Raw genomic sequence first — 839245 nt, 5'->3', positions numbered from 1 at the left:
CCTCCTCGGCTCCACCAATTTTAGGATTTTTTGAGGATAATTCAGATGAAAAAGCTTTACGGAGTTTTTTGATCTGGAATAACCAGACGTTCATTAAAAATATGGGTAAATAAAGAGGTAATACAAGCGTCTTGTATTGAGAAATAAGCATATAGTTTTGAGGTAATTGAGATTATATGGTCAAGAAGAGAAGCGCAAACGGTGGATGCCTTGGCAGTAAGAGGCGATGAAGGACGTGGAATCCTGCGAAAAGCTTTGGTGAGCTGGAAACGAGCGATGAGCCGAAGATGTCCGAATGGGGGAACCCGGCTATGCGCGAGCATAGTCATCTATAGCTGAATACATAGGTTATAGAAGCGAACTCGGGGAACTGAAACATCTAAGTACCCGAAGGAAAAGAAATCAAAAGAGATTCTCCAAGTAGCGGCGAGCGAACGGGGAGGAGCCTGGCGTGATTTATGATACAAAGGAATAGAACAACTTGGGAAGGTTGGCCATAGAGGGTGAAAGCCCCGTATATAAAGGTTGTATCAAGAACTAGGCACGCGAATAAGTAGGCCGGGACACGTGTAATCCTGGTTGAAGATGGGTGGACCATCATCCAAGGCTAAATACTACTTACTGACCGATAGTGAACCAGTACCGTGAGGGAAAGGTGAAAAGAACCCCGGAGAGGGGAGTGAAATAGAACCTGAAACCGTTTGCGTACAAGCAGTGGGAGCATGGCTTAGGCTGTGTGACTGCGTACCTTTTGTATAATGGGTCAGCGAGTTACTTTCAGTGGCGAGGTTAACTGAATAAGGGAGCCGTAGAGAAATCGAGTCTGAATAGGGCGAGAGTCGCTGTGAGTAGACCCGAAACCGGGCGATCTAGTCATGTGCAGGATGAAGGTTGGGTAACACCAACTGGAGGTCCGAACCGGGTAATGTTGAAAAATTATCGGATGACGTGTGACTAGGAGTGAAAGGCTAATCAAGCCCGGAGATAGCTGGTTCTCCCCGAAAGCTATTTAGGTAGCGCCTCGTGAATGATTGTTGGGGGTAGAGCACTGTTTCGGCTAGGGGGCTGTCATGGCTTACCAAACCGATGCAAACTCCGAATACCGGCTAATTGAATCACGGGAGACACACGGCGGGTGCTAACGTCCGTCGTGAAGAGGGAAACAACCCAGACCGCCAGCTAAGGTCCCCAAGTACTAGTTAAGTGGGAAACGATGTGGGAAGGCACAGACAGCCAGGAGGTTGGCTTAGAAGCAGCCACCCTTTAAAGAAAGCGTAATAGCTCACTGGTCGAGTCGGCCTGCGCGGAAGATGTAACGGGGCTAAAACTAGTCACCGAAGCTGCGGATGTGTACTAAGTACACGTGGTAGGGGAGCGTTCTGTAAGCTGATGAAGGTGCATTGAGAAGTGTGCTGGAGGTATCAGAAGTGCGAATGCTGACATGAGTAACGATAATGAGGGTGAAAAGCCCTCACGCCGGAAGTCCCAGGTTTCCTGCACGACGTTAATCGGAGCAGGGTGAGTCGGCCCCTAAGGCGAGGCTGAAGAGCGTAGTCGATGGGAACCAGGTTAATATTCCTGGACTTTTTATAAGTGGTGATGTGGGGACGAAGAAGGCTAGGTGAGCCAGGCGATGGTTGTCCTGGTATGTGCATGTAGGGGGATGGTTTAGGCAAATCCGGACCATTAATAACTCTGAGGTGCGACATGGTGCTGACACTTCGGTGTACAGCGAAGTCATTGATGCCCGGCTTCCAGGAAAAGCTGCTAGCCATAACTTATAGAGAACCGTACCGCAAACCGACACAGGTGGACAGGTAGAGAATACTAAGGCGCTTGAGAGAACTCGGGTGAAGGAACTAGGCAAAATGGTACCGTAACTTCGGGAGAAGGTACGCCCTTTTCGGTGAAGGAATTTACTTTCTGAGCTGAAGAGGGCCGCAGAGACCAGGTGGCTGCGACTGTTTATTAAAAACACAGCACTCTGCAAATTCGTAAGAAGACGTATAGGGTGTGACGCCTGCCCGGTGCCGGAAGGTTAATTGATGGGGTTATCTTCGGAGAAGCTCTTGATCGAAGCCCCGGTAAACGGCGGCCGTAACTATAACGGTCCTAAGGTAGCGAAATTCCTTGTCGGGTAAGTTCCGACCTGCACGAATGGCGTAACGATGGCCACACTGTCTCCACCCGAGACTCAGTGAAATTGAAATCGCTGTGAAGATGCAGTGTACCCGCGGCTAGACGGAAAGACCCCGTGAACCTTTACTATAGTTTTGCACTGGACTTTGATGATGACTGTGTAGGATAGGTGGGAGGCTATGAAGTATCCACGCTAGTGGGTATGGAGCCGACCTTGAAATACCACCCTGTTGTTATTGAGGTTCTAACTTGGTCCCATTATCTGGGATAAGGACAGTGTATGATGGGTAGTTTGACTGGGGCGGTCTCCTCCCAAAGAGTAACGGAGGAGCACAAAGGTACCCTCGGTACGGTCGGACATCGTACCAAGAGTGTAAAGGCATAAGGGTGCTTGACTGCGAGAGCGACGGCTCGAGCAGGAACGAAAGTTGGTCTTAGTGATCCGGTGGTTCTGTATGGAAGGGCCATCGCTCAACGGATAAAAGGTACTCCGGGGATAACAGGCTGATACCGCCCAAGAGTTCATATCGACGGCGGTGTTTGGCACCTCGATGTCGGCTCATCACATCCTGGGGCTGAAGCAGGTCCCAAGGGTATGGCTGTTCGCCATTTAAAGTGGTACGCGAGCTGGGTTTAGAACGTCGTGAGACAGTTCGGTCCCTATCTGCCGTGGGCGTAGGAAAATTGAGAGGAGCTGCTCCTAGTACGAGAGGACCGGAGTGGACGAACCTCTGGTGTACCGGTTGTCACGCCAGTGGCATTGCCGGGTAGCTAAGTTCGGACGGGATAACCGCTGAAAGCATCTAAGCGGGAAGCCTCCCTCAAGATGAGTTTTCCCTTGAAGCCCGTTGAAGACTACGACGTTGATAGGCAAGGTGTGGAAGCGTAGTAATGCGTGAAGCTAACTTGTACTAATTGGCTGATTGTCTTGACCATATAATCTGAGTTACTTCAGATTGTGCTGAATATAAGATATAATGTTACTCTCTTTATTTACCTGAGTATCATGCGGCTAATGCACGATACTCAAAACAGTTTTCCTGGCGACCATAGCGGTTTGGTACCACCTGATTCCATCTCGAACTCAGAAGTGAAACGAACATGCGCCAATGATAGTGTGAGGCTTCCTCATGTGAAAGTAGGTCATCGCCAGGGTCTTTTCCTTAAAGCGGCTTATTATGCCGCTTTTTTTTTGCCTTATTTTTATCCAGCCCTGCTCCTCGTTGATGTTCCGGGGTCATCCCCTGCCAGCAAGAATGGAATAGGAGCTTTATCAGCATTTCATCTTATCGGTCAATATCAATGAGATACATCAGGTGTTGCAAATAGAGGTCACTATCATTTTCTTGTCGCAATGACCATGCGAAACCATCGGCTGGTCTAGACACACGATGCACGTTACGTCACCTGCGCCAGAATAATTATCATCAAAGTACATATCCAATAGCTGTGAACTCATCAGCGGCATATTCACCATCCTTATTAGTGCTGACATGCTTTGGTGATGGAAAAAAACTGATGACTAAATACCAGTAGGGTTTGAGAGTGTTCATCCTTTTGAAGATGAAAATGGAAGATTTGTAGGTGGTTTAAGTGCCATAAACTATATGAGCATTACTGGTGCGTCCATCGCTACAACAACTAGAGATATGAATGTCTTGGTTAAAAAATATTTTCAAACGAACTAGCGGGCTTAAAGCGGGTAATCTCTCTATTTTTAAATAAGTCAAAAATTAAGAAACTCTATTTTTCTTTAAAGAAATTACTTTCCTGTCAATTTCGCCTTTATAAGTCTGGATTTAGGTGAATAAGAGCCTCATCTTGATAAAAAGCATTTGATATTTTAAGTAAGAGAAGGGAGCTACTTGACTTATGATTTTGTGCTCTTTATTGGTGTTTTCGGATTTGGGAAAAAGTCAATTTTGGGTGAATCTAATTTTGCAAGTTAACCATTATTCTGTGATGATTAACTTGCAGACCTATTTTGCTTTTTTTATTGAGGCATATTTGCAATATTAAGCGCATTAACTACTTCTCTTATTGCAGCGCATGCTTCCTCGCCATTCTGAAAAGTAAATTCAGTCCCATTTCCAACCAGTACAGTGCAAGGTTGATTTGCGCCATTGATAGGATCCTTTTCAACCTTACTGATGTATTCTCTTAATGCTAAAATACCCGCATTAAGCTGTGTTAATTCTTTTTCGCCAAGATCTAACATAGAGCATCCACCATTGCAGCAACTGATAACTGATTGAATTACAGCTCTTACAGTCTCTTGGGAATAGTGTCTTAAATGGTACAACATCGAGCCCACATCAAAAGCCCGGCTCGTATTGAAGGTTTCTTTCATATACTTAAGGCATTCTACTTCCTCTGCAGACTTGCTGATATCACCTATTCGTGAATCCAGACTTCTATTAAATTTGGCAATGAATTGTTCGTTATCTCGATTATTAGTAATCACAAGATTAATAGTTTCTGCAACTTTGTTTGCAAATTTAAAGAAACTAACTTGTTGTTCTGAACTTATTGATTCAAAGAACTTATTTCGAAAATTTTTAAACATTATATCTCCTATTTTTCTGAGGTTTCAGGAAGCGACAAGCGTATCATGCTTCATTAATCAAAGATTCTCTCTGTTGCTTCCATTTCAGTTTCAAGAAAGGGATTTTACCAAGATAATATTATGGAAATCTGTTGAGAAAGAATCAGATATTGTGAGGGATATGCAAAAAATGTATAGACATGTTAATGTTTTCTTAAGATTTCTCTTGATGATGTTCGAGAATGCATTTTTAAGCACCTCCTTCAATTAATTGCAGGGAAGCGGAAAGGAAAATTAATACAATATAAAATACGGTTTTATTAAGATTATTTCATGCTGTCCTGAAGGATTTGTAGGTGGTTTAATGAGCATTACTGGCGCGCTTAAAGCAACTCGTTATTTTTAAATCTTGAAAGGCTTGAGTATTTTTCTCTAAAAAATGAGTTGATTAGAGCAGGACTTTCGTGATTGATTCTAGAAGTCTAAAATCAATCACGAGGTAGAGAGACTAATTTTGTCGTTTAATTAACGCTATTGAGACGTGCTGTTTGTCTTACTTGAGCAGCATCAACTGGCAAATTAAGACCATTGGGGTTAACGGCCCAGGTAATACCTCCATCAGTTGAAGTATAGCTTAAGGGAAAATAGCCAGTTGTAGCACCCATTTTTGTGTAATACCCAACTGCATTACAAAGGCCTTTTGCTGCATCACAAATAACACTAAACAGCCCAGCATTACTCAATGAGCCTGTTGCGGCATCAGAAGGAAGTGGTAATGTCGAAGAGCTTACAGTCCACGAGTAACCGCCATCTACGGAAGTATAACTTAATGGTGCAACGGTACCGGCACTATTTGTGTAATATCCCACTGCGCTACAACTCAAACCTGTTCGGCCACAAAAAACACCATTAAGATACGTTTTTTGACGGCGTGATGGAGTAATTACATCGTCGGGCAGAGGTAACATCAAACTCAGTTGCCATGTCACACCACCGTCATTTGAGATATAGCTTAATGGAGCAATCCCTGTACTGGTATTATAATAATACCCAACCGCAGCACAATGCCCTCCGCCATTACAAGAAATACCCTGTAGCACACTTTTTTGCTGATTTTGACTAGGTGCATCTGTTGGTACAGGAAGTGGAACTTGGCTGAGAGTCCATGAGTGCCCTTGATTTGTGGATGTGTAGCTTAATGGAACTGTGGATGTATTAATATTTTTGTAAGACCCTATTGCACTACAGAGTTCACCCGTGGGATCACAAGAAATTCCATAGAGTAAATTGTTTTGCCTACTAGAGGGTGTGATTACATCAGATGGCAACGGTAATGGTTCACTAAGCTCCCATTGCTCACCTCCATTTTTGGAGATATAACTTAATACGGAAGTACCGCCAGTGTTGTCATCATAGTATCCAACTGCCGCATAATGCGGTTCTTCTGATGAAGTACTTGTGACTCCGAGGAGAATAGAAATTTGGTTATCTGCTGGCATACTCACATCGGATGGCAAAGGCAATGTGCTACTTAATCTCCAATGAGCACCGTTATCAGTTGAAAAATAACTTAACGGTGCAAACGTATTTGGACCTCCAGCATTATTAGTATAAGCTCCTACGGCAGCACAATAATGAACTTTTCTATTGCAGTAAATACTATTAAGAAAGCTATTCTGTTGGGCAGGAGATTGAATCACATCAGCAGGGAGTGCTAGAGGTGAACTTAGTTTCCAGTCGATTCCACCATCATAATAGCCTAAAGGTGCAAGCCCACCACTGCTATTTAAGTATGATCCAACGGTTACAGTTGTTTGTAATGATACATTCAATGGAACAGAAGCTGTTGTGCAGCTAGAGCCATTACAAAGAGCAAATCCGGATTTAGCTTCCCCACTGATATCAAGCTGTAAGGTGCAACTTGCATTTCCATTGAGCTTAACTGGGTTTGAACAATAATTTGGGTTAGTTGAGTTTTGAGTCACTGTTGCTGGTTGTGCCTGTATTTTGTAGCCTTTCCGCATGGTTCTGGTTTGATTGGTGACGGTGTAATATGCCGATACAATACCTCCTGGATATACGGATACGGGAAATATTTCTTGCTGGTCCGGAATAATAGTGAAATTTGCGCCAGCAAAAGATTGATTCGTTGCTAATAAAAACACAGCGTTGCTAAATAATAATACTGGGAGATTGATTTTTTTATACATTATAAATTCATCCTGTTTCGATAAAAGACTCTTAATCTTTGAATAATATGCTAATCCGTCTATCAAAGGCTATGATTATTGCTTTATCAATTAACCAAGCAAATATCACTGCACCTCAATTCTTAATGAGTTTTTATAAATAAGTCAACTTTGAGAGTAACTACTAGAGGTTGCCATTCAAGTGTCATTACAATTATCCTATTGGAAATAAATTGCTCTTAAATTATTGAAAATAGTTGATGATATTGCTCTAATGCTTGCAATATCACAATCTTTGTAAAAAATTCGAGAGATTATGTATGAAATTTTTATCTCTGTAAGTGATGGATGCATAAACTCAATAAATCATTATTTTTTAATATAAGGACAAAAATTATGTCAGTAAGGAATACTCTTTTTAGCTTGGTCAGTTGCCTTTCTCTTTCCTCCTTCGCCAATGCAGGTACTATGGGGCTAATATCACCTGAAGTCCAGGGTTTTCATCCAGTCATTTCTGTCTTTGGTGGGCCTGCCTGGTTTGATGTGAGTACAAAGACGCGCACTTTTTTGGGCTCTGATGATGATAAATTTATTTATCACAACAAAAGCAATAATCAAGCTAACGGCTTCGTAGGAGTGTTTCTAGGCGGCGAATTTCAACTTCCTTATAAGAAACTCTTTCTACAAGGTGGGGTTGAATACGACTACTTCGGCAATTCTCGAGTTAAAGGCTCTAATTCTGTAGGCATCGAACCGCAGACTTATTCATACTATGACTATTCTTGGAATGTGCAAACGCAACAAGTGCTGGCTGTAGCTAAGCTATTGACAACCACTGAGCTTAATTTGGGGACGGTGCGTCAATTTTTTCCCTATTTTTCTGTTGGAGTAGGTGCTGCATTTAACAATGCCAATGATTTTAGAACGAGAATTGAAGAACTAGGTGTCAATGTAACCCCCATCTTTAGAAATCACTCCCAATCAGCATTTTCTTATACCCTTGGCGTTGGGGTTGACACACCAATCAACCAACAGATACGCCTTGGTTTAGGCTATCGTTTTTCTGATTTTGGCGCTGCGTCTCTTACTAAAGGGGAAGTTGTATTCAACCAATATAGAGCACCGGTAGACTTTGCATTAAGTACACCGCACATTTATGCTAATCAACTCATTGTACAGCTGACTTATCTGGCTTAACAAAAATGACTCAATTATATTTCCTAGATAGTGCTAGTAGTAGCGATAAAATCGTTATAATGCCTTCTCTTAACACTTTGGGAGTTAGGATTTTGATGAACTTTGGTGATTTACGATGCTGATAAAACCTGATCTCAAAGAAGAAGAAATCATTCAATGTTTATGGGATGTATATGGGCTGAACGTGGACAAAATTTTTTTCTTCCACTTGGAGCTGATCTTAATACAGCTGTCTATCGCGTTAGAACTAGCACTGAACGAGATTATTTTCTAAAGTTAAGGAGCGGGGAATTTAATGACGCTGCGGTGTTGGTTCCAAAATGCCTTGCTGATCTAGGTTTCAAACAAGTGATTCCCCCGCTCACAACTAAAGAAGGACAATTTTGGATCAGCTTGTCGTCTTTCAAGGCAGTTATATATCCTTATGTGAAAGGACGTAACAGCGTTGAAGTTAATTTGTCAGACACGCAATGGATTGAATTTGGCGCAACCATGAAAAAATTTCACAGCGCCGATATTCCCAGAGCAATAACAAGTTGCGTACACCGAGAAACATTTTCCTCTAAATGGCGTCAGACGGTAAAAACATTCCTTAGACGCATTGAAGAGGAGGTTTTTGAAGAGTCTATTGCAAGTACAATGGCATCGTTCTTACAATCCAAAAGAAAGAAAATTCTCGAATTGCTTATGTGTGCTGAACACCTGGCACACATACTACAAAAACAGCCTCTCGAATATGTCTTATGTCACGCAGACATTCATGGATGGAACTTGTTGATTGATGAAGAGGGTGCTCTGTATCTAGTTGACTGGGATACGCTCCTGTTTGCTCCTAAAGAACGCGATCTCATGTTTATTGGTTCTGGTCTTGGAGACAGTAAGCGCACGCCGATTGAAGATGAGGCGTTATTTTATCAGGGATATGGCCCATCGAATATAAACTATAATGCTCTTGCCTACTATCGTTGTGAGCGGATTATTGAGGATATAGGCGTGTATTGCGAACAAATTTTTCTGTCTGATGAAGGTGGGGAGGACCGGATACAGTCTTTTGAATATTTGCAATCTAATTTTCTGCCGAATGGCACCATAGAGAGAGCTTTTCAGTCTTACAAGGCAAGCGAGAATCAGCAATGAAAGTTGCAAAGGATGGCCAAAAGCATTCATTACAAGTGATTTAATGCCTGCCTGTTTTTTGTTATCTTTCTGATATTTTAACCAAATGAGCCATGTTTTTGGGGTCAAAATATTTATCGTTTCTGCTAAGGCTTATCCTATTAAGCGATGAAGTTTCTATAGATAGCTAATATAAAATTTTTTTGTATACTCATTTCTTTTTTATTAATGTTTCATTCAACGAATGGCTACTCAGCAAGTATTTTTAGTAATTTTACTCTTTCTTTTGGGCAACCCAAACAGTTGCTTCCCCGCATTCTGGATCTCTCACTTTGTGTATAAGTACTTTAAAATGACAATCTAAAAGTATTTGAGTATATTCTTCGGCAGAAAGAGATGCATGATATAAATCATGTCCTCCGTTATCACCCCAGACTTCCCCATATTCTGGGCCTGATGTAAATAGTAATAAACCATTTTGTTCGACCAGAGATGAAAGGGATTTTAATACCATTCGTTGATCATCATGAGGTAAATGAAAAAAGCTGTGCCAAGCAATTACAGCATGATATTTATCTTGTAAATTTAGAGTGCGCATATCAGCAAGCAGCCATTTTCCATTCGGAAATCGCTTTTTACATAAGTGAATCATTTTTTTACTTGCATCGATACCCGTTACTTTATAACCTTTCTTAATTAGAAATTGTGCTATTGGTTCACCAGTTCCACAGCCTACATCTAATACTTTGCCTTCAGGTGGAATATGATTTTGTAAAAGATCTAAATAGAACTTTTCCATATCAAGTTTTTTATTGCGATGACTATCAAACCAATCAATTATTTCATCATAAGCGAGGTATACTTTATTCTTATTTTTTTCTTTAGAGTTCTTGTTTCTGCAATAGAATTCAAGCGGTATTTCAATTGAGTAAACCCACCGCCAATGCATTTGGTTTCAATAGGGTCAAGTTCAATATCATGCGCCAATGGGCCAAATAGCGAACGACCAGATCCCAGCAACACCGGGGCGATTGTTATCGTTAATTCATTGATCAGATTATCTGCAATAAAGTTTTGGATGGTAATACCTCCATCAATATATAGATGTTTAAAACCTTGCTTTGTTAATCGTTTAACTAAATCAACTGGTGTTTCAGATGATGCCGAAACATTATTTTTTAAATGGCTAGGTATTTCTATGGGTTGGCTACTCATGACGATTATTGGGAGATCATCATATGGCCAAGATTCAAACGACAATACCTTCTCGAAGGAATGCCGTCCCATAACCAGACCGTCGACTGTCGACATGAATTCTTTATAGCCACCATCTTCATTCGGTGGCACAAGTGTATTTGCTTTCATTAACCAATCAATAGCCCCATCATTTCTAGCAATAAAACCATCAAGACTGGTAGCAATAAAAACAGAACATTTGGCTAGCATAATGATTTATCCTTTTCTTCTATCTTTGGCAAACTCCCTAGATTGTCTTTATCTGATAAATCCACTGGATTGATGCGTCCAATAATTATAATAAGCTCCCTTCATTGCTAATAATTCGTTGTGCGATCCTGATTCTACAATATGACCATTTTCGAGCACTATAATTTTATCCATTGCTTTTAGTGTAGATAATCGATGTGCAATAATGAGCGCAGTTTTATCTTGGAGTAACGTCTCCAATGCCTCTTGTATCGATTGCTCTGTTGCGGAGTCTAATGCAGATGTTGCTTCATCAAACAATAAAATCGGTGCGTTTTTTAAAATTGCACGAGCAATTGCAATGCGCTGTCGTTGGCCTCCGGATAATTTTATGCCTTGTTCACCGATAATGGTGTCGTATTGGTGCTCTAATGAGGTAATAAAATCATGGCATTTGGCCTTTTTGGCAGCAGCAATGACGTCCTCTTTTCTAACGTGCCCACACCCATAAGCAATATTTTCAAAAATACTGCGATGAAATAAGTTTAAATGCTGTGGAACAATAGCAATCTGACTACGTAATGAATCCTTAGTAAAACTAGTAAGGTTGATGTCGTCTATCTCAATGTTTCCTTCACTAATATCATATAATCGCATAATAAGTTTCATTAATGTCGTCTTTCCAGCCCCCGAACCCCCAACAATTCCAATCTTCTGTTTTGCAGGAATGGACAAACTAAAATTTTTAAAAACTGGCGATAGAGAAGGGTAAGAGAAAGTGATATCTGTGATTTTAATATTCCCTTTAGATATTGTATGGCTAGAGGCGATTTCCTTGTCGGGGACATCAGGGCGATGTTTCAATAAGTTTAACCCATCTTGTAATAAACCAATATTATAAATGAGCGCCAAAAAGCAATTGCCAAGACTGCTGGTTAAGGCAGCAATCGCTGTAACTGCAGTCATGACGAATACTAATTCACCAATGCTTACGAGATGATTTACATATCCAATAATCGAGCCGATAAGATAAAATGCAACAAGTGCATTCATGGCAAGATGCTGCAAAAACATAACCTTATTGGAATGACGATTACGAAGGCGTTCTTTGTCAATCAAGTCATTCATATTTTGTTTGAGCAATTTTATCTCGTACTCAAAGGTGGCATTATGAATTACGGATTGAATATTCCCAATAATGTCTACGATATGACCATTAAAGACACTGCAGCTGTCTGCAAATGTGGAGGCTTTTATTTGACCTAACTTGGCTGATTGATACGTATAAATGATAATTGTTATTCCCCAAACCCAGAGTACAATGCCAAAATAAGGGATGACAGTGGACAATAAAATACCCGTGATCAAAATTGCTAAGGATTGAGGGAAAATCGTAAAAAACAAATTAACTATGATCGGTTCTAATCCTACGCAAGCATTCATCACTTTATTAGATAAAAATCCTGATTTTTTTGCTTCAAAATAAGCTATGGATTGTTTACTTAGATGAGTAAATAATTTGTTTACCATCGCCGATTTATATGCGGGAATGCTTAGCAATGAAAATAAGCCACTGGCATAATAACCCACACTTCGTAAAACATGGATGCTGACATACAAACATAATGGAATAAGAACAAATGAATATACCGAAACAGATTCAAGGCCATGAATTTTGATTCTGTCGATAATTACGCCAAACAAATAGGACATATAGGGCAATGTAAATGCCCAGAACAGTCCAAAAGCAACAAAAAAGAGGGTGCTACTTTTGTGTTGACGCATATAATCGAATAATAAATTCAATACACTTGATGTTTTATTGTCGTTATTCTGGCTCATAATTTTTCCCAATAGAAGTATCCTTTGGAGTACTTTCATAACCATTATACCCCTAAAAATCTAAAGCAACAGATAACGTTGATTCATAAAAACATACTTTATTAATCCTTAATATTCTAAGTTTAGAATAATAAAAAAAGAGATTATTCATCATGAAATGGAATTGTCTGGGTGAAGATTAAACATTATCAAGTGATAGAGGTGTTCTATCCGGCATTTTTGTTTCCTCTTTCCACATCAGAAAAGTGGCTATCCCAGTATGTTCGAGATTATTTTGATAGTATTCTTCCGATATCAAAAAAATTAATACGATCAATATATTATTTGCATTGATTCATTGATGTTCACATTTTCTGTTAGAGTGCTTTCTTTCATTTTAAATCCTCGTTTAGCAAGAATGTCTGAATTTACAGGAAGAATTTTGCCCCAATAACTAATATGGATATTTTGCGCTGGATGAGATTTATCGAGTAAGAGATTTACTATGTCATTTTCAAAACCAACTGGACCACAAACAAAAACGGATGTACCAGGATCAATATCTTTTGTTTTTAAATGTTCTGTGATGCGACCTGATTTAAATTGATCAACTTTTTCTTCTGTAAGAGTTATATAATGTTGTCTGTTATTATTAAGCCTCACAACAAAATTAGGAAATGGAAGATCTTCAAGACATTTTGCAGAATAAAAAACTGAAACATCTTTGCCCTCGAATATTAAATTATTGTACAGATTTCTCATGACAGACTCAGCAGAACCGGCACAAATCAACAACACCTTTTCTCCTGCTGGTTTAAATTCATTCCCACAGGGAGCATCAATTTCAAGATGTGAATTAACCTGGCTTTCAGAAAGTATATTTTTAGCTCCATTTTTTAAAGCCTGGCTTATTTTTAGGTAGGATTCATTTTTACTCGAAGCAATAGCTAAATAAATTGGTTTTTTGTCTCCATGAATAACTACATATTGTCCATTTCCACAATCATTTGGAGAAACTCCTTCTATCTCTAAACTATAGACTTCACTTTCACCGTGCACTTTCTTATTTTTAAGCGTCGCGTCATGACGTGTAAACATTTTTTATCTACCTATTATTAAGATACCTACAATCTAAAATTGGGCAAGATGATACAATTTTTTTCTTATGGTATTAGGCAGTTTAAAGATTACTTTTAATCTCTAGTTGATTGTCCTTGATTGTGCAGCACCTTCTGGTAATCTGCTGTCGGTAGATGCTATTCATCATCATGATTTATCAGATAATCTACATTTGCTGAAACAATCACTATTTATTATTCATAGCATCATTTTCAAGTTTTTCCGTATAATAAATTGCCACTTTTAAAATTATTCATTGCCCATTAATAATTAAAAATCAATCTAAAAGTTCTATTATAAGACAATAAATTTAGGTGATAAATAACAACAAATGATGATATAGTTTTAATTACTATTGGATAATAGTTAAGAGATACATATGAGTGCAAAAGTGACTAGGTTAAAATGAATGTCATTGAATTAAAATCATTTTTAACGGTGGTTGAATATCGCTCAATATCTTTGGCGGCAAAAAGATTATATGTGACACCTTCTGCTATGACCAAGCGTATTCAAAGATTCGAAAGTAAACTCAATACTCGCTTGCTTACCGTTGATGGAGTAAGAATAAAACTTACAGAGGCTGGGAAAAAATTAATCCCCTATGCAAGGCAAATTTCATCAACGTATGATGCAATGAAAAAAGGAATGAGCTCTTATTCACAGCAATTCAAAACGACCTTGAAAAATAGGTACTTCATTCTATCTGGCGCATTATCTAATCTCTGATTTGATTCATTATGTTCAATCAGTGGATGAAAGAATAATTATCAATGTAAAAACTATTAATGAAAAAGATTACCTTGAGCAATTAGATAATGGGTTCATTGATCTTGCGATCTGTACCACGCGATCTAATCAAACAAAGATTTTAGTTAATGGGAAATTATGGCGGGAGGAGCTTTGCATCTGTGCTTCAGATAAGCACCCATTAACGATTAAAGATGAGGTATTTTTAGCTGAATTATCTGCTTATGAGGCAGTTTTTCCAGAAGAGGGGGGATATATTCGCGAAAAAGCCGAAGCACTTTTTGCCAAGCATCATTTGCCATTAGCAGTAACTTTAGAAGCAGGGACAATTTTTTCTGTAAAAAATATAGTGTTTTCAGGGAACTACTGGAGTGTTGTGCATAAAAGGGTTTTGGATGAAAGCCACTTAAAAATTACTAAGGTTCCTGATATCAAACTGGATATTAAATTTAATTGGTATTGCCTTAACAGTAGAGTCCAAGAAAGAACTATAGAACAAACGATTAATCACATAAATAATTGGATTATATGCAATGAGGTGACACAGTTAAATGAACACTCTCCCTCATTCATAATGAAAACCAAAAAAGCCTCCAATTTTTTAAATATATTCAGCTTGTCCATAAAAACAAGGAATCTGCAGCATGTGTTGGAGGCATTTGATGATATTACTTTTCTCCTTGATTATTTAGAGGCACTTTTAAGATCCTAAATAGATGGTTGAATGAGATACCTCTTGTTGCTTTTCTTCTTTTATACTTTTTAATTTATCTTTAAACGCAACAGTAAATTTTATTTTTTTAGCACCACTCATTTCAACTTTATCTTTATCTGATTCTTCTGCCGCCATTTGATATATTTTCTCTTTTCGAGCCTGTTTTAATTTCTCTACGTCAACACGCACGTTTTTTCTTGGAAAAACCACCAGCGGATTGCTGGTTTCACCACTATAGATGCGTAAGTGTGACGCATGGAATCCCCAATCTCTATCATCGACATACAGCGGGTTTGGAAATGCTCCAATATTTATGGATCGAGTAATACGAACATTATCTTTGATGGCGGTTACTAATTTTTTCATAAATGAATCTTGTAATTTTGTTTCTTCATTCTCATTTAACATAACGCTCGTTAAAAATGGATATATCTTTTTTTGAGCCTTATACTCAGGATGTGTTTTTTCAAATTTTAGGTGTACATCATCTGCGGTATTTATAATTTTCAGCATGGATTTTGGTGTTAACGGTCTTTGCTTGCTGTGTAATACAGAAGTGGTTGCTTGACCAGATGGAAATTGAAATGCCTTGCCTCCTTTTGCAAGTGTGGCTAACTCCTTCAACCGTGCTGCATCAATAGGCCAAGTTTCTACAGATAGAGTCCCATGTTCTTTTTTTACATAAGATAATGTATATCGCTCATTATCGTCTGTACCTGTCTTTGCGAGAAAATAGGAAGAATTTAGTCCCACTTGCTTGTTTAATAATTTATTTATTTCATTTGCTCCTTCGGAAGTTAAATGATTAGGAAATGATTTTGTTGTTAAAACAAATCCAAATGGCTCTGCTAATTTTTCTTTTCTTTTCTTTTTTCTTTGAATTGTTGATGCATTTCTTTTTCTTTATCGGATATCTCCGTTTGCACTGTGTTACAGCCTAATAAATTAAATTCTTTAATATGTGGTTGTTTTACAGCCAGATTACAAAAGTCTTCTGCCTTCATGTCCGCCAGAGCATTAGTATCAGTAGCTGCATGGCTCAAGACACTAACTTTTACACCTTCTGGTAAGACAATATTTCTATCAAGCAATAAATGAATATTCTTTGTACTGATGTGGGAGATTTTTCCTGCTCTTTTTTGCGCATGACTATAAACGCGAGCTGCTTTTTGCACTTCACGATCTTCCTCCGCAATATTTTTTCCTGTTATAAGAAGATATTTCATTTCAGACAATACAGAATGAGTTATCTCTTTTTTAAATTCTTCAGAAGGAATATACATAAGCGCATCGAAACTATTTTTCACAGCATCTAAATAAAGTTGTTTATAAAATCCACTTAATGGCTCGCCTTCTTTAAGTTTAGGGATATGTTGTAACGCATTTCCATTTTGGTGGGCAGCTGTTAAATAAAGTTTTTGATAAAATAGAGAGAGTTCTTCTCCTGCTTTGGGTTGAGGAATAAATTTTAGCGCATCCCCATTTTGCTTCACTGTATTCTAAATACAATTCTTCATAGAATGAGTCCAGAGGTTCACCTTGTTTTGGTTTGGGAATAAACTCTAATGCCTCCCCATTTTGTTTCACCGCAGCAAGATAAATATCTTTAAAATCCTGGTTTAATTCCTCACCTTTAGGTTGAACAATAAATTTTACTGCATCACCATCTTCTTTCAATGCCTCAAGACAAACCCATTTATAATCTGGGTTGAGTGTTCCAGTTATACTTAAGTCATTATTTGATGGTACAGGAATAAATTTAAGTATTTTTTCGAGCTCTTTTCCGTCTAATTTTAGGACTTCACTAAAAATATTTTTATAGTCTTGAGATAATGATTCTTCCAGTTTGGGTTTATGAACTAGCTCTACTATCCTGCTGTCTTGTTTCAAAGCTTCTAAATATAGTTCTTCATAGAATGAACTTACTTTTTCTCCTTCCTTAGGCTTGGGGATATATTTCACTGATTCACCATTTAGTTTTACAGCGGCCATATAAATTTCTTTATGCTCATCACTAGGCTCTTCTTCTGGTATAGGAATATCTTTTATTGAAAAAGGATTTGCTTTTATGGCCTCTAAGTAACTTGCTAATGCTTCTTGACTAATCTTCATTTTAATACTCCTGGTTGGTGATTAAATTTGCTCTCTATGTAAATTTTATCGATTCGGTATTAAAGGAGACTTATGGTCCTTTGAAGAAAATTCATTGCTTTTCCTATTGGGATATAATTTTTTTGTGGGGAGAAAAATATGGCTGTTGTAATAGCAAAGCCCATGAAGTTATGGGCTTTATTATAATGTGTCAACGCACGAATGGCGTTTGTAACTACTTATTTTGAAAATGAAAAATTAATTACCACTATCTCCAAATCTAATCGTAGAATCAGTCATTGTAACATCGCAATAACTTATTGGTGGCGTTGCTGTTCTTGATGCATGGTTTCTTCTTGCTCTTCAAGCTCTTCATTTTCCTCAGGAATAGGAGATAACACTGTACTTGTATTAGAACTGCTTGGTTCAAAAATACTAAATTGAGCAAGATAAGAGTTATTTGATGGGTTTTCTTGTAGTGTCACTTGACCTCCTGAGTAAGTGAGCATATCGATTTCTTTTGTATGCGTCGCTGTCCGTTGTTCATCGCCTTAATTTTGGGGGCTAATTCTGAAATCTTTGAGAGGAGAGCACTTTGCTCTTCTATTAATGGGTCAAGTTGCTTACCTAACTTTTTCTTCTCCTTCTTTTTAAGCGAATGATCTTGTTGCTCTTCTTTTATAGCATCAATTTGTGCTTTAACCATGGATGCTTGCAACATGAAACTTTTCATCGGGACGGTAACTGATTTTCTGGAAGCTTCTTTCATACGTTCTAGTTGTTCAAGTAAAGAATGTCGTGTGTTTTCTAGATGCTCTAATTTGTCCGCATGGCTATTCTTAAAATCAAAGTCCCATTTCGTGTCCGCAATGTAATTTTCTAATACAGGGGTTAATTGACTCACATAGCTCGACAAATCTAATAAGTTTTCTCCTGGATATAGGCTCAATTCATTCGTCAGGCTAGGGGCAAGGATAATCGCGAGATTATTATATGTCATCCGATTTATTTCTTGGTATTTCCCTACTTGGTGCATTAAATGAAAATAGTGATAAAGAATTTCTCCTGCACGTTGATGATCTATTCTCTTTGAAAGAAGCAAATCATTAATGAAGTTATCAAATAATTGAGCGGCTATTGTGTTATTTTCTTCTTGATGAGAATCCAATAATGATTTCAATTTTTTAGAAAAAGATGCAAGTAAGTCATCTTGGGAGGCTAATATTTGGCCCTCTTTAAGCACTGTAGGTATCATTCCTAATACATTATTCAGGCGCTCGTGATTCACTATATTTTCATTCATCATGATGTAGCGACTTAATGTTTCTACATTAAAGTGAGTATCGATAAGTTGGTCGAGTACATGTTCTATTTCTTCTTTCGATCCTGGGACCCGAAAAATTCCTTGTGTATTTAATAATTCTGGATATTGAGATATTAATTGAACAATTGAACGAAACACATTGACTATGTCGTGCGTATTATAAGGGCCTGCCATTGATTTCTCCTGAATAAGTAACAAGTGAAATAGTAACATGAGATTATGTTTTGTTTAATATTTTTAAATAAAGACCAATTTAAGATCATTTTTGGGCTTTTATTTAATACAAATCCAGCACTTCGTTGAAATTAATTATTAACTTATTGATATCATATAGAAACTGAGTTTGGAATTTTTATTAAAAATCAATATTTTTTAGATCATGGACTAAAATAAGGAGCTATTGTAGATACAAAATCTGCTTAAAATGCGCTTTATGCTAATAAACAACTGAATATTTAATTCAAAGGGGATAATTAAAAAAACGTTTAAATTGTCGGGTGTTAATTAAATCCACTTTTTGCATCATCTCAGTAGAATTAGGTCTGACAAGCTGCTTAAAGGATTTTTGTAATTTATAATTACCTTAAACATCGTCCCATGAGCTTGTCATCGACCCACGATTGTAGATAATAACGAATAGGTCTACTCTAGCTTCAAAGCTGACATTATCCACCCAAAAAGTGATTCTGACATTTTAAAACATAGTTTATTCAACAAGCCTTTTCATTTCGTCTGAAATGTCATTAAATTTTTGAAATAAACCATTATCTAGATATTCAGAAATATGTTCTCCCTCAGATATATTTTTTAACATAGTATCAGTGCTTGAAAATATGGATGCTAAAGATTCAATTTCTGCTTTTACATTATCAGATTTTTGATGATTTTTTCTTAGATTTTTATAGGTACTTATTTTCATCAAAATCAAGCTGATCTCTTTTCGCTTATTAGGGATAGCCTTTGATGACATAAGTGCTTGATTTATTTCTTCTACTAGTGGATCGAGGCTATTTAATAGCGCTTGGGTCTTTTTATTCTCTTCATCATTATTCATTATAAGCTCCTGATTTTCATCAATTAATTATTAAATGGTTTGGAACTATAGGCTAAATAGGCGGTGGTCGCTGCAAGGGCAGTGATACCAACACCAATAGCAAAGTTACGAACTATTCTACGAAGAGACTCATATGTTGATTGTGGTTGTTGGGGACCCTGATTTTTTATCTCGTCAACCTTTTCTTTTTGCGCTGTTTGTTCCTTTACTCGTTCTAGAAAAGCTTCGGGGCCAGTGCCTACAGCTTCGCGTGCGACTCTTCTTCGCTCATTTGCTACGCGTTCTAATTTTCCTAGCGCATTGTCATAGTGCAATTTTTCTTCTGCACCCAGGCTTTTCACTACATTATCTATATCCTTTTGAGTTCTTTTTGAACTTTGTTCTCTCTCGACTTTTTCTAGCACTTCGCTTTCTTCTGGTGTCAGGTCTGGTTCTGGAATTTTTGATAAGGCAATATTGGCATCATTAACGGCAATTTTTGCAGCTAACACTTGTGGCGCATTCTCTATTCCCTTGGGAAAGCCGATCTTCTCAGCACCAGAAGCTATAGCAATAAGTTGACCCCATGTGTACCCATCTACTTTAACCCGGTGGATTTCGTTTTCTTCGAAGTCACTTCCTTCGCATCCAGGTGCAAATGGTTCTCCTTCCCTACCGACTCCATCCACAACAGCAATTCCGCCCCGGTTAATGAATGTGTCATAAGTTATACCATTTGAATGATCCTCGAGCCACATATGCTCAGGAGTCATTTTTCCTTCTCGGAAACCCCCACAAAGGTACAAATTGTCAACAGGCAATACTGTTTTTTGTTGTTTCCTGAGTTCTAGAATTTCTTGCATATTTTCCGAACGTTCTGCGTTAAGCACTTCTTCTTCTGGTTCTGGATAAGGTTGAATTACATAATTTTCATCAAGATCTTTTTTATCCTGTTCTGCGAACTCATGCATAATTCGATCCTGAGCACGTTGAATTTCTTTTGGGGTGCCAATATCTGAATATGTGGAGTTTAGTTCCTGGGCTTTGTCCCATGTGATTGGACTTGCAATGGCAAAAACGTGGCACGATATCCCTTTATCGTATGATGCGAAATTATTGTTATTCCTCCCGGTGATTGCTCTACCAGGATTTGAGTGCTCTTGAAATATTGCGTTGTATACAGGAGTTGCGTTTGGTTGTTTTGCCATGATACCTTTCCTACATTTTGGTTTAAATTAATTTATATTGTTACATTATAATACAAAAACCAGTGATCACAAATAAGAACGAGGTATCGATTTATGAAGAATGAAGATTTAAGTACCAAATCGCGGGTTAGGTAATAAAACAGGTAAAAGAGAAAAATATTGAGGTAATTGTTTGGAAATTTTAGAGTCTGTTAGCATGTGCTCCTCAATCAAATGTCAATAGACCCTGATTTAAATCAGAAAAAAATTATTTATTTTTTGTTTTTTATATTTTGCAAGAAGAATTGTCTCCTATGCTTACTTTGATTAATAAATCCTTAATAATTTACCTATAAAATATCAATTATTGATCAAATGGTGTTTATTTTGCATGAAAAACAGCAAGACCGAATCTAAAAAAAACATCACTCATTTTGTTGTATTTGGCGACAGTCTTTCTGACGGTAAAAACATGGCAGAAAAATTTTCTTTTTTAGGTTCATGGGTGAAAGGTTTATGGCTTAAAGCACTAGGATTAGATAAGTCTCCCAATGAACGTTTTACCAATGGTTATACGTGGGCAGACTCGCTTAGATCAACTCTTATCAGTAAATTTCTTAATGACGATAAAATAAAAAAAGATTCTTATCACCGATTTGGAAAATATAATCGGGATAATGCGGATATCAGTGATGATATTCTTTATCAGCCTCCTTACAGCCTAAATAGATATACTGTGGATGACGTTACAGCTGAATTAAGAGAAGTAAAACGTAAGCCACGTATAGAAGATAGAGATGAAGGACATCTATTTGCGGCAAAGCAAGAAGATACCCCCGAGGAGGTAATAAATCCTGGACATATAGTCGATTGCACTGATATAGCTGATGCCGCAATCGCACATCGGCATAAAACGAATGCTCAACGAGCCGTTCTACGAAAAAAATGGGGTTTCTGAACGCGTCAACACTCCAAAAGTCTTCTGATGATATATCAGACCAGATAATTACAGATCCTCGTTACAGAAAATACATTCAAGAATATTATTCACTCGATGATGGACGTACTGGCCAATATAACGGGCAAAATTTCTTCGCAAATTACAGTCAAGGTGGGGCAACATCTTATGATTACAGCTGGAAGGGGCTTTTTCTTTCTCTGCTTGCTCCATTTACAGCGATAAAACTTTTTTTTACTCGCTTAATTGTATCTAATTTGTCAAAGCAGGTGGATCAATTTCTCGTTGATCTTGAGAAACAGGAGGATTATGAAGATAAAGAAAGGACATTGATTACTGTATTTTCTGGTGCTAATGATTTAATTACGGTTAATTCAGAACCAACAAAAGAGTCAGCAAATCTTGCAGTACAAAGTAATATAGATAACCTTGAAAAATTAATTCAACAGGGTTTTAAAAATATTGTGCTTTGCAATTTGCCTGATTTATCGTTAACTCCACGTTTTCAGGGTACACCAAGCGAAGGCAAAGCGCACGAAGTTACGGAATATTTTAATACCCAACTCGAAGAGAAATATAAAAAATTAAAAGAGAAATATCCTTCATGCTCCATTGATTTTTTCAATATCAATTCTGTCTTTACTAAAATATACACAGACGTCCGAGATAACCCTCAATCAGAATATGCACTATATTTTGATCGTAAAAAACTCAAAGAAGCTTATAAAGATTCAACAGACTATACAATGACTCCAGAGAGAACCTCCCCAGGTTCTAAACATATGTTTTGGGATGATGTGCATCCAACTGCCACCATGCATTCTTTGTTGATGTCTGAATTCTATAAAAATATAGATGCTTTAAGTAAATATAAAATCTCCGCACCAGCAGAACAAAGTCCTGAACAATTGTGTAAAAAATTCAGACAAAAGTATCATGAAAAATTAGAAAGCTCTCGGTTTGGATTTTTGCATCCCAATAAAGAACTTTCTATTAATTATAAAGAACCAGCAAAAGCGTTGAATTGTATATTACGCTTTGCGCTTGATAAAAATAACAAAAAAGCAGACTACATACGCGCAGCAATGACTGATTTAGGTTGGTGGGTAAATAATGAGCCCAACATGTGTATTCCTGCTCTTGCTGATGCCATGTGGATTTTAGATTCAACTTTAGCTCGCAAGTTAGAGGCAAAATTGGATCCTCATTTGCAACAGTCCCAATTTAATTCTCCTCAAATGATGATGGAGGCCTTAAATACAGGGGCTGCTCGTCACAAAACTATTCCTCCAGAGCTTGTTTTACCTCCTGAGGTTGAGAAGAAATTAAAAATGATGCAAAAATTTCCTAATAAAGATAAAGAAGGAATGTTGGCTAAAACCAAAGAGAATACACCATTTGAAATACAAGAGTCTTCGACAACGGATAATACGTTGACTTTTGGTTAATTAATGATTGCGCCTGGTGTATCCCCCAACGCATGGAGCATTCGACCCAAAAGTACAAATTGCTTCTCTTAGAAACAAAAAAGCTAAGCTTGAGGAGCAACAGATCCTAATTTTTTAATGCGGCAACAGGAAAATGTAGAATAAATAAATCACTCGCAGAGCAATTCGAATTTAATCTAATGAATTGCGTTTCTTTACTCACAATAAAAATCTATTAATACTAGGAGTTATTAATCAAATGTGAGTAAATTTAATGTATCTTGAAACTAATCAAATTGTATTCTCACCGTCAGATTTAGCGCAGTTTCTGGATAGCCCTTTTGCTTCATGGATGGATCATTTGGCAATAACAAATCCTGAGTTACTCCCGTCCACTGACGAAAATAATGAGTTGCTCAGTGTATTGCATGATTTGGGAAATCAACATGAGTCAGAAGTATTAGCCACTTTTGAAGCAAAAGGATTAACAATTGCCAATTTGAGCAAGCGCACGAACTCTCATCAGGCTACTGTAGAAGCTATGAAAAATGGAGTAGATGTAATTTATCAGGCGCATTTGGAATTGTTACCGTTTAGAGGATATGCTGATTTTTTGATTAAAGTCCAAGGAAAGAGTATTTTTGGAGATTATTGTTATGAAGTTTGGGATACTAAATTAGCTAAGTATGTTAAGCCAAATTTTTTGGTGCAATTATGTTGTTATGCTGAAATGCTTGATGTAATGCAACAGGCAAGAGCAGAGCAGATTACTATCATTCTGGGAAACAAGGAACAAAAACGATTCCGGCTTAATGACTATTTTTATTTCTACAACAATCTTAAGCACAAATTTTTGTTAGAACATCAGCAATTCGATCCCTCTAAATGCCCAGATCCTGCTTTATCTAAAAGTTGGGGAAGGTGGAGTACATATGCAGAAAATCTTCTATTAAAATCAGATCACTTGATTCAGGTTGCTACGATTACTTCGGGACAAATCAAAAAATTAAATCAAGCAGGCATTCATACTATGACTGCTTTAGCTAATGCTGATTATAAAACTGTAAAAGGAATTAAATCTGAATTGTTCGAACAATTAAAAGCCCAGGCCAAAATTCAAAAAGAAAGCATTGGAAAGGATATTCCTGCTTATCAATTAATTAATCATGAAAATGGAAAAAAAATGGGGCTGGCTCTACTACCGCCTAAATCAAAAAATGATATCTTTTTTGATATCGAGGGGTTTCCTTTAGAAGACGGAGGATTGGAGTATCTTTGGGGTGTAACTTATTTTGATGAAAATGATCAACGCCGATACATGGATTTTTGGGCACATGACAAAGATCAGGAAAAAGAAAGTTTTAGATCATTTGTTGAATGGGTCTATAAAAGGTGGCAGCAAGATCTTTCGATGCACATTTACCATTATGCAAGCTATGAAATTACTGCTTGCCGCAAGTTAATGAGCAGATATGGGGTATGTGAGTATGAAGTGGATCAATTGTTACGTAATGAAGTATTTGTTGATTTATACAAAATCGTAAAAGGTGCGCTATTAATAGGGGAACCGCGTTACTCAATCAAAAATGTGGAGCATTTATATCGCGCTAAACGAGCTACGGAGGTTGGTTCTGGTGGCGATTCAGTGGTTGTTTACGAGCGGTGGCGAGAAAATCCTGATGGTGATACGTGGCAAACCTCAAAAATATTAAACGATATTCGCTCTTATAATATTGATGATTGTAATTCTACTCAGGAGTTGGTGACCTGGTTAAGAGAAAAACAAGAAGCCTGCGGTATTTCTTTTCTTGGCAAAACAGAATTGATTGAACCTGAAATTAAAGAGGAAATTAATGAGCGTCTCAAACTTCGCAACAGATTACTTGAAAAAGCCTTGCAATTGCATAGCGAAGGTCAGGAGCAGTTATCTAAACTGCATTCTGTTATGGCTTGGTCCATCGAATTTCATAGGCGTGAATCCAAGCCTGTCTTTTGGCGGCTATTTGATCGACTAGGTTTAAACGAAGAAGAGTTACTAGAGGATATAGATTGTCTTGCTTATTGTCAGCGAACTGAAAAACCACCTTATAAATCGACTCCAAAAGCACGAAATTTAGTTTATGAATATTCATTTGATCCGGATCAGGAGTTCAAAGCGAATGCAAAAGAATATTTTCTGCTAGGCTACGAAACGCCTGATGGCAAAAATATAAAGGCGAGTTGCCATCATGAAGGCAGTGATTTAGAGCATGGGATTATTGCACTACAAATAAAAAATGAACCTGATAGTCTTGTTACCTTAATTCCAAACGAATATGTTGATCCTGATCCAATACCCCAAGCAATTACAAAACAAGCAGAAGCTTTTGCAAATGGGGGGTTAGCCCAAACTGCTATAGTTGATTTTTTGGGCAAATCTATTCCGAGAATCAAAGGACATATATCGGGTCAAGCGATAGCACCTAGTCATGATCCAGAACAACGGTTGCATGAGATTATTCAGGCAGTTATTAATTTGGATAATAGTTATCTGACTATTCAGGGGCCACCGGGTGCTGGCAAAACATATACAGGCAAGCACTTGATTGCTGAATTGATTAAAAAAGGGAAAAAAGTAGGTGTATCTTCTAATAGCCATAAAGCCATCAATAATTTATTGATTCATACTGCGAAGTATTGCCAAAAAATGGGAATTACTGGGCATTTTTGCTGTAAAAGCAAAACGGATTCAGTCATTGATGATTTAAAAATTAATGTTTTGGAAAATAAAGATATTGGTAATTTTTTGCAGCCAGGATGTGTCGTAGGAACTACGGCCTGGGGTTTTTCCAGAGATGATCTTGAACATGCATTTGATTATCTTTTTATTGATGAGGCAGGGCAAGTTAGTGTTGCAAATTTGATTGCTATGAGTAGGGCAACATCCAATATCATTCTAATGGGTGATCAGATGCAATTGGGACTGCCTTCTCAAGGCAGTCATCCAGAAGAGAGTGGATTGTCCATTCTCGATTACCTGTTACATTCAACTCCGACTATTCCTGATTCAATGGGCATATTTTTGGGAACAACTTATCGCATGCATTCGGCGGTCAATCAATTTATTAGTGAGGCCATATATGAAGGTAAACTTGAATCAGCTCCCGAAAATGATGAACAATTGATAATTGTCCCTATGGGTTATCATGGTATTTTGAATAAAGAAGCAGGAATAATTGCTGTACCGGTGATTCATGAAGGTAATACACAAGCGAGTGATGAAGAAGTAGTGCAAATTACTTCTTTGGCTCATGAATTGCTGGGACGGACTTTTAACGCCAAAAACGGTCGACAAAGAATAATTGATTGGGAGGATATCCTTTTTGTTGCGCCATATAATTTTCAGGTTAATAAACTAAAAGCAGCTCTTGGAGATAAAGCAAGGGTAGGTAGCGTTGACAAATTCCAGGGACAAGAAGCACCAATTGTATTTTTAAGTATGTGTGCAAGTAGTGCTAATGAGTCACCCCGTGGGTTAAATTTTCTTTTTGATAAAAATCGCATTAATGTTGCAATCTCTAGATCACAATGTTTAGCTGTTATTGTGTATTCTCCAGCATTGTTGGATTCTGTACCAAATAATGTAGAGCAAATTGCTATGATGAATATGTTTTGTCAATTAGTGAAAAATCGGTAGAGTAGATACAGACACTCAGATGCGAAGCTGGAAACCTTAAAATTTGAGATCTGATGTCTCTTAATTTATTTAATAGTCTGAATCAGTGCTGAAAAATAATTGGGTTGTTCAGGTCTTTGATACCAAGCTAAAGAAATTGGATTTGGGTACGATTGATTTTCATTGAGAATAATCAGCTCTCCTGATTCTATATAAGGCGCTGCAAATTCTTGCGAGAGGACTCCATAACCAAATTCATGAATAAAGAACTGCGCAATACTTTCGGTATTATTAATAAAATGTCTTTCGGTCTGAATATATTGCAACAAATCGTATTTTTTTAAATAAGAAAATGTCATTTGATCGTCTTGTCCAAAATCAATTATTTTCTCGTTAGATAGAATATCAATAAGCCCCCGATTTTTCCATTTTGCAGAACAAACTAATAAATAGTGTTCGGGCATTAAAGATTTGCTTTCCATTTCTTGCGTCACCTGTTCGGGTGATAAAATCACCAAATCAAACTTTCCTGATTTTAATTGATGGCTTATATCAAAATTGTCATTGATTAAACAGGTGATGTGTAGTTTAGGAAACTCTTTCATGACAGATTGGCACTGTGGAATGATACGTGAGCGCATCACGCTTGTAGGTCCAGCAATTTTGATGCGTAAATTAGATAAAGTTCCAGCACCTTGAATACTTGCAAGTACAGATCCACCCATCTCTGTGACACGTTGGCAGTAACGATGAAGCTGCTCTCCCTCGGTGGTTAATAACATGCCACGTCGGCTACGAATAAATAACGTGGTCTTGAGTTTTTGTTCTAGTTGACGCAATCGTTGTGTCACAGCAGTTTGTGTTAAAAAAAGAGATTCTGCTGCCGCATGAACAGTCCCTTCTTTAACAATTGCTTCGAATGCAATTAATTGTGGATCGAGCAATATCAAAATAATTCATCAATTTATAAAAATAATGAATTATACGTATCATTAAATTCAAAATACAATAGTATTCATTCCAAAGAGGAAATAGAAAATGCTTAAATTGAACTATGCAAGTTGCTCTGATCCGAAAATGGCTCAAGCAGTCCTTTTTAGTGCAAACACACGATGCGCTGGAACAGCTCCGACTTTTTCATTAACATCATCTCAGGATGAATTTTCCGCAGATTTTATTCGTCGCGTTGATAATAAATTACATTCACTTCCCGAGAATCTTAAATTGGGCGATACATTATGGGATTTTGGGGATATGGAAATATCCCATCATACTTTGGAAAATGAAATGAATATGGTCTCTACACATTTCCATGAGTTAATGAAAAACGGAAAAATACCTATTTGCCTGGGAGGTGATCATGTGATTAAGTTCTCTGCCCTAAAAGCTTTAGACAAAGTTTTTACTGGTGAATATGGAGTCATTTATCTTGATGCCCATCCTGATTGTGAAGCCCAAGACGTACTTTCATATAGTTCGATATTACATCATGGGTTTCAACTCCCAACTTTAACCCCCAGACAAGTAATGTTAGTAGGGATCAGACAATTTACTGAAAGTGAGGCATTGGCATTATCTCGATATTTACCCAATATGGGTACTATTATGGGTAGCGAGTTTAGTCATGCGCCACTTGAAGTTTTAGCCCAGAAAATTATCAAACAATTTTCAGGTTTAAAACACCTTTATTTTTCAATTGATCTTGATGGGTTGAGTCCTACTTGTGCTCCCGCAGTAGAAAGCCCTTATCCTGGAGGCCCCGATGTAAATCACATTATTTACTTAATTCATATCTTGCGTCACCATTTCACCTATGTTGGTTTGGATATAAGCGAAATGATTCCAAAGCTCGATTCGAATTATGTTACAGCATTAGCTGCTGCGCGAATCCTTAAAGAATTTTACAGTGTAATCTAATTGGATAATATTCGAATTTTCATACTTGATTTAAAATAGTTTACATGATTTATGTTAAATTTAGATAAACCAATTGCTTCTTATAATTCATAAAGTGTGGTGTTATGCAAAAGGCTCAAACATTTATTTTAATTCACGGTGCTTGGCATGCTTCTTGGTGCTGGAAACCTATTGCAAAAGAACTTATTTTGAAAGGACATAAAGTTTTGACGCCTGATTTGCCTGGCCATGGTCTAAAAACTCAAATAAGTAGCTCCGTAAGTTTTACTGATTATGTGAATCATCTTGTTCACTTACTACAACATCAACAGGAACAGGTTATCCTTGTCGGACATAGTATGGCTGGTTTAGTTATTTCAGCGGTTGCAGAAATTATTCCTGATACGATTCGTGAACTTGTTTTTGTTGCAGGCTATGTTCCGCAAGATCAGAAATCTTTGTTTTCATTAGCGTACGAATCTGAATCAAATAATCTGACGCCTTTTTTAATTATCGATGAACGATTACAAGAAATTCGTCTTCAGTGTTCACCCGATTTAATCGATGTCTTTTTTAATTGTTGTAGCAGAGAGGATTCACAAAAAGCGATGTCTCAGTTACAGGCACAGCCTATTCGACCATTTACTGAAACAGTCCGTATTGGGGAAAAATATACGCATATTCCTAAACGCTCTTTAGTCTGTCGCTATGATAAGGCTTTACTTTTAAGTGATCAATTGCGTATGAGTAGAGAAGTTACCGATAATATTATATATTTAGATGCCGATCATGCTGCCTATTATTCAGGTGTCAAACAGATTGTACATGAATTATTAAAATAAGAGAATTGCTTTTATGCGTGAAAAAATTTTAAAAGATCATAATGTTGCTACGACCTCTTTATTAGCGAACTATTGGAAGAATGAGGCTAAATCTAAAGAAAATTGGTCTACATTAACACAAAAACAAGGAACAAGAGAAAAAGACTTATTTAAAGATCCTCTTATGCAGAATTTCGTTAATGAGCACGTAAAAGAAGATGCGGAACAAAGACTTGACAAAAGAATGTGGTTGCCGTTAGCAACCAGAACGCGTTTTTTTAGACAAACTGTATCAGATGCTGTGAAAAATAAAGAAATAAAGCAAGTTATCATTTTGGGGAGTGGTTTTGATACTTTGCCTGCGCGCAAAGTAAAGTATACCCAACAATTTGGAGTACGTTTTTTTGAAATTGACCAGCCACAAATTTTAAAATGTAAAGAACAGATTTATGCGGAACAATGTATTAATAAGAATGCCACTTACATCACCCTTGATTATGTGAAAGGTGATTTAATTGCTGCATTAACAAACAATGATATTGATTTTACAAAGCCAACGTTAATCCTATGGGAAGGAAATACATTTTATCTTGAAAAAGAAGAGGTGCTGAGAATTTTACGTGACTTATCAAGTCAGTTTAGTCACTTGGTTATAACGTTCGATTATATGCACACTTTGATGCAAACAGGGACGCAGCAATTAGACTCATATGCCAAAGAAAAGTGTCTCGAAAAAACATTAGATGAGTTTGCCAGTAAAAAATCTCCTTTTAAAACATTTTTTGAGCCAGACGAGATAGTTTTTGTATGCAACGAGCTGGGGATAGAATGCGTTGATCATAAAACAGCAGCAGAATTAGCCAAAGAATATGAAGTGGATGAAGAACCCTACTATACGGCTGAGACTTATTCCATGATAACGTTTGAGCATCAATAAACACCCTGAGCAAATATAAATGCTGGTAGGCGGCATTTATATTTTGTTTGATTGAAGTATCCCTTCTGTAAACTGATCGTGCCGGATTTAGCTCTCTTTAATTACAAGCACAATCCTAACAATTAAATGAGTATCCGTGTTGAATCCATGTTCCCAATATATTATGAGAGTTAAATAGTTTCTGCATAAATACTACATAAATTGCATACACTGGGTAAGTCTAGTTTAATTCATGTTGTTCATAATTAAATCATGATGTTCTTTAGGAGATTTAATTATGGGCCTTGAAGTTTATACTTGGAAAAGCAGTCGCAAAGGTTTAGGTTTTACAACGCCTGTCAAGTCCACGCTTCTCGGTGGTAATGTCGGTCATGCTGCTGTTGAATTAACTTTTCCTGCTGATGAAAAGGGGGAGGAGTTAGCAAAAAAATATCAGAATACCCAAGGTCTTGCGATAAGTAAACGGACAGAAATGGTTCCAGAACAACAAGCAGATGGAAGTTACAAGGCCAAGGAGCAGATTAATTATTTTGTCTATTTTAGTTGGTGGCCAGGAAATAGTAACGGCCATCACATTAATAGTCATCGGGATGATTTAGAAGCTGAATGGCGCCACGAACCGAGCCAAAAAATTAAATCCTATACCAAAGGATATTTATATGGCGAAAATGTACCCGAAGACAATAAAACCAATGTTAAAGGAAGTTTAGTACGCGAAAAAACGATCACTAAAGTAAAAGAATTTTCACATGCACACTTAAAGCATGATATTGAAAATGATCCAGCCTACAAGGCGTTAATAGCAGAAAAAGACGGATTGCTGGCTGAGAATAGTCGCCTGAGGGATAAGTTAACGATCTATATGCAAGAAGTAGGTCAGGCTCTCATTGAAAACAGAGAACCTAACAAAGCTCTTGATCTCACTGAAGCTGAAAATGATCGATGTAGAGTAATCCCAAAGGAAATAACCCGAGTCAATGAACAAATCGAGTTATGTAAGATGGACTTTGAAGAACGACATCTTAGTGTTGGAGAAGCACCTGCGGCGATCATTAGAATACCAACCAATTATGATCATAATGCGCCAGATTTTGCACTGGATGCTGAAAAAATTCTGGAGGAGATGGCCTCCTTATCGCAGAGCGCAAGCGCTTATAATTATACTAAATTTAATTGTTCCACTACTGCCACAAAGGTTGTCAAAGCAGGGATCGGTGATGAACTAAAAATGACCATGGAGGTGGATGGATTTGATGTTGGAAAAGCGGCTAAAGCATTTATTTCGACGCCAACATCGTTTTGTGCATTTAGTAAAAAAATTCAATCAGAATTGCTTCATCTTAATACGAAGCAAGATATGAGCGAACAACGACAAATGGATGAACCTCAAATTGCACCTTCAAATGCGTTCAAGGCACGGCTCAGAGAAATAACTCAAGAACCAATAAAAATAGAAGAGCGGGAAAAAGTCGATGTCGGTTTTGCTATGGGATAATAGTATCATTGGTTAGAGAAAGATGTTTGTTCTCTGTATGATACTTAACTAGACCTATGTATAAAAAAATACATTTTAAGACCTGGATTGGAAATGTACATATAATGCTATAATAGAAACGCCATTATGGCGTTCATTTTTGCCCACGTTTGGTTAAGTTTTTTAATAACCAATGCAAAAAATCTCGGGCCAGTTGCCTCACTAATGTATTTTTACTCACTGTTACCAATAGAGAGGGTTCTGATGCGGACGTTTTCTCATGTGTGGCTTGAGACGTATCCATTGTTATAGTTTGCTTTTTTTCTGCAAGCATTTCAGCAGCGGAATGTGGATTTTGCGGACGAAAATAGCGTTGGTACAAATGAGATGCGTTCAGTATTTGTTGGACTTCACTATCAGTTAATACACCCATTCTCGATTCTGGTGGTCTAATCAAGCAGTGAATTAACGGTGTTGGTTCTCCTTCAGCATCAAGAGCGCTCAAAAGAGCTTCACCAATGCTTAATGTAGTTAACATTTTTTCTGTATCATAATAAGTTGATGGTGGAAAGTTTTGTGCTACTAATTTCATCGCTTGGCGATCTTTTGCTGTGAATGCGCGAAGTGCATGTTGAATTTTTAATCCGAGCTGTCCTAAAACTGCTTCAGGAATATCGTTTGGGGTTTGAGTGCAAAAAATCAAACCTACACCTTTGGAACGAATTAATTTAACAATGGTTTCTAGAGTGTTTAATAAGGCTTTGCTGGCATTTTTGAAAATTAAATGGGCTTCGTCGATAAATAAAACTAACTTTGGTTTGTCAGGATCGCCTAATTCTGGTAATTGGCGATAAATATCGGTAAGTAACTTTAACATAAAAGTTGAAAACAATTGAGGTCGATCTTGCATGTCCATTAACCGGACAATGGAGATAATCCCCTGACCGTGTTCGTTATATTGTAATAAATCATCAATTTTAAAAGCGGGCTCCCCAAAAAAATGCTGGCCCCCCTGCGATTCTAATTCGACAATTTTGCGCATAATAGAACCTATTGAGGCTGATGCAACACTACCATATTGAGATTCTATTTCAGCATTACCTTTTTTGCTTTGTATGTATTGCAATAAGGCTTTAAAATCCTGTAAATCAATTAGTGGCATGGAGTTATCTTTAGCATATTCAAAAATAATAGTGATGACTCCCGCCTGAGTTTCATTAATTCCTAACATTCTTGAAAATAAAAGGGCACCAAAATCAGCAACAGTGGTGCGTAAGGGGACTCCTGCAACACTACTTAGAGTGAGTAACTCTACGGGATATCCTCGAGGATTATAGGATACTTGCAGGGATTGGCATCGAGCTTCAAGATCTGGATTAGCCTCTCCTGACTTTGCCAATCCGGATATATCTCCTTTAATATCCATCACCAGACTAGGGACTCCAGCCAGAGACAATTGCTCGGAAAGCACTTGCATGGTTTTTGTTTTTCCACTACCCGTGGCTCCGGCAATTAAGCCATGTCGGTTAAATGATTTGAGTACAAGATTAACAGGAGCATTTTTTACTATTTTATTTTCAATAAGAATGCCCCCGAGTTGTAAGGAAGCAATGCTTTTGGGTACTTGATAAGGGGTGCTGAGATCTTCATACATAAAGACATCCTTGTTGCAGTTTATATGCATTAATTATACTCATTAATTTAGATTATTGCTGGGCATGTGGATTAGGAATTACGTTTTAAGAAGTTCATTAGCGTTCGACTCAAGCTAATGCTGAAGTAGAGCGTAAGCTAGGGAAGGCGTTGCTCTTGTATCTTATCGCCAAATATTACTCTAAATTTGTCTTTATCTCTGCTTTCGCACTGGTTTTTGCCCAAAATTTTTAACTTGCGACTAAGACAGTGCTTTCGCAGAGGGGGTATCTTTCTATCTTTAAGATTAAGGTTGCAAATTTTGCTGTATTTTTTTTGCCATCTCTAAATGTTGTGTTACCGCTGCACGAGTATTGATTAGAAAGCTCTTGATTGATTCAGTCTTAGCTTTTTTCATTAATTGAGTATCAATTAAATCTAAAGCACCTTGATGACCCTTTACCATGGCATCGATGTAAGCTGTATCAAATTGTTTGCCTTGCAAGCTTCCCAATTTCATCATTGCTTCATTACCTTCTGTAGTTAACTTATTAGCCAGATTAGTGTTTAAAGAATTGAAATGAAGATTGTGGGCAATTTCAAGGACTTGAGTTAGGTTACTCCCATGATGGTCAATTAGAAATTTAGCAAAGTCCATTACCCCCGTACTTACTTTTTTATTGGATGCAACAGCTGCCAGTATAATTTCAGTTTTATCAATCACTGCGATATCTGCCAAAATGTCCATTTCATCGGATGTAACCGCAACATTTTTGACATTTTCTGGTGCGGCAAAACTATTGGTACCGCAAAAAGTATTTCCTAGAGTGACAATGAATCCTATGATGAATAAATTTTTTGATAATTTCATATGAATTTCCTTTTCAAGTGATTAAATTAAAAATATTACTCTATACTTTAACATAAGTAAAAAGGAGGTAATGAATATGACATCAGGAAGAGCTGGCAATGAAATAATTGATGATACTATCATAAAAATTTTAAATACTTTATTAGAACTTGAGATGGCGGGCGTCGTGCGTTATACCCATTACTCCTTTATGATCTTTGGTTTTAATCGTATCCCTATTTGTAAATGGATGCGTGATCAAGCTCAAGAGTGTCTTACTCATGCACATATGATAGGTGAACTTATCACTCATTTTGCACATCATCCAACGCTTAAAATTGGTAAATTATTAGAGACTCATGAACATAATATTAGTCATATTTTAGAAGAGTCTCTTGAGCATGAAAAAGAGGGTTTGAATTTATATCATCAATTACTCCAACATGCGGAAAAAAAATCAGTGTTAGTTGAAGAATTTGCAAGAAAAATGATCCAAGAAGAAGAAATGCATCTTGGGGAAATTTATAAGATGCTTAACCCTCAAGGAGTTTTTAAAGATTAAGAAAAAGATAATCTGGGTCATTGAATCGGTGCTCTGCGGAACTCGTATTTATATTATGGGATTTGTTCTAATGTAATTTTAAAATCAGTTTCTGATTAGTACTGATGGGGAGTGGTTTAGGAGCTCATGGATTTATTGATGGAATTGTAGAGATCCAAAAGACCGGATTTTAATCGAATAGATTGTTTATATCTATATTAAGATTATACTTGTTAAAATTTTTCCAGGGATTTTCTTTTTTCTCTAAGCGCTGAAAAATATTTTTTAAATGATAAGATCGAGGATTTAATGAATTATCATTCAATTCTTTCCAATCCACTGGTGTTGCTATAGGCGCTCCTTTTCTAGCTCGTAAGGAATAAGGTGTTGTTGCGGTCATGGCATAATCATTGCGTAAAAAATCAATAAACACTTTATTGCCACGTTTTTCTTTCCTTTGTTCTAAAGTAGTTATTTCAGGACATTTTTGATGTAGTATTTCTGCAATTTTTCGTGATATGGACTTAATTTTATCAAATTTGTAGTGAGCTTTTAGTGGTAAATGAACATGAAGACCACGAGAGCCAGATGTTTTTACAAAAGTTTTGACACCATATTCTTCTAATATTTTTTTTAAAATAAACGCCGCTTCACGCACTTTTTCAAAATCATCATCTTGGGGATCAAAGTCAAAAATAATTTGATCAGGTTTTTCAATTGAAGATATTGTTGATAATGGACTATGAAACTCAAGAACATCTTGACCTGCCAGATAGACCAATGCTTTTTTAGAACTAATACCTGCCATTTTCATTTCAGAATTATCTTGCAAGGTGATTCTTTAATGAAATCAGGAAAATAATTGGGCCGATGCTTGTTATAAAAACCATTTTCATTGATACCCTCAGGATATCGTTTGATAGTTAAGGGTCTATTTTGTACAAAAGGCAAAAGGTAATCCGAAATTTTATAAAAATATTCTACAACTTCTCCTTTTGAAATTTTGTCATCTGGATAAAGTAATTTGTCAGCATGAGAGATATACATACCAGCAATTTTCATAGTATCGACTCCTAAATAGCGCGTATCTTTGTATTTACCAAGACCTAAAAACGGGGATGTCTTAGGTTTTCATGTTGCGTCCATTCGGTAAAACCGACTTCACCGAAGACCCGCTTTGGGGAATCTTTTGTTGTTCTAAAGTCTCTTTTTTGCTGATAAGTTTTTAATTGGGCATGATTTAATTCCTTTTTTTGAAGCTTTGCTTACTTTTCATTCAATGATTTAATGTATTTAATATGGTCTAATTTTAAATTAATTGTCCAACTTGATTAATTTCAATTAAAGTGGTTAAAAATTGGTATTATTTTGTTGGGGAATGAGTGTTGTCAATTCTGGTTTTAGAGAAAATTATTTTAGAGTCTTTGTACTACTCTAAGCTTTGGGGAAATTATATTTTATAGAAATAGCAACTCTCTTTTAATCCAAATTTGTTTTGTTGGCTACAAAAAAATATACAAATAATCTTCAATTTAATTTTTTCTTAACAATATCGTCTTAAAATATCACATTTAATTGTAATTAATTTAATCATTATGTTTATTTTATAACAATGATTCTTTTGTAGAGTAGAGATTATGCCAAAACCAAAAATTTCCCCAGGGCAAGCGATTTTGTTAGTTTTACAAGAAAATAGACTAACGACAAAAGAAAAATTACGTTTACAAGCGCTTTATATTACCGGTTGTGAAAGTGACGATGATATAAGTTTTTTAACTGACGTTATTTCACGTGCAACAAAGACGAACTCTTACTTACAGGCTGTAGATATTTCATTTGATGCTCAAATTATCGACACTGATCCGAGTCGGCGTTATTTTGAAACACATTTAGCCTTTCATACGACAATTTCTGAGATAAAAAAACTGAAGCAGGATCAAATTCAGCATCATTACACACACATTTTAGAATTAATAAAAAATTATGATCCAGTACTTGGTGATAGCCTAAAAGATATTGCTGATGGAAAGTTAACTTCGCCATGGGATGATTTAGGTAAAATTAAAGAAAAGTTAGGTGCAGATGTGGCAGAGTATCTGCAAGCTATCGGAGAAGCAAAAAAGAAATTCACCTCTGAAGAGTATGGAAAGATTAAATATGTTATTAGCGCAACCTTACTAGGACTGATTTGTACTCGTCTTTATGCTAATAAAGCAAAAGAAAACCCAGAATTATTTAGTGAATTGCCTATTAACATTTATGGTAAAGGCATTTATGCGCCTTCCTATCGCGGAAGGCAAGCACGTGACGGACTTCATTTTTTCTCCACCACGGGAATCATGAAAAGTAATACACCTGCTCCTTACCATAATGATCCAGTTCGGTATGCGAATACAGACACACAGCATAGTTTCACTTTTAAGCCCACGGAAAATAGTCAATACGTACTAGGTAAGAACGAAAAAAATTGGAGCGATGATAATTTTGCAAAATTATTGCAACCTTTTGTGAACTCAATATCCGGAACGATGCTTTCTCACTTGAGAGCTTGTAGTTTGTTGTTATCTGATAACAAATTTCAATTTAATGAAATAGGACCATTTTCTAATTATATTAAGTGCCTCATTTCATCAATGTTGTATCTTTCAGGTGGACACACATTTTATGAATTTACCTCTCCTTTCAAGGTAAAAGAAATTCAAGATGCATATTGTGAAATTTTAGGTTTTGAAGAGCAAATGACTTTAAAAAATTTATTTTATCAGACGAATGATGAGGCGTTTAGTAAAGCGCTAAGCAATGCAGGTGAATATAACTTGCATATAGTGAAGAGAGCGTTAGTGCATGAAGAGTTAATAGATACAGTGAAAACACGCATGAGTAAATAAAAAATCTATTGTTAAAGCGAACTCATATTAATTAACGTTCGTTTAGCGACATACGCTAAATGAACGTTTGACTCAAGAGTGCCTAATTATAAACGGGATTTATTTCGGGTTCAGTAGGGCTGTTTTCAAGAGTTGAGGGCCTGGATAAAAAACTATAATGAAGCATGTTTGATATAGGCCATTGTAGCTGCTGATGTTCTATTACTTGGCCATTACATGAACTCAAAATCAGTTGTCCACTATTATCAAAAATAGAAAAATTTTTGTCATCCGGTAAATTTTCTATCGCATCAATAGATAATGATGTAGCTCTAGGGTTAGTAACAATAGCCTTGTATAGAGAATCCATTCGACTTTCCAGGGGTTCATCATCCATTGATGCAAAATATTTTTGAATACAGAAGGATAATGATGCTGCACTTCCTGCAAGTGTTTTTACAAAACCTTTCTCTCCAGAGGGTAATATGCCTTCTTTCATCAAAAAATTACCTTCTTTATCTGCCAAGTAGAAACTATTTTGTTCTTTACGAATATCCAAAGACCCTAGTTTATATGCTCCATCTTTACAGCCTGTAGGACCTAAGGCATCGGTTATAATAATGATTTTGCTTTTAATTGTATTTTGTATGAGGGAAATAAATGAGGAGGATAAGTGTACGCCATCAGTAATAAGCTCTACGCCCGATGGGCATCGCTCAGGGTTTTCAAGTATCCATTGTACCACATGACTTTGAGCATCATTGGCAGTAAGTTTTCGTGTTTCTCTACTGCAGCTCTCTTGACAACCATTGCCTAAATGGGTAAATCCGCAAGCACCTGCTGCAATAGCTCGATCAATGGCTTCTTTATCCTCTGGATTACAGTGGCCTAGAAATACTTTTACAAAGATTCCTTCCTGCTCAAGTACTTTTGTCTGTTTAATAAAATCTTCTGCACCTGATAAATCAGGAGCAATTGTTATTTTCCAATGTTTAATAGCAGGAGCGACATCAATAATATCCCTAAATTTTTCCATTGAGATATGTTCTTGTAGTGCTTCTTCATCATGAGCACCTTTACATTTTTTGGCGATAAATGGCCCTTCTAGATGCACCCCAATGATTTGAGTAAAACCTGGAATCGGATTTTGCTCTTTTTTCTTTATAAATTCATTGAGTTGAATTAGTGATTTTTTTAAGTCAGTTATTGGCATGGAGACTAGAGTCGCTAGTGCATAAGAAAGGCCTGTTTGACCAAGCGCTTTGACAATGTGCTCTAATTTTTCATCACTTATTTCATCGCCTAAAGCAGAGAAATCAATACCTCCTTGACCATGGACATGGGGGTCTAACATTCCTGGCATTAGAAAATGGCAGCCTTTGGAATCAATAATTTTTTTATCCTGAAGGTGTGATAAGTCATCATCAATATTGAAAACTATCCTAAAACCGCTCTCTGTAACCAGCACATTCTTTAATTCTTTAAGCCCTGCATCGTTATAAACATAAATATTTTTAATGAGCATTTAATATTCTCACCGGAGACAATCTTATAATTATTACATACGCATCATTTTTTGACCCAATTAAAATTGAAAATATTTATTCTGAATGAAGCGGTGTTTTTGTTATCTATGGGTTTAATTAATGAAATTAACTCGATCAAGTGATGAATAATTTATCTTTTGCATTATTTTATATTATAATTGCCAAATTTTTGTTATAAGAGAAATATAATGCCTTCAAATCAATTATCTTCATTATGCGAACAAATTGACAAGCAAAATACAGATCATTTCGGTAAATTTTATATGTATGTTGCTTTGTTAAATACAGTGGCAGTGAGAAATAAAACTTTTGCTCATAGTTTACCCCGGTATTCTAGAGGTCTGGCATTTTGGAGAGATAATCATCTTGATATTGGAGAAATCCCGGTTGAGTTTACCAAGCAACTGAATCGTTATGCCCAAGAGTTCACTAATCCGCAACCTCATTGGTCGAATACTCTTTATAATATTGCTCTGGCTTATGTGCGTAAAGGAAAAATTTCAGATCTTACCTATATCATTGATCAAATGCTCAACCATCTAGTTGCAATACAAGGACATCAAAGTCATAACAATAATATTTATAATCACATCCATTTTGAAGAAAAAAAAGAAGGCTTGATTGCCTTTATTCAACAAGTTTCAATGCTTAATCAACAATTATTGTCTACAGTGGATAGTGGGTGTAATACCGCATTATCTTTATTGGTGGTTACTATGGGAGCAGTGCTGATTTTAGCTTCTATTTTTTCTCTTATCCCTACTGTTATAGGCTTGGGGCTTGTATTGGGAGGAGTATATGGTGCTTATCATTTTATGGAGCAAGCCACGGAACAAACCAAGTTGTTGGAAAACCAAATGGATCAAGTAGTTCAAAAATTAAAGCAACTCCCAAGAGATGAGAGCTTATTTGGTGATGAAAATTACAATGCTTTCTATGCTGCAGCAATTAAACCCTTGCCTTACGCGGCTCTGACCGCGGCAGAACAATTAATGTTGGAGGACTCTCATAAGACCAAATTAAAGGAACAACGCGAGACACTAGATCAAATGTGCGCCATTTTTTCGTATTGATTTGAGCATGACTTTGGTCATTGGAGGTATCTAAATCAAATTTAAAGGTTAAACTCACAATAAATGATATTATGTGAGTCTCGCTAGAATGAAATCCAGAGCCCAACAAAACAGAGGAAAATCAAAACAGGTCAAGATAATTGAAGCATATTTTGAGGCTCCTCTTTTTGAATACGCGCAATTTTTTTATTCTCGAAAAAGGTATTGCTCAAGAAATCGTAACCCGATTTTGTAATCGTACTTCCTAATAAACTGGTGCCTATAGCAGTACCTATAGTTAGAGACGCTTCAATGAAACTCATCGGTGTTGTTAATAAATTAATACCCAGGGTAACCCCAGTAGTTATATGATTTGAAGTGTCTTTACTTAACCCCAAATGTGTAGTGAGTATATATCCAGCTATAGGCGTTGCAATTGCTGGAAGGGGCGAACTACCTAGTGCAATAAGTAAAAGTGCTCGAATAGCTTGGTTAATCCAATATATAGAGTCAGGGTGATAATGAAGGCTCTGCAAATAATCAGTTACTCCTTCGTTGGCCAAAGTGATTAATACGGATAGCAATAATCCTTGCCTTGCTGCATCGGTAATTAATTTAATGAGTTCAGGAGAAAATAGTTCCGATAGCTGAATCGAGTTCATAACCTCACTGATCGTGCTATTCCACCCAGAATGAGGGAGTATTTGAGTTGTTATTAAATTAGTACTGGAGAATGTTTGGGGGCTATTCATGAAACATTGGTCTGGAGTACAGTACGGTACGTTTGCTTCGGTGTGAGTCTGACTATTAAAAAGCCCATAAAACCATCTGTCTTCTGATTTTTTCTCTTCTTTTTGTTTTTCATTATCCATCATGGTTATCCCTTTTAATGTTGTATCCATGGTAAGACGGAGTGCGAATGATTTTTTTTGTTAAGTTATCTGTGCAGATGATTTGAAAAGTTTCACTAAGTTATTTGCTCGATTTTCCCACAAGATAACCGAGTAAGGCAGCGATTATTGCAGTAATCATTAAAGTGGCCCATTTTCTGTCTTCATCAAAACTTTTTACATCAAAAAATACGGAAATAGAATAGCAAAAAACACCTAAAATCATAGTTAGAACAATAAAGAAAAGAAGGCAATCTTTTATTCGTCTGATTTTGGCATCAGTCGGATGTTCTTTATGAAATGGGATTTGTTCAGACTTAAACTTTTTCTCATTTCCAGAGGAGCTCTTTTTTTGCTCCATGTCCATAGCTAAAACCTTATTGGCAAATTCAAATAATAATCTATGTCTATAGTATCATAACAAATACATTGAAACATAAAGGATGATTCCTGTCTTTGCATATATTTTATCGTCTGAATTAGGTATGATTAGCTCATTTCGAAAAACATGGGGCAATTATGAAAAAATTAGTTCTTCTTTTTATTGTGTTACTTCCATTCAATGTTTTTGCTAATGATGAAGTAAATCCTAATTCTTATTTCAATAATAATTGTGAGAACTTAAAGGATCCCGATGAGAGAAAAGATTGTTTAAATGTTGAAAAAAGAAATGAAGCAGAACAAAATTTTAGAAATTTTGAGCAAGATAACCAAATGCCCTATCAACAAGATTTTTGAAAAAATACAAGGATTGAAAACCAATCTTAATTGAAGTGAGTGTTGTCATTTTTGCTGGATTTCGAATTCTGAAAGCGTAAGGATTGATTATTTAATAATCGGAAAAATTAAAATCTTATTTTTACCCTAAAGCATATTTCTCTAAAGATTTACTGGAAATGATCTATTTATGAACTATATATACATATAGAAGTCATGTTTGTGGATTCAAGGAGGAGTATGATGAAAAAATATATAATCACATCGTCGGCTTTATTGATGACCTTAAGTTTGGTAGGTTGCAATACAATGAATGACGTTAGCCAGTATAGTAATTCAACTGTAGGCGCCGGTGTAAAATATGGAGCTACTGCTGTCGGTACTGGTGTAGGTTACATAGCAGATACTGGTGCATTTATAGGTAATGGTGTTGGCAAAGTAGTGGGAACAGGGGTTGGGTTGGTGTCTGGTCAACCTGCTACATATCAAAATGTTGGCACCTATCACCATAATCAAGTTATTTATCACAACGGACATCGCTATATGCTGAAAAATGGCCATTATGTTCTTGTTCATTAGGGGCTGGTGTCAACAAACCCTAAATATGTTTTAGCCTCTTCTTAAATTAATTTAGATTACTTACTTTAAGAAGAGGTTCTTCCCGAAGTTCTATTCTTCAGTTTGAAGATCTCCATTCAAACGCTTCAAGTCCGTCGACTATGTTTTTTGTCGGTATGAATACCTCTTGCGATTCTATAGGTTTGACAAGATCTTTAGCCACGAGAACGGTATCAGGTGGAGCATGTTTTTGCATATGTCCGGCAATGTCAATAACGCGGTCGCTAAACTCTTCTAAGGGGGTTGATAGATCATAATACACAAAACCTGTATTTATGCCGCAACGAACGTGAAAATCTTGCTTCATCATTTTGGTTGATTTATTAAAATCAGATAGGCTTGACAGAATATCTTTTGCAGCTTCGAAGGCTTGTTCAGTTGTATTAAAACAACTCATCACGCCATCAGGTGTCCAGGCTGCTTTAATATACCCATGCGCCTTAAATTTACATACGATGAAATCATGATATTGATTAAAATCATTCTCAACTACTACTGGATCTTCACCAATTTTCATGTTAGTGGAATCGACCACGTCAATTGCTAAAAAGGAGAGATTTCGTCCTGTCTTTTCAAGTTCTTTTTTAAGTTGGATAAATTCTTTTAATAACATTTGTCTGTTTTTTTCTTTGAGTTTTCCTGGTTTGTCTATGGTTTCTTCCATTTTTTTCACTAGGGTTTGTTGTTCTTTTGTTATTGCTCGATTTTTAAATTCTTTTAAATTGACCCTCATTTTAATTTTTTGGAGCGACAGTATGTAACTTGAAAGAATGGATGAGATGAATAATAAGCCAACTATTGGAATCAGTCTGGAAAGATCCCAATTTGCTATTTGTGTAGGTACATAGTGCTTTATAGTAGTATTGAGTACTTTGTCTGCTTGGATTACAGGTTTTAAATAAGAATATGAAGATAAATTGCTAACATAGGGTGCAACTATCCCTAAAAATATAGTGAGTATTAAGCACCATACCAGGAACTTTAGCCCCCTTAAAATAAAAAGACCCAAGAGATAGACTGCTTTCATTTTTAGGCTTAACTTGTCTTTAATTGATATAATTATAGTTGATTTTTTTCAAAGTAATTTATTTTTCATTAATTTCTGTTGATTATATAAGTACAGAAAGTCATTATGAGAATTTAGTTAATTTAAATTTTTATCCATAAACTAAAGAGCTTGATGATATTTTAATTTTCAATAAGTTCTTATTATTATCTTTATGGAAATAATTGATTCAATATGTTAAGATTTGCATTAGACTAAATAGATTGAACTATTCAAATAATGCCTAATACAGATGCTCGTCGCGTAAGAGAAGATTACTGGTACACCTCTGCACAAATTGTAGATGTGGGATATGCTTGGCAATTAGAAAGCCCAGAACGGCTTTTTTTATATTCCTCCAGAGAGGATTCAGACAGTACCGCTTTTGCAGCATACCATGTCCCGCGCTGGGAAGACTTGCCCAAAAAAATACTTTTGCCTTTAAATCTAAATGGCAATCATTGGACAGCAATTGCTATTCATGTAACTCAAGGGGCTAATCATCAAGTCAACGTGAATCTTGGGTATACTGATTCGTTGAACGCTGATACTAATTTTGCAAATCACTCTCCTTTAATTCGACAAGAAATTGCAAGAATCGAGAGTATTTTTGGTCGCGCATATGGTCCAGGTCAATTGAACATGCGGGCAGCGGTTTATCCATATACGTGGACGCAACCAGATGGTTCATCTTGTGGTCCTTACTCCCTTATCAATGGCGCTCGTTGTCTCGATAATCGAGGGCAAGAAGCTAATCCAGGAAGAAAACTAATTCGCGAGCAACAACTTAACATGATGACTCAAGCAACAGCAATAAGAAGTTGTTCTACCTGCAATGCAGTTGATGAAATATTGTTAGATTGGATTATTGATCATGCTCAAAATGGTGAATCCTTGCGCGTCACAACAGATGATAATGTTCTGGATATTTGCTTTTATTATGCGCATAAACATCATCGTGATCTTTATGAAATGATACAAATATTTAATAATGAATATGGATCTAGTAGTGTAAACTTATCCTTGTCTCCTAACCAAGTAAATGTACGTATCAGAGAAATTATTGGTGAATTAGGAATTCAATCCACTCATTATGCTCAACGCACCATGCAAAAGAATTTTGTTCCTAAAAGGTATGAAGAAGATTATTCAGACTTAAGTATTGAAGAATTGATTGAGATTTATCAATTAAATGAACCAGTGCGACACGCCGCGGCTTTAATTGCGCAAGAAAATATTTCTCAAAAGATAGACAGTATCCGTAAAATTTTATCTGCAAGCATAGAAGATGATGTGTTTGTATTTGAATTAATGCAACAGATCACACTACAAATGTATCGAGGGCACCAAGTTGAAGCTGAAAACTTAATTAATGACATATTAGGTAAGGGACAACATAAAGAGCATCTAGGTACGTGTCTTAGCGCGATTTCTGATATTGTTGGAACGAGAAATTACTCCCAAGAAAATGACGAGAAATTTATATATCTGGCGAGTGCTTATAAATCTTTAGCTGATGGAATGAGTCAGGCTAAAACAGTTGATCTTAAAACACCGAAGAATGTTCTAGATGCGCATGTTTCTTTATTACAGGGAGCTATTGATAGGAATAATGCATCTTTGCTAAGACAAGTTTGTTTTGCTATTAAAGATTTTAGTTCAGCGTTTCTAGAGTTTATCACGGGAGGGGTTTGGCAATCTGATATTAAACGTATCACAGTTATTAGTGAACGATTGAAAACAACTCAAGGAAATATCAGTACCGATCAACTTCAGCAAGAACGAAGCGCGATTGAAACCATTTTAAATGCAAAAGCCAGTTTAGAAAAAGAGTTGGGCGAAGATTTAGCGTTGCAAAGTCCGAGATTAACAATTTCGAATCAATAAGCATAGATAATTTGCAAGATGAAAGTAGTTTGAAAACTAGAAATATCAACGGCCCCAGTAATAAATAACGAAATAATTATAAAAAATCAGCGGATTCAGATTAAACTTTGTTGAGTTTTTAATATTTGCTTAAGAATTGTTCTTTATAATTTAGCGTCCAGCCTGAATATAAACTACAATTGTTTTGGTGAATCTATGTACAATCAAAAAGATGAAAATATTAAAGCCCGAGTCAAAAATGCAGTTGATGTTTCTGGAAGCTTTGATAATTGTTTTTTTCATAATTATGCACTTTATTTATTAACCAACCATCAAGCTCTCCCTAAAGATTTATTTAACTTTAAATCAATTTTGGAAGAGAGTAAGGCAAAAAAACTATTCCGTTATTTTCCTAATCAAAAATCGTTGAATCAAATTTCTTTATTAGACTCCTCTCAAGATCATGCTTCAAATTATCTTTTTGAAAAGACGTTGATTTTGGGGTTATTATTTAGAGAGTGGTTTCCAACTCAATTAATGGAGCATCCCGAATTAGGGAATGAAATGTTAGAGGGAGAGCATGGCGTATTCACTGGTTTCAAAAACTATAAAGAATACAGACAATTTATGTCAAAGGAAGAGTTATATACTTCAGAGTTTAGCGTTTTATACGAAGCGAACCAAGAATTTCTAGAATACTATTATAATCGTTCGCTAGGAAAGATAGATAAAAACTCAGCTTTTGAAGAGTATTTTGCTCACACATCTTCAGATGAAGAGGCAATTAGAAATTATTGGAATATAGAAGGGTATGCTTCTTATTGTAAATACATGGCTCAACCACAGGTGAAATTATCCCACATTGAAATTATGGCAATGATGAAGGTTATAAATCAACCATTGACCATTTATGATCGCAGCACTGCTGCCATTGTGGATGAGTATCGTTTAGACACAACTTCACCTAAGTTTGAAGTGGCGCTTCATGCCTCACAAGGTCATTATTTTCTTTTAAAAACAGATGAGACAAGAGAAGATTTAGAAGAGTATGAACAAAGTCAGCGAGAATATAAAAAAGATCGCAGTGAACTTCTTGCTCGCTCAGAAAAGCCTGTTTCTTCTTTATTGGTTAGAGCTACTTGTCCTAAAGGACATTTAGATGATGAGCCTTTTGATGCATTAATTGAACGCCTTGCTGAATTAGAGAATCTGCGTAAAGTAGAGGATGAGGCGTTAGTGAGTCAAAAATCAACTACTGTAAAACAGAATACCAATCATAACTTCCTTTTAAATCTTGGTTCATCAATCGTTGGAACATCCGCTGCATTAGTTACTCTTGTTGGAATCGCAATATTAACAGGACAATATGATCCAGGACCTAGTTTGGTTGAAGAGGCAGTAGCTACTACTGTTATCTCAAGTGTTGCTGGCTTAGGTTATAGTTTGTATCATTTTTTTGTATCAAATGATCAATCTAACGCCCCAAAAGATCCAGAGCACGAATCCAATTTATCTCAAAAACAAAAGCTGAACTAATTCATGTGAAAGAGACATCAAAGATATGCCAAACGTCTTTGATGTTACTCTTTTATCTTTTTATATTTCGCATCATCTTTCTTTATTTTTTCAGTCAATCTACATCTTAAACCTACTTTAAATATTGCCAGTGTTTGCTTGGCATACGCTATTATTTAAAATGGAATTCTGCATCAATATGATGCATCTTTGATTTTGCAAGTAACATGCTTTAAGGAATAACATTTGTTTCGCGATATTAAAATCATTTTCATGTTTTTGATGTTGAACCCATGTTACTTATTTTTGGAGGATAAACCATGCCAAAACTTCATCATAATTTTGAACTAATAGCAGTAAATAACAAGTTACCGGAGAAAGTTGCTTCTTCTTTATTAAAAGGGATTACTGAAAAAAGGATATTAAAAGATCAGGTTGGTGCTTATTATTTGATTAAAAAACCTGATGAATTGACCGTAAACGATGTGTTTAAAGGATATCTCTCGGAGGAACAATTGCAATATCCTGATTTTGATGCCAAAGAACATATTTTCTCAATTCAGCTTGAAGGGGCATTCCTGGAAATAGTAATCCCTCGTATGGCAAAAAAAATGTTTGAAGGAATTTTAAGTGTTCCTGAAAACTACCTGCATGTAGATAAAGATAAGTCAATTGGAGTTATCTCTAAATTCATCAATAATTTCTCTGAGTTTTTATCGCAAAAAGATGCAGTAAAAATAGAATCTTTGTTTGATCGAGAACATTTACCTAAACGTAAAGATTTATCTCTTACTCCCGAAGAAGCCATGATCATTGGCCAATTATATGCGGTGGCCTTAGTGTTTAATTTGTGGGATCTATTAAACTCTAAACTGCTTAATTCAGGTTATTGCCTCAGAGAGGGTGTAAAACAAGCCGCAATCGTTGATTTTGGTTGTGGTGCCACTCTTAGTTACAAAGGAAGACATGCTGACACTCTTGCTATGGATGATCCTAATTTTTCACCTGCTAAAAAAATTGATTATTCATTTTTTGGACAAAATTATCGTGATCATTACCGTCATGGCCATGCGTTACCCTTTGATCAATTAGTTGCCCCTCTTTTACCGCATACGATAATTTCTGATTTATTTAACATGTCAGAAAAAGATACTATTAGCCAAGCGATGCTCGAAGGATTTTGTCAGGCAATCACTACTGCTGAGAAAAATATGGCCCAAAATCCTGATTTATTGGAGGAAGGGTTAACAGAGTCTTATAGTGCAATCACTTTAGATTCCTCCATACAAGCAGACGAATTGCAATCTCATTTAAATACGGAGTTTTATAGCATATATCCCAAAAAAGATTCCCACTCTCTAATTTATTTGCTTCAACAACGCCTTAATAGCGCTAAAATGTTAATTACCCAATTCCAAGCAGGGATATCAGCAACTTCGATTCAAGAGGAAATACGGGATTATTATTATCATTCCCAATATATAGGTAAAATTTAATCATTTCGTTCAATAGCAATCTTTTGATTTTTGTATGCTTCTTTTTAAAATAGCTAACCTTTTAATTCAAAGGAGTAGGGTAATGGGTTTTAAATTTAATTTAGGATGTGTATTTCTAATCAGTGTGCCATCACTTTTATTTGCTGATGATACGTTAATTTTTGCTATTGATATTATTCGTCATGGTGATAGGACACCAATTATTTCTATACCTACTGTTAACTATCAATGGAAAGAGGGAATTGGTCAATTAACTGCAGAGGGAATGCGGCAAGAATATAATATGGGTAAAGAGTTTCGTAAAAAGTATGTTGAACAATCCCATCTATTACCAGAACACTATGAATATGGAACGATGTATGTTCGTTCTACTGCATATGACCGGACTCTGATGAGCGCAGAGTCCCTGTTAATGGGATTATATCCTCTGGGAACAGGCCCAAAGGTAGAAAACGCTGCACCTGCTTTACCCCAGGGTTTTCAGCCCATCCCTATTTTCAGTGCGCCAGCCAAATATGATGAAATCATTGTTCAGCAAGTAAGTTCTGAAGAGCGTACAAAACTCTTGGAACAATATGTTTATTCAACAAAAGAATGGCAACAAAAGAATAATGAGTTAAAAGATAAATATCCTCTTTGGAGTCGTCTAACAGGTATCCCAATCAACAATTTAGCTGAATTGCAATTATTGGGTGATTCCTTATATGTCCATCAAACTCATAATATACCCCTGCCAGAAGGGCTTACTGCCAATGATGCCGAAACAATTATCAATGCGAGTAACTGGGCTTTTATGGCTCAAGAAAGACCAAAGGAAGTAGCACATGCTTATAGTGCTAAACTCATGAAAAATATTGCGAATTATCTTTATAGTGGAAGTCAAAATAAATCCAGCTTGAAGTATGTTTTATTATCTGCTCATGATACTACTATTGCGAGTGCTCTGAGTTTTATGGGAGCTCCTTTAGAAACGGCACCTCCCTATGCTTCAAATCTCAATTTCTCACTCTACGAAAGTGACTCTGTTGGTTATAAAGTAAAAGTCACTTATAATAATAGCCCAGTTTTGATTCCTGCTTGTGGTGGTTATGTATGTGAGTTGCAACAATTTATGAAATTAATGAATTTCAGTCAAAATAAATCATAACTGTCGCTGCAAATAGGGCATTGTGTCGAATATTTAGATTTTCCAATCTCCGTGAAAGCGGAGGATCTAGTAAAGTGGTACTGCAAGCTCACGTTTTTTGTGGTTTGTTCTTTTCTAGACCTTCTGCTTTCACGCAAGGTACCATTCGTTCGAATGTATTTATAAGTATCTTTCTTTGAGATGAGTCAAATAATAGTGTGGGCTCAACTCCTCACCTGTTGCCTGACGTAATAGCTCTTGGTATGAATATAATCTACCTTTTTGGTGAATATTTTCTCTAAGCCAGCCTAGCAAAGGCTTAAAATTACCTTCCTGTATCTGATCTTTAATATTGGGGATTGATTTCTTTAATGCAGCAAACAATTGTGCAGCGATTAATGCACCAAATGTATAGGCAGGAAAATAGCCAAAAATTCCTGATGGCCAATGAACATCTTGCATTACTCCATTTTTATCATCACCTAGAGTTGATACGCCTAAATATTTTTGCATATAGGAATCCCACACTGAGGGCAAATCATCAATCGTGATTTCAGAAGCAAAGAGTAATTGTTCTATTTCATAGCGAATAATTACATGTAAAGGATAGGTCACTTCATCGGCATCGACACGAATAAGTCCGGGTTTAACTTGTGTATAATGATAGAACAGATTTTCTGTAGTTATATTTTCGGCCTCAGGAAAATATTTTTGTGCAAGTGGGCTTATGAAATGGATGAATGATAAACTTCGACAGATTTGCATTTCGATAAGCAATGATTGGCTTTCATGTACTGACATTCCCAATGAATGGCCTACAGGCTGCGTGCTCCATTCTTGTAACAATCCCTGTTCGTATAAGGCATGACCAGTTTCATGAGTAATTGCCATTAGAGAGGATAAGAAATCATGTTCGTTATACCGAGTGGTGATGCGGACATCACTTGAAATACCGCCACAGAATGGGTGGTGGCTGATGTCTAAACGACCATGATTAAAATCAAATCCCAAATGAGCCATGATCTCCATTCCAAATTGCTTTTGCTGTTCAACGGGGAAATGACCTGCGATTGGCTTTATTTCACGTTGGGCTTGCTTTTCGAGAATCTTGGAAAGAAGTGCAGGTACTTCTTGTTTGAGAGAATTAAAAATAGGCGCGATCGCTTTACAGTCTAAATCAGGCGAATATTCATCAATTAAAATATCTAAAGGTGATTTATTAAATACTTGAGATTTGATATCAGAAATGGTTTTTACCTTTTTAAATAGTTTTTCTAAGTAAGGTTTAAATGCCTGCCAATCATTTTTTACGCGTAATTCTCGCCATGCTTGGGCGCAAATTAAAGATTCATTAGTATATTCTTCGACTAATTTTGCAGGAATGCAGGTTGATTGCTGGTATTTTTTTCTATCCAATACAAATTCCTTTGCTGCCAAAGTGACAATCCATTTAAATCTTTCGCTTGTTTGATTAACTCGGCTACTTTTTTGTTTGTTAACCAACCATGTTGCACTGTACTTAAAGTAGCTAAAGCTTCAGCACGCGCTTGTCCTCCACCGGTTGGCATCATTGCTGCTTCATCCCAGGAAACAATAGCGGCTAGATTTTCAAAATCATAATACTTTTTTAGATGTTGTTCTAATTGTTGATATGCGTTCATTAATAGCTTTCTCCCTTGGATACTGAAAACACCCAAATAATTTATTCAATTAGCCGAACAATTAACACACTAAGTTACTTGATCGTGTTTCTTCTGTTGGTGCTTCAAACTGTACCACACGTTGATGAAATTTCATCACTGTTGAGCGATGTGCAATACTGATTACAGTAGTTTTGGGTAGTTTTTCTTTTAAAAGGCTATAAAGTTGATCCTCACTTTCTTCATCCAATGATGCAGTAGCTTCGTCTAAAAAAAGCCAATCTGGTTTCTTTAATAAAGCTCTCGCAAAAGAAATTCGTTGTTGTTGACCAAGAGATAATCTCTTTGACCAGGTATCTTTTTTATCTAATTCGGGAACAAACCGATCCATTTTTCCACCAACAGCAAGTAAAGCTGCTTTATATTCCTCTTCAGTATAAGTGTTAGCTGGATCAGGATAGGCAAGTATGGCTTTTAATGAGTCATATGGAATTAATGGTTTTTGAGGTAGGAAATACGTTTTTTGCTGTTGAGGGATACTAATTTCTCCTTCACCATGCTTCCAGGTATTACGAATTGCTTTGAAAAAGGTGCTTTTCCCAAAACCTGAAGGTGCTTTGATTAAGGTGTTTTCTCCTAGTTTAAACTCTAAATTTAAATGACGCATAATATAGCCAGGATTGGCGTGACGTGGATAGGCGATATTTAAATTTTTTATGATTAATGCATTGGATTGAGCGTTATGGATACGAATATCTTTTTGGCTTACTTTGCTGCTTTCACTATCGAGTTCCTCCTCAAGTTCGATAATTCGCTCGATACTCGTTTGATATTTTTTTAGGGAAGTATAGGAGTCAACGAACCAATTTAAGGCTTTGCTGACTTCACTAAACGCAACCCCAACTTGCATAATTTGATTAAAATTGATTAAACCCGTGAAATAGGCAGGAGCAGTAAAAAAATAGGGTAATATCTCGGCAATATAATTGTAGCTCGTTTGAAAAGCGGAAACCTTGAGTTTAACCCAAAGTTTTTGAAATGCATTTTGAGAGATTTGCTCTAAATCGTTTACTAATCTTTTTTGGTGATATTGTTCCCCAGCTTCAAGAGCTATATTTTCAGACTCATTATGAACAAACTCCAAGTCCTTTCTGAATTTTGCTTCTAAACGCTCTTCTTTTTGATTCATTGTTGCTAATGACTTGCCCAGCATATGAGTGATTACGCTATTGACTAATGCAACAAATAACGATGTCCATACTAAATATCCAGGGATAACAATGGTAGCGCCAAATACCACTATGGGTAGAGAGCTCCCTAGTATCCAAAGGGTGCCAATAAAAGCAATTAAAGTTAATGAAGACCTAAGAAAATCAGTACTTAATGAAAGTGTGCGGTCCACAAAGTTATCAATATTATCCTGAATGCGTTGATCTGGATTATCGATATGCGATGAAACACGAGCTAAATCTAAATAAGTTTTCTTACCAAATAGATATTTGTTAATGAATTTTGTTGTTAACCAAGACCTCCATTGAATAGCTAATGTTGTGGTCAAATAATCCATTAAGGTACCCACTCCAACAATAGCTGCGCTCGTTAAAGCGATTATGCCGCTATAAAATAAAAATCCCGTGAGTTCTTTTGCTGTAAGCGCAGCCCAAAATCCTAAAAATCCCCAGGGGAGGCTGGCGGCAAGCCCAACAAGCGTAATGATGCAGAGCATCATGCCTCCAAGCAAAAGCCAGGCGGTTAGTTTTTGATCGGATCGAATAAAATAATCACTAAACAATTGAAATGCTTTTTTAAGATAAGATGTTTTTTTTGATTTTTTTTTCATTGTATTGTTTTTATAATGAATTATTTGGGCAAAATATATTATTTATTCCTCTTACTATCATACTTTTTTGATTTTCGAAAGCAATAAAAAAAACAAAATTTGTCTATTTGCTCTACCAAATTTTGTAAGTTAATTGTAAACTTGCCCCTGAAAAAAACATTTTACTAATTAAATGCCCTTTTTTCATATTTGGAATTTTGTTTTATGTGTTAGTTTAACTTTAAGGAGATTTTGTATGCGCGAGCGTATAGAGGTTAATTCAGAAGAAAATTTGGAAAAAAATACTGAAGAAACTGTAGAACAAAAAGTGGAGCAAAGCTCTGAAGAAGCCAAAGAGAACCTTTCTCAAAGCACAGAATCTGTAAGCTCAGAATCTACAGAAGAAAAAAACGCAGCTTCTGAACAAACCGAGCAGCCAAAAACACAAGCAAGAAATGCAAATAGCTTTTTTGGCCGCAGACTTTACCTCCCATGCCCAGAAGGTGCAACAGATCATCTACATATCATAGGCTTAGGTGATGATGGATTAGTTATGGGTATTGTCCATGGTGATGAGCGTGTTCTGGCAATGCTTGCGCTAAAAACAATGATGGAAGTTCTGAGTGCTGCAAACGAAGAAGAAAACGAAAACGAAGAAGAAAACAGCAATTCGTTCAGCATGTAATTAGAATTCCACGGTCTAATACTAAGGCTGTGGAGTTTCCCTCGATTAAGTCTATACTCATATCATTACAAAGCAAGGGATGCTGCTATTTAAAATGTTTAAAAAACTTTTTTTTATTTATCCATTAATTGTCTTATTGCTTGTTGGCAAAGTAAGCTTTGCTGATGGTGTCTCGGAAGTTGACATCAATAAATTGACCCAGATTGATAAAAGTGGGGAAAAAGTAAGCTTCTCTCAGTTACCAAGTCCTTTTAACGTTTTATTGACGCAACCTCTAATGACGAAAGCCATCGAAAAATATTATGATCGCACAGCAATTATAAAAACGATCGAGGCACATTTAGAACAAGCGAGTAATATTTATCATCGCTCCATTATTATGTTGGTGGATAGGAATAAAGAACGGAATAACCCAGAGATTGCACAGACAAAAAATGAAGCTATAGTTGCTGAGTTAGCATTTATTACCATCAATTTCGATCAGCTGCCAAAAAAACTTGTAAATGATGTATTACATACTAATATTCCTTTTGGTAAGTTATTGACTCAGTATCAAGTACAGGTACTGACTCAAGATCGAAATTATTTTAAAGTACGCTGTAGTGACACTTTAACAACATTAATTTCTTGTCCTCTAAATCACCCTGTTTATGGTAGAACAAATACCATTATTAGAGCAGATAACAAAAAATGGCTTGCACATGTTATAGAGATTTTGCCTAATCCAGTGCAAGAGCAGGCGGTGCGCAATTAATTGAATCACAACTAAATTATTCATACTCTTCTGAGTATATAATGGATGTTTGTGATACTATCTCCATTTTAGAGCGACTTCAGTTAGTAATTCACATTGATTTTGATAGGCTTGTTTTAATGGCAAAACTAAAAATCATTGCTTGGAATTCATTATTTAAAATACGGCGTTATTGACAAGTTGAATCTCAGTGTCTAGGTTGTCGTGCTTTATGCGGCCTCCAGCTTTGTAAGAACTTCATATTGGTGCAAGTAGATTCACACGGTACTGCTTCCATAAGGCATAGGACGTAGGGAGCCACAATGAGTTGTCAACAACCCCTGGAAAAAGGGAGTTTTTTATGTGGAATGAAAAAGTAACAAAACCATTCCTGATTTTTTATCTAAGTTTCTTGTTCATAGCTACTTTTTTCTTAACTCCTACGATCACTAGCTTTTACTATTATGCTTGGGGGAAACATTTAGCTTGGTCCTATTTTGATGGTCCTCCTATGATTGCTTATTTGTTCTATATTTCTAACGCAATTTTTGGTAATACATTTTTTTCGGTCAATGTTGTTGGTTTAGTTTGTTTGTTTGTAAGTGCTTATTATCTATATAAAATAGGTTGCCTCTTACTTGATAAGCAGGTGGGATTAATTGGTGCGTTGATTTGGCTTATTTTACCGACTACTACTGAAAGTATTTTTGTTCGTGTCTTATATGATGCCCCCTTAAACTTGTTCACTATTCTCTCTTTTTATTATTTTGCACGCTATATTTCATTAAAACGTACTTTAGATCTTTATCTTAGTGCGATTTTTACAGGCGCAATGATTTTATCGAAATATACTGCTGTTGTGAGTATTATTGGATTGTTTGTCTATGTTTTGTTTTCTAAAAACAGGCAATTATTTAAAAGTATGCATTTTTATTTGGCAAGCATGATTATTTTTATAATGGCATTGCCAGTAATTTATTGGAATGCGAGTCACCAGTGGATTTCTATTACTTATTTATTAAATTTTCACAGCCATGGCCAAAGCAATACTTCAGTAATTCATTATTTCTTAGAATTATTATTTGTATTACTTATTAATTTTTCAGTTTTTTTATTTTTGGCTGTATTTGGATGGTTTAAATATCAGAGGAATAAATCGACGGAGAGTAACAACGTTTTAGAATTGACTTATACGGTCTTGTTTGTTGACCTTGCCTTTTGGTTAGGGGTAGCATTGTTAGGAGGGGATGCACGCGCGATATATTTGACTCCTCTCGGGATGAATCTTGCGCTAATTGCTGCTTATCATATTTCTCAATTCCAATATCGGCGTATTTTTACAATCATTTATTCTTTCTTTTTGCTTTTTAGTATCATTCTGATTCTTGTAAACTCTTGGCCTATAGCAAGCTATTTAAAAAAAGGAAGGACTTATTCCATATTGCAAAAAGCGTTATCTCAACCTGAAATTATTAAACATGAGCAACCTATTGTGAGTAGTTATTTTTCAAATGCTGCCGCATTAAGTTTTTTTAGACCCAATGCTTCTGTTTATGCAATACCTTGTGGCGATATCAATCAATACCAATATTGGGGGGCTGAATTTTTGAGTGATTTATCTCAAGGGAAAATTGATAAAATATCTTATGTTGACTTTTGGGATAGTAAACGTTGTGCAGAACGCTTTTTTAATAAATGTCAAGCAGTAGCAACATTGTCTCATCATAAAATGATTCCTATAGTCCACAAATTAACCAAGCCTGTTTATTTGTTTGTGTATGAATGTTCTTCGCCACGCAAGCAAGTTTAATACAGAGTTTGATCATTTCAGTATCGCTTATTACCTGCTCTTTTTTTTACTTTGTATTCTGAAATAGGGATAGAACTAATAATGTTTAAATACTTCTGTTGCACTGCTTATTTTATAACGTAATAATAGCTCGGGTTTTGTTACAAACAGGAAATGTTTGTATTTTTATTTCTTAATTCTTAAGGGAAACAAATGAAAGGAAAATCATTTATCGGATTGATGGTTATTGCGCTCTCTTTAACAAATGCTGCTTATGCTGATTTTACTTTTTACTCCAGTACCAGTGATTGTAAAAATGTTTCTGGTGATTGGAAGGGATCAGGCACCGCTTCTCATTGGTTGATAGAGTGTGCTTATCAAGGATCGGGAACAATAAGTGGGTTAGACCGCGAGGGTGGTTTTAAACTCGATGTGGAAGCGCATAAACTTTCGGGTTCAAGTTTATGTCCCCAACATACAAAACATTCATTGACTGGGGCATGTGTTAACGGCGTAGTTATAGTAAAGACAGAGTATGGTAATTTATCAGGCTATTTCTCAACAGACTCCGGTAATTCAAATGGTACTCTAACAGTTGCACCTGGTATCGATGTAGATGTTGCAATTCAATTTCAACGCCATGGTAAATGATCATGAGATATAACCTGGGCGCAAAGTGGCCCCAGGTTTTTATGTTTCGTTGCTCATAAAATACTGACTAATTAAGCGACCTCTTTAAAGCAACTATATGCTTATATGCCTCGTTGATTCTTTCTTGACTTATCTCTCCTGAATTAACTTTAGCTTCGATGAGGTCAATAACTTGCGTGGGATCTTGTGATGGCGCAGGTAAGTTATTACCAAATATTAACATGTCTGCACCAGCGTTTATTGCTAATACTAATGCCTGTTCAAGCCCATAATTATCACTAATTGCTTTCATTTGCATGTCGTCAGTAATAATAACCCCTTTAAAATGAAGTTGCTTGCGTAAAAGATCCGTTAAAATTTTATGAGATAAAGTTGCGGGTAATCCAGAAGGATCCAATTGACGATTTACAAGATGTGCTGTCATTATCATACCGCAAGAGGCCGAGGAGCTCAGTAATTGCTGAAAAGGTTCCAATTCATAGGCTTGCCATGTATCGGTTACATCCACAAATCCCAGGTGTGAATCTTTAGTTGAACTCCCATGACCTGGGAAGTGTTTATAAGCGCATTGAATTTTTTGATTTAAGAAATGTTGTGTATAAATGCTGGCATAACGAATGACCTGTTTGGGATCACTAGAAAAACTTCTCTCTTTTTTGCCAATGATAGGATTGTCTGGATTGACGTTCACATCAAGCTCGGGAGCAAAATTTAAATTAAAACCTGTATTTTTTAACGTTTGACTCATTATTTCAGCAGTAAATTCCGCTTCATTAGGCGGTTTTTTTCCTATTTCAGCTGCTGATAAAATGGGAGGAAATCCGTATTGTTCTCCTAATCGATTTACCTTCCCTCCTTCATAATCTACGGAAATGAGTAGTGGTAATTGGGGGCGATGATGTTTTAAATTAGCTTTTTGAGTAAAATATTGCAAATTACTATTCAGTTGCTGAACTTGTTGTGGGCTTTCAATATTTTTGTCAAAATTCTTGGCGTGATAATTATAATCAAATAAAATAACCCCACCAATGTTATCTTTTTCAATGGTTTTTACTATAGGGGATTGAGAATTGACTTCTTTTCCTTCAAAACCAATAAGAAGCATTTGGCCAATTTTATCACGTAGACTTATTTCAGATGTAGGACAAGCAATACAACTAATAGAAATACCTAAACACAGTAATAGTGAGATTATAAAGTTCATATGTGGCCTGTATGTTGCCTAAATGGATTAAATTTTATCATTTGATGTCGTTTGGTGCAATGTGGTGCTTTTTCTTATGAAGTCGACTGAAGTGCACCCTGTTGTATAGGGCTACCAAACCTTTTTATTTGTTTATGCAATATTTGCTCTAATTGCGGCGATTATTTTTCGTGTTTCTCTCAGACTAATTGATTCGACTGTTTTATTGAGTTTGCAGTATTTGTTTATGTAAATAATTGTGCTTTTATTGCGTTAATGTACATCATATCAATAACTTCTATAATTAGAGAAGCAGGTCCTCCCGCCGTAGATGATGTTGGGCCAACACATTCGGCATAAAAATGAACTGAACTTTTTGCTGCCAGAAAAGGATCTTTAATGACACTATGAAATGAGCCTATAATTCCTGAAAGTAAATTTCCTATTCCTGCCACTTTCTGTACAAGATCAGAGTCAAAATTAAATTGAGTCATTTGATGTGAATCAACGACGATATGTCTTTTCCCACTGACGACTATCGTCATATTATATTTTTTTGATAGGGATTTTGTATGTTCTATTATAATTTTCTCGTCGATAAAATGCTTGTTATCTTGAATTGCAAGTTCTCCTGTAAGAATGCTTGCAATTTCATTGGGGTAGCCACGGAGAATAGAAATACGGTGATTTTTAATCAGATTAATTATCGCATCTGTTCTGTATCGGCTTGCGCCTGCACCTACAGGATCTAAGATAATGGGCACATTGAATTTTTTTGACATGTGGCAGATATGATTACATAGTTTGATAAAGGAATCGTCTAATTTTCCTACATTGATCACTACTGATCCTGTAATTTTCAGTAATTCTTCAAGTTCTTGCTCTGCATTGCACATTATGGGGAACCCACCAATACTGCGTATGCCACTTGCAACATATCCCATGGGAAAATAATTAGTGATTGTTAATATAAATGGCTTTTGTTGTCTAATTTTTCTTAGCGCTTCATTCACTTCGGGGGTCATAAAAATTCCATTTTAAATTGTTTTAATTAAAATGACTGCACAGTAGAGGTTTGCAGAAATGCCTTGCCTGATGGGGGCAAGGCTATGTAAGTTAGTATCAATAACAGCGCAATTGCCCCCACCCATTTCGCCAGCATCCTGGATGATATGGGGCTGGTGTCGAATTGGGGCCGGGATGGTTGAGAACGCATCCACCATAACCGTTTCTATGCCAGCCATGTCCACAGCCTTGAGCTGCGTCGGCAACTGATGTGTAACTTACAGCAAAGAGTAAAGAGCCAACAATAATACCTGAGCGTAATACTTTTGAAATGCAAGAATAAGTATTCATTACATCCTCCTTGGTTTTGCTTTTTTTCTCTCAATTTAAGTATAGATTTTATTTTTTGAATTGAATTATTTTTTAGCAAAAAAAATTGGATACAACTTATTGTTAAATCTTCAAAATTGGGGGGGAAAATAAAATCGGCTTTTTAAATATAAAAATGTGCGCTCTATAAGTGCTATTCTTTATCCAATAAAGTCAAGTCGTGTTGACAATTTAATTAAACGAGTATGGGTGCATAAAAATAACCTGATTCCTGAATTTACAGCTAAGTACACTGTACATATCTTGGTTTATTATGAGGTTCATGAATCCTATATAGAAGCTGCTCCACGGGAAAAGCGATTCCAAAATTGGTGGAGGCAGAGTAGTTTAAATTTGATTGAGAAGCTAAATCCAAAATGGCGCGTACAATACGAAGAAATTTGTAACTGATTCACGTAGGGAGTGAGTATGGGTTGTCGACACGCCCTAATTGGAGGACTGCCGAACCCACCTTTTTAAGCTGGGAAAATTCAACTAAGACGGTCGGTTTATGACCGCTGCAGTCATTCTCGAAACACAAGTTTGTTTGCCTTCCTCGTTAAAAATCTGAATTTGCCAAACCTGAGTGGAACGACCAAGATGAATTGGAGAAGTGATAGCCGTTACTAATCCTTCTTTAACTGAATGAAGATGGTTGGCATTAATTTCCAAACCAACACAAAAAAATAGCTTTAAATCAATCACTGAATTTGCAGCCGTGCTTGCTACGGTTTCTGCTAATGCCAAGTTAGCTCCTCCATGAAGAATTCCTATAGGTTGCTTGGTGCGTTCATTGACTGGCATAGTTGCTTTTAAAAAATCATCACCAATTTCTATAAATTGTATATTAAGATATTCAGACATGGTGTTTTTTCCAAATTGATTAAGGTCTTTTAATGAAATTTCTTTAAACCATATAGCCATATTTTTTCTCCTTTTCTATTAAAATTAAGATAAACTTAATTTATTCAAAAACCAAATAATAAATTTTTATGACGAATCATATATGCATGCGCTGTTATGTTTCTGGAAAAGTCCAAGGAGTATGGTACAGAGCCTCTGCCCAATCGGAGGCAAGAAAGTTAGGTATTAGTGGTTGGGCACGAAATCTTGATGATGGACGTGTTGAGGTTTTTGCTTGTGGTACGGTTGAGAGTTTGCAAATGTTTTATGAATGGCTAAAAGAGGGGCCCAAGTATGCTGTTGTGAAAGAATGTACTTATGAAGAGCATATATGGCAAGAGTATAGCGGTTTTGATACGTTTTAGGTACTTTATGTTTATTAATAATTAACTGAGTGATTTGATAAAATGCCCTATTGATTCAACCAACTGAAAAACTTGATTTGGCACAAAAAGTTCTAATTGAGCAAAAACATGGATCATTCCTTTAAATTCTTCTAATTGCACGGCGACACCTAAAGCTTCTATTTTTTTTGCGAAGGCAATCGCTTCATCAAATAAAGGATCATATTCAGCTGCTGCAATGTAGCAAGGTGGTAATAATTCTAAGTTTTTGAAATGAATTGGCGATGCTTGGATCCGATCTTCATCATTTCGAAAATAATTATCGAAATACCATTTAATTTTTTCTCGAGTTAACAAAAATCCTGTTCCATTGCGTTGATATGAGTCATAACTCATCGAGAAATCAACGGAAGGGTAGATTAAGGCTACTCCTTTAATCGCATTATCGCCACGCTCCTTTAATTTATGGCCTACTGAAATTGCCAAATTTCCTCCTGCACTATCACCAACTAAAAATACGTGTTCAGTATTCACTTGATAATCTTTTAATAAGAGCACTCTTTGTTCAAAAACAGCAATACAATCAAGCAGTCCTTCAGGATAAGGGCATTCAGGAGCCAATCTATATCCAACTGAAACAACCACTGAATTGCTGGCAACAGCAATTCGTCGACAAAGAGCATCATGGGTTTGGATACTGCCTGATAAATGTCCACCGCCATGAAAATAAAGAGCCAAGGGTAATTTTTTTTGCGGGGCAGGGTGGTAAATTCGGGTTTCTATTTCATGACTAACGAGCTTAACTTTTTGATTGCTTATTAATGGCACAAATGTTTTGGGTTGTAGCACAAAGACTTCAGCTGTTTTTTCAGCAAGATCACGTACTTCTTCAGGTGTATATGTGAATGATTTTGTATTTACTAAATCTAAAAAATTTTGTAAGGAACGTGGAATATCATTATGCGACATCTTTATGCTCCAAATAGTAAAAGATTATTTTAGTCTTTGTTTTTAGTGCCTTTCACAATCAGTAATGTAACAATAAGCAGCCAAATGGCACTTAAGATAATTATAAAACTGACCAAAGGATTAACTTGTAAATAGCCCATGATGATCACGCTTACGGTTGCAAAACACATATTAACAAAACTCATCATGGCTGCAGCACTGGCTTTATCTGTAAGGGCATTTGATGCGATTAAAGAACCTCCGGAAAATAATAACCCACTAAATAAATACAAACTGGCTGTGGTTAGGAAAAACCATAATGACGATTGGCTTTCGAAAAACCACATGATTAATAAATTGCCTATTCCAAAGGCGACTCCCAAAAAACCAATTGCAATGACTTGTCTTGCTGCTAAACGAGCAAGTAATTGTTTCGCAGATAATCCCCCTAAAAGCATGCCAACTATATTAAGGCTATTCCAGTAGCCATACTCAGCAGCAGATAATGTTAATAACTTTTCGGCTATTTGAGGGCCTGCTGCTGAAAAACAGTAGGATATTGCGGAGCAGCATCCAACGACTAAAGAAAAAATCACAAGTTGCTCAGAAGCAAGAGCAGCATAATAATCACGAATAATGGTTATAACTCGAATCCGTTTGGGATGCACGAGCGTTTCACTAAAAACAGAGGTTCCTAAAAGCATGATGATGCCGTGTGCCAGTAGAAACCAGAAGCACCCTTGCCAATGCAGATATTCAGTAATTATTCCACCAATTACTACAGCAAATCCTATACCTAAAGCAAAGGATAATACTGAATAGGCCATAGCAGTTTTTCGTTGTGATTCAGGTAACCATTCATTGATGAGTATGAAGGTACAAGCAAGCCCACTCGCTGAGCCGAGTGCAGTGATGAGTCGACCGCTAACGAGTATCCAATAGTTTTCTTGAAAAATAGCGAATAGACAGATACAAATTCCAACTAAATTAATTGTTAGGCCGGTGCGTAATGCTTTTAAACGTCCAAATTGATTGGCAAGAGGCGCATAAATTAGTTGACCACCGACATAACCAATCAAAAATGCGGAAACAATCCATTCGATAGTTCCAGGACTTAATGTATATTGGGTTTGAATCTGAGGCAACGCAGGGGTAATAATCGCAGCGGAGACAGATGCAATAGAAATATAATTGAGCAACCAAAATAGATTAAATAAAGAGGGTTTTTTGGGCTCTGACATGATTATCCTTAACTATTGCTTTTTAACGGGGGCGAAAATTATATAAATTTATTTATTTTTGTCAATAATTTTTCAAATTGATTCGAGAGATGTGTAAAAAACGCATCACACTCTTGTATGATTCACTTTATTCCATAGACGCTTTACGAAAAGTTCTAACTACTTCATTGGTTTGATTATCAATGATTTCCCCATGTATGTCATAAAAATTTCCATTGACTTGAAGCAGCATCCAAGTATAAAGTTTTTCGAGATCATTGCCGGTTTGGGTCGCAATTTTTTCTTCTTTACAGTATACCGACGCCGTAAATTGCTCTTTCATTTTAAGAATCCTTGATCCAAACCCTATATCAGTAAGTTTAGTTGTTTTTCTTCTTTTCATCACGTTTTAACGATAAGTATTGAACTATAATTTAAATAGGGGCGATGTATTTCAGGAGATTGTGATGAATACCAATTTTTTAGCTACGGTGATCGGTTGGTATTTTGTGATTATGAGCCTGCTTTTACTTGTAAGACGAGACATTGTAACAACGGCAATGAGAGAATTAATGGGACAACGATCTGTAATGTTAGTTGTTGGGATTATTACATTAATTATTGGTCTATTAATGGTTACAAGCCATAATATTTGGGTTCTTGGATGGCCTGTTATAGTGACTATTATCTCATGGTTAATACTTATTGGTGGTTTATTCAGACTCTATTGTCCAGATACCGTTTATAAAATTTGGAATAAAACTATAGATAAATCCGAAAAATTGACTATTTGTGCTGTAATCACATTTATTATTGGTTTGTTTTTACTGTATAAAGCTTATTTTGGGTAATGAAAATTATCCCAAAACGAAGCATTGGAACATGTCAAAGAGTGGTTTATTTAGATTAACGTAACAATTCTTTAAATGTTACAGATAAGTTTGTATAAAAAACTGTCGTGGTACTTTCATAACCGGAGTCAGTTCCCAGAACCAACCAAGCTTCCCCATTATTATTGGTAGTGACTGAGTATTTGGCAAGTTTGGTTTGCATTTCTTCATTATGTAAATAAGGTAAGGTTTTTAGTCTGTAAATACTGTCTTGCGTATCTACTCCGAGGGTTCCGATAAGAATCATGTCCTTACCATCAAGCTCTTGATTTCCTTTATCCAAATCGATTTGATAGTAATTATTATCCAGATACCGCTGTGGTTCTTTAGATACAGCCCCAATTTTTATATAAACTGAATCACCTGGAGAGCCACCTACCCCTGAAGATCCGCTAGGAGCATTGGATGCCAATTCCAAGGAAAAACTAACATGATAGTTGGTATTAGGTTTTAAACCGTTTACCTTTGTATAGGCATACATGAATAAATCATCGCTATGATTATTGCCTGATATTTTTAACCCATGAATTTGGGACTTAATTTCATAAGGTAATGTTGCATCGTTATTAAATTGGAGTTCAAAAAATTGTTCTTGGCCTTTGGGATAATCCGCATAAGAAACTTTAAAACGTTCCGCTTTGGAAAAAATATATTTATAAGTTTTTATATCTGGAGTATTCCAAGCAAATGTTGGAAAATTACTGGCTATAAAGAATAGGTATAAAGAACACTTCTTTATCATTTTATCCAATTTTCTGATCAATGAATAATCATTTTAGAATTAAAAAAGCATAGAGCAAGAAAATTTTATCTACCACTTATGGAGCTGTTACCAATTGTCTCCCCTATTATTTATTGTGTTTTATGCGCGATAGAATTACAAGAACCTATGAGGTAAAGCTGATTAATGAATCAGCTTTAATAAGTTAATCTTTGGTTGGATTTAGCCTCTAGGTAGTATTCATTATAGAAATATTTTAAATCGCCAAGAAGTTCTTTTAACGCTTCAACTTGATAATTGTGTGCTTGATAATTTTTATCTAACTGATGGTATGTTTCTTCAAAATTTTCATATGCATATTCCGTTTCTAGATTATTTTTGTCTTTAACCTTTTGGATGTTGACAAATAAATCCTCAACTTGAGTTTTGATTTTCTCATAATCTTCCTTATTTCCAGAGACTTGGGCGCTTATTTCAGATTCATTTCGTGATCGATATAACCAATAAAGAGCTATAAGCCCAATAGGGAGCAAAGCGAGTAGGCCCCAATAATAGTTATTAGTCGGTTCACATTGTTGGATTTTACATTCCTCAGCAATAGGATTTCCTGAAACAGAGTTAATACTTAATGGTTGATATGTTTCATGTACATGATTTTCATAGGATTTTGATATGAAGCACATGTCACTTGCAGGAAGTTGTTGGGGGGATTCTTGAAAAAATGAAGGATTTGATTTTGATTGCAAAGGAGAATGCGCGTATGATGAAGAAGAGGATAATCGTTTAATTTCTTGAGGCTTTTTAGGAGGTTGCAATCCTTTGAGTTCATGTTGAACTGTGACCCATTGATGCATTGAATTTATCAAAGCATTTAGTTCTTGTGTTTTTCCTGCAATTGTTTCGAAATTGGTTGTTTTAGCTTTTGGTGCATTTAAATGAATAATAACCTGACGTACATGTTCTTTTAGGGCTTGATTGGTTTTAATGAGATCGGTGGTGGTTGATGGAAATTGGGCTAGTGTATCTTGGTTGTGTATGAATGTATTTAGTTTTTCTCGTTCATTGGTTAACCATTTTTTTAAAAATGATAAGTTTTGTTCGTGCTGAATGGCTTGATGATACGCTTGCGTATTCGCTTGGATAATTTCATCAATATGTATTGAGGAGTCATCAATAAAAAGTTCGATTTGATTGAGCAAGGAAAATAATTGTTCTTTAAATTGATAAACCGTATACACCTCTCCAGCTTGCCCTAATAAATCTATGGTTTGTGAAATAACGGTTTGGAACTGATCAAGCTCATGTAAATCAGATACTGCTTTTGCATAATGATCTAAAATTTTATCTTGCATATCAATAAGTTGAAAATTAGGACAATTTTTAAGTTGTTCAATGGTTAATTTCAATGTGGATATAGGATTTTTTTCAACTAGAGCCGTAGTGCTTTTACCACATTCTTTCACCGCTTGAGTCGGATAGGCTTGTAAATCATCGGGTTGATCAATTGCAAACGTATAGGGATGGGGGTTAACAGGATTAATATTAAGTGCAAAATGTAATATTCTATTACGGTCTGCAGATAATTGTTTGATGGTTTTTGAGAGTTCGCCAAGGCGATCTTTTAATAATTGCGAGTCGATCATTTGTGTTAATTGAGGTTGGATCTGAGTTTCAATGGTGTTGCGAAAGTTTGCTAAGAATAATCTATCTGAACCAATAAAAGGTGAAATATTTTTTTCAACAGCACGAACGTACCGAGTAAGATGTTCTAATTGTTCTTGAGTTTGTTTGATATTGGGATTTTGGCTTATCCCTTTCAGAATATGATTGAGATCGAGCAAGAAGAAATTTATGGGCTGATTTAAGTGCTCTTGACGTAGCTCATTATTTCTTAATAACAAGTAATCCCCTGTTTTTTGCATTAAGTCGTACAGTGCAGACCATTGTATCCGTTGACTATCAATAGGCTGGACATGAAAATCATCTCTGATTAAAACGTGCCTTGTTTTATAAGCATTAGAATAAAACCAGGAATGCTCATACACATTGATTAATGCTTGGGAGTCATCGGCAAACCATGAGCTAGGATTTGCCAAATAATCCGCATAAATACCTGAATTAGCACGAGTTTTGAGTATCCATGCTCTCTGGTTTAGTTCTTCTTCAGTATAACAAGCTTCGGAATGTACCCAAAAGCGAGCCTGATTACGGAGGGGTAGATAAGGTGCTTTGTGTTGATGCTTTTCTTTAGTCATGCTTCTCGCTCCTTGAGATAGCTTAATAAATCATAATTTTTGTGCGGTTGATAACTAATTAGAATATTTTTAAACCAATTAATTTGATAACATTCTTTTTGATAAGATGCAATACAAAAGAATAGGGTTCATAACTGTGGTGCCGTATTCTGTTTTTTGTTAAATTATATTTTTTTACTTAAATGAGTTGATTATGCCTTCTTTTGATATAGTCTCTGAAATCAATAAAGTTGAATTACGTCATGCTGTTGATAATGCAGTACGGGAGATGACTACCCGCTTTGATTTTCGTGGAGTAGACGCAAGTATTGAACTTAACGATCTTACTGTTACTTTACGGGCAGAATCGGATTTTCAAGTCAGACAATTAGAAGACTTATTTCGTAATCACTGCAGTAAAAGAAATGTTGACGCTTCGGGTGTTGACATAGAAGATAAGCCCGTACACAGTGGCAAATTTTACTCTTTGAATATGACTTTTAAACAAGGCATTGATCAACCCACTGCTAAAGAAATTGTGAAATATGTTAAAGACTCCAAGGCCAAAGTGCAGACATCTATCCAAGGAGATAAAGTACGAGTGACAGGGAAAAAACGTGACGATTTGCAAGAAACCATTGCTCTTTTAAAAAAATCCGATATCAAGCTCCCGTTGCAATATGAGAACTTTCGGGATTAATTTTAGTAATGCCTAGACTAAAAAATTTGCATTTTTGGATCCTCTGTGTTCGCATTGTATTCGCTCACTTTTTTGATTACATTGCTTCGTTTTTCTGCAGGCCATTATTTTAGCTCAGTGCTCCAGGATTCCGCAGACAAGCTGCGGAACGTTGGAGAGCTGGGTTGTTTTTTAGAGAGGGGTATCGAGTGATTGTAGCGAATGTTGCTCTTCAATAGGTTTAAGTTTATTCCTCAATTCACAATTTCATCAATTTTAGCTGAGATTCTTGCTAATAAATAAGGATCATTTTTTGCAAGACTACGTGCAACTTTTAGTTGGGCTACGGCAGCTCTTTTCTGTCCTTCAAGAAGCAGGCATTGGGCTTGAGTAAAATAGGCATATCCCTTTTTATGAGCTTGTGCTTGTGCTTGTGCTAACTGACGGCAAAGAGGTAGGTCTTGTTTGTATTTTCTACTTCCTTTCAGCAAGATAGCAGTTGCTTTTTCATTTTGATTTGCGGCCAGTAAACCGTCAGCATAAGCCATAAGTGCCGCATAATTATCGGGGTAATTTTTTTGTATTTCCTCTAATCGAGAAAGCGCTGATTTATATTGTGTTAAACCTGTTTCTGCTTGTGCCATAGCAATTTGAAAATAGAGACTGTTTTGTTGTTCTAATAAGGGAGTCAGAATTGCAGAGGCTTGGGTATATTTATTGGTGCTAATTAATGCAAGTGCATGTCCATATTGACAGGCATGAGCAGGAGTTTTTTTGTTACATTGATGTTCGTAATAATCAAGTAAGCGCTTAGGATCGCGTATGACTGAGGTGCGAATTATCTCTTTGACTAAGGCATAATCATTAGAGTCAGGATACTTTTTGCGGGCAAATGAGGCAGTGCGACTCTCTGCTTCAGCGATTCGGTCTCCATCCAAAGGATGAGATCGCAAAATAGCTGGCACATTTGCAGTATAATAATAGCGTGAGTTTTCCTGCATTTTTTTAAAAAAAGCAGCCATACTATGAGGATTATACCCGGCTTTAATCAGCATATCGATCCCAATTCTATCCGCCTCTTTTTCTTTGGAGCGGGCAAAATTAATATTATCTTGTGAAAATCCTGACAGAGCGCCCATCATCCCAGCCATTCCTACAGTGGGATTAATTACCCCTAATGCAGCAGAAGCCAGTACCGTGGCAAGCATGGGGATACGCATTTGTTTTTGATGTTCGATCATGCTGTAGAGATGATGCAAACGCACATGCGCGATTTCGTGGGCCATGACTCCAGCAAGCTCGCTTTCACTGGTAGTGGTTAGAATTAACTGCGAATTAATACCTATATGTCCACCGGGACCTGCAAATGCATTGATTTCATTGGATTTTACGATAAAGAAATCAGGTGGTTTAATATGGCCTGCCTGAGCAAGATTTTTTCCAATGTGATTTATATATTGGGATGCCAATGGATTTCGTTCCACACTTTCTGATTGATTAATTTGTTGGACAAACTCTTTTTCCAATTGTTCTAATTCGTTTGTTGAATAAGGTGATAACCTTTCAACAGCGAAAGAAGACTGGGTTAAAATACTGATTAACAAAATCCAGTGGATGTTTTTCTTAATGTTCAATTTAATCATTAGGCTACTCAAAAATTGAATAATTTGTTATCATTCACGCATTGTAACTACTCATTCTCCCTTTGTTATCTCAGATTGCCTTCTGAGATAACGGGCTATTAAAAGCGTGAGCAGTTACTCGCATTTTATAAAGGTACTCAATAATGCACAAAAAGTTTTTGCTCGCAGCACTCGAACAAGCCCGTCTTGGGCAAGGCCATTGCGCCCCTAATCCTTGCGTTGGTGCTGTTGCTGTGCAAAATGGAACTATTATAGCACAAGCATGTCATCGAGGTGCAGGGACTCCACATGCAGAACAATTATTGTTAACACAAATTCCTCCTAAAACACCAGGAGTTTGTTTGTATATTTCTCTTGAGCCATGTAACCATTGGGGAAGAACCCCTCCTTGTGTGGATGCAATTATTAATCATGGTGTTGAAGAGGTTGTTTTTGCATATTTAGATCCTAATCCAATTGTTGCGCAAAATAATTCTTCAGAAAAGCTGCGTTCACGAGGAATTAAGGTGACACATTACCCCGTTGCAGAAATTACTGAGTTTTATAAAAGTTATACTTATTGGACTTTAACGCAAAAGCCTAGGATTACTGTTAAAATAGCACAAACATTAAATGGTAAAATTGGTCAAGCTGAAGGAGAACGTGTTATCCTATCGAATGCTTTATGTGAACAATTTACTCACCAAATGAGAGCGGCTGCTGATGTAATTCTTACTACGGCTAGAACAGTGCAGTTGGATAATCCTAGAATGAATGTTCGCTTGAACAATGAAGAACAGAAAAAAACTATAGCAATTATTGACAGACAATTAGCTCTTAATCAAGAAGCTAGAATTTTTTCAACAGCGGCTCATTGCCATATCTTTCATTGTAAAGAGCAGAAAATTTTTTATCCCAATAGTACCTTTCATCTAATGTCTGAGAAGAATGGTGTTATGGATTTAAATGGTGTAATAAAGCATTTAGGCGCATTGGGATATCATGATGTTTGGGTGGAAGCAGGTGGTGCTCTTTTTAGTGCATTACATCGGGAAGGATTAGTTCATCGAACTTATTTATATATTGTTCCCACTAGTTTGGAGCACAATGCAATTTCAGCCTACCAACAAAGTGGGGTATTTAGCCGAGCGCATACTGTTTCTTGGCATGCTATGGAGGACAACATGATAGCATGTTTGGATTGGCGGGAGGATGAAACAAATGAGGTCGCGTTATGAAGCATTCATTAGTTACAATAGAACATGCAGTGGAAACACTCAAAGCCGGTAAAATGATTATTTTAATGGATGATGAAGATAGGGAAAATGAAGGAGATTTGGTTGTAGCTGCAGAACATGCAACTCCAGAGATCATTAATTTTATGTCTCGACAAGGTTGTGGTTTGATCTGTTTGTCTATGGCTGAGGAACTGATCGATAAATTGCAATTGCCAATGATGGCTCAAAATAATAAATCGCCTTATGGTACGGCATTCACTGTATCGATTGAAGCGGCAAAAGGTGTATCAACAGGTATTTCAGCCAAAGATAGGGCTCAAACGATTAAGATAGCAATTAATCCTGAAAGCGGTCCAGCAGATGTTATCTCTCCAGGACATGTTTTTCCTTTACGAGCCAAGAAAAAAGGTGTGTTAGAAAGAGCGGGCCAAACAGAAGGTAGTGTTGATTTGGCTAGGTTAGCAGGTTTGATACCTGCTGCGGTGATTTGTGAAATTATTAATGAAGATGGTACCATGAGTCGGCGTGATGAGTTAATTGCATTTTCTACAAAGCATGACATTCCAATGGTGACTATCAAGGATCTGATCGAATATAGGGTTCGTCATGAAGTCTTAGTCAACGCTGAGGCATCAACACGCATTCCTTTGCAAAATAAAGGTGATTTTAAGATGACCGTATTTGCAAATGAGTTGGATCAGGCTGAGCATTTTGCTTTGGTCAAAGCACCTGTGTCGGCAAATCGCGTTCCTTTGGTGCGTATCCATTCAGAATGTATTACTGGAGATATTTTTGGCTCTTGTAAATGTGATTGTGGTAAACAACTGGATCAATCACTTTCTATGATTGCTGAAGAAGGAGGGATATTAATTTATCTACGCCAGGAAGGTCGAGGAATTGGTTTAGCAAATAAATTAAAGGCCTATGCTTTGCAAGAGCAAGGGTTAGATACAGTTGATGCGAATCACCAATTGGGTCTACCCGTTGACAGTAGAGATTATGCTATTGCTTATCAAGTGCTTAAATATTTTGGCATTGATGCAATAAGATTATTAACGAATAACCCATCAAAGATTGCTGCTGTTGACCGTTATGGAATAAAGGTAACTGAGAGAGTGCCTTTAGAAATAGAGCCTACTAAGGAAAGTCACAGATATTTAAAAACCAAAAAAGAGAGAATGGGGCATTTGTTGGCAATCAATTAGCAGGATACAAGGTCAATTATGACAAATTTTATTTTTATTACAGGTGGAGTAGTATCTTCCTTAGGAAAAGGTATTGCGGCTGCGTCACTCGCTGCTGTTCTTGAGGCACGTGGTCTTAAAGTGACGCTGATTAAGCTTGATCCTTACATTAATGTTGATCCAGGAACAATGAGTCCTTTTCAGCATGGTGAAGTTTTTGTGACTCACGACGGCGCAGAGACAGATTTAGACTTAGGACATTATGAACGTTTTGTGAATACAACCATGACAAAACGTAATAATTTTACTTCAGGGAAGATTTACGAAACGGTTATTAAAAAAGAAAGACGAGGGGACTATTTAGGTGGTACGGTTCAGGTAATTCCTCATATTACCAATGAAATTAAACGATGTATTAAATTAGGTGCTGATGATTTTGATGTAGCTATGGTAGAAATTGGGGGAACTGTCGGAGATATAGAATCACTACCTTTTCTCGAAGCAATCCGTCAAATGCGTATTGAATTAGGCTCACAACGGACTTTGTTTATACACCTTACTTTAGTCCCTTATATTGCTACTTCAGGTGAGACCAAAACAAAGCCTACCCAACACTCAGTGAAAGAGTTACGCTCTATAGGGATTCAGCCTGATATTTTGATTTGTCGATCTGAAAAAATATTACCTATGGCTGATCGCGCTAAAATTGCATTATTTACCAATGTTGATAAAGACGGTGTTATTCCTCTTGAGGATGCTCCAAGTATTTATCAAATTCCAAGAATATTATCTGAGCATGGCTTAGACGATATTGTAGTCAAAAAATTGGGGCTTGATGCAAAGCCAGCTGATTTAAGTGAATGGGACCGTGTTGTTGCAATGCAGGCCATTCAAACGATGACTGTAAAAATTGCAATGGTTGGTAAATACATTGAATTAAACGATGCTTATAAATCAATTAATGAAGCATTACTGCATGCTGGAATTCATACTCAAACAAAAGTCGAAATCGTGTATCTGGATGCTGAACTCATCGAAAAACATGGTGCATCACTTTTGGAAAGTGTCGATGCTGTTCTTGTTCCAGGTGGATTTGGTGAGCGAGGCATTGAGGGAAAAATTAAAGCGATTCAGTATGCTCGTGAAAATAAAGTCCCATTTTTAGGAATTTGTTTAGGAATGCAAACTGCTGTAATCGAATTTTCTAGAAATGTTATTGGCCTAAAAGAAGCAAATTCTACTGAATTTAATAAAAATACTCCATATCCCGTGCTGGGGTTAATTAGTGAATGGAGGGATGCGGATGGTTCCAAACAGCTTCGTGACGAAAATGTTGATTTAGGCGGAACCATGCGTTTGGGGGCGCAATTATGTCAATTGGAAGAAGGTACTTTGGCGCGTAAGGTATATGGAAAACCTCAAATTATAGAGCGTCATCGGCATCGTTATGAAGTCAATAACAAGTATGTTGAAAGTTTAGTGGAGCATGGTTTGGTTATCTCCGGTCGCTCAGCAGATAATTCTTTAGTGGAGATGGTAGAGTTAGCGGATCATCCGTGGTTTTTGGCATGCCAATTCCATCCTGAATTTACATCAACCCCGAGAGCAAGTCATCCATTATTTAAACAATTTGTACTTGCTGCTCGAGAGAAACATCAAGGAAAAAATAAAGAATGAAATTATGTGGATTTGAAGTGGGGTTGAGTAAACCTTTATTTTTGATTGCTGGTCCTTGTGTCATTGAAAGTGAGGCGTTGGCGTTAGAAACAGCAGGCTATTTAAAAGAAATATGTGGCGAATTACAAATTCCTTTTATTTATAAATCCTCATTTGATAAAGCAAATCGTTCTTCTATATCCAGCTATAGAGGTCCTGGTTTTGAAAAGGGATTATCTATTCTGGAAAAAGTAAAAAAGCAAGTTGATGTCCCTGTTTTAACAGATGTTCATGAAGATACTCCTTTGCTGGAAGTATCTAGCGTTGTTGATGTATTACAAACCCCAGCTTTTTTATGCAGACAAACTAATTTCATTCAAAAAGTAGCAGCTATGAATAAGCCTGTTAATATCAAAAAAGGCCAATTTCTTGCTCCGTGGGAAATGAAACATGTAATTGCTAAAGCAAAAGCCACAGGAAATGACCAGATTATGGCCTGTGAACGGGGTGTGAGTTTTGGTTATAACAATTTAGTATCCGATATGCGTTCTTTGGCCATTATGCGTGAAACAGGGTGTCCTGTTGTTTATGATGCAACTCATTCAGTGCAATTGCCAGGTGGAAATGATGGCGCTTCTGGCGGACAACGGGAATTTGTTCCAATTCTTGCTCGTGCTGCAGTAGCGGCTGGAATTTCAGGCTTGTTTATGGAAACGCATCCTGATCCGGATAAGGCATTAAGTGATGGTCCAAATAGTTGGCCTTTGGCTCAAATGAAACCGTTACTAGAATCGCTAAAAGCGTTGGATGTTGTCTATAAAAATTATGGAGAAATTGACGCTTTGATTTAGAATTTCGTTTATTACCGGATTTTCTATGTTTATGTGGCAGTGTTCATGCTGCCGCTAAAAGCCTGGATGTTTTGGGATAAGAGTAATTCTTATAAGATAAGTCTTTTGTCGGACTAAATGAGCTATAATTTGATTAAGCAATTTTTTTGAGGTTGATTATGTCTAATTCGAAATGGAATGAGATTCACAAAAAGTCACAAATTGAAAATCCGAAATCAGAGTTGGAAAAAGAACTTGAGAATAAATCTGATGCAATAGATACAGAGGTTGAGTTGCGCACTGATATACTTAATACTCGGATAGGTGCAATGGATACACCAGAGAAGGTAAAGGCTCAGAAAGATAACTTAGGTCCTAAAGATACTCTCATAGAAAATGATGAGTTAAATACACCTAAACCTTAGATTATGAATTTATGGCCTCGATGTTCAATTTAGATAGTTTTATAAATCTAATTAATTCTTGATTAGAGCGTTTAATGGCTTACTCAGATTATAGATAGCAAAGCTGCGATTATAGATACTCAATTCATAATGACTGTTCCCTTTTTGGAAGACATTTCAATATAGGGCTATTCCATTAAAATTAAAAAAGTTTTTATCGGTTATTAACGTGCGTTAAGGGCTGATTTTTGCTGCTGCTTTGTGTGAAGTAGAATTTTTATACTAAACTTCACATAAGGGTCACTCTTATAAAGAAAACAGCGTTATGGATCCAGAAATTAAAAAAGCTTTAATACAACATTACTTACAAACTCTTTATGGTAAAAAGTTTGAGGAGTCCTGGCTTGGTGATATGGAACTTTATGAACGGATTGCTCAGTCCATTGAATATATTAATACTAATTTATTCAGCCTAGATAAGCTTACGCCTGAAGATTCAGAATACAAGGATTTTGTTCGGTTAGTTAGACTAGCGGTTGATTTAAATGATGATATTCCACCAAAGATTGTAGGCTACGATGGTGATGCACTTGAGGATGAAGTTGATGAACTGTTGAAGTTTAAGTCGCTGACTAATTACACCAGCAGAGCCACAGAATCGCGACCTATCAGTCAGGATGAGGAACTTAATAATTTAAAAAATCAAGCACTTAAAACCTTAAAAGATATAGCAAGCACTGTTTTACCGAACGCGGATATATCATCGCCAAAAAAACTCAAAGATGCTATTGATTGGTTTGAGAAAAAGTATAAAGAAGAAAAAAATGATATAGAAAAAAAGAAATTTGAGGGCATTCTTTCGCTTCTAAAAAATATCGATAAAATTTCAAATATTGGAGTGATTGATATCCCTAATGAACAAGGAAAACTTTCTAAATTTTGCACGATGGCGGAATCTGCAGGTGGGGTCACTGAAAAAATATCGGTTACGCCTCGCGAGGAGGTTATCACAAAACTTCAAAAAATTTTGGATGATGGTAGCAAGTTTAAAAATACTAACCAAGGCGGAACATTTCATAAAAGCAGCAAGTTTCCTTATGAAGATTTTCAGAAATATACATCAGCGTGTGAACTAAAAACAAAAGGGATTCTTAAGTTACCAAAACATGGGAAAACGATTGAGGTGCAACGCGAAGCAATTGCATTAAATATTGCCCGAATTCTCGGTTTTGAAACCACCCAGTCGACCATGGTGAATCATAACGGCAAAGCTGCTCTATATGTGCCTTTTGATAACATCCAGTTAATGAAAGAATTTGCGCAAGGGGAAACACAAAGAATTATTGTACCTAGTGGAATAACAAAAATTGGAACTATTGGTGACCCTTATTTGCATCATTCTACCATTACTCCAGTAGGAAATGGTTTACATTGTGACACGACACTCAATGATTTTGGTGACAAAGCAGCATTTTCCTTTCTGTGTAATGATACAGATTTTGTAGGTGCTTATAATCAAAACAAAGCCATCATTAGAGGCAAAGATCTCTATATCTTTGATCAGGTGATTATGAGTAGTGATAAAATGGATTTTGATACCCGCCTCAGTATGATTCCCACTGGGGTAAAACGCCACTCTCGTCATAATCAAGGTAGAAATCGGAGTCTTATTGAAGATTCCTCTTTTGATGCTAAATTTGATGGAGTTATTCATCTTCTGAATAATCAAGAAAGAATTAATACGATGATGGATAACATTATCGAAACTCATGATTCAAATTTAAAAAGTACGCAACAAGAGATTAATAGTCTTAATCAAATTGGATCATTAGGCAGAAAACAAAAGGAACGATTGACCTTCTTAACAGACCAGCAAAGCGAATTATTAAAATTAAAAAAAGATGCTGAGACCATTAAGGGCACTATAAACAATCGGTTTGACACGATGTTTAAAAATTTTCCTAGTATGAATAAAGCACCTATGACCCCAGCACTTTTTTTAAAACATAAGGAAGAAATAAAACCTGCCTTGGAATTAGAAAAGCTGGTCAATAATCCGGTACTATTTTCTGATGATGGTCGTCCTTATCGTCACCCATGGACTACAAGAAACACAATTAGGATTAGTGCTATGGAAGAGAGTGGTGAGAATATGCGCTTAACCTTTAGTGAGTTTAATCGGGAGCATATTATTAATATTCTTCGAAGCGCAGGTGTTAACTTGGATTTATGCAAAAAGAATGGAAATACATTAATCCTTCCGAAGGAAGAGTTAAAAAAAATCAATGAAAACAGTATTTATCCAGAGCGCGCACCTTTTGTCACGGATAGTAAGAAGAAAGATTATCTTGATATGAATAGTATAAAGCTTATGAGTGCTGGTTATTCGGGCAATAATTTTAACTCTGCCAAAAAATTGATTGAACATTATCAAGCTCAGATACTGCTTAATAAAGAAAAACCTGCACGACAAGTCGAAGTAATGTATGACACTCTCCATGCTATCAAAGGAAATCCTGGATTTGCGAAACACCTTGAGCTTAAATTACAACTTGATATACAACAAAAGTTACGACCAATAATATTGAACTTGATAACTGTTGAAGAGTTGCAAGTAGGCATGAAAGATAAACTTGCTCAAGCTTATGAGGCTGCGGTTAAATTGGATAGACTGAATGATTTAAATCATGTATTGATGCGATTTGTGAAAAATCCAGTAAACACCAATCAAAAAGCATTAATTGACTATTTGGATAATTGTATAAAACATGGGGCTGCAGCAACTGATTACAATACGGCTAAAGTTGAGAGTTTAGCTATGCTCAAGGAATCGCATCAAGCATATGATTTAATGCCAAAGCGCGATCATAATCCGATGCTCAAACTTGGAGCGCCAGTGCTGAAGCAAGATTGGGAAGAGGTAGATGTTTTAACACTACAGGAGCAACAATTAGACGAACAAAGACAGGATGTTTTAAGCCTTTCTGATTCCGTGGTAAAAAGTCAAGATGCAGTAGAAAGTTTGTCTCAAAATAATGTTATTGAAATAGAAACTAATAAAACACCACCAGACAGTGAAATAACATTTAAGATTTGATCTATTCACTGCTGAAAAATAATCGCTTGATGCCAGTACAAAATAAAAGGTATCCTGAGAATGAAGAAGGATTTCATTCTTGATATAAGTGTTTTTTTATGGTACATTTTGCGCAAATATTGACAATTGGTATTTTATGACAAATAATCAAACTGTTACATTATTATTGCTAAAAACGCAGTTAGAAAATTTTGTTGAAGACCCAAATGAGTTGAATCGAGAAGATATCCTGTCTCGTCTAAACACATTGAAACTCACTGAGTTAAATGAGTTTTGTCAGCAACACCCAACGATTCGCAAAATATTAGCTTTATCCGAGTTTGATGCATTTTGGAAAACGCAGCGTGAGGCCATTCGCGTAAAAAATCTGCCTCAATTTCGTTTTAGAAACTCACCGCGATTAAGTGATATGGATATCACCCTTGGTTATCTGAATTATTACTTATCATTAAAATATCCTGAAGATAAGAGCCATTATTTACAACGTGCAATTTTTTTTCATTCATATCATGCTTTCAAAGTGTATGCACATGACTGTTTTATGAAAATGTCTTCTAAAGAGGAAGGGGCATTTTTTGATTTGCTTAGTTTGTTGCCCTCTTTTGAAAAAGAGGCAGCTTGGTTGGGTACTCCGGCGTATCTAATTACTGCTAACTTATATTTTAAAGCAGCTCTTCATTTAGTCAAAAAGGATAAAGCCCTAGAAGCTTCAGCAGCCTTCCAATTCGTCATTAAATATTTGTGTCTTGCCGATCGAATTGAGTCAGAATCCGAAAATGACATACATAATGCTTATTTTTCACAGGGCTTAGCGCAAAGTAACCCATTTAAACTTTCTACTATCAGGGAAATGATCCAGGCATGTATTCAAAGTGCTGGAAAATACTTGGATCAAAATACAATTGATATTGCAATGAGTTCTGCTAAGTTAACCCCTATATCTTCTAACGAAGAGTCACTCAAGGCAGAAGAAACTATTTCAATTATTCAACAGACAATTCTAAAAGATGCGCCTGAATTAATTCAACTCACTTTGAGCTCAGAAGACAGTGGAGGCAAGACCTCACAGTTAAATGATTCACATCTCCTCTTTGCCGTACGACATGGTAAAATTAATAGCGTTCGATATTTACTATCCATAGGCTTGAGCCCAAAAGCAATGGATGAAGATCAAAATACCGCGTTACATCTTGCTGCGATAACAAAAAACCGAGGTATATATCGCTTATTACAAACTGTTTCTTCAGAACTCATCAATGTGAAAAACGTATTTCAAATGACTCCAATTGATATCCTCAGCGAAACAAATCAATTATCATTTTTTTCCACTCAAGAACAGCTTCAATCAAAATTAGAAACTGCTATATCAACTGGAGCAATGGAAGAGTTGGATAATTGTTTGCAACTCGGGGCATCGCCTGATGTGATTTTATCTTCAGGTATTTCACCACTGTCTCATATGCTGAAGGAGTTAAATATTACAGGAATTCAATTACTACAAAATTCTGGTGCCTCTTTGGAGTTGGAAGATGCCAAGGGAGAAACACCTGTTTTTTATCTTCTTAAAAAAGGGTGTTCTTTTGAGGAAAGAAAAAATCGTCATATCTATTTTCGTCATTTACAGAATCTTGGCATTAATGTAAATCACCAAAATAGCGAAGGTGAAACACTACTAATTCAAGCAGTTCGACGGGATGATTATGAGAGTGTGTTATTTTTATTAGAACAGCCAGAAATTAACATAAAAATAACCGATATCCATGGCCTCAATGCCATGGATTACGCAAAAAAAGCCTTAGATTCGAAAATTGCGCATTATTTTGACTTGATAGGGTTTAATAAAGATTCTGAAGAAGTTCAAGCGAATATATTATCATCTCAATTGATGAATAAAGAACTACGCTTTTTCAAAACGCCAGGAGCTGCTCCTGCTACTCTAGGTGTAGAAAACTATCCAAGTCTAAGATGATTTTATCACGAGCACGAAAGGTGTATGTTTGCACTGCTCAGTTTCAAATTAGGCTTGTAAAACAAAAAAACTATTAAATCATTTTTTACCACGAAGCAATATGTGCAGAAGACTCCGACTCCGGCGCTTGCAACCTGGCTATTAGTTTGTTTTTTTCTTTTTACTAAATGAACCCATGACATAAGGAAACAAATTATTTTTCATTTATTGATAAAGTGATCATATTTTGTGTAATAAATAGAATTACGGGTTGTAAACAACGGATTTTTGCACCTCGCTAAAATGCCAGTTCGGCTCCATTCCAAGGTCTCCGATTTCTCTTTAGGATGCATTAGAGCTGCCCTAAAATCATTGAACCCCATGGACAAGCCATGGGGTAAAGCTGTAAGAAGAGACAGTTGCAAGTAACCTGTTTATGAAGAGGTCTATATAATGCTTGAAATTAACCGATATCACCCATAGTAGATACTGCATGATAGCCAGCATCAACATGAACTACTTCACCGGTAATCCCTGAAGCTAGGTTAGAGCATAAAAATGCAGCGGTGTTTCCTACTTCTTCAATAGTTACGTTTCTTTGTAGCGGGGTAATTTGGGCATAAGCATTTTGGATTTTACGGAAGTCTTTAATACCCGCAGCTGCAAGAGTTTTAATCGGTCCTGCTGAGATAGCATTAACTCGAACTCCTTTACGACCCAGGCTTGCCGCCAAGTAGCGTACGGAGGCTTCTAAACTCGCTTTCGCAACTCCCATTACATTATAATTAGGCACAGCTTTTTCGGCACCATAATAAGATAGGGTTAAAAGAGAACCTTGAGTTTCTTCCATCATGGGTAACGCTGATTTTGCAAGACCAATAAGGCTATATGCGCTGATATCATGGGCAATTCTAAATCCTTCGCGTGTACAAGACTCAACAAAGTCACCACTAATTTGATCTGCTGGGGCATAAGCAACTGAGTGAATTAGGATATCTAATTGATTCCAATGCTTACGTAAATTGGAGAATAATGCTTCAATTTCTGTATCGTGGGCTACATCACAAGGAAATGTTAGTGTGGAATTAAATTCCGCTGCCATGTTTTCTACACGTTCTTGTAATCGTTCATTTTGATAGGTAAACGCCAACTCAGCTCCTTGCTCATGAAATGCTTTGGCAATACCGTATGCAATTGAGCGATTGCTTGCTAAACCAATAATGAGTGCTTTTTTACCCGCTAAAAATCCCACCATTTTCTCCCATAATTCTAATTAGTATGTGATGCTAATAATTCACGCATTTTAGCTTGAATCATTTCAATAGCAATTCTATTTTCTCCGCCACGAGGAACGATGATATCTGCATAGCGGCTTGAGGGCTCAATAAACTGCAAATACATAGGGCGTACGGTTGTTTCATATTGATGCACCACTGATTCAAAGGTCCGATGTCGTTCAACAACATCTCTTTTTAAACGTCGGGTTAAACATACATCTAGAGGAGTAGACATAAAAATTCGAATATCCATTATGTCACGCAACTCTTTATCACTAAAAAGTAAAATTCCCTCAAGAACAATTATAGCGTGTTGGCCAATAGTTCTTGTTTCAGGTAAGCGAAGATGTTGGGAGTGAGAATAAATAGGAATTTCGACTTTTTTACCTTGTCTTAACTGACGCAAATGTTCACAAAGTAAGGCATGGTCAAATGAATCTGGATGATCGTAGTTTATTTTTTCCCTTTCAGTAAAAGGCAAATGACCATGATCCTTGTAATAGGCATCTTCAGAAATAACTACTACTTGCTCTGAACCTAACTCACTAACAATAGTATTCGCTAAAAGACTTTTACCTGATGCAGAAGGGCCTGAAATCCCAATAATTATTGCTTGTTTGTTCATGATGATATCGCTAAAAATTTCGTGCAAATAGTAAAGGTTTTTTAGGTCAAATTCAATCTTTAATTAGGTTTTCCCCTCGTAAATTATTGTGGGTTTAATCAATTCTTATATCGTTTTACTTATATTTAGAACTGGCTCTAGTATAAATGCTATGCAACTCTGTTTTGGGCTGGAATAAGCTTTTCGAGAGAGTGTCATAAAAGGCAACTTCATTGCCTTTTATGACGAACTTATTTTAATTAAATGCCTGTACTACTTCTGGCAAAGGTTGTCCAATTGCGGCAGATGGATACTTGATTAGCAACAATGCAGATAAAGTTGGAGCGATATCAGTTGTGTAGGTCGGTCGAAAAATGCGTTGTGGTTTAAAAGAAGGATGTGCGAATAATAAAGGTACATAGCTATCGTATTGCCACGGGCTGCCATGGGCTACTCTATCTTTACTTTTTAAACCATATGATTGATTGGGAGGTTGAATAATATATACATCTCCAGATCGATAAGGATAGTACATTTTATTTACTTTAGCACTAAGCCAATCGGTTTCAATGTCTGTAATGGGTAATGCATATGCTTTAAATATTCCAGATTTTAAGGTTAAAGCTTGCGCTAGAAAACGCTTTACATCATTCGGGTTGAGTTTGTGTTGGGTAAGTAGCTTATTGTTGAGATAAATAAAAGGAGGCGTGATAGACATGAGTGCTTGTTCTGGGAGTTTATATTGATTTTTTAATCTATTGTGGATGTATTGTTCCATTTCAGGAATATTAATGGGGTTAATTTCTTCAAAATGATGTGCTTTAAGATATGTTGGTCCATCATTCACGCCATGATCAGCAGTCAATACAATGAGTGTATTATTTAGGCCGACTTGTTTGTCTATGGCTGCGAAAAGATGGGCTAGTGTTTTATCCAACGTCAGCAAGTTATCTTCTGCTTCCAGGCTGTTAGGACCAAATTGATGGCCAATTGCATCGACTGCGGAGAAACTAATCGCCAGGTAATCTGTCTTATCAGGAGATTTGCCTAATTGTTCTTCGATTAAGAGCTGCTCTGCAAAATCAGCGGTTAACTGATCTGCCTTAGGGGTTCTTGATAAGGATTTAAAATATTCTGGGCTTGGGGCTTGAGTTACATGATGTGGGAACGTTTGTCCAAAAAGCTCATCTTCATGATGAAACCCGGGGGAGTTTTTATTACGATATTCTGATTTAGGTTGACTTAAATTCCAATCGAAATCTTGAGCATGATAATTTTTATTCCAATTTTTGACCCATTGAGGATATTGGGTGTAATAATAGTCACTGGTAACAAAACCCCCATTAGTTGTATCAAACCAAAATGCCTTACCAGCATGGCCAGCTAGGGTAATTGCTGAACGGTCCTTTAATGAGACACCAAAAGCACGTCCTTTTTGAGACAATATGATTTCATCACTCAAAGTAGAAGTATATAAGTTTTTAGGTGAACGACCAGGTATGGCTATATGGGTATAGGGGGTAGGGAGGATATTTGCTTTTAAATCTTCCATACAATAGACCATTTGGTGTGTTTTTCGGTCGTACCACTCATTGTTGATAATGCCATGTAATGCGGGAGAACTTCCTGTAGCAACTGTAGCATGGCCAGCACAAGTTGTAGTATTGGCATGCGGATGGTGCGTATTACGATAATCAAGAGCGTGATTCAATAAGTAATTAAACCCATCATTTCCGAATTGTTGTTGATGTTGATAAATTAAATCACCACGTAATTGATCAACAACGAGTTGCAGGATCAATTTTGGTTGATTTGTTTGAGCATAAGTCGAGACACAGCCTAAAATAAAAAAAATCGCACAGATGTAATTTTGCATAAAGAATCCTAGCAAGGACAAAAGATTTGAAGGAGTGAATAGGGTAATCAAAAGCGATTAAAAAACAAGATCTCATGAAATTTTTTCTAGAAACTTACAACACTATAGTGTGGACTACAAAGTATTTTAGGTTTCATAGTTTAGTTATAAATCTATGGTGATTAACTATTGATTTTTAAAGATTAAAAATTAAGTAAGCAGTAAAAAGAAAATGCATGACTGTAGGTATGAATTGGTTTACACTTCGGACGTTAGAGTAAATTTTACTAATTCCCGATTCATGGAGTTTAAGGAGAGCAGAAATGGGTTTTCAGTATGTAGAGCATAAATTATTGGAAAAATATATTAAGGAAAGTATAACAACCGAATTAAAACATCATAGGATTTATGAGAAAGATTTAAAAACCGCATTAAGAACTCTTTATAAAACTCATCCGGAAAGAGCCACCCAGTGTAAGTATCTTCTTGCTGTTATGGGGGGGCTTAATCGATCTGAAATTGAAAATAAAACGTGCATTCTTAATGCAGCCGCATTTTATATTTGGAATCAGATTGATGAAAGCTATCAAGGTGTTGTTACTCCAGTTTTTTTGCGCCCTACAAACAGTAATTTATATAATTCATTAACAACATCCCTAAGTCTTACTAAAGAAAATATGCCCGATTCAAAAGATTTAAAGGGCATGTATAGTGCACTAAACCAATTTATGCGTGAGCGTGTATATTTAGATCCTAGTAACCCTATAAATGGCTATTTGGAAGAGCGCCAGCAGATTTTTTCAAAGAGGAGAATTAGAGGATATGATGTTGAAAAAGTACTTTCTGATTTGATAGAAAAAATCAAGGCATTAGAGTTAGAACAGGTGAAACTTGCTAAAGAGGAGCAGTTAGTCAAAGAGCCTGATAAAAAAACCGCGACCCAGACTTTTGGTTTATTTGCAGATAAGACTAGTACTGCTCTTGTTGCTCTTAGCCAGGAACCAGAAGAGCAACTCATGCATACCTTCTAGTGGCTAAGTGATTTCGTACCTCACGTTCCAGATGTGAGTGCCGCAGGGCTTGGAATTGGTGTTGTAGACACTAATTCCAAAAGATATATTATTTTCTCGAATAAGACTCATTAAACATTGGGTGACGGCTCTATGGGATAGCCAGATAAAGCCCACTCAATTATTCCTCCATCTACTGAGTAGACATGTTGATATCCTAAAGTTATTAAAGATTGAGCGGCGTATAAAGACCTTACCCCTGCTTTACAGTGCAAATAAATAGCCTGATTTTTATTAGGGATTTTAGACTCAATGGTGGCAGCAATACTGTCTTTGGGTATATGAATTGCGCCTGGGATATGAAACTCTTCCCATTCTGTTAATTCACGTACATCAATTAAACAAAGATCAGGACAGTTTTTCATTTCATTTTTAAGTTCATGTACATTTATTGTTTTAATATTGGGGTTTATCATAACGAATTTCTCTTACTGGTCTTGTTAAGGTTGAGTGATGCAATAGCCAATAAATTGCTGCTATAAATACGCCACCTATTAAGGTTGCAAATGCCCAGGTAGCTGCAGAAACAAGAACAGGTCGTTGTCCCAGTTGATTCATATTTCCAGCATCATGGGCCACAGCACCAGCAAAAATTAAATGTAAAATGCCATTAATTAATGTCATGATATAAAAGAAAGTCTGGATTTGTGCAGCAAATTGTTGGGCTAGTTCATTAAGCATAAACAGGGGTTCCTTGGATTTGTTTGTGAATTTAATTTCCATGACTGCTATATATGATAACAGAAAATTATTAAAATCTTTTATTTCTATGCTAACCTCGGTAACATCGTTGAAAAAACAATAAGAGAGAAAGTATGAACGCCCATGAAATTCCCGTTCCTCATTTGACTACGGCACACTCTGGACCTTTGTTTCATGTGGAAAAAATTGTTTTGAACCAAATTGCTACTATTGAAACTTGGTTTAGACATCAATGGAAGAAAACTCCTCCTCCATTAACATCCTCTGTTGATTTACGGCATGCAGGTTTTAAAATAGCTCCCGTAGATACCAATTTATTTCCAGCAGGATTTAATAATTTAAATCTCGAGTTTCTTCCCTTGTGTATTCAGGCAGCACAGTCTGTATTAATCGATTATGTCCCTGATTGCACTAAAATTTTATTGATTCCAGAAAGTCATACTCGTAATAAATTTTATTTGCAAAGTCTTAATGTATTAAAAACCATTTTTATAAAAGCTGGTTTTGTTGTACGCGTAGGCAGCTTAGATCCAGAAATAACTGAACCTACGGAAGTTGTTCTCGAGAGTGGTGAAACGTTACTGCTTGAGCCGATACAGCGTCATGGTGATCGTGTAAGTCTCGCTGATTTTAATCCTTGCTTTCTCTTGTTAAATAATGACCTATCTCAAGGTGTTCCCGAAGTTTTAAAAGGGATACAACAAAAAATAAGACCTACAGCGCAGTTAGGCTGGTTTTCAAGATTAAAATCCCAACATTTTAATTTTTACGATGAAGTGGCTAATGAGTTTTCCGAATTGGTGGGCATGGATTCGTGGTTAATTAATCCTTATTTTAGTGCTATAGAAGGTATTGATTTTATGGCACAGGAAGGCATTGATAAATTAGCCATTGAAGTGGAGAGAATTTTAACTTTAATGAAAGATAAATATGCGACTTATGGCATTAAAGAGAACCCATTTGTTGTGATCAAGGCTGATAATGGCACTTATGGTATGAGTGTTATGATGGTACATGATGCTGATGAAGTACGCTTACTCAATAGAAAACAACGTACACGGATGTCAGCGAGTAAAGGTGGCCGTAAAGTAGACCGAGTTATTGTTCAAGAGGGTGTCTATACTTTTGAAACTATGCCAAATGGTTCGGTTGCTGAGCCAGTGGTTTATATGATTGGTCAGTTTGTAGTTGGAGGGTTTTATAGGGTTCATAAAGAGCGTGGTATTGATGAAAACCTAAATGCACCTGGAATGCATTTTGAACCTTTGGCTTTTGCCCAGGCTTGCAATATGCCTTGTGATGATTTGACTGAAGTGGATTATCCCAATCGTTTTTATGTTTATGGTGTTATTGCTCGTTTAGCTGCCCTGGCTGCAGCAAAAGAAATTGCGGCAATTGGAGGTGAATAATGCAGCTAGGAATATTACTCGATCCAATAGACCAATTAAAACCACATAAAGATACTACTCTAGCTTTCCTCGAAAGAGCACAAAAATTGGGGTGGTCTTGTGCTGTTTTTACTCAAGAAGATTTATTCTGTAAAGAGGGGCGTGCTTTTGCGCAAGTCTATGAGTTAAGTATTGGTGATTTGTATCGTAATGATTGGGCTAAAATAACTGATCTTGGGGAACGGCCTTTAGGTTCATTTGATATTATTTTGATGCGTAAAGATCCTCCTTTTAATACAGAATATATTTACACTACTTATTTTTTGGAGCTTGCAGCACGTGAAGGCGTTTTAGTAGCAAATAATCCACAAGCTTTACGTGATGCCAATGAAAAATTTTTCACTTTAAATTTTCCACAATGTTGTCCTACCACACTTGTGTCTAAGAATATAAAGCGATTGAAAGCGTTCTGGGAGGAGCATAAACAAGTAATTTTTAAACCCTTGGAAGGAATGGGTGGAAACTCTGTATTTCATGTTGAAGAACAAGGAAAAAATTTAGCGGTGATTTTGGAAGTGTTAACCAAAAACCAGACACAAACAGTCATCGCCCAGCGCTATATTCATGAAATAAAAACGACAGGAGATAAGCGTATTTTGTTAATCAATGGTCAACCTATCCCTTATGCTTTGGCACGTATTCCTGCGGAGGGAGACTTACGGGGCAATTTGGCGGCTGGAGCTCGAGGGGAAGTCGTGCCCATCACAACTAGGGATCAATGGCTTTGTGAGCAAATTGCTCCTACGCTTAAGGCAAAAGGTTTATATTTTGTGGGTATTGATGTGATAGGAGATTATTTGACTGAAATTAATGTTACAAGCCCAACCTGCTTGCGTGAAATAGAATCCGAAACCAATTTAGATATTGCTGGTGATTTTTTAAATTGTCTTGAGACAATTTGTCGTAGTAGATAAATTGGGCATTTTTGAATTTACAGTTTCAATGAGCCTTACGGAACCTCATTCTCTGAGCGTTTTTCACAAAATTTGATGGTTTTAACGAAATTTTCTGCCAACCGCGCATAAAGCGCGGCGGGTAGGTTGCTGAGGGTAGCGATTAGTGGATAAGTGTTGCGTCGTTATTCATCTACATAATCACTGCCAACTTCTGCTGCAGCATTCTGCTGTGCTTTTTTATCTGCTGAATAAAGAGCTCCATTATCTGGTTCAGTACCAGTAATAAGATGGTTTCTGTATTGTAAATATGCATCACGCATAAATGCGTACTTATCAAAAGCCTCATCCATTATACGATCGGTATCAAATAATTGAGAACGTAAATCAATATATCGTAGTGCTAATAAGCTGTAGACGAGTGTATCATCATTTATATAAACATAAGGGCTGTATAACGCGAATTGGAAAAGCCATCCGGCGCCATCTCGGAGTGTGCTTGGGCCTAAGAAAGGTATCACCAAGTAAGGAGAATTTTTATCTCCCCATTTAGCTAGTGTCAGACCTAAATCATTTGAGTGAGGAGGTAACCCAAAAGTTTTCGCGACATCAAATAAACCACCCACACCTAAAGAAGAGTTTATGATGAAACGCCACGAGTCACGAATAGCCCATTTTCCTTGTGCTTGTAATAGGTCATTTCCTACTGTAGGAATAAGATCCAGATTATTGTAAAAATTATTAATGCTTTTACGAACAGGAGCAGGAATTACAGCCCTGTACACTTTTGCTGGAGGCTTTAAAAGTAAATTGTCGAGGGCAGTATTAAATTTATATACTTTGCGGTTAAACGGCTCAAAAGGGTCTGCGGGGTTCGTTCCTTTGCAAACACAACCAGATAAAATGAGGCTACTCGTAAAACCAACAACTGATAAGATGAATCGCATGATTTTTATTGTTATTTATTTTATTGGAGATGTTACACGAGTTTAATGCTCTTGCAAACTATCCAGATTGCGATTGATTTCCAATTAATCCATTTATCTCTCATGATCTACTTTTAATGCACGTTAAAATTTTAATAAAAAGGTCACCGGACCATCATTACATAAATGAACTTGCATGTTGGCGCCAAAACACCCACTTTGGATTTTGGGGAAAACGTGTGCAGCACGAGTGAGCAAATTATCAAATAATTGCCGCCCAAGTTCCGGAGGGGCCGCATTTGAAAAGCTAGGACGCAAGCCTTTTTGTGTGTCTGCCATTAAAGTAAATTGTGGCACGAGTAGTAAATCACCATTGACTTTTTTAAGACTTAAATTCATTTTGCCTTGTCCATCGTCAAAAATGCGGTAATTGATGCATTTATCTAACATTTTATTGATTGTATGTTCCGTATCATGAGGTTCAAAACCACAGAGTATGAGTAATCCTTTATCAATGTTGGCTACAGTTTCATCTGCGATGTCTACTCGGGCATGGGATACTCTTTGAATTACAACTAACATGCATCGAGTCCCTGTTTGGAGATTTCTTTACTTGCGTAAATTAAAGCATCAATAATTCCAGATTCCCTATCAGAGTGTCCTGCATCGCGAACTACTCTTAAATTAGAGGCGGGGATCGCTTGATGTAATTCAAAAGCCCCAGCTAAAGGAGAGATTAAATCAAAACGCCCATGAACAATGTATGTTGGAATATGCCTTATTTTATGGACGTTAGCTAATACTTGATTTTCTTCAATGAAAAAATGATTTTTCATGTAATGAGATTCTAAGGTTGCAAGAGTTAAAGCAAAATGAGGATCGCTAAATTGGTCAATAACATATAAATGAGGTTGTAAACTGCTGCAACGGGCTTCCCATAATGCCCATGATTTGGCAGCACTCATGCGGGCTAACTCATTTGTTCCTTGTAAACAATGAGCATAGTATTCTGGAATCTCATTGAGCATATTTTCTGGGACACTGCTTATGAATTCTTGCCAATAATCAGGATAAAATAAATTAGTGCCTTGTTTATAAAACCAATCGCAATCTCGCTGTCTTCCTAAAAAAACCTGATGCAATTGTAACGCCTTGATTTGTTGAGGGAACTTTTGCGCATAAAGTAATGCAAGTAATGAGCCCCATCCTCCACCAGACAGTACAAATTCAGGCAACCCCAAAAAATCTCGAATGGCATCGATATCATCAAGTAAGAAATGAGTTGTATTTTCACGAAGTTCTATATGTGGTGTAGAACGCCCACATCCACGTTGATCAAAAAGTATGATTCGGTAATGCTGGGGATCAAAAAAACGCCTTAAATACCCATCTCCAGAAGAAACCCCGGGGCCTGAATGAAGTACTATGACAGGAATTCCATTTGGATTACCTGTTTCTTCAATATAAAGTGTATGCAGCTCACTGACTTTTAATTCATGTTGTGCGTAGGGTTTTATTGAAGGATAGAGTGAATGCATATTAGTCCTTTTAGGATGTTTGCTATATTGCCTTATTTTGCGCTGGGAGGCGCTTGAAATCAACAGTAAATTTTACTGAATACATCAGCTCATGAGTTTATGTAAATCAACAACGATTAGCACCTTTATTTTTAAGAAGTATTGTAGGGTCTGTTGACAATTCACCTGCCGCCTACGTGCCGCGGCTTGTCCGCGGCATCCAGTAGATGGTCAAATTAAAAGCTGAACAACCTAATTGATTGATTAATGAAAGCGAACTCATAATATAACGGCTCAGATACCAAGTATAAAACGAGTTTGCAATGCTTAGACTTATGCTCAATGACGAGCGTTGGTCAAAGCTGAGGGAGATCATGCTACAGCACAGAATTTATGACAAGCCCAATCTTGGTAGGATAGTTGAGGCAATGTTATATCGCATGCGGGTTGGGTGTCCTTGGCGTGACCTACCGATAGATTTTGGATGCTGGAATTGAATTTATCAACAATTTAATCGATGGTCATCTCAAAAAAAGTTAATTCAAATTTTTAAAACGCTTGTGCAAGAGCCCGATTTAGAATGGGAGTTTATTGATGGCAGTATTGTCAATGCTCATCAACATAGTGCTGGCGCGCCTAATAAGGAAGAACAAGGCATTGGTAAGTCGGCTGCTGGAAATACAACGAAGATTCATATGGCCGTTGATGCTCACGGATTACCTATTGATTTTGAAATAACAGGTGGCGAAGTGCATGATTGCAAAGTGGCACCAGAATTTATCGAAAAGTTACCTGCTGCAGAACATACTATTGCAGATAAGGGTTATGATAGCGAAGAGGTTCGAGATACCATTCGAAAAAAATCATCCATTCCCGTGATTCCAGGAAAGAGCAATTCTAAAACTGGCAATGCAGATATGGATTGGGGTATTTATAAATACAGACATCGAGTTGAAAATTTTTTTGTCAGAATAAAACACGTTCGTGCAATCGCCACAAGAGTTGATAAATTAAAGCGAAACGATGCTTCTCTTGTTGCTATGGCATGCGCATTTTTATGGCTACCTATGTAGCGCAGCTTCCGGTATTATCTCAGTGTTTGCCCAACATCCAAGGAAGTACGATGAGTCTGGCTTATGTTTCTATTCTTGCGAGTCAGCATCATGGTACTCTTTACGTAGGGTCTACGTCAGACATCATTAAACGGACTTGGGAACACAAAAATAAAGTCAGTCCTGGTTTCACTGCTCAGTATAACGTACATATGCGGGTCTATCATGAAGCATGTGAATTATACGTTGAAGCAGCACGACGTGAAAAACGTTTCAAAAATTGGCCAAGACAATGGAAAATAAATTTAATAGAGAAACTAAACCCTCAATCGCGTGACCTGTATCAAGAAATTTGCCAATGATTTAGATCGAATGGATGCCGCGGACAAGAAGCAGCACGAGGCGGCAGGTGAATTGTCAACAGACCCTGGTTGTTTGGTACTTATTTTTTTGTGCCTGCACAAAAAGGTTTCAACGTTCTTCGAGTTTGGATGTTTCTTCGTCATAAAATTTAAAATCTGGAGAAAATTAGATTTGGGCAATTTGATAGGGAGTTGATTATAATTGTACTAACGCCTTTACATTTTCTTTTTCTTGCGGGAAAAAGAATCTATTTATAGAATACACCATCGATTATTTCCTGGAATTAACTATGACTCTTGCTGCAATTTTTAGAGAGTTGAATGAGCGACAACGTGAAGCAGTTACCGCTCCGCTTGGTAACACATTGGTTCTGGCCGGTGCTGGAAGTGGTAAGACCAAAGTTCTGGTAAGTCGCATTGCTTGGTTGATTACAGAAGAGCACCTATCTCCACATGGTATTTTGGCTGTAACATTTACCAATAAAGCGGCTGGTGAAATGAGGTCGCGATTAAAAAATATATTGAATACGCCTATCATGGGGTTATGGGTCGGAACATTTCACGGATTATGCCATCGTTTGCTTCGTCGCCATTATAAAGAAGCTCATTTACCCGAATTATTTCATATTCTCGATACAGAAGATCAAGCACGAGTGATTAAACGAGTTATTGCTGCATTAAATCTTGATTCGGAACAATGGCCAGTAAAACAAGCCCAATCTTTTATTAATGGACAAAAAGATGAAGGAATACGACCGCAACACGTACATACTTTATCCTATGGACCGGGGAAAACACTACTTAATATTTATAGAGCATATGAACAAGCCTGTCAGACCGCAGGAGTGATTGATTTTGCGGAACTGTTATTGAGAACACATGAACTATTACGGGACAATCCAGAAATTCTTCATCACTATCGTCAACGTTTTCAAGCAATTTTAGTAGATGAGTTCCAAGATACTAATACGATTCAATATGCATGGATTCGTCTTCTTGCTGGTGAGCATACTGCTGTTTTGGCAGTTGGTGATGATGATCAATCCATTTATGGTTGGCGTGGCGCTAAGGTTGAGAATATTCAACAATTCTCCCGGGATTTTAAAAATACCCTCACTATCCGCTTAGAACAAAATTATCGCTCTACTGCAACCATACTTGATGCAGCAAATGCGTTAATTACCAATAATCACTCACGAATGGGGAAAGATTTGTGGACAGATGGTGCAACTGGAGAAAAAATTCTTGTTTATAGTGCGTTTAATGAACTGGATGAAGCACGTTTTGTCTGTGAGCGTATTATGATGGAAATCAATCAAGGTACCAGCACGGATGAAATTGCGATTTTATATCGTTCCAATGCACAATCCAGGGTTTTAGAAGAAGCGCTTTTGCGTGCCAGGATTGCCTATCGTATTTATGGTGGTTTACGATTCTTTGATCGTGCGGAAGTAAAAGATGCTTTAGCCTATTTACGTTTATTGGTTAATCCTAATGATGACACGGCTTTTGAACGTGTTGTTAATTTCCCGACTCGTGGGATAGGTGAAAAAACGCTTGATGATTTACGTTATTATGCAAAATCAGAACAATGTTCTTTATGGTATGCAGCTAAAACTTTATTACAATCAGGTGGGATGGCACAACGTGCTGGTTCTGCATTAGCAAAATTTATTGAATTAATTGAGCAACTGCAACAAGACACTGTAGAAATGGAATTAGATGAGCAGCTCTCCACGGTGGTTCAGTTGAGTGGGTTGTATGCACATTTCAGCAAAATCAAAGGAGATAAATCAGAGTCTCGCCTCGATAATTTACAGGAATTGATCAATGCTGCAAAACAATTTCGTTATGAACAAGAAGAAGATGAAGTCATTCCTTTAGTGAATGCATTTTTAGCACATGCATCATTAGAGGCAGGAGAAATGCAAGCTGACGAGCATGAACGTTATGTGCACTTGATGACTTTACATGCTGCTAAGGGTCTTGAATTCCCCATGGTATTTTTGGTGGGTATGGAAGAAGGTGTTTTTCCAGGAAAACAGTCTTTGGAGGAGCCTGGCCGTTTAGAAGAAGAGCGCCGACTATGCTATGTGGGTATGACTCGAGCTATGCGTAAGCTGATTTTATCTTATGCTGAAATAAGGCGTCAGTATGGGCGAGAAGAATATCATCGCCCTTCACGATTTTTAAGAGAATTACCGCAGGAGCTGCTAGAGGAAATTCGAGTAAAGGCGAGTTTTCAATCGCCTGCTATCTCTCGAACTAAACCTGCAGTTGCGCCACATACATCAGGGTTACCTCTAGGGCAAAATGTGACTCATGCAAAATTTGGCCAGGGAGTAGTATTAGCAGTTGAGGGGAGTGGGGCGCATACTCGTGTCCAGGTAAAATTTAGGGGGCATGGCGTAAAATGGCTTGTTTTAGCCTATGCTAATTTGGCTGTTGCAACATAAGGCTGGAGGAAGATAATTTATTTGACTGGCCTCATGAATGTGCTCAAAACCTAAATTTTATCTTTGTCTGTACCATAGTAAAATGAGTACAATCACATTCTAGCTATTGAATTTTCTTCAAGTGGATGCTAGGGTGCCGTTTGTAAAGGATTTTGGTATTATGTTAACTATTAAATAAGGGGAATTGCGTGAAATTTAAAAGCTTATTAACAGTAGGAGCACTGGCGGTGTCTATGACATCATCTGCAATAGCAGCAGATACTAATCCTGCGACTCCTATGTCTGATGCACAAAAAAAAGAAATTGAAAAAGTAGTGCATGACTATTTAGTAGCTAATCCAGAAGTATTATTGGAAGTTTCGCAAGCGTTACAACAAAAGCAACAACAAAACATGCAGCAACAAGCTCAATCTGCAATTAAAGACAATACAGATCAATTATTCCAAGGTAAAACTACCATAGTGGGTAACCCTAAGGGTAATGTAACTATAGTAGAGTTTTTTGATTATCAATGCATTCATTGCAAAAAAATGTCACCAGTCATAGACAGCTTGCTCAAAAAAGATAGTGACTTACGTGTTGTATATAAAGAGTTTCCTATTTTTGGTAAGAGCTCCGAGCTTGCTTCTAGAGCTGCTTTAGCTGCTGGTATGCAGGGTAAATATCAAGCAATGCATAATGCGCTGATTTCTATCGATAAACGTTTGAATGACCAGATCGTGATGGCAACTGCCAAGTCTTTAGGTTTGGACATGAAAAAGTTAAAAACTGACATGCAAAGCAAAGAAGTTACTGCCATTTTAGATGCGAATCGTGAATTAGCAGAAAAATTACACTTGATGGGTACTCCCGCATTTATTGTTGCTTCAACTCCTAATGGTCAGTTTAAAGCCGGCTCAGAGCCCTCATTTATACCTGGTGCTGCGAGTGAAGAATCATTACAAGAGCTAATTAAGAAAGCAGCTGGTAATTCATAAGACCGTTATATGTAGCCGGGCGCAGCGAAGCAGAGCCCGGAAAATTTGTGCCAGAAACCCCCAGGTTCTGTTTCGCTGCACCTAGGTTATGTTGAGATCTTCATGACAAAACCAACTACATTTCAGGATATTATTCTAACATTGCAGCAATATTGGGCTGCTCAAGGATGTGTCATTTTACAACCATTTGATATGGAGGTTGGCGCAGGTACCTTTCACCCGGCTACTTTTTTGCGCGCAATAGGCCCTGAACCATGGTATGCAGCGTATGTTCAGCCCTCTCGAAGACCTACTGATGGTCGTTATGGAGATAATCCAAATCGAGTGCAGCATTATTACCAATTCCAAGTGGTACTCAAACCTTCACCTTTAGACATTCAAGATAAGTACTTGGATTCTTTACGTGCTTTAGGAGTTGACCCGCTGGCAGATGATATTCGTTTTGTTGAAGATAATTGGGAGTCACCTACACTCGGGGCTTGGGGATTAGGCTGGGAAGTTTGGCAAAATGGTATGGAAGTATCTCAATTTACCTACTTTCAGCAGGCAGGTGGTTTAGTATGTAAACCTGTAACTGGTGAATTGACTTATGGCTTAGAACGTTTGTCTATGTACTTATTAGGAGTAGATAATTTATTTGATCTTCCTTGGAGTAAAACAGCTAACGGGATCATTACTTATGGTAATGTGTTCCATCAAAATGAAGTTGAAATGTCTGCTTATAATTTTGAACATGCGAATGTAGAGGAACTCTTTAAGCAATTTGATTATTATGAAGGTGAGGCGCAAAAATTAATTTCTTTACAGTTGCCTTTGCCGGCTTATGAAATGGTGATTAAAGCATCGCATTCCTTCAATTTACTCGATGCACGCAAAGCAATCTCAGTTACTGAAAGACAGCGATATATTTTACGGGTAAGGCATTTATCAAGAGCAGTGGCACAAGCTTATTATCAGGCACGCGAAGCTTTAGGCTTTCCTATGCTTAACCAAAAGGTGTGTGATGGTCAATGATTTTATTTTTGAATTAGGTTGTGAAGAGTTACCTTCTGGTTCAGTTTGGCCTCTGGCTGATGAATTTGCTAATCTCTTGCTAGCTGCATTAGATAAAGCACAATTAGTTTATGGACAAGTAAAACGTTATGCAACGCCTAGACGGATTGCTGTTGCTATTTTAGGTTTACAAGCAGAACAACAAAGCCAAAATATTACTCGGCGAGGGCCAGCATTAGCTGCTGCTTATGACAAAGAGGGCAATCCTTCATCAGCGTTACTAGGTTTTGCAAAATCCTGTGGCGTAGAGGTGGAACAGCTGACTCAATTAGAAACAGAAAAAGGGGCCTGGATAATCTATGAGACACAGAGTCAAGGAAATAAAACTAAAGATTTATTACCTGCTTTGATTAGCCAAGCTTTAGCTGCGTTACCTATCTCTAAACCGATGCGTTGGGGATCGGGTGATGGAGAGTTTGCACGACCTGTACATTGGATAGTTACCCTCTATGGTGATGATGTCATAGAGTATACTCTTTTAGGAATTCAAAGTGGTCGCTTTAGTAGAGGGCACCGTTTTCATCATCCACAACAATTTTCTATTCATTCCGCACAAAGTTATGAATCACAAATGAAAGAAGCTTTTGTAATGGCTGATTTTGCTAATCGTAGGCAAATAATTCAAGAGCAAGTAGAACAGCTGGCCTCATCTTATCAAGCGACAGCAATTATGCCTGAAAGCTTGCTTGATGAAGTAACCTCCATTGTGGAGTGGCCCCAAGCATTAATAGCCGATTTTGAAAAAGAATTTCTTGAAGTTCCAGCGGAATCATTAATTGCATCGATGCAGTCACATCAAAAATGTTTTGCTTTAAAAGACAAGCAAGGGAATTTGTTACCTCATTTTATTACTGTGTCAAATATTGTTAGCTCCAATCCAAAACAAGTAATTATGGGAAATGAAAAAGTAATGCGTGCTCGTTTAAGCGATGCAGCATTCTTTTTTAGACAAGACAAAAAACACGCTTTAAGTCAACTCATTCCAGGAACAGAACATGTTGTTTTTCAGGCAAAACTGGGAAGCTTATTAGATAAAGCGTTGAGGGTTGAAGCAATGATGACCTATTTAAGTGCAGCGCTACATTTAGATGTTCATCAAGCACAACGTGCCGCCCAATTAAGTAAGTGTGATTTGTTAACAGGGATGGTGGGAGAGTTTCCAGAGTTACAGGGATTAATGGGGTATTATTACGCATTAAATGATGGTGAAGACCAGGCTGTCGCACATGCCTTAAATGAGCAATATATGCCTCGTTTTTCTGCGGACAGCCTACCTGAATCTGATTTAGGTTTAGCATTATCTTTAGCAGAAAGAATTGATACTTTAGTGGGTATTTTCGCTATTGGGCAAAAACCTTCAGGAGTAAAAGACCCATTTAAATTACGCCGTCATGCTTTGGCGGTTGTTCGTTTACTCATTTCTACTTCTGCGCCACTAAATTTAAGCACTTTAATTGAACAAGCAATCGTTCATTATGGAGCAAAAGTATCCATTGAGCCGAGTCTTCGCGATGAATTAAAATTATTTATATTGGATCGCCTACAATCCTACTACCAAGGTCAGGGATTAAGCCTTGATTTAATACATGCTGGCCGTGCTCGTCAAGATGAATGGCTGTATGATTTGGACAAACGATTAAGTGCTTTGCAAGCATTTGTTATACGCCCTGAGGCTGCCTCTCTTTCTGCTGCATGTAAACGAGTGAATAATTTGCTTGCCCAAATAGACAAACATGTTTTACCACCTATCAAAGAGCAACTACTTGAAGAAGAGGTAGAAAAGTCTTTATACACTCAGATAAAACATATTGCTCAAGCAGTCGAGCCTTTATATCGCGCTGCTGACTATAGTTCATTATTGAAATTACTTGCAACTCTTAAAGAGCCCGTCGACGCCTTTTTTGATAAAGTAATGGTGATGGTTGATGATGAAACAATAAAGTCTAATCGTTTAGCACTTTTAGTCTGCTTGCAGGATTTATTACAAGGTGTTGCAGATATTTCATTGTTGCAAATATGATTGAGATTACATCAGTAGGTTATGAGCATGACAATTTATATGACAAAGCACAATTCCTTGCGAAACAATTAAACTTTGTTTTGGACAGGCATGCAAATTCTTGTCTTTTTGTTGCTGAAGATAAACTTGCATTAAAAATACCTGGTTTTTCACCTGTTTCGGCTGAATTAAGTAGTGTATTTTGGAGTAAGAGAAAATTAGAAGGAAAAAAGCAAGGTTTAATTCGTGCTTGTAAACCTAGTGCTGGACTTAGAATTATTGATGCTACTGCAGGTTGGGGGCGTGATGCTGCAATATTAGCCAGTTTTGGAGCAGAAGTATTAATGATAGAGCGCCATTCTGTCATGGCTTCTTTATTATCCGATGCATTATCAAGGAGAAGTGACTCTGATCAACAAAAGATGCATCTATCTCTTTATGCTGGCGATGCATATTCTTATTTTAATGCACTCGAGGAAGAAAATTACCCTGATATAATTTATATCGATCCTATGCATCCTGAACGTAGTAAATCTGCATTAGTAAAAAAAGAGATGCAGGTATTGCAGAAAATAATTGGAGCGGATGATGATGCACGGAATTTGATCCAGTTAGCGATAACACGCTCGAAACAGAAAGTAGTTGTAAAATGGCCACAAAAAAGTACCCCTTTATTGCCGGTAAATGCACAGGTGAATGGGAAAACAGTACGATTTGATATTTATTTTTCAAATCCAAAATAAATACATAAAAAGAAGAATAATCAATTTTCCAGATTCGAGGGTATAGTACATCAGACTCAATTATGATGCCTGTGTTGGTTCATAAATATCTTATGAGGTGTGTCTATTAAAAAAATCCCCATCTAAGATGAGGATTTTTGAACTGAATTGAATTATATTGCGAGCAGCAATTTCTAGCCACTAGTATAAACCGTACCAGTAGGACCAGACGTTTCACCTCCATTTACACCGAACATGGTTGTTCCAGTGACGTTCAAAATAGAAGGCAAGAACAATAAACCAGCTGCGATAAAAACTAAAGCAATTGGTGTTCCAATTGGAATTTGAGTTGGGTTATCTTTGTGCTGTTTAAATTTCATAATCGCAGCAATAGAAAATGCTAATCCTGCCAAGTAAGAACCAGCCGTTATTAGTTTAGTCAGGTTTGTAAATGATGAGGTAATTTGTGATGCCATGTCTCCAACACTCATATCACCTGCAGCTGCATCTTGACTGACTAAAGCCAATATCCCCAAACAAACAATACTGGATAACCAATTCTTATAATTTGATTTACTCATGATTTTATTTTTCACCTCTTTCTCCTCAGCTTTAAAAAGTTTTAAATTAGTCTAATTATAATTAGATTGAGTAAAAAATATCCAAGTCATTGTTTTTATATGTCATATAAATAAGATAGATATTGTTTTTTTTCAGAAAGTTAGCGTGAAATTTCCACTTAAATATGATGCATAAATGGATCGTTTTCAACGTTCTGGTAGGCTAATTATTGCTAATTGACTCTCACTTTAATTAAAAGGTGGTTTGAAGGTGCGCAGATATGATATCAGATACAGTGATGTAGAATCAGTGAAAAACTGAAGTTAGTTGACGTTCCTCTTAATTATGATGGAGCGTCAACATATGAAAAAAACAATAATTCCCGTAAAGCTCATATTGCAAGAAACGATTAATGATCGTATTCCAATATAAATCACACTGTGTTAATCACAAGGAAATTTATTTATTTTAGAGTTCTCTTGGACAAGTTAAGTATGTAGGTAGTCTTCATAATTTTAGCCGAATTCAGCGAGTTCTTCTCTAAGACGTTTTTCTTCAAATAAATCTTCGATACGTCTTCTTCTTTCTAACTTGGTTGAGGTAGTTGTTTCGGTGGATAGCGTTGTATCAACATTAAAATCTTCCATTTCCATCTCATTTTCATCAAATTCACGTGGATCCATAGCCATCTCCTTAGCCTTCAACCATGAGCAAGTCTATAAAATACCAGAATTTTGGCTTAGGAAACAGTGGAATTTTTTGAGCATTTATATAGGAGAAAGGATGCTTTTAATTTTCCTTGTTTTAGTGTCTTAATCACTAAAACAAGGCATACAATTTTATACGGGGCCTTTAAGAACTCTTTCTACATGTTCTTCTACTTCTTTTTCTTTTTCTTGAGTAAGTATATCTGCACCAGTTTTTCCTTTATTTTTCGCTGTAGAGAGATCCGTCTTCAATGCATTCGTGACTTCAGGAGGTGACTTTTTGGAAGGAGTCAGAACATTTTTTCTATCATCAAGCGCTTTGCGTTGTTCTTTGGCTTGCTGATGAAGCATGCCTAGCTTTGGTCCATCATCTTTGAAAAGCTCTTGAATATTTACTTCTCTCCCTTTGCTATCTACTAACACAATATACTGTGGTTTCTTCGGTTTTCCGTCATCACCAAATTCAACTGGAGGGAATCCAGCTTCTAGACATGCTTCATAAGCTTGTTTGAGTCTCTGCTTTTCGGTATGGGGATCATTTGGAAAATCAACCGTCATTTTAATTCCTTTAAATCCAGCGGCTCTAATTGTTTGAGCTAGGGCTAGCAGATCTGCTTTTGGTTTTTCCTGGTTGGCTGGAAAGCCTAGATAGTATCCGGGATCAAAAATTCGAGGGGAAAATTCTATACTCCAAACACCTGGTTTTTTTTGTTCTATTTTCTTTCCTGTGGGGGTATAAAAAAACTCTAAATCCATGGGGTCGAGGGCAGAAATTGACATCCCGTCAGGACCAACATGGGCTTCAATCGTAGTATTTGCTTGTGGGTTGTCCTTAAGCCTTTTTGCTATGGCTGCATCAATTGCCAGAAGCATTTCTTGACGTTTTCTGGCATCACTTTGTCCATAAGCGTATTTTTCCATTTGTGCAGCAAAAATATAGTGTTCCATTTGGGAATTTGCTGCTTTATCTAATAGAGTAACGTTTTCTGCAGCTGCTTTATCAAAAGCATCTAATTGTTTTTTATGAGTGTCTTCGAGTTCTTTGATGAGATTGGCCTTGACTTTATTTATTTCTTGGTCATCATCGATATTTAAAGCCGCTTTCAAATTATCTGTTTGACTTTCTACCGTTGTTTTAAATCTTTCCAGCTCCAATTTTTGTTGTGCTGCAATGGCATTTCTTGCATTAGTTTGAATTCGAGTGAGTTCACCTCGAATATCTTCTGGTGAATAGGGCCTAGGAACTTTTTCAACGATGATGTCTTTGAACGCAGCTATTGATCTATTATATGATTCTTTAGCTGTGTCATAAAAATCTTCTTTTTTGAATACCTTTTCAAATTCCTCTTTTACTTTCTCTTTTTCTGGTTCCTTTCCACGCAGTAGTTTATCAAAAGTATTTTCTTTATCTTCGCCAATTTGCAGTTTAAAACCTGAATAATTACGAACTCTGCTGGTATCATGCTCATTAAAAGCTTTATCTTGAAAATCAAATGGAGATAATCCAATTTTATCACGAAGTTTTTGTAGAAGTGCTTTTTCCGCCTCAGGCGTAAGTTCTCTTAGATATTTTCGAGAATCGAAAATGTCAAATAAGCCTTGTCTGAATGTCATAAATCCTACCTCAAAAGCTTTTAGGTTAAGTAAAGTATATCATCTTTTCATTAAGAGAGAATGATTGACTGGGCATGTGTTTGATCATATTTTGGTCATTATAGACCAAATTTATTTTTTTTGTATATATTTTGATTGATTTTAGGGTGGGATAACGTTTGAGTCGTATTTGGCTCAAACGTTTTTCATCTTGGTGTGCTGGTAACTTTGATTGGAGTTGTATTACCAGGCGGGAATAGCTGCATCTCCGAATATAGTTTTAGCTTTTTCTTTAACCTCTGGAGAATTAAAAGCTTTAACAAATAACTCCAAATTTGCTTTCTTGGGCGAATCTTTTCGGATCACAATAACATTGGCATAGGGTGAATCTTTATCTTCACTCAATAAAGAATCTTGAGAGGGGCTCAAACCTGCAGGCAGAGCAAAAGTTGTATTAATTACAGCTGCATCTACATCGGGTAAAACTCTGGGCAATTGAGCCGCATCCATTTCTTTAAATTGAAGCTTTTGTGGGTTTGTAGCAATATCCTTGAGACCCGTATCATGAGTATTTTTTAGAGTAATTAAATTTGCTTTTTCTAATAGTTGCAAAGCACGCATTTCGTTACTTGGGTCATTAGGTATTGCAATTACAGCTCCTTCAGGTAACTGCTTTAAAGATGTATGTTTTTTGGAGTAAATGCCCACAGGATAAACAAAGGTTCTTCCTATGGCTTCAAAGGGGTAATCATGGGCTTTAATTGCAGCGTTGAGGTATGGCACATGTTGATAAACATTGGCGTCTAAGCTTCCGTCTTGTAATGCTTCGTTAGGTAAGTTGTAATCATTGAACGTGACGATTTTGATATTTAAATGATATTTATTTTTTGCTATTTCTTTTGCCGTTTCAACCAGTGCTGTTTCTGGTCCTGCAATTGTACCTATAATTAATGTATTTGGTGGTGAGGGTTTGTGACAAGCAATAAGGCTTAATAATAAAACGCAATAAGCTAAAATTCGCATTTAAAACTCCAAAGTTGAGATTATATACACTATACGATCAATGATGTAAAAAACGTTTTGCCAAATAATCTCCGATCATTTGTGTCAGTTGTACCATAATAATTAAAATGATTACTGTGGAAATCATAATTCCAGCATCAAAGCGTTGATATCCATAGTTAATGGCCAAAGTTCCTAAACCTCCCGCGCCAACTGTTCCAGCCATGGCAGAATAATTAACTAAAGTAATGGCAGTGACCGTAACGGCATGAATTAATGCTGGCTTAGCTTCAGGCAATAAAATATGCAAAATGATTTGCCACGTATTGGCACCCATTGCATATCCTGTTTCGATAAGTCCTGAAGGTAAACTGCGATATACATTATCTACTAGTCTTGCGAAAAAAGGGATTGCTCCAATCGTTAGAGGCACAATAGCCGCATTTATTCCAATGGAAGTACCTACTACAAGACGCGTAAACGGAATGATTGCTACTAACAAAATGATAAAGGGGATGGAGCGTGCCATATTAATCACAGTGGATAGTATTTTGTTTACTCGTGGCATTAGTTTGACATGATTGGATGAATACAGCCATGTTCCTAAAGGTAAGCCAAGTAGTACTGCAAATACGGTACTTAGGACTACCATATACAGTGTTTCGCCTGTCGCGATTAATAAATCATATGCCATTGGGAAGGACATAGCCTAATACCTCCACAGTTAGTTTGGCTTGCTGACAGCGGTCAATGAATGCCTCTAGTAAAAACTGATGTGCGGTGAGCTCTACAACTAAAACACCACAAGTTACTGTATCATAACGATCAATATTTGCGAGCAAGATATTAATATCCAGATTCAACTCACGACTTGTTTGACTAATAAAGGGTACTGTTGCTTCCTCGCCTTGAAAAAATAAACGTAGTAAGGGTTTATCAGTGGCATAGTCTGCAAGTCTATTAGTAAGGCATTCTGGTAGCTCGGGACTAAGTTGGGCATAAAGCATACTGCGAGCTAAGCTGTCTCTTTTATTAAATACATTGGCCAGAGAAGTTGTTTCAGCTAATTCACCATCAACCATAACTGCTAATCGTTTACAGATACGTTTAACCACTTCCATTTCATGAGTGATAAGTACAATAGTAATGCCATAAAGAGAATTAATTTTCTTTAACAATGTTAAAATAGAATCTGTTGTTTCTGGATCTAATGCTGATGTTGCTTCGTCACAGAGTAAAATTTTAGGGGAGCAACTTAAAGCACGAGCAATAGCTACTCTTTGTTTTTGGCCGCCGCTAAGTTGTGCTGGATATGCTAGCTTCTTCTCGGAGAGCTCTACTATAGGAAGCAACTCTTCAATTTTTCTGCGGATAAACTCTTCATCCAATCCTTGAATACGCATAGGAAGCGCAATATTATCATAGACATTTTTAGAGTTGAGTAAATTAAAATGTTGAAAAATCATGGCCATTTTATGGCGAGCTAAAGCTAAATCTTTTCTGGATAAACTTGTTAGGTATTGCCCATCAATCACGACATCCCCTTGATCAGGGCGTTCGAGTAGATTGATACATCTTAATAAGGTAGATTTGCCAGCACCACTTTTGCCAATGATCCCGAAAATTTCACCTTCTTGGATAAATAAATTAATGTCACGTAGGACAGATTTCCCAGAAAAGGATTTGGATAATCCAATTAATTCAATCATAATTATAGCCTGAGCTTATGCGTGCGGACGCAAGTAATAGATCACCCCTTTGAAACGACGCATTTGGCACATCTCGCTTGAAAATCACACTTAGGAAATCTCTCATTCGGTGCTGTATGCTATGGTTTCTAAGCATCATTTTCGCACGAGCTGCATTCAAACCAGATCGTTCATGTAAATATGAGCTTTAGGGATTTGAGCTATTACGGACGTAAGACTTAGAGGAATGGAAATCATATCCGCTTTAGCCGTATTTTCAAAAAATAATTTTTGAGCGTCCGCAAGCTGAATTTCAAATCGACGCTAATGCAATATTATACACATATTGTTTATAAAAACAAAGTGATACTTTTAAATTTGGCATAATTTATTATCGCTCCTTCATAGAGATACAGGATTATTGCTGTAATTCTTCACGATTTTTAAAATAATCCAGGGCTTGTGGATTTGCTAGAGATTGCAAATTATTTACCGGCAAACCATGAACTACTTGTCGCACTGCTACTTCTACAATTTTGCCACTAATCGTACGTGGAATATCTGCAACTTGCAGGATTTTTGCCGGTACATGTCTTGGAGAGGCATTTTGTCGAATGGTTAAACGTATTTTGTTGATGATTTCTTCGGTAAGTTTCATATCATCGCGTAATTTGACAAACAAAATAATACGAACGTCATCCTGCCAATCTTGGCCAATTACAATACTATCAACTACGTCATTAATTTTTTCTACTTGCCTATAAATTTCAGCAGTACCAATGCGCACTCCTCCTGGATTTAACACCGCATCGGAGCGACCATAGATAATCAATCCATGATGTTTGGTGATTTCAGCAAAATCACCATGTGCCCAAACACCAGAAAAGCGCTCAAAATAAGCATGTTGATATGCCTCTCTTTGAGGATCATTCCAAAAACCCACGGGCATGGAAGGGAATGGAGCAGTACAAACTAACTCTCCTCGCTCTCCTCGAAGGGGGGTGCCTTGTTCATCAAAAACATCTACAGCCATGCCTAAACCAAGACATTGTAACTCACCCCTGTAGATCGGGAGCATTGGGTTACCTAATGCAAAACATGAAATAATGTCTGTGCCACCGGATATAGAGCATAGTTGTACATCATTTTTGATTTGGTTATAAACGTAATCGTAGTTTTTAGGTAATAGGGGAGAGCCTGTAGAAAGAATACAACGTAAGTGGGTTAAATTATATTCATCTTTAGGAACCACCCCAGCTTTTTCAACAGCAGAAATGAATTTTGCACTTGTCCCAAAGACCGTTACTTGTTCTTTTTCGATTAATTGAAATAAACGACCATTTTCAGGATAAGTTGGAGAACCCTCATATAAAGTGAGTGTTGCCCCTAATGCCAAAGCGGAAACAGTCCAATTCCACATCATCCAACCACAAGTAGTATAAAAACATAGATTATCTGTGGTATGGAGATCGGTATGTAATCCCAACTCTTTAAGATGTTGAAGTAAGGTTCCTCCAGCACCATGAACAATGCATTTGGGTTTTCCTGTAGTGCCTGATGAAAACATAATGTAAACGGGGTGTTCAAAAGGTAATGAAACAAACTCGCACTGGTCTGCTGGACGGAGAAAATCATTCCATGCTTGTGCTTTGGGGAGCAAGGAAATATCTACAGGTTCATTGATATTTGGACAAACTACAATTTGGATGAGCGAGGAGATAGCATCATTAAGTTGCTTGATTTTTTCCACACCACTATGTTTTTTTCCCTGATATTGATGACCATCACATATAAATAAGGCTTTCGGTGTTATTTGCCCGAGCCGATCAATTGCGGCTTGAGCACCGAAGTCAGGTGAGCATGAAGACCAGATTGCTCCTAATGAGGTTGTGGCTAACATTGCAATTATTGTGTAGGAAGTATTGGGCATTAAAGCGGCTACGCGATCACCTACTGTGACTCCAATCGCTTTTAGGCCTGCAGCACATTGGGCAACTTGTAGATATAGTTGCTCATAACTCATTGAATGTCTGTCATTATCTTCAGTAAGACTAATTAGGGCGACATGTTGGTCTCTTCGCGATAAAAGTTTTTCTGCAAAATTAAATTGAGCACCTGTAAACCAGCGTGCTTCGATCATATCTTTATAATAGTTAAGAATTTGGTGAGGTGGTTTATCAAATTTTAAATGAAAAAATTCGCAAAGCGTTTGCCAGAATGAATCGGGGTGCTTGATAGACCAAGTGTGCATGTCTTGATAATTTTCAAAAATCTGACAATGCTTTTGAGCAGCAAATTCCATAAATTGCCACATTCTACTTTTTTGCGGGTTTTGAGGTTTCCATACAATATCGCTCATAATTATTTCTCTCTGTAATTATTACTGAATTCCCATTTGAGAAAATTCTTTTTAGTTGCAGGGAGTAGGAAGCATGGCATTTGCAACTTTTGATTGATTCTTACGTCCCAAAATCTTACAAATCATGTCACCGGCCGCTACAATTTTAAAAATATCTATGCCTGTTTCTATTCCTAAACCGTGCATTAAGTATAGAACGTCTTCAGTAGCAACATTACCGCTTGCTCCAAGAGCATAAGGACATCCTCCAAGACCCGCTACGGAGCTATCAAAACGATGCACTCCATGCTGTAGGGATGCATAAATATTCGCTATAGCTTGGCCATATGTGTCATGAAAATGCATTGCTAATTGATTGAGAGGTAGTAACTTAAGCACTTGATCTAATACCAAATGAGTTTGACGAGGGGTCCCGACCCCTATAGTATCGCCCAATGAGATTTCATCTACCCCTAAGTCTAATAATTTTTGTGTTACAAGAGCTACTTCCTCGGGTGGAATGCTGCCTTGATAAGGGCAACCAAGGACGCAAGAAATATAACCCCTAACCCTAATGCCATTTTCTTGAGCTAGAGCAAGAACTGGTTTAAAACGAGCAATACTTTCATCAATAGAACAATTAATATTTCTTTGGTTAAATTGTTCGCTTGCTGCTGTAAATACAGCGATTTCTCTAACCCCAGCTTCCAACGCCTTAAGCATACCCTGCTCATTAGGCACTAAAGCCGAATAATGGATAGATGGTGATTTATCTATAGCGCGAAAGACTTCATTATGGTCTGCGAGTTGAGGTATTGCTTTGGCGGAAACAAAACTAGTTACTTCAATATAGTGTAAGCCAGATTGACTAAGTAAATTAATTAATTCAATTTTGTGCTTGCTGGATACAAAAGCAGCTTCATTTTGTAAGCCATCACGGGGACCAACTTCTATAATAGTGATATGTTGCGGATAGTCCATAATTATCTCTTTTTTATATCCCAGGTTATGAGTCAATTTCACTTAATGTGAGTAATTCTTCTCCTTCATTAACCTGAGCTCCTACAGCATAAAAAACTTCCATCAATATACCATCATTAGGAGCATGAATAGTATGCTCCATTTTCATTGCCTCAAGAATAATTAAACGTTCTCCAGCTTTAACTCTTTCTCCAATATTTTTTAAAATTGCTACAACAGTTGCTGGCATTGGTGCCGTCAGTTGTCCTTTCTGAGTTGTTGTTTGTGTACCTAATGTACTCCAATTAAATCGTTCAATTATTATTGTGCCTTGGGGAGAATATAAGGTCAGTGATTGGTTTTTATTTTCTACTGTAGCTTGGTAATTTTGATTTTCTGTTTCAATACGAAGTTGATTGCCTATCAAATTTCCATGAATTAAGTGTTCTTTTTGATTAAGTTGCACTTTGAAATCATTTTTATTGATTGCCATAATCAATGTTTCAATCACGGCTTCTTTATTTTGATAACGCCAAATCCAATGACTCGATCCTTGAGATTGCCAAGCAAAAGCGTCTTCAAGTAACGGGTCTTGGATCGAATTGACCATAGTTAAATAATCAAAACTTATGGCCATGAGTAAAGCGATTTCATAATCAGGTGTTGCTATTTTAATATCTTCTTTGCTTAAAAAATCCGTACTTAGCTTTACATCTTTGAAATGAGGGTGATGGCAAATAGCTTGTAAAAATGGAATATTTGTTTTTACTCCACCGATAAAGTAATGGGATAGTGCTTGTTCTATTCTTGATAGTGCTTCCTCCCGGTTAGCACCCCACGCAATAAGTTTGGCAATCATCGGATCGTAGTACATAGTAATCTGGGATGAAAGCAGTATGCCTGTATCAATACGGATACCATCGCCAGATGGTTCTTGCAAAAAGCTAATTTGACCTATCGATGGAATAAAGTCTTGAAAAGGATCTTCAGCATAAATGCGACATTCTATGGCATGACCAGAGGATTGAATTTTATCTTGTGTTAATGGCAAAGGCTCATTAGCCGCAATTTTTAATTGCCATGCTACTAGATCAAGCCCGGTGATTTGTTCAGTGACCGGATGCTCTACTTGTAGACGAGTATTCATTTCCATAAAATAGAATTGTTCTTCTCCATCTACCAAAAATTCGACGGTACCTGCACCTCTGTATTTAATAGAACGAGCTACTTCACAAGCTGCTTCAGCAAGTCTTTGTCGTATAGAAGCAGATAAATTAGGAGCCGGGGCTTCTTCAATAATTTTTTGATGTCGCCGTTGAATGGAACAATCGCGCTCAAATAAATGAACTACGTTACCATGATTGTCGGCCATTATTTGTAATTCGACATGACGAGGATGCAGTACTAGTTTTTCTATAATCATGGTGTCATCAGCAAAACTGGCCATAGATTCTCGTTTCGCTCCTGCTAATGCCATGCTGAACTCTGATTCATGATAAACAGTACGCATCCCTTTGCCTCCGCCGCCATTGGCTGCTTTGATTAAAACAGGGAATCCTATTTTTTGGGCTTGTGCAAGTAATTTTTCTTCTGCTTGTTCACTGCCATGATAACCTGGAGTTAAAGGAACGTTCGTTTTTTCTAACAATTGTTTTGCTAATTGCTTTGAAGCCATAGCCTCCATTGCTTCAATTGAAGGACCAATAAAAATAATATTGGCTGCATCACAAGCTCTAGCAAACTCAGGGTTTTCTGAGAGAAAGCCATAGCCAGGATGTATGGCTTGTGCGCCACAATTTTTAGCAATATGGATAATATTAGCAATATTTAGGTAACTGTCTTTAGCAGGGGCTTCACCAACAAAGTAGGCGCTGTCAGCACTGCGTACATGTAAACTTTCTTTATCAACTGAGGAATAGATGGCTACTGTATGTATACCCATTGATCGCGCAGTTTTAATAATTCTGCACGCAATTTCACCACGATTGGCAATAAGAATTTTATTAAACATGAGAGCCTCTTTAATTGTTACCCCAATTAGGTGTTTCTTTGTTTAAAAATGCATTAAGCCCTTGTTGTCCTTCAACTGATACCCTTTTTTGAGCAATTAAGGCGGCGGTGTAATGGACTAATTCTGCATCGATTTTTTTATTTGCTACATAGGTTGCCAACTGTTTTGATGCTCGTACTGCTTGGGGCGCATTGCTACAGATTTGTTGGGCATAATTAAGCGTGAATTCTAATAAATTTTCTTCGGGAACGCAGTGTTGTACCAAATTTAATGATAATGCTTTGGCTGCATCAAAAATTTCTGCACTCATGAATAGGGCTTTAGCATTACGTTCTCCTATAGCTTGAACAACATAAGGGCTAATCACTGCGGGTATTAAGCCTAATTTTACTTCTGAAAAACAAAATCGTGCTGTCTGAGCAGCTATAGTGAGATCACAGGCTGCAGCAAGTCCTGCTCCGCCGCCAAAAGCTGACCCATGTACCATAGCAACAGTAGGTTTGGGGCTTGTATTTAAACTGTACATCAAATTACCAAGTACCATAGCGTCTTTTAAATTTTCTTCTTCATTAAAACGAGCCATGTCTTGCATCCAGGCTAAATCAGCGCCTGCAGAAAAATGCTTTCCATTGGCCTTAAGCACAATGACACGAACATTAGAATCAGCTATGGCTGAATTGAGTTGCTCTTGTATTGCGGTTAAAAGATGGTTATCAAAAGCATTATGTTTACTCACTCGATTGAGAGTAAGTAGGCATAAGTGTCCATGAATTTCAGATAACAAGTTGCTCACTGTTGCTCCTTTTTTACATGCGAAATACGCCAAAATGGGTTGAAGCTATAGGTGCATTCAGTGCTGCAGATAAACCCAAACCTAATATTTTTCGTGTATCTTGCGGTGCAATGACACCATCATCCCATAAGCGGGCACTCGCATAGAATGGGTGGCCCTGGGTTTCGTATTGCGCTCGCAATTGATCTTTAAAATTCTCTTCTTCCATTTCGGACCAAGCCGCACCTTGCTTTGTGAGTTTATCGCGGTTGACCTGAGCCAGAACATTGGCTGCTTGCTCACCCCCCATGACTGAAATTCGAGAGTTTGGCCAAGACCACAAGAACCTTGGGTTGTAGGCTCGTCCACACATAGCATAATTGCCAGCACCAAAACTTCCCCCTACAATTACGGTAAACTTAGGTATATTGGCGTTGGCTACAGCCGTTACCATTTTAGCTCCATGTTTGGCGATGCCTGAGGCTTCATATTTTGAGCCTACCATAAAGCCAGTAATATTTTGTAGGAATACCAGTGGAATTTTACGTTGGCAACAAAGTTCTATAAAGTGAGTTCCCTTGAGAGCGCTTTCACTAAAGAGAATGCCATTATTAGCGACAATGCCTATGGGATAACCGTATAAATGTGCAAAACCACAGACTAAGGTAGTACCAAAAAGTGCTTTAAATTCATCGAATTCTGAACCATCAACAATACGCGCAATCACTTCACGTATATCAAAGGGTTTTCTTGGATCAGCAGGAATTATACCATTAAGTTCTATGCTGTTATAAAGTGGCTCTATAGTTTCAATTCGTTTTAATTGTTGATGTTTTTTGCGGTTTAAATTACTAATAGAAACTCGAGCCAGGTGCAATGCATGAGCATCATTTTCTGCATAGTGATCGGCTACTCCTGAATGCCTACAATGGATTTCAGCACCGCCTAACTCTTCAGCACTGATGACTTCGCCTGTTGCCGCTTTAACAAGGGGAGGGCCACCAAGGAAAATCGTAGCTTGGTTTTTAACCATGATCGATTCGTCTGCCATAGCCGGAACATAGGCTCCACCAGCTGTACAAGAACCCATTACTACCGCAATTTGCGGAATGTTTTGCGCGGACATTTGTGCTTGATTAAAGAAAATGCGACCAAAATGATCTCTATCGGGAAACACCTCATCTTGATGGGGTAAGTAAGCACCGCCAGAGTCGACTAAATAAATACAGGGTAAATGATTCATCAGTGCGATTTCTTGGGCTCTTAAGTGTTTTTTGACGGTTAAAGGGTAGTAGGTGCCTCCTTTTACCGTAGCATCATTTACAATGATCACACATTCAATACCACAAACCCACCCAATTCCAGTAATGATTCCCGCAGCAGGAATTGCATCGTTGTAGACTTGAAAGGCCGCAAGCTGCGAAAGCTCAAGAAAAGGACTGCCTGGATCTAATAATTGGTGTAGTCGTTCTCTTGGTAGTAATTTGCCATGTTTCAGATGGCGTGTTCGCGCTTTTTCATCACCGCCTAAGGCAATATGCTGAATTTGATTTTTTAATTCATCAACTAAAGCAAGCATTGTTGCTTGATTTGCCTTAAACTCCTGGCTAGCGGTATTGATTTGACTGATTAATTTTGCCATACCTTCTATTATCCTTATCGCACCAAAATATCACTTAAAACAATGATGATCCAAATAATCCAGGTGATTGCAATAAAGTGAGGCATATCACCGCCTTTAAAAACTCTATATGCAAGAGCTGGAACAGAGGTAATCGCTACTGGCAATAGGACAAGAACAAGTATCTTACGAACCACAAGTCCCCAGCCCGTTTGGCTGAAAATAGGTGTTAGTTTTAAATTGATATAGGTAAAAAACAGATCGATATAAACAATGACTAGCTGGGCATATTTTGCCAATATTACTACTAAGATACTCAGCAATAAATAGATAAGACTGTGTCGTAGCATGAATGTCCTTTTTATGATACAGCTTTTCTCCACATGCTATAAAAAGAGTAAAGTTACCACCATCTATCAAAAAACATCCCATCATCTTTCTGATGAATAGCACCACTTAACAATCTTGCTACTCTCAGGAAGTTTGAAAACTTGGCAGAGATGTTGAGTTTATGACAGTAACTCTGAGCCTCTTCTTAAAAGAAAGAAACTGTTATATTTTAAATTAATTCAATAGCCATAGCAGTTGCTTCGCCGCCACCAATACATAATGCAGCAATGCCACGTTTTTTCCCTTGATGTTTTAAAGCGTGTATTAAGGTGACTAAAATACGCGCACCCGATGCACCAATGGGATGACCTAAGGCACAAGCACCGCCATGAATGTTAACGTGTTCTGGATTTAATTCAAGTTCTTTTATAGCAGCCATAGTGACTACCGCAAATGCTTCATTTATTTCATAAAGATCTACGTCATTTTGTTTCCATGCAGCTTTATTCATAACTTTGCGAATCGCATCGACAGGGGCAGTGGTAAACCATTCTGGTGCTTGTGAGTTGCATGCATGCGCAACAATGCGGGCTAGAGGTCTTATACCTTGCTTTTCTGCTTGTCCTGCGCTCATTAGGATCACACTTGCTGCACCATCAGAGATAGAGCTTGAATTAGCAGCGGTTACTGTTCCATCTGCTTTAAAAGCCGGTTTTAACTGTGCGATTTTAGCCAATTTTGCTGCATCAGGCCCTTCATCTACGGTTACTGTCACATCTCCTTTGCGTGAACTTATTGTTACGGGAGTTATTTCGTCTTTAAATGCCCCATTTTCCATAGCTTTCAGTGCTCGGCTCATGGAGCGAACAGCGAACTCATCTTGTTGCTCTCTACTGAAATGAAAATGGCTGGCTGTAGCTTCTGCAAAAACACCCATCAATTTGCCTCTATCGTAGGCATCTTCCAATCCATCAAGAAACATATGATCTTTTAACTCACCATGCCCAAGACGATATCCTGAACGCGCTTTACTCAGTAAATAGGGGGCATTACTCATGCTTTCCATACCACTAGCAAGAACAATATGTGCAGTTCCTGCGCGAATTAAATCATGAGCCAACATAATTGCTTTCATTCCGGAACCACACATTTTATTGATTGTGGTAGCTCCTGCAGTATTGGGTATTCCAGCCTTAATCGCTGCCTGTCGAGCAGGGGCTTGACCAATTCCTGCCTGTAACACACAGCCACTAATCACTTCATCTATTTCTGCAGGATTTATTCCAGCTTGGGATAACGCTGCTTGGTGTGCAATGGCGCCTAGTTCTGGAGCTGAAAGTGTTGATAAATTTCCTAGCATTGCACCCATAGGAGTTCTTTTTGCTGCAACGATTACAATGTCATTCTGTTCCATTTTCACTCTTCCTTATACTGTTTCTTTAAAAAGTTCTCGTCCAATAAGCATTCTTCTGATTTCTGAAGTACCGGCCCCTATTTCGTATAATTTTGCATCTCGCAGCAAACGACCTGTGGGATATTCATTAATGTATCCATTTCCACCAAGAATTTGAATTGCTTGTAATGCCATTTGGGTTGCTCGTTCGGCTGTATATAAAATGACACTCGCAGCATCTTTACGACTGACCATTCCTTGATCACACGCTTTTGCAATAGTATATAAGTAAGCTCTTGATGCACTTAAATCAGTATACATGTCAGCCAATTTACCTTGAATGAATTGAAACTCGCCTATGGGTTGTTCAAACTGCTTTCGCTCATGAACATAAGGAAGTACCACATCCATGCACGCTTGCATGATGCCTATTGGTCCTGCTGCAAGAACGGTGCGTTCGTAATCGAGACCACTCATTAATACTTTAACACCTTGATTGACTTCTCCTAAAACATGTTCTTCGGGTACTTCACACTGCTCAAAAACAAGCTCACATGTATTTGAACCTCGCATCCCCAGCTTGTCTAATTTTTGGGCTGTCTTAAAACCTGGCATTCCTTTTTCGATTAAAAAGGCAGTGATACCTTTACTTGCTGCATGTTTGTCTGTTTTGGCATAAACTACTAAGACATCCGCGTCAGGTCCATTAGTGATCCACATTTTTGTGCCGTTGAGAATATATTTGTTCCCTGCTGGACGAGCATGCAGTTGCATGCTGACTACATCTGATCCTGAATTGGACTCACTCATAGCCAGAGCGCCGATGTATTCCCCACTTATAAGTTTAGGCAAATATTTTTGTTTTTGAGAATGATTACCATTTAAATAAATTTGATTGACGCATAAATTCGAATGAGCGCCATAACTTAAGCCTACAGAAGCAGATGCACGGGATATTTCCTCCATCGCAATCACATGGGCGAGATACCCCATATTTGCGCCACCATATTCTTCGCTAATTGTAATTCCTAACAATCCCATCTCACCGAATTTTTTCCATAAGTGATGAGGAAAGGTATTTGTTTCGTCAATTTGAGCAGCAAGTGGCGCGATTTCAGCACGAGCAAATTGATAGACGCTATCGCGTAACATATTATAGGTGTCACCAAGTTGATAGTTCGGTCCTGTATACATGATAGATAACTTCCCGTGGTTTTTAACAAATTTGTTAGACTATACCCAATCGAATTGAAGTTGCAAATAAAATTTCTATGCCAAGGAAAAGATTTCATTATTTAACATGAGCCCGGAATAAGAATATAAATCATTCCTTTATGCCAAATGAAGTTAAATCCCCTATATAACCCGCCGAAAAGTTATATTGGGAGCATTTTGAGTAAAAATAGCTCTATTGATATAATTTGGAGAATCTCCTTTACCTGATTTAAAAAATCGCCTAATCTTAAGCCGAAAGAAAGCTGCATATTCCTTTCAATATAAGTTGTGAAGAGGTTATAGCATCGTATGCAGTGAGACCTTATATGAGAGAATGACTATTACGCCAATATGGGAGTAATAGTAGCGTTTCGTTTTATGAGTTCAGGTTTATCTATTTAGGAGAGTCGTTGATGCGCAAGTTAGTACTCTGGGGGCATAGTGTTGATGAGTATCGCGAGATGTTTGATTTGTCTCAAGAGGACATGAATTCCCGAATTTTAGAATATGGATGTGGTCCCAGTGCCGTAAACGCACAACAATTTCACGAGGCACATCAAGCTGTTAGCTGTGACCCATTATTTGTTTTGGATAAAGATACTTTATCTTCTAAAGCAATTATGATTTTTGCTCAAATGGCGGATGAAGTGCGTAAAGAGCAAAAGCAATTTGATTTTAGCCGTAATGGAGGTTTAGAGCAATTGCTTGAATATCGGCAAAAAGGAATGAAATCATTCTTTGCCGATTATGAAAAAGGTAAGGCTGAAGGACGTTATTTTGGAGCAGCTGATTATCATTTACCCTATTCTGATTTTTCTTTTGATTTTGCTTTAAGCGCTCATTATTTATTCGCAGATCTAGAGGATCAAACTGTTGATTTTCATTTAAATGTAATTTGTGAGTTAGCACGAGTAGCTAAAGAAGTTAGAATTTTTCCCTTGAATGATATGGAAGGAAAAAGTTCTGAGCTTTTAGGCCCAGTATTACTGCAACTGCAAAAACAGGGTTATGGTGTGGAAATTAGAGAAGTCGATTACCATTTGCACAAATCAGAAAATGCGATGCTTCGAGTTTGGGCCCAAAAATGTGATATTTAATTCATGCGAGTTCGATGTAAAAGATACTTTTACGTCATTAAATGAATATTATCCCATAAAATGGATGCCATTTTATGGGATCGAGTTTTAATAAAATCAGTTATTATGAAAACAATAACGATTTATTTTATGTAGAACTCACATTAATTCATGTAGCCTGGGTGAAGTGAATCGTAACCCATGGGGGTTGTACGCACAGAATTTCCAGGTTACGCTTCGCTCACCCAGACGACAGGATTCCCTATGTATTCAATTTTACGTCCTTTACTTTTTAGTATGGATGCAGAAAAAGCCCATACCTTGAGTTTGTCTGCTTTACACTACATACCTAAATTCTGCTTTAAGCAAGCACAACATCAGCCCGTGCGAGCATTAGGACTTCAGTTTCCTCATCTTGTGGGTTTGGCTGCAGGACTGGATAAAAATGGGGAGCATTTAGATGCATTGGCTAAGCTTGGTTTTGCTTTTATTGAATTAGGAACGGTAACGCCAAAACCACAAATGGGTAATCCTAAGCCTCGTTTATTTCGTTTACCAAAGGCTCAGGCGATTATTAATCGTATGGGTTTTAACAATCAGGGAGTTGATGCTTTAGTTAAGCATGTAAAAAAGGCATCTTATAAAGGGATATTAGGTATTAATATTGGCAAAAATAAAGATACATCACTAGAATATGCAGCAGATGATTACATATATTGCCTCAAGAAAGTTTATGAACATGCATCCTATGTAACGATTAACATTTCTTCACCCAACACCCCTGATTTACGTCAATTACAACAAAAGGAATATTTTGCCCATTTATTGTCAAAAATTCAGGCTGAGCAAACTAAATTAGCTGATAAGTTTCAACGTCATGTTCCTCTAGTTGTAAAAATCTCCCCAGACGAACATGTGGAAACACTGAAACAAATGACAGAAGTAATATTGAGTTTAGGCATAGAAGGAATTATTGCGACAAACACAACATGCTCACGTAAAGGAGTAGAGCATTTGCCTCTCTCGGAAGAGCCAGGAGGATTAAGTGGCAAACCTCTTTGGGAGTTATCAACTCAGTGTTTGCGTTTACTCAAACAATATGTAGGTAGTGATGTGACGTTGATTGGAGTAGGAGGCATTGACAATTGTGAGAGTGCCCGATCCAAATTGAATGCCGGGGCTTCACTAATACAAGTATATAGCGGTTTGATTTATCAGGGACCAGGATTAGTCTATGAATTAGTACGCGGCTTATCTGAAAAAGGATGAACTGTAACGCATGATAGAATCTGAGGTTATTTTCAATTTCGATTCCCTGCTGTTACTTAGTTAGGGGTGATTCATGAAATGTATTACTAAAAATCTGGCAGCACAAATGGAGTCCTGCATCAAGCAAACTCACATTGAGGTTACTAAGCGGTATCCAAACGGAAAAATAGTGGAAATTAATGGAGGCGCTGCTTGTTTTTCTGGCTTTGATTCTTATTTATCACAAGTAGTTGGATGGGGCTTTAATACTCCATTAAAACAATTTAAAACAGAAATTGAATGCATTGAGCATTTTTATAGAAACTTAAATCATCCACGGGTAGATATTGAGTTATGTCCTTTTGTAGGAAATGAGCTTGCTATTTTTTTAAGTCAACGTGGCTATTGTATCAATGAATTAAATAATGTGTCTGTCTTGGATTTAAAAACATATCAATCTATTGATCTTGACGATAGCCCGTTGATGATAAGAGAGATAAGGTCTGATGAAATCAATGAATGGGCCACCCGTGTCGCACTAGGTTTTGCAGCTCCTGAAGCTAAAGAACAATTTATTCACTATGCTCAATCTACAGGGGTCAGCATTTTTGCGGCTTATGATAATACTGAAATTGTAGCCGGAGCTGCAATTGCCATGCATGATAATTTTTGTGATTTAGGAGTTACGAGCACTTTACCTGAATATCGAGGTAAAGGGTTGCAAAAAAGATTATTGCTTGCTCGTTTAAACTTTGCCAAACAACATCATTTATCTTGGGCTACTGTAACCACTGAACCAGGAAGTATTTCCGATATGAATGTGCAAAAAATCGGCTTTTGTTGCGCGTACACACGCATTAAGATGACCTTAGAATGAACCTAACGTTAGCACTTCGATGTAATAACAGTTACAATAGTTCATTTGGCCGATTGACCATTTAATTCATGAAAAAGAAACCCACAGTTAAAACCAGTATCTTATATAAACGTTTGCTCACTTATGTAAAACCGTTTTGGCCAATACTGGCATTAGGTGTTTTCGCTAATATGTTGTACTCCCTAATTGATGCTGGGTTTACTTACATGATGCGTCCTTTTTTTGATAAGAGTTTTATTAATGTCGATATGGATTTTATCAAGAAAATCCCTTACATCGTTTTGATAGGAATTACTTTAAGAGGGCTAGTGAGTTCTTTAGGTAGTTACTGTATGACATGGGTTGCTCGATCAGTAGTCAAGGTATTAAGAGAAAAAGTGTTTAATCATATTCTGCGTTTGCCTGCTGATTTTTATGATCAAGCAACTTCAGGACAAATGCTTTCAAAAATTCTTTATGATGTAGAACAAGTTGCTCAAGTCAGTGCAGATGCTCTAACAGATATTGTCCAAAATATTTGTTTAATTGTGGGATTTCTTACAGTAATGTTTGTTATTTGCTGGCAATTATCGCTCATGTTCCTCTTAACTATTCCTTTTGTGGGGTTCATTGTGAATTTCACAAACAAACGAGTAAGGCGTATCAGTCATAAAGTACAAAAAACAATGGGTGAAGTTACTGAGATTGCTAGTGAAGCGATTGAAGGCTACAAGGTGGTGCGTATTTTTGATGGTATTGCTTATGAATCAGAAAAATTTAGCAGAGCTATAGAGCATTCACGCCAAAATGATATGAAGGTGGCTGCAAGCAAGGCACTTAATGTTTCAGGAGTACAAATTGTCATTGCTATTGGGATTGCAGCCATTATTGCAGCAGCAATTCAATTATCTACTGTAGTTGTTGTTTCAGCCGGTTCATTTTTGGCAATTATTGCTGCGATGATACAATTAATAAAACCTATGAAAACATTAACTACGCTCAATGCGGTGATCCAAAAAGGTTTGGCAGGCGCCGAAAGTGTTTTCAATATGCTTGATGTATCTATTGAGCAGGAACAAGGCATTGTTTTGCCACAGCGAATGCGTGGTGAGTTGGTGTTCCAACAAGTTTCCTATGCTTACAGACAAGGTGAAAACGTATTGCATGATGTGAGCTTTGCTGTTGAAGCGGGAAAAACAGTGGCTTTAGTAGGTCATTCAGGGAGTGGCAAGACAACTATAGCCAGTTTAATTCCTCGTTTTTATGAAGTTACTGAAGGTATCATTACTTTAGATAACATTCCTATCAATCAAATTAGTTTGTCAAGCTTGCGAGAGCAAATGGCTTTAGTGAGCCAAAATGTAACTTTGTTTAATGATACTTTAGCGAATAATATCGCTTATGGTCGTTCAGATATTAGTCGTGAACAAATTATGTATGCGGCTAAACTTGCTTTTGCCGATGAGTTCATTAGTCGATTGCCTGAAGGCTATGAGACCCGTGTAGGTGAAAACGGTGTATTGCTTTCTGGCGGTCAGCGACAAAGAATCGCGATTGCTCGTGCTATTTTGAAAGATGCACCTATTTTAATTCTTGATGAAGCAACATCAGCATTGGACAGTGAGTCCGAACGATACATACAAATCGCTTTGGAGGAGGTCATGAAAAATCGCACTACCATTGTTATTGCGCATCGTTTATCGACAATAAAGCATGCAGATAAAATCATTGTGATGCAACAAGGGCGTATTGTAGAGCAAGGCACGCATCAGGAATTGCTTGATAGGCAAGGATATTACGCTCAGTTACAGGGAATGCAACGTGTAGGTATTATTCAAGAGGAAGTTATAGCCTGATGCTTTCCTTTTTAGATAAGTTATGGTACGGAGAACATCCCTTACAATGCCTGTTACGCCCATTGTCTTGGGGCTATCAAATGGCAATTTCAGTCAGACGCTATTTTTTGCAGCGTTTTTGTCAAGTTACTTGTCCCGTTCCTATTATCATTGTTGGGAATATTACTGTTGGAGGGGTAGGTAAGACTCCTTTAGTAATCGAATTAACTAAGAAAATGCAACAAAAAGGATTAAGGGTGGGGATTGTGAGTCGTGGTTATGGAGCAACAATAAAACAATTTCCTTATGAAGTTCAACCCTATGATTCTGCTTTAAAAGTAGGTGATGAGCCTTTATTATTGGTGCAACGAACCAAATGCCCAGTAGTAATCGCACCAAAACGAACTCAAGCAGTAAATTATCTTTTGAAAAAATATCAAAGCGAAATCATTATTAGTGATGATGGATTGCAGCATTATTGTATGGGAAGAGCCATTGAAATTGCTGTTATTGATGGAACACGTGGTCTAGGAAATGGTCTTTGCTTGCCTGCTGGGCCGTTAAGAGAGCCCGCATCCCGCTTAAATCAAGTTGATTTTATTGTGGTGAATGAGGGGAGTATGGAAAACGCATATTCTATGATCCTAAAGCCCGGGAAAATTAAAAAATTAAATACTGATGAAGAGATTTCTCCCGAAACGGTACATGGGACTTGGGAGGCAATTGCTGCAATTGGTAATCCACAACGTTTTTATTCCACTTTGCAGAAATTAGGGATAGAATTCAATACCTGTTCCTATCCTGATCATTATCAGTTTAGGGCGGAAGATTTGAATTATATTGAGTCGCTTATTATTATGACGGAAAAAGATGCAGTAAAATGTCGATCTTTTAGTTCAGACAGAATGCATTATTTACCCGTGGATGCTGTATTGGATGATGCATTTTGGAACGCATTGTGGTTACATCAACAGTTAAAAGGTTATTGCTGATTATGTTTGCTTGGATTCGCTGTTTTCTATTTTTAATCGTATTCCACACAAGTACTGGGTTGTTTGCGACTGAAACTGAAAAAATGCCGCAACCACAGCCCCAATCTATTGTTCCGATGACAGGTAGTTGGACTTTTTCCGGAATGGTAAAGAATGAAAGTGGCGATAAATACGGTTATTTTTTTGAAATGCAGCGTCAGGGTATCGATTTTTATGCTAAGGCTGCTCTAATTGATGGGCAAACAAATGAGCTTGTATTTTTTATGAAGGAAAAGAAAAAATCGAGCAAATAACATCCTTGGATTGGCATGTGGGCGATTCGTTTATACGTTACAATCCTATCAATGATAGCTGGATTTTTGGGGTTAAAGAAACAGATAAGAAAGGTTTTAATTTCAAAGTGGATATGTTAAAGCAAGCAAATCAGGATAATGAAACTTTAGCTTTACGTCCTGGAATTCAATTGCAAGCAGTGCAAACAAGTCAACTGAACGGGCATTTACGTATTGATGATAAAGAGCAATTTGTTACAGGGAATAAAGCTTGGTTTGGTAAATTAGTATTAAGTGATGATCAAAAAGATTCGCATAAAATAAGCACAGCCTTTTGCAATTTAAATGATGATAATGGTTTTTATTCGGCAAATCTTCAAGAAAAAGATGCAACTAGTGCCGCGGTGGCTGGTTGGCTCGATCCTCTGGGCAATAAAGTAAAAATGTCTCAATTTATTTCAATAAAACCGTTAGATAATGATCTATGCATGGTGAAAATCCGCTATCCTAAGCTTAATTTAAAATTGATGAATACATTAAAAGATAAAAATCAATTAAATACGGTTGCTGGTTTTTCTAAAGAAAGCAAAGGTGCTTTTTGTATTGTGATGGAACAACTATTCAGTCAGAATAAAGTATTGAACCTAGATACTTTAGAAGTTAAGCTCAATGCGTAGGTATTTCGGCATTGATGGTTTTCAGCTAATTATCGTGAGTTCGACATAAGAAAGCAAATCCATGTGAGGAAGCCTTAGATGCTTTTGATCTGCTTCTCCTATTATCTCTTAAGTCTGCGATGAGTCAAAATCCTTATCCATATTCGCCTTAATCAAGATGATTTATCTGGAAGACATTGTGATAATAGACTTGCCAAAATTAATGCTACGGGAATAATTAAAAGAGCGAGTTGATAATCATTGAGCGCATGAAGATTAGTGTCTCCCTTGAAATGATCCAAGAAATAACCAATTAATGGTTGTAATAAAGGAGCGCTCAACATTGCCAAAGTATTGGTAAATCCTGTGCACGCAGAGAGTGATTCCGGAGGAGCTAATTCATTCGCGATCGTAAATGCAAGCATATAGGCTCCACAGCAAAGCCCAATAATAAAGAGTAAAATACCCATGATGAATATATTATGTATGGGTAAATACAGCATAAAAAGAAATAAAATAGCGGTTGATAAACATGAAATATGAATTAATGGTTTGCGTTGAGGTAAATACATAGAGAGCCAACCATAAATCGGGCAACTTAAACCGGCTCCAAACAAAATAATAGAAGTCAGAATACTTGCTGTTTCTAGGGTGCATTCTAATTTTAATTGGAGAAAAGGAACGGCCCACATCGCAGCAAACACAGTAATAACAGAAAATTCTAAACCAACAAATAATCCATTTATCCATACAAGTTTGTTTTTTAGCATGGATAAAAGATGTACTTTGTACTGATTATGATTACTGATGATGGGTTTATTATTCGGAATATATTTCCAACATAGAGTGGAAATCAATAGCCCTATAACTCCAGCGCCAGCAATGAAGTTTTGCCAACTAATGTGGTTTATAAGTGCCCCCATTCCAATCATGCCGAATACAGTAACAGTAAAACCTAAAGTTTCAGACAATCCAATCATAAAAGCGTATTGTCTTAATGGATAGTGTTGCCGTAAAATACGCGTCACCCCAACAAATGCAAAAGCCGAGCCTCCGCCAATAATTAAACGGCCTAAAAATAGCATAAATAAGTTATGTCCCGTAGAAAACAGAAAACAACCTAACGCACAGAGTAGGGCGTTTAGCGATAACAGAATACGAGTGTTATAGCGGTCAAAAAGAAGTCCAACGGGGATTTGCATGGTAGTGTATACATAATAAAAAGCACTACTCAAAAGGCCGGCTGTCAATGCGGCGAGTTTCTTCTCATGCATTATTGCGCCAATAACGATTCCTGATGATAATTGTAAAAAAAATTGAAATAGTAGAAAAAATACGCTGACCAACCAAATGATGGTTCTTGAAGTGCTGTGTGTGGCTGTTGCTGGCGATGAGTTCATTGATATTATTTTAGCAGAAATGACGAAAATATATAGTATGATGGGCAAGGTGTAAATTTATTTTAAATGATTCGGCTGAATTTGAATTGTTAGCATACTAAAGATTTTTAGTCGCGTTCATTTTTCGCTGTAACGAAGATTAAGATTGTGGCAATCGCAATTAATGGTGACCCATCGCTAAATTTGTTAATCATTGATTCGGATCAAAAAACCATAACTTGATTTGATCCAATGGAAATGAATGATAGCTGCACCAACGCTGAATAATATTTTCATCCATTCCATCAGGTATTCCATGGACACCATTTACGAGTTTTTCTTTGAGTAGCATTAATGAAGCAAGATTATGAATATAAAATTCTGGATCTATATATTTCATTGGTGTAGGGTCTTCGAGAACAAAATTGACTGGCATTTTATGATTTAGTACTTCATCCTCACTAAAATGAGGGCCAAATTCGTCGTAAACACCTAAATTAGCTAGGATTTTGCCGCTAAACCACGAATGAGGATAATCATTCAAAATAGCTTTTTTACCTGTTGCGGTAATAACAACATTTGCTTCAATTAAAGCACGCTCTAGTTCGTTAAAATTTTTAGGACTGATGGCTTTTATACCTAGATTTTGGGCTAATTTTCTTTGTTTTTCACTGATGTCGACAACAACAACGGGAATTTTATTTTGATTACAAAAATAAGCGACTCCGCGACCAATTTTGCCAAAACCAAAAATAATCCATGATGTTTCGCTAGGAATAATTCCCGTCAGTTTTGTGAGAGCCATGTGGCTACTATCTGCACAGCCGAACACTGTCTCCAGCTGTTTTGTTAAAGTGCGATCAATGCTAATTACTGGGAAATCAAGATTGTGATGTCGATAAAAGTGATCTCCGGAACCTGTTAATTCTATTGCTCCTATTTGAGGGGCTCCTAAAAACTGATAGAGTTGAGCACCACAATCAAAATAAAGATCAAATTTCTCTCCCACAAGGGAGTTAAGTGTTTCAACATAAGAAATGTTAGCTTCTTTTAAAGCAGACACAGCTCTGGGATGAGCATGGCAAAAATCACCAGGATTTGTCACTGTGACATCAGCTCCTGCTTCAAGTAAACATGCAATTTTTAATAAAGTATTAAGTACTACAGGGACATGGTGCAGAATACGTAACCCAACTAAAGGGCGTGTAACTCGCCATTCGCTAAGTTGTTGATGCATGAAAGGGGCTTCATTTTTAGAATAAATTTGAAAGAATTTTGTTAGGGCATTCGGCATTGCGTTCGTCAAAATAAATAAAGTTTTATTTTAACATAGCATGCTCTTATAGGATCTGAAATATTAATGCTAAAATAAAAATGCATGTTGGGAATACTTGAATCTTAATTATAATTTTGAAACTAATATCATGAATACTAACGAATTAAAATCATTTCTAATGGTTTATGAATATCGCTCTTACTCACTCGCAGCAAAGCGTTTATTTGTGACTCAATCTGCTGTTAGCAAGCGGATTAATAATTTAGAAAATGAATTTAAAACCAAATTATTTGAAACCAGGGGAAATATGATTTTTCCTACTATGGAGGGGCAGTTACTTATCCCATATGCTCGATTACTGCTACATACATTATGTGATGCTGCTGCTAATTTAAAAAGCCCTGAGCTCACAGAAGTACCTATTATTATAGGTACGTCCACTTTACCATGCTATCAATTTTTACCTTTATTTATAGCTTACTTAAATGAACATGTGGATAATTTCCCCAACTTCCATATCAAACAGATGGCAAAGCAAGAGCTTTTTCCTGCATTACAAAATGGCTTAATTGATATGGCATTAACAACTCAAGATCTCAAGACGAATAGTTCTATTGTATGTCATCAACTTGATGAAGAAGATGTTTTCGTTGTTGTGTCTCCCAAACATGAATTAGCGAATGAAAAGGGACTTGATTTAAAAAAGCTTTCTCAACATACATGCATCTTAACCGAAATAGGGTTTTCTATTCGGGATAATTTAGAAAAGCGTTTTTCCAAAGAACAGTTGCAGCTTTTGGTGAAACATGAACTATTTTCTTTGTTGGCAATAAAAAAATTAGTCAAGCAAGGATTAGGATGGACTGTGTTGCCCACGCAATATTATGATCAAGAATTAATAAAATTAAAAGTAAAAGACTATTCTGAAAAAATAAGTTTATGTTGGTATTGTCACAAAAATCGCGCTGATTCTCGACTAATACAGTATGTAGGTCAATTATTGAAGGAATCACTTCCTTACTTTCATCAGCATGTAGACAAAGATACGTAACAAAATCAAAAATTTTTTTAATCTTATGCTCATGAATTATAAACAAAAGTTATTTTATTATTTCATTAGCATTTAAGAATTCCTTAATTTAATTTTCAACAGAGTGATTTACTGTTATTCTAATAATGGAGTTTATTGGAGGAAAAGTATGAAAGATGTTAATGAAATTGATACCCCCAGCAGTACAGAAACCAAAAAAGAAAAAGGTCGTTATGAAGACTTTATTAAAGAAATGAAAACCTTCGAAAATCGCCTTGGCTTTTTTAATCAAATGCTGGATAAAGCACTTAAAAATCCTAATAGTAAAAATTTAAAAGAACTGCAAGAGTGCACTGAGAGTCTACCCTTCTCACATCAATGCCCAAAAGCGTAAACTCGCTAAATCCCTATTCTGAGGATTCATGGCCATCCTCAGAATCAAGAAAAACAAGATCTGTCTTAATAACAAATCATCGAGCTTAATTATATTGACTCTACATACAATATTCCACAACGGAATATCCTATTCCTAACTTTCATACTTAGATAACCGGTCGTTAATTATCAAGAGGTTAGAATAACCCATATGAATAATATTTGTACAACGTATGGGAGACACATACCATGAGAGCCAGAATACTAAATGAGGCAATAGTAGTAACGAGAAGAATGACATCAATGAGTAGAATGGGATCTATGACCTTCCCTCATGGCACATTTCCCTCACCGTATATAAATTCAAATGTCATGCCTTATACACCTACTCATGCTTTTTCCACATCAATTCATTCTAACATACGGAATATAATAAAAGAGTACATTAGTGATGATGGCGAATTATCAGAGGGAGAAAAATCACAACTAGTGAATTCCGCCTCACTTGAAGTTATGGAGTTTATTGCAAACGCCCCTCAAAATTTTAAAATAAATAGAAACTTACAAGAATACTACGATAATATTGACGGTCACGCCTCAAATGATCCAAAAACGAAAACCCAGGAAGTTAAAGTAAATTCCACAGGTGATAAACCTCAAGGAACAAATGACGCTAAGGAGAATATTAAAGATGAGACTGCTCAAAAAGCGAGGGACTCGTCTGCTAAAAATATTATGTCATCAAAGGAGTTGCAAGAGAAAGTATTCAGAGAAGCCAAAGAACACGTACAAGACAATCGGGGACTGTTATTTTCTTTTAATCTTGTCGAAAATACTTTAAAAAAAGTATCAGCACCTTTGTTTGATGGTTTGTATACTGTCTTTGCTGATAAAGATGGAATACCTGAGCATAAGTCAGAAGCGGTTTTAAGGTTAGCCAAGTGGATTGTACTAGCAATTTTAATATATTCCCTCCATCAGTATTACAATAAGAAATATGAAGAAATTGAAAAAATGGATAAAAATGTTATTGCAAGGTATGCAGAGGTAGAAGAGCTCTATGACAAAGCTGTTTTAATTGCTCAGGAATGTGTTCGCCAACTTAACTCAATACAAGAATTAGAACGGGATATAGACCTAAATTTAGAATTATTAAATCTGTTGGAAAATTGTGCTAACTCAGAAAATGATCCTGATGGTTATATAGCTAAGTTTAAAGTTTTTCTTAAAGCCCATATTCAAGCTCGTCTTGATAGCGTTTTAAATGATAAATCTTTTAAAGCATCCAAACTGGACCATAAAATTCAACGAGAACTCAAATATCAAGAAGAACACAATCCATTAGCGTCCAAACTCTTGGAAGCCAAAGGAGCAAAAGGATTTCAAGGGACAAAAAATGCGTTAGAAGATAAAATTATAGAGTTAGATAGGGAAATAAAACATAAAAAAGAAGGTATACAGATAAAAACAAACAAATAAATTTGAAAAAAGATCAAATTAAGGAAATATCTGAAAAAACGGAAAAAGATGAAGCAAAAATAATGAGAAATCCATTAGTCCGGCTTGGAATTTTTACACCTCAATTTACAGTGAACAAACATAATTGCTTATCATGTAAAGAAGAATTAATAAATACTCAAAAAGAAGAGGACATTGACGACACTCTCAGGATGTCGGTGGATTAAAATGGGGTAGTTCAACTTGATCTGACAGTTTCTGGTTTTTCTAGACATATCTGTCAGGTCAAATTTAGGCAATAAATTTTTCCTTCCAGAACTTCCGTAAAAAAAGAAATTATTATTTTTCAAGTGGTTGTGTCAGATTAAGTCGAAATTAATTCACCTAAGAACGTAGCGTGCGACTTTCACCGCACTACGCTCAAGCCTTTCTAAGGCAAAAATCACCCAGCAGTTATTCTTCAGTAATTACATTCCGTTGCTTATCAAATTTCCATTGAATAAGAGAGATATCTTTTATTAATTTCTGCCTATTTTCGAAGTATTCTTTGTACTTCGGTAGATAGAGATTGGCTACTGCTCTAATCTTGATGTGTCGTTGTATTTTTGTATCCATCATTTTGTTGATACACACATACTTCTTATTTCTATCCTTGGTTTTTACAACATCACTAAAGATCCATCGCCTAAAAAGATTTCGACTGCGAAAGTAGCGGTCAACCGCTTTATAGCGTTTGTTTCCATTAAATTTTCGCATTGTTCAATAGAATGTTTGTTGATAAATGTAATAATCCAATTCAGCAAATGCTGCCTTCGCTACTATTCTTCGATTATAATTAGCCCATCCTTTGATGACCGGATTTAATGTGGAGATTAAGTCGGCTCCACTCCATCCATATCCGCGTTGGATAGCCGTTTTGATTTTTGATTTGACAGACTTGATACTGTCTTTTGATGGTTTAATGAGAAGCTTCTCCTTATATTTTCTAACATTAAACCCTCTTCGATAGAAACAACCCTCGTTTTCTCCTGTGATAGCGAGAGACCTCGATGTGCTAAGAAGCAGTTTATAGTCGGAATAACTTGTTCCACAAGAATCTCAGGACTTTTAGCGGTTACAATGAAATCGTCTGCAAAACGTACAAAGTTTACTTTGTCCTTTGGTTTGCAGGCAGCATGAATCTCATTTTCTAAACCATCCAACACCATATTTGCAAGAATCGGTGAAATAGGACCGCCTTGCGGCGTTCCTTGTATGGTTTTAAATAAGTTTCCCTTTTCCATGTAACCAGCACCCAACCATTGTTCTAGCATCCGTTTGTCTATCAAGATGTTTTCTTTGAGCCACCCGTGACAGATTTCATCAAAGCATGCTTTGATGTCAGCATCTAGTATCCATTGGGCTTTATGTCTTGATGCTAATACACAAAAAAATTGTTGTATCGCATCATGAGTACTACGTTTGGGCCTGAATCCATAGGAATTCAAATCACCAGTCGTTTCACCCACAGGTTCTAATGCTAATAAATAGAGTGCTTGCATAGCCCTATCTTTCATAGTAGGTATGCTTAATGGTCGTTTCTTACCATTCTTCTTGGGAATGTAAATCCTTCGTAGTGGTTTCGCCTGATATCCTCTCGCTTTTAGGTCTAAGACCGCTTGGTATTTCTCATCTGGTGTTGTCCATAGCACACCATCGATACCAGGGGTTTTGCTAACTTTAGCTGTGGTGACGCGTTTGACTGCAAGAAGCTTTGCATGAACTGAGTTGACTAAAAACCACTGCAAAGACTTCACCTTGTCGTATTGCTTATTACAAACTGCCTTTGCGATACGCATCTGTAGTCTGTATACATTTTTCTCGATATTGTTCCAACAAAGTTGGTTCCAATCTCTAGTTGAGATCGATGTGTTAGGTGCACCAGAATCAAATAACTCTGTCATTTGCTTTCCTTACTTCTACAAACTCAACAAATTCTCTCGCAATGAAAGAGCAGTCGGACGTGGGCGTCTTTTCAGACCAGGTGACGTTTAAACCTGTATCTAACTCATTACAAGTTAGCATTCGCTTTTTCCGACCTCCCAAGCCTGCATTCCCATAGGTAAACTTCGCAGTTTACTGTCTCCCGATGGGAGAGAAATACAGGGTTTCCAAGTTCCGCTAATTGAGTATTGCTGGGTTAGGCGCCTGCTGTCAGCCGGCAAGAATATAGTCGTGTGGGATTCGTGTGGTTTCCCAACTTTCTTGCGTACCTTTTAGTTCAAGCGTATAAGCCAATTCCACTTGTTGCGATTTACGACCTTTATCACAGATTCACTTTGTTCACCATACCAGCTACCTAGAGCTATCCCAATTTTGGCTATCAGGTAGACATAATTCCTCACGGAATTTATTGTCTCATTACAGTAAATGATTGACCCCTCAACTGTAATTTTGCTACATTGTCGGGGAGGCTTACTTTATCTCCCGTAGGTTCATCCGACGACACGGATGGTTTCATAGAATCCTTTCTATTTAACAACTCAATTAACGACTTCTTGTCGCACCACACCTTTCGCATGATGTGAGATGGAGTTTTAATCGACTGAAAGCCGGAGGTTGTTATCTTCTTCTTTGTCATCTTCTTTATCGATTTTCATCCCTTTTAATTCATCTTTATATTGATCGCATTTTGCGATGGTATTTGGATGTAAAGGTTTAAAAAATCCAATTTTGACAAATAGGTTCTTTTCTATTTTCGCCTCGATTTTCTGCGTATCATTTTGTAACTCTTCAATCCTATCTGTTTTTAACTGTATTTCTTTTTGTCTTAATTCTAAACCTTCTTTTTTATGTTTTATGACGTTATCAAATTTATCGACCTGATATTGCAAGGCATTTTCTGTTCCTTTATATCCTTTGGCTCCTTTCTTTTCTAAAAGCATGGATGCCAATGGATCTTGCTCTTCTAAGGATTGAAGTTTTCGTTCGATTTTACCGTCCAATAAGGATCTTTCTAAAGGCTTATTATTTATCACACAATCAACGAAGGCTCGAAGATTATTAATACCAACACCGATAACAGAATCATTCTCTTCGGATTCAGCACATTCCCTCAATAGATTTAATAGCTTTTCATTTAAGTCTTTATTTTTCGTTAACTCATTTATCGAGTTCAGTTGACGAACACATTCTTGAGCAATCAAAATTGATTTATTGTAAAGAGCTTCTGCTTGAGAGTAGTTTGAAACAGCCTGAGCATCAAGGTTCTTAACCTCATTTAGTTTTTTGGTGATGTATTCATAAAGAACGAAAGTTATTATTGCAAGTACAACCCACTTGGCTAATTCTACGACCATTTTTGCTTTATCTTCAGGTATTCCATCTTTATCAGCAAAGGCAGCATAGATACCTTCAAATAAAGGCATTGAGGTTTTCTTGAGAGTTCCTTCAGATACGTTGAAAAGCATCAAAAGTGGCTTATAGTCGTGGATATGTTCTTTGGCCTCCTTGAATACCTCATCCTGGAGGGCTTTTGCTGAAGTAAATTTTTTAGCTGAAGAGGTCTCGTTGGTTTTTTGTTTTGTATCACCAACAGGATCTACTTTGGCTTGATCATTATTGAAAAAAATTGGGTTATTAACATGGTGCCTCTCTCCCTCTTTTAGAGTCTCCTCTTTGTATTTCTCAAAATCTCTTAGAAATGTTGCTTTACTTTCCTCTTTCTTATTTCCTTGAATTATCTCTCTTACCAATGGATCCATATTGAGTGCAGTAGGTATTAATATAGGTATAAAATTTGTATGCAGCACAGGATTTGTTTGAGGAACAAAATTTGTATTCATCTCATGATTGGCATGAGGTGTAAAATTTGAACTGGTTAAATTATGTGTCAACTGTTGTATAGGGGCTGATTTATGTGATTGTGTTTCCACAAGTTGTCCAGCAGCTCGTAGCGCAGTTTGTATTAGTCTTTTTCTCATGGTAGTCTCCCATATGGATTAATATTGCTCATACAGTTGATTTAAACACACGAAAATTAGCAGTAGATTATATAGGAATGACTTTTAGGAAAGCTGAGTTCCAATCGGGAATATTCAGGAATTAATTCGTTTGGTTTTAATAAATAAGAGAAAGATAAATTTTTTTATTCCGAGGATTTATTACACCCTCGGAATGTTTAGGTTTATTGAGGACCTTTTGGTTTATCAGAGAATGGGAGCAGCTCTGTATACTTTTCGAGCTCATTGATATTAGTATCATTGGGAGTTTTAAGTGCTTTATCTAAAAGTTGATTAAAAAAGGTGAGGCTGTTTTCGAAGGTTTTCATTTCCTTAATAAAGTCTTCATAACGACCTTTTTTTTTCTTGATTTCAGTATCCTCAATTGGATATCCCTCAGTAATTTTTTTCATATTTTCCTCCAATAAATTCCATTATTAAACTTAATAAGTTTGCCAGTAAATTGGTGAAATAAACTTGTATCATAAGAAATTAACATGAAAAAAGCCTTAAATTCTAATGAAAAAATGGAATGGCTTTTGATTATAATTCATGAGCAAAATATTTGTTTTCAGACTAGTCTCTTTGATCTTTTGGGTCATGATTAAATAAATCATTAAACTGATACAATCCTAATTATTATTTATGAGTAAAATCGAAATAAAGCGACGTTACTCTTAAAGTTTTACTTTTGCGCCCATACTTTCTTTCTCAGAAAAACTGGTATAACCAAACCAGCTCGCAATCCACTGCCAAAATCCAATTTGCTCCTGCTTTTTTGGTTGAAAAAAAGAGTGCTTTCCAGACGTTTGTTTAGGGCCACTTATTTTTTTTAAATAGTCCAATTCATCATGAAATAAGTGAACAGTGGCTGCTCGATTATTTGCATTAATTTTTTGATTGATGGAGTCAATTACTTTATCTAACTGTTTTAATTCATGCTTTGAATATGATTTACAAACAAGTGCTTTGAGGGACTCTTTGGCTGTATTTGAATCTTTATAATTAAGCTTTGCGAGCAGGTCTCTTTTTAATTGTGTTCCATTATTATTGATAAAAATGGCATACTCGATAAGGTATAAGTCTCTTTCGCTTTGTGCTGATTTAATTAAATTTTTGTAATGTTGCGCTCGCGTTTTACCGCGATAATAATCAAAGAAATAAGAAAAGTAACTTAAAGTTTGATCTCGATGTTTTAGATAGTGATTTAAGGATTGGATGCATTTTGCTTTTTGAATATTTAAATGGGAGCTCGTGGCTTGTTTCAGCTTTGGAAGCCTTTCTTTTTCTTGAGGTGGTTTTGATGGTTGAATTTTGAGTTGATACGTTTTTAAATGTGTTTGAATTTCAGGGATCACAAAACTAATAGGTAGTTTCTTTTGTACCAAACACTCATGAAGAGATTTAATTGAAGTATAGAATTTTTCTTGATTTGTTTGGGCTTGTTCTGAAAATGGTTTTGGACTGTTTTTGAGCAAGAAGTGGAGTTTTAGTTCTAATTGGCAAATTTCTTTAAATCTAGAGTTTTCAATCAATTTTTCTAAGAGGTCAGTATGCTCATCACTTAAGTAATTTGGTGTTATGTCATGGTCTGACATGATAGTTTTTAGTTGCGCTAAAGCATTTACTATTTCTGGATTTTCAATCGATTGCTCTAAATTGAGCTGCTTTTCTATGATGACTTTTTGGCATTCCGCAAAAATCTTACTTATCTCTTCAAGCGCTCTTTTAAAGGGTAAATGACTAAATGTATAACGATAGATTTGATTGTTTAAATCCAGTTGCTGATGGAGCATACTTAGTTCTATTCGTTCTAGAGTTTTTTGAATGGTTTCCTGATAAGGAATGGCTAATTGTGCAAGGGCATTGATGTTATTGAAGAGCTTAAACAGTTGGGGACGTACATCTATTTTATCATGATGAAATTCGAGATTGTCCAGAAAAGCGCTTACAATTTCTTGCTTATGTTCTCGGATAAGTTGCCACAGCTCGGTATTCAAGTCGTCTAATTGTTGCTTTTCAAGGAGATGAGCCACTACTACCCATTCTCCGTGTTTTAAAGCCTCGGTTAATAATTTTTCCAAGCCGTATTTTTTTTCAAATAGGGATAAGACACGAGGAAAGAGAAGAGGATCTTTCAAAAAGAGCAATACTTCATGATCTGGAGTACTAGGTAATTCACTTTGGGTAAATAAGCTATTAAAAACAGACTCATTTTTTTCTTTAATAGCTCGTTTTAAAGGGTTTAAATACAGCTCTGTTTGCTGAAATCCTGGATCTTGCTCTGGATTTTTAATGGAGCTAAGCAAAGAAACTCTTGGGTGTTGAATATTCGCTTTTAATAAAAATTGGTACAGTCTGCCATAACCGTTAACATAAACTCTTTCAAACAACTCAGAAGAGGGTTGTTCTCCAAATAGTTGATGAACTGCAAGCTGCCTTTCGTGATCAGTCAAGATGAATTCTCGAGCAAGTATTTGGTTTGCAATTTTTTCCTTCTTTTGAGCACAGCTAAAAAGAAATAATTCTTTATAATCAAGTCCAAAATCAGACTTGGATTGAATAAAGGGCTCCAAAGAATCCAAGCCTTTTTCTATGCTGGTTTGGAGTAGTTTTGCGAGAGGTTGCTTTAACTTTGTTGCTGGAGTGATTAATCCTTGGGTCAAAAACCGTGCAATTAGATTTTTTTGATTGTGCAGTAGAGCGTCTGTAAAAATTTGTTCAATTAAATCAGATTGAATAATACCACCATGGGCAAGTAAATAGTCCAAAGGTTTTAATAAATTATTTTGTGCAAGCAAAACATTAAGTTCAGGGTTTTCTTTTAACTGAGGGTAGGTTTTTAAGAGTAAGATAATTCCATTTTCATTTTTATCATGAATGAGTTCATTTAAGAATTCATTCAGCTCCTCTTTTTTCCATGTTATTTTGATACATAATTTTTCAGCTAAGTGAAATAGCTTTTTTTTACACCATTCTTTGATTTGATTTTTTTGTATTTGTTCGTCAACTTTCAATGAAAGCGTATCAGGAGGAAGTAATGCTATTGTTCGATTCAGTTTTGCGAGTTTAGGTAGATTTTGCATTGATTCATTGAGGTATCCATTAAAAAGTTGTGGTTCCTTCTGTATGCATATATTGAGGACTGGTGTGAGGCTCCACATTAAACTGTATTCCAAAATGAGTTTTTTAATCTTAGGACTTGCTTGTTCAAAACAATTTTCAATAATTGAATAATCGTCATAATCATAACAAAGCATCAATAAAGCACGAATATCCTGGGTCATGCGTAATGCGTTGAAATTGAGTTGAGTGAGAGTAGATAAAATAGTTAAATTGTTTTCTTCCAGTCCTTTTTTATAAAGAAACTCTAAAGTATCTATATCAAGCGGATCTTTTAGCTTTTCCTGGAGAAATAAGCACATTTCCGGGTTATCATTTAAAATGGCTAGAGTTAAGCCGCTTTTTATTATTTCTTCTGGAATGTCCTCACGCCAAGCATTTTTTATATGTTCATTTTTACGTAAAAAAATCAGTGCATTAAGTAACGAAGCTGAGCCTATCGATGTTCTTAGATCAATTAATGAGTATTCATGCTTATCAATCTGTCTCCAAATTTCTGGATGGTTTGTTTGCTCTGACCATGCTCGTGCATAAGCCTCAAAAATGGATTTATCTTTACGTTGTATGCAGAAGAAGAGTAAATCAGGCTCTTTAGTATTGACTATAAAGCCCATACCAAGAAGTTTTGATAAGGTTGTTGCATCAATTTTATTAATTACTTCTTTATTAAAAATAGAAGGAAATGTTTTAGGGTCAATTTGGGTATTTTTTAAATGGGCAAATAATAAACTTAAAACACGATGTTGATTTGACATTGCCGCATGTTGAATTTGTTTGATGAGCTGTTCAGGAGAAAGTTTGCTTAAAAACTGATGAATTATTTGCAAATTACTCTCTTGATGAATAAAGGTTAAAAGCTGTAAGTGAGTGTAATTTGTTTGATATTCTAGATTAGGAGATAGATTAAATTGATCAAGAAGATTCAATAGATTGCTGTAATCTGCTTTTTTTTTCATTAATTCTGATAGAGGCTTACTCAATTGCTTTTGTATTGCCTCTTTTAATTCCCTCTGTTCCTCAAGGGTGGTATAGATTTTGAGATAGTGCTGAATCAATTTTTCTGTTTCTTTATGAGTCCCTGTATAAAGAGTCACCTGAACTCCTCGTAGCAGCGCATCTTTGATACCAGGTGATTTAGGTTGTTGCAATAATAAGTCATTAAACTCTGGGCGAAGATATTCTTTTGCCAATGAGCTTAAGTCAATTTTGTTTTCTTTAAATAAATAATTTAAGGTATTAATATCTCCCGCTAAGGCAGCAAATGCACTAGAATTTGTATTTGTTTGAGGAGCAAATGCGATTTGGTGAAGTTCATCATGGGTAGGATAAGACTCTCTAAGGTCATTAGGGTGAGCAAAGACGCGAATTGCTAAACCGAAAATATTCTCAGTATATTCAAAACAATCTTTAATTTCTTTAATTACTTCAGTGCTGGAATCAAATTCTTTTATTTTTTTGCTGTAGTTCGGGTCATAGACAATATACCTTCCTTCGCGGAAGGTTAATGCAATTGCATGATTTTTGCTGGTAATAAAATAAGATCGATCATTACGACTGATTTTTTTAAATAGCTCTTTCCAACAGGATTCATCCGTTATTAATCCTAGGTTAAACTCGTTGCTCAGTGGTTTATTTCGAACATCTAAGATTTTTTCGAGGTCGCCTTGATGAATTTCATAACCACAATATTCAGATGGACGAAACGCTTTCTCTATTTGAATAATGAAATTATCAATAGCATGGTTACTACCTAAATGATAATTACTAGGTAAGGTAGCCAACTGGTCAAGCATAGAGAAAAATTGCGGAGTTTTATTTTCTAAGGCATATTTAATATATAACGCGGCGAGTCCTGCACAAATTCCTTTTTGGTTCAGCTCAAAATCAATATTTGGTTTTTGCTTGAGGCATAGATTGACTGCATTGATAATTTTACCTTGGCTCGACATGATTTTTTCTATGATAGTGCAAAGGACAGTGATTATAAGTTCATTTTCATTTATTTCAATCCACTATGTTTTTTATTTGGCCTATTAATAAACAGTAATCCAAGATCAATGATGATTTACTATACAAGAGGCTATTAAATTATGCTTGCAATTTTATTGTCTCTCCAATAGTCTGTACTGGAAAATAATTATCACAAGGAATTGGTATGGCACGAGATAAAATAAATGTAGATGATGTAGGCAAGACAGTGACAATAGCTGCTCTGCTCAATACAGTTCTTGCTCCACTTTATTGGGCTGATGCAAAAATAGGGTTATCTGCTGCATTAGTAGCTACCGGTGCTTTTTTATATGGTGCGCATGAGATTGGTAAAAAACGAAGGCCTGCAGCCAACGGCATAAATAGTTTGAATACATTTTTTGGTGGTGCCACAGGTGATAAGAGTACAGAAGTTCAAAATGCTATGGCGAATATTGTTGTTGGAGGAAAAGTTATATTTGATGAAGTTTTCCCAGATTCTAACAAACCTGGCAATCGCTGATCACTGATTGAAGATTTATCAAGGGAATTGGTATGCCTCAAGATCAAATAAATCCTGAAAAAGTCTTAAAAACTGGTGCATTGATTAGTTTTGGAAATTTATTTATGTCACCTTTTTACCCTAAGTTAGGACCATTTGCGTCACTAACACTAACCGCCGCAGCGTTATTTGGATTGCATGAAGTAGGGCGACGCCAGCAATCAAATCATGGTTTTTGGGGTTTTTTTTCAAATAAATCTGATGTCAATACTTCCGATGTGAAGACTTCAATGCAACGTATTGTGGAAGGGGGCGCGACGGTGTTTGATGAGGTTTTTCCTCCAGGTAAACGATAGATACTTTCGAGTTTCTGCTGTTGATGCCTATGGACTATTGTGAACGTGGGTGCCTTAATGCAACAAGTTTGTATAAAAGCACGAGATGATTTCGCTCTTTTAGGGCAGAGGAGGCGTAACTCCTCTGTTTCGCTGAGACTTGTAAAAACTGGGACCCATGTTGATAGAGACAATGCTCCTCTAGAAATGAATTTTCGCTTTCGCGAAAATAATGGGTTCTTAAGTCAATGACAGTGCCCAGTTGCTCTAAGAGAGCGTGCTAAATTATATTCCTGTGAATCTTGATGAACTACCAACAAAATGAGATTTTATTAGGCTCCTCCTCACTTTGAGCTTCTGATTTTACATTCACATTTGCTTGTTCAGTAAAAAATCCAAGTTGAGAGGGTCTTTTATTTGATTTAAAAGAACTTGAATGGTGAATTGGAGTTATTGTTAATTTTTCTTTAATTTGATCCGCTAATAAACATGCATTGGGAGATGTAGTAGGTAAAACACTGGCTTTAATTCCATCAGCTTCATATCTCTTTAGCCATTCATTATATTGTTTTTCTGTTTTAAATAAACTGTCAAAATTTCGATTACATATTCTAGCCGCCTCATAGTGCTTTAACCATTCAGAGTATTGTTCCGGTGTTTCAAATAAGCTCATCAATTCATTGACAAATAGAATGTTTTGAATACCTATCTCTAATTTATTTTTAATTAATTCACCAGAGAATTTACAAAAAGCTTCGCTAAATTCTCCATCTTGATATCTTTTTAGCCATTCATTGTATTGTTCTGGTGTTTCAAAAAAGTTCTTAAAATTTGCAATATAATTCGGTTCCAAGATTGAAATATCTATTTTCTTAGGTGTATCAGTTTTTTCCTGAGTTATTATTGCACTGATTGATCTTGAAATTTTCTCAAACATCTTATTTTTCCTCGTTAAATTTAATTAATTGTTTTTGTTACCATTTTTTTACTTGTCTATATTCTTCTTAAGTTATTAATTTCTTATTTCTCGAAACATTTTGAGGCTATTTTAATAATGAAATATGAGCGAATTCTTAAGAATTCATGAGTTTGACTACTTATCTATTCCGCTGTGGAATTAGATGTTTAGCAGAGCAGCAGTAATCGGTTTAATTTACTTAAAAGTAATCGACGTTTTCTACGAAAGACTAATTGGAATGTGAAACCAGAGGGTCAAAATAGGCCAGCAAAATAGCTGGATTAAGAACTTTGTTAGTCTGAATCTTCCGCCTGGCGGAAGATGACAATCCTGGAGAGATCTGGATCTTAGGTTATAGAATACCATCTATGCTAATTGATGAATTTTCACTACCATCCCAATTTGTGCATTATCCAAATAATAAATTACATTTTCTTTTAACCGTTGCTTTTGTGACACAATGAATGATTCATGTGGATTACTCGGCGGAGATACTTGAAGTTCTGCATCTAACGAATAATAGTTGCTTTGTTTAATATCTAGGGTTCCTTGCATTTGCCAACCATTATGTTCTACAAAGGGCAAGGCAACTTTACTTTGATTATTTGCTGGTTGTCTCCATGAATAGTGGCCGAGTACTTGATAGTGACCCTTGCGGGTTAATAGGTAGTATTCATCACGGAGACTTGAATAAGATACGGGTAACAAACGATAAGGCTTCCCAGATTTTTCTGTATCTGTATGTAAAGATATCGCGTCTGAACTTGGTGGCAGGAGGGGCGTGTTTATAGTTAGCCCACTCATTTGATTTGGCTGAGTAAAGATAATTAAATCAATTTGATATAAGGATTTGGCGAAACTTAAACACGAATACAGCATACTTAGAATTATTATTATTGATCGTTCCATGGTTTATTTTATTTTTTGATTGTTATTATGTTGTAGCCTGGTTGTGTGTCACCAGGGATTAAGCTCTTTAAAGTGGAGTTTAGATAACGAGCTCCCTAAATTCTTAACGCTGCTTTACCAAGACCCATTTAAGCTTTCTATTATACCCTTGAATAGATCTCACTCAACAACAATTTTGGGAAATTTATCAGCGTAATTAATTGGTTTTTTCGCTAATTCAATAGCGCTTCTCATTGCTGTTTTTGTAAATGCATCTGTTAGCTCATCTTGGGCTTGAGTTGCGGTAGGTTGTCCCTCATCACAGTGCTTCCTAATGCGTATGTCTAGAGGCAGTTGTCCCAGTAAGAGGCAATGATAGTTAGCACAAAGAGATGCTGCACCACCTGTACCAAAAATTGCCTCTTGATGTCCACATTGACTGCAAATATGCGTTGACATATTTTCTACAATACCTAATACATCAATTCCCGTTTTGGAAAACATACTTAATGCTTTTTGCGCATCAAGTGTTGCTACATTTTGTGGGGTAGTGACTACAATCGCAGTGGTTAAAGGGATTTTTTGCACCAAAGTAAGTTGTATATCACCAGTTCCAGGTGGTAAATCAATGAACAAATAATCTAAATCGTCCCAAAGAGTAATATCCAGCATTTGGATAAGAGATTTAGCAAGCATAGGACCCCGCCAAATTAATGCTTGTTCATTATTCATTAAATAACCAATAGACATCGTTTGTATGCCATGGACTATTACAGGAAGATAATGCTCCTCTTTCACTTGTACAGGTTCTGTATTACCAAGCATTAATGGCATACTTGGGCCATAGATATCAGCATCTAAAATTCCTACTCGAGCTCCAAGGCGAGCTAATGCAGTTGCAAGATTGACTGTTACCGTAGATTTTCCTACTCCTCCTTTTCCTGAGGCAATCGCAATGGTATTTTTGACCCCACGTAAGCCTTTACCAACCAGTTGTGTTCTATGGGCTTTAATATAATGATTTATACGCAGTGCCACTTGATGATTAGGGAATTCGGACTGTAGTGCCTGAAGCAATAAGGGTTGGTATTGTTCTTCCAATAAGCTAGAGGGAAAGCCAGCAGTAAGATTTAGAATCAGTTGGTTTTGAAGTAGCTCGATGCTACACTGTAAATTCATTTCTTTACCTGTAAGGCCAAGAAATGGGTCTTTTAAGGTATTCATTAAGTGAATTACAGTATTTTCAATGGTCATGGATTCGTCTCAGAGTTATTAAGTTATGAGCAGACTTTTTTACCTGGGTTTCGCGTTGTCTGAGAAATCTAGTGATAGCGATAGATCATTAGATTGCGTCGACAAACCACAGGCTAGAGTTTCTAAAGTCGAATAATAACGCAGAGAGGTATGATTTCATAGAGTTTGCCTTCACCAAACATTTTGCTGTGACCTCATCGAATTTTTTGTTTAGGGTATTTCATCATAAATAGCAGGAGTGGAGATGGGGGTATAGTGCCAATTTACCCAATGATTACTGGCAAGATAATAGATACCGCAATAGATGGGAAGATGCGTGCGGCTTGATAGATAAGACGCGTATTCATTGAGTTGCTGTTGGTGTTTGAACAAGGAGCTGTCATCCTCTTTACCTGTTTTAAAATCAATAATCCAACATTTGCCTTGATCTTCGAAGGTTCGATCAATAATGCGAGTAATGGGCATGTTTTTTTGTTCTACTATTAATTCATATTCATTGAGTTCTTGATGATGTTTGGCAATAATCCATAAACCTGTTGGATCTTCAAACAGTTTGGTAATCTGTTTTTGCATTGTTTCTAATGCATCGAGTTGCATTTTTTCCTCAAATCCTAATTTTCTTAATTCATAACGCGCTAAACTCCACGGAACTTCCGCTATTGTTTCTGGATGATGATCACAAATCCAGTGTAATAACCGATGTGTTATGATACCGATTAGTCGAGGAATACTGCTTGCTAAAGATGTTGTTGATGCCTTGTGATTAAAAGCAATATCAGGTTTTGGCGTCAGATAATAATTGAGTGGTAAACGTAAAAGTTTGGGTAATGATAAAGCCCCTTCTTCGGTGACATAGGTAGTTTCTTCATCTATAAATTCTTGCTGTTTAAGAAGACTACGGAATGAACTTTTAGATGACTTTTCAGAGTAATCGGTTAAATACAAACGAGATTTTGCTCGGGTCACGGCTACGTATAATAATCGCTGTGCTTCATAACGACTTTTTATTTCGTCTAATTGAGTAAGGTAATCATATAACGCGCAGTCTTGGTGGGGCGCGTGTATTGGTGACATCAATAACAAATTACCCTGTTTTTGAGTCGGTAAGTTAAGCCAGCGTAACATGGGTTTATCTCCATGATTTGCTTGTGCTCCCAGTCCTGGTAATAAAACGGTATCAAATTCCAAGCCTTTAGATTTATGAATTGTCATCACGTGTAAGCGGGAAGAGTTGGTTTGCTGAGAATAAAGCTTATTAAGTTCTATGAGAAACTCTTTCATATCAGGCAAACGGCCATCTTGTTCATAACGATCAAGTAGAGTCCAGAATTGTTCGAGATCATTGAGTTGACTTTCATGCAAAATATTATGTATGTGCAATTTTTTTAGGGTATGAATAACCCATGAGGAAAGTTGGGTTTCATATCTTTGTGTTAAAGCCTGGTGCATCACCTGAATTAAAAAACCAGCCCGGATGCGACCTTCCTCACTGATTTCCTGAATTTTATTCAGATTTAATAAAGCAAAATAAATGGATTTTTTTGTATTAAAACGGGCTATGGCATGAATATCTGATAAACACAAACCGCAATACGGACTACGAAGAACCGCAAGCCATGAAAGGCGATTGGCTGGTGCTAATAAAGCTTGTGTTAATGACCAAACATCACGCAAATGACTAAGATTGCTCAGTAATGTGATGTCAGTGCCTTGATAAGGAATTTGATGTTGGCGCAACAAACGAATAATTGCACTCAATTGAGTTCTTGAACGAACGAGGATGGCAACGCTTTGCTGAGGATAGGTTTGCAATTCATGTTGAATGAATTGAATCAGTTTTTGTGCCTCTTGTTCACGGTTTTTAAATTTTATGGCATAAATAGCGCTATTTTCTCTATCTTTAATGACATTGACGCCAGGATGAAATGGGACTGATCCCGATTCAATGTCAATTTGTGTTGGAAAAATATGGGCGAAGTGTTTATTGACCCAACCGACAATAGTTTGCGTGGATCGAAAATTACAGCTTAATTCGAGCGGGTGAAGCTTGACTGATCCTATGCCTTGTTCTTTGGCCTTAAAAAACAATCCTACTTCTGCTTGCCTGAAGCGATAGATCGATTGCATGGGATCACCCACAATAAAAAGAGTTTTACCATCGCCTTGCTGCCAGCCATTTACTAATTTAGTTAACAATTCAAATTGAGTAATTGATGTATCTTGAAATTCATCAACTAAAATGTGATGAAGCGTATTATCTAAATATAATGCTAAATCAGTAGGATTCTCTGCATCACCTAATGCAGATAAAGCTTGCTGGGATATGGTGGTAAAATCAACTTCATTTTTTTCACTAAATAATAGGTGTAAATGACCTACAAGAAGAGGAAGCAACAAGAATAGGGCTTGCAATACCTCCCATTGTTCCGGATCGTATTTTGGATTAGGTAAATTGCTTACTTGGATTAATGCTTCAAGAAAATCAGGGTATTCATTAAGTCCACTTAAGAGTTCTTTGCTTGCATTTTTTATCCTTTTATATTCATCTGGAGAACAAGAACTACTCAGAAGACCCACATGATGATCGAAACTTTTACGAAAATTAGCATCGTTTGTAAGAAGCAATTTGCTTAATGCCTTTGCCGTCTCTTGATTTGTATGCGCAAAATCATGCCAATCTTTAAGTAGATAACGAGGAGAGTTGGGATTATTTTCTATATGTGCCAATTGACGAGCATTTTCAGTTAATTCTTTGGCTAAATGTTGCGGCAAACTATTTTTGAAGCGATTTAATTCATGCTGTTCTATAATTTTCAATGCATGCTCAAAACTTGCTTTTTCTTGGGTGCGTGCTTGAAATAGAGGTATAAGCCATTGATCCCTTTGAGATAAAAGTTCACTGAATAAATCAAGTAATCGATCTTGGCGGTTGTCAACATGCAGTAAAAGAGTTTTTATTGCTTCTTGGTATTGCGGCGTTGTCAGTGCATATTGGATACAATGGCGACCTGCATTTAAATAGTAGCTGTTTGTTTTATCAGTAATTTGTGCGTAGGCAATTTGTTTTTCCAATAAAGGAATTGCCTGATTAATACTTTGACATAAAGAATCAATGGTAATAACTCTTAATCGACTTGGCTGTTGTAATAAGTCCCATTGATAATGGGCATCAAAATGAAGTGCTTTATGAGCAAAATCAAGTGTCATTTGCTGATGCGGGCTGTTGGCGGGTTGATGATTTGCTGCTTGCTGTAATGCAAATAGAATACGCTCCCGCATTTCACTTGCTGCTTTGCGAGTAAAGGTTAAAGCGACAATTTGTTCAGGAGCTTTTACTGTGCTTAATAGCCGCAAATAGCGTTGAGTAAGTATTTCAGTTTTTCCCGATCCTGCCGGGGCTTGAACGATAAAGGATAAAGAAGGATCAGTGGCTTGGCTTCGTTGAGCGCTATCGACTAACATGGCATTTCCCAAAATGCAGTCAGGGTGAAGCGACCCCCCAAACGTTACATTTGAACCTGGGTTTCGCTTCGCTGCACCCAGGCTGCATGTTTATTCTAAAACAATTTCTTGAGCTGGCGGGCGCAGGTTGTAATGGGAGCTCATGCAACGTCCATAGGCTCCAGTATTGGCGATTAATAGTACATCACCTTCTTCTGTAACAGGTAATAAACGATCGTAACCCAAGGTATCTCCAGATTCACAAATAGGTCCTACTATATGAGAGAACCCAGCTTTTTCTTCATACAATCGACTTAAGTTTACTATTTCATGATAAGAACCATATAAAGAGGGTCGAATTAAAGAGTTCATACCTGTTTCTATACCAATAAATTTAACTTTGCCTTTTTCTTTGCATTGAGTGACCTTAGCTAAAATGACACCGCTTTCTGCAACAAAAAAACGACCGGGCTCAAGCCAGATTTTAATTTGTGGATAGCGAGATTTCACTGCCATAAGTAAGGCATCCAAATTGGCGAAATCTAATGGTTGTTGTCCAGGTTTTTCTACTACACCTAAGCCCCCCCTAAATTGATGGATTTTGTTTGTGGAAATTGTTCGGTGAGGGAGGCAAGCATGGAGGCTGTTTGTTGCCAGAGTTCAGGGGTGAGAATGCCACTACCTGAATGTGCATGTAAGCCCACCACTTGAATATTATTTTTTTGAGTCAATGCAACAACTTGTTCTATGTCGTTTTGAGTGATGCCAAATTTCGATTCATTCCCACCTGTGGAGACATGTTTATGATGACCTGCTCCGGTACCCGGATCAATACGGATAATGACCTCTCGATTTTTGAATAATTCAGGCCAATGTTCAAGAGGGTACAAACTATCTATGGTAATATAACAGCCTATGCTTAATGCGTATTCATACTCTGTTTTCGGGGCAAAATTAGGCGTAAATAAAATCCGTTTTTTATCTATGTCAGGGAATAACTCTAATACTCTATTTAATTCTTGAATCGAAACACATTCAAAACCAAGTCCTTCTTTTTCCATTGTTTTTAAAATCTCAGGGTGAGGATTTGCTTTAATTGCATAAAACAAAGCATCAATCGATTTTAACGCTAATAGTTGTTTCGCTTTGGCGGCTTGGGTTGGGTTATGATAGACATAACAAGGTGAGTTTGAGCTGGCAATAGTAAGTAAGCGATCACGATCCTTTTCCCACCAAGGTATTATACGAACTGCAGGGTTGCCAAATTCTTCATGCCAACTTTTAGAGTAATAGAAAATTTGCGGGTTATTTTCTATGAGTAAATGATGTAGTTTTTGACATAATTGATTGGCCTGGGACTCATCGACAACAAACGTTAAGTTTAAATCATTCGATGCGAGTGACATTAAATAGACTTGTTTTGCCTCAAAAACTTCTAGTGCAGGACCGAGTTGGGGCAGTACCGTTCTGATGTGATGTCCTACAAGGCTTACTGCACTGCATGGCTCAATGAGTTTTGCACGCCCAAACTGATTTAATTCTGCTAATAAAGCATTAATGGCAGGGCGATCATGTATCTTACTATTTATGTCTAAAGACAATGTGACATTAAATTCAGAAGATGAAAGTAGATCTACTGAGAATCCATGGTGTTTAAATGCTGTAAATACGTCTGATAAAAATCCAACTTGTTGCCACATATTTAAAGTATCTATGGAAATCAATAAGATACTGTTTTTAATCTGTATCGATTTAATTAATGGTGCTGTTTCATCAATGTCTTTCGTGATAAGTGTTCCAGAGTGTCCCGGCAATTGTGTAAACTTGACTGACATCGGAATATTAGCCCGTCGAACAGGAGGGATACAATTGGGATGGAGTACTTTAGCCCCCATTGTAGCAATTTCTTGTGCCTCATCGTAATTTAATTTTTTTAATAAACGCGCTTGGGGTAGTTGATGAGGATTGGCGGTATAAATTCCAGGAACATCAGTCCATATTTCACAAGATGCAGCTTGTAATTTAGCTGCAATCAACGCAGCCGAAGTATCAGAGCCTCCCCGCCCTAATAATACAGTTTCTCCTTGAGGATTTGCAGCAAAAAAGCCTTGAGTTATAATCGCTTGGGCGCCAGTAGCGATAAATTTTTCTACCAGTTCTGGATCATATTCACTTTCGCACCGTGCAGTAAGGTAATTTGCGGTGTCTCCGTCATGGAATGGGGTGCTGATTAAGAGTTCGCGTGCATCATACCATTGACAACGAATTCCTTGTTTTTCTAAAAACGCATGCCCAAGGCGCGTCATCATGAGCTCACCCATACTTAAAATTTGGGCATGAGTTTTTGCAGGGGCTTGTTTTAATAAAGCAATTCCAGTAAGCCATTGCTCAAGTTGATGAAGGTCTTGTGCGATGAGTTCTGGACTGACCTCGAGTTGTTCGGCCAGATGAAGATGTCCTTGTCGAATGTCAGTCAAGATACTTTGATGCTCATTGATTAATGCTGCATCTATCGCTTTTTCAAGCTTATTTGAAATTTGTGTTAATGCAGAACACACAATAACGGGTTGGACCCCGGAGTTCATATGTTTTTGCGTAATTGACGCAATATTATTCCAAGTGTTTCGAGTGGAAACACTTGTTCCTCCAAATTTAGTGACTATTTGCCGCATCATATTTTCCGCACAAAATTAATACACATTAGCATGGACGGGAGTATCAACACAAGTAGTGCACTCTATAATTTAGATACTTCGAGTCACCGAACCCATTAATAACCCATTGTGATCTTAATTGATTCATTATGAATTAATATTAATTTGCTCTTGAATATAATAGGAAAAAAGTATTTTTAATGGTATGAAAACAAGGTAAACTCGGTTCCAGCGGACATTTTATTGATTTTTGAGGCATTATATTTAAGGAGTTCAGGAGTGAAAAATATGCACAAACCTTTAAGAACACTAGTGAGTTCAGCTGTAATTGGTGTTCTGGCTACCGGTGTGACGCATGCAGCAGGTTTCTCGTTGTATGGAGAAAGTGCTGGGTATACTACTGGTAACTATGCAGCAGGAGCTGCAGCAGAGGCAGCTGATGCATCGACAGGTTGGTATAATCCTGCAGGTTTAGCATTACTTCGTGAACAACAAATGGTTTTCGGCGGTGTAGGCATATTTCCAACGTTGAAACTGAATGGAACGAGTACTTTTACTACGGCTACTGGATTACCGGCTCCTTTTCCAGCAGCCATTGAATATGCACAAGATTTTGAAGGGGTAAATGGTAGTTATAATGGTTTTGTTCCTTCATTTCATTATGCTCTTCCTTTGGGGGACCGTACCACCTTTGGTTTAAGTGTTACTGCTCCATATGGTTTGTCTACCGATTGGTCACCTTATTCTCCTGTTCGATATTCAGCAACTTATACTGAAGTATTAACTACTAATATTTCCCCTGAATTGGGCACTCGGCTTACAGAGCATTTTGCATTAGGGGCTGGCCTTGATATGCAATGGTCTCGTGTTAAATTTAATCAAATGGTTGGGGCACCGACTTTTTTTGTGGCACTTGATGAAAACCCTTACACTGTTGATTCTTTAAGTTACAATAAAGGCTCCTCTTGGGGGGTTGGTTTTCATGTTGGTGTCATGGGTATATTTAACGATAACCACACACGAATCGGTATTAATTATCAATCCAGAGTAAGGCATGTTTTCTACGGACATAGCCGTTTATCAGGAATATTAGCTAATGATGATTTCTCCTTAGCTCAGCCTGTATTACCTTCTTCTACCTCGCGGCAGAATGATGATTTATTCAGTGATCCGCAAGAATTTCCAGATGTACTCACTATAAGTGGTTATCAAGATATAAACGAGAAATTAGCTCTCTTAGGATCTGTTGTCTATACAGGATGGCACGTTTTTGACGTAATTAAATTGAATAATGTTGCTGCTCCCAATATAGGAGGACCGCTAGCACCAGTTCCTTTTGAAGTCACTCCAGCAAATGTGAATATTGCCGTTCCCCAAAACTTCCATGATGCATGGCGTGTAGCAATTGGGGCAAATTACCATCTTAACCCAAAACTGATGTTGCGTGTTGGTGGGGGCTATGACCAAACTCCTACGAATAATACAGATAGAAACATCCGGTTGCCTGATGTGGATCGTTGGGCTGTTGCTGTGGGGGCTCATTATCAGTGGCGACCTGATATTGGTGTTGATATTGGATATACTCATTTATTTGCAGGCAGTACCCCTAGTATTGATTCAACACAAGTATTATCACCAACTTCTACGTATAATGTAGATGCTCATGGCGGTAGCTTCAGTGCAGATTTAGTCGGTGCTCAATTAACATGGATTATGGATAAAGTTCCTGCAGCACCAACAAAATAAATTATCTTAATGATATTTTCAAGAAAGCCACTTATCGTGGCTTTTTTTATGACGTAATCGTTCACTGGAAAATACCTCATTGAGAATTTGAACTGGATTGCTTCATTTTGTTCTCAATGGCAACTAATTGTAACGAAGGGCATGCCTATGAACGCTTACTAATAGAAAATATGTTAGAGATATTTCAAGAGAAATATTTTTTAACAATTATCTTTTGTCAATCGTTGCCTCGCCGGGACCATTGATAGTAAATAGATAATCATAATTCTTTTGTTTATCTACAGTGATTGTACCAGAGTTAAGATCTAAAGTAACATCAGCTATATCTATGGGATTAGGGGTATTAGTAGCCATTTTAATGGACGCGGAACATTTTCCATTGGTCGTATGTCCATAACAAGCCATTTTTACAAGATTCCAGAAAATTTTTTTGGTAGCGTTCGCTGGTGTTGGATAAAGAGAGGGTGCGCCTGCTATATACGCATTGGACTCTTCAGAAGTGTTATTGTGTGTTGTTAAATATTCGGGGGCGGCAAAAGTGGCTGCAGTACTTAAACTCAAAAGGACTGCTGAAAAACCTTTAAAAATTAAATTCATTATTTCTTGTTCTCCATTAAATAATTGGTCGAAAGCTATCAACACCCTAAAAATCAATAACTTTTAAACCGGTTTATCTTCCTACATTGTTGTCTAAAAAATGCAGTTATATCGACTTACGAGGCACATATTGAATTTCAAACAGCCATTATTATTATGATTTAACCGCATTCCTAGATTAGGGTGCCCCATGAGTATATCGTAAAATAATTTAGTGTCTATCTATAGAGTCCTTGGTTGAGTAACCGTGCTATGTCTTTGGCAAAATAAGAAATAATAAAATCTGCTCCCGCGCGTTTTATAGCAATCAAGCTTTCGATCATTGCTTGTTCTTCATTAATGAGCTTATTTTGTGCTGCTACTTTAATCATCGAGTATTCACCACTTACTTGATAAGCACAAAGGGGTACCTCTGGAAAGTGTTGTTTCATTTTAGCGATGATGTCCAGGTAAAATCCAGCAGGCTTTACCATAATCATATCAGCTCCTTCATCAAGATCTAGAGTGGTTTCTCTAATCGCTTCAGTACTATTAGCAGGATCCATTTGGTACGCTTTGCGATCGCCAAATTTCGGCGCTCCCTGAGCAGCCTCTCTAAAAGGTCCATAAAGACAGGAACAGTATTTAGCGCTATAACTTAAAATTGGAATATGTTGATATCCATGGATATCTAGTGCTTGGCGAATGGCATTGACCATTCCATCCGTCATCCCACTTGGTGCTACCCAATCTGCTCCAGCTTTAGCGTGGCTTACAGCTTGTTTCGCTAGAAAATCTAAAGTCTTATCGGTATCAATGCATTCTCCTTTTAGAACACCGCAATGCCCATGATCGGTATATTCACAAAAACAGAGATCGGTAATAATTAATAGGTCTTTATTGGCACTACGAATTTTTCTTATTGTTTGTTGAATAATTCCTTCATCGTTAAAAGATTCACTGCCAAAAGCATCTTTGTGCTTGGGAATACCAAACAGTAATACGGCAGGAATACCCAAGTTGCTAATTAATTCAATTTCCTGAGGAATGCAATTGAGACTTAATTGAAATTGGCCCGGCATAGCATGAATAGGTTGTGGTTCGTTAAGTTGTTCATTGATAAATAATGGAGCAATAAACTGCTGGGGGTGAAGTCGTGTTTCTTTGATTAAAGCACGAGACTTGGGGTTACTTCTTAAGCGAGTTAATCTTAAAGGTATGTTGTAATCGTTCATGGAATGAATCCTCGTCTCTTAGGGTATTGGGATGGCCTTATCTTTTCTTATTAGAAATACTTTTTTTCTTGGAAGTATATAAAAAATCAATAGCGCTACTCGTATCACTATTGCTTATTTGGATACTAAAAAATTTGTTGAGCATGTATCTTAAGGTCAAAATATTTGTATCAGTTTGCGACAGACCAATATTATAGCTTAAATAGAGTCGTTTCGAGAGTGATTTCCCTACCATAAAAGAAGTACTGTCACTCGCAGTATTGTTTAATTGATTATAATTTGTATTGGTTTGTACATTAAAATCAATACCCGCACTTTGTTTCAGCTGTTCTAAGAGTCGAGCGCTGTTTGTATTGCCGCTAAGACTCATGGAGGTTATGGCTGTTAAAAGTAACTGTGCCCCAGCTTTGTTGGCTTGATTCGCTGGACGACCAAGAATAAGCATAGACAATATATCTGCTTGTGAAAGAATAGCAGGCTCAGAGAATAATTGTATTTTGGGTTGAGTGAGACGACCTGTTGCTTCCACTCCCAGGGTCATTGTTTCACCATAATTGATATTTTGGAGATTGGTGCTATTAAAATCTAAAAGCTGGCTTGAGCTGGCAAAATTGGTGGGTGTTATGCTGATTTTTTTTGCCGCACGTACATTAATTCCAGGGTTGCTAATGAGGCCACCGGTAAAAATTAACTGCCCTTGCTTAATTGCCAGTTCTTGACCGTAAGCTTTATAGGTACCTTCTCTAATTGATAATTCACCATATGCATTTAGAGAGCCTTCTTGTAATTGTTTTGTGTGGAGTGTTCCATCTAAAAAGCCTTTTAATCCTTTGACATTGACTGCAACTTCTTTCCCCATTTCAATGGCGATATCCATACTATTAAGAAAAGTAGTAGGGGGCGTGGATTTTTCTTTACGTTTATAAACTACATCTTCTGGTAATGAAATACTGTTGTGAAAGGTTCGTGGTTTAATCTCAGCATAAGGAACTAAAATAGTTCCAGAGAGCGCATGTGTTGTGGGCGTTAAATGAAGATTAAGTTTTGGAGAAATATGAATTTGATATTCACTGGTATTAATGAGTGGGAAATCATTGCCCTCCAGGGTAATGTCTCCTGTAAATTGAGTACTTAATGTGCCCTTTCCAGATAGGGCTAGATGATGGCCGGCAGATAGGACGGAACCGGTAGCTTCCCAAGATTTTTCTGTACCATGAACATTAAGTTCCAAGGTATCTAAATTGAGTCCGAGTTTAGGTAAAGAAAAACTTGCTTTGCTAAGTGTTAATTGACTATCGATTTGTCTTTTCCTCACCGTACCTTTGACATTTAAAGCAAGGCTCAATTGTCCCTTTAGTTTATTCATTTCAGGGCTTATTTTGTTTAAAAAATCTAATGAATTTATATCTAATGCTAATTTGCCATTGATACGTTGATTGTCAAAAAATCCGGTATTAAGGGCAAACTTAGGTAATTGAAATGTCACGTTTAAGTTCTTGTGTTCATCAACAACTAATGAGCCTATACCTTCAAGTTTTTCGGGAGACAGCGTAACCCTTATTGTTCCTCCTTTGAAGTGAATTACAGGGATGGTGTTATTATTAGGTTCATGATAAAAACCAGGGCCTATGGTGAGCAATAAATTTCCTTGATTTTGAGCAGTGATTTTACCTTTAGTAGATAGGTTCGTGTATAAAATAATATCTTGAGATGATGAGGGCTGAGGCTGTGTTAGGTTTGCATCAAAAGTCCATTGCCAGGGGATAGTTCCGTTTATCTTTGTGTCCATGGTCCAGTCATTTTTTAATGCTGTCATGACTTTGGTATTTAAACTGATTTGTAGGTTAGGTAAGATACCTGTCGCAATTGCTGTTCCTTTTTTGCTTTCTATTAGGGTGCTTTTTTCATTTTTCAATTGTAAACCATGCCATTGAGCGGTGAGTCGTTGGCTTTCTTGAAAGGAATGGGGATTCCATTGAACGTTTAATTGTTTTATTTTGACTTGAATCGAATTATTTTGATACTCGATTTCACCAATCGTAAAACTATTGATGAGACTGCCTGCAACATGTTGTATTTTGAATGTGCCGGGAATGTAAAAACGGCTTAATTGAATCATACAAATCAAACCTGGCGTAGTGGCAAATAAGAAAACTACCACTAAACCCAGTATGAGAAGTAGTGAAAGAATAAAATTTAATGTTTTTACGAGTACTCGGATCATAAATCAGGCCCCATACTAATCACTAATCGAGGACTATTACTATCACGTTGCCATCGATGATTGATGGCTTGAGCTAATCCTACTTTAATTGGACCTATGGGAGAAACCCACATCAAACCACCACCTGCATCATAATAACTTTTCAATGGATTTGGATTATAAATGGCACCCGCATCATAAAAAGCAACTAGATACCAATTTTTTTTCGTTTCTTTTTGAACCTCAAAACCGGCGTAGCTAATTATTCTACTTGGCCCTATTGAGTTAAAGCTAAAGGCTTTTAAATTATCCGTTCCTCCTAAAAGTAAAGCAAGCGATAATGGTTGTTGCTCGATGTTATTGATGGCAATAAACCCTTGTATGGCATGCCCATAAAGGCGTAAACGCCAGGGATCTATTCGTATCGCAGCTTTTGCATCCAGGGACGTTTGTGCATAATTAATGGTAGATAAAGCAATTTTATTGGCGGCAAGACCGTTAATAGTGATGTTATAACCCGAAGGAGAAAAGAGCAGATCTTTTGTTTTACTAAAAGTTAAAGTTGCTTTGGGATAAAGTAGAAATTGCTTTGTATCATGTTGTAATGCGTAATGAAAACCCTCGTATAAGCTGTTGAGCGATAAAGTGCGTTGATAATTTTTGACGCGATGTTGTTGCGCGAGCGATACAAGAAATGAATTACTATAGCCTGCGCTGTAGTTTAAATTTGAAAAATTGCCTGTAAGTGTGTATTGATCTGTTACAGGATTTTGGCCAGGAATAACATATTGAGCCTGTAATGCGTTTTGTACAAAAGATCCTTGGGCTAAAAGATTAAATTTATGTCCCTGACGATTTACTGGAATTACATGCAAAGCAGCTCGACCACGGACGCCAGTATCAGTTCCATAGCCTGCCCCTAAAGTATAGGAATATTTGGATACGGGCTCAGTATGGATTTGAATAGGAACAGATGAATTTTCTGAGATTTGTGGTTTTACGAGTACGGAGCTAAAATAGCCGCTATTTGATAATTCGTTATTTAATTGAAGTATTTTATCTGCTGAATACACTTGACCCGGATGGAAAGGTACAAAGCGATGTAATAGTTTAGGATTAATATAGGTAGGATCAAATTGAATTTGTCCAAAATAATAAAGCTGGCCCGTATCAAGAATAAGAGTAATTTCTGCTGTGTAATTTCCTTCATCAATTAAAATTTCATTTTTCTGAAAGCGAGCATGTAAGTAACCCTGATTTTCTGCTGTATCGATAAGTTTTAATTTAGTTTGTTCATATTGTTCTGTGAAGAGAGGGGTCCCGGGTATTAAAGGTACATTTTTTATCACTTCACGTAACGCTGGATTTTGTGTTCCTTCGCCTTTCAGCTCGAGCCTGACTTTTGAAATCATGATTTGGGGGCCAGGATGGATGGTGACCATCAAATTTTGCGTATTTGGTCTTTGAATAATAACATTTGCCTTAAAATAGCCGAAGGGTTGGATTGCTTGTAACACTTGCTCTCGTAAATCTTCTAAGCTGAATTGAGCAAGGGGTTTTAATTTTTGTAATTCCTGCAAACGTTTTTCAACATTAGCTTCTACTTTTCCAGAAACCCCATGAAGTGTAATAGATATTGGATCACTATTATCTTTGGCAAAGAGTGCAAAACAAGTCATGAGGAGTATCAGAGAGATGAGTTTTTTCACGATAGTCTCGGTACCTGTTTCACCAAAAATGTCTCCGAATTGCAGACAAGATCTAAGAATATACAGCTATATATCAATTGTTTCCATGTCTTTGAATCGATAAATTAAGTCAAGTGCTTCTCGAGCAGTTAGTCGATCAGGATCGAGTTGGGCTAGTTCTTGTAAAATAGGTGATGTGTGGTGCTCTTGGACTTTGGGTTGTGCTTGAGAGACGGGAAGGCCTGTTTGCATTTGTTTTAGATGCGTATGAGCAATTTTTAAAACTTCGGTGGGTATTCCTGCAAGCTCGGCGACTTCTAAACCATAACTTCGATTTGCATACCCAGGCTCCACTCGGTATAAAAAAACAATACGTCCAGTATCTAATGACGCCTGCAAGTGGACATTGCGGATACAAGGCCATTGTTGTGGGAGATGGGTTAACTCAAAGTAATGGGTCGAAAATAAAGTATATGCTTTGATGGTTGTGGCCAGATAAGTACAACTGGCATAGGCTAAAGCCATACCATCATAAGTACTTGTGCCGCGGCCAATTTCATCAATTAAGACTAAACTTTGATGTGTAGCTTGTCTCAAAATTTGTGCTGTTTCTGTCATTTCTACCATAAATGTAGAGCGTCCCGATGCTAAATCATCACTTGCACCTATACGTGTAAAAATTCTGTCTATTGGGCCTAAAGTTGCAGCTGTAGCAGGGACGAAGCTACCTAAATGCGCTAAAAGAACAATGAGGGCGGTTTGGCGCATATAAGTCGATTTACCACCCATATTAGGCCCTGTAATCAATAAGATGTTTTGTGATGGATCAAGATATAAATCATTTGCAATAAAACGTTCTTGTAGCAAATGTTCGATCACAGGATGGCGACCTGCCTTAATGGAAAGTTGAGATTCAGGTACAAGTTTCGGGCAGGACCAATTGAAGCTTTGTGCTCGTTCGGCAAGTGTTGTAAGAACATCCAGTTGCGCCAAACCTTGTGCTAGAGAGCATAGTTCATTGATATTTTTTTGAATTTCTAAAAGTAAATGCTCATAGAGCCATTTTTCGCGTGCCAATGCTTTAACTTGTGCAGATAATACTTTTTCTTCAAATTGTTTTAATTCTGGGGTGATATATCGTTCTACATTCTTTAAAGTTTGTTTTCTGTGATAATGTGGGGGTGCTTTCTCTGCTTGAGTTTTAGAAAGCTCAATGTAATAACCCTGTACGTTATTAAAACCAAATTTCAAAGTAGACAAACCAGTATGCTGTTTTTCTTGTTGCTCTAAATGGATTAATTTTTCATTAGCACGTGTGCTTAACATTCTTAATTCATCGAGCTCTTCATCAAAACCTGAGGCAATGACTCCACCATCACGAATTAACATAGGAGGATTTTCGATGATTGCTGCTGAGAGTAATTCTTGTAATTCTGGTAATGGACTTAAATATTTTTTTAATTGTGTTATCAGTGTGCTCTGATTGTTTCCAAGTGCAATGCTAAGCTCTGGAAGTAACTCTAACGTGTTGTTTAAAAAAAACAAATCACGAGGACGAGCTGATTTTAAAGCGATACGGGAGACAATTCGCTCTACATCACAAATTTGTTTGAGTAAATGATTGAGTATAGGGGCTTGTTGCAACTTAATAATTTCTTCAATAGCCTGTTGGCGCTCTTGGATGGGCTTATGTTGTTTTAACGGTCTTCCAAGCCAGCGCTTCAGTAAGCGACTGCCCATCGAGCAGGCTGTTTTATCTATAATAGAAATTAAACTGTTTTCCTGGCTGCCGCTTATATTTTCAAATAACTCTAAATGTTTTTGTGTTGCGGCATCGAGCTGTAAATAATCATGAGAATTTTCAAGAGTGATCGTTGTTAGGTGAGGCAGTGCTTGTTTTTGTGTGGTATGTAAATAAGAGAGTAAAGTTCCAGCCGCCACTAAAGCAGTAGGGTAATCATGTTCACCAAAAGCAGAAAGATCATTTACTGAAAATTGCTCGCATAAGAGTTTTTTGGCATTATCAAATTGAAACTCCCAACCAGGTCTTATTTTAACCGGAAAAGAAGAGCAATATTCTTCTAAGGGAGAATTCTCTTGTAAAAGCAATTCTGCAGGCTGTAGTCTTGTCAATTCCGCACAAAGCTGATTACTTTGAGTGAGTTCCAACAAATGAAAACGACCACCACTTAGATCTACCCAGGCTAAACCAATTTTTTGTTTGTTCTGATGCACCGCTAAAAGTAAGTTATCTTTCTTTGCATCCAGAAGGGCTTCATCAACGACTGTGCCTGGAGTAATAATGCGAGTAACTTGTCGCTCAACAGGTCCTTTACTTGTTGCTGGGTCGCCTATTTGTTCGCAAATGGCAACTGATTCACCCTTTTTGATAAGTCTGGCCAGATAATTTTCTACTGCATGATAGGGAACACCTGCCATGGGAATAGGTTTATCCGCGGATTGACCACGATGAGTCAAAGTAAGATCTAATAACTGAGAGGCGCGTTTTGCATCATCAAAAAAAAGTTCATAAAAATCCCCCATACGATAAAGTAAAAGCATATCAGGATATTCTGATTTAATGCGTAAATATTGCTGCATCATGGGGGTGTGAGGAGTTGCCATAAACACTTTGATTGAATTAAAGAGCGGTGATTTTAACAAAATCATGCGAGATAGAGTAGGGGTGTTTTTATTTTGAATAAATGAATTACATTTATAAAAAGCGAATAGAAAAGGAACTGAAGTATGCTATTCTTAAGCCGTTAAAAAGATGAGTCTAATGGATAATGAAGCGGTTAAAAGAGAGTTTACTTATTATTTATCAATATCTATCGAAGCAGACAGAAGATGCAAGTCACCAAATTACATTATTTGGCATTGTGATGATGATCAACTATCCGCTATTTGGTGTTTTTTGGAAATTCGAAAGTTTTCAACTGAGTGAAGAATTCTGTTTACGGCTTATCGCTACTTTTCTTTGTGCTTGTTTGGCTTTAAATCGATTTTGGCCACGTTTCTTATTGAGGTGGCTACCTGTTTTTTGGTATCTCGTTTTATTATTTTGTTTGCCCTACTTCTTTTGCTATTTAACACTTATCAATCATTGCTCTACGTTGTGGTTAATGAATTGTGTTTCTGCTATTTTTTTCTTTTATTGGTAACGAGTGCTTTAGGATCGCTTATTCTCATTTTTGGAGGATGTGGGCTTGCTTTTTTCTCTTATTTTCTAACGCACCGGGTTATGGAATATATACCAGGCACCATTTCATTATTTAGCCTATCGATGACGTGCGTTGCAGCAGCTGTGATTGGTGTTTTGTTCGCTCGGGATAGAGAAATAATTATTGCAGGTCGTCTCTCGGGAATGCGTATGTTTGCGAGCAGTATTGCACATGATCTGCGTACACCACTAGCGAGTATTTATTTGCAAGCTGAGTTACAGGGAATTATTTTGAATAAAATCAAAAACTCCGAGATACGAAACGATTTGCAGGAAAGTTTGAATAAGATTACTCGGGGGATAGAAACGAGTAATCGCATCATCAGCATGCAGTTAAGTAATATACGCCATAATAAGTTCAACACAAGTAATTTTAGTATTTACCCAATCCATAATTTAATTGAAAGGGCTGTCGATGATTATCCATTAAAAGAAACACAAAAGTCGCTTATTCATGTTAATTATGAAAATAATTTCTCCATTTGGTTAGAAGAGTTAGCGTTTAAAAATCTACTATGGAATTTATTAAAAAATAGTCTTGAATACATTGAAGAAACAGGTAAGGGGATTATCTCGATTTGGTTGGAAGTTGGTGTTGGAAAAGATAATTTCAATTACCTTCACGTTAAGGATACAGCTCGAGGAATCTACTCTAAAAATTTCGGAAAAATATTTGAACGCTTCTACTCTGAACGTCAAAATGGTACGGGTTTAGGGCTGGCTTATTGCAAATTGCTGATGCAAGAGGCAGGCGGCGATATTTTTTGTAAGGGGAAATTAAATGAATTTGCTCATTTTACGGTAAAATTTCCTAAAATTGATTAAGGCCTGTTGACATTTGCTCCCTCGACGCTGTGCTGCCATTAAGTTAAGGAAAAAAGTTTGTTGGGCCTTGGCCCAACAAAGACGGTTAAGCCGCACCAGAACTTGGGGGATCAAATGTTAACAGACTCTAGATTCTTTGCTTGATTATCAACTTCATTGGTGCCTGCATCAAAAGGCACCCCCGCTTGCGCGAGGACGGCACACGTTTCTTGAATCCGAGCTATTATGAGCCCCGCATATTTGTTAAATGGACTCTAATGCTGCTAAAGAGAACATATAATTGGATAGGTTATTCCACATCTGTTGCTGGTGGGTGTAGATGAAGTCAAATGCTTTGACTATTTTATCGGGTGTTTTTTCCCAGATAGGTAAAATTAAGCTAAGTGTCGAATCAAAGTGCGTTACATGAGTATGTATTCTAAAAAATGTTTTTGCATGCTGGCTTAATTGAATTGAATCAGCCATTTCCGTTAAATGCGGATAATCTAAATTATCAAGACGCTCATAGGCTGCAAAAGCGGAGATTCTTTCGTCTTCATCATGCGCTGATAGCCATTGCAAATGAGATTTATTAAAATTTCTCGCAAAAGTAAGATAGTGAGTTTCATTAACAATTTCATCATGAATGTCTACGTCACATTCTTTAGCAAAACGTTCGTAAAGCATCTCATGTGAAAAACAACTCCCCATTCCTAATTCTTCGTGAATGTTTTCAAGAATAATTTTTTTAGTCAACTCGTTATGAGAAAAATTAGCAATATACCAAAGAAAATTGATGAAGTGGCCTCTTAAATGATAAAAAACCGAAGCAAAAATTTTCTTTTGTTCTTTATCCCATGTACCTGTTTTTTGTGGGTTGAATAAAGGAATTGAAGTAAGAGATTGTCGATACTCCAAGTCTACTTGATAAAGAAATTGGTTCAGGGATTTGGGTACATCAGCAATTATATGATTTGGCATAATTTTATTTTTCGTTAGCGATTGCGTTATGAGTAGGTAGAATGAGGAGATCATACCGTATGCGCAATAGTTACGCAATTATTGACTGCTTTAAAATTCTTAAAAACTTGAAAAAATATCTCTGGATTCAATAACATAATCTGGGCTATTATCAATAAATCATAGCTTACAGACAAAGGATATGTCATGTTAACTCCAAAGGATATTAAAACTGTTGAAGCAGCAAAGCAAATAGTTAGAGAACGTGAACTTTCTCATGTCAAAGTTGGCTTATTTGATGTGGACGGCGTAATGCTTGGTAAGTACATGAGCCAAGATAAATTCTTTTCCGCGCTTGATAATGGTTTTTCTTTTTGTAATGTAATTTTAGGCTGGGACTCCAAGGATAAACTCTATGATAATGGGAAATACACAGGGTGGCATACAGGTTATCCAGATACTTTAGTGCGTATTTTGCCCGAAACATGTCGCGATCTTATTTTTGAAGAGAATCAACTTTTATTCATGGCGGAATTTGCGGGTGATGCGGAAGTCATATGCCCACGAGCTTTACTTCGACGAGTGATTCAGAAGGCTGCTGCTATGGGCTTTGATGCTTATGCAGCATTAGAGTATGAATTTTTTATGTTCGATGAGACACCTGACAGTATTCGTGCTAAAGGCTTTCGTAATTTAAAACCTATGACCCCTGATTATTTCGGCTATTCTATGATTCGTAATAGTGTGCATGCTGATTTATATCACCAAATCCTACAAATGGGCGAAGTGATGAATTTCCCCATTGAAAGCCTACACGCAGAATCAGGTCCAGGAGTAATAGAGGCTGCTATTGCGGTAGATAAGATTGATATTGCTGGAGATAAGGCAGCATTATTTAAAACTTTTATGAAGGTTTTGGCACAGCATAACAATAAAATGGCGACTTTTATGGCCAAATGGTCTCCCCATTATCCCGGACAAAGTGGGCACATACATCTTTCTTTACGACATAAAGAGGGGGAGAGTGCTTTTTATGATCCATCCATGCAAAATAATATGAGTAAACTGCAGCGGCATTTTATCGCCGGACAGCAAAAACTGATACCAGAGTTACTGGCAATGGTTTCTCCTACAGTGAATAGTTTTACGCGCCTGATTCCTGGTTTTTGGGCGCCAACAAATGCTACTTGGGGTGTAGAAAATAGAACTGCGGCATTAAGAGTTATCCCAGGAAATGATAAATCACAACGCATTGAATATCGATTGGGTTCTGCAGACGCAAATCCTTATTTGGCCCTGGCGGTAGCCTTAGGTTCTGGCTTATATGGTATTGAACAGGAGTTAGAGCTGAGTTCGGAAATTAAAGGCAATTCGTATGTACAAAATTATCAAGAAGAACAGATTTTGCCGCGAACACTTTGGGAAGCTTCTACCCGTCTTAAAGAATCAACAGTTGCTCGTTCCTTATTTGGGGATCCATTTGTGGAGCATTTTGCGGCTACTCGAGAATGGGAAGAGCGAGAATTTCGTCGGCATGTTACTGACTGGGAATTAGATCGTTATTTTGAAATTATTTAAATGTGAATGTCAATATAAAAAATGAACGTGACTTTTATATCGAACTGATTTTATTTAGAACTGGATTCCATATAAATGCTACGCATTTTATGGGGTGCGTTTGTTTCACGATCTCAAAGCATGGAAATGCTTTGACGTACAACCCACGTTATTTAAGGGATCGATTAGCATGGATACACTGAAAACCTTTTCTCCCATAGATGATTCTTTATATGTGGAACGAACCTTTGCAAGAGATAATGAAATTCAATATGCACTTGATAAGGCATTAAATGTAAAAACACGGTGGGCTAGCACGCTAGTGGCTGAGCGTGAAAGGTATTGTAGTGCTGCTGTTGATTTTTTAGTTGCAAATAAGGACGAGATTGCTCACGAAATTTGTTGGCAAATGGGCAGACCAATCCGCTATGCTGCAGGAGAAATTAATGGCCTGGAGGAACGTGCACGCTATATGATTACAGCGGCAAGTACTGCACTTGCTCCAATTATACTGCCTGAAAAATCAGGATTTGTTCGTTACATTAAGCGCGAACCTCTGGGAGTTTCTTTGGTTATTGCTCCCTGGAATTATCCTTACCTTACTGCTGTGAATGCAATTATCCCCGCTCTCATGGCGGGTAATGTAGTAATACTCAAACATTCAGCACAAACACCACTTGTGGCCGAACGATTTGCCCAGGCTTTTGAAGCCGCAGCTCTTCCTGCAGGGGTTTTTCAATATTTACATTTGACGCATGCAGATACTGAAAAGATATTGCATCATCCTATTATCAATCATGTTGCTTTCACAGGTTCTGTTGCTGGAGGCGATATGGTAGAACGTCTAACTGCGGGACGCTTTATTCAAGTAGGTTTGGAATTAGGGGGAAAAGATCCTGCTTATGTGCGTTTTGATGCAGACATTGATAATGCGGTAGAAATACTCATGGATGGGGCATTTTTTAATTCTGGTCAATCGTGTTGCGGTATAGAACGTATTTATGTCCATAAAGATGTTTATCATCATTTTGTTAATAAAGCGGTAGCATTTGTTAATCAATATAAGCTTGGACGCCCTGATGATCCGGATACAACCTTGGGACCGCTCGTGCGCTCTTCTGCGGCAGAATTTGTTCGCACACAAGTTAAAGAGGCGCTTGCACAAGGAGCAGTAGCACATATTGATAGTCGAAGTTTTTCTATGGATAAACCAGGTTCTGCCTATATGGCTCCTCAAATTTTAACTGAAGTAAATCATCAAATGCGCGTCATGACTGAAGAGACATTTGGACCTGTTGTTGGAATTATGTCTGTTGATAGTGACGAGGAAGCGATTGCCTTAATGAATGATAGTATTTATGGACTAACGGCAACAGTGTTTACTAGCGATATTGAACAAGGAATGGTTCTTGGTGAACAACTGCAAACAGGAACATTTTTTATCAATCGTTGCGATTATTTAGATCCGGCTTTAGCTTGGACTGGAGTCAAAAACTCTGGGCGTGGATGTACGTTATCTACAATTGGCTATGATTTACTTACCAGACCCAAATCATTCCATATAAAGACAATTTCTTAGAAAGGAATCAGCAAATGAGTTCATTATCATTGACAGCTAACTGGAATTATCCTACTTCAATTCGTGTAGGGGCAGGGCGTATACGTGAACTTGCAGAAACTTGTCATTTATTAGGTATTACTTCTCCGTTGTTCGTTACAGACAGTTATCTTGCGCGATTGCCTATAGTAGAAACAGCGCTAGTGCATTGTAGAGAAGCTGGCCTTCATGTTGCCCTGTTTTCAGATATAAAAGCCAACCCTACAGGTGACAATGTGATGGCCGGTGTTTCAGTTTACATGAAGGGGCAGCATAATGGGGTGATCGCTTTGGGTGGCGGTTCCGCTTTAGATACAGGTAAAGCGATTGCCTTAATGGTAGGACAAAATCGCCCTATATGGGATTTTGAAGATATAGGGGATAATTGGAAACGAGTAAATAGTGGAAAAATAGCACCTATTATTGCCGTGCCGAGCACAGCAGGAACAGGATCGGAAGTTGGACGGGCTTCTGTGATTGTCGATACTCAGCAACAACAAAAAAAGATAATTTTTCATCCTAAGATGTTGCCCAGTATAGTCATTATTGATCCTGAACTTACGCTCACTTTACCCCCTCATATTAGTGCAGCAACAGGGATGGATGCATTATCACATTGTTTAGAGGCTTATTCTGCCCCAGCTTACCATCCAATGGCAGAAGGAATAGCACTAGAAGGTATACGATTAATAAAGGAGCATTTGCCGCGAGTGATGCAAGATGGTGATGATATACACTCGAGAACCCAAATGCTCGTAGCTTCTTTGATGGGAGCTACTGCTTTTCAGCGCGGATTAGGAGCAATGCATGCGCTTGCTCATCCATTAGGTGCAATTTACGATGCCCATCATGGGCGGCTGAATGCTATCTTGATGCCTTATGTATTACGTGCTAATCGGTCTCAAATTGAACATAAAATTGCACGTTTGGCTACCTATTTGCACCTGGACGGTGGGTTTAATGGATTTATCGATTGGATAATCCAATTACGTAGAAAGCTAGGTATAGAGCATAGTCTAGCGGAAATAGGAATTGACTCACAACATGTAACGCGTATAGCTGTAATGGCAACAGAAGATCCTTCGGCCCAAAGTAATCCTATTATGTTTAGTGAATCACAGTATAGAACGATCCTTCTGGCCGCAATCAATGGAGATGAACGCTATTTGGAGACTACAATTATTGGATTGGCAGCAGCACCTTAAGCTGTTTTTAGTTATAAATTAAAATTGTGGGGAAAAGTCAGATTTGAGTTTAGGTTGGATAAATGGTTTTCAATAAATGGAGACTAGATGGCTATGTGAACATTTTTGAGAACCATTTTCATTCAAAATGTATCAAATATGCCTTTTCGGTAGTTATGTAGAAGATTCAGCTCCTTAAGGAATCATCATGAATATTGGCATACTACAATGTGATCAAGTAGATCCAGACTTACTTGCTGTACATGGCACTTACCCTGACATGTATAAGAAACTGCTGCATCAAGTTGCTCCTGAGTGGCATTTTGCAGTCTATGATGTGCGTAATAATGAGTTTCCAAAAAGTATTGATGCAGCAGATGCATATTTCATTACGGGTAGTCGTCATGGTGTTAACGATGATTTGCCCTGGATTTGCTCACTTGAAGAATTTACTCGCAGTCTTCATGCCGCACGAAAAAAAGTAATAGGAATTTGTTTCGGTCATCAGCTAATTGTTAAAGCGTTAGGAGGAAAAGTTATAAAATCCCCTAGGGGGTGGGGCATAGGAATGTCTGTCAATCAAATAATCCAACATAAGTCTTGGATGCTTCCAACTCAAGAAAGGCTTAATCTAATTATGAGCCATCAAGATCAGGTTGTAGCGATTCCTTCAGAGACAGAGGTACTGGCTTCTAGTGATTTTTGTCCCTTTTATATGCTACAGATCAATGATAATTTTGTTACAGTGCAGGGGCACCCTGAATTTAGTAAAAATTATTTTCAATCATTAATTGAACTTCGAAAACAAAAATTTGATAAGAATTTATACGAGCAGGGAGTAAAGTCACTCCAGTTAAAATGTGATGATAGGGTGTTTGCTGGTTGGATTGTTAATTTTTTGAGCGGAACACACAAGGGCGCATCATAGTTTTTTTACTATTTTTGTTTAAATATCAACAGGTCATGGTTGAATGTAAATTTATTTGCTAAAATCAAAAGGGATTCAAAAAAATATTAAACTTATAGGGAGAAAGATATGAACCGTTTCGCTTTAATTGCTGCAACTGGTTTTTTGGCATTAGCATTAACTGCATGTGGTGGCCACGACAATAAGCAGCCAACAGCAGGAGCAAATAATGCCACTACAACAACACAACCAGCACAAAATCAACCCGCTGGTGATCAAAATCACTAAATTCTTTGACCTGGGTGAAGGCTTTAAGCCATAACCCAGGGTAATTTAGGTAAATCTATGAGCTCTTTTGATAAGTTAATCAAAGAGGTAGCCACAATTTTAAAAAAAAATAATTGGCAATTGGTCACAGCAGAATCATGTACCGGTGGACTTATTGCAGGTTATCTTACTGAAATTCCTGGAAGCTCAGATTGGTTTGAGCGAGGGTTTGTGACGTACAGTAATTTAGCGAAGGAAGAGCAGCTTTCTGTCCCCAAATGGCTGATTGAAAAATATGGTGCAGTAAGCGAGCCTGTTGCTCAAGCTATGGCAAGTGGTGCACTACAGCATAGTGTGGGTCATGTTGCGGTGGCGGTTACAGGTATTGCTGGCCCTGATGGAGGTAGTCCTGAGAAGCCGGTAGGAACAGTATGTTTTGGTTGGGTGGCTTGGGGCGTGCCCTCTAAGACATTAATAAAACAGTATATTGGTAATAGACAAGAGGTGCGTTTGGCTGCGTGCGAGGAGGCTTTATCAGGCATTCTTTCCTATTTGAATAGTGGCTATGTCCCCTGAGTTTTTTTAGGGTAAATTTCTTTTCATGAATATTTGTCCATAATTCGTTTGATATGAACCCCCGAAATATGTATTGTTTTTTTATGAAAAAAAAGTGTGTATCGTTCCAAAAAATCTCATGATGCTCACGCCCTTTATTCGTTTTATTCTTTCTACTCCGAAAAACCATGGCTAACTTCATGAATCAATTTGCTGCTGATTCTTATCTGTGTGATAATTTTAATCTTGCGTAACTACCTGGATGACATGATGGAAGAAAATAAACAAAAAGCATTATCAGCTGCCCTCTCGCAAATTGAACGTCAATTTGGAAAGGGATCTGTGATGCGTATGGGTGACAGCACTGTGGCCCGTGATATAGAAGCTATTTCAACAGGCTCTTTAGGATTAGATATAGCATTAGGAATTGGCGGTTTACCTAAAGGTCGTATTGTTGAAATTTATGGTCCTGAATCTTCTGGTAAAACTACTTTAACATTACAGGTTATTGCTGAGTGTCAAAAACTTGGTGGTACCGCTGCATTTATTGATGCGGAACATGCATTAGATCCAAGCTATGCTCAAAAATTAGGGGTAAATGTTGATGAGTTGCTGGTTTCGCAACCTGACACAGGAGAGCAAGCCCTAGAGATCACCGATATGTTGGTACGCTCTGGAGCTGTAGATGTAATTATTGTTGACTCTGTTGCAGCACTTACTCCAAAAGCAGAGATTGAAGGGGAAATGGGTGATTCACATGTTGGCCTACAAGCGCGCTTAATGTCACAAGCGTTACGTAAGCTAACCGCTAACATTAAACGCTCCAATACCTTGGTGATTTTTATTAACCAAATTCGTATGAAAATTGGTGTTATGTTTGGCAGTCCCGAAACAACTACTGGTGGTAATGCATTAAAATTCTACGCTTCTGTTCGTTTGGATATTCGACGTATTGGTTCAATAAAGAAGGGTGAAGAGATTTTAGGAAGTGAAACCCGCGTTAAAGTAGTTAAGAATAAAGTGGCTCCGCCATTTAAAGTGACCGAATTTGATATTTTATATAATGAAGGTATTTCTCGTGAGAGTGAAATTATCAATCTGGCTGTTCAACTTAATCTTATTGAAAAGTCAGGTGCTTGGTACAGTTTCAAAGGAGAAAAAATTGGCCAAGGTAAAGATAACGTGCGTTTGTATTTGAAGGAGCACTCCCAAATTGCTGCGTCTCTTGAACAGCAAATTCGTACTGAACTCCTAGAGAAAAAGCTACCTATGCCTGCAGCGACCGAAGACGCATTTGAGGCTATTGATGACTAAAGCATTTGACAGTGCTGTGCGCTTGTTAGCCAGGCGCGAGCACAGTGCATTAGAGCTTTATGATAAGTTAAAGCAAAAAGGATATAGCTCGATTGAGATCAAAGAAGCTTTAGATACATGTGAACGTATGAATTTGCAAAATGATGGTCGTTTTGTGGAGGCATACAGTCGCTTGCGCATTCGTCAGGGATATGGGCCTTTAAAAATCAGTCAAGAACTAAGCAATAAAGGAATTGATAAGGAATTAATTCATCAGTTTTTGCAGCAGGAGCAGGATAATTGGTTGCAATACGCCTTAAACGTTTGGCAGAAAAAAAGTAAAGGACAACGTAATTTGTCTTTTGACGAAGTGCAAAAACAGCAGCGCTTTTTGCTTTATCGAGGATTTAGTATGGATGTGATTGCTCAGGTAAAAAAAGAATTAAAGGGTACATCTCTTCTCCATGTTGGAGAGGAATCATAATCTGGGTACAGCGCGAAAATGCACTGTTATTAAATTTTGGAATATATACTTTTTACCGAGGCTAAATTCCTTAACTTAACGTGAGTTTCGTATAAGAGAATGTGGTTTCTATGAACTGTTCGGCTGAGAAACATTGCCATTTAACGTAAGGGCTCCATCAATCGATGTCTTGCAGCTTGTTCGCGGGACGTAGAAATAAAGACGGACTAATGGTTGTGGTTTGAGACAGTGCGTAGTGCTGTCTCTAAGAAGCCTTCTAAAGCTTAGAGTCTGCAAATACCTCTCAATACGAACGGTTTGAGATGGGGTCGGATCTAAATAGACTCTTTATCCCAAACTCAGTGAAATTAACGGCAGTGCGTTGTGTTGTATCTAGGTTATGGTTGAAGATTAAAATTAACTCAAATTGGTATTGGTTCGCAAATGAAAAGTTCTGAAATTAGACAAGCATTTTTTGATTATTTCACAAAACATGGTCATCAATTAGTAGAATCCAGCTCTTTAATTCCAGCTAATGATCCTACTTTATTGTTCACCAATGCAGGTATGGTGCAATTTAAAGATGTATTTTTAGGAGTTGAAGCTCGATCTTATCAACGTGCAGTCACGGCACAGAGATGTGTACGTGCTGGTGGGAAACATAATGATTTAGAAAATGTGGGATATACCGCTCGACATCATACTTTTTTTGAGATGTTGGGTAATTTTAGTTTTGGCGATTATTTCAAGCGCGAGGCAATAAAATTTGCTTGGGAGTTTTTAACTCAAGTGATGCGTCTACCCGAGGAGCGTTTGTGGGTTACTGTTTATAAAGAAGATCAGGAAGCAGAGGATATTTGGTTAAAAGAAATGAACGTTTCAGCAGCGCGCTTTTCGCGATGTGGTGAAAAAGATAATTTTTGGTCCATGGGAGACACTGGGCCTTGTGGACCTTGCACCGAAATTTTTTATGATCATGGTCCTGAAATTCCTGGCGGGCCTCCAGGAAGCCCTGAGGAGGATGGTGATCGCTATATCGAGATTTGGAATTTGGTATTTATGCAATTTAATCGAGATAAAGAAGGTCATCTACATCCTTTGCCTAAACCTTCTGTTGATACAGGCATGGGACTTGAGCGCTTGGCTGCAGTAGTCCAAGGAGTTCATAGCAATTACGAAATTGATACATTCCAATACTTAATTCAAGCGATTGCAAAACTTGGAAATTTGACTGATTTAAATCTGACTTCTTTAAAAGTAATTGCAGATCATATTCGTTCCAGCGCTTTTTTAATTGCCGATGGGGTACTGCCGGGGAATGAAGGACGAGGCTACGTATTAAGAAGAATTATTAGACGAGCAATAAGACATGGTAATAAGTTAGGATTACCAACCCCATTTTTCTCCCATTTAGTCGAATCCTTAATTACAGTGATGGGGGGTGCTTATCCTGAATTAATTCACTCCAAAGCTCATATTGAACGAGTGCTCAATCAGGAAGAAAATCAGTTTGCTCGTACTTTAGAGCAAGGTTTACGTCTATTACAAGAACAAATGCATTCACTAGGTGGACATGAAATTTCTGGGCAAATAGCATTTAAATTATACGATACTTATGGTTTTCCCATCGATTTGACTGCCGATATTGCTCGAGAGCAGGGCTTATATGTGGATATGAACGGTTTTAATCAATTGATGCAACAGCAAAGAGAGCAATCCCAAGCAGCCAGCCAATTTAGTGTGGATTATAATGCTAACACCCAATTAGATTACCAATCTGATTTTCATGGTTATGAAAAGAAAGAAGTAGAGGCAAAAATTATTGCATTGCTGCAAGAAGGAATTGAAGTCCAGGCTTTAAATCAAGGGATGAAAGGAGCTGTGGTGCTTGACCATACACCTTTCTATGCAGAAAGCGGAGGTCAGGTTGGTGATAAAGGAATGCTGACAAGCACCGATTTTCGATTTCGAGTCGATGACACGCAAAAAAAAGGTCAAGCAATAGTGCATTATGGAGAAATACTGGATGGTACAGCAGTATTGAATCAATTTGTTCATGCGCAAATTGATAATGAAAGGCGCGAAGCAATTCGCTTAAATCATACAGCAACCCATTTATTACATGCTGCTTTAAAAACTGTAGTTGGTCCGCAAGTTCAGCAAAAGGGATCTTTAGTCGATGCAGAACGTGCACGTTTTGATTTTTCTCATTTTGAATCATTGACTGCGGAACAAATTCAGGAAATTGAATGCCTAGTTAATGAGCAAATTCGTGCCAATAGTGAGGTAGTAACTCGAGTAATGGATATTGAATCAGCCAAAAAAGTGGTGCCGTTGCCCTTTTTGGGGAAAAGTATGCTGATGAAGTACGTGTATTATCTATGGGTGAGTTTTCTAAAGAACTGTGTGGTGGAACTCATGCGCGACGAACAGGTGATATAGGATTGTTTAAAATTATTTCAGAATATGGAATTGCTAGTGGTGTACGACGCATCGAGATGGTAACGGGGCGTTATGCTTTAGAATGGGTTAATGAGCAACAAACTCTTTTGAATGATTTAGCTTCTTCACTAAAAACAACAACAAGTAATCTACCTGATAAGGTAGGTCAGCTTCTTGCCGAAAATAAAAGCTTGGAAAAAGAGATTGCGAAGTTACAAAGTGAGAAAGTGCAAAAATCAGGTGCCGATCTGGCAAATGAAGTAGAAAAAGTTAATGGAATCAGTTTGCTTATTAAGCAATTAGAAGGCGTAGATAATCAAACTCTTAGAACTACTTTAGATCAGTTGAAATCGAGACTTGAATCTGCGGTAATTGTTTTATTTACCCTGGATCAAAATAAAATGAATGTGATTGCAGGAGTAAGCAAAAATATCTTAGGCACAGTGCCAAGCGCTGCTGCATTGGTCAGACACTTATGTGGGAAAGGTGGAGGACGTGATGATATGGCTCAAGGTGGAGGAGAAGTGCCTGCTGACTTCGAGAGCAGACTTAAAGAAATCAAGGAAATGATAGGGCATTCATAATTCAGATTTTGCCTGGATAAAACATGTGGAGCATCCTTTCGGATGTTCCTTATTTCTGGGTTTCAAAGCGTTCACTTTGTAAAATAGCCATAGATAAGGAGATAATATGAGTTTTTTACAAGAATTTAAAGAATTTGCAATCAGAGGAAACGTTATTGACTTGGCGGTTGCAGTGGTTATTGGAGGTGCTTTCGGTAAAATAATCAGTGCTTTAGTGAGTGGCATTATTATGCCACTTATTGGTTTATTATTAGGTGGAATTAATATTACCAATAAAGCATTTACCGTGGGAGATGCAGTAGTTAAGTGGGGAGAGTTTCTGCAAACGATTATCGACTTTACTATTATTTCTTTTTCAATTTTTTTAGTCATAAAGATTTTCTCATTCTTGAAAAAGAAAGAAGAACAAAAGGAAAAACCTTTATCAAGAGAAGAAATCTTATTAGCTGAAATTCGTGATTTATTGAAAGACAAAGCAGAAATGGAAAATCACTAAGATTCTTCGCAGATGAATAAGTTTTTATTTAAATGCAAAAAGCAATGATTAATTCCTTAAGTACATGGTAAATAGACTATAATTTAATCCAGAAGAAGACATTAATAGGGATTATTATGACTGGGTTATTCAATTTAATTGCCGTGATTGTTGTCTTTGGGGTAGTTTTATGGTTGATAGATACATTTATCCCTATGCCACCCTCCATTAAAAGTTTGTTAAATGTGCTGGTGCTAATTATTTTAGTTATTTACATTTTACAGTTTTTTGGTCTGATCAAAACAATATTACCCATGATTAGAATTTTAAAATAGATAGGCTAGTTTTTTGGTAGGCGCAACTACTCATGAACAATTCCAGAATAGAAATCATCTATTTTGGATGAGTACTGTTTGTCCTGCATTTCTGAATTTTACTATTTATTCGATTTTTTCTTTTGTTAATAAATCCATAAGGATTTCAATGCTAAAATCGTTTATTTTTTAAACAGAAGTTAATTAATGAAGGAAAAATTTAATTCCTGTGAACAAGTAAATGTGGGTATTAGTTACAATAAAATAAATGGGGGAGCTGCTGCAGATTCCATAAGACACATTATTTTGGAACAAAATTTAAACTTAATTGAAACGGATTATAGATCAATTATTCCTCCGCACATTAACTTAGACGGTATTTTTGAAAACCAAGATAAATTTCTGGAAATACTTAATCATGCCAAAACACAAGCAACGCTCTTACTGAAAGATTTAGACGGGCTAATTATTCCAGGAAGTGATGCTCGAATTGATCCAAGACTTTATCGTGAACCATTAACAGAGCATCCTGATCGAATTGACTTGGCGCGATCCATCGCAGAATTAGCTTTGGTTCATGTTGCAATGCAGCATGGAATCCCCATTCTGGGTATTTGTGGCGGCCATCAAATTATCAATGTTTATTTGGGAGGAACACTTAAAGCCCTCAGTGAGGAAGACATTGATGCTCAGGGATACATGTGTTACTCGCTGATTGGATTTAATCCAAAAACAGAGCTTGCAAAAATATTTTTTGAAATCCGAGAGAATAGAGATAATTTGCGGCAAACAGAGATTTATTCACATCAATTTTTTGGGGCGCATAAGCATGCAATTAAACAACTTGCTCATAAAGAATTGGCTAATAAAGATCAAATGATTTCTGTGGTTGCAATTGCTGATGATTCAAATTATACGATTGAAGGATTTGAATCAAAATATGGTTCTCCATTATACAGTATGCAATTTCACCCGGAAGTAGGAGCAAAAGGAATGTACTCGCAATTGTATAAAACAATCAGTTATCAAGCAGCAACATCTGAAGATATTATGACTAACTCAAAAATATTTATGGCATTTAAACAAGCGATGATAACTTTTCACCTGAAAAAATCTCTTTTTAAGAGTATTAGGAATAAAGAGGAAGTGTTGGAACTAAAAGGATATTCAGAAAGTGTGTCTCCAGAGAAAAAATAGAGAGTTCCAAAACAACTTCCGCCTTAGATTTATATACCCTGTTTAAAGATACACAATCACAAGTCGATAACCATCATACCAATGAACCAGAAAAATCGCTTATTAAAACAGGTTTCTAATCAATATGGCGCTCTTGCCGCTCCCTGGTTTTGGATAAGCGTTTTATTCATCTAATCCTAACTCAAATCGCTCCATTTTAACGCGAATATATTTCATGAATCATCAATAAAAATATCAGATAACTCATTGAAAAAAATAAATTATTTGTAAATTTTATATGATATATCAATATAATAAATTGGTTAAATATTGAGTAAAGTGGTTAAATAAAATTAACAAATAAATCCAATGGAGTAACGAGTCATGGTTGCGGTCTTTGGATTGATTAAATAAGTGTGAGGTGAATAAATGAACGAGAAATACAAAGATCAAAAAATACCAACAAGCGATTGGTAGATCCAGCCACAGCGAAACAGGATTTAGGGACATATAAATTTAAAATGGGTAAAGAAGAAGATTCTCCTTCTGTAGAATTAACAAATTATGTAGAGATTATCTTAACCGAAAAGCAAAAAAATCTTTTATATGAGGGCATTGAGGATTATGAAAAGATTCATGAACAAAAAGTAAAAGAATTTGCAAATAAAATGAATGGCTTCGGGGTCAATACTAATTTTTCTAGCCCTAAATATTTTAGAGAGCTCTATTGGGAACATATGAATGAAATTTTAAGGGCAAAAGATAATTATATTGATCCAAAAAAGAAAGAATATTTCGATAGTAATGAGCGCGAAAAAGCAGGAACAAAGCTACGAAATTTTCTGGGCGATAAACAATTAGAGGAATTATATAAGTTAGCATTGGAAGAGGAAATGAATTCTAAGGAATACCGAAATGCTTTATTTAATAGATCTATTAATGAAATTGATGGTCCTACTGGAGATAAAAAACTTCTAGTTCTTCTTGGAGGAGCCTCTGGGAGTGGAAAATCGTCAGCATTAAAAGTACTAGTCAATGAAGTATTGGAGAATCAGAACTTAAAAGGTCAAGAAACAAATTTTTGTACTTCCCTTGATGGGGCTTTAGCACGAGAAGTATCTCAAATGCGATCTATTACTGCGGCGTGTGTTGAAAAAAAGGGATACAGTGGCACTATAGACTTACAGAAGGCAAGCGACATATTGGATGGCGTAAAAAATACATTAGAAAAAGTAGCTTTCGCAGAAAACAACTTAAATATAGCTATTCCTGAAACGTTTTCCAAAATCTATAGTATTAAATTCATGATGAAATATTTAAACATGCTGCATACCCCTGATCGCATCATGGTATTTGGGCGCGTTGAAGCAAAAAAAGATGCAGTTGCCTTTATGGGGACTGATAGGGCTTATAAAGATAAGGCTGAAAAGGAAAAGGATTACAGCAATCAATGTATTGATCCTAATGCCAAGAGCGAAAAAGAGCATAAACGTTATAATTCGGCAGGTTTCATTTGGGGAGATTTAGGTTCAAAAATTGCTCAACACATATTTAACATGTATCAAATGAAGGTTCAAGAGGAAAATCCAGAGAAATCTCTTCTGAGCTTTGTATTAAACAATGATTTATCTCTTAAAACAGAGAAGGGAAAAAAGATCCTAGTTTCAGACCGAATCTATGATGAGTGGGTTGAAAAGCATCAAGAGAAATATAATAAATGGAAAGAATGTGCGCAATTTTATAAAGCAAGTACAGGGGAATCACTAGCGAAAGGGGATGATATTCGCTCATTAGAAGATTATAAAAAGGAGTGTGGATGGAAACCTCCCCTCATAGGCGCCTCAGAAAATAAATCTAATATCAAAGTAGTAACTGAATTTCTTTTAAATGTAACAAAACTCTATCTAAAAAAAGAAATAGCCAGTATGAATGCCCAGCTTGGAGCTCAACTCTTTAACCCATTTGCAGATAAAGAAAAAAGAAACGAATTAAGAGAAAAATTAGAGCATTATCAAAAGATACATGAATCCATAAAACCAGAATCAAAATCTTCTGTTTACAAAGTGATTAAAAACAGTTTAGAATTTTTAAACCCAAATACTGATTTGAGAGGGGTTATTTCGAAAATGTACGATCAAGCTTCTCAGACAGAAAACTTCTTAGATTTTAAAAATAACTATAAATCAGCTGTAAGACCAGATGCATGCGTTGAGCTCAGTGAAGAGCAAGACACACATCATTCTTTTAATATGAACTCATAAGATTCTAGTATATCCAATCCTATGCCCTGATACAGATTTCAGGGCAATTTAGTCTAATAATATTTTGTGGTTCCAACTTATTCACATGCTGCTCATTTTCTTATAGAGAAAAAAAGGTAAGCGATTAATGATTGCCATAATTATTCGCCAGAAGTAAGGATAATAGATCATTCTTTTTTTGTGATTTAGAGCTTTTAAACATGCCTTTGCACAATAATATGGAGGGGCAGCATAAAATACCCCAGGTACGCCATAGGTTTGTTTTGTATCAATAAAACCAAGGCGAGCTATAGTGATGTGCTGATTTTTTGAGGCAGATTGTTGTATCCCCTGTAGATAAATTTCAATACTTGCTTTACTCGCCCCATACAGGCTGTTTTTGGCACGACCCCGACATGCAGCCACAGAGCTTAAAAATAATAAATGATATTCTTTTTGTGAACGATTGAAGTACGAGTGGATAAGCAAAGTGGTGGTGAGAATATTGGTTTTTATAAGTTGTGTTATTGTTTCTGTATTTAAATGTAAGTTATCTGTGAAATCACTATGGGCAATAAATACATCGAGTTCACGCGCATCATGTTGCAGAACAGTAAGTAATTTCTCAGCTTGTGTTGCCAGATCGACAAGGAGTACCTCACAGCTCACTGGATATCGAAGTCTGATATCCTTTGCAATAATATCGAGTTGACTCGCTTGACGTCCAACAAGTACTAATTGATCCCCTGCTTGAGCCACAATATGAGCAAATTTTTCCGCAATAATGGAGGAGGCTCCTAGAATAAGCCAGGTTCGTTGTCTCATTTTGTTATCCCTAATCGTGTTGCAAGATCAGAACGCATGGTGCATGCGTGATGTTTTAATATTTCAGAAAACTGGGTATGGTTTTCATACATTTTTTTATATTGTTGTTCATTTAAAAGTGAGTCTTTGGCTAAATAAATTCGACCCTTTAGCTCAAGGATTAATTGATTCATAGACGTAATGGCCTGCTTGGCGGCTGTATTATGAATGAAATCTACTGCCAGGGTAAAACCTGGTTTACAAAAAGAGAGCAAACCATCCCCTGAACGATTAAACAGTTTGAGTACAGCAAGTGTAGGTGTTGCATTGGCTGTTCGTATTATTTGAGTTAAATGATCCAAAATTGTAATCACATGAGCTGTATCAAAAACTGCTTGAAATTGAATCAATCCCTGAGGGCCATAAAGCCGATTCCAGTGTTTTATCTTATCGAGCGGATTATTAAATTGTTCGAGGGTGAGTTTTTCTTCTTTCTTTTTGCTGTTAAAAAAATATCGATTAAATAATTTCATGTTCCAAGGTCTAATTAAAGAAAAAGGAATTTTGGGTATGCTATAAGGTTTATATTCTTTAATATTTAAAGGCTCACAATGATTCGCTATCGAAAGAATGGCGCATGGCTTTGAATTTAATAAGTCAAGCCAGGCGACTTGATAATCCTCATTGATTCCATGGGTTAACATCAATTCGGTGAGTGCATTTAACGATTGGAATTGTATGTGTTTCACTAAAATAAACCGGGAGGCTTTTTTGAGTCTCAAACGAGCACGAGTAATTACACCAGTAAGTCCTAACCCTGCGATTGTGGCATGAAATAAATCAGTATTTTCATTGCGATTGCAGTGGATTTTTTTATTGCCGATTAACAAATCAAAGCTGATAAGATGATGGCCAAAACTACCGGCTTTATGATTATTTTTACCATGAATATCATGAGCGATCCCTCCTGCAACAGTAGCGTGTACGGTCCCAGGAATAACTGGAGGAATAAAATCAGGATTTAATAAAAATAAATCTTTCAGTGGCACTCCGCCTTGACAGATGACAATACCCGTTTGAGGATCAAAATCAATCAAATGATTTAATCGCTCGCTGTCAATAACGTAACCATTAGTATTAAAGCAACTGTCATTATAGCTTAACCCTGAACCACGCATGAGCAGGTTCTGTTGCGGATTATGGGCAATATAATGAGCAAGGTCTTCTTCATTATCAGGCCGTAAGCAAAAGGATTGGCTTTTTGCACAGCTGAAATTAGAGAGAATTTGTTTTTTGCTGTTCATTTTTAATTTCCGCAAATTAATCTCAACATTTTAAGACTATAATTGATTTAGAAAACTATTTAAAAGAGAATTATTATGAAAATCTGATTGTCTTTTTGAGCCTCATTTTTTCTTGTTCTGTTTTTGCTGCAATTATTCCTCAAGATAGTATAGGTGCACAAAAATTTGATAAATTACAATGTATTAACAATACAGCTCAAGATTGTATTAATGCACAATGTATGACATCAGATCAGACTGACTGTCAGGATAATTGTCAAAAAATGGCACAAGAAAAATGCCAGCAACAAATAAACGAGTAATGATGCGCGTATAGGCTTTCACAAGAAGCATAGTCGAAAACTTGACGAGCTTACGTCAAAATCCAGGTCATTTTTAGTTATATAAACCAGGTTTAGAACTGCCTTAACTTGGTAAATAACTCAAAAAATAAATAATTATCATGAAAAATTACTGGCTACTGTGAAAAACTAGAGTTGGAACAATTATTGCAAGAAATGCTTTAGAGTGTAGTAAATTTGATCGGAAATAGCATGTGTCAAAAGTACGATAACGTACTAGGAGAGAATATCATGTCTAAAAAGAAGCAAAACATCAGTGATGAAGCTTCTGGCCTGAGAAATTTATCGCATACAAAACCTATTCAGGTCATAGCAGTCTCTGCCGGTAAGGGGGGAGTGGGCAAGAGTAATATTGCGGTTAACTTAGCTGTTGGGTTAGCACAACTGAAAAAAAAGGTGATGCTGCTTGATGCTGATCTAGGGTTAGCTAATATTGATATTATGCTGGGATTGCATGTTAAATACAATTTATCCCATGTGATTCAAGGAGCGTGTCATTTAAGTGATGTTATCTTACCTGGACCTTATGGTCTTAGTGTTATTCCTGCAGCTTCGGGTACGGAGTTTATGACTCAACTTTCTCCTCCGGAACTCGCGGGGATTATTGATGCATTTAATGAGCTGACTGATGACTTAGATTATATGATAATTGATACTGCTGCAGGAATTTCGGATACGGTATTAAGTTTTATTCGTTCTTCACAAGAATTAATTGTAATTGTTTGCGACGAGCCTACGTCTTTAACCGATGCATATGCTTTACTTAAGGTGATGAATAAACGTTATGAATGGACTCGCTTTCATATTCTGGCTAATATGGTAGAAAATGAGAAGGAAGGACAAGAATTATTTAATAAATTGTTTAAAGTCTCTGAGCAATTTCTGGAGGTTCAGCTAGACTATTTAGGGGGGGTCCAATTTGATGAGCATATACATAGGGCGATGAAACTACAAAAGCCTGTGATAATTGCTTATCCTGAATCTGCTTCTGCATTATCACTAAAAAGAATAGCAGAAGAGATATCTGAATGGTCACCGAGTTCTTTATTAGGTGGTAACACCAGTTTCTTTTTAGAGCGTTTAGTCGCGGGTGGACTTTAAGGAGATAAACGTGGATGCTTTGGCTGCTTGTAGCAAAGTCAACCAGCAGATTCAAGAAACGCTGGTAAAAAATCATGCCTTGTTGGTTAAGCGCATCGCTCACCATTTATTAGGGCGTTTGCCTCAGGGGATACAACTCGATGATTTAATCCAAGCTGGAATGCTCGGATTGTTGGAGGCGGCAAGGCATTATGATTCTTCAAAAGGTGCTTCATTTGAAACTTATGCAGGAATTCGCATAAGAGGCTATATGCTCGATGAGGTACGGCGTAATGATTGGGTTCCACGTTCAGTTCATCGAAATTCACGCTTGATTTCTGAAGCAGTTAAATATGTGGAGCATCGATTGGGTAGGGAGGCTAAGGATTCAGAGATTGCTGCTGAACTGGGTATATCGCTTACCGAATATCATGAAATGTTGCAAGATTCTGTCAGTAGCCATTTATATGGTTTTGACGATTTAGGTGTTACTGATGACGCGTTGCAAATGGATAATGAAAGTGCTTCTACGGAACCTCATGTCAATGTATTTCACAGTGATTTAATGAGGCGTTTATCTGATGTGATACGTGGATTACCTCATAAAGAGAAAATGGTTTTATCATTATATTATGAACATGATTTAAACTTAAAAGAAATTGGAGAGGTTATAGGGGTTAGTGAATCTCGTGTGTCACAAATTCTTAGTCAAGCAACACACCGTATTAAATCACGCTTACCTGAATAAATGAAAAAATAGATCTTTGTTGTGAAGTTTTAGTTTAATTAATACAAATAATTGGCACCTAACTTTTGTTCTGGATTCAATTTTTTTCAACAAGCCTATATAATAATCACATTGTAAATGGTTTTTGATTAAACCTGAGTTTGTAGAACAAGAAAAGGTGATGTAGATGCCTAAAAATTATAAAGAAATACATGCACAAATAACACAGCGATATCAGTTATATTACTTGAATGACCCTTCATCTCAGGCATTGGCCGAAGATATTAAAGACCTAACTATTGATGATGTTATCCATTTATTAGAAGAAATCAAAGAGAGCCCAGAATTAATCAAATTATCTATTTCTTTATCGAGAAGAAGTGATTTATTTGATAAGTTGATTCTTATGAAAGGAAGTGTACCTCATGAATGGGTTTTAAGATTACATATATACAATATGGTGGTTCAAAGTGATGAACCTGGCTATGTAATTAGTAATTTGAATCGAAAAATAAGAGATGATGAAAATCATATTCATGAACATAGTTGGCAACTTGCCTCTCGATTTTTGATGGGGGGATTTAGAAATCATCAGTATGTCAAAACCGAAGATGGCCTTTTATTTAATCGTTTTAATTTAGTCCCCACCAGCAAAGATGGTGTATCTAGAGGGAAGTTTTTTAGACAGGCTGTATTAGAAGGAAAAACACATATAAAAGAAATCAGCGATGAATTGTATCAACAAGGTGATTTAGTCCATTATCCAATTGAAATTCCGCATAAAGTCGATACTAATCTTTCTCCTTATACAGGTATAACAATGACACTGGCTCATACTTCGGAGCGTCATCATGAGAATTCGATTTTTTATGAGAAACCCCAAGACAGAGAAACCGATCATGAGCTGGAGGTTGAAGCTCAAAAGTACACGGAAGAAGAACATCGAGATGCAATCAATATGGCCATTACTAACCTAAAGCTTCTGAAATTATGCGATCAATTAGCAGAGGAAGGTTTTGAACGTTTTAATAGGTATGTTGATCCAATTACTAAGGAGCCTTTACCAAATAATGTTCTTGAGACAGAATTATTACCAACAATTGCTATGTTGATGTTACAGAAAAACAATGAATTTATAGAGTACCCGATGACCGCAGAAGTACAGGGAAAATCCCAAAGTAAAATTCAGAGGCTCATGATAAAATATGCACGTACGAGTGACTTATTAAAAAAGATTATTAATGAAGCAATTACAGAAATGGATCGATACTCATTAATGCAACTCATCAAAGTATCTCAGTACAATTTGCTTAAAAATTTCTATACTGCTTCGTGTAACAATTTAACTGAAGATGCCTTGACAGTATTAGAAGAAAGAAAAAAAAGACTCCCAGAACATGTCATTAGCCGTACATTTAGCTTTTTTTCTCATGTACAAACGACAAATTCTGAAACTGAAAAAGTAAAATACACTCAGACGTCCAAGCAAAGTAGCGTTTGTGACAATGAGGTAAAAGAACCATTTGAATTGGTTTTGTTTTAAGTTTCATTTGATACAAAACGCCATAGCTGTTTTTTTACCTGTTTTCACGGTAAAATCCGAAGTTTATCTTTGGTTATACTCATATGAAATCGTAGCGAGTATGTAATGATTTGACGTTATTACATCAGCTACAATCATGAGAAATTAGCCTGGCCATTATTTTTTAAGAGACATTTATGTTAGAAGTAAACCAAATTAGTCTTAATCTGGTGGATTTAGACAAGCGAGTAGCAGCGCTTAGGGGGTATCTTTGACTTCGATGCGAAACGGGAACGTTTGGAAGAAGTTGTTCGTGAATTAGAATCATCTACAATTTGGGATAATCCAGAAGTAGCCCAAGCATTAGGTCGAGAGCAAAATCAGCTCGAAGCTCTTGTTGTCACTCTCACGCAACTCGTTGAATCCATTACTGATTTAAATGAATTGTTTGAAATGGCGCGTGAGGAAAATGATGAGCAAACAATTAATGAAATTAGCGAAGAATTACAGTCTGTAGAAAAAAGAGTGGCTGATTTAGAATTTCGGCGTATGTTTTCAGGAAAAATGGATGATTCTAATGCCTATCTAGACATTCAATCAGGATCTGGGGGTACCGAGGCACAAGATTGGGCTGAAATGTTATTGCGTATGTATTTGCGTTGGGGTGAGCAACATGGATTTACTACGGAACTGATTGAATGTTCACCTGGAGACGTCGCAGGCATTAAAAGTGCGACCATTTATTTTCAAGGTGAGTATGCTTTCGGATGGTTGCGTACTGAAACCGGGGTGCATCGCTTAGTACGAAAGTCTCCTTTTGATTCAGGAAACAGACGCCATACATCTTTTGCTGCAGTTTTTGTTTCACCCGAAATAGATGACGATATTGATATAGAAATTAATCCAGCTGATTTACGTATTGATACATATAGAGCTTCAGGAGCAGGAGGGCAACATGTTAACCGAACTGATTCTGCAGTAAGAATAACGCATGCACCAAGTGGCATTGTGGTACAATGTCAGACTGATCGAAGCCAGCATCGCAATAAAGATCAGGCTATGAAGCAATTGCGTGCTAAGTTGTATGAATTGGAAATGCAAAAGAAAAATGCGGAGCAGCAAGCGTTGGAAGCGAGTAAATCTGATATAGGATGGGGCTCCCAGATTCGTTCTTATGTATTGGATCAATCTCGTATTAAAGATCTGCGTACCGGGGTTGAAACAAGTAACACCCAGGCTGTTTTGGATGGTGCATTAGATCAATTTATTGAAGCCAGTTTAAAGGCAGGAGTAGGGCAGCATGACTGAAGAACAAGTAGAACATTTAGATGAAAGTGAAGTTTATCACATTCGTAAACAAAAATTAGCGGAATTAAGAACACAAGGGTTTAATTTTCCAAATCAATTTCGCCGTGAAAATTTAGCTCAGGAACTTATAAAAGAGTATGACTCATTAGACAAGGAAACTTTAGCAGAGAAACATATTAAAGTTACCGTAGCAGGTCGTATTGTATTAAGACGTATTATGGGTAAGGCCAGCTTCTTTCATATTCAAGATTTTTCTGGACGCATCCAGATATATATTCGCGCTAATGATCTTCCTGAACAGTATGAGCAATTTAAACATTGGGATTTGGGTGATATCGTTGGCGTCAATGGTGAATTGTTTAAAACAAATACCGGTGAGCTCACTGTAAATGCAGAGGGGATTGAATTATTAACTAAATCATTGCGACCTTTACCGGATAAATTCCATGGCTTAGCCGATCAAGAAATGAGATATCGCAAACGTTATGTCGATTTAATTGCCAACGATGAAAGTCGCATAACTTTCTTAATAAGATCGCGACTCATTCAGGCACTTAGACAATTTATGGATAAGAGTTTTTTCTTGGAAGTCGAAACGCCAATGATGCATCCTATTCCTGGCGGCGCTTTAGCTCGCCCCTTTGTTACTCATCATCATACCTTAGATATGACCATGTATTTGCGCATTGCTCCAGAGCTTTATTTAAAGCGCCTGGTGGTAGGTGGTTTTGAGCGCGTTTATGAAATAAATCGTAATTTTCGTAATGAAGGTATTTCAACACGCCATAATCCTGAATTCACAATGGTGGAGTTTTATCAAGCCTATGCAGACTATAAGGATCTGATGAATTTTACTGAGGAAATGATCCGTTATCTTTGTGATTCTGTATTAGAAAGACGCCAGGTAGAATATCAAGGTCAAATTCTTGATTTTGATAAGCCATTTGCACGAATGACTGTGAAAGAGGCTATTTTACATTATCATCCTGAAATTAACGTGAATCAGTTAGAAAGTGTGGTTGCTTGCCGAGCTTTATTGGAAGAAAAAAAGCTGCCCTTTAAAGAAACTGATGGGATAGGAAAATTACAAATTATTTTATTTGAAGAAACTGTTGAACACCAATTATTTCAGCCTACGTTTATAACAGGTTACCCTACAGAAATATCACCATTAGCGCGCCGTAGCGATGAGGATCCAGAGTTGACTGATCGTTTCGAATTTTTTATTGCTGGTCGTGAAATTGCGAATGGTTTTTCGGAATTAAATGATGCAGAAGATCAGGCAGAGCGTTTTCGTAAGCAAGTTGCAGAAAAAGATGCAGGAGATATGGAAGCAATGCATTTTGATAGTGATTATATCGAAGCTTTAGAATATGGATTGCCTCCTACTGCAGGAGAGGGGATAGGTATCGATCGATTGGTGATGTTATTTACCAATTCGCAGTCGATTCGCGACGTTATCCTGTTTCCTCATTTGCGACAATGATTTATTTAATTTAGAGATTTGATCAAAAGTTTGTAGCAGGGTAAATGCAAATCAATAGTTTCAGCTTGAATGCTAAAGCGTTAAGGGGTTAAATTTTCGCAACTTGGGTTTTCTGTTCAGCTATTAAGCTCCGAGTTTTAGGCTGAAGAGCACTGCGATTGACTTAAAGGGGCTCTCGATCCCGCGACTTGCTCACGGGATCTGGAAATCCCCAGCCGTCATGGGCTTACATGGACAAGCCGTGGCGGAACGTCGATTGAAAGAGTTTAAGGTAAGTGCTGTTGGGCCAATGCCGAACAGCCTACGATTCTTTTTATGCCACAGTTCTTATGCATCAATAATAGAGTAGTAAAACCACATAGTTTTAATTTTAAGGATGAATTGATAAAGTTATCAGGAGGATATATTTGTGACTTACTTCCAAAAAATAATTGCATACATTCGAGAAACACAAGAAATGGCTTTATTTGCCACTATGGCAGATGCAAGATTATCAGCAGCTTTTCGCATGTCACCTTTATTTTATATTATGCTTCCGTTTATAGGTTTTTTATTGACTCTAAATGCCATAGCCAATGGATATCAACTTGCAAGAGCTAACAATAAAAATTTTGATCAGTGGTTTTTTTTATTACTTCGATGATTTGTGCTGCTTTAGCGAGTATTTCACTTTATGGGGCTGCCTTATCTGAAATTCTAAGTTTTACTTTTGTTGCAGGTCCCTGGTTCTTTTTTAGCAGTCTAATTGTCGGTTTAGTCAGCCAATTAATCATGTTGGGAGTAAATTTACACAGAGCTGCTGAGTCACCTCAAGGAAGCATTCAACATGCTCATTATATTCAGGCTGCTTTTAACAATACCTTTGTTCTGAGTCTCTTAACGACTGTTTTAGGGGCAGTTATTTTTGTGATGCTTTTCCCAACGGTTGCTCCCGTAGTTGGCTCTGCTTTTGCAATAACAGCAGTAGTGCTGACTGCTTTGGATGTTTTATGGCAAGTGATGCCTCAGAATAAAAAGCAAAGAATAAAAGTATGGTTCTCTATTAATGAACCGAATTTGGAGCAAGATGCCACCGCGAATCAAGTGCACAATAAAATGCATATAAAAATCACTAATGATGAAAAAGAACCTCTACATCATCGAATTTTTACACGCTGTGATTACAGTGCTGTGATTAGAAAGATGGAGGTAAATGAAGCTAAAAATTATTTGTCAGCACTTATTCAGCACAAACTGGATGCATTTGCAAAAAATGTCAGCATGCAAGATGACAAGTCGAAAGATAAAGTTGCCCTTTTAAGAAAGCTATTAAATGCAATAGAACATCCTGTTGAAATTTCTAAAAAGAATATAATTACCATGTATCCATTAGCTTTTCAAAGCTTCTGGGCTGAAAAAGGAGAGGTAGAGCAATTATTTGATGCTGTAATGGTGCTTCACAATAAGTATCAATACGAGGAAATGAATGCGTTTTCTGTAAAGTCTTCTTAGATTATGGAATTAAAGTACAAATTTGCTCGAGTTCTCTTGCCTTAAAACTGATATTTAAAAAAATTATATAACATACGAATAGAATCAATTGGATTTTAATTAGCTATATTGGTTAAATAGTATGCATTATAGTTGATTATAAGCGAGGATGTTATGAGCAAAAAATTATTAAATGAGATATTTGATGATTTAATCAAAGAGCAAGATAAGATTCATCAAGAATTAAAACATATATGGACGAAATGGCTCTATCCTGACAATATGACATTAAATAATTTACAAAAAAGAAAGGAAATTATTAATTACCTTCCTGAAATGCTGATTCAAATTATGAAAAATGCCAGACAAAATAATTTGAATGGTGATGAGGGGGCAAAAATAATAATCATAGCCTTTCAAGAGCAAATAAAAAAATATAGAAATTCAGAGGATATCAAACAATATATTGTACATGATGGGGTAGTTGGATCATTTATTGATAGAATTATAAATACCATAAAAGATTTTTTATCAATAAACTCATCTTATTATGGGGTTTTGGAAAAAGTCATTGTAATGCTTTAGTATCCCTTTGTAGAAAATCCAGTCCCTTTTTAGAATTTTAGTGATATCTTAGTTCGAGCTAGGCTCGAAGAAAACGTAACGATAATAGTCGTATAATATGCACTTGCTTTATAAACAACTGATTCGATCTTCGGTTTTGGGGACAGTTACTCTGTTGATGCTCCTCTTTATTCCTGCAGGTACTCTAAGATACTGGCAAGGTTGGCTTATTTGATGGTGTTTATTATTGCATCTGCAGCATACAGCATGTATTTGGCAAAATATGATCCAGCGCTTTTGAAGCGTCGTAGTGAAGCAGGCATATCGTATGAAAAAGAACCAGCTCAGAAAATCATTATCTTTTTTCTCTTTGTCGCGAGTATTGCTCTAATTGTGCTGTCTTCTCTCGATGTTCGCTTCGGGTGGTCGTTACTAACTTGGTACATTTCGAGCATAGGTGACCTGATCGTTGTTTTCTCATTCTACATATTTTACCTCGTCTCGAAAGTGAATACCTACGCTGCCGCCAATATTCGCGTTGAGGAAGGGCAAAAAATTATTACGGTTGGTCCGTACAAATTTATTCGTCACCCGATGTATTTTGGTGCAATATTTCTATTCATAGGTACGTCGCTTGCGCTGGGATCGTGGTGGACACTGCTTTTGACTCCTGTTCTATTCTCAATTCTGGTTGCCCGTATCCTGAATGAAGAAAAAATACTTGTGCGTGATTTGCCCGGGTATACAGAATATCAAAAAAAAGTCACAACCCGGCTTCTCCCATTCATTTGGTAGGTTAATTGTACAAATGGCGTTATTCTGTTTGTTATTGTAGTCTCACACTATTTCTTTAAAATGCACTGATCGCCGAAATTATAATTTATTCAACACTTAGCGTTTGAACTCGGGTTCATTTTTTGCCAAAGTTTATATACTTCGATACCTTCTGGATCGCTGCGGTGTTCCATAGGCATAGTACGTTCGTGCCAGGATTTAGCAAATTCTCCATAGAAATTATCAAGAGTAAAATATTTGCGATGATCTTCGTAATATTTTTTGTATTCATCTCTTGTTGTAATAAAGGTTACTTTCAGTGGGCTACAATAATACATTGCTGCCAAACACATGGGGCAGGGATGAGCTAAAATAAAAAATTCACAATCTGTCAAATGTTCTGTCTTTAACTTGGAGGTTGCTTCGCGTATTGCTACAATTTCCGCATGCGCAGTTGGATCCTTAGTTTGGGCAACCTGATTGGTGCCTTCGGCAACGATGACATTGTTTTTGGTAATAATGCAGGCGAAGGGTCGGCCTCCTTTTTTTACATTTTCCGTTGCTAATTCAATGGTCCGTTTGATGAAATTAGTCATAACTTTCCTTAGGTTTTTTAATCATATTATAGCGCACTGTAGGGCTCGCTTTTAGGAGATCTGCAAGCGAGCAATTGTTTTCAATAAGAAGATGCTTCATTGATTCATTACTTTATTATCATGAGCCATTTTGAGGATGGGTTAATCTTTTGATTATTATTAGGGTTTCCTGCCGTATAATGTTTGCTCATCAAGATGCTTGTGGCATTATCAAATTTATTTTTACTGATATGCATTTTGAGGCAATTACTGACAGTTTCAGTAGAGGAACTTGAACAGAATGTTTGATTGAAATCATAGTATTGATTGAGCTGACTTTTTTCGGCAGTAGAACCAATAAAATTATAAGTGACATAGTTTTTGAATTGCCATGAGGAAGTGTCATTTTGTCTTGATAAATTTAAAATTTTATAGGAAGAAGCGTTGCCATGATCAGATCCAATGGACGCTGAATAAATGATTGGGATCACATAATTTTTATTTTCAATTTTAATTGCATGCAGTTCATCAAAATGAGTATGAGCAGCGACTATGCCAAGTATGATTGCTGGATAAGTTTTTATTATTTTTATGAATGCATCTTTATAAATTGATTCCCAACTCTGAGGTGGAACATGCATGGCTAACAGAACATTCTCATGATTTGCTTTGCTGGTTTTAATTTCATTTTCCAACCACTGAAGCTCTTCTTTGGCCCCATCCCGAGAAGGGTTGAAGCTTGGTCTTGATACGAATACAACACTGTTTAATGAAATAAGTTTGAGATGATCACCTAAATAAGCAGAGTAATAGCCGTAGTTTTTGTTTTCATTGTTGATGCAAGGCGCTAAATCAACAGGACATTTTAAACCCGTAGAGAGGAATCCATCATTGTTACCTGTTATTTTTTGTAATAAATTGAAGGGTGATTGGTCTTTATAGGTAAAAGGTCCGTAATTCCTTTCCAAAGAGTCATTATTTCCAAAAACATAAAAATACGGGGATGGATTTATTTTTTCAAACAGCTGCTCAAAAACTAAATTAATATTATCTCGAGTGGTCTTACGTTTATATGCGTTATGAGCGGGTAAGTCGCCGAGCAACAAAACAGCAGGATTTTGTTCTTGATGCGAGTCGATTTGCTCACCTATTTTTGCTATTAAAAACTTAAAACTTTGTGGATCTAATTCTTCAGAAATATTAGGCTGTGGATTTATATGAGTTGGTTGACGTTTTGTAATGTCCACATGAGGATCTGAAATTAAAAACACCTCCATCTGATTTTGATTGCTGGTATTTGCGGCTATCGAGTAGAAATTAGCCAGATACAATAAAGTTGTGGTGCAAGCAATGATTAGTTTTTTTAGATTCATCATTAATTCTCTTATTACTTTGACTCTTAATAGCTCCGCGGAACTACTTAAAATAAGCATTACATTCTACGACAATTCCAAGAATGGTTTTCAAAAAAAGTTCATAAAATACGCAAATTTTACAAATAACATATTTTGAGGCTGAGTAATAACTTCCATAAAAATTGTATTGTCTAGGCTTATTTACTTAGACAATATCTCTCTTGGTGAATTAACTAGAGTGAGTTGGTGTTGTTGCGTGTTACATCTTCTGCGAGATGTTGTTTGTTATATGTTTCGACAATTAACTTAGCGCATTGGCGTAAATTATTATGTTTCACCGAATCATTAAAAAATACGAAAGTATTTACGAATTGTTTGCTCGGGATGCTTTGTGACATCATCATATTTGCAGCAGTTATACTGCAACGTTTGTTCACATCAGCACCATTTTCTAATAATAAATAAATTGCTGACACATGTTGTCTTTGAAGTGCTAGTTCAATAGGGAATACCCCATCTTCATTAGGAACTGAAATTGAAGAGGGGTCTTTATTAATAATTAAGCGTATAATCGCTAAAAGCTTTTCATCTGGAGCATTCCCTACGGCGCGAAACAGAGGTGTTTCTCCGTATTGGTCTTTTTCATTAAATTGAATATTGTCACAACTTGCTAATTTTTCTAATATATCAATAAATCCATTTGCAGCAGCGATATGGGCGGCAGTTAAGTCTTCAGATACTTTAATATTGGGATTCACTTTTCTTTCCGATAATAAATAACTTACGGTTTTTATGTAGTTATTTGCAGCAGCAAGATAGAGTATGGTGTTGAAATCTCCATCGGGTACATCAAAATCTATTTCTTTAGGTAGCGATTTTAGGCTTTCTGTGAGTTCTTCATCTGCTTTAAAAATCAATTTATTTAATGTTGGTTTGATAATTACTTGTAAATGCTCTGGATTCGTAGTGGGACTAAATTTCATTTGATAAATTCCTACCCTGTAAAAGGTGCATATTGTACTAATTAGACTCATATAATCCAATATTTTTTTAATTTTCAATAAGATGTCTCATGATGGATGATTTCACTTTTTGAATATTTGATTGGAATCATTAAATTTTTATGGGTTAATTGCAATCGGTTTTTATATTGAATACGATTGGGCCTCAATTAATATAAGGACGTATCAAATGAAGCTTTCTGAATCGCAAAAATTAACATTAATTAATTTAAATCAAGAATTTAAAAGCATTATCAAAGAACAACAACAAGATTCTAGTAGTTTCGATAATCATGTGAACTGTTTAAAAAGGCTTGAAAAACTTATTGTTCGCTGGATGAACCTCATGTCCCCTTACATGTCTTGGCAATTGAATGAAGCAGAAAAACTATTAGATGCTAAATGGAACATATTTAAGCAGCTGAAAATAAAAAGTAATATAGAAAAATATAAAAAAGTAATTGAGGAAGCTAATTCACTATTTTTTGATGAGGATTTAAAACAACAAATGAAATTAGCTTTTGAAGGAAAACCAGTCACAGGAATCAATGTAAATATAAATGATGAAGAAAAATCAAAAAGTAGTTATCGAGGGACATTTTTTGAACATACTCATTTAGCGACTTACCAAATTAATTTTTTGGATGGCACAGAGCTGATTTGGTATTCATTAGAGGACGAAAAAGAAATGCAAAAAGCAAGACAGATTTTTGAGAAAAAGGTTCCTCAACCTAAAAATGAAATGATTAATGAGGTAATCAATGAGGTTATAAAAGAGGGCTTAAATACAGACAATGGTTATTCGTATGGATGCATGCTGATGTAAAAGGCAATGGCGCTAATTCAGCAGGCATAAAAGTGTCAAGTTTCGAGGGGTAAGATGTTACCCCTTCATTTGTAGTAGTTCCAACTTGATCTGACAGTTACCGGTTTTTAAGAAGTGTCTGTCAGGTCAAATTTAGTTTATAAATTTTTCCATCCAGAATTGTTTACTCTCTATCAAAGTTTGCATTGGGGTACGTCCACAACACATTTTACCCTGATGAGTACGTTGATTATTATAGTAATCCATCCATTCGTCCAGATCTTTTTGCAATTCATCGATTGATTCGTAAATTTTCTTTCGGAATGTTACTTGATAAAACTCCTGTAAAATCGTTTTATGAAAACGTTCACAAATGCCATTTGTTTGAGGTGAATTTGCTTTTGTCTTTGTATGGTCAATGTTATTAATTGCCAAATAAAGCTGATAATCATGCTGTTCTACCTTGCCACAATATTCAGTACCCCTATCTGTTAAAATACGCAGTATAGGTAAATCGTGTTGTTCGAAGAAGGGTAAAACCTTATCGTTCAGTAAATCTGCTGAAGTAATTGGCGTTTTAGTCGTATAAAGCTTGGCAAATGCCACTTTACTATAGGTATCAACAAAAGTTTGCTGATAAATGCGACCGACTCCTTTAAGCGTACCCACATAAAAAGTATCTTGCGAGCCGAGGTAACCAGGATGTGCTGTTTCGATTTCACCACATGCCTCATCATCAAATTTCTTTTTCTCCAAAGCTACGACCTGCGCTTCCGTCAATATAATTCCTTCAGAAGCTACTTTAGCCTCTAATGCTTTTAAGCGGTCTTTAAAATTGGCAAGCTCATATCGCAGCCAAATGCTACGAACTCCACTTGGAGAAACAAAAATACCCCGTTTACGAAGCTCATTGCTCGTACGAAGCTGACCATGGGCTGGAAATGCGATCGCATACTCCCTTACCGAGAGTTCAATTGCTTCATCTACTCTATTTTTTAGATTAGGTTTTCTTCGGCTTTGATCGAATAAAGCATCAACTCCTCCCGATTCTACTGCCGACTTATAGCGATAAAATGTATCTCTGGATAAGCCCATTACTTTACATGCCTTAGATACATTCCCTAATTCTTCAGCAAGGTTTAATAAGCCAACTTTATGTTTAATAATTTTAACTGTATTATCTATCATGAGAGTTTTCCTTTTGGTTTTGTTTCAAGTTCGCACTTCTATCAAAACCGGAAACTCTCTCTTTTTCAAGTACTTGTGTCAGATTAAGTCGAAACTAATTCACTTCATTCGTTTTTAGAAGCCGTTGTTTGTGTGATTTTTCATGAAATTTTCGAATTGATCTTGTCCAGTTAGAGAAGTGTTTTCTGCACTCACTAAATCACTTCGCGACATATTATGCCCCCCACCAAAAAAACCATTTTGTGCATATACTTTATGGCCCGTTCTAATTCCTTTTTTCTTTTCATCTTGTTTTACTCCCTCATGTAATGATGCACGATGTGCAATTACGCCATCACCATAAGAAAGAGTGGATTTTTTAGCTACATACATATGATTCTTGTATTCATCTGGAATCTCGTTATAGGCTTTGGCTACGTCAACATCCCATCCTGCGGGTTTCATTAAACTCCAGGATGTGCATTCAATCGATGTTGCTAATGTCTCGCCAAAAATATTATCTATTTCGGGAGCCACCACGCCAGCAGCTGCTTTTGAGACTGAAGCAAAAGAACGATCATTCCACAAATAAACTGGTTTGCCTATTTTATGAAAATGACTAGCAACTATTGTGGCAACACCCCCACCAAGAGATAAACCATCTAAGGTAATTTTTTTTGAATTAACACCTTTGTCTAAGACACGTTGTACTTGCGCAATACCATCAGTCACCAGATCTTGAAAAGTCTCGGGTGGTTTTTTACTATTGCCAACACCCCGATAGTTAAAACCAATGATGGTTAGATTCAATTGATTTGCATCATAGGCATAATCATACAGCGCATCCTGATAGAACATTCCATTTCCATTAAACTTAATAATATAATGTTGGTTTTTAAGCGAGGTGTTAGACTCTGTTTTGGGTTTTAATTCAATCGTATCTAAAACTGCACTATCATGTGTACCTACATAGCCACCTTGAATAACAAGGCCATTTGCATGAGCAAATTGATTCAAGGTTATTTCACCTAGAATTTTAGGTTCTCGCCATTGAGCAGGTAATACTAATTTACCAATTCTTTGGCTTGATGAAACAGAGCTTGAACTTAAAAACGAAAAAAAAGATCCTTCATTATTATAAGGATTTGGCGCTTCATATCGAAACATACGTATCTTCCTGTTTATTAATAATCATCTGCATGAGACATAAACGTAGTATTCAGCACAATTAATAAAATGTACGATGAAAATCATGTTTGTCACAAAATGAAAGAGCGAGCAAATACTGCTTAAACAGCAGCTCTTAACCAAAGGGATTTAGACAAGAAAATGAGCGGCTTCGTCGCAAATTAAACTTGTGGCAAGATTACATGCCAGAGTAGTTGGGGCCGCCCCCACCTTCAGGCGCATGCCAAACTATATTTTGTCGTGGATCTTTAATATCGCACGTTTTGCAGTGAATGCAGTTTTGTGCATTAATTTGTAATCTGGATCCCTTCTCTTCTTCAATTATTTCATAAACTGCAGCAGGGCAGTACCTACCTTCTGGGAAAGCATATTCTTTTAAATTGATATCAATTGCTAATTGTGGATTTTTCAATACAAGATGACAAGGTTGATTTTCCTCGTGATATGTATTTGCCAAGAATACTGAAGAAAGTTTATCAAAGGTAATAACACCATCAGGTTTAGGATAGTCTATTTTTTTGCTTTATTTGCTGGAATTAAAGTTTTGTTATCAGCATGATTAGAGAGCGTCCAAGGAGAATGTCCCCGAGTAATATAAGTTTCAAAAGCAGCATTGATTAAACCTGGCAAAAGACCGTATTTAAATCCTGGTCTTATGTTGCGCACGGCATACAGTTCTTTTTCTAACCAGGAGTTTTTGACTTTTTCAGTGTAATTGGTGAGTTCCATTTGGATGGGATTCTCTTGCTGCAAGACCTCAAAGCATGCTGCTGCAGCGAGCATTCCTGATTGCATAGCGGTATGTATTCCTTTAATTTTAGGAACATTAAGGAAACCTGCTGCATCGCCAATTAATGCGCCGCCAGGAAAAGTCAGCTTTGGTAAAGATTGCCATCCCCCTTCATTCAGCGCACGAGCACCATAACTAATACGTTCACCACCTGTCAGGATAGGTTTGATGAATGGATGTGTTTTGAATCGTTGGAATTCTGCAAAAGGATTTAACCATGGGTTTTTATAATCAAGACCCACTACAAAACCAAGAGCAACACGTTGATTTGATAAATGATAAGCAAATGAACCACCATAAGTTGCATGATCCATTGGCCAGCCTACAGTATGAATGACTCGTCCGGGTTTGTGCTGCTCTGCTGTGACCTGCCATATTTCCTTAATACCTAAACCATAAGTTTGTGGGTTGATTTTATCTCTTAAATGATAACGTGACATTAGGCTTTGGCTGAGTTGTCCACGGCAACCTTCAGCTAATAAAGTTTGTTTGGCAAGTAAATGCATTCCTGGTTGATAGTTATGGGTTTTTTCTTTGTTTTTATCGAGACCGACACAACCTGTTATCACTCCAATTACTTGATTCTGATCATTATAAAGTGCTTTTACTGCAGAAAATCCGGGATAAATTTCACAACCTAAAGCTTCCGCTTGCTCTGCAAGAAAAATACAAAGTTCACCTAAGCTTATAATATAATTTCCTTCATTGTGCATAGGCTTGGGTGTAGGAAGTTTATATGAATGTTTTTGAGTTAGAAAATAAAAAAAATCTTCTTTTACGGCGGTATCTAAAGGAGCTTCTTGCCAGGAGCCAGGAAGTAGTTCTTTAAGGCTTCTTGGTTCTAGAACTGCTCCTGAAAGAATATGTGCCCCGACTTGGGCTCCTTTTTCTAAAATACAAACAGATATTTCTTTTTGTGCGTTGAGAGCAAGCTGTTTTAGTTTAATCGCAGCAGATAACCCCGCTGGTCCTGCACCTACGATGATAACGTCAAATTCCATGGTTTCGTAGTCCACACGCGCTCCTAACTGTGATTAAAAAAGATAAGATAATCGCTTTTCTATGCTTTAAGATCAAGATTAATATGTAAAATAAAACGAAAAGTAAAGGATTCTTGGATTTACAGCATGCACAGGGTTTTGACAATAGCTGCTCTTGATTAAATAGGCTAAACTGAGTTCAGAACATGCAAAAGGAGTTTATTAATGAAAAGAGTACTTGGCTGTTTATTTCTGAGTATTTCAACGATGACTTATGCAAATGATAATCTAACTCTAGATGTTAATATGAGTAGTCCAAGTTTCGAAGTCACTTTACCGGCAAATCCAACTACCGGATTTCAATGGTCTGTTGTTCATTACAATAAGAAGTTATTAACTTTAAGTAATAGTTCTTATGAACAACCGAAAACTAAACTTATGGGCGCTGGTGGCCAAATGCATTTTATTTTTACTTTACAAAAAGGAATAAACTATCCTGAAAGTACTGAAATTCAAATGAAATATGCACGCTCTTGGGAACCCTCGAGTGCGACAATGAAAACTATTAAAGTGAATTTTGTGAAAACGGATGGTAAGAAGTAACGTCGACGGGTGACCTGGTAATAGCATTTATATTACCAGGTTCAGGCTTTGCTTTTATCCCGAAATTACACTAGGGTTTTGTAAATTTAAACGGTAAATATCGAGGCTCCCAAAACATATCAACTACTAATTTTTCCAAGTCAGCATCTTGGTTTTTCTGAGCATACCCTGAGTCAATAGCACAACGAGCTACAGCTATAGCGATTTCTTTAGCGACTGTTTGGGCATCGTCTAAGGAAGGAAGTAAGGGAAGGTAACTTTCTTTTTTGCTTGGTGCAAATTTGCAAAGAGCATGTGCAGCAGCCAAAATCATATCTTTAGTGAGTCGAGTAGCATTTACAGAAAGTACTCCAAGACCAATTCCCGGGAATACCAACGCATTATTACATTGAGCAATTTGTACCATACGATTGTGGAATTCTACTGGAGGGAATGCTGTCCCTGTTGCAATCAATGCTTTTCCTTGGCTCCAGGTTAATATATCCGCGGGTTTTGCTTCACATCGTTCATCTGGATTAGAGAGTGGAAAAATAATAGGGCGCTCGCAATGAGTAGACATTGTTTCAATGATGTCTTGTGAAAAAGCTCCTGGCTGAGCAGAACAACCAATAAGAATGGTAGGTTTAACATGTCTCACTGTATCAGTAAGTGAGGGATGATGCTTTTCGTTAATTGCCCATTGCGTGATTTCTTTAGGATCACGAGTATAAGGTTTTTGAGCCTCAGTAAGATCTGGGTCGGTATTGAGCAATAAACCTTGCCTGTCGATTAGCCAAAAGCGTTGATAGGCCTCTTCGGGGCTGAGCCCTTCACGCACCATAGCATCAACAATTTGGTCGCTAATTCCAGTACCTGCTGAGCCTGCGCCAAAAACTACAATGCGCTGTTCCTGTAATTTTGAGTTTGTCACATCGCAAGCAGCTAATAATGCCGCTAAGGTTACGGCACCCGTTCCTTGAATGTCATCATTAAAGGTACATAATTGATCTTGAAATTTTTCTAAGATACGTCGTGCATTCCCTCGTCCAAAATCTTCCCAATGTAAAAAGGCATTGGGAAACTGCTTATGAATTTCATGAACAAAAGCAGAAATAAAATCATCATATGCTGCTGGATTAATGCGTGGATGACGACATCCTAAGTACATAGGATCATTTAACAAATCTTGATTGTTTGTGCCTACATCAAGAAATATAGGTAAAGTTCGTGTCGGTTCAATACCTCCGCATAAACAATAGACCATTAATTTAGCAACTGGAATATCCATGCCACCGATACCTTGATCTCCAATACCTAGTACACCCTCACCATCCGTTACAACGATCACGTCGATTTCAGGGTTAGAGCGATTTTTTAGTATTTCTTCAATTTGATTTTTATCTGAATGAGAAATGTATAAACCACGAGGTTGTCTGTATTCATGACTAAAGCGTTTTACTGCTGTTCCTACAATAGGGGTATAAATTGTAGGTAGCATTTCACCTAAATGTTTGATAATTAACTTATAAAAAAGAATTTGATTTTTATCATGTAAGTTATTCAAATAAATATTTTGTTGCAAACGTGTCGTATAACTTGAATATTGTAAGTACGCACGTTTCACTTGCTCCTCAAGTGTTTCAACTCGATGGGGAAGTTTGCCTAATAAGCCAAATTCTTTTCTTTCTTCATTAGTGAATGCTGTGCCTTTATTCAACTGTGGTGTAGTTAAAAGGGGTTTACCACAAATAGAAGTTTCAAGATATTGTTCACCAGTTTGTGGATCACGTTGCAATTTAAAATCAAGCATGGTTCTCTCATACAGATGGCGTTAGAGTGTGTCTAATGATAATATTGGTGTTTTGTAGTTTACAATAGGTTGAGTATGAATAAATGTTGGGTGGCACTATTAATTACTTTGGGATTGGCCTCTTGCTCAGCAAAAAACGAATATTATTACCAAACGCATCCTGATGAATTACAACAAGCGCTGAAAGCCTGTCCTGAGAGGCAACCTCAAGGATTAACTTGTGAACAACTGGAAACTCTTGCAACCCGCATGAACGAGCTTGCATATAAATTACAAATGAGTCCTCAAGGCTTTGGCCAAAAAATTATAGCGTTACAAGAAGCTATTGCCAAAGAGCAAAGCCAATTAGAAACAGAGCAGAATAATGAAAACTTAGAAGCAAGTTTAGTGAAGAAGAAACAAGATTTGGCTGATCACTTGGCAGTGGTTAGATGGTTTGAATCCCCCAAGAGTTAATCATGAGAGTATTGATCAGTAATGATGATGGAGTTTTCGCACCTGGGATTAATGTCTTAGCTAAAGAACTTTCAACTTTTGTAGATATTGAAGTGGTTGCCCCGGATAGAAATAGAAGTGGAGCAAGTAATTCTTTAACATTATCACAACCAATAAAAGTTAAAAAATTAGAAAATGGGTATTACAGTGTTGAAGGCACTCCAACTGACTGTGTTCATTTAGCAGTAACTGGATTTCTAAACTCTGAAATTGATATGGTTGTTTCTGGAATTAACGAAGGTGGAAACTTAGGCGATGATATCCTTTATTCAGGTACAGTCGCAGCTGCTATGGAAGGTCGTTATTTGGGGTTGCCTGCACTTGCAATTTCAATGGTTGGGCATGATATTCAACATTATGAAACAGCAGCAATTATTACAAAGCAATTAGTGATGCAACTTAGTATACACCGGTTGCCTTCACAGACTATTTTAAATGTTAATATCCCGAATTTACCTCTAGATAAAATAAAGGGGTTGCAAGTCACTCGATTAGGAACACGTCATGGTGCAGAGCCTGTTGTCAAGGATACTGATCCCCGAGGACGACCTATTTACTGGATTGGTCTCCCAGGGGCAGAAGCTGATGCAGGCCCTGGAACTGATTTTTATGCCATTAATGAAGGTTATGTTTCGATTACACCCCTTCATTTAGATATGACAAACTATAAATTGTTTGATCAGTTAGCCCACTGGCTTGATGGTATCCATGTTCAAGAAGCATAATTTAATGTTAGTTCGTTATAAAAAATGCCTTTATTTTTTATAACGACTGTTTTTATTAAAAACTAGATCTCGTATAAATACTAAGCATTGTACAGGATAAGATTCGTTTAGTGGCATAAAAGGCATCTCTGTGCTTCTTTTTTGCCGAGCTCACGTTAATTAAAGCTGAACAGTGTGGTTGGGTTTGTAGCTATAACGATTTCAGCAAGAGTAGAAATCTTTGTAAAGCTCAACAGAATTATTTAGGTTTTAGTTGAGGTAATCGATGATAAGTTCATTTTTTAAAAAGCTCTTATACCTTTTTCTCCCACTGATTTTGGTGGGTTGTGGAAAAAATTGGGCTCCGGTGAGTGAGTTACGCTGGTATTCTCAAAAAGTACATATTGTGAAACGCGGAGAAACTCTTTATTCAATCGCATTTCGTTATGATACCGATTATCAGACTTTGGCGCGTTTAAATCATATTAATCCTCCATACTCTTTAAGAGTTGGGCAAGTTATTAACTTACGAAATATTCCACGTAATAAGCGGGTTTCGCGCAATTTTAAGACATATAAGCCGTATTATGCTCCTCCTAAGCCAAGACCAGTCATAATCCATTCACCAGCGAATCGATATGCTCGTTCTGCCTCAGGTTGGTTATGGCCAGTTAGCGGGCGTGTTGTAACTACATTTATTCCTGATCAGGGTAAAAAAGGCATAAACATTGCATGTAAAAAAGGTGAAAAAGTACTTGCAGCAGCAAGTGGTGTAGTAGCTTATGCTGGAAGTGGCCTAGCAGGTTATGGTAACTTAATTATTATTAAACATAATTATGGGTATTTAACTGCTTATGGTCATAATGCAAGAGTCATGGTTGCAGAGGGGCAGCACGTGAAGGCAGGACAGGTTATTGCCGAAGCTGGTGTTATTGACCATAAGTATATAGGTGTTCATTTTGAAATTAGAAAATCAGGTGTTCCTGTCAATCCATTGAATTATCTACAAAAAGGTTGACAGACTACTTGTAGTTATAGCAACAATACTCTTTGTTATGAAGTATAATGTAGTTAACGTGAGTTCGATATAAGTCAAAATTTTATATCGAACTGTTTTTATATTGAACTCAAAATAAACCATTTTGAGATATGGCTAAATACTATAGGTGAAAATAATGCGTGAAGACGATGAGCCAATTAAAGAGCCGGAACTTAAAGATGAAGAGTGGTCTGAGCCTGATGATGAGTCACTTTTAATTGAAGAGGATGATCTTGATTCGTTTGTTGAGAAATCCGAGGAAGAGGATTTTGAACTTCCTGATTTTTCTGATGACCATGCTTTTCCATCATTTCGTGGTAAAAATGCACTTAAAATGATGGATGCAACGCAATTGTACTTAAGTGAAATTGGATTTTCACCTTTGCTAAGCGCTGAGGAAGAGGTACATTATGCAACACTTGCTTTAAAAGGTGATGTCGCCGCTCGGAAAAAGATGATTGAATCTAATTTACGCTTAGTGGTTAAAATTTCGCGACGCTACCTGAATCGAGGTTTACCTTTACTGGATTTAATTGAAGAAGGAAACTTAGGCTTGATGAAGTCAGTAGAAAAGTTTGATCCTAAGCGAGGATTTCGATTTTCTACCTATGCTACTTGGTGGATTCGACAAACAATCGAGCGGGCTATAATGAATCAGACACGAACAATTCGTTTGCCTATTCATGTGGTTAAAGAGCTAAATGTATACTTAAGAGCCGCTAGACAGCTGACCCAAAAACTCGATCACGAGCCTTCCCCTGAAGAAATTGCTGAGATGGTTGATAAACCATTAGAAGATGTGCAAAAGCTTTTAGGATTAAATGATAAAGTAACTTCCGTGGATACACCTATAGGTTTTGATGAAAACAAATCGTTGCTCGATACCATCCCCGATGAAAACAGTGTAAATCCAGCAGAATTATTGACTAATGAAAACTTACGTTTACATATAGAGTCTTTATTGGACAAGCTCACCGAGAATCAACAGCAAGTTATTGCAAGACGGTTTGGCTTAAGAGGTTTTGAAAAAGCAACCTTAGAAGATGTAGGTAAGGAAATTGACTTGACTCGCGAACGTGTTCGTCAAATCCAAGTTGAAGCATTAAAAACACTAAGAAGCCTTTTAGAAAAAATGGGCTTAACCCAAGAAGATTTATTCTAATTTTATCTTGAATAATTTTAAGAAGAGTTGTTAGCCTGAGTGAACAAAATATGCGGTTAAATTGTCTGCTCAGGCTATTTTTTATCCGGAAAACACAGTTAAAAAGGAGTCGCTGTAATGCAAAAAATCGCTTTATCTGCTTTAGCTTTATTTTCATCAATAACGTACGCTGAACAATTAACCACATTTGCTGGTATAGCTGATGCAGTCGCCCAAGGAAAGGAAATCACTTTGGTTATGGACCTTCAAGAATGTACTTCGGACAAATTCCCTGCGAGTCCGATTATAGGCTCAGTGAAACCTAATGCATTTATGGTGATTAATAATAATCGGATTACTGCATCAGACAGACACTTTACTTTAGATAATCCTACCGCAAACGGTAATCCCACATTTGAATATATCAAATATAATATTAATTCCGACGGAAAGGTCTCTATAAACAATACGATAATGAATGCTGTCAATTACCAGAAAATAGATACTTTTCAACTGGCCTGTGAGTTAAATAAAGGGTTTAAAGCATTTGGCTAGGCGATAAGTGAAGGAGTTTGCTGCCTTCGCAGCCTCCTTGATTATGTTGTGATTTTTTTCATCCAGGCGACAAATAAAGCTGCTTGGATGAAGGGCAACGAATTCTATGTGTCTTTAAAAATAACGCTCTTTTAATCAATCCTAAATTCCTGTTTAAGTCCTTGCCAGCAATCGACATAATTTTTCTGTCGTTCAGGAATACACATTGCTTGTTCGGTGACTTGCCATGGATCTCTTGTTTCAAACATAAAGGCTAATGTATTCAAATAAGCCTCAGGCGCTAGGGTTTGTGCTACGGCTTTTTCATAACTTATTTGATCAGGCCCATGAGGGGTCATACAATTATGAATGCTTACACCGCCTGGTGAGAAGCCTTCTCTTTTTGCATCATACTCACCATGCACAAGTCCCATTAATTCATTCATGTAATTACGGTGATAATAAGGCGGTCTAAACGTATGTTCAGCGACCATCCATCGAGGAGGAAAAATAACAAAATCCAAATTGGCTACACCTGGGGTGTCACTTTCTGAAGTTAATACTGTAAAAATACTAGGATCAGGATGATCAAAGCTTACCGTATTAATTGTATTAAACAAGCTTAAATCATAACAATAAGGGGCATAATTACCATGCCAAGCTACTACATTAAGTGGCGAATGGTTACATTTTGCCATCCATAATTTATTTTGGTATTTGCAAATGAGAGTAACATCAGCTTGATTTTGTTCAAATGCAGCGACCGGATACTGAAAATGTCTAGGGTGAGCTAAGCCATTGGCACCAATGATCCCGAGTTGAGGCAAAGTGAGTGGACCTCCACTATTCTCACAAAGATAGCCTTTGGCTTCTGGGCAAAGCAGTTCCATTTTGAATTTAACACCACGGGGAATAACGGCAATCATCCCTGGGCATACATTTAATTTACCAAATTCAGTGTGTAGATTTATTTCGCCTATATATGGAACAAAGAGCATTTCTCCATCGTTATTAGCAAAGTATTTATCCTGCATAGAACGTGTGCACTGATAGAGGTATGTATTGATGAGCGGAGTGCCGGCTAGATGGAACAGTCCGTCAACAAAATCAAAATTTTCTTCTTTAAATAAATTAAGGGGTGACCAGCGTAGTGGATTAGGTGATTGTTCTGGATGATAAGGTTTAAAGATTTCCACTTCATAAGGATAATATGTTCCTTGCACTACAGAAGGCAACATACGGTAAAGCCAGCTGCGTAAATTGTTATGTCTTGGACGAGTAAAAGCGGTGCCACTTAGTTGCTCGGCATAAAGTCCTAAATTACAGTGTTGCGGTGAGTTTTGATTAATGGGCAAGGCCCCTGGAACCGCTTCAGTTTGATGATAATTACCAAATCCTTGCAAATACACTGTTGATCTCCTTTAGAGTTTATGCTCATTGAATGGTTGTATAGGGCAGTTACTTAGATAAGCTTTTCCAAAGCACTACTTTTCTTCATTTTGACCATAATTACTTAAAAAATAATAACTGGTGGCTACTATAGTCTAAAAAAGCTTAAAATGTCGAGACCAAAACAGTTCCGGTTATTCTTTTTAACAAAAGAAGATGTATAATTTAGGCAAGTTGAAATCAGGTTCTGAGGTATATTATGGCTGGTCATAGTAAATGGGCGAATATTAAATTCCGTAAAGGAGTGCAGGATGCTAAACGAGGAAAAATATTCACTAAATTAATTCGAGAGATTACTGTTGCAGCTCGTCTTGGCGGAGGAGATGAATCATCAAATCCAAGACTAAGGGATGCTGTAAAAAAAGCACTTAATGCGAATATGAAGCGTGATACTATTGATAACGCGATTAAACGTGGGGTTGGGGGGCTTGATGGTGAGACTATGGTTGCTATGCGTTATGAAGGCTATGGTCCAGGGGGGTAGCAGTGCTTGTCGATTGTTTGTCTGATAATAAAAATAGAACCGTATCGGATGTGCGTCATGCATTCACAAAACATGGTGGTAACTTAGGTACAGATGGTTCAGTGTCTTATCTATTTACAAATCAAGGCGAAATCCTTATGGAGCCTGGCCAATCTGAAGAGCACGTGATGGAAGTTGCTCTCGATGCTGGAGCAAATGATGTTTCTGTTGAAGAGGAACAGATAGAGGTGATTACTCCTGTAGAAGCGTATCATAGTGTATTGAATGCGTTAACGGATGCAGGATTGAAGATAGAGCAATCTCATTTAACCATGCGCGCACAAACTTTAGTACCTATCGATGATGAGTCAGCACAAAGTTTACTGAAATTAATAGACATGCTTGAAGATTTGGATGACGTTCAAGAAGTATACAGTAATGCTGAGTACTCCGAAACATTATTAGAATCAATGAATTAATGACTATTATTTTAGGGATAGATCCTGGTTCAAGGATTACAGGTTATGGTTTAATAAAAGAATTCGATCGTAAAATTGAATACATTGATAGTGGATGTATACGCACTACGTCAGAGAGTGAATTGAGCGAAAAGTTGTTGCAAATTTATGATGGAATTTGCCAATTAATGGATCATTATTCACCTGAAGAAGTGGCCATCGAACAAGTATTTATGCATGAAAATCCTAACTCTGCTTTAAAATTGGGGCATGCACGAGGTGTTGCAATGGTTGCTGCAGCGTCACATCGTGTTAAAGTGAGTGAATATTCTGCCCGAGAAGTCAAACAAACTGTAGTAGGATATGGCGCAGCGGAAAAAATCCAGGTAAATCATATGGTGGTAAGTTTGTTGGCGCTAAATAAGGCTCCTCAAAAAGATGCTGCCGACGCGTTAGCCATAGCAATTTGTCACAGTCATATGCGCCATCATTTATCAACTGTGATCGGTAGACGAAGGGTAAGGAGAAGAAAAAGATGATTGGTTGGTTGGACGGGCACATTGTTGATAAACATCAGCCAGGAAAGTTAGTTCTCAATGTCCATGGAGTTGGATATGATGTGGAAACATCATTAAATACTTTTTTTAAACTAGATACGCTAAATGGTTCGGTGGGTTTGCATATACATACCATTGTTCGAGAAGATGCATTACTTTTATATGGTTTTTTAGATCGCCAGGAAAGAGAATTATTTAGGGCATTAATTAAAGTAAATGGAGTAGGTCCAAAACTTGCTATGTCCATTCTTTCGAGTATCACTCCTAATGAATTCATTCAATGCATTCAACAGGAAAACGCCGTTTTTTTGATGAAATTACCAGGTATAGGTAAAAAAACAGCAGAACGATTGGTCGTAGAAATGCGAGATAGTTTAAAACAACTTTCTGTGTCTGCATCTGAATCTTTAAAATCGGATTACAGGATGAGTAGTCAGGATGAAGCAGCAAGTGCTTTAGAAGTATTGGGGTATAAGCCTCAAGAGGCATTGAAAGCAGTGAATAAGGTGAATGATGGTTTAAAAAGTTGTGAGCAGTTAATTCGGGAGGCATTGCAAGTGCTAGCAGCTCGATAATACGGAGTCTCAGTAACCTACAAAATTATCGGATTGAATTTTATTTTGATTGTTAACATCCAATCCTTCCTACAAAATTTTCTTAACGCTCATTTAAAAGAGCATATTTGGAGTGACTTAAAAAATAGCTGTCGGGGTAATAAGCGAATATTACAGAGCCATTTTTAATCATATTGATAATAAGTTTTGCTAAACTTGCAGCAATCGCAGGACAGCCCCAGGAACAGCCAGCACGACCTGCTTTTTTGATAAAGGCAGGTTCAACATACCAAGCTCCATGTACTACAACCCGACGATCGTACGCATTAGAGTTTAAGTTTTTCTCCAATCCCTTCAGATTTAAAGAATAACCTTTATGTCCAACGTAAGTACCTTCAGTTATATAGGTTCCAAGACTGGATTTTTTGCTCCACATGTCGTTGGAAAATTTATAGGGGACTGAGCCTTGTCCTGAATTTCGACCATGAGCAACATAAGTTTTAAGTACTAAGGTATATGTTTGCATATCAAAAATCCACATACGACGTTGATTGGATGGAACGGAAAAATCAATAATGGTTAGCATGGGATTTTTAACTTTACCTTGCACAAAGGCTCTTTTATAAGCCCTTAATGCAAGCTTAATTACCATTTTATTTAACTTGGGAGCGGATTGACTTAATTTCTCTAACACAACCTGCTCGGTAGGGATATTTACCTTTTGTTCTATATTCGTATTCGTGCAGGGTGTCGGAGAATGGGTTGCTATTACTAGAGTGAATAAAAATGAAATGAGTTTAATCATTGTGCCTCACGTATTTTAGGATTAAAAACAGGACCTCTCAACTGCATTGAAGAATCACTTCATCATGAGGTTTTGGCACGCAAATTTTTATTTTTTGCTGTATTGCTTTAACCCCATGACATTTATTTGCAAAGGCTTTAATTTAATCGTTATTTAGTGGGTAAATTTTAACCATTAAGAGCAACATTAATCCAATTGATTGTTCTTATATATCATATGAGAATGACAAATATGTTATTGTTAACAATCAATTAAGGTCTTACTTGAAGAGTGGATATGATTTAAAAATATGGATTTTTGAGAATTATAATGGGTAAATCAATACCAATAGGCGTTTTTATAACTGACTATTTTCCTGGATGGGCAAAAAAAATCGCACAATGAGTCCTGTACCTTCTTTAGGGGTGTCTAAAAGCAATCTACCCCCGTGTAGCTCAGCAATTTGTTGAACAATTGCTAAACCTAGACCACTTCCAGGGCTTTTATTTCCCAAAACACGGAAAAAGCGCTCAAAGACACGAGATTGCAATTCTGCTGGAATCCCTGGACCATTATCACTTACTTCGAGCATTACTTCATTTTGCAGCTTTGAGAGACGTACTAGAATGCGCCCATGCTCATTGCAGTAACGAATGGAGTTATCTACAAGATTACGGATCAATATGCCTAAGGCAGTTGAATTTCCATAAACAGTTAGATTTTCAGTATTACTCTCGAACTCGAGATCAATTTGTTTTTCCACGGCTGCTGGTGCAAGCATAGCAAGTATCTCTCGAGTTAACCTGCTTAAATTAACCTCGTCTTTCTCATCCATGTGAGCAGCTTCAGGCACAAGCCTGCTCATAGTTAAAAGCTGTTGTACTATATGAGTACTTCGATTCACACTGGCAATTAGTTTTTGTAATGCCTGATTTTTTCTTCTATATCATTTGAATGCAAAGCAACTTGTGCCTGTGTTTTAAGTGCGGCAAGAGGAGTGCGTAATTCATGTGCTGCATCAGCCGCAAAACGTTTTTCTCGCTCAAATCCTTCTTTAAGTCTAAAAAACAATTTATTCAACTCATCGATTACAGGTTTAATTTCTTCAGGCACTTCATGTAGATCAACGGGTTCAAGATGAGTAGGTGCGCGGTTTGCTACTTCTTCTGCTACTTTATCTAAACTATCCAAACCTCTACCAATAATTATCCAAATTAATAGGCCAGATAATGGAAAAGTCAAAAGCATAATATAAAGATCGTCTTGAGCAATTCGGTGTCCCAGTTCATTACGGGTATCATAACGCTCTGCAAGTACTGTACGTATGCCTGCTTTATCATTATAAGTAGTGAATACGCGCCAATCTTGGTTGGATATTTTTTTATCGCTAAAGCCATCGATTTCCGAGGCTAACGGAATTTTAGGTGCTGTTGATGAATGAAGTAATAATTTTCCCCCATTAGTCCAAACTTGAAAATTAAATTTGTCGAGATAATTTTCCGGGGGTTCATCATTTAAAAAACGTTTTTTATAGAAGGTATCAATTTTTTGCGGTATTGTTTCAAGTGCATCTTGAATTTTGGCAAGAGGGCGTTGATGGAGATCATCACCCAGCAGTGCCTGATAGGATAATGCGGAAACTGCCATTAAAGTGTCTAGGTGATCCTGAATATCTTTTTGATCAAGATAATAATTTCCTATAGCAGTTAAAGTGGTCGTTATTGTAATGGCCAATAAAAGATTTATTAGAAGAAACTTACGTATAGAAGACTTCACGATACAATAATACCATCATTTTTTTCTGCCATATATCCGACACCTCTTATTGTTCGAATAAAATTAGCATTAAGTTTTTTACGTAAATTATGAATATGAACTTCTAATGCATTACTGTCCACATCCTCTTCCCAGCCATAAATACTTTGCATCAGCTGTTCGCGAGATAAAACTTGACCACTGTTTTCCAGAAGTTTTTGTAAGAGTGCGAACTCTCTGCGAGGGACATTGACTAATACATCATCAACAAATACAGAGTGGGCAGCTGGATCTAGAGTAATGTTTCGGTATTGCAATACAGCATCAGCACGACCTTGTGAGCGTCTCACCAGCGCTCTAATTCTGGCGCTTAGTTCATTTAAGTCAAAAGGCTTTACGAGATAGTCGTCCGCTCCACTGTCTAAGCCTTTGACACGATCCTCTACAGACTCTCGGGCTGTTAAAATAATAACAGGGGTAGGATTTCCATCATTACGGATACTCTGCAGTAATGCAAGTCCAGATAGTTTAGGTAACCCTAAATCAAGAATAATGAGTTCGAATGATTCAGATTTTAAAGCGGCTCGTGCGGCTTCGCCATCTTTAAGCCAATCAACAATATAGCCAAACTGTGTTAATCCAGTTTTTACGGCGTCACCAAGTAGTTCATCATCTTCAACCAGCAATAGTCTCATTCTTGCTCCTACTGTTTTTCAAGTTCAGTTCCATCCATGTGCTTTGTAAGATAAAAAGCTTGAATTAATACAAAAAGCAGGGTCAGACCTACCCCGCCAAACAATTTAAAATTAACCCAGGCATCAGTATTAAAGTTATACGCTACATAAATATTGACAGCGCCCATTAAAAGAAAAAATAATGCCCAAGCTGTATTTAATCGTTGCCATATTCTTTTAGGCAGTGTCACATTAGTTTCCATCATTTTTTGAATTAAAGGCTTGCCACCTATATACCCAGAGCCAAAAAAGACTAAGGCGGAGAGCCAATAAATACCTGTTGGTTTCAATTTAATGAACCAAGGATTGTGGAAAAAGAGGGTTGCTCCTCCCAAGATTATAATTATGGCCAAACTGATTAAATGCATTTTTTCATAATGCTGAAATTTCAATCTATAAAAAGCTACTTGACTTACAGAAGCGATCATCGCAACGGCAGTAGCTGTATAAATGCCAAAAAATTTGTATACAATAAAAAATAAAACTATAGGAAAAAAATCAAAGAGTAATTTCATATTATCTTAAATATAAAAAGTATGTTACTTTGAGTATAACACAAGTTTTTGTGCTCTCATTCAGCTTTTAATTATAATTAAAAAAATCAGTTTGCAACTCTATAAGTTACTAGATTCCAATTATTTTTCTGATCCGCATTACTTAAAGATAAACACAGATTTTATTAAGTCAAGCCCTATAGTCTTCATTTCATTGTGTAAGAAAACAGAAAGTGAACGAATTTCTTGGTCAGCATTTCAATTAATAAGAAGATTATCACACTAATCTTAAGGAGCTATTAAGAAGAACCTGAGTTGTTGGGCTTTTGTCCCAATTAAAAACAAATTGATACAAATGACAGATTAAATTAATTGAGTACCACATTCAAAATCAGCTGATGAGGTTAAGTTTTTAACCGATAAATATTTTTTGCCCAAGATACAGGGATGTATTTCTTGTGAGGCCTGGGTTCAGTGCCAACAGACGTTCAATTTGAGTTTGATGTTTTTGAGCAATATCACTGAGGCTATCGCCTTTTTTCACCACATAATAAGTGGGTTGATTTATTTTTTTAAAGATAATTAATTGTTGGCCTTTATATAAAGGTTGATTATTTTTTATTCTATTCCATGTTTGTATTTGTTGCGCGTTAATCCCATAGGTTTTAACTAAGGTATCATAATTGTCATTTTCTTGTACAATATGAATGATGCGATGTACACTTGAAGCGATCATTTGATGTTTGAGCGGTAGGGGCGTTATGGGTTCTTTTTTAACAACAACAGGGGTATTTTTGGTGCTTGGAATTAGAAGGGATTGATTGGGCTGTAAATGGTTTGAGGTGAGCTGGTTTAATTGTTTTATGAAATTTACTGTGGTGTGATATTTTACTGCAATATTATCTAAACTATCCCCCGGTTGAACTTGATACATTTCCCAGCTGACGCGTTTGTGTTCAGGAAGATTAGCAAGATTGAGATAAAATTGTTGTACTTTTTCAGTTGGAATGAGCAATTTAAAAGGCTTGTTAGGCGCTGTGGTCCAGCGATTAAATCCTGGGTTTAGTTTAATCAGCTCTTTATAACTCATCCCTGCCATCTTGGCTGCGTGACTTAAATCGATAGGAGTCCCTATATTTACCTCTTCAAAATAAGGAAGATAAGCAATTTCTGGAAGCACCAATTTATACCTGGTGGGATTGCTGATGATTTCTGCTAATGCAAGCAAACGAGGGACATAAATTTGGGTTTCTCGAGGAACAGATAACTCCCAAAAGCTTATAGCATTTCTTGATTTTGGAATTGCTTTTATTGCGCGATCGATAGTTCCAGCTCCCGCATCATAAGCCGCTATTGCTAATATCCAATCGCCATTGAAAAAATTATTGAGATAAAGTAAATAATTAAGTGCTGCATCAGTGGAAGAGTTAATGCTTCGCCTACCATCAAACCACCAATCTTGGGTTAATCCTAAATCTTTGCCGGTAAGGGGCATTAGTTGCCATAATCCAGCCGCACCAGCTACAGAGTAGGCAAAGGGATCAAATGCACTTTCAATCATAGGTAACAGTGCTAATTCACCAGGCAGCTTTTTTTTCTTAACTTCGTTAATAATATGATAAATATAAGGTTCTGATTGACGACATACTTTGGTAATAAAGCCTGGATGAGCTATAAACCATTGGATTTGGTCTTGTACTTCAACGCGAGAAGTTTCATGATTTAAAGTAAATTCATACCGTAATACATCCCATACATTGGGTGCTGTATTCGCTTTGGAACTACACGTAATACCCAAAAAAATGAGCGTGTAGCATAACAAAACTTTTATTGTGAAAAAGTTAAATTTCAATAGAAGTTACCTATGAATTCAATGACTGTTCAGTGTACTAAAATTTACTTTGGGATTAAACCTGATTGTATTTAATTGAATCATAAGGGATTAAATTAATCCCTTATGATGGGGTAACTCTCTCTAAAATTTTTTAAATGCTTCTATTAATAAACAATAGTATGTAAAAACTTCAGGGACGCTCCTTACTTAAATAAGTTTTTTTCTTCTCGTAATATTCGGAATATTTCCAGTGAATTAAGCGATTTTGCTCCATGTTTTAGTGCGTACTGTTGCACCTCGGGCTTGTCTGTGCGTAAAAACGGATTAATTGACTGTTCTAATTCTAAAGTAGAAGGAAGTGTGCAAGATGAGGGTGAGTCGTGTATTTTTTGCAAATACTTTTTTATCGATAAGTTGCTCGGTTCGACCGTTTGTGCAAAGCGTAAATTTTGTTGGGTATATTCATGAGCGCAGAATATTTTTGTAGTTTGGGGTAATTCTTGAAAAAGATGCAGAGAGTGATGTAATTGTTCTAATGTACCATCGAATACTCGCCCACAACCTGCTGAAAAAAGGGTATCGCCACAAAATAACCATTGGTGTTGGGATTCATAATAGCTAATATGGGTGGATGTATGGCCAGGATTGAATAAAATATTGAAAATACACTGCCCTACTCGAATGGTTTGATGTTCCTCTATTGGATTGTTTACATAGGGGATTCGTGGATCTTTAGGACCATAAACTGCGCAAGATGGATGGGCTTTAATGAGCTCACCTACGCCACCGATATGATCATGGTGATGGTGAGTTAATAAAATACTACGCAGCTTGAGGTGATTTGAATGTGCAAATTGTAATACGGATTCTGCATCACCGGGATCAACACAATCAAAGACTCCAAATCCTTCATCAATAATTGCCCAAATATAATTATCAAAAAAAGCAGGAATAGGTATTAATTTCATCAATTGGCCTCAATAATAGAGAAATAACTCTCCGGATTAAAATAACACTTAAGAGTAGTTAAAACAGATTTTATTTCTTCGGCCAATGTAAATGGCGGGTTAATAATCCATAAACCACAACCGTACATGCCATCAATAGGGGTTTCTGTGAGGCTAAATTCAATATGTAATGTATTTTTAATATCCTTCATACCTCTGTTTAACTTATCGGTTAATTTTTTATCCACAAGAGGATACCAAAGACAATAAACTCCTGTAGAAAAACGCGCGTAGGCTTGTTTTAAGGCAATAGGAATTTCTTTATATTCTTCTTTTATTTCAAAAGAGGGATCAATAAAAATTAATCCTCGTTTTTCTGGTGGTGGAAGCAGTGCTTTCAATGCGAGTAAGCCATCACTTTTACTGAAATGTACTTTTTTATTAAAACGAGGTAATTCAGTAAGAACTTCAAACTCTCTGGGATGCAACTCACAAAAGTACATTCTATCTTGCTTGCGTAACAAATTAACAGCTAAGTAGGGTGAGCCTGGATAATATCTTAATGTACTTGTAGGGTTAAGTTGACTCACAATATTGAGATAATCTTGGCAAAGGGGGGATAGAGACTGTTTATCAGACCAAAGTAATTGAATTCCATGTTGGTATTCTTTTGTTTTTTCAGCTTGTTTGTTTTTTAAGTCGTATAAACCTTTTCCTGAATGAGTTTCAAGATAAAATAATGGTTTATCTTTCAGTGTTAAATAACATAGAAGTCGCGTTAAGGTTACATGTTTGATGACATCAGCAAAATTTCCTGCATGATATCCGTGTTGATAACTGAGCATAGAGTTCCTAAAACATTTTTGAAATTGTCTACTATACTCTTTTTAAGAGAGTATAAAAGGGGAAAGTTATGGAACTTCACGAAGATTATGATGACCAATCATTCTCTGATTATAACTACGATGATGATATTGAATCTATAAGTCATCGAAAAAACGTAAGACGCCTGCTTGAAGAAAAGCTTGAGCGTAAACGTTTAAAAGAAGAATTTAAGGACGATTTCGATGAGTTAAGTGGTGATTTTGATTGGGATGTATTAGATAAATAATTATTTATTTGGCGTCAAATGACTTTACTGCGTACTTGAGCATTGAAGTGACTTATTTTACTCAGGTACGTAGTTTAAAATTCCGGTAGCGGACTTTAGGGTATTTTCAAGTAGTGTCACTATGGTCATTGGCCCAACGCCGCCAGGAACAGGAGTTATCCAGGAAACCTTATTTTTGGCGCTGGTAAAATCAACATCTCCTCTAATGCTACCATCCGCTAAGCGATGTATGCCTACGTCAATGATTATTTGATCCTTATTCAGCCACTCGGTATCAATAACATCCATTTTTCCTGTTGCCACAATTACTAAATCAGCAATACGAACTAGTTTTTCGAGTTGCTGGGTAAATTTATGGGCGATTGTCACAGTTGCACCTGCTAAGAGTAATTCCAAGCTCATGGGGCGACCGACTATATTCGACGCACCAATGACCAGAGCATGTTTTCTTTTCACTTCAAGCTGGTAGTGTTTTAACAAATTCATGATACCCAGTGGGGTACATGGACGTAATAAAGGATTACGTTGTGCCAGTCGACCTAAATTATAGGGATGAAAACCATCCACATCTTTTTCTGGTTTGATACGTTCAATTATTGCTCTCTCATTAATATGTGAGGGCAAAGGTAATTGTATGAGAATGCCATCAATTTGATCAGAACAATTTAATTGATCAATCAGATTAATTAATGCATCTTGTGTTGTTTCTTCGGGTAAATCATAAGAATGAGAGACGATACCTACTTCGGCGCATGCTTTTCGTTTATTGGCTACATAAACTGTTGAAGCGGGATCCTTACCAATGAGAACAACAGCAAGACCCGGTGCGCGATGCCCTTTTTCTATATGATCTTGTACTTGTTTTTTTAATTCATTACGACGTAGAGAAGCGACAACTTTTCCATCAATTAAAAATGCTGACATAATTACCTATGAGAAAAGCAAGGCGCTAATTATGAATTAGCAGTTAGTGTAATGCAAGAGTGTTTTACTGGAGTAGAACAATAAATTATTAAATTTCTAAATAAGCCTGGTTAAAACGTCATCTCGAATGAGTTATTTAGGAATTATCCTAATAAAGAGCTAATTACTTGAATCAATTCATAAATAATGTTAGCTTTTTTATTAAGCCCTAAGCTAGTTCAACTCCAAAGGGTGCGGAGCTCCTGAGTGAAAAAAAATGTCTTATTTTCAGCTTTATTTGCACTTACTTGGCCGGCCTATGTTAATGCGTTAGGTTTAGGTGAAATGAAAGTAAAGTCTGCCCTAGAACAGCCTTTTGCGGCGGAAGTCAATTTAATCGACGTACATGAGATTTCTTTATCTAATGTTCGTGTGAACATAGCAGATCCGCAAAGTTACCAAAGCCTCGGAGTAGAGCGGCCAGGAGTAGCTGATTCCCTTTTTTTTGAAATTAAAAAAAATAAGAAAAGAAAATTTGTTATAGTTATTTACTCGACAGAGCGAATAACGGAACCTTATTTACAACTGATTATTGATTTAACTTGGTCTAAAGGACAAATCTATAAAGTTTATACAGTATTATTAGATCCCCCAGGTTATAAACTTGCAAGTGCAACTGCCCAAAGTGGCTTGACCTACCAACGACAATTCTCTAATTACCATTCAAATACAGAGGGTTCACCAAATAAGAAAATTCGTAGCAAAAAGAACAATGGCTACGGTCCTACAGTCTCTCAAGAAAATGTATGGCAAATTGCACAAAGATATAAAACTGCGAATACAATTTTACCGCAAATCGTTCTTGCAATAGTTGGTGCTAATCCTGACGCATTTACTGATGGCAATTTAAATGGATTAAAAGTTGGCGTGCGTTTGAAGATCCCATCTGCTCAAGAATTTAGTGAGGTTCCTGCTGATTTAGCTACAGTAGAGGTGATGGCTCATGATAAAGCATGGAATGAAAAAGCATCGATTAATCATGTGTTATCACCTCCTTACATGATAGGACAAACATCCAACGTAAACCCTCCCATTGAGTATTCACAAATTCCTCCAGTACCAAAATTTTCAGGTTCGACTCTTCCTGTATCGAATCAGACTCAATCTGAGTCTACCTCAGTAAGTTTATTACCGTCATTGGAAAATCAAAAACATATAAGCTACGAACAAAGCAAGACTTTAAATGCAGAAATATCGATTACAACTGCGGCAGTAGACTCTTTAAGAGAATCTAATGCTTTATTAACAGAGCAATTGAGCTTATTACAAACACAAAACAAAAAATTACAAAAGCAGTTGAATGTGCGCGATAAGGAAATCACATCCCTACATAAGCAAATTCATTTGTTAATACAAGAACGGATAGCAGACCAGAGCAACTCTAGTTTTTTTAACAATATGTTAATTACTTGGTTACTTATTGCAACGGGCGCAGGTAGTATTGCGTTTTATTTTTTTAAACGTAAAGAAGACAAAAAGAATAATAGCTCAAAACTAATTACTCCTTCTCCTGTCGAATCTGAGTCAGCATCGATTGAATCTTCTATGAATACTAAAGAAGAGCCAGCGATACAAGATAAGATAAGTGAGCTACAGTCGCAATCAGATATAGAGTTAACTCCTTCACCACAATTTTCGGATCCATTAACCGAAGTTGAAAATTTAAAGAACATTGATGACTCTAAAGAAAGTGTTTTTTCATCAATTGAAACACCTCTTAAGCGAGACGAGAGTGAACAATCATTAGATGTCCCAAGTGCAAATCTCACATCAGATTTAGATGAAGATCAATTAGCGCGATCAAGTCATGAAAGTAAAAGCGCATCCAGAGCGGGGCTGGCCGAAGAAAATCTATTAAAATTTGAACCAGCTGCCACAAATGAAGAGCTCACATCAGATTTAGATGAGGATCAATTGGCGCAATCAAACCATGAAAGTAAAAGCGTATCAAGAGAGGAACTGGTTGAAGAAAATCTATTAGAATTTGAACCAGCTGCCACAAATGAAGAGCTCGCATCAGATTTAGATGAAGATCAATTAGCGCAATCAAACCATGAAAGTAAAAGCGCATTAAGAGAGGAACTGGTTGAAGAAAATCTATTAAAATTTGAACCAGCTGCCACAAATGAAGAACTCACATCAGATTTAGATGAAGATCAGTTAGCGCAATCAAACCATGAAAGTAAAAGCGCATCAAGAGAGGAACTGATTGAAGAAAATCTATTAGAATTTGAACCAGCTGCCACAAATGAAGAGCTCACATCAGATTTAGATGAAGATCAATTAGCGCAATCAAATCATGGAAATAAAGGCGCATCTAGAGAGGAACTGGCTGAAGAAAATCTATTAGAATTTGAAGCAGGTTTGTATGACACAATGACGAAAGAGCCTATTCAGGTTACAGGCGATTCTAAAGAAGTAGACCATGAGAATAAACATGGCTTGGAATTTACTCTTTCTATCCCTGATGAAGAGCAAACAACCCAGAATGATATGGATCTGTCTTCATTAAAAAATGAAAAGGCATTGGATACTCTTTTAGCTCTTGCTAGAACATATATTGGAATGGAAGACAAGGAATCTGCTTTAAACTCATTAGATGATGTACTGAAACATGGTACTAAAACACAAAAAGAAGAAGCAAAGCGTTTACTTGCTGAGATAAAAGGAACGTCTTGATTTATAAATATCATTTATTATTTCGTGAGTATTAAGATTTGTTGTGTTCTGTTCTATAAAGAGTGATTCTATTCAATGAGTAATTGAGGAATCAAAGCGCCTTTAAGGCAGGACTAAATCAAGAGGCCGGTAATAACCATTACTCGTATTTATGTCAATATCGGCGCTTAGCCGTCTCACTCTATTACAAATTTTTTGTCAAAAAAGATAAGTCATGCTGGCTAAAATTTCATTAGAATGATAAGAGCCTGGATTTAATGATTGATTTGACCATGTACCAACTCCATTACCCGAGGGGTATGGTCCTAAATCTTGATAAATATAACCTAAGGAAAAAATAAACTGAGGTAAAAAATGTACATCTATACCAGCACCTATATTGTAGGCAAATTCACTGGTATTGGCGGTTTTGAACCCTGGGCTAAGTCGTGGTGTCACACCTGCTAATGCTGTTTCATTATAATTAGAGACCTTATTAAAGGAGCTTCCTATTCCTCCATTGATATAAGGTGAAAACATTCCATGCTTAAATAGATTCATTTTTCCTGATATTAATAAGAGGTTCGAAGTAAAATCTAAATCATAACTGTAATTAGTAAATTGGGGTAAGGAATATTGTGTAATTTTGCCGTCGAGCTGGGTCTTGAAAAAATACTGCCAAAACAAACCAAGTGAGTAAGAAGGAAACCAAATATTGTCGTTTTGCCATCGGCGGCCTACAAATGCTGTGATAACTGCTCCATTGTCACTGTTGATTGAGTATTGATCGTAATTGTAAGGTGCTGAAAATTCAGCCCCATTATTTACTTGTACATGAGCGTGCAGTTCAGGAAATTGTACTCCTGCTCCAAGTGAAATAAACCAGTTACCTTGAGCATTAAAAACCGATTGAAGTGCTGGGTTTTGTACGTATCCATCATTTTTAGAAAAAGAGGGGTTATGACATATGAGTAGTAGGGCGGTAACAGATGGAGAAAATAAATTCCATTTCATAAATTAAGTCTCAAAAATTTAATAGAAATTGTTATAGATACGTATAAATTAGCTAACCTCTAACTGCAAACCGAGAAGCTATCATAAATGAATTCAATAAATCAACAAAAGACGGTAAAGCAACGATTGATTTGTCAGGTAGAAATAAAGACTTATTAGTATAAAATTTAAGCTAAAAATTAGGGTTCGTTGACAATTGGTTCTTGTTGCTAGGTGTCGCGCTTTATGGGGGACGTCACCTTAACAAAGAAACAATATAGGTTAAAATGGATTCATTTCGTTTGGGCGTAGAGGAGTAAGGAATTGTCAACAACATCCTTATTACTCTGGGCTTTCAATGAGAAATGACTATAATATTTTAATAAACTTAAAATCAATTTTAGTAAAGTATAGACAAAACAAATGCTGTATTATAAATTGACCCTTTTATCAGGAATAATCAATGCGAATCGCTTTAGTGCTTGAGTATGATGGTAGCAAGTATCATGGCTGGCAAGCACAAACAGGATTGCATACCGTACAACAGGCTGTAGAAAATGCTTTATCTAAAGTAGCAGATCTCCCTATATCCGTAGTTTGTGCTGGGAGAACTGATACTGGTGTACATGCAACAAATCAAGTAATTCATTTTGACAGCGAAAAGCAGCGCAGTATTCGCGCATGGATCCATGGCGTAAATTCATTTTTACCTAAAGATATATGTGTGAAGTGGGGAAAAGAACTCTCAGAAGAGTTTCATGCAAGATATTCTGCAACTGCGAGACGGTATCGCTATGTGATTTATAATAGTGCTATAAGACCAGCACTGTTGCGCAGCAATGTTACCTGGCAATACAGACAGTTAGATCATCGTCTCATGCATCAAGCAGCCCAGGTTTTATTGGGTGAAAATGATTTTACTTCATTCCGTTCTGTTGAATGTCAGTCGAATACTCCAATGCGAAATGTATATAAACTTCAAGTGAACCGCATGGGGGATTTAATAATAATTGATATTACTGCTAATGCTTTTTTACATCATATGGTACGAAATATTGCTGGTGTTCTTATTGCAGTAGGCTCAGGAAAAAAACCCGTTTTTTGGGTAGAGGAAGTGCTTCAAGCAAAAGATAGACGGTTAGGAGCTGAAACAGCACCTGCCTATGGATTGTATTTAGTACAAGTGAATTACCCTCAAGAGTTTTCTATATTACAGAGTAGCCCCGGCCCTATGTTTCTTTTGGAGAAATAATTGAATTCATCACGTGTTCGAGTCAAGATGTGTGGCATGACGCGTAGCGAAGATATTGCCTGTGCTGTGAATTTAGGTGTAGATGCCGTTGGTTTAATTTTTTATCCAAAAAGTACCCGATTTATTTCTATTGAACAAGCAAAGATTTTACTCAGTGATCTTCCTGCATTTGTGGATTCTGTCGCTGTTTTGGTGAATCCAGAACGAGATTTGGTGCAAAAAATCATAGAGGAACTGCCAATTCAGTTATTGCAATTTCATGGAGATGAATCAGCAGAGTTTTGCCAACAATTTAAAAAGCCCTTTATTAAAGCGATACATGCTGATTCGGCAGGATATATTCAACAAGCAGCACGAGAGTTTATGATGGCTCGTGCGTTGTTATTAGATACCCCCTCTACAGCCGCAAGAGGTGGAACGGGGCTGATTTTTGACTGGAAAATTATTCCGCAAGATATAGCAAAGCCTTATATATTGGCCGGAGGCATAAATGAATCTAACGTGCTTGAAGCAACTGCATTATGTCGTCCTTACGCTGTAGATTTATGCAGTGGGATTGAGGTCTCGCCTGGAATTAAAGATCATGGCAAAATGAGTCGGTTTATGCAGAAGTTATTGAATAGAGAGTAGATTAGGTACCACGAAGCAAAAACCTGAAATTAAGGAAGCTTAGTTTTGTGCTTTGTTGTCCCCAGAATATATTTTAAGAGGTTGAGAAAGGTAGATTGATGAACAAAAAAGAACTCCCTGATGAACATGGGCATTTTGGTCCTTATGGCGGTATTTTTGTAGCAGATACGTTGATGCATGCTTTGAAAGAATTACAAGAGGCCTATGCAAAATACCGACAAGACCCTGATTTTCTTGCAGAACTGCATGCTGAATTAAAGGATTATGTAGGGCGGCCTAATCCGCTTTATCATGCTCGACGCTTAAGTCAGGAAATCGGTGGGGGCCAAATCTACTTGAAACGAGAAGATTTGAATCATACGGGCGCACACAAAATCAATAATACTGTAGGACAAGCATTACTCGCTAAGCGGATGGGAAAAACCCGAGTTATTGCCGAAACAGGAGCGGGACAACATGGCGTGGCTTCAGCTACTGTCGCTGCTAAATTAGGCTTAGAGTGCGTGGTTTATATGGGAGCTGAGGACATAAAACGCCAAGCATCTAATGTGTACCGCATGAAACTTTTGGGTGCGGAGGTTGTTCCTGTAACAGCAGGATCACGTACGTTGAAAGATGCTTTGAATGAAGCCATGCGTGATTGGGTGAGCCATATTGATGATACATTTTACATCATTGGAACAGTTGCAGGACCACACCCTTATCCTCAAATGGTTAGAGATTTTCAATCAATAATTGGCGTGGAAGCGAAAGCACAAATTTTAGAAAAAACAGGTCGTTTGCCAGATGCTTTAGTTGCTTGTGTAGGGGGAGGATCTAATGCAATTGGCTTATTTTATCCCTTTCTAAATGATACGGCAGTTGCTCTTTATGGTGTGGAAGCAGGTGGAAAAGGCTTGGACAGTGGCGAACATTCTGCCTCACTTATAGCAGGGAAACCAGGTGTGTTGCATGGCAACCGGACTTATTTGCTTTGTGATGAACATGGTCAAATTAAAGATACCCACTCGATTTCTGCGGGTCTTGACTATCCTGGTGTAGGGCCTGAACATGCTTATTTGAAGGATACAGGGCGCGCAATTTATGAGGCAATTAATGATGACGAGGCGTTGCATGCGTTTCGAACTTTAACGCGTGTTGAAGGTATTATTCCTGCACTTGAATCCAGTCATGCTATTGCTTATGCAATGAAACTTGCGAAGACAATGTCCGTAAAGCAAAATATTATCGTGAATTTATCGGGTCGTGGCGATAAAGACATGCATACTGTGGCACAAATTGATGGAATTAGCGTATGAACCGAATTGACAGCACCTTGATGCGCCTTAAGGCGAAAGGTAAAAAAATGCTCAGTCCTTATATTACAGCGGGAGATCCTTATCCTGAAATCACCGTGAAGTTAATGCATGAATTAGTTAGAGCGGGCGCAGATGTTTTAGAATTAGGTATTCCTTTCTCCGATCCTATGGCTGAAGGACCAGTGATTCAACGTGCTATGGAGCGTGCACTTGCTCAGGACGTGCATTGCCATACAGTATTGAATATGGTCAAAGAATTTCGGAGTCAGGATCAGGAAACCCCAGTAATTATTATGGGCTATTTAAATCCTATAGAACATTTTGGTTACGAGCTTTTTGCACAACAAGCCGTAGCAGCGGGTATTGATGGAACCATTATAGTTGATTTACCTCCTGAAGAAAGTGAAGAAGTTGCTAAAATCTGGGAAAAATATGGTTTGTACAGTATCTTTCTTTGCTCGCCTACAACTTCAGATGAGCGTATGGCCTTAATAAATAAGTTTGCTAAGGGCTATTTATACTATGTGTCCTTAAAAGGTGTTACTGGGTCTGATGCGCTTGACATAGCATCTTTAAAAACCCAATACCAACGCCGAAAAGCACAAACTACTCTTCCCTTAATGGTTGGCTTTGGCATAAAAACAGCAGAAATGGCAGCAGGAATCGCTCATTTTGCAGATGGTATTATTGTAGGGGCTGCCTTAATTACGCGTATCCTGGATGCTTATAATACCAATAATGATATGTTACAAGCCGGAGCAGATTTAATTTATTCCATGCGACATGCCATGGACAATAATGGACAAAACAATGATTGAAATAACTGAAAAGCGAGCTCATTTTATAAGACAACTGATTGCTGATGAATTAGCGAGTGGTAAGCATCAGTCTGTGGTTACCCGTTTTCCACCGGAACCTAATGGTTATTTGCATGTCGGACATGCTAAAGCGATTTGTGTGAATTTCGGTTTGGCACAAGAGTTTGGGGGAATTTGTTATTTACGCTTTGATGATACAAATCCCATGAAAGAAGAAGAGGAGTATGTCAATGCCATTATTGATGATGTTCGTTGGCTAGGCTTTGAATGGCATGCTATGACTCACTCATCAGACTACTACCATGAACTTTATAATTTTGCTGTATTTTTAATTAAAAAAGATTTGGCTTATGTTGATAGTCTTAGTATGGATGAAATCCGTGCTTATCGTGGCACTTTACAGGAGCCTGGCCGCGAAAGTCCTTACAGAAATAGACCCGTTGAGGAAAGTTTAGACCTATTTGCACGTATGAAAGCAGGAGAGTTTCCTGATGGAACACATGTATTGCGAGCAAAAATTGATATGCAATCAGGTAATGTGAACATGCGTGATCCTGTAATTTATCGAATTCGCCATGCCCATCATCAACGTACAGGTGATGAATGGTGCATTTATCCTATGTATGATTATGCACATCCTATTTCTGATGCTTTGGAAAAAATTACTCATTCCTTATGTACGTTAGAATTTCAAGATCACCGACCTCTTTATGATTGGTTTGTTGCACATTTGCCGTTACCTGCTAAACCGATACAAACAGAATTTGCCCGTTTAAATTTATCACACACAATTACTTCAAAGCGTAAATTACGTGCACTGGTAGAAAAAAAGGCGGTATCTGGGTGGGATGATCCTCGAATGCCAACTTTACGGGCGATGCGTAAACGTGGATATCCTCCTGCTGCAATTCGTCAATTTTGCGAGGTAATCGGAGTATCACGCAGTGATTCAGTAATTGATATGTCAGTACTTGAAGAATGTGTCCGTGCTGAGCTAAATCGAACAGCAAAACGAGCTTTATGTGTTATGGAACCGTTAAAAATAGTCATTGAAAATTACCCTGAGGATCGAACTGAACTATTAAAGCCTGCATATAACTCACAAGATCCAAGCTCAAGTACGCGGGACTTGCCATTTACACGAGAAATTTTTATCGAGCGTTCTGATTTTATGCAAGAGCCCCCAAAAAAATATCATCGTCTATCACCTGGTGCTGAAGTACGTTTACGTCACTCCTATGTGATTAAATGTCATGATGTAATTTATGATGAGCAAGGCAATATTCTTGAATTACGCTGTACTTATGATGAAAATACTTTAGGAAAAAATCCTGAAGACAGGAAAGTTAAGGGTGTTATTCATTGGGTATCTTGCGAACACGCATATCCAGTGACGGTATTGGAGTATGACCGTTTATTCAATGATCCTAATCCTGGTCGAGAAGAAGATTTCTTCCAGTTTTTAAATCATAATTCATTACAAATAAAGCAAGGATATTGCGAGCCAGCACTAGCTAATCAGCAATTAGGCGAGGTGTTTCAGTTTGAACGCTTGGGATATTACTGTGTTAATGAATTAAAAGAAGGATGTGTTCGTGCTTTTCATCGTGTGGTGGATCTGAAGGATACTTGGGGAAAAGTGAGCTAAAAGGGGTCAATATGTTGCATTTGTATAATTCTTTAACCAGAGCAAAAGAACCATTTGTTTCCATTTCACCTGGAAAAATTGGTATTTATGTTTGTGGTATTACTGTATATGATCGCTGTCATATCGGCCATGCACGCTCTATGGTTGCTTTCGATGTCATTGTGCGCTATCTGCGCTCCCAGGGTTATGATGTGAAATATATCCGTAATATTACGGATATTGACGATAAAATTATTGCACGGGCGCATGAGCGAGCGATACCTATAGATGAATTGACCGCTCAATATATTGCAGCAATGAATGAGGATACGCGCGCGTTAAATATTTTGCCGCCTGATGTAGAACCACGTGCTACAGAACATATTCATAGCATTGTTCATTTGATTGAACGGTTGCTTGCTAAAGGGAATGCTTATCTAAGCGATAATGGTGATGTGTGTTATCAGGTCAATTCATTTGTCAACTATGGTAAATTATCAAACAAAGATTTAGAGGGACTAGTTGCCGGTGCTCGGGTTGAAATTGTTAAGGAAAAGCGTTCTCCATTAGATTTTGTTTTATGGAAAAAGGCAAAACCAGGAGAACCTAGCTGGCCTTCCCCCTGGGGCGAAGGACGTCCCGGTTGGCATATTGAATGTTCGGCGATGGCAATGAGTGAATTAGGTGAGCAGTTTGATATTCATGGAGGGGGCTTGGATTTGCAATTTCCTCATCATGAAAATGAAATCGCTCAGAGTGAGGCTGCTACTGAAAAACCTTTTGCAAATTATTGGCTGCATGTAGGGATGTTGCAGGTTAATAATGAAAAAATGTCAAAGTCATTAGGCAATTTCTTTACTATTGCAGATGTTTTAGCAAAACATCATCCAGAAGTAGTGCGTTATTTTCTTTTAAGCAGTCATTATCGTAGTTCATTAAATTATTCTGAAGAAAACTTGGCTAATGCCAAAAAGGCATTAACTCGTTTGTATCAAACAATCAAGGATAGTCGCATTATTGCAGAGGGTGAATTAGATAATCATTGGATTAATGAATTTAATCAAGCAATGAATGATGATTTTAATACCCCAGTGGCCTTATCTGTCTTGTTCCAGCTTAGCCATGAAATTAATAAAAGCAATTCGCCTATTTTAGCAGCTACTTTGAAATATTTGGGAAATATTATGGGGTTATTGCAAACAGATCCTTCATCTTTCTTGCAGTCAGGATTAGATGAAGAAGTCAAAGCGTCAATAGAAGAATTAATCAAAGAGCGACTACAAGCACGCACGGAGCGTAATTGGGAGCGCGCTGATCAGATAAGGTCGGATCTATTGAGCCAAGGTATTGAATTGGAAGATGGAATTAATGGGACTACTTGGCGTAAAGTAGAATAGATTGAGAGCAAGATTTGTTTCCTTAAGGAATCGCACCGCTGTGAAAGTTGTGAGGCTATAAAAAGATATGGGCTAAGACAAAGTTTAAGGTTTATGCTTTTGGCCCTTTTGCTTTCAAGGAAGGCGATTGATTTTGGCTATATATAGAGAAGTCGCCTTTTAGAAGAGCGTCACTCTTGATTAAGCCTAACTTCAAAATGGCTTTACACCATTTCCAATTCAGATTTCATTATCTTGCCCCTAAATTATTTTGGTTAAAAGAAGTAATAAACGCGAAATTTTAATGTAATCAGCAGGAGTCATAACCTAATTTTTACTCATTTTTGTTCGCAACAGCCGAGGATCTATTAAATATTATTATGAAGTAATAACGGGGCTTTATCTTTTTTTATTGGCGCTTTGGTTCTTTTTAAGCGAAATACAAAAACTATGATTAAAAAAATCATCAAAATGAGTGCCATCCAACCCATGAGATAAAAGCAGTCATCTAAAGCTAGTGCAGTTGCTTGTCGCGTCAAATAATAATTTAATTGTGCAGAAGCATGTTTTCCTTGAAGATGTAATAGTTTTGCTCGGGTTAAAAATAGCTGTGTTTCCTGAGAGAATGCGGTTAAACTGCTGCCTAAACGCAAATGAAAAAAAACTTCTCGTCTGTGCCATAAAATGGAAAATAACGCAACTCCCAATCCACTTCCAATTAAGCGTGATACATGGAAAAAGCAAATGCATTCAGCCAGTTTTGTTTCAGGAAAGGTATGTATTGATAATTGGAAAAGTGGAGATAAAAATAACGCAAGCCCAATGCCCGCTAGGCCTCGAGAAAATGCAACTCGATTGAAATTAATATCTACATTAAAGTAGCTGGTATAAAAACAAGAAATGGCAAAAAAAAGTAGGGCAATTATTAATGGAGGAAATGGTTCATATTGTTTTTTATTAAGAACCACCGGGATCCATCCACAAAATGCCATTGTCCCTATGATTAAAGCAATCCAATCTGGAGTGTAATTGACATAGAGCTTCAGCCATAAAGACAGCAAAATGACCATGCCGAAATAGATTGCAAAAAGTAATGCAATGTAGATCATGGCTAGTGAAAAATAAAAATTTTTCAACAGTTGCAAATCAACAACTGGATTTTTAGCGGACCAACAGCGTAATATAAAGAAAATAAAACAGATTACTCCTGAAATTAGTAAAAAAATGATCAGAGAAGAACGAAACCAATCTAATTCCTGACCGGTTGTTAATGCTGCTCCAATAAAAATCATGCTGACACAATAATAAAAATATCCCAGTTTATCAAAAACTATTTCTTTTACGGGTTCATGGTATCTTCTATAGCCATAACCAACATACAAAATTAACAAGACACATAAAGGCACATTAGAAAAAAACAGAAATCGCCAATGGTAGTCATAAGCAATCCATGCTCCGTATGAGGCACCAATGACGGGAACTATTGAAAGACAAATTAAGACTAAGGAAAGAATATAGACTTTATCTTTATTAGAAGATAATAAGGGAATAAGTGTATAAGTAATGAGAAGAAACATTGCTCCCGAAGCAAATCCTTCTAAAAATCTAAATAAGATAAAACTAAAAAATTGGTAGCAGTGGCACATCCCCAAGAACATAAAGCAGTCAAACTGAGACAGACTACAAAAAGTTGTATAGGACTTAAAGGTGTTGCTGCGGGTTTTCCCAGAGGGACTCCTAAAAGATTTCCAATGCAAAAAAAACTGACAGTATAGGAGGTCATATAGGGGCTACCCCCTAGATCACTTACAATATAAAGACCAGCCATTATTGGCAAGGTGAGATTAAAAATGACTGCGGCAAGTGCTAAGAGCAAAATATAGAGAATCATTATTTATCTTCTCTCATTTAAAGCAAATTTATTTAAAATAAGAGGGGTATTAGCATATGCCTGAAGATTTGGATCTAAATTGCTCTTAATAATTTCTGTTATTAATTCTTTATCACCAGTTTCTTCTTTTTGGAAAATATCAGTCACATAATGAGGTGAGTCCGAAGTAGATGTAGGTACCAAAGGACCATCTTGATCAGACAGATCAGTTGTGACCTCTAAAGAGAGACCAATTCGAAGAGGATGTTTTTTTAACTCATCCGGGACTAGTGCCACTCGAACCGGTAGTCTTTGGACGATTTTAATCCAATTTCCGGAGAGGTTTTCAGGAGGTAATAATGAAAAGGCATTGCCCGCTCCTCCAGGTAAACCAACAATTTTGCCATGAAACACTACACCAGAACCATAAAGATCCGAAGTGAATTTAACTTTTTGGCCAATACGCATTTTTTTGAGTTGAGTTTCTTTATAGTTGGCATTAACCCATATTTGATCGAGGGGAATAATAGACATCAGTGGATCGTTAGGGGAGACCCACATACCTACTTGAATGGTTCTTTGCGCTACTAGACCATCTACAGGAGCATAAATTTTACATCGATATAATTGCACCCAGGCATCGCGTACTTCTTGTGCTGCTTCTTGTACCCAGGGGTGTTCAATAATCGAAGTACCTTGTACAAATGCGAGCATTTTCTGATAATTATTCTTAGTGCTTTTTAATGAAGCTATTGAGGCTTTGAGATCATCTTGCGCATGCTGATAATCCTCGAGAGAAACCCCTTTGGCGTCAATTACATCATAGCGGTGTTTCAGATTTTGCTGTGCTTTTAAAAGTTCTGCTTTTTTTACGTCTATATCTGCGGCTAATATAAATACATCGTGAAATGCCTGGCATACATCACGCACTGTTTGAGCAAGCTTCTTTTTTGCCTTTTCAAGTGCGATAAGAGAGTCCGTTTCATTTAAAGAAACAATCAGCTGTCCTTTTTTTACTAGAAAACTATCATCAGTATAAATACCTGTAACGAATCCAGGATGTAAGGATTTAATATAAACTTGGTTTCCTTGGACATAAGCGTCATTGGTGTAAACTTCGTTTCTCCAAACAATAAACCAATACAACAAAAGAAAAAGAAATAGAATAAAAAGGATGATTGCAAAATAAAAAGAGGAAGATTTCTTTTTCATGAATTTTTCACCAACGGTATTGTATTTTGGTAGTAACCGCCTCCTAGGGCTTTGGTCAATTTTATTGAGGCTAAGTATTGGTTATACAATAAAGTAACATCTACAATCTTTTTTTGAATGACCTCTTCTTGAAAAAAATAAAGCTCAAAGAGACTATCTAATCCTTTTTTCTGACGTAAATAGCTAAGTTCATAACGCTGTTTTGCCAATTCAACTACGTGTTCTTGTTCTGCTTTTTGTTGATAAATGTCCTCCGCAAATGCTAAGACATCCAGAACTTCTTGGGTACTGTATAGGAGCAAATTGTTATATGCATCAATAGCTGCGTCGAATTGTGCTTTAGATGCTTTGATATTTGCTCGTATCGCTCCTGCAGTGAAAATGGGCAAACTTAATGCAGGCCTAAATGCTGCTGTGCCGCTCGAGATATCAAAAAGTTTTTTCCAACCTGTGCTTTCTAGACCGAGAAGGCCAACAAGATTTATATTGGGATAATATTCGGCCATTGCTGCTCCTGTTTTATAAGCTAAAGCTTTAGCGCGCCAAATTTGCGCCATAAGATCTGGTCTCCGAGCTAAGAAATCTAATGGCAGGATTTTTGGAATATTCAATGACTTAGGTACTCTTGGAAGCGAGGAATTGATTGACAAAGGACTGTCAGCTCCACGCCCAGTTAATGTATTAATTAAGTGTTTGTTTGCAGTAAGTTCATCAGTAATACTGGAAAGTAATTTTTTTGCTTCAAGTAATTTTTCTGATGTTTCTAACGCAGGTAATTTTGAAGAAAGACCTTTTTGTACTAACAAGTTTTGTAATGTTGCAATTTTTTGTCGCACGTTAATTAATTGTACATATAATTCTTTTCTTATCAGATTTGTTTTATAAGCAAAATAGGCCTGTGCCGTTGCGGTACTTGTAATCAATTCTACTTCAGCAGCTTCTGCTTCTTGCGCTTTTGCCTCTCCTAGAGCAGCACGAAAGAGATTACGGTTTTGCCCCCAAAAATCAACTTCATAATTAAATGAAAGTGAAAGATCTAAAAGGTTAGCATTTAAAGGAAATGAGGGATTGAATGCACGATATAAACCGTTGTGACTGATATATTGTCTGTTCTCATCTGCGTTAAAAAAAACTAACGGAAAGAGCACCGAACGTGTAACAATCGCTTGCTGTTTCGCTACTTCAATGCGCTTTTTAACTTCTTGAATTGATGGATTATACCCTAAGGCTTCTGTGACTAGGAGATTAAGTTCAGGAGAATTATAAGACAACCACCATTGTTTGTTTGGCCATTTTCCTTGAGAAAAAATATTCTTTTTTTGCAGGCTTTTTTTAATACTATGTTCCATGCTTGGAACAGCTTTTATATTTTTAACTTGGCTTTGTTGAGGCAGAGAGATAGTACAGGATGCTAATGCATATAAGCTAAAGCAAGCAATTCCTCTGGTTAGCCACATAATAGATCCTTTAACAATAACTTAATTTCCATTTTATCATCATAAAATTACTTATATAGTAACCATTAGCACTTGATTTTCATAGGAGTTTTTGCCCATTTAGGGGTGTATTTAATAGGTACACCGCAAAAAATAAGCTATAGTAAATATCATAATTACAAGGAGAGTATTATGAAACGGAGTTTGCTAGTAATATTAAGCTGTCTCCCCACTTTTTTTTCTTCAACTGATATTTTTGCCAATGATACTATTCGTGTTCATGTGAAAACAAATGAAAAAACGGCGGCAGCATTGGGATTTGTCGTGGAAGGGAAAAAAAGCGGCACAGCAGGGAAATCTTATTCAGGTAGAGGACCTTCCAATAAAGAATATGTATTTGGCCTTAGAAAGCACACGCCTTTTGGGGATGATATTATTTGTGGCTCTAAAACTTTAACAAAAGACAGTACAGTAACCTTGGTAGTTTTGGGAGATAACTGTTCAATTATAGTAGATTAACGGCAACTTTTTTACAGCGCGCCCTTGATTCAGAGTAAAAAAATTTCATATTAGAGTCATTGGTTAAAATAGACAGTGATTTGTATGCTATTCTTAATCGAAATAGGCGAAAATTTACCCATACTAATTACAAATTAGTCTAAATATGTTATAATCGCCGCTTATTTCTATACAAAAGGAAATTTTATGAAATTGATCGAATACGTGCGTTCCAATAACATTGATGAAGTTAAAAAAAGATTATCAAAAAACTATATTGAAGATAATGAGATAAACGAAGCTTTTCAGGAGGCTTGTGGCTTAGGGTATAGTAATTTCGTAGAACTTTTTTAAATGACAGTAGAGTAAATCCAGGATCTCCTTCTATCCAAGCTATAGAATATTCTTATGCACCAAGTATTACTGATTCTTTTGGGTTACAACAAGCTTGTTATAATGGTCATGCAAATATTGTGGATCTTTTATTACAAGATAAACGCTCTGACCCATCTGCAGGCCATTATAGGTGTATTAAGTTAATTGTTGATAAAGCTGAATCAAACAACAATTACAAGCAAATTCTACAAAAAGTAACGAATTATTGTTGGAATAATTATATGGATTATCGAAACGCACTAGGACCAAAACTTTCAGCTAAAATCGATACAATTTTAGCCAAAGAGGTTTATAATGCTGACGAGAATCAGATTAGGCCTCATCATAAATAAGGCATTCATACAATAGAAAACAGGGAGTTTTTTTGAGTATCGAATTCAAAAGTTATCTATATTAAGAGTAATTAGAGAGAAATCACTTTTTTAGCAATCTTAGGGTGTGATTGTCGACACACCCGAGATCTTAAAGCGTAAGTTTTAATGCAAGAGGGCTAATTAACATAGCATTATTAGTTAAATAATGGCTGCTTATGAAGCAATTAAAAGAGACAAGCTCTCTTTAATTACCTCAAAATTTGCTGTATTCAAATCAATGGATGAACCACAAGAAAATAAAGTTCATTTATACAAAACGTTCTATAAGCATATCCAATCGTTTTTTTAGTGTTTGTGTGTCTGGTAAATCAGATTTTAAACCCTCAACCGCTAAGACAAATAGGAGGGCCAGTTCCTTACTCTCAAAAATGTTCTCTATGCATTGTAGCGCAAGCAATTTATGTTTTTGAGCAAGTTCCTGGAATAGCGTTTTATATGCCCAATACAAATCAGCAGACATAGGTCTTTCCATAAGTTGTTCCCAAGGTTTTAATAGCAAAATCTCATAAAACTCTATGAGCTTTTGTTTTTTTGATTCATGGGCTTTTAGTGCGTGCTTGGCTTTTTCAATACGCCCTTCTGTTAAGTATTCAATTACTTCAACATAAAGTTCTTCTTTATTTTTAAACTTTAAATAGATGAGCGGTCTGGATAAATTAGCTTCTTTAGCCACGTCTTCCATTGATGTTTTACTGTATCCAAACTGCAAAAAACATTTAAGGGCGGCCTTAAGAATTATTTCCTTTCTTTTATCGCAATGTTTTATGGTGAGTTCCTGAGTCATTTTTTAATTATCTTAAATTGAGATAAAAAGTCAATTTATAAAAAATACATCCGTAACAAAGTTTGACAATATTTACTTATTATGTCAAATTGTATATTCAAATGTGCTTATCTGCAAAGATGTGTGGTTCAAAATGAAGTTAACAAACTGGATGCAAGAGCATAGGCGGTTTTTGCTTGTTGGCGTCCCATTTATTCTTTTTTTGGTCATTTTATTGTGTTATTTGTTTGGTGGTCGTTATATTTCTACTGATAATGCCTACATCCAGGCTGCCAAAGCAGCTATTAGTGCTAATGTATCTGGCCAAATTGTAAAGATTTATGTACATGATAATCAAAAGGTAACAGAAGGAACTCCTTTATTTAGCCTTGATGATCAGCCTTATCAAATTGCTTTCGAAAAAGCCAAGGCAGAATTAATCAATACACGGTTACAAGTACAAGCGCTCAAAGCAACTTATAAACAACGTGAAGCTAATACAAAAAAAGCACAACAAACATTTAGTTACATGCAGCAAGAATATAATCGTCAAAAGAAATTGGCTGTCTCAGGTATTTCGTCCCAAAGACAATTAAATAAAGCGACTAATGCCTTAGAAAATGCGACACAACAATTGACCGTAGCACAACAGCAAATGGCAAATGCACTGGCTAGTTTGGCAAATAATCAGAATATTTCTGTGGACCAACATCCATTAGTTCAACAAGCTAAAGCTCAAGTTAATCGAGCAAAGCTTAATCTGTCATATACCGTAGTTAAAGCACCTATGAATGGTATTGTCACAAAAGTAGAGCAGATACAGCCTGGCGATTATATCCATGCAGGCGCTGCGGTGTTTGCCTTGATTTCCGATAAAAATATATGGGTTGAAGCTAATTTAAAGGAAACCCAAATAACCAATATTAAACCAGGACAAAACGCTGTGATTGTGATTGATGCGTATAGTGATAAAAAAATATCAGGTTATGTCGTAAGTACCAGTCCAGGTACAGGTGCTACTTTTTCTTTGTTGCCCCCAGAAAATGCCACGGGAAATTGGGTGAAAATTACGCAAAGAATACCTATACGCATCGCTATAAATGATGTAGAAAAGATGCCTTTTTTAAAGTCGGGCTTAAGTGTTGTCGTGACGGTGGATACCCAACGTAGTCGAATTTTTTCAGCAAATTCAAATGAATGATTTTTCTACAACAATTCTTCCTAAAGAAAGTCTGTCTTATAAGGCAATTACCTTTTCGGTGATGCTCGCTACCATCATGCAGTCACTTGACTCTACTATTGCCAATGTAGCTTTGCCACACATGCAAGGCTCACTTGCTGCAACCCAAGACCAAATGTCCTGGGTTCTCACTTCATATATTGTTGCAGCAGCCATTGCTATCCCACTGACAGGATGGTTGGCAGGCTATTTGGGTAGAAAATTGGTTTTTTTAACATCAATAGCTGGATTTACGTTTTCTTCAATTTTATGTGGAATAGCAGGAAGTTTACCTGAAATGGTTATTTTTAGGCTCATGCAAGGTATCTTTGGGGCAGCATTAGTACCTTTATCACAATCAATTTTATTTGATATTAATTCGAAAGATAATTTTGGTAAAGCAATGGCCTTGTGGGGTGTAGGGGTAACTCTTGGACCAATATTAGGCCCTGCATTAGGTGGCTGGCTCACTGAAAACTATAATTGGCGTTGGGTTTTTTATATCAATGTTCCTATTGGCGTCTTTTCGTTCGCTGGACTTTATTTTTTCCTATCAGAGACAAAAACACAAAAAAGCCAATTTGATTTTATGGGTTTTATCACATTAAGCATTGGTGTCAGTGCTTTACAGTTAATGCTTGATCGAGGAGAGTTAAAAGATTGGTTTAGTTCTCCAGAAATTATATTGGAAACAATTATTTCCGGACTAGGGTTCTATCTTTTTCTTATTCATAGCATTACTTATAAGAAGCCCTTTATAAATCTTGAGTTATTTAAGGATCGTAATTTTGTAACAGGCAATATACTGATTTTTGTTATTGGAATCGTTCTTTTTGCAACCCTCGCTTTAATTCCTCCGTTGCTTCAGAATCAATTAAATTATCCCGTGATCACTGCAGGTCTAGTTACGGCACCTCGAGGAGTTGGAACTATGCTTGCTATGATACTGGTAGGAAAAATTATTAATCGGGTAGATCCTCGATTTTTGGTTGCTGCAGGCTTGCTTACTACTGCTTTTTCTCTTTGGGGAATGACTTCTTATTCTTTGTATATCGACTCATGGGCAATTATTTGGGTTGGTGTGGTACAGGGGTTTGGTATCGGTTTAGCATATGTTGCTTTGAGTACACTTACATTTTCCACTCTAAGAGGGGCTTTGCGTAATGAAGGGACTTCATTATTTAATTTGATGAGAAATATAGGCAGCAGCATAGGTATCTCAATAGTAACTAGCTTGTTGACAAGTAATACGCAGATTAATCATGGCGTCCTTGCTTCTCATATAACACCATACAATATCACAGCAAATAATGCTTATTTTGCGAATCATGTTGATCTATCAACACCCTCAGGATTGGTTTCTTTAAACTATATGATCACTAATCAAGCAACGATGATTGCCTATATTGACGATTTTAAATTAATGATGCTAATTACCCTCGGTGTTCTTCCTTTGCTTTGTCTTATAAAAAAACCTAAAGACAAAGTAGAACATTCAATTGCTATGGATTAACTTATGAACTTTTATCCGTATTGTTTACTTTTTGGGGTGGGAATTAATTTACTGACTGCATGCACCGTTGGCCCTGATTTCGTGAAACCTACTTTTGTACCTGGTAGAACGTATACTGCACCAATAAAAAAACAATTTGGGGAAAGAGATCTTAACTTAGATCATGTGTCAGCAAATTGGTGGACATCATTTCATTCATCAGCATTAAATGAAATGATGCTGCAAGGGCAAAAACATAATTATTCCTTAACTGTCATGCAAGAAAACCTGGCCCAAGCACGTGAAATGGTAAAAGCTGCTAAAGGACAACTCTGGCCCCAGGGAAACATGAATGCAGGTACTGGTCGCCAAAAATATGGTGCTGCTTTATTTGGACCAATTGATACCTCTATTCCGGCATTTACTTATTATCAAATAGGCCCGAGCGTAAATTATATATTAGATGTATTTGGGGGGACTCGTCGCACAATTGAAAAACAACAGGCTATAGTGGATTACCAGCAACAAGAATTGAATGCTACCTATCTTACGATTACTGGTAATATTGCAGAAGCTTTTTTAGAAATAGCTGAATTAAATTCCCAACTAACTGCTACTCAGGAAATTATTCTTGATGATAAAAAAAACGTGCAATTAGTCCGAAAAGCTTTTGCTTTGGGAGCAACAACTCAAACCCAAGTTCTAAGTGCTCAAAGTCAATTAACGAAAGATGAGACTCTGTTACCCCCTCTATATCAACGAATAAAAATTGTCCAAAGTAAGTTAGGTATTTTGCTGGGTATATCTCCCGCACGTTTTAAAATAGATACTTTTAGGTTAAATGACATTACCTTACCCAAAGAATTGCCATTAAGCATTCCTTCCAAATTAGTACATAAAAGACCAGATATTCTTGCTGCGGAATCCATACTTCATGCTGCAAGCGCAGATGTTGGAATTGCCACGGCACAACTTTACCCTAACATCACTATATCAGCTACGGCTATGCAAGAAGCGCTTATCCCATTCAATGGCTCTTCTAATGCCTGGAGCCTTATTGGGAATTTAACTACCCCAATTTTTAATGGAGGGGCGTTGCGCGCACAACACCGGGCATCCATACATGCTTATCAATCCGCTTATGCAAACTATCAACAAATTGTTTTAAATGCTTTTGGAGAAGTACATGATGTACTATATGCACTGCTGCATGATGAAGAAGAAGTAATTTTGCAAAAAAAAGCAGTGAATACAGCAAGAAATTCTTTAAAATTGGCTAGGATTAGTTTTAATGAAGGAAATGTTGGGGTTTTAGAAATTCTTAATGCTGAACGCGATTACGCACAAGCTCGATTAGGTTATGTTCGAGCGCAAGCCCAACGTTATCAGGATACGGTTAAATTATACCTTGCTTTAGGAGGGTAGTGGGTAGTTATAACACATGGAGTTCTAATTTTTTTCCCAAGCCCTAATTTTGGTAATTTATAAAAATGGTATAAGATATATGGATGTAACTTTCGTTCAGAGCTAAACTAGCCGTAAGTACCCACCTAACTATTAGAAACTGTTTGATTGGAAAAAGGTTAATATAAATTCAATCCGCCAGTTCAACAGAGCTAATATTCTGAATTTATAACAAATAAATTAAATATAGGAATTACTCATGCCTCAGTTGACGCTTACCATTTCTCAAAACATAAATGCAAATCTTATTAATTTTAAAAGTCTTTTCGAGAGGATTCACAATATTCTGCGAATTGTACCCAATATGGACGTGAATACTGCTCAGGGTGGAGTGATTCAAGAAATCTATTCTTATATTGGTTTTAACAACCCCAAGGCAGCAAAAGTGTTCCTTCAACTTTACTGGATGGAAAACGAAGAGAGAACTGCCATGAAATCAGATTTAGGAAAAGCTTTGCTTGAGATTCTTCAGCATAGTATTGTTCCTGAAGTAGAAGAGCAGGGGCTTTTATGTATACCAAGAGTTAGAATTGCAAATCTTGGAGGTTTAAATCAAAGTTATTTCATTGGTGCAGCTTAATAAAGACAAAATGGAGAGCAGCAGTTTGATATATAACTCTTTATATCAAACTGCCATTAAAGTAAGGGTGTACTCATTCTTTAATAAGAAGGTCTATCGTTATCTGCTTCATACCCATCATCAAGATCTACTTGACGCTCTTTGCTTTGCTTCATTCTTTCTTTAAAACCTGAAAAACGAGAGGAGCGTGATGTTTTTTCTACATCAGCTTCATACCCATCTTCATAATCTTTTTCTTTGTGGCTGATGGTCTCTATTAATTTAGACTTAAAGAAGCGTGATTTTTAGGGAGATCCTCATAAAATTCTTCTGGTTTTTGAGGATTATATTCTTTCATTTTCGAGTCTATTTTCTTAGTGCGGGAAATGACTGCTTCTGATTGTTCCTGAATTGCCTCTCGTATTGATAAATTGTCAGTCTGCAACGCTTTGTCATTTGAAGATGCTTTTACTAACATGGACATTCCATACTTAAAGGCATCGTATGGTTGTAGGGGAGTATTTTCAATATCCTCTCCTTTTTTTATAGCTCTTTCTATTAAGTAGTGATTAACTCCCGCGGCTGTTTCCGCAATACTATGATAATCACCACGTTGGAAAGGGGCGACTGTAAGTGCTCCAGCAAGTGACTCAAAATTAGATTTCTCGTCCAACCATGTACTTCCGGAGCCTTTTCCAGAAGAACATAGCCCATCAATTGCAGCAAGCGTCAATGGACAAGTTCCTGAGGTATGTCCCCTGATTTCGATTCCACCGTCCACGGCTGCACCTATCCATGAAGGGAATCCTTTGCGGACTTCACTTCTAAATTTTCTTGAATCTAATGATTTTCTAGGTAATTGATCCTCTTCTTCATTTTCACTCGCAGAGGATACATCTTCTTGCTCACCAGTAATTATGCTGCCTTCGTATGATGGGTTAGGTTTAAGGAGCTCTTTAGCGATATCATCTTTACCGCGAGCAGTGTAAATATCTCCAATAGGCCTAGTTAATTTATCTTTCATAACCTCTTGAATTTTATCATCCATCAGTTGCTGGTCAGGTGTTTCGGCTGTAAAAGGGGGCTCTACCCACGAGGCATGAATCGCTCTATAGCCCATGGCTGTTCCAATTGTTTCAATTCCAGTGATTAATTTTTGCGGAGGAATGGTACCTGGATCAGCCTCCAAGAATTCTCTAAATTTTTGTGCGGCTGTTTTTGTTGAGCTGTCTTGAAAACCGCCACGAGACATTTCAGATGATCCCCCCAAGAGCCAGGTAAGTGCTTCATCTGACATTTTACCAAATTCTTCGGCCATTCTTTGACGAGTAAACTCAAGCTGTTGTATTACCTCGGAGTCAGGGTGTCTCATTACCGCCCTGGATATTTCTTTGGTTTCTCGATTATTTTCTTCTATTAATTTCGTTTTTTTGGAAACTCTTCCTACACGTCTTTGTTCTGTGGATTCCTTAGCACTCCCAATATCTTTTAATATTTCAACGCGTGATCGAGACATATCATAATCTCCTACTACATTTTAGGCTTGTATAGTTGAATTATAGTTCAACTTGGGGGTTATTTAATATTTTGTGGGTTCTTTAGAAAATAAAAAAGTTTTAGTTATAAAAATCAAGAGTGGTAGCAGAGGGGCTCTGTGAGAACTTCTTACATATTGTATGTTGTCCAGGATATGGTCTATTTTTAACTTTGTGTTGTGACTCGAAGAATTTCAGCAAGCGAAGTATCGCCCGCAAGTACGCGTTTAAAACCATCATCGCGAATGCTAGGACTTGTTGGCCGCAGATGCTCTTCCATAGTTTGCAGATCTTCATGACGATGGATCATGCCTCTTAATACTTCATCTATAGTGATAAGTTCGTAAATCCCCGTTCTTCCTCTGTAACCTAAGTGATTGCATAAGTCGCAACCTTTAGGTTCAAAGACTTTGGATATGTCCGTATCAGGCGTAAGCCCCATGAGCTCCACTTCATCATCTCTTAATTGATGCGGAGTTTTGCAATGTGAACATAATTTTCTAACGAGTCGTTGAGCAATAAGACCAACAATACTGGATGATAAAAGAAAAGATTCTACTCCCATATCACGTAAGCGAGTCAATGCCCCTAATGCACTATTTGTGTGTAACGTAGACAGCACCAGGTGTCCAGTCAGACTTGCTTGAACTGCAATTTCGGCAGTTTCAAGATCGCGTATTTCTCCTATCATCACTACATCAGGATCTTGCCTGAGAATCGCCCTTAGACCTTTAGCGAAGGTCATTTGGACTTTCGTGTTCACTTGAGTTTGTCCTATACCTTCAAGATCATATTCTATAGGATCCTCAATGGTAAGTATATTTCGTGTGACTTGATTTAGTTCGGTCAGCATGGCATATAAAGAGGTCGTTTTTCCAGAACCTGTTGGGCCTGTCACTAAAATAATACCATGAGGTTCCGCAATCATTTTCCGCATCGCATTTAGAGTCGTTTTGGGCATACCTAACAGATTTAAATCTAATTGAGCCGCTTGTTTATCCAAGATCCTCAACACGACACGCTCTCCGTGATTAGAGGGAAGAGTAGAGACACGTACATCGATATTATGACCGCCAATGCGTAGTGAAATACGCCCATCTTGAGGGATGCGTTTTTCTGCAATATCTAATTTTGCCATTACTTTGACTCTGGAAATTACCAGAGGAGCAATGGCACGCTGAATTTCTAAAACTTCATGTAATACACCATCAATACGATTGCGTACCAAGACTCTATCTTCATAAGTTTCAATATGAATATCAGATGCCTTTTGTTTTATGGCTTGAGTAAATAGAGCATTGAGCAAACGTATAATTGGGGCATCATCTTGGTTTTCTAATAAATCTTCGCTAACAGGTAGTTGACTGGCGAGTAATGAAAGATCCATATCTTCTTCCATGCCTCCGGCTGCATCTAATATGGATGATTTAGATTGATAAACATGAGCTAATTCTTGCTGGAAAGCAGACTCATCGACTTTTTTTAAAGAAAATTCACATTGTAATAAACGTTTTACTTCTGCTAAAGCTTGCAAAGACGTATTTGATAAATAATAAACAGTAGCCTGATTATTGGTCATTTCATTAGCCACTACAATCCCATTGTTTTTTGCAAAACTGTAAGGAATTTGTAATGACTTTTCTTCATGTTCCATTACTTTGTCACTAATAAAGGTGGACGACTAAACGGTTTAGGTAAGTCAGCTCGTTTTAATGCGGGCATGACGGTTGCATTATTACTTTGTACAAATGCATCTTGTGATCTTAGCCAATCTAGCTCAAATTGACGAATATTATTATATTTTTCGCCAGATAGATGCATACTATCTCTTTCATTACGTAAAATAATAGGCTTGATGAAAACCATAAGAACTCTTTTTTCTCGGGTATTTATATTACGTTTAAATAAACGACCTACACCAGGAAGATCTCCTAGAATGGGTAGTCGGTTATTGTCATTATCTAATCTGTCTTGAGTTAATCCTCCTAGCACAACAATGTCACCACTTTCAACATGGACTGAAGTGACGATACTACTGATTCTAAAAGTCGGATTCACGGATGCTTCTGCAGTAGCTGGCGGATCTAAAGTATCATTACCTTGATCGATTTGCATCTGGATCCCATTTCCACGTGTAATCTGAGGGCGGACATAAAGATGCAAGGCGACATTTACACGATCAAAAGTTGTATAGGGGCTTGCGGGTGTTGTGCCTCCGGCATTATTAGGATAATTTGTGGAAGCAACAGAAACCTGTTTTCCGACTAAAATTTTAGCTTGGCGATTGTCGAGTACTACAACGGAGGGTGTTGATAGAATATTCGCTTTATGCGCTCTTGCTAAAGCATAGATTTGTGCTTGAAAATCTGCAATTTGAGTTTTGCTATTGATGATCGCGAAACCATTTCTAAAGCCACCTGGTTTTCCTGTTTGTTGATTGCTGCCCCATTCTATCCCTAAATCATTGACATCATCTTGATTAATTTCAGCTACAAGTGCTTCGATAAGTAGCTGTGCGGGTTTAATATCCAGTTGTCCTATAACTCTTTTAAGAATATGTATTACTGATGCAGGAGCATTGAGAATGATGGAGTTTGTGTTGGGTTCTGCAATAATTTGTACTGTAGGTTTAGTTGTACCTTCATTTTGAGTTGTTGCCGATGTTGTATTTGCAGTTGCACCTGATGGAGTTAATGAACCACCGGATACCGGATATAGGGATGTGGAACTTTGTGTGGTTGCATTATTGCCGTTGTTGGCAAGATTAGAGGCAGGATTGGTACTATCTAATGCAGGGCGGGTTATTGTTCCAATAGTTGTGCCGACATTCCCGCTAAAGTTTGCTTGTGCAATACCTGCAAGAATAGGTACTAAATCTTCTGCTCTTAAATAATTAAGATAAACGACTTGAGTATTCGCATTAAGACCTTCGGAACTTTCCTTATCCAGTTTTAAGATCAACATTCTAATTCTTATTCGGTCTGTTTTAGAACCACTGATTAAAATGGAATTCGAACGATCATCAGCTGCAATAGTAGTTTGTGCTCGTGCTCCTCCCATATTGGGTTGAGTTTTGACTAGGTCTTTCAATGTAGCTGCAATATCCATAGCCAATGAATGTTGTAAATGGATCATATCGATTCCACTTGTAGATGAATTATCCACTTGTTTGATGATATCAGCAAGGCTATGAATGTTATTGGCTCGTCCTGATAAAATCAGCATATTAGATGGAGCATAAGCTGAAATACTGCTCCATTGAGGCATTAACGGGCGTAAAACAGGAACTAACTGTTCTGCTGGGACGTAATGAACAGGCACCACCGCGACCATCATGTCGTCCCCATGAGGAGGATGCTTTATTTCATTCAAAGTATCAGGGGATTGTGTTTTTGCATCTATATTAGGAATAATTTTAACAACAGCCCCATTTGGGATAGCAGCGTAGCCAGATACTTGTAATACCGAAAGAAAAACTTGATAGAGTTCATCATTATTCATGGGAGTAGAAGAAACAATCGATATTTTACCTTGAACCCGAGGGTCGATAACAAAATTTTTGCCGGTAACTCGTGATACTTCTGCAATAACTGCACGAATATCCGCATTTCTTAAATTCCATAATTTGCTGTTAACAGGCAGTGTTTGAGCTTGCTCCTCCGTATTTGCAGTTTGGTTAGGTGGAGTAAAGGAAGTAACTTGTTGATTTGTACTCGAGTTAACATTTTTAGATAATTTATTTTGCAAATCTCGTGCAGCAAGATAATTACTGATCGGGCCAATTTGTACAAGATAAAGTTTTTTATCAGATAAGTTTTTAATTTCTACGGGTTCATTCACAAGCGCAGAAAGTTCTTTTTGACGCTGTTGTGCATCTTTTTCCAAATTGAATGCACCTGCTTGCAGAAAAAAAATAGTGCTTCCATTCATAGTTGTCGTGGAAATATTAATTTCATTTGCATGAGTAAATGCAGAGCAAAAAAATATTAAAAAAATAATAACTATAGAGCGCATTGAAAAACCGCAAAATCCTAAGTAAGTAACATAATAACTAAATTTGCTAACTTACCATAGTTTTTTTGGCGAGTAATTAAGGTATTTTGAAACAACATCAAATTCTACTTCAAAAACCTTAACCATTTTGAAGATTAATCTACAACAATGAGAATAACTTTTTCATATTGTGATTTGATATTGGCTATGTTCCCTAGAGATGTAGCTCTTTTTTGAGAAATAAACGCAGATGGCCTGTTTCAATAAACTGTATCTTTTGGTAAAAAACGTGTCCTGAAAAAAATTATGGAGTCAAAACCGATTTTTCTTGTCGAGCGCATCGGTTCAGGCTTTAACGAGCTAGAATTTGCGCACATATCCTCACCTCCAGCTAAGGTTCTATTTGATGGTATATTGTAAGATGAAGCTTCAGCAAATTTATTGTTTTTTACACCTTCCGCATTTGCGGAAGGTAACGTTCTTTCGAAAGCTAAGTGTTTGCCTCAAAGGATCATTTTTTACCAAAATGATATATTATGGCACTATTAGTTAAGCGTTTGGACATTTAGAGTTTTTAATAGAACACATTTAGTTCAAAATTCACACTCTCAGCGCAATTCTAAAAATTGCGACCATCAACAAGATTATACCTTAGTAGATGGTGGAACCCATTAAGGACGATGAGTATGAGTGTGCGAGTTTGGATCAATATGTTGATGAGTATGCTGATGCTGGTTATGATAGTTAGGGTGTTGTACTTGATAAGGAGTGAAAAAGCCGTAGGGATTAGAAGTTACTACAACAGTTTGTGGTGGATTAGTTACTACGACAGTTGTGTTTGTAGCAGTGCTATGAGTGTGTATGTGATTCGTTGTGGGGTGATTATGTGTATGAGTATTTCCTGAAGTTGATACATGTTTCATAGTTCATCCTTATTAGAATAAAGAGTTAAATTTTTATTTCAACTACAAAAGAGAATGATGATTTAAATTTGTATATTTTAAATATCATCTTTATGCATTATAGGCAGATAGTTTTCTTAATGTATATAGGATTTATTCGCACATAAAACTTCTGTGCGAATCATTTTTCTTGATACCTACAAAGGACATAAGTATTAAATAATTTGCACCTGGTGGCTAAGGACAACAAATAATAGTTTGAACCTCTTCAAGATCGGTATTGCTGGGATGATTGAGATCATAATTACCGATGTATTCTTGACTTGTACTGTTACTGACGAAGTGTTTTTCGAAACGACTGCCTAGGAGTCCTGCATTTTGTCGACGAAGTTTATAAAATAGAGGTTCTTCTGTTTGAGAGTCAACTACTTGTATTAATTGATTTTCAGATAAATCAGCTACGTTTGTTTTTCCATTAGTAATAAATAGGGTATTGGTTTTTCTATCAAAAAATTTCATTATGGTCTCCGTTAAAAAACTCCTTGAGTGTTCACTATAAGTCTTCATTGTCAAATAGTAGCGCACTAAATGTGATTTCTACACTAATGAAGTTGCTTCGTCAACAGCTTCACATGCTAATGCCCGATCTTATTTGAATAAATGAGGGGCATAGCATTGAGCCTAACTGATAAGAAAAAAAATGATGAAAACAAGACTTAATATAAAAAGTAAAAAATTAATTTTTTGTCGAGTTAACAATTTTAATAGAGTATAAAGAATAATACCTCCACCAATTCCATCAGCTATGGATGCAGTAAATGGAATCATCATGATAGTAATCATACAAGGAGCTGTCTCGCTAATATCTGGCAACTTCATATCAGTTAAATGTTTCATCATACAACAAGCTACGTATAAGAGTGCAGGGCCCACAGCAAAATTAGGGATCATCTTCGCTAAAGGGGAAAAAAATAGCATGAGAATAAAACCAATTCCAATGATGATGGCTGTTAAACCGCCACGTCCACCTGCTTCTATTCCTGCTGCAGATTCGATATACGGAGAAGTACTTGCGGAACCTAATAATCCAGCCATTGCAGAGGCCATTGCATCAGCAGTTAAACAATTACTCAAACGTTTGGCATAGTTTTTTTGTTGTTTAAATAAAGTAGGATTTAATAAACCAATTAAAGTTCCTGTGGCATCAAATACAGCAATTAGAAAAAAGGTAAACATCGCCTTCATTGCTACAATAGTGTTTAGTCCAGAAAAATCGAGTTTTAAAAATGTGGGTGATATCGAAGGAGGCATGGACATTAATCCTTCCCAGGTTGATAATCCTGTTAATAAACTTAAAGTTGTAATACTAAGAATACCAATAATGATAGCACCTGGTATCTGAAAATAGTCTAAGGTGAGTATAAGCAAAAATCCCAAAAAAAATAATCCGCTTTCAGGGCGATTCATTTCACCAAGATGCATCAAATGATGTGGATCAGTGATAATGATTTGGTTGTTTTTTAGGGTAATAAGGGCGATTAATAAACTAATGCCAATTAAGATAGCAATTTGTAAATTATAGGGAATCGCTTCTATAAGCAGGCGTCTTAGGCTTGTAAGTGATACGAAAATAAATAAGACCCCCGAAAGAAAAACAATGGCTAATGCATGCTCCCAGTGTATCCCCATTCCTTTTACTACTGTATAAGAGAAAAAGACATTTAATGCCATACCCGGAGCAATACCAATGGGGGTATTAGCGATTATTCCTGTGAGTAAACATGCAAACGCAGTGATAAGACAAGTAGCGGTGAACACGGCACCTTGGTCCATACCGGCATCATGGAGAATTGCAGGGTTAATAAATGCTATATACACCATTGTTAAAAAAGTAGTGATGCCAGCGATGATTTCAGTTTTAAGTGTTGTATTTTGAAGAAAATAGGACTTTAACCGCTCCATTATGTTTTTCCTATTCATTAAAAGTAAATTATAAGGCTGAGATAATTTCTTATCAATATAAAAGTCTATTTTAAAGAAACTCTCGAAATTGCCGACTATAATCAATATGTGTCAAGATATAGAGAATTTAAAAATGGTAAGCAATATAAGAAATGAATTAACCGATCTGATTTTAAAAAGATTAAATGAAACTAAGGAGCATCTAAAACAACAATTTTTTCTTGAGCATCATATAAAAGTTGCCCGACATTTTGTTCTTGATAATCTACTTCCAACGGAACTTGCTGAGTCAATATACGCTAGTTTCCCTCAGTCAAATGACATGCGTTCATTAAGTATTTCTGGAAAATTAAAGTTGAAATACAGCCACTTGAGGGATGTTCCCAGCATACTGCAAGATATAAACTTTGCCATGCAAGATCCAAAAATTGTTGCAGTCATTGAAGATATAACCGAAATTAAAAACCAAATCCCTGATCCTTCACCCTATGCTGGTGGAATTAGCACACTGCTCAAAGGATATTACATCAATCCTCATTTGGATCTTTCACATGATGTGGACAGCAAATACTATCGAACGGTGAATGTCCTTTATTATGTATCTCCTAATTGGCAAGTAGAATATGGTGGAAATTATGAATTATGGGACTGTGCTATCAAAAATCGTATTGTTGTCCCTAATTTTTTTAATCGAATGCTTGTTATGGAAACAAATCGATCATCTTGGCATGCTGTGAATACAGTGACGAGCGATGAACCTCGATGTTGTGTGTTTAACTATTTTTTTCTGAGCAATCTCCAGAAGGTGAAGATTATTTTTTCAAGGGGATTTCATATAGAGCTCGTCCCGAACAAAAAGTTCGTCGTGGAATAGAACTTGTCAAAAGCACGGTATTGAGAAAAAATTGGCAATATTAGATTCTTGTAAATCGAAATGCCGCGCATAAAGCGCGGCACTTAGGCAAATTGTCAACGGCTCACTAATAATGGATAAATACTTTAGAAATCAAAAAGGTTGAATTTTAATTATTTAAAGTTTTTTGCTAAAAGCATCATATTAAAATCATTTTGTAAGGCGCAATATTTTCTCAAATTGTGTCACCATGAAATTCGCTTGTCTTGCAAAGTAACTTGTATTATATTGATCAAATTGATTAATATTAATTAAATTTTAGTTTTTCCTACCAAAATGCATGAAAAATTGAACAGAAATGAATATAATGCCATTGCAAAAGAAGTTGCTTTGCAACTGCACACACTTTTTCCTCAAGTAAAATATCAAGTAATTCATTCTGTTTTTGGTCCTGAAATTCTTGCGCAGCCATTAAGGATTTCTACCTTGAAGACGAAGGTGGAATTTAAAGAAATTGAGAAGAAATCTCTTGCCCAACTTCGGGAAAAAATAAAACAAGAAAAAGATAAAACTATTCGCGAACAAAAGCTGCAACAACTAGAGAGCATTATTCTTTTCGGTCAATTGTTGTTTTCACAATCAGCATGCTTGTATTTTTTTAGAGAATGTAAAAGTGCATCAATTAATCCAAAAACTACAAAGATACTTATGGATATTAACACGCTGATTGAAGAAGAGGGTTTGACAGTGGAGTCTTCTCGATTTGAAGTGCTAAGTCGTCGTAAAAAATTTGATGAGTTGTTTTCTGAAATTCATCAGCGAATCAAGATGGTGATAAACACCACACCCAATAAACAAGTAGATATTTATAGATTACAAGAAAATTTGGCCAAGACTAAAATTTTTTACTATCAAATTAACGACTTGAATTTTAAATACGCACAAAAACCATCAAGAAGTTTTTCAACATTAGTGAATACCTTGCAAAATTGTGGCTCTAAAGTAGCTGTAACTGCAACGGTGATTGCCATAGGCGCGGCTGCGTTATCATTTATTACACCATTAGCCCCAATTATGACTCCAATCGCTTTGGCTGCTTCTTATGTATCTTTAGCTATTGGCGCTCCTCTTGCGTTAAAAAATGTGGGAACGATACTTTATAATCTCTTTCGATTTGGAGCAGCTCCATCAACTGGAGAGCTGATTGGAGTCGCTTTTATCGCAACTAATTTGTTGACTACGGGATTGGGTACGCTTGCCAACCAACTTGTAACACTTGGGGTAACAGGTAAATGGGCAATTAAAACAGTAAGTTGTCTTAAAGAAATAGATAATTTAACTAAAGCTTCGCTGGGTATCGTTGGCCAAATTGGCCAATCAAAACAAAATGTTGAAATTGAACAGGTTAATGAACACCGATTGCTGTTAAATTAATGTGAGTTCAATACAAAGAGCACACGCAATATCCAGATTTGCAAGAATATAATATGGATTAAATAGATTCACGTTGAGCATATTCTGCGGATAAAACCACAAAAACTCTCTCAAAACTTAAACTAAAAACCGCTTTTGCGCGATTCTTTACTTGAAATGTTCAGTACACGAAAAGAATTAAAAATAATCATAGTTTGTATTATATGTTCAAAAAAGTATAATTGTTGCTTCATTTAACTTAAAGACTAAATATATGACAGATAAATTCAGTTACTACTTAGAAGATAATAATGAAGTGAAAAACATGGATCATTTTGCTGCTTTGCAAATGAGTGAACACTCTTTTAATGAATTGGGTTTGGACGGCTTAAAAAGCCAATGGAGAAAATTAGCTGCGGAGTTTCACCCAGATAAAAATGGCGACAGTCAGCGTGCTGGAATAGTATTTCAGAGAATACAGCAAGCTTATGAGGTTTTATCCGATCCTATTAAACGCCAACAATATTTATTGAATAAAAGAGTAGACTTTAATTTTGATGTCAATTTTGTTTATTCAGATATTGATATTTTGCTGACAGAACTCAGTATAAAAAGCAATCAACTAGATGAATTAATTAATCGATTAGATAGACTAAATAGACCAACACATTCTTTAGACTCCAGAAATGTACGTATTTTAGAAGCTCATGATAGTTTGGAACAAATTGCTCTGGACTTAAGTAAAATTTATAAAGGTTCTTTTGTAACTGTAGATGTTATCAACAAACAATTCCATTTATTTTCCCGAATTGAAGAACAAGCCACAACTGGAGGCGAGTTTTATGCGCTTAATTTAATTTCCAAGAATGATCCCATCCTTTCACAAAAAAGATTTGATTATATGCAAAAAGCTGCGGCAAAAGGCCACTTGGTGAGTTTGGTGCACATGACTAATGCAGTATTTGCCGGACATTTTAGACCCTTAGAAGACTCAATCAAGTGGGGATTGAATTGCTTACGTTATTTGGAGGAAGTAGCAATACCTAAACTTGAAAGGGATGAGCCAGCTTCAGAAGCATTGAGCCATATCAAAGAGGAATTAGCGGCTCTTAGAGAGCGACGCAATGAAGTTTTACCTTTAGTAATACCTAGAGAAACTAAGGCTTTTGATAAGTTGGTTACCCAAGTGGTTGAGTACAGAAATAGACGTGGAGGAGTAAGTTCTGAAGAGTTCAAGCTTGATCCGAATATGATTGATCTATTAGAAAAAAATCAACCACTGCCTTCAATTCAATTGATTCATACAGAAGAAACTGTGCAATCATCACCAATTGATGAACATGATTTATTAGTGAAAATCTATGACAATTTTGCAGAAAAAGTGACTGAATTGCGGCATGCTCCTAAAAAAAATCAGAATGCCTTAAATGCCGCTGAGGACTTGAGAATTCAGCTTGCTGAGGCAATTGATACTTATGAAATCAATAAAGCAAATTCAGCGATGACAAAAGAACAAGCAAAAACAGTATTTGTGGATATATCAACTAGTGCAATAAATAATGCCAAGCATTTATTAGAAAAAGAATTAGGATGGGGAGATTATCTAACCAATCTGGCAAAATCATTTGCCAATGTATTTATTAATGTTGCTAATTCGGCAAGTAAATCATTAGGTTTTCAATCCCAATTCACTCTTTTTGCACTCGCTAAAGCTCCTTTTATTCCTGAAGTAGAAAAAATGCAAGATGATTTGTCTGAACAATTGTCTCTAAGGTAAATTAAAAGAATAATCCTCAATATGAGCAAACCCTATTCCAAAGTAGGGTTTGCTCAAGCAAATACATTTATTTGCTTATGTGGGACCAGGAGTAAAATCTGTCTTAGGCGTTATTTCTCTATGAGAAGGGGGCGTTGCCTGGGTACCATATATCATTCTTGACATGGGACTCCAAAAGAAAGAAAAGGTTCTTGAAAAAACACCACTTGCTTCTGCTGTTACTGTTTCTGAACTTTTATTTTCTTTGCTGCGATCAAGAACACCAAAATGCTCAATAGCATGTTGTTCAGCCAATTTTAAGAATGAGCCTCTTTCTTCCGCAATCGGTGGAAGATTTTGGGGCCTGTCTTTATAAAACCGCTCTGCCGCGGTTGCGATTAATCCATTAGCTAGTCTTAATAAGTCCAGTTCATCCACTTCAATTTTATCACTAGGAACGATACTTCGTAGGGCAGCCAGATCATGAATATAAGTCTGCATTTGTTGATAAAGCTTTGCAAAGTCTTCAATAGTATCTGCGAATTGTTCTTCGTAACTTTTAGTTAGTTGCTCTACACTGTATTTTTCTAGTCCATTTCCAGCCAATTTATTATAGATATGGGCTATTTTAATTTCGGAAGGATAGTTAGGCAGTATTTTATATTCCTCGGAATTTATAATTTCATCTAGAGTTTTTAAAGAGTTATTTTCGGCTTGATTTAATTGCATCAATAATCCGTTAAAAAAGTGAATTAAACGCTTGTCCATTGATTCTTGTAAGTAGCTAAAGTCTTTTTCTAAACCTTGGGATTGAGAAATCAACGTTTGGTTAATGCTGGTGAAACTTAAAAGAAGAAGTTCAGCTACAAATTGTTGTATCGTTTGATTATCTGATGCAGATAGCTCTTTAAATTTAGTCAAGATATTAATAATTGCTTCATACAAGATTTCTTTTTCTTTTTGCTTTTCAATGGCACACCAATCCTCAGTTAAATATTGTTGGCTTACTTGACGAATCACTATCCCAAATGTTTCCAACACGTTTTTGCGCGTAATTTCATAATCCAGAATAGATGCTTCTTTATTGGCGATTTTTTTGATACTTTCTTCTAAGACGAAGCTTGCAGTATTGATAAGCTCAGCAGGATTTTTTCTTTCCGTATCAAGACCAAAAATTTTAAAAAAGTGGGTTTGCATTAATAATGCATGTTCTTCATTCACATAGCCGGAGTATGTGGCAAAGATATCATTGAAAAGCCCGTAAGTATGTCCTTTGAGCAATGCTCTGCGTTGGTTGATGAGGCCCATGTAGGAATAATGGGTTGAATTATAAGCGTCATATCCTATTTGGTTTTTGGCAATTGTTGCATAAAGTGTCCGAAGAATAGTAGGAAAATCGAGTGTGGATATATTGATTAGGTCTGTTTCAATAGGGCTGCCTAAATATTTTCTCCCTAAAGCGCTATGTTGACTAAAAATCTGAAAGCCATCATTAAATTCCACACCTTGTTTGCTTAAGAAATGAAGTAGCTTATAGATCATTAATTTTTGGACATGGGTTGTTTTATAACCATCAGGGGCAACTATTACTCCCAGTTGGGAGCCATTATTACCGCTTGAGCCTGTTCCGTGATGTCCCGGCATAGAATAACGAACAAAATTTTGTTTTTCTTTACTGGTTATTTCAGGAAAAATCGGAGTAAATCCCCAATCGGAATGTTCGTTTGCATAATAAATTAATTCAGTATTTTTTATAATTTCTGGCAATATAAAAAATCGTTCGTCATACCAGGTAATAGGAAAACAATCTCCTGGGACAGGATCAATACCAAAAAAGTTCATTGAGACGTTAGGCAGGAATGTTTTTAATTGATTAAACCACTGTTCTTGTTCGTCTTTGGGTATTAGATTCATTTGAGATTTTAGTGGTTCGATAATATCTGGTGTATTATTAGTTGGCTTTCCTTTGTGCCTTTGGGTTTGTTGTTCGGTTAATTGCTTTAACACCTCTTCAAAAGTAGTGCATGCCGCAATAATTTTCTGGATTGCTTCTAACTCATGAGCTATTAAAATTGATTCAACAGCGCCTCTACTATGAGCGATTATATTGATTTGGGTTTGTTCACGACTTATTGCTTTGAGGATTACAGCAAGACCTAAGGCAATTTTCTCTCCGACATTGGCACCATCAGTTTTTGGTCCATTAATTACGGTAATTTCATCAGCCTGAAAGGAATAAGGATTTTTAGCATCTATTTTTGCTGTTTTAGCAGGTGTATTTGTTTTAATTAAAGAAGAAACAACACTTAACGTTTCTCCTTTAGGGTAATCTTTTACTTTGGCTCCTTTTATATAAGGAGTCGGTTTGGGGGTCTTTTTTAAGTCAGGAAAAAAATCTGTGAGTGTCCCTAGCATTGTCAGTGTGAATGATTGTTTTTCAATTTTACTGTCCATAGTAATTGCCTCATATTGTGACACAATGAGCCATTATAGGCATTATTTAATGTAAAAATAAACAAACCAAGTTCATTTTTTGCATTAAAAGAGTTGCATTTGAATTATTTTTTTAATGCTGTATTCTCATTTTGAAATCAATGTCATATCGCATTTGACTAGATCCTATGGGCGTTTATGCTATTTCCAGTTTAAAATTAGAGGTGGCCTATGAGAAGTAGGTAAAGTATGGCCTGATGGCCAACCAAGAATAATTGGAACTACAGCAGTCATTTTTTTAGCTATTCCCAGCTCTTTTTTCCATTCCGGCAAATTTAGTGCTGGAACTGAAAAACCAATTACACATGTAGCAAGACCATAAGTTAGAGCGGCAAGCATTAAATTTTCAGCAGCTAACCAGCAGTCAGCGCTAACAAATTTCCCTTTAAAGGTACTGCATATAACAATTAAAGTAGGTGCATTGTAAAAGATATTGAATTCTTTTTGTTGAACTACCTGCAAGATATGCTCTTCTTGTAAGTCTATTTTTTTCTTTTTTTCATTCATTGTTAATTGCTTTGCACTTTCTGAAATACGATCTAATAATGCCTTATTTTGAATGACTACAAATCCTCGGGATTCTTCGTGAAGTGCTGAAGGGGCATATACTGCTGCATCTAGAAGCTGATGGATAATTTCAGAATCTACTTTCTTAGATAAATAGTTACGTACTGCTCTGCGGTGATACACAGCATCCATGATATCAATTTTATGACGATGTATTAATTCGGGGCTTTCCATAATTGCTCCTAGCTTTAATATCTAAGGGTCTCTCGATTCTTATTATAGTTATAGCAAAGTTTAGAGTACTGGTTAGGAAATTTTTTTGATGCGTTAAATTTATGTGCCTGGGTTGGCTTTTAATGTTCATTATAAAGCCCGATTTTCTTTAGAAGCAAAATAAAATTTTTGTTAAATGAGAATGATTATCAATTGCATTTGTGTTAGGATTCGTTGCTTTGGAATGATAGCATTTTAATTAAATGAATTAGTCAATTAGGTCTTTAAGAGCATGTGACACACTGTCTTGTTATTACAAATAAATAACTCTGTGTGTCGTGAGGTAGAAGTAAAATAATAAGTAGAGGTGAGGTACCCTAATGATGTATAAAAAAATGATATTGGCTTTGGTCTGTTTGTCAAAAACACTTTACGGGGGGCAAGAACAAAAATTACAGCATCAAATCATGCAATTACAAAAACAAACCCAAGAATTACAAACTCAACTCAATGCATTGCAAAAACAATTAGTTGCGCAAGAGATTCATGATGCGACTAAAAAAATAAAAAGACAATCAGCAAACAACAATTTTCAGCAAATGTTGCTAAAAAGAAAGATAAAAAACAGCCTCAAAACCATGAAATGGTTAAATATCATTCATCTAATATAACCATACATACCCCAGAAGAGCATCCCGAGCTCATTGGATTGTATCCGACTGCGTTGGTCGCTGATGAACGCGTAGTGAGTTATATTGCTGGGACTCCGGTAGTTGCATCCCCTTATCTAGGATCTAGGCCTGCATTTGATGGTTCGGACTATATAGTGAATATTTCAAGTATTAACCGTGATGTTCGTTTAATGCAACAACGTCGACGTATGTATCGATACTATCAAAATATGGGCTATCCTACTCCGGAACGACCTATAATTGCACTTAGTGGCAAAGCAGAGCCGGTAGGCATGCTTAATAGCAACTATGTCGGCGATACGAATGTTGATTTAACTTTAGGCTCAAGTGAATTAGATGTTGCGGCTGCTCTTAACCAAAATGTGGAGGCATATATTGCAATTGCTTATGACCAAAGTCCACCAGAGGTAGGGCCAAGAGTTAATAATTCAGCATTTAATTTGAACATGGGTTTTGTGAACATTGGAAATTTAGATAAAACTCCTTTTTATTTTACTGCGGGACAATTGTATGTACCTTTTGGACGTTACTCCAGCTCTATGATCAGCGCACCATTAACGTTAAATTTAGCACGAACCAAGACAAGACCTTTCATCTTGGGTTACAAATCTCAAGGAGATTCCGGACCATTTGCTGCAACCTATATTTATAGAAGTGATACAATTCTAGGACGAACTGGAGTAGGTGGTGTAAACGCCGGTTATAGTTTTATATTTAATAAAATTAGAGGAGAGATAGGAGCAAGCTATATTAGCTCCATCGATGACGCAGCGGGAATGCAAAGCACAGCGGCTAATCCGGGTACCTTTGCTGGCTTTGGTTCCTTGCTTCATGGTAATGAGGCTGTACGAAAAACTCAAGCTGTAGATATTTATGGAAATATGGCTTATGACCGCTTCAATTTTGCTGCTGAATGGGTTGGTACCACTCAAGCATTTAGAGCACAAGATTTAAGTTTTAACGGACGTGGTGCAAAACCACAGGCATTACAAACAGAGATTGATATGACTTTTAAAGCATTCAATAAACCTTCATCTGTAGGTGTAGGCTACCAGTGGACTAAAGACGCGTTGGCTTTAAATTTACCGCAACATCGTTTTATTGGAGTATTTAGCATTTCTCTTTGGAAAGATACTGTTGAAAGTATTGAGTATCGGCATGAAATTGATTATGGAGCGGATCAATTTGCTAATGGAGCAGCTCCTCCAGGTCTTGTAAATGCACCAACATTGGGTACGGGTGGAACTTCTGATACCGTATCAGCCAAAATTGGTGTTTATTTCTAGAAATCCATATTGCTCTGAAATTTTGAATAATATGATCTCTCGTAATGGTTTTGGTCGCCTCAGTTGTAACTGGGTGAATGCTAAATATCCAAACATTGATACTTGAGGTGGCAGGGAGCCTCCTGAATTTAATACGAAAGGGGACAAAATGGTTACTCTCTTCGATGCAATAAAAAATTTTGAAATTAAATGGTCATATGGTATTACTTCTCATGGAAAAGCTTACTTCTTTAGAAAGCCAGTTTCCAGCAATAAGCTTACATGTTATTTTATCGCAGAAAAAAGCAGTGGGTAAACGATTGGCAGCTGATTAAAGAGTCTTATACTGTTGCAAGCATAACAGTTGGATGCCTATCAACAACGAATTGAACCACCAAAAAGAAGACTTAGAATTCCAGTATCAAAAACGAAACCTGGCACCCTCTGAGGCTAATGCCCCCTGTTTTAAAGGCATGTTTATAGAAGTTTAAGGAATGAACAAGAACATGATGATTTCAAATCCAAAAAATGGAGCACCAAATTAATACCGTCAAAGAATTGATACAAAAAGCAACACTCGATGTGAAGAGCTTGGAGCGCAGTTTGATCCAATTAAACCGAGACGAGGCTTTAACCACCTCCGCTCATCGCATACAAGAAACAATCCTAGAGCTACAAAAATCTCAGATTAAGCTGAGTGAATCAGAGTTAGCAGATGCACTCCATTACCAGAAGTACGTTAAGGACATCTCCACTATCACACAAATTTATGACTCTCTCCTTCAATCGATTGCAGAAAATATTCTTGGAACTCAAAAAGCAATTGAATATGAAACAAGCTCAATCGATCACTCTATAGAAAAGCAAAAGGAACGCGAGAAGTTTTTAAGAGTCGCTAAGGATAAATTAATACAATTTAAGAACGATTTAGCTGAAAGCTCAGAGCTTTATATTCCCTCTGCTAAAATTCCTAAACATGAGTTAATTAAGTATTTGGAATGTACTTCTTCTGCGGGGTTGGTGCAATTTTTTGATAGACTGTACGCAAATGAGGAAAATGCGAACTCATGGGGTGGTTGGAATTTCACTCGTTTAAAAGATTACTGGAATCATAATACTTCTTTTCTAGCAGCAAGTGATTTAGAAGATGATTTGTCGACAACATCAGAGTATATCGAATATAAAATTCAACTTATCGAAAAAGAACTGATGGGTGGAGAGAATAAATCAGAGAGTATATGGATTCCAGATCATAACATCTGGGCTCTACAGAATTCTTATAAAACTGCTGTTTCTAAAAAGCAGGAGGATGAACTTAAGTTATCAAAGCTGCAAATTGAGCAAAAAAAATTAGCAGCTGAAAAAAATGAAAAACTAGAGTACTTGAATGCTGAATATGCACAGACAAAACAGTTATTTGAGAATACAAAACTGACTCATATGCTTTCCCAATTATCGAACACGCAAGCGGTTGTCGCATTAGATATTCTTAAGCTTGGCCACGCACTTACAGATATTGAAGAAAAGGAAATAAGCTTTAACAAAGTGTTCAAAGAGTTTTATCAGTTTAAAAATGAAGATCTAGTAGCACAAATAAAAGATTGTGAAGAGGAGCTTACAAAGATTAGTGATTCGATAAGCAAAGCATCGCTTAAGGAAAAATCAGTTGATGAATTGGTGCATCAAATAGAATCTCGTATTCTCTATTTAGAAAAGGAATGGGAGACCCTTTTTTCTTTTGCTTTGAGCACAGTGCCCCCTACAGAAATTAATCACGAGTTACATCAAGAACTTCAAATATTAAAAAGACAAATGCATGACTCTTTCGAAGATAAGGGGCTCAAGGCGATATACGCAATGTTGAAGACTAAAGTTACGGACCAACAAAAGGCACTTCCGTTACTTAAAGAGCTTGCTGAAATTCAAATTAATAGCGCTAGATTGTTAGAAAAAGCAGCTCTAATCGCATGTTACAGCTCTATCGATAGAAATCAATTGTATGAGGAAATTAATCAATTCCAATTTCAGATCAAAGAACGTATAGCCGCGATCACCACGTTTCAAAATGTTATCGTGCACGAAAAATTTGTTGAAACTGCTCAAAAGCTTCAAGAGCTTATTCAAGTAAAAACTACCATAGAACATTTAGAAAAATTGATAAAAATTAATGAAATCTACTCTGGGTTTGTTAAGAAGGTTGCGGCCTGCAAGTCAGATAGGGTATTAGCAAGAAGGAAATTACTGCGAGAGATAGATGCTTTTACAAATGGAGAGTTGGGTACTTTTTTAATCGAGATTCGTAAAAATAACGACGCTACTGTACAAAAAGAGCTTGCGCCAATACTCAAAATGCATGCCCAAATTGATTTATTTAGTAGTCTTTACGCTCCTAATTCTCTTTTTGATGAAATTGAGAAAGAAGAAGACCAACAAAACATCTTGAAGCAATTAAACCAAGTAATTGATGAATATAAAACACTTATTCAAAGGCATAAAGAGTTGCCTCAGCGAGCAGCTGAAGTAAAGCAAGCACTTTACACTGATATTATAAAATTTCAGCGTAGTGAGCTTGTTACTACTCTAGAAGAGCTCCATAACTGCGACGACTCTGAGATCCAGGGAAAAATTAACCTTATTAGAGGTTTAGAGTCAAATCTTGATGAATTTAAGACAAATTATAATGAGAAGAAAATCAAGAAAGAAATCGAGTTTGATCGTGCTCATAAAGGCCTGAGCACAAAATACTTTGGGAAAAAATCTGTATTTGCAAACTACCTGCAAGAGCGGGCAAATACATTTTGGTTTAAGGATTTTTTAAGTTCTATGGCCTCTTTTGCATTAGGGTGCATTGGTTATAAAACTGAGGCACAACTGAGACAAAATTACCTTGATGAGCTGCAAATTTCTTTGCAGGCATATCAAGAAAACTCTTGTGAGAAAAATACTAAGAAATTGTTTCAAAAAATAAATTATGGTCTTACCCGGTTCTCACCTAGAAGCAAAGTAGGTAAAGAGGGCTATGATAGTTCCCTACACGCTAAGCTGAGTGAATTTAAAAAAGAGCTTAGATATATACAAGAAAAATTTGTTGCTCATGAACCAGAAGAAAATAAATCTCTTTTTCAACGGTATTGTTAGATCAAATATGAATATAACTGTAATGCAGGAGTTCAAAACGGGATCTGACAGTTACCCGTTTTTTATGTGTCAGATTTGGTCTAAACTAAGTCAGCTAATGTGAGTTCTATTTATTCTTCATTTTCCATATCCCTTGCCAGTTCGGCTCAGGAGGATGTTCCTTCAGTATTTTACAACGCTTAATGTAGAGTTGGGATGGTTTGTCTTCAGGGTATAACATTAAAGCATTTTGAAATGATAAAATGGCCTTATCCCATAAGGCCTCATTATAAAATTCAATCCCATTGTTGAAATGATTCAAAACATCAATCTGATTTGGAAATGAGTGTTTATCGTGAAAATCAATAATTTCATAAATTGAAACAGGATTTACTTTTCCCTTAACAATAACTTTATCAATCTGTCTTGTTCTATAGGTAGACTTTAATTGTTGATATGTGAATTCGCTGATTAAAATGTGGACGCCGTAGTACTTGCATAAACCTTCTATTCGTGAAGCCAGATTAACTCCATCACCAATTACGGTAAAATCCATTCGCTTATCGGAGCCAATATTTCCTGCAACAACTTTATCCGTATTAATACCAATGCCATGTTTAATCGGTACTAACCCTCTTTTATTTCGTTTTTGATTGAAATGATTCAATGCCTTCATCATCGCAATAGCAGCCCGAACAGCGCGATCAGGATCATCTTCATGGGGAAAAGGATTACCAAAAACCGCCATGATGGCATCACCAATAAATTTATCTAATATACCGCTTTCTTCATGAATACAATCGACCATTAGTGAAAAATATTTATTTAATACCTTAACAGTTTCTTCCGCACCAAGTGATTCAGATATAGAGGTAAAATCTCTTATATCTGAGAAAAGAATTGTTGCAAAAGTGTTAGTTCCACCAAGAGAAAACTCATTGGATTGCAGTAGCTTTTCTGCTAAATCAGAACTCATATAACGTGACATCGTTGCTTTCATACGTTTTTCTGAACTGATGTCCTCAACGATCATAATCACTCCCAAACGTTCTTTATTGGCGCTGATTAGTGGTACTATGTTGATATTAGCTGTAATTTTGGTTCCTAGAATATTCAATTCTATATCCATTAAAGTATCATGATTTAATTGGGAGTCATGGCTATTTATCGCCATAATTCGCTCAATCAAATTGTTTTTATCATCCTGAAAAAGAAAGGACGCATCCTTAAGAACCAGCTCTTCAGGAGCAGATAAATGTAACAATTTCATCCCTGCTTTATTACAAGTTACAATCTGATTCTTTTCATTGAGGGTAATGACGGTACTGGTCATACTTTCCAAGATACTTTCATTGTAATTTTTTATATTTTGAACTTCTTCAAATAACTTGGCGTTTTCTATAGCAATTGAAATTTGTGAGTTGATAGCAATGAGTTGATATTCATTATCCTCTGTAAATTCCCCATGTTTTTTATTTAAAACCTGAGTAACACCTATTATTTTTCCACTTTTGTTCCTAACTGGGGCTGATAATATTGAGCGTGTGAAAAAACCCGTTTTCTTATCAAAAGAAGGGTTAAAACGAAGATCTACATAAGCATGGGGGATGTTGATTATTTTGCCGGTTGTAAATGTGGAGCCTGCTATTCCTAAATGATTAGGAAAACGAATTTCCATCTTTTTTAAACCAATACTCGTTTCTGTGTATAATTCTCCTGTTTTATCATCATTGATGAATAAGGTAGCTCGTTCGGCATCTAAAGCTAAGGTTATGGTGTCAATTATTTTTTCTAGAAGCGAAGAAAGATTAATTTCTGTAGAAACAGTTGATATGGTTTCTAATAAATGCATATCTCGTTTGTGCGACTCTTCAATTTGTTCTATTGTTAATTTATTTTGAATCGCCATAGCAGCATGCTCGGTTAAAGCTTCGACCATTTGCACGTCTGAATCACTAAACTCCCCATCAATCTTGTTTAGCATTTGCGTCACGCCTAGTAGTTTGCCCTCCATACTTTTTAAGGGGACACATAAAACGCTTTTGGTTTTAAAACCTGTAATTTTATCAATATTTTTATTATGTCGTTCATCAAGCTCAGGATGAGCGATACAAAGTGATTCATTGTGTGTAAACGACCAACCCGCTAAACCTGAATTATTCAGGATTCGTATTTCAAAATTCAGATCTCCTTGGGCTATAAAAGAATACAGCTCGCCTGTTTTTGGATCATTTAAAAAGATAGTGCCTCGTTCACAACCAATCACGCAGGAAGTCACATCAATGAGCATGGTTAAGATTTCTTTAAGACTGGAGGTATGTCCGGCATCTCGATAAATTTGAAATAGCAATTTATAGAAATTTTTTGATTTCATATTTTTAATCGCCAGAGTATTATTCATACTATTTCTCCAGGAAAATAGGAGTCACTCCAGGTCTTTTTTTACTGATTGACCAAGGGTGATTACTTAACCAAGTTCTTTTCCAATAAAGCTCTCATTTCTCTAATTGTTTTTTGTAATTGACGAATCTCATCATTTTTTATTTTTACAATTTCTTCAGTTTTTCTTAAATGTTGCAAAGCAAGATTCTCCAATTGCATTCGAAGTTCAATAATCGTTTTTTCTAATTGATTAATAACTTGATGTTGTTTTATACGTTCTTGTTCAATTTCTTTTTTTGCTTCCAAATCGATAGTTTCTAATCTCAAACGTAACTCAATAATTGTTTCTTTAAGATTTCTGCATTCACTCTCTAACTTGAGCGAGGACATTGTTATTCTCCTAGAAGGCATTACACATAAATTAATTTCATCATCTTCAATCCAGGTATTAAGAATATTTCTCCTAATCTCAACCATAAAGGGATGAGCATTCTGTATGGGTATTTTGCTGTTTTAGCCCGTATTTATATATTTGTATCTAGTTTAATTTTAATAATACTAATTTTTTTCATTGGCTGTAGTTTACAACAGTGGGTTTATACCGCTCATATTCTAAAAGTGTGGTTCATAAGCTTGGCATCGTCAAACAAAATTGAACAATAAGTGCCCATATTATTTTAAATAAAGCTTATTATTGCATTTCTTCTATAAAGTTATTTTAATCCTACTATTTTTATAGTAGTATCTACTAAAAAAATAGTAGAGTGCATTTATTTTATTTTCTGGAGAAAAAATGTCCCCAAAAAAAGGACCACAAACTTTTACTCAGGATCGTCTTCTTACCGAGGTAGAGCTTGAATTAATGAATATTATTTGGAGTCTGAATAAGGTAACAATTAAAGAAGTTGTGTCGCATTTATCTAAAGAAAGGCCTTTAGCATATACCACTGTAGCCACAGTAGTAAAAGTACTTGAGCAAAAAGGGTTTCTGGAATGCCAAAAAAACTCTTATGCCCATATTTTTGTCCCGACTGTAACAAAGGCTGAATATGAAAGTAGGTGTATTGAGCATATGGTTACTAATGTTTTTGATGGTGAGCCAGTAGCGCTTGTGCAGAGACTTTTGATGGCCAAGAAGTTACAAGACAATGATCTTTACGCCATAAAAGAAGCGCTGAAACAATTAATTACTGCCGAAAAACAATCAGAGGAGCAGTAATGTTATTCATTGAAATTTTGTTAAGTATCCATTGCTTACTCTGGTTTAGTTCATGGATTATTGGAACGCGTTGGTTATTAAATCAACCCTCCTTTAAACTTAAGCTGGCGCGTTTTTTATTAGTAAGTTGCATTGTTTCTCCTTTAATTGTTCATTGTCTCAATCCTGCTCAAAAAATGGAGCGATTTAACTATGTATCATTTGATGCGGTGCAAGAATACGTGACGCAACCTATATTAAAGGTAGAGTCATCAGAGAGTATTCAAGAGCCAGCATCGGTTTTTACAATAAGCAACATGAATTATCTCCACCTTTTTTCGATAATATTTTGTTTGTTTATTTTGGGGCGGGGTTATCGCTTGTGGTTAGGTTTATGTCATTTAAGATCAATGATATACGAGGCAATACCTTATCGAGCATCCGGTAACCTGGTTATTAAAGTCTCTCAGCACTGCCATATTCCCTTTTCAGTATTTTTATTGAATAAAGCTTATATTGTATTGCCAGTATCTTTATTTTCTTCTGCTAAAAATGTACAGATTGCGATCGCTCATGAGGGACAGCATCATCGTAATGGAGATTGTTTATGGGCATATTTTATTGAGATCTTATCCATAATTTTCTTTGTAAATCCAGGTGTTACGCGATGGCGTAAGGTTTTATGCGAATTACAAGAATTTTCATGTGATGAAGTATTGGTTGGCCGCCCAAAAATTTCACCATATGACTATGGCCACTGTCTGTTTGAGGTAGTTCAGACAGTATCTCAATGTTCTTTGTCAACTAACCGAAAAATTGCATGCACGGTGGGTATGGCCTTGGGCAAACAAAACGAAGACTGTACTTTTATCATAAGGAGAATTTCAATGTTATCGTCTTATCCGCCCCAAGCATCTCGATCGCTATTAGGAGGAATAGTATTTGCAGGGTTTTCTATTTTAGCGCCTATATGTGTCGCTTATTCAGCAGCAGGCTCTTTGACCACTAAGGCAAAGGCAGTGGATACGTCTCATTTAGATCCTAAAATGCAAAAAATTGCAATGAAAGAAATTAATGCCGCTGTTAAACGATATAACGCTAGATCTGGCGTTATTGCAATAGCTGATCCTAAGACTGGCACTATCATTGCATTTGCTGAATCAAGCAATAGTAAAAATAAAAGTTGGGTATCTCGTGTTTTCTCACCCGGCTCGACTATAAAACCATTTATTGCAGCCGCAGCTCTTGATGCAGGAGTAAGTTCTGCAACAAAGAGTTACGATTGTCACTCACCTTATTATGTAGAAGGTAAAAAATTTACCAACTATAATCCCAATGTGAATTCTGCTTCGTTGACAGAGGCAATTGAGAAATCAATTAATGTTTGTCTTATCAAAGTTTCTCAAGAGGCAGGGGCACCACTAATCCGTCAAAAACTCACTGAATTTGGTTTTGATGCTGACAGTTGGTGGCAAATAAATCAAAGTGATAACTTACAATTAGCTATGGCGTCACTTGGTGAAAATATCCCCGTCACTATTGAATCGTTGACAAAATCCTATGCCATTCTTGCTAATAATGGATATTCATTTAATAAAACAGATACACCAGTGATTTCAGAAACGACCACAAAATCGATCAATCAAATGCTAGAAAATGCTGTTGTTCATGGTACAGGGAGATTTGCAGTGATTCCTGGTATTGCTGTGGCTGGAAAAACTGGAACCGTGATCGAAAATAATGCGAAACATCTTGCTTTGTTTGCGGGATATGTCCCTGCTGATTCCCCACGTTATGCCATGGTAGTTGTAATAGAGGAAGGATACTTAAATAGCAAAGGTGGGCGATTGACTTCTGGTGGGGAATTGGCGGCGCCTGTCTTTCGTAACGTCGTGATTAATAGTCTGAAATAGTACGTTATGGGTATGGCATCTTTGCTGTATCTGTAGTGCTGTCAATTGAAATGAAGCTGGAGTTGTTATGAAAAAATTAAGTGCACTTCTAGGTATGACACTATTATTTTGCGCCAGTGCTTGGGCTCAAAAATCCTGTTTTTTAGCAAGAGAGAATCAAACGCTATTAAAGCACGAAGGTGATGATTGCGATCAACGCTATGCACCGCAATCAACCTTCAAAATTGCCTTGAGCCTCATGGGTTTTGATTCAGGAATATTAAAAGATGCTTTGCATCCTGAATGGCCCTACAAAAAGGAGTATGAACTTTATCTCAATGTATGGAAATACCCTCACAATCCCTACACATGGATGAGAGATTCTTGTGTTTGGTATTCCCAGGTACTCACGCAACAATTAGGTATGAAGCGATTTAAGGAATATGTTGATGCCTTTCATTATGGTAATGAGGATGTTTCGGGTGACAAAGGACAGAATAATGGATTGACCCATGCTTGGCTTTCAAGTTCGCTTGCTATCTCACCAACCGAACAGATGCAATTTTTGCAAAAAATAGTCACTAAAAAATTACCTGTGAGTCGAAGAGCTTTTGAGATGACCAAAGATATTCTGTACATCCAAGAGTTAGCGGGCGGTTGGAAACTGTATGGAAAAACGGGAACGGGTGAGCAATTAGAAAAAGACAAAAAGCAAAAACTCCGTTTACGACAGGGGTGGTTTGTGGGATGGATTGAAAAGGATAATCGTAAAGTGGCCTTTGTTAAGCATATCACAGCCTGCAAAGAGAGCTTTGCAGGCTTAAAAGCCCGTAATGAAGCACTGATTCAATTATTTTATCTCATTAATGAATTGGAAAAATAATTAACGAGAGTTCGACATAAAAAGCACTTCTATGCTTTTTATGTCGTGAACTGAATCTGACTCGATATTGGTAATGGATTGGGTTCTAAATAAAGATTGATAAATAATGCTTGACCCTATTGTTGCTATATACCTTAACTTTGGATTTAAGGAGGGAATACGATGACTCAATGGTTCGTGAAGGATTTAAGCAAATTAACTGGCGTTTCAGTGCAGACATTACATCATTATGATCGTATAGGTCTACTGACGCCTTCGTTGCGACGTGCTAATGGGTATCGTGTTTACTCTGAAAAGGATTTATTGAAATTACAACAGATTATTGCCTTGAAGTTTTTTGGTTTTGAGTTATCACAAATTAAAACCCTACTGAAAGAGGAAAGTAACGCACTCAAACATTTTAACAGTCAAGTTCAAGTGCTAGAGCAAAAAGCAGCTTTTTTACTTGAGGGAGCCAAGACTTTGAGAAGTATTGTTGATGCTGTTGATGCCAATCAATCCATTCCATGGGAAACTATGATTCAATTGATAGAGGTGTATAAAATGACAGAGCATATGGAGCATAATTGGGTTAAGGAAATATTTACTCCCGATGAGTTAAAGCAGTATGCAGAATTTGAAAAAGAACTCAAAGCGAATACAACACTTGAGCAAAAAGAAGCTTTTGAAAACAATTGGCATCTGCTAGTGGAAGCGGTAAAAAAGAATCTGGAACAAGATCCTGCTTCAGCATTGGGTATTGAGTTAGGAAAAAAGATTATGGATTGGGTTAACGGAGTATATGGTACAAAATATGCCCATTTAAGAACCAAGAAATTCGAAAAAGGGTTTGGAGAAGGAAAAGGTCTTGATGAGGTTGGATTGACACCAGAAATTGTATCATGGATGGATAAAGCGATGGATGCTTACTGGAGAGACCGAATTTATGGAATTCTTGAGCAAGTGGGAAAAAAACCTTCTTCAACCTTATCAGCGCTTTGGCATGAGATGCTTATAGATATGTATGGTGAAGAGACTCCACGCAAAAATACTATATACGAAATTGTTTTAAATGATGATAAAGTGAGTTCGCGGGCAAAAGCTTGGCTGAAAATTAGTTTAGATTCTTAAAACATGAGTTCGTAATAAGAAAGCGAATTATTACTTCTACTCGTTTGGGCTGAGTAACAGCCATCATTGACTTAAGGCGCGGCTAGCTCATTAAGTTATGACAGCGCTTCTCAGCCCTTACTCTAATTGACCTAAATATATAAATTTTTACTTACTTCTTCTGGAGGAGGAAGTTTTTTCGTGATATTTTCGATTTTAGACTGAATTTGTTTCACAAAAGCGGTGTTATTTTCATTTGAGTTTTCCAGCATAAGTTCGTATGTATTCGTTAGATTTTCCAAACATTCATCCAGTTTTTTCCTTTCAGTTTTGACATCAAGACCTTTAATGATTTCATTGAGTGCCGATGCTTTGCGAAATAGTAATTTGAAAAGAATGTCTTTATCTTCGCTTTTCATTTCCGTATGCGCTTTAATACCTTCATTGGCCAAGATAATACATTTTTCATGTTCATTTAATTTGAGACAGGCTTGGCAGGCATTAGAATGCAACGTGACAAAGTCTATTGTCAATGTCTCTGTTCTCTGGTGTAAATGAATGGCTGCTAGATAACACTCTAAGGCACTTTCATAATTAGGTTTTTTAAAAAGTTCATTACCCAAAAGTTTTAACTCGCTTGCAATAGATACTATATCCTCCATTTTTTCAGCTGTCTCTGCAGCGGAACAAAGGATTATCTTAGCTTGTTCCAGTGACGTAAGATTTATGTTCTCCTGTCTTTGTAAATAAAATTTTTCAATGAGATTACCATGGTAACTTACATATCGAGCTACTTGCATGAAGTAATTTTCAAAGGAAAACTCAAGTCCTTTGCTGGTAAGATAAGCAGTATTAAATAAAAAATTGGCACGTTCGATGCCACTTTCTATTCCAATTCCTTTACGATAATCGGGCTCAATTTGGCAGTCTCCACCAGGTAGAATAGTGGGTAAGTTTTCGTTCTGATAAAATGGTCTATCGACATATTTAGGGCAAACTGGAAAATGCCCAAAAGAGTTAATTGTAAACTCAATGTCTTCAAAACCATACTTTAATTTGAGTAAATCTTGAAGAAAATCAATTTGTATGCTCTTCTCTTTGTCTTTTAAATCATCGGGTACTTCATAATAAATAAAATAATTGACGCCACCTTCCTCATTTTCAGCAGAGCGTATATCAACAACTGGAAATGAAAAATTCGGCCAGCCATATTTCTGTCGTAATTGACATAATTGCCTGGCTTGAGTCAAGGGATCTATTTTATCAGGAATGTGAAGCTTCATTGCTTCTTCCGAGCTTAATGACATATAGCAAGAAAAATGATTGGTATGTGGATTTTTACCCAAAGTTTTAATTGGAAATATTTCATTATTTAATAAGCGATTGGTCTCTTTGAGAACCATGCGATTTGAACCAGAACAATCAATGATCATATCGCATTTGACTTTATAAATGTTTTCCTCTTTGTCTTTGTAGGAAACGAAATTGTTACTTAGGCCAGAAAATGTTCCATTTTTAAATTTTACTCCTTTACTTTTGCAATATTCGTAGAGTGTTTTTTCAAAGTCTCTAATATACATTGCCTCACTCGGGATTCCTTTACCAGAGGGCATAACAATAGAGAATTGAGAACTTATTGATTTAATTGCTTCATTGGAGACAATTCTTTCTCTCTTATAATTTCCGGCCCTGGGATCAACAACAACAATATTGATAGGAATTCCAGTAGTTTCTTTTATTTGTGCAAGTCTTGCAGCCCAATATAAGCCTATTGGTCCTGCCCCAACAATGACGAAATCTTTCATTTTCTATCTTCACTCAAGGGTTTTATTGAATAATTATAATGCAAAAATATTAATTAAACCTTAGGAGTTAACCGAAAATAAGATTTTGATTTTCAATCCATGCCTGATTTGCGAGGTTGGTTTCATGGCAAATTGTTACAGTATTATTTCCATAACTGTTACAGAATGATCTTTAAATTTATCCATTCCAATTTTGTGCCAACCAAGACGCGTGTAATAGTCGGGAATAGTTGGATCAAAAGCAAAAAGATAAAGATTTTTAAAACCTAAAGTGTGTGCTTTCTCTTTGGTTTTATCAATAAGCTGTTTTGCGATACCTTGCTTTTGGAATGCTTTTGAAACCACTAAAGAACCGAGCCATGGAGTTAATTCAGGACGAATTCCATCATTGACTCTTAATGAGCACATGCCTACAGGCTTCTGTTTTTCAAAAGCAACGAAGGTGATTGGTAATTTCTCTGTATTTAAATGGTTGCGTAAATTATCTTCTACACGCGAAATAGGTACATCAGGGATCCATATTTGCCCTAGCTCTGCATGCCAAATTTTGGCCAGCTCTGTAATAGTGTCTGAATGATGTTTTAGGTACGCTATTGTTCTCATAGTAAGGCCTGTTGCTTAGGTATTTCTCATCAAATAAATATTGAAAGGGTAGTGAGGTTTTTATCCAAAATATTCAAGTAAAAAAGTGAAAAAGATAAAAAAAAGTCCCAGAATTAAATAAAATAAAAATTGATCTTGAATGAGTTTTTGTTCTTTTTCTTTAGGCCGAAGCATATTAAACGCAATGAAAAGAAAGACGATACCAATGACTATGCATATAATTTGTACCACTAAAAATAGGGATAGAGACATTTAGAATTCTCAATGAGCCTCGGAATTAACGATTAATTTTTAATAATATATTTCGCTATATCAATTATAATATTAAATTATTTAAATTAATTATTCTATTTTAAATTCAATAAAATTCATGATAAAAAACCGTAATATATAATTGATGTTTTGTTTGGAAAACTAAACCTATGTTAAAGGGCTTAAAAGTCATTGATCTGAGTTCAGTTCTTGCCGGTCCCTCGGTAGCTACTTTTTTTGCCGAGTTAGGTGCTTATGTTGTTAAAATCGAACATCCTATTCATAAAGATATTACTAGAACATGGAAGCTCCCGAATGAAGATCCTCATTCTGAAGTTTCAGCTTATTTTGCAAGTGTTAATTTTGGGAAGGAGTACCTATTTTTAGATCTGACAAAAGAAGAAGACTACCTCTGTTTTCTTAATCTTATTTTAGATGCCGATATTTTAATTATGAATTTTAAAAAAGGAGATGAAATAAAGCTGCGACTAAAAGACGAGCATCTGCTTGGCATTAACCCTCGTCTTATCATTGGGAAAATAAATGGTTACGGCGATGACAGTGATCGCGTAGCCTATGACCTGGTACTTCAAGGTGAATGTGGTTTTATGGCCATGAATGGTACCGCTGAGAGCGGTCCAGTTAAGATGCCGGTTGCTCTAATCGATGTGCTTGCGGCCCATCATTTGAAAGAAGCTATTCTCCTTGCACTCTATGCACGGGAAAAAAGTGGGAAAGGCAAAGTGGTTACAGTTTCTCTTTATGATGCGGCCATTAGTAGTCTCGTAAATCAAGCATCCAATTATTTAATGGCGGGGCATATACCACGACGTATTGGTTCAATACATCCAAACATCGCTCCATATGGTGAATTGTTTCGTACTGAAGATGGTGCTCATCTAATCTTTGCAATAGGTTCTGATCGGCATTTCAAAAAACTATGTATGATTCTAGGATTAGAAGACCTTCCGGAAAATGAGGCGTTTCGCAACAATCAAAATAGGGTAAAAAATCGAGAGCAGCTTGCTTCATTCATTGCGACACAAACAGAGAAGTTGCACAGCGATAAACTTCTTGAAAGGCTACACCGTGAACATATTCCAGCCGGAAAAATTATGGATCTCAAAGAGGTTTTTGATAATGATCGTGCAAAAGCACTCATCCGAGAAGAGTGCATGAGTAATATTCCTACAGCACGTGTCGCATCTTATATTTTTAAATAGTGAGTCATTGAGGTTGTATGTCAGTCTGGAATGTAAAATAGGGTGACTGGAGGGAGTAGGATTTATCGACGAAAACAAAAATATGAGGATCAACCGATCCTATTAATTTGATTAAGAGAGTATATAATCGATTTTATTATAATTATTTCCAAGCAAAGTGACGATGTTTATGTTTCATGAGTTTCATCAGGCCGAGCATCATTTTTTTTCCTTAATCAGTGATGCTCAGGCTGATTATGGTCACATGATTGCGTTCGCTACGGGGGTGCCTACCTCACATTTGAATCCTGTAATTGTGAAGAAAATTGACGAACAGTTTTTAAATACTTTATTTCAGTGTCATTCTTTTTATACCTCAAAACAATTATTGTGGTCATTAATCCTTCCAGAATATCTGTATCAGCCGGAACTGGAAAAGTCTTTGCAATCACTGCATTTTACATATGCTGAAAAAGGGGTTGCCATGGAGGCGTTAATTAACTCGATGGTATTTCCAAAGTTTGAATCCTCGTTAGTGATTAGAGAAATGGTTGGTGATTTAAGTGCTTGGAGCCTTCCGCTTCTTTATGGTTTTGAATCGACAATTGAGATAACCGGTGCTTATAGAAGAAAACATGAGGTTGCCTCTGCAACTGGGGCAAAATTATATCATTTTTCAGGTTTTATAGAAAATGAGCCCGTGTGCTCTCTTTCTTTATCTCTATATGGTCATTATGCACGCATTGATGATCTGGCTACGACGCCGGTTTATCAAAAGAAAGGTTATGCAACACAGTTGATTCATGCTGCGATAGACTTTGCTAAAAAACACCATATAACCAAGTGCTTTTTAGAAGCTTCGATGACAGGATTAAGCATCTATCAAAGAATTGGATTCAAAGAGTTGTTCATTAATCGTTATTACGAGCAGATACCTCTTCAACTTGAAACACCAAGAATGATTTTACGCTTAATGAATGAAACGGATCTTGATCATCTTGCTGAGCTTAATATGGATGAGGAGGTAAGAAAATTTTTCCCTGATGGTGTTCAAACTCGAGAACAAACGAAACGAAGAATCCAAGAGTTTATGGCTTTTTACAGAAATCATGGACTTCCATGTTTTGTTATTTGGAATAAACTCACCCATGAGTTTATGGGAAGATGCGGTTTTGGTCCATTGGAAACGGGAGAAATAGAAGTAGGATATTTGCTTGCGCGTAAATTTTGGGGAAAGGGATATGCTTCTGAGGCATTGGGCGCCTTACTTGACTGGAGCAAGCATCACATTGATTCAAAGTATATTATTGCATTTGCACCAATAGAACATAAAGCCTCTCAACGCGTTATGGAAAAATGTAATATGACTTATTATAAAGTTGATTTAGGTCATGGAGTGATGTGCAAATTTTATCGCATCAATAACAAATGACTTTTGTCGTTAACGTTTTGTTATGTTAAAAAGCAGCCGAGGTAAATAATTTAGGATTATAACATTGACAATTTTCATTGGTTTAACTTAAAATAATAATCGTGTTTTTTTACCCATCAAAAGGTAGGTTTAAACGTCATGGAAATTACATCTTAAGAGCGCCCATCTGTAGGGCAAAGTGAACTAAGTCATTTTTGACTTTCTGTTTTTTTATTGTCCTGAAAGACATGCTTAAGAGTAAATCATGCACCATAAACCAATTCAACTTAAAGACATAAGTCTTATCTATCCAAACAAAACATGTTTTGAAGCCTTTAGTAATGAAATCCATTTTGGTGAGCACATTACATTAATTGGTCGTAATGGATCAGGTAAATCAACATTATTAAAGATGCTTTGCGGTCTTTATTTGCCCTCTCAGGGCGACATCCAGGTTCCTCCTGATGTTCATTTCGGCTATATACCGCAAGTGATTGAAAGTTTTCCAACCCTAAGTGGTGGTCAAAAACTAAATCAGTTAGTAACAAAAATTTTATCCGAGCATGCTAATGTACTTTTGTTAGATGAGCCTACAAATCATTTGGATCATCGTAATCGTCGTTCATTATTGCGCATGCTGGAACATTATCCTGGAACACTCATTATTGCTTCTCATGATATGGAATTAATCAATACGGTTACAAGTACCATATGGCATATTGATGTTGGAAAAATCACTGTTTTTAAAGGGAGTTATTCAGATTATCAGGGCTTGCTTGCTGAGCGAAAAGCATCCATTGATCAGGAGTTAGTGAAACTTGCGCGACAAAAGAAAGAAGCTCATCTTGCCCTAATGAAAGAACAAGAGCGCACTAAGCGTTCGCGCATTCAAGGAGAGAAGAAAATAGCCCAACGTAAATGGCCAACAATTCGCTCTCATACTAAATTAGCTAAGGCTATTACAACGGGAGATAAAAGGCTAAGTCATATTCACTATAAAAAAGAACAATTGCTCGAAGAGCGTTCCTCTCTCTATCAACCTGAGGTGATTAAGCCCAAATTTAAACTAAACGGTTTTGGGCATCATAAGTCCTTGATAAAAATCCAAGAGGCTTCTATTGGCTATAGGTATGGGAACTTGATTTTGGATGATATTAACTTTCATCTGACCGGCTGTGAGCGGGTTGCATTGTATGGAGATAATGCATCAGGTAAGTCAACTTTTGTTAAAGCGGTATTGGGGGATCCTCAAATTAAGAGAGCGGGTGAATGGATTGTGCCGGATTGCTCATCGCTAGGGTACCTGGATCAACATTATCAGCATTTGAACTTCGAAGAAACCGTATTAGATTTAATGCGATGTCAAATGCCGCATGCTTCTCATCCTGAAATTCGTGCCCATTTAAATGATTTTTTATTTCGTAAAAATGAAGAAGTAGGAATAAAAGTTAAAAATCTTTCAGGAGGTGAAAAGGCAAGGCTTTCCTTGGCATTAATCGCCGCAAACTCTCCTAAATTACTTATACTAGACGAGATAACGAACAATGTAGATTTGGAAACACGCACCCATATTATTGAGGTATTACATGATTTTCCAGGGGCAATGCTCGTTATATCTCACGATCATGATTTTTTAGAATCTATTCACATACAAACTAAGTATCTGATTTATCAAGGGAAAATACTACGTTTTAATGATGCAGATAGAGGTAATAAAATATGAACACTAATTGTTTGCCGAATCATTTGGGCCATTTTATTTGGCATTTTTTAAAACCGTACAAGGTTGTAGTTATTTTATTTATGTTAGTTGCCTTATTTGCTGGATTTTGGGGGCCATTCAATAGCTTATTAATTAAATCGTTCATCAATACTCTGGCAGTAAAAACAAACACCGACATGTCCTCTTTATATTGGATTGCAGGATTATTGGTATTAAACTTTATTGTTTTTGACAACGTGACCTGGCGAACACTTGGATTTTTGAATTATAAATACGAAGCACGTATTAAAAATCAAATTATTAGTCAAACTTTTGAGTATGTTTTGGGAGGAAGTACGCAATTTTTCCAAGATAATTTATCAGGACGGATCGCAGATCAAATTACAACACTTGCTGAGAATCTCGAGATTATTTTACATCGAATATCAGTGGATTTTCTTCGTGGTGCTTCACTGTTATTAGTGTCATTTATTACGGCTTATTCTGTGAATGTATTGTTCTTTTATATTTTATTATTTTGGTTCATTGCTTTTGCCTCGTTTAGTATTTGGATGTCAGCACGGTTAGTTCAATTGTCTGATGACCATGCAAGTTCTGAATCCCAGTTATCTGGACAATTGGTAGATAGTTTAGCTAACCAGTCCAATGTACGTATTTTTTCACAAAAAAAATATGAAGTAGCGCGGATGGATCGCTTCTTTCATTTAGTGCAACAGGCATTTCAAAAAAAGGAGTTCTTTATTGTTTTGTTATGCTGTGCACAAGGTGGAATGATTGCGGTAATGATGGGTCTTGCTTCTTTTGCATTAATTCATTTATATGGCAAAGGTCTTGTGAGTATCGGTGATTTCACTTTGATTCTTGGGTTATCTATGGAGCTAGGTCATATGATGTGGTACACCATGTATCAGGTAGATCAGTTTAACCAAGCATTGGGTAAGGCAAGACAAAGTTTAAAGGCATTAGTGATACCCCATGAGATAAAAGATAAGAATGAGGCTTCCCAATTAGTAGTGGCGCAAGGAAAAATTGAGTTTTCTAAAGTTAAATTTCATTACCACGGAGGTTATTCTCTTTTTCAAAATAAGTCCGTGACGATTGCTGCAGGTCAAAAGGTTGGTTTGGTAGGGTATTCAGGAAGTGGTAAATCAACGTTTGTGAATTTGATTTTACGACTTTATGATGTTGTGGGCGGTGAAATTCTGATTGATGGTCAAGATATATCCGCAGTGACTCAAGAAAGTTTAAGACGAAGCATTGCAATGATTCCACAAGACCCAACGCTTTTTCATCGAAGTTTAATGGATAACCTACGCTATGGAAGGCTGGATGCTTCTGATAAGGAAGTGATGACTGCCTCCCAAAAAGCACATGCTCATGAATTCATAAGTCTTTTGCCTGAAGGTTATGATACTTTGGTCGGTGAGCGCGGAATTAAGCTTTCAGGAGGTCAGCGCCAACGCATTGCAATTGCCCGTGCACTATTAAAAAATGCTCCCATTTTAATGTTAGATGAAGCTACTTCGCAGCTGGACTCTATCACGGAATCTCACATTCAAGAGAGTCTTTGGGAGTTGATGCAGGGAAAAACAACTTTGGTTATTGCTCATCGTTTATCAACTCTTCTTCACATGGATCGCATTTTAGTATTCGATAAGGGGCATATTGTGGAAGACGGTACACATACGGAGCTACTAAAGCTTGGAGGTTTATACAAAACCTTATGGGATGCCCAGGTAGGTGGTTTTTTGCCGGATAAAGAGGACGATGAGCGACAGTTTAAGGAACACTGATCCTATTCTGCTGTAGCCCGGATTAGGCAAAGCCGTAATCCGGGGAATGAGGCACAAAGTTTTCGGATCACGACTGGGTTTAATCTGGGTTACACGTACCTAAAACGTGGTGGTTTATACAAAATAAATTATATATTTTGATTGATCTCCTATTTCGTCTAGCCTATTCAAAAGAGAGAATAAGTCATGTCAAACAAACAAGAGCAACGGCTCATTAAAGTGAGTTCTTATGATGCCAATTGGCCTGTGCAGTTTTTACAAGAAGCAGAGAAGGTGAAAAGGGCTTTGGGTGATAATTGTATTGAAATTAATCATATAGGTTCAACATCCGTTGTTGGTTTAGCTGCAAAACCCGTCATTGATATGATTCCTGTTGTTTTGGATATTAATAAAGTGGATAGTGCCAATGCTGCTATGGCAATGCTTGGTTATGAAGCAAAAGGAGAGTACGGCATTCCTTTTCGCCGCTATTTCCAAAAAGGAGGTAATCAAAGAACACATCACGCGCATGTTTTTGAGCTTTGCAATCCTGAAATTGAACGTCATTTAAAATTTAGGGATTGGATGAGAAAGCATCCAAAGGATAGGGATGCTTACGCCTGCCTGAAAAAAGACTTGGCACGCCAATATCCTAACGACATTAACGCTTATTGTTTGGGGAAAGAGGATTTTATTACAACAATAGATAAAAAAGCAGGTTTTAATGGATTGAGAATGGTTAAGGCGTTAACGACACGTGAATGGAATGCGGCACGCCATCTAAGACAATTTTATTTTTTTGACAAAGCAGGGCTTTCTGATCCTTATACTTGGACTTTTGCGCATGAGGCCCATGTTCATTTTGTTTTATATCAGGGGGGTGAAATCATAGGTTATGCGCATTTACAATTATGGTCAAAAGAACGAGCTGCTTTGCGCATTATTGTTATTGATGAAGAAAAAAGAAACCATTCATACGGCACCCAATTTTTAACTTTATGCGAAAAATGGATTAAAAATCAAGGTTATCAAAGTTTACATGTAGAGTCCTCGCCCAATGCACTTAAATTTTATAGAAATAATGGTTATATCGATATGCCATTTGATGATCCTGATGGTTACGAAGGTGATGCTCGAGATATTGCTGTGGGAAAACGATTATGACTCAGCATGAAATTATCATTAAGTCATTGGAGTTAATCGATATTCCTCTTCTTGTTGATGCATTTCAAAAAGCAAACTGGCAAAAAACGGCTTCACTGTTTGAAACTTATTATCAAGAACAGCAGCAGTTTGAGCGCGTGATATGGTTAGCTTATTTTGAAGATCAAATTGCGGGGTACGTGACTTTAAAATGGAAGTCTCAATATGAGCCGTTTGTTCGTCAAAAATTCCTGAAATTATGGATTTAAATGTATTGCCTTCTTTTAGGAAACAAGGAATAGGCAGTACTTTACTCAAAGCAGCTGAAGAAAAGGCGGCTATTCATCATGATGTTGTAGGTCTTGGAGTTGGTTTATATGCTGGTTTTGATGGAGGATACGGGCAAGCACAGCGGCTTTATGTAAAACGCGGTTATTATCCCGATGGTTTAGGCGTTACTTATGGTTATAAACCAACTGCTCCAGGAGCGGTTTATCCATTAGATGATGATCTTATTTTATGGTTTACCAAAAAATTAAAATAAGTTTTTCTGTTATACTACTGCCAAAATTTAGCACTAGTATGTAGCCAATCATGTCACGAACGGAACGCCTATTCGATTTAATTCAAATATTACGACGTCATCGATTGCCTGTGAGTGGCAAGAATCTTGCGGAAGAATTAGGTGTTAGCCTGCGTACTCTTTACAGAGATATTGGTACTTTGCAATGCCTTGGTGCACCTATTGAAGGAGAGCCTGGTATTGGTTATGTGCTTAAGTCAGGTTTTGTGCTACCTCCCTTGATGTTTGCAGATGATGAAATTGAGGCGATGGTATTAGGAGCACGTTGGGTTGCCCAACGTGCGGATACGCAACTTCAACTTGCTGCTCAAAATGTACTTGCGAAAATTTCTGCCATTCTTCCTGATGAATTAAAACACCAACTGGAAACTTCAGGACTTTTAGTCCCTCCAGGAAAACACGCTGAAGGTAAGGACATGGATCTCATTCTTATTCGCAAAGCAATTCGGTTGGAACGAAAAATAGAATTAAGATATCAAGATTTACAAAATAATCATTCGACACGAATACTGTGGCCCATCGCAATAGGCTTTTTTGATGAAGTACGCCTTATGGTCGCTTGGTGTGAGTTAAGACAGGATTTCCGCCATTTCAGAGCAGATAGAATACTTTGTTTGTCTATTACAGACCAAAAATATCCAGAGCGCAGGCAATCCCTTTTAAAAAAATGGCGTACTATTCATAATATTCCCCAATCTTATTGAATGATACTGACAAAAACTGACACGGATCTGCTTTATATTCTCCAACAGCTTAACATAATAATAACCAGGAGAAATCATGTTACCTGATCCAAATTTAGTTCTATTTTATGTGCGCAATATAGAGGGCAGTACGAGCTTTTATTCGGAATTACTCAATACAAATCCTATACATACTGAATCTGATTATGTTATGTTTTTATTAAAATCTGGATTACGACTCGGTTTGTGGTCTAAAACTATTGCTGAACCACAACCTACGCTGCTGGGAGGGGGAAGCGAGCTTGCTTTTTTGGTCGATTCCGAGCCTACTGTTGATAAACTTTTTGGGCACTATCAAAATAAGGATTTTATGATAATACAACCACCAACCCATATGGATTTTGGTTACACTTTTGTAACCTGCGACCCAGATGGTCATCGAATTCGTTTTTTTTCAAAAAAATGACTATGAATAAAATGGGCTGGCTTATTGCAATGAACTCACATAGTTTAGGGTGAGTTCGGAAGAAGTTTTTTATTAGAACCACGGTCTATCTGGTTTATTACAGTAAAATAACTGTTTTATGTGCCAAGGAATTGAAGATTGAATAAAATAAATATTACTGAATCTTTAGTACAAGTCTTAATCGCACAACAGTTCCCAGAGTGGAGCAATTTACCTATATCGGCGGTAAAAAATGGCGGTTGGGACAATAGAACTTTTCACTTAGGTACGGAAATGCTAATTCGTATGCCAAGCAGTGCTGAATATGCTGGGCAAATTGAAAAGGAACAAATTTGGCTGCCAAAACTTGCCCCACAACTTCCCATTCCCATTCCCGCTCCAATTGCGATAGGAGAACCAGATAGAATATATCCCTGGAAATGGTCCATTAATCGTTGGCTTCCAGGAGAAACGGCTCTCCGTACTCCAATTAAAGATTTATGTCAATTTGCACAACATCTAGCTTTATTTCTTAAGGCACTGCAAAGCATTGACGCCACTGGTGGACCTATTGCGGGTCCCCACAGTTTTTATCGTGGCGGTGATTTAGCAATTTATGATGCAGAAACACGAAAGGCTATTGAAATATTGAAGGGCAACATGAATGCTCTTGTGGCAACGGAGGTTTGGGAAAACGCTTTAGCCACACCCTGGAAAAATCTACCTATATGGGTGCATGGGGACGTGAGTGTCGGTAATTTGTTACTCTCTGAAGGAAAATTAAATGCCGTTATCGATTTTGGTCAACTCGCAATTGGTGATCCTGCCTGCGACCTTGCTATTGCCTGGACCTTGTTTGAAGGGCAAAGTCGACGTATTTTTTTAGACACACTAGAGCTTGATCTAAATACACAGGCACGAGGGCGCGCGTGGGCTTTATGGAAAGCGTTGATGTATCTTGTTAACAAACAAACCGATATGAATTTTGAGGCAAAAAGGGCCTTACGAACTATTAATGCAGTGGTAGCGGATCATACAGGCATTTGACATGAAAAGCGCTCATACAGAATGGGCTATCAATATCTTAAACGAATTAGGATATGCTCCTGAACCCCTAAAAACTGAAATAATTATTGATACAGCTTGGTCACAGGTGTCTCTTTTTCAAACGAAGTTGGGGATGGTTTATTTGAAAAAGGTTCCGGCTGCATTGTCATTAGAAGTGCATGTGATACAGTTACTCAGGGAACAATTTAATGCCCCTGTCCCGCATATCTTGGCTCATAATCAGGATCTTAATTGTTTTTTAATGCGAGATGCAGGCATTCCTTTGCATGATGTTTTTAAACCGAAATTTAGGCCAAATCTTTTAATTGATGCCATGCACGATTATACACTGCTTCAATTAAATTCAGCAGATAGAATACATCTTTTTCTTAATTTAGGTGTCCCTGATTGGCGCTTGGAGAAATTGCCAAAACTCTATCACCAATTAATGACAGAAGAAGAATTATTGATTGGCGATGGATTAACTTATCAGGAACTAAAACAATTAAAAAATTTAGATGGAAAATTACAATTTCTTTGTGAACAATTAGCCTGCTTCAAAATTCCTGATACGTTTGGTCATGCAGATTTTCATGATAAAAATATATTAGTTAATCCAGGCACACATCAAACAACCCTAATTGACTTAGGAGAAGTTGTTATTACTCATCCTTTTTTCTCATTCGTGAACTGCTTACATCGCGCTACAGAGCATTTAAAACTTCCCACTGCGAAATACAAACAGTTACAAAAGGCTTGTTTCAAAAATTGGCTTTCCGTAGAATCTTCAGTTCATGTATTTAATATTATCGACATGATTAATCAATGCTGGACGATACATGCAGTGCTGGGAGAATATCGTTTAATTAAAAGTATCACATCTTCAGCCGCGCAATCTCTTTGCAGGCAAGGACGATTTAGTTCCAAATTAAAAATTTGGATACAACAGTCAACGACTTTGGATTGATTTTCAAAGTCAGCTGATGAACTTTGAATGATTTTTGTGTGTTCATTTAGGGTTTGGCAAGAAAAACCAAATGTTAGCAGGTGCTAAATTTTTTAATTATTTTTTGCATTCAAAAACGATACTGGCATCAGTTTCATCAGGCAACGCCTGTCGGTTAAATGCTTTAACCAAACGAATATTCCTAAAACCAATATCAGCAAGCAAATGAAGCAGGAAGGAAGGATCTTGATAAATGCGAATTTTGTACTCCTCAATCTCTGTTTGAATAATACGGTTGTTCTCAATGAGTTCGTACTTACCTATTGAGTAACAGACTTCTTTATCAAGGATTGCTAATTGGCTCAATAATAGCAGTGTACCATCTTCTTTTTCCCATCTTGATCCTCTCCAAATCCCTAATTCTTTAGGAACTGCATGAAGTGTTTCTGCTTCAAATACAAAAAGCCCCTTATCTTCTAAATGCTCATAAATGGTTTTCAATGTTTGGTAGATACTTTCTTTTTCTGTAACGAGACCAAATGAGCCGCTAGGTATAAAAATTAATTTATATCTATGGGATTGATTGAAGTTTTCAATAAAATCATATCTAACGCTGGGGTTAAGATTTTTAGAGTGTGCTTTAGCATACAATCTTTGTAACATAGATTGACTTGCATCAAATCCATGCACATCAAAGCCTTCCTCAATTAAAGGTAATAAAAAGCGACCCGTACCACACATGGGCTCTAAAATTGGCCCTTGAGCGTCAATAACATAACTGCGGTAGAATTCATATTCATCTTGAGGTGCATTGGGTTTACTTAAGTCGTACACTTCAGTGCAAAGGTTTTGATAAGTATCCAGTTTTTTCATCAGTTCTTTTTTTGATTATAGTTTTGTAGTTTATCAGATAAAATAGCAGTGATTTCAGGATTGGCCAATCTTCTAAACATATCACCTGGCGCTTTTTTCCCAAACTGGCGATTTTACTCCTAAGCCCCTAACTTGTTCAATAAACAGCGTTGTTCTATAGTTATACATGAACGCACAAAGGAATGGTATGATTAAATTTTTTCTTAAAAAAAATAAGCACATCCTTTTTAGCCTTCGATTTAGTATTCTTTTTATTTTCATCGTGTTATTTGTCACAACCACTATTGTCATTGCAGTAGTGCGTTCCATTGCATTTTCAGATGAGTTGACTTATACCTCTTTTTCCTTGATGCAGAAGATTGCAAAAGTTGTGTCCCGTGAAGTAGATGTAGAAGTCAGACCTGTAGAGCATGCAGGACGATTTTCTGCGAAGCTTATTGAAGGTGGTGTGTTAAAAAATGATATCAAACAACTTGTTCCTTATATTTATTATATTGTTAGCATAACTAAGTTAGTACCAAGTGCTTATTGGGGGAATGAACAGGGTGATTTTATTTATTCGCAACGACATCCTGATGGAACTATTAGCACTGAACTTGTTCTTCGAGATCATCAACCAATGTTACATACAATAATATATCGGGATATACAAGGTCATATTGTGAAACAAGAAACTTTAGCGCCTACCTCCTATGATCCACGTACAAGACCTTGGTATTTGAAAGCGAAACAGTGGCGCGAATCGATATGGACTGATATTTATACTTATTATCCTGATAAGAAGTATTATTATGCTCATGAGAAGGGTATTTCAGTTGCGACACCAGCCTATAATAAAGATGGAAAATTAATAGGTGTATTTGGTTTGGATATGAGTCTAGCATATCTAACACAGTTTATTACCCATCAAAAAGTAAGTACGCATGGCTATGCATTCATCATTACAAAGACAGGGCATTTTATCGCTTACCCGATGCAGTCACTTGTTAAACAGTCTTCGCCAGTTGTTTCTCGACCATTAATTGATAAATCCCTGAGTTTTTATAATAAGACGCACCTGAAACAATTTAATTTAATCTACAAAAACGATACGTATCTCATTAATTACGAACCCATTTTTAGGTTTGCGGAACAAGGTTGGATTATTGGTATCATTGCACCTAAGAGCGATTTTGTAGGTTTTTTGCAACACATTAATTTTGTAACTTTATTAATTAGCATCATCGCGTTACTGTTAAGTATTGTCATTGTGTCGGGTTTAAGTACACGAGTTGTTAAACCGATTAACTATCTGGTGAGTGAAACAGAAAAAATTCGTCGATTTGAACTAGAGGGTTCTATTGACTTACCTTCACGCATGAAAGAAGTCGTTGTTCTGCGTAATGCTATCATCTCTATGAAGCGCGGACTACGACAATTTCAGCGCTATGTACCGAAATTATTAGTACGGCAATTAATTGAATCGGGTGAAGATATTCGTATAGGTGGAGTTAGGAAACAATTAGTCGTATTGTTTTCAGATATAGAAAACTTTACTTCCATTGCGGAAAAAATGGATCCAACAGAATTGATGGAACAAGTATGTGAATATTTTGAAGTATTAACTCAAGTGATTCTTTCGCAAAAAGGTACGATTGATAAATATATTGGTGACTCAATTATGGCATTCTGGGGGGCTCCTTTTCCTGAGGAAGCACCTTGTGAGCATGCTGCTCAAGCGGCCCTACAATGCCAAGCAAAAATTGCAGAATTGAATGCTAAATGGGGGCAACAAGGTAAGCCTAAATTTGTTACTCGCATTGGCATTCATAAGGGTGAGGCTATTGTAGGAAATTTAGGTTCTTTAGAACGGTTAAACTATACTGCAGTGGGAGATACAATAAATATTAGTAGCCGTCTTGAGGGCATCAACAAAGTGTATCAAACCCATATTATTGTAAGTCACATTGTTTATGAAGAAATCAAAGACAGATTTGTTTTGCGAATGATAGATCGTGTGGTGGTAAAAGGACGAACTGGTGCTATTTCTATTTATGAATTATTGGGAGATGATTTAACGCTTATTCCATTTGATTTAAAAGCATATCAAGTCGAATTTGCTCAAGGATTTGCAGCTTATACAAACAATCAATGGCAAGATGCCCTGTCCCATTTTCTGCGCTGTGTTGCTATTTTCCCTCAAGACACGGTTGCACCACTGTTCATGAGACGTTGTAAACAGCAATTAAATATTCAGTAAAAAATAATTTTAAACCATGCGTCCCTGTTTTTAATTGTGCTAATGATTCTCAATGCATTATAATAATTCAATTTGAAAATAAATTGACGCCATGTTCTCTATCAAAAATCAATCACAAGCTTTATTTGCTCACCCGTTAACTATTTATCCCTTTCGCCAGTATGATCTATTGGAGTTTGCCAAACAACAAGGCAATAGAGGGCTTGATGACGCTGGTGAATGTCACGCACTTGTTTTGGCATTTTTAAGAGACGATAATACTCGATCAGCGCTTAAGGAAAATAATTTAAAGGTGGTTTTACCGATTGTTCGTCGACTTAGTTTTCAACTCAATGGCGAAGCGTATCGTGAGTACGGATCTGAGAGCCCAGAGTACAATACCTATGAATTACCAGGTATAGAGCCAAGACAATTTTATTGCTCCGTTGATAGGAACAATTTAATAACGTTACTGAAGATGCTCGAGCTTAATCAGGGTGTTGTATTAAAAATAGGGGCTGAAAAGGTTGCGGCTCCTACGCCACAATCATCATATCCCACTCATATGCTTGGAATTAAAAAAACGGGTCATGGTGTATTTGAGTTATTTGATCCGAATAAAGGAATTTATGAAGGTAATATACAGAATTTAGCCCTAAAGCTGTTAGAGCGCGTGACTCATTATACCGCTAAATCTAAGATAATAGGGTATACTACTACACCCATAAAATCTCCGATTAGTAACCACAGAGCAATGTTTATCGACGATTATTCTAATACTAATAAACTCATTTCAAAGCTATGATTTTGTAATTCGAGGTTTATATATTGTTCTGTATAAAATAGACTAAATGCGCTTTAAAACTGCAAGACGGCTTAACGTTATTTCCCTGAAAAGGAAAGAACGCTATCGTTGGGTAAATTCGATGTTTTGATCGGAATCAGTCTTATCAGGAGAGCTAAGATTTTGAAAAACTCCTATTTAGAGAACTAGATTACTGGATGATTAGTGATTGACTTGCCCACATTATAGCTTGTTTTTTGATATTTTAGCTTATCACCAGTAAATCCTGCTCTTTTAATGTACTCCCAGAACACCGTATAAAGTAGGCCAAAAATAATATTAATTTTAAACGACCTTATCTTGAAGTCCCGTTCCATAAGAGATAATTGGAACCGGATGGTATCTGATAATTCATAAATATTAACGGGTCTAGCTGGTAAGCTAAGAATTAAGGGGAATAGCGTCTCAGATTCGTAATTTTGAGCGAGTTTTGCTAAAAATACATTGGCGCAAATTTTGCCAATTTTGGGTTGTTGAATTAAATCATATCGAAAATCGATGATGTCATGAGCAATCTGAATAAGCTCACCACCCTGAGTAGCCTTAGGATATATGGGTTTGAGTGCCGAATAAGTTAATCCTCCATTTTGTTCAATAAAATCAAGAATTCTGGGATCCTTTTTTATAAAATGTACTAACAAAGCTAGGTAAGCTCCGGATATCTCAATGTTAACGGCTGCAATTTTTTCTCTTAGCCTCATATTTTTCTTGGAATTGTACAGTACTGTTAATCGAGCTTGTAATGCTAATTTATTGGCAAATAAATTGCAGAATGCATGTAATTCTTTTTTTGTAATTAATTTTTGATCGATAAATTGATTCAGTACTAATAAATCATCCTGATCTAATAGTTTTTTTAAAAAGGAATTTAAACGAATGCCTAAAGATGCATCCCCTAGGGCGATGATGCTGTCAGGGGAGGCAGTATCAATAATATCATCTAATTTACTGAAAAGTTTTTTTAAACGATAAAAGTGCACAGATTTGCGAACAATTAACCAATAATCCCTAGGATATAAACGCATTACAGACAATACAATCGCTAAACTTAAAGGATATTTTATGAGGCGACTATGAGCCATTGTATAGACCCAGAGTGACAGGTAAGGAATGTTTCTCCAATAATATATGGATTGTGTAACATATTTAGCTAAAAATAATTGGCTAACAATTATAACAAATAAGGCTACTATGATAATAAAAATTAATTGTGAGTAAGGTGCTAACGCATGAATTAAGTTTTCATATATGCTCTGCATTGAGATTCTTAATAGGTTAGTGGTAAGTTAATCAACACAAACGCTGGGAGCCTACGTCTTAGGATCCCAATGTATTTCAAACAGTGGCTTTAGAGCGAGTGACACTTTAATAAGCTTAGTTTGAAATTCTTAATATGTCTAGAAAAGAAAGGTCGTCGTTTTGACAACTTTGCGTATGAATCAAAATTGATGGGTCGCTACTATTCAATTTGTTTCGGCGGAATCACAGGAATACTGTCAAAATCACATTTACAATTACTTGTTGCTTCTGGAGGAAGTGGTACTTGGCCAAAATCAGAAGGAAAGCATACTGAGACATTCCAAGCGGAATCACCAGGATTGATGGAGCCTGGCATAGGCCAAAAACGTTTAGAACTATAGGTTTTACCTTTATCACTTTCCCAAAAAACGGGAGAAAATTGTGCACGAAACATTAAACTTTGGGCTGCCGAGCAGGTAAAAGTTTCTCGTACCCAAGATTTTCCCGCGGGTACTGTGGGCGTTATTAAAACTTTTTCTGTTGCTGCATCTATTACTTCTACACTCACATTATATTTGGTCCAACAATTGTCCTTGACTAAGGTGTAGTAGCAAGTAAAAGCCCATAATGGGCAGGAAGAAATGAAGCTTAGAGTAAAGATAACGAGTCGTGCTAACATGATTTAATCCTTTCATTCATTAAGGTCTGTTAACCATTTAGTTTTTCTGCTTCAAAATAACATCATTCACAGAAATGAAATGTTAACAGAAGATTCGACCAGGATTCTGGAAAAAAGACCCATTTCGTATTTAAAGCAAAAATAGAGTCAATTATTGACAACGAATTTTCATTTTAATTGTAGCATATTTATATTTTTGCTGATTTTCTCAAGGAATCTAATTTTCAATGAAATAAAAGATAAAATGAGTAGCAGGAACATTTCTTTAGGAGTCCTATGGTTGTTTTGCACCATAAGCTAAAATTAATTATTTTGGAGTTTTTCAATTATTGACTTTATTCAGGTGAATAATCCCAGCAATACTATAGCATCGAATTAGCACTTTTATATAAAACACAATAAAAACAATAAATTATTTGATTATTGGCTCATAAAAAAGTAGGGTTACGATTTTCTGAATCACATCACCAACAATATATTTTTTTAGATCAGTGTGAATCATATCTATTGACGATGTTATAATAATATGCAATATAGGTATTTAATCTTCAATTATTAAAAATAAGTATTTTCAAGGGTCGTTTGTTATGGGTCAACATGCCAAAATTTCATTGTTTAGTGCAACAGCACTTTCTGCTACTGCTATGGTTGGATCAGGGTGGCTTTTTAGCGCCCAATTAAACGCTAAAATTGCAGGAAATTATTCCTTTGTTGCATGGATTCTGGCAGCATTATTAGTTATGGCGGTTGGGTTATGCCTTGCACAAGTTGCATCTATTTATCCAGTTCGTGGAGCAACAGCTCGCTCTAGTGCGTTATCTCATAATAACATTTTTGGCATGCCTTTTGCCTTTGCCAATTGGTTTGGGTTGATGGTGACTATTGGTACCGAGGCTCAAGCAACAACACAATACTTAGCTGCCGCAATCAAAAGTGATCTTTTGATGACGGAACATTCGTTGACTCTTTATGGTAAATTATTTGCATTGAGTATCTTAGTAATTTATCTATTGATTAATTACTTTGGTATTAAATTGCTCGCGAGAATAAATAATACGGTCACTGTAATTAAAATTCTTAGTCCTATTTTTACTATTGTTATTTTTCTGATTATGCGTTTTGATACGAGCAATTTTAGCTTGGATACAAGCTCCCAATATGGGATAGGTTCTGCGATTACCGCGATCATTTCAGCAGGATTAATTTATTCTTATAATGGTTTTCAATTAGCGGTGGCTTTTGCGAGTGAAATAGAAAATCCCAAACGGAATATCCCTTTGTCAATTGTGCTTTCAATTGTTATTGTGATGTTTGTTTATATGCTATTGCAATTATCTTTTATGGGTGCTGTACCTCACGACATGTTGGCTAGTGGTTGGAGCAGCCTTAATTTTCATTCGCCTTTGATTAATTTAGCAATGTTATTAGGAGTGAACTTTTTAGCAATGATCCTGATTGCAGATAGCATCGTGAGTCCATCAGGTACAGGATATTCTTACTTAGGTGGCGCTTCTCGAATGTTCTATGCTATGGCTAAAGAGGGACAAATGCCAAAAAGAACGATTACTAAATTGCATCCACGATATAATCTATGCCGTCGTTCGCTGCTGATCAATTTTACCTTAACGGCAATATTTCTTTGGAACTCAGACAGTTGGGCTTCATTAATGGTAATTGTCACAGGTTATCATTTAATTGGATATATGGCAGCGCCAATTAGTATGGGCGCTATAAAACCCAATACCAGAATATTTGGGATAGTCATTTTTTGTATTCTTGGTTTAATGATGAGCACTTTGCCTGCCGTTGATTTTCTAAAAATGAATTTGTCTATTTCTGTTTTGATGGTAATTTACGGAATAATACAGATTACAAGGAAAATGAAAGTAAGCACATTATTAGTATTGTCGACACCATTTTTGACATATTTGTGGTTAATTTATTTTTATCAAAATGTTTATTACATTCTATTGGTATCAGCTCTTTTTTATGCACTGATTACCCATAAAGAATATGTAAAATTATGTAAAGAAACTCGCTTGATGACTGACGATGATGAAGCGGTACTCAAAACCAGTAAAAGCACAACGAGCACTCAACAGATCAATGAAGTGTATCAGCAATAAGCACAATGCATAATAAAAATAAAGCGATATAGGTATTCCCTTTTTGATAGAGAATACATTACTATCTCGCTTGTTGCTTTACTACAGAGTACTCCTGCGCTTTTCGTGACGCATAGAACTCCCAAATAATTTAAAAATAGGACTACGGTTGTTATTTATAGAAACCGTTCGTTAGAGGAAGAATCTAATGGTTCGTAGCTAGGATTTGACCTAAAGATAGGGCGACAGCACTTTGTTTTTCAACCTGAGTTATCCAAGTTGATAAGGGGATAAGAAACATTTTGAACTTCAATTTTGTGGGATCTCTCCCACCACAAAGAGGGTTCAGAGGTCTCTATTTATGAACTTAAAATTAGGATCTGTAACATTTGCTCTCCCAACGTCGGGGCACTCCCATTAGGTTAAGGAAAGTGCGCGTCAGATTGTAGGTTGGGCCTCGACCCAACCTACTTTTTTCTTAACTTAATGGCAGTGGTACACCGGGGAGTACATGTCAACAGATCCTAAAATTGTAAGATGTATTTATTATAAATTTTGATGTATTGCTTTGAGAGTTCATATTGCAATAAGGCGTGATTAATTGATTGTAATAATGCAGTGTTATTTAGATTCACAGCGATGCCCAAACCATAGCCATAGGGTATAGGTCTACCTACAGTTTTAACTTCGCCTGACGAATTTGCTGCCCAGTAAATTGCAGAAGGATTATCCAAAATAACAAAATCAATTTTTTCATTCTCCAATGCTTCTAACATTTCTTCCGTGCTATGGACACCGTAAAATGGAACAATGGTGGGATTTTTTATGTCCATTCCTTTTACTTCATCTTCAAAGATAGAGTCACCATCCACGCCAATACGTTTGTCATTTAAAAGAGCTAAACTAAATGGTTGATGAGCATAAGCCCGGTTTGAAAGAAATCGAGAATAGGTTAACAAGTAGGGATTACTGAAATTAACTAATTTTAAACGTTCTGGAGTGATCGAAATCGCATTGATTCCCATATCAATCTCTTGTCTATTTATTGCTGGAAGTAAGTCTTTAAATCTCATGGGATAAAAAGAGCAGGTACGATGCATGATATTACAGAGCTCTATTACTGTTTCGATATCAAAACCAAAAAGCTCATTATTTGCTCCCTGCATGATGAAAGGAGGATAAAAGTGTCCTATTCCTACTCTCAAAGGTTGATCTTCTGCTTGAACGGCAGCAGTGAAACAAACGAAGAAAAACAATAAACCTTTAAAAAATTTCATTAGTGTCTTCTTTTCCAATAGGTATATTTAAAATAATAAATTAAATCAAAAAATTGGCATCGCCAAATTTCTATTATTATATGAATAGGTTAAAAAATTAAAGAAAAAAATATTGAGAAGGATAAAATAATTTAATGAATCCCCAATAGACATGCTTTTTTTATTTGATCTCTGATAATAAACTTTATGTGATGAAAGTGATTTTTAGTTCACTCAAAATTTGAATAAATAATAAACATTATTTTCGTTTCCATTTATATCTCATAAACAAATAGACTCTTTGTTTTATTATAAATAACACATTAAGAGCACTTTACTATCTTAATGAATTATTAATATTTAATTTGCAAAATGATGCACCATTTTCTTTTGGTGGTGTTTATGAAAACAAAAGTAGAGTATGGTACTGGATTTACTTTAACTTATGAGGGAGTTCGTTTTACTGAACAAGGGATTCAATATAGTGATGAGCCTTTAAGTAAAATAATAGAACATGAGGACAAGATACCACCAAAAACATTTCGATTTTGTGAAGATTTTAATAATGTAGGTGCATTAATCATGCGTTTTCATTTTGGTCAATCACAACGTAGTGCCTCCTTGACCCAAGTAGTTCGTAGTAATTATAAAGATTATGCAATTGATAAAGTAGGAAAAGGGGATGATCAAACTGATTTTTTTGATGTGCCTAAGGGTGTTTCTAATGTTATAAAAGATAATTTAAGACTTCATCAATTGTCTTCTTCCCCTTTAGGCGAGGCTAAAATACTGAATCGTTTAACCTAGGCAGTCTACGAACGAAACTCCATGATTTGCGGGGAACAGGGCTTATTCGGAACCATTCATACAGCAGTTTGGCAGCCAGTACTTTCCTTACCAGGCCTCTTGACAAAAAATAATTTTGTTTATGTACCTTGTTTACCTGATATAAGCCCAATAGAGTACAAAGAGATTTCAGAGGCCCTAAAAGAGGGTGATTTTTTATTGGATGAAGATAAAACAAAAATCACTGTAAAAGAGCGTACTATTGATCTTAATTCTCTTTCAGATATTAAAATCCAACCTCAATTAGGGTCTGTTGACAATTCACCTGCCGCCTACGTGCCGCGGCTTGTCCGCGGCATCCAGTAGATGGTCAAATTAAAAGCTGAACAACCTAATTGATTGATTAATGGAAGCAAACTCATAATATAACGGCTCAGATACCAAGTATAAAACGAGTTTGCAATGCTTAGACTTATGCTCAATGACGAGCGTTGGTCAAAGCTCATCAACATAGTGCTGGCGCGCCTAATAAGGAAGAACAAGGCATTGGTAAGTCGGCTGCTGGAAATACAACGAAGATTCATATGGCCGTTGATGCTCACGGATTACCTATTGATTACAAAGTTTGGAACAGTTACATATAATATGTTCAGAAATACAAAGTCTGCCAGGAGTATCTGCAGCAAAAGTAGGTTCTGGTGGTGCCGTTCTGGGCACATCATTGATTATAGCAAAACTTTTTCCCGATCTGGCAAAATCGCTTAGGATTAATGAGAGTCAGGCAGTAACTTTACCCATTAAGACTGATCGAGAAATAGACAAGCACTTGCTCGCCCCAAAATTGTCTGCCTGTCCCTATCTTAAAGCAAAACAAAGAGAATATAATGCACCATATAAAAATAGAAATACCTTTTTTATGGAAAATAAAGTTAAAACAACCCCTACACCAGATCTCAGTATAAAATCTGAGGTAGAACAGGAAGTATCAAGTTCTAAGCAAAAATCTTCATCTTGGTGTAAATTTTTCATCGGTGCGACAATTACTACTCTGGGAGTTGGTGGTGCAATTTTGGCTTTAGGTTTGCGTAGTTAATGTAAAAAACTTGAGCTTGGATAAGAAAACCGACACAAACGGTATGCAGCAACGATGCGAATGCCTCTTCTAAAGCGCCTTACTGCCATTAACTTAAGTGGTCTGCAAAACCGTCATCTCCAGCAAGCGGGGAATGACGGTTTTACTAATTGCCGAGACCCTCAAGGGATTGTTTTGCGGGATCACTTAGCGATTCATGTTCGTTTAACTGTATTTTAGGATAATGACTCAGGAGTATAGCCTGCTGGTTTTTCTGATCCTTCACCAAAAAAATATTTTTGCATTTCTTCTTTTAAAAAGTCGCGTGCCTTCGCTTCCATTAAATTTAAGCGATATTCATTGATAAGCATGGTTTGATGACTTAGCCACATATTCCAGGCTTGTTTTGATACTTCATTGTAAATCCGCTCTCCTAATGATCCAGGGAAGGGAGGTTTTAACATACCTTCAGCATCTTGTTTCAATTTACAACAATGCACTATTCTGCTCATATTTGCCTCTTATTCATAACACTGTTCTTTATTTTACGTGTTATTTGGCAGTTTTGTACTGAAAATTACTTTTTATTTTAGTCAGAACGATGTTTCGCTTGAGCTAATAAAATATGTTGTGAAAGAATTTGTTCCTGTTCACTTGTTAACTCATTAAATGATACCGCAGTCCGATAGGTATGTTCGGTTTGATATTGACTGTAAACCACGATGCCCTCAACAATAATGGGTATCATTTTAGGTTTAGTATAAATTACCAATTTTAAGCGTGTTTTCTCTTTGATAAGCTCAGGCGTTTTAAATGCCATTCCACCTAAGCTTAGATTGACTTTACGTAAATGAATCGTGTTTGTCATGAGCATTTGTCGTGATAAGTAATCGATTTTTGCATTAAGTAGATTAAGGTAATGGGCTATGGTTGGCTCTTTAAGCGCAATAATTTGAGTTAATTCCGCCATTTCATAATCAATTTCTTGAAAATAATGAGCTGCTTCTAGATAACGCTGCCCATTTTTCCCTAAGAGTTGCTCCACAACCGCTCGATCGGGACATACTTCTCCCGGTTCCATAATTTGATAATTAAAGTAGATATGATCTTCTACCCGGAAATGTTGACGTCTTTCATGTATAGGCATAATAGCTCCATTTACTACCTTTTAAGGAACAAACTACCTCACTTGAATCAAAGAGAGAATATAATTTGTTCTTGTTCATTGATTTCCTCGGTATTTGCTACAACGAGTAACGGTTCTTTTATAAAAGTACAAAGTCCTTTTTCTAAATTTGATTTCATCATTATAGGATCAACTTCATTTAATTCACTATATTGTGTTTTTGAGGCTAATAAAACGGTAAAAGATTGAGGAGCGCGTAATTTATGTATGGTTCTTTCTACTGTATTTGATAATTCACGACTTTCATGTTTTGCCTCAACGTAATTATTTGTGCTATTTATTCTTTCGATACATTCATCTAGAAAAGCTATAAATTGGGAATCATTGATTTTGTCGTGTTCTATTGCCTCCATAACCACAGCATTAAACTCTGAAACTCTATCCAATTTTAATGCAGCAATAAATGCATCATTTAACTGAGCCGGGATTTCTAAAAGAGGTATGAGTTTCTGCAATTGTTGTTGTGCTTCAAAGTAGAATTTTTTAAGTACGTGTTTGCAGAATCCTTTATCATAAGCCGTTGCGAGGTATGCCTTGAGCTGATTTTCGGTTTCAGTGATCAATTTTATTTTTTCCTCTTTAGATTTCGTATCACAGTTCATTTTTTTACGATAAGAGGCAATAGTATTTATCACGTGAGACCTGTTTCCCACCTTATATGCTTCTTTAAGGATGCTTAAATCCCTAAGATCTATGTAGTCAGTAAAGGGGGCTAGAGTTAACTGATGTTCAGGGTGAAGGACATTTTCAGTTAATCCCATCAATTGTTCTTTAGTTATAAGTATAGTTTTAGCAGAATTCATGACCAGCGAGTCACTTTTGCTGCGACGTTTAATAAACTCAACCATAGCAGTAGAAATTTTGTCATCAAAAGTGAGTTGAATAGAGCCATTGTCTAAATCATCTACTTTCTTAATCGTGTTGAATTGTCTGTATGTCCACGGATTTTTATAGGGACGTCCATCATCGCTAAATAAGATTGGATTATGCATTAGTTTTTCGAAAATCAATGCTTGTCTTATCTCTAAAGAACTCACTTCTCCCGTTGTTTGAGGAAACAAATTTTCTAGAGTTGTTATCCGTTCTTGTATTTTTGTTCTAACTATCTCAGCATCATTTTTTAGGATGATTAAGTTGTTTAACTGAGTAGTAAGTTGGGTGTATTTTTCGTAACTTGTAACTGTTTTAAGCTTGTGTTGAATTTTAGTTATTTTCTGATGGTGTTGCCATGCAACATGATTCACATACTGAATAAGTTTGTCTTTTAGATTTTTTAATTGCATGATGCTTTCAAATTTGGAATTAAATGATGAATCTTCAATAATAGTGCGATTACGCCCTATGCCATGGCGTGTATGTTTTCGAAGAAACTCACCAGGTATTAAACAAAGGCGTGAATCAAGAATGAATTTGTCAATGCTCATCACGGATTGATCAAAAATAAAAAGCGATTTTCCATCCTTTAATGCTTTGTTTTGACAATTGCCACCTACAGTATCAGGATCACTACATATATAAAATAAGCTCAGTGCTTTGCTGAAATCATCAATAAAACAATCTGGTTCTAGACCTTCTCCTATAGGTTTAATGGTTGAATAGTGGGTATAGGTTTTACCACTTAGCCATGATGTAAATGTTTTTCCTGAACAGAAATCACTTAATAGGCGTATATCAGAAAAAAGAATAAATAATGCAGGTTGATTATTATAAGTAATTGATGTAGTAATAGCAGTATCTAGCCCCAATAAGCGAGAAATATTAAGCGCAATTGCTTCATGTTGAACCTCTCTGACATCACCGCGTTTGGGCAATTTGATTATCGCTTCAGTACAAAGTTTATATCGTTCTCTGGCTGTATCATAATCTTCTATCAAAAAGTGCTCGGGAGATTCACACAGATTGTATAATTGTTTTTTGACATTGTTTAAGCTAACTAAAGCGATTTTTTCTGTAACGCCACCTATCTCTTCAGCTAGCGTACAATAATCGAGTGTAGAGCCATCGTCTTGAGAGATACATATTTGTTGCAATTCATTAATTTTCTTAAGATCTTGTAAGATAGTTAACCGTTTTTGAATTTGTTCTTTTTTTGACTCGTTATCCGGTAAGAGTATTTCTTCTTGTGCTCGTGATATGTGGAGACTGATTTGCGAAGTGTTTGAGGCATCAAAAGTTATGGGTTCAGAAAAAGCTTGTGCTAATGAGTATAATTTTAATCTGCTGTTTACAATCAATTCATTTAATTCTGGTTCTATTTCAGTGAGCATCCTGGCTGCGCGCGTATAGTAGTTATCATTGGGCAATGCAACTATATCGTGTGCATTTAATGTATAACATATTCCTTCTTCAGCTTTTTTAAGACTAATTTTTTTTAATAGCGGAGGGGAGCCTGGTTTAAAAGTAGTGGCGTGTTTCACGATACCACAAAATTCTCGCCATTGGTTTGGATCTGTTTCGAGAGTTTCAAAATTAAATAGACCATTTTGATGGCGTTCAATATGCTCTAACAAAACATTCAGATCAGCGTAATCTGCTAAATCGTCATCATTTAGATCCATTGCAATAGGATTTTCACTTTTTTCGATTAAAAAGCGTTTTAGAATCCTATTCTTCTGCCCCAACTCCATTTGTCTGTATCCTTTTGAAAAAATTAATCCAACTTGCTTATAAATATAGACAATTTTGATGCATTTGGTCAAAAAGAATTAAAAATTGCTTTAAGATAAAGATTTATTGCAATATAAAAAATAAAGAAGCAATTCTTTTAGCCACTTACTGGAGAAAACCACTACTTAAATAGCTTGTTTTATGCTTTAATAGCTACTATTATCAGCTCAAAAAGGTTTGTCATGACTTTTGTAGTAACAGAAAGTTGTATTAAATGTAAGTACACTGATTGCGTTGAAGTTTGCCCTGTGGACTGCTTTTATGAAGGACCAAATTTTTTGGTTATTCATCCTGAAGAATGCATTGATTGTGCTTTGTGTGAACCGGAATGTCCTGTAAATGCAATCGTTTCGGAAGATGACTTAACGCCAGAACAGCAACAATTTAAAGAGTTAAATGCGAAACTTGCTAAAAATTGGCCTAATATTACATCTAAAAAGGATGCGCCTTCAGATGCTAAAGATTGGGAAGAGGTTAAGGATAAACTTCAACATCTACAAGAAGAGTGGTAGAGATAGCTTCACTTATTCAATTATGTAAGCGAGCTTTAGGTGAGAAAGGCCGGCTTTCTACAGCAATCCCTGGGTTTATAGCACGTGCACCACAATCTGATTTGGCTGTGGCCATTGCGGCAGCAATAGAAGAAAAATCTATTCTGGTAGCTGAAGCAGGAACTGGGACAGGAAAAACCTTCGCTTACTTGTTGCCTAGCTTATTAAGTGGAAAGAAAACTCTCATTTCTACTGCCACTAAGACCCTGCAAGATCAACTCTATCAAAAAGATTTACCGACTCTAGTCAGAGCGTTAGGATTATCAGTACGCGTTCAAAATTTAAAAGGTAGAGCAAATTACATTTGTGAATATCGTGTTGCGTTATATTCTGAAGAAGGACAATTTCAAAGCCCACAGTGTGCTCATGAAGTAGCTCATGTCCGAAGTAAGCTGTCTCAAATGAAAAATGGGGATCGTTCTGAACTACCCGAGCTTAGTGAGGATTCTCCAGTTTGGCCCTATGTCACTTCCACGGTTGATAATTGCCTAGGTGTTGAATGCCCGCATCATGAAACATGTTTTCTGGTTAAGGCACGGAAGAGGGCGCTAGAGGCTGATGTAGTAGTGATTAATCATCACCTTTTTTTTGCTGACTCACGTTTAAAAGAAGAGGGATTTGGTGAGTTATTACCGGGAGTTGATGTCGTTATTTTTGATGAGGCGCATCAACTTGCTGAAATAGCGACTCATTTTAATGGAGAGCGAATTGGTACACGACAATTTCATGATTTATTAGATGATCTTATCAACGAATGGCCTGTCTTAGATCTTGCAAATCAACCCTTGAAAGTTTTAAGCCACAAAGCAGATAAGTTAATGGATGAATTATTAATATGCTTACCTGGGGAGGAGCGAGTAAGTTGGGAAGAGATAAAGCGAAATAAAACATTTTTAGATATTTGGTCTCGCTGGTTGGCATTGAAAGATGAATTAATGGAGTGTTTCAATCAAATCTCACTTTCTGAGTTTCCTGGTCTTGCACGTTGCAAAGAGCGATTAGTCGATTTTGCTAGAATTTTATTGATCTTCACTGAAGAGACTCACGATAAAATTAAATGGCTGGAGCGTTTTAAACATACTTTAGTTTTTCATGCTACGCCCTATGATGTTGCTGAATCGTTTAGTGAGTTACTAAAAAGGCAAGCGTGTACTTATGTATTTACTTCAGCAACCTTAACAATGGCGGATTCCTTTGATTGCTTTTGTAAGCCTTTGGGTCTACATGGGGTCCAGACTTTAGTATTGCCAAGCCCCTTTAATTACCAACAACAAGCATTATTATATTTTCCGAGAGGACTACCAGATCCTAAGAATACTGCTTATAATGAATTACTAATAAAACGCGCTATTCCACTTATCGAAGCATTAGGAGGACGTAGCTTTTTTTTATTTACCAGTCACAAATCTCTAAAACAAGTTGCTCAAATTATATCCAGTAATTTAAATTACCCCTTACTTATCCAAGGAACAGAGGCAAAACCTATTTTATTAGAACGTTTTCGACAATTAGGGAATGCTGTTTTGTTAGGAACTTCAACATTTTGGGAGGGAGTTGATGTAAAAGGAGAGGCATTGTCTTGCGTTATTATAGATAAAATACCTTTTTCTAGCCCTGTAGATCCTGTAATTCGTGGTAAAATGACTTATTTGAAGGAAAAAGGATTATCTGGTTTTGATGAATTATCTTTACCAAGTGCAGTGATTGCTTTAAAACAAGGAGTGGGGCGTTTAATTCGGGATAACACGGATAAAGGGGTATTGATGATTGCCGATCCACGACTAACTGGTAGGGACTATGGGAGGCGCATATTAGCAAGTTTACCTCAATTACCAAAAACCCGAGATGAACAAAAAGTACTTCAATTCATTAGAGAATTAGAGTTGACCAATGAATCTATTAGCGATTGATACATCGACTGAAATGGCCAGTATAGCGTTGCTAACTGGAAAAGAGTTACTTTGTGAGGAGCAAAGCAACCCTAAAACACATGCACAATTTATTTTACCTATGATTGATAAATTAATGGTACATGCTGGTTTGCAAATGAATCAGCTTGATGGCATTGTATTTGGACGTGGGCCAGGAAGCTTCACTGGCTTGCGCATTGCCTGCAGTATTGCCAAAGGATTAGCATATGCTCATGACTTGGGATTAATTCCCGTAAGTAATTTAGCGGCTATAGCTTGGTCAGCTCGTCAACAAATTCAGGATTTGAATCTACCTGTATTAACTGTATTAGACGCGCGCATGCACGAAATGTATTGGGCTTATTTTGCTAAGGATCAATGGGTAGCAGAGGAAAGGGTCAATCCCGTACATGAAATAAATATACTTGAAGAGCAATCTGTAATTCTTGCGGGGGTAGGGGTGGATTTATATTGGGAGGATTTTACTTCCAAGACTAAATCGCTTGTCAATGAACAATTGCGTATAAATCCTTCTGCTGCGGCTATGATTCAATTGGCGCAGTTTTCTGCATTACAACCTGTTTCAGCCGCTTCGGCCCAACCTATATACATCCGAAATAAAGTCACTTAGGAGTCTTTCATGGATAAAAAATTATTGGAATTATTAGTTTGTCCTTTATGTAAAGGAAAATTACAATTAAAAAAACAAGAATTAATCTGTAAGTTTGATCGGTTAGCTTTTCCTATCCATGATGATATTCCTGTAATGTTGGAACATGAAGCTCGAATTATCCCATTGGAAGAAAAAGATCAATTATAAACAAAGCATTAAGCACGTCATCTCATGCATTCTAATCCGCATTCAATGATTTAAAGTTTTTGTGGAATTGAATGGGAGACGGCTGGGCGATAATTGCTTTTTTCACCCCGGCCATGAAAAATTACTTCGCTAGTTAGTGATAATAGTGCACTTATAACAATGGATTATTGCTTGGTGATGTATTTTTTACGCCAAAACAATAAAAATGCTGGAATCATCATCAATACAATTCCCATCGAAAAGACAAATCTAAAATGTGATGCGCTGCCAAAATTCATAAATTCAACTGGAGGAATAAATCCTACTATTAAAGTCATTGTGCAGCCGCATAATCCTAAAATACACGTTAAATAATAGCCGAGTTTTTTTCCGGGTATAGCAAAGGGTCTTTCAATATGCGCAAATTTACTTTTTAATCTCCACGCAGCAATAAACATTAAGACATACATCATAATATACAGTTCAGTACTTAATGCTGTGAATAACCAATAAATAGCATTCACGGTTGGAAATAATAGAAACCCACTACAAAGAAACGTTACCAGGATGGCTTGAATAATTAAAATTCGTGAAGCAACGCCACGCTTATTTAATTGACACAAAAAATTAGGTAAGAAATTGTGGTTGGCAGCCATAAGCAAGCCTTTAGCAGGTGAAATAATCCAATTGATCATACTTCCCAAACTTCCTAATAACAAAAGTACAATAAGAATAGGTAATAACCAAGTTAAGTTATAAGCCTGTAAAAAGTTATTAAAAGCCTGTAATACGCCATCAATAAGGCTTATTTTTTCTTTAGGAAGAACAAAAGCGATTGCTAAAGAACCAAAAATCATCGTGGTTAAAATTAATAGTACCGAAAAAAACATTGCTCGAGGAAAGTTTTTCTGTGGGTTATCCACATTTCGAACGTGAACCGCTGCGAGTTCCATACCTAGAAATGAAGTCATAATTGCAGTGAGTGATACCCAAGATTGACTGTCACCCCATTGCGGCAATAAATGAGGCAAACTTAAATCAATTGCTATAGGATTACCTTTAATGACCCAGGTAGCCGCAAGAAAAATAATAAATCCCATAGGAATAATCATTCCTAAAATAGCGCATAGACCTGCAAAATGGGCTGAGGCGCGTAAACCTGATAAAGCAATTAAAGTGAGCGACCAAAATATAATGAGAATCACTGCAATTAAATAGTACTTATTTTGCGCGAGTTCGGGATTAATTAAATAAGCCAGTACTCCTGCAATGAAGGATAAAATGGTGGGATACCATACTAAGGTGTTTATCCATTGTAACCAAATGGTAAAAAAAGCAAGATTTTCACCGTAGGCATGTTTCACCCAACTATAGATTCCTCCTTCTTCATCAGCCCACGTTGATGATAATTCTGCTGAAACTAAAGCAACTGGAATTAAAAATACAATTGCGGAAAAAATAAAGAAAAAAATTAATGAAGAACCGAATAAAGCTGTTCCTGGCAAATTTCTGATGCTATCAATTGCACCAGTAATCAATAAGACCAAAGCAAGTACAGATATTTTTTCAGAAGACCAACTGTTCATTAATTAATTCTATTTGTTAAAATGATATACATTATATAGGAAGTTATTGATTGATGTTACATTTTTTTATCCTACCAGGGAATCTTTATTCTTTTTAAAGAAAATTAACTATTCTGAAAAATTAATGATTTGATTTTAGGATGGTTTTTATAAATCTTGAATGATTATGTCTCATCCTTCTTAAATCCCCCCTTACAGGCAGGGGATTGTAAAACTGTTTTTTGCTTTTTTTCCCATTCATCAGGAGTAAATAGATGCATGCTTAACGCATGTAATCCACGTTCAAATTCTTCATGAAGTAGATGATTTAATAGCCTGTGGCGTGCAATTCGTGATAAATCATTAAAATGCAACGATACAGCGGTCACTTTAAAATGGGTTTGTGCACCTTCAGGGACATGATGATTGCCTGACTCATCTTCGACATTTAAATAAATAGGCGCTAATTCCTGATGTAATAATTCTTCAATACGATTTTTCCGGGACATATTTAACTCTAAAATATTGATTCATTTGTTTATATCATACCAAAATAAAAAAGCTGCTTGGAAGCAGCTTTTTAAGAGAGATGAGACTAAATACGGCAATTGGACGGAACATATCGGTCGTTTGCAGCCTGATCAACCGCACAAGTCCAGGTAATAGCATCTGTTGGCGGGGTACCAGCAACAAGAGCTGCACCACCAGATTGTGGGGTTAAAGTAATAACGATACTTTTTGCCGGCGCATCATAAGTGATAGTGATTACTCCCGTATTATCATCAACAGCAACGCTTTTTACATTAGCAGTTGCTGTAGGGGCAACCCAGCCCTGACCTAATTTCGCAGCGCCACTTGATGCGTTCTCAGAAACTGTCGTTTTTGCTGCAGAGGCAAGGCTTAATCCTTCCGTAACACGAGCTCTAACGACATAGTCTTGATATGCGGGAATCGCTATTGCGGCGAGAATTCCAATGATTGCCACTACTATCATCAATTCAATTAAAGTAAAACCTTTTTGCTTCATTGTTAGCTCCCTAATTAATTACATCCATAAACATACAAATAGATAACAAATAGGCTATACAACGATACAACTCACCTTATCTTGTTAGAAAAAGATAAAGTCCTATTTGATCTTTTTCTTTATACTAAGTTTAGCAGAAGTCCTCTAAATATGTATTGCATTTACATTTATTGTTTATTGTATGTTTAAGTCAAATATCAATTTTTTGTGATAGCAACTTATAAGTGGGGGAAGCATAACCGAAGAGGAGGGCAAATGATATTCGGTTATGCTTGCTCTTATGAGTTAACTATTGGCCTTGAAGTACTTTGGGCACTAATATATTTTTTAAACGAACATAATCAGGAAGCCCATTTACATAATCAGGATAAGCTTCGCCTTGAATCAAAGGAGATAAATAACGTTTGCACGCTTCTGTGATTCCCATCCCATCTGCCGCAATATATTCTTTAGGCAAGGCTTTTTCTTGATTAGCAACATCGGCTAAAGCTGCATGACCTATAGACCATTGATAAGGTTCATCTTGTTCACGAACAATAATGGGCATAATCGCATTATGGCCTTTAACTGCAAGCTCTACGGCAGCTTTGCCCAGAGCATAAGCCTGTTCCAAATCAACTTTAGATGCAATATGTCGCGCAGCACGTTGCAGATAATCAGCAACTGCCCAGTGATATTTATAATTGAGTTCAGTTTTAATGAGCTGAGCAATAACTGGGGCAACACCTCCCAATTGGGCATGACCAAAAGCATCCTTTAATCCTGCATCACTTAAAAACTTACCTTCTGTATTTCGAATTCCTTCAGAAACAACAATCACACAATAACCATAAGTTTTGACACATTCATCTACTTTGCTCAAAAATTTTTCTGGTTCAAAAGGAACTTCAGGTAATAAAATAATATGGGGTGGTTCGTCAGGGCTTTTGCTGGCTAAACCACTTGCGGCTGCAATCCATCCAGCATGGCGTCCCATGACTTCAAGAATAAAAACTTTTGTTGAAGAGGCAGCCATAGAAGCAACGTCAAACCCAGCCTCTCTGGTTGATACAGCTACATATTTAGCCACAGAACCAAAACCTGGGCATGCATCAGTAAAAGGAAGATCATTATCTACAGTTTTTGGTATCCCAATACAGGTGATGGGATACCCCATATTAGCACCCAACTGTGATACTTTATAGGCCGTATCTTGGGAGTCACCACCACCGTTATAGAAAAAATAACCGATATTATGTGCTTTAAATACTTCGATGAGTCGCTCATATTCTGCACCGTCATTTTTAAGTTTGTAGCGACAAGAACCAAAAGCGCCGGCAGGTGTTTGTAATAATTTAGCGATATCCGCGTCAGTTTCAAGTGATGTGTCAATAAGCTCTTCATTTAACGCACCGATAATTCCATTTTTGGCAGCATAGACCTTTCCTATATGTTGAGGATAGAATTTAGCCGTTTGGATGACTGCGCAAGCTGAGGCATTAATGACCGCCGTGACACCTCCTGATTGAGCATATATCGCATTTTTTATAGTCATTTTATCTCCTTGTTCATTTGAGATGCGCAGATGTATTGCGCTACGTTTTTATTTTTTGATTTTCGTATTCACTAATTACTGCGTCGATGCTTTGAATTAATTCTGCAAAAGGAGTAGCTAATTCTGCGATTGAAGCAGCATGAGCAGCAAGTTTTTCTACTTGAACCACCTTTTTTTGTAATGTGGGGACACCACTAAAACAACATGCTCCATGAAGTTTATGTGCTGCTTCGCCCAATTGTTTCACATTTTTTTCATGCATTAATTGGATGAATTCTTCACGGTTTTTAATCAATTCTTCTACAAATCGAGCAAGGAACTCTTCGGCTAGCGATTGATTTCCAGAGGCTTTTTGAACACACAATTGCCAATCTATTGCAGAGTGCTTTGCTTTATCTGCAATACGTAAAATTTGGATCAATAATTGTTTTTCATCTATGGGTTTTTGCAAACAAAAATTTACCCCTGATTTTTTTAAATCAATATCATTTACATCTCTACCATTTGCACTAATTAATACTATGGGTGTATGACGATTGAATTCTGATTTTTGACGAATAAGTCGAGCGGCTTCTAAGCCATTGATTTTAGGCATATGTAGGTCAAGTAAGATAAGACTGTATTTCTTTTCATTACACACCGATACAGCCATTTCTCCATTATCAACCGCTACAATATTGGCACGAGTACCTAATAAAGAGTCAAGAAGCATTTTATTCACTGGATTATCTTCAGCTATAAGAAGATCTGGATGTAGGAAACGTAATTGTTCCCTTAAACCTTCTAATTCATGATTAACTGACTTTTCAATATTTTCTTGGTTTGTTAATGACTCAATAATATCTTGGAGTTTTTGGATACTGATGGGTTTATATAAAAATCCTTGGGCACCAAGTGCTGTATAATCATTAATAAGCCATTTAGAGGTCAACACATAAGGAAAATAATTATGCTCGGCTATTAGCTTAGTAATTTGTTGTTCATAACCTTTATTGATATTAAGAAAAGCGATGTTGCAATCTTTATTATTTTTCAGCTTATTCGCGAGTTGATTTAGTGAAGGTACAGCGATACATTTGACTCCCCAATAGCCTAATCCATTACACAAGGCCTCCAGCTGCATGGGGTTATCGTCAAAACAAAGCATTTTAAAATGAGCAAAAGGATGAACTTGGTTTTTTTCAACTTCATAGGCAACTAATTTTTCAACCTTGATATAAGCAGTAAAAACAGAACCTTTGTTGAGCTCACTGGCAAAAGTAATGCGGCCTTTCATTTCTTCACAGAGTTTTTTACAGATTACCAAACCAAGTCCTGATCCGCCATAACGACGAGTAATACTGGTATCTGCCTGATTAAAGGCGGTAAACAGTTTGTTTTGATCTTCAGGAGAAATACCTAAGCCTGTATCCGTAATTGTAATGCATAAAGTGTAATCTTTATCCGTTTCCTGCTCTACTTTAGTACGGATTAATACATATCCATGATCAGTAAATTTAACTGCATTAGTTACCAGGTTGCTAATAAACTGTTTTACTCTAAAGGGGTCTCCTAAAACAATCTTAGGTACGTTCAGTTCGGTGATAGGAATTAAGTCGATCCCTTTTTTATGGGCATTAGGCGCTGCAAGAGCGAGTACTTCATCAATACAGTGGCGAATATTTAATGGAATACAATCGAGATGCAGTTTTCCCGCATCAATTTTAGAGAAATCGAGAATGTCATTGATAATCCCTAATAAGTCTTGTGCTGATGACTTAATTGTTTTTACATAATCTAATTGCAAAGGATCAAGTTTACTTTCAAGTAAAACATTAGTAAAACCAATAACTCCATTCATCGGAGTACGAATTTCATGACTCATATTGGCGATAAATTCAGACTTTTGCCGGCTTTTTTCTTCAATTTTTTTCTTTTCAAGGGAAAGTTCAATATTTTTTTCCTCTAAAAGCTCTAAACTTTGTTGTAAATCAGCCGTGGCTACTTCAATGTGGTGGTTTAGATCGCGTATCGTTTCAAGGTGTTTTTTTTGCAAATGCGAGCAACCTTGTTCAATTATTCCTAATTCTCCAGAGCTAGTTGTTTTTATCTCTGTTTCAAACTCGTTACGTAAAATTTGTTTCATGCTCCTTCGCAAACGAGAAATAGGTAAATAAATTTGTTTCGAGAGAAAGTAGTGAATGGTTAATCCTACTAATAACCCGAATAAAGTAATGAAAATAGTGACAATAAGCATCTGATAACGTTTGATTATCATTGAGCGAGTATCGATATCAATAGACAACCAACCAAGAATATCATCAGCTCGAGATGCCATCGGGCTTAAAATATTTTTAAAAGAAGAGTTGGAATACAAATTAAATTTTGGAATTGTGACAGGGGCGATAAAGTTGATAGTAAAGGGGTTAATTTGTTTACTTTTAATGTAATCCCCAGTGAATTTAGGTGCAGTAAATGGTTTGCTTAGTGAATGTTTGCCTCCACGATAAGCAAGGAGTTGACCATCGCTACTGTAAAAAGCGAGTGCTTTGACTTCAGGATTAATTGTTGATGCATTGATAAGGTCCTGTAAGGTTCGATCGTCTCCACGCAGCATAGCATACTGGGCGGCGGGGAGTAATTGTCGAATATATGCTTCGCCTAGGCGAGACATGTGTTGTTTTAAGTCATTACCAAACAACCCATTATAAAAAATGGCAAGGAGTAGGGCGACCAGAAAAACAGGGATTAAGGTAGTAATTCTTAGTTGATACTTAATACCAATGCTTTTCAAGATGATTCACCAGATGGTTTGAGTATTATATTTAAGCGCATTGGGAAAAAACGAATCTTTCCCTTTCACCCAGGCTATAAAGTCAGTTATTATAGCGCGATTATTTTATTCCTTACAATGTGGAAGTGATTATGACTGTTAGAACCCGATTTGCCCCAAGTCCGACTGGATATTTACACGTAGGTGGAGTAAGAACTGCTTTATTTTCATGGCTTTATGCAAAACGTCATGGTGGTGAGTTTATTTTGCGCATCGAAGATACTGACCAAGAACGCTCCACTCAAGAATCCGTCCAGGCCATACTGGATGGCATGACTTGGTTAGGCATGGATTATGACGAAGGACCTTTTTATCAAACGAAACGCTATGACCGATACAATGAGGTAGTACAACAGTTATTAAATGAAGGAAAGGCTTACCGATGTGAATGCAGTAAGGAACGTCTGGAAGCTTTGCGAGAAGCTCAAATAGCAGCCAAAGAAAAGCCTCGTTATGATGGCCATTGCCGCAATAAAGATTTACCTGTTTCTGATGCCCCTTTTGTCATTCGTTTTAAAAATCCTGCTCAAGGTACGGTATCTTTTCACGATCAGGTTTATGGTGAAATACACGTTGCGAATACTGAATTAGATGATCTAATTTTGATACGTTCTGATGGGCATCCTACTTATAATTTTGCAGTGGTGATTGATGATATCGATATGAATATTACCCATGTAATTCGAGGTGATGACCATATTAATAATACACCAAGACAAATCAATTTATTTCAAGCATTAAATGCACCTATCCCTGTATTTGCTCATTTGCCAATGATTTTAGGGGAAGACGGCAAACGTTTATCCAAGCGCCACGGTGCAGTGGGTGTATTGCAGTTTAAAGAATTAGGTATCTTACCGCATGCTTTACTAAATTACTTGGTTCGCTTGGGTTGGTCTCATGGAGATCAGGAGATTTTTAGTATCGATGAGATGATAACCTCTTTTGATTTGAAAAATGTGAGCCGAGGAGTTTCAAGTTTCAACTACGAAAAATTATATTGGCTCAATCAACATTATCAAAAAAATGATCCAGTTGAAGATGTGGCCGAAGCTTTGCATTGGCATTTTGAAAAAGAAGGAATTAAACTGGATAAGGGTCCAGCATTAATTGATTTAGTGCCTATTCAGGCTGAACGTTGTAAGACTTTAGCTGAAATATGCCAAATGAGTACGTATTTCTATACTGATACGATTGAGTATGATGAAGCAGCAGTGAAAAAACATTTGAGACCAGTGGTTTTAGAGCCTTTAAGTGCGCTTTATGAACGCTTTAATGCAGTAGAGTCTTGGGAAAAGGAGCATTTGCAAGAATGTATTAATGATATCAGTGCACAATTTGATATCAATATGGGGAAAATTGCACAACCATTACGCGTAGCAGTAACTGGTTCGGGTATGTCACCACCTATTGATATGACCTTGATGTTATTAGGTAAAGAAAAGGTACTAACTCGCCTTGCTTTTGCGTTGGAACAATTGAAAAAAAGATCGGGTACTCCTTTATGAAATTAAAATTATCTCCATTCTGTTTCGCGTTAACGTCATGCGTCGCTTTCTTTAGTTCAGCAGCGTTTTCTGCCCCCTCGAATACTTCAAATAACCTAAATCAACAGTTTCAAAAGGAAATCAAAGATTATTATGAGAAGTATCATGAAAAGGAAAAATTTACAGCTATTGCTGCCTCAGTATTGATTCCTCAAAATCGGACGAATAATAAGCAAGAAGTTCAAACTGTAGTACACGGTACCATGGGTTATCCGCCTTTATCCCAACCGATTACGCCAAATAATTTATTTGATATTGGCAGTATTACAAAATCATTCACGTCATTACTCTTATTGCAATTGCAAACGGAAAATAAATTAACTTTAGACGACCGATTAGGTAAATGGTTGCCTCAATACCCCAATTGGAAAGAGGTTACTTTACGCCAATTATTAAATATGACCAGTGGCATTCCAAATTATTCTGAAGATAAAGAGTTTTCGAAAAAAATGGAGGCCCATTTGGATACAGTTTGGACTGATAAAGAATTACTTACTTACGCACATCCTGAAAAGCCACTTGTTACTAAAAAGGAAAATCAATTTGAATACTCTAATTCAAATTACATTTTGGCCGCAATGGTTATCGAAAAAGTCACTCAAGATACTTTTGCAAACCAATTAAAGTTACGAATTATTAATAAGGAAAATGGGTTAAATGGCATGTTCTACCTAGCAGGTTCAGATGGACAAGCTGTTGCAAAGGCAATTAAAGATCTTAGAGTTCATGGTTATTATTACGATGAAGAAAAGAATAAACTCATTGATACAATTACGAATGACTTGTCTTGGGCTGGCGCTGCCGGGGCTATTGTAGGCAATACTGAGGATGTATTGCATTGGGTACAATTGCTTTATCACGGAACATTAATTAATCCAATTTATCGAGAAAGCTCTTTGGCTGAATTAGAATCCGTTGTGTCTATGAGAACTGGACAAACAATTCCTGGAGTCACAGAAAATGATCCTCTGGGGTTTGGTTTAGGAGTGGGCTCCTATTATGATAAAGGACTTAAGCAACGTTTTTGGTTCTATGAAGGCAGCACCCTCGGGTTTAGATTCACGTATACATGGCAGTCTTGCAATAATGTGACTACGGTTGTCGCCTTAAATAGTAAAGGAGGAGAGGGAAATCCTGATTCTAAATTGGGTGATGCAATTAAAGAGGCGAATGTTAATTTATATAAAATTATCTTGAAAAACTATCCTGAATTAAATTGTATTGGTGATTGATGTTTTGTGTTTGAGTGAGAAATCACGAGTAAATTTATAATTTTTTGTTGCTATAAAGTGACTTAAATACATACAAAATGTAGTCTTTTATTTATGTTGTGTGTTAGAATTTGCTCGTTTAAGACTAAATATGCTCAATTATGCCAATTATAATTAACACTAAAAAGGATAAGTTATTTATTTCAATTAATAAACAAGGAGTTCATTCATTTATAATGTTGGGTCTTTATGACCAAAATAAAGCCAAACATGTGCTATGCCGCGTTGGGAAATTTGGGGATAGTGACGATAAAGATCCAAATTGTGCTTTAGTGACAAAATTTCTTTGTAATGCACTTTTTTATAAGAATAAAGCCAGGTTAGGAGACGAAGGCGTTACACGAGATGCTAAAGGGGCAACCGCTATAACGTATCAGGCTTATGATATTACTTATGACCAATATTTAGAATTTATAGGAATATTAGAATCATTACAAACAAAAAAAAATAAGTTTTTTTGTTATAAACCGGTGGCAACAAACGACAATACGGTTACTTTAGAGCTAAGCAACAATTTAATTTTTTCTCCTCGATTAAAAAATAAAATCAAAGAAAATGTCAATGAATTACATATCGGTAATACGTGTAGACATTCAGCAATAGCCCTGGTAGAGGCAACACAGCATGCACCAGTTGCTTCATTGGTATCTACTTCATTTTTTATTGGTTTACCTTATAACACCGTACTAGACTACGGTAAACCCAGTGAAGAAATCCCGTTTTATGTTTTACCTGCGCCGCCCGTCGCTTTTTCTGGATTAGGACCAATTAAGACAAAAATAATTACTAAATTATATCACCGTATGGAGCGTATGTTATTGCTTGAAACGAATTCTCAAGCGACTGAAGATAAGTTTTTGCGCTTAAAAGAGTTGTATTTAAATATAGTAGGACCACAAAAAAAATTGTCTCTTTCTGAGTTATTGCAAAGCATTCAAACTTGGAAACAGGATAATCAATCAATACTTACTGCTTTACGAAAAAAATATTTTTGGGATTCATTTTTTACACGAAAATCGGCTACTATGAGTTTAATTGAAGAAGTAGAGCGTGATCTTCAAGTAGCACAGAGAGTATAGCTTGTTTGTTGTTGGCATATTTATATTGATTATAACGATTATCATAAGGAGTTGAAAAATGAAGCTGTATTATACTAAGTCAGCATGTTCTTTGGCAGTGCGTATTGTCCTTAACGAATTAGGGCGTACATTTCAAGAGGAAGAAGTTGATTTAAGAGCAAAAAGAACAAAAACAGAGGAAAATTATTTAGAGATAAACCCTAAAGGTGCTGTTCCTGCACTTCGTTTAGATAATGGGGATATACTCACTGAAAATCAAATTATTTTGCAATACTTAGCAGATATTACACCTGGTCAAAAGCTTCTAGCCCCTGTAGGTGATCTCCTGCGTTATCATACCCTTGAGTGGGTCAATTACATTGCCACAGAACTACATAAAACGGTAGGTATGTTTTTTCATCCTAATTTACAGGAAGAAACTAAAAACTTGTTTATGTCTATGGTCATGGCAAGATTGAATTACATTAATGAGCAACTGGCGAAGGGTCCCTATTTGATGGGCGATCATTTTACTCTACCTGATGCTTATTTATTTGTCATTTTAAGATGGGCCCATTATTTTAAAATGGATCTTTCAACCTATAAAAATCTAGATCGGTTTATGAACATAGTGGGTGAGCGCCCAGCTGTTGTGACTTCGCTGCAACAAGAAAAGCAGTGATGGAACGTTCGACATAAAAATAAAGTATTTTTTTAAGTCGAGCGCAATTAATTTATTATCGGAGAGAAGCGTGTCTGTAAAAGCTAATTTTCAAGGTGGATTAGATCTTAATTTTTTTGCAAAACGTGAATTTGAATCCACTGAAGGTGTGGCACCTTCAAAACAGGCATCTATTATTGCTCGCAATGCAGCACGCTTTTTGATGATGGGATGGACTGATTCTTGGACTCAATTTTTGACCCCAACGGTACTTAATGCTGTTTTTGTGAAACGGGACCATGAATTATTAAGAGAATTACGTCTTGCTTTTCAGCAAGGGTTTATTGAAATTTTTGAACAGCTTAAAGATAAAGAACTCACTGAAGAGCAAAAAGAACAAGTGCAGCTTTATCTAAGTAATTGTTTAACTTTGTTGCCCTATGGTGACCTAACTCCTTATGAGTCAATTAAAATTCCTCAATACATTGAAGGAACATGGGAGATGGTTGAATATCAAATTACCCCCATTGAGTTAACCGAAACATCGGGGTGGCAACGCTTTTTCATCCAGGACAAAGATCGTGTTTTTGCTTATGGTTTAGAACCTCTTTTTCAAAAAAAAGCAGAATCACATTTAATTTTTATGGGCACTACTTATCCTGCTGGCCAAGGTTTTGTACCGCAAGTAAATACTGATTCCAAAGGTTTTGAAACGGTAGGTAAATCTTTATATCGAACAGGTCGAGCCAGAGTTCAAGAATGGTTATGCCAGCAAGAAAATAGTATTCATGTATGTGGCGTGAGCTTAGGGGGATCGCTCAGTTTATTACTTGCCATCGATCAAGGAAATTATAAATTATCACGAGTTGATGCATTAAATCCTGCGGGACTTCATGATGCTTGGTCTAAAAGCAGATATGACTATTGGGATAGCCTTAACGAAAAACCGAGAGTAGTAGTACAAAAACAGGGGGATGATCCTGTTTCTGCTTTTGGGATTTGGAAAACGGATTGGGATATTTTTCATGTGATTCCACCCAAAGACAAACGAGGTCCTATTAGCTTTTGCGATCATTTTCTTAATTATGCGGGTTTTGCTGATACTCAATTTGATTACATCCAAGCGGAACAAGATAACTCCAAACGTTTGGCGCGTAATTTTTGGCTTTATTCTCTTGGCAGGAGTCTAATTTATTATTGTTTTTTAACTCCCTATACTTATTTAATACGTCCCTTAGTTCATTTAGTGTCTCAAAATTGGGTATTGTCAGCGCATATAGTGACATTTTGTGTGGCTGCGAGTCTCGCGGTTGCTGGAGTAATACCTGGACTCATTTTTTTAGGAATTGCTGGAGGTTTATTAGCAAGCAGCCTTATATATTCCACCCTACCCGCTATGAAAAACAACTCAAAAGAAATTACTACTAAGAATAAGTATGTAGAAAAAGGGCTTGCAGAATTACACGATCCTTCACTTTCTCGAAATCCAACTATGGATATTTATAATGAAGATAATGCAATAGAGGTTGATTTTACTTATCAGCAAATACATACTTATTACCACTTAATGCGATCCTTAAAAAACAAGGATTTTATTCCTTATGAAGAAAAGGAAAGCAAGCATGTAAAAGGAATAACAAAAAAAGCATTACTGGAAAACAGTCAAAATCCCAAAAATGCAGATGTTGTTATTTCCTTTAAAGTAACTAAGGCCAAAGCAGCACATATTCAACATACTTTATCCTTTGTGAAAAAGTTAGGCTCTGATAATGAACAATTAAAGGCGGCGGTTGGTAAAAGCTATTCCAACTACTGCATGGGAAAGTATGCCTAGCGAACATTATAATCCGAGCGAAGTACAATGAACCTTGGAAAAAATTATTTATTGTTTAAATTTCTTTTGGATTAGGATGAGCATTTAATTATATCTTTGTATTGTATGATCCTAACATCACTAACAAAATGAACACGGAGGTTTATTTTGCCTACTGAAACTGTTTTTAAAGGAGGTTTAGAGTTAAAGCTTTTTAAACAAGTGGAATTTGAGGAGGTAGATGGAGTAGAGTCCCCACAACAAGAAGCAATTTTGGCGCGTAATATACTCCGTTTTTTTACAATGGGGTGGACAGAATCCTGGACTCAATTTTTGACGCCATCTGTTTTATATTCCTTTTTTGTACAGCGTAATTCAAATTTATTACGTGAAGTACGTTTTGCCATGCAACAAGGATTTTTTGAACTCTTTAAGCAGTTGGATGATAAAGATTTGAATTCAGAACAAAGTGAGCAGGTTCAGCTTTATTTAAGTAACTGTTTGTGCATGCTTCCTTATAGTGATTTAACTCCTTATGAGTCCTTTAAAATTCCTCAATATGTCTTAGGGCATTGGGAATTAGTGGAATATCAAGTTACTCCAATTGAGTTAACAGCAACATCAGGTTTGCGTAGTTTCTTCATCTATGATCATGACCGCGTTTTTGCATATGGCTTGCAGCCTCTTTTTCAAAACAATGCAGAATCGCATTTAATTTTCATGGGTACGACTTATCCCGCAGGACAAGGCTTTTTAACTCAAATACGAACGGATGCGAAGGGAGTTGAGTCAGTAGGTAGTTCTTTGTATCAAATGGGTAGAGAAAGGATACATGAATGGCTAAATGAGCAGGAAAATGTGATTCATGTCTGTGGAGTAAGTCTTGGAGGGGCATTAAGTTTATTGCTCGCTATGGATAAAGGAAATTTCAAATTATCAAGAATTGATGCCTTAAATCCTCCTGGTCTTTACGAACCTTTATTTAAAAACAGGTATGACTATTGGGATGAATTACATGAAAAGCCAAAAGTAGTGATACAAAAACAAGGTGAAGATCCGGTTTCAGCATTTGGGATCTGGAAAAAAGAATGGGAAATTTTGCAGGTGACACCACCAAAAGACAAACAAGGACCTAATGCTTTTTGTGATCATTGTCTCAATTATGCGGGATTTGCAGAAACTGAGTTTAGTTATATTGCTGCAGAATATGATAATTGCAAAAGAAAAACATCTTATAATTTAATCAATGCACTTGCTAGAAGTTTTATTTATTATTATTTTTTAGTACCTTACACCTATGTTTTTCGTCCAATCAGTTATTTTGCGTTCAACAGGCTATTTACAAAAGCTGATAATACGACTTATGAAGAAAACTCGAAACTCGCTACTATTCACAAGCCTACGCTTTTAAGAAATGCCTCCATGGATATGTATCATATTAATAATTTAATTGAAATGAATCTTACTTACAAACAAATCAATACTTATTATACGGTGATGCGTTGTTTAGTGAAGAAAAAAGATTATTTATCGAATCAAGAATCTGAAAGCAAGCATGTGAAAGGTTTAAGTAAAAAAGCTTTATTGGAAAAAAGCTTAGAATTTCAAGAGGTGGATAATGTAGTTTCCTTTAATGCAACCAAAGCTAAGGCAGCTCATATAAAACATACTTTAACCTTGGTTCATCAAATAGGCATTGATAATCAGGAACACCTAAAACAAGTTTTGGAGAAGAACTATCAGTCTTATCTTCTTGGTAAGAAATAGAGGTGAATTTTAAGAGGACAGCTTAAGGCACTTAGAGTTCTCTTCGCACAAGTGTTAGTTCAAGAAAAAATCGACATCTAGGTATAAAAAAGCAGAATAGACCCTCTGCTTTCGCAGAGGGTGACGAAAATCTTATTTATGAAGACCTATTGTCTTGTAACAAGTTATCTGATCAGAAAGCACTGACCACTTCTCAAAAGCGATAGATAAGATGTGCTGCAACAGAATAAAGAAAAGGATAATAGGTATCTACTGGATTAAGTTGAGATTCACCATAACCGGCAGTAAAGTTTCCAGCTATTTCGCCCATAATATGTTCTGTAAAATTATAATTTACTCCAACGGTAAAAGTTGGCCCAGGATTCCAATCATTAACGATAAGATCTCTACGATGTACTCCCGCGACTCCTGCACCTGAGAAAATTTTCATTTCAGAATGCGGAATAGGTACCATAAGTTTACCAATTAAACTGAGTGTTTCAGTATGAGTTGTTAACGTCTCAGAGCCTTCATGAAAAAAACTGAAGAGACTGAAGGGATCAAAGTGGACGTTTGCGTCAGCAAAGCGCATATAACTTGCTTCAATTGCGAAATAATGCGTAAATTCATATCCTACCAAAACGCCCCAAGCACTACCCCCTTCTTCAACATCGATTGGGGTAGATAACATCAATGCTGGATTTTGATTTTCTTCTGACGGAACTAAACCATCCCAAGTAGTTGAACCATAACCAGCAATAGCTCCAAAATAAAAAGGATGTCGTACGGGTTTTTCTTTATATGCCAAACTAAAGGGAGCATATATAAACAAGAAAGCTAATAGTGATAACTTTAATAGTTTAACAAGCACAATAAAATACTCTAAAAAATTATATGAACTAATCAGAATTTTCGTTGAGCCGAAGCCCAACTTGAAAATGGCTTATTATTGAACGAAAAATTTAAAACTGCTCACAGAGACGTGCGCACTTTATAGTAGTGTCACCATTTTTCTGTTCACCAGTACCTGATTTATAACATGTCCAATTAACAATACAATCTTCAGGAGTAGTTTCTTGTTGAACTCTGCTTGAGCATGCGTTCGCTAATGAACCATATAAATTTATCATTTGCTTATATAAAAACTGCATGTTTTGACATACATATGGAGGTAATCCTTTAGAAGTACAATAGCAAGTTGCAGCTGTTTTGAAAGAAGAACAAAAACCTGGATGGTCGACTGGTAAGGCTCTCCCACAGGCAGCTGCAAAAGTAACAGCACTAAATAGAAATAATAATCCAGCACATATTGTTCTTATCATTCTTGTTCATCCTCAATTATATATATTAATAACGGACTTTACTCTATCAGAAAAACAGATAGTCTGCAAAAAGAAATCGATGATAAATGAAGAGTGCAATGGATTATTATTCTCTAAATTTTGGGCAGGATTCGATCCAGCCATTTGGGTAAGTACCATACCCAATTTTTAAAAATTGCCATTGTTGCAGGAACTAAAAAGCTCCTTATTAAAAAAGCATCTACAAAAATAGCTACCGCGATCCCAAGGCCAAATGCTTTAACCATCAATACATCAGCGACTAAAAATGAGCCGCTAATAACGATAACAATAAGTGCGGCACTCGTAATAATACGACTGCTCTTTTCAATTCCGAAAATAATACTGTTATTATTATGCTTAGTTAATCGATGAGCTTCTTTAATACGGGATAATAAGAATACCTCATAGTCCATAGAGAAACCAAATAAAGCACAAAATATAATGACTAATAAACTAATATCCAGCATATTTTGAGGCTGAAAATTCAGGATTTGAGAGAGATAGCCATCTTGAAATACAAGTACTAGAGCTCCGTATGAGGCACAAAGACTTAACAAAGTCATAATAATTGCTTTTAACGGCAAGAATATCGAACGTAACAATAAAAGAAGAATCAAATAAGAAAAAACCATAATCCATAAAATGGAATAAGGAAGAAAATGATAGATGCTTTTTAGCACATCACTATTACTTACAGCAGTTCCAGTAAGTTCTAGAGTTAATCCTGAACCCACTTTCATATGATATAATTGTGTAATCAGCTTTTTCGTCTCAGGTGAATTCGCCGGATATTTGCTAACGACACGAATCACTGTTAAATGTTTGGTTGTTGTCGTATCTAACAATTGTTTTACCTGAGAGTCGAGTAATTTTTTATTCATATGATATAACGCGTAGTATTGACTTTTTTTCACGTCTGAATCACTGCTGATAATGCCATTAACTTCCTTGACTAAAGGATTTTGCTCTAATTTATGGACAAAATCATAAATTTTAGACAGATTGTGGCGAGACAATATTGGTGAAGAAGGAGATTCAACTACCAATACAATGGGATTAAGTTCCTCAATATTAAATTTTTCTGCATAGGTATCATAAAAAGCTCTATTTTCCGATTTTTTAGGAAATATACGGTAATCTGATATTCCGAAATTGGCTTCTAAAAATGGGTATCCTAGTAATAGTAAAAAGATAAGTATGGGAAAGAAAAAACGATAAGGGTGGTTAACCACTCGTTCGGCTAACCAACGCCAATAACTGGAATGGTTTTTATTTCTAAAGATACGTACGGAAAGGAAATTTATTTTTGTTTTTAAAACAGCAAGTATGGCTGGTAAAAGAATAGTCGAAATTAATACGGCATAAAATACGGCAGCTAAGCCGCCTACTGCAACAGAAAAGAGGATATTAACTGGAAACAGAAATAATGCACTAAGGCTTACAAATACAGCCAAACCACTAAAAAAAATTGCTTTGCCTGCTGTTTCTTGACTTGTTGCGATGGCTTCTTCAACATTTGAGCCATTTTTCAATTCGTCTCTAAAGCGACTGATGAAAAATAACGAATAATCCAGACAAAGACAAAGTCCTAATAATAAAGCAATATTTATCGTGAATATCGAAAGGGTAAAAAAATGGCCTAAAAAGTAAAGGGTAGTCAAAATAATTAATGCACAGCCACCTCCCAAAATAATGGGGAGAGTTGCCGCTACTACTGAACCGAACACGACGACTAAGGTAACGATCGCTGCCGGTGTCGCAATGAAATCTGCTTTATAAAGGTCTGTTTGCGTTTGCTTGTTTACATTTTGAACAAAAAGGGGTTCCCCTCCAATTTGCATGGTCATATTGTAGGGTTTTTTTATGGAATCTTTAAATTGTTTCAACTGCTGATCATTAATTGGTTCATTTGTTTTTATGATGATTGCAACATAAGCAGTATGTTTGTCTTTTGAGATCTGGTGTTTGTCATCAGGGTAAATTATCTCATGCTTGATCGGAAAATCTTCCAACCCAGATAATGATTCCTTCATTTTTTTCTTAAATAGCGATCGAGTAGCTAACAGTTTGGTGCTGTGATACATGACAATGAATTGATTTTTATCATCATACCCCAGTTTCTTATCCATATAGAGTTCAGTTTTCGCACTTTGCGAGCTTTCATCAACAAAACCTGTTGTTTTAAACGGAGCAATGATGTGGGGCAGAAAGGGAATACAGGACAGGACAACGAGCACCCAAAAAATTATGATGGGCCAACGTAATTTATTAATTAACTTTCCTAAACGGTACGACAATGTTTTTTTATGCATTTTTCTAGTCGGAGTTTCCAAACTCATAAAAATTAATGACTCTCTAAATATATTAGTATAAATTAACCAGCATGTGTAAATTAATGAGAAAAAGATACTTATGCATCATTATGATGATTTAATCAATCTTTTTGAGATTTGTTTTGCAAATGAATACAATACAAAGCTTGTAAAAGGTAATGATGAGCCTATTTACCTGCCCGCAGATGCAAAACGCGCGTATCATGCTTTGTATTTTGCTCACGGTTTTTTCAGTAGTGCGTTACATGAATGTGCTCACTGGTTAATTGCTGGGGAGGAACGTAGGAAGTTGGTTGATTTTGGTTATTGGTATATGCCTGATGGGCGAAATGAAGAGCAACAGGCAAAGTTCCAATGTGTAGAAGTAAAACCACAAGCTTTAGAATGGATACTTTCCAAAGCCGCAGGTTATAAATTTCATATAAGTATTGATAACTTAAATGGTGCAGAGTCAGATACAGCAATATTTAAGCAATTGGTATACAACCAGGTGCTCCATTACTGCAAGCAGGGGCTATCACCACGCGCGAAAAAATTTCGGCATGCTTTATGCCTTTTTTACAATCAATCTGCGGTTTTAAATAAAGAAGATTTTTCTTTAGATGAATTATCTTAGAAAAAGCAGTACGACTTGACTGCTTTTCTAGGGTTATCTTAATTCTACATCTCACATTACTCATCCTCTGTGCTTAACTACTAAGTTTAGGAGATTTAGGCGCATTACTCACTTGATCTTGACTTTGTTGTTGATCAGCTGGTTGAGCCCCTTGCTGAGCAGCCTGTAAATTTTGTTTTAAACTAGCCTGTGGCGATTTCTTATCAAAAGTATTAACCTGTTCATCTGAGGTCCTTAAGCTTTTTATCGTTTTTGTTGAACCTGCAATAGCTAAAGCTGATTTGCTCGAATCAAAAGCTTGTTGCCCACCCATAATAGCATGTGTTGCGAGCTGATTTCCGGAAACTAGAGTAGATCCAAGACCCGCGCCAATCCCAACACCTAAAGAAACCCCTGCTATTACAAAAGTTAATTTTTCTCCTGAAGATGGAGTGATTCCGAACCTAATAAAATTGTTGGCGCTGTTTACTGCTGTGATTCCTAGCGAGCCCATGCCTGCAAGCATAGCGCCTCCGCCTATTGCTGTCGCAGCTGTCGCTCCTACAGGACCTGTGGCAATAATACCAACTCCCACAGCAGCTGCTCCCAAAACAACCCCGCCTAATCCTAAAGCGGCTTGTCCTACTTTGCGAACAGTTTGTGTATTAGTTTGACCTGCAGTAGGTACACTGAAACTAATATTGTTTTTATGTTCAAAAAGCGCTTGTGAGGATTTAAGGTGAGCGAGCATCTCCTCTTTTTCGGATTTACTTAAATAACCTGATTTTTCGTAATGATCAAGAATATTTCCGATGGATTTGGTATATTCTTTAACCGACTTTCTTAATTTACCGGCCTCATTTGAGGTATATCTTTCTATGGGACCACTCATAAAATCGAGAGAATATTGTTTATATAATGTTTGTAACTCTTCGATAGACCGTTCCATTGATTGGTAAAGTCTCCTGGCTTCACGGTTTTGAATTGGATTTTTTCCATTGATGATGTTATCGTTGAGTTGAGGCATGCATTCTTTTAAATTTTGCAGTGAATTTAACGAACCAATTTCAGCAATTTTTGACATAGCTTGAATCTGAAGAAGACCTACATAATCTTTTAAATGGTTTAACTGTATTTTGATATCTTTTGGCAGGCTTTTATTTTTTTTTGCCTGATCAATTTTGTCATTCAAAAACTTAAATAAACTTTCATTACCTTCTATACGCAAAGCATTTTTTTTATGGATGACTTCTTTGCCTGGAATGTCAAGTGCTACGTCTTTTCCTGAGCGCTCGGAAGTAGGTATGACATGTTGGAATGTCCATTTATTTCTGTCAGTTATTATGTCAGGATTTAATTTTTTATATTCTGTATTATCGAGAAAAGGATTTACGATATCAGCAATCTTCCTAAGTTCTCCTTTAAAGTTTGTTTCATAATCTAGAATTTCTTGCTTGTGTTGATCGTGCAGTCCGGCAAAATCAAGGACTAGTGGTTCAGCCATGTGTTTCTCCATCGCAATATAATATTTAATTATAGTGCAAATTGATTAATTAATAATCAATGCATGATTGCTTTTAGTGTTAGTTGAGAAGAGCTTAACTCGCTGAAAGATTGGATCTATTGTCTTATTCATGGGAATTTTCGTAAGTAATTTGTAACACCCTTAAAAATTTAACTATAATTATCTGGAGGAATCTTCTTGTATAATGCTATGAAATTAAAAGTGACGGTGTTATCAGAGACGCACAAAAACATTTTGCGAGCTCAAAGGCAGCATGTAATGAGTACACTTGATGCAATTGCTGGCTATTTATTTGAGAACGGAGATGTAGATGCAGAATGGCGCATGATGTTAAACAACGAACACATGATTAACTACTATGATGTAATCCCTGATAAAGGGCGTCTTAGATGTCATGAGATTGATATAGAACTCTTTGTCACTAATCAAAATCGTGAGGTCGAGATAAAAGAATTTAAAAAGGATGTTCGAAGAGCTAATGAAGCACTGATATCCATAGTCAACTCAACATTGAAAGATAGAAAAGCGAAACTGTTAGATATGCTTAAAGATGCAACTGGTGAATCTAGAGAGCTCATTAATGCCCATATCACTCAAACAGAAAACTTAATGAAAGAATGTTTTTATTTAAAATTTTGCAGTCAACTTATCCTTGCCGAAGTAGGTGGATTACATTTTATCGCTGATGTTCTCAAGCAGGTAAGAGAAAACATTCGTAGTTATACTCACGTGAATTATATTCAATTTAAAAAATACATGAATAAACTCAAAGAGCTCATTCAATTGTATTCCCCTGTAAGAGAGCAAGGGGAGTATGTCTTGCGCTACAGTAGTCGAGACATACTTGTTCAACGGCAAGAATTTAATAAAAATTTTAACGTTTGCAAGTTATTATTGGTTTCTTTTTTGCAGGAAGAATCAGTAGATTATAATAAGGAGCAATTGATTATCAAGAGCTTAGATGATTTGCAGCATTTGTTTTTTGCAAAATGCGATGTAAATCTCTTGGTTCTGAATAAAGTGAATTCGCTGTAAAAGGGACATCTATTTTTTGCATCGAATTCACTTTATTTATGTAACCGCTTTAGAAATGTTATTGAACTGTATTCGGCGTTACCTCATGATGGAGTACAACCCCCAAAGTCCAGTCCAAATTTATTGTTGAAGGAATATAATTTATGGATTGATTCGCTGAGATTCCATAACCATCAACCATTAATGCATGATAAAATGCAGGTAAGAGACAGAACGATTCTATATATTCATTATCAGGAAATTGCGTGCTTAAACCGTCCCATTGCTGATGACAAATTAAAGCGTTTGCTTGTTGTAATAAATCCTGATTCGTTATTTGGTTATTTTGAAATTGGAAGGGGTCACTTTCTACAAGATTTGCTAATCCTCCGATAGCGTACCACATGTTAACATGATTGGCAGTAAGGGCAGGTTGCACTTCGCTTTGGACTTTGTGCACGCGATTGATTAATGAAGATGCCTCTTGCTGACATACAAGAGCATCTCCTTGTCCTAAATTGCCGCCAGGAAGAGGGTAGCCTTCTGCAAAGCATGAGTTTGTATCAAGTAACTGATGTGTGACCTCGTTCTGTCCAAGCCCAAGAAAACTATGGACGAACAGATTAATATGTTTGCCATAAAGATCTAATTCTACTAGTGAATTTTTATTGGTTTCTGTATTTTTTTGTATTGGGAAAGCAACTTGTACCGAAGCACCACCAATGTCCATGACACCTATGGGTTCGACAGCAGGTGATTTAAGTGTGCCAATATGATAATTTACAGCAAGCCAATCGTATAACGCTTCATCGTTTCCAGTGATGGTTTTTGCTTCAATAAGTTGCCATATGGAATGTTGGTTAAACCAGTTTTGTATTTCTTTATAGTAAAGTTTCTGTTTGGTTTGTGGTATAAGACGCATTCCACCAGTTGCATAGAAATAAACTGGAATGTTTTGGTTAGGAGCCCCGGAGAACAGAATAGTTAGATAGGCATCTATGGTATTTTGATTTGCTTCGATTGTGGCTAAGCCTGGCTTGATTTTTTAGACCATATTTCATGAATTTGAGACGGGGTGTTAGTTTCATCTAGATTATAGGCAAAAATATGTGCTCTTGAACCAGTACTCCCTGCATCAACTACGGCAATACATTGATGTTCAGTACATGAAGCGGGCTCAGCATAAACATCAATTACTGCAAAAAGAAAAGAAATAAAGAACCAAAAACAGCGCATAGCTAAGGAACCTCAACAAAAGTTTCCAAATGATACATTATGTATTTTTTATTTTCAATATGATATTATGCAGAAAAATGAAGTGCTTTTTTATGTCGTGCCGTAATTTTTTAAATTAGAATTGTCAATTCGTAGTCTTGATGAATCAAAAGATGCCAAGCTAAAATATCTGTGTTTTATTTATAACAGAAAGAGATAGATCCCACGCAACACATTGTTGCGTTCCTAGCTGGATACTTATTTACCACCAGACTACTACCAATTTACTTTTATTTTAATTCTTTTCAGGTAGTAATTATCATGATGATGAATCAAGAATATCGAGGCTCTATTTATGCAATTTTATCTGGATTTCTTTACAGTTTTATCGGCTATTTTGGTTTAAGTGCAATTAATGGTCATTTGTCTGCAAGCACGATGCTCTTTTGGCGCTTTTTGATTTCAAGTATCCTTATTTTGTTTATCATGCTGCCAAAAATAAAAAAAAATAGCGATTCTTATAAAAACATGTTTCTTGCTTTTTTAACAGGTATATTCTTTTATGGAATATCTACCTGGCTGTATTTTTTAGCTTCTCTGTATATAGGCTCCGGATTGGCTATGGTAATTTTTTTACTTATCCCGTGGTCATTATGCTCTTGAATTATTTTTTTTATGGTCAGTCGATCCCGAAGGTTTATTATTTAGCGATCGTAATTATTTTATTCGGCATGGTATTCATGGTAGATTTGGATGCATCATTTAACCTATGGGGGATGGTGTTCGCTATTGCTTCTGCGTTTTTCTATGCTTGTTATATTATTGGGAGTAAACGAAATTTACTCTCTCCGAATATGTCAACATTTATGGTTTGTTTAGGATGTACGGTAACAAGTTTCTTTGTATCATTTTTTAATCACTCTTTTATTGTGCCAACATCCACAACAGTTTGGGTGCATTTGTTTGGAATAGCGGTTATTGCAACAGTAATACCTATTTTATTGTTATTATATAGTTTGAAATACATTAGCTCAGAAAAAGCTTCTATTTTATCCGTCTTAGAACCAGTATTTGTCGTGATTTTTGGTGTGTTACTTTTGGGAGAAAAAATTCAGCTTTGGAGTATAGTGGGTATTGTTTTAGTTTTAGCTGGCGCAGTGATGACTTTATTTAGTCACAAAATTAATTTTGGACACTTGAGAGTTCTATCAATGCGCCGTGAAAATGTTGGTTAAGTATTAAATAGAATGCAATGTAACTTGGTTGCATTGCACCTCTTACACTCGAGGTGTTAATACCAACTTCCATTACATCCGCCACAACCGCCACAGTCTGTAGCACAAGTTCCGCAACATGGATTACTCGAACAGTTAGCCATAAAGGCAGCTGAACACACTATAATTACAGCCATTATTATTTTTTTCATACTTATCCTTGTTATCGCCTGTATATTAACTATACTCTAAGTTTTTGAATTTAACCAATTTATATCAAAATTTCTTCAGCGTGTAGCCATTGTAGTTTCCATAAATTATAAATAAGTAATTGATTTTTTTTTGTATTTAAATAGGTGATTAGTACTTTATAAGATAAGTAGCGATTATTAGCAATATAACTCAACAAATCCTTACTAACCCCATCAATATCCCATGCACTCCCATTGATATAAAATTCAAATTGCTCATTTTGATTTTGATACGCAAATCGGCATGAAGCATCTCTTATAAGATTTAATCCTTCTTTTATTTCTTTCATAAAATCAGCTAAACCAATTAACTCCTCTTTTTCCAAAGGAACTGGTAATTGGAGTTCTGCTTGTTGGTCGAGTCGTGTAGCAAAACATCCAAACCACGTTTGAATAGTTTTTTCATCATCGATTAATTGTTGTAATAATTTTTGGGCATTGAGCCAGGCAGAAGGTATGATTTCGGACGTATTTTGCAAATTAGACCAGTCGGGATCCTGGTACATATTTTCGAACATACCTTTTTCAGATAAGTAGTCACTGAAACTTTCTAGTAATTCCTGCCCCTGGTAACTGCGGTAACCAAAAGAATAAGTCATACATTCGTCAGACAGAGAGATCCCATAATGGCCCACATGGGGAGGAAGGTATAACATATCTCCTTCTTCAAGAATAAAACACTCTTCAATATCAAATTGATTCATGATACGTAGCTCAAGGTCTTTTATATAATTTTGGTTATTACACGCCTTAGTAGTTAACGACCATTCACGTTTTCCTTTGGCCTGATATAAAAACACATCATAGTTATCATAATGAGGCCCAACACTACCATGAAGAACAGCGTAGCTGATCATAATATCGTCAACCCGCCATTGTGGAATGAAATTAAAATGATCAAGCAAGGCATAAACTTCGGGAATTAATCGGTCAACACCTTGTACGAGTAAGGTCCAATGGGTTGGTGGTAAGGTATTAAAATCATTTACAGAAAATGGCCCTCGTTTTAAATGCCAATAAGGTTTTTCATTAGGGGTTTCAAAGACCAGACGGCTTTCAATATCCTCTTCCAGTGCAAGTCCTGCAAGTTCATCTGGAGATAATGGATTAGAGAATTCTGGCAAAGCTTTGCGAATCACTAGAGGTTTTTTTTGCCAATACTCACTGAGAAAAGTTTTTAAAGAAATTTGCTGCAGGTTGATCATTTACTACGATTACTCCCATGAGGTCAAGTTATATAGCGAATCTAATAGGTTAAGCAACGTTTGTTTTCTAGAGCCAGGTGCTGTTCATTGTGCCTGAGAAATTCATACAAAATTTAAATTAAAAATGTTTTCTTTAGTCATTCTGTAAGTGACTTTTAATTGGATTGAAGAATACGTTCTAATTCACCTTTTGCTTGTCGAGAGAAATTAATTAAATCACTTTCCTTATCAAAAAAATCAAATGAGCGAATTAATGTGGTTTCATCATGTTTTTTGAATGCTGCAGTTTTTTTCTGAATATCCTCTGATTTATAGCCTAGGAATTTCATAATTTCTTTGGTCATAGTTAAGGATGAATCAAATAGCTCTCTAATAAAGTAATCCACACCCGCTCGATGCAATTCATATGCATGACGACGATTACGAGCTCGCGCGTAGATTTTGAGGTGGGGAAAATGGTATTTGGCTAGCTCAACTATTCTTAGATTTGCATCAGGGTTACCTACAGTTACAATTAATAGTTTTGCATGTTCAGCACCAGCACTTTTCAACAAATCTAAACGACTTGCATCGCCAAAATGCCCAATGTATCCGTATTTTCGAAGTAATGCAATTTGCTCAGGATTTTTTTCCAATACAGTAAATTTAATTTTTTCTCCATTGAGCAAACGCCCAATAATTTGACCAAAACGGCCATAGCCCGCAAGGATAATGCCATTTTTTTCATTAATGGAGTCATATTCGCGTTCAGGCACGATGCTCATAAATTTAGGTACAATAACCCGATGGTAGATAAGCAATAAAAAAGGTGTGGCAAGCATTGATAACGCAACAACAAGAGTGCAGAAGGATGCGCTGTCATTGCTGATTACTTTGGTTTTACTCGCATAGTCAAACAAAACGAAGGCAAATTCACTACCCTGGGATAAAGCAAAAGCAAATCCCAATGTTTGTAATTTAGTTAAATCAAAGATACGTCCCAGAACAGAAAGAATAAGCGCTTTAATGCTAATTAATACAAGAACTGCTGTAAGAATGAGTAACGCTTTATGGGTAAAGAGAGAAAAATTCATTCCCATTCCTACGGAAACAAAAAATAATCCGAGTAAAATTCCTTTGAATGGCTGGATGTCTGCATCAACTGCATGTTTGTATTCAGAGTTAGCCAATACAACACCCGCAATAAATGCACCTAGGGCAGGGGATACGCCTATTGATTCCATTAATAAAGTAATTCCTACCACTAAAGCAAGAGAAAAAGCAGTAAACACTTCGCGTAAGTTTGTTTTTGCCATGATGAAAAATAAATGTCTGGATACGAAATGACCTATTAAAATGACGGCTCCAATTACTCCTGCTACCAAAAGAGCGTGCATCCATCTAGGAAAATGCATAATGAATGCTGCTTCATGGACATTGACTTTAATAGTTCCATGCTGTTCAAGTAGAGGAATGATGATTAATATAGGAATTACGGCAATGTCTTGAAATAACAATACGGCAAATGATGTTTCGCCTTCAGCCGTTTTCAATAGATTCTTTTCTTGTAGCATTTGTAAAACAAGGGCTGTTGATGAAAGCGATAAAGCCATGCTTATCGCTAAGGTTTCTTGCCAGGCATGCCCTAACATAATCCCAATTGCGGTGAGTATGCCCGTAGTTAAGACAACTTGTAATCCTCCTAGACCTACGATAAGTCGCCTAAGCTTCCATAGCATCGCAGGTTCTACTTCCAAACCGATAAGAAACAACATCATAATCACACCGAACTCACCAAAACTCATAATTTGTTGTGAGTTTTCTATGAGTTTGAATCCGAAAGGCCCAATAAGAATGCCAACAGTGAGGTATCCTAATACCGAGCCTAATTTGAATCGGCTCGCAATAGGAACCATAATGCTCGCCGACACTAGAAAAATGAATGTATTAAGTAGCATGTGATTATTCATAATTAAACCCGGTTATTATTTTGCATGACAGTTCTTAAATTTCTTACCACTGCCGCAAGGACAAGGCGCGTTACGCGCAACCTGAGGCTTAGGGATTTTGCTTAAATTTGGTTTGTGTACGCCGCACACATAATACCAACGACCATTTTCTTTATGAAACTCACTTAATTCATGAATGATTTTTATCTGATTATGTTCAGAAAAACGTGCAGCAAACTCGACAAAACCTTTCTCAGCAGTAGGGGTATCAGAGTTAATTACTTTTAAGTCTATCCATTTAACACCCTTAGCCCATTGAGTGGCTTCAAATTCATTAAAGCCTATAAGCGCTTTTCCTTTCATCGTACTTTTGATGTACTCAATTTTTCCTAGGCTGTATGCCGTATATCGTGAGCGCATCAACTGCTCAGGAGTTTGTGGTAGCTTATGACTATCAAGATATAAACCACAACACCTGTCATAAGTATTTTGCGATCCACAAGGACAAAGTAACATGGTATGATCCAACGCGAAACATAAATCTAATTTTTGGGATTATAGATTATATTCGATATAGTATTAAATTTTTACTAAATTACACGATTATTTAGGGTAAATAATGAATTCCTACTTATTCACGCAAAACATAGAGCAAATTAATCATCAAGAAAGTATTCATCGATTAGAGGAAGGTTCGGTTTTATTTTTTCCTAAATATTATTATACCTCTATAGATCCTGTTTTATTCTCTGAAAATGTCCTCGATGGGAGTCGTAAAAATATAAGCTACGATATCCGCACTAAAAAGCTCGGTGCTTATAAAAAAGAAATTACTGGTTTGAATGATAAACTTTTATCGATGATGCATGGTTATGCTGAGTTTGCGCATCAATTAATTCAGAATGCCCTACCTTCTTATATGCCTCACTTACAATGGGGAAGAACCAGTTTTAGGCCTGCACAAGTCCAAGGTCGTGTTTCTTCAAAACGTAAAGACGATACTCGGCTACATGTGGATTCATTTTCAGCCAGCCCAGTCCATGGGTTGAGAATCTTGCGTGTTTTTTGTAATGTAAATCCAGAGAACGAGCCTCGAATTTGGAATCTTGGTGAGCCATTTACTGATGTACTTCAGCGTTTTGGACCTAAAATCGCATCTTACAGCAAACTAAAAGCAAAAGTTCTAAAATTTGTTAAAGCAACCAAAACGTTGCGTTCGCCCTATGATCACTACATGTTACATTTGCATGATAAGATGAAACTTGATGATTTGTATCAAGCAAAAGTTCAAAAGATACAAGTTGATTTTCCTGCCCAAAGTACTTGGATAGTATTTACTGATCATGTATCGCATGCAGCGCTGAGTGGTCAGTATTTACTAGAGCAAACCTTCTATCTCCCGGTTGATAAGATGGCTAATCCAGATTTTTCACCATTGAATCAATGGAAGAGGATTCGTCCAGAATTGCATAACACCCAAGTTGATTTATAAATACTTGGTGCCCGTTGACAATTAAAGCACGCATGCTGCATGTTGTGCTTTATGCACAACATCTGGATTTTCAAGACCCAAATATTGGTTCAAATAGATTCTAAATCAAAAGCATTTTGTTAAGTTTAATATTGTGAGGCGCGGGGCATATGGAAGAGGGAGTGAATCGTCACTAACCCCTGGTTTTGAATGCGAGATGCTTAATAAGGTCTTTTTAATATTTTATGATTTTTTAGATACCTTTCAATTTCTTTAGATGTTAGTGGTTCACTAAAAAGAAAACCTTGTACTTCATCGCAGTGTTGCTTTTTTAAAAAATCCAATTGTTCCTGGCTTTCGACTCCTTCAGCAATCACTTTAAAATTAAAACTTCGTGCCATGGAAATAATCGCTTCTATAATCACTTCATCACTATGTGAGGTTAGTATATTTTGGACAAATGACTGGTCTATTTTTATGCAGTCAATGTGAAGTTGTTTTAGATAGCTGATGCTCGAGTTTCCGGTACCAAAATCATCTAGTGCAATTTTAATACCTATTTGTTTCAGTTGATTTAACATGTAAATAATATCTGGATGTGTTATAACCACATTCTCCGAAATTTCAAATTCTAAGTGCCGCGGATTCAGCTGATATTCATGTAACGTTTTTTTTACAAAATCAATGAAATTGGGCTGTCGTAATTGTCGGGAAGTAATATTCACAGCGACATGAATATAAGGCAAGTTCTTTTTATGCCACATCTTTATTTGTCGACAGACCTCTCTAAGAATCCATTCTCCAATAGGTATAATCAGACCAGTATCTTCAGTAAATGGAATAAACTCCATAGGGAGTAATAAACCTCTTTCTGGATGATTCCATCGAATTAATGCCTCAACGGATAACAATCCTTGTTGATCCATATTAAATTGAGGTTGGTATACTAAGAAAAATTCATTGTTATTCAGTGCATTATGTAATTCGGCTTCTATTAAAAAGCATTGTTTGTTGTGCTCATATAATCGAACATCATAAAACGAAAATTGGTTTCCTCCTTGTTCTTTTGCTTGATACATTGCTAAATCAGCGTTTTTTAATAGATCATTAGCAGTCTCTCCATCTTCAGGATAGATACTTATCCCCAAGGCCGTAGTTATAAATAAATCTCGATTTGTGATTTTAAAAGGTTCTTTCAGAGAGTTTAAAATTTTATTGGCAATTGTATAAACATTATTCTTTTCGACGATGTGACAAATCATAACAAACTCATCTCCACCCATCCTCGCTAAGATGTCTCCTTCTTGAACTAATAACCCCCATCTTTGTCCAATCATGCGTAGTAATGTATCACCAACTTCATGGGATAGATTGTCATTGACCAGTTTAAATCGATCTAAATCAAAGTAAAGTATTGCAAATTTTTGTTTTTGACTTTTTGCATTATTGATACTTGTTCGTATTCTATCGATCAATAACGCGCGATTGGGTAACTGGGTTAATGGATCATGATGTGCTTGATAGGTAAGTTCTTTTTCAAGATTGGCGCGTTCGGTGATATCATGAAAACTCCATACACGCCCAATAATAATATCATTTAAACGATGAGGAAGAGAATAACACTCTAATGTCTTGCCATTTTTAAAAGACACAATACTACTACTGATTTCATCAATATTTTTTTAAGACGATTAAGCTCTTCCAAATATTTTTTAGGTTTAAAGAGCTGATTGAGCATGTGATATAAGATAATCAATCCATCATTGGTTTCTGACATGGCTTTTGGAATATCCCACATGGAAACAAATCTAGAATTATAGTCAATAATTTTATAATTGAGATCCGTAACTAAAATTCCATCTGTAGAGGACTCAAAAGTTGAACGTAAAATTGATAAAGATTGCTGTAAAGTTTTGGTTTGTTCGGCTACAGTTTTTTGGAGTATTTTTTCATGATGTTTTGCATTATTCGTTAAAATCCATTTTCTGGTTAAAGCACAAGCCAGTTGCCTTACTACAACTATATCAAATGGTTTTTTCAAAATAAGATAATTGTCACCCATTCCGAGTTCTTTTACAGTTTCTCCCCAACTGAAATCAGAATAGGCAGTACAAATAACTACTTGAATGTCAGGATCAACTTGCCACATTTTCTTGATGGTCGTGATCCCATCCCATCCTGGAGGCATTCTTATATCGACAAAAGCTAATGCATAATGTATTCCTTTTTTCAGATCTTGTTTTATTTTTTGGATTGCTTCATGTCCTTGTGATGCTGTAGTAAAAATAAAGTTGGGTAAAAAACTATCTGTATCAGAACTTTCTGATTCATTTGAAAGAGATTTATCAAATAGCTTTTGTTCAAAATAATCGAGCTGTGCTCTAGTCGTTGAGGAGGTAAGAACTTTAATAAAATCCATATGAATAGAGGAGTTATCGTCAATAATCATGATGTGTAATGGTATATCACCCATAAATTTCTCCTTGTTTCTTTCAATCAGTAATGGGTAATGTCAGTATAAATTGTGCACCACATCCTTTTCCCTGGCTTTCGGCAATAAGTGTTCCACCCATTTCTTTGGCTGATAGTGCTGAACTATGCAAACCAAAGCCGTGACCGTTTTCTTTAGTGGTGAATCCGAAGGCAAAAATATGTTGTAAATCTTCTACGTTGATGCCAATTCCATTATCTTTAACAATTATTTGTATTGAATTCTTCATTTTTTGCACGCTTATTGCGATTTTTTTTGCTGGATTAGTCGTTTTTTCGAGTACAGAATCTTTGGCGTTTTGGAGCAAATTAATTAAAATGTGCAAAAATTTGGATTTATCAACAAAAATCAACGGAGCGGGCTTAAATTCTTTGATGATCCCAATGTCTTTTTTGCAAGAGTTCATGGTGATATTTAATGCACTATCAATTAATTCAGGAACATAAACAGATTCCTTAAAGCTTGAGAGCCCCCCAATTGATTTTTGCATATCTACTATTTGATTAATATGTTGCAAGTCGTGCTCTAAGTTATCAATTTCACTATTATTTTTTTCTTCTTCTTCTAAGATAACCTTAGAGAGCGATAATAAAAATTCAGGAATAATCATTCCCTTGGGATCATGACTTAAAAAATGATCTAAATCAGTTTGATGTTGCTCAATCATTGTTACTACTCGTAGTAATTTTTTATAATACGCTTGTTTGTAACTGCTTTTTAGTAAAGAAATTGAAACATTAGCGCTGTTTAAAATATTCCCAATATTATGAAGAATAGTGGTTGCAACTTCAGCCATTCCAGCACGGCGCGCGGTAGATGAAATTTGTTGATTTAATTCGTTAATTTTTTCTTCAGCGATTTTATTTTTATGAATATCAATCACAATACCAGTAAGCTGCTTATCAGCATCCAGACACTGCCCAATCGTTCGATACCAGCGGTACGATCCATCAGGGTTTTTTACCCGCATGTCACATTCATAATCTATTTTTTCATTTAGCGCTCTTTCTACTTTTTGAACAAAATCAAATCGATCTCGTTCATGAATCAATTCAATAAATTCATTAAGTGTAGGAGGTTTGTTGATTGGATTTAAATGAAATAAATTGAATAATTCGTTTGACCAAATGGTATAATCGGTATTTCCATCATAGGACCAATAGCCTAATCCAACAATATGTTGCGCCCATTCCAGTTTTTCATTTAAATTCATCATTTCTCGAGAAGAAATTGCTATGGAGCGTTCATGCATATAGCGTTCTTGATCTATTTCTACATAAGTATTATTAATATGATTTAAAAAAATTAACCATTGTTCGGTGTTTTCCGGTTTTTGATTCGAATCAAGTTTCGATCGTCTAAGCTGTCTCTGTAATAATTTATGAATGTCCATAATAATTTTATAGTTCATGTATTGTGGTAATTGTCATTGTTTGATTATGTAATTCGCAATTGCCAACAGAAAATGGCGATAATTCGCCATAAGAATAAAACCCTATTTGTGTTGCGCCCTCAGGTAGAGCGGAAAAAGTTGATTCAATTTCTTCTTCAGTCCGGGCCCCTAAAAGAAGTCTTCTTCCCACACAGCTGATATCAATTGCAAGTACCGGCCCTAATTTTTCAAATCCATTTGAAAGCATGCGGTTATTCGCTAAGTTTCCTGCTTCATGCGCACTGTCAATTAAGCGATCAAAATTTGCGTGCATTAATTGGGCATGCCATCCAGTTGGAATATCACCAGCAAAGACCAAAGATTGTTCGTTCTCATTAACTGCCAAAATGGTGCGAACCAATTGCGTGTCATTATGAGCATTAGGATCATGAATCGCTAAAGGATAAAGCAATCCGGAAGAGGGTAATTCAGAAGCTTTTTCCCCTAAATATTCCTTATAAAGTTGCAGAGCAGGTCGATAATCAAGCTCATATAAGATGTTGGCTTCAGACCGGGTAATTCGACGAATAGGTCCAAAAATGTCCCATCCTCCTTTTGAGGCGTGGCCAATCTGAATTTTTGAACCATAAAACCCAACAGCCACTACATAATGATCAAGAATTTTATTATTTAATATGGTCCATGTTCGTTTAAAATTGCTCCCATCCCCTGCTAAGCCCCCGGTAATAATTAAATTATTAGATTCTTTAGCGGTATTTAAACCCTTTACTAATTCAGAACCATTTACGTTTAATCCATCAGAGAGTACAAAAATACTGCGTAAATGAGTATCTTTTAATTGCTCAGCAATGAGCATCCCTGTATTTTTTGACTCGTTACTTTGATTTACTAGCGCTTTTGCAAGTTTTAAAGTTGTATGAGTGAATTTTGCCACTACAACAGCAATACTGTGATCAAAAAGATAATTACCAAAAATTTCACCTGCCGTAGAGCAACCTACTATTTTTGATTGGGAATAAAAGTCAGCTAATTGCAGTATTGGCTCATGAAAATCATAAAATTCTGGAGCAGCAAAAATGAGAACTAGAGTATTGGCTGAATCGAGTTCAGGAAATTCTTTTAAGCTCCATCCTTTCTTTTTAAAGAACTGAAATGCTTTAATCTCCATTCCACACTCCATGGTTTCTAATTATTCCAATTGTTATTAAATCAATCGTTAATTAAAAGTATAGTGGTTATCTTGCATTTTTTCTGGGAGAACGAAACATAGAGTTCTCCTGATCATTACGATTTTTTTGCTACCCAAACAAAAATTCGTTATGATGAGTTCGATTAATTTGTGGAAGGAACGCGTTTTTTATGGAAGGAGAAACATCACCTGCCAAAAATAAAAAAAAAATGGTGATCTCTAAATATTGGCGAGAGCGATTTCCATCAGAGAACTTTTTAGGGTTGATTATTATTTTAATTACTCTAGTTGCTTTGTTGTGGTTTTATTTTGCCCATAAAAAACCGAAAGATATTGGCCCCAAACCCATACCTATAGTTGCTGGGGTTTCTACAACTCGCGATGTGCCAATTTACCTTTCTGCTCTAGGGACAGTGACACCCATTTACACCGTGTCTGTTCAATCCCAAATTAATGGCATATTAATGAAAGTGCTCTTTAAAGAAGGTCAATTAGTCAAAAAAGGACAGTTATTGGCACAAATTGATCAACGTCCCTATGAAGCATTGCTGACTCAATATGAAGGAAACTTAAAAAGAGATTCAGCATTGTTGGCCAATGCAAAAATTGATTTAAAGCGTTATCAAAAATTATGGCAGGAAGATTCAATTTCACAGCAAACATTAGCGACTCAGCAAGCCTTAGTAGAGCAATATGAAGGCAACGTTAAATCGGATTTAGGTTTAATTCAGAGTACTAAAATTAATCTCATTTATTGCAATATCACTTCACCAATTGATGGACGAATTGGATTACGATTGATTGATCCTGGCAATATTGTGCAAATATCAAATACACAAGCTATCGCTGTGGTTACTACTATGGATCCAATTACGGTGATTTTTCCTATTGCAGAAGATTATGTTCCGCAAATAGCTCCAAAAGCATATGGCGACAAACAAATGGAAGTTAAGGTTTATGACAGACAACAAGAACATTTACTTGCAACAGGAACGTTGTTAGCTTTAGATAACCAAATCAGTACAACTACCGGAACAGTAAGACTAAGAGCTGTTTTTAATAATGAGAAGAAAAAATTATTTCCTAATCAGTTTGTCAATGTGAAAATCCTGGTTGATACATTACATGGCGCCACTATTGTACCAACAGCAGCTGTCCAACATACAACGACAGAAGATTTTGTTTATATTATTAATTCAAATAATACCGTAGCAACTCAAAAAATTGTGTTAGGCCCCACAAGTGGTGATGATACAGTGATTAAAAGTGGCTTATTACCTGGACAAAAAATTGTAATTAATGGGGCTGATAAATTAATTAACGGATCTAGGGTGCTGATACAAGCGGAGCACCCTAAAGACGTATCCGTTAAAACAGCCAGTATAGCCGTTTCTCTATTGGGGTGACATGAGTATTTCTGGCCCATTTATCGTAAGAGCAATATCAACTTCATTATTAATGTTTGCTATCTTCCTTACAGGGGCCTTATCGTACAAGTTATTACCTGTTTCTGCTTTACCTGAGGTTGAATATCCAACGATTCAAGTGTCTACATTCTATCCTGGTGCAAGCCCAGATGTGATGAGCACAACGGTAACTGCGCCACTTGAACGCCAATTTGGTCAAATGCCTGGACTGGACCAAATGACATCAAATAGTTCAACAGGCTCCTCGATTATCACCTTGCAATTCAATTTGGACATGAGTCTTGATGTGGCTGAGCAAGAAGTGCAGCAAGCTATTAATGCTGCGAGTAGTTACTTGCCTACGGCTCTTCCCAATCCGCCGATATACAGTAAAGTAAATCCCGCAGACACACCTATCCTAACTTTGGCCTTAACTACAAATACGCTGCCTTTAACAAAAGTAGAGGATTACGCAGAAACACGCCTTGTTCCTAAAATTTCCCAATTATTAGGTGTTGGTTTAGTCAGTATAGGGGGAGGGCATAGGCCAGCAGTGCGCATCCAAGCAAATCCTGATGCTTTATCTGCATATGGATTAACAATGGAAAATGTACGAACTTTAGTGATGGCGTCTAATGTAAATGCAGCAAAAGGGAATTTTGATGGGCCAAGGTTGGCCTATACAATTAATTCCAATGATCAATTATTATCTGCTGCTGATTATCGGCCATTAATCATCGCTTACCAAAACGGAGCTCCGGTTCGTTTATCTGATGTGGCCCGTGTTATTGATGGCTCAGAAAACGATATGCAAGCGGCATGGATGAATAAAGAGCCTGCGATCATCATTAACATACAGCGCCAACCAGGAGCTAATGTTATCGAAGTAGCTCAACGCGTCAAAAAACTACTCCAGCAAATGCGGGTAGCAATTCCTGCGGGTGTGGATGTAAAAATACTTACCGATCGTACCACTAGTATTCGTGCTTCTGTAGAAAATGTCCAATTAGAATTGCTTTTGTCAGTAGTATTAGTGGTGATGGTGATTTTTTTGTTTTTGCGCAAACTTTCCGCAACTATTATTCCTAGTATTTCAGTACCATTAGCTCTTGTAGGTACCTTGGGGCTCATGTATTTGCTCGGTTTTAGTTTAAATAACCTCACCTTAATGGGATTAACCATAGCTGCGGGTTTTGTAGTCGATGATGCAATCGTCATGATTGAAAATATTATGCGTTATATTGAGATGGGTGAAAAACCTATAGATGCTTCGCATAAAGGAGCTGCTCAAATTGGCTTTACCATTATTTCATTATCCATTTCTCTTGTTGCCGTATTAATTCCCTTACTTTTTATGGGAGATGTAGTCGGGCGGTTATTTCGTGAATTTGCACTGACTTTAACCATAACCATTGCGATTTCAGCTTTTGTCTCTTTAACGTTGACTCCTATGCTTTGCTCTCGAATTTTAAAACCTCATAGTGAAAGTCATGTAACACGGTTAGAGCAGTTTTTAGAGAATAAGTTAAATTATCTTGTTGATTATTATAAAATTTCTCTAAGATGGGTTCTTTCGCGACAAACATTAATATTATTGGTTTTTTTTATTACCGTAATCATCACCAGTATTTTATTGTATCTTATCCCTAAAGGGTTTTTTCCTATTCAGGATACTGGGGTTATCCAGGGAGTTTCTGTAGCATCCGACTCTGTTTCTTTTAAAGAAATGGCTAATCGTCAGCAAGCTTTAGTAGAAGCAGTACTTTCTGATCCTGCTGTAGAAAATGTTTCTTCATTTATTGGCATAGATGGCACTAATGTTACCTTAAATAATGGACGCATTTTAATTAATTTAAAACCTTTAGAGGAACGTCTTGGTGTAACCGAGGTGATGAATCGTTTGCGGTCTAAAGTTCAGCAGGTTGTAGGAGCAACTTTATACATGCAACCAGTGCAAGATCTAACAATAGATACACTAACAAGCCGTACTCAATTCCAATACAGCATTAGTGCCCCTGATAAGGAAGAAGTTACAAAATGGTCCAATTTAATGTTAGAAAAAATGCATCAAATCCCCATTTTGAAAGATGTGAATACAGATCAACAAAATAATGGTTTGGTGACTGCAATTGATATTGATAGAGATACTGCATACAGACTTGGAATTACCATGCAGATGATAGATGATACTTTATATGATTCTTTTGGGCAGCGACAAATATCCATTATGTTTACTCAACGTAACCAGTATCGGGTTGTGTTGGAAGTGTTCCCTTCGTTACAAAGAGAATCAGTTGCTTTTGACAACATCTATATTAATTCTACGATAACAACTACGCCAAACAGCACTGTAACTACTGCTCCTGTACCTACCTCTCCTACAACGTCTTATAGAGTGGCAAATCCATCAGTAGCGAGTTCACTAAATCTTGGGTCTACCACCGGAGTTAGCATCAGTGGTTCCGTTCCCATTAAAACTTTTGCCAATTTGAAACACAAAGTAGCCCCATTAGTAATTGCTCATAAGGATCAATTTCCCTCGGCAACACTCTCATTTAATCTTGCTCACAATGCTTCACTAGGAGATGCTGTAACCCAGATAGAGGCCGCTAAGAACAGTCTGGGTCTGCCATTGAGTGTAGAGGCTGATTTTCAAGGAACAACAAAAAGCTTCCAAAAATCACTTGCCAATGAAGGTTGGTTGGTATTTGCTGCTATTATAGTTGTCTATATTATCTTGGGTGTGCTTTATGAAAGTTATATTCACCCGTTAACCATTTTATCTACTTTACCTTCTGCATCAATGGGAGCATTACTCGCGTTATATCTCTCAGGAAATGAATTAACCATTATTGCTTTGATTGCAATTATTTTATTGATTGGTCTTGTTCTAAAAAATGCGATTATGATGATTGATTTTGCGCTTGAGCAGGAACGTGAATACCAACGTAAACCTAAGGACGCAATTTATGAAGCAGCTTTATTGCGTTTTAGACCAATTTTAATGACTACGATGGCCTCCATGCTTGGTGCAATTCCTTTAGCTTTAAGTCATGGGATAGGAGGTGAATTGCGTCGTCCTCTGGGTATCGCTATTATTGGTGGTTTAATTGTGAGTCAGTTAATTACTTTATATACAACTCCTATCATTTATCTTACTTTTGATCGTATATCGCGTAAGGTAATGGGGCAGGGTAAACACAATCCCAGTGTTCCGGAGGCCGGATTGTGAATTTATCATCTGTATTTATTAAGAAACCTATAGCAACTATTTTGTTAGCACTAGGATTAAGTTTTGCCGGAATTCTTGCCTTTGATTTATTGCCTGTAGCGCCATTACCTCAGATTGATTTTCCAACTATCACTGTTCAAGCTCAGCTACCCGGAGGGAGCCCAGAAATCATGGCAACTTCGGTTGCAGCACCGCTAGAACGACAGATAGGGCGAATCGCAGGAATTTCTCAGCTTACCTCTTCAAGTACTTTAGGACAAACAAGCATTATCGTACAATTCGATTTGTCGCGTAATATTGATGGGGCAGCACGCGATATCCAAGCAGCGATTAATGCCGCAATGAGTCAGTTACCTACAAATTTAACCAACAATCCTACCTATCGCAAGGTGAACCCAGCTGATGCCCCGATTATGATTCTTGCATTAACCTCGGATAAGTTTACTCCAGGACAACTATATGATGTGGCATCGACTCTGTTACAACAGAAAATTTTGCGTATTGAGGGTGTAGGGCAGGTCAATGTGGGGGGAAGCTCATTACCAGCGGTGCGAGTTGAAATAAACCCTACTGCTTTAAATAAATACGGAATAGGACTCGGTCAATTAGGCACAATAATCGCAGATGCGAATGTGAATTTGGCAAAGGGACAGCTCGTTCATGATCAGACTGTTTCAGTGATTAAAAGTAATGATCAGATGCTCAAGGCCTCAGAATATGCCCCCCTGATTATTAGCTACTTTAATAACGAACCTGTGCGTTTATCAGATGTAGCTCATGTTTATGATTCTGTTGCTGACGTACATACGGCAGGTTTAGCAAATGGAAAGCCCGCGGTGCTCCTGGTTTTATTTAAACAACCAGGGGCAAATGTAATTAAAACCGTCGATCGCGTAAGAGAAATTTTACCGCAACTTGAGGCTTCTATGCCAAAAAATGTTCAATTAAATATTTTAATGGATAGAACATCAACAATTCGCACTTCCTTGCATGACGTAGAGCTTACTTTACTTATTTCCATGTGTTTGGTTATTTTTGTCACATACCTTTTTCTTGGCAGCTTCAGGGCAATGATGATCCCAGGCATTGCTGTACCACTGTCTTTGCTTGGAACTTTTGCTGTTATGAAATTATTAAATTACAGTCTTGATAATTTATCACTCATGGCTTTAACCATTTCTACGGGATTTGTGGTCGATGATGCGGTCGTGGTATTAGAAAACATTTCTCGCCATATTGCCCTGGGTAAAAAACCATTGCAAGCCGCTTTTGATGGCTCAAGAGAAATTGGTTTTACGGTGCTCTCCATTAGTATTTCTTTAATTGCGGTATTTATTCCAATTTTGCTTATGGGGGGAATTGTCGGTCGCTTGTTTCGTGAGTTTGTGGTAACTCTATCCATCGCAATACTCATTTCACTTGTTATTTCATTGACATTGACTCCCATGATGTGCTCCCGAATGTTGCATGACAATGAGGGCGAGCAAAGTAATTTTTTTATGCGTTTTACCGAGCGTATACGGTTGCGTTATGCTAAAGGCTTACATTGGGCCTTATTTCATCCAAGATTTATGTTGGTTCTTATGTTGGGCACGATTATCCTAACTGTTTATCTGTTTATTATTATACCCAAAGGTTTTTTTCCTCAACAAAATACAGACAGGATCGCAGGTACTTTGCGAGCAGATCAAGATATCTCTTTTCAAGCAATGAGAAAAAAATTAAGCCAATTTGTTGCAAAAATTAACGACGACACAGCTGTAGCAAATGTCGCAGCATTTATTGGAAGTGGCCCAGGGAATAACACAACGAATACGGGCACCGTATTTATCATGCTAAAACCACCAAAAGTTGATAGTCCTACGAGTGAGCAGGTCGTCGGTCGGTTGCGAAAAGAATTGTCTTCAATTACTGGGGCAACTTTATATATGCAATCAGCCCAAGACTTAACTATTGGCGGTCGAGCTGCTGCAGCCCAATTTCAGTACACGGTATCTGCTGATAATTTACAAGATCTCGCGATTTGGACTCCTCGCATCATGGAACAATTATCAAAAATTCATGGGATTGTTGATTTGAATAATGATCAACTTAATCACGGCTTACAAACTTATGTCAACGTCGATCATGATACGGCATCGCGTTTTGGGATTACGCCGCAAGAGATTGACAGAGTGCTTTATCATGCTTTTGGACAAAGCCAGATTTCAGTGATGTACATGCCAATGAATCAATATTTTGTAGTCATGAATGTCGCTCAGAAATATTGGCAATATCCTTCTGTTTTAGATGAAATTTATGTCAAATCTGCGGCGGGATATGAGGTTCCTTTATCTGCATTTGCTGAGTTTAAGCCAGGCTCTACTTTATTATCTGTAAATCACCAAGGTCTGGCACCCGCGGCAACATTTTCATTTAATTTAATTCCAGGGAGTTCTCTGGGGGGCGTAGTAAATAAAATTACCGCTATGATTAATAAATTAAATTTACCACCCACCATGCGTGGCGCATTTCAAGGTACTGCACAAGCATTTCAAGAGTCTTTTGCAAATGAAAAATTTTTGATTTTAACTGCTATCCTAGCTGTTTATATTGTACTTGGAATGCTTTATGAAAGCTTGGTTCATCCTATAACAATTTTGTCTACTTTGCCTTCGGCTGGGGTTGGTGCATTATTGGCATTATTATTATTCAAGTCTGATCTGAGCATCATCGCGCTCATCGGAATGATTCTTCTGATTGGAATTGTGAAAAAAAATGCCATTATGATGATTGATTTTGCTTTGGAAGCGGAGCGTTTGGAGAATAAATCTCCACGTGATGCGATCTATGAAGCAGCGCTATTGCGTTTTCGTCCCATTATGATGACTACAATGGCCGCTATACTAGGTGCTATGCCACTAATCATTGGTTTTGGTGTTGGTTCTGAGTTACGTCGTCCCCTGGGTATTGCGATAGTAGGGGGGTTAATTATGAGTCAATTATTAACCCTCTATACTACACCGGTCATTTATTTAACAATGGACACTGCAGGAATTAAGGCTCGTAATTTTATGAAACGGTTTAAATTAAGAGGTGCCTATGGACACTCATAATCTTTACAACCAGGGAAAGGCGAAGTTTAACTTAGGAATAGAGTGTTATCAAAAATCCCATATCACTTCGATTCGATATTTTCTGTTTAAAAAGTGTACGATTTTAACCTTAGGATTATTTCTACTGACATCATGTATGGTTGGCCCTAATTATGTTCCTCCAAAATTAGTCGTTCCACCGCAATTTAAAGAAGCCAAAGGTAAAAAAGCCATAGGAGTTAAGCGTAAAGATTGGAAGCCTATTCAACCTCAGGATGATGTAGAACGGGGACAATGGTGGAAGATATTCAATGATCCTGTATTAAATGAATTGGAGGAGCAGCTGTATCATTACAACCAAAGTATTGTTAGTGCAGAAGCTAATTTCAGCCAATCACTGGCGATTGTAGATCAAGCCCGCGCTAGTTTATATCCAACATTAATAGGTGCTGGCAGCTTATTTAGGCAGCGGCAAGCTGGAGGATCTACAACAATTATCAGCTCTTCAGGATCGAGTGAAGGGACGGCAACAACCAATATTGTACCTGTAGCAAATACAACAACCATTTATACTGGATTTTTGAATGCAAATTGGGAGCCTGATATTTGGGGTTTAGTGCGTCGAACCATTGAAGCGAATCTTTCCTTAGCTGAATCTAATGAAGCTTTAATTGGTGTGACCCGTTTATCAGCTCAAGGTGCTTTAGCACAATATTATTTTGAACTTCGTACCTTGGATAAAAGTCAAAAATATTTAAATGAAACAGTAATTGCTTATCAAAAATTGCTCCAGTTTACACGCAACCAATATGCCTCTGGTGTAGCTTCTCGTGCTGATGTAGTGCAAGCACAAATTCAGCTTGAGACAGCTCAAACCTCGGCGATTAATAATGGTATTTTACGGGGTCAATATGAGCATGCCATTGCCGTACTTATGGGAAGACCACCTGCTTATTTTTCATTAAAACCAGCAATTTTAAAATTGAAGCCGCCTGCAATCCCTCTGCAAGTGCCCTCTGAATGGCTGGAGCGTAGGCCGGATATCGCACAAGCGGAGCGATTGGTACAACAAGCAAGTGCATTGATTGGAGTGGCTATTGCAGCTTACTTTCCAACTTTGACCTTAACCGGTACTACAAGTGCCGCAGGTCATAGCTTTCATCAGTTGCTTCATAAACCATCAATTAGTTGGTCTGCTGGAATGCAAATAGCGGAGACTATATTGGACGGTGGGTATCGAGCAGCAGGAGTTCGAGCAACAAAAGAACAGTATCTGGCGCAAGTTGCCAATTACCGCCAAGTGGTACTCAATGCATTTCAAGATGTTGAAGATAATCTTATTGCCTTGCGTCTTCTGGAGCAGCAAAGCATTGTGCAAGATAAACAAACAGCTGATACAATTTATGCACTTAAACTTATTAAAAATCAATATAAGGCAGGAACTTTGCCATATTCTAATATACTTACTGCCCAGATTAGCGCACTAGCAGCAGAACAAGCAGCGACACAGATAGATGGGTTGCAAATGGCATCAGCAGTGGGGTTAATTAAATCACTAGGGGGTGGTTGGGTAGCAAATACGGCGTTACCCTCTAAAATAAAAAATGAAAAAAGATAGCTACTTTTGGGCAATGTAAAGCCTATTATCACCTAGCAACATTCTGAAAAGTAAAGAAATTTTATTATTGCAGGGTTGACCAATGTAATTGACTTCAGTTTATTAACGAGATATTATGATTAATAATTACTCATGGTGAGGAATTTATGCTTGGATTGGCAGCCTTAGATGATTTATCTTATGTACTAGATAGTAGTAACGATCTGCCTGAGGATTTTTGTTTTTCTGGTGAGTTAAGACGAGCTATTGTAACTTACAACAAAAAACCGGGCTTTTTTAAGCCCTATCTAAATGCCAAAGAATTTGCTGATGGAATGATTGCCCCAGTTGTTTATCCACTAGGATTAGCCTTTTTGGGAACAATCGGGACGCTTGTTAGCGCCATTGCGCCTTCTATTTGTGTGGGGAGTTTGCTTTTTGCACTCGGCGCTGCAGCCTTTGGTGCTTCAGATCTTAGTGAAAATGCTCTAGATGTTGCTGCACTTTCTTTATATGTTACGGGTTATGCACTGGTTTTATCTACAGCAAGTTTTTTATTGGCGATTCTTAGTATTCCTTGCTCATTAGCTACTCTAGGGACGCGTACTCTTTCTACTGTAGGTTCACAGATCATTGATTGTATGAATGATAATATAACAACTGAAAATAAAAGTATCTTTTTAAAGGCTTAGTAAAATCAACGCATATCCATTGAGAAGAAAATAATAAGCGCAACACTTTTTAATGCTTAGGGGGAGATTGTGCCAGCGTTTACCCGTTTATGTAAAAATGTCCATATTAGTGTAGCTCATAATACAGTGACTCTATATGTTCCCAAAACAGTACCTTGGTATTCTTTGTATCAGCAAATTATGCGATCAAATTATTATGACTCCACTCAATCTATACTAAAACCTATATGGCCCTTACAGATATATAATCCCTTTGATCCGGAAGATCCTTTTGTTAAAAGGCTATCACCGGTGCAACCTGTGCATCGCGAGTATCCAGATCATGAATATTATCATGATGATGCTTTAGACAGAGACATTACTCATTTTCATATGAAATTTACTAGAAATATTAGTGCCCCAGATTTTGATGTTTTTTTAACTATTTTAGTTGAGAAAAATATAATTGATAAAAATGAAAAGGAGGCTTGCTTTATTTCGTTTATACATGCAAGTCAAGAGGCGGTTTCGACGTTTTATGATGAGTTGGCTGTAGTTCAACTGAAAGCACTTGCATTGAGTGAAAAAGCTAAAGTCAATCCTCAAATGTACCAGAAAGCTGCAGAGGCTGCTGTAGAACTTTATGATACTTTAAAGAATGAAGCAAAGATTTACTTCAATAACAAAAATGCACGAAGTTATGAGTTATTTCGTGTCAACTGTAAAAATGCCATAAAAAAAGCATCAATTGAACTCGAAAATCATCGTGGTTGGGGCGATGTATTACTTAATGTTACCGCAGCTATTCTTGGTTTAGGGGTTCTTTATGCTGTTGCTCTAGGAATTAATTATGCGTGGACTCATGGAGAGCATTTGTTTTTTCATTGTGATACGGATTCTATAAAAAAAATTAAAAAGCTCGAAGAAGCTCAGTCAGCATTATTGAGGATTTAATAGGTGCTTTTTTGACATGAGATTTTTCGCTGTGTGCTTTGTATGAATCATATAACACTCTATTTTAACTTGAGTTCGGAAGCGGAGATGGATTTACTTCGTTTCCTTCATGCGCTCAGGTTATTCTATTGTTTCAGGTACTAAATTGAATCAAGCTCTATTTTCGAGTACCATGCAGTATCATTTAGAATCTCACGAAATTGATTAAAATATGTCTAAAACTAAAATTCTTGTTGTTTGGTCAAATTATTACGAAGAACTTGCTGAAAAACAATTAGCTAGTTGTTGCGATTTGTTAAAAGCATCTGACTATGAATATCAAGTCGAGACAATAACTGCAGGAACTTATGAAATTCCAGCAGTTATTCAGTATTATCATAGCCATAACCCATTTGATGGTTACATTCCCTTAAGCTTATTACTAAAGGGAAAAACAGATCATTATGAGTTTATTTGGGAGCACGTTAAAGAGTGCTTTATTCAATTTGCTATGAACGGGTTAATGATTGGTAATGGTATTATTTCTGCTCCTAGCATGGAAATATTACGGGAACGTGTTGAAAATGGCGAAAGAGTAAGAGAAGCGTTCCAAGCAATTACGTACCTCATGCAACTTACAAAAAATAAATCTTAATCAATGGCAAAAATTTTAATTATTTCATCTTGCATCCATAAGGAACTATCAGCTCTGCAACTTTCTTACTGCATTGAGGTTGTTAAAGGTTCTAATTATGAGTATCAAATTGAGTCATTCCCAGCTGGAACTTATGAGATTCCTTTCGTTATCAATACATATCAGAAAAAAAATCCATTTGACGGTTACATTGCTTTAGGACTGCTTTTGAATTCAAATAGAGAGCACTATAATTATATTATGTCTCATATTAATACTTGTTTTACCCAATTTGCATTAAATGATGTTATTGTAGGTAACGGAATTATTTCAGGATGCGATCTGGATGATTTATCTAATAAAGTAAATAGTTCTAATCCTTGTTTTTCAGCTTATGCATCAGCATTTAATGCAGTTGATTATTTGATCCAACTAAAAGAGCGGATTTTTTAAAACAAAGGACCATAGTCATGTTTCAATGGTTAAAAGCATGGCGGCAAAAACGGATTATTCGATACTCTCTTATCAATGAAGCTGAGTGGAATAATGCATTTCAGCATTTATCGCTACTTCAGCGCCTAAGTAAACAGGAAAAAATAAAGCTTAAGCAGTTAGCAATTTTATTTCTTCATTACAAATCATTAGAGGGAGGCAATAATTTTCAGGTCAGTACAGCAATGCAAGTAAGTATCGCATTGCAAGCTTGTCTCTTGATTTTAAACCTCGGGTTAGATTGGTATGCTGATTGGGTTTCCGTAATAATATATCCCGAAGCTTATTCTCGGCAAAATAAAGTGCTTGATGAATACGGTATCGAACATCTGGGAGATGCTCATTTAAGTGGTGAATCATGGCAGCGCGGTCCAGTAGTTCTGTCGTGGAATGATGTTCTGCATCATGGAGGGACTGATGGGCATAATGTAGTGATCCATGAGTTTGCACACAAGCTAGATATGCAAAATGGCAGGGCAAATGGATTTCCTCCACTACATAAGGGTATGTCCGCTTTGCAGTGGGCAACTGAATTTAATAATGCCTATAATGATTTTATCAAGCGCATACAACAAAATGACTCTATCCCCATTAACCATTATGCTTCTACATCCCCAGCTGAGTTTTTTGCGGTCTTAAGCGAATTATTTTTCGAAAAGCCTGAAATTATCAGACATTATTATGCAGAAGTGTATCAGTTGATGGTTCAATTTTACCGTCAAGATCCACTTATAACTAAATAAATTTTACCATGTAAATTTATATTTGGTATCTCTGGAACTCCATCCATCAATAACACGCACATCAAGTTGTTTTTCTGTTATTAGATTAAATTCAATGCGTGAGCCCCAGTAGGGATTATAAAAATTAAAATCGTGTTGTGTTTGTGCCGTCATAAATGAGCAAGAAAGTGTTCGTGGTTCAGGAGCTCCGAGTCCATCTCCATAGCCTAAATCCAATTGTGTAGATCCCTGTGCGTTTCCCTCTGAGGTAACCGTATTTAGCCAATTGCAGGTAACCATAGCAAATTGAGTATGTTGATTTTTCAATATTAAGCAACTTCTATAATGGGAGCAGGGTTTAGCAAAACTGATACTTGCAATTAAACTTAAACTAATAAAGGCAGAAAATTTCAACATTTTTCTAGCTGCTTCAGGAGAAAGCATTATTTCTATCATGGCTATCAAGTTTTTGTCAACAGCCCCAAGCATTCCATTAGAAATAACGGGAGTAAATGCTTGAATATGTACCATCTTTCTCCATAGCATCCAATGCATTATTGATTCTGGAGATAAGCGCACCCTGATTGAGGTTAGCCAAAATGCCATAGCCCATACCGAAGGGTATCGCCTTGCCAACGAGCTTAAAATAGTCTGGGTTGGTATGTACCCAATATGCTGCGCCAATAAAATCAAACATAATCAAGTCAATGTCATGCTCGGCCAAGTCTCTTAACATATTTTGTTGATTATTGTAAGCGATCACTTTTACGTTATCATACTTTTGCTCTAGAATATATTTGAACACAGTTCCGGCTTCAACGCCGATACGTTTTCCGGTATTGATATTGGTGCTATCAACACCAGAGTCAATCGTTGTTAATAATTGGGCTTGGGTTTGTAAATAGGGCAGGCTAAATGAATAATATTCAAGCCGTTCTTGAGTAATAAAAAAACCATCTATGCCTAGATCTACTTTTCCTGTTGCTACAGATTTCATAATATCTTCAAATGTCATCGGCTCATAGACACATGTAGCATTAATTCGACGACAAATTTCATTGAGGAGATCAATTTCAAATCCTGTAAATACATTATTTGTAGTTGCCTGCATTTCCATGGGGGGATTGAATGATGACGCTCCAATAATGAGCTTTTCAGCGAATAAGTTTGTGCTCATTAGTGCAGACAGAAGCAATGCTACTTGTATCTTCATAAAGCAGGTTCCCTGTATTTTATCTTGAAGAGGTTGTTCCTCTTAAATTTGCCTTGAAATCTATCAAATAAAATTAAAACTAACTCATTAACGGATAAGCACATGAGCAATGAGTGTGAGTTAAAACATATGTTGCAAAATATTCTTTGGGAGCTCGGCGCAAGAATAATGACAACATCATTTTCTTATGATCAGTTTAAGCCACGGGAAATGATACTGCAAATATCATTTGGTATTTGCAGCCATGTCATTACAAGTCATCTTAATTATACGTCACACTTTAAAGGAGCTGCTTGATAATTCTCTTCGTTGAATCGATGAATTTTGTTAAAAAGTGTGTTCTGTAGCGATGATTTTTTAGGAATGCGTTCTTCTTCCTGAGATAAACATGCTTCATATTTTAAAAGCTCACTCGTTTTGAAAAAGCGCTGAGTTTGATAACGTGATTTTTGGTGCTCGGTATTTTCTAATGTATCAATAGTAGGTTCTGTATTTTGCAACTCTTTTTGTATCTGGGTAATTTGTTGGGTACAGATCTCGTGTAATGAGGACATAAGTTCATGTTTTGTTTGCTGTAAGTGAATTTTTATAAATTCGCCTCTTTTATCATCAAGTAATTGATTATGTTTTCGTAATTCTTCGATACACTCAATTTCTTCATTTTGAGTGGCTTGTATAAGCTGGTCGTATTTTGCGATTGATTGATTAATATAAATAATTTTTCCTTGATGAAATACGATTTGACTCATTAACGAAGCGCCTTCTATATAGCCACAGTCAGGCTGTTGTCTGCGTTCTTGCGCTGCTTTAATTCTATTTCCTATTTCTAATATTTCTTTCTCTTGATTACGGATTAGCTCTTCAGTATTTTGTATTTTACTGCGAGTATCCTCAATATTCTTACTTATTCTTGATTGTTCCTTAATAAGATCAATAAAAAATTCATCTGGATTAGTATCTAACATCATTTTTAGTTGTTCGAGATCGACTGGGTTTTTGGTCCAATCCCATTGGCTCATTTCATCAGTCTGTTTGAGTCTTTCTTGAATGAATTCAGGAAGTTCTGATCGATCAATATGTAGGTTATTCCAATCTTCAGCCGTAAGTGCTTTTAATCTAAATAATTTCTCAAATTCCGCGCGTTTTAGTAATGGAAGAGCTTCAATTGCATGTTTGTCAGATAAATTAAGTAGATCCTCTTTATGTTCTTCAAGTGCTAGCTGTAGTTTTTTTAGTTCATTTCGTTCATTTTCTATTCGAGATACGAAAGTAGATTGATATCCTGTAAATCCTTCTTTTAACGGCGCATCTGCTACTTGTATTTCGATGTAGGATTGAATTCCATCAGTACCACTTTGAATACGAATTTGCTCAGGATTTACATTCAGCAAGTGCGCAAATTGAGTTGTTTTTTGGACCAATAAATTGTCTAAAGTGTCTTGATGTAATCCATCAGTTTTATTAAATTCTTTAATTGAACTAAGAAGCTTCTTTTTCAATGCATTAAGTTGATTTAAATAAGGTTTATATGCTTCATAAGTACTAAATCGTTCTGTGGCTTCATAGAGCTCTTGTACAATATGATTTGGATTATTCTGACTCTGATAACTTATATTAAGTAAGCTATTTTTTAGATGATTCCAAATGGGATCATAAGTTTCGAAGAAGTAAGGCGATGTACTTGCTAAATAATGGCGAAATGCATCGATGTGGTGTTCTGAAACCACTTTATCATGACAGTCTTTTCGAAAATCAAGATTACAATGTAGGGGGCTGCTTAATGAGTCTATTGCATTCAAGGCATCATTAATTACAGTGCGAGGTGACGAGTGGCCTACTGAAATCAGATACTTATCTTTTAAAATGGTGTGGTGTTTCTTAAGTCCAATGTAAAGGGCTTGAATTTTATCTTTGTCTTGGCAAGAGGCCATTACATTCTCAGCAAGCTTATAAAGAGCTAAGGCTGCTTCTTTAGCAACAGTACGTTCAAATAATGCATGAAATGGTTCTGGATTTTCTTTTACCCAGGAAAATTCTTCACAAAGACGTTGGGCCAGTTGTTTCATTATTTCTTCGTTATAATGCGTCTGAAGATTTTTTAAATGAATATCTGCAGGTAAAGCTGAGTTTTGATATAGAGTGCAAAAATTAAGCACCAATCCTTGAATTTTAAATTGTTCTACTAATGGAAACTTACGAGATTCTTGGCAGTGATTAAGCATTAATGACTTCATTTGAAACAACAATTCTTGGACTTTATTGCGATCTGCCTTCATCAATTTCTTTTGATAGAATTGAATAATACTTGCAGTCAGTTCTTCTTTTTCCTCGTTATATAGAATTTTATTTTTTTTCTCGATTACTTTATTAATCGCATTGGTGATTATTTCAGGCATAAATGAGGAATTTTGTGAGTGAGTTGGGAAAAGTTTTTCTATTGCGTCTGGACAAACAGCGCAAAATTCGCCAATCAGGCGAGGTAGGATTTGTTTGCTTTGGGCAAGCTCCAGATCTGTTTTCACCTGGCCAATAGGTTTTGTGTAATCAAGCACGGCTCCAGCTTTATCTGCAATAATAGTTTCAAGATTTTGTTGCATCAATGCTTTAGTTGCTTCTTTAAATGGTTTGGATTTTTGAAGTAATGGAGTTTGTACGTTTAATTCTTGAGCGAAGTCTAATTGTTTTAAATATTTTAGCCTTAGACTTTGTTCGTTAGTCATATGTGCTGCTTTTTCTGCTTTAGCTGCCCATTTTTCTTCGCGAGTGATTTCCCAAAGCTTACTGGCAATGCTTTTAAATTGGTTAATGTTCGTAGCAAGAGTGCTCTCGGAGATGCTTGTTTCCTGGGAGCGAGTTAGCTCGCCTAAAAGGGCTTCGCGCCATTGATAAAACTCAAATTTCATTTTAGGATCATCTGGGAAAAGTTCGAGCAGTAATCCTTCCCAAGCTTCAATTTGCTGCATTAATATGTGTTGTGCTTCATCAATCGCTTGGGTGTATAATCCATCAATAGTCGCTTGAGATTTGATTTTAGTTCTTAATAATTCAACAGCCCGTTCATTAATGCGTTGACGTCTCCAGGGAAAAACATAATAAAAAAATTGTGTTAATAAATCTTCTGGTGGTTTCACTTGGTAAATAGGAAGCCATTCACCTGGTTTACCATTTCGTGCAGCACGCCCAGCGATTTGAGTGGTCATTCTTTCGGTATCAGGGTAGGTTTGAATGACAAATAAGCCTTTAGGGTGATCTCCTGTATTTATGTCGATACCTTTTGCAAGCATCGCTGTACCCACAGTAATCGTATTGACTTGTCCTGCTTGCTTTATAATGCGATCCAGTTCACTAGAACTTTCTTTTCCAGTGATGATTTGAATTTTGAAGCCTTGATCTTTATACGCATTTAAACTGGCACCAAGTGCTTGCGCTTCATTAAAATCCTCACTAATAACAAGAATAGGTTGTGTTTGAGTGTGGCTCCAATTTTCGATAGCACTTTTAGTTTGCGTAATTAATGCTTCACGCTCTGCATAAGTTTGAATCTCTGTATCAGGATTGATTTCCATTGTCGGTTTTGTAATAGGACATTTAATTTTGTCCAGGGTTTTATGCATCGCTTGAATCGTTTCTTCACGATTTAAAGTAAAAATAGGATCATGACTGATACGTCTGTCACCGGCGTAGGGGGCAACGCTAATTGCTTGTGTCCCGATTGCGGTAGCCAGACTTTCTAATTCTCGCTTATCTCCTGGGGTGGCAGAAATACCAAGCAGACGTCCATTTGTATTTTGGTAAAATTTGATTAAGCCTCGGGCTGATTGGTTGGAGAGTACTGAAGGAACCGGATCAATAACAAAATATTGAGCATGATCTTTTCGCTCAGCTTTTAAACGAGCTTGTAACGCCTGCTGCACTGCTTCAGTGAAAATAGAACCTGTTTTAGGAGTGCTACGTATTAGAGGGACACAAATAATTTTTTTGGTGGCTTCGTGTCCTGACTCATCTTTTTCTTTAAGCGGTTGAATAATAAAATGTTTATTTTCTACAAGCGTTGCTGCAATGCAGCTTGCATGAATCCATTGTTTTAATTGAGTGTTGCTTGATGCCATCAAATAATTTTGTTTTTCAACACTGCCTTTAAATTGTTCATTAATTTCCTTATTTAAAAATAAACGAAATTGTTCAAGGTCTTCCTCTTCATCCCAAACTTTGCCCTGCGCCGGATCGATATTGCGAAATGTAACTAGATTGATGAATTGATAAGCAAGTGGATAAATCCATTCAGCAGGATTGTTATCTAAGGTTTCATTTTCTGCAACTAATTTATAAAGGGTTACTTGATCTAAAAGGGCATCATCGCATTCATCTAGAACAACGTGGATAGGTCCATTCGTTTCAAGTAGTTTTTCTTTTTTAGATTCTTTTGCAGACAAGCGAAAAAAGGCCATATCTTCAACTGTAGAACAGTTGATTCCATTATGCTTATAGATTTCTGTGGGACTGTCATGTTGGACAAGAGCAGTTTCAATTTCTAAAAACTTGAAAAATGGTTCGCAATTATTTTCGAAATCACGAATTAAAAGTTGTGGGTTAGCTGTACACTGATCAACCGTTCCGCCTTGGGTCCATTGTAATACAGAGAGCATTGGTGTATTGATACTTTTTCCTTCTCCCGTTTTGATGCGCATTAATAAATTGGAGGAAGGATCATTAAGAGCAAGTAAAAGGATCAGCATTTGTGTCGTGTTTGGGAATAATCCTGTAGTGCGAAAATAAATTTCTCTAAGATAGGCTAAAAGTTCTAAATAGGTGATTTCAACTTGCTCTGGAGCAATTGATTTTGAACGTAATTGTGTCAGTAATGTTTTCGCTCGCTCTTTTAAATCATGTCGTGAACTTACAGTTAGTTTTTTTAGGGTTTTAAAATCACTGGGGTTTAATGGGTCGGTATAGCCTAATGTTTCAATAAAAGTTAATTGCTTTGCAAGTTTCAATTGTAACGAATGAGGCAAATCTATTTCATAAAGCAAATCTTGTAAGCTCATTAACGCTTCTTTTACTCTATCAGTTGCAAATTGTTTGCCTAAATCTCTTTGTTCTCCTGTTTTGGCAAAAGGATTCGTATCAAAGCTTAAGCAATATGCCCTAAGTTTCTCTGAGTCATGCGCTAGTAATGCAGAGTTTAAGCTTTGAGTATTGGGATAGGGTGGGGTAGCAAATAATTTTAAAACTTGATCAATGTCTACTGACGAGCGTCGTCCTAAACCTTTAGTTACTTCTAATAGAGCAAATAAGTTAACGGTATAGTCTTTTTTGTTTTGGGAGAGGCCTGTTAAAATTGTTGCAATTTTTGCTCTATTTTCTGCATTGATTTGCGTCAATTGTTGGAGAATAAGGGGATAAGCATTGAGATCCTGCTCGGGATTTTCTGGTGAGAATCGGTCTAATAAAGCGACACAAAGTTCTGCTTGATCTTGATTATGAGTTAGGAATAATTGAGTTTGCTGTACTAGACTTTGTACGAGCTCTGGAGCGGTTGCTCCTGAAAGCTCTGTCAAAATATGAATTATTTTTTTTATAATTAGAGACTTCATGTGTTCCGGAAGATTCGATTTTTTTAATTCATTTAATGCAGCTAAAGGGAAAGGGCTAGGGCTTTTTAAATTATGGGCCATGCTCATTTTAAAGAACATAACTTGAGCTTCATGATCAAGATCACTTAATTCGAAGAGCTCAACTAAACCATGAATTCCTCGCTCAATGGCCGCACTGTCTGCATCAGGATTTTCTTCCAGGGCTTGTGTTGTTAATTTTAAATGGAGATCTAGATTGTCGATCTCTTCTTGAATTAATTTATTAATCAAAATTTGTTTTTGAGTATAATTTAAACGGGTTAACGCACCTGAATTTAATTGCTTATAGATTTTATTGAATTGCTCAGGTAGTCGTTCATGTATATCAATAAGCAAATTGAGATAACTGGCAATAGATTCAATTTTGTTTTTATAATCTTGCAAGGATTGATCAGAGGGGATATTTTCAACAAGCAAGATTGCTTCATTAAGGATACTTCTTTCAAATTCGGGATCTTGGGTATTAAGTTGTTGCAGCGTTTTCTTTAATGCGGGTAATACTTTCTTCTGAATGAGTTCTTCTTTGAAAAAGAATGTTAAAGAATGTGTCTCGTTAAATGCAGCCATCCAAGAAAGACTGGTATTTATATCTAAATCTTTAACAAGAAGTTTATTTTGTGGATTACCAAAAAATGCATTCATTTCAGAAAGAAATAACCCATGCAATTGACTTAAAATAGTTGCAAATGCCGAGCCTGTAGTATTGTCATTAGCATGTCTTTTTCCAGTAAGCAAGAAACTTAAAATAAATTCACCTTTCGTTTTTCCAAGAATACCTACCCCATACATTCCATTAAGTAATATAGGTTTTTTTTCTTCAAAAAAACGTAATTTTTCAATCACATCTGGAAATTTTGGGTTTGGGCTTTGTAATAAAATGACCAGATCATTGACCGCATCAAAAAGTGGTATCAACTCTAGATTTAATTGCTCTCTTAATTGTTGAGGTACAATAAAACTTTGTAGGTTTTTTTGTAATACCGCTTTTAGGGAGTCGATTTTAAAAGCAGCACTTCGCTTTTTTATGGCATCAACTAATGCATCGACAATCAGATCATCAAGCTTAGAAATGTCGCCATTGCCTATTACACAACCTGGTAAAAGATTTTTTCAATGATGTATTCTTTTATCCAATCCTCTTGTTTCTCAACGGTTTTATTTTCAGTTGGAATAGTACTTGGTGAGTTTGCCAGTGTTTCAAACAGTGCTTGAATTTGCTCAATTTTTGGCAATGATTGTGATTTAGAGATATTAATTTGACTTAATGCACTCAAAACGATTTCTTTAAAAGCATCACCTTTTTGTGCGTTTAAATTTTGTAGTGCTAATAATAAATTATTAATGTTGGACTGAGTTAAAACCGGCTCATTGAGTTTTGCTAATAATTTGATGAGATCAGAGGATAAAATTTGGCGATTCTCTTGTACTGTTGTTGTGAAAGAGTTTATGACTGAAAGTGAGTGTAGGTTGTCTTCTGGAGATGGAGTAGTTTTTTGAATGCGTTCTTGTAGGATGTTAAATACGTCAAATCCTTCATTCTCTAAACATGAGATAACAGGTTCAATTAGATCATTTTTAAAATTTTTATTGGGAAATACATCTTTAATTTCAATGCATTGCTTTAATAAAAAATCTATTTGAGCCAAAGAAGGGATGGGTTTAAATTTAAAACAGCGAGTGAATGCCTGTAATAGTTCATTTCGCTGATTTTGATGTACTTGTTGTAATGAGTGAATACAGCTTGTTACGTATTGTTTCCACTGCTCAATGTTGATAGTTGTGTTGTCGGCAAAAGTACAGGTTAAGATAAAAATTAATTGTTTTTTTTGTAGTGGTGTCCAGGAACTCAGTTTTTCAATGTCATGTAATTGGGTTTGAATATCGGATAGTCTGAGTTCTTTTTTCCAATTTTGTCCCATATATCGAAATAACCATGGCGAAAGCTCACTGTGTTCATTTTCGATTTGGCGGTAAATGAGTTCTGGATCAGTAATCGTATCTTCAGGATTTTCTAGTTTCATGCAAGAAGCTACTTGTTTAAATTGTTGAGACGCAGATTTTTGCGTCATCGCATAGTGTACACCCGTTGGCCCCCAATTCAGTTGGGTTAAAGAAAGACACTGTTCTTGTGGGTTTTCTGCATGTTCTATCACATCTAATATACGGTTTAATGTAATAAGAAGATGCCCCTTATGTTCGATGGGACATGGAGTAGGAAGAGTCAAATTTTTTTCTGCAATTCCAGGTAGAAATACCTGCGTATAGGCCTCAAAAAACGTGTTAAAGTCAAAACTACTTTTATCATAGTTTAGATGAGCAGTGACTAAACTATTCCACCATTCTTTTTGTTCTGCGGGGAGATGTATTAATTTTTGAAGATTTTTAATGCCCCGGGTAGTCAAAAGTGAGTCTTGTACCTCTGGATTTTCAAGAAACGCGAGGCTAATTTTTTTATTTAAGCACGTATTCAGAAGCCTTACTAATAAAAGAGCATGTGCTTTGCCGCCCAGTATAAATTGTTTGCATAAAAATGGAACTATAGACTGAATTTGTTTTGGCGAAATAATCGATTGGCTATTGGATTTAGGAATGTGCACTAATGCGTTAAGTTCCTCTTCGTATTTGGGGAATAAACTGATTAATGCATTTTTTTGTGTTGTTGTGTATGAACTATTCAGTAATAAAGCTATGGTGCTTTTCGATACATCTGGTAATAAACGGGTTATGAGTTCTGTTGAGGGTAAAATGAGTGGGGTTTGATTTTTCAGTGTAGGAGCTAATGGGGAAGGAAGTCTTCTTGGTGTATCAGTATAACAAAGCGCTTGTTTGTCTTTATTAATATAAAATCCTTTGGGGAGATTATTGGGGATAATTCCATCTTTAAATGCATATGAAAACTCTTTAATTTTTAGTACAGCAGATTCTTGAAAGTGCTTGATACCGAGGGCTTTAAGCTGCTGGGTAAGTGCAGGAAATTCAGGCAATTCAACAGAAATTAGAATGGGAGTCTCTGTTACTAAATGTTCTATATGTTCTTGTTGAGTATCCTTTTGAATGCCAGGTGCTTTAGGTAGCACAAAGCTTTTTTGAATTTGGATACGCGCTCGTACAGATTGGGAATTTGTAGCCAACGCTTTTTTTAAAGGATAAATTTTAGGCCCGCTCAAGGTGCTTTGGAGAATTATTTCTGCTGTTTTATTTAATACTGTTCGACGTGCGCTTAGGGCGAGTTGATTTGAAATTTGTTCATTGCCAGGGATTTTAAAAATAAAAAGACGTTTGCGTGGTTCGCTAATAAAATCTAATAAAGTATCAATGTCCTGAGAGGAGATGTGCTCTGGGTCAAGTTCAATTTCTATAGGGTTATAATTGACTTCAGTTTCATATGAAGAAACCAAGTTTTCCAGTAGGGAGTGCAGGTATTTATTTTTCGAAGATTGAGCCACAACAAAACTCCTGTAGAATTGAGGAAAATATGCAGAAATATTTCAACTTTGTTCAGCAAAATATCTGGCAAAAAAGAAAAATATCTGTTCTTTTTTCATTAAAATTGATTTCATTATAATGAAAAAAAGGGAATGTACAAAGTGTGTTATGTAGATTAATTATTCATAAAAATCTTTTTTAAATCATTTGTTAATTAAAATGGAGAAGAGGTTTTATTAACCTTGATTGGGGGCCCTTTAAGTACTTTTTGTAGTTCAAGGGGCTACAAAAACAGCATGATTAATATTAACTGAATCATCATATTAATTATTAGAAAATTTTGTTTGCTTAATAGTTTTATTTGGATCGTCTAGAGTTTTAATTCCAGATAGGTTTTCCTTAATCGTCTGTTGCTTTGAAAGCAAATCCATATGGTTCACTATATCTTGGGCATTATAAGCATAGCGTAAGCCTAAGTGGGTTTGCCGGTCTTGGTGAGAAACGTCTGAAAGAACATCTTCAATATGACAAAGTTCGCCAGAACTACTTACAACTTTATCGGGTAATTCAATGGTTTGTTTGGTGAGATTTTCTAATTCTTTGGGTTCATCTAAAAAAGCAACTTTGATTTGAGAAATATCGACATTTTTTTCTGCCAAATGTTTTAAAGTTTCATATATATTTTTAACTCCTGGCCTATAATGACCACTATAACAAGTAATGACTTCAATTTGACCGTTTTTAATTTGCATTTCACCTGCGCCTAATACCAAGCCACCTTCAGTCATGGTGGAGTGAGCTATTTTATCAGTCTTATCTTTATGATTAAAAAGATATATGTCTCCATCCGCGTTAATCGTAAAAGCGCAATATCCCCCTTTTCCATGAGATAACATATCTGATGTATCAGCAAGTGTTGTCGTGGCTAATTCTCTATCATACCTTACAATTCGCCCCTCGCGAATGAGTGCGCGATGAGGATCGCGGTCTTTAGGTGCGAGCATCTTTGTTTGTCCCTTGCTGTCTTGTTGTTTAGAAAGCTCATTCACCTCTAATAATTGTCCTCGTTCTTTTGCTAGAGCAAGTTTTGCTGTCCTCCTCCATCTATATTGTGCAGTACTAGTCGCATTATTCTCTGCAGGAATTTTATTTAACTTAAGACTTTCGTTAGGAACCAGATTATACTTATCTCCATTCAGGTTTAATTTTTTTGGTAACTCATTTTCATTATTAATTGCTTGGTAAACTTTTTTACTTGCTATCAATGTCAGTTTATTATTTGTCCTATTAGTAAGAGCTTTCATTGTATTCATATACTTTTCTGCTGTTTTTTGTAGTTCTTCCTTTTCACTGGGAAATAAATATTCATTTTCTTTCAGGGCTTTTTGGCAAGTCTCATAAATATGATAAGCATTAGCGATTGTTTGAGTTAGGGTCTGTTTTTCATTTCGATTAGATAAGATTTCGACTTCTGAAAATAAAATACCTATTTGCTGTCTTTTATCACACATGTCGTTAATATTTGTTAGGTTGATTCCTTTCTCTAGGCAATATTGATTTAAGTTGTTTTTAAGAGTTTCCAGTTCCTGAATAACTTCATTTTTGTCATTTTCCTCAACCTCTGGGCCGAAATGCCCATCATTAAAGCTAGCTATGTATAACCTGAAATCAACAATAACATTAAGTTTTTCTGCAAGAGAGTCAGCTTGTTTATATTGAGATTTATATTCTTCAATTTGATTACTGATTTCTGTGTCCATAAATTATGCCATTTGAAACTTATATATATTAAATGATAGCATATTGGTCAGAATGAAATTAAAATAAATATTGGAGTAGATAAAGAGCCTCTAAAAATAATTTAGATGAGTAGCACAAGGGCTAATTTGGGGTTGGGCACCGAATGAATGTTATTTCATTTTTCTAACCTTGAGATGAATGGGATCATATAATTTAGGACTATAACGATTCAATTGGTTTAATTTAATCATATAAAGTAACAGTTTTGGGAATTAAAAGTATCTTCTTTTGGAAAAATGTAAAATTTACTTGACAGAGCTAAGGTAGCTCATTAAACTTCGAACCTAATTTGGGGTTATAGCTCAGCTGGGAGAGCGCTTGCATGGCATGCAAGAGGTCGGCGGTTCGATCCCGCCTAGCTCCACCATCAACATCTTAGATGTTGATGGAAAAAATGTTCCGGGTCCCCATCGTCTAGAGGCCTAGGACATCGCCCTTTCACGGCGAGAACAGGGGTTCGAACCCCCTTGGGGACGCCATTTTTTTGTATTGGTAAGTAGTATTTAGTAGTATCTTTAGTTCCAGGTCCCCATCGTCTAGAGGCCTAGGACATCGCCCTTTCACGGCGAGAACAGGGGTTCGAACCCCCTTGGGGACGCCATCATCAAGATCTAATGCAGCTTGTTATCAGACAACAATTTTTTTATTTAAAAAATAATAAAATTTGATTGCGCTAAACCACATCAGATTCAACTTCTATCAAGTCAAAATTGTCCTTAATTATAGCCTTTCAAAAATTGTTCTCGTGTTAAATCCAAACAATCGTTCATGCATTCTATATGCATATTCATCAGTCATATTGGCGATATAATCACAAACAATTCGATAAGCAGCTGTTTCATCAGCAGACTCTTTAAACAAAATTCTATTTTTATTATCTAGTAAACTGCCTGGGTTTGAGCTTATGGCATCAAACAATCTAAGTACCACTGTTTGTCCGCCATACTCAAAAGTACGTGCCTCTTGGGAGTCAATAACATTAGTGTAGATGCATTGTTTCAAATAATGGAGCAGCGCATCTGCCTCTGGAATTAATGCAAGATTATATTTAAGTAAATTATTTTCAAAATTTTCGTTTGTGATAATGATCTGCGTAGAAGTGATGAAGTAGTTGACCATTTCGCCAATGGTTTGTTTTCTTGAATATAAATCTGATGAGAATAAAGAATCAATGAGATGAGTTTTTCGATGATTTAATGCCGTATTAGCTAAAAGTAGCCTGAATTCTTCAGTATCTAGATGAGCAGGATTTATGAGTCTTAAATGGATGGCATCTTCGAGATCATGAACTCCATAAGCAATATCATCGGCGATATCCATGATGGAACAATCAAAGCTATGATAAGTGGATTTACCCATCTTTGTCCCTTGGGGAATTTGTGTTAAAGATTGAAATAACTCTTTATCGTTATTAGAAAAAGGAGAGAGTAGCCAATCAATTTCGTGCTGTTCGCAATCAAAATAAGCTTTAGGAGGCAACCAGTCGTTAATTTTGATGGTTTTATGAATGGATTCATGGACAGGAGGGTGTTGAGGTGCAACAACAGAGGATCGTTTTACTGGATATTTGAGTATACCAAGAAGTGTACGTCGGGTTAAATCAAGGCCATAAGTCCCATAACTACTTTCAACTTTGGTAAGTAGTCTTAACGTTTGTCCATTTGCTTCAAAACCACCATAATTGCGCATCATATAATTCAGTGCTACTTCACCTCCATGCCCAAATGGTGGGTGACCAATATCATGCAGTAAACATATAACAGAGATAAGATCATCATTAGGTAATAAACCAGAAAGCATTGAATGCTTTTCTCGAGTTATTAAAAGATTATGCACGATACTACGGCCTATTGAATCTACTTCTAATGAGTGTGTGAGGCGTGTACGATGAAAATCTCCTTCATCAGTTCCTAAAATCTGTGTTTTTCTTTGTAATCTTCTAAACGCAGGACAATGGATGACACGTGTTCGATCCCGTTCGTAGGGATCTCGATGATCTTGAGAGCCTCTTTGATTGGTTTGTCCTGAACGTCTGTGTGTCCACATAAGTTATTGCCCTAATAAAAACAATTACTGTAAGACATTATTTGTTCTTTAACAACACAAAAATCTAAAGTTTTTTCTAACTTGGTAGATATAGTAATTAAATAGGAACTGTAAATACTCTAGGTTAAATACAAGGTTAGGGCTTGGAGACGTAACGAATAATAAGAAGAATCATAAATCAGGGGAGTGATCATGAATGATGCATTTAAATTAACGGTGATAGGGATTTGCGCTTTTAGTATGTCTTCTTGTTCTATGATGGATAAGAATGAATATCCAAATTATCCAACATATGTTTATGATCCTGCACAACCCTATACGTTAAATAATTATAATACGGTTAATTATGATTATAGCTATCGTCAAAAAGAAGAAGTTGTTGTCCCTGATTCATATCATGTAGGAGAACTTCATTCTCCAGTATCATTTAAGGATAGAGATCAAACTTGGGTCAATAGCCAAAATCCTCAAGGTTATACGATTGAACTGACTGAAGGTGAAAAGGCGTCTCAAGTAGCACAAGTTCTCTATAAAGCCCCAAAAAATGACCGTATGGCACAAGTAAAATATGACCGTGATGGTAAAACTCATTACAAAGGGGTATACGGTACTTACACTAGTGCTGAAGAGGCACAAAAAGCACTTAATGCCTTGCCACCGGAGATTAAAAGTGGGGCTTCGGTGATTAATTGGAGCAGTGTACAACAATAGACATAGTTAGATTAAAATAGTTAATAAGGGCGAAAAATGTTCTCTCATACTTACGTTTTTCTAATTATATGTCTCGTTTCTGGTTTTATTGCATATAAAGAAACAAATCCTACATCCTTATTGATTGCAAGGGTTATTTTTTCAGTATCTTTAATTGCTCTGTTAGCGCACGCGCCACACCCAGCAGATCTTTAAAAAGAGTTTTTGTGCAAGCTGGGTTTATTTATGAGATTTTTGCTGTAGAGCTAATGAGGATCATTAGACGAGTCACGCCTGGTGTTTTTGTGCGATCCGCTTCAAATTGCTTCACTGTGATTGCATATCCTTGGTTAATTTTTTCCAACCAAGCAATAAACATGTTAAATGCGACTGCATCAAAAGTAAGTTGAATATCACCAGATCCTGTTTGTTGTAATTGATAAGGGAACTTCAAAGTAGGATCATTTTTAAGTTGGGTTGCTAATGCCGTTAATAATTGGCTGTTATTCACTATCTGTTTGGTTTGTGTGGTGCGATCTTGTAGTTTTATCTTTTTCATCCACTGTAGTGTGCTTATTTTTTCAACTAGTTGTGCTGACTTCTGGGTTACACGATTGCTTAATGGTGTATATAAAAAAAGATAATATATGTAGAGCACCAGGCAGAGTCCTGTTCCAAGGAGCAACCATTTCTCTCTTTCATTGAGTGTACTTAAATAAGATTTCATGTTAACTCCAAAGTAGCAACAACCTGTTGCTCATGGGTAGATGCTTGAGTTTGCTTTACCTTTAATTGAAGTTTTTTTAATTCATTCTCTAATTCTTCAAGACTGGCAAAGTCCGTACTTATTAAAGTCACAGATAGGGTTTTATTTTGAAAGCGTAATTGTTCTAGGGTAATTCGATCATTTTTCATTACTTTAGCAAATTGATTGAGCAAAAACCAAAAACGATTTTGATCTTCTGTATTATTGCTTTTTAAAAGTTGAGTAATACGAAATTTAGGACTAATAATCTGTTTCGCATCAGGGAAAAACTCATGATAAATCACGGCAATCTGCTCATCAATTTTTTGAGTTTGTTTATTTAATGAATGCAACTGAATAGCATTCACAGCTAAAAGCGATATTAACCAAAGACAAAAGAGTGTGGCGGTAAGGAGATATTTCTTTTTCAGTAAATTTGCTTTATCTCCATGCTGCATTTCGCCTTGACAGAGATTCATTAATTTAGTTTTTAATAGCCTTTGTGCAATCCAGACTGAAGAGTATTCCTGTTTTTGCGGAAAGCTGGAGTAGGTTGGGGGGCTATCTGTAAAAAGCAAAGGCTCTTGGTCAGGGTGATTTTTAAGATAGATATCAATAAGCTCTTCTTTAAGAGCACCTTTAAATTCATCAGTATTTATAAGTAGAGTTGCCTCATTAAAGCAGAGTTCTTTGGGTTCTAAAGCAAACCAATCTAAGGTAATTCCAACAAATTCAATGTCGTGTTCTTGAAACACCTGCATCAGGTAGCGAATCCTGTGCTTACTTACAACGGTAATTAAGTATTGGTTGTTTTGATATCTTGCTCTATCAAATGCAAAATGTAACTCATCTACTGATTGTGCCAATTTGTCTTCTAGTGCATAAGGGATTGCGGCTCTGGCTTTTCGTTCAGGAAGCCATGACAACTCTAGATTGAGAAGACTTGCTTGTTCGCTTGTTTCAATGACTAAAGTCTTACATTCATGTTGCAATGTTTTGATTTCAATAAAATCACGTTGTGCAGGTGGAACGATTAATGTTCCATCTGCATTAATTTTTAGACAAAAACAGCCGTTCTCATCAAGATGTTTTGTGAATAGAAAAAGGGTATCCATTCCTAAGTATAAGCTCTATGTTTTTTGTGATTCATTACTGTCCATTGGTGTTTTAATTGTTGTGCTAATAAATAAACTACAAGCGCATATTGAGGACTTGAATTGTAACGAGTAATGACAAAGAAGTTTGGATAGGCTATCCAATATTCATTTCCTCGCGCTGTAGTAAGCTCAATCAAACCTGCGCGGGATGGATGATTATGCGCAGCTGTTACAGGTCTTACTCCATTTGCTATTAATTGTGAATAGGAGTAATTCGCTCTTTTAGGATTCATATGTATGTATTTATATTGCGTTCCTCGTAATACAGCATGTTGTGCAATTCCATCATTTGATTTCCAGCCGTGATGATAGAAGTAATTTGCAATACTTCCTATAGAATCATCATTATTTGTAACTAAGTCACGTTTACCTGTATTGTTAAAATCAACAGCAAAATTACGATAGCTACTCGGCATAAATTGAGGTTGGCCTATCGCACCAGCATAAGAGCCCTTATATTGTGTTGCAGGAACTCCATGCTCACGACAAAGAAGTAAGTATTCTTTTAATTCCTTGGTGAAATAAGGCGCGCGTTTTGGATAGTTGAATGCCAGCGTTGCTAAGGCATCGAGAACTCGGTACTCACCTTGCTTTTCACCGTATAAAGTTTCTACACCCAAAATTGCAACAATAATTTCTGGGGGGACACCGTATTTTTTCTTTGCTTTTTCTAAGGCTTTTCTATTGGCAACCCAATAATTTAGTCCACTATTTAAGCGGGCAGGAGTTAAGAATATATCTCGATATACATCCCAGTTTTTCTTTTCATAAGGTTTTTCCATTGACTCAATAATTTGAGGTTGAATTACTACCTGATTCATTGTGGCAGTAAGCTCCTTAGCACTAAAATGATATTGCTTCACCATACTTTTAATAAAAAGTTGGACATCCTTTCTTTTTGTAAATGCAGTATCTGAATAAGTTGAAAAAGAGAAAAAGAACAGTATTAGCGCAATAAACCCCAGACCATGTGCTCGTCTCATAGCATACTCTATATATATTAAAACGAAGGAACAAATTTTATTAAAAATATGATGCATTAGCAAATACTTTCAGGCCGAGCATATTTAAGCTAAAATGCGCTATTTGCAAAAAGGTTATTACAGTTGAGTGATTTAAAGCGAATTCGTAATTTTTCAATTATTGCCCATATCGACCATGGTAAATCAACCCTGGCTGATAGATTTATTCAAATTTGTGGCGGTTTAACTGAACGTGAAATGAGTGCACAAGTTCTTGATTCTATGGATATTGAACGAGAGCGAGGAATCACTATTAAAGCGCAATGTGTTTCCTTAGATTACCGGGCAAAAGATGGCAAAACCTATTTATTAAATTTTATCGATACACCAGGACATGTGGATTTTAGCTATGAGGTGTCTCGTTCACTTGCTGCTTGTGAAGGTGCGATTTTAGTTGTCGATGCTGCTCAGGGCGTGGAAGCACAGACTGTTGCGGTATGTTACACTGCAATTGATCAATCATTGTCTGTATTGCCAGTGCTCAATAAAATTGATTTGCCTCAAGCGGAACCAGAGCGCGTGATTTCTGAAATTGAAGATATTATTGGCGTAGACGCACACGATGCAATAAGGGTAAGTGCCAAAGTTGGTTTGGGGGTAGAAGATGTACTTGAGGCGTTAGTCAAACATATTCCCCCGCCAGAAGGGGATATTAATAAACCTTTGCAAGCATTAATCATTGACTCATGGTTTGATAGTTACCTTGGGGTGGTTTCTCTAGTACGCATCGTCAATGGTTCAATACGCAAAGGTGATAAGATGCGAGTGATGTCTACTGGTCGCTCTTATGAAGTTGATCAAGTAGGTATATTTACTCCAAAGCGCACCAAACTCGATGCGCTCAATGCAGGGGAAGTAGGCTATGTTGTTGCTGGAATTAAAGAGATTCAAGGGGCCCCCGTTGGTGATACCCTAACTTTAGAAAAAAATCCTGCGGATAAAGAGCTGCCGGGATTTCAACGGGTTAAACCTCAAGTTTATGCGGGCTTATTTCCTATTAGCGCTGATGATTTTGAGGCTTTTCGGGAGGCTTTGGCTAAATTAAGTTTAAATGACGCTTCATTGTTTTACGAGCCTGAGTCGTCAGAAGCGCTAGGTTTTGGATTCCGTTGTGGTTTCTTAGGAATGCTGCATATGGAAATTGTCCAGGAGCGTCTGGAAAGAGAATATAATTTAGATTTAATTTCTACAGCGCCTACAGTTGTCTACCAAATAGTAACACAAAAAGGAGAAACTTTACTTATTGATAATCCTTCCTTGCTTCCTCCAATTCCACAGATTAAAGAAATGTATGAGCCTATAGTCAGGGCTAATATATTAGTACCTCAAGATTATCTTGGTTCTATTATCACTCTGTGTATCGAACGGCGTGGGGTGCAGGTTAATATGACTTATAGTGGTCGACAGGTTTCTGTTACGTATGATATCCCTATGAGTGAAGTAGTTTCAGATTTTTTTGACCGTTTAAAATCAGTAAGTCGCGGCTATGCTTCATTAGATTATAATTTTTTGCGCTTTGAAGAAGCTGATTTAGTAAAAATGGATATTTTGATCAATAGCGAGCGTGTCGATGCACTTTCTGTCATTGTTCATCGTTCTTCGGCTCATAGCAGAGGTAAATTGATTGCAGAGAAAATGCGTGATTTGATTCCACGCCAAATGTTTGATGTAGCGATTCAAGCAGCATTGGGAAGTCATATTATTGCTCGACAAACAGTTAAGGCTTTACGTAAAAATGTTACTGCAAAATGCTACGGTGGCGATGTCTCGCGTAAACGAAAATTATTGGAAAAGCAAAAAGCAGGTAAAAAGCGTATGAAACAAGTGGGGCATGTGGAAATACCCCAAGAGGCATTTATGGCTGTTTTTCAAACAGATAAAAAGAAATAGGCGTACTTTTTAGGATCTAAAGTTATGAATTTTGCTTTAATATTAGTTGTCTTATCTTTTGTCAGTGGATTCATCTATCTGCTTGATGTTCTATTTTGGGCAAAAAAACGTGGAGAGGATCAAAACCCTAATAAAATTATTGAGTATTCGCGTTCATTCTTTCCTGTGTTTTTTATTGTTTTGATCTTGCGTTCTTTTCTCATTGAACCGTTCCGTATACCATCTGGTTCACTTGAACCTACCTTGTTGGTTGGGGATTTTGTGGCAGTGAATAAGTTTATTTATGGATTGAGACTACCCGTGTGGGAAAAGAAAGTCATTACTATATCCGATCCTAAAATCGGCGATATTGCGGTATTTCGCTGGCCTCCTGATCCTTCTTATGATTACATCAAAAGAGTGATTGGTATTCCTGGTGATAAAGTCAGTTACCACAATAAGGTATTAACCGTAAATGGAAAAGAAGCAAAGCAGACCTTTATTGAGTACACAATTGATGAGAGCTCTGGAAAAGCAGTATCTAAATATCAAGAAAATTTGAATGGAACGGTGCATGATATTTTTATCAGAACAGATGTCCCAGCCGTAGATTTTGACATTGTCGTTCCCGAAGGGAATTATTTTATGATGGGAGATAATCGAGATGATAGTGCAGATAGTAGATTTTGGGGATTTGTACCAGAACCTTATTTAAGAGGAAAAGCATTTTTGGTCTGGATGAGCTGGAATGGAAAAACAGATAATGTGCGTTGGTCAAAAATTGGAAAATTAATCCCCTAAGTTAAAATAAAAGGAAGACTTCTTAAAAGTAAACTCCTGGAGATTAGCTTTGGTCATTATGAGGAATTGTGCATGTATAAAGAGAAGGGAATGACTTTAATAGGAACAGTACTGACTATAATAGCAATCGTTATCGCAGCAACAGTAATCATGCGCGTCGTACCTGTTTATTTGCAATATTACTCTATAATTAAGTCCATTGATGATTTAAATTCTTTACCTGCATCTAATTTGACAGGAGATTCCATGCAGGATATTAATGAGTTGAAAGGTGTTTTGGATAAACATCTTGATATTAACGGAATAACCAGCTTAAAGGAAAATCAATTAACTATTGAACCTCTCGGGGCTAATAAATTTATGATCAGATTAAAATATCAAGTGATAAAGCCTTTAATATATAATGTGAGTTTATTATTTGATTTTAATCATAGCGAAGAGGTGGTAGCAGGCAGTGAAAATTGATTTAGAACGATTATGCCGACGATTAGGCTATCACTTTAAAAATAGTGCATATCTCAAGCAAGCGTTGACTCATTGCAGTGTTGGTAGTGAAAACTATGAACGTTTTGAATTTCTAGGTGATTCTATCTTAAGTTTTGTCATTGCAAATGAACTGTTTCATCGGTTTCCCTTGCAAAGCGAGGGTCAATTAAGTCGTTTGCGTTCGTTTCTCGTGCGAGGCGAGATGCTAGTCGAATTAGCTAAAGAGCTTGAGCTTGGTGATTTTCTTTATTTAGGCCAAGGAGAATTAAAAAGTGGTGGATTTCGTAGAGCGTCGATTCTTTCTGATGCGCTGGAAGCTGTTTTTGCAGCTGTTTTTCTGGATGGTGGCATAGATTGTGCAAAAGAAGTAATTCTAGAATTATATCGTTCTCGACTTGAAAGTCCTAATTTAAATGACTGCTTAAAAGATGCTAAAACGCAATTACAGGAATATTTGCAGGCAGAAAAAATTCCACTTCCTGAATATATATTAACTAAAGTAGAAGGTGATGAGCACAATCAAATTTTTTATATTACTTGTGCGGTTAATGGAATGAAAGAACAAACTTTTGGTCAAGGTTCTAATCGACGAAAAGCAGAGCAGTTAGCGGCTAAAGCAATGTTAGAGCGATTGCGTTCAAACAATCTCTAACAATATATGTAGGGACTATCCAAAAATACCCTTTCTACGTTAGGCTCCAAAGTGTTAGGGCTAGTAGAGACATAAAAGTATTTTCCCTTCTCGTTTTCACGAGAAGGAGTTATGCATTATTAATGAGGTGACTAATTAAACCTCCTAAGATTGAATTAAATACCCATATGCGTTGATGCAACTCGTTGGGCGGTGTCCACATCTAATTCAACACCAATTACCTCAGCAAAAGTTGAAGCGGTTTTCTTGTTAATTTCTAGGCTACTAAAAAAGCTATGTGGGCTTTTGGCATACGACCCTAATTCTTTCGCAATCACACAAAAATTATTATAAGCTTGCTTCTTCTCAACTCTATATAAATGCTCTGGTGTGTCTATGGTTATGTTTTGTCCTTGTTGCAGAATAATATCGTTATTAATACTCAATTGATTCTCGTCTTGTCTTGTCATGGTACGTCCTGTTAAACCAAGTAGGTTAATAGCTTCTTCTCTCAAGGCTTGACAAGGAAAAACCGCTACTAAATGCCCGGCTTCAATACTCCTTGGAATAAATAAAACGGTAGGTTTATCAGAGTAGGTCTTACCAATAGGAGATGTCATCATTGCAACAAAGTTATCGTGCGAGAGAATACTTGGAAATTTAAGAGCTAGCTCATTCTCAAACCGACCTTTGTAAAGCACTATGGGCTTAGGCTCGCAGAGTGCGCAAAGCTCGTTGTAAAATTCATTTAAGCTCACTAAAAACTGTGTCTCATGTACAATCGTCTTGTAATTTGATAGCAAAGTTCTCTTGAGAGTAATGTTCTACAAAGTTCTGTATTATTTGTAAAGGGTCATGTGTATTTTCAAATATGCTTTTTTCTTTGCTTAAGAAATGATACAGAGCACAATCTTGCTCGTTGTCCTTACTGATACTATCCAATGCATTGAAAACTTCTGGAAATTGACAATACATCTCACTTATACGAGCTCCGCTACGAAGTGTGCGCATATAATGATGTAATAAGTCTTGATGCTTTTTAAACAATACAACGGCATCTTCTTTTTGTAACATTCACATTCTCCTAAATGAAATCTAAAACCAGATTTAGGCTAGAGGTAAGATAAAAAAGGAGAAAAGAAACGATCATGAAATTGATTCATATTTAGACCTAAGACATCAAAAGAAATCAATTCTTTTTCATTCATTATCTAAACGACAGACCCGTTTTATTAATTAAAACTAAGTTTGAAACCAGTCCCCCAAATCCTCAATGCTTGAGAAGATAAGCCGTTTACTAAGCACTATTGCTTAGTGCCTTGTTAGCGCGTGAACACTATCATTGTTTTGGTAAAAATACAAACTACTTATTTACTATTTGAACTTATAGATTGATATGCACCGTTCATTTAATGGAGGTAGTGTAAACGGTTGTTTTAAATCATATCTTCTAAATTACTGCCGATCTCTAACCATTCTTCCTCTACTTGATTTAAATGGGAATGCGTAAGAGAGCGCTTTTGTAAGAGTTGATTTAATTTATTTTGTTGATTACTGTCCTCATAAAGACTGGCATCGCTAAGTTGCGTATCGAGTTGAGTGATTTCATCTTGATATTGTTCAATGAGTTGTTCTAATTTTTTAAGTCGATTTTGTAAAGCTTTTTTTTCTTTGTAGTCATTTGCAGCTGAAAAAGTCGTATTTTCTTTGATTGAATCTTTAGTTTGTAACCAAGAATAATAATCATCCAAATCACCATCAAAAGCCTGAACTTTTTGATGATAAACTAAGTAATAACTATCCACACTGGTTTTTAACATGTGGCGATCATGGGATATTAAAATTAACGCACCCTCATAACTTTGCAATGCGAGTTCGATTGCTGAGCGCATTCCAAGATCCAGGTGGTTAGTAGGTTCGTCCAACAAAAGTAAATTAGGTTTTAACCACACGAGTTTTGCTAAAGCAAGACGTGCTTTTTCTCCGCCAGAAAAGTGATGAATGGGTTGTACTGCCATATCACCTGTAAAATTAAAGCCGCCCAAAAAGTCACGTATAGCTTGCTCACGTACCTCTGGAGAAAGTATTTGGATTGTTTCGACTGGACTTAGATTGCAGTCCAATTGTTCTAATTGATGTTGTGCATAATAACCAATTTTTAAATGAGCAGAACGATGAATTGTGCCATTCAAAATGGATAAAGATCCGGTTAGTGTTTTAATAAAAGTTGATTTGCCTTCACCATTTGGTCCAAGTAGGGCTATTCTATCGCCAGGATTAAGGGATAGATTTATTTTTTTTAAAATAGGTTTTTCTGACTGATAACCAGCGTCAACCAGGTTGCATTGTATTAAAGGATTGCTTGCACGTGGACATGGAAAAAAATCAAATGAAAAAGGGGAGTCTATTTGCGCAGCGGCAATAATTTCCATTCGTGCTATTGCTTTGAGACGTCCTTGTGCTTGTTTGGCTTTAGTAGCTTTTGCTCTAAAGCGATTTACAAAAGACATCATATGATTGATTTTAGCTTGTTGCTTTTCATGCAAGGCTTGTTGTAATGCTAATTGTTGAGCATGAATGTTCTCAAAACAGCTGTAATTACCACTATAAAGTGTCAGATTTTGTTTCTCTATATGCAAAATATGAGTCACAAAGGCATCAAGAAACTCGCGGTCATGGGAAATAAGAATAATGGTGCTTGGGCTTTGTTTTAAAAAACGTTCCAGCCAAAAAATTGCTTCCATGTCTAAATGGTTAGTGGGCTCATCAAGTAACAGCAAATCAGCGGGTTTCATTAAGCAACGCGCAAGGCTTAAGCGCATACGCCACCCTCCAGAAAAGCTATTGACCGAAGCTTGATGCTGCTTCGCAAGAAAGCCTAGTCCCGACATAATGGTAGCTGCAATGGCCGGTTTGCTATAGCCTGCAGTATGGTTTAACTCCTCGTGACATAATAATACTTCAGCATCATTACCTGATGTTTCCGCTTCTTGTAAGCGCTGACATAACTTAATATAGCCATCATCACCGCCTAATACAAAGTCTAGTGCACATTCATCACTATCAGGCAATTGCTGTGATAAATGGCTGATAGTGAGTTGGGGATTAATTAAAAATTCACCTGTATCAGGCGCTAGCTTTTTCAGTAGAAAATCAAATAATGTTGATTTACCACATCCGTTATGACCAATTAGACCAATTTTTTGTTTTTCATAAAGAGTAACATTAACCTTATCCAATAAGATTTTATTGCCGCGGCTTAAAGTAATTTGACGAAGAGTAAGCATGATAAATTTTTAATTATTAATAAAATTAGAGGCACAAGCTAGATACTTTTATTGATGTGTATCTTAGGTGGAGCGTAGTTGACCTCAGTTATGCTGCGCTCTACCTGGTTACGGCTCAAAAGTGTACTTTCAATTTTTGAATTCTATCATAAATCTATTCAACTTGGTTCGGGCTCTATAGTTTTTTTCCGAGCTGATCGGTGTCTTGCATTTTTTTCAATATCAATGTAGCGATCTGTAGTTGCACTTGAACTATGGCCGGCGTCATCACGTACATGTTCTCGGGGGCGTATTTTCACATCTTCAGAAATTCCGGTATGTCTTAGCCAGTGAACAGTTGCTGCGGTTAAATTGTCGGCTTCCTCATCATGACCTTTGATGCGCAATTGCTCTTCGGCAAGATCAAAACATTGTTGAATAATTCTACGGATGGGAGCTGTATCACTCATGGGGCCATTTCCGCGAATTTTTGGAATGAGTGGGGAGTTATCTGCAGATGAAGGCAGTGGTGTTAACCCTAGAAAACTACGCCATCGTATTAAACTCTCTAACATTGCATCACTTACCGCGATTTGACGTTCTTTGTTCCCCTTTCCTACTGTAGTAAACCACCATTGACCATTATTGTCTTTAGCAAAGTCATTCATATTTGGTATCCAGCGATCACTGGCTGCAAGTTCAGATATTCGCAAATACATTCCAAATAACATGCTTAACATGAACCTGGTTCTCTCATGTTTCATTGGTGAGTCACTAGCAAGATATTCAGCCGCATCTAATACAGCACTCCATTGCATCAGACTTAAGCGGCGTATTGGTGTATTGTGCTGTGCCTTACGAATAAACTTACTCTTTTGACGTATCAAAGCCACTGGATTAGCAACTAAATATTCTTCAGCGATTAGAAAATTAAACAATGTACTTAAAATAGCAAATATTTCTTGGAGGGCACCTTGTGATAAACTAAAGTGTTCAATTGCTGGTTTTTGACCTCTCTTTAGTGCCGCTTTATTCAAAGTTACAACAAATGGCCTCCATTCTTCATTCGGAATACGTTTTCCTTCTTTCTCTATAAAGCGAGGCACCTTTTTTAAGCTTATCCAGGCATTAGGCGGCTTTTGGCAAAAGCGAATGTACTGTTCTATATCCTCTCGCTTCAATTGATCTAATGTAGAATTTTTAATTAGCCACGTCCATTGTAATAATCGTTCAGATTCTCTTCGATAACTATTAAATGTCCCTTGGCTACCTGTATAACTTTTAAGAAAACTCAAAGTGTAATTAAAATCGTTTTGAAATTTTACATCAGGAAGTACAACATGTTCCTGATTTTTATGTAGGTGATTGAGATTATCAAAAATGGGAAGTAGTTTAACTTTCATTATTTTGTAATGTGAAAGGAATAATGATTAATGCTAGCTGAAAATTAAGAAAGATACGAGTGAACAACTAAAAAGTTGTTGTGGGTTTGTTTTTGTCTATATGGATTAAAAAAAACCCTTTTGATTATTAAATCTAAATAAAAATGAAATAAATTAAAATTAATGAAAATTTAATGGTTTAGGATATTGACCTTAATGATGGCAGCTAGTATTATCAGCGCTCTGTCCTTGGGACGGGTTTTCGGGGTGTAGCGCAGTTTGGTAGCGCGCCTGCTTTGGGAGCAGGATGTCGGGGGTTCGAATCCCTCCACCCCGACCATTTTTTTGCGCCCGTAGCTCATCTGGATAGAGCATCGGCCTTCTAAGCCGAGGGTAGCAGGTTCGAATCCTGCCGGGCGTGCCAGCCCAGATCATTCCATAAGAGTTCTGGCAAAAATTATGGTGAGCGTAGCTCAGTTGGTAGAGCCCCGGGTTGTGATCCCGGTTGTCGTGGGTTCGAGTCCCATCGTTCACCCCATTTGAAAATCAAATGGTTTTAACACGAAAGATTTTATTTCGGTCTTTACAAGACTGGATTACTGATTGATAATCCAACCTGATTTGCGAAAGTGGCGGAATTGGTAGACGCACTGGATTTAGGTTCCAGCGGGGTGACCCGTGAGAGTTCGAGTCTCTCCTTTCGCACCATTATCATTATAAATTCCATGAGGTGAAATTAATGCAAGTTTCGGTTGAGACCCTAAAAGGTTTGGAGCGTAAGGTAACAGTTTCTGTACCTGCAGAGAAAGTTGAGGAAGAAGTGAGCTTACGTCTCAAGAATCTTGCTCGCAAAGTCAAAATAGATGGTTTTCGTCCTGGTAAAGTACCGTTGCATGTTGTTACGAACCGCTATTCTCACAGCGTTCGTGAAGAAGTCGCTCGCGATATGGTTCAGTCTACTTTATACGAAGCATTGCAAAAAAATGAATTAGTTCCCGCGGGTTATCCTTCTGTTGAACCTGAGCAACTTGAACAAGGTAAAGATTTTAAATATAGCGCAACATTTGAAGTAATGCCTGTATTTGAGATTGCTGAATTAAACCAAGCGCCGGTTGAGTTATGTCGCTCAGAAGTCACTGATAAAGATGTTGAACACATGCTTGATAAACTTCGTGAGCAAAATAAAGTATGGGATGATGTTTCTCGTGCGACCAAAAAAGACGACAAAGTCGTAATTGATTTTACAGGGTTCCTTGATGATAAGCCATTTGAAGGAGGCAGTGCCGAGGGGCATGAGTTGGTTCTTGGCTCAGGAGCAATGATACCTGGTTTCGAGGATGGAATTATTGGCAATAAAAAAGAGAACCCATTCGATATTAAAGTTACTTTCCCTGCTGACTATGGTCATAAAGAATTAGCAGGTAAAGAAGCTGTGTTCAATATCACGATTCATAAGGTAATGGAAGGAAAGCTACCTGAACTGGATGATGCATTCGCTGAAAAATTTAATATTAAAGAAGGGGGCGTAGATGCTCTCAAAAAAGATATTAAAGAAAATATGACCCGTGAATTAGACCGTCGTGTCAGTATGATGAATAGAGAAAAAATGTTTGATAAGTTAATGGAAGTTAATGAAATTCCATTACCTCTTGCATTAATCGACAAAGAAATTGAGCATTTGAAGCATGATATGTACCATCGTATTTTTGGACATGAACATCATGAGAATGAAAAAATACCTGATTTCCCACGTGAGCTTTTCGAAGAACAAGCCAAACGTCGAGTGCATCTTGGTTTACTATTTTCTGAATATGTTAAAAAACATCAAATTGTTCCCGATAAAGATAAAGTGAACGCCATGATCGAGAAATTTGCTGGTGCTTATGAAAACCCAGATGAGCTACGTACCTGGTATCAAAATAGCAAAGAGCATATGGCTGAAATCGAGGCGCTCGTTTTAGAGGAAATGGTTGCGGATAAAATCGCTGAAGATGCAAAAATTGAATATAAATCAAAGGACTATGATTCAATAATGAATCCTAAACCAGCGACTGAAGCGACAGAGAAAAAAGGAGAGTAAGTATATGTCAGGCTATTCAGAGAATATCATTCGTAATGCCAGTGGATTAGTACCAATGGTTATTGAGCAAACCTCACGAGGCGAGCGTTCATATGATATTTACTCAAGATTATTAAAAGAGCGAATTATTTTTCTTTTAGGTGAAGTTGAAGATCATATGGCTAATTTAGTGGTTGCTCAATTGCTGTTTCTTGAGTCTGAAAATCCTGAAAAAGACATTTCTCTATATATAAACTCACCGGGTGGCGTAGTTACGGCAGGATTGGCAATTTACGATACTATGCAATTCATCAAGCCCGACGTGAGTACCTTATGTATAGGTCAAGCAGCAAGTGCTGCTGCTTTATTGCTTTGCGCTGGTGCTGATGGAAAAAGATTTTGCTTGCCCAATTCACGAGTAATGATTCACCAACCTTTAGGTGGTTACCGCGGGCAGGCAACTGATATCGAAATCCATGCACGTGAGACTTTAACTGTAAGAGAACGACTAAACAATATAATGGCAAAGCATACTAAAAAAACGCCTGATCAAATTATGCGTGATACCGAGCGTGATAATTTTATGAGTGCTACACAAGCTGTTGAATATGGTCTTATTGATAAAGTGCTTTATGATAGAGAATCAGCGAGCAAGGCAGAATAATTATTTCTGTAAACCAGCGTGAGTTTATAATTCGTTAGCCTGGGTTAAAACGTTTTGATTCTTGAATATCAAGATATTTCCAGGATAGATACTGTTAATGCGAATCTTTTTGCTCCATGCGACTGGATATCAAAAGACATCGCGCCGGTTATGGATAGTATTGTCACTAGCCGGAAGTAGAATTATAAGCTGAATTTTAGAAAACTGAGCCGCAATTGCTGGGGAATTAAAACTTATTTATTTTTAAATTTGTTAGCTCCTACATATGCGGCTCACGTTTTTTAGAGTACTATAGTTTATACTGAATTACAGTGGCATATCTTTTTCTGATTGACTAATATTTTACATATATTATCTTTTCTGGTAATCGTTGTAAGAAGGGGTTTGGTTATGAGTAAATCCGGTAACGGAAGTGGTGAAAAAGTTTTGTATTGTTCTTTTTGCGGAAAGAGCCAGCATGAAGTAAAAAAGTTAATTGCAGGTCCTTCCGTATTTGTATGTGATGAGTGTGTTGAGCTATGTAACGATATAATTCGTGAAGAAACACATGATACACATGAGGAAGCTGAGGTACGTTTACCCTCACCTAAAGAAATTTCATGTTTCTTAGATGAATATGTTATAGGTCAAGCTCATGCAAAAAAAGTTTTGTCTGTAGCTGTTTATAACCACTACAAGCGATTACAACATAAAAGCGAAGATGGTGTTGAACTGGGAAAAAGCAACATTTTGCTTATAGGCCCAACAGGAAGTGGAAAGACCCTTTTAGCTCAAACATTAGCTCGTATTTTAAATGTTCCTTTTGCTATGGCGGATGCGACTACGCTTACTGAAGCAGGTTATGTTGGCGAAGACGTAGAAAATATCATACAGAAACTTTTACAAAAATGTGATTATGATGTAGATAAAGCACAGCATGGTATTGTTTATATCGATGAAATTGATAAGATTTCTCGAAAATCCGACAATCCTTCTATTACTCGTGATGTATCAGGCGAGGGTGTCCAACAAGCACTTTTGAAATTAATCGAAGGAACAATTGCCTCCGTTCCACCTCAAGGTGGCCGTAAACATCCACAACAAGAATTTTTACAAGTAGATACTTCTAATATCTTGTTTATTTGTGGTGGAGCATTTGCTGGTCTAGAAAAAGTAATCAGGGAGCGAAGTGATAAATCAGGCATTGGGTTTTCTGCACAGCTGAAAAACAAAAAAGATTCCAATGATGAAATTTCTAAAGTACTTAGCCAGTTAGAATCTGATGATCTTATTAAATATGGTTTAATTCCAGAGTTTGTGGGAAGACTGCCTGTAGTTACTACGTTACAAGAGCTTGATCAATCAGCGCTTATTGATATTTTAACTAATCCTAAAAATGCATTGACGAAACAATTCCAGTCTCTTTTCAAAATGGAGGATGTAGAGCTTGAATTTAGGGATGAAGCATTGGTAGCAATTGCTAAAAAAGCTTTAGAAAGAAAAATGGGTGCTCGAGGCTTGCGCGCAATACTTGAAAATATTCTTTTAGACACAATGTATGAATTACCTTCTCTTGAGGGAGTGATTAAAGTTGTGGTTGATGAGAGTGTTATAACCAGCTCGTCAAAACCGATTCTTATTTATGAACAAGATGGGATGAAGAGTGCAGCAGGCGGCCAAGAGTAAGCATTTCTACTCTGTATCTCTCCTGCACATAATGTAGGGGAGAAGTTCTTATAAGGGACTTTCTTAATTATAAAGCGTTGATTTCTTGCAATAACTCTCCCTTCCTTTTAAATTATAAGTTAGTAGTCATTAAAATATTAATTTTAAGTTTTCTGTTTAAATAAGGGTTCATTATGTCCATTGAAAATAAAGAAAGTTCGAATGAGACTGAAAAAATGTCCAACATACCTGTATTACCATTAAGAGACGTAGTGGTTTACCCTCATATGGTTATTCCTCTTTTTGTTGGCCGAGGAAAGTCAATTAAGGCCTTAGAAGCGGCTATGGTTGATAATAAACAAATTTTTTTAGTAGCACAGAAAAAATCATCAAATGATGATCCAGGTGAAGCTGATATTTTTCAGATAGGTACATTGTCAAGTGTGCTGCAGTTATTAAAATTGCCCGATGGAACCGTTAAAGTTTTAGTCGAAGGTGAAAAACGTGCTAAAGCTAAAGCATATCACCAGACGCAAGGATATTTAGAAGCCGAACTCGAGGTAATGGAGGATGAGAATGCAGCCATGCAGGAGCCTGATATAGGCATTTTAATGCGTTCTCTCATGTCGCAATTTGAACAATATATTAAACTTAATAAAAAAATCCCTCCTGAGGTTTTATCACCACTAGCCGGAATTGAAGAACCTGGTCGTTTAGCAGATACGATTGCCGCTCATCTCACTTTAAAAATTGATGACAAACAAGATTTATTAGAAACTTTAGATGTGGGAACTCGTCTCGAACGTTTGATGTCTGCAATTGAGAATGAAATTGATCTATTACATGTGGAGAAACGTGTAAGAGGTCGCGTAAAACGTCAAATGGAAAAAAGTCAGCGTGAGTACTACCTCAATGAGCAAATGAAGGCCATCCAAAAAGAATTAGGGGAATTAGGTGAAGAAGGCAATGAAATTGAACAACTCGAAAAATCAATTAATAAAGCCGGTATGCCTAAAGAAGCAAAAGAAAAATCTCTAGCCGAGCTTCATAAGCTAAAAATGATGTCACCTATGTCTGCAGAGGCTACCGTTATTCGGAATTATTTGGATTGGATGCTTGAAGTACCGTGGAAAAAAAGAACAAAAATTCAGTTTGATTTACTAAAAGCTGAAAAATTATTAGATAAAGAACATTATGGGCTAGAACAGGTTAAAAAGCGTATTATCGAATATCTGGCTGTTCAACAACGTGTAAAACGTCTAAAAGGACCTATCTTATGTTTGGTTGGACCTCCTGGAGTAGGTAAGACTTCATTGGGTCAATCGATTGCTAATGCTACGGGACGCACATTCATACGTATCGCTTTAGGCGGTGTTAGGGATGAAGCAGAGATTCGTGGTCATAGAAGAACTTATATCGGATCTATGCCTGGTAAAATCATCCAAAAACTCTGTAAAGCGGGTGTAAAAAATCCATTAATTATGCTTGATGAAGTCGATAAGATGGCTATGGACTTCCGAGGTGATCCGGCTGCAGCCTTATTAGAGGTATTGGATCCAGAACAAAATCATACTTTTAACGATCATTATCTTGAAGTTGACTATGATCTCAGTGATGTTATGTTCATTGCCACAGCGAACTCCCTGGAAATACCGGCACCATTATTAGATAGGATGGAGGTAATTCGTCTTGCTGGGTATACAGAGGACGAGAAAGTAAGTATTGCTGAAAAATATCTTGTGCCAAAACAAATCGTCTTAAATGGTTTAGATAATGAAGAAATCCATATTAGTGAAGGCGCTATACGAGAAATTATTCGTCACTATACGCGTGAAGCTGGTGTGCGTAACTTAGAACGAGATATTGCCAGTGTCTGTCGAAAAGTTGTAAAAGAAATTTTATCCAATAAAAAGATAAAAAAAATGGCTGTATCGCTTAATAATATTGAAAAATATCTTGGGGTGAAAAAATATAGATATGGTCTTGCTGAAGAATTTGATCAGGTTGGTCAAGTTACAGGATTGGCTTGGACGAGTGTTGGTGGAGAATTGCTTACCATTGAAGCCTCAATGATGCAGGGTAAAGGTAAAGTAACACATACAGGTCAATTAGGCGAAGTAATGCAAGAGTCCATTCATGCTGCGATGACGGTGGTACGAAGTCGCGCTAAAAAACTTGGTTTATCGGATGATTTTTACGATAAAAATGACTTCCATGTCCATGTCCCTGAAGGTGCTACTCCTAAAGATGGGCCAAGTGCTGGTATTGGCATGTGTACTGTTTTAGTTTCTGTAGTAACACAAATTCCAGTTAAAGCGGATGTAGCTATGACAGGTGAAATTACGCTAAGAGGACAAGTGTTACCTATTGGTGGTCTAAAAGAAAAATTATTGGCAGCGCATCGTGGTGGAATTAAACATGTGATTATCCCTGAAGAGAATGTTAAAGACTTAGAAGAGATACCTGATAATGTACTACGTAAGCTAACAATTCACCCTGTTAAGACCATTGAGCAGGTGCTAGAGCTCGCTTTACAACGCACTCCGTGGGTTGGTGAGGCAACAAATGATCAATCTGGCAAAAATGTTAATAAACGCTCAAAAAAAATTAAAAATAATGATTTACATGCCCATTAATACAGGGTATAGTTCGTTTCGTAGCCCGCCGATAGCGGGCTTTGCAAGGAAGTAACTACTTGACCGGTTAATTTGATTATTAAAGTTAAATTAGCTTAGAAGTATGGAAGATTAACTGTATAGGGGAAGCAATGAATAAGAGCGAATTAGTTGATGCTATTGCAAGTGGTTCGGGTTTAACAAAAGCTGACGCAAGTAGAGTTCTGGAAACATTTACTAGTACTATTACTGATGCGTTACGAAGTGGTGATCAAGTAGTAATACCTGGTTTCGGATCTTTCTCAACAGGTAATCGTTCAGCACGTACTGGTCGAAATCCACAAACTGGAAAAGTTATACAAATTAAAGCGTCACGAGTAGCCAAGTTTAAAGCGGGTAAAAACCTGAAAGAAGCAGTTCAAGAAGCTTAAGTTTTCCGGGTGCTTAGCTCAGCTGGGAGAGCATCGCCCTTACAAGGCGAGGGTCGTAGGTTCGATCCCTACAGCACCCACCAAGTATTGGAGTGGTAGTTCAGTTGGTTAGAATACCGGCCTGTCACGCCGGGGGTCGCGGGTTCGAGCCCCGTCCACTCCGCCAAGTTAACGCGTCGCAAGACGCGTTTTTTTTTAAGTGAAAGCTCAAGAAATTTAAGTTTTCCGGGTGCTTAGCTCAGCTGGGAGAGCATCGCCCTTACAAGGCGAGGGTCGTAGGTTCGATCCCTACAGCACCCACCAAGCATTTGGAGTGGTAGTTCAGTTGGTTAGAATACCGGCCTGTCACGCCGGGGGTCGCGGGTTCGAGCCCCGTCCACTCCGCCAAGTTAGCGCGTCGCAAGACGTGTTTTTTTAAGTGAAAGCTCAAGGAATTAAAATTTTCCGGGTGCTTAGCTCAGCTGGGAGAGCATCGCCCTTACAAGGCGAGGGTCGTAGGTTCGATCCCTACAGCACCCACCAAGTATTTGGAGTGGTAGTTCAGTTGGTTAGAATACCGGCCTGTCACGCCGGGGGTCGCGGGTTCGAGCCCCGTCCACTCCGCCAAGTTAACGCGTCGCAAGACGCGTTTTTTTAAGTGAAAGCTCAAAAAATTTAAATTTATGTTTTAGCTAGTTATCTCTCCGAGAGTTTGTTGTGCTAAAAGAAAGTCCTTGAGACGTTGCAAACCAATCCAAAGTGTAGTAGGTCCTGGCTCTGGGTCATTATTTCTATTCATGTATCCTCCCATAGAAGCAATTATTTTGATCATTATTTTTAATGGCGGAGGTTCAGCAGGAGGTGCTTCTTTTTTAACGATGAGATGAGCCATTTTCCACTCTTCGGTCGAGAAGATTAACTCCCAACTTATATCAGGACATTCTCGCCCCAATATAGTTAAATAGAGAATTCTCCATGCAATAATCATGTATAAAGTTAGGCAGGGGTCAAAACGACTCTTGTCATTAAGCTGTAATTTCTCAACTCGGCAACCGCTTTTTAAAATACGAAAGTACACTTCAATTTGCCAACGGCATAAATACCATTTCAGTATATTATGTGCTCCAGTAGCATCATGGATTTTGACGTTCGTTAGTAAGACCCACTCTAGTGGCTCTTGTCCTTCAGGTGAGTCGATTTCTGTTGCAATTACCACCGTCACGATTACTGTTTTGTCACCATATTTTGTCGATATTTTTCGTTTTCTATCGGGTGGGCATAGAGTAATCTCTGTTGCATATAAATTTTGTGTTACGTCCCGACCTACTTGTTTTTCTTTTGCAGGTATTTCAAAAGTAATAGTGCAAAGTGGTGGGGTACTTTTAGTCTTTTCGATTAGTTTTTCCTGGTCAGGTCTTCCATTATCATTCAAAATTCTCCGATTAGAAGAGGCTCGAATGAGCCAATAGGCTGCAGTATTTTCTTGGGAAGATTGGGCATGCTGTGCTTCATGATATAAATCATAAATGTCCGCTTCTCTATCCGCAACCGTGATTAACATCGTATCAGGAACTTGCAAAGCGACTTCATTTGCTTTTCGGTAAGCCTTTAACCATCGATAGCTTTCCTTTTCTTCCAAAGGAATTTTATGGTTATCTCGACTTTTTTCTCGAGCAGTTCGATGACGTACCTTTTCTCTTGCCCAATGATAAGTATCTAAAACACCTAAACATAGTCGTTCCGGTGTAACTGCCAGGATGGGGTGCAGAAGTAACCCTAAATGCTTTTCATGATTAATCGGGTCGATATCTTCCCGTTCTTTTTGCCCTGTAAAATTAAGTGTTGTTGTATCTTGTAGCAAAAGAACAACTGAATGCTGCTTCATACGAGCAAGGGTTGATTCTATATGTGGGGCTAAGATGCTTTCTGTAGTGACTTGCTCATGATCAAAGAAACGATAAGCAGCTTTTGTTTCATGCTATCCGCCACATGCTGCAGGAATGCTCAAATTAGGTGAGTTACCTAATTTATCAAATAAAGAAAGCAATCGCTTATTGAGTCTTTTATCGCATAAATTTATGGTTTTCATTTCTCCTGATGCCCAGCTCATCATCGTCCTTATGACATTATTCGACGATGGAGTATACGAATTCTTGTAAATAAAAACAGCAGTTAATACTTATGGGTAATGATGTGCTTATTTGGGGTAGAGCTAATCTTTCTCATTTTTTGAGTCATATCTATGTTTATACTCTGAGGTTTGTTCCTTAGAAATTGTAGCTTGGGTCTTGACGGTGTCTTTACTTGTATTCTGAGCAATATAAGTACTCAATTGAGTAAAACGAGCCCCTTACAACGACAGTTGATTGGTTTTTGTTTTTTTCTTTATCCTATTGAGATATAATCAGCCTCAAAAATTTATAGCTTTATTAATATAAAATGGATCATCGGATATGTTGCAAAAGTTAAATGAACGTATACAGGGTGTTGTAGCTTGGTTAGTGGTCATCTTAATCGGTATTACGTTTACACTTTTTGGTGTCGATTATTATTTGCAATCACGTCAAACAACAAGCGCTAAAGTGGTCGTCAATGATTTCCCACTTACTTTACAAGCATTTGATACAAATTACAGACGTGCTCGCGCAATGCAAGACATGTCACAGCTGACTGCTGCAGATGAAAAAAAATTGCAAAATCAAGTTTTAGATCAAATGATTAATAATGAAGTTCTCCTACAAGCAGCACGTAAGAATGGTTTTAATGTGAGTGCTGATCAAGCGAATGCGGCGATTTTGAGTATCCCACAATTTCAAGAGGATGGTCATTTTTCTGCTCAAAATATCAACAAGCGTTAAATGCTGCATTATTTACTCAATCAAGTTTTCAAAATGAAGTAAATCAAGGAATGCTCCTTAATCAACAACGGTTTGCGTTTATGGGTAGTTCTTTTGCTTTACCTGATGAAATTGATCGTTTTGTAAGTTTGTATATGCAAAGTAGAGATTATGAGTATTTAATTGTTCCTGTATCACGTTTCGAAAAAGATGTGAAAATTTCTCAAGATGCTATTACTGGCTATTATAAAAAACATAAACGTGAATTTATGGCTCCAGAAAAAGTTAGTTTGGATTATGTCACTTTATCCATGCATGACATTAAAGATAAAGTCAATGTATCGGATGACGACGTGAAACGTTACTATGAAGAAAATCAAAATAATTACTTAACTCCTGCGCGATGGCAGGTGGCTCATATTTTATTTGCTGTTCCGCAAGATGCAAATAAAGATGAATTAGAAAAAATCCAAAATAAAGCTCATTCTGCTTATCTTCTTTTACAGAAAGATCCAAAACAATTTGATCGTCTGGTTTCAAAATTGTCGGATGATAAACTGTCCATCGCTGATAATGGAGTTCTTCCATGGATTACAGCAGGTCAAAATGAATACAGTAACTCTTTGTCTCATTTAACTACTCCTGGGCAAATTTCAGCTCCAGAGAAAACAAAACATGGATATGAAATTTTTAAACTAATTGATTATAAACCTGTTTCAACGAAACAATTATCCGAAGTGGAAACGTCAATTAAAGAGCAATTGGTGCTGGAAATGGCTCAGACTCAATATACACAAGCTATGGAACAATTATCCGATTTAAGTTACCAATCTCCAGATTCATTGAAGCCTGTAGCGGATGCCCTAAAGTTAAAAATAGAAACAACACAACCTTTTTCTAGAAAGGGTGGTACTGGAAGTATTACAAAAAACAAGCAAGTAATAAATTCTGCTTTCAGTCATGATGTACTTGATTTAGGAAATAACAGCGAACCAATACAAATTGATAATGATTCTGTAGTGGTAGTACGAGTTAAGCAACATTGGGCTGAAAAAGAACAAACTTTGGATGCGGTTCAAGATCGAATCAATAAAATTTTAGTAAAAAAAGTTGCTGAATCCAAAGCCAAGAAAATTGGTATGAGTTTATTAAACTCGGTTGAAGAAAAACAACAGCAAGATCTTATTATTTCGAATCAATTGGAATGGAAGCCTGTAGTGAAAGCAACTAGAGATAATGATAAAGAGGATAGTGAAATAAACGATAGGGCATTTAATTTGCTTCGACCAGAAAGCAAGGACGGTTTTGTTTTACCGAATGGTGATTATGCTGTAGTAAAACTAAAACATATAAATGATGGAAAATTGAATGAATTAGATGGTGAAGAACAAGATAGCTTGACTCAACAAATTGAAGCAAGTTTTGGCATGATGGACTATGATTTGTACGCAAAAAGCTTAATGAGTCGTGCCAAAATTGTGAGACACTGAGTTAATAAGCAAAGTATAATGACAGTCATTCTTGAATGATTCTCTCCATAAAAATCGCTTAAACACCAATCCTCCTCCGCTTGTCGCGGAGGTTCATAGTGTAGTAAATAATCTTAAATAACCTAGATGATTATTGAAAATACCTTCGGAGAATAATGCACTACACATTAGACTCTGTTAAGTAAGCTTTGTGAGTCATATCAAGATTTTAGAAAATGATGCTCATTGAACTATCAACCCATCTAATGAAACAAAAAAATACCTCCTAAAAAAAGCCATGTGTGTCCTGGTCGTCACGATGGAGGTATTTCTTTTGAAATATTATAGCTCAATATCTGTATCCCTGGCTGATGTTTCCTTTTAAGCACACTCTTATGTTTTTAAGTTCCAGTGCTAAAACAGCTTGTTCTTTTATACCTCATATTTTGTCGATAAGTATTTTATTTGTTCTTGTAAACTCTATTTTAAGGCTTAGATGAGCTTTTTCTTTATTGATTTATTAGGAAATAGGGGCAACAAATACTTCGTATATTAAAGATATAGCACTTTAAACTAGATGACCTGATTCTTTGCTTAACCAAACCTTAGAGTTGATTGATTCTATCTAATCGCAAAATAACAGTTTCTTTCCTGAGGATTTAATGATTGAACCAAGTAATGATTTTATCAGAGGGTGTATGGTTAATAAAATCTTAATAGGTGAGTGATAAAATATAAAATATAAAATTCAATCGTAATTGGGTTAATTTTTAGATTATTACTAATAATCTCTGAATTTTCTTGCCAAATAGTACATGAATTATTAATCAATAATTCATGTATGAACTATAAAATTTTTAAGAAGGATCGCTCTTTATGCTTAACTCCAGCTCAAAAAATGAGCTTCCACGAGAATCTCTTATTTGAAAAAGGAACATATACTGGCGAAGTAGAATGTGGTCCATGTAAATTCCATACCGTGGCAATATTTAATGAAATTGAGAAAAATCAATATAATGTCAGTGTATCAATTAAAAATAAAGGAAGTGATTCTTGTCCCATAAAGGAATATGAAGGACCTGCACAAGTTCAAGCGTGTCGCTACCTCGTTATAAATTCTGGGACATGTATGGACTCCGCCTTTTTGCAAGAGGTAATTTATAAATTTTTAGCAATTTAGGTTGAGATGCAGTCATGTATTCGGTCTCTTACTTGAGTGATATACGTTCACTCGGACCCTGATAGTATCTGCGTTCTTTCTCCTCATCATCCCAACGGTCTTACTAGAAACCCTTGTCCCAAATAGGTTTTGAAAGAACTGGTCTTACCGGTTTTGCTATCAATCTTGGTTTACCTTAAGCAACTCCTGAACGGTTTGTCGCTCTTAACTCATTTTTAATCGCCTAATTTTGTCGGATGTCTTTTTTACATCCAACAAAATTAGGCGAAACAATGTAATTTAATCATTGCGCTATATTTGCTCATACCATTTGTGCCTCTGTTGTTGGTGCTGCTTTTCGATAACATTCGCCTGTTGCTAATAGTGCCCACGCATTCCTGTTGGCAAGAGCCACTGTTGCCTTTTTATAACCACAACGCTGCTTTTTGTTTGTCACCCACTGGCTTTTTCTATCTGTTTTATTATCACAGGTATTCACAACAGAGCGCGCACCATGAACAAGTAATTTTCTTATATAACGATCGCCTCGCTTGGTAATGCTCCCTAAAACTATTTTATTCCCGCTCGAGTGCTGCTTTGGTATCAAACCCAGCCAAGCTGAGACTTCACGCCCATTTTTAAAAGCATTTGCATCACCAATTGTAGCTACTATAGCTGACGCAGTTATTGGCCCAACACCTTCTATTTCCTGGACTGCTTCACAGCGTGGATCGGTAGCAGCATGGTTGTGAATTTTCTTCTCATAATAATCAACTTGTTCAGAGTACATTTTTAATTGTTAATATAACTGTAAAAAAACTCTTTTGAATCAATGCTTAATTTGTTTCCTTCTTGCTCTAAAATTGATGGCAACTGATTAAGATAAGATAGTCCCTTTGCTACAACAATGCCATATTCACTCAATAATCCACGAGGCTGATTGCCATGCGCTGTTCTTTGTTTTATTGCTAATTCTCTAGCCCTATCAAGTAACAAGATGTCTTGTTGTGCCTTCGTTTTTTAGGAACAAATCGCATGTTGGGTCTTGTTACCGCCTCAGCAATTGCTTCTGCATCTAGAGCATCATTTTTAATCGATTTTACGTAGGGTTTTACAAAATGTATCATTTTCATTCTGGCTCATAACGAAGCCTAGTTAAAGTGGCAGGGTCCATACTATTATCCCAGTCCCCAGAATTCACTCACCAACGTGACAGGTTAAAGGCCTTGAGCGTCCTGTCTACGGTACGTTTGCTCTGAACAAGAAAAACGGATACCTGCGCCAATGACTTAACGGTTGCAGAAAGATTTACTACGCATCCCTGTCGGGCTGTCTGCGTAAATCGCAACCTATCCCGGACTACACGCCTCGGCGTTCCGCCTTCCTTGGCGCGCAGCGAATGATAATGGAAATGGAACCTTAACGGCCAAAGGCATAGTTCCCTACTTTAAAGTAGAAGTGGAACAAACAGTGCCTATTACGAAAACCTCCGACAATTCGCTGTCCGTAGTTACTTCGCTTTTTGGTTTATTTAAATTGAATGCTCATGTAAAACCAGCAGCGACATGCGCTATTGAATCTGTAGTAAGCGCAAATGATCAAAAGGAAGTGAAAGGTAACTTTGGGAGTAATTGTTAGCAAGCTACCTCTCAATCAGTAAATTGATGTTTCAGTACAACATTCCAGAAGATTAAAGATTTTTCCTTAATCTTCTGAGCTGAATGGAAGCATGCGTTTTAAGACGTTATCATTTACTATAAATTGATGATAGAGCGCAGCAAGAAAGTGGATTCCCACCAAAATCAGTATAAAATAGCCAAGCTTTTGATGTAGAGAAAACATAATATCCCCAATATGTTTGTTTTTTGAAATGACTGAGGGTAGGTTAAACCACCCAAAAAAATTTACAGTTCTACCATTAGCACATACTAATAAGTAGCCTACAATGGGCATGGCTATTAAAAGAATAAAAAGCAAAAGATGTACTGTTTTAGCTGTTAAGTGTTGCCAATGCGGTTGGCTTTTAGGTGGTAAAGGTTTTGTATTGATTATATGCCATATTGTAAAAAACAATCCAAGCAGCAGGACAATCATGCCAGTTGATTTGTGAAGCATAATATAGAATGCCTGCGTCGCTGGGTTATTAGGAACGCTAACCCAAACCCAATAAAATTGGAAACTAATCAGAACGAAAATCAACCAATGTAATAATTTTGTTATATTACCAAAGCTTTTTAATGTATTTCTCAGCACGAAAAACTCCATAGATTAGATTTTTTTACTATATCAATGAAACTAATAGTTTCATATTAAATTTTATTAGAAATACATGACTTAACTTTTAGGACGAACATCTGATGATATTAAAAATATGTAATGAGTAAAAAAAATTATGATGAGGAAAATTTTGGCGGAGAGACAGGGATTCGAACCCTGGGAAGGTTGCCCTTCAACGGTTTTCAAGACCGCCGCAATCGACCACTCTGCCATCTCTCCACGGGCAATACTATCCCAACGCATATATTTTTGCAAATACTTTTTTATATTATTTTCAATAAGACAACATATTTTTGACAATATAATATTTTTATTTATTTCATTGCCTAAAAAACATAAGAATATTCGCAAATTGAATAGTCATAGGTATAATGTTTTCTGTTTTTGGGCCCTCATGGCTTGTAGTAATTGTAGTGAAATATATTTTAAATAGGTGTAGTTTATGAAACGAATTCAAATGTTGTTCCTGTTTGCCCTTATTGTGTCTTTAACGGCTTGTAAGTCATGGTGGCACAAAGATGAAGAAGATAGCAGCCCTTATAAGGGCATGACTGCAGAACAACTTTATACTGCATCTCAGAAAGATTTGAATAAAAAAGAATATGCCACTGCAATAAAACATTTAGAGGCAATTGAGACAATGTATCCTTTTAGCGATTACACTGAAAAATCGCAAATGGATTTAATTTATGCTTATTATAAGAATGAAGATTATCCTGCAGCTGCGGCTACAGCAGAGCGATTTATTCATCTTTATCCACGCGCTAAAAATGTTGATTATGCTTATTACATGAAAGGTATGGCAAATTTCCAACAAACACGTGGAGTTTTCGCAAAATTTTTACCTTTAGATGAGTCATGGAGAGATCCAGGAACACAAACTCAAGCGTACTCGGATTTTGGTATCTTGGTTCAAAAATTCCCTGATAGCAGATATAAGGCAAATGCGCTACAACGAATGACCTATTTACGCAATATGTTTGCACAGCATGAGTTGAATGCCTCAACATTTTATTTTAAACGTAAAATGTATGTTGCTGCTATTGAGCGTGCAAATTATGTAGTAAAAAACTACCCACAGGCTCCTTGTGTAAAGCAAGCCTTAGTAGTTATGTATGAATCAAATAAGGCTTTAGGTTTTAATAAAGCGGCTGAAGAAGTGCTGTCTATATATAATGCAACCTACCATACTACGAAAATGGAACGAATACTGTAGCACGGTATGCGAAAGCAGATGGGCTCTAGCAAGGTTTGTAATATAGCTTTTTGCGCATAGGTGCCGGTTTTTTCTTAAGCTGGATCTATGCGCTTTCCTGGTAATAACGTGACTTTTTTAAGATAATTCTTATACCGCTTCTACTTCGGTTTTTGTCTCTGTTTGTTTCACTATCAGCGCTGCTAGAAGATCATTAATTAACTCTCGTAGCTCTCCTGATAATAAAGCAAGTGCAGCATCACGTTGTTGATATTCTTCATCAAGTTGTTTGATTTCATTAAAATCGTCGATGAGGTACTCAAGACTTTTCAATTTCTTAAATGTAAAATCATGTGTCAAGGTCAATTGAATTCGTTCTTTCCAGATTAAAGAGATTTCTGCTGTAGCCATACCTTGTGAGAGTAGGGTCAAAATTTCTTCGGCAGGTAACTCATAGCCTTTACAATGCACACGTTTTTTTTCATCATCAAGAGAGAAGAGTAAACAATCCGATGCTAATTGAAAATGTTGGGGAAGTGTTTCTGGAGAGTGAATCCATTCTGCAAATCGTAAAGCAAGATTTTCTGTGTGAGATAGGGGTTCAATAGATATTCCCGCTACTGACTTCCGTAGAAAGGAGGTAAGTTGCGCTGCTTGATTTGGGCTGGAAGTATTAATAATAATTCTTTTACTGGAACTATCAAGAATAGCAAGTAATCTTTTTTGGACGCAAAATGATTTTGGTAATAATTCAAATTCAATATCTTCTGCCATTTGTGCTTTTTCAGCTCGCTTTACCATACGGCCTTGCTGAGTCTCGAGCAATTGTACCCTCTCAGCAAGCATTTTATTAATAACTCCTCGAGGAAGCAGGCGTTCTTCTTTGCCTAAACAAATGAGAGAACTCCCAGCAATCTCTTGAATCATTTCATCTGCAATCAGAGGAAGCCAACCATAAACAAACCGTGCATGAGGAGGGCAAGGTTTTAGAATATTTTCAGTTAAAGAAACAGTGAGATCACAAGTATCGTCCTGTTGATATTGATAGATAAGTGCGTTATTAAACCACATATAAAAACTCCTGAATTACATAATATAGTAAGTGCCAATTGCCATGGTTCTATTGTAAGGTAATTTATAAAAATCTATATTCAAATTAGTTGAATAATTACGGATTAAAAAAGCAAATAATTTTTCTTGCCAGAAAAAAGTAAGGGACCTTTTTGTTTTAGATGCTGAAATATTGGGAATTTCTACCATGTATGTTGCACGATCAATGTTTAATTTAAATGGAAAAAGATTTTTGTTCGAAGCCCTTTCTAATGCTCTGGGAATGGAAATAGTCTCCATAAATCCATAATGCAAAGTCAGGTTAAATACCTTTTCGTGTAAGCATGTGATTTCATAACGTTGGCTGTAATGTACATAAGGAATATTATCAACAACGTAATTAAGAATGAGTACTCGATCGGGAACAGCGCGACAAAGCTTTAAGAAATGGAGAAAACTTCCTCCACTTTTATCGTAAACATCAGTTATAAAAATTGCTGTTAAATCAGAAAGTTGGTTTAAACTTTTGTATTCGAGTTGTTTAAGAATTTTAGAAATATCATCTTTATTCATGTAATAATTTTGTTGTAAATATTCCAAGCCAAATTTCCATGTATACATAATGGTTGCTATAAGTAAAGCAAACGTAACAGGCACCCAACCACCGGTGAGAAATTTGTGTAAATTTGAACCTAAAAATGCAAAATCGATACTTAAAAATAGCCCAAATATCAGTCCAACTCTAAGTTTTGACCACTTCCAAATAGATAAAGCAGCATAAGCGACCATTGCATCAATTAAGAGCATATACGTATTTACCGCGATACCATAGGCATGGGCAAGATTATCTGATGTTTTAAAAGTAAAACAAAATGTTAATGTGCCAATGAATAAAATGATGTTAATTTGAGGGACATAGATTTGGCCTGAATAGTCTTTGGATGTTTGCACTATGGGGATGCGTGGACATAAGCTGAGCAAGACTGCCTGCTTTGTCAAAGAAAAGGTTGCTGAAATCACTGCTTGAGATGCAATTATTGTGGCAATAGTAGCAAGAATAATTAAAGGAATATAAAACCAATTAGGCGCAATCATATAAAAAGGATTACTAATGGCCTTGGGGTGTAAAAGTAAATTAGCCCCTTGGCCAAAGTAGTTTAATATTAAGGAAGGAAGTACAACGGTAAACCAGCTGATGCGAATTGGTTTTTTGCCAAAATGTCCAATATCTGCATAAAGTGCTTCACCCCCAGTAACAACCAGGAAAATTCCTCCTAATAATAAATAGCCTTTATACCCAGTCTCATGGATTAATGCAAAGGCATAATAAGGATTAATCGCAGTAAGGACTATAGGTGCTTTAGCGATTTGCACGATACCAAGTATGGCTATAGTAACAAACCATATAAGTATAAATGGACCAAAGAGACTTCCTATATTTCCAGTTCCTCTTGATTGCAGCATGAACAGAAATATTAGAATAACTACGGCAATGGGCAGTATATAAGGTTCAAACGAGGGAGAAAGAGTGCTAAGACCTTCAACAGCGCTGATCACGGATATAGCAGGAGTAAGCATACCATCACCCAAGAGCAAACCTCCTCCGAATATGGCGACGATATAAAATATAGGTACATATTTAGTACTTTTATGCTTCATTAACGCTAAAAGAGCAAGAATACCTCCTTCTCCATCATTATCTGCGCGAAAAATCATGATTAAGTATTTGAACGAAATGATAATTATCAAACACCAAAAAATGAGGGATAAAACTCCCATAATTGTTGCTTGAGTAATTGGTAGATTATCCATCGTAACTTTTAAAGCATATAATGGACTTGTACCAATATCGCCAAATACCACACCTAAAGCGCCTAGTGTAAGGCCAAAGGATAATTTGGGTGTTTTTTCCATATTGTTACCAGAATGAATTAATAGCTAAAGTATAACTTTCGAAACATGGCGTATTTTTCTTTAAAACAAGGGTGTACATACTGTTAATAATCACAGCATATGAATTAAAATTGTATTTTAGATTGAGAGTAAGTCCTTTTTTACGATCTTCAATATTATTTGTTATTATTTTTTGCGGCATAATGGGCCTTGTATTTTTATTTTTTAGTTTATTGATTACGATCGAGGGCTGCTCTTTTCAGATTTATTAAGAGAAAGATTATTGCAGGTTTTTCGGTCTTTGTGTAGATTAGCCGATTTTTGTTTTTGGGGAAATAGATAAATGAATGCAAAAATTACATTGCTTGCAGCAAAGCAAAATACAGTTCTACGAGGGCATCCATGGATATTCCCCAAAGCGATTGCAAAAACAAATGGCAAATTAGTGACAGGCCATTTGGTGAATATATATGATGCAGATGAAAAACTTATTGGTGTGGGCATGTTTAATGAACATTCTCTATATAGAGTCCGAGTATTAGCACTTACATCAGAATCTATTGATACAAGTAATTTAAATGTTTTAATTGCCGCCCGCTTAAGACAGGCAGCGTTGGTGCGCGAATGTTTGAATTTGCCTAATACAGAAACTACAGCTTATCGATTGTTTAATAGTGAAGCAGATGGCCTTTCTGGTTTAACCATAGACAGATTTAATCAAACATGTGTGATTGCGAGTTCCGCTTATTGGGTAGAGTTTCATAAAAAATAATAATACAGGCTCTTGAGACATTGTTGCCTTCAGATCAATTGATTTGGTTGCCACAAAAAAAACCATTAAGTCAGGATGGATGGAAGCAAAGTTGTGAACAAGAAATCCATCATCCTCATGCGAATGTTCTTGAAGCAGGGGTGATGTATGAAGTTGAATTTGCTCAAGCTCAAAAAACAGGTTTATTTCTTGATCAACGTGAGAACCATCAGCGCATTGCTCAGTTGTCTCAAGGTAAAAATGTATTAGATCTTTATTCTTATACTGGTGGCTTTGCTTTACACGCAGCTAAAGCAGGCGCATTAAAAGTAACTGCCGTGGATAGTTCTGAGCAGGCCATTGCTCAAGGTCGAAAAAATGCACTATTAAATAAATTAACTCAAATAGAATTTATTGAAGCCGATTCCCGTGATTATTTAACAAAAGCAGGGGAGTATGATGTTATTATTTTAGATCCTCCTAAGTTAGTTCCTTCTCAACAGCATTTACAACGGGCAAAAAATTATTATCGGTTTTTACATCGTGAGGTATTTAAGCACATGAAGGAAGGGAGCTTATTAATGACCTGTAATTGCTCCGCAGCGCTTTCATCCCAAGAGTTTTGTTCTTTGGTGAGTGCACAAGCAATAGCTGTGGGAAAACAAGCACGGATCTTAGGTGTCTACGGTCCGGCAAGTTGCCATCCTACATTAGCTTCATTTCCAGAAGGAAATTATCTGACAGCAGTTTTGTTGGCAGTGGTGTAATATTTTTCAGATTAGGGAATTCAGGCAACGGCGTCAACTTTAGAAAAAGTTGACGCCGTTGCCTGAAGCGGATGAGTTGTGCTTTGAAAAGTCAGCATGGGCCTTAAAACTTCACCCCTTACCGGCCTCTCTACATGGATCATTAGCTATGCACGGTTGCATTTCTGTCTTGTAAGCATTGTAAAACATCATAAAAACTTAACTCACAAGCCTTTAATAAAACGAATAAGTGAAAGATTAAATCGGCAGATTCATTCACTAATTCTTCACGATCATTATTTACCGCGGCAATGACTGTTTCCACCGCTTCTTCGCCTACTTTTTGAGCACATTTACTTAGGCCAGATTCTAATAATCGTGCTGTATAACTGTGTTCATTTTGCGATTCAGCACGCTCATTGATAAGCTCTATAAGTTCGTGTATAAAACCAAGGCTTGTGTTATTTGGAGGTTGAAAGCAACTAGTATATCCTAAATGGCAAGCAGGGCCTTTAGGTAAAACTTGAATTAGTAAGCTGTCATTATCACAATCGACGCTGATATGTTGTACCGACATGCTGTTACCTGAAGTTTCTCCTTTACGCCATAATCGTTTGCGGCTTCGACTGTATAGATTAAGCTGACCAGTCGTTAATGTCGCAATTAAGGCTTCTTGGTTCATGTAACCTAACATCAAGACATTACCATTTTCTGCATTTTGGATAATGGCAGGTAACAAGCCATTCATTTTTTTCCAATCCAAAGCGTTAATTTCCATATGATTCATAATCGCACCTCAATATTTTCTTTTTTTAATGCTAATTTAATATCGTTAATTGTTAAAATCTTGTTGTGAAATACACTTGCAGCCAAAGCGCCGTCTACGTGGGTTTTAAGAAAAACTTGCTTAAAATCATTTATTGCTCCTGCTCCCCCTGATGCAATTAAGGGTATCTCACATAAAGCCCGCATCGCTTGTAGCTGAGGTAAGTCATACCCCATACGCACGCCATCAGCTTGCATGCAATTTAATACAATTTCTCCAGCACCTCTATCTTGAACCTCTTTAATCCACTCACTTGTTTTACGTTTGGAATTAATTGTTCTTTTTTCATCCCCTGTGTATTGATAAACATAATAATCATCATTTATCCATTGACTATCAATTCCAATAACGACACATTGACTCCCATAATTGCGGCATAAGTCATTAATTAAATGAGGTGATTCTAGCGCTGGGCTATTTATGGATATTTTATCGGCTCCAGCATTTAGTAGCGATTTTGCCTGATCAAGAGAGCGAATTCCACCTGCCACCGTAAATGGAATGTTTATTATTGCTGCAACCTGATGCACCCATTTAGGACAAACAGAACGTTGTTCGGAACTTGCAGTAATATCATAAAAAACCAGCTCGTCTGCTCCAGATGCAGAATATTCGGCTGCGAGATCGAGAATATTACCAACAATTTGATGATTGCGAAATTGGATTCCTTTGACGACTTGATCCTCGCGTACATCAAGACAGGGAATAATTCGTTTCGTTAACATAATTGAGACTCTTTATAATAAAATGGATTTTAGCTTTATTCCATCGGTGTAACAGGGCTTGATAATATTGATTTCAAGTTAAAAACATCTTGATACATCGTCAATCCTAAGATAGCTGCTTTAATGCCTAGTTTCTGCAGTCTGTTGATATCATCTTGATGACGAATGCCTCCAGAAGCCTGCCAAGCAATATTGGGAAAACGTTCTACTGCTTCTTGGTAAAGATCAAAATTTGGTCCTTGCATCATACCGTCATAGGCAATGTCGGTACATAGTATTTGCGTAATACCCAATTGTTGATAAAAAGAAACAACTTCCCATAAATTCATAGTTGAAGTAGTTTGCCAACCATGAGTGGCGGGTAGAGGGATTTTGTTTTCCATGCGAATATCGAGAGCAAGGATAATATTTTGCGGGCTAATTTCATTAATAATTTGGGTGGTTAAGGTAGGGTTGATAATCGCTATACTTCCTAAAACCAAAAATGATATTCCTGCAGAAAAACAGGTTCTTGCTTGTTCTAAAGAACGAATTCCACCACCTGCTTGTACGGTAATTCCTGTATTTTGCATCGCGCAAATTAATGGTAGCTGTTGCATGGTTCCAATTTTAGCTCCATCTAAATCAACAACATGTAATCGTTTTGCTCCTAATTCGGCAAAATAAGATGCGCGATCTATGGGGAGCATATCAAATTGAGTGACCTTATCAAACTCCCCTTGTCGTAAGCGCACACAACGGCCTGCTTGTAAGTCAATTGCTGGAATAAGAATCATACATCCTCCGGTAATAATAAGCTTTAATTTACTTTTAAGTACTGCAAAAATTTTTAAGTAACGTCATTCCGGCGTCTGCTGATTTTTCTGGATGAAACTGCATCCCCCAAATGTTATCCTTTTGGATAATGGCGGTAAACGATTCATTATATTCACAATATGCCAAAGCATGTTCAGTAGCGTAAAGTGCATAACTATGCACAAAATAAACATAATTAGTTTCGTTTAACCCAATCTGTAAGGAAGTATTTTTACACCATTGCAATTGATTCCAACCCATGTGCGGTACTGGATAGCCTTTTTTTCGAGGCAGGCGTTGTACTTGTCCTGGAATAAGTCCCAAGCATGGCACGTTTCCTTCTTCGCTATTTTCAAGTAATAATTGCATGCCTAGACATATGCCTAATAGGGGTTGTTCTAATGAAGTAAGAACGTCCACCAAGCCATATTGTCGCAGCGCATTCATTCCATAGGTGGCCGTACCTACACCTGGAAGAATTACATGGCTTGCATTGCGTATTTCTTGAGCATCATGGGTGAGTTGATAATTAAATCCTAATCTTAGTAATGCATTCGCTAAGGAGGTCAGATTGGTTCCACTTACATCAATAATGGCAATCATAAAACCCCCTTCGTCGATGGTAAAAAATTAGTTGTTTTTGCGCATGCTTGGCCTAGGGCTCTACCCAATGATTTAAAGCAGGCTTCGATCATATGGTGATTATTTTTACCACTAACTTCAATGTGAATTGTCGCTCCTAAAGCGTTGGCGAGTGAATTAAAAAAATGCGGTACCATTTCTGTAGCCATACCGCCAACAAACTCACGAGTGAATTGTCCTTGGAACACGCAAAAACCTCTGCCCCCTATATCTATTGCGATAGAGGCGAGGGATTCATCCATAGGCACAGTAAAACCATAACGATTAATACCCCATTTGTTTCCAAGAGCCTCTTTCAGTGCTTCACCTAAAGCAATAGCGGTGTCCTCGATTAAATGATGATCGTCAACCTCTACATCTCCATTGCCGTTTAAATCCAGATTAAATCCACCGTGTTTTGCTACTTGTTCAAGCATATGGTTAAAAAAAGGTATAGGGGTGTTGATAGCGCTTATTTGGTCTGAATCCAATAACACCGATAATTCTATTGTTGTTTCTTGAGTTGTTCTTCGGATAAATCCAGTACGTTTCTTATTAAGTATCGTGTTCGTAGTTTGCTTCCACCCATGCTCTTTATTGATGGGTAAAAACTTTATCCCTAAATTATCTGCTAATAGACGATCCGTTTCTCGGTCACCAATAACCCAAGAAGAGGTTTTATCAATTATTGTCTCTTTCATAAATTGATCTAATAAACCGGTTTTAGGTTTTCGACATAAACAATTATCTTCGGGCATATGTGGGCAAATAAAAATTTCATCAAAATAAATACCCTGTGAAGAAAAGAGATCCAAAGTAAATTCATGGCACATTAAAAAAGCATCCTCGGGGAATGAAGTCGTACCTATACCATTTTGATTACTCACCATAATAAAACGAAATCCTTCTTTCTGTAGTTGCAATAAAGAGGGAATTACTCCAGATGTAAGTTTGATTTTATCCAATGAATCAACCTGAAAATCATACGGTTCTTCAATTAAAGTTCCGTCACGATCAATAAATAAAATTTTTTGCATTTTTAAATCCTAAAACATTATGGTTCATTTGCATCCCTCTGAGGATGAATTAGGTTGAAAGGAAAATAAGGCATTCAGAAAAATACTATTCTGCGCTTCATTACCTACGGTGATACGTAAATGATCATATAAAGAGGAATGTGGGGAAAAATTTTTAACTGCGATACCATGAGAACCAAACCAGGTAACGAGTTCGGGTGCATACACCGTTTTAATGAGAATAAAATTGGTCGAGCTGGGATAAACCTTCTCGATAAGAGGACATAGTTTTAATTCTTGAGTCAATTGAATACGAGCTTTCGCAATCTTGTTAATTGATTCAGAAAACCATTCTGGATTTGCCAAAGCTTTTAGGGCTAGATTAATTACAACAGTAGAAAGGGGAAAAGGCGAGATTATTTTATTTAATAATTGGATAACCTCTGCTTGAGCTAAAATGCTCCCTAAGCGAAGATTCGCAAGCCCGTAGGCTTTGGATAAAGTTCTCAGGACGATTAAATTATCGTAGTGGGGAATGAGGCAAGTTGCACTTTGATTCTGTGTAAACTCTATATATGCCTCATCGACAACAATCATGGAGCGGTCTTTGTATTCTTCGCATAAAGCTGCAATACGATCGATACTGATTAAATTGCCGGTGGGGTTATTGGGATTACACAAGATAATCATTTTACAATTTTTTTGCCAACAATTACGCATCTTTTCCTCTGAAATCTCAAAGCAGCTCAAGGGATCTAAAGGACAGTCAATCAATTGAGCCTGTTGTAAATGAGCATAAAATGAATACATAGCGAAGGTAGGTGAAAATTGCATACAAGCATCTTGTCCCGCCCTTAAAAACAAACGAGTGATTAAATCAATTCCATCATCCGATCCACGAGTCAAAACAAGTTGATTGGCGTTTACTTGATACAGCTTTACCAATTGTTCCAGTAGTGGTTGTTGTACCATTTTTTCAGGATAAAAATTTAAATCAATCTCCATATTTAATGCAGACCAGGGAAGCTCATTAGCGTGTAGCCGATGATTAATTTGGCCACTAATCGTGATGTAAGCTTGGTTGTTTAATAGTTCAGGGCGTATTAAGTTAAGTACGGACATTTAAGCCTCCAGTGAGTTCAGTCTGATTGCTACTGCCTGTGCATGAGCATCCAATCCTTCAATGTGTGCTAAAGTGATTGCTGCGGGACCTATACGTTTGATTCCCTCTTGATTAATGGATTGCACATTAAAACAAGTGAGAAAATCAAGTGTGCTTAATCCATTATGATTTCGAGCAAAACCATTGGTTGGCAAAACATGATTTGATCCTGTTACATAATCACCAAGAGTTTCTGCAGCCCAAGGACCAATGAATACGGTACCTACAGCATTGATTGAATCGAGCCATAACTCTGCATCATCACGGTTTATAATTAAATGTTCTGGGGCATAGGTGTTAATGATACCCACTTGCTCTTCCTTTTCAGGGCATACAATGATCATACTGTTTGCCAATGATTGGTGTATGATTTGTGTTCTTGATAAGGCCTTTAATTGTTCTTTTAGTTGTTGATTTACCTGTTCTGCCTGCTTTTGGTTTTCGCAAATTAAAAGAACTTGTGAATCAATTCCATGTTCTGCTTGTGCCAATAAATCTGCTGCAACAAAAGCAGGATTTGCTTTATTATCGATGATGATCATGACCTCAGAAGGTCCTGCGGGCATATCAATAGCAGCACCATTAGGATCGGATGAAACCAGCGTTTTTGCTTCTGTAACATAACTGTTTCCTGGACCAAAGATTTTATCAACTTTGACAATGCTTTCAGACCCATAAGCCATGGCTGCAATTGCTTGTGCACCACCTACAGCATAAACAGTCTCAATGCCACATAACCGTGCGGCAACAAGTAGATGTTCATTAATAGAACCTTTATTATTAGGTGGGGTACATAATATCTTCACGGGACAACCGGCAACTTTCGCAGGGATTGCTTGCATGAGCAATGAAGAAATTAAAGGAGTTTTATTGCCGCCAGGGACATATAATCCTACACGTTGAATCGGTCTATATGTGCTATAAATATCTACTCCTTTAGCGGTATTTATTTTTTTATTCTCTGGTAATAGTGCTTGATGATAATTCGTGATGTTTTTTATTGCTTCATTAAGAGCATTTAAAGTTTGAGAACTGATGCAGGCATTTTTTATTTGTTGTTGTGGAACCTGGAGACTTTCTAGGCGAACTCTGTCAAATTGCTCTGTAAGTGCAAGCAATGCTTTATCGCCAAAGGATTGAACCTCTTTTATAATTTGTTGTACCTGTTTTTTTACCGAAGAGATTTGCATGGGTCGGGTAAGACATTGCAATTTTTCAGTTTGAGTTAGAGATTGCCAGTTTTTAATTGTTAACATGTAGTTACTCCAACATTTTCTCTATGGGTAAAACCAATATAGAACTGGCTCCCAGTGTTTGAATGGTTTCCAATGTGTTCCAAAAAATCCGCTCGCTAGAAACAACATGAACCGCGACTTTATTGATGTTGCCCGGTAAAGGCAAAATAGTGGGCGCTTCAGCTCCCGGTAATTTTTCAGCTATTGCTTCAAGAGCAGATTTTGGGGCATGAAAAACAATATATTTTCGTTCTTGGGCCTGTTGTACTGCGAGTATTCTTCGAGCGAGCATTGCAAATAAATCTTGGAATAGGGGTGCGCTTTTTTTTCCGCCTTGAATTAATACTGCTTGGCTTTGCAGGAGCGTATCCACTTCCAAAAGTTTATTGTCCTCTAGAGTTTGGCCGGTTGAAACCAAGTCACAAATTGCATCGGCCATCCCCATACGTGGAGCTACTTCAATGGACCCTGATAAGACAACGATTTCTGCACATATTTTTTGTGTGTTTAAGTAATTTTTCAGTAGGTTAGGATAACTGGTTGCAATTCGTTTTCCATCCAAACACCACGGCCCTTGATAATTCATCGCATCAGGAACAGCTATAGATAAACGACAAGTACAACTACCCAGTTGGGCTATGGTTTCATAAGATTTTTCTGGATGAGCAAGAGCACTCTCTAAGAGCATGTTCTCACCAACAATGCCTCCATCACATAGCTCATCGAAAACCAGGGTAGGGATGTCATCATCACGAACGAAAAGCAGATCGATAGGGAAATTATCCACGTGAGTAAGGAGGCTGTTAGGCTTAATACGAAATTTTAAACCGCATTGTTGTAACAAGCTTAGAGATTCTTCAGATAAACGCCCCTTTTTTTGTAAGGCTAAACGTAAACGATTTTTCACGATACCTCCAGTTTCTTTGCGATTAACTCATAACCACCCGTACCAAAACTTAAACAACGTGCCACTCGAGTTATCGTGGTTACACTGACTCCTGTTTGCTCATGAATGGTTCTATAGGGGATACCTTGTCGCAATAATGGAACAACTTGCCAGCGATCGGCCATGGCCTCCAATTCAGCTGGAGTACATAAATCAGTAAAAAATTGCAACGCTTCCTCTTGATTTTCCAGTAGGCTGATTGCATGCATTAAATTAGGAAGGGCTGAGTGTTTTATTGAAGTATGTATTTTCATATTAATGTATTAGTGTAATATAACATTAATGCAATACTAATGCAGTTCTTAACGTATTGTCAAGAAGTGTTGTTATTTTTATTGACAAATGGTTCTAGAATACTTATCAAAAACACACTATAGGATGAGAATATTTACCTAACCAAATTTTTTTGCAACGTATGGCTGCTTTGAAAAACGTGCATTCTTATACCTTACGGATCATGCTCTCTGGTCTGAAAAACTCTATTTAAAGTTAATTAATGGATCAATTTTGCATTTCAGTAGGAACTATATTTGGAAGTTTGCAGTTTGGAAATGATAGGTAAAACCAATAGAAAAATTGCTACTGGTTTTAGAGGGGCGTTCGCGTTTGCAAAAAGATGTATTAGGCCAATTTTAAATTTAGCATCCATAGGTGGATTGATAATCTTCTAATTTTTTAACTTGTTCGTATTGATTCGAATTTTTTAAGTAATCAATTAAATCGAATAGAGTAATAATAGAGTAAACTTCAATGCCTTGAGCTTTAATTTCGGAAAGTGTTGATTCGTTTGTTAATCCTCGTTCACAACGATCTAATGCAATAATCACACCAGTCAATTGACCACCATATTCCTTAATCAATCCTTGAGATTCTCTAAAAGCTGTCCCTGCAGTTATTACATCATCAACAATCACGGTTTTGCCGGTTAAAGGGGCGCCAATTAATTGACCACCTTCGCCATGATCTTTTATTTCTTTACGGTTAAAAGTAACTGTTACTTCTTTACCTAATTCAGAGAGGGCTATAGCGGTGGTGGTGGCAAGAGGTAAGCCTTTATATGCTGGGCCAAATAAATGATCCAGTTGGGCTTGATGTTCGAGCAAGGTTTTGCATAAAATTGGCCTAATTGTCGTACAGAACTCCCCTGATAAAATAGACCAGCATTAAAAAAATAAGGACTTTTTCGTCCTGATTTTAATATAAATTCACCAAATTTTAATACCTGACAATCAAGTGCTAATTTTATAAAAGCTGATTTTGTATGATTCATTATGTATTTCCAATATATAAAAAAAGATAAAGATAGCGATTTTTGCAAAAAATCCTTAACAATCAATAAAAAACTGCTATGCTAATCTATATGTACGATGAATTTCGTATATATAGAAAATGTTTATTATAACGCAGTTTGGAATAGTTAGTATTTTTATGCTGGAAATAAACATCTGTAATAGTTGGATTGTAAAAGCTTAAGACAAAGGGGATCGCTAATGTCGCAAAGAGAAACGGGCCATGTAAAATGGTTCAATGAGAAAAAAGGATTTGGATTTATTATTAATGAGAATGGTGATGATATCTTCGTTCATTACAAAGATATTCAAGGTGTTGGATTTAAAACACTCCATGAAAATGATCCTGTATCCTTTGTGCTAGATAAAGGACCAAAAGGCTTAAAAGCACAAGACGTTACTATTATTACCGAATAAGTAATCGAGTACACGTAAGTATTCTCAGCTCTCGCTGCCGGTTAAATATAACCTGGGCTAAGGCCAGCCGTAACCCGGGTGTTTATATTTCAAGCAACAAGAGAAATGAAAACTATTTTGAGAAAAAATATATTTATATTTCGTCCAGCACTCCCTGCTGTGTCTTAATTTGATTACGGTCAGTGGGATGTGTTTGTTATCGAAAAAAAATATGTATGTGTTTTTTCATAAGTCAAACTCAGAGAGCTCTTGAATTTCCAAGAAGTGTCCCTCATATGTTTATCTCGTGTTTTCCATTTTATTAAGAGATACCATGAGGACGTTACCCATCTATCAAGTCGATGCTTTTGCCACTAATCTTTTCGAGGGAAATCCTGCAGCTGTTTGTCCGTTAGACAGTTGGCTTACTGACAAAGAAATGCAAAATATTGCTTTAGAAAATAACCTTTCAGAAACCGCTTTTTTTATTCCCGAAGAAAATGGATTTTATATTAGATGGTTTACCCCAAATGAAGAAGTCGCTTTGTGTGGTCATGCAACACTTGCAAGCGCCTATGTTATTTTTGAGAAATTAGGATTTAAAGGAGAGGAGATAAAGTTTCGTTGCTTAAGTGGGGATCTTGTGGTTCGGAAAAATGGTAAAGGATTTGTGATGGATTTTCCAGCATTGCCTTATCATTTCATTGAATACTCCGAAGCATTATCGAAATTAAATTTAAATAAACCACTGCATGTTTTGAAAAGTAAGTTTGATTTAATGTTTGTTTATGATACTACGCAAGAAGTAAAACAAGCGGATCCTAATTTGAATGCTGTTGCTCAACTGGATTATAGAGGATTGATTTTAACGGCACCTGGAATAAATTCCGATGTTTATTCACGATGTTTTTATCCTGGATGTAACGTTGCTGAAGATCCGGTTACAGGATCAGCTCATTGCGTTATCGCACCCTATTGGAGTGAACGATTGCAAAAAGGTGAAATTGATGCGGTACAAGGTGGAATGCGGCAAGGAAAAGTACGATGTGAGATACGTGGTGAACGAGTTTTTCTTTATGGAACAGCTCATCTATATTTGCAAGGAACAATTTATTTGCCCTAAAATCAATGAAGAGAAATAAACAAGGAAGTATTCAAAGGATAAAGTGATATCAACTCAGTGCTTTGCTCAAATGAGAGTCTTTAGTTCCATACTAAAAATGGTAAATTTAAAGAATGCTGGTAGTACGCATATGCATCATTAAGATCTTTTGGTGGAGGATTTCTAAGCAATTCAGTACGTGGATATTTTACATCAGCTACTTGAGTGAGCCTACTTGGGCCTAAGGCCCACTGAATTTTCTGTTGAGAGTTACGCCAAACATATAGCTCTTGGATGAGCCCAATTCGAGTAAAAGGATTGCTCATATCACTAATAAAATCCCCCATGGAATAGGCGATTAATCCTTTATGCCTAGAAGATTGCACGAGTTCAAAAGGTTGTAGTACATGTGGATGACTCCCTATGATTAGGTCTGCGCCATCTTGAATTAATTGAGAAGCAATACTTTGAATTAAGGGATCAGGATAGAGTTCATATTCAAACCCCCAATGTAGAAATAAGATTTTAAAGTCGACTTTGGCTTGCTTCATTTCATAAAGTGTATTGATTAATTGACCTAACTCCACTTTATTTTTATCAAGGGGTGCGATTCCTGGTAAATAGCAAACAGGGGTAGTATTTTGAGAAAATTGAGGATTAACTCCCCAAGTAGCAGTTGCTACACCGAAGCGAATTCCTTTGATTGAGTACGTGATAAACTTTTGCTTATCTGTCCCATGAGCTTGGATATTTCTTGATTTTAGCTCTTCCAGGGTTTCTTGTGCGCCTAAATCGCCACGATCAAGAACATGGTTATTGGCCAAAGATAAAAAGTCAAATACAGGCTTTCCATTCCAAGTTAGTGCATTTAGATAGGTATTAGGAACATTAAATTGCGACAATGTATTGCGGAATTTCGAAATGGTACTGGATGATGAAACAGGGGTTTCTAGATTACCTAAAACAAAATCCATTTGCGCTAGACGATTTAAAATTTGGGGTGCGATAAATTGCTTATCGTAATTTGGAATCGCCATTAAATCACCAACAAAACCAACACGAACAAATGTTTCTTCAGGAGAAGGTTGAGGTAATTTGGCTAATAATTTTTTTTGATGAGCAAAAAATGCTGTTTGACCAGGGAATGGATTTAAAACCATAAGAGTCGCTTTTTTTTGGTAATCAAAGAAATGTAGAAAGTATTTTAAAACGCCTTTTCCTTCAGCACGCCATTGTGCCCAGGATGGTCGCTCAGTGAGTGCAAGCTCGGGAGTATTTTGGGAAGGCGTAGGAATTGTATGAAGGCGATAATAAACGGTAAAAAAAATAAGTAGAACAATTAGTATGAGCATGCTTTTTTTCATATAGTTATCTTTAAATGAATGAAACACAATTAATGATGCATAATTATAAACTTAATAAACAAATTCATTGAATGATATTTATTTAATGACAATATTATTAGTTCTATCTTATGATGGCTTATATGTCTGGATTTATCGTTTGAAAAGGAGCATCAATGACCATTTACATGTTTCCAGGACAAGGTTCACAAACAAAAGGTATGGGGATTGAATTATTTTCTTATTTTCCTGAACAAATAAAGCAAGCTGATGAAATCTTAGGTTATTCTGTCAAAGAGTTATGCTTAGATGATCCACAACAGCAATTAAACAATACCAAATATACTCAACCTGCTTTATATATTGTTGAAGCTTTATCTTTTTTGGCTCGTATTTCTGAAGAACCACTACCAAATTATTTAATAGGGCATAGTTTAGGCGAATATGCTGCGTTATTTGCTGCCGGTGCTTTTGATTTTGAGACTGGATTGAAACTTGTGAAAAAGCGTGGCGAATTGATGGCTAAAGCAAGTGGGGGAGGGATGCTTGCAGTGATTAATTTAGCTGAAGACCGAATTAAATCATTGCTGCAAACCAATGGACTGGATTCTATAGATTTTGCTAATTTTAACTCACCGAAACAAATTGTTCTTTCAGGGCCAGCACCAGATATAGCCAAGGCAAATGAGATACTCGCCCAAGAGGCTTTAATGTGTGTGCCATTAAAGGTGAGTGGAGCATTTCATTCGCGATATATGCAATCTGCTGCCGATGAGTTTAAACAATTTGTAGAAGCTTTTCAGTTTTCGCCCCTACAAATTGAAGTGATTGCAAATATTACTGCAGAACCTTATATTAATGAGAGTGTCAAAGAAAATTTAGTGAAACAAATGACGCATCCAGTTCTTTGGACTGACACCATTCGCTATTTAAAAAATCAAGGTGAGAGTATTTTTATAGAGGTCGGGCCAGGAAATGTCCTTACTCGTTTGAACGCACAGATTTAATAAATGGAATAAAACTGTTGTGTGGAAAGGCAGAACCATGTTTTTTAGCTAAATTAATCGTTTTCCGCTTTTGAACAACCAGGTCTATTTTCTGTAATTTGCTTGTGAAGATGGGCCTATAACTCTTGAGCAAAAAAATATAAAAAATTCATCGCTCTCCCATCGCCCCTCTAAATATCATCTACAATTAAATTTGTAGTCTCATTTATAGAGAGGGGGAGGGGGTATGGCGATTAGATTAAAACATGAAAATGGGAAGTTGGAGTCAATAGAACTTATGCAAGTACAACATCATTTGGCTCTTCCTCATCTGAATAAGTACTTACAATCAAAAGGAAAAAGACGTTGTAAATTTATAAAAAAAATTAGTATTGATCATTCCAATTTAAATGGTAAAGATTATGACGCGTTACATGATATTCTGAAGTTAGCCTCCAAAGTCAATGAAATTTCATTTAATGCTAATCATATTGATACAAACGATATTCGTTATTTATTTGATTCCTTACCCCGTAGAAAACTAAATACAATTAAATTTATTGATAATTGGATAGGTGACAAAATACCCTCTGATTTTTTCTCCTGTTTAAAAAAGAAGAAGTTATCGGTTTTAGATTTATCACTAAATTGGCTTCGTGATTCTGGGGTACAGCGTTTATTAGAATCGATAAACTCAAATACTGAATTAAAAGAACTCGTGTTAAGTTGTAATGATTTTGGTTTAGATGGAATGAAGGCATTGCGTCATTTTGTATCCAAACACCCTTCATTAGAAGTTCTGGATATATCCTATAATAATTTGAATGAGGCATGTGCCATAGAAATTGCAAATATGATTAAGGAGTCTCTCTCTTTAACCCATCTGAATATTAAAAGTAATAAACTGCATGATGAAGGAGTGTATCTTATTACTAATGCATTAAAATCGAATACTCATCTTAAGCATGTTGATTTATCAGATAATGAAATTTCTGAGGCAGGTTTGTCTAAGCTCTTACGTGATACAGAGGCTCATGATACACTTAGGCGCTTGATATTAAAGCCTAATCATCTTGTTTCTTCAGCACTCTAGGTGAATAGACCAATCATCGATAAGAATAGTGTAATTGCTCCCATTTCTTGTTAGATGGGGGCATGATTACGTGTTACTAATGGAGCCTTATGCATGGGTAATGGTGCTTTTCACCTTTTGAAAGAACGTAAATTCTTGCCTTTTTTTCTGACTCAATTTTTTGGTGCCTTTAATGATAATGCTTTTAAGTTAGCAATGCTTACTTTAATTAGTTACCATCTCACTCATAATCAAGTGCAATCTGAGTTCTACCAAGCAATAGCAGGTGCTTTGTTTATAATCCCTTTTTTTCTTCTTTCAGCGACCTCAGGACAATTGGCCGATAAATATGACAAAGCGCTGTTAACACGTGTCATTAAAATTCTAGAGTTATTTTTAATGATTATCGGAAGTTTTGCCCTTTATTGGGGAAGTATTTTTTTGATGATGACTACTTTAACGGGGCTTGGAGTTCATTCAACTTTTTTTGGGCCAATAAAGTATGCTATTTTGCCTGATCATTTACCTAAAAAGGAGTTATTGGGAGCAACAGGTCTAGTTGATGCGAGTACTTTTATAGCTATTTTATTGGGTACTACCATAGGGACTTTATCTATAGGAATCCATAGTCCTAAACCTTATATAGCTGTGTTTTTAACCATAATTGTTGCGCTGGCGGGCCTCACTTCCAGTTTGTTTATACCTAAAGCCCCTTCAAAGTCGGTAAGTATTGAAGTAGATAAACAGATTTGGCGTGTGACTTATAAGATGCTGAAACAGGCCACTGAACATACTGGCATTTTAGTCGCAATGTTGATTTTATCTTGGTTTTGGTTACTAGGGACAGTAATCCTCACCAAGCTTCCTGATTATACAAACTATGTATTAGGAGCTAATAATGCTGTTTTTGCAATATTTCTTGCTTTGTTTTCCATAGGCATTGCTTGTGGTTCCTTGACTGTTAATTGTATTTTTAAAGGACAAATACATCTTACTATTGTGCCTTGGTCAATGTTTGCTTTTACTTGCTTTACAATGGATCTTTATTGGGCTACACCTCATTTAAATGAACCGAAAGATGTATTTTCTCTAGTTAATTTTTTTACTTACTTTGCTCATTGGCGCATTGCATTTGATTTATTTATGTTGGCTTTTAGTGCGGGTCTTTTTATTGTTCCTTTATATACCTATTTACAAGTGAAAAGTCCCCCGGAATCAAGGGCTCAAGTGATTGCAACAAATAATATCTACAATGCACTATTTATGGTTGCTGGAGCATTGATGGTTATTGTTTTATTACATTTTTCAGCGGCGATCCCACAGATTTTTTTAATTTTGAGTTTATTAAATGCTTTTGCGGCATTGTTAGCAAGAATTTACTTGAAAAAGGTTGTGTTACTCATAAATCACGAATTAAGGGAAAGTAAGTAATAAAAATAGTAGAAATATAGGGTCTATTGGCAATTCGTCGTCCAAGACCCTAATGACGTCAACAAATGGATCGTTAATCTACTTATTTGCAGTTGTAGCTCTGAGTCATCGTTATACTAACCAATTGCGTTGGGGTAAAAAATCAGTATAAAGTTTTGCCTCCGCACTATTGGCTTCGGGATGCCAATTGTATTCCCACGTTACTTCGGGAGGTAATGACATGAGAATAGATTCTGTTCTGCCATTGGATTGCAAGCCAAATAATGTGCCACGGTCATAGACGAGATTAAATTCGACATAGCGCCCGCGACGATACTTTTGAAACGTTTTTTCGCGTTCACCAAATGGATGAGTTTTACGACGAGTTACTATAGGAGCATAAGCCTCAATATAGTGATTTCCTATACTTTTCATTAATGAAAAGCTGTGCTCAAAACTTATTTCATTGTAGTCGTCAAAAAACAGGCCACCAATTCCTCGTGCTTCATTCCGATGTTTAATGAAAAAATAATCGTCACACCATTGCTTAAATTTAGGGTAAATGGATTGGCCGAAAGGTTTGCAAGCTTGTAATGCAGTTTGATGCCAGTGTCTGCAATCATCTTCAAATCCATAATAAGGTGTCAAATCAAATCCTCCTCCAAACCACCAAACAGGATCCGCGTCTTCTTTTTCGGCAATAAAAAAACGTACGTTGGCGTGAGAGGTAGGAACATATGGGTTATCTGGATGGATCACGAGTGAAACACCAAGAGCGTTAAAATTTCTACCGGCTAATTCTGGGCGATGGGCACTCGCGGATGCTGGAAGATGCGCTCCTAAAACATGAGAAAAATTAACCCCTGCTTTTTCAAAAACCAATCCTTGGGATAAAACACGTGAAATACCACCGCCGCCGGCAGAACGTTGCCAGGTATCTTCCATAAATTGGGCCTGTCCGTCTAAATTTTCAAGCCTTGAGCAAATTGTATTTTGCAGCTGTAATAGATAAGTTTTTACCTGCTCTATGGCATTTTCAGGCAGAGCATTGTTCTTTAACATAGATAGCACCCCCAATTAATAGCAACTAATTTTCTCACTTATTTGAAGTTGGCACAACGTTTGCTTTTTATAATTCATGTAACGTGCATTAAAGTTAAGTGAATAAGGAGGAATTAGAATGACAGATAATTCATTTAATGAAACGGATACAGTTGGTTTTTCTTTTGAACAAATTGATTCTCCGCTGAAGAAAAATTTGGGAGAACAGGATTTTTTACATTTAATGGCGGAACAAATTGAGAGTCAAGATATGATACAGCGGCAAGTTAATCATGAATTTTTGTCTCAACTGGCGCAATTTGCCACCCATAATGGGTGTATAGAAATGCAAGAATCATGGCAACAGATGTCAACATCATTACAATCAAATCAAGCATTACAAGCTTCGGCTTTAGTTGGACGTAAGGTTTTGGTGGAGAGTGAAATTTTTCCCTTAGGGGCAGAAATTTCCGTAAGAGTTGCGCTTGATTTTTCTTCTGATTTCAACATGTTGCGTGCTTCTATTTATGCGGAATCAGAAGAGAGGGTAAGAACCATTGTTTTAGGCAAACCAAAGCCTGGTTTTTTACAGTTCAGTTGGGATGGTATTGGCTATGATGGCAAAAAAGTTAAAGAAGGAAGATATAGGATTGAAGTGCATGCTATTTCTGAAGATAAAGAAATCGCATTGAAAACCACGATATTAGCTAATGTTAACAGTGTCAGCCTTGGGCAATATGGAGAGGGATTAACATTGAATGTTGCAGGAATTGGGCCAATATCATTAAATCAGGTCAGACAAATATCGGTTTAAGACCATAAAAATAAATTGAAGAAATAGTCACTCAGTTACACTTTTGTAGCAGGAAATATTTCTAACCAAAAATTAGCGACATCTATTCGTCTTGTTATCCAGATGTCTTTATGTTGTACTAAATGATTTAAGAAATTCTTTAACATCAGGCACCGATCAGGTTTTCCGCTAAGACGAGGATGCAAACCTACAGTCATAATTGCAGGCCTTTTTTCTTGATAAAGATAGTTAAATGTATTCATTAACCGAATATAAAACTCCTGTGCACTCGAAAAACCCGGAGTGGTTGTGAATCTGAAGTCATTACAATCAAGAGAGTAGGGGATTATCAGATGATTATTAATATAGTAGGGTAATTCATCTGCATAACTATCTGAGTCATAAAGGAAACCACCGATCTCAAGTAATAATTGCCGCGTGTGTTCGCTTCGTCTACCCGTATACCACCCTTTAGGCTTTTTTCTTGTTAATTGCTCCAGGGTTTCAATGCACATAAGGATGTGTTCTTTTTCTATTTTTTTAGAAACATTGGCATAATTTATCCAACGCCATCCATGGCCAGCCACATCATGATGTTGCCGTGCCAAATAGTTTGCCAATAGCGGGTTAAGGGTTAATGCATATCCCGTCACAAAAAAAGTTAGTGGTACTTGATAAGCGTCAAACAAACGAAGAAGACGCCACAAGCCCACACGACTCCCATATTCATAAAATGATTCCATACTCAGATTTCGTTGGCCTTTAGCTTTGGGGCTGAATGGAAAATCTGCTCCGCTTGTTTCAGCTTGTACATCATTATTGATTGGGCTTAACTCAGAGCCTTCTTCATAGTTAATGACAAAATTAATCGCCACTTTTGCTTTGTTTGGCCAAAAAAATCCTTTCCTTCTGGCCCATAACCTATTAAATCACGCATTGATTATCCCAATTCAAAAGTAGTTATGCCATAAATTCCTTGAGTAGAAAGTTTAGGCTCATCTTTTAAATACATTCTTGCTGTTGCGAATACCTTAGACATCTTTAGTTTTTGTACTAAATCAACCGCAAAGGGATTATTTTCAGGAATATCTAAATAGATTGTTTCATCTTGGGCAAATTCAGATAATTGATCCAATAATTTTTCAGCAATATAAGGTGAGTCTGCAAAAAGTGGGCCTATTTTATAACCTTTAAAACATTTTCTAATCACTCCATAACCTTTTAATTGTTTTTCTTGAACATAGCCCAGTGCTAAGGCTGTATTTTGTTGAATCCATGCTCTAAGGAATTGAGGCCTTGGTGCTGGAAAGAAATGACGATCATAGTCGGTGAGCTGAGCAAAGGGTACTGTTTGTAAGTTTATTATTGATGGTTCATGTATTGGGGGGGGGAATTTGTGCTCTAAGGCATATCGTGCATTATAATGCGCAAATTTATAACCAATACGCGCATAATTGTCGATCATATCCAGTACTCCATCGAGTCCAGCATTGCGATCACCGATATAAGCAAGCCGAGCTTGGGTTAACTGTATTCCATATCCTTGTGAGCGATAATTTTTGTCTACAATGTAAAAACCACAAAATGCAAAGTAATCGTCATAATTTACTGCTGATCCAACTGCAATGGTTTGACCATTTAATTTACCTGCAAAAAAACCATGGGGATCTGCGCGATAAAAACATTCTGCATCATTTAATCCCGGATTCCAACCTTCTTGGCGTGCCCATTCCACTGCGTTTGAAATTTCATCGCGCGTCATTCGTGCTATTTGATAGTCGTCCATAGTTATTTAAATAAATTAGCTTATTTATTAAATTTAATATTAAGGGAGGACTAAAGCAAATAAGACGGTTCCTATTTTTATGAAACAAATGAGTAACTTATCAATCAGTATGACAAGAGATGTTAAAGCGTGGAAAAATATATTTTCAAATGCAGCTGCACAAGTCATAAATGATTTTAACTAATTGAAAATTATAAATTATTAAATGATTTTATATGTTGTATAAATAAAATTAATTGTAGTTAATACTAATTGAGTGATTGAATTGAGCAAGTTTTGACTATAAAAAATTTCATGTATTTTTCAACTGAGAGTAAAAATCTACATCCCCAGGCTCGCTTAATTCCATATGTGATATGGTCTGAAATGTTTAAAAGTGATTCTTCTATTCCTGATTTGATATCTCCTGGATGAGTATGCCCTATGAGGATCTTAAAAATGAATTAACTCCTATGTCGGCTAAAAAGAAAGATAAAGCCTGGATAGCCATAGCATGCAGTCATCCTGAAATGGAAAACCAAAAGCTTATTGAAATCGGCGAGAAGTTAGGACTTAATGCATCAGAAATGCTCAATTTCGTAGTGATGCTGGGTGATAGTCCAAAGCATTTGGCGTTATTAGAACACCTTTTTCGTCAAGAAGATTATTCGGATTGGTTTTTCAAGCACTCCTCTTTAAGAATTCAAAGAGCGATCCAATGTGGGCATCTGAACACTTTAATGTATCTTGCAGGAACCTTTAACTCTTATAAAAACATTTTTAGAGGACTTATTGACTCTTTTGCAAATGTTCGTTTGGGCCTTAAAGACTATTTAATGGGTATTATTCAATCTATGATGCCCTCTAGCCGAGTGTACCGTGTAATTGCTGAATATGATTTTGCTGTCTTTAGATATGCGGCAAGATACGGCAACCTTGATTTTCTAAAATACCAGGTAAAGCAGTTATCTGGTAAGCTGCAAGATGTGATTACCGCAGAGGAATTCGGTGCTTTTCTAGATGCTGCAAAAAATGGCCATCTTGATGTTCTTCTATACCTTGAAGAAAAAGCGCCTGATAGATTGCAAGATATGATTGCAGTAGATAATTTTAATGCTTTTAAATGGGCTGCTTCCTATAGAGAGCATTCAATGATTCATTATTTATTAAATAATCCTAAAACTTTTGCTTATGATGAAACGTCCCATCATAGGGTTTTTGAATGTTATATAGAGCCATTTGTAGTTCAAAAAATGACTGCTCTTCGGATTCAACAACAGCAAGCAAAAATTAATAACATAGATATAATTTTTGATGTGATCGATCCTAATGAAGCGAAGCTCCTATTTTATATAGCGCGTAATCTCATTCGCAGAAATGATCAGGGGCTTAGTGATGATCTATGCTTTTTACTCGATATCCCTGCGGTAAAAGCGCTAGCTCATGACGAAGTGACGCCGGATCAATCTAATGAACTGCTGTGCTTAGCTTTATTTGTCGCAATACCTTCAATTTATAAATAGGTTGCAGTGCATTTAGAATGTTACAATTAGAACGACTCAGTACTAAACTGAACACTCATTCAACTAATGTCCATTTTTTTCTAGATAATATCAATGAAGTTTATATAAACTTAAATGTTGTCCGAGATTAGGCATTACTTCCCACTAAGCTAAAATGGGAAGTTATTTTGGTCACGTTCCTTAGGCATGATGTGGCTCATTAATAATTCGTGCTCGTTTCTAAACATACCCCATTAATATGGCCTGTTAAATTGTATTTTTTAGTAATGCGTCATTGAGCAAGTGGTATTAAATACTTAAAATTGCTGTATGATGTTAATTTTAAAAATGTAAGGAAACATGATGAATTTTAATATTCGGAATATCTTAGGTCCGTTATTTCTGATTCTTGTATGCCCTGTTTTTGTGATGCTCATGTGGTATACCAATACCGAGCTCGAAGGATCTTTGTTGGCATTATGGAATTTGATGCTCCAAAATGGGTTTTTACAATCGATTTATTCAATATGGCAACCTTATTTTTGGGGTTCAGCAATCGCTTGGAAAATTATTGCCACATTTATTGTATTTGAATTGGCGTTAATGAGATTACTCCCAGGAAAAATATTTCATGGACCGATTTCTCCTAAAGGAAATGTGCCTGTTTACAAAGATAATGGTCTTTTTGCATTTATAGTAACTATGGCAACATTTTGTATTGCTTCCTTGGGTTTTAATGTATTTTCGGCTTCCCTTCTCTATGATAATCTTGGGGCTCTTTTGGGCGCACTGAATATATTGAGTCTTATATTTTGTGTTTTTTTGTATCTAAAGGGACGTTTTTTTCCTTCCTCTACTGATTCGGGTATTACCAAAAATATTTTGTTTGATTACTATTGGGGCACGGAGCTCTATCCGCAAGTGTTTGGGTGGCATATTAAGAAATTCATTACCTGTCGTTTTGGAATGATGAGCTGGGGTCTATTTTTGATTTCTTATTGTGCAAAACAAGCAGAATTAGGCGTTTTATCAAACTCCATGCTTATTTCTGTTTTCCTGCAATTTGTTTATTTAAGCAAATTTTACATGTGGGAAAAGGGCTATTTGCGTTCGTTAGATATGATGCATGATCGGGCTGGTTTTTATATTTGTTGGGGATGCATGGTATGGGTACCTTGTGTTTATACTTCGCCAAGCATGTATCTTGTTCTTCATCCTATTCATCTACCTTTTGTTTGGGCGATCCTCATTTTATTCTTGGGTTTTGCATCCATTATGATCAATTATCTTGCGGACAGACAAAGATTGATGGCTAGAGCAACCCAAGGCGATTGTACTATATGGGGCAAAAAACCCGTTACTGTATTAGCTCATTATAAAACTACAGAGGGCGACAAAAAACAAACTATATTGCTTGCTTCGGGATGGTGGGGTGTTGCTAGACATTTTCATTACATTCCAGAACTTGCCGGAACATTTTTTTGGTCTGTGCCAGCTTTATTTGAAAATTTCTCACCGTATTTTTATCTGAGCTTTTTAACAGTGCTCTTATTTGATAGAGCTTTTCGTGATGATAAACGCTGTGCAACTAAATATGGTCAGGATTGGAAGAAATACTGTGAGCTTGTGCCATATAAGATTGTTCCTTTTCTAATTTAATCTAGAAACGTATGCTCGATGATCTGGTGGTTATTTTAAAATCAAATAACCGCCAGATGGGATTAAACTATTGTAACTTATTTGTCTGTGATTCGATTTTCAATAGTTCTTTTAATTTTTGCCCCACTGCCTCATCTTCTAATAATGGGTTTAATGCATTTCCAAGGTATCCAGTAGTTAATATTGCAATATCTTGCTCATCTAATTCTGATGTGTTGTCGGTTTCAAAATTATCAAATAATTTATTTAGGGCATCGAGTTTTTGAGTTTTGGTATATCCTGACAAACCTATATATGAGCCCATATAGTTAAAAAAAGTTCCGACTTTTCCATAATAATATTCACTTGTTCTATTTTCGGTAGTCTCTATATAAGATTTTAACCCCTCTTTTACTTTTGCAAGCATTTCGAGCTTAGGGTTAATTATCTCGATAACTTTAGGAATATCTTTTTCAACGGTAATCACTTCATCTTTTAAGTCGATAATCGGCTCCTCTTTAACTGTTACCGTTTCTAAAATGGAGTCCTCTGTAGTTTTTATATCTTTTTCAGCATCTAATTGGTGTTGAACCAAACGTGCTTTTTTTTGCAATTCATTTATTTTCTCGGGTAATGTAACTGAAGCCAATTTGATTAAGCTCACAATAGGATGTTCGGGATCAATAAAAATTCTGAATTGATTTGCATTTTTCATTAATTCGGAATTCTCAAGCTCGGCCAATGCGCTTTCTTTTTCTTCTCGAAGATTACTAAGAAGGGCTTGGTCAAGCAGAATAGATAAATCTTTTGCTTCTTGTTCGAGTTCACGTAATTTATGCATAGTTTTTTCCAAATTTGAAGGGTAATAAAAATAGATATCATCATAATATAAAAATATTAAGCCTATATTAAGTAAGTTAAAGCATAAGCGTTTCACTTATACCTTAAGTGCTTCACTAGACTAACAATTTCTTAATTTGATTTTTGATTAATTATTGTACAATTTATTAAAGTAATAACGAGGAATGGATAATGTCAATAATTATCATTTACACCGATTTTGATGGTACCATAACTGAAAAGCCTGGGGGAAATACTGTATTGACAGAATTTTATCAGTCACTTTTACAAGGGTATAAAAAAGGTGTAAGACAAGATTATAAAAACACTCCAATGAAAGAACTAAGTGAGGTTCAGTCTATATTTGAAACTAAGTTTGGAAAATATAACGAAAATTTTAATTACAAGCAAAAAGATATTGATTTTCTTATGAGCCCAAATGCAGTCAAATTTTTTCATGAGATCTTAATAAATCATGAAATTGCAGTAAATATTGTGACTAAAAATCGAATTGGATATATTAAAGCAATTTTTAAATATCAGGGATTTTCCGACAAAGAAATTAATAAATTAATCATTTTTGATTCTGGACGTAAATTTGCTGATGTTGATTTTCAACTTGATCGCCAAAAAAATAAAGCAAACCGTATTTATATTCTTGACGACAGTGAAGCGGATTATATAGAGATGCTTCGTGCTGTAAAAAATCACGGTTATAATGAGAAAGAAATCCGAGGATACAAAAAGAATCCCGGACAATTTGAATGGCTTCAATATCTTAGAGATATTAAAGAAATTACCCCTTGTTTCGTGAATCATGAGAAAACCGTCGGAATGGGTGATGTTACGGACCATTTTCTGCCAATTAATAAGCCAAATTTATCTTCTGATTATTATATCCTAAAAATGATGACTATCTGGGCTGCTATAGGATTTACAGCTGGTTTAGGAATAGGATTTAATTTGGCTGAAACAGGAATACTCTCTTCTTTTAATGGAAGTAGATTTGGTGCTTTAGCGGTAGGTGCTCTAATTGCCGTTGGATGTGGGGTTTTATCAAGTGTTATTGGATTTGACATTGCCAAAGGAATTGACTCTAAGTCAGATGAAAATAAGATCAAATCTTTTATTGTTCGTGGAGATAGCTATGAACTTATGCGAGAGCCAGAGAGGGCATTAAAGCGGAATATTCACAATGCGTCTTCTGTAGATGGACTACCAGTTTCAGATAAGAATAATGTCGTTCGACATCAAGATAAAACGGAACTACTCAGCAAAACATGTACCTAAATTGAATTTCTTATGTGAGACATGCATATGATAATCGGTTTTAATAGTTCATAGCTATTGGAGTTCTCAAATTAAGTGTTGGGTGTAGAAAAGAGCATAATTAATTGTCAACAAAGCTTATATTTGTTGTTAAAATTGGATCTTACGCCATTGTCAAAGTATGATTTGGGACATTCCCTACTCAATACACAATAAAAGGATAGAGGAAATGAACAACTTGCCGAATTGCCCTAAATGTAATTCTGAATACAGTTATGAAGATGGTGATGTATTTATTTGTCCTGAATGTATGCATGAATGGCCAAAAGATATTGGTGAACGCAATGAAGAGTCTGTGCGAATTATCAAAGATGCCAATGGAAATATTCTGCAAGATGGTGATACAGTGACGGTTATTAAAGACTTAAAAATAAAAGGTTCCTCTCAGGTTGTAAAGGTGGGCACCAAAGTAAAAAATATCCGGTTAGTTGATGGGGATCACGATATTGATTGCAAAATCGATGGTATTGGGGCAATGAAATTAAAATCTCAATTTGTTAAAAAGATTTAATTCCGGTCTTGGGTAAGCCGCACGACCTCGATTGTGGGGGGGAAGTTCATGGAAATGAGCTTCAGGGGGGCAAAATGCTCAGCTCCGTTGCTTAGGTCCTATCCTATGCTCACGAGAATTGAGCGCTTCCAAGTATTAAGAATAAGAGATCACAACTTAAGACTAGCAATCAATCTATTTTTGAATGGTTCTATAAGATTGCAGCATAAACTGCCCCAACCCCTTGGGCTTTTTATTCTCTATTATTTTTGTGGCCGTTTTATTCATAGCAGGTTACATATTATGGGCGGAAAGATGAGTTTTCCTGTGGGTTTAGCTCTAAGGAGTTTTCCGCGAGCAATTGTTGCATTGCTTCTATTCCTTTTACGTTTAATAGATGTGTGAATGTATGTGTCCATCCCGAAGAACATTTTTTTAAACTCATATTATAGTCACTCATATATTCGTTCAGTGTCGCATTAATTTGTGTATATAACTGTGTGAGCGAGTTATTCCATTTCATTACATCTTCTTTATTGGGAATATCGCGTGTAAGTTTGATATTTATATAAGGATTCGCTTGTGATGGATTATAATTTTTTACCGCCTCATCAAAAGCGTGCTTGTATGCAGAAAAGCAAGGCTTTGCAGTCATTAGATTTTGATTGCTGTGATTATCAAATCGTCTTAATTGAAACATTTGTACTCCAATAGTCTTGAATAGATTGCAATTTAATCATTAGATTAAAAAGCAGGCAATAGTACATAATCGCTTAAGAGGTTCTCATGGTTTTGTCCAGTACATCGTTTAGTTGATTGGTATTTCTTAGACATGCAACCAGTATGCTAATTGTCTAATCCCAGAGTGTAACTCTTCTTCATATCCACCAAAGGATAATCGTACATAACCTTCATTTCCAAATGCAGTTCCTGGAACAATAGCAACATTTGCTTCCTCTAGTGCGTGTTGACAAAACTCTTCTGAGTTTGGATTTCTAACCCCTAAGTCATTTAAGGAAAGATAAATATAAAGCGATGAAAGAGGCGGTGTTATTGTCAGTCCAAAATATTGATCTAAGGCCTGGATCATACAATCTCTTCTTTTTTGCATGCATTGTTGAACCCAGAGACCCACATTAGTTTCCTTCAATACCGCAACGGCAGCCCATTGACTAAGTGTAGTGACGCCACTCGTACTTTGGCTCATTAATGCAGTTAAAGGCTGAATTATGGTTTTGGGAGCGAATACAAAGCCAACTCGCCAACCGGTCATGGAGAAGTTTTTTGAACAACTTTGAATAACAATAATTCGATCTTTAAACTGAGAAAATGAACCACAAGATACATAGGCATGCCCATCATAAATGAGGCCGCTATATACTTCATCTGCGATCACTAAAAGATCTTGTTCATGAGCAACTTGCAGGAGTGCAGCTAATTCAGATTTTGTATACAATGCACCGGTTGGATTGGCTGCATTATTAAGAATAAGTATTTTGCTTTTAGAGCTGCAGGCATTTTTAAGTGCCCGAGGGGTTAATTTCCATCCTTCGATTTCCTTGGTTTCGACGATTATAGGAGTGCCTCCAAACAGGTGGGTGATTTGTGGATATGAAACCCAATAAGGAGAGGGGATGATGACTTCATCATTGTTTTGCATTAATAATTGCATCAGTAAATAAATTCCAAACTTTCCACCGTTAACCACCAGGCAGTTTTCACTTGTGAATGAGCAATCGTAAAATTTATTCATCCACTTAGAAGCAAGATAGCGTAATTCTGTTATTCCTGATACCGGGGGATAAAGAGTTAGCCCTTGTTCTAAAGCTTGTGTGACTGCGGTGGTTATTATTGGATGGGGCAGTAGTTTGGGTTCGCCAGCACTGAGATTAGAAATTTTCAGACCCGCGTTTATTTTTTGTTGGGCCAGTGAGTTAATAGCAACAGTGGCTGAATCTTTCAATGGAAATTGTTTAGAATATTTCATTGTTTTTGCACCTTTTTCGAGTTTGCAATAATTATTTTGAACAAGCGCGTGACAAATTCCTGTTTTAAGTGGTACTGATTTGACAACTCTTCGTAATACAGAAACAATTTTTTTTCACGTTGGTGATCTACTACTTTTTTACCTGCTTTTGATTTGATTTCTCCTATTTGTTTTGCCAATTCTTGACGTTGCGCTAATTTTTCAATGATATAAGCATCTGTTTGTTCAATTTGTTTTCTTAATTCTTCAAGCGTAGACATAGAATGCTCCTTATTTTTGGGCAGTGGTTTTATCGCTATGTTTTTTGACTAAAATAAATGCAGTGCGATTAGGGGAACTGTCTTGAATATTTTTCGCTTTTATTTCTAGATCATAGAGTTGTGCGCAACGTTCTGGAGCAATTACAGCGGAAGATGCAGGTAAGACCCCTTTTGCTAAATCTTTTGCAGCTTTTGCTGTATCAATCCATTCCATTTGCGCTGTATTTTTAAATTGCTTCTTTAAAAACTGCTGGCATTGGGCAAGTCCTTGTGGATGGGATACGATATGCTTGATTTGACTTAGAGCAGTATCTCTTTTAACCAGTAGGCATTGATTGATTTCATGCCAAAATTCATCAATTGGTGTAAACAAATGTTTTCCCATGGCAAGAAAGGCTGGTTTTACTAATCCACCTAAAAGATTGACTACTGGGATGATGCCTAGATCGATGACTCCATCTTCAATAGCATTGAGTACTCCTTCCATATCCAGTAAATAAGCAAAGATAGAGTCGAGTCCTTTCTTTTTAGAATAAAGAAAGGCTGCCTCTTCAGAAAAAGAACCAACATCACCAGCAATACCAAATAATAAAGCCATTATTGCACCTCTCTTTTATTGTTCATTTCTAATGCCTTCAATTCTGCTAACTCTAAAAGAAAAGATTCTGTTTGTTCCCAACTTAAGCAAGGATCAGTAATGGACAAACCATTTAAATCCAGTTTATTAGGATTAATGGGATCGACCTTTTGGTTTCCTTCTTTCAGATAACTTTCTACCATGAAGCCTTTTACCAACCTTTTTAAATCGGGTCTATTTTGGATACTTTCGATGATGGATAATGCAATTGATGGCTGGAGTTGATGATTTTTTTTGCCATTAACCAGACAGTTATCATGGCTAACATCAATAACTACAGAAGGATTAATGATTTGATGCCTTTCCATTTGCTGTTTTACTTCTTCAAGATGAGCAATGGAATAATTAGGTGCATGGTTGGAACCACGTAAAACCAGGTGGGCATGATGATTTCCATGCGTTTGAACTTCATAGCCATCAAAGACCGCTACATGCGGATATTGCGATGCAATGATGCTATTTATTCCTACTGTCAGTGAACCGTGGGTAGGATTTTTTAACCCAACTGCGCAGTCTAGAGCGGAAGCAAAAATACGGTGCTCCTGATCTTCTGAGCTACGAGCACCAATAGCGACCCATGATAAAAGCTCAAGAAAACCTTTGGCATTGTGTGTGAACAAAGCCTCATCAGCGATAGGAAGTCCCATCTCAATAACTTTAATCATCATATCCCGTGTGTATTTTATTCCTGAGGCAATATCTGGTGCTAAAAATAAGTTGGGTTGATTCACAGGACCTGTCCAACCCTTGGTTGTACGAGGCTTTTGGATGTAAACGCGCATAATTATTTTTAATGCGTGTTTTACTTTATGGTTTAATTGCACTAATCGCCTGGCATACTCTAAAACAGCTTTCTTTGGCCAAGCAGAGCAGGGGCCAACTATCATTAAGAGACGAGTATCTCGGCCTTCCAAAATTGCTTTAATTTCATTTCGATCTTGGGAAATTTGTTGGTTAGCAGAGTGAGATAAGGGTAATTCTTGGATAATTTGTTCTACTGGTGGTAGTTTTTTTAAAATTGAATAACTCATTTTTGCCTCCTGGAACAAGAAGCAATTAGGGGGAGCTCGAGGGGATGACGAGTTAGTGAGGGATGATGCATGGTTGACACTCCTTTTGGTTTCATCCAACTCCCTTACTTTTATCAGTCTGGGATTCGGATGCCAAAGTCCCCCAGACTAAGCTGGGGGTTGGAGCGTTAGTTAACTCTACCTACCACCCAGCCGCGGGCTAAAAAAGCTAAAATAAAAAAAGCCAGCAAAGATTTGTATTAAATCTGCTTTTTTATTTAACTTGATGGTTTCAGTAGAATGGAACATGAATAGTATAAAAAAATAACTGTATATTTAAATTACACTATTGGAATAACATTTGTCAATATACTTCCGGTTGTTTATTTTTTAGCCAATAGTAAATTCTTTGGTGGTAACGCGGTGTTCAATATGATTAAAATAAGTTCTTTTTTGCCGTGTACTTTGATATGGCTTTATTTGCAACAGAGAGTTAAATTAATGAATATTTTCTTGTCCTTTATGAGGTTATGAGTACTAATCAAGCTCTTAGAAAAGATCAGTTAAATAACAAAATCACTTACTCCACAATACCCAAATTATTACATTAAGACCTAATGTAATTTTAATCCAAAACAAAAGGTAAATTATCATGCAAGATATGCTTAATATTTCTGGTGGTGAAAAAATAATGAGCTGTACCAAGAATATCTCGAATTCTCTCGAAAGAAATTTCCTAATCATGCCCACATTTTAGCAAATATATCAGTTTTTTTATCCGATGCATCACTCGTCGCAAAGTCTTGGCAAAACTTGGAGCAAGAAGTCAAGTTTTTGTGGGATTTAGAGAACTCCAATGGAAATGGGTTACAACCGCTAGAGCTTAGGAAACCGAAGCAGTATTGCAGTTTTATGGATCTTTTATGGCCTAGTCCGGACGAAGGGCTAACTACAAATAAAACCAATAATCTGCTAAGCAAGGTTTTGCTTTATAAAGAACAAAAGCATGGAGTCAATTTAAATGAAACTCAAACTCAAACACCAGTGCCTAGTTTTATTGGATTTATCAGCAAACACTAAGCGGATGAAGTTTTAGAAAGAAATGGATTATGGAGTGAAGAAAATAAAATATCACCCTTATTTTTTCATGGCAAAGAAACCCATCGTTTACAATTTAATTTAATTATTAGTGCCGTGGAGCAAGGTATTCTTGATATAGGTGAATTAACCATTCTTGAATTAAAAACTATTTTTGCAAAAATCAAAAATTCTGAAACAAATCTCCCTGCCTGGGAGTTAATGATTGATACCGTCGCTGTTGGAAACAATGCTAAAATGAGAAATGACCATCCTTTACTCAAAAGACATATACCAACCTCGATTACCAATGCAACTGAACATAATTCACCCTATATCCATGCAATGGATCCCTATTTTTTTCATTCCTACTTAATGACTGTAGCATGTACTAATTACCCTTACCTTGCACAATGTATTATTGAAAAATTTTGTAAATCTGCTTTTAAATTAAATAAAATTGAAACCTCGTTAGGATATGAGAACACTTCAGATGGTTATCCTAATATAGAAGAAATACCACAATCCAAGCGCTCAGTAATGCATACCTTAGAAAGACAAACATCTACTTATAATAAGGTTGCAAAACATATTGTAAATAGCGAACACATTTTGCAATAACAACAAGCTAAAGAAAAAGAAGAGCAGGGTGGTGAAGTAAACAATCCTATAAAATTACCACTTCGTAATGGAGAAGCCAAAAGCAATGGTTATATTTTTGGAGATACTGTTGGAATTGTTTTTTATAAAAAACCATACAGTGGCTGGCAAGAATATAAAAAACAGAGAGAACAACAACCCGATAATTTGTCCATAGAAAGAAAGAGCATCTAATTTATAAGCAAGTGTACCTAACCCCCATATAAAGTATTTTTAGTTAGTTATTCCCATTATTTTGTGGGACTGAGAGTCGTCAGCATTTACCTTATCTTTTGTTATGAGGGAAACACCGACATTAAGGTTTAGAGCGAGTATTTCTCGAACCTCTGGCTAATGGTTTTTTATGGGGCTTAGCATAAGTTGAAGTCGTTTTTTTCTTTATCTGAGAATATTTTTGGGTTGTGGAAGAAATTGGGGTTTGGGGCACATTATGTTGGGGTTCAAAATCTTCGATTTCAACGCGATTTAATTTGTGTTGAATCAATTTTTCTATGGATTGCAATTGACTTATCTCATCGGCGCTTACTAGTGAAATTGCTAATCCTGTTGCACCAGCACGCCCGGTGCGACCGATACGATGAACGTAATCTTCTGCAACTTGGGGCAAATCAAAATTAACGACGCAGGGCAGTTGATCAATATCAATTCCTCGAGCGGCAATATCTGTAGCCACTAAAATATGCAATTCCCCAGATTTAAAATCATTTAAAGCCTTAGTACGTTGGGATTGAGATTTATTGCCATGGATCGCCGCAGCATGGATTTGTGCTTCAGCTAATTGCTTCACCAATTTATTTGCGCCATGCTTTGTCTTAGAAAATACCAAAGCCTGATCCCATTTGTTTCTATGAATCAGATGGCTAAGTAATGCTGCTTTGCGGCTTTTATCAACTGGATGCACTGTTTGTTTTATTTTAACTACAGTCGTATTCCGAGGTGTAACATCGATTTCTACGGGTTGATGGAGAATGGTTTTTACAAAACTACGGATTTCATCAGTAAATGTGGCTGAAAACATAAGGTTTTGTCGCTTTTTAGGCAGGTAATTAATAATTCGTCTCATGTCATGAATGAAGCCCATATCGAGCATTCTATCGGCTTCATCGAGCACCAAAGTGTCAACTTGATCAAATTGTATGGCGCGTTGTTGATATAAATCCAATAAACGTCCTGGTGTAGCAACCAGTATCTCCACTCCTGAACGTAGTTTCATCATTTGAGGATTAATTTTTACTCCCCCAAAAACTACTGCGGAGCGAATTGACAAATAACGTCCGTATTGGATGATATTTTCGTGTACTTGACTGGCTAATTCACGTGTTGGAGTTAAAATAAGTGTTCTTGTTCTATTGCTTGTTGCTCGAGGTTTTACACTGAGCATGTGCAAAATAGGTAACACGAAACTTGCAGTTTTTCCGGTTCCTGTTTGTGCTGAAGCAAGTACGTCTTTACCAGATAATACTGTTGGGATAGCTTGAGCTTGAATAGAGGATGGCTCTTTGTAGCCTAATTCATCAATAGATTGAAGTAAGGGCTCGATTAAACCTAAAGATTTAAAACTCATGCTGTTTCCTTTATTTGTTGGTATTTGTGAAATAAGACACTGGTGTTGATATTATTACGCAGTGTGCTTATTTCGTTGGCAATTATACCACGAATGGTAATAATTATTGCTACATTATGATTTTTAGTAAGCTTAACTTGTAAGTAGGCGTTAATTTTCGGTACTTTTCACCAATTATTTTGCGATTTATTCGTCTCAAATAATTAATTATCAAAATATTTGATATGACATATAAATAGAGTTGATTGGTTTTATTAAGTTCTCATGGGTTAAATGGCATGCATTGATAACTACGGCCTACTCCAATGCAATTTTTTAATGAATCCTAAAGAAATCAACATCCTGAAGCTCGTTTAATTCCACAAGTTATTTGGGATGAAATTTTTTATGATGAATTGTTTCCCGATTCTTTGATCCCATGGATGAACATGGCCTGTGAAGAGTTGCAGAAACAGTTATTCCTAATACCGGAGAAAGAAAAAGATAAGGCATGGATGGCTATAGCATGCAGCCATCCCGATATGGATAATCAACAGCTTATAAATATAGGTGAGAGGTTTGGGTTTATTGTATCGGATCTACTCAATCTGGCAGTTATGCTCGGCGATAGTGCAAAGCATTTGGCGTTGTTGAAACTACTTTCTCAAAATGAATTCTATACAGACAGTATTCTCCATGGCTCTTTAAGGTTTCAACGAGCAGCCCAATTGGGACATCTTAATGGGCTTAAATATTTCATAGAAATGATTCAATTCAAGGTCTCCCATAGGATGCTAAACGAGATGATTGCCAAAGACAATTTTTATGTCTTTCGTGCAGCGGCAGAGCATGGTCATCTTGGTGTTCTTAAATATTTAGTGGAAAAAGTCCTGGACAACAACTGCAAGAGATGATTGCAGCAATCAGTTTCTATGCTTTTCGTCAAGCGGTAACAAAAAAACATCTTTCTGTAGTTCTATATTTATTGAATTACCCTAACGTGTTTGCTTACGCTGAAATTCATCAACATGAATATGACGAACAGTATGTACGGTCATTTATTTTTGAAAAACTCACTGATCTTCGTACTGATGAACATACTTTTGCAACACGTTTCGAGCATTTTATCGATGAATTAGCTCATATACGCCGAGCGCATAATTGGGATCAAAGCAGACGCACAGACAATGGTAAGCTTGAACAATACGATGATCTCGAAGGGGACCGGCCCAGCTGTTTTTCCGGAGTAAAGCGTAGGTTGTTTCAATCAGTGTTTGGTCATCCATTGTTGAAGTTGGTCACAGAGGACGTCATTAAAGCGGAAATCAATGAGTTTCTTGTGACGCATTTCAAAAAAACAATTAATCCAAACAATTGCATTATCATTAAAAAAGCTTGGGATAAAGGCATTGAAGGAGAGCTCTTAAGCGAAGAAGATATGAAGGCAATACAAATCCTCAATGTCAGTTTAGATCAGCAGAAAGCCTTTAAAAACTATCTGTCCCCAAAATATGGTTTTTCTTTTGCCGTCAGCCTAAACTTCATTAATCTGGTAGATAAAACTTTTGAATTAACTTTAACGACTAGCTCTCATTTATTTAAGCATGGTAGCTTAATGGTGGAGTTTTTTAATAAGCTCCAAGCGACAAAAGAGGATGTTGGGCAAAGCTTATATCGATTTTTTGCAGTCAGTGCCTCTAATCTTCGAAACTCTGAAGCACCTTCCACTTCGATAATACCTAAAAGGTAATCTATTCCTCTCAATAGTAAAAAAACGAAATCATAATATTCTTTATTTTTTTCATTTATAGTAGTATATTCAAGCCAAAGAAGAGGCTTACTTTGGCTAATTGTTCATTGTATTACCTATACTTACAATGTTTTTCTAACCCTTAGTTTTAATGCATCACCTCAAATTTAACTTTATAGAGAATTACTGAATGAAAAAGATTATTACTGCTTTAATGATTTTATTAACTCTAGTTCAGAGTTCTTATGCTAATTCATCTGATTTTTCCCAAGAATTAATAAATCAACTGCTGGAACGACACATGAAAAATTTTTCAGGTTTTGAGCACCAGTATTTTGGTGATCAGATTAATCTTCGCTTTTATAATAGTAATTCTGATAAGTTGTTGCATTTGCCCAATGGTTTAATCCTTACTTATGGTCAAATCGTAATGTTAGCGGGGGATTTATTTGGTGATCCGCAACACCCAATTTCAATATGTATCATGGACAAACGCAAAGAATGTTTTAATCTTCAATTTTATGCTTTGGCAGGGGATAAAGACAAAAACAATTGCCAAACTCCTCGCATACAAGCAGAAAATCTTATTCAATTTCAGGAGCAAATTGCGCAACTTTTAGTGGATTGGCGAGCACAAGGAAAGTCTGATTCAGAGTTTTATAAGGAATATGGCTCAGCAATTAATAAAAAGCTAAATCGCTTGACTTGTGGTGGCAGTTTTATTAGTGATTATATTCCTTTTGGTAATTATTTAAAGCTTTCGGAAACTAATTTTGATCATTATCAGCCTGAGTCATTAATTGCTTATGAGGTGGGTCATCAAGTAGCTCTGGATACGGCACTGCTTGGCTATCAACAAAAGATTAAAGGCAATGTTGCTCATGCGCAGCAGTTATTGGAGTTAGCGTATGCTCAAAATGCTTTTGCAAATCATTACTTGAGTGATTCTTTTGCCTCTGGTCATATACGAACACCTCGCCTTGAAATAGAAAAACAAGTCTTCTTACCTTCTATTCTGAATTTATTGCTCGCGAATCTAATGCATGATGAAGATAATCGATTAGGGTTAAATGTTGTGAATCAGGAGAGCACTGTTTGGACGGCCTATGGTGATAACTATCTTTTTAAAGAAGAAGCTGAATTACAGCGTATTATATTATTGCAAGCCATGCAGCGCTCCGCAGATAGTATTTATGATACTTTTGAATCAGGTAATTTTCCTGAGCATTTTAATGAATTAAAGCTAGTACCACTATTTAAAGAGGTAGAGCAATTAAATCAGACTTCACCTTTATTTAAAATGGACAATGGTAACTTATTAAAGAGAAAAGACGGGCATGATCCTTATAATTTTGAGTGGACTGAAAATTGGTCTGGATTAATTACATTATTGGAATTGGAATGGTAGAAGGGGTACTCAATACTTTTAGGCTTCGAAGTTGAGAGAGGCCCAGATAACTTAATGGTTTGCATGAGAAAAAAGAGGCTTCACTTTGGCGCGGTTCGTTCGCGTAGTTGAAGAGCACCGCGCTAAAATACTTGATATCGAGATTAAAACCTGAGAGAACCAAACTAAATTTAAATATTTTTACTTGAAATAGAATAAACTCTCTATATGCGGTGATGTATGCGCATTCAACATACGATGCCTGGTGAATGATGATTAGAATGAATCATAGTTCTGAATACCGCACGTAAAGCACGGTATGTTGGCGTTTTAATCGGTGTATCTCTCAGAAACCAGTTGTGGGTATAGCCAAAGATTTGATGAAAAGCAGTACAACAAGTTAGTTGAATCACCTAGTTAACTTCAATGAACGCTGAGATCACATCCTTTTGCAAGAAATTCTTTTTCATATTTTTGTATTTGGTATAAAGCCATCTTATATCCTATTTGTAAGAGATCGTAATCTATATTGTCTGGCAAAACATATTTTTTTGCATAAGTCACAGCGTTTTTAGATAATTCATAAAGACGATCATATACTTCGATTTGGCCGTTTTCATTTTGAGCGGCCTGAAGAAAAATAGACAATGAATGCAGCATTCTTGCATAACGTACCGGATAATTGTTCCATCCATGTTTTTGGAGCGCCGTAACATACATAGTAACTGATTCCAGGTATGTATGAACGAATTGATTATGATGAAGTAAAGTTTGGGCTTCTGCCAAATTGATCGATGTATCATAATTTCTTTGTTCCCATCCCCAATCTTTTGGTACATGCATGGGAAAAATCCACCAATCGTAATGATATTTATTCGTGAAAAATTCATTTGGATTTTTTTTAAAAAGGTGTTCGAAGGTATGCTGTTGGACCTGGGCAATGATAGTTAAACGATTATTTTGATTTAAATGGATAAGCTGGATTTTTTGTTTTGCAGTTAAATCAGGGTTTGCTAGACATTTTTCAGTGTATTCTTGAAGTTTTTTTGAGTCTCTAAAAAATGAAAGTTCTTTTGCCATTTCAATATCAGATTTGGACATACACATCTCCTTTGAATTCCATAGCTAAATATACCATTATTTGAGAAGTGTGTATCCTAATGATTCAGATCTGAAAGCCAGTGCTGGAAAAAATTTTCGAAAACCAGGCGATGCATGTATTGAATAGGCTCCTATGAGGACCGAAGCAAAGCATTGGTATCCTTTTTTAGAAAATGCTCCCATGATTCCTGTATGTCACTGTTGACTTTTTTCATCGCTTCAATATCAAATCCTTTCACATCAAAGAACTTAAGCCCATTATCTTGAGTCAGTGCAGTTGTACAAAAATTAGTTACTTCTTCTAAATTTCTTAATATAAGTCCATTGCTGTCAGGATGTTCTTTTAATTGTTCAATCGCTATTTTAGCTGCTTCAGCCGAGGATTCATAAATACGTTGTACCGATGTGGGGGAGGGTGCATGTTCAATTTGGAGGGTTCTAAATTCAGAAACAACTCTCTCTTCATAGGCAAAAAGAGCATTGTACTCCATAGATAGTAAGTTTTCTTCTTCGTTAGAGATATGGTCCTTGTTATTCAGTAATGCTTTCATTACATTGCGAATAGGTTGAAATGAAGTCTTAATAAATTTATCAATTTTCTTATTTCTCTCTAACTTCGGCATTACTTTCTCCAATTTTATGGCACTTGAGTCGGATCATAGGCTTGAACAATTTTTTTGTCAAAATTGACTCAAAAAAACAGCAAAAAATGTATCTAAAAAACCGCTATATGACTTTAATACTAGCAAAAAAAACAAATAATATACTAGACCATATCAATGTATGACTATAAAATACCCAACAAGAATATTATAAAAACAAAAAATAATAAAATAAATTAATGCTGTGAGAATATAATGAGAACACTAATCAATCAAAACCGTTTTCTTAAGGCAATTGCATATGTCAGTGAAAATTGTTTTTCGAAGCCTTATTCAATATCGCCTATGGTTGATAGATGGTTCAATCAATTATCAATAGTCCAACTTGCAAATGGGGATGTAGTGCATATCTCGGGCAAAGAGGCAATTGAGTTTATGGACATAACATTAGATGGAGCAGTTGTTGATAAAAAAGATTTAGCTCTAATATTTCAATTCCATTCCCAGCGATCCGAACATGAAAAAGAACGAGCTGCACTTGTAAAAAAATTGAGACGCTTAATCAAGAAATTAGTAGCCTGGTTTTGGATAAAAAGATAAAAAAATTCTTGAATTGGCTGTAGAAGAACAAAAATTAGAACATTTTGATGCAAATAAAATAAAAGCAAAAAATTATATGAAAATCTTGTTGAACGGGGCGTATCCTCCTTAAATGAAGCGCGTGTAGAAAAAAAATTTGATTCAAAAATCACTCACATTGTTCATCGTCCAAATCATGGCTTAACCCACTCAGTGCGTGTTGCTTATATGGTGACGGGAATTCATGCTTTTAAAAAAGAATTTGGCCACCATTCAAGTGAACTTGATTCAGATCTCGAGCTTGAAAAATCCCAAATGATGATGCTATTTAGTGTTGTTGGTCGTCGTGATGAAACAGGTTTTAATGACACAGGAGATAATGTCAAGGGATGTGAAACTTATGAAAGTTTTAGAACAGCTTCAGGAAGGGCGTTTCTTAAATACTGCCAAACTCATCTCGCCGAGCTTTATGATAAAAATCTGGATGCTATGTATCGAGATGCTATTATTGTAGAACTCATGGGTTATTCTGATATTCAAGATCGAATTGACAGAAGAGAAGAGGAGCCGCCACAAGTATTTATTGATTACGTTATTGAAAAAGAAAATCAATTAGGAAATGATATTTCACGCGAAGACGCAATAAATTTAATCACTGAACCACAATCTTTTTGGAATAAGTCTCCCAAGTATAGCCTGAGTACCTTTTTTCCTGAAGGTACTGTTCGAACGCTTGCTAATGCAAAACTAGGGATGATGAATGATGCTCATAGTATTGATTTAACTCGTTGCTATCCTCTCTATCCTGCAAAAAAAGGTGGATCAAAGTCGATTAGCATTATAGAAGACTTCGTTGATTTGTCGGGTATTTCGGTGTCATCACATACTGCAAGTGTAGAAAAGTTAGAATCTATATTTAGAGTTTTACGTTGTAGTTTTGATACCCTTCAGTTAACCGGCCAAAAATCAACGTTTGGGTTGATTTCTCAGGAAACTTTTGAGCGCCAAAAAAATAATACCCTATTAGCTATTCAGGGTATCAATAAGCGCTTTGAATATCCTATGAGTCAGAAAAGACGTAAGAAACTGATTGATGAAATTAAAAAAGTACGTGAGGAAGAGAATTATTACGATAATTTAGAAGGTGACTTGACCCTTGGCGAAAATAGTAATTCGACACTTGAACTTTATCGCAAGCATTTAATTCTTCAGGAAATTGTAAAACAACTTACGGCTGCGCCTAAATTACAGACTGATAAACGGATGTTTGACTTTCACAATACCCAAGAAGGTAATCCTCATAAAATTGATCATCATCAAAATGCGATTAATTTGATTTATAGCTTACAATCAATTACTCCTGTTAAAGGAACATCCGCGGTTGAGTTACCTGTGATTTCTGCAGTAAAACACCATAGGTTGGAAAATAAGGTTATTGTTTCTTTTGAAAATCAGGCGCATGCAGAGCTATTTAAAGAAACTTATATGGATTTTTTTGGTATTCAAGCGAATATTAGCGCCATTTCACCTAACGAATTTTCTCTCGAAGTGAACAGAGAATATTATAAGCAATTGCGTGATGATAAATTGGTGGAATTTAAACAAGTTAATGTGCCCAAGGTTGTCAATAAAGAAGAATCATTAGTTGATAGTGAAGGCAATATTACGGCTTTAAATAGGATAGCAAAGAGTCAGGCTTTAGTGCGTCTTGTGTCTACTTCCGCATTAAGTGGAGAGACTTTTCCTGATTATGACTATCTTTTAAGAGCTTTTGAGGATCCTGTACATGAGCGTTATACTCCTTCTATTCGAGAAAATATTCATTTTCCAGTAATCCATACAAAATATACCGATCCTAGAACAAATAGAGTCTACGATCGAAAAGTAGTGTCCACACCACTTCCTGGTGTTCGTTTTCAGGAGCCTGTAACCGAGCCACTGAAGTTTGAAGATAAGATTGCTGATGGATGGGTGGTAGGAAAACCAGGAGCCCCTCAAAATACTATTTATACTAAAAAACTGGCCCATACTCTGTTACCTTCGCATGGTAAAATTATTCCTTTTTCTGGTTACCCAGAAAAAAATGGAATTACTTCCCTATAGGTGTTCTTTCTGATATTCACCAGGTTGATTTGAAAGATGAGCGTTATATTTGGTCTGAGAATATGGATACAGTAACCAAATTCTGGGTTAAAGACCCTACACTTATTAACAAAAAATGCTATGACTTTCTGAATGCTCAAATGGAAAAGTCAGGTGAGCCAAAGCGTTATGCCAAAACAGATGCTGTTGCTTTGGATAAAAGTAAGCTGCTGCAAGAAGGCACTACATCTGCTGAGTTAATAAATCATTTACAAACTCGAAAAGATAAAATTTTTGATATCCTTAAGGTCAAAGGTTATCGGCCAAGTGATGAGGTATTACAGGATTTTAAAATGTTGCTCCAACAAGAGCGAAAAATATATCTTGCGCGTTTTAAAAGCGATAAAAAAGTGCAAAAAGAAATAAAAGAACTCTATTTAGCTGTCTATGAACGTATTAACATTGAGGCTGCAAGAAAGAGTGCAAAATATTCAATTAACCTTAAGGAGTTAATTGAGCTACAAAAAAGAGTACGAAAGCAGATAGTCATAATGAAATTTTGGCGGGAAATACTAAAGGCGCTACACAGGCATTTTATGCAACTCGTGATGAACTTTTCGACCGTCTTAATCTTGCTTTTCATGCGTTGGAAATTAAAAAGAAATATCAATACGATGTGCCTCTTTTAATTTTAAGTCAGGATAAGGCTCCATATCATTACACGGAGACTCGAATTAAGGAAGATCTAAAAAGGGCTTATGCTCTTCTTCGCAAAGGCGAGTTTCCCTACGATAAAACGAAATATGTTGCATACGAACTTGATTCCAAGGGAAATGCTGTTCTTGACGGTAATGGAAAACGGATTCGAAAAAAGGTTGGAGGTGCTGATGTTTATCAGGAAAAAAACCAAACATATCAAAAAGAGGTACTCGTTAATCTTTTCAAATTGGCTTTACCTTTAACAAGCATGGAACAACTTGAAAGAGGACAAATTGGTGTTGAAAAACTCGATGGGGTAAAAATTGATAAAGCGGTTGACTCTATTATCGAGAAAATGGATATTGTTGGTGGTGTAGCTCGAGAACGCAAAAGGATGCTGAAGATTTTCTCCCAGGGTAATAATGCAAAAAAAGAAGAGTTTTTTATGCGTCAAGTGGCATTAGGAAATCTTTCTTTAATAAAAGAAATAACCCTTGATAGAGCATTTAATGTTTCTTCAGTTTTAATAGACAAGGCTATGGAAGTTGCTGAAAAAAATAATCATTTGGTTGTAAAAGATTTTCTTACTCCTTCTCACGAGGGGATACTCGAAGATATAGATATGAAACAAGCTGACCAATCTTTGGGTGAGCGACCCAATAAAAAAACGGTTGATTTAAAATCAGAACTTGAAAATCTAAAAAAACCTCTTGATTTGTGGAATTTAGAAACTTATAAACAACGTATTTCCGCGCTAATACAAATAAACCAACGAAATCTGAGCTCACTAAGGCTAAGTGATTTAAAATTACTTCAAAAAACAACGGAAGAAATATTATTAAACAAAGCATCAAATACAGAAGCTAATAAAAAAGAGTTGGATCAATGGATAAACCTGATCACGATGAATCCCAAATATATAGTGAGTTACGCGCGTATCATGGCTACTCCAGATAAACCAGTAGATTTACGTAGCCTTCTTAAATCTCATGAACTACTAGGAGTAACACTTACTTCAAAAGCAATGACTCTTATTGCTTCCAAGAAGTCTAGGGAGTGCAAGCTCAATCAATTCTTAGATGCCTATCAACACATGCTTGATGGGCAAGGAAAGGATAATATGTCGGTTGAAACATGTCGTAGCTATTTGAACAAAGCCATGGTGCTGGCCGAAAAGCGAGGTTGGGATGATGCAATTAACTATTTTTTACTTATCGAGTTTAAGAGGGGAGAAATAGCAAATCTTTATTTTAAAGAAGACAACGCCTTGTCCTATAAGCCAAGGACTCAAGCATTGCATGCTAAAGCGGAGCGATTAATTCAGCAGATTAAAGCGAATAGTATGGGCTCTATGGATAGTCAAACATCAGATTATTGTCAAACAATGAAACAATTAGTTAATGATAATCAACATGATTATATTTTTCTGCTGTCTCTATTTTCTGATCTGACCGAAGTTAATAAAGTAATGACTTCTCCGGAAATGCAAGCCATTAAACACGAAATCGCAATTCTTGAGCGCAATGCTAAAGGATTCTTTGGCTCTTGGACTAGCCAAAGTAAAGCTAATGAAATTAAAGAGGCAATGAGTCAAATTCCTTTACTGGGACGAGATGATATTCTTAAAAATGATTCTCCTTTGTGTGAAAAGGTACAAAAACTTCTGTTTTCCAATAAGATATTGGTTGATAGGCTTAATGTGGAAAAACTGGATATCAAACCTGCTGAAACGACTATAAAATTATTGCACTAGTGTTTGTTTAAGGCATATAGTCTTCTCAAATAAACAGAGAGCCATCACTTTTGTGCGTATTATTGAGTTAAGTATGCTCGCAAATCCGGTATCTGGAGCAATGCGAATGATTACATCTATCTTGGCAGGGGAGTGCCTAAAAATTAGAGTCTAATAACCATCGCAACACCAACTCAATTTCATCTTTTTTCATCAAAGAAACTGGATGTTCAATACCGGGGATGCTTACTGTTTTTAAAGTAGTTTGTAATTGCTGCATTTTTGCTACTGTATCATTCGATAAAACATCAGATAATGATGCATGAAGCAATAAAATTGGACATTTAATTCTGCTCCATAATCCCCATTGAGGCGCATTACTTTGAGTAGCTAAGATCACATTTTCAATTATTTGAGGATCATAGGCTAATTGATATTTTTTCATTGCATTTTGCCATACCCCACATAAAGCAAGGCGTTGCCATTGCTCAGGACTTAATTGAGCAAAACTTGGATAGGTTTTTTTTAAATAGGTTTCTACTTCTTCTAATGTTTCAAATGACCGACCACTCCCTTCTCTACCATAAGCTACGATTCGGTTTAAGGCTTTTGTGTCAACGAAAGGCCCTATATCATTCAGAACTAATTTTTTAATAGGAGAGTTGTCCATCGCCGCCATTACTATACCGATAATTCCCCCCATAGAGGTACCTAGATAATCAATTTTTGTTACTCCTAGTTGTGCTAATAAAATTGTGATATCGGAGAGATAAGTCAGGGTAGAATAATCTTTAGGGTTACATACTTTATCGCTTAATCCACGTCCTACCATGTCAGGGCAAATAACACGATAATATGATGAGAGCACTTGAGCCAAATCATCAAAATCCCTGCCATTACGAAATAGGCCATGTACACATAACAAAACTTTGGGGTTATTAGAATCACCCCATTCATAATAAGTCATATTATGAAAACTCTGGCTGTCGATTCCCATAACCTGATGTGTGCGCATACATCAGCTCCTTGTTAGGATGTTTTATCTTTTATAGATTATAGACTTGGTTTGCAAAGGTACAAAAGAAAGTATACGTTTTAATAGTGTATTAAATTGCATTCATAAAGAGTGCTAATATACCATATGGAGAGATAATTAATTGAGGGGCTGTGACTTCTACTCTCTTAGCCAAAATGATTTACTTTTTAGGCACTCCGATACTCACATACTTTGTGTATGCAATGTTTTGGTGCTTGCAAATAAAACTATCTGGCTCAATCTGGTGATTGGTGAGCAGATTATGGACTAATAAATAATGAATCTACATGAAAATATCCGGGCGCTTAAAAAAATTAGCTTCAAAAAAGACCTCAAAAAAAATCACTCTTAATCATTTATTAAATAAATTTGAACAGAAAGATAATCTTTTTTTGATTATTTTATTGGCTTTTCTTGCTATTACGCCTATATCCTTTATTCCAGGAGTTACAGTACTATTTGGATTTTCTATCGCCTTAATTTCAGCTCAGATATTAATGGGTCGTAATCAATTGTGGCTACCCATGAAACTTAAAAAAAAGCAAATATCTGGCGATTTTAATGAAGGAATATTAAAAATCATACCGTATGTAGTGCTCCTGGAAAAATATATAAAAAAGAGGGCATTATTTTTTAGTTCCAGATGGATTAAATACTTTTTTGTTGGTTTTATATTTATTTTAAGTATCTTATTAGCGATCCCAATTCCTTACCTGGATTTTATTACTTCCTTTGCCATTATTTTGATTTCTCTAGGATTAATAGAAAAAGATGGCTTTCTTTTAATTATGGCTGCTTTTTTGATAGTAATTTATATATTCATTTTGTTTTATGCTTTAAATTCAAGCATTCTTGGAATTTATAAAGGATTGCAGTGGCTAAAGTCTCTTTAATTATCTTGCTTTTGAATGAACGATTTATTTTTTACCCAATTCTAAAGAATACTGAGAAAATCAACCATAGGCAAAACATATGATTTAGGTTAAAGTTCTTCAATTAATTTAAATGAGATTATTTCTTTTATGCAGCATCGGTTTGTTCATTTACGTGTTCACACAGAGTTTTCTTTAGTTGATGGTTTAGTGCGGGTAAAACCTTTAATGAAGGCTCTACCTTCACGAGGAATGTACTCTGTTGCCTTGACGGATCATTGTAATTTGTTTGCTGCAGTGAAGCATTACAAAAGCGCGATTGAAGCTGGGATTAAACCTATTATTGGTAGCGATTTGCCCTGTCATAATCCTGAACATCCAGATCGTGTTTTTTCCCTAATTCTCCTATGCCTCAATTCGGAGGGATATAAAAACTTAACATGTCTTATTTCTAAAGCGTATCAGGAAGGACAATATCAAGGTCAACCAAGAGTACAACATCAGTGGATTGTAGATTATTCAGCTGGACTTATTGCATTATCGGGAGGGAAGTTTGGGGATATTGGACAAGCTTTGTTGGCGGATGATGAAGAGTTAGCAATAAGTCGAGCGCTCTATTGGCAAGAGCTATTTTCCAATCGATTTTATTTAGAAATCCAACGAACTGGGAGACCTGACGAGGCGCTTTATAATAAAAAATTAATTGCTTTAGCGAATAAATTGAAATTGCCATTAGTAGCAACAAATGATGTACGTTTTCTGGATAAAGAGGATTTTGAGGCACACGAGGCACGGGTCTGTATTCATGAGGGGTACACTTTAGCAGATCCTAGAAGAGAACAAAAATACAGTGCCCAACAATATTTGCGCTCAGCGGATGAAATGGTTTCTTTATTTGCTGATCTGCCTTCAGCACTTTCAAATACGGTAGAAATAAGCAAACGATGCACTGTGAAACTGGATCTGGGGAATAATTATTTACCGAACTTTCCTATTCCAGATGGTTCTACAGTCGAAAATTATTTGTCTCATTTATCAAAAATTGGTTTGGAAGAACGTCTTCTGCAACTATTTAAAAACATATCACCAGAAGAGTTGCTCCTTACGCGACAAGAATACGACAAAAGACTCCAGATAGAATTGGATGTGATTAACAATATGGGATTTGCTGGCTATTTCCTGATTGTGGCTGATTTTATTCAATGGGCAAAGAACAATGGTGTTCCTGTTGGCCCTGGGCGTGGTTCTGGAGCTGGTTCATTGGTTGCCTATGCCTTAAAAATTACAGATTTAGATCCTTTAGAATATGAATTACTGTTTGAGCGTTTTTTGAACCCAGAACGTGTATCCATGCCTGATTTTGATATTGATTTTTGCATGGAAGGGCGCGATCGGGTCATTGATTATGTTGCCGAAAAATACGGCAGACAAAGCGTGTCACAAATTATTACTTTTGGTACTATGGCTGCAAAAGCGGTGGTTCGTGATGTAGGGCGTGTCTTAGGACATCCTTATGGATTTGTTGATAAATTAGCCAAATTAATTCCTTTTGAATTAGGTATCACGTTAAACAAAGCATTAGAGCAAGAAGAAGAGCTTAAGCGTCGCTATACTGAAGAAGAAGAGGTTAAGGAACTTATCGATCTGGCATTAAAACTGGAAGGCATTACACGAAATGCAGGAAAGCATGCAGGAGGAGTAGTTATTGCCCCTTCGCAGTTGACGGATTTTACCGCTATATATTGTGAAGAAGGTTCTACACAAATTGTAAGCCAATTTGATAAGGATGATGTAGAAGCGGCAGGTTTAGTTAAATTTGACTTTTTAGGTTTACGAACCTTAACCATTATCGATTGGGCCTTGGCTACGGTAAACAAACAACGAAGTCGTGAAGGATTACCTCCGATTGATATTAGTCAGATCCCAACTGATGATCCGGCATCTTTTGATTTGTTAAAGGCCTGCCAAACAACTGCGGTATTTCAGCTGGAATCACGCGGAATGAAGGAGCTCATTAATCGCTTACAACCTGATTGTTTCGAAGATATCATCGCTTTAGTTGCATTATTTAGACCTGGTCCTTTGCAGTCAGGCATGGTGGATGATTTTATTGATCGTAAACATGGACGCGCTGCGGTTGATTATCCCCATCCTGATTTGGAGCCCATTTTAAAACCTACCTATGGTGTTATCTTATATCAAGAGCAAGTCATGCAGATTGCTCAAGTTTTAGCAAATTATACTTTAGGAGCGGCAGACTTATTACGTCGTGCTATGGGAAAGAAAAAACCTGAAGAAATGGCAAAACAGCGGGAAATTTTTACCGAAGGAGCGACGGCAAGAGGAGTTGATAAGAAAGTAGCAACTCATATTTTTGATTTAATGGAAAAATTCGCAGGCTATGGTTTTAATAAGTCTCACTCAGCAGCATATGCGTTGGTCGCCTATCAAACGGCATGGCTTAAAGCCCATTATCCAGCAGCTTTTATGGCTGCAGTAATGTCTTCGGATATGGATAACACAGATAAAGTCGTCACTTTTATCGATGAATGTGCTCATATGAAGTTAAAGGTTTTGCCTCCTTCTATCAATCACTCAATGCACCACTTTACCGTCGTTGACGATGCCTCAATTGTTTATGGTCTTGGGGCCATAAAGGGAGTAGGGGAATCTGCAATTGATTGTATTATTGAGGCACGTGACTCAGGAGGAAGTTACCCCGATTTATTTGGTTTTTGCCAACGACTGGATTTGCGGAAAGTAAATCGGCGGGTTTTGGAGGCATTGATCAAAAGTGGTGCTTTTGATGAATGGAAGATAGAGCGAGCGGTATTGACTGCTTCGTTAGAAAAAGCATTAAAAATAGCAGAGAAAGAGCATCAAAATCAATCCAGTGGCCAATTTGATTTATTCTCATTATTAGATGATGGCGCTAATGAGCAGGAATATCTTTTATGTAAATCTTGGTCTGAAGCACAACGCCTGGAGGGTGAGCGAGAAGTATTGGGCTTTTATTTGACTGGACATCCTGCAGATCAGTATCGGCGCGAATTTAGTGATTTTATTGTACCAATAAACCAATTAAATCCATCAATGCATAAAAAAGCAGTTATATGTGCTCAAGTGGTAGCAATTCGTAAGGTTGTTACGAAACGAGGTAAAAAATTGGTAATTCTTGGTATGGATGATTCTACAGCACGAATAGATATCGTTATTTTTGATGAGATTTTTGAGTCATTATCATCTACTTTGGCAACAGGGGATATGCTTGTAGTTGAAGGTGATGTAGCGCATGATGATTATAATGGTGGTGTGAAAATGAGCGCTAACTCTCTTTATGATGTACCTACGGCACGTACAAAATTTGCTCGGTGTCTGGAGTTGCGTTTGCATGCCGAACAGCAAGATATTTTACCCTCTATTCAAGCTTTGTTAAAAGCACACACGGGACGTTGCGCTGTCCAGTTTTCCTATTCTAATGGATATGCAAAGGCGCAATTAAGTGCGGCGCCCCAATGGAATATATCGCCTAGCGATGAGTTGCTCCGACTTTTAGCGAATCTTTTAGGTGAAAATAAAGCCATAATGAAATACTAAGACTCGCTATTCACTCGAGAGGTGCACGTCAAAATTAATGTAACATAGATAACTGGCGTTCCTTGTGAGTCCTCCCGTATCATGTTTCTTCTTTATCTTTGACTCACGTTTATTTTTGCACGTTTTTGTCCATGTTCTTCATGCATTAATTGGATTATAATTATCTTTTTGTTTGCTATAAATACATGAGGGTTGAAATGAGATCATTATTCTTCAACGACATCAACAGAACTAAAGATGATAAGAACTTACTTGTTGTGATTGTGGCTAACAGAGTTCATGATGATAAGCCCGAAATAAAAATGTTTGGCTTACCAATAATTCATGCATTATCTCATGTACGGAAGCACAATAGCGCATCCGCGATCATTTTATCGCCAGATGGAACAATTTTAGATTTAGCTAATGTTTCAACAATGGAAAAAGTGACTTTAGTTTCAGAGCAAATAACGAGTTCTGGGGAGAACTATTTAAAATCAGCATTAAATCAATTAAAAGATGAGACTCACGTTTTAACAGAAAACTGTCAATTCGATCTTGCTTTAGTTATAGGAGGAGGACCTGGAGAGCTGATTCTAACAGAAGTGGCAGCAAATAAACTATTAGAATTCAATAGGTTACATATGAATAATGGAGGGGTAATACGAATTCAAATATGTAATTTTGCCGATAAAAAAATACAGGGATCAAATAGAGTTTTCGCCCATGCAATTACTCCTGATTTTTGTTTATGCAGTGTCCCTAAAGGGCTCAGTATTATTGCTCCCCAAGACACTCGAGCCATAGATCTTCCAGATGAATATGGTTCGTTTATTAACCTATTAATCTTCGATAAACTTAAAAGCCGTATTAAACGTATTCTCGGTCCCAAAAATAATAAATCCAATGAGGAAATTATAAATAAAATAAAGGAAATCGCAGGTGCTGATGTTTCATCACAATCTGAAATCGTAGACCTTGATGAACTTTTTGAAGTGGATCTTACTCTTCCATTAAATTAATTTAATTATTTTATGTCTTCGCAAAATGCCAAACATTGAATCTGGAGCTCTGAAGTATTGTTTCAAAATCATCACGAAGTTTGTTCAATAGCCTATAATATAAAAATACAAACCAATAGGTCATATTATGGAAACTTTTTTTGATAAAAATATTAAAAAAGAATCTAAAGATACTAATTTACTTATAGTAATTTTAGCTGATGACTATCGGCTAAAGATGGCTGGATTACCTATAATCCATGCATTACATCATGCAAAACATCACAAAAACTCCTCTGCTGTTATTGTAATGACAAATGGAGATATTATAGATTTAGCTACCGCTGATTTAAAGAAAATCAAATTAGAAGGAACACAAAAAACTAGGGGAGGGGAAGCTTACTTACCAATAGCTTTAAATCAATTGAAGGATCAGGTAAAACCATTGGGTGAAAACCGCTTTGATCTGTCTTTAGTGATAGGAGGCGAACCAGGGGAAGTAAACATAACAGAAGATTTATCAATGGAATTATTTAAGTTTAATAAAGAGCGTATGAATGAAAAAGGAATCATAAGAATTCAAATTTGTAATTTCGCTGATAAAAAAATAGGGGATTCGAATGCGGTTTTTGCAAATGAAATTACTCCTGACTTTTGTTTATGCAGTATACCTAAAGGATACAGTATTATTGCACCTCAAGGGACACGAGCAATCGATTTACCAAGAGAAGAGACTGGATTTATGGATACATTTATCTTTAATGAGCATAAAGCTTCTCTAAAGCACATGCTCTCCGATAAAAAGAATATATCAAATGAGCAAATTATAAACGCGATGCCTAATATAGAGGTGGAAATCGTAGACCTTAATGAGCTCTATAAAAAAAATGCATCACCTTCTCCAGGTTTTTAATTGTTGGCTCCACCATGTTTCGTTAAAACATATCCTGGATCTACAGTTACCCATACAGTTCGCTGAGCATCAATGCGCAGAGTATGCATCCTTTGAAACTTTATGCCGTTGGTACAGATCTTCTTGTATGTCATTTAAATCTGTATCGTCATGATGGCATAAAGTTTTACCCATAGTAAGTTTGACTATTAATCGGCTAATAATTTATCCATTTTTGCAGCACAAATGAAATCATTATGACTCAAACCATTCAGTGCATGCGTCATGAAATGAACATGACAATAGTTATAACCAATTTCTAAATCAGGATGATGATTTTCAATATTGGCTATCCAGGCAAGGGCATTGACAAAAGCCATAGTCTCATAAAAATTTTTAAAGGATAAACTGCGTTTTATGCTGCGGTTATCCGAGCTCACAGCCCAATTCTTATCTAATTGAGGCAATAAATTTTTTATTTGCTCTGCATTTAATGCGGTACCTATGCCTTCGCATGATTCACAATGTTTGCTGCTTAAGTCACTTGTCATTTTATTTCCTTACTTATAATAATTATTTAATGCCTCAAGAAAGCGAGTATTTTGCTCTTGGGTTCCTATGGTAACCCTGATGTAATGGTCCATTTTATATGGATGCAAAGGACGAACAATAATACCCTTGTCCAAAAGATAGTTGTAGAGTGACATTCCATCTTCTTTACAGTTGAAGGTAAGAAAATTGCATGCCGAGGGTAAATAATCAATACCTAATTGATCTAATCCTTGGCGTATTTGCATCATTCCATCTGCATTAGTCTGTAGGCTTAACCGCAAAAAATCCTCATCATCTAAGGCCGCATAAGCCGCATTGAGTGCTACCTGATTCACGGTAAAAGGTAATTGTACGCGCAATAAAATTTCAATAATAGAGGGGTGGGCGATAGCATAACCGAGACGCACACCAGCTAGTCCATAGATTTTTGAAAAAGTTCGGGTCACTATTAGGTTAGGGTATTGCCCAATCCATTCAATGCTATTGTAATGCAGTTGTGATTCTGCAAATTCAAAATAAGCTTCATCAATCACTAATAAAGTACTTTTTGGTATATATTCTAGGAGACGTTTTATTTCATTTGGATCGACAGGAACTCCGGTAGGATTATTTGGATTCGCTAAAAAAATGATACTTGTTTCGGGACTACATGCATTAATCAAGTGGTCTATATTGATTTCCCAGTTTGGGTTAATTGCTACGCTGCGGACCGGAATATTGAGTGAGTGTGCTTGAATGGCATAAGTACTAAATGCATAATCGTGGGTCAATATATGTTTTTCATTATGCAAACCAAAACAAGTAAGTAACATGTTGAATATAAAGTCTGAACCATTGCTTAAAAAAAGCTGGTTGCTGTTGATTTTGAGTTTATTTGCCAGTTTGCTCATTAAAGGATGATTAAGTGGCGAAGGATAAGTCGCAAGCACATGAGAAGACATATCTTGCAACGCAGCTAAGGCTAAAGGGCTACAACCCAAAGGATTTTCGTTACTTGCCAATTTAATAATATTGTTTATTCCTTTTTCATGAGCTAATTCTTCTATAGATTTTCCTGGTTTATAAGGGACTAAAGCGCGTATTCCTGGATGAGGTAATTGTTGAAAATTAACTGCCATAAATGGTTCCTTGCCTTTTAAGAATTTAAATATTATTCACCTAAAATAGTCTAGGGCGGTGCATTTTTTCAACACAAACTTTACACTGCTTTAGCAAGCTCATTCAAGTGTTTTTGTAGTTGAGACCTAAGTATTACTATGATTTTGACCAAATGGCGCCGACAATGGTGTGTGAAAAGCTCATAATGATAAGTTTTTGATTTTATTTAATGATTCATAAAAAATAATGGAGGTTTTTCTTGAATTTTTTATTTCATGACATTAACCTTTGAAGCGCAAATCCAACTAAAGGAAATGGAATATGAATCAGCAAAAGGGATTTTCCCTTATCGAAGTATTATTGTCTTTATTGATGGTAACGACTCTAGCCCTCGCATTAGTGCAGCAACAATCGCAAAGCAAATACATGTTAAATCAGTTAGTGATACGAACACAAGCGACCCATCATCTGGATCAAATTGAAGAAGCTTTAACAGCCCCAATTAAAAAATTCCCATTCCCCCCTTCTTTTTTCGATCTCGTTTTACAACATAACAGCCAAAAAGTATTTCTAAAACTTGCTTGGCATGACCAAATAAATTTCATAATTCGGAAGCATGATTCTATTGAGTTAAAGTGATGAAAAAACAAGAAGGAATGAGTCTTTCAGAAGTATTGATCAGTCTTTTTTTAGCAACTGTGATTATAACAATCTTAATTCAGTTTTATTTAGAGAGTAAACATCAATACCTGGAGATAGAAAAAGTTCTAGAAGCTGGTTTTGATGTTCAATGGGTAGATGGTTTATTAAGTGATAGTATTCGGCGTGCAGGATTTACTCCTTGTTTAGGCCTTGATCAATTAAAAGTGATTGATCATAGGAATCATAAGAATAATATTCAGGCGCTGAATGTTGGAAATCAACCTATACAATTCATTCAGGTGAGGCGAATGAAGGAGAATTTTGCAAAGTTAATTAAAGTAGAAAGTCCAACCACGCTGTTAGTACAACATTTGAGTTCACTTAATGAAAAACGACCTTTATTAGTTGCTGATTGTAATCATGCTGAAATACATGAACTAATAGCGGTTAAGCAGCAAGATAACGAAACACGCATTATTTTAAAAAAACCTTTAATCCATTTTTATGAAACATCTACTTACGTGGGCGAGTTTTTAGAAGAGCGTTGGTTTGTCAAGAAAAATGTTAAAAGACAAAATGCTCTTTATTATCATTGGGTGCAAACTGAAGAGGTAACTTCTTTAGTTCATTCTTTATCCATAGAAAAACAGTTTAATCAAAATAAACAGTTTCTTGAAGTAACTTTAGGTTTAGAAAACGATAAGATTCATAAGATTATGGTTGCGGTGCGTGGATCATGAAAAAGGAACGTGGCTTTATTTTTACAGTAACTTTATTGATGATCATGGTGATGAGCTTGCTTTTATTAGCATCTATGCAGCATATTTTATTGTACTATAAGGTAATTAACAGACAAGAAGAGTCACATAAAAACTTTTATAACTTAGAACATGTGGCAAGACAATTATCTGAAAAATATGTGGCATTCTTTGCTCCGAATTGCGTCATCAAAGAAGACTCCCAGAACCAAATACTTCATAAATTACTCCATCACCAAGGTTGTGCTTTGTCAAATGAGGGATTGCAGTACGAGTATCTGATTGAAGATTTAGGTGATTTTCCTTGTTTAGTCGCTCCTAGTGAAAATAGGATGTATGCAACACATCATCAGCGATTATCTATTGTTCAACTTGATAAGGGTAAGCCTTTATCTTTTTTACAAGTTAGATGGATTGCTGTTGGGAAATTAGCGAAATGTTTTGTGAAAGAACATGTCATTCCTATAGGGATCAGTAGTTGGTGCTACTTATCCTTGAATTAATTCGGATTGGTGTCTGACACAAAGAGTTTCGCTGTTTGATTTGGATTATTATAACTACTCTTGAGGATATAATTACTAAAACGAGCAATGGCTTTGCATTATTTTACAAAGCTCAAATAAACTTCAATCAATCTCTATTGTTTATTTACAATTTTTAAAAAGTATTTAAAATCAAACGATTATTAATTTACTTTTTTCTCAACCTGATTAGGTCAACGCGATTAAATGCTAAAATCGTGCATTTTTGTTGCAATATATTCCATAACGTGTAAAAATTGTCCGCCTTATGAAAACGAAAATACATTATACAATACTCTTTCTAACTTTAATTGCCTTTAGCATTTCGCTCCGGGTATTTTGGTTTATCAAACAGCAGCCGACAAAGCAGCCTGAAATTATGTTTAAAGAGGCTGGTTTTGAACGACTACCGGGGTGGAAGTCAGCTGATTTAAAAAAATCTTTGCAGACCTTTCAGGTCTCTTGTCGTGCTTTCATTCGACAGAGTCCAGAGCAAGTTGTTGGTACTGATCAAATTGACTTGCAAGTAAAAGATTGGCAGCCTGCTTGTGAGGCCGCTTTAAAAATTTTTCCTGTTGCAGAAAGACAAGCCAAGCAATTTTTTGAAGAGTGGTTTACTCCTATTGAGTTTACAGATAACAATGGGAAACCAGGCTTGTTTACTGGTTACTATGTACCTGCTATTAAAGGCAGTTATACTAAATCCAAAGAATTTCATGTTCCTATCTATGAAACACCTAATGATTTAGTGACAGCAGATCTGGGATTGTTTTTTAATGATTTAAAAAATCGTCGTATTGTAGGCCGATTAGAGGATAAGAAATTTGTTCCTTATTACACACGCGAACAAATTAATAAGGGTGCAATCGAAGAAAAAGCGAAGGTTCTTGTTTGGATTAATAGTCCTGTAGACCGTTTATTTTTAGAAATCCAGGGTTCTGGTCTTATTGAACTTGATGATGGTACTAATATTTATATTGGTTATGATGCACAAAATGGGGCGCCTTACACTGCAATTGCAGGTGTGTTGATTAATAAAGGTGTTATGACAAAGCATAATGCATCGATGCAAGGAATTAAGCGCTATTTAGAAGCTCATCCAAAGCAAATGGATAAAATAATTAATCAAAACAAATCATTTGTTTTTTTCAAAAAAATGGCTGATGGGGTTGCTCTTGGTTCACAAGGTGTTGCATTAACACCTGGATATTCTCTTGCTATAGACAAACAATGGATTCCCATGGGTGCTCCGCTTTGGTTAAGCACGTCGCGACCTGATAGCACGAAGCCTGATGCGAGTAAGCCCATGCAGCGTTTAATGATAGCTCAAGATACCGGTGGAGCCATCCGTGGAAAAGTGCGAGGAGATGTTTTCTGGGGTGGAGGTGAGAAAGCAACTTTAATCGCAGGCCATATGAAAAATGAAGGACATTACTGGATTTTGTTACCCAAACAAGCAATTTCTCGATTGGAAAAAAATAAGCTGATTTCTGAAAACTCAACTAAATTATAAAGTGAATTGCAGGCACTAGAGCTTGGAATATCCAGTTGAATTTTATCTCATCCCAACACACTGAAAAAGTCTAGGAAATTGTCATTCCCGCATAAGCGGGAATTTATTTATAGTGTTTCAATAGAATTAACTTTGATGTTCAGTTACTGTTTTAATCGTTGCTGATTTATCTTCTGTTTCCTTTTTTTCAGGATTATTAACTAATGGCTGTGCGGTATTTTCTTTTAAGGCATCAGCAAGACTGATGAATTTATATCCATTTTTTCGGTACATTTCTATAATGTCTTCTAAACATAAACTATTTAGAAGGTTTGCGTGAATCAATAAGATCTGTTTTACAGGTTGACCATCAACTTTTTTGGCTCTGTGCTCTGCCAGAAGAGTTTGTTTCCAAATGTATGCCAAATAACGTTTTTTAAAATCTGGGAGGTTCTGTGCTCTTTTTCTATAGGGAATTTTATAGAATCGCGCATTAAATTCATAATCTTTACTGTCAATCGTCACCGGGGCTATTGTGTATTGGTGCTCAGCCAGATAATCATAGACTTTTTGTTTTTTTGGTCCTTTGCCTTCAGCAAGATAAGGATAACGGAAGTATTTAGGCTCAGTCATGACTGGAGCTAACATTGAATCTGCTCGATCTATATCTGCAATGTATTTAGCAGCGCTCATGTTGTTGAGGCTTTTATGAGTATAAGTGTGGTTTCCTAAAGCGAATCCTTGATTACGAAAAGCCTCTAATAGATACCATTCATTTTTAGCTACAGCTTCCCCTATGACAAATCCTGTTGCAGGAACTTGATTATCGACAAGAGCCTTGACTATAGCCATGAAGCGGTTTTCTGTTCTTTTCAGGCTTGCTGGAGTACTAGAACCAGAACCCACAAAGGGTAAATCATCAATTGTTATTGCAATTTCTTTTTCTTCGGCAAAACATGGAGAATTAAGCAGACACAGCAAAAGAGTTACACCTGTCCATCGAAGTAACATGATATCCCCTATATTTATATTTGTTTTTAAATTTACTATAGTAGACATTTTTAAAAAATGCGTAGTTTTTTATAACCTACTGTTTATAAACAATTTTATATTTTTCATGCTTCAATTTAAGGTGTTCTGGTACTTTTTATAAGCTTACTATCTATAGGCTACATATTGATTTCTCACTGTTTAAAATATATTAATTAACTATTGCCCATTTATCTGGATGGTTAAAATGAAATTTATCCTAACTAAAAAAAATAGTGTGGATTCCATAACTTTAGAGCTTGAACCGACAGCAACAGTTAATGATTTATTTTTAGCTCTTTATGAGTATCGAAGTAAAAACTACAGACACCTGTCTTTTAGCGAATACCAAAAATACATTTCTATATATCAATATTTTTTATATGGAGATCAATTTAAAAAGAAATGGCTTCCTGATCTCCCTTTAGCTGACTTTGAGCCGAAAGATCCGTGTTACTTAACATGGGAGGAATTTACTGAGCGTCAATATCTTTTAACGCATAATAATTTTGACTCTATAGGAAGTAGCGTTCTTTTTTGGCAAGCTAACACCAAATCCGATAAGTTGGAGATTGAGGAGGATATGTCGGCGCAAAGCAGGGAACGCATGGGCTTTGATAGTTAATCTTCAGCAGACCACTAAAACTTAAGTGAACCATCCTCTAAGGTATTGCCTTAGAGGGTGTGGCTTTATAAGCATCTCTTATTCGCATTATTCGCACAATAGTGTGAATAATACATTCTTAGCTTAGATGTAAATGCATTTGGTTCTTGATCTAAAAAGAAAATCAATTCCGGTTGCAATAATAAATAATCAGATTTTTTTAAGACATGGGTATAGAGTGACTCGCCGCCAAGAGAAAACCATTTAGTAAATAATGGGATAATTGTGTCTTTTTCGTTGGAATTAATACGATGGTGTATGTCTGTAATTAATTCTTTACGGACATCAAAGAAATTCCGAAAACTATGAGTTTGATTTTCATGATAGTAACGCAAAATAATTTGACCAAATTCATCTTTTCGGATACCTGCATCAAAATTTAATGAAACGATCACTTTTTTTACTTCCTCGATGTTAAAAGGAACTCCCATTAAATCTTGCCCATTGTATTCATGAATATAGTTTTTTAAGTATTCAATTGCCGGATCAGTTACAGGGTCAAAATAGGCATTAATAGTGTAGCTTTTAGCAACGTCGGGATTTTCTACATCATAACTGCAATAAGCGATGATGTTATAATAAATCATAGTAACGGGTAGCTTCTTGACAAAAAATTCATCAATTTTTTGGTGTACTTGTTCACAATTTAGGGTAGTATTTTGTAGTGCTACCTCTTCCATGCGTACCACATGTGTGGGGTAGTCTATAGTTCTTTGCGCAATGGGTAATTGAGAATCACTATTGACTTGGTTAGAATACCTTTTGATGAGTGTATGTTCAGGTGCCGCCAACTCGGTAACAGCTATCTCCGAAGTAGCATGTAGGTTATTAAATAATACGCTTGTCAGTAAGAATACATAAGAAGGTATTTTCATTGTCCATTCCTTGTTAAGTTAGAAATCCATTTCACAACCACAAATTTATTCTAGAACCAAAAAAAACAATGCACAATGTTAGATATAATTTCTTCGAGAGACTTTAATCGAGCACCATCACAATACAAATTAACTGACTAATGAATGGTCCATGTGATAATGCTGCCTGCATAATATGAGACATTACTCTGGTTACCATACCAATACTGATTTATAGGTAAAGAAATACCGACTTGAACAACGAGTTTGGGGGTTGAAAACCATAGTGAAGGAGTTACATAAATAACATTTCCGCCTGTATTAGGAGCTGTATGTGATGCTAATGTGGTTTTGGCACTGTATTGGCCATTTAATTCGAGCAAACCGGCAAATATGTATTCCTTCTCTTTGCTTTTGATATCACGTCCTATACCCAGGTTATAATAATATTGCGTCCCTTGCTGAATTGCGTCATGTTTGTCGATGAACAGTACCCCGGGGGCGACAAAACCATACCAGTCAATCAGCATCCGAGAATATGTAGCTCCCATAAAATAACTAACTGCATTGAAATTAGAGGGGACATTCTTTCTCGAAAATCCTGATACCCGTTGATTTGGATTATTTTTTTTAGAGATCGCATCTAAATTACTGATAGGGAGTGTGGGAGAGAATATAATAGTAGCTTGATCGGAGTATTTTGAATTTTCGAAATTATAAAATGCATATTCTAAATCAATAGCAAGATCACCTATTCCAGATTGAGTTATATTGCCATTATTATATCTGAAGGCGTAAGGTAAAGTGATTAATAAAGACATAGAGTCTGTAATTCCATAAAGTAGGGCTGGATCGCCCTCTAAGATGCTTTGGCCTTTGCTGTATAGATAGCTGGGGTTATAAGATACGATCAATTGATTCTTATCAACTATATTTTGTCCAAAGGAAAAAAATGGGCCTAGTTGTTGTGACGTTGCCAAGGCATAATTCCCTCTGGGTGGGGGCTCGCTCGTTAATACAGAGGGAGAGGCCTCGGATTTGGTGGTGCAAATTATCAGTAATAAAAATAATCCTCTGAGCCCTAGAAGATAAATTCGCTCTTGCATTTATACATTCCCTTGTTATAAATCCATTTTTTTTGGCTTATGAAATTTATAGAGTTTTCTTAATTTAATGTCAGTTCAATATAAAAAATAAAGTAATTTTATTATATTGAACTGTTTTTATGTAAAATCATTTTCTGTGTAAATTATATTCATATTGGCTTTCGTTAAGAAAGGCGTTAGGGCAATGGTCATTAAAAGATATTTATATAACTTATGTCGAGTTACGTTAATGCACATTCGACTTTAAATATAACATACATAAGGCGCTTGCGATCAATGCAGTAATACAGCAAAGTATGATGGGCAAAATAAGTGAAACCACAATAAGTAAACCACCAAAAAGACAAATGACAGCATCAGCTAGGGTTCGTAAACTTAATTGTGCACCCATAACTTCCCCTTGAATAGTAGCGTGAGCCTTATTTGAAATATGAATCGTCATGGTTGTTGTCACGCTCGTGATGCTAAAACCAATCAGCGCGAAAAATAGAAACATAGGGACACGATATTGAAAAGCAATCATGCAGATAAAAATCAAGGCTGTGGCCATCATAGAAAGGGTAATAATTTTAGGAACCGGGATGTGCTTTGAAAGGTGGCGTGGAAGCCATGATGCGCCTAGAGCAAGAGTTGCTGATAAAGCCGCATTATAAATGGCAATCATCGCCGGCGACATCAGCCATTTACCAGCCAGATAAACTGGGCCAAACTCATAAAAAATATCTACGGCGAAGGTAAAAAATGTGCTGATAAGTAGTAAATGTTTCAAATGAGGATTATTTTGAAATAAGATCCAGAATTGACGCACAATATTCAGTTGATCCCAAACCGATTCTTTTGTTGAAAGGCTTTGTCCTTTATGTTCTGGTAATTTCCAGCAAGCAAGTGCTAATGTTGCCACAGAGGCTAGAGCCGCAATAGTAAATGGAAAAGACCAGGAGAACCATGGAATAATCTTCGAATCTGATAGTAAACCGCCAATAACTGGTCCAATAATATAACCAATAGCAGCCATACTGTTAAGTCTACCAAAACTCACAAATTTGTTGATTGTGGTCAGTTCGGATGCATACGCGCGTGCAACGGCAAATGTTCCTTCCATAAAGCCGGTCAGAAAGCGACTGAATAATAATAGCCAAAAACAATTGATCCAAAATGATAAAACTGTGAGTAAATAGCCGACTAAGCTCCCAGCCAAACTGAAAATGAGTATTTTTTTTCGACCATATAAATCAGAGTTTTTTCCTAAAATGGGGGCACCTATAAATTGCCCTAATGGAAAAATTGCCAGCGTAAAACCTAGTAAAATACGTCTCCCTGTTTCACTCCACTCGGTACCTATAATTGAATGGCTAGTTGATTGTAAAAATAGAGGAGGAAAAATTGGGTAAGCAATAGATGAGCTCAAAAAGCTGATTAGAACAATTAATAAAATAATCCATAATTGTTTTTTTTCTTGATTGATTTGGGTATCCATTATTTATGTCAAAATAAATTTACCTTAGAAATTTTCAAAGCTTAACATATGAGTTCATGTGATATCCAACAATTTACCCAGTTGCTTTAAAACCTACCAAAATGGGTGTTGTGTCATTGTTGTTATCTTCGCTTGTCATAAAAACAACTAAATTATCTAATTCTTTTTCAATATTAGTTGCCAGATTTTGCACAAAACTATAGCGGCCTTTTAATTGATTTCCCTTAAATTTTGTCAAATACACACTGCAATGCTCTTGGATAATACTTAAGGATTCAACTCGTATGTGCGTTTTAGTATCGGGAGGCAAATTTTTATATGCTTCAATTGCATCTTTAATATTTTGAGCTTCTTGTGAAGTAGTTATTCCCATAAAACCACTATCCCATAAAAGTATATGTGCGTGAAAACTTTTAGTTACTATTAACGATTTTTCTGTTGGCTTATTATTCATATTAATTTTGGCATATGCAAAATCACGCCCATTTAATGCTGTAGGATTTTTATTCAAAAGTGAGATTTCTTCTTTTGCACGATTTATTTTATTTAAAATCTCCTCATCATGCGCTGTCAACGCGCTTCTCATTTTTTTCCAGGAAGTTGCTGATAAAGTATTTTTTAATTTACCAGTTGTAGTATATACAGATCCTACTGAGATCATCTCAGAACTTGTCTCTTTGACATAAAAAATATCAGGAAACACGTTAGAAACAATATTATTCCAAATATTTCCTGTTGTTTTCACCATAGTTTGTAAGGGCTTTACATTTTTTAGTGCATGAGATAGGCCTGAAAAGATTTGTCCCCCTGCAATATAAAAAGGAGCGAGAACAATATCAAACACCAGCCATTTGACATCGCTTGGACTAGGGCCACGGTTATAATTTATGGCTTCATTTGCCATTTTCACGACTGAAATAGCAGAAGCTGAGTAAGAAATAAATCCGATTGAGCCTAATATTCCTGCAATAGGGAGAAGTGGGGGAAAAAAAATACCGGCTATAGCTAAAATTGCTGCAGGAATACCCACAGCTAAGCCAATAAAGGAAGTTATTGTAGACAGATCATTAGCAATAGTTTCACGAAGCGTTGATTTTTTAGCACTTTCATAATGACAGTCTAAGAGCCGTTTTGAGAGAATCTCCAATTGCATTATTTTTTCGTGCTCGTGCTCACCAGCCTTGTTTCTTAAGGCATAAGAAAGCATCGTTATTTGTTTATGAACTTTTAAGCAATCCTGGCGGGTTTGCATATTTAATAAAGCTGAGATATTAAGTGCTTTTTGAAAATCTTCTTTGATCTGTTTAAGAAGATGGATTTCATCTTTGTTTTTCGGGCTATTGATGGTATCTAAAGTTTGAGTAATTGCAAGCAGGAGGCATCTCTCTTTTAATAATGACAGGTATTTTGTGTATTTTTTTTCAAAGCGATTAATCGCTTCAATTTTTAAAGGATCTTTCTTATAGTCTGTTAAGGCTTTTTTTATCAACTCAGCAATTTCTTCACTTGCGGGGCTATTTATGCCTGTTCTTTCTATTTTTGTTTCAAAAAGACGTGCCCCAGACCACAAATCAGGGTAATTGAGAATACTATATTGCTGATTTTTTATTTTAGCGATATCAACATATGAAGGAGCATTTTTTTTAACCCAGGACTCATGTTCCTTTTGAATCGTTTGGTTGATGCTATCTATGTCTATAAAACTTAGAGAAATAGCCATCATAATCTCGGAGCCAAGTACATCTTTAAGGTAATTATAGGCTCATTTTCGGGGCTGATTGCAGCGGCGGAGGGAAAAATTGGAAAATCTTTACGAATTTTTAGCATGGTACATTCTTTAATGGCATCAAACTCAATGCCATTCTTCTATTACATATCTTGCCTGCGGATAGGACATCAATTGCTTTTCTCTTAAAAGCAAATGAAACTAAAATTTTTTTGTTGAATTTACTGGGTTCTGTTGATATTTGCGTCCTCGGCGTCGAGGGAACAAATGTCAGCAGACCCAATAAAGCAGCACTAGAGCGTTATTTGTCACTATGTTAATGATCAACATGAGGGATTTTGCGATTTTTCATGTCCCCGATTACTATAGTTACCGGTTTCTTATCAGTTTGTGTATTGGTTCCATCCATACCTAAAAAATCATCATAAGAAAAAGCATAAGCATTCGTATAGCTGTCTTGTGGATGCTCTATATTTTTATCAAAACTCAATGCATGCATCGCTTCGGAATAAACATTCACACATGGGGCATCTTGAGTAGCGCCACATTGATTTACAATATAATCTACAGAATTATCTATATTGCTAAAGTAATAGGGAAGCAACTGTTGCATTTGCTCTTTATTTTTAAAAACGGGATTACCTTGTGCATCAAAGAAATCCTTACCTATAAAGGCTGATTCTTTTCGCATTAACATGCCTGAAACAATGGCTGCAGTCAGATCGCGGGTGAGGGTCGAATCTATTGCATTACGATTATTAAATGGTGCTTGGGAACCCATAAAAATTGAATTACTTGCTTGGAGTGAATCCAATTTGTAAGACACGGATTCAGAACTTGGGCCGTTTTCAGGTGAAAAGACTAAGGTTTTAGTATTCGGAATAAAAACACCCGACCAAATCCCTTTTTTTAATTCTTTTAAATCAATTTTAATAGAACGATTTGTAAATGTAGTGTAATACTTGCTCAATTCATTGATATAGTTGGTAAAATATCCACTAAATCGATGACCAAATCTTCCTGGAGCATCAATTCGCATTAAAGCATTTTCTGAATTGTAAACAACAAGACTTGACCATTCTGAATGTTCCCATCGTTGGGTGCATCCGGATGAGTTTAATGTCTCTCCAGCAGCATGACAAATGATGGATTTCATGTTTTTTACGACACCATCAAGCCCGCCAAAATGACCATATTCATGGCCTGCTTGGCGAATGGTGTAGGGTATGGCAATAAAATCAACGCCAGTTGGATTAATTACTGTTTCGCCATGGATATTGTAATTAAATTCGATTTTATCAAAAAGTGTTCCATTTGTAGTTGTTTGTGGGTTATTTACATCGGGTTGGATGGGGGTCAGCGTTCTCTTGTCAGTAGGTATCTCTAAGGCATTTCCAAATGAGATATAAATTCTTCCTGAAGTAAGATGGGGGATGCACGCTTTCGCCATTCCTCCTGAGCTGGGAATCAATTCTGATAATGAAATACCATAGTCCTTTCCATTCATATTGGCATCGGTAATATCAATGAGTGAGCCTACATGATTATTATCATTAAACGCTACGTAAGCATGTTTTTTGGTTGCGGGATCAATGCCTAATACTACAATATAAGTATTTTTATTTTCAATTCGAGCATTGTTGGTTTTTGACAAGTCAAAGCTTACTGACATGCCGCCATTTGCACATTCATTCTGTGAGAATGCACAATTACTTACTGCTAACATACCAGTCAATCCCAGTATAAGAATAGGGGCTTTGTTTCTTTTAAAAATACTCATTATAGAACCTCTGTTATTAAGGCGAAAATCGATTTAGTGTCAAAATGTACATATTTTAACTCATCTTGTAAAGTATTTGATCTTTTTCGGTGATTAGAGGGAGGAGGCTTATAGTTATAAACATATTGTCACTGATATTCTGACAATTTTGATAAATGGCTTATTATTGGATTGATAAATTTTTTGATGCGCTTGCACGCCACCGCTATTTAGGGGGAGTTTCACCAAAACAAAAATCTATTTTCTATTAGAGTATGGTGTTTTCATTAACATGAGTCCTCGCTTAGGCGAGGACGGCAACAATTTCTTAAGAATGATATTTGGGCTTTAGCTTTCCTTGACGCCTTTTTCAATGCGTTCGCCAATTTGTTGATCGATTTTTTTCCAGTATTCAAATGCTCTTGCTAATACTGGCTGCGTGACGCCATTTTTAAGATGGGCGACTACGTTACTGATCAGTCGGTTACGCGCCTCATCGTCCATAACTTGCCGAACAAGAGTATTTGCCTGTACAAAGTCATTATCATCTTTACGGAGTGTGTATGCTGAGCGTACGAAATCTCCATGCGCCTCCCAAGTCGCAACTTCGGGGTTTTTTGAACTATCAGCTTTTGGTCCTCCTTTGGAGTTAGGGGCATATACAGGATCAGTGATATTCTCAATTCGCATCGCGCCATCTTTACTGTAACTGTGCACAGGACATTTGGGTTTATTTACAGGTATTTGCTTGTAATTTACCCCTAATCGTGCCCGATGCGCATCAGCGTAGGAGAATACTCGTGCAAGAAGCATTTTATCAGGGCTGATTCCGGTTCCAGGCACCATATTATTAGGCTCAAAGGCTGCTTGCTCAATTTCCGTGTGGTAATCAGTGGGATTACGGTTTAGGGTAAGTTTACCTACTTTGACCAGAGGATAATCGGCGTGTGGCCATACCTTTGTGAGATCAAATGGATTAAAACGATACGTTTCTGCCTCTTTGAACGGCATAATTTGCATGTATAAAGTCCAACTTGGGTAATCGCCACGTTCAATTGCTTCATATAGGTCGCGTGTGTGATAATCACCATCTGTACCAGCAAGATGATCTGCTTCTTCTTGAGTGAGAAACTCAATGCCTTGATCAGTGTGGAAATGATATTTTACCCAGAATTTTTCACCTTGAGTATTTACCCACATGTAAGTATGACTTGAATAACCGTTCATATGACGCCAGTTTTTTGGGATCCCACGATCACCCATCAGCCATGTCACTTGATGTGCCGATTCAGGGGAAAGAGTCCAGAAGTCCCATTGCATGTCATGGTCACGTAGGTTGTTGTTTGCCCTGCGTTTTTGAGAGCGAATAAAGTGCTGGAACTTCATAGGATCGCGTACAAAAAAGACAGGAGTATTGTTACCGACCATATCGAAGTTACCTTCACTGGTGTAGAACTTTACTGCAAAGCCACGGGGATCACGCCAGGTGTCAGGACTTCCACGCTCCCCTGCAACTGTTGAAAAACGAATGACTACGTCTGTTTTTGTTCCGGGTTGGAATAGTGCCGCTTTTGTGTATTTGCTTATATCTTCCGTTACCTCAAAATGGCCAAATGCCCCACCACCTTTTGCATGGGGCTGGCGCTCCGGAATTTTTTCACGGTTAAAGTTTGCCATCTGTTCAATCAGATAGTGATCATGTAATACGATTGGACCATTGGGTCCAATACTCAGTGAATACTCATCACTAGGTACAGGTATTCCTGAATCTGTTGTTGTAAATTTTTTATTGTTATCCTTGTCGGTCATTCAAATGTCTCCCTTAATATTTGTCACCTGGAGTAGTCCTTTGCAAACCTAACTTATGGGACTGCGTATTAGTATATCTCTGAAACTTCAGATTGCTAGTTTTATAATTTTTAAAAATATTTTTTTAATGGAATGTTTTTAGGTTATAGTTCACAATAATTTGATGACGAATTGTTACTAAAATGTATTTTCACATAGTGTAAGTATTTAAGTACTCTTAAAATCCTCATAAATAATTAAGGAAATTAAGTTTTAATCCTTAATAATGTTTTTATTTAGAAAAAATTAAGTTAACTAAAGAATGACTAGAATAGGGGAGTTTTTATGAAAACTATCAGTAGAGAAGAACAGCTTAATATTACTCCAGATCAAGCCATTGATTTGCTTCAAAAGGGAAATCAACGATTTGTACAAAATCTACGCTACAACCGTAATCTTCTCCAACAAGTGAATGAGACGGCTGATGGACAATATCCTTTTGCCTCAATTTTGAGTTGTATTGATTCAAGAACACCTGCTGAACTTATATTTGACCAGGGGCTTGGTGATATTTTTAGTATTCGAATTGCTGGTAATATTGTAAATGACGACATTATCGGGAGTCTGGAGTTTGCCTGTAAAGTAGCTGGCTCCAAACTCATTGTAGTCCTTGGCCATACAAATTGTGGCGCAATAAAGGGGGCTTGTGATCATGCAGAATTAGGACATTTAACACAACTTTTGCATAAAATCACACCAGCAATTGAGCAAGAAACTTCTTTTACACAGGATCGGAATGGACGTAATCTTCCTTATGTCAATGAAGTTGCCCGAATTAATGTGGAAAACAGTATCAAAACGATTGTCAATAAAAGTGCAATTTTAAGCGAATTAATCGCTCAAAAAACCATTAAAATAATTGGTGGTTTGTACGATGTGGTTTCTGGTGAAGTCTCGTTTTTTGAGCAGTAAAAGTAATTTAGATAAAATGCGCTTTAAGCCCCATATTATTCATTTACGAAATTAGTGAACGGGAAACTATTCTTCATCAATATGGGGATGTTTATCATTACGAGTGCATCTTATCTACAGAGTGCAGATTATTTTTTAATAAATATTAGGGCAATGATATGGACTCCTCCTCGCTTTTAAACTGCTACTAGCGTTTCATAGTGTCACACTGATGAATACTAATGGTTTATTCATCTTAACTAATAATGAGATGAACCGTTTAGTCGATGACTAAGTGTTTCATTCTTACGCATGCAGTTATCTTAAAAAATAGTATTTAATTTAAACATTACGCTATATAATATTTATATATTATATTTCCATGAGTATCTTGAAATGAAAAAAATAGCGTTTATCGATGTAGACATGACACTAGTTGATAATACTACGTCTGCTTTTAATGAGGGGTTACTAAAATTTTTGGCAGATGGTGAATTTGACGAAGTGTATTTGGTGACAGGACGTAATGCTAATGATCTTTGGCAACATGTTTTACAATTAGGAAATAAGCCAGAGCATTGGCGTGATCAATTGCTTTGCAATATAGTAGATAAATTAAAACAACTGAAAATAAATGTGGCCGGAGTATCAATGCCTTATGATCATTATTTGGCGGCTCAACCAGGCAAGGGAAAATTTATTATCAAGCAGGCAGGCGATGCTGCCGAACAGTTTTATTTCTCATTTGAGCGAGAGATTGAGCACTTGGATGATGCTAAAATTAATCGATTAGTGATTGCTAATAAATTTCTTGAAAGAACAGGCGGTTATTGTTATGTAGAAGATCCTTTTGAACCTGTTCCAGATCAAGAGCTTTCCCTTGCTTTGCCTACATATTTGGCAATGATAGGTGATACCGAAAAAAAGGGGCAATTTGAGTTTTTATTACAACGCATTGCTGCAAACGGGGTTGGGTTAGCAGACATTGATTTATATTTCTTTGATGATAAAGTTGAAAACATTTCGACAGCAAAAACTATTTTTAGTAAATGTCCTAATTTACATTCTTCCCACACTATTTTAGTTGATAAGATTCATGGTTTTGAGGTTCCCGAAAATAAGGTCATGAGCACGCTTCCTAAAATCTCACAAATGAAGCAAGTAGATACTTTATTTGTTACTACAAATACAGATAAAGGTGATGATTTCGAGCAAAAAGAACCACAATTTAAGCTTTAGGCACAAAATAGCTCTAGAACAACCTTATTTGAACTAGGGCACGTTGACAACTACACCCCTGAACCTACGTGCCTCGGTTTGTCCGAGGCATCCAAGCTGCATGTCATTATCTGCTTATTCTCGCCACAAATTAGTTTTCATCAAATCAAGTACTGCATTCCCCTGACCATTGATGATCGCTTTCATCATATATAAACTAAAACCTTTTACTTGTCCTGGCTCTATAGTTGGAGGCATAATTAATTCATTGCGATCCACCACCACATCAACAATAACTGGCCCCTGATGAGCAAAAGCTTTTTCTAGATCTTCTGGTAAAGTGGAAGCGCTTTCCACGCGTATTCCTTTGATTCCAATAGCTTCGGCCAAGGCTGCAAAATTAGGATTTAATAGTGAAGTGCCATAATCCAACATACCGCCAACGTGCATTTCCATTTCCACGAAGCCTAAAGTGCCATTATTAAAAATGACAATTTTAACAGGTAACTTCTGTTGGATGAGTGTTAAAATTTCACCCATTAGCATGGAAAAACCACCATCACCGCATAGAGCGATTACTTGGCGTTGAGGATAAGCAGCTTGTGCTCCTATCGCTTGTGACAACGCATTTGCCATTGAGCCGTGATTAAATGAACCTAACAAATGACGCTTGCCATTCATCCGCAAATAACGTGCAGCCCATACAGTAGGTGTCCCTACATCAGCAGTAAATACCGTATCATCGTCTGCTGCATGGTCAATACATTTTGCTAAAAATTGTGGGTGCATTGGTTTATGATCGGAAGTTTTTGTTGCTAAAGCATCGAGATTTTCTCGGGCTTTATGGTAATGCGTTCTTGCTCTATCTAAATGGCTACTGTCATTTTTGGGACGTAATAACGGTATCAAGGCCTTTAAAGTACAACTAATATCGCCCACTGCGCCTACAGCCAAATCCGTTCTTAATCCTAATCGATTTCCGTGCAAATCAATTTGAATAATTTCTGCTTTAGCTGGATAAAATTGCCGATATGGGAAACTGGTGCCTAGCAATAATAAAGTATCACAAGCCTCCATGGCATAATAACCTGAAGAAAATCCGATAAGTCCAGTCATGCCTACATCATAAGGATTATTGTACTCAATGAAAGGTTTACCTCGTAAAGTGTGAACAACCGGTGCTTGTAAAAGGTGACACAATTGCATCAACTGATTGTGCGCACCTGTGGCACCAATACCACAAAACAGGGTAACATTTTTAGCTGCATTTAGACGTGCGGCAATATCCATCAGCACAGGCATAGGAGGGACTACCTCTGGCTGCATAAATGAATAAGTTTCTGTACGTGCACTACGTTGTGCTTGTTGCAAAGCAACGTCACCAGAAATAATTAATACAGCAACGCCCGATTTTGCCTTGGCCGTCTGCATCGCAATATGTAACAACCGAGGCATTTGCTCCGGAGTCGAAACCACTTCGCAAAAACAACTGCATTCTTGAAATAAAATATTAGGATGAGTTTCTTGAAAATAATCACCGCCAACTTCGGGGCTTGGAATATGTGCCGCAATTGCCAATACTGGGGCCCCACTACGATGACAATCATAAAGTCCATTAATTAAATGCAAATTACCTGGTCCACAACTTCCTGCACAAACAGTCAATTCCCCCGTTAATTGCGCTTCTGCTCCTGCTGCAAACGCTGCGGCTTCCTCATGCCGCACATGTATCCACTCTATATTTTTTTATACTTTTGTAAGGCATTAGTAACCCCATTTAACGAGTCGCCGACGATACCATAAATCCGTTTTATTCCAGCATTATTTAAAGTATCCACTAATACTTGAGCTACATTCGCCATAATACAATCTCCATTTGCGACTATTTAGTAGTCCCATTCTAATATAAATATCTGTTGTTATTATAGATATTATGTAGATAACTGGAAAGTTATTGTCATTTTTTGTCTTTTCCAAAATTCAGTGTTTGAGAAAGGATAATCTTAATGCGGTATTTTGCGGGAAGGTATTGAATTTTCCTAGAATATAGGAATCATTTTTAAAAGTTTGTTATTTGAACAAATAAGCTATAATGCCATCTATTTTTCAAAATTAAATGTTTGGGGGGAAGATGAGCAAAAAAGGTATCAAAGAACAAGCATCTGAGTCGGATTTAAAGCAAAATTACAAGCAAAAATTTAATATTGATGTTGCCAGTGGATTGCTTGCTGGAGCATCAAACTCAGGATTGTTTAATCCATGGGATCGAGCCTTGTATTTATCTGTGAAATTTAATCGTCCTTTCCTGCTCTCTCAAAATTTTAAATCTCCTTACCAAGGTTTTTCTCAGGCATTCGTCCAACGCGCTTTTCTTGGCGGTATCTACTATGTGGCACAAGGGGAGCTAAATAGATACTTATTTCCTTATTTACGCAATACCTTAGGGATTAATCAAACACTTTCTCAATTTTTTGTGGGCCTGACTGCCGGAAGTATTGGAGGAATATTCACAAACAGCATTTCAGCGATCAAATACCATACTTGGGGACAAGAAAATGCATCTTTTCGTTCAAGTGTTAGGGAAATGTGGAATCTGGGAGGTATTAAACCTTTTCTAAAAGGAACGGCAGCTACAATGACGCGTGACATGGTTTTTGGAAGTACTTATGAAATGTTGCGTACTCTTATGAGCAGTACGATAAAAAAATCTGAAAATAATACTACTCATGAAAATCAACCGAAACTAGAGTTTATCCATAATGCAACGGCAGCAGGAGTTGCTACAATTTTATCGAGTCCCTTCAACTATGTTCGCAATATGCAATATGCAACTCCTCCTAATATCAAACCACCAACTACACAGGAAGCTCTTATTAAAGTGTGGAATGATTCAAAAAGCCAACAACGCTCTTTTCTTGGCCGGATGAGCTTTTTTCAACAGCAATTTAGGATTGGATGGGGTACTGCACGAGTTGCAGTGGGAATGGCAGTGGGGCAAAAGTTATTTAATTGGACTCAAGAGCAACTTTCTAATTTATCAACTAATTCTACTGAAACGGGTTTGAAAAAATAAAGCGGAAAAACGGGGGAAAGTATCAACTTTACTAGAATTTCACTTCACCGCATACTCTTTGCTTTCACAGAGGATGGCGCTCTCTAAAGTCATTCCTGTGGAAGCAATGGTTAATTTTTCTTAAATTCCGCCTACGATGGCCAACATACGTACCATTATATCCAAAGAGGAAGTGATTTATTTTTAAACAAATGGTGTCTATTGTGATATAATTTTCAGGTTTAGGTTCAAACTCATTTATAAAAATCAGTAATAAATCACCTTTGTTTGATTTATTTGCCGCATCACTGACTAAATTTAGGAAATATTGCATGAAAAATAGAACTCTTAAATTTTTGATTCTTTGTTCTGTAAGCACCATAACTTTTGCGTATGACACAGATAAAAATAACTCCATGATTTCTGGTTGGCCAAATTACTTAGCCATGGGAACGATAACTAATGGGGCTTTGCAAGAACCAACTGATATCCGTGTTGATTCGGTATTTACTTACAATGGTGCTGGCGGTGATGGTGATCCAGGAAAAATAGAAACTCCATATAAAATTTGGAATATGATTAATATGGCTAAAAATATAAGAGCCCATACTGGTCATCCTGTTAATCCTGTCTTGGTTGAATATGCCTGGCAACTAAGCGGTGGTTGGAATACTGATAGTGTGACCCATTTGGATAATTTAACAAAACATTTTTTTAATCTTATGTTTTTGTCCAAAACTTTAGAAGATAATGCTTATAGCAATACAGGAACCTACGGCACTATTTTACTAAACCCCGATATGCTAGGTTATTTAGGTAATACAAATCGTGTAGAGACAGTTAAATCCTTAAGTATTCCGGTTGGACAAGCTGTTTCAGATGCCTATTGTATGATGACTACAAAAGTGAGCTATAACAGTACCAATACGCCAAATTGTACGTATGATTGGGATAATAAACCGGTAACAATCAATGGTACTCCAACTGATTTACATCTTTGGCTCAAGTCTAAAACGGATAATTACACTGCGGGACAAACTTTTGCTGCTTGCGTGAATGAGTATGTGGTGCCACTTTGTAGGGCATCAGACGTAACGAATAACATCCCTGATTTTGCAGATAATTTTAATGGCTGGTTACAAGCGCAAAATTGGATAGCTAAATATTTTGGTCCCCATGTTGCTCTGGGTGTTCATGAAAATATTTCCGCAGTTCCTGAAGGAGGGTGGTGGATACATCAAGGCCCCTCTGCTGTAAGGCCTTATGTCGATAAAGTTCTTGCAGATTTAAAGAGTTTTGAATTATTCGCGGGTACTTACAAACCCGATTTTATTTATTTTGATCGCTATGGTGCTGATGATTACAGCAGCAAATTTCCTAACTTATTAATAAATCAAGCAACGTTTTATAATGATGTTGCATGGCAAAACTTCCTGACTATGACCAAAGAAATAAGTGAGGGATTGGGAGAGCAGGCAGGAAAAAATTATATACCTGCTATGTTATGGCAAATACCTGCCGCACATATTCCAACAAAGGATGAGCCTATTCTCGATGCACATGAAGAAGGAACTGCGCCAGTATACTTTTTTGGTGACTCTAACTTACAACAAGATTTAAGCAATATCGCTTCTTGGATTAATCATGATATTACTCGTTTACCGGTGGCATATAGCTTGTGTGCTGACAAAAGTGCGACACAATGTTTGACGTTAAACAACTTTAATTGGGCACACAATAACACTAACCAGTTACAAAATGCAGTTGATGCACATATATTTGCAATTTTATGGGGAGCTGGCGCTTTTGCAACGGGTGTTTGGGAAGTTCCGGGAACAACCTTTCCAGATAATGGTTGGATGGCTAAAAAATTATCGATTTATTATAAAAATCCTCAATCTTTGTGATTGAATCCATGAGTCGCTGAGTTTTTAAATCCATATTAGCTTTATAATTAATCTCAAATTGTAGTAATTGATTTAGGTGATTTATGGGAATAATTGAAACGGATAGGTTGGTATTGCGCACTTGGAGCAATGAGGATGTTGTTGAATACTATCGCATCAACCAAGATCCTAAAGTGATTGAGTTTTTAAAAGGCTCACTGACTATGAACGAAGTGACAGATTTTATTTCTAGTATGAATAATCAATTTGATGAACTTGGCTACACGTTATGGGCGGCTGAAGAAAAAACAAAGGGCCAGTTCATCGGTTTTATTGGATTAAATCTTATCAAATGGGAAGCTCCATTTGGCCAGGCAGTAGAGGTTGGGTGGAGGCTTGGTTCGAAGTATTGGAAAAAGGGATATGCTACAGAAGGCGCAAGAGCTTGTTTGAAGTATGGATTTAATCAGTGTGATCTTAAAGAGATTGTTTCATTTACCGTACCCGCTAATATACGTTCTTTTCGTGTGATGGAGAAGATTGGAATGATACGTGATTTGGATGGAGATTTCGCTCATCCTAATTTACCTTTGGATCACAGGCTTTCAAAACATATTTTATATAGAATTCAAAAAAAACAATAAGTTTCTTTCCTTCAAGACTAATCAGTCAGGGCTAAACACGAAGCTGACCTATTTAGTATTTCTTCGTAAACACAATGAGTATCTTTTCTAGCTCTTTTTTTGTTACGCATAAAATATCCTTATAAGCATCCCCTGAATATCTTGTCCGATAAATATTAAGATATGCTACCAGGGTATAGTTACTAAAAAGTAACTAATTGACTGATTAATAATGAGTTTATATTCTTTAACTGAATTTAATTATTAATAAGGAGTGTTTTTATGAAAGAAAAAATTATTAAAAAAATTGTCCAGCAAAAAGTATTAAAAAAAGACAAAGGTTGGTGCCGGCCCTGTACTAGCATTAGATAACTACTCAGAATCACAGCATATTTACGGATATGCTGTGTGAATCAAATATTATCGCTTTGAATAAAGATTTAATTATGAACCTACCTAATTTAAAAAAACTGATGCGTTATAAAAACGATAAAATTATTTCTCGATATTGTAAGGACTATCCCGATGCTAAAATGCATGCCGAAGAAGCACTCAAAGAGTTAATGAAATTTGTTTGGCTTTGTCATAAACATCGGGTGGATAAAAAGACTCATGCAAATGATAATTCACTTAACTTTTCATGCGTCATACATTCAGAGATGAGTGACATAGATAATATGTGGCATACCTTCCTTTTGTTCACAAGAGATTATCATGATTTTTGTAATCATTATCTTGATGGAGTTTTTTTTCATCATGAACCATTAATAGATTCTGATAAAAATGTATTCGATAAAAATGATGAAGAAGAGTTAACTTTGTATTTATCCTACATCTATGACAATTTAGGAGAATCTACCTTGATAAAATGGTTCGATGATTCCATAGCAATTGACGAGGTTTCCTGTAGTTGAAAATTGCTAATAAGAATAGGGTATTGCTTATGAAGTATTAATTTTTGTGCATTTAGATTCGGAGTGCATGACCCTCTCAAGACGGAAGAATTATATTGGATTTAATCCTGTAATGTTCATTGAAAATTTATAGAGACAGCCGTTTTTGATAACAAACCAGCAACAGATATCCTATCCATGATGTTGAACTGTATAGCAATTCAATGCCAACTAACTTTGCCTCTGCAGAGTGAAACACGTTCATTTTGAGTGCTTTAATGATTGTCAGAAGTTCAATTAATGAATACACTCACTCTCCCTATTTTTATAAAGGACTATAAATGTTTTCCAAATTAACAAAAACAATTTTATCTCTCTCCATTTTTGGGAGCTCAGCTTTCGCAGGTACCATGGGATCGGCTCCTAATCCTCATGGTTTTTTTATTGGGGTAGGTGGAAATTACAACTCACTAAGAATTCAGCAGGACTCATGGGGGTTAGGGATTTCAAGTTTGTATATTGACGGTGTGTACAATTCTACAGGGATTGCGCAAGGGAACGCTGCTCCATTTAAAAATACGAGCCAAAATTTATCACCAGAAGTTCAAGCCGGGTATTTAAGAAACTATAATGAAAGCGTTTATTATGGGATTAAATTTACTTATCAATATCTTGGAGCAGTAGCAACTAATCGTGATCTTTACCTCCCTCAAATTGGTGTGCTTACCAGTTCATCAGGTACCAAGAGTCCCATGTTTGGATATGCCATTGCTGATTCTGTTGAAACAACTATTAACCACGATATGAATTTATTCGCTTTAATTGGTAAACAATTTGGTAATAAAAGCATATACTTGGGTGCAGGTCCTTCATTAATTAGTTTGCAATCACAAAACTACAATTCTATAGGTTATGCCATCGTAAATGGTGAAACTCTAAATGTAACCGGTTTGGTAAATTATGGTTCTCCTACCATGTGGGCATGGGGTGGTGCTGCTCAAATTGGAATGTACTATTTTATTACTCCTTCATGGTTTATAGATGCGTCTTATACTTTTTCAGCTTTAGAAGGCCGTATAAGTCGACATGAACAGTCATTTGCTAATACATCTACAATGAACGGTGATAACCTATTAACCACAGGAATATTAGCAACAAAAGATACTTTTAAAACTACATTGTTGCAATCTGTAAATGTATCTATTAATAGAATGTTTGATTTTTAATTGGATAACTACTTTATTCAGTTACGGATATAAGCGATTGGTGAGGTAAAGACCCAAAAATCGAATGCTTCACAGGTCTTTTTGGAAGTAGAAGTGCATCAGAAGTTTTTTTTAATAATCCTAATTTATTAGGGTCTGTTGACATTTGCTTCCCTGAAGCCAAAGAGCCGCGCTTTATGCGCGGCATCGAGGAGATGCTTGGATCAAGAACATATCTCTTCGTACACATCGCGCCATGTTGGATTAAATTCTTCAATTAAATGGAGCTTCCATTTTTTACACCAATTTTTTGAAGTGTGCCTCACGTTTGGCAGTCTCTAAACTGCCGCCAATATACTCCCATCCAAGAAATCCAGTATTGATCAAAAAAAATACATTATAAAAATAATCAGTTTAAAAAAGGATTAGTCGCATGAAAACTAAAAATGAGGAATTGAATGAACGAGATACTTTCTCTGCTCTAATAGATGCAATAAGGACAAAAAATTTGGAGCAACTTTCTGATTTATTAAGACATGCCAGAGATATAGGCATTAAAGATTTAGCAATCATGACTGATGATGAGGGGAATACCATTTTACACCATGCCATAATGCAAGCAGATTTTATGATTATGAGAACATTAAGCACTTATGAAGCAGGTTTTGAGGAAAGCTTATCAATAAAAAACAAAGCAGGTAAAACCCCATATGATTGTGTATCAGATTTACCTGAAGAAAAGATGGAATTTACAATCAAAGCGCGAGAAATGTTTAACGCTTCTTGGAAGCAATCTTTTATTCTTGAGCAATTCAGACAATTTCTACGGTATCAACAAAAAAAAGAGGAATACAAAGAAGAAGATGTTAATGAGATAATTAAGGTGCTTCGAGAAGGTCATTGCAATGGCATTAGTTCACTATGGCTGCAATGTCAGCTTAATGGTGAAAAACAAAAATATTATGAGTTAATGAAAGATATCGTTGCCTAGGATAAATCAGAAACAACCCTTAGTGAAGATGAGTTTCTTAACCAATTAGCCGTTACAGAAAATGACGGTAAAGGATTTAACTTTACCTCTAGAACTCATGTTATAGCTGGCACATACCGCGATGGAAAATTAGAAGTTTTCGATTCAAATTATACATGAGAGCCTGGAAATACTAATTTAGTAAAATCCTTTGATTTAAGAAATCACCAAGACATCAAAGAAGCCGCTTTAGAAATTCGTCAATGTTTATATGACAGGCTAAACAAGGGGGCTCCTGGAAGCTTTTTTCTTTCTTTCAATGCCTTTGACAAAAAAGGAGCTACTCCGGGAAAATATCAAACTTTTACAGACATAAAGGGTATTTTAGCTATAAAAAAATTTTAAGAATGTCGCAGGAAGGGCATTTGGATCCTGAAAAATTTACTAACCACATGGAAAAAATGGATAAATACCTCTCACAGAAGAAGTCGATGATTTTTACAGGAATGTCGTTTTTGATAAGAGTAAAATCAATAATTCTGTTTACTCTCTGGGCTCTCAAAGCTCACCTCTTCTGAAAGCAGTTGAGGCTCGAAATTATAGAGCAATAGAATGCTTGTTAAGAAATGGAGCTGATCCACGTTTAGAAATTGGATACCAAAGCCCTGTATCTCTAGCCAATGACCTAGATGACACAACAATTATTAAGCTATTTAACGTTCGACAAGAACAACCCAAAGTCATCTCTACTACCAATACCTTCCAAATGAAAATAAAGATTCTCAAGATTCCTAGTGATGAAAGAAGTGCAAATATTTTAGCTGTTTATAATTTACTAAGTGATCCCCTGATGAATAATCAAGATGGTCTTGTTCCCGAGATTATTGAAGACATAAAAGAACTGGTAGGAGAGATAGATCCTCAATCGGAAACAGAACTATGTAAAGCCATTTGTGATATCAAGGAAAAAATCAGCGCGAACAAAAGCAATGGTCTCAATCTTCACGGCTCTACCCCAAATAAAGGGGCATTTTAATCAAGTTAGTCTAGACTAAGCCTTTGATTTGACGGTCAAAAGGAAGATTAAAATGCCTAAGAAAGATTGTATCCTAAATTTACCGGGATATTCTATTAAAAAGGTAAGTGGAGAGAGCCCGGTTTATATCGAAGTCACTTATCGTTGTATTGTTCGATGCGTTCATTGTGGCAATAAGAAGTTACGTAAAAAAGACAGTTTCATAAGGCGAATCCGCCATGAGTCGATTGGATTGCGTCGCAGTTACTTGTGTATCAAGGCTCATAAGTATTATTGTCCTGCGTGTGGTCGCTATTTTAATCAGCGTTTCCCGGGGATTGGTAAATACCAAAGAGCGAGCGAGAGTTTACGAAAGCAGGTGTTTCACTACCATAGCAAAGGAGTGAGTCAAAAGGATTTAGCACGTGATTTAAAGCTGGGTAAATCCACTGTAGAGCGCTGGTATCATTACGGCTATGAGCTTCGTCATAAAAAGATATTAAACCGTTCTTGCCCAAGAGTTCTTGGTCTGGATGAGCATTCATTCAATAGGAAAGTAGGTTATGCCACAACCTTTTGTGACTTGGCCAAACACAAAATATTTGATGTGGTTGAGGGGCGTTCAGAAAAGGATTTAGAAGGCTATCTCAACACGTTAGAAGGAAAAGATAAGGTACAGGTAGTTTGTATTGACTTAAGCTCCAGTTACCGCAAGTTAATCAGGCGTTACTTTCCCAATGCGATGATTGTTGCCGATCGCTTTCATGTGATTCGTTTATTGAATCAATTTTGTTTGCAGACTTATCAGCAGATTGATCCTGACATGAAATATCAGCGAGGGCTCTTGGCCGCATTGAGAACCAATCCCAATAATCTCACTGTAAAACGATTAAATAAACGAGAACGTTATTTGCAACAGCAGCCTGTCATTGCTGCACTTTATTACTTTAAACAGCGATTACATCGCTTACTCATGCGAAAACATCGTACCGCAAAGCGGTGTACGCGTTTAATCCCTCTCTTTCTTAAACTCGTTACCAGTCTGAAGGAAAGTCATTTCGAATCACTAAAGACTCTAGGTAAAACATTATATCAATGGCGGGAAGAAGTGGTTAGAATGTGGCGGTTTACTAAAAACAACGGCATTACGGAAGGGTTTCATCGGAAGATGAAGCTGATTCAACGACGTGCTTATGGGTTTAGAAATTTTGAAAATTATAGGTTAAGGGTTAAAGTTTTATGTTCTTGATTAGTGCCCCCGGAAATGGGGATGAGCCATCTTCACGCTCAAGCTGTTCTTGAAGTGTTTAATAAATCAAGTTCCACTGATTTCAGAAGCATTCGCCAGTTATTGTCTGTGGATCCTGCGAGATGTGCCGTTATGGATACTCAACCGGAAATTAGGCTAAGTATGTAGAGGAAGGGGCAAAAAAGGTTTTCTAATTGCTTAAAATCGCCGCCAGTTTTCCGATCAGCTACTTTGAAGCTGTTTAACCGAGGCGAACTATATTTAAAAAAATTCACTAGATTGTAGTTAAGTGTCCAATAAAACGATATTTAAATGGATAATCATGAAAAACAATTTGGTATTTTTTTAGAACAATCCTGGCCAAAAAAAATACAATAAGAATATTATTTTTTAGAAACATACAGTGCTAAATTCTCATTATTTCAATGGTTCAAGCAAAAATGGCTTGGGATAAAAATATTCTTATCAAGCATCTATATTACAATACCTGGTTGCCGCGGTTCTAACTTAGCTAATATATCATTAAATTTAGAAATAACAGTATCAATGTCAGGACGTATAGCCGGATCACCATTTGTCATTTCCTTTAAAATCTCTTTTATTTCATTACGGAGGTCTGTTTCTTCCGATGGAGCAATGATGAGAGAGTCTTGAATACACTCAAATAAATCATGGCCCATCTTGTCTGGATCGTAACATCCATTCTGTTGGATTTGTTCAAGCGCCAATTGAACAACCTCATTACCACTCTGTGCATTTAACTCATTCGGGAAGTAAGCGTTAGGATTTAAATTAGGATTCAAACAGGCTATCAACAATACACCAAGTTGAAAGATGTCTCTTGCTTGAGTCACTGGTATTGTATTTGATGATGTAATTTGAGACAGCTCTGGTGGTAAAAAGCCTGGGCTGCCATAAGCAGTATCATTGGCACCAAGTTTTAAAGCACTATCTACATCTAAAAAATTGATAGTAGACCCTGACACAGAGAGATAAGCCCGTATGTTCTCTAATTTGATATCTCTATGAACAAAATTTTTATCGGAAATTTGCGTTTTATATGCTTCCAATATAGGGAGCAGGACACGTTTCACCATTGTTGCAGTATCAGGATCAGCATAACTAATAAAATCGTCAATTTCTATATCAAGATCTCGACCCTTTAGCTTATTCATGATCGCATAACTTTTTGAAAATAAGCCCAGTTGAGCGTGAGATTTTTTAACCTCGATAGGATGTTGCATGCCTATATGACTAAAGTTTCTAGTTTGTTGATAATCTGCAACTGCTTCTGAATGGCTATAAGGAGATGCCCCGGTATTTTGTCTTTTCTTTTGAGCGTATTGAGTATTTTTTACTCTAATGGCTTTGTCATCATTTGGTGTATATGAAACGTTACCACTTGTTATGTCAACGTCAATATAACCCATAGCTCCTCTGGCCTTACTAAAAGCTCCCTTTCCAAGAAAGTCTTTACTAATAACATAGTACCGCTTAATGTTAGAATTTTGATTTTCTTGATCACGAATCAAATTATGAGTTATTTCTAGTTCGAGAGAAGGTGTTACCTTATGTTCACCTTTTTTTTCTAGAAAAGCTAAATCATTCTGAATCAGGTAAGCACCTAATGCTTGTGCTTCCTGTGGGGAACTATTAATCAAAGTAGGGTCAATTTTTAATTTCATGTCGGGATACAAATTAACGCAATATGTATAAATTATAGCCTATGTTTTAATTGTATTTCTAATGGGATTGGGATAGAGATAAGGAGATTAGATGATTTTAATCTCAATCTATTTTAGAATGGTAAAAAGCGTTTGATTTTTATAATAGATTTGGGAACCGGGTAATTTCACTCTTAAATTGTTACAATATCGATTGTAGTTGTTTTGGGTAAACATTATCTTAACCGACAACTCATTTCATTTTTTCATTACTTCCTTTCTGCCTGGATGAGTGGGCAAAATATCTATAGTCAAAAATTCAACATCATTAGATTTTTTTGGCATGAAATGCAAAAAATAAATTCAAATCAATAGATGGGATAGAAAATGGCCACCATGCTTCTTTAGAGTTTGGAAAATAATGACGCAATAATGCAATTAGGTTATTACAAGAGTTCACATGCTCTCTGGCCATAATATAATCATATGCAAGACCATTAGCGTAGGCAACTTTACGCGCCCCAAAATAGCGACCCAAGCGCCACGCGAGTCCTGGATCAGTTGGAATTAAAATAGATAGGATTCCATTTGGTTTTAGAACCCTAGACCATTCTTTTAAAACAAGATGAGGCATGTAAATATGTTCTAAAACATGACACGCAATGATGCGATCAAATGTTCTGTCTGAATAGGAGAGCTCGCCTCCTTTTTGGATCTCAAAAGACACTTTGCTATGCGGTATATTTATTCTTTCTTTTGCCGTGTGAAGCACATTTTCATCTATGTCGCTAATTATGTACTGAGAATATCGATGACGGATATATTTAATGTGCTCTCCAGTTCCAGCGCCAATTTCTAATACTTTGTCAAAGTGCATAGCGCTGCTGTAGTACTTTTCTAAAAGTTTGTGGCTAGCTTCCATTGCGCGCGTTTGGAGGCTTTTCGAATAGTTAGCGGCGTGATAATATTCGCTAAATTTAGCTTTATATTGAACCCACTCAGGATCTTCAGGGTGCATATTTTTTCCTGAATAATATTAAATTTTCATGTAGATTATCAGCTCATACTAAGGAAAATCAATAAAAAAGGAGGCGAGCGTATGGGAGAACGTACACAGAAAGTCGCAGTGGTAATTCCTTGTTATAAAGTCAAAAAGCACATTTTAAGTGTCATAATATAGCATCGGACCCGAGGTAGATTCTATTTACGTTATTGACGATTCTTGTCCAGAACACTCAGGAGACTTTGTTAGAGCGAACTGTTTTGATAGGCGCGTTTCGGTGATTCACCATGAAAATAATTTGGGTGTTGGGGGAGCAGTCCTTACAGGATATCGAGCGGCCTTAAAGCATGGTATCGATATCATTGTGAAAGTAGATGGTGATGGACAAATGGATCCTGCGCTTATTCCTCGATTTATATTGCCTATTTTTCATAAAGATGCAGATTATACTAAAGGAAATCGCTTCTTTAATCTTGAAAAAATTCACACTATGCCTAAATCAAGACTGGTTGGAAACGCTATATTGTCTTTAATGTCTAAGTTATCTACTGGATATTGGAATTTATTTGATCCAACCAATGGGTTTACGGCAATCCATAGGGATGTAGCCCAATCTTTACCCTTTGATAAAATAAGTCGTCGTTTTTTCTTCGAAACAGATATGTTGTTTCGATTAAATACAATGCGTGCCGTTGTTGTTGATGTATCTATGGATGCTCAATACGCTGAGGAAGTCAGTAACTTAAAGATTTCATCTATTTTTGGTGAGTTTCTTTTGAAACACATGAGGAACTTTAGCAAACGTATCTTTTATAATTACTATCTGCGGGATATGTCTCTAGCCTCTATAGAACTTCCATTAGGCTTATGTTTCTTTTTGTTTGGTAGTTTTTTTGGTTTATATCATTGGATACTTTCTGCTCATCAGGGTGTCCAATCTTCATCAGGAACCGTGATGCTTTCTGCACTACCCATAATTATTGGAGTACAATTTATATTGGCTTTTCTTAATTACGATATCAATACAGTACCTGTAACACCAATTAGTAAATTTAAGATTGCTAACACAACAAAAGCATTTACAGACTAATCAAGTGGAGAACTGCAAAGCTTTCATTCTCGAACTATGGTTTGGATTTACTCGTTATTAGTTACATTAATTTGTTTTACAGCATCTCTTAAAGACGAAGTTTTATTGACCCAAAAAGCATAGTTAGACTTTACTTTTATTCTTTTATAATGCGCTGTATGCAAAAGATGTACTATTTCAGAGGACTCGTTATCCACAGCAATAATTACAATTGAAACATTCAATTGTTTCAAACTTTCTTCTATAAAACGCTCCTCTTCGGAAATAGTGCCTAAAGTTAAATTATATAATGCAATTCTTCTGGAATATTCTTCCGAACTAAATGATGGTTTTAAAATATCCAGATACATGCCTCGGACATTAACAAGACGCGGGTGTTTTTCAAAGCGTGATACAACACCAGCTATTTCATCTGGAGCCAATAGGGACGTTCCATTATCTCCAATAATAGTAATTATCTCCATCGCAATTCCAAGAGTATTACTGGGTACTTTCCACACTGCAAAACCTTCGAATGGCCCTATGTTTTTTTCACGTAGTGTATTATAAGGGAGGGAGTAAAGGATTAAACCAAAAATGAAGAACCATAGTGAAACATAAAAATGCCTTAGAGGTTTTTTTTCTAATATATTATCGATCACCAAAGCATACGAAATTGCAGAAAAAATTAAAATGGGAAAGGACCAAGAAATACGCCAATAAACGGCGGGAGTTGTCACATATTTGGAAATAAATTCTGACAAATAGGGATTCAAATAAATAAAGAAAAATAAAAATATAGGAATAGCTAATCTCCACCGCATTAGACTGTTTTTGGCCAATATAGGCCCAATTATAAGAAGTAATCCAATTAAATATTGTTGATGAATTCCCATGACAGAGCTCCATACTTGTGTGCTAGACTCCAATGGAAAGTTCAAAAGGGGGGAGTTCTTCGATTGCAGCATTATATAAATTAAATATGGGGCAGGAATCAGTAACATTGCAAAAGCTAAGCAAGCTTTTTTCCAGTTGGAAATAATAAGTGGCACGTTAGAGAATAGCGCGCCAAATCCAGCAATGGGAGCCATCAGGGTGCCAAAATGGCTTAAACCGATAGATGTCATTTGACAACACCCCAGCAAAAATAAATCCATCAGTGTTCCGCGCTTGGATAAAAATTTTGCAGTAAAATAAAAGATGAGTGGAACAATTGCAGATAAAAAGACTGCCTTTCCTTGAAAAATACGCACAAAAGAAAAATTAGCAGGGCCTCGATGCATTTCACCTAGCAATAAAGTAAATAGAAATGCAATAACACCAGCCAAAATCCAACGTTGCGGAATTATTTCTTTTGTAAGAAGGAATGTTGCAGCTAAAACCACCATAAGCCACACGGGCAAAAGATAAATGTAATACGGATCCATTGCTGGGACAGAAAATAAATAAGCAATTGCACCTGAAATAAGCTCAAAAGAAGAAAACCGGCAGCTGGGAAAAGGCAATGGCAATTTTTTTTCCCCAAACATAGGATCTACAGCAAGAAGACTGCTTTCAGGATGCGAGGAAGAAAATGCAGCAACGGCAGTAAAGTATGCATCGTCAAGATCCGATCTTGTAACCGCATAGGCAAGAAAAATCCACGCTAACAAAAGTAACCCAACAACGGCTCTTTCGTAACTAATAGCTTCAGTCTCGAAGGAGTTAGGGCTCTTTTTCAAACAATGAAAAAAGCCAATAAAAAAAAGGCTTACAACGAACGGAACAAGTAATAAGAGGTTCTTTAAATTCCAACCAAACAAAACACAAACATGAACAGAAAGAGTCCAAGCAGACATCATAATCAAAAAAAAATGAAACGATGTTGTACAGTAGTTTTTCAGTTGCAATATGCCTTTCTAGCATTATATCCTAATTAAAAGAAGTAAATTCCCTACTTCAGTGTGTAACATAGGTTAAGAAATCTATCAAATAAAACAAATGCTTAATCTTACAGGAGGTATCATAGAATTCAAGAAATAATTTTTTTAGTTCTATCTGTTGCCTCGATTTGCTTCATTTATTAACTTTCTATTAATATGTAATTTCATCCTAGTGCGTGTAGTTCTTTTTAACTTAATTTTACAAATTACTCGCTGAATATAAGGAAATAACAAGATGATTGTTCAACGTATCCAAACAGACCCTAAGACTCTTTCGCAATGCACTGCGTTGATGAATATTTGTTTCCCAAAAGCAAAAATATTTAATATCCAATACATGAGATGGCTTTACATAGATAATCCAGAAGGCAGCGTTATTGGTTTTAATGTTTGGGATAGGGATCAATTAGTTGCTCATTATGCATGTATCCCGGCTCAAATCCAAATTAATAGCACACCTGTCAAAGCTATGTTGTCACTTAATACAGCTACTCATCCTAATTATCAGGGTAAAGGGCTATTTACAAAACTTGCCAATATGACTTATGAGACAGCATACAAAGAAGGATTTACTGCCGTCTTTGGCGTTTCTAATGAGAATAGTTCATATGGGTTTCAGAAGCTTGGCTTTCAGTTTTTGAGACCACTTGAGGCGCGTTTGGGATTGGGATCTCTTCATATAAATCATGATGTAATTCAAAAAAATGTTCAATTTCAACGAATATAGTCAACAGAGTCATTGGACTGGCGCTGCTCAAATCCTAACAATCGAGTTTTTAGATGCCACTACAAAGATAAAGTTTTGTTTCATGCATTAGCCTTGGGAAAACTACCTGTTTATACAGAGTACTTATTACAAAATTTTGCGGAAACAGATCAAATAGAGATGGACAATACACCATTCTCGCTCAGACTGTATCTTGGTATAGTACCAGACGGCAGTTGTTCTTTTCGTCGTTATTACAACATTCCTCATAAATTACGTCCTTCGCCACTTAATTTTATTTATCGCTCACTTGACGGAAGTGTAAAACAACTGGATCATAGGCGCATTCATTTTTCATTTTTAGACTTTGATGCGTACTAATGCTTCTTTAGTTAATAATGTGAGATTGTTCGTTTTTGCTCATCAGGATGATGAGTTTGGGGTATTTCAATCTATCAAACAAGCGGTAATAGAAGGAAAACGAGTGTACTGTGCTTATTTAACAGATGGGGGAGCTCGAACTTCTCCAGCACAGCGCAATAAAGAGTCTTTATCTGTTTTGTCGAAATTAGGTGTTGATAGTAATGATGTTTTTTTTGTAGGTGAATCGTTAGGGATTAAGGATGGTTATTTTATTCACCATATGAACTCAGCCATTGCTTGGCTAGATGATTGGTTCTCAAATTACGAAAATATTGAGTTCATCTATGTTCCTGCTTGGGAGGGTGGACATCATGACCATGATGCTCTCCATGCTGTTACGGTCTTTTCGGCTCACAAAAAAAATCTGTTGCAACGTGTGCGTCAATTTCCTTTATATAATGCTTTTTCTTGTTTAGGGCCTATGTTTAAAGTACTTACTCCCTTGTTGGAGAATGGGGAGTTAATTAAACATCATATCTCTTGGCGAAATCGACTTTTTTTTACGCAGTTGTGTTTTAGTTATCCTTCACAATTTAAAACATGGCTAGGACTTCTCCCTTGTGTCACACTTCACTTCTTTCGACATGGTGTTGAGTTTAACCAACCAGTCTCTCTAGAGCGACTTTTAAATAGACCACATAATGGACCTCTTTACTATGAGAAGCGAAAATTTCTTTCTTGGGATGAGATGGAAAGAAAAATAAATACCAGTATCCGGATTTAATAAAAAATAAGCTATATTCGTTCATGCCCAAATGTTATGTAATAGATAAACTCTATATGTTGATTGAGCACAACGGTCTTTTTCAGAATACAGCGAAGCTTTTACAATGTTACTAACTTAATTAACGCAATTACTCATTAATGTGTTATTCTTTTCGGAAAATTAAAACTACAATATCACTTTTAAAAAGTTTTAATAAAGGTATGGCAAGTAATACCATCAAGTACATGAAAAAGATAATTATTTTATTTGGGCTTTTATTCTGATTATTAACATGAGAAATTCTATTGTATAAACCTGTTTTCCTAATGGATGGCAAGTGATCCATAAAAATTGTTTCAAACCCGTTTTTTTCTACTAATGGAATAAGATTTTTTGGAGCAAAATAATGGAGATGAGGAGATGGAAAGTCTTTTTGCCATAAACGTTCAAAAGGACCAGAAAATCCACAATGTTTTAATAACTTTGCTATTCTATAAAAAAATCCAAGCGAGCTAGGTAAGTTGAGAACTAATAAGCCATTTTTATTTAAATGCATCTTACAGTCAGTAATTATTTTTTTTACATCGATAATATGCTCAAAAACATCATTAAAAACAATCACATCAAAACGTTGATGATTTTCTAAAACCTCGGGAAAATACCCTTCAATCAAAGAGCAATTTGGGGGTAAAGCGTCTTGAAGAACTTGATTATCGGGTTCAACCCCTAATACATGAAAATATTCGGAAGCAATTTTAATAAACCAACCGTGACCAGCTCCAACTTCTAATAACGTATGTTTCCCCTCAGGTAGTTGCCTCAAAATCCATCGAATAAGCACTCTAAAATTTGAATCTCGCAAAATTTTTAGTCCATTTGCACGCTCATTCTCATTTATCAACAAATGTTTTTTTATCTCATTGATACCTGAATCCAAATTGGAGGATTCGTATTTGCAATAATTACATTTCCAGTGCCAAAAATCTAATCCCTGATTCATTAATCTATCGCAATTACAGCATTTCATTTCCTATGTCCCGTTGCAATCGAATCTCTTATTGAATGAATATATGTGAATTTGCTAGAATTTGCTATTTAAATTAACGTTAATTAAGTCAGCTCATTAAACAGACTCCTTGCATAAATTGGATACGCGCAATGATGTGTAACAGCTGGGTCGCGGAATACACAATTTACAGACGATTCTGATCGCAACTTTACCTGCAAAGTTTCTGAATACGCCTATTTTGCTGAAGACACCCATATGGGTCGTAATGATTACGAAGCACCATACCCAATCTTATGACTAGACTAATAGCAAATTCAAGGCCTAATTATGTCATGAGGGTGTTACTTGCTGTGCTAAATTTTGCAGTCCATCTGGCCTATTCCTAAAAATCCAATGCGATATCCCTAGGTTTCCCTAAGAAATACATTGAAATATCACCTTATAAGGCGGTTTTGCGGCCTTTGAACTCTCCTCGAAGTTGAAATTAAAGACTTAAGCTCCATCTTTACAAGAGTTCCAGGGACGTTAATCTGCTGACTTTTTTAGAACTTGTTGTATGCTTTGCATACTCTATTCAATCCATCGGATTCTAAAATTGCTTTAGCCGATAATCCATAGATTTTTTCATATTCTATACCACAAAGGAGTTTTTTTAATGATGAGATTAACCTTTAAGAAGCCAAGTACGCTCACTCCTTCCACTTTGCTGATTTAATGCCATTCAATTATTTTTTGTTCGATCTCATAATCTTCTAAAGAGGCTGGAAGCCTGGAATGTCAGTAGTCATTTGAATTCCAAATTTCATTGTTTCTTCTTTCTTCATTTTAAGCCTTAGCATTAAATAAGACAGCACTGCGGCTGTTTTTTTTGTGTTTTAAGTTATGTATGTAAAGAATAGGTACGAGATAACCTTTGATATTAAAATGAATCAACATACCCTAATATACTTTTATGAGGTTATCAAAACTCATGCGATTCCCATTTAATCGTCATGTCAGTAAAAAAATAATGGAAGTCAAGACTGTTTTTTTAATTTTGATTTGTCTAAAATAGCAAGGCACAAATTCTCTTAATACCCACTTTTTTCTTGTGGATATTTTTCACACCATACACCATCCCTAACCCCCTTTTTTATTTAAGACGCTTATTCTATAAGGATTTTCCATTATCCGTTAAAATAGTTGATTATCACTTATGCACATTTTCTGTGGATAAGTCTGTTTATATTCTGTCAAATCCTATATAAAAATAGATGTTGATTCGGTGTTTTAATATTGCTCAATATGCTCTTTCAAATGTGCCTGGAACATAGTGCATGGATTAAGCTCGCTTTTATAATGCAATGTTAATCGACTTAAGCCTCCAATCGATAGGCATGTCTCGCAAGGGAATTGCTCTTGATCCTTTTTATTAAATATTCTTTATCAGCTCGTTTTAAGCTTTTGTTCAGATTGATCGAGTGGTCTAAATATAAGCTAAAACTGTCTGGCTTGGGATATGCTGCCGATTTATTGGATAAGCTCGCAAAAATTGTCGTTCATGTTCGTTGGAATCAGCAAAAAATGTTTAACTAAACTAGAATATGAGTGTACCCATATTTATTTCTGGAGAACATTATGAAGGAGAAGCACATTATTTTAATGGAGCAACAAGCATGCGAGTACTTTGCATTGAGTGGAAAAGAGATGAGTGATCGAGATTTACATACAGAATTTACGGAATTGACTAATAGACTAGCCGACGATTACACACAATATGAAACCATATTATCATTTGCAGAAATAGCTGTTGTTGGGGAGGATGAATTTTCAAAAGAATCCCCTTATTCACTACATAAATCAGAAAATAAAGAGCGAGAAGAAATACCACATCTTAAAACTGCTATAAGTATAGGCCAAAAAATGATTCAAATAAAAGAAGTAAAAGAGGCGTACTTAAAAGCTGCTAAAGAAGGAAATAAACTGGAAGCTGAAAATAAAAGAAGAGAATATTTTCAGGTCTCAAAAGAGTTGTCGGAATTACTGGAAAGAAATCCAGAAGCGGAAAAAATAAGGCAAAAGTATGCTCTAAAGGAAATGGAGAGTTTTGCCAGGGGTAATAGCATAGATATAAAAAAGCTGAAGCCACTGCCCAAAGTGGGTTCGCAAGAGCTTAGAGAACTGAGAGAAAAAAATATGGAGGAAATTGTCAAGCTTCAAGATAAGGATTTGATACCAATTGACGGCGCAAGGGTATTTGTAGGTGGTATTTGTACTGGTAATCAAATAGTTCCTGAGCATTATTTTGTTGAAGTATATTATGGCAAAGATGATCCAAGAAATATGACTCTAGATACATTTATTAATCAACGTGCTCCTGTGATTGTATCAAAAGCCGTATTACCTGGGGAGCCACATCATCCTGGATGTGAAGGAGGTCCCTCTTCAGCTGAAAATGTGGTGCTAGTGGAAGTAGGTGGCTTAACCCAAGGTCAATTAGACATAATTACTAGAAAAGAAAGGGAACCTGAGGTAATTGAAGCAGCTAAACAATATCACTTAGAGAATAGAGAAAACATTGATCCGAAAAAACCGCAGTTTATTTTGAACTGGGATAACCGTAAAAATCCTAAAAGATTAACGGAGGAGGAGCAATTAAAGATCGCAAAACAATTAGAATCTCCTAAAGTAGAAGAAGAGACGGAACTAGAAATCAAAACTCGCAAAGTGGAAAAATTAAAAGATAGTTTTAAAGACTATATTAATACCCTTAATAATAGAGGCAGTGACTATTCTTATGGGAAAGTGGAATCATTTTTCAGTTATGTGGGACTATCTGGATATAGTAAAACTCAAAAGCTAGATGCTATAGAACACCTAATTAATCAATTCGAAGATGAAGATGCAGAACCCTTAAATGCTACTGATATAGGTGCTTTAACTTCAGGAAGTCTTGGTAAATTAGTGGAGACTTTGTTAAAAGATAAGGAACTTGGAGCGGATTTAAAAGATAAATTAAATATAAAAAGTGGTCCAAACTTATCGATCTAAATATTTTAGCCCACTAATCAAGAAGCACTTTACATGGGAAATACCTGGGTTTGGTAAATTGATTTTAACTTATTTATCATACCCGGGTTATCAGGGTGGTCAGAGGCAGAATCAAATGTCCACAGACCTTAATTGATTTTATGATAATTTATATCCCAGGGAACCACTTAAAATGTCCTGCGATGTATTATAAGGTTGTACTCTAATACGCAGAAAATAAAGCTATAAATCGGTCTTAGGCTCATGGTAAATAGTGGATTTATTTTTTGTAACACATCATTACCTGGAACAGCTGGATTTAATCCTTGGTAAAAAAATATGGTCAGTTAAAAGACAAATGATTAAAAATAGATTAATATGGGCATAAATTTAATTTGAAGTTTTAAAATGCCACATATTATCCAAAATCATTCAGGGTTCATTTATTTTTATGAACAAGCGTATTACGAAAGAGTACATACAGCGATTAATGCAAAAGATGAGAAAATTGCTGCGAAGAAGTTAAGTCCGAAAATCTTGGAAGAAAGTCCCTATAAATTACATGTTTCATTAGATTTTAGCAGCTTTCATACGCATGCAGCGGAGTTGAAAAAGATTTTAATCCACTATTTAGAAGATAACACTATCTCCTCATTTAAGATAGTGGATTGGGAACGCCAGGAATCGGATTTAAAAACGCTCCAGGAACAATTGAAATTACTTCATGAATTAAAAGTATTACGCTCTCGTCATCATGCAAATGAAAACGACATGCATTATCAGCAAGCACATTATAATTGGAAGCGTAGTTATTTGCATTGCTTAGGGCTACCTTTAAATATGGCGTCATTTTGGGAAGTATCCGATCAAAATCTTGATAATTTAACAAAAATTATTGAAATGCAAATTGATTCCATCACACGGTTTAAAATGAATGGGCAGTTTACCATTTATATTAAAGAACATTTCAACAAAGAGAGCCTTCGAGATCTTTGTTATGAGCTCCATGATTATTTAAAAACCAATAGTGTGCGCCCAGGTCAATTGCTTGATGTGCAAACAGCGATTACGCCCCACATTAGTTTGCGACAAGAGTATTTGCTTCAGGATTTTACTGGTTTTTGTAGTCAAGGAGTCACTGATCCAGAAAAGAGAATCAACAGTGTTCCCCATATTCATACTGAAGAAGAGCGTCGTAAGCGAGTCCAGGTGGCTAATGAGCAAAAAAACAGCGCGCTTTATGTTTATTTAAAAAATAATTTTATAAATACTACTGGATTGGATTCTCTTTCCCTCTTTTCTGCAGAAAAGAGGGGAGGACAAAAACAGATATCAGTTCCACAAGACACGAACGCCGCCACTTTATCATAATAAAAAGAGGTGTTTTAAGACATTTACTCAGTTAAGCAACAGTTACGCAGTGGGTTTTGTGAGAGTCGGACCGATTCTAATTTGAAGTGTGACAGTCTAAAAAGCAGTATCATCTTCTGGGGGAACTTGGAATAGCAAAGAAGACTGTCACATGGGGCAGTATACTCAATTGTCAGTAACAGATCATCGTAATTTATTGATTCTCATGGCAGCCAGGGACAGAATCGAACTGCCGACACGAGAATTTTCACTTATCCAGATTGAAAATAAGTAATTAATTTTATTTAAATTATATTGTGAGAATGAAAATTTTCTGGAAAGTATCATCGTGTTGTACTCAAATACTTAGTTAACATGTTTAGTTGATTGAACTGGTTTAGCAATAGTAATATAAGATGGGATAGATCATACGATCTCTGAGCGCGAGAGTAAAATGGCCAAATTCGACGAAATACATAGCGTCAACGAAAATTTTAAAGACATTAAAAGTATCTTTGATTATGCTTTGTCAAGAAAATGGATTTCGCGACATGCATATGATTTGTTTGTAAGTCGCATCATGAACCAAAAATTTTTTCTGCCAGGTGAGTTTACGGCAGGGGCGGCAATAATATTTGCATGTATGAATACTGAGCTTGCTAATCTCAGCATCGATGAATTAGTGTGTATTATATCAAATACGGCTGGGAATCTTGTTAAGGAGCTGAAATCTGAGCCTGATTTCACTTTATTGTTATCTCAGCAACTTTCCAGAATATACTTAGTTAAGAAGGGTTTCAACTCAACTACTGCAGTTGAACCTGAAAATGAATCTATCTGTAGCAAATCAGGCATAGTGAGTTAAGAAGAAGGATTAAAGATAAGCTTTGCTTTTAGCTATTAAGATGGTGCGCATATTATAAAATCAGGGGCTGAGAGATCAAAAAGCAAGGCTTAATTTATTCCCATATTGGTAAATTGGGGTAAGGAAAAATTTTGCTGGATAGGGGCCTTATGTTCAGGTCCCGATAAAAAAGTTCCTTTGTTTACTCAACTCAGAGTGCTAATAATTCAAATTAAACTAACGCAGCAAAAGACAAGAGTGGCCAAACTCTTCCTTTATTACGTCACGATCATCGGATGGAACACTTCCGCATCATCCTAAAAAATGGATACGGGAATATTATTATTGGGATAAAACACGAACACAACGAACATTATTTAGAGTAGCATAAGTCTTACTTGAAATTTGACCTAAAGAGAAGTCGACGGATTGTGTCAATCGAGAAGAAAGGCTTCTTGCCCTCCAATAGGTCTTGAATAAGTCAAAATTACCAATGGCAACCGTATTATTATATAAACATTGCAGTTGATCTATGGCAGAATCTGGACTAAGTTATCAATTTGAGCCTGTGTATAGCCCATGGCTACTCCTATGGTACGCATGCTGGAGACATAAGTGCCTCATCGATTGTACTTGGTATTGTCGGGAAAGACAGGAAAAAGAAGGTATCCAATATAGTGATAGAAATATTATAACAATTTATTTCTCTACACAAACCAAAGATTTTTCCAAAGGAAATGCGTCTTGCTGTTCAAGTCGTAACGTTTACATTTTATTGGGAGTGACGCTTTATTGCTTTTTAGAAAAGATAAATTTCATTGGGATATGCAGACAGTCTATTTATAACGATTGATTTATTTTAAACTGAGATAAAAAATACGACTTTTCTAGTCCTCTGTGATAAACGAGGTCCCTTAGCCAACTATTTTTGCTAATTTATAAATGAGGTAGGCGTGTATTGGGCTTGAAGAAAGTGTGGGCTGTGCTAACCACCGCTAAGAGGCCACTTTTTTGTTCGAGCCTTGATGGGCTAGCTCGGCTTCAAGGCTGGAATAGCAAGACAAATTATGGGTGGGAGGTTTTGGATAATCAAAGCGTCGAGGACATTCATCTTTCTGGTGATTTCTAAAAGGATCGAATATATGAAATATTATTATACAATAATACTGATTTCATCCTATCTGCTTTTATCTTGTCATAATAATGGTAGTAGCCCCAATACCGACGCGGCAGAGGCACAGGAATTTATTGATAATTACACCAAACGGTACGTAAAGCTTTATGCGAGTGCTAAAAATGCACGATGGCAATCAAACATTGAGATAAAGGCCAATGATTTTACTAATGCGAAGATTGCACAGAACGCGGATAAAGCACTCGCTGTATTTATTGGCAGTAAAGAGAACATTAATGGTGCCCGCAAATACCTCAACCCACAATATAAGCTCACAAATATGCAAGTAAAGCAATTGGAGCTCATTCTCTATTCCGCTGCTAATAGCCCTCAAGAGGTAGCTGACCTTGTGGAAAAAGAATACAAGCTGAGGTTGAGCAAATATATAAGCTATATGGATATCAGTATATACTGGATGGCAAGAAGATAGGTGTGAGTAGCATAGATTCTATTCTTAGAAAAGAGTCTAACCTCAATAAGCGTCTGTCAGCATGGGCAGCAAGTAAACAAGTTGGATCTACTCTCAAGGCAGGGCTTATCAATTTACGCCACTTAAGAAATCAAACAGTACAGGCATTAGGGTACCCTGATTTTTTCACATATCAGGTAAACAACTACCACATGAGCACTGATGAAATGATGCAGACTCTTGATGGTCTCATGAGGGATCTCTATCCTCTGTACCGCGAACTGCATACCTGGATGCGTTATGAACTCGCTAAAAGATATGGTGTAAACACTGTACCTAAATATCTGCCCGCACACTGGCTACCAAACCGCTGGGGGCAGGACTGGAGTTCTGTGTTGAAGGAAAAGAGCATTAATATTGATGATATCCTTAAAAACAAATCACCCGATTGGATTATGAAATCAGCAGAGAGTCTATATGTAAGTCTTGGTTATCCCAAACTACCGGCAACATTTTGGAAAAAGTCAAATCTTTATCCCTATCCTTCCAATTCATCCATTAAAAAGAATAACCATGCATCTGCATGGCACATTGACCTTGATCAAGACATACGCATCATAATGAGTTTAGAATCTAATGCCAAGTCGTTCAGGACAGCTCACCATGAGTTAGGTCATATCTATTACTACCTCGCTTATACTAACAAAGATGTTCCGCCACTGTTACGGAAAGGCGCGAACCGTGCCTTTCACGAAGCTATTGGTACCATGATGGGGCTTGCTGCCAGGAAGAAGCCTTATTTGGTGGAGCGTGGTTTGATCGATAACTCAGTAGAAATAGATAATATGTATACTCTTCTTAAAGAAGCGCTCAACTCTGTAGTGTTTATTTTTTTCTCTGCGGGCACGATGAGCCATTTTGAAAAAGCCATGTATGTTGATAATTTATCTCCAGACCAGTTCAACGCAAAGTGGTGGGAATTGGCTAAGAAATATCAAGGAATTGAGTCGCCATTTATTCGAGGTGAAGAATATTGCGATGCTGCCACTAAAACACATATCAACAACGATCCTGCCCAATATTATGATTATGCATTGTCTTATGTCCTCTTATATCAGCTACACAATCATATAGCCAAACATATACTGCACCAAGACCCTCATGCGACCAACTATTTTGGTCAGAAAGCTATAGGAGACTTTCTACTGCATATCATGCGTCATGGGGCGTCTAAGGACTGGAGGGAAGTACTCAACGAGTCAACTGGTGATGAGCTGAATGCCAAAGCAATGCTAGAATATTTTCAACCACTGGTTGAGTGGCTTCATGAGCAGAATAAAGGAAGAAATTATAGTCTTCCGGAAATTATGGTATAAAACTGTTGTACTTGGAAAGCGGAGGTTGAGCTTGGTGCGATGGATTCATTGATCATTTAATTGTTTCCCTAGCTCGGGTAAAACGTTACTCAGGCATAGTCCTGATGTTTCTTTTTAAATTACAATGAAATTTTTAGCGATACTTAAATGAGGATTCCTCTTCTTGCGATTTAACTGGCTCAGCCTGTTCTTTATTTGAACTTACCTGAGAAAGAATAGGTATCATTACTTCAGAGATAATTTTTTCTGCATGTAGTATGGAATTAGAGCTTTTCTCCGCTTGATTAGGAGGTATCCTAGTTAACATTTTAGAGGTTGAATTTTATTTATCATCCTGATTAGTAGGATCACTTTGATTAATCCAAATAATTTGATGAGCAGGCTGATTGTCTTGACTCGGCATAATAAAAATTTTAATTCCTATTATTAGGCTTGGTGTGTAAACATGGATACCATTTGGATGGTATTAGTCCAAAATCAAGATGGGTTATCAAAAAGCAAATCTGTTGAACACATAATAAATTAAAAGAACGGATACGATTATGACTATCCCCAAACCTCGATTTCCTGTTACTCCTTCTTGAGTTGAAGAGGATATGAATCCAAAACCACGCGATGAATCAAAATCCTATAATTTTGCTGGGAAATTAAATGGGTTTTGAGAACTGAAATTTTAAAAATACTCATCAGTTTTCTTTTTTTATAACCTCACACAGATTAAATTTCAATCCGAAATGTTTTCGCTTATTTCGATAACGATAAGATATAATTTTATTCATTCTAGGTTTCATCACGCTATTAATTCTCTTTACCAACTAGCATTTATATAGAAATGCGGGTAAAAGCTCTGCAAAAGGAGCGCTCATGAAATATGAAAGAATAAAAAATATTGAGGATGAAAAATTTCGTCGCCTAACGGGTGTTAAAATTGCCACATTTGAAAAGATGATAGAGATATTAAGAGAAATGGATAATGGAAAGCGAAGAAAAGGAGGCCGAAAACCAAAATTACAACTGGAGGATCGGCTACTAATGACGCTTGAGTATCTACGTGAATATCGCACTTATTTTCATGTCAGCCAAAGTTATGGAGTAAGCGAGAGTACTTGCTATGAAACGATTAAGTGGATAGAAAATACGTTAATAAAACATCCTAATTTTGCGCTACCTGGGCGAAAAGCCTTGTTAAAAAGTGATATTGAGTATGAGGTAGTTCTTATCGATGCAACTGAAACACCAATTGGACGCCCCCCAAAAAAGAAGGCGACTCTACTCAGGAAAAAAGAAGCGACACACATTGAAAACACAATTGGTTGTTGATAAGAAAAGTAAAGGAATAATTTGTACCAATTTCACAAATGGGAAACATTATGATTTTAGGTTATTTAAAGAATAGGGAGTGCGAATACATCCTAAAATAAAAACGCTTACTGATACAGGCTACCAAGGTATAAATAAGATGCATTCTAACTCTGAACTACCTAAGAAAAAGACAAAGAAAAGCCCTTTAACCAAAGAAGACAAGCGTAAAAACCGAAAATTATCAAGCGAACGTGTATTAAATGAAAATGTTATTGGGATGATTAAACGATTTAAAATTATATCTGATCGTTACCGAAATAGGCGAAAACTTTCGGATTAAGATTCAATCTGATTACAGCAATTTATAACATCGAGATAACTGAATGAAAAAAGGTCGCATCCCTTGTTGGGCTGATAAAAAAATCGAGTGCTATCCAGGACGATCCTCGGCCGTTCATAGCGCGCATGGTTGATTACATTGAATGTCAATGATTCATTCTTACCAAGAGTTAACAATACAAGTATGTTTGGGAGGCATCGAAGTCTCTTTAATAGTTAAAGAAACAGCCATTTTAGGATAAAAAACAACTTCACCACAGTCATATAGAATATGTTCAATTGAATAATATACTTTCGAGTCTACTTTTGGAATGGGATTATTTAATAACTGATTTATCTCTTCAGGAGCTAACCGGGTTTGATTTGGCGATAGAGGTGGAGATTTTAGATTTAATGGAAAACCAAAATAGTCAATGGGATGAATTGTGTTATTCGTTAAATAAATCTCTAATGCAAAACCAGGAAAAACAGTAAAAATCAAACACAGTGAAAAAATAATCGTAACATATTGATTTCCTAGAGAAATATAACCATTATATTTTTCCTGAATATCGTATTAAATGATTTTATTGTCAAGGTAAATTTATGTTAAAAAAGTGCTTTCAAAAAACTGCAATAGGGTTATGCCTTTTTGCTTTTTCTATTCATTCTTTTGCCTTTTCAAACAAAGAGTCAAAATTCATTGTAGTTGCACCAGCATGTCTTTTAGAGAAAACTCATTTTCATTATGAATTGCTTGCTCAAAATAAATCCTATCGATTAATTTCTGTTAATGAGGCTGGAATAAACAAATTAATATACTCCAAAAAAGTCACCAATGAGAAATCCTGTGGCGGATTTATTGATGTTACTCAGGAGGGGCAGACACTTTTAAGACAGTCCTCGAAACATAATATTAAAATTGCAAAGGAGTTACTCAAACAATATCTACCTCACAAACCAAGTAAAAATCTGACTGGTTCTGATGTTAAGTATAAAGTTAACTACACTAAAGAAGTTAATTCCTTATTAAAAAATATAAATTCCATTGAAATGCAAAAAAATCTAATCACATTAAGTAATTTTCATGATCGTTCTGCAGATTCAGATTTAGGTGTAGAGGCTTCTAAGTGGGTAGAAAATCAAATAAGAAATTATGTGACTCATTACTCAAGAAGCGATATTAATATTTCCTTCGTTGAGACTGGACATTATAAGCAACCCTCAGTAATTTTAAAATTGGGCAACTCAGATCAGCCAGGGATTATTATTGGCGCCCACATTGATACGATACCAAGTTTTGAGGGAGAAAATGTTCCAGGTGCAGATGATGATGCAAGCGGAAGTGTGATTGTTTTGGAAATTGCTAGAGTCCTAATAGCTAGTGGAATACAATTTCAAAAACCTATTTACTTTATTTGGTATTCTGCAGAAGAGCGCGGTTTAGTAGGCTCTAGATATGTTGTTTCACACTTTAAAAATAAGAAGATTCCTGTTAGTGAAGTGATTCAATTTGATTTAGCAGGATACTCTTTTGAAAATGATCCTAGTATATGGATGGTAAATGATAATGTTGATACAAGTTTGACAGATTTTCTGAGAACTTTAGTGCATACTTATCTGCACTTAGAGGTTAAGGAGACTGATTGTGGGTACGCGTGTAGTGATCATGTAAGTTGGCATAACGCAGGTGTTCCTGCAGCATTCCCTTTTGAATCTCATTTTGACAACCATAATCCTCATATCCATTCGTCTGATGATTCAATTGACTATCTTTCTATGTCCCATATAAGTAATTTTTCTAAGTTAGGAGTTGCCTTTGCTGTCGAATTAGCTAACCCTAAATAACTGGCAAAGAAAATTAGTGGTATTAATGATGCTGGTATTAAAGAAAATTATTCCATTATTATCAAAATAGGCGAACGCTTAGGATTGAAATTTAATTCGCTTGAAGGAATTTATAATAGAGGGACAGCGGCATAAAGTTTCCTAAGAGGTCTATTGCCTTACATTATGACCATGTTTTTTTACGGGGAGAGCTTAAGAGTTTTGGTGAGCCAAACCATTATTCGGTAATTAGTTATTAGCTCTAATCTATATTAGATAGAGGAGATTTTAATGTTATACCGATTTTTTATTAATTATTTTCGGTTGAAATTGCTACGAATTATTGTAAATCGCATCAGACATAATAAGCGAGTCAATACGAAAAATCTTAAAATTATTAGTAAGTGACAAGCGAAAATAAAATCGTGTTTCTAATATGGCAGTACAGTAGTTTCTTTAAATATAGTCAAAACGCGTCTTAATAAAAGATCCCCCTTTTCTAGCCATCTTTTATAGTTTAAATCAAGAGCACGTCCCATTTTATATTATAGTTAAATAATAAGTTTATTAGTTTTGTATCTACAAGGAGGTAGCTATGGCTATAAAGTGTTTTCAGGTTGTATTGAAAAACTAATTTAGTAATAGTGGGATGAACCTTAAAAAGTTAATTCCTTTAAGGAGATCAAAATGACAGACACTAAAAGAGATGTTCACTTAACTACAGAAATTTTTGAAACTACGGATGAGGCTGAAAAAGCCTATCAAGATGCTGTTGATGAAGGTTATACCCCGAAAGAGATAAATGTGATGATGTCTGAAGATTCTCGAAAAAGATATTATGATTTAGTATTAGTAAAAGAAGGCTCTAAAGCCTCAGAAGGTTTGGCAATAGGGGGCGCTACTGGAGCTGCAGTTGGAACCAGTCTGGTCATTCCAGGACTGGGACTTGTAGTGGCTGGTCCTTTAGTAGCAGGGCTTGCTGGTGCAGGAGCTGGTGGAATCAGTGGTGGTTTAATGAGGGCCTTGATTGGGTGGGGAATACCCGAAGATAAAGCAAAAGTTTTTGCATCTGGTATGAAAGAAGGAGGAATTGTATTAAGTGTCAATGAAACACACCCTAATAGCCATTTATCATCCACTTGGAGTCATTATCATCATTTTCAATAGTTACGACGTAGCGATGAATACACATTGCGCTCCAACCAGGGGCGCAATTTTATTTGGTACATATGGTTTGGATTAGTAACAATTATCTATGTCTCTCTGGAATAAGGAGTTACTTGTAATTTTACCTATACAAGGCCTTAGCAAATAAATTATTTATTTTGATGGTAATAAATGATCATTGCTTCTTGATAGACAAGATTTAGTTTAACAGGATTCATCTATTTAAAAAATTTAGCAAAAAGAAAACCAATTCCAGCAGATATCAAAACGGACTTGAGCGGTTGTTTTTGAATGGATTGTGATATCCCTTCGACGGATTTTTGGATGTACTTTTCTGTGCAATCTATTTCTTTTTGCCTGATTTGTATAAATCGGATGCTGTGGTGCTGAATTGTGCGGCCAATTCTTCTGCTTTAGGTTTCGTTTCATAATATGCATTTTTTGTATTTTCTTTAGCGGCCTCATAGAGTTCAGAAGCTTTCTTTTTTATTTCTTTTGTATTGTCATTAAAATCACTCATGATGTTTCTCCTTGAGATATGTGAGATTGAGCAGATAAAATATGCCTGCTCCAAAAAATAAAATATAACATCCTGTTTTTCAAAGAGGAGATTACTTCTATTAATTGTCGGCAAATTCTAGTGGACGATTAAGGTCCGCCTCGTGCAAGCAGTACAATAATTAATATGAGGAGTATTAAACCTACACCACCACTTGGATAATACCCCCATCCGCTACTGTAGGGCCAAGAGGGCAGTAAGCCAATTAAAAGAACTATTAATATAATAAATAAAATGAGATTCATAATTAAATTCCTTTTTAAGTATGTCCTTTAAGTATGGCTTAAAAAGGGACTTCTGTTTTGTTACATCGGATTCGATAGAAAGAGAAATATAACTTCATGTTGCGGTGTGTGATTCATTCTATTATTAATTATAATCTCAATGAAATTAATGGGGATATTTCGAAGAAAAGAGCTGGAAATTTTCCAGCTCTTTTAACATGCTTAATCTTTAGCTTCACAGGTGATTTTGGTGCAATCACGACAATTTTGAGCAGCAAAAGCAAAAGACTGGTCAGCAGCGCCTGTAGTATTTGCCATTTTATCGTCTGCTGCTTTATCAGCAGCTGCATCGCTACTACTGGCATTTGTGGTACAAATCCATTTGGAACTCATATCTGTTTGCGTTGCTGCAAAACTGACGCAAGAACCCAAAATAAAGAAAATTATAATTAACTTTTTCATAACATCTCCTTGTCAATTTTTATTAATGTCTGGTGTCATCTTGAAAGTCTTTGAGGGCTTTTTCTGCTTCATCTTTTGTATAACCATAATGTTTTTGAAGCTTGCCAAATAACTCTTGATGATTGCCTTCAATGACAGTCCAGTCATCATCTGTTAATTTACCCCAAGTTTGTTTCATTTTCCCTTTTAACTCTTCCCATTTTCCTTCAAAAATGTCTTTGTTCATTTTTTGTCCTCCTTGAGTGAATGGGTACATATAATTATAGACGATTTTACACGCTTTAAAATTTTTATCTTGAAGTAATCCTGGTTCTTCTTTTTTGCATTTCATTCCATAACAGGCGCTAAGACAACTTGAGCTTGCACTTAAAAAAATACAATCCACCCATTCCAGGTTAAATGTTCGGGGTGATTTTTCATTATTTTTGAAGTATTAGACTGAAAGGTACCCGTATTAAATTATCTATAATAAAATCTCTTTATTAAAGGTAATAAATTAACCAGATTATACCCCGGCAATTATTTAACCAATGATGTTTCTCTCTTCGCGTTTTAAATTTCCCTGGAACACTTTATGAGCTTATAAAGTTATATAATAAAGCTCATACATCAAATTCTTTATCTAAAGGATAAGCTTAGAAGGCGATATTATTTAACAATACTGTTCTTGAATTGTGCTATACCTAATAAGATTTATTTTTCTTAAGGAGGAGAAAATGAATGCCATTGATTTTTTAATTATGGAGCATAATCGAGTCCGTACTATGCTGGCTGATATTGCTGATGATTCGCATCGTTTCGAGACCCAACGAAGTCATTTTGATCGTTTGGGTCAGGATTTAATTCGTCATGAAGCGATGGAACATACTGTATGGTACCCTTATTTTAAAAATAGCCTGCCGGATACTGTGAAACATTTAATAAAAGAAGAAAATATGGCCGAAAAAGAAATAAAAAAAATGAATGAATTAAAAACGGAAGCTGCCTGGAGAGGGCATTTTGCAAAATTTAAAAAAGAGGTACAGCATCATGCGGAAGAGGAGGAAAAAAAGTTATTCCCTGAGGTCGCAAAACTTCTTAGTGAAAGTCAACTGCTTGAAATTGGTTCAAAAATGGCTGCGTTTAAGAAAAAATATCACTAGTAATTTTCATATGCATCCCAATTTCGGGGTGCATTATTTTTTAACCAAGTATTCGAAAGTTAAATGCCATTGTAAAAATAAAATCCTCGTGGTGTCACTATAAAAATTTTTTAAAATCAGGACAGTTGGTCTAATCGTTGGATGAGTAAAAAATAATGGAAGTCAAGACTGTTTTTTTAATTTTGATTTGTCTAGAATAGCAAGGCGTAAAGTTTCTTAGTACCCACTTTTTTCTTGTGGATATTTTTCACACTAAATACCTTCCTTAAACCCCTATTTTATTTAAGAGCCTTATTCTATAAGGATTTTTTCCATTATTCGTTAAAACATTAGATTCTCACTTATGCACATTTTCTGTGGATAAGTCTGTTTATATTCTGTCAAATGCTATATAAAAATAGATGTTGTCTTGGTGTTTTAATATTGTCCAACGTGTTCTTGAAAATGCGTTGTACTGTCACCGAGGCCGGCTGGGAAATCTAAAATTATTTTGATAACCAATGATGGAGACTTTAATTCTGTTAGGATTTGTCGATAGCTCCTTAGCAATAACTGAGAACCAAAAGTATTTATAAATTTCATTCCCTGAGATTAAATCTTTAAATTTCTTTTAATAAAGCAGGTTGAGTTTCATTGCATAAAGGAATAACACGATATTAGCTATTGCTGAGAGCATCTTGTGTCTATTTGACCAATTAACATAGAAGCAACGCTCAAACGCATCGCGCCAAGGAAGGCGGAACGAGTCCGGGATAGGTTGCGCTTTACGCAGACAGCCTGACAGGGATGCGTAGTAAATCTTTCAGCAACCGTTAAGTCATTGGCGCAGGTATCCGTTTTTCTTGTTCAGAGCAAACGTACCGTAGACAGGACGCTCAAGGCCTTTAACCTGTCGCGTTGGTGAGTGAATTCTGGGGACTGGGATGTCCCAGAATTTATAACGAGGTAGCCACACGCTTGAAATATTTATAAATTTATCCGTCTGAATGACGTTTCTATTTAAATTTCGCTATGGAGAAAAGAGTGCGCATAGCCAACTATTTTTGAGTAGGAAATTTTCAAAGCATGAGTATAGGGTTAAGTTTTTGGTGGGGCGGGAGTCCTCGTTGGGGAATTTGTAGCAGAATCGCTGCCCAAAGACGTTGAGGGCGGAGTATCCTTATTTTCTTGAGCAAATAGCCCCAACGTGACAGTTGAAGTGCTCGCTGTAGTTGAACGAGCAAGTTCTCTTTTTATCAATAATTTTCTTGGCTCTTCTTCTGAAGTAAGAGTAGGTGCTAAATTTTCTGCCCTAACCAATGCAAGAATAAATTTATCACTACGTAAATAGTCTGTTAAAATTTTCTTGTTAGGTATAAATGCGCTTAAAAGAGTAACTATTTTATCCTCTTCCGATATAAAAAGTTCAATCTTTGCAGCAATTAATTTTACTAAGATTGCTTTATCATTACCTCCTGTTGAGATTAACTCAGCATAGAGTGCCGCTGTTTTGGGATGCGTGCTGAAAAGCTCCGTTGCTGATAATGCATTATGCGTTAAAACACTTTGCAAAACATCTTCCTGAGATCCACTCATATCTATATTTTTCATTGTATTATTTATAAAATAAACTAACGGATCGGGATCCCATTCATGAAAGCAGCTTATGGTTGTGAAATAAAATTTAGGTGAGTTGAGGACATTTTCAGAATTAAATATGGAGTACATTGCATTCTGCTGTTCTATTTCTCCACTGATGTCTTTTACTTTTTTCCATTGTAACGCTAAATTCTTTAATCCCAGACCCAAAACTCCGATGATTTCTTTCTTTAGATCACTGGCACTGACACGCGAGTTTGTTTGTTTTGCAGCAAAATCAAGGCCAAATAAATGTTCTTTGTATATTGTTTGATGTGTTTGATCTTCAAATGGGCGAATTTTAATAAGAAATCCGTCAATCCAAGTTTGAATTTCTTCCTTGCTTGTTGTTTTGTTTAACTCGATAAGATCGCCATCGATACAAAGAGCAAAATAAGCAAGCATATAAAGATTGTTCATTTGATTATAATCATCCGAAGTTAATTTCCCTTTTTGGCTAGCACGCTCTATTTCTCGTTGAATATCTTCAATTATCTCCCATTTGCTTTGTTTTTCTATATCATGGGGTTGGCGCATATAATGTTGTACGCATGCAGCGAGAGGATTCCAACATGTAATTTCTTGGATTGTTTGACCTAAATTTTTTTCTGGTCTATCAAAACACTTAATAAACAATATACTTGCGTCTCGACCTGGAATTAGTTTTACCTTAGCCCATTGATCGTGTATTGATGCCACTCCCTCTTGAAGACCTTTTTTAAGTTGAGAGATTGCAAGTCGGGGATTATTTTTCAGGAAAAATGAAACACGCCCTGCAGCTGAAGTACTAAAAATAGTCTTTAAATCTTCTATAGGGACGCCAAGAAGTGTGTGTTGCTCGCGAAGTAAATTATTTATCCATAGATTAATTTTGACCTTATCATCACCAACAGCTTCTAAACGTGCAATTTTATCTTCCATCCCAAATGCCAGATCCACATAATTGAACAGTTTCAATAAAATTTTGTCTTTGCTTTCCGGACTAAAAGAGGTTGAATGAGAGGAAATTGTTTCAAGGATTTCTGCAATAGAGTCTAAACATTTTCTTTTATCACTTTCAACAGACTCATCCGTTCGTCCCTCTATTAAACGAAGAGCTTTAAGTGAAAACTCCGAGCGACTACTTATCAGAAGATTAGGACGTGAAAATAAAGGAAGCCTCTCTGGGCCAATCGTTTCGGTGGACCGCTCAGTTAAGGGGTTATCACTACGGGAACTTCTTTCTTCATTAGTGATCTCTGTTTTTACACTTTCATGGGGAATGCTTTCATTTTTCGTTGGCTCATCATTTGGCATAATAAAATTCACAATCAATATAATATAATTTAATTTTAGTAAATAAAGTCAATAGGTACTTTTTAGATGACAACCTGCTTTATTTTTCTCATAATCGATTTGCCACACTTTTGCATTAAACCAGCACCAACAAAGCGACAGTCAGAAAATCGAGATTGTCCTCCTAGATAGAGTCCTGTTTTTATAACTCGTATGGATGTCCTTCCATATCGACATTTTTTTTAAGGAGGACTTCACCAGTCTAGTTTTTACAAACTTATAAACCTTGTTCGGCTGATTAACCTAATAGACAGGCTCTGAATAACTCCAATTTTAAACAAAAAGATAAAATATAGAAACATATATACATTTATAGTTAAGTATGTATATCATAAATTCATTTTTTTAAAATAGATACAGGAGAGATAAAAATATGACAACAATAAATTCGAAAAAATTAAATAATCTCTCTATGGATGAGTTTACTGTAATTGGTTCATTTGTGAGTTCTTGGAGTGATTTATGGAGCTTAACATTTACATCTGTTGATTTGAAAAAATACCTCATGGATCAACAAAATGATGAGTTATGGAAATACTTTCTAAAAGCATATTTCCCATATATTGACTTACCAGAAAAGGATTTTTATAAAAAATTCTTGGAGACTTATAAAGCTTGGTACAAAACAATATCTCAAGTAAAGCAAGATCCATTTTTTCTCATGTATTTGAATTGCTCGGAAAACGATCCTCTGGGAGTATTCAGAGACGATAAAGAAATTATTATGGCAGGGATTGAAAAAAAACCAGCCTTGTATCGAAATTTCTCTAGAAAATTCAAAGAGGATGATGAACTCATTCTGTGTGCTCTTAAAATGGATCGATTTATCATACATGATGTACCAAAAAATATAAGACATAATTTTCAAGAAATAGCTGATATTAAAGATGATAATTCTAGAGCTAAAATATGCGACGAATTAATTGTTAAACTCTCATCACAAAGAATTTCTACAATTAAAAGCTTCGAGTTATTTAAAACTCACTTGAAACCTATAGAGCCAACAAGAAAAAATAACACACTTCATAACGATACTCAGGAGCAAATATCAACTCGTTTTAAATCAGCCTCACTAACCCGTACTAGTTCCCAAATAAATTTGGGTTTGTTTAAGGATAGTCAAGCTACAAACCTGGATGATAAAAGCTCGGATAATGAGCAGGATGCATTAACTACCCGTAAGTATTATTCCCCAAGCTGATATTCAGCTTTTAATTTTGAGAGGGTGCTGATTCAAAGGAGTATTTTACAGATTTTCAGGCGCAGTATTGGTAATAGAATTAAATTAATTTGTCTCTATTGCGTCTACACGAAATTTTCGAGTTTTTAAAAGCAGTGACGGATGTTTTTATTGAGCATAGGTTACACTCAATGGGAAGATGTTGAGTTTGTAAATTTTTGTGGTGTTCAGAAACTTGAGAGAAAATCTTGGGCTTGGTTTTGATTTATTGATTGAGGCCGGATAACTCACAGGTATAAATGATGCTGGTGAGTACACCTCCTCCCATAGCGCCGTATTCGGTTTTGTAAAACAACCAGGTATTTCGGTTCCTGATAGGGACTTTTTAAACCGCGATCCATGTCGTTGTGGGGATGGGTGCACCTTGGATTTGTAAAAAACGGGTAAGTTTTCCCAATGGTTTAGCATGTATTTTATGGCTTTACCCAAAAATTCATTGGGTTCTACTTGTTGGGACGATAAAAGATGCTCCATGTATTCTTTGCCACAAGCATTGCAGGCAAGCTGTGCTTCTGGTGGTAGACCAGGCGCCGTTGTTCAGCATATCCAAGATGTTTCGATTCCTCATCTATTTTAAAAGGAATCGACAGCCATTTCCTCAGTAATATAGTGTTCGACTGCATTGTTGTAGGCTGCGAGGCAGTCTTCCATGTCCTTTGGGGGGCTTTTGGCTCATGGCTCTCATCGAATGAGATGCAGGAAAAAACTGATCCATTAATGAATTTGATAGATATACCCAAATCTCAATATAGGACAGAGAAATACTCTTTAAAAGAGATAGAGCAGCAAGCAAATACAAGAAATGAAGGTATTCAAGCAGCATACAAAAGTGGTCAATTTACTTTAAAAGAAATAGGGAGTTATTTAGGTTTTCACTATTCTAGTATCAGTATAATCTATCCTTAAAAAAGCATGCTCATAGTTTGATAAATTCAAAATGCAATGCCTGACCCCAGATGCCTCTATTGATAAAGTTAAAATATGTTCAGTAACTCTGGTGGATTAATGTCTTCCATCCAACAAGGTTGTCTACATTTGCTTCTTTGTTGCATTAGTTCAGCAACTACGCTCTTATCACTCGTTATGGAGAGCAGAAAATCAATAAAGCGGTAACTATTAAATATCTCTGGTAACTCCGCCATCACCTCGGTTAATTTTTCAAGATTACCGGCTTTTAATTCATAAGCAAAAGCAGGCAAATTGAGTGCATAAAATGGTTGTTCTTTTTTAATGGTTAGTAGAGCAAAAAAATCAATCGCATACGCACCATAAAAATTAAACTCCATTGTATCAGTCATATTCTTGCCTATTTGTAGTAATGTTTTTACTAACTCATCGTCAGTTAGTTTGTCTAACTCGGCGTATATTGCTTGTTTATAGGAGGAAGGTTCCGAGAAATCCAAATACATCAATCGATCAACAAATCTAAAAAAATTAAGTATTAATATTTGATGCATATCTTTTGTGTTATCCGCAATTAGAAGAGCCTTTGTTACATTAGATAATGCGTAATTTTCTTTGCCATGGGAGTCGCATAACACGAGCGAAGAAACTTCAGGGGGTTGCCCTCTGTAAGTTGATGTATGAGAAAAATATAAATCGAGAGCACCAATTCTAACATTACGTATTCTATCTGGATCGTAGCCTAAATCCCTTTGCTTATAAAAAACACATGGATTGTTCCATAATATTTTTTTTGTATCAAATTGCAGTTCAATGCCATGTTTTGCTTGCGGATCAATTTCATTAGCACCAAGACAAACAACATTGGCATCTCCGTGGTCTACATCACTTGGGAATAAAGCTGCTCGCCGAAAAGGCATATAAAGCTCTATCATATTGCGCCGTCCGTAAATGCCATCGTTAAAAATAGATTCTAGTGCAGATGCAGCGGTTAAATGGCGTACTGTAGAAAATAGCTCAATTTTTTTTGCTGCTTCCATGATTCGAATAGCCAACTTTTCTTCACATCGAGGATGATAAGGTGTATTCGCATCAACCAAGAGTTTCTTGGCAAATACTTGACCCTCTTCAGAGGATGTTGATTTATCTGATTTTTGCCATAGAGTTCTATATTGGTAAGGCAATCGGTGTAAATTTTCCTCTTTTCTAATTCTTGCTCTAATGTTTCGTTGTATTTTAACAATGGTATTTTCAACATAAGATAGGTCGTTTCTGTTCGACTTCAACAGATTTATTATTGTTTTGGTTGAGTCTTGTTCTTGTTTTAAGATTATTTCTGGAATGTTTTGCCACTTGAATACTTTTGCTCTTGGTCTAGGAAAATATTTTAAAAATAAGTTGTTAAGATTTTCATCCCTCAATGAATAAAGTCTCCTCATGAACTGAGCATTTGCAATATCTAATGGAAGCAATGAGGTCCCCCGAGCTTTTGCTTCTGGGCTAACTGTTCCAAGACATTTTTTTAATGCTTCTTCGATTCGATTTAAGTGTATTTGTGTCGAATCAACAATGTCCCTATGGTTAATGTACTCTTCTATACTTAGCCACAGCATAAAATAATTTTGCTCATCACGTGAGGCGTTTTCGAAATGATAGTTTAGATCAGGATGATTTCTAAATTTAGAGCTTGAAATTCCGAAAGGCTCCTCATGAAGTAACTTTTGCAATACCTCCTGCAATACCTCCTGATTTTTACATTGAGTATCATAATCTTGTATATCTGACTCGAGGAGGATATTTATTACTTGCTCTTCTAAAAATCTCATAGTGTTCTCTTTGTTATTCTATAATTGGGACAAATTTATAGTGGCACATGAGTTTCTGCAGCTCAGACAAACCCATGTTCAGTTGATTCCGTTGAAAGGTACGACTATCAGAACATCAAATCCAATCTAAATCATCACAACCAAGTTTCTATATCGAAGATTCAACGATGATCACATACGCATGATAATTAACTGAGCTTAAGAAATCCTGATGGCTTATGTCGTATACACGACAAGCGCATTGCCTCAAATTACTTGTTGTCGAAGGAGATAACTTAGCATAGAAGCAATACATTGGTGCTGCCAACGCAAAAATAGTTTTTCTGATGGGATATATAGAATTATAAATTTTTTCAAAATTTCCGACGAGCTGTTTAGTATCTTCTTCTCTTTCATCTATTTGTCGGATAATAATTGTAAATCCAGCATTAAATATGGATTTAAATCAAGAGCTGGATCTCGAAAATAAGCCTAAAATTTAATCTTAGCTAGATATAAGATGCAGTCATACTTGATCTGACAGTTACCTGTTTTTAAAAGATGTCTGTCAGGTCAAATTGAGTTTATAAATTTGTCTATCCAGATTTGTCTGTCCTCTACCATGGTTTGCATTGGAGCACGACCACAAAACATTTTACCTTGAACATAATTTTGATTAGCACAGTACCTCATTCATTCGCACCGATCTTTTGGCTGATTTTTTATCAATTACCTTCGCTTGTAATAAGGGGATTTTGATTAAAAATGTAGATATACAATTTATTTTGTATAAGAAGAAATTTTTATTTAAATAAAAGGATTTAAAAAGTATCTCTATTCTCCAATCTGTAATGCTCTCTCCGAATTAATGTCTTTAGATATATTAAAATTGTATTTTTGGGCATGCATCAATGCGGAATTTCTTTATTCAAAAACAAGCAACTTAACTAAGGCATTACATTAAGGTTAATTTTGCCAGGCTAAATTCAAAAAGATGCTCAATTAACCTTTGCATTTCTTCTAGGACTTCATCAGTGTGTATTGTCTCAATTCTGGCTGTTGGAGTTAAACCAGTAGAGGGTCAGTTTAAAATAGGTTCTTTCTAAATTGGTTCTTCGAGTGGGAGGTTGGACTGATTCTAAAAGCCCTGGAAAAGCAACTTGGTCTATCATATGGAAAGGATGGTTCCGTTTACAGGGGCGAGTTGAAGGGCTTAGGATGGCTAATAAGTTGATGAAGATGTGATGAACAGACAGCTTTGTTGGGGTAGAGAACCTCTCATTCCGAGTTGGTTTAAACATTACTCGAAACCAGAAATTCTCTCGTTTGGCGCTAGCTTAGTATAACCCACATATCTGAATCTAAGGCTTCCTCTTCCTCATGATTTAGTTATTGATGGGAAAGAGATTGGCTATCCTGGGATTTATATTAAAAAACTCGATACGACCAGTGATAAGGGAGCCGCACTTGCGGCCTGTCTTGGAAAAATAACTCATTGCTGCCAGTATCTTGGCGGTGCAGGCAGTGAGTGTGTGATTCATGGTATTGCCTCTCCTAATGGTGGGTTTTATGTTTTATGCCAAGGTGAGGCGCAAAACCCATCGCTGGATGATGCCATTTTGGCGCAATCCTGGGTATGGAAAGGGCAACAGGGTGGGTTGTGTTTGGATTCAATTGAGGCTGTAGTAAGGCAAGAAAAAATCGAGCAGGTTGCTGATATGTTTCGTTTGCTGGGCCACATCCTGTGTCAGGAGCATCACATCACCCACGTGAATACAGGGGCACAAAGTGGCATCACGCGTAAAGTGGCCTGCAAAGATTATCCAGCTGTCAAAGAACACTTTCAGGATTATGCAGGGTATTGCGATTCTAAATCGCAGCTTCCCTTGGCCTGTGCGACCATGCCTTACCTTTTCTATGGCAAGGTAGCCTCTTCCCAATTGCAAGCCATGATTGCAGAAGAGACGAAGCGCTTTTTCCAAGAATTATTCAGCACCCAGGAAGCATTGCAAAACACCGAAGCCTTGCAACAAGTCCTTGTTTTTGTCCTCTCTACCAGAAACGATGAGTTACTTCAGTTATTAGGTGAGTACGCCTCTCATCACCAAGAAGCCTTTGACGCGCTGTTAGCGACTAACCGGGATTATCTGCACCAATTAGACCAGGGAATCATTGATTTTGACGCTATGGAACAAGGTGCTGCGATTCATGCGAGGAACAAAAAGGGGCAAAGCGCCTTGCATCTTGCCACCTTAAATGCCGACAAGAAGAGCATCAGCACCCTCATGGCACGGGGCATTAATGTAAACATCCAAGATAAAGACGGCAATACCGCTTTAATCCGTGCCCTTGAAAAAGTGCTCTACAAAGATAAAAGCGAAGTGGGACGCGATATTGCCCAACAATTGATTGCAGCGCAGGCGCAACTGGACATTAAAGACAATGATGAAAATACACCGCTTATCATCGTAGTTAAAAACAAAGACTTAGCCATGGTGAACGATTTGCTGGAACACGGTGCTAAAGTCAATGGGGTCAGTAACCCCAAGGAAAATACTCCCCTGATGGCCGCATTAATCAACGGACATTGGGGTATCGCACAAAAAATCTTGTCACAAAAAGGGGTGACAATAAAACAAAAAACAGACATGGCACTACAGCACTTCATCTGGCGGCTAAGGATACTGAAATCCTAAAGATCGCTCTAGCATTATATCCAGAAAATCACCGTCCAGACGCGTTGATGGTTAAAAACAAATATGGCGATACAATACTTCATAAGGTTGTTAGCAATTCTGGAAGCCTAACGGCCATTATAGCGTTAGTACCAGTAAATCAACGCCTAGAGGCGATGATGATTCAAAACAAAGACGGCAAGACAATGCTCGATTCTATTGTTCATGACCCAAAAAAATTAAAGACCATTCTAACGTTGTTGCCTACAGAAATTGACTATAGCAATAAAAATAAGGAACAAACCGTATTGTCTTCAAATATAGATATCTTAAGAATATCCCAAATCAGACTCTCATTTTTATCGACTGCTAAAGAAAATAATAGTGACCAAGCAAGCAAACAAGAAACGGATTTAGATCCTGATATCTTGAAAATTCTTGAAAAAGAAAGAATATATGAAGAACGCTTGCTTTCTCTAGGGAAAGAAAAATTAGGGTGAGTACACTTAATTTAAGTGGGAATGCCCTTTGCTGAAAATCAGAGGTTACACCAAATAAGGAGGCGCTTTAATCAACTTAGTCTAAACTAATTCTTTGATTTGACGCTCAAAAAGAGATTAAAGTGTCGACGCACAATATTATCCTAAATTTACCTGGATTTTCCATAGTAAAAGTGAGCGTATATCAACCATTAATAGTAGATGTACTCTATAATCGATTAGCCCGTTGTAGCCATTGTCAGAGAAAGAGGGTACGCAAGAAATCATCCTATATACGAACATTAATATATGGTAAGTCATGCTTGTTTTCATATCCAGGATACTATACTTAATTAGAAGAATTAAGATAATTTTAAATACAAAGTGAAGAATTACTGTTATTTGCATCATTAATGGATAATGAAATGTTTAAAAGGATTCTTTGGATTATAGATTGGTTCAACCCATACCAGTTATCCGAAAAAATTCGAGCCAAACAAATTAAACTTATTTATCAGCAACTAACGGGATTTACACTTTTAGCAGAAAGTCTGGTTGCCTCGGTCATATGTGCTGCTTTGTGGACTGTTACGAATCATACTTTACTCATTGGCTGGCTTTTATACATTTATATTGCATCTGGTTTGGGTCGATGGGTTCTAATTAAGTTCTACTTCCATAAAAGAAATATTTCTAATGACACTTGGCTCATTCTATTCATTTTTTCAGTTTTCATTGCTGGTTGCAGCTGGGGATTTGTTCCTATATTTCTGATGCCCGACGAAGTTGTCTTTTATCAAAATTTTATTATATTGATCATTTTTGGGGTAACGGCGGTAGCGACTAATTTTAATGCTCCTGTTTTAGCTTGTTGTGCGCTTTTTTTAATTTTAGCATTTGTACCATTATCCATTTGGTTTTTTTTACAGGGTGGTCTTTATACGCTTCTTGGGTTCATGAGCTTTCTATATATAGGACTGATGTTTAGTACAGCCTATTATACCAATAAGTTTTTTTTAAAGTCATTATTGCTAAACGAGGAGGTTATATCCCATACCAAAGCATTGAAAAACTCCTTGGCTTTAACCACCTCAATATTAGAGACAACAAGTGATGGGATATTGGTGATGGATTTAAATAAAAAAGTTGAATATTATAACCAACGATTTTTAGATATGTGGAAACTCTCAGCGAAATATATAGAGTCTCATACTATCGAAGAGGTTATTGATAAAGTCTTAGGGCAACTAGAAAATCCACAACAATTTGTAGAAAAAATTCAATATCTCTTTCGAGAAATAAATTTGAAAAGCTTTGATATCCTGAAGTTTAGGGATGGGAAAATTTATGAACGTTATTCCAAACCACGTATAAGTGAAAATAAAATTAATGGACGTGTTTGGAGTTTCCGTGATATTACCGAACGTAAAAAAATGGAGGAAAAGATTTATCATCAAGCCCTCCATGATACATTAACTGGATTGCCTAATCGAACCTCATTAACCAAAAAACTTCATCAAGAAATAAAATATGCAAAACGCTTTAAAACTACTATAGCTATATTGTTTATTGACATTGATAATTTTAAAACTATAAATGATAGTCTCGGACATGATGCGGGAGATATTTTACTGCAGAAGATCGGCAGGAAGTTGGCTGTCTGTATGCGCGAGATTGATACTATTTTCCGTTTTGGCGGCGATGAGTTTGTGATGTTTTGCTTATTGAAAAAGTGGGACGAAATAGATCAAGTAATTCATAAAATTTATAGTAATCTTTCCAGTTCAATAAAAATAGGTACTCATGATGTTATTGTCACAGTAAGCATTGGAATAAGTTTCTATCCTGACCATGGTAACAATCCATCAACGCTTATAAAAAATGCTGATATCGCAATGTACTCGGCCAAAAACCAAGGAAGAAATTCTCATCAAATTTATAAACAAGTACTTAGCCAAAATTTAGAAAGGCGTATGACAATCCAAAATTATTTACATTATGCTATAGAAAATAAAGAATTCTTTTTGGTATATCAGCCAATCTTGGACCTAAATAGTGGTCATATCACTTCTCTTGAAGCACTTCTTCGTTGGCAACATCCTAAAATGGGCTTTATTTCTCCGAATGAATTTATACCTTTAGCTGAAGAAAGTGGTCTAATCACTCAACTAGGGGAATGGGTAATGCGTGAAGCTTGTAGTCAACTGAAAAGCTTTCAAAAACAAGGTCTACGCCCTGTGCAAGTGGTAATAAATGTGTCTGGCATTCAAATAAGCAAGGAAGCGTTCATTAAAACTATAGTTCAAATTTTAGACGAAACTCAGCTTGATGCACGTTATTTAGAGATCGAATTAACAGAAAGTGCTTTGATGCTGGATAGTAAAACTATTATAAAAACTCTCGGCCGATTAAAAAAAATGGGGATAAAGATTGCTATAGATGATTTTGGTACGGGGTATTCCAGTTTTAGTTATCTTAAAAATTTCCCCGTAAATAAATTGAAGATTGACCAATCATTTATTCATGATTGTGCAATCGCACCTAATGGCGGTTCAATCATTAAGGCCATAATAGCCATGGGGCATCATCTTGATTTATTAGTCCTTGCGGAGGGTGTTGAAACATTGGAGCAGCTACGCTTATTGCAAACACTGGGATGCGATGAAATACAGGGCTATGTTTATAGTCGGCCTGTTCTTCCCCAAGAAATTCCTAAAATGCTTGACATTAGTATAAGTGATAAAATTTTAGAAAATTTCAAACAAAGTATTCAGCGAGCGTAGCAACTTCTTGAACTGTATTTCAAGGCAGTTGCTGGAGATTGATTTATTACCCACAATGTTCTGTGTAATAAATAATTAAAGTTCATTTATGGCACATCGGCTCATTCAATGGTATGAAGAAGGCGCTGACTCAAACGCTAAATTGCCTTTATTAATCGCTTATCTTGCTCACCAGGATTTTACTGCGAAAATCAGAAAAGTGGGGTGGTGCCCACTTTACCTTGCAATCCAAATTTAAGAAAAGAAAAATGAAAAGCACAAATAAGCAAAGTGATTAGTATAGCATCTATATTGTAGATCAAGTTATTTTAAAATAATTATCTTATAACTGGCTCCCAAGGTGTGTTTCTCTGAGAAATGCTTCTTAAGATACCTTTCAAGACATGCTTGCTGCACAGAACTTCGATGCTTATCGACGCGCAGCAGAAAACGGCCATCTTGATATCCTTCACTATCTAGAAGAGAAATCCTCTGCAGAAACTCTGCAAGACATGATTGCGGAAGGCAATTTCTATAGTTTTAGATATGCGGCAGCAAACAAGCATTTTGATGTTACCAACCACTTGTTGAGCCATGCTTCGGTATTTTCCTATGCAGAAGCCCACCAATATGAATACCAGCAACCTCATGTTACCCCTTTTATTGAAAATAAACTAACGGAGCTCCGTGCACGGCAACAACAAATGCAGGCGCGCTACCAAGATGCTGTCTTTGATGTGACCTCGACTGAGGAGGCAAAGTTATTATTTTATATTGTCCGCAACCTTATTCGCCGAAATAACGCAGGTTTAACAGAGGACTTGCGCTATTTATTGGAGATTCCTTCAGTTAAAGCATTGGCACATACCACTGAGTTGGTAAACTGTTGTTGCCGGGGTTAGGCTGGGGCGCTTACCATAGTGAATCGAATTTTGGAGTTAATTGGAGCCATTTTAAACTGCGCTCAAAAGAGTAGGGTTGACTTGAATCAATTCCTGCTATTCGAATGAGAAAGGTTGAAAATAAGCGTATACTCTGGATTACAAAAAAAGAGGCTAATTGCTTGCTAAAAGAGCTGTCAGGACATTTAAAAGATATGGCAGCATTTATATTCGCGACAGGTCTTAGTGAGTCCAATGCGACACAGTTAATATGGAACGAATACAAATGTCCTACGACGTATAGCAGAGTCGTAATCAAATACGCAAATTCCCCACAGTATTTTTAGAGAAAATTTTGTAATAATAAAATCCTATCGCATCGCGCCAAGGAAGGCGGAACGAGTCCGGGATAGGTTGCGCTTTACGCAGACAGCCTGACAGGGATGCGTAGTAAATCTTTCAGCAACCGTTAAGTCATTGGCGCAGGTATCCGTTTTTCTTGTTCAGAGCAAACGTACCGTAGACAGGACGCTCAAGGCCTTTAACCTGTCGCGTTGGTGAGTGAATTCTGGGGACTGGGATGTCCCAGAATTTATAACAAGGTAGCCACACGCTTGTGAATTTTTGATTTATTTCTAATTACTCCCATAGTTATGTGTGGGATTATTCTATTGGGCTAATAATTTTTTTACTCTTCCGCATGTGCTTTAGTAAATTTATAGCGCACCCATAATTTTTTTCACGCGCTTAAGTTTTTTTGATTAAGGCTTTAAGTAATTCTTTATTAGTTGAATTTTACCTTTTGTATGTGATATTAAAATAATTAATATCACATATTGATTTAATTCATTAGATTCATAGTTGAATTTTTGATGAAATTCCTTCTGTAATCGTTAGAGGGGCTTAAGTGGTCTAATGCCGGCATCAAAACCTACTTTTATTTTCTAAGCGATTAATTGTCCGTTCAAATTTTGAGATCAAGCGTATGAACTTATTCTAATGAGTTCAGAATAATTACACTTTTTGATTGTATTAAATTTGGGCAAAATAATTAATTTCAAATTTAAGGTAGTGAAATGGGCATAACAATTGAAACAGTCAAAGACAATGAACATTTTGAATATAAAGGTGATGTGAGAGTAACAAAGAGTATTGGGAAAAATGCCACCGTAATTATTAAAGATGGAAATTTAATTGTTGATGGTAATGTAGGCACTAACTCTGAAATTAGATTGGTGGCGCAAGAAAATAATTCCGTAGTAATTTCTGGTTCATTTTTTATGAATAATGTGTCAATCAGTGGAGTAAATACAGGTAAAAATTTAGCTGTTCAGGGAGATATTGAGAATGGAGTAACTATTTCCTCTACATCTTCCGATTTACATGTGAATGGAAATATCGGCAACAATTGTAAGCTTTCCACCCAAAGTGGTGATATAAAAGCAGGAAATGTTGGCGCTGACTCAATTCTTAAAACCATGAGTGGTGATATAAAATAGGAGATGTAGGTGTTCGCTGCTCTTTAAAGACGATGAGTGGTGATGTTAAAGCAGGAGTTGTTGGAAGCAATTCGACTCTTAAAACAATGAGCGGTGATGTAAAAGTTCAACGCGTAGATAGATCTACAACTATTGAGACTATGAGTGGTGATATTTACGAAAATGGTGTTAAACGTAATAAACCTAATCGTCAAAGTAATTCTGTTTCCATTAGCGGTATGTCTTTTATTGGTGGCAATAGAATTATTATAAATGGTCGCGATATGACTGATCTAATAAATTCTTCTAATAACCAGTCAGATGAAGCTCCTATAAGATATACAAAAGGTATGTAAGTATCTATTTTACCTAGGGAGCCTAGCTCCCTAAGGTTGACCTAGTAAATGTTTGTGTTACAAACCAAATCTTTATCATTTTTTATACTATGCTCCCAGAACTGCCTCTGCCATAAATTATATTCGTTTCGATGATGATCTGAAGCATACCTTTACAGTGGGTTGCATAGACCATGATTTTTGAAGATAGGCAGGATTTATTGGGCCATCGCTTAGGCTGAATCACTACACATTATTCTTCAGGCGAGTTGCAGAATTTGCACTCACATTATTGTCAGATTTATCGGCTGCTTTGCCATGTAGCTTGGAGTCCTGCATTGCCATTAATAGTTGACGAGAGTATATGCCAGGAATTATATATGTAATTTCAATATTGCTATTTCTTTATGTAATAAATATCCCTGAAAACAGGCTCTGTTGTTATTTTGGTGGGAATATAGCTCCAAACATTGACTACTCTTTAAGGAAATAAAAAATGGTTTAATAATTATTCAAAATGATTTATAATTGCCTCTTTTTGAAAGAGGAAATTAATAAAGTGTTTAGTAGATCTAACCGGCATAGCAAGAGTGATACACAAGAGGTACTATCATATGACTCCTAAAACGAGAGTAAAATGGCCAAATTCGACGAAATACATAGCGTCAACGAAAATTTTAAAGACATTAAAAGTATCTTTGATTATGCTTTGTCAAGAAAATGGATTTCGCGAGCTGCATATGACTTGTTTGTAAATCGCGCCATGAATCAAAAATTTTTTCTGCCAGATGAGCTTACGGCAGGGGCGGCAATAATTTGTGCATGTATGAATACTGATCTTGCCAATCTCAGCATCGAGGAATTAGTGTGTATCATATCAAATTCAGCGGGGGATAATGTTAAGGAGTTGAAATCTGAGCCTAACTTCACTTTATTGTTATCGCAGCAACTCTCCAGAATATACTTAGTTAAGAAGGGTTTCAACTCAACTACTGCAGTTGAATCTGAAAATGAATCTATTGTAGCAAAGCAGGTATAGTGAGTTAAGAAGATAGAGCACGTGTTATCCTCTGCGGGTGATTAAAGCTATCCCCTTAATGGGAAAGAGCTATTTTCGAATTTTTGTATGTCGATTTCAACTTGTTGATTATAATCGGGTTTTTATGGTGTTTAGAGGCGGAATCGAACTGCCGACACGAGGATTCTCAGTCACCCAGTTGAAAAATAGGTTATTGATTTTATTGTAATTTGTATCGCAGGAAACCACTGCCAAAGTCCTGCGATGTAAAACAGTGTCGTACGCAAATTCCCCACAGTGGAAAAACTTACAGTTCTGAGCCCTGTACTGTTTCGTAACTGTATACTAGAAATCAATGCATTACTAATGAATATGATATCAATGCCAATGCCCATGTTAAATGGATAACATTATGATTCGATTCTTTTTTGTAGCTAATCTGAAAATATTTGTGATCTTTCAGCTAATTGAATGTTTTCTATATCTATAGGGGTATGCTTTGCTTTCAAAATTTTGCTTTTATGCATCCTTGATTAAACTTTTTTAAAGTAATCCTATTTTTTACTAATAGATCATGACTCAAAATTCGATTATCAGAAATAAATAACTTCTAATGCTATCTTAATAGAATTTTGAGCTCCATTTACAATAGAATTTCTACTAAGCCATAATATGAGAGCGTCAGGCTAAGTAACATCAACATGCTGCTCGCATACCAGGTATCCATTAAAACGGTTTTATTCGTAAGCCCTGTTTTAAACATGCTGTGCAGGTAGCAGAAAAGTGGCTCGGTCATTAATTCAAAACTGTAATGCTTTTCCCACTATACAGAAAGCACCACCAATATCCCATATAACTCCAGAAGGTGCATATGGGATATGGTCATTGTCTATGATGCAGGATTATCAGAAACCTTTCTGAACTTTGGCATTAATTGAAAATACAAACCACTATAATTCTTAATTTCAGGTACTCCACCAGCACCTACACCAAGGCCTACATACGTTCTATCAACATATTTTCCATCCTTCAAATAAAAATAGAATCCGTTTGCATCAACGATTTTACCGGAACCACCACCAACAAGCACTATAGGATCACTGGGACCGGAGGAAGGGACAGGTACTAAACTGGGATCAACAGCAGCACCGCAGGTTCCATTTGTGTTCCCTATAGTATAAATAGACCCACCTATTAACTTATATTCAATGAGTTCCGTAAAACAACTGGTTCCAAAAGAACCAGTTGTGCCGTCTTTGGTCCAAACATGAATTTCTCCGACAAACCTTCCTGTTTTTGCATTTGTCATAGGTACTGTAGTTGTTGGCGTACATACCCCCGTAGGAGTTTGAGCACAAACACTTTTAAAAATTTCAGGAAGCGTGTGAGTATTTTTTGTAGCAGGACCGCTATAAATAAGCACAACATTATCAAGTAAAGAAAGGCCAGCATTGGATACCATGGATACAAAGGATAATGGTACGGCAAGTAGAAATTTTTTCATCTCTTAGGTCCTTTTCTATTAAGAGTTAAAAGATTAGATCTGTTAGTTAAAAGTTTATGAAGAACTGATTTTTCAAACAGAAGTTAAATGATATACATTTTAATAATAATTATGCAAGTTAAAAAATCTATAAAAGTCTGATCCATTAAACCTGAGACAATAGAAAATTTGAGTCACCAATTTGCTTTAAAAAAGCACAAATTAATCGCTTTTTTAAAATCGATGTATTAGTCACGTTTTTTCAATAATTTGATCTTTCCCCGAAAAAATTGGTTCAACACTACAAAGCGCATTGCTATTCGATAGAAACTCTGAATCAAGCTCCGTAGGCTTCCATTTTACCTCAACCAACTGAAGGCTAGTATTCTGAACAGATAATAATTTTTTACTTGGACTAATCCCTAAATGACGGCAGATTTTCGAAGGACTATAATCACCCCATAGTCCCTTGACCTGCCCCATAACTCATAGGAGATTTGCCTGCACTTTGTTCGTGTGACCGCCAGGGTCTAAAGGCTTGTTTGACAGTATCTGGTTTATTGGTGCTATTTATCATGATAAATAGGCAAGCGTGTGGCTACCTTGTTATAAATTCTGGGACATCCCAGTCCCCAGAATTCACTCACCAACGCGACAGGTTAAAGGCCTTGAGCGTCCTGTCTACGGTACGTTTGCTCTGAACAAGAAAAACGGATACCTGCGCCAATGACCTAACGGTTGCTGAAAGATTTACTACGCATCCCTGGCGGGCTGTCTGTGTAAATCGCAACCTATCCCGGACTACACGCCCTGGCGTTCCGCCTTCCTTGGCGCGAAGCGTTTGTTTAATGTTCTGCACCATAAGTCGAAGCGAATCAGTCAAAAAATTCCATTACCAAAAGAGAGTAGGGAGTATTTAGACCAGTATTTAGAGCAACGGGATGCACAAGAAGATGAGCCGTTATTTATAACTAGATATAGGACTCGGATACAAACCCAAGATGTTTATCGAATTTGCCAGCGGGTATTAAAGCAAGCTTTAGCATTCTTACCAGAGCATGAGCATTTTGAATTCACACCCCATATGCTCCGCCATTCCAGAGATGTCACATTTATTGGTTTTATTATCCCGCCTGAGCTCGTTAGAAATGGTGAAGAGCGTCTGGTAGTATGTAACCAAACGGCAAAGGAGGCTGTTGAAAGCCAGAGGGGTAAACATGAAGAATTTGTGTTTACTTATAATGGCTAACCAATGGCTAGGATACATAAGCAGACCGCATTAAATATCTATAACAAATCAGTATAAGCATTATAATTAAAATTGATTTTTGAAACCGTCCTCCCTTCATGAAAGTGCCAAACTAACTTTCGTATTTTCTGTAAGAGCTCTTCCATAGTAGAAAATGACTTAGAACCCCAGACTCTCTGCTTTAACCATTGCCAAAATCGTTCAATTGGATTGTATTCAGGTGAGTATGCAGGAAGAAAAAGAAGTTGCACCCAGTCATTCTTTTGAACAAACCTCTGAACCTTCTTACTTTTGTGTATTGGTCCATTATCGAGAACGATCATTAACTTTTTATTAGGATTTGCTTGATGAAGTTGATGCAAGAACAGGATCAATTGCTGGCTATTTCCTGTATCCGCCTGCTTCCAATAAAATCAGCTTGTTCGCATGTTTAATGCGCCAAAAATAGCCTTGCTCAGTCTGGCTTTCACAGTATTGACTACTTTTTTACCACTTTTAAACCAACCTCGACTGACATATGGTTGGTTTGAAAAATGAGACTCATCCGCGAAAAGTATTTCAATATCCGTTCCACTATCTTTCCTAATCTCCTCAACAATCTCACTTATTCGTACTTTTTTCTCAGTCGAGGATGGAGCATTTGCAGGTAACGTTTTTGAAAATCGTTTATACACAAAGCCTAATCGATTAAGTGATGTTACCAACGTGTTATCACAAGCAGACACGCCTTGTTTTTCAAACCAATCTCGCAACAAATTAATCTGCCATCCTGCTTCCTGATAACCATATTCCTCAGGTGATTTTCCGAGTAACTCCTCAATCCTTATCATTTTTCAAAACTTGCCTATAAAAAATCGTCAGAGTACACTAACTGCATTGTTTTTTATAGATATTTAATGCGGTCTGCTTATTGATTTTAAGAATGGTATAGGGAGAAAAGAAAAGCCAAATGTAAGTAGCAATTATTCAGGTCCTCATCGACCATCCTTAGTGATAATTGAAAATAAAGGTATCAAGCCGAATAAATTCCAACTAAGTGGGATGGTTTATTACATTGAATCCGTATATTCCATATCGCTAATATTTGGTGGATTATTATTCTTTTAGTATCCTTACCACCAGATATGATGTCAGCGATGGTAATTACACGTTATTGTTATTATTATCGGTTGGCTTTCTTTGATATCTGGTTGACCATCGGAGATACTTGATAAAAAGCTAATTGTAGTCGTTTCGTAGTTCAGATAAATACCGTCCCCATACTGCTGACAGATCGCTTGCATCACATCTGGAGACTCGGTCAAATATATGTTTTTGCCGAGGCCTTTAATAAAATACTGCGGAAACTTACATGTGACCTCTGTCGTTGAGTAGGTTAGACCGAAGCAGTTAAACATGCCGGTATGTGAATTTGAGTAAGCACATAGACTAAGTAATAGCATTAGAGGCATTAATATTTTTTTCATATATTTTCTTGCGTTTATTTATCCCTAAGATATGAGTCACTATATAATACCTTGTCTCACAAAGGGAAATTGAATAATTCAATGATTGTGATAAGACTATTTTATTTCTTCTTTGCCGGTGCCTTTAATATGAGTCGTTAGAAATCGATGCAGCATCATAGTATTCTTTGCTGTTTCACCAGTTAGGCCAAAAGGTGTCGTGTGGAAGAATCCCCAAAAGTGGTCGTTCTGAGTTAGCTGTCCTTCGAGAAGTGTCGTTTTAAGTGTTGTTCAAGCTCATTTGCTAAGTAACTTACTCTTTCACCTTTATCTCGGTCTTTTGGACCATATTTGCTAATAGGAGATACAAGCATATCTGCCGAACAATCAAATTCAATTAGAAACAAAGAACATGATAAATCCTCCAAGATCTGGTAATAGTTTTGAGCGTTCTTATAATGGCGAGCCAATGAATCGGATACATAATACTGCATGGAAGGGGGCTCAAAAGAGAGCTGGATTAGAATATGTACGTGTTCATGATATAAAATATACTTTTGGACGGCGGTTGCGTTCTGTAGGGGTGAGCTTTGAAGAGCGGCAGGATTTGTTAGAGCATCGTTCTGGACGGATCACAACGGCTTCTTCCTCAGCTGAATTGCAGAATCTATATGAAGCTACAAGTAAGGTTTGCGAAAACAGAAAAGCGGGGTGGTGCTCACTTTACTTCGCAACCCAAACTTAAGAAAAGAGAAAAGAACAACACAAATTGATAATGTGATTAGCTTATAACCTTGTGTCATCTGTGCCTCACAAAATCCCCGCATAGGATTTTTAAGGGTTTGGTATATCGATTGTAACTTATTGATTATACTCGGGTTCTCATGGTGGCCAGAGGCAGAATCGAACTGCCCACACGAGGATTTTCAGTCACCAGATGAAAAATAACTTATTGATTTTATTGTAATTTATATCTCAGGAAACCACTGCAAATGTCCTACGATGTATAACAGTGTCTTACTCAAATACGCAAATTCCCCATTGGTAAATATCATTACAATCTATTTACCAATGGGTTTAAATATCCCAGGAAGGTTATAAAAGATTGAGCATGAGCGAGATCTTGGCTTAAATGATGGTGAACTCGCTTTTTATGAGGCTTTAGCAGAAAATGAAAGTACCATTAGAGAGTATGTGATGAAACATTAAAAAAATAGCACATGAATTAACACAAAAAATCTGTAATAATGTTAGTATTGGTTAGCAAAAGCGGGAGAGTGTAAGAGCAAAAATGCGTAACCATTCCCGAATCATTCTTCGAAGGTATAAATACCTACCAGACAAACAACTTGTAGCCATTGATCTGGTAATGCATTGAGTAAACATTGAAGTCCGAATTGATGGATTATATTCAAATATTGCTGAATACTGGCAAATTTGTTATATCAGGAATAATTGGTGCTCTAATCGTAGTTCTAATCAATCATTTTAAACAAAAATATGGTGCTAATACTCGTTTAAGGAATGATATTTATGCTTTATCATGTAAGCTCTTTTTTATTTCGTCTATCCAATACTCAGAATTAGTAAACAAAAAAAGAAATTGAAGATAAACTGTCAAAAATTAAATTGTTAAAAGCAAAATCACCACCAGAAGATATCGTTTATATTGTACAAGACTTTGATTATGATGAAAAAATAGCTATTTGTATTAATGACTTGAGCGATATGTTATTTAAATTAAAAAGCATGAAAAATTATTAATCTGGAGATTCTCTAATGCTCCAATCTTTTTACTTGGCTAACAACAAATATCACGAAATAATCGGCCATTTCTCTCGTTTTAATAAAATGAAATAGACTTTAAAAGATGAAGAACCAGTGGTTTCGATATTAACTTATTTTGAAAAATATATGCCTGTTGCTCTTGAGAAAATTGATAAACAACTTAGCTTTATAAACCAAACATTAAACTCTTGCGATGAGTTACTCAAAAAACCAGGCAACCGAGAATTGAAGAATTATTTCAAACACAAATCTAAGTCCCGTCCAACAAATTTTGGAAATATAGTTGAGCTTTAGCGTTTCCCTAATTTAGCTCAATTGCCCCTCCTTTAAGCCCGGTTAATCTAACCTCTTAATTATTGCTTTTATAAAGAACAGCTCCTGCAACAACAATCGCTGCTGATAGAGCCGGATTTGCAATCGCTGTATTTAATAATCATTTGCTAGCTATATATCCGATGGTCAACGCACCAACACCTGCGCCTATTAAAAAAACTTTATTTTCATTTAGTCCACCTCATTTTATTTGCTCGTCTTAAGCAATTCTACAATTTAAAGTTTGGTTTAAATTTTCGTCATTTTTCCAGCTTTTTTAACCTGTTCATTTTAGACAGTTATATTTAACAACCATATAGATTAATGTATGCTCATACTGGAATGTAATTAGTCATTTTTATGTTTATTTGTTACTTATATAAACATCAACCCCTGTGTGGTTAGTAAAAATGACTGATTTGACCACCTTGCATGATTCCAACCTTAGAGAAAAAAGATATGTCACCCTTACCCATGCTGGATATCCTACAAGAGCTACAAACTATTCAGGGATTACAACAAAAATCACTTGTCTTTAGCGACAAAGCCAATGAGTTAATCAATCGCGTTCACGATGACTATGGTGATGAAGCTGCTTATTTTATGAAGGTCACGTTGCAGCAATGGGGATTAGGTGACTTTATTGAAGCAACGGCACTGCCTACCCCCACTCATCCACCGCATCAGGTGCAAAATCATGCATGTTATCAAAAAGTGCTTCCTTTATGTCGATTAGCCCTTATTGTGGAGTGCAATGGGGTGGCTGAAGACCATGCATTGAAATTAGCTACGATTTTTAAGGATGAAAAAGCGGTATTGCATTATTTGCTCCAATTTAAAGACCAAAATGTCTATAACTATCTGGTTCATGATGCCTGCTTATTTGAGCTGCCCCAAGCCGATACGTGCGCGTTGCCGCAATGGATAAAACTGGCCAATCTGTACCTCGCTAATCCCCGTTTTCGTGCTCTTTTGCCGCATGCAGAAGCTATTGAGACGATGGGGAGGATGGGCAAGAAAGCAACGAAACAAGAAGGCCAAAAGTTCGATGCGGCAATAAGGGATAAAATTCAAGACGTCAAAAAGGAACTCTCTACGGTAGCAAAACAATATAAGAACCTTAAGAAAAAGCCCTTGACTCACCCCGAAGAACGAAGGGTGCGCGAGGAACAGCTGAAAGTATTCAGTCAACACCTATTTGAGCTGCAAACCCAACTTGTTTCTCTTTGCCAGGGACGATTACCTTTAGCAAATATTGACATGATTGTTCTGGAAGCCTTTTATGCCAAGTACCAACAAGAAAGCAGTGCAGCCCAAAACATTTTAATTCAAAACGGCATCAGTCCCCAAAATAGAGAGCAATTTTATGCACTCAAGCGCGATAATGCAGAGAAGACAATTCCTGCTGTGGTTATTGATGGGAAAAAGATTGGCTATCCTGGGATTTATATTAAAAAACTCGATACGACCAGTGATAAGGGAGCCGCACTTGCGGCCTGTCTTGGAAAAATAACTCATTGCTGCCAGTATCTTGGCGGTGCAGGCAGTGAGTGTGTGATTCATGGTATTGCCTCTCCTAATGGTGGGTTTTATGTTTTATGCCAAGGTGAGGCGCAAAACCCATCGCTGGATGATGCCATTTTGGCGCAATCCTGGGTATGGAAAGGGCAACAGGGTGGGTTGTGTTTGGATTCAATTGAGTCTGCAGTGAAAAAAGAAAAAATAGCTCAGGTGGTGGATATGTTTCGTTTGCTGGGCCACACCCTGTGTCAGAAGCATCACATCACCCACGTGAATACAGGGGCACAAAGTGGCATCACGCGTAAAGTGGCCTGCAAAGATTATCCAGCTGTCAAAGAACACTTTCAGGATTATGCAGGGTATTGCGATTCTAAATCGCAGCTTCCCTTGGCCTGTGCGACCATGCCTTACCTTTTCTATGGCAAGGTAGCCTCTTCCCAATTGCAAGCCATGATTGCAGAAGAGACGAAGCGCTTTTTCCAAGAATTATTCAGCACCCAGGAAGCATTGCAAAACACCGAAGCCTTGCAACAAGTCCTTGCTTTTGTCCTCTCTACCAGAAACGATGAGTTACTTCAGTTATTAGGTGAGTACGCCTCTCATCACCAAGAAGCCTTTGACGCGCTGTTAGCGACTAACCGGGATTATCTGCACCAATTAGACCAGGGAATCATTGATTTTGACGCTATGGAACAAGGTGCTGCGATTCATGCGAGGAACAAAAAGGGGCAAAGCGCCTTGCATCTTGCCACCTTAAATGCCGACAAGAAGAGCATCAGCACCCTCATGGCACGGGGCATTAATGTAAACATCCAAGATAAAGACGGCAATACCGCTTTAATCCGTGCCCTTGAAAAAGTGCTCTACAAAGATAAAAACGAAGTGGGTCGCGATATTGCCCAACAATTGATTGCAGCGCAGGCGCAACTGGACATCAAAGATAATGATGAAAATACACCGCTTATCCTCGCCGTTCAAAACAAAGACTTAGCCATGGTGAACGATTTGCTGGAGCACGGAGCTTGTCTTGAAACCTTGGATGCCCACATGAAAACCGCTTTATTTTGGGCTGCTGAGAAAGGAGATGAGGACATTTTTGATGTACTCTTGGAACACGGTGCTAAAGTCAATGGGGTCAGTTATCCAGGAGAAAAGACTCCGCTGATGGCAGCACTAATCAATAGCCATTTCGGTATCGCACAAAAAATCTTGTCCCTAAAAGAAGTGGCAATAAAACAAAAAAACAGACATGGCGAGACAGCACTTCATCTGGCTGCTGATAATTCTGAAACTCTAAAGGCCATTCTCGCGTTATTGCTGGAAAATCAAGGATTAGAGGCAGTGATGGTTCAAAGTAAAGAAGGCAATACAGTATTTCATTATGCTGCTGATACTCCTGAAAGCTTAAAGATCATTCTCGTGTCATTGCCGGAAAATCAACGATTAGAGGCAGTGATGGTTCAAAGTAAAGAAGGCAATACAGTACTTCATGAGGCTGCTAATACTCCTGAAAGCCTAAAGACCATTCTAGAGTTATTGCCGGAAAATCAACGTTTAGAGACGGTGATGATTCAAAACAAATCTGGCAATACAATACTTCATAAGGTTGCTAGCAATGCTGGAAGTCTAAAGGCCATTCTAGCGTTATTGCCAGAAAATCAGCGCTTAGAGGCAGTGAGGATTCAAGACGAATATGGCAAGACAGTACTTGATCGTGCTGCTATGAATGCTGAAAGCTTAAAGATTATTTTAGCGTTATTGCCTGTAAAAACTGATTATAGTAATGAAAATAAGGAAGCAGTATTTTTTTCAAATAAGGATCTTTTACCCCAAAACAGGCAGTCATTTTTCTCGATTGCCAAAGAAAATAAGAGTGACAAAGGTGTGCTGCATAACCCGGCTCCTATGTTAAGGCCTATGCGCTGAGATGAGAAAAAAAATGTAAGTTTCAAATTAACTGCACCATTGAATAAATCGATCCTTACAGCACTCTCAGAGAAAGATAAAACTGCCGACGTTTGCTTTGACGTTAAAGGTAATCCTAAACCAGATCCGGATTTGCGTGATCATGAATTAGTGCTACTTACAGAAGATTGGCGAGAATATGATGAACGATAAGTAAAGTCTTTTGGTGCCAATGCTTGAGTAGATGAGAACCACAAAGATACCGCCTATCATTCAGCATGCTGAAGAGACCATAGATAGCAGCTAATGAGGCCGCCTAAAATGCCAAAACGGTACTTATCAAATTTGTCCACTTTAGTTAATTATAACAGGCACTCGGGCAGGATCCTGGAAAAACAAGGTCATGTTTGATTTATAACCACTTAGATTTAACTTAAACTGCTACAATGGCAAGTACTAATTGTATGTCCTTACAATCGGATTTGTATATTCATTGGGACGATCATAATACCAACGCTTTGTCGGGTATTCTAAAGCCATCTTAAATTTTGATTTAGTTAATAGTCTTGCCATTCCCGTCCTTTAAAAAGAGGGGAGTATTGGCATATCGATAAAGCGGTCTTTGGATGCAGAATTCGAAAAAGCACTGGTTCGAGCAACCTCGAAGAAGCAGACAAGCAGAGCGCATTTAAAACGTTAGCCTCGCTAGGAAAAACTCGGCTCTACACCAAAAAAGGGGGCACTTTAATCAAATTAGTCTAGACTAAATCCTTGATTTCGCGATCAAAAAGGAGATTAAAGTGCCTAGGAAGAATCTTATCCTAAATTTACCTGGATTTTCTATAGTAAAAGTGAGCGGTTATCAACCGTTATTATTAGAAGTTTTTTATAATCGATTAGCACGTTGTGGTCATTGTCATAGTAAAAAGGTACGCAAGAAATCATCCTATATACGGGAAGTTCATCATGAGTTGATAGGTCATAGGCGCAGTATATTACGGTTTAAAGCCTATAAGTTATATTGTCATGATTGTGGTCGTTATGGGAATCAACAATTTCCAGGTATTAATAAACATCAACGAGCTACATGGCGAGCTCAATCAGCAGTATTTCATGAACATAGTCGAGGAGTATCACAAAAAGACCTATCGGAACGTTATAAGAAAGGGAAAGCGACCATAGAGCGCTGGTATCAACGGCATTATGAGGAACAAAATCGAGAGTTACTCAATCGCCCATGCCCGCTAGTGCTTGGTATTGATGAACATTTATTTAGTAAGAAAGAAGGCTTCGCTACAACGTTTTGTGACCTCAGAAAACATAAGGTATTTGATGTGGTTCGTGGCCGTCGTGAGCAAGAATTAAAAGAATATCTACAGCAATTACCTGGAAAAGAAGGTGTCAAAATGATTTGTATGGACTTAAGTAGTACGTACCGTTCTTTAGTAAAGAAATACTTTCCTAATGGAATGATAGTGGCTGATAGGTTTCATGTAATTCGTTTAATTCAACATCAGTGTATGATGACCTGTCGAGAACTCTCCACTGAAATTAAAAACAATAGAGGCATCTTAGCCTTATTGAGAACAAGACCTGATAACTTAAGTGATGAGAAGAAAGTCAAAAGAGATGCGTTTCTCACTGAAAATCCCGCAATAGAAGCTATTTATCAATTTCAGCAACAACTGCACTCACTATTAATGAAAAGGGCATTAACACAGCATGAGTGCCGTAAAGTAATACCTACTTTCTTGGATATGTTAGATGAGTTAAAGCAAAGTGGTTTTAAAGCATTAGCTTCATTAGGTAAAACACTTTGTGCTTGGAAAGATGAAGTGGGCCAGAATGTGGCGGTTTAGTAAATCAAACGGAATAACAGAAGGGTTTCATCGCAAAATGAAACTCATTCAGCGAAGGACGTACGGTTTTAGAAATTTTGAAAACTATAGGGTGCCTATTAGAGTGCTCTACGCGTGATTAAAGCTGCCCCCTTAAATGGGAAAGAGCCAACGATTGTAACTTATTGATTATACTCGGGTTCTCATGGTGGCCAGAGGCAGAATCGAACTGCCGACACGAGGATTTTCAGTCCTCTGCTCTACCGACTGAGCTATCTGGCCCCGAGGGTTGCTATTAGACTCTGAGATACGTTTTGAGTCAAGTGTTGATCGCAGTTTTTTTTAAAAAAAGTTCATTATTTTTTATTTTATTAAAAAATCACAGTGAAGTTTGTTAATTTTTGTTCAAAAAGTAACTTATTTTTTAGTTCGATATAAATCCGCGATTAGCGATTCAATTTTAGTTGATAGCAAGCAAATAATTTGGAGTCGTTCAAATCTGCGTGTAGATAATATTTCCTTAAGCTAAATTGTATATAATTTGACCTGTATTTGGGCTTTTGGGAGTATAGTATGCCTTTGCAACAAACACGTAACTTAATGAATAAATATGGTAAGTCTTTAAAAAACGGAACAATTTCCGATCAAGTACTCGAGCAACTGCTTCATCCAAATACTTTTAAACGTTCTCCTGCAAATGGCTATGTGGATCCAAATAAACCGGTTACTGATTCAAACCATACACAAATGGATGCGATCAAAGATTTTGTTGAAACAATTGGTGAAGAATTAAGTCCCGAGGTTTTGCATACTTTAACTCAGCGCATAATCCAGAGAGCACCAGATGCAGGCGAAAACACTTTTATGCGTAATTCAACATTAGAAAAAGCATTTCTTGCTTATGAAATGACTCGATATCCAGAGTTAGCTGAAAGCCATTTTGATTCTGCTCGCATAAAAACAACATTTCCTCGCGAAACTGATATTTTTAACCTTAAAACAGTCATATTGCATCCACTGATAGATTTTTTCTCATCTACGTCGCCTCTAGCCCACTATAAGAGTGCACTACAAAAATTAAAAGAACAGTTACAACAAGATACTTTGGATGCTCAAATTAGAGAACATGCTAAGAAAGTCGTTAGCCAAATCGAAGCATTAAAAACTGAAGGTAACGAATCAATTATCGATCTAACAAAAGTTCTAAATAATACTCAATCTTTGTTAAAGGGTAAAATGGCAGTTAAGGATTACCAAACCGAAGCTAGAACTGTTCAAGGTAAGCCTTCTATGGGTATGAAAGTTCTTGGTGGTTTAATGGTTGCGTTAGGATTAGCAGTTGCTGCTGTGGGTGTCACATTGGCCGCCACTGGTATTGGTGTAATTGCGGGTGCTGTAACTGCGGCTGTGGGGGTAGGTATTTTGGCTGCAGGAATAGGTCTCTTCGCGAAAGGGAAACAATCAGGTTTATCCAGAGCGATGGATGAACTTGCACTAACCAGCGCTAACAGCAACAAAGCACTGTAATCACCGTACATTCATTTCTCATATTCGGCATAGAAGTGATTTTCTATGCCGTGCAAATAGTCCACATGAGTTAATTAAACTAAAAAACTTGTTTTGTTTTTTAGATTTAGTACTATCCTGGGATAATTTGTAGTTCTGGGTGCAGTAAAGTAGCTCTAGGATTTATTAAAGCTCAATAAATTCATTTTTATTGCAATTTGCAGATCGTTGACAAAACCTACAGTGTATCGTTTATCTATGCTTAATGTGATTAATCTTGATTTTGATTATCAGGATCAACTTTTATTAAATAATGTATCTTTTCGTTTGTCCACGGGAGGATTGCTTCATCTACGTGGAGCAAATGGGGCAGGCAAAACGACTTTATTAAAATTAATCGCAGGTTTATATCGTCCTCAGAATGGTGAAATTCAATTTTTTGGACAAAATATAGATAAAGATCGACCTGCTTATCAACAGCAATTGTGCTTTGTTGGTCATAAGACGGGTATTAATCCTAGTTTAACTTTAAGAGAAAATTGTTATTTCGACCTTCATGCATCACCTGTTTTATCCAAAAAAATTGAAGAAATAGATGAGATGGCGGCAATTTTTAAACTCGAGCATTATCTGGATTTTCCCTGTGGTCTATTATCAGCAGGACAACGCAGGCAAGTAGGTCTGTTGCGTTTATGGATGTCCAGTGCCAGATTATGGCTTCTTGATGAACCTTTAGTGGCGTTGGATGAAAAATCGATTGCAGTGATTATGGCTAGAATAGAGGCTCATCGAAAGCAAGGTGGGGCGGTTTTATTAACGTCACATCAGAATTTATCTCTCAATCGCTCTGACTATCAGGAGTATTGCTTGTGAGTTCTACCTGTTCCTTGTTTTTAAAACAATGTAAGCGTGAATTATTGATTCAAGTACGTCAACCGCGTTTTTTAGTGAACTCTTGTTTGTTTTTCTTAATTTTCTTTTTATGTTTCCTCTTACGTTAAAACCAGAGGTAACCTTATTGCGTACTATAGCTCCTGGGTTAGTCTGGATGGCAATTCTCTTATCGTTCTTGCTTTCTGCCGAACGTTTATTTCAACAGGATTATGATCATGGCGTTATTGAGCAATGGCTCGTTTCAGGTTATTCGTTACCATTGCTTGTGAGTGCCAAAGTGATTGCGCATTGGTTCTTTCATTTATTGCCACTGCTGGTATTATGTCCTGTAGTTGCTGTCTTGTTTTCTTTAAGTGTGTGGGAGACATGGGTATTGGCCTTGACTATTATCTGCGGAACCCCAGCTTTATTGTTTCTTTGCGCTATGGTTGCTGCTTTTGGAGTTGGCAATCAAAAAGGTGTTTTAATGGCATTGATTTTATTACCACTTACCTTACCTTTATTGATTTTTGCAAGTGGGACTTTGAATATAGCGATGCAAGACATGCCCATAAGTGCTTATTTGGCTTTATTGTTGGCGATGTCTGTGATCGCCATTGGTTTTTTACCTTATGCAATTGCTGGGATAATGCGTATTAGTTATGCTGAATAATTTATTCATCGTGTTTTGAGAAAATCAGGATACATGATAAAATCCGGTTTTTTTGATTTCAATTATTCCTATGTGGAAATTTTTATACCAATTAGCATCACCAAAATTTTTTTACACATTTTCTGGACGCATTATGCCGAGTGTAGCAGTGGGCTCCATAGTGCTACTCATCGTAGGCATAGTCTGGGGATTGGCATTTGCTCCACCTGATTACCAGCAAGGGGATGCCTTTCGTATTATCTATGTTCACGTACCTACTGCGTTTTTATCCATGGCACTTTATATGTGGATGGGCTTTTTAGCAGTGTTGGTTTTAATTTGGCGTATTAAAATTGCGGGCCTTCTTATCCACATTGTCGCGCAAGTTGGCCTTTATATGGCTTTTTTAGCCTTAGCCACCGGTAGTATTTGGGGAAAGCCCATGTGGGGTACTTGGTGGGTTTGGGATGCACGTTTAACGTCTGAGTTGGCACTTTTTTTGCTCTATGCTGCAATTTTAGCCACATATCAGGCTGCAAAAAATAAAGAAGATGGCGATAAAATTATTGCTATCTTGGCCTTAGTCGGTATTATTGACTTGCCGATTATTCACTACTCCGTTTATTGGTGGAATACCTTGCATCAAGGCTCTACTTTATCCATTTTTGCTAAACCTAAGATTGATAGCAGTATGTTGTATCCTTTATTGTTCACTCTTGCTGGTTTTTTTCTCTATTGCCTATGGATTATTTTAGATAAAGCCCGTCAAGAGTTATTGTTTCGAGAAAAAAGGCAGTCTTGGGTCAAGATTCAATTTGAGGGGGAGTTTAAGTGAATCAATTTTTAGAATGGCTTACTATGGGTGGGTACTCCATCTATGTTTGGTCAGCTTATGGCTTAGTTAGTGTGGTATTAGTCATGAATTTATTAGGGATGAAATGGAAAAGAAAACAAACACGTCAAAAATTACAACAATGGTTTAAGCGATAGAAAATGGTCTCAACACGCAGACGTAAGTTAATCATCCTCTTGTTTACTTTGGGCGTTATTTCTATAGCTGCTGCATTGGTTTTATATGCGCTAAGACAAAACATTAGTTTATTTTATACACCAACTCAGGCTATCACAGGTGAAGCCCCACAACGCCATTCGATTCGCATAGGTGGTATGGTAGAGAAGGGATCAATTATTCGTGCCCCGCAGGGTTTAGAAGTGCAATTTAAGGTCACTGATTTTGATCAAACAATTATTGTAACTTATACAGGCATTCTTCCGGATTTATTTAGAGAAGGGCAAGGTATAGTTGCTGAGGGACAACTCATTGATAATCAACATTTTCGTGCTACATACGTACTGGCAAAACATGATGCCAATTATATGCCGCCTGAAGTAAAGGCTGCTTTATCTAAAAAGGTGTCTTCATGATTGCAGAATTAGGATTGTTTTCGTTAATTTTGGCTTTGATTGCTTCCATGATGTTAGCAGTGATTCCTTTAGCAGGGGTACAACTGAATCGTAGTGACTGGATGAATACCGCCCGAGTGTATGCAATTTGTCAATTTTTCTTTATCGCTTTGTCTTATTTGTTGCTTACCCTGTGTTTTTTGCAGGATGATTTTTCAGTGATTTATGTGGTGAGTAATTCAAGTATTTCTTTACCCTGGTTTTATAAACTGTGTGCAGTATGGGGCGGACATGAAGGCTCTATGCTCTTGTGGGTTTCAATTCTTAGTTTTTGGACTTTGTTAGTCGCCTTCTTCAGTTCTGGTCTTGATCGGGAGATGCGTACACGGGTTTTAGTCGTTTTAGGTTGGTTAGGTATTGGATTTATTCTTTTTTTATTGACCACATCCAATCCCTTTTTACGCCAATTTCAAGTTTTGAATACACAAGGGCGTGATTTGAACCCATTATTACAAGATCCGGGTTTTTTATTTCATCCCCCCATGTTGTATATGGGGTATGTTGGTTTTTCTGTGGCTTTTGCTTTCGCAATTGCGGCTCTGTGGGCCGGCAAAGTGGAGGCAAGTTGGTCAAAATGGACAAGGCCTTGGACATTGGCTGCATGGTGTTGTTTAACAGCCGGGATTACATTAGGAAGTTGGTGGGCTTATAGGGAGTTAGGTTGGGGGGGATGGTGGTTTTGGGATCCTGTTGAAAATGCTTCATTTATGCCTTGGTTAGTTGGAACAGCTCTATTACATTCTTTAGCGGTGACAGAACAACGACAACAATTTAAAGCGTGGACCATGTTGCTTGCGATTGCAGCCTTTTCTTTAAGCTTAATTGGCACTTTTTTAGTTCGCTCGGGTGTTCTAACTTCGGTGCATGCATTTGCTGTTGATCCCCAACGTGGATTATATATTTTAGGATTTTTACTCTTTGTTATTGGCGGCTCCTTGGTATTATTTCTTTTTAGAGCACAAACATTACATTCAGAAAATAATCCAAGTCCTTTTTCTCGGGAAAGTGCCTTGCTATTAAATAATGTTTTTTTAGTGGTTATTATGCTTACAGTTCTAATGGGCACAGTTTATCCACTTCTTATCGAGGGTTTAGGATTAGGTAAATTATCAGTTGGAGCTCCTTATTTTAATTCAGTATTTGTTCCGTTGATGGTTCCAATGTTGTTATTAATGGGAGTTGGCATTCATTTAAAGTGGAATAAAGATAATTGGCGGATAGTATTAAAAAAATTTTGTGGAACGGCTGCGCTGAGCTTATTACTTCCATTTATTTTGTTAATGGTTACCAAGGAATTTGACGCTTCAGCTTATATGGGATTGTGTTTGTCTTTTTGGGTGATTCTAAGTACGGCTCAGGCAGCATATAAACGAGTCACGGAGCGTGGTTTATCCCATGTAGGTCAAGCATACTGGGGTATGGTTTTAGCTCATTTGGGCGTTGCTGCTACAGTAATTGGCATTGCAGTTTCTACTGCTTATGGAGTAGAGGATGATGTGCAGATGGCACCAGGAAAAAAAGCATATTTACTTGGTTACTCTATAGAATTTATGCGTCAAGCACCGCTTATTGGCCCAAATTACAAAGGCACTAGAGCTCAATTTAGAATAAGCTATAATGGCAAAGCGAACGTTATTTATCCTGAAAAAAGACTTTATACTGTAGGGCAAATGCCTATGACGGAATCTGCAATTGATGTTACGCCATTTAGGGATATTTATGTGGCTTTAGGAGAACCTTTAACCAATGACTCCTGGTCTGTACGGCTTTATTATAAACCTTTTATCCGTTGGATTTGGTTTGGTGGTTTTATGATTTTAGCCGGTGGTTTTCTTGCCCTGACCGATAAACGATATTATCAACGAAGGCGTTCAGTCGTAGTAGGAACCCAGGAGCTTACCGTATGATAAAAATGTGTTGGAAAGGTATTCCTATCTTTCTTTTTTTACTGCTAAGTGTCTTTCTTTGGCGAGGGTTGTCTCTTAATCCCCATGAATTGCCTTCTACTCAGATCGGGAAATCCGTACCTGATTTCCGTTTACCTCAGTTGCAAAATCCGGAGTCTTTTTTTAACTCCCGTCAGCTTCGGGATCAAGTAGTTTTGTTAAATGTTTGGGCTAGTTGGTGTGCGGCGTGTGTGGATGAGCAGGTTTTTATGTTGCAATTAGCTCGTCAAGGAATACCCATTTACGGATTAAACTACAAAGACACTTCAACTGCTGCATTGCAATGGTTGTCACAATGGGGAAATCCTTACAAGCAAGTCTTTCAAGATAGGAAAGGAAAAGTTGCTATTGATTTAGGAGTTTATGGAGCACCCGAAACTTTTGTGATTGATAAAAAAGGAGTTATTCGTTATCGCCATGCGGGTGTTATAAACCAAGAAACTTGGTTAAAAGAAATTGCTCCCTTAATGAAACAATTGGAGGGGGCTTGATGAATAAAATTTTTACCAAACTTATTTTGGGTGTTCTTTTTCTTTTTTTGGGTTCATATGGTTGGGCAAACAGTAGTTATCCTTTTGATTCAGCAAAAAAAGAAGTCCAATTTAATCATCTTTTAAAAGATTTACGTTGTTTGGTTTGTCAAAATCAAGACTTAGCAGACTCCAATGCAGAATTAGCTAAAGATTTACGTGATCAAGTTTACCAAATGGTTAAAGAGGGTAAAAGTGATAGTGAAATCAGTGATTATCTGACAGCACGCTACGGTGATTTTATTTTATTTAAACCACCAGTGAAATCAATTACTCTTTTATTGTGGTATGGTCCTTTTTTATTTTTATTACTGGGGCTTATTATTTTTTGGCGAACTTGCTTGGCGACTCGCAAGAATAAGCAAGCGTTGTAACAGATATGTTTCGCTTACCCAAGTATTATAAAAGTGAGTTATTATGAATGAGTGGTGGTTGCTAAGTTTACTGTTTGGACTAACTGTATTAGCTAGTATTTTTATTATTTATCCTTTGCGACGTCGCTTGCTTGCCGGTTTTTTACTGCTTCCAATTGTTTTTGTAACCGCATTTTCAGGTTATTTTTACTGGGGGAGTTTTGATTCATGGCAACAGTATGTACATCTCCTGGATTCGCAAAAAAAAGCGAATGAAGTGCTTAAGAGCATCAAGAGTCCACAAGAGTTAATTGAGAAATTGCATGCAAAATTAGATGACAGTCCCCAAAGTGCTAAGGGTTGGTATCTTTTGGGTCGCTTATATAGTAGCCAAAATGAAAAACAAAATTCGGCCAATGCTTTTGCAAAGGCTTATCAGTTTGAACCAACAAATGAACAGTATGCGGTGAATTATGCCCATAGCTTATGGGTGCTTAATAATTATCAATTTACGGAACAAACTACAGAAATTTTTAGTCGGCTGTTAAAGGCCAATCCAAACCAACCTGATGCTTTGTCTATGCTAGCCATGGATGCATTCACCAGTCATGCGTACGAAGATGCAATAGATTATTGGCAACGTTTGTTAAATCTAGTGCCCGCACAATCGGAAGAAGCTCAGTCGATTCGAAAAGCGATTGCCAAGGCAGAGGAACATATTCGCTTAAAAAATAAAAATGTTAATTAATTCAATGATGCCAACGCACTCAAGTAAGAAAATAAAAGTTGAACCATGTACTCTCTTCAAGTCTCCATTTATAATGCAATAAGTTTTAAATCTGCTAGTCTTTAAATAGTATAAGAATTTTAAGGAGAAAAAGATGTATAAGAGGGTATTGTTTGCTACGGACTTTGATGAGGTTGGCATTATAGCAGCACATAAAGCAAAAAAAATTGCTGATGAAAATGGGGCTGATTTAATACTTGTTCATGTCGTAGAGCCTATTCCTGCTTATGCTTATCCTGGATTTGCTGGGTTTGCAGAAGTTGAAATGTCTATCCGGGAGCAAGCTGAAAAAGAGCTTAATGAATTAGGTGAAAAATTAGGGGTAGATGCAAAACATAGATTCATAGAGTTTGGTTCTACCAAAAATGAAATATTAAGAGTAGCACAAGAGCGAAATATTGATTTAATAGTTACAGGGAGTCATGGAAAACATGGCCTGTCTTTATTGTTAGGATCGACAGCAAACTCAATTTTGCATGGTGCTGAGTGTGATGTATTAATTGTACGAGCCGTTCTTCCAGAGAAACAAGCACAAACCCATTAATATATATTTTATTATTGGAACTAAGGGTTTCTTCAGTAGCAGAGATCCTTAGTTTCATGAGCTTATGATTTTTTCTTAATTCAAGTTTGTCCCTCATTGTATTTCTCAAGAGACTAGAAAACCGGTATACTACTAAATTCCGATTTATATGATGAATCTACTTATGAAATTGTTGCGTGGTGTTCAACATTTTTCTGCTTTTAATAAAGGCGTGGTAGCAACTATAGGTAATTTTGATGGAGTGCACTTAGGTCATCAAAGTCTTATTAAAACTTTAAAGGCTAAGGCAAATCACTTAAAGCTGCCTTTGGTTCTTGTTTTATTTGAACCACAGCCTAGGGAATACTTCCAGAAAGAGAAAGCACCGGCAAGACTTTCAAGTTTAAGAGAAAAACTAGAGGTATTACGCAGTTGTCAGATTGATTACATTTATTGTTTTAAGTTTAATAATCACTTGGCACAAACATCCGCAGATAGTTTTGCTCGGAATTATTTGTTTTCTATGTTAAATGTGAAACACCTTCTCGTGGGCGAAGATTTTCGTTTTGGTAAAAATAGAGAAGGTGACATAGATTTACTCAAAGCACTCAGTAAAGAATACGCCTGTGAGGTTACAATTTATTCTAATTTTTGCATCAATGAAGACCGAATTAGCTCAACAAAGATTAGGAGTGCTTTACAAAAAGGTGATTTGAACACGGCGACAAAATACCTTGGCAGGGTTTACAGTATTTGTGGGCGTATATTGCATGGAGATGGCCGTGGACGTCAGTGGGGTATTCCTACGGCAAATCTTGCTCTTCATCGCTATTCTTTGCCTTTACATGGAGTATTTGTTGTTCAAGTTCGTATTGTCTCTAAAATGGTGTATGGAGTAGCAAATGTGGGACGTCGTCCCACAGTAGATGGTAGTAAAAATATTTTGGAAGTTCATTTGTTTGATTTTGATCAATCGGTCTATGGTGAATTAATGCAAGTGTTTTTCTTGCACAAATTGCGGGATGAGGTTAAATTCACGTCAGTGGATGCTTTGCTCGCGCAGATTAATGAGGATATTAAAGCGGCTAAAGCATATCTTAGAACGTACAACCATTCACCACAAAATTTTAGTGAAAGGTCAGCTGTTCCATAATTCCAGGTAAATAATTACTATAAAATTAACGATTTCGCAGAGTGAGCTCTTATGGCAGAATATAAAGATACATTAAATCTTCCTAATACTTCATTTCCAATGAAAGCTAGCTTGGCAACTCGAGAGCCAGAAGTCTTAGCTGATTGGATGGCAAAGAAAGTATATGAAAAAATTCGTAACGCTCGATTAGGAAATAAAAATTCATTTTACATGATGGGCCTCCTTATGCGAACGGTCATTTGCATTGTGGCCATGCGCTAAATAAAATTCTTAAAGATATTATTGTTAAATCAAAATCATTAAGTGGATATGATGCGCCTTTTGTGCCTGGCTGGGACTGTCATGGGCTGCCTATAGAACTCAATGTAGAAAAAAAAATAGGTCGAGTTGGAGATAAAGTATCTGCTCGAGATTTTCGAGCAAAATGTCGTGAATATGCTGCAAGCCAAATTGATATTCAACGTGATGAGTTTCAACGGCTTGGTGTTTTTGGTGATTGGTATAATCCATACGTTACTATGGACTTTCGTTATGAGGCTAATATAGTCCGTGCTTTAGGGTTGATGATCAAAAATGGTCATTTACAACAGGGCTTCAAACCAGTACATTGGTGTATTGATTGCGGTTCAGCGTTGGCGGAAGCAGAGGTTGATTATGATGAGAAAGTTTCACCATCTATTGATGTGGCGTTCTTTGCAGTGCATCCTGAAGAATTTATTCATTCTTTTCAATTAAAAGTAGAAGTCAAACCCGTTAGTCTTCCTATTTGGACAACTACTCCCTGGACTTTACCTGCTAATGAAGCGGTGTGTTTGCACCCGGAAATCGACTATTCTTTAGTTGATGGCGGTGAGTTTTATTTGATTCTTGCTACAGATCTAGTTGAATCCGTTATGGCGCGTTATGGCATAGATCAATACACGATTCTTGGTTGTGCAAAAGGAAGCGTCTTTGAGCATTTAAAATTAAATCATCCACTTTATGAGCGTATTGTTCCTGTAGTTTTAGGTGATCATGTTACTACTGAGTCAGGTACCGGAAGCGTGCATACTGCACCGGCGCATGGCCCTGATGATTACCTGGTCGGTAAAACCTACAATTTGCCTTTAGTAAATCCAGTTAAAACAAATGGTTGTTTTGCAGAGGATGTTCCATTATTTGCTGGACTTCACGTGCTAAAGGCTAATGAAAAGATTTTATCAGCCTTAATAGAGAAAGGTGCTCTTTTAGCGAAAGAAAGCATTAAACACAGTTATCCTCATTGCTGGCGGCATAAATCACCGATGATTTTTCTTGCTACCCCGCAATGGTTCATTTCTATGGACAAAAATCAACTAAGACAAAACATTATCAGAGAAATTGATAAGGTCAATTGGGTACCTGATTGGGGAAAAGCGCGCATTTACAATATGGTTGAAAATAGGCCTGACTGGTGTATTTCAAGGCAAAGGGCTTGGGGAACTCCTATGCCTTTATTTGTACACCACAAAACACGTGAATTGCATCCTAATACGCTTGAGTTGATTGAAAAAGTTGCTTTGCTTATCGAAAAATCAGGGATTGATGTGTGGTTTGAATTGGATGCAAAAGAATTATTGGGTCATGATGCCGAGCTTTACGAAAAGATTAACGATACCATGGATGTATGGTTCGATTCGGGTGTCACGCATTACGCTGTATTGCAACAAAATAAGGATTTGTCATTTCCTGCAGATATTTATTTTGAAGGTTCTGATCAACATCGGGGTTGGTTTAATTCTTCATTAACTACTTCAGTGGCGATGTATGATGTAACTCCTTATAAGACTGTATTGACACATGGCTATACTGTCGATGCGGAAGGCAAGAAATTATCTAAATCCAAAGGAAACTATGTGGCGTTAGATCAGCTCGTTAATCAATATGGAGCTGATATATTACGTTTATGGGTAGCATCTACGGATTATCGTCATGAAGTGAGTATTTCCGATGAAATTATTAAGCGTAATGCAGATGCTTATCGGCGTATTCGGAATACGGCTCGCTTCTTACTGGCTAATTTATTTGATTTTGATCCTACCGAAAACTGTGTAGAAGCAAGTGATCTTTTAGAACTAGATAAATGGGCTCTAAAGCGTTGTCAGTTACTTCAAGAAGAAATTATTGAAGCTTATGAGAATTATCAATTTCATGTTATTTACCAAAAGATTCATAATTTTTGCGCGGTTGACATGGGTAGTTTTTATCTTGATTTGATTAAAGACAGGCAATATACCTCGGCAAAGCACAGTAGAGCGAGACGTTCTTGTCAAACAGCGATGTATCATATGATCAGAGCATTTACTCTTTGGCTTGCGCCAATTTTGTCATTTACTGCCGAAGAAATTGGGCGTTATATACCTGGATATAACCAAGAAACGATCTTTACTGAACTTTGGTATAATGCGTGGCCTAAAATTGATTCGGTAAATATGGAAGATTGGGATGAGTTGCATTTAATCCGTGATGAAGTGAATAAAGCTTTAGAGGCAACACGGCAAAAGGGTGAGATTGGTTCTGCATTGGCTGCAGAAGTTACTTTGTATGCAGATGCTAAAGCCTTACCTAAATTAACCCGCTTGGGTGAAGAGTTGAGGTTTTTATTAATTACTTCTGAAGCAAAAGTGCATCCTATGCATTTAGCGCCAACCGGATTAGCAACTACCGAATATGGTATTTCTATTGCTGTTGTAGCAAGTCAGTACGAAAAATGTGCACGCTGTTGGCATAGGCGTTCTGATGTAGGCCAAAATGAGCAGCATCCTGATTTATGTTTACGCTGTGTAGGAAACATTATGGGCCATGAGGAAATGAGGCAGTTTATATGAAAAAGTGGTATTGGTTTATGCTGAGCTTAGCTGTGATAGTTTCTGATCAGCTAAGCAAATATTTAGTTAGCATATTTTTAACTCCGTATCACCCATTGCCTGTTTTTCCAATGTTCAATCTTACTTTGGCTTATAATACCGGAGCTGCTTTTAGTTTTTTAAGTGGAGCAGGGGATTGGCATAGATGGTTTTTTGCGGCCTTTAGCTTTATTGTAAGTATAATTCTTGCGGTTTGGTTATATAAGACTGAAAATCAAACGTGTTTACTTTCAGCAGGCATTAGTCTTATTTTAGGGGGCGCTGTTGGTAATTTATTCGATAGAGCAATCCATGGCTATGTAATAGACTTTATTGATCTGTATTATAAACATCATCATTTCGCCACTTTTAACATAGCTGATAGTGCTATTTGTATTGGTGCCGGACTTTTTGTTTTGGATGTGTTTATAAACAAAAAATAATGAGCACTAAGATATGCTCGCAGCGTAAACAATATCCCTATCTAAGCAAGAAGATAGGGATAGGGGCTCAGTGTTGTGAAGATAAGATTAATTCATAGACATCAATTGTATTGGCTCCAGTTCACGAGCTTGTTCTTCGATACAATCCAATTGTTTTTGACTTGCAGTCTTTAACAACCTAAATGAGAAACTCCCTGTTTGTATCTTGCTTTTTATTGCCATAGCAGCGGGTACAATCCCTAAGGTTGCGATTCCCACTATGAGTTTGGCAAAGAAATCCTTCCATCCACGATGCTTTTCCAGTACAGGTCTCGCTTCATGAATCGCATGAGCACAGACCTCATTAAATATTATATAGTTTTTTCGTGTAACATATTCAGCTTTAAAATATTCCAAGCTTGCTGTAAATAATTGGGTATGTAGCTGAGATGCTGCTTTGGCTGCTTCAGGTTGATTATCATGCTTAAAGGCCTTAACTTTATCCTTAATTTCATGTAAAAGATTCAAAAACTGGATTTTTGCATCAACGCTAATTACCAATAAATCGGGTTCAAATTGCTGTTTACGTTTTTCCAAATCATTCATAACCAGAGTGAAACGCAAATCAAATTGTTCTTTGGCACAAGCAGGATATTTTTCGGGAGCAGAGACGATTTTATTTACCATAGCACGGAAAATATCTTGATAGTGATAACCTACACCACCGATGGTAATGATTGTATCTTGCTCTAGAGCCGCTTCAATGTGGGCACGATCATAAAATAGATGGATAACTGTTCCATCTAGCATTGCATTAGGGCTATTAAGAAATTTTTCACATAAAGAATCCAAAGTTTCATTTTTTACTTCATTAAACTCATTATCAAATGCAATTTTCAAAGCGGAGCAAAGATGACTAAATCCTCCTTTGACCTGACTACGCATACTTTGAGAAGTATATCCAGGTACATAAAGTAATTTATCTGATTTATCTGCTTTTTTTATCTTATCAATAGTGTCAACAATGCGCTCAAATTTTTCAATAAGTGATATTTCATGAGAACTATCATCCTCAATTTCTTTGAGAACACCTGCGGCAATTTTTATATTTTCTACTATTCGGGTAGTATGTTTAGCATAATTTGCTTTTTGAGCTTCATATTGCTCAGGTCCAAATTGTTGTTCATTATTGGTCATGAATTTAATGACAAGTAGACCATCATTAAAGCCATGAAAAATAGCATCCTTAAGCGCAATCATACCGCTTGAATTACGGAATATTTTGCTTTCACCGGTTGGTTCATTAGTAAATAGATACTCGATAACTTCTGGAGTAAGAAGATCAGCTACCCTTTCATTCAAAAGCATGAGCCGATTTAATGCGCTATTGCCGTAAAAAGATTGATTATAAAACTCGGTGTCACATATTTCTTTTATTTGAGCAATATTATGGGCTATTTCTGGAGTTAGCTCCTTGGATTTTTTGTTATTGAAGTAAGATAATAATTCCGTGATTGTCATAAATTAACCTATATGTTTAAATATTGATCATTATTATGACGGTATAATATTATGGTGGGATTAGAATGCTATTACTTATTTTTATTGGTTATAACAAATGGTTTATTTTTGTGCAAAAATAAAAACTATCCTAGTATTAACTTAAGTCATATCATAAATGGTTTTTAAAGTAATGAACATTACCGACTTGCAATCTTTTCTAGCGGTTGTAGAACTTCATTCCATCTCACTCGCAGCGAAAAAGCTACACGTGACTCAGCCTGCTTTGAGTAAAAGGATTAAAAAGCTTGAGTCGGAATGGAATGCTCAACTGTTTATTTCCTCAGGATTGAGAACCGAGCTGACAGAGAAAGGAAAGCAATTATTGCCATATATTCGACAAATGATACATCTCAATAAGGAATTACTCAAAAATACAGGTAAAGATGTAAGTCAGCCACAATTATTACTGAATCTTGGTACCAACGTATATGTAGCAAAAAATATTGTCCCTCCTCTAATGGTTTATATGAATTCTCTGGGCTTAAATTACTTTATTAACACAAATCTCACGGCCGATAAAGACGTCGCTGATAGTTTAAAGGAAGGGGGAAATGATCTTATTATTTCGCCATTTGTCGATAATACTACTGAAACTAAATCTATTAGATTATGGAGTGAAAAACTTATATTTGTAGTAGGGGCATCACACCCATTGGCAAAGATTAAAGAAGAGTTATCTTTGGCTGAATTAGCAGAATTTGAGGCAATACTTATGGAAAAAAACTTTATGATACGCAAAATTATTGATAAAGAAGTTGAAAAGCAAAAACTGACACTGAAAATAAGATCTGAAGCCAACCTAATTTATAATAATATTGCCCTTGTAGAGCATGGCATGGGCTGGAGTATTATCTTTGAACGATTGTTGAACCCTAATCTTATTCCATTAAAAATAGCTAATTATGCACCCACCATTGATTTTTATTGTCATTTTTTAAAAAAGCGTGCTGATGAACGAATGATCCGTATTTTTGTTGATAATTTAATAAATTGGGTTAGCACATCAAGTGAATTAAGCATTTTTGCTTGATCTATTAACCTAATTAGGTGGTTTTTCGCCAATCTTGTAATTAGTGCGATTTAATAAAAACGTACATGTCGTTCAAAAATAAACAATTGCTCTATTATTAATATAGGTCGATTAATTTTTAAGCTGATTACCATGACTTCTGAAATTAGTTCAAAGCGCGTAAATGAGTTGAAGCCAATTGAAAATTTTGCAGAAGGAGAGCAAGCATTAAGAAGCTTATTAGATAGTAGTAATCCAGCGAAGAAGGATTTCCGTTTGACTTCGATGTTTTGTGGGTCGGGTCGTACTCCTGGGGATGGAACGGGGTCTTCTCAACATTGGAATATGAAGCCTTTTAATGATAATGAACTTACTTTTCGTTATAAAGACACCTTAGTTACTTACAATCCTGCAACTCAAAATGTAGAGTGTATCACTTATGGTCCTGGGCAAGGAAGGAGGTGGATCCCTACAGCCTTGGGAGCTTCTTTGGGAAGGAACCCCACCATTGAAGAGATGCAAGCGCAACAAAGCGAGATTTTGCAAATGATAGGTAAGATACGTAAGGAAATGCGGAAAACAAACTCAACAATTACAGTTTTGCCAAAAGCAACTGTTATTGGGTTTAGTCGCGGTGCAGCTGCAGTACAACAGGCCTCGCGCAAATTTATCCCTCCTACTTTACCTCTCGTAGATGCAGCATCACCTAATTGTTCTATTTTGAAGGATAGAATTGAAATTACTCAGGATGTGAGGGAAGGTAAATTGCAATATAAGGTATTTTTTGAGAACAAGGAAACCTCCCATGGTGAAATTGGAGAGAGTGAACTGACAATGGACGAATGTTCGATTAATTTAAGAGAAGCTCTTGTTGATCAGAAGGCGAGTGATTCTAAAATTTTTGAAAAACAGGTGAATCGAATTTTATTAAATAAAGGAGAAGCAGGAGCAGGTGAGAGGACATTATTAGATATTGAAAATAGTTTATGGATATCTCTTGATGCGGTGGCAGGGCGTTCGGATTATGGAGAGGATCATCTTGTTAATCCCGAGTGCCATGGAATCTATGTGATGTCGACTAAAATTGAAACTTCGTATACTCTGCTTAAGGCATTTGGTGCCACCAATCCTAAAATTATTGAAGGAGAAGAACATCGCTGGGAGCATTTAGCTATGAATGGCGCTCATGGGGTCGTATTTGATGACGAGAGGTTACGCCAATGCATTGTAGATAATGCAGCACAAGAAGGTTCTATTGAAGAGCGTAAAGAAGCGATTATAAGGGCGATTCGCCCTGCAAATATGGATGCAATGTTACAATCAATTATTCCAAACTCCGAAGTTCATCAGCAGATCGATCGTGAAAATTCTGAGGACAAAATGCGTTTTTTGTTGAAAGATGGCCCCATAGAATTCGAAAAACAAATAATTCAAAAAATTAATGAAGTTAAAAATCCTGGGCTGGGATATTTGACAGATAAGTTATATCTGTATGGAAGAGGAGAAGAAAGAGAGAAAAAGCGGCTCAACGAACTTCAAGAGCTGTATGAAAAATTTAAAACTACTCTAGAAAGTGAAAATAATAAACGGGAAAAAGAAGGGTTTCCTACATTTGGTGAGGTTGAGAACGTAAAGAAAAGAATATTTACTGAATTGAAAATCCTAGATGATTTTATAATAAAAAGAGAAATTGTAAGGAAGAAGATTTTCCAATAGCATTTGCTCAAAGGAATCTAGCTATGAAGCTGGTGGAGAGTTTATATGAGGAGGCTAAGAAAATTAGCACCGAACTGACCCGCGAGCAGTTGGCGAAGAGTCTGGACGCTATGAGTAAACAAATTGAGAATGTTAGAAATGAGGAAAGAAGCTTACTGGAGGGACCAGAACTGACTCGGACGGTCAATAAACCTGGATATACACCATTAGGTACGTATTTGGGAGTCTGGGGTACTACAGAGGTTTCTAAGGAGCCAGAATTTGATGTAAAAGAATTAACAGAGAAACTAGAGAGTATAGCTGATTCCTGCTCAAAAATATCTTTGTTATCTTCTAAAAGTACAAAGGAAATACTTGATGAATTTGCATGGTTAGAACCGAAACAGGAAGCACATGATGAATCTGGATTAATTGAAGCAAATCAAGACTCCTCTGCTACAGTTTCTTCTAGTACTGGCAGTATGCTTTCAAGAATGACTCAAGAAGAGATACAAGATGAAATAAAACCAACTCCAAATGATTTTGATTCCCCTGTTGCTGTAAGTAGTAGCAATGACAAAATATTGACACCACTTAGGGTAAGTCCTGACCCATCCATTGAAAGTGAACAGATAATGGAGCAAAGAGATTCGCCAACATCAAGAAACAAGTGAATGAGCCTAATCCTCCTGGTTTTTATGTGAATTAGTTTAGACCTAATCTGACACAAGTACTTGAAAAAGTGAGAGTTTCCGGTTTTGATAGAAGTGCGAACTTTAAACAAAACCAAGAGGAAAACTCTCATGATAGATAATACAGTTAAAATAATTAAACATAAAGTTGGTCTTCTAAATCTTGCAGAAGAATTAGGAAATGTGTCGAAAGCATGCAAGGTAATGGGCTTATCGAGAGATACATTTTACCGTTATAAGTCAGCAGTAGAAGAAGGTGGAGTTGAAGCTTTATTTGATCAAAGCCGAAGAAAACCGAATGTTAAAAATCGAGTAGATGAATCTATTGAAGAAGCAGTAAAAGCATATGCTATTGAGTTCCCTGCGCATGGCCAGCAACGCACTAGCAATGAGCTTCGCAAACAAGGTATTTTTGTTTCTGGTAGTGGCGTACGGAGTGTTTGGCTACGACATCAGTTAGCTAATTTTAAAGACCGTTTAAAAGCTCTAGAAGACAAAGTAGCTTCTGAGGGCATCATTTTGACAGAGGCTCAAGTTATTGCTTTAGAGAAGAAGAAATTTGACGATGAGGCTTGCGGTGAAATAGACACAGCTCATCCTGGTTACTTAGGTTCCCAAGATACTTTTTATGTTGGCACATTAAAAGGCGTCGGTCGCGTCTACCAGCAAACCTTTGTAGATACCTATAGCAAAGTAGCTTTCGCTAAGCTTTATACGACTAAAACGCCAATCACCTCAGCAGATATCCTTAATGACAAGGTTTTGCCTTTCTTTGAACAGTACGCGTTACCAATGCTACGCATTTTAACCGATAGAGGAACAGAATATTGTGGCAAGGTGGAGCAACATGATTACCAGCTTTATTTAGCCATCAACAATATTGATCACACAAGAACCAAAGCAAACTCACCACAAACCAATGGAATCTGTGAACGTTTCCATAAAACGATTTTACAGGAATTTTATCAGGTTACATTTCGTAAGAAAATTTATGAAACAATGGAGGAATTACAAAAAGATCTGGACGAATGGCTACAATATTATAATAATGAGCGAACTCATCAGGGTAAAATGTGTTGTGGGCGGACACCAATGCAAACGTTGATGGATAGCAAACAAATCTGGATGGAAAAATTTATAAACTAAATTTGACCTGACAGACACTTCTTGAAAAACCGGCAACTGTCAGATCAAGTTTGAACTACTACATTTTATGACACAGGATTTTGGTCAAATCCATACAAGGGACGTTACCTAAGCACTTTCTTTTTATTTTTATAAGGCACGCTGCGCTTCTGTAATTGATTTACCTTTTATCCTAAATTTGTGCTTGAATATCGATCACAACATTCTCATTACTGCTAGAACTTCTATCTCTGAAAAATAGAAAATATTATAAAATCAATAAATTAATTACACGACCAGAATTATGAATCACAAAGTGCGTCGCTAATCGAATTAGATTAGTTTAAGAAGATCATTCCTTTTTCTGTTAGGATGCACAAAAAATTCTCTGATTATTGACACTATATTGGGGAAAACTCACCAACAACAAGTAAAGGGTCGGAAGCGATAAGAATGTTATTTTTGGAATTAACACCATTCATTTTATACACATCATTACATTCTAAAAGCCCTAACATTGTTTATAGATTTTGCCAGAAATTGTGGACGAATAAAACAAATGCTTCTGGCTTAAGTGGATAAATTATGGAGGTTGTCTCTTCTTTAAAATCAAGTAGGTTCAGTGCTTGGGCAATAGGAACAAAAGCTTAGGTACATTCTGTTCCTGATTTTGTGCAACTGTGTTTAACTTTTTTATGCTAAAATACTTGCTGTAAGTGCACTGAGTTGTTTGGCATCGGGATTATGGATACTTACTGCGGCTACAGCAGGTAAGTATAAGAAATGCTCTGCTTCTTCCCATTCAATTTCGGCTGGGAGTAATCTTAAGTGAGGGAGGCATTTATTTAAGAGTGTGCAAAAAGTCAGATCGGCTGGAAAGGGACGAACATTCATATACCCTAAACTCATTGCCGCCATTGCTTCGGAAATTGTTGCAACTCCAGGTAAATAATTCATTGAATAAACATTTGCTGTTTGGGCTATCGCGGGCAAATAACCAGGACTGGTAGCAAAGTGAACACCTGCCTGATAACAGTTTTCCAATTGTTGCGTATCAATAATATTACCAGCGCCAATTTTAATCGATGGACAATGTTTGATTGCTTGTTCTAATAATTTTTGATCTGTAGAATTAATTTCTACTAAATTGAACCCTGCTTGCCGAATTTGTTCTAATCGTTCAAATAAAAAATTGTCTACATCTAATGATATGATTACAGATTGATTGCCCAGTAATTTATCTAAGATCATGGTGAATTCCGCCGATAATTATATTTTTTAGTAAACAATATTTCATATTGGTTAAAACACAAAACCCAATGTTAGAAGAGTTAGCTTATAATGGCAAGCATATTGTTATTCTTATTCAACAAATTCTTTCATTTTAGAAAATAAGGAAATTTACTGAGCCCTAAAATGAGTTGTAGCCTAGATGTTGCTTTTTGCATTCTTTGGTTTCTAAGCTACAGGATTCTCTTATTGTTTCATAGGTGCGTTGCGTGGTTCTTGTTGTGGTTCTTGTTGTAATTCTAATGGACTTTTTAATGAGGTTACATCAGGATCATATGGGTTTTGCGAGTTAGTGGCCATATTTTTCAATAGATCTTGCATTGTCGCATCAGGGACAGGTGCTGCACTTAATGTGTTTTTTAACCACGCCTTAAATTTTTCTGGATGTTTCAATATATCTGCTAAATTTTCTTTCTGTTTGGTATTTTTAGGATCTTCATCCAGCACTTTATCCTTCTCCTTTTGGAACTGATCGACTAAAACTTTAGTGGCTTCATTTTTAGCTTTAGGATTAGGAATTTCTTCTACAAACTTAAATAACATACCCCAAGTCATAGGCTTTGGAGAGTTCTTTACAAAATTACCAAACACCTCGTCCATAGCGCGTGGCGGTTTGGCTGAAGGTTGGGATGCTCCAGTAGGATTATTAGAAATTGACGCTACTTTTTGTGGGGTCATAGTGGATTGAGGAACATTTAAACGAGGGTTTGGGGTTAATGCTTGTTGTATTAATTTTGCTCGAGCTGTATGCATTAAATTAATTTGATTTTGGAGCATTCTATGTTCTGCTTTATCTTTAGCCAGTTGCAACGCATTTAATTGCAGTTCGTCTTTTTTGGCATCATGTAGACCATGCCTAACAATTTGGAGATCTTTTTTTGCATGCATATACATCTGGTGGGATTTTGACTTTTCCTCTTCATTCATTGTAGCCAATGTTTGTCCTTCTTGCAGGAGAAAACATTTATCATTCTCTTTTTCTATCTTTTGATCTTTAGAAAGAACAAAAGCTGCGTTTTTGAAGGTAATTGGTTTTCCATTCTCATCTTCAAAACGTCCATTCGCATCAGCAAATCGCTTTTCACCTTTTAGAACAGACCGTATATCTTCCAGATTTTTTATTTTGTGCTCGCATTTTTTAATTTTGTGCTCGAATTGATGCTTTTCCTGGGGGTCTTCCGTGGTGTTAATTGCTTCATTAATCTCATCTTTTTCGTTATTAAGTTTGGCTATGTCTTCATTGATTTCTTCTTCACTGCCCGTTGTATATCTATCGGAGGATTCATAAAACTCATCAAGACTTTTTTCATAATCATCATACTTTTCGGTAATTAATTGTTGTTCTTTTTCTAACTTTTCTATGCGTTCACTCAGTAATCGTTGGTCTTTAGAAAGTTTGTCTATAGAACTATCATAACCTCTTAATGTGGTATTATAATCCGATTTAGGTTTAGGAGGCGGGCTGGACGGATTTTGATGTTCGTCTTTATTAAGCACTTTTTCCTGTTGCTCCATTATTATCTCTTCTTGGATTTTTTGAGCCTGGGCTTCTTCTTCTAATAGCCAATGAAATAAAAATGCTCTTATCCGCTCCTGTTCTATAATTTGCTGCTGGATTTCAAATTGCAATTCTTCTTCACGTGCCCGCTCAAGAGATATTTCAGTACCAATTTCATGAATGACTGTTTCCCCTGCAGGTGTTAATAAAAAAATTTTTATATCTTCAGGATTTTTTAAGCCATATTTACTCAGATCGATACTTGAGGGATTAGGATCCATATCACTTTCTGACAAAGACAATCGAAGTTCACTGGTGTCTTGCTTTAATTGAAGCGCACCAGAGTCTTGTTTTAATTGGATTGCTTCATCCAATTTTTGATTGATAGTATCTAGTTCCAATTGTGTCAGCTGTTTTAGAGGCGTCTCTAAAAGTTCGGTTGCCATAAGTTTTATATCCTATTCACATCATCTTGATCTAATTATACACAATATTGCTCGATAAAACATGAGCTCCCTGGGGCATCTACTAAGAATACCATATTAAATACAACTATTAATTGATTGGTCTTGGCAGCTAATGATTTGTTCCTTACTTGATTTTTTTATTGTGAATAAATTTTGATAATGAGATGGAGTATGATGGCATTCCTCTTGAAAAGAGGTCTCATTATTGGTGTTTAATAATGCATGCAATAAGCAATGACTGTTTGAATGGGGAATAAGTTCATAACGCCTGGGATCGCTGGAGTAATATTTGGCATCATCCAATGTGCTGTGTAATTTATGATCTTCTTGTGCGAAAGCCCAGTGATATAATTGTCCTCTTTGATTTTCAATAAATGATAATGCAGTTTGTTTTACGGTACTCGCCTTATTATCTATCCAATTACATGCGGAGGCCATTCCTTTTGAACTCGCTGCAAATAATATACCGAAGGAATTATCCCAGGCTTCGCCTACTGTAATTAATACACTGCCTACAGCATAAGTCATTATTCGGGTTATAGGGTCTAGAGCAGTAAGAAATAAGCGAGTGGAGAAAGAAATCACATCAAGCAACGGTAATATAACTAGGTTTTTAATTAATTGTAAAGGTGGCAAATAGAGAACACGGATGATGTTAATACTAATATTGACAAATGGATTATCTGAAAAACGTCCAAAAGGCGAGGTAAAACCGTAAAGAGGTGAAAATCTGAAATTAGCTATTAAGTTTTTAGACGGTTCTCTTGTAGAAAAAGAGATTAATAACTCACCAGGAGCACTAATATTACCAAGGATAGCAAGAGTTTTTATCAATAGGTTAGTAATACCACGAAATGGCACGTGAATTAAAAGAGCGCTTAACTCAAGTAGTGGGATAGTGAATAAGGCTAAGACAAAATCAACACTCGCTGCTAATATTTGTTTGTTTAAGCTCTTAAGAAGAATCCCGCTTTTTTTCCATCCATTAAGAAAACCGTTATTAAAGCCATAATAATATCCTTCAAAAAAAGGAGCGATACATAATTTACCTAAAGTTACAAAACCTTTGCATAACCATTTACAGGTACCAAGAAACCAATCATCTCCAGGATGCATAATGGTATCATATAGAGCTGCACCTCCTTTCCCACCCAGAGCTGCGTAGTTGGTATAGGGAAAATCGCCCATTTCTTCTCCTAAGGAGGGTATAAGTTTGGTTAAACTATATCCTAGGCCAAGAGCTAAGGCTGCAATAATAGCAATTTCTCCAGGATCTTCTTTGAGAACACTAATCGCTTCAACAAAAAACTTATCAAGATTACCCCCAGCTACTGTAGTTTGCCAGTAGATTGCCGATGCCGAAATGGATTCAGAAATTGTTCCGTGACTCATCCAACGAGCTAATTTTTGAGTTGGTTCAATACCAGCAATTAAACCGTGTAAATGGAGTTTGGTTAAAATTGATTTGAGTAATTCGGGCGCAAGTACTGCACCGCCGCCATATGCGTATGCCGCCATTGCTAAAGTACCGATTAAGGGGTTTTGTTCACTGATATCTATAAAAAAGCCTGCAGCATGCCGGATCACTCCTAAAATGCGATGCACAGGATTATCATAAGGATGAGGGCTGGGAGGATGATTAGGGCGTGCAATTATATAGGGGCTTTTGCTAATTTGCTCCTTAATAAACTCTTCCAAAGTTTGGCCTGTGGCTAAAAGCCCTTTATTTTCCAGGGCTAAAATGAGAGAGTTTCGTATTTTAACTCTTCGCTCATTCAGTTCATCCGCATCTTGTTTTGCAGGTTTTGGGATGTGTGTTTCTTGAATATGATTGAAAAAATCATCCTGCAAATCATGAACAACAAATTGGTGCATATTTTTGTAGAATTTATTAAAAAATCCTGGGATACGTGAAATAAAGGCCTTAAGTCTTAGACTCACCCGCTCAGGTAAATAGAGATGGCGTTTACTAATTTGTCCCAGAGTATATAGATCTTGTCCTTCTGGTAGGGGATAGAAAAGTTTGTCGTGAACAAAATAGCGCAATTCCACTACTTTGTTTTCCAGTCTTATCAGAATCAGTTCTTTGTTTGGAATAATAGCCCAGCTGCCATGAGGATGCTGACTGATTATTTTTTTGGCATGTTTCATATTTTTTGCAAGAACTGGTTCGCTTGAAATATTGGTAAGTCGGTAAATTAGGCTTTTTAAATCAAGATAACCTTGTTGTGGAAATCCTTGTAATCGATAGTATGGGCTTATTTGAGTTAGGGTAACCCCATCCAGGCGTTGTTGTGTTTCTGTTTTATGCTCGGGTTTAGCATCCATAGCCAGGTAATTGATCCAATCATGGCCATCATCCCATAATTTACTGAAAAATGTTGTGAGCTGTGCAAATCTGTTTGCTGGGACACCACTTAGATTCGTTGCAGGGGGTAATTTATAGTAATCACAAATGACACTTAGTGCATCATCCAAATCTTTATTATTATGTCCGATATGGAGTTCACTATCCCAAACAAGGCAGGGTAATTCCTGTTGTGTTCCTGAGTTTTTTATTATTCTGCTAAAATCCATTTGATCTTGTCGTGACACTGAATAGATACGATTAAACGAATAATGCTGTGCTGTTTTATGAGCCTCATAAAGCACGTTGCCTAGAAATCCTTCAGATATAAGAGGAGATGTTGCTAATAAGCGATTTTGATCGGAGCAATAGCCTACAATTTGAATTACTTTTCTTCTTAGTGCTTCGTGACCTTCATGATCCTGGCAATTTAATCGCCGTTCTTTTTTTAACAATTTTTTCAATGAGTCTATACATTCGTTAGTGAGTTTTAGTTTTTGTTCTTGTATCGGTGTCAGAGGCTGGTTGTAACTTGCAGATCGTATACGGTAACGATGAATTTTACTTATTACATTTGCAACTAATGAAGACGGTCGATCACCCGGAAGGAGTTGAATTAAGTCCGGCTGATGAGTGAATAACATAAGTTGTACCGTTTTTTGATTGTGGTTGGCAATTAAACGGAGTATGTCGCCTCCTGGGAGAAGGTATTCCATATTATAATGACCATATAAAACTGTTCCTGCTTCATAGCTAAAGGGACTGCCTGTTAGAGTCGGCAATGCCTGATGGCGATGGGGCATAATGGTTAAGGGAACAATAATTTGAGTGTGGCCATTTGTGGTTACAAAATCAGGCATTAGAACGTTCCGTTGTTCACATAGTGCACAGGATACTTGGTTTTTTAGTGAAATATCAAGTGGCTCAAACCGTATAACTAGAAATTTTATAGGGGCACTGATACAATGCTTTAAAAATAAACAGAATAGTTATTCATCTTTATGATTAACACTTTGCAGACAAAACCAGGGAGAGAAAAGGATTGCTCAGAGCAGTCGTAGGAGATCGATTTAAAAGAGCGCACCTCTTTACTTCATGGTATTGTTGGACAGATAGAATAGTTATACGAGTAGGAATCTAAATTAATGACAAGTTATTGTGGCTATATCGCCTTAGTTGGTAGGCCTAATGTGGGTAAATCAACACTACTTAATTGTATTTTGCAACAAAAAGTAAGTATTACCTCAAAAAACCCCAAACGACGAGGCACAGTATTTTAGGTATACGTACTGAAGGAGATTATCAATTTGTTTACGTGGATACGCCTGGTATTCACCAAGGGAACAAAAAAGCAATGAATCGTATGATGAATAAAACAGCGATTAGTGTATTACGCGATGTAGATGTAATTGCTTTTTTAGTCGATGGTACCCATTGGAAGGAAGAAGACGAATATGTTCTAGGTTTGGTGAAGCAAGCCAAAGTACCTTGTCTTTTAGTGGTTAATAAAGTGGATAAAATTGACGATAAAGATCAGTTGTTACCCTGGATGGAGCAAATGAGTGCGAAGCATGAGTTTGCAGCGATTATTCCTATTTCGGCAAAAACAGGAATGCAGGTTGATGAACTACAGGCAAAACTACAGGCTTATTTACCTGAAGGACCGCATTTGTTTCCAGATGATCAATTAACTGATCGACCTACAAAATTTTATGTGCAGAGCTTGTGCGTGAAAAAATATTTCGATTCTGTGGTCAAGAATTGCCTTATTCTGTTACTGTAGATATTGAATCGTTTAAAGATGAGGGTGCTCTTGTACGTATTCATGCATTGATATTAGTTGACAAAGATAATCATAAACGCATGATTATTGGTGATAAAGGACAAAAGTTAAAAGAAATAGCAACAACTGCCAGGATAGATATGGAAAAATTATTAGGCAAAAAGGTTTTTCTTCAATGCTGGTGTAAAGTAAAGTCAGGCTGGTCAGATGATGAGCGTATTTTAAAACAACTCGGCTATGACCATTAGGACTGTAGAGGCATGGGTTTTACACAAACAATGGTCTGGGGACACCAGTGCTAGAGTCAGTTTTTTAACGCGTGAGTTTGGCGTAGTTCAATGCCTTTATAAAGGAGGCCGTACTCCTAAAAAACAGGCGCTTTTACAAGCTTTTACTCCTCTATGGATAAGCCTTACTGAGCGTTATGACCGATATTATATACAATCTATTGAAAGTATTTCATCAACACTGCCACTTATAGGCCATGCTCTTTTTGCAGGTTTGTACATCAATGAAATTCTGTATTATGCTCTAGGCTCCAATTATTCTGACTCGGTGTTATTTGATGCTTACTTATTTACCTTAAATAACCTCGTTTCAACACGCGATAGATTCGTATTAGAGGCTCTATTAAGACGTTTTGAATGGACCGTGCTGCGAACTTGCGGCTATTCTTTTTCATTAACTCAGGAAGCGAGAACTGAAAATTTGATTGTTGCTGATTTATATTATCAATTTGTGGCAGGTGAAGGATTTGTTATTGACAGTGACGGCATCCCTGGCGAACATATTCTTGCATTGGCACAAGATGATTTAAGCGACGCAGCGTATCTGAAATCAGCAAAAAAAATTATGCGTCAGGCTATAGATCATCTCGTAGGAGGACGTGAGATCAAGTCACGAGCTTTGTATGTTGTGGATGCTAAATAAGTGACCCCGTCATGAAGCTCGACGCTTATATTGAATCAACTTGTGTTTCACTTAGGATGAACCGTATACTCTTAATTTTTGATATGTAAGGTGTAGAATGAACAAGCCGATATTATTAGGTGTTAATATTGATCATATAGCTACTGTACGTCAGGCGCGTGGTACTCGCTATCCAGATCCAGTTCAAGCTGCAATTGATGCAGAAGAAGCGGGCGCAGATGGGATTACCTTGCATATGAGAGAGGATTTACGGCATATACAAGCTCGCGATGTTCGTCTAATTAGACAAATACTGCAAACGCGTATGAATCTTGAATTAGCAGTTACCGAGGCAATGCTTGATTTTGCTGAAGAAATTTCTCCCGAACATACCTGTTTAGTCCCTGAAAAACGAGAAGAGTTAACAACCGAAGGTGGTTTAGATATTATTACTCACCAGAAAATCGTAGAACAGGCTGTAAAACGTTTGCAAGTAATGGGTAGTGAAGTATCTTTATTTATTGATCCTGATCTGGAACAGATTAAGGCCGCGGCAGAAATTGGTGCTCCTGTAATTGAGTTACATACTGGATGCTATGCAGATGCAATGGGGGCTGAGCAGCAACAGTATGAGTTAGAGCGAATTAAGCGCGCTGCAGAATATGCAGCGAGCTTAAATCTTATTGTCAATGCGGGCCATGGGCTCAACTACCATAACGTGCAGTCTATCGCGGCTATAAAAGAGTTGCATGAGCTGAACATAGGCCATGCTATTATCGCTCGGGCTTTGTTTTGTGGAATGAAAGAAGCAGTAAGGCACATGCGCCAGTTAATGCAAGAAGCAAGACTTTATGTCAACAACTGACATGATTGCAATTCGGATTACTAGGGATTCTGGCGATGGAGTGCGGTTGGTTGGTAAGCAACTAATTCTCAGTGCCGCACTTCCTGAAAACGGAAACTTTGGAGCAAAATTTAAAGAAAAAAGTTCATGATCTCCTCGAGTTTTTCAAGACCAAGGCTACTTGGACCCATATTTAACATCTTACTTAAAGAGATTTTTGTCTCACAATTGCATTAAGACAATCATCGAGATGACGCTTCTTTTTTTAAAATCATTATTATTGATAGTAGGGGTAACACACCCTAAATCAAAGAAGATGATCAATTCATTTTTTTAATCTATTCTATAAATTATATAAAGGACTAATAGATCGGTAATGAAAAAACCAAGAATATTCTTACAGCTAAGTATCTTGTTTTCTTGTTTGACTATGGTGCTAGGTGGTTCTGTTTTAATTGGATGGTACTTTGGCATCACATGGCTGTTGCGGTATCAGGCTAATACTATTGCCATGGTTTATAATACGGCTTTATCTTTTTTGATTTATGGTCTTTGCTTACTCTTTTTGCTTTTTAATTACTATAAAATCTGCCAATTTCTAAACATAATCGCTATTACGCTTTCTTTATTAGTACTTTTACAATCAGTAGCGGGAGTTAATCTGCATGTAGATGAGCTATTTTTGCATCATTATTACAATAGTTCAAATTTGTTCCCAGGAAGAATGGCGCCAAATACAAGCGTTTCATTTCTTATTGTCGGAGTGGTTATTCTTATTATAGGTAAGCATGAATGGTCATTTAGAATGGGGGTTATTGCATCAATTCTTGCCATTATTTTGTTTTTTATGTCTTTATTATTTGCAAGCGGTTATTTTTCTTCGTTAGAAAAAGCGTATCAATGGAGCCATTATACACCTATGGCTCTTAATACTTCTCTAGGTTTTATACTACTCTCTGTAACGTTATTATGTTCATTACTCTATAGGTGTCAATATCATGGTGTTTCTGTATGGCCTGCTATGCCATTGATAATTGGTCTGGGCATGTTTTTAATTAACAGCTTGCTGGCTTTATCAGTACATGAACAAGAATATATAAGCCATGTCCACTCTTTGTTGCCATTAGTTATATTTATATTAGGTACAATTTTTACATTAATGTTTTCTTTATTGTTCTACTATGTTCAGCAGGAAAGAGTACGCTCAAGAGAAGAGAAAAAGCTTAGATCGTTAACTGAAGCAACACTCGATGCCACTGATGATGGTATTCTTGCCTGGAATAGAAGGGGGATTATTACTCATTGTAACTCTAGGTTTACCGAATTATGGGGGGTGCCTGTTAATGAAGTCAAAAATTATTCTATTTTTAATTTACTTGTCAAAATGAGTGAAAAAGCAAAAAATAAGGAAAATTTTCGTGAATTAATGGATATTCTTATCCAACCTTCAGAAAACCATAAACGAATAACTCTAGAGCTTAAAGGCTCTCGATTTTTTGAGGCTTTCATGCAAACTTCAAAATCCAAGGAACTTCCACTTATTCAAGTGTTAAGTTTTCATGATATGACGGCGGTCAAAAATCTTGAAAATCAGATGATACATCGCAATAAGCATGATTTAATCACTGGATTACCTAATAAGTCCTCTATATTTGATATTTTGGATATAGTTATTAAGGATATATTAAATGATAATCATCAATTTGGTGTCTTTATTATAGATATCGATAGATTTACACAAGTAAACGATGTTTTTGGGCACAGCAAAGGGGATCAGCTCTTATGTATGATCGCTGAACGATTAAAAGACGCTGTCAAAGACATGGGTACTTTGTGCAGTTTGGGTGGCGATAAGTTTGTTCTTCTTGCATCACTGGGTCATAATGTTCCTAGTAAGAAAATCATTAAAACAGTTATGACTGCTTTGAAGCCAGCTTTTGAGTTTTACGACAGTTGTTTGAATTTGTCATGTGCTGTTGGAGTGGCGATTTGTCCTCAAGATGGAGTTCAAGCAGATGAATTGCTAAGGTGTGCTGACATCGCCATGATTAGAGCAAAAGAGCAGGGTAGAAACTCCGTAGCTTATTATACAAAGAAGCTTAGTGAATATACTTATGAACGTATGTTAGTTGAAAATGAACTGTATACGGCGTTGGAAAATCAAGAGTTTAAATTGTTCTTTCAACCATTGATTGAGTTGAAAAATCAAAAAATTATTGGCTTAGAAGCATTACTGCGATGGAAAAACCCGCGATTAGGCTTATTATCTCCTGATAATTTCTTCTCTTCCGCACAAGAGTTAGGGTTATTAAACGATATAGGAAACTGGGTATTGAATGAAGCTTGTCGTCAGCTCAGTTCTTGGAGGATTCAGGGACAGCCCTTAATTAAAATTTCTATAAATGTAACCGCCCAACAGTTTAAACATGCCCAGTTACTGCATGATATTAATAAGGCATTAGAGCTTTATGATTTGCCAAGTTCATGTCTCGAAATTGAATTGACTGAACAAACGTTGATAGAGGGATCAGCGGAGGTATTGACGACACTAAAAGAGTTACGAAAAAAAAGAATAACAATCGCTTTAGATGATTTTGGTAAAGGATACTCAAATCTTCATCGTATAAAAAATTTTCCCCTTGATAAGTTAAAAATTGATCAATCCTTCGTATCAAATTTGATGTACAATGAAAATAATAAAAATCTCATCAAAGCCATCATTTATTTAGCACAAACTCTAAATCTTTCTGTTTTAGCAGAGGGTATCGAAAATCAAGATCAATTAAATTTTCTTATTTCAAATCAATGTACTTATGGCCAGGGGTTTTTGCTTGCTAAACCTATGCCATCCTCTGATGTCTTGACTTTTCTAAAAAATTATAAATACGGTGTGAACACCTTAAAATCTGACTAAGTTTTCATTTCCAGTAAAAGCATAATTAGTACTATCAGCCATCTTTCAGAGACTCTAGAATCAGCAACTCAATTGGTTATGCAGAATCATAAGGTAGCCTAGAGGAAAATAACAAAAAATCCTCTTATCGTTGGCCGTATTGGTTTGAAGATATTCTTAAAATTGGCCCGATAATTACGACTAACTGCTCTTGCATTATTTTTTCTGCTAAACAATACACTCAGCTTGCGTATAGTGGTGTTCATAAAAAAAATCCCGGCAATAAAAAACCGGGATTCAGGTAGAGGAGACTGATAACTAGTCGCGACCAGAAAAGGCGCTTAATATATTAAGCAAGCTCACAAACAAGTTGTATATGGATACGAAAAGACCTACTGTAGCTGAAATATAATTTGTTTCTCCTCCATGGATGATTTCACTCGTTTGCAGCAAAATTAATCCGGAAGAAATAAGAATAAAGGCAGCTGAAATAGCGAGCTGTAATGCGGGAATATGAATGAAAATTCCTGCAATCATTGCTAAAAACGCAACCATTACACCGACAAAAAGAAATCCACCGAGAAAACTAAAGTCTTTTCTGGTCGTAAGCGCATAACCTGATAATGCAAAGAAAATCATACCAGTACCGCCTAAGGCAGTAGCAATTAATTGCGGTCCGTTTGAAAAACTACTGATGTAAAAATTAAGCACTGGACCTAGTGTATAACCTAGAAATCCGGTGAAAGCAAAAACACTTACTAAGCCCCAAACGCTGTTACGTAGAGCTTGAGTTAAGAACATTAACCCATAAACGCCAACTATCATCAGTAGCGGATTCATCGGCCGAGCACCACTTGTAAGGGAGATATAGGCCATAAACGCACTGAAGAAGAAGGTTAAGCTCAGTAACAGATATGTATTACGCAATACTTTGTTGCTTGCGAGTACAGATTCATTACGTCGCGTAAGGACAGTGACATTATTTCGGTTCATTATTTAGATCTCCTCTTTTTCTATATATTTAGTCTAGCATATCTAAGGGCAAGTTTCCCATATTTCAAGTCTAAAACCTATTATTTTTATTTTAAATTCAATAATTCTTCACGAGAGCATTATAAATAAAATTTTAGGGCTCTTCTAAGCAAATCATGGCGATTAGCGAATTATTTTTGCGCCTGACACAATTTAGCGAATAGATTGTTACGATAAACAATTGCTTGTCTGGATAATGAAATAAATCATAAATTCAAGCATATTATGATTGATCTTAAAGAAGCATTTCCTAGATTGGGTATGTTTTACATTATCGTGTCCTATGTCTACAATAGGCATTAGTTCGACAGTTTGATGTCATAAATTGGGGATATATATGGCGCGAGCAGCAGTAGTACAAATGGTTTCCTCAGCAAAAGTTACTGATAACTTGCAACAAGTAGAAGAACTGGTGCTCCAGGCACGCGAAGCCCATTCTGATGTTATTCTTTTGCCGGAAAATTTTGCATTTATGGGGCTACAAGAGAGGGATAAATTGGAGATAGGGGAGGTCTATGGCCAAGGCCCAATTCAACAAAAAATTAGTCAATTAGCAAAGCGGTCAGGTTTATGGATAATTGCCGGCACTATTCCCTTGAAAAGTTCGGGATCTAAAGTTCGCGCCAGTTGCCTTGTTTATGATGAACAAGGTAAATGTGCTGCGCGTTATGATAAAATTCATTTATTTGATGTTCATGTATCACCCAAAGAATCCTACCTGGAATCTTCATCTATTGAGCGTGGGTATGAGCTTGCTCTTGTTGATACGCCAATTGGAAAAATAGGTTTAACTGTTTGTTATGATTTACGTTTCCCTGAACTTTATCAACAATTAATGTTCCAAGGAGCTCAGCTGTTTACTGTTCCCTCTGCATTTACAGCAACAACAGGCCTTGCGCACTGGGATATCCTATTAAGAGCAAGAGCCATTGAAAATCTATGTTATGTTTTGGCAGCAAATCAAGTTGGGATACATGAAAATGGACGAGTTACGTATGGTCATAGCATGATTGTTGATTCTTGGGGTAAGGTACTTGCACAAAAAGAAACTGGAATTGGTATTGTTACTGCAGATATTGATTTAAAAAATCAGCAAGAGTTACGTCAAAAGTTCCCTTGTTTGGACCATCATGTATTAAACTTATAGATATAGGGTCTGCTTAATACAGCTTAATTGGATAAATATTTTATATTAAATAGGTAATTAAATGACAGAAGCACTTATTACAGCGAAAAAAGTTTTATTGGCCCCTGCGGCTCTGGATGAAACGGGGATAGAAAAATTATTTAAGACGATGATGAATCATCATATTGATGATGCAGATCTTTATTTTCAAAGTTGCCATTATGAGTCCTGGTATTTAGAAGACTCAGTAGTGAAAAGTGGTAGTTTTTCTTTGGATAAAGGGGTAGGTATTCGTGCCGTTAGTGGTGATAAGACAGGTTTTGCCTATTGCGATGATATTTTACTCCCGTCTATGTTGCGAGCAGCTGATGCGGCACGCTCCATCGCACTAACTGGCTCCATGCCAATCCAATCCATTCATGTTAAAAGTGCTGTGGTAAGTCGGTATCAAGGGTTAAATCCCATGGAAGGTATGAGTAAACATGAAAAAATCGCTTTATTAGAAGCAATTGATAAAGAGGCTCGTAGGATTGATCCTCGCGTAATCCAAGTTAATGCCGCATTAAGTGGCTGTTATGAAGTTGTCATGGTAGCGGGGATGCACGGACAGATGATCGCTGATGTGAGACCATTAGTAAGTATCAATGTGAGCGTCATTGTGGAGGATAAACAAGGGAGACGAGAATCCGCTCGTTCTGGAGGAGGTGGTCGAGTAGCCTACTCTTATTTTCTTGAAAAAGAAAATGCTTTAAGTTATGCACGAGAAGCCGTACGTGAAGCCTTAATTAATTTGGAAGCTCGCCCTGCACCCGCAGGAACTATGCCCGTTGTACTTGGTCCCGGTTGGCCAGGTGTTTTATTACATGAAGCAGTAGGGCATGGATTGGAAGGTGATTTTAATCGTAAGGGATTGTCTGCATTTTCAGGACGTATTGGTGAACAGGTTGCTGCACCAGGCGTTACCGTAGTAGATGATGGCACTTTAAAAGATAGGCGTGGATCATTAACTATTGATGATGAAGGAACCCCTTCACAATGTACCACTTTAATTGATAATGGTGTTTTGGTGAATTATATGCAGGATAAACTGAATGCCAAATTGATGGGCATGCAATCTACAGGTAATTGTCGTCGCGAATCCTATGCTCATGTGCCTATGCCAAGAATGACAAATACTTATATGTTAGCTGGTTCATATGATCCTGAAGAAATCATTCGTTCTGTTAAACGCGGTTTGTATGCAGTTAATTTTGGCGGAGGGCAAGTTGACATTACCTCTGGCCAATTTGTATTTTCTGCGAGCGAAGCTTATCTTATTGAAGATGGAAAAATTACTGCCCCAGTTAAGGGAGCTACATTAATTGGTAATGGCCCTGATGTGATGAAAAAAATTAGTATGATAGGAAATGATTTAGGATTAGATCGCGGAATTGGTGTGTGTGGAAAAGAAGGACAGTCCGTTCCAGTTGGCGTAGGGCAACCAACGCTTAAAATAGATGCTTTAACAGTAGGTGGTACACATTAAAAAACTATCTTACCCCGAGATTAACTTTTGAGTATTCTGTTGGGCTAATAAGGCCCAACGATTCTATCCCATCTTTGTACTGAGGCTCTGGATGAGTATTTGACAAAGTATTTTTAACTTCCTAAAGTAAAATATATCAGTATGGCATGGACGTAAGTCAAATTCTAAAATGAGACAAAAAATAATATTTATCATGATGCTGTTTATCAGCACAATTTCTTACTCCAATCCGTTAAAAATTGGCGTAGCTGTCTCAGGACTTCCCATAATAATTCCAATCAGATTCTTACCTATAATTCAAATTCAGCTCTCATATCGGATTTGGTACAACATAAAATTGATGTTATTGCGCTGAATAATGCCATTGCTTTAACATTACTTAGCAATAATTATTATGATATTAAATTTGTGGGGTCTTCTGTATCTATGGGAGATGGTTATGGCATTATTGCACTGCCAGATAAAGAAGCATTAATCAAGAAAATAAATGAGGCAATTTTAAGCATAGAAAAAGATGGATCTTACATTTCTATTTATCAAAAATATTATGAATATTAGGGGGTGTTGACACACCCTAATAGTTAATTTTAAGAGATAGGAACTTTTGAACCTGCTAATTTATGAAGCAAAGAACCAATTTCAAAAAGACGTTCCTCAGCAGAAGTGCTGTCGAGGGTAAAACGTAAACATTGAGGCCCGTCCATTTTATACCTTTTGGCATGTACTTGTATCAAACTGATTAAAACACCAGTGTCGATAGTTGGGGCATCACCAAATTCTATTTTGCCTTGCTGGGCGCCAGCACTGATTTTTTGAATCCCCATTTTTTCTGCTTTTAATTTTAATTCAGTAATCAATAATAAATGCTTCACTTGTTGGGGTAACAAGCCAAATCGGTCAATGAGTTCGATTTGTAACTCGTGTAATTGCTGATTATTTTTTGCATTTGAAATTCGTTTATACATGATAAGACGATTATGCACGTCAGAAATGTACTCATCAGGAATTACTGCACTAATCTTTAAATCGATCTCTGGTCCTTGATACATAGGGGCAGATAATTCAGGTGTTTTCCCTGCTTTCAAATCATTTACTGCTCTATCAAGCATCTCCATAAATAAATTAAATCCTATGGCGTGCATGTTACCGCTTTGTTCTTCACCTAAAAGCTCTCCTGCGCCACGAATTTCCAGATCATGAGTCGCTAAAGTAAATCCTGCTCCCAGATCTTCTAAAGATACAATTGCTTCAAGACGTTTTATGGCATCAGACGTTAAGGACTTTTCGTTTGGGGTAAGCAAATAAGCATAGGCTTGATGGTGGGATCGTCCTACACGTCCGCGTAACTGATGAAGTTGTGCCAGGCCAAATTTATCAGCTCTATCAATAATAATTGTATTTGCTGTAGGAATATCGATTCCTGTCTCAATAATCGTTGTACATACTAAAACATTAAAACGATGATGATAAAAATCAGACATGACTCGTTCTAACTCACGTTCACGCATTTGCCCATGCGCACTACGAATTTTGGCTTCAGGGACTAAAGTTTGCAAGTCTTCACAGATACGCTCAATGGTTTCTACATTATTATGTAAGAAAAATACTTGGCCGCCTCTTAATATTTCTCTTAATATCGCTTCTCGAACAATAGGATCCTTTTTTTCCTGCCAAAAAGTTTTAATCGCCAAACGTTTTGCAGGAGGGGTGGTCATTAATGAAATATCACGAATCCCTGCCATAGCCATATTCAATGTCCTGGGGATAGGGGTGGCTGTCATCGATAAAATATCCACGTGGGTACGTAGTGCTTTGATATGTTCTTTTTGTTTCACTCCAAAGCGGTGCTCTTCATCAATAATGAGAAGTCCCAGGTTTTTAAAAGCGATACTGCTTTGAAATAGTTTATGTGTTCCTATAACGATATCTACAGTACCTGATTTTAATCCAGCAAGTACCGCTTCACTTTCTTTGTTGGATCGGAAACGCGAAAGCAGCTCAATATTAATAGGGAAATCAGCGAACCGATCCCTAAATGATTCAAAATGCTGTCCCGCCAAAAGTGTGGTCGGTACCAGGACACACACTTGTTTATTGCTTTGAACAGCCACAAATGCTGCACGCATAGCTACCTCAGTTTTACCAAAACCCACATCGCCACAAATTAAGCGATCCATGGGCCTCGAAGACTCCATATCTTTGATAATTTGTTCAATTGCGTTTAGTTGATCAGGAGTTTCTGTAAAAGGAAAACCACTTGCAAATTTAGCATAGTCACTGTGATCGACTTGATATTGATGTCCCGGTTGTGCTTCTCTTTTGGCGTAGAGGTCAAGTAATTCAATCGCCACATCATGGATTTTCTCGGCGGCTTTTTTCTTTTCCTTTTGCCATTGATCGCTTCCCAATTTATGGAGAGGCGCATGCTCACTATCTACACCAGTATAACGGCTGATGAGATGAAGGGATGTCACTGGAACATAAATTTTGTCTTCTCCCGCATAGGCGAGAACTAAAAATTCACTAGCCATTCCGTTGGACTCAATATGCTGTAATCCTTGATAACGTCCAACACCAAACTGCAAATGCACTACAGGAGAGCCGATACGTAATTCAGCCATATCACGAATAATCAGGTCTGGATCAACCAATTTTTGTGAACTACGTCTTTGTGGTGTGCTGTGCTCTCCAAATAATTGTGATTCAACAATAATCACAATATTATTCTGGATTAACTCACATCCGTAAATGAGCTCTCCTGTGGTTATATTGAGTTTAGCTGTATCATGTATAAAACTATCCCATGAGGACTGTATTTTAGCAGTAAGCCCACTTGGTTTGAGCAGATCAAGTAATACTTCACGTCGTCCAGCACTTTCAACCACCATTAAGTAGCGCCTAGAAGAATTAGAACAATACTCACGTAACTTACTTAAAGGCTCTTGGGTTTTCCTGTCAATCGGTAATTGTGGGCCAGGAGCAATCTCAAAATTAACTGCACCCTTTTTATCTGAGGCATGATGAAATAAACGTAATTGTTGATAAGTATTTGCCAAGGTTAAAAGTTCATTAGGACTAATAAAACAGGTCGATGGAGATAAAATAGGCCTGCTAATGTCGTATCGTCTTTGTTCGAAGCGTTCATTTAACTCTAGCCAGAATTGCTCTGCTTTATCTTGAATATTTTCAATGAAACATACCTTGGCCGTGCTTGGAAGATAATCAAAAAAAGTCACTGTTTTATCAAAAAACAAAGGAAGATAGTATTCGATACCAGAAGGGAATTGTCCCTCACTGATTGCTTCATAAATCGGACATTGGCTTGGGTTTCCAGAAAATAACTCTCTAAAAGCACGCCGAAATTTGAGTTGGCTTTGTTCGTTTAAAGGAAATTCTCGCGCGGGTAATACATTGATTTCTTTGATTTTTTCTATGGTACGCTGCGTGTCAGTATCAAATTCTCTTAAACTTTCAATTTCATCATCAAAAAGTTCGATACGAAAGGGTAAACCTGAGCCCATGGGATATACATCAATTATTGAACCCCGTAAGGCATACTCACCATGCTCGAGTACTTTGTTGACACAATGATATCCGGATTGCTGGAGTTGGTTGCGAAAAGCATTTAGGTCTAATTTCTGTCCCTCTTTAAGCATTAATGCATGTTGATTCAAAAACTCAGGGGGACATAACCTATGCATCAAGGTACTTGCTGAAGTGATAATAATTGCATCAGTCACTTGTTGAATACGACTTAAAGCATACAATCGTTCAGAAATAATATCCTGATGTGGGGAAAATTGATCATAAGGTAGTGTTTCCCAATCAGGAAAAAAAGTAATTCTTGAGATGAAGTCGAATTTAGAAAGAAGGTTAACTCTGCTTGTAATTGATTAGCACTCAGATTGTCTTGTGCAATCAAAAGCTTAATTCCAGATGTTTGTTGGCAATACTCTGCTAGTGCAAGTGCCAGGCTACTGCCATGGAGTTGTCCCCATGTTTGTTTGGCTTGTGTTGGTTGGAAGAGTAGTGTACTTATGGACATAGCTAGGTTAATCGACTGACAAATCAGTTATTATACCTGATATGTTGCTTAGGTTGTATCTTAAAGTTGTCGATTAGTAGCGATTTTAAAATCTTATATCGATAAACGTATTCCGATAACGAAAATTGAATAGCCCCCTTAATACTACCCTCATTTTTTTATATTTAAATAGTAAATATGTTTAGTATTAATTTTAGGGGCTATATTATGCCAAGAGACAGCGTCAACACAGAACAATATTTAGTAATTAGGAATTTAAACAATTACCTTAAATATCATAATCTGCCACTCAAAGTAAATGAAGATGGAATCTGCCATGCCTTATCTACGTTGTACATTCAATATACATTGGAGGGAAAAGAGAAAGAGTTTGAAAAGCTTTTATCCTTTGTAGCCCAAAAGATCCCGGCGGAGAGCAATGAGTTTCCCGATGCAGAACTATTTATTTTAGTTGAAAAAATAATCGCATTACAAGAAGGGAAAAGCACCCGGAATAAATACAGTCAATCTAACTCCCATGAACAGCTACAGGTAAAAGGACAAAATTTGGAGTCAGTTTTTCAAATAGGCCTTCAAACCAATATTGATAACTGGGCTGAAATAGTAAGGGATATCAATTTAAGAGACAATGAAGTAATGCGTGTCAGCAGCTTACAGCATACTATTGCAATTGCACGGGATAAAGAGGGCAATTATAAAGTATATGACCCAAATAATTCAAACATAAATCAGAAATTCCAAAATGAACAGGAAATGGTCCAGTGGTTATCCAAAGAAGCATTTAATTTCTCTTTAGTTTCTTCGGGCTCCGACAAGTTGGATATGAATATAAGTGTCATTAGTCATCAGCCAAGCCCAATAGATAGAAATTTTCCCGATAAAAATGATCTATTGGGTAAATATCTAACACCTGAGCAAAAAAGGTTAGATGCCAAGCTTGGTGGTGGTTTGCATTTTGCGATGAAATTTGATGATGCTAAAGCTGCTGAGTATATTTTAAATGATAGCGAGACAAATTTAATTAATTTAGACGATAATGAGATTCGTCGAATTGCATTATGCGCCGTTGTCCGTGATTCAGCAAATGCATTAGGTAAGCTTTTAGAAAACTTGAAAAATGAAAAAATTGATGCTCTTGACGCTGTCTTTTACTATGCATTGTCTTCGGGTAGTGCTAGATGCATAGAGAAATTTTTGGAAAATCCTCATATGTCAGAGTTGTATGCTGATTGTATAGAAATGCAATATGAAGAAACATTAAAAAACGTGTGCAAGGGATTGAATGAGCAGTTGATTGGTAAAGTAATGAAAGATGTTTTGGATAAACAAGGACAAGACGTTTTTAACCCTGCACTTGTATCAGAGTTGATAGAAATATCCATAGAAAAACAAAACGCTCATGCTATAAGTCTGCTTGCTAAAAGAATTACTAATTTTGACCAAATCATTTCTAGTAATAATCGTTTAGGGTTTTTAAAGGCAGCTATAGAGAACAATGATCCAGTAATGGTGAGATCATTAATCACTAATCTCAAAATATCACCAGATGAATTAAACTGTTTAAATATGGGGTTGTCAGTAGTTAACAAATACAATGTCGAAATTTTTATCACTTTAAAAGAGAGTGGCTATCAATTTACGCCAGAGGCAGATGAGTTAATTGTCAGTAAGAAAGCTCGAAGTATTGGTATTCTGCAGAATTTGGGTATAGCCTTGATACGTTTTTCAGAATTTCTTACCAATCAAAACAAAATTCAGGTAGATAATGATAAAGTCCAGCAATTTGCGCCCAAAGAAATATGTGATGTTGATGAGAAAAATGTTAAACCCTTTAGTAATAATGGTGGGCAAAAAAGCAACAAAGCTGTTATTGAAATAGACAGTGATGATGAATATGCTAACGCTGTAAAACAGAATGTTCGTGTTTTCAATGAGTTCAAAGAAAAGCTTTATTCTATTATATCACCTTCAAGGAGTCCTGAAATTACAGCTGAGACTAATGAGAGGTCATTTAAGTTAACTCCTAATTAAATGGCGAGTCATTAATTTTGATTTCGAAGTAGTTTAATAAGGTAATAACTTCAGGGAATGAAAAATGTGCGTTTTTGATTCTATTTTCGTTTGGATTAATGCCGTAGTTGATCGCGTTTGTCAAATCAGCAGAGGTTAAATTCGTATGCACAAATAAACTATCAAGTAAATCAGTACCTGTAAAATGTGCATGGCTTAAATTGGTTTCTCGAAAATCAACTTCATGAGCTTTACACTCTTCCATTTGAAGATCAGCAAGTTCTAAACCAAAAAAACTGGAATGACTTACATTGCTATTATAAAAATAGAGCGGGCTTGTAAGTTTGACTAGAGGCCAGTTCAACTCCGTCCAATTGATTCCAATGAGTTTTGAGTGATTAAAAGAGACCTCTGAAAATTTGCAATTTGGGAATTTTGAGAGGCTAAGATCACAGGATTCAAAATCACAGTCAATAAATTTGGTATTCCTGAAAACTGTTTCAATGAATTTGCATTGTTTGAACCGGCAATGTTCGAAAGTAATCAATTCTATTTGTTCTTTCTTTATAGTTAATTCGGTGAATGTCTGTTCACTATATGTCTTTTCATGAAATAGATGTGTCATTCATTTGCTCTAAATGAGTTTGAGGTCTCATATGATACTTAACGTCGGTCTTGGGATAAAGACGCATTTTTATCTTGACTCATTTGAAGTAGGAAAGTGCGAATTTGTAGGGGGAATTATTTTGGTTAAAAGTCTCTCGAGCCAATCAGAAGGAAAATAGTTCAAGTCAAGACTGTTTTTTTTATTTTTGTTTGTATAGAATAGCTCTCGCTAGAATCGCTTCCTCATGCCACACACCTGTGGATATTTTTTCAAGTACAAGCCGCATGTTACACTTAATTTTTTAAGAGTCATTGTTTTTTCTAGATTTTTCTTCATTTTCATATCAGTTTATTAGGGTAAGTTATACACATTTTCTGTGGATAAGTCTGTTTATAGGTTGTCAAATATTTTGGGGTAATTCGAGCTTAAGTAGATGAAGCATTATTTTCCGCAGTGCTTTTTTATGACGATTGTGAGTTGTTATGCAAGGTTTAGTGATTGGAGCGTTTCCGCTTTTCCACAGTAAAATCAGGCTCTCTTACCCCAAAATTTATATTCATTTTATATGAAGCGATAACTTAAGCGTCGTTTGATGTTTCAGTTTCAATCAGCTCTAATTCATCTAATGCTATATCTACAGATTCAATTTTTTGGAAACGTGATGTGATCTTCTTAGCTGAAGTATTTACCTCACTGACATCCTGATGTGCTAAATTAATATGTTTGGACAATTTATCCATTCGTTTTTCAAAACGTTGGAAATCATCTGCGAGTGCTTGTAAATGCTTTTGGATAATATGGACTTGTTTACGCGTGGCATCATCTTTGAGTACTGCTTTAGCCGTAGTGAGTACGGCCATCAAAGTGCTTGGAGAGACAAGCCATACCTTTAGTCGTTGTGATAGGGCGATTAAGTCTGGATAATTGGCATGGATTTCAGCAAAAATAGATTCGGCAGGAATAAACATCATAGCTCCGTCAGTTGTTTCATTAGGAATGATGTATTTATCTGCAATATCTTTAATATGCTTTTGAATATCCTGTCGAAATTGTTGTTGTAAGGATTTTCTTTCCATTGATCCTGGTTCGACGACGTTAATAAGACGTTGATAGGTTTCCAGGGGAAATTTAGCATCAATAACCACGTTTCCAGAGGGTTCAGGCAAGAATAAAATACAATCAGCCCGTTTTTGATTGCTCAATGTATATTGCATTTGAAAGTGATTGGCAGGAATCATATTACTGATGAGTGTTGAAAGCTGTACTTCACCAAAAGCACCGCGTGCTTTTTTGTCAACCAGGACATCTTGCAGACTGACGACGTGATTTGATAATTCAGTAATTTTCTTTTGTGCCTCATCAATAATAGTCAAGCGTTTGACTACATCAATAAAAGTTGAGGAAGTTTTTTCAAAGCCTTCGGTTAATTTATGATTGACTTGCTGCGTTAAACTATGAAGGTGATTACGAATTTCTTCAGTCAGTAATTGCAAGTGAGAGGTTAGTGCACTCGCATGCTGTTTGAAGCTATGGTTTATTTGTTCACGAACATCCGTCATTTGCTTTTGAACCGAATCATGGATGAGTTGTTGTGTTATTAATTGGCCTTGAGCAATTTTTGCACTAATATCGAGGTGTATTTGATGTATTTCTGTAGTGAATGTGCTGAGAATTTTCTCCTGATAGTGTTCACTAAGACTCTTTAATTGGTGTTGCTTTATTAAAAGCCATACAACTATTAAAAATTGGAGGGCTAAAGCACATGCTATGCCCTCAATTAAGGAGATTGATGATAAAAATTGCATTCATTAGTCCAATACTTGACTGAGTTTAATCGGAAGATCGTGTTGATAAACCGGTTTTAATTGCCCATAATCAGTTAAATGTAAATAACCGACAGAAAGCTGATCCTCTGCTAATTGAGCGGAATTGTCAAAGCTAAAGTGGATTATTTGTCTCCCTGGTTCTAGCCATAGTGCGCTTTGGGCTGTTTCCACTGGAATATTTTCACCTGCGGCATTTCTTTTGTAAAGGACGCTTTGTAATGCATAGCGACTTGCGGTGGCAACATCTGCAATTACAGCGAAAGTTAAAGGTTTAGATGATGTTTTTTTAATGCTGACTAAACCGGCTGAAGGTATGGAATAGGAAAACGCAGCGCGTCCAGTACGATGAGTAGGACTATTTTCATCAAGCCCGCTTGTCACATCTACTTCTATATACCAATTATCACCACGTGTATTAATATCCGAAAGTAAATGTGCACTTGCCTCATATTGATTGCGTTTTATTTCTTTTAATTTAAGAGTTATACTTTGATTGTTAGGGCCGATTAGAGTGGCATTAATATTATCGATAGGATAGGAAGTCTCGTTATCCTTTAAGGTTATGGTTGCATTAAATTGATCACCATATTGATACTGCAATGCAGCGGGCTCAATTTGTAGGTAGAGTAACGAATATTTTTCAAAAACATGAATCAGATAAGTATTCGACTCATTATGAGACTTCGCTTTTTTGCTTTTGATGACGAAATTGCCCATGCCTAATTCAGGCTTGATTTGCAACATCGTCTGATGTGTTCCCATTTTTAGTGATTCATCAATGGCTTCATCTTGGCTGTATAAAGATGATGCCTCTTTTAAGCTCATGAAGGGAGCCGACGCATTTTTTAGCTCTAATGCAGGAATGGCTTTATCTTCTAAAGGAATAATACGCATGACCGCGCCTGGGGCGTGGATAGGTAAAATTACTCCTTGTTCTAGTTGTGCTGCTGATACTTTCTTAGTGTAACTATAACTTTTTTGGACATTGCTGCCAGCATTTTTCAAAGGAACCTCAGCAGTTTGCCAGCTGTCTTGCAGGTTTTCATGAGATAACGTATCACAGATCTCGCAATCATAAGATTTGATTGGGTGTTGAGGTAAGTTGTATGCATTTACCTGAACAGAAGATAACAATGATAATAAAGTAAGTGTAGTTCTCATCAAGCAGCTCCTTCTGAATCAATGACAGAGGTAAGTATTTTTTCCAAACCAAAGCATGAGTGTCTGCTCTGATTATGGCTTAAGGTCAAATGATCCTCTAATTTATCTTTATCATAAAACCAAATTGAGCCGGCAACTGTTTGTGAACTGCAATTTAAAAAGCCATCAGCGCAACTATCTAAATAAAGTTTTGCTATTTTTAGACCACTATTAAGGATATAACCATTACAATAACTTGATGAATTAAAAGGTGATGCTATCACATCAGTCCCTACAACAGACTTAAAGGGTTTTGGTAAGGTAGGACGATTTTTTGTACCAAACAAAAGCTCTTCATTATAAATGTACATATCACCAACACGTTGCTGTTTTATTGCATCCCCAGTATAGCCTAATAACCAGCTCAGGCTGGCCTCAAAAACTCCGCCATTAAGCAAGGCATCAGCGAGTGGCGTTCCTCCACTGGATGGTGCTAGAGCAATAACTTTCTCTATTTTATTTTTTAGCTGTAGGTAACGACTATCATAGGTTGGGTTAGAAAGAATCCAACGCATGACATTCCCACCGTTAGAATGGGTATAGACAATTAATGAGCTAATTTTTTTATCGGCTATAAAATTCAATAATTGATCTGCTGTGCATCCAGCCGCATCTTCATCCCACATATACTTGCTGAAATCGCAGTGTACTACGTAATAGTTTTCGGGGTTTGGAAGTGCTTGAGCGAGACTTTGGATAAAGTCGGTTTTCCAGTAGCCTCCTTCGGCATCATCACGATGATCTTTGGTGCCATGGACTAATGCAATGCCTAAATTGCCATTAGGATCTGGATGCGAATAAATCCATGAAGAAAATAGAAGCAGACACAAACTAATTAGAAGACGTTTAAAATCCATTTTATTATCCTATTTATTATCCTAGATTATATTAAATCAGCATGTATCTATAGCATATTTTTTAGTGATAAACTAATGTTTTTAGGATAATTATAAGTATTGAATTATGCTTGGTAGTTATGTTTTAGATGGATGGCGATGAATGATTATTGATGAAATAAAAGAACACATGGCTAAGCTAAAAGATAAGATAAGGCAGTATGATTATCATTATTATGTACTGGATGATCCTTTAGTACCCGATGTTGAGTATGATCGATGTTTTCGTGCGTTACTCGATTTAGAAACAAAGCATCCTGAATTATTGACTGCTGATTCACCAACACAACGTGTTGGTGGTACTCCTGCAGATGCTTTTGCGCCCGTAACTCACAGACAACCTATGTTGTCCTTGTCAAACGTCTTCAGCGAAGATGAACTACAGGCATTTATTAAACGAGTCACTGAAAAATTAGATGAGCCAGTCCAGCAATTAGTTTTTACGTGTGAGCCAAAATTAGATGGTCTTGCTGTAAATATTACTTATGAAAATGGAGTATTGGTTTATGCAGCTACTCGCGGGGATGGGACTACAGGTGAAAACATTACTGCCAACATTAAAACGATTGCGGCAATACCATTAGTTTTAAGAACCAATAAGCCACCGCGTTTTATTGAAATACGTGGCGAAGTATATATACCAAAAGCAGGCTTTGAGGAATACAATAAAAGAGCCAAAGAGTTGGGTGAAAAAACCTTTGCAAATCCACGTAATGCAGCAGCAGGAAGTTTACGGCAATTGAATCCTGCAGTAACGGCAAACAGACCACTAGCGATTTATTGTTATGGTATTGGTGCTTGTGAGGATTATCGTTTACCAGGCACGCATTGGGAGCAATTACAATTAATAAAAGAGTTTGGTTTTAAGGTTTCCTCTGAATCAAAAAGGGAAGTCGGGATTGAAGGTTGTTTGGATTATTACCGCAATATGCTCGCTAAGCGAGATCAACTTCCTTTCGAAATCGATGGTGTTGTTTATAAAGTTGATAGCATTGCTTTGCAACAGCAATTAGGTTTTATTTCGAGGGCTCCACGTTTTGCTTGTGCCCATAAATTTCCGGCTACTGAAGAAATAACAGAAATTTTAGCAGTTGATTTTCAAGTAGGTAGAACTGGGGCTTTAACTCCTGTAGCTCGTTTAGCCCCAGTGAATGTTGCTGGAGTTACTGTGAGCAATGCTACCTTACATAATATGGATGAAATTACCAGAAAAGATATTCGAATAGGGGATAAAGTGATTATCCGTCGCGCTGGTGATGTGATTCCTGAGGTGGTTTCGGTTGTTTTAGAACAACGACCAACAGATACTAAGGAGATTTGTTTGCCTCTAAAATGTCCTGTTTGTGATTCTGATGTTGTTCGTGAAGAAGGAGAGGCGGTTGCTCGGTGTATTGGTGGTTTGTTTTGCAAGGCCCAATTAAAAAGAATGATGTGGCATTTCGCTTCACGTAAGGCAATGCATATTGAAGGATTAGGTTCTGTTTTAATTGAGCAATTGGTTGATGAAGGTATTGTACGGCATCTCCCTGATCTTTATAGGCTTGATGTTTCTACATTGGCTAATCTACCGCGTATGGGCGAGAAGTCTGCAAAAAACTTATTGCAAGCCTTAGAACAGAGTAAAAAGACTACATTAAGTCGTTTTCTTTATGCTTTAGGAATTCGCGAAATTGGTGAGGCAAGTGCCCGGGTGTTAGCAGAGCATTTTGGTGATATTGAAGCAATTTCAAATGCAACAGTAGAAGAACTCATGAATTTGGAAGATATGGGGCCTGTTGGCGCTGGAAATATAGTACATTTTTTTGCACAAACCCATAACCTGGAAGTGATTCAACATTTGTTAGAACTTGGGGTTTATTGGCCAAAAATTGAGAAAAAACAACAGAATACAGAGCATCCTTTATTTGGAAAAACAGTGGTACTCACTGGAACCTTAAATACACTAAGTCGCGAAGAGGCTAAAGCGAAATTACTCATCCTGGGTGCTAAAGTAAGTGGTAGCGTATCGGCAAAAACAGATTATGTAATTGCTGGTACTGAAGCAGGGTCAAAGCTTGATAAAGCAAATAATTTAGGGATTTCCATTTTAGATGAAGAACAATTTCTTCATATGTTATAAATTAAAATGAGCTCAGACAAGGATTTTATTTGAATCGCATACATCGAATAATTTTCATTTTTATTTTTTTTAAAAATCTAGGCTGTGTGTATGCATGGCCTGGGGTTTTAAATAATCCTTATCCTCAAAGTGAATCAAAAAAGAATATTTATTACTCTTCTTTTTCGGAACAACCTAAAACACTAGATCCAGCCCTTTCTTATTCTTTAAATGAATATCTTTTTATTGCTCAAATTTATGAGCCACTATTGGAATATGATTATCTATTAAGGCCTTATCAATTAGTTCCTTTAACGGCAACACAAATGCCACAACTAAGATATTTGGATGAGCAAGGAAATGTACTTTCTCCAAAAAGCAAGGTTATCCCGAGTTATAGTATTTATACGATTAATATAAAAAAAGGAATTTATTATCAACCTCATCCTGCGTTTGCCAAAGATGAAAAAGGAGACTACCGTTACCATCATTTATCAAAAGACTATTTAGACGATGCTGAGATTCATCAGTTGTCAGATTTTAAATATATAGGTACTCGAGAGTTAATTGTTGATGATTATATATATCAAATTAAGCGCTTAGCTAATCCAGCAGTGAGCTCGCCAATTTATGGGCTGATGAGTAATTATATTGTTGGCTTTGAAAAATATGGACAGACACTTCCCGGCACTAATCATTACATTGATTTACGTCGTTATCCCTTGGCCGGGATTAAAAACTTGATGATTATACGTTTGAGATTACTTTAAAAGGGGTATATACCCAGTTTTTATTTTGGCTTGCTATGAGTTTTTTCGCACCTGTACCTTGGGAGGCGGATATTTTTTATTCTCAACCAGGAATGGCTGATAATAATATTACACTAAGCTGGTATCCAATCGGTACTGGTTCTTTCATGTTGGTGGAAAACAATCCTAACCGCAGTATGGTATTAAAAAGAATCCTAATTTTAGGGAAATGTACTATCCTAGTCATGGTTCTGCAAGAGATAAAAAATTAGGGTATTTAGATAATGCCGGCAAACGTCTTCCTTTAGTGGATCAAATAATTTTTACCTTGGAAAAAGAATCCATTCCTCGGTGGAATAAGTTTTTGCAGGGTTATTATGATAATTCAGCAATTGGTTCGAATAGTTTTGATCAGGCTATCCATATTAATCGACACGGAAATGCGACTCTAACTCGAGAGATGCGCAAAAAGCATATGTATTTAACGCAAATAGTACAACCCAGCACTTATTATATGGGCTTTAATATGCTCGATAATGTTGTAGGTGGCGTTAGTGAGCGTGCTCGTAAATTAAGGCAAGCTATTTCTATTGCCGTAAATTACGATGAAGAAATTGCTATTTTTTACAATGGACGGGGGGTTGCTGCACAAGGCCCAATCCCTCCTGGTATTTTTGGCTATAAAGAAGGCAAAGAAGGAGTTAATTCTTATATTTATCAATGGGAAAATGATGAGGCGATACGCAGGCCGATTAATGATGCGAAACAATTAATGATTGAGGCAGGTTATCCTGGAGGTATTGATCCAAAAACAGGCAATCCCTTGATTCTTCATTATGATGTGACTTCGTCGGGAGGACCAGAAGATAAATCTTTATTTGATTGGACGCGTAAGCAATTTGCAAAAATTGGTATTGATTTGAATGTAAGAGCAACTCTATATAATCGTTTTCAAGAAAAAATGCGCACTGGAGAGACCCAAATATTTAGTTGGGGTTGGGTGGCTGATTATCCAGATCCTGAGAATTTTTTGTTTCAATTGTATGGCGGCAATGGCAAGGTAAAATTTGGTGGGGAAAATGCTGCTAATTATGAAAATTCTGAGTTTGATCGTTTATTTAATTTAATGAAAAATCGAGAAAATGATCCGCAAAGACAGCAGCTAATTGATGCTATGGTGAATATTGTAAGACATGATGCTCCCTGGATCTGGGGCATTAATCCTGAAGAGTTTGTATTGTCCCAAAGTTGGGTCTCCCATGTTAAGCCTAATGCTATGACTTATGGAACATTAAAATATACAGCGATAAATGTAGCAAAGAGAAATACATTGCGGCAAGCTTGGAATCAACCCATTTTTTGGCCTGTGGGGTTGTTATTTTTGCTTCTTTTGATTTTGATTCTGCCTCTGGTGATCGCCTATCACAAGAAAGAGAAACAACCGGCAAAAAGGATTTGATATATTATGATTAAGTATTTGTTGCGTCGCATTACTTATTCAATTCCCATTCTTTTGGGGATTAACCTGCTTACTTTTATTTTGTTTTTTACGGTGAATACACCTGATGATATTGCACGTATGCACCTGGGACAAAAATATGTCGAGCAGCACGTGATCGATGATTGGAAAATGACACATGGCTATAACTTACCCTTGTTTTATAATCAACAAACAAAAGGAATGCAAAAAATAACAGAAACTTTATTTTTTCAAAAATCCATGAGGCTCTTTACTTTTGATTTTGGTATTTCTGATGCTGGACGAGACATCAGTGAGGACATTACTTATAGAATGTGGCCTAGCCTGTCAATTGCGTTACCGGTTTTATTTCTGGATATAATCAGCAATATTATTATAGCTATGGCTATGGCATTTTTTAGAGGCACATATCTTGATCTAACTGGCGTCATCATTTGTATTATTTTAATGTCGATTTCGAGTTTGTTTTATATTATTGGAGGTCAATATCTTTTTGGGAAATTACTGCGTTTAGTTCCTATCTCGGGTTATGACGGAGGTTTTGACGCGGTGAAATTTGTTATTTTGCCAATTAGTGTTGCTGTTCTAAGTGGTTTAGGGGCCGGTGGACGTTGGTATAGAACTTTATTTTTGGAGGAAATCAATAAAGATTATGTTAAAACAGCTAGAGCAAAGGGGTTGTCTGAACAAAGAGTGATGTTCCTTCATGTGTTAAAAAATGCTATGTTACCTATTTTAACTGGAGTTGTAGTGCTTATACCTTCCTTATTTATGGGGAGTTTAATTCTGGAGTCTTTTTTTGGTGTACCGGGGTTAGGTAGTTATACTATTGATGCAATCCAGCAACAGGATTTTGCTGTAGTGAGAGCAATGGTTTTTTTAGGGTCTATTCTTTACATTATCGGCCTAGTATTGACAGACTTTTCTTATATACTCGTCGATCCGCGTGTAAAGATATCGTAATTTATTGAAAAATAATCACAAAATTTAAATAGGGAGGATTTAGCCATTACTTAGAACCGTTCGTCCAGAGGACAGGCAAAGGCGCACGGTAGTTAGAGAATCTAATCTCGCTCGAGACGGTATTTTACGCTTCGCGCACCCTCTTCTGGAAAGTGGACATCCATTTCTATAGAAGCATTGTACTTCCATAAACATGGGGGCGCTGCGTGAGGACGATACTGAACCCTGACGGATCTGGATTTAGCTCGATCTTATTAATTTAATATAAGGCTATGAGAACATCAAATATTAAGGAACAAGATGACCTATGAATTTTTATGGACAGATAAATGTTTTCTTACTTTATTAGTCTTAAGCATCTTGGTTATTTTATCGAGTTTGCGTAAGCAACATGTTAGACGTTCTTTTTCCATTATTTTGCATCGACCCATTGCGGTAAGTGCGGGAATTATCCTTTTGTTTTTTATTGCTATTGGTGTATTAGACTCTATTCATTTAATGCCAAAAAACACCAAGCAGAAACAACGAGCACCGTTCTTGATAATATTTTAGCACCTATTGATCAAATTACAGAAAAAACCTATTCAGCTCCATTGGCTTTAAGGCAGTTTGTCAGCGAAACTACTCTAATTAATGGAATGGTCAAGCAATTTTATCCTTCACTTATCTATACGGCCAAGATCAAAACTGAAAAGGAGAGAAAAAGGGTTATAATAAATTCGCTTCTTTATGCGTTGCAATGCAGCACTTTTTTGATTTTTTTAAGTGGATTTGTATTAGTCGTTGTAAGATTTAGTTTACGCTTAAAATTATGTACTTTAACTCCTACAAGTTTAAGTACACTGATTACATTAGGTATACTTAGCTTTTTTGTGGTGTTTGGATATGATTTATCACGCACATTCCATGTATTAGGTACAGGACAAATTGGCCAAGATATATTTTATTTTACCATTAAAAGCATTCGTACTGGTTTGGTGATTGGCTTTTTAACTACATTATTTATGTTACCTTTGGCTTTATTCCTAGGAATAGTAGCAGGATATTTTGGGGGGGTGGCAGATGATGTGATTCAGTACCTTTATACTACGTTAAGTTCTATTCCGGGAGTTTTATTAATTACTGCATCAGTTTTGTCATTACAAATATATATTGCCAACCACCCAGGACAATTTGCTACTTTAGCCCAAAGCGCTGATGCACGTTTGTTAGCTCTTTGTTTCATTTTAGGAGTCACGAGTTGGACTAATTTATGCAGGCTTTTGCGTGCTGAAACATTGAAGTTACGTGAAATAGATTTTGTTTTAGCCGCGCGTGCTTTAGGTTCAAATTGGTTTACTATTATTCGTAAACATTTGCTGCCTAATGTGATGCATATTGTGGTAATTACTTTGGTATTAGATTTCAGCTTTTTAGTCATGGCTGAAGCACTATTATCTTATGTAGGGGCAGGGGTTTCACCAATGACAATCAGTTGGGGGAATATGATTAACAGCGCACGCCTTGAGTTGGCACGTAATCCGGTTATTTGGTGGCCTATGTTTGCTGCATTTCTTTTTATGTTTTTATTGGTGCTCGCGATAAACTTATTTGCCGATGCTGTGAGAGATGCGTTTGATCCCCATCAGTCTCACGTTTCATAGGATCGCAAGTTGAGCCTTGCAAAAGTATCCCTTGGTGAAGGCTCAACTTGATTAGTTAGATTAGCACTGAAGAGTATAACTGGTATTATGTGTAAGACTCTCTTCAGTCTTTTTGTCTAAATCAGCAAATATTGACTTGGTGTGAATGGGTGGAGTAGGCTCTTTTTTCTTGCCTGATAGAGTAAGATCTTTTTCTTGATCACAAGTAGTATTTTGTACCACTTCATCAACTTGTGATAATGGCTCATCAACTTGGGCGTTTGCCTTTCTAGCGTTATATGCGTTGGCAGCAGCTTTAACTCCCATTCCAGCCAATCCACCAATAAGTAGAAATGGTGACCAAACAACGGCGCCTATAGATTTTAAAACGCCTTTAACAGATAAACCATCTTCATTTACGACACGTGAATGCATCATATCCATCATACTTTTATTGCCTGAATAACATTCTTTAGCACTGGAATAAAGATAAGCTAAACCTATCGCACCATAAAGTGCAAGCGCGCCTAAACCAAAAGTGGCGAGACTAAAGGCGGTGGCTGCTCCTACAGATGCGGCTCCTAATGTCATTGATGAAGCAGCATAACCAGCAACACCTGCAGTAGGACTTAATAATAAAGCAAGAATCATGGCAGGAATTAAGATCGCAGCAACTAGTAATAATGCTCCTGAACTATAGTATCCGTAACCTCGATGAACATGAACAGTAGGGCGAATCGGAGGGAAAATACGTACGCGAGGATGGCCATGTATATGCGGATGATTATGTACATGAACATGTGGGGGTACATGTATGTTTCCAGGATGATTGTGATGATGTCTAGGCACTTTTTTCTCCTTATAATTTAAGCCAAATTCGTCGCCAGTATAAGAGTAAAAGCTTAAGGTTTTATTAAGAAAATATTTGATAATTAAGTCTGTTCTCTGTACTGGACAAAAATTAAGGAATAAAGGGGAATACAGAAGGAAGGCAAGGTAACTCGCTGATATCAAACTAAATAAGTATACTTCGATTCGCGAAAAAGGAGTTATACATGAATGAAATCAGCGAGTTGAAGTTGATATTAAAGCAGCAATTAAATTGGCACAAGTCACGAATTGATTTTTTGCTCAAGCATTAGTTGGCTTATTTATCTGTCGGACGATAAATTTCAGAGAAATTGCGGTAAGCATGCCATCTGAAACGGAGATTGATTCGCGCTATAAACGAATTTATCGTTTTTTTTCTGGTTATACATTTGATTTTACATCAATAGCGCGGTGGTTATTCTATTTGTTTTTTACAAATAACGAGAAACTGTATATTAGCATTGACCGAACGAATTGGTTTTTTGGTAAAGCGAAAATAAACATATTTATGCTTTCTGTCTGCTATGAAGGGATTGCTATCCCACTATTTTGGACTCTATTAAACAAAGCAGGCAACACGACAGCAAAGGAACAAATTGCTCTTATCTCGCGATTTATCAATCTCTTCGGCAAAGAACGTATACAAGGTGTTCTGGCTGATAGAGAATTTACTAATAAGACGCTCATTGGATGGCTGATTGAAGAGAATATTCCCTTTTATTTACGCATCAAAGGGAATATGGATATCTGTATTAGACGTAAAAAATTTAAAACCTCCGCCCAGCTATTTTCACATCTTCAGCCTTTTCAACAGCAGGTTTTTGGCATGAGAGTACATTTATTCGGACAACCGCTTTACTTGGCCGGGAGTAAAAATTCTCGGGAAGAGCTCTTGATTGTTGTAACAAACCAACATCCCAAAAATGCAATTGCATGTTATTTGCGCCGCTGGGAAATTGAATCTTTGTTTCAATCTTTAAAAGGACGTGGGTTTCGATTTGAGGAAACGCATGTGACTCAAATAATACGTATTGAAAAAATCATTGCCTTTCTTGCCATCGCCTTTGCATGGGCCCACAAAGTAGGTGAATGGCGAGCTATTAGAAAAGCCATTCCCATTAAAAAAATCCGAAAGCAAAAACGGCCTCAGTATAGTTTCTTTCGATATGGATTGGATCTTATTAGAGATTTAATAACCAGACCAAACTACAAAAATAATAAAATCAAAGAGTTTAGACATATTATTAATCAATTAATTCCTGATCCAGCTTGGAGAACCACTGCATAGGGTTTTTTGTCCAGTACAGAGAAGTCTGTTGATGAAAATTTAACGAATAATTTTCGATCAATCTATTCCACAGAGTGAATATTATTGTGGCCTCGCTTAAATTAAATAATAAAAATATTTCAAACTTCCTCTATAATAAACAATACACATGGATGGAACTTTGCTCTATAGGGAGATAGACCTGGAAGAGAGGTGCTGTCATATACCATCTTTAATTATCCAATTTCATTAATCAGCAAAGTCAGTTAAAAAGCAATAAGAATAAAAATAAAGCCCAAAACCTCATCCTCGAACATCATGCAATACATTTAAGGAGAATATGATGAATCTTGTAAACTCAAATAATGTAGTAGGTATTGGTGTGGAAAATTCTGCAGGAGAAGACTTAGGACAAATTGAAGCGCTGATGATCGATAAAATCAGTGGTCAAGTGGCTTATGTTGTTCTTTCCTTTGGCGGATTTTTAGGATTGGGTGACAAGTTATTTGCCCTGCCTTGGAAAGTTTTTTCTTATGATCCCGTACTTGAAAAATTTATTTTAAATGTAGATAAAGAGAAACTTAAAAATTCACCCGGATTTGACAAGGAGAATTGGCCTGATATGAATGCTGATTCTTTTACCCAAGCAATAAGAAGTTACTATTTTGAGCCTTTATAATATTTTATACAGGTTTGTGATTTTAATCGCTTATGTTGTAAAAAAGTATTTTTACAAATATTCCCTCTACTCAATATAGGATGTATTAGTATTGAGAATGAGTAAGGAGATAAAAATGGACGATCCGAACGCTTATTGGTTATCTACCATTATGGCACCAGAAAGGTTTTTGTTAAATTTAGCTTATCCTCCTTTTCAAGACTGGAGTGAAGCTTTTTCACCTCTTCACCTTATCGAAAGCCAAATGGAGGTTTTTATAGCAAATACACTTAATTTATATTATATGCCATTATTTTTTATGAGGTTTCTCCTTCCAGAACAACAAGAAACTCAAGAGAAAATATCAAACCTCGGTAAAAGAGCTACTTCTTCTAAAAAGAGGGTACGAAACAAACACGCCAAAGTGATTAGAGAGGGAAAATCTTAAAATGAGCCATTATACGCTTATTTTCTAGCGTAACTCGGAAGAGATTAGAAACGAATTTTTAATCGGGGTAGCGAAAAATGGGTTTAAAGCTACTCGCATCTTCCCATGTTATAGCAGCATTATTACCTGTATCCCATTGCTTCCATGAGGCATTTTCCTTTAAACGATGGGGCGCGCGCATTAATTCCAAGCTTTGTTTTAAGGTACATAAATCTTGTGTTTCATAAATAGTGACATATCGCGCAGGCTCTCTTGTATGACTGCAATAGCGAAGGCAGGATGTCCAGGTTGGCACATCAGCGACATTTTTAGGTAAATAAATAGTTTCATACCACTCATTAAAAGAGTCTCTTTTTTCGGAAACTACTTCGACACTGACCATAAAAAAGGGACTGCTACCAAAATGGTGCTCATTTTTTATGCCACGTGGATGTTGATAGCGAAGCGTATAAATACAAGCACTTTCGAGATTGTGTAAATCATTGAGTTGAAATTGTTGCCACTGCATTTTTTCCTGTTCTCGACCTGGGCGTTCCTTAATCGCTTTTAAAGCAAGTTGTGTGTCAGTTTCTGTAGCACATTCATAAATAGTAATGAATCGTTTACTGTAATACCTAAGTGTGCCATCAATATTATGTTCTTCATAACGCCTTGCAAATTTTATTTCAGGAATAACTTTTAATAAATTGGGAATATAAACGTGATGATAAAAATCATTAAATTCAGCCTCTTTTTCTGCAGAGACATTTAAGCTAATAAAGATGAGTGAGTTATTATTTTTATTCATTGATTTGCTCAAGTAGATGAATTAATAAAAACATTTTTAAACGCATGTATATCCACTTTTTTATAGGCGTTTGTTTTTAAATAGGGTTCCTCATGTACCCATTTTTTTGCTTCCACTAAAGTATTAAATTGTGCAATGATTAACCCCCCTGTGGGGATGTCTAAATGTTCTGGATTAAGAAGAGGGCCGGCCAATAAAAGTCTTCCTTCTTCTTTTAAGTGATTCAATCGAGCAACATGTGCATCTCGGGCTATTTTTCTTTTTGCGATAGAGTCGTTATTATCGCTACATAAAAAAGCATAATAGTTTTCAAAGGGAAACTCTTCATACATGGGAAAATCCTATTCGGGTCATGTATGCATGATTATAGTATAGAATATACTATTTATCTGTTATTTTATGCTTCCCAAAAGAGTACATTTTAAATTTCGTCATTTCATTCAATAAATGTACTTAGTGGTAAAATAGTTTGAAAGAGGCGATTTTGTTCATTGAGGTATTTTTTGAAAACTATAACTTATTACCTGGCTCGAATTGATCGTTACTTATCAACGCATCATATATTTTTTTTCCATGACTAATTGCAATCCCACGTGCAAACATTCCAAAAGCAGATAAGCCAATTAAAGGATAAAATCCCTTTACACCACTTGTTTTATAAATTTGACCTGCCATGGCAGCCATATTCACTGGTTTTTCAGTGATTTTTTGATTGAGTCCAATGACACTTAAGGGATTACTGAACGCATATCCCACAATTCCTGCTACACCAGCCATTAAGGAATTATCGCCATATGTTCCTTTAAGGTAATCCAATGTATTGAAATAAATACCATATTGAACAGCATCTCTCATAGCGATAGCATTTACCCCAGACATGAAACGGCTGGCGCTGAGGGTATTAAGAGGCACATCAGTCATCATTCTGGTTTTTATTACAGAGACAGGGGTTGTTATATAAACAGTTGCAAGTCCGCCCAGAAATCCAGAGTATTTCTTTGCATTTTCCGCATCTGATAATTGCGAATGTAATGCTTTTTCAGAGAGGTATATTGCAGGAAAAAGTACGGTATTTTTCATGCAGGAATTAAAGAGAGCAATGGGATATCCTTTGAACGGATGTATCCATGCAGCGCGATAAGCATGAGCATATAAACTGTTATTCCAGATCTGTGCAAAATTTGCTTGAATTACTTGTTGAGTGACCCACTTTAAACCCTGAGAATGGAATTTGGGGCTTTCAGCAACCGATTTTGTCGCTTGAGCCAATGGTTTATCCATTAAGCCAAAAGTTGTTGTTGTACTGGTTGCACCTATTACAGCACCTTTTAGCACGTTTTCTTTGAATTCCTCTTGATTAAACGGTTTAGGATTAGAAGGAGGTTGCTCTGTCTTTTTTTTCATGTATCGCTTAATATGAGTTATTTTAAATAAAGTTACTCGTGATAATAAACAATTAACCTTAAGTAAATATTAATTCACTTAATGATTACTTTATTTGTGTTTTTACGACACTGTTTTGTTCTATATCAAAGTCAGACCATAAGGACTGTTGTTATGAAAGCAAAATCCGAGCAGAAAATCCAAGATGCTATTCAGAATCAAATGGGCAAATTCCGTAAACTTTTCGAGGAATCAATATTTTTAGGAAATAGCTTTTTTTTAACTGGCCAAAGTCTACCAGAAACGGATTGTAAAGATAAAATAAAAATAGAAATGGAATGTGGGCAAAAGAGTTTGGAGTACATGTCGCATAAATAATGATTCATTGGAGAACTACAGACATTGTATGTTAGCCGCGTTTAGTGTAACAATACAGCTAACATAGTAAAATTTTTTGCTACATATTGAATGAAGAGGGCGAACAGTTCTCAAGCTGCTTTTCAGGGTTTTCTTCCTCAACGAGCCACCCTTTTTTTAATGAAAAAAACGAATTATTAATCTTGCTCGCTTCCTTTTGAGTGCCTGTTTCATGATGATATAATCCCCAACGACCGGTCTTTGCCAGAGAATAAAATCCTAAACTAAAAATATCTCTTAATATGAAAAGTACCTCTTCAAATTTTTCTTTCACCGAATGAGAGCTGCTCGCTGTCTGTTCCACCTGATTAGTCAGACGTTTAATATGTGACTCCAGTATATCTCGATTTTGTTGTGTTCTATTTCCTTCATAGTACGCATTAAACTGTGCTTTGGAATTTTTAATAAAATCTAAAATTTCTTTTTTATCAAAAGTGCTATCCGTAATTTCTTCTACTTCTTTTTCTAATGATTTAAAAGAATTAATTAAATTATTTATTTTTGTTAACTCATCAGCAGGAATACCGATTTTTGCTAATTTCTTGAGAATCCTACTGTCAATTTGGTTAATCAATTGCTGATGCTCTTGAAGCTCATGACTAATATTTTCACTAAGAAGAACTTTTGCTTCCAGATCACCTGAATAATATTGAATTAAAATCCCTTTTATATTTCTACAAAAATTTGAGATATTCGATTTATCATTTCTAGCCTGATCGATAGTCATTTGTGCTTGCTTGACCTGAGGTTCATCTTTTAGCTTTTGTCGCTCTTCCTCTAACTTTTGCTTTGTGTTTTTTGCATTCTCTGCTGCTTCATTAAATTCATTGAGAGCTTGTTCTTTTTCGTCTGTAGGTGATTGGAGAAGTCTATCGCGTGCTTGTGTTTCTTTATTATTTGCCTCTACTAGATTTGCTTGAAGGAGTTCTACCTGTGGCCATTGTTCTTCTATATTCTTTTTTTCTTGCTCTTTTGCTCTGATTCTCTCGATAACTTTTTCTTCCAATGTGGATAACAGAGTCATAATGGCACCTATTCTATCGAGAGTTTCCGGAGGTTGTCCCAATAATCGAGAGTCAATTTTTCCTTGTCCTATCTTTTTGAGAACCTCAGGCGATACTGCTCCAATCTCCTTTGGAAATTCAAGGTTTATGATGGAAGTAAATTCAGTTCTTTCTTGCTCAAAATCTTTGGGATTATCTTTTACTACCTCAAATTCCTCAAAAACGCGCTTTATTTTATTAATATTGTTCTCAAACTCAGTTGGATAAATTTTTATGATTTCGCCGAGGCGGTTAAATGCCTTAGTGGTTCTACTTTCTTCACCAAAAGAGGGGTTAAGTTCATCCATGATCGCCAAATAACTGCTGATCCCAATTAATTGCGTGCCTAATAGATCACTCGCTTCCAGGCGATTATTGGTCGCTAACTCTTCTCTGGCCGCAATCAAAAAACTGAGAATTTCGAGATTAGGTAACTCCAACGCAGAGAAATTTATTGCGGCTTTTCTTAGTGCTTTTTGAGTTTCTTCAACACTTTTTGTTTCTTCAGGATATTCTCTATGTAGAAATTTACCAAGCTTGTAGAATGCTGAAACAGCTTTATTGATGGAGTTTTGTTGAATCGCGCTATTTATTTCATCAATATAGGGTCTGATATCATTATTAGTAATAGGCATAATGAACACTCCGTTAATCTTAAACAATGCATTTTTATAGAATTGCAGCTCACTCAGCTCATCGCCGTAAAAATGTTTTTTAGGCCATACGCAGTTCGCAAGTATTTCCATGATCTCTAGTTCATTCGGTAATACTTAATACGATGAGGTTTCCTGAAGTGACTATCGGTGCTTATTTTATACGCATTAAATTAAGTCTGTCTTAACAAAGCAGAACACATAGGAATGCGGGATTCCTTATTATAATTGGAATAATAAGCCCTTGTTCATAGGCCCTGTGGTTGAATGGTTTAAAGCTGGTAAAACTTCGTAGTAGTTATGATATCCTTGTTTGTAGAAATTACAACCAACGAGAACCATGCCCAACTGAATTGTTTTTTCTGATGTATCTATAAGATCTGATCTACCCGCTTTATGTAAAAGCCCCATTGCAGCTTGCATTACTGCACCAGTAGTACCAGAGATATCAAAAAAATGAGGTAGATTCATATGGTCATGTAGTTGGATTGTCCTGCCCGTAGGATCTAACACTTTTACACTGCGTAACCGAGGAGTTTCGGGAATATTTTCTTTCTTTCCTTCACAGCATTCAAGAAAATGGTTTACTGTAACGAGTTCGGCTTACGATATTTCAGCTCCATGTATATATTGTTCTATCTGTAAATGAGAGTAGGGTGATTCTGGTGCTTTGATGTATGGGACATGAAAGGTTTTAATGAGGGCATGATTGTTTCTTTCATAAAATTGTCTAATTCTTCTACATCTAGTCCTTGTTGTTTTGCCTTTGCAATTTTACAGAATTTTCCTCCATATGTGTTCGCAAGCATCCCCAAGGGGGATAAGACTACTTCAAGAACCCGAAACAGTTTTTGTGGGGGAACTTGTTGGCTGTTTTTAAGGATTTCAATTAATAAACGTTGATTGTCAAGGACATCTTTAGAGCGACTCTCTGCTACATTAGATCCAAGATCAAAAATAGCTGCAAGAGTTTTTGGATCTAATTTTTCCAGTTCTTTTCCGAGCTCACCTGCTATAATACAACAAGCTTCATGAAGTTCAGGAGCTGGATTTCTTGTTATTAATAAGTAATGTTCAGCACAAACAGCAAAAATTTTATCTACCGCACACAGCAAACCATAAGTACTTCCCATAGCATGTACTACTGAAGGATGTTGTTTTTTTCCGGAAGGAAACAATGGTTGTACTGTATTTACTCGTGAAAGATGAGGCGTTGACCCGATAGTATTCATGGTAATTGCATTTAGCAATGCGTTGCTTTTCAGGCTTATTCCATTCTTCATTAAATGCCTTAAAGGCGTAGCTGGAAATTCCACGGTTCTGCATTCCATCTAAAGAATTAGCAACAAATTTTTGCTTTTTTAAGTTTGTACTCTGCTTTTTGGGCTTCATTCCAAATTTCATAAACATGGTAACATTCTCCAATTACAGAGTTTAAACATGTATTAAACATCAATATTGATAGTAATAATGTAAGTTGACAGTGGAGCTTATATTAAATAATAGTACATTATGGTTTTTTTAAGGTCTTATCGGTCATTGTTTGTTGAAACCTATGCAAGCTTATCCGTTATGAGTGCTTTGATTCGTAAATCGTAGAAAATAAAACTTTAAACTTTTTTGAGAGTAATTCTTATCGATTGTAGATACCTGATTATTTGATACGTCCAGTAGTTTTTAAATGTATCTTTACAGCAATCCATAGGGGATCGATTGCATTATTTAGTTAGACTTTCATAATTGTTATATACTAAATATATACAGTTGGGTAATTTGTTAATCATTTGATCGTCAGGTGTTTATTATGAAAGCGAAGAGTGAATTCCCTGGAGTCCAAGAAATATTTAAGGTTATTACAAGTCAATTAGGTGGTTTGGATAGCTTAAAGGAAGAAAGATTCCGCGGGAATCTTGAACCTACAGAAATGGCTGTAACTATTCTAAGTCAATATATAAAAACCTCCCCGCCAGAATCTGTAGTAAAAAATGTTTTTTCCATCAAGTTGTTGTTAGGTGAAGAAGATTGTAATACTGAACTATTACGAGGAGTAGAGAAGGCAATTAGAACTCGTCAAGCAATAGAAACAAGAAAGGGAAATCATAAAGTAGCTATGCAGTTAAGCGTTCAAACGCTTCGATTGCTTATTCAAGATTCTGAGGAACTCAATAAATCAATGGATAGCTCACCAGATTCAAGCCCCAAATGAAGCATTCGGTTTGTTAGATACCCAAGGCCAAGCATTTTATTTATATTGCACTGAAGTGAGCAGAGATTCTTCTTGATCTTTTGTTTGAGTAGTTTCTTTATACAAACACTTAAATTGCTTGAAAGATTCCTGGCAATCTTTTAGGGGCCTGAGTGAATCGAATACAAAAGGTCGTTCACTTTGATTATCGCTATGCGTATTCTTTTCCAATCGCTCTTCTATCTCATTACCGTGGAGTATTTTTAAAGCCTGGGCTTTGCCGATGATCACATCAAGAGGAGGTCTACTATGAGGGTCTGGATTCAGAATGGTTTCAATGAGCTCTTTAATGTGTTCACCTTCCAGAGTTTTAAATATTGGCAAATTAAAATCTAATGGCGCTCTTTTTTGGAGATTATCCAAGATGGTGTCCTGGGCATTATGCTCTTCAGTACTAACCATTAGATCATACGCCATTAAGCCGATTTGATAGGCCATATAAGCTCCAGCATTTACAGTTTTTTCAACCCCAAATCTGTATTCAGGTGGTTCAAAGGTTGTACTGATATCACTTACGTCAACCAAATTGTCTTTATCTGTGCGCACAACAGATTTTGTATCCGCTGTTATGAGCTTACTGGCTCGCCTCAAAAAATTTGTAGCCTTGATATCCATATAAGCCATATTTTTTTGATTCAAATTAGAAGCAATTCTTGCTACTTGCTCTATTGCGTCAAGTGTACCAAGACAGCGGTTAATGGTTCTGTCTGTTTCAGGTGAATTTGCAATCGTTTGCATATGATGATTGTGGAGGTTTCCATTTGGACAAAACTCTGATACCGCAATATTGATGCGCCGTTTTGGATCACGCCCTTGCTGGGGTAATATGACCGGACAATAAAAATAATCTTGTGCAAGATTCTTTTTTATTAAATCATCATTCTTCATTTCATCTACTAAATCGTAATCTGTTTTTGGTACGTCAGCGTTCTCTATTCTTATAATAAATTCTGTACCAGCTTTCACGTTTTCAGCTAGCCAGATTTTATTATTTCCGCCGCCGATATGAGTGATATTGAATTCATTTAATTGTTGGGGAGCTTGAGTGTAGTAGAGTCTACGAAAAATTTCTCCCTGAGACTTCTTATCTTCAGCAACTAATGATTCAATTAGAGATGTATCTTTATGTTCTGAAGTACGTATCAACTCAGGATAACTATCAAATAAATCTTTTAAAAGATAATTGGTTGTATGTAGTAGGGTCTCAAAATTTTCCTGTGTATTACGTTTGCTGCTGAGAATTTCATTATTTATCATAAACAGCGTTTGCTTTTGCAAGGCTTCCAATGAGTTTTTCAGTTTTAATAGGTTTTGATCCTGAGTGCTTTGCTGTATATTCAAATTTTGACGAGCAATTTCCACTTCGGAAATGAGATTATCCATTTTACAGCAATTTTTGGAACGAGTTCCTAGCATCGCGTGTTTGGTAATTTTTTTCCAATACTCGAGGGTTAAATTTTTTATCTCGCTTTTTGAATTTTCGATAAAAATAAGATTTATATCCTTGTCAAATTTTAGAGAGTCTCTTATTTCTTCCGCAATTGGATTGGTGAAATACCATTCCATAAAATTGCCATTTTTTCTTAATTCGCGATCTGAATAAATTTGCATCCTCATTGCCTCAATTTTCTGTAATAATACTATTGCATTTGGCCTTGAGTGCATTTGATTATATTGCTCAATTAAATCATTCAGTCTGGAAATTTTAGGATTTTCTTCTGATTGTTCAATTTGTTTGATTCTCATAATTAAACTCCCTTGTTATTGTAATTAATATAAACATTCTGTTATTAATAAGTACAGTCAATTGTTTTGATATATCATATACAAGATACAAATATGTTATAATATTTAGTAAGTTAGCCATATTCATACCGAAAGTTTGGATTAAAATAAAAGAAAATTATTTTTTACTAATGACGCGAGCACAGGAAAAACATTAGGGATGAGCTAAATAAGAGTTGGGGCAGTTGTAACTCTTGATAGGTGCTAATCAAACTGAACGTGCTTGGAAAATGATGATTTGGAAATATTTTTTGATAAAACATTATGCAATGTATCTGTTGCCTGCCTTTGGGGTTTTTTGTATTTAAAATCATCCAAAATATAGGGTGTATCTCCTAAGTCCGATGTATTTTTAGCAATCTAGAGAAACAATGAATATCTATCTGATATTTTAAATATTATAATACCAACTGGGTTGTGGTTGGTGATTAGGATCTTTGCGTGAAATCATATCGGTGGTGTTGATTTTTACCGCAAACTCATTCATTTTTAGATAATGCTCCTGGGTGCCTTGGTCTTGGATCAGATCCAATTTGGCTTTAAAAGTACAAATAGGCACAATGTCATTTTCATCCAGCGTAGCGACTCGATTGAGTTGAGGAAGCATGCCTTCATCAATCGTGTCTAGAGTGGTGCCATCACTTCTTATTGCAAAATGTTTTGGCATCTTACTTGTATCGATGGGATCGATAAACGCACAAGCAAGAATTTTTAATTCAACTGTTGCATAAATTTCACCTGTTTCTGAATTTTTCGACCAATTGACTCGCCCTCGTGTCAGAGTAGGTTTTAAACCTTCAGTCAAATATTGATCGCCATCGATTAGCTTCATCGAATTTTCAAACTCATCTAAAATTATCCCATGCAATACCTGACCACCAAAATTAAAAATTTTATTGGCTCTGGAGCCAAGGATATTAATTTTATCACCTGCAAAATTTTCGATAGTGGGAATAGCATAGACATCGTTTTTTCCAGTGTCTATTTTTACTCCATAAAAAGTTGTTCCTCCACGGCGCATATCCATCACAGACGTCGAGTCATCACTGGTTGTAGCTGCTTTTGTTGTATTTTGAATGTCCTGCGCTATTTGCGTTTGTTTTATTAAATCAGTGGTGTAATAGATCTCGCTAACAGGAATATGGCCCTCTGTGTGGGCTTTTGAGAGTTCATAATGGCTAATGAGTGTACTATGGATTTCAGCAAGAAAACCACATAAAGAGCTGCATTTACTGATGATAACTAATGGTTCTGATTTTTTCGCTTTCTTTAATCTGGCAGGAAATGCATCAATATCAAAAGAAGCTAGAGTTCTATAATGAAAATCTTGAGAAAGTACTTGTTTGAAATCCTTTATTTTTTTATTCGCTACAATAATGTTCATTTCCTCTATAAAACGAATGGCATTCTCTAGTTCACTAATGGTCATATGATCATGTAAGCCTAATTTTTTTTCGATGTGTGTAATTGCCTGATAACGTGAATCATCATGAAACCATTTTATACTTTCTTTACGAGCAAGTTCTTTGAAGACAGCTAATTTTGCATTTGCTTTTGTGATTGTGCTGACAAATTCGGTCATAATTGATTAAAGGTGGGTGCTTAATGGACAAATTATATGGTATAAGAATTAAGATTTTATTAAAAACAGATTAACTGGCGTATAAAAGTAGTTAATTAGTGGACAAATGGGCATATAGGGAGGATATAAATGATACAAGCAACTTTTTTTACGCAAAGAGATACCCCTTCAATAAAGAAAAATGATCTGCAAACCTGTTACATCCCAATTGTTGAAGTTATGGATAATATGCAGCAAGTAAGTGCTTGGAACTATGCAAGAAATCCTTTGGTATCCCGGATGCTCTATACTTCTACTACTGCTTTGTTTGCACAAGAAGCGCTTGAAGCAGGGAGGACAACAGTTTCTTGTTACAAAGTGATGCTTAGTGCAACACAAATGGCGATGTTTCATAAGAGCAAAAGTGTTGGTAAAGGCCATTTGCTCGCTTTAAATTTTATGCCCAAAGACATTCTCAGTTGCATTAAGATCTCAGGAAATGAATACAACGAAGTGATAAATCCATTTTATCAAACGAGTGAGTTGGCTACGTTTGCATCGCCGTTGATAGCTCCATGTGCCTGATCATGCTCTCTACTCTCTAGACTGGTATCTCGTTTCGTCTTGATAAAGGTGAGTACTATTTATGTGCATGATTATAATCCCAGGATAAAACAAAAAACCACTTGCAAATGAAATATAATATTACTATAATTTCAAATGAAAGGAGGTTCAAAATGAAAACTGCCAATAATGTACGCCATAAAGAAGAAGTTGTTTTGTCGAAGGCTTTATGTAACTTGGCAAAGTTTTATTCTTTAACCGGCAAAGATTTAAGTAAAATTATTGGGATAAGTGAGCCCAGTGCATCGCGTCTCAGTCAAGGAAAAAAGTTAATTTCACCTCATACAAAAGAAGGTGAAATCGCGCTATTGCTTTTACGGATATACAGAAGCTTAAATGCTATGGTAGGAAACAATCATGAAAAAGCTAAATTATGGCTGAATAGTCAAAATAAATATTTTAGAAATAAACCTATTGAAGAAATGAAAACTATTCCTGGGTTAATTCGTGTACTTAATTATCTAGATGCAATGCGCGGTAAATTATGAGTATTTGGACTGAATGTGAGGGGGGGAAATTTTTCAAATATTTAGAGTTGGAACCTTGGCGGATAGTTGAGGATCAATATAGCTCAAGCTCTAGAGATTTAGTTGATAGTAGCGAAGAACATGACCTTTTAGAAAAAATACTAGACAATTCAAAACCTCAAGCAATCAATGGTAAGCATTATTTAATTTTTACTCCTTTCAGATATCCACCCCTTGAGTATGGATCTCGATTTGGCAATACTTATGAGCCTTCACTGTGGTACGGGTCTTTATCTTTGCAAACAGCATTTGCAGAAGTAGCATTTTACCGTTTGAAATTTTTTGATGATACTTGCGCTAACTTAGGGTACATTGAGATTCGAATGACTGCATTTAAGGCTTATATAAAAACAAAAAATGGAATTGACTTAACAAAAGCTCCATTTCAAAAATACAAAGAGAAAATTTCCAGCAAAACAAATTATGAACAAAGTCAACTATTAGGTACGGAAATGAGGGAGGCAAAAGTTGAGGCTTTTATATTTTCTTCAGCAAGAGATAAACAAGTGGGAGAAAATGTGGCAGCATTTACACCAGACATATTTAAAGTTAAAGATAAAGAGTATATAACAAATATGCAAAATTGGCGTTGTATAGCAAACAGGAATGTTATTGAATTTAGTCGGGATGAAATTTTACAGAGAAAAAAAATAGAATTTTCTAAGGATGAGTTTGAATAGAAAAATAGAAATTGAATTCTCTTATTCGCCAACTAAATATGTATGAAATTTGTTTTTATTTAATTGATTAGCGATATTTTGGGCAATTTATTTGCATTAACTGTTTCTAGGTTATATCCTGCTACGCTTAATTTTGTAGCAGAAATTAACGTTTATGCTATGTACTTGTAGACGAAATAATATAAATAAGTTTAATAGAGCAAATTCTGCTGCAAATCAGGATAAAATACTGTACAATATGCGACAATTTTTTAACCATTAAATTTTAATAAGAGTGCTATGACTGATTTAAACCTTTATAGAAACATTGGGATCTTCGCCCACGTAGATGCCGGAAAAACCACCACTACTGAGCGTATTCTTAAGCTCACTGGTAGAATCCACAAAATAGGTGAAGTTCACGATGGTGAATCAACAACCGATTTCATGGAGCAGGAAGCGGAGCGTGGTATTACCATCCAGTCAGCAGCAGTAAGTTGCTTCTGGAAAGGTCATCGCTTTAACGTCATCGATACCCCAGGACACGTTGACTTTACTGTAGAGGTATATCGTTCACTGAAAGTACTCGATGGTGGAATCGGGGTATTCTGCGGTTCTGGCGGCGTTGAGCCTCAGTCAGAAACCAACTGGCGTTATGCGAACAATTCAAAAGTATCTCGTTTGATTTTCGTAAACAAGCTGGATCGGATTGGCGCGAACTTCTTGAAAGTGACCGAGCAAATTAAAAAAGTATTGGGTGCAAATCCGTTAATTATGACTTTGCCTATTGGATTTGAAGACAGCTTCGTAGGTGTTGTTGATTTACTAACCCGTAAAGCGTACGTTTGGGACGAATCTGGGCAGCCAGAAAATTACAAGATTACTGATGTACCCGCAGATATGCATGATGACGTTGAAATGTATCGCGCTCAATTAATCGAAACAGCACTGGAAATGGATGATGAATTGCTGATGGCATATCTAGAAGGGGAAGAGCCTTCAATAGATGAAATTAAGCGTTGCATTCGTAAGGGCACTCTTGAATTAGCGTTCTTCCCAACTTATTGCGGTTCAGCCTTTAAAAACAAAGGAATGCAACTTTTATTGGACGCAGTAGTTGACTATTTGCCTGCCCCCCATGAAGTTAATCCACAACCTTTGACCAATGCTGAAGGTGAGCCAAACGGCCAATTCGCTATTGTGTCTCCTGATGAGCCATTTAGGGCTTTGGCATTTAAAATCATGGATGACCGTTTTGGTGCTCTAACGTTCGTACGTGTCTATTCAGGAAAGCTCAATAAAGGGGATACTATCCTTAACTCCTTTACTGGTAAAACGGAACGTGTTGGCCGTATGGTGGAGATGCAGGCAAATGAGCGTAATGAATTACAAAGTGCTGAAGCAGGCGATATTATAGCGATTGTAGGCATGAAAAACGTTCGAACTGGACACACTCTTTGCGATCCTAATCACGAATGTACTCTAGAAGCAATGGTTTTCCCTGAGCCCGTTATCTCTATTGCTGTCACGCCAAAAGATAAAGGTTCCACCGAAAAAATGAGTATTGCTATTGGTAAGATGGTCGCAGAAGATCCAACGTTTAGGGTTGAAACCGATGAAGATTCAGGTGAAACCATTCTTCGTGGTATGGGGGAATTGCATCTTGATATTAAAGTGGATATTCTGAAGCGTACTTATGACGTTGAGTTAATAGTAGGCCAACCACAGGTTGCTTACCGCGAAACCATAACCAAATCAATTCAAGACAGCTACACTCACAAGAAACAATCTGGTGGTGCTGGTCAATACGGTAAAATTGACTACACTATCTCACCAGGTGAGCCAAACACTGGATTTACTTTCACTACATCTGTTGTGGGTGGAAATGTCCCAAAAGAGTTCTTTCCAGCAATTGAGAAGGGTTTCCGCTCAATGATGGATACAGGTACTTTAGCAGGGTTTCCTGTATTGGATGTTGTAGTTGATCTTTGCGATGGTGCTTATCACCCCGTTGACTCTTCAGCAATTGCATTTGAGATTGCTGCAAAAGGTGCTTTTCGTCAATCCATACCAAAAGCTGCACCACAATTGCTTGAGCCTATTATGAAGGTTGACGTTTATAGTACAGAAGAGGATGTTGGGAACGTGATTGGTGACTTGAACCGTCGTCGTGGTATGATCTCAGGTCAGGAACCCAGTGCAGCTGGTGTCCGCATTAAGGCCGATGTACCTCTTTCAGAAATGTTTGGTTACATCAGTACCTTGCGCACGCTTACTTCGGGTCGTGGCCAATTCTCAATGGAATTCTCTCACTATGCTCCTTGCCCAAGCAGTGTAGCTGAAGCAGTAATTGCCAAAGAAAAGGAAAAGAAAGCCGCAGCAGCTAAGTAAGACAGCCAATAACTTTTGAAAAAGCCCTGTCAGCTTGCGCTGATGGGGCCTTTAATAAGGTCAAACAAATATTAATTCCGCATAAAATTTACCAACATAAGCGGTCAGTTAAGAGTTAATAATATACATAGGGTACAACACCATAAGATAATTCCAATAAAAACTCCTGCAATGAATTGGATAAATTTTTCTTGGCCTGTAATCTTATTTTCTATTTTCATCTTCTTGTTATTCCTGCGTGCTCATAATTAGAATTTATATTCGAGATACTCGAGGAGTTCCTATTTTGGGAATGGGTATAAACTCCAATAGCAAAATACAAGAAGCTAAGACTGAACCCAGTAATAATTCCCAATATGAGCCAAGTTGTTTTTTTGCAGTTAATCATACGAAACCGATGCTATCGAGGTTAGCTAATTCTACAGAAAAGGCAAATCCTAATTTAGAAAAATTGGTTCTATCAGATAAAAAAAGATAATTAATTGAATTATCAGCTCTTGAGTCCACAAAACCAAGTTATTCTACAGGATACCAATATTTATTTTTTAAGCACGCTAAAAACATAAATTAGTGATTCTTAAATGCATTAATTAAAGTCCTATATTTAACACTAATATTGCAGTCAAATTTAATAAAGTGCTTGCATTGCCAATCTTGCGATCGCTTAGCTTGTTTATTTAAATTTTGTATCCACGGTGGATACAGTCGGATCCCTCTTTTTCCTTCTTTGGAGCCTGAAGAAATAACGCTATGTTGAAGCAAAACTGATTTATGAAAAATGAATTGTCCAAAGCCAATATCATCATGAACACTGATAACAAAAAAATCTGACGAATCTGTGATATGGTGTGGTTTTGTTAAGCCATTTACTCTTTGCCATAATGTTACAAAAAATCCTGGTTTAGTAGGTGTTATTTTTCCTGTTCTAAATGTTATCAGTTTGTTATCTAGTGTAAATGTTAAAGCCCCATATTCAACACTTTCTTCTTCAATTTTAATCAATGAAGGGTAAAGGCCACTAGGTATATATGCGATTTGCGTTGCTAAGCTAAAGTCTGGATGAGGGGGCATATATTTTTTGTATCCTATATTGATGTTTAAGAATGCAAATTTGAGAAATATTTTAATGCCACAATTAGGCTTAATCGAATTGTTAACCGCCCCTAATCAAAACATACAATCTTATCTATGTCTTTATTTAATAATGTTCGATTTTCATATCAAGACTTTTAACTATAAAAGGTGACTTATTAGTTGTTTTTTGGTTTGTAATAAGTAATGAAAAGGAAACATTAAGATGCAATTCAGGAACATTGTAATTTTGATTGACTCTCCAGCATGGTGCCCCAAAACAAAGATCTTTGTTAATTAAAGTAGGGGAGTTCAATGGTTTAGGATGAAGTGTAAGTTTGTACTGCTTAATTATTTGGGATTCATTAAAATAAAAGTCATTCATGGGCTCCCATGCAGAATGAGAGAAATTTTTTGCAGCCTGTTCTTCTTCATTGGGCGTGGTTTGATAACTAATTGACATGGTCTGCATTAATACTTTCTGAACCCAATCTGTTACTTCATTATTAGTAACAGCATATACGAACGGTGATGCAGAAAGTGAAATAAATAACGTTAACCGAAGCATTAGTAATTTGCACATACTCTTATCCTTTTAGTAAGCAGGAGTCTAGGTTGTTAAATCTATTATTAAATTATAATTTAATTTATTATTTTAGATAGATCAGCATATAATTTAACCGCAATATTAATCGTGTTAGATTGTGGTTTCAATGTGAAATTTTTCTCTCAAATTACCAACATTTGTTTTCGTTTGAGCTTACAGTAGTTGTTGATACTTGTTTCTGCTCGTGTAAATACAGTCTCATTTCCTGAGTTAGATTTGTTCTGATACCTTGAGCCATAGGTAACCCTTCTCGCAGAGACAACCACTGACTTACAGCAGTTAAATCACCAACTACAGGTTCTGCAATTGCTCGAAAAACTACTGGCCCATTAGCACTATTGGTGAGACAGACAACAGCCGTCTTGGTAGTAAGGTTAATCGCTGCCAAATTTCGTCCACTTCCATTATCACCCCAATGAAAGGCAATGAAACCACCATTCGGATTACGTTGTAAACCGATTCCAACCCCCCAAGCCATTTGCATTAAAATATCCGGAGATACTAAATTATCCTTTGCCTTGGTATCTTTACCGGCTAAGCTAGGAACAATCGGAGTACACGTTTTATTGCCTTTTTCGCCCAATATCTTCACGCCAAACATTTCCGTTCGAATAAATTCATCTGTAGTGCATTCTCTTAAAAATTTTCCATAATCTTCAGCAGTTGTGTATAAAGAAGCACCAGGGTGAGCGATATAAAACTTTTTCTTAAGATCAACTGAATTATCTGGGTTATGACCAATTGTTATTGTTGCGGCATATTTGGGGGGATGTCCGACAATAGCAGTTATAAGAGGCAATTCCCGTGCTTCTACGGATATGGGCTTTGATAGCCAGAAAGGATTATTAGGTATGTCGGCAAAGCGTTCTTTTATTGCTATGAGACTATTTTCCTCTATTTGACTGGGGGCCTTTTCGATAATTTGTATCTGTCCATCGTCTGCTTTTTCAGCGATAAACAATCTATCTTGATGATAAATGATACTCAGTTGACCATGTCTATCTAGCGTGCCTTGTAATAATGCATTCATACTTTCTGGTATTGGTTTTAGTGCATTATCTGGAAGTTTAATGAGGCTACAACCGGTTGGTGGCATGAAACTGCTATTTGTCATACCAATCTTCGCAAAGGCTTTTTGTGCCAAAGTTTCTAGGGATTGTTTCGTGATGTTTTGCACTACCTCACCTAAAAATTGATAAGCTACACCGGAATAATTAAATTTTTCTCCTACGTTAACTTCAGGAATAAATTCTGGTAATGATGATTCATTGGGTAATGCTGCTTGATGGGATAGAATCATCCGTGCGGTTAATTTGTTATAATTTTGGTGGATTCGTATTTCTGGAGGGCCAAAATGGCCATATTTATAGAGAGGGGTATCTAAATTGATTTTTCCATCTTGTGCTAATTTTAAAACAATGTACGCAAATACAGGTTTACTTAATGAGGCAGCTTCAAATACAGTTGAGTTCGTGACTCCCACTGATTGTGTTGTAACCTTACCTTGATTAGAAATAATTGCTACAGCAATGCCTGGAAGATGATTTTTGTCCTGTAATTCTTCCAAAGAGCTCATCGATCTTTTAATGGCAGAGTGTATTTTTTGTGTGTGTGGGACGTCATGAAGCAAGTGAGCTGAACGAGTAATCAATAAATTTTTATCCATTAAACGTTGTATAAATGCATCATAGCAAGTTTTATCTGAAATTTTTATCTCTAATCTGTTTCCGGTGCGTTGGATTTTTACAGAAACTTCATGTTCAGATTCCTCTAAAAATTGATTCAATTCTTGTTCAATTGCATTAAGTAGTTCATTTTGTGCTTTCTCCTGAGATTCAGATTTTATAGGAATACCAGAAATATTAATTAACCCAGATCCAGTATTAGCAGTGATCAAGATTAAACTATCTGGATTAAGATAATTAAAAATCATTTCTTCGTAATCTGATACCCAAAGTTGGCTTTTTTTTAAGGATGTAAATATGGATTGCAGGCTCGATTTATCAGAAGTCGCAGATACTGTTTGAGATGTCTTATCGTCATTAATCTCCGAGCTTTCTCCACTGCTTCCAGTCCCATGCCCTTTACATATAGGCATACCATTTGCTCTACATATTCCACAAGGATTGTTATCTAATTGAGTACGGCTACTTGAAATGCTATCAAGGTTATCGTCAAAATTATTTTTAGACTTCATCATTTCTCTCCACACATCCATCTCTGAACTATGATTAGGTAAGTACAATAATCAACCTAACTGTTATTATACCGAGCTCAAAAAAATAATTGTATATAAAATGTACATTTGTGCTGTGTGTTTGCCTACATCCTTATATCTATGTAAAACTTAACTGAATCACTTAGACTGAATTTGATTAGATAGTTTTTCTTATTTAAGAAGCTTAGAGAGTAAGAATGGAAAATAAATCAATATTGCTTACAGAAGATAACATTAAGATAGTCAACTATCTCAATGAAGCCTGCTGCAAGACTCAGGTTATGAAGTTAACGGCACTCTATTTATTTTTGGCTTGGAATAAATATGCTTAATCTTTACGCGAAAACAGTCACAATGTCGATAATAATATCGCTATTAATCTTAGGTAGTGTTTACTTTATTTACTTTCACTTTATTGATTTAAATCGGTTAACAATAAATCGTCTATTTGTAAATGGTAATTTTACTGTAATTCAGCAGCTACTTAAAAATACTCCCCGATCTTCATGGGGTACGGTGCTTGATCTGATTCAGCCAGCAGGTAGCCCTCAGGCCAAAATATTAAACATGGATGAGTTAAAAATTTCTAAGGAACAAAAAGACAATTTAAGGCAAGGTAAGATAGTAATTTTAACTGGACCAGTACACTATTTTTTAAATTATTTCTTACCCGATATATTTGCTTTGCAAAAAATAGGAGATACGAAATACGTCTTGCAAATTCAAGATAAGGCGACGATGTATACTACTATCCAAGATAATACAATATGGATGACCCATCTTATTACCACTAAGCTGAAAACCTCAAAAAAAGACAATTGGCCTAAAATAATGAAGCACTTTCAGTCGATATACGATATTCCTTTGCAAATTGTATCTCCAGATAGCAAACAATTACCTTTAACTATTAAAAACAAACAATATATCAAGGGATTGCAGTACGAGCTTCCTAAGTCAGAGGGGCTCATTACAAAAGTCTATTTTAAGTTGAAAGACCTGGATATGATACTTATTCTAGGCCCCATAAATTACCCAAAATTTTTAATTAAAGTGCCTAAATTACAGTTTTACTACCTTATAAGTTTTATGATTTTAACGACCTTGACTGTGTTTTTGTTTACCTGGATTTTTAGTCGAAATGTGAGAAAACTATTTGGATTAACTAATAATTACAGCAGAGGGATATTTGATAAAAGAGTTAAATTCAGTAAGCTCTCTATTCTTTATGGGGTACATAATAATATTGTTAATATGGGAGATAAAATAAAGAACTTAATTAAAACACAACAAAATATATCTCGTTTTGTAGCCCATGAAATTAGAACACCATTATATACGATGCAATTGGCTTTGGATGCAATGGAAAAATCGTTTAAAAAGAAACAAGATCCTTCGAAGCATATGAATAGCCTGAGAGAAGATATTAAAGATCTGAATAAATTAGTGAGTTATTTTTTAATATATTCACAAAGCTCGAGTAACGAAATGAAAATAAAAAAGCAGCCCTTAGATATAAAAAAGTGGCTTTTTGAATTAGTGAATAGCCACCAGGGGTATGATTTGGAGGTTAATTTAGACGTATTTGGTGATGAAAAATGCACTGTGGAATTTGATCCAGAGTTATTAAAATTTGCTGTTAATAATTTAATTAGTAATGCATTAAAATTCGCAAACCATAAAATACAGGTTACTTTAAATGCAAATAATGATCAGTTCATTATTCATGTTGATGATGATGGAGCTGGGGTAGAAGATGAGAATAAGCAGGCTATATTCCAGTCATTTGTCACGCTAGAAGCAGGGGCGTCTTTTGGTAAACACATTGGATTGGGCTTGGCTATTACCAAATCGATAGTAGAACTACATGGAGGGCATATTTTTTTAGCAGATTCCCCTCTTTTATCAGGCTCAAGGTTCAGTATTTACTTTCCTAGTGGTTAGGGTTCTCACCTGATTAGAAGACAAATAAAATTCCTAAGTCTAGATGAAATTTTGCATATTTAATTAGAATGAGTAATTTCCTGATTCTCGTTCCCAAAATACGCTCTCTAGAAGCTTCTTACCTCAGAAATATCCATTTTTTCTAGGTTATAAGTGTTAGCAGCCTTACGCTGCCATTATATAAAAGGGACTCTAATATATTCATCCGTCAGCACAAATATTATTAATCTTGCTTCTCTTTAGTAATCACGATTATTAGTTTGATATGAACCATTTTATGATCTGGCGACCTAAAACTCGCCAGAAATTGTTCATTTTTAGACCGAACAATTTTTGCGACACAGTCGATCCCCTAGTTATTTTTTGGCTGGATAACTATCCCCAGGTTTTACTCCAACCATAACTATGGTCGCGCCATTTTTAGAATGACTACTAAAGCAAGTGTAAGCGGGTAGGATGAAATATTCTCCTTTGCTATAGGTTGTTGTTTTACCATTAAGATGAAGGTGAAGTTTTCCCTCCATAATGACAACGAGCAATTTATGTTTGTAAAAATGTGGAGGGTGATTGTGGCCTTTAGGAAGTTTAACAATACCCCCTGTAAATTCATTAAATAGCACAGCTTGTCTGGTTGATTTACTGTAACTATTACCTATTAATTCCCATTTTTTATGTTTTGTTGTTCCGGACTCAAAGGGTTGGGTATTGCCTGTGCATTGAGTAAAAGATGAGGTGGAAAAACTTAGTAATAATGCAGTACTTGCAAAGAGATGAAATAAAGCCCGTCGAGTAATGCAGTTCATAATCTTCCTTGATTTATAGCGTTAACGGTAGGTATAGCATCTGGTTTAATATTTTTCCATGTGATCAATAGTTGATCTTTTGGTTGAGCGGCATTACAAAAATGATTTTAATGATAAACTTCTTTTCTTATATCGTTGTTTTTCTTCCGCATTAACTTGCTTGCAAAAGCTGTTTATCACAGAATTATTGAGAAGCAGGCTTTAAAATGATTTATGTGACGATATGGTCGTAGTAGAGGAGAATTTTGACAACATCACCGTTTTCCATATTAGTGGGAGTTGCCAAAAAGCTCTAATGCTCATTTTTGATTTCCTGGATGACTATCTTGTAAACGCTCAACTTTGGGAATGCTTACTCCAATCATAGTGTCGCGTGTAACTAAGGTTTGAAGTTGTTCTTCGGTCCAGCCCTCAGTACCTTCAGGTCGCATGGGTAAAACCATGTAACGAGTTTTTTGATTCGAGTCATGAACTCTTACTTCAACATCCTCTGGTATGATTGTCCCAAATTCAGCAAGAAGTTGGCGTGGCCAGCGGACCATCCTTCGGCGATAATTCATGCGTTCATACCATGCGGGTGATGTACCTAGCAGTGGTCTTGGGTAGCAAGAACACAGAGTACAAACCATAGTATGATGAATTTTGGGCGTGTTCTCGCAAACAAGTAAAAAAGTATAGTCACTTGGCGTCCCTTGTCCGGTGGGTTTTAGCCAATCGATACCTAATTCAAGACACGCTGCAACGCCATCCTTAAGTAGTCTTTTTTTAAATTCAGGATCAACCCAGGCGCGAGCCACGACGCGAGCACCTCCCATCGGGCCAATGCTTTCATACCACTCCACAAAACGTCGATGATCATCGGCTGTAAATAAACCCTTCTCAATACAAAGTTCGCGAATAGCTGCCTCTAAAATAGTAAACTCAACAGCCTCATGACGCTCCTTAACAGGGTGCAAATTTACATATTCATCGCCATGACTATGTTCATGAAGATGATCATGTTCTTCACAACAAGTTGAGTTTTAGATTTCTTTGTCATAGAATTCTCCCAATAAATAAAATCTATATATGCTCTATCCATCGTTCAGATAACTCACTATCCAGCGAATCGATGACGGGCCCTCCGTAGTCATCCCATAAATCCGTCATGTTAAAACGGACCATATAAAATGGTTCTCTACGACCCTCGTATCTGCCCCACGCTTCATCTTCAGGAATTACCCAAGAAGGTCTTATCATGACGACTTCACCTATTTTTCCGCGTGTATATCCTTGAGTTCGTGTGTGAAATAGTGAGGGTAAATCGATTACTCTTATTTTATCGCCCACTTTAAATTTAGTGCTCATTTACAAGCCTCCTCACGTTTCTTGATTTGATCTAGTTTCAACATTAACTCATCAGGAGTTATTAAACCTTTATCAAGTAACATTTTTGTAGCAGCCAATAACCAGCGAGCATAGTAAGGTGTTCCGCAATAAAGGGTAACTCCTAAATCGTTTTCTTGTCGTCTACGCTCTTCAGAAACCCAATATCCTCTCCAGGCTAAGCATTCTGATGTTGCATGTGTAAGCATTTCCCAAAGCTCCGTTTCATGGAGCGACTTATCTAAAGGTCCATCGGGTTGACCTCCAATATCATGAACTACATGCAATATTGCCTGCGCTGCCTCTGGAGTTAATGAAAAGGGTAAATCCATCTCCTGTCGCGACACAGGCACAAGTTTTCTTATCACTTCCAATAAAGATGTGTAATTTTCAGATATATGAGACATATGAATATCCTCCTATTTCCAAATTATTTTACTTTGTTTTTCATCAACAACCCGGTGCTCCAACGCCTCAAAATTCATCAATTTGTAAATAAAAATAGAGACAATCCAACTTATGATGAAAAACAAAATAATATAAAAGCCAATACTGTTAAATCGTTCATTTTGTTGATTGATGAAATCCCAAAATGAACCTTTTAGACCTGATTTTGCGGAAATTAAATGCAATGCTTCTATTCCTCCAATCAAAAAAGCAACCAGAGCTGATGCGAGCGTGATAGTTAAATTGTAATAAAGCTTTCTCACTGGATTTAAAAAAGCCCACCCATAAGCGCCTAGCATTAAAACCCCATCCGCTGCTTGTGATGCTGATAGTCCAAGAAGCCCTACCTCAGTCGCCGTATCAAAACCAATTCCAAAGAGAAGTCCAAGAGGGAACATTTGCCAGCTATGTGAAATAAGATTTATGAAACGACGAAAACGTTTAACGAGAAATCCTTGTTTATCAATAACTTCATTTGTATCCTGTTCCGTCAATATTTTTCCTAGACGAATTTGTTTGAAAATCCTATAAATAACAAAAAAAATAATAATGTTAATTAACGCTATAAATAAAAGAAATATCGCTGAGAATGAGGTACACAGTATACTACCTATTTCATGCCACTGAGCCCAATTAGACTGCATAAATGCTTTAGTAGATAATGCGATTATTATAGTGGCTACAATAACCACAGAAGAATGACCCAAAGAGAAAAAGAAACCTACGCCAACCGGTTGTTTTCCTTCTTGCATTAATTTACGAGTAACATTATCAATCGCAGCGATATGATCGGCATCTACTGCATGACGCAAGCCAAAGCTATAGGCCATCACCGCCGCCCCAAATAACATGGGTGAGTTGTAGAAAGTATAAAAAGCCAAAAGCCATACTACAAGATTAAATTACACCAAAAATAAATACATCATTGTAATTTTTTGACGAAGGCTCCTTTTGTTATCAAGAATTTTTTCCATATAATGTCTCATCCCTACACTGCAAAAGATGCTTGGTTTCATTTAGTTATAGTCCCATTAGAAAGGATTAAAGAGAAACTCGTCTTCTAGTGGTTGGAGTCCTTAATTTAGCGATAGATATATTTCGATTGATTGATAAGGAATTCACGAGAAAGAGGTACTGTAGAAAGCGAGTAAATTATTATTTAGTACAACATGTTACCAGTTATTGAACCACTCACTACATTACTTGAATCTGCTCAAATGCTTCACTATGCTGTAACTATTAGATTAATAAAATACAACTATGACTTCTTCCATTACTTTTATTATTTTATATTCATTAATGCCTGCTGCATTAATGCTTCTTGGTGGTGGGGTTGCTAGTATTTACCAACCAGGTAATCAAATAACTAGTGCCACGCAACATTTTGCCGCTGGAGTTGTTTTTGCTGCGGTAGCAAAAGAACTCCTTCCAAAAATAGGCGCTTATCATGATTTTGTCGCGCTTATTGTTGGCTTTTCATTAGGTATTATCGGCATGTTGTACCTAAAATGGTTGACCAGTAGATTGGAGGATCTCGAACAACAATCGAAAGGCATATCATGGGGGTTATTGACTGCAGTTGGAATTGATTTGTTAGTAGATGGTCTTTTGATAGGAGTCTCTTTTTTAGCAGGTGAAAAGGGAGGAATTCTTATAGCTATAGCCCTCTCTATCGAAATTTTCTTCTTAGGATTATCAACCACATCCACCTTAGGTGCAAGGCAAGTAAATGTACCTATCCGAGTGTTAGCTACTTTTATTTTAGCGATCTTGATTCCAATTGGCGCAGGTCTTGGTGCTGGCCTGTTGATTCATTTACCTCAAACGGTTACTAATGTAATTTTATCTTTTGGTGTTGCAGCATTACTTTATCTCGTTACAGAAGAGCTTTTAATTGAAGCTCATAAAGTTCGTGAGACTCCATCCATTACTTTATGCTTTTTTGTGGGCTTTTTGTTAATTTTATTGTTAGAAAGCTTAGCAAGCTAATTCCAAATGATTGCCATTTTTTACATGGTGCATTATTTAAATTTCATAAGATCAAAAGAACATACCTATCAAGTTAATGCCTATGCCGGTGGTGGATATCTGGAAAATGCGGATGTGTATGACGCAGTTCATTATGATGGTGAGTATGTGTATGTGGTTCTTTTCCATCCCAATCAAATGGGTGCTCATGCTGATGATGTTCATCATCATAATGGCTATAGCTATGAATTTCCTCTTCATGAATATGTTCGTGGATATGATTTTCAGTTAAATGAATCGTTACCCCAATGCCCATTAAAATTGCAGCAATCCAAAGAAAAAATGATGTGGGTTCGTGAAAAATAACAATGGCAACAAGAGCACCTATAAATGGCGCAGTCGCAAAGTAAGCGCCTGTTCTCGCAGTACCTAGACCGCGAAGTGCAAGCACAAATAAAACAAGACTGACTCCGTATCCCCAAAAACCAATAATTAATGCGGCAATTGTTTTATCAATGCCAGGAGTTTGTTCCCCAAATTACTGACAAAGAAATTGTGACGATACCAGAAAAAATTCCCTTGCAGCTCACTATAAATAGGGGATCAGCGACAGATATTTTACGTGTTAGGTTGTTATCATCGTCAATTTTTAAATAATCTTAGTATCAATTATAATTGAAATCGACGCGAGCTGTGGTCTTTGAGTTTAAAGTGTAACCTATGTTTCCAGAATTAGCCTTGATAAAATGATGTGCCCGAAAGAATTTTAAGCCTAAGTGATGGAGTTTAAGCTCATTTAACCTACCGAGGATTTACAGATAATAATTTCAACCTTGGTTTAGGCGTATAAGTGTTTCGCATTCTTTCTCCGGCTTTAATTTATTGTGAATAGGAGGATCCTTTTTCTAGTTTCATGAACAGAACGTGAATGTGTAAAATGAACTATGAATTGTTCAGAGTCTGTTTTTGGTAAATGGAAAAATTCTGCCCAATATTCAATATTTGTTTGAGATAAAATGGTACAAAAATGATGGATTTTATCTCGATTTAACTGAAATCCTATCTAGAGGAGCCGATCCTCACGGCTTCTGATAACTCATCACATTAACCGTCTTTAGCTATGATTCAACTGCATTTTTTAAGATTGAATACCTAATCTAAGTGCACTTAGATCGATATGTATTTAAATAATTCATATGATTTATAAAAACAACTAATTGGATAATTTATTTCTAATGTGGACATAATGTAATCTCAAAAGGCAGGTGCTGTAGGTACACATGATGCAAAGCAAAATAAACACTGACGATTGGAAATTTGATATAGCAAAATTTAAAAAGGATAAAGTCGTAGTTCAACAAAGAATAGATGCACTCAAAGAAACGCTCAAGGAAAGAAAAGAGGAATATTTTAAAAATTTAACTCAAGAGTCCAACATAAAAACCTTGGTAGAAACAATAATAGAGAAAAAAAGTCAGGGGATACAAAACGCAAAGGATGATTTAAAGAGTAATAATAGCGTACGTGCTGATGTTCAAAAATATCTTGAAAAGGGTATAGAGCAAACTGAGAATGAGAAAAAAAATGGGAAGAATTCCTAGAAAAAAAGAAAACGAATGAAAAAGAGTTAAATAAAAAATAGAAAAAATCACTGAAGATATTGAGTCATTGGAAGTGATGAGGAAATATGGAAATGAGTTTTTAGATGGATTTGTTACATTAAAGAATGTAGGCGGTGTCAATATACCTGAGACGGAGAGGGAACGAGAGGAATTTAACCAGAAAGTTGCTGGTAAAACAAAAGAAGAGTTATCTGATAGCGATAAAGCATTGAAGAGTTTTTTGGAAGCAACTGATCAATTAAGAAAGTTTCTTAAAGAGATAAAAGCTTTTTCAAAAACGTACCAGTTAGATGAAGTGGATGGGGTCGCGTTTTGGTCTAAAATTCATCAAAGAGTAGCTATTAAGTTGGCAGAAAAACAAGGACTAACTGTATTAGAGGGCACCATTGTTGGATTGTTTGATGGTTTAAATTTTGGATACCCATGGATACCCGCACCACCAAAAGGTCAGGCACCACATAAACCAAATCCTTATGTTTACATGTGGCAAGCTTTTTCAGAAGATTTAGCAGTTAGTGTAGAAAAAAGAGAAGAACAAGAAGGAAAGCGAATAAAAGGTCAAGATAACGTACATGCGTTCTTATTTCAGAATATGCAAGCTGGAGCAGTTATATGGACTACAGAATTAAATAATCTTTTAACGAAAGTCGATAACGAGGAATTACAGTCAGTTACGCTGCATTATTACGACAAGGTAAATCACAGTGATAGAAAAGTATATGTTGTAAATGACCAGACAACTGCTGAAAAAGCAGAGAAAAAGGATTGTTATATCTTTGTTAAAGATTTAAAAACAGCCAATCAAAAAAGTCCAACACCCGGTTTGTTCTATAAAGCCCCATCAGGTAATCTTATTTCCCTCAAAATCACAACACCACAAACGATAAGTGCCGCTTCAGAACAACAATCAACTTTAGCTAATCAATATTGTCACGATATATTAAATCATTTCACGGTAGAGGAAGGCGAAATTAAAGAGATCCAGTTACCTAAAATTAAAGAAAACAAAGAATCTTGTATTTTAATCAAAAGTACAAAAAATTATTTTGACTCAGAGGAAACAAAAAAGCTACTTCCTGCTGACTCAAATGCAGGCTATATCCTCACTCCAAGCCAATTCATCTATGTTTCTAAATCGGGTACTTACAACATAATATATGGTCCAAAAACAGTAAATGAACCAGAAACACCGAATCAAAACTTAGCAACTTTAAATAACCATTTTAAAAATCAGGTTAAAGATATTCCCACCACATTAACTGATAACGATTTAAGAACAATATCCGCGATTACAAGACACCGTGCGATAGGTCATCCTGATGCTCACCGCCCCATAAAAAGAGAAATAAATGACTCTCCGGAATCTCATCTGTACTTACTTATTTGTAGTAACCCCGGCCATAATTTTGATATGGATGTTGTGGAAGAAAATGAAAAAGAAAGCATCACTATAACCAAGGATCTTCTGCATAAATCGTATGCCCAATTTGAAGAGGCGAAAAAATCCGGTTTATGCTCAATAGAACCAGTAGCAGAAGGTAAAGACTGGAAGCAAGTACTTCAAGTCTTAACTACTCCTTCTTTCATTAAAGAGAAAGATGATAATTATACTGCAAAACAAGATGAGTGGCAGAGGTTAGCGGCATTACGTTTAAAATGGCAAGATCAGGTACGAGCTATTATGGACGCTCATCGAAAAAGAGACTATATTAAAGCCCAACTACTCGATGAAAATGTTACCGCCACATCTTCCGCTTTTGAATGTTTAGATCAAAAAACTTATAATAAATGTTCGCAACAAGTTATTAATTTTTGTGAAAGAAAATATAGAGAATTAATTCAAGATAGCCCTGATCTCGAAAAAATCATATCCGATTTGATTAAACGAGCTCCAGACACCCTGGATCTTAAGGAAATAAATGCCTTAAATAAAGAGCCGGTAAGATCAAAGGATTACGAGGAATTATATAATCAAATCAAGAAATTCAGAACCTTATGTAAAATCGCGATAAAAAGCCTGCTGGAGAAAGAAAACCTAATCCCAAATGGTATTCAAGATCAACAAACACGTGACATCATCATGAATCATGCGCTTCACCAAGGCTGGAGTAATATCATAAAAAGTATGGAGGCAGATCTAATGAATAAAAATGGGAAAGTGGCATCAGTTGAATTAGGGAACATTAAAGCCGCTGGATCTGGAATTAATAAGACATCTGCTGACAAGGAGGCTCGTTTGCGTCACTGGGAAGGAAAAGCTTTTCCATATTTTAAGAATGCCATAAAAAGCATTCAAGAAAATAATAAAGAAGCTGAACGTATATTTAAAAAGGCAATTGAGGCAATTAGCTATCTTAAGGTTACTTTTGATAACATGGATCCCAAGGAAGTTCTGAATCATAGAGAGTTATTGAATCAACAGCTGCAAAATATATATGAGAACCCAGAATTAAAAACAGCGCTAGTGACGCTTGGTTCAACACAACAAAAGGATTTAGACAACGTCTTTAATAATAAACGAACGGAGATTGTGACTGCTGCTGCTTTGGAACGAAAATATCAAAGCAAAAGCCAACTTACCCGATTAACGAAACACTTTCGCGCCTCGGAACCAGACTCTCAAGATATATCAGGGGCTCAAGTGCGTGATGAAACCGTTAAAAAACCCACTACAGTTGAAGCAGAATCTGTATTATCCAATGCTGCCAATACTGCAGATTTCAGAAATAAGATGCGTGATTTAAAAAGTGAGGTTGAGACGCCAGAGTTAAATCCGGTGGTGATAAGGAGATAGTGCGCGAATATGATCAGTGTTCGAGTATAATAAATTCAAAGTCGGTTATTTTTATGCCAAAAGAAAAAAAGATTGGTAAACAAGTTAATTAAATGGAGCAGCAGGCAGTAACCGTGCTAAGCCCTCCAACAAAAATAGCGATTGCAGTGATGCGGAGGAACCGTGGATCAGTTGCAAAATCTCTGCGAATCTCGTCCTTGTGTATAGTTATCTCTAAAAATTAATCAATTTCCTGCTGATTCAAAATGATTATAGTTGTAATACGATAATTAAGCATCTCTCCACGTCTTTAAGCTGTAATTTTCGGTCACAATCAAACTGCAAAATATCAGCGTATAATCAACTGATTTAAGGGTTATTAAGGCTTTCAGAGCATCAAAAAGTGTGGAGGCAATTAATATGATTTTACCATTTAATGCCTTAATTCTTTGTTTAGTCGTACTTTAATATTTATTTAATATTTACCCTGTAAAATAGCCTAAATTTTGTTCTTTTAGGGTTTTACATGTTATCTGAGTTATTTAACCAAGACTATATTAAACGACCTATTTTAATGACAGGTACAATCAGACATTATGAAAATAGCTCCCCACTTGTAGTAAAACCTAACAAGATTAATAAATTACTTAAAGATAAAACTTGTCACAAGGAAATTTGCGGGGGTAAGGTTTATAAAGTTCTTCGCTTTTTGTTAAGAACAAATGGTGAGCTTGTATTTGCTCATGAGGGATGTCCTAATGGTATTATTCCAGCACATTGGCAGATGACAGGAGCTCACAGAGTGTTCGATGCTTCTTGTATCACTGCAGGAAATGTTTTTTTTGATGAACATAATACTTTGCAAATTATCAATCATAAAAGTGGTGATTTCAGGCCGGAGTTTGACTCATTGCAATTTGTGTTCCCTGAGTTGATTAAGTCTATTTCATTTGACAAGGCGCTTGAGATTCAGAAACTATGTGCCACTGGCGCATTGGAACAAACTTATAAAATAGCGCACAAAGAGATTCAAACATTTTTTGAAGAACAACAAATTAACTTCCAACAGGAAATATTGATTCCTGAAAGAAAAAACAGGTTTGCAATTCTTCGAGATTTTGGTAAAAATTTCTTTTTTAGCCGTAATAAGACCTCACCAAAAGATTTCAATCAAAATGAGCCTAAAGGAACGTTTGAGGATGAGTTTTTTTTGAAAAAAATCTAGAGTCAGGTGACAGTTCAGGCCTTTGAATCCCACGATCAAGTTGCCGAACGTAGATCTGAAAATTATTAGTTGTCACAAACCTGATAGCGATCATAACGATCATGTTATGTGCCATATTTCCTATTAATTTTTAAAAATAAATAATAAGCAACGCACCGGATACAATTTGCAGTAAAAATGCGGGAAGGGTAGTAATTCACTTAGTATAAGATGCGGGCAGTATAGCCTAAGTAGAGATTTCGCAGTGCCGAAGATGACATTCATTTTACTTAGGCTATGTTGATAGGTGTTGTTATATTATCTAGAGCTTAGGCTAATCTGCTCCTCTAATTGAACATGTGATTCCGATGCAAAACATCGAATAACCTCCAGGATCTTGTTCAAAACATCCTGTTGATTTATAGTAAAAAAGTTATAAGACGGTGCGCTTTTTTCTGTGGGCACTTCCATAAATGCGTCTTTCCATGATTGTATTGTTTCCGGAGATAGCAGGTTATTTTCCATCAGTCGCTTCATTTCATTAAATGCTTTGATTGTCATTGCATCCCATCGCAATCCTCCATTTAGTTCACTTTGAGGTGGTAAGATTTCGGATATGCAATGAATGAGTAAAAAAGACCATCGTTTACCTGGTTCAAGAGCATGTAATAAAATATCGACTGCTTCTTTATAACGATGAGGGTCCTTGATGGCTTTTTGGAACGCATCTTGATCTTGCACAGACTTGGAGCCGATCGCTTTAGGCACAAGTTGCGAAGGCAATGCATTTAAAATGGCTCGTATGCATTGGGGGCGAGTTAAAATATCATCAAGGTGTAAGAGAGGTTCTCCCTTATATAATGGAGTTTGAATTGCTTTTAAGCTATTTTCTGGGTCGGAGAAGGAGTGCATTAATGCAGTTACAGCCTCAGGAGACCTGGCAGCTTCAAGCAGGATAGGTTTCATACTTTGGTTACAGGTAAAGAGCTTTAGTTTAAATTCATCAGTTGGGCATGCACTTAAAAGAATTTGCAAAGCAGGAAGGTTATGTATCGCTCGATGCACTAATGTTTGACCAAGTCTTCCAGGTAGGTGCAATAAGCGCATTCGCTCTTCAGGAGCGCTATATAGCTTTAAAACAACACGAAGGAACTCTGGTTTTGATGCTAATCGATGTAGTAAGGTCTCACCTCGCAGATCATGTGCTTCCAGTACTTTTTTTGCATCTTCAAGTGAGAGCGCGGTTAATTTTTCCTCAAATAAAGCAGATTTGTCTGTAGTAATGGCATGAATTAATACAGCATTGAGATTCAACAAATGATTTTCTATCGCATCATTTAGAGCAGTAGCTTGTTCTGGAGATAAAATATGTTCTTCAGTCAATACTCTTAGCTCTTCAAAAAGATGGTTCTCTTTAAATTGAATGGACGAAAGCAACGTAGCATAAAAATTAGTAGGAAATTTAATAAGCAAACTAAGAAAATCATCAAGATTATGAAGATTTATTTGTGCTAAAGATTGGCTAAGATAAGGTTCAGGTAGTGCATCTACTACCTCTTGGCCATCGGTAAAAATACCTTGTGGGTTACGCTCAGGATTATACTTTAATGCAATAGCAGCTTTTTTTTCAGGCGGAATATGGCAGGCAATATCTAAAAGTTCGGTATTTTCAGGACGCTCTAAAAGACTTTTTAATTGACCCGCAGCAGTTTCAACACACCCACCTTTATCTAACAATATATGCAAAATTTCTGATAGCGAGGCTCCATGGGCATCTTTAAGTTGATTTAGTTGTTGTTTGAATTCAGAAGAAAGATGATTCCAATAAATAGTAAATCGTTTACATGCTTGCTGGGCACTTTCACCAGCATATAATTGCCCTGTAATTCGTTCTCCTCCTAAAATCAATCCTTTGCATAAAGCAGACAGAGCTTCTCTTGGACTTTGGCCGAAAGAAAGTAATATATCCTGTTCCAATACTTCCCAGTTATGGCTATGAGAATAAATTTTAGCGGCTAGCTCAGGGTATTGTTCTTTTAAAAGCATATATATTTGTTGATGATAATGAAAAGGTTGTGAAGCAATTTCCTCCAGAAAAAACAGATAATCATCAACAACGATGTAAGAGCCTAAATGATCTGGACAAGCATTTTGAGCCAAAGGATACTCTGCCAAGGATTGCTCTTGTATGAAAAAAGGTGGTTTTTGGACAAAATCGTCCATACTCATATGGGATGGAACTCGTTCTTTTACTCCGATACTTCGAACTCCTTTCACATGAGGCATAATAATAGCCAACATCTCGCTTAACGTTTGGGGTTGGAAGAGATACTGAACTAATTTCCAATAGATTTGATTTGCTGAGCCCAATGGTAAGGCAGTGAAACTTAATGCCGTATTGGCCAAAAGATTTTGTCGTTGATGAAAATAATTTAGAAACTGTGTTTTAAACGTTTCAGGGTGTTTCATTAACTCTTTCAGTTTCGTACACGATTCAACTAACTCTTTGATGGCTACAGCATCTCTCAGACTGGGGTAATTCGTAATGGGGGTTGGTTCGTAAGATTCTAAAAACTGTTGAAATTGCTGTAATACCAATTCAATAAACTTCAATTCCTCTACATTCAACATCGGTGTCCTTCATAAAATCCACAAGGTGCGCCAAATTTAGCATCGTTGTTGATTTTATTCTATAATTTCATGAAATAATGTCCTGAAATTACAGGTTAATTTATTTTATCTGTGAGTGAATATTACGTCAAAGTAAGAAAGTATTGTGTTTAAATGAATCCCTTAATGATATCTTAATTATCTAAATGATAAAATGCCGGCCTTGTTATTTGGAAGGAATAACATGCTTTTAGCAAGAAAAGATTTTGTCAATATATGTACCCAAGCAATTTTTTATACTAGAAACCAATTAACGATCAATAATCAATTGAGTGGTTATAAAAAGTTTCACCGTGAAATTAAAGAGAATAATTATTTCTCTAATAATGTTCGCGATCCCCTTATTAATACTCGTGAAGATGAGTATATGTATAGGCATGATCTCCTGAGACACGTTGGTTTAGGAAATTGTCATGAGTTAGCAGATTTTCTTCTCGTAGAAATTGGTAAAGAAATTGAACGTCAAAATGCTCTTGCAAGAATTCGTATCGTTAGCTCAATGAAGTTTGATCATGTATACCTGGAAATAAAAATTAAATTACTCGGGGAGATTGATTATTCCTTATGGGAAGTTGATGCTTGGGATCCACGTATTATAGATATTAGTACTCGTCCTAATGGTTCAATTAAAAACTACGAGTCTCTTGATTACGGATATTCAACTGAAACGAGTAATTCTGTGTATACAGATGAGATTAACTACAGCAATAGATATAAATTCTTTAATACCATCCCTACACCCAACAAAGGATGTCCGCTTAGAGAAGCCACACCCGAAAGAGAAATGTTAGATAAACATGATCATTTATATATGGATTATACGATTGAAGATTCAATAAGCGAAGGAAAAATTCCATCTTCTGGTGATCGTCTTAGCTATTTACAGCAAGCCTCTGGCTGGCAGTATGGATGATTTTTTACAGAGGTTTAGCGCGATAACCTCTCCATGAATTTTTTAGCCTAAATTGGTACTTGGAACCGGGCAATAAGTTCAATCATTTTGAACGATGTTAAAAAAATGAAAAGGTAAGTTCAGCACTGTGTTTTGATTTTAAAGGAGGTTCATGAATATCTTTTATATCATAAATTATCTTATCTCGTTTAACCCAACGTTCGTCAAACCAGTGCACGTAATCTATTGCTTGATATCCCATTTGTTTTAATTTGGAAATGCCGCGTTGTTGATATTTTTCTTTTCCTTCTTGAAATATTTCTGAAACACGTAGTAAATAAAATGGATTATCCGGAACAGCTTCCATAGCCATTTTATAATGCTGATTTATATTAGGACTATTAATATTAAAAAATCTTGTACATCGGCAAGTAAGTAATGTGCTTTACCTAGTTGAATGCGCAGAGGTTTATCTCTAGTTCCTTCTAATAAACTAATTATCTCTTTCAATATTTTGATAAAAGCAGAGATTGATTTTTGGTGTTTGATTTTATGATCGTTGATGAAAGAGTGATCTGAATACTTCATTGCAATTTTTTCTCTTAGCATATCTACTTGACGCATTAAACCAGTGATAAGAGCATGTTTGTGATAAGTTTGTTCTTCCTTTATATTCGAATTACATTCTCTAAGTAGCAAGAGCGCTTGGTGAATTGATTTCATATCACTTTCTTCTGGTTTATGAAGATCTCTATCTGCATCAATTAATAATAAAGCATACAATCGCTTATGCGTATATACATTTTCAATGTTTTCCTCAGAAGGGTGGAGAGCATAAGCGGCTTTTTTTAGCTCCAAACTTTGAAGATAGTACTGCTCTGCTTTATGCCATTGTTTATCATCTCTAAGAGGCTTTCCGTGTTTATATGCCGTTTCGGCATCTATGAAGAATTGATCAGCAAGCTCTTTTCGTTTAGGCGATGAAAAATGTTGAAAACAAGCATGTCTTTTGTAAATAGCATAGGCATGCATATAATTATGTTCTTCAATTTCGAGATTAAATGCGGCAATTGGACTGAGCACTTCGATATTGGTATAAAACTGTTTTGCGCTCTTATAGCGCATGTTATCAATGTAAAATTGAGCTATGATGGCTGCCATTGGTGAGTCTTTTTGAATGAGTTCATTGCGCTCTATTTCTGGAATCTCTAACAAATATTTTAGAACTAATTTAGAGTTGTTTGGTATCAAAATTTCCAATAAGTTAAATGCATCTTGGTATTTCCTTTGTTTCAAATAATGCTTAACGTAATTCTCAGTATCTTGCCTGGCAATTTCAGGATCATAAACCAGCGCTCGCTCAAGATAATCAGGACGAGGATCTTTCCAAAACAATCGTAAAAGCAATGACGGCTCTTGAATATTTTTAGCTTTGCCCAAATAATACTGTGCTGCTGAATGAGCATATTTACTGTTAGGTAAAAAGCTTTCTATTAATGTTTGATTTTTATCTAAAGCATTTAAAGTATCCGCGATTATACTGTCGTCTTGAGGATCTAATTGAGGTATAAGCTCCCACAAGTTCAATCTTATCCAGCTCTCTCCATAATGATGAGTGGAGTACAGTCTTTGGTGTGACTCATTAAAGCTAAGATAAGGCTCAACATTAAAATATTCAGTTATTAACTTCTTTTGTAACTGAGCGGTAGTTTCATCATTGCGCTTGTTAATGACCAAGGCACAGATTTCAGATGACAAAGACCCGTATTTTATTGATGAAAAATCCGGCTGCTTAAATTGTTTTACATACCCATAATAAGCAAGTTTATTTAAAATGAACGAGACTTTTTGTGGATGGCAATTGTTACTAAAACCTAACCAACCTTTAATTGATTGAAAAGCATACATAAACCAGTTTGTTGGTCTTATTTCATAGCCATTCGTATAAAGATATTTTGCAGAAGACGCCTTTTGCCACAATTGGGTATATTCAGCTTGATCCAGTTCAAACAGCTCAACATCGGGATAGTACTCCATGACTCCATGAAGATTCGCAGGGATTCTGCGGTGCAATTTAGTGTTGAAGTAAACCATCAATTTTTATCCAAGACGGAATAAAATCGAATCAAGAAGATTTGTCCTAAAGCCATTAAGGGCTTTGGATCAAAAAGCATAAATTGTCCCTTTTAAGATAATTGCGTGATTATAATCGATTCTACTTGATAATTGTATTCGTCACCAACAATACAAGGGACAAAATTCGTTGCAAATCACCATGGTTACACCATAAAAGTGGGCATTCTAAACTTTAATCAATCTGCAATAGATGACCTAAATAAAATAAGATCATAAGATTGCACACAAAAAATGGCAATCAAATTTTCATTACACTCTTTATCTTTAATTTCAGGTGTTTGAATTGTCTTAAGTCCAACAAATCCTCAGTATTGAATTCCAAGATATAGTTCATCAGACTCAAGTAATTGGTTGTGGATAATGCGCACAATTTCTTATCTATAATTTAGTGGCTAATTTGGTTTTCGTGTCTGTGGATAATTAATCTATGGAAAAACACATGGAGAACAAAATATGAAGCCCAACACATGCATTCAATACACAGACAAAAACACGCCAGAAATATTTCTTTTAGAGAAATTGAAACGTTATCTAGTCGGTTTATCGACGGCTTTAGAAGCTAAAAAACTCTGTTGGGTTTATTATGGATTATGAGAAATAATTTTGGACTTCGTTCGGATTATGGTTCCGATTTCATTGCCAGAACCATGTCGTTCATTACTTCTTGCTGATTATAAACTAAAAGCATTTGATGTCTTCACTTAGATTTGTATTGATCATTTCTGGGCTAAAATCTCTAATTTTTGTGAACCCCACGCGAACTTGCGACTGCTTTAGTGGGAGAGATGAAGGCCATCTAATATCATTTCTCGGCTTTTGGTAATCGATTAAATTTAGGGCTTGGGTAATGGCTGCTGCGCTGCGTTTACATTAACACTCTCTTCCGCTTCTATCATATTATCGTAACTGTCTATCTTTTTTTTCTCGCTGGTAATTTTTTTCCTTCATCCGATTTTAATATCTTTTGAGACGTTTCAATAAAAGACCATTGTGTCCATTTTCCCTTGTTTTTTGAATCATTAACTTTTTCTTTTGACATCATGCACTCCCCATAAGGCATTATTAAAATATTTTAATAAGATCTAATTTGTAATTCTATATCTTCATTTGGTTCACTCATAATAAGACTAAAATTTTGCTCAATTAATGGGCTGAAATATTCTTCAATTGAACGAACCTCCTCACCAGTATACAGTGCTTCATTTGGTTTGGCTTTAGGATTAATCGTTTGTTTTTTTATCCAGTCTTGCATCATTTGCTCATTATAAATAATAATCTCTTGATTTTTCATATTAATTGTAGCAAACAAGGCCTGTTCCTTATCCTTAGTTTGATCGAACATGGTCACCTCTATATCCGATCCTATCAATTCCTGTTGACTCAACGATCTTATCATTGCTCCAGGAACTGCCTGATGAGAATACAGAAGGGCCTCTGTATGTTCAAATCGACGTGTTTTCTCACCCCGTTGAGCCGCTCGCTCAAGGGAGACGGATACATCGGTCGAAACAGCAACAACAATTATTTTTCCATAACGTTCATTCGCTTCTTTAAGCTCAGCAGGTTTTAACTGAGTTTGATCAAGAAGAAAATGGGGATACCCACCTGATTGAAGGCCTTTTTTTGCAATAAGCTTCATTGTTCTGTCTGTAATCATCTTAGCTTCATCATATGTATACTGAGAGTATCTCTTTGGATCTTGCGGCTGGAGCAGAAAGGATCTTAGTCTATCAGTATTTTGATGCACTAATTGATTCCATAAAATAGGAACGGAGGGACCATTTTCAAGAACCTGTGCCACGAGTTTAAGCGAGGTACTTTTTCCAGAGGCTATTCCCCCCGTAGAGAACACTGCTATAGCGTTGTCTTTTATAATATACTCTAGTTCATCTAATTTCTTTTTGGCACAAAGTGCATTAATTGTTTTTTCCACCTCAGGTTCTATTATTTCTCGTGCTTTATTATTATAAATCAATGCTATCCCTCGCTGAATACATACTGATTTGAGTAACTCGTTATCTGACTTCCAAGGTTCGTTTTTTGAAAGGTCTGTATAAAATTTTTGTAGGATATTTAACTCATGAGAAGAAATAAAAGGGTATTCTTGTTGTAATATGTCATTCGCTAAATCATTAAATAATTGAGTAACTCCCTCTAAGGTGTTTTTATAGAGATCGTAACATCTTTCTTTAATAGCAATGTCCACACCATTTTTTTTAAGTTTTTCTTTTACTTGTGTAAAAGCAACCCCAAAGGTTTCTTGGTCATCTTCAACGGTTTTATCTAATTTTATCTTTGCCTGTAATTGGGCAAGAATCTCATGTTCAATAAAATTTTCTGGAAGTAAGCATACTAAATTGCTAACAAATTCTTTTGGAAAAGCTATGATGGTTTGATCTAATAAATCGAGAGATTTTTTTTGAAAGGAGTGAGTCAATATTGAAAAGTCATCTGATTTGACTTTCTTTTTTGAACGGATTCTATCCTTTAGATCAATCTTTGGAACAAATAAACCTGGTCTATATGATTCTTGAGATATTTTAAATTGGCTATCATTGTCATAGTTCGAGGGTTGTTCCTCCTTAAATTTATGTAAATCACCTTTCATCTGTTTGCCGTGGTTCATTTTTAAGTGATCCACAATGCTCTGTATTTTTTGAACATATTCTGTATTTTTTTATGTGTTTTATGGGCTAAGTATTCTTCTCCAGATTTAATTGCCTGTTTAGGGTTTGTTTCACTTAATTCTTCGAGCCGCTGTGCTACTTTAAAAATAGGGACAGCAACACTATCGAAACCCATATCAGACAATACTTGCCACATTGGTTTTTTCTTTCCCACGATTGCACGCAATTTGATCAATTTAGTTAAATATTAATTCATTTATGTTTGTATTTCAAACAAAATTATTAAAATAAAATCAATTGTTGCTCTATTGCAAAAAAATTAAGCTGATTCAATGTTGTGCTTATAGGGTTATCAATTTTGAAAACCAGGGGTTAAGAGCTAAAATTTTGTGTTCTTAAGTAGTGTCCCGGGAAAGGGGTTAGAGCCAGTATAATTTGTAACTGATTTTTTCAGAATAAACCCCTTAAAAATGGCCCGCTGCAAGGATTTGAACCCAATTCCCCTGGCTCCTAGCTGACTCTAGTCTTTTCTTATTCGTTGTTTCAACATCATGGAGTTGAAAAACATTCTTTGTCAGATGCATTTACAGCTGTTGCTAAGAAACAAAGCCTCTTCAGGCTGTGTTTTAATTATTGAACTTAAATGATTCACCCCTAATATCGCTCTTTGAGCGGCTGAAATGCTTTTTCTATTTTATAATATAAAAAATTTGTGCACCTGCTATTGCTACTTCTACAATGTGCGATAAGCGTCAAACGAAAGTGAAAATTATTAGGGCCGCACAGATTATCAAATGATGTATTTAATTAATCGTTTTCAATTAAATCATAACCATATATCCTTTTGGTAAATAAAACTTGGATTGATAAAATGAAACATATTTATTTTCTACTCTCTGTTTGTATTGTCATTGTTCAACCACTTCGAGCTCAAAGCGAGCCACTTAGAGTTGCGGTTGACCCAGTTAATCCCCCATTTGTTATGCGAGGGGCTAACAATCAACTTTATGGATACGATGTTTCAATGATGGAATACATTTGCAAAACGATAAAGCGTCCGTGTCAATTTATTCCCACTCGTTTTGATAAAATGCTTCATGATGTGAGTGTAAAAAAGGTGGATGTAGCCACTAGTTCAATTACTATCACGGCAGAAAGATCGAAGATAGTGAACTTTTCAACTCCCTATTTATTAAGTAAGGCACGTTTTGTTGGTCCTAAACAGCTAGCGAATCAAGCATTTGGTCTAAATCTGCTGAACAATCGAAGGATTGGTATTACCGAGGGTTCTGTTTTTCCTGATTTTATCCATAAAATGGAAGTAATAAAACCAATAATTATTTCTTATACAAATTCAAATAACTTAATTGAAGCATTAAATCGAGACAAGATTGATTTGGGTCTAATGGATGAACCTACGGCACTTTATTGGCAATCACACTCTGCACAAAAATTTACAGTACTTGGTCCATCATTTAGTTACGGCTTTGGTTTAGGCATAGCCGTTAGTAAGGATGATTTAGCTTTATTGCAAAGTATTAACAATGCTTTAATAAAATACCAGGAAAGTGATGAGTTCAAAAGGAACTACCATGCCTATATAGCTCGTTTTTGATCATTATCGTGTCGAAAGAGCTTGGTATTCCGTAGGAGTTTTATCGTAAGCCGAAGCTGATTGAGACCATCTCTCAGAGACAACCCGCGGTACTTAGGTGGCGGGGCAATTGTCAACAAGTCCTAATCTTAATTATTGATATACACACGAGCAGCTATAAAGTTAATTAACAGTGTCGTTGGACATGATGTTACTTGTCCTCATTCCGCAATGGGTGAGTACCCTTGATTTAAAGCAGAATGGCTTTTGGATAAAGAGTGCAGAGTGATTTGATGCTTGTTTTAAGTCACTACCGAAAAATGTGGCTAAGGTCTCTTTAACGATTAAAGAATTAAATAAAATGAACCTGGAGCAATTGGAAGCCATTCAAATGCGCTATCCTCATGCTGAGCTGATATTGGTTGATTTGGAGGGTACACAAAATATTATTGAGGTATATTTCGGATAGTATACCAAATTACACAAACAATTATTTTGTATTCTTTTATTTTGATTAGGAACAGTAGTAAGAACCCTATTATTTATTAGTACATTTTGTTCGTGGCCATACTTGAAGATTGCTATAATAAAAATCTATTTTTCATCAAAAATCTTGCATCAAGGCGCAAGTTGAGCGCTAGGTCTAGTTTGGCTATATGATATTCCTATTATTTTCCACCCGTTACCCGGAGTAAATGTAATTTGATTTGAAAAAACATAGATGTAGCCTTTAGGATCAATTGCAAATAAAGGAGTGCTGATAATATTTGTTTCGCTTTTCAAATATTGTTCGTATGAAAACTGTTCTGTGAGTAATGTCGTTTTTATTTTAGCGCCTAAAGTTAACAAATTTTCTAAATATTGATAAGTAACATCTTGTGTAAAAAGATTTCTGCCACTGTGTTTGAAATAAAATTTTTCCTCTATTTGTCCGTCTTGAGGAAGGACAGTTTGTATTGCAAAAATTTCTCGTTCTGAAAAAAAATAACGATAATGCTTCGCTGCAAGAATATTTAATTCTAAATACGGACTAAGGATTAGCAAGTGTTTAATTTTAAGTAAGTTAAGGTTATTTTCAACATGTTGAGAAATTGGATTTCCCCAAATAGTTATTAATCCTTTCATTTTTGCATCACTCAGAGCAGACCACTCCTCATCAACTAAGCAGACGTAAAAATTACTTTCCTGCAATTGTGTTGCAATTGCTTGAGCGACTTTATTCGCACCAATAATAAGAAATCCTTGAGGCTCAGGTTCGGCTACTTTTAATTTTAGAGCGATTGTTTTAGCTGTAAGACTTTGCAATGTGATGGTGCCAATAATCATAAAAAATGTTAAGGGAGCAAGTTTTGATGCATCAGCATAACCTAAGTTTCCTAAGCGCATTGCAAATAACGCAGATATGGCTGCAGCAACAATACCTCGAGGCGCAATCCAGGCAATCATATGCCGTTCCGGGATTGTTAATGAAGAGCCTAAAGATGATAAATAAACATTCAGGGGTCGGATTATAAATTGTATTACCAAAAATAATAGAATAGCAGGATACCCTAAAACAAAAAATGAGGATAAGTCAATTTGTGCTGCCAAAATAAGGAATAATATAGACAGGAGAACTAAGCTCAAATTTTCCTTGAAATTCAAGATCTCATCTAATTCGATGCCTTTAATATTAGCTAGAGACAGCCCCATCATAGTTACACTAAGTAACCCAGATTCAGAAATAATATAATTAGAGCTTGCATAAATAACACTGATACAACTTAACACTGCAAAGTTCTGGAGGTCTTGAGGTATCCAATATTTTTTAAAAGCTATCCCCAAGGACATGCCACCAATAAATCCAAGAGAAGCACCAATTAAAATTATTTTTCCAAAGGTAAAAACTCCAGAAATAAATCCCCCCGATAGTGTATTTGAAATAATAAATTCAAAGACTAATACTGCTAAAATAGCCCCAATGGGATCAATTAAAATTCCTTCCCATTGTAAAACATTAGCAATATTGGCATTAGGGCGCAAAATTCTTAACATGGGTGCAATAACCGTCGGGCCAGTGACAACCATGAGTGCAGCAAAGAGAAATGAAATTCCCCAGGAGAATTTCATTAACAGATGAGTTGCTGTGGCAACCAATAAAAATGTAGTAATAGCTCCCAAACTAATTAAATTACGAATTACAGAACCTACTCCTCTGATTTTGGAAAACTTTAATGTCATACTGCCTTCGAACAAAATCACTGCTACTGAAAAGGAGACAAAAGGAAACAATAGATTATTTAATTGCTTGTTGAGTGCGAGCCAGTGTATTTGGGAGCCGATAAAGATTCCACTAATAAGTAAAAAAATTATTGCGGGTACTTTAAGACGCGAAGCAATCCACTGACAGACAAAACCTATCAGCAAAATTAGGGAAAATAAAAGTACTAGTTTTTCGGACATTTCTTTCCATCCATTTTATTAATCTTTATTCTCCTGGATAATAAAAAAATCACATATAATTTATATAATGTTTCTGTTTCAATTAAACAAGTTGAACAGCTAGATATTCGGATGTCAATATTTGTCATTTCTCCATTATAGTAAGATAGCGAAGAATTTTTCCTTCAATAATAATTTATAATCATGGATGGAAGTAGGAAAACTTAATATCTTTTTTCTTGGTACCTGCAATTAATAGGCTCCCAAACTGCTTCCCAACGACCTGTGGTTGATATCAACGGTCTCTGATTTTTTCAGTTCATTTCTGATTGGAGAGATGTTTGTTTAATGAACGTCTTTCAAGTTTCTTCGCTAACTACCGAGCCAATGGGTACTGTTTTAGTAGAATTATTTAGGTAAGTGTATCATTATTAATGAACTTTCAGTGTGTTGCATTAACCCATACGGGATATGATTTTTATTGGTATCAAACCGCTTTTGATGATTCATAGATGGAATAATAATTAAATCATTCTCTTCAGCCATCTCCGAAACAGCCTCAATGATATCATCATTAATTTTAATAAACTGGATGTCTGAGTTTTTTATTTTTTCAAATTTTGAATTGAGTTTATTATGGTAATAGTTTGTAGTCATGATAGTTAATGGTAATGCTAAGGCTTTGCTGATATCTACGATCACATCCAAGTATTGCTCATTAAATTTAACGCCAACTGCATGAGCGCCAATTACAGTGATAACCCGCTTGATTCCTTTGATAGGCATTTTTAATAAAGCTGCTGCAACAGGTACGGTGGAAGTCCACATGACATGGTCTATATTAGAGCTGAAAATACGCCCTCGTTTATGTTCTTCTAGAGACCAATTCATAATAATAAAGGATGTTTCACTTTCTATCACCTCATTTAATATAATTTTAGGGATATTTTTTTCTATTTGATTAATTAACTCAATATCTGTATCAGGATCTTTCATTGGGCCTGCTCGTAATTTTTCGCGTTTCTCCTGTATTTCACACTCATTTTCAGCAATATTCAAAATGAGTAATTTTCCATCTCCGTAACGTGCAAGTCTTGCGGAAAAGTTAATTACGTTATCTGGAAACTCATTATGTTCTACGGGAGTAATAATTCTTTTGAAAAGTGGAATGTTAATTTTGGCCGTTGGCCTTATTCTAGAACCATAATATTTAACAAGCAGTGGCGAAGTAAACAAAGTAAAAAGAACCATAAGAATAATTCCATTTAAAAAATATTCAGGAAATAGGTCAGCATTAATACCAATTAAAATAATTACTAGTGTTGCTGCAGCTTGAGCTTGAGATAATCCCCACATCACCATCATTTGCTGGCGCGAATACCGAAATAAATAAGAGGCTATCCAAGCAGCAACAAATTTTGTAACGTAGACAGCTAAGGTTAGAGATAACCCCAAAACTAATGATTTCCAGCTTAAAAAAATAGCCATGGGATTAAGTCTTACTCCAATAGAAACTAAGAAGAGGGGAACAAAAAGACTTTCTCCAAGAAAAAGAGTTTGTTTTACGGCACCACTTTCTTTCGAAACAACCCGATTAATTGCCAGACCCGCCAGGAATGCGCCGATAATCATATTGATACCAATCGCTTTACCAAGAATAACGGCAATTGCTAAGCTTGCTAACATAAATGCAAAATCAGATTGTTTACTCTTGGAATAGCGAAAGAATAATTTGGCTATATATGGGAATGATAACAAAACAAAAGCAGCATAAAGAATAAGACCGAGCGCTAATGAAGACAAACTCACAAAGGATGTATTTCCTGAATGTATGTGTAGCGAAACAATTAACGTTATGAGTGCTGTAATATCTGTTAACACTACTGCACTTACCGAAATGGCAACTGCTTCATTTTTTAAAATTCCTAGTTCCGTGATAATGGGATAAGCAACCAGAGTATAAGACGCATAAATAGCTCCAAGTAAAATTGAGCTATTTATGCCTAATCCAAAAATCCAGCCAATCAAAAGAGCGGAAGTTAATGGCAAGAGATACGTTAATAAATAAAAGATAAAAGTTCGTACCCGATTTGATATTAATTGATCCAGATTAATTTCTAATCCAACGGTAAACATCAAGTAAATAACACCAATGGATGCAAATAATTCAATAGTGGGAGTTAGGGGAAGAAGATTTAATACATGTGGCCCAAAAATGATTCCCCCTATGATTAATCCTATAATGCTGGGAATATAGATTAGACGCGAAAGCAGCGGCATAAAAAAAACAACAAAGAGCATCATTAAAAAAAGAATTGCTGGCTCGTGTAAGAAAGTTATTTTCATACCAATTCCCTATAGTTGAGCATTTCGATAGAGGTGATAACATTTGAGTATATTCTGTTCCTCCTCTACATCATTCTCAATTGCATGATTTTTAAGGTCCTCTATGATTTTATTCGCCACCTTTTTTAAAGGAAAAATAAATGCCAAGTAACTCCCAGATGATTAGTTAACTATAGCATTTATCTTTCGGAAGGTAATTTTATGGGGATTTTTAACCCCAAAAATTAGTCTCACTCTTGCCATGTTTGTATCCATTTTTCCAGCATGGAATGATAAAATTTATTGCATTTGACCAATAAAATTGAATCACATCTTTTTTGCCAGATGCGAGTGACAAGCACATGATTTTTCATACATTCAATGGTCTCTAAGGAACTTGCTGGATGATGAAATTAGGGGAGAAGCTGATTTTGAGCATATTTTGCTTTATTCTTAAGTAGTCCAAAGTGAAAGACCTTCAGAAACATGTCTAATCTTGCTCAGGTATTATTAGAAACTTTTAAGGCCATTCAGATCTTAATGTAAACCTAAATCGTCTCTAAATGCAAATGCTGAATGGTTAGAGAAATTAAAAACAAATTTAGTGAAATTCTTAAAAATGTCGAGATACATATGGGCTATAGCCTATTTCCAATATAAATTGTAAATTGAGTAAGCGATAACTTTCAAGTTTACTTTTATCTGGTTATGATAAAATATCTCCACTTTATCTAGAATACGAATAGATACGGTCCATCAGACCAAAGTAGAAAGCATTGAAGCAGTTTTATATATGCAGGCACTAAAGGGCATATGAAAGCGATGATAAATGGAGTACATACCGAACTCGGTAGGATTGTATGTAGCTTTAACTCGTACTAAGAAAATATTTATTCTCGTGGTACCTCATAATAAAATAAATTATTTGAGATATAAGTTAGAAAATGCAGGCTTAACAGAACTCAATTTTGAAAACGAAATTTTAAGAGATTAATGCACGAGGTAAATAAATTTACGTATGAATTAATTAGATCTCAAAATTTTCTTTGTGTAAGAATTGAGCTGACTATTTGAATATTGTCATCATTAAAATTCAAAGTTTAAACTTTAAAATTAGGATGATATCGCTATTTTGGGGGACGCAGAGTTCTTAAGTGGTAAAGTAGTACATATTTAAAATCCTATTAGGATAGGATTTTAAATAATAATATTGTTCTTTTTAAATTTAATCCTACTATAATAGGATTAATAGTAAATTTAAATCGAAATACTTTATAAGTCTATTCCAGTAGGATTATATGGCTAAGCGAATTAAAAAATTTAAAACCCCTAATCTTTTACAACCTTTAACCGTAGAATTACTAGGAGAAGTGATTAAAGCACGTCGAACTCAAAGTGATTTACGATTGGAGGATGCGGCTGCTTTATGCGGTGTCGCTAAAGAAACTTTTATGAAAATCGAACATGGCCAATCGAACTGTCAATTAGCGAGTGTATTGCAAATTTGCTCTGGTTTAGGAATAAATCTTTATATAAAGCCATGGGTAGATAGCGATGAGGAGGAAAATGATTGGAGATAAGAAGGTCCTGGATGTTTATCTAGGAGAAATTCAAATAGCTAATATCACACCTATCGAGGATCAGCTGTACTGGACTTATAGCGAAAATTGGCAAAAGGCAGGGTATGCTATTTCACCACACTTGCCTTTTTATGAAGATATCCCACCATTAAATGTACAACGATTTCTACGAAATTTATTACCTGAAGGAAAACCTCTAGAAGTTTTGATTGATAGTTTCCATGTAAGTAAATCTAATACATTTGGGCTTATTAGAGCCTTAGGATTGGATATTCCTGGCTCATTAGTAATATTGCCATCGAATCAGGCAATTCCTAGCCAAGCTAATTTTCGGCTTATAACTAATGAAGAATTAGAGGAGCGATTAAATCATCCTGATTCTTATAGTTTAATTGTTTGGGATGGAAAACCCCGACTTTCAGTTGCTGGAGTGCAGGATAAAATTAATATAGTAATAAATAAAAAAGGGGAGCTTGGTTTTGGAGAAGGTGGTTTATGCTCTACACATATTCTTAAATTTGAAACACAAAAACTTTCAAATTTAGTTTTAAATGAATATCTAAGTATGCAACTTGCTAGACGTTGTGCATTGAGTGTTGCCAATGTTCAGATGCTGCATTTTGGTCAGCATTCTGCTTTATTGGTAGAGCGTTTTGATAGGAAACTGGTTACTACTAATACAGTAAAAAGACGTCATTTAATAGATGGTTGTCAGGCATTGAATTTACCTCCTGAATATAAGTATGAACAAAATTTTGGGAATGGAAGGGATGTTGCTCATATTAGAGATGGGGTAAGTTTGCCTAAACTATTTGATTTTGCAAATCAATGTATGAACCCAGCAAAAACCAAGCAACAAATACTCGACTGGGTTTTATTTAATGTTTTGATATTTAATTGTGACGCTCATGGTAAAAATATAAGTTTTTTTGTCGGAGTTGACGGCATTTCGTTGGCACCATTTTATGATTTAGTCAATATAAAAATGTATCCTGAATTTGAGCATAATTTGGCAATGGCATTAGGAGATGAATTTGAAGATGATAATGTCAATGCTTATCAATTGGCTGACTTTGCTGATACATGTAAGTTGCCAAGGTTGTTAGTAGCTAAACGGTTAAAGCTATTAATTGATAAACTGGCCACTGCTTTGCAAGAGGAAATTCAGCGTATTGCTGTAGATGATAAAAAAATGAAATATTTAAATGAATATCAAGTAATTGTCGCTAAAAGATGTAAACATTTATTAGAGCAGAGCGAACAAATTACTATAATGGAGCTTTAACTATGAAGATGGCTTCAGAACGAGTTTACGACACGTTCTTGCCACAGTAGCTGGCTTTATGACACAAGCTTTTAACTAATTTATTGATTTTATTTAGTTAAAAACGGCACTCCTGGAAGGATTCTAACCCCAGACCCCCCTGGTTTTTAGCCACATTGATCAAGAAAATTATTTAACAAAATCAGCAGGTTGCGAGTTAACAAAATTAGCAATTACTGCCTAAAGCTGCTTGAAACAACTAGGGTGTATACTACAGTTTGTTACAAATTTGTTACGCCATAATTTTTGAAGCCTTGTCTATATAATCCCTATTTTAGGTGGTCTGTGTCGATTTTGCCCCATAAACCCAAAATTCAAAAAGTTGGATTAAAAATTCGTTTCTCTAGGGAACTTAGAATTAAAATCTTTTTGCAAAAGTTCAGGAGTAATATATTGGCTCATATAATACTTACTTAGTTCACCTTCTTCGTTTTTTGCTATTTCCCTCATTTTTCTGACAGTATGGTAGTAGTGGAAGTCAATAGAACCAGCACCATGAATGGTATGGATGAGGCTTGGTAAATTTAATTCATGATTTGATGGTTCATCATTACAACTCCTGGAACTAAAACAACGGCGCCACTTTATCTTCAGGAAAAATTTCGCGCTTGGTTGGTGGCTGTTAATAAATCAGGCCTTGAAGAAACTCGGAAGCGTCCAGGTTGGCATGATGAACCACTTGTAGGGGATCGTAAGGGACAGCGCTCGATACGATTAAATAAACAATGGCGTGCTATATATAAAGACATTTCTGGAGAAGAGAAATGCCCTGGCAGGAGTGTAATAAAGTGGATGAAAAGATAAAATTTGTAGCAAGATTGTTAGATGGCGAACAAATGTCTTCTTTATGCCAAGAATTTGGTATTTCTCGTAAGACAGGATACAAAATTTTTGATCGTTATAAAGATAGTGGTTTAGAAGGGTTACAAGATAGAAGTAGAAGGCCTCATCGCTATGCGAATCAATTGCCCTTCCAATTAGAAAAAGAAATATTAAAAGCAAAGAAAGAGGTCTTCGGATGTTGAAATCACCGCCATGCTTCGAATTCTCTCCTAAAGAATGTGTTTTTTATATCCAACTTTGTAAGGCTTGTCCCAGATCGCTATGACATAGAGGTAAAAAATTTGGTTTTCGGTGCACTCGTTAATTTCTCGAGATTAACATCTAATCCAAAAAATAAATTATCAAATTCACGGAAACCATGAGGTACACCGCCAATGGGGTTACCTAACAAATCACTAACCCAAATTAATTTAGGTTCAATTCCCAACTTTTTTAAACTGGGTGTTTTAGACCAATTTTCTAACATCTGAGATTTAGATTCCGGTAAAGTTCCTGAGCCTACTGGTAACTCATCATTTTCATTATATTCAGAAAGTGGTTCTGGAGTTGAAACTCCTTCTTTGGCTTGAATTAAAGGGGATAAAAATATAAGGATTGTAACTATTAAGATAATAAAATGACGCAAGAAATAATCCATACTATAGCCAACAATGCTATTTAAATGACTAATGATTTAACTTTAATGTCATGATAACCGCACCATAAGAGAATAAAGTACTCAGTCTTCGATCTTAATTGGCCTGAAGCGTTTGATTTTTTCATGGTAACTAGTAATTTCATAAAATTTTCGGTAGGCCATAATTTAAATCCATGTACTTACATCAACGACGCCCCAACCATCTTAACGGTTTCCCACTCATAACATATTCTTCAATAAATTCTAAACTTAAATTTTTTGTCTCAGGCATGTAAATATATGTGTACATTAACCCTACGAAGCAAATAGCCGCATAAATCAAAAAGGTATATTCAACCCCAAAGGCATGAAACATAATGGGGAACATAAACACGACAATACCATTAAATCCCCAATTACTTATAGAAGATAATCCCATTCCTCCACCACGTACGTATAATGGAAAAATCTCTGACATTGCGATATAAGGAATCGGGCCCAGACTAATGGCAAAAGCAATAATATATACTGTCAAACAAATAACAGATAAATAAGCCAGAAAACTGACTTGATGATAAGACAGTAAGCCCAGAACAGCAAGACTAATACCAGTTCCAGCAAAACCAAACAATAATAATTTTCGCCGTCCTATTCTATCAACATAGAATACGGCTAGTATGGTGATAACCATATTTACAAGTCCAATACCCATTGTTGCTAAAATCTGTCCAGTGCTACTGGAAAATCCCATATTCTTAAAGATTTCAGGGGCATAATAGATAATGACATTAATTCCACTGAGTTGTTGCAAACAAAACAAAATCATGCCTAAAGACAAAACAGGCAATAAAGGCTTTCTAAATAAGGCATGCCAATCTCCTTTTGGAGGTTCATGTGATAATGTCTGCTCAATTTCCATGAACTCAGCCTGACTGTTTTCCTTATGAAGTTTTTGCAAAGCTGATTTAGCTTCATCACGTTTGCCGATACTAAGAAGCCATCGTGGGGACTCTGGTAATAATAAAACGCCAAAAACTAGAATGGTGGATGGGATAAGGCTTGAAGCAAACATAGCTCGCCAGGAGCCATAATTAATTAAAAGCAAATTGACAGAGTAGGCGCATACAATCCCTATAGTAATCGCTAATTGATAAATAGCTACCATAGCACCACGTAAGTGGGCTGGGGCTGTCTCGGCTAAATAAAGTGGAGTCGTAACTGCTGCAATACCTATTGCTATTCCAAGAATAAACCGAGAAATAATTAATATCCCTTCAGCTTCCGCAAAAGTAGCACCTAAAGCACCGATAAAAAACAAAGCTCCCGCAAAAGATAAGCATTTCTTTCGGCCTATATGTTTGACTACTTTAGAGGCCAATATGGAACCAACTAACATGGAGCCAAATAATGCGCCAAAAGGTAGCGCAGAAGTCATCACCCCAACTGAAGTATGACTCATATTAAACTGAGTTTTAATTAGATCCAAAGAACCAGCAATGATTCCTTCATCATACCCGAATAAAAAGCCGGCTACTGATCCAATAATTGCTACTAACCAGGCCATAATGATTTTCCTTAATACGCCTTAAAAAGAATGTTGACATCACAAAATTAATAAATTCATTACTATACTTAACTTATAAATAATACATTTTGCAAGTAGATTCGCGATGAGTTATGTAATTACAGGTGAAATGATGGTGGAAATGCTAAATCAATTAGCACAAGGTCATTTTTATGAGAAAACTGTAATGGGTTTAACCGATACACTTGCCTCGTTTATTAGTGCGAACAATCAATTACATGAGCTATTGGAACGCTGTGCTAAAAAAAGTAATTTCCAAAATACCAGGACTATTTCTTGGTCGGATTTAGGGAGTGATGATAAAAGGATAATAAATTGCTTCTTTGATTATCTTTATTTTACCTCACCTCAATTTTTAAAAGATGCGGGGTGATTAATTGATTACTAAAACATATGACTGTTGCATTGTGGGAACTGGTGCAGCTGGTGGAATCCTAGCCTACCGTTTAGCTAAGGCGGGTCTTAATGTCATTTCAGTGGAGCAAGGTGATGAATTGCCTTCCAATTATTTTACTGATATTAACCCACCCGGGATTAAGAAAGGTTTTGGAATCAAACCTAAGACTACGTTTCCACCTCACATAGGCGATGCACTATTTATTCATGATTTATTTGCAGATTCTTCGATACGTTCCAGCAGTAAAAAATCGGAGTCTGAGTTTCGCCAATTTCAGATTTATGCACTGAATGGCTTACAAAACCTGTGGAATGCTGTATCAGTTCGTTTCAGCGAACCAGATTTAGCTACCTGGCCTATTAATTATCAGGATTTAGCCCCTTATTACAGCTCTGTAGAACAGCTGATTAGTGTGTGTGGAACTGAAGAACATTTAACTGTTTTGCCCAATGGGAAATATATTGCCCCTAAACCGATTAGACCTGTGGATCAGCTCATCATTGATGCAGTAAAAAATAGTGGTTGGCCTGAATGTTTTGCAATTCCAAATCGCAAAGCAATTGAAACCAGAACAGAAAAACCAAATCATTGTATCAGTACAGGAATATGTACTTTTGGCTGTCCAGTAGGAGCGGTTTATAAATTTTCTACACGCCTTTTACCTGAAATTCGTAAGCGGAGCAATTACACTTTATTATTAAATGCCAAAGTAGTTCGCTTGAATCGCAACAATAAAAATAATCAGATTAGTTCTCTTGATTACCTATGTCTTAAATCAAATGAACGTAAAACCATTCAAGCACGAATTTTTATCTTAAGTGCTGGCGCTATAGAAACACCGCGAATTTTATTTAATTCTCATGACACCGCATTTCCAAATGGTTTGGCAAATCATAATGGTTCTTTGGGCTGTTTTCTTCAAGATAATCCTAAGGTGGTTTTAGCCACTTCTCTATATAAATTGTGGTTTAGTAAACGACCTCCTGATATTGGTTATGGTGATTTATTAATAATTGGTGGACAAGCCAAGTTATCAAATGAAAAATTATTTCGTTTCATTGGTCACTCAATCTCAGCGCCACCTGATGTGCCTTATTATCTTAATGATCTTCGTTGGATACCTCGAATCATAAAGCCTTTTATCGTTAAATCAATGTTTCATTCTTTTGTGACTTTAGGTTTATTTTGTGAAGGTGATTTATTAGCTAGTAATAGAGTGTCTCCATCAGTAGATAGAGACAAATATGGAGTTCCACAAGTAGATATTCATTATAAAAGCTCTGCAGAAACGCAAGAGCGAATGAGAAAAATGGCTGAATTTGGCCGAAAAGTATTAAGAAAGGCATCAGGCATACATATTGTTTATGATTTAAGCAATGATGGAACTGGAATTCATTATGCAGGGACCTGTCGTATGGGCAATAACAAAAATGAGGCTATAGTGGATGCTTATCTTAAAACTTTTAGTCATGATAATTTATATTTATGTGATGGAGGGGTAATTCCCCACTTACCAGATAAACATCTGACACTGACTATTATGGCTCTAGCAGATAGACTCGCTAGCCATATTACCAGTGATCTACAGAAAAGAGGAGATTCACATGAGTAAGGAAAAACCAGTACGTACCAAAACATTACCCTGGGAATTTCCTGGAGCTCTTTGGATTAATGAGGACGAACAAAACCTGGTTGATGAGGTCATTAGATCTCATAGTCCATTCCGCTATTATGGTCCTGATTTACAACACATGGTGGATCGTTTAGAAGCTGAATTTTGCTTTAAAATTAAAGTAAATTATGCTCTAGGTGTTACTTCTGGAACGGCAGCACTCCATATTGCACTAGCAGCATTTGGCGTAGGACCTGGCGATGAGGTATTGGTTCCAGGTTATATGTGGGTTAGTTGCCTGTCAGCCATTGTACGTCTGGGAGCCATTCCTGTTCTAGTTGATATTGATAATACCTTTTGTATCGATCCTGAAGATTTACAACGAAAAATCAGTCCTCGATCCAAAGCGATTATGTATGTTCATATGAGTGGTGCATCAGGGCATATTGATCAGGTTGTTGCTATAGCTGCGCACCATAAACTCTATTTATTGGAAGATTGTGCCCAAGCTGCTGGTGCCTCTTATAAAGGCAAACCACTTGGCAGTTTTGGTGATGCTGCGATTTTCAGCTTTCAGCTCAATAAAAATATGACGTCGGGTGAGGGTGGAATGATAGTTTGCAACGACAAATCAATTTACCAGCGCTGTTTTGCTATTCATGATTTAGGTTATCCTCGTAATGAAGCTGGACGTTTGGAGACTCAAAATGAAGAGTTTCAATTGTGGGGAGTAGGCGCAAGAATGTCCGAATTAACAGGCGCCTTTGCATTGGCCCAATTAGGTAAATTAGATAAAATTGTTGCTTCCATGCATGATGCAAAATGGCGCATTCGCCAAGAGTTAGAAGATATCAAGGGGTTAGCATTCCGCGATATTGCGTCTAAAGAAGGGGACTCTGGTCCTTTTTTAATCACAATTTATCCTACGCAACAATTGTGTCAGGCCTTTACCGAAGAATTAAAAAACCTTGGCATTAAGGGGCAAACTGGCAGTCTTGCATGCATTACCATGCATGAGTGGGGGTTGCATTGGTATTTTAATAACTATAGCTTAGTCAATAAAAAATCTATAAGTCCAGATGGTTTTCCCTGGTCTCATCCAAAGAATGAATTTTCTCGCACGATTCATTATCACAAGGGTACACTACCTCATTGCGATTATTTATACGATCATGCCGCATTATTGACTATTGCATCAACTTTAACTGATGAGGATTGTGACCAAATTATCAGTGCTTTTAAACAAACAGCTAAAAAGATTCTTCAATGAAAAAAGCGAATCATAATTACTGGAGAATATGTGGAATATTATCGATAGCCATATGCTCAGGACTATTAGTAGGCTATGTAACTGCAATCATAGCGGGTGCTTTACCGTTACTCACGAAACAGTTTAATTTAGATGATTTAAATCAGGGATTTTTGGTTGCTATAATATTAATGGGAGGTTTTACCGGTTCCTTAATTTGTGGAAAAGTCACTGCACCCTTCGGACATAAAAAAACATTACTTTTGATGTCTGGAATTTTTATTCTTGGTTCAATTTGGAGTGCCATGTCCCAAAACTTTTGGTCTTTGATTTTAGCTCGTTTTTGCGCAGGTACAGCTGTTGGTATGTGTACTGTAATCGGCCCTATGTATGTTGCTGAAACTGCCCCTGATAGGTTACGTGGTTTTCTTGTTGGAAGTGTACAATTAGCAATCACCATTGGAATCTTGAGTGCTTATATCGTTAGTTATTATTTTGTGGAAAGTAAAAATTGGCCTATGATGTTTGGGCTTGCTGTTCTACCTGCTCTTATTTTATTTCTGGTTACTTTGACCCAATTAGAAAGTCCGCGTTGGTTATTATTGAGCAATCGTGTTGTAGAGGCGCATGACACTTTTTTTAGATTACATGGATATCATTGGAAGGAAAATAAAAAAGCACCTTCTTCTCCTAGTGTTATTTCAATTAAGGCATTGTTTAATCCAATACTTTTGCCAGCTATATTATTCGCATCGGGCTTATTTCTCTTCCAAAATTTAAGTGGGATTGATGCGATTTTGTATTATGCCCCTAGTATTTTTCAGCAATCAGGATTTCTCGGTTTGGAGGGTGGTTTAAAAATTGCGATTTTAGTTGGAGTGATTAATATCATTGCTACTCTTTTATCGATGTATTTGCTGGATTCGTTGGGTAGAAGGCCTGTTTTAATTTATGGATTATTTATTATGGCCGTTAGTCTTTTGGGATTTAGCGTGAGTCAATTATTACTATCTGAATATTCCATTATGAAGTGGTTTTCTTTATTCATGCTATTATCGTTTGTTGCATCTTTTGCCTTAAGCATGGGGCCTATCCCTTATGTAATTATGTCCGAACTCTTCCCTTTGCATCTAAGAAATACTGGCATGGGCATCGCATCCGCTACTTCATGGGGTATTAATGCATTTATTACCTTTTCATATCCCTTATTGGAGTCGCACTTAGGAATAAGCTGGATATTTGCGGGTTTTAGCTTGATATGTGTTATCGCCTGCTTCATCAGCATTATCTTCTGCCCAGAAACTCAAGGGCAATCTTTAGAGTCCATCGAAGAAAGATTGTATGCCGGAGCAGGCTTAAGGAAAATAGGAAAATCCTGAAAATACACTTTTATAAGACATTGTTGAATATATGGGAATTTATGTCACCTCATTTACTACGGAGTTCGAGTAGCATTGGTCGGCGCAGCCTTGGATAATAGAATATTTATTAATGCAGTGCTCTGGATATTCAGTACAGATGCACCATGGCGGGATTTACTCTCATCTCTTGGCGACTGGAAAAGTACACAACACCGATTTTGTCGTTGGCGCGATTGAGGCGTGTGGGAAAGACTGTTAGAGCACGTCTTTGATGCTCCTGATTATAAATGATTAAGGATTGATGCTGGCAATTTCAAAACTCATCCTCATGGGAGTGGAACTAAGGGCGGTAATCAAGATATGAGTCGTGCAAAAGGGGGGCTCAAAACAAAGATACACTTGGTCGGGAATGCGATTGGTTTTCTTCTCTCCACAAAGGTTATCGGGTCTTGTTCTTAGTAACGCTAGAATACCTCTATTGTTTTTTATTTAGCTCTATAGCGCATGATAACTCATCATACATTGATGTGGAATTAAACGGATTACATGAAATCTGTCGGCCCCGATAGCTATTGCATCGTCTGTGTAAGTCAAGATTAGATCATTTAAGTCCGGTTACATGGCTTGCACGCAATGCAGTTGCTGATAAAAAAGCAGTTACCTTGAGCGAATTCTAATTTTGCAGCATCAACTTCATTATAATATACTCCATATTTCTATTAACGGTGACTCATTTAGTGCAGGCTTTACAGGCAATTCCATCCTCAGTTGCCTGTATTGACTTAAGCTATAATGAACTATTTCTTAATAAAACATACGCTGAACGTGATGCGATATTGAATGCATTAAAACCTCTTGAGCAAAATGGTAGGCTGCTTCTGTCCCATAATGGCGAACCTTCATTTGCTCGAGCTTTATTACCGTTAATGTCTGCTATAAAACAAGGAATAGTTAGTTTTGATGTGGCAAGTGTAATTTTATCTTTCCTTTTACCAGAGCAAGCACACCTACCCAGCAGGTCAATAATTCGTAACAAAATCATCAAGTCAGTTACAGCAAATGAAGGGGAGTTGCTTTATGCAAGTTACCGGCGTCACGGCGGCTCTTTTTTTAAATCAATATCGTCCCCTATAGAGCAACTCAATAATCAAATTAATGAAAAATTAAATGAAGCAGAAGTGGCCAGCCTAACCTTGAATTATTTCTGTTTATAAACACGAGTTGCATCAATACGGTGACTGATGAGGAATATTCTTGCTGTGATGTTATACGAAAAAGGGATCTGTTGAAAATTTTTACACACTTTAGGACGTATAACTACGTCCATAATAAGGTGCTCTTAAGATCGTCCAAAATTTATATATACCGCTCAATTTTTCTATTTAGATTATAATTAAGTATATTGATTTTAATTAGAGTATGTATTTATGAAACGGAAGTTGGAAAAATCTGAAAGCTCACAAATAGGGATATTTAAAAAGAAAAAAGTGGATCCCCCTCCTAAAGAAAGTAAAGTGCTCATCTTGGAGCTTTACTCTCATTTTGAAAAAGAAGAAAAAAATAGTGAAAACTACAATCATGAAATTACTGGAAACCTAGACGTAGGAGTACCATTAAGAAAACGGTACCAGCAAAATGATCATTTCATTTATTCACTGGATGAGTCAATGGTTATCGATATCCAAGAGAGTCTCCATCAAAGACAAGCAAGTGATGTGGTTCATAATCTAACTAAACAAAATGGTCTTATGCATTTTAAAAAATTGTTAGAAAATATTGAGACATTAATCATTGTTGCACAAGGTAATCTTGATGATGATAAAATAGCTGGATTAGAAGTTGATGTTTTTTTGGAGCTGCTGAAAGAGGATTTGGAACTAGAAGATAAAAATCTCCCCTACTTGGAGGTTTTTGCATGCAAGATGGGACAGTCAGATAGTTTTAGAATAGCATTGAAAGAAAACTTATCCGGTATTGCATCTAGTTTTATTACTTATACAACACTTCTTTCCGCAAATGAACAAGGCAGGGTATTTATAATAGAGAATGAAGATGACTCCGTACAAATAGAAGGCGAAGATCAGAGGGATAGATTTATCGTGGTTGATAAAATAGAACCCAGGAAGCATGAGTTGAACCCCTGATAGGTTTTGTCACAAAAAAATTGCTTCTTCGTGTCCAATATAGTTAACTGGTGTTTTTCATTACATTGGAACTGTTTAAAATTAGAAGTGAATGTTGTCAGAGCATTGATTTATGCCTCGATTTTAAAAGACTACAGCCCAGGAGTTTTTAAACATACTCTATCTGATGAAAAATTTTGCTCTTTGCCCCATCATTTATTTTATAGTGAGGTGTTTGGCCGTTTTTTCCCTCCACTTTGTATCACTACAACGAGCACCCCAAACAGCGATACAACAATAACTTTTTCAGATTGTGGAGAAAGTTCGTTAAGAAATTTTATTAACATATTAATTAAGAATAATGAGGAATTTATCCTGGATTCAAGCTATTTGGAAAAAACGAACCTTAATATAGATGCGAGAGTCATTAAATTTTATAAAGACAATAATAGTATTTTAGATATTAAGAAAATAGAAAGTCATAATCAATGGGCTCAAATTGTCTCTCAATTAAACACATTGGATCCTTCAATTAAATATTTATCACCCAGGAATAAATCATATTGTGAGCTCGCTGCTGGGGGCCGTAACATGCTTAAAGTGCTGAAAATTCTTTTGGGTACCGATGATGTTAAAATTTGTGAGGAAATTCCGTTAACTTCTAATAAAAGAATCGACGGTGATTTATCTCAATTTTATCCTGAAAATGACAATATTTCTGACTATGAAAATTTCATAAAAATTACAATTAATAAGACGTATGTTTTTTATTGGTATTTTTTAAAACAACATTTCAGGTGCCAAACTACCGATTTAAATAATGAAGAAAATGAGTTAAAAATTAATAGATTGCATGAAATACATAAATGGTTTATAAGTAAACAGATTGATTTCAATTCTTATAGAAATATTATTAGTTTTATTACTAAAGAGATGCATATTAGGGATGTATTAGATTTGTGTAATAATCTCGATATTGGGCAAAAACAAAAGTTAGAGCTACTATTTACCGCTAAATTAAACTCAATAGACTCTATGTTTGATTTTTGTATGGCAGTGCTCAGCAGAGACGAATTAATTTGCGAGAGTACTTTGATTATTATCACTCGCATTATCGATAAAATTACAGATCATCCTGTTATTAAGGAACAAACTAGAGCATTAGTACAATTAGTTAAAAAACGCCAGATTGAATCTCTTTATCCTGTTCTGGAACGCTGGTGGACCAATTAACTAATTCTCTTTGCAGAATTGTACATGGAGTATATTGTGAATAAGAAACTGTCACTTTTTGTAATCATATCCTCATCATTAATAACATTAATGACAAGTGATATTTTTTTGCCTAGTATGCCGCAAATAGCGGAATATTTTGCTGTAGACAACTCTAAGGCCCAGCTTTCAATATCATTGTTTTTAGGTGGACAAATACTTTCCACACTTTTTTGGGGTCCCTTATCCGATAACATTGGAAGAAAAAAATCTTTTTCAATGGGAATGTATTTATTTTTTTCAGGCACAATAATTTGTATTTTAGCTACCAATATTTATACATTTTTATTGGGTAGAATAATACAAGGTATTGGAGGTGTTGTTGCTCCTGTAGTTGGATGGGCTTTGATTCAAGACATGTACCCTAAAGATAAAAGTGCCGGAATTATGTCCTCGATAGGAAGTATTATTGCTCTAGGCCCAATGATTGCTCCAGCACTAGGTGGACAAATCACAAATTACTTTCACTGGAAGGGTGATTTTTATTTTATTGCGTTCATTACTGGCATTATCTTGATAGGGCTATCCGCGCTACCAGAGAGTCGCTTAACAACAAAAAAAATGGGTTCAACAAAACATGCTATAAAACAATATGCAAAGATTTTAACGAATAAATTATTTGTAAGTTATGTTTCTTTATTTGCTCTATTAGCTTGCGGTCAATGGTGTTTCTTAACTATTGCTCCATTTTTATATGAAAATACAATGCATTTATCTGCTGATAAAGTTGGTTTTTTAATGGCGTTAAGCGCATCTTTTTTCATTATGGGCACAACATTAGCGTCTCGTCTGCTGAATAAATTGGGAATTGATAGACTTCTTCGTATGGGCACTAAATTATCAACCTTTAGTGGAGCAATATTACTAGGATTGCATTTTACGGGCATTTATAACCCGATTTTTACCTCATTGGCATTTGGATTTTATCTTTTTTGTGCGGCTTTATTATGGGGAGCAAGCTCATCAAGAGCGTTACAATGCTATGAGGAACAGAGAGGTGCTGCATCTTCAATCCGAAGCTTGCTAATGATAGGTTTTTTTGCCGCGGGTAGTTATCTGGGTACATTAATAAGGAACGATAGTCTTTTAGATGTATCCATAATACTTATTATTTTATCTATTAGTTCGATTGCTGTGCTTTTTTCTACAATGCCAGAGAAGAGTAAGATAACTTTAGTAGATAACTCCTAAATTTGATTATAGTGGAGGTAGCGTCTGAAAATTGGAACCGGTTCGTTAGATAGAAATATTAATTGAGATTTTTATTTTAGAAATTCAGGATTCACATTAATAGGAAACTCGTAACTATTTTCCATTAGTCTTACTAACTCTATTTTGTTCGTAAGAGTTACTTTAGAAGATTGACCTATCCCCAAAAAATAATGCCATGACATAGATGAGATTTCCGATAAACTAAACCAAAAGGAGATCTCAAAGTGAAAAAGCGTTACACAGAAGAACAAATTATAAAAGCAATCAAATCGCATGAAGCAGGTATAAAGGTCGAAGAGATATGTCGAGACTATGGAATTTCGTCAGGCACATTTTACAATTGGCGAAGTAAGTATGCTGGCCTTGAAGTGAATGAGGCCAAGCGTCTTCGTGAGCTTGAATCAGAGAATGTTAATCTTAAAAAACTGTTGGCAGATAAGCTCCTGGAGCTAGAGGCAATGAAGGATGTATTATCAAAAAAGTGGTGAAGCCAGCAGCAAGAAAGTCGATCATCGAGCACCTAATATGTTTCTTTAAGTTGAGTGAGCGAGTAGCTTGCAAGCTGGCAGGATTAAGCCGCATAGCATTTCGTTATCAATGTAAACCACGTACGGATGAGAAGGCCAGAACACGACTCAAGGTTTTAGCCGCACAATATCCGGCCTATGGTTATTTAATTCTTCATGGACTACTTAAAGCTGAAGGCTTGGTTCAGAATAAGAAGCATACTTATCGATTATACACTGAGGAGGGACTTCAAGTTCGAACAAAGAAAAGGAAAAAACTGACTCGTCCTCGCCAACCAATGGAAGTTCCTTCTGCACCAAACCAGCGTTGGTCGATGGATTTTGTATCGGATCAACTTAGCAATGGGAGACGATTTCGAATATTGAATGTAGTGGATGATTATTCTCGTGAAATGGTTGGCCAGCTAATATCTACCTCAATCAGTGGCAAACAAGTGGCTCGCTTTTTAGACCAACTTATTGAGCAAAGAAATAAGCCTATTAAAGTGATTTGTGATAATGGTACAGAATTTACTAGTAAAGCGATGTTTTTCTGGAGCAAAGAAACGAATGTCACTTTAGGGTTTATTCAACCAGGAAAACCAACTCAAAATGCGTTTGTTGAGAGCTTAAACGGGAAATTCAGAAATGAATGCCTTAATCAGCACTGGTTTCGAACAATGGAGGAAGCACGATTTGAGATTGAACAATGGCGTAAACACTACAATAATGTTCGACCTCATAGCTCTCTAAATTATATGCCTCCTGTTGAATACGCAAGAAAGGTGGCATAGGATAATGAATCTCATCAAAGAAGTGGTACTAATTTAGGGGATAGGTCACAACAAATAAATTTTGTCTGTGGTGTATGTTATCGGAGGGTTACTAACTCATTTTTTGGATGGAAAAGCGCACTAGCCTTTGTAATGTTAATGTAATTTGAATTAAAACAAGAGAGGCTGATCCAATATTAGACCTAAAATAAAAACAAAGATAAGCTGCCAAGTCTTGGTCTGACTTGATAAATCAGTTCTGGCAAAGAGTGAACCTAAACCCTTCACGTCCTATTGAAACCGCTAATTTATCTTTTTCATTGAAGATATTACGAGATATTTGGAGTGCGTAAATCAGGAGTGGTGGGCGCAGCTGGAATCGAACCGAGCGACTTCCGTAAAGTAAGAACAGCACTCTACCACTGAGTTATGTGCCTTTAGTAGGGACAAATTTTATCAAACATTAAGGTGTCTGTCGCTCATTAACCGATTGATTTTTAATGTGTTGTTCAATTTAATAAATAGCTATGTGCTATTGATATATTATTGTCCTGGCAACAAGAAAAAGAATTATTGAAAGAATTTGAGTGGGGGGTATTATTAAAGTGTTTGAATCATTCTAAATCTCTTTATTAGTGCCATGATCCTCTCCAACTGAGTTATCCTCTGCCTTAAGATAATAAAAATAGAATTAACCTTCGTCAACGACAATTGGGTTGTATTACATAGACAACACTGAAAATAAATAGTGTTTTTACCGTGGCTGCTAAATTTTCAATGCTCTAGTTAGACTAATTAGTGTACCAATAATGATACCGTGGGTTTCTTTACCAACCTGAACATTGGCCCAATCTGGATTAAGTGCAATGAGCTCAAATTCTAAAGCTGATTTTGAAGCAGATAATTGTTTGTATTTGCGAATAATGACTTCATTATCTTGTTCTAATTTAGCCACCACAAAATCTCCAGGATTAGGTGGAGTATGGGGATCCACAACAGCCACATCTTTAACTTTTAATTCGGGATACATGCTGTCGTCTTTTATTTCCAGGGCAAAAACATGCTCGCCAACGCGTTCAGCCAGTGGAGCATTTATGGGAATCAGCATCACTTGTTTGGAATAACTTTCATTCTTAATGTCATGAATGATTGGTTCAGGATTACAGGCTTGTTTAAAATCTAAAATAGGAATCAAAGCACCTAACCCAGGAGCTTGTTTTAGCTTTCCTTGTTTGTCATCCGACAAACACATTAAGAAAGCAGGGGCAACCTCCAATGCATGCGCCAGTTGTTTTATTTCATTAGGCCCAGGAGTGCGTTCTCCGCGTTCATAATTGTTAATCCGTGAAACTTTTAGATTCTCAGTAAGCTCGGCAAGCGCTTTTCGAGTTAGCCCTTTAGCAAGACGTTCATTCCTAATTCGGTTACCAATTTTTTCTTTAATGCTCATATCCGTTTGCACACAAGTAATTTTTAAAAAATAGAATAGCACATATTGATTAATTCTCAATATGTGTTAACTTATTATTTTTTATGCACGTATCGAGCAATTAAGCACGATATGGTTTTTTATTCTCGGTTCAAGGAAATGAAGAGGACAAAATGCACTTCATGATTAATGAAGAAGAATTAGGGGCTTTATGTGGGTTACCCCACATTCAGCAGTTAGCCTCTTTAAGAGGGATTAGGCCTTATATGAATGTAAAGACATGTCTCGTTGGTATAGAGCGAGGTATTAGCTGTCAGTCGATTGCCGAACAGCTCTATGTAGAACCACATCAAGGCATTAAAAGTTCCAGTTTTTTTCGGGCACAAATCAGGCGTGCTTTGGCAGGACTAGAACGTGCCGGGCTTATTCAATTTCAATCTGAAGAAAAGCAACTTATTTTAAAATGTAATTTAGCAATTAGGGATTATTGTGCGCAAAAAAAAGCCGTCACAAAACCGTCATCTCAACCCGTCTCAGCCAAGCCATCAAAATTCATTGAAAACACAGGGTTTTCTGGCCATCAGCCCGCAAAAGCCGACATAGGTGAACAGGAAAAAACCGTCCTACCTCATAATATAAATAATAATTATTTATTTTTATATACGCAGTTCAATCAATTTTGGGATATTTACCCCAACAAGAAATCACAGCAAAAAGCTTGGCAAGAGTTCCAAAAAATAAATCCTGACGAAACACTGGTGAAGAATATGCTAGACGCTTCAACACTACAAACTCAACATTATGAAGCATTACAAGATGCCGGTCATTGGGTTCCAAATTGGAAAAACCCAGCCAAGTAAGCACATATTCATGCAATTAACTCATTGAGTTTAAATATATTAAAATATAAAATTTGTTTAGTGAGATTTGCTTGAATAGACCCAGCCTACTGATTCCTGGTTTTCATTTTGGGCTTTAATTTTTTGCAATTCTTGCTTGAATTGAGCCGTACATTTTTTTGCAACATTAAATTCATTGATACTCATGTCTAAAGTTGGTAAATTTCCGAGAACATTACTCTTCAGAGGCATCACTGCTTCAGCCCTTATATTAGTAGGTTTCTTAGCGTTCAATTGCTCTAAAGTAGTATTTAGCTTTATAAGTGATTGTTCAAAGAAAGGAATCTCTACAGCGCATTCTGAAATTTCTCGATCATAGGTTTGAATGATACTGCGCGGCATTTTACCTTTGTTATCTTGATAAAGAAATTTTCTGTGGCTTTCAATTAAGTAAAGATTAGTAAGAATATTATTCACCAAAATAATCGCGTCTTCACAGTCCTGCATATCCTCAAAGTTCTCCATTATTTTTCTACGAAATTTTATCTCCATCCGAAAATGAACCAAAAAATTTGTAAGCTCTCGCGCTCCTTCATCAGAAAAGGGAGTAACATTTTCAGAACAATTATTCATACACTGATTGAGTCGGGAAACCATATGCTGAAGAGATCGTTGCATCAAGGCCAGCTTTTTTCCAGGCTCACTTTCTTGGTATCCTGTATCATTAAGATAAGACTCAAAATCATGAACATTAATTTGCTCTATATTTTTGAGAAACTGTTGTGTACGGAAAACCAAAATACTAATCAAGATTTCTTCTGCGTCACAATCAGCTGTTTGCACCATATCAAATAGTTTGTCTAAATCAGCAAATGTTTTGCTAATCTCCTCAGCACGAATTGCTGCAAGCTTAAAACCACTGTAAGCATTCTTAAGTTTAATCGCTTGACGCTCATAAAGAGCAGCTTTTTCCAGCATGTTTTTGACGTCAAGATCATCTAAAAGCCCTGCATTTTTGGCCATATCACTCAAATGGGAATGAATGTTGGCATAAACCATAAAAGCCTCGATTGATGGTTCATCAAAATGATGCTTTAGATGGTGTTGCAGCTGCTCAATCTTAACCAATTTTTCGTTCATTTCTTGTTTTATCTCTTCCTGGCTCCGTTCTAAAAAAGGCTCATACCACTGGTAGGGCAGCATCTTAGGCTCTTGCTCCATAATTTCTGCTAAAGCAAAAGAAAAATCGTTGGCTGCAAATCGCTGATATTCTCTTTGCTGTAGGGGTGAATGCCATTGAAAGGGTAAAATAGTCGTAGTAAGAAACTCCAGTTTCTTTTGGGTTTCCTCCATACACCAAAGTGGGCTCGAATTTCCTAATGCTACTCGTTGATTTAATGCTCTAAAATTTCCAGAGAAAAACAGCACTTGCTCTTGCAAACGTGCCCATTCGCGTGTTTGCTCCTCAGATAAATTCTGAGGAACATGACCTCGAATGCATTGCAAATCCATATTAATTACCCAAGCATTCAAAGGAAATTGCTCATTAGAAAGCGAGATCTCTTCCGGAGTAACCGCGATAACCTGAATACAACCCATCGTATCGAGGAAGCACAAAAAGTTCTGAAACGTTTTATTTCTAATCGATAGGTCTGCCTCTTGGGTGGTTTTACAAAAATTTTCACTCATAAAAATAGTGCCACGTGTATCCAGAAGCGAACGATTTTGAAGAGAAAGCTCTAAGGCTTGTTTTTTTTGTGGCGTAATCGCTTTCTTTAAAAAAAGTTCTGTTTCGTTCTCAATTTCAGCAGCAATCTCATTTTCCGCTTCAGTATGTAGTTGATTTTCTACTGCAACATCAGCATTCGCCGCAGTATTTCTGTCGACGTAAAGTACGCTGGAGCTGCATTGTTTTATTCCCTGCGCACAAAGACCATCCAACTGACTCAGAAAAGAGATTTGCTCTTCTTGCGACAGGTTTAAGCTTTTTATCGCGTCAATCCATACGCTTTTTTGTACTGCAGCCTGCCTTTTCAAAAGTAACTCCGTATCCTGCGCCGTGGGTACACCAGGGTATAAAACTTGAAGTTCAGTTGAAACAGGGGTAATAAAAAACTGCTCCCATAACTTGAATAGTTCTTGTTTGGCTACAGCATGTTCAGAGGGGATTGCAAGCAGGCGACTGAATAAATCGTTTTTAACCGCATTGTGTAACGACTGCAAGGCATAAGTAAAATTATCTCTTATAATGCAAGCATGCTCATTCTCCGTCAGCTTATCATACAGACTACCTATATTTTGAATTTCATTCATAGAAAGCGGGGCAAGCACCGTAACTGTTTGTTGTCCATCTAAATAGCCACGTAATCGCAATACCCCCTGATCAAACTGATGCCGCAACGTGTCTTGTTCTACAGTAATCAGGGCATGAGCATTACTGGGTTGGAGAATATCGCCACCATAAGTATGGCTTTGATCATAAAATGTAAAATAATGTTGCGCAGCAATAGGCGGCAAATCGGATACTTTATATATCGTCGTGTCTGCCGAATTGGTACTGATCGCACTTAACACATTGTCATGATAGAAAAATACATAAGTAAATGTTTGTGCCACTCTAGGTACAAGAGCTATTTTTCGAGCAGCCTCTAAATTGGCATGGCTACGCATCCAGCCACCGACATCAATCAGCGCATTACACGCTTGATTACGTTCAATGGCAGTCAATAGATCGTCACTAGAAGCATAAATAATGGACGTATTTTTTTCCTTCATGACTGCTTTAATTTCACCGATGCTACCCACATTGGAACCTGGTGCTAAATGCAGCGGAGATGCGCGGTAATTCCAGGTGGTACCCGTACAGCCTTTTTTGGATTTCTCAAGAAAAATTAAGTGTTCTGCGGCATTACAGGAAATATAGTGTTCCTCCATAGGAATGGTAGGAAAAATCTTTGTGTCCAGCACGTGATGAATCATGTCGCTATGAAACGCAAGCTGCTGATAAAGCCTATTGTATTGCTCAGGATTTATTAACATTTTTTTGAGATCGCAGTCTGCAGGAAGCGCATAACGCTCTTTAAATCGACGTACCTCTCGAGAATCATTAATCCCCTTCAACGATAGATGACTAAGGTAATCCTTTTCTGCCAGAGTCAGTACCTGTTCGATTTCTTTTTGAATTAACTCAAAAGGAACACCATTTGCTTTAACCATTTGAATGGTACAATTAATGGCAGTCAGGTAATTGCCAAATTTAGATCCTTCTTTGGGTACCATACTGTTTTTATAAGGAATCGCATAATGACTGGTTTTTGAGATACCGTAATGCTCATAGTTGCGCTTACCAAGCGTAAGCGGCAAAAAGCAATCCAGCTCTTCACGAAGCAAAGTAAGAAATTCCTTGTCGTCATAACTTAGCGCCCCAATTTCGCCTAAAGAAGGATGGCCTGAATTAAGGTAGGAAAGGATGGCATCTCGAGAATAGCGTTCATAGAGTTTGATTAGTGATCGATTTTTTTGATCCAAAGCATCAATAAAATACTGCCGACTTTCCTCATTCACGTTGCTTCCTGAAAGCAATCTCTTAAAATACTCGGGATCATGATTTTCCAAGGATCGATACACTTCAAGGACCCATTTGGCCTGGAACTGCGGGATGCTTTTTTCTTTCCCCAAAACGAAATTTAATTCTTTTTTTACATCAGTAACGGTATCTACTTCATCAATTAGAAAATCAGCCTGATATTTAAAAATTCGAAGAATTCTATCCAACCATAGAATTTTTTGTTCCCAGTTATCGGGCTTGAGATGGAGTATTTCCACGTATTTAAGGATTAGGCACTGCATGGACTCAGGAGTGGTAATGAGGTATTCACGATGTGAAATCACATGTAACAGATGGTGGAATGTTGCTTCCATTTCGCCAACATCATTCAATGTATCACGAGTAATGATAAAGGGATGTCCCACACATTCGAAACGTTGTGTTGTTTGATTCAAATCATAGACATTGCTTGCAAACATGGAGGAAGGCACTTCAATCACTGTCAGATTATGACCTTCTGATTTCAGGAGTGCGCTCAAGGGCAAGATGACTTTAGATTTCCCACCACCCATGATCATTTGCAAAATTGTGCCATTATCCTTAGCCGCTCCCGAAAAAAATGTGTCCAAAGTGGCTTTTTGATCTGCACGAATCAACATATTTTCTAAATATTGAAAAACCAGCAATACCGGTGAGTCGTCCGCCGTAATCGTGTTTTGTGCTGCTGCAGCCACACAAAGCTTTTTAAAGCTATCTGAGGACCAATCCTGCACTACGGACAGAGTCAATGAGTGCAGACGTTGTGTTTTTTGAAAATCTAGTGAAATCAATAAGTATCGTCTGAGGTCTTCTTGTATTTTTAAGATGTATTCCATTGCTGGATCATTATCTACTCCAGAAAGAGACAGTCCAAGAGCTTTGGCATATTCATTAGGGTCTTGTCGTATGTAAAGCAAAAGGAGATCATCCAGATCAAGATTTTTTTGACGTGCAGCCAGACGGCGCTCACTCCAGCCGTATTGATTGGCCGCTCTATTAACGCTTTGAACTATCTCATGAGCAAATGCCTCCTTTATGGAGGATACTTCGGCATAATACTCGCTCAGTCGCTCCGAAAGCTCTGTGAGCACATGCCTGTTTTGCTCCTCATGAGCCAAAAAATCTATGATAAAATGCTTTAGCGTTTCTGCTTTGAGATGCCTTTTTTTCTCCCCGGCTCTGTTTTCCAAATCAGCATGCGCTTGCAGTGCCTTAGTTATTGGTAGGCCTGCCGCTTCAATCTCAAGAAACTCAGCAGAGAAGTCGTCACAATCCCTCACCGTTTGCGGCTCAAGACCAAGAAGCTTACACCAGTTGTTGCTTGAGGGCAGATTCAGTTCGAAGAACTTAGAAGAAGGCTGTATTTTTTGCCGTAACAGATTGGGTTGCTTGTGTTCTTCAGGAAACGGAATATCAGATACCAACGTAATGAGAGCCTCTTTGTTGAATACGATTTCGGGTTCAGCATTTACAAGTCGTTTGAATTGACTAAAGGCCATATAATCATCGATTGACTCTGGGAGAGTATGGGGTTTTAACAGCAAAAGAGATGCTCGATAGAGTCCATTGTAAAAAGCAAGGGCTTGACCGTTTCCATCTCCTTCTAATAAACTTTCATCTGTGATTTTAATTGTTTTCTTTTCTAATCCTGACGTAACCTCATTGTTGTTGAAGGTCAAAGAATTACCAGAGCATAAAAGACCGAGTAATTTTTTTTCTAAAAACTGATTAAGCGTCTTAAGCACATCAGGATTTTTCTCATGACGCATAAAATGATAAAGGAGTAAAAACTGATCATCACTATGCTCAAGCTCTTCACCGGCTAAAAGACGTTTAACCATTAACTCTGCGGGCTCTTTTACCGCATTCTTGGTACTAAAATAAGACTTCAATTCGGGTAAAACAAGCTGCAACTCCGCCACTACCGACTTTGCATAGTAGATTGGCTCTTGGTGATTGATTTTAAGTTCAAGCCGCTCAATCAACTTATCCAGCGCTACAGGAACCTTTGTTCCGAGATGATGAAGGTCTTCTCGTTGTTTGCAATAATTCTGATACAAAAGAACATATTTGTGATGATTTAATTGCGCATGCCGAAAAGAGTGTACTCCACTCATTTTTTCTAATCGATGACTCAAATCCAACAGCAGGTTTTCTTCTTGTTCTGGTGTAAGGAGAAAATCATAGGGCGTTTTCTTTTCTCGATGGATGTACTCTGCATACAATCTTGTTATTTCTTGAGGCCATTGCTTATCCAAAAAGTTTTTTATTTCACTTTCAGGTTTAGGCTTATAACCTGGCATACGGGCAAACCCATGCAAACATTCATAAATCTGTAGTTTTAGGGCAATTGATTCTGGAGTATGAATACGGCATTTTTGAGGCGCATATTGAGCATTCGGTAGAGAAAACATCATCCAATTCAAAATAGTGCCGGTAGTTTCATCCATTTTTTCATGACAAAACTGGGATTGAATCAGCTTCAGATAATCCAATGCCTTAGTAAAGTTTTGTGCACCCATCGACACATACATTAAATAAAGCGCTTCATTTAGGTTGGATGGCTTTAAACTCTTTTGTTCATCCACAGCAATACGAAAATGAACACAATTTGTGTCCCCATTATCCAGTTTGCCTTCTGTGTCCAATTTATAACGATAATAGTCACTTTTGTTCGGACTGTGCTCATCAATCACAAAAGGTTTAAAAGGAATGAGGACAAATTGCTCTGATGGACAGTTCGTAGCAGCAAAATGAAGCCATTGAGAAAAACCAGGGATAAAATCGGATGGTAACCTCAGGCGATATTTTTTTTCTCCACCCAAAAACAATTCTTGTGAATTTTTTACATCACTTACCAAATCCAATCCATAACGAGCCAGATGAATATGGATTGTCCCATCTTTTAGCAGACGTGTTTCTGTAAAAAGATTGCCCTCAAATGCACCTGTTGCGGTAAAACAGGGGGATTTGGTTAAGAGAATCCCTCCCTGTTGTTCCCTAAGCAAAGTGATACAGCCCCTTTTACTCTCTATCAAATAAATCGGATGATTCTGCTTATCGGTAATCAGCAGATCTCCATTTTGACTGTCTAACCAAAAGTCATGTTGTTGATTCAATACCGTTTGAATAAACTGTTTTCCATCCAGCTGATTTTTGGGAAGATAACGCCATATCCGGTATTCAGAAGGATCGCCAGCCCTGATTGGGGATCGCCTTTCGATCTCAAGCTGGTTGCTGTGTTGTGCATTTAGAGAAACGCGATAGTGCTCGCCATCGACACTAAATTCATAATACTCCAGGAACGGATGCCTGAGTATCCTGCCTACATTGGGAAATAGGCTCATAAACAGTGTATTGTCCTTAAGTATCGGTGGGGTAGTGACTTCGATTAAATCGGACTCTTCCTGCAAAATACCGGTCTCGATATCAAAAATTTGCCCTTGAACCAGAACTAGAGGAAATAAAGAGGTATCATACGTTTTATTGGGAAATCGTTCTTTTAAATAATCCTGAAACACGAGAGGATCGCTCTGGATAGCTTGCTGAATTTTGGATTTGGCCTCAGTGAAAAAAATTCGTTCACTTAGGGGATCAAACTGAATCAATCCTGGCTGAATACTGGTAACCAGCTCATAAAAATCACGAATCATCTTCACGGATACGCTGTTGTGGCAATTGAGACTGTACATCAAGCGAATTAGCTCCTGTTTGTAGTGTTCTGAATCCATGACCAGACTATGAGTCGTACTGTCCGTATGATAGTCAAAAGCAGGTATCAGGTTGCTAAATAGGCAGGTTTTAAGATACAGTGTGTAAAGTTTTAGAGCTAATTCAGGATTACCTTTATGAATGATACGAGTGGTTTTTTGAAAAAAATCACTAAGGTTATACTCAGCAGAAGCGGTATATGTTTTAAAATCATCCATAGCCCCGACAGAAAAAAAGGCTGAACGCAAAGCAAATAAGCCTTCAGGCCGACTCAGAAGCAGTGGATTATTCGAAAAGAAGTTTAAAATATTCGCTACTCGATAACGTCCTGAATAGTACGCCTCAAGCAGTGCTTTATGCATCAGATAATCCGTATGTTCTGGATTAAGGGTACAGATAACTTCATTAATTGATTCTGGGCATTTGGATTTAAATAATGACTCCAGACGTAAAAAAATATCTTCGCGCGGTAAATGGTGTCCATCCACAAGAGAACTTGGCGCTGCAGCATCAAAGGTATTTTTCGTATATTGAGAAAGCCCCCAATAGTCCTGTACGGACCATACTGTACCCGACTCATATTGGAAAGAAGAACGAGTCTGTACCGTAGATAAGGATTCTGTAATTTGCGACAACGCATAAACCATACAACGATTGAACGTACACAGCCTGTCTAACTGCTCCATGCTGCGTGTATGATCTACTAAAGCGTCTGGATAGTTTTGCTCGATAAAAGTACGTAAAGCCAGAAGTATCGTGTCTTTTTTATCACTATTGAGGAGGTTAATCAAAGCATGCCGAACTAAAACACCTTTATCATACTCCTCATCAATACCATGTGTTGTAATGTGCAATTTTGCTGCAATGTCACGGTTTTTAATCAAAAATTCGCGCCATATTTTAGGATGTCCAAAGTCTTCTACTTCTTGAAAACAAATATTGAGGGCTTCGCTTATCAAAAGGTGTTTGTCAGGGGACTCGTAGGATTTACAGATAAGGTCAAAGCGCTTCATCACTTGGGAATCTTCACTAATCAGGAACGGATTGCTCTTGTTTACTGCAAGATATGTTTTTATGTGACATTGAATGAGTTTTTGAAAAGAAACAGCCCCATGCGCTGCAGCCAGATTACCAAGAGCGCTAAGATACCCGAGTGTGGTCACAATTGTTTCAGCATCGGGATGTCCGCGCTCACCATACAATGCAGTTTGCAAAGTCAAGCACTCTTGAAAAGTTTGCGTTAAATACTGTTGCTTTTTCTGGTAATCTTCATGGCTTTTTGTCGTGTAGAATGCATCTTGGCAATCTAAAGACATTTTATGAAAAAAGTTTTTCTTTTCACGTAATTGAAGAATTGTATAGGCATCTGAATCTTTAGCCGATGTGTTATAAGTTAGTGTTTCGGGTTCTTTGAGCAAGGTTGGGAAAAGGACTGTTTGTTCATGTGGTACAAACGCAGAATGAGTTTTATCCTGAAGTATTCGGTATCGTTCCTGGCAGTCAAGCAGGATGCTCTTAATGAGTTCTTGTTCCTTATAAAGACTAGGGTCATGGCTGGTTATGGCAAGTAATTGTTCTGCTGCAAGAATGAGCTGATGATAACGGCCCGTGCTTTGCTCTGCTTCCTCGAGATCGATGACCCATTTATAATATTCTTTGAGATTATCAAGTTTGTAGTTAAATAAAAACAAACGACGCTTATCTGCTTCAAAAATGCAAGCATTCATCATACATTCAATAACCGCTTGGGAGCAGGTACCCGACATTTGCCCTTGGATAATCAAATCATTATTGGTTTGAGGAATAATTTCCTTCCCCTCTAAAAAGGGAATCTTTCGTAAAATTGTTGCGTAAAGAGTTTTTTTCCCCGACTCCGTCATTTTTTGTGCCGAAGGTATATGTTTCAGGTAGATAAGATCACGAACAAACAATCGGAGCCACTCTAAATTAGGATTATCTTTGAACTCAAAAGATTTAGCGGCATGAAATCGATTAGCCTGAAGATCAACCACTTTGGCATGATACTCTGCACCATCACCCGTATTATAAATATTAAAGCGTAGTCTTCCCTCTTCTGTCTTTTCAAATTCATACAACACAGCATGACCAATCCAACCCCCAGGAATAAAAAATTGCGATCCTAAAGGCAATAGAGCAACCCGATTTATAATCTTTTCTACAATGTGTTCCGGAAATGCATCAGTAGCGTTATCCAGATCTTGAACCAATTCTTTGAGAAATACTAAATTTGCTGTCAACTGACTTAGGTTAAATTGTTCATAGTCACTACTTGGTTCTTTTAAAGAACTAACGTATTCATAAAGAGAACCTATGGTTTGGGAAAGAGTCATGCCTTCCAAATACCGACTTCCGGTAAGGTGAGCATCGTTGTGGATATGAGAAAATAATTTGTCGCGATCGATAAAAGACAAATTAGGATTTTTCATGAATACCACCTTATTCTGGTAAAATTTTGTTGGCCTTGGCTTTATTTATTTTTATCAACATGGTTATAATTTAATCGAAAAATACTTATGGAACAAACTAATTATTCTTATATGTACTATCAAATTATCTGATAACTTATTGGTGATATGTGTGATGACCACAATAGATGAAAAGCGCCTTTTGATTGATAGTGGTGCAGAAATAACAATCTAAGAGCAGCTCATGCTACTCGGATTGAGTATTTCCAGCTATTATTACACTCTTGGATACTTGACTTCAGCGAACGTGTATTTTGGACACAGAAAAATCGTTTCTAAAAAATATAATTTCCATGTGTCATAGCTTACTCACAGGGTCCACAGGTCTATCCGAGATACTGAAAGCTCGGTAATGCTTTAAAACTGTAGATGTATTATTATTCTGGAATTTTCATGGAGTTAGTTGTGGCGGTCGTTGAAGTAATATGTGCTGAATGTGAAGGGGTGAACGTAGTTAAGTATGGGAAGCCAGGAACAGGGGAAAGCATTAGCTATTCTTAAAAGACGTCGAGGTTTACATACGGATTATGTGTTTACTTATCAGGACAAACAAATTCGGCAATGTAATACTAAAGCATGGCGAAAGGCGTTAGATCATGCAGGAATAGATAATTTTCGTTGGCATGATTTGGGCTCTACCCCAAATAAAGGGGCATTTTAATCAAGTTAGTCTAGACTAAGCCTTTGATTTGACAGTCAAAAGGAAGATTAAAATGCCTAAGAAAGATTGTATCCTAAATTTGCCGGGATATTCTATTAAAAAGGTGAGTGGAGAGAACCCGGTTTATATCGAAGTCACTTATCGTTGTGTTGTTCGCTGTATTTATTGTGGCAATAAGAAGTTACGTAAAAAAGACAGTTTCATAAGGCGAATCCGCCATGAGTCGATTGGACTGCGTCGCAGTTACTTGTGTATCAAGGCTCATAAGTATTATTGTCCTGCGTGTGGTCGCTATTTTAATCAGCGTTTCCCGGGGATAGGTAAATACCAAAGAGCCAGCGAGAGTTTACGAAAGCAGGTGTTTCACTACCATAGCAAAAGAGTGAGTCAAAAGGATTTAGCACGTGATTTAAAGCTGGGTAAATCCACTGTAGAGCGCTGGTATCATTACGGCTATGAGCTTCGTCATAAAAAGATATTAAATCGTTCTTGCCCAAGAGTTCTTGGTCTGGATGAGCATTCATTCAATAGGAAAGTAGGTTATGCCACAACCTTTTGTGACTTGGCCAAACACAAAATATTTGATGTGGTTGAGGGGCGTTCAGAAAAGGATTTAGAAGGCTATCTCAACACGTTAGAAGGAAAAGATAAGGTACAGGTAGTTTGTATTGACTTAAGCTCCAGTTACCGCAAGTTAATCAGGCGTTACTTTCCCAATGCGATGATTGTTGCCGATCGCTTTCATGTGATTCGTTTATTGAACCAATTCTGTTTACAGACTTATCAGCAGATTGACCCTGAAATGAAATATCAGCGAGGTCTCTTGGCCGCATTGAGAACCAATCCTAATAACCTCACTGTAAAGCGGCTCAATAGACGAGAGCGTTATTTGCAACAACAGCCTGTCATTGCTGCAATATATTACTTTAAACAGCGATTACATCGATTACTCATGCGAAAACATCGTACCGCAAAACAGTGTACGCGTTTAATCCCTCTCTTTCTTAAACTCGTTACCAGTCTGAAGGAAAGTCATTTCGAATCACTAAAGACTCTAGGTAAAACATTATATCAATGGCGGGAAGAAGTGGTTAGAATGTGGCGGTTTACTAAAAACAATGGCATTACAGAAGGTTTCCATCGCAAGATGAAGCTGATTCAAAGACGTGCTTATGGGTTTAGAAATTTTGAAAACTACAGATTAAGGGTTAAGGTTTTGTGTTCTTGATTAGTGCCCCCGGATTTGGGGATGAGCCCGTTTTCGTCACCGCAACTTGGTTTCTAGGTCAAATTTTGAAGCTAAGTGCTTGATTTTAAATGGCGCGCTCGGAGGGACTCGAACCCCCGACACCTTGGTTCGAAGCCAAGTACTCTATCCAGCTGAGCTACGAGCGCAATGGGGTAGGATTTAATGCGTTTTTTACTGCTTTTTTTGGTTAATATGTGGAAACCAAAATGGTGGGCCGTATAGGATTCGAACCTATGACACAGAGGTTAAAAGCCTCCTGCTCTACCACCTGAGCTAACGGCCCTCAAGAGCTAAAACATTTTAAACTATACTATAAAACTGGTGGGCCGTATAGGATTCGAACCTATGACACAGAGGTTAAAAGCCTCCTGCTCTACCACCTGAGCTAACGGCCCTGAAAGAGGCTCGAATCATACCGGATTAGCATAGAATTTCAAGTCTTTTTATCATGTTTCTCGCATTTTTGTTGCTTCTGTGGCTTTATTTTGATTTCTAAGGGTAAAATTTCAACAAAAACGGGATGAGCTCGTTGATTTTTCAGTTGTAAAATAGATGTTTTTTTCAGAAGCTAAAATTGTGCAATGGTTCATTTTTAAGCGATTTTCAAGAGTTTCAGCTTTATGACTTGCAGTAACGATTAAGATAATGTCTGAACCTAAAGCACCACAACCTTTGATTGCAAGTATTTCAGTATATTCCTTAAGTCGATTTATCAAATTTAAACTGTGTTCCGCTACTAAATTCAATTCAACTAGCTTTTTATGATAATCATTAATAGTAGCAATTAATTTTGTGGTGTCAGCTTGTTCAAATGCCAGTTTAGCCTCATCAACTAAAGCAGATAAATAGTCAATTTGATCAGGTAGGGTGGTGGTTTGCAGATGATGATGTGTCGCTAGTTTTATTCCTGTATGAATAAGGAAAAAAGATAGCTCTTGGAAAGGCCACCTATAGGATTGAATAATTCCCTTTTGTTTATTAACAAAGACGCAACCTTCTTGTGCTTGCGCTATAACATCATACCCACTAGGCTTTAGCCCTGTTCCTGTCCATGATACTTTATAATAAGCATTGAGCATGTCTTCTAAATTAGGTTTCTTTTTTTGAGGAAGCAACTTGCTAAATAACTTGCTACAAATTGCGCACTGGATGCTCCTAATCCCCCTTGTTTTGCATAAGGATCGTTCCAGATTAAACCTTGCTCTAAGTGTTGTTGTTGCCACCAAACTCCTGCTGGAGATTGAGGGTGAATTTCTGATAATTTGTTGTTTTTAGAGGTTAAGATAAGCTTAAAACAAGGCGAAGTAGTGATAAGAATTGCTGAGGCCCCAGCTATAGCAGCATATTCACCTAATAGAAATGTTTTTGCAGGAACTAGCCATTTCATACTGCGATTGGAGTTTGTCTAATTTTCGCCAATAAATCATGAGCGTTATTCAAGCTGATCCGTTTATGTAAAGCAAGCCATTTTTGTAAATGCTCTTTAAGAAGAGGTATCTCACTTTCGTTAGCTCCTGCAGCGAGAAGTAAATTATCAATGTGAAGTTTCATATGACCTTGAATAATGCCCTCTGTACATAACGCTTTAATTGCTCCTAAGTTTTGTACCAGGCCTACCGCGGCGATAACTTGAGATAGTTGGTTTGCAGAAGCAATGTTCATCATTCGTAAACACATCTGAGCAGTAGGATGGAGCGATGTAACTCCACCTATAGTACCTACTATAATAGGTGCGGTCAGTTGGCCAGTGAGGGTCTCACCTTCATAACGCCAACGCGTTATCGCTTGATATTGCCCGTTACGCGCTGCATAAGCATGAACTCCTGCCTCTACTGCTCGCCAATCATTTCCTGTTGCGATTAAGACAGGATCGATTCCATTCATTACTCCTTTATTATGCGTCGCTGCTCTATAAGGATCCATTTCAGCAAAAAGAGAAGCTTCTTGAAGTTTTTGTCCTAGTACGGGATCAATTTTATGAATGGTTACTTGAGCTGTAGTTAATTTTTGATCGTTTAAGTTTGATAAAATACACATAGTGACTTCTTCACCTGTTAACTGCTCTATAGGTGACTTTAAGTATTCAAGGACTTGATTGATGATATTAGCACCCATCGCATCGCAGCTATTCATCGTTAAATGGATAACAACCATTTCTTGGCCGTCTTCTCTTTTGAGTAGACGTAGTTGTAGATCAGCAACACCGCCACCACGTTTTACCATGTTCTCTGCTACATCTTTATTTGCTTTGCTAATTAGGTAGGCACGGTTTTCATAAAAAATTTGAGAAAATTTGTTGAAGTCTTTAACTTTAGCTAATTGAATTTGACCTAAAATGCATTCACCTTGTACCCATGTTTTTATATCACCACATTGTCTAATCCATTTAGCGGATTTAGACAAAGCAGCAATAATAGAAGTTTCTTCAACAGCCATGGGAATAACATAATCTTGCCCATTAATGTTAAAGTTAGTTGCTACACCTAAAGGAAGCTGAAAGTAGCCTATAACATTTTCAATAAGTTTATCCGCTAGGTTTAAATCTTTTATACCCCCGTTTTTAAGAAATGCAACGTCTTCTGCATTGATTGCACCTAGGGCTAATAATCGTTTAAATCGTTCTTCACGTGAAAGTTTTGAGAATCCGCGGAATAGTTCATCAGTATTAGAAGATAGAGGCATGCTTTCTCCTTGGTTAGCCGGCACTAACGCCAAGTTTAATAAGGTCGTTTTTGCATTGTTTAAAGTGGCTGTAGTCGTCTTGCATACCTAAATTTTTACGTCTTTGCGAAAAATGAAATAATTTTATCATAAAATAGGGAAGCAAACTACTTAAAACTCATCGCTTATATCATTTAGTTGTATTATAGCCTAGATTTTATTTATGTTACTTAGGTAATACATAAGCCACAGTCAATTTATTTTTTCGTAAAGCCATTTTAAAGACCTTTCTTAATGAAAATGAAATTAATGTTATGTTCGATGATTTCAAGCCGCAGCTCATTAAAACGACATTCCATGAATATATTTTCAATAATGCCATGGTTTTCATTTAAAAATATAAAATAAATTTCTTTTAATACAATAAATTACAATGCATAAAATGATTTTATTTTAAATTTATGGTATTTTTTTTGCGTTCAGTGTAAATTAATCGCTCTTTATGTTTTGGATTAAGGGAGATGAAATGGGAAAACGTGCTCAAGCTGAAATGAAATCTTTTATGTTGGGTGAAAAAAGACGATTGGAAGTTATTGAACAATTCAAGAAATGTGAATCCTATGAGGAATTTTCCAAGAGTTTAAAAAAATATGAAGAAAAAAAGGGAAAAAAATTTTTTATCATTTCCTCTAAATTAACGGAATACCACGTACAACGACTGATAAAATTGGACGAAGAAATAAGTCTATTAAAAGCACAACTCAAAAAACAATATCCTTCGTCTGCTGAGCAAGTAAAATTACAACAAATACAAGAGCATTTAATGAGTGAGCCACAAAATTTAGATGGCGATAAAGTAGTTTTAGCTCAAAAGATACCAAACATGGAACTTGGTGAAGGCAGTTATGAAGGAAGCCGACAAAAAATTGTCGATAATATTACATGGAGTTCGGAAGAAGAAAACCTTTTGGATCTTCGAACTAAAAGAGAAAGAGAAACACATCTTTTACAAGTTAAAGTTCATCTAAGAACTTTCAAGCTAAAACAGGAAGAGCTTGAAGCGAAATATGAAGAAAATCGTAATAAAGGAAATCAAGCCCAAGCTGATAAATATCAAAAAGCCTCTGAGGCTGCTAAAAGTATTTATAACGAAATTTCTCGTTTAGCCAAACAATACATCAACGATGGAAATTTAGATGCTTTTAAATGCGACAGTCAAAGCATCTTAAAAGAAGATAACGACAATGTAAAAATATTGCAGGAACATCGAGGTTGGAAAGCATTTTTAGCAAATTTAGCCGCGCTTATCTTTACTGTTGGATTTGCCCAAGCAGGATATTCGCTCTATAAAGGACAATTTTCGTGGCTTAAACCTGCCACTGATACGGGTAAAAAAGTTGAGGATCTATGTACATCGATTAATGCAATCGCAGTGACTGTTTAAGAAACTCAATCTTAAAAAAATTGCTTCGCCTCACGGAAGTAAAATACAGCGTGCAGGCGATGCTGGATTTATAACATGGCATAGAACGCTATAAACTATCAGAATGATCAAGTATTATGATACTATAGTCCATAGTTTTTGCTCTTCTAGAATATTCGTATTATTCTTGGGATTATTTTTCAAAATAGATAACTATGGTACAAAATAGCGCGCAAATCACTTTTGACAAAAAAAATACCAGATTTCACTGTACTGGTGTTTGGTCTGTGTTACAACTTGACAGTTTGGTGAAGCGCTTTAGTGCTGATGAGTTACCTAAAACAGAAAAAGTAACAATCAGCGGGGAAGGAATTAGTCACTTTGATAGTGCTGGTGCATTGGCATTGATGAAATGCATTGATAAGTTAGAGCAACGAAAAAACCAAGTTGAACTAACTGACTTTACCGAGAGACAACAGCAACTTTTAGAGCTTATTAAATCAAAGAAAGATATTCTGGGTTATCATATTCCTTCACCGCCAAAAGAAAATATGTTTTACCAATTAGGTAAAGAATCAGAAAATAAATTTCGTCAAGTAGATGGCCTTCTTGTTTTAGTTGGTGATTTAACTACTAAAATAATTGAAGCATTTGGTAATTGGCGACGCTTTCAATTACCAAGTATCATTTCCAATATATATACTACTGGGGTAACCGCTTTACCTATCCTTGCATTGCTTTCTTTTTTGATTGGGGTTGTTTTAGCCTATCAAATGGGATTGCAGCTTCAAACATATGGCGCCAATAGCTTCATTGCTTACTTATCAGGCATGGCTATTTTTCGTGAATTTGCTCCTTTAATTACGGCTATTATTGTTGCTGGGCGAACCAGCTCGGCTTTTACAGCGCAAATCGGCAGTATGAAATTGAATGAAGAAGTGGATGCTCTGCTCACTATGGGACTCTCTCCCACAGAGTTATTAGTGCTGCCAAAAGTTATTGGATTATTGATTGCATTTCCTTTATTGATTTTTTGGTCTGATCTTTTTAGTATTTTAGGCTCAATGATTATGTCCAATAATATGCTAGGCATTAATTTTATTGACTTTTTGCAACGACTAAGAGACTCCGTTGGACTTTCACAGTTGAATTTAGGGCTTTACAAAGCACCTGCTTTTGCATTGTTAATTGCTTTGGTGGGCTGTTTTCAAGGGTTTAAAGTGGAAGCAGGGACGGAAAAAAATATTGGAAGCCAAACTACTAAAAGTGTAGTACAAGCACTATTTCTGATTATTATTGCTGATGCAATTTATTCAATTATATACAGCCGGATGCATTGGTAAATGAGTGAATCCATTATTGAAATTAAAGGGCTGAAAAACTACCTTGGTGGGCAATGGGTGCACTCCGGCGTCGATCTAAATGTGCAAAAAGGAGAAATCTTAGCCATTATCGGTGGCTCTGGAAGCGGAAAAACCACAATATTACGTAGTGTGCTGATGTTAATGAAGCCGACAGCTGGCGACATTAAGGTATTTGGTCAAGATATTAGTCATCTGGATACCCAGGAAGCACTTGCTATTCGTCGTCGCTGGGGAATGCTTTTTCAACATAGTGCATTATTTTCGTCAATGACCGTGTTGGAAAATGTGATGTTTCCTATGCAAGAGTTTACTAATCTTGAACACGAATTTATGAATGAATTGGCTTTATTAAAAATTGCCCTGGTTGGCCTTCCACAAGAGGCAGCAGGAAAATTACCCTCTGAATTGAGTGGGGGAATGCAAAGAAGAGCAGCTGCAGCACGTGCTATCGCTATGGATCCCGAATTATTATTTCTGGATGAGCCTACAACGGGTTTAGATCCGCTGAGTGCAAGACGTTTTGATGATTTAATAGTTTTTTTAAGAGACTCGTTAAAGCTTACTATAGTTATGGTGAGTCATGATATAGAATCTTTAAAAAGAACCACAGATCGCGTAGCTTTTATTGGTGATGGAAAAGTTTTAAGTATTGAACCCATTAAAGAATTAATGAAAAATAAGCATAAAATAATCGCAGACTATTTTAGCAAAGTCTAACTGGAGATAATATTTTTGGAAACGAAAACCAATTATACCATAGTGGGCGTGGTCGTACTCATATTGCTTGTGGGACTTATAACTACAATGTTGTGGTTATCCATTGGTTTTAATCAGAAAAAATATACTACTTATACAGTTTATATGCATGAAGCCGCTTCAGGCCTTACTCAGGATGCGCCAGTAAAATACAATGGGGTACAAGTTGGCTATGTTAAAGAAATAAGACTGAATCAAAATGATCCCAGGCAAGTTGAAATTTTGTTGGATATAGAAGAAGGAACCCCCGTTACGACAAGTACTTTTGCTACTCTTAATTCTCAGGGAATTACTGGGGTAACTTACATTGGTTTGAGTGCAAGTACTTCCAATTTGACTCCCATAAAAAAGATGCCTGATGAACCGTATCCAGTTATTCCTTCAAAACCCTCTGTTTTTAATCAATTGGATAGCATCTTAAAAAAAGTATCTGAAGATATGGGTATCGTGACTACCGAAGCGCAACGTATATTTAATGAAGAAAATGCGAACCACATAAAACATATACTTTCGAATATTGATAGTTTCTCTAAAGATATTGCAGGTAATGGTAAAAATGTGAATGTCTTTATGGATAATCTCGCGAAAACCAGCCGTGATTTCCCACATGTGCTTGAGGAGTTAAAAGTGGGAATATCTAAATTCAATCTTATGGCTGAAAGTTTAAGCAAAGCGGGGAATAGCGTATCAAAAACGATGAATTCAGGAAAAAATACACTCGATAAAATCTCCCAGGAATCACTTCCACCAGCAACTATTTTACTGCGTCGCTTGAATGTAATTTCGGCAAACCTTGAAAAAGTAAGTAGTGAAATGCGACAAAATCCTGCGGTAGTAATTCGTGGAAGTAAACCTCCACACCCCGGGCCTGGAGAATAAATAATGAATAAATTGGCTGTTTGTATTGTGGGTTTCAGTGCTGTGATACTTAGTGCATGTTCACCCGTTAAAATTTCTGTAAAAGATCAATACCAATTAAGTGCCTTTAGTGCAAAACAATTGGCTAAAAAACCACTGCCTATTACTTTATTGGTTACAGCCCCTGACGCTGCTGGTGGTTATCAAACGGAACAGATGCTTTATATAAAAAGACCTTATGAGCTTGACGCTTTTGCAAAAAATGCATGGGTGAATCCTCCTGCTGATATGCTTTATCCCTTAATCTTGCAAAGCCTACAAAAGACAAATCTCTTTGAAGCAGTCACTTCTAATGCATATGCTTTAGGTGCAGATTATCGATTAGACACGCAACTTCTTTTTCTAAATCAAAACTTTCTCAAAAAACCCAGTGTTATAGAATTTTCAGTGAAGATAGTTTTAACTCATGTAAATGATAATAAAATATTAGGTTCACACATCATTAACTTAAGAGTCCCGTGTCCAAGTGATACTCCCTATGGTGGTGTGATTGCAGCTAATAAAGCAACCCAACAATTTACAGCGGAACTGGCTCATTTTGTAGTGTCTCATATAGAGCATTAAGTCGGATGATTCAGCCTAAAGGACAAGGGAATTACTGTAGCCAAAAAATAAAAAGGATTGTACAATGTGCCTCCATAAGCCCTTTATGGGAATCTAACTAATAATAAAAAAAAGAGGAGATTGAGGATGAAAGCCAGATCATTATGTAAATTAGGTCTGCTTGTAGCGAGCGTTGTATTAGTGGCTGCTTGTTCTAAAGCACCAGGTAGTGCTGACGGAGCCGCTTTGGCTGAAGGCGAGGCATCTGCTCAAGGCCTAGGACAATTCACCCATTTTGCTGGCCAAGAACCGGGAGAGTCTTATACCACTCAGGCACCTCATAATCAATTATACCTATTCTCTTATGATGATAGTAATTTGGCTCCGAAATATTTGCCATCTGTTAATGCTCAAGCTGAATATTTGAAAACACATCCTGGTGCTCGTGTATTATTAGCTGGACATACTGACGAGCGTGGAAGCCGTGAATATAACGTGGCTCTTGGTGAGCGTCGTGCAAATACAGTAGCAGATATTTTACGTATGGCTGGTGTTAACCGACAACAAGTTCGCGTTGTGAGTTATGGTAAAGAGCGTCCGATTAATTTAGGACATGATGACGCGTCACATGCACAAAATCGACGTGTAGAATTTACTTATGAGGCAACAAGATGATTTATTGCAAAAAACACATTATCGCTGCAGGTTTTATACTAATGCTCCCTTTGACTGGTTGGTCAGAGGCACCTGTGGTTGATGATAGTGAAAATTTTGCGATTATTGAAGGACAGGCGCAAGAAGCGCCTGTTGTTGGTTCTAAATATGATGATCCTCAAATTGAAAGTGGACAATTTGATTTAGCACAGAATGAGAATTACACTATCGATAATTCTCAAGATGAGGATGGTCCTGCACTTGCTAAAGATGATCATCCAAGTGATTCAGAAAACAATCTTACTGACAATGCAAAACTAATTGATAAAGTTCAAAGCTTACAACAAGAAATACAAGAATTGAGAGGTCAATTGGAAGTGCAGGCTCATGATTTAAAGCTCTTACAGCAACAACAAGTGGCTTTTTATAAAGATTTAGATGCACGCTTAAGTGGAAATAGTTCTTCTAAGTTAACATCGAGTAAACCACCAATAAATCTTGATGTGGGTTCTAAGGAATCTATTTCTAAGGCCAAGACCAGTATACCTGCAGAAAAAACTGAAGCGAAGACAACAATGGCGACCACTCCGGTTTCTGTTCCTATGTCCCGTGCAAATCCAGCTGACGAACAAATTAGTTATTTAGCTGCGTATGAATTAATAAAGAATAAACGTTATGATGACGCCATAACTGCAATGAATGTATTTGTACAAAAATATCCCAGAGGGGGGTATACCGCTAATGCCCAGTATTGGTTAGGGGAGCTTTATTTAGTTAAAAAGGATTATTCAAAATCCATTGAACATTTTAATACAGTGTTACAACAATTTCCTACCTCAAGCAAATCTGCTGCAAGTATGCTAAAAGTTGGTTATGCCTATGCAGAACAGGGTAATAAGCCAGAAGCAAAAAAATTCCTGCAACAGGTAGTTAGGGCCTATCCCAATACACCTACGGCACAACTAGCAAGCTCAAAATTACGTACAATATGAATATAAATAATTTAATTTTTAGTTTGAATTACAGTCTGGACTTGAAATGGAACGCCGTTTACCCAGCTAAATGAGTTTTTATGCATAAAATAGAAGATTATCTGTTTGCACAAATACATCCATGTTTGTGGAATGGCTGTATTTTAAGTAAGTGAGTAAGAAAGATAAATAATCGGCAGCACAACACCTAGACAATGGAAAGCAATTGTCAACAGATCCAAATACCCAAGGAGAAATATTATGTATTGGCTTGCTCATGCCCCAGCTAATATTGCTTTAATCAAATATATGGGAAAAAAAGATGAGAGTTCAAATGCTCCTGCTAACTCTTCATTATCTTATACTTTAAATAATCTCATCAGTACTGTCAGACTTGAAAAATTAAGTTCGAAAAAAGACATTTGGGAGCCTCTCATTGTGCCAGGAGGGATTGATGAGTTGGTTATATCTCCAGAAGGGCAAAAAAAATTCCTTGACCATTTGGAACGGATAAAAAAGCATTTTGATTATGAAGGTGGTTTTTTAGTACAGTCATGTAATAATTTTCCACATAGTAGTGGTATGGCTAGTTCTGCTTCAAGTTTTGCAGCATTGACCCGTTGCGCTTCAATTGCTTTAAGCGAACTGACTCAACAGCCTATGCCTTCTATAGATGAGCAATCCCAATTAAGCCGCTTAGGCTCAGGATCCTCGTGTCGATCTTTTTATTCGCCATGGGCTTTATGGCAAGAGGACAAAGTACAGGCAGTGGAGTTGCCCTATGAACAGTTGATTTATCAGGGGATTGTAGTAAGTAATAAAAAGAAGGAAGTACCTTCTAGTGAGGCACATAAGCGTGTAAAGACAAGTGCGTTCTATACAACGCGCGTGCAAGAGGCTGAAGAACATTTAAAACTTTTATTAAGCGCACTAATGTCTAAAAACTGGGCTTCTGCTTATCAAATATGCTGGCATGAATTTCAAAATATGCATCGCTTATTTCATACTTGTGAGCAGCCATTTTCTTATATGACAGAAAATAGCGTAGAATTATTGCATCATTTGGAAGATTTTTGGGATAAGAATGGTGATGGCCCAATAGTTACAATGGATGCTGGACCAAATATACACCTATTATATCGTTCAGAGCAACAGGATTTAGCACGTGAATTCAAGCGTGATTATCTAGTAGGTAATTATGATGTTCTTTGATTTTGAAACTACTACATATGGTAAATGGATTTTGGCGGGTGAACATGCAGTGGTGAGAGGTCATCCTGCATTGGTCTTTCCAATTAAGGGAAAAAAATTAACTTTAAGTTATTCTGCTTCAGCCTCAACTTTGGGTGCTGATTATGAGGGAAGTAGTGGTGCAGATATGCATCTTTTATTTTGGAGCGTTCTGGAACACGGAATGCAAATATTAGGACGTTCTATAAATCAACTTGTAGGATATTTTCATATAGAGAGTAGCATTCCAGTTGGTACTGGAATGGGAGCTTCTGCTGCTCTTTGTGTTGCGATGAGTCGCTGGTTTTGTGCGCAAAAAATGATAGATTTAAGCCAATGCGATGTTTTTGCCAAAGAATTGGAACATCTATTTCATGGAAAAAGCAGTGGGTTAGATATTGCAGGGGTTGCTGCGGAAGGGGGGATCTATTTTAAAGCAGGTAGTACGGAGCCTCTTCAACAAAAAATATATCCCAAGTTTTTTTTATCTTCATGTAAACAAATTGGAATTACTTCTCATTGTATTAACCAAGTACAAAGCTTATGGGATATAAACCCCAAATTAGCTGAACAAATTGATCGTCAAATGGTTGAAGCTGTAGAAGAAGCTAGAAATGCTTTAGAAAATAATAATGTAGATGCAATAGTTTCATTAACTAATGCGATTGAAAAAGCGGGGGATTGTTTTTTTCAATGGGGTTTAGTAAGTGAGAGTCTTCAGCAACATATGAACCGATTAATAGCTGAGGGTGCATTAGCCGTCAAGCCTACAGGTTCAGGAGGAGGGGGGTATGTTCTAAGTCTTTGGGATAAACAACCACCTGAATTTCTGGATCTGCTTAGAACTTAATAAAGCACGGATCTTTCTTATCCTAAATCAAAAAGAAGAAATCAACTTTCTTTTTTCGCTGGTTAATATGTGGAGTTGTGCTCAATCAATAAAATGATAATAGACTTCATTCTCTTTGATCATCCCTAGCTCAAATCGTGCTTGTTCTTCTAAAGCTTGATCACCATTTTTAAGTTCTTTTATGTCTGCTTCTAAGGAGCGATTACGTGTTGCTAACTTATTGTTTTCTTGTTCATGAGCAGCAAGTTTTTTTTGAAGTTCACGCCATTGAATCAAATTACCATCGCCCAGCCATAATTTATGCTGCAAAATAACCAACGAAACAATCAAAATAATAAACAGTGGACGCATAAGTTTCGCTTAATTAGTAGTATCCTTTACTCATTGTATTACTATATTGCAATGTGGAGCAATATCAGCTTGAAAGAATTTATTAAGTTCCTTTTGAAAAAAACTATCCTTGTGCTTATTCGCTATGTCTCTTTTTTTTGCAAGAAATAGATTTTTATACCGTGTTCTAGATTTACCTAAATGAACTATTATTCTTAGAGATTTATCGTGGTGCCCACATCCAATATCCCAGAAGGATTTTTATAGCTCATTTTAAACAAATATTAAGCTAAATAAGCCCCTCGTATTCATGTATGCTCCGATTTTTTAGTATTCTTATCACGTAACCGGTGCTCAAATCCATCCTTTCATAAGAGGCAAGCATCCCACTAAACAAATATAATTTCTTTGGGTTTTATAAATACAGGCTTGCCGTAATAGAAAATAAAAAAATCAAATGTGTTTGCGTAACACATTGAGTTCGCCAGTTAATTCATCTATTTTTTCTAATAATTCTAGCACAAGAGCTACTCCAGGTAGATTAACTCCTAAGTCACTATGGAGACGAAATGCAGATTCGATTTTTCGTAAGTCTTTTTGATTCAATTGAAGTTTCTCTGATACTGAGGTTTGACTCGAAAATATACCATATTCAACCATTTCTAGTAATAATTCTTTAGGAATTTGATACTTTAGACAGACTTCATTAAATGAAATGGTAGTTGTTTCTTCAATAAGTACACCGACTATAGTATTACTTTGTTTCATGCTCATACCCCCATCTTCTCTCGTGGATTAAAAGGCATCACTTCGGCCATTTTTTTGTAAAGTTCCGTTGCAGCTTCGTTTGTTGCGGGCGGAGTAATGATTTTCAAAAGTATGTATTGATGCCCAGGTGTTGCACCAGGTAAACCACGATTTTTAAGTCTTAACTTTTGTCCTCCTTGAGAGCCAGATGGAATTTTTAAGTCAATTTTTCCTCCTAATGTGGGAACGACTACTGTTGTTCCTAAAGCAGCTTCCCAAGGAGTAATTGGAAGTGTGAGGTAGATGTCGCTATCTATCACATCAAAAAGAGAGTGTTTTTCAACATACACAGAAAGATAGAGGTCGCCATTAGGTCCTCCATCTACCCCTGGCGCACCTTGTCCTGCTAATCGGATTTGTTGCCCTGATTTTACGCCAGCAGGAATTTTAACTTTAAGCGATTGCATATTCCTCTGAGAATCGTGTGCTGTGGGAAGCTGTATGTTTTTTACTGTCCCCGTAAATGCCTCTTCTAGACTAATATTAATTTTTCCGTGATAGTCTTGCCCTGCCCTGGGTTGTTGGCGATAGCGAGAATGACCAAATAATGATTCGAATAAATCCTCGTTTATATGAGTACTGTAATACTGATCTGTTTCTTCAGGTCGCCAATGAGTGTATTGTGCGTGCTGATTAAAGTCTTTATTTTTTCGGAATTTATCGTATTCTGCCCTTTTTGTAGGGTCTTTTAGTACTTCGTATGCCTCCCCCATTTCTTTAAAACGCTCTTCAGCATCAGGCTCTTTGCTTATATCTGGATGATATTTACGGGCAAGTCTTCGATACGCCATTTTGATGTCCTTATCTGACGCATCTTCGTTAACACCCATTATTTTGTAATAATCCTTGTCCATGTTCTATCTTCTCATATAGGCATTATTGAGTAACTCAACATGCCGAAATTGTAACACTCAACAATCTCCATTCTAGCAGATACAACTGGAAATCGTCATGCAAAGAGTCCTATTTTTGTAACACGTACGTTCCTGGAGCGTCTGGTAGTTGCTTATCAAGTTTAGGAGGTTTTATTTGAGCCAGGTGAGATTGTTTTACTAACCAATTATGCCATGCTAACCACCATGAGCCTGTTTTATTTTCTGCTACGTGCAGCCAATTTTTAGCAGACATGTAGGGCTCTTCTTTTTTCTGCTCTCGGATAAAATAACTACGGCCTTTGTGTCCTGGTTCACTAATAATCCCTGCATTGTGGCCTCCATTAGTTAGCACAAAAGTGATATCACCTTTAATCATCAAATGGATTTTATACACCGACTCCCAAGGACTTACATGATCTTTTTCGGTGCTGACTGCAAAAGTAGGGAGTTTAATATTTTCTGCAGCTATATTTTTTCCTTCAACAGTAAATCGTCCTTCGGCAAAGTCATTATTAAGGAAGAGTTTTTCAAGATATTCGCTATGCATTTTATAGGGCATACGGGTCGCATCAGCATTCCAAGCGAGCAATGGAATCATTCCTCTTTGTGTACCATGCATGTAATCTTGTACCATCTTAGACCAAATAAGATCGTAAGAGCGAAGCATTTGAAAGCTACCCGCCATTTGTTTTGTATCTAAATATCCTTTTTCCCACATTACATTTTCTAGAAATGAGACTTGGCTATTATTAATAAAAAGCAATAGTTCTCCTGCATCTACAAAATCCCCTTGAGCTGCAAGGAGGGAAAGACTTTTAAGGCGTTCATCATTATCTCTTGCCATTGCAGCTGCTGTGATCATCGCTAGAGTCCCACCCAGGCAATATCCCATTAAATGAATTTTTGTTTTAGGAAATAGGGTGGAAATTTTATTGATCGCAGCCATTGCTCCAAGTTTGTAGTATTCGTCAATTCCAAGTTCTCTATCGTCGGATGTTGGATTTAACCAGGAAATGATAAACACAGTATGCCCTTGTTGCGTTAACCAATTTACTAAAGAATTTTCTGGAAGAAGATCAAGAATGTAATATTTCATGATCCATGCAGGTAGTATCAATAAAGGTTCTTTATAGACTTTTTTTGTCTGTGCTTGGTATTGAATCAGCTCGATTAAATGATTTTTATAGATCACTTTACCTTTAGTGATTGCAACTTGTTTTCCAGGGGTAAAGTTTTCAATTCCTTCAGGGGCGGTTACGGTTAATTTTTCAATCATGTCTTGGAAGGCTAACTGTGTCCCGCGAATTAAATTTTTCCCCTTTGAATTCAGTGTTTCTTTAAACAGGTCAGGATTTGTCAAAATAAAATTTGAGGGTGATAATGCATCGAGAAACTGTTTGGTTCTAAATGAAACAATTCGTTTATTAGAAGCGTTTAATCCAGGAATTTCACTGGATGATTTTAAACTCCAATCTTCAATTTGCAAGAAAAGTTCAGCCCATAATCTCCAAGGGTAGAGACTCCAGTTTTCTGTATGAAATCGAACATCTGTACCATTTCCTGGGGTATCATAATTAGAAAGATTATGGATTAAATCTGAAACATGCAATAATGGATAGAGGCTAAGTTTTAAAAATGTACCTGGAGCTTGTGCTAGTTCTGCTCCCCATGAAAAATATGAGGTAGCAGTGGATGCCGGGCTAATACTTGCAGTAAACTTACCTAAATTCGCTTGGTAATATTTATTTATATAATCAAAAATATCATTTTTTTGATGGTCTTCTTTATGCGAATGCATCAGTGATTTTTGGTGCTGCTTGTCTATTTTGGATTTTGACTTATTTTTTGATGAATTTGGTTGGGCTGTTTTTTTCATGGCTTTTCGTCTTACCATACTATTTTTAAAAATAGTATAGCAGTGATATGATTTTTATTTGTATATTAATCAGTTAAAGTACATACTATTCGTTTAGAATACTTGGCTAGAGAAAAGTAGTTCTTTTATTGCTTGAATTCATAAAGAAAGTTGGAGAGATAATGCAAAAATATTTACTAAATGTACTTGTAGTTTTTTTTCTATTTATACTAGCTGGTTGTCAGTCAAATCGAGCTACTGATACCTTCTTTAGTCCTTTGGCACCATTAGTTACTCCAAGCGCCAATTTGGCTCAAACAGTACAAGAGGCTTTAATGCGTAGTGATGATCCTGCAATTGCACGCGTACATGTCCAAACCCGACAAGATGTTGTTGTTTTATCCGGTTATGTTAAAAAAATTCGCCAAAGTGATGTAGCAGAGCAGATTGCTCGTCAGGTTCCTGGTGTTCGTGCTGTAGAAAATAATATTATTATTCGCCCATAAGGTTTCATGCTCTCCATTTGTACTATATTTAAAAAAGGTTAAGTGTGTTCAAATGGAGAATAAAATGGCTGACCTAATTCACAATGCTTTACCTACGCCAAGACGCAAGATTATTTGTATTCATCCGGAAGACTCAGTAAAAAAATGTATTAATCTCATGTCAGAAATGGATATAGGAGCCTTGGTTGTGGTAGATAATGACAATCAACTCATTGGCATCGTTGGAGAGAGAGATATAGTACGATCTTGTTTGCATAAATGTGTTAATTTGGAAACAGCAAAAGTAGCGGACGTAGTCTATAAAGAAGTGACGATTCTAAGTCCTAACGATCATATAGAAAAAGCGATGCAAGTTATAACTGCAACAAAAAGAAGACATGTGTTAATTCGCGATGAAAATAATGAATTTATTGCTATTTTGTCAATTGGTGACTTGCTCTATCATTTGCTAGAAGATAAAGCAAGAGTTATAGAGCAACTCGAAAATTATATTCATACCTATTAACAGAGTTGATTTAATAGTGTTATATTAATTTCATTTTAGTGCATACAACCTTTATGAAAACATTATTTAGATTGTTGTTCACTTTCTTAATGATTTGTGCTCATGTTTCGGCAGCTGATTTATCATCTTCGTGGTATTCTAAAAATGCTGATAACAAGGTTATTATAAATGTTGAAATGTTTCTCTCATCTACTTGTTCTCATTGTAAAAAAGCAGATGCGTTTTTCAGCGAATTAGGACAAAACTCTCCCTATCTTCATATTCAGCGTAACTTTATTAATCAGGATAAAGATGCACTAATTCGCTATAGCCAATTATTAAACGCGCAACAAATAGATGATTTTGCGGTTCCTTCAATCTATTTTTGTGATTCACGTTGGGTAGGTTTTGACTCCGCTTCAACTACAGGAAAAGATTTACTTGCAGCGATTCAATATTGCAAACACCAAATTGAAAGTAAAGGCAGTTTAACAAAAACTACAGTGAATACATTGAGGCATTGGGCCAATGCTAATCGGTTTAATAGTGGGATGATAGAAAAGCCTTCAGCATTACGTTACACGCTTACAATTGCGTTAATGGATTCTTTTAATCCTTGCTCCTATTTTTGCTTTGCAGGATTTCTGGCTTTTCTTTTAATCTCTGAGGAGCGAAAGAATAAAATTATTGCTAGTTTATTCTTTATTGCTTCGGTAGCGCTTGTTCATTATTTTCAACAAGTATACACCAGTGATTATTTTGCATTACTCCCTTGGTTGCGGATTCCCGCCACATTATTAGGATTAGGGACGATTTATTTTGTGATTCAACATTACAAAAAACAATCAAATGATGTTTTATATTGTTCATTGGCGGTTTTTTCAGGATTAATTACTACGATTTATCAACAAACTTGCGTGATGAATTGGTCTACCATTTTTGAGCAATGGATAAATAATCAACATTTTTCTAATTGGCAAATCAATTTATATCAGTTGATTTATCAAGGGACGTACATACTTCCATTAATAGTGATTTTATTTATTTATTTGGCCTTATTGAAGCTAAAACGTTTTGCCGTGTTAAAGGCCAGATTAGCTACTATGGGGTTATTATTTTTGATTGTTATAGCATTATGTCTCGTTATATATCCTTTCCTGTTGTCTCATTTAACCTTCTCTTTATTGATTTTGTTTATTTTAGCTGTTTGTAGCTTCTTTATAAATTTGACTTGATCTTATTTTGATGATTTGGGATTATCAACATTCTTTGTTTTGTACGTATTTGCCACAGTTTAAAATCTTAGAAAAGTGATATTCGCATGCAAATTAATGCATACGGTATAGCTAAGTGAAATTGTGTTAAATAGCACTCTTATCTTTAGGTGAAAACATGAGTAAGCCCATTAATATTCCCGTTGTAGTTGAAAGTGGACAAAAATATAAAACCTCTCATGGCGTAACAGCAATAAAGGATGGTGTGAAATCAACTGGGCAATCTTATGAGCGATTACCTAAGCCTAAATGGTTGCGGGTAGTGAATCAAATTACTCCAGCTTATAACCAAGTAAAAGAACAGGTTCAAAAACACCGTTTGGCTACTGTTTGTGAGGAGGCAAAGTGCCCCAATATTGCTGAGTGCTGGTCGCATGGAACCGCAACAATTATGTTAATGGGGGCAATATGTACTCGTGCATGTCGCTTTTGCTCTGTAGATACCGGAAATCCTCATGGCTGGTTAGATCCGCATGAACCTGAAAATACGGCAAATACCGTTGCTTTAATGAATCTTGACTATGTTGTTTTAACTTCAGTAAATCGAGATGACTTGTCTGATGGTGGTGCGAATCATTATGCGCAAACGATACGCGCTATAAAACAACGATCTCCCAAAACCAAGGTGGAAGCCTTGACCCCAGATTTTCAGGGAGTAGAACAAGATATTGCTTTATTATTGGATAGTGGTGTCGATGTCTTTGCACAAAATGTAGAAACAGTAGAACGGCTAACTCATCCTGTGCGCGATAATAGAGCAGGTTATATGCAAACATTGAGTGTACTTGCATTTGCGAAACGTTATCGACCTGATGTATTAACTAAAACGAGTTTGATGCTCGGCCTAGGTGAAAGTGATGAGGAAATTGTACAAACCATGGATGATTTACGTAAGCATCATGTCGACATTCTTACTCTAGGACAATATTTACAACCCACAAAAATCATTTACCAATCGCTCGTTATGTTACTCCGGAAACTTTTGCTGAATTAAGACAAATTGGCTTAACGAAAGGCTTTTTCGAGGTCGCTTCTGGCCCTCTGGTTCGCTCAAGTTATCGTGCTGATAGAATATTTAAACAAGATAATTTAGGTTTGGATAATTAATGGAGATTAACTTAAAATAATGCCTTTATTTCTCATTTTCTTTTGTAAGAAATAGGCACAAAAATACATCATTACTCCTAATCCCATCGCGCTGATACCCAAAACTAAATAATAGTTTTTATAGTAGGGTAAGCTTTCTAAAGGGGAGTGAATGGTATTTGGTATCGCAACCCAAGCAGCAATTCTACCTGATATCGCATGAGCCAAAGAACTTGCAAGATACCAAACTCCCATTGCAAAAGCGATGGAGTTTTGATCACAGTATAAACCTACCATGCTGAGTCCAATAGCACTGACCCATAGCTCTGCGATGGAGATAAGAATATAAGTGAGTGCAATGTAATTGCCATTGATGATTCCAGTTTGTGACCCATAAGCAGCAAAAGCCATTACTAAAAGAGCAATACCGGAAAGCAAAGTTCCTGAGGCAAATTGGTACGAAATCGTGAAGCGAGGAAATAGCTTATAAAAGCGTGGAAGCTGGCTACCAATTGCCAAAATAAGCAAAGGATTAAGTATTTGATAATGAGCAGGAGAAACAGTTAAACCAAACATATTATGATCGGAGTTATTTTCAGCAAATAGAATTAGAGTGCTATTCATTTGGTTATAAATGACAAAAAATACTACCGCTTCGACAATCAGCAGGAGGGCAATTAATTGCTTATGGCGTACAAGCCCTTGGAGGGATAATGTTTTTTTTAAAAACCAGGTAATCCCAATAACACAACCAAATCCAATAATAATACTTGCTATATAGACATGAGAGTAGGCATACAAGGTCAGCAAATAGATGGCGACTATATAAGCTGTTAAATGTAACATGCTTTTTCTTGAGAATTTAGATAAATCTTTACCCCAGATAACATTTTCATAAATAGGGTAACGTTTGGCAAAATTTAGTGCGGCAATCGATTTACCTATAAACGCTATAGTAAGGATTGATAGAGGTCCATAACGACTTTCCAGAAGTAGTGGGGCGATTAAAGTAGCTAATAATGCGCCCACATTAATCGCAATGTAATAATAGGTCATCGCTGATTTTGCTTTAATCGCATTATCTGAATAAATATGAGAAACCATACTAGAAGAGGTTCCCATTAAAAGTGAATTAGTAGCAGGCACAAAGGCATATGCAGCAATAAAAAAGGTATCGCCAAGAGAGCTCACAGTATATCCACTGAGCATAATAAGCAGATAGGCGCTAGCTAACATGATACTACCAAGGAGAATAGACCGCCTAATTCCAACCACAGTATCCGCCATATAACCACCCAACATCGGCATCAAATAACCCATTGCGTGCGCTACACCAATGAAAGCATAAGCTTTGGCTTGATTGTAACCCAAACCTTGGGACCACACAGGGCGTGTTAAAAATAGGACTAATATGGTATTAAGAGCATAGACAGAAAATTGGCTCCAAAAGGTAATAAATATGATGTTATGGGCTTGTTTTTGTCGTAGGGCCAATTCAGGCAAGTAATTTTTCACCCCTTGAGAAATCATTGCTCGAACCTCATCTTATGAAAGATAATCATCAGATTATCATTTTCTGGCAAGAACCACATCAATAATATGAGTATCATGATAGGGAAAAGTAAAAATTTTACTAAATAATCGTTTGAGTCGTTGAATTAAGAATGTTTTTGGCAGCATACGAATTGATAATGTATTGAGAAACCATGTTCCTTCAATACCAAAATGTGCTAACTCATCGATTGTGTTTAGAGTGATGGGGATTTCCAAACGCTGATGAGCAATCACTTCGAATTGATTCTGTTTAAATGCAAGCATTAATTCATCATTATTTGCTGCAACAGTCGTATTTTTACAATAGATTTGTAATAGTGTCCAACAACACTACTTAAAATAGAGCCTGTACTAATGAACTCTGCTAAACATTGTTGCGCAACGGGGAATGAATCATAAGTAGTTGTGATCATTGAAAAATGTCCATTCGCTCGGGTTAATAATTTTGCTTCATTAAACAATACGTTGATTGGAATATAAGCATTAATAAAGTGCGCTAGAATCAAGTCTTGGCTGTGGGGGGGAGAAATTTATTTGCTTGTGCCGCGCTGCCTTCAATTGTGATCAAAGATAATGCATCGCGAGCACGTTTTAACATTTCCGAAGAAACATCGATTCCAGTAAACTCTGCTTGTGGCATAATTAGCTGAAGCTTTTTGAGGAATGTACCATCACCAACACCTAAATCAAGGACTTTATAATGAGGTTTTATCCCCAAACAAAAGTTCTTCATTTGTTCTATTGCTGTTTGATGGCTCTGGCTAATCGCTCCGAAGCGATTGGCTATTAGATAATTATCAGCGATGTCGTTATACATGGCCTTTAAGGACATGCAAAATTCCAATTTTTAAAAAAGGGTTTGGTTAGTATATCTCTAAATTAGGGAAATTGGCGACAGATGATTGAGGAAATTTATCTTAATTTGTTGTAAATCTTTGTTATCATAGCACTAAATTAGCTTTTAGGTTGAGTCATGTCAAAAATATTAATTACTGGGGCAACTGGCTTTGTAGGAAAAGAATTAATTCCTGCACTTATCCAGCTAGGCCATGAAGTGCGATGTGTTGTATCTAAAAAAGTAGAGTGGCTTGAGACAGAGCAAGTTGTCATGAAGCGATTAGAATTCGAAACTGACTGGAGTGAAGCGCTTGTAGGAATTGACGTTGTCATTCATTTGGCAGCAAGAGTGCACATCATGAAGGAAAAGACAAAATCAGTACTTGATGAGTATTACAAAATTAATTCTATTGCTACCAAAAATCTTGCTGAGCAAGCGGCTAAACACCAAGTCAAACGTTTTATATTCTTAAGCTCTATTAAAGTCAATGGAGAGTTAACGGTAGATGGCGCATCATTTTCTGAAGAAACCAAGGCAGCACCGGAGGATCCTTATGGACAAAGTAAGTTGTATGCGGAACAATTTCTGCATGAAATTAGTCAAAATTTCCCCCTGGAAGTAGTTATTGTCAGACCACCTTTAATTTATGGTCCAGGGGTTAAAGCTAATTTCTTGAAAATGTTGCAGCTTGTTAGAAAAAGAATCCCATTACCTTTTGCGAGTGTGCAAAATAAGCGTCATTTTATCTATATAGAGAACTTGGTTTCTGCTTTGAGTATTTTAGTAACTCATCCTGGAGCTGCAAATCAAACCTACTTAGTAGCAGATGAAGATTCGTTGTCTGTACCAACCTTGATGCGCCTTATTGCGAAAGAGATGAACACTCGAGTTTGGTTAATTCCTTTTCCTGTTCCGGTTATGCGATACATTTTTCAATTTTTAGGGATGCGAAATCTTAATACACGTTTATTTTCATCTTTAGAAATAAACAGTAATAAGATAAAATCACAATTGGGTTGGACCCCTCCTGTTAGTTCTGCCGAAGGATTAAAAAAAACTGTTGCATGGTATCAAAGTGAATTTAACTCTTAGTTTCTTTTTTTTAGTATTTTCAATAGCATTGACTAAGTTATATTGTATTGTTGCCCAAGATACACTTCTTATGGACCAACCAAATAACCGTTCCATGCATTCTGTACCTACAGTTAGAGGAGGAGGCCTCATTTTTATTAGCTTGGCGCTAATTTCATTGCCTGTTCTCAGTTACATAACGCATACTTTCTTTGAAGAGCAATATATTTTTCTGCTTTGTACCTTTGTTCTTGCCGCAGTAAGCTTTTTGGATGATCTTTATCATTTATCAGTAAAAATAAGATTTTGTACTCAAAGTGGAATTGCTTTATTAGTGGCTATTTTTATGAGGCCTGCGCAATTAGACTTGGGGATTCTTATTCATTATTCGTTTTTCATTATTCCCTTTATATTTTTTGCAGTGATTTGGGCTATTAATCATTTTAATTTTATGGATGGAATTGATGGCTTTTGCGCAGCACAAGCCATTTTTTTATTAAGCGCATATGCTATTTTTTTTGGGATGAATGATGCTTCATTTTATCAAGATTTCTGTTTTATTCTTATCTTTAGTCTTATAGGTTTCTTATTTTTCAATTTCCCCCCTGCGCGTTTGTTTATGGGGGATGTTGGAAGTGCTACTTTGGGACTGATTACATTTTGCATTGCATTAATTGCACAACAAAAGTTCAATATAGCTATTTTATATTGGTTTATACTCAATGGATTGTTTCTTTTTGATGCAAGTGTTACTTTAATACGCAGAGTATTTCAAAAAGAAAATTGGTCCCTTCCTCATCGAAAGCATGCTTATCAAAGATTAAGACAATCAGGAGTCAAAGTTTCAACAATTTTATTAGGCCAATTGTTCATGAATATTTCTTTTCTAATTCTGGCTTTATGCATACAAATGCACATTGCTCATTTTAGTTTAATAGCTCTACAATTTGGCTTGATGCTGCTTATTTATCTATTAATCGAAAAAAAATTACCTATGTATTCTGCTGTTCCTTCATGAGTGCACTTTGAGTAAATTACGAATTAGGACAAAAAAATAAGATTTTAAAAGATTTCTTAATACTCTGTTAAGAATCACAGTGTAAAATTAAATTCGTACGACAAGTATTGCTTTGTTTCTTAGTAGTTTCGTAGCTATCAAGAATACCATGGAAGTTCTGTGGAGGGATAGGTAGCTGCTTTGTTAGGGAGATTTTCTATGTTAATTTTGACTCGGCGTATAGGTGAAACCTTAATTATCGGGGATGATGTAAATATTACCGTGCTCGGCGTAAAAGGTAATCAAGTTCGCTTAGGTATTAATGCACCAAAAGATGTATCCGTTCACCGTGAAGAAATTTATTTGCGTATACAACAAGAAAAGCAATCAGATGAATCTGAAGAAACAGTATAAATTGATTTCCTCGCAGCTCATCCGGTCCCGGGTTCATAATTAGACTTGGGACAAACCTTAATTTGATTGTTTTACATTGATCTCTGAACCTGCTTATACTCTAAAGTTATTATTTCTATAAAATCTTTTAATGACTGTTTCAAGAGTAAGATTCATTTTGAAAAAGTAGACTCATCGAAGTTAATAAACTCACTCAAGTGAGATTTATGATGCGATCTCTACGGAGTATGTTGCTTATGCAGTGATGTATCCCCAGATGAAAGGCAACGTTTTTGACCGGATTCCTCTTTCAGTATCAATTGACCTAGTTGATTAATTCCACAAGCGACCCCGGTGAATGTATTTAATGACTGTGTTACTTTGATGGTTTTCCCAAATAAATAATCTGCTTTGTCCCATGCATGCATAAAACTACTCAAATCATTATGAAAAAATTGAATTAAATGTCGTTCTAAATTAGCGATCAGCTTTGCGATTAAGAAATTACGATCAAAATGCTGCTGAGTGATTTCATATAAAGAACACCAGGGACTATCAGGAAGAGGATTTTTTTTTGTATCTGTATTAACATTCAAGCCAATACCAATGATGACTTGAATAGTACTATTAGATTCTGTAATGATTTCAATCAAGCTACCACATAATTTTTTATCATTCCATAAAATATCATTCGGCCATTTGATTTTGATATTAGTTGATAATTTAAGTTCATCTAAAGTGGCTAAAACTGCCAAACTTGTTACTAGGCTTAATCCAGAAAGTTTCGTGAGATCGTAGTTTAGATTCCAACGGCTGGAGCAGTAAATATTTTCTCCAAAAGGAGAATGCCATTGCCTACCAAATCGACCTCTACCATGAGTTTGAATTTCGGCACAACAAATATCAATACTATTTGAGATAGGTAACTCTTTCAAATAACGGTTTGTCGAATCAATAGATGTGAATAGATGCAAATTAAATGGAGTTACTAATTTTTCCAATAAAAAATACGCGTTAATTTTTTCTTTGTTTAAAAGAATTAGTTGATTCAGCAGTTGATAGCCCTGATTGGGAAGACGTTTTATAGGGATTCCTGATTCGATTAAATGGTTAATTTGTTTCCATATGGCGGAGCGTGTAATACCCAAAGCAGCACCTAGCTCTGAACCACTATGACAGAAACCATCCCCAAGTAACTGTAATAACGCAAGTTGTGACGAAGTAAAATGCATAAGATTTTATACCTAAAAAATCAAGAAATCATTTTGTGGTAATTGAATAAGTCCATGTCTGATTTCTCGTACTGTAGGGTGATGACACAAGGCACCGCTGCATGCTATTTCAGGCATAAAAGAGCGCAATTGCCAGGTTATATGATGCAATGGGTCATCTACTAATTGCTTCGTGGGCATTGAAGTAGGGACGCTAAACTCCTTTGTTGGATATGAAAGACCTAATCCACATGCTTTAATAAAAGCCTCTTTTTGGGACCAAACATGAAAAAAAACAGCAGGTTTCAACGCTTGAGGTACTTTAATAAATTCCTCGTATTCTTGTTCTGAAAATAAACTTTTTGCTATACCTTTATAAGGCCGAGCAGAATATTTTTCTATGTCTACGCCCATAGGGAAGCCTTTTCCTACGGCTAAAAGAGCCAAGTCTTCACTATGACTGAGATTAAATTGCAGCCTGGCTGAATTGATAACCTCTGGTTTCCCATGTGTATTATAAGTAAACTCAATGTGTTCGGGATAAATATTTAGGTACCTCGCTAAAATGATTCTCACCATTGTTCGAGCTGTAGAGAAACGTCGTTTGTGTCTGCTAAAATAAAATCGATCAGCACGAGCTTGCTCTTCTGAGTTTAATAATTGATATGTATTTTTTAACTCATTTGCTAATGAAAATTGCCAAAGATCAATACGAGCTTCATTTAAAATACAATTTTGTGTGTTTAAAGGGTTAAATTCTGTGATGATCATATTTTGTTAAAATCTGGCATCAATTAACGGTTAAGGTTATCATATACCATGATATTTAATTCACCAAAAGGTATTCAATGAGCCGACAATTTTTGGATTTTGAGCAACCCATCGAAGAGTTAAATCAGAAAATTGAAGCACTTCGAATGGTTGGTAATGATAATGAAGTAAATTTAAGTGATGAAATAGTTCGACTTCAAACAAAATGCTCTGAGCTAACTGCTCAAGTATTCTCCAATTTAGAGCCGTGGCAAGTTGCTCAAATGGCAAGACACCCACTTAGGCCACAGACTACTGATTATATCGAACGTATTTTTACTGATTTTCAAGAGTTACATGGTGATAGAAGCTGCTCTGCAGCTCCAGCAATTATTGGAGGCTTAGCACGCTTAAACGGTGAGCCAGTAATGGTGCTAGGTCATCAAAAAGGAAAGCGTACCAAAGAAAAAGTATATCGTAATTTTGGGATGGCCCGTCCAGAAGAATATCGAAAAGCTTTACGCTTAATGAATATGGCTGAGAAATTTAAATTACCTATTTTTACTTTTATAGATACGGCAGGAGCCTATCCTGGAATAGGGGCTGAAGAGCGAAATCAGTCTGAAGCAATAGCTCGAAATCTTTTTGTAATGTCACGACTTAAAACACCCATTATCTGTGTGGTAACTGGAGAAGCAGGTTCTGGAGGTGCTTTGGCAATTGGTGTAGGTGATCGGATATTGATGCTGCAATTTGGAATTTACTCAGTAATTTCACCTGAGGGCTGTGCTTCGATTCTTTGGAAAGATGCATCTAAAGCCAGTGAAGCTGCGCGGGCCATGAGAATTACTGCAGATAAAATTTTAGAAAATAAGTTAATTGATATAGTAGTCCCTGAGCCATTAGGTGGTGCTCATCGTAATGTCGATGAAATGGCTACACGTTTGAAAAATATTTTGGTTAATGAGTTGCACACATTAAGAAAAATGCCTTTAGATCAATTAGTTGAAAGCAGGTATCAAAAATTTATGGCGATGGGGGCATGTGATTAAAGCTTTATTAAGCACGGAATGGGTTTTGCGTCTCAAGCAGTTTAATCAATTAATTGTGGGGTTTAGTGGGGGGCTTGATTCGACTGTACTTTTGCATGCTCTTGCTGCCCAACCGCCCCTATTCAATAAGATAGTTGCAGTACATATAAACCATGGTATCAATGCAAATGCCCATTTTTGGCAAGAACACTGCAAACAGTTTTGCCAGAAATGGGGTATTTTTTTTAGGTCACAATCCGTACAATTTGATCGCTCAGCCAATATTGAAGAAAGAGCGCGAATTGCACGTTATTCCGTATTCTCCACTTTGGTCAAAGAACAAGATTGCTTAATATTGGGCCATCATTTGGATGATCAAGCGGAGACTGTCTTATTACAATTATTTCGAGGAGCAGGCGTTGATGGTTTAGCCGCCATGCCTGAACTTGCCGAATTTGGGCTTGGGCGGCTTGTGAGACCTTTTTTACAGAATTATCGTCAGCAATTGGAACATTATGCGTTTTTGCATCAATTAAATTGGGTTGAAGATGAGAGTAATTGTGATATTACTTATTCTCGAAATTATGTGCGTCAAGAAATTATACCGTTGTTGAAGAATAAATGGCCTAAAGTAGTGGGAAATATCGCACGAACGGCAAGTCATTGCCAACAAGCGCAAAGAAATTTGGATGTATTGGCAATGACTGATCTTTCCTTGAAAGAAATAAAAAATAAGCCTCTTTCTGAGCATGTTCTTTCAGCAGAGCTTGGAATGAGGATTAATGGTAATGAGAGAGATAAGAGTCAAAATATTTTAGCTGATAAGGCGTTAGCTATTGAACCACTTAAAAAATTAAGTTTCGATCGAATAGTGAATATTTTGAGGGTTTGGTTGAAAAAAAATCAAATACAATTGCCTTCAACGATTACATTTCATCGTTTGATTCATGAAGTTATTTTTTCCAGTCAAGATGCAGTTCCTATAGTAAGTTGGGGAAATACTTGCGTTCGTCGTTATCAAAATCATCTTTATTTGAATAAAAAAAATAGATGCAATTTACCCTCTGAGATAGAGTGGACAGAATTTCCTTTGCCATTAAATGTAGGTAATTCGGAAATTAAACTAATAGCTCAAAAGGCTAATCAAGGTTTAATCATTCCCCAGAATGTAGCACTATTTATTCGATTTAGGCGAGGAGGAGAGGATTTCTTTTGGCATGGCCAGACGAAACGTTTAAAAAAACTTTTTCAGGAGTGGGGGATACCGCCTTGGTTAAGAGAGAGAGTTCCTCTCGTTTATTTTGATGATATTTTAGCTGCGGTTGTAGGTTATGCAATAAGTGATTTATTTTTTACTCAAGATTCATCTAATGCTTGGGTTTTTAAACAAGTGATTTCATAGACTTTATTTCATTTGTGAAGGCATCGAAATTAGTCGAAATTACTTTTTATATACCTAATCGTATTTATTTTGATTAAGTGTGTTTCATTTTTTATAATGAAGCAACTTATTATTAATTAATTTTTATTATGAAAAATATCGCAGAAATTAAAGAACTTTTAGCTCAGGTTGATAAACCAGGCACTATTTCAGAAGACCTGATGGCATTTTTCTTGCACCTAAAAGAAAAAACGCGGCTTGAAAAAGGAGGAGATGGCTTTAATGCGTTTGCAATGAGTACTGATGAACTTGATGAATTAGCTTATATCATTGATCAAATGATAGAAAACTGTGATGAGGATATGCGGTTTCAAATTGCTATTTCAAAATGGGATGGTAGTGCTCATTTAAATCATTGGTCCTTTTTAGAGTTTGCTTTCAAAGCAAAAGAACGTCCTACATTAGATATTTTAGTCTGTGATCCTTTGGGCTTTGTACAATCGCTAGTATTAACCAATTTATTAGCCAATCAGATGGAGTTCGGTCGTTTAAGTAAAATATGCAATCTCCACGTTTATGTACCTACAGATGTTTTACAAAATGCTGGTCGTGGGTGTGCTTATTTTACGACAGATAGTATCGCGATGTTATCAAATCAAAATAAATACCACCCAATTTATGCTTATATGCGCACTCATCAGCAGAAAGAACAAGAACATGTGGCAAAATATACTTTGGAAACCTATCGCGATGCTGTAGCTATGTGTTACACCAAGGAAGAACTTCAAGACATGTATGATTTCAATTTAATAGTAGGCCCTTTACCCGTTAGGCTTTTACGTACTAAACAATCTGTTCCTTCCTTGGAGAAAGAAGTGCGTGATTCAACGGAACTTCGTGATGAAGTTGTAAATACTAAAGGGGATCGGGCTTGGAAATCAATTGAAAAGCACTTGTTTTTTGTTGAAGACCGTACAGGACTTCTACAGCATAGGAATATGAGAGTGAATCAAAAAATGGAAAAGCTAGGCGAAAAAATACACGAAATATCCTCCTCATTCAATTCTGAAGAGGATGTGAAGCCATTTAATGAAATGGTAGAAAAACATCGATTGACAGGACTTGCAGCATTAGTGGAGAAACGCTCTAAGCGCGAAGAGCCCTCATTGTCAACACTCTGGTAAATTAACAGCCAAACCTCCCATGGAGGTTTCTTTATAAATACTCTGCATGTCCATCCCTGTTTGCTTCATGGTTTTAATCACTTTATCCAGGGAGATTTGGTGTTGGCCATCGCCTATGAGTGCCATTCGTGTTGCATTAACTGCTTTTACAGCTCCCATCGCATTTCGTTCAATACATGGGATTTGTACCAAACCTAACACCGGATCACAAGTCATCCCTAAATGATGCTCCATTGCGATTTCAGCTGCATTTTCAACTTGGGCTACAGTTCCTCCAAGGACAGCAGTAAGACCTGCTGCGGCCATAGAAGACGCAACACCAACTTCACCTTGGCAGCCTACCTCAGCGCCAGAAATAGAAGCGCCTTTTTTATAAAGGATGCCGATAGCAGCTGCGGTGAGGAAATAAGTATAAATATCTTTACTGCTCATTTTATCATGTGCTTGTTGACAATATTTAAGTACAGCCGGAATAATTCCTGCAGCTCCATTCGTTGGGGCAGTAACAATACGTCCTCCCGCAGCATTTTCTTCATTAACTGCCATAGCGTAAAGATTTAACCAATTCATAATATCGGCTTGTTCGAAGATGCTTTTTACTCCTTTTTGATGCATCAACTTATTATATAAATCTGGAGCGCGTCTTTTTAAATTTAAACCACCGGGTAAGATCCCATCGTGATTGCATCCGTTAATGATGCAATCATCCATTACTTTGGCGATGTCTAAAATACCTTGATGAATTTCTTCCGTACTACGCCAAGTTTTTTCATTAACCATCATTAGTTCGGCTATAGTCAAATTATGTTCACGACAAAGATCTAAGAGCTGAAATGCGGTTGAAAATGGATATGGGGGCGGATTTGTATCCTCCGTAGATTTTGAAAATTCTTCCTCCGTAGTAATAAAACCACCGCCAATCGAATAATAGACTTGTGCTATTAATAAGTTATTTAGTCCATCAAAAGCAGAAAAGCGCATACCATTAGTGTGCTTAGGTAACAGCTCTTTTTGCAAAAAAAGAAAGTCAGTTTGTTCGTTGAAGGGAATATTTCTTTTACCTGCTAAATGGAGAGTATGCGAATTAAGAATTTCCTGCATACGAGGTACCATGGACTCTGGATTTACTGTTTCAGGGGCTTTATTTTCTAAGCCATTTAAAATAGCTTTGTCAGTGCCATGGCCTTTTCCGGTTAAAGCTAGGGAACCATAGAGTTCAATTTTAATTCGTTGAGATTGATCTATGAGTTGTTTGTCTTCAAGTAATTTTAAGAAGGCATTAGCTGCAAGCATAGGACCTACAGTATGAGAGCTTGAAGGACCAATTCCAATCGAAAATAAATCAAATACACTGATGTTCATGGGGTTTAAATCTCTAGTTATAATTAGTGCAAAGTGTAGAGCGATCTTCTTTATTTGTCTATTTTAATTATAGTGAAGTGTGTGTGTGTCATGCTGTCAATATCCACAGAATAGAGATAAAAAAACAGACTCTAGGCTTAATTTAAGACTCTTTATAATATAATTACAATTAATCTGATTTAAGGTCTAGTAATTTCATGCGAATTTAGGCAGAATTATAGAGATATTTTTTTATAATTTCCTATTTACTATTCAAATAATAGGATGATAGGCACAATAGAAAGACTACAAGGGGATTCTTTATGAAGATGAAATTGGTCACTGCGGCCATTATGGGGTTGGCAATGTCTACAGCAATGGCTGCAACTGATGCTACATCGCTTACTACGGACAAAGATAAATTATCTTATAGTATTGGTGCTGATTTAGGAAAAAACTTTAAAAATCAAGGCATTGACATTAATCCAGACGTATTAGCTAAAGGAATGCAAGATGGAATGTCTGGTGCTCAATTGATTTTGACTGAAGAACAAATGAAAGATGTTCTGAGTAAATTTCAGAAAGATTTGATGGCTAAGCGTAGCGCTGAATTTAATAAAAAAGCAGAAGAGAACAAAGCGAAAGGTGAAGCGTTCTTATCTGCTAACAAATCAAAGCCTGGAATAGTAGTGTTACCAAGTGGTTTGCAGTATAAAATTATTGATGCTGGTACTGGTGCGAAACCCGGTAAATCAGATACTGTAACTGTTGAATATACTGGTACATTAATTGACGGTACTGTATTTGACAGTACTGAAAAAGCAGGCAAGCCGGCGACATTTCAAGTATCTCAAGTAATTCCTGGTTGGACAGAAGCATTACAATTAATGCCTTCTGGTTCTACATGGGAAGTTTATGTTCCAGCAGATTTAGCTTATGGCCCACGTAGTGTAGGTGGCCCTATAGGTCCAAATGAAACATTGATCTTCAAAATTCATTTGATTTCAGTAAAAAAAGCAGCCTAATCTCGTGAGGAAATTTTCTTTCTCACCATACTCACTCCCATTTTGGGAGTGAGCTCTTCTTAAGTTGCAAATCCTCACCGCTTTGAGTGATCTTAATGATGAACAAGCGTCTCTTTATTGTTTTCATTTTAGGTTTTTCTTCTGGCTTACCCATGGCCTTAATCAGTAGTACACTGCAAGCATGGTTTGCCTACAGTGGAATGTCTGTTTTTGTGACTGGAACGTTAAGTTTAATCAGTTTACCTTATGCTTATCGTATTTTCTGGGGGCCTATTCTTGATCGTTACTCATTATTTAATTTGGGTAAAAGGCGAAGTTGGATCTTTGCAATGCAATGTTTATTACTTTTTGGTTTTAACTTGATGGCGTGGTTTATTCCAGAACAGCATCCTAAGTTAATAGCTTTGCTCGCATTAGCCTTGGCTTGTTTTTCTGCAACTCAAGACATTGCAATTGATGCGCATCGAGCTGAATATTTACCAATGGCTGAGCATGGTTTAGGTGCTTCGTTAGCGGTATTAGGTTATCGACTTGCTCTGCTGTTGTCCGGCGGTTTTGCCTTGGTTATGGCACAGAAATTAGGTTGGGCTTTTACTTATCGCTTTATGGGTTGTCTCATGATAGTAGGGATGCTTGCTGTCTTTGGTAGTGAAGAGCCAAGTGCAGCCGTCCAACAAAAGAGTAATTTTGCATTATCATTTATAGCACCTGTGAAAGAATTCTTATCACGTCAAGGAGTCATTCCTCTTTTATGTTTTGTTTTTTGTTATAAATTAGGAGAGGCTTTTACAACGACTACTAGTGGTATCGTAATGCCGTTTCTCATTCAAGGACTTGGTTTTTCTTTAGATACTATCGGATATATCAATAAAATACTCGGAGTTGGTTCTATATTGCTGGGCGGATTATGTGCTGGGTTTTTGTTGATGAATTATTCATTGTATCGTTCATTATTCTTTTTTGGTTTGTTGCAGGCATTAACTAATATTTTATTTGTTGCGTTAGCAATAATAGGCAAAAATGTCATTTTATTATCAGTGGCAGTATTTTTTGATAATTTTGCAGCGGGCATGGGCTCTACAGCATTAGTCGCTTTATTTATGCGCTTGGTAGATAAACAGTATACTGGAACTCAATTTTCTTTACTTGTGGCATTATCTACTTTACCTCGCATTATCTCAGGTCCCTTGGCAGCGATGATTCAAATGAATATTGGATGGGTGGGATTGTACCAACTGTCTGTTGTATTTGCTTTGTTTTTTATCCCTTTCTTAATCAAAATCAAAGAACAAACAAAAGAAAATAGGCAAGAGGTAATTTCTATAGATAAGGAAAGGAATTTTAATCCTGCGGGATAAATTGGATAAGAGCGCGCCACTTTTAATGAAATAATATCTCGAATAAGTTTCTCAAGAGACACCTAGGATTGGATTGTTTTTGAACAATACCCTATACTTTAGGAGTTAACCCATAAAAAATAAAGCACAAAATTGGGGTAAATTAACTAATGATGACTTTACAGTCATTGAGACTTCTCACTAGAAATATTCCGATTACTTAGATGAGACTGATAAGTCGTCAAGGGACCTCCTAGAGGAAACCAAATATTATAAATGGATATTTAAACAAGGAGATGTTATGAAAAAGTTAATTATAGGTTTTTTTATTATAGCTTCTTCTGTGGCCTTTTCTGCAACAAAAACTGATTTAAATGCTAAATGGATTTGCACCACTAATGCAAGTAGTAGTGATGTTGCAGGAGATAAAGCTGCAGATGATAAGATGGCTAATACACAAGGCTCAGCAACCGAATCGTTCGCTTTTGCGGTCAAAAACTGTCGTGATTGCACTAAAATTACTTGCGAAACACAAGAGTAATTTTTATTAAATGAAGCTGGGAAAATTTAATACCAGCTTCATTTAAGTACTTGCGATAAAGAATAAGGAAGAACTTTATTGTTATTTAAAGGATAATCAAACAGATAACCTGCTGGGTAATTCTGTATTAGGCAAATTTGAAAAACACTCTAATATCCAGCCTGAAGGTCTACTGAACAAATAATTTAAAATGATTATCAGCTATTACCAGGCTCTGTTGACGTTTGCTCCCCCGATGTCATTAAGTTAAGGAAAGTGTGTTTGAGACTGTAGGTTGGGCCTGGCGACAACATTGAGCCCTGTTGTGGCTTAACCGTCTTTGTTAGAGGCCCAACCTACTTTTTTCTTAACCTAACGGCAGTGTTGTGTCGAGCTAGCAAATGCCAACTGACCTTATTAAAGTTTTTATGAATCTGATTTTATTTATTATTTTAATTCTATTAATATTGGCATTGCGTTCCACATGGACTTGGATCGTAGGTTTGTTATTTATCTAAATGGACACTTCATATTTTGATTGTTATATAATTTTGTACTAAAGACATTAAATAATCATAAAAAATCACCGCAATCTATAAATTTCAGATTGCGGTATCTGTAAACTCAGACGACATAAACTGAATACGAATAATACGTTCACGCGTGGGAGTGTTTATTATTTTCTTCTTTGTCACAACGCATTCCATAACAAGCTCCAATACAACTTGAAAAAGCACTAAGAAAAAATAGAATGAAAAGAATCCATCCACTCCAAGCCAAATGCTGAGGATTGCCGTGCAGTATTTTTTGCTCTGATGAGTTTTGCTGAGAAGAAACAGATACATTTACATCTGCTGTAGAAATCTGTGTAGGTGTCAAAGCCGGATCTAAATTTTCTTGATGAAAGGAAACATAATGCATCATTGGTATGATTAATAAAGCACCCAACATTAAACCCAAACTCCAAGTAATGAATCCATAAATTACACCTCCATGGCAATAGCAATGATAAAATCGTGCTAAATACCCGGTAACAAATCCTGCTACACCCATTGATACGATGGAGCCGATTAATAATCCTAGAATGCCCCCAATTGCAACAACAGTTGTACCCTTAGGAGAGGAAGTATATGCACTTAAACCAATCGCCATACTAAAAATATCAAGCAAAAAGCCTAAACCAACACCAACAAATGCACCGGCAAAAATTGGGGTCCAATGAATATCAGTAATCGTAGTCTTATAACATTTTTGATTGTCCATAATATAAGTATCCTTGATTCTAAAGATGAGAAATTAGCCAAATTAATACTAATAAACTAACCGGAACGCCTAACAACCATGCAATGATATATCCCATGATTTTCTCCAAAATGCGTTGTCATTATCCTTTAAATTGGTATTTTAATTTAAAATTATAGATTAGAAATGAGTAAATTGTAGACAACTAATGGTAATCATGAAGGATACTATTGTTATATAATGTGAGATTTGAAAAGAACAGTACATGCTGATTTTAGCTTATTTCTCCCAATACGATAGAGAGATGATTTTGTTAAAAAATAGTTTTTATGGATTGATCAAATGCTTATATGAGTGTTCATAGCATCATTTTTGTCTGTTTTTCACAAAAACCTGTTTTTTTTAACAGCATGTGAAGCAACATACAAAAATTAGTTAAGTGAGTGCTACAGAAGCTGTGTAAAGACTAGGGTGAAATAAGAACGGCCTTAATCATGCACAAGATTTTTTAACAGAATAAGAGTTTTTTTAGGGGCATTTACTTGGTGTTGGCGTTAGCTGGAACGCTGCCCCCTTTGTAGGGAGCATGATTTTTACATTTTTGCTCTTATTTCTACCTTGTTAGTGCTTAGACACACATCCCTATTTTTGATGGGGTAGAAGTATTTTCGTGAAATGGACAGTCCATTTGGGCTTGTATGTCTGCAATAGTCATATCAATTGCCTTTGAACAAACTTCACTTACGATACGCGCGAAGGCTTTACTTTTATCATCTCCGGGCATAAGTTCGATATCTTTTGCGAACAGATCTTTGAGTTTTTGTTCATCTTGACTGAGTAATATTCTTAAGCTTTCTAAACTTTGAGCCAGAGTGAAAAAGGACTCATTGCGATCTCTTACACCAAAAAATCGAATAGGATTTGTCACTTTTTGTAGATATTCACGATCATCAAAAGGTAATTTAAGCTGATTTAACAGTCGAATACACGTTTTTGGGATATTTCCGTAGATGTTGCAAATGTTTTGAAGATTAAGGCTAATTGATTCAAAAGCAGGAGAAAATATCTTGGGGTCATAATCCTTGTCGTAAGGTTTAAATAATTTCGAGAGAATATTATTTGTTAATTCTACTTTTTTATACATAAAGATACCAAAAATTGATAAAACTTGAAGCAATTGTAAATGAATATAACTTTAAATACCAATATAATGATAATTTTTTCTTAATATTGTTGATATGAAAAGCATTATGCTTTTCATATCAACGATAAGAATTATTTAGAACCGCTTGGATTTTGGGGAGTAATTTTACTTATCTCTTCCAAAGTATCTTTAGTGGTAGGTTGTTCTTGTTGTTGTCTAAAGAAACGTGGTTGAGGATAATGAATCTTCTCTGGAGATTTGTCTTTTGTTGTGCGTTTGTCCCTTTCAAATTCAAATCCAAAATGTGATTTTACTTGTAATTTAGAATGTTTTTCCAAATGCGTATCTAATGTTAATTGTTGTTCGTGAGATAATGCCAGCCTCATCATTTTAGGCAATACTTCAATGGGGTGCTCAGGGTCTTTACTTAACTTTAATCCATGTAACATATCCCATTTCAATGGATTAGTTTCTTTGAGTGTTGGGTCTAAATTGTCTGTGAGTTGATGAGTTAATGCTATATGAGAAGCGTGAGCAATTTTTAATACAACAGCTTGTCGTTCAGGAGTAAGTTCGCTAAAGAGCTTAACCATTTTATTGGTATACTCGAAATCATTGTCCTTATGTAAAATTTCTACACTTCGCCTTTCTAAGTATTCGATGAGTTTAATTTCATTAACATTTTCACAAAGCATCAATTTTAGAAATTCGGTATCACCATAGGCACTTTGCTTCACATTCGGATTTGGAAAAAATTCACCTAGAGAACCGTCTTTTTTAATTTCCCTAGCGCCAATTATCCGCTCAGGAGATAAAAAAGGTAACATATATTCCATTGCTGCCTCAGCATTACTTCGTTCTATTCCCATTCCTTTGTCAACTTTGCCATCATAACCTACACCAAAACTAATATGACGCCCAACGGAAGCGGCTTCATCACAGGCATAGACATAGATATAGCCATCTTGGATACCATAACTCGCAGCAAAATCAAATGCGGCGCAAAATTTTAAGTTGGCGGAAGTTGACGTAATCCCACCAGACCAGCCAATTTTTTCGCCTTCTGTTTCAAATACATCATTTACATAAGGCTTACTAATGACTCCTGATTGGAAAGCCCACATACTGACGAATTGAGGTGCTAATCCTTCTTTAAATGCCACTTCTGGCTTCCCATAATCACCCTCTGGACGAATGGTCCTAAATTGCATTTGACCATCACGATCAATAAACTTGGCATTGTATTTTGAATTTTCTAAACTTTGCTTAATGTAAGCAACACGGTTTTCTCTAAATTCAGGAGATGTCACCATTAAGGTGTTAGCTATGGTATTTACAATATTCTTTGCATCTTTGATAAATTGTTGTTTGTCTAAAATTTCTTTGGGATGATCAACCTTTTCACCAGATTTTTTACGCAGATTAATCTCTTTGCTTAGCTCGGACTCAAAGTACTCTTTTACTTCTTTTTCATAAATGTCGTACTTTTTAGGATCGCCACTAGCTAGACGAATTGCTTGTTTGGCATCCGCTTCAGCATCTTCAAAGTCGGAAAGAAGTTTACTTGCGGCAGAGATAATCATTTTCTCTGTTTTAAGTTGATTATTAACATATCGATTTAAATCATCCACAACTTTATTGAGTTTTTTGGTATTTTCAAACGTTTTCTCTCGATGCCAAAGATCAATCTCGTCGGGATTGCCATGAGCAAGTTTCATCGCTTCCACATGTAGTTTCTCTAGTGCTTCCCCGTCGTATTTTTTTGACGCTATTTCTTGAATGAGCTTAGTCAATTTAACACGTTCAGAATAAGTTAAATTTCTCATGACAACCCTTAGTTTTGATTTTTAATATATAAATTGTATCATCAGTATATTAAGTGATCATTAAAGGGTCATTTTGATTTTATGAATTTTGGTTGTAGGGGTTCTTAACTTTAACCAATATACCAATTTCTACATCATGTCAGCTGAATCTTGTGTTATTTATTTAAAATTCAGATGCTTATAGGTCAGCAATTTTGAAAGTTATGGTGTTCTTGATTAGTGCCCCCGGATTTGGGGATGAGCCAAAAATATCTTAATGGTACTAGGGTGGGACTCGAACCCACACGCAATTCCTTTATTTTATTGGCTTATAATAATACGGACTCAAAGCTTACCCAAAATCTTACCCAACGTTAAGCATGATACCCGATTTGAATGCTTACGAAAAGATAAGAAAAATTATGTTCTTTTAATAGGGTCATCTATTCTATATATATCTGCATTTATTAAGGATATGCAAAGTGTGGAGTAACCTAATCTCTGGCTTTTTTGGGGCGGTTTTTGCAGTAGTAACTACATATTGGTTGCAGGAATATTCAAAGAGGAAAGAGCATAAGCGCAATATTAATGCATTGCTTCTTTCAATTAAAACCGAAATCACTGTTCTTCAGGAAAGGTTTAATAATTCTTTTGGGACAATTAAACAAATAGATGGACCAATTATGTCCTATTACTTTATAGAACAAAATTATTTTTTAGTGTTGGAAGGGCAGGCGCCATTATTGGGGACAATTATTGATGAGAATTTAAGAGCACTTATTATTAAAACTTATATTCACGTAAAGAGTTTAATTGATTCATTTAAAACAAATAATATTACATTGGCTAAGTATGAAGATATCAATTCATTTATTTTACAAAATCCTTTAAATCCATGTGCTCAAGAAGTAAAAGAAAAATATGAGCTAGTATTAGATGGTTATGCAGAATCAATCCGAGTTTTATTACAAGAAACGGAAAGTAATATTATATGCTTATTTTCTCTAATCGATAAATATTTAAGGAAACAATCTATTGTCTGTTTTAAATGTGGGGGGAGAAAAAGCACATTAATGTGATATTCAGTAAAAATACTTTTATTTTAGAATTTAGGTTTCTAATCGATATATACTTCTCGAATAAGATTTCCACAAGAGGAGAATAATTTGTAGATACTATAATTAAAGTATAGTTCTTTTAAGGAGTGCACAAAATGTATTTTATCTATATTGATGACTCTGGTAATAATGAAATTACACTTTTTGTTGCTCTAGCCATTAAAGAAGAAAATTGGAAAGCATCCTTTCAATCTATAAAAAGTTTTCGTCGGTTGTTGAAGCATCAATATAAAATACCTACTTATAAAGAATTGCATTCATGGAAACTTGTGTCTGGAAGAGGAAATATTTCACCACTTAGAATTAATAAACAAAAACGAGTAAAAATTTTTAATGATATTTTATCTGTTACTGTTAAATTACCTGATATTAAAATATTTGCAGCTGTGGATAAAAATTGTGACTATTTACGTTGTTTTGAAAGGCTTTTAAATAGAATTCAGACGACCATGCAAAAAACATGGAAAAGTAATGCTCTTATTTTTTGTGACCAAGGACATAGTAACCTTACAAAACTACGCCGCAAAATGGCAACCCATAATTTTATACCAAGTAATCAAGAGATATCAGAGTTTTGGTCAGACACTGGCACTTTCGCAAAAAATATTACAGTCGATAATATAATCGAGGATATAATATATAAAGATTCAAAAAATTGTATTTTTATTCAGTTAGCCGATGCTTGTGCATATGCGTTGTTAAGATGTGAAAAACACTTAGAATCTAAAAATAAATTGGGTCTTCATAAGTCCTTTTCAATACTTGATGAACCAGGTGTATTGGCATTAAAAGGGATACTGAAAGGGGATCCTCTTGGTATTATTCGATCATAAAGAATGCAGAACCTACACCCATCTCTAATCTATATTTTTATAGATGAGCTAAGCTCAAATGGGTTCAGTCCTGCTATACTTAATTTTAGACCAACAAGTAATTTTTTTCTTGTCTTTTGCATGTTCACTTTTATTTATAGAGACAATCAAACTATTTTTGTATTTTTTCAGTCCGGTGGCCAGGGAATGTCTTGTATATCTTCCACTTTAAAATTATATAGAATTTTAATTCTTTTGTTTCATAGTTGAAGTGTCTGTGAGAGCTTCTTTGAAGACTGCGATTGATTTTTTGAATTTAGAAAAAGGATTCAATGAAAATAGTTTTAGAAAAAACCTTTACTTTCAATTAGTGCGTGTTAGAAAAAATAACCTAATCAATTCAGCTAAATCGTCTTCCTCTGCATAAAAATAAGCTGTAGGTACTGATAAAACCATAGCAATTCTTTTTAATGTTAAGAAATCAGGAGTGTGTTTGCCTGTCTCATATTGATTTATGCGAGGACTTGCTGAAAACTCGTCCATACCAGCAGCGATGCCAAGTTGCTTCTGTGACATGCCAGCGGCTGTTCGGGCTTCTTTAAGTCTTTTGGGTAATGGCGAATTTGCCATTCTCTTTGCCTAAAATAATATCTATTTAATGCTAAGAGATTCTTAGTTTTTTGCTTGACAGGATACTAAGGATTTCTTAGTATTCGCCTGGATTGGTCTAATTGTGATCATTAAGGAATTATTTGATCCAAAAATATGACTTAACTTATTATAAAGATTAATTTTTTAGTGTTTTTTTAATATTAAGAGGTATCAATGAAGTCCAAAATATTCTTATCAAGTGTATTAATTTTTTGTTTTAGTTTTACTAATCTCCTACATGCGAAAAGTTATCGTTACCATTATTCTCCACCCAAATATGGCTCTTCGTATGGAAGAGCTCATACTGTAAGACCTTATTTCAAAAAAAATGGTACTTATGTCAGAAGACATAGAGCTGGGAATCCTTATTCAGGTGTCCATTGCCATAATAATGTTTGTTACTAGGGATTAATAATGAGAGCAACAATTGCTGTCTTGATGTGTTTAGTAAATTTTAGCAGTTTTGCATTTGATCATACTTATTATGTTAGTGGAGAAGATGAAAATGGAATTGAATTAGAAGGAATAATTTATTCATACAATGGAGAGCGGGATGTAAGCGGTGAATTAACTGACGAAAATGGAAATAATCACGATTTCAACGGACAGTGGGATGGCTATGGTCATATTAGTGGAGAGACTGATGAAGGTATTTCAGTTGAATTAAATGTTAACTAACTAAAGAGAAATTTTACCATGAATAAGTTGAATTTATTAATAGCCACATTATTTTTAATAATCATTAACAATGTAAATGCTGCTATAAATTTTACAGATTTTTCCAATGCTCCTCTGCTAGACTCCTCATCAAAGAGTGCCTCAGACGGTTTTGATGAGGGATACAGAATTGCTCAGGAGGCAGGAAGACTAAGAGCAGAACAAAGGCAACTTGAATTACAAAATAAAATTTTAGAAGAGCAACTTAAAATGATGAAAAATAGTGATCGCTGATACATAGCTGAAAACCTGGCTATTTTGAATGCATTTATAATTGGGCTTCGAACTTTTAGAATAAGGGAGAACTAATTGCTTAAGTTATATTAAAAAAATCATTATCGGGTTAATCTTGAAAGCTAATATGTATTTTTCCGGAAGTATATATCTTCTTTCGTGGTTATTTTTAGGTTTATGAGTTTTGGCGGGATTGATGAATTCAATGTTGGATGAAACCGGTCATTGGATTCCTCTGACAGTTTATAAGATGTTCGCAGAGACAGGGGAACCATTGTCTTTATTTTCTATATTTAAATCACATAGGGGTTCAAATCTCTTAAACAATATATAGTTGTCATCTTTTCCTATGTCTTGTTTTATTGCATTTATAGTTCTTAGAATCACCACAATTAATACTGGTATATACCCCAGATTCAGAATGGTACAGAAAAATTTGTGTTTGTAATCCCTAATCAGGATAAATAAGTATTCTAAATACAACACTTAAAGTTATAGAAAATATTCCCGCTTGCAGACAGGCTGGACTCCCGTGCATGTAGATACCCCACCTTTATGTAGGGATATACCCCCCTGAATTCCATGGTAGAACCTCATGTATGTTGCTATAAGATTCCCTTCGTTGTTCAACGAGGGTTTAATAGTCACGAGTATATTTAGCTTCAAGATTAGCATTTAACTTTCGTAACTCTTCTGACATACTGTTATCACTTTCAATATCTACTTTATTACCGTATACCTTTGGAACTAATTTACTTGCTAACCATTTACGAGTATCAACTTTTAACCGTGCCCTGTGTACGGTTTGTGGATTTGATACTAACTCTCTCTGCTTATTCACATGCTGATCTTGAGAAGCATCATCAGAGATCTCTATAATCTCATCAACCAACAATTCAATCTGACATATTTTTGCTTGCGCGTATTGCTCTGAAAAGTCCTCATTATTTTTAAGCCACGTAAATAAAGTAGCTTGGCATGGCCAGTGAGGATGCTCAGCGCAGAGTTTTTTTGTGCCTTTACTTGATGATGCAATTTTATCGCAGATCTCTTTCGCCAATTTATCGGTATACTGAGTTGGTCTACCTACTGTTGAATTCTTATTCATGTTCTTCTCCGTATATCTGATTTCTATTCTGGTCTGCCTGAGTAATGAGGCATTCCGTTTGCCATCCAGAGTTCTATATGTAATTTTAATGTTTCGATTGGAATATTACCATCAGCAATATCGTTGATATCTTCTTTTGAAAGAAGATGCTCCAGAACGTAACTTGCACTGATAGAAAACTCCTGGCAGATTTTTTGTACAATTTCAACTACATGTGGCCCCATCAAAGTTTCAAGAGTAAATCCGCACTCATTCCGCAATGAATTCGCAGCATCAATTTGTTTCGCTGCTTGAGTTTCCGCAATATCCGCAGAATCCGCAACACTATCTTTGTCATACCATGAATACTCTCTAACCATACAATCTTTGTCATTATCATTTTGTATATAATCATCAACATCATATTGATTCATTACCTTTGCGGATTCTGCGGATATTGCGGAATCCATCACTGGAGATGACCTATCAGTTGCGGATTTGTTGCGGGTTTCTTGCGGATCTATTGCTGACGATTTCTTTCTTAAAGCAAATCCATTGGATATTAGATCTAGCATGGGTTAACCTCCCATGCGATAGGCTTTTTAGTTTTACTGTTTCTTGCAGTTATCTGGATGTGTCCAGTATCAACGAGAACTTGTAGTAAACGACGCGCCATTCGCGCTTCTCTTAACTTTGACGGTAATGCTTTGAACTGATCGGCCGACAATGTGCCGCCTTTCATTTTTATCCAAGCAAGCAAATCATTCGCTAGTAACTCATTTACATCATATAGGGCTTCTGTGGTATGCATGATCGTGGATTCTAAATAATAAGAAATCAATACTCCTGCACGTTCCACATGTTCAACAGTAGGCTGCTCGTAGCCTTCTACAAAAGCCAATATTGCAGCAATACGAGCAGCATTTTCCGCCGCCTTTGATGCGAACGATTTAATATCTGTAAATCTTCCATCAGCTCGAAGCTGCTCCTCTATACCATCATGTAGAGCACACCATGCATCTAACGCATTGCCTCTTAAAGCAAATACAGTTAATTGCAATTCACCAGTTGACTCATTTATTTTCAACGGTAGATTTAATAAATTTGTAAGCCTTTGCCAGTACTTAGCAATAGCAGAATCACTATTTGCACCTTTTTCTAAATCCCTATCCGATAAGAATCGACTACCTGCAATGCTTGGTTCATGACTAATTAAGAACCGTGCAAGAAATCCCTGTCCTTGAAGTAGTTGATCGGATAATACCTTGTTTGCAATAACTGGCTGAATCATTAAATGACTGCTTAATCTACGATTTGCTAATGCTCCTGATTCTCCTTCACTACCGCGAGTGCGTGTTATTGGATCGCCATCCCACAGCTTAGATAAGATATGAATGGTTCTACCTTTAGCCTCGTCATTCATACCATGACCGCTAAAGAAGGAAATACCTTCATCACTAAATAATCCTGCGCTTGGATCTCCGTGAATATAATGTTTCCATATTCCCTCCGAGGTAGGTTCGCTAAAAGTAATATTTGAGCGGGAAGGTGCTTTTGGTTTACTTAATTCAAGTTGAAATAACCTTTCAGAAAGCCTCTTTTGCTCATCGTCGCTCAACTCTGCTTTCGGTTTGCTACATAATTTTATAATTGAAATACGTCGAAGCTCCCAAGCCTCCATTTCGGCCTTATATTTTTGTTCTTTTGCTGAAAATACTAAGGCTCGTTTATTTTCATAAGCTCTAATTGGTGCGAGTGCTAATCGATCTACAGTGCTTTTACGATCGCCTGATTCAGCTACGCTAAGGCAAAAAATTGACACAGGGCTTATGCCTATACTGCCTCGTTGCACATTGATATGAGCTTGTGCTACTAACCCAGCTGCCGCTAAAACAGATTGACCAGCCATGCCTTCAGGTACTTGAACATGATAAGCGAGTTGTTTGGCAGCTTCCCCCAAAATACTACCTAAGGCCTCTAATGGGTATTTTATTGGGGTATTACGTGTAGGCAGCGGATCGGCCAAATCTGTATTCGGCGAGGGCCATTCAAAAGGCATACTATCGACAAGATCTTCAATATCTTTAGCGCTCATTAATAGTCCTCCAATAGCATGTCAACAAAGTCCTTGCCAACACAAGAAGGTATTGCACGTTTAACTGTTCGTCCTTCTATTAATAATCTTTTCGTAAGTCGATAAGCAGCCTGCTGTCCACATCCAGATTCATCATTATCAACGGTTATAATCACCTCTTTGACGTATGGAGGTAACAAAATATTATCCATACCTACCACGCTTATTGTTGCCCACGCTGGAAGTTTTGTTGCAATATGAATAGAAAGGGCCGTTTCTATGCCTTCAGCTAAAGCAATTTTTCCATCAACAGGTTGATATAATTTTATTGCTGCTCCAACAGATGCTTTGGGTTGTGAAGGCATAAGCTTTTTAGGATTTGGTACATTAGCCTTACAGGTTTTTACTAAATATGTACGATGAAGTGTAGCCATTCCATTATTTTGATTTCTTACAAGGGCTACCCTCGCAGGAAAATATCCTAGTAAAACTTTTTCATCGTAATAAGGTGAATGAGGATGGTACCGCAATGAAACCGGAAATTGTTTAAGAGATATACCGCGTGACTTTAAATAACAATCAACAGGATCTTCTGATCTGATTAATTGTATCTGTAGCCAAGTATAGGTTAAAGCGTTTCGACGTTTTTTCAACTCCTCTGCATTAAGAGCATTTGGCAAGGATGATTTAGGGATAGGACTATTTCTATAATCAAAGTTATAATTACCTTGAGTTTGAATACCTAATATCTTTGCAACTTGATAAACTGCTTTAGAAAAACTCCATTTGTGGTAATTCTGTAATAGCTTTATTCCATAGCCAGAGCCGCATTTATTACAATAAAATGTACCTTTACCTTCCTTATCATCAAATCTAAAACGATCTTTTCCACCACATACAGGACTGGACCGGTGTTTATTTTTTAAATAATGCTTATAAACCTCTGGCCACTGTCCCTTTGCTCTATCAATTATAATGTTCATAGTAAACCTTCCCTTTAATTCTTAATTGATGCTCCGATGGCTTTAATACGGAGCATAAGTCATCCATGAGCCTATGTTTTTAGTCTAAATTCCTAACCCAGTTTTCTAATTCTTCTCTTAAATACATTGGCCGCTTTCCGAGTGGATTTTTAGCCTTAGGAAAGTTTGGCGACTTAATAAGCTCATAAAATTTAGTTGTTCCTACCCCTAAAAGTTTTTGAGCCTGTTTGGGGTATAGCAATAATGGTTCTGTTGTCATTTTTAACACCTTGTTAATAGTTGATTGTTTCGTTTTGAACTATTTTTAATGGTTCAAGAGAACAATTATGCTTACTTTAGTAATGTGCTCATAATGTTGACGATGGTTGATTTAAAGGGCGGGATCACTATTAATAGAAATCTTTGGTTGTAGGGTTAGAGGTAACAGAAGTGATCGAAAATCCCTATTTATATTGGATAAAGTGACATAGCAATCTGGATTAGCTCTTGCTTTACATATTAAATCTTCATAAACGTCTCTAACTCCATCACTTTTTTTAAAACGGACATATTTCTGATAGATCTGACTTAAACAAATTTTAATATTCTCTAGATCTTTTTCTTCTTCATTTATGTTAAGCATAACTTTAAGAACAGTTAATAAAGGATTTCCATATTTTCTTTGATTAGGGGCAGATAACCCAAGTGTTTCAGCACAAAATAAAATCGCAAAATATGCTTGCTCTCTTAATTTATGGACATTTAATTCATGTCCATTACTTTGATTTAATCTCGCTAGTTCTTTTTCACAAAAAGTTAATTGTTTTTGTTCTTCATGTTGAGAATATTCATATGTTTTCAAATCGTGATGAGGAAAACGTTCTAATGATTTTATTTGATTAGAAATCCGATTATAAGCGCTTATTTTCTTTTTTGTGGAGTTTATGGCTATTGCTAAATCAGCTTTAAGTTCATTTAATTGTTCTTTGTACCGATTATCAATGTCACTTGCATCTTGAGCTAATGACATATAATAAAACCACGATTCTAAAAATATATGAAATTCTTGCTTAGTTAAAACTCTTTTAAATAAAGCGCTAAGCTCTGATTGAGTTGCAGCATACTGATCATTACTGCAATATATGCTTTTTTGTTCATAGGGGCTGGCAGTATTGTTTATTCTGTCATTTTGTATATACATCAAATCATTTATGGTAATAATTAACTGTTTAAATTGAGGCGTAGTCAATTTCCTCTGTATTATGCTTTCGATCTGCTGTTTAAAATCATCGCCTAGACTAGTAGTATAGGTGTCGAGCTGTTCATCTCCTTCTAAATAAGTTTCAGGTTCTTGTGTCTTTAATCGCAGTATTAAAATAAAATTAATGATTAGATCAATTTGACTCACCGTAAAATCATAACCAAATTGTTTTTTTAATGCGAATTTTGCTTCCGAATAATTAATTCTATTATCTTGCTTTGGTAATATTCCTTGAAACATTAATCTAAGGGACAGCTCTAAAGGCTCAATATGGATGGTCATTACTATTTTCCTTTTTATAATTAACTAAATAATCCTGGTGCAACCCATTGGATAACCAGTTGCTATACCAACCCATTAAACTCCTTCTTTCTTCTTTAAAATCAGCACGTAAATATATTCCACGTACTCCTTGTATCTTGTGAGCCAATTGAGCTTCAATTGCATCACTGCGGAAGTTACTTTGTTCATGTAAAACTGTTGATGCAAGAGATCTAAAGCCGTGAAGAGTATGCGCACCTTTGTAACCTATGTTGTGTAAGAGTTTTCTAGCACTGGTTTCGCTTATTGGTTGATAAGATTTAGTGCTCGGCGAGTTAAAAAGGTAGGGGGTAAATCCTGTTATTGTTCTAAGTTCTTTAAGTAATTTTATGACTGGATGTGATAATGGTACCCAATGCGTTACGCCCATTTTCATTCGCTCGGCAGGTATAATCCATTCAGCCTGTTGTAGGTTAAATTCACTCCATTGGGCTAATCGTAATTCAGATGGTCTAGTAAATAAATGAGATAGTAATTCCACGTAAAGTTTATTTATTTTGCTTGCAGAGCTTAGTTTTATCGCTTCCAGCATGTTATGGGCTTCATGCGAGGAAATAGCGTATTGATTGGTTACTTTAGGTTTAGGGGTTAACGCTTTTTTGAGGCCGATGAACGGGTAATTTTCCGTAATTGATGCCCCTGTTGCATATTCAAAGATGGATTTTAATCTATCGTGTAATCGATGTGCTACTTCATGATGCCCTTGTATTTCATGAGGATGGATTATTGCTAATAGTTCAGCTTTAGTAATTTCATCGATAGGTCTATTGCCGATAAATGGATAAATATCCCGATGCAGGCTTTTAAGATGGCGCTTATAAGTTACATCCTTCCAACGATGTGAATTTTTTTGAAACCATTTTTCAGCAACATCTTTAAAGGTTATTGTGGGTTTTTCATTCGAATGTTGTAGCCTTGGATCAATACCTTGTGCAATTAAAGTTCTATAGGACTGGACTATTTTGCGGGCATCGGCCAGGCCAATATGTGGATAATTCCCAAGAGTGATGGTTTGCGGTTTTTTATTCCATTGAAAACGGAAAATAAATACTTTTTTGCCACTTTGTCGAATTTCAAGCACCAATCCGTCCATATCGGTATGGCGTTTTCCATCTTTTATTTTTAATGCTCTAATTTTTGCATCCGTAAGCATAGTACTACCTCAACTTGTGTGCTGCTTGGTAAGCTGAGTAAAGAGGTTTACCCAAGATCTTACCCAAAGTACGCACGGTTATATACGAAAAATAACGAACGATTGAGAAGGATTTGAGATAAATATTTGTGTAGTATTTACTTAATTATCAAAGGATTACTTAAATATTGAGAACCATTGAGAAGTGATAATAATATCTCAATGGTACCTAGGGTGGGACTCGAACCCACACGGTGTCACCACCACCGGATTTTGAATCCGGCGCGTCTACCAATTCCGCCACCCAGGCATTTGAGACGCCATTATAACAAAGAAATAAATTCAAACAATGGGTTTTAGTGTATTATTATTTAAAATTGTTAATTATGAATGGGGCGATTAATGAATAAATATCGATTTTTTATTTTAGTTTATCTTTTTATACAATTTAGCGTAGGCCATAGTACAATTTGTCCTGATCCAAAAACAAGCTCTCTGAAGTGGGGTGTTCCACCAGATCCTTGGATAGTTAATCCAGTTTCGCCTCATCGACCTCAAGGTGATGAAAATACCCGTTTTGTTCGTGCCAATATTTTAGTTGCAGGGTATGGTCGAGGAATCGTGTGTACTTATAGAAATTCGATAGGAGAATATTCAATCTGGTGGCCAACTTTGACTAAAATTCCGTCGCGACATGACTCTAATTGGATAGAAAATTCAGGTGGTTTTGTGTGTTTTCAAGTTTTAGAGCAGTGTCAGTTTTATGGTGGATAAAAACTTTTATGTAGTTGGCTGCCCTAGTGGAGTTGAGTCTCTCAGGGCATAAAATTTGATGCCAATTAGATCACTGAAAAATTTTGCAGAGTTTATATTCTATTAAATTCGATCTTCTGTAATGTCAATCATCATTTGTAATGATTTTTTGGCATTATCTATAACCCATTGTTGCTCTTGGTTCGACAATCTGTTTCTACTGCCGGTGAATTCATTGACAACATCACCTGCTTTAACTTCATTATAAGCCATTGTTTTACCTTGCCTTAGTAAATCAACGAGAGCTACTAAGTGAGGAGGGTCATTACGTGACATGGTGGCACAACCACATCCTATGCCTTTTTCATTTTCTTTTTTAGGCACTTGAGCTAAATTGATTACTTCTATTCCTAAACCTTTACAATATTGTTTGAGATTTTCTACCATATGATTTTCTGTGCCTATGGCATAACGTTTCGTGTTCGCACGATCATGGACTACATAATCCCAAATGAAGGCTGTAGAACCTGAATGTTGGGCAATTTTAATGACGGAATTGCGGCATTCAGGATGAACAATAGTTGTATATCCTTGACTATGCCAATACTCACACATTTCAGGCTGATAATGGGTATGCACAGCGCATTGGCTGGAAAATAAGATAAGTTGGGCATCATCAAATTGCTTTATTGTTTGCTTGTCTTGGTTTGCTAATGAATATTGAGCTCCTGCTGTACCGCCTGGCCAATAGGCAAGATTTTTTATCCCTAACCAATAAGCCACATTTTCTCCCATATGTTGATCGGGAATGAAAAGAATTTTTTTATTTTGTTTTTGAGCCCATTGGAATATTTTTTTCACATTAGAACTGGTACAGACAGCCCCACCTTGAGCTCCAGTCATTGCTTTGACGCGGCCTGATGTATTCATATAACAAACAGGTAGAATATTTTCAGCACCATAACGTTCATTTAAATCAAGAAAGGCGGGTTCAACCATAAAATCTTTGGCAAGCATTTCCATGGTACAACCCGATTTAGGATTAGTGATATATACCTGCTGATTTTTATGAGCCAGGATACTGATTGATTCAGCCATAAAATGAACTGCTGACTCAATAATGATCGATTTTTCAGGATGTTCTGCAGCCATTAAAGCTAATTGATAGGAGTCCCCGATAAGCCCACCGAATTGTTCTACTAAACGAACAATTTCTCCGCCCATATAATAATGGGCTAAAAGTAATAAGCGCTTACCAAAATGATCTTGTGCTTTTTTTAGATAAGGAGTCATCCATGATAAGATTGTGGTAAGTTTACGATCAGGTAATGCCTGATATTCTTGAGCATAGGGTATAAAATCTTCCTGATACCAATCTATTGGATAATCGCTTTGGCAAATGCTCATATCATTTCGAATGTGCATTAATGTGGTTTCAGGAGTATAAAGAGTAGAATTTTTAAACATCTATTTGGCCTCAAATCATGTGAATGTAGCCTCAAACATCTATATTAAAGCTACAAATTTTATTTATTCAGGTGCAATATCCATTAATCCCAATTTAGCAATGCTTTCTTTTGCTTTGGTATTTTTATTGGGGTAATCTTCACGGAAATGGCCACCCCGTGATTCGCGTCTTGCCAAAGCGGCTCTTACAATAAGTTCTGCATTGAGAATAATATTTCTGAGTTCGATAAAGTCACGAGTAATACAATGCTTCCAGTAATATTCTTCAATTATTTTTTTTCGTTTCATAATTAATTGTAGCAGATCTTCAAGGCCTGCTTCTGTTCGAACAATACCTGCATAAGAAGTCATTTCTCCTCTTAAGCCACGCCATTGAGCATTAATTTGGCTTGCTCGTCTCGCATTAACTTCACTAGGCGCGCTCCAGTTTGGGATATCATCTGTATATTTCCACGGAGTAGAAATATCTTTTAAGGTACAGTATGCTGCATTAGTACCCATAACCAAAGCTTCGAGCAAGGAATTACTTGCTAGCCGGTTAGCACCATGTAAACCCGTAAAAGCAACTTCTCCTATTGCATAAAGTCGTTTTAAATCGGTACGACCATCAATATCCGCAAGTACTCCACCGCATTGATAATGTGCCGCTGGAACAACAGGAATCATATCCTGACTCATATCGATGCCTATAGATAATAAAGTGCTGTAAATTTGCGGAAAGCGCTTTTTGAGAAATTCTTTTGATTGATGGGTAATGTCCAGATAGACATATCCTATTTGACTACGCTCGATTTCACTAAAAATAGCGCGTGAAACTATATCTCGAGTGGCGAGTTCCATTTGTTCTGGCGCATAGTCCTTCATAAAACGCGCACCTGATTCAGCATTTTTAAGCAAGGCTCCTTCACCCCGTACTGCTTCTGAAATAAGGAAATTATTTAATGAATGATGGTGTAATAATGTAGGGTGAAATTGATAGAATTCCATGTTGCCAACACGAGCCCCGGCTCTGTATGCCATGGCAACTCCATCTCCTGTGGCAACCATGGGGTTTGTGGTATATCGGTATGTTTTGCCAGCACCGCCAGTGGCTAATATGACACAGTTCGCTAAAAAAGTATGTATACGATTTGCTGAACAATCTAAGATATATGCGCCTAAAACTTCGCTTTGAATGTCCGTGCGATGAGGATGATAATGAGTAATAAGATTCACTGCTACATGATGTTCAAAAAAATGGATTTGCTGGTGTTGCCGTGCCAATTGGTTCATTATTTGTGTTATTGATAAACCTGTTTGATCACCGCAATTAAAAATACGTCGATGAGAATGTCCACCTTCTTGTGCTAAATGAAAATGGCCATTATTGTCCCGTTTAAAATGAATATCATATTGACTTAGCTTCTTTATTGTTTCGGGCCCTTGCCGAATAATGAACTCTACTGCAGGCGGAAAACATAATCCATCGCCAGCAATCAATGTATCTGAAATGTGCGACTCCAGAGAATCCTCTTCTGAAAAAACAGACGCAATCCCACCTTGAGCATAGCGGCTGTTGCATTCAATGGCATCAGCCTTACTGATTAAGGCAATATTCAAACGAGGCTGTAGGCTTATGAGCTGAAGGCAGTATTGTAATCCCGCTAATCCTGTACCGATAACTAGAACATCAAACTCATAGGCTTGTCCTTGTTGTGATAAAGTATCACTCATAGAAAAGCCTTTACGAGTTGAGTCGCTAAGCCTGTATAGCTTCCTGGGGTAAGTTTGGTGAGTTGATCTTTCGCTTTTTCAGGAATAGAAAGCTCATTAATAAATTTTTTAAGACTTTCTTCATCAATGCCTTGGCCACGAGTCAACGCTTTTAATTGTTCGTATGCATCAGGCACATTATAGCGACGCATCACTGTTTGTACTGCCTCTGCTAATACCTCCCAGTTTGATTTTAAATCCTCTTGTAAAGCTTGTTCGTTGATTTGCAATTTATCATTGCCTTTTGCTAAGGCAAGATAGGCGATTAGACTATAGGAAAAGGCCGTGCCTATATTACGCAATACGGTAGAGTCTGATAAGTCGCGTTGCAATCGTGATTGAGTGAGTTTATTGGCAAAATGGATAAATAGAGCGTTGGCCATCCCTAGATTTCCTTCTGCATTTTCAAAGTCAATTGGATTCACTTTATGGGGCATGGTTGATGAGCCAACTTCTTCGGCTACCGTCTTTTGTTTAAAATATCCCAGAGAGATGTAGCTCCATATGTCTTGTGTATAATCGAGCAGAATATTATTAATACGTACCATAATTTGCGATACTTCTGCTAAACCATCATGGGGTTCAATTTGAGTAGTATAGGCATTAAAAGACAATCCTAAGGAAGTAACGAAATTTGAGCAGTGTTTGCGCCAGTCTACTTCAGGATAAGCTACTGTATGGGCATTATAATTGCCTACGGCACCATTAAATTTTCCTGGAATCAATACCTCGGCTAATTGCTGCTGTGGTCTTTTAAGCCGAGCAACAAAATTGACTAACTCTTTACCCATGGTTGTTGGTGTTGCCGGTTGGCCATGGGTTCTAGATAACATTGCTACATCAGCATGTTGTTTCCCAAGTAGGGTAATCCCTCCCATTATTTCAGCAAGGGTTGGTTGAATTACTTGAGCGATTGCTTGTTTTACCATTAATGCATAAGCTAAATTATTTATATCTTCTGAGGTACAGGCAAAATGAATGAATGCTGTAATTGCTTTCAGACGCTCATTGTATTGGAACTTATGTTTTAAGTAATATTCTATTGCTTTGACATCATGGTTTGTTTGCTTTTCAAATTCTTTGATTTTGAGGGCTTCATTTTCGTCAAAATTGGCGATGATATGATTGAGAAAATCTTTTGCTTCTTTATCTAATTCAGGGACTTCAGAAATAGCATTATTGGAAGCTAAAGATTCAATCCAACGGATTTCGACTGTTAAACGATAATAAATTAGAGCAAACTCACTAAAATAAGGACTCAAGGCCCGGGTTTTATTCATGTATCGTCCATCTATAGGTGAGATGGCATTTAGAGAAGTAAGAGTCATAACTGCAAGCCCTATTGGTAAAGCACATATAATATTAGATGCGAGCTCAGATGTGAATTAAAGTAAGAAATTTTCTGTAATAATTGGTTTTTGTTTGACTATTTAGTTTAAATTTAAATCTATTAATAGATCATTTATCCAATAGGTAAAGTTTATCTAATACGATAAAGTCGATAAAGTGCAAGAGAATTGCTACGCAAACTCATAATTGAATTAATCATGCCCACCAACTTGTAATCTTCCTATTAAAAACGCGCTCTCTAATGTAATTCTCAAGCAAACAAAGTTTCTCATTCCCATAGGCCTACATTTTCAGTAGAATAACTGTCATTATTTATGGACTTGGGGTGGTTATGGCGATCAAAAAACACATTATTGATTTAGCTCATCTAAGCATGCGTGATTTAGAGCAGGTTGGCGGAAAAAATGCTTCTCTTGGGGAAATGATTAGTCATTTATCCTCTGCTGGAGTTGCTGTTCCTGGGGGGGTTGCAACCACCGCAGATTCCTTTAGAGAGTTTCTAGCACAAGATAATTTAGATAAAAAAATTTATACAAAATTAGAGACTTTAAATACTGATGATGTTGTGCAATTAGCTATTGTCGGTAAAGAAATTAGAGAGATGATTGTCAATGCTCCCTTTACTTCAGATTTTGAAAATGCAGTACGAACTGCCTATGAGCAGTTATCTCAGTCTATAGGCCACAATGATTTTAGTGTTGCTGTTCGTTCTTCAGCCACGGCTGAAGATTTGCCGGATGCATCATTTGCTGGCCAGCAAGAGACATTTTTAAATGTTAAAGGCATCGATGCGGTTTTACTATCAATTAAACATGTTTTTGCATCACTATTTAATGATAGAGCGATTGCTTATCGCACACATCATCATTTTGAACATCATGATGTAGCTTTATCAGCGGGTATCCAACAAATGATTCGTAGCGATTTAGCAGTAAGTGGTGTCATGTTCACTATGGATACTGAATCTGGTTTTGATCAAGTGGTATTCATTACTTCTTCTTATGGTTTAGGAGAGATGATTGTACAAGGAGCCGTTAATCCTGATGAATATTATGTACATAAACCAGGCATCCTGGCAGGAAGACCAGCTGTCATTCGCAGAAATCTAGGCAGTAAGTCCTTGAAGATGGTGTACTGTGATGATCCGAGTAAGCAACAACGAGTTAAAACTGTAGATGTAGACGTCAAAGAGCGTTTGTTATTTTCTTTAACTCCTGATGAAGTTGAAAGCTTAGCCCGTCAGGCGATGATTATTGAGAAGCATTATGGTCGGCCAATGGATATAGAATGGGCAAAGGATGGTTTAAATGGTCAATTATACATACTGCAAGCTCGTCCTGAAACGGTAAAAAGTCGTGATAACAAACAAATATTGGAACGTTATACGTTGCAACGTAAAGGTGAAATATTGACTGAAGGGCGTAGCATAGGACAACGAATTGGACAAGGTAAGGCTAGAATTATTACTGATGTCAATGAAATGGATAGGGTTCAACCTGGTGATGTTTTAATTTCAGATATGACTGATCCTGATTGGGAGCCAGTAATGAAGCGTGCTTCAGCAATTGTGACCAATCGTGGGGGACGAACCTGTCATGCAGCAATTATCGCTCGTGAGCTAGGTATTCCTGCGGTAGTGGGTTGTGGTGATGCAACAAAAACGATACGTGATGGTGATGAAGTAACTGTGAGTTGCGCTGAAGGAGATAATGGCTATGTATATGCTGGTTTGTTACCCTTCGAGCAGGTGCATCTTGATGTAGAAACTATGCCTGAGTTACCGATGAAAGTGATGCTTAATGTGGGGAATCCTGAACGCGCATTTACTTTCCAATCAATTCCCAATTCAGGGGTAGGTTTGGCTCGTCTTGAATTTTTAATTTCTAATACAATCGGAATACATCCTCGAGCGTTGCTGGATTTCGATTCCTTAGAAGACAAGGAATTAAAACAATTTATTATGCAAAAAACAGCAGCGTACGATTCACCTGTTGAGTATTATATCGAGCGCTTAAAAGAGGGCATAGCAACAATTGCTGCAGCTTTTTATCCCAAACCTGTGATTGTACGATTGTCTGATTTTAAATCAAATGAATATGCTAATCTTGTAGGTGGGCATTTGTATGAACCTGAGGAAGAAAACCCAATGTTGGGTTTTAGAGGAGCATCACGTTATGTTTCTGAGTCATTTGCCGATTGTTTTGCTCTGGAATGCCAAGCGGTACGGCGTGTTCGTGAAAAGATGGGGTTAACAAATGTAGAAGTGATGATACCATTTGTAAGAACTGTGTCTGAGGCAAGCAATGTTATTCAGGTTTTAAAGCAACATGGACTTGAGCGAGGCAAACATGGTTTACGCATCATTATGATGTGTGAGTTACCTTCTAATGCTTTATTAGCGAAAGAGTTTTTAGAGTATTTTGATGGTTTTTCTATTGGTTCTAATGATTTAACTCAATTGACTTTAGGATTAGATAGAGACTCAGGACTTATTGCCTCTCAATTTGATGAGCGTAATGAAGCGGTAAAAGCTTTGTTGCATATGGCCATTACCGCGTGTAAAAAAGCGAATAAATACATAGGTATTTGTGGCCAAGGGCCTTCAGATCATCAAGATTTTGCTCAGTGGTTGATGAAGGAAGGAATAGAAAGTGTTTCGTTGAATCCGGATTCAGTTTTAGAAACGTGTCTGTTTTTAGCAAAACAATAAATGTGTCATAATTTAGGCTGCAAAACTAAGAGATTGCCTTACATATTTGCATCCATTTATCCAAAATGTGGTCTAAGTTAATTGAAAAATAGACTTCTTCGGAAGAGTTACTCCAGAAAAGAGCTTTCCGAAAAAGTCTAATGAACGAATGGGATATTGATGCGGGCTCTAGAACAAATAATGCAACGTTTTAAATGGTGGTTTCTTTTAGTGGGGATATATCCACTATACGGATTTGCATCCCCCGAATCAGAGCATGTTGATCCAATCGCATTTGTATTGCTTGCTGTGACTACTATTTTTTTCTTTGCAATTATTGGTCGCTATACTGCAAGACGCCTAAAACAACCGAGTGTTCTTGGTGAGTTGCTCATGGGAATGCTGATTGGTAACATATTCTATTATTACGGTTTTCCATTAGCTATTTTATTACGGGAAGGTTCAGCAACTTTTGATGTAGTTCGAGAGGTGCTTAAAGGAGTTCCTATAGATCAAGCTGTGACCTCCACGATTTCTAATGTAAATTACGCACAACAAGTGATTACTGCTCTAAGTGGACCTCATGGAGCTGATTTGCTTAAAATTGCTTATATCGTTGATATTTTTTCACGCTACGGTGTTATTTTTCTTCTTTTTATGGTGGGTCTTGAAAATTCTGTTGAGGAAATGAAGCACACTGGGCGTGATTCATTTTGTGTCGCGTTAATTGGGGTTATTGCCCCAATGCTCTTAGGATTTGGTGTTGCTTATATGTTGTTGCCTGATGATTCATATCAGGCTGATTTGTTTATCGCTGCAACCCTAAGTGCAACCAGCATTGGTATTACTGCTCGAGTCCTTGCGGAAATGAAAAAGCTGCGTACCCGTGAGGCTAGAACTATTTTAGGTGCGGCAATGCTGGATGATATATTGGGCTTGATTATATTAGCTGTAGTTAGCTCTTTGGTAATAAATGGGGCAGTTGATCTCATCGTTATTGTTCGCATCATTGTGAGCGCGCTATTGTTTTTTTCAGGTACTTTGTTTTTAGGTCCAATTATCTTAAGAAGATCGATTCACTTTTTTCGTTTTCTTGAACCCTGGGAAGCCAAACTATTTATTTCCTTTATATTTATTATGACCCTTTCTTGGCTAGCTTCTGTGCTTCAGCTCGCAACGATTATTGGTGCTTTTACTGCAGGAATAATCCTTCACGATGGCTACTTTGATGGGATTGCTCGAGGAAAGCAGGAAAGTCGTAGTATTTATCATTTGCTATCACCCTTAGAATCAATTTTAACACCCATGTTTTTCATTGTGATTGGTATCCAGGTTAAATTAGAATGTTTTTATCATTGGAATGTAGTGATTTTGGCAAGTGGTCTGATACTTGCGGCGGTGGTTGGAAAGCTTATAAGTGGTGTTGGAGCAAATGCAAAAGATGACCGTATACTTATTGGTATTGGAATGTTACCTCGAGGTGAAGTAGGCCTGGTCTTTGCCTCAATTGGACGGACATTAGGTGTTATTTCAGATGATTTATTTTCTGCTATTGTTTTAATGGTTATGATAACTACTTTTATAGCGCCCCCATTATTAAAGGCTCGTTATGCAATGAGGGATAGGAAAATTATAAATGAATAATACTTTCATATCGGTAGATGCTGATGTAGCACGCGCATTACAAGAGGATATAGGTGATGAGGGCGATGTTACCGCTGCTTTATTACCTGATAACCTTAAGGTCGAGGCGGAAATTATTTCGCGAGAACCAATGATAGTTTGTGGTCAACCCTGGGTTAATGAGGTATTCAAAAGGATAGACGAGCACATCCAACTTAAATGGCGAGTTTCAGAAACAGATTGGCTAGATGCTCCAACGACTTTATGTACTGTTTATGGTTTAGCACGAAGTATTTTAACTGCAGAACGTACAGCACTTAATTTTTTACAAACACTTTCAGCTACAGCGACTCAAACTCATTTTTATGTTCAAAAGCTGCATGGAACGCAAACCCGATTACTAGATACTCGAAAGACTCTCCCAGGTTTAAGAGCTGCTCAAAAATATGCAGTTACTTGCGGTGGTGGTTTTAACCATCGTATGGGGCTTTATGATGCTTTTTTGATTAAGGAAAATCACATAAAAGCGTGTGGCTCAGTAGCTCAAGCTATTACTTTAGCAAGACAAACTCATAAAGATATTTTGGTTGAGATTGAAGTGGAGACTCTGGATGAGTTGCGTGAAGCTATTTTGGCACAACCTGATAGAATTATGCTGGATAATTTTAGTCAGGACATGATTGAAAAAGCAATTGAAATGAATCAGCCTAAGCATAGTTCCTTAGAGGTTTCCGGAGGGATAACTTTGGAAAATATCGGTGAAATAGCTCAATTAGGAGTTGACTTCATTTCTGTAGGGGCCATTACCAAATCAATACAAGCAATTGATTTAAGTCTACTGATTAGGAATATTTTATGATGCCAACGATCATTTTTACTGGAGGCGGCACTGCTGGCCATGTAGCACCTAATATGGCGTTAATTAGAGAGTTTAGCCATAAAAGTTGGGATGTAGCATACATTGGTTCAGCTGATGGTATCGAAAAACAGATGATTCAATCGTTAGATATTCCATTTTATAGTGTAAGTAGTGGTAAATTGCGACGCTACTTAAGTTTTAAAAACTTATTAGATCCATTTAAGATTGTCTTTGGTATCGTACAAGCGTTTTTTTTGCTTTATAAGTTAAAACCTGATGCTGTTTTTTCTAAAGGGGGCTTTGTTGCATTCCCAGTGGTGGTAGGAGCTTGGTTAAATCGAATACCTATCATTGCTCATGAGTCGGATATGAGTCCGGGGCTTGCAAATCGGCTTTGTTTTCCTTTTGTAAATAAAATTTGTCTGACCTTTGATGCAGGGAGAAAGCATTTTAAAAGACAAGATAAAATCGAAGTAACAGGGACACCCATTAGAGAGCAATTATTTTCTGGCAACAGTAATCGTGGATTGGAGTTATGTGGATTTAATTCAGAAAAGCCTTGCCTTCTTGTTATTGGTGGCAGTTTAGGCGCTGGCACAATAAATCACTGTATTCGTGATGCACTACCCCAATTAATCGAGAAATATCAGATTATCCATTTATGTGGAAAAGGAAAAGTAGATGCTTCATTGAGTGGCTTAATTGGATACAAACAATTTGAATATGCTAATGAAGAGTTGGCGGATTTATTTGCTGCAGCTTCAGTTGTTGTTTCGCGTGCAGGTGCAAACTCTCTTTATGAAATATTAGCACTGGGTAAACCTCATATTTTAATTCCGTTATCAGCTGAGGTCAGTCGTGGGGATCAAATCCAAAATGCTAAATACTTTCAAGAGTTGGGTATTAGTTTAGTGATCGAAAATAGATCGTTAAATGTAGGTACTTTAATGCAAGCATTGTGTGATCTTGAACATAATAAAATGGAAATTATAAGTAAAATTAATGCATTAAACATTAAGTCTGCTACAGAGCAAGTTGTAGCGATTATTGAGGAGCAAGTTCATGTTCAATCCGCAAGCGCTGTATGATTTTGTATGCCAGCAATGGCAGGAAGAGATTATTCCAAGTTTATGTGATTACATAAAAATCCCTAACAAATCACCGCATTTTGATGCTAAATGGCAAGAACACGGCTTGATGGATCAAGCTGTGGATCATATTGGTAATTGGTGTAAGACACATGCACCAGAAGGAATGACCCTGGAAATTATAAGATTATCAGGGAGAACACCTTTAATTTTCATAGAAGTTCCGGGTGAAATTGAAGAGACTGTATTGCTCTACGGCCATCTTGATAAACAACCGGAAATGTCTGGATGGGATGAGGATTTACATCCTTGGAGACCTGTCATAAAACATGGGCGCTTATATGGTCGCGGGGCGGCGGATGATGGCTATGCTACGTATGCATCTTTAACCGCAATTCGTGCGTTACAAAAACAAAATTTACCCATACCTCGTTGTGTTTTAATTATTGAGGCTTGTGAGGAGAGTGGTAGTTATGACCTGCCTTATTATATTGAATTACTGCATGAGCGAATTGGTAATCCTAAGTTAGTGATTTGCCTTGATTCTGGAGCTGGAAATTATGAGCAATTATGGATGACAACATCCTTACGCGGCAATGTGGTTGGCGAGTTATCTGTTGAGTTGATTTGTGAAGGAGTTCATTCTGGTGCAGCAAGTGGTATCGTTGCTGACAGTTTTAGAGTAGCCAGACAGTTAATAAGCCGTATTGAAGATGAAACCTCTGGAGAGGTTAAATTACCTGCATTGTACTGTGATATTCCTGAAGAAAGAAAAATCCAAGCAGAGCATTGCGCCAATGCCCTGGGGCATTCTATCTACTCTGAGTTTCCTTGGCATGAAGGAGTTGAGCCTGTTGGGGAAGATATGCAACAACTCATTTTGAACAGAACTTGGCGTCCTGCATTGACTGTGACTGGAGCAGATGGATTTCCTGCAATTGCTGATGCAGGTAATGTGTTGAGACCGAAAACAGTGCTTAAATTATCAATGCGCTTACCTCCGTTAGTAGATCCTAAGGTTGCAACATCAGCACTCCATGAAACTCTCACAAAGGCTCCTCCTTATCATGCAAAAGTAAGTTTTAACGGAAAAGATGGCTCACCAGGTTGGAATGCACCAAAACTGGCTTCCTGGTTGGAAACGGCAGCCAATACTGCATCCATGACATACTATGGTAAACCAGCCGCTTATATGGGAGAGGGTGGAACAATTCCATTCATGGGAATGTTAGGTGAAAAATTTCCCAAGGCCCAATTTATGATTACTGGAGTTTTAGGCCCTCATTCTAATGCACATGGTCCAAATGAGTTTCTTCATTTAGATATGGTTAAGAAATTAACTGCATGTGTTGCATACGTTCTTTATCACGTTGGCACTGAATGAGTGAGGCATTCGATTTTATCACTTCTTAATATATGATAACCATGCGTGTGCTTGTGTATGCACTCGCATGTTTGTGCATCAATGATAAGTATGGTTTCAATATGTTTCTGCAAAAAAATAATTTAAAAATCTCTCGACAGTACCTATAAATCTTGGGATACTTCGCCTTGACTCTGGAATGAGTCATCTAGTCCAACAAAAAGGAGAAAATTATGAAAGCAAAATGTATTGCTGTTGTATTATCATTATTTGTTATTACCCTTCCTGTGCATGCCACTCTTGCGAAACAGGACGCTGCCCCAAAGCAACCTCCAATAGTAGTTGATAAAATAGATCTCAATAAAGCAGATTTGGCTACCTTAACTGGTTCAATTAAAGGTATAGGAAAGAAACGAGCTGAAGCCATTATTGCTTATCGCCAAAGCCATCACGGCTTTAAGTCTCTAGAAGAACTCTCAGATGTGAAGGGCATAGGGCAGCATTTTGTAAATGTGAATCGTGAAAAGTTAAGTGAAGTATTTGTTATTCAAAAAATGGAGTAAATAAATGCTCTGCTGTTGTTGGTCTATTTAAGACCAACAACAGAAAGGAAATTGTGTCTCATAAATTGACATAATTCGCTCAATATTTAAAATTGTTCTCCAAGAACTGTCGATTTTTATCCAAATTTAGGATAAAGTAGCGCACAAAAAAAAGAACGGGGTAGTACTGCTTATGTTCAGAAAATTAAGGGGTGTGTTTTCCAATGATTTATCAATCGATTTGGGAACTGCCAATACATTGATTTATGTAAGAGATAAAGGGATTGTGTTAAACGAACCCTCTGTTGTCGCTTTACGTAATGAGTCAGGTCAAAAACGAGTTGCTGCTGTTGGTCTTGAGGCTAAGCGTATGCTAGGAAGAACTCCAGGCAACATTAATGCGATCAGACCAATGAAAGATGGTGTGATTGCTGACTTTTTTGTTACTGAAAAAATGCTTCAGCATTTTATACATAAAGTTCACGAAAATAAATTTTTACGACCAAGTCCACGAGTTTTGGTTTGCGTTCCTTGTGGCTCTACACAAGTGGAACGTCGTGCGATTCGTGAGTCTGCTATGGGAGCTGGTGCTCGCGAAGTTTTCCTTATTGAAGAGCCTATGGCCGCCGCCTTGGGGTCTGGAATGCCAGTAGAAGAGGCAAGTGGGTCAATGGTGGTAGATATCGGCGGAGGTACTACTGAAGTTGCGATTATTTCTTTAAGTGGTATTGTTTATCATCAATCGGTTCGTATTGGTGGTGATAAGTTTGATGATGCAATCGTATCTTATGTACGTCGTAATTATGGTACGCTTATTGGTGAAACTACGGCAGAGCGTATAAAACATGAAATTGGTTCCGCTTTTCCTAGCCGTGATTTATTTGAAATCGAAGTGCGCGGACGAAACCTGGCAGAAGGTGTTCCCCGTAGTTTTATTTTGACCAGCGCTGAAATTTTAGAAGCCTTACAAGAGCCTCTATCAGGTATTGTGGGTGCTGTAAGAGCCGCTTTGGAATTAGCTCCACCTGAGTTGGCAGCAGATATTGCTGAACGAGGTATGGTTTTAACCGGGGGAGGTGCTTTGTTGAAAAACATTGATACTTTACTGATGGAAGAAACCGGCCTACCTGTATTAATTGCTGAAGATCCGCTGACCTGTGTTGCACGTGGTGGTGGTAAAGCTTTAGAAACCATGGACTTACGCGGCGGTGATTTCCTCTCAACAGAATAATACGCATAACAGATTATTTAGTAGGAGCGGGTACAGCTCTATAGGATTTGTGCTCGCTCTTTTGTTTTCTGTTTTTCTTATGTTTTCTGACTATCATTATCGTTACTTGGATAATGTACGTAGTGGTTTTTCTTTAATCGTTGCTCCTCTACAATATGCGGTTGATTATCCTGTGCGTGTTGTAGGTTGGGTTCAATCGCTAGTTAGTGCTAAAAAAGCATTAATTGCAGAAAATATGCAATTGCGTTATAAGCAAACCATGCTTGAGGCAGAGCTACAAAAATTAATTGTGATTCAAAAAGAAAATTCACAACTGAAAGAATTGCTTCTTACCTCATCAAAAGCGGATATGAGTGCTATGGCGGCTCAAATCTTAGCGGTAGATACAAGCAATTCACGTCAAGTGGTTGTTTTAGATAAGGGTAAACTTAATGGTGCTTATGTAGGACAACCTGTCTTAGATGCGAAAGGAGTGATGGGACAAATTGTTGACATCGGTCCCATCACCAGCACGGTTTTACTTATTTCCGACTCTAAGAGCGCTGTTCCTGTCCGAAATAATCGAACAGGGGAACGAGCAATTCTTGTAGGAACAAATGATATAGAGGAGTTGTCTTTAATTAATTTACCAAAAACCTCTTCGATTCATCCTGGTGATGTGTTAGTTACATCAGGTTTAGATAGGCATTATCCTGAAGGTTACCCCGTAGGGCTTGTAGAAGAAGTTAATAGTATTCCTGGTGAGGATTTTGTCAAAGTGAAAGTGAAGCCTGTTGCTTTGCTAAATAGGAATCGACTCGTTTTGTTAATATGGCCTGATGTGAAACAAGAGCAGTTGACGACACAAATTAATGAACGTTTAAATGCGAAGGAGACCATGTGATGAAAAACCTTCGTATTCGTTTAGGCTTGAGTTTTATTGTGGCACTTCTTTTGTCTATCTTGCCTATGCCCGAATTAATTTCTGCTTTCCGCCCTCCATGGATTTTGTTGCTTGTGCTGTATATAGAATATTTTTTACCAGGAAACTTTAAACTGACCACATTATTATTTGTGGGTTTATTATTAGATGTACTGCTTGCAACAGTTATTGGTGAACATTCTTTTGCATTACTCTTTGTAACTTGGATTGCTTCAAGCAAATCAAGACGGTTTCAATTCTTTTCAATGATGCAGCAAATCTTTTTAATTGGATTTTTTTGTTTATTATATCAATCAATTATTTCTTTAATTGCAGTGCTTTTAGGTTTTAATTACAGCATACTTGCACCATTTGCTAGCACTTTAGTAAGTATGTTTCTCTGGCCATGGATTCGTCTGCTTGGCCAAGATAATTTATTAAATCGTCTGGCTTATCGGTAAATCTCATAAACTGAGACTAATGTGATTATCTAGCGGAGATTAGATACACTTCGCTGCACTCTTAGCTTTCTTTAAAATTGGTGCCTTTGAGAAAAGCATTATACTTTAGTTTGAATTAATGCTTTAAATCGGGGCGGTAAGCTTGTATTCTCCTGGCTGCAAGTCACCTAACTGCCAGTTACTGATGCGATGTCGTACCAGTCTCAACGTAGGGAATCCAATTGCAGCTGTCATTTTTCGTATTTGATGATTTTTTCCTTCACTTAAAATAATTTCTAGCCAACTAGTAGGAACATTTTTTCTAAAGCGAATCGGGGGATTACGTGACCAAAGCTTTGGCTCATCAATGAGTTGGGCTGCAGCTGGCAAAAAAGTAATGTCTTTAAGAATTAGTCCATTTCTAATAACTTCTAAATCTTGTTCGGAGGGTATTCCTTCAACTTGGACCCAATAGTATTTTTTTTTATTGAATTTAGGATGAGTTAATTTATGTTGTAGTGCACCATTGTCAGTTAATAAAAGTAATCCTTCACTGTTTTTATCTAATCGACCTGCGGCATAAAAATTAGGGATATTAATAAAGGCAGCTAATGTATGTTCATATTTTTCACCAGAAAATTGGCTAACTACACCATAAGGTTTATTGAATAATAAAATTTGCGACATGGGACGTATCTTAAAAGTTGAAAAAGCTTAATAGTAGGTTGTATAAGAGTTACGAGCAATAGATCTCTAGCATCGCTGCGTCTTTTATATTGCTTGCTAGATAATAAATCTCAATGAGAATTAAATTAAAATTTTAATGCAATTAAAATAGGGAGATTGCTGAAAACCATAATCAATTGTTTTTATAGGTTAATTATTATACAATCGCACAAAAACAGCCTTATAGTGAAAATCAATGATGAAATACGCTTTTTTGGTTTCTATATTTTTGTGTCAGGTATCTTATGCCATGACGCATATAGTAATGGTTGGTGATGAAAAAGTAGAAATTAAACAAATCGTGGGTAGAGGAAAAACCTTTGTCCATTTACATCATAATGAACAAACAGCTTTAAAAGCGGCGCAAGCGGTTATAAAAAATGAAGGTGGAAGTCTTATAACTTTAGTTCATTCTGGCGGTAGAAATATAGTATTTCGTCTTAATAATAAACGTTATGAGTTTGATCCCAACCGCATTTTTACTGATAAGGGAATTAAGAACACACTTACATCATTAAGTCAGTATAGCCCTCAAGCGCATCAAGAAGTTAATAAGTTAGCAAATAAAATTAAGCAGTTACTCCCTCAGGGCAAAGTCGTTGCTGTGCATAATAATTCATCCTACTCATTGAAAGATTATTTACCTGGAAAGCCACTTGAAAAAGATGCGCAAGCTTTTCATATGGCTCCTGAAAATTATTATCGTAACTTTTATTTAGTAACTAAAATTAGCGATTTTCTGCGATTAAAAAGTAAAGGTTATAATGGGATCTTACAAAAACCATCCGCAACAGATGATGGGTCATTGTCTGTATATTTAGCAAAAAGTGATTATATCAATGTTGAAGCAGGCTATGATCAATTAATGGAACAAATTAAAATGCTGCAACATGCATAAGCAACTAGTGCTCCAAAATTATGTTTGTGGCAAAGATTAAAGGCAGCAAGATATTGCTTGTTTATTGTTTCAACCCTATTTTACGCTTTATATCCCTCTTGTTTATTCCATCTAAACTACAAACTACACTCTCTAATTTATGGATGTTTAATAACGACAGAGGTCTATTGGTTGCGCATAATGTCTATTATCTTGTCTAAATGCCGCATCATTATCTTAAGCTGTAAATTAAATAAAATCATGCTTGGGATTCCAAGTTATCACATGCTATTATTGAAACCTCTCTAAATTTACGGAGTTGTCAATGACATATGATAAAATCAAAGTGCCTTCACATGGTGAAGCTATTACTGTAGCTGCTGATCTATCTCTTCGTGTACCCAATAATCCTATAATTCCTTTTATTGAAGGAGATGGTATTGGCGTTGATGTGACGCCCCCTATGATTCGAGTTGTTGATGCTGCGGTTGCAAAAGCCTATGGTGACAAGAAAAAAATTGCCTGGATGGAAGTATATGCGGGCGAAAAAGCAACTAAGGTATATGGAGCAGATCAATGGTTACCCAAGGAAACATTGGATGCAATGAAAAAATACGTGGTTTCAATTAAGGGGCCCTTGACCACTCCAGTAGGTGGTGGAATTCGCTCCTTAAATGTAGCTATTCGCCAAGAAATGGATCTTTTTACGTGTTTACGTCCAATTCGATATTTCGATGGTGTTCCAAGTCCAGTTAAAGAACCATGGAAAACCGATATGGTGATTTTTAGAGAGAATTCAGAGGACATTTATGCGGGTATTGAATGGCAAGCAGATACTCCTGAAGTTAAAAAGGTGATTGAATTCTTGATAAAAGATATGGGCGTCAAAAAAATCCGTTTTCCTGAGCATTGTGGAATAGGAGTTAAACCTGTTTCAAAAGAAGGAACTACTCGTTTAGTGAGAGCAGCAATTCAATATGCAATTGATAATGATCGTCATACAGTTACTTTAGTCCATAAAGGTAATATTATGAAGTTTACCGAAGGTGCGTTTAAAGAATGGGGCTATGAAGTTGCTCGAGATGATTTTGGTGCCAAAGAGCTTGATGGTGGACCTTGGATGGAATTCAAGAATCCTAAAACAGGTAAGCAAATTGTTGTCAATGATGTCATTGCAGATGCATTTTTACAACAAATTCTTTTAAGACCTGAAGATTATAGTGTCATTGCTACTTTGAATTTAAATGGAGACTATATTTCTGATGCTTTGGCTGCCCAAGTTGGAGGTATTGGTATCGCCCCCGGTGCTAACATAAGTGACAAAGTTGCAGTATTTGAAGCAACTCATGGAACTGCACCGAAATATGCGGGTAAGGATAAAGTAAATCCTGGCTCAATAATTTTATCTGCCGAAATGATGTTACGCCATATGGGCTGGAATGAGGCGGCTGATTTAATTATCAAAGGCATGGAAGGTGCAATAGAAGCCAAAACAGTAACTTATGACTTTGAGCGAGGTATGACCGGCGCAACTTTAGTAAGTAGCTCTGGATTTGGTGATGAAATAATTAAACATATGTAATTGTTACATAGCTATTGTACTGAGCTTAATTTAAGGATGGAGTGAATATGACCTGGTATGATGTAGAAGCTAGTTCCAGGATTTTTCACTCTTTCCTGAGTTGTAATCTATGATAGTGGTTTAATGAATGGTATCTAATCAATATGTTTTTCATTATTTCAAAGGCTTTTTTTTCATTAAAATTAGCAGTTTTTACTGGCCAAAAGCGCGCAGGGAGTCTATAAAAATAATATAGAGGTTGTATGTTATGAGCGGACAAAATCTAGAGGAAATTGTAAGGCATAAAGTCGCTGAGCCACAAATGAGCTCGGAAATCAAAGTGCCCAGAAAGTACAAAGTTGTGTTGCTCAATGATGATTATACACCAATGGATTTTGTAGTTGATGTTCTGAAGCATTTTTTTCACCTTAGTGATGAAATGGCTGTTCAAATAATGCTACAAGTTCATTTTCAAGGAAAAGGCGTGTGTGGGGTATTTACACGAGATATTGCAGAAACAAAAGTAGCTTTGGTAAATGAATACGCCAGACGAAATCAGCATCCATTGCTATCAAGCATGGAACCCGAGTAATTGCTGTGGGCTGAAGAGGAGCAACGACAATGTTAAATAAAGAACTTGAATTTACCTTGAACCTAGCTTTCAAGGAAGCAAAAGAAAAGCGTCATGAGTTTATGACAGTTGAGCATTTGCTGTTGTCATTGCTTGATAATCCATCAGCTGGAAGTGTATTGCAGGCATGTGATGCGAACATTGAAGCCTTACGCCGAGATTTGATTGAATTTATTGATGAAACTACTCCCAGAATTCCTGAAGATGAAGTAGATAGGGAAACGCAACCAACACTTGGTTTTCAACGAGTACTGCAACGTGCTGTTTTTCATGTACAATCTGCAGGAAAGACGGAAGTGACTGGGGCAAATGTTTTAGCAGCGATTTTCAGTGAACAAGAAAGTCAAGCTGTTTATTTCTTACGCCGTGAAAATATTACACGACTTGATGTAATTAATTATATTTCGCATGGTGTTTCTAAGTATCAGAATAATGACATGCATGAAAACATGAATTCTATGGAAGATGAGATGGGGGCATCAGAAGGTAATGAATCACCTCTGGAAAGTTATTGTACAAATCTTAATAGACGTGCGAAACAGGGTAAGATCGATCCTTTGATCGGACGACATGAAGAAATACAACGCACGATTCAAGTATTGTGTCGACGCAGAAAAAACAATCCTTTACTGGTGGGAGAAGCAGGAGTTGGTAAGACTGCAATTGCTGAAGGATTGGCACGACGTATTGTTGATGGTGAAATTCCTGATGCTATTCGTGATTGTATCGTTTACTCGCTTGATTTAGGGGCATTACTTGCTGGAACAAAATATCGTGGTGATTTTGAAAAACGATTAAAAGCTGTACTGAAACAACTCAGCCAACAAGAGGGTGCTGTTTTGTTCATTGATGAAATTCATACCATAATTGGGGCAGGTGCCGCTTCAGGTGGTGTAATGGATGCCTCTAATCTAATTAAGCCACTGTTAGCAAATGGTGAATTGAAATGTATAGGTTCTACAACCTATCAGGAATACCGGGGTATTTTTGAAAAAGATAGGGCCTTGGCACGACGTTTTCAAAAAATTGATATTCCTGAACCGACAATTGATGAAACTTTTGAAATCTTGAAAGGATTAAAAGGTCGCTTGGAAGAGCACCACGGCGTAAAATTTACGATACCTGCTCTTAAAGCCGCTGCAGAATTGTCAGCAAAATACATTAATGATCGTTTTTTACCTGATAAAGCTATTGATGTTGTAGATGAAGCAGGCGCATATCAAAATTTATTAACAGCCAGCAAACGTAAAAAAATAATTAGCGTTACTGAAATTGAAAGCGTAGTTGCAAAAATTGCGCGTATCCCTATTAAGAAAGTATCTGCGCGTGACAAAGATACTTTACGTAATTTGGAACGTGATTTGAAACTTCTAGTTTATGGACAAGATCAGGCAATCACTGCATTGGCTTCGGCAATTAAATTAGGTCGCTCTGGACTTAGGGATCCACAAAAACCAGTTGGTTGTTTTTTATTTGCTGGCCCAACAGGTGTTGGAAAAACGGAAGTAACCAGGCAATTAGCTAATGTTTTAGGGATCGAGTTGTTGCGTTTTGATATGTCTGAGTATATGGAAAAACATACTGTTTCTCGGTTAATTGGTGCTCCTCCAGGATATGTAGGATACGATCAAGGAGGATTACTTACAGAGGCGGTTACTAAAAACCCACATGCGGTACTTTTACTTGATGAAATTGAGAAAGCACATCCTGACGTATTTAATTTACTACTACAAATCATGGATCATGGCACATTAACCGATACTAATGGCCGTCAAGCAGATTTTAGGCACATTATTTTGGTTATGACTTCCAATGCTGGAGCGGGAGAGATGGTTCGTAACTCCATTGGTTTCTCACAACAAGACAACAGCAATGATGGACTTGAAGTCATTAAAAAGCAATTCAGCCCAGAGTTTAGGAATAGACTTGATGCGATTATTAACTTTGCTCCGCTGGATGCAATAACTATTGGTTTAGTCGTCGATAAATTTATTATGGAATTAGATGAGCAACTGAGCCACAAAGGGGTGACCTTTACTGTGGATAAAATGGCTCGTGAATGGCTGATTGAACATGGTTATGATAAAGTCATGGGGGCTCGACCTATGGCTCGACTAATTCAAGAAAACGTGAAAAAACCTCTTGCTGATGAACTTTTATTTGGCAAGTTAATGCATGGCGGTCATGTCACTTTAAAAGTAAAAGATGGAAAACTGCACTTTGATAGCCATGATCATCGTGAGGGCGTTTTTTAAATGACGTTATCGGTAATCATAATAACTAAAAACGAAGAGCAGAATATCAGAAGGTGTTTAGAGTCAGTACAGTTTGCAGATGAAATTATAGTATTAGACTCAGGAAGTACGGATAGTACAGTCGCTATTGCAAAAGAATATACAGCGTATGTGTATTCTACGGACTGGCCTGGGTATGGTGCACAAAAGCAGCGTGCTTTATCAAAAGCACAGTGTGATTGGGTATTGAATCTTGATGCAGATGAGTCAGTAAGCCTGGAATTACAACAAGAAATGATTCGGGCGATGGCTTCTGACTCAGCAGATGCCTTTAGAGTTGCAATTCAAATGTATTTCTACAATCAACCTTTAAGGTATTCTTCCAGTCCTAAACGACATGCACGCCTATTTAAACGAGCTAATGCCTATTTCAGTGATGATATTGTACATGAAAAAATAGTTCTCCCAGAGGGTGCGCGTATTGGTAAAATAAAAAGTCCGATTATGCACCACTCATTTAAAGATGTGAGCCATGTGCTTTATAAATTAAATAAATATTCATCCTACAGTGCAAAAACATATATTTCCAAGCAAAAACGGCCAAGTTTGACTAAGACATTAGCAGGTACGTTGTGGATGTTTTTTAGATGTTATGTTGTACAGCGAGGGTTTTTGGATGGCAAAAGAGGCTTTATATTTGCTGTATTTAATGCTCAAGGTACTTTTTATCGAGGTATTAAGCAAATATATCGAGACAAAAACCTGGATCAATTACCATCGTTAGCTCAAAATGCAGAGGAGCTAATTTGAGAGCATTTTTTTCGGATGAAAAAATTAACTTATTAGCTCCAATCCTTATTGTTTTATTGGTTTTTTCTATTCCTATTAGTTCTAGTGTGAAATCAATTTTGATGGTTCTTAGCCTGTTGGCAATAGTATTTACACCTTATTACAGGCAGTATTTATATGAGGCATTTAATACATTATGGGCGCGCGCAGCATTGGTTTTCTTTCTTTATATTATTATTGCGTGTTTTTGGTCTGACGCGCCTCTAGCAATACGCTATAATACGATTGATAAGTATTCTAAATTAATTTTTTTGCCAATTCTTGCAGTAGCTTTTATTAAACCGAGCACGAGACAATGGGTTTTAGATAGTTATCTATCCGTGATGCTATTAACTTGTATACTTTCCATTTTAAAGGCCAGAAATCTTTTAGAGTTGAATAATGTTGCTGATCCTGGAGAAGTATTTTACAACCACATAATTACTGGATATATGGTGGCTTTAGGGGTTTATTTGGCAGGATTGCAGGTTTTCAAAGCTGATGTAAGTCGACCACGCCGTCTTTTTTCTTTAAGCATGTTCTTTTTAGGAAGTTATCAAATCCTATTTTTAAATACGGGAAAAACCGGTTATCTGATATATGCACTCTTAATGACAATGCTTATGTTACAGAGAATGTCTTTAAAAAAAGCACTAGTGGGAGTAATGCTATTTTTTGGCACGATTCTTTTAACCTATACTCTGAGTCCTAGGATGCAAGTAACAACTCAAACGTTGTTTAATGATATTAAATCATTGCAAAACCATCAGGAAAATAACTCGTTAGGGTTTAGAATACAATTTCATCAATATGCAGAATCATTATTTAAAGAGCATCCATTTATAGGTATTGGTACAGGAGGATTTCCTTACCGTTTTTCATTGGAACAACCTGTACCAGCATGGGGGAAAAAATTAAATGAGCCTCATGGCCAGTATTGGTTGACGCTGGCGGAACAAGGCCTAATCGGTATCACGCTTTTATTCTCATTTTTAGGTACTTTATTTATTACTTTTTTCAAGCTTAAAGAAACGAAACCAATTCTTTTAGGTTTATTAATTTCCTTTTGTTTTTCGTCATTTACAGATACAGTATTTTGCTATTCAACAATAGGTTATTTATTAATTATTTTTAGTGCCTTATGTTTTGGTGAATTACTGGAAATGCGCTGAAAAAAATAACTACATACCAAAAGTCAGGCATTCTTTATTTTTAAGATAATGATGTCTTCTCACTGTTTTTAAAAAGAAAAGGTACTGCTTCATCTGTTCAGTACTTTTACAGGTATGGGCACTTTTTATAGATCAAGTAATTGAACGGGCCAAAAATGATAAAAATGCTGTACTGGCCCATTTCCTAGACCCACACGTTCATCTTTTGCAGCTTGAATTGCATTAAATAAATAAGTCTTTGCAATACCACAAGCATCAATTAAATCAATTTTTTGAGCGAGGCAGGCTGTAATTGCTGCTGAAAGAGTACAACCAGTACCATGAGTATTAGAGGTACTTATTCTTGGACTGGCGAACCAATGAGGCTTGTCATGAGAGTTTATGAGTACGTCATTGGAGTTTATTGAATTTAAATGTCCTCCTTTTAATAAAACGTTTTTTGGGCCGAACTCTAACAATTTTTGTCCGACTAAGAGCATTTCTTCTTCTGATTGGGCAGTAAGTCCAGTAAATGTAGCAGCTTCGGGAATATTTGGAGTGATTAGTGTTGCTAGAGGTATTAGTAGGTTGAGTAATGCATCAATAGCTTCGGGTAATAATAAAGGATCACCGCTTTTAGCAAGTGTCACAGGATCAATAATAATAGGGATATTTTTTGCATTTTTCTGAAGAAATGAAGCAACTAATTGAATGATTTCACTATTGAATAACATGCCTATTTTGATGCTGTCAGGTCTAATATCATCAAATAGAGCGTTTAATTGATCTTCTATACTTTGTAGTGGCAATGTATAACAATTTCTTACACCGCATGTATTCTGTATGGGCAACGCTGTAAGTACAGTCATACCATAGCAGCCTAAGGCAGAAAAGGTTTTAAGATCAGCTTGAATTCCTGCACCACCGGAACCATCGAATCCCGCAATTGATAACGCTTTGTATCGCATGTAATTTATATCACTTACCATGCAGCAATTTTTTCTTCAGGCCGTATAGAGCATTCTTCGGAAATGGAACCATCGTTACATACAACAAAACCATTAGTATTGTAAGTGGTAACGACTCCTCCTTTCCATAAGCAGCAACCTCTAAACAGTTGTAAGTCCATTACAGCATGAGGGGTACAATAACATGCAGAATAAAAGCCATTTTTACAGACAAGACGACCTGCAGAGGAGTCACAATAACTGACGCCCCCCATTTGGTTGCAACAACCAGATACATATCCAGACTGTGCACCTGATTGAGCATTTGTAGGTGAAGCAAGCAAACAAAATAGGCTGGCGTAAAATAAATTTTTAAATGATAGCATCTGATTTCTCTTATTATTTTTTAATTTTAGGATAGCATATTGGTTTAAAAATTATTAGATACAACCGAAATTATCTCCATGAAATTAGGGTAAAGTTTTAAAAAATAACTGGTCGCTAGACCTGCTAAAAGACCAAATAAATGCGCCTCCCACGATACCCCCTTTTTTTTAGGAAAAATTCCAAAAAATATACCTGCAAAATAGTACAGGCTAATCACGCCTAAAATTAAGGTCGTCAAGGTACCATTTTGATAGATATTGCTAACTAAGAGACCCCAATAGCCTGTAATTAAACCGCTTGCACCCACATGTAAACCTGGTTTGGCAAAACACCAAATAGCAATACCGCTGATTAAGGCAATCATGAGGGTTACAAACAGGAAGTAGTTTAGCCCATTGATTAAAATAAAATTACTTAAGACCACTAAAGGAATAGAATTAAAAAATATATGGTTGAAATCTGCATGCAGGAGTGGTGCAAAAAAAATCCCAGGTAATCCTCGAATATGTCTAGGAATGATTCCCAACAATAAAATTCTTCTGTAAATAAAGTGGCTTATTAAAAAGAAACACCAAGGAATTAAAAGAATAATAACTAGAATTGAACTATTATTTTGTGTTTGGATGATAATTAATTCAAGGCTATTATTTAATTCTTCAAGCATATATTACTCTTTTATTTGTGTGATCTCACAAGTCAGACTTCCTGCAGCTAAGCGAATATTTATGCTATCACCGATGTGTACTTGTTCGCTTGAAAGCAGCACTTTACTTTTTTTAGTTGCAATCGCGTATCCTCTATCAAGAGTCGCCAATGGGCTCACGGCATGCAAAGTAGATAATTTAGTGCTTAATTTATACTTAAGCTGGCTTAACCTGGCTTGCATGAGTTGGATTAATTGTGTCGAGAATTGTTGTAAATTTAGTTGAGTTCGAGCGATTTGGGTTTTCGGGTTTCTTGTCTTTAGATGATTTTCATACAGCTGCAACTGATGCTTTTTTTGTGTGATGATGTAATTCATATGCGATATAAGTTGTTTTTCTAAATAGTCGGTAGTCTGGCAGTAATGAGAAATCGCTTTTTGTGGCGATGATATTTTATCCATTAAATGATGCAATTTCATTTGATATTTTTGCAAAAATCGATGCATTGCCTCCTGCAAGCGTATGAGAGCATGATTTAATAATTTAAACAACTCCTGACAATCAGGGGTTGCTACAATAGCTGCCGCTGTTGGAGTTTCTGCACGATAATCGGCAACAAAGTCAGCAATGGTAAAGTCAGTTTCGTGTCCGACTCCGGATACGATTGGGATGGTGCTACTTGCGATTTGACGGGCCAGATGTTCATCGTTAAAAGCCCACAAATCTTCAATACTACCGCCACCACGAGCAAGAAGAAGTACATCGCTACGTTTTTCTCTATTGGCACGTTGTAATGCTTGAATTAATTGTTGTGCCGCTCCAGCTCCCTGAACTTCACTAGGGTAGACTAAGACATGGGCTAGGGGAAATCGTCGTGCAAGTGTTGATAAGATATCACGAATTGCGGCGCCAGTGGTTGATGTGATTACCCCAATGGTACGAGGCATAGAGGGAATAGGGCGCTTATTTATTGAAGCAAATAATCCTTCGGTAGCCAATTTATTTTTTAATTCTTCAAAGCGCTGATACAGTGCTCCTAGGCCTGCCTCGGTAACTTGTTCTACGATTAATTGGTAATCGCCACGTGCTTCGTACAAACTTAATCTACCACCCAAAATGACGTGCTGACCATCAGATAATTTATTTGTAAGTGCGCTGTGGCGGTTTTTAAAATAGACACAGCGAATTTGAGCAGCGTTGTCTTTTAAAGTAAAATAGTAATGCCCAGATGCAGGTTTACTCAGGTTTGAAAGTTCCCCTTCAACGTAAATTATCCCAAGTTCATTTTCAAGATAACTTTTTACTTGGCGGTTAAGTTGAGCTACCGTGAGTATCGCAATTTGTGTTTTCATAAATTAAAGTGGTTTCATAGTGAAAGTAATAAATGAGCTAAGTTATAAAATCAAGGCATTAGTTTTGTCATACGGAACTTTTTTACACTTATATCAAATGTATTTTCTATTATCAAAATTGGACAACAAAATTTATAATTGCTGTCACAACACAGGAGTATCTTGGCAAATATTATAAGAATAAGCTATCATTCTCGTTCTAAAAATATAAATAAAAATAAAATGAACTCTGTACAAAATAGAAAATTAAATTTTTTTATATCATTTTTACTCTCTCTTGTGACAATGAGTTTAGCTGGATGTGTTGATTTGTCCGGCGGTAGAGCCTCAGTTAAAAAGCCACTACCTAAGTATTCTTCCCAACCTACATTGGATCAATCTAATAAACAATCCACAAAAAAATCAGTTATAACGCGTAAATCCCAACCTTATAATGGTGAGGTACACACGATGTTGGGTGGTCTGGGATTGTTCAGTACCGGAATGAGAACACTTAGTGACACTGTAGAAGATGAATGTAATATTAGAGCACCTAGTGATATGTGGTATAATGCAGGTAATGTGACACGTAAAATTGTTTCTTATTATCAAACACATAAAGTACATAGACCCATTGTCCTTGTAGGTCATTCTTTGGGTGCGAACGAGCAAATCAAGGTTGCGCGTAATCTTAATAAAGTTGGCATTCCTGTTGATTTGCTAGTTACTGTGGATGCGGTGTCACAAACGATTGTTCCTCCTAATGTAAAGTATGCAATGAATTTTTATAAACCTAGTTTTGTGCCTATGTTTAGTGGTTTAAGACTTAAGGCTGTTGATCCTGAAAAAACTCGTATCGATAATATCAATGTTACTACGGTAAAAGGAATAAAAGTGAATCATTTCACTATTGATAAAGATCCTATTGTACAAGCCATGATAATGAAAGAAGTGAAAAAGGTGTTGAGTAATGCAAATAAAGCAAATGGGTAAAGACCATTGTCCTCGTGTCTGTGTTATAGGAGCAGGTCCAAGTGGGCTTGCTGCAATCAAAAATTTGCAAGAACAGGGTGTAAAAGATATCACCGTTTTTGAAAAAAATAATCAAATTGGTGGTAACTGGATTTATGATGAAAAAAATGATCATTCCAGTATTTATGAAACAACCCATATTATCAGTTCAAAGCGTTGGTCTGAATTTGAAGATTTTCCAATGCCACATCATTACCCTGACTATCCTTCTCATCGGTTGGTTTTAGACTATTTTCAAAGTTATGCGGATCATTTTAATTTAACTAAATACATTCGTTTTAATACCCAAGTGTTGAATGCAGTGCCTATTAATCAAAATCAATGGAAGGTAGCCTTTGAAAACGCGCAAGGTATTGGTGAAGAGTATTTTGATTATTTATTAGTGGCGAATGGACATCATTGGGATCCTGTTTTACCAGAATATCCTGGTGAATTTTCTGGTCAGATACTTCACTCTCACCAATATAAAAAAGCTTCGGTGTTTAAAGGACAGCGTGTTTTAGTGGTAGGCGGAGGTAATTCCGCCTGCGATATCGCTGTCGAAATAGCAAGAATATCTCCTAATACGTGTATTAGTATGCGTAGAGGGTATCATATTTTTCCTAAATTTGTATTTGGGAAGCCAACTGATGATGCGGTGGCAAAAATTCGATGGATGCCTTCCTGGTTGAGACAGAAAATTTTGAGTTTTTTTGCCCGTATTCTTCAAGGTCGTTATGCAAAATATAAATTAATGAAGCCAGATTGTGGTCCCTTGGAAATTCATCCAACCATTAATACGGAGCTTCTTTATTTTATTCGCCATGGTGAAATATCTCCTCGCCCAGGAATGACTCATTTTGACGGTAAACGAGTATATTTTACCGATGGTAAATTTGAGGAATTTGATACAATTATTTTTGCTACAGGTTATAAAATAAGTTTTCCTTTCCTTGATAAAGTAGTGGCTGATTTTAGCAACTCCACTAAGATTCCACTTTATCGTAAAATGATGCATCCTAATTTTGATACCCTGTATTTTATTGGTTTATGTCAACCACAGGGATGTATTTGGCCATTGGCTGATTACCAATCAAAAATTGCAGCACGCATTATTATGGGGACTCTGGAGCGCCCGGGGAATCTACAAAAAAAGATAGAGCTTGAAATGAATAGACCTCATTACCGGTTTAAATCACATATTCGACATGCTTTGGAAGTTGATTATCACAAATTCAGAAGAGAATTATTGGAAATGTTAGGCTCATAATAGGGGATTTATCTGTATTAGCCGCATTTTATGCCTCCTAGATATCGCGCTATGCGCAATATCTAGTTTTTCTCTTGCTTCAAGTCAAGCTTGAGATTGCCTTTTCATAAGTGCACCCATTAATTTTTCAATATTAGTTACATAGGGAGGATCTTGCAATATCATAGCCTTAGTCCGTTCTTCGCAATATCCTTTAACCTCTTTATCAGGAAAAATATAGAATTTTTTTTGTTCTACTTCCCTCACTATATGCTCCGCTATATCCATGGCAGGTCGTGAGTGAGATAAAAGTGATTTTAAGATTTCTTGGAATTGTGAATGAGCATGCTCACCGTGAGATAACAGGGCTGTATCAGTAAATGAAGGAAAAACAACAGAGATATTTACCGGTTTTTTCATTCGTTCCAGATCAAAATATAAAGATTCTGATAAAGCTAAAACTGCATGTTTTGACATGGAATAAGAGGCTGTCTGTGAGCCTGTACAAAGCGCATATAAGCTGGCTACATTGATGATATGCGAATTAAATGTTTGTTCAAATAAGAAGGGAGTAAATGCTTGGATCATATAAATCATCCCATGCAAATTAACATCCATTACTTTTTGAATGTGTTCTGGGCATAAATCCCAAATAGGGGCTAATTGGCCTATAATACCCGCATTATTATAAATCCAATCGATACGTCCCCATTTAGACTTGACTTGTTGGGCCAGGTGAGCTACTTCGTTTGGATGGGTTATGTCACAAGCAACCTCTAAAATTTTTTCTGGAAATAACGTCGATAATCGAGAGGATTCATTTTTAAGTTTAACACTATCTTTATCTACCATAACTACAAAATTGCTGCGTTGCAAATGAATTTGGGTTAATGCTAATCCAATTCCACTTGCAGCACCGGTGATGACAGCTACATTCATTTTATTTCCTTTGCTATAATTTTTTATAATATTAAACAAAATAAAGGATCTATTTTGAAAAGCGGCGATGAAATACCAGAGCCTGATGAGTTTCCTAATGTGCCAGATGAGTACCCGGACAATCCACAGCCTTTTGAGCCAGATAATCCTGGATTGCCTGAGCCTGAGCCATTAGAGCCTACAGAGCCTGATTTAGAATAGTAATTTGCATCGTAAAGGTTACATCCCCGAATCATCATGCAGTGGAGGCTTTGAATGTGGCCTAGACGATATTTATTGGGTGCATCTTGCATGAAAATGATGCCTTGTTGTTTATGTCTCATTTTTATTCAATATAAGTAAAATTATCCATTATGCCATTTAATCCAAACCTAATCATGCCTCCACTGACATTGATTTATGAGATCTATCCTTATTCCAACATCATGGCATGTCTACAGGACATCGATTAAGAGGCTCGCCAATGGCTGTCGGGTTACCGTAAACATGCAATTTTTAACTTTAGTGAGCTATTGCATTACACCTGTTAATAAAAATTGTAATGAGGGTAGGGGAATTTTGTAACTAATCTTAAAAATTTCAGATAGCTGACTCTACTCATATGCATTAGTTCCCCTTGATGAGTTGATCCAATGCGTTACCAATATCTTTAGCCCTCATTAAGCTTTCTCCGACAAGAAAGGTGTTTATACCATGAGATTGCATCAAACGAATATCTGCATGATTATTTATCCCACTTTCCGTAATAGTTATTCTATCATTGGGAATATAGTGTTTTAAATCAATACTCAACTGTATATTTGTATGAAACGTATGAAGACTGCGATTATTGACTCCTATTAATGGAGTAGGTAAACGTAAAGCACGCTCAAGTTCTTCTTGAGTATGGCTTTCTACAAGGACGGCCATACCAAGCTCCTGAGCTAATTGGCAAAACTCAATTAACTGGGCATCATCAAGTAATGCGACAATAAGTAAAATACAGTCAGCACCTAAGGCCAAGCTTTCATAAATTTGATAAGTATCCAGGATAAAATCTTTGCGCAATACCGGCAGGTTGCTGTTCATTTTTGCTTGAGCAATATAATCCGGATGGCCTTGGAAAAAGTCAATATCAGTAAGTACAGAAAGACAACGTGCTCCATGCAGTCCGTATATTGTTGCAATTTCTGCTACATTAAAATCTTCTCGAATGATTCCTTTGCTGGGGGAGGCTCGTTTAATCTCAGCGATAATGGCGGGTGTTTCTTGATTTTTTAGGGCATTAAGGAAGTTTCTTTGCTCCATCATGGGTTGTTGCTTTAGTAAATCTAATGGCTTATTTTTCTTAGCCAAACAAATTTCTTCTAATTTTTTTGAGTAATACGTTCTAGGACACTATTCATGATTTGATTCTTTATTTAAAGTTTGAGTTAATTGGCGAAGTTGTGTAAAGCATTGCTTCGCTTGGCCGCTATCTATGGCGATTTTAGCGTGTTCTAATGCTTGTTCAAAAGATAGTTCGTTACCAGCACAATAAATGGCTGCTGCGGCGTTTAAGAGTACTATATCCCGTGCTGCCCCTAACTCTCCGGAAAATACAGCTTGGATATAATCTAAACTTTGATCAGGTGAATCAATAATGATTTCATTTAAGGAGTGATGCTTGATGCCATAATCTTTAGGATTGAGAATCCAGTGATTATATTTTCCCTCTCGATATTCAATGATATTTGTGGGAGCAACGATACTGATTTCATCCAATCCATCTTGAGAGCTAACAACTAATGCTCTTTCACTTCCTAAACGAGCAAGAACCGAAGCAAGGGGCTTTTGCCAAATTGCTGAAAATACTCCTACCACTTGTCTTTTTACACGAGCAGGGTTAATTAATGGACCAAGTAAGTTAAATAAAGTTCTAACTCCTAATTGTTGACGCGCAGCCCGAGCGTATTGCATCGCTGGATGATAATGGGGGGCAAATAAAAATGCTAAGCCACATTGGTTCATACAAATTTGCATTTGTTCATCTGTAAGATTTAGTATAAATCCTGCTTTCTCCAATAAATCGGCACTTCCACTACGACTGGAGACTGACCGATTACCATGTTTTGCAACAGGAAATCCTGCGCTTGCGACGACAAAGCTACAGGCAGTAGAAACATTAAACGTGTTTTTTCCGTCTCCACCAGTACCTACTATGTCAGTTAAATTTGTACCTAATTCTATATGATGAGCTAATTGCTGCATCACTTCTGCTGCTGCAATTAGCTCATCAGTCGTTTCACCTTTCATACGCATAAGCGCTAAAAAAGTAGCAATTTGAACATCGCTATATTCACCAGACATAGAAGCATGAAGAACATCGTGCATTTGCTTACGGTTTAAATTTTTTTTTGCAATTAGGTGTTCAAATAGAAGATTAGGTTTCATATTTTAAAAAATTTTCTAATAGTTTTAGTCCATGCTGACTTAATATTGCCTCTGGATGGAATTGTAGTCCAAAAATGGGATATTGACGATGTGAAATTGCCATAATTGTATTATCTGACCATGCATCAATCGATAATAAATCAGGCAGACTGTCTTTATCCACTGCAAGGGAATGGTATCGGGTTGCTTTGAATTGATTCGGAATATTTGTAAATATTCCTTGTTGATTATGTATAATAGTTGATGTTTTTCCATGCATTATTTCTGGTGCAGATATAATTTTACCACCAAAAACTTCCGCAATACATTGATGCCCTAGGCAAATTCCTAATATAGGTATATCTTGATAAAAATTATAAATTACTTCCATTGAAATACCGGCATCCTTGGGAGCTTTGGGACCAGGAGAAATCACTAGGTAGCTAGGATTAAGCTTTTTTATTTGCGTCACGCTAATTTGATCGTGAGTGAAAACAATTACTTCTTGGTTTAAGCATTGAAAATATTGTACTAGGTTGTAGGTAAATGAGTCGTAATTATCGATGATGAGTAACATATTAAATTAAAATTTGATTTATAATCGTAGTTTGACGTAGTCGCTGATATTTTCGAGTTCTGTTGCGCTACGTCCCAAATGTTCTTTCTGTTTTCATTGATCTAAGTAACGCATGGTTCAAATGCATTTTTTAGTTCAATTTAGTGAGAAATTCTCGAGAACCAACTGCAGGACGTTGCTTACCAAGCTTTTCTTAGTGCTATTAATCTATGTTTATAAAGTAAAGTCTTCACCTAAGTAAACAGCCCTTACCTGTTGGTTGGCCAGTATAATATCAGGTGTTCCTTCACACAATATTTTTCCTTGGCTGACAATGTAGGCGCGCTCACAGATATCCAAGGTTTCTCTTACATTATGATCAGTGATAAGTACCCCAATGCCTTTATTACATAAGTGTTGAATAATTTTTTTAATATCAATCACTGAAATGGGATCGACTCCAGCAAAAGGCTCATCAAGTAAAATAAAAGAGGGCTCTATGGCTAAGGCTCTTGCAATTTCAACCCGTCGTCGCTCTCCTCCTGATAAGGACATACCAAGACTTTTGTCTAGATGGGAAATGTGAAACTCTTGAAGCAATAGGTCAAGTTTTTCTTCACGAGCTTGTTCGCTTAAATCAGCTCTCAATTCCAATATCGCCATAATATTTTCTGCAACAGTAAGCTTACGAAATACAGAGGCTTCTTGGGGGAGATAGCTAATTCCTAATCGAGCTCGTTGATGCATGGCACTTGAAGTAATCTCTTTCTCAGATAAAAAAATTTCACCTTCATCACAAGCTTGTAGGCCTACTATCATGTAAAAACAAGTCGTTTTTCCAGCACCATTAGGTCCTAACAATCCAACACATTCGCCTTTGTTTATGTGAAGGGTAATTCCATCAACCACGGTGCGTGATTTAAAAGATTTTTTGAGGTTTCGTGCTTCTAGAATACTCATGATGGTTTCTTTTCTGGATGATAAATAATCATTATTCTTTTGCTGCCATCGCCCCGAGATAAAACATGCTGCTTTTCAGTATCATAACTTATTTTTGTTGCAGAGAATGAGTTACTTCCTTGTTCAACACGAGCATTTCCTATTAATTCAATTAAATGACGTAGTGGATAATAACGTATGGTATCAGCATAGGCATGAAGAGGCGGTTTCTTAGGATCTGTCGTTGTCCAATAATGAGCCTGCTGTCCTGGGGCTCCACTCGCGATGGCTACAACAAGCTGATTTTTTTCATTACCAAGTGTAATTGCTTTAGTTGCTCGTAGATTTGTTGTTCCTTGAATTAATTCAACATTGCCCGTATAAATACCTTTATGTTGTTGTTGACTCAAATCTGCTGAGTCGGCCATCACATGCATTACTTTTTCTTTATCTTCGGACAATGCGTATGAAGAACAAGCAAATGTTAAAAAAAACCATAAGCTAAACCAAAATTTACAGTGATGTGAGGCCTTGTAACTAACCATTCGCTGGAACATAACTTCCTCGGGCTCGATGAAGTAACTCTACTCGTTTTTCATCTAGATAAGCATTCATTCCAGTAGATTGAATGACGTTACCTGATTGTTCATAAGTTACTAAAACATTAGAAATTGCTTTTTTTTCTTTTGGAAAGTAGGTGACTTCTTCTGTTTTTAAGGTACTTTCTTGTGATTTACTTCCTCTTTTCTGATGTACAATCACGTTACCAAGAAACGTGACTTGTTTCCCTCCTTCAATCGACTTGCCTTTTTCAGAACGAATATCCCAAGGTGGTTGTTGTTCATCTTGGCTTACAATGATATGAGGATTTTCAAATAAATAAACATTGCCTTTTTGAATATGTTGCATGAGTGGTGCGGTTAATAAATTTGTGAGCGTACCTTTTTGATTAAACTGGCGTACTCTTACGTGAGCAATTGTAGTGTCTACTGAATTTGCCAAAGTTTCGTGATCCAGGCGAATTAGTGTTGTAGAGTGGCTGTAATACCATCCTGAGCATGCTAGAAGAATTAATGTAAAAAAAGCCACATGAATTGTTTCGCTGCGTTCATTGTTTTAAATAACCTGCTATGGCTAAATCCATTTTGCTCTGTGCGTTAAGAATAAAGTCGCATAATTCTCGTACAGCTCCACGACCACCTGGTAAACTAGTTTGCCACATAGCAATTTCTTTAACTAAATATGTTGCATCGGCAACAGCAACACTAAGTCCTACCTGTTGCATAATAGGGATGTCTGGAATATCGTCACCTATGTAAGCGAATTGCTCATCTCTTAGGTTTAGTGTCATTTTGAGCTGGTTGTAAGCCTCTTTTTTATCTCTTTTATCTTTATAATAATGAAAAATACCTAATTGCTGCATGCGATGATCAACTAACGGATTATGAGAACCCGTAATAACAGCAACTTCAATTCCGATTGCCATAAGTAGTTTTAAGCCAACGCCATCATGAATATGAAATGTTTTCTGCTCATTACAATGGGTATCAATGTATAAAAAACCATCTGTGAGTACTCCATCGAGATCACAAATTAGGCATTTCACATTTTTTGCTTTTTCTATTAGCTTGATCATTAAAACACACCAGCCTTTAACAAATCATGAAGATGAAGCACGGCGGCAGGCCTTGTATCCTCATCAATAACAATCAGTGACGTTATACTGTATTTTTGCATCATAGCCAAGGCCTCAGCAGCAAGCATTCCTTTATAAATAGTGCGTGCATTACGCGTCATGACTTCTTTAATTGGAGTAGTGTTAATGTCATATTGACGTGTTAAAGTGCGTCGAATGTCTCCATCAGTATAAATACCAGTAAGGTATCCTTTCTTATCAACAACACAAGTCATGCCGAGTTTTTTATCGGTGACTTCAATAAGAGCTTCACTGACAGTCGCATTTTCATGAACGAGCGGTAATTGTTCGCCTTGGTGACAGAGCTCGTCAATACGTAATAAAAGCCGTTTGCCCAAGGAGCCTCCAGGATGAGATAAAGCAAAATCTTCTTCACTGAACCCTCGCGCTTGCAAAAGAGCAATAGCAAGTGCATCTCCCATCACCAATGCTACTGTGGTACTGGTTGTAGGTGCCAAGCCAAGAGGGCAGGCTTCTTGTTTAATACTGACATCTAAATTAACATCGGATGCTTTTCCCAAGGCAGATTCAGGATTGCCAGTTAAGGAGATAAGTGGAACTTCTAAGCGCTTCAATAAAGGAAGTAAAGTAACCAACTCCACAGTATTACCTGAATGAGATATGGCGATTACTGTGTCTTGTCGGGTAATCATTCCCAGATCGCCATGACTTGCTTCACCAGGATGCATAAAAAATGAAGGACTGCCTGTGCTGGATAAAGTAGCAGCAATTTTATTGGCTATATGCCCAGATTTTCCCATGCCAGTTACAACGATCCGTCCTTTACAGGCAAGCAATAATTCACAGGCCTTTTCAAATCGGTTATCAATTCGCTGGCTTAGTTCAAATACTGCTTGTGCTTCAGTTTCAATAACGGCAAGGCCTAGTTTACAAAAATTCATAAGCTTATTTCTTGTTTTATTGATTAATTTTAATTCTAACAAAAAAACATTTGAATAAATAGAATTAAATCGCTCATTTTTTTTTGTGATCCAGTATATACTCCTACTTTTGGCTAAACCGGAAAAAGAGAGAATGCCTGAAAATTGGGTTGAAATAAAGAATTTAATATTTACTCGTGAAAAGCGCCGTATCTTCGATGGCATTAATATGAAAGTGAAACGAGGTAATATTACTGCGATCATGGGGCCGAGCGGTTCTGGAAAGACGACTTTATTGCAGCTAATTGGTGCACAATTAAAGCCCGATAGTGGTGTTATTAATGTAAATGGTCAAAATATGCATCAATTGCCTCGAAAAGCTTTATATGAAGCAAGACGTAATATGGGGCTTCTTTTTCAAAGCTCCGCGTTGTTTACTCATCTATCAGTATTTGAGAATGTTGCTTTTCCTCTAAGAGAACATACACAATTAAATGCGTCCATGTTACGTAACATTGTATTGATGAAACTTGAGGCTGTTGGTTTACGCGGAGCCGTTGATTTAATGCCTGCTCAGTTGTCTGGTGGAATGGCACGACGAGTTGCTTTAGCACGTACAATCGCGTTGGATCCAGAGCTTATGATGTACGATGAGCCCTTTACTGGACAAGATCCTATTTCATTGGGAGTTCTGGTTCGACTGATTAAAAGATTAAATGAGCTGTTGCATACGACAACGATTATTGTCTCTCATGATGTAGAAGAAACGTGTTCAATCGCAGATTATATATATCTTATTTTTGGCGGAAAAATCATAGGAGAAGGAACACCGCAGGAATTATTACAATCTACTGAACCTCAGGTGAAACAATTTATGCATGGGGAAGCAGATGGAGTAGTGCGCTTTCATTATCCTGCCAGGCCTTATACAGAGGAGCTATTAGATGTTTGAGTTCATAACACGTATAGGTAGTCGTGGTTCACGAATCTTACAAGACTTAGGTAGTTCTGGTTTATTTTTATTTCTCATGTTATTCAGAAAACCACATATTTCGAAGCTATGGGCTCTGGTACGTTATCAAATTTATTTTGTTGGTGTATTATCCTGCTTAATTATTATTGTTTCTGCGTTATTCATTGGGATGGTTGTTGGTTTACAAGGCTACAATACTTTGCAAAAATTTGGTGCTTCAAGTCAGTTAGGTCAATTATTAGCTTTAAGCATCTCGAGAGAACTTGGACCAGTAATCAGTGCTTTGTTGTTTGCAGGTCGAGCTGGTTCTGCTTTAACTGCGGAAATTGGCTTAATGAAAGCAACAGAACAGCTGTCCAGCATGGATATGATGGGTGTTGATCCTTTAGGCAGAGTTATTTATCCTCGATTTTTAGCTGGTTTTATTGCTTTACCTCTTTTAGCATTAATCTTTTCAGCTGTAGCCGTCTTTGGAGGGTATTTTATTGGAGTACATTGGTTAGGGGTCGATGCGGGAAGCTTTTGGTCCAATATGCAGGCAGCAGTTGATTTTCGTATTGATGTACTCAGTGGTATTATTAAAAGCTTAGTTTTTGCTTTTGTTGTAACCTGGATATCAGTGTTCCAGGGGTTTGAATGTGTGCCTACTGCAGAAGGTATTAGCCAGGCGACGACTAAAACAGTGGTTTATTCTTCGCTTGCAGTGTTAGGACTTGATTTTTTGTTGACCGCGATGATGATTGGAGACTGGTAAATGAATAAGCAACGTTACGTAGATTTTAGTGTTGGCCTGTTTATGTTGCTTGGTGTATTGGCTTTATTGGTTATGACCATGAAAGTGAGTAATTTCTCAAATTTCATGTCTCAAGACCATTATCAGGTAACTGCAGGGTTTACTGATATTGGTGGTTTGAAAGTTCGGGCACCTGTTACAGTGGCTGGAGTTAAAATTGGAGAAGTAACTCGTATCGAATTGCAACCCGGTGAGCTGAATGCCAAAGTAACAATGCGCTTAAGAAGTGATAAAAAAATTCCATATGAAGATACTTCAGCGCGAATTTTGACAGAAGGGTTGCTTGGCTCAAACTATATTAGTATTGTGCCCGGTTTTGAAGACGAAGAGAGTAAAGACCATCCTTATTTACAAAATGGAGATGTGATCGATAAAACTCAAGAAGCAATCATTTTAGAAAATTTAATTGGTCAATTGCTGTTTAACATTAAAAAATAAGGGTTAAAGAACATGAGAATAATAAAAACCATCTTATTCGTTATAGGTGTGATTGGATCTCCAGTAATGAGTGCAGCGCAAAACTCTCCTATTCCTATGCTAGAGGAGACTGCTAATAATATTATTGCAACCCTCAAAGAAAACAAGTCCAGTTTGAAAAGCAACCCTAATATTATCTATAAAGCTGTTGAAACACATTTGTTGCCTATTGTTGATGTGGTTGGAATGTCTCGTTCTGTTTTAGGGAGGCAAGCATGGACCAAAGCGACAACTGCACAAAGAGCTCAATTCTCTAAAGCATTTACTCGTCTCGTTATTCGTACTTACTCTAGTCCTTTAGCTCAATATGCCGATGAGAGTGTGCAGTTTTTGCCTTTAAGAGGTTCTTTAAATTCCAGATTTATACGAGTCAATAGTATTATAGTTCGTACAGAAGGCCAAAACATTCCTTTATCTTATAGCCTTGTTGATAAAAATGGCCAATGGAAAATTTATGACATTAGTGTGGAGGGTGTGAGTTTGTTACAAAGTTTCAGATCGCAATTTGCCCAAGCATTACAAAACTCCAGTATTGATGATGTGATTCAATTAATGGAAAAGAAACAGCTTAAAAGGGCTTCTTAATTGTGAATAGAGTTCATTTTAAACCTGATGTAGATCTGACATTTAAGTCAGTAGTAGAAGTACGGGCAAAACTATATCAAGCTTTGATCGATGATAAGAGTGATCTATTCACTCTTGATTTAAGTAACGTAAAGCATTGTGATAGTGCGGGTTTAGCATTGCTGATTGAGGCCAGAAAGCTATGTAAAAAAAGTAATAAAGCTTTTGAAGTAATTGGAATGCCTGCTGAAACACAATCTTTGGCAGAGTTTTGTGGTGTAAAGAGTATTTTAGAAACAGTATAATGTACTTCGATGATCTATGTAGCCTGGGTAGAGGCATAGCCGTAACCTGGGTTTTCTTTTTATCTGGACGATAAAATATAGGTTGAATGCAACTTTTCAATAAGTCGAGGAACGTAGAAAAAGGTGGTTTTTCCAGGATTTAATAAGATCTTACGATTGAACTGCCTAACAGTTTGTATTTATTTCAATTTGTGAGCTAATTTTAATGTTGAAGAACGAAGAAATCGAACAGAAATTTAAGGCCATTGAAGATGTTTTTTACGTTAAAGTGGAAGGGGATGGTTATCACTATCAAATAACCATAGTAAGTGATATCTTTTTAAATAAACCCAAAGTAGCCAGGCAACAATGGGTCTATACGCAACTGAAAGAATTGATCACCACTGGCAGGCTTCATGCAATTAACATGAAGACGTGGACAAAAGAAGAATGGGGGAAGCAACATGGATAAATTATTAATTAATGGCGGTAAAGCATTACATGGTGAAGTGGTTATTTCTGGGGCGAAAAATGCGGCTTTGCCAATAATGGCCGCGAGTTTGCTTGCAAGAGATCATGTAACGATTTCAAATGTACCTCATCTTAAAGACATCACAACAATGATGGAGTTATTAGGTCAATTAGGTGCTCATTTAATTGTTGACGAAAAAATGAATGTCCAGGTTGATGCCAGTCAAGTGAATGAATTTGTTGCCCCTTATGATTTGGTTAAAACTATGCGGGCCTCAATTTTGGTATTGGGGCCTCTGTTAGCACGTTTTGGTAAAGCAGATGTATCTTTACCGGGAGGGTGTGCTATTGGAACGCGGCCTGTCGATTTGCATTTGAAAGCATTAAAATCAATGGGTGCTGATATTACTGTTAAAAATGGTTACATTAACGCTCAATGTAGACGTGGTCGTTTGCAAGGCAAACGCATCATGTTTGATACAGTTACAGTCACTGGTACTGAAAACATATTAATGGCCGCAACACTTGCTGAAGGAACGACGGTCATTAAAAATGCAGCACGTGAACCCGAGGTAGTCGATTTGGCTCATTTTTTAATTCAAATGGGCGCTAAAATTTCAGGTGCCGGAACTTCCATTATTGAGATTGAAGGTGTCTCAGATCTTTCGGGTGGAGTTTATTCTGTAATGCCAGATAGAATTGAGGCAGGAACATATCTGGCGGCTGGAGCTTTGACTCGTGGACATGTTACGGTTAAGCGAGTTCGCCCTGATACTTTGTTATCTCAATTGTGTAAATTTGAGGAGGCAGGAGCTGAATTGGCTATTGGTGAGGATTGGGTAAGTCTTAATATGAATAACCAGCGTCCTCAAGCGGTTAATATTTCTACTGCTCCGTACCCAGCTTTTGCTACAGACATGCAAGCTCAATTTATGGCAATGAATTCAATAGCTGATGGCTCTTCGACTATAGTTGAAACAATATTTGAAAATCGTTTTATGCATGTACAAGAATTACAGCGTATGGGCGCTCAGATTCAGCTGAATGGTAATACCGCAATAATTAATGGTGTTGAGCGGTTAACTGGTGCACCCGTGATGGCAACTGACCTACGTGCTTCAGCCAGCTTGATTTTAGCTGGCTTAGTTGCTGAAGGTGAGACGTCAGTTGAGCGTATTTATCATGTAGACAGAGGTTATGAACGTATAGAAGAAAAATTATCTTTATTAGGTGCTGATATTAAGCGAGTTTCTGACCGGTGATTACTCGAGAAGAACTCTCATTGTACCTGCAGCAATTATTGGGTTGCGAACGTTATAATGATTATGCACCTAACGGAATTCAGGTTGAGGGTAAACCACAGATTAATCGAATTTGCACTGCAGTGACTGCTTCTGATGAGGTAATTTCACAAGCAATCTTATGGAGTGCAGATGCCCTTTTAGTCCATCATGGATATTTTTGGCGTGGAGAAGCGCCAATGATTACTGGAATGAAACGGCATCGAATTAATAAGCTTTTGCGAAATGATATTAATCTGTTTGCGTATCACTTACCTTTGGATTGTCACTCTGAATTTGGAAATAATGCCTGCTTAGCTAAATTGTTTGAAGTCGACTTGATCCATATGCACCGTGCAGGCACTACAGACAATTTGCTCTGGTCAGGAAAGCTGTCGCAAACAATGAGTCATACAGAGTTTTCAGAGTTTCTAGCAAAGAAATTGCAAAGGACTCCATTGCTTATTGTGGGTAGCGATAAACCCATCACAAATATTGCTTGGTGTAGTGGCGGTGCCCAGGATTTTATAGAAAATGCATACCAATTGGGTGTGGATGCTTATCTTAGTGGAGAAATTTCGGAGCGAACCTATTATCAGGCAAAAGAATTGGGTATTCATTATTACTCTTGCGGCCACCATGCAACAGAGCGATACGGAATCCAGGCTTTAGGAAATCATCTAGCATCTCAATTTGAACTTGAGCATTTATTTATTGATAGTGAGAATCCTATTTAATCACAGTTTGAGTCTCGGTTCTAACTGCCGTTCAGAAAAACAGGTGTAATGCTTCTGATAGTAAATGTAGGTTCATTAGGCTTTGTTGACAATTTATCCAAAAATAATCTTTGTATGCTAAGAGCGAAATTAGATGTGCTGCATTGAATACATCAATGGTGATTAAGCTGTATAATACACACTTGTGTGGTGTAGTCTCATCAGCTAACATGAGTTAATAGTCACTAAAGGATTGTTTTTAATGATTAATTTCAGATTTTTTTTGTTTTTTGTTTTTATATTTTTTTCTTTACAAGGCTATTCGAACACGGCTGAAAAACAAAATAAGGCTTTTCGTAGTTTTTGGCATCCTACTTTCTTAGGTGAGCGCTTAGCTTATTGTACTGCTGATGGTAAAGAGTGCGGAAAATTAGTAGCTGATCGATATTGTCGAATGCTTGGTTATGATTATGCACGTCAAAATGAAATCGCTTATAACCTTGGTTTAACACACTACATCTCAACGGGAGCACTTTGCAAAGGTTGGCGCTGCAATGGTTTTATGACTATTGCTTGTGTTACTGATTTATCACATATTCCACCAAAATCATATCATTATCGAGAAAAGCGTTTTGCAGCTCCTCGTTATAATGCCTATCGAGTAGATTGGTGTTATGAGCAAAAACAGGGATGTGGTATGCGGGCTGCGAACTCTTTTTGTAAGCGAATGAGTTTCATAAAAGCTAAATCATTTGTTAAAGAAACTCAAGTAGGTGCTACTAAAACAATAGGAAGCGAGGAGCTATGTTTTGGTAATCTGTGCAATGCGTTTAAAACGATAGTGTGTTATCGATAATTTAATTATTGATGGTTTCCTACTATATTAATTATAAGAGAAAGAGAGAGGATATAAAGATAAAGCTTAGGATAAGTATATGAGTATTAGTGACAGGGTTTATATCATTGATAATAATAAAAGTCGTGGTGAAAAAATACGCACTATACTTGACTTTATCGGTGAATCAACTGAAGTTGGCATGTATGGTAAATGGCAGGTTCTTGTTGAGCCGAATCCAAATGCAATTGTTCTTGGTGCAAGTGAGTCACTTGAGGAAACTCTGCATGAACTCGATGCATTAGTAAATAAATTTGTCAAAACGCCAATCATAGTTATTGGCAAACAATTAAATGATACACAATGTATCTTGCGAAATGTCGTTTCCTGTCAGCCCTTTCCATTTAGCTATGTGCAAATAATGGAAGCATTGCACCAATGCAAAATTGCCCAAGAAACAGTTAAGTCTATAACTATGGGTAATCATAGAAATCCTTTATTTCGAAGTTTAGTAGGGAATAGCTTGAGTATTCGCACGGTGCGTAGGTTAATTGAACAAGTAGCTGATACTGAGGCTAGTGTTTTGGTTTTAGGAGAGTCGGGTACTGGAAAAGAGGTAGTCGCGCGCAATATACACGCATTTTCATCAAGAGCAAATAAGCCGTTTATACCTATTAATTGTGGCGCTATTCCAGGGGAGCTTCTTGAAAGTGAATTATTTGGTCATGAAAAGGGGGCATTTACAGGGGCAATTACTTCGAGGCAGGGACGATTTGAATTAGCGAATAGTGGTACTTTATTTCTCGATGAAATAGGTGATATGCCTTTACCCATGCAAGTTAAATTGTTGCGTGTATTACAAGAACGTTGTTTTGAACGTGTTGGTTCAAATAAAAGTATTGATGTTAATGTAAGAATTATAGCCGCAACCCATAGAAATTTAGAAGAAGCAATCAAAGAAGGAAAATTTAGAGAAGATTTATTTTATAGACTGAATGTGTTTCCTATTGAAATGCCGCCATTAAGAGAAAGGACTGAAGATATTCCACTTTTATTTAATGAATTGATTGCACGTATTGAAAGTGAAAACAGACCAATTGTTCATCTGATGCCAGATGCAATGGCGGCTTTGTCAGAGTACAGTTGGCCTGGTAATATCAGAGAGTTGGCTAATTTAGTGGAGCGATTGACAATTTTGTATCCTAAAGGTATTTTAAGTAAAGAAGATCTACCACAAAAGATACGTGGTGAATATAAACCCTATTTTGATTTAGATACTCCGGATTCAGAACGAGAAGCTTTATTACAGGTCATCAGCCAGGGAACAGCGTCAAATACTGAAGGCATCGATTTAAAAGAACATTTGGTCAAAACAGAGTTAGCTCTTATTAGCCAAGCTTTAAATGAATCAGATTGGGTTGTTTCTCATGCAGCAAATTATTTGAATATGCGTCGCACCACTTTAGTTGAAAAAATGAGAAAATACGGTCTGACACGTCCAGAGTGAGTTTACAAGCCCGATTTTTTTGTCACGTTAAGGCATATACGAAAAAACTTTCTGTTTTCGTACAGATACCAGCTTAAAGTGGCTATACGATTTTGCGAAAGGAAGCGATGTCATTCCGGGGTGAATACTCTACCTATGCTTAATTCATAAATTTGACACCATTGTGTGAACGTTCACGCTCTAGGAGATAATATTGACATAATACCATTTAGATTTATATAGCTCGGATTCAAAAAACTATCCAGGCTTAACTAGCTATTATCCTGCAAGTAAGCCTGTGATAAAATATCTGATGTGAAATAACATCAATTGTTATTTTTTGCTATCATCGTTAATTGGTGCATCGACGGCTTGTTCTTCTGGATTTGGTCTTTCCTCTGGAAGAGGTTTATTTTCAGTTATTACTTCTTCTTTTATAGGTTGTGTCTCTGGAACAGGGGTACTTGCAGCCTTTATTTCCTCTGTAGGAGCTTGTGTCTTTGGTTGTTCACTTTCACCTCCTGGCTGTGTTCTATTTTCTTTATAAGATTGGACAATCTCCCCTACGCTTTTTTTGATGTCCGTATATAGTTTGCTTGTCATGGAAGCTAATTCCTTGAGATCAGGTAATTTTGATTTAAAGTCACTCATAACTCACTCCACTCTGTAATATAAGTTAATTATATACCATTATCCTAATTTCATCAGATCAATCATTTATTGTGTTAATTTCCTGAATATTAAAAGCTTTCTAGCCGTGTTTAACCCCAAGGATGCATGAGCTGCATTACTGGTTTAAGCAGTTTATTCGCCAGAAATGTTTTAGGGGGAACGGTAAGTTTAAATGTTTTATAGGATGAGATTTTTTCTAAGAGATAATCATCACTTGTACATAATCTATCAATTAACTTTAGATCAAACGCGTCTTTTGCCAACCAATGTTCACCAGTCGATACTTTATCTATATCCAGTTGATCACGATTAGCAGCCACGTAATTCCTGAATGCGGCATGTATTTTTTCTAAGTCATCCTGGGCTTTTTCTCTACCTTTTTCTGTGTTTTCTCCGAAAAGAGTTAATGTTCGCTTGTATTCTCCGGCTGTTAATAATTCGATATCAATATCATGTTTTTTAAGCCATCGATGAAAATTGGGTATTTGTGCTACAACACCTATAGATCCAATGATTGCAAAAGGGGCAGCAATAACTTGATTCGCAACGCAGGCCATCAGATAACCACCACTTGCAGCCATTTTATCAATACTCACAGTTAGGGGAATATTTCTATCGCGAATACGTTGTAATTGTGACGCAGCTAACCCATAACTATTTACTACCCCGCCTGGACTATCTAAACGAACTAGAACTTCATCTCGAGACGTTGCGGTACAAAGTATCGCATTAATTTCTTCTCGTAGTTGTTCTACTTGTGAGGCCTTGATATCTCCATGGAAATCAATGACATATAACGTGGATTGCTCTTCACTTTTCTGCTTTTTTTCTTTGGAGTTTTTTTGCCGAGAATTTCTTTATTCATTAGAGATGCGATGTGATCATAGTGTTCATTCAATGAGGTGATTTCTAGCTTGTTTTTCGGTTTGCGGCTAATAGCAAAAAAGCCAGCGAATACTACCAAAATTGAAACGACAACAGTTATAGCTTTTAAAAGGAACATACCATATTGACTTAAAAATTCCATTATTCACCCTTCAAATGAAACAAAAACAAATTATGTCGCTCAATGGGATAGTTCGCAAGTGTATAATTTAATTTATAAGCTAAAAAACCAGATCTCTGAGGAGGCATAAGCCCAAACAAAACTTTTTTTGCCCGAAGCGTGGATATACACTATCATGCATAATTGGATGACAAATCAGGATGCTTTTTGCAATTTAAAATAACTACAATTGGATTGTATTGAGCATTCTTCAGGGGATCTGACTCTCTTGCCTGATAGAACTTGATAGTGAATTTGAAAGATGTGCAGAAAAAATTACCATTTATTCATCTAACACTGGGAACTTTTAATATGTAGAGTTTCCATATCCAATATGAAAAAGCTTCTGAATCAGTCAAATCATAAACCAAATGAAAAAGGACTTGCTTTTACAAGTACTTTGAGATGTAAATCCAATTGCTTGTTTGTATTGTTATTAATTGAGCCGAATGAGGAAATAGTGAAAACAAATATGCGTAATTTTGAAATAAAAGAAGAAGGCCATCGATACTATATCGGTATTGATCTCAATTATAGTCCAGAAAATCTTGCGCCGGATGACTGTGCGAGTTTAGGTGATGATATTTATCAACATTTAGAATGTTTGTCTATTAACGGTTTAAAACCAACAGAACGAAGCAAATGGCATATGACAATTGGTTGGTTAGAAAATAAAAGCTCTGAATATACCCCGATTGCAGATGAAACATATAAAAAATATTACCTTATATTGCACAAATAATTACTCAATTTCAGAGTTTAGAATTAGAGATAACAAGCTTTTCTGCAAATTGGGGAAAAACAGCGCTTCATGCTGATTTTGAGGAGAAAACAGGGCAGTTAGAAACTCTACGAAAACAGATAAAACTAATGGTTGAAAAAGTAGCTTCTGAAGTAGAGTTTAAAACGGCATGGCCTCATGCGCTAGTGGCGCAAACTTCAAAACCACCTATAGACATCACCCAAATCACTCCTCTCAATACTGGTAAAACTTATCAAATATCCAATATGAGTTTTATGTATTATGATGAACAAACCGATAAAAATATTATTACAGATCGTTTTGCAACAGCTCTTAGTAATAAATCAAATAAAATGTTCTCGGGGCGATTTTTTCAATCTGAAAAGTCAAATATGGTGAACTCGTCTCTGCAGAGGTTTCAAAAGAATGAAGAAGGGCATGGTAACGCTCTCGCCAAATGGTAATTTTGTAAGTTTCAAACTCTGTCCAAAACCAGGGTTTGAAACAGTTTTAATAGTTTGTCTCTGTATAGACGGATTATTGCATGAGAAAATAAAAGTAGAGACTGTCTGAAAGCGAATAAATACAGTAAGATGAACATAAAAACCACGCGTTATTACCAATGACATCAATGGAAAAATGGTTGCAGTTAACACTATTTTTTAATTATGATTTGTTCAGAATACGAAAGCTCATCTTTTTTTCAGCATGCTCTCTTGTGGATATTTATTATGTCAGACACTTTATGTTTCAAGCGCCCATAAGTAGATGCCTGACGCTATATTGGATTTCCCTTTTAGTGAATAAAGTACTTTATATTTAGTTATGCACATTTTCTGTGGATAAATCTGTTTATATTCTGTCAGATTCCGTATAAAAATAGATCCTCTCTGGATGAATTAGTATTGCCCAATATGATCTTCAAAATCTCCCTAACTTAAAGGATAGTAGAGTATGTATGCGTTCCGCTCTCTTACATTCCTTTTTTAAGCCCTAATATCGCCAAATTAATTGCAATCATGTCGATGTTTCATATTCTCAGGGGTTTGATGTGATTTTCTTTAATTCCTGTGAAATAATTTGATATATCGAGAAATTACGATATACTAATTTATATGAATCGATTAATTGTTTTAAAAGCGCTCTCTAATAAAAATCGCTTACAAATCCTTGAATGGTTAAAAGAGCCAAGCAAACACTTTACTTCATCGCATTGTGATGTAAGCACTGATGGTGTTTGTGTGGGGTTAATTGAGAAAAAAATAGGTTTATCACAATCCACGGTCTCCCAATACCTTTTGCAACTTGAACAGGCTGGGCTTATCATCATGGAACGACGAGGCCAATGGACTTATTATAAGCTTAATAAACCCTTTATTAGTGAATTTATGGATCAACTTAAAAGCGTATTATAAAATTTTTTATCTCTATTAATCGAAAATTTGCGATATATAGATATACTTAAAGGAGCTGCTATGAATCTTGATTTATTGTTATCACCATTCCAATTGACTAAAGACCTTCGGTTAAAAAATCGCATTGTAATGGCTCCAATGACGCGTAATATGGCTAATGATGATCTTAGCCCAACGCCATTGATGAAAGATTATTATACTCGAAGGGCTGATGCAGGATTAATTATCACTGAAGGAACCATTATTTGTGCCGATGCAAAAGGGTATAGTAATGCTCCAGGCATTTTTACCCGTGGGCAGATTGATGGTTGGCGCCAAATAACAGATTCAGTCCACGCGCACTCAGGCCATATTTTTTCACAAATTTGGCATGTTGGTAGAGTATCGCATCCTCATTTTTTAAATGGTCAATTACCTATTTCAGCTTCAGAAACAATAATGACAGGCAGAATAAATCGAGCTGTGGGTTTAAACTATGGAATTTCCCGTGCAGCTACGTTAAACGAAATAAAAGACATCATTCAAAGTTATGCAATTGCCGCTAAAAATGCAATCGAAGCTGGTTTTGATGGCATCGAAATTCATGGTGCCAATGGTTATCTCATCGATCAGTTTTTACATTACAATACCAATCATCGAGGAGATGCCTATGGAGAAACTCCAGAAAATATGGCGCGTTTTGCCCTAGAAGTGGTTAAAGCCTGTGGTGAGATTATTGGCTATGAACGAGTAGGAATTCGACTTTCGCCGGGTGCCTATCTTAATGAAATTATTGGCGATAACCGTGATGCGCTTGTATTTAAATATTTATTAGAGCGACTCAATCAAGTTCCAATTGCCTACGTCCATACCGGTAATTTTAATGATCAGACAATCTTCTCAGAGTTGAATAATCAAACTATGACAAGCTTCATCCGTTCGCATTACAAAGGGACACTTATTGCTTGCGGGAGTTATGATTTCAAAGATGGACAAGATAAAATTGAAAACAATGACTTTAATTTACTTGGAATTGGCAGACCTTTTATCGCAAACCCAAACTTAATCCATCATTTACATAATAATGAAATGATTCGTCCTTATGAAGGGAGCATGTTGCAGTCATTATATTAAAAGCACTCTATTGATCACGAGATGTTGATAATGCTTGCTTATCTACTGAAATCCCAGTGCTTTGGAGTCACTGATGAGGTCCATGCATATCTGCAATTTGTCTTTTTGTGACAAAAAAGATCTCATCAGCACTAATATCCTCTCTGTAACCTCTTAATGAGCATACAGTGATTTCAGTTTGAAGGATGTGTTCAATACATTTATTTATTATTAATAAAATTATCCGCTGCTTTCTTGATTACATCAGTTGAAAGAGTAACTCCAACGGAATTACATTGGTTAATAATAGTTGTTGCAGCATTGCCATTATATAAATCTAAGTCTTCAAGATAATTTTGTTGATAATGAGCTGGGGCACGCCTACTTGAAAATATTCCAGTGCCACTTCGCAAATAATCACACATAATTGCTGTTTCAACACTTTGTTTTTGATCGCCACTAATATTTTCGGCCTCTGTAAATAAATAGGTTAATAATGCAACATAAGCACCTGTACGATCCTTGCCTGAACTACAATGAACTAAAATGGATTTTCCTTGAGAGATATCGTTAATTCCTTCTTTTATATAGTTACAGACATCTGCTTTTTGTTGATCTGGCAAATAAGGCAATGCTTCAATGGAGTGTATTGCTGCACCGGAAGTATTAAAAACTTTCGCTACAACTTTTTTATTATCCTTAGTAAGACAATATGTTGGGCTCTGACCTGGAGCATATTCCAAATCCAAGATTACATCTGGATTTCCAACATCAGCACATGATTTACCGGAGAAATTTTTATTTGCACGGTATAAAAGATCTGTTTTAAATAATGAAGAGCTTTTAATCTGAGCCCTGGGGCTAAAGCTAGAGCTATAATTGGGAGCATTGAACTCACAGCTTGTATTCAAGCTTGTTGCTGCATCCCTAAAATTATTTGGGTTCTTCCATTTCTTATAATCAGTAGTTAAACCATCATAGCTTGCTGCGAAAACCGACGTTGTTAACGTTATCATTGCAACAATAGATATTTTTTTTATGAATAAATGTGTTGACATAATGCTCCTTGGTAGTCGTGGATCAATATCATTTAATTTTATGAATATATCACTTATTTAGTTTCACTGAGATACTACCTAATTGATTAAGTAAATGATACTCATTGTCCTGCAAAATTTAGTAGGAGTTACAGATAAGATTTATCCGCCTGATTTTAGCTTAAAATTGCGGTGAGTTAAGGTTTGTCATAGGTAAAAATATAAATATCTATCAAGAAGTATTTATTTAATTAATCCCAAAAAAGATTAAATTTGATTTTGACTTAACCGCCGTGGCACGGCGGTTAATTTGCTGACTTATTATCTACATTATTTACATATAAGATGATTGCGCTTCATTACGATAAAAATATCAAGTACGTGATCTCTTAATAAATTAATACCTGAAGTTTGATAAAGCCATAATTGCAGAAGTATCTATAGATGGTGTCATTCCAATAATAAGAGGGCGTCGTAGATTGAAGAAAATATTTTCGTTCCCTTGAATAGTTCTCTTTTCTTTATTTTCATTCCCGTTCATAGTGTTTTTTTCTTGCTCATCTATAGTTGGCATTCCAATGTGAATCATATTGGTCCTGAAGAAACTATTTCTAGTGTTTTTTTCTTGACTGCCAGTTGTATTTTTAAGTTCTTTTTTTTCAGCCACTTGCTCCTCTATTTCTTCCGGAGAACTATAAAAAGTTGGTTCATTTAGAATTACTTCTCCACTGAGAGTCTTGGGTTTTCCAGTAAACGCAGCAGCCTCAAGTTCGGAATATCCTTCTTGTTCAACTAATTGCTTCATTCGAGTGTCTAGCATTTTTTTTGATGGGCTAGCACTCTGACCAACGTTAAGATATTCCTGTCTAATTTTCCCTTCACTTTCGTTGTCATTCCAAGAAACTGTTTTCTTTTTTTTGTTTGCCGTAAGACTAATATTATTTTCTTGATGAATGAGCACTTCTTCTTCGGTAATCATAAAAACCTCATTTTTAGCGGAAAAAATTTACGAGATTCTATCAACAAATTATTAAGAAAATATGAACACAAATAATACAATAGAAAATAAATATTAATGATTTATGTTGGTCAGCTGATTGCTTGTGATCTCTCTCTGTACTGGACAAAAAACCCTATGCAGTGGTTCTCCAAGCTGGATCAGGAATTAATTGATTAATAATATGTCTAAACTCTTTGATTTTATTATTTTTGTAGTTTGGTCTGGTTATTAAATCTCTAATAAGATCCAATCCATATCGAAAGAAACTATACTGAGGCCGTTTTTGCTTTCGGATTTTTTTAATGGGAATGGCTTTTCTAATAGCTCGCCATTCACCTACTTTGTGGGCCCATGCAAAGGCGATGGCAAGAAAGGCAATGATTTTTTCAATACGTATTATTTGAGTCACATGCGTTTCCTCAAATCGAAACCCACGTCCTTTTAAAGATTGAAACAAAGATTCAATTTCCCAGCGGCGCAAATAACATGCAATTGCATTTTTGGGATGTTGGTTTGTTACAACAATCAAGAGCTCTTCCCGAGAATTTTTACTCCCGGCCAAGTAAAGCGGTTGTCCGAATAAATGTACTCTCATGCCAAAAACCTGCTGTTGAAAAGGCTGAAGATGTGAAAATAGCTGGGCGGAGGTTTTAAATTTTTTACGTCTAATACAGATATCCATATTCCCTTTGATGCGTAAATAAAAGGGAATATTCTCTTCAATCAGCCATCCAATGAGCGTCTTATTAGTAAATTCTCTATCAGCCAGAACACCTTGTATACGTTCTTTGCCGAAGAGATTGATAAATCGCGAGATAAGAGCAATTTGTTCCTTTGCTGTCGTGTTGCCTGCTTTGTTTAATAGAGTCCAAAATAGTGGGATAGCAATCCCTTCATAGCAGACAGAAAGCATAAATATGTTTATTTTCGCTTTACCAAAAAACCAATTCGTTCGGTCAATGCTAATATACAGTTTCTCGTTATTTGTAAAAAACAAATAGAATAACCACCGCGCTATTGATGTAAAATCAAATGTATAACCAGAAAAAAAACGATAAATTCGTTTATAGCGCGAATCAATCTCCGTTTCAGATGGCATGCTTACCGCAATTTCTCTGAAATTTATCGTCCGACAGATAAATAAGCCAACTAATGCTTGAGCAAAAAAATCAATTCGTGACTTGTGCCAATTTAATTGCTGCTTTAATATCAACTTCAACTCGCTGATTTCATTCATGTATAACTCCTTTTTCGCGAATCGAAGTATACTTATTTAGTTTGATATCAGCGAGTTACCTTGCCTTCCTTCTGTATTCCCCTTTATTCCTTAATTTTTTGTCCAGTACAGAGGTGATCTCTTGCTTTCGTTTTTATTTTAATAATTCCTTAATCTATTCCATTCATAATGACAAAATGACAACCGAGATGAATAAATATTAATGCTTAAATCTAGGTTCTGTTGACAATTCACCTGCCGCCTACGTGCCGCGGCTTGTCCGCGGCATCCAGTAGATGGTCAAATTAAAAGCTGAACAACCTAATTGATTGATTAATGAAAGCGAACTCATAATATAACGGCTCAGATACCAAGTATAAAACGAGTTTGCAATGCTTAGACTCATGCTCAATGACGAGCGTTGGTCAAAGCTGAGGGAGATCATGCTACAGCACAGAATTTATGACAAGCCCAATCTTGGTAGGATAGTTGAGGCAATGTTATATCGCATGCGGGTTGAGTGCCCTTGGCGTGACCTACCGATAGATTTTGGATGCTGGAATTGAATTTATCAACAATTTAATCGATGGTCATCTCAAAAAAAGTTAATTCAAATTTTTAAAACGCTTGTGCAAGAGCCCGATTTAGAATGGGAGTTTATTGATGGCAGTATTGTCAAAGCTCATCAACATAGTGCTGGCGCGCCTAATAAGGAAGAACAAGGCATTGGTAAGTCGGCTGCTGGAAATACAACGAAGATTCATATGGACGTTGATGCTCACGGATTACCTATTGATTTTGAAATAACAGGTGGCGAAGTGCATGATTGCAAAGTGGCACCAGAATTTATCGAAAAGTTACCTGCTGCAGAACATACTATTGCAGATAAGGGTTATGATAGCGAAGAGGTTCGAGATACCATTCGAAAAAAATCATCCATTCCCGTGATTCCAGGAAAGAGCAATTCTAAAACTGGCAATGCAGATATGGATTGGGGTATTTATAAATACAGACATCGAGTTGAAAATTTTTTTTTCAGAATAAAACACGTTCGTGCAATCGCCACAAGAGTTGATAAATTAAAGCGAAACGATGCTTCTGTTGTTGCTATGGCATGCGCATTTTTATAGCTACCTATGTAGCGCAGCTTCCGGTATTATCTCAGTGTTTGTACAACATTCAAGGAAGTACGATGAGTCTGGCTTATGTTTCTATTCTTGCGAGTCAGCATCATGGTACTCTTTACGTAGGGTCTACGTCAGACATCATTAAACGGACTTGGGAATACAAAAATAAAGTCAGTCCTGGTTTCACTGCTCAGTATAACGTACATATGATGGTCTATTATGAAGCATATGAATTATACGTTGAAGCAGCACGACGTGAAAAACGTTTCAAAAATTGGCCAAGACAATGGAAAATAAATTTAATAGAGAAACTAAACCCTCAATCGCGTGACCTGTATGAAGAAATTTGCCAATGATTTAGATCGAATGGATGCCGCGGACAAGAAGCGGCACGTAGGCGGCAGGTGAATTGTCAACAGACCCTAGTGGAATTTTATGAAAAATATTATCTTAAGCTTTAATTTTTCAAAGCTTACTGGTGAAGCCAGTCCAAAGTATTCTTCCTTTGATGAAAAGCTACAGTTCTATCTAAGTGCTTTCGAAGACGGATATAATTTAGCAAAAAAAAAATTTCCTGATCATAAAATCATCTTACTAAGTCATGAATATGCAATAACCAAGGCAAACTCCGTAAATGCGAAAATTCTTGATTATTCCGAGCATTTGAAGATCCAGGAACGTTTAAAAGAATTTACTCGATTAAATCAAAATTGCATTGTTATTTTTACATACGCTTTCGCCAAAGAATATCGGGATGAGCATCAACTCTCTAAGATGCTAAAAATGGCACAACGCTACCAAGAAAATTCACATAAAAAAAGCGCTTATACGGTGGAACAAAAAGACTTTGAAAACTATTTAGAAAGATCACAGGCTAAATACGAACATGCAATTACTGTTGTACGTAATGTTTGCTATCTGTTCAGTGGGGGAGAAATATTGAGTAAAGTGGACAAACGAGCTCCTTGTTTTGAATATACTTTACCTAATAGTTCAACAGTGAGATCCCCCCTAGTGCAAGGCAGTACTTTATTTCAGCCCGGTACCAATAGAAATATAATATCTTTAAACAAAACTCAATCATTAGCTATAGAAATTTGTGCTGATCATGGCATTGGCTTATTAAAATCCATTTGGAACAAAAATAAGTCTCAAGTAACCTATCATTTGATCTTGGCAGACTCAACTTTTTTGAATGCTAAAAACTTAATTGGAAAATTTAATTTACTTTGTGACACGATAACAGGTACATCATTAATACAACAAAAGGGTATGAATAAGAAGGAAGCTCCTATAGTAATAGCTATCCAACCGGAATTGAACGAGGGATTACTTGCATACGCCTATAAATATGTCAAACCGGAAATATTGCATGACAGCACTATAAGCCTATCGCCAAAATGAAAGGCTTGCTAAAGGCAAAAAATGTACAGATCCATTGCGTAACTTAGATAAGAAATTTTCTAATCATGCTCCTGTGGCAAAATGATGGTTTTTTTGATTTTTCCTAGGTTTATTTGAGGATATATTGAATACTATAAAACGATATTTATTCAGAGCCCTAGAGATGATTTTTATTATGATAGAGATATATGATGTGTGCATGAAGCATTTTAGGTATGCTCTGAAACTATTTCTTCAGTTTCATTAGGATGGTGAATAAAACCAATTATTCGTAATTTCCGAACACACAATACCTCACGCTGCTGTTTTTTTTGGACTGATAAAGTGCTAAATCAGCTTTTCTAAATAATTCGTCTATTGATTGAGCATGATCCGGAAACATTGCAACTCCTATACTTAAATTGAGTAAAAGGGGATGCTCGTGAATTAAGAATGTAGTTTGTATTTTTGCACATACCTGTTCTATATATTGGATACCCACGGATAATTCAGCATTAAATATAAGAACTGCAAATTCATCTCCTCCAATTCTAGCTGCTATGTCATACGGCCTACATTTTTTTTTCAATTGTTCCGCGACATGTTTTAATGCCGCATCGCCAGCTAAATGGCCATAGGTATCATTAATATGTTTAAAACTATCCATATCAGCTAAAATGAGTATTATTTTTTTTTGATCTCTTCGGGCGATTTGTATGTAATTTTCGAAAGTTTCTAGTAATTTATGCCTATTTGCTAATCCAGTTAACTGATCAAAATTAGCCATTTTTGCAATTTTTCTTTGTGCTTTTAATCGTTCAGTGATGTCTCTAGAGGAGGCATAGACATAATGTTTTCCACTAATAATAATTCCTTTTGCATTAATTTCAACATCAAAAACAGAGCCATTTTTCCGTTTATGTTTGGTTTCAAATACTTCCGCAGAATCTAACAAGCGCCTAAGAATATTGGGTATTTGATCTTTAGGAATTTTTGCGTCCCAGTCCCGCACATTTAACTTTAGTGCTTCCTCTTTCGTGTACCCTAAAGATTTAGCAAATGATTCACTACACTCTATAACAAAGCCATTCTTATCAAGAACATGTATACCATCTCCAGCTAACTCTAAAATGGTTCTGAACTGTTTTTCCTTATTTTCCAAAGTTAATTCTATGAGCTTTCTAGAAGTAATGTCAGTGCATACTGAGTAGTATTCAAGAGGCTTGCCAGCCTTATCCATTTTGGGAATGATGCTGGTATCAATCCAATATAAGTGACCGTCTTTCGCTTTATTACAAAAAATACCTTTCCAAATATTTCCCATAGTAATAGTTTGATACATATTTTCATAAAATTTTCTATCGTGATAATGAGAAATAAGGGTTCTATGGTTGGCTCCAAGAAGCTCATCTTTCGAATAACCGGATAACTCACAAAATTTATTATTCACATACGTTATAGTGCCATCAGCATTTGTTATGGCCACGCTGCAATGGGTATCCAATATTCTTTTATGTAAAGATAATTTACTAATTATTTTTTTTAATTCCTCATTTCGTGATTCAATAATTTTTTCTAATTGCATTTTGTAGCTTAATAGATCTGCCTCGAGTCGTTTTTTTTGACTGATATCATTAACAAACGCCAATGCGTAATCATTCCCATTATGAGTGTACAAATGAGCATGGATTTCAACTGGAAATATTTTCCCAGATTTATTTTTATGTTTTGTCTCGAAATGAAGCCGCTTTTTTTTAATGAGTTCTTTCCAAAAGCCAGGCCAACTTTCCTTTGGAAAAAGAGGATCCCACTCCCAAACATGCATACCCATTAACTCTTGAGTGGTATAACCCAACTTTTGACATGCAGAGTAATTTACATAGGCAATGCGAGAATCATCCTTTATTAAAAATACTCCATCAGTTCCAACTTCTGTTGAAAATCTAAAAAAATCATCTTTAAATGGCGTTTTTATTACCTCTTTATCTTTAAAGAAGGGGAGGGTGTTGGGATTGAATTGATTGCCAGATGGATGAGTATCATTCGCTATATCAATCAGTTTTTGAATGAAATCGGATTTGTTGTTTAAGCATAGTCCATACAAATCGTTAAATAAATCAAGCTCTAATTCACGGAATTGCATTTGCCAGTTTAAAAATAATCTCTTATCTGTATGCTGTTCAAAAAGTATAAAATTCCCTGTATTTCTTGGATCGTTAAGGATAGACGCATACACATCCCTCACATCTATCTCGCTTCCCTCTAATAACTGCATAAATGAATGCCCAGAATAAATTAAAAGACCAGTAATATCCTGCTTTAAATTACGACATCGAGACTGTTTCAATAACGTTTTGAGCTCTTGGCTGGTAAAAACTTTAGTTGCTGAGCTAAGATAAATTAGTTGCAACATAGTTAACCTTTTTTGTTTGCCTTGATTTAATTTTAGTCGACTTTGGGGGAGAGTTTGTATGGCCTATTCTCTAAATGAGTACCAGTTATGTGATGGGATTATGCACCTTAGTGTCTTTACAACGCGGTTTTATCTCAAAACAAATATAAAACATACTTTCATAGCACTATTAAACGACCTTTGAATGATTCGACTTTTATTCAAAAATTTAAACCAAGTTATCTTTTTCTTGTTCAAGCCATTCCAAAAAAGATTTACGATCGGATTTAGATAGGTTAAAAAATTTATTTTTAACTGTTTCAATAGGCTGTTGTTGTTTTCTGGGAGTTTTAACCCAAGCATCTTTTATATTCATTTTTCCTTGCATCACATTTTCATACGCGAGGGGATCTTTCTTTTTTAACTTTAAAAGTTGTCCGTCAATAGATCTCGAATGAGAAGGCAAATAGGTAATATTGTTTTCCTGATACAAATTGGGATCTGTATAGTCTTGCTCTCTAAGGTCATTAGTTAAATCTTTAATAGAGATTTTATTTTCCTTTGCATACACCCTGGTAGAGTTCTCAACCATACTAAGAACATCTCCCCAATGAGCCACATGGTGACTATTTATATCCATAGCAGACCGTAATAACCATAACATTTCATTGTTAGTAATACCTAGACCGTCTGATGATTTATCAAGAGCATATTCCCCAAAATTCTTATAGGGCTTATTTCTCTTTTTCCAAACTTCCCGTTCAATAATTTGTGATATTATAGAGGGAAGACTCTGAAAGATGAGTTGTTTAAATTCATTTATATATTGATTAGCTTGGACATGTAGTTCTTCATCTGAGAAAATTGGTTTTTTTTCATTTGATATTTCTTCTGATTGCATTATAAATCCACTTATTGAGTAATAACATTTCGTTATTTTAAAATGCTAAATGGTTATCTTAAGCTGATAAGCCTATTAAACTCAATATGCAGCGCATAAATAGCATGTTGCTTCATTTACTAGAAAATTGTTCTTCATTTTTTTGATGCGATAGGATTTACGATGATTGGTGGAATAAGCATTTTCCCTAAAAATTATTTGAAATAATCTTGAAATTAGAACTAATGCTCCCAAATTAACAATTAATTAAATTGAGCATAATTAATAAAATATAAAACACATCACTTTTTCTTAAATTTAAGAAATTTTTACTTCATTTTGATTGTATTTAGGGCTATTTGATTATGAAAGAAAATAAAAAAACGATAAATCAATATGAATATCCTAATTTCATGGAATGTGCGCTTGCCATTCATGGCTCGGTGACTCCGAGAGTATGGAAAAAGGTTTTGGCTGTAAGTGCTTATGCATGTTTTATTTCAGTACTCAGTATTTTTGTTCCCTGGTTATCTCTTCCTATAAGTCCATTTGAGTATGCAGGTGTAATTATGGGATTAATTTTAGTGTTTCGTGTTAATGCGGGATATGATCGGTGGTGGGAGGCAAGAAAACTATGGGGTAATGTTGTTAATTGCAGCAGGAATTTGGCAATTATTATAATAAGTTACGTAGAGCCTGCAAGCAGGGGAGAGATAGATAAAATTCTTGGTCTAATTGCGGCAATGCCTTATCTGATGAAAAATCATCTTAGGGGAAGTGCTTCTATCGAAGAGGTAAAACATTTACTATCTGATGATACATATGCTCAATTGCAGCAATGGCAACATAAACCTAACTTAATTTCATCAAAGCTGGCTTTGATGTTATCTCAGATGCAAGAAAGTGGCAAATTAAATCAGTTCTCCTTTTTGAAGGCAGAAGAGCTTCGGGAAACGATTTTGGATTGTCAAGGCGCATGCGAGCGGATATTAAAAACTCCCATGCCTTTTGTGATGGCAATTAAATCACGTCGATTTATCCTTTTATTTTTGATTATACTTCCTGTGGCTCTAGTTAATTATTCTGCATATATTAATCCTATTATCGTCGCTTTGGTCGGATATGCTCTTTTTTCATTAGACCAAATAGGAGTAGAGCTACAGAACCCTTTTTCAATTGATAATTTGAGTCATTTACCTCTGAATGATATTTGCAGCACTATAGAGAATAATGTCATGGAAATTCAAAAAAAGCCCAGTAAATAACTAGATTAAGGTTGGAGTATTTATGAAAGCGATGAGTAAAAAAAGTATCATAATACCAGTCCATACTAAGCATCTGATTTGCTGCGAAAAAAAATCAGCAGTTTATTTTTAAAATTCATTTCATTTCATTTCATTTCTATGAATTTATTAGAGAAATTGATAAATTAGAATACTGTTTTTCGCTTGAGATTTATATGACTATCGCATTAGTCTGGTTTCGATACGATTTAAGATTGAATGATAACCCTGCGTTCATCGAGGCTTGCTCTCATCATCAGTTTGTTATTCCGCTCTATATTTATGATGAAAAAAATAGTGTTTTAGGGGGAGCCCAAGCCTGGTGGCTCTATCATAGTCTTACTTCTTTAAGTGACGCTCTAGCACAACGGGGATTAAATCTCATTCTTCGTAAGGGGGATCCACTGGAGATTATTTTAGACTTGACTCAAAACGTTTCCATAAACTCTGTCTATTGGAATCGCTGTTATGAGCCAGTAATTATTTCGCGGGATAAAAAGATTAAAGCAACTTTATTGGAGCGTGGAATTGAGGTTCAGAGTTTTAATGGCAGCTTGTTTCATGAGCCTTGGGCGATTAGAAATAAAAGCGGCGATTATTTCAAAGTGTTCACTCCCTATTGGAAATACTGCAAACAACTTCTTAATATTCAACGTCCGAGGTATTTAGAGCATTACCCGGCTGGAGTTGAAGTGCAAAGTGATGTACTTAAAAATTGGAAATTATTACCCACCATCAATTGGGCTGCGCGATTTAGTGAGTATTGGATTCCAGGAGAGAGCGGGGCGCAACAAAAACTTAAAGAGTTTATTGAGCATCATCTTAATGGTTATAAAAATAATCGAGATTTTCCCATAAAAAATGCGACATCACGCTTATCACCACATTTGCATTTTGGTGAAATCAGTCCATGGACAATTTTAAGAGCAATTGAACTGGCAAAGCTTGAGCCTAATTGTGATTTATCATCAGCGGAACATTTCCTTTCGGAGCTGGGATGGAGGGAATTTTCAGTTTACTTACTTTATCATTTCCCAAAGCTTCCTTCCGCTAATTTCAGGAGTGAGTTTGATGCATTTCCTTGGCACAATAATGAAAAGTTATTAGTTTGTTGGCAAAAAGGTTTAACCGGTTATCCAATAATTGATGCTGGGATGAGGGAGTTATGGGCCACAGGCTATATGCACAATCGCGTCCGTATGATCGCCGCGTCTTTCCTGACTAAGGGGTTACTCATTGATTGGCGTTTGGGCGCAGATTGGTTTTTAGATACTCTTGTGGATGCGGATTTAGCAAATAATAGTGCAAGTTGGCAATGGGTAGCAGGATGTGGTGCTGATGCTGCACCATATTTTCGTATTTTCAATCCAGTACTACAAAGTCAAAAATTTGATGCTGATGGTAGTTATATTCGCTATTGGGTTCCAGAGCTTTCTCAATTAGACAGTCAGTCAATCCACGCACCTTGGGAATCTGTTGGTTGTGAGCGGTTTTATTTAAATACAAATTATCCCAAACCTATTATTGATCATCATGAAGCTAGAACAAGGGCATTAAATTATTACAATCAGTTAAAAAGGAATGATCTCAGATGACTCCTTCTTTTTTTATATTTGGTTTCGGCTACACTGCCAATCGACTTGCTCGGAAACTGATTCAGGCAGGTTTTAGCGTTGTTGGAACGACGCGTCAAGAAAGAAAAAAAGCAATGAACCATCCTCCTGCAATCACGTTGATTGATTTTGAATCTTCTAATCTTGAATATCATCTTAGTCAATCTACACATATTTTGATTAGTGTCCCTCCTGCAGAAGCTGTCGGTGATCTCGTATTATCTTATTACGCAACATTAATTAAGCGACATGCTGTGCATATTGAGTGGATAGGCTATCTTTCTTCTACTGGTGTTTACGGTGACCACCAAGGAAATTGGGTTAATGAAGAAAGTATTTGTACACCCAAAAGCAGTTCTGGAACTATGCGTTTGGAGGCAGAAAAGTCATGGCTTTCGTATGCAAAGAGCATGCAGTTGCCTCTACACCTATTTAGACTGGCAGGAATATATGGCTCAGAAAGAAACCCACTCGAGCGTATTCAATCCGGGAAAAAATTCAGTATTTTTAAAGAAGGGCAGGTATTTTCACGGATTCATGTTGATGATATTGTGTCTGTGCTGCTTGCCTCAATACAAAAACCACATCCTTTGTCTCTCTATAATGTAGCTGATGATGAACCAGCTGCCTCGCATGTGGTTGACGCATATGCTGCTTCCTTACTTCATCACCTCCCATTACCTTTAATTCCGTTTGGAGAAGCTTCATTGTCACCAAGGGAGCGAGAATTCTATTTAGGCAATCGTCGTGTATCTAATTTAAAAATAAAAAAAGAGCTTGGTGTTGTTTTACAGTACCCCTCGTTTCGTGAGGGGCTAACACAAATTTGGAGCGAAGATTTTGAGCAAAAAAATCGGAATTAAATTGATTATTTGGATTTTAACGTTTGAATTAATAGGATTTGTCTTAGGGTTATTAACGCAAGCGAATATCCCTTCTTGGTATGAGGGACTTCATAAATCAATTCTTACTCCTCCTGGATGGGTGTTTTCTATCGTTTGGATAATTTTATACGTATTTCTCGCGATTATTGGGTTTATATTGTGGCAAAGTCGCTGTCAGCCCCAAATTAAAATGCTATTTAATCTTTATCTCCTACAACTGATTATGAATTGGATGTGGACGCCACTCTTTTTTCAGCTTCATTGGATGGGGTTTAGTTTTTTATGGATACTAATCATGATTGGTTTGAATGCAATCATCATCTTAAAAATTAAAAATATTGAAAGAGGGATCGCGTTACTATTAATACCTTATTTTCTATGGATTATATTTGCGAGTTACCTTAATGGGATGATATGGATTCTCAATTAAGCCCAGTTCATTAAAGCGATATACCTGGAAAATGAGCGCTTTTCGCTGAGGTAATAGAGCATCATATGATGCTCTATCTGATGTTTTAATAAAATCTAGTGAACGTCTCTTCTAGAAGATCTCAAATGTTTATTCAGCTACTGAAATATCAATTTTTTTCGGTGTTTCGTTTTCTTTCTTAGGAATAATTATTTCTAAAACACCATTTGTGTAACGAGCACTAATTTGCTTATCATCGGCTGTTTCAGGCAAATAAAAACGTCGATAAAATTGGCCTTGAACTCGTTCTCTCCGGGTATAGTGTTTTTGATTTTCTGTTTTTTCAATATCTCGTTTACCTTTTATGGTGAGCACATGGTTTTCTAAAGAAATATCCATATCTTCTTTTTTAACTCCCGGAAGATCTGCAATTACAAGAAATCGAGCGCTTTCTTCTTTAAGATCAACAGAAGGGGCCCATGAGCTGGTTTCAATAAAAGAAGTATCGTGTTCCCCTTGTACCGTATTAAAAAATTGATCTAATAAACTTCCTACAACGTTATATGTAGGAAAATAAGTTCTTCGAACTAAGTTACTCATCACATTCTCCTCATAGTTTGTTTGGAATACTCTGTAGATAAGGTTAATAAATTAAATTTCAAGGTCAAAAAAATATTATAATCCAGGGGCTGTTGGCATTTGCTCCCCCGGCGCCGGGGGAGCAAATGCCAACAGACAATCCAGAAAACGATAAGAATGTACTATAAATGCTTCTGGATTTGTTAGTGGGGCAGTACTACAATGCTTGATCCCACACTAACAGTGATTATTTATTTTCAATGGATTTGTATCTCTTTGCGCAAAGGATAACCACTAAGAGTTAAGGGGTGTTTGGGGAGTGTAACTTTCCTTTTAAATTGTTTTTCTAACAGTTTATCAATTGCTGAAAAACCATCACGTAGTGCAATATATAAATTTTGGTTTTGCTTTTTACTTGCTAATTCCTTACTACGTAGAGTCATATTAATGCATACACTAAATATTTTACCTTTAATTCTATGATTTTCTTCTCTATCGATGATCACTCGACAATTATTTATTTTTCTATAGATTCTCTTGAGTTTGTTATAATGTTTCGCAATATGGCATTCAATTGCCGATGAGTATGAAACAGAACGAAATGTTATTTGAACTGATGACATAGCTTAAATCCTCTTAATTTTAAATTAATTTTTAAAAATGAAACAAAAAAATTTTTCAATTTAATAGAAAGAGACAAAATGTGCTTTTTTACTTGTTAAGTAACAGTTATTAATCCTCCCATAAAATGCATTGTAACTTGTCTATAGGGACAATGAAGTCAAATTTCAATACTTGGTTTACAAAAAATTTATAAAAACTAAACTTGTTAATTTAGAAGTTAGGCCACTTCTCGTTGGTGTGCTTCTTGGCGCTATGTAACTTAATCTGTAAGCTTCTTATTTTATCTGAAATCATGCCGTTTTCCTGTGAAGCTACAATTCGATAAGGTCAGGGTTGATAGCGCCCTGAATATTATTGGATTGGAACAACCTGTATCGTATCTAGGATTGCCAACCAGCTACTAAATGGACTTGGATTGTAACCAGAATTTCTTACTGGATAATTCATTTCGTATGGGTTACCTACTATAGGTTGGGGCTCAAGTTTCCATGCAGGAAGTTGTGGTAAAATGTTTGTCGATACACAGGAAAAAAGGGTACTATTTTTCTTACAAGCATAATCATTTTGAAATGAATAGCTTTTCCAGCCACTAGGATTGGGTGTGGTATAATAAGTCTTTGCTTCAGTTAATTGGAACGTATTATCATACAAGTAAACTTGCACACATGGATTGTTAAAATGATTTGGTGTCACTCCGGGTACCCCTACATCTAATACCTCCATATTCATTAAAGCTTGATCTGGATAGAGGGCGCGTAATTCATCCTCATGAGTATGTGCGCTCACCACGGCTCGAATGGTACTTTTATATTGTGTGATAAGCGCCAGGAAGGCATCACGGAATAGTAAACCATTGTTCAAGTGCAGTGTGGTGTTCCACATGTCATGATGATCGCCATTATAAAAAGCATCCATTCCAACCGGAATATGCATAATGATATAAACCGATTCTTTATTGGCTTCGGCAAAGGCCAATTGATTGCTGAGCCAATCCATTTCTGCTTGCGCTTCGGCTAATTGAGGTGTAGGTGCGACTTGCAGGGGTAAATAGTCACGTGAAAAAATAACACTATTCAAACTGATCAAGCGAAAAAGAACACTACTCCCCAACGGATAAGCACTGTAGTAGCCTTGTGATTGAGCATGGGCCATATCTTCTGCGTACTCAGGAGGCATAGGTAATGTCGTTGTATAGGTGCATGCAAAGGTTGGGGAAACACTACAATCAGGATTAGTATTTAAAGCAGGCCAATTGTGCGTGGGATCTAAGTAAAACAAATTGCGATTGTTCGAGGCATCAAAAAATTCGCCATAATCGCTTACTAGAGAATCGTTGTTACCAAATGCATAAAATACTGGTAAATTATTTGCGCTAATGGCTGGAAGACCGCTAAGACCTGTTAGTACGGTCATAATATCCTGTGCCTGGTTGGGGTTGACGTTAGGCCATTGCCCATGAGCAGGCAGATCACCTGTAAATACAATAAATGCAGGTGACTGCTCCTTGATCAGGGATGTAATTTTATCTAGAGTATAATTCCATAAAGTAAGATCAGTGTCGTCCCCGTAAGTAATCGGCGGGGCTTTAAAATAATCCACATGCATATCTGAAATGGCGATAAAAGTACTATTGTTCAAAATATTTATATCTAATTGGTTGACTGAACTGACCAAGGTGCACCCTTCGTTCTTCCTGACACAAACTTTAAAGCGCGACCTAATTTCTTTATGTTCCTTAGTCAGACTCGTAGGGATAGTCAAATTCAAGGTGCAGCTACTGCCAGAAATAAGTATAGGGCAAACGGAGGAAGTCACTCCAACCAAAGCAGGTTTAGAGTCTGCTCGAGCCAGAGGTAAAAAAGGTGGTCGTAAATTTGTTTTAACAAAGGCGCAGGTTAGATTAGCTCAAGCAGCAATGAGTAATGAAGAAACCGTTGTTAGTGAATTGTGTAAAGAACTTGGAGTCACTAGAGCTACTTTATATAGATATGTTTCACCCAATGGTGAGTTAAGGAACCATGCTAAAGTCTTGCTTTGCCAGTAGGAGTAAACTACAAATCTATCTACTCATGATTTGTCTTCACAATTTGTGGACTAATTAATTTTACAATACGTCCATGGCACTGAAACACTCGAACTCAATAACTGACTCCACCACAATCTGAGATTTACCTTAATTTGCTTGTTCATCAACGCAATGCAATAATATTAAATTGAATTAACTCAAACGGATTTGAACATGCAGAAAGTTTCCACTGGGATCGCTGGTCTCGATAATATACTCAAAGGTGGGTATCCAAAGGAAAGACCCACTCTATTAAAAGGTGGACCAGGATGTGGTAAGACCGTGTTTTGCCTATTTTTTGCGTATAGCAATATTCTGAATAATAGGCACGTTACCTACCTTACTTGTGACGAACCGCCAGAACTCATTCTAAAAAACATGGATCAATATGGATTATCCGGAAGTGACGCAAATAAAAATAAGAAACTCGCTGTTCTTGATTTCCGCCCAAACCTAACTGATACAGTGACCGGTGGTTTTGAATTAGATGCCATTCTTATGCGAATTCAATCCAGCTTATCAGGCGAAGACCCTGTGGTAATCATCGATTCACTCCAGAATCTATTGATAAGTTTAGGAACACCCAATTATCAAATTGATTTATTAAGTATTTTTACATGGTGTAAGGAGCATCGCGTTACCTTATTGGTTACAGCTGCCAGTGGATTGATAACGGAAAAAGATAATTATTTTGAAGAATATGCAGCCGATTGCGTTATTTTACTTGAACAACTGATGTGTAAAAAATTGATGACACGCATTTTAAGAGTACTTAAAATGCGAAATTCAGCTCACGGGACAAATCAATACCCATTCTTGCTAACCGAAACAGGCGTTTCAATTTTACCTATCACGGACACAAGTCTCACCGAGCAAGAAAACCTATCTTATATTTCCACCGGAATTCCAGTTTTGGATAAAATGTTTGGTGGGCAAGGTTATTTAGAATCATCCTCGATTATGATTAGTGGATCATCGGGTACTGCAAAATCAATTCTGGCGGCTACATTAGCCGCATCGGCAGCTAAGCAACAAAAAAGAGTGCTTTATGTTTCTTTTGAAGAGTCTCCCATTAATTTTATAAGTAATGTTAAATCAGCAGGTATCAATCTTAATGAACCCGTGACAAACAATATGGTAAGTATCCATTCTCTTCGTACAATAGAGATGGGTTTAGAGGAACACCTCATTACTATTATCACCATTATTGATGAAATAAAACCACGTGTGTTAATTCTAGACCCCATCACATCATTTTTAGATGTTGGTTCTAGTTTTGAAGTTAAATCAATATTAATTCGTTTGATATCTTATGCAAAACTCAAAAACATCACCTTTATTTTTAATCAATTTGTCCATGAATATTTGGGTTATCAAGATCTTATCCCTGCTTCAAGTTTAGTAGACTCATGGATCAAATTAGGCTTGATTGAATCAAATGGTGAGTTTAATCGAACGTTACAGATAGTGAAATCTAGAGGAATGGCAACCTCAAATCAAATGAAAGAGTTTCATGTTACGGATAACGGTATTGTGATTGAAGATCCTTATTTCGGCGAGGGCGACATGATTTTTGGATCAAGAAAAAAAGAAAAACAGGCTATAGACAAGAAAAAGAAAGAATTATTGGCGATTCAACTAGAATCAATTAATAAACAAATCGATTTAATAGAGAAAGCAGATCAAAAAGATAATCCACTTGAAAACATTGAACGCTCAATAATTCTTTTTAACTTGCTAGAAAAAAAACAAAAAATTGAAATGCAACTAACAGAGTCAATCAATTTCGTAAATAAAAAATGGAGAAAATGATAATGGCTAAGTTTAAGTTAAAACTTTATATTATCGGTTACACATCTACCGCTAAAAAAGCAATAAAAAATCTCCATGAGATTTGCGCGCTACCTGAACTTCAAGGTATGTATGAAGCGGAAGTTATTAATTTATTAGAGCATCCACAATTAGCCGAGTCGGAAAAAATCATAGCAACACCTGTGTTAATAAAGGATTTACCTGAGCCCATTCGCAGAATAATTGGTGACTTGTCTGATCGAGAAAAAGTACTTGTAGGGTTAAATATCAGTGAAATCTGACGAACTTCAGGAAGAAAATTACTGGGAGTCGTTTGTTGACGCTTTGTCAGAGGCGATTCTTGTTTTAGATTTATCGGGTAAAATTCTTTATGCCAATCAGGCATCCTGTGTTTTATTGAATAAAAAAATTATTGACGTCGTTGGCAGTGATTTTAGTTATCCAATTGAACTACAAAAACCAACTAGAGTAGAAATTTTCGGTGTTAATAACACAATAACATATGCAGAAGTGTATATGAAAGAGGCTATATGGAAAAATAGTCCAGCGTGGGTTGCTACTTTACATAATATTACTGAAAGAGAAAAGTTGAAAAAAAATTAAATGTATTAGCAAATGTTTTTCATTTTGCAAAAGAGGGTATCATTGTTACAGACCCTGATCTGAATATCGTCGATGTTAATATAGAGTTTACTAATATTACCCAATATGAAAAAGAAGAGGTCATTGGTAAAACCCCCAGTATTTTAAAATCGGGAATTAATGACGCCGAGTTTTATAAAAAAATGTGGCTTGATATAAAAAAACAAGGGTTTTGGTTTGGTGAGATATGGAATAGGAGAAAAAATAACGAAACATATCCGCAATTGCTGTCGATATCAGAAATAAAAAATATTGATGGTGACTTAGTAAATTATATTGGCGTCTTTTACGATATTACACAACAAGAAGTACAAAAAAACCAATTAATTCATCTCGCATACTATGACAGCTTAACAGATTTACCAAACAGAAAATCATTATTGGATCGAGTAGAAACTGCAATTCAAAACACACGGCGCTTAAAGAATTACATAGCGCTTATATTTATTGATATTGATAGTTTTAAGTCAGTAAATGATTTATATGGTCACAAAACAGGGGATAATCTATTAATTCAAACTGGACAACTAATTAAAAATTTAATACGTGAAACTGACACCTTGGCAAGACTCGGAGGTGATGAGTTTGCGTTATTATTGGAAGGATTGACACATCCTAATGATTTTAAAAGTATCATTGATAAGATATATGAAAATTTAAAAAAGCCATTAATTATAGATTCGCATAAATTATTAATTAGTATTAGCGCTGGGATTAGTTTTTATCCCCAAAAAATACCCATCGGTCCGTCTGCTTTGCTTTCTCAAGCTGATCAGGCTATGTATCAAGCTAAGATGGCTGGGAAAAATAAATATTCTTTATATGATGCGGCGCTTGAATTAGGAATTAGAAAACAAGAGGGCTTAATTAACTCAATTAAATCTTCAATTAAAAATAATGAATTAAAACTTTATTACCAGCCTAAAGTGAATATGAAAACAGGTAAAATATTGGGATTAGAGGGTTTGATTCGTTGGGAGCATCCTAAAAAAGGACTCCTACTACCAAATCAGTTTTTACCTGAAATAAAAAGTAATGCGTTTTTCTTTGACCTTTTAGAATTCACCCTAAAGGACGCGCTTGATCATATACAATTATGGACAAAGATTGATGAACAGCTAACAATTAGCATCAACATAAGTGCACTTCAACTTGAACAAGAACATTTTTTTAAAAAATTAATGGAAATTGTAAAACCTTATCCTAAAAATATATACAACCGACTTGAATTTGAAGTTCTGGAATCTAGCGTTATAACTCAATTTGAATTAACCTCAGACATTATTAAAAAATGTAATAAGATTGGTATAGCATTTTCACTAGATGATTTTGGAACAAAATATTCATCGCTTAATTATTTAGTAAATTTACCCTTTCGCTATATGAAAATAGATACTGATTTTATTAGAAATATTTTAATAAATGAAAGGGATACTAAAATATTAAGAGCAATACTTGATATTGCAAAAGCAATAAATGTCATGGTCATTGCTGAAGGTGTAGAGACACAAGAGCACATAAACCATCTGATAAACATTGGTTGTGAATTAGGCCAAGGCTTTGCTATCAGCAAAGCAATGTCAGCGGAGCAGTTTCCAGAATGGTATCAATCATGGAACAGCAAGAAGGTGGAGTAGCCGCAAACCTGGGTTCTAATGAGCCATTCCATTCACTGAGTAGGCAAAAGATAGTTACCCTTCCGTGGTTACATGCGCCCATACATGACCGAACATCTCAAGTGATTTGGGGGTTATGTTTTAGATTCGAATAAAAAGCTGAGAAACCTAGGCGTGACAAAAGCTAAAGTACCACTTTAAAAGTTAAACTGGTCAAATTTACAGGTATCCTGACTCTCCCCGATCCTGGCTTGGGCAAAGCAGAAATAGATGCGATTTAACTACTTGATAAACAAGCACAAAAACTAGCGCCTATGCATGTTGTTTATGAGTGATGCTCTGATCAAAATTTTTATGATGTAGCGGAATTCAGCCCGCAACCAAAATCATCGAAACAATTCTACAATTGGGCTACCAACAAAGAGGAAAACTGGTTCAGTGTCGACTCTAAGTTGGGTATTGATTTTGCAATATTTAAAGCCTCTGTGGGGCTGTACAGAGGATGAGGAGCCGCATCGCTGTCCGGGCGTTGTTGCTGCGCGATTTGGATGCCATGACAGCATTATATAAAGTAAGGACAAATGACTTTATCCACCTCAAATCACAACTTGATGGGCAAGTGACCAAGGATAATCATCATCAAGTCTGTCTGGCAACATGTTGATGAAGAAACCCAGTGCGTAGACCTCGCGACATGATTATCGCAGTATGAGTCCACTTTGTAACTCTACTGCTTGTTTTTAGCCCGAGGTAAAACAAGGAACCATTAGCAGAGAGAGTTTTCGCTATTGGATACGCATTTTACAAATTTTTTTATGATAATCTTCTAAAAATAATTCTATTTTATCTTTATTTATTTCTTTAATATTGTTGATGGTTTGAGAGATATCTATAATCATTTCTTTCTGAATGAGTCTAATTGAATTGATGTAGCTGTATGAATGTGAACTAAAACAAGTCAAGTTGTGATAGGTGGCAAATGTATCTTTAAAATTTACCATGAGGTAGTTTTCTATCTCACGCAACAATATCGATTTTTGTAAATCAGAGTCAAATAGTTCAGGATAATTTTCTAATGACATAATAGTAATGGCATTAGTGTCCTTTTTTCTCAACTCTTCAAAGGCTGGAATAGCTGTTTCCCAATCATCATTATATTTATCCAAAAATTGATTAAATAAATGGCAATCCTCAAAGCAACAATTTAATCCTTGACCCAAAAAAGGCACCATGGCGTGCGTACTGTCGCCCATTAATGCAACTTTATCTATATTCCAATGACCTTCATTAATTGTAACTAATGAACCTATGGGATTATTATAGAGATCATTTTCTAGATTGATAATGAACGGATAAATATCTGAATATTGATCTTTAAAGTAGTTAAGCATTTTTTGTGGCGAATGATCTTTCGCCAGATTTTCAAAACTATAGTCACCGGTACTCGGTAAAAGAAATGCACATGTAAATGAATGATCATAATTTGGTTGTGCAACTAACATGCTATTTTTTCGAGGCCACATATGCATGGCTTCAAGTTGCAGCACTTTATTTTCTAAATAGGGTATGGTTAATTCTTTATATTGATATGGAAAATAACTATATTGAAACGTAATGTCTTTATGTCTTTCAATACATTTTCTAACTATTGAATTAGCACCGTCACATCCAAAAAGAAAAAATGGTTTGATGACATAGTGTTTTTTTAAATGATTATCGAAGAGGATAAATTCATCGGATGTTGTATCCCTATCAATAAATGATTGATTGAAATGTACCCTGATTGATGAGACGGATTCAGTTTCTTGCAATAAATCAAAGTGCAGTTGCGTGCGTGATACAGTATGAATACAATCATTCTCACACTTTCCATAGGCGAGGGAAATTATTTCTCCGTTAGGTAAATGAATGACCCGATCGCGCATTGGAACAGATTTACTTAATATTTTTTCGGCTAAACCTATTTCTGCCAAAGAGAGTAACCCACGAGATGATAGATCAATACTCATCTTGCGTCCTTTGTCATAGCGATGTGTTGTAATTCTGGGATCTGAACGTTGCTCATAAATATCGATTTGATATCCTCTGCGGGCTAGATAAAGTGATAACAATAGTCCAGTTAAACCCGCACCAATAATAGCAATCTTCATTGCTTCTACTCCTGCTCCTGCAAAATGTACCTTAATATCCTTATTCGCTAAGGTTCTAATTTGTTATTGTACGAATGGAATGAATTAGCTTTTGAATATCCTCTTCATTATTGAAAAAATGCGTAGATACCCTTAGTCCGCCTAAATTTGATGTATAACGCATGGATAAATATATTTTTCTTTCGAGCAAAGCTTTAAGTAGGGCTAAGTCTTTTTCAGCATTATTATAAAAACTAAATACAGTGATTCCCGATTGTGAGGCCTCATCTTCTTGAGTAATTTTAAAGACATTTAGCTTATTAAGTTCTTGATGTAATAGGTTACTTAGTTCACGAATTCTTGATTCAATGGATTTAATCCCAAGTTGATTAATAAGTGAAATGGATTTTCCAAGCCCAATTGCACCTATGTAATTCGATGTGCCACCGACTTCAAATTGTTTTGCGGTTTTAGAAAAATTAAAGGGTTGAAACGGAGTGATAGAGGGTGTTCTGAAATAAGTTCCCCATCCTCCTTGTGGTTCTTCGAGAGATAAATAACCGAAAGAATTCGGTGATAGTTCATTCAAAACGCGGTCGGAAAGATACATGATCCCACAACCAAGCGGCGAATTTAACCATTTATGTCCCCCAGCAATATAAAAATCGACATAGTGTTTTTGTAGATTGACTTCCATGGCGCCCAGTTCATGGATTCCATCTACAATTAACCAAATATCATTTTGCTGACATAGTTTACCTAATGCTTCGAGATCAATTCGATATCCTGTACACCATTGTACTGATGATACACAAATCGCTTTCGTGTTTTTATCTATCCTCTTTTCAAACTCATTAATAGTTAATTTTCCATCTTGGGTGTAAACGGGTTTAATTTCTATGCCCATTTTTTGTTGTTTTTTTATCCAAGGAATAGATACTTGTAAAAACTCGGAATCAGCAATCAATACATTATCACCATGCTGTAAATTTAAAGCATTAGCAGCGGTGTTTAATCCAAAGGTGGTGCTTTCAATCAAAGCAAGGTTATTCACATTAACTTGAAGTAATTTTGCAGCTTCATCAAGCGCTGCTAATCTCATTCTATCCATTTGAATGTGATGTGCTGAAGCATCTTCAGCATAGCAGTGCAAAGCTATATCTAAAAAATTATCAATTGCTAATTTAGAAGAAACAGGAAGTAAACTCACACAAGCTGCATCTAAAAAAACTTTATCGTTTAATCCTGGAAATAATTGTCTTACTTCTGAAATTTTCATACTAAATTCCTTTTTGTAAATGCTAAAGCGTATAAAATTATGCGTTAACTGCAAACTGATAATTTATCAGTTTTAGGCTCAACTTTATGCTCCATGTCATAAGCCTGTATTTTTTAGAAAAGAGGTACTGATTTGATGCTTTTGTTTCTTTAAAATCCCATTTTTGGCATATGATTATACCTAGATGAGCCAATTAATTCTAGCTAAACCCTAAAGAGCAAATTTTTTCTGAAAAAAGTAATGTTTTTTATCTTGTTCGGATAGATTTTTATAATTTATAAACCGAGAAATGAGGAGATGGCGTGTTTTGCGAACAATGAAGGTTGAGGCTTTGATGCCTCAACATGATTATCTTACTTTCCTACACCGGTGCAACTGGTGCTGTAGGTGTCTTGGATAACTCGCTAGCTCCCCAGCCTGTAGCAAGAATTCCGGCATAAAGCATATCGAGCAAAAAATCCGCTTTGCATAAGTTACTCGTATCTGAAGTGAATAGATTGGAACTTGTAATGTTACATTGTTCTCCTTCAAACAACATGGTAATTGCCAAACCAATTTGAGTTATGGTCAGACCTGCTTGTATGAGAGCGGCTATTTTCTCACTGATATGGGTGTCTTTACTACATAAAGCATAAAGCTCTGCTGCGGTTTGCACTACTTTAACTGGAATTGCTGTGATGTAGTTATTTAAAATAGTTTGACCTATAAATTCAGAATAACCCGAGGTTCTTTGACTTTTTCTTCCAGTTTTACTCGAGCTAAAAAACGTAGGAGCATAATCACTTAAAGGCATGGTTTTCTTCCTAATACAACAGCTTAAATGGTTGGCTAGTTGAAAAAAATGGATTTTAGATGATTTTATTCTCCTTGTAAACGGATTGAACTACAGCAATTTTAAGTGTTGCTTTTCATTTCAATCGATTTTTCATCCTTAATGTCTGAGGGTATATCTAAAGCGATTAGCACTGTATTTTGTATGTTCATAGTGAGGTCAATGTTGACACTGGCGCCATCATGATTTTAACATTCTTAGTTATCTGACTTGGTATCATCGGCCGGATTTTTAAAATCAGGATGCTACTGACCTTAAGTCTGACAACGAGAGGGAATCTAGAGTGTATAATGCAAAATTTTTCGAAAAACCTATTAATTATGCTCACGATAATTTTCAAACAAATTTAAGTGCGGCGATTGATGTTATTAAACAAAACCAATCAGTTCTTGCAAAAAAAATCTTAGATGTTATTAACTCCAAAAAGATCATAATTCAGTCATTTTTTAATATGAGTAAAGAACATTACGCTGAAATGAGAAAAAATATGAAGAAAGAATATGGAGAGGTTCTCCCAGAAAATTTCCCACCTGATATTTCAACGGTACGAAAAATCGAATCTAAATTGGAAGGTATTATTTATGATGATAAAGTCATTTATATTAGATCACAAAAGAATTCTCAAGATATGGCAAATACCTTAGTTCATGAAATTTGTCACTTTATGAATGCAGGTATGTATACCAAAGAGAAAAAAATAAACCCCACTAATCTGGTGGATTATTGTGATGAAGTAAGAGCTCACACTGGAGAAAAGATTTTTGAAAGGAATGGAAGTTGTTTGAGGAGAAGTGATATAAAACAAATACATAAACAAGTTACAGATTTATACCCTGAATTTTTAGTATCTTATGAAGATGCGTTAGAATTAGGATATATTTACTCGAGTTATGATGGTCCTAAAGATAGAATTTTGCAGCCGTTATCTCTTTAAGATAGTTATTGTAAAAGTTAAGGACTGGATTAGAAGAAATAATAAATCCCAGGTAATAAATCTCAAGGCCTTGAGTTTGAACTTCAGAAATTGTAGGTATCGCAATAAAATTGTGGGATGATAAAGATAAACTGTTGTTGGTAAAGGATATCAATCGAAAAATAGTCCAAGTCAAGACTGCTTTTTAATTTTGTTGTGTTAGAACGGCAAGTATCATCACTTTATGTTCTACACTTTTCTTCTGTGGATATTTTTCATACTAAATATACTTCCCTCAGGTATTTTGACTTAGAGGCCTTGTCCTATAAGGATAGTTCCATTAGTTGATAAAAATACATTATTTTCACTTATGCACATTTTCTGTGGATAAGCTTGTTTATATTCTGTCAAAGCACATATAAAAATAGAGGTTGCTCTAGTGTTTAAATATTGTCCGATTTGCGCTTTGAAATGCGTCATGCTCACTATGACACATTTCTTTCAAGTAGGCTTGAACCAAAACGAATGGTTCTAATATTTTTGGCAAATCCTTGATAGCCTTTGAAATGAGTTTATCTTGTGGGCGCTGGTATGGAATAAAATTTTTGTATTTCTTCAAAATCGCAGCCAGAAATACAGCGAACAGCGGCTTCAACGTCATAATGCCAATCATCCATCAACATCATCAAAACTACTGTATGGTGAGGACCAAACTCTTCTTCATCTATAAATAAGTTTCTTAAATGATCACCGCGTAAGCCGCGTGAATATAAGGCGTTTAAGGCATCCGCGTGTTCATAATTCAAACCCTTGAGTTCTGCAATGGCTTTAGAGTGGCTTAATTGGTATTCTGTTACCAACATTTTCAAAACAAGGATGTGATTTTTGCGTAAATTAGGAACTTTTAATTCCTCTATATGATTAACTGAGAAACCAATGTTTAATAACTCTTGTTCCAGTTCAATTATATGGCTTGGCTTTGGCTCCATTGAAAGGTTTTGTTGAGCACATAATCGCTTCAATTGCTCAATATCGTGTACTAACATAACGGAATTGGTATCAGGGTAAATAAATGCCTTACGTATTTTTATCCAATCCACCATATTAACCAACCGATACCTTCTTCCGGTTAGACTTGTAAAACAGACTTCATCATTTTCAATTGGAGTTAAATCAATAGGGTCTACATCAAGTATAGGGAAATCGTTTGCTAATCCTTGTAATGCAGCAATCAACGTATTTTTTATGTCTTGAAGTTCTTGGTTCGAAATATCCTTTAAATTTCCTTTGATCTTATGAAAGTTAAAGAAACTCAAGGCATAATTTGACAACATGCTATAAATGCCATATCGATTGGCTTGCACTTGCGAAATCTCACCCAAAATGCGTAATAGATTTCCTCTTAATTCATTTAATGGATCTTTATTTACGACTTCGGAGCAGAAAGTATTTTCAGCTAATTCAGCACAGCGCTTTAATTGTTTAAACTCAGTGTATTGATAAAACGAGTTCAAGTAAGATGGGAGTATCATGCAATTACACCATAAATCGCATAATTGTATATATTTAACTCTTTGTGGTCAATGAGTATTCTTTCCACGATATGATTGGCAAATGTATTTCACCTACAATGAATTACATCTGTTGGTATGTACGCCACGTCAATTCTAATCATGTAGTTGTTATCTTGTACTTAGACGATAGCCACTTTGAATTCAGAAACTGATCCGATTAATCAGCTTTTGAATTTCATTTTATTGGTTTGTAAAGTTAACTGCCACATACTTTTTGATAAGTTTCAATCGGAACTTGACATTTTTCTGGTAATGATTTTATTGATTTGCAAATGGTTGCTTTAGCTTCTTCAGCGCTATTAAACGTCCAGCCTGGTTGCTGAATGTAAACGCCTCGAAATAGCTTGCTATAATCGCCAGTGGTATTTGCTAGATTAATACCACCATTTTCCTCACTAATGTTATTTGCATAATTCTGAATAGTGCTTTTTTGATCATCAAATAATACAATACATTCGTTTTTCACATCCGATATGCCACCTTTAGTACCAGAATTATCTTGTGGGCGTACATAATCTTCGTAATAGAATTCAGCGATTGATTCCAACCCTTCATGCTTATAAGGCCAGTTAGTACAAGCATGACTAAAGTTTTCTTTGCAACCCCCACTGTATTGGAATAAAGTGTCACGGTTTACATCACCAGGATGTTCCATTGTTTTTTCCCCATTCCCAATAATATCAATTAAATCAGTAGATTGGTGGTAAGTATTATAAGCAGCATACACAAAATCATAATAGCGATCCCCTAAGTCAGGATGTAAAGTCTCTAAGCTTTTTCCACGTTCTGAAACGCCATTATAAATAGCATTCATTGACACCTGGGCAGAGTCTCTATTTTCACCGGTATTAATTCCAATGCCATACCCCAATTGTTTACAAACGTTTATTGCTTCGAATGACCCGGGTTCCGTTAAAGTACCATCAATATCAAACACGCAGACACCGATAGGGGGCAACAATGTGTATTCCATAGCGCTGGCATGATAACTGAAACCTAATAATGCGGCTGCTAATAAAATTAGTGGTTTTTTCATTAAGTTACCTTATATAGTTGCAATGATTAAAATATGAGTTAAATTAAGAAATTATTTTTTATAATTATTATACTCGATCTTCGCAGTTTAAGGGCAATGAAAGCGATATCCAGCTTCTGAAAAAACCAGCGGTGGCATAGTCATAGCTTCATCTATGTTGGCTTTTACATTTATTGATTGGGAGCACTAGGATTAAATAATCATTATTATCAAATGAAAATTTACCCACACTTTCCATACCAAGCTTTTTATGAGCGTTAATCGAGCGTAAATTTTGAGTAGATATCAAGACAGCATATAAATCTAATTCAGGACGTTCATTCACTAAAAATTCTGAGAGTTCATTATAAAGATTAAAAAATATACCTTGGCCTCGATAGTCTTTGTCAATGCAAACAGGCCCTGAAATTGCTATGTTATAAGTTGACAGTAACCTGTCTTGATAAATAATATGGGGGAAACAATCAAGCATGGCGGCGACTAAAGGTACATTTTTATTGTATCCAACAGACCCCACACAAATATAACCACAAACACTATCTTTATCTTTGCAAATGAAGACACAAATATCCTGATCCATAGACTTTAATTGATCAACTGAAAAAGCTCCAGAAAGATAGCCATCAGTTTTTTCTGTTGGGGTTAAAACGGAAGCTAGATTTCTATTCTGCAGGGTGACTATTTGTTCAAAATCACTTGAAAGAGGTCTTTTATATTCCATAATGCTTATCTCCTACAAATAAAAAGAAATAACAAAGTATTTAAAAAAATACTTTCTGCATCTTTATTGATTATTGTAAAGACTAGCATAAATTGAGTTATTTTCTAAATCTGTCTATCGTAAAGTTAGGTTGATGGAGCTTTTTGTAGAGATTCAGAATAAATAATGGGGTGTTTACCTAATTAAATATAAAAAATTGACCAACGGCTAAGCACCTAATCAAGCAATATCAATTGCTCAAATTATCGAATAAAATTAAATGCCCAAGAAAACAAAAATTATAATAAACAATCAATTGAGAAGGGGACCGGAGTGCATTTAAAGAGGTATTATTTGTAGGATGCCTCTGTTGCTTCAAAATTATTCTCAGCGATAATTATTGCCTCCATATTTTTTTCGGTCCATGTCGTGAGCAAGTTAAGGATATTACCTAATTCCTTACCTAATGTTGTTAATGAATATTCAACTTTCATAGGTAATATTGGGAAAGATTCCCTGTTTATAAATCCAAAACGTTCCAATTTATTGAGCGTTTGGGCTAACATTTTAGAAGAAACTCCATTCACTTCACGTTTTAATTCTCCAAATCGGTACGTTTGTTTTAACAATAGATTAATTACTAAAATTGACCATTTATCACTAATTCCCTCAAGAACATTATGAGAGGGGCATCTTTCACTGTAGACACTAAATTTTTTTAGAGACATTCTGTAACCATAATAAAAGTTAAAATGTTTATAAAAACGAATATTTTTTTAACCAATTAAGGCACTTTAATTGAGACAAACACGAACTACAAGAGTGGTCATTAAAATCATGTGTTTTTTTCTTGATGATTAAACACTTTTGGCGTTGTTTATTAGCTTATCTGGTTCTTGTAAGGGAACAGGAGCGAGTTCACATTCTTGGTGAATCTTCTGTATTTTATGCTTCATAGTACTGAATTTATTGCTATTACTTTCTGTTGCTAATAATATATTTCGAATTTTTGTAGCGCATTCGGGTACGCTAATATTTCTTTCAGCTTCAGTTGCGAGTGCGTCATGGTTTTCTACCGCCTCCTTAAGTGCTGCGAATGTTTTTCTATAACTTGAGCTAAATATATTTAAAATCCAATGGGTGAAACCACTGGACTTGTTTATTACTTCTCTGGCATGTTCAATTATAAGCTTATCTGTTTTAGATTTAATTTGATTGGAAATCATAGCTCCTTTATGTAGATGACCAAAGTCATCTTTGATTTTATTTGTTGCTTCGATTTGTTTCTTTATTGCGCCCTCTAGGTAATCGATTTTTTGTATTATATTTAATTCACTGTAATTCTCAGGTTTTTCCCCATACAGCTTTATGCCTTGTTGATAAACTGCTTCAACATATTGGTCCAGGGACTGGGATATTTCTGTAATATTTATTTCTGGATTTTCAAGTTTGTTTATAGATAGGGCAATAGTCCTTATTTTTTCTAGTTCAGTTTGATAACCAGTTAATGCATGGATTAAGGCTTGAGCATGTTTTTGAATCTCCTGCATTGGCTTATGACTATCTCTAGTTTTAATAGATTGTTGAAATTGTTGTTGACTACCAATCCACTCGTCTATAGAGATTTCTTGTAAGGTGCTGTCAAGTTGATTTAGTTCTTGCGCTAATTTTTGAATTTGTGTTTTCTGGTTTGTAAAAGACATGAGCGATTGTTGAAGGTCGGATTTAACCTGAGTATTTGCCGTTTCTATTTCTTTGCTGTGCAATATTTCTTCCAGCCTGGGAGGTCCCCACGGGTTAAGTTTTTTATTTAAATAGCTACCTACTGAACTTCTGGCATGAGTTAATAAGTGTGCTCGTTGTATTGAGTGAGGCTCCAATCCAAGATCATCACATAGTTGGTTCATTTTTTTTCATTAGGATAATTTATCCAAAATCGTTCCATATTTAATGGATTTTGATCCATAAATTTAGAAAATATGGCCATACGTTTTTGCTTTTCATGAAAGGGTATTCTGCGTTCATCATATTTTTGCTGTATATTTTCGAGAGCCATACTAAGACTAGGAGCCGCTCCTTTTGATTCTTGTAGCTTGGCTAAGACATCTGTTGTGGTTTTAACCTGATAAGGTGCCATAAATTCTTTAACAGATTTCAGATCTTTTGATTGTGCTTCCTCTGACTCAATCCAACTTTGTATGGCTCGAACAAGGCTTCTATTTTCTTGTAATATTTGTTTTACTGAGTCTGAAGCCTCCCTTAATAAAGGTTCAATGTGTTTAGGGTTATTTTTTAGTAAGGCAGATACAATAAATTTTTGTTGACTTGATAAGTCGGTAGTTTTACTAAGCGCCTCTAAAGCAAACTCTAGATGATTTCCTAAAAATGTAGCAAAAGTTTCTGCTACACGTGTAGTAAGAGATAAGGTATCAATAAGAAAAGGATTTTCTTTAAGGAGGCTTAGAGCAATTGCGGGTTGCTTATCAAGAAGTTCAGACAATAATCCATTATCCTGCGAATAATAGCTCAAAGCGAATTGGGGTGCTTTCAGCATCAATGTTTTTTTCGTTTCGGCTAGGACTGTGAACGCATTCGGAATTTTGCTTTCGACTCTTGATTTATTTTCAGTGAGTTTCGTTTCTAATATGTTGACCAATGTAGTCGCTGCGATAACAGTTTCTGAAAACTCTTGGCTGCTAGGCTTATTGGGTTCTAAATTTTTAACCCATCCTTCTATACCACCTAATAATTTATTAATCACTTCCTCATTTATTGAGATACCACTCAAGGATAAACCACCAAATCCTTCTACCCAACCTTGATTTAACCCTTCAATTATTTTATCAAGATGTTCTTGCTCAGCGTTATCTTGACCTATTTTTTGTTTACGAAAGGCCGCTAAAGCGCCAATTGCGAAAACAGTGGTCCAGGTTCGTTTCTTTCCAGAGCTTTCTTCTAATTCAACAAAGAGTTCGCCACCATTTGACGACGCTTCGGTGGTTTTTTTTAAAGTATCTCCATTTAGATCTTTTGATTGTTTATCAATAAATCTACTCAAGCTCGTGGTGATACCCTGTATGTATAAGGGAATGCCTCCATCATTTTTGGTTGTGCCTTTATATGTTTGTAATTGGAGTGCATATTTATTTAAAAATACGTCATTAAATTCTTCGGCAAACATATCAATCATCAAATGAGTTTATTATTAATATAGACCAATATGATTAAATTTTAATTAATTCTGAAATTATATAAGTAAATTTAATTCCTTTATTGTGGCACGAAAAAGCTTTGTTACTGAGACTCCCTCCTTAAACCAATGATTCTGCCATTGAACCATTTAACAAAATGCGCTACATTTTTTAAAAATTAGAAAATCACAATACAAGGATTGTCTGTGATGATGCAAACCATAATTTCCTATTACTTGAGATCATTAAGTATAAAAAGGAGATGGATTCAACTTTTATTTATTTTTTCTTTCTCCCTATCTTTTTCCTATGCAGAGCCATTACGTTCACTCACAGTGGCTACGGAAATTTTTAACCCTCCTTTTATTATGCAAGGAGCCAACAATCAATTATTTGGTTTTGATATAGAAATGATGGAGGATATTTGCAAAACCATACATCGCCATTGCCAATATCATTCCGGATTTTTCGAAAACACTATCATATCAACGATAGAACAACATGAAGCAGATATAGGGATTGCGTCGATTACAATCACTTTAGACCGAAGTCAGCGTGTTAGTTTTTCCATTCCCTATCTTCCAAGCGAGGCTCAATATCTTGCATTAAAAAAATGGGCAACTGTGCCTTTTTCAAAAGATGTGTTTAATGGAAAAAAAATAGGTATTCAAGTTGGCACTCTTTTTGAAAAAGTTATCAATGATTCAGGTTTCTCTAATGTTGAAATTGTAAATTATAGGTCAACTCCAAAGCTTATTGAGGCATTGAGCAATGGGGATATTGATTTTATTTTGCAAGATGCATTGTCAGCTCAGTATTGGGCTACCCAAATGCCAGTTTTTGCGCCATTTGGAAAAGCGTTTTCCATTGGATATGGATTTGGAATCGTGGTAAATAAAACCGATAACGAATTATTACAACAGATTAACAATGCTTTGCTTGAGTTTGAAAAAAATGGTGGGTTTAAAAAAACTTATAACAGGTATATTGGCGGAAGTAATGTCGAAAATTTTTCGATAATTACAAGTGATTTATTTGCTTATGGAGCATAATCATTAAGCTTTTTAGAGCGTACCTGGAAGAGGTTTCCGATAAATTCCTATCAAAAGAAAATATAATGATCAAATATACGGAGTGGTAACGATTGTTGTAAGTGGCTACCCGCAACAATCGAGTTTTGTAATGCATGCTGCGCATCAATTTGTCCAAAATTTATAGTCATTAAAGTGTTCGTATATAGTAGACCTATTTCAAATCCTACACTATAAGTGATTCGATAGATTTGATCTCTCGCTACGATGGTAAGAAAGAGTGGATAGTGACAACGATGTGATATATTTAATTGAATTTAAGTAAAAGTTGGCGTTGAGGTTAGTTTATGGTTAAACAAATCATGCACCATTCTATACTAACAGAGATCAAAGCAAATCTGTTACTTAGTTTACCCTTAATGGCGGCCTGGATAATTCATTCACTCGGGCCTTTTGCAGGCACTGCTATGATTGCTCATTTAGGAAAAGATGCATTAGCAGCTAACGTTTTAGTGGCAACAATCTGGATGGCGGGCATCACATTCTGGTTTGGTCTTTTTCACGCTGTGAGTATCTTAATCCCACACCAAATGGGAGCTAATAATAATGAAGCAATCAGTCAAATCATGGGACAGGCTTTATCATTGAATTTCTTTTCGTGGTTTCCGATGATAGGGCTATTGTGGGCAATCCCTTTTTTAGTGCATTGGAGCGCTCCTAATCAAGAAATATTAAAGTACGCCACCGAGTATTCACATGCGCTTATGTTTGCGGTTCCGGGGGTAATTACACTTGCGATTATAGGCCATTTTTTAGTGGGAATTGGCAAAACGAAAATGAGCTTATACATCAGCTTAATTGAAATTCCGCTTGAAATTATATTTATTTATGTTTTTGTTTTTGGGAAATTCGGTGTCTCTGCTTTTGGTATTGCAGGAGTAGGTTACGGATTGGCATTTTCCTTCACATTAACCAACATAGTTATTCTTATTTGTTTATATCGTGCAAAATTTGCAAAACCATTTAAGATTTTTCAACATATAGGCACAATGAATTGGGCTTCTTGTAAAGAAATGTTAAGAATTGGTTTACCTATCGGCTTTACCTATTTTATCGAATTAGTTGGATTCACAGTTGTCACTTATTTTGTTTCTCGATTTAATAATACAGCGCTTGCTGCTCATCAAATCATTTTGCAATTTGAGGGGGTTCTTTTTAATATTCCTCATGCTATATCTCAGGCAATTACAGTTCGTGTTGGAATCAATGTAGGACGAATAGATAAAACAGGCGTGATTTATGCAAGTTATGTTGGAATTGTGCTCGGATTTCTCATTTCATTAGGAATTTTTTTAGTGTTGATATTATTTCCTAAAATAATGATCAGTATTGATTTCAATATTGATGAGCACCCAAAAATCGTTCAAATTGTTACACCACTATTTTTTATTCTGGGAATATATCAAGTTGTTGATTCCATTCGTGTTTTGGAGGCTGGTGTATTACGTGGATTAAAAGATACAAAATTTACGATGTACGTAAACATATTTTGTTTTTCAATTTTAGGAGTTCTATTAGCCTATTTAATCGGAATTGTATTTCATCATAATGTACAAGGTATCTGGTATGGTTTAACTTTTGGAGTCATGTTATGTGCAATGACGCTCTTCTTTCGATTAAAAAAAATAATAAAAAATGCGGACTTATCTCAGCTCTTAAAAATTTATTAGAGACTTTATTTAATCTTAGTGATTCCAAACTCATTTAAATTAGCAATCTATTCGGTGTTCATGGATATAAAAATTTAATATGTATCGTCTAAAATAGTAACCATGATAATAATGTTTCCTTAAACCACAGCGATAATTCTTCGTGTTTCAGTGAGCAGTATGCCATGCAGATATAAACCTATTGATCTGCTTGTTCTGAAGGTCTTTCTTGACAGAAAAATTTTCAACAGCTGATGTATTTTTATTATTACCTATTGCATGAGCATCTATGCTCGAAAAACTTTATAAAAAGTTATTTTGTTGTTTTGGTTTTGGACAAGATTCAAAACGATTATTTTGATAAAAATCATGTTTCTGTTTTTTATATTTAAAGAATCGTTGCGGCGCGTAACCTGGATTTTGAGGTGTTGGTTTAATGCTATTTTTTCTTTCTTGCTTTAAAAAAGTGTTAATTTCATTTGCATTCGATTTGGCTTTTTGACATGAAGGGATAAAACCTTCATCTGTTTTAGCAAAAAGAGCTTGAGAATAGATGTGCATAGGCAGTTTTTTTAATTCATTTAAAAAGAAGACAAGTGTATTAACAGAATTACTATTTGCTGCTTGATGAAGCGGGGTAAGGCCTGAATTAGTAGGTTGTATTAACAAGTTAACATAATCATTTTTTTCCATTCCTTGGTTAATGACCGCATGGTCTAGTTCATCAAGGTAGATTTTAACGTTTTCAGGATTGCCTGCTTTAAGTACATCATGGAGGGGGGTGAAGCCTGCGTTAGTGGGTTTTATTAACAAGTGTATATAATCGTTTTTTTCCATCCATTGGTTAGTGACTGCATGACGTATCTCATTAAGGTAGATTTTAACGTTTTCAGGATTACCCGCTTTAAGTACATCATGGAGTGGTGTGAAGCCTGCTTTATTGGGATTTATGAGTAAGTCGATGTAATCGTTCCTTTCCATCCATTGGTTAGTGACCGCATGGCGTACTTCACCAAGGTAGATTTTCAGGTTTTCAGGAGTACCTGCGTTAAGTACTTGATGCAGCGGTGTGAATCCATCATGACTTTCTTGAAGAAGGAGTTTTGTAATGCATCTACTGCCTAATGAGTTGGCTTTGCAGAGTAACCGTTGCATGAGAAATGAACACTTTCTTCCTGCGTTGTGTGGTGCAATTTCAAATGACAGATGTAAAATATCATTGAGATGACTATAGCCATGGATGCTGAGTTCAAGTAATGAAGCTTCATCCAATGCTTTAATTGCATGCTTCACATGAGTTTTATTAAGAGGAGAGGCGTCATTATCATGAAGATAGGATAAAATGGCTGTATGAACATTATGAGCTTTGGGGCTGCGATACATAATAAAAACTTAAATTTTATAATGGATGAGTTGGGTGCAAATTTTATCATTGGTTTATTTTGAGGGCACTGTTAAAAAATAACAGTGAGGTAGTCTCGCAGCTCGTATATCAGTATATTTTATCAAACCCTAGATTATTTAAGAGTATCTGTTTGAAATAGAGGCTCATCCATAGCTCTTCAAACTTACTCTCCCGCGCAAAGAAATTTGCTGTGTTATACTCAAATAGTAAGTGATCAATATTATCAACGTTTTTAACATATTATTTGAAATGCAAAACTTAATTTCGGATGATTTTCGAAAAGAGCAGAAGCTTATAAAGATTTCTATTGCCCTCACTACTGTTATGGGATTAATAGGGATCCTTATTGGAACACATATTGATTCTACCGCGATTACCATTGATGGAATGTATTGTTCGATAGGGATTTTTAGCACCTATTTGATTTTTCTGGCCAGTCAGAAAATGAACTTACATTATTCTAAAAAATTTCAGTTTGGGTACTATAAACTTGAACCACTAGTGATTCTAGGTGAAGGTGCATTGATTATAGGTTCTTGTGCTTTTGCTTTAACCTCTGCTATAAGAGACATCATTCATTTACATTATGTCAAAAATTTCCTTTTGCCGGCTTTTTATCAAGGGATCGCTGCTTGTGCATGTTTCTTGATGGCATTTCTTTTTTATCGTTTCGCAAGACCCAGGAATAATCAGTTGTTATTATCCCAAGGGCTTGTGTGGTTTATTGATGGGTTACAAAGTATTATGTTGAGCATTGCATTTTTTTTGGGTGTCATCCTTAATGGCACTGCATATGCTTTTATTATTCCTTATATTGATCCTGTGCTGGTGATCTGTTTAATTTTTATCATCATACGCGAACCGATTAAATTATTGAAAATTAATTCCGAGGAGCTTTTGGATGTAATGTCCGATCAGCAATTGGGCAATAAAATTGATCGTATTGTTTACAAACATTTCAAAGAGAGGAATTTAGATAAATTTATTACGAAAATATTCATAAGAAAAGCAGGAAGGGCTATTTTTGTCCATATTATTATATTGCCTGAAATCATGCTCCCACTTACTTCATTACGACAAATAAAAACAGAACTTATAGAGAAATTAAATCAACCCTGCCTTTACTTATTTATTTCTATATAGATTTGCATATCTTGCGAGTTTATTTTCTTAGGCGGCGTATACACCAGTATTATTTATACCTCTGAGTTATCCGGCATTAACCCCTTTGAATACCTAATTGCACTTCAGGTTTATAAAGACCAAATTGTTAAAGAACCCAAATCTTGGCTTCATCAAGGTCGGTGAAGCTCAATAGCACAAACATCACTTTGTTCCCACATGGTCGGCATAGGAACCACAGGAAAACGTTCTTTTACCTCAACACATTGAATAGCAACATTCTCATTGGGAAGTAGTGCTGATGTTTAATGCTCTGCAGATTTTTCAATGGTGTAATCATTCAAGATCCCTTTTACTTGCTCCCACAGATAATCTGGGATTTTACTTTGTTTTATGCATGGTGTTCACCAATGAGCAAATGCCTCTTTAACCAATGTGAGTATCTATTTCTTTATGTTGCCTCTTGAAATTGCTGAGGCTATAGGCTAGCGAATCATGCTGTCATTAGTCACACAGGCTTGCCGAAAGGGCCGAGTAATTTTAGTAACAACAAGCTCTAGAGATTAAAAAATTATTATCAGAGAAAATAATATTAAGCCTCGCTCTTTGCTATGTAGCTCGGTTTAGTTTAGGCGTCTCTCGATATTTTCGTTTTGGGATGTCCTAGGTAAAATTAGGATTCTCGGCACGACCAGAAGAGAGGGCATTTGTGCAGTAATTTCTTTGTTTACCTAAACGGGCGTATTGTCATCGTTGATGAGGATTGTTTTACGGGAAAAACGATTGAATTTGTAAAAAAACACTACATAAAGAGCATCTTGTCGAAGAGTTTTATGTTTCAACTACAGGACAAGCAAAAAATGAAATCTCAGAACTCATTGATTTGCGAGATTTTATTGTGGGGTCTTATTATGGTGGACTTGTTGTCTTACTCCCCAATGAAAAGATAGCTAGAGCTCCTTATATTTACCCTTTTGTGTTACTTTCTCTAAAGTATCATTGCCCAGCTGAAGCGAATTTCAATTTTTCTCTAGAAATTTGGAAATTTAACAGAGAGTTTTTTAGTGGTTGTCTTGAAAATTTATTAATAAAGCATTGTGATAAAGCCGTTTGTGAATTTGGCAACCTACTTAGGGTTTTCTACAGATTGTTCTCTTCGAGAGTTTTGTGATTTCTATGTAAAACAATTTAATCGATTAGAATAATGATTATATTCGAACAGCCTGCTTAACAATAAACACCGCGGGCACTAAAATCAATTTTTTACTATTTTTTCACTTTTTTTATGGGCTTTAAGGGTAGAGGTCAACCAAATGATCAACAGACCAAGAGCAGCTCCTGTTAAAGTTCCAACTCCTCTGGATTTTAGGCTACCGATAATCGCTCCCAAACCCATCCCGATGATAATTTCTAGATTTATCCAGAAGGATGCAGATAATATTTGCACGATATTATCGTGCGATAACGCAGGATAATTTTTAGTCTTTTTGTAAATTTTGAACAAGGTTATACTAACAGTAATAGCTCCTCCCAAAAGAGCCCCTGCAGTTAATCCAAAAAGCGCCCCAACCATAATCCCTGGATTAAGATTGAAAACAAAGTTACTGGGAGTGTTGCAAAGCGAGAATGACTCACCTATGAACCCCCCGAGAAAAAACCAATAGCCCCTCCGCAACTGCAGCCAAGAAGTGCACTGATAACTAAGGCAACGTAGAGATTAGGATTACGAACAAGTTTCTCAATCCAGTTTTTTAATAACAGAATCTTTTTTTCCTTGCTCATTAAATTTTCCTTTAAAATAATTTATTTTATAATGCTTTCTTAATAGAAGCTACGTTATCATATCAGTTATTCTTTGTTAACAAATATGGGATATGTCAGTAAATAGCGCTATTCATTCAGATCAAATGATGTATAGGCTGATCAACTTCGTGTTGCTTGGTATTCCTTTATTTTTATTAATTGATAGTCCATGGGCAACCCAATTTATTAGTCATGGACAAGATATATGCAATATTATTAGCATTGTCACTTATAGCCTTTTTCTTTTTTATACTCGAGGAAAACTGTATTGGTTGATTTTATTAATGACTTTATGTGGCTTGGCTGGTGAAATTTTTGGCTCTTTGATTCTAAGACTTTATGAGTATCGCTTAAAAAATATTCCAGTCTACATTCCTCTGTGTCATGCACTTATTTATGCGACAGTTTACTATACCAGTAAACGTCCCTTTATGATCCGAAACAAAGTAAAAGTGAAACAATGTCTGGCTCAATTTGCTTTTGTAGCGGCCTTTCTGTCGCTATATATGATCCATGATATTGCGGGTTTCCTTGGCTATCTCACATTCCTAATCGTTTTACGTTTTCGCAAAAATACACTTTTTTATTTGTTTATGTTCATGATTGTGTACTATGTGGAATTAATTGGTACTATATTTTATACTTGGTCATGGTATGGGGTCACTGGAGCCCATCCTCATTTTCCCACTATAGGTATTACCCCTTCCGGAGCCGCAATTTTATACGTATTTGTTGATTTAATGGTTAATTCCATCTATTTTTATCTCTTGAAAATTCTACGATTTTTATATCGAATAGTGCCAGAACTTAGGATAAAAGAACTAATGACGCAACAAAACTGAGCAATCTACTATATCGGTTCCAATGTTCTGTAATAGCGAGGACAAAATATTTTTTTCTATCTTTTATTTACTTTAAATTTATGTTGAAAACATTAGGTATTTCTTGATAATGACTTTTCTATAAATCGAATAGTTTTCTAGCTAATCTTAAGAGTATATTTCCTGCTAACAGTGAGATGGTGCAGCGGATGCGGGCTTTCATTGGACTAAGAATGAGTTTGGGTCTCCAGAGACTTGGCCAAAAGCGCTTAAGACAAGTGTACGTATCATTCTTACCGATGTTTATATGGTGGGGCGATAATCTCATTCACCTACATAATGATGGGTATGCCTGCTTTCTTCACTCCAAATATCCAGAAGCATTAGGAGTACCTGCATCATTTGTATGGCCTGCATTTGATTGCGATTCGGTTTGTCCACTTAGGGCCGTATTTGCAAAATCAGTGAAAAAAATATTTGCTCAGCTCAATGATCCTTTTGTCTAAAAAATGAGTAGGTCGCTTTGCCTTTTGCTTTAGCATGATACATAGCAATATCAGCGTTCACAAAAAGGGTTTGAGTATCCGAGCCGTTTTTAGGATACATCGCAACTCCAATACTGATGGATGTTTTGATGAATACATCATCTATCTGAATGGGATCATGAAAAGCAGATAAAATGCGTTCGAAGATTTTAACTAAATCATTATCTTGACGAACCTGTTCAAAAATAAGCCCGAATTCGTCTCCTCCTATTCTTGCAAAATAATCCATTTCGCGCAAATAAGGGGTTATAATTTCAGACAAAGCCATTAATAATTTATCGCCATAGGTATGGCCAAAAGTATCGTTAATCACTTTAAAATTATCAACATCAATAAAACATAAGCCTAATTTGGTTTTGCTCTTGCAAGCTCTAGCTAAAGCATGTTCCAAATAGTCAAAAAAACTCTGTCGATTGGGTAATTTAGTTAATGGATCATAATGAGCCATTTTTATTAGCTTTTTCTCATTGTTCAATCGTTCAGTGATATCACTAAAAATGATAGCTGCTCCTATAACTTTGTGATTTATTATGACAGGGATACAGGTATATTCTACTGAAAGACAACTGTGATCCTTTTTCCAGAATTCAGCTTCTTTTGCGCTAATTATCGTTTGTTCCTGAATGGCTTTATGAATTAATGTGCCCTCAATTTGCTTGAGAGGAGTGGTTTTCTCACACAGAATTTTAATTATGGATTCATTTTTCAATTCGTTACTTGAGTAGCCTAGTAATTTTTTGGCAGCCGGATTAATAAAAGTGATTTTATAATTAACATCTATCCGGAATATACCTTCACCAGCTGCATTTAGCAGTAATAAATTTTTTGCCTTTTCCGTTTTTAGTTGCATCGTTTTTGCATAAGCGAGGTATTGGATTAAATAGCGCTGGCCGTAGAGAATAAATAAAATGATATTCATCAATACACAAAAAAATAAAGTTGTTGTTAAGGCTAACCATGCTTGCCAGGGAAATCGGTTAAACAGAAAATATGGGGATAAAGTTGCATTAATATTCCATGCTAAATCTGCAAAATGTTTTGTGTAAGAGATGTTGAATAATTCGTCAGGATTGTATTTTATGGCTTTATTATAACTCTCAAAAACAGGAGCATTTAAACCCGATGAATTTATTTGGATCGTAAGATTTGAGTAATTTAAAAAATTATCAAAAAACTGATTGAATAACTTAATAAAATCAATCTGTAAAATAGTAAATCCTACAAGCTGATTGGAGCGATAAACAGAGGAAATAATGAGCATTTTGTCAATTTTACCCTTCCTCTCCAAGAGCACATGTATGTTGTTTAACTTATTCATGAGATGGGAGTTTGATGATAAATCATAACCATTAGGGAAAACATCAGGCCCTTTTGAGACAGTAAAAAGAATAGGGTAATACACCGACTTTTTCTTTGAAGAGGAATAGTTTTTAGAGATTTTTTCCAAAATTTCAAGATGATGTTTTTTTTCAAAGTCCTCTTTGTTGATTACTTTAGGTGCCCATTGTATGGATTGGATGATTGAGTTTTCTTGTAATAGTAAAGTTCCTAAACGTTGAAACTCTTCATTATTGATAATGGGTGTTGTGGCCAGAAAAAGTGACGTTGTACTCGCAGTTTCCTTTGTTAGTTTAAGTTTTTCAGTAAGTAGGTTAAATTTATATTGAATCACGGCTGCGAATTTTGATTGTACGTGTTTAAATTCTGAGTATCTATAAAATACATGAGCAATAATTACGATAATGAATGTCAAGCATAAAGGGACCAGGATGGGTATTATTCGGCTTCTCCATAACTTTCTAGGCTTGGCAAATAAAATCAGAAAAACTGGGGTAAAAATTAGCGCACCAATACTGTCGCCTATCCACCAGGTAATCCAGCTCAATGAGAGGTTTTCATAGGATATTACGCCTAAAAAATATAAACTTATGTTACTTATGGTTGCAGCAACAATACAAGAGACTGGACCTGTAAGCAGTGCAAAAATAAGAATGTCCTTAGGGAGAAGTAGGGGGTTGTTTAATCGAACAAAACGTTTAACAAGCCACCAGCCAAATAATGCCTGAAGTGAAGCGCTGGCTCCTGTTATTAACCCAGGGAATAATTTTGAAAAATCAAATAAATCACCAAGATTATTAAATGTTATATAACAATTAAGTATAAATGAAGCAATGAAAATACCAGGTAAAGTTCGCAAATTCCAAACAAGCACAGAACCAAGCGCAATTCCTGATGATGCCCAAATTGTGGTTGCATAACCTGGAGGTACGGCAAGCATAAGGCCTAAAAAGCCGCATAAAATATAGAAAAAAATAACAACCAGATTATATAGAACTATTTTTTTTAAAGCGATTTTTTCTTTCATTTTTAAAAAAGTGGGTGCACTTTTGTATTTAAAAATAGTGTAATCATTTCCTATAATTCTTTTTTAATGTTTAATTAAAGTGTAGTTGAAAAATAGATTTTAATTAAGAAAGCATCACTTTATTGAATTAATGGGTCTTGATAATAGCTTTTTAACAATATAATCCTGCGAAATTAGTTTTTAAAGAGCTGCATCATATCCATCACCTCATTATTTTGATAAAGTTTTCATGACCATCATAATCAATTAAGGATAATATGATTTATGTTTTCAACAAATTAGGCACTTACTTTGTAGGGCTTGTTTATTCATTTATATTGTTTTTACGTTTTATGGGACATTTATATTGCAGCCTTATTAATATGATGATGGGGCGATTGCGTCTCTCGTTGCTTAACATTGTAAGAACAATATATTATGCAGGTGTCAAGCTTGTGATCCCTTTTATGTTAATCAGTACCTTCTTAGGCATTTCAATGGTTATGAAGGTTAATAGCATTCTCACACCGTATAATTTGCAACGCGATGGGCGGATAATCGCACAGAATATTTTAACTCATGATTTAGTGCCTTTTATCATTGGAGTATTGTTATGCATACAAGCCGCCTTAAATTTCATTAATGTAAAAGTAAATGAAGAGGATCTTAATGTCCCTCAACAAGTTGTAGTTAACCATATATTACCTGTACTCATTGGTATTAATATTGCGGGTGGGCTGTTGTATGCTTATGCTATTGCTGCATTTTTTATAAGTATTTATGTTACATATCAATATTTTTTGTATACGAACCTCTATGTACCTATGATACGTATACTCGCTGCGATAACGCTTTACGACGTGGTTTATTCAATTTTAAAAACCACACTTTATTGTACCATTGTCAGCTTAACAATAGGCTATTACTATTATGACATGGCGGTTAGAAATCTTTCATTAAGATTAACTGTATCACGGATGATGACAAGAGGCTTTTTATGGCTCGCGCTGACAGGCCTTTGTTTGAATTATTGGGAATAGGACGGTTATGCATCAAGAACGATATTATACATTCGTGGGTATTTTTGTTGTGGGCGCACTTTGTTTGATGATTTTCGCCACCCGATTTTTGTATAAAGAATACTTGCTAGGAGATCATGATACTTACGTAATGTTTTTTCAAGGATCATTAACGGGCTTAAAGGTTACGTCAAAAGTGACTTATCGTGGGGTTAAAATTGGCGAAGTAAAACGCATTGAAATTGCAGAAAATAAAGATAAAACTGAAGTCGAAATACCAGTTTACGTCGATTTTTATGTTGCAAGAACGTTTGGAGCAAAATACCATCCCGTTGATATTTTAATAAAAAAAGGCTATGCAGCTACGGTGACGCAGACTAACTTTTTGACTGGAGATGCAGAGATTGCCCTAGTTCCATCTACCAAATCTACAGAAATATTTCCTGCCAGGAAAGGTTTTTACAATAAATACTCAATTTTTCCAACGATAGAAAATAAAAAAACAACGTCTTTAACTGATGCATTAACATCAGTTAAAACAACGTTAAATACTATTAATAATTTGCTGCAATCTAAAGAAATTGCCCAGATAATTCAGCAAACTAGGACTATGGCTGAAAGTATTGAAAAATTAGCCAATAATCTTGATCAAAATACAGTACCCTTTATTGCTTATTTTACTCAAGCTTTAACACAATTTTCAAAAGCTGCAAATTCATTTGAAAATTTAACTGATTATTTATCGCGGCATCCCGAATCTTTATTACGGGGTAAATCGTGAAAAATTAAAAGCAATTATGACATTATTTTCGCTTGCTTCCTTAATGCGAATCGTGTCATGACTTACCCTGACAAGAGCGAACAACTTGAGCAATATCTTGTGTCAAATGCGTCAAGTTGCTATTCATACTGGCAATAAGATTTTCTATCGTGATGTTGTTAATTTTTAATCGATAATAAACATCTTTTTTCTTGGCAATATTGTTTTCGTGATAAAGAATGAATTCAGCGCGTAAGATGCTATTGCCTTGCATATCTATGGTGAATTGTTCAATATCAATTTGTAATTGATAGTTTGGTTTGAATTTGGCATTCCATGGTGAACTTTCGACAATTGCACCGGGTAATAAACTCGCTAAATTGGTTGAAATGACGCTTTTTATGTTCTTATCAAGGGTTCCAGCCCATTGATGATACTCTTCTAACTCGACCCGGTTTGGGGAGTAGGAGATCATGACTTGTGGTTTTTCAAGGTAAGCAGGAATGGTAATGTCATCTATGCCTAAGTGTAAGTGCTTATAATAATTTATCTGCTTATTTGGCATAGCGATAGGATGTAACAGATAATACTGAGGTTCTTTGCTCCGAGTACAGGCAACTAAAATAAAGCCTAATATGATGAGACTTATTTTTTTTATCATTGCATTTTCCTTGTAATAACAATTTTAGGTATTGTGCTCAATTATCCTAACGGTGGCTGTTGTATTTCTTAATAGATTCAACTGTTAAATTTAGGATTATATAGATAAACTGTAGGTAAACAAATTCAAAGTGTATCTCGATAACCCGATTGCCAAGAAGAATGCGAAATAAATTAGATTAGTCCTCTAGAAGCTTCGTCCTACTCAATGGCCTATCTATAACACGTGTCAATCATTCTTATAGTGAGCAACAAGAAGAAAAATAGTTATTCATACAAACCTGAGATTTCCTAGTCATCAGCATAAGAAGGTTTAACGCATTTTTAATCACTAATTAATTTAAAAAGATGTGACTCGAACATTGGTTTCTAATGGAAAATTTTCGCTTAAAGCCTATGAATTTTTCATAACCAGATCACGTATTATCTTTCGAAAATTTGATAAATTACTTGGATTATCCTCTTTTGTTGCCAACTTAAGAACTGGTTAATTGACTGTTGCTCTTTATACGTAAGATAATATCTAAAATAAAGTTCGTGGTAATTGGTCTAGTCAATGGGGCATGAGTTGCCTGACTAGATGTGACTTCAATAGCTTACTCGCGAGTTTTGTCATCCATGCTCACTTTTAATGTACGGACACAATATGAAAAAATGCTACTTCATGAATAAGATATTTTTTGTGTTATGGGCTTTTCTCTCTATATCCATAGCGATGGCTTCTACTGCAAGTCCTTTATGGACATTTGTGCCTTTGACTGACACTAATTTAATCATAATTGGAAACAATAAACAAACCGTAAAATATACAGTCACCAACAACTCAAAAAAAACTCACTCGTTGGTGATGACGCCCATACCAGGCATAAGTCAAATAACAAGCGCTGGATATTGTACCAATGTCTTTACGCTAGGATATAAGCAATCTTGTATTTTAGGTTTGTATGTAGATGGAAGCGAGTTGAAAAATAATATAGAGAGTGGACCAGAAGTATGTCAGCGAGGTAATACCCTTCAATGTTATCAGCCTAGTGCGGGAAACTCCCTTAATATAAAAAACATTCAGTCATTATGTGATACAAATTTATGTACCGAGAAACTTTCAGTTTTTAGTGGAGAGAAATCAACTTTTGATAATTACTTTACTATTGTGAATGGTTATCATGTTGGGACACAAGAATATCAAGAATACTTACCCCAAAATGTTACTTTTATTCCAAAAAACTCGCAATCCCCAGCTTTTATTAAATTATCAGCGATCCCTTCCACTGATTTTCCATGCATAGGAAGAGGGTATGTAGATCCCAATAATCGGGCTAAAGTATCTACAGGAACATGCACATACACATCAGGAGCTTTTTATTCATATCGTAACGGTTTTTATGTGAATAAGGATTCTCATGGAAAAAATATTCATCATGGTGGGATAGAGATTAGACTTAGAGTTGAAAAAGATGATCCTAATGTAACAATGGACCAGCTTTATCAAAAAGGAGCGTGGCCTGCCGTATGGATGATGTCACCTTATATAGATGATACCTTTCGCTTTAATTCAGAAACCTTTACACCAAAAAATCTTTGGCCATCTGCTATGGAAATTGATATTTTGGAACTAATCAACGGTGGCTGGACTACAACTACTCCTATTATTGGTTCAATACATTATGGTTATTTAGCAAATGAAACTGCAACCTCATGGAATTATATCAATAATATAGGTGATTATGACAGACAGATAGTGCCTCTATATCCGGTTGCGGATTCATCTAACTGGCATAACTATGGGTTTACGTGGGAGAAAAAAGATGGGATCTCGGTTACTAGTTATGTTCTTGGTTGGTACTATGATGGCATCAAATATACTTCTCTAACTATAACTCGTAAGAAAAGCGAGACAACAGGTAACATGATTTTTAGCGCAGAAAGAGAGGTTAATGGGGAGCAGCAACTCATATGGTGTACAAGCTCTAGCCCAAGATGTTGTACCGTGGAGTCAAACAGATGCAATCTAGCTTTAAATGTACCTATGCCTTTAACAGAGGCGGAAGTTATGTTTGACTCTTTAACAAATGGGTTTGATAATGGCTATTATTTGAACGTTAATCTTGCCGCTGGTGGCGAAGGGATAGGTGTGTATGACCCAAGTATACCTGGTTTCCCTCCTCCTAGTTTTGGACGAGCAAATATGCAAATTAGCCATATCAATCGTTTTGTAATTGGATATTAATTATAAAGGTTGGATTAATCTGTAGGCAACAACTAGCGATTGATCCAAAGTATCTCCTGTGACTTCAGTTTAATGGTATTTCGCGGGCATCATTTTATGGTTTAATTAAATTGTAGTTGCATATATGAGTTTAATTCTTCTTTTGCCACGCTGTTAAAGAGAGCCGGCATTTTTTCATGGATTTGTTCGATAAGGATTTCATCTGTTTTTTCATTGTTTTCAAATAGTATTATTTCATGGGAAGGTTTCTCAAAAAATTTATCCATCTCTTTAGCATATTGCGGGCTTACTTTACTTTCTTTATTTTGAAATCGACTGGTGATAAAACTTTCTCGAAGTCTTGGTGCTACATCAATCATTACAAATTTAAGCTCAGATATAGCATTTAATAATTTAAGTCGGTTTTTATCGAGATACATGGCTTGTGAGATAACAAAACTCTGTGTCGGAGTTTTTTCTTTTTGTGTTTTGATAACATCAATCAAAACATTAACAAATTCATCAATCATGTCTGAGGTCATTTGCTCATCTTCGATTAAACAGTCTAGCATCCTGGGTGTAATGTGTTTATCGCCATCGATATGGAGGATGTTTAGCTGTTCGAGTAGCTTTCCTATGTAACTTTTTCCTGAGCCCGTTTTACCAAACAAAAAATAGATGGTCATTGCTTGCAACCGAGTAATAAATATTTTAGTAAGTAACATACATTAAAATAATGGGAATGTGTATTTTATTTTTATTGAACCCACGTTGGCTCGATTATCTTCGGAATTAAGAGTACTGAAAATGAGTGTTTCTCAAAATAAGTAGTTGTTTTAATATAAATTAAGTAAATTGATTATAGGTGACCAATGCTCCCGAAGAAGTCGTATAAGTCAACATTATTACTCGATCTTGATGAAACAACATTTATTGCACTGGACGAGCTTGAATTTAAGCAGCATGGGAATACTTATGAGAGTATAAGGAAGTTGAAGCGGATTCATTCTCAGCATACGCTTTCAAATTATATTGTAAATAGTGGTTATTATTTTTTGTTATAAATCCTGATAAGCTCAAAACGATGATTGAAAGTATTTATGAAGCAGGCGATGATATCGTTATATTTACCTCAGGATTATGGCTAAGGCCTGTACTTTCTATTATTTCTCAATTATGCAATTTATCAGAAAAAGCCAGTTATCGTTTTAACCAATCTTTATTTCTCAATCCACAGCATGACAGTGAAAAACTGGGGTTACCGCAAAAAAATATTGCCTCACTTTTAAAAGCTTATCGTTTACACGGTCTTTTTCGTCCAGTTCCAGAACTTCGGGATACGCATTTTGTGCTACTCGATAATGATAGAAACCATATAGCGTCTTGTGAGAGTTGCTTTTATCTTGATGGGGTTATTGCTACTACAGATGAAGATGATATGAGATTTTATGATGAAGTTCTTGAGACAATGAAATTAGCGCACAGAGAGGGGACAAGACGTTCTCCATCATCACCGTGCTATTATTATCCAGAAGTTATTTTAAAAACAATGATTCAATTAGGAATTCAAGAGATGGAAGAGGAGAAAGCGAAAATGGGTATTTATTTTCCGCAAACTTAGAGCTGCTTGCTGATTCGACTATTTTTATTATGTAAAGTGACCGGTAAACGGACATCTTTTTCATATTTTTACCCTGGCAATTATGGCACAGAAACCATTTCATAAGGAGTATTGGGGATGAGCGGTTCATCTTATTGGGTGTATATGTTGCTTTGTGAAAACAATTCTTATTATACAGGTTATACTAATAATCTTGGAAAGCGCTACCAGTCTCATGTTGACGGAACCGGTGGATGTAAGTACACGCGAAGTTTTAAGCCACTAAAAATTGCTCAGTTTTGGGAAATCACAGAAGGTAAATTAAAAGCAATGAAAGTTGAGCGGTACATTAAAAAATTATCGCGTAGAGATAAAGATAAAATTGTTCATAATCCCAATTTACTGGATGTAAATTAGACTAGGCTCTTTTGTAAGAGAGATAATAGATATTTTTTAAAACATCTGAGATCCATTCTCTGATCATGAATTAAATGTGGCTGGTTTGTCGACAATAAATGAGTCGATTTTTATTCTTTTGCCTCACAAAAAGTTTATCTCGTACAACATTGTAATAAGGGTTTAAATACAGTCTCTTTGCACTTGAAATGGGTATCAAATTAGTAGGCTTATCATCGATAAAATAGATATGTGAGTATTTTTAAAGTTGTATTTAAAATACATCTTTATTATAATACCTGATATAACTACCGGAAAGGAGGATATCATGTCAGCAATCCATAAGCCTGCAAAAACCTTCAGTGATAAATTTGCCTATGGTCTTGTGAAGTTTTTTCGATTTTTTGCGGACACATTTTTTCAAAAACGTTATGGAAATCGAGCTATAGTACTAGAAACAGTAGCCGCGGTGCCTGGCATGGTTGGGGCTGCCTTATTGCATTTACGCTGTTTAAGAAAAATCAAAAATGATGAGGGTTGGATTAAAACTTTATTGGATGAGGCAGAAAATGAGCGAATGCATTTGATTACTTTTATGCATATTGCCAAGCCTAATTGGTTTGAACGATTTATTATTTTTATAGCACAGGCTATTTTCGTAATTTTATATTTCTTAATGTATGTTGTTTCCTCAAAAACAGCTCATCGTTTTGTTGGTTATCTTGAAGAAGAAGCTGTGATCAGCTATACCCATTATTTACAAGAATTGTATGAAGGGCATATTGAAAATTGTCCTGCGCCCGATATCGCTAAAAGTTATTGGGGATTGTCTTCCAATGCACAATTACGTGAGGTGCTACTGGCAGTGCGTAAAGATGAGGAGGAACATAGGGATGTAAACCATCAATTAGCTGACAAACTGGCAAACGAGCGCACCCTTTTAATCAACCTTGAATTAGAACTAGTTCCTAATAAAACAAATAGTGAATTAAAAATTATCAACAACAAAAAATAAAAGGCGCATCATGAAATCAGAATACAGTGAGTTAATGTGCTATAAACAGACCGAAATTGACAGTCATGGAAAATTGAAGTTTTTTCTGGAAAAGCACAGTACCAAAGAAGGAACGTGGGGCTGGCTTTCTCTAAGAGAGGGGGCCATTGATTTTGTATTCCTAAATGGCCAGGGGCAAGAATTGTCACGTACCCGAATCGATAAACTACATTCCCAATTACTGATTCCCCCTGCAGCATGGCATAAAATTATTCCTGTTAGTGAGCCATTTCATGCAAACCTTGAGTTTTATTGTATGCCTCAACGTTATTTTAATAAAAAATATGGATTGGGTGCTGCGCACAGTGATTTGGTGTATGTTTATCAGGTTTATTTGCGCCATTTACAAGGCTTAACGATTCTTGATGTAGGCTGTGGTTCAGGTAGGAATTTGTTGTATTTAACAAAAATGGGCCATAAGGTTACAGGGATTGATTACAATCAATCGGCATTACAGACAATTCAAGATGTAGTGCAAAAAGAAGTACTCTCTGGGGTCGATTGTATCTTGCATGATTTAAATCACCCCTTAAAGCTTAAAGCAAATTGTTTTGATTTAATGATTGCAACAGTCACTTTGCAATTTTTAGAAGCGCAACGCGTTCCTGAATTGTTAGGGGAGCTTCAAGATGTGACCAATAAAAATGGTTATCATTTTTTAATTTTTCCTATTCAATCAGATCTTTATTCACTCCCGGGTTCCTTCACTTTTTTACCGAAAAAAGAGGAACTTTATCATCTGTATCAAGACCGTGGGTGGTCTATACTTGAATATAAAGAAACAGTAGGCCATCTGCATAAGCAAGATGAACAGGGAAGGCCAATATCTGGTTTATTTGGTTTTTTGTTCGCGCAAAAACGGTAACATATAAAAGCTAAAACATTATTTTCGTAGGAGCGTTTTAAATTTGGTGTAGCTATTACCCGCTACTCTCATCTCACCTTTAGTTTATGCTCCTTGTGTACTTAATTAGCAAGGAGTTTATTCTGAAACGTAAGGATACAACGAGAATTAATCCATTTAATATCTTCAAGAATTATGAGTCCATGTCTGTGGTTCTAAAAGAACAATCAGTCTGTATTGAACAACACACCCAAATAAATTTTAAGAATAATTTTTCTTGATGGTTGGGCTTTTCAGCCCATCTTAAGTGATGTATTTTATGAGCATCATTTTAAAGTAATTAAACGATGTTTCATGGAGTGAAACAATGATTCAAAATAAAAGGGCGATGTCAGAATATTCTCAATCAGATAATGATCCAGTCGCTTTAGTTTTAAAATGGATTTTATTGCTCACTGCTCTTGTCTGTTTTGTTGTATTGATATGGGGCACTTATAAAACCTACCAACTTGCTCCACCTTTACCCCAACAATTTCAAACCCAATCAGGCCAGGTCATCATGACTGAAGAGGATATTGTTGCAGGAAAAGCTGGATTTCAACGTGCAGATTTGATGGATTATGGAAGTCTTTATGGTATGGGATCTTATTTTGGAGAGGATTATACTGCAAAATATTTACTCCGCTTAGGTCGCCTTATTGAAGAAAAAACATCCCAACTAAACTATGGTACCTCTTTTGTCGAATTACCTGAGGAGAAACAATACTTAGTCCGAAAGAGCATGCAGCATGAGTTACAAAATGTTCAATTAAATAAATCTATTAGTATTTTTCCTCAGCCTGTTGCTGATTCAATTCTACAACTTAAACAGGAAATTGCATTTACTTTAATGAATCATGATCCAAAAAGTGGCTGGACAAAAGCTTATAGCTTGAATAATCAAAGTGCTTTGCAAACAGCTGATTTTCTTATTTACTCTTCATTGACTACGATTGCTCATCGTCCTGGACAAAACAGCTCCTACACGAATAACTGGCCTTATGAGCCTACTATGGGAAATACCCCAACGCCATCTACTTTTTACTGGACCTGGGTCTCATTTTGTTTCGTCTTTTTGGGTTTTGGGGCTGTTTTATATATTTATCATCGTTACCTTGCTGGGCCTGATAATGCTCCTAAAACCCCACTTTTTATGACTTTTAAACCCTTGACATCAAGTCAGCGTAAAGTAGGGCAGTATTTTATGATCGTTGCGCTCGTATTACTCCTTCAGATTGGTGTAGGAGCTATTATGGCGCATTATTATTCGGATCGTACATATTTTTACGGTATACAGATTAATGATTATTTGCCTTTTAATTTTTTACGTGATGTTCATATACAAACTCCAATTGTCTGGATTGCTCTTTCTTGGATCAGTGCTGCAGTATTTATGACGCCAATTATTAGTAATAAAGAGGCAAAGGGCCAAGGTTTTTTAGTTAGTGTTTTGTTTTGGGTCACTCTTTTTATTGTGGGTGGTGCCATTATTGGCGATTATTTAGGAATTATGGGATATATCGATCAATACTGGTTTTGGCTTGGTAACCAAGGACTTTCTTATTTGCAACTTGGTCGCTTGTGGCAAATTGGATTTTGTCTGGGATTATTTCTTTGGAGCGTTATCGTTTTTCGTGGCATGTGGCCAGGTATGAATGAGATCAAAGAAGCAACCATACAATTTTGGACTGGGCGTATTCGGTTGGAGCATCTTTTCTGGGCCAGTACAGCTAATGTCGCTGTATTGTATTGTTTTGGAATGATTCCATTAACAGGTATTGAAAAATCATTTACCATTACTGATTTTTGGCGTTGGTGGGTTGTTCATCTGTGGGTTGAGCAATCATTTGAGTTTTTTGCAGCGTGTGCCACTGCTTATCTTTTGATGGGAACAGGTTTAGTCTCTCGAGTACTTGCGGAGCGAACCATGTACTTTGAAACCATTCTTATTTTTTTAGGAGGGGTTATTGGCACAGGACATCATTGGTACTGGACAGGTACCCCAGATATCTGGGTGCCTCTTGGTTCAATGTTTTCCTTTATTGAGGTTTTGCCTTTAGTTCTACTCATTATTGATGCAATTGAACATCGACAATTGATTAAACGCCAAGGTGATTTTACCTATAATTTGGCCTACCTTTATATCTTGGGGGCTTCATTTTGGAATTTTGTTGGAGCTGGAGTATTTGGTGGTGGGACACTGAATGCCCCATTGGTTAATTATTATGAACATGGAACTTTTTTAACCCTAAACCATGCGCATACTGCATTGTTCGGAGCTTTTGGACTACTTGGCCTTGGTTTAATTTATTTTTGCTTGCGTTATGCCGCTGGTGATCGTATATCGTGGAGTGATCGCTTGGGCACATGGGCATTTTGGCTCTATAACCTCGGCCTTTTATTATGGATTGTACTCAATTTTTTCCCTATAGGATGGTCTCAATTAATGGATGTTTATGAGCATGGTTATGCCCATTCAAGAAGCATCGAATTTTATGATACAACTCTGTTGTGGCAATGGTTACGATTACCTGGAGATGTGGTTTTTGCTTTAGGTGCATGCATTATGACTTTTGATTTTATTCGTAATTTAGGACCTTTTTTCCCAAAGTTAGAGACAATCCGTTGGAGAAAAGGCTCAAAATTACTGTCAAATTGAAAAACTAAAAATGTGCTCCAGTAGAAGAGAAACTGTTTGCTAAATAAAAGTGTCCAGAGATAGTTATTTGGAGCTAATTCGAACCTCTGTACTGGACAAAAAATTAAGGAATAAAGGGGAATACAGAAGGAAGGCAAGGTAACTCGCTGATATCAAACTAAATAAGTATACTTCGATTCGCGAAAAAGGAGTTATACATGAATGAAATCAGCGAGTTGAAGTTGATATTAAAGCAGCAATTAAATTGGCACAAGTCACGAATTGATTTTTTTGCTCAAGCATTAGTTGGCTTATTTATCTGTCGGACGATAAATTTCAGAGAAATTGCGGTAAGCATGCCATCTGAAACGGAGATTGATTCGCGCTATAAACGAATTTATCGTTTTTTTTCTGGTTATACATTTGATTTTACATCAATAGCGCGGTGGTTATTCTATTTGTTTTTTACAAATAACGAGAAACTGTATATTAGCATTGACCGAACGAATTGGTTTTTTGGTAAAGCGAAAATAAACATATTTATGCTTTCTGTCTGCTATGAAGGGATTGCTATCCCACTATTTTGGACTCTATTAAACAAAGCAGGCAACACGACAGCAAAGGAACAAATTGCTCTTATCTCGCGATTTATCAATCTCTTCGGCAAAGAACGTATACAAGGTGTTCTGGCTGATAGAGAATTTACTAATAAGACGCTCATTGGATGGCTGATTGAAGAGAATATTCCCTTTTATTTACGCATCAAAGGGAATATGGATATCTGTATTAGACGTAAAAAATTTAAAACCTCCGCCCAGCTATTTTCACATCTTCAGCCTTTTCAACAGCAGGTTTTTGGCATGAGAGTACATTTATTCGGACAACCGCTTTACTTGGCCGGGAGTAAAAATTCTCGGGAAGAGCTCTTGATTGTTGTAACAAACCAACATCCCAAAAATGCAATTGCATGTTATTTGCGCCGCTGGGAAATTGAATCTTTGTTTCAATCTTTAAAAGGACGTGGGTTTCGATTTGAGGAAACGCATGTGACTCAAATAATACGTATTGAAAAAATCATTGCCTTTCTTGCCATCGCCTTTGCATGGGCCCACAAAGTAGGTGAATGGCGAGCTATTAGAAAAGCCATTCCCATTAAAAAAATCCGAAAGCAAAAACGGCCTCAGTATAGTTTCTTTCGATATGGATTGGATCTTATTAGAGATTTAATAACCAGACCAAACTACAAAAATAATAAAATCAAAGAGTTTAGACATATTATTAATCAATTAATTCCTGATCCAGCTTGGAGAACCACTCCATAGGGTTTTTTGTCCAGTACAGAGAATTCGAACTAGCTGTTAACATATATTAATAAATCCTTAATGTTTGGTGGTTAAAATATTGTCTTGAATTGCAATAGTTGACCCGATTTGATATCGAGATCATTAAGGATGCGGCGTGAATAAAACTATAACTTTGTCTCTGTTTCTCATTTTTGAATTATTCTGTTTTCAAGCAAACGCACAAAAAGTAATTAAACTCAGTCCCAATGAAACGAAATTGCTTTCAAACAATACTCTTTGGACATTGAATGCCACATGCATTGTGCAAAGTGTCCATCCAAAGAACAGTAAAATTAAAATTAATGTACTAAAAAATAGCGGCATTATTAATGGGAAAAAATTGTCTACGGGTCAAGGTACTCTAATTCAGGTTAAAAGCAATAGTAGTTTATCTGTGAGTGCTGAATCAGGTACACAAATCAATCTAATCAATCTAGGAACAGATGAGTTACAAGCAGTTTGTTCTACATAAATCAAGCAGTCAACAGAGACGAATTTTCTAAAGATATAGTTAGTTTTATCCATTTAGTGGATCACTGAATTATTATTTCGGTACTCAGCGCTTTTTGTTTGTTCATGAGCTTTTTTTGCATCTCTTTAAAAAAGAATTGGTAGCCGACGCAGTCACTGTGTTTCACCAGACCATTTTTACTTTCTTTCGCAAGCCTGTTACATTGGTCTATAACGGGATTCAAATTCGCTATAGCTAATTTCTCATAATAGTCATCAATTTTCTTGTCCTCCATAACGCTTACAGCCAGGTTACCAAACTCTTTTGCTCTGGGATCGCCAGCAAGTCCCGCGTGATTATCCTCATTTTTTTCATTTAAATCATGAATGGATCGAATAAGAACCCATTTACTGGTGGGGTACGTAGGAGTGGTTGGATGAAAAAAGCTAATGGCAGTTGGGGTAACAGCCCGCTCATGATCAATTGTAGTAAAAACTAATTGATTTCCATCATCACGAACAATCATATTTGCAAGTTTGGTATCTGATTGTTTACCAAGAATGTGATCTGTGATGAGTGTCTCCTCTAATCCCACGACTTTTTTTCCTTTAATTCTCCTGTTTTTCCTTGGCGAACAAAATCCTCAACATCTTGGGTATTATCAAATTTGCGGGATAAAGTATGATATTGGAAGCCATTTCTTTTTTTTGTTTGCAAGATGAGACATTCAGGTTGTTCTTCCCGAATTTCATGAAGCGCATTAGAAATCATGAGTTCTTTTACTATATCCTCACGAGAATGAGCTCCTTTTTTAACATATATCTTCCCAGTATCTTTATGTTTCACATAGGATGATGAAAGCGTTCCATGAATTGGCTTGCCAATTTCTTCGAACTCTGATGAGTCTTTAACGAGATCGTCACAGTGAGCTATTCCCACTTTAGTTTTGATTTCATGTTCTCTTTGTGTTTCATTGATTAACTTATAAGTTGTGTAACCAGCAGTTAGTAGAGATATACCGTTTAGTATTTTACGAAACATGTTATATACCTTTATAAAATAGAAACCTTATAGCACCATTATTGTAAATGAACTTGATTAAGTGTCCATCGTTCTATTTAGGTAATTTTTTAAATACCTTTCAGATAAGGAAACATTGATTTTTTGTATGCTGTATGATAAGGTAAACGAATGGACAAATATCGCTCGCTTGTCATGCTGTTACTTATGAGTGCTCTACTTATTGCGCCGCTCAAGTTGCCAACATGTCCAAAACAAAGTGTAAGTTCGCCTGCGCTTCTTTCCTTTGCAGTAACACCGTGTTCTCCCCAGCAGGTTATGAACAACGGCTGTTTTTCTGCCCCTTATTGGCTGCAAGATGAATTTTATTTGACATCTAAATTAATATTACCATGTCTTCTTGGACTGTTAAGTTTTTTACTTGTTTTTTCAAAATACAACTCTCCATTGGATGAAATTTATCGCCCTCCTATTTGATTCTATTTTATTTTTAAATTTAAAAAATAATTTTTCGAGGAATCAAAATGAAAAAACTAATTTTGTCTTTATTTATGACATTTATGTCCTATTCTACTTTTGCGTCGGGCATTGGTATTAACCCAGCGGATACGATGATGTTTATCGAAAATCATAGCCCGATTTTCTATTTGGCTATTTTTTTTGGCTTGGGTGTCTTGTTGGCGTTTACTCCTTGTGTTTTACCTATGGTCCCCATACTTTCTAGTATCATCACCGGCCAAGGTGCTAATACTGGCTCCAAAGCGTTTAAATTGTCTTTAGGGTATGTGCTTGGGATGGCCGTTACGTATGCAATAGCAGGAATGTTGGCTGCATGGTTAGGTTCGACGGTACAAACGCTAATGCAACAGCCGATGATTATCGGAGGTTTCAGCGTGTTATTCATCTTGATGGCATTATGGTTGTTGGGTGCCTTTGAGTTTCGACTACCAGCGTTTGTGCAGTTTACCTCCCATCGCTCACGACAACATGGAATTATTTCCGCAACTTTAATGGGCGTTCTCTCTACATTGGTTGTATCACCCTGTGTCACCGCACCTTTAATTGGGATCTTAACCTATATTGCTCAGGGCAATCATGTGCTTCAAGGAGGCTTATTATTATTTGTTTTGGCTTTGGGAATGGGACTGCCTTTGTTGATTGTTGGTGCTGGATACGGTCGTTTTTTACCGGGTTCAGGGCCTTGGATGGTGCGTATCAAACAAGTATTTGCCATGATGATGTTTGCTATGGCAGTGTGGTTATTAAGTCGTGTTGTACCCCAATTTTGGATTGATTTGTTATGGATTGTTGTTTTGCTCATGAACGCTTGGGTTTTTGGTGCTTTTCGTCTGGAGCAAGGCTTAGTTGGACGGTTGATGCAAAGTATCGCCCTATTATCTATAATGGGGGCAGGGGCTTTAACGTATCAAACATTTACGCCTACTTCTGTAATTCAACCTGTGTCTCGATCTCCATTTACCGAGGTTCATACTCTTGACGAAGTTAATGCTAAATTAGCTGAGGCCAGGGCAAATAATGAGCGCGTTTTTATTGAGTTTTATGCTGGATGGTGCAGCGACTGTCAGGCTATGGATAAGCATGTTTTTAATCAAGCCACAGTGATTAATGCAATGCAGGGTTTTGTAAATCTTCGAGTTGATATCAGTGAAAAAACAGATGAGGTAGCTAAGATTCGTCAGGCATTTCATATTTATGGTATTCCGACCATGCTGTTTTATGATAAGCAAGGCCAACAGCTTACTGATTTGAGTTCTGTTGGACAGATATCAAAAGACAGGACCTTGCAGTTATTAGCACAATTCCGAAAATAAATTAACGTGGACTCGGAATAGGAACGCTAATCATTAAGGCTGTATCGTTTGATTTTCAGCATAAATCCCTTCAATATATACCCTATTAGTGCAATAGGGTATATAAATTGAATTCGACACATCATTCGCAACCATTCGTGATAAAAAAATTCCGGTACTTAATAATGACCTTATTCGCGATGCACTTCCAAGAATTGATTATTCCGACGCGTTTTTAGGGGAGTGTATTGATAGTTCAAATATTGCGATTGAAACAGTCGCTCAATTATTTTTTAACTCTTCGCCTGTATGGGCGCGTAAGCTTTTAATCATTAGAAATGCCTTGGTAGGATGGATGGGCCTTAAAACACGATCAATTGCTAAAGATAAAGAGCGTGTCTCTAACTTGGTTATTGGTCAAAAAATTGGACTTTTTAGGCTTTTTAATCGAACAGAAAGCGCACTCCTTTTTGGTGAGAATGACAAGCATTTGGATGTGCGCATGATTTTAAAAAAGGCTGATCAGGCCATTACCATTACTACGCTTATTCAATTTAATAATATGTGGGGAAAGTGTTACTTTAAAATAGTTCGTGTTTTTCATCAGCAAATCATGAAATCACAATTGAAAAAAGTCATAAGGCAATTGAATATAAAGAAACAAATTTAACCCGCATTAAGTTAATACGGGTTCCGAAAACGCAATTAATTTTTGTCGTAAGTATCATAGGCAATTAAAAGTAATTACTGCTGCTTAATAAACGTGTATGTTCAAAAGGATCTGGATCTTCACCATTTATTTTGACTGCATACATACCCATTGTGAGAAGTGGCGATGATTCAGAGTAAGGAGTCAATAATGAATGAGATTTTTTGATAGAGTAGGAGTAGTATGCTTCATCAGAAACTTCAACTTCCAGGGTAATGTCAACCTCATTATTTTCATTAGAACAGATCTGATTCCCGAGGATAAGAGTTTGTTTTTGAGGGCATCGTTTTTCAATATAGCAGTTGCAAAACAGTGATAAATATTATTTAAGTTCGATGCACGAGTATTATTTAAAGAACTTTTAATGTATCTTTCTTCGAGCTTTCCTGTGCAATGTTCATCGTTATTTCCTTTTTGTTCATATTCTATAGTGATATTCTGAACATCTCGTTTTAATATATCCTTGCAATAGGAAAGATGTCTTGCGCAGTAATCTGCAAAATAAGGATCTATTTTGTTGTATCCGCATTGATCTTTTTATTGCTTCTAATCTTTTGGTAGGAATAATGATTATTTCTTTAATATCAGATGTATTATCTATGTGAAAGATTTTTTTAGGTGATTTTTATTGGTAAGAAGGCTTTGTATTTCTTCGACATGACTGTTATTTTCTATTTCTTTGCTAATGGTTCTGCAAGAAAAATTAAGTATTAGATTTTCTTTAGTAATTGAGTGTTCTAACTCTTGAATTTGATACTCACTCTGAAATTCTTTGTCAATATAGTTTTTTATTCTATCTAGGGAAGTAGCGATTAAATCATTGGGATTTGATTTTTTGTTGTTTACGAATACGATAGATATTTTCATGAATTATATCCTTATTTATTTGCTCTTTTAAAAAGCTAGCGCGTGGACTCTGTTAATTTATCGCATGAGAACTTGCACTTTGGCAGAAAATTTTTAATTATACTGATTACACTTTAAATTGCGAGCTATATAGGAACTGATAGTTTAAGTGAATGTTAAAATGATTCGTTACCACTATCAATCAACCCCAAAAGGAGAGTCAAATGTCGGCCAATACCATCAAAACCCTCGTAACAGCAACGGCAATTAATACAGGTGGCCGAAACGGTCATTCGGAAACTACTGATCATTCTGTAAGTGTCAACCTTTCTGTTCCGAAGGCAATGGGAGGTCCTGGTTTGCCTAATACGACAACACCAGAACATCTTTTTGCTGCAGGTTACGCGGCATGTTTTGGTGGCGCATTAGAATTCGTGGCCAGCCAACATAAGAAAAATGTGGCAGGTACGACTGTTACATGTCATGTTTCTGTTGGACCTCGTGAGGGAGGAGGATTTGGCATTGCTGTCAAAATGAATGTCGATATTCCCTCGCTATCCACTGGAGAGGCCCAGGAGCTTGTACAGGAAACTCACGATAAAATTTGTCCTTACAGCCATGCTACACGTGGTAATATAGCTTTTGAACTGGAAGTTACGGGTAAATAAAGTTGTGATAGCTGAGCAAATAGTTATCTCACTATTCGCTCCATTAATTTTTATGCGCGAAACCTATTAATGAACAAAGATCGCTGAAGTGTTTTAATAAACAGACAATGCGATTTTTGTTTATTCATTGTGCTTTTTCAGGGAAGAAAAGGATATAAAACTAACAAACATTCCCAAGTTATATTTATGTGCAGTATAAAATTGATCTGCATAGCTTTCTAAAAATCTTTGCAATATGTTTTAAGTAAATATTAGATTGACTTGGGTTCATTTGTAGTACATCTTATTCTTATGTTTTTCTATCGAGTCAAAATATGGACATCAAAGAACTGTTTAACTGGCTTCAAGGTGATGAAGAGACACTTCATTATTCCGATATGGTTTTGTCCCGAGATCTACTTGATTTGAAGCTAAGTCAAGCAGAGAAATCGTCTCAAGCAATGCTGAGAGAAGTGCGTATCGCCAGGTACAGTAATGGTGTTGTCGCTGAGAAAATTAATGAATTGGAAAAACATAATTTATATATAAAATACCTTAAATTCTGTGGCGAACACTTTTCAGAAAACTCTTTATTGTTCATAACATTAAACTATTTATTGTCTGAAGCACAAAAAGAGCAACCCCAAATTCGGTTAGCAACTAAAGTGAATGCATTGTTTTTGATTTTACTACAGGAGAATCAAGAAAGTACGCTTGAATTTTATAATGAAAACAAAAAATTATTCAAAGAGTATGATGAAATTCAAAAAACAGTAGATCTTACATTATACAAGAAAAAAATTGATGAAGATGCTGACACAGTTAAAGGAAATTTATTGGATTTAAACAAGTTATTATCGTATCAAAAAAATCCCCTGGGACTCGTGGGATTATTCAGAAAACATATAGGTGATACAGAACAGTTTGCCGCATTAATACTTTGGTTATTACATCGTGGCGTTGGTGCTAAAAAAATACTACAAACCTATTTGCTTCATGATTTTCTTAAGTATCATTTCTTTACCTTACATGATAGGGATAATGAAATTGTGCGATTATATGCTTTGCTTGAGCGTTTTCCCCAGACGAAAACGCTCTTGGAATTAGTGAAGAAAACAGCTAGTGATGAACGTGGGCTACAGCAATATTCACTTAATGGTGTGTTTCAAGAACATAAACTTCTATCAATTTCTCCACACCAAAATCCATCCCAATTTTCACAAGGGCCAGAAAATTTTTTAAACCTGCATCAATTTTTTGGACTTCCTTTTTTAATTGAAGCATTAGTTCACTCAAATGAATATACTAATCCAAAGTGGCAGGAAACATTAAAACAAGCACTGAATAAGCCACAAATTGTTATCGAAGAACTTTCAGGAATGATTGAGTTAATTGCATCTGAATATTCCCCATCGGTCTTAAAAAATTTTGCTGATTTAATTGATGAAATGACTGTCCAAGAACTATTGTCTAATAATGAGGGGGCTGTATTATATTTAATACCTTATAAGCCTAAGTTGTTTGATGTAATTAACGAAAAAAACAGTACGGAGATTATTCAACAATTTTCTAAAAAACATCCTGATGATTCAGGAATTGTTTACCAACTAACAGCTTTATTCATGGCCTTTTTGAGGAAAAAAAATCCTGCAACACCATCAGTATTTCAAGTACTTGTTGATAATCTGATGCGATACCCACATCTGCTTGAAGATGAAGAATTGCTGCGACAGTTAAATAAATTCCCAGATAGTGGACGTTTACTGTTGCAACGTTATGAATTAATTGCAAAGCAATTTAATGATTGCATTCTAGAGCAAACAGCAGAAGTCCCATTTAATAGCCGCAATTACCAGATCATTGAGGATAGCTGGTTTGATGCGACGCGAAAACTTAATGCCCTCGCACTTATCAAACCACACACGAAATTTAATCTTGGCGATAAATATGCATTTCAGGCAAAAATTGCGCAAATTGCATTTCTTCATCATGGAAAAGAGTTTGATTTAGATGTCTTTTTGGAGGCACTGTCGTTGCCTCCTATAACTTCGGATGCAGTTAGTGAGTACGAACGAATACTTATTGAAGTTCTTGCGACTATAGATAATGAATTACTGAGAAAGCAGATTATTGAAAAATTAGAAACTCATCCAGTAGGGCGATTAGATTGGATGAAAAAGGAATATGAAGGTAAAACCGCTTTTCTCAAAGCGGCAAAATACGGTAACCTCGGTTTAATCAAGCTTTTTGAAGATGAACTTGCCCCAGAGTACCTTAATAAAGCAGTCTTAATTGCAGCAAAAGAAAATCAATGGAACATAGTAGATTATCTTGTGCGCTCCGATAAAACACTTTTAAGCGAAAATGAAATAGAGGCAATTGTGCGCTTTGCTGCTCAGCAAGGGCAAATAGATATCATCCAATATCTTTATGATACTTATGATTACGTACCATCTATTGATGAAGTGGCTACAATTTTGCAACAGGCTATAATCAATAACCACTTGAATGTTGTTACCTACTTCTATCAATCTACTTTTGCTTTGCCTAAGCAATCAGTGATCAATAGCTTATTTAATTTGGCAATTGAGATAGAAGCTATTGACATTATTTCATTCATTGCTGAAGCTGAAGAAAACAAACCTACATTATCTACTGTTGAAAAAGCATTTGAACAAGCAGCGCTTAATCAAAAATTAAAAATAATACAAACACTTTGCAATTTATCGTCCAATACTCCACGTCCTGCAGTGATAGGGCGAACTTTTATAAAAGCCTGTCAGCTCGGCCTTTTTAGCACAGCTCAATATTTTTATGATGCGCCTGAAAAATTAATATCTCAATCTACCTTCGAAAATGCATTTGAACAAGCTATTGTCAATGGGCAGATGGATTTAGTCTCTTACTTTTGTAACTCATTAACTAAGCCCCCAGAACAATCAGTGATTGAGCAAGGGGTTATAACTGCGGCAAAAACTGGAAATCTTCATTTAATTGAGTATTTTTGTTCGATGACTTCTTCTAATAAACCAAGTCGGCATGCGATTACCCAGGCTGTGTATCAAGCAATTAATCATGACCATACGGAAGTGTTTACCTTTTTATGTTGTAATCCAATGAGTCCGCCAAGCAAATCTTCTCTAAAGGAATCGTTGCTTCTTGCTGCAAAAAAGGGAAGAAAAGAGATCGTTGAATATTTATGTTTAAATGAAATGGAAGCACTTGATCAATCCACTATTAAAAACGCACTTATATTAGCGGTTAAATTTCAGCACTCGGAAATTGTTCGATATTTATGCGAAATAAATGCCCCAGACAAAAATGCAGTACGAATAGCGCTGAATAAAGCAATTGGCAGCAGGCAAGAGGAGCTTATTGATTATTTAAGAGATTGGTTAAAAAGTAATACAACTCATCAGAACACAGTGAAATTTGCATGTGATAATCATCATGAAATTGGTTCTTCGTTAATCAACCATAGTCTGTTTAAAGTAAGCAAATCAGGTCCCAGGGGAGAACGCTATCAATCCCCTGACTATGGCTTATTAACTAAATAATTTTCTCTATAACACGTGTCTTTGTTATAAATTATTTATGTGATGCTTAGGTTTTTAGGTGGTTCTATAGGCTCATCCACAGGATTAAGAGTTTTAGGCATTATTTTATTCGTTAAATTTGGAGTTTGCTTCATAAAACCATTACTATTTAGTTGTTTTATTTCTATAGAGCAAATCTCACCCGGTTTATGTCCATGATTGTACTTCTCAAGAGCAGGTTTAGGTGTATTTTTCTCTGGGATAGGGTTTTCAATCTTAGATTTTATAGATTTTGTGGATGGACCTTGCAGCAGCTCATCAATGTGGGTAAGCACGTTATCGGAACCATGAATAAGGTCTTGCTGTTCTTTGTAAATAGTGTATTGGAGCTTGTAGATAAACGCTCGCTGTTCTCCAAATACCATATAGCCTTGCTTTCTGGTTTGATAATGATAATAGGCTAAAGCTCCAGCCAATATTAACCCCACTCCCAGAGCAGCACCTATTCCTATAGGGCCTGTAGCAACAATAAGAGCAGATAAACTAGTCCCCATAATTGTAGCTGCAATCCCCAAGCCTAATCCTGTGAGACCTAATAAACCGGAGTAAGTGCATAAAAAGCTGCCAACCGAACTTAATGCAGCAAGTGCCTTATCTTTTCTGGTTACATAATCAGCTGCATTTTTTTCATCACCTTTGACAAGTACTGGTTTTTGAATAGACCTTCTTAATTCCTCTTTCATCAATCCTAGTTCGTTCTTGTCCTCAGATGTTAAGGATTTTTGCGAAGAAAGATAGGCGACCCTTTTTCTAATACTTTGTAAAAAAGCTTGTTCTGCTTGTAATTCTTCCAGTTCCCCTGCAGCATTTTTTTCAGATTGATTTTTTTTATAGTTTGCATACATGATGGCGCTAAATCCCAGGACGGAAATAACGGCAAAGGCAATATTCAAGCCCAAGCCCACCGCTGCGCTTGCTCCTGCCAATAATCCTGTATATGCAAATGATTCGGTTAATTCAGCAAGTGATGCGGAAGGACAAAATGTTTCCAAAACTGCTGACCAAAAACTTTTACTTTTCAAGTGTCCTATATGTTTTTGTCGCAAATTTAAGGCCTTATCAATCTGACTTTTTGAATAACCAGGTGCTGATTCGAGCAGTAAGAGTTTTTTATAGATAAGATCATCTTTTAGCTTGGCTGCAATAAGAAGTGGAATTTCTCCTTCGTTATTAGGGACGTTGAGTAATGCCAATGCGTTACTTTCAGAGCTTTTAAGGAGCGTGAGTTTATCGCTACGATCTTTATCAGTCCATTTTGCTTTTCTTTTTCTATCTTTTGCAGCTTGCGATATTCCAAGCATTTCATGAACAATATTAAAATAACCTTGTTGTACTGCGAGGTGTAATGCACTGTCTCCTTTCTTATTCAGTAGAGAAATATCTGCTCCTTTAGCAAGTAGGTTTTTTACGAAACCTAATGAACCTTTCTGTACGGCAATATGTAAAAGAGTATTGCCTTGGTCATCAACTTCATTAAGTTGTTGTTTGCTACATAATTCAATTGCTTTTTTAAAACGTTCTTTGTTGTTCTCTAAAAGGGCTTTTTTAGCTACTTCAATCATATTGATTTTCCATATTTGAACAAGAAGGTAAGTGACACATTATAACAAGTGAAAATTAAGTAAAGATTAGAATCTCATTACTGATTGGAATAGGATATGTAATAATTGATAAAAGGAATGGTAATACACTTAAGAGCAAATCAATGAATTAAATGAACACGATTGTCCTTGAAGTGTTTTTACAGAGCGGTTGTCTCATAATTTGAAGCATTTGATTACCTGTTGAAATCTCAATGCCCATGTCTCAAGCTATACTTAAAACAACTAATCAGGTTAATTGATAATGGCACGGATTCTGGTCTTACAACATTCTCCTTATGAACCTTTAGGTATTATTATTCATACCTTAAAGAGGATGAAGTTGCGTATACGTTATGTCAATTTTGCCAGAGATCCCCATCAACGAGTGAATATGAATCGTTATCATGGTATTGTTGTGTTAGGTGGTGCTATGCATCCTAACGAGCTGAATTTGTACCCGCACCTAATACATGAAATAGAATTGTTACAGGTAGCACTTGCCAAAGAAATCCCTATACTCGGTATTTGTTTAGGCTCTCAATTGTTAAATATAGCTTTGGGTGGGTGCTGTTATGCGTTAGACAAACCTGAGTTTGGATGGATACAAGTAGATAAATGCGGTGAGCATAAATTATTTGAGTTGTTTGATAAGCCAATCCATGTTTTTCAATGGCATCAATTTGCAAACCAGACAGCCTCAGGAGTTGATGTCCTTTTAAAAAACAAGCAATGCGTGCAAGCGTTTTGTTATCGTAATAGTATAGGACTTCAATTTCACTTGGAAGTCGATGCTCATTTGATGCAGCGCTGGTTAGAACATCCAGACTATCTAGAGCATTTGAGGCGTCATTTACAACCAGAAGATATTCATAGCATCCACTTAGATAGTAAACACTATTTACCTAAATCAATGGTACTAGCGAAATTATTTTTTACCGATTTCTGTCGCTTATTTAACAAAAATTTCTATGTTTTATCATCTCATACAGCAGGGAGGGACTTATTCTAAATTTTCTTGAAAATAGCTTGTTGGTTAAACCGCTATTAACTTTATCGACTAGTTATAAACCATGATTCCTTAGGCGTTGTTATTTTCTTAAATCGTGTTTAGTTCATTCTGAATGGTTTTTACTGAGTCATCTCGTCAATTTGGAGCTATAAATTGCGCTCCAAATTGAATGCAGCACATAATTGTGTGCCGGTTAATTGTGATTTTTTAATTCATTTGCTTTCATCAATTCTTCTTGGGTATTTTCTTTAGAAGGTCTTTGAAAAAACCTAAGCTTCTCAAATTGAGGGATAAACGATTTTTGAGTGAGCTCTTTATGTTGCTGATCATAAGCCTTAATTAATTCATTTAATTCATAATCATATGTAGCTTTAAAATTATTTACAGGTGATTCAAAATGAACAGCTATTTTTGCTGCCAGGTCGATTGCTTCTTTAGGATTCTCATCGTGATAAATAGGTTGAATTATTACTTTAGTTTGTTCTCCAAATAGCCATTTTGAAATGAGACTTGGTTTATAAATTTGTATATTTGCTAACTCTTTCCCTGTTTCAGCAGCAAATTTTATTGTACCTTCATATCCAGTGAACGTTTTTAACCAGGCTTTTGGTTTAACCAATGTTATATTAATATTATCAGCCAATTCTGGAAAAATTTTTTGAATTTTGCTGGTAGGTGATTGAAGCAATAAATCCAATTCTTTAAACATGCAATCATTATCGAGAGTACTTGAGGTGAGCAGATATCCAGGGGTAGTTTTAACTAAATTAAATTCAAAAGGCTTACACTTAATTTCTGAGTATATTTTTTTAAAAAAGCATCTTCAAAATTGTTACCATTATTTAATCCTTGTAGGCATATTTTTAGAGCATTTAGGGTCAATCTATCTTTGGGGCGCAGTTTTGGATTATGTAAACTGGTATTAAGTATCAGAACTTGATAGGCTAAAATATATGCTGCATCTTTATTGGCAATATGATTTTTATAATTCTGCTGATGATAGGTTTCGCCAAAACTCTGAACTAATCTATCAATTTTTTGTGCTTCTGAGGGCAGTTTAACGCTGTTTAAAAAAACTCTAAAACCTTCTGTAAAACTTTGTCCTCTAAAATTAATCTGACTCGTAAAATTTTTTAAAATTTTCTTATTTTCTTCATCTGATTTACTCAAATAATCACTCACTGCATTTAAATCTAATTTATGTCTTTGTCTATGGAAAAAACTGGCAATTTGTTCTGCTGAATCAAGACAATGGATACTGCATATATTTTTTATTAGTTGGATACCTATTTTGGGATCAGAGTTAAAAGATGTGGTGATTTCATTTCGTGCTTTTTCTAATTCCGGATTAAGCATGATATCCTCTTTTTTGTTAACCAAAAATATGTTTCTTATAAAACGATATTTATGTAGCCAAAATGGCTTTATTGAGTTCTATTGGATTTGAATTTATCATGATTGAATATTAATTGGCTAATCGGGAATTTTCATAAAAATTATGAGAATTTTTCATATCTAGAATTAACAAATAGTGGGATTCAATGTGCCCTGATATTGTTTGATTTTTATATGTCATATAGAGGACTAATGACCTTACGCTTAAATTGCTTTAAGAAAACCGTTAGCTATTTAAGCTTATTCACTGTGTGCTCCAAATAAAAGGCCGCTTTTTCCAATTCTTCTTTTTGGTGATAATAGTGTGGTGAGATTCTAAGATATTGTCCTTCTCTAACTGAGACTGTAATGTTTAGTGCATTTAATTCATGATGAATTATTTCGGCTTTAGGATGCTTAAATGTAATTATACCTAGCCGCATGTCTTGTGGGGTGATCCAGTTTAATTGCGGAAAGTTATCTAAAAAAAATTGAGTGTGTGCGAGTATTTTTTCCTTAATGCGAGTATATCCTATTGAGGTTAAATGTTCTAAAGAAGCATTTAATCCTGTAATAGCAACATGATTCATGGTTCCTGTTAGATAGCGCTTGGCACTTTCTTGGAACGTTAGGTCGTAATTTAAAAGCGCCCATGGATTTTCAACACCCAACCAACCTACATAGCTGGGTATTAGTTTTTCTTGCAACTCATTTGTCACATAAATAAAACCAAGTCCTTCAGGGGCCATGAGCCATTTATGACTACCACAGGATAAAAAGTCAATGCCGATTTGCTCCACTTCTAAATCAGTTGCTCCTAACCCTTGTATCGCGTCTACACAAAATAATGTACCATTCTGTTTACAGATTTTGCCTATTTTAGCGAGATCAATTGCATGCCCATTCAGGAATTGGACCATGCTAATTGATAATAGTCTGGTATTAGGTTTAAGCGCTCTTTCAATATCTGAACTATCAATTATAGGCGCTTTATTATCGATATAATCAATTACAACTCCATGCCGTTGACAGTTTAAAAAAGGATAAATGTTTGCTGGAAATTCTTGATTATTAAGGAGAATCCTATCTCCTTTTTGCCAAGGATAGCCATTGGCTAGTATGTTTAAACCAGTACTTGTATTGGATGTAAGACAAATACGTAGAGGGCTAGTATGTAATAGCGCAGCAATTTTTTTGTAAACATTTTCTATAGTAGATTCAAATGAAAAATAATTTTCAATATTTTTTATATGTCGTTCTTCAACATAATTTATAATCGCTTCTTTCACACTGGAAGAAAAAGGGCTCACTGCGGCATGATTTAAGTATATTTGACTTTGAGTGTGGGGAAAGTTATCCATTACTTCACCTTTAATATAAAATAATATATACATAATAACTAAATGATGTTGTTCACTAAATCAAGAGATTCTGCTCTATTAAGTCCAAACTTGTTAATCTTTTTGTTAAAGAAGTGTTAATTGTACATTTATGAATTTATTGCAAAATTTGATTGTGCTATTTTTGTACCTAATACATGCCTAAATATTAAGGAATCTTGCGATGTCGAAAAAGATGATTACTCTTTCTGGGTTTGTTCTCTTGTCGTTGTTTACGGAGATTTCTGCTGCTGAGAACATTGAATGTAAAGATTATAATAATAATCCAATAACGATCAAACCAAAGACAATAACCATTTATAATGATTCTGAAACAACAATTTATCCTGTGTTAGCAACCAGTAAAAATGCTGTAAATGAGTGGATTCAAGGATGTTTTCGTACCACAGAGCTCTATCCTACAAACTACGTTTATAAATTATATGTGAATGAAAATACAGGAATTGCGCCAGGATCATCGGTTACGATTACACTACCATTGTATAGTGAATTATCGAAAGGGCGCTACATTACTTGGTGGAATGGTGGGCGTGTGGTGTTGGCTGATAAAAATGATAGGCTTCGTAATGAAAAAGATGAGGAATTGGCGACTCCCTCTAGTGTTCATTGTGAGGGACAAAATACTGAATGCAAACTGAGTACTTATTCAAGCGATGTCCAGTTTCCAGAGGATATATATGCGCAGTTATCCGAGTATACTTTTGGGGATTCTATTGTACCACCGAAACAGTCCATGCGCTTATTAAAGCCGGAGAATGTGGGGTATAACATTTCTTATGTAGATCATGTTTACATGCCCATTGCTATAGGCCCTAAAAATAATCCCTATATTGGATATAGCGGCTCTGGACAGTCCTTGAGTGCTTTTCGAGGGCATCTTGATTCCTTCCTGAAAACAACTATTGGACAAGGCTGGCCCGTTTATAATTTAAGTGAATTAAAATTACCTGGTGGATATAATATTTTTGCACAACGTTCAGGTACGTTGCCCCCTGAAGATAATGTTCCAGTCAAACCCAAAGATGGCTTTCCACCCGTATTAACAGTATTGGCTTGTATTCAAGGAGAATGTACCGAGGATCAAAAAAAATCACTTCACTTCGGTGAGGCGGTTCAACGGATGCAAAACCTATGGGGCTCTTGTGTAAGCTGGGATGAAGATGTTAGCAAATACGTGACGCAAAAAATTGATTGTCCACAAGATTTAAAAACAAATCTCGAGGCAGTGCAGCAGTTTTTCAGAAAAAACCATCAACAATATTTGCAAATGTATGCTGATGGAAAATGTAATTTGAATCCTGGTTCCAAACCAGTGCCTTTTAATTACTGGGAAGTGATTAATCATATTTATGGTTGGGTACCTTTTAATGAAGGATGTGGTGCTGCTGCTAATCCATTGGCTGATACTAAAATTCCTGGCTGGGATCATGCTAAAATTCAGTCCATGTATATTCATGATTTACAGTATAACTATAAAGGATCTAATATTTCCCCTGACTTATTGTTCAACCCCTATGTACAGTTGATTCATGATAAAAATTATCTTTCTATGGATGCTTATGGATTCTCTGTTGATGATGCGGTAGGTTTTATGAGTGAGCTAGGGGATGGATTGATTTTCACAGTAGGTGGAACTCACGGCCTTGAAAATCAACAGCAATTTAATTATGCCGATGGTTTTTCAGTGGCAATTGGAGTTCCGCCTTCTATGGTCGATAAAGTAAATACCCCTTTGATCAAGAAATATGGTGTATGTGTGTTGAGCCAAGACGCAGGTGATCCAAATTGTCAGCAAGATAAGCAGGACGTTATTATGCCTACAAACAGTCAGATAGCTGGGTTTCGGGTAGGCACAGTTGCTGCTTATCCGATTAAGGTCCGTTTTACAGATTTAAATGATAATGAATATGCGTTTATCGTCAATGAAAAATTTGCCCCATGTACTGGGGATCCCGCACAATGTCCAACTAATAAGGCAGAAATTGTCAATAAACAATCGTGCATTGTAACTAATAGCAAGGGGGAAAAGCATCCTAAGTCAGATGACTGGTGCCAAAACGCTAATCCCAATCAACAAAGTGAGAAACAATTAACTAAAAATTATATTAGCTTTCCATCACCTGTTGATTATATGAACTAATATTAAAAAAAGCATGTTGTATTGCATGGATGCAATGTTCTATCGACGGCTTAAGGAAAATGCTATTAATTGGTGCGAGGGAAGATCATGATTTTTCTGCTAATTCTTTTGATAATTGTTGGCTATATAGTTGTCACAGGGCTTTACATAGTAAACCAACAGGAGGCAGCGATTATAGAGCGACTAGGAAAATTCAATAGGGTGGCCCATGCAGGACTGAACTTTAAAATTCCACTCCTTGAATGGATTTCAGGAAAAGTATCATTAAGAGTACAGCAGTTGAATGTAAAAATTGATACCAAAACAAAAGATAATGTTATTGTTCAAATCCAAGTTTCAGTACAGTTTCGCATCAAATCAGATGCAATTTACGAGGCATTTTATAAGCTTGAAAATCCCGCGCAGCAAATTACTGCTTATGTATTAGATTTGGTACGCTCTGAAACTCCAAGCATGATCCTTGATGATGTATTTGAAAAGAAAGACAGTATTGCAAATGCTGTGGGCAAAGAACTGACTCAAACCATGCAGGAGTTTGGTTTTGAAATTGTAAAGGCATTAGTGACCAATATTGAATTAGAAGAGAAAGTTAAAAATGCCATGAATGAAATTAACGAACAGCAGCGCTTGCAAGTAGCAGCTCAGGCCAAAGGTGAAGCAGAGAAAATTTTAATGGTAAAAAGAGCTGAGGCTGAAGCCGAAAGTAAGAAATTACAGGGAGAGGGTACAGCTAACCAGCGAAAGGCTATAGTAGATGGTTTATGCCAATCTGTGGAGGGTTTTCAAAAAACAATTTCTGATATCACTGCAACGGATATTATGAATTTGGTCTTGGTGACGCAATATTTTGATACGTTAAGGGAAATTGGTGCTCATGACAAATCCAATACTATTTTATTACCGCATTCACCATCTGGCTTTAAAGATATTGCAGCTCAAATGCAGGAGGGGATAATCACTGGAAATTTGGCCAGTAAAGAAACTAAATAAGTGTTTATTCCAACAGGGGTTTATTTTTAAAAAATTATACTATTAGAGCAAATTTATTACTCAGCATTTAGAGTTTACGTCAATTAGTTCGAACTCGGTTTTATTAGTTATTAATATTCCGTTAATCAACATGATATATAATCCACCAAAATTTAGTTTTAGCTTAATAAAATACGAAAGAGAATACGATGTCAAAAGATTCACCAGAAGTACTCAAAGCAAAGACCACTATTATTAAAAATAGTATTAAAGAAGATCAGTTTGCGGTCGCACAGCAATGGTTAAAAACATTTAAACATAATGGTTCAGATGATACGGCTACTAATATCTCTAAATTACTATTGGCTTGTGTTGCTCAAGGCGAGTTTAAAACACGCTCTTCCTTAGTTAAAAATAAAGAACTTACTAATCCTGGTGATGTACTTACATCAATTGATTATTTATCGCATGCGAGTCGAGTTATCGTCGATTATAAGAATTTATCACCAGAAAATCTGAAAGAATTTTTAGCATTTTTTCCTGAAGCAGGTAGTAAAGGGGTGGTCTCGCGTTCTGCCACTCATGGGGTTATTCGTAAAGGAGAAAAAGTTACGGAACTAAAAGGATTTATGCTAGGTGTTATGGGGCAGATACCGACTCTTATTAAAACCCCCTATGATTTTGGCGTAAACATCGCTATGGGTGGAGAGGGTGAACAAAATCTGGTTGGAAAGAATATCAATAAAAATGGCTTTAGTGGACATATGTATTTTCATCATTATGCTCCCGATCAGTTAATGATGTTAGGTTTAGAGCAAAGTGCCCCATCTTCTTCGATTTTAGAGGCCATATGGGGACATACCAAAGAAGATGAGAGTATACAATCGGATACTGATCAATTTGGTCAAGGGCATTCTTTGATAGGTGCTTCGGATACCTTTACCGCAGCAGGATCATTGTATTTTAGTGATCCCGTTTATCAAGCAAAATTACTTACTGAAACAGGTAATGTAACGCCTGATAAATATGGTGCGATGCAAGTTACTTTAAGTGATGACAATTGGCCCAAAATCAAAGAATATTTAGAGACTTTAAAATCAAATTCTGAGAAAGGTGATGAGTTTGTTTTAGAGCAAATAATGACACCTCCCTCTACTGCTGTCAAAAAAGAATTAGAGATTGAAAGTTATATTGCTCTTGATTTTAAAACCTATTTGAAAAATATTCGGCCTCTATTGGATGAGGTTGATCCTTCTGCACTTGATGCTCTTGTTGAAAGTCAAATGAAACTGCAAGCCAAATTATTGGTGAATATCGAGACATTAAGCAAAGGCTATACGGTTGAAGCGTATCAAGAATTTTTGAAAACATTAAAACAAATTTCTGAGGTTGCTAACACTCCTAAAGAATATATTGAAGCAACTTCACGCATTGGAGATTTATTTGAGTTACAACGAAAAATTGATCCCAAATTAAAAAAGACTCATGAGGATTTAATTATTCAACAACGTTGTAATGAACTCATTCTTGCAATAAACAATCTAGAAACCAAAGCGAAACTTATCCACAAGCTCCTTTCTTCTGAATCATACATTAAAGAAGAACATGTTTCCGAATATTTAGAGCATTTAGCAACCCATATCAAAAAGCTTGAGGAAATCCTTAAAATTGTTAGCTCAGGATTTTTATCACACGAAATTAAAATAAAAAATGAGGTATCACTTGAAGACAGTTTGATTTTACAAGAAAACATTGAACACAGCTTCATAGATCTTAATCCTTTAAAGTCGAATGATCTTGACGAATATGAAATAATGATTCAAAAAGCGGAGTTATTTTTACAAGAATGCCCTGTTGCAATAGAAGAATTGCTCAAAGTACGGGTTTTTGAAGATTATGTAGTCACCAAAATTGAAGATAAACCCATTGAGCTAGAGCCTATTAAAGATCATATTACGGACTTTATAGAAGCGGTGGAAAAATACTATCAGAAGAGAAATGAAAAACCTGAAATTGCAATGTATAACTTCTGGAGTTGGAGTAAACAGGCTAAGAAAATCGCCTCTGATGTTTTAATTGATATTTTAAAAAGCATTAAAGAAGGAAAAACAATTACTGAAGAACAGTGTAATAATTTAGCAACTCATAAGCGTTGTATCGAAAATGGAGAGTTTGGTGTAGCAGTACAAACGTATCTTGAAAAATTAGGATTTAATCGGCTTGAGCAATTAGTAGAAACTAAATCAGAGGATGACTTATTTGATGTTCCTGACATTACAGAAAATGGACTTGCTACCGCTAAAGACATACAGCCATTTGTAAATACAATGCAGCAATTCAAATTGGAGTTGAGTGACTTTAAAGAAGAAATCAATGAAACAGACCTTACTCTTCATGATCAAACAATCAAAGTGACTGTTAAATAGGGAGATACAAAGCTTGAATTTACCCTGTCCTTGTAAGTACGATAATTGGGTAAGATAGCTATCGACTGTTGTGACAATACGAATAATATGAATTAGTTTCGACTTAATCTGACACAAGTACTTGAAAAAGAGAGAGTTTCCGGTTTTGATAGAAGTGCGAACTTGAAACAAAACCAAAAGGAAAACTCTCATGATAGATAATACAGTTAAAATTATTAAACATAAAGTTGGCTTATTAAACCTTGCTGAAGAATTAGGGAATGTATCTAAGGCATGTAAAGTAATGGGCTTATCCAGAGATACATTTTATCGCTATAAGTCGGCAGTAGAATCGGGAGGAGTTGATGCTTTATTCGATCAAAGCCGAAGAAAACCTAATCTAAAAAATAGAGTAGAAGAAGCAATTGAACTCTCGGTAAGGGAGTATGCGCTCGCATTTCCAGCCCATGGTCAGCTTCGTACGAGCAATGAGCTTCGTAAACGGGGTATTTTTGTTTCTCCAAGTGGAGTTCGTAGCATTTGGCTGCGATATGAGCTTGCCAATTTTAAAGACCGCTTAAAAGCATTAGAGGCTAAAGTAGCTTCTGAAGGAATTATATTGACGGAAGCGCAGGTCGTAGCTTTGGAGAAAAAGAAATTTGATGATGAGGCATGTGGTGAAATCGAAACAGCACATCCTGGTTACCTCGGCTCGCAAGATACTTTTTATGTGGGTACGCTTAAAGGAGTCGGTCGCATTTATCAGCAAACTTTTGTTGATACCTATAGTAAAGTGGCATTTGCCAAGCTTTATACGACTAAAACGCCAATTACTTCAGCAGATTTACTGAACGATAAGGTTTTACCCTTCTTCGAACAACACGATTTACCTATACTGCGTATTTTAACAGATAGGGGTACTGAATATTGTGGCAAGGTAGAAGAACAGCATGATTATCAGCTTTATTTGGCAATTAATAACATTGACCATACAAAGACAAAAGCAAATTCACCTCAAACAAATGGGATTTGTGAACGTTTTCATAAAACGATTTTACAGGAGTTTTATCAAGTAACATTCCGAAAGAAAATTTACGAATCAATCGATGAATTGCAAAAAGATCTGGACGAATGGATGGATTACTATAATAATCAACGTACTCATCAGGGTAAAATGTGTTGTGGACGTACTCCAATGCAAACTTTGATAGAGAGTAAACAATTCTGGATGGAAAAATTTATAAACTAAATTTGACCTGACAGACACTTCTTAAAAACCGGTAACTGTCAGATCAAGTTGGAACTACTACAAATAATACCTGCTTATAGAATCCTCACTCGATATTGCTTAGTGAGGATTGAGCGGGTGTGATATTGTCTAACCTTACATTACAGTTTTCCTCAAAAATCACTGCATACTGAATGAATTTGTACTGTCATTTCTAATGGTATTGTCATTTTCGTTTATATCGTCATTTTCGCTTGTATTTTTGTTTATTACATTATCATTTACTCCACATGCTTTCTCTAATTCGAGCGGAGTTGTGTTTGTCTGACTTGATGAAAGTTGACTGAGTTGGGGGCTGTCTGAGTTTTGTAGTGTTTGTTGATTATTTTGCGTAGCATTCGTATTTTGTAATAGTTGGTTAGGATTTTGTTGCTTCTGGTTTGGTGAATCAACAGGATCCAAACCTTTAAGTAACCAATTCGTTATTTCATTCGTAAGGGCCATCATATTCTTATAATAATCTCTTTCTTCATCTTGTTTCATTGTTTTCTCCAAAAGATAATTTCGTTTTTCTATGAATCTTGGATTAGTAATAATTGGCAATTTTCAATTTATCCAAGCAGATATCATTGAATAAACGGTTGATAGGTCATAATTTTCTCTCTTAAAACGGTCTCATCTTGATCAAATTAAATCATTATTATTAATATTTGACCAACTCATAATTTTTATATATTATATTAAAATATTAACTAGTAGTTTAATTTCAATTAGTTATGTTTTATTTTTAGTCTATTAATAAAAAACTTATCTCAATAACTTTCATCATCGAAACTCAACGCGAGTTATTTAAAACAAAACAAAATAGGTACGTGCAATGGAAATAAATTCAAATGTTGGACGATATTTAGGCAGACCGCATTAAATATCTATAACAAATCAGTATAAGCATTATAATTAAAATTGATTTTTGAAACCGTCCTCCCTTCATGAAAGTGCCAAACTAACTTTCGTATTTTCTGTAAGAGCTCTTCCATAGTAGAAAATGACTTAGAACCCTAGACTCTCTGCTTTAACCATTGCCAAGATCGTTCAATTGGATTGTATTCAGGTGAGTATGCAGGAAGAAAAAGAAGTTGCACCCAGTCATTCTTTTGAACAAACCTCTGAACCTTCTTACTTTTGTGTATTGGTCCATTATCGAGAACGATCATTAACTTTTTATTGGGATTTGCTTGATGAAGTTGATGCAAGAACAGGATCAATCGCTGGCTATTTCCTGTATCCGCCTGCTTCCAATAAAATCGGCTTGTTCGGATGTTTAATGCGCCAAAAATAGCCTTGCTCAGTCTGGCTTTCACAGTATTGACTACTTTTTTTACCACTTTTAAACCAACCTCGACTGACATATGGTTGGTTTGAAAAATGAGACTCATCCGCGAAAAGTATTTCAATATCCGTTCCACTATCTTTCCTAATCTCCTCAACAATCTCACTTATTCGTGCTTTTTTCTCAGTCGAGGATGGAGCATTTGCAGGTAACGTTTTTGAAAATCGTTTATACACAAAGCCTAATCGATTAAGTGATGTTACCAACGTGTTATCACAAGCAGACACGCCTTGTTTTTCAAACCAATCTCGCAACAAATTAATCGGCCATCCTGCTTCCTGATAACCATATTCCTGAGGTGATTTTCCGAGTAACTCCTCAAGTTGAGATTCAATAATAGGTGCCTTCCTAGCCGGTCGACCCGGTTGACTACGACTCTTAAGTCCTGTAATACCCTGCGTTATATAGCGCTTGAGCCATAATCTGACGGTATGTTCATTGCGACCAGAAATTTTAGCCGTTTCCGATACTGATTTTCCTTCTCCACATAATAATACGTAGTAGGCACGTTCCCCTATATTGGATTTTTGACTTCGTCTTAACCGAATTAAATCTGCTCTTGCTTCTTCGTTGAGGTATATCCTTATCATTTTTCAAAACTTGTCTATAAAAAATCGTCAGAGTACACTAACTGCATTGTTTTTTATAGATATTTAATGCGGTCTGCTTATATTGATAAATTTATTAAATAGGAACATATTGCTTGGTTAGATGCTCTTGAGATTGAAGATCCACTATTATAATGGCTTCACCTCATAAAATTGTCCCCTGTTCGAGTATCTCTGATATCTGCTCTTTCTTTAACATTCAAGGCATACAATTCCTGGAATAGTTACTTTGCGTTGTAAATCAATATAAAAAACAATTGGCAAAAAACCGTATAAATCTTTATACGTTTCTATTTTATTCAATCTTAAACCAAGACGAGAGATTTTTTTAGCTCCAAAGTTGTCTTTACATTTATAACCAATTGAAATTAAAAACATATTTAACAAATAGATATCACATATAAACATAATCAATTGGAATTATATTGTTCAATTGGATTAAATAGTAACATGATGTTTTAAATGTGCTTAGTCAATCGCTGCAAATTTATTCTGACTAAGAATTAACAAAGATCACTAGAGTAGGGACTTATAATGTTTGAAGAAATAATAAAAATTTTAAGAGATAAAGTTTCTGTAAAAAGGAATGTCAAGGAAGCGATAGAGTTAAGCAAGCAAATTGGCCACCAAAAAAACTTATCGCTTATTTTGGATATTTTAAAAAACGCTCCAGAAAACAGTATTGATGTAGTTGTGTGCAATCAATTAATGAATAAGTTTAATAGAAATTGGGCTTTCACATGCGCTGTTCATAACTTATTAATCACAAAAGAACTAATTAATGAAGCTAGCTTTAATAGCTTCATTACAATGGCGGGAAAAAATCGACAGTTTAGAGCGGCAAAAAATGCCTTTGATTTAGCTCGAAAAAGAAATCTAGCCAATGAGATTACTTTTAATAGCTTCATTGTTGCTGCGGGAAAAAATAGTCAATTTGAGGCTGCTCAACATGCTTTTGAACTATCTAAAGAATTAAAATTAGCCAGCGCAATTACTTTTGCTAGTTTTATTGATGTAGCTGGTAAAAATGGACAGTTTAAAGCAGCACAAGATGCATTTGATTTAGCTAAAAATTTGGAGTTAGTCAATGAAGTAACCTTCGCCAGCTTTATTGATGTAGCTGGAAAAAATGGACAGTTTGAAGTAGCTCAATATGCGTTTGAATTAGCTAAAAAATGGAACTTAGCCAATGAAGTTACCTTTGCGAGTTTTATTGATGCGGCAGGAAAAAACGATAAGTTTGATGAAGCACAAAAAGCTTTTGAATTAGCTAAATCTTCACAACTAGCAAATCAGATTACTTTTAATAGCTTCATTAACGCAGCAGGGAAGAATGGTCAGTTTCAAGCATCACAAAATGCCTTTGAAATGGCTAAGGAAAAAAGACTGGTAGATAAGATCACATTCGCAAGTTTTATTGATTTAGCAGGAAAGAATGGACAATTTAAGGTAGCTCAAGATGCGTTTGAATTAGCTAAAAAGTGGCGATTGGTTAACGAAGTAACCTTTAATAGTTTCATAAATATAGCAGGAAAAAATAAACAGTTTGAATTAGCTCAAAATGTTTTCGAGTTAGCTAAGAAATGGAATCTTGCAAATAAAGTTACTTTTGCTAGTTTCATTGACGCGGCGGGAAAAAATGGGCAATTTGAGGCTGCTCAAAATGCTTTTGCATTAGCCAAGAGATGGAACTTGTGCGACTGTTACACGTTTAATAGCTTTATTGATGCAGCAGGAAAAAATAGTCAATTTGAATCAGCGCAAAATGCTTTTAAACAAGCCATAATTTTACGATTAGCTGATGAATTAACATTTACTAGTTTTATTGATCTGGCTGAGAAAAATGGGAGGTTTGAAGTGGCTCAAAATGCCTTTGAGTTAGCTAAGAGATTAAAATTTGCGGAAAAACTTACTATCCCTGGTTTTGTTGCAACAATGACAGAATAACACGAATGCATTAATAACAGACCGAATCACCCCGTATTACTTTTCTTGAGCTAAACTAATTAATACGGGTTCAAGAGGATTGTAAGTATGAAATTCATTGTTGTTCTTTTTTTGGGATTAGTCAACGTTAATGTTTGGGCATCTGATTCCGCCTGTAGTCCTCAAGGTGCTTTTCGTAATACCAACGGGTGTATGCCTGTGGTATTTGTTATTCGCCATGCTGAAGATACGCCCTCGGGAGAGCATGCACTAACCGCTGAAGGAAAAAAGCATGCTGAGCTTTATGTTATGTTATTTAAAAACTATATTTGGGGTGATGCTCATAGCGTAGGTAAAGATAAAAGTCAGGCTTGTGTCTGTCCTATTGGTAAAATTATAAGTATTAGTAATAAAGGGGGAGATGTTTCCCCACGAAATCCTAATCCTAATCCAAGCCCAAACCCCTATAGTACCGTAGAGAATCTGAGTCAAAGTTTAGGTCTGCCAATTATTACTGATAATGGTGAAAGTCAATATTGGAGTAGTTATCAATGGACTGCTGATGCCAAGAAAAAATTGTTTGATTACAGTGGGAATTCAGCTCAATACTCTGTCGTTATAGCCTGGGATAAACAAGGTTTGAACCCTACAGAGGAGGACTATAAAAAATTGATGGGTTGGCTCAGGTCGCCGGAGTCAAAAATTCCATTTAAAGATTTTACACCGCTACTTAAATATTTTCCTAATAAACTTCCAAATGCAGATTCGTTTGCATTGAACCCTCAGAGAACCACTCTATGGGTTTATTCTGATCAAAATGAAGAAGGGAAGTTTATGAATCTACGCGTGTATCAACAAATTTTTTATGCAAAAGATTGTAATAGCAATCAATCATTTGTGCCTACTGTAAGCTCAGAATGCATTATTCCTCAGCAACGTAGTTATTAGATAAGCTTGTAATGAATTTGTTATTTTTTTGAAAATTATAAATAAAAAAAGATCTTTCTGTTCTTTATATGATATATTGTTTTGTTTATTTTGCTGACTCTCTTTTTTTATGAATCATATCAATAAATACTTTTGGAAAATTGTTATTTCTATTGTGTTAGCAAGTATATTGATTGCAACAAAAGCCAATGCAACTGCGGTACGTATTCTGCAAGCAAACTTATTTTCCTGGTCTACTATGGATAAAAATAAAAATCCTCCGCCAATTGTTCGGATGACCTCTTATATTAACGAACAGAATTTTGATTTTATTGCTACTCAAGAAAATGATTACTTATTGACAGACCGTCTTTATAAGCTTGACCAAAAATACAAAATAGCTGGAACTAGAGAAGATGCATCTATTTTTTATGACAGCACTCGTTGGGCTATAGTAGAAAATAGCCAAAAAATGATACCAATGACTTCTGATGGAGGAGGTAGACGAGTTGCAGTATTTTCTCAATTCAAGAATTTAAAAAGTGGTGAGATTGTTGCTCTTGGGACTACCCATCTTTGCGTTGCATGGGGCGGGCATGCAGATTGTATTGGAGGACAAGTGACTGCTCATAATAATGATGCACGAGCAATAAGCGAGTTTATTGAAGAGTACTCGGCACGCTTAAAAATTCCGACGTTTGTTACAGGTGATTTTAATAATCTACAAGATAATTTAAATCAAGCACAGATCATGGAGTCAACTTTTGTTAATTATGGTCTGGTTGCTGTGAAGTCCAATGGAACTTATATAGGTCCAACTTTTGGAAATGCTGTAATTGATTTTGTTTATTTTTGCGAAGCGACATTGAAAAATGCATCCCTTTATAAACAAACACAAGGAAACCCTTCCGATCATTCAGCAATAGATGTCACATTTCAAATTGGGTTATGAAAGCATAAGCGTTCACGTAATGGCGCGTGTAACCCGGATGATGACTACGTTTAATCTGGGTAAAGAAAACGTTTTAAATGCACCAAAAAAGAGCCATTAGTGACCATTTAAATAACGAATAAAACATTATCTTTTAGTGCCTATCATAAATATTCTTTGGAAAGGCAGTAAAATTTTATTGTTTTTTTGCAAACAATATTCGTTTGAAATTTCCTGAATGTATTTTTTACTAAATAATTGGGCATCACCTTCATTCATGCTTGCCAATATAGGTCTTAACCCAGTGCCTTTAACCCAATCAAATATTGCTTCAACGTGTTCCATTTCCTGATAATAAGTTGTTTCCCATAAGTACAATGGGTAAGATGATGATGTGCTTAGTAAGTCGTAATAGGATGGCAAATGATAAAGAGGTTTGCTGAGTTCTCCATGAATTAATAATTTTAAAAAAGGCTGCCATTCCTGATGTGATTGTAGCAACTGAATTATGACTTGATGGGTAGGCAAATGAAAATTATTTGGCATTTGTATGGCTAATATACCCCCGGAATTAAGTAATCCCAATAATTTAGGAAATAAAGAACGATGATCGGATACCCATTGCAATGAGGCATTGGCAAAAATACAATCGATTTTTTTCGGGGAGGCGAAATGTGCGATATCACCTTGTATGAAAGTAATATCAGTGTAAGTGGATTGAGCTTTATTCAACATATCAACAGAAGAGTCTAACCCTACTATCTTGGCAGAAGGCCAGCGTTGCTTTAATAAGATACTGCTATTTCCTGGGCCGCAGCCTAAATCATAAACTATATTAGGTTGAAATGTAGAGGGAATTGCATTGAGTAAATCACGAGCAGGGCGTGTTCTTAATTCTAGAAATTGACTGTATATTTGTGCATTCCATATATCTTCCATTTTTTCCTCGCTTTTGAATGATTTAGATGAAAAAGAAAAAAAGTCCATGTTGAGGAGTTGGTTTTCTTACTATGAGGAAATATCCTTTTGAGCCTTTTCTACGGCTAAATAGACACAAATAATAGTTATTATAGCCATTATAATGAGATAAACTGAAACGGGCCAAGTCTTTCCATTCGTCGAATGAACTATTTCAGTAGCAATCAATGGAGTTAAACCACCTGAGAGCGCTGCAGATAAATGATATGCAATCGCAGTTCCGCTATAGCGAATACGTGTTTTAAAAAGCTCAGAATAAAATGCACCTTGAGCTCCATGCATTGCTGCATGGGCAAAGCACATGCCAAATATTACAGCAAAAAAAATTAAGGAAGGGCTTTTGGTTTGCAATAACCAGAAAAATGGAAAAGCAAATAATCCCATCAATACGGCGCCTGCAATATATACTGGACGACGCCCAATCCGATCGGAGAGCCTTCCAAAAAAAGGAATGCAAAATGTCTCTAAAATAGCCCCCGTCATTACTGCATACAGTAAAAGAGTTTTTGATAATTGCAGTTGGATTGTTCCATAGCTTAATATAAAAACAGTTAGTATGTAAAAAGAAGAACTTTCTATAAAGCGTGCGCCTATTGCTAAAACAAAGTTTCTAAAATGAGAGCGAAGCATTTCTAAAGCTGGAACTTTAGGAGGGCGTTTTTGCTTCGCGGCTTTCGCAAAAACCTGACTGTCCATAACTTGTAAGCGAAGATAAAAACCAACAAACACGACAAAACAACTCAGTAAAAAAGGAATGCGCCAACCCCAAGATAAAAATTGTTCTTTGGGTAGAGAAGAAAAAATAAGTAATATTATAATAGAAAGTACTAAACCAAATGGGGCTCCGGAATTTGGCCAGCTTGCATAAAAACCTCTTTCTTTTTCCCTACTTACTTCAGCAGACATCACCACCGCCCCGGCCCATTCACCACCAACGGCAATACCCTGAATACATCGTAAAAGAATGAGACAAAGAGGAGCAAAGATACCAATTGTATTGTAAGTAGGCAGCAATCCAATCAAAAACGTAGATCCACCCATTAAAGACAGAGTCATAATCAATACCTTTTTGCGACCTAACCTATCCCCGTAATGGCCAAAAATAATGCCACCTAGAGGTCTGGCAAAAAAGCCAACAGCATAGGTTGCGTATGCGGCCATGATTCCAGCTACGGGACTGAATTTAGGAAAAAAAAGAACATTGAAAAATAAAGCAGAAGCAGTCCCAAATAAATAAAAGTCATACCACTCAATTGTTGTGCCAATAAAACTTGCAATAGAAACTTTTCTAGATGCTTTTGATTTTGGGTCTTGGCGTATGAAGGACATATAATAAGCTTAGTATTAACAAATGGTATTAATTTATCCTATATGAATTTTCTTGAAAATGCTAATTATTACTATTAAGTCAATGATATAAAGGATTATTTTTAATAAAGTGTGTTTTATTTGTAATCGTAATGAACTTTGGTTTTATGCGTTACTAAAATGGAGCGTAGTTTATTTCAAAATTTGGACATATTCTTAAATAATAACTAGAATTTTTATAATGAGCTCATAAACATATTTAATTTAGTGGTAAGTGATAGGGAAATCAGATGAATTATGTAAGCATTATTTTAAAAACATTAGATAAGTTTGCACAAAATTTTGTCGCGCTTATTCCCAATATCATAGTTGGCGTTTTTTTTGCTGTTCTCACTTATTTTATCGCGAAAATAATAGGGAAAATTGTAAGCTCATTTTTGCCTAAAATGGCAGTTCGGGCAAATTTGGTAATAATTTCGCAAAAATTAACTATTATTTTGGTTTGGCTTATTGGAGTGTTAATTATTTCAGCCATAATTTTTCCATCAGTGACAACTGCAAATATTTTAACTACCTTGGGATTAACGTCAGTTGCTGTTGGCCTTGCATTCAAAAATATTTTTGAAAATTTTTTTACGGGCATTTTACTTTTATTAAGAGAGCCATTTAGTATTGGCGATTTCATTGAAGTAGACTCACAACGAGGCTACGTTCATCGTATTTCAATACAAAATACTCATTTACGTAAAACAGATGGTACACGCGCTTTTATTCCTAATACGAAAATGTTTATGAGTACTGTGCAGGTAATGACTGATTCAAAACTAAGACGGAAAAAAATCATTTGCAGTGTGGATTTTGATACCGACTTGGAAAGGGCACGCACTACAATTAGAGATGCCGTCAAACAATGCGAGAGTGTTTCCAAAGAAAAGTATATTCAAATTTATGTTGTATCTTTTTCATCTAATGGTATTGATTTTGCAATCTATTGGTGGACAAAACCTGAACCCAGCCACCTTCGTTATTCTCTTGATGAAGTGCTTACAAGTATCAAAAAAGCGCTTGATAAAGAAAAAATTCCTATGACTTATTCAACACCAGTGAGCTTTATTGACTCTTTAACAGTCCAACAAAAGACACAAAATTCTAAACCAACAAATGGAGAACAAAGCCCAACCTAATAGAATCATATGCATATCCTGTGTGGGCTTTTTCTATTCTGAGAAGCCAAAGGTGGAGCTGGGGTTTAATTTTTTAAACAATTAACGATTTTCCCCTCTTTGCTCCAGGAGCCTCCCTGACATTGCATTCCTGAATCAATGTTTACATTTTTAAAAATTATGGAGCTGCATTGGTTATGCTTGCCGCAGAACATTCGTGCTTCTTTCCTAGAGTTGATACTGTAAATATTTTGATAGGTTATATTTTTGATAACCACATGTGATTTACTGCCTGTTTCACTGTATTCCATGTCATATATAATTGGATATTTCACATTCTCCATAGTGATATCACTGTAGGTAATGTTCGTTACTATTCCTTTTTTAGTGTCTGAGCAATCTTTTTTATCACATCGTGTTTTTATACGCAGTCCATTGGATGCATCATGAAAGCTGAGATTGTTAATCATGAGATCGGATATGGTGTTTTTGACGCCACTGCCTATAGAAACACCGTGTCCATAAAACAAATCGACATTGCTGATTTTAATATTTTTGGAGGGTTCATTAATGGCGTTAATTGCAATACCGTCATCACCATTTTTTATAATAACATTGTTTATCTCCATCTTGGTAATTGATCCTACATTAATGCCATCTGTATTAGGCGAATCTTCTGGGGCATCAATGCGTAAATCATGAACGGCAACGTTTTTACCGCCTCGGATCATAAGGTGAAAACGCGGTGAATTTTTTAGTTGTAAATGATCAATAGTTAGATTTTCAACATGATTAAGGTGGAGCAAAAAAGGCCTGTTTTTGGATGTTTTGTATGTCCACCAGCTTTTTCCATTGCCGTTAATCACACTAGTGTCTGAATTATCACCACTTAACCTAAAGTGATTCACATGAATCAGATTGATCAAACCACGCTCTTGTTCCCAGCTTTTATCTTTGCGTTCCGCAGCAACAAGAGTGACGCCGGATTCAAGATGTAGCGTGATATTGTGATGTTTTTTTATTGTAATTGGTTTTAAAAGATATTCACCTGGCTGGATCACTAATGACAAATTATTCTGATATTTATCAATAGCTTTTTCAAGTTGTTCACTTAAATTGTTACCTGTACCAAAAAAAGTACATTCGATATTATTGGCTGTGCTGACTGGCATATTACAACTGACTTGTACTCCCTTCGCGTGAGCAGAACAGATGTACGTAGCAAGAAGGCTTATCGCCCATATGGGTTTTAGCTTATTCATAATATCCTATTTCGTATTTGATTTGAGCAGAGTGTACCATTTGGGTTTCAGTTTATAGGTCAGAGGGAGTGATTTTTGCATAATCTTAACTTAATAATCGTAAAGCCTTTCTGCTCAAGGTGAGGATATTATACCGATCTCTGGAACTTTGAAACGGGATCATTTGGATGAAAATATGAAAGCAGTTGATATTGTTCTTAGTCAAAATCAATTAGAAGCCTTAGAAAATGTTTATCAATTGAACCCAAGAGCGGAAAACGATTGTCTGACGAGTTAATGCAATTATTTCATTTTAAGGAGTAAATGATTTGTTTGTCAGGATGAAGAAACTTTACTAATTAGGATTTTAAGAGATTTTACATGAATTAATGGATGAAGTTCAAAGTTGATATCATATTTCATGCTTAAAATTGATGAAAGATGCCAGTGTCGCTGCCTAATTCACCGTTGGCGATACATCAAAGGAATAGCCGTTTTTTGTGGTAGAGGTGATCATGGAGGTCAGGGATATGTCCTTACGGCACAAGCCTATCAACGTTAAATCGCAGTGACTGTTTGGCATAGCTGACTTTAACCAAATCCGAAAAAAACATGATGAAGTTCAGGATGTTATAAGATCCTGTTGTCAGCAAGGTGTTCTTTTATTTCCTTACAGTAATGATATTAATCTGATACACCTAGACTTATTATAGATGGGATTTTTGGCATTGGTTTACGAGGACACTTCTTGAATGACAGAAACAATTTGCTGCTTTTTTTACAGCCCCGAATAAAATTGGTTATCCTGTGTATTTAGAGACAGTCCTTGTCCTTAGATAGATTATATAAACTAATTATAGCGTCAGGTGATTGTTCACCCTCATTAAACGCGAGAAAAATGAAATGTTTTCCACTTAGATAGAAAAAACGCGCTGATAATCTGCTCTACGATCGACCGCTCTTTCAATCATCTCAAGCATCATCATATTAGCAATTAAACTATCAATAATTCGTTCCATTTGCAGCGCATAATTGCTGTGTACAAATACATGAGAAGGCTGCTGATTTTTTTCTCTAGTAAAGGAGGCATGATGTTGTGCCCCGAAAGATTTAGTTTTTAAATTTTCAGCATTAATTTTTGCTAATAAAGCTTCCAATGGTGAGGGAGTCACGTAAAAAAATACGGGTTGATTTCTATAAAACTTAGGCTGTTCGAATCGGACGGCATCTTCATATGTGTTAAAGAAATAGTAAAATGCGGGTTGTGGCTTAAAAAAGACGTTTTTACTGTATTGAGATTTTGGTCGTGGCATTGTTCTGCACGAATTTGACTCATCGGGTTCATTAGTTTTCGATTTTGGCTGGGGACGAAAACTTTGCTCATCAGCATGCGATTCATGTTGAGGTTTGTGGCGGTATTGAGACTGAGTATTAAATTCAGATCGAATTTCCTTACCTTGGTCATTAATCAAACCTTGATCATATTTTTTACGCTTTTCTGCATCACCTAAAATCTCATAAGCTGCTGCCATTTCTTTAAATTTTTCTACTGCAACAGGATTATTTGGGTTTCTATCTGGATGATATTGTAATGCTAATTTTCGATAAGCTTTACGAATTTTTACCTCATCTGCCTGCTCATCGATGCCTAAAATCTGATAAAGTTTTTTCGCCATAACTTGCTCCAATAGTGCATTAGGCAGGAAGTATAATATACCACTCCTTAACTCATGCTTAAGGACGCGCAGTTATTCTTAAATAAATCATTACTCCTCATTCTTTTATGTTTCTATGAAATCTCAAAAGTGTATATCTCCAACATAATTCGCATTGCTCCATTAAGCCTGTCCTAATTTTTTTGTATTTAAATAAAGGGTAGGTGCTTTTGATTTTAGGAGTAGAAAATGGAAGAACTAAAAAAAGAAATGTTACGAAACTTAATTGTTTCTATAGAAATTCTTATTAAAGAAGAAATAAAAAGCTATCCCAGTCTCAAAGGACCAGCTTCTTCTGCTCCTAAGATTCTTAATGTGATTAATCAGTTTAAAAATTTAAGTGCAGAAGAACAAGATAATATCGCGGAACTGAATCGCGTAATCGCAAAAATAGAAAAACTAGCAGTGGCTTCCAAACGTAATCGAGATAATCCACTGGTTCGACGTTTGATGGCTGATTCTTCCGAAGTGTACACTGATATTGTGAATAGTATTGGCGCTATTAAACTGAATAAATTGTTGCGCGATCCAGTGTCATCACCAGAGTCAGAACAAGAAAGTTGGATAGAGCCCTCTTCACTGGACAGATATGAAAGCCCTAAAGAGGATAAGAGGGAAGAAATTATTGAAAATGCATTACCTATATCTTCATCTTTACCCTCTTCAAAGCCGTCTCCAGATTTAAAAACCTTACAAGAGGAACAAAAATTATCATTTTCGGCTAAAATTTACGATGATGATGACTGGAAAAGACCTATTCGAAAACCCAAAGCAAAAATTTCTCAAACGCGTAAAAAACAGGACGCTTTTGAACTTGATGAATCGTCTTCTTTATCATTTTCACCGCCATCCCCAGGGGTAAACGAATTATCATCGTCCCCCAAAGTACAAGATTATGAAGTTTGGGAAATGACATCTCCAAAAGGCAACATTGGAGACTCTAGAAAAGGTAATACCCCCGAAACTCAGTCCAGTAGTTCGCCTATAGCCTCATCGTCTTCACAACCTGTTCCAGAGTTAAGAAGACCGCGGTTGCAACGCGCAGATCGAGCCATATTTCGACAGTCAGTAATAAGGCCGATATTGAACATCAATTTAGAAGATCAAGAAAAAGCTGTCGAAAAACAAGAGGCATCAAAAAAAGGCTCTTCCCCTGGTTTTTCTTTTGTTTCCGAGGCAGCTAATCAGCAAATTATTAAAGTCATTAATACAAATTATGCACCAAATCAAGAGAGTAATTTTGTATCCATTTCTTCACAAAGCAGTCAAGAAATGCTACGTACTCTAGAACAAAATTTAAGAATTAGTGAACGCCTAAAACACCCTAATCCTACTTGGGTGTATACCAGAGTTGAACCGGAACATCCTGGAGAGAAGGCAATTATAAAAATTAAACATGATCCAACCACTTCAATCACTGCTCAAGAATTAGATACCAAAACTAAGTATTCTATTATTACAAGAAAATTAAGTATCATAGGAGGGGTATTAACTCTTCTTGACTCCCCGCATTATTTAACATCCAACCCTGAACAAAAACAAGCGATAAGAAATGAACTGGCCAGGCTGAGTAATGAAATCATTGCTTCCAGAAACAATCCAGTGACTCCTGATCCCAAAGAAGAGCTCGATCGTTTTGTGGGAAGTTTAGCTTCTTCGCTTAAAGCACTAACAAATCCAGTGCCTAATAATATAATACGTGATATTCGTGAAGCAGAACGCTATTTTGTTGCCGAACATAATAAAAATCAGATTTTGATTGTAGAAACTCCTAGAGAAAATGAAACAATTTTCCAAATAGATATTGGACTCAATCACCAACTTACACCGGAACAAAAACAAGAATACTTGGACATTCATAATGAGGGAGACAAGCAACCTAAATGGTTTCAAGCGTTGAGTGCGGCCGAACGAGCTTGGTATTTGGAAAAAATACCAAATCCTAACGATCCTGAAGCGGTAAAAGAAGATAAATGGAATAATTTCCAACTTCTTTTTAAATCATCGGCTATGCCGCATGCTCCTGGATTTCCAAATGCTCGAATCAATTATTTAATGTTAAAACAAGATGACGAGCTTAATATTGTTAGTGCGAGTGTGAAATCTGCTACCCCTGTGAGTTATGAAATGCCCTCTGAGGAACAGGAAAAACACTCGAAGGATAATGCCCAACAACTAGTAAATATTACGCAACATTTGGCCTCCATCAATTATGAAAATTTATGGGGAAATTTCTTCGGTGAGGATAAACCTCAAATACCAATTTTGATCCAATCGTTATTGAGCGAAAAAGTAGAAAAGATGGGGGTTGAAGTAGCAAAAGCTGATAACCAATTAATTCAAGGCCAAGTAAAGGCTATGAAAGATTTGGAGGCAGAAGGATTTCACCTTATGTATCACAATGATGGAACTAATGCTTTTTCACGTGGGAATAAAATCAGTATGCGTGGTGATGCCGAATTTGAGCAATTAGTGGATGTTGCTGACAAGTTTCTTACAGCGGTTTTTACAAAGCTTGATGATAAAATTGAAAAATCTGAGCATATTGAATCCTCCCTTAAAGATGAGAAAGACTTTTTATTTTGGATAGATAAACGGAACCCAGATGAACAACAGCGACGTCTCGATAAATTCATAGGAAAGTTAGAATCGAATCCGCATATAACATCGGAACAAAAGGCAAGTATTATCATCATGATTCGAGTTTTGGATGAGTTTCATCATGACACTCGAGAAGATCCAAAATTCTCACGTAACAAAGCAGAATATATTATTGCGTTAAAAAAACTGTTAGTTGAAGCAATGGGAGGGGCCGCCAGTAATAATTGCAAAAGTGGAAAAGATAGAACTGGGCAGAGTGAGGTCTATCAACATGCTCTTACTTTATTTACCATGCTCCATTCAGAATCTGACGCTCTCTTGCGCTATGATGAGAAAGGCGATCGTCGAAATGCATTTTGTCAACTTGCTGCGATGCTTAATGCTTCGCAGAAGATCCAGGAGGCTGCGGCATTTAACACACCAGGTTGTGTAGGGACTAAATCCAATACAATCTCGAAAATTATTGATGATGGTATTCTTAACGAGGGGCAGTTTAAAGATCTTCACTCAAAAGGCTGTAAACTAGCGAGTATGAATAAACCTAAAGACTTTATTAAGGACGAAAGTTGTAAGGCGATGATGATGACCGAAGAAAAAACGATGAATAAAACATCGAATATGAGAAACATATTACAGGATTTTAGATTAGGAAATAAAGAAAAGGCTCAAAATAGTGAATATGAATGTGAAAGAGGTATGTCAATGAGTAGTAAGGTCTGATTAAAATCATTATTTGAAGTTGACGTGAATTTGCGTTTAATGTGGGCAATTTCCTCTTTGTGGGTATGGCTTTTGCGTTCGAGATTATAGCACGTGTTGGATCAGTAGCTGTTGACACAGCAGTGCCCACCACACTTAAAAAAAGCGTGTAATCGTGAACCACGAAATACTTTAGTGATGGGCTTTGGGGCTTATCAGAGTGACTTCCAACAAAGCAATATTAAGAAGGTAAGCCTAATACGCAGAAAATAGAAAGAAAGTTTCTTATTTTTAGGACTTGTATCAGGCGATTGGCTAGAAAAACAATTTGTTTTTCAAAATCAGAAATGATGTACGACACTGTAATGGGATTATTTATCAACAAATTTGAATTTTAACGAGATGTTTAATCAATAAGTTTGATGCCCCAAAAAAGTATGCGATCAGCTCTAAGAATAAGTTTATCCTTTACCTATGAGGTACGGGAGAGAATCGAATTGTTTTTTGTGGGTGTGTCGAGCAAATCAAATAGCTCCAGAAGTAATTGATTTGCTTTTGGATTGTGATTGAGCAATGTCCATTTTTTCTCAGCTAAATGGGGTTCAGTGCGATAATAAATCGAGAATAAACCATTACCTATGTTTTCTTGCTTGATACGTAAAAGAGCATGTTTTTGAATCAGGGGATGATGGGGGCTCGCCTTGTTTTGACAAAAATCAACAAACGAAAGGGACATTTTATCTTGATAATGTTCTAAGTACTCATTTTGTATTGTTTCGAAAAGGCTGGAATGTCCGCTCCGAAGTTTAGAGTCTTCACGTAGGGTGCGTACTATTCTTGAGAGCATATCATTATATTGTGTGGGGCTTGCTTTTTTTAGGGAGGTTTTTCCTTCCAGTAAGTCTGGTTCATCCAAATCAAGAGAGTCCATTAGGAAATGAATGCATTGCATTGCTTCATTATAGTGAATAGTTGTACCATAACTTGCACAGGCAAGTCGGAATGCGAATGAAGTAGGTTTTGCTCCTAAATCATAAAGACGCAAAGCTAAATCTTCATGGCCTAAACGCAGCAAAAATTCTGCAGGCAGCATTGCTTCATAGGTAAAATTATCTTCATTATCAATAATAGATAATCGCTCATCATGAGTCATGCTTGTCTCAATATAATCGATAAAATCATATAATAACTCAATAAGAGTAGGATCATCTAAGCACGACACAATTAAGCTTTTGAGTGGGTTATTGCCACTTTTGGGATGGATCAAATTCAGATAAGGGGATTGATCAACAGTCGCAAAATTAACTCGTTTTGCCATCAATTCGTGAAACAAAGAGGCCATTTGAGTGGAAGAGAAATTTAATTCATTGGTTGCAATAATATTGGCTAAAGTCGTTCTCAATTGGTTTTCTTGAGTTAGATACTCAGAGCTGCCATAAATTCTCTTTGTTCCGATAGTACTCCAATGGGGGGCTGTGTGCCCCTCTTTTTCAATAGTAGTATGGCTATTCACTAGAATTTGTTGATTTAAATATTCAGCATCGCAACTTTGAATGAACGACATGAGAAGATTATATTGGGTTTCTTTATCGAACGGGGCATTTAATAGATCCGGTAATTTGCTGTCTTTAATGATTAATGGTTCTGAGCTTAACGCTTGAGAGGGACCATGATTGGCATTATGATAAAAAAAATGTGGGGTTTTTTCTGCCATTTTATTGCGCATAATTACGAACCTATTCAGAAAGTTGAAAAATTGATTGCTAATATAACAAAAGTGCCGAATCATGTTTTATTTTATAACCACTTGCCTATATCCCCGAGTAGCTTTAATTTGTGCATGATGACTTTATATTGATTATTTTGTGCATATAAGTCAAGTATAAAATGGTTCTACTTTACGAAAAAAAGAGCATCTCGTTGGGCATTTAGGTCTTATTGAAATGAATATGTTTTAGCTGGTAAGCACTTCAGGAAACAACTTGTTGCATTGAAAGGTTTAAGTTTTTTATATGAAGGAATGTATCTAAAATCTACTGGCAGTTTTGATGCTCGTTTTATGCTGGGTAGCTTGTTACGGTAGGTGTTTTATAAGTAGAAGTTATCTGAGCATACTGTTTGTGATGACCGTCTATCTCTATTATGGGTTTATACGCCACCTCAGTTTGATAGTTCATTAATGCAGTATGTACTATTTGATTAAAGTCATCAATTGAGGCTAGATTCATTTCTTTTTTTAAATTCTTTAAGAATTCTCCTAAGCAATCTTTCCCAAACTTTTGTTCTATTTTAGATAATGCTTCAAGAGCATCCTGTTTTGACAATTCAAAACGCAAATCGATTTCAGGGCTAAAAATTTCAGAAATCTGTGTCGGTATATTCTCTATAGATAAATACTTGGCTTGGGCATAATATAGGGATGCTCCTATATTGTAGCTTACGATATCAAAAGCGGCTTGTTGCAATGCGCCCATGAGTTGAGTTACTTGCCAATCATCTTCGATCTCTTTATTTATTTCACCAGCTCTTTTAAGTTGCATGTAGCCAGCACCTA

At 36.4% G+C, this 839245-nt stretch carries 695 protein-coding genes, 20 tRNA genes, 2 rRNA genes and 37 pseudogenes (2 of these 754 running past the window's edge); 420 read left to right on the top strand and 334 right to left on the bottom strand.

The window, feature by feature from the left end; translation table 11 throughout:
- The 3 genes from EL220_RS13480 to rrf all read left to right on the top strand — a co-directional run.
- Positions 1–17 (top strand) — tRNA-Ala (locus EL220_RS13480); it begins 59 nt to the left of the window's first position.
- Between the two features lie 161 nt (positions 18–178).
- Positions 179–3075: ribosomal RNA gene (locus tag EL220_RS13475) — 23S ribosomal RNA — on the top strand.
- A gap of 103 nt (positions 3076–3178) precedes the next feature.
- A 5S ribosomal RNA gene (rrf, locus tag EL220_RS13470) occupies positions 3179–3294 on the top strand.
- 838 nt (positions 3295–4132) lie between these two features.
- Here rrf and EL220_RS13465 read toward each other — a convergent pair.
- Both EL220_RS13465 and EL220_RS13460 read right to left on the bottom strand, forming a co-directional pair.
- The gene (locus tag EL220_RS13465) at positions 4133–4705 is read right to left on the bottom strand and encodes a hypothetical protein (protein WP_027271503.1); all 573 of its coding nucleotides are present in this window, start codon (positions 4703–4705) and stop codon (positions 4133–4135) included.
- Positions 4706–5205: 500 nt separating this feature from the next.
- On the bottom strand, positions 5206–6894 hold the full coding sequence (locus tag EL220_RS13460; protein ID WP_027271504.1) for a beta propeller repeat protein: 1689 nt from the start codon (positions 6892–6894) through the stop codon (positions 5206–5208).
- 375 nt (positions 6895–7269) lie between these two features.
- Here EL220_RS13460 and EL220_RS13455 point away from each other — a divergent pair, with 375 nt between their 5' ends.
- Positions 7270–8070 carry an outer membrane protein gene (locus tag EL220_RS13455; RefSeq protein ID WP_232002467.1) on the top strand — a complete coding sequence of 267 codons (801 nt, stop codon included), beginning with the start codon at positions 7270–7272 and terminating at the stop codon, positions 8068–8070.
- Between the two features lie 162 nt (positions 8071–8232).
- Positions 8233–9207 (top strand): phosphotransferase, encoded by a 975-nt coding sequence (locus EL220_RS13450; protein WP_232002466.1) that lies wholly within the window; start codon positions 8233–8235, stop codon positions 9205–9207.
- A 253-nt stretch (positions 9208–9460) separates the two neighbouring features.
- Here EL220_RS13450 and EL220_RS18240 read toward each other — a convergent pair whose 3' ends face one another.
- From EL220_RS18240 to EL220_RS13435, 4 genes are all read right to left on the bottom strand, one after another.
- On the bottom strand, positions 9461–9985 hold the full coding sequence (locus EL220_RS18240) for a class I SAM-dependent methyltransferase (protein ID WP_232002465.1): 525 nt from the start codon (positions 9983–9985) through the stop codon (positions 9461–9463).
- Positions 9986–10023: 38 nt separating this feature from the next.
- Complete coding sequence (locus EL220_RS18235) at positions 10024–10632, bottom strand: dihydrofolate reductase family protein (protein ID WP_164838768.1); 609 nt, start codon at positions 10630–10632, stop codon at positions 10024–10026.
- A gap of 48 nt (positions 10633–10680) precedes the next feature.
- Positions 10681–12453, bottom strand: a complete 1773-nt coding sequence (locus EL220_RS13440; protein ID WP_035906212.1) for an ABC transporter ATP-binding protein — start codon at positions 12451–12453, stop codon at positions 10681–10683.
- A 312-nt stretch (positions 12454–12765) separates the two neighbouring features.
- Positions 12766–13530, bottom strand: coding sequence for a ferredoxin reductase domain-containing protein (locus EL220_RS13435; RefSeq protein WP_027271508.1), 765 nt, complete (start codon positions 13528–13530; stop codon positions 12766–12768).
- A gap of 426 nt (positions 13531–13956) precedes the next feature.
- On the opposite strand from EL220_RS13435, the gene EL220_RS13430 reads away from it, so the two are divergent.
- Together EL220_RS13430 and EL220_RS13425 are read left to right on the top strand one after the other, a co-directional pair.
- The gene (locus EL220_RS13430) at positions 13957–14280 is read left to right on the top strand and encodes a LysR family transcriptional regulator (RefSeq protein WP_027271509.1); all 324 of its coding nucleotides are present in this window, start codon (positions 13957–13959) and stop codon (positions 14278–14280) included.
- Between the two features lies 1 nt (position 14281).
- Entirely contained in the window at positions 14282–15013 is a 732-nt protein-coding gene (locus tag EL220_RS13425) for a LysR family transcriptional regulator substrate-binding protein (protein ID WP_232002464.1), read from the top strand.
- Here the strand turns inward: EL220_RS13425 and EL220_RS13420 are convergent.
- The 7 genes from EL220_RS13420 to EL220_RS13395 all read right to left on the bottom strand — a co-directional run bounded on the left by EL220_RS13420 (position 15002) and on the right by EL220_RS13395 (position 20672).
- Positions 15002–15769, bottom strand: a complete 768-nt coding sequence (locus EL220_RS13420; RefSeq protein ID WP_027271511.1) for a hypothetical protein — start codon at positions 15767–15769, stop codon at positions 15002–15004. The genes EL220_RS13425 and EL220_RS13420 overlap by 12 nt on opposite strands.
- A gap of 95 nt (positions 15770–15864) precedes the next feature.
- A complete protein-coding gene (locus tag EL220_RS13415; RefSeq protein ID WP_128130916.1) occupies positions 15865–16299 on the bottom strand; it encodes a hypothetical protein in 435 nt (144 codons plus the stop codon).
- A 79-nt stretch (positions 16300–16378) separates the two neighbouring features.
- Positions 16379–17128: a DUF4116 domain-containing protein gene (locus EL220_RS13410; RefSeq protein ID WP_027271513.1), complete on the bottom strand. Its 750-nt coding sequence runs from the start codon at positions 17126–17128 to the stop codon at positions 16379–16381.
- A gap of 296 nt (positions 17129–17424) precedes the next feature.
- On the bottom strand, positions 17425–17592 hold the full coding sequence (locus EL220_RS19200; protein WP_232002463.1) for a hypothetical protein: 168 nt from the start codon (positions 17590–17592) through the stop codon (positions 17425–17427).
- Positions 17589–18605: a Rho GTPase-activating protein gene (locus EL220_RS13405; protein ID WP_232002462.1), complete on the bottom strand. Its 1017-nt coding sequence runs from the start codon at positions 18603–18605 to the stop codon at positions 17589–17591. The genes EL220_RS19200 and EL220_RS13405 overlap by 4 nt, the downstream gene beginning before the upstream one ends.
- Before the next feature lie 532 nt (positions 18606–19137).
- Positions 19138–19485, bottom strand: a complete 348-nt coding sequence (locus EL220_RS13400) for a hypothetical protein (RefSeq protein WP_027271515.1) — start codon at positions 19483–19485, stop codon at positions 19138–19140.
- 23 nt (positions 19486–19508) lie between these two features.
- On the bottom strand, positions 19509–20672 hold the full coding sequence (locus EL220_RS13395; protein WP_027271516.1) for a hypothetical protein: 1164 nt from the start codon (positions 20670–20672) through the stop codon (positions 19509–19511).
- A 370-nt stretch (positions 20673–21042) separates the two neighbouring features.
- On the opposite strand from EL220_RS13395, the gene EL220_RS19195 reads away from it, so the two are divergent.
- The 3 genes from EL220_RS19195 (at position 21043) to EL220_RS13385 (ending at position 26712) form a co-directional block, all read left to right on the top strand.
- On the top strand, positions 21043–21609 hold the full coding sequence (locus EL220_RS19195) for a hypothetical protein (RefSeq protein WP_232002461.1): 567 nt from the start codon (positions 21043–21045) through the stop codon (positions 21607–21609).
- Positions 21597–23057: an SGNH/GDSL hydrolase family protein gene (locus EL220_RS13390; RefSeq protein WP_232002460.1), complete on the top strand. Its 1461-nt coding sequence runs from the start codon at positions 21597–21599 to the stop codon at positions 23055–23057. The genes EL220_RS19195 and EL220_RS13390 overlap by 13 nt, the downstream gene beginning before the upstream one ends.
- Positions 23058–23310: 253 nt before the next feature.
- The gene (locus tag EL220_RS13385; protein ID WP_027271518.1) at positions 23311–26712 is read left to right on the top strand and encodes a TM0106 family RecB-like putative nuclease; all 3402 of its coding nucleotides are present in this window, start codon (positions 23311–23313) and stop codon (positions 26710–26712) included.
- A 65-nt stretch (positions 26713–26777) separates the two neighbouring features.
- On the opposite strand, the gene EL220_RS13380 is transcribed toward EL220_RS13385, so the two are convergent.
- The gene (locus EL220_RS13380) at positions 26778–27641 is read right to left on the bottom strand and encodes a LysR family transcriptional regulator (protein ID WP_027271519.1); all 864 of its coding nucleotides are present in this window, start codon (positions 27639–27641) and stop codon (positions 26778–26780) included.
- 88 nt (positions 27642–27729) lie between these two features.
- On the opposite strand from EL220_RS13380, the gene EL220_RS13375 reads away from it, so the two are divergent.
- The 4 genes from EL220_RS13375 to EL220_RS13360 all read left to right on the top strand — a co-directional run bounded on the left by EL220_RS13375 (position 27730) and on the right by EL220_RS13360 (position 31840).
- Positions 27730–28608: an arginase family protein gene (locus EL220_RS13375; protein WP_027271520.1), complete on the top strand. Its 879-nt coding sequence runs from the start codon at positions 27730–27732 to the stop codon at positions 28606–28608.
- A 104-nt stretch (positions 28609–28712) separates the two neighbouring features.
- Positions 28713–29429: an alpha/beta fold hydrolase gene (locus EL220_RS13370; protein ID WP_027271521.1), complete on the top strand. Its 717-nt coding sequence runs from the start codon at positions 28713–28715 to the stop codon at positions 29427–29429.
- Between the two features lie 13 nt (positions 29430–29442).
- Positions 29443–30345 carry a class I SAM-dependent methyltransferase gene (locus tag EL220_RS13365; RefSeq protein WP_027271522.1) on the top strand — a complete coding sequence of 301 codons (903 nt, stop codon included), beginning with the start codon at positions 29443–29445 and terminating at the stop codon, positions 30343–30345.
- Between the two features lie 277 nt (positions 30346–30622).
- The gene (locus EL220_RS13360) at positions 30623–31840 is read left to right on the top strand and encodes a hypothetical protein (RefSeq protein ID WP_027271523.1); all 1218 of its coding nucleotides are present in this window, start codon (positions 30623–30625) and stop codon (positions 31838–31840) included.
- A gap of 133 nt (positions 31841–31973) precedes the next feature.
- Here the strand turns inward: EL220_RS13360 and EL220_RS13355 are convergent, their stop codons facing one another.
- Positions 31974–33473: a helicase HerA-like domain-containing protein gene (locus tag EL220_RS13355; RefSeq protein ID WP_027271524.1), complete on the bottom strand. Its 1500-nt coding sequence runs from the start codon at positions 33471–33473 to the stop codon at positions 31974–31976.
- A gap of 285 nt (positions 33474–33758) precedes the next feature.
- A complete protein-coding gene (locus EL220_RS13350; RefSeq protein WP_232002459.1) occupies positions 33759–34322 on the bottom strand; it encodes a DUF4142 domain-containing protein in 564 nt (187 codons plus the stop codon).
- Positions 34323–34398: 76 nt separating this feature from the next.
- Between EL220_RS13350 and EL220_RS13345 the strand changes: the two genes are divergently transcribed.
- Entirely contained in the window at positions 34399–34863 is a 465-nt protein-coding gene (locus EL220_RS13345; RefSeq protein WP_027271526.1) for a ferritin-like domain-containing protein, read from the top strand.
- 169 nt (positions 34864–35032) lie between these two features.
- Here the strand turns inward: EL220_RS13345 and ligD (EL220_RS13340) are convergent, their stop codons facing one another.
- A complete protein-coding gene (ligD, locus tag EL220_RS13340; RefSeq protein ID WP_232002458.1) occupies positions 35033–35674 on the bottom strand; it encodes a non-homologous end-joining DNA ligase LigD in 642 nt (213 codons plus the stop codon).
- Positions 35653–35904, bottom strand: coding sequence for a non-homologous end-joining DNA ligase LigD (ligD, locus tag EL220_RS19190; protein WP_232002457.1), 252 nt, complete (start codon positions 35902–35904; stop codon positions 35653–35655). Before ligD (EL220_RS19190) ends, ligD (EL220_RS13340) begins: the two co-directional genes overlap by 22 nt.
- A gap of 575 nt (positions 35905–36479) precedes the next feature.
- On the opposite strand from ligD (EL220_RS19190), the gene EL220_RS13335 reads away from it, so the two are divergent.
- Entirely contained in the window at positions 36480–37730 is a 1251-nt protein-coding gene (locus tag EL220_RS13335) for a hypothetical protein (RefSeq protein WP_027271527.1), read from the top strand.
- A gap of 82 nt (positions 37731–37812) precedes the next feature.
- On the opposite strand, the gene EL220_RS13330 is transcribed toward EL220_RS13335, so the two are convergent.
- Complete coding sequence (locus tag EL220_RS13330; protein WP_027271528.1) at positions 37813–39234, bottom strand: N-acetylglucosamine-6-phosphate deacetylase; 1422 nt, start codon at positions 39232–39234, stop codon at positions 37813–37815.
- A 210-nt stretch (positions 39235–39444) separates the two neighbouring features.
- Here EL220_RS13330 and EL220_RS13325 point away from each other — a divergent pair, with 210 nt between their 5' ends.
- Positions 39445–40329 (top strand): hypothetical protein, encoded by an 885-nt coding sequence (locus tag EL220_RS13325; protein WP_027271529.1) that lies wholly within the window; start codon positions 39445–39447, stop codon positions 40327–40329.
- Positions 40330–40460: 131 nt separating this feature from the next.
- Here the strand turns inward: EL220_RS13325 and EL220_RS13320 are convergent, their stop codons facing one another.
- Both EL220_RS13320 and EL220_RS13315 read right to left on the bottom strand, forming a co-directional pair.
- Positions 40461–41183: a hypothetical protein gene (locus tag EL220_RS13320; RefSeq protein ID WP_027271530.1), complete on the bottom strand. Its 723-nt coding sequence runs from the start codon at positions 41181–41183 to the stop codon at positions 40461–40463.
- 97 nt (positions 41184–41280) lie between these two features.
- On the bottom strand, positions 41281–41565 hold the full coding sequence (locus tag EL220_RS13315) for a hypothetical protein (RefSeq protein WP_027271531.1): 285 nt from the start codon (positions 41563–41565) through the stop codon (positions 41281–41283).
- A 152-nt stretch (positions 41566–41717) separates the two neighbouring features.
- On the opposite strand from EL220_RS13315, the gene EL220_RS13310 reads away from it, so the two are divergent.
- A complete protein-coding gene (locus tag EL220_RS13310) occupies positions 41718–41936 on the top strand; it encodes a hypothetical protein (protein ID WP_027271532.1) in 219 nt (72 codons plus the stop codon).
- A gap of 288 nt (positions 41937–42224) precedes the next feature.
- Entirely contained in the window at positions 42225–42494 is a 270-nt protein-coding gene (locus tag EL220_RS13305) for a hypothetical protein (protein WP_232002456.1), read from the top strand.
- Between the two features lie 97 nt (positions 42495–42591).
- On the opposite strand, the gene EL220_RS13300 is transcribed toward EL220_RS13305, so the two are convergent.
- The gene (locus EL220_RS13300; protein WP_027271534.1) at positions 42592–43560 is read right to left on the bottom strand and encodes a hypothetical protein; all 969 of its coding nucleotides are present in this window, start codon (positions 43558–43560) and stop codon (positions 42592–42594) included.
- Between the two features lie 258 nt (positions 43561–43818).
- On the opposite strand from EL220_RS13300, the gene EL220_RS13295 reads away from it, so the two are divergent.
- The 4 genes from EL220_RS13295 to EL220_RS13280 all read left to right on the top strand — a co-directional run bounded on the left by EL220_RS13295 (position 43819) and on the right by EL220_RS13280 (position 49602).
- Entirely contained in the window at positions 43819–45465 is a 1647-nt protein-coding gene (locus EL220_RS13295) for a Ulp1 family isopeptidase (RefSeq protein ID WP_027271535.1), read from the top strand.
- 195 nt (positions 45466–45660) lie between these two features.
- Entirely contained in the window at positions 45661–46980 is a 1320-nt protein-coding gene (ceg23, locus tag EL220_RS13290; RefSeq protein WP_027271536.1) for a Dot/Icm T4SS effector Ceg23, read from the top strand.
- A 299-nt stretch (positions 46981–47279) separates the two neighbouring features.
- Positions 47280–48455 (top strand): hypothetical protein, encoded by a 1176-nt coding sequence (locus EL220_RS13285; RefSeq protein ID WP_027271537.1) that lies wholly within the window; start codon positions 47280–47282, stop codon positions 48453–48455.
- An 82-nt stretch (positions 48456–48537) separates the two neighbouring features.
- Complete coding sequence (locus EL220_RS13280; RefSeq protein WP_027271538.1) at positions 48538–49602, top strand: histidine phosphatase family protein; 1065 nt, start codon at positions 48538–48540, stop codon at positions 49600–49602.
- A gap of 159 nt (positions 49603–49761) precedes the next feature.
- On the opposite strand, the pseudogene EL220_RS13275 reads toward EL220_RS13280, so the two are convergent.
- Together EL220_RS13275 and EL220_RS13270 are read right to left on the bottom strand one after the other, a co-directional pair.
- Positions 49762–51242: pseudogene (locus EL220_RS13275) on the bottom strand (carboxypeptidase M32).
- 61 nt (positions 51243–51303) lie between these two features.
- Positions 51304–53061, bottom strand: a complete 1758-nt coding sequence (locus EL220_RS13270; protein WP_027271540.1) for an ABC transporter ATP-binding protein/permease — start codon at positions 53059–53061, stop codon at positions 51304–51306.
- Positions 53062–53296: 235 nt separating this feature from the next.
- Here EL220_RS13270 and EL220_RS13265 point away from each other — a divergent pair, with 235 nt between their 5' ends.
- The 4 genes from EL220_RS13265 (at position 53297) to EL220_RS13250 (ending at position 56898) form a co-directional block, all read left to right on the top strand.
- Positions 53297–53725: a hypothetical protein gene (locus EL220_RS13265; protein ID WP_027271541.1), complete on the top strand. Its 429-nt coding sequence runs from the start codon at positions 53297–53299 to the stop codon at positions 53723–53725.
- Between the two features lie 94 nt (positions 53726–53819).
- The gene (locus tag EL220_RS13260; protein ID WP_232002455.1) at positions 53820–54479 is read left to right on the top strand and encodes a hypothetical protein; all 660 of its coding nucleotides are present in this window, start codon (positions 53820–53822) and stop codon (positions 54477–54479) included.
- A 340-nt stretch (positions 54480–54819) separates the two neighbouring features.
- Positions 54820–56268 (top strand): glycosyltransferase family 39 protein, encoded by a 1449-nt coding sequence (locus tag EL220_RS13255; protein WP_027271543.1) that lies wholly within the window; start codon positions 54820–54822, stop codon positions 56266–56268.
- Between the two features lie 192 nt (positions 56269–56460).
- Positions 56461–56898, top strand: coding sequence for a DnaJ-like protein C-terminal domain-containing protein (locus EL220_RS13250; RefSeq protein ID WP_027271544.1), 438 nt, complete (start codon positions 56461–56463; stop codon positions 56896–56898).
- 67 nt (positions 56899–56965) lie between these two features.
- Here EL220_RS13250 and EL220_RS13245 read toward each other — a convergent pair whose 3' ends face one another.
- The 4 genes from EL220_RS13245 to EL220_RS13225 all read right to left on the bottom strand — a co-directional run bounded on the left by EL220_RS13245 (position 56966) and on the right by EL220_RS13225 (position 60379).
- Positions 56966–58102 (bottom strand): glycoside hydrolase family 3 protein, encoded by a 1137-nt coding sequence (locus EL220_RS13245; RefSeq protein WP_027271545.1) that lies wholly within the window; start codon positions 58100–58102, stop codon positions 56966–56968.
- 224 nt (positions 58103–58326) lie between these two features.
- On the bottom strand, positions 58327–59106 hold the full coding sequence (gene thiM / locus EL220_RS13240) for a hydroxyethylthiazole kinase (RefSeq protein ID WP_027271546.1): 780 nt from the start codon (positions 59104–59106) through the stop codon (positions 58327–58329).
- A gap of 97 nt (positions 59107–59203) precedes the next feature.
- Complete coding sequence (locus EL220_RS13235; RefSeq protein WP_027271547.1) at positions 59204–59437, bottom strand: GCG_CRPN prefix-to-repeats domain-containing protein; 234 nt, start codon at positions 59435–59437, stop codon at positions 59204–59206.
- A gap of 513 nt (positions 59438–59950) precedes the next feature.
- On the bottom strand, positions 59951–60379 hold the full coding sequence (locus tag EL220_RS13225; RefSeq protein WP_027271549.1) for a hotdog fold thioesterase: 429 nt from the start codon (positions 60377–60379) through the stop codon (positions 59951–59953).
- A 68-nt stretch (positions 60380–60447) separates the two neighbouring features.
- On the opposite strand from EL220_RS13225, the gene EL220_RS13220 reads away from it, so the two are divergent.
- Positions 60448–60723 (top strand): acylphosphatase, encoded by a 276-nt coding sequence (locus tag EL220_RS13220; RefSeq protein WP_027271550.1) that lies wholly within the window; start codon positions 60448–60450, stop codon positions 60721–60723.
- 21 nt (positions 60724–60744) lie between these two features.
- On the opposite strand, the gene EL220_RS13215 is transcribed toward EL220_RS13220, so the two are convergent.
- From EL220_RS13215 to EL220_RS13205, 3 genes are all read right to left on the bottom strand, one after another.
- Positions 60745–61671, bottom strand: coding sequence for an alpha/beta hydrolase (locus EL220_RS13215; RefSeq protein WP_027271551.1), 927 nt, complete (start codon positions 61669–61671; stop codon positions 60745–60747).
- 29 nt (positions 61672–61700) lie between these two features.
- Complete coding sequence (locus EL220_RS13210) at positions 61701–62891, bottom strand: MFS transporter (protein WP_027271552.1); 1191 nt, start codon at positions 62889–62891, stop codon at positions 61701–61703.
- A 127-nt stretch (positions 62892–63018) separates the two neighbouring features.
- Complete coding sequence (locus EL220_RS13205) at positions 63019–63213, bottom strand: hypothetical protein (RefSeq protein WP_027271553.1); 195 nt, start codon at positions 63211–63213, stop codon at positions 63019–63021.
- Between the two features lie 124 nt (positions 63214–63337).
- On the opposite strand from EL220_RS13205, the gene EL220_RS13200 reads away from it, so the two are divergent.
- Positions 63338–63721: a hypothetical protein gene (locus tag EL220_RS13200; protein ID WP_027271554.1), complete on the top strand. Its 384-nt coding sequence runs from the start codon at positions 63338–63340 to the stop codon at positions 63719–63721.
- 55 nt (positions 63722–63776) lie between these two features.
- Here the strand turns inward: EL220_RS13200 and EL220_RS13195 are convergent, their stop codons facing one another.
- The gene (locus EL220_RS13195; RefSeq protein WP_027271555.1) at positions 63777–64502 is read right to left on the bottom strand and encodes a hypothetical protein; all 726 of its coding nucleotides are present in this window, start codon (positions 64500–64502) and stop codon (positions 63777–63779) included.
- Between the two features lie 176 nt (positions 64503–64678).
- Positions 64679–66736 (bottom strand): hypothetical protein, encoded by a 2058-nt coding sequence (locus tag EL220_RS13190; protein WP_027271556.1) that lies wholly within the window; start codon positions 66734–66736, stop codon positions 64679–64681.
- 193 nt (positions 66737–66929) lie between these two features.
- Here EL220_RS13190 and EL220_RS13185 point away from each other — a divergent pair, with 193 nt between their 5' ends.
- Entirely contained in the window at positions 66930–67415 is a 486-nt protein-coding gene (locus EL220_RS13185; RefSeq protein ID WP_027271557.1) for a YajQ family cyclic di-GMP-binding protein, read from the top strand.
- Positions 67416–67648: 233 nt separating this feature from the next.
- Here the strand turns inward: EL220_RS13185 and EL220_RS13180 are convergent, their stop codons facing one another.
- The gene (locus tag EL220_RS13180; RefSeq protein WP_027271558.1) at positions 67649–69037 is read right to left on the bottom strand and encodes a M48 family metalloprotease; all 1389 of its coding nucleotides are present in this window, start codon (positions 69035–69037) and stop codon (positions 67649–67651) included.
- A gap of 143 nt (positions 69038–69180) precedes the next feature.
- Here EL220_RS13180 and ribD point away from each other — a divergent pair, with 143 nt between their 5' ends.
- From ribD to EL220_RS13145, 7 genes are all read left to right on the top strand, one after another.
- The gene (gene ribD / locus EL220_RS13175; RefSeq protein ID WP_027271559.1) at positions 69181–70254 is read left to right on the top strand and encodes a bifunctional diaminohydroxyphosphoribosylaminopyrimidine deaminase/5-amino-6-(5-phosphoribosylamino)uracil reductase RibD; all 1074 of its coding nucleotides are present in this window, start codon (positions 69181–69183) and stop codon (positions 70252–70254) included.
- Positions 70251–71459 (top strand): bifunctional 3,4-dihydroxy-2-butanone-4-phosphate synthase/GTP cyclohydrolase II, encoded by a 1209-nt coding sequence (locus EL220_RS13170; protein ID WP_027271560.1) that lies wholly within the window; start codon positions 70251–70253, stop codon positions 71457–71459. The genes ribD and EL220_RS13170 overlap by 4 nt, the downstream gene beginning before the upstream one ends.
- 18 nt (positions 71460–71477) lie before the next feature.
- The gene (locus EL220_RS13165; RefSeq protein ID WP_027271561.1) at positions 71478–73115 is read left to right on the top strand and encodes a CTP synthase; all 1638 of its coding nucleotides are present in this window, start codon (positions 71478–71480) and stop codon (positions 73113–73115) included.
- Positions 73112–73945 carry a 3-deoxy-8-phosphooctulonate synthase gene (kdsA, locus tag EL220_RS13160; RefSeq protein WP_027271562.1) on the top strand — a complete coding sequence of 278 codons (834 nt, stop codon included), beginning with the start codon at positions 73112–73114 and terminating at the stop codon, positions 73943–73945. The genes EL220_RS13165 and kdsA overlap by 4 nt, the downstream gene beginning before the upstream one ends.
- 158 nt (positions 73946–74103) lie before the next feature.
- Positions 74104–74349, top strand: coding sequence for a hypothetical protein (locus tag EL220_RS13155; RefSeq protein WP_027271563.1), 246 nt, complete (start codon positions 74104–74106; stop codon positions 74347–74349).
- Between the two features lie 304 nt (positions 74350–74653).
- Complete coding sequence (locus EL220_RS13150) at positions 74654–77425, top strand: hypothetical protein (RefSeq protein ID WP_027271564.1); 2772 nt, start codon at positions 74654–74656, stop codon at positions 77423–77425.
- A gap of 136 nt (positions 77426–77561) precedes the next feature.
- Positions 77562–79394, top strand: coding sequence for a DUF5630 domain-containing protein (locus EL220_RS13145; RefSeq protein WP_232002454.1), 1833 nt, complete (start codon positions 77562–77564; stop codon positions 79392–79394).
- 442 nt (positions 79395–79836) lie between these two features.
- On the opposite strand, the gene EL220_RS13140 is transcribed toward EL220_RS13145, so the two are convergent.
- From EL220_RS13140 to EL220_RS13130, 3 genes are all read right to left on the bottom strand, one after another.
- Positions 79837–80628, bottom strand: a complete 792-nt coding sequence (locus EL220_RS13140) for an enoyl-ACP reductase FabI (RefSeq protein ID WP_128130913.1) — start codon at positions 80626–80628, stop codon at positions 79837–79839.
- 14 nt (positions 80629–80642) lie between these two features.
- The gene (gene udk / locus EL220_RS13135) at positions 80643–81275 is read right to left on the bottom strand and encodes a uridine kinase (protein ID WP_027271567.1); all 633 of its coding nucleotides are present in this window, start codon (positions 81273–81275) and stop codon (positions 80643–80645) included.
- A gap of 235 nt (positions 81276–81510) precedes the next feature.
- Positions 81511–83130, bottom strand: coding sequence for an alkaline phosphatase family protein (locus EL220_RS13130; RefSeq protein ID WP_027271568.1), 1620 nt, complete (start codon positions 83128–83130; stop codon positions 81511–81513).
- A 302-nt stretch (positions 83131–83432) separates the two neighbouring features.
- Here EL220_RS13130 and EL220_RS13125 point away from each other — a divergent pair, with 302 nt between their 5' ends.
- Positions 83433–84140, top strand: coding sequence for a hypothetical protein (locus tag EL220_RS13125; RefSeq protein ID WP_027271569.1), 708 nt, complete (start codon positions 83433–83435; stop codon positions 84138–84140).
- 110 nt (positions 84141–84250) lie between these two features.
- On the opposite strand, the gene EL220_RS13120 is transcribed toward EL220_RS13125, so the two are convergent.
- The gene (locus EL220_RS13120; protein WP_027271570.1) at positions 84251–84595 is read right to left on the bottom strand and encodes a rhodanese-like domain-containing protein; all 345 of its coding nucleotides are present in this window, start codon (positions 84593–84595) and stop codon (positions 84251–84253) included.
- On the bottom strand, positions 84576–84860 hold the full coding sequence (locus tag EL220_RS13115) for a hypothetical protein (RefSeq protein WP_027271571.1): 285 nt from the start codon (positions 84858–84860) through the stop codon (positions 84576–84578). The genes EL220_RS13120 and EL220_RS13115 overlap by 20 nt, the downstream gene beginning before the upstream one ends.
- A 134-nt stretch (positions 84861–84994) precedes the next feature.
- Here EL220_RS13115 and gshA point away from each other — a divergent pair, with 134 nt between their 5' ends.
- Positions 84995–86290 carry a glutamate--cysteine ligase gene (gene gshA, locus EL220_RS13110; protein WP_027271572.1) on the top strand — a complete coding sequence of 432 codons (1296 nt, stop codon included), beginning with the start codon at positions 84995–84997 and terminating at the stop codon, positions 86288–86290.
- On the top strand, positions 86290–87243 hold the full coding sequence (gene gshB, locus EL220_RS13105) for a glutathione synthase (protein WP_027271573.1): 954 nt from the start codon (positions 86290–86292) through the stop codon (positions 87241–87243). Before gshA ends, gshB begins: the two co-directional genes overlap by 1 nt.
- Positions 87244–87407: 164 nt before the next feature.
- On the opposite strand, the gene EL220_RS13100 is transcribed toward gshB, so the two are convergent.
- The 3 genes from EL220_RS13100 to pip all read right to left on the bottom strand — a co-directional run bounded on the left by EL220_RS13100 (position 87408) and on the right by pip (position 89686).
- Positions 87408–88169 carry an MlaA family lipoprotein gene (locus EL220_RS13100; protein ID WP_027271574.1) on the bottom strand — a complete coding sequence of 254 codons (762 nt, stop codon included), beginning with the start codon at positions 88167–88169 and terminating at the stop codon, positions 87408–87410.
- Positions 88170–88292: 123 nt separating this feature from the next.
- Positions 88293–88730, bottom strand: a complete 438-nt coding sequence (gene dtd / locus EL220_RS13095) for a D-aminoacyl-tRNA deacylase (RefSeq protein ID WP_027271575.1) — start codon at positions 88728–88730, stop codon at positions 88293–88295.
- Positions 88724–89686: a prolyl aminopeptidase gene (gene pip / locus EL220_RS13090; RefSeq protein ID WP_027271576.1), complete on the bottom strand. Its 963-nt coding sequence runs from the start codon at positions 89684–89686 to the stop codon at positions 88724–88726. The genes dtd and pip overlap by 7 nt, the downstream gene beginning before the upstream one ends.
- Positions 89687–89988: 302 nt before the next feature.
- Here pip and EL220_RS13085 point away from each other — a divergent pair.
- From EL220_RS13085 to EL220_RS13055, 7 genes and pseudogenes are all read left to right on the top strand, one after another.
- Positions 89989–90738, top strand: a pseudogene (locus EL220_RS13085) (IS5 family transposase).
- Positions 90739–90788: 50 nt separating this feature from the next.
- Positions 90789–91079 carry a GIY-YIG nuclease family protein gene (locus EL220_RS13080; protein WP_128130989.1) on the top strand — a complete coding sequence of 97 codons (291 nt, stop codon included), beginning with the start codon at positions 90789–90791 and terminating at the stop codon, positions 91077–91079.
- A 290-nt stretch (positions 91080–91369) separates the two neighbouring features.
- The gene (uvrD, locus tag EL220_RS13075) at positions 91370–93535 is read left to right on the top strand and encodes a DNA helicase II (RefSeq protein ID WP_027271363.1); all 2166 of its coding nucleotides are present in this window, start codon (positions 91370–91372) and stop codon (positions 93533–93535) included.
- Between the two features lie 188 nt (positions 93536–93723).
- Entirely contained in the window at positions 93724–94512 is a 789-nt protein-coding gene (locus tag EL220_RS13070; RefSeq protein WP_027271364.1) for a DsbA family protein, read from the top strand.
- A gap of 102 nt (positions 94513–94614) precedes the next feature.
- Positions 94615–95526: a glycine--tRNA ligase subunit alpha gene (gene glyQ, locus EL220_RS13065; protein ID WP_027271365.1), complete on the top strand. Its 912-nt coding sequence runs from the start codon at positions 94615–94617 to the stop codon at positions 95524–95526.
- On the top strand, positions 95516–97585 hold the full coding sequence (glyS, locus tag EL220_RS13060) for a glycine--tRNA ligase subunit beta (RefSeq protein WP_027271366.1): 2070 nt from the start codon (positions 95516–95518) through the stop codon (positions 97583–97585). Before glyQ ends, glyS begins: the two co-directional genes overlap by 11 nt.
- The gene (locus tag EL220_RS13055) at positions 97582–98307 is read left to right on the top strand and encodes a class I SAM-dependent methyltransferase (protein ID WP_027271367.1); all 726 of its coding nucleotides are present in this window, start codon (positions 97582–97584) and stop codon (positions 98305–98307) included. Before glyS ends, EL220_RS13055 begins: the two co-directional genes overlap by 4 nt.
- A gap of 173 nt (positions 98308–98480) precedes the next feature.
- Here the strand turns inward: EL220_RS13055 and EL220_RS13050 are convergent, their stop codons facing one another.
- From EL220_RS13050 to EL220_RS12990, 14 genes are all read right to left on the bottom strand, one after another.
- Positions 98481–98867 carry a hypothetical protein gene (locus EL220_RS13050; protein WP_035906165.1) on the bottom strand — a complete coding sequence of 129 codons (387 nt, stop codon included), beginning with the start codon at positions 98865–98867 and terminating at the stop codon, positions 98481–98483.
- A gap of 495 nt (positions 98868–99362) precedes the next feature.
- A complete protein-coding gene (locus EL220_RS18230; protein ID WP_164480590.1) occupies positions 99363–99530 on the bottom strand; it encodes a PA3496 family putative envelope integrity protein in 168 nt (55 codons plus the stop codon).
- A gap of 156 nt (positions 99531–99686) precedes the next feature.
- Positions 99687–101168: a hypothetical protein gene (locus EL220_RS13045; protein WP_027271369.1), complete on the bottom strand. Its 1482-nt coding sequence runs from the start codon at positions 101166–101168 to the stop codon at positions 99687–99689.
- Between the two features lie 222 nt (positions 101169–101390).
- Positions 101391–102170: a MetQ/NlpA family ABC transporter substrate-binding protein gene (locus EL220_RS13040; protein ID WP_035906152.1), complete on the bottom strand. Its 780-nt coding sequence runs from the start codon at positions 102168–102170 to the stop codon at positions 101391–101393.
- A gap of 37 nt (positions 102171–102207) precedes the next feature.
- The gene (locus EL220_RS13035) at positions 102208–102855 is read right to left on the bottom strand and encodes a methionine ABC transporter permease (protein ID WP_027271371.1); all 648 of its coding nucleotides are present in this window, start codon (positions 102853–102855) and stop codon (positions 102208–102210) included.
- On the bottom strand, positions 102833–103858 hold the full coding sequence (locus EL220_RS13030; protein WP_027271372.1) for a methionine ABC transporter ATP-binding protein: 1026 nt from the start codon (positions 103856–103858) through the stop codon (positions 102833–102835). The genes EL220_RS13035 and EL220_RS13030 overlap by 23 nt, the downstream gene beginning before the upstream one ends.
- A gap of 397 nt (positions 103859–104255) precedes the next feature.
- Complete coding sequence (locus EL220_RS13025; protein ID WP_027271373.1) at positions 104256–106196, bottom strand: acetoacetate--CoA ligase; 1941 nt, start codon at positions 106194–106196, stop codon at positions 104256–104258.
- A gap of 51 nt (positions 106197–106247) precedes the next feature.
- Positions 106248–107156: a hydroxymethylglutaryl-CoA lyase gene (locus EL220_RS13020; protein ID WP_027271374.1), complete on the bottom strand. Its 909-nt coding sequence runs from the start codon at positions 107154–107156 to the stop codon at positions 106248–106250.
- A gap of 25 nt (positions 107157–107181) precedes the next feature.
- On the bottom strand, positions 107182–109146 hold the full coding sequence (locus tag EL220_RS13015) for an acetyl/propionyl/methylcrotonyl-CoA carboxylase subunit alpha (RefSeq protein ID WP_027271375.1): 1965 nt from the start codon (positions 109144–109146) through the stop codon (positions 107182–107184).
- A 10-nt stretch (positions 109147–109156) separates the two neighbouring features.
- Positions 109157–109939: an enoyl-CoA hydratase-related protein gene (locus EL220_RS13010; RefSeq protein ID WP_027271376.1), complete on the bottom strand. Its 783-nt coding sequence runs from the start codon at positions 109937–109939 to the stop codon at positions 109157–109159.
- Positions 109940–109952: 13 nt separating this feature from the next.
- The gene (locus EL220_RS13005; protein WP_027271377.1) at positions 109953–111560 is read right to left on the bottom strand and encodes a carboxyl transferase domain-containing protein; all 1608 of its coding nucleotides are present in this window, start codon (positions 111558–111560) and stop codon (positions 109953–109955) included.
- A 14-nt stretch (positions 111561–111574) separates the two neighbouring features.
- Positions 111575–111889 carry a hypothetical protein gene (locus EL220_RS13000; protein ID WP_027271378.1) on the bottom strand — a complete coding sequence of 105 codons (315 nt, stop codon included), beginning with the start codon at positions 111887–111889 and terminating at the stop codon, positions 111575–111577.
- Between the two features lie 209 nt (positions 111890–112098).
- Complete coding sequence (locus tag EL220_RS12995; RefSeq protein ID WP_027271379.1) at positions 112099–113283, bottom strand: thiolase family protein; 1185 nt, start codon at positions 113281–113283, stop codon at positions 112099–112101.
- Between the two features lie 12 nt (positions 113284–113295).
- The gene (locus tag EL220_RS12990) at positions 113296–114456 is read right to left on the bottom strand and encodes an isovaleryl-CoA dehydrogenase (RefSeq protein ID WP_027271380.1); all 1161 of its coding nucleotides are present in this window, start codon (positions 114454–114456) and stop codon (positions 113296–113298) included.
- 434 nt (positions 114457–114890) lie between these two features.
- On the opposite strand from EL220_RS12990, the gene EL220_RS12985 reads away from it, so the two are divergent.
- The 6 genes and pseudogenes from EL220_RS12985 to EL220_RS12960 all read left to right on the top strand — a co-directional run bounded on the left by EL220_RS12985 (position 114891) and on the right by EL220_RS12960 (position 121433).
- Positions 114891–115574: a hypothetical protein gene (locus EL220_RS12985; protein ID WP_027271381.1), complete on the top strand. Its 684-nt coding sequence runs from the start codon at positions 114891–114893 to the stop codon at positions 115572–115574.
- A 243-nt stretch (positions 115575–115817) separates the two neighbouring features.
- Positions 115818–116822: a quinone-dependent dihydroorotate dehydrogenase gene (locus EL220_RS12980; protein WP_027271382.1), complete on the top strand. Its 1005-nt coding sequence runs from the start codon at positions 115818–115820 to the stop codon at positions 116820–116822.
- A gap of 73 nt (positions 116823–116895) precedes the next feature.
- Complete coding sequence (locus EL220_RS12975) at positions 116896–117678, top strand: GNAT family N-acetyltransferase (protein ID WP_027271383.1); 783 nt, start codon at positions 116896–116898, stop codon at positions 117676–117678.
- A gap of 68 nt (positions 117679–117746) precedes the next feature.
- On the top strand, positions 117747–119513 hold the full coding sequence (gene msbA, locus EL220_RS12970) for a lipid A export permease/ATP-binding protein MsbA (protein WP_027271384.1): 1767 nt from the start codon (positions 117747–117749) through the stop codon (positions 119511–119513).
- Positions 119513–120484: a tetraacyldisaccharide 4'-kinase gene (gene lpxK / locus EL220_RS12965; protein ID WP_027271385.1), complete on the top strand. Its 972-nt coding sequence runs from the start codon at positions 119513–119515 to the stop codon at positions 120482–120484. The genes msbA and lpxK overlap by 1 nt, the downstream gene beginning before the upstream one ends.
- 2 nt (positions 120485–120486) lie before the next feature.
- Positions 120487–121433, top strand: a pseudogene (locus tag EL220_RS12960) (hypothetical protein).
- 152 nt (positions 121434–121585) lie between these two features.
- On the opposite strand, the gene EL220_RS12955 reads toward EL220_RS12960, so the two are convergent.
- Both EL220_RS12955 and EL220_RS12950 read right to left on the bottom strand, forming a co-directional pair.
- Positions 121586–122812 (bottom strand): MFS transporter, encoded by a 1227-nt coding sequence (locus tag EL220_RS12955; protein ID WP_128130912.1) that lies wholly within the window; start codon positions 122810–122812, stop codon positions 121586–121588.
- A 190-nt stretch (positions 122813–123002) separates the two neighbouring features.
- Entirely contained in the window at positions 123003–124085 is a 1083-nt protein-coding gene (locus EL220_RS12950) for an NAD-binding protein (RefSeq protein ID WP_027271388.1), read from the bottom strand.
- Between the two features lie 130 nt (positions 124086–124215).
- Here EL220_RS12950 and EL220_RS12945 point away from each other — a divergent pair, with 130 nt between their 5' ends.
- From EL220_RS12945 to EL220_RS12935, 3 genes are all read left to right on the top strand, one after another.
- Positions 124216–125118 carry a LysR family transcriptional regulator gene (locus EL220_RS12945; protein WP_027271389.1) on the top strand — a complete coding sequence of 301 codons (903 nt, stop codon included), beginning with the start codon at positions 124216–124218 and terminating at the stop codon, positions 125116–125118.
- Positions 125119–125266: 148 nt separating this feature from the next.
- A complete protein-coding gene (locus EL220_RS12940) occupies positions 125267–125491 on the top strand; it encodes a hypothetical protein (RefSeq protein WP_027271390.1) in 225 nt (74 codons plus the stop codon).
- A gap of 230 nt (positions 125492–125721) precedes the next feature.
- Positions 125722–126951, top strand: coding sequence for a hypothetical protein (locus EL220_RS12935; RefSeq protein ID WP_232002452.1), 1230 nt, complete (start codon positions 125722–125724; stop codon positions 126949–126951).
- A gap of 738 nt (positions 126952–127689) precedes the next feature.
- Here EL220_RS12935 and EL220_RS19180 read toward each other — a convergent pair.
- From EL220_RS19180 to EL220_RS12910, 5 genes are all read right to left on the bottom strand, one after another.
- Entirely contained in the window at positions 127690–127839 is a 150-nt protein-coding gene (locus EL220_RS19180) for a group II intron maturase-specific domain-containing protein (RefSeq protein WP_232002757.1), read from the bottom strand.
- Entirely contained in the window at positions 127803–128873 is a 1071-nt protein-coding gene (locus EL220_RS12930; RefSeq protein WP_232002451.1) for a reverse transcriptase domain-containing protein, read from the bottom strand. The genes EL220_RS19180 and EL220_RS12930 overlap by 37 nt, the downstream gene beginning before the upstream one ends.
- A 633-nt stretch (positions 128874–129506) precedes the next feature.
- The gene (locus tag EL220_RS12920; protein ID WP_027271392.1) at positions 129507–130892 is read right to left on the bottom strand and encodes a hypothetical protein; all 1386 of its coding nucleotides are present in this window, start codon (positions 130890–130892) and stop codon (positions 129507–129509) included.
- A 203-nt stretch (positions 130893–131095) separates the two neighbouring features.
- The gene (locus EL220_RS12915; protein ID WP_027271393.1) at positions 131096–131323 is read right to left on the bottom strand and encodes a hypothetical protein; all 228 of its coding nucleotides are present in this window, start codon (positions 131321–131323) and stop codon (positions 131096–131098) included.
- 264 nt (positions 131324–131587) lie between these two features.
- The gene (locus EL220_RS12910) at positions 131588–135982 is read right to left on the bottom strand and encodes a hypothetical protein (RefSeq protein WP_027271394.1); all 4395 of its coding nucleotides are present in this window, start codon (positions 135980–135982) and stop codon (positions 131588–131590) included.
- A gap of 206 nt (positions 135983–136188) precedes the next feature.
- On the opposite strand from EL220_RS12910, the gene EL220_RS12905 reads away from it, so the two are divergent.
- Together EL220_RS12905 and EL220_RS12900 are read left to right on the top strand one after the other, a co-directional pair.
- On the top strand, positions 136189–136524 hold the full coding sequence (locus EL220_RS12905) for a hypothetical protein (RefSeq protein ID WP_027271395.1): 336 nt from the start codon (positions 136189–136191) through the stop codon (positions 136522–136524).
- 32 nt (positions 136525–136556) lie between these two features.
- Positions 136557–136859 (top strand): hypothetical protein, encoded by a 303-nt coding sequence (locus tag EL220_RS12900; protein ID WP_027271396.1) that lies wholly within the window; start codon positions 136557–136559, stop codon positions 136857–136859.
- Positions 136860–137148: 289 nt separating this feature from the next.
- Here the strand turns inward: EL220_RS12900 and EL220_RS12895 are convergent, their stop codons facing one another.
- From EL220_RS12895 to EL220_RS12875, 5 genes and pseudogenes are all read right to left on the bottom strand, one after another.
- Positions 137149–137775, bottom strand: a complete 627-nt coding sequence (locus tag EL220_RS12895) for a hypothetical protein (protein WP_027271397.1) — start codon at positions 137773–137775, stop codon at positions 137149–137151.
- A gap of 387 nt (positions 137776–138162) precedes the next feature.
- A complete protein-coding gene (locus EL220_RS12890; protein ID WP_027271398.1) occupies positions 138163–138705 on the bottom strand; it encodes a CsiV family protein in 543 nt (180 codons plus the stop codon).
- 159 nt (positions 138706–138864) lie between these two features.
- A complete protein-coding gene (gene apbC / locus EL220_RS12885) occupies positions 138865–139938 on the bottom strand; it encodes an iron-sulfur cluster carrier protein ApbC (RefSeq protein ID WP_027271399.1) in 1074 nt (357 codons plus the stop codon).
- A gap of 210 nt (positions 139939–140148) precedes the next feature.
- On the bottom strand, positions 140149–143400 hold the full coding sequence (locus EL220_RS12880) for a UvrD-helicase domain-containing protein (protein ID WP_027271400.1): 3252 nt from the start codon (positions 143398–143400) through the stop codon (positions 140149–140151).
- A 90-nt stretch (positions 143401–143490) separates the two neighbouring features.
- Positions 143491–146051: pseudogene (locus EL220_RS12875) on the bottom strand (bifunctional aspartate kinase/diaminopimelate decarboxylase).
- Positions 146052–146321: 270 nt separating this feature from the next.
- Between EL220_RS12875 and EL220_RS12870 the strand changes: the two are divergent.
- Positions 146322–147779, top strand: a complete 1458-nt coding sequence (locus EL220_RS12870; RefSeq protein ID WP_232002756.1) for an OmpP1/FadL family transporter — start codon at positions 146322–146324, stop codon at positions 147777–147779.
- A 207-nt stretch (positions 147780–147986) separates the two neighbouring features.
- Here the strand turns inward: EL220_RS12870 and EL220_RS12865 are convergent, their stop codons facing one another.
- From EL220_RS12865 to mutS, 5 genes are all read right to left on the bottom strand, one after another.
- Positions 147987–148376: a hypothetical protein gene (locus tag EL220_RS12865; protein WP_027271403.1), complete on the bottom strand. Its 390-nt coding sequence runs from the start codon at positions 148374–148376 to the stop codon at positions 147987–147989.
- A 218-nt stretch (positions 148377–148594) separates the two neighbouring features.
- Positions 148595–149590 (bottom strand): porphobilinogen synthase, encoded by a 996-nt coding sequence (gene hemB, locus EL220_RS12860; RefSeq protein WP_027271404.1) that lies wholly within the window; start codon positions 149588–149590, stop codon positions 148595–148597.
- A gap of 37 nt (positions 149591–149627) precedes the next feature.
- Positions 149628–151814 carry a translocation/assembly module TamB domain-containing protein gene (locus EL220_RS12855; RefSeq protein ID WP_027271405.1) on the bottom strand — a complete coding sequence of 729 codons (2187 nt, stop codon included), beginning with the start codon at positions 151812–151814 and terminating at the stop codon, positions 149628–149630.
- Positions 151811–153502, bottom strand: a complete 1692-nt coding sequence (locus EL220_RS12850) for a POTRA domain-containing protein (protein WP_027271406.1) — start codon at positions 153500–153502, stop codon at positions 151811–151813. The genes EL220_RS12855 and EL220_RS12850 overlap by 4 nt, the downstream gene beginning before the upstream one ends.
- A gap of 66 nt (positions 153503–153568) precedes the next feature.
- Positions 153569–156106 carry a DNA mismatch repair protein MutS gene (gene mutS, locus EL220_RS12845; protein WP_027271407.1) on the bottom strand — a complete coding sequence of 846 codons (2538 nt, stop codon included), beginning with the start codon at positions 156104–156106 and terminating at the stop codon, positions 153569–153571.
- A gap of 164 nt (positions 156107–156270) precedes the next feature.
- On the opposite strand from mutS, the gene EL220_RS19175 reads away from it, so the two are divergent.
- Both EL220_RS19175 and EL220_RS19170 read left to right on the top strand, forming a co-directional pair.
- A complete protein-coding gene (locus EL220_RS19175; protein ID WP_232002450.1) occupies positions 156271–156645 on the top strand; it encodes a hypothetical protein in 375 nt (124 codons plus the stop codon).
- Between the two features lie 80 nt (positions 156646–156725).
- Positions 156726–157529 (top strand): sensor histidine kinase, encoded by an 804-nt coding sequence (locus EL220_RS19170; protein ID WP_232002449.1) that lies wholly within the window; start codon positions 156726–156728, stop codon positions 157527–157529.
- A 243-nt stretch (positions 157530–157772) separates the two neighbouring features.
- Here EL220_RS19170 and EL220_RS12835 read toward each other — a convergent pair whose 3' ends face one another.
- The gene (locus EL220_RS12835) at positions 157773–158489 is read right to left on the bottom strand and encodes an iron-containing redox enzyme family protein (RefSeq protein ID WP_027271409.1); all 717 of its coding nucleotides are present in this window, start codon (positions 158487–158489) and stop codon (positions 157773–157775) included.
- 186 nt (positions 158490–158675) lie between these two features.
- Here EL220_RS12835 and EL220_RS12830 point away from each other — a divergent pair, with 186 nt between their 5' ends.
- From EL220_RS12830 to EL220_RS12775, 13 genes and pseudogenes are all read left to right on the top strand, one after another.
- Positions 158676–160046: a glutamine synthetase family protein gene (locus EL220_RS12830; RefSeq protein WP_027271410.1), complete on the top strand. Its 1371-nt coding sequence runs from the start codon at positions 158676–158678 to the stop codon at positions 160044–160046.
- Positions 160047–160215: 169 nt separating this feature from the next.
- Positions 160216–161604, top strand: coding sequence for an aldehyde dehydrogenase family protein (locus EL220_RS12825; protein ID WP_027271411.1), 1389 nt, complete (start codon positions 160216–160218; stop codon positions 161602–161604).
- Positions 161605–161618: 14 nt separating this feature from the next.
- The gene (locus EL220_RS12820; protein WP_027271412.1) at positions 161619–162827 is read left to right on the top strand and encodes an iron-containing alcohol dehydrogenase; all 1209 of its coding nucleotides are present in this window, start codon (positions 161619–161621) and stop codon (positions 162825–162827) included.
- A gap of 187 nt (positions 162828–163014) precedes the next feature.
- Positions 163015–163734 carry a glutamine amidotransferase-related protein gene (locus EL220_RS12815; RefSeq protein WP_027271413.1) on the top strand — a complete coding sequence of 240 codons (720 nt, stop codon included), beginning with the start codon at positions 163015–163017 and terminating at the stop codon, positions 163732–163734.
- A 108-nt stretch (positions 163735–163842) separates the two neighbouring features.
- A complete protein-coding gene (locus EL220_RS18225; RefSeq protein WP_164480591.1) occupies positions 163843–164001 on the top strand; it encodes a hypothetical protein in 159 nt (52 codons plus the stop codon).
- Between the two features lie 57 nt (positions 164002–164058).
- A complete protein-coding gene (locus EL220_RS12810) occupies positions 164059–164556 on the top strand; it encodes a CinA family protein (protein ID WP_027271414.1) in 498 nt (165 codons plus the stop codon).
- Positions 164557–164805: 249 nt separating this feature from the next.
- Positions 164806–165849: a recombinase RecA gene (gene recA, locus EL220_RS12805; RefSeq protein ID WP_027271415.1), complete on the top strand. Its 1044-nt coding sequence runs from the start codon at positions 164806–164808 to the stop codon at positions 165847–165849.
- Positions 165842–166312, top strand: a complete 471-nt coding sequence (gene recX, locus EL220_RS12800) for a recombination regulator RecX (protein ID WP_027271416.1) — start codon at positions 165842–165844, stop codon at positions 166310–166312. The genes recA and recX overlap by 8 nt, the downstream gene beginning before the upstream one ends.
- Positions 166313–166735: 423 nt before the next feature.
- A pseudogene (alaS, locus tag EL220_RS12795) lies at positions 166736–169317 on the top strand (alanine--tRNA ligase).
- Between the two features lie 106 nt (positions 169318–169423).
- Complete coding sequence (mscL, locus tag EL220_RS12790) at positions 169424–169813, top strand: large-conductance mechanosensitive channel protein MscL (protein ID WP_027271418.1); 390 nt, start codon at positions 169424–169426, stop codon at positions 169811–169813.
- Positions 169814–169929: 116 nt separating this feature from the next.
- Positions 169930–170127 carry a Thivi_2564 family membrane protein gene (locus EL220_RS19165; protein ID WP_003632194.1) on the top strand — a complete coding sequence of 66 codons (198 nt, stop codon included), beginning with the start codon at positions 169930–169932 and terminating at the stop codon, positions 170125–170127.
- A gap of 186 nt (positions 170128–170313) precedes the next feature.
- A complete protein-coding gene (locus tag EL220_RS12780; RefSeq protein WP_232002448.1) occupies positions 170314–171303 on the top strand; it encodes a gamma-glutamyl-gamma-aminobutyrate hydrolase family protein in 990 nt (329 codons plus the stop codon).
- Between the two features lie 500 nt (positions 171304–171803).
- A complete protein-coding gene (locus EL220_RS12775) occupies positions 171804–173543 on the top strand; it encodes a hypothetical protein (RefSeq protein ID WP_232002447.1) in 1740 nt (579 codons plus the stop codon).
- A gap of 81 nt (positions 173544–173624) precedes the next feature.
- Here EL220_RS12775 and EL220_RS12770 read toward each other — a convergent pair whose 3' ends face one another.
- On the bottom strand, positions 173625–174347 hold the full coding sequence (locus EL220_RS12770) for an SDR family NAD(P)-dependent oxidoreductase (protein ID WP_027271421.1): 723 nt from the start codon (positions 174345–174347) through the stop codon (positions 173625–173627).
- Positions 174344–175630: an FAD-binding oxidoreductase gene (locus tag EL220_RS12765; RefSeq protein WP_027271422.1), complete on the bottom strand. Its 1287-nt coding sequence runs from the start codon at positions 175628–175630 to the stop codon at positions 174344–174346. The genes EL220_RS12770 and EL220_RS12765 overlap by 4 nt, the downstream gene beginning before the upstream one ends.
- A 95-nt stretch (positions 175631–175725) precedes the next feature.
- On the opposite strand from EL220_RS12765, the gene EL220_RS12760 reads away from it, so the two are divergent.
- The 10 genes from EL220_RS12760 (at position 175726) to EL220_RS12720 (ending at position 184923) form a co-directional block, all read left to right on the top strand.
- Complete coding sequence (locus EL220_RS12760; RefSeq protein WP_232002446.1) at positions 175726–175932, top strand: hypothetical protein; 207 nt, start codon at positions 175726–175728, stop codon at positions 175930–175932.
- Positions 175933–176202: 270 nt separating this feature from the next.
- Complete coding sequence (locus tag EL220_RS12755) at positions 176203–177072, top strand: MinD/ParA family protein (protein WP_027271424.1); 870 nt, start codon at positions 176203–176205, stop codon at positions 177070–177072.
- Between the two features lie 10 nt (positions 177073–177082).
- Entirely contained in the window at positions 177083–177799 is a 717-nt protein-coding gene (locus tag EL220_RS12750) for an RNA polymerase sigma factor FliA (RefSeq protein ID WP_027271425.1), read from the top strand.
- Positions 177800–177965: 166 nt separating this feature from the next.
- The gene (locus EL220_RS12745) at positions 177966–179321 is read left to right on the top strand and encodes a hypothetical protein (protein ID WP_027271426.1); all 1356 of its coding nucleotides are present in this window, start codon (positions 177966–177968) and stop codon (positions 179319–179321) included.
- A gap of 176 nt (positions 179322–179497) precedes the next feature.
- Positions 179498–180608, top strand: a protein-coding gene (gene prfB / locus EL220_RS12740) for a peptide chain release factor 2 (protein WP_128130910.1) whose coding sequence is annotated in 2 segments (ribosomal slippage) — positions 179498–179572 and positions 179574–180608 — 1110 coding nt in all. Because the reading frame shifts where the segments join, the coding sequence is not laid out codon by codon here.
- Entirely contained in the window at positions 180601–182094 is a 1494-nt protein-coding gene (gene lysS / locus EL220_RS12735) for a lysine--tRNA ligase (protein WP_027271428.1), read from the top strand. The genes prfB and lysS overlap by 8 nt, the downstream gene beginning before the upstream one ends.
- 409 nt (positions 182095–182503) lie before the next feature.
- Positions 182504–182737 carry a hypothetical protein gene (locus tag EL220_RS19160; RefSeq protein WP_232002445.1) on the top strand — a complete coding sequence of 78 codons (234 nt, stop codon included), beginning with the start codon at positions 182504–182506 and terminating at the stop codon, positions 182735–182737.
- Positions 182713–183585 (top strand): hypothetical protein, encoded by an 873-nt coding sequence (locus EL220_RS12730; RefSeq protein WP_232002444.1) that lies wholly within the window; start codon positions 182713–182715, stop codon positions 183583–183585. The genes EL220_RS19160 and EL220_RS12730 overlap by 25 nt, the downstream gene beginning before the upstream one ends.
- A gap of 153 nt (positions 183586–183738) precedes the next feature.
- Positions 183739–184149, top strand: coding sequence for a hypothetical protein (locus EL220_RS12725; RefSeq protein WP_027271430.1), 411 nt, complete (start codon positions 183739–183741; stop codon positions 184147–184149).
- Between the two features lie 213 nt (positions 184150–184362).
- Positions 184363–184923 (top strand): methyltransferase family protein, encoded by a 561-nt coding sequence (locus EL220_RS12720; protein WP_232002443.1) that lies wholly within the window; start codon positions 184363–184365, stop codon positions 184921–184923.
- An 89-nt stretch (positions 184924–185012) separates the two neighbouring features.
- Here the strand turns inward: EL220_RS12720 and EL220_RS12715 are convergent, their stop codons facing one another.
- From EL220_RS12715 to EL220_RS12705, 3 genes are all read right to left on the bottom strand, one after another.
- Entirely contained in the window at positions 185013–185498 is a 486-nt protein-coding gene (locus EL220_RS12715) for a nucleoside deaminase (RefSeq protein WP_027271431.1), read from the bottom strand.
- Between the two features lie 107 nt (positions 185499–185605).
- Positions 185606–186853: a metallophosphoesterase gene (locus tag EL220_RS12710; RefSeq protein WP_027271432.1), complete on the bottom strand. Its 1248-nt coding sequence runs from the start codon at positions 186851–186853 to the stop codon at positions 185606–185608.
- A 212-nt stretch (positions 186854–187065) separates the two neighbouring features.
- Complete coding sequence (locus EL220_RS12705) at positions 187066–187815, bottom strand: ankyrin repeat domain-containing protein (RefSeq protein WP_027271433.1); 750 nt, start codon at positions 187813–187815, stop codon at positions 187066–187068.
- 208 nt (positions 187816–188023) lie between these two features.
- Here EL220_RS12705 and EL220_RS12700 point away from each other — a divergent pair, with 208 nt between their 5' ends.
- Complete coding sequence (locus EL220_RS12700) at positions 188024–188659, top strand: hypothetical protein (RefSeq protein WP_027271434.1); 636 nt, start codon at positions 188024–188026, stop codon at positions 188657–188659.
- 107 nt (positions 188660–188766) lie between these two features.
- On the opposite strand, the pseudogene EL220_RS12695 reads toward EL220_RS12700, so the two are convergent.
- From EL220_RS12695 to EL220_RS12685, 3 genes and pseudogenes are all read right to left on the bottom strand, one after another.
- Positions 188767–189826, bottom strand: a pseudogene (locus EL220_RS12695) (IS481 family transposase).
- Positions 189827–189940: 114 nt separating this feature from the next.
- A complete protein-coding gene (locus EL220_RS12690; RefSeq protein ID WP_027270343.1) occupies positions 189941–190972 on the bottom strand; it encodes an alpha/beta hydrolase family protein in 1032 nt (343 codons plus the stop codon).
- 199 nt (positions 190973–191171) lie between these two features.
- Positions 191172–192799: pseudogene (locus EL220_RS12685) on the bottom strand (electron transfer flavoprotein-ubiquinone oxidoreductase).
- 189 nt (positions 192800–192988) lie between these two features.
- Between EL220_RS12685 and EL220_RS12680 the strand changes: the two are divergent.
- Complete coding sequence (locus EL220_RS12680) at positions 192989–193366, top strand: protease inhibitor I42 family protein (protein ID WP_027270341.1); 378 nt, start codon at positions 192989–192991, stop codon at positions 193364–193366.
- A gap of 70 nt (positions 193367–193436) precedes the next feature.
- Here the strand turns inward: EL220_RS12680 and EL220_RS12675 are convergent, their stop codons facing one another.
- Entirely contained in the window at positions 193437–195155 is a 1719-nt protein-coding gene (locus EL220_RS12675) for an NAD-dependent malic enzyme (RefSeq protein WP_027270340.1), read from the bottom strand.
- Between the two features lie 75 nt (positions 195156–195230).
- Here EL220_RS12675 and EL220_RS12670 point away from each other — a divergent pair, with 75 nt between their 5' ends.
- The 5 genes from EL220_RS12670 (at position 195231) to EL220_RS12650 (ending at position 199089) form a co-directional block, all read left to right on the top strand.
- Entirely contained in the window at positions 195231–195611 is a 381-nt protein-coding gene (locus EL220_RS12670; RefSeq protein ID WP_027270339.1) for a hypothetical protein, read from the top strand.
- A gap of 2 nt (positions 195612–195613) precedes the next feature.
- Positions 195614–196375 carry a 5'/3'-nucleotidase SurE gene (gene surE / locus EL220_RS12665; RefSeq protein WP_027270338.1) on the top strand — a complete coding sequence of 254 codons (762 nt, stop codon included), beginning with the start codon at positions 195614–195616 and terminating at the stop codon, positions 196373–196375.
- Between the two features lie 265 nt (positions 196376–196640).
- Positions 196641–197372 carry a peptidoglycan DD-metalloendopeptidase family protein gene (locus EL220_RS12660; protein ID WP_027270337.1) on the top strand — a complete coding sequence of 244 codons (732 nt, stop codon included), beginning with the start codon at positions 196641–196643 and terminating at the stop codon, positions 197370–197372.
- 157 nt (positions 197373–197529) lie between these two features.
- On the top strand, positions 197530–198555 hold the full coding sequence (gene rpoS, locus EL220_RS12655; RefSeq protein WP_027270336.1) for an RNA polymerase sigma factor RpoS: 1026 nt from the start codon (positions 197530–197532) through the stop codon (positions 198553–198555).
- Positions 198556–198672: 117 nt separating this feature from the next.
- Positions 198673–199089 carry a VirK family protein gene (locus EL220_RS12650; protein ID WP_027270335.1) on the top strand — a complete coding sequence of 139 codons (417 nt, stop codon included), beginning with the start codon at positions 198673–198675 and terminating at the stop codon, positions 199087–199089.
- Between the two features lie 131 nt (positions 199090–199220).
- Here the strand turns inward: EL220_RS12650 and hmgA are convergent, their stop codons facing one another.
- A complete protein-coding gene (gene hmgA / locus EL220_RS12645; protein ID WP_027270334.1) occupies positions 199221–200477 on the bottom strand; it encodes a homogentisate 1,2-dioxygenase in 1257 nt (418 codons plus the stop codon).
- Between the two features lie 239 nt (positions 200478–200716).
- On the opposite strand from hmgA, the pseudogene EL220_RS12640 reads away from it, so the two are divergent.
- The 3 genes and pseudogenes from EL220_RS12640 to ruvA all read left to right on the top strand — a co-directional run bounded on the left by EL220_RS12640 (position 200717) and on the right by ruvA (position 202570).
- Positions 200717–201459: pseudogene (locus EL220_RS12640) on the top strand (YebC/PmpR family DNA-binding transcriptional regulator).
- Positions 201459–201977: a crossover junction endodeoxyribonuclease RuvC gene (ruvC, locus tag EL220_RS12635; RefSeq protein ID WP_027270332.1), complete on the top strand. Its 519-nt coding sequence runs from the start codon at positions 201459–201461 to the stop codon at positions 201975–201977. The pseudogene EL220_RS12640 and the gene ruvC overlap by 1 nt, the downstream one beginning before the upstream one ends.
- Positions 201974–202570: a Holliday junction branch migration protein RuvA gene (ruvA, locus tag EL220_RS12630; RefSeq protein WP_027270331.1), complete on the top strand. Its 597-nt coding sequence runs from the start codon at positions 201974–201976 to the stop codon at positions 202568–202570. The genes ruvC and ruvA overlap by 4 nt, the downstream gene beginning before the upstream one ends.
- A gap of 82 nt (positions 202571–202652) precedes the next feature.
- Here ruvA and EL220_RS12625 read toward each other — a convergent pair whose 3' ends face one another.
- From EL220_RS12625 to EL220_RS12595, 7 genes and pseudogenes are all read right to left on the bottom strand, one after another.
- A complete protein-coding gene (locus tag EL220_RS12625) occupies positions 202653–203354 on the bottom strand; it encodes a murein L,D-transpeptidase catalytic domain family protein (protein WP_035905799.1) in 702 nt (233 codons plus the stop codon).
- A gap of 337 nt (positions 203355–203691) precedes the next feature.
- Positions 203692–205109 (bottom strand): annotated as a pseudogene (locus tag EL220_RS19690) (ATP-binding protein).
- Complete coding sequence (locus tag EL220_RS12615) at positions 205106–205783, bottom strand: response regulator (protein ID WP_003632139.1); 678 nt, start codon at positions 205781–205783, stop codon at positions 205106–205108. The pseudogene EL220_RS19690 and the gene EL220_RS12615 overlap by 4 nt, the downstream one beginning before the upstream one ends.
- An 8-nt stretch (positions 205784–205791) precedes the next feature.
- Positions 205792–206337, bottom strand: a complete 546-nt coding sequence (locus EL220_RS12610) for a septation protein A (protein WP_027270328.1) — start codon at positions 206335–206337, stop codon at positions 205792–205794.
- A gap of 391 nt (positions 206338–206728) precedes the next feature.
- Entirely contained in the window at positions 206729–208168 is a 1440-nt protein-coding gene (locus tag EL220_RS12605; protein ID WP_035905797.1) for a lytic transglycosylase, read from the bottom strand.
- Positions 208169–208353: 185 nt separating this feature from the next.
- Positions 208354–209118, bottom strand: coding sequence for a hydroxyacylglutathione hydrolase (gloB, locus tag EL220_RS12600; protein WP_027270326.1), 765 nt, complete (start codon positions 209116–209118; stop codon positions 208354–208356).
- On the bottom strand, positions 209118–209942 hold the full coding sequence (locus EL220_RS12595; protein WP_027270325.1) for a 23S rRNA (adenine(2030)-N(6))-methyltransferase RlmJ: 825 nt from the start codon (positions 209940–209942) through the stop codon (positions 209118–209120). Before EL220_RS12595 ends, gloB begins: the two co-directional genes overlap by 1 nt.
- A 68-nt stretch (positions 209943–210010) precedes the next feature.
- On the opposite strand from EL220_RS12595, the gene EL220_RS12590 reads away from it, so the two are divergent.
- On the top strand, positions 210011–210208 hold the full coding sequence (locus EL220_RS12590; protein WP_027270324.1) for a PA3496 family putative envelope integrity protein: 198 nt from the start codon (positions 210011–210013) through the stop codon (positions 210206–210208).
- A 57-nt stretch (positions 210209–210265) separates the two neighbouring features.
- Here the strand turns inward: EL220_RS12590 and folD are convergent, their stop codons facing one another.
- Positions 210266–211132: a bifunctional methylenetetrahydrofolate dehydrogenase/methenyltetrahydrofolate cyclohydrolase FolD gene (folD, locus tag EL220_RS12585; protein WP_027270323.1), complete on the bottom strand. Its 867-nt coding sequence runs from the start codon at positions 211130–211132 to the stop codon at positions 210266–210268.
- Positions 211133–211378: 246 nt separating this feature from the next.
- Between folD and EL220_RS12580 the strand changes: the two genes are divergently transcribed.
- Entirely contained in the window at positions 211379–213850 is a 2472-nt protein-coding gene (locus EL220_RS12580; RefSeq protein WP_027270322.1) for a FimV/HubP family polar landmark protein, read from the top strand.
- 198 nt (positions 213851–214048) lie between these two features.
- Here EL220_RS12580 and EL220_RS12575 read toward each other — a convergent pair whose 3' ends face one another.
- Positions 214049–214843 (bottom strand): outer membrane protein, encoded by a 795-nt coding sequence (locus EL220_RS12575; protein WP_027270321.1) that lies wholly within the window; start codon positions 214841–214843, stop codon positions 214049–214051.
- A 442-nt stretch (positions 214844–215285) separates the two neighbouring features.
- Here EL220_RS12575 and truA point away from each other — a divergent pair, with 442 nt between their 5' ends.
- The 6 genes from truA to cysS all read left to right on the top strand — a co-directional run bounded on the left by truA (position 215286) and on the right by cysS (position 221844).
- A complete protein-coding gene (gene truA, locus EL220_RS12570; protein ID WP_027270320.1) occupies positions 215286–216074 on the top strand; it encodes a tRNA pseudouridine(38-40) synthase TruA in 789 nt (262 codons plus the stop codon).
- A complete protein-coding gene (locus tag EL220_RS12565; RefSeq protein ID WP_027270319.1) occupies positions 216075–216704 on the top strand; it encodes a phosphoribosylanthranilate isomerase in 630 nt (209 codons plus the stop codon). It begins immediately after the preceding gene.
- Between the two features lie 98 nt (positions 216705–216802).
- Positions 216803–218002 (top strand): tryptophan synthase subunit beta, encoded by a 1200-nt coding sequence (trpB, locus tag EL220_RS12560; protein ID WP_027270318.1) that lies wholly within the window; start codon positions 216803–216805, stop codon positions 218000–218002.
- Entirely contained in the window at positions 217999–218820 is an 822-nt protein-coding gene (gene trpA / locus EL220_RS12555) for a tryptophan synthase subunit alpha (protein ID WP_027270317.1), read from the top strand. The genes trpB and trpA overlap by 4 nt, the downstream gene beginning before the upstream one ends.
- On the top strand, positions 218813–220468 hold the full coding sequence (locus EL220_RS12550) for a glutamine--tRNA ligase/YqeY domain fusion protein (RefSeq protein ID WP_027270316.1): 1656 nt from the start codon (positions 218813–218815) through the stop codon (positions 220466–220468). Before trpA ends, EL220_RS12550 begins: the two co-directional genes overlap by 8 nt.
- A gap of 11 nt (positions 220469–220479) precedes the next feature.
- Positions 220480–221844 carry a cysteine--tRNA ligase gene (gene cysS, locus EL220_RS12545; protein WP_027270315.1) on the top strand — a complete coding sequence of 455 codons (1365 nt, stop codon included), beginning with the start codon at positions 220480–220482 and terminating at the stop codon, positions 221842–221844.
- A 347-nt stretch (positions 221845–222191) separates the two neighbouring features.
- Here cysS and EL220_RS12540 read toward each other — a convergent pair whose 3' ends face one another.
- From EL220_RS12540 to EL220_RS12530, 4 genes are read right to left on the bottom strand one after another with little or no spacing between them, the layout of a single operon-like run.
- Complete coding sequence (locus EL220_RS12540; RefSeq protein WP_232002440.1) at positions 222192–223469, bottom strand: MFS transporter; 1278 nt, start codon at positions 223467–223469, stop codon at positions 222192–222194.
- Entirely contained in the window at positions 223421–223714 is a 294-nt protein-coding gene (locus EL220_RS19145) for a hypothetical protein (protein ID WP_232002439.1), read from the bottom strand. Before EL220_RS19145 ends, EL220_RS12540 begins: the two co-directional genes overlap by 49 nt.
- Before the next feature lie 3 nt (positions 223715–223717).
- Entirely contained in the window at positions 223718–224905 is a 1188-nt protein-coding gene (locus tag EL220_RS12535) for an efflux RND transporter periplasmic adaptor subunit (protein ID WP_027270313.1), read from the bottom strand.
- A complete protein-coding gene (locus EL220_RS12530) occupies positions 224902–226362 on the bottom strand; it encodes an efflux transporter outer membrane subunit (protein ID WP_027270312.1) in 1461 nt (486 codons plus the stop codon). The genes EL220_RS12535 and EL220_RS12530 overlap by 4 nt, the downstream gene beginning before the upstream one ends.
- 171 nt (positions 226363–226533) lie before the next feature.
- Here EL220_RS12530 and EL220_RS12525 point away from each other — a divergent pair, with 171 nt between their 5' ends.
- Positions 226534–226860, top strand: coding sequence for a hypothetical protein (locus EL220_RS12525; protein ID WP_027270311.1), 327 nt, complete (start codon positions 226534–226536; stop codon positions 226858–226860).
- Between the two features lie 186 nt (positions 226861–227046).
- Complete coding sequence (locus EL220_RS19140) at positions 227047–227193, top strand: hypothetical protein (protein ID WP_232002438.1); 147 nt, start codon at positions 227047–227049, stop codon at positions 227191–227193.
- A gap of 663 nt (positions 227194–227856) precedes the next feature.
- On the opposite strand, the gene EL220_RS12515 is transcribed toward EL220_RS19140, so the two are convergent.
- Complete coding sequence (locus EL220_RS12515) at positions 227857–228393, bottom strand: TetR/AcrR family transcriptional regulator (RefSeq protein WP_035905794.1); 537 nt, start codon at positions 228391–228393, stop codon at positions 227857–227859.
- Between the two features lie 133 nt (positions 228394–228526).
- Here EL220_RS12515 and EL220_RS12510 point away from each other — a divergent pair, with 133 nt between their 5' ends.
- From EL220_RS12510 to EL220_RS12495, 4 genes are all read left to right on the top strand, one after another.
- Complete coding sequence (locus EL220_RS12510) at positions 228527–229573, top strand: HlyD family secretion protein (RefSeq protein ID WP_051544713.1); 1047 nt, start codon at positions 228527–228529, stop codon at positions 229571–229573.
- Positions 229566–231104, top strand: a complete 1539-nt coding sequence (locus EL220_RS12505) for a DHA2 family efflux MFS transporter permease subunit (protein WP_051544712.1) — start codon at positions 229566–229568, stop codon at positions 231102–231104. The genes EL220_RS12510 and EL220_RS12505 overlap by 8 nt, the downstream gene beginning before the upstream one ends.
- 3 nt (positions 231105–231107) lie before the next feature.
- On the top strand, positions 231108–232508 hold the full coding sequence (locus tag EL220_RS12500; RefSeq protein WP_027270308.1) for an efflux transporter outer membrane subunit: 1401 nt from the start codon (positions 231108–231110) through the stop codon (positions 232506–232508).
- Positions 232509–232746: 238 nt separating this feature from the next.
- Positions 232747–233127 (top strand): hypothetical protein, encoded by a 381-nt coding sequence (locus tag EL220_RS12495; protein WP_027270307.1) that lies wholly within the window; start codon positions 232747–232749, stop codon positions 233125–233127.
- A gap of 256 nt (positions 233128–233383) precedes the next feature.
- On the opposite strand, the gene EL220_RS12490 is transcribed toward EL220_RS12495, so the two are convergent.
- The 6 genes from EL220_RS12490 to EL220_RS12465 all read right to left on the bottom strand — a co-directional run bounded on the left by EL220_RS12490 (position 233384) and on the right by EL220_RS12465 (position 241498).
- Complete coding sequence (locus EL220_RS12490; RefSeq protein WP_232002437.1) at positions 233384–234622, bottom strand: hypothetical protein; 1239 nt, start codon at positions 234620–234622, stop codon at positions 233384–233386.
- Between the two features lie 185 nt (positions 234623–234807).
- The gene (lspE, locus tag EL220_RS12485) at positions 234808–236295 is read right to left on the bottom strand and encodes a GspE family T2SS ATPase variant LspE (RefSeq protein ID WP_027270305.1); all 1488 of its coding nucleotides are present in this window, start codon (positions 236293–236295) and stop codon (positions 234808–234810) included.
- Positions 236295–238655 (bottom strand): GspD family T2SS secretin variant LspD, encoded by a 2361-nt coding sequence (gene lspD, locus EL220_RS12480; protein ID WP_027270304.1) that lies wholly within the window; start codon positions 238653–238655, stop codon positions 236295–236297. The genes lspE and lspD overlap by 1 nt, the downstream gene beginning before the upstream one ends.
- A gap of 650 nt (positions 238656–239305) precedes the next feature.
- Entirely contained in the window at positions 239306–239557 is a 252-nt protein-coding gene (locus EL220_RS12475; protein ID WP_027270303.1) for a hypothetical protein, read from the bottom strand.
- 216 nt (positions 239558–239773) lie between these two features.
- A complete protein-coding gene (locus EL220_RS12470; RefSeq protein ID WP_027270302.1) occupies positions 239774–240055 on the bottom strand; it encodes a hypothetical protein in 282 nt (93 codons plus the stop codon).
- 162 nt (positions 240056–240217) lie between these two features.
- Positions 240218–241498 carry an NCS2 family permease gene (locus EL220_RS12465; protein ID WP_027270301.1) on the bottom strand — a complete coding sequence of 427 codons (1281 nt, stop codon included), beginning with the start codon at positions 241496–241498 and terminating at the stop codon, positions 240218–240220.
- A 133-nt stretch (positions 241499–241631) separates the two neighbouring features.
- Between EL220_RS12465 and EL220_RS12460 the strand changes: the two genes are divergently transcribed.
- The 3 genes from EL220_RS12460 (at position 241632) to EL220_RS12450 (ending at position 245541) form a co-directional block, all read left to right on the top strand.
- Entirely contained in the window at positions 241632–242372 is a 741-nt protein-coding gene (locus EL220_RS12460; RefSeq protein ID WP_232002436.1) for a 2OG-Fe(II) oxygenase, read from the top strand.
- A gap of 327 nt (positions 242373–242699) precedes the next feature.
- Positions 242700–243785, top strand: a complete 1086-nt coding sequence (locus EL220_RS12455) for a hypothetical protein (RefSeq protein ID WP_232002435.1) — start codon at positions 242700–242702, stop codon at positions 243783–243785.
- A 253-nt stretch (positions 243786–244038) separates the two neighbouring features.
- A complete protein-coding gene (locus EL220_RS12450; RefSeq protein WP_027270298.1) occupies positions 244039–245541 on the top strand; it encodes a J domain-containing protein in 1503 nt (500 codons plus the stop codon).
- 75 nt (positions 245542–245616) lie between these two features.
- On the opposite strand, the gene EL220_RS12445 is transcribed toward EL220_RS12450, so the two are convergent.
- Together EL220_RS12445 and EL220_RS12440 are read right to left on the bottom strand one after the other, a co-directional pair.
- Entirely contained in the window at positions 245617–247974 is a 2358-nt protein-coding gene (locus EL220_RS12445) for a hypothetical protein (RefSeq protein WP_027270297.1), read from the bottom strand.
- Between the two features lie 180 nt (positions 247975–248154).
- A complete protein-coding gene (locus tag EL220_RS12440) occupies positions 248155–248754 on the bottom strand; it encodes a nitroreductase family protein (RefSeq protein ID WP_027270296.1) in 600 nt (199 codons plus the stop codon).
- Positions 248755–249113: 359 nt separating this feature from the next.
- Here EL220_RS12440 and EL220_RS12435 point away from each other — a divergent pair.
- Together EL220_RS12435 and EL220_RS12430 are read left to right on the top strand one after the other, a co-directional pair.
- Positions 249114–250711 (top strand): annotated as a pseudogene (locus EL220_RS12435) (LbtU family siderophore porin).
- A 507-nt stretch (positions 250712–251218) separates the two neighbouring features.
- On the top strand, positions 251219–253828 hold the full coding sequence (locus tag EL220_RS12430; protein ID WP_027270294.1) for a hypothetical protein: 2610 nt from the start codon (positions 251219–251221) through the stop codon (positions 253826–253828).
- Positions 253829–253934: 106 nt separating this feature from the next.
- On the opposite strand, the gene EL220_RS12425 is transcribed toward EL220_RS12430, so the two are convergent.
- Complete coding sequence (locus tag EL220_RS12425) at positions 253935–256208, bottom strand: adenylate/guanylate cyclase domain-containing protein (RefSeq protein WP_027270293.1); 2274 nt, start codon at positions 256206–256208, stop codon at positions 253935–253937.
- Between the two features lie 62 nt (positions 256209–256270).
- Positions 256271–256579, bottom strand: a complete 309-nt coding sequence (locus EL220_RS12420; RefSeq protein WP_027270292.1) for a hypothetical protein — start codon at positions 256577–256579, stop codon at positions 256271–256273.
- A gap of 403 nt (positions 256580–256982) precedes the next feature.
- Here EL220_RS12420 and EL220_RS12415 point away from each other — a divergent pair, with 403 nt between their 5' ends.
- From EL220_RS12415 to EL220_RS12400, 4 genes are all read left to right on the top strand, one after another.
- The gene (locus EL220_RS12415; RefSeq protein WP_027270291.1) at positions 256983–257408 is read left to right on the top strand and encodes a BlaI/MecI/CopY family transcriptional regulator; all 426 of its coding nucleotides are present in this window, start codon (positions 256983–256985) and stop codon (positions 257406–257408) included.
- Entirely contained in the window at positions 257408–259300 is a 1893-nt protein-coding gene (locus EL220_RS12410; protein ID WP_027270290.1) for a M56 family metallopeptidase, read from the top strand. The genes EL220_RS12415 and EL220_RS12410 overlap by 1 nt, the downstream gene beginning before the upstream one ends.
- Before the next feature lie 67 nt (positions 259301–259367).
- A complete protein-coding gene (blaOXA, locus tag EL220_RS12405) occupies positions 259368–260162 on the top strand; it encodes a class D beta-lactamase (RefSeq protein WP_027270289.1) in 795 nt (264 codons plus the stop codon).
- Between the two features lie 162 nt (positions 260163–260324).
- Positions 260325–261272 (top strand): MerR family transcriptional regulator, encoded by a 948-nt coding sequence (locus tag EL220_RS12400; RefSeq protein ID WP_027270288.1) that lies wholly within the window; start codon positions 260325–260327, stop codon positions 261270–261272.
- 131 nt (positions 261273–261403) lie between these two features.
- Here EL220_RS12400 and EL220_RS12395 read toward each other — a convergent pair whose 3' ends face one another.
- The 3 genes from EL220_RS12395 to EL220_RS12385 all read right to left on the bottom strand — a co-directional run bounded on the left by EL220_RS12395 (position 261404) and on the right by EL220_RS12385 (position 263911).
- Positions 261404–263056 (bottom strand): NAD(P)/FAD-dependent oxidoreductase, encoded by a 1653-nt coding sequence (locus tag EL220_RS12395; RefSeq protein WP_027270287.1) that lies wholly within the window; start codon positions 263054–263056, stop codon positions 261404–261406.
- 135 nt (positions 263057–263191) lie between these two features.
- Entirely contained in the window at positions 263192–263659 is a 468-nt protein-coding gene (locus EL220_RS12390; RefSeq protein WP_027270286.1) for a GNAT family N-acetyltransferase, read from the bottom strand.
- 60 nt (positions 263660–263719) lie between these two features.
- Positions 263720–263911: a hypothetical protein gene (locus EL220_RS12385; RefSeq protein WP_051544711.1), complete on the bottom strand. Its 192-nt coding sequence runs from the start codon at positions 263909–263911 to the stop codon at positions 263720–263722.
- Between the two features lie 170 nt (positions 263912–264081).
- On the opposite strand from EL220_RS12385, the gene EL220_RS12380 reads away from it, so the two are divergent.
- The 11 genes from EL220_RS12380 to EL220_RS12335 all read left to right on the top strand — a co-directional run bounded on the left by EL220_RS12380 (position 264082) and on the right by EL220_RS12335 (position 274887).
- The gene (locus tag EL220_RS12380) at positions 264082–265134 is read left to right on the top strand and encodes a CaiB/BaiF CoA transferase family protein (RefSeq protein ID WP_027270285.1); all 1053 of its coding nucleotides are present in this window, start codon (positions 264082–264084) and stop codon (positions 265132–265134) included.
- A 169-nt stretch (positions 265135–265303) separates the two neighbouring features.
- A complete protein-coding gene (locus EL220_RS12375) occupies positions 265304–266545 on the top strand; it encodes a GNAT family N-acetyltransferase (RefSeq protein ID WP_232002434.1) in 1242 nt (413 codons plus the stop codon).
- Positions 266546–266789: 244 nt separating this feature from the next.
- Positions 266790–268247, top strand: coding sequence for an ATP-binding cassette domain-containing protein (locus tag EL220_RS12370; RefSeq protein WP_027270283.1), 1458 nt, complete (start codon positions 266790–266792; stop codon positions 268245–268247).
- Complete coding sequence (locus EL220_RS12365; protein WP_027270282.1) at positions 268244–270040, top strand: ABC transporter ATP-binding protein; 1797 nt, start codon at positions 268244–268246, stop codon at positions 270038–270040. The genes EL220_RS12370 and EL220_RS12365 overlap by 4 nt, the downstream gene beginning before the upstream one ends.
- Positions 270041–270226: 186 nt before the next feature.
- The gene (locus EL220_RS12360; protein WP_027270281.1) at positions 270227–271183 is read left to right on the top strand and encodes a bifunctional GrpB family protein/GNAT family N-acetyltransferase; all 957 of its coding nucleotides are present in this window, start codon (positions 270227–270229) and stop codon (positions 271181–271183) included.
- Positions 271180–271431, top strand: coding sequence for a hypothetical protein (locus EL220_RS19135; protein WP_232002433.1), 252 nt, complete (start codon positions 271180–271182; stop codon positions 271429–271431). The genes EL220_RS12360 and EL220_RS19135 overlap by 4 nt, the downstream gene beginning before the upstream one ends.
- A 5-nt stretch (positions 271432–271436) precedes the next feature.
- A complete protein-coding gene (locus EL220_RS19130) occupies positions 271437–271706 on the top strand; it encodes a GNAT family N-acetyltransferase (protein WP_232002432.1) in 270 nt (89 codons plus the stop codon).
- A 50-nt stretch (positions 271707–271756) separates the two neighbouring features.
- Complete coding sequence (locus tag EL220_RS12350; RefSeq protein ID WP_027270279.1) at positions 271757–272449, top strand: helix-turn-helix transcriptional regulator; 693 nt, start codon at positions 271757–271759, stop codon at positions 272447–272449.
- Positions 272450–272525: 76 nt separating this feature from the next.
- Entirely contained in the window at positions 272526–272894 is a 369-nt protein-coding gene (locus EL220_RS12345) for a VOC family protein (protein WP_027270278.1), read from the top strand.
- A 138-nt stretch (positions 272895–273032) separates the two neighbouring features.
- Positions 273033–273920, top strand: a complete 888-nt coding sequence (locus EL220_RS12340; protein WP_027270277.1) for an aminoglycoside phosphotransferase family protein — start codon at positions 273033–273035, stop codon at positions 273918–273920.
- Position 273921: 1 nt separating this feature from the next.
- Positions 273922–274887 carry an aminoglycoside phosphotransferase family protein gene (locus EL220_RS12335; RefSeq protein WP_027270276.1) on the top strand — a complete coding sequence of 322 codons (966 nt, stop codon included), beginning with the start codon at positions 273922–273924 and terminating at the stop codon, positions 274885–274887.
- Positions 274888–274983: 96 nt separating this feature from the next.
- On the opposite strand, the gene EL220_RS12330 is transcribed toward EL220_RS12335, so the two are convergent.
- Entirely contained in the window at positions 274984–275739 is a 756-nt protein-coding gene (locus EL220_RS12330; protein WP_027270275.1) for a methyltransferase domain-containing protein, read from the bottom strand.
- Positions 275740–275926: 187 nt separating this feature from the next.
- Between EL220_RS12330 and EL220_RS12325 the strand changes: the two genes are divergently transcribed.
- Together EL220_RS12325 and EL220_RS12320 are read left to right on the top strand one after the other, a co-directional pair.
- A complete protein-coding gene (locus EL220_RS12325) occupies positions 275927–277978 on the top strand; it encodes an adenylate/guanylate cyclase domain-containing protein (RefSeq protein ID WP_027270274.1) in 2052 nt (683 codons plus the stop codon).
- 91 nt (positions 277979–278069) lie between these two features.
- The gene (locus EL220_RS12320) at positions 278070–278762 is read left to right on the top strand and encodes a hypothetical protein (RefSeq protein WP_027270273.1); all 693 of its coding nucleotides are present in this window, start codon (positions 278070–278072) and stop codon (positions 278760–278762) included.
- A gap of 185 nt (positions 278763–278947) precedes the next feature.
- On the opposite strand, the gene EL220_RS12315 is transcribed toward EL220_RS12320, so the two are convergent.
- Together EL220_RS12315 and EL220_RS12310 are read right to left on the bottom strand one after the other, a co-directional pair.
- The gene (locus EL220_RS12315; RefSeq protein ID WP_232002431.1) at positions 278948–279883 is read right to left on the bottom strand and encodes a hypothetical protein; all 936 of its coding nucleotides are present in this window, start codon (positions 279881–279883) and stop codon (positions 278948–278950) included.
- Positions 279884–280260: 377 nt separating this feature from the next.
- A complete protein-coding gene (locus EL220_RS12310; RefSeq protein ID WP_027270271.1) occupies positions 280261–280719 on the bottom strand; it encodes a hypothetical protein in 459 nt (152 codons plus the stop codon).
- Positions 280720–281306: 587 nt separating this feature from the next.
- On the opposite strand from EL220_RS12310, the gene EL220_RS12305 reads away from it, so the two are divergent.
- On the top strand, positions 281307–282845 hold the full coding sequence (locus EL220_RS12305) for an APC family permease (protein WP_027270270.1): 1539 nt from the start codon (positions 281307–281309) through the stop codon (positions 282843–282845).
- 503 nt (positions 282846–283348) lie between these two features.
- Here EL220_RS12305 and EL220_RS12300 read toward each other — a convergent pair.
- Positions 283349–284101 carry a transporter substrate-binding domain-containing protein gene (locus EL220_RS12300; protein WP_027270269.1) on the bottom strand — a complete coding sequence of 251 codons (753 nt, stop codon included), beginning with the start codon at positions 284099–284101 and terminating at the stop codon, positions 283349–283351.
- 381 nt (positions 284102–284482) lie between these two features.
- Between EL220_RS12300 and EL220_RS19125 the strand changes: the two genes are divergently transcribed.
- The 5 genes and pseudogenes from EL220_RS19125 (at position 284483) to EL220_RS19115 (ending at position 286178) form a co-directional block, all read left to right on the top strand.
- Complete coding sequence (locus EL220_RS19125; RefSeq protein WP_027270268.1) at positions 284483–284887, top strand: hypothetical protein; 405 nt, start codon at positions 284483–284485, stop codon at positions 284885–284887.
- A gap of 21 nt (positions 284888–284908) precedes the next feature.
- On the top strand, positions 284909–285232 hold the full coding sequence (locus EL220_RS19120) for a hypothetical protein (RefSeq protein WP_027270267.1): 324 nt from the start codon (positions 284909–284911) through the stop codon (positions 285230–285232).
- A gap of 122 nt (positions 285233–285354) precedes the next feature.
- Positions 285355–285492 (top strand): annotated as a pseudogene (locus tag EL220_RS12290) (IS5/IS1182 family transposase); the annotation flags it as partial.
- Positions 285492–285959: a hypothetical protein gene (locus EL220_RS12285; RefSeq protein ID WP_027270266.1), complete on the top strand. Its 468-nt coding sequence runs from the start codon at positions 285492–285494 to the stop codon at positions 285957–285959. The pseudogene EL220_RS12290 and the gene EL220_RS12285, both read left to right, overlap by 1 nt.
- A gap of 60 nt (positions 285960–286019) precedes the next feature.
- Positions 286020–286178, top strand: a complete 159-nt coding sequence (locus EL220_RS19115; protein WP_155833963.1) for a hypothetical protein — start codon at positions 286020–286022, stop codon at positions 286176–286178.
- On the opposite strand, the gene EL220_RS12280 is transcribed toward EL220_RS19115, so the two are convergent.
- The 3 genes from EL220_RS12280 to EL220_RS12270 form a co-directional block, all read right to left on the bottom strand.
- Complete coding sequence (locus EL220_RS12280) at positions 286175–286450, bottom strand: oxidative damage protection protein (protein ID WP_027270265.1); 276 nt, start codon at positions 286448–286450, stop codon at positions 286175–286177. The genes EL220_RS19115 and EL220_RS12280 overlap by 4 nt on opposite strands.
- 77 nt (positions 286451–286527) lie before the next feature.
- Entirely contained in the window at positions 286528–287085 is a 558-nt protein-coding gene (locus tag EL220_RS12275) for a PilZ domain-containing protein (protein ID WP_027270264.1), read from the bottom strand.
- A 47-nt stretch (positions 287086–287132) separates the two neighbouring features.
- The gene (locus EL220_RS12270) at positions 287133–289751 is read right to left on the bottom strand and encodes a hypothetical protein (protein WP_027270263.1); all 2619 of its coding nucleotides are present in this window, start codon (positions 289749–289751) and stop codon (positions 287133–287135) included.
- A gap of 222 nt (positions 289752–289973) precedes the next feature.
- On the opposite strand from EL220_RS12270, the gene fdxA reads away from it, so the two are divergent.
- Genes fdxA through EL220_RS12250 form a run of 4 tightly spaced genes read left to right on the top strand, consistent with a single transcriptional unit; the run spans position 289974 to position 293072 of the window.
- Positions 289974–290303 (top strand): ferredoxin FdxA, encoded by a 330-nt coding sequence (gene fdxA, locus EL220_RS12265; RefSeq protein WP_027270262.1) that lies wholly within the window; start codon positions 289974–289976, stop codon positions 290301–290303.
- Positions 290297–292252: an ATP-dependent DNA helicase gene (locus EL220_RS12260; RefSeq protein WP_027270261.1), complete on the top strand. Its 1956-nt coding sequence runs from the start codon at positions 290297–290299 to the stop codon at positions 292250–292252. Before fdxA ends, EL220_RS12260 begins: the two co-directional genes overlap by 7 nt.
- Positions 292233–292883, top strand: coding sequence for a tRNA (adenosine(37)-N6)-threonylcarbamoyltransferase complex dimerization subunit type 1 TsaB (gene tsaB / locus EL220_RS12255; protein WP_027270260.1), 651 nt, complete (start codon positions 292233–292235; stop codon positions 292881–292883). The genes EL220_RS12260 and tsaB overlap by 20 nt, the downstream gene beginning before the upstream one ends.
- Positions 292884–292892: 9 nt before the next feature.
- Positions 292893–293072, top strand: a complete 180-nt coding sequence (locus EL220_RS12250; protein ID WP_027270259.1) for a Trm112 family protein — start codon at positions 292893–292895, stop codon at positions 293070–293072.
- Between the two features lie 164 nt (positions 293073–293236).
- Here EL220_RS12250 and EL220_RS12245 read toward each other — a convergent pair whose 3' ends face one another.
- The 5 genes from EL220_RS12245 to letS form a co-directional block, all read right to left on the bottom strand.
- On the bottom strand, positions 293237–294637 hold the full coding sequence (locus EL220_RS12245; RefSeq protein WP_027270258.1) for an APC family permease: 1401 nt from the start codon (positions 294635–294637) through the stop codon (positions 293237–293239).
- 164 nt (positions 294638–294801) lie between these two features.
- Complete coding sequence (locus tag EL220_RS12240; RefSeq protein WP_027270257.1) at positions 294802–295125, bottom strand: BolA family protein; 324 nt, start codon at positions 295123–295125, stop codon at positions 294802–294804.
- Positions 295126–295211: 86 nt separating this feature from the next.
- Positions 295212–295643: a pilin gene (locus tag EL220_RS12235; protein ID WP_027270256.1), complete on the bottom strand. Its 432-nt coding sequence runs from the start codon at positions 295641–295643 to the stop codon at positions 295212–295214.
- Between the two features lie 289 nt (positions 295644–295932).
- Positions 295933–297177 (bottom strand): 6-phosphofructokinase, encoded by a 1245-nt coding sequence (locus EL220_RS12230; RefSeq protein WP_027270255.1) that lies wholly within the window; start codon positions 297175–297177, stop codon positions 295933–295935.
- A 40-nt stretch (positions 297178–297217) separates the two neighbouring features.
- Positions 297218–299953, bottom strand: coding sequence for a two-component system sensor histidine kinase LetS (letS, locus tag EL220_RS12225; RefSeq protein WP_128130908.1), 2736 nt, complete (start codon positions 299951–299953; stop codon positions 297218–297220).
- Between the two features lie 128 nt (positions 299954–300081).
- On the opposite strand from letS, the gene gltX reads away from it, so the two are divergent.
- From gltX to EL220_RS12195, 6 genes are all read left to right on the top strand, one after another.
- Complete coding sequence (gene gltX, locus EL220_RS12220) at positions 300082–301497, top strand: glutamate--tRNA ligase (protein ID WP_027270253.1); 1416 nt, start codon at positions 300082–300084, stop codon at positions 301495–301497.
- Entirely contained in the window at positions 301494–302768 is a 1275-nt protein-coding gene (locus EL220_RS12215; RefSeq protein WP_027270252.1) for a serine hydrolase domain-containing protein, read from the top strand. The genes gltX and EL220_RS12215 overlap by 4 nt, the downstream gene beginning before the upstream one ends.
- 140 nt (positions 302769–302908) lie before the next feature.
- Positions 302909–303886, top strand: a complete 978-nt coding sequence (locus EL220_RS12210) for a hypothetical protein (RefSeq protein ID WP_027270251.1) — start codon at positions 302909–302911, stop codon at positions 303884–303886.
- A gap of 58 nt (positions 303887–303944) precedes the next feature.
- Complete coding sequence (gstA, locus tag EL220_RS12205) at positions 303945–304547, top strand: glutathione transferase GstA (protein WP_027270250.1); 603 nt, start codon at positions 303945–303947, stop codon at positions 304545–304547.
- A 70-nt stretch (positions 304548–304617) separates the two neighbouring features.
- Positions 304618–306360, top strand: a complete 1743-nt coding sequence (locus EL220_RS12200; protein ID WP_027270249.1) for a hypothetical protein — start codon at positions 304618–304620, stop codon at positions 306358–306360.
- 147 nt (positions 306361–306507) lie between these two features.
- Positions 306508–308106 carry a hypothetical protein gene (locus EL220_RS12195; protein ID WP_035905789.1) on the top strand — a complete coding sequence of 533 codons (1599 nt, stop codon included), beginning with the start codon at positions 306508–306510 and terminating at the stop codon, positions 308104–308106.
- Positions 308107–308299: 193 nt separating this feature from the next.
- Here EL220_RS12195 and EL220_RS12190 read toward each other — a convergent pair whose 3' ends face one another.
- The 3 genes from EL220_RS12190 to EL220_RS12180 form a co-directional block, all read right to left on the bottom strand.
- The gene (locus EL220_RS12190) at positions 308300–308956 is read right to left on the bottom strand and encodes an outer membrane beta-barrel protein (protein ID WP_027270247.1); all 657 of its coding nucleotides are present in this window, start codon (positions 308954–308956) and stop codon (positions 308300–308302) included.
- Between the two features lie 91 nt (positions 308957–309047).
- Positions 309048–309407, bottom strand: coding sequence for a hypothetical protein (locus EL220_RS12185; RefSeq protein ID WP_027270246.1), 360 nt, complete (start codon positions 309405–309407; stop codon positions 309048–309050).
- A gap of 113 nt (positions 309408–309520) precedes the next feature.
- Positions 309521–311767, bottom strand: coding sequence for an MMPL family transporter (locus tag EL220_RS12180; protein ID WP_027270245.1), 2247 nt, complete (start codon positions 311765–311767; stop codon positions 309521–309523).
- A 73-nt stretch (positions 311768–311840) separates the two neighbouring features.
- On the opposite strand from EL220_RS12180, the gene EL220_RS12175 reads away from it, so the two are divergent.
- Positions 311841–312377, top strand: a complete 537-nt coding sequence (locus tag EL220_RS12175) for an elongation factor P hydroxylase (RefSeq protein ID WP_027270244.1) — start codon at positions 311841–311843, stop codon at positions 312375–312377.
- Between the two features lie 73 nt (positions 312378–312450).
- Here EL220_RS12175 and EL220_RS12170 read toward each other — a convergent pair whose 3' ends face one another.
- On the bottom strand, positions 312451–313860 hold the full coding sequence (locus EL220_RS12170) for a hypothetical protein (RefSeq protein ID WP_027270243.1): 1410 nt from the start codon (positions 313858–313860) through the stop codon (positions 312451–312453).
- Between the two features lie 279 nt (positions 313861–314139).
- Between EL220_RS12170 and EL220_RS12165 the strand changes: the two genes are divergently transcribed.
- A complete protein-coding gene (locus EL220_RS12165; RefSeq protein ID WP_232002430.1) occupies positions 314140–314916 on the top strand; it encodes a hypothetical protein in 777 nt (258 codons plus the stop codon).
- 58 nt (positions 314917–314974) lie between these two features.
- On the opposite strand, the pseudogene EL220_RS12160 reads toward EL220_RS12165, so the two are convergent.
- A pseudogene (locus EL220_RS12160) lies at positions 314975–316131 on the bottom strand (multidrug DMT transporter permease).
- A 303-nt stretch (positions 316132–316434) separates the two neighbouring features.
- Here EL220_RS12160 and EL220_RS12155 point away from each other — a divergent pair.
- Positions 316435–317345: pseudogene (locus EL220_RS12155) on the top strand (DMT family transporter).
- A 56-nt stretch (positions 317346–317401) separates the two neighbouring features.
- Here the strand turns inward: EL220_RS12155 and EL220_RS19595 are convergent.
- The 4 genes from EL220_RS19595 to EL220_RS12140 all read right to left on the bottom strand — a co-directional run bounded on the left by EL220_RS19595 (position 317402) and on the right by EL220_RS12140 (position 321224).
- A complete protein-coding gene (locus EL220_RS19595) occupies positions 317402–317536 on the bottom strand; it encodes a hypothetical protein (RefSeq protein WP_258956462.1) in 135 nt (44 codons plus the stop codon).
- A gap of 59 nt (positions 317537–317595) precedes the next feature.
- The gene (locus EL220_RS12150) at positions 317596–318780 is read right to left on the bottom strand and encodes a cupin domain-containing protein (RefSeq protein ID WP_027270239.1); all 1185 of its coding nucleotides are present in this window, start codon (positions 318778–318780) and stop codon (positions 317596–317598) included.
- Positions 318781–318935: 155 nt separating this feature from the next.
- The gene (locus EL220_RS12145) at positions 318936–320729 is read right to left on the bottom strand and encodes a monovalent cation:proton antiporter-2 (CPA2) family protein (RefSeq protein WP_027270238.1); all 1794 of its coding nucleotides are present in this window, start codon (positions 320727–320729) and stop codon (positions 318936–318938) included.
- Between the two features lie 15 nt (positions 320730–320744).
- Positions 320745–321224: a YchJ family protein gene (locus EL220_RS12140; RefSeq protein ID WP_027270237.1), complete on the bottom strand. Its 480-nt coding sequence runs from the start codon at positions 321222–321224 to the stop codon at positions 320745–320747.
- A 103-nt stretch (positions 321225–321327) separates the two neighbouring features.
- Here EL220_RS12140 and EL220_RS12135 point away from each other — a divergent pair, with 103 nt between their 5' ends.
- A complete protein-coding gene (locus EL220_RS12135) occupies positions 321328–322200 on the top strand; it encodes a Kdo hydroxylase family protein (RefSeq protein WP_027270236.1) in 873 nt (290 codons plus the stop codon).
- A gap of 200 nt (positions 322201–322400) precedes the next feature.
- Here the strand turns inward: EL220_RS12135 and EL220_RS19110 are convergent, their stop codons facing one another.
- Genes EL220_RS19110 through EL220_RS12120 form a run of 4 tightly spaced genes read right to left on the bottom strand, consistent with a single transcriptional unit; the run spans position 322401 to position 327231 of the window.
- Complete coding sequence (locus EL220_RS19110) at positions 322401–323831, bottom strand: putative bifunctional diguanylate cyclase/phosphodiesterase (RefSeq protein ID WP_232002429.1); 1431 nt, start codon at positions 323829–323831, stop codon at positions 322401–322403.
- Positions 323804–324652: a response regulator gene (locus tag EL220_RS19105; protein ID WP_232002428.1), complete on the bottom strand. Its 849-nt coding sequence runs from the start codon at positions 324650–324652 to the stop codon at positions 323804–323806. Before EL220_RS19105 ends, EL220_RS19110 begins: the two co-directional genes overlap by 28 nt.
- Before the next feature lie 19 nt (positions 324653–324671).
- Positions 324672–326081: an ATP-binding protein gene (locus EL220_RS12125; protein ID WP_232002427.1), complete on the bottom strand. Its 1410-nt coding sequence runs from the start codon at positions 326079–326081 to the stop codon at positions 324672–324674.
- On the bottom strand, positions 326071–327231 hold the full coding sequence (locus tag EL220_RS12120) for an FIST signal transduction protein (RefSeq protein WP_027270233.1): 1161 nt from the start codon (positions 327229–327231) through the stop codon (positions 326071–326073). Before EL220_RS12120 ends, EL220_RS12125 begins: the two co-directional genes overlap by 11 nt.
- 191 nt (positions 327232–327422) lie before the next feature.
- Between EL220_RS12120 and EL220_RS12115 the strand changes: the two genes are divergently transcribed.
- The 9 genes from EL220_RS12115 (at position 327423) to EL220_RS12075 (ending at position 340034) form a co-directional block, all read left to right on the top strand.
- Positions 327423–328658 (top strand): efflux RND transporter periplasmic adaptor subunit, encoded by a 1236-nt coding sequence (locus EL220_RS12115; RefSeq protein WP_027270232.1) that lies wholly within the window; start codon positions 327423–327425, stop codon positions 328656–328658.
- Between the two features lies 1 nt (position 328659).
- Positions 328660–331890: an efflux RND transporter permease subunit gene (locus tag EL220_RS12110; RefSeq protein ID WP_027270231.1), complete on the top strand. Its 3231-nt coding sequence runs from the start codon at positions 328660–328662 to the stop codon at positions 331888–331890.
- Positions 331887–334985, top strand: coding sequence for an efflux RND transporter permease subunit (locus tag EL220_RS12105; protein ID WP_027270230.1), 3099 nt, complete (start codon positions 331887–331889; stop codon positions 334983–334985). Before EL220_RS12110 ends, EL220_RS12105 begins: the two co-directional genes overlap by 4 nt.
- Positions 334972–336582, top strand: coding sequence for an efflux transporter outer membrane subunit (locus tag EL220_RS12100; protein WP_027270229.1), 1611 nt, complete (start codon positions 334972–334974; stop codon positions 336580–336582). The genes EL220_RS12105 and EL220_RS12100 overlap by 14 nt, the downstream gene beginning before the upstream one ends.
- A gap of 146 nt (positions 336583–336728) precedes the next feature.
- Complete coding sequence (locus EL220_RS12095) at positions 336729–337253, top strand: hypothetical protein (protein WP_027270228.1); 525 nt, start codon at positions 336729–336731, stop codon at positions 337251–337253.
- 69 nt (positions 337254–337322) lie between these two features.
- Positions 337323–338186 carry a hypothetical protein gene (locus EL220_RS12090; RefSeq protein ID WP_232002426.1) on the top strand — a complete coding sequence of 288 codons (864 nt, stop codon included), beginning with the start codon at positions 337323–337325 and terminating at the stop codon, positions 338184–338186.
- 211 nt (positions 338187–338397) lie between these two features.
- On the top strand, positions 338398–338820 hold the full coding sequence (locus EL220_RS12085) for a 6,7-dimethyl-8-ribityllumazine synthase (RefSeq protein WP_027270226.1): 423 nt from the start codon (positions 338398–338400) through the stop codon (positions 338818–338820).
- 3 nt (positions 338821–338823) lie between these two features.
- Positions 338824–339252, top strand: a complete 429-nt coding sequence (locus EL220_RS12080) for a 6,7-dimethyl-8-ribityllumazine synthase (RefSeq protein WP_027270225.1) — start codon at positions 338824–338826, stop codon at positions 339250–339252.
- Positions 339253–339269: 17 nt separating this feature from the next.
- Complete coding sequence (locus tag EL220_RS12075; protein WP_027270224.1) at positions 339270–340034, top strand: M90 family metallopeptidase; 765 nt, start codon at positions 339270–339272, stop codon at positions 340032–340034.
- A gap of 3 nt (positions 340035–340037) precedes the next feature.
- On the opposite strand, the gene EL220_RS12070 is transcribed toward EL220_RS12075, so the two are convergent.
- The 5 genes from EL220_RS12070 to EL220_RS19095 all read right to left on the bottom strand — a co-directional run bounded on the left by EL220_RS12070 (position 340038) and on the right by EL220_RS19095 (position 352045).
- Positions 340038–340544 (bottom strand): hypothetical protein, encoded by a 507-nt coding sequence (locus tag EL220_RS12070; protein WP_232002425.1) that lies wholly within the window; start codon positions 340542–340544, stop codon positions 340038–340040.
- Positions 340507–341226 (bottom strand): transporter substrate-binding domain-containing protein, encoded by a 720-nt coding sequence (locus tag EL220_RS12065; protein WP_027270222.1) that lies wholly within the window; start codon positions 341224–341226, stop codon positions 340507–340509. The genes EL220_RS12070 and EL220_RS12065 overlap by 38 nt, the downstream gene beginning before the upstream one ends.
- 266 nt (positions 341227–341492) lie before the next feature.
- On the bottom strand, positions 341493–347774 hold the full coding sequence (locus EL220_RS12060; RefSeq protein WP_232002424.1) for a preprotein translocase subunit SecA: 6282 nt from the start codon (positions 347772–347774) through the stop codon (positions 341493–341495).
- Positions 347775–347944: 170 nt separating this feature from the next.
- Positions 347945–350305 (bottom strand): hypothetical protein, encoded by a 2361-nt coding sequence (locus tag EL220_RS19100; protein WP_232002423.1) that lies wholly within the window; start codon positions 350303–350305, stop codon positions 347945–347947.
- A 303-nt stretch (positions 350306–350608) separates the two neighbouring features.
- Positions 350609–352045 (bottom strand): hypothetical protein, encoded by a 1437-nt coding sequence (locus tag EL220_RS19095; protein ID WP_232002422.1) that lies wholly within the window; start codon positions 352043–352045, stop codon positions 350609–350611.
- A 331-nt stretch (positions 352046–352376) separates the two neighbouring features.
- Here EL220_RS19095 and EL220_RS12045 point away from each other — a divergent pair.
- From EL220_RS12045 to EL220_RS12035, 3 genes are all read left to right on the top strand, one after another.
- Positions 352377–352452, top strand: a tRNA-Ala gene (locus EL220_RS12045).
- A 36-nt stretch (positions 352453–352488) separates the two neighbouring features.
- Positions 352489–352564, top strand: a tRNA-Glu gene (locus EL220_RS12040).
- A gap of 46 nt (positions 352565–352610) precedes the next feature.
- Positions 352611–352686 (top strand) — tRNA-Glu (locus tag EL220_RS12035).
- A 119-nt stretch (positions 352687–352805) separates the two neighbouring features.
- On the opposite strand, the gene EL220_RS12030 is transcribed toward EL220_RS12035, so the two are convergent.
- A complete protein-coding gene (locus EL220_RS12030) occupies positions 352806–354131 on the bottom strand; it encodes an anti-phage deoxyguanosine triphosphatase (RefSeq protein ID WP_027270221.1) in 1326 nt (441 codons plus the stop codon).
- 192 nt (positions 354132–354323) lie between these two features.
- On the opposite strand from EL220_RS12030, the gene EL220_RS12025 reads away from it, so the two are divergent.
- Positions 354324–354842 (top strand): hypothetical protein, encoded by a 519-nt coding sequence (locus tag EL220_RS12025; RefSeq protein ID WP_027270220.1) that lies wholly within the window; start codon positions 354324–354326, stop codon positions 354840–354842.
- Between the two features lie 223 nt (positions 354843–355065).
- On the opposite strand, the gene lspM is transcribed toward EL220_RS12025, so the two are convergent.
- Genes lspM through mltB form a run of 3 tightly spaced genes read right to left on the bottom strand, consistent with a single transcriptional unit; the run spans position 355066 to position 357706 of the window.
- Positions 355066–355548 carry a GspM family type II secretion system protein LspM gene (gene lspM / locus EL220_RS12020; RefSeq protein ID WP_027270219.1) on the bottom strand — a complete coding sequence of 161 codons (483 nt, stop codon included), beginning with the start codon at positions 355546–355548 and terminating at the stop codon, positions 355066–355068.
- Positions 355545–356681 (bottom strand): type II secretion system protein GspL, encoded by a 1137-nt coding sequence (gene gspL, locus EL220_RS12015; RefSeq protein WP_027270218.1) that lies wholly within the window; start codon positions 356679–356681, stop codon positions 355545–355547. The genes lspM and gspL overlap by 4 nt, the downstream gene beginning before the upstream one ends.
- A 2-nt stretch (positions 356682–356683) precedes the next feature.
- Positions 356684–357706: a lytic murein transglycosylase B gene (gene mltB, locus EL220_RS12010; protein ID WP_027270217.1), complete on the bottom strand. Its 1023-nt coding sequence runs from the start codon at positions 357704–357706 to the stop codon at positions 356684–356686.
- Between the two features lie 123 nt (positions 357707–357829).
- Here mltB and lepA point away from each other — a divergent pair, with 123 nt between their 5' ends.
- The 4 genes from lepA to rnc all read left to right on the top strand — a co-directional run bounded on the left by lepA (position 357830) and on the right by rnc (position 361553).
- A complete protein-coding gene (gene lepA, locus EL220_RS12005; protein ID WP_027270216.1) occupies positions 357830–359635 on the top strand; it encodes a translation elongation factor 4 in 1806 nt (601 codons plus the stop codon).
- Between the two features lie 24 nt (positions 359636–359659).
- Positions 359660–360415: a signal peptidase I gene (gene lepB / locus EL220_RS12000; RefSeq protein WP_027270215.1), complete on the top strand. Its 756-nt coding sequence runs from the start codon at positions 359660–359662 to the stop codon at positions 360413–360415.
- A gap of 72 nt (positions 360416–360487) precedes the next feature.
- Positions 360488–360880 (top strand): DUF4845 domain-containing protein, encoded by a 393-nt coding sequence (locus tag EL220_RS11995; protein WP_027270214.1) that lies wholly within the window; start codon positions 360488–360490, stop codon positions 360878–360880.
- Positions 360870–361553, top strand: a complete 684-nt coding sequence (gene rnc / locus EL220_RS11990) for a ribonuclease III (protein WP_027270213.1) — start codon at positions 360870–360872, stop codon at positions 361551–361553. Before EL220_RS11995 ends, rnc begins: the two co-directional genes overlap by 11 nt.
- A 155-nt stretch (positions 361554–361708) precedes the next feature.
- Here the strand turns inward: rnc and EL220_RS11985 are convergent, their stop codons facing one another.
- From EL220_RS11985 to EL220_RS11970, 4 genes are all read right to left on the bottom strand, one after another.
- Complete coding sequence (locus tag EL220_RS11985; RefSeq protein ID WP_027270212.1) at positions 361709–362290, bottom strand: hypothetical protein; 582 nt, start codon at positions 362288–362290, stop codon at positions 361709–361711.
- A gap of 13 nt (positions 362291–362303) precedes the next feature.
- Positions 362304–362606, bottom strand: a complete 303-nt coding sequence (locus EL220_RS11980) for a hypothetical protein (RefSeq protein WP_027270211.1) — start codon at positions 362604–362606, stop codon at positions 362304–362306.
- A 362-nt stretch (positions 362607–362968) separates the two neighbouring features.
- Positions 362969–364819: an ABC-F family ATP-binding cassette domain-containing protein gene (locus tag EL220_RS11975; protein ID WP_027270210.1), complete on the bottom strand. Its 1851-nt coding sequence runs from the start codon at positions 364817–364819 to the stop codon at positions 362969–362971.
- Positions 364820–364977: 158 nt separating this feature from the next.
- Positions 364978–366201 (bottom strand): tyrosine-type recombinase/integrase, encoded by a 1224-nt coding sequence (locus EL220_RS11970; RefSeq protein ID WP_027270209.1) that lies wholly within the window; start codon positions 366199–366201, stop codon positions 364978–364980.
- 242 nt (positions 366202–366443) lie between these two features.
- On the opposite strand from EL220_RS11970, the gene EL220_RS11965 reads away from it, so the two are divergent.
- The 15 genes from EL220_RS11965 to EL220_RS11895 all read left to right on the top strand — a co-directional run bounded on the left by EL220_RS11965 (position 366444) and on the right by EL220_RS11895 (position 374199).
- Positions 366444–366520: transfer RNA gene (locus tag EL220_RS11965), tRNA-Pro, on the top strand.
- Between the two features lie 7 nt (positions 366521–366527).
- A tRNA-Arg gene (locus EL220_RS11960) sits at positions 366528–366604 on the top strand.
- A gap of 38 nt (positions 366605–366642) precedes the next feature.
- Positions 366643–366718: transfer RNA gene (locus tag EL220_RS11955), tRNA-His, on the top strand.
- A gap of 85 nt (positions 366719–366803) precedes the next feature.
- Positions 366804–366888, top strand: a tRNA-Leu gene (locus EL220_RS11950).
- Between the two features lie 31 nt (positions 366889–366919).
- The gene (gene tig / locus EL220_RS11945; protein ID WP_027270208.1) at positions 366920–368260 is read left to right on the top strand and encodes a trigger factor; all 1341 of its coding nucleotides are present in this window, start codon (positions 366920–366922) and stop codon (positions 368258–368260) included.
- A gap of 4 nt (positions 368261–368264) precedes the next feature.
- The gene (gene clpP, locus EL220_RS11940; protein ID WP_027270207.1) at positions 368265–368903 is read left to right on the top strand and encodes an ATP-dependent Clp endopeptidase proteolytic subunit ClpP; all 639 of its coding nucleotides are present in this window, start codon (positions 368265–368267) and stop codon (positions 368901–368903) included.
- Between the two features lie 390 nt (positions 368904–369293).
- Positions 369294–370568 (top strand): ATP-dependent Clp protease ATP-binding subunit ClpX, encoded by a 1275-nt coding sequence (gene clpX / locus EL220_RS11935; protein ID WP_027270206.1) that lies wholly within the window; start codon positions 369294–369296, stop codon positions 370566–370568.
- 173 nt (positions 370569–370741) lie between these two features.
- Positions 370742–373183 carry an endopeptidase La gene (lon, locus tag EL220_RS11930; protein ID WP_027270205.1) on the top strand — a complete coding sequence of 814 codons (2442 nt, stop codon included), beginning with the start codon at positions 370742–370744 and terminating at the stop codon, positions 373181–373183.
- A gap of 131 nt (positions 373184–373314) precedes the next feature.
- Positions 373315–373593 carry an HU family DNA-binding protein gene (locus EL220_RS11925; protein ID WP_003631985.1) on the top strand — a complete coding sequence of 93 codons (279 nt, stop codon included), beginning with the start codon at positions 373315–373317 and terminating at the stop codon, positions 373591–373593.
- A gap of 7 nt (positions 373594–373600) precedes the next feature.
- Positions 373601–373676: transfer RNA gene (locus EL220_RS11920), tRNA-Val, on the top strand.
- Between the two features lie 6 nt (positions 373677–373682).
- Positions 373683–373759, top strand: a tRNA-Asp gene (locus tag EL220_RS11915).
- Between the two features lie 61 nt (positions 373760–373820).
- A tRNA-Val gene (locus EL220_RS11910) sits at positions 373821–373896 on the top strand.
- 7 nt (positions 373897–373903) lie between these two features.
- A tRNA-Asp gene (locus EL220_RS11905) sits at positions 373904–373980 on the top strand.
- Between the two features lie 59 nt (positions 373981–374039).
- Positions 374040–374115 (top strand) — tRNA-Val (locus tag EL220_RS11900).
- Between the two features lie 7 nt (positions 374116–374122).
- Positions 374123–374199: transfer RNA gene (locus EL220_RS11895), tRNA-Asp, on the top strand.
- A 61-nt stretch (positions 374200–374260) separates the two neighbouring features.
- Here EL220_RS11895 and EL220_RS11890 read toward each other — a convergent pair.
- Positions 374261–375478, bottom strand: coding sequence for an IS4 family transposase (locus EL220_RS11890; RefSeq protein WP_232002755.1), 1218 nt, complete (start codon positions 375476–375478; stop codon positions 374261–374263).
- 72 nt (positions 375479–375550) lie between these two features.
- On the bottom strand, positions 375551–375661 hold the full coding sequence (locus EL220_RS11885) for an IS4/Tn5 family transposase DNA-binding protein (protein ID WP_162162583.1): 111 nt from the start codon (positions 375659–375661) through the stop codon (positions 375551–375553).
- A 364-nt stretch (positions 375662–376025) separates the two neighbouring features.
- On the opposite strand from EL220_RS11885, the pseudogene EL220_RS11880 reads away from it, so the two are divergent.
- Positions 376026–377899, top strand: a pseudogene (locus EL220_RS11880) (SurA N-terminal domain-containing protein).
- A gap of 820 nt (positions 377900–378719) precedes the next feature.
- Positions 378720–379058 carry a hypothetical protein gene (locus tag EL220_RS19085; protein ID WP_232002419.1) on the top strand — a complete coding sequence of 113 codons (339 nt, stop codon included), beginning with the start codon at positions 378720–378722 and terminating at the stop codon, positions 379056–379058.
- A 301-nt stretch (positions 379059–379359) separates the two neighbouring features.
- Here EL220_RS19085 and EL220_RS11870 read toward each other — a convergent pair whose 3' ends face one another.
- Positions 379360–379827, bottom strand: a complete 468-nt coding sequence (locus EL220_RS11870) for an IS110 family RNA-guided transposase (RefSeq protein ID WP_058390708.1) — start codon at positions 379825–379827, stop codon at positions 379360–379362.
- A 2-nt stretch (positions 379828–379829) separates the two neighbouring features.
- Positions 379830–380033 (bottom strand): hypothetical protein, encoded by a 204-nt coding sequence (locus tag EL220_RS11865; protein ID WP_128130906.1) that lies wholly within the window; start codon positions 380031–380033, stop codon positions 379830–379832.
- A 474-nt stretch (positions 380034–380507) separates the two neighbouring features.
- Here EL220_RS11865 and EL220_RS11860 point away from each other — a divergent pair, with 474 nt between their 5' ends.
- Entirely contained in the window at positions 380508–380675 is a 168-nt protein-coding gene (locus tag EL220_RS11860; protein WP_232002418.1) for a hypothetical protein, read from the top strand.
- A gap of 66 nt (positions 380676–380741) precedes the next feature.
- Here the strand turns inward: EL220_RS11860 and EL220_RS11855 are convergent, their stop codons facing one another.
- Positions 380742–381290, bottom strand: a complete 549-nt coding sequence (locus tag EL220_RS11855) for a cytochrome b (protein WP_027271645.1) — start codon at positions 381288–381290, stop codon at positions 380742–380744.
- A gap of 155 nt (positions 381291–381445) precedes the next feature.
- Positions 381446–381533: transfer RNA gene (locus tag EL220_RS11850), tRNA-Ser, on the bottom strand.
- Between the two features lie 223 nt (positions 381534–381756).
- Here EL220_RS11850 and EL220_RS11845 point away from each other — a divergent pair.
- Positions 381757–382530: an outer membrane protein assembly factor BamD gene (locus tag EL220_RS11845; protein ID WP_027271646.1), complete on the top strand. Its 774-nt coding sequence runs from the start codon at positions 381757–381759 to the stop codon at positions 382528–382530.
- A gap of 129 nt (positions 382531–382659) precedes the next feature.
- On the opposite strand, the gene EL220_RS11840 is transcribed toward EL220_RS11845, so the two are convergent.
- Complete coding sequence (locus EL220_RS11840) at positions 382660–383580, bottom strand: recombination-associated protein RdgC (RefSeq protein ID WP_027271647.1); 921 nt, start codon at positions 383578–383580, stop codon at positions 382660–382662.
- Positions 383581–383595: 15 nt separating this feature from the next.
- Complete coding sequence (locus tag EL220_RS11835; RefSeq protein ID WP_027271648.1) at positions 383596–385473, bottom strand: potassium transporter Kup; 1878 nt, start codon at positions 385471–385473, stop codon at positions 383596–383598.
- Between the two features lie 322 nt (positions 385474–385795).
- On the opposite strand from EL220_RS11835, the pseudogene EL220_RS19685 reads away from it, so the two are divergent.
- A pseudogene (locus EL220_RS19685) lies at positions 385796–386970 on the top strand (class I SAM-dependent rRNA methyltransferase).
- 142 nt (positions 386971–387112) lie between these two features.
- On the opposite strand, the gene hisIE reads toward EL220_RS19685, so the two are convergent.
- The 10 genes and pseudogenes from hisIE to pyrE form a co-directional block, all read right to left on the bottom strand.
- Entirely contained in the window at positions 387113–387736 is a 624-nt protein-coding gene (gene hisIE / locus EL220_RS11825) for a bifunctional phosphoribosyl-AMP cyclohydrolase/phosphoribosyl-ATP diphosphatase HisIE (RefSeq protein ID WP_027271650.1), read from the bottom strand.
- A complete protein-coding gene (hisF, locus tag EL220_RS11820) occupies positions 387733–388500 on the bottom strand; it encodes an imidazole glycerol phosphate synthase subunit HisF (RefSeq protein ID WP_027271651.1) in 768 nt (255 codons plus the stop codon). The genes hisIE and hisF overlap by 4 nt, the downstream gene beginning before the upstream one ends.
- 35 nt (positions 388501–388535) lie before the next feature.
- The gene (locus EL220_RS11815) at positions 388536–389276 is read right to left on the bottom strand and encodes a 1-(5-phosphoribosyl)-5-[(5-phosphoribosylamino)methylideneamino] imidazole-4-carboxamide isomerase (RefSeq protein WP_027271652.1); all 741 of its coding nucleotides are present in this window, start codon (positions 389274–389276) and stop codon (positions 388536–388538) included.
- Between the two features lie 34 nt (positions 389277–389310).
- Positions 389311–389898: an imidazole glycerol phosphate synthase subunit HisH gene (hisH, locus tag EL220_RS11810; RefSeq protein WP_027271653.1), complete on the bottom strand. Its 588-nt coding sequence runs from the start codon at positions 389896–389898 to the stop codon at positions 389311–389313.
- Positions 389895–390953: a bifunctional histidinol-phosphatase/imidazoleglycerol-phosphate dehydratase HisB gene (hisB, locus tag EL220_RS11805; protein WP_027271654.1), complete on the bottom strand. Its 1059-nt coding sequence runs from the start codon at positions 390951–390953 to the stop codon at positions 389895–389897. Before hisB ends, hisH begins: the two co-directional genes overlap by 4 nt.
- Before the next feature lie 24 nt (positions 390954–390977).
- Positions 390978–392054, bottom strand: coding sequence for a histidinol-phosphate transaminase (hisC, locus tag EL220_RS11800; RefSeq protein ID WP_027271655.1), 1077 nt, complete (start codon positions 392052–392054; stop codon positions 390978–390980).
- Entirely contained in the window at positions 392055–393350 is a 1296-nt protein-coding gene (hisD, locus tag EL220_RS11795) for a histidinol dehydrogenase (RefSeq protein WP_027271656.1), read from the bottom strand.
- Between the two features lie 4 nt (positions 393351–393354).
- Positions 393355–394236 carry an ATP phosphoribosyltransferase gene (gene hisG, locus EL220_RS11790; RefSeq protein WP_027271657.1) on the bottom strand — a complete coding sequence of 294 codons (882 nt, stop codon included), beginning with the start codon at positions 394234–394236 and terminating at the stop codon, positions 393355–393357.
- Positions 394233–394529 (bottom strand): YerC/YecD family TrpR-related protein, encoded by a 297-nt coding sequence (locus EL220_RS11785; protein ID WP_027271658.1) that lies wholly within the window; start codon positions 394527–394529, stop codon positions 394233–394235. Before EL220_RS11785 ends, hisG begins: the two co-directional genes overlap by 4 nt.
- Before the next feature lie 384 nt (positions 394530–394913).
- Positions 394914–395545: pseudogene (gene pyrE, locus EL220_RS11780) on the bottom strand (orotate phosphoribosyltransferase).
- Positions 395546–395765: 220 nt separating this feature from the next.
- Here pyrE and EL220_RS11775 point away from each other — a divergent pair.
- Together EL220_RS11775 and EL220_RS11770 are read left to right on the top strand one after the other, a co-directional pair.
- A complete protein-coding gene (locus EL220_RS11775; RefSeq protein ID WP_003631957.1) occupies positions 395766–395981 on the top strand; it encodes a cold-shock protein in 216 nt (71 codons plus the stop codon).
- A 313-nt stretch (positions 395982–396294) separates the two neighbouring features.
- Positions 396295–397083, top strand: coding sequence for a PhzF family phenazine biosynthesis protein (locus EL220_RS11770; RefSeq protein WP_027271660.1), 789 nt, complete (start codon positions 396295–396297; stop codon positions 397081–397083).
- An 80-nt stretch (positions 397084–397163) separates the two neighbouring features.
- Here EL220_RS11770 and EL220_RS11765 read toward each other — a convergent pair whose 3' ends face one another.
- Complete coding sequence (locus tag EL220_RS11765; protein ID WP_027271661.1) at positions 397164–398426, bottom strand: CapA family protein; 1263 nt, start codon at positions 398424–398426, stop codon at positions 397164–397166.
- A 155-nt stretch (positions 398427–398581) separates the two neighbouring features.
- Here EL220_RS11765 and fabD point away from each other — a divergent pair, with 155 nt between their 5' ends.
- The 3 genes from fabD to EL220_RS11750 all read left to right on the top strand — a co-directional run bounded on the left by fabD (position 398582) and on the right by EL220_RS11750 (position 401894).
- Positions 398582–399412, top strand: a complete 831-nt coding sequence (gene fabD, locus EL220_RS11760) for an ACP S-malonyltransferase (RefSeq protein WP_027271662.1) — start codon at positions 398582–398584, stop codon at positions 399410–399412.
- Between the two features lie 226 nt (positions 399413–399638).
- A complete protein-coding gene (locus tag EL220_RS11755) occupies positions 399639–400484 on the top strand; it encodes a leucine-rich repeat domain-containing protein (protein WP_027271663.1) in 846 nt (281 codons plus the stop codon).
- 93 nt (positions 400485–400577) lie between these two features.
- Positions 400578–401894, top strand: a complete 1317-nt coding sequence (locus EL220_RS11750; RefSeq protein ID WP_027271664.1) for an MFS transporter — start codon at positions 400578–400580, stop codon at positions 401892–401894.
- 111 nt (positions 401895–402005) lie between these two features.
- Here the strand turns inward: EL220_RS11750 and hemF are convergent, their stop codons facing one another.
- The gene (hemF, locus tag EL220_RS11745) at positions 402006–402935 is read right to left on the bottom strand and encodes an oxygen-dependent coproporphyrinogen oxidase (RefSeq protein WP_027271665.1); all 930 of its coding nucleotides are present in this window, start codon (positions 402933–402935) and stop codon (positions 402006–402008) included.
- Positions 402936–403053: 118 nt separating this feature from the next.
- Between hemF and EL220_RS11740 the strand changes: the two genes are divergently transcribed.
- Positions 403054–403728: a flagellar hook assembly protein FlgD gene (locus EL220_RS11740; RefSeq protein ID WP_027271666.1), complete on the top strand. Its 675-nt coding sequence runs from the start codon at positions 403054–403056 to the stop codon at positions 403726–403728.
- Positions 403729–403763: 35 nt separating this feature from the next.
- Here the strand turns inward: EL220_RS11740 and EL220_RS11735 are convergent.
- A pseudogene (locus tag EL220_RS11735) lies at positions 403764–404644 on the bottom strand (polysaccharide deacetylase family protein).
- 3 nt (positions 404645–404647) lie between these two features.
- Positions 404648–405493, bottom strand: coding sequence for a GNAT family N-acetyltransferase (locus EL220_RS11730; RefSeq protein ID WP_027271668.1), 846 nt, complete (start codon positions 405491–405493; stop codon positions 404648–404650).
- A gap of 416 nt (positions 405494–405909) precedes the next feature.
- Between EL220_RS11730 and EL220_RS11725 the strand changes: the two genes are divergently transcribed.
- Together EL220_RS11725 and EL220_RS11720 are read left to right on the top strand one after the other, a co-directional pair.
- Entirely contained in the window at positions 405910–406995 is a 1086-nt protein-coding gene (locus EL220_RS11725; RefSeq protein ID WP_027271669.1) for an ankyrin repeat domain-containing protein, read from the top strand.
- A gap of 342 nt (positions 406996–407337) precedes the next feature.
- Positions 407338–408633 (top strand): phosphatidylethanolamine N-methyltransferase family domain-containing protein, encoded by a 1296-nt coding sequence (locus EL220_RS11720; RefSeq protein WP_027271670.1) that lies wholly within the window; start codon positions 407338–407340, stop codon positions 408631–408633.
- A 67-nt stretch (positions 408634–408700) separates the two neighbouring features.
- Here the strand turns inward: EL220_RS11720 and ceg19 are convergent, their stop codons facing one another.
- Positions 408701–409453: a Dot/Icm T4SS effector Ceg19 gene (ceg19, locus tag EL220_RS11715; protein ID WP_027271671.1), complete on the bottom strand. Its 753-nt coding sequence runs from the start codon at positions 409451–409453 to the stop codon at positions 408701–408703.
- Between the two features lie 191 nt (positions 409454–409644).
- Here ceg19 and EL220_RS11710 point away from each other — a divergent pair, with 191 nt between their 5' ends.
- Both EL220_RS11710 and EL220_RS11705 read left to right on the top strand, forming a co-directional pair.
- The gene (locus EL220_RS11710; protein ID WP_027271672.1) at positions 409645–410742 is read left to right on the top strand and encodes a hypothetical protein; all 1098 of its coding nucleotides are present in this window, start codon (positions 409645–409647) and stop codon (positions 410740–410742) included.
- Positions 410743–410950: 208 nt separating this feature from the next.
- Positions 410951–411292, top strand: a complete 342-nt coding sequence (locus EL220_RS11705; RefSeq protein ID WP_027271673.1) for a zinc ribbon domain-containing protein YjdM — start codon at positions 410951–410953, stop codon at positions 411290–411292.
- Between the two features lie 280 nt (positions 411293–411572).
- On the opposite strand, the gene EL220_RS11700 is transcribed toward EL220_RS11705, so the two are convergent.
- From EL220_RS11700 to EL220_RS11680, 5 genes are all read right to left on the bottom strand, one after another.
- The gene (locus EL220_RS11700; protein ID WP_027271674.1) at positions 411573–411971 is read right to left on the bottom strand and encodes a hypothetical protein; all 399 of its coding nucleotides are present in this window, start codon (positions 411969–411971) and stop codon (positions 411573–411575) included.
- A 126-nt stretch (positions 411972–412097) separates the two neighbouring features.
- A complete protein-coding gene (locus EL220_RS11695) occupies positions 412098–413258 on the bottom strand; it encodes a pyridoxal phosphate-dependent aminotransferase (protein ID WP_027271675.1) in 1161 nt (386 codons plus the stop codon).
- Entirely contained in the window at positions 413255–413518 is a 264-nt protein-coding gene (locus tag EL220_RS11690) for a chorismate mutase (RefSeq protein WP_027271676.1), read from the bottom strand. The genes EL220_RS11695 and EL220_RS11690 overlap by 4 nt, the downstream gene beginning before the upstream one ends.
- A 10-nt stretch (positions 413519–413528) precedes the next feature.
- Positions 413529–414116: a prephenate dehydratase domain-containing protein gene (locus EL220_RS11685; protein WP_027271677.1), complete on the bottom strand. Its 588-nt coding sequence runs from the start codon at positions 414114–414116 to the stop codon at positions 413529–413531.
- Positions 414116–415186, bottom strand: coding sequence for a 3-deoxy-7-phosphoheptulonate synthase (locus EL220_RS11680; protein ID WP_027271678.1), 1071 nt, complete (start codon positions 415184–415186; stop codon positions 414116–414118). The genes EL220_RS11685 and EL220_RS11680 overlap by 1 nt, the downstream gene beginning before the upstream one ends.
- Before the next feature lie 813 nt (positions 415187–415999).
- Here EL220_RS11680 and EL220_RS11675 point away from each other — a divergent pair.
- On the top strand, positions 416000–416245 hold the full coding sequence (locus EL220_RS11675) for a hypothetical protein (protein WP_128130905.1): 246 nt from the start codon (positions 416000–416002) through the stop codon (positions 416243–416245).
- Positions 416246–416359: 114 nt separating this feature from the next.
- Positions 416360–416863, top strand: coding sequence for a hypothetical protein (locus EL220_RS11670; RefSeq protein WP_027271679.1), 504 nt, complete (start codon positions 416360–416362; stop codon positions 416861–416863).
- A 334-nt stretch (positions 416864–417197) separates the two neighbouring features.
- Here EL220_RS11670 and EL220_RS11665 read toward each other — a convergent pair whose 3' ends face one another.
- Positions 417198–418466 (bottom strand): DEAD/DEAH box helicase, encoded by a 1269-nt coding sequence (locus tag EL220_RS11665; protein ID WP_027271680.1) that lies wholly within the window; start codon positions 418464–418466, stop codon positions 417198–417200.
- Between the two features lie 428 nt (positions 418467–418894).
- Between EL220_RS11665 and EL220_RS19070 the strand changes: the two genes are divergently transcribed.
- From EL220_RS19070 to EL220_RS11655, 3 genes are all read left to right on the top strand, one after another.
- Entirely contained in the window at positions 418895–419359 is a 465-nt protein-coding gene (locus EL220_RS19070) for a hypothetical protein (RefSeq protein ID WP_027271681.1), read from the top strand.
- Positions 419356–420195 carry a hypothetical protein gene (locus EL220_RS19065; protein ID WP_051544747.1) on the top strand — a complete coding sequence of 280 codons (840 nt, stop codon included), beginning with the start codon at positions 419356–419358 and terminating at the stop codon, positions 420193–420195. Before EL220_RS19070 ends, EL220_RS19065 begins: the two co-directional genes overlap by 4 nt.
- Positions 420196–420385: 190 nt before the next feature.
- Positions 420386–421603, top strand: coding sequence for a hypothetical protein (locus tag EL220_RS11655; RefSeq protein ID WP_027271682.1), 1218 nt, complete (start codon positions 420386–420388; stop codon positions 421601–421603).
- Between the two features lie 402 nt (positions 421604–422005).
- Here EL220_RS11655 and EL220_RS11650 read toward each other — a convergent pair whose 3' ends face one another.
- Both EL220_RS11650 and EL220_RS11645 read right to left on the bottom strand, forming a co-directional pair.
- A complete protein-coding gene (locus tag EL220_RS11650) occupies positions 422006–422683 on the bottom strand; it encodes a hypothetical protein (protein WP_027271683.1) in 678 nt (225 codons plus the stop codon).
- Positions 422684–422814: 131 nt separating this feature from the next.
- Positions 422815–423306 (bottom strand): hypothetical protein, encoded by a 492-nt coding sequence (locus EL220_RS11645; RefSeq protein ID WP_027271684.1) that lies wholly within the window; start codon positions 423304–423306, stop codon positions 422815–422817.
- Between the two features lie 234 nt (positions 423307–423540).
- Here EL220_RS11645 and EL220_RS19060 point away from each other — a divergent pair, with 234 nt between their 5' ends.
- From EL220_RS19060 to EL220_RS19050, 3 genes are all read left to right on the top strand, one after another.
- Positions 423541–423885 carry a hypothetical protein gene (locus EL220_RS19060; protein ID WP_232002414.1) on the top strand — a complete coding sequence of 115 codons (345 nt, stop codon included), beginning with the start codon at positions 423541–423543 and terminating at the stop codon, positions 423883–423885.
- Positions 423886–424077: 192 nt separating this feature from the next.
- Positions 424078–425967: a SidE phosphodiesterase domain-containing protein gene (locus EL220_RS19055; protein WP_331852658.1), complete on the top strand. Its 1890-nt coding sequence runs from the start codon at positions 424078–424080 to the stop codon at positions 425965–425967.
- A 538-nt stretch (positions 425968–426505) separates the two neighbouring features.
- Entirely contained in the window at positions 426506–428398 is a 1893-nt protein-coding gene (locus EL220_RS19050; protein ID WP_232002413.1) for a hypothetical protein, read from the top strand.
- Between the two features lie 136 nt (positions 428399–428534).
- Here the strand turns inward: EL220_RS19050 and EL220_RS11635 are convergent, their stop codons facing one another.
- A complete protein-coding gene (locus EL220_RS11635; RefSeq protein WP_027271686.1) occupies positions 428535–429392 on the bottom strand; it encodes an alpha/beta fold hydrolase in 858 nt (285 codons plus the stop codon).
- A 308-nt stretch (positions 429393–429700) separates the two neighbouring features.
- Between EL220_RS11635 and EL220_RS11630 the strand changes: the two genes are divergently transcribed.
- From EL220_RS11630 to EL220_RS11615, 4 genes are all read left to right on the top strand, one after another.
- Entirely contained in the window at positions 429701–430306 is a 606-nt protein-coding gene (locus tag EL220_RS11630) for an exopolysaccharide biosynthesis protein (protein ID WP_027271687.1), read from the top strand.
- A 129-nt stretch (positions 430307–430435) separates the two neighbouring features.
- Positions 430436–433882: a DNA polymerase III subunit alpha gene (dnaE, locus tag EL220_RS11625; protein ID WP_027271688.1), complete on the top strand. Its 3447-nt coding sequence runs from the start codon at positions 430436–430438 to the stop codon at positions 433880–433882.
- Positions 433883–434079: 197 nt separating this feature from the next.
- On the top strand, positions 434080–434883 hold the full coding sequence (locus EL220_RS11620) for a hypothetical protein (RefSeq protein WP_232002412.1): 804 nt from the start codon (positions 434080–434082) through the stop codon (positions 434881–434883).
- A gap of 127 nt (positions 434884–435010) precedes the next feature.
- Positions 435011–435775, top strand: a complete 765-nt coding sequence (locus EL220_RS11615; RefSeq protein WP_232002411.1) for a hypothetical protein — start codon at positions 435011–435013, stop codon at positions 435773–435775.
- A 188-nt stretch (positions 435776–435963) separates the two neighbouring features.
- Here EL220_RS11615 and EL220_RS11610 read toward each other — a convergent pair whose 3' ends face one another.
- Positions 435964–436305, bottom strand: a complete 342-nt coding sequence (locus EL220_RS11610) for a 4a-hydroxytetrahydrobiopterin dehydratase (protein ID WP_027271691.1) — start codon at positions 436303–436305, stop codon at positions 435964–435966.
- A gap of 9 nt (positions 436306–436314) precedes the next feature.
- Positions 436315–437424, bottom strand: coding sequence for a histidinol-phosphate transaminase (hisC, locus tag EL220_RS11605; protein WP_027271692.1), 1110 nt, complete (start codon positions 437422–437424; stop codon positions 436315–436317).
- A 301-nt stretch (positions 437425–437725) separates the two neighbouring features.
- Here hisC (EL220_RS11605) and EL220_RS11600 point away from each other — a divergent pair, with 301 nt between their 5' ends.
- The 4 genes from EL220_RS11600 (at position 437726) to mltA (ending at position 440838) form a co-directional block, all read left to right on the top strand.
- A complete protein-coding gene (locus EL220_RS11600) occupies positions 437726–438043 on the top strand; it encodes a type IV pilus modification PilV family protein (protein ID WP_027271693.1) in 318 nt (105 codons plus the stop codon).
- Positions 438043–438786 carry a PilW family protein gene (locus tag EL220_RS11595; protein WP_027271694.1) on the top strand — a complete coding sequence of 248 codons (744 nt, stop codon included), beginning with the start codon at positions 438043–438045 and terminating at the stop codon, positions 438784–438786. Before EL220_RS11600 ends, EL220_RS11595 begins: the two co-directional genes overlap by 1 nt.
- Positions 438783–439307: a pilus assembly PilX N-terminal domain-containing protein gene (locus EL220_RS11590; RefSeq protein ID WP_027271695.1), complete on the top strand. Its 525-nt coding sequence runs from the start codon at positions 438783–438785 to the stop codon at positions 439305–439307. The genes EL220_RS11595 and EL220_RS11590 overlap by 4 nt, the downstream gene beginning before the upstream one ends.
- 286 nt (positions 439308–439593) lie before the next feature.
- Positions 439594–440838: a murein transglycosylase A gene (gene mltA, locus EL220_RS11585; RefSeq protein WP_027271696.1), complete on the top strand. Its 1245-nt coding sequence runs from the start codon at positions 439594–439596 to the stop codon at positions 440836–440838.
- A 126-nt stretch (positions 440839–440964) separates the two neighbouring features.
- On the opposite strand, the gene EL220_RS11580 is transcribed toward mltA, so the two are convergent.
- Entirely contained in the window at positions 440965–441828 is an 864-nt protein-coding gene (locus tag EL220_RS11580) for a polysaccharide deacetylase family protein (RefSeq protein WP_027271697.1), read from the bottom strand.
- Positions 441829–442054: 226 nt separating this feature from the next.
- Here EL220_RS11580 and EL220_RS11575 point away from each other — a divergent pair, with 226 nt between their 5' ends.
- Positions 442055–442471, top strand: a complete 417-nt coding sequence (locus EL220_RS11575) for a hypothetical protein (RefSeq protein WP_027271698.1) — start codon at positions 442055–442057, stop codon at positions 442469–442471.
- 65 nt (positions 442472–442536) lie between these two features.
- On the opposite strand, the gene EL220_RS11570 is transcribed toward EL220_RS11575, so the two are convergent.
- The 6 genes from EL220_RS11570 to EL220_RS11545 all read right to left on the bottom strand — a co-directional run bounded on the left by EL220_RS11570 (position 442537) and on the right by EL220_RS11545 (position 451241).
- Positions 442537–443385: an Lpg0189 family type II secretion system effector gene (locus EL220_RS11570; protein WP_027271699.1), complete on the bottom strand. Its 849-nt coding sequence runs from the start codon at positions 443383–443385 to the stop codon at positions 442537–442539.
- 137 nt (positions 443386–443522) lie between these two features.
- Positions 443523–444470, bottom strand: coding sequence for a hypothetical protein (locus tag EL220_RS11565; RefSeq protein ID WP_027271700.1), 948 nt, complete (start codon positions 444468–444470; stop codon positions 443523–443525).
- 226 nt (positions 444471–444696) lie between these two features.
- Positions 444697–445947 (bottom strand): MFS transporter, encoded by a 1251-nt coding sequence (locus EL220_RS11560; RefSeq protein ID WP_027271701.1) that lies wholly within the window; start codon positions 445945–445947, stop codon positions 444697–444699.
- Between the two features lie 73 nt (positions 445948–446020).
- A complete protein-coding gene (locus tag EL220_RS11555; protein ID WP_232002410.1) occupies positions 446021–447670 on the bottom strand; it encodes a hypothetical protein in 1650 nt (549 codons plus the stop codon).
- A 319-nt stretch (positions 447671–447989) separates the two neighbouring features.
- Positions 447990–449453: a glycoside hydrolase family 64 protein gene (locus EL220_RS11550; protein ID WP_027271703.1), complete on the bottom strand. Its 1464-nt coding sequence runs from the start codon at positions 449451–449453 to the stop codon at positions 447990–447992.
- Between the two features lie 327 nt (positions 449454–449780).
- Positions 449781–451241 carry a catalase gene (locus tag EL220_RS11545; RefSeq protein WP_027271704.1) on the bottom strand — a complete coding sequence of 487 codons (1461 nt, stop codon included), beginning with the start codon at positions 451239–451241 and terminating at the stop codon, positions 449781–449783.
- Between the two features lie 324 nt (positions 451242–451565).
- Here EL220_RS11545 and EL220_RS11540 point away from each other — a divergent pair, with 324 nt between their 5' ends.
- Both EL220_RS11540 and EL220_RS11535 read left to right on the top strand, forming a co-directional pair.
- Positions 451566–452192 (top strand): carbonic anhydrase family protein, encoded by a 627-nt coding sequence (locus EL220_RS11540; RefSeq protein ID WP_027271705.1) that lies wholly within the window; start codon positions 451566–451568, stop codon positions 452190–452192.
- 375 nt (positions 452193–452567) lie between these two features.
- Positions 452568–453410, top strand: a complete 843-nt coding sequence (locus EL220_RS11535; protein ID WP_027271706.1) for a hypothetical protein — start codon at positions 452568–452570, stop codon at positions 453408–453410.
- Between the two features lie 114 nt (positions 453411–453524).
- Here EL220_RS11535 and poxB read toward each other — a convergent pair whose 3' ends face one another.
- On the bottom strand, positions 453525–455114 hold the full coding sequence (poxB, locus tag EL220_RS11530; RefSeq protein WP_232002409.1) for a ubiquinone-dependent pyruvate dehydrogenase: 1590 nt from the start codon (positions 455112–455114) through the stop codon (positions 453525–453527).
- 11 nt (positions 455115–455125) lie between these two features.
- Positions 455126–455251, bottom strand: a complete 126-nt coding sequence (locus tag EL220_RS19680) for a thiamine pyrophosphate-binding protein (RefSeq protein ID WP_331852657.1) — start codon at positions 455249–455251, stop codon at positions 455126–455128.
- 269 nt (positions 455252–455520) lie between these two features.
- On the opposite strand from EL220_RS19680, the gene EL220_RS11525 reads away from it, so the two are divergent.
- From EL220_RS11525 to EL220_RS11505, 5 genes are all read left to right on the top strand, one after another.
- The gene (locus tag EL220_RS11525; protein WP_027271708.1) at positions 455521–456462 is read left to right on the top strand and encodes a hypothetical protein; all 942 of its coding nucleotides are present in this window, start codon (positions 455521–455523) and stop codon (positions 456460–456462) included.
- A 311-nt stretch (positions 456463–456773) separates the two neighbouring features.
- A complete protein-coding gene (locus EL220_RS11520) occupies positions 456774–458348 on the top strand; it encodes a hypothetical protein (RefSeq protein ID WP_027271710.1) in 1575 nt (524 codons plus the stop codon).
- A gap of 83 nt (positions 458349–458431) precedes the next feature.
- Positions 458432–458971, top strand: a complete 540-nt coding sequence (locus tag EL220_RS11515) for a GNAT family N-acetyltransferase (protein WP_027271711.1) — start codon at positions 458432–458434, stop codon at positions 458969–458971.
- A 425-nt stretch (positions 458972–459396) separates the two neighbouring features.
- Positions 459397–459864, top strand: a complete 468-nt coding sequence (locus EL220_RS11510; protein WP_027271712.1) for a glycine-rich domain-containing protein — start codon at positions 459397–459399, stop codon at positions 459862–459864.
- Between the two features lie 320 nt (positions 459865–460184).
- A complete protein-coding gene (locus EL220_RS11505; RefSeq protein ID WP_027271713.1) occupies positions 460185–461069 on the top strand; it encodes a hypothetical protein in 885 nt (294 codons plus the stop codon).
- Between the two features lie 13 nt (positions 461070–461082).
- Here EL220_RS11505 and EL220_RS18220 read toward each other — a convergent pair whose 3' ends face one another.
- The gene (locus tag EL220_RS18220) at positions 461083–461256 is read right to left on the bottom strand and encodes a hypothetical protein (RefSeq protein WP_155833973.1); all 174 of its coding nucleotides are present in this window, start codon (positions 461254–461256) and stop codon (positions 461083–461085) included.
- 16 nt (positions 461257–461272) lie between these two features.
- Positions 461273–461359: pseudogene (locus EL220_RS19045) on the bottom strand (GIY-YIG nuclease family protein); the annotation flags it as partial.
- A 122-nt stretch (positions 461360–461481) separates the two neighbouring features.
- Between EL220_RS19045 and EL220_RS11500 the strand changes: the two are divergent.
- The 3 genes from EL220_RS11500 to EL220_RS11490 all read left to right on the top strand — a co-directional run bounded on the left by EL220_RS11500 (position 461482) and on the right by EL220_RS11490 (position 464282).
- The gene (locus tag EL220_RS11500; RefSeq protein ID WP_027271714.1) at positions 461482–462039 is read left to right on the top strand and encodes an ankyrin repeat domain-containing protein; all 558 of its coding nucleotides are present in this window, start codon (positions 461482–461484) and stop codon (positions 462037–462039) included.
- 595 nt (positions 462040–462634) lie between these two features.
- A complete protein-coding gene (locus tag EL220_RS11495; protein ID WP_027271715.1) occupies positions 462635–463054 on the top strand; it encodes a hypothetical protein in 420 nt (139 codons plus the stop codon).
- A 52-nt stretch (positions 463055–463106) separates the two neighbouring features.
- Positions 463107–464282 (top strand): ISL3 family transposase, encoded by a 1176-nt coding sequence (locus tag EL220_RS11490; protein WP_128130904.1) that lies wholly within the window; start codon positions 463107–463109, stop codon positions 464280–464282.
- 473 nt (positions 464283–464755) lie between these two features.
- Here EL220_RS11490 and EL220_RS11485 read toward each other — a convergent pair whose 3' ends face one another.
- Positions 464756–465967, bottom strand: a complete 1212-nt coding sequence (locus EL220_RS11485; RefSeq protein WP_027272233.1) for a protein kinase domain-containing protein — start codon at positions 465965–465967, stop codon at positions 464756–464758.
- 307 nt (positions 465968–466274) lie between these two features.
- Positions 466275–466964, bottom strand: coding sequence for a class I SAM-dependent methyltransferase (locus EL220_RS11480; protein ID WP_027272232.1), 690 nt, complete (start codon positions 466962–466964; stop codon positions 466275–466277).
- Positions 466965–467127: 163 nt separating this feature from the next.
- Between EL220_RS11480 and EL220_RS11475 the strand changes: the two genes are divergently transcribed.
- Positions 467128–468039 (top strand): glycosyltransferase family 2 protein, encoded by a 912-nt coding sequence (locus EL220_RS11475; protein WP_197720984.1) that lies wholly within the window; start codon positions 467128–467130, stop codon positions 468037–468039.
- A gap of 47 nt (positions 468040–468086) precedes the next feature.
- On the opposite strand, the gene EL220_RS11470 is transcribed toward EL220_RS11475, so the two are convergent.
- Positions 468087–469907: a DUF6077 domain-containing protein gene (locus EL220_RS11470; RefSeq protein WP_164838766.1), complete on the bottom strand. Its 1821-nt coding sequence runs from the start codon at positions 469905–469907 to the stop codon at positions 468087–468089.
- Positions 469908–470175: 268 nt separating this feature from the next.
- Here EL220_RS11470 and EL220_RS11465 point away from each other — a divergent pair, with 268 nt between their 5' ends.
- From EL220_RS11465 to EL220_RS11455, 3 genes are all read left to right on the top strand, one after another.
- A complete protein-coding gene (locus EL220_RS11465) occupies positions 470176–470667 on the top strand; it encodes a GNAT family N-acetyltransferase (protein ID WP_051544786.1) in 492 nt (163 codons plus the stop codon).
- Positions 470668–470742: 75 nt separating this feature from the next.
- Positions 470743–471027 carry a hypothetical protein gene (locus tag EL220_RS11460; RefSeq protein WP_051544785.1) on the top strand — a complete coding sequence of 95 codons (285 nt, stop codon included), beginning with the start codon at positions 470743–470745 and terminating at the stop codon, positions 471025–471027.
- Positions 471017–471793 carry a PIG-L deacetylase family protein gene (locus EL220_RS11455; protein WP_035906547.1) on the top strand — a complete coding sequence of 259 codons (777 nt, stop codon included), beginning with the start codon at positions 471017–471019 and terminating at the stop codon, positions 471791–471793. The genes EL220_RS11460 and EL220_RS11455 overlap by 11 nt, the downstream gene beginning before the upstream one ends.
- Positions 471794–471938: 145 nt before the next feature.
- On the opposite strand, the gene EL220_RS11450 is transcribed toward EL220_RS11455, so the two are convergent.
- Positions 471939–472802, bottom strand: a complete 864-nt coding sequence (locus tag EL220_RS11450) for a class I SAM-dependent methyltransferase (RefSeq protein ID WP_035906545.1) — start codon at positions 472800–472802, stop codon at positions 471939–471941.
- A gap of 1599 nt (positions 472803–474401) precedes the next feature.
- On the opposite strand from EL220_RS11450, the gene EL220_RS11445 reads away from it, so the two are divergent.
- The 6 genes and pseudogenes from EL220_RS11445 to EL220_RS11425 all read left to right on the top strand — a co-directional run bounded on the left by EL220_RS11445 (position 474402) and on the right by EL220_RS11425 (position 482635).
- Entirely contained in the window at positions 474402–475814 is a 1413-nt protein-coding gene (locus EL220_RS11445; RefSeq protein ID WP_051544784.1) for a hypothetical protein, read from the top strand.
- Positions 475815–476201: 387 nt separating this feature from the next.
- Positions 476202–477164 carry a hypothetical protein gene (locus tag EL220_RS11440; protein ID WP_027272228.1) on the top strand — a complete coding sequence of 321 codons (963 nt, stop codon included), beginning with the start codon at positions 476202–476204 and terminating at the stop codon, positions 477162–477164.
- A gap of 433 nt (positions 477165–477597) precedes the next feature.
- Positions 477598–478008, top strand: a complete 411-nt coding sequence (locus EL220_RS11435; RefSeq protein ID WP_027272227.1) for a hypothetical protein — start codon at positions 477598–477600, stop codon at positions 478006–478008.
- 1121 nt (positions 478009–479129) lie between these two features.
- On the top strand, positions 479130–479591 hold the full coding sequence (locus EL220_RS19040; protein ID WP_232002408.1) for a hypothetical protein: 462 nt from the start codon (positions 479130–479132) through the stop codon (positions 479589–479591).
- A gap of 2 nt (positions 479592–479593) precedes the next feature.
- Positions 479594–480946, top strand: coding sequence for a M2 family metallopeptidase (locus tag EL220_RS11430; protein WP_232002407.1), 1353 nt, complete (start codon positions 479594–479596; stop codon positions 480944–480946).
- Between the two features lie 864 nt (positions 480947–481810).
- Positions 481811–482635, top strand: a pseudogene (locus tag EL220_RS11425) (IS5 family transposase).
- A gap of 112 nt (positions 482636–482747) precedes the next feature.
- Here EL220_RS11425 and EL220_RS11420 read toward each other — a convergent pair.
- Complete coding sequence (locus EL220_RS11420) at positions 482748–483068, bottom strand: hypothetical protein (protein ID WP_128130902.1); 321 nt, start codon at positions 483066–483068, stop codon at positions 482748–482750.
- A gap of 104 nt (positions 483069–483172) precedes the next feature.
- On the opposite strand from EL220_RS11420, the gene EL220_RS11415 reads away from it, so the two are divergent.
- Positions 483173–484414 carry a M20/M25/M40 family metallo-hydrolase gene (locus EL220_RS11415; RefSeq protein ID WP_051544783.1) on the top strand — a complete coding sequence of 414 codons (1242 nt, stop codon included), beginning with the start codon at positions 483173–483175 and terminating at the stop codon, positions 484412–484414.
- Between the two features lie 666 nt (positions 484415–485080).
- Entirely contained in the window at positions 485081–485560 is a 480-nt protein-coding gene (locus tag EL220_RS11410) for a hypothetical protein (protein WP_035906542.1), read from the top strand.
- 343 nt (positions 485561–485903) lie between these two features.
- On the opposite strand, the gene EL220_RS18210 is transcribed toward EL220_RS11410, so the two are convergent.
- The 4 genes from EL220_RS18210 to EL220_RS11395 form a co-directional block, all read right to left on the bottom strand.
- A complete protein-coding gene (locus tag EL220_RS18210) occupies positions 485904–486080 on the bottom strand; it encodes a hypothetical protein (RefSeq protein WP_164838764.1) in 177 nt (58 codons plus the stop codon).
- A gap of 128 nt (positions 486081–486208) precedes the next feature.
- The gene (locus tag EL220_RS11405) at positions 486209–486364 is read right to left on the bottom strand and encodes a DUF3309 family protein (RefSeq protein ID WP_081779093.1); all 156 of its coding nucleotides are present in this window, start codon (positions 486362–486364) and stop codon (positions 486209–486211) included.
- A gap of 201 nt (positions 486365–486565) precedes the next feature.
- The gene (locus EL220_RS11400; RefSeq protein ID WP_027272221.1) at positions 486566–486805 is read right to left on the bottom strand and encodes a hypothetical protein; all 240 of its coding nucleotides are present in this window, start codon (positions 486803–486805) and stop codon (positions 486566–486568) included.
- A gap of 22 nt (positions 486806–486827) precedes the next feature.
- The gene (locus EL220_RS11395; RefSeq protein WP_027272220.1) at positions 486828–487031 is read right to left on the bottom strand and encodes a CsbD family protein; all 204 of its coding nucleotides are present in this window, start codon (positions 487029–487031) and stop codon (positions 486828–486830) included.
- A gap of 490 nt (positions 487032–487521) precedes the next feature.
- Here EL220_RS11395 and EL220_RS11390 point away from each other — a divergent pair, with 490 nt between their 5' ends.
- Positions 487522–487947, top strand: coding sequence for a hemerythrin domain-containing protein (locus EL220_RS11390; protein WP_027272219.1), 426 nt, complete (start codon positions 487522–487524; stop codon positions 487945–487947).
- Between the two features lie 1077 nt (positions 487948–489024).
- Here EL220_RS11390 and EL220_RS11385 read toward each other — a convergent pair.
- Positions 489025–490860 carry a hypothetical protein gene (locus tag EL220_RS11385; RefSeq protein ID WP_027272218.1) on the bottom strand — a complete coding sequence of 612 codons (1836 nt, stop codon included), beginning with the start codon at positions 490858–490860 and terminating at the stop codon, positions 489025–489027.
- A 412-nt stretch (positions 490861–491272) separates the two neighbouring features.
- Between EL220_RS11385 and EL220_RS11380 the strand changes: the two genes are divergently transcribed.
- The 3 genes from EL220_RS11380 to EL220_RS11375 all read left to right on the top strand — a co-directional run bounded on the left by EL220_RS11380 (position 491273) and on the right by EL220_RS11375 (position 493045).
- Positions 491273–492100, top strand: a complete 828-nt coding sequence (locus EL220_RS11380) for a DUF4116 domain-containing protein (protein WP_065236246.1) — start codon at positions 491273–491275, stop codon at positions 492098–492100.
- A 454-nt stretch (positions 492101–492554) separates the two neighbouring features.
- Positions 492555–492716 (top strand): hypothetical protein, encoded by a 162-nt coding sequence (locus EL220_RS18205; protein ID WP_155833980.1) that lies wholly within the window; start codon positions 492555–492557, stop codon positions 492714–492716.
- A 116-nt stretch (positions 492717–492832) separates the two neighbouring features.
- Positions 492833–493045 (top strand): hypothetical protein, encoded by a 213-nt coding sequence (locus tag EL220_RS11375; RefSeq protein ID WP_197720963.1) that lies wholly within the window; start codon positions 492833–492835, stop codon positions 493043–493045.
- A 68-nt stretch (positions 493046–493113) separates the two neighbouring features.
- Here EL220_RS11375 and EL220_RS11370 read toward each other — a convergent pair whose 3' ends face one another.
- Positions 493114–494868 (bottom strand): hypothetical protein, encoded by a 1755-nt coding sequence (locus EL220_RS11370; protein WP_027272215.1) that lies wholly within the window; start codon positions 494866–494868, stop codon positions 493114–493116.
- Between the two features lie 1511 nt (positions 494869–496379).
- Here EL220_RS11370 and EL220_RS11360 point away from each other — a divergent pair.
- From EL220_RS11360 to EL220_RS11325, 8 genes and pseudogenes are all read left to right on the top strand, one after another.
- Positions 496380–497543: an ankyrin repeat domain-containing protein gene (locus EL220_RS11360; RefSeq protein WP_128130901.1), complete on the top strand. Its 1164-nt coding sequence runs from the start codon at positions 496380–496382 to the stop codon at positions 497541–497543.
- A 47-nt stretch (positions 497544–497590) separates the two neighbouring features.
- The gene (locus tag EL220_RS11355; RefSeq protein ID WP_027272377.1) at positions 497591–498022 is read left to right on the top strand and encodes a hypothetical protein; all 432 of its coding nucleotides are present in this window, start codon (positions 497591–497593) and stop codon (positions 498020–498022) included.
- A gap of 122 nt (positions 498023–498144) precedes the next feature.
- Positions 498145–498300: pseudogene (locus EL220_RS19890) on the top strand (ISL3 family transposase); the annotation flags it as partial.
- A 513-nt stretch (positions 498301–498813) separates the two neighbouring features.
- The gene (locus EL220_RS11345) at positions 498814–500784 is read left to right on the top strand and encodes a sensor domain-containing protein (RefSeq protein ID WP_232002406.1); all 1971 of its coding nucleotides are present in this window, start codon (positions 498814–498816) and stop codon (positions 500782–500784) included.
- A gap of 383 nt (positions 500785–501167) precedes the next feature.
- Entirely contained in the window at positions 501168–501665 is a 498-nt protein-coding gene (locus tag EL220_RS11340) for a hypothetical protein (protein WP_051544798.1), read from the top strand.
- Positions 501666–502720: 1055 nt separating this feature from the next.
- Entirely contained in the window at positions 502721–503143 is a 423-nt protein-coding gene (locus tag EL220_RS11335; RefSeq protein WP_128130899.1) for a hypothetical protein, read from the top strand.
- 32 nt (positions 503144–503175) lie between these two features.
- A complete protein-coding gene (locus EL220_RS11330) occupies positions 503176–503478 on the top strand; it encodes a hypothetical protein (RefSeq protein ID WP_128130898.1) in 303 nt (100 codons plus the stop codon).
- 616 nt (positions 503479–504094) lie between these two features.
- A complete protein-coding gene (locus EL220_RS11325) occupies positions 504095–504496 on the top strand; it encodes a hypothetical protein (RefSeq protein WP_027272380.1) in 402 nt (133 codons plus the stop codon).
- A gap of 868 nt (positions 504497–505364) precedes the next feature.
- Here EL220_RS11325 and EL220_RS11320 read toward each other — a convergent pair.
- On the bottom strand, positions 505365–505979 hold the full coding sequence (locus EL220_RS11320) for a hypothetical protein (RefSeq protein ID WP_027272381.1): 615 nt from the start codon (positions 505977–505979) through the stop codon (positions 505365–505367).
- An 820-nt stretch (positions 505980–506799) separates the two neighbouring features.
- Here EL220_RS11320 and EL220_RS11310 point away from each other — a divergent pair.
- Positions 506800–507207: a tyrosine-type recombinase/integrase gene (locus tag EL220_RS11310; protein WP_027272382.1), complete on the top strand. Its 408-nt coding sequence runs from the start codon at positions 506800–506802 to the stop codon at positions 507205–507207.
- Positions 507208–507245: 38 nt separating this feature from the next.
- On the opposite strand, the gene EL220_RS11305 is transcribed toward EL220_RS11310, so the two are convergent.
- Together EL220_RS11305 and EL220_RS11300 are read right to left on the bottom strand one after the other, a co-directional pair.
- Positions 507246–507569, bottom strand: a complete 324-nt coding sequence (locus tag EL220_RS11305; protein WP_164838763.1) for a transposase — start codon at positions 507567–507569, stop codon at positions 507246–507248.
- A gap of 51 nt (positions 507570–507620) precedes the next feature.
- Positions 507621–508037, bottom strand: a complete 417-nt coding sequence (locus tag EL220_RS11300; protein ID WP_128130896.1) for a hypothetical protein — start codon at positions 508035–508037, stop codon at positions 507621–507623.
- A 1084-nt stretch (positions 508038–509121) separates the two neighbouring features.
- On the opposite strand from EL220_RS11300, the gene EL220_RS11295 reads away from it, so the two are divergent.
- The 5 genes and pseudogenes from EL220_RS11295 (at position 509122) to EL220_RS11270 (ending at position 516155) form a co-directional block, all read left to right on the top strand.
- Positions 509122–509397 carry a site-specific integrase gene (locus EL220_RS11295; RefSeq protein ID WP_051544800.1) on the top strand — a complete coding sequence of 92 codons (276 nt, stop codon included), beginning with the start codon at positions 509122–509124 and terminating at the stop codon, positions 509395–509397.
- Positions 509398–509943: 546 nt separating this feature from the next.
- Complete coding sequence (locus tag EL220_RS19670) at positions 509944–510030, top strand: hypothetical protein (RefSeq protein WP_128130987.1); 87 nt, start codon at positions 509944–509946, stop codon at positions 510028–510030.
- Between the two features lie 1154 nt (positions 510031–511184).
- Complete coding sequence (locus EL220_RS11280; protein ID WP_128130895.1) at positions 511185–514199, top strand: ankyrin repeat domain-containing protein; 3015 nt, start codon at positions 511185–511187, stop codon at positions 514197–514199.
- Positions 514200–514238: 39 nt separating this feature from the next.
- On the top strand, positions 514239–514391 hold the full coding sequence (locus EL220_RS11275; RefSeq protein ID WP_197720962.1) for a hypothetical protein: 153 nt from the start codon (positions 514239–514241) through the stop codon (positions 514389–514391).
- 587 nt (positions 514392–514978) lie between these two features.
- Positions 514979–516155: pseudogene (locus tag EL220_RS11270) on the top strand (ISL3 family transposase).
- A 67-nt stretch (positions 516156–516222) separates the two neighbouring features.
- Here the strand turns inward: EL220_RS11270 and EL220_RS11265 are convergent.
- Positions 516223–516298, bottom strand: a tRNA-Phe gene (locus tag EL220_RS11265).
- Positions 516299–516589: 291 nt separating this feature from the next.
- Between EL220_RS11265 and EL220_RS11260 the strand changes: the two genes are divergently transcribed.
- The 14 genes and pseudogenes from EL220_RS11260 (at position 516590) to lspA (ending at position 529110) form a co-directional block, all read left to right on the top strand.
- Positions 516590–517543 carry a VipE gene (locus EL220_RS11260; protein ID WP_027272311.1) on the top strand — a complete coding sequence of 318 codons (954 nt, stop codon included), beginning with the start codon at positions 516590–516592 and terminating at the stop codon, positions 517541–517543.
- A gap of 237 nt (positions 517544–517780) precedes the next feature.
- On the top strand, positions 517781–518395 hold the full coding sequence (gene ccmA, locus EL220_RS11255; protein ID WP_027272312.1) for a cytochrome c biogenesis heme-transporting ATPase CcmA: 615 nt from the start codon (positions 517781–517783) through the stop codon (positions 518393–518395).
- A pseudogene (gene ccmB, locus EL220_RS11250) lies at positions 518392–519068 on the top strand (heme exporter protein CcmB). The gene ccmA and the pseudogene ccmB overlap by 4 nt, the downstream one beginning before the upstream one ends.
- Positions 519069–519138: 70 nt before the next feature.
- Complete coding sequence (gene ccmC, locus EL220_RS11245) at positions 519139–519882, top strand: heme ABC transporter permease CcmC (RefSeq protein ID WP_035906603.1); 744 nt, start codon at positions 519139–519141, stop codon at positions 519880–519882.
- Entirely contained in the window at positions 519879–520037 is a 159-nt protein-coding gene (gene ccmD / locus EL220_RS11240) for a heme exporter protein CcmD (RefSeq protein WP_027272315.1), read from the top strand. The genes ccmC and ccmD overlap by 4 nt, the downstream gene beginning before the upstream one ends.
- Before the next feature lie 3 nt (positions 520038–520040).
- Positions 520041–520472 carry a cytochrome c maturation protein CcmE gene (ccmE, locus tag EL220_RS11235; RefSeq protein ID WP_027272316.1) on the top strand — a complete coding sequence of 144 codons (432 nt, stop codon included), beginning with the start codon at positions 520041–520043 and terminating at the stop codon, positions 520470–520472.
- Complete coding sequence (locus tag EL220_RS11230) at positions 520469–522418, top strand: heme lyase CcmF/NrfE family subunit (protein ID WP_027272317.1); 1950 nt, start codon at positions 520469–520471, stop codon at positions 522416–522418. Before ccmE ends, EL220_RS11230 begins: the two co-directional genes overlap by 4 nt.
- Complete coding sequence (locus EL220_RS11225; RefSeq protein WP_027272318.1) at positions 522415–522948, top strand: DsbE family thiol:disulfide interchange protein; 534 nt, start codon at positions 522415–522417, stop codon at positions 522946–522948. The genes EL220_RS11230 and EL220_RS11225 overlap by 4 nt, the downstream gene beginning before the upstream one ends.
- The gene (locus EL220_RS11220) at positions 522948–523361 is read left to right on the top strand and encodes a cytochrome c-type biogenesis protein (RefSeq protein WP_027272319.1); all 414 of its coding nucleotides are present in this window, start codon (positions 522948–522950) and stop codon (positions 523359–523361) included. Before EL220_RS11225 ends, EL220_RS11220 begins: the two co-directional genes overlap by 1 nt.
- A 43-nt stretch (positions 523362–523404) precedes the next feature.
- Complete coding sequence (locus EL220_RS11215; protein ID WP_027272320.1) at positions 523405–524088, top strand: tetratricopeptide repeat protein; 684 nt, start codon at positions 523405–523407, stop codon at positions 524086–524088.
- A gap of 133 nt (positions 524089–524221) precedes the next feature.
- A complete protein-coding gene (locus tag EL220_RS11210) occupies positions 524222–524671 on the top strand; it encodes a universal stress protein (protein WP_027272321.1) in 450 nt (149 codons plus the stop codon).
- A 163-nt stretch (positions 524672–524834) separates the two neighbouring features.
- Positions 524835–525803: a bifunctional riboflavin kinase/FAD synthetase gene (ribF, locus tag EL220_RS11205; protein WP_027272322.1), complete on the top strand. Its 969-nt coding sequence runs from the start codon at positions 524835–524837 to the stop codon at positions 525801–525803.
- 51 nt (positions 525804–525854) lie between these two features.
- Positions 525855–528649: pseudogene (ileS, locus tag EL220_RS11200) on the top strand (isoleucine--tRNA ligase).
- Complete coding sequence (gene lspA / locus EL220_RS11195) at positions 528646–529110, top strand: signal peptidase II (RefSeq protein WP_027272324.1); 465 nt, start codon at positions 528646–528648, stop codon at positions 529108–529110. The pseudogene ileS and the gene lspA overlap by 4 nt, the downstream one beginning before the upstream one ends.
- Positions 529111–529197: 87 nt before the next feature.
- Here the strand turns inward: lspA and EL220_RS11190 are convergent, their stop codons facing one another.
- The gene (locus EL220_RS11190) at positions 529198–530610 is read right to left on the bottom strand and encodes a hypothetical protein (protein WP_027272325.1); all 1413 of its coding nucleotides are present in this window, start codon (positions 530608–530610) and stop codon (positions 529198–529200) included.
- A gap of 172 nt (positions 530611–530782) precedes the next feature.
- On the opposite strand from EL220_RS11190, the gene EL220_RS11185 reads away from it, so the two are divergent.
- The 4 genes and pseudogenes from EL220_RS11185 (at position 530783) to EL220_RS11170 (ending at position 535219) form a co-directional block, all read left to right on the top strand.
- Complete coding sequence (locus tag EL220_RS11185) at positions 530783–531682, top strand: LysR family transcriptional regulator (RefSeq protein WP_027272326.1); 900 nt, start codon at positions 530783–530785, stop codon at positions 531680–531682.
- Positions 531683–531814: 132 nt separating this feature from the next.
- Positions 531815–533377, top strand: a complete 1563-nt coding sequence (locus EL220_RS11180; RefSeq protein ID WP_128130894.1) for a hypothetical protein — start codon at positions 531815–531817, stop codon at positions 533375–533377.
- A gap of 23 nt (positions 533378–533400) precedes the next feature.
- A complete protein-coding gene (locus EL220_RS11175; RefSeq protein WP_128130893.1) occupies positions 533401–534030 on the top strand; it encodes a hypothetical protein in 630 nt (209 codons plus the stop codon).
- A gap of 129 nt (positions 534031–534159) precedes the next feature.
- A pseudogene (locus tag EL220_RS11170) lies at positions 534160–535219 on the top strand (IS481 family transposase).
- Between the two features lie 647 nt (positions 535220–535866).
- On the opposite strand, the gene EL220_RS11165 reads toward EL220_RS11170, so the two are convergent.
- The 3 genes from EL220_RS11165 to EL220_RS11155 all read right to left on the bottom strand — a co-directional run bounded on the left by EL220_RS11165 (position 535867) and on the right by EL220_RS11155 (position 541635).
- Entirely contained in the window at positions 535867–536424 is a 558-nt protein-coding gene (locus EL220_RS11165) for a bifunctional 4-hydroxy-2-oxoglutarate aldolase/2-dehydro-3-deoxy-phosphogluconate aldolase (RefSeq protein ID WP_027272165.1), read from the bottom strand.
- Positions 536425–536649: 225 nt separating this feature from the next.
- Positions 536650–538407 carry a hypothetical protein gene (locus EL220_RS11160; protein ID WP_027272166.1) on the bottom strand — a complete coding sequence of 586 codons (1758 nt, stop codon included), beginning with the start codon at positions 538405–538407 and terminating at the stop codon, positions 536650–536652.
- A 96-nt stretch (positions 538408–538503) separates the two neighbouring features.
- Complete coding sequence (locus tag EL220_RS11155) at positions 538504–541635, bottom strand: hypothetical protein (RefSeq protein ID WP_027272167.1); 3132 nt, start codon at positions 541633–541635, stop codon at positions 538504–538506.
- Positions 541636–541920: 285 nt separating this feature from the next.
- Here EL220_RS11155 and era point away from each other — a divergent pair.
- From era to EL220_RS11135, 4 genes and pseudogenes are all read left to right on the top strand, one after another.
- Positions 541921–542806 (top strand): annotated as a pseudogene (gene era / locus EL220_RS11150) (GTPase Era).
- A complete protein-coding gene (gene recO, locus EL220_RS11145; RefSeq protein ID WP_027272169.1) occupies positions 542796–543488 on the top strand; it encodes a DNA repair protein RecO in 693 nt (230 codons plus the stop codon). The pseudogene era and the gene recO overlap by 11 nt, the downstream one beginning before the upstream one ends.
- 97 nt (positions 543489–543585) lie before the next feature.
- Complete coding sequence (gene pdxJ / locus EL220_RS11140) at positions 543586–544332, top strand: pyridoxine 5'-phosphate synthase (protein ID WP_027272170.1); 747 nt, start codon at positions 543586–543588, stop codon at positions 544330–544332.
- A 355-nt stretch (positions 544333–544687) separates the two neighbouring features.
- On the top strand, positions 544688–547225 hold the full coding sequence (locus tag EL220_RS11135; RefSeq protein WP_027272171.1) for a putative bifunctional diguanylate cyclase/phosphodiesterase: 2538 nt from the start codon (positions 544688–544690) through the stop codon (positions 547223–547225).
- Between the two features lie 297 nt (positions 547226–547522).
- Here the strand turns inward: EL220_RS11135 and EL220_RS11130 are convergent, their stop codons facing one another.
- A complete protein-coding gene (locus tag EL220_RS11130) occupies positions 547523–548197 on the bottom strand; it encodes a Bax inhibitor-1/YccA family protein (RefSeq protein WP_027272172.1) in 675 nt (224 codons plus the stop codon).
- A gap of 376 nt (positions 548198–548573) precedes the next feature.
- On the opposite strand from EL220_RS11130, the gene EL220_RS11125 reads away from it, so the two are divergent.
- The 3 genes from EL220_RS11125 (at position 548574) to EL220_RS11115 (ending at position 551445) form a co-directional block, all read left to right on the top strand.
- A complete protein-coding gene (locus EL220_RS11125; RefSeq protein ID WP_027272173.1) occupies positions 548574–549383 on the top strand; it encodes a carbon-nitrogen hydrolase family protein in 810 nt (269 codons plus the stop codon).
- A 61-nt stretch (positions 549384–549444) separates the two neighbouring features.
- Entirely contained in the window at positions 549445–550887 is a 1443-nt protein-coding gene (gene tldD, locus EL220_RS11120; protein ID WP_027272174.1) for a metalloprotease TldD, read from the top strand.
- A gap of 321 nt (positions 550888–551208) precedes the next feature.
- A complete protein-coding gene (locus tag EL220_RS11115) occupies positions 551209–551445 on the top strand; it encodes a type 2 periplasmic-binding domain-containing protein (RefSeq protein ID WP_027272175.1) in 237 nt (78 codons plus the stop codon).
- A gap of 29 nt (positions 551446–551474) precedes the next feature.
- On the opposite strand, the pseudogene mfd reads toward EL220_RS11115, so the two are convergent.
- Positions 551475–554932, bottom strand: a pseudogene (gene mfd, locus EL220_RS11110) (transcription-repair coupling factor).
- 177 nt (positions 554933–555109) lie between these two features.
- Between mfd and EL220_RS19030 the strand changes: the two are divergent.
- Entirely contained in the window at positions 555110–556963 is a 1854-nt protein-coding gene (locus EL220_RS19030) for a hypothetical protein (RefSeq protein ID WP_232002402.1), read from the top strand.
- Here the strand turns inward: EL220_RS19030 and EL220_RS11090 are convergent.
- From EL220_RS11090 to EL220_RS11075, 4 genes are all read right to left on the bottom strand, one after another.
- Positions 556956–557567, bottom strand: coding sequence for a pentapeptide repeat-containing protein (locus EL220_RS11090; protein WP_027272177.1), 612 nt, complete (start codon positions 557565–557567; stop codon positions 556956–556958). The genes EL220_RS19030 and EL220_RS11090 overlap by 8 nt on opposite strands.
- A 560-nt stretch (positions 557568–558127) precedes the next feature.
- On the bottom strand, positions 558128–559354 hold the full coding sequence (locus tag EL220_RS11085) for a DNA recombination protein RmuC (RefSeq protein WP_027272178.1): 1227 nt from the start codon (positions 559352–559354) through the stop codon (positions 558128–558130).
- Positions 559355–559357: 3 nt separating this feature from the next.
- Positions 559358–560536 (bottom strand): DUF4785 domain-containing protein, encoded by a 1179-nt coding sequence (locus tag EL220_RS11080; RefSeq protein WP_027272179.1) that lies wholly within the window; start codon positions 560534–560536, stop codon positions 559358–559360.
- On the bottom strand, positions 560536–561432 hold the full coding sequence (locus EL220_RS11075) for a hypothetical protein (protein WP_027272180.1): 897 nt from the start codon (positions 561430–561432) through the stop codon (positions 560536–560538). The genes EL220_RS11080 and EL220_RS11075 overlap by 1 nt, the downstream gene beginning before the upstream one ends.
- Before the next feature lie 142 nt (positions 561433–561574).
- Between EL220_RS11075 and ligA the strand changes: the two genes are divergently transcribed.
- The 4 genes and pseudogenes from ligA (at position 561575) to EL220_RS11055 (ending at position 568404) form a co-directional block, all read left to right on the top strand.
- A complete protein-coding gene (gene ligA, locus EL220_RS11070; RefSeq protein ID WP_027272181.1) occupies positions 561575–563590 on the top strand; it encodes an NAD-dependent DNA ligase LigA in 2016 nt (671 codons plus the stop codon).
- Between the two features lie 29 nt (positions 563591–563619).
- Positions 563620–565777: pseudogene (locus EL220_RS11065) on the top strand (ABC transporter substrate-binding protein).
- A 6-nt stretch (positions 565778–565783) separates the two neighbouring features.
- A complete protein-coding gene (locus EL220_RS11060; protein WP_027272183.1) occupies positions 565784–566761 on the top strand; it encodes an ABC transporter permease in 978 nt (325 codons plus the stop codon).
- A gap of 300 nt (positions 566762–567061) precedes the next feature.
- A pseudogene (locus EL220_RS11055) lies at positions 567062–568404 on the top strand (ABC transporter permease).
- Positions 568405–568464: 60 nt separating this feature from the next.
- Here EL220_RS11055 and EL220_RS11050 read toward each other — a convergent pair.
- Positions 568465–569232 carry a hypothetical protein gene (locus tag EL220_RS11050; protein WP_027272185.1) on the bottom strand — a complete coding sequence of 256 codons (768 nt, stop codon included), beginning with the start codon at positions 569230–569232 and terminating at the stop codon, positions 568465–568467.
- A gap of 343 nt (positions 569233–569575) precedes the next feature.
- Here EL220_RS11050 and EL220_RS11045 point away from each other — a divergent pair, with 343 nt between their 5' ends.
- From EL220_RS11045 to EL220_RS11035, 3 genes are all read left to right on the top strand, one after another.
- On the top strand, positions 569576–570541 hold the full coding sequence (locus EL220_RS11045; protein ID WP_128130892.1) for an IS4 family transposase: 966 nt from the start codon (positions 569576–569578) through the stop codon (positions 570539–570541).
- A gap of 319 nt (positions 570542–570860) precedes the next feature.
- The gene (locus EL220_RS11040) at positions 570861–571199 is read left to right on the top strand and encodes a PRC-barrel domain-containing protein (protein WP_027271811.1); all 339 of its coding nucleotides are present in this window, start codon (positions 570861–570863) and stop codon (positions 571197–571199) included.
- Between the two features lie 115 nt (positions 571200–571314).
- Positions 571315–571626, top strand: coding sequence for a hypothetical protein (locus EL220_RS11035; RefSeq protein WP_051544756.1), 312 nt, complete (start codon positions 571315–571317; stop codon positions 571624–571626).
- 58 nt (positions 571627–571684) lie between these two features.
- Here the strand turns inward: EL220_RS11035 and EL220_RS11030 are convergent, their stop codons facing one another.
- The 3 genes from EL220_RS11030 to EL220_RS11020 all read right to left on the bottom strand — a co-directional run bounded on the left by EL220_RS11030 (position 571685) and on the right by EL220_RS11020 (position 573817).
- A complete protein-coding gene (locus tag EL220_RS11030; protein ID WP_027271812.1) occupies positions 571685–572413 on the bottom strand; it encodes a hypothetical protein in 729 nt (242 codons plus the stop codon).
- A gap of 8 nt (positions 572414–572421) precedes the next feature.
- Positions 572422–572745 (bottom strand): YciI family protein, encoded by a 324-nt coding sequence (locus tag EL220_RS11025; protein ID WP_027271813.1) that lies wholly within the window; start codon positions 572743–572745, stop codon positions 572422–572424.
- 178 nt (positions 572746–572923) lie between these two features.
- The gene (locus EL220_RS11020; RefSeq protein WP_027271814.1) at positions 572924–573817 is read right to left on the bottom strand and encodes a hypothetical protein; all 894 of its coding nucleotides are present in this window, start codon (positions 573815–573817) and stop codon (positions 572924–572926) included.
- A 153-nt stretch (positions 573818–573970) separates the two neighbouring features.
- Between EL220_RS11020 and EL220_RS11015 the strand changes: the two genes are divergently transcribed.
- Entirely contained in the window at positions 573971–574174 is a 204-nt protein-coding gene (locus EL220_RS11015) for a hypothetical protein (protein WP_027271815.1), read from the top strand.
- A 79-nt stretch (positions 574175–574253) separates the two neighbouring features.
- On the opposite strand, the gene EL220_RS11010 is transcribed toward EL220_RS11015, so the two are convergent.
- The 3 genes from EL220_RS11010 to EL220_RS11000 all read right to left on the bottom strand — a co-directional run bounded on the left by EL220_RS11010 (position 574254) and on the right by EL220_RS11000 (position 577225).
- Positions 574254–575891 carry a hypothetical protein gene (locus EL220_RS11010; RefSeq protein ID WP_027271816.1) on the bottom strand — a complete coding sequence of 546 codons (1638 nt, stop codon included), beginning with the start codon at positions 575889–575891 and terminating at the stop codon, positions 574254–574256.
- Positions 575892–576131: 240 nt separating this feature from the next.
- Positions 576132–576422: a hypothetical protein gene (locus tag EL220_RS11005; protein WP_128130891.1), complete on the bottom strand. Its 291-nt coding sequence runs from the start codon at positions 576420–576422 to the stop codon at positions 576132–576134.
- 122 nt (positions 576423–576544) lie between these two features.
- Positions 576545–577225, bottom strand: coding sequence for a hypothetical protein (locus EL220_RS11000; RefSeq protein ID WP_035906327.1), 681 nt, complete (start codon positions 577223–577225; stop codon positions 576545–576547).
- A gap of 488 nt (positions 577226–577713) precedes the next feature.
- Here EL220_RS11000 and EL220_RS10995 point away from each other — a divergent pair, with 488 nt between their 5' ends.
- The gene (locus EL220_RS10995; RefSeq protein ID WP_027271818.1) at positions 577714–578115 is read left to right on the top strand and encodes a hypothetical protein; all 402 of its coding nucleotides are present in this window, start codon (positions 577714–577716) and stop codon (positions 578113–578115) included.
- A gap of 36 nt (positions 578116–578151) precedes the next feature.
- On the opposite strand, the gene EL220_RS19020 is transcribed toward EL220_RS10995, so the two are convergent.
- Positions 578152–579537: a serine/threonine protein kinase gene (locus tag EL220_RS19020; protein WP_232002399.1), complete on the bottom strand. Its 1386-nt coding sequence runs from the start codon at positions 579535–579537 to the stop codon at positions 578152–578154.
- A 793-nt stretch (positions 579538–580330) separates the two neighbouring features.
- Entirely contained in the window at positions 580331–581521 is a 1191-nt protein-coding gene (locus EL220_RS10980) for a hypothetical protein (protein ID WP_027271820.1), read from the bottom strand.
- A 129-nt stretch (positions 581522–581650) separates the two neighbouring features.
- Here EL220_RS10980 and EL220_RS10975 point away from each other — a divergent pair, with 129 nt between their 5' ends.
- The 4 genes from EL220_RS10975 to fusA all read left to right on the top strand — a co-directional run bounded on the left by EL220_RS10975 (position 581651) and on the right by fusA (position 585701).
- On the top strand, positions 581651–582085 hold the full coding sequence (locus tag EL220_RS10975) for a hypothetical protein (protein ID WP_027271821.1): 435 nt from the start codon (positions 581651–581653) through the stop codon (positions 582083–582085).
- A 152-nt stretch (positions 582086–582237) separates the two neighbouring features.
- Entirely contained in the window at positions 582238–582612 is a 375-nt protein-coding gene (locus EL220_RS10970; protein WP_027271822.1) for an antitoxin Xre/MbcA/ParS toxin-binding domain-containing protein, read from the top strand.
- Positions 582609–583331, top strand: a complete 723-nt coding sequence (locus EL220_RS10965; RefSeq protein WP_027271823.1) for an RES family NAD+ phosphorylase — start codon at positions 582609–582611, stop codon at positions 583329–583331. Before EL220_RS10970 ends, EL220_RS10965 begins: the two co-directional genes overlap by 4 nt.
- A gap of 279 nt (positions 583332–583610) precedes the next feature.
- Positions 583611–585701, top strand: a complete 2091-nt coding sequence (gene fusA, locus EL220_RS10960) for an elongation factor G (protein ID WP_027271824.1) — start codon at positions 583611–583613, stop codon at positions 585699–585701.
- A 567-nt stretch (positions 585702–586268) separates the two neighbouring features.
- Here fusA and EL220_RS10955 read toward each other — a convergent pair.
- From EL220_RS10955 to EL220_RS10945, 3 genes are all read right to left on the bottom strand, one after another.
- Entirely contained in the window at positions 586269–586772 is a 504-nt protein-coding gene (locus EL220_RS10955) for a MepB family protein (protein WP_027271826.1), read from the bottom strand.
- Between the two features lie 127 nt (positions 586773–586899).
- Positions 586900–587355: a hypothetical protein gene (locus EL220_RS10950; protein ID WP_027271827.1), complete on the bottom strand. Its 456-nt coding sequence runs from the start codon at positions 587353–587355 to the stop codon at positions 586900–586902.
- 151 nt (positions 587356–587506) lie between these two features.
- A complete protein-coding gene (locus tag EL220_RS10945; protein ID WP_232002398.1) occupies positions 587507–589579 on the bottom strand; it encodes a serine hydrolase domain-containing protein in 2073 nt (690 codons plus the stop codon).
- A gap of 342 nt (positions 589580–589921) precedes the next feature.
- Between EL220_RS10945 and EL220_RS10940 the strand changes: the two genes are divergently transcribed.
- Positions 589922–591538: a sensor histidine kinase gene (locus EL220_RS10940; protein WP_027271828.1), complete on the top strand. Its 1617-nt coding sequence runs from the start codon at positions 589922–589924 to the stop codon at positions 591536–591538.
- A gap of 356 nt (positions 591539–591894) precedes the next feature.
- Here EL220_RS10940 and EL220_RS10935 read toward each other — a convergent pair whose 3' ends face one another.
- The 5 genes from EL220_RS10935 to EL220_RS10915 form a co-directional block, all read right to left on the bottom strand.
- Complete coding sequence (locus EL220_RS10935) at positions 591895–592341, bottom strand: cupin domain-containing protein (protein ID WP_027271829.1); 447 nt, start codon at positions 592339–592341, stop codon at positions 591895–591897.
- A 299-nt stretch (positions 592342–592640) separates the two neighbouring features.
- Positions 592641–593297: a thiocyanate hydrolase subunit gamma gene (gene scnC, locus EL220_RS10930; protein WP_027271830.1), complete on the bottom strand. Its 657-nt coding sequence runs from the start codon at positions 593295–593297 to the stop codon at positions 592641–592643.
- Positions 593298–593403: 106 nt separating this feature from the next.
- Positions 593404–593688, bottom strand: coding sequence for an SH3-like domain-containing protein (locus EL220_RS19590; RefSeq protein ID WP_027271831.1), 285 nt, complete (start codon positions 593686–593688; stop codon positions 593404–593406).
- Positions 593685–594113: an SH3-like domain-containing protein gene (locus tag EL220_RS19585; protein ID WP_027271832.1), complete on the bottom strand. Its 429-nt coding sequence runs from the start codon at positions 594111–594113 to the stop codon at positions 593685–593687. Before EL220_RS19585 ends, EL220_RS19590 begins: the two co-directional genes overlap by 4 nt.
- Positions 594114–594125: 12 nt before the next feature.
- The gene (locus EL220_RS10915) at positions 594126–594983 is read right to left on the bottom strand and encodes a HoxN/HupN/NixA family nickel/cobalt transporter (protein WP_232002397.1); all 858 of its coding nucleotides are present in this window, start codon (positions 594981–594983) and stop codon (positions 594126–594128) included.
- Between the two features lie 430 nt (positions 594984–595413).
- Between EL220_RS10915 and EL220_RS10910 the strand changes: the two genes are divergently transcribed.
- Positions 595414–596142 (top strand): ZIP family metal transporter, encoded by a 729-nt coding sequence (locus tag EL220_RS10910; RefSeq protein WP_027271833.1) that lies wholly within the window; start codon positions 595414–595416, stop codon positions 596140–596142.
- A gap of 73 nt (positions 596143–596215) precedes the next feature.
- Here the strand turns inward: EL220_RS10910 and EL220_RS19665 are convergent, their stop codons facing one another.
- Entirely contained in the window at positions 596216–596611 is a 396-nt protein-coding gene (locus EL220_RS19665; RefSeq protein WP_462138150.1) for a hypothetical protein, read from the bottom strand.
- Between the two features lie 790 nt (positions 596612–597401).
- Here EL220_RS19665 and EL220_RS19005 point away from each other — a divergent pair.
- From EL220_RS19005 to EL220_RS10895, 3 genes are all read left to right on the top strand, one after another.
- Positions 597402–597722, top strand: coding sequence for a hypothetical protein (locus EL220_RS19005; protein ID WP_232002395.1), 321 nt, complete (start codon positions 597402–597404; stop codon positions 597720–597722).
- Between the two features lie 73 nt (positions 597723–597795).
- Positions 597796–600537, top strand: a complete 2742-nt coding sequence (locus EL220_RS10900) for a hypothetical protein (RefSeq protein ID WP_232002394.1) — start codon at positions 597796–597798, stop codon at positions 600535–600537.
- A 505-nt stretch (positions 600538–601042) separates the two neighbouring features.
- Positions 601043–601741, top strand: coding sequence for a hypothetical protein (locus tag EL220_RS10895; RefSeq protein WP_051544758.1), 699 nt, complete (start codon positions 601043–601045; stop codon positions 601739–601741).
- 297 nt (positions 601742–602038) lie between these two features.
- Here EL220_RS10895 and EL220_RS10890 read toward each other — a convergent pair whose 3' ends face one another.
- The gene (locus tag EL220_RS10890; protein WP_027271835.1) at positions 602039–604351 is read right to left on the bottom strand and encodes a hypothetical protein; all 2313 of its coding nucleotides are present in this window, start codon (positions 604349–604351) and stop codon (positions 602039–602041) included.
- A 223-nt stretch (positions 604352–604574) separates the two neighbouring features.
- On the opposite strand from EL220_RS10890, the gene EL220_RS10885 reads away from it, so the two are divergent.
- On the top strand, positions 604575–605303 hold the full coding sequence (locus tag EL220_RS10885) for a hypothetical protein (protein WP_027271836.1): 729 nt from the start codon (positions 604575–604577) through the stop codon (positions 605301–605303).
- Between the two features lie 97 nt (positions 605304–605400).
- Here EL220_RS10885 and EL220_RS19000 read toward each other — a convergent pair whose 3' ends face one another.
- Together EL220_RS19000 and EL220_RS10880 are read right to left on the bottom strand one after the other, a co-directional pair.
- Positions 605401–605655: a hypothetical protein gene (locus EL220_RS19000; RefSeq protein WP_232002393.1), complete on the bottom strand. Its 255-nt coding sequence runs from the start codon at positions 605653–605655 to the stop codon at positions 605401–605403.
- Positions 605656–605669: 14 nt separating this feature from the next.
- Positions 605670–607376 carry a hypothetical protein gene (locus EL220_RS10880; RefSeq protein WP_232002392.1) on the bottom strand — a complete coding sequence of 569 codons (1707 nt, stop codon included), beginning with the start codon at positions 607374–607376 and terminating at the stop codon, positions 605670–605672.
- A gap of 495 nt (positions 607377–607871) precedes the next feature.
- On the opposite strand from EL220_RS10880, the gene EL220_RS18200 reads away from it, so the two are divergent.
- Positions 607872–608012 carry a hypothetical protein gene (locus EL220_RS18200; protein WP_155833974.1) on the top strand — a complete coding sequence of 47 codons (141 nt, stop codon included), beginning with the start codon at positions 607872–607874 and terminating at the stop codon, positions 608010–608012.
- 316 nt (positions 608013–608328) lie between these two features.
- Here the strand turns inward: EL220_RS18200 and EL220_RS19580 are convergent, their stop codons facing one another.
- From EL220_RS19580 to EL220_RS19805, 3 genes are read right to left on the bottom strand one after another with little or no spacing between them, the layout of a single operon-like run.
- Positions 608329–608460, bottom strand: a complete 132-nt coding sequence (locus tag EL220_RS19580) for a hypothetical protein (RefSeq protein ID WP_269470991.1) — start codon at positions 608458–608460, stop codon at positions 608329–608331.
- 30 nt (positions 608461–608490) lie between these two features.
- Positions 608491–610044, bottom strand: coding sequence for a zeta toxin family protein (locus EL220_RS10870; protein ID WP_232002391.1), 1554 nt, complete (start codon positions 610042–610044; stop codon positions 608491–608493).
- A gap of 2 nt (positions 610045–610046) precedes the next feature.
- Positions 610047–610241 carry a hypothetical protein gene (locus tag EL220_RS19805; RefSeq protein ID WP_232002390.1) on the bottom strand — a complete coding sequence of 65 codons (195 nt, stop codon included), beginning with the start codon at positions 610239–610241 and terminating at the stop codon, positions 610047–610049.
- Between the two features lie 675 nt (positions 610242–610916).
- Here EL220_RS19805 and EL220_RS10865 point away from each other — a divergent pair.
- A complete protein-coding gene (locus EL220_RS10865; RefSeq protein WP_027271840.1) occupies positions 610917–611660 on the top strand; it encodes a transporter substrate-binding domain-containing protein in 744 nt (247 codons plus the stop codon).
- 597 nt (positions 611661–612257) lie between these two features.
- Here the strand turns inward: EL220_RS10865 and EL220_RS10860 are convergent.
- Entirely contained in the window at positions 612258–614081 is a 1824-nt protein-coding gene (locus tag EL220_RS10860) for a cation:proton antiporter (RefSeq protein ID WP_027271841.1), read from the bottom strand.
- A gap of 387 nt (positions 614082–614468) precedes the next feature.
- Positions 614469–616406 carry a cation:proton antiporter gene (locus tag EL220_RS10855; protein ID WP_027271842.1) on the bottom strand — a complete coding sequence of 646 codons (1938 nt, stop codon included), beginning with the start codon at positions 616404–616406 and terminating at the stop codon, positions 614469–614471.
- A gap of 1277 nt (positions 616407–617683) precedes the next feature.
- On the opposite strand from EL220_RS10855, the gene EL220_RS10850 reads away from it, so the two are divergent.
- From EL220_RS10850 to EL220_RS19800, 3 genes are all read left to right on the top strand, one after another.
- Positions 617684–617965: a helix-turn-helix domain-containing protein gene (locus tag EL220_RS10850; RefSeq protein ID WP_027271843.1), complete on the top strand. Its 282-nt coding sequence runs from the start codon at positions 617684–617686 to the stop codon at positions 617963–617965.
- Positions 617952–619250, top strand: coding sequence for a HipA domain-containing protein (locus EL220_RS10845; protein ID WP_027271844.1), 1299 nt, complete (start codon positions 617952–617954; stop codon positions 619248–619250). Before EL220_RS10850 ends, EL220_RS10845 begins: the two co-directional genes overlap by 14 nt.
- An 803-nt stretch (positions 619251–620053) precedes the next feature.
- Positions 620054–620314: a helix-turn-helix domain-containing protein gene (locus tag EL220_RS19800; RefSeq protein ID WP_058390695.1), complete on the top strand. Its 261-nt coding sequence runs from the start codon at positions 620054–620056 to the stop codon at positions 620312–620314.
- A 77-nt stretch (positions 620315–620391) separates the two neighbouring features.
- On the opposite strand, the gene EL220_RS10825 is transcribed toward EL220_RS19800, so the two are convergent.
- Together EL220_RS10825 and EL220_RS10820 are read right to left on the bottom strand one after the other, a co-directional pair.
- Positions 620392–620757, bottom strand: coding sequence for a hypothetical protein (locus EL220_RS10825; RefSeq protein WP_128130890.1), 366 nt, complete (start codon positions 620755–620757; stop codon positions 620392–620394).
- 196 nt (positions 620758–620953) lie between these two features.
- Positions 620954–622312, bottom strand: a complete 1359-nt coding sequence (locus tag EL220_RS10820; RefSeq protein WP_027271848.1) for a sugar porter family MFS transporter — start codon at positions 622310–622312, stop codon at positions 620954–620956.
- 106 nt (positions 622313–622418) lie between these two features.
- Between EL220_RS10820 and EL220_RS10815 the strand changes: the two genes are divergently transcribed.
- The 5 genes from EL220_RS10815 (at position 622419) to EL220_RS19795 (ending at position 627189) form a co-directional block, all read left to right on the top strand.
- Positions 622419–622706 (top strand): hypothetical protein, encoded by a 288-nt coding sequence (locus EL220_RS10815; protein WP_027271849.1) that lies wholly within the window; start codon positions 622419–622421, stop codon positions 622704–622706.
- Positions 622707–622710: 4 nt separating this feature from the next.
- Positions 622711–624342 carry a GMC oxidoreductase gene (locus tag EL220_RS10810; protein WP_035906338.1) on the top strand — a complete coding sequence of 544 codons (1632 nt, stop codon included), beginning with the start codon at positions 622711–622713 and terminating at the stop codon, positions 624340–624342.
- Positions 624335–625612, top strand: a complete 1278-nt coding sequence (locus tag EL220_RS10805) for a DegT/DnrJ/EryC1/StrS family aminotransferase (protein ID WP_051544759.1) — start codon at positions 624335–624337, stop codon at positions 625610–625612. The genes EL220_RS10810 and EL220_RS10805 overlap by 8 nt, the downstream gene beginning before the upstream one ends.
- On the top strand, positions 625609–626970 hold the full coding sequence (locus tag EL220_RS10800) for a sugar porter family MFS transporter (protein ID WP_027271851.1): 1362 nt from the start codon (positions 625609–625611) through the stop codon (positions 626968–626970). The genes EL220_RS10805 and EL220_RS10800 overlap by 4 nt, the downstream gene beginning before the upstream one ends.
- Before the next feature lie 117 nt (positions 626971–627087).
- Positions 627088–627189, top strand: a complete 102-nt coding sequence (locus tag EL220_RS19795) for a hypothetical protein (protein ID WP_414973829.1) — start codon at positions 627088–627090, stop codon at positions 627187–627189.
- Positions 627190–627363: 174 nt separating this feature from the next.
- On the opposite strand, the pseudogene EL220_RS19885 reads toward EL220_RS19795, so the two are convergent.
- Positions 627364–627513, bottom strand: a pseudogene (locus tag EL220_RS19885) (ISL3 family transposase); the annotation flags it as partial.
- Positions 627514–627689: 176 nt separating this feature from the next.
- On the opposite strand from EL220_RS19885, the gene EL220_RS10785 reads away from it, so the two are divergent.
- The 5 genes from EL220_RS10785 (at position 627690) to EL220_RS10765 (ending at position 632859) form a co-directional block, all read left to right on the top strand.
- Complete coding sequence (locus tag EL220_RS10785) at positions 627690–628166, top strand: hypothetical protein (RefSeq protein ID WP_027271852.1); 477 nt, start codon at positions 627690–627692, stop codon at positions 628164–628166.
- A 213-nt stretch (positions 628167–628379) separates the two neighbouring features.
- Complete coding sequence (locus EL220_RS10780) at positions 628380–629096, top strand: hypothetical protein (protein ID WP_027271853.1); 717 nt, start codon at positions 628380–628382, stop codon at positions 629094–629096.
- A gap of 30 nt (positions 629097–629126) precedes the next feature.
- Positions 629127–630308, top strand: a complete 1182-nt coding sequence (locus tag EL220_RS10775) for a hypothetical protein (protein ID WP_128130889.1) — start codon at positions 629127–629129, stop codon at positions 630306–630308.
- Between the two features lie 36 nt (positions 630309–630344).
- Entirely contained in the window at positions 630345–631538 is a 1194-nt protein-coding gene (locus EL220_RS10770; protein WP_232002389.1) for a multidrug effflux MFS transporter, read from the top strand.
- 245 nt (positions 631539–631783) lie between these two features.
- Positions 631784–632859, top strand: a protein-coding gene (locus EL220_RS10765; RefSeq protein WP_128130888.1) for an IS3 family transposase whose coding sequence is annotated in 2 segments (ribosomal slippage) — positions 631784–632033 and positions 632033–632859 — 1077 coding nt in all. Because the reading frame shifts where the segments join, the coding sequence is not laid out codon by codon here.
- Between the two features lie 745 nt (positions 632860–633604).
- Here the strand turns inward: EL220_RS10765 and EL220_RS10755 are convergent.
- A complete protein-coding gene (locus EL220_RS10755) occupies positions 633605–634288 on the bottom strand; it encodes a helix-turn-helix domain-containing protein (protein ID WP_027272373.1) in 684 nt (227 codons plus the stop codon).
- Positions 634289–634440: 152 nt separating this feature from the next.
- Here EL220_RS10755 and EL220_RS10750 point away from each other — a divergent pair, with 152 nt between their 5' ends.
- Complete coding sequence (locus EL220_RS10750; protein ID WP_128130887.1) at positions 634441–635127, top strand: hypothetical protein; 687 nt, start codon at positions 634441–634443, stop codon at positions 635125–635127.
- A gap of 57 nt (positions 635128–635184) precedes the next feature.
- On the opposite strand, the gene EL220_RS10745 is transcribed toward EL220_RS10750, so the two are convergent.
- Positions 635185–644850: a DUF3638 domain-containing protein gene (locus tag EL220_RS10745; RefSeq protein WP_027272374.1), complete on the bottom strand. Its 9666-nt coding sequence runs from the start codon at positions 644848–644850 to the stop codon at positions 635185–635187.
- A 499-nt stretch (positions 644851–645349) separates the two neighbouring features.
- Here EL220_RS10745 and EL220_RS10740 point away from each other — a divergent pair, with 499 nt between their 5' ends.
- Positions 645350–645550, top strand: coding sequence for a hypothetical protein (locus EL220_RS10740; protein ID WP_027272375.1), 201 nt, complete (start codon positions 645350–645352; stop codon positions 645548–645550).
- 52 nt (positions 645551–645602) lie between these two features.
- A complete protein-coding gene (locus tag EL220_RS10735) occupies positions 645603–646778 on the top strand; it encodes an ISL3 family transposase (RefSeq protein ID WP_128130886.1) in 1176 nt (391 codons plus the stop codon).
- 90 nt (positions 646779–646868) lie between these two features.
- On the opposite strand, the gene EL220_RS10730 is transcribed toward EL220_RS10735, so the two are convergent.
- The 5 genes and pseudogenes from EL220_RS10730 to EL220_RS10710 form a co-directional block, all read right to left on the bottom strand.
- Positions 646869–646945: transfer RNA gene (locus EL220_RS10730), tRNA-Arg, on the bottom strand.
- Between the two features lie 61 nt (positions 646946–647006).
- A tRNA-Lys gene (locus EL220_RS10725) sits at positions 647007–647082 on the bottom strand.
- A gap of 36 nt (positions 647083–647118) precedes the next feature.
- Positions 647119–647194: transfer RNA gene (locus EL220_RS10720), tRNA-Lys, on the bottom strand.
- A gap of 111 nt (positions 647195–647305) precedes the next feature.
- Positions 647306–648186: pseudogene (locus tag EL220_RS10715) on the bottom strand (mevalonate kinase family protein).
- Positions 648183–649481 (bottom strand): hydroxymethylglutaryl-CoA reductase, degradative, encoded by a 1299-nt coding sequence (locus EL220_RS10710; protein WP_027271190.1) that lies wholly within the window; start codon positions 649479–649481, stop codon positions 648183–648185. Before EL220_RS10710 ends, EL220_RS10715 begins: the two are co-directional and overlap by 4 nt.
- Positions 649482–649986: 505 nt before the next feature.
- On the opposite strand from EL220_RS10710, the gene EL220_RS10705 reads away from it, so the two are divergent.
- The 9 genes from EL220_RS10705 to EL220_RS10665 all read left to right on the top strand — a co-directional run bounded on the left by EL220_RS10705 (position 649987) and on the right by EL220_RS10665 (position 658169).
- Positions 649987–650904, top strand: coding sequence for a hypothetical protein (locus EL220_RS10705; RefSeq protein ID WP_027271191.1), 918 nt, complete (start codon positions 649987–649989; stop codon positions 650902–650904).
- Between the two features lie 194 nt (positions 650905–651098).
- Positions 651099–652226: an MlaE family ABC transporter permease gene (locus EL220_RS10700; RefSeq protein ID WP_027271192.1), complete on the top strand. Its 1128-nt coding sequence runs from the start codon at positions 651099–651101 to the stop codon at positions 652224–652226.
- A complete protein-coding gene (locus tag EL220_RS10695) occupies positions 652227–652964 on the top strand; it encodes an ABC transporter ATP-binding protein (RefSeq protein ID WP_027271193.1) in 738 nt (245 codons plus the stop codon).
- A 15-nt stretch (positions 652965–652979) separates the two neighbouring features.
- Positions 652980–653882 (top strand): MlaD family protein, encoded by a 903-nt coding sequence (locus EL220_RS10690; RefSeq protein ID WP_027271194.1) that lies wholly within the window; start codon positions 652980–652982, stop codon positions 653880–653882.
- Positions 653883–653885: 3 nt separating this feature from the next.
- Positions 653886–654485: an ABC-type transport auxiliary lipoprotein family protein gene (locus EL220_RS10685; protein WP_027271195.1), complete on the top strand. Its 600-nt coding sequence runs from the start codon at positions 653886–653888 to the stop codon at positions 654483–654485.
- 126 nt (positions 654486–654611) lie between these two features.
- Complete coding sequence (pal, locus tag EL220_RS10680; protein WP_027271196.1) at positions 654612–655139, top strand: peptidoglycan-associated lipoprotein Pal; 528 nt, start codon at positions 654612–654614, stop codon at positions 655137–655139.
- Complete coding sequence (ybgF, locus tag EL220_RS10675) at positions 655136–656110, top strand: tol-pal system protein YbgF (RefSeq protein ID WP_027271197.1); 975 nt, start codon at positions 655136–655138, stop codon at positions 656108–656110. Before pal ends, ybgF begins: the two co-directional genes overlap by 4 nt.
- A 240-nt stretch (positions 656111–656350) precedes the next feature.
- The gene (locus EL220_RS10670) at positions 656351–657301 is read left to right on the top strand and encodes a diphosphomevalonate decarboxylase (RefSeq protein ID WP_027271198.1); all 951 of its coding nucleotides are present in this window, start codon (positions 656351–656353) and stop codon (positions 657299–657301) included.
- Positions 657291–658169 carry a mevalonate kinase family protein gene (locus tag EL220_RS10665; protein ID WP_027271199.1) on the top strand — a complete coding sequence of 293 codons (879 nt, stop codon included), beginning with the start codon at positions 657291–657293 and terminating at the stop codon, positions 658167–658169. Before EL220_RS10670 ends, EL220_RS10665 begins: the two co-directional genes overlap by 11 nt.
- A gap of 81 nt (positions 658170–658250) precedes the next feature.
- Here the strand turns inward: EL220_RS10665 and ftsB are convergent, their stop codons facing one another.
- The 4 genes from ftsB to EL220_RS10645 form a co-directional block, all read right to left on the bottom strand.
- Positions 658251–658520: a cell division protein FtsB gene (ftsB, locus tag EL220_RS10660; RefSeq protein WP_027271200.1), complete on the bottom strand. Its 270-nt coding sequence runs from the start codon at positions 658518–658520 to the stop codon at positions 658251–658253.
- A gap of 432 nt (positions 658521–658952) precedes the next feature.
- Positions 658953–659267: a chaperone modulator CbpM gene (locus EL220_RS10655; RefSeq protein ID WP_027271201.1), complete on the bottom strand. Its 315-nt coding sequence runs from the start codon at positions 659265–659267 to the stop codon at positions 658953–658955.
- A 2-nt stretch (positions 659268–659269) separates the two neighbouring features.
- The gene (locus tag EL220_RS10650; protein ID WP_027271202.1) at positions 659270–660160 is read right to left on the bottom strand and encodes a DnaJ C-terminal domain-containing protein; all 891 of its coding nucleotides are present in this window, start codon (positions 660158–660160) and stop codon (positions 659270–659272) included.
- 109 nt (positions 660161–660269) lie between these two features.
- Positions 660270–662057, bottom strand: a complete 1788-nt coding sequence (locus EL220_RS10645) for a PHA/PHB synthase family protein (RefSeq protein WP_027271203.1) — start codon at positions 662055–662057, stop codon at positions 660270–660272.
- A gap of 161 nt (positions 662058–662218) precedes the next feature.
- On the opposite strand from EL220_RS10645, the gene EL220_RS10640 reads away from it, so the two are divergent.
- The 4 genes and pseudogenes from EL220_RS10640 to lipA all read left to right on the top strand — a co-directional run bounded on the left by EL220_RS10640 (position 662219) and on the right by lipA (position 665407).
- Complete coding sequence (locus EL220_RS10640; RefSeq protein ID WP_027271204.1) at positions 662219–662542, top strand: BON domain-containing protein; 324 nt, start codon at positions 662219–662221, stop codon at positions 662540–662542.
- Positions 662543–662606: 64 nt separating this feature from the next.
- On the top strand, positions 662607–663047 hold the full coding sequence (locus EL220_RS10635; RefSeq protein ID WP_027271205.1) for a CBS domain-containing protein: 441 nt from the start codon (positions 662607–662609) through the stop codon (positions 663045–663047).
- A gap of 53 nt (positions 663048–663100) precedes the next feature.
- Positions 663101–664261 carry a thioredoxin domain-containing protein gene (locus EL220_RS10630; RefSeq protein ID WP_027271206.1) on the top strand — a complete coding sequence of 387 codons (1161 nt, stop codon included), beginning with the start codon at positions 663101–663103 and terminating at the stop codon, positions 664259–664261.
- A gap of 157 nt (positions 664262–664418) precedes the next feature.
- Positions 664419–665407, top strand: a pseudogene (gene lipA, locus EL220_RS10625) (lipoyl synthase).
- A 6-nt stretch (positions 665408–665413) separates the two neighbouring features.
- On the opposite strand, the gene EL220_RS10620 reads toward lipA, so the two are convergent.
- A complete protein-coding gene (locus EL220_RS10620) occupies positions 665414–666916 on the bottom strand; it encodes a peptide MFS transporter (RefSeq protein ID WP_027271208.1) in 1503 nt (500 codons plus the stop codon).
- Between the two features lie 39 nt (positions 666917–666955).
- A pseudogene (locus EL220_RS19660) lies at positions 666956–667772 on the bottom strand (methyltransferase domain-containing protein).
- Positions 667773–667913: 141 nt separating this feature from the next.
- Here EL220_RS19660 and EL220_RS10610 point away from each other — a divergent pair.
- The 3 genes from EL220_RS10610 to csrA all read left to right on the top strand — a co-directional run bounded on the left by EL220_RS10610 (position 667914) and on the right by csrA (position 670260).
- The gene (locus EL220_RS10610; RefSeq protein WP_027271210.1) at positions 667914–668870 is read left to right on the top strand and encodes an NAD-dependent epimerase/dehydratase family protein; all 957 of its coding nucleotides are present in this window, start codon (positions 667914–667916) and stop codon (positions 668868–668870) included.
- Positions 668854–669867, top strand: a complete 1014-nt coding sequence (locus EL220_RS10605; RefSeq protein WP_027271211.1) for an MraY family glycosyltransferase — start codon at positions 668854–668856, stop codon at positions 669865–669867. The genes EL220_RS10610 and EL220_RS10605 overlap by 17 nt, the downstream gene beginning before the upstream one ends.
- A 198-nt stretch (positions 669868–670065) precedes the next feature.
- Positions 670066–670260 carry a carbon storage regulator CsrA gene (gene csrA, locus EL220_RS10600; protein ID WP_003636647.1) on the top strand — a complete coding sequence of 65 codons (195 nt, stop codon included), beginning with the start codon at positions 670066–670068 and terminating at the stop codon, positions 670258–670260.
- A gap of 218 nt (positions 670261–670478) precedes the next feature.
- Here csrA and EL220_RS10595 read toward each other — a convergent pair whose 3' ends face one another.
- Both EL220_RS10595 and EL220_RS10590 read right to left on the bottom strand, forming a co-directional pair.
- The gene (locus EL220_RS10595) at positions 670479–671471 is read right to left on the bottom strand and encodes a biotin--[acetyl-CoA-carboxylase] ligase (RefSeq protein ID WP_027271212.1); all 993 of its coding nucleotides are present in this window, start codon (positions 671469–671471) and stop codon (positions 670479–670481) included.
- A 12-nt stretch (positions 671472–671483) separates the two neighbouring features.
- The gene (locus EL220_RS10590; RefSeq protein WP_027271213.1) at positions 671484–672221 is read right to left on the bottom strand and encodes a 4'-phosphopantetheinyl transferase family protein; all 738 of its coding nucleotides are present in this window, start codon (positions 672219–672221) and stop codon (positions 671484–671486) included.
- A gap of 77 nt (positions 672222–672298) precedes the next feature.
- Here EL220_RS10590 and EL220_RS10585 point away from each other — a divergent pair, with 77 nt between their 5' ends.
- The 3 genes from EL220_RS10585 to EL220_RS10575 all read left to right on the top strand — a co-directional run bounded on the left by EL220_RS10585 (position 672299) and on the right by EL220_RS10575 (position 675796).
- Complete coding sequence (locus tag EL220_RS10585) at positions 672299–673252, top strand: acetyl-CoA carboxylase carboxyltransferase subunit alpha (protein WP_027271214.1); 954 nt, start codon at positions 672299–672301, stop codon at positions 673250–673252.
- Positions 673245–674633, top strand: coding sequence for a tRNA lysidine(34) synthetase TilS (gene tilS, locus EL220_RS10580; RefSeq protein WP_027271215.1), 1389 nt, complete (start codon positions 673245–673247; stop codon positions 674631–674633). Before EL220_RS10585 ends, tilS begins: the two co-directional genes overlap by 8 nt.
- A 128-nt stretch (positions 674634–674761) precedes the next feature.
- Positions 674762–675796: a hypothetical protein gene (locus EL220_RS10575; RefSeq protein WP_027271216.1), complete on the top strand. Its 1035-nt coding sequence runs from the start codon at positions 674762–674764 to the stop codon at positions 675794–675796.
- Here the strand turns inward: EL220_RS10575 and EL220_RS10570 are convergent.
- The gene (locus EL220_RS10570; protein WP_027271217.1) at positions 675782–677158 is read right to left on the bottom strand and encodes an L-serine ammonia-lyase; all 1377 of its coding nucleotides are present in this window, start codon (positions 677156–677158) and stop codon (positions 675782–675784) included. The two genes, EL220_RS10575 and EL220_RS10570, sit on opposite strands and share 15 nt — an antisense overlap.
- 302 nt (positions 677159–677460) lie before the next feature.
- Here EL220_RS10570 and EL220_RS10565 point away from each other — a divergent pair, with 302 nt between their 5' ends.
- From EL220_RS10565 to EL220_RS10555, 3 genes are all read left to right on the top strand, one after another.
- Complete coding sequence (locus EL220_RS10565) at positions 677461–678162, top strand: FKBP-type peptidyl-prolyl cis-trans isomerase N-terminal domain-containing protein (RefSeq protein WP_027271218.1); 702 nt, start codon at positions 677461–677463, stop codon at positions 678160–678162.
- A 98-nt stretch (positions 678163–678260) separates the two neighbouring features.
- Positions 678261–679520 carry an AmpG family muropeptide MFS transporter gene (locus EL220_RS10560; protein WP_027271219.1) on the top strand — a complete coding sequence of 420 codons (1260 nt, stop codon included), beginning with the start codon at positions 678261–678263 and terminating at the stop codon, positions 679518–679520.
- 280 nt (positions 679521–679800) lie between these two features.
- Entirely contained in the window at positions 679801–680040 is a 240-nt protein-coding gene (locus EL220_RS10555) for a hypothetical protein (protein WP_027271220.1), read from the top strand.
- Positions 680041–680676: 636 nt separating this feature from the next.
- On the opposite strand, the gene EL220_RS10550 is transcribed toward EL220_RS10555, so the two are convergent.
- The 3 genes from EL220_RS10550 to EL220_RS10540 form a co-directional block, all read right to left on the bottom strand.
- Positions 680677–681282 carry a hypothetical protein gene (locus EL220_RS10550; RefSeq protein ID WP_027271221.1) on the bottom strand — a complete coding sequence of 202 codons (606 nt, stop codon included), beginning with the start codon at positions 681280–681282 and terminating at the stop codon, positions 680677–680679.
- A gap of 607 nt (positions 681283–681889) precedes the next feature.
- A complete protein-coding gene (locus tag EL220_RS10545) occupies positions 681890–682405 on the bottom strand; it encodes a hypothetical protein (RefSeq protein ID WP_051544733.1) in 516 nt (171 codons plus the stop codon).
- A gap of 131 nt (positions 682406–682536) precedes the next feature.
- Complete coding sequence (locus EL220_RS10540; protein ID WP_027271222.1) at positions 682537–684231, bottom strand: hypothetical protein; 1695 nt, start codon at positions 684229–684231, stop codon at positions 682537–682539.
- 461 nt (positions 684232–684692) lie between these two features.
- Here EL220_RS10540 and EL220_RS10535 point away from each other — a divergent pair, with 461 nt between their 5' ends.
- Together EL220_RS10535 and EL220_RS10530 are read left to right on the top strand one after the other, a co-directional pair.
- Positions 684693–685289: a hypothetical protein gene (locus tag EL220_RS10535; RefSeq protein WP_027271223.1), complete on the top strand. Its 597-nt coding sequence runs from the start codon at positions 684693–684695 to the stop codon at positions 685287–685289.
- Positions 685290–685423: 134 nt separating this feature from the next.
- Positions 685424–686161 carry a DUF3800 domain-containing protein gene (locus EL220_RS10530; RefSeq protein WP_027271224.1) on the top strand — a complete coding sequence of 246 codons (738 nt, stop codon included), beginning with the start codon at positions 685424–685426 and terminating at the stop codon, positions 686159–686161.
- A gap of 342 nt (positions 686162–686503) precedes the next feature.
- Here EL220_RS10530 and EL220_RS10525 read toward each other — a convergent pair whose 3' ends face one another.
- A complete protein-coding gene (locus tag EL220_RS10525) occupies positions 686504–686770 on the bottom strand; it encodes a helix-turn-helix domain-containing protein (RefSeq protein ID WP_027271225.1) in 267 nt (88 codons plus the stop codon).
- 435 nt (positions 686771–687205) lie between these two features.
- On the opposite strand from EL220_RS10525, the gene EL220_RS10520 reads away from it, so the two are divergent.
- Positions 687206–687469 carry a hypothetical protein gene (locus EL220_RS10520; RefSeq protein WP_027271226.1) on the top strand — a complete coding sequence of 88 codons (264 nt, stop codon included), beginning with the start codon at positions 687206–687208 and terminating at the stop codon, positions 687467–687469.
- Positions 687470–687487: 18 nt separating this feature from the next.
- Positions 687488–687742 (top strand): hypothetical protein, encoded by a 255-nt coding sequence (locus tag EL220_RS10515; RefSeq protein ID WP_027271227.1) that lies wholly within the window; start codon positions 687488–687490, stop codon positions 687740–687742.
- Positions 687743–688379: 637 nt separating this feature from the next.
- On the opposite strand, the gene EL220_RS10510 is transcribed toward EL220_RS10515, so the two are convergent.
- The 8 genes from EL220_RS10510 to EL220_RS10475 form a co-directional block, all read right to left on the bottom strand.
- Positions 688380–688850, bottom strand: a complete 471-nt coding sequence (locus EL220_RS10510; protein WP_027271228.1) for a terminase small subunit-like protein — start codon at positions 688848–688850, stop codon at positions 688380–688382.
- A 23-nt stretch (positions 688851–688873) separates the two neighbouring features.
- Positions 688874–689404, bottom strand: a complete 531-nt coding sequence (locus EL220_RS10505; RefSeq protein ID WP_027271229.1) for a hypothetical protein — start codon at positions 689402–689404, stop codon at positions 688874–688876.
- A complete protein-coding gene (locus EL220_RS10500; protein WP_051544734.1) occupies positions 689398–690924 on the bottom strand; it encodes a YfjI family protein in 1527 nt (508 codons plus the stop codon). Before EL220_RS10500 ends, EL220_RS10505 begins: the two co-directional genes overlap by 7 nt.
- Complete coding sequence (locus EL220_RS10495) at positions 690924–691886, bottom strand: DUF7146 domain-containing protein (protein ID WP_051544735.1); 963 nt, start codon at positions 691884–691886, stop codon at positions 690924–690926. The genes EL220_RS10500 and EL220_RS10495 overlap by 1 nt, the downstream gene beginning before the upstream one ends.
- Before the next feature lie 79 nt (positions 691887–691965).
- A complete protein-coding gene (locus EL220_RS10490) occupies positions 691966–692145 on the bottom strand; it encodes a helix-turn-helix transcriptional regulator (RefSeq protein WP_035906075.1) in 180 nt (59 codons plus the stop codon).
- A gap of 111 nt (positions 692146–692256) precedes the next feature.
- Positions 692257–693408 (bottom strand): hypothetical protein, encoded by a 1152-nt coding sequence (locus tag EL220_RS10485; RefSeq protein ID WP_027271230.1) that lies wholly within the window; start codon positions 693406–693408, stop codon positions 692257–692259.
- The gene (locus EL220_RS10480; RefSeq protein ID WP_027271231.1) at positions 693392–694600 is read right to left on the bottom strand and encodes a tyrosine-type recombinase/integrase; all 1209 of its coding nucleotides are present in this window, start codon (positions 694598–694600) and stop codon (positions 693392–693394) included. The genes EL220_RS10485 and EL220_RS10480 overlap by 17 nt, the downstream gene beginning before the upstream one ends.
- Positions 694601–694802: 202 nt before the next feature.
- A tRNA-Leu gene (locus EL220_RS10475) sits at positions 694803–694889 on the bottom strand.
- A 92-nt stretch (positions 694890–694981) separates the two neighbouring features.
- On the opposite strand from EL220_RS10475, the gene EL220_RS10470 reads away from it, so the two are divergent.
- Positions 694982–695353: a DUF3757 domain-containing protein gene (locus EL220_RS10470; RefSeq protein ID WP_027271232.1), complete on the top strand. Its 372-nt coding sequence runs from the start codon at positions 694982–694984 to the stop codon at positions 695351–695353.
- Positions 695354–695455: 102 nt separating this feature from the next.
- Here EL220_RS10470 and nadA read toward each other — a convergent pair whose 3' ends face one another.
- The 3 genes from nadA to purB form a co-directional block, all read right to left on the bottom strand.
- A complete protein-coding gene (nadA, locus tag EL220_RS10465) occupies positions 695456–696799 on the bottom strand; it encodes a quinolinate synthase NadA (protein ID WP_027271233.1) in 1344 nt (447 codons plus the stop codon).
- 63 nt (positions 696800–696862) lie between these two features.
- On the bottom strand, positions 696863–698512 hold the full coding sequence (gene nadB, locus EL220_RS10460; RefSeq protein ID WP_027271234.1) for an L-aspartate oxidase: 1650 nt from the start codon (positions 698510–698512) through the stop codon (positions 696863–696865).
- A complete protein-coding gene (purB, locus tag EL220_RS10455) occupies positions 698509–699879 on the bottom strand; it encodes an adenylosuccinate lyase (protein ID WP_027271235.1) in 1371 nt (456 codons plus the stop codon). Before purB ends, nadB begins: the two co-directional genes overlap by 4 nt.
- A 353-nt stretch (positions 699880–700232) precedes the next feature.
- Between purB and ppsA the strand changes: the two genes are divergently transcribed.
- The 9 genes from ppsA to mreD all read left to right on the top strand — a co-directional run bounded on the left by ppsA (position 700233) and on the right by mreD (position 710658).
- Positions 700233–702611: a phosphoenolpyruvate synthase gene (ppsA, locus tag EL220_RS10450; protein WP_027271236.1), complete on the top strand. Its 2379-nt coding sequence runs from the start codon at positions 700233–700235 to the stop codon at positions 702609–702611.
- A gap of 180 nt (positions 702612–702791) precedes the next feature.
- Positions 702792–704234 carry a cation:proton antiporter gene (locus EL220_RS10445; RefSeq protein ID WP_027271237.1) on the top strand — a complete coding sequence of 481 codons (1443 nt, stop codon included), beginning with the start codon at positions 702792–702794 and terminating at the stop codon, positions 704232–704234.
- Positions 704227–705072, top strand: a complete 846-nt coding sequence (gene nadC, locus EL220_RS10440; RefSeq protein WP_027271238.1) for a carboxylating nicotinate-nucleotide diphosphorylase — start codon at positions 704227–704229, stop codon at positions 705070–705072. Before EL220_RS10445 ends, nadC begins: the two co-directional genes overlap by 8 nt.
- Positions 705069–706160: an undecaprenyldiphospho-muramoylpentapeptide beta-N-acetylglucosaminyltransferase gene (locus EL220_RS10435; protein ID WP_027271239.1), complete on the top strand. Its 1092-nt coding sequence runs from the start codon at positions 705069–705071 to the stop codon at positions 706158–706160. Before nadC ends, EL220_RS10435 begins: the two co-directional genes overlap by 4 nt.
- The gene (locus EL220_RS10430; protein WP_027271240.1) at positions 706135–707544 is read left to right on the top strand and encodes a M20 family metallopeptidase; all 1410 of its coding nucleotides are present in this window, start codon (positions 706135–706137) and stop codon (positions 707542–707544) included. Before EL220_RS10435 ends, EL220_RS10430 begins: the two co-directional genes overlap by 26 nt.
- A gap of 212 nt (positions 707545–707756) precedes the next feature.
- Positions 707757–708086, top strand: coding sequence for a ComEA family DNA-binding protein (locus EL220_RS10420; RefSeq protein WP_027271241.1), 330 nt, complete (start codon positions 707757–707759; stop codon positions 708084–708086).
- Positions 708087–708258: 172 nt separating this feature from the next.
- Complete coding sequence (locus EL220_RS10415) at positions 708259–709296, top strand: rod shape-determining protein (RefSeq protein WP_003636696.1); 1038 nt, start codon at positions 708259–708261, stop codon at positions 709294–709296.
- A complete protein-coding gene (gene mreC, locus EL220_RS10410) occupies positions 709274–710179 on the top strand; it encodes a rod shape-determining protein MreC (RefSeq protein ID WP_027271242.1) in 906 nt (301 codons plus the stop codon). The genes EL220_RS10415 and mreC overlap by 23 nt, the downstream gene beginning before the upstream one ends.
- Positions 710179–710658 carry a rod shape-determining protein MreD gene (gene mreD / locus EL220_RS10405; protein ID WP_027271243.1) on the top strand — a complete coding sequence of 160 codons (480 nt, stop codon included), beginning with the start codon at positions 710179–710181 and terminating at the stop codon, positions 710656–710658. The genes mreC and mreD overlap by 1 nt, the downstream gene beginning before the upstream one ends.
- Before the next feature lie 123 nt (positions 710659–710781).
- Here mreD and EL220_RS10400 read toward each other — a convergent pair whose 3' ends face one another.
- Positions 710782–711324, bottom strand: a complete 543-nt coding sequence (locus tag EL220_RS10400) for a pseudouridine synthase (protein WP_027271244.1) — start codon at positions 711322–711324, stop codon at positions 710782–710784.
- Between the two features lie 235 nt (positions 711325–711559).
- Between EL220_RS10400 and EL220_RS10395 the strand changes: the two genes are divergently transcribed.
- The 6 genes from EL220_RS10395 to EL220_RS10370 all read left to right on the top strand — a co-directional run bounded on the left by EL220_RS10395 (position 711560) and on the right by EL220_RS10370 (position 718666).
- A complete protein-coding gene (locus EL220_RS10395; protein ID WP_414092927.1) occupies positions 711560–712261 on the top strand; it encodes an SAM-dependent methyltransferase in 702 nt (233 codons plus the stop codon).
- 304 nt (positions 712262–712565) lie between these two features.
- Positions 712566–713822: an NADP-dependent isocitrate dehydrogenase gene (icd, locus tag EL220_RS10390; RefSeq protein WP_027271246.1), complete on the top strand. Its 1257-nt coding sequence runs from the start codon at positions 712566–712568 to the stop codon at positions 713820–713822.
- Between the two features lie 247 nt (positions 713823–714069).
- Positions 714070–714393 (top strand): ATP-dependent Clp protease adapter ClpS, encoded by a 324-nt coding sequence (gene clpS / locus EL220_RS10385; protein WP_027271247.1) that lies wholly within the window; start codon positions 714070–714072, stop codon positions 714391–714393.
- Between the two features lie 29 nt (positions 714394–714422).
- Positions 714423–716687 (top strand): ATP-dependent Clp protease ATP-binding subunit ClpA, encoded by a 2265-nt coding sequence (gene clpA, locus EL220_RS10380; protein ID WP_027271248.1) that lies wholly within the window; start codon positions 714423–714425, stop codon positions 716685–716687.
- Entirely contained in the window at positions 716688–717476 is a 789-nt protein-coding gene (locus tag EL220_RS10375) for a glycosyltransferase family 2 protein (protein WP_027271249.1), read from the top strand.
- Positions 717473–718666 (top strand): O-antigen ligase family protein, encoded by a 1194-nt coding sequence (locus EL220_RS10370; RefSeq protein WP_027271250.1) that lies wholly within the window; start codon positions 717473–717475, stop codon positions 718664–718666. The genes EL220_RS10375 and EL220_RS10370 overlap by 4 nt, the downstream gene beginning before the upstream one ends.
- Before the next feature lie 125 nt (positions 718667–718791).
- Here the strand turns inward: EL220_RS10370 and thiD are convergent, their stop codons facing one another.
- From thiD to xseA, 4 genes are read right to left on the bottom strand one after another with little or no spacing between them, the layout of a single operon-like run.
- Complete coding sequence (thiD, locus tag EL220_RS10365; RefSeq protein ID WP_027271251.1) at positions 718792–719613, bottom strand: bifunctional hydroxymethylpyrimidine kinase/phosphomethylpyrimidine kinase; 822 nt, start codon at positions 719611–719613, stop codon at positions 718792–718794.
- Between the two features lie 14 nt (positions 719614–719627).
- Positions 719628–719978 carry a hypothetical protein gene (locus EL220_RS10360; RefSeq protein WP_027271252.1) on the bottom strand — a complete coding sequence of 117 codons (351 nt, stop codon included), beginning with the start codon at positions 719976–719978 and terminating at the stop codon, positions 719628–719630.
- 44 nt (positions 719979–720022) lie between these two features.
- Positions 720023–720643, bottom strand: coding sequence for a rhomboid family intramembrane serine protease (locus tag EL220_RS10355; RefSeq protein ID WP_027271253.1), 621 nt, complete (start codon positions 720641–720643; stop codon positions 720023–720025).
- Positions 720644–720646: 3 nt separating this feature from the next.
- On the bottom strand, positions 720647–721975 hold the full coding sequence (xseA, locus tag EL220_RS10350; protein ID WP_027271254.1) for an exodeoxyribonuclease VII large subunit: 1329 nt from the start codon (positions 721973–721975) through the stop codon (positions 720647–720649).
- 222 nt (positions 721976–722197) lie between these two features.
- Here xseA and EL220_RS10345 point away from each other — a divergent pair, with 222 nt between their 5' ends.
- Positions 722198–722947, top strand: coding sequence for a hypothetical protein (locus EL220_RS10345; RefSeq protein WP_027271255.1), 750 nt, complete (start codon positions 722198–722200; stop codon positions 722945–722947).
- Positions 722925–724235, top strand: a complete 1311-nt coding sequence (locus tag EL220_RS10340; protein WP_027271256.1) for a flavin-containing monooxygenase — start codon at positions 722925–722927, stop codon at positions 724233–724235. Before EL220_RS10345 ends, EL220_RS10340 begins: the two co-directional genes overlap by 23 nt.
- An 84-nt stretch (positions 724236–724319) precedes the next feature.
- Here the strand turns inward: EL220_RS10340 and EL220_RS10335 are convergent, their stop codons facing one another.
- A complete protein-coding gene (locus tag EL220_RS10335) occupies positions 724320–725153 on the bottom strand; it encodes an SDR family NAD(P)-dependent oxidoreductase (protein WP_027271257.1) in 834 nt (277 codons plus the stop codon).
- Between the two features lie 54 nt (positions 725154–725207).
- Here EL220_RS10335 and EL220_RS18195 point away from each other — a divergent pair, with 54 nt between their 5' ends.
- Positions 725208–725354: a hypothetical protein gene (locus EL220_RS18195; RefSeq protein ID WP_164480582.1), complete on the top strand. Its 147-nt coding sequence runs from the start codon at positions 725208–725210 to the stop codon at positions 725352–725354.
- A 405-nt stretch (positions 725355–725759) separates the two neighbouring features.
- Here the strand turns inward: EL220_RS18195 and trpC are convergent.
- The 8 genes and pseudogenes from trpC to EL220_RS10295 form a co-directional block, all read right to left on the bottom strand.
- Positions 725760–726538: pseudogene (gene trpC / locus EL220_RS10330) on the bottom strand (indole-3-glycerol phosphate synthase TrpC).
- Entirely contained in the window at positions 726531–727565 is a 1035-nt protein-coding gene (trpD, locus tag EL220_RS10325) for an anthranilate phosphoribosyltransferase (protein WP_027271259.1), read from the bottom strand. The pseudogene trpC and the gene trpD overlap by 8 nt, the downstream one beginning before the upstream one ends.
- Positions 727555–728121, bottom strand: coding sequence for an anthranilate synthase component II (locus tag EL220_RS10320; protein ID WP_027271260.1), 567 nt, complete (start codon positions 728119–728121; stop codon positions 727555–727557). Before EL220_RS10320 ends, trpD begins: the two co-directional genes overlap by 11 nt.
- 213 nt (positions 728122–728334) lie before the next feature.
- Positions 728335–729060, bottom strand: a complete 726-nt coding sequence (gene lptB, locus EL220_RS10315; protein WP_027271261.1) for an LPS export ABC transporter ATP-binding protein — start codon at positions 729058–729060, stop codon at positions 728335–728337.
- On the bottom strand, positions 729057–729596 hold the full coding sequence (gene lptA / locus EL220_RS10310; protein WP_027271262.1) for a lipopolysaccharide transport periplasmic protein LptA: 540 nt from the start codon (positions 729594–729596) through the stop codon (positions 729057–729059). The genes lptB and lptA overlap by 4 nt, the downstream gene beginning before the upstream one ends.
- Positions 729577–730151, bottom strand: a pseudogene (lptC, locus tag EL220_RS10305) (LPS export ABC transporter periplasmic protein LptC). Before lptC ends, lptA begins: the two are co-directional and overlap by 20 nt.
- Positions 730148–730675, bottom strand: a complete 528-nt coding sequence (locus tag EL220_RS10300) for a KdsC family phosphatase (protein WP_027271264.1) — start codon at positions 730673–730675, stop codon at positions 730148–730150. Before EL220_RS10300 ends, lptC begins: the two are co-directional and overlap by 4 nt.
- Positions 730675–731637: a KpsF/GutQ family sugar-phosphate isomerase gene (locus tag EL220_RS10295; protein ID WP_027271265.1), complete on the bottom strand. Its 963-nt coding sequence runs from the start codon at positions 731635–731637 to the stop codon at positions 730675–730677. The genes EL220_RS10300 and EL220_RS10295 overlap by 1 nt, the downstream gene beginning before the upstream one ends.
- Positions 731638–731770: 133 nt before the next feature.
- Here EL220_RS10295 and EL220_RS10290 point away from each other — a divergent pair, with 133 nt between their 5' ends.
- The 10 genes from EL220_RS10290 to EL220_RS10245 all read left to right on the top strand — a co-directional run bounded on the left by EL220_RS10290 (position 731771) and on the right by EL220_RS10245 (position 739516).
- Positions 731771–732568 carry an ABC transporter ATP-binding protein gene (locus EL220_RS10290; protein ID WP_027271266.1) on the top strand — a complete coding sequence of 266 codons (798 nt, stop codon included), beginning with the start codon at positions 731771–731773 and terminating at the stop codon, positions 732566–732568.
- Entirely contained in the window at positions 732561–733343 is a 783-nt protein-coding gene (mlaE, locus tag EL220_RS10285) for a lipid asymmetry maintenance ABC transporter permease subunit MlaE (protein ID WP_027271267.1), read from the top strand. The genes EL220_RS10290 and mlaE overlap by 8 nt, the downstream gene beginning before the upstream one ends.
- Entirely contained in the window at positions 733344–733820 is a 477-nt protein-coding gene (mlaD, locus tag EL220_RS10280) for an outer membrane lipid asymmetry maintenance protein MlaD (protein ID WP_027271268.1), read from the top strand.
- 12 nt (positions 733821–733832) lie between these two features.
- On the top strand, positions 733833–734444 hold the full coding sequence (locus EL220_RS10275) for an MlaC/ttg2D family ABC transporter substrate-binding protein (protein WP_027271269.1): 612 nt from the start codon (positions 733833–733835) through the stop codon (positions 734442–734444).
- A gap of 2 nt (positions 734445–734446) precedes the next feature.
- On the top strand, positions 734447–734728 hold the full coding sequence (locus EL220_RS10270) for an STAS domain-containing protein (protein WP_027271270.1): 282 nt from the start codon (positions 734447–734449) through the stop codon (positions 734726–734728).
- A gap of 205 nt (positions 734729–734933) precedes the next feature.
- Entirely contained in the window at positions 734934–735179 is a 246-nt protein-coding gene (locus EL220_RS10265; protein ID WP_027271271.1) for a BolA family protein, read from the top strand.
- A complete protein-coding gene (gene murA / locus EL220_RS10260; RefSeq protein WP_027271272.1) occupies positions 735172–736440 on the top strand; it encodes a UDP-N-acetylglucosamine 1-carboxyvinyltransferase in 1269 nt (422 codons plus the stop codon). The genes EL220_RS10265 and murA overlap by 8 nt, the downstream gene beginning before the upstream one ends.
- Positions 736437–737195, top strand: a complete 759-nt coding sequence (locus EL220_RS10255; RefSeq protein WP_027271273.1) for a Nif3-like dinuclear metal center hexameric protein — start codon at positions 736437–736439, stop codon at positions 737193–737195. Before murA ends, EL220_RS10255 begins: the two co-directional genes overlap by 4 nt.
- A gap of 241 nt (positions 737196–737436) precedes the next feature.
- Positions 737437–738030, top strand: coding sequence for a hypothetical protein (locus EL220_RS10250; RefSeq protein ID WP_027271274.1), 594 nt, complete (start codon positions 737437–737439; stop codon positions 738028–738030).
- A gap of 79 nt (positions 738031–738109) precedes the next feature.
- A complete protein-coding gene (locus EL220_RS10245) occupies positions 738110–739516 on the top strand; it encodes a sigma-54 interaction domain-containing protein (RefSeq protein ID WP_027271275.1) in 1407 nt (468 codons plus the stop codon).
- 312 nt (positions 739517–739828) lie between these two features.
- Here the strand turns inward: EL220_RS10245 and EL220_RS10240 are convergent, their stop codons facing one another.
- Together EL220_RS10240 and sohB are read right to left on the bottom strand one after the other, a co-directional pair.
- Positions 739829–740146 carry a hypothetical protein gene (locus EL220_RS10240; RefSeq protein ID WP_027271276.1) on the bottom strand — a complete coding sequence of 106 codons (318 nt, stop codon included), beginning with the start codon at positions 740144–740146 and terminating at the stop codon, positions 739829–739831.
- A 110-nt stretch (positions 740147–740256) separates the two neighbouring features.
- A pseudogene (gene sohB, locus EL220_RS10235) lies at positions 740257–741170 on the bottom strand (protease SohB).
- 502 nt (positions 741171–741672) lie between these two features.
- Between sohB and EL220_RS18960 the strand changes: the two are divergent.
- The 4 genes from EL220_RS18960 (at position 741673) to EL220_RS10220 (ending at position 744482) form a co-directional block, all read left to right on the top strand.
- A complete protein-coding gene (locus EL220_RS18960; RefSeq protein WP_232002382.1) occupies positions 741673–741954 on the top strand; it encodes a hypothetical protein in 282 nt (93 codons plus the stop codon).
- Between the two features lie 128 nt (positions 741955–742082).
- Positions 742083–742418 carry a hypothetical protein gene (locus tag EL220_RS18955; RefSeq protein WP_232002381.1) on the top strand — a complete coding sequence of 112 codons (336 nt, stop codon included), beginning with the start codon at positions 742083–742085 and terminating at the stop codon, positions 742416–742418.
- A gap of 651 nt (positions 742419–743069) precedes the next feature.
- On the top strand, positions 743070–743369 hold the full coding sequence (locus EL220_RS10225) for an ArsR/SmtB family transcription factor (protein ID WP_027271279.1): 300 nt from the start codon (positions 743070–743072) through the stop codon (positions 743367–743369).
- Between the two features lie 60 nt (positions 743370–743429).
- Positions 743430–744482 (top strand): alkene reductase, encoded by a 1053-nt coding sequence (locus tag EL220_RS10220; protein ID WP_027271280.1) that lies wholly within the window; start codon positions 743430–743432, stop codon positions 744480–744482.
- A 200-nt stretch (positions 744483–744682) separates the two neighbouring features.
- Here the strand turns inward: EL220_RS10220 and EL220_RS10215 are convergent, their stop codons facing one another.
- The 3 genes from EL220_RS10215 to EL220_RS10205 all read right to left on the bottom strand — a co-directional run bounded on the left by EL220_RS10215 (position 744683) and on the right by EL220_RS10205 (position 747735).
- A complete protein-coding gene (locus tag EL220_RS10215) occupies positions 744683–745519 on the bottom strand; it encodes a tyrosine-protein phosphatase (protein ID WP_027271281.1) in 837 nt (278 codons plus the stop codon).
- A gap of 376 nt (positions 745520–745895) precedes the next feature.
- Positions 745896–746477, bottom strand: coding sequence for a hypothetical protein (locus EL220_RS10210; RefSeq protein WP_027271282.1), 582 nt, complete (start codon positions 746475–746477; stop codon positions 745896–745898).
- Positions 746478–746631: 154 nt separating this feature from the next.
- Positions 746632–747735, bottom strand: a complete 1104-nt coding sequence (locus EL220_RS10205) for an IS4 family transposase (RefSeq protein WP_058390696.1) — start codon at positions 747733–747735, stop codon at positions 746632–746634.
- Between the two features lie 371 nt (positions 747736–748106).
- Between EL220_RS10205 and EL220_RS10200 the strand changes: the two are divergent.
- The 3 genes and pseudogenes from EL220_RS10200 to EL220_RS10190 all read left to right on the top strand — a co-directional run bounded on the left by EL220_RS10200 (position 748107) and on the right by EL220_RS10190 (position 750245).
- A pseudogene (locus EL220_RS10200) lies at positions 748107–748844 on the top strand (IS5 family transposase).
- Between the two features lie 62 nt (positions 748845–748906).
- Positions 748907–749197, top strand: a complete 291-nt coding sequence (locus EL220_RS10195; protein WP_128130985.1) for a GIY-YIG nuclease family protein — start codon at positions 748907–748909, stop codon at positions 749195–749197.
- Between the two features lie 79 nt (positions 749198–749276).
- Complete coding sequence (locus EL220_RS10190; protein ID WP_027271928.1) at positions 749277–750245, top strand: hypothetical protein; 969 nt, start codon at positions 749277–749279, stop codon at positions 750243–750245.
- A 265-nt stretch (positions 750246–750510) separates the two neighbouring features.
- Here the strand turns inward: EL220_RS10190 and EL220_RS10185 are convergent, their stop codons facing one another.
- On the bottom strand, positions 750511–752637 hold the full coding sequence (locus tag EL220_RS10185; protein ID WP_027271929.1) for a PAS domain S-box protein: 2127 nt from the start codon (positions 752635–752637) through the stop codon (positions 750511–750513).
- A 208-nt stretch (positions 752638–752845) separates the two neighbouring features.
- Entirely contained in the window at positions 752846–753517 is a 672-nt protein-coding gene (locus EL220_RS10180) for a hypothetical protein (RefSeq protein ID WP_027271930.1), read from the bottom strand.
- Between the two features lie 344 nt (positions 753518–753861).
- On the opposite strand from EL220_RS10180, the gene EL220_RS10175 reads away from it, so the two are divergent.
- From EL220_RS10175 to EL220_RS10160, 4 genes are all read left to right on the top strand, one after another.
- On the top strand, positions 753862–754761 hold the full coding sequence (locus tag EL220_RS10175) for a bestrophin family protein (protein WP_027271931.1): 900 nt from the start codon (positions 753862–753864) through the stop codon (positions 754759–754761).
- A gap of 194 nt (positions 754762–754955) precedes the next feature.
- The gene (locus tag EL220_RS10170) at positions 754956–756374 is read left to right on the top strand and encodes a cryptochrome/photolyase family protein (protein ID WP_027271932.1); all 1419 of its coding nucleotides are present in this window, start codon (positions 754956–754958) and stop codon (positions 756372–756374) included.
- Entirely contained in the window at positions 756371–757255 is an 885-nt protein-coding gene (locus EL220_RS10165; protein WP_027271933.1) for an SDR family oxidoreductase, read from the top strand. The genes EL220_RS10170 and EL220_RS10165 overlap by 4 nt, the downstream gene beginning before the upstream one ends.
- Positions 757233–757706: a TspO/MBR family protein gene (locus tag EL220_RS10160; protein ID WP_027271934.1), complete on the top strand. Its 474-nt coding sequence runs from the start codon at positions 757233–757235 to the stop codon at positions 757704–757706. The genes EL220_RS10165 and EL220_RS10160 overlap by 23 nt, the downstream gene beginning before the upstream one ends.
- A 129-nt stretch (positions 757707–757835) precedes the next feature.
- Here the strand turns inward: EL220_RS10160 and EL220_RS10155 are convergent, their stop codons facing one another.
- The 3 genes from EL220_RS10155 to EL220_RS10145 form a co-directional block, all read right to left on the bottom strand.
- Positions 757836–758285: an Hsp20/alpha crystallin family protein gene (locus EL220_RS10155; protein WP_027271935.1), complete on the bottom strand. Its 450-nt coding sequence runs from the start codon at positions 758283–758285 to the stop codon at positions 757836–757838.
- Between the two features lie 236 nt (positions 758286–758521).
- Positions 758522–758887: an HPF/RaiA family ribosome-associated protein gene (locus tag EL220_RS10150; protein ID WP_027271936.1), complete on the bottom strand. Its 366-nt coding sequence runs from the start codon at positions 758885–758887 to the stop codon at positions 758522–758524.
- A 352-nt stretch (positions 758888–759239) separates the two neighbouring features.
- A complete protein-coding gene (locus tag EL220_RS10145) occupies positions 759240–760562 on the bottom strand; it encodes a metallophosphoesterase (RefSeq protein ID WP_232002380.1) in 1323 nt (440 codons plus the stop codon).
- A 94-nt stretch (positions 760563–760656) separates the two neighbouring features.
- Here EL220_RS10145 and EL220_RS10140 point away from each other — a divergent pair, with 94 nt between their 5' ends.
- From EL220_RS10140 to EL220_RS10120, 5 genes are all read left to right on the top strand, one after another.
- Positions 760657–760932, top strand: a complete 276-nt coding sequence (locus EL220_RS10140) for a helix-turn-helix domain-containing protein (protein ID WP_462138151.1) — start codon at positions 760657–760659, stop codon at positions 760930–760932.
- A gap of 195 nt (positions 760933–761127) precedes the next feature.
- On the top strand, positions 761128–762765 hold the full coding sequence (gene kaiC, locus EL220_RS10135) for a circadian clock protein KaiC (RefSeq protein WP_051544765.1): 1638 nt from the start codon (positions 761128–761130) through the stop codon (positions 762763–762765).
- A gap of 2 nt (positions 762766–762767) precedes the next feature.
- Positions 762768–763046, top strand: coding sequence for a circadian clock KaiB family protein (locus EL220_RS10130; protein ID WP_027271937.1), 279 nt, complete (start codon positions 762768–762770; stop codon positions 763044–763046).
- Positions 763036–763368 carry a PAS domain-containing protein gene (locus EL220_RS10125; protein ID WP_164838762.1) on the top strand — a complete coding sequence of 111 codons (333 nt, stop codon included), beginning with the start codon at positions 763036–763038 and terminating at the stop codon, positions 763366–763368. The genes EL220_RS10130 and EL220_RS10125 overlap by 11 nt, the downstream gene beginning before the upstream one ends.
- A gap of 38 nt (positions 763369–763406) precedes the next feature.
- Positions 763407–765044, top strand: a complete 1638-nt coding sequence (locus EL220_RS10120) for a putative bifunctional diguanylate cyclase/phosphodiesterase (protein WP_331852667.1) — start codon at positions 763407–763409, stop codon at positions 765042–765044.
- 764 nt (positions 765045–765808) lie between these two features.
- Here the strand turns inward: EL220_RS10120 and EL220_RS10110 are convergent.
- From EL220_RS10110 to EL220_RS10100, 3 genes are all read right to left on the bottom strand, one after another.
- Positions 765809–767173 carry an FAD-dependent oxidoreductase gene (locus EL220_RS10110; RefSeq protein WP_027271938.1) on the bottom strand — a complete coding sequence of 455 codons (1365 nt, stop codon included), beginning with the start codon at positions 767171–767173 and terminating at the stop codon, positions 765809–765811.
- Between the two features lie 55 nt (positions 767174–767228).
- A complete protein-coding gene (locus tag EL220_RS10105) occupies positions 767229–768431 on the bottom strand; it encodes an aminotransferase class V-fold PLP-dependent enzyme (protein WP_027271939.1) in 1203 nt (400 codons plus the stop codon).
- Positions 768432–768792: 361 nt separating this feature from the next.
- Positions 768793–769224 carry a hypothetical protein gene (locus EL220_RS10100; RefSeq protein WP_027271940.1) on the bottom strand — a complete coding sequence of 144 codons (432 nt, stop codon included), beginning with the start codon at positions 769222–769224 and terminating at the stop codon, positions 768793–768795.
- 322 nt (positions 769225–769546) lie between these two features.
- Between EL220_RS10100 and EL220_RS10095 the strand changes: the two genes are divergently transcribed.
- Entirely contained in the window at positions 769547–770197 is a 651-nt protein-coding gene (locus EL220_RS10095; RefSeq protein WP_027271941.1) for a hypothetical protein, read from the top strand.
- 551 nt (positions 770198–770748) lie between these two features.
- On the opposite strand, the gene EL220_RS10090 is transcribed toward EL220_RS10095, so the two are convergent.
- From EL220_RS10090 to EL220_RS18945, 6 genes are all read right to left on the bottom strand, one after another.
- Entirely contained in the window at positions 770749–771708 is a 960-nt protein-coding gene (locus EL220_RS10090) for a hypothetical protein (RefSeq protein ID WP_027271942.1), read from the bottom strand.
- A gap of 238 nt (positions 771709–771946) precedes the next feature.
- Positions 771947–772786, bottom strand: coding sequence for a hypothetical protein (locus EL220_RS10085; RefSeq protein WP_027271943.1), 840 nt, complete (start codon positions 772784–772786; stop codon positions 771947–771949).
- Between the two features lie 148 nt (positions 772787–772934).
- Positions 772935–773507, bottom strand: coding sequence for a GNAT family N-acetyltransferase (locus EL220_RS10080; RefSeq protein ID WP_027271944.1), 573 nt, complete (start codon positions 773505–773507; stop codon positions 772935–772937).
- Positions 773508–773836: 329 nt separating this feature from the next.
- Positions 773837–774214, bottom strand: a complete 378-nt coding sequence (locus EL220_RS10075; protein WP_027271945.1) for a winged helix-turn-helix transcriptional regulator — start codon at positions 774212–774214, stop codon at positions 773837–773839.
- Positions 774215–774343: 129 nt separating this feature from the next.
- Positions 774344–775252, bottom strand: coding sequence for a hypothetical protein (locus EL220_RS18950; RefSeq protein WP_232002379.1), 909 nt, complete (start codon positions 775250–775252; stop codon positions 774344–774346).
- Between the two features lie 137 nt (positions 775253–775389).
- Entirely contained in the window at positions 775390–776667 is a 1278-nt protein-coding gene (locus EL220_RS18945) for a hypothetical protein (RefSeq protein WP_232002378.1), read from the bottom strand.
- Between the two features lie 219 nt (positions 776668–776886).
- Between EL220_RS18945 and EL220_RS10065 the strand changes: the two genes are divergently transcribed.
- Together EL220_RS10065 and EL220_RS10060 are read left to right on the top strand one after the other, a co-directional pair.
- On the top strand, positions 776887–777729 hold the full coding sequence (locus EL220_RS10065) for a transporter substrate-binding domain-containing protein (protein ID WP_051544767.1): 843 nt from the start codon (positions 776887–776889) through the stop codon (positions 777727–777729).
- Between the two features lie 326 nt (positions 777730–778055).
- Positions 778056–779438: an MATE family efflux transporter gene (locus EL220_RS10060; protein ID WP_027271947.1), complete on the top strand. Its 1383-nt coding sequence runs from the start codon at positions 778056–778058 to the stop codon at positions 779436–779438.
- Positions 779439–779720: 282 nt separating this feature from the next.
- Here the strand turns inward: EL220_RS10060 and EL220_RS10055 are convergent, their stop codons facing one another.
- Positions 779721–780800: an ankyrin repeat domain-containing protein gene (locus EL220_RS10055; RefSeq protein WP_027271948.1), complete on the bottom strand. Its 1080-nt coding sequence runs from the start codon at positions 780798–780800 to the stop codon at positions 779721–779723.
- A gap of 271 nt (positions 780801–781071) precedes the next feature.
- Here EL220_RS10055 and EL220_RS10050 point away from each other — a divergent pair, with 271 nt between their 5' ends.
- Positions 781072–781965 carry a cation efflux transmembrane domain-containing protein gene (locus EL220_RS10050; RefSeq protein WP_128130881.1) on the top strand — a complete coding sequence of 298 codons (894 nt, stop codon included), beginning with the start codon at positions 781072–781074 and terminating at the stop codon, positions 781963–781965.
- 1234 nt (positions 781966–783199) lie between these two features.
- Here the strand turns inward: EL220_RS10050 and EL220_RS10040 are convergent.
- Together EL220_RS10040 and EL220_RS18190 are read right to left on the bottom strand one after the other, a co-directional pair.
- Positions 783200–783478 (bottom strand): hypothetical protein, encoded by a 279-nt coding sequence (locus EL220_RS10040; RefSeq protein ID WP_128130880.1) that lies wholly within the window; start codon positions 783476–783478, stop codon positions 783200–783202.
- Positions 783479–783579: 101 nt separating this feature from the next.
- Positions 783580–783726: a hypothetical protein gene (locus tag EL220_RS18190; protein WP_164838761.1), complete on the bottom strand. Its 147-nt coding sequence runs from the start codon at positions 783724–783726 to the stop codon at positions 783580–783582.
- Between the two features lie 92 nt (positions 783727–783818).
- On the opposite strand from EL220_RS18190, the gene EL220_RS10035 reads away from it, so the two are divergent.
- Positions 783819–784589 (top strand): hypothetical protein, encoded by a 771-nt coding sequence (locus EL220_RS10035; protein ID WP_051544769.1) that lies wholly within the window; start codon positions 783819–783821, stop codon positions 784587–784589.
- A 212-nt stretch (positions 784590–784801) separates the two neighbouring features.
- A complete protein-coding gene (locus EL220_RS10030) occupies positions 784802–785074 on the top strand; it encodes a hypothetical protein (protein ID WP_128130879.1) in 273 nt (90 codons plus the stop codon).
- Here the strand turns inward: EL220_RS10030 and EL220_RS10025 are convergent.
- A complete protein-coding gene (locus EL220_RS10025) occupies positions 785055–787478 on the bottom strand; it encodes a diguanylate cyclase domain-containing protein (protein ID WP_027271951.1) in 2424 nt (807 codons plus the stop codon). The genes EL220_RS10030 and EL220_RS10025 overlap by 20 nt on opposite strands.
- Positions 787479–787735: 257 nt before the next feature.
- Here EL220_RS10025 and EL220_RS10020 point away from each other — a divergent pair, with 257 nt between their 5' ends.
- Together EL220_RS10020 and EL220_RS10015 are read left to right on the top strand one after the other, a co-directional pair.
- Entirely contained in the window at positions 787736–788497 is a 762-nt protein-coding gene (locus EL220_RS10020) for an ABC transporter permease family protein (RefSeq protein WP_232002377.1), read from the top strand.
- A gap of 7 nt (positions 788498–788504) precedes the next feature.
- A complete protein-coding gene (locus EL220_RS10015) occupies positions 788505–789257 on the top strand; it encodes an MlaD family protein (protein ID WP_232002376.1) in 753 nt (250 codons plus the stop codon).
- Between the two features lie 55 nt (positions 789258–789312).
- On the opposite strand, the gene EL220_RS10010 is transcribed toward EL220_RS10015, so the two are convergent.
- On the bottom strand, positions 789313–789897 hold the full coding sequence (locus EL220_RS10010; protein WP_027271954.1) for a PqiC family protein: 585 nt from the start codon (positions 789895–789897) through the stop codon (positions 789313–789315).
- 663 nt (positions 789898–790560) lie between these two features.
- On the opposite strand from EL220_RS10010, the gene EL220_RS10005 reads away from it, so the two are divergent.
- A complete protein-coding gene (locus EL220_RS10005) occupies positions 790561–792123 on the top strand; it encodes a glycoside hydrolase family 16 protein (protein ID WP_232002375.1) in 1563 nt (520 codons plus the stop codon).
- Positions 792124–792224: 101 nt separating this feature from the next.
- Here EL220_RS10005 and EL220_RS10000 read toward each other — a convergent pair whose 3' ends face one another.
- Positions 792225–792788: a zeta toxin family protein gene (locus EL220_RS10000; protein WP_027271956.1), complete on the bottom strand. Its 564-nt coding sequence runs from the start codon at positions 792786–792788 to the stop codon at positions 792225–792227.
- A gap of 398 nt (positions 792789–793186) precedes the next feature.
- Here EL220_RS10000 and EL220_RS09995 point away from each other — a divergent pair, with 398 nt between their 5' ends.
- From EL220_RS09995 to EL220_RS09965, 7 genes are all read left to right on the top strand, one after another.
- Positions 793187–793723 carry a hypothetical protein gene (locus EL220_RS09995; protein ID WP_232002373.1) on the top strand — a complete coding sequence of 179 codons (537 nt, stop codon included), beginning with the start codon at positions 793187–793189 and terminating at the stop codon, positions 793721–793723.
- A gap of 117 nt (positions 793724–793840) precedes the next feature.
- A complete protein-coding gene (locus tag EL220_RS09990; RefSeq protein ID WP_027271958.1) occupies positions 793841–794119 on the top strand; it encodes a GIY-YIG nuclease family protein in 279 nt (92 codons plus the stop codon).
- Positions 794120–794426: 307 nt separating this feature from the next.
- Entirely contained in the window at positions 794427–795113 is a 687-nt protein-coding gene (locus tag EL220_RS09985; RefSeq protein WP_027271959.1) for an alternative oxidase, read from the top strand.
- Between the two features lie 10 nt (positions 795114–795123).
- Entirely contained in the window at positions 795124–796017 is an 894-nt protein-coding gene (gene tehB / locus EL220_RS09980; RefSeq protein ID WP_027271960.1) for an SAM-dependent methyltransferase TehB, read from the top strand.
- Positions 796018–796363: 346 nt separating this feature from the next.
- Entirely contained in the window at positions 796364–798694 is a 2331-nt protein-coding gene (locus EL220_RS09975; protein ID WP_051544770.1) for a nitric-oxide reductase large subunit, read from the top strand.
- Positions 798695–798891: 197 nt separating this feature from the next.
- The gene (locus tag EL220_RS09970) at positions 798892–799995 is read left to right on the top strand and encodes an IS4 family transposase (protein WP_232002372.1); all 1104 of its coding nucleotides are present in this window, start codon (positions 798892–798894) and stop codon (positions 799993–799995) included.
- A gap of 136 nt (positions 799996–800131) precedes the next feature.
- Positions 800132–800488, top strand: a complete 357-nt coding sequence (locus EL220_RS09965; RefSeq protein ID WP_027272343.1) for a hypothetical protein — start codon at positions 800132–800134, stop codon at positions 800486–800488.
- Positions 800489–800549: 61 nt separating this feature from the next.
- On the opposite strand, the gene EL220_RS19575 is transcribed toward EL220_RS09965, so the two are convergent.
- Both EL220_RS19575 and EL220_RS19570 read right to left on the bottom strand, forming a co-directional pair.
- Positions 800550–801062: a hypothetical protein gene (locus tag EL220_RS19575; RefSeq protein ID WP_269470990.1), complete on the bottom strand. Its 513-nt coding sequence runs from the start codon at positions 801060–801062 to the stop codon at positions 800550–800552.
- Entirely contained in the window at positions 801053–801508 is a 456-nt protein-coding gene (locus EL220_RS19570) for a hypothetical protein (RefSeq protein WP_269470989.1), read from the bottom strand. Before EL220_RS19570 ends, EL220_RS19575 begins: the two co-directional genes overlap by 10 nt.
- Positions 801509–801658: 150 nt before the next feature.
- Between EL220_RS19570 and EL220_RS09955 the strand changes: the two genes are divergently transcribed.
- The 3 genes from EL220_RS09955 to EL220_RS09945 all read left to right on the top strand — a co-directional run bounded on the left by EL220_RS09955 (position 801659) and on the right by EL220_RS09945 (position 803968).
- Positions 801659–801964, top strand: a complete 306-nt coding sequence (locus tag EL220_RS09955) for a hypothetical protein (RefSeq protein WP_027272341.1) — start codon at positions 801659–801661, stop codon at positions 801962–801964.
- A 47-nt stretch (positions 801965–802011) separates the two neighbouring features.
- Complete coding sequence (gene dsbD, locus EL220_RS09950) at positions 802012–803319, top strand: protein-disulfide reductase DsbD (RefSeq protein WP_027272340.1); 1308 nt, start codon at positions 802012–802014, stop codon at positions 803317–803319.
- 106 nt (positions 803320–803425) lie between these two features.
- Complete coding sequence (locus EL220_RS09945) at positions 803426–803968, top strand: DUF2867 domain-containing protein (protein ID WP_331852666.1); 543 nt, start codon at positions 803426–803428, stop codon at positions 803966–803968.
- Between the two features lie 636 nt (positions 803969–804604).
- Here EL220_RS09945 and EL220_RS18940 read toward each other — a convergent pair.
- Complete coding sequence (locus EL220_RS18940) at positions 804605–804874, bottom strand: hypothetical protein (RefSeq protein WP_232002371.1); 270 nt, start codon at positions 804872–804874, stop codon at positions 804605–804607.
- Between the two features lie 203 nt (positions 804875–805077).
- On the opposite strand from EL220_RS18940, the gene EL220_RS09935 reads away from it, so the two are divergent.
- Entirely contained in the window at positions 805078–805521 is a 444-nt protein-coding gene (locus EL220_RS09935; protein ID WP_027272337.1) for an organic hydroperoxide resistance protein, read from the top strand.
- Positions 805522–805835: 314 nt separating this feature from the next.
- Positions 805836–809057, top strand: a complete 3222-nt coding sequence (locus tag EL220_RS09930) for an ankyrin repeat domain-containing protein (protein ID WP_027272336.1) — start codon at positions 805836–805838, stop codon at positions 809055–809057.
- A 35-nt stretch (positions 809058–809092) separates the two neighbouring features.
- Here EL220_RS09930 and EL220_RS09925 read toward each other — a convergent pair whose 3' ends face one another.
- Positions 809093–810658 carry an ankyrin repeat domain-containing protein gene (locus EL220_RS09925; RefSeq protein WP_027272335.1) on the bottom strand — a complete coding sequence of 522 codons (1566 nt, stop codon included), beginning with the start codon at positions 810656–810658 and terminating at the stop codon, positions 809093–809095.
- A gap of 283 nt (positions 810659–810941) precedes the next feature.
- Here EL220_RS09925 and EL220_RS09920 point away from each other — a divergent pair, with 283 nt between their 5' ends.
- Positions 810942–811688, top strand: coding sequence for a type 1 glutamine amidotransferase (locus EL220_RS09920; protein ID WP_232002370.1), 747 nt, complete (start codon positions 810942–810944; stop codon positions 811686–811688).
- A 193-nt stretch (positions 811689–811881) separates the two neighbouring features.
- Here the strand turns inward: EL220_RS09920 and EL220_RS18935 are convergent, their stop codons facing one another.
- From EL220_RS18935 to EL220_RS09910, 3 genes are all read right to left on the bottom strand, one after another.
- Complete coding sequence (locus tag EL220_RS18935) at positions 811882–812397, bottom strand: hypothetical protein (RefSeq protein WP_232002369.1); 516 nt, start codon at positions 812395–812397, stop codon at positions 811882–811884.
- A gap of 53 nt (positions 812398–812450) precedes the next feature.
- Entirely contained in the window at positions 812451–813068 is a 618-nt protein-coding gene (locus EL220_RS18930; protein ID WP_232002368.1) for a Sec7 domain-containing protein, read from the bottom strand.
- A 245-nt stretch (positions 813069–813313) separates the two neighbouring features.
- Positions 813314–814423 carry an aminotransferase class V-fold PLP-dependent enzyme gene (locus EL220_RS09910; protein ID WP_027272332.1) on the bottom strand — a complete coding sequence of 370 codons (1110 nt, stop codon included), beginning with the start codon at positions 814421–814423 and terminating at the stop codon, positions 813314–813316.
- Positions 814424–814625: 202 nt separating this feature from the next.
- On the opposite strand from EL220_RS09910, the gene EL220_RS09905 reads away from it, so the two are divergent.
- The 4 genes and pseudogenes from EL220_RS09905 (at position 814626) to EL220_RS09890 (ending at position 821250) form a co-directional block, all read left to right on the top strand.
- Entirely contained in the window at positions 814626–816602 is a 1977-nt protein-coding gene (locus tag EL220_RS09905; RefSeq protein WP_027272331.1) for a hypothetical protein, read from the top strand.
- 87 nt (positions 816603–816689) lie between these two features.
- The gene (locus EL220_RS09900; RefSeq protein WP_027272330.1) at positions 816690–817592 is read left to right on the top strand and encodes an SPFH domain-containing protein; all 903 of its coding nucleotides are present in this window, start codon (positions 816690–816692) and stop codon (positions 817590–817592) included.
- A gap of 188 nt (positions 817593–817780) precedes the next feature.
- Positions 817781–819997 carry a hypothetical protein gene (locus EL220_RS09895; protein ID WP_027272329.1) on the top strand — a complete coding sequence of 739 codons (2217 nt, stop codon included), beginning with the start codon at positions 817781–817783 and terminating at the stop codon, positions 819995–819997.
- Between the two features lie 190 nt (positions 819998–820187).
- Positions 820188–821250: pseudogene (locus EL220_RS09890) on the top strand (IS481 family transposase).
- 134 nt (positions 821251–821384) lie between these two features.
- Here EL220_RS09890 and EL220_RS09885 read toward each other — a convergent pair.
- From EL220_RS09885 to EL220_RS09875, 3 genes are all read right to left on the bottom strand, one after another.
- On the bottom strand, positions 821385–821747 hold the full coding sequence (locus EL220_RS09885; RefSeq protein WP_027272414.1) for a hypothetical protein: 363 nt from the start codon (positions 821745–821747) through the stop codon (positions 821385–821387).
- 515 nt (positions 821748–822262) lie between these two features.
- Positions 822263–822565, bottom strand: a complete 303-nt coding sequence (locus tag EL220_RS19790) for a transposase (RefSeq protein ID WP_164838760.1) — start codon at positions 822563–822565, stop codon at positions 822263–822265.
- Positions 822477–823184 (bottom strand): IS630 family transposase, encoded by a 708-nt coding sequence (locus EL220_RS09875; RefSeq protein ID WP_128130875.1) that lies wholly within the window; start codon positions 823182–823184, stop codon positions 822477–822479. Before EL220_RS09875 ends, EL220_RS19790 begins: the two co-directional genes overlap by 89 nt.
- 552 nt (positions 823185–823736) lie before the next feature.
- On the opposite strand from EL220_RS09875, the gene EL220_RS09870 reads away from it, so the two are divergent.
- The 3 genes from EL220_RS09870 (at position 823737) to EL220_RS09860 (ending at position 827007) form a co-directional block, all read left to right on the top strand.
- On the top strand, positions 823737–825149 hold the full coding sequence (locus EL220_RS09870; protein ID WP_027272293.1) for a hypothetical protein: 1413 nt from the start codon (positions 823737–823739) through the stop codon (positions 825147–825149).
- 87 nt (positions 825150–825236) lie between these two features.
- Positions 825237–826076 (top strand): hypothetical protein, encoded by an 840-nt coding sequence (locus EL220_RS09865; protein ID WP_027272294.1) that lies wholly within the window; start codon positions 825237–825239, stop codon positions 826074–826076.
- 109 nt (positions 826077–826185) lie between these two features.
- Positions 826186–827007, top strand: a complete 822-nt coding sequence (locus tag EL220_RS09860; RefSeq protein WP_027272295.1) for an endonuclease/exonuclease/phosphatase family protein — start codon at positions 826186–826188, stop codon at positions 827005–827007.
- 126 nt (positions 827008–827133) lie between these two features.
- On the opposite strand, the gene EL220_RS09855 is transcribed toward EL220_RS09860, so the two are convergent.
- Positions 827134–827925, bottom strand: coding sequence for a methyltransferase domain-containing protein (locus EL220_RS09855; protein WP_027272296.1), 792 nt, complete (start codon positions 827923–827925; stop codon positions 827134–827136).
- A 69-nt stretch (positions 827926–827994) separates the two neighbouring features.
- On the bottom strand, positions 827995–829293 hold the full coding sequence (locus tag EL220_RS09850) for an MFS transporter (RefSeq protein ID WP_027272297.1): 1299 nt from the start codon (positions 829291–829293) through the stop codon (positions 827995–827997).
- 269 nt (positions 829294–829562) lie between these two features.
- Here EL220_RS09850 and EL220_RS09845 point away from each other — a divergent pair, with 269 nt between their 5' ends.
- On the top strand, positions 829563–830456 hold the full coding sequence (locus EL220_RS09845) for a mechanosensitive ion channel family protein (protein ID WP_027272298.1): 894 nt from the start codon (positions 829563–829565) through the stop codon (positions 830454–830456).
- 65 nt (positions 830457–830521) lie between these two features.
- On the opposite strand, the gene EL220_RS09840 is transcribed toward EL220_RS09845, so the two are convergent.
- Positions 830522–831697, bottom strand: coding sequence for a glycoside hydrolase family 28 protein (locus EL220_RS09840; protein WP_027272299.1), 1176 nt, complete (start codon positions 831695–831697; stop codon positions 830522–830524).
- Between the two features lie 893 nt (positions 831698–832590).
- The gene (locus EL220_RS09835; protein ID WP_027272300.1) at positions 832591–833352 is read right to left on the bottom strand and encodes a J domain-containing protein; all 762 of its coding nucleotides are present in this window, start codon (positions 833350–833352) and stop codon (positions 832591–832593) included.
- A 228-nt stretch (positions 833353–833580) separates the two neighbouring features.
- Here EL220_RS09835 and EL220_RS09830 point away from each other — a divergent pair, with 228 nt between their 5' ends.
- Both EL220_RS09830 and EL220_RS09825 read left to right on the top strand, forming a co-directional pair.
- The gene (locus tag EL220_RS09830) at positions 833581–836712 is read left to right on the top strand and encodes a hypothetical protein (protein WP_027272301.1); all 3132 of its coding nucleotides are present in this window, start codon (positions 833581–833583) and stop codon (positions 836710–836712) included.
- A 248-nt stretch (positions 836713–836960) separates the two neighbouring features.
- The gene (locus EL220_RS09825) at positions 836961–837089 is read left to right on the top strand and encodes an IS1 family transposase (RefSeq protein WP_081779100.1); all 129 of its coding nucleotides are present in this window, start codon (positions 836961–836963) and stop codon (positions 837087–837089) included.
- A gap of 74 nt (positions 837090–837163) precedes the next feature.
- On the opposite strand, the gene EL220_RS09820 is transcribed toward EL220_RS09825, so the two are convergent.
- Together EL220_RS09820 and EL220_RS09815 are read right to left on the bottom strand one after the other, a co-directional pair.
- Positions 837164–838417, bottom strand: coding sequence for a hypothetical protein (locus EL220_RS09820; protein ID WP_027272302.1), 1254 nt, complete (start codon positions 838415–838417; stop codon positions 837164–837166).
- 331 nt (positions 838418–838748) lie between these two features.
- Positions 838749–839245, bottom strand: the end of a protein-coding gene (locus EL220_RS09815; RefSeq protein WP_027272303.1) for a hypothetical protein. 571 nt of this gene lie beyond the right edge of the window; 497 of the gene's 1068 nt are visible here — the last part of the coding sequence; its start codon lies off the right edge, out of view — the gene reads right to left on this strand; its stop codon occupies positions 838749–838751.

It is taken from the genome of Legionella sainthelensi (assembly GCF_900637685.1).
GTDB lineage: Bacteria > Pseudomonadota > Gammaproteobacteria > Legionellales > Legionellaceae > Legionella > Legionella sainthelensi.
The sequence above is the reverse complement of the archived record's forward strand: the minus strand, read 5'-3'. Positions and strand labels throughout refer to the sequence as shown.

Bases quoted from the DNA above. Each gene is read 5' to 3' on its own strand.
- EL220_RS13465 (WP_027271503.1), bottom strand. From the start codon at position 4,705: ATGTTTAAAAATTTTCGAAATAAGTTCTTTGAATCAATAAGTTCAGAA.
- EL220_RS13460 (WP_027271504.1), bottom strand. From the start codon at position 6,894: ATGTATAAAAAAATCAATCTCCCAGTATTATTATTTAGCAACGCTGTG.
- EL220_RS13455 (WP_232002467.1), top strand. From the start codon at position 7,270: ATGTCAGTAAGGAATACTCTTTTTAGCTTGGTCAGTTGCCTTTCTCTT.
- EL220_RS13450 (WP_232002466.1), top strand. From the start codon at position 8,233: ATGGGATGTATATGGGCTGAACGTGGACAAAATTTTTTTCTTCCACTT.
- EL220_RS18240 (WP_232002465.1), bottom strand. From the start codon at position 9,985: ATGGAAAAGTTCTATTTAGATCTTTTACAAAATCATATTCCACCTGAA.
- EL220_RS18235 (WP_164838768.1), bottom strand. From the start codon at position 10,632: ATGCTAGCCAAATGTTCTGTTTTTATTGCTACCAGTCTTGATGGTTTT.
- EL220_RS13440 (WP_035906212.1), bottom strand. From the start codon at position 12,453: ATGAGCCAGAATAACGACAATAAAACATCAAGTGTATTGAATTTATTA.
- EL220_RS13435 (WP_027271508.1), bottom strand. From the start codon at position 13,530: ATGTTTACACGTCATGACGCGACGCTTAAAAATAAGAAAGTGCACGGT.
- EL220_RS13430 (WP_027271509.1), top strand. From the start codon at position 13,957: ATGAATGTCATTGAATTAAAATCATTTTTAACGGTGGTTGAATATCGC.
- EL220_RS13415 (WP_128130916.1), bottom strand. From the start codon at position 16,299: ATGTATATTCCTTCTGAAGAATTTAAAAAAGAGATAACTCATTCTGTA.
- EL220_RS13410 (WP_027271513.1), bottom strand. From the start codon at position 17,128: ATGAAGATTAGTCAAGAAGCATTAGCAAGTTACTTAGAGGCCATAAAA.
- EL220_RS13405 (WP_232002462.1), bottom strand. From the start codon at position 18,605: ATGGCAGGCCCTTATAATACGCACGACATAGTCAATGTGTTTCGTTCA.
- EL220_RS13400 (WP_027271515.1), bottom strand. From the start codon at position 19,485: ATGAATAATGATGAAGAGAATAAAAAGACCCAAGCGCTATTAAATAGC.
- EL220_RS13395 (WP_027271516.1), bottom strand. From the start codon at position 20,672: ATGGCAAAACAACCAAACGCAACTCCTGTATACAACGCAATATTTCAA.
- EL220_RS19195 (WP_232002461.1), top strand. From the start codon at position 21,043: ATGAAAAACAGCAAGACCGAATCTAAAAAAAACATCACTCATTTTGTT.
- EL220_RS13390 (WP_232002460.1), top strand. From the start codon at position 21,597: ATGGGGTTTCTGAACGCGTCAACACTCCAAAAGTCTTCTGATGATATA.
- EL220_RS13385 (WP_027271518.1), top strand. From the start codon at position 23,311: ATGTATCTTGAAACTAATCAAATTGTATTCTCACCGTCAGATTTAGCG.
- EL220_RS13375 (WP_027271520.1), top strand. From the start codon at position 27,730: ATGCTTAAATTGAACTATGCAAGTTGCTCTGATCCGAAAATGGCTCAA.
- EL220_RS13370 (WP_027271521.1), top strand. From the start codon at position 28,713: ATGCAAAAGGCTCAAACATTTATTTTAATTCACGGTGCTTGGCATGCT.
- EL220_RS13365 (WP_027271522.1), top strand. From the start codon at position 29,443: ATGCGTGAAAAAATTTTAAAAGATCATAATGTTGCTACGACCTCTTTA.
- EL220_RS13360 (WP_027271523.1), top strand. From the start codon at position 30,623: ATGGGCCTTGAAGTTTATACTTGGAAAAGCAGTCGCAAAGGTTTAGGT.
- EL220_RS13355 (WP_027271524.1), bottom strand. From the start codon at position 33,473: ATGTATGAAGATCTCAGCACCCCTTATCAAGTACCCAAAAGCATTGCT.
- EL220_RS13350 (WP_232002459.1), bottom strand. From the start codon at position 34,322: ATGAAATTATCAAAAAATTTATTCATCATAGGATTCATTGTCACTCTA.
- EL220_RS13345 (WP_027271526.1), top strand. From the start codon at position 34,399: ATGACATCAGGAAGAGCTGGCAATGAAATAATTGATGATACTATCATA.
- ligD (WP_232002457.1), bottom strand. From the start codon at position 35,904: ATGAAAATTGCTGGTATGTATATCTCTCATGCTGACAAATTACTTTAT.
- EL220_RS13335 (WP_027271527.1), top strand. From the start codon at position 36,480: ATGCCAAAACCAAAAATTTCCCCAGGGCAAGCGATTTTGTTAGTTTTA.
- EL220_RS13330 (WP_027271528.1), bottom strand. From the start codon at position 39,234: ATGCTCATTAAAAATATTTATGTTTATAACGATGCAGGGCTTAAAGAA.
- EL220_RS13325 (WP_027271529.1), top strand. From the start codon at position 39,445: ATGCCTTCAAATCAATTATCTTCATTATGCGAACAAATTGACAAGCAA.
- EL220_RS13320 (WP_027271530.1), bottom strand. From the start codon at position 41,183: ATGATGGATAATGAAAAACAAAAAGAAGAGAAAAAATCAGAAGACAGA.
- EL220_RS13315 (WP_027271531.1), bottom strand. From the start codon at position 41,565: ATGGACATGGAGCAAAAAAAGAGCTCCTCTGGAAATGAGAAAAAGTTT.
- EL220_RS13310 (WP_027271532.1), top strand. From the start codon at position 41,718: ATGAAAAAATTAGTTCTTCTTTTTATTGTGTTACTTCCATTCAATGTT.
- EL220_RS13305 (WP_232002456.1), top strand. From the start codon at position 42,225: ATGAATGACGTTAGCCAGTATAGTAATTCAACTGTAGGCGCCGGTGTA.
- EL220_RS13300 (WP_027271534.1), bottom strand. From the start codon at position 43,560: ATGAAAGCAGTCTATCTCTTGGGTCTTTTTATTTTAAGGGGGCTAAAG.
- EL220_RS13295 (WP_027271535.1), top strand. From the start codon at position 43,819: ATGCCTAATACAGATGCTCGTCGCGTAAGAGAAGATTACTGGTACACC.
- ceg23 (WP_027271536.1), top strand. From the start codon at position 45,661: ATGTACAATCAAAAAGATGAAAATATTAAAGCCCGAGTCAAAAATGCA.
- EL220_RS13285 (WP_027271537.1), top strand. From the start codon at position 47,280: ATGCCAAAACTTCATCATAATTTTGAACTAATAGCAGTAAATAACAAG.
- EL220_RS13280 (WP_027271538.1), top strand. From the start codon at position 48,538: ATGGGTTTTAAATTTAATTTAGGATGTGTATTTCTAATCAGTGTGCCA.
- EL220_RS13270 (WP_027271540.1), bottom strand. From the start codon at position 53,061: ATGAAAAAAAAATCAAAAAAAACATCTTATCTTAAAAAAGCATTTCAA.
- EL220_RS13265 (WP_027271541.1), top strand. From the start codon at position 53,297: ATGCGCGAGCGTATAGAGGTTAATTCAGAAGAAAATTTGGAAAAAAAT.
- EL220_RS13260 (WP_232002455.1), top strand. From the start codon at position 53,820: ATGTTTAAAAAACTTTTTTTTATTTATCCATTAATTGTCTTATTGCTT.
- EL220_RS13255 (WP_027271543.1), top strand. From the start codon at position 54,820: ATGTGGAATGAAAAAGTAACAAAACCATTCCTGATTTTTTATCTAAGT.
- EL220_RS13250 (WP_027271544.1), top strand. From the start codon at position 56,461: ATGAAAGGAAAATCATTTATCGGATTGATGGTTATTGCGCTCTCTTTA.
- EL220_RS13245 (WP_027271545.1), bottom strand. From the start codon at position 58,102: ATGAACTTTATAATCTCACTATTACTGTGTTTAGGTATTTCTATTAGT.
- thiM (WP_027271546.1), bottom strand. From the start codon at position 59,106: ATGACCCCCGAAGTGAATGAAGCGCTAAGAAAAATTAGACAACAAAAG.
- EL220_RS13235 (WP_027271547.1), bottom strand. From the start codon at position 59,437: ATGAATACTTATTCTTGCATTTCAAAAGTATTACGCTCAGGTATTATT.
- EL220_RS13225 (WP_027271549.1), bottom strand. From the start codon at position 60,379: ATGGCTATATGGTTTAAAGAAATTTCATTAAAAGACCTTAATCAATTT.
- EL220_RS13220 (WP_027271550.1), top strand. From the start codon at position 60,448: ATGACGAATCATATATGCATGCGCTGTTATGTTTCTGGAAAAGTCCAA.
- EL220_RS13215 (WP_027271551.1), bottom strand. From the start codon at position 61,671: ATGTCGCATAATGATATTCCACGTTCCTTACAAAATTTTTTAGATTTA.
- EL220_RS13210 (WP_027271552.1), bottom strand. From the start codon at position 62,891: ATGTCAGAGCCCAAAAAACCCTCTTTATTTAATCTATTTTGGTTGCTC.
- EL220_RS13205 (WP_027271553.1), bottom strand. From the start codon at position 63,213: ATGAAAGAGCAATTTACGGCGTCGGTATACTGTAAAGAAGAAAAAATT.
- EL220_RS13200 (WP_027271554.1), top strand. From the start codon at position 63,338: ATGAATACCAATTTTTTAGCTACGGTGATCGGTTGGTATTTTGTGATT.
- EL220_RS13195 (WP_027271555.1), bottom strand. From the start codon at position 64,502: ATGATAAAGAAGTGTTCTTTATACCTATTCTTTATAGCCAGTAATTTT.
- EL220_RS13190 (WP_027271556.1), bottom strand. From the start codon at position 66,736: ATGACTAAAGAAAAGCATCAACACAAAGCACCTTATCTACCCCTCCGT.
- EL220_RS13185 (WP_027271557.1), top strand. From the start codon at position 66,930: ATGCCTTCTTTTGATATAGTCTCTGAAATCAATAAAGTTGAATTACGT.
- EL220_RS13180 (WP_027271558.1), bottom strand. From the start codon at position 69,037: ATGATTAAATTGAACATTAAGAAAAACATCCACTGGATTTTGTTAATC.
- ribD (WP_027271559.1), top strand. From the start codon at position 69,181: ATGCACAAAAAGTTTTTGCTCGCAGCACTCGAACAAGCCCGTCTTGGG.
- EL220_RS13170 (WP_027271560.1), top strand. From the start codon at position 70,251: ATGAAGCATTCATTAGTTACAATAGAACATGCAGTGGAAACACTCAAA.
- EL220_RS13165 (WP_027271561.1), top strand. From the start codon at position 71,478: ATGACAAATTTTATTTTTATTACAGGTGGAGTAGTATCTTCCTTAGGA.
- kdsA (WP_027271562.1), top strand. From the start codon at position 73,112: ATGAAATTATGTGGATTTGAAGTGGGGTTGAGTAAACCTTTATTTTTG.
- EL220_RS13155 (WP_027271563.1), top strand. From the start codon at position 74,104: ATGTCTAATTCGAAATGGAATGAGATTCACAAAAAGTCACAAATTGAA.
- EL220_RS13150 (WP_027271564.1), top strand. From the start codon at position 74,654: ATGGATCCAGAAATTAAAAAAGCTTTAATACAACATTACTTACAAACT.
- EL220_RS13145 (WP_232002454.1), top strand. From the start codon at position 77,562: ATGACAAATAATCAAACTGTTACATTATTATTGCTAAAAACGCAGTTA.
- EL220_RS13140 (WP_128130913.1), bottom strand. From the start codon at position 80,628: ATGGTGGGATTTTTAGCGGGTAAAAAAGCACTCATTATTGGTTTAGCA.
- udk (WP_027271567.1), bottom strand. From the start codon at position 81,275: ATGAACAAACAAGCAATAATTATTGGGATTTCAGGCCCTTCTGCATCA.
- EL220_RS13130 (WP_027271568.1), bottom strand. From the start codon at position 83,130: ATGCAAAATTACATCTGTGCGATTTTTTTTATTTTAGGCTGTGTCTCG.
- EL220_RS13125 (WP_027271569.1), top strand. From the start codon at position 83,433: ATGGGTTTTCAGTATGTAGAGCATAAATTATTGGAAAAATATATTAAG.
- EL220_RS13120 (WP_027271570.1), bottom strand. From the start codon at position 84,595: ATGATAAACCCCAATATTAAAACAATAAATGTACATGAACTTAAAAAT.
- EL220_RS13115 (WP_027271571.1), bottom strand. From the start codon at position 84,860: ATGCTTAATGAACTAGCCCAACAATTTGCTGCACAAATCCAGACTTTC.
- gshA (WP_027271572.1), top strand. From the start codon at position 84,995: ATGAACGCCCATGAAATTCCCGTTCCTCATTTGACTACGGCACACTCT.
- gshB (WP_027271573.1), top strand. From the start codon at position 86,290: ATGCAGCTAGGAATATTACTCGATCCAATAGACCAATTAAAACCACAT.
- EL220_RS13100 (WP_027271574.1), bottom strand. From the start codon at position 88,169: ATGCGATTCATCTTATCAGTTGTTGGTTTTACGAGTAGCCTCATTTTA.
- dtd (WP_027271575.1), bottom strand. From the start codon at position 88,730: ATGTTAGTTGTAATTCAAAGAGTATCCCATGCCCGAGTAGACATCGCA.
- pip (WP_027271576.1), bottom strand. From the start codon at position 89,686: ATGCATTCACTCTATCCTTCAATAAAACCCTACGCACAACATGAATTA.
- EL220_RS13080 (WP_128130989.1), top strand. From the start codon at position 90,789: ATGAGTCTGGCTTATGTTTCTATTCTTGCGAGTCAGCATCATGGTACT.
- uvrD (WP_027271363.1), top strand. From the start codon at position 91,370: ATGACTCTTGCTGCAATTTTTAGAGAGTTGAATGAGCGACAACGTGAA.
- glyQ (WP_027271365.1), top strand. From the start codon at position 94,615: ATGACAAAACCAACTACATTTCAGGATATTATTCTAACATTGCAGCAA.
- glyS (WP_027271366.1), top strand. From the start codon at position 95,516: ATGGTCAATGATTTTATTTTTGAATTAGGTTGTGAAGAGTTACCTTCT.
- EL220_RS13055 (WP_027271367.1), top strand. From the start codon at position 97,582: ATGATTGAGATTACATCAGTAGGTTATGAGCATGACAATTTATATGAC.
- EL220_RS13050 (WP_035906165.1), bottom strand. From the start codon at position 98,867: ATGAGTAAATCAAATTATAAGAATTGGTTATCCAGTATTGTTTGTTTG.
- EL220_RS18230 (WP_164480590.1), bottom strand. From the start codon at position 99,530: ATGGATCCACGTGAATTTGATGAAAATGAGATGGAAATGGAAGATTTT.
- EL220_RS13045 (WP_027271369.1), bottom strand. From the start codon at position 101,168: ATGACATTCAGACAAGGCTTATTTGACATTTTCGATTCTCGAAAATAT.
- EL220_RS13040 (WP_035906152.1), bottom strand. From the start codon at position 102,170: ATGCGAATTTTAGCTTATTGCGTTTTATTATTAAGCCTTATTGCTTGT.
- EL220_RS13035 (WP_027271371.1), bottom strand. From the start codon at position 102,855: ATGTCCTTCCCAATGGCATATGATTTATTAATCGCGACAGGCGAAACA.
- EL220_RS13030 (WP_027271372.1), bottom strand. From the start codon at position 103,858: ATGATTGAATTAATTGGATTATCCAAATCCTTTTCTGGGAAATCTGTC.
- EL220_RS13025 (WP_027271373.1), bottom strand. From the start codon at position 106,196: ATGAGCGATATTGTATGGAAACCTCAAAACCCGCAAAAAAGTAGAATG.
- EL220_RS13020 (WP_027271374.1), bottom strand. From the start codon at position 107,156: ATGGACTATCCGCAACATATCACTATTATAGAAGTTGGTCCCCGTGAT.
- EL220_RS13015 (WP_027271375.1), bottom strand. From the start codon at position 109,146: ATGTTTAATAAAATTCTTATTGCCAATCGTGGTGAAATTGCGTGCAGA.
- EL220_RS13005 (WP_027271377.1), bottom strand. From the start codon at position 111,560: ATGGCAAAATTAATCAGTCAAATCAATACCGCTAGCCAGGAGTTTAAG.
- EL220_RS13000 (WP_027271378.1), bottom strand. From the start codon at position 111,889: ATGCTACGACACAGTCTTATCTATTTATTGCTGAGTATCTTAGTAGTA.
- EL220_RS12995 (WP_027271379.1), bottom strand. From the start codon at position 113,283: ATGGAACAGAATGACATTGTAATCGTTGCAGCAAAAAGAACTCCTATG.
- EL220_RS12990 (WP_027271380.1), bottom strand. From the start codon at position 114,456: ATGTATACAGGACCGAACTATCAACTTGGTGACACCTATAATATGTTA.
- EL220_RS12985 (WP_027271381.1), top strand. From the start codon at position 114,891: ATGCGCAAGTTAGTACTCTGGGGGCATAGTGTTGATGAGTATCGCGAG.
- EL220_RS12980 (WP_027271382.1), top strand. From the start codon at position 115,818: ATGTATTCAATTTTACGTCCTTTACTTTTTAGTATGGATGCAGAAAAA.
- EL220_RS12975 (WP_027271383.1), top strand. From the start codon at position 116,896: ATGAAATGTATTACTAAAAATCTGGCAGCACAAATGGAGTCCTGCATC.
- msbA (WP_027271384.1), top strand. From the start codon at position 117,747: ATGAAAAAGAAACCCACAGTTAAAACCAGTATCTTATATAAACGTTTG.
- lpxK (WP_027271385.1), top strand. From the start codon at position 119,513: ATGCTTTCCTTTTTAGATAAGTTATGGTACGGAGAACATCCCTTACAA.
- EL220_RS12955 (WP_128130912.1), bottom strand. From the start codon at position 122,812: ATGAACTCATCGCCAGCAACAGCCACACACAGCACTTCAAGAACCATC.
- EL220_RS12950 (WP_027271388.1), bottom strand. From the start codon at position 124,085: ATGCCGAATGCCCTAACAAAATTCTTTCAAATTTATTCTAAAAATGAA.
- EL220_RS12945 (WP_027271389.1), top strand. From the start codon at position 124,216: ATGAATACTAACGAATTAAAATCATTTCTAATGGTTTATGAATATCGC.
- EL220_RS12940 (WP_027271390.1), top strand. From the start codon at position 125,267: ATGAAAGATGTTAATGAAATTGATACCCCCAGCAGTACAGAAACCAAA.
- EL220_RS12935 (WP_232002452.1), top strand. From the start codon at position 125,722: ATGAGAGCCAGAATACTAAATGAGGCAATAGTAGTAACGAGAAGAATG.
- EL220_RS12930 (WP_232002451.1), bottom strand. From the start codon at position 128,873: ATGACAGAGTTATTTGATTCTGGTGCACCTAACACATCGATCTCAACT.
- EL220_RS12920 (WP_027271392.1), bottom strand. From the start codon at position 130,892: ATGAGAAAAAGACTAATACAAACTGCGCTACGAGCTGCTGGACAACTT.
- EL220_RS12915 (WP_027271393.1), bottom strand. From the start codon at position 131,323: ATGAAAAAAATTACTGAGGGATATCCAATTGAGGATACTGAAATCAAG.
- EL220_RS12910 (WP_027271394.1), bottom strand. From the start codon at position 135,982: ATGTCGAGCCAAGGTAAAATTATCAATGCAGTCAATCTATGCCTCAAG.
- EL220_RS12905 (WP_027271395.1), top strand. From the start codon at position 136,189: ATGGCACGAGATAAAATAAATGTAGATGATGTAGGCAAGACAGTGACA.
- EL220_RS12900 (WP_027271396.1), top strand. From the start codon at position 136,557: ATGCCTCAAGATCAAATAAATCCTGAAAAAGTCTTAAAAACTGGTGCA.
- EL220_RS12895 (WP_027271397.1), bottom strand. From the start codon at position 137,775: ATGTTTGAGAAAATTTCAAGATCAATCAGTGCAATAATAACTCAGGAA.
- EL220_RS12890 (WP_027271398.1), bottom strand. From the start codon at position 138,705: ATGGAACGATCAATAATAATAATTCTAAGTATGCTGTATTCGTGTTTA.
- apbC (WP_027271399.1), bottom strand. From the start codon at position 139,938: ATGACCATTGAAAATACTGTAATTCACTTAATGAATACCTTAAAAGAC.
- EL220_RS12880 (WP_027271400.1), bottom strand. From the start codon at position 143,400: ATGTTAGTCGATAGCGCTCAACGAAGCCAAGCCACTGATCCTTCTTTA.
- EL220_RS12870 (WP_232002756.1), top strand. From the start codon at position 146,322: ATGCACAAACCTTTAAGAACACTAGTGAGTTCAGCTGTAATTGGTGTT.
- EL220_RS12865 (WP_027271403.1), bottom strand. From the start codon at position 148,376: ATGAATTTAATTTTTAAAGGTTTTTCAGCAGTCCTTTTGAGTTTAAGT.
- hemB (WP_027271404.1), bottom strand. From the start codon at position 149,590: ATGAACGATTACAACATACCTTTAAGATTAACTCGCTTAAGAAGTAAC.
- EL220_RS12855 (WP_027271405.1), bottom strand. From the start codon at position 151,814: ATGATCCGAGTACTCGTAAAAACATTAAATTTTATTCTTTCACTACTT.
- mutS (WP_027271407.1), bottom strand. From the start codon at position 156,106: ATGGCAACTCCTCACACCCCCATGATGCAGCAATATTTACGCATTAAA.
- EL220_RS19175 (WP_232002450.1), top strand. From the start codon at position 156,271: ATGAAGCGGTTAAAAGAGAGTTTACTTATTATTTATCAATATCTATCG.
- EL220_RS19170 (WP_232002449.1), top strand. From the start codon at position 156,726: ATGGAATATATACCAGGCACCATTTCATTATTTAGCCTATCGATGACG.
- EL220_RS12835 (WP_027271409.1), bottom strand. From the start codon at position 158,489: ATGCCAAATCATATAATTGCTGATGTACCCAAATCCCTGAACCAATTT.
- EL220_RS12830 (WP_027271410.1), top strand. From the start codon at position 158,676: ATGTTAACTCCAAAGGATATTAAAACTGTTGAAGCAGCAAAGCAAATA.
- EL220_RS12825 (WP_027271411.1), top strand. From the start codon at position 160,216: ATGGATACACTGAAAACCTTTTCTCCCATAGATGATTCTTTATATGTG.
- EL220_RS12820 (WP_027271412.1), top strand. From the start codon at position 161,619: ATGAGTTCATTATCATTGACAGCTAACTGGAATTATCCTACTTCAATT.
- EL220_RS12815 (WP_027271413.1), top strand. From the start codon at position 163,015: ATGAATATTGGCATACTACAATGTGATCAAGTAGATCCAGACTTACTT.
- EL220_RS18225 (WP_164480591.1), top strand. From the start codon at position 163,843: ATGAACCGTTTCGCTTTAATTGCTGCAACTGGTTTTTTGGCATTAGCA.
- EL220_RS12810 (WP_027271414.1), top strand. From the start codon at position 164,059: ATGAGCTCTTTTGATAAGTTAATCAAAGAGGTAGCCACAATTTTAAAA.
- recA (WP_027271415.1), top strand. From the start codon at position 164,806: ATGGAAGAAAATAAACAAAAAGCATTATCAGCTGCCCTCTCGCAAATT.
- recX (WP_027271416.1), top strand. From the start codon at position 165,842: ATGACTAAAGCATTTGACAGTGCTGTGCGCTTGTTAGCCAGGCGCGAG.
- mscL (WP_027271418.1), top strand. From the start codon at position 169,424: ATGAGTTTTTTACAAGAATTTAAAGAATTTGCAATCAGAGGAAACGTT.
- EL220_RS19165 (WP_003632194.1), top strand. From the start codon at position 169,930: ATGACTGGGTTATTCAATTTAATTGCCGTGATTGTTGTCTTTGGGGTA.
- EL220_RS12780 (WP_232002448.1), top strand. From the start codon at position 170,314: ATGAAGGAAAAATTTAATTCCTGTGAACAAGTAAATGTGGGTATTAGT.
- EL220_RS12775 (WP_232002447.1), top strand. From the start codon at position 171,804: ATGGGTAAAGAAGAAGATTCTCCTTCTGTAGAATTAACAAATTATGTA.
- EL220_RS12770 (WP_027271421.1), bottom strand. From the start codon at position 174,347: ATGAGACAACGAACCTGGCTTATTCTAGGAGCCTCCTCCATTATTGCG.
- EL220_RS12765 (WP_027271422.1), bottom strand. From the start codon at position 175,630: ATGAACAGCAAAAAACAAATTCTCTCTAATTTCAGCTGTGCAAAAAGC.
- EL220_RS12755 (WP_027271424.1), top strand. From the start codon at position 176,203: ATGTCTAAAAAGAAGCAAAACATCAGTGATGAAGCTTCTGGCCTGAGA.
- EL220_RS12745 (WP_027271426.1), top strand. From the start codon at position 177,966: ATGCCTAAAAATTATAAAGAAATACATGCACAAATAACACAGCGATAT.
- lysS (WP_027271428.1), top strand. From the start codon at position 180,601: ATGACTGAAGAACAAGTAGAACATTTAGATGAAAGTGAAGTTTATCAC.
- EL220_RS12725 (WP_027271430.1), top strand. From the start codon at position 183,739: ATGAGCAAAAAATTATTAAATGAGATATTTGATGATTTAATCAAAGAG.
- EL220_RS12720 (WP_232002443.1), top strand. From the start codon at position 184,363: ATGGTGTTTATTATTGCATCTGCAGCATACAGCATGTATTTGGCAAAA.
- EL220_RS12715 (WP_027271431.1), bottom strand. From the start codon at position 185,498: ATGACTAATTTCATCAAACGGACCATTGAATTAGCAACGGAAAATGTA.
- EL220_RS12710 (WP_027271432.1), bottom strand. From the start codon at position 186,853: ATGATGAATCTAAAAAAACTAATCATTGCTTGCACCACAACTTTATTG.
- EL220_RS12705 (WP_027271433.1), bottom strand. From the start codon at position 187,815: ATGAAATTTAGTCCCACTACGAATCCAGAGCATTTACAAGTAATTATC.
- EL220_RS12700 (WP_027271434.1), top strand. From the start codon at position 188,024: ATGAAGCTTTCTGAATCGCAAAAATTAACATTAATTAATTTAAATCAA.
- EL220_RS12690 (WP_027270343.1), bottom strand. From the start codon at position 190,972: ATGTTTCGATATGAAGCGCCAAATCCTTATAATAATGAAGGATCTTTT.
- EL220_RS12680 (WP_027270341.1), top strand. From the start codon at position 192,989: ATGAAAAGAGTACTTGGCTGTTTATTTCTGAGTATTTCAACGATGACT.
- EL220_RS12675 (WP_027270340.1), bottom strand. From the start codon at position 195,155: ATGCTTGATTTTAAATTGCAACGTGATCCACAAACTGGTGAACAATAT.
- EL220_RS12670 (WP_027270339.1), top strand. From the start codon at position 195,231: ATGAATAAATGTTGGGTGGCACTATTAATTACTTTGGGATTGGCCTCT.
- surE (WP_027270338.1), top strand. From the start codon at position 195,614: ATGAGAGTATTGATCAGTAATGATGATGGAGTTTTCGCACCTGGGATT.
- EL220_RS12660 (WP_027270337.1), top strand. From the start codon at position 196,641: ATGATAAGTTCATTTTTTAAAAAGCTCTTATACCTTTTTCTCCCACTG.
- rpoS (WP_027270336.1), top strand. From the start codon at position 197,530: ATGCGTGAAGACGATGAGCCAATTAAAGAGCCGGAACTTAAAGATGAA.
- EL220_RS12650 (WP_027270335.1), top strand. From the start codon at position 198,673: ATGCAAAAAATCGCTTTATCTGCTTTAGCTTTATTTTCATCAATAACG.
- ruvC (WP_027270332.1), top strand. From the start codon at position 201,459: ATGACTATTATTTTAGGGATAGATCCTGGTTCAAGGATTACAGGTTAT.
- ruvA (WP_027270331.1), top strand. From the start codon at position 201,974: ATGATTGGTTGGTTGGACGGGCACATTGTTGATAAACATCAGCCAGGA.
- EL220_RS12625 (WP_035905799.1), bottom strand. From the start codon at position 203,354: ATGATTAAACTCATTTCATTTTTATTCACTCTAGTAATAGCAACCCAT.
- EL220_RS12615 (WP_003632139.1), bottom strand. From the start codon at position 205,783: ATGAGACTATTGCTGGTTGAAGATGATGAACTACTTGGTGACGCCGTA.
- EL220_RS12610 (WP_027270328.1), bottom strand. From the start codon at position 206,337: ATGAAATTACTCTTTGATTTTTTTCCTATAGTTTTATTTTTTATTGTA.
- gloB (WP_027270326.1), bottom strand. From the start codon at position 209,118: ATGAAATTAATACCTATTCCTGCTTTTTTTGATAATTATATTTGGGCA.
- EL220_RS12595 (WP_027270325.1), bottom strand. From the start codon at position 209,942: ATGCTCAGTTATCAACACGGATATCATGCAGGAAATTTTGCTGATGTC.
- EL220_RS12590 (WP_027270324.1), top strand. From the start codon at position 210,011: ATGGAACTTCACGAAGATTATGATGACCAATCATTCTCTGATTATAAC.
- folD (WP_027270323.1), bottom strand. From the start codon at position 211,132: ATGTCAGCATTTTTAATTGATGGAAAAGTTGTCGCTTCTCTACGTCGT.
- EL220_RS12575 (WP_027270321.1), bottom strand. From the start codon at position 214,843: ATGAAATGGAATTTATTTTCTCCATCTGTTACCGCCCTACTACTCATA.
- truA (WP_027270320.1), top strand. From the start codon at position 215,286: ATGCGAATCGCTTTAGTGCTTGAGTATGATGGTAGCAAGTATCATGGC.
- trpB (WP_027270318.1), top strand. From the start codon at position 216,803: ATGAACAAAAAAGAACTCCCTGATGAACATGGGCATTTTGGTCCTTAT.
- trpA (WP_027270317.1), top strand. From the start codon at position 217,999: ATGAACCGAATTGACAGCACCTTGATGCGCCTTAAGGCGAAAGGTAAA.
- EL220_RS12550 (WP_027270316.1), top strand. From the start codon at position 218,813: ATGATTGAAATAACTGAAAAGCGAGCTCATTTTATAAGACAACTGATT.
- cysS (WP_027270315.1), top strand. From the start codon at position 220,480: ATGTTGCATTTGTATAATTCTTTAACCAGAGCAAAAGAACCATTTGTT.
- EL220_RS12540 (WP_232002440.1), bottom strand. From the start codon at position 223,469: ATGTGCCACTGCTACCAATTTTTTAGTTTTATCTTATTTAGATTTTTA.
- EL220_RS19145 (WP_232002439.1), bottom strand. From the start codon at position 223,714: ATGATTCTCTATATTTTGCTCTTAGCACTTGCCGCAGTCATTTTTAAT.
- EL220_RS12535 (WP_027270313.1), bottom strand. From the start codon at position 224,905: ATGAAAAAGAAATCTTCCTCTTTTTATTTTGCAATCATCCTTTTTATT.
- EL220_RS12530 (WP_027270312.1), bottom strand. From the start codon at position 226,362: ATGTGGCTAACCAGAGGAATTGCTTGCTTTAGCTTATATGCATTAGCA.
- EL220_RS12525 (WP_027270311.1), top strand. From the start codon at position 226,534: ATGAAACGGAGTTTGCTAGTAATATTAAGCTGTCTCCCCACTTTTTTT.
- EL220_RS19140 (WP_232002438.1), top strand. From the start codon at position 227,047: ATGAAATTGATCGAATACGTGCGTTCCAATAACATTGATGAAGTTAAA.
- EL220_RS12515 (WP_035905794.1), bottom strand. From the start codon at position 228,393: ATGACTCAGGAACTCACCATAAAACATTGCGATAAAAGAAAGGAAATA.
- EL220_RS12510 (WP_051544713.1), top strand. From the start codon at position 228,527: ATGAAGTTAACAAACTGGATGCAAGAGCATAGGCGGTTTTTGCTTGTT.
- EL220_RS12505 (WP_051544712.1), top strand. From the start codon at position 229,566: ATGAATGATTTTTCTACAACAATTCTTCCTAAAGAAAGTCTGTCTTAT.
- EL220_RS12500 (WP_027270308.1), top strand. From the start codon at position 231,108: ATGAACTTTTATCCGTATTGTTTACTTTTTGGGGTGGGAATTAATTTA.
- EL220_RS12495 (WP_027270307.1), top strand. From the start codon at position 232,747: ATGCCTCAGTTGACGCTTACCATTTCTCAAAACATAAATGCAAATCTT.
- EL220_RS12490 (WP_232002437.1), bottom strand. From the start codon at position 234,622: ATGTCTCGATCACGCGTTGAAATATTAAAAGATATTGGGAGTGCTAAG.
- lspE (WP_027270305.1), bottom strand. From the start codon at position 236,295: ATGGAACATGAAGAAAAGTCATTACAAATTCCTTACAGTTTTGCAAAA.
- lspD (WP_027270304.1), bottom strand. From the start codon at position 238,655: ATGCGCTCTATAGTTATTATTTTTTTAATATTTTTTTGCTCTGCATTT.
- EL220_RS12475 (WP_027270303.1), bottom strand. From the start codon at position 239,557: ATGAAACATGTATCAACTTCAGGAAATACTCATACACATAATCACCCC.
- EL220_RS12470 (WP_027270302.1), bottom strand. From the start codon at position 240,055: ATGAAATTTTTTGATAGAAAAACCAATACCCTATTTATTACTAATGGA.
- EL220_RS12465 (WP_027270301.1), bottom strand. From the start codon at position 241,498: ATGGAGCGGTTAAAGTCCTATTTTCTTCAAAATACAACACTTAAAACT.
- EL220_RS12460 (WP_232002436.1), top strand. From the start codon at position 241,632: ATGGTAAGCAATATAAGAAATGAATTAACCGATCTGATTTTAAAAAGA.
- EL220_RS12450 (WP_027270298.1), top strand. From the start codon at position 244,039: ATGACAGATAAATTCAGTTACTACTTAGAAGATAATAATGAAGTGAAA.
- EL220_RS12445 (WP_027270297.1), bottom strand. From the start codon at position 247,974: ATGGACAGTAAAATTGAAAAACAATCATTCACACTGACAATGCTAGGG.
- EL220_RS12440 (WP_027270296.1), bottom strand. From the start codon at position 248,754: ATGGAAAGCCCCGAATTAATACATCGTCATAAAATTGATATCATGGAT.
- EL220_RS12430 (WP_027270294.1), top strand. From the start codon at position 251,219: ATGGAGCACCAAATTAATACCGTCAAAGAATTGATACAAAAAGCAACA.
- EL220_RS12425 (WP_027270293.1), bottom strand. From the start codon at position 256,208: ATGAATAATACTCTGGCGATTAAAAATATGAAATCAAAAAATTTCTAT.
- EL220_RS12420 (WP_027270292.1), bottom strand. From the start codon at position 256,579: ATGTCCTCGCTCAAGTTAGAGAGTGAATGCAGAAATCTTAAAGAAACA.
- EL220_RS12415 (WP_027270291.1), top strand. From the start codon at position 256,983: ATGTCCCCAAAAAAAGGACCACAAACTTTTACTCAGGATCGTCTTCTT.
- EL220_RS12410 (WP_027270290.1), top strand. From the start codon at position 257,408: ATGTTATTCATTGAAATTTTGTTAAGTATCCATTGCTTACTCTGGTTT.
- blaOXA (WP_027270289.1), top strand. From the start codon at position 259,368: ATGAAAAAATTAAGTGCACTTCTAGGTATGACACTATTATTTTGCGCC.
- EL220_RS12400 (WP_027270288.1), top strand. From the start codon at position 260,325: ATGACTCAATGGTTCGTGAAGGATTTAAGCAAATTAACTGGCGTTTCA.
- EL220_RS12395 (WP_027270287.1), bottom strand. From the start codon at position 263,056: ATGAAAGATTTCGTCATTGTTGGGGCAGGACCAATAGGCTTATATTGG.
- EL220_RS12390 (WP_027270286.1), bottom strand. From the start codon at position 263,659: ATGAGAACAATAGCGTACCTAAAACATCATTCAGACACTATTACAGAG.
- EL220_RS12385 (WP_051544711.1), bottom strand. From the start codon at position 263,911: ATGTCTCTATCCCTATTTTTAGTGGTACAAATTATATGCATAGTCATT.
- EL220_RS12380 (WP_027270285.1), top strand. From the start codon at position 264,082: ATGTTAAAGGGCTTAAAAGTCATTGATCTGAGTTCAGTTCTTGCCGGT.
- EL220_RS12375 (WP_232002434.1), top strand. From the start codon at position 265,304: ATGTTTCATGAGTTTCATCAGGCCGAGCATCATTTTTTTTCCTTAATC.
- EL220_RS12370 (WP_027270283.1), top strand. From the start codon at position 266,790: ATGCACCATAAACCAATTCAACTTAAAGACATAAGTCTTATCTATCCA.
- EL220_RS12365 (WP_027270282.1), top strand. From the start codon at position 268,244: ATGAACACTAATTGTTTGCCGAATCATTTGGGCCATTTTATTTGGCAT.
- EL220_RS12360 (WP_027270281.1), top strand. From the start codon at position 270,227: ATGTCAAACAAACAAGAGCAACGGCTCATTAAAGTGAGTTCTTATGAT.
- EL220_RS19135 (WP_232002433.1), top strand. From the start codon at position 271,180: ATGACTCAGCATGAAATTATCATTAAGTCATTGGAGTTAATCGATATT.
- EL220_RS12350 (WP_027270279.1), top strand. From the start codon at position 271,757: ATGTCACGAACGGAACGCCTATTCGATTTAATTCAAATATTACGACGT.
- EL220_RS12345 (WP_027270278.1), top strand. From the start codon at position 272,526: ATGTTACCTGATCCAAATTTAGTTCTATTTTATGTGCGCAATATAGAG.
- EL220_RS12335 (WP_027270276.1), top strand. From the start codon at position 273,922: ATGAAAAGCGCTCATACAGAATGGGCTATCAATATCTTAAACGAATTA.
- EL220_RS12330 (WP_027270275.1), bottom strand. From the start codon at position 275,739: ATGAAAAAACTGGATACTTATCAAAACCTTTGCACTGAAGTGTACGAC.
- EL220_RS12325 (WP_027270274.1), top strand. From the start codon at position 275,927: ATGATTAAATTTTTTCTTAAAAAAAATAAGCACATCCTTTTTAGCCTT.
- EL220_RS12320 (WP_027270273.1), top strand. From the start codon at position 278,070: ATGTTCTCTATCAAAAATCAATCACAAGCTTTATTTGCTCACCCGTTA.
- EL220_RS12315 (WP_232002431.1), bottom strand. From the start codon at position 279,883: ATGGCTCATAGTCGCCTCATAAAATATCCTTTAAGTTTAGCGATTGTA.
- EL220_RS12310 (WP_027270271.1), bottom strand. From the start codon at position 280,719: ATGTTAGCACGACTCGTTATCTTTACTCTAAGCTTCATTTCTTCCTGC.
- EL220_RS12305 (WP_027270270.1), top strand. From the start codon at position 281,307: ATGGGTCAACATGCCAAAATTTCATTGTTTAGTGCAACAGCACTTTCT.
- EL220_RS12300 (WP_027270269.1), bottom strand. From the start codon at position 284,101: ATGAAATTTTTTAAAGGTTTATTGTTTTTCTTCGTTTGTTTCACTGCT.
- EL220_RS19125 (WP_027270268.1), top strand. From the start codon at position 284,483: ATGAAAACAAAAGTAGAGTATGGTACTGGATTTACTTTAACTTATGAG.
- EL220_RS19120 (WP_027270267.1), top strand. From the start codon at position 284,909: ATGATTTGCGGGGAACAGGGCTTATTCGGAACCATTCATACAGCAGTT.
- EL220_RS19115 (WP_155833963.1), top strand. From the start codon at position 286,020: ATGCCTCTTCTAAAGCGCCTTACTGCCATTAACTTAAGTGGTCTGCAA.
- EL220_RS12280 (WP_027270265.1), bottom strand. From the start codon at position 286,450: ATGAGCAGAATAGTGCATTGTTGTAAATTGAAACAAGATGCTGAAGGT.
- EL220_RS12275 (WP_027270264.1), bottom strand. From the start codon at position 287,085: ATGCCTATACATGAAAGACGTCAACATTTCCGGGTAGAAGATCATATC.
- EL220_RS12270 (WP_027270263.1), bottom strand. From the start codon at position 289,751: ATGGAGTTGGGGCAGAAGAATAGGATTCTAAAACGCTTTTTAATCGAA.
- fdxA (WP_027270262.1), top strand. From the start codon at position 289,974: ATGACTTTTGTAGTAACAGAAAGTTGTATTAAATGTAAGTACACTGAT.
- tsaB (WP_027270260.1), top strand. From the start codon at position 292,233: ATGAATCTATTAGCGATTGATACATCGACTGAAATGGCCAGTATAGCG.
- EL220_RS12250 (WP_027270259.1), top strand. From the start codon at position 292,893: ATGGATAAAAAATTATTGGAATTATTAGTTTGTCCTTTATGTAAAGGA.
- EL220_RS12245 (WP_027270258.1), bottom strand. From the start codon at position 294,637: ATGAACAGTTGGTCTTCTGAAAAAATATCTGTACTTGCTTTGGTCTTA.
- EL220_RS12240 (WP_027270257.1), bottom strand. From the start codon at position 295,125: ATGTCCCGGAAAAATCGTATTGAAGAATTATTACATCAGGAATTAGCG.
- EL220_RS12235 (WP_027270256.1), bottom strand. From the start codon at position 295,643: ATGAAGCAAAAAGGTTTTACTTTAATTGAATTGATGATAGTAGTGGCA.
- EL220_RS12230 (WP_027270255.1), bottom strand. From the start codon at position 297,177: ATGACTATAAAAAATGCGATATATGCTCAATCAGGAGGTGTCACGGCG.
- gltX (WP_027270253.1), top strand. From the start codon at position 300,082: ATGACTGTTAGAACCCGATTTGCCCCAAGTCCGACTGGATATTTACAC.
- EL220_RS12215 (WP_027270252.1), top strand. From the start codon at position 301,494: ATGAAATTAAAATTATCTCCATTCTGTTTCGCGTTAACGTCATGCGTC.
- EL220_RS12210 (WP_027270251.1), top strand. From the start codon at position 302,909: ATGCCAATTATAATTAACACTAAAAAGGATAAGTTATTTATTTCAATT.
- gstA (WP_027270250.1), top strand. From the start codon at position 303,945: ATGAAGCTGTATTATACTAAGTCAGCATGTTCTTTGGCAGTGCGTATT.
- EL220_RS12185 (WP_027270246.1), bottom strand. From the start codon at position 309,407: ATGATAAGAACAATATGTGCTGGATTATTATTTCTATTTAGTGCTGTT.
- EL220_RS12180 (WP_027270245.1), bottom strand. From the start codon at position 311,767: ATGAGTTTGGAAACTCCGACTAGAAAAATGCATAAAAAAACATTGTCG.
- EL220_RS12175 (WP_027270244.1), top strand. From the start codon at position 311,841: ATGCATCATTATGATGATTTAATCAATCTTTTTGAGATTTGTTTTGCA.
- EL220_RS12170 (WP_027270243.1), bottom strand. From the start codon at position 313,860: ATGGCTGAACCACTAGTCCTTGATTTTGCCGGACTGCACGATCAACAC.
- EL220_RS12165 (WP_232002430.1), top strand. From the start codon at position 314,140: ATGAGTACACTTGATGCAATTGCTGGCTATTTATTTGAGAACGGAGAT.
- EL220_RS19595 (WP_258956462.1), bottom strand. From the start codon at position 317,536: ATGAAAAAAATAATAATGGCTGTAATTATAGTGTGTTCAGCTGCCTTT.
- EL220_RS12150 (WP_027270239.1), bottom strand. From the start codon at position 318,780: ATGATCAACCTGCAGCAAATTTCTTTAAAAACTTTTCTCAGTGAGTAT.
- EL220_RS12145 (WP_027270238.1), bottom strand. From the start codon at position 320,729: ATGAATAATCACATGCTACTTAATACATTCATTTTTCTAGTGTCGGCG.
- EL220_RS12140 (WP_027270237.1), bottom strand. From the start codon at position 321,224: ATGTTACTTTGTCCTTGTGGATCGCAAAATACTTATGACAGGTGTTGT.
- EL220_RS12135 (WP_027270236.1), top strand. From the start codon at position 321,328: ATGAATTCCTACTTATTCACGCAAAACATAGAGCAAATTAATCATCAA.
- EL220_RS19105 (WP_232002428.1), bottom strand. From the start codon at position 324,652: ATGGGTGATATACCATTACACATCATGATTATTGACGATAACTCCTCT.
- EL220_RS12125 (WP_232002427.1), bottom strand. From the start codon at position 326,081: ATGAACTATAAAATTATTATGGACATTCATAAATTATTACAGAGACAG.
- EL220_RS12120 (WP_027270233.1), bottom strand. From the start codon at position 327,231: ATGGAGATTAAAGCATTTCAGTTCTTTAAAAAGAAAGGATGGAGCTTA.
- EL220_RS12115 (WP_027270232.1), top strand. From the start codon at position 327,423: ATGGAAGGAGAAACATCACCTGCCAAAAATAAAAAAAAAATGGTGATC.
- EL220_RS12110 (WP_027270231.1), top strand. From the start codon at position 328,660: ATGAGTATTTCTGGCCCATTTATCGTAAGAGCAATATCAACTTCATTA.
- EL220_RS12100 (WP_027270229.1), top strand. From the start codon at position 334,972: ATGGACACTCATAATCTTTACAACCAGGGAAAGGCGAAGTTTAACTTA.
- EL220_RS12095 (WP_027270228.1), top strand. From the start codon at position 336,729: ATGCTTGGATTGGCAGCCTTAGATGATTTATCTTATGTACTAGATAGT.
- EL220_RS12085 (WP_027270226.1), top strand. From the start codon at position 338,398: ATGTCTAAAACTAAAATTCTTGTTGTTTGGTCAAATTATTACGAAGAA.
- EL220_RS12080 (WP_027270225.1), top strand. From the start codon at position 338,824: ATGGCAAAAATTTTAATTATTTCATCTTGCATCCATAAGGAACTATCA.
- EL220_RS12075 (WP_027270224.1), top strand. From the start codon at position 339,270: ATGTTTCAATGGTTAAAAGCATGGCGGCAAAAACGGATTATTCGATAC.
- EL220_RS12070 (WP_232002425.1), bottom strand. From the start codon at position 340,544: ATGGTACATATTCAAGCATTTACTCCCGTTATTTCTAATGGAATGCTT.
- EL220_RS12065 (WP_027270222.1), bottom strand. From the start codon at position 341,226: ATGAAGATACAAGTAGCATTGCTTCTGTCTGCACTAATGAGCACAAAC.
- EL220_RS19095 (WP_232002422.1), bottom strand. From the start codon at position 352,045: ATGGACACAGAAATCAGTAATCAAATTGAAGAATATAAATCTCAATAT.
- EL220_RS12030 (WP_027270221.1), bottom strand. From the start codon at position 354,131: ATGTGGACACACAGACGTTCAGGACAAACCAATCAAAGAGGCTCTCAA.
- EL220_RS12025 (WP_027270220.1), top strand. From the start codon at position 354,324: ATGAATGATGCATTTAAATTAACGGTGATAGGGATTTGCGCTTTTAGT.
- lspM (WP_027270219.1), bottom strand. From the start codon at position 355,548: ATGAAATCTTATTTAAGTACACTCAATGAAAGAGAGAAATGGTTGCTC.
- gspL (WP_027270218.1), bottom strand. From the start codon at position 356,681: ATGGATACCCTTTTTCTATTCACAAAACATCTTGATGAGAACGGCTGT.
- mltB (WP_027270217.1), bottom strand. From the start codon at position 357,706: ATGAGACGAGCACATGGTCTGGGGTTTATTGCGCTAATACTGTTCTTT.
- lepB (WP_027270215.1), top strand. From the start codon at position 359,660: ATGAATTTTGCTTTAATATTAGTTGTCTTATCTTTTGTCAGTGGATTC.
- EL220_RS11995 (WP_027270214.1), top strand. From the start codon at position 360,488: ATGTATAAAGAGAAGGGAATGACTTTAATAGGAACAGTACTGACTATA.
- EL220_RS11980 (WP_027270211.1), bottom strand. From the start codon at position 362,606: ATGTTACAAAAAGAAGATGCCGTTGTATTGTTTAAAAAGCATCAAGAC.
- EL220_RS11975 (WP_027270210.1), bottom strand. From the start codon at position 364,819: ATGCTTACTCTTCGTCAAATTACTTTAAGCCGCGGCAATAAAATCTTA.
- EL220_RS11970 (WP_027270209.1), bottom strand. From the start codon at position 366,201: ATGAAAGTTAAACTACTTCCCATTTTTGATAATCTCAATCACCTACAT.
- tig (WP_027270208.1), top strand. From the start codon at position 366,920: ATGCAAGTTTCGGTTGAGACCCTAAAAGGTTTGGAGCGTAAGGTAACA.
- clpP (WP_027270207.1), top strand. From the start codon at position 368,265: ATGTCAGGCTATTCAGAGAATATCATTCGTAATGCCAGTGGATTAGTA.
- clpX (WP_027270206.1), top strand. From the start codon at position 369,294: ATGAGTAAATCCGGTAACGGAAGTGGTGAAAAAGTTTTGTATTGTTCT.
- lon (WP_027270205.1), top strand. From the start codon at position 370,742: ATGTCCATTGAAAATAAAGAAAGTTCGAATGAGACTGAAAAAATGTCC.
- EL220_RS11925 (WP_003631985.1), top strand. From the start codon at position 373,315: ATGAATAAGAGCGAATTAGTTGATGCTATTGCAAGTGGTTCGGGTTTA.
- EL220_RS11885 (WP_162162583.1), bottom strand. From the start codon at position 375,661: ATGAAAACCATAAATTTATGCGATAAAAGACTCAATAAGCGATTGCTT.
- EL220_RS19085 (WP_232002419.1), top strand. From the start codon at position 378,720: ATGAACTATAAAATTTTTAAGAAGGATCGCTCTTTATGCTTAACTCCA.
- EL220_RS11870 (WP_058390708.1), bottom strand. From the start codon at position 379,827: ATGTACTCTGAACAAGTTGATTATTATGAGAAGAAAATTCACAACCAT.
- EL220_RS11845 (WP_027271646.1), top strand. From the start codon at position 381,757: ATGAAACGAATTCAAATGTTGTTCCTGTTTGCCCTTATTGTGTCTTTA.
- EL220_RS11840 (WP_027271647.1), bottom strand. From the start codon at position 383,580: ATGTGGTTTAATAACGCACTTATCTATCAATATCAACAGGACGATACT.
- EL220_RS11835 (WP_027271648.1), bottom strand. From the start codon at position 385,473: ATGGAAAAAACACCCAAATTATCCTTTGGCCTTACACTAGGCGCTTTA.
- hisIE (WP_027271650.1), bottom strand. From the start codon at position 387,736: ATGAATCATATGGAAATTAACGCTTTGGATTGGAAAAAAATGAATGGC.
- hisF (WP_027271651.1), bottom strand. From the start codon at position 388,500: ATGTTAACGAAACGAATTATTCCCTGTCTTGATGTACGCGAGGATCAA.
- EL220_RS11815 (WP_027271652.1), bottom strand. From the start codon at position 389,276: ATGATTCTTATTCCAGCAATTGACTTACAAGCAGGCCGTTGTGTGCGC.
- hisH (WP_027271653.1), bottom strand. From the start codon at position 389,898: ATGATTGCCATTATTGATGTAAGTGGAACCAATCTGACCTCCTTAGCG.
- hisB (WP_027271654.1), bottom strand. From the start codon at position 390,953: ATGCAAAAAATTTTATTTATTGATCGTGACGGAACTTTAATTGAAGAA.
- hisC (WP_027271655.1), bottom strand. From the start codon at position 392,054: ATGTCCGTACTTAACTTAATACGCCCTGAACTATTAAACAACCAAGCT.
- hisD (WP_027271656.1), bottom strand. From the start codon at position 393,350: ATGTTAACAATTAAAAACTGGCAATCTCTAACTCAAACTGAAAAATTG.
- EL220_RS11785 (WP_027271658.1), bottom strand. From the start codon at position 394,529: ATGAAAATACATACTTCAATAAAACACTCAGCCCTTCCTAATTTAATG.
- EL220_RS11775 (WP_003631957.1), top strand. From the start codon at position 395,766: ATGTCGCAAAGAGAAACGGGCCATGTAAAATGGTTCAATGAGAAAAAA.
- EL220_RS11770 (WP_027271660.1), top strand. From the start codon at position 396,295: ATGAGGACGTTACCCATCTATCAAGTCGATGCTTTTGCCACTAATCTT.
- EL220_RS11765 (WP_027271661.1), bottom strand. From the start codon at position 398,426: ATGAAAAAAAGCATGCTCATACTAATTGTTCTACTTATTTTTTTTACC.
- fabD (WP_027271662.1), top strand. From the start codon at position 398,582: ATGACCATTTACATGTTTCCAGGACAAGGTTCACAAACAAAAGGTATG.
- EL220_RS11755 (WP_027271663.1), top strand. From the start codon at position 399,639: ATGGCGATTAGATTAAAACATGAAAATGGGAAGTTGGAGTCAATAGAA.
- EL220_RS11750 (WP_027271664.1), top strand. From the start codon at position 400,578: ATGGGTAATGGTGCTTTTCACCTTTTGAAAGAACGTAAATTCTTGCCT.
- hemF (WP_027271665.1), bottom strand. From the start codon at position 402,935: ATGTTAAAGAACAATGCTCTGCCTGAAAATGCCATAGAGCAGGTAAAA.
- EL220_RS11740 (WP_027271666.1), top strand. From the start codon at position 403,054: ATGACAGATAATTCATTTAATGAAACGGATACAGTTGGTTTTTCTTTT.
- EL220_RS11730 (WP_027271668.1), bottom strand. From the start codon at position 405,493: ATGGACGACTATCAAATAGCACGAATGACGCGCGATGAAATTTCAAAC.
- EL220_RS11725 (WP_027271669.1), top strand. From the start codon at position 405,910: ATGCCCTATGAGGATCTTAAAAATGAATTAACTCCTATGTCGGCTAAA.
- EL220_RS11720 (WP_027271670.1), top strand. From the start codon at position 407,338: ATGAATTTTAATATTCGGAATATCTTAGGTCCGTTATTTCTGATTCTT.
- ceg19 (WP_027271671.1), bottom strand. From the start codon at position 409,453: ATGCATAAATTACGTGAACTCGAACAAGAAGCAAAAGATTTATCTATT.
- EL220_RS11710 (WP_027271672.1), top strand. From the start codon at position 409,645: ATGTCAATAATTATCATTTACACCGATTTTGATGGTACCATAACTGAA.
- EL220_RS11705 (WP_027271673.1), top strand. From the start codon at position 410,951: ATGAACAACTTGCCGAATTGCCCTAAATGTAATTCTGAATACAGTTAT.
- EL220_RS11700 (WP_027271674.1), bottom strand. From the start codon at position 411,971: ATGTTTCAATTAAGACGATTTGATAATCACAGCAATCAAAATCTAATG.
- EL220_RS11695 (WP_027271675.1), bottom strand. From the start codon at position 413,258: ATGAAATATTCTAAACAATTTCCATTGAAAGATTCAGCCACTGTTGCT.
- EL220_RS11690 (WP_027271676.1), bottom strand. From the start codon at position 413,518: ATGTCTACGCTTGAAGAATTAAGAAAACAAATTGAACAAACAGATGCT.
- EL220_RS11685 (WP_027271677.1), bottom strand. From the start codon at position 414,116: ATGGCTTTATTATTTGGTATTGCTGGTGATGTTGGTTCTTTTTCTGAA.
- EL220_RS11680 (WP_027271678.1), bottom strand. From the start codon at position 415,186: ATGAGTTATTCAATTTTAAAAAAACTACCACCAGTAGAACAAATTATC.
- EL220_RS11665 (WP_027271680.1), bottom strand. From the start codon at position 418,466: ATGAGTTTTAAATCTTTAGGTTTAATCGAGCCCTTACTTCAATCTATT.
- EL220_RS19070 (WP_027271681.1), top strand. From the start codon at position 418,895: ATGGCCTGTGAAGAGTTGCAGAAACAGTTATTCCTAATACCGGAGAAA.
- EL220_RS19065 (WP_051544747.1), top strand. From the start codon at position 419,356: ATGATTGCAGCAATCAGTTTCTATGCTTTTCGTCAAGCGGTAACAAAA.
- EL220_RS11655 (WP_027271682.1), top strand. From the start codon at position 420,386: ATGAAAAAGATTATTACTGCTTTAATGATTTTATTAACTCTAGTTCAG.
- EL220_RS11650 (WP_027271683.1), bottom strand. From the start codon at position 422,683: ATGTCCAAATCTGATATTGAAATGGCAAAAGAACTTTCATTTTTTAGA.
- EL220_RS11645 (WP_027271684.1), bottom strand. From the start codon at position 423,306: ATGCCGAAGTTAGAGAGAAATAAGAAAATTGATAAATTTATTAAGACT.
- EL220_RS19060 (WP_232002414.1), top strand. From the start codon at position 423,541: ATGAGAACACTAATCAATCAAAACCGTTTTCTTAAGGCAATTGCATAT.
- EL220_RS11635 (WP_027271686.1), bottom strand. From the start codon at position 429,392: ATGCGCACACATCAGGTTATGGGAATCGACAGCCAGAGTTTTCATAAT.
- EL220_RS11630 (WP_027271687.1), top strand. From the start codon at position 429,701: ATGAAAATATCCGGGCGCTTAAAAAAATTAGCTTCAAAAAAGACCTCA.
- dnaE (WP_027271688.1), top strand. From the start codon at position 430,436: ATGCAGCATCGGTTTGTTCATTTACGTGTTCACACAGAGTTTTCTTTA.
- EL220_RS11620 (WP_232002412.1), top strand. From the start codon at position 434,080: ATGAGATCATTATTCTTCAACGACATCAACAGAACTAAAGATGATAAG.
- EL220_RS11615 (WP_232002411.1), top strand. From the start codon at position 435,011: ATGGAAACTTTTTTTGATAAAAATATTAAAAAAGAATCTAAAGATACT.
- EL220_RS11610 (WP_027271691.1), bottom strand. From the start codon at position 436,305: ATGACAAGTGACTTAAGCAGCAAACATTGTGAATCATGCGAAGGCATA.
- hisC (WP_027271692.1), bottom strand. From the start codon at position 437,424: ATGGCAGTTAATTTTCAACAATTACCTCATCCAGGAATACGCGCTTTA.
- EL220_RS11600 (WP_027271693.1), top strand. From the start codon at position 437,726: ATGAATCAGCAAAAGGGATTTTCCCTTATCGAAGTATTATTGTCTTTA.
- EL220_RS11595 (WP_027271694.1), top strand. From the start codon at position 438,043: ATGAAAAAACAAGAAGGAATGAGTCTTTCAGAAGTATTGATCAGTCTT.
- EL220_RS11590 (WP_027271695.1), top strand. From the start codon at position 438,783: ATGAAAAAGGAACGTGGCTTTATTTTTACAGTAACTTTATTGATGATC.
- mltA (WP_027271696.1), top strand. From the start codon at position 439,594: ATGAAAACGAAAATACATTATACAATACTCTTTCTAACTTTAATTGCC.
- EL220_RS11580 (WP_027271697.1), bottom strand. From the start codon at position 441,828: ATGTTACTTCGATGGACAGGTGTAACTCTTTTGCTGTGTCTGCTTAAT.
- EL220_RS11575 (WP_027271698.1), top strand. From the start codon at position 442,055: ATGAAATTTATCCTAACTAAAAAAAATAGTGTGGATTCCATAACTTTA.
- EL220_RS11570 (WP_027271699.1), bottom strand. From the start codon at position 443,385: ATGAAAATACCTTCTTATGTATTCTTACTGACAAGCGTATTATTTAAT.
- EL220_RS11565 (WP_027271700.1), bottom strand. From the start codon at position 444,470: ATGCAAGAGCGAATTTATCTTCTAGGGCTCAGAGGATTATTTTTATTA.
- EL220_RS11560 (WP_027271701.1), bottom strand. From the start codon at position 445,947: ATGGATACCCAAATCAATCAAGAAAAAAAACAATTATGGATTATTTTA.
- EL220_RS11555 (WP_232002410.1), bottom strand. From the start codon at position 447,670: ATGATGGCTATTTCTCTAAGTTTTATAGACATAGATAGCATCAACCAA.
- EL220_RS11550 (WP_027271703.1), bottom strand. From the start codon at position 449,453: ATGAGTATTTTTAAAAGAAACAAAGCCCCTATTCTTATACTGGGATTG.
- EL220_RS11545 (WP_027271704.1), bottom strand. From the start codon at position 451,241: ATGACCGACAAGGATAACAATAAAAAATTTACAACAACAGATTCAGGA.
- EL220_RS11540 (WP_027271705.1), top strand. From the start codon at position 451,566: ATGAAAACTATCAGTAGAGAAGAACAGCTTAATATTACTCCAGATCAA.
- EL220_RS11535 (WP_027271706.1), top strand. From the start codon at position 452,568: ATGAAAAAAATAGCGTTTATCGATGTAGACATGACACTAGTTGATAAT.
- EL220_RS19680 (WP_331852657.1), bottom strand. From the start codon at position 455,251: ATGGCGAATGTAGCTCAAGTATTAGTGGATACTTTAAATAATGCTGGA.
- EL220_RS11525 (WP_027271708.1), top strand. From the start codon at position 455,521: ATGAGCAAAAAAGGTATCAAAGAACAAGCATCTGAGTCGGATTTAAAG.
- EL220_RS11520 (WP_027271710.1), top strand. From the start codon at position 456,774: ATGAAAAATAGAACTCTTAAATTTTTGATTCTTTGTTCTGTAAGCACC.
- EL220_RS11515 (WP_027271711.1), top strand. From the start codon at position 458,432: ATGGGAATAATTGAAACGGATAGGTTGGTATTGCGCACTTGGAGCAAT.
- EL220_RS11510 (WP_027271712.1), top strand. From the start codon at position 459,397: ATGAACCTACCTAATTTAAAAAAACTGATGCGTTATAAAAACGATAAA.
- EL220_RS11505 (WP_027271713.1), top strand. From the start codon at position 460,185: ATGTTTTCCAAATTAACAAAAACAATTTTATCTCTCTCCATTTTTGGG.
- EL220_RS18220 (WP_155833973.1), bottom strand. From the start codon at position 461,256: ATGCCGCGCATAAAGCGCGGCTCTTTGGCTTCAGGGAAGCAAATGTCA.
- EL220_RS11500 (WP_027271714.1), top strand. From the start codon at position 461,482: ATGAAAACTAAAAATGAGGAATTGAATGAACGAGATACTTTCTCTGCT.
- EL220_RS11490 (WP_128130904.1), top strand. From the start codon at position 463,107: ATGCCTAAGAAAGATTGTATCCTAAATTTACCGGGATATTCTATTAAA.
- EL220_RS11485 (WP_027272233.1), bottom strand. From the start codon at position 465,967: ATGAAATTAAAAATTGACCCTACTTTGATTAATAGTTCCCCACAGGAA.
- EL220_RS11480 (WP_027272232.1), bottom strand. From the start codon at position 466,964: ATGCACCCTGAAGATCCTGAGTGGGTTCAATATAAAGCTAAATTTAGC.
- EL220_RS11465 (WP_051544786.1), top strand. From the start codon at position 470,176: ATGATTGTTCAACGTATCCAAACAGACCCTAAGACTCTTTCGCAATGC.
- EL220_RS11455 (WP_035906547.1), top strand. From the start codon at position 471,017: ATGCGTACTAATGCTTCTTTAGTTAATAATGTGAGATTGTTCGTTTTT.
- EL220_RS11450 (WP_035906545.1), bottom strand. From the start codon at position 472,802: ATGAAATGCTGTAATTGCGATAGATTAATGAATCAGGGATTAGATTTT.
- EL220_RS11445 (WP_051544784.1), top strand. From the start codon at position 474,402: ATGAAGGAGAAGCACATTATTTTAATGGAGCAACAAGCATGCGAGTAC.
- EL220_RS11440 (WP_027272228.1), top strand. From the start codon at position 476,202: ATGCCACATATTATCCAAAATCATTCAGGGTTCATTTATTTTTATGAA.
- EL220_RS11435 (WP_027272227.1), top strand. From the start codon at position 477,598: ATGGCCAAATTCGACGAAATACATAGCGTCAACGAAAATTTTAAAGAC.
- EL220_RS19040 (WP_232002408.1), top strand. From the start codon at position 479,130: ATGAAATATTATTATACAATAATACTGATTTCATCCTATCTGCTTTTA.
- EL220_RS11415 (WP_051544783.1), top strand. From the start codon at position 483,173: ATGTTAAAAAAGTGCTTTCAAAAAACTGCAATAGGGTTATGCCTTTTT.
- EL220_RS11410 (WP_035906542.1), top strand. From the start codon at position 485,081: ATGACAGACACTAAAAGAGATGTTCACTTAACTACAGAAATTTTTGAA.
- EL220_RS18210 (WP_164838764.1), bottom strand. From the start codon at position 486,080: ATGAGTGATTTTAATGACAATACAAAAGAAATAAAAAAGAAAGCTTCT.
- EL220_RS11405 (WP_081779093.1), bottom strand. From the start codon at position 486,364: ATGAATCTCATTTTATTTATTATATTAATAGTTCTTTTAATTGGCTTA.
- EL220_RS11400 (WP_027272221.1), bottom strand. From the start codon at position 486,805: ATGAAAAAGTTAATTATAATTTTCTTTATTTTGGGTTCTTGCGTCAGT.
- EL220_RS11395 (WP_027272220.1), bottom strand. From the start codon at position 487,031: ATGAACAAAGACATTTTTGAAGGAAAATGGGAAGAGTTAAAAGGGAAA.
- EL220_RS11390 (WP_027272219.1), top strand. From the start codon at position 487,522: ATGAATGCCATTGATTTTTTAATTATGGAGCATAATCGAGTCCGTACT.
- EL220_RS11385 (WP_027272218.1), bottom strand. From the start codon at position 490,860: ATGCCAAATGATGAGCCAACGAAAAATGAAAGCATTCCCCATGAAAGT.
- EL220_RS11380 (WP_065236246.1), top strand. From the start codon at position 491,273: ATGACAACAATAAATTCGAAAAAATTAAATAATCTCTCTATGGATGAG.
- EL220_RS18205 (WP_155833980.1), top strand. From the start codon at position 492,555: ATGGCTTTACCCAAAAATTCATTGGGTTCTACTTGTTGGGACGATAAA.
- EL220_RS11375 (WP_197720963.1), top strand. From the start codon at position 492,833: ATGCAGGAAAAAACTGATCCATTAATGAATTTGATAGATATACCCAAA.
- EL220_RS11370 (WP_027272215.1), bottom strand. From the start codon at position 494,868: ATGAGATTTTTAGAAGAGCAAGTAATAAATATCCTCCTCGAGTCAGAT.
- EL220_RS11355 (WP_027272377.1), top strand. From the start codon at position 497,591: ATGGTTAAAAACAAATATGGCGATACAATACTTCATAAGGTTGTTAGC.
- EL220_RS11340 (WP_051544798.1), top strand. From the start codon at position 501,168: ATGCTTGCTGCACAGAACTTCGATGCTTATCGACGCGCAGCAGAAAAC.
- EL220_RS11335 (WP_128130899.1), top strand. From the start codon at position 502,721: ATGGGCATAACAATTGAAACAGTCAAAGACAATGAACATTTTGAATAT.
- EL220_RS11330 (WP_128130898.1), top strand. From the start codon at position 503,176: ATGAGTGGTGATGTTAAAGCAGGAGTTGTTGGAAGCAATTCGACTCTT.
- EL220_RS11325 (WP_027272380.1), top strand. From the start codon at position 504,095: ATGGCCAAATTCGACGAAATACATAGCGTCAACGAAAATTTTAAAGAC.
- EL220_RS11320 (WP_027272381.1), bottom strand. From the start codon at position 505,979: ATGAAAAAATTTCTACTTGCCGTACCATTATCCTTTGTATCCATGGTA.
- EL220_RS11300 (WP_128130896.1), bottom strand. From the start codon at position 508,037: ATGATAAGGATTGAGGAGTTACTCGGAAAATCACCTGAGGAATATGGT.
- EL220_RS11295 (WP_051544800.1), top strand. From the start codon at position 509,122: ATGAATCGGATACATAATACTGCATGGAAGGGGGCTCAAAAGAGAGCT.
- EL220_RS19670 (WP_128130987.1), top strand. From the start codon at position 509,944: ATGCGTAACCATTCCCGAATCATTCTTCGAAGGTATAAATACCTACCA.
- EL220_RS11280 (WP_128130895.1), top strand. From the start codon at position 511,185: ATGATTCCAACCTTAGAGAAAAAAGATATGTCACCCTTACCCATGCTG.
- EL220_RS11260 (WP_027272311.1), top strand. From the start codon at position 516,590: ATGCCTTTGCAACAAACACGTAACTTAATGAATAAATATGGTAAGTCT.
- ccmA (WP_027272312.1), top strand. From the start codon at position 517,781: ATGCTTAATGTGATTAATCTTGATTTTGATTATCAGGATCAACTTTTA.
- ccmC (WP_035906603.1), top strand. From the start codon at position 519,139: ATGTGGAAATTTTTATACCAATTAGCATCACCAAAATTTTTTTACACA.
- ccmE (WP_027272316.1), top strand. From the start codon at position 520,041: ATGGTCTCAACACGCAGACGTAAGTTAATCATCCTCTTGTTTACTTTG.
- EL220_RS11230 (WP_027272317.1), top strand. From the start codon at position 520,469: ATGATTGCAGAATTAGGATTGTTTTCGTTAATTTTGGCTTTGATTGCT.
- EL220_RS11225 (WP_027272318.1), top strand. From the start codon at position 522,415: ATGATAAAAATGTGTTGGAAAGGTATTCCTATCTTTCTTTTTTTACTG.
- EL220_RS11220 (WP_027272319.1), top strand. From the start codon at position 522,948: ATGAATAAAATTTTTACCAAACTTATTTTGGGTGTTCTTTTTCTTTTT.
- EL220_RS11215 (WP_027272320.1), top strand. From the start codon at position 523,405: ATGAATGAGTGGTGGTTGCTAAGTTTACTGTTTGGACTAACTGTATTA.
- EL220_RS11210 (WP_027272321.1), top strand. From the start codon at position 524,222: ATGTATAAGAGGGTATTGTTTGCTACGGACTTTGATGAGGTTGGCATT.
- ribF (WP_027272322.1), top strand. From the start codon at position 524,835: ATGAAATTGTTGCGTGGTGTTCAACATTTTTCTGCTTTTAATAAAGGC.
- lspA (WP_027272324.1), top strand. From the start codon at position 528,646: ATGAAAAAGTGGTATTGGTTTATGCTGAGCTTAGCTGTGATAGTTTCT.
- EL220_RS11190 (WP_027272325.1), bottom strand. From the start codon at position 530,610: ATGACAATCACGGAATTATTATCTTACTTCAATAACAAAAAATCCAAG.
- EL220_RS11185 (WP_027272326.1), top strand. From the start codon at position 530,783: ATGAACATTACCGACTTGCAATCTTTTCTAGCGGTTGTAGAACTTCAT.
- EL220_RS11180 (WP_128130894.1), top strand. From the start codon at position 531,815: ATGACTTCTGAAATTAGTTCAAAGCGCGTAAATGAGTTGAAGCCAATT.
- EL220_RS11175 (WP_128130893.1), top strand. From the start codon at position 533,401: ATGAAGCTGGTGGAGAGTTTATATGAGGAGGCTAAGAAAATTAGCACC.
- EL220_RS11165 (WP_027272165.1), bottom strand. From the start codon at position 536,424: ATGATCTTAGATAAATTACTGGGCAATCAATCTGTAATCATATCATTA.
- EL220_RS11160 (WP_027272166.1), bottom strand. From the start codon at position 538,407: ATGGCAACCGAACTTTTAGAGACGCCTCTAAAACAGCTGACACAATTG.
- EL220_RS11155 (WP_027272167.1), bottom strand. From the start codon at position 541,635: ATGCCTGATTTTGTAACCACAAATGGCCACACTCAAATTATTGTTCCC.
- recO (WP_027272169.1), top strand. From the start codon at position 542,796: ATGACCATTAGGACTGTAGAGGCATGGGTTTTACACAAACAATGGTCT.
- pdxJ (WP_027272170.1), top strand. From the start codon at position 543,586: ATGAACAAGCCGATATTATTAGGTGTTAATATTGATCATATAGCTACT.
- EL220_RS11135 (WP_027272171.1), top strand. From the start codon at position 544,688: ATGAAAAAACCAAGAATATTCTTACAGCTAAGTATCTTGTTTTCTTGT.
- EL220_RS11130 (WP_027272172.1), bottom strand. From the start codon at position 548,197: ATGAACCGAAATAATGTCACTGTCCTTACGCGACGTAATGAATCTGTA.
- EL220_RS11125 (WP_027272173.1), top strand. From the start codon at position 548,574: ATGGCGCGAGCAGCAGTAGTACAAATGGTTTCCTCAGCAAAAGTTACT.
- tldD (WP_027272174.1), top strand. From the start codon at position 549,445: ATGACAGAAGCACTTATTACAGCGAAAAAAGTTTTATTGGCCCCTGCG.
- EL220_RS19030 (WP_232002402.1), top strand. From the start codon at position 555,110: ATGTTTAGTATTAATTTTAGGGGCTATATTATGCCAAGAGACAGCGTC.
- EL220_RS11090 (WP_027272177.1), bottom strand. From the start codon at position 557,567: ATGACACATCTATTTCATGAAAAGACATATAGTGAACAGACATTCACC.
- EL220_RS11085 (WP_027272178.1), bottom strand. From the start codon at position 559,354: ATGCAATTTTTATCATCAATCTCCTTAATTGAGGGCATAGCATGTGCT.
- EL220_RS11080 (WP_027272179.1), bottom strand. From the start codon at position 560,536: ATGAGAACTACACTTACTTTATTATCATTGTTATCTTCTGTTCAGGTA.
- EL220_RS11075 (WP_027272180.1), bottom strand. From the start codon at position 561,432: ATGGATTTTAAACGTCTTCTAATTAGTTTGTGTCTGCTTCTATTTTCT.
- ligA (WP_027272181.1), top strand. From the start codon at position 561,575: ATGATTATTGATGAAATAAAAGAACACATGGCTAAGCTAAAAGATAAG.
- EL220_RS11060 (WP_027272183.1), top strand. From the start codon at position 565,784: ATGATTAAGTATTTGTTGCGTCGCATTACTTATTCAATTCCCATTCTT.
- EL220_RS11045 (WP_128130892.1), top strand. From the start codon at position 569,576: ATGCCATCTGAAACGGAGATTGATTCGCGCTATAAACGAATTTATCGT.
- EL220_RS11040 (WP_027271811.1), top strand. From the start codon at position 570,861: ATGATGAATCTTGTAAACTCAAATAATGTAGTAGGTATTGGTGTGGAA.
- EL220_RS11035 (WP_051544756.1), top strand. From the start codon at position 571,315: ATGGACGATCCGAACGCTTATTGGTTATCTACCATTATGGCACCAGAA.
- EL220_RS11030 (WP_027271812.1), bottom strand. From the start codon at position 572,413: ATGAATAAAAATAATAACTCACTCATCTTTATTAGCTTAAATGTCTCT.
- EL220_RS11025 (WP_027271813.1), bottom strand. From the start codon at position 572,745: ATGTATGAAGAGTTTCCCTTTGAAAACTATTATGCTTTTTTATGTAGC.
- EL220_RS11020 (WP_027271814.1), bottom strand. From the start codon at position 573,817: ATGAAAAAAAAGACAGAGCAACCTCCTTCTAATCCTAAACCGTTTAAT.
- EL220_RS11015 (WP_027271815.1), top strand. From the start codon at position 573,971: ATGAAAGCAAAATCCGAGCAGAAAATCCAAGATGCTATTCAGAATCAA.
- EL220_RS11010 (WP_027271816.1), bottom strand. From the start codon at position 575,891: ATGCCTATTACTAATAATGATATCAGACCCTATATTGATGAAATAAAT.
- EL220_RS10995 (WP_027271818.1), top strand. From the start codon at position 577,714: ATGAAAGCGAAGAGTGAATTCCCTGGAGTCCAAGAAATATTTAAGGTT.
- EL220_RS19020 (WP_232002399.1), bottom strand. From the start codon at position 579,537: ATGGATAATCTCATTTCCGAAGTGGAAATTGCTCGTCAAAATTTGAAT.
- EL220_RS10980 (WP_027271820.1), bottom strand. From the start codon at position 581,521: ATGACCGAATTTGTCAGCACAATCACAAAAGCAAATGCAAAATTAGCT.
- EL220_RS10975 (WP_027271821.1), top strand. From the start codon at position 581,651: ATGATACAAGCAACTTTTTTTACGCAAAGAGATACCCCTTCAATAAAG.
- EL220_RS10970 (WP_027271822.1), top strand. From the start codon at position 582,238: ATGAAAACTGCCAATAATGTACGCCATAAAGAAGAAGTTGTTTTGTCG.
- EL220_RS10965 (WP_027271823.1), top strand. From the start codon at position 582,609: ATGAGTATTTGGACTGAATGTGAGGGGGGGAAATTTTTCAAATATTTA.
- fusA (WP_027271824.1), top strand. From the start codon at position 583,611: ATGACTGATTTAAACCTTTATAGAAACATTGGGATCTTCGCCCACGTA.
- EL220_RS10955 (WP_027271826.1), bottom strand. From the start codon at position 586,772: ATGCCCCCTCATCCAGACTTTAGCTTAGCAACGCAAATCGCATATATA.
- EL220_RS10950 (WP_027271827.1), bottom strand. From the start codon at position 587,355: ATGTGCAAATTACTAATGCTTCGGTTAACGTTATTTATTTCACTTTCT.
- EL220_RS10945 (WP_232002398.1), bottom strand. From the start codon at position 589,579: ATGATGAAGTCTAAAAATAATTTTGACGATAACCTTGATAGCATTTCA.
- EL220_RS10940 (WP_027271828.1), top strand. From the start codon at position 589,922: ATGCTTAATCTTTACGCGAAAACAGTCACAATGTCGATAATAATATCG.
- EL220_RS10935 (WP_027271829.1), bottom strand. From the start codon at position 592,341: ATGAACTGCATTACTCGACGGGCTTTATTTCATCTCTTTGCAAGTACT.
- EL220_RS19590 (WP_027271831.1), bottom strand. From the start codon at position 593,688: ATGAGCACTAAATTTAAAGTGGGCGATAAAATAAGAGTAATCGATTTA.
- EL220_RS19585 (WP_027271832.1), bottom strand. From the start codon at position 594,113: ATGTCTCATATATCTGAAAATTACACATCTTTATTGGAAGTGATAAGA.
- EL220_RS10915 (WP_232002397.1), bottom strand. From the start codon at position 594,983: ATGGCCTATAGCTTTGGCTTGCGTCATGCAGTAGATGCCGATCATATC.
- EL220_RS10910 (WP_027271833.1), top strand. From the start codon at position 595,414: ATGACTTCTTCCATTACTTTTATTATTTTATATTCATTAATGCCTGCT.
- EL220_RS19005 (WP_232002395.1), top strand. From the start codon at position 597,402: ATGATGCAAAGCAAAATAAACACTGACGATTGGAAATTTGATATAGCA.
- EL220_RS10895 (WP_051544758.1), top strand. From the start codon at position 601,043: ATGTTATCTGAGTTATTTAACCAAGACTATATTAAACGACCTATTTTA.
- EL220_RS10890 (WP_027271835.1), bottom strand. From the start codon at position 604,351: ATGTTGAATGTAGAGGAATTGAAGTTTATTGAATTGGTATTACAGCAA.
- EL220_RS10885 (WP_027271836.1), top strand. From the start codon at position 604,575: ATGCTTTTAGCAAGAAAAGATTTTGTCAATATATGTACCCAAGCAATT.
- EL220_RS19000 (WP_232002393.1), bottom strand. From the start codon at position 605,655: ATGGCTATGGAAGCTGTTCCGGATAATCCATTTTATTTACTACGTGTT.
- EL220_RS10880 (WP_232002392.1), bottom strand. From the start codon at position 607,376: ATGGTTTACTTCAACACTAAATTGCACCGCAGAATCCCTGCGAATCTT.
- EL220_RS18200 (WP_155833974.1), top strand. From the start codon at position 607,872: ATGAAGCCCAACACATGCATTCAATACACAGACAAAAACACGCCAGAA.
- EL220_RS19580 (WP_269470991.1), bottom strand. From the start codon at position 608,460: ATGATGTCAAAAGAAAAAGTTAATGATTCAAAAAACAAGGGAAAATGG.
- EL220_RS10870 (WP_232002391.1), bottom strand. From the start codon at position 610,044: ATGAACCACGGCAAACAGATGAAAGGTGATTTACATAAATTTAAGGAG.
- EL220_RS19805 (WP_232002390.1), bottom strand. From the start codon at position 610,241: ATGTGGCAAGTATTGTCTGATATGGGTTTCGATAGTGTTGCTGTCCCT.
- EL220_RS10865 (WP_027271840.1), top strand. From the start codon at position 610,917: ATGAAACATATTTATTTTCTACTCTCTGTTTGTATTGTCATTGTTCAA.
- EL220_RS10860 (WP_027271841.1), bottom strand. From the start codon at position 614,081: ATGTCCGAAAAACTAGTACTTTTATTTTCCCTAATTTTGCTGATAGGT.
- EL220_RS10855 (WP_027271842.1), bottom strand. From the start codon at position 616,406: ATGAAAATAACTTTCTTACACGAGCCAGCAATTCTTTTTTTAATGATG.
- EL220_RS10850 (WP_027271843.1), top strand. From the start codon at position 617,684: ATGGCTAAGCGAATTAAAAAATTTAAAACCCCTAATCTTTTACAACCT.
- EL220_RS10845 (WP_027271844.1), top strand. From the start codon at position 617,952: ATGATTGGAGATAAGAAGGTCCTGGATGTTTATCTAGGAGAAATTCAA.
- EL220_RS19800 (WP_058390695.1), top strand. From the start codon at position 620,054: ATGCCCTGGCAGGAGTGTAATAAAGTGGATGAAAAGATAAAATTTGTA.
- EL220_RS10820 (WP_027271848.1), bottom strand. From the start codon at position 622,312: ATGGCCTGGTTAGTAGCAATTATTGGATCAGTAGCCGGCTTTTTATTC.
- EL220_RS10815 (WP_027271849.1), top strand. From the start codon at position 622,419: ATGAGTTATGTAATTACAGGTGAAATGATGGTGGAAATGCTAAATCAA.
- EL220_RS10805 (WP_051544759.1), top strand. From the start codon at position 624,335: ATGAGTAAGGAAAAACCAGTACGTACCAAAACATTACCCTGGGAATTT.
- EL220_RS10800 (WP_027271851.1), top strand. From the start codon at position 625,609: ATGAAAAAAGCGAATCATAATTACTGGAGAATATGTGGAATATTATCG.
- EL220_RS10780 (WP_027271853.1), top strand. From the start codon at position 628,380: ATGAAACGGAAGTTGGAAAAATCTGAAAGCTCACAAATAGGGATATTT.
- EL220_RS10755 (WP_027272373.1), bottom strand. From the start codon at position 634,288: ATGAGCATTAAAGAAAAAATTGGTAACCGAATTAGGAATGAACGTCTT.
- EL220_RS10750 (WP_128130887.1), top strand. From the start codon at position 634,441: ATGCACTTCATGATTAATGAAGAAGAATTAGGGGCTTTATGTGGGTTA.
- EL220_RS10745 (WP_027272374.1), bottom strand. From the start codon at position 644,850: ATGAAAAATCCTAATTTGTCTTTTATCGATCGCGACAAATTATTTTCT.
- EL220_RS10740 (WP_027272375.1), top strand. From the start codon at position 645,350: ATGGGAAGCCAGGAACAGGGGAAAGCATTAGCTATTCTTAAAAGACGT.
- EL220_RS10735 (WP_128130886.1), top strand. From the start codon at position 645,603: ATGCCTAAGAAAGATTGTATCCTAAATTTGCCGGGATATTCTATTAAA.
- EL220_RS10710 (WP_027271190.1), bottom strand. From the start codon at position 649,481: ATGCCTCTATCTTCTAATACTGATGAACTATTCCGCGGATTCTCAAAA.
- EL220_RS10705 (WP_027271191.1), top strand. From the start codon at position 649,987: ATGGGAAAACGTGCTCAAGCTGAAATGAAATCTTTTATGTTGGGTGAA.
- EL220_RS10700 (WP_027271192.1), top strand. From the start codon at position 651,099: ATGGTACAAAATAGCGCGCAAATCACTTTTGACAAAAAAAATACCAGA.
- EL220_RS10695 (WP_027271193.1), top strand. From the start codon at position 652,227: ATGAGTGAATCCATTATTGAAATTAAAGGGCTGAAAAACTACCTTGGT.
- EL220_RS10685 (WP_027271195.1), top strand. From the start codon at position 653,886: ATGAATAAATTGGCTGTTTGTATTGTGGGTTTCAGTGCTGTGATACTT.
- pal (WP_027271196.1), top strand. From the start codon at position 654,612: ATGAAAGCCAGATCATTATGTAAATTAGGTCTGCTTGTAGCGAGCGTT.
- ybgF (WP_027271197.1), top strand. From the start codon at position 655,136: ATGATTTATTGCAAAAAACACATTATCGCTGCAGGTTTTATACTAATG.
- EL220_RS10670 (WP_027271198.1), top strand. From the start codon at position 656,351: ATGTATTGGCTTGCTCATGCCCCAGCTAATATTGCTTTAATCAAATAT.
- EL220_RS10665 (WP_027271199.1), top strand. From the start codon at position 657,291: ATGTTCTTTGATTTTGAAACTACTACATATGGTAAATGGATTTTGGCG.
- ftsB (WP_027271200.1), bottom strand. From the start codon at position 658,520: ATGCGTCCACTGTTTATTATTTTGATTGTTTCGTTGGTTATTTTGCAG.
- EL220_RS10655 (WP_027271201.1), bottom strand. From the start codon at position 659,267: ATGAAACAAAGTAATACTATAGTCGGTGTACTTATTGAAGAAACAACT.
- EL220_RS10650 (WP_027271202.1), bottom strand. From the start codon at position 660,160: ATGGACAAGGATTATTACAAAATAATGGGTGTTAACGAAGATGCGTCA.
- EL220_RS10645 (WP_027271203.1), bottom strand. From the start codon at position 662,057: ATGAAAAAAACAGCCCAACCAAATTCATCAAAAAATAAGTCAAAATCC.
- EL220_RS10640 (WP_027271204.1), top strand. From the start codon at position 662,219: ATGCAAAAATATTTACTAAATGTACTTGTAGTTTTTTTTCTATTTATA.
- EL220_RS10635 (WP_027271205.1), top strand. From the start codon at position 662,607: ATGGCTGACCTAATTCACAATGCTTTACCTACGCCAAGACGCAAGATT.
- EL220_RS10630 (WP_027271206.1), top strand. From the start codon at position 663,101: ATGAAAACATTATTTAGATTGTTGTTCACTTTCTTAATGATTTGTGCT.
- EL220_RS10620 (WP_027271208.1), bottom strand. From the start codon at position 666,916: ATGATTTCTCAAGGGGTGAAAAATTACTTGCCTGAATTGGCCCTACGA.
- EL220_RS10610 (WP_027271210.1), top strand. From the start codon at position 667,914: ATGTCAAAAATATTAATTACTGGGGCAACTGGCTTTGTAGGAAAAGAA.
- csrA (WP_003636647.1), top strand. From the start codon at position 670,066: ATGTTAATTTTGACTCGGCGTATAGGTGAAACCTTAATTATCGGGGAT.
- EL220_RS10595 (WP_027271212.1), bottom strand. From the start codon at position 671,471: ATGCATTTTACTTCGTCACAACTTGCGTTATTACAGTTACTTGGGGAT.
- EL220_RS10590 (WP_027271213.1), bottom strand. From the start codon at position 672,221: ATGATCATCACAGAATTTAACCCTTTAAACACACAAAATTGTATTTTA.
- EL220_RS10585 (WP_027271214.1), top strand. From the start codon at position 672,299: ATGAGCCGACAATTTTTGGATTTTGAGCAACCCATCGAAGAGTTAAAT.
- EL220_RS10575 (WP_027271216.1), top strand. From the start codon at position 674,762: ATGAAAAATATCGCAGAAATTAAAGAACTTTTAGCTCAGGTTGATAAA.
- EL220_RS10570 (WP_027271217.1), bottom strand. From the start codon at position 677,158: ATGAACATCAGTGTATTTGATTTATTTTCGATTGGAATTGGTCCTTCA.
- EL220_RS10565 (WP_027271218.1), top strand. From the start codon at position 677,461: ATGAAGATGAAATTGGTCACTGCGGCCATTATGGGGTTGGCAATGTCT.
- EL220_RS10560 (WP_027271219.1), top strand. From the start codon at position 678,261: ATGAACAAGCGTCTCTTTATTGTTTTCATTTTAGGTTTTTCTTCTGGC.
- EL220_RS10555 (WP_027271220.1), top strand. From the start codon at position 679,801: ATGAAAAAGTTAATTATAGGTTTTTTTATTATAGCTTCTTCTGTGGCC.
- EL220_RS10550 (WP_027271221.1), bottom strand. From the start codon at position 681,282: ATGGACAATCAAAAATGTTATAAGACTACGATTACTGATATTCATTGG.
- EL220_RS10545 (WP_051544733.1), bottom strand. From the start codon at position 682,405: ATGTATAAAAAAGTAGAATTAACAAATAATATTCTCTCGAAATTATTT.
- EL220_RS10540 (WP_027271222.1), bottom strand. From the start codon at position 684,231: ATGAGAAATTTAACTTATTCTGAACGTGTTAAATTGACTAAGCTCATT.
- EL220_RS10530 (WP_027271224.1), top strand. From the start codon at position 685,424: ATGTATTTTATCTATATTGATGACTCTGGTAATAATGAAATTACACTT.
- EL220_RS10525 (WP_027271225.1), bottom strand. From the start codon at position 686,770: ATGGCAAATTCGCCATTACCCAAAAGACTTAAAGAAGCCCGAACAGCC.
- EL220_RS10520 (WP_027271226.1), top strand. From the start codon at position 687,206: ATGAGAGCAACAATTGCTGTCTTGATGTGTTTAGTAAATTTTAGCAGT.
- EL220_RS10515 (WP_027271227.1), top strand. From the start codon at position 687,488: ATGAATAAGTTGAATTTATTAATAGCCACATTATTTTTAATAATCATT.
- EL220_RS10510 (WP_027271228.1), bottom strand. From the start codon at position 688,850: ATGAATAAGAATTCAACAGTAGGTAGACCAACTCAGTATACCGATAAA.
- EL220_RS10505 (WP_027271229.1), bottom strand. From the start codon at position 689,404: ATGCTAGATCTAATATCCAATGGATTTGCTTTAAGAAAGAAATCGTCA.
- EL220_RS10500 (WP_051544734.1), bottom strand. From the start codon at position 690,924: ATGAGCGCTAAAGATATTGAAGATCTTGTCGATAGTATGCCTTTTGAA.
- EL220_RS10495 (WP_051544735.1), bottom strand. From the start codon at position 691,886: ATGAACATTATAATTGATAGAGCAAAGGGACAGTGGCCAGAGGTTTAT.
- EL220_RS10490 (WP_035906075.1), bottom strand. From the start codon at position 692,145: ATGACAACAGAACCATTATTGCTATACCCCAAACAGGCTCAAAAACTT.
- EL220_RS10485 (WP_027271230.1), bottom strand. From the start codon at position 693,408: ATGACCATCCATATTGAGCCTTTAGAGCTGTCCCTTAGATTAATGTTT.
- EL220_RS10480 (WP_027271231.1), bottom strand. From the start codon at position 694,600: ATGCTTACGGATGCAAAAATTAGAGCATTAAAAATAAAAGATGGAAAA.
- EL220_RS10470 (WP_027271232.1), top strand. From the start codon at position 694,982: ATGAATAAATATCGATTTTTTATTTTAGTTTATCTTTTTATACAATTT.
- nadA (WP_027271233.1), bottom strand. From the start codon at position 696,799: ATGTTTAAAAATTCTACTCTTTATACTCCTGAAACCACATTAATGCAC.
- nadB (WP_027271234.1), bottom strand. From the start codon at position 698,512: ATGAGTGATACTTTATCACAACAAGGACAAGCCTATGAGTTTGATGTT.
- purB (WP_027271235.1), bottom strand. From the start codon at position 699,879: ATGACTCTTACTTCTCTAAATGCCATCTCACCTATAGATGGACGATAC.
- ppsA (WP_027271236.1), top strand. From the start codon at position 700,233: ATGGCGATCAAAAAACACATTATTGATTTAGCTCATCTAAGCATGCGT.
- EL220_RS10445 (WP_027271237.1), top strand. From the start codon at position 702,792: ATGCAACGTTTTAAATGGTGGTTTCTTTTAGTGGGGATATATCCACTA.
- nadC (WP_027271238.1), top strand. From the start codon at position 704,227: ATGAATAATACTTTCATATCGGTAGATGCTGATGTAGCACGCGCATTA.
- EL220_RS10435 (WP_027271239.1), top strand. From the start codon at position 705,069: ATGATGCCAACGATCATTTTTACTGGAGGCGGCACTGCTGGCCATGTA.
- EL220_RS10430 (WP_027271240.1), top strand. From the start codon at position 706,135: ATGTTCAATCCGCAAGCGCTGTATGATTTTGTATGCCAGCAATGGCAG.
- EL220_RS10420 (WP_027271241.1), top strand. From the start codon at position 707,757: ATGAAAGCAAAATGTATTGCTGTTGTATTATCATTATTTGTTATTACC.
- EL220_RS10415 (WP_003636696.1), top strand. From the start codon at position 708,259: ATGTTCAGAAAATTAAGGGGTGTGTTTTCCAATGATTTATCAATCGAT.
- mreD (WP_027271243.1), top strand. From the start codon at position 710,179: ATGAAAAACCTTCGTATTCGTTTAGGCTTGAGTTTTATTGTGGCACTT.
- EL220_RS10400 (WP_027271244.1), bottom strand. From the start codon at position 711,324: ATGTCGCAAATTTTATTATTCAATAAACCTTATGGTGTAGTTAGCCAA.
- EL220_RS10395 (WP_414092927.1), top strand. From the start codon at position 711,560: ATGATGAAATACGCTTTTTTGGTTTCTATATTTTTGTGTCAGGTATCT.
- icd (WP_027271246.1), top strand. From the start codon at position 712,566: ATGACATATGATAAAATCAAAGTGCCTTCACATGGTGAAGCTATTACT.
- clpS (WP_027271247.1), top strand. From the start codon at position 714,070: ATGAGCGGACAAAATCTAGAGGAAATTGTAAGGCATAAAGTCGCTGAG.
- clpA (WP_027271248.1), top strand. From the start codon at position 714,423: ATGTTAAATAAAGAACTTGAATTTACCTTGAACCTAGCTTTCAAGGAA.
- EL220_RS10375 (WP_027271249.1), top strand. From the start codon at position 716,688: ATGACGTTATCGGTAATCATAATAACTAAAAACGAAGAGCAGAATATC.
- thiD (WP_027271251.1), bottom strand. From the start codon at position 719,613: ATGCGATACAAAGCGTTATCAATTGCGGGATTCGATGGTTCCGGTGGT.
- EL220_RS10360 (WP_027271252.1), bottom strand. From the start codon at position 719,978: ATGCTATCATTTAAAAATTTATTTTACGCCAGCCTATTTTGTTTGCTT.
- EL220_RS10355 (WP_027271253.1), bottom strand. From the start codon at position 720,643: ATGCTTGAAGAATTAAATAATAGCCTTGAATTAATTATCATCCAAACA.
- xseA (WP_027271254.1), bottom strand. From the start codon at position 721,975: ATGAAAACACAAATTGCGATACTCACGGTAGCTCAACTTAACCGCCAA.
- EL220_RS10345 (WP_027271255.1), top strand. From the start codon at position 722,198: ATGAACTCTGTACAAAATAGAAAATTAAATTTTTTTATATCATTTTTA.
- EL220_RS10340 (WP_027271256.1), top strand. From the start codon at position 722,925: ATGCAAATAAAGCAAATGGGTAAAGACCATTGTCCTCGTGTCTGTGTT.
- EL220_RS10335 (WP_027271257.1), bottom strand. From the start codon at position 725,153: ATGAATGTAGCTGTCATCACCGGTGCTGCAAGTGGAATTGGATTAGCA.
- trpD (WP_027271259.1), bottom strand. From the start codon at position 727,565: ATGAAACCTAATCTTCTATTTGAACACCTAATTGCAAAAAAAAATTTA.
- EL220_RS10320 (WP_027271260.1), bottom strand. From the start codon at position 728,121: ATGTTACTCATCATCGATAATTACGACTCATTTACCTACAACCTAGTA.
- lptB (WP_027271261.1), bottom strand. From the start codon at position 729,060: ATGAGTATTCTAGAAGCACGAAACCTCAAAAAATCTTTTAAATCACGC.
- lptA (WP_027271262.1), bottom strand. From the start codon at position 729,596: ATGTTCCAGCGAATGGTTAGTTACAAGGCCTCACATCACTGTAAATTT.
- EL220_RS10300 (WP_027271264.1), bottom strand. From the start codon at position 730,675: ATGATCAAGCTAATAGAAAAAGCAAAAAATGTGAAATGCCTAATTTGT.
- EL220_RS10295 (WP_027271265.1), bottom strand. From the start codon at position 731,637: ATGAATTTTTGTAAACTAGGCCTTGCCGTTATTGAAACTGAAGCACAA.
- EL220_RS10290 (WP_027271266.1), top strand. From the start codon at position 731,771: ATGCCTGAAAATTGGGTTGAAATAAAGAATTTAATATTTACTCGTGAA.
- mlaE (WP_027271267.1), top strand. From the start codon at position 732,561: ATGTTTGAGTTCATAACACGTATAGGTAGTCGTGGTTCACGAATCTTA.
- mlaD (WP_027271268.1), top strand. From the start codon at position 733,344: ATGAATAAGCAACGTTACGTAGATTTTAGTGTTGGCCTGTTTATGTTG.
- EL220_RS10275 (WP_027271269.1), top strand. From the start codon at position 733,833: ATGAGAATAATAAAAACCATCTTATTCGTTATAGGTGTGATTGGATCT.
- EL220_RS10265 (WP_027271271.1), top strand. From the start codon at position 734,934: ATGTTGAAGAACGAAGAAATCGAACAGAAATTTAAGGCCATTGAAGAT.
- murA (WP_027271272.1), top strand. From the start codon at position 735,172: ATGGATAAATTATTAATTAATGGCGGTAAAGCATTACATGGTGAAGTG.
- EL220_RS10250 (WP_027271274.1), top strand. From the start codon at position 737,437: ATGATTAATTTCAGATTTTTTTTGTTTTTTGTTTTTATATTTTTTTCT.
- EL220_RS10245 (WP_027271275.1), top strand. From the start codon at position 738,110: ATGAGTATTAGTGACAGGGTTTATATCATTGATAATAATAAAAGTCGT.
- EL220_RS10240 (WP_027271276.1), bottom strand. From the start codon at position 740,146: ATGAGTGACTTTAAATCAAAATTACCTGATCTCAAGGAATTAGCTTCC.
- EL220_RS18955 (WP_232002381.1), top strand. From the start codon at position 742,083: ATGGTTGAAAAAGTAGCTTCTGAAGTAGAGTTTAAAACGGCATGGCCT.
- EL220_RS10225 (WP_027271279.1), top strand. From the start codon at position 743,070: ATGAATCGATTAATTGTTTTAAAAGCGCTCTCTAATAAAAATCGCTTA.
- EL220_RS10220 (WP_027271280.1), top strand. From the start codon at position 743,430: ATGAATCTTGATTTATTGTTATCACCATTCCAATTGACTAAAGACCTT.
- EL220_RS10215 (WP_027271281.1), bottom strand. From the start codon at position 745,519: ATGTCAACACATTTATTCATAAAAAAAATATCTATTGTTGCAATGATA.
- EL220_RS10210 (WP_027271282.1), bottom strand. From the start codon at position 746,477: ATGATTACCGAAGAAGAAGTGCTCATTCATCAAGAAAATAATATTAGT.
- EL220_RS10205 (WP_058390696.1), bottom strand. From the start codon at position 747,735: ATGAATGAAATCAGCGAGTTGAAGTTGATATTAAAGCAGCAATTAAAT.
- EL220_RS10195 (WP_128130985.1), top strand. From the start codon at position 748,907: ATGAGTCTGGCTTATGTTTCTATTCTTGCGAGTCAGCATCATGGTACT.
- EL220_RS10190 (WP_027271928.1), top strand. From the start codon at position 749,277: ATGAAAAATATTATCTTAAGCTTTAATTTTTCAAAGCTTACTGGTGAA.
- EL220_RS10185 (WP_027271929.1), bottom strand. From the start codon at position 752,637: ATGTTGCAACTAATTTATCTTAGCTCAGCAACTAAAGTTTTTACCAGC.
- EL220_RS10180 (WP_027271930.1), bottom strand. From the start codon at position 753,517: ATGCAATCAGAAGAAATATCAAATGAAAAAAAACCAATTTTCTCAGAT.
- EL220_RS10175 (WP_027271931.1), top strand. From the start codon at position 753,862: ATGAAAGAAAATAAAAAAACGATAAATCAATATGAATATCCTAATTTC.
- EL220_RS10170 (WP_027271932.1), top strand. From the start codon at position 754,956: ATGACTATCGCATTAGTCTGGTTTCGATACGATTTAAGATTGAATGAT.
- EL220_RS10165 (WP_027271933.1), top strand. From the start codon at position 756,371: ATGACTCCTTCTTTTTTTATATTTGGTTTCGGCTACACTGCCAATCGA.
- EL220_RS10155 (WP_027271935.1), bottom strand. From the start codon at position 758,285: ATGAGTAACTTAGTTCGAAGAACTTATTTTCCTACATATAACGTTGTA.
- EL220_RS10150 (WP_027271936.1), bottom strand. From the start codon at position 758,887: ATGTCATCAGTTCAAATAACATTTCGTTCTGTTTCATACTCATCGGCA.
- kaiC (WP_051544765.1), top strand. From the start codon at position 761,128: ATGCAGAAAGTTTCCACTGGGATCGCTGGTCTCGATAATATACTCAAA.
- EL220_RS10130 (WP_027271937.1), top strand. From the start codon at position 762,768: ATGGCTAAGTTTAAGTTAAAACTTTATATTATCGGTTACACATCTACC.
- EL220_RS10110 (WP_027271938.1), bottom strand. From the start codon at position 767,173: ATGAAGATTGCTATTATTGGTGCGGGTTTAACTGGACTATTGTTATCA.
- EL220_RS10105 (WP_027271939.1), bottom strand. From the start codon at position 768,431: ATGAAAATTTCAGAAGTAAGACAATTATTTCCAGGATTAAACGATAAA.
- EL220_RS10100 (WP_027271940.1), bottom strand. From the start codon at position 769,224: ATGCCTTTAAGTGATTATGCTCCTACGTTTTTTAGCTCGAGTAAAACT.
- EL220_RS10090 (WP_027271942.1), bottom strand. From the start codon at position 771,708: ATGATACTCCCATCTTACTTGAACTCGTTTTATCAATACACTGAGTTT.
- EL220_RS10085 (WP_027271943.1), bottom strand. From the start codon at position 772,786: ATGAAAAAACCACTAATTTTATTAGCAGCCGCATTATTAGGTTTCAGT.
- EL220_RS10080 (WP_027271944.1), bottom strand. From the start codon at position 773,507: ATGGAATATAAAAGACCTCTTTCAAGTGATTTTGAACAAATAGTCACC.
- EL220_RS10075 (WP_027271945.1), bottom strand. From the start codon at position 774,214: ATGTCTCTAAAAAAATTTAGTGTCTACAGTGAAAGATGCCCCTCTCAT.
- EL220_RS18945 (WP_232002378.1), bottom strand. From the start codon at position 776,667: ATGTTTGCCGAAGAATTTAATGACGTATTTTTAAATAAATATGCACTC.
- EL220_RS10065 (WP_051544767.1), top strand. From the start codon at position 776,887: ATGATGCAAACCATAATTTCCTATTACTTGAGATCATTAAGTATAAAA.
- EL220_RS10060 (WP_027271947.1), top strand. From the start codon at position 778,056: ATGGTTAAACAAATCATGCACCATTCTATACTAACAGAGATCAAAGCA.
- EL220_RS10055 (WP_027271948.1), bottom strand. From the start codon at position 780,800: ATGTATCGCAGCCCCAAAGCTCATAATGTTCATACAGCCATTTTATCC.
- EL220_RS10050 (WP_128130881.1), top strand. From the start codon at position 781,072: ATGCAAAACTTAATTTCGGATGATTTTCGAAAAGAGCAGAAGCTTATA.
- EL220_RS18190 (WP_164838761.1), bottom strand. From the start codon at position 783,726: ATGAGCAAGGAAAAAAAGATTCTGTTATTAAAAAACTGGATTGAGAAA.
- EL220_RS10035 (WP_051544769.1), top strand. From the start codon at position 783,819: ATGTCAGTAAATAGCGCTATTCATTCAGATCAAATGATGTATAGGCTG.
- EL220_RS10030 (WP_128130879.1), top strand. From the start codon at position 784,802: ATGAGTTTGGGTCTCCAGAGACTTGGCCAAAAGCGCTTAAGACAAGTG.
- EL220_RS10025 (WP_027271951.1), bottom strand. From the start codon at position 787,478: ATGAAAGAAAAAATCGCTTTAAAAAAAATAGTTCTATATAATCTGGTT.
- EL220_RS10020 (WP_232002377.1), top strand. From the start codon at position 787,736: ATGATTTATGTTTTCAACAAATTAGGCACTTACTTTGTAGGGCTTGTT.
- EL220_RS10015 (WP_232002376.1), top strand. From the start codon at position 788,505: ATGCATCAAGAACGATATTATACATTCGTGGGTATTTTTGTTGTGGGC.
- EL220_RS10010 (WP_027271954.1), bottom strand. From the start codon at position 789,897: ATGATAAAAAAAATAAGTCTCATCATATTAGGCTTTATTTTAGTTGCC.
- EL220_RS10005 (WP_232002375.1), top strand. From the start codon at position 790,561: ATGAATAAGATATTTTTTGTGTTATGGGCTTTTCTCTCTATATCCATA.
- EL220_RS10000 (WP_027271956.1), bottom strand. From the start codon at position 792,788: ATGACCATCTATTTTTTGTTTGGTAAAACGGGCTCAGGAAAAAGTTAC.
- EL220_RS09995 (WP_232002373.1), top strand. From the start codon at position 793,187: ATGATTGAAAGTATTTATGAAGCAGGCGATGATATCGTTATATTTACC.
- EL220_RS09990 (WP_027271958.1), top strand. From the start codon at position 793,841: ATGAGCGGTTCATCTTATTGGGTGTATATGTTGCTTTGTGAAAACAAT.
- EL220_RS09985 (WP_027271959.1), top strand. From the start codon at position 794,427: ATGTCAGCAATCCATAAGCCTGCAAAAACCTTCAGTGATAAATTTGCC.
- tehB (WP_027271960.1), top strand. From the start codon at position 795,124: ATGAAATCAGAATACAGTGAGTTAATGTGCTATAAACAGACCGAAATT.
- EL220_RS09975 (WP_051544770.1), top strand. From the start codon at position 796,364: ATGATTCAAAATAAAAGGGCGATGTCAGAATATTCTCAATCAGATAAT.
- EL220_RS09970 (WP_232002372.1), top strand. From the start codon at position 798,892: ATGAATGAAATCAGCGAGTTGAAGTTGATATTAAAGCAGCAATTAAAT.
- EL220_RS19570 (WP_269470989.1), bottom strand. From the start codon at position 801,508: ATGTTTCGTAAAATACTAAACGGTATATCTCTACTAACTGCTGGTTAC.
- EL220_RS09955 (WP_027272341.1), top strand. From the start codon at position 801,659: ATGGACAAATATCGCTCGCTTGTCATGCTGTTACTTATGAGTGCTCTA.
- dsbD (WP_027272340.1), top strand. From the start codon at position 802,012: ATGAAAAAACTAATTTTGTCTTTATTTATGACATTTATGTCCTATTCT.
- EL220_RS18940 (WP_232002371.1), bottom strand. From the start codon at position 804,874: ATGAAAATATCTATCGTATTCGTAAACAACAAAAAATCAAATCCCAAT.
- EL220_RS09935 (WP_027272337.1), top strand. From the start codon at position 805,078: ATGTCGGCCAATACCATCAAAACCCTCGTAACAGCAACGGCAATTAAT.
- EL220_RS09930 (WP_027272336.1), top strand. From the start codon at position 805,836: ATGGACATCAAAGAACTGTTTAACTGGCTTCAAGGTGATGAAGAGACA.
- EL220_RS09925 (WP_027272335.1), bottom strand. From the start codon at position 810,658: ATGATTGAAGTAGCTAAAAAAGCCCTTTTAGAGAACAACAAAGAACGT.
- EL220_RS09920 (WP_232002370.1), top strand. From the start codon at position 810,942: ATGGCACGGATTCTGGTCTTACAACATTCTCCTTATGAACCTTTAGGT.
- EL220_RS18935 (WP_232002369.1), bottom strand. From the start codon at position 812,397: ATGTTTAAAGAATTGGATTTATTGCTTCAATCACCTACCAGCAAAATT.
- EL220_RS09910 (WP_027272332.1), bottom strand. From the start codon at position 814,423: ATGGATAACTTTCCCCACACTCAAAGTCAAATATACTTAAATCATGCC.
- EL220_RS09905 (WP_027272331.1), top strand. From the start codon at position 814,626: ATGTCGAAAAAGATGATTACTCTTTCTGGGTTTGTTCTCTTGTCGTTG.
- EL220_RS09900 (WP_027272330.1), top strand. From the start codon at position 816,690: ATGATTTTTCTGCTAATTCTTTTGATAATTGTTGGCTATATAGTTGTC.
- EL220_RS09895 (WP_027272329.1), top strand. From the start codon at position 817,781: ATGTCAAAAGATTCACCAGAAGTACTCAAAGCAAAGACCACTATTATT.
- EL220_RS09885 (WP_027272414.1), bottom strand. From the start codon at position 821,747: ATGAAACAAGATGAAGAAAGAGATTATTATAAGAATATGATGGCCCTT.
- EL220_RS09875 (WP_128130875.1), bottom strand. From the start codon at position 823,184: ATGATAAGGATATACCTCAACGAAGAAGCAAGAGCAGATTTAATTCGG.
- EL220_RS09870 (WP_027272293.1), top strand. From the start codon at position 823,737: ATGTTTGAAGAAATAATAAAAATTTTAAGAGATAAAGTTTCTGTAAAA.
- EL220_RS09865 (WP_027272294.1), top strand. From the start codon at position 825,237: ATGAAATTCATTGTTGTTCTTTTTTTGGGATTAGTCAACGTTAATGTT.
- EL220_RS09860 (WP_027272295.1), top strand. From the start codon at position 826,186: ATGAATCATATCAATAAATACTTTTGGAAAATTGTTATTTCTATTGTG.
- EL220_RS09855 (WP_027272296.1), bottom strand. From the start codon at position 827,925: ATGGAAGATATATGGAATGCACAAATATACAGTCAATTTCTAGAATTA.
- EL220_RS09850 (WP_027272297.1), bottom strand. From the start codon at position 829,293: ATGTCCTTCATACGCCAAGACCCAAAATCAAAAGCATCTAGAAAAGTT.
- EL220_RS09845 (WP_027272298.1), top strand. From the start codon at position 829,563: ATGAATTATGTAAGCATTATTTTAAAAACATTAGATAAGTTTGCACAA.
- EL220_RS09840 (WP_027272299.1), bottom strand. From the start codon at position 831,697: ATGAATAAGCTAAAACCCATATGGGCGATAAGCCTTCTTGCTACGTAC.
- EL220_RS09835 (WP_027272300.1), bottom strand. From the start codon at position 833,352: ATGGCGAAAAAACTTTATCAGATTTTAGGCATCGATGAGCAGGCAGAT.
- EL220_RS09830 (WP_027272301.1), top strand. From the start codon at position 833,581: ATGGAAGAACTAAAAAAAGAAATGTTACGAAACTTAATTGTTTCTATA.
- EL220_RS09820 (WP_027272302.1), bottom strand. From the start codon at position 838,417: ATGCGCAATAAAATGGCAGAAAAAACCCCACATTTTTTTTATCATAAT.